This window comes from Streptomyces roseofulvus (genome assembly GCF_039534915.1).
GTDB classification, from domain to species: Bacteria; Actinomycetota; Actinomycetes; order Streptomycetales; family Streptomycetaceae; genus Streptomyces; species Streptomyces roseofulvus.
Genome location: NZ_BAAAWE010000001.1, coordinates 792,598 through 1,697,008, shown reverse-complemented (window position 1 = coordinate 1,697,008; position 904,411 = coordinate 792,598). Strand labels below are relative to the sequence as shown.

The 904,411-nt window shown below is 74.3% G+C and carries 798 protein-coding genes, 8 tRNA genes, 3 rRNA genes, 11 pseudogenes and 4 riboswitches (1 of these 824 cut by a window edge); of the genes and pseudogenes, 475 read left to right on the top strand and 345 right to left on the bottom strand.

Features of this window, described 5'->3' with window-relative positions; translation table 11 throughout:
* Positions 1-316 precede the first annotated feature (316 nt).
* On the top strand, positions 317-1,294 hold the full coding sequence (locus ABFY03_RS07800; protein WP_319009863.1) for an aminoglycoside phosphotransferase family protein: 978 nt from the start codon (positions 317-319) through the stop codon (positions 1,292-1,294).
* A 46-nt stretch (positions 1,295-1,340) separates the two neighbouring features.
* Positions 1,341-1,625, top strand: coding sequence for a TFIIB-type zinc ribbon-containing protein (locus ABFY03_RS07795; RefSeq protein WP_319009862.1), 285 nt, complete (start codon positions 1,341-1,343; stop codon positions 1,623-1,625).
* A gap of 127 nt (positions 1,626-1,752) precedes the next feature.
* On the opposite strand, the gene ABFY03_RS07790 is transcribed toward ABFY03_RS07795, so the two are convergent.
* From ABFY03_RS07790 to ABFY03_RS07765, 6 genes are all read right to left on the bottom strand, one after another.
* Positions 1,753-1,824, bottom strand: a tRNA-Val gene (locus ABFY03_RS07790).
* A 29-nt stretch (positions 1,825-1,853) separates the two neighbouring features.
* Positions 1,854-1,928 (bottom strand) — tRNA-Val (locus ABFY03_RS07785).
* Between the two features lie 29 nt (positions 1,929-1,957).
* A tRNA-Val gene (locus ABFY03_RS07780) sits at positions 1,958-2,032 on the bottom strand.
* A gap of 34 nt (positions 2,033-2,066) precedes the next feature.
* Positions 2,067-2,138 (bottom strand) — tRNA-Val (locus tag ABFY03_RS07775).
* Position 2,139: 1 nt separating this feature from the next.
* Positions 2,140-2,213, bottom strand: a tRNA-Cys gene (locus ABFY03_RS07770).
* A gap of 39 nt (positions 2,214-2,252) precedes the next feature.
* Positions 2,253-2,325: transfer RNA gene (locus ABFY03_RS07765), tRNA-Gly, on the bottom strand.
* A 233-nt stretch (positions 2,326-2,558) separates the two neighbouring features.
* Between ABFY03_RS07765 and ABFY03_RS07760 the strand changes: the two genes are divergently transcribed.
* Genes ABFY03_RS07760 through ABFY03_RS07750 form a run of 3 tightly spaced genes read left to right on the top strand, consistent with a single transcriptional unit; the run spans position 2,559 to position 5,351 of the window.
* On the top strand, positions 2,559-3,641 hold the full coding sequence (locus tag ABFY03_RS07760) for a chorismate-binding protein (RefSeq protein WP_346169552.1): 1,083 nt from the start codon (positions 2,559-2,561) through the stop codon (positions 3,639-3,641).
* On the top strand, positions 3,638-4,468 hold the full coding sequence (locus tag ABFY03_RS07755) for an aminotransferase class IV (RefSeq protein WP_319009860.1): 831 nt from the start codon (positions 3,638-3,640) through the stop codon (positions 4,466-4,468). The genes ABFY03_RS07760 and ABFY03_RS07755 overlap by 4 nt, the downstream gene beginning before the upstream one ends.
* 43 nt (positions 4,469-4,511) lie before the next feature.
* Positions 4,512-5,351 carry a GNAT family N-acetyltransferase gene (locus ABFY03_RS07750; protein WP_346169551.1) on the top strand — a complete coding sequence of 280 codons (840 nt, stop codon included), beginning with the start codon at positions 4,512-4,514 and terminating at the stop codon, positions 5,349-5,351.
* A gap of 21 nt (positions 5,352-5,372) precedes the next feature.
* Here the strand turns inward: ABFY03_RS07750 and ABFY03_RS07745 are convergent, their stop codons facing one another.
* Entirely contained in the window at positions 5,373-5,888 is a 516-nt protein-coding gene (locus ABFY03_RS07745; protein ID WP_319009858.1) for a DsbA family protein, read from the bottom strand.
* Positions 5,889-6,079: 191 nt separating this feature from the next.
* Between ABFY03_RS07745 and ABFY03_RS07740 the strand changes: the two genes are divergently transcribed.
* Positions 6,080-6,526 (top strand): hypothetical protein, encoded by a 447-nt coding sequence (locus ABFY03_RS07740; RefSeq protein WP_346169550.1) that lies wholly within the window; start codon positions 6,080-6,082, stop codon positions 6,524-6,526.
* Between the two features lie 132 nt (positions 6,527-6,658).
* On the top strand, positions 6,659-6,841 hold the full coding sequence (locus tag ABFY03_RS07735) for a hypothetical protein (protein WP_319009856.1): 183 nt from the start codon (positions 6,659-6,661) through the stop codon (positions 6,839-6,841).
* Positions 6,842-6,871: 30 nt separating this feature from the next.
* Here ABFY03_RS07735 and ABFY03_RS07730 read toward each other — a convergent pair whose 3' ends face one another.
* Both ABFY03_RS07730 and ABFY03_RS07725 read right to left on the bottom strand, forming a co-directional pair.
* Positions 6,872-7,429, bottom strand: coding sequence for a CGNR zinc finger domain-containing protein (locus ABFY03_RS07730; protein WP_319009855.1), 558 nt, complete (start codon positions 7,427-7,429; stop codon positions 6,872-6,874).
* 202 nt (positions 7,430-7,631) lie between these two features.
* Positions 7,632-8,045 (bottom strand): SsgA family sporulation/cell division regulator, encoded by a 414-nt coding sequence (locus tag ABFY03_RS07725; protein WP_030493555.1) that lies wholly within the window; start codon positions 8,043-8,045, stop codon positions 7,632-7,634.
* A gap of 189 nt (positions 8,046-8,234) precedes the next feature.
* Here ABFY03_RS07725 and ABFY03_RS07720 point away from each other — a divergent pair, with 189 nt between their 5' ends.
* Both ABFY03_RS07720 and ABFY03_RS07715 read left to right on the top strand, forming a co-directional pair.
* The gene (locus ABFY03_RS07720) at positions 8,235-8,657 is read left to right on the top strand and encodes a TIGR02611 family protein (protein ID WP_319009854.1); all 423 of its coding nucleotides are present in this window, start codon (positions 8,235-8,237) and stop codon (positions 8,655-8,657) included.
* Positions 8,658-8,711: 54 nt separating this feature from the next.
* Positions 8,712-8,786, top strand: a tRNA-Val gene (locus tag ABFY03_RS07715).
* 62 nt (positions 8,787-8,848) lie between these two features.
* Here ABFY03_RS07715 and ABFY03_RS07710 read toward each other — a convergent pair.
* Complete coding sequence (locus tag ABFY03_RS07710) at positions 8,849-11,263, bottom strand: SCO7613 C-terminal domain-containing membrane protein (protein ID WP_346169549.1); 2,415 nt, start codon at positions 11,261-11,263, stop codon at positions 8,849-8,851.
* An 81-nt stretch (positions 11,264-11,344) separates the two neighbouring features.
* Between ABFY03_RS07710 and ABFY03_RS07705 the strand changes: the two genes are divergently transcribed.
* Both ABFY03_RS07705 and ABFY03_RS07700 read left to right on the top strand, forming a co-directional pair.
* Positions 11,345-11,791 (top strand): SRPBCC family protein, encoded by a 447-nt coding sequence (locus ABFY03_RS07705; RefSeq protein ID WP_346169548.1) that lies wholly within the window; start codon positions 11,345-11,347, stop codon positions 11,789-11,791.
* A 45-nt stretch (positions 11,792-11,836) separates the two neighbouring features.
* Positions 11,837-11,908, top strand: a tRNA-Val gene (locus tag ABFY03_RS07700).
* 56 nt (positions 11,909-11,964) lie between these two features.
* Here ABFY03_RS07700 and ABFY03_RS07695 read toward each other — a convergent pair.
* Positions 11,965-12,693: a 3'-5' exonuclease gene (locus ABFY03_RS07695; RefSeq protein ID WP_346169547.1), complete on the bottom strand. Its 729-nt coding sequence runs from the start codon at positions 12,691-12,693 to the stop codon at positions 11,965-11,967.
* 121 nt (positions 12,694-12,814) lie between these two features.
* On the opposite strand from ABFY03_RS07695, the gene ABFY03_RS07690 reads away from it, so the two are divergent.
* The 3 genes from ABFY03_RS07690 to thrS (ABFY03_RS07680) all read left to right on the top strand — a co-directional run bounded on the left by ABFY03_RS07690 (position 12,815) and on the right by thrS (ABFY03_RS07680) (position 16,770).
* Entirely contained in the window at positions 12,815-13,381 is a 567-nt protein-coding gene (locus tag ABFY03_RS07690) for a DUF4365 domain-containing protein (protein WP_031005493.1), read from the top strand.
* Positions 13,381-14,682, top strand: a complete 1,302-nt coding sequence (locus tag ABFY03_RS07685; RefSeq protein WP_346169546.1) for a hypothetical protein — start codon at positions 13,381-13,383, stop codon at positions 14,680-14,682. The genes ABFY03_RS07690 and ABFY03_RS07685 overlap by 1 nt, the downstream gene beginning before the upstream one ends.
* A gap of 111 nt (positions 14,683-14,793) precedes the next feature.
* Positions 14,794-16,770, top strand: coding sequence for a threonine--tRNA ligase (gene thrS / locus ABFY03_RS07680; RefSeq protein WP_346169545.1), 1,977 nt, complete (start codon positions 14,794-14,796; stop codon positions 16,768-16,770).
* 15 nt (positions 16,771-16,785) lie between these two features.
* Here the strand turns inward: thrS (ABFY03_RS07680) and ABFY03_RS07675 are convergent, their stop codons facing one another.
* A complete protein-coding gene (locus ABFY03_RS07675) occupies positions 16,786-17,505 on the bottom strand; it encodes a potassium channel family protein (RefSeq protein ID WP_346169544.1) in 720 nt (239 codons plus the stop codon).
* Between the two features lie 65 nt (positions 17,506-17,570).
* On the opposite strand from ABFY03_RS07675, the gene ABFY03_RS07670 reads away from it, so the two are divergent.
* On the top strand, positions 17,571-18,134 hold the full coding sequence (locus ABFY03_RS07670) for an HIT family protein (RefSeq protein ID WP_346169543.1): 564 nt from the start codon (positions 17,571-17,573) through the stop codon (positions 18,132-18,134).
* A gap of 66 nt (positions 18,135-18,200) precedes the next feature.
* Here the strand turns inward: ABFY03_RS07670 and ABFY03_RS07665 are convergent, their stop codons facing one another.
* Both ABFY03_RS07665 and ABFY03_RS07660 read right to left on the bottom strand, forming a co-directional pair.
* A complete protein-coding gene (locus tag ABFY03_RS07665; RefSeq protein WP_319009845.1) occupies positions 18,201-19,859 on the bottom strand; it encodes a hypothetical protein in 1,659 nt (552 codons plus the stop codon).
* 175 nt (positions 19,860-20,034) lie between these two features.
* Complete coding sequence (locus ABFY03_RS07660) at positions 20,035-22,242, bottom strand: elongation factor G-like protein EF-G2 (RefSeq protein WP_346169542.1); 2,208 nt, start codon at positions 22,240-22,242, stop codon at positions 20,035-20,037.
* 266 nt (positions 22,243-22,508) lie between these two features.
* Between ABFY03_RS07660 and pgsA the strand changes: the two genes are divergently transcribed.
* From pgsA to ABFY03_RS07580, 16 genes are all read left to right on the top strand, one after another.
* The gene (pgsA, locus tag ABFY03_RS07655) at positions 22,509-23,174 is read left to right on the top strand and encodes a phosphatidylinositol phosphate synthase (RefSeq protein ID WP_319009843.1); all 666 of its coding nucleotides are present in this window, start codon (positions 22,509-22,511) and stop codon (positions 23,172-23,174) included.
* A complete protein-coding gene (locus ABFY03_RS07650) occupies positions 23,171-24,076 on the top strand; it encodes a phosphatidylinositol mannoside acyltransferase (RefSeq protein WP_386723722.1) in 906 nt (301 codons plus the stop codon). Before pgsA ends, ABFY03_RS07650 begins: the two co-directional genes overlap by 4 nt.
* Positions 24,073-25,227, top strand: a complete 1,155-nt coding sequence (locus ABFY03_RS07645; RefSeq protein ID WP_319009842.1) for a glycosyltransferase family 4 protein — start codon at positions 24,073-24,075, stop codon at positions 25,225-25,227. Before ABFY03_RS07650 ends, ABFY03_RS07645 begins: the two co-directional genes overlap by 4 nt.
* Before the next feature lie 180 nt (positions 25,228-25,407).
* On the top strand, positions 25,408-26,040 hold the full coding sequence (locus tag ABFY03_RS07640; RefSeq protein WP_346172213.1) for an MBL fold metallo-hydrolase: 633 nt from the start codon (positions 25,408-25,410) through the stop codon (positions 26,038-26,040).
* An 11-nt stretch (positions 26,041-26,051) separates the two neighbouring features.
* Positions 26,052-26,594, top strand: coding sequence for a LemA family protein (locus ABFY03_RS07635; protein ID WP_319009841.1), 543 nt, complete (start codon positions 26,052-26,054; stop codon positions 26,592-26,594).
* Between the two features lie 135 nt (positions 26,595-26,729).
* A complete protein-coding gene (gene pdxS / locus ABFY03_RS07630; protein WP_031005518.1) occupies positions 26,730-27,638 on the top strand; it encodes a pyridoxal 5'-phosphate synthase lyase subunit PdxS in 909 nt (302 codons plus the stop codon).
* Between the two features lie 5 nt (positions 27,639-27,643).
* Positions 27,644-28,234, top strand: coding sequence for a pyridoxal 5'-phosphate synthase glutaminase subunit PdxT (gene pdxT, locus ABFY03_RS07625; protein WP_319009840.1), 591 nt, complete (start codon positions 27,644-27,646; stop codon positions 28,232-28,234).
* Between the two features lie 63 nt (positions 28,235-28,297).
* Complete coding sequence (locus ABFY03_RS07620) at positions 28,298-29,050, top strand: YebC/PmpR family DNA-binding transcriptional regulator (RefSeq protein ID WP_319009839.1); 753 nt, start codon at positions 28,298-28,300, stop codon at positions 29,048-29,050.
* 116 nt (positions 29,051-29,166) lie between these two features.
* Positions 29,167-29,697, top strand: a complete 531-nt coding sequence (gene ruvC, locus ABFY03_RS07615; protein ID WP_319009838.1) for a crossover junction endodeoxyribonuclease RuvC — start codon at positions 29,167-29,169, stop codon at positions 29,695-29,697.
* On the top strand, positions 29,694-30,326 hold the full coding sequence (ruvA, locus tag ABFY03_RS07610; protein ID WP_346169541.1) for a Holliday junction branch migration protein RuvA: 633 nt from the start codon (positions 29,694-29,696) through the stop codon (positions 30,324-30,326). The genes ruvC and ruvA overlap by 4 nt, the downstream gene beginning before the upstream one ends.
* A gap of 38 nt (positions 30,327-30,364) precedes the next feature.
* Entirely contained in the window at positions 30,365-31,444 is a 1,080-nt protein-coding gene (gene ruvB / locus ABFY03_RS07605; RefSeq protein WP_346169540.1) for a Holliday junction branch migration DNA helicase RuvB, read from the top strand.
* A gap of 202 nt (positions 31,445-31,646) precedes the next feature.
* The gene (gene yajC / locus ABFY03_RS07600; RefSeq protein ID WP_031005525.1) at positions 31,647-32,084 is read left to right on the top strand and encodes a preprotein translocase subunit YajC; all 438 of its coding nucleotides are present in this window, start codon (positions 31,647-31,649) and stop codon (positions 32,082-32,084) included.
* A 147-nt stretch (positions 32,085-32,231) separates the two neighbouring features.
* Positions 32,232-34,025 carry a protein translocase subunit SecD gene (gene secD, locus ABFY03_RS07595; RefSeq protein WP_346169539.1) on the top strand — a complete coding sequence of 598 codons (1,794 nt, stop codon included), beginning with the start codon at positions 32,232-32,234 and terminating at the stop codon, positions 34,023-34,025.
* Between the two features lies 1 nt (position 34,026).
* Complete coding sequence (secF, locus tag ABFY03_RS07590; RefSeq protein ID WP_319009834.1) at positions 34,027-35,100, top strand: protein translocase subunit SecF; 1,074 nt, start codon at positions 34,027-34,029, stop codon at positions 35,098-35,100.
* Positions 35,097-35,648, top strand: coding sequence for an adenine phosphoribosyltransferase (locus tag ABFY03_RS07585; protein ID WP_319009833.1), 552 nt, complete (start codon positions 35,097-35,099; stop codon positions 35,646-35,648). The genes secF and ABFY03_RS07585 overlap by 4 nt, the downstream gene beginning before the upstream one ends.
* Before the next feature lie 244 nt (positions 35,649-35,892).
* Positions 35,893-38,343 (top strand): RelA/SpoT family protein, encoded by a 2,451-nt coding sequence (locus tag ABFY03_RS07580; protein ID WP_346169538.1) that lies wholly within the window; start codon positions 35,893-35,895, stop codon positions 38,341-38,343.
* Positions 38,344-38,419: 76 nt separating this feature from the next.
* On the opposite strand, the gene ABFY03_RS07575 is transcribed toward ABFY03_RS07580, so the two are convergent.
* Positions 38,420-39,649, bottom strand: coding sequence for a DUF349 domain-containing protein (locus ABFY03_RS07575; RefSeq protein ID WP_319009831.1), 1,230 nt, complete (start codon positions 39,647-39,649; stop codon positions 38,420-38,422).
* A 227-nt stretch (positions 39,650-39,876) separates the two neighbouring features.
* The gene (locus ABFY03_RS07570) at positions 39,877-40,629 is read right to left on the bottom strand and encodes a peptidylprolyl isomerase (protein ID WP_319009830.1); all 753 of its coding nucleotides are present in this window, start codon (positions 40,627-40,629) and stop codon (positions 39,877-39,879) included.
* Positions 40,630-40,783: 154 nt separating this feature from the next.
* On the opposite strand from ABFY03_RS07570, the gene ABFY03_RS07565 reads away from it, so the two are divergent.
* The 5 genes from ABFY03_RS07565 to rpsD all read left to right on the top strand — a co-directional run bounded on the left by ABFY03_RS07565 (position 40,784) and on the right by rpsD (position 45,967).
* Positions 40,784-41,491, top strand: coding sequence for an MBL fold metallo-hydrolase (locus tag ABFY03_RS07565; RefSeq protein ID WP_346169537.1), 708 nt, complete (start codon positions 40,784-40,786; stop codon positions 41,489-41,491).
* Between the two features lie 10 nt (positions 41,492-41,501).
* Positions 41,502-42,764, top strand: coding sequence for a histidine--tRNA ligase (gene hisS / locus ABFY03_RS07560; RefSeq protein ID WP_319009828.1), 1,263 nt, complete (start codon positions 41,502-41,504; stop codon positions 42,762-42,764).
* Between the two features lie 208 nt (positions 42,765-42,972).
* Complete coding sequence (locus ABFY03_RS07555; protein ID WP_319009827.1) at positions 42,973-43,587, top strand: vitamin K epoxide reductase family protein; 615 nt, start codon at positions 42,973-42,975, stop codon at positions 43,585-43,587.
* Between the two features lie 46 nt (positions 43,588-43,633).
* Entirely contained in the window at positions 43,634-44,983 is a 1,350-nt protein-coding gene (locus tag ABFY03_RS07550) for a replication-associated recombination protein A (RefSeq protein WP_346172212.1), read from the top strand.
* Between the two features lie 369 nt (positions 44,984-45,352).
* Positions 45,353-45,967 carry a 30S ribosomal protein S4 gene (gene rpsD, locus ABFY03_RS07545; RefSeq protein ID WP_030745475.1) on the top strand — a complete coding sequence of 205 codons (615 nt, stop codon included), beginning with the start codon at positions 45,353-45,355 and terminating at the stop codon, positions 45,965-45,967.
* A 60-nt stretch (positions 45,968-46,027) separates the two neighbouring features.
* On the opposite strand, the gene ABFY03_RS07540 is transcribed toward rpsD, so the two are convergent.
* Positions 46,028-48,184, bottom strand: coding sequence for an ATP-binding protein (locus ABFY03_RS07540; RefSeq protein WP_346169536.1), 2,157 nt, complete (start codon positions 48,182-48,184; stop codon positions 46,028-46,030).
* A 127-nt stretch (positions 48,185-48,311) separates the two neighbouring features.
* Between ABFY03_RS07540 and ABFY03_RS07535 the strand changes: the two genes are divergently transcribed.
* From ABFY03_RS07535 to nusB, 15 genes are all read left to right on the top strand, one after another.
* Positions 48,312-48,791, top strand: coding sequence for a DUF948 domain-containing protein (locus ABFY03_RS07535; protein WP_346169535.1), 480 nt, complete (start codon positions 48,312-48,314; stop codon positions 48,789-48,791).
* Positions 48,792-48,797: 6 nt separating this feature from the next.
* Positions 48,798-49,157, top strand: a complete 360-nt coding sequence (locus ABFY03_RS07530; RefSeq protein ID WP_319009824.1) for a DUF6167 family protein — start codon at positions 48,798-48,800, stop codon at positions 49,155-49,157.
* Positions 49,157-51,826 carry an alanine--tRNA ligase gene (alaS, locus tag ABFY03_RS07525; RefSeq protein WP_319009823.1) on the top strand — a complete coding sequence of 890 codons (2,670 nt, stop codon included), beginning with the start codon at positions 49,157-49,159 and terminating at the stop codon, positions 51,824-51,826. The genes ABFY03_RS07530 and alaS overlap by 1 nt, the downstream gene beginning before the upstream one ends.
* A gap of 2 nt (positions 51,827-51,828) precedes the next feature.
* Positions 51,829-52,293 carry a Holliday junction resolvase RuvX gene (ruvX, locus tag ABFY03_RS07520; protein WP_031005548.1) on the top strand — a complete coding sequence of 155 codons (465 nt, stop codon included), beginning with the start codon at positions 51,829-51,831 and terminating at the stop codon, positions 52,291-52,293.
* A 101-nt stretch (positions 52,294-52,394) separates the two neighbouring features.
* Positions 52,395-54,179 (top strand): endolytic transglycosylase MltG, encoded by a 1,785-nt coding sequence (gene mltG / locus ABFY03_RS07515; RefSeq protein ID WP_346169534.1) that lies wholly within the window; start codon positions 52,395-52,397, stop codon positions 54,177-54,179.
* Positions 54,176-55,003: a shikimate dehydrogenase gene (locus ABFY03_RS07510; RefSeq protein ID WP_346169533.1), complete on the top strand. Its 828-nt coding sequence runs from the start codon at positions 54,176-54,178 to the stop codon at positions 55,001-55,003. The genes mltG and ABFY03_RS07510 overlap by 4 nt, the downstream gene beginning before the upstream one ends.
* A 46-nt stretch (positions 55,004-55,049) precedes the next feature.
* On the top strand, positions 55,050-55,277 hold the full coding sequence (locus tag ABFY03_RS07505) for a hypothetical protein (RefSeq protein ID WP_319009820.1): 228 nt from the start codon (positions 55,050-55,052) through the stop codon (positions 55,275-55,277).
* 113 nt (positions 55,278-55,390) lie between these two features.
* Positions 55,391-56,575: a chorismate synthase gene (aroC, locus tag ABFY03_RS07500; RefSeq protein ID WP_319009819.1), complete on the top strand. Its 1,185-nt coding sequence runs from the start codon at positions 55,391-55,393 to the stop codon at positions 56,573-56,575.
* Positions 56,572-57,090, top strand: coding sequence for a shikimate kinase (locus tag ABFY03_RS07495; RefSeq protein ID WP_031005559.1), 519 nt, complete (start codon positions 56,572-56,574; stop codon positions 57,088-57,090). The genes aroC and ABFY03_RS07495 overlap by 4 nt, the downstream gene beginning before the upstream one ends.
* A complete protein-coding gene (gene aroB / locus ABFY03_RS07490) occupies positions 57,087-58,184 on the top strand; it encodes a 3-dehydroquinate synthase (RefSeq protein WP_031005561.1) in 1,098 nt (365 codons plus the stop codon). The genes ABFY03_RS07495 and aroB overlap by 4 nt, the downstream gene beginning before the upstream one ends.
* Positions 58,181-58,633 (top strand): type II 3-dehydroquinate dehydratase, encoded by a 453-nt coding sequence (gene aroQ, locus ABFY03_RS07485; protein ID WP_319009818.1) that lies wholly within the window; start codon positions 58,181-58,183, stop codon positions 58,631-58,633. Before aroB ends, aroQ begins: the two co-directional genes overlap by 4 nt.
* A gap of 169 nt (positions 58,634-58,802) precedes the next feature.
* A complete protein-coding gene (locus ABFY03_RS07480; RefSeq protein ID WP_346169532.1) occupies positions 58,803-59,699 on the top strand; it encodes an AAA family ATPase in 897 nt (298 codons plus the stop codon).
* 65 nt (positions 59,700-59,764) lie between these two features.
* A complete protein-coding gene (locus tag ABFY03_RS07475) occupies positions 59,765-60,877 on the top strand; it encodes a M24 family metallopeptidase (protein ID WP_319009816.1) in 1,113 nt (370 codons plus the stop codon).
* Between the two features lie 49 nt (positions 60,878-60,926).
* Complete coding sequence (efp, locus tag ABFY03_RS07470) at positions 60,927-61,493, top strand: elongation factor P (RefSeq protein ID WP_319009815.1); 567 nt, start codon at positions 60,927-60,929, stop codon at positions 61,491-61,493.
* Between the two features lie 2 nt (positions 61,494-61,495).
* The gene (nusB, locus tag ABFY03_RS07465; protein WP_319009814.1) at positions 61,496-61,933 is read left to right on the top strand and encodes a transcription antitermination factor NusB; all 438 of its coding nucleotides are present in this window, start codon (positions 61,496-61,498) and stop codon (positions 61,931-61,933) included.
* Between the two features lie 207 nt (positions 61,934-62,140).
* On the opposite strand, the gene bldD is transcribed toward nusB, so the two are convergent.
* Complete coding sequence (gene bldD, locus ABFY03_RS07460) at positions 62,141-62,641, bottom strand: transcriptional regulator BldD (protein ID WP_015032294.1); 501 nt, start codon at positions 62,639-62,641, stop codon at positions 62,141-62,143.
* A 257-nt stretch (positions 62,642-62,898) separates the two neighbouring features.
* On the opposite strand from bldD, the gene pyrR reads away from it, so the two are divergent.
* From pyrR to metK, 13 genes are all read left to right on the top strand, one after another.
* Positions 62,899-63,462, top strand: a complete 564-nt coding sequence (gene pyrR, locus ABFY03_RS07455; protein WP_319009813.1) for a bifunctional pyr operon transcriptional regulator/uracil phosphoribosyltransferase PyrR — start codon at positions 62,899-62,901, stop codon at positions 63,460-63,462.
* A gap of 85 nt (positions 63,463-63,547) precedes the next feature.
* Complete coding sequence (locus ABFY03_RS07450; protein WP_319009812.1) at positions 63,548-64,531, top strand: aspartate carbamoyltransferase catalytic subunit; 984 nt, start codon at positions 63,548-63,550, stop codon at positions 64,529-64,531.
* Positions 64,532-64,535: 4 nt separating this feature from the next.
* Positions 64,536-65,822: a dihydroorotase gene (locus ABFY03_RS07445; RefSeq protein WP_319009811.1), complete on the top strand. Its 1,287-nt coding sequence runs from the start codon at positions 64,536-64,538 to the stop codon at positions 65,820-65,822.
* Positions 65,819-66,391: a PH-like domain-containing protein gene (locus tag ABFY03_RS07440; protein WP_319009810.1), complete on the top strand. Its 573-nt coding sequence runs from the start codon at positions 65,819-65,821 to the stop codon at positions 66,389-66,391. The genes ABFY03_RS07445 and ABFY03_RS07440 overlap by 4 nt, the downstream gene beginning before the upstream one ends.
* Positions 66,388-67,527 carry a glutamine-hydrolyzing carbamoyl-phosphate synthase small subunit gene (gene carA, locus ABFY03_RS07435; protein ID WP_319009809.1) on the top strand — a complete coding sequence of 380 codons (1,140 nt, stop codon included), beginning with the start codon at positions 66,388-66,390 and terminating at the stop codon, positions 67,525-67,527. The genes ABFY03_RS07440 and carA overlap by 4 nt, the downstream gene beginning before the upstream one ends.
* Positions 67,520-70,828 carry a carbamoyl-phosphate synthase large subunit gene (carB, locus tag ABFY03_RS07430; protein ID WP_319009808.1) on the top strand — a complete coding sequence of 1,103 codons (3,309 nt, stop codon included), beginning with the start codon at positions 67,520-67,522 and terminating at the stop codon, positions 70,826-70,828. Before carA ends, carB begins: the two co-directional genes overlap by 8 nt.
* Positions 70,829-70,882: 54 nt before the next feature.
* On the top strand, positions 70,883-71,992 hold the full coding sequence (locus ABFY03_RS07425; RefSeq protein WP_319009807.1) for a quinone-dependent dihydroorotate dehydrogenase: 1,110 nt from the start codon (positions 70,883-70,885) through the stop codon (positions 71,990-71,992).
* Complete coding sequence (gene pyrF, locus ABFY03_RS07420; RefSeq protein ID WP_346169531.1) at positions 71,989-72,825, top strand: orotidine-5'-phosphate decarboxylase; 837 nt, start codon at positions 71,989-71,991, stop codon at positions 72,823-72,825. The genes ABFY03_RS07425 and pyrF overlap by 4 nt, the downstream gene beginning before the upstream one ends.
* 308 nt (positions 72,826-73,133) lie before the next feature.
* Complete coding sequence (locus ABFY03_RS07415) at positions 73,134-73,457, top strand: integration host factor (protein WP_030493613.1); 324 nt, start codon at positions 73,134-73,136, stop codon at positions 73,455-73,457.
* Positions 73,458-73,530: 73 nt separating this feature from the next.
* Positions 73,531-74,094, top strand: coding sequence for a guanylate kinase (gmk, locus tag ABFY03_RS07410; RefSeq protein WP_031005589.1), 564 nt, complete (start codon positions 73,531-73,533; stop codon positions 74,092-74,094).
* 28 nt (positions 74,095-74,122) lie between these two features.
* Positions 74,123-74,395: a DNA-directed RNA polymerase subunit omega gene (gene rpoZ / locus ABFY03_RS07405; protein WP_030493615.1), complete on the top strand. Its 273-nt coding sequence runs from the start codon at positions 74,123-74,125 to the stop codon at positions 74,393-74,395.
* A gap of 56 nt (positions 74,396-74,451) precedes the next feature.
* Positions 74,452-75,717 carry a bifunctional phosphopantothenoylcysteine decarboxylase/phosphopantothenate--cysteine ligase CoaBC gene (gene coaBC, locus ABFY03_RS07400; protein WP_346169530.1) on the top strand — a complete coding sequence of 422 codons (1,266 nt, stop codon included), beginning with the start codon at positions 74,452-74,454 and terminating at the stop codon, positions 75,715-75,717.
* A gap of 254 nt (positions 75,718-75,971) precedes the next feature.
* The gene (gene metK, locus ABFY03_RS07395) at positions 75,972-77,180 is read left to right on the top strand and encodes a methionine adenosyltransferase (RefSeq protein WP_031005593.1); all 1,209 of its coding nucleotides are present in this window, start codon (positions 75,972-75,974) and stop codon (positions 77,178-77,180) included.
* Between the two features lie 58 nt (positions 77,181-77,238).
* On the opposite strand, the gene ABFY03_RS07390 is transcribed toward metK, so the two are convergent.
* The 4 genes from ABFY03_RS07390 to ABFY03_RS07375 all read right to left on the bottom strand — a co-directional run bounded on the left by ABFY03_RS07390 (position 77,239) and on the right by ABFY03_RS07375 (position 82,362).
* On the bottom strand, positions 77,239-78,315 hold the full coding sequence (locus ABFY03_RS07390) for a hypothetical protein (protein ID WP_346169529.1): 1,077 nt from the start codon (positions 78,313-78,315) through the stop codon (positions 77,239-77,241).
* Between the two features lie 90 nt (positions 78,316-78,405).
* Complete coding sequence (locus ABFY03_RS07385) at positions 78,406-80,343, bottom strand: hypothetical protein (RefSeq protein WP_346169528.1); 1,938 nt, start codon at positions 80,341-80,343, stop codon at positions 78,406-78,408.
* Positions 80,340-81,092, bottom strand: a complete 753-nt coding sequence (locus ABFY03_RS07380) for a toll/interleukin-1 receptor domain-containing protein (RefSeq protein ID WP_346169527.1) — start codon at positions 81,090-81,092, stop codon at positions 80,340-80,342. Before ABFY03_RS07380 ends, ABFY03_RS07385 begins: the two co-directional genes overlap by 4 nt.
* Positions 81,085-82,362 (bottom strand): NsdA family TPR-like regulatory protein, encoded by a 1,278-nt coding sequence (locus ABFY03_RS07375; protein WP_346169526.1) that lies wholly within the window; start codon positions 82,360-82,362, stop codon positions 81,085-81,087. Before ABFY03_RS07375 ends, ABFY03_RS07380 begins: the two co-directional genes overlap by 8 nt.
* 131 nt (positions 82,363-82,493) lie before the next feature.
* Between ABFY03_RS07375 and ABFY03_RS07370 the strand changes: the two genes are divergently transcribed.
* Positions 82,494-84,677 (top strand): primosomal protein N', encoded by a 2,184-nt coding sequence (locus ABFY03_RS07370; RefSeq protein ID WP_446697018.1) that lies wholly within the window; start codon positions 82,494-82,496, stop codon positions 84,675-84,677.
* 81 nt (positions 84,678-84,758) lie between these two features.
* Here ABFY03_RS07370 and ABFY03_RS07365 read toward each other — a convergent pair whose 3' ends face one another.
* The gene (locus tag ABFY03_RS07365; protein ID WP_319009803.1) at positions 84,759-85,274 is read right to left on the bottom strand and encodes a hypothetical protein; all 516 of its coding nucleotides are present in this window, start codon (positions 85,272-85,274) and stop codon (positions 84,759-84,761) included.
* 224 nt (positions 85,275-85,498) lie between these two features.
* On the opposite strand from ABFY03_RS07365, the gene fmt reads away from it, so the two are divergent.
* From fmt to ABFY03_RS07325, 8 genes are all read left to right on the top strand, one after another.
* Positions 85,499-86,431, top strand: a complete 933-nt coding sequence (gene fmt, locus ABFY03_RS07360; protein ID WP_319009802.1) for a methionyl-tRNA formyltransferase — start codon at positions 85,499-85,501, stop codon at positions 86,429-86,431.
* Complete coding sequence (locus tag ABFY03_RS07355; protein WP_346169524.1) at positions 86,428-86,766, top strand: hypothetical protein; 339 nt, start codon at positions 86,428-86,430, stop codon at positions 86,764-86,766. The genes fmt and ABFY03_RS07355 overlap by 4 nt, the downstream gene beginning before the upstream one ends.
* A 58-nt stretch (positions 86,767-86,824) precedes the next feature.
* A complete protein-coding gene (locus ABFY03_RS07350) occupies positions 86,825-88,237 on the top strand; it encodes an RsmB/NOP family class I SAM-dependent RNA methyltransferase (protein ID WP_319009800.1) in 1,413 nt (470 codons plus the stop codon).
* A gap of 96 nt (positions 88,238-88,333) precedes the next feature.
* Entirely contained in the window at positions 88,334-89,017 is a 684-nt protein-coding gene (gene rpe / locus ABFY03_RS07345; RefSeq protein WP_319009799.1) for a ribulose-phosphate 3-epimerase, read from the top strand.
* A gap of 121 nt (positions 89,018-89,138) precedes the next feature.
* Positions 89,139-90,197: a sugar-binding transcriptional regulator gene (locus tag ABFY03_RS07340; RefSeq protein WP_319009798.1), complete on the top strand. Its 1,059-nt coding sequence runs from the start codon at positions 89,139-89,141 to the stop codon at positions 90,195-90,197.
* A 100-nt stretch (positions 90,198-90,297) separates the two neighbouring features.
* Positions 90,298-90,723, top strand: coding sequence for a guanyl-specific ribonuclease (locus tag ABFY03_RS07335; protein WP_346169523.1), 426 nt, complete (start codon positions 90,298-90,300; stop codon positions 90,721-90,723).
* On the top strand, positions 90,710-91,078 hold the full coding sequence (locus ABFY03_RS07330; RefSeq protein WP_346169522.1) for a barstar family protein: 369 nt from the start codon (positions 90,710-90,712) through the stop codon (positions 91,076-91,078). The genes ABFY03_RS07335 and ABFY03_RS07330 overlap by 14 nt, the downstream gene beginning before the upstream one ends.
* 65 nt (positions 91,079-91,143) lie before the next feature.
* Complete coding sequence (locus ABFY03_RS07325) at positions 91,144-92,586, top strand: GuaB1 family IMP dehydrogenase-related protein (protein ID WP_319009795.1); 1,443 nt, start codon at positions 91,144-91,146, stop codon at positions 92,584-92,586.
* 103 nt (positions 92,587-92,689) lie between these two features.
* Here ABFY03_RS07325 and ABFY03_RS07320 read toward each other — a convergent pair whose 3' ends face one another.
* Positions 92,690-93,673 carry a GDSL-type esterase/lipase family protein gene (locus ABFY03_RS07320; RefSeq protein WP_386723728.1) on the bottom strand — a complete coding sequence of 328 codons (984 nt, stop codon included), beginning with the start codon at positions 93,671-93,673 and terminating at the stop codon, positions 92,690-92,692.
* Positions 93,674-94,015: 342 nt separating this feature from the next.
* On the opposite strand from ABFY03_RS07320, the gene ABFY03_RS07315 reads away from it, so the two are divergent.
* Together ABFY03_RS07315 and ABFY03_RS07310 are read left to right on the top strand one after the other, a co-directional pair.
* Positions 94,016-95,503, top strand: a complete 1,488-nt coding sequence (locus ABFY03_RS07315; protein ID WP_346169520.1) for an amino acid permease — start codon at positions 94,016-94,018, stop codon at positions 95,501-95,503.
* A 10-nt stretch (positions 95,504-95,513) separates the two neighbouring features.
* Positions 95,514-95,969: an Lrp/AsnC family transcriptional regulator gene (locus ABFY03_RS07310; RefSeq protein ID WP_015032260.1), complete on the top strand. Its 456-nt coding sequence runs from the start codon at positions 95,514-95,516 to the stop codon at positions 95,967-95,969.
* A 4-nt stretch (positions 95,970-95,973) separates the two neighbouring features.
* Here the strand turns inward: ABFY03_RS07310 and ABFY03_RS07305 are convergent, their stop codons facing one another.
* A complete protein-coding gene (locus ABFY03_RS07305) occupies positions 95,974-96,528 on the bottom strand; it encodes a Repetin (RefSeq protein WP_319009792.1) in 555 nt (184 codons plus the stop codon).
* Positions 96,529-96,813: 285 nt separating this feature from the next.
* Here ABFY03_RS07305 and ABFY03_RS07300 point away from each other — a divergent pair, with 285 nt between their 5' ends.
* Together ABFY03_RS07300 and ABFY03_RS07295 are read left to right on the top strand one after the other, a co-directional pair.
* On the top strand, positions 96,814-97,620 hold the full coding sequence (locus ABFY03_RS07300) for a carbon-nitrogen hydrolase family protein (RefSeq protein WP_346169519.1): 807 nt from the start codon (positions 96,814-96,816) through the stop codon (positions 97,618-97,620).
* A 50-nt stretch (positions 97,621-97,670) separates the two neighbouring features.
* Complete coding sequence (locus ABFY03_RS07295) at positions 97,671-99,371, top strand: flavin monoamine oxidase family protein (RefSeq protein WP_319009790.1); 1,701 nt, start codon at positions 97,671-97,673, stop codon at positions 99,369-99,371.
* 185 nt (positions 99,372-99,556) lie between these two features.
* Here ABFY03_RS07295 and ABFY03_RS07290 read toward each other — a convergent pair whose 3' ends face one another.
* From ABFY03_RS07290 to ABFY03_RS07280, 3 genes are all read right to left on the bottom strand, one after another.
* Positions 99,557-100,264 carry a DUF5995 family protein gene (locus ABFY03_RS07290; protein ID WP_319009789.1) on the bottom strand — a complete coding sequence of 236 codons (708 nt, stop codon included), beginning with the start codon at positions 100,262-100,264 and terminating at the stop codon, positions 99,557-99,559.
* 73 nt (positions 100,265-100,337) lie between these two features.
* Positions 100,338-101,771 carry a uracil-xanthine permease family protein gene (locus ABFY03_RS07285; RefSeq protein ID WP_346169518.1) on the bottom strand — a complete coding sequence of 478 codons (1,434 nt, stop codon included), beginning with the start codon at positions 101,769-101,771 and terminating at the stop codon, positions 100,338-100,340.
* A gap of 138 nt (positions 101,772-101,909) precedes the next feature.
* Complete coding sequence (locus tag ABFY03_RS07280; protein WP_346169517.1) at positions 101,910-103,130, bottom strand: MFS transporter; 1,221 nt, start codon at positions 103,128-103,130, stop codon at positions 101,910-101,912.
* Positions 103,131-103,239: 109 nt separating this feature from the next.
* Between ABFY03_RS07280 and ABFY03_RS07275 the strand changes: the two genes are divergently transcribed.
* Positions 103,240-104,364: an ROK family transcriptional regulator gene (locus ABFY03_RS07275; RefSeq protein WP_346169516.1), complete on the top strand. Its 1,125-nt coding sequence runs from the start codon at positions 103,240-103,242 to the stop codon at positions 104,362-104,364.
* 205 nt (positions 104,365-104,569) lie between these two features.
* Here ABFY03_RS07275 and ABFY03_RS07270 read toward each other — a convergent pair whose 3' ends face one another.
* Positions 104,570-106,939 carry a chitinase C-terminal domain-containing protein gene (locus ABFY03_RS07270; RefSeq protein WP_319009785.1) on the bottom strand — a complete coding sequence of 790 codons (2,370 nt, stop codon included), beginning with the start codon at positions 106,937-106,939 and terminating at the stop codon, positions 104,570-104,572.
* Positions 106,940-107,184: 245 nt separating this feature from the next.
* Positions 107,185-107,315: riboswitch (FMN riboswitch) on the top strand.
* A 175-nt stretch (positions 107,316-107,490) separates the two neighbouring features.
* Between ABFY03_RS07270 and ribD the strand changes: the two genes are divergently transcribed.
* The 10 genes from ribD (at position 107,491) to ABFY03_RS07220 (ending at position 115,945) form a co-directional block, all read left to right on the top strand.
* Positions 107,491-108,570 (top strand): bifunctional diaminohydroxyphosphoribosylaminopyrimidine deaminase/5-amino-6-(5-phosphoribosylamino)uracil reductase RibD, encoded by a 1,080-nt coding sequence (ribD, locus tag ABFY03_RS07265; protein ID WP_319009784.1) that lies wholly within the window; start codon positions 107,491-107,493, stop codon positions 108,568-108,570.
* 2 nt (positions 108,571-108,572) lie between these two features.
* The gene (locus ABFY03_RS07260) at positions 108,573-109,181 is read left to right on the top strand and encodes a riboflavin synthase (protein WP_319009783.1); all 609 of its coding nucleotides are present in this window, start codon (positions 108,573-108,575) and stop codon (positions 109,179-109,181) included.
* Positions 109,178-109,813: a nicotinamide mononucleotide transporter family protein gene (locus tag ABFY03_RS07255; protein ID WP_319009782.1), complete on the top strand. Its 636-nt coding sequence runs from the start codon at positions 109,178-109,180 to the stop codon at positions 109,811-109,813. The genes ABFY03_RS07260 and ABFY03_RS07255 overlap by 4 nt, the downstream gene beginning before the upstream one ends.
* Positions 109,810-111,081 carry a bifunctional 3,4-dihydroxy-2-butanone-4-phosphate synthase/GTP cyclohydrolase II gene (locus ABFY03_RS07250; RefSeq protein ID WP_346169515.1) on the top strand — a complete coding sequence of 424 codons (1,272 nt, stop codon included), beginning with the start codon at positions 109,810-109,812 and terminating at the stop codon, positions 111,079-111,081. Before ABFY03_RS07255 ends, ABFY03_RS07250 begins: the two co-directional genes overlap by 4 nt.
* Positions 111,082-111,114: 33 nt before the next feature.
* Entirely contained in the window at positions 111,115-111,600 is a 486-nt protein-coding gene (gene ribH / locus ABFY03_RS07245; protein ID WP_024760819.1) for a 6,7-dimethyl-8-ribityllumazine synthase, read from the top strand.
* A gap of 35 nt (positions 111,601-111,635) precedes the next feature.
* On the top strand, positions 111,636-111,917 hold the full coding sequence (locus ABFY03_RS07240; RefSeq protein WP_030493648.1) for a phosphoribosyl-ATP diphosphatase: 282 nt from the start codon (positions 111,636-111,638) through the stop codon (positions 111,915-111,917).
* Positions 111,918-111,968: 51 nt separating this feature from the next.
* Positions 111,969-112,817 (top strand): ATP phosphoribosyltransferase, encoded by an 849-nt coding sequence (hisG, locus tag ABFY03_RS07235; RefSeq protein ID WP_319009780.1) that lies wholly within the window; start codon positions 111,969-111,971, stop codon positions 112,815-112,817.
* Between the two features lie 35 nt (positions 112,818-112,852).
* Positions 112,853-113,305, top strand: coding sequence for a PH domain-containing protein (locus ABFY03_RS07230; RefSeq protein ID WP_319009779.1), 453 nt, complete (start codon positions 112,853-112,855; stop codon positions 113,303-113,305).
* 244 nt (positions 113,306-113,549) lie between these two features.
* Positions 113,550-114,887 carry a hemolysin family protein gene (locus ABFY03_RS07225; RefSeq protein WP_319009778.1) on the top strand — a complete coding sequence of 446 codons (1,338 nt, stop codon included), beginning with the start codon at positions 113,550-113,552 and terminating at the stop codon, positions 114,885-114,887.
* The gene (locus ABFY03_RS07220) at positions 114,884-115,945 is read left to right on the top strand and encodes a hemolysin family protein (RefSeq protein ID WP_319009777.1); all 1,062 of its coding nucleotides are present in this window, start codon (positions 114,884-114,886) and stop codon (positions 115,943-115,945) included. Before ABFY03_RS07225 ends, ABFY03_RS07220 begins: the two co-directional genes overlap by 4 nt.
* A gap of 1 nt (position 115,946) precedes the next feature.
* Here the strand turns inward: ABFY03_RS07220 and ABFY03_RS07215 are convergent, their stop codons facing one another.
* Complete coding sequence (locus ABFY03_RS07215) at positions 115,947-117,851, bottom strand: AAA family ATPase (RefSeq protein WP_346169514.1); 1,905 nt, start codon at positions 117,849-117,851, stop codon at positions 115,947-115,949.
* Between the two features lie 309 nt (positions 117,852-118,160).
* The gene (locus tag ABFY03_RS07210) at positions 118,161-118,790 is read right to left on the bottom strand and encodes a uridine kinase family protein (RefSeq protein ID WP_346169513.1); all 630 of its coding nucleotides are present in this window, start codon (positions 118,788-118,790) and stop codon (positions 118,161-118,163) included.
* 180 nt (positions 118,791-118,970) lie between these two features.
* On the opposite strand from ABFY03_RS07210, the gene ABFY03_RS07205 reads away from it, so the two are divergent.
* The 7 genes from ABFY03_RS07205 to ABFY03_RS07175 all read left to right on the top strand — a co-directional run bounded on the left by ABFY03_RS07205 (position 118,971) and on the right by ABFY03_RS07175 (position 126,683).
* Positions 118,971-120,338 (top strand): peptidase C39 family protein, encoded by a 1,368-nt coding sequence (locus ABFY03_RS07205; RefSeq protein ID WP_346169512.1) that lies wholly within the window; start codon positions 118,971-118,973, stop codon positions 120,336-120,338.
* 286 nt (positions 120,339-120,624) lie between these two features.
* Positions 120,625-121,425, top strand: coding sequence for a thioesterase II family protein (locus ABFY03_RS07200; protein WP_319009773.1), 801 nt, complete (start codon positions 120,625-120,627; stop codon positions 121,423-121,425).
* A 91-nt stretch (positions 121,426-121,516) separates the two neighbouring features.
* Positions 121,517-122,092, top strand: a complete 576-nt coding sequence (locus ABFY03_RS07195) for an MptD family putative ECF transporter S component (protein ID WP_319009772.1) — start codon at positions 121,517-121,519, stop codon at positions 122,090-122,092.
* Positions 122,089-122,856, top strand: coding sequence for an energy-coupling factor transporter transmembrane component T family protein (locus ABFY03_RS07190; protein ID WP_346169511.1), 768 nt, complete (start codon positions 122,089-122,091; stop codon positions 122,854-122,856). Before ABFY03_RS07195 ends, ABFY03_RS07190 begins: the two co-directional genes overlap by 4 nt.
* Positions 122,853-124,280, top strand: a complete 1,428-nt coding sequence (locus tag ABFY03_RS07185) for an ABC transporter ATP-binding protein (RefSeq protein ID WP_346169510.1) — start codon at positions 122,853-122,855, stop codon at positions 124,278-124,280. Before ABFY03_RS07190 ends, ABFY03_RS07185 begins: the two co-directional genes overlap by 4 nt.
* 142 nt (positions 124,281-124,422) lie before the next feature.
* Positions 124,423-126,267: an asparagine synthase (glutamine-hydrolyzing) gene (gene asnB, locus ABFY03_RS07180; RefSeq protein ID WP_319009769.1), complete on the top strand. Its 1,845-nt coding sequence runs from the start codon at positions 124,423-124,425 to the stop codon at positions 126,265-126,267.
* A gap of 260 nt (positions 126,268-126,527) precedes the next feature.
* Positions 126,528-126,683, top strand: coding sequence for an SCO1431 family membrane protein (locus tag ABFY03_RS07175; RefSeq protein WP_319009768.1), 156 nt, complete (start codon positions 126,528-126,530; stop codon positions 126,681-126,683).
* Between the two features lie 12 nt (positions 126,684-126,695).
* On the opposite strand, the gene ABFY03_RS07170 is transcribed toward ABFY03_RS07175, so the two are convergent.
* The gene (locus ABFY03_RS07170) at positions 126,696-126,917 is read right to left on the bottom strand and encodes a hypothetical protein (RefSeq protein WP_319009767.1); all 222 of its coding nucleotides are present in this window, start codon (positions 126,915-126,917) and stop codon (positions 126,696-126,698) included.
* 448 nt (positions 126,918-127,365) lie between these two features.
* On the opposite strand from ABFY03_RS07170, the gene ABFY03_RS07165 reads away from it, so the two are divergent.
* Both ABFY03_RS07165 and ABFY03_RS07160 read left to right on the top strand, forming a co-directional pair.
* Positions 127,366-128,469, top strand: coding sequence for an Rv3169 family protein (locus ABFY03_RS07165; protein WP_346169509.1), 1,104 nt, complete (start codon positions 127,366-127,368; stop codon positions 128,467-128,469).
* A 136-nt stretch (positions 128,470-128,605) separates the two neighbouring features.
* Positions 128,606-129,709, top strand: a complete 1,104-nt coding sequence (locus ABFY03_RS07160; protein ID WP_346169508.1) for a phosphotransferase family protein — start codon at positions 128,606-128,608, stop codon at positions 129,707-129,709.
* A gap of 3 nt (positions 129,710-129,712) precedes the next feature.
* Here the strand turns inward: ABFY03_RS07160 and ABFY03_RS07155 are convergent, their stop codons facing one another.
* A complete protein-coding gene (locus tag ABFY03_RS07155) occupies positions 129,713-130,081 on the bottom strand; it encodes a hypothetical protein (protein ID WP_319009764.1) in 369 nt (122 codons plus the stop codon).
* A gap of 223 nt (positions 130,082-130,304) precedes the next feature.
* On the opposite strand from ABFY03_RS07155, the gene ABFY03_RS07150 reads away from it, so the two are divergent.
* The 4 genes from ABFY03_RS07150 to fxsA all read left to right on the top strand — a co-directional run bounded on the left by ABFY03_RS07150 (position 130,305) and on the right by fxsA (position 134,298).
* On the top strand, positions 130,305-130,745 hold the full coding sequence (locus tag ABFY03_RS07150; protein WP_030493658.1) for an Lrp/AsnC family transcriptional regulator: 441 nt from the start codon (positions 130,305-130,307) through the stop codon (positions 130,743-130,745).
* A 9-nt stretch (positions 130,746-130,754) separates the two neighbouring features.
* Positions 130,755-132,383, top strand: coding sequence for an amidohydrolase (locus ABFY03_RS07145; protein WP_319009763.1), 1,629 nt, complete (start codon positions 130,755-130,757; stop codon positions 132,381-132,383).
* Positions 132,384-132,829: 446 nt separating this feature from the next.
* Entirely contained in the window at positions 132,830-133,606 is a 777-nt protein-coding gene (locus ABFY03_RS07140; protein ID WP_319009762.1) for a polyprenol monophosphomannose synthase, read from the top strand.
* Between the two features lie 95 nt (positions 133,607-133,701).
* Positions 133,702-134,298, top strand: a complete 597-nt coding sequence (fxsA, locus tag ABFY03_RS07135) for an FxsA family membrane protein (RefSeq protein ID WP_319009761.1) — start codon at positions 133,702-133,704, stop codon at positions 134,296-134,298.
* Between the two features lie 101 nt (positions 134,299-134,399).
* On the opposite strand, the gene ABFY03_RS07130 is transcribed toward fxsA, so the two are convergent.
* From ABFY03_RS07130 to yczE, 4 genes are all read right to left on the bottom strand, one after another.
* On the bottom strand, positions 134,400-134,774 hold the full coding sequence (locus tag ABFY03_RS07130) for an RNA polymerase-binding protein RbpA (protein ID WP_026278069.1): 375 nt from the start codon (positions 134,772-134,774) through the stop codon (positions 134,400-134,402).
* A 255-nt stretch (positions 134,775-135,029) separates the two neighbouring features.
* The gene (locus ABFY03_RS07125; RefSeq protein WP_319009760.1) at positions 135,030-136,409 is read right to left on the bottom strand and encodes an MFS transporter; all 1,380 of its coding nucleotides are present in this window, start codon (positions 136,407-136,409) and stop codon (positions 135,030-135,032) included.
* Between the two features lie 47 nt (positions 136,410-136,456).
* A complete protein-coding gene (locus ABFY03_RS07120) occupies positions 136,457-137,221 on the bottom strand; it encodes a glycerophosphodiester phosphodiesterase family protein (RefSeq protein WP_319009759.1) in 765 nt (254 codons plus the stop codon).
* A complete protein-coding gene (gene yczE / locus ABFY03_RS07115) occupies positions 137,218-137,886 on the bottom strand; it encodes a membrane protein YczE (protein ID WP_346169507.1) in 669 nt (222 codons plus the stop codon). The genes ABFY03_RS07120 and yczE overlap by 4 nt, the downstream gene beginning before the upstream one ends.
* A 135-nt stretch (positions 137,887-138,021) precedes the next feature.
* On the opposite strand from yczE, the gene ABFY03_RS07110 reads away from it, so the two are divergent.
* On the top strand, positions 138,022-139,521 hold the full coding sequence (locus tag ABFY03_RS07110) for an SCO1417 family PLP biosynthesis transcription factor (protein ID WP_346169506.1): 1,500 nt from the start codon (positions 138,022-138,024) through the stop codon (positions 139,519-139,521).
* 118 nt (positions 139,522-139,639) lie between these two features.
* On the opposite strand, the gene ABFY03_RS07105 is transcribed toward ABFY03_RS07110, so the two are convergent.
* Together ABFY03_RS07105 and ABFY03_RS07100 are read right to left on the bottom strand one after the other, a co-directional pair.
* Entirely contained in the window at positions 139,640-141,241 is a 1,602-nt protein-coding gene (locus tag ABFY03_RS07105) for a hypothetical protein (RefSeq protein WP_346169505.1), read from the bottom strand.
* A 37-nt stretch (positions 141,242-141,278) separates the two neighbouring features.
* Positions 141,279-141,473, bottom strand: a complete 195-nt coding sequence (locus ABFY03_RS07100; protein ID WP_030493667.1) for a hypothetical protein — start codon at positions 141,471-141,473, stop codon at positions 141,279-141,281.
* 359 nt (positions 141,474-141,832) lie between these two features.
* Here ABFY03_RS07100 and ABFY03_RS07095 point away from each other — a divergent pair, with 359 nt between their 5' ends.
* From ABFY03_RS07095 to ABFY03_RS07070, 6 genes are all read left to right on the top strand, one after another.
* Positions 141,833-142,225 (top strand): ankyrin repeat domain-containing protein, encoded by a 393-nt coding sequence (locus tag ABFY03_RS07095; RefSeq protein ID WP_319009756.1) that lies wholly within the window; start codon positions 141,833-141,835, stop codon positions 142,223-142,225.
* A 274-nt stretch (positions 142,226-142,499) separates the two neighbouring features.
* Positions 142,500-143,999 (top strand): HEAT repeat domain-containing protein, encoded by a 1,500-nt coding sequence (locus ABFY03_RS07090; RefSeq protein WP_319009755.1) that lies wholly within the window; start codon positions 142,500-142,502, stop codon positions 143,997-143,999.
* A gap of 549 nt (positions 144,000-144,548) precedes the next feature.
* Positions 144,549-145,670 (top strand): glycosyltransferase family 4 protein, encoded by a 1,122-nt coding sequence (locus ABFY03_RS07085; protein WP_319009754.1) that lies wholly within the window; start codon positions 144,549-144,551, stop codon positions 145,668-145,670.
* Positions 145,671-145,741: 71 nt separating this feature from the next.
* The gene (locus ABFY03_RS07080) at positions 145,742-146,935 is read left to right on the top strand and encodes a glycosyltransferase (RefSeq protein WP_346172211.1); all 1,194 of its coding nucleotides are present in this window, start codon (positions 145,742-145,744) and stop codon (positions 146,933-146,935) included.
* Positions 146,936-147,054: 119 nt separating this feature from the next.
* A complete protein-coding gene (locus ABFY03_RS07075; RefSeq protein ID WP_346172210.1) occupies positions 147,055-147,894 on the top strand; it encodes an SGNH/GDSL hydrolase family protein in 840 nt (279 codons plus the stop codon).
* Positions 147,891-151,505 carry a hydantoinase B/oxoprolinase family protein gene (locus ABFY03_RS07070; protein ID WP_346169504.1) on the top strand — a complete coding sequence of 1,205 codons (3,615 nt, stop codon included), beginning with the start codon at positions 147,891-147,893 and terminating at the stop codon, positions 151,503-151,505. The genes ABFY03_RS07075 and ABFY03_RS07070 overlap by 4 nt, the downstream gene beginning before the upstream one ends.
* Here ABFY03_RS07070 and ABFY03_RS07065 read toward each other — a convergent pair.
* The 4 genes and pseudogenes from ABFY03_RS07065 to ABFY03_RS07050 form a co-directional block, all read right to left on the bottom strand.
* Positions 151,492-152,355 (bottom strand): 5-oxoprolinase subunit C family protein, encoded by an 864-nt coding sequence (locus tag ABFY03_RS07065; protein ID WP_319009752.1) that lies wholly within the window; start codon positions 152,353-152,355, stop codon positions 151,492-151,494. The genes ABFY03_RS07070 and ABFY03_RS07065 overlap by 14 nt on opposite strands.
* Entirely contained in the window at positions 152,352-152,984 is a 633-nt protein-coding gene (gene pxpB, locus ABFY03_RS07060; protein ID WP_319009751.1) for a 5-oxoprolinase subunit PxpB, read from the bottom strand. Before pxpB ends, ABFY03_RS07065 begins: the two co-directional genes overlap by 4 nt.
* Positions 152,981-153,745, bottom strand: a complete 765-nt coding sequence (locus ABFY03_RS07055) for a LamB/YcsF family protein (RefSeq protein WP_346169503.1) — start codon at positions 153,743-153,745, stop codon at positions 152,981-152,983. Before ABFY03_RS07055 ends, pxpB begins: the two co-directional genes overlap by 4 nt.
* Positions 153,746-153,845: 100 nt before the next feature.
* Positions 153,846-154,265, bottom strand: a pseudogene (locus tag ABFY03_RS07050) (D-glutamate cyclase family protein); the annotation flags it as partial.
* A gap of 280 nt (positions 154,266-154,545) precedes the next feature.
* Here ABFY03_RS07050 and ABFY03_RS07045 point away from each other — a divergent pair.
* The 5 genes from ABFY03_RS07045 (at position 154,546) to ABFY03_RS07025 (ending at position 163,449) form a co-directional block, all read left to right on the top strand.
* Entirely contained in the window at positions 154,546-155,259 is a 714-nt protein-coding gene (locus ABFY03_RS07045; protein ID WP_319009749.1) for a GntR family transcriptional regulator, read from the top strand.
* 140 nt (positions 155,260-155,399) lie between these two features.
* A complete protein-coding gene (locus ABFY03_RS07040) occupies positions 155,400-156,929 on the top strand; it encodes a hypothetical protein (protein ID WP_319009748.1) in 1,530 nt (509 codons plus the stop codon).
* Positions 156,926-157,762 carry a hypothetical protein gene (locus ABFY03_RS07035; protein ID WP_346169502.1) on the top strand — a complete coding sequence of 279 codons (837 nt, stop codon included), beginning with the start codon at positions 156,926-156,928 and terminating at the stop codon, positions 157,760-157,762. The genes ABFY03_RS07040 and ABFY03_RS07035 overlap by 4 nt, the downstream gene beginning before the upstream one ends.
* Positions 157,759-158,694, top strand: coding sequence for a hypothetical protein (locus ABFY03_RS07030; protein ID WP_346169501.1), 936 nt, complete (start codon positions 157,759-157,761; stop codon positions 158,692-158,694). Before ABFY03_RS07035 ends, ABFY03_RS07030 begins: the two co-directional genes overlap by 4 nt.
* Before the next feature lie 81 nt (positions 158,695-158,775).
* Positions 158,776-163,449, top strand: coding sequence for a hypothetical protein (locus ABFY03_RS07025; RefSeq protein WP_346169500.1), 4,674 nt, complete (start codon positions 158,776-158,778; stop codon positions 163,447-163,449).
* Positions 163,450-163,587: 138 nt separating this feature from the next.
* Here the strand turns inward: ABFY03_RS07025 and ABFY03_RS07020 are convergent, their stop codons facing one another.
* Positions 163,588-163,932, bottom strand: coding sequence for a hypothetical protein (locus ABFY03_RS07020; RefSeq protein WP_319009744.1), 345 nt, complete (start codon positions 163,930-163,932; stop codon positions 163,588-163,590).
* Between the two features lie 456 nt (positions 163,933-164,388).
* Here ABFY03_RS07020 and ABFY03_RS07015 point away from each other — a divergent pair, with 456 nt between their 5' ends.
* The 4 genes from ABFY03_RS07015 to ABFY03_RS07000 are packed head-to-tail and all read left to right on the top strand — an operon-like array spanning position 164,389 to position 168,727.
* The gene (locus ABFY03_RS07015; RefSeq protein ID WP_346169499.1) at positions 164,389-167,253 is read left to right on the top strand and encodes a sensor histidine kinase; all 2,865 of its coding nucleotides are present in this window, start codon (positions 164,389-164,391) and stop codon (positions 167,251-167,253) included.
* Entirely contained in the window at positions 167,250-167,693 is a 444-nt protein-coding gene (locus ABFY03_RS07010; protein WP_319009742.1) for a roadblock/LC7 domain-containing protein, read from the top strand. Before ABFY03_RS07015 ends, ABFY03_RS07010 begins: the two co-directional genes overlap by 4 nt.
* 10 nt (positions 167,694-167,703) lie before the next feature.
* Positions 167,704-168,141, top strand: a complete 438-nt coding sequence (locus tag ABFY03_RS07005; protein ID WP_346169498.1) for a DUF742 domain-containing protein — start codon at positions 167,704-167,706, stop codon at positions 168,139-168,141.
* A complete protein-coding gene (locus ABFY03_RS07000) occupies positions 168,122-168,727 on the top strand; it encodes a GTP-binding protein (RefSeq protein ID WP_319009740.1) in 606 nt (201 codons plus the stop codon). Before ABFY03_RS07005 ends, ABFY03_RS07000 begins: the two co-directional genes overlap by 20 nt.
* 30 nt (positions 168,728-168,757) lie before the next feature.
* On the opposite strand, the gene ABFY03_RS06995 is transcribed toward ABFY03_RS07000, so the two are convergent.
* The 3 genes from ABFY03_RS06995 to ABFY03_RS06985 all read right to left on the bottom strand — a co-directional run bounded on the left by ABFY03_RS06995 (position 168,758) and on the right by ABFY03_RS06985 (position 171,300).
* Positions 168,758-169,945, bottom strand: coding sequence for a lipid-transfer protein (locus ABFY03_RS06995; protein WP_336624879.1), 1,188 nt, complete (start codon positions 169,943-169,945; stop codon positions 168,758-168,760).
* Positions 169,942-170,406 carry a Zn-ribbon domain-containing OB-fold protein gene (locus ABFY03_RS06990; RefSeq protein ID WP_319009739.1) on the bottom strand — a complete coding sequence of 155 codons (465 nt, stop codon included), beginning with the start codon at positions 170,404-170,406 and terminating at the stop codon, positions 169,942-169,944. Before ABFY03_RS06990 ends, ABFY03_RS06995 begins: the two co-directional genes overlap by 4 nt.
* 81 nt (positions 170,407-170,487) lie before the next feature.
* Positions 170,488-171,300 carry a M15 family metallopeptidase gene (locus tag ABFY03_RS06985; protein ID WP_346169497.1) on the bottom strand — a complete coding sequence of 271 codons (813 nt, stop codon included), beginning with the start codon at positions 171,298-171,300 and terminating at the stop codon, positions 170,488-170,490.
* On the opposite strand from ABFY03_RS06985, the gene ABFY03_RS06980 reads away from it, so the two are divergent.
* Positions 171,279-171,878, top strand: coding sequence for an NUDIX domain-containing protein (locus ABFY03_RS06980; protein WP_386723720.1), 600 nt, complete (start codon positions 171,279-171,281; stop codon positions 171,876-171,878). The two genes, ABFY03_RS06985 and ABFY03_RS06980, sit on opposite strands and share 22 nt — an antisense overlap.
* A 19-nt stretch (positions 171,879-171,897) precedes the next feature.
* On the opposite strand, the gene ABFY03_RS06975 is transcribed toward ABFY03_RS06980, so the two are convergent.
* Both ABFY03_RS06975 and ABFY03_RS06970 read right to left on the bottom strand, forming a co-directional pair.
* Complete coding sequence (locus tag ABFY03_RS06975; protein WP_346169495.1) at positions 171,898-172,683, bottom strand: DUF4253 domain-containing protein; 786 nt, start codon at positions 172,681-172,683, stop codon at positions 171,898-171,900.
* Between the two features lie 117 nt (positions 172,684-172,800).
* The gene (locus ABFY03_RS06970; protein ID WP_346169494.1) at positions 172,801-175,161 is read right to left on the bottom strand and encodes a glycoside hydrolase family 31 protein; all 2,361 of its coding nucleotides are present in this window, start codon (positions 175,159-175,161) and stop codon (positions 172,801-172,803) included.
* 213 nt (positions 175,162-175,374) lie between these two features.
* Here ABFY03_RS06970 and ABFY03_RS06965 point away from each other — a divergent pair, with 213 nt between their 5' ends.
* Positions 175,375-177,354, top strand: a complete 1,980-nt coding sequence (locus tag ABFY03_RS06965; RefSeq protein WP_319009734.1) for an acetoacetate--CoA ligase — start codon at positions 175,375-175,377, stop codon at positions 177,352-177,354.
* A gap of 48 nt (positions 177,355-177,402) precedes the next feature.
* Here ABFY03_RS06965 and ABFY03_RS06960 read toward each other — a convergent pair whose 3' ends face one another.
* A complete protein-coding gene (locus tag ABFY03_RS06960) occupies positions 177,403-178,440 on the bottom strand; it encodes a CU044_5270 family protein (RefSeq protein WP_346169493.1) in 1,038 nt (345 codons plus the stop codon).
* Complete coding sequence (locus tag ABFY03_RS06955; RefSeq protein ID WP_346169492.1) at positions 178,437-179,156, bottom strand: RNA polymerase sigma factor; 720 nt, start codon at positions 179,154-179,156, stop codon at positions 178,437-178,439. Before ABFY03_RS06955 ends, ABFY03_RS06960 begins: the two co-directional genes overlap by 4 nt.
* A 134-nt stretch (positions 179,157-179,290) precedes the next feature.
* On the opposite strand from ABFY03_RS06955, the gene ABFY03_RS06950 reads away from it, so the two are divergent.
* The gene (locus ABFY03_RS06950; protein ID WP_346169491.1) at positions 179,291-180,934 is read left to right on the top strand and encodes a molybdopterin-binding protein; all 1,644 of its coding nucleotides are present in this window, start codon (positions 179,291-179,293) and stop codon (positions 180,932-180,934) included.
* 72 nt (positions 180,935-181,006) lie between these two features.
* Here ABFY03_RS06950 and ABFY03_RS06945 read toward each other — a convergent pair whose 3' ends face one another.
* A complete protein-coding gene (locus tag ABFY03_RS06945; RefSeq protein WP_346169490.1) occupies positions 181,007-182,326 on the bottom strand; it encodes an aminotransferase class I/II-fold pyridoxal phosphate-dependent enzyme in 1,320 nt (439 codons plus the stop codon).
* Between the two features lie 47 nt (positions 182,327-182,373).
* Here ABFY03_RS06945 and ABFY03_RS06940 point away from each other — a divergent pair, with 47 nt between their 5' ends.
* Together ABFY03_RS06940 and ABFY03_RS06935 are read left to right on the top strand one after the other, a co-directional pair.
* On the top strand, positions 182,374-183,654 hold the full coding sequence (locus tag ABFY03_RS06940; RefSeq protein WP_346169489.1) for an MFS transporter: 1,281 nt from the start codon (positions 182,374-182,376) through the stop codon (positions 183,652-183,654).
* Positions 183,655-183,692: 38 nt separating this feature from the next.
* Positions 183,693-184,589 carry a hypothetical protein gene (locus ABFY03_RS06935; protein WP_346169488.1) on the top strand — a complete coding sequence of 299 codons (897 nt, stop codon included), beginning with the start codon at positions 183,693-183,695 and terminating at the stop codon, positions 184,587-184,589.
* A 76-nt stretch (positions 184,590-184,665) separates the two neighbouring features.
* Here ABFY03_RS06935 and ptsP read toward each other — a convergent pair whose 3' ends face one another.
* Together ptsP and ABFY03_RS06925 are read right to left on the bottom strand one after the other, a co-directional pair.
* On the bottom strand, positions 184,666-186,336 hold the full coding sequence (gene ptsP, locus ABFY03_RS06930) for a phosphoenolpyruvate--protein phosphotransferase (RefSeq protein WP_346169487.1): 1,671 nt from the start codon (positions 186,334-186,336) through the stop codon (positions 184,666-184,668).
* 81 nt (positions 186,337-186,417) lie between these two features.
* The gene (locus ABFY03_RS06925) at positions 186,418-186,867 is read right to left on the bottom strand and encodes a PTS sugar transporter subunit IIA (protein WP_319009726.1); all 450 of its coding nucleotides are present in this window, start codon (positions 186,865-186,867) and stop codon (positions 186,418-186,420) included.
* Positions 186,868-187,517: 650 nt separating this feature from the next.
* Here ABFY03_RS06925 and ABFY03_RS06920 point away from each other — a divergent pair.
* From ABFY03_RS06920 to ABFY03_RS06860, 13 genes are all read left to right on the top strand, one after another.
* Positions 187,518-189,043 (top strand): 16S ribosomal RNA (locus ABFY03_RS06920).
* 285 nt (positions 189,044-189,328) lie between these two features.
* Positions 189,329-192,450 (top strand): 23S ribosomal RNA (locus tag ABFY03_RS06915).
* A gap of 74 nt (positions 192,451-192,524) precedes the next feature.
* A 5S ribosomal RNA gene (gene rrf / locus ABFY03_RS06910) occupies positions 192,525-192,641 on the top strand.
* Together the 16S, 23S and 5S rRNA genes form the textbook arrangement of a ribosomal RNA operon.
* A 137-nt stretch (positions 192,642-192,778) precedes the next feature.
* Positions 192,779-193,387, top strand: a complete 609-nt coding sequence (gene clsA / locus ABFY03_RS06905; RefSeq protein WP_319007772.1) for a cardiolipin synthase ClsA — start codon at positions 192,779-192,781, stop codon at positions 193,385-193,387.
* A gap of 116 nt (positions 193,388-193,503) precedes the next feature.
* Positions 193,504-195,999 (top strand): mannose-1-phosphate guanyltransferase, encoded by a 2,496-nt coding sequence (locus ABFY03_RS06900; protein ID WP_319007773.1) that lies wholly within the window; start codon positions 193,504-193,506, stop codon positions 195,997-195,999.
* Between the two features lie 99 nt (positions 196,000-196,098).
* Positions 196,099-197,028: a DUF881 domain-containing protein gene (locus ABFY03_RS06895; protein WP_346169486.1), complete on the top strand. Its 930-nt coding sequence runs from the start codon at positions 196,099-196,101 to the stop codon at positions 197,026-197,028.
* Complete coding sequence (locus tag ABFY03_RS06890; RefSeq protein WP_030492461.1) at positions 197,025-197,357, top strand: small basic family protein; 333 nt, start codon at positions 197,025-197,027, stop codon at positions 197,355-197,357. The genes ABFY03_RS06895 and ABFY03_RS06890 overlap by 4 nt, the downstream gene beginning before the upstream one ends.
* Before the next feature lie 5 nt (positions 197,358-197,362).
* Entirely contained in the window at positions 197,363-198,325 is a 963-nt protein-coding gene (locus ABFY03_RS06885) for a DUF881 domain-containing protein (protein WP_346169485.1), read from the top strand.
* Positions 198,326-198,406: 81 nt separating this feature from the next.
* Positions 198,407-199,342, top strand: a complete 936-nt coding sequence (locus ABFY03_RS06880; RefSeq protein ID WP_319007889.1) for a double zinc ribbon and FHA domain-containing protein — start codon at positions 198,407-198,409, stop codon at positions 199,340-199,342.
* Between the two features lie 31 nt (positions 199,343-199,373).
* Positions 199,374-200,132 carry a transcriptional regulator FtsR gene (gene ftsR / locus ABFY03_RS06875; protein WP_346169484.1) on the top strand — a complete coding sequence of 253 codons (759 nt, stop codon included), beginning with the start codon at positions 199,374-199,376 and terminating at the stop codon, positions 200,130-200,132.
* A gap of 90 nt (positions 200,133-200,222) precedes the next feature.
* Complete coding sequence (locus tag ABFY03_RS06870; RefSeq protein ID WP_030492457.1) at positions 200,223-200,690, top strand: bifunctional nuclease family protein; 468 nt, start codon at positions 200,223-200,225, stop codon at positions 200,688-200,690.
* Between the two features lie 240 nt (positions 200,691-200,930).
* A complete protein-coding gene (locus tag ABFY03_RS06865) occupies positions 200,931-201,548 on the top strand; it encodes a MerR family transcriptional regulator (RefSeq protein WP_319007777.1) in 618 nt (205 codons plus the stop codon).
* A gap of 74 nt (positions 201,549-201,622) precedes the next feature.
* Entirely contained in the window at positions 201,623-203,035 is a 1,413-nt protein-coding gene (locus ABFY03_RS06860) for a DNA polymerase IV (protein WP_346169483.1), read from the top strand.
* A gap of 7 nt (positions 203,036-203,042) precedes the next feature.
* Here ABFY03_RS06860 and ABFY03_RS06855 read toward each other — a convergent pair whose 3' ends face one another.
* Positions 203,043-203,414, bottom strand: coding sequence for a PRC-barrel domain-containing protein (locus tag ABFY03_RS06855; RefSeq protein ID WP_319007779.1), 372 nt, complete (start codon positions 203,412-203,414; stop codon positions 203,043-203,045).
* Between the two features lie 113 nt (positions 203,415-203,527).
* Positions 203,528-203,627, top strand: a riboswitch (glycine riboswitch).
* Positions 203,628-203,743, top strand: a riboswitch (glycine riboswitch).
* A 62-nt stretch (positions 203,744-203,805) separates the two neighbouring features.
* Between ABFY03_RS06855 and gcvP the strand changes: the two genes are divergently transcribed.
* Positions 203,806-206,691, top strand: coding sequence for an aminomethyl-transferring glycine dehydrogenase (gene gcvP, locus ABFY03_RS06850; RefSeq protein WP_346169482.1), 2,886 nt, complete (start codon positions 203,806-203,808; stop codon positions 206,689-206,691).
* A 71-nt stretch (positions 206,692-206,762) separates the two neighbouring features.
* Here gcvP and ABFY03_RS06845 read toward each other — a convergent pair whose 3' ends face one another.
* Both ABFY03_RS06845 and ABFY03_RS06840 read right to left on the bottom strand, forming a co-directional pair.
* Entirely contained in the window at positions 206,763-206,969 is a 207-nt protein-coding gene (locus ABFY03_RS06845; RefSeq protein WP_030492452.1) for a DUF5999 family protein, read from the bottom strand.
* A gap of 329 nt (positions 206,970-207,298) precedes the next feature.
* The gene (locus ABFY03_RS06840; protein WP_319007781.1) at positions 207,299-207,889 is read right to left on the bottom strand and encodes a hypothetical protein; all 591 of its coding nucleotides are present in this window, start codon (positions 207,887-207,889) and stop codon (positions 207,299-207,301) included.
* A 506-nt stretch (positions 207,890-208,395) separates the two neighbouring features.
* On the opposite strand from ABFY03_RS06840, the gene ABFY03_RS06835 reads away from it, so the two are divergent.
* Both ABFY03_RS06835 and ABFY03_RS06830 read left to right on the top strand, forming a co-directional pair.
* Positions 208,396-209,901 carry a glutamate-cysteine ligase family protein gene (locus tag ABFY03_RS06835; protein WP_346169481.1) on the top strand — a complete coding sequence of 502 codons (1,506 nt, stop codon included), beginning with the start codon at positions 208,396-208,398 and terminating at the stop codon, positions 209,899-209,901.
* A 171-nt stretch (positions 209,902-210,072) separates the two neighbouring features.
* Positions 210,073-210,813: a CPBP family intramembrane glutamic endopeptidase gene (locus ABFY03_RS06830; RefSeq protein ID WP_319007890.1), complete on the top strand. Its 741-nt coding sequence runs from the start codon at positions 210,073-210,075 to the stop codon at positions 210,811-210,813.
* A gap of 145 nt (positions 210,814-210,958) precedes the next feature.
* On the opposite strand, the gene ABFY03_RS06825 is transcribed toward ABFY03_RS06830, so the two are convergent.
* Positions 210,959-211,768 (bottom strand): PhzF family phenazine biosynthesis protein, encoded by an 810-nt coding sequence (locus ABFY03_RS06825; RefSeq protein WP_346169480.1) that lies wholly within the window; start codon positions 211,766-211,768, stop codon positions 210,959-210,961.
* A gap of 168 nt (positions 211,769-211,936) precedes the next feature.
* Between ABFY03_RS06825 and ABFY03_RS06820 the strand changes: the two genes are divergently transcribed.
* The gene (locus ABFY03_RS06820; RefSeq protein WP_319007784.1) at positions 211,937-212,566 is read left to right on the top strand and encodes a PadR family transcriptional regulator; all 630 of its coding nucleotides are present in this window, start codon (positions 211,937-211,939) and stop codon (positions 212,564-212,566) included.
* Positions 212,567-212,636: 70 nt separating this feature from the next.
* Here the strand turns inward: ABFY03_RS06820 and ABFY03_RS06815 are convergent, their stop codons facing one another.
* Both ABFY03_RS06815 and ABFY03_RS06810 read right to left on the bottom strand, forming a co-directional pair.
* On the bottom strand, positions 212,637-213,065 hold the full coding sequence (locus tag ABFY03_RS06815) for a type II toxin-antitoxin system Rv0910 family toxin (protein ID WP_319007785.1): 429 nt from the start codon (positions 213,063-213,065) through the stop codon (positions 212,637-212,639).
* A gap of 70 nt (positions 213,066-213,135) precedes the next feature.
* The gene (locus ABFY03_RS06810; protein WP_319007786.1) at positions 213,136-213,357 is read right to left on the bottom strand and encodes a hypothetical protein; all 222 of its coding nucleotides are present in this window, start codon (positions 213,355-213,357) and stop codon (positions 213,136-213,138) included.
* 195 nt (positions 213,358-213,552) lie between these two features.
* Here ABFY03_RS06810 and ABFY03_RS06805 point away from each other — a divergent pair, with 195 nt between their 5' ends.
* The 3 genes from ABFY03_RS06805 (at position 213,553) to ABFY03_RS06795 (ending at position 216,470) form a co-directional block, all read left to right on the top strand.
* Positions 213,553-214,164: a Clp protease N-terminal domain-containing protein gene (locus ABFY03_RS06805; protein ID WP_386723560.1), complete on the top strand. Its 612-nt coding sequence runs from the start codon at positions 213,553-213,555 to the stop codon at positions 214,162-214,164.
* Positions 214,165-214,255: 91 nt separating this feature from the next.
* Positions 214,256-215,260 (top strand): EamA family transporter, encoded by a 1,005-nt coding sequence (locus ABFY03_RS06800; RefSeq protein ID WP_319007788.1) that lies wholly within the window; start codon positions 214,256-214,258, stop codon positions 215,258-215,260.
* A gap of 190 nt (positions 215,261-215,450) precedes the next feature.
* Positions 215,451-216,470, top strand: coding sequence for a DMT family transporter (locus tag ABFY03_RS06795; protein WP_346169479.1), 1,020 nt, complete (start codon positions 215,451-215,453; stop codon positions 216,468-216,470).
* Positions 216,471-216,541: 71 nt separating this feature from the next.
* Here the strand turns inward: ABFY03_RS06795 and ABFY03_RS06790 are convergent, their stop codons facing one another.
* Positions 216,542-217,189: an FMN-binding negative transcriptional regulator gene (locus tag ABFY03_RS06790; protein ID WP_346169478.1), complete on the bottom strand. Its 648-nt coding sequence runs from the start codon at positions 217,187-217,189 to the stop codon at positions 216,542-216,544.
* Between the two features lie 11 nt (positions 217,190-217,200).
* Positions 217,201-217,941: a pyridoxamine 5'-phosphate oxidase family protein gene (locus tag ABFY03_RS06785; protein ID WP_346169477.1), complete on the bottom strand. Its 741-nt coding sequence runs from the start codon at positions 217,939-217,941 to the stop codon at positions 217,201-217,203.
* A 47-nt stretch (positions 217,942-217,988) separates the two neighbouring features.
* On the opposite strand from ABFY03_RS06785, the gene ABFY03_RS06780 reads away from it, so the two are divergent.
* Entirely contained in the window at positions 217,989-219,323 is a 1,335-nt protein-coding gene (locus ABFY03_RS06780) for an aminotransferase class I/II-fold pyridoxal phosphate-dependent enzyme (RefSeq protein ID WP_346169476.1), read from the top strand.
* 36 nt (positions 219,324-219,359) lie between these two features.
* Here ABFY03_RS06780 and ABFY03_RS06775 read toward each other — a convergent pair whose 3' ends face one another.
* Complete coding sequence (locus ABFY03_RS06775) at positions 219,360-220,382, bottom strand: DMT family transporter (protein ID WP_319007793.1); 1,023 nt, start codon at positions 220,380-220,382, stop codon at positions 219,360-219,362.
* Between the two features lie 73 nt (positions 220,383-220,455).
* Here ABFY03_RS06775 and ABFY03_RS06770 point away from each other — a divergent pair, with 73 nt between their 5' ends.
* A complete protein-coding gene (locus tag ABFY03_RS06770) occupies positions 220,456-221,358 on the top strand; it encodes a LysR family transcriptional regulator (RefSeq protein WP_319007794.1) in 903 nt (300 codons plus the stop codon).
* 296 nt (positions 221,359-221,654) lie between these two features.
* On the opposite strand, the gene ABFY03_RS06765 is transcribed toward ABFY03_RS06770, so the two are convergent.
* Positions 221,655-222,122: a pyridoxamine 5'-phosphate oxidase family protein gene (locus tag ABFY03_RS06765; RefSeq protein WP_319007795.1), complete on the bottom strand. Its 468-nt coding sequence runs from the start codon at positions 222,120-222,122 to the stop codon at positions 221,655-221,657.
* A 102-nt stretch (positions 222,123-222,224) separates the two neighbouring features.
* Between ABFY03_RS06765 and ABFY03_RS06760 the strand changes: the two genes are divergently transcribed.
* Positions 222,225-222,890 (top strand): cysteine hydrolase family protein, encoded by a 666-nt coding sequence (locus ABFY03_RS06760; RefSeq protein ID WP_346169475.1) that lies wholly within the window; start codon positions 222,225-222,227, stop codon positions 222,888-222,890.
* A 43-nt stretch (positions 222,891-222,933) separates the two neighbouring features.
* Here the strand turns inward: ABFY03_RS06760 and ABFY03_RS06755 are convergent, their stop codons facing one another.
* Both ABFY03_RS06755 and ABFY03_RS06750 read right to left on the bottom strand, forming a co-directional pair.
* Positions 222,934-223,362: a Rieske (2Fe-2S) protein gene (locus tag ABFY03_RS06755; protein ID WP_346169474.1), complete on the bottom strand. Its 429-nt coding sequence runs from the start codon at positions 223,360-223,362 to the stop codon at positions 222,934-222,936.
* Between the two features lie 379 nt (positions 223,363-223,741).
* Positions 223,742-223,900, bottom strand: a complete 159-nt coding sequence (locus ABFY03_RS06750) for a hypothetical protein (protein ID WP_346169473.1) — start codon at positions 223,898-223,900, stop codon at positions 223,742-223,744.
* 256 nt (positions 223,901-224,156) lie between these two features.
* Here ABFY03_RS06750 and ABFY03_RS06745 point away from each other — a divergent pair, with 256 nt between their 5' ends.
* From ABFY03_RS06745 to ABFY03_RS06700, 10 genes are all read left to right on the top strand, one after another.
* Positions 224,157-225,197, top strand: coding sequence for an NAD-dependent epimerase/dehydratase family protein (locus ABFY03_RS06745; RefSeq protein ID WP_346169472.1), 1,041 nt, complete (start codon positions 224,157-224,159; stop codon positions 225,195-225,197).
* 49 nt (positions 225,198-225,246) lie between these two features.
* Entirely contained in the window at positions 225,247-226,986 is a 1,740-nt protein-coding gene (locus ABFY03_RS06740; protein ID WP_346169471.1) for a carbamoyltransferase family protein, read from the top strand.
* On the top strand, positions 226,983-228,083 hold the full coding sequence (locus ABFY03_RS06735) for a glycosyltransferase family 2 protein (protein WP_346169470.1): 1,101 nt from the start codon (positions 226,983-226,985) through the stop codon (positions 228,081-228,083). The genes ABFY03_RS06740 and ABFY03_RS06735 overlap by 4 nt, the downstream gene beginning before the upstream one ends.
* Positions 228,080-228,730, top strand: a complete 651-nt coding sequence (locus ABFY03_RS06730) for an HAD-IIIA family hydrolase (protein WP_346169469.1) — start codon at positions 228,080-228,082, stop codon at positions 228,728-228,730. The genes ABFY03_RS06735 and ABFY03_RS06730 overlap by 4 nt, the downstream gene beginning before the upstream one ends.
* Positions 228,727-229,812 carry a glycosyltransferase family 9 protein gene (locus ABFY03_RS06725; RefSeq protein ID WP_346169468.1) on the top strand — a complete coding sequence of 362 codons (1,086 nt, stop codon included), beginning with the start codon at positions 228,727-228,729 and terminating at the stop codon, positions 229,810-229,812. The genes ABFY03_RS06730 and ABFY03_RS06725 overlap by 4 nt, the downstream gene beginning before the upstream one ends.
* Positions 229,809-230,774, top strand: coding sequence for a glycosyltransferase (locus tag ABFY03_RS06720; protein WP_346169467.1), 966 nt, complete (start codon positions 229,809-229,811; stop codon positions 230,772-230,774). Before ABFY03_RS06725 ends, ABFY03_RS06720 begins: the two co-directional genes overlap by 4 nt.
* Positions 230,771-232,111: a glycosyltransferase gene (locus ABFY03_RS06715; RefSeq protein ID WP_346169466.1), complete on the top strand. Its 1,341-nt coding sequence runs from the start codon at positions 230,771-230,773 to the stop codon at positions 232,109-232,111. Before ABFY03_RS06720 ends, ABFY03_RS06715 begins: the two co-directional genes overlap by 4 nt.
* Before the next feature lie 73 nt (positions 232,112-232,184).
* Complete coding sequence (locus ABFY03_RS06710) at positions 232,185-232,853, top strand: D-sedoheptulose-7-phosphate isomerase (RefSeq protein ID WP_346169465.1); 669 nt, start codon at positions 232,185-232,187, stop codon at positions 232,851-232,853.
* Positions 232,850-234,430, top strand: a complete 1,581-nt coding sequence (rfaE2, locus tag ABFY03_RS06705) for a D-glycero-beta-D-manno-heptose 1-phosphate adenylyltransferase (RefSeq protein ID WP_346169464.1) — start codon at positions 232,850-232,852, stop codon at positions 234,428-234,430. Before ABFY03_RS06710 ends, rfaE2 begins: the two co-directional genes overlap by 4 nt.
* Positions 234,427-235,602, top strand: a complete 1,176-nt coding sequence (locus ABFY03_RS06700; protein WP_346169463.1) for a glycosyltransferase family 9 protein — start codon at positions 234,427-234,429, stop codon at positions 235,600-235,602. The genes rfaE2 and ABFY03_RS06700 overlap by 4 nt, the downstream gene beginning before the upstream one ends.
* 5 nt (positions 235,603-235,607) lie before the next feature.
* On the opposite strand, the gene ABFY03_RS06695 is transcribed toward ABFY03_RS06700, so the two are convergent.
* Positions 235,608-236,876 carry an MFS transporter gene (locus tag ABFY03_RS06695; RefSeq protein WP_346169462.1) on the bottom strand — a complete coding sequence of 423 codons (1,269 nt, stop codon included), beginning with the start codon at positions 236,874-236,876 and terminating at the stop codon, positions 235,608-235,610.
* Positions 236,877-237,277: 401 nt separating this feature from the next.
* Here ABFY03_RS06695 and ABFY03_RS06690 point away from each other — a divergent pair, with 401 nt between their 5' ends.
* Entirely contained in the window at positions 237,278-238,024 is a 747-nt protein-coding gene (locus ABFY03_RS06690; protein ID WP_346169461.1) for an SDR family oxidoreductase, read from the top strand.
* Positions 238,025-238,149: 125 nt separating this feature from the next.
* Positions 238,150-238,356 carry a hypothetical protein gene (locus tag ABFY03_RS06685; protein ID WP_346169460.1) on the top strand — a complete coding sequence of 69 codons (207 nt, stop codon included), beginning with the start codon at positions 238,150-238,152 and terminating at the stop codon, positions 238,354-238,356.
* A gap of 83 nt (positions 238,357-238,439) precedes the next feature.
* Here ABFY03_RS06685 and ABFY03_RS06680 read toward each other — a convergent pair whose 3' ends face one another.
* The gene (locus ABFY03_RS06680) at positions 238,440-239,912 is read right to left on the bottom strand and encodes an aminotransferase class I/II-fold pyridoxal phosphate-dependent enzyme (protein ID WP_346169459.1); all 1,473 of its coding nucleotides are present in this window, start codon (positions 239,910-239,912) and stop codon (positions 238,440-238,442) included.
* A gap of 339 nt (positions 239,913-240,251) precedes the next feature.
* Between ABFY03_RS06680 and ABFY03_RS06675 the strand changes: the two genes are divergently transcribed.
* The 7 genes from ABFY03_RS06675 (at position 240,252) to ABFY03_RS06645 (ending at position 246,244) form a co-directional block, all read left to right on the top strand.
* On the top strand, positions 240,252-241,091 hold the full coding sequence (locus tag ABFY03_RS06675) for a HipA family kinase (RefSeq protein ID WP_346169458.1): 840 nt from the start codon (positions 240,252-240,254) through the stop codon (positions 241,089-241,091).
* Positions 241,088-241,471 (top strand): DUF3037 domain-containing protein, encoded by a 384-nt coding sequence (locus ABFY03_RS06670; RefSeq protein ID WP_189849307.1) that lies wholly within the window; start codon positions 241,088-241,090, stop codon positions 241,469-241,471. The genes ABFY03_RS06675 and ABFY03_RS06670 overlap by 4 nt, the downstream gene beginning before the upstream one ends.
* A 167-nt stretch (positions 241,472-241,638) precedes the next feature.
* Positions 241,639-242,400, top strand: coding sequence for a 3-oxoacyl-ACP reductase FabG (gene fabG / locus ABFY03_RS06665; RefSeq protein ID WP_319007800.1), 762 nt, complete (start codon positions 241,639-241,641; stop codon positions 242,398-242,400).
* A 28-nt stretch (positions 242,401-242,428) separates the two neighbouring features.
* Complete coding sequence (locus tag ABFY03_RS06660; RefSeq protein WP_319007801.1) at positions 242,429-243,196, top strand: SDR family oxidoreductase; 768 nt, start codon at positions 242,429-242,431, stop codon at positions 243,194-243,196.
* 148 nt (positions 243,197-243,344) lie between these two features.
* A complete protein-coding gene (locus ABFY03_RS06655) occupies positions 243,345-244,925 on the top strand; it encodes an ABC transporter substrate-binding protein (RefSeq protein WP_319007802.1) in 1,581 nt (526 codons plus the stop codon).
* Positions 244,926-245,015: 90 nt separating this feature from the next.
* The gene (ung, locus tag ABFY03_RS06650) at positions 245,016-245,699 is read left to right on the top strand and encodes a uracil-DNA glycosylase (protein ID WP_319007803.1); all 684 of its coding nucleotides are present in this window, start codon (positions 245,016-245,018) and stop codon (positions 245,697-245,699) included.
* A 71-nt stretch (positions 245,700-245,770) separates the two neighbouring features.
* Entirely contained in the window at positions 245,771-246,244 is a 474-nt protein-coding gene (locus ABFY03_RS06645) for a hypothetical protein (RefSeq protein WP_319007804.1), read from the top strand.
* Between the two features lie 13 nt (positions 246,245-246,257).
* Here ABFY03_RS06645 and ABFY03_RS06640 read toward each other — a convergent pair whose 3' ends face one another.
* The 3 genes from ABFY03_RS06640 to ABFY03_RS06630 all read right to left on the bottom strand — a co-directional run bounded on the left by ABFY03_RS06640 (position 246,258) and on the right by ABFY03_RS06630 (position 248,079).
* Positions 246,258-246,794, bottom strand: coding sequence for a hypothetical protein (locus ABFY03_RS06640; protein WP_346169457.1), 537 nt, complete (start codon positions 246,792-246,794; stop codon positions 246,258-246,260).
* A gap of 95 nt (positions 246,795-246,889) precedes the next feature.
* Positions 246,890-247,429 carry a DinB family protein gene (locus ABFY03_RS06635; protein ID WP_386723559.1) on the bottom strand — a complete coding sequence of 180 codons (540 nt, stop codon included), beginning with the start codon at positions 247,427-247,429 and terminating at the stop codon, positions 246,890-246,892.
* 32 nt (positions 247,430-247,461) lie between these two features.
* Entirely contained in the window at positions 247,462-248,079 is a 618-nt protein-coding gene (locus ABFY03_RS06630) for a TetR/AcrR family transcriptional regulator (protein WP_346169456.1), read from the bottom strand.
* 157 nt (positions 248,080-248,236) lie between these two features.
* On the opposite strand from ABFY03_RS06630, the gene ABFY03_RS06625 reads away from it, so the two are divergent.
* Together ABFY03_RS06625 and ABFY03_RS06620 are read left to right on the top strand one after the other, a co-directional pair.
* Positions 248,237-249,430, top strand: a complete 1,194-nt coding sequence (locus ABFY03_RS06625; protein WP_346169455.1) for an FAD-dependent monooxygenase — start codon at positions 248,237-248,239, stop codon at positions 249,428-249,430.
* 58 nt (positions 249,431-249,488) lie between these two features.
* Positions 249,489-250,394, top strand: coding sequence for a Gfo/Idh/MocA family protein (locus ABFY03_RS06620; RefSeq protein ID WP_319007809.1), 906 nt, complete (start codon positions 249,489-249,491; stop codon positions 250,392-250,394).
* Here ABFY03_RS06620 and lnt (ABFY03_RS06615) read toward each other — a convergent pair.
* Together lnt (ABFY03_RS06615) and ABFY03_RS06610 are read right to left on the bottom strand one after the other, a co-directional pair.
* Complete coding sequence (gene lnt, locus ABFY03_RS06615; RefSeq protein ID WP_346169454.1) at positions 250,339-252,015, bottom strand: apolipoprotein N-acyltransferase; 1,677 nt, start codon at positions 252,013-252,015, stop codon at positions 250,339-250,341. The two genes, ABFY03_RS06620 and lnt (ABFY03_RS06615), sit on opposite strands and share 56 nt — an antisense overlap.
* 100 nt (positions 252,016-252,115) lie before the next feature.
* Positions 252,116-252,562 carry a nuclear transport factor 2 family protein gene (locus ABFY03_RS06610; RefSeq protein ID WP_319007811.1) on the bottom strand — a complete coding sequence of 149 codons (447 nt, stop codon included), beginning with the start codon at positions 252,560-252,562 and terminating at the stop codon, positions 252,116-252,118.
* Between the two features lie 78 nt (positions 252,563-252,640).
* Here ABFY03_RS06610 and ABFY03_RS06605 point away from each other — a divergent pair, with 78 nt between their 5' ends.
* Entirely contained in the window at positions 252,641-253,234 is a 594-nt protein-coding gene (locus tag ABFY03_RS06605; protein WP_319007812.1) for a flavin reductase family protein, read from the top strand.
* Positions 253,235-253,723: 489 nt separating this feature from the next.
* Here ABFY03_RS06605 and ABFY03_RS06600 read toward each other — a convergent pair whose 3' ends face one another.
* Positions 253,724-255,205 carry a M28 family peptidase gene (locus ABFY03_RS06600; protein WP_346169453.1) on the bottom strand — a complete coding sequence of 494 codons (1,482 nt, stop codon included), beginning with the start codon at positions 255,203-255,205 and terminating at the stop codon, positions 253,724-253,726.
* 535 nt (positions 255,206-255,740) lie between these two features.
* Here ABFY03_RS06600 and ABFY03_RS06595 point away from each other — a divergent pair.
* Positions 255,741-256,529, top strand: coding sequence for an AfsR/SARP family transcriptional regulator (locus ABFY03_RS06595; protein ID WP_319007814.1), 789 nt, complete (start codon positions 255,741-255,743; stop codon positions 256,527-256,529).
* A 170-nt stretch (positions 256,530-256,699) separates the two neighbouring features.
* On the opposite strand, the gene ABFY03_RS06590 is transcribed toward ABFY03_RS06595, so the two are convergent.
* The 5 genes from ABFY03_RS06590 to ABFY03_RS06570 form a co-directional block, all read right to left on the bottom strand.
* Positions 256,700-257,227, bottom strand: a complete 528-nt coding sequence (locus tag ABFY03_RS06590) for a flavin reductase family protein (protein WP_319007815.1) — start codon at positions 257,225-257,227, stop codon at positions 256,700-256,702.
* An 8-nt stretch (positions 257,228-257,235) separates the two neighbouring features.
* Positions 257,236-259,377, bottom strand: coding sequence for a tetratricopeptide repeat protein (locus ABFY03_RS06585; RefSeq protein WP_346169452.1), 2,142 nt, complete (start codon positions 259,375-259,377; stop codon positions 257,236-257,238).
* Between the two features lie 287 nt (positions 259,378-259,664).
* Entirely contained in the window at positions 259,665-260,885 is a 1,221-nt protein-coding gene (locus ABFY03_RS06580; RefSeq protein ID WP_346169451.1) for a hypothetical protein, read from the bottom strand.
* Positions 260,886-261,951: 1,066 nt separating this feature from the next.
* Complete coding sequence (locus tag ABFY03_RS06575) at positions 261,952-262,827, bottom strand: undecaprenyl-diphosphate phosphatase (RefSeq protein ID WP_319007818.1); 876 nt, start codon at positions 262,825-262,827, stop codon at positions 261,952-261,954.
* 81 nt (positions 262,828-262,908) lie between these two features.
* Complete coding sequence (locus tag ABFY03_RS06570; protein WP_319007819.1) at positions 262,909-263,376, bottom strand: winged helix-turn-helix transcriptional regulator; 468 nt, start codon at positions 263,374-263,376, stop codon at positions 262,909-262,911.
* A 143-nt stretch (positions 263,377-263,519) separates the two neighbouring features.
* Between ABFY03_RS06570 and ABFY03_RS06565 the strand changes: the two genes are divergently transcribed.
* Positions 263,520-264,689, top strand: a complete 1,170-nt coding sequence (locus ABFY03_RS06565; protein WP_346169450.1) for a thiolase family protein — start codon at positions 263,520-263,522, stop codon at positions 264,687-264,689.
* A gap of 42 nt (positions 264,690-264,731) precedes the next feature.
* On the opposite strand, the gene ABFY03_RS06560 is transcribed toward ABFY03_RS06565, so the two are convergent.
* On the bottom strand, positions 264,732-265,487 hold the full coding sequence (locus ABFY03_RS06560; protein ID WP_346169449.1) for a TVP38/TMEM64 family protein: 756 nt from the start codon (positions 265,485-265,487) through the stop codon (positions 264,732-264,734).
* A gap of 26 nt (positions 265,488-265,513) precedes the next feature.
* Here ABFY03_RS06560 and ABFY03_RS06555 point away from each other — a divergent pair, with 26 nt between their 5' ends.
* The 3 genes from ABFY03_RS06555 to ABFY03_RS06545 all read left to right on the top strand — a co-directional run bounded on the left by ABFY03_RS06555 (position 265,514) and on the right by ABFY03_RS06545 (position 268,187).
* Positions 265,514-266,248 (top strand): DNA alkylation repair protein, encoded by a 735-nt coding sequence (locus ABFY03_RS06555; protein WP_319007822.1) that lies wholly within the window; start codon positions 265,514-265,516, stop codon positions 266,246-266,248.
* A 49-nt stretch (positions 266,249-266,297) separates the two neighbouring features.
* Positions 266,298-267,278: a patatin-like phospholipase family protein gene (locus ABFY03_RS06550; protein WP_346169448.1), complete on the top strand. Its 981-nt coding sequence runs from the start codon at positions 266,298-266,300 to the stop codon at positions 267,276-267,278.
* 63 nt (positions 267,279-267,341) lie between these two features.
* On the top strand, positions 267,342-268,187 hold the full coding sequence (locus ABFY03_RS06545) for a spermidine synthase (protein WP_346169447.1): 846 nt from the start codon (positions 267,342-267,344) through the stop codon (positions 268,185-268,187).
* Here the strand turns inward: ABFY03_RS06545 and ABFY03_RS06540 are convergent.
* Both ABFY03_RS06540 and ABFY03_RS06535 read right to left on the bottom strand, forming a co-directional pair.
* On the bottom strand, positions 268,149-269,537 hold the full coding sequence (locus ABFY03_RS06540; protein ID WP_346169446.1) for an MFS transporter: 1,389 nt from the start codon (positions 269,535-269,537) through the stop codon (positions 268,149-268,151). The genes ABFY03_RS06545 and ABFY03_RS06540 overlap by 39 nt on opposite strands.
* A gap of 47 nt (positions 269,538-269,584) precedes the next feature.
* Positions 269,585-270,682, bottom strand: a complete 1,098-nt coding sequence (locus tag ABFY03_RS06535; protein ID WP_346169445.1) for a DUF8017 domain-containing protein — start codon at positions 270,680-270,682, stop codon at positions 269,585-269,587.
* A gap of 119 nt (positions 270,683-270,801) precedes the next feature.
* On the opposite strand from ABFY03_RS06535, the gene ABFY03_RS06530 reads away from it, so the two are divergent.
* Positions 270,802-271,263, top strand: a complete 462-nt coding sequence (locus tag ABFY03_RS06530; RefSeq protein ID WP_319007827.1) for a DUF4442 domain-containing protein — start codon at positions 270,802-270,804, stop codon at positions 271,261-271,263.
* A 361-nt stretch (positions 271,264-271,624) separates the two neighbouring features.
* Entirely contained in the window at positions 271,625-272,290 is a 666-nt protein-coding gene (locus ABFY03_RS06525; RefSeq protein WP_319007828.1) for a DedA family protein, read from the top strand.
* A 138-nt stretch (positions 272,291-272,428) separates the two neighbouring features.
* On the opposite strand, the gene ABFY03_RS06520 is transcribed toward ABFY03_RS06525, so the two are convergent.
* Positions 272,429-272,956, bottom strand: a complete 528-nt coding sequence (locus ABFY03_RS06520) for a gamma carbonic anhydrase family protein (RefSeq protein ID WP_319007829.1) — start codon at positions 272,954-272,956, stop codon at positions 272,429-272,431.
* A 149-nt stretch (positions 272,957-273,105) separates the two neighbouring features.
* On the opposite strand from ABFY03_RS06520, the gene ABFY03_RS06515 reads away from it, so the two are divergent.
* Positions 273,106-273,882, top strand: coding sequence for an acyltransferase (locus ABFY03_RS06515; protein ID WP_346169444.1), 777 nt, complete (start codon positions 273,106-273,108; stop codon positions 273,880-273,882).
* 210 nt (positions 273,883-274,092) lie between these two features.
* Here ABFY03_RS06515 and ABFY03_RS06510 read toward each other — a convergent pair whose 3' ends face one another.
* Positions 274,093-274,956, bottom strand: a complete 864-nt coding sequence (locus ABFY03_RS06510) for an EamA family transporter (protein WP_346169443.1) — start codon at positions 274,954-274,956, stop codon at positions 274,093-274,095.
* A 118-nt stretch (positions 274,957-275,074) separates the two neighbouring features.
* On the opposite strand from ABFY03_RS06510, the gene ABFY03_RS06505 reads away from it, so the two are divergent.
* Together ABFY03_RS06505 and ABFY03_RS06500 are read left to right on the top strand one after the other, a co-directional pair.
* Positions 275,075-275,647, top strand: a complete 573-nt coding sequence (locus ABFY03_RS06505) for a helix-turn-helix domain-containing protein (protein ID WP_319007832.1) — start codon at positions 275,075-275,077, stop codon at positions 275,645-275,647.
* A gap of 44 nt (positions 275,648-275,691) precedes the next feature.
* Positions 275,692-276,255, top strand: a complete 564-nt coding sequence (locus ABFY03_RS06500) for a YbaK/EbsC family protein (RefSeq protein ID WP_319007833.1) — start codon at positions 275,692-275,694, stop codon at positions 276,253-276,255.
* A gap of 156 nt (positions 276,256-276,411) precedes the next feature.
* Here the strand turns inward: ABFY03_RS06500 and ABFY03_RS06495 are convergent, their stop codons facing one another.
* The gene (locus ABFY03_RS06495) at positions 276,412-276,852 is read right to left on the bottom strand and encodes a CoA-binding protein (RefSeq protein WP_346169442.1); all 441 of its coding nucleotides are present in this window, start codon (positions 276,850-276,852) and stop codon (positions 276,412-276,414) included.
* Between the two features lie 385 nt (positions 276,853-277,237).
* Between ABFY03_RS06495 and ABFY03_RS06490 the strand changes: the two genes are divergently transcribed.
* The 3 genes from ABFY03_RS06490 to ABFY03_RS06480 all read left to right on the top strand — a co-directional run bounded on the left by ABFY03_RS06490 (position 277,238) and on the right by ABFY03_RS06480 (position 282,363).
* Positions 277,238-277,864, top strand: coding sequence for a YigZ family protein (locus ABFY03_RS06490; RefSeq protein ID WP_346169441.1), 627 nt, complete (start codon positions 277,238-277,240; stop codon positions 277,862-277,864).
* 282 nt (positions 277,865-278,146) lie between these two features.
* The gene (locus tag ABFY03_RS06485; protein WP_346169440.1) at positions 278,147-279,322 is read left to right on the top strand and encodes an exonuclease SbcCD subunit D; all 1,176 of its coding nucleotides are present in this window, start codon (positions 278,147-278,149) and stop codon (positions 279,320-279,322) included.
* Positions 279,319-282,363, top strand: a complete 3,045-nt coding sequence (locus ABFY03_RS06480; protein WP_346169439.1) for an AAA family ATPase — start codon at positions 279,319-279,321, stop codon at positions 282,361-282,363. Before ABFY03_RS06485 ends, ABFY03_RS06480 begins: the two co-directional genes overlap by 4 nt.
* A gap of 35 nt (positions 282,364-282,398) precedes the next feature.
* On the opposite strand, the gene ABFY03_RS06475 is transcribed toward ABFY03_RS06480, so the two are convergent.
* The 3 genes from ABFY03_RS06475 to ABFY03_RS06465 all read right to left on the bottom strand — a co-directional run bounded on the left by ABFY03_RS06475 (position 282,399) and on the right by ABFY03_RS06465 (position 285,176).
* The gene (locus ABFY03_RS06475; protein ID WP_319007838.1) at positions 282,399-282,857 is read right to left on the bottom strand and encodes an Lrp/AsnC family transcriptional regulator; all 459 of its coding nucleotides are present in this window, start codon (positions 282,855-282,857) and stop codon (positions 282,399-282,401) included.
* 71 nt (positions 282,858-282,928) lie between these two features.
* Positions 282,929-284,638 carry a DUF885 domain-containing protein gene (locus ABFY03_RS06470; RefSeq protein ID WP_386723558.1) on the bottom strand — a complete coding sequence of 570 codons (1,710 nt, stop codon included), beginning with the start codon at positions 284,636-284,638 and terminating at the stop codon, positions 282,929-282,931.
* Positions 284,639-284,678: 40 nt separating this feature from the next.
* Complete coding sequence (locus ABFY03_RS06465) at positions 284,679-285,176, bottom strand: Lrp/AsnC family transcriptional regulator (RefSeq protein ID WP_031006828.1); 498 nt, start codon at positions 285,174-285,176, stop codon at positions 284,679-284,681.
* Positions 285,177-285,235: 59 nt separating this feature from the next.
* Between ABFY03_RS06465 and ABFY03_RS06460 the strand changes: the two genes are divergently transcribed.
* The gene (locus ABFY03_RS06460; protein ID WP_346169437.1) at positions 285,236-286,447 is read left to right on the top strand and encodes a trans-sulfuration enzyme family protein; all 1,212 of its coding nucleotides are present in this window, start codon (positions 285,236-285,238) and stop codon (positions 286,445-286,447) included.
* On the opposite strand, the gene ABFY03_RS06455 is transcribed toward ABFY03_RS06460, so the two are convergent.
* The 5 genes from ABFY03_RS06455 to pdxR all read right to left on the bottom strand — a co-directional run bounded on the left by ABFY03_RS06455 (position 286,374) and on the right by pdxR (position 295,353).
* The gene (locus ABFY03_RS06455) at positions 286,374-287,801 is read right to left on the bottom strand and encodes a GNAT family N-acetyltransferase (protein WP_346169436.1); all 1,428 of its coding nucleotides are present in this window, start codon (positions 287,799-287,801) and stop codon (positions 286,374-286,376) included. The genes ABFY03_RS06460 and ABFY03_RS06455 overlap by 74 nt on opposite strands.
* An 88-nt stretch (positions 287,802-287,889) precedes the next feature.
* Entirely contained in the window at positions 287,890-290,658 is a 2,769-nt protein-coding gene (locus ABFY03_RS06450; protein ID WP_346169435.1) for a DUF7824 domain-containing protein, read from the bottom strand.
* Positions 290,655-292,022, bottom strand: coding sequence for an SWIM zinc finger family protein (locus tag ABFY03_RS06445; protein WP_346169434.1), 1,368 nt, complete (start codon positions 292,020-292,022; stop codon positions 290,655-290,657). The genes ABFY03_RS06450 and ABFY03_RS06445 overlap by 4 nt, the downstream gene beginning before the upstream one ends.
* A gap of 85 nt (positions 292,023-292,107) precedes the next feature.
* Positions 292,108-293,724, bottom strand: a complete 1,617-nt coding sequence (locus ABFY03_RS06440; protein WP_346169433.1) for an alkaline phosphatase D family protein — start codon at positions 293,722-293,724, stop codon at positions 292,108-292,110.
* Positions 293,725-293,874: 150 nt separating this feature from the next.
* Entirely contained in the window at positions 293,875-295,353 is a 1,479-nt protein-coding gene (pdxR, locus tag ABFY03_RS06435) for a MocR-like pyridoxine biosynthesis transcription factor PdxR (RefSeq protein WP_346169432.1), read from the bottom strand.
* Between pdxR and ABFY03_RS38020 the strand changes: the two are divergent.
* Positions 295,344-295,805: pseudogene (locus ABFY03_RS38020) on the top strand (EamA family transporter); the annotation flags it as partial. The gene pdxR and the pseudogene ABFY03_RS38020 sit on opposite strands and share 10 nt — an antisense overlap.
* Before the next feature lie 483 nt (positions 295,806-296,288).
* On the opposite strand, the gene ABFY03_RS06425 reads toward ABFY03_RS38020, so the two are convergent.
* A complete protein-coding gene (locus tag ABFY03_RS06425; protein WP_346169431.1) occupies positions 296,289-297,125 on the bottom strand; it encodes an alpha/beta fold hydrolase in 837 nt (278 codons plus the stop codon).
* Between the two features lie 369 nt (positions 297,126-297,494).
* Here ABFY03_RS06425 and ABFY03_RS06420 point away from each other — a divergent pair, with 369 nt between their 5' ends.
* Entirely contained in the window at positions 297,495-298,235 is a 741-nt protein-coding gene (locus ABFY03_RS06420) for a GntR family transcriptional regulator (protein WP_346169430.1), read from the top strand.
* A 149-nt stretch (positions 298,236-298,384) separates the two neighbouring features.
* On the opposite strand, the gene ABFY03_RS06415 is transcribed toward ABFY03_RS06420, so the two are convergent.
* On the bottom strand, positions 298,385-299,542 hold the full coding sequence (locus ABFY03_RS06415) for an ROK family transcriptional regulator (RefSeq protein WP_319007846.1): 1,158 nt from the start codon (positions 299,540-299,542) through the stop codon (positions 298,385-298,387).
* Between the two features lie 255 nt (positions 299,543-299,797).
* On the opposite strand from ABFY03_RS06415, the gene ABFY03_RS06410 reads away from it, so the two are divergent.
* Positions 299,798-300,235 carry a hypothetical protein gene (locus tag ABFY03_RS06410; protein ID WP_346169429.1) on the top strand — a complete coding sequence of 146 codons (438 nt, stop codon included), beginning with the start codon at positions 299,798-299,800 and terminating at the stop codon, positions 300,233-300,235.
* Positions 300,236-300,298: 63 nt separating this feature from the next.
* Here the strand turns inward: ABFY03_RS06410 and mug are convergent, their stop codons facing one another.
* From mug to ABFY03_RS06395, 3 genes are all read right to left on the bottom strand, one after another.
* Positions 300,299-300,796 carry a G/U mismatch-specific DNA glycosylase gene (gene mug / locus ABFY03_RS06405; RefSeq protein ID WP_319007848.1) on the bottom strand — a complete coding sequence of 166 codons (498 nt, stop codon included), beginning with the start codon at positions 300,794-300,796 and terminating at the stop codon, positions 300,299-300,301.
* 62 nt (positions 300,797-300,858) lie between these two features.
* Positions 300,859-302,301, bottom strand: a complete 1,443-nt coding sequence (gene purB, locus ABFY03_RS06400) for an adenylosuccinate lyase (protein WP_319007849.1) — start codon at positions 302,299-302,301, stop codon at positions 300,859-300,861.
* Positions 302,302-302,400: 99 nt separating this feature from the next.
* Positions 302,401-303,183, bottom strand: coding sequence for an SGNH/GDSL hydrolase family protein (locus tag ABFY03_RS06395; RefSeq protein ID WP_319007850.1), 783 nt, complete (start codon positions 303,181-303,183; stop codon positions 302,401-302,403).
* A 64-nt stretch (positions 303,184-303,247) separates the two neighbouring features.
* Between ABFY03_RS06395 and ABFY03_RS06390 the strand changes: the two genes are divergently transcribed.
* Complete coding sequence (locus tag ABFY03_RS06390; RefSeq protein ID WP_346169428.1) at positions 303,248-304,339, top strand: maleylpyruvate isomerase N-terminal domain-containing protein; 1,092 nt, start codon at positions 303,248-303,250, stop codon at positions 304,337-304,339.
* 79 nt (positions 304,340-304,418) lie between these two features.
* On the opposite strand, the gene ABFY03_RS06385 is transcribed toward ABFY03_RS06390, so the two are convergent.
* From ABFY03_RS06385 to bioB, 7 genes are all read right to left on the bottom strand, one after another.
* Complete coding sequence (locus tag ABFY03_RS06385) at positions 304,419-305,438, bottom strand: hemolysin family protein (protein ID WP_319007852.1); 1,020 nt, start codon at positions 305,436-305,438, stop codon at positions 304,419-304,421.
* Positions 305,435-306,775, bottom strand: a complete 1,341-nt coding sequence (locus ABFY03_RS06380; protein ID WP_319007853.1) for a hemolysin family protein — start codon at positions 306,773-306,775, stop codon at positions 305,435-305,437. The genes ABFY03_RS06385 and ABFY03_RS06380 overlap by 4 nt, the downstream gene beginning before the upstream one ends.
* Before the next feature lie 200 nt (positions 306,776-306,975).
* Positions 306,976-307,407, bottom strand: a complete 432-nt coding sequence (locus ABFY03_RS06375; protein WP_346169427.1) for a GNAT family N-acetyltransferase — start codon at positions 307,405-307,407, stop codon at positions 306,976-306,978.
* A gap of 67 nt (positions 307,408-307,474) precedes the next feature.
* Entirely contained in the window at positions 307,475-307,819 is a 345-nt protein-coding gene (locus ABFY03_RS06370) for a VOC family protein (protein ID WP_319007855.1), read from the bottom strand.
* 75 nt (positions 307,820-307,894) lie between these two features.
* Entirely contained in the window at positions 307,895-308,611 is a 717-nt protein-coding gene (bioD, locus tag ABFY03_RS06365; protein ID WP_346169426.1) for a dethiobiotin synthase, read from the bottom strand.
* Positions 308,612-308,671: 60 nt separating this feature from the next.
* Positions 308,672-309,952: an adenosylmethionine--8-amino-7-oxononanoate transaminase gene (locus ABFY03_RS06360; RefSeq protein ID WP_319007893.1), complete on the bottom strand. Its 1,281-nt coding sequence runs from the start codon at positions 309,950-309,952 to the stop codon at positions 308,672-308,674.
* Between the two features lie 8 nt (positions 309,953-309,960).
* Positions 309,961-311,205, bottom strand: coding sequence for a biotin synthase BioB (gene bioB / locus ABFY03_RS06355; RefSeq protein WP_346169425.1), 1,245 nt, complete (start codon positions 311,203-311,205; stop codon positions 309,961-309,963).
* Between the two features lie 168 nt (positions 311,206-311,373).
* Between bioB and ABFY03_RS06350 the strand changes: the two genes are divergently transcribed.
* A complete protein-coding gene (locus ABFY03_RS06350; RefSeq protein WP_346169424.1) occupies positions 311,374-312,552 on the top strand; it encodes an 8-amino-7-oxononanoate synthase in 1,179 nt (392 codons plus the stop codon).
* 210 nt (positions 312,553-312,762) lie between these two features.
* Positions 312,763-313,203 (top strand): ATP-binding protein, encoded by a 441-nt coding sequence (locus ABFY03_RS06345; RefSeq protein WP_346169423.1) that lies wholly within the window; start codon positions 312,763-312,765, stop codon positions 313,201-313,203.
* 10 nt (positions 313,204-313,213) lie between these two features.
* Here the strand turns inward: ABFY03_RS06345 and ABFY03_RS06340 are convergent, their stop codons facing one another.
* Complete coding sequence (locus ABFY03_RS06340) at positions 313,214-313,657, bottom strand: cytidine deaminase (RefSeq protein ID WP_319007860.1); 444 nt, start codon at positions 313,655-313,657, stop codon at positions 313,214-313,216.
* A 9-nt stretch (positions 313,658-313,666) separates the two neighbouring features.
* Entirely contained in the window at positions 313,667-313,900 is a 234-nt protein-coding gene (locus tag ABFY03_RS06335) for a hypothetical protein (protein WP_346169422.1), read from the bottom strand.
* 69 nt (positions 313,901-313,969) lie between these two features.
* Here ABFY03_RS06335 and ABFY03_RS06330 point away from each other — a divergent pair, with 69 nt between their 5' ends.
* Positions 313,970-314,137 carry a hypothetical protein gene (locus tag ABFY03_RS06330; RefSeq protein ID WP_346169421.1) on the top strand — a complete coding sequence of 56 codons (168 nt, stop codon included), beginning with the start codon at positions 313,970-313,972 and terminating at the stop codon, positions 314,135-314,137.
* Between the two features lie 88 nt (positions 314,138-314,225).
* Here ABFY03_RS06330 and ABFY03_RS06325 read toward each other — a convergent pair whose 3' ends face one another.
* The 3 genes from ABFY03_RS06325 to ABFY03_RS06315 all read right to left on the bottom strand — a co-directional run bounded on the left by ABFY03_RS06325 (position 314,226) and on the right by ABFY03_RS06315 (position 316,163).
* Positions 314,226-314,702 (bottom strand): C40 family peptidase, encoded by a 477-nt coding sequence (locus ABFY03_RS06325; protein ID WP_319007863.1) that lies wholly within the window; start codon positions 314,700-314,702, stop codon positions 314,226-314,228.
* Between the two features lie 524 nt (positions 314,703-315,226).
* A complete protein-coding gene (locus ABFY03_RS06320; RefSeq protein ID WP_319007864.1) occupies positions 315,227-315,532 on the bottom strand; it encodes a hypothetical protein in 306 nt (101 codons plus the stop codon).
* A gap of 7 nt (positions 315,533-315,539) precedes the next feature.
* On the bottom strand, positions 315,540-316,163 hold the full coding sequence (locus ABFY03_RS06315; protein WP_346169420.1) for an ATP-dependent Clp protease proteolytic subunit: 624 nt from the start codon (positions 316,161-316,163) through the stop codon (positions 315,540-315,542).
* Positions 316,164-316,221: 58 nt separating this feature from the next.
* On the opposite strand from ABFY03_RS06315, the gene ABFY03_RS06310 reads away from it, so the two are divergent.
* Positions 316,222-316,521: a type II toxin-antitoxin system Phd/YefM family antitoxin gene (locus tag ABFY03_RS06310; protein WP_346169419.1), complete on the top strand. Its 300-nt coding sequence runs from the start codon at positions 316,222-316,224 to the stop codon at positions 316,519-316,521.
* Positions 316,522-316,632: 111 nt separating this feature from the next.
* Here ABFY03_RS06310 and ABFY03_RS06305 read toward each other — a convergent pair whose 3' ends face one another.
* On the bottom strand, positions 316,633-317,634 hold the full coding sequence (locus ABFY03_RS06305; protein ID WP_346169418.1) for an ABC transporter permease: 1,002 nt from the start codon (positions 317,632-317,634) through the stop codon (positions 316,633-316,635).
* Positions 317,635-317,773: 139 nt separating this feature from the next.
* Here ABFY03_RS06305 and ABFY03_RS06300 point away from each other — a divergent pair, with 139 nt between their 5' ends.
* The 8 genes from ABFY03_RS06300 (at position 317,774) to ABFY03_RS06265 (ending at position 324,830) form a co-directional block, all read left to right on the top strand.
* The gene (locus ABFY03_RS06300) at positions 317,774-318,406 is read left to right on the top strand and encodes a TetR/AcrR family transcriptional regulator (protein WP_319007868.1); all 633 of its coding nucleotides are present in this window, start codon (positions 317,774-317,776) and stop codon (positions 318,404-318,406) included.
* A gap of 162 nt (positions 318,407-318,568) precedes the next feature.
* Positions 318,569-318,871, top strand: a complete 303-nt coding sequence (locus tag ABFY03_RS06295; protein ID WP_319007869.1) for an urease subunit gamma — start codon at positions 318,569-318,571, stop codon at positions 318,869-318,871.
* A 15-nt stretch (positions 318,872-318,886) separates the two neighbouring features.
* A complete protein-coding gene (locus ABFY03_RS06290) occupies positions 318,887-319,270 on the top strand; it encodes an urease subunit beta (RefSeq protein ID WP_346169417.1) in 384 nt (127 codons plus the stop codon).
* The gene (locus tag ABFY03_RS06285) at positions 319,263-320,984 is read left to right on the top strand and encodes an urease subunit alpha (RefSeq protein ID WP_319007871.1); all 1,722 of its coding nucleotides are present in this window, start codon (positions 319,263-319,265) and stop codon (positions 320,982-320,984) included. The genes ABFY03_RS06290 and ABFY03_RS06285 overlap by 8 nt, the downstream gene beginning before the upstream one ends.
* Positions 320,984-321,652, top strand: coding sequence for an urease accessory protein UreF (locus ABFY03_RS06280; protein WP_346169416.1), 669 nt, complete (start codon positions 320,984-320,986; stop codon positions 321,650-321,652). Before ABFY03_RS06285 ends, ABFY03_RS06280 begins: the two co-directional genes overlap by 1 nt.
* A gap of 13 nt (positions 321,653-321,665) precedes the next feature.
* Positions 321,666-322,361, top strand: coding sequence for an urease accessory protein UreG (gene ureG, locus ABFY03_RS06275; RefSeq protein ID WP_346169415.1), 696 nt, complete (start codon positions 321,666-321,668; stop codon positions 322,359-322,361).
* Entirely contained in the window at positions 322,358-323,104 is a 747-nt protein-coding gene (locus tag ABFY03_RS06270; protein WP_346169414.1) for an urease accessory protein UreD, read from the top strand. The genes ureG and ABFY03_RS06270 overlap by 4 nt, the downstream gene beginning before the upstream one ends.
* Positions 323,105-323,243: 139 nt before the next feature.
* Entirely contained in the window at positions 323,244-324,830 is a 1,587-nt protein-coding gene (locus ABFY03_RS06265; protein ID WP_346169413.1) for an alpha/beta hydrolase, read from the top strand.
* 58 nt (positions 324,831-324,888) lie between these two features.
* Here ABFY03_RS06265 and ABFY03_RS06260 read toward each other — a convergent pair whose 3' ends face one another.
* A complete protein-coding gene (locus ABFY03_RS06260; protein ID WP_346169412.1) occupies positions 324,889-325,569 on the bottom strand; it encodes a lysophospholipid acyltransferase family protein in 681 nt (226 codons plus the stop codon).
* Between the two features lie 94 nt (positions 325,570-325,663).
* Between ABFY03_RS06260 and ABFY03_RS06255 the strand changes: the two genes are divergently transcribed.
* Positions 325,664-326,665, top strand: a complete 1,002-nt coding sequence (locus tag ABFY03_RS06255) for a DUF3048 domain-containing protein (RefSeq protein ID WP_319007877.1) — start codon at positions 325,664-325,666, stop codon at positions 326,663-326,665.
* A gap of 92 nt (positions 326,666-326,757) precedes the next feature.
* A complete protein-coding gene (locus ABFY03_RS06250) occupies positions 326,758-327,108 on the top strand; it encodes a PRC-barrel domain containing protein (RefSeq protein ID WP_319007878.1) in 351 nt (116 codons plus the stop codon).
* A gap of 16 nt (positions 327,109-327,124) precedes the next feature.
* On the opposite strand, the gene ABFY03_RS06245 is transcribed toward ABFY03_RS06250, so the two are convergent.
* The 5 genes from ABFY03_RS06245 to ABFY03_RS06225 form a co-directional block, all read right to left on the bottom strand.
* The gene (locus ABFY03_RS06245; RefSeq protein WP_319007894.1) at positions 327,125-327,352 is read right to left on the bottom strand and encodes a hypothetical protein; all 228 of its coding nucleotides are present in this window, start codon (positions 327,350-327,352) and stop codon (positions 327,125-327,127) included.
* Positions 327,353-327,519: 167 nt separating this feature from the next.
* Entirely contained in the window at positions 327,520-328,467 is a 948-nt protein-coding gene (locus ABFY03_RS06240; RefSeq protein ID WP_319007879.1) for a cytochrome c oxidase assembly protein, read from the bottom strand.
* Between the two features lie 118 nt (positions 328,468-328,585).
* Positions 328,586-329,614, bottom strand: a complete 1,029-nt coding sequence (locus tag ABFY03_RS06235; protein WP_319007880.1) for a 6-phosphofructokinase — start codon at positions 329,612-329,614, stop codon at positions 328,586-328,588.
* Positions 329,615-329,802: 188 nt separating this feature from the next.
* Positions 329,803-330,531 (bottom strand): type 1 glutamine amidotransferase, encoded by a 729-nt coding sequence (locus ABFY03_RS06230; RefSeq protein ID WP_031006735.1) that lies wholly within the window; start codon positions 330,529-330,531, stop codon positions 329,803-329,805.
* Positions 330,532-330,562: 31 nt separating this feature from the next.
* Positions 330,563-331,810: a Mur ligase family protein gene (locus ABFY03_RS06225; protein ID WP_319007881.1), complete on the bottom strand. Its 1,248-nt coding sequence runs from the start codon at positions 331,808-331,810 to the stop codon at positions 330,563-330,565.
* Positions 331,811-331,935: 125 nt separating this feature from the next.
* Between ABFY03_RS06225 and def the strand changes: the two genes are divergently transcribed.
* Entirely contained in the window at positions 331,936-332,496 is a 561-nt protein-coding gene (gene def, locus ABFY03_RS06220) for a peptide deformylase (RefSeq protein ID WP_319007882.1), read from the top strand.
* A 140-nt stretch (positions 332,497-332,636) separates the two neighbouring features.
* Here def and ABFY03_RS06215 read toward each other — a convergent pair whose 3' ends face one another.
* Complete coding sequence (locus ABFY03_RS06215) at positions 332,637-333,284, bottom strand: TetR/AcrR family transcriptional regulator (RefSeq protein ID WP_319007883.1); 648 nt, start codon at positions 333,282-333,284, stop codon at positions 332,637-332,639.
* Between the two features lie 173 nt (positions 333,285-333,457).
* Here ABFY03_RS06215 and ABFY03_RS06210 point away from each other — a divergent pair, with 173 nt between their 5' ends.
* A complete protein-coding gene (locus ABFY03_RS06210; protein ID WP_346169411.1) occupies positions 333,458-334,672 on the top strand; it encodes an acyl-CoA dehydrogenase family protein in 1,215 nt (404 codons plus the stop codon).
* Between the two features lie 16 nt (positions 334,673-334,688).
* Here the strand turns inward: ABFY03_RS06210 and ABFY03_RS06205 are convergent, their stop codons facing one another.
* Positions 334,689-335,285 carry a rhodanese-like domain-containing protein gene (locus tag ABFY03_RS06205; RefSeq protein WP_319007885.1) on the bottom strand — a complete coding sequence of 199 codons (597 nt, stop codon included), beginning with the start codon at positions 335,283-335,285 and terminating at the stop codon, positions 334,689-334,691.
* Between the two features lie 118 nt (positions 335,286-335,403).
* Here ABFY03_RS06205 and ABFY03_RS06200 point away from each other — a divergent pair, with 118 nt between their 5' ends.
* Complete coding sequence (locus ABFY03_RS06200; RefSeq protein ID WP_346169410.1) at positions 335,404-336,723, top strand: phytase; 1,320 nt, start codon at positions 335,404-335,406, stop codon at positions 336,721-336,723.
* Positions 336,724-336,732: 9 nt separating this feature from the next.
* Here the strand turns inward: ABFY03_RS06200 and ABFY03_RS06195 are convergent, their stop codons facing one another.
* Positions 336,733-337,230 carry a VOC family protein gene (locus ABFY03_RS06195; protein ID WP_346169409.1) on the bottom strand — a complete coding sequence of 166 codons (498 nt, stop codon included), beginning with the start codon at positions 337,228-337,230 and terminating at the stop codon, positions 336,733-336,735.
* A gap of 142 nt (positions 337,231-337,372) precedes the next feature.
* Here ABFY03_RS06195 and ABFY03_RS06190 point away from each other — a divergent pair, with 142 nt between their 5' ends.
* Complete coding sequence (locus tag ABFY03_RS06190) at positions 337,373-338,743, top strand: cytochrome P450 (RefSeq protein WP_346169408.1); 1,371 nt, start codon at positions 337,373-337,375, stop codon at positions 338,741-338,743.
* A gap of 200 nt (positions 338,744-338,943) precedes the next feature.
* On the opposite strand, the gene ABFY03_RS06185 is transcribed toward ABFY03_RS06190, so the two are convergent.
* The 4 genes from ABFY03_RS06185 to ABFY03_RS06170 all read right to left on the bottom strand — a co-directional run bounded on the left by ABFY03_RS06185 (position 338,944) and on the right by ABFY03_RS06170 (position 343,789).
* Entirely contained in the window at positions 338,944-340,155 is a 1,212-nt protein-coding gene (locus tag ABFY03_RS06185; protein WP_346169407.1) for a PucR-like N-terminal domain-containing protein, read from the bottom strand.
* A 217-nt stretch (positions 340,156-340,372) separates the two neighbouring features.
* A complete protein-coding gene (locus ABFY03_RS06180) occupies positions 340,373-341,317 on the bottom strand; it encodes a hypothetical protein (protein ID WP_319012999.1) in 945 nt (314 codons plus the stop codon).
* 52 nt (positions 341,318-341,369) lie between these two features.
* A complete protein-coding gene (locus ABFY03_RS06175; RefSeq protein WP_346169406.1) occupies positions 341,370-342,992 on the bottom strand; it encodes a DUF6801 domain-containing protein in 1,623 nt (540 codons plus the stop codon).
* Between the two features lie 161 nt (positions 342,993-343,153).
* On the bottom strand, positions 343,154-343,789 hold the full coding sequence (locus tag ABFY03_RS06170) for a hypothetical protein (protein ID WP_319013001.1): 636 nt from the start codon (positions 343,787-343,789) through the stop codon (positions 343,154-343,156).
* 616 nt (positions 343,790-344,405) lie between these two features.
* On the opposite strand from ABFY03_RS06170, the gene ABFY03_RS06165 reads away from it, so the two are divergent.
* From ABFY03_RS06165 to ABFY03_RS06105, 13 genes are read left to right on the top strand one after another with little or no spacing between them, the layout of a single operon-like run.
* A complete protein-coding gene (locus ABFY03_RS06165; RefSeq protein WP_346169405.1) occupies positions 344,406-345,419 on the top strand; it encodes an ABC transporter ATP-binding protein in 1,014 nt (337 codons plus the stop codon).
* Positions 345,416-346,180, top strand: coding sequence for an MlaE family ABC transporter permease (locus tag ABFY03_RS06160; protein WP_319013003.1), 765 nt, complete (start codon positions 345,416-345,418; stop codon positions 346,178-346,180). The genes ABFY03_RS06165 and ABFY03_RS06160 overlap by 4 nt, the downstream gene beginning before the upstream one ends.
* 5 nt (positions 346,181-346,185) lie before the next feature.
* The gene (locus ABFY03_RS06155) at positions 346,186-346,992 is read left to right on the top strand and encodes an MlaE family ABC transporter permease (protein WP_346169404.1); all 807 of its coding nucleotides are present in this window, start codon (positions 346,186-346,188) and stop codon (positions 346,990-346,992) included.
* Position 346,993: 1 nt separating this feature from the next.
* Positions 346,994-348,247: an MCE family protein gene (locus tag ABFY03_RS06150; protein ID WP_346169403.1), complete on the top strand. Its 1,254-nt coding sequence runs from the start codon at positions 346,994-346,996 to the stop codon at positions 348,245-348,247.
* Complete coding sequence (locus ABFY03_RS06145; protein WP_346169402.1) at positions 348,244-349,278, top strand: MCE family protein; 1,035 nt, start codon at positions 348,244-348,246, stop codon at positions 349,276-349,278. Before ABFY03_RS06150 ends, ABFY03_RS06145 begins: the two co-directional genes overlap by 4 nt.
* Complete coding sequence (locus ABFY03_RS06140) at positions 349,275-350,360, top strand: MCE family protein (RefSeq protein WP_346169401.1); 1,086 nt, start codon at positions 349,275-349,277, stop codon at positions 350,358-350,360. The genes ABFY03_RS06145 and ABFY03_RS06140 overlap by 4 nt, the downstream gene beginning before the upstream one ends.
* Positions 350,357-351,394: an MCE family protein gene (locus tag ABFY03_RS06135; RefSeq protein WP_319013008.1), complete on the top strand. Its 1,038-nt coding sequence runs from the start codon at positions 350,357-350,359 to the stop codon at positions 351,392-351,394. Before ABFY03_RS06140 ends, ABFY03_RS06135 begins: the two co-directional genes overlap by 4 nt.
* Positions 351,391-352,626 carry an MCE family protein gene (locus ABFY03_RS06130; RefSeq protein WP_319013009.1) on the top strand — a complete coding sequence of 412 codons (1,236 nt, stop codon included), beginning with the start codon at positions 351,391-351,393 and terminating at the stop codon, positions 352,624-352,626. Before ABFY03_RS06135 ends, ABFY03_RS06130 begins: the two co-directional genes overlap by 4 nt.
* On the top strand, positions 352,623-353,897 hold the full coding sequence (locus ABFY03_RS06125; protein ID WP_346169400.1) for an MlaD family protein: 1,275 nt from the start codon (positions 352,623-352,625) through the stop codon (positions 353,895-353,897). Before ABFY03_RS06130 ends, ABFY03_RS06125 begins: the two co-directional genes overlap by 4 nt.
* On the top strand, positions 353,894-354,403 hold the full coding sequence (locus tag ABFY03_RS06120) for a hypothetical protein (RefSeq protein ID WP_346169399.1): 510 nt from the start codon (positions 353,894-353,896) through the stop codon (positions 354,401-354,403). Before ABFY03_RS06125 ends, ABFY03_RS06120 begins: the two co-directional genes overlap by 4 nt.
* Positions 354,400-354,984 carry a hypothetical protein gene (locus ABFY03_RS06115; protein ID WP_346169398.1) on the top strand — a complete coding sequence of 195 codons (585 nt, stop codon included), beginning with the start codon at positions 354,400-354,402 and terminating at the stop codon, positions 354,982-354,984. Before ABFY03_RS06120 ends, ABFY03_RS06115 begins: the two co-directional genes overlap by 4 nt.
* A 27-nt stretch (positions 354,985-355,011) precedes the next feature.
* The gene (locus ABFY03_RS06110) at positions 355,012-355,554 is read left to right on the top strand and encodes a nuclear transport factor 2 family protein (RefSeq protein WP_319013013.1); all 543 of its coding nucleotides are present in this window, start codon (positions 355,012-355,014) and stop codon (positions 355,552-355,554) included.
* A gap of 57 nt (positions 355,555-355,611) precedes the next feature.
* Positions 355,612-356,325: a hypothetical protein gene (locus ABFY03_RS06105; RefSeq protein WP_346169397.1), complete on the top strand. Its 714-nt coding sequence runs from the start codon at positions 355,612-355,614 to the stop codon at positions 356,323-356,325.
* 5 nt (positions 356,326-356,330) lie between these two features.
* Here ABFY03_RS06105 and ABFY03_RS06100 read toward each other — a convergent pair whose 3' ends face one another.
* Both ABFY03_RS06100 and ABFY03_RS06095 read right to left on the bottom strand, forming a co-directional pair.
* Entirely contained in the window at positions 356,331-357,122 is a 792-nt protein-coding gene (locus tag ABFY03_RS06100) for a putative protein N(5)-glutamine methyltransferase (RefSeq protein ID WP_346169396.1), read from the bottom strand.
* Positions 357,123-357,317: 195 nt separating this feature from the next.
* A complete protein-coding gene (locus ABFY03_RS06095) occupies positions 357,318-357,800 on the bottom strand; it encodes a glutathione peroxidase (RefSeq protein WP_319013016.1) in 483 nt (160 codons plus the stop codon).
* 39 nt (positions 357,801-357,839) lie between these two features.
* Between ABFY03_RS06095 and ABFY03_RS06090 the strand changes: the two genes are divergently transcribed.
* Positions 357,840-358,055, top strand: a complete 216-nt coding sequence (locus tag ABFY03_RS06090; protein ID WP_319013017.1) for a DUF6011 domain-containing protein — start codon at positions 357,840-357,842, stop codon at positions 358,053-358,055.
* 121 nt (positions 358,056-358,176) lie between these two features.
* Entirely contained in the window at positions 358,177-359,247 is a 1,071-nt protein-coding gene (locus ABFY03_RS06085) for an RNA ligase (ATP) (RefSeq protein WP_346169395.1), read from the top strand.
* Positions 359,248-359,251: 4 nt separating this feature from the next.
* Here the strand turns inward: ABFY03_RS06085 and ABFY03_RS06080 are convergent, their stop codons facing one another.
* Both ABFY03_RS06080 and ABFY03_RS06075 read right to left on the bottom strand, forming a co-directional pair.
* A complete protein-coding gene (locus tag ABFY03_RS06080; protein WP_319013019.1) occupies positions 359,252-360,118 on the bottom strand; it encodes an acyl-CoA thioesterase in 867 nt (288 codons plus the stop codon).
* A gap of 21 nt (positions 360,119-360,139) precedes the next feature.
* The gene (locus tag ABFY03_RS06075) at positions 360,140-362,653 is read right to left on the bottom strand and encodes a DEAD/DEAH box helicase (RefSeq protein ID WP_346169394.1); all 2,514 of its coding nucleotides are present in this window, start codon (positions 362,651-362,653) and stop codon (positions 360,140-360,142) included.
* A gap of 132 nt (positions 362,654-362,785) precedes the next feature.
* On the opposite strand from ABFY03_RS06075, the gene ABFY03_RS06070 reads away from it, so the two are divergent.
* Positions 362,786-363,577 (top strand): metal-dependent hydrolase, encoded by a 792-nt coding sequence (locus ABFY03_RS06070; RefSeq protein ID WP_319013021.1) that lies wholly within the window; start codon positions 362,786-362,788, stop codon positions 363,575-363,577.
* Between the two features lie 133 nt (positions 363,578-363,710).
* On the opposite strand, the gene ABFY03_RS06065 is transcribed toward ABFY03_RS06070, so the two are convergent.
* The 4 genes from ABFY03_RS06065 to ABFY03_RS06050 all read right to left on the bottom strand — a co-directional run bounded on the left by ABFY03_RS06065 (position 363,711) and on the right by ABFY03_RS06050 (position 370,992).
* Complete coding sequence (locus ABFY03_RS06065; protein ID WP_319013022.1) at positions 363,711-365,492, bottom strand: ABC transporter ATP-binding protein; 1,782 nt, start codon at positions 365,490-365,492, stop codon at positions 363,711-363,713.
* Complete coding sequence (locus ABFY03_RS06060) at positions 365,489-367,288, bottom strand: ABC transporter transmembrane domain-containing protein (protein WP_346169393.1); 1,800 nt, start codon at positions 367,286-367,288, stop codon at positions 365,489-365,491. Before ABFY03_RS06060 ends, ABFY03_RS06065 begins: the two co-directional genes overlap by 4 nt.
* 298 nt (positions 367,289-367,586) lie before the next feature.
* Positions 367,587-370,511 carry an FAD-binding and (Fe-S)-binding domain-containing protein gene (locus tag ABFY03_RS06055; RefSeq protein ID WP_346169392.1) on the bottom strand — a complete coding sequence of 975 codons (2,925 nt, stop codon included), beginning with the start codon at positions 370,509-370,511 and terminating at the stop codon, positions 367,587-367,589.
* 34 nt (positions 370,512-370,545) lie between these two features.
* Positions 370,546-370,992 (bottom strand): MarR family winged helix-turn-helix transcriptional regulator, encoded by a 447-nt coding sequence (locus ABFY03_RS06050; protein WP_319013128.1) that lies wholly within the window; start codon positions 370,990-370,992, stop codon positions 370,546-370,548.
* 113 nt (positions 370,993-371,105) lie between these two features.
* On the opposite strand from ABFY03_RS06050, the gene ABFY03_RS06045 reads away from it, so the two are divergent.
* Entirely contained in the window at positions 371,106-372,941 is a 1,836-nt protein-coding gene (locus tag ABFY03_RS06045) for an ABC transporter ATP-binding protein (RefSeq protein WP_319013025.1), read from the top strand.
* A 347-nt stretch (positions 372,942-373,288) separates the two neighbouring features.
* Positions 373,289-373,603 (top strand): hypothetical protein, encoded by a 315-nt coding sequence (locus ABFY03_RS06040; protein WP_319013026.1) that lies wholly within the window; start codon positions 373,289-373,291, stop codon positions 373,601-373,603.
* On the opposite strand, the gene ABFY03_RS06035 is transcribed toward ABFY03_RS06040, so the two are convergent.
* The 5 genes from ABFY03_RS06035 to ABFY03_RS06015 form a co-directional block, all read right to left on the bottom strand.
* Positions 373,593-374,726, bottom strand: coding sequence for an NAD(P)-binding domain-containing protein (locus ABFY03_RS06035; protein ID WP_346172208.1), 1,134 nt, complete (start codon positions 374,724-374,726; stop codon positions 373,593-373,595). The genes ABFY03_RS06040 and ABFY03_RS06035 overlap by 11 nt on opposite strands.
* A gap of 107 nt (positions 374,727-374,833) precedes the next feature.
* Positions 374,834-376,012: an LLM class flavin-dependent oxidoreductase gene (locus ABFY03_RS06030; protein WP_319013027.1), complete on the bottom strand. Its 1,179-nt coding sequence runs from the start codon at positions 376,010-376,012 to the stop codon at positions 374,834-374,836.
* A gap of 3 nt (positions 376,013-376,015) precedes the next feature.
* Positions 376,016-377,053 (bottom strand): ABC transporter substrate-binding protein, encoded by a 1,038-nt coding sequence (locus ABFY03_RS06025; protein ID WP_346169391.1) that lies wholly within the window; start codon positions 377,051-377,053, stop codon positions 376,016-376,018.
* Positions 377,054-377,062: 9 nt separating this feature from the next.
* The gene (locus ABFY03_RS06020; RefSeq protein WP_346169390.1) at positions 377,063-377,797 is read right to left on the bottom strand and encodes an ABC transporter ATP-binding protein; all 735 of its coding nucleotides are present in this window, start codon (positions 377,795-377,797) and stop codon (positions 377,063-377,065) included.
* On the bottom strand, positions 377,770-378,636 hold the full coding sequence (locus tag ABFY03_RS06015; RefSeq protein WP_386723557.1) for an ABC transporter permease: 867 nt from the start codon (positions 378,634-378,636) through the stop codon (positions 377,770-377,772). The genes ABFY03_RS06020 and ABFY03_RS06015 overlap by 28 nt, the downstream gene beginning before the upstream one ends.
* Before the next feature lie 320 nt (positions 378,637-378,956).
* On the opposite strand from ABFY03_RS06015, the gene ABFY03_RS06010 reads away from it, so the two are divergent.
* Positions 378,957-379,379: a YjbQ family protein gene (locus ABFY03_RS06010; RefSeq protein WP_319013031.1), complete on the top strand. Its 423-nt coding sequence runs from the start codon at positions 378,957-378,959 to the stop codon at positions 379,377-379,379.
* Positions 379,380-379,685: 306 nt separating this feature from the next.
* On the opposite strand, the gene ABFY03_RS06005 is transcribed toward ABFY03_RS06010, so the two are convergent.
* Positions 379,686-380,072: a DUF302 domain-containing protein gene (locus tag ABFY03_RS06005; protein ID WP_319013032.1), complete on the bottom strand. Its 387-nt coding sequence runs from the start codon at positions 380,070-380,072 to the stop codon at positions 379,686-379,688.
* A 152-nt stretch (positions 380,073-380,224) separates the two neighbouring features.
* Here ABFY03_RS06005 and ABFY03_RS06000 point away from each other — a divergent pair, with 152 nt between their 5' ends.
* The 6 genes and pseudogenes from ABFY03_RS06000 to ABFY03_RS05975 all read left to right on the top strand — a co-directional run bounded on the left by ABFY03_RS06000 (position 380,225) and on the right by ABFY03_RS05975 (position 386,527).
* Entirely contained in the window at positions 380,225-380,884 is a 660-nt protein-coding gene (locus tag ABFY03_RS06000; RefSeq protein ID WP_346169388.1) for a sulfite exporter TauE/SafE family protein, read from the top strand.
* 72 nt (positions 380,885-380,956) lie between these two features.
* Positions 380,957-381,223, top strand: a complete 267-nt coding sequence (locus ABFY03_RS05995) for a metal-sensitive transcriptional regulator (protein WP_319013034.1) — start codon at positions 380,957-380,959, stop codon at positions 381,221-381,223.
* Positions 381,224-381,835: 612 nt separating this feature from the next.
* Positions 381,836-382,315, top strand: a complete 480-nt coding sequence (locus tag ABFY03_RS05990) for a DedA family protein (RefSeq protein ID WP_319013036.1) — start codon at positions 381,836-381,838, stop codon at positions 382,313-382,315.
* 218 nt (positions 382,316-382,533) lie between these two features.
* A pseudogene (locus ABFY03_RS05985) lies at positions 382,534-383,058 on the top strand (ABC transporter ATP-binding protein); the annotation flags it as partial.
* Positions 383,059-383,438: 380 nt separating this feature from the next.
* Positions 383,439-384,446 (top strand): ABC transporter substrate-binding protein, encoded by a 1,008-nt coding sequence (locus ABFY03_RS05980; RefSeq protein ID WP_346169386.1) that lies wholly within the window; start codon positions 383,439-383,441, stop codon positions 384,444-384,446.
* Positions 384,446-386,527, top strand: a complete 2,082-nt coding sequence (locus ABFY03_RS05975; RefSeq protein WP_346169385.1) for an iron ABC transporter permease — start codon at positions 384,446-384,448, stop codon at positions 386,525-386,527. The genes ABFY03_RS05980 and ABFY03_RS05975 overlap by 1 nt, the downstream gene beginning before the upstream one ends.
* 28 nt (positions 386,528-386,555) lie before the next feature.
* Here the strand turns inward: ABFY03_RS05975 and ABFY03_RS05970 are convergent, their stop codons facing one another.
* Positions 386,556-388,073 (bottom strand): MFS transporter, encoded by a 1,518-nt coding sequence (locus tag ABFY03_RS05970; RefSeq protein WP_346169384.1) that lies wholly within the window; start codon positions 388,071-388,073, stop codon positions 386,556-386,558.
* 192 nt (positions 388,074-388,265) lie between these two features.
* On the opposite strand from ABFY03_RS05970, the gene ABFY03_RS05965 reads away from it, so the two are divergent.
* The 5 genes from ABFY03_RS05965 to ABFY03_RS05945 are packed head-to-tail and all read left to right on the top strand — an operon-like array spanning position 388,266 to position 394,163.
* Positions 388,266-390,077: an IucA/IucC family protein gene (locus ABFY03_RS05965; protein ID WP_346169383.1), complete on the top strand. Its 1,812-nt coding sequence runs from the start codon at positions 388,266-388,268 to the stop codon at positions 390,075-390,077.
* Between the two features lie 12 nt (positions 390,078-390,089).
* The gene (locus tag ABFY03_RS05960; RefSeq protein ID WP_319013041.1) at positions 390,090-391,631 is read left to right on the top strand and encodes a pyridoxal phosphate-dependent decarboxylase family protein; all 1,542 of its coding nucleotides are present in this window, start codon (positions 390,090-390,092) and stop codon (positions 391,629-391,631) included.
* Positions 391,628-393,412: an IucA/IucC family protein gene (locus tag ABFY03_RS05955; protein ID WP_319013042.1), complete on the top strand. Its 1,785-nt coding sequence runs from the start codon at positions 391,628-391,630 to the stop codon at positions 393,410-393,412. The genes ABFY03_RS05960 and ABFY03_RS05955 overlap by 4 nt, the downstream gene beginning before the upstream one ends.
* Positions 393,409-393,993 carry a GNAT family N-acetyltransferase gene (locus ABFY03_RS05950; RefSeq protein ID WP_319013043.1) on the top strand — a complete coding sequence of 195 codons (585 nt, stop codon included), beginning with the start codon at positions 393,409-393,411 and terminating at the stop codon, positions 393,991-393,993. Before ABFY03_RS05955 ends, ABFY03_RS05950 begins: the two co-directional genes overlap by 4 nt.
* Positions 393,990-394,163, top strand: a complete 174-nt coding sequence (locus tag ABFY03_RS05945; RefSeq protein ID WP_346169382.1) for a hypothetical protein — start codon at positions 393,990-393,992, stop codon at positions 394,161-394,163. Before ABFY03_RS05950 ends, ABFY03_RS05945 begins: the two co-directional genes overlap by 4 nt.
* Positions 394,164-394,237: 74 nt before the next feature.
* On the opposite strand, the gene ABFY03_RS05940 is transcribed toward ABFY03_RS05945, so the two are convergent.
* A complete protein-coding gene (locus tag ABFY03_RS05940) occupies positions 394,238-394,393 on the bottom strand; it encodes a hypothetical protein (protein ID WP_346169381.1) in 156 nt (51 codons plus the stop codon).
* Between ABFY03_RS05940 and ABFY03_RS05935 the strand changes: the two are divergent.
* Positions 394,389-394,514: pseudogene (locus ABFY03_RS05935) on the top strand (DNA-binding response regulator); the annotation flags it as partial. The gene ABFY03_RS05940 and the pseudogene ABFY03_RS05935 sit on opposite strands and share 5 nt — an antisense overlap.
* Here ABFY03_RS05935 and ABFY03_RS05930 read toward each other — a convergent pair.
* From ABFY03_RS05930 to ABFY03_RS05905, 6 genes are all read right to left on the bottom strand, one after another.
* On the bottom strand, positions 394,459-395,337 hold the full coding sequence (locus ABFY03_RS05930; protein ID WP_346169380.1) for an SDR family NAD(P)-dependent oxidoreductase: 879 nt from the start codon (positions 395,335-395,337) through the stop codon (positions 394,459-394,461). The pseudogene ABFY03_RS05935 and the gene ABFY03_RS05930 overlap by 56 nt on opposite strands.
* Positions 395,338-395,361: 24 nt before the next feature.
* Positions 395,362-396,612, bottom strand: a complete 1,251-nt coding sequence (locus tag ABFY03_RS05925) for a cytochrome P450 (protein WP_346169379.1) — start codon at positions 396,610-396,612, stop codon at positions 395,362-395,364.
* Positions 396,613-396,689: 77 nt separating this feature from the next.
* On the bottom strand, positions 396,690-398,279 hold the full coding sequence (locus ABFY03_RS05920) for a phytoene desaturase family protein (RefSeq protein WP_346169378.1): 1,590 nt from the start codon (positions 398,277-398,279) through the stop codon (positions 396,690-396,692).
* Positions 398,272-398,736 (bottom strand): SRPBCC family protein, encoded by a 465-nt coding sequence (locus ABFY03_RS05915; RefSeq protein WP_319013050.1) that lies wholly within the window; start codon positions 398,734-398,736, stop codon positions 398,272-398,274. Before ABFY03_RS05915 ends, ABFY03_RS05920 begins: the two co-directional genes overlap by 8 nt.
* A gap of 161 nt (positions 398,737-398,897) precedes the next feature.
* Complete coding sequence (locus ABFY03_RS05910; RefSeq protein WP_346169377.1) at positions 398,898-399,998, bottom strand: YihY/virulence factor BrkB family protein; 1,101 nt, start codon at positions 399,996-399,998, stop codon at positions 398,898-398,900.
* Between the two features lie 90 nt (positions 399,999-400,088).
* Entirely contained in the window at positions 400,089-401,231 is a 1,143-nt protein-coding gene (locus tag ABFY03_RS05905; protein ID WP_346169376.1) for an SMI1/KNR4 family protein, read from the bottom strand.
* 88 nt (positions 401,232-401,319) lie between these two features.
* On the opposite strand from ABFY03_RS05905, the gene ABFY03_RS05900 reads away from it, so the two are divergent.
* From ABFY03_RS05900 to ABFY03_RS05880, 5 genes are all read left to right on the top strand, one after another.
* A complete protein-coding gene (locus ABFY03_RS05900; RefSeq protein ID WP_346169375.1) occupies positions 401,320-402,153 on the top strand; it encodes a DUF2785 domain-containing protein in 834 nt (277 codons plus the stop codon).
* A 63-nt stretch (positions 402,154-402,216) separates the two neighbouring features.
* On the top strand, positions 402,217-402,765 hold the full coding sequence (locus tag ABFY03_RS05895) for a PadR family transcriptional regulator (RefSeq protein WP_319013054.1): 549 nt from the start codon (positions 402,217-402,219) through the stop codon (positions 402,763-402,765).
* Between the two features lie 64 nt (positions 402,766-402,829).
* A complete protein-coding gene (locus ABFY03_RS05890; protein WP_346169374.1) occupies positions 402,830-404,554 on the top strand; it encodes an acyl-CoA dehydrogenase family protein in 1,725 nt (574 codons plus the stop codon).
* Between the two features lie 68 nt (positions 404,555-404,622).
* Positions 404,623-406,287 carry a serine/threonine-protein kinase gene (locus ABFY03_RS05885; RefSeq protein WP_346169373.1) on the top strand — a complete coding sequence of 555 codons (1,665 nt, stop codon included), beginning with the start codon at positions 404,623-404,625 and terminating at the stop codon, positions 406,285-406,287.
* Positions 406,288-406,318: 31 nt separating this feature from the next.
* The gene (locus ABFY03_RS05880; protein ID WP_346169372.1) at positions 406,319-408,337 is read left to right on the top strand and encodes a prolyl oligopeptidase family serine peptidase; all 2,019 of its coding nucleotides are present in this window, start codon (positions 406,319-406,321) and stop codon (positions 408,335-408,337) included.
* Between the two features lie 9 nt (positions 408,338-408,346).
* Here the strand turns inward: ABFY03_RS05880 and ABFY03_RS05875 are convergent, their stop codons facing one another.
* The gene (locus tag ABFY03_RS05875) at positions 408,347-409,324 is read right to left on the bottom strand and encodes a LuxR family transcriptional regulator (RefSeq protein WP_319013058.1); all 978 of its coding nucleotides are present in this window, start codon (positions 409,322-409,324) and stop codon (positions 408,347-408,349) included.
* A 150-nt stretch (positions 409,325-409,474) separates the two neighbouring features.
* Here ABFY03_RS05875 and ABFY03_RS05870 point away from each other — a divergent pair, with 150 nt between their 5' ends.
* Entirely contained in the window at positions 409,475-410,887 is a 1,413-nt protein-coding gene (locus ABFY03_RS05870; protein ID WP_346169371.1) for an aminopeptidase P family protein, read from the top strand.
* Between the two features lie 15 nt (positions 410,888-410,902).
* Here ABFY03_RS05870 and ABFY03_RS05865 read toward each other — a convergent pair whose 3' ends face one another.
* Positions 410,903-411,712 (bottom strand): N-formylglutamate amidohydrolase, encoded by an 810-nt coding sequence (locus ABFY03_RS05865; protein WP_346172207.1) that lies wholly within the window; start codon positions 411,710-411,712, stop codon positions 410,903-410,905.
* Positions 411,713-411,896: 184 nt separating this feature from the next.
* Here ABFY03_RS05865 and ABFY03_RS05860 point away from each other — a divergent pair, with 184 nt between their 5' ends.
* The 8 genes from ABFY03_RS05860 to ABFY03_RS05825 all read left to right on the top strand — a co-directional run bounded on the left by ABFY03_RS05860 (position 411,897) and on the right by ABFY03_RS05825 (position 417,453).
* Positions 411,897-412,814 (top strand): glutaminase, encoded by a 918-nt coding sequence (locus ABFY03_RS05860; RefSeq protein WP_319013060.1) that lies wholly within the window; start codon positions 411,897-411,899, stop codon positions 412,812-412,814.
* Positions 412,815-412,912: 98 nt separating this feature from the next.
* Positions 412,913-413,119 carry a cold-shock protein gene (locus tag ABFY03_RS05855; RefSeq protein WP_319013061.1) on the top strand — a complete coding sequence of 69 codons (207 nt, stop codon included), beginning with the start codon at positions 412,913-412,915 and terminating at the stop codon, positions 413,117-413,119.
* A 75-nt stretch (positions 413,120-413,194) separates the two neighbouring features.
* Positions 413,195-413,767, top strand: coding sequence for a GNAT family N-acetyltransferase (locus ABFY03_RS05850; RefSeq protein WP_319013062.1), 573 nt, complete (start codon positions 413,195-413,197; stop codon positions 413,765-413,767).
* Positions 413,768-413,889: 122 nt separating this feature from the next.
* Complete coding sequence (gene rox / locus ABFY03_RS05845) at positions 413,890-415,329, top strand: rifampin monooxygenase (RefSeq protein WP_346169370.1); 1,440 nt, start codon at positions 413,890-413,892, stop codon at positions 415,327-415,329.
* A 216-nt stretch (positions 415,330-415,545) separates the two neighbouring features.
* Positions 415,546-415,674, top strand: a complete 129-nt coding sequence (locus ABFY03_RS05840; RefSeq protein ID WP_319013064.1) for a hypothetical protein — start codon at positions 415,546-415,548, stop codon at positions 415,672-415,674.
* A gap of 139 nt (positions 415,675-415,813) precedes the next feature.
* On the top strand, positions 415,814-416,206 hold the full coding sequence (locus tag ABFY03_RS05835; RefSeq protein ID WP_319013065.1) for an STAS domain-containing protein: 393 nt from the start codon (positions 415,814-415,816) through the stop codon (positions 416,204-416,206).
* 123 nt (positions 416,207-416,329) lie between these two features.
* A complete protein-coding gene (locus ABFY03_RS05830) occupies positions 416,330-416,938 on the top strand; it encodes an isochorismatase family protein (RefSeq protein ID WP_319013066.1) in 609 nt (202 codons plus the stop codon).
* Positions 416,926-417,453 (top strand): GNAT family N-acetyltransferase, encoded by a 528-nt coding sequence (locus tag ABFY03_RS05825; RefSeq protein ID WP_386723561.1) that lies wholly within the window; start codon positions 416,926-416,928, stop codon positions 417,451-417,453. The genes ABFY03_RS05830 and ABFY03_RS05825 overlap by 13 nt, the downstream gene beginning before the upstream one ends.
* Here ABFY03_RS05825 and ABFY03_RS05820 read toward each other — a convergent pair.
* A complete protein-coding gene (locus ABFY03_RS05820; protein WP_346169368.1) occupies positions 417,450-418,025 on the bottom strand; it encodes a carboxymuconolactone decarboxylase family protein in 576 nt (191 codons plus the stop codon). The two genes, ABFY03_RS05825 and ABFY03_RS05820, sit on opposite strands and share 4 nt — an antisense overlap.
* A 75-nt stretch (positions 418,026-418,100) precedes the next feature.
* Positions 418,101-418,862 carry a cytochrome P450 gene (locus tag ABFY03_RS05815; RefSeq protein ID WP_346169367.1) on the bottom strand — a complete coding sequence of 254 codons (762 nt, stop codon included), beginning with the start codon at positions 418,860-418,862 and terminating at the stop codon, positions 418,101-418,103.
* On the opposite strand from ABFY03_RS05815, the gene ABFY03_RS05810 reads away from it, so the two are divergent.
* Positions 418,861-419,355, top strand: coding sequence for an SSI family serine proteinase inhibitor (locus ABFY03_RS05810; protein WP_346169366.1), 495 nt, complete (start codon positions 418,861-418,863; stop codon positions 419,353-419,355). The two genes, ABFY03_RS05815 and ABFY03_RS05810, sit on opposite strands and share 2 nt — an antisense overlap.
* Before the next feature lie 152 nt (positions 419,356-419,507).
* Entirely contained in the window at positions 419,508-421,709 is a 2,202-nt protein-coding gene (locus ABFY03_RS05805; RefSeq protein WP_319013071.1) for a SpoIIE family protein phosphatase, read from the top strand.
* A gap of 3 nt (positions 421,710-421,712) precedes the next feature.
* Here ABFY03_RS05805 and ABFY03_RS05800 read toward each other — a convergent pair whose 3' ends face one another.
* Both ABFY03_RS05800 and ABFY03_RS05795 read right to left on the bottom strand, forming a co-directional pair.
* Positions 421,713-422,333: a DinB family protein gene (locus ABFY03_RS05800; RefSeq protein ID WP_319013072.1), complete on the bottom strand. Its 621-nt coding sequence runs from the start codon at positions 422,331-422,333 to the stop codon at positions 421,713-421,715.
* Between the two features lie 70 nt (positions 422,334-422,403).
* A complete protein-coding gene (locus tag ABFY03_RS05795) occupies positions 422,404-422,898 on the bottom strand; it encodes an Lrp/AsnC family transcriptional regulator (RefSeq protein ID WP_346169365.1) in 495 nt (164 codons plus the stop codon).
* A gap of 437 nt (positions 422,899-423,335) precedes the next feature.
* Between ABFY03_RS05795 and ABFY03_RS05790 the strand changes: the two genes are divergently transcribed.
* The 4 genes from ABFY03_RS05790 (at position 423,336) to ABFY03_RS05775 (ending at position 427,550) form a co-directional block, all read left to right on the top strand.
* On the top strand, positions 423,336-423,893 hold the full coding sequence (locus ABFY03_RS05790; protein WP_346169364.1) for a GlcG/HbpS family heme-binding protein: 558 nt from the start codon (positions 423,336-423,338) through the stop codon (positions 423,891-423,893).
* A 109-nt stretch (positions 423,894-424,002) separates the two neighbouring features.
* The gene (locus tag ABFY03_RS05785) at positions 424,003-424,629 is read left to right on the top strand and encodes an ankyrin repeat domain-containing protein (protein ID WP_319013075.1); all 627 of its coding nucleotides are present in this window, start codon (positions 424,003-424,005) and stop codon (positions 424,627-424,629) included.
* Positions 424,630-424,894: 265 nt separating this feature from the next.
* Complete coding sequence (locus ABFY03_RS05780) at positions 424,895-426,388, top strand: FUSC family protein (protein WP_319013076.1); 1,494 nt, start codon at positions 424,895-424,897, stop codon at positions 426,386-426,388.
* 100 nt (positions 426,389-426,488) lie between these two features.
* A complete protein-coding gene (locus ABFY03_RS05775) occupies positions 426,489-427,550 on the top strand; it encodes a lactonase family protein (RefSeq protein WP_346169363.1) in 1,062 nt (353 codons plus the stop codon).
* Positions 427,551-427,634: 84 nt separating this feature from the next.
* Here ABFY03_RS05775 and ABFY03_RS05770 read toward each other — a convergent pair whose 3' ends face one another.
* Both ABFY03_RS05770 and ABFY03_RS05765 read right to left on the bottom strand, forming a co-directional pair.
* Positions 427,635-428,552, bottom strand: a complete 918-nt coding sequence (locus ABFY03_RS05770; RefSeq protein WP_319013078.1) for a sirohydrochlorin chelatase — start codon at positions 428,550-428,552, stop codon at positions 427,635-427,637.
* A 172-nt stretch (positions 428,553-428,724) separates the two neighbouring features.
* Positions 428,725-429,720 (bottom strand): N-acetylglucosamine kinase, encoded by a 996-nt coding sequence (locus ABFY03_RS05765; protein ID WP_346169362.1) that lies wholly within the window; start codon positions 429,718-429,720, stop codon positions 428,725-428,727.
* A gap of 89 nt (positions 429,721-429,809) precedes the next feature.
* Here ABFY03_RS05765 and ABFY03_RS05760 point away from each other — a divergent pair, with 89 nt between their 5' ends.
* On the top strand, positions 429,810-430,487 hold the full coding sequence (locus tag ABFY03_RS05760; RefSeq protein ID WP_031009907.1) for a uracil-DNA glycosylase: 678 nt from the start codon (positions 429,810-429,812) through the stop codon (positions 430,485-430,487).
* Between the two features lie 34 nt (positions 430,488-430,521).
* Here the strand turns inward: ABFY03_RS05760 and ABFY03_RS05755 are convergent, their stop codons facing one another.
* Complete coding sequence (locus ABFY03_RS05755) at positions 430,522-431,604, bottom strand: WD40/YVTN/BNR-like repeat-containing protein (RefSeq protein WP_346169361.1); 1,083 nt, start codon at positions 431,602-431,604, stop codon at positions 430,522-430,524.
* Between the two features lie 124 nt (positions 431,605-431,728).
* Positions 431,729-432,808: an NADH:flavin oxidoreductase/NADH oxidase gene (locus ABFY03_RS05750; RefSeq protein ID WP_346169360.1), complete on the bottom strand. Its 1,080-nt coding sequence runs from the start codon at positions 432,806-432,808 to the stop codon at positions 431,729-431,731.
* A gap of 161 nt (positions 432,809-432,969) precedes the next feature.
* On the opposite strand from ABFY03_RS05750, the gene ABFY03_RS05745 reads away from it, so the two are divergent.
* On the top strand, positions 432,970-433,344 hold the full coding sequence (locus ABFY03_RS05745; protein WP_319013082.1) for an ArsR/SmtB family transcription factor: 375 nt from the start codon (positions 432,970-432,972) through the stop codon (positions 433,342-433,344).
* Positions 433,345-433,357: 13 nt separating this feature from the next.
* Here ABFY03_RS05745 and ABFY03_RS05740 read toward each other — a convergent pair whose 3' ends face one another.
* Complete coding sequence (locus ABFY03_RS05740) at positions 433,358-434,017, bottom strand: DUF305 domain-containing protein (protein ID WP_346169359.1); 660 nt, start codon at positions 434,015-434,017, stop codon at positions 433,358-433,360.
* A 174-nt stretch (positions 434,018-434,191) separates the two neighbouring features.
* On the opposite strand from ABFY03_RS05740, the gene ABFY03_RS05735 reads away from it, so the two are divergent.
* Entirely contained in the window at positions 434,192-435,718 is a 1,527-nt protein-coding gene (locus ABFY03_RS05735) for an LVIVD repeat-containing protein (RefSeq protein WP_319013084.1), read from the top strand.
* An 11-nt stretch (positions 435,719-435,729) separates the two neighbouring features.
* On the opposite strand, the gene ABFY03_RS05730 is transcribed toward ABFY03_RS05735, so the two are convergent.
* From ABFY03_RS05730 to ABFY03_RS05715, 4 genes are all read right to left on the bottom strand, one after another.
* Positions 435,730-436,347, bottom strand: a complete 618-nt coding sequence (locus ABFY03_RS05730; RefSeq protein ID WP_319013085.1) for a TetR/AcrR family transcriptional regulator — start codon at positions 436,345-436,347, stop codon at positions 435,730-435,732.
* Positions 436,348-436,479: 132 nt separating this feature from the next.
* Complete coding sequence (locus ABFY03_RS05725; RefSeq protein WP_319013086.1) at positions 436,480-437,148, bottom strand: phosphatase PAP2 family protein; 669 nt, start codon at positions 437,146-437,148, stop codon at positions 436,480-436,482.
* Between the two features lie 81 nt (positions 437,149-437,229).
* Positions 437,230-438,174 (bottom strand): M56 family metallopeptidase, encoded by a 945-nt coding sequence (locus ABFY03_RS05720; RefSeq protein ID WP_346169358.1) that lies wholly within the window; start codon positions 438,172-438,174, stop codon positions 437,230-437,232.
* 111 nt (positions 438,175-438,285) lie between these two features.
* Entirely contained in the window at positions 438,286-438,864 is a 579-nt protein-coding gene (locus ABFY03_RS05715; protein WP_346169357.1) for a DUF5134 domain-containing protein, read from the bottom strand.
* A 169-nt stretch (positions 438,865-439,033) separates the two neighbouring features.
* On the opposite strand from ABFY03_RS05715, the gene ABFY03_RS05710 reads away from it, so the two are divergent.
* From ABFY03_RS05710 to ABFY03_RS05690, 5 genes are all read left to right on the top strand, one after another.
* Positions 439,034-439,606 (top strand): GNAT family N-acetyltransferase, encoded by a 573-nt coding sequence (locus ABFY03_RS05710; RefSeq protein WP_319013089.1) that lies wholly within the window; start codon positions 439,034-439,036, stop codon positions 439,604-439,606.
* A gap of 156 nt (positions 439,607-439,762) precedes the next feature.
* A complete protein-coding gene (locus ABFY03_RS05705) occupies positions 439,763-441,169 on the top strand; it encodes a DUF6421 family protein (protein ID WP_346169356.1) in 1,407 nt (468 codons plus the stop codon).
* A gap of 35 nt (positions 441,170-441,204) precedes the next feature.
* The gene (locus tag ABFY03_RS05700; RefSeq protein ID WP_346172206.1) at positions 441,205-441,963 is read left to right on the top strand and encodes an SDR family NAD(P)-dependent oxidoreductase; all 759 of its coding nucleotides are present in this window, start codon (positions 441,205-441,207) and stop codon (positions 441,961-441,963) included.
* A complete protein-coding gene (locus ABFY03_RS05695) occupies positions 441,942-443,039 on the top strand; it encodes a threonine aldolase family protein (protein WP_386723556.1) in 1,098 nt (365 codons plus the stop codon). The genes ABFY03_RS05700 and ABFY03_RS05695 overlap by 22 nt, the downstream gene beginning before the upstream one ends.
* A gap of 74 nt (positions 443,040-443,113) precedes the next feature.
* Positions 443,114-443,716 carry a transglutaminase-like domain-containing protein gene (locus ABFY03_RS05690; RefSeq protein WP_346169355.1) on the top strand — a complete coding sequence of 201 codons (603 nt, stop codon included), beginning with the start codon at positions 443,114-443,116 and terminating at the stop codon, positions 443,714-443,716.
* A 25-nt stretch (positions 443,717-443,741) separates the two neighbouring features.
* On the opposite strand, the gene ABFY03_RS05685 is transcribed toward ABFY03_RS05690, so the two are convergent.
* A complete protein-coding gene (locus ABFY03_RS05685; RefSeq protein WP_319013092.1) occupies positions 443,742-444,467 on the bottom strand; it encodes a lysophospholipid acyltransferase family protein in 726 nt (241 codons plus the stop codon).
* Positions 444,468-444,691: 224 nt separating this feature from the next.
* Between ABFY03_RS05685 and ABFY03_RS05680 the strand changes: the two genes are divergently transcribed.
* From ABFY03_RS05680 to ABFY03_RS05660, 5 genes are all read left to right on the top strand, one after another.
* Positions 444,692-445,093, top strand: a complete 402-nt coding sequence (locus ABFY03_RS05680) for a TlpA family protein disulfide reductase (protein WP_319013093.1) — start codon at positions 444,692-444,694, stop codon at positions 445,091-445,093.
* Between the two features lie 221 nt (positions 445,094-445,314).
* Complete coding sequence (locus ABFY03_RS05675) at positions 445,315-445,839, top strand: flavin reductase family protein (protein WP_319013094.1); 525 nt, start codon at positions 445,315-445,317, stop codon at positions 445,837-445,839.
* 198 nt (positions 445,840-446,037) lie between these two features.
* Positions 446,038-446,823: an electron transfer flavoprotein subunit beta/FixA family protein gene (locus ABFY03_RS05670; RefSeq protein ID WP_346169354.1), complete on the top strand. Its 786-nt coding sequence runs from the start codon at positions 446,038-446,040 to the stop codon at positions 446,821-446,823.
* Between the two features lie 57 nt (positions 446,824-446,880).
* Positions 446,881-447,843 carry an electron transfer flavoprotein subunit alpha/FixB family protein gene (locus tag ABFY03_RS05665; RefSeq protein WP_319013096.1) on the top strand — a complete coding sequence of 321 codons (963 nt, stop codon included), beginning with the start codon at positions 446,881-446,883 and terminating at the stop codon, positions 447,841-447,843.
* A 155-nt stretch (positions 447,844-447,998) separates the two neighbouring features.
* Positions 447,999-449,300 carry a DUF6986 family protein gene (locus tag ABFY03_RS05660; RefSeq protein ID WP_319013097.1) on the top strand — a complete coding sequence of 434 codons (1,302 nt, stop codon included), beginning with the start codon at positions 447,999-448,001 and terminating at the stop codon, positions 449,298-449,300.
* 15 nt (positions 449,301-449,315) lie between these two features.
* On the opposite strand, the gene ABFY03_RS05655 is transcribed toward ABFY03_RS05660, so the two are convergent.
* The gene (locus tag ABFY03_RS05655) at positions 449,316-450,362 is read right to left on the bottom strand and encodes a LacI family DNA-binding transcriptional regulator (protein ID WP_319013098.1); all 1,047 of its coding nucleotides are present in this window, start codon (positions 450,360-450,362) and stop codon (positions 449,316-449,318) included.
* A 187-nt stretch (positions 450,363-450,549) separates the two neighbouring features.
* Between ABFY03_RS05655 and ABFY03_RS05650 the strand changes: the two genes are divergently transcribed.
* On the top strand, positions 450,550-451,554 hold the full coding sequence (locus ABFY03_RS05650) for an ROK family protein (RefSeq protein ID WP_346169353.1): 1,005 nt from the start codon (positions 450,550-450,552) through the stop codon (positions 451,552-451,554).
* An 18-nt stretch (positions 451,555-451,572) separates the two neighbouring features.
* Here ABFY03_RS05650 and ABFY03_RS05645 read toward each other — a convergent pair whose 3' ends face one another.
* Positions 451,573-451,791, bottom strand: a complete 219-nt coding sequence (locus ABFY03_RS05645; protein WP_319013100.1) for a hypothetical protein — start codon at positions 451,789-451,791, stop codon at positions 451,573-451,575.
* Between the two features lie 137 nt (positions 451,792-451,928).
* Here ABFY03_RS05645 and ABFY03_RS05640 point away from each other — a divergent pair, with 137 nt between their 5' ends.
* Positions 451,929-452,966: an NUDIX hydrolase gene (locus ABFY03_RS05640; RefSeq protein ID WP_319013101.1), complete on the top strand. Its 1,038-nt coding sequence runs from the start codon at positions 451,929-451,931 to the stop codon at positions 452,964-452,966.
* 9 nt (positions 452,967-452,975) lie between these two features.
* On the opposite strand, the gene ABFY03_RS05635 is transcribed toward ABFY03_RS05640, so the two are convergent.
* Positions 452,976-453,674, bottom strand: a complete 699-nt coding sequence (locus tag ABFY03_RS05635) for an MBL fold metallo-hydrolase (RefSeq protein ID WP_319013102.1) — start codon at positions 453,672-453,674, stop codon at positions 452,976-452,978.
* Positions 453,675-453,791: 117 nt separating this feature from the next.
* Positions 453,792-455,159 carry a dipeptidase gene (locus ABFY03_RS05630; protein ID WP_319013103.1) on the bottom strand — a complete coding sequence of 456 codons (1,368 nt, stop codon included), beginning with the start codon at positions 455,157-455,159 and terminating at the stop codon, positions 453,792-453,794.
* 323 nt (positions 455,160-455,482) lie between these two features.
* Between ABFY03_RS05630 and ABFY03_RS05625 the strand changes: the two genes are divergently transcribed.
* Complete coding sequence (locus tag ABFY03_RS05625) at positions 455,483-456,775, top strand: geranylgeranyl reductase family protein (RefSeq protein ID WP_319013135.1); 1,293 nt, start codon at positions 455,483-455,485, stop codon at positions 456,773-456,775.
* Positions 456,776-456,842: 67 nt separating this feature from the next.
* Here ABFY03_RS05625 and ABFY03_RS05620 read toward each other — a convergent pair whose 3' ends face one another.
* A complete protein-coding gene (locus ABFY03_RS05620; protein WP_319013104.1) occupies positions 456,843-457,310 on the bottom strand; it encodes a nitroreductase family deazaflavin-dependent oxidoreductase in 468 nt (155 codons plus the stop codon).
* A 187-nt stretch (positions 457,311-457,497) separates the two neighbouring features.
* Between ABFY03_RS05620 and ABFY03_RS05615 the strand changes: the two genes are divergently transcribed.
* The 3 genes from ABFY03_RS05615 (at position 457,498) to ABFY03_RS05605 (ending at position 460,373) form a co-directional block, all read left to right on the top strand.
* On the top strand, positions 457,498-458,214 hold the full coding sequence (locus tag ABFY03_RS05615; protein ID WP_346169352.1) for a TetR/AcrR family transcriptional regulator: 717 nt from the start codon (positions 457,498-457,500) through the stop codon (positions 458,212-458,214).
* A 73-nt stretch (positions 458,215-458,287) separates the two neighbouring features.
* Positions 458,288-459,514 (top strand): ROK family protein, encoded by a 1,227-nt coding sequence (locus ABFY03_RS05610; RefSeq protein ID WP_319013106.1) that lies wholly within the window; start codon positions 458,288-458,290, stop codon positions 459,512-459,514.
* Between the two features lie 88 nt (positions 459,515-459,602).
* Positions 459,603-460,373: an SAM-dependent methyltransferase gene (locus ABFY03_RS05605; protein WP_346169351.1), complete on the top strand. Its 771-nt coding sequence runs from the start codon at positions 459,603-459,605 to the stop codon at positions 460,371-460,373.
* Positions 460,374-460,375: 2 nt separating this feature from the next.
* Here ABFY03_RS05605 and ABFY03_RS05600 read toward each other — a convergent pair whose 3' ends face one another.
* Together ABFY03_RS05600 and ABFY03_RS05595 are read right to left on the bottom strand one after the other, a co-directional pair.
* Positions 460,376-460,954, bottom strand: a complete 579-nt coding sequence (locus ABFY03_RS05600; protein WP_346169350.1) for an ATP-binding protein — start codon at positions 460,952-460,954, stop codon at positions 460,376-460,378.
* Between the two features lie 187 nt (positions 460,955-461,141).
* Positions 461,142-461,459, bottom strand: coding sequence for a hypothetical protein (locus tag ABFY03_RS05595; RefSeq protein WP_319013109.1), 318 nt, complete (start codon positions 461,457-461,459; stop codon positions 461,142-461,144).
* Between the two features lie 193 nt (positions 461,460-461,652).
* On the opposite strand from ABFY03_RS05595, the gene cds1 reads away from it, so the two are divergent.
* On the top strand, positions 461,653-462,780 hold the full coding sequence (gene cds1 / locus ABFY03_RS05590) for an L-cysteine desulfhydrase Cds1 (protein ID WP_319013110.1): 1,128 nt from the start codon (positions 461,653-461,655) through the stop codon (positions 462,778-462,780).
* Here the strand turns inward: cds1 and ABFY03_RS05585 are convergent.
* The 3 genes from ABFY03_RS05585 to ABFY03_RS05575 all read right to left on the bottom strand — a co-directional run bounded on the left by ABFY03_RS05585 (position 462,722) and on the right by ABFY03_RS05575 (position 464,567).
* Entirely contained in the window at positions 462,722-463,240 is a 519-nt protein-coding gene (locus tag ABFY03_RS05585) for an SRPBCC family protein (RefSeq protein ID WP_346169349.1), read from the bottom strand. The genes cds1 and ABFY03_RS05585 overlap by 59 nt on opposite strands.
* An 80-nt stretch (positions 463,241-463,320) precedes the next feature.
* Positions 463,321-463,755, bottom strand: coding sequence for an SRPBCC family protein (locus ABFY03_RS05580; RefSeq protein WP_319013112.1), 435 nt, complete (start codon positions 463,753-463,755; stop codon positions 463,321-463,323).
* On the bottom strand, positions 463,752-464,567 hold the full coding sequence (locus ABFY03_RS05575) for a DeoR/GlpR family DNA-binding transcription regulator (protein ID WP_346169348.1): 816 nt from the start codon (positions 464,565-464,567) through the stop codon (positions 463,752-463,754). Before ABFY03_RS05575 ends, ABFY03_RS05580 begins: the two co-directional genes overlap by 4 nt.
* Positions 464,568-464,702: 135 nt before the next feature.
* On the opposite strand from ABFY03_RS05575, the gene ABFY03_RS05570 reads away from it, so the two are divergent.
* The gene (locus tag ABFY03_RS05570; protein WP_346169347.1) at positions 464,703-467,027 is read left to right on the top strand and encodes a hypothetical protein; all 2,325 of its coding nucleotides are present in this window, start codon (positions 464,703-464,705) and stop codon (positions 467,025-467,027) included.
* Here ABFY03_RS05570 and ABFY03_RS05565 read toward each other — a convergent pair.
* The 5 genes from ABFY03_RS05565 to ABFY03_RS05545 form a co-directional block, all read right to left on the bottom strand.
* A complete protein-coding gene (locus tag ABFY03_RS05565) occupies positions 466,997-469,432 on the bottom strand; it encodes a right-handed parallel beta-helix repeat-containing protein (protein WP_319013115.1) in 2,436 nt (811 codons plus the stop codon). The genes ABFY03_RS05570 and ABFY03_RS05565 overlap by 31 nt on opposite strands.
* Positions 469,433-469,546: 114 nt before the next feature.
* Positions 469,547-470,155 (bottom strand): Rv1733c family protein, encoded by a 609-nt coding sequence (locus tag ABFY03_RS05560; RefSeq protein ID WP_319013116.1) that lies wholly within the window; start codon positions 470,153-470,155, stop codon positions 469,547-469,549.
* A 94-nt stretch (positions 470,156-470,249) separates the two neighbouring features.
* Positions 470,250-471,074 carry an MOSC domain-containing protein gene (locus tag ABFY03_RS05555; RefSeq protein ID WP_346169346.1) on the bottom strand — a complete coding sequence of 275 codons (825 nt, stop codon included), beginning with the start codon at positions 471,072-471,074 and terminating at the stop codon, positions 470,250-470,252.
* 54 nt (positions 471,075-471,128) lie between these two features.
* Positions 471,129-471,644, bottom strand: a complete 516-nt coding sequence (locus tag ABFY03_RS05550; protein WP_031013762.1) for a DUF6643 family protein — start codon at positions 471,642-471,644, stop codon at positions 471,129-471,131.
* A 316-nt stretch (positions 471,645-471,960) separates the two neighbouring features.
* Complete coding sequence (locus ABFY03_RS05545; RefSeq protein WP_346169345.1) at positions 471,961-473,175, bottom strand: glycosyltransferase; 1,215 nt, start codon at positions 473,173-473,175, stop codon at positions 471,961-471,963.
* Positions 473,176-473,233: 58 nt separating this feature from the next.
* On the opposite strand from ABFY03_RS05545, the gene ABFY03_RS05540 reads away from it, so the two are divergent.
* The 7 genes from ABFY03_RS05540 to ABFY03_RS05510 all read left to right on the top strand — a co-directional run bounded on the left by ABFY03_RS05540 (position 473,234) and on the right by ABFY03_RS05510 (position 481,152).
* Positions 473,234-474,031 (top strand): glutamate racemase, encoded by a 798-nt coding sequence (locus ABFY03_RS05540; protein WP_346169344.1) that lies wholly within the window; start codon positions 473,234-473,236, stop codon positions 474,029-474,031.
* 76 nt (positions 474,032-474,107) lie between these two features.
* Positions 474,108-474,665 carry a hypothetical protein gene (locus ABFY03_RS05535; protein ID WP_319013120.1) on the top strand — a complete coding sequence of 186 codons (558 nt, stop codon included), beginning with the start codon at positions 474,108-474,110 and terminating at the stop codon, positions 474,663-474,665.
* A 104-nt stretch (positions 474,666-474,769) separates the two neighbouring features.
* Entirely contained in the window at positions 474,770-476,383 is a 1,614-nt protein-coding gene (lnt, locus tag ABFY03_RS05530) for an apolipoprotein N-acyltransferase (protein ID WP_319013121.1), read from the top strand.
* Between the two features lie 40 nt (positions 476,384-476,423).
* Positions 476,424-476,906 carry an NUDIX hydrolase gene (locus tag ABFY03_RS05525; protein WP_319013122.1) on the top strand — a complete coding sequence of 161 codons (483 nt, stop codon included), beginning with the start codon at positions 476,424-476,426 and terminating at the stop codon, positions 476,904-476,906.
* 117 nt (positions 476,907-477,023) lie between these two features.
* A complete protein-coding gene (locus tag ABFY03_RS05520; RefSeq protein WP_319013123.1) occupies positions 477,024-478,916 on the top strand; it encodes a helix-turn-helix domain-containing protein in 1,893 nt (630 codons plus the stop codon).
* Between the two features lie 209 nt (positions 478,917-479,125).
* Positions 479,126-479,329, top strand: coding sequence for a cold-shock protein (locus ABFY03_RS05515; protein ID WP_031013754.1), 204 nt, complete (start codon positions 479,126-479,128; stop codon positions 479,327-479,329).
* 122 nt (positions 479,330-479,451) lie between these two features.
* The gene (locus tag ABFY03_RS05510; protein WP_319013124.1) at positions 479,452-481,152 is read left to right on the top strand and encodes a DEAD/DEAH box helicase; all 1,701 of its coding nucleotides are present in this window, start codon (positions 479,452-479,454) and stop codon (positions 481,150-481,152) included.
* A gap of 211 nt (positions 481,153-481,363) precedes the next feature.
* On the opposite strand, the gene ligA is transcribed toward ABFY03_RS05510, so the two are convergent.
* A complete protein-coding gene (gene ligA / locus ABFY03_RS05505; RefSeq protein WP_346169343.1) occupies positions 481,364-483,442 on the bottom strand; it encodes an NAD-dependent DNA ligase LigA in 2,079 nt (692 codons plus the stop codon).
* Positions 483,443-483,703: 261 nt separating this feature from the next.
* On the opposite strand from ligA, the gene ABFY03_RS05500 reads away from it, so the two are divergent.
* Positions 483,704-487,879, top strand: coding sequence for a HEAT repeat domain-containing protein (locus ABFY03_RS05500; protein ID WP_346169342.1), 4,176 nt, complete (start codon positions 483,704-483,706; stop codon positions 487,877-487,879).
* Positions 487,880-487,970: 91 nt separating this feature from the next.
* Here ABFY03_RS05500 and ABFY03_RS05495 read toward each other — a convergent pair whose 3' ends face one another.
* The 4 genes from ABFY03_RS05495 to ABFY03_RS05480 form a co-directional block, all read right to left on the bottom strand.
* Positions 487,971-488,756 (bottom strand): ABC transporter permease, encoded by a 786-nt coding sequence (locus ABFY03_RS05495; protein ID WP_346169341.1) that lies wholly within the window; start codon positions 488,754-488,756, stop codon positions 487,971-487,973.
* Positions 488,753-489,745, bottom strand: coding sequence for an ATP-binding cassette domain-containing protein (locus tag ABFY03_RS05490; RefSeq protein WP_346169340.1), 993 nt, complete (start codon positions 489,743-489,745; stop codon positions 488,753-488,755). Before ABFY03_RS05490 ends, ABFY03_RS05495 begins: the two co-directional genes overlap by 4 nt.
* 86 nt (positions 489,746-489,831) lie before the next feature.
* Positions 489,832-490,674: a DUF4097 family beta strand repeat-containing protein gene (locus ABFY03_RS05485; protein WP_319010962.1), complete on the bottom strand. Its 843-nt coding sequence runs from the start codon at positions 490,672-490,674 to the stop codon at positions 489,832-489,834.
* Between the two features lie 85 nt (positions 490,675-490,759).
* Complete coding sequence (locus ABFY03_RS05480) at positions 490,760-491,275, bottom strand: toxin-antitoxin system HicB family antitoxin (RefSeq protein WP_319010963.1); 516 nt, start codon at positions 491,273-491,275, stop codon at positions 490,760-490,762.
* 339 nt (positions 491,276-491,614) lie between these two features.
* Here ABFY03_RS05480 and ABFY03_RS05475 point away from each other — a divergent pair, with 339 nt between their 5' ends.
* The 3 genes from ABFY03_RS05475 (at position 491,615) to ABFY03_RS05465 (ending at position 494,861) form a co-directional block, all read left to right on the top strand.
* Complete coding sequence (locus ABFY03_RS05475; protein ID WP_346169339.1) at positions 491,615-492,709, top strand: chitinase; 1,095 nt, start codon at positions 491,615-491,617, stop codon at positions 492,707-492,709.
* Between the two features lie 105 nt (positions 492,710-492,814).
* Complete coding sequence (locus ABFY03_RS05470) at positions 492,815-494,224, top strand: amidase (RefSeq protein WP_319010965.1); 1,410 nt, start codon at positions 492,815-492,817, stop codon at positions 494,222-494,224.
* 82 nt (positions 494,225-494,306) lie between these two features.
* Complete coding sequence (locus ABFY03_RS05465) at positions 494,307-494,861, top strand: hypothetical protein (RefSeq protein WP_346169338.1); 555 nt, start codon at positions 494,307-494,309, stop codon at positions 494,859-494,861.
* 445 nt (positions 494,862-495,306) lie between these two features.
* On the opposite strand, the gene ABFY03_RS05460 is transcribed toward ABFY03_RS05465, so the two are convergent.
* Genes ABFY03_RS05460 through ABFY03_RS05440 form a run of 5 tightly spaced genes read right to left on the bottom strand, consistent with a single transcriptional unit; the run spans position 495,307 to position 501,002 of the window.
* Positions 495,307-496,239, bottom strand: coding sequence for an ABC transporter ATP-binding protein (locus tag ABFY03_RS05460; RefSeq protein ID WP_319010975.1), 933 nt, complete (start codon positions 496,237-496,239; stop codon positions 495,307-495,309).
* A gap of 53 nt (positions 496,240-496,292) precedes the next feature.
* Positions 496,293-497,315 carry an ABC transporter ATP-binding protein gene (locus tag ABFY03_RS05455; protein ID WP_319010967.1) on the bottom strand — a complete coding sequence of 341 codons (1,023 nt, stop codon included), beginning with the start codon at positions 497,313-497,315 and terminating at the stop codon, positions 496,293-496,295.
* Complete coding sequence (locus tag ABFY03_RS05450) at positions 497,315-498,301, bottom strand: ABC transporter permease (RefSeq protein WP_319010968.1); 987 nt, start codon at positions 498,299-498,301, stop codon at positions 497,315-497,317. Before ABFY03_RS05450 ends, ABFY03_RS05455 begins: the two co-directional genes overlap by 1 nt.
* Positions 498,298-499,236, bottom strand: coding sequence for an ABC transporter permease (locus ABFY03_RS05445; RefSeq protein ID WP_319010969.1), 939 nt, complete (start codon positions 499,234-499,236; stop codon positions 498,298-498,300). The genes ABFY03_RS05450 and ABFY03_RS05445 overlap by 4 nt, the downstream gene beginning before the upstream one ends.
* Before the next feature lie 14 nt (positions 499,237-499,250).
* On the bottom strand, positions 499,251-501,002 hold the full coding sequence (locus tag ABFY03_RS05440; protein WP_346169337.1) for an ABC transporter substrate-binding protein: 1,752 nt from the start codon (positions 501,000-501,002) through the stop codon (positions 499,251-499,253).
* Positions 501,003-501,235: 233 nt separating this feature from the next.
* On the opposite strand from ABFY03_RS05440, the gene ABFY03_RS05435 reads away from it, so the two are divergent.
* From ABFY03_RS05435 to ABFY03_RS05405, 7 genes are all read left to right on the top strand, one after another.
* Positions 501,236-502,249 carry a LacI family DNA-binding transcriptional regulator gene (locus ABFY03_RS05435; RefSeq protein WP_319010971.1) on the top strand — a complete coding sequence of 338 codons (1,014 nt, stop codon included), beginning with the start codon at positions 501,236-501,238 and terminating at the stop codon, positions 502,247-502,249.
* A gap of 205 nt (positions 502,250-502,454) precedes the next feature.
* Positions 502,455-505,826, top strand: a complete 3,372-nt coding sequence (locus ABFY03_RS05430) for a CARDB domain-containing protein (RefSeq protein ID WP_346169336.1) — start codon at positions 502,455-502,457, stop codon at positions 505,824-505,826.
* Between the two features lie 205 nt (positions 505,827-506,031).
* Entirely contained in the window at positions 506,032-510,318 is a 4,287-nt protein-coding gene (locus ABFY03_RS05425) for a discoidin domain-containing protein (protein WP_346169335.1), read from the top strand.
* Positions 510,319-510,547: 229 nt separating this feature from the next.
* Positions 510,548-511,963: an extracellular solute-binding protein gene (locus ABFY03_RS05420; RefSeq protein ID WP_346169334.1), complete on the top strand. Its 1,416-nt coding sequence runs from the start codon at positions 510,548-510,550 to the stop codon at positions 511,961-511,963.
* Positions 511,964-512,046: 83 nt separating this feature from the next.
* Complete coding sequence (locus ABFY03_RS05415; protein WP_346169333.1) at positions 512,047-512,988, top strand: carbohydrate ABC transporter permease; 942 nt, start codon at positions 512,047-512,049, stop codon at positions 512,986-512,988.
* A 17-nt stretch (positions 512,989-513,005) separates the two neighbouring features.
* Complete coding sequence (locus ABFY03_RS05410) at positions 513,006-513,881, top strand: carbohydrate ABC transporter permease (RefSeq protein ID WP_319009343.1); 876 nt, start codon at positions 513,006-513,008, stop codon at positions 513,879-513,881.
* Between the two features lie 57 nt (positions 513,882-513,938).
* On the top strand, positions 513,939-515,549 hold the full coding sequence (locus ABFY03_RS05405; RefSeq protein WP_319009342.1) for a glycoside hydrolase family 13 protein: 1,611 nt from the start codon (positions 513,939-513,941) through the stop codon (positions 515,547-515,549).
* Positions 515,550-515,567: 18 nt separating this feature from the next.
* On the opposite strand, the gene ABFY03_RS05400 is transcribed toward ABFY03_RS05405, so the two are convergent.
* Positions 515,568-515,819 carry an EF-hand domain-containing protein gene (locus tag ABFY03_RS05400; protein ID WP_319009341.1) on the bottom strand — a complete coding sequence of 84 codons (252 nt, stop codon included), beginning with the start codon at positions 515,817-515,819 and terminating at the stop codon, positions 515,568-515,570.
* Positions 515,820-515,943: 124 nt separating this feature from the next.
* On the opposite strand from ABFY03_RS05400, the gene ABFY03_RS37900 reads away from it, so the two are divergent.
* Positions 515,944-516,597: a transcriptional regulator gene (locus ABFY03_RS37900; protein WP_386723786.1), complete on the top strand. Its 654-nt coding sequence runs from the start codon at positions 515,944-515,946 to the stop codon at positions 516,595-516,597.
* A gap of 83 nt (positions 516,598-516,680) precedes the next feature.
* On the opposite strand, the pseudogene ABFY03_RS05395 reads toward ABFY03_RS37900, so the two are convergent.
* Together ABFY03_RS05395 and ABFY03_RS05390 are read right to left on the bottom strand one after the other, a co-directional pair.
* Positions 516,681-517,349, bottom strand: a pseudogene (locus ABFY03_RS05395) (DUF817 domain-containing protein); the annotation flags it as partial.
* A 52-nt stretch (positions 517,350-517,401) separates the two neighbouring features.
* Positions 517,402-518,115: a DUF2470 domain-containing protein gene (locus tag ABFY03_RS05390; protein ID WP_319009339.1), complete on the bottom strand. Its 714-nt coding sequence runs from the start codon at positions 518,113-518,115 to the stop codon at positions 517,402-517,404.
* 169 nt (positions 518,116-518,284) lie between these two features.
* On the opposite strand from ABFY03_RS05390, the gene ABFY03_RS05385 reads away from it, so the two are divergent.
* The 6 genes from ABFY03_RS05385 (at position 518,285) to ABFY03_RS05360 (ending at position 530,350) form a co-directional block, all read left to right on the top strand.
* Positions 518,285-521,890: a DUF4132 domain-containing protein gene (locus ABFY03_RS05385; protein WP_346169331.1), complete on the top strand. Its 3,606-nt coding sequence runs from the start codon at positions 518,285-518,287 to the stop codon at positions 521,888-521,890.
* A complete protein-coding gene (locus ABFY03_RS05380; protein ID WP_346169330.1) occupies positions 521,887-522,999 on the top strand; it encodes an ATP-binding protein in 1,113 nt (370 codons plus the stop codon). The genes ABFY03_RS05385 and ABFY03_RS05380 overlap by 4 nt, the downstream gene beginning before the upstream one ends.
* Positions 522,999-525,293 carry a DUF5682 family protein gene (locus ABFY03_RS05375; protein ID WP_346169329.1) on the top strand — a complete coding sequence of 765 codons (2,295 nt, stop codon included), beginning with the start codon at positions 522,999-523,001 and terminating at the stop codon, positions 525,291-525,293. Before ABFY03_RS05380 ends, ABFY03_RS05375 begins: the two co-directional genes overlap by 1 nt.
* On the top strand, positions 525,290-526,441 hold the full coding sequence (locus ABFY03_RS05370; protein WP_319009335.1) for a VWA domain-containing protein: 1,152 nt from the start codon (positions 525,290-525,292) through the stop codon (positions 526,439-526,441). Before ABFY03_RS05375 ends, ABFY03_RS05370 begins: the two co-directional genes overlap by 4 nt.
* Positions 526,438-528,444 (top strand): hypothetical protein, encoded by a 2,007-nt coding sequence (locus ABFY03_RS05365; protein WP_346169328.1) that lies wholly within the window; start codon positions 526,438-526,440, stop codon positions 528,442-528,444. Before ABFY03_RS05370 ends, ABFY03_RS05365 begins: the two co-directional genes overlap by 4 nt.
* A 136-nt stretch (positions 528,445-528,580) precedes the next feature.
* A complete protein-coding gene (locus ABFY03_RS05360; protein WP_386723785.1) occupies positions 528,581-530,350 on the top strand; it encodes a BCCT family transporter in 1,770 nt (589 codons plus the stop codon).
* A 28-nt stretch (positions 530,351-530,378) separates the two neighbouring features.
* Here ABFY03_RS05360 and ABFY03_RS05355 read toward each other — a convergent pair whose 3' ends face one another.
* Together ABFY03_RS05355 and ABFY03_RS05350 are read right to left on the bottom strand one after the other, a co-directional pair.
* Positions 530,379-530,969, bottom strand: a complete 591-nt coding sequence (locus ABFY03_RS05355) for a TetR/AcrR family transcriptional regulator (protein WP_319009333.1) — start codon at positions 530,967-530,969, stop codon at positions 530,379-530,381.
* Between the two features lie 172 nt (positions 530,970-531,141).
* On the bottom strand, positions 531,142-531,930 hold the full coding sequence (locus ABFY03_RS05350; protein ID WP_319009332.1) for an IclR family transcriptional regulator: 789 nt from the start codon (positions 531,928-531,930) through the stop codon (positions 531,142-531,144).
* Between the two features lie 158 nt (positions 531,931-532,088).
* On the opposite strand from ABFY03_RS05350, the gene bla reads away from it, so the two are divergent.
* A complete protein-coding gene (gene bla / locus ABFY03_RS05345; RefSeq protein ID WP_346169327.1) occupies positions 532,089-533,024 on the top strand; it encodes a class A beta-lactamase in 936 nt (311 codons plus the stop codon).
* A 12-nt stretch (positions 533,025-533,036) separates the two neighbouring features.
* Here the strand turns inward: bla and ABFY03_RS05340 are convergent, their stop codons facing one another.
* Both ABFY03_RS05340 and ABFY03_RS05335 read right to left on the bottom strand, forming a co-directional pair.
* The gene (locus ABFY03_RS05340; RefSeq protein WP_346169326.1) at positions 533,037-533,507 is read right to left on the bottom strand and encodes a GNAT family N-acetyltransferase; all 471 of its coding nucleotides are present in this window, start codon (positions 533,505-533,507) and stop codon (positions 533,037-533,039) included.
* A 65-nt stretch (positions 533,508-533,572) separates the two neighbouring features.
* On the bottom strand, positions 533,573-535,408 hold the full coding sequence (locus ABFY03_RS05335; RefSeq protein ID WP_428838204.1) for a bifunctional serine/threonine-protein kinase/glutamate ABC transporter substrate-binding protein: 1,836 nt from the start codon (positions 535,406-535,408) through the stop codon (positions 533,573-533,575).
* Positions 535,409-535,677: 269 nt separating this feature from the next.
* Here ABFY03_RS05335 and ABFY03_RS05330 point away from each other — a divergent pair, with 269 nt between their 5' ends.
* The 10 genes from ABFY03_RS05330 (at position 535,678) to ABFY03_RS05285 (ending at position 547,428) form a co-directional block, all read left to right on the top strand.
* Entirely contained in the window at positions 535,678-537,132 is a 1,455-nt protein-coding gene (locus ABFY03_RS05330; protein ID WP_346169325.1) for a tetratricopeptide repeat protein, read from the top strand.
* A gap of 233 nt (positions 537,133-537,365) precedes the next feature.
* Complete coding sequence (locus ABFY03_RS05325; RefSeq protein WP_346169324.1) at positions 537,366-539,738, top strand: collagenase; 2,373 nt, start codon at positions 537,366-537,368, stop codon at positions 539,736-539,738.
* Positions 539,739-539,809: 71 nt separating this feature from the next.
* A complete protein-coding gene (locus ABFY03_RS05320; RefSeq protein ID WP_319009327.1) occupies positions 539,810-540,988 on the top strand; it encodes an NAD(P)/FAD-dependent oxidoreductase in 1,179 nt (392 codons plus the stop codon).
* Positions 540,985-541,302: a (2Fe-2S)-binding protein gene (locus tag ABFY03_RS05315; RefSeq protein WP_319009326.1), complete on the top strand. Its 318-nt coding sequence runs from the start codon at positions 540,985-540,987 to the stop codon at positions 541,300-541,302. The genes ABFY03_RS05320 and ABFY03_RS05315 overlap by 4 nt, the downstream gene beginning before the upstream one ends.
* A complete protein-coding gene (locus ABFY03_RS05310) occupies positions 541,283-542,677 on the top strand; it encodes an FAD-dependent oxidoreductase (protein WP_346169323.1) in 1,395 nt (464 codons plus the stop codon). The genes ABFY03_RS05315 and ABFY03_RS05310 overlap by 20 nt, the downstream gene beginning before the upstream one ends.
* An 82-nt stretch (positions 542,678-542,759) precedes the next feature.
* The gene (locus ABFY03_RS05305; RefSeq protein ID WP_346169322.1) at positions 542,760-543,659 is read left to right on the top strand and encodes a dihydrodipicolinate synthase family protein; all 900 of its coding nucleotides are present in this window, start codon (positions 542,760-542,762) and stop codon (positions 543,657-543,659) included.
* Between the two features lie 20 nt (positions 543,660-543,679).
* Positions 543,680-544,684, top strand: coding sequence for a proline racemase family protein (locus tag ABFY03_RS05300; RefSeq protein WP_346169321.1), 1,005 nt, complete (start codon positions 543,680-543,682; stop codon positions 544,682-544,684).
* Entirely contained in the window at positions 544,672-545,727 is a 1,056-nt protein-coding gene (locus tag ABFY03_RS05295; protein ID WP_319009345.1) for a proline racemase family protein, read from the top strand. Before ABFY03_RS05300 ends, ABFY03_RS05295 begins: the two co-directional genes overlap by 13 nt.
* Complete coding sequence (locus ABFY03_RS05290; protein ID WP_346169320.1) at positions 545,724-546,662, top strand: ornithine cyclodeaminase family protein; 939 nt, start codon at positions 545,724-545,726, stop codon at positions 546,660-546,662. Before ABFY03_RS05295 ends, ABFY03_RS05290 begins: the two co-directional genes overlap by 4 nt.
* Positions 546,663-546,711: 49 nt before the next feature.
* Positions 546,712-547,428, top strand: a complete 717-nt coding sequence (locus ABFY03_RS05285; RefSeq protein ID WP_319009321.1) for a GntR family transcriptional regulator — start codon at positions 546,712-546,714, stop codon at positions 547,426-547,428.
* 82 nt (positions 547,429-547,510) lie between these two features.
* Here the strand turns inward: ABFY03_RS05285 and ABFY03_RS05280 are convergent, their stop codons facing one another.
* From ABFY03_RS05280 to ABFY03_RS05265, 4 genes are all read right to left on the bottom strand, one after another.
* Entirely contained in the window at positions 547,511-548,956 is a 1,446-nt protein-coding gene (locus ABFY03_RS05280; RefSeq protein WP_319009320.1) for a glyceraldehyde-3-phosphate dehydrogenase, read from the bottom strand.
* Between the two features lie 89 nt (positions 548,957-549,045).
* Positions 549,046-549,588 carry a hypothetical protein gene (locus ABFY03_RS05275; RefSeq protein WP_319009319.1) on the bottom strand — a complete coding sequence of 181 codons (543 nt, stop codon included), beginning with the start codon at positions 549,586-549,588 and terminating at the stop codon, positions 549,046-549,048.
* A 40-nt stretch (positions 549,589-549,628) separates the two neighbouring features.
* Complete coding sequence (locus ABFY03_RS05270) at positions 549,629-550,666, bottom strand: serine hydrolase domain-containing protein (RefSeq protein WP_346169319.1); 1,038 nt, start codon at positions 550,664-550,666, stop codon at positions 549,629-549,631.
* A gap of 164 nt (positions 550,667-550,830) precedes the next feature.
* Positions 550,831-552,585 carry a VanW family protein gene (locus ABFY03_RS05265; RefSeq protein WP_346169318.1) on the bottom strand — a complete coding sequence of 585 codons (1,755 nt, stop codon included), beginning with the start codon at positions 552,583-552,585 and terminating at the stop codon, positions 550,831-550,833.
* 267 nt (positions 552,586-552,852) lie between these two features.
* Between ABFY03_RS05265 and ABFY03_RS05260 the strand changes: the two genes are divergently transcribed.
* The 6 genes from ABFY03_RS05260 (at position 552,853) to ABFY03_RS05235 (ending at position 559,801) form a co-directional block, all read left to right on the top strand.
* Entirely contained in the window at positions 552,853-553,887 is a 1,035-nt protein-coding gene (locus tag ABFY03_RS05260; RefSeq protein ID WP_346169317.1) for a LacI family DNA-binding transcriptional regulator, read from the top strand.
* A gap of 78 nt (positions 553,888-553,965) precedes the next feature.
* Positions 553,966-554,253: a hypothetical protein gene (locus ABFY03_RS05255; protein WP_319009315.1), complete on the top strand. Its 288-nt coding sequence runs from the start codon at positions 553,966-553,968 to the stop codon at positions 554,251-554,253.
* Positions 554,254-554,353: 100 nt separating this feature from the next.
* Complete coding sequence (locus ABFY03_RS05250; protein ID WP_346169316.1) at positions 554,354-555,421, top strand: phosphatase PAP2 family protein; 1,068 nt, start codon at positions 554,354-554,356, stop codon at positions 555,419-555,421.
* A gap of 44 nt (positions 555,422-555,465) precedes the next feature.
* Positions 555,466-557,685 carry an NADP-dependent isocitrate dehydrogenase gene (locus tag ABFY03_RS05245; protein WP_319009313.1) on the top strand — a complete coding sequence of 740 codons (2,220 nt, stop codon included), beginning with the start codon at positions 555,466-555,468 and terminating at the stop codon, positions 557,683-557,685.
* Between the two features lie 96 nt (positions 557,686-557,781).
* Positions 557,782-558,072: a hypothetical protein gene (locus ABFY03_RS05240; protein WP_319009312.1), complete on the top strand. Its 291-nt coding sequence runs from the start codon at positions 557,782-557,784 to the stop codon at positions 558,070-558,072.
* A 97-nt stretch (positions 558,073-558,169) separates the two neighbouring features.
* Positions 558,170-559,801 carry a sigma-70 family RNA polymerase sigma factor gene (locus ABFY03_RS05235; RefSeq protein WP_346169315.1) on the top strand — a complete coding sequence of 544 codons (1,632 nt, stop codon included), beginning with the start codon at positions 558,170-558,172 and terminating at the stop codon, positions 559,799-559,801.
* 7 nt (positions 559,802-559,808) lie between these two features.
* Here the strand turns inward: ABFY03_RS05235 and ABFY03_RS05230 are convergent, their stop codons facing one another.
* Both ABFY03_RS05230 and ABFY03_RS05225 read right to left on the bottom strand, forming a co-directional pair.
* Entirely contained in the window at positions 559,809-560,213 is a 405-nt protein-coding gene (locus ABFY03_RS05230; protein ID WP_346169314.1) for a CAP domain-containing protein, read from the bottom strand.
* A gap of 588 nt (positions 560,214-560,801) precedes the next feature.
* Entirely contained in the window at positions 560,802-561,731 is a 930-nt protein-coding gene (locus ABFY03_RS05225) for a universal stress protein (protein WP_346169313.1), read from the bottom strand.
* Between the two features lie 189 nt (positions 561,732-561,920).
* Between ABFY03_RS05225 and ABFY03_RS05220 the strand changes: the two genes are divergently transcribed.
* Positions 561,921-562,784 carry a hypothetical protein gene (locus tag ABFY03_RS05220; protein WP_346169312.1) on the top strand — a complete coding sequence of 288 codons (864 nt, stop codon included), beginning with the start codon at positions 561,921-561,923 and terminating at the stop codon, positions 562,782-562,784.
* 15 nt (positions 562,785-562,799) lie between these two features.
* Here the strand turns inward: ABFY03_RS05220 and ABFY03_RS05215 are convergent, their stop codons facing one another.
* On the bottom strand, positions 562,800-564,053 hold the full coding sequence (locus tag ABFY03_RS05215) for an acyl-CoA dehydrogenase family protein (RefSeq protein ID WP_346169311.1): 1,254 nt from the start codon (positions 564,051-564,053) through the stop codon (positions 562,800-562,802).
* 176 nt (positions 564,054-564,229) lie between these two features.
* The gene (locus ABFY03_RS05210) at positions 564,230-564,685 is read right to left on the bottom strand and encodes an RrF2 family transcriptional regulator (protein ID WP_319009306.1); all 456 of its coding nucleotides are present in this window, start codon (positions 564,683-564,685) and stop codon (positions 564,230-564,232) included.
* A gap of 619 nt (positions 564,686-565,304) precedes the next feature.
* Here ABFY03_RS05210 and ABFY03_RS05205 point away from each other — a divergent pair.
* Entirely contained in the window at positions 565,305-566,186 is an 882-nt protein-coding gene (locus ABFY03_RS05205) for a glutathione S-transferase C-terminal domain-containing protein (RefSeq protein ID WP_346169310.1), read from the top strand.
* A gap of 24 nt (positions 566,187-566,210) precedes the next feature.
* Here the strand turns inward: ABFY03_RS05205 and ABFY03_RS05200 are convergent, their stop codons facing one another.
* On the bottom strand, positions 566,211-567,248 hold the full coding sequence (locus ABFY03_RS05200; protein WP_346169309.1) for an NAD-dependent epimerase/dehydratase family protein: 1,038 nt from the start codon (positions 567,246-567,248) through the stop codon (positions 566,211-566,213).
* 143 nt (positions 567,249-567,391) lie between these two features.
* On the opposite strand from ABFY03_RS05200, the gene ABFY03_RS05195 reads away from it, so the two are divergent.
* Positions 567,392-567,610: a DUF5133 domain-containing protein gene (locus ABFY03_RS05195; protein WP_319009303.1), complete on the top strand. Its 219-nt coding sequence runs from the start codon at positions 567,392-567,394 to the stop codon at positions 567,608-567,610.
* Here the strand turns inward: ABFY03_RS05195 and ABFY03_RS05190 are convergent.
* The gene (locus ABFY03_RS05190) at positions 567,528-568,796 is read right to left on the bottom strand and encodes an MFS transporter (protein ID WP_346169308.1); all 1,269 of its coding nucleotides are present in this window, start codon (positions 568,794-568,796) and stop codon (positions 567,528-567,530) included. The genes ABFY03_RS05195 and ABFY03_RS05190 overlap by 83 nt on opposite strands.
* A gap of 57 nt (positions 568,797-568,853) precedes the next feature.
* Here ABFY03_RS05190 and ABFY03_RS05185 point away from each other — a divergent pair, with 57 nt between their 5' ends.
* The gene (locus ABFY03_RS05185; protein WP_346169307.1) at positions 568,854-569,417 is read left to right on the top strand and encodes a CGNR zinc finger domain-containing protein; all 564 of its coding nucleotides are present in this window, start codon (positions 568,854-568,856) and stop codon (positions 569,415-569,417) included.
* A 6-nt stretch (positions 569,418-569,423) separates the two neighbouring features.
* Here ABFY03_RS05185 and ABFY03_RS05180 read toward each other — a convergent pair whose 3' ends face one another.
* Positions 569,424-570,671, bottom strand: a complete 1,248-nt coding sequence (locus ABFY03_RS05180; RefSeq protein ID WP_346169306.1) for a D-alanyl-D-alanine carboxypeptidase family protein — start codon at positions 570,669-570,671, stop codon at positions 569,424-569,426.
* Positions 570,672-570,945: 274 nt separating this feature from the next.
* Between ABFY03_RS05180 and ABFY03_RS05175 the strand changes: the two genes are divergently transcribed.
* Positions 570,946-572,211, top strand: coding sequence for a cytochrome P450 family protein (locus tag ABFY03_RS05175; RefSeq protein ID WP_346169305.1), 1,266 nt, complete (start codon positions 570,946-570,948; stop codon positions 572,209-572,211).
* A 33-nt stretch (positions 572,212-572,244) separates the two neighbouring features.
* On the top strand, positions 572,245-573,336 hold the full coding sequence (locus ABFY03_RS05170; protein ID WP_346169304.1) for an IS630 family transposase: 1,092 nt from the start codon (positions 572,245-572,247) through the stop codon (positions 573,334-573,336).
* Positions 573,337-573,503: 167 nt separating this feature from the next.
* On the opposite strand, the gene ABFY03_RS05165 is transcribed toward ABFY03_RS05170, so the two are convergent.
* The 5 genes and pseudogenes from ABFY03_RS05165 to ABFY03_RS05145 all read right to left on the bottom strand — a co-directional run bounded on the left by ABFY03_RS05165 (position 573,504) and on the right by ABFY03_RS05145 (position 578,334).
* The gene (locus ABFY03_RS05165) at positions 573,504-573,779 is read right to left on the bottom strand and encodes a hypothetical protein (protein ID WP_346169303.1); all 276 of its coding nucleotides are present in this window, start codon (positions 573,777-573,779) and stop codon (positions 573,504-573,506) included.
* 62 nt (positions 573,780-573,841) lie between these two features.
* The gene (locus ABFY03_RS05160; RefSeq protein ID WP_319009127.1) at positions 573,842-574,318 is read right to left on the bottom strand and encodes an NUDIX hydrolase; all 477 of its coding nucleotides are present in this window, start codon (positions 574,316-574,318) and stop codon (positions 573,842-573,844) included.
* Between the two features lie 73 nt (positions 574,319-574,391).
* Positions 574,392-575,357: pseudogene (locus ABFY03_RS05155) on the bottom strand (FAD-dependent oxidoreductase); the annotation flags it as partial.
* Entirely contained in the window at positions 575,354-576,793 is a 1,440-nt protein-coding gene (locus ABFY03_RS05150; RefSeq protein ID WP_346172204.1) for an FAD-dependent oxidoreductase, read from the bottom strand. The gene ABFY03_RS05150 and the pseudogene ABFY03_RS05155, both read right to left, overlap by 4 nt.
* Before the next feature lie 80 nt (positions 576,794-576,873).
* Positions 576,874-578,334 (bottom strand): FGGY family carbohydrate kinase, encoded by a 1,461-nt coding sequence (locus tag ABFY03_RS05145; protein ID WP_346169302.1) that lies wholly within the window; start codon positions 578,332-578,334, stop codon positions 576,874-576,876.
* 328 nt (positions 578,335-578,662) lie between these two features.
* Here ABFY03_RS05145 and ABFY03_RS05140 point away from each other — a divergent pair, with 328 nt between their 5' ends.
* Both ABFY03_RS05140 and ABFY03_RS05135 read left to right on the top strand, forming a co-directional pair.
* On the top strand, positions 578,663-579,664 hold the full coding sequence (locus ABFY03_RS05140; protein ID WP_319009125.1) for a hypothetical protein: 1,002 nt from the start codon (positions 578,663-578,665) through the stop codon (positions 579,662-579,664).
* Positions 579,665-579,721: 57 nt separating this feature from the next.
* Positions 579,722-581,260, top strand: coding sequence for an amino acid permease (locus tag ABFY03_RS05135; protein ID WP_319009124.1), 1,539 nt, complete (start codon positions 579,722-579,724; stop codon positions 581,258-581,260).
* 19 nt (positions 581,261-581,279) lie between these two features.
* Here the strand turns inward: ABFY03_RS05135 and ABFY03_RS05130 are convergent, their stop codons facing one another.
* A complete protein-coding gene (locus tag ABFY03_RS05130; RefSeq protein WP_346169301.1) occupies positions 581,280-582,089 on the bottom strand; it encodes a winged helix-turn-helix domain-containing protein in 810 nt (269 codons plus the stop codon).
* 182 nt (positions 582,090-582,271) lie between these two features.
* Here ABFY03_RS05130 and ABFY03_RS05125 point away from each other — a divergent pair, with 182 nt between their 5' ends.
* Complete coding sequence (locus tag ABFY03_RS05125; protein ID WP_346169300.1) at positions 582,272-583,612, top strand: DUF2252 domain-containing protein; 1,341 nt, start codon at positions 582,272-582,274, stop codon at positions 583,610-583,612.
* Positions 583,613-583,635: 23 nt separating this feature from the next.
* Here ABFY03_RS05125 and ABFY03_RS05120 read toward each other — a convergent pair whose 3' ends face one another.
* The 3 genes from ABFY03_RS05120 to ABFY03_RS05110 form a co-directional block, all read right to left on the bottom strand.
* On the bottom strand, positions 583,636-585,027 hold the full coding sequence (locus ABFY03_RS05120) for an FAD-dependent oxidoreductase (protein ID WP_346169299.1): 1,392 nt from the start codon (positions 585,025-585,027) through the stop codon (positions 583,636-583,638).
* A gap of 130 nt (positions 585,028-585,157) precedes the next feature.
* The gene (locus tag ABFY03_RS05115; RefSeq protein WP_319009120.1) at positions 585,158-585,697 is read right to left on the bottom strand and encodes a PadR family transcriptional regulator; all 540 of its coding nucleotides are present in this window, start codon (positions 585,695-585,697) and stop codon (positions 585,158-585,160) included.
* Between the two features lie 49 nt (positions 585,698-585,746).
* On the bottom strand, positions 585,747-587,771 hold the full coding sequence (locus tag ABFY03_RS05110) for an FAD-dependent oxidoreductase (RefSeq protein ID WP_346169298.1): 2,025 nt from the start codon (positions 587,769-587,771) through the stop codon (positions 585,747-585,749).
* A 236-nt stretch (positions 587,772-588,007) separates the two neighbouring features.
* Between ABFY03_RS05110 and ABFY03_RS05105 the strand changes: the two genes are divergently transcribed.
* Positions 588,008-588,433 carry a hypothetical protein gene (locus ABFY03_RS05105; protein WP_346169297.1) on the top strand — a complete coding sequence of 142 codons (426 nt, stop codon included), beginning with the start codon at positions 588,008-588,010 and terminating at the stop codon, positions 588,431-588,433.
* A 31-nt stretch (positions 588,434-588,464) separates the two neighbouring features.
* On the opposite strand, the gene ABFY03_RS05100 is transcribed toward ABFY03_RS05105, so the two are convergent.
* The 8 genes from ABFY03_RS05100 to ABFY03_RS05065 all read right to left on the bottom strand — a co-directional run bounded on the left by ABFY03_RS05100 (position 588,465) and on the right by ABFY03_RS05065 (position 595,181).
* A complete protein-coding gene (locus tag ABFY03_RS05100; protein WP_346169296.1) occupies positions 588,465-589,307 on the bottom strand; it encodes an ATP-binding cassette domain-containing protein in 843 nt (280 codons plus the stop codon).
* Complete coding sequence (gene cbiQ, locus ABFY03_RS05095; RefSeq protein WP_346169295.1) at positions 589,304-590,053, bottom strand: cobalt ECF transporter T component CbiQ; 750 nt, start codon at positions 590,051-590,053, stop codon at positions 589,304-589,306. Before cbiQ ends, ABFY03_RS05100 begins: the two co-directional genes overlap by 4 nt.
* A gap of 6 nt (positions 590,054-590,059) precedes the next feature.
* Positions 590,060-590,416, bottom strand: coding sequence for an energy-coupling factor ABC transporter substrate-binding protein (locus ABFY03_RS05090; RefSeq protein WP_319009115.1), 357 nt, complete (start codon positions 590,414-590,416; stop codon positions 590,060-590,062).
* Positions 590,416-591,111 carry an energy-coupling factor ABC transporter permease gene (locus tag ABFY03_RS05085; RefSeq protein WP_319009114.1) on the bottom strand — a complete coding sequence of 232 codons (696 nt, stop codon included), beginning with the start codon at positions 591,109-591,111 and terminating at the stop codon, positions 590,416-590,418. The genes ABFY03_RS05090 and ABFY03_RS05085 overlap by 1 nt, the downstream gene beginning before the upstream one ends.
* A gap of 29 nt (positions 591,112-591,140) precedes the next feature.
* Positions 591,141-591,334: riboswitch (cobalamin riboswitch) on the bottom strand.
* Between the two features lie 228 nt (positions 591,335-591,562).
* Complete coding sequence (locus tag ABFY03_RS05080; protein WP_319009113.1) at positions 591,563-591,970, bottom strand: PTS-dependent dihydroxyacetone kinase phosphotransferase subunit DhaM; 408 nt, start codon at positions 591,968-591,970, stop codon at positions 591,563-591,565.
* On the bottom strand, positions 591,967-592,575 hold the full coding sequence (gene dhaL, locus ABFY03_RS05075; protein ID WP_346169294.1) for a dihydroxyacetone kinase subunit DhaL: 609 nt from the start codon (positions 592,573-592,575) through the stop codon (positions 591,967-591,969). The genes ABFY03_RS05080 and dhaL overlap by 4 nt, the downstream gene beginning before the upstream one ends.
* Positions 592,576-592,582: 7 nt before the next feature.
* Entirely contained in the window at positions 592,583-593,575 is a 993-nt protein-coding gene (dhaK, locus tag ABFY03_RS05070; RefSeq protein ID WP_319009112.1) for a dihydroxyacetone kinase subunit DhaK, read from the bottom strand.
* A 397-nt stretch (positions 593,576-593,972) separates the two neighbouring features.
* Positions 593,973-595,181: a metallophosphoesterase gene (locus ABFY03_RS05065; protein WP_346169293.1), complete on the bottom strand. Its 1,209-nt coding sequence runs from the start codon at positions 595,179-595,181 to the stop codon at positions 593,973-593,975.
* 221 nt (positions 595,182-595,402) lie between these two features.
* On the opposite strand from ABFY03_RS05065, the gene ABFY03_RS05060 reads away from it, so the two are divergent.
* From ABFY03_RS05060 to ABFY03_RS05045, 4 genes and pseudogenes are all read left to right on the top strand, one after another.
* Entirely contained in the window at positions 595,403-596,008 is a 606-nt protein-coding gene (locus ABFY03_RS05060; protein ID WP_346169292.1) for an FG-GAP repeat domain-containing protein, read from the top strand.
* Between the two features lie 124 nt (positions 596,009-596,132).
* A complete protein-coding gene (locus tag ABFY03_RS05055) occupies positions 596,133-596,627 on the top strand; it encodes a hypothetical protein (RefSeq protein WP_346169291.1) in 495 nt (164 codons plus the stop codon).
* 133 nt (positions 596,628-596,760) lie between these two features.
* A pseudogene (locus ABFY03_RS05050) lies at positions 596,761-596,889 on the top strand (IS5/IS1182 family transposase); the annotation flags it as partial.
* 543 nt (positions 596,890-597,432) lie between these two features.
* Entirely contained in the window at positions 597,433-597,834 is a 402-nt protein-coding gene (locus ABFY03_RS05045) for an STAS domain-containing protein (protein ID WP_346169290.1), read from the top strand.
* Positions 597,835-598,276: 442 nt separating this feature from the next.
* On the opposite strand, the gene ABFY03_RS05040 is transcribed toward ABFY03_RS05045, so the two are convergent.
* The 4 genes from ABFY03_RS05040 to ABFY03_RS05025 form a co-directional block, all read right to left on the bottom strand.
* Entirely contained in the window at positions 598,277-599,200 is a 924-nt protein-coding gene (locus ABFY03_RS05040; RefSeq protein ID WP_346169289.1) for an NAD-dependent epimerase/dehydratase family protein, read from the bottom strand.
* A 257-nt stretch (positions 599,201-599,457) separates the two neighbouring features.
* Positions 599,458-600,639, bottom strand: coding sequence for an NAD(P)/FAD-dependent oxidoreductase (locus tag ABFY03_RS05035; RefSeq protein ID WP_346169288.1), 1,182 nt, complete (start codon positions 600,637-600,639; stop codon positions 599,458-599,460).
* 828 nt (positions 600,640-601,467) lie between these two features.
* Positions 601,468-602,103 (bottom strand): GNAT family N-acetyltransferase, encoded by a 636-nt coding sequence (locus ABFY03_RS05030; protein WP_319012983.1) that lies wholly within the window; start codon positions 602,101-602,103, stop codon positions 601,468-601,470.
* Positions 602,104-602,209: 106 nt separating this feature from the next.
* Complete coding sequence (locus ABFY03_RS05025) at positions 602,210-602,626, bottom strand: GNAT family N-acetyltransferase (RefSeq protein ID WP_346169287.1); 417 nt, start codon at positions 602,624-602,626, stop codon at positions 602,210-602,212.
* A gap of 120 nt (positions 602,627-602,746) precedes the next feature.
* Between ABFY03_RS05025 and ABFY03_RS05020 the strand changes: the two genes are divergently transcribed.
* The gene (locus ABFY03_RS05020; RefSeq protein ID WP_346169286.1) at positions 602,747-603,007 is read left to right on the top strand and encodes a DUF3224 domain-containing protein; all 261 of its coding nucleotides are present in this window, start codon (positions 602,747-602,749) and stop codon (positions 603,005-603,007) included.
* Between the two features lie 57 nt (positions 603,008-603,064).
* A complete protein-coding gene (locus ABFY03_RS05015; protein WP_346169285.1) occupies positions 603,065-603,499 on the top strand; it encodes a VOC family protein in 435 nt (144 codons plus the stop codon).
* A 52-nt stretch (positions 603,500-603,551) separates the two neighbouring features.
* Here ABFY03_RS05015 and ABFY03_RS37895 read toward each other — a convergent pair.
* A pseudogene (locus ABFY03_RS37895) lies at positions 603,552-603,653 on the bottom strand (IS5/IS1182 family transposase); the annotation flags it as partial.
* A gap of 307 nt (positions 603,654-603,960) precedes the next feature.
* Positions 603,961-604,626 carry an NADPH-dependent F420 reductase gene (locus tag ABFY03_RS05010; protein ID WP_346169284.1) on the bottom strand — a complete coding sequence of 222 codons (666 nt, stop codon included), beginning with the start codon at positions 604,624-604,626 and terminating at the stop codon, positions 603,961-603,963.
* Between the two features lie 103 nt (positions 604,627-604,729).
* On the opposite strand from ABFY03_RS05010, the gene ABFY03_RS05005 reads away from it, so the two are divergent.
* Entirely contained in the window at positions 604,730-605,122 is a 393-nt protein-coding gene (locus ABFY03_RS05005; protein WP_319012978.1) for a winged helix-turn-helix transcriptional regulator, read from the top strand.
* A gap of 75 nt (positions 605,123-605,197) precedes the next feature.
* Here the strand turns inward: ABFY03_RS05005 and ABFY03_RS05000 are convergent, their stop codons facing one another.
* From ABFY03_RS05000 to ABFY03_RS04985, 4 genes are all read right to left on the bottom strand, one after another.
* A complete protein-coding gene (locus tag ABFY03_RS05000; RefSeq protein WP_346169283.1) occupies positions 605,198-605,446 on the bottom strand; it encodes a hypothetical protein in 249 nt (82 codons plus the stop codon).
* 12 nt (positions 605,447-605,458) lie between these two features.
* Positions 605,459-605,623: a hypothetical protein gene (locus ABFY03_RS04995; protein ID WP_319012976.1), complete on the bottom strand. Its 165-nt coding sequence runs from the start codon at positions 605,621-605,623 to the stop codon at positions 605,459-605,461.
* 299 nt (positions 605,624-605,922) lie between these two features.
* Complete coding sequence (locus tag ABFY03_RS04990) at positions 605,923-608,478, bottom strand: GH32 C-terminal domain-containing protein (protein ID WP_346169282.1); 2,556 nt, start codon at positions 608,476-608,478, stop codon at positions 605,923-605,925.
* 298 nt (positions 608,479-608,776) lie between these two features.
* Positions 608,777-609,748 carry a carbohydrate kinase family protein gene (locus ABFY03_RS04985; RefSeq protein WP_346169281.1) on the bottom strand — a complete coding sequence of 324 codons (972 nt, stop codon included), beginning with the start codon at positions 609,746-609,748 and terminating at the stop codon, positions 608,777-608,779.
* Positions 609,749-610,055: 307 nt separating this feature from the next.
* Here ABFY03_RS04985 and ABFY03_RS04980 point away from each other — a divergent pair, with 307 nt between their 5' ends.
* From ABFY03_RS04980 to ABFY03_RS04965, 4 genes are all read left to right on the top strand, one after another.
* Positions 610,056-611,066: a sugar ABC transporter substrate-binding protein gene (locus ABFY03_RS04980; RefSeq protein ID WP_319012973.1), complete on the top strand. Its 1,011-nt coding sequence runs from the start codon at positions 610,056-610,058 to the stop codon at positions 611,064-611,066.
* A gap of 90 nt (positions 611,067-611,156) precedes the next feature.
* Positions 611,157-612,152 (top strand): ABC transporter permease, encoded by a 996-nt coding sequence (locus ABFY03_RS04975; RefSeq protein WP_319012972.1) that lies wholly within the window; start codon positions 611,157-611,159, stop codon positions 612,150-612,152.
* The gene (locus ABFY03_RS04970; protein ID WP_346169280.1) at positions 612,149-612,982 is read left to right on the top strand and encodes an ATP-binding cassette domain-containing protein; all 834 of its coding nucleotides are present in this window, start codon (positions 612,149-612,151) and stop codon (positions 612,980-612,982) included. Before ABFY03_RS04975 ends, ABFY03_RS04970 begins: the two co-directional genes overlap by 4 nt.
* A gap of 110 nt (positions 612,983-613,092) precedes the next feature.
* Positions 613,093-614,139: a LacI family DNA-binding transcriptional regulator gene (locus ABFY03_RS04965; protein WP_319012970.1), complete on the top strand. Its 1,047-nt coding sequence runs from the start codon at positions 613,093-613,095 to the stop codon at positions 614,137-614,139.
* An 18-nt stretch (positions 614,140-614,157) separates the two neighbouring features.
* Here ABFY03_RS04965 and ABFY03_RS04960 read toward each other — a convergent pair whose 3' ends face one another.
* Positions 614,158-616,014, bottom strand: coding sequence for an NAD-binding protein (locus ABFY03_RS04960; protein WP_346172203.1), 1,857 nt, complete (start codon positions 616,012-616,014; stop codon positions 614,158-614,160).
* A gap of 385 nt (positions 616,015-616,399) precedes the next feature.
* Between ABFY03_RS04960 and ABFY03_RS04955 the strand changes: the two genes are divergently transcribed.
* From ABFY03_RS04955 to ABFY03_RS04920, 8 genes are all read left to right on the top strand, one after another.
* Entirely contained in the window at positions 616,400-617,773 is a 1,374-nt protein-coding gene (locus tag ABFY03_RS04955; RefSeq protein ID WP_346169279.1) for a TrkH family potassium uptake protein, read from the top strand.
* Positions 617,766-618,485, top strand: a complete 720-nt coding sequence (locus ABFY03_RS04950; protein WP_319012968.1) for a potassium channel family protein — start codon at positions 617,766-617,768, stop codon at positions 618,483-618,485. Before ABFY03_RS04955 ends, ABFY03_RS04950 begins: the two co-directional genes overlap by 8 nt.
* A 155-nt stretch (positions 618,486-618,640) precedes the next feature.
* Positions 618,641-619,396 (top strand): carbonic anhydrase, encoded by a 756-nt coding sequence (locus ABFY03_RS04945; protein WP_386723781.1) that lies wholly within the window; start codon positions 618,641-618,643, stop codon positions 619,394-619,396.
* A gap of 42 nt (positions 619,397-619,438) precedes the next feature.
* Positions 619,439-619,639, top strand: a complete 201-nt coding sequence (locus tag ABFY03_RS04940; protein WP_346169278.1) for a MerR family transcriptional regulator — start codon at positions 619,439-619,441, stop codon at positions 619,637-619,639.
* The gene (locus ABFY03_RS04935) at positions 619,636-620,130 is read left to right on the top strand and encodes a universal stress protein (protein ID WP_319012966.1); all 495 of its coding nucleotides are present in this window, start codon (positions 619,636-619,638) and stop codon (positions 620,128-620,130) included. The genes ABFY03_RS04940 and ABFY03_RS04935 overlap by 4 nt, the downstream gene beginning before the upstream one ends.
* Positions 620,127-620,363, top strand: coding sequence for a DUF6213 family protein (locus ABFY03_RS04930; protein WP_346169277.1), 237 nt, complete (start codon positions 620,127-620,129; stop codon positions 620,361-620,363). The genes ABFY03_RS04935 and ABFY03_RS04930 overlap by 4 nt, the downstream gene beginning before the upstream one ends.
* A 40-nt stretch (positions 620,364-620,403) precedes the next feature.
* Positions 620,404-621,321 carry a non-homologous end joining protein Ku gene (gene ku, locus ABFY03_RS04925; RefSeq protein WP_346169276.1) on the top strand — a complete coding sequence of 306 codons (918 nt, stop codon included), beginning with the start codon at positions 620,404-620,406 and terminating at the stop codon, positions 621,319-621,321.
* Positions 621,318-622,334: a DNA topoisomerase IB gene (locus ABFY03_RS04920; RefSeq protein WP_346169275.1), complete on the top strand. Its 1,017-nt coding sequence runs from the start codon at positions 621,318-621,320 to the stop codon at positions 622,332-622,334. Before ku ends, ABFY03_RS04920 begins: the two co-directional genes overlap by 4 nt.
* 30 nt (positions 622,335-622,364) lie before the next feature.
* On the opposite strand, the gene ABFY03_RS04915 is transcribed toward ABFY03_RS04920, so the two are convergent.
* A complete protein-coding gene (locus ABFY03_RS04915) occupies positions 622,365-623,012 on the bottom strand; it encodes a UdgX family uracil-DNA binding protein (RefSeq protein ID WP_319012962.1) in 648 nt (215 codons plus the stop codon).
* 174 nt (positions 623,013-623,186) lie between these two features.
* Between ABFY03_RS04915 and ABFY03_RS04910 the strand changes: the two genes are divergently transcribed.
* Complete coding sequence (locus ABFY03_RS04910; protein WP_346169274.1) at positions 623,187-624,305, top strand: carboxylate-amine ligase; 1,119 nt, start codon at positions 623,187-623,189, stop codon at positions 624,303-624,305.
* A 96-nt stretch (positions 624,306-624,401) separates the two neighbouring features.
* Here the strand turns inward: ABFY03_RS04910 and ABFY03_RS04905 are convergent, their stop codons facing one another.
* Entirely contained in the window at positions 624,402-625,955 is a 1,554-nt protein-coding gene (locus ABFY03_RS04905; RefSeq protein ID WP_346169273.1) for an FAD-dependent oxidoreductase, read from the bottom strand.
* A 222-nt stretch (positions 625,956-626,177) separates the two neighbouring features.
* Here ABFY03_RS04905 and ABFY03_RS04900 point away from each other — a divergent pair, with 222 nt between their 5' ends.
* From ABFY03_RS04900 to ABFY03_RS04885, 4 genes are all read left to right on the top strand, one after another.
* Positions 626,178-627,260, top strand: a complete 1,083-nt coding sequence (locus ABFY03_RS04900) for a substrate-binding domain-containing protein (RefSeq protein ID WP_319012959.1) — start codon at positions 626,178-626,180, stop codon at positions 627,258-627,260.
* Between the two features lie 42 nt (positions 627,261-627,302).
* A complete protein-coding gene (locus ABFY03_RS04895; RefSeq protein ID WP_319012958.1) occupies positions 627,303-628,106 on the top strand; it encodes an ATP-binding cassette domain-containing protein in 804 nt (267 codons plus the stop codon).
* Positions 628,103-629,416: a sugar ABC transporter permease gene (locus tag ABFY03_RS04890; protein WP_319012957.1), complete on the top strand. Its 1,314-nt coding sequence runs from the start codon at positions 628,103-628,105 to the stop codon at positions 629,414-629,416. The genes ABFY03_RS04895 and ABFY03_RS04890 overlap by 4 nt, the downstream gene beginning before the upstream one ends.
* Positions 629,417-629,715: 299 nt before the next feature.
* Complete coding sequence (locus tag ABFY03_RS04885) at positions 629,716-631,305, top strand: hypothetical protein (protein ID WP_346169272.1); 1,590 nt, start codon at positions 629,716-629,718, stop codon at positions 631,303-631,305.
* Between the two features lie 15 nt (positions 631,306-631,320).
* Here ABFY03_RS04885 and ABFY03_RS04880 read toward each other — a convergent pair whose 3' ends face one another.
* The gene (locus tag ABFY03_RS04880) at positions 631,321-632,274 is read right to left on the bottom strand and encodes a nucleoside hydrolase (RefSeq protein WP_346169271.1); all 954 of its coding nucleotides are present in this window, start codon (positions 632,272-632,274) and stop codon (positions 631,321-631,323) included.
* Positions 632,275-632,431: 157 nt separating this feature from the next.
* Between ABFY03_RS04880 and ABFY03_RS04875 the strand changes: the two genes are divergently transcribed.
* On the top strand, positions 632,432-633,058 hold the full coding sequence (locus ABFY03_RS04875) for a hypothetical protein (RefSeq protein WP_319012954.1): 627 nt from the start codon (positions 632,432-632,434) through the stop codon (positions 633,056-633,058).
* Positions 633,059-633,062: 4 nt separating this feature from the next.
* Here ABFY03_RS04875 and ABFY03_RS04870 read toward each other — a convergent pair whose 3' ends face one another.
* Positions 633,063-633,362: a hypothetical protein gene (locus ABFY03_RS04870; RefSeq protein ID WP_319012953.1), complete on the bottom strand. Its 300-nt coding sequence runs from the start codon at positions 633,360-633,362 to the stop codon at positions 633,063-633,065.
* A gap of 221 nt (positions 633,363-633,583) precedes the next feature.
* On the opposite strand from ABFY03_RS04870, the gene ABFY03_RS04865 reads away from it, so the two are divergent.
* Positions 633,584-633,883, top strand: a complete 300-nt coding sequence (locus ABFY03_RS04865) for a DUF1876 domain-containing protein (RefSeq protein WP_319012952.1) — start codon at positions 633,584-633,586, stop codon at positions 633,881-633,883.
* A 57-nt stretch (positions 633,884-633,940) separates the two neighbouring features.
* Here ABFY03_RS04865 and ABFY03_RS04860 read toward each other — a convergent pair whose 3' ends face one another.
* Entirely contained in the window at positions 633,941-634,537 is a 597-nt protein-coding gene (locus ABFY03_RS04860) for a CBS domain-containing protein (RefSeq protein WP_319012951.1), read from the bottom strand.
* Positions 634,538-634,715: 178 nt separating this feature from the next.
* Between ABFY03_RS04860 and ABFY03_RS04855 the strand changes: the two genes are divergently transcribed.
* Complete coding sequence (locus ABFY03_RS04855; protein ID WP_319012950.1) at positions 634,716-635,999, top strand: YncE family protein; 1,284 nt, start codon at positions 634,716-634,718, stop codon at positions 635,997-635,999.
* Positions 636,000-636,112: 113 nt separating this feature from the next.
* Here the strand turns inward: ABFY03_RS04855 and ABFY03_RS04850 are convergent, their stop codons facing one another.
* Complete coding sequence (locus ABFY03_RS04850; protein ID WP_319012949.1) at positions 636,113-638,188, bottom strand: galactose-binding domain-containing protein; 2,076 nt, start codon at positions 638,186-638,188, stop codon at positions 636,113-636,115.
* Positions 638,189-638,321: 133 nt separating this feature from the next.
* Positions 638,322-638,915, bottom strand: coding sequence for a TetR/AcrR family transcriptional regulator (locus ABFY03_RS04845; protein ID WP_346169270.1), 594 nt, complete (start codon positions 638,913-638,915; stop codon positions 638,322-638,324).
* A 353-nt stretch (positions 638,916-639,268) separates the two neighbouring features.
* Between ABFY03_RS04845 and ABFY03_RS04840 the strand changes: the two genes are divergently transcribed.
* The 10 genes from ABFY03_RS04840 (at position 639,269) to ABFY03_RS04795 (ending at position 651,132) form a co-directional block, all read left to right on the top strand.
* The gene (locus tag ABFY03_RS04840; RefSeq protein WP_319012947.1) at positions 639,269-639,964 is read left to right on the top strand and encodes a response regulator transcription factor; all 696 of its coding nucleotides are present in this window, start codon (positions 639,269-639,271) and stop codon (positions 639,962-639,964) included.
* Positions 639,965-640,006: 42 nt separating this feature from the next.
* Complete coding sequence (locus tag ABFY03_RS04835) at positions 640,007-641,425, top strand: sensor histidine kinase (protein ID WP_346169269.1); 1,419 nt, start codon at positions 640,007-640,009, stop codon at positions 641,423-641,425.
* Positions 641,426-641,606: 181 nt separating this feature from the next.
* Complete coding sequence (locus tag ABFY03_RS04830) at positions 641,607-643,868, top strand: MMPL family transporter (protein WP_346169268.1); 2,262 nt, start codon at positions 641,607-641,609, stop codon at positions 643,866-643,868.
* Between the two features lie 174 nt (positions 643,869-644,042).
* Entirely contained in the window at positions 644,043-645,176 is a 1,134-nt protein-coding gene (locus ABFY03_RS04825) for an acyl-CoA dehydrogenase family protein (RefSeq protein WP_319012944.1), read from the top strand.
* Positions 645,177-645,274: 98 nt separating this feature from the next.
* The gene (locus tag ABFY03_RS04820) at positions 645,275-646,351 is read left to right on the top strand and encodes an SDR family oxidoreductase (protein WP_346169267.1); all 1,077 of its coding nucleotides are present in this window, start codon (positions 645,275-645,277) and stop codon (positions 646,349-646,351) included.
* Positions 646,348-647,658 carry an aspartate aminotransferase family protein gene (locus ABFY03_RS04815; protein ID WP_346169266.1) on the top strand — a complete coding sequence of 437 codons (1,311 nt, stop codon included), beginning with the start codon at positions 646,348-646,350 and terminating at the stop codon, positions 647,656-647,658. Before ABFY03_RS04820 ends, ABFY03_RS04815 begins: the two co-directional genes overlap by 4 nt.
* A gap of 1 nt (position 647,659) precedes the next feature.
* Positions 647,660-648,154 carry a type II toxin-antitoxin system RatA family toxin gene (locus ABFY03_RS04810; protein WP_346169265.1) on the top strand — a complete coding sequence of 165 codons (495 nt, stop codon included), beginning with the start codon at positions 647,660-647,662 and terminating at the stop codon, positions 648,152-648,154.
* Positions 648,155-648,221: 67 nt separating this feature from the next.
* Positions 648,222-649,064 (top strand): SDR family oxidoreductase, encoded by an 843-nt coding sequence (locus ABFY03_RS04805; RefSeq protein WP_319012940.1) that lies wholly within the window; start codon positions 648,222-648,224, stop codon positions 649,062-649,064.
* On the top strand, positions 649,061-649,720 hold the full coding sequence (locus ABFY03_RS04800; protein WP_319012939.1) for a sterol desaturase family protein: 660 nt from the start codon (positions 649,061-649,063) through the stop codon (positions 649,718-649,720). Before ABFY03_RS04805 ends, ABFY03_RS04800 begins: the two co-directional genes overlap by 4 nt.
* A gap of 188 nt (positions 649,721-649,908) precedes the next feature.
* Positions 649,909-651,132 carry a nitric oxide synthase oxygenase gene (locus ABFY03_RS04795; RefSeq protein WP_319012938.1) on the top strand — a complete coding sequence of 408 codons (1,224 nt, stop codon included), beginning with the start codon at positions 649,909-649,911 and terminating at the stop codon, positions 651,130-651,132.
* Positions 651,133-651,294: 162 nt separating this feature from the next.
* On the opposite strand, the gene ABFY03_RS04790 is transcribed toward ABFY03_RS04795, so the two are convergent.
* The 4 genes from ABFY03_RS04790 to ABFY03_RS04775 all read right to left on the bottom strand — a co-directional run bounded on the left by ABFY03_RS04790 (position 651,295) and on the right by ABFY03_RS04775 (position 655,002).
* Complete coding sequence (locus tag ABFY03_RS04790; protein ID WP_319012937.1) at positions 651,295-652,170, bottom strand: sterol desaturase family protein; 876 nt, start codon at positions 652,168-652,170, stop codon at positions 651,295-651,297.
* Between the two features lie 4 nt (positions 652,171-652,174).
* On the bottom strand, positions 652,175-652,927 hold the full coding sequence (locus ABFY03_RS04785; protein WP_346169264.1) for a helix-turn-helix transcriptional regulator: 753 nt from the start codon (positions 652,925-652,927) through the stop codon (positions 652,175-652,177).
* A gap of 142 nt (positions 652,928-653,069) precedes the next feature.
* A complete protein-coding gene (locus ABFY03_RS04780; protein ID WP_319012935.1) occupies positions 653,070-653,741 on the bottom strand; it encodes a GntR family transcriptional regulator in 672 nt (223 codons plus the stop codon).
* A gap of 76 nt (positions 653,742-653,817) precedes the next feature.
* Complete coding sequence (locus tag ABFY03_RS04775; protein WP_346169263.1) at positions 653,818-655,002, bottom strand: CaiB/BaiF CoA transferase family protein; 1,185 nt, start codon at positions 655,000-655,002, stop codon at positions 653,818-653,820.
* A gap of 182 nt (positions 655,003-655,184) precedes the next feature.
* Between ABFY03_RS04775 and ABFY03_RS04770 the strand changes: the two genes are divergently transcribed.
* Positions 655,185-656,369 carry an acyl-CoA dehydrogenase family protein gene (locus ABFY03_RS04770; protein ID WP_346169262.1) on the top strand — a complete coding sequence of 395 codons (1,185 nt, stop codon included), beginning with the start codon at positions 655,185-655,187 and terminating at the stop codon, positions 656,367-656,369.
* A gap of 51 nt (positions 656,370-656,420) precedes the next feature.
* On the opposite strand, the gene ABFY03_RS04765 is transcribed toward ABFY03_RS04770, so the two are convergent.
* Complete coding sequence (locus tag ABFY03_RS04765) at positions 656,421-656,924, bottom strand: FBP domain-containing protein (protein ID WP_319012932.1); 504 nt, start codon at positions 656,922-656,924, stop codon at positions 656,421-656,423.
* Positions 656,925-657,011: 87 nt separating this feature from the next.
* On the bottom strand, positions 657,012-658,481 hold the full coding sequence (gene yczR / locus ABFY03_RS04760) for a MocR-like transcription factor YczR (protein WP_319012931.1): 1,470 nt from the start codon (positions 658,479-658,481) through the stop codon (positions 657,012-657,014).
* A gap of 134 nt (positions 658,482-658,615) precedes the next feature.
* On the opposite strand from yczR, the gene ABFY03_RS04755 reads away from it, so the two are divergent.
* Positions 658,616-658,771 carry a hypothetical protein gene (locus tag ABFY03_RS04755; protein ID WP_346169261.1) on the top strand — a complete coding sequence of 52 codons (156 nt, stop codon included), beginning with the start codon at positions 658,616-658,618 and terminating at the stop codon, positions 658,769-658,771.
* 19 nt (positions 658,772-658,790) lie between these two features.
* Here the strand turns inward: ABFY03_RS04755 and ABFY03_RS04750 are convergent, their stop codons facing one another.
* The 3 genes from ABFY03_RS04750 to ABFY03_RS04740 form a co-directional block, all read right to left on the bottom strand.
* Complete coding sequence (locus tag ABFY03_RS04750; RefSeq protein ID WP_386723780.1) at positions 658,791-660,239, bottom strand: DUF6777 domain-containing protein; 1,449 nt, start codon at positions 660,237-660,239, stop codon at positions 658,791-658,793.
* Between the two features lie 71 nt (positions 660,240-660,310).
* The gene (locus ABFY03_RS04745) at positions 660,311-661,330 is read right to left on the bottom strand and encodes a DUF389 domain-containing protein (RefSeq protein WP_319012928.1); all 1,020 of its coding nucleotides are present in this window, start codon (positions 661,328-661,330) and stop codon (positions 660,311-660,313) included.
* A 46-nt stretch (positions 661,331-661,376) separates the two neighbouring features.
* Positions 661,377-661,772, bottom strand: a complete 396-nt coding sequence (locus tag ABFY03_RS04740) for an SHOCT domain-containing protein (RefSeq protein ID WP_319012927.1) — start codon at positions 661,770-661,772, stop codon at positions 661,377-661,379.
* Between the two features lie 122 nt (positions 661,773-661,894).
* Here ABFY03_RS04740 and ABFY03_RS04735 point away from each other — a divergent pair, with 122 nt between their 5' ends.
* Positions 661,895-663,460 carry a phytoene desaturase family protein gene (locus tag ABFY03_RS04735; RefSeq protein ID WP_346169259.1) on the top strand — a complete coding sequence of 522 codons (1,566 nt, stop codon included), beginning with the start codon at positions 661,895-661,897 and terminating at the stop codon, positions 663,458-663,460.
* A 121-nt stretch (positions 663,461-663,581) separates the two neighbouring features.
* Here the strand turns inward: ABFY03_RS04735 and ehuA are convergent, their stop codons facing one another.
* The 8 genes from ehuA to ectA are packed head-to-tail and all read right to left on the bottom strand — an operon-like array spanning position 663,582 to position 669,884.
* Entirely contained in the window at positions 663,582-664,391 is an 810-nt protein-coding gene (gene ehuA / locus ABFY03_RS04730) for an ectoine/hydroxyectoine ABC transporter ATP-binding protein EhuA (RefSeq protein WP_346169258.1), read from the bottom strand.
* Positions 664,381-665,016, bottom strand: a complete 636-nt coding sequence (ehuD, locus tag ABFY03_RS04725) for an ectoine/hydroxyectoine ABC transporter permease subunit EhuD (protein WP_319012924.1) — start codon at positions 665,014-665,016, stop codon at positions 664,381-664,383. Before ehuD ends, ehuA begins: the two co-directional genes overlap by 11 nt.
* The gene (gene ehuC, locus ABFY03_RS04720) at positions 665,016-665,693 is read right to left on the bottom strand and encodes an ectoine/hydroxyectoine ABC transporter permease subunit EhuC (protein WP_319012990.1); all 678 of its coding nucleotides are present in this window, start codon (positions 665,691-665,693) and stop codon (positions 665,016-665,018) included. Before ehuC ends, ehuD begins: the two co-directional genes overlap by 1 nt.
* Before the next feature lie 11 nt (positions 665,694-665,704).
* Positions 665,705-666,598, bottom strand: a complete 894-nt coding sequence (ehuB, locus tag ABFY03_RS04715; protein WP_346169257.1) for an ectoine/hydroxyectoine ABC transporter substrate-binding protein EhuB — start codon at positions 666,596-666,598, stop codon at positions 665,705-665,707.
* Between the two features lie 37 nt (positions 666,599-666,635).
* Positions 666,636-667,535: an ectoine hydroxylase gene (gene thpD / locus ABFY03_RS04710; protein WP_346169256.1), complete on the bottom strand. Its 900-nt coding sequence runs from the start codon at positions 667,533-667,535 to the stop codon at positions 666,636-666,638.
* A 53-nt stretch (positions 667,536-667,588) separates the two neighbouring features.
* Positions 667,589-667,993, bottom strand: coding sequence for an ectoine synthase (locus ABFY03_RS04705; RefSeq protein WP_346169255.1), 405 nt, complete (start codon positions 667,991-667,993; stop codon positions 667,589-667,591).
* A 33-nt stretch (positions 667,994-668,026) separates the two neighbouring features.
* On the bottom strand, positions 668,027-669,283 hold the full coding sequence (gene ectB / locus ABFY03_RS04700) for a diaminobutyrate--2-oxoglutarate transaminase (protein WP_319012920.1): 1,257 nt from the start codon (positions 669,281-669,283) through the stop codon (positions 668,027-668,029).
* A 52-nt stretch (positions 669,284-669,335) separates the two neighbouring features.
* Positions 669,336-669,884 (bottom strand): diaminobutyrate acetyltransferase, encoded by a 549-nt coding sequence (gene ectA / locus ABFY03_RS04695; RefSeq protein ID WP_346169254.1) that lies wholly within the window; start codon positions 669,882-669,884, stop codon positions 669,336-669,338.
* Between the two features lie 374 nt (positions 669,885-670,258).
* On the opposite strand from ectA, the gene ABFY03_RS04690 reads away from it, so the two are divergent.
* Positions 670,259-671,608, top strand: a complete 1,350-nt coding sequence (locus tag ABFY03_RS04690) for a streptophobe family protein (protein ID WP_386723779.1) — start codon at positions 670,259-670,261, stop codon at positions 671,606-671,608.
* Between the two features lie 89 nt (positions 671,609-671,697).
* On the opposite strand, the gene ABFY03_RS04685 is transcribed toward ABFY03_RS04690, so the two are convergent.
* From ABFY03_RS04685 to ABFY03_RS04675, 3 genes are read right to left on the bottom strand one after another with little or no spacing between them, the layout of a single operon-like run.
* A complete protein-coding gene (locus ABFY03_RS04685; protein ID WP_346169253.1) occupies positions 671,698-672,696 on the bottom strand; it encodes a serine/threonine-protein kinase in 999 nt (332 codons plus the stop codon).
* The gene (locus ABFY03_RS04680; protein ID WP_346169252.1) at positions 672,696-673,475 is read right to left on the bottom strand and encodes a hypothetical protein; all 780 of its coding nucleotides are present in this window, start codon (positions 673,473-673,475) and stop codon (positions 672,696-672,698) included. The genes ABFY03_RS04685 and ABFY03_RS04680 overlap by 1 nt, the downstream gene beginning before the upstream one ends.
* Before the next feature lie 21 nt (positions 673,476-673,496).
* The gene (locus tag ABFY03_RS04675; RefSeq protein WP_346169251.1) at positions 673,497-675,986 is read right to left on the bottom strand and encodes an FHA domain-containing protein; all 2,490 of its coding nucleotides are present in this window, start codon (positions 675,984-675,986) and stop codon (positions 673,497-673,499) included.
* A gap of 125 nt (positions 675,987-676,111) precedes the next feature.
* On the opposite strand from ABFY03_RS04675, the gene ABFY03_RS04670 reads away from it, so the two are divergent.
* Both ABFY03_RS04670 and ABFY03_RS04665 read left to right on the top strand, forming a co-directional pair.
* Positions 676,112-676,747: a TetR/AcrR family transcriptional regulator gene (locus tag ABFY03_RS04670; protein WP_319012915.1), complete on the top strand. Its 636-nt coding sequence runs from the start codon at positions 676,112-676,114 to the stop codon at positions 676,745-676,747.
* Between the two features lie 114 nt (positions 676,748-676,861).
* Positions 676,862-677,605 carry a Type 1 glutamine amidotransferase-like domain-containing protein gene (locus ABFY03_RS04665; RefSeq protein ID WP_319012914.1) on the top strand — a complete coding sequence of 248 codons (744 nt, stop codon included), beginning with the start codon at positions 676,862-676,864 and terminating at the stop codon, positions 677,603-677,605.
* Here the strand turns inward: ABFY03_RS04665 and ABFY03_RS04660 are convergent.
* Positions 677,572-678,417, bottom strand: a complete 846-nt coding sequence (locus ABFY03_RS04660; RefSeq protein ID WP_346169250.1) for a DUF3626 domain-containing protein — start codon at positions 678,415-678,417, stop codon at positions 677,572-677,574. The genes ABFY03_RS04665 and ABFY03_RS04660 overlap by 34 nt on opposite strands.
* A 149-nt stretch (positions 678,418-678,566) precedes the next feature.
* Here ABFY03_RS04660 and ABFY03_RS04655 point away from each other — a divergent pair, with 149 nt between their 5' ends.
* Together ABFY03_RS04655 and ABFY03_RS04650 are read left to right on the top strand one after the other, a co-directional pair.
* Entirely contained in the window at positions 678,567-679,226 is a 660-nt protein-coding gene (locus ABFY03_RS04655; protein WP_319012912.1) for a ThuA domain-containing protein, read from the top strand.
* A gap of 100 nt (positions 679,227-679,326) precedes the next feature.
* Positions 679,327-680,724 (top strand): NADP-dependent succinic semialdehyde dehydrogenase, encoded by a 1,398-nt coding sequence (locus tag ABFY03_RS04650; RefSeq protein ID WP_319012911.1) that lies wholly within the window; start codon positions 679,327-679,329, stop codon positions 680,722-680,724.
* 24 nt (positions 680,725-680,748) lie between these two features.
* On the opposite strand, the gene ABFY03_RS04645 is transcribed toward ABFY03_RS04650, so the two are convergent.
* Both ABFY03_RS04645 and ABFY03_RS04640 read right to left on the bottom strand, forming a co-directional pair.
* Positions 680,749-681,777: a PHP domain-containing protein gene (locus tag ABFY03_RS04645; protein WP_319012910.1), complete on the bottom strand. Its 1,029-nt coding sequence runs from the start codon at positions 681,775-681,777 to the stop codon at positions 680,749-680,751.
* 10 nt (positions 681,778-681,787) lie between these two features.
* On the bottom strand, positions 681,788-683,869 hold the full coding sequence (locus tag ABFY03_RS04640; RefSeq protein ID WP_346169249.1) for a SpoIIE family protein phosphatase: 2,082 nt from the start codon (positions 683,867-683,869) through the stop codon (positions 681,788-681,790).
* Positions 683,870-683,991: 122 nt separating this feature from the next.
* Here ABFY03_RS04640 and ABFY03_RS04635 point away from each other — a divergent pair, with 122 nt between their 5' ends.
* Entirely contained in the window at positions 683,992-687,558 is a 3,567-nt protein-coding gene (locus ABFY03_RS04635; protein WP_346169248.1) for an AfsR/SARP family transcriptional regulator, read from the top strand.
* 151 nt (positions 687,559-687,709) lie between these two features.
* The gene (locus ABFY03_RS04630; protein WP_319008268.1) at positions 687,710-688,888 is read left to right on the top strand and encodes an acyl-CoA dehydrogenase family protein; all 1,179 of its coding nucleotides are present in this window, start codon (positions 687,710-687,712) and stop codon (positions 688,886-688,888) included.
* A 9-nt stretch (positions 688,889-688,897) separates the two neighbouring features.
* Here ABFY03_RS04630 and ABFY03_RS04625 read toward each other — a convergent pair whose 3' ends face one another.
* Positions 688,898-690,244, bottom strand: a complete 1,347-nt coding sequence (locus ABFY03_RS04625; RefSeq protein ID WP_346169247.1) for an extracellular catalytic domain type 1 short-chain-length polyhydroxyalkanoate depolymerase — start codon at positions 690,242-690,244, stop codon at positions 688,898-688,900.
* Positions 690,245-690,650: 406 nt separating this feature from the next.
* On the opposite strand from ABFY03_RS04625, the gene ABFY03_RS04620 reads away from it, so the two are divergent.
* Genes ABFY03_RS04620 through ABFY03_RS04610 form a run of 3 tightly spaced genes read left to right on the top strand, consistent with a single transcriptional unit; the run spans position 690,651 to position 693,810 of the window.
* Complete coding sequence (locus ABFY03_RS04620) at positions 690,651-691,046, top strand: TOBE domain-containing protein (protein ID WP_319008270.1); 396 nt, start codon at positions 690,651-690,653, stop codon at positions 691,044-691,046.
* Between the two features lie 20 nt (positions 691,047-691,066).
* On the top strand, positions 691,067-691,864 hold the full coding sequence (gene modA / locus ABFY03_RS04615) for a molybdate ABC transporter substrate-binding protein (RefSeq protein ID WP_346169246.1): 798 nt from the start codon (positions 691,067-691,069) through the stop codon (positions 691,862-691,864).
* Positions 691,861-693,810 (top strand): ABC transporter permease, encoded by a 1,950-nt coding sequence (locus ABFY03_RS04610; protein WP_346169245.1) that lies wholly within the window; start codon positions 691,861-691,863, stop codon positions 693,808-693,810. The genes modA and ABFY03_RS04610 overlap by 4 nt, the downstream gene beginning before the upstream one ends.
* 178 nt (positions 693,811-693,988) lie before the next feature.
* Here ABFY03_RS04610 and ppnP read toward each other — a convergent pair whose 3' ends face one another.
* Positions 693,989-694,276 carry a pyrimidine/purine nucleoside phosphorylase gene (gene ppnP / locus ABFY03_RS04605; RefSeq protein ID WP_319008273.1) on the bottom strand — a complete coding sequence of 96 codons (288 nt, stop codon included), beginning with the start codon at positions 694,274-694,276 and terminating at the stop codon, positions 693,989-693,991.
* A 98-nt stretch (positions 694,277-694,374) separates the two neighbouring features.
* A pseudogene (locus ABFY03_RS04600) lies at positions 694,375-694,629 on the bottom strand (GNAT family N-acetyltransferase); the annotation flags it as partial.
* A 100-nt stretch (positions 694,630-694,729) separates the two neighbouring features.
* Between ABFY03_RS04600 and ABFY03_RS04595 the strand changes: the two are divergent.
* The 5 genes from ABFY03_RS04595 to ABFY03_RS04575 all read left to right on the top strand — a co-directional run bounded on the left by ABFY03_RS04595 (position 694,730) and on the right by ABFY03_RS04575 (position 701,363).
* The gene (locus tag ABFY03_RS04595; protein ID WP_319008274.1) at positions 694,730-697,243 is read left to right on the top strand and encodes an ATP-dependent Clp protease ATP-binding subunit; all 2,514 of its coding nucleotides are present in this window, start codon (positions 694,730-694,732) and stop codon (positions 697,241-697,243) included.
* A gap of 81 nt (positions 697,244-697,324) precedes the next feature.
* On the top strand, positions 697,325-698,368 hold the full coding sequence (locus tag ABFY03_RS04590) for a Dyp-type peroxidase (protein ID WP_346169244.1): 1,044 nt from the start codon (positions 697,325-697,327) through the stop codon (positions 698,366-698,368).
* The gene (locus ABFY03_RS04585; protein WP_319008275.1) at positions 698,365-699,192 is read left to right on the top strand and encodes a family 1 encapsulin nanocompartment shell protein; all 828 of its coding nucleotides are present in this window, start codon (positions 698,365-698,367) and stop codon (positions 699,190-699,192) included. The genes ABFY03_RS04590 and ABFY03_RS04585 overlap by 4 nt, the downstream gene beginning before the upstream one ends.
* A 4-nt stretch (positions 699,193-699,196) precedes the next feature.
* The gene (locus tag ABFY03_RS04580) at positions 699,197-699,829 is read left to right on the top strand and encodes a DUF1345 domain-containing protein (protein WP_346169243.1); all 633 of its coding nucleotides are present in this window, start codon (positions 699,197-699,199) and stop codon (positions 699,827-699,829) included.
* A gap of 61 nt (positions 699,830-699,890) precedes the next feature.
* On the top strand, positions 699,891-701,363 hold the full coding sequence (locus tag ABFY03_RS04575; RefSeq protein WP_346169242.1) for a phytoene desaturase family protein: 1,473 nt from the start codon (positions 699,891-699,893) through the stop codon (positions 701,361-701,363).
* Positions 701,364-701,500: 137 nt separating this feature from the next.
* Here ABFY03_RS04575 and ABFY03_RS04570 read toward each other — a convergent pair whose 3' ends face one another.
* On the bottom strand, positions 701,501-702,391 hold the full coding sequence (locus ABFY03_RS04570; RefSeq protein WP_346169241.1) for a LysR family transcriptional regulator: 891 nt from the start codon (positions 702,389-702,391) through the stop codon (positions 701,501-701,503).
* 104 nt (positions 702,392-702,495) lie between these two features.
* Here ABFY03_RS04570 and ABFY03_RS04565 point away from each other — a divergent pair, with 104 nt between their 5' ends.
* The gene (locus ABFY03_RS04565) at positions 702,496-702,861 is read left to right on the top strand and encodes a YybH family protein (protein WP_319008279.1); all 366 of its coding nucleotides are present in this window, start codon (positions 702,496-702,498) and stop codon (positions 702,859-702,861) included.
* 49 nt (positions 702,862-702,910) lie between these two features.
* Here the strand turns inward: ABFY03_RS04565 and ABFY03_RS04560 are convergent, their stop codons facing one another.
* Positions 702,911-703,744, bottom strand: a complete 834-nt coding sequence (locus ABFY03_RS04560; RefSeq protein WP_346172200.1) for a hypothetical protein — start codon at positions 703,742-703,744, stop codon at positions 702,911-702,913.
* Complete coding sequence (locus ABFY03_RS04555) at positions 703,741-704,217, bottom strand: GreA/GreB family elongation factor (protein ID WP_346169240.1); 477 nt, start codon at positions 704,215-704,217, stop codon at positions 703,741-703,743. The genes ABFY03_RS04560 and ABFY03_RS04555 overlap by 4 nt, the downstream gene beginning before the upstream one ends.
* Before the next feature lie 213 nt (positions 704,218-704,430).
* Between ABFY03_RS04555 and ABFY03_RS04550 the strand changes: the two genes are divergently transcribed.
* From ABFY03_RS04550 to ABFY03_RS04505, 10 genes are all read left to right on the top strand, one after another.
* Complete coding sequence (locus ABFY03_RS04550) at positions 704,431-705,930, top strand: hypothetical protein (protein ID WP_346169239.1); 1,500 nt, start codon at positions 704,431-704,433, stop codon at positions 705,928-705,930.
* Positions 705,931-706,036: 106 nt separating this feature from the next.
* On the top strand, positions 706,037-707,281 hold the full coding sequence (locus ABFY03_RS04545; RefSeq protein ID WP_346169238.1) for an AAA family ATPase: 1,245 nt from the start codon (positions 706,037-706,039) through the stop codon (positions 707,279-707,281).
* Complete coding sequence (locus ABFY03_RS04540; RefSeq protein ID WP_346169237.1) at positions 707,278-708,537, top strand: vWA domain-containing protein; 1,260 nt, start codon at positions 707,278-707,280, stop codon at positions 708,535-708,537. Before ABFY03_RS04545 ends, ABFY03_RS04540 begins: the two co-directional genes overlap by 4 nt.
* A 55-nt stretch (positions 708,538-708,592) precedes the next feature.
* Positions 708,593-709,489, top strand: coding sequence for an oxygenase MpaB family protein (locus tag ABFY03_RS04535; protein WP_319008284.1), 897 nt, complete (start codon positions 708,593-708,595; stop codon positions 709,487-709,489).
* Positions 709,471-711,756, top strand: a complete 2,286-nt coding sequence (locus ABFY03_RS04530) for a serine/threonine-protein kinase (protein WP_346169236.1) — start codon at positions 709,471-709,473, stop codon at positions 711,754-711,756. The genes ABFY03_RS04535 and ABFY03_RS04530 overlap by 19 nt, the downstream gene beginning before the upstream one ends.
* A gap of 24 nt (positions 711,757-711,780) precedes the next feature.
* Positions 711,781-712,563, top strand: coding sequence for a 4'-phosphopantetheinyl transferase family protein (locus ABFY03_RS04525; RefSeq protein WP_346169235.1), 783 nt, complete (start codon positions 711,781-711,783; stop codon positions 712,561-712,563).
* Between the two features lie 162 nt (positions 712,564-712,725).
* Positions 712,726-713,760: an L-threonine 3-dehydrogenase gene (tdh, locus tag ABFY03_RS04520; RefSeq protein WP_319008325.1), complete on the top strand. Its 1,035-nt coding sequence runs from the start codon at positions 712,726-712,728 to the stop codon at positions 713,758-713,760.
* Between the two features lie 3 nt (positions 713,761-713,763).
* Positions 713,764-714,963 carry a glycine C-acetyltransferase gene (locus ABFY03_RS04515; protein ID WP_319008287.1) on the top strand — a complete coding sequence of 400 codons (1,200 nt, stop codon included), beginning with the start codon at positions 713,764-713,766 and terminating at the stop codon, positions 714,961-714,963.
* Positions 714,964-715,021: 58 nt separating this feature from the next.
* The gene (locus ABFY03_RS04510) at positions 715,022-715,939 is read left to right on the top strand and encodes a LysR family transcriptional regulator (protein WP_346169234.1); all 918 of its coding nucleotides are present in this window, start codon (positions 715,022-715,024) and stop codon (positions 715,937-715,939) included.
* A 64-nt stretch (positions 715,940-716,003) separates the two neighbouring features.
* Entirely contained in the window at positions 716,004-716,684 is a 681-nt protein-coding gene (locus ABFY03_RS04505) for a VOC family protein (RefSeq protein WP_346169233.1), read from the top strand.
* Between the two features lie 13 nt (positions 716,685-716,697).
* Here ABFY03_RS04505 and ABFY03_RS04500 read toward each other — a convergent pair whose 3' ends face one another.
* Positions 716,698-718,413, bottom strand: a complete 1,716-nt coding sequence (locus tag ABFY03_RS04500) for a serine hydrolase domain-containing protein (protein ID WP_346169232.1) — start codon at positions 718,411-718,413, stop codon at positions 716,698-716,700.
* Positions 718,414-718,726: 313 nt separating this feature from the next.
* On the opposite strand from ABFY03_RS04500, the gene ABFY03_RS04495 reads away from it, so the two are divergent.
* The 4 genes from ABFY03_RS04495 (at position 718,727) to ABFY03_RS04480 (ending at position 722,914) form a co-directional block, all read left to right on the top strand.
* The gene (locus tag ABFY03_RS04495) at positions 718,727-719,833 is read left to right on the top strand and encodes an NAD(P)H-dependent flavin oxidoreductase (protein ID WP_319008291.1); all 1,107 of its coding nucleotides are present in this window, start codon (positions 718,727-718,729) and stop codon (positions 719,831-719,833) included.
* Positions 719,833-721,389 carry an acyl-CoA synthetase gene (locus ABFY03_RS04490; RefSeq protein ID WP_346169231.1) on the top strand — a complete coding sequence of 519 codons (1,557 nt, stop codon included), beginning with the start codon at positions 719,833-719,835 and terminating at the stop codon, positions 721,387-721,389. Before ABFY03_RS04495 ends, ABFY03_RS04490 begins: the two co-directional genes overlap by 1 nt.
* A 745-nt stretch (positions 721,390-722,134) precedes the next feature.
* Entirely contained in the window at positions 722,135-722,386 is a 252-nt protein-coding gene (locus tag ABFY03_RS04485; protein ID WP_319008293.1) for a DUF6480 family protein, read from the top strand.
* A gap of 15 nt (positions 722,387-722,401) precedes the next feature.
* The gene (locus tag ABFY03_RS04480) at positions 722,402-722,914 is read left to right on the top strand and encodes a DUF5709 domain-containing protein (protein WP_319008294.1); all 513 of its coding nucleotides are present in this window, start codon (positions 722,402-722,404) and stop codon (positions 722,912-722,914) included.
* A gap of 22 nt (positions 722,915-722,936) precedes the next feature.
* On the opposite strand, the gene ABFY03_RS04475 is transcribed toward ABFY03_RS04480, so the two are convergent.
* Complete coding sequence (locus ABFY03_RS04475; RefSeq protein ID WP_346169230.1) at positions 722,937-723,788, bottom strand: nitroreductase/quinone reductase family protein; 852 nt, start codon at positions 723,786-723,788, stop codon at positions 722,937-722,939.
* Between the two features lie 151 nt (positions 723,789-723,939).
* Between ABFY03_RS04475 and ABFY03_RS04470 the strand changes: the two genes are divergently transcribed.
* Entirely contained in the window at positions 723,940-724,344 is a 405-nt protein-coding gene (locus tag ABFY03_RS04470; protein WP_319008326.1) for a MarR family winged helix-turn-helix transcriptional regulator, read from the top strand.
* Between the two features lie 61 nt (positions 724,345-724,405).
* The gene (locus ABFY03_RS04465; protein WP_319008296.1) at positions 724,406-725,506 is read left to right on the top strand and encodes a calcium:cation antiporter; all 1,101 of its coding nucleotides are present in this window, start codon (positions 724,406-724,408) and stop codon (positions 725,504-725,506) included.
* A gap of 29 nt (positions 725,507-725,535) precedes the next feature.
* Here the strand turns inward: ABFY03_RS04465 and ABFY03_RS04460 are convergent, their stop codons facing one another.
* Complete coding sequence (locus ABFY03_RS04460) at positions 725,536-727,932, bottom strand: penicillin acylase family protein (protein WP_346172199.1); 2,397 nt, start codon at positions 727,930-727,932, stop codon at positions 725,536-725,538.
* Positions 727,933-728,115: 183 nt separating this feature from the next.
* On the opposite strand from ABFY03_RS04460, the gene ABFY03_RS04455 reads away from it, so the two are divergent.
* Entirely contained in the window at positions 728,116-729,618 is a 1,503-nt protein-coding gene (locus ABFY03_RS04455; protein ID WP_319008297.1) for a fatty acyl-CoA synthetase, read from the top strand.
* Positions 729,619-729,623: 5 nt separating this feature from the next.
* Here the strand turns inward: ABFY03_RS04455 and ABFY03_RS04450 are convergent, their stop codons facing one another.
* On the bottom strand, positions 729,624-730,517 hold the full coding sequence (locus ABFY03_RS04450; protein ID WP_346169229.1) for an NAD(P)-dependent oxidoreductase: 894 nt from the start codon (positions 730,515-730,517) through the stop codon (positions 729,624-729,626).
* 87 nt (positions 730,518-730,604) lie between these two features.
* Between ABFY03_RS04450 and ABFY03_RS04445 the strand changes: the two genes are divergently transcribed.
* Complete coding sequence (locus ABFY03_RS04445; protein WP_319008299.1) at positions 730,605-730,958, top strand: winged helix-turn-helix transcriptional regulator; 354 nt, start codon at positions 730,605-730,607, stop codon at positions 730,956-730,958.
* Positions 730,959-731,081: 123 nt separating this feature from the next.
* Here ABFY03_RS04445 and paaK read toward each other — a convergent pair whose 3' ends face one another.
* The gene (paaK, locus tag ABFY03_RS04440; RefSeq protein WP_319008300.1) at positions 731,082-732,371 is read right to left on the bottom strand and encodes a phenylacetate--CoA ligase PaaK; all 1,290 of its coding nucleotides are present in this window, start codon (positions 732,369-732,371) and stop codon (positions 731,082-731,084) included.
* Positions 732,372-732,736: 365 nt separating this feature from the next.
* On the opposite strand from paaK, the gene ABFY03_RS04435 reads away from it, so the two are divergent.
* From ABFY03_RS04435 to ABFY03_RS04420, 4 genes are all read left to right on the top strand, one after another.
* Positions 732,737-733,957: a cytochrome P450 gene (locus tag ABFY03_RS04435; RefSeq protein ID WP_319008301.1), complete on the top strand. Its 1,221-nt coding sequence runs from the start codon at positions 732,737-732,739 to the stop codon at positions 733,955-733,957.
* Positions 733,958-734,041: 84 nt separating this feature from the next.
* On the top strand, positions 734,042-734,581 hold the full coding sequence (locus tag ABFY03_RS04430; RefSeq protein WP_346172198.1) for a cupin domain-containing protein: 540 nt from the start codon (positions 734,042-734,044) through the stop codon (positions 734,579-734,581).
* A 113-nt stretch (positions 734,582-734,694) separates the two neighbouring features.
* A complete protein-coding gene (locus ABFY03_RS04425) occupies positions 734,695-735,471 on the top strand; it encodes a GNAT family N-acetyltransferase (protein ID WP_346169228.1) in 777 nt (258 codons plus the stop codon).
* A 71-nt stretch (positions 735,472-735,542) separates the two neighbouring features.
* Positions 735,543-735,884, top strand: a complete 342-nt coding sequence (locus ABFY03_RS04420; protein WP_319008303.1) for a DUF5713 family protein — start codon at positions 735,543-735,545, stop codon at positions 735,882-735,884.
* Positions 735,885-735,920: 36 nt separating this feature from the next.
* On the opposite strand, the gene ABFY03_RS04415 is transcribed toward ABFY03_RS04420, so the two are convergent.
* Positions 735,921-736,472: a hypothetical protein gene (locus tag ABFY03_RS04415; RefSeq protein ID WP_346169227.1), complete on the bottom strand. Its 552-nt coding sequence runs from the start codon at positions 736,470-736,472 to the stop codon at positions 735,921-735,923.
* Between the two features lie 156 nt (positions 736,473-736,628).
* Complete coding sequence (locus ABFY03_RS04410; RefSeq protein ID WP_346169226.1) at positions 736,629-738,158, bottom strand: MFS transporter; 1,530 nt, start codon at positions 738,156-738,158, stop codon at positions 736,629-736,631.
* A 134-nt stretch (positions 738,159-738,292) separates the two neighbouring features.
* Between ABFY03_RS04410 and ABFY03_RS04405 the strand changes: the two genes are divergently transcribed.
* Complete coding sequence (locus ABFY03_RS04405) at positions 738,293-741,583, top strand: AfsR/SARP family transcriptional regulator (protein WP_346169225.1); 3,291 nt, start codon at positions 738,293-738,295, stop codon at positions 741,581-741,583.
* On the opposite strand, the gene ABFY03_RS04400 is transcribed toward ABFY03_RS04405, so the two are convergent.
* Positions 741,580-742,395 carry a pentapeptide repeat-containing protein gene (locus tag ABFY03_RS04400; protein ID WP_319008307.1) on the bottom strand — a complete coding sequence of 272 codons (816 nt, stop codon included), beginning with the start codon at positions 742,393-742,395 and terminating at the stop codon, positions 741,580-741,582. The two genes, ABFY03_RS04405 and ABFY03_RS04400, sit on opposite strands and share 4 nt — an antisense overlap.
* Before the next feature lie 121 nt (positions 742,396-742,516).
* On the opposite strand from ABFY03_RS04400, the gene ABFY03_RS04395 reads away from it, so the two are divergent.
* Complete coding sequence (locus ABFY03_RS04395; RefSeq protein WP_346169224.1) at positions 742,517-744,037, top strand: alpha/beta fold hydrolase; 1,521 nt, start codon at positions 742,517-742,519, stop codon at positions 744,035-744,037.
* 13 nt (positions 744,038-744,050) lie between these two features.
* Here ABFY03_RS04395 and ABFY03_RS04390 read toward each other — a convergent pair whose 3' ends face one another.
* Positions 744,051-745,682, bottom strand: a complete 1,632-nt coding sequence (locus ABFY03_RS04390; RefSeq protein ID WP_346169223.1) for an acyl-CoA synthetase — start codon at positions 745,680-745,682, stop codon at positions 744,051-744,053.
* Positions 745,683-745,847: 165 nt separating this feature from the next.
* On the opposite strand from ABFY03_RS04390, the gene ABFY03_RS04385 reads away from it, so the two are divergent.
* The 4 genes from ABFY03_RS04385 (at position 745,848) to ABFY03_RS04370 (ending at position 749,969) form a co-directional block, all read left to right on the top strand.
* Positions 745,848-746,648 carry a crotonase/enoyl-CoA hydratase family protein gene (locus ABFY03_RS04385; RefSeq protein ID WP_319008310.1) on the top strand — a complete coding sequence of 267 codons (801 nt, stop codon included), beginning with the start codon at positions 745,848-745,850 and terminating at the stop codon, positions 746,646-746,648.
* Between the two features lie 135 nt (positions 746,649-746,783).
* Complete coding sequence (locus ABFY03_RS04380; protein WP_346169222.1) at positions 746,784-747,755, top strand: Zn-ribbon domain-containing OB-fold protein; 972 nt, start codon at positions 746,784-746,786, stop codon at positions 747,753-747,755.
* Complete coding sequence (locus ABFY03_RS04375) at positions 747,752-748,813, top strand: thiolase domain-containing protein (RefSeq protein ID WP_319008312.1); 1,062 nt, start codon at positions 747,752-747,754, stop codon at positions 748,811-748,813. The genes ABFY03_RS04380 and ABFY03_RS04375 overlap by 4 nt, the downstream gene beginning before the upstream one ends.
* On the top strand, positions 748,806-749,969 hold the full coding sequence (locus ABFY03_RS04370; RefSeq protein ID WP_346169221.1) for a thiolase domain-containing protein: 1,164 nt from the start codon (positions 748,806-748,808) through the stop codon (positions 749,967-749,969). The genes ABFY03_RS04375 and ABFY03_RS04370 overlap by 8 nt, the downstream gene beginning before the upstream one ends.
* An 8-nt stretch (positions 749,970-749,977) precedes the next feature.
* On the opposite strand, the gene ABFY03_RS04365 is transcribed toward ABFY03_RS04370, so the two are convergent.
* Positions 749,978-752,224 (bottom strand): alpha-N-acetylglucosaminidase, encoded by a 2,247-nt coding sequence (locus tag ABFY03_RS04365; RefSeq protein WP_346169220.1) that lies wholly within the window; start codon positions 752,222-752,224, stop codon positions 749,978-749,980.
* Positions 752,225-752,537: 313 nt separating this feature from the next.
* On the opposite strand from ABFY03_RS04365, the pseudogene ABFY03_RS37890 reads away from it, so the two are divergent.
* The 3 genes and pseudogenes from ABFY03_RS37890 (at position 752,538) to ABFY03_RS04340 (ending at position 756,523) form a co-directional block, all read left to right on the top strand.
* Positions 752,538-755,560 (top strand): annotated as a pseudogene (locus ABFY03_RS37890) (ATP-binding protein).
* Positions 755,561-755,640: 80 nt separating this feature from the next.
* Complete coding sequence (locus ABFY03_RS04345; RefSeq protein ID WP_031003943.1) at positions 755,641-756,138, top strand: hypothetical protein; 498 nt, start codon at positions 755,641-755,643, stop codon at positions 756,136-756,138.
* A 16-nt stretch (positions 756,139-756,154) separates the two neighbouring features.
* Entirely contained in the window at positions 756,155-756,523 is a 369-nt protein-coding gene (locus ABFY03_RS04340; protein ID WP_319008316.1) for an RNA-binding S4 domain-containing protein, read from the top strand.
* Between the two features lie 56 nt (positions 756,524-756,579).
* Here the strand turns inward: ABFY03_RS04340 and ABFY03_RS04335 are convergent, their stop codons facing one another.
* The 3 genes from ABFY03_RS04335 to ABFY03_RS04325 all read right to left on the bottom strand — a co-directional run bounded on the left by ABFY03_RS04335 (position 756,580) and on the right by ABFY03_RS04325 (position 762,343).
* Positions 756,580-758,814 (bottom strand): terpene synthase family protein, encoded by a 2,235-nt coding sequence (locus ABFY03_RS04335; RefSeq protein WP_346169216.1) that lies wholly within the window; start codon positions 758,812-758,814, stop codon positions 756,580-756,582.
* 160 nt (positions 758,815-758,974) lie between these two features.
* Entirely contained in the window at positions 758,975-760,897 is a 1,923-nt protein-coding gene (locus ABFY03_RS04330) for an N-acetylmuramoyl-L-alanine amidase (protein WP_346169215.1), read from the bottom strand.
* 309 nt (positions 760,898-761,206) lie between these two features.
* The gene (locus ABFY03_RS04325) at positions 761,207-762,343 is read right to left on the bottom strand and encodes an aminoglycoside phosphotransferase family protein (protein ID WP_319008319.1); all 1,137 of its coding nucleotides are present in this window, start codon (positions 762,341-762,343) and stop codon (positions 761,207-761,209) included.
* 236 nt (positions 762,344-762,579) lie between these two features.
* Here ABFY03_RS04325 and ABFY03_RS04320 point away from each other — a divergent pair, with 236 nt between their 5' ends.
* The gene (locus tag ABFY03_RS04320; RefSeq protein ID WP_319008320.1) at positions 762,580-764,070 is read left to right on the top strand and encodes a DNA-binding protein NsdB; all 1,491 of its coding nucleotides are present in this window, start codon (positions 762,580-762,582) and stop codon (positions 764,068-764,070) included.
* A gap of 138 nt (positions 764,071-764,208) precedes the next feature.
* Here ABFY03_RS04320 and ABFY03_RS04315 read toward each other — a convergent pair whose 3' ends face one another.
* The gene (locus tag ABFY03_RS04315; RefSeq protein ID WP_346169214.1) at positions 764,209-765,708 is read right to left on the bottom strand and encodes a PP2C family protein-serine/threonine phosphatase; all 1,500 of its coding nucleotides are present in this window, start codon (positions 765,706-765,708) and stop codon (positions 764,209-764,211) included.
* Between the two features lie 178 nt (positions 765,709-765,886).
* Here ABFY03_RS04315 and ABFY03_RS04310 point away from each other — a divergent pair, with 178 nt between their 5' ends.
* Complete coding sequence (locus ABFY03_RS04310) at positions 765,887-767,854, top strand: hypothetical protein (protein ID WP_346169213.1); 1,968 nt, start codon at positions 765,887-765,889, stop codon at positions 767,852-767,854.
* Between the two features lie 167 nt (positions 767,855-768,021).
* Here ABFY03_RS04310 and ABFY03_RS04305 read toward each other — a convergent pair whose 3' ends face one another.
* On the bottom strand, positions 768,022-768,378 hold the full coding sequence (locus ABFY03_RS04305) for a hypothetical protein (protein WP_319011839.1): 357 nt from the start codon (positions 768,376-768,378) through the stop codon (positions 768,022-768,024).
* A 218-nt stretch (positions 768,379-768,596) separates the two neighbouring features.
* Between ABFY03_RS04305 and ABFY03_RS04300 the strand changes: the two genes are divergently transcribed.
* Complete coding sequence (locus ABFY03_RS04300; protein ID WP_319011838.1) at positions 768,597-770,108, top strand: hypothetical protein; 1,512 nt, start codon at positions 768,597-768,599, stop codon at positions 770,106-770,108.
* Positions 770,109-770,118: 10 nt separating this feature from the next.
* Positions 770,119-771,315, top strand: coding sequence for a threonine synthase (locus ABFY03_RS04295; protein ID WP_319011837.1), 1,197 nt, complete (start codon positions 770,119-770,121; stop codon positions 771,313-771,315).
* Between the two features lie 7 nt (positions 771,316-771,322).
* On the opposite strand, the gene ABFY03_RS04290 is transcribed toward ABFY03_RS04295, so the two are convergent.
* Positions 771,323-772,360: a glycoside hydrolase family 113 protein gene (locus tag ABFY03_RS04290; RefSeq protein WP_346169212.1), complete on the bottom strand. Its 1,038-nt coding sequence runs from the start codon at positions 772,358-772,360 to the stop codon at positions 771,323-771,325.
* A 109-nt stretch (positions 772,361-772,469) separates the two neighbouring features.
* Here ABFY03_RS04290 and ABFY03_RS04285 point away from each other — a divergent pair, with 109 nt between their 5' ends.
* Together ABFY03_RS04285 and ABFY03_RS04280 are read left to right on the top strand one after the other, a co-directional pair.
* On the top strand, positions 772,470-773,105 hold the full coding sequence (locus tag ABFY03_RS04285) for a TetR/AcrR family transcriptional regulator (protein WP_319011835.1): 636 nt from the start codon (positions 772,470-772,472) through the stop codon (positions 773,103-773,105).
* A gap of 30 nt (positions 773,106-773,135) precedes the next feature.
* Positions 773,136-773,690: a GNAT family N-acetyltransferase gene (locus ABFY03_RS04280; RefSeq protein ID WP_346169211.1), complete on the top strand. Its 555-nt coding sequence runs from the start codon at positions 773,136-773,138 to the stop codon at positions 773,688-773,690.
* Here ABFY03_RS04280 and ABFY03_RS04275 read toward each other — a convergent pair.
* Positions 773,687-774,271: a YdeI/OmpD-associated family protein gene (locus tag ABFY03_RS04275; RefSeq protein ID WP_346169210.1), complete on the bottom strand. Its 585-nt coding sequence runs from the start codon at positions 774,269-774,271 to the stop codon at positions 773,687-773,689. The two genes, ABFY03_RS04280 and ABFY03_RS04275, sit on opposite strands and share 4 nt — an antisense overlap.
* Positions 774,272-774,712: 441 nt before the next feature.
* Between ABFY03_RS04275 and ABFY03_RS04270 the strand changes: the two genes are divergently transcribed.
* The gene (locus ABFY03_RS04270) at positions 774,713-775,624 is read left to right on the top strand and encodes a carbohydrate kinase family protein (protein ID WP_346169209.1); all 912 of its coding nucleotides are present in this window, start codon (positions 774,713-774,715) and stop codon (positions 775,622-775,624) included.
* 3 nt (positions 775,625-775,627) lie between these two features.
* On the opposite strand, the gene ABFY03_RS04265 is transcribed toward ABFY03_RS04270, so the two are convergent.
* On the bottom strand, positions 775,628-776,917 hold the full coding sequence (locus ABFY03_RS04265) for an ATP-binding protein (protein WP_319011974.1): 1,290 nt from the start codon (positions 776,915-776,917) through the stop codon (positions 775,628-775,630).
* Between the two features lie 270 nt (positions 776,918-777,187).
* Positions 777,188-777,625, bottom strand: a complete 438-nt coding sequence (locus ABFY03_RS04260) for an SPW repeat protein (protein ID WP_319011975.1) — start codon at positions 777,623-777,625, stop codon at positions 777,188-777,190.
* A 176-nt stretch (positions 777,626-777,801) separates the two neighbouring features.
* Here ABFY03_RS04260 and ABFY03_RS04255 point away from each other — a divergent pair, with 176 nt between their 5' ends.
* Entirely contained in the window at positions 777,802-778,167 is a 366-nt protein-coding gene (locus ABFY03_RS04255) for a cupin domain-containing protein (RefSeq protein ID WP_319011976.1), read from the top strand.
* A gap of 40 nt (positions 778,168-778,207) precedes the next feature.
* On the opposite strand, the gene ABFY03_RS04250 is transcribed toward ABFY03_RS04255, so the two are convergent.
* A complete protein-coding gene (locus tag ABFY03_RS04250; protein WP_346169208.1) occupies positions 778,208-780,043 on the bottom strand; it encodes a glycoside hydrolase family 15 protein in 1,836 nt (611 codons plus the stop codon).
* A gap of 151 nt (positions 780,044-780,194) precedes the next feature.
* On the opposite strand from ABFY03_RS04250, the gene ABFY03_RS04245 reads away from it, so the two are divergent.
* The 3 genes from ABFY03_RS04245 to ABFY03_RS04235 are packed head-to-tail and all read left to right on the top strand — an operon-like array spanning position 780,195 to position 783,428.
* Entirely contained in the window at positions 780,195-782,477 is a 2,283-nt protein-coding gene (locus ABFY03_RS04245; protein WP_346169207.1) for an MMPL family transporter, read from the top strand.
* 43 nt (positions 782,478-782,520) lie between these two features.
* Entirely contained in the window at positions 782,521-783,033 is a 513-nt protein-coding gene (locus tag ABFY03_RS04240) for a DinB family protein (protein ID WP_346169206.1), read from the top strand.
* Between the two features lie 8 nt (positions 783,034-783,041).
* On the top strand, positions 783,042-783,428 hold the full coding sequence (locus ABFY03_RS04235; RefSeq protein WP_346169205.1) for a nuclear transport factor 2 family protein: 387 nt from the start codon (positions 783,042-783,044) through the stop codon (positions 783,426-783,428).
* Here the strand turns inward: ABFY03_RS04235 and ABFY03_RS04230 are convergent.
* The 3 genes from ABFY03_RS04230 to ABFY03_RS04220 are packed head-to-tail and all read right to left on the bottom strand — an operon-like array spanning position 783,419 to position 785,530.
* On the bottom strand, positions 783,419-783,787 hold the full coding sequence (locus ABFY03_RS04230; RefSeq protein ID WP_319011981.1) for a hypothetical protein: 369 nt from the start codon (positions 783,785-783,787) through the stop codon (positions 783,419-783,421). The genes ABFY03_RS04235 and ABFY03_RS04230 overlap by 10 nt on opposite strands.
* Before the next feature lie 54 nt (positions 783,788-783,841).
* Positions 783,842-784,240 carry a nuclear transport factor 2 family protein gene (locus ABFY03_RS04225; RefSeq protein WP_319011982.1) on the bottom strand — a complete coding sequence of 133 codons (399 nt, stop codon included), beginning with the start codon at positions 784,238-784,240 and terminating at the stop codon, positions 783,842-783,844.
* A gap of 60 nt (positions 784,241-784,300) precedes the next feature.
* Positions 784,301-785,530, bottom strand: a complete 1,230-nt coding sequence (locus ABFY03_RS04220; protein WP_346169204.1) for an ROK family transcriptional regulator — start codon at positions 785,528-785,530, stop codon at positions 784,301-784,303.
* 172 nt (positions 785,531-785,702) lie between these two features.
* On the opposite strand from ABFY03_RS04220, the gene ABFY03_RS04215 reads away from it, so the two are divergent.
* Positions 785,703-787,154 (top strand): carboxylesterase/lipase family protein, encoded by a 1,452-nt coding sequence (locus ABFY03_RS04215; RefSeq protein WP_346169203.1) that lies wholly within the window; start codon positions 785,703-785,705, stop codon positions 787,152-787,154.
* A gap of 106 nt (positions 787,155-787,260) precedes the next feature.
* Here the strand turns inward: ABFY03_RS04215 and ABFY03_RS04210 are convergent, their stop codons facing one another.
* From ABFY03_RS04210 to ABFY03_RS04195, 4 genes are all read right to left on the bottom strand, one after another.
* Entirely contained in the window at positions 787,261-787,698 is a 438-nt protein-coding gene (locus tag ABFY03_RS04210; protein WP_031003888.1) for an OsmC family protein, read from the bottom strand.
* An 85-nt stretch (positions 787,699-787,783) separates the two neighbouring features.
* Positions 787,784-788,527: a type 1 glutamine amidotransferase gene (locus ABFY03_RS04205; protein ID WP_346169202.1), complete on the bottom strand. Its 744-nt coding sequence runs from the start codon at positions 788,525-788,527 to the stop codon at positions 787,784-787,786.
* Between the two features lie 97 nt (positions 788,528-788,624).
* Positions 788,625-789,287, bottom strand: coding sequence for a response regulator transcription factor (locus tag ABFY03_RS04200; RefSeq protein WP_319011986.1), 663 nt, complete (start codon positions 789,285-789,287; stop codon positions 788,625-788,627).
* Positions 789,284-790,414: a sensor histidine kinase gene (locus ABFY03_RS04195; protein ID WP_319011987.1), complete on the bottom strand. Its 1,131-nt coding sequence runs from the start codon at positions 790,412-790,414 to the stop codon at positions 789,284-789,286. Before ABFY03_RS04195 ends, ABFY03_RS04200 begins: the two co-directional genes overlap by 4 nt.
* A 225-nt stretch (positions 790,415-790,639) precedes the next feature.
* Here ABFY03_RS04195 and ABFY03_RS04190 point away from each other — a divergent pair, with 225 nt between their 5' ends.
* The 5 genes from ABFY03_RS04190 to ABFY03_RS04170 all read left to right on the top strand — a co-directional run bounded on the left by ABFY03_RS04190 (position 790,640) and on the right by ABFY03_RS04170 (position 795,328).
* Positions 790,640-791,065, top strand: a complete 426-nt coding sequence (locus ABFY03_RS04190; RefSeq protein ID WP_346169201.1) for a DUF6223 family protein — start codon at positions 790,640-790,642, stop codon at positions 791,063-791,065.
* Positions 791,066-791,400: 335 nt separating this feature from the next.
* Positions 791,401-791,781, top strand: a complete 381-nt coding sequence (locus ABFY03_RS04185) for a hypothetical protein (RefSeq protein WP_319011989.1) — start codon at positions 791,401-791,403, stop codon at positions 791,779-791,781.
* A gap of 196 nt (positions 791,782-791,977) precedes the next feature.
* The gene (locus ABFY03_RS04180; protein ID WP_346169200.1) at positions 791,978-794,338 is read left to right on the top strand and encodes a xanthine dehydrogenase family protein molybdopterin-binding subunit; all 2,361 of its coding nucleotides are present in this window, start codon (positions 791,978-791,980) and stop codon (positions 794,336-794,338) included.
* Between the two features lie 16 nt (positions 794,339-794,354).
* Entirely contained in the window at positions 794,355-794,834 is a 480-nt protein-coding gene (locus tag ABFY03_RS04175) for a (2Fe-2S)-binding protein (protein WP_319011991.1), read from the top strand.
* Positions 794,835-794,872: 38 nt separating this feature from the next.
* Positions 794,873-795,328, top strand: a complete 456-nt coding sequence (locus ABFY03_RS04170) for a MarR family winged helix-turn-helix transcriptional regulator (protein WP_319011992.1) — start codon at positions 794,873-794,875, stop codon at positions 795,326-795,328.
* A 23-nt stretch (positions 795,329-795,351) separates the two neighbouring features.
* Here ABFY03_RS04170 and ABFY03_RS04165 read toward each other — a convergent pair whose 3' ends face one another.
* From ABFY03_RS04165 to ABFY03_RS04145, 5 genes are all read right to left on the bottom strand, one after another.
* Entirely contained in the window at positions 795,352-796,464 is a 1,113-nt protein-coding gene (locus ABFY03_RS04165) for an NAD(P)/FAD-dependent oxidoreductase (RefSeq protein ID WP_346169199.1), read from the bottom strand.
* Between the two features lie 159 nt (positions 796,465-796,623).
* Positions 796,624-797,451: a hypothetical protein gene (locus ABFY03_RS04160; RefSeq protein WP_319011994.1), complete on the bottom strand. Its 828-nt coding sequence runs from the start codon at positions 797,449-797,451 to the stop codon at positions 796,624-796,626.
* Entirely contained in the window at positions 797,451-798,725 is a 1,275-nt protein-coding gene (locus tag ABFY03_RS04155) for a VWA domain-containing protein (RefSeq protein WP_346169198.1), read from the bottom strand. Before ABFY03_RS04155 ends, ABFY03_RS04160 begins: the two co-directional genes overlap by 1 nt.
* 68 nt (positions 798,726-798,793) lie before the next feature.
* Complete coding sequence (locus ABFY03_RS04150) at positions 798,794-799,594, bottom strand: endonuclease I family protein (protein WP_319011996.1); 801 nt, start codon at positions 799,592-799,594, stop codon at positions 798,794-798,796.
* A gap of 201 nt (positions 799,595-799,795) precedes the next feature.
* Positions 799,796-800,260: an Lrp/AsnC family transcriptional regulator gene (locus ABFY03_RS04145; protein ID WP_030755541.1), complete on the bottom strand. Its 465-nt coding sequence runs from the start codon at positions 800,258-800,260 to the stop codon at positions 799,796-799,798.
* Between the two features lie 141 nt (positions 800,261-800,401).
* Here ABFY03_RS04145 and ABFY03_RS04140 point away from each other — a divergent pair, with 141 nt between their 5' ends.
* From ABFY03_RS04140 to ABFY03_RS04130, 3 genes are all read left to right on the top strand, one after another.
* On the top strand, positions 800,402-801,508 hold the full coding sequence (locus ABFY03_RS04140; RefSeq protein ID WP_319011997.1) for an asparaginase: 1,107 nt from the start codon (positions 800,402-800,404) through the stop codon (positions 801,506-801,508).
* A 139-nt stretch (positions 801,509-801,647) separates the two neighbouring features.
* Positions 801,648-802,442, top strand: a complete 795-nt coding sequence (locus ABFY03_RS04135; protein ID WP_346169197.1) for an aminoglycoside adenylyltransferase family protein — start codon at positions 801,648-801,650, stop codon at positions 802,440-802,442.
* Between the two features lie 81 nt (positions 802,443-802,523).
* Positions 802,524-804,173, top strand: a complete 1,650-nt coding sequence (locus tag ABFY03_RS04130) for a GMC oxidoreductase (RefSeq protein ID WP_346169196.1) — start codon at positions 802,524-802,526, stop codon at positions 804,171-804,173.
* A 67-nt stretch (positions 804,174-804,240) separates the two neighbouring features.
* On the opposite strand, the gene ABFY03_RS04125 is transcribed toward ABFY03_RS04130, so the two are convergent.
* The 3 genes from ABFY03_RS04125 to ABFY03_RS04115 all read right to left on the bottom strand — a co-directional run bounded on the left by ABFY03_RS04125 (position 804,241) and on the right by ABFY03_RS04115 (position 806,354).
* On the bottom strand, positions 804,241-804,729 hold the full coding sequence (locus tag ABFY03_RS04125; RefSeq protein ID WP_319012000.1) for a carboxymuconolactone decarboxylase family protein: 489 nt from the start codon (positions 804,727-804,729) through the stop codon (positions 804,241-804,243).
* Positions 804,726-805,805, bottom strand: a complete 1,080-nt coding sequence (locus tag ABFY03_RS04120) for an NAD(P)H-dependent amine dehydrogenase family protein (protein WP_346169195.1) — start codon at positions 805,803-805,805, stop codon at positions 804,726-804,728. The genes ABFY03_RS04125 and ABFY03_RS04120 overlap by 4 nt, the downstream gene beginning before the upstream one ends.
* Before the next feature lie 90 nt (positions 805,806-805,895).
* A complete protein-coding gene (locus ABFY03_RS04115) occupies positions 805,896-806,354 on the bottom strand; it encodes a GNAT family N-acetyltransferase (RefSeq protein ID WP_319012002.1) in 459 nt (152 codons plus the stop codon).
* A gap of 153 nt (positions 806,355-806,507) precedes the next feature.
* Here ABFY03_RS04115 and ABFY03_RS04110 point away from each other — a divergent pair, with 153 nt between their 5' ends.
* Positions 806,508-807,284: a L,D-transpeptidase family protein gene (locus ABFY03_RS04110; RefSeq protein WP_346169194.1), complete on the top strand. Its 777-nt coding sequence runs from the start codon at positions 806,508-806,510 to the stop codon at positions 807,282-807,284.
* Positions 807,285-807,326: 42 nt separating this feature from the next.
* On the opposite strand, the gene ABFY03_RS04105 is transcribed toward ABFY03_RS04110, so the two are convergent.
* Both ABFY03_RS04105 and ABFY03_RS04100 read right to left on the bottom strand, forming a co-directional pair.
* Positions 807,327-808,694, bottom strand: coding sequence for an NAD(P)/FAD-dependent oxidoreductase (locus tag ABFY03_RS04105; RefSeq protein WP_319012004.1), 1,368 nt, complete (start codon positions 808,692-808,694; stop codon positions 807,327-807,329).
* A gap of 387 nt (positions 808,695-809,081) precedes the next feature.
* Complete coding sequence (locus tag ABFY03_RS04100) at positions 809,082-809,669, bottom strand: TetR/AcrR family transcriptional regulator (RefSeq protein WP_319012005.1); 588 nt, start codon at positions 809,667-809,669, stop codon at positions 809,082-809,084.
* Between the two features lie 137 nt (positions 809,670-809,806).
* Between ABFY03_RS04100 and ABFY03_RS04095 the strand changes: the two genes are divergently transcribed.
* Positions 809,807-810,667: a class I SAM-dependent methyltransferase gene (locus ABFY03_RS04095; protein ID WP_319012006.1), complete on the top strand. Its 861-nt coding sequence runs from the start codon at positions 809,807-809,809 to the stop codon at positions 810,665-810,667.
* A 158-nt stretch (positions 810,668-810,825) separates the two neighbouring features.
* Here the strand turns inward: ABFY03_RS04095 and ABFY03_RS04090 are convergent, their stop codons facing one another.
* The 3 genes from ABFY03_RS04090 to ABFY03_RS04080 form a co-directional block, all read right to left on the bottom strand.
* The gene (locus ABFY03_RS04090) at positions 810,826-812,004 is read right to left on the bottom strand and encodes a YncE family protein (RefSeq protein ID WP_319012007.1); all 1,179 of its coding nucleotides are present in this window, start codon (positions 812,002-812,004) and stop codon (positions 810,826-810,828) included.
* A gap of 104 nt (positions 812,005-812,108) precedes the next feature.
* Positions 812,109-812,594: a hypothetical protein gene (locus ABFY03_RS04085; protein WP_346169193.1), complete on the bottom strand. Its 486-nt coding sequence runs from the start codon at positions 812,592-812,594 to the stop codon at positions 812,109-812,111.
* A 27-nt stretch (positions 812,595-812,621) separates the two neighbouring features.
* Positions 812,622-813,170, bottom strand: a complete 549-nt coding sequence (locus tag ABFY03_RS04080; protein WP_346169192.1) for a hypothetical protein — start codon at positions 813,168-813,170, stop codon at positions 812,622-812,624.
* Positions 813,171-813,348: 178 nt separating this feature from the next.
* Here ABFY03_RS04080 and ABFY03_RS04075 point away from each other — a divergent pair, with 178 nt between their 5' ends.
* From ABFY03_RS04075 to ABFY03_RS04060, 4 genes are all read left to right on the top strand, one after another.
* The gene (locus ABFY03_RS04075; protein ID WP_319012010.1) at positions 813,349-814,050 is read left to right on the top strand and encodes a ribonuclease H family protein; all 702 of its coding nucleotides are present in this window, start codon (positions 813,349-813,351) and stop codon (positions 814,048-814,050) included.
* Between the two features lie 288 nt (positions 814,051-814,338).
* A complete protein-coding gene (locus ABFY03_RS04070) occupies positions 814,339-815,022 on the top strand; it encodes a GNAT family N-acetyltransferase (RefSeq protein WP_319012011.1) in 684 nt (227 codons plus the stop codon).
* A 210-nt stretch (positions 815,023-815,232) separates the two neighbouring features.
* Positions 815,233-816,561 carry a cation:proton antiporter domain-containing protein gene (locus ABFY03_RS04065; RefSeq protein ID WP_319012012.1) on the top strand — a complete coding sequence of 443 codons (1,329 nt, stop codon included), beginning with the start codon at positions 815,233-815,235 and terminating at the stop codon, positions 816,559-816,561.
* 97 nt (positions 816,562-816,658) lie between these two features.
* On the top strand, positions 816,659-817,078 hold the full coding sequence (locus ABFY03_RS04060) for a DUF7144 family membrane protein (RefSeq protein WP_319012013.1): 420 nt from the start codon (positions 816,659-816,661) through the stop codon (positions 817,076-817,078).
* A gap of 51 nt (positions 817,079-817,129) precedes the next feature.
* On the opposite strand, the gene ABFY03_RS04055 is transcribed toward ABFY03_RS04060, so the two are convergent.
* Both ABFY03_RS04055 and ABFY03_RS04050 read right to left on the bottom strand, forming a co-directional pair.
* Entirely contained in the window at positions 817,130-817,798 is a 669-nt protein-coding gene (locus tag ABFY03_RS04055; protein ID WP_346169191.1) for a GAP family protein, read from the bottom strand.
* Between the two features lie 72 nt (positions 817,799-817,870).
* The gene (locus ABFY03_RS04050; RefSeq protein WP_319012015.1) at positions 817,871-818,089 is read right to left on the bottom strand and encodes a CsbD family protein; all 219 of its coding nucleotides are present in this window, start codon (positions 818,087-818,089) and stop codon (positions 817,871-817,873) included.
* Positions 818,090-818,228: 139 nt separating this feature from the next.
* Here ABFY03_RS04050 and ABFY03_RS04045 point away from each other — a divergent pair, with 139 nt between their 5' ends.
* Positions 818,229-819,305 (top strand): enoyl-CoA hydratase/isomerase family protein, encoded by a 1,077-nt coding sequence (locus ABFY03_RS04045; protein WP_319012035.1) that lies wholly within the window; start codon positions 818,229-818,231, stop codon positions 819,303-819,305.
* On the opposite strand, the gene ABFY03_RS04040 is transcribed toward ABFY03_RS04045, so the two are convergent.
* Positions 819,265-819,972, bottom strand: coding sequence for a lysophospholipid acyltransferase family protein (locus ABFY03_RS04040; protein WP_319012016.1), 708 nt, complete (start codon positions 819,970-819,972; stop codon positions 819,265-819,267). The genes ABFY03_RS04045 and ABFY03_RS04040 overlap by 41 nt on opposite strands.
* Before the next feature lie 188 nt (positions 819,973-820,160).
* Between ABFY03_RS04040 and ABFY03_RS04035 the strand changes: the two genes are divergently transcribed.
* Positions 820,161-820,598, top strand: a complete 438-nt coding sequence (locus tag ABFY03_RS04035) for a hypothetical protein (protein WP_319012017.1) — start codon at positions 820,161-820,163, stop codon at positions 820,596-820,598.
* Between the two features lie 127 nt (positions 820,599-820,725).
* Positions 820,726-823,023, top strand: coding sequence for a protein translocase subunit SecD (gene secD / locus ABFY03_RS04030; protein ID WP_346169190.1), 2,298 nt, complete (start codon positions 820,726-820,728; stop codon positions 823,021-823,023).
* Positions 823,024-823,074: 51 nt separating this feature from the next.
* Here secD (ABFY03_RS04030) and ABFY03_RS04025 read toward each other — a convergent pair whose 3' ends face one another.
* Positions 823,075-823,431 (bottom strand): YrdB family protein, encoded by a 357-nt coding sequence (locus ABFY03_RS04025; RefSeq protein WP_346169189.1) that lies wholly within the window; start codon positions 823,429-823,431, stop codon positions 823,075-823,077.
* Between the two features lie 145 nt (positions 823,432-823,576).
* On the opposite strand from ABFY03_RS04025, the gene ABFY03_RS04020 reads away from it, so the two are divergent.
* Together ABFY03_RS04020 and ABFY03_RS04015 are read left to right on the top strand one after the other, a co-directional pair.
* Positions 823,577-824,224, top strand: coding sequence for a hypothetical protein (locus ABFY03_RS04020; RefSeq protein ID WP_346169188.1), 648 nt, complete (start codon positions 823,577-823,579; stop codon positions 824,222-824,224).
* A gap of 107 nt (positions 824,225-824,331) precedes the next feature.
* Entirely contained in the window at positions 824,332-825,147 is an 816-nt protein-coding gene (locus ABFY03_RS04015; RefSeq protein WP_319012021.1) for a hypothetical protein, read from the top strand.
* A gap of 15 nt (positions 825,148-825,162) precedes the next feature.
* Here the strand turns inward: ABFY03_RS04015 and ABFY03_RS04010 are convergent, their stop codons facing one another.
* Together ABFY03_RS04010 and ABFY03_RS04005 are read right to left on the bottom strand one after the other, a co-directional pair.
* Entirely contained in the window at positions 825,163-827,145 is a 1,983-nt protein-coding gene (locus tag ABFY03_RS04010) for a SpoIIE family protein phosphatase (RefSeq protein WP_346169187.1), read from the bottom strand.
* Between the two features lie 86 nt (positions 827,146-827,231).
* Complete coding sequence (locus tag ABFY03_RS04005; RefSeq protein WP_346169186.1) at positions 827,232-828,800, bottom strand: phosphodiester glycosidase family protein; 1,569 nt, start codon at positions 828,798-828,800, stop codon at positions 827,232-827,234.
* A gap of 257 nt (positions 828,801-829,057) precedes the next feature.
* On the opposite strand from ABFY03_RS04005, the gene ABFY03_RS04000 reads away from it, so the two are divergent.
* Positions 829,058-829,654 (top strand): HD domain-containing protein, encoded by a 597-nt coding sequence (locus tag ABFY03_RS04000; protein WP_319012024.1) that lies wholly within the window; start codon positions 829,058-829,060, stop codon positions 829,652-829,654.
* A gap of 14 nt (positions 829,655-829,668) precedes the next feature.
* Here the strand turns inward: ABFY03_RS04000 and ABFY03_RS03995 are convergent, their stop codons facing one another.
* Complete coding sequence (locus tag ABFY03_RS03995; protein ID WP_319012025.1) at positions 829,669-830,334, bottom strand: GOLPH3/VPS74 family protein; 666 nt, start codon at positions 830,332-830,334, stop codon at positions 829,669-829,671.
* A 202-nt stretch (positions 830,335-830,536) separates the two neighbouring features.
* Between ABFY03_RS03995 and ABFY03_RS03990 the strand changes: the two genes are divergently transcribed.
* The gene (locus ABFY03_RS03990; protein ID WP_319012036.1) at positions 830,537-830,818 is read left to right on the top strand and encodes a hypothetical protein; all 282 of its coding nucleotides are present in this window, start codon (positions 830,537-830,539) and stop codon (positions 830,816-830,818) included.
* Between the two features lie 207 nt (positions 830,819-831,025).
* Complete coding sequence (helR, locus tag ABFY03_RS03985; protein ID WP_346172197.1) at positions 831,026-833,185, top strand: RNA polymerase recycling motor ATPase HelR; 2,160 nt, start codon at positions 831,026-831,028, stop codon at positions 833,183-833,185.
* A 24-nt stretch (positions 833,186-833,209) separates the two neighbouring features.
* Here the strand turns inward: helR and ABFY03_RS03980 are convergent, their stop codons facing one another.
* The 4 genes from ABFY03_RS03980 to ABFY03_RS03965 form a co-directional block, all read right to left on the bottom strand.
* The gene (locus ABFY03_RS03980) at positions 833,210-834,610 is read right to left on the bottom strand and encodes a GH1 family beta-glucosidase (RefSeq protein ID WP_346169185.1); all 1,401 of its coding nucleotides are present in this window, start codon (positions 834,608-834,610) and stop codon (positions 833,210-833,212) included.
* A gap of 50 nt (positions 834,611-834,660) precedes the next feature.
* On the bottom strand, positions 834,661-835,563 hold the full coding sequence (locus ABFY03_RS03975) for a carbohydrate ABC transporter permease (RefSeq protein WP_319012027.1): 903 nt from the start codon (positions 835,561-835,563) through the stop codon (positions 834,661-834,663).
* Positions 835,560-836,507, bottom strand: coding sequence for a carbohydrate ABC transporter permease (locus ABFY03_RS03970; protein ID WP_319012028.1), 948 nt, complete (start codon positions 836,505-836,507; stop codon positions 835,560-835,562). The genes ABFY03_RS03975 and ABFY03_RS03970 overlap by 4 nt, the downstream gene beginning before the upstream one ends.
* A gap of 822 nt (positions 836,508-837,329) precedes the next feature.
* On the bottom strand, positions 837,330-838,634 hold the full coding sequence (locus ABFY03_RS03965) for an ABC transporter substrate-binding protein (protein WP_319012029.1): 1,305 nt from the start codon (positions 838,632-838,634) through the stop codon (positions 837,330-837,332).
* A gap of 342 nt (positions 838,635-838,976) precedes the next feature.
* Between ABFY03_RS03965 and ABFY03_RS03960 the strand changes: the two genes are divergently transcribed.
* Entirely contained in the window at positions 838,977-841,775 is a 2,799-nt protein-coding gene (locus tag ABFY03_RS03960; protein WP_346169184.1) for a glycosyl hydrolase, read from the top strand.
* Between the two features lie 7 nt (positions 841,776-841,782).
* Here ABFY03_RS03960 and ABFY03_RS03955 read toward each other — a convergent pair whose 3' ends face one another.
* On the bottom strand, positions 841,783-842,814 hold the full coding sequence (locus ABFY03_RS03955; RefSeq protein ID WP_319012031.1) for a LacI family DNA-binding transcriptional regulator: 1,032 nt from the start codon (positions 842,812-842,814) through the stop codon (positions 841,783-841,785).
* A 125-nt stretch (positions 842,815-842,939) separates the two neighbouring features.
* Complete coding sequence (locus ABFY03_RS03950; RefSeq protein WP_346169183.1) at positions 842,940-844,445, bottom strand: outer membrane protein assembly factor BamB family protein; 1,506 nt, start codon at positions 844,443-844,445, stop codon at positions 842,940-842,942.
* A gap of 116 nt (positions 844,446-844,561) precedes the next feature.
* On the opposite strand from ABFY03_RS03950, the gene ABFY03_RS03945 reads away from it, so the two are divergent.
* The 3 genes from ABFY03_RS03945 (at position 844,562) to ABFY03_RS03935 (ending at position 847,427) form a co-directional block, all read left to right on the top strand.
* On the top strand, positions 844,562-845,362 hold the full coding sequence (locus ABFY03_RS03945) for a DUF6585 family protein (RefSeq protein WP_346169182.1): 801 nt from the start codon (positions 844,562-844,564) through the stop codon (positions 845,360-845,362).
* 132 nt (positions 845,363-845,494) lie between these two features.
* Entirely contained in the window at positions 845,495-846,067 is a 573-nt protein-coding gene (locus tag ABFY03_RS03940) for a hypothetical protein (protein ID WP_346169181.1), read from the top strand.
* A 79-nt stretch (positions 846,068-846,146) separates the two neighbouring features.
* Complete coding sequence (locus ABFY03_RS03935) at positions 846,147-847,427, top strand: MFS transporter (RefSeq protein WP_346169180.1); 1,281 nt, start codon at positions 846,147-846,149, stop codon at positions 847,425-847,427.
* A gap of 12 nt (positions 847,428-847,439) precedes the next feature.
* Here ABFY03_RS03935 and ABFY03_RS03930 read toward each other — a convergent pair whose 3' ends face one another.
* Positions 847,440-848,417 (bottom strand): serine hydrolase domain-containing protein, encoded by a 978-nt coding sequence (locus ABFY03_RS03930; RefSeq protein WP_319012693.1) that lies wholly within the window; start codon positions 848,415-848,417, stop codon positions 847,440-847,442.
* Positions 848,418-848,561: 144 nt separating this feature from the next.
* On the opposite strand from ABFY03_RS03930, the gene ABFY03_RS03925 reads away from it, so the two are divergent.
* Positions 848,562-850,169: a CAP domain-containing protein gene (locus tag ABFY03_RS03925; protein WP_346169179.1), complete on the top strand. Its 1,608-nt coding sequence runs from the start codon at positions 848,562-848,564 to the stop codon at positions 850,167-850,169.
* 13 nt (positions 850,170-850,182) lie between these two features.
* On the opposite strand, the gene ABFY03_RS03920 is transcribed toward ABFY03_RS03925, so the two are convergent.
* Positions 850,183-852,780, bottom strand: a complete 2,598-nt coding sequence (locus ABFY03_RS03920; RefSeq protein WP_346169178.1) for a helix-turn-helix transcriptional regulator — start codon at positions 852,778-852,780, stop codon at positions 850,183-850,185.
* A 144-nt stretch (positions 852,781-852,924) separates the two neighbouring features.
* Positions 852,925-853,791, bottom strand: coding sequence for a bis(hydroxyethyl) terephthalate hydrolase (gene bdeA, locus ABFY03_RS03915; RefSeq protein ID WP_346169177.1), 867 nt, complete (start codon positions 853,789-853,791; stop codon positions 852,925-852,927).
* A gap of 302 nt (positions 853,792-854,093) precedes the next feature.
* Between bdeA and ABFY03_RS03910 the strand changes: the two genes are divergently transcribed.
* The 3 genes from ABFY03_RS03910 to ABFY03_RS03900 all read left to right on the top strand — a co-directional run bounded on the left by ABFY03_RS03910 (position 854,094) and on the right by ABFY03_RS03900 (position 856,531).
* On the top strand, positions 854,094-854,744 hold the full coding sequence (locus ABFY03_RS03910; RefSeq protein WP_346169176.1) for an alpha/beta hydrolase: 651 nt from the start codon (positions 854,094-854,096) through the stop codon (positions 854,742-854,744).
* Positions 854,745-854,896: 152 nt separating this feature from the next.
* Positions 854,897-855,385 (top strand): DUF1269 domain-containing protein, encoded by a 489-nt coding sequence (locus tag ABFY03_RS03905; protein ID WP_319012688.1) that lies wholly within the window; start codon positions 854,897-854,899, stop codon positions 855,383-855,385.
* 51 nt (positions 855,386-855,436) lie between these two features.
* A complete protein-coding gene (locus tag ABFY03_RS03900; RefSeq protein ID WP_346169175.1) occupies positions 855,437-856,531 on the top strand; it encodes a baeRF3 domain-containing protein in 1,095 nt (364 codons plus the stop codon).
* A 69-nt stretch (positions 856,532-856,600) separates the two neighbouring features.
* Here the strand turns inward: ABFY03_RS03900 and ABFY03_RS03895 are convergent, their stop codons facing one another.
* Complete coding sequence (locus tag ABFY03_RS03895; RefSeq protein ID WP_346169174.1) at positions 856,601-858,787, bottom strand: SpoIIE family protein phosphatase; 2,187 nt, start codon at positions 858,785-858,787, stop codon at positions 856,601-856,603.
* Positions 858,788-859,001: 214 nt separating this feature from the next.
* Between ABFY03_RS03895 and ABFY03_RS03890 the strand changes: the two genes are divergently transcribed.
* Positions 859,002-859,742, top strand: coding sequence for a D-Ala-D-Ala carboxypeptidase family metallohydrolase (locus ABFY03_RS03890; RefSeq protein WP_319012685.1), 741 nt, complete (start codon positions 859,002-859,004; stop codon positions 859,740-859,742).
* Positions 859,743-859,804: 62 nt separating this feature from the next.
* Here ABFY03_RS03890 and ABFY03_RS03885 read toward each other — a convergent pair whose 3' ends face one another.
* From ABFY03_RS03885 to ABFY03_RS03865, 5 genes are all read right to left on the bottom strand, one after another.
* Positions 859,805-860,341: an NUDIX hydrolase family protein gene (locus ABFY03_RS03885; protein WP_319012684.1), complete on the bottom strand. Its 537-nt coding sequence runs from the start codon at positions 860,339-860,341 to the stop codon at positions 859,805-859,807.
* 86 nt (positions 860,342-860,427) lie between these two features.
* Positions 860,428-861,276 carry a carbohydrate ABC transporter permease gene (locus ABFY03_RS03880; RefSeq protein WP_346169173.1) on the bottom strand — a complete coding sequence of 283 codons (849 nt, stop codon included), beginning with the start codon at positions 861,274-861,276 and terminating at the stop codon, positions 860,428-860,430.
* Positions 861,273-862,622, bottom strand: a complete 1,350-nt coding sequence (locus ABFY03_RS03875) for an ABC transporter permease subunit (RefSeq protein WP_346172196.1) — start codon at positions 862,620-862,622, stop codon at positions 861,273-861,275. Before ABFY03_RS03875 ends, ABFY03_RS03880 begins: the two co-directional genes overlap by 4 nt.
* A 30-nt stretch (positions 862,623-862,652) precedes the next feature.
* Positions 862,653-863,984, bottom strand: a complete 1,332-nt coding sequence (locus ABFY03_RS03870; protein ID WP_319012682.1) for an ABC transporter substrate-binding protein — start codon at positions 863,982-863,984, stop codon at positions 862,653-862,655.
* A gap of 111 nt (positions 863,985-864,095) precedes the next feature.
* Positions 864,096-865,373 carry an ABC transporter substrate-binding protein gene (locus ABFY03_RS03865; RefSeq protein ID WP_319012681.1) on the bottom strand — a complete coding sequence of 426 codons (1,278 nt, stop codon included), beginning with the start codon at positions 865,371-865,373 and terminating at the stop codon, positions 864,096-864,098.
* Between the two features lie 164 nt (positions 865,374-865,537).
* Here ABFY03_RS03865 and ABFY03_RS03860 point away from each other — a divergent pair, with 164 nt between their 5' ends.
* The 5 genes from ABFY03_RS03860 (at position 865,538) to ABFY03_RS03840 (ending at position 871,004) form a co-directional block, all read left to right on the top strand.
* Positions 865,538-866,044: a PadR family transcriptional regulator gene (locus tag ABFY03_RS03860; RefSeq protein WP_031003756.1), complete on the top strand. Its 507-nt coding sequence runs from the start codon at positions 865,538-865,540 to the stop codon at positions 866,042-866,044.
* The gene (locus ABFY03_RS03855) at positions 866,041-866,802 is read left to right on the top strand and encodes an ABC transporter ATP-binding protein (RefSeq protein ID WP_319012680.1); all 762 of its coding nucleotides are present in this window, start codon (positions 866,041-866,043) and stop codon (positions 866,800-866,802) included. Before ABFY03_RS03860 ends, ABFY03_RS03855 begins: the two co-directional genes overlap by 4 nt.
* A 42-nt stretch (positions 866,803-866,844) precedes the next feature.
* Positions 866,845-869,187: an FtsX-like permease family protein gene (locus ABFY03_RS03850; RefSeq protein ID WP_346169172.1), complete on the top strand. Its 2,343-nt coding sequence runs from the start codon at positions 866,845-866,847 to the stop codon at positions 869,185-869,187.
* A gap of 64 nt (positions 869,188-869,251) precedes the next feature.
* Complete coding sequence (locus ABFY03_RS03845; protein WP_319012678.1) at positions 869,252-870,157, top strand: ADP-ribosylglycohydrolase family protein; 906 nt, start codon at positions 869,252-869,254, stop codon at positions 870,155-870,157.
* Positions 870,158-870,404: 247 nt separating this feature from the next.
* Entirely contained in the window at positions 870,405-871,004 is a 600-nt protein-coding gene (locus ABFY03_RS03840) for an amphi-Trp domain-containing protein (protein ID WP_346169171.1), read from the top strand.
* Between the two features lie 27 nt (positions 871,005-871,031).
* Here the strand turns inward: ABFY03_RS03840 and ABFY03_RS03835 are convergent, their stop codons facing one another.
* From ABFY03_RS03835 to ABFY03_RS03825, 3 genes are all read right to left on the bottom strand, one after another.
* Positions 871,032-872,411 (bottom strand): lamin tail domain-containing protein, encoded by a 1,380-nt coding sequence (locus ABFY03_RS03835; RefSeq protein WP_386723646.1) that lies wholly within the window; start codon positions 872,409-872,411, stop codon positions 871,032-871,034.
* 225 nt (positions 872,412-872,636) lie between these two features.
* The gene (locus ABFY03_RS03830) at positions 872,637-873,176 is read right to left on the bottom strand and encodes a DEAD/DEAH box helicase family protein (RefSeq protein WP_346169169.1); all 540 of its coding nucleotides are present in this window, start codon (positions 873,174-873,176) and stop codon (positions 872,637-872,639) included.
* A gap of 31 nt (positions 873,177-873,207) precedes the next feature.
* Complete coding sequence (locus tag ABFY03_RS03825; protein ID WP_346169168.1) at positions 873,208-874,548, bottom strand: hypothetical protein; 1,341 nt, start codon at positions 874,546-874,548, stop codon at positions 873,208-873,210.
* A gap of 292 nt (positions 874,549-874,840) precedes the next feature.
* Here ABFY03_RS03825 and ABFY03_RS03820 point away from each other — a divergent pair, with 292 nt between their 5' ends.
* The 5 genes from ABFY03_RS03820 (at position 874,841) to ABFY03_RS03800 (ending at position 881,148) form a co-directional block, all read left to right on the top strand.
* On the top strand, positions 874,841-876,172 hold the full coding sequence (locus ABFY03_RS03820) for an amidohydrolase (protein ID WP_346169167.1): 1,332 nt from the start codon (positions 874,841-874,843) through the stop codon (positions 876,170-876,172).
* 476 nt (positions 876,173-876,648) lie between these two features.
* Entirely contained in the window at positions 876,649-877,563 is a 915-nt protein-coding gene (locus ABFY03_RS03815) for a S1 family peptidase (RefSeq protein ID WP_319012675.1), read from the top strand.
* A 254-nt stretch (positions 877,564-877,817) separates the two neighbouring features.
* The gene (locus ABFY03_RS03810; RefSeq protein ID WP_346169166.1) at positions 877,818-879,530 is read left to right on the top strand and encodes an amidohydrolase; all 1,713 of its coding nucleotides are present in this window, start codon (positions 877,818-877,820) and stop codon (positions 879,528-879,530) included.
* A 31-nt stretch (positions 879,531-879,561) separates the two neighbouring features.
* Positions 879,562-880,326 carry a helix-turn-helix transcriptional regulator gene (locus tag ABFY03_RS03805; protein WP_346169165.1) on the top strand — a complete coding sequence of 255 codons (765 nt, stop codon included), beginning with the start codon at positions 879,562-879,564 and terminating at the stop codon, positions 880,324-880,326.
* Positions 880,327-880,356: 30 nt separating this feature from the next.
* Complete coding sequence (locus ABFY03_RS03800) at positions 880,357-881,148, top strand: TSUP family transporter (protein ID WP_346169164.1); 792 nt, start codon at positions 880,357-880,359, stop codon at positions 881,146-881,148.
* A gap of 44 nt (positions 881,149-881,192) precedes the next feature.
* Here the strand turns inward: ABFY03_RS03800 and ABFY03_RS03795 are convergent, their stop codons facing one another.
* Positions 881,193-882,077: an NAD-dependent protein deacetylase gene (locus tag ABFY03_RS03795; protein ID WP_319012671.1), complete on the bottom strand. Its 885-nt coding sequence runs from the start codon at positions 882,075-882,077 to the stop codon at positions 881,193-881,195.
* Positions 882,078-882,274: 197 nt separating this feature from the next.
* On the opposite strand from ABFY03_RS03795, the gene ABFY03_RS03790 reads away from it, so the two are divergent.
* Positions 882,275-883,771, top strand: coding sequence for a carboxylesterase/lipase family protein (locus tag ABFY03_RS03790; protein WP_346169163.1), 1,497 nt, complete (start codon positions 882,275-882,277; stop codon positions 883,769-883,771).
* A gap of 33 nt (positions 883,772-883,804) precedes the next feature.
* On the opposite strand, the gene ABFY03_RS03785 is transcribed toward ABFY03_RS03790, so the two are convergent.
* Positions 883,805-884,740, bottom strand: a complete 936-nt coding sequence (locus ABFY03_RS03785; RefSeq protein ID WP_346169162.1) for an aminoglycoside phosphotransferase family protein — start codon at positions 884,738-884,740, stop codon at positions 883,805-883,807.
* A 57-nt stretch (positions 884,741-884,797) separates the two neighbouring features.
* Between ABFY03_RS03785 and ABFY03_RS03780 the strand changes: the two genes are divergently transcribed.
* On the top strand, positions 884,798-885,319 hold the full coding sequence (locus tag ABFY03_RS03780) for a hypothetical protein (protein WP_346169161.1): 522 nt from the start codon (positions 884,798-884,800) through the stop codon (positions 885,317-885,319).
* 354 nt (positions 885,320-885,673) lie between these two features.
* On the opposite strand, the gene ABFY03_RS03775 is transcribed toward ABFY03_RS03780, so the two are convergent.
* Complete coding sequence (locus ABFY03_RS03775) at positions 885,674-886,765, bottom strand: IS630 family transposase (protein WP_346169160.1); 1,092 nt, start codon at positions 886,763-886,765, stop codon at positions 885,674-885,676.
* 33 nt (positions 886,766-886,798) lie between these two features.
* Positions 886,799-888,019, bottom strand: a complete 1,221-nt coding sequence (locus tag ABFY03_RS03770) for a glycosyltransferase (protein WP_346169159.1) — start codon at positions 888,017-888,019, stop codon at positions 886,799-886,801.
* Positions 888,020-888,197: 178 nt separating this feature from the next.
* Between ABFY03_RS03770 and ABFY03_RS03765 the strand changes: the two genes are divergently transcribed.
* The 3 genes from ABFY03_RS03765 (at position 888,198) to ABFY03_RS03755 (ending at position 894,497) form a co-directional block, all read left to right on the top strand.
* Positions 888,198-889,175, top strand: coding sequence for a hypothetical protein (locus tag ABFY03_RS03765; RefSeq protein ID WP_346169158.1), 978 nt, complete (start codon positions 888,198-888,200; stop codon positions 889,173-889,175).
* A 370-nt stretch (positions 889,176-889,545) separates the two neighbouring features.
* Entirely contained in the window at positions 889,546-891,444 is a 1,899-nt protein-coding gene (locus tag ABFY03_RS03760; RefSeq protein ID WP_346169157.1) for an HSP90 family protein, read from the top strand.
* 2 nt (positions 891,445-891,446) lie between these two features.
* A complete protein-coding gene (locus tag ABFY03_RS03755) occupies positions 891,447-894,497 on the top strand; it encodes a hypothetical protein (RefSeq protein ID WP_346169156.1) in 3,051 nt (1,016 codons plus the stop codon).
* A 113-nt stretch (positions 894,498-894,610) separates the two neighbouring features.
* Here ABFY03_RS03755 and ABFY03_RS03750 read toward each other — a convergent pair whose 3' ends face one another.
* The 6 genes and pseudogenes from ABFY03_RS03750 to ABFY03_RS03725 form a co-directional block, all read right to left on the bottom strand.
* The gene (locus tag ABFY03_RS03750; protein ID WP_319012663.1) at positions 894,611-895,651 is read right to left on the bottom strand and encodes a vWA domain-containing protein; all 1,041 of its coding nucleotides are present in this window, start codon (positions 895,649-895,651) and stop codon (positions 894,611-894,613) included.
* A gap of 117 nt (positions 895,652-895,768) precedes the next feature.
* Entirely contained in the window at positions 895,769-896,362 is a 594-nt protein-coding gene (locus ABFY03_RS03745) for an HD domain-containing protein (protein WP_319012662.1), read from the bottom strand.
* Positions 896,363-896,400: 38 nt separating this feature from the next.
* Positions 896,401-896,964 carry a DUF4291 domain-containing protein gene (locus tag ABFY03_RS03740; protein ID WP_346169155.1) on the bottom strand — a complete coding sequence of 188 codons (564 nt, stop codon included), beginning with the start codon at positions 896,962-896,964 and terminating at the stop codon, positions 896,401-896,403.
* A gap of 203 nt (positions 896,965-897,167) precedes the next feature.
* Positions 897,168-898,442: pseudogene (thrS, locus tag ABFY03_RS03735) on the bottom strand (threonine--tRNA ligase); the annotation flags it as partial.
* Positions 898,443-898,625: 183 nt separating this feature from the next.
* Complete coding sequence (locus ABFY03_RS03730) at positions 898,626-899,603, bottom strand: hypothetical protein (protein ID WP_346169154.1); 978 nt, start codon at positions 899,601-899,603, stop codon at positions 898,626-898,628.
* 280 nt (positions 899,604-899,883) lie between these two features.
* A complete protein-coding gene (locus ABFY03_RS03725) occupies positions 899,884-900,432 on the bottom strand; it encodes a GNAT family N-acetyltransferase (RefSeq protein WP_346169153.1) in 549 nt (182 codons plus the stop codon).
* 97 nt (positions 900,433-900,529) lie between these two features.
* On the opposite strand from ABFY03_RS03725, the gene ABFY03_RS03720 reads away from it, so the two are divergent.
* On the top strand, positions 900,530-902,032 hold the full coding sequence (locus ABFY03_RS03720; RefSeq protein ID WP_346169152.1) for a serine/threonine-protein kinase: 1,503 nt from the start codon (positions 900,530-900,532) through the stop codon (positions 902,030-902,032).
* Between the two features lie 104 nt (positions 902,033-902,136).
* On the top strand, positions 902,137-903,528 hold the full coding sequence (locus tag ABFY03_RS03715) for an MFS transporter (RefSeq protein WP_346169151.1): 1,392 nt from the start codon (positions 902,137-902,139) through the stop codon (positions 903,526-903,528).
* Positions 903,529-903,591: 63 nt separating this feature from the next.
* Here ABFY03_RS03715 and ABFY03_RS03710 read toward each other — a convergent pair whose 3' ends face one another.
* The gene (locus ABFY03_RS03710) at positions 903,592-904,089 is read right to left on the bottom strand and encodes a hypothetical protein (protein WP_319012656.1); all 498 of its coding nucleotides are present in this window, start codon (positions 904,087-904,089) and stop codon (positions 903,592-903,594) included.
* A gap of 270 nt (positions 904,090-904,359) precedes the next feature.
* On the opposite strand from ABFY03_RS03710, the gene ABFY03_RS03705 reads away from it, so the two are divergent.
* Positions 904,360-904,411: the start of a peptidoglycan-binding protein gene (locus ABFY03_RS03705; protein ID WP_346169150.1), read on the top strand. 959 nt of this gene lie beyond the right edge of the window; 52 of the gene's 1,011 nt are visible here — the first part of the coding sequence; the start codon lies at positions 904,360-904,362; its stop codon lies beyond the right edge, outside the window.

Below are 904,411 nucleotides of genomic sequence, written 5' to 3'. Positions count from 1 at the left end.
GGGACATCGGCCGACAGCCCCGTGGGGACGGGGGTGCGGCGGACGACAGCGCAGGGGCCGGTCGGCCGGGGAGCCGACCGGCCCCTCCGCGCGCCCACCCCGACGCCGGCCCCCGCGCCCTCGTGTTCCGCGCGCCCGCCCCCGTACCGTCCCTTCCCCGCGCCCTCGTGTTCCGCGCGCCCGCCCCCGTACCGGCCCCCGCGCCCTCGTGGTCCGCGTACGCCCCCCCCGTACCGGCCCCGACAACCTTCCCGCGCTTCCCGCCTGCGCCCGACGCCCTTACCGCCCCTTCCCATGAGCCGCGTACGCTCGCCGGATGGACCTCGCACAGACCGCGTCCCAGGCCCACGAGCCGTCGCCCGGCGACGTGCCGGCGGCGCTCGCCGTGCTCGCCCGCGAGGCCGTGCACGGCGGGGGAGCCTGCCGGTGCGAGCCGGCGGCGGTCCGGGTGCTGGCGGACCGGGAGGACGGGACCGTCGTCCGGCACGGCGGGCTCGTCGCCAAGGCGCACGCCCCCGGCACCGACGAGGGCCCGCACGCGGCCCGGCTCGCCCTCGCCGCCCACCCGGACCTCGGCGGGATCCTCCTCCCGCCGGTCCCGGGCCCCCGCCCGGAGCCGGTCGCCGGACGGCCGGTGACGGTCTGGCCGTACGGACCCCCGGTCGACCCGGCGGACCCCGACGCCGCCCCCTGGGAGGAGGCGGCCCGGCTCCTCGCCCTGCTGCACCGCACCCCGCCGCCGCCCGGGCCGGCCGGCCCGCCGCCCGCCATGCGCGCCCCCGAGAAGGCGGCCCTGGCCGTCGGCCGGATGCTCCGCACCGCCCCGGACCATCCGGCCGCGGCCACCGTCCTCGCGGCCTGGCGGACCGTCACCGCGAGCGGTACCGGCGGCACGCGCGCGTACCTGTGCCACGGCGACTTCCATCTCGGCCAGCTCGTCCGGGACTTCCGTGGTGAGTGGCGGCTCATCGACGTCGACGACGCCGGACTGGGCGACCCCGCCTGGGACCTGGCCCGCCCCGCCGCCTGGTTCGCCGCCGGCCTGCTGCCGGCGGAGGTGTGGACACGTTTCCTCGGCGCGTACCGGGCGTCGGGCGGCCCGGCCGTCGGCGCGGACCCGTGGGCGCGGCTGGACCTGCCGGCCAGGGCCCTGACCGTGCAGACCGCCGCCCTCGCGGTGGCCAAGTCCACGGTGGAGCGGCGGGAACTCGACGAGGTGGAGGGCGTGATGATCGACACCTGCGCCAGGATCCCGGGCGCCCGAACCGCTTCCGCCTTCACCGCGTCCCCATAAAGTGAGGTCATCATTCGAACGGCAACGGCAGGGAGTTGAGCCGAGCATGCAGTGTCCCAAGTGTCACGCGGCGATGCACACGTACAACCGCAACGGCGTCCAGATCGAGCAGTGCAGCGGCTGCCGCGGCATCTTCCTGGACTACGGCGAGCTGGAGGCCCTGACCCGCCTGGAGTCGCAGTGGCAGGCCGCCCCGCCGGCGCCGCCCGCCCCGCCGGCCGCGTACCCGGCGCCCGCCCCGGCCGCTCCCGCCTGGGGCGCCCCGCACGGCGGCCACCACGGCGGTCACTACCGCCAGCGCGGCTTCGGCCGGATGCTCTTCTCCTCCTGAGCCCCGCCCCGGCCCCGGAACCGCCGTCCGCGGATCCGGGGCCGGCGTGCGTCCCCTGCGCACCCGCCCGCCCGCACGACGACGAAGCCCCCGGCCGCGCGTGGCAGCCGGGGGCTTCGTCGTTCTGTGCGCGATACTGGGATTGAACCAGTGACCTCTTCCGTGTCAGGGAAGCGCTCTCCCGCTGAGCTAATCGCGCGGGACGCACCCCGAGGGGTGCAGGAGGAGTGGTGCGCGATACTGGGATTGAACCAGTGACCTCTTCCGTGTCAGGGAAGCGCTCTCCCGCTGAGCTAATCGCGCGGGACGCACCCCGAGGGGTGCGGGAGAAGTGGTGCGCGATACTGGGATTGAACCAGTGACCTCTTCCGTGTCAGGGAAGCGCTCTCCCGCTGAGCTAATCGCGCGGGGGATCCGGAGATCCAGGACCCGAAGGTCCAGTGGACGATACTGGGATTGAACCAGTGACCTCTTCCGTGTCAGGGAAGCGCTCTCCCGCTGAGCTAATCGTCCTTGGAGGTGGAGACGGGATTTGAACCCGTGTAGACGGCTTTGCAGGCCGTTGCCTCGCCTCTCGGCCACTCCACCAGGAGTGATAACGGGGGTTCGGGAAGATCCCCCACATCGAGCGGACGACGAGATTCGAACTCGCGACCCTCACCTTGGCAAGGTGATGCTCTACCAACTGAGCCACGTCCGCTTGTCGTTTCCGGTCCGCTTGCGCGTCCCGGCGACGTGTTGAACTCTAGCGGATTCCCGGGCCAGTACAAAAACGCGTTTCCGCAGCGTGCTGACCTGCGGGCCCTTCGCGGTGCCCGGCCGGGCGTCCCGGAGGGTTCGAACGGTGTTCACCCGCCGTGTTCCCGAGGTCGCGCGCAGCCGCCGGGGACCGTACGCCCCGTGCTCCCGCGCCGGCCGACCTAGACTCGATCCGTGTACGACCTTGCTCCCCTGGCCCGCTTCGGCGGCCTCGTCGCGACCGACCTCCGGGACGTCACCCATGACCCGGAGGCCCTGGACTCCGCAGGCTTCTGGGCCGTCTGCGCCGACTTCGAGGGCCGGCTCACCTGCGCCCGCTTCGGAGACGTCCGCAGGGCCCCGGTGCCCCCCGCCGTCCCCGGCGCCTGGTCCGGGCCCCGGCCCGGTGACTGGACGTCCTCGCTCGACCGCGCCGCGTACACCGCGGGCGTGCGGAAGGTGCGCGAGCACATCGCGCGCGGCGAGGTCTACCAGGCGAACCTCTGCCGGGTGATGAGCGCGCCGCTGCCCGATCCGGCCGCGGCCGACGTGGACGCCCTCACCGCGCTGCTCGCGGCCGGCAACCCCGCCCCGTACGCCGGGACGATCCGGCTGCCCGCGCACGGCGTGGGGATCGCCACCGCCTCGCCCGAGCTGTACCTCCGGCGCGAGGGCGGCCGGGTCTCCTCCGGCCCCATCAAGGGCACCGGCCGCACCGCCGACGACCTCCTGCCCAAGGACCACGCCGAGAACGTGATGATCGTGGACCTGGTCCGCAACGACCTCGGCCGCGTCTGCGAGACCGGCTCCGTCGCCGTCCCCGCCCTCTGCGACATCGAGGAGCACCCCGGCCTGGTCCACCTCGTCTCCACCGTCAGCGGGGTGCTGCGCGAGGACGCCGGCTGGCCCGAGCTGCTCGCCGCCACCTTCCCGCCCGGCTCCGTCACCGGCGCCCCCAAGTCCAGCGCGCTGCGGATCATCGAGGCGCTGGAGACCGCGCCCCGCGGCCCGTACTGCGGTGGCGTCGGCTGGGTCGACGCGGACAGCGGCCACGGCGAGCTGGCCGTCGGCATCCGCACCTTCTGGATCGACCGCCCGCAGGGCGTCCTCCGCTTCGGCACCGGCGCCGGGATCACCTGGGGCTCCGACCCCGAGCGGGAGTGGGAGGAGACCGAGCTGAAGGCCGCGCGGCTGGTCGCGATAGCGTCGGGCGCCTATCAGTCGGGCGCCCCGGACACGGACGTTCCCGAGGCGAGCGGAAAGGCCATCTCTCGATGAAGATCTGGGTCAACGGCGGGCTGTACGACGAGGAGGCCGCCCGGGTCTCGGTCCTGGACCACGGGCTGACCGTCGGCGACGGCATCTTCGAGACCGTCAAGGCCGAGCGCGGCGAAACGTTCGCTCTCACCCTGCACCTGGAGCGGCTCACCCGCTCCGCCCGCGGCCTCGGCCTGCCCGACCCGGACCTCGACGAGGTCCGCCGGGCCTGCGCCGCCGTCCTGGAGGCCAACCCGATGGAGCTCGGCCGGCTCCGCATCACCTACACCGGCGGCCTCTCCCCGCTCGGCTCGGAGCGCGGCGACACCGGCCCCGGCCTGGTCGTCGCCGTCGGCGAGACCACCCGCCGCGCCGACACCACCGCCGTGATCACCGTGCCCTGGACGCGCAACGAGCGCGGTGCCCTCACCGGCCTGAAGACCACCTCGTACGCGGAGAACGTCGTCGCCCTCGCCCGGGCGAAGGAGGCCGGCGCCACCGAGGCCCTCTTCGGCAACACCGTCGGGCAGCTCTGCGAGGGCACCGGATCCAACGTCTTCGTGGTCCTCGACGGCCGGATCCACACCCCGCCCGTCTCCTCCGGCTGCCTCGCCGGCATCACCCGCGCCCTCGCGGTCGAGTGGACCGGCGCCGTCGAGACCGACCTGCCGCTCGACGTGCTGGAGACCGCCGAGGAGGTCTTCCTCACCTCCACGCTGCGGGACGTCCAGGCCGTCCACCGCGTGGACGGGCGCGAGCTCACCGCTGCCCCCGGCCCGGTCACCGCCAAGGCCATGCGGCTCTTCGAGGAGCGCGCCGCCGCGGACCGGGACCCCCGGCTCGGCTGAAACCGGATGACGGCGGGCCCGCGGGGTGGGTAGAACACCCGTGATGACCACCACCCTGCGGCCGTCCGAGCCGCTCCAGCACTCTGCCGACGGCGGCCGCTCGCGCACCTACGACATCTGCGTGAACAGCCGCCGGGTCGGTTCCGTCCACGTCGCCACCGACCCCCACTTCGGGGCCGCCTCGGGCCTGATCGAACGGCTCCGGGTCGACGAGCCGGACCGGGGCCGGGGCAGGGGCGCGGTGGCGGCGCTGGCCGCCGAGGAGGTGCTGCGCGGCTGGGGCTGCAGGGACGTGCAGATATCGGTCCCTGCCGACGCGGGCGCCGCGCTCGCCCTGGCCCGCGCCCTCGGCTACACCGAGATCAGCCGGAACATGGTGAAGGAACTGGCCGCCGAGGCGCCCGAGCCGCCGGCCGGGACCGAGGCCCGGCCGATGACGGACGCGGAGTTCACGGAGTGGGAGGCGGCCGCCAGGGACGCCTTCGCCCGCAGCTGGATCGACCGCGGCGTTCCCGAGGACCGGGCCCGCGCCAAGGCGGAGGCCAGCCACCGCGAGCTGCTGCCGCGGGGGCTCGCCACCCCGGGCACCGCGATCCAGGTGCTCCTCGTGGGCGGGCGGCCGGTGGGGCACGTGTGGACCGGGGTGCGGCAGCTGGAACCGGGCGTGAGCGCCGGGTACGTCTACGACGTCGAGGTCGCCGCGGACCGGCGCGGCCGGGGGCACGGCCGGACGCTGATGCTCCTCGCCGAGCGCGCGGCGCGGGAGGCCGGGGAGACCCTGCTGGGACTGCACGTCTTCGCGGGCAACACCCCGGCGATCCGCCTGTACGAGTCGCTCGGCTACCGCACGACGTACCTCAACAGCTCCAAGCCGCTGCTCTGAGGCACCGCGCGGGACGGGCGGTCAGCCGGCCAGGAGCCGGTCGGCGATCTCCTCGATCCGGGCGCGCAGGCCCTCCTGGCTCTTGCCGCCGTCGAGGCGCTCCCCGCCGATGACGTAGGTCGGGGTGCCGGTGACCTTGAGGGCCTGGCCCTCGGCCTGGTCGGCGTCGACGGTGAGCAGGTGCCGGCCGTCGATCAGGGCGGTGTCGAACTCCTCGGCGTCCAGGCCGAGTCCGGCCGCCACCTCCAGGAGCACCGGCTCGCCCCGCTCGGCGAGATCGGCGGTCCGCGCCAGCAGCGCCTCGGCGTACGGCCAGCCCTGCCCCTGGTCGGCCGCCTCCTCGGCGGCCTGGGCGGCGGCGTAGGCGTGCTTGTTCTTGGCCAGCGGGAAGTGGCGCAGCTGTACGTCGAGCCGGTCGCCGTACTTCTCGCGCAGGGCGTGCACGTCGTCGAGGGCCTGGAAGCAGTCCGGGCACTGGAGGTCGAACCACGCCTCCAGGACGACCGGGGAAGCGGGTGCGGTGGTGGAGTCAGTCATGTCCGGCAGTCTTCCAGCCGGGCCGCCCGGTCCCGCAATCGGCACAGGTGCGGGCCGGACCGGGACCTGAGGAGGAGATCCCCCACGGGGCGACCCGGAGATCTCCCTGAGACCGGGCCGCGGGCGTGGCCCCGGGCGGCCGGCGCGGTGCAGGATGGAAGGGACGTATCACCCGGGACCTGGAGGATCGCATGCTCGCCGAGACCATCTGCTCCGCGGTGTCCGCGGCGGGCCTGGGAATCGCCGCGATCACGGCCTACCGGAAGAAGTACCTGTCCGCGGCGCGGATCGCCGCCTGGTCGCTGGTGCCGCTCGGTCTGGTGATGACCGGTGCCGTCGAGTGGGCCTTCGACACGGTCTTCAGCCCGGTCGCCTGGGCCGGCTTCGGCGTGCTCGGGGTGGCCTGGCTGCTCCTGCTGACGGTCCGGGGCGTCGAGCGGCGCCGCGGTGGCCGGAAGGCGGCGGGCAGGGGAGCTGACCCGGCGGCGGTCGCGTCCGGGGCCTCCGCGGCGGCCGGAGGAGGGGACGCCATGGCGCGCCCCGCGTCTCGGCCGGCGTCGCGGCCCACGGTCGGCGCCACGGGTGGTGCGGACGACTTCAGCGACATCGAGGCGATTCTGAAGAAGCACGGAATCTGACCGCTTCTGGCCGTTGCCTGCCGGGCTGCGACCGGGCGGTGCGGTGGAGATCCACGGGAAGGGATGAACCGCCCCGCCGAGGGCCCGTTTCCGTCCTTCCGGGGGTGCGCGGTGCGCGATCATCCCCCCGAGATGCTCGATACCTCGCGGGAACCCGCCCCCGCCTCCGCCGAGTCCGCTCCCGCCGCCGACCCTCCGGTCGACGAACCGAGGGGCTGTCTCTTCGCGCTGTCGCAGCCGCCGCTGATGATCTTCCTGGCGGTGATCGGCGCCCTGCTCCTCATGGCGGCCCTGCACGACCTGTACGTGCTGTGAGGCGCCGCGTCGGCCCCGTGCGGCGCGGGATCAGCCGGCGGCCTCCTTGCGGCGGGCCCGGTAGGCCGCCACGTGGAGCCGGTTCCCGCAGGTGCGGCTGTCGCAGTAGCGGCGGGACCGGTTCCGGGAGAGGTCGACGAAGGCCCGCCCGCAGTCCGGCGCCTCGCACCGGCGCAGCCGCTCGCGCTCGCCCGAGACCACGATGAAGGCCAGCGCCATCCCGCAGTCGGCGGCCAGGTGGTCGGCGACCGAGGCGCCCGGCGCGAAGTAGTGCACGTGCCAGTCGTAGCCGTCGTGGTCGGTGAGCTGCGGGGTGGTGCCCGCTGCGGCCACCAGCTGGTTGATCAGCGGGGCGGCGATCCTGGCGTCGGGGGCGGAGAAGACGGCGGTGAAGCGGTCCCGCACGTCGCGGACGGCCCGCAGGTCCTCCGGGGTCAGTTCGCCCACGTCGCTGATCCGGTGCTCGCGCACGAAGACGCCGAGCGCGTCGAGGTCCGTGAGCGTGTCCTCACGGTCGCCCCGCGCGGCGGTGTTCATGAGATCGACGACGGTGTCGAGGGCGATCCGGGTGTCGTGGGGGATGAGCACGCTACGCTCCCTGGCCGGCCGCGGGCGGGCGCCCGCGGTTTGGCGACGACTCTAGCGCGCCCCGGAAAACAGCGGGAAAAGCGCGACGGCGCCCTTCACCGCGCCGGCTGCGCGGTGAAGGGCGCCGAGGTCGTGCTGTGAGGCTGCCCGCGCGGCGCCGTCTCCCCGAGTTAAGACGGCGCCGTACGGCACAGGGCCTGGCTCAGCTGTCGGCCAGGATGTGGGACAGCTCGGTATCGAGGTCGAAGTGCCGGTGCTCGGTGCCCGGTGGCACCGCGGCGTCGGTCCGCTTGAGGAACGATTCCAGGGCCCTCGCGGGGGCCTCGAGCAGGGCCTCGCCCTCGGGCGAGCTCAACGCGATGCAGACGACGCCCTGGCCGTGGCTACGGGACGGCCAGACCCGGACGTCGCCGGTGCCGGTGGGCCGGTGCAGCCCCTCGGCGAGAAGGTCGCGGGCGAAGACCCACTCGACCGTCTCCTCGGCTCCGGTGTGGAAGGTGGCGTGCACGGCGTACGGATCCGCCGTGTCATACCGCAGGCCCGCGGGTACAGGCAGTGAGGACTCGCTCGACACAACGAGGCGCAGGTGCAGCTCGCAGCTCACCACGGTGTTCATAAGCGCCAGGGCCTTTCGCTCAGTGTGCGCTCGGGGATTCGCACGTCGGCGAAATCGACATGCCACCTCCGGTGTCGTTGTAAACCCCTCTGTCGGTTTTGTGGCCGTTCAGGTAGCTCGGACGGCGGTATGTAACTTTGGGTAATACCCCCATATCAGTGGGGCTGGTGTGTCGGGTAAATTAGCCCCATGAATGCGGAGAGTGACGAGCGCACCCCTGAGTCCCCGAACGACGGCGAGGCCGAACTGGGATCGCGGGCACCGGAGTTCATCAAGGCCCGCCGGGGCCTGCACCTGAGCTGGCAGGTCGGCGTCTTCATCGTCGGACTCGCCGTGATCGGGGCCGGCATCCTCATGCTGGTCTTCCCCGGGCCGGGCTGGCTCGTCATCTTCGCCGGCATGGCGATCTGGGCGACCGAGTTCGTCTGGGCGCAGATCGTGCTCCGCTGGACCAAGCGCAAGGTCACCGAGGCCGCCCAGCGCGCCCTCGACCCCAAGGTCCGGCGCCGCAACATCACCCTCACCGTCATCGGCGTGGTGATCATCGCCGCGCTGCTCGGCTGGTACCTCTGGAAGTTCGGCATCGTCATGCCCTGGAAGATCGACGAGTGACCCGGGGGTGGTTCGAAGGCCCCGCTGACATGCGGTAATGTTGGCGACGCGCCGGGGCGATTAGCTCAGCGGGAGAGCACTTCGTTCACACCGAAGGGGTCACTGGTTCGATCCCAGTATCGCCCACCACCCGGCACGAGGGCCCGGAGACGATCACCGTCTCCGGGCCCTCGGCACATCCCGGGCCCGGCTCACCGCATCCGGGCCAGCCGCTCCCGCAGCAGCCGCGCCTCCCGCAGCCGCCGCTCGTACGTGGCGCCCACGGCGAGCAGCAGCAGCCCCGCTGCCGCCGGCGGCAGCCAGCGCGGCAGCGTCCCCACCAGCTGCACCACGTACGGCGCCAGCTCGTGCACGCCCACCAGGGCCAGCACCGCACCGCCGAGCAGCAGCGGCGCCCGCAGCCGGAACCGCGCCCCCAGCAGCGTCACCGCCAGCGCCCCCGTGCCCAGCAGCAGCGGGCGCACCCAGGACGGGTCCGACCAGACGGCGACCAGACTCGGCAGCAGCGTCGCCGCGAGACCCGGGCCGTACGCCACCCAGGACGAGGCCGCCGGGTCACGGCGCCGCCGCAGGAAGCCGACCACCAGTGCCGGCACCGTCACCGGCAGCGTGTACGCCTCCGGCACCGTCACCCCCCACACCGCGAGCCGCACCCAGGCCGCCGCCAGGAACAGCGCCCCCGCCGCCCACGAGCCGGCCCGCCGCCGCTCCTGCCGCAGCGCCGTCGCCGCCGCGATCAGACCGGCCAGCGCGAGCGCCAGGGCCAGCACCGCCGGACGCGGCACCGTGAGCGCCAGCGCCACCGCGCCCACCGTCGCCCCGGTCGCCTCGACCGCCGCCGACCGGAACCGCGCCGCCCATGCCGCCGTGCCGGCAGGGACGAGAAGCAGCACCACGCCCGCCGTGGCCGGGGCGAACCCCGCCGCCGCGGCCCCGGCGCCCGCCAGACCCGCCGCCGCGAGCACCGCCGCCGAGGACGCCGCCTCGCGGACCGCGCCGGCCCCGAGCGCGGCCGCCGCCGCGAAGAGCCCGAACAGCACCCCCAGCGCCACGAAGGTCGCCGCCCGCGTGTCCAGCGCCAGGAGCAGCGCCGAGACCGCCGAGGCCGTCCCGGCCGCCAGCCCCGTCCAGGCGAGCAGCGCACCCGGAGCCACGGGAGCCGCCTGCGACCCGGTCGTCCACGCGGCGCCCCAGGCACCCGCCGGGCGCTCCGGCGCCGGAGCCGGCTCCGGCAGGCCGCGCGTGAGCGCCCCGGGCCGTACCGCGAGCGCCAGCGCTCCGCCCGCCGCCACCAGCCGGACCGCGAGCCCCGCCGCGTACGGCAGCTCCAGGACCACCGGCAGCGCCGTCAGCAGTGCCCAGCCGAGCACCACCGCGCCCCACCGGCCCCACAGCCGTCCGGTCGCCGCCGCCCCGCCGGCGGCGAGCAGCAGCACCAGGGCCGCCGTCGCCGGATACCCGACGGGCACCGGCTCCGCGTGCGCCCCCGACCAGACGCCCGCGCTCCGGTCCGCCGGGCCCAGCAGCCCGCCCAGCACCGGCGGCAGCGCCCACACCACCCCGAGCGCCGCGACCCCGCCCCCGGCGAGGCCGAACCCGGCCCGTACCGCCTCCGGGATCCACGCGGCCCGCACCGGCCGCCACAGCGCCGCCAGGGCCAGGCCGCCGGCCACGTACACCGGCACCGCCCCGTCGGAGGGCAGCGCCGACCGCGCCAGACCGCCCACCGCCGCCACCAGCGCCAGACCGGCCACCGCCGCGAGCGCAACGGCCGCCGTGCGCGCCGCCCGGACGGCGGTCAGGCACAGCGCGGCGCAGCCGGCCAGCAGCGGAGCACCGGTCCACGGGCTCGTCACCGAGAGCCAGCCGCCCGTCAGCAGCGCCCCCGCCGCCAGCGCGCCCGCCGACGCCCCCGCCGTGATCCGCGCCGCGAGCCCCACCGGACGCGCGAGCGGCAGCAGGTCCGCCGCCGCCGTCAGCACCGCGGCCCACGCCACGACCGCCGGACCGCCGCCGGCCGCCACCGCGCCCAGAGGCAGGGGCAGCTGCGCCGCCGCCACCGCCGCCGGGAACGGCAGCCGCAGCCCCCGCAGCAGACCGCCGTACGCCGCCCACAGACCCGCCAGGACCGCCGCGGCCACCGCCGAGTACGCCGTCCCGTCCGTCTCCGGCAGCGCCACCCGGTGCAGCGCGTACGCGTCGAGGACCGTCAGGACGAGCCCCAGCGCGCCCACCGCCTCCGCCGTCGACGCCAGCCCCCGGCGCAGCAGCACCGCGGGCGCGGCCAGCACCGCCGACGTCACCGCCAGCAGCACCGCCGCACGCCCGGCGATCCCCATCGAGCCCCAGCTCACCAGCGTGAACGCGAGCGCCGCGACCGCCAGCAGGATCCCGCCCAGCGTCAGCAGCGCGTTCTGCGCCCCGCGCGGCGAGGTCTCCGCCGGGGCACCGCCCCCGAACGGCGCGGCCGGCCGCCCGGCGGGGGAGTGCAGCACGCCCAGCAGCCACGCCCGCCGCGCCAGCAACACGGACCGGCGCGCGTCGAGCCGGCCCAGCTCCTCGTCGACGAGCCGCAGCTCCTCGGCCGGAGACAATTTCATGTCCATGACCGGAGTGTCGCGCCGCGCCCCCGCCCCGGGGAATGCGCGCTGCTACTCAGATCCGGCCCGAGTACCCACACTGGTCCCATGGACTGGTGCCGTTACCGCTTCCGCAGCGTCTGGCGGCTCGCCGCCCCGCCCGACCGGGTCTACGCCGTCCTCGCCCACGCCGAGGACTACCCCCGCTGGTGGCCCCAGGTCCGCGCCGTCGTCCCCCGCGACGACACCAGCGGCACCGCCCGCTTCCGCTCCCTGCTCCCGTACGACCTCCACGTCACCGCACGCGCCCTGCGCCAGGACCCCGAGGCCCGCGTCCTGGAGGTCCGGCTCGACGGCGACCTGGAGGGCTGGGCCCGCTGGACCCTCACCCCCGACGGCGCCGGCACCCACGCCCTCTACGAGCAGGAGGTCGAGGTCCGCGCCCGGCTGCTGCGCCTCCTCGCCGTCCCCGGCCGCCCCTTCTTCCGCGCCAACCACGCCCTGATGATGCGCGGCGGCCGCCGCGGGCTCACCGCCCGCCTGCGCACCGGATGAATTTGGAACCCGGCCCGGGATCCCTGTATGGTTCAACCCGTTCCCGGGCGATTAGCTCAGCGGGAGAGCACTTCGTTCACACCGAAGGGGTCACTGGTTCGATCCCAGTATCGCCCACCGGGAGAGGCCGGTCCGTCAGCACGACGGACCGGCCTCAGCCGTTTCCGGCCCTCTCACGCAGCCTTCCGCAGCTCCGGCCGCAGCGGCCACGCCGGATCCACCAGCTCCGGCGTCCCCTGCCGCGTGAACCACGCCTGCAGACCCCGCGCCTGGGCCGCGTGCCACACCGCCTGGAGGGTGTGCAGCTCCGCCGGCGACAAGCGCTCCAGCCGGGACGCGAACCGCCGCCCGACCGCCCGCACCACCTCCAGCGCCGCCGTGGCGTCCGCCGCCGCGTCATGGGCCCCCGCCAGCTCCACCTGGTAGTGCGCGCACAGGTCCGTCAGCGTCCGGCGGCCCTTGCGGTACCGGTCCAGGTGCTTGTCCAGCACCCGCGGATCCAGCACGCACAGCGCGGTGTGCTCCAGGTAGCGGGCCAGCGACGACGCCCGATGGCGCCTCAACTCCCGGTCCAGGATGGTGAGGTCGAACGGCGCGTTCATCACCACCAGCGGCCGGCCCGCCGCGTTCTGCTCCGCCAGGGCGCGCCCCAGCTCCTCCATCACCGGCGACGGCCACCGGCCGTTCCGCTGGAGGTGATCGTCCGTCAGCCCGTGCACCGCCGTGGCCCCTTCCGGCACCGGAACGCCCGGATTGACCAGCCAGCGGGTCACCCGGGGCCGCGCCCCGGCCGCGTCCTGGACGACGAGCGCGGCGGACACGATCCGGTCCTGCTCGACGTCCACTCCGGTGGTCTCCGTGTCGAAAGCGGCCAGGGGCCCTTCGTACCAGTTCGTCGTCATCCCCGAACTCCTCGCACCCGCGCGGCAGATGGCCAACCCCCTGCCCCGATCCGGTGATACCCGCCCTGTTTGCGGCGTACGCGGACCGGTGACAACAGGGGTGACGGGGAAGGACGTTCACATGGCGCTCGCCCAGCCCGAGTCGGGAGGGCTGCCGCCCCAGCGGGCGGACCCGGCACGCGGCTCACTCGCCACCACCGCCTGCATGGAGACCCTTCAGGTGGGATACCTGCACGCCGTCGCCGCCGCGGCGGGCTGCTCGCTCGCGCAGCCCTTCCCGGACAACGGCGTCGACTGGCACGTGAGCCACGGCTCGCCCGGACACACCGTCGACGACGAGGTCACCATCAAGGTGCAGCTCAAGTGCACCTACCAGCTGCCGGCCCGCCCCACGGGGAGCACCTTCCCCTTCACCCTCGACAACGACCACCTCGTGAAGCTCGCCCGGACCCCCGTGGCCGTGCACAAGATCCTGGTCGTGATGATCGTCCCGAGAGACCCGGAGGACTGGCTGAGAGCGAGCCACGACCGGCTCGACCTGCGGCACTGCTGCTACTGGATGAACCTGGCCGGGCACCCGGTCACCGGACGCCACCGGACCACCGTGCGCGTCCCCACGGCGCGGATCTTCGACGACCGGGCGCTCTGCGAGATCATGACCCGGGTCGGCCGGGGAGGGAGACCCTGATGCACCGACCGATCGACGACGCCGGATCCGGGACCGGGGACGGGGCCGCGCGCGGCCCCGTCCCCGGTCCTCCGGCCCACCGGCCCCACCCGGTGCCCGCCGCCGACCCCGCCGGTCCCTGGACCGCCGGCGGCGACGGCGTGCCCGACCCCGGCCGGGTGGATCCGCGCGTCCTCGGTGCCCTCCTCGCCCGCCACGGCTGGCAGCGCCGGGGTGGCGCCGCGGGCCGCTACGGCCGGTGGACGCCGCCCGGAGGCGGGCCGGGGGGCGGCGGCACCAGCCTCCTCGTCCCCGACAGCCTCGCCTTCCCGGACAGCGAGGAACTCATCGGCGAGGCCCTCACCGCCCTCGCCCGCAGCGCCACGCCCTCCGCCCGCGAGGTCCTCACCGGGCTCGCCGTCCCCAGTGACGAGGTGCGCTGGTGGCGCGACGTGCCCCGGGGCCCGGCCGGCACCGTGCCCTGGCCCGAGCAGGAGCGGCTCCGCTCCGCCGCCCGCAAGATCCTCCTCGCCGGTGCCCTCGCCGTGCGCGGCCGGGCCGGCTACCACGGCTCCCGGCACCGGGCCGAGGCCCAGGCCTCCCTCGAACCCGTCGTCGTCGGCACCGACCCCGGCGGCCGCGCCCTCACCGCCTTCCTGCCGGTCCCGCCCGGCCGCCCCGTCGCCGTCCGGCTCCACCACGCCCTGCACGCCGCCCGGGAGGCCGTCGACTACCAGCGCGCCACCGGTGGCATGGAGGCGTTCGACTCCGCCGTCGAGGCCGGCGTCAGCCGCGAGCTCACCGAGGCGCTCGTCGCCCTCGTCCGCGGTACGGAAGGCGTCCGCATCGCCCTCGCGTGGGCGCCGGCCGCCGGCGTCCCGGACGGCTGCGCGGCCCGGCCCGAGCCCGTCGAGTTCTCGCCCGGCGACCTCCCCTCGCTGCGCGAGGCGAGCGCCCGCTACCTCACCGACGAGCCCTCCGTCCCGGTGCGGATCACCGGCGCGGTCGTCCGGCTCCGCCGCTCCGGGCCGCGCGGCGAGGGCACCGTCAGGCTCCGTGTCCTCGGCGGCGCCGACGTCGGCCACGTCCGGGCCGTCCTCGACGAGGAGGCGTACCGCACCGCGGGCCACGCCCACCTGGTCGGCCTCCCGATCCGGGTCGTCGGCCGGCTGGAGAGCCGCGGCGGCTTCCGGCGCCTCGCGGACGCCACCGGGGTGGTCCCGGTGCAGGTGGACGAGGCGGAGCGGGATCGGCTGATGAAGTCCCTGCACGAGAACCTCGATTTCTTCGAGGAGGCGTGCGGGCCGGAGGAGGAGCGGTGAGAGGGGAGCGGCCGGGCCCGTAAGATCGAGGGGACGCGGCACCTCGTCTCTGCCGCGCGCCGCCGGCGCCGGCACCTCGTGTCTGTCAGCGCCCCGATGCATGGAGTACCCGTGTCCGAAGTCCGTGTGACCGTCCAGACCGCCTCAGGACCCGAGGAGAGGACGGTGAGCGCGGGCACCACGGCCGGCGCCCTGTTCGCCGACGACCGCACCGTCATCGCCGCCCGTGTCGCGGGCGAGCTCAAGGACCTCTCGTACGAGCTCGCCGACGGCGACGCCGTCGAGGGCGTCGAGATCTCCTCCCCGGACGGCCTCGACATCCTCCGCCACTCGACCGCGCACGTCATGGCGCAGGCCGTGCAGGAGCTCTTCCCCGAGGCCAAGCTGGGCATCGGCCCGCCGGTCCGGGACGGCTTCTACTACGACTTCGACGTCGAGAAGCCGTTCACGCCCGAGGATCTCAAGGCCATCGAGAAGAAGATGCAGGAGATCCAGAAGCGCGGCCAGCGCTTCGCCCGCCGCGTCGTCACCGACGAGGCCGCCCGCGAGGAGCTCGCCGACGAGCCGTACAAGCTGGAGCTCATCGGCATCAAGGGGTCGGCCGGCTCCGAGGACGGCGCGAGCGTCGAGGTGGGCGGCGGCGAGCTGACCATCTACGACAACCTCGACGCGAAGACCGGCGAGCTGTGCTGGAAGGACCTCTGCCGCGGTCCCCACCTGCCCACCACCCGGAACATCCCGGCGTTCAAGCTGATGCGCAACGCGGCCGCCTACTGGCGCGGCAGCGAGAAGAACCCGATGCTCCAGCGCATCTACGGCACCGCCTGGCCGTCCAAGGACGAGCTGAAGGCCCACCTCGACTTCCTCGCCGAGGCCGAGAAGCGCGACCACCGCAAGCTCGGCAACGAGCTCGACCTCTTCTCCATCCCGGACGAGATCGGCTCCGGCCTCGCCGTCTTCCACCCCAAGGGCGGCATCATCCGCCGGGTCATGGAGGACTACTCGCGCAAGCGGCACGAGGAGGAGGGCTACGAGTTCGTCTACTCGCCGCACGCCACCAAGGGCAAGCTGTTCGAGAAGTCGGGCCACCTCGACTGGTACGCCGAGGGCATGTACCCCCCCATGCAGCTCGACGAGGGCGTGGACTACTACCTCAAGCCCATGAACTGCCCGATGCACAACCTGATCTTCGACGCGCGCGGGCGCTCCTACCGTGAGCTGCCGCTGCGCCTGTTCGAGTTCGGCACCGTGTACCGGTACGAGAAGTCGGGCGTCGTGCACGGCCTGACCCGGGCCCGCGGCTTCACCCAGGACGACGCGCACATCTACTGCACCCGCGAGCAGATGGCGGAGGAGCTCGACAAGACCCTCACCTTCGTCCTCAACCTGCTCCGCGACTACGGTCTGACCGACTTCTACCTGGAGCTGTCCACCAAGGACCCGGAGAAGTTCGTCGGCTCCGACGAGGTGTGGGAGGAGGCCACCGCGGTCCTCCAGCAGGTCGCCGAGAAGCAGGGCCTGCCGCTCACCCCCGACCCGGGCGGCGCCGCCTTCTACGGCCCGAAGATCTCGGTGCAGGCGCGGGACGCCATCGGCCGCACCTGGCAGATGTCGACCGTCCAGCTCGACTTCAACCTGCCGGAGCGCTTCGACCTGGAGTACACCGCCCCGGACGGCACCAAGCAGCGCCCGGTCATGATCCACCGTGCCCTCTTCGGCTCCATCGAGCGCTTCTTCGCCGTCCTCCTGGAGCACTACGCGGGTGCCATGCCGCCGTGGCTGGCCCCCGTCCAGGCGACCGGCATCCCGATCGGCGACGCCCACGTCGAGTACCTGCAGGAGTTCGCCGCCAAGGCGAAGAAGCGGGGCCTGCGCGTGGAGGTCGACTCCTCCTCGGACCGGATGCAGAAGAAGATCCGCAACGCCCAGAAGCAGAAGGTCCCCTTCATGATCATCGCGGGTGACGAGGACATGGCCGCCGGTGCCGTCTCCTTCCGCTACCGCGACGGTTCGCAGGAGAACGGCATCCCCGCCGACGAGGCCATCGCCAAGATCGCCAAGATCGTCGAGGAGCGCGTCCAGGTCTGACGGCCGGCGCGTCCTTCAGGAGGCCCCCGGGAAACCCCCCGGGGGCCTTCCCTCGTCTCCGCCTCTGCCGCCCCCCGGCTTCTCGTCCTCCCGGGTGAACGCCTGGATCAGCCACGACGAGAACGAACCCGTCACCGCGCCGAGCAGCGCCAGGCCGCACGCCATCAGCCCCACCGCGACCAGCCGCCCGACCGGGGTCACCGGGACCATGTCGCCGTAGCCGACCGTCGCCAGCGTGGCGCAGGCCCACCACACCGAGTCGCCGAAGGTGCGGATCGAGGCGCCGGGGGCGTCGACCTCGTAGTGGTAGACGGTCAGCGCGGCGGCGAAGCCGAGGAGGGAGACCGTGAGGCCGGAGTAGACCATCACTCGGGCGTAGAGACTGAGCCGCGGCTCGTCCCGGCGGCGCTGGACCCTGTCGTAGAGGCTCACCATCCGCACCGGGCGCAGCAGCGGCAGCAGCACGACGACCGTGTCGAGGAGGTGGGTGCGGACGAAGCGCAGGGGGCGCAGACCGCTGAGCCGGAGCCGTACGACGTAGTCGGCGACGAAGACCGACCAGGCCCCCAGGATCGCCCCGAGGCAGAGGTCCACGCCCGCCCGGGGCAGCTGGTCGCGGGCGAGGACGCGGACCGCGTACCCCGCGAGGTAGACGGCGGACGCCACGGCGAGAGGGACCTCCATGCGGCGGTCCCACCGTTCCTGGCGGGGCGAAGTCGGGGGCCTGTCGCTCATCGGATCAGGATCACCCGGGGCGGCTTCGCTCGCCCCGCCGACACGTTCCGAACGGGCGACGCAATATGCTGCACGACATGACGACTGAGCCGGAGCAGCAGATCGGAGTCGGGGCGCCGGACGCGTTCCAGCGCCTGTGGACGCCCCACCGGATGGCGTACATCCAGGGCGAGAACAAGCCGACCGGGCCGGGCGCCGACGACGGCTGTCCGTTCTGCTCGATCCCCTCGAAGTCGGACGAGGACGCGCTGGTGATAGCGCGTGGCTCCAGCGTGTACGCGGTCCTCAACCTCTACCCGTACAACGGCGGGCACCTGATGGTCGTCCCGTACCGGCACGTCGCCGACTACACCGACCTGGACGCGGCGGAGACGGCCGAGCTGGCCGACTTCACCAAGCGGGCGATGATCGCCCTGCGGGTGGCCTCCGGGGCGCACGGCTTCAACATCGGCATGAACCAGGGCGCCGTGGCCGGCGCCGGGATCGCCGCCCACCTGCACCAGCACGTGGTGCCGCGCTGGGGCGGGGACACCAACTTCATGCCGGTCGTCGGGCACACCAAGATCCTGCCGCAGCTGCTCGCCGACACCCGGAAGATGCTGGCCGACGCCTGGCCGGCCACCGTCTGACCCGCCGCGACCGTACGGCCCCGGGGCGCGCGCCCCGCGGCCGTCGGCGTCCCCCTGCCGGGGAGGTCAGGCCTCGTAGACGTCGGCCTTCTTCGGACCGGGGTCCTGCACGCCCCCGCCGAGGACCAGCGACCGGCTGGTGAAGCGCTCGGTGTCCACGTTGTGCGCGTCGAGGAAGCGGATCGTCGCGGTGTGGACGGCGCGGAGCACGGGCGTGGCCATGCGGATGGCGTCGTCGGCCATGAAGCGGTTCTTCCAGAGCGGGCCGGCCCAGACGTGCCGGAGGCCGAAGGGCTCCGGGAGGGTCATCTTGCCGCCGAGGAACTCCAGGACCGGCGGGTACCAGGTGAGCGGGGCGCGGACGGCGAGCCGGACGATGTCGTCGGTGCCGAGCAGCGGCTGCTGGATCTCCTTGGTCTCCCAGAAGCGGACGGTCTTGGAGACCTCCTTGGTCTTCGCCTTGGGCTTGGTGGTGAAGAGGCCGTGGACGGGGCCGAGCGCGTGGCCCGTGACCTCGATGCGCAGGGTGTGGTGGAGCGAGGTGACGGTGACCATCATCGTCAGCACCACGTTCCCGTCCCAGAGGATGAACTGGACGCCCAGGTAGTGACGGTTGCCGGCGCCGAACTGCTGCTCGTTGCAGATGCGCTGTATCTCGTGCGGCTTGACCTGGAAGTGGACCACGTTGTCGCCCTCGGGGCGGGTGACCTCGTCGGCGCCCTCGCCGACCGGGGAGACGATCCAGTGCTTCACGGTCGGCTTGGGGAAGCCGGTCTTCAGGGAGCCGCGCTCCAGGAGGGTCAGTTGGTCGTGGATCTTGCGGACCAGGTCCCAGGCGCGGAAGTCGTGCATCTCCAGGCCGTCGACGGGGACCAGCTCCTCGGCCAGCGTCCAGCTGCCCCAGCGGGTGCCGAGGCCGAGGATGCCCTTGGGGCCGGCGTAGAAGACCACGTTGGACTGCTGCTCGGCGGAGAGCTTCTCCAGGTTGAGCCGCAGCTCCTCCGCCGACTTCTCACCCGGGTCGGTCGGGACGGACTCCGGCACGTGGGCGCCGACACCGCCGCCGCTGAGCAGCCCGGTCCAGCGCTCGCGGAGGTCCACCGCGGCGTTGAGGCAGACCCGGCTCGCGAGGTACCAGCCGACGACCGGGGCGACGAGCATCGCCCGCAGGTAGTTGGGCAGCAGGCCGTCGTAGGGGAGGCGGAGGAGGATCAGGACGGCGACCAGGGCGGCGGCCCAGAGCAGGACCGTGCCGATGAGGCTGGTCTTCCTGTTCTCCGAGCCGGCGGCGGTGCGGCGCAGATGGATGACGCCGAGCCAGAGCAGCAGACCGGGCAGGAAGAGCACGCCGCAGACGAAGGTGATCAGGGTCAGCTTGACGTCCCGGCGGCGCCGGATGCGGGTGGCGGCCAGGCAGTGCTCGACGACCGGCTGGGGCTCGGCGCCGAAGGACTGGATCAGCGCCTTGCGGCCGCCGCCGAGCATGCGGACCTGCACCGCGCGGGAGAACGCCTCGCCCAGGTCGGGGCGGAAGAGCTTCTCCCACTTCCCCTTCTTCAGGGTGGTCTTGTAGTGCTCGTTGTCCGCTTCCTGGATGGTCTCCAGGGGGCTGTCCCGGTAGGCGGCCGACGCCAGCGCGTTCGTCGCCCCGGTCAGGCCGCTGCCGCCCTGGAGCGGGATCTGAGCCCCCGGTCCGAAACCGTCGATCGCCACTTCCGCCCCCATCACCGCGAGTACCTGTGCGGGCTGTTCCCGACTGCCGCGCCCCGCACACCTTCCGAGCTGGGCACCACAGCGTAACCGGGCGGCGTGGTATGCGTCACCGCCTGTGGACAACCGCGACCGGAACCCGTCCGCCCGGTCGGGGGAGGACGGACGGGGACCGCTGTCGGCGCGTCAACTAAGAGCGTTTTCCAGCCTGTTCGCGGAGGCGTTCGGCGAGCTGAGGGGGCATCGGCTCGTGCCGGGCGTAGCTGCGGTCGAAGCGGCCGGTGCCGTGCGAGACGGACCGCAGGTCGACGGCGTACCGGCCGATCTCGATCTCCGGGACCTCGGCCCGGACGACCGTGCGGCCCGGCCCCGCCTGGTCGGTGCCGACGACCCGGCCGCGCCGGCCGGACAGGTCGCTCATCACCGCGCCGACGTACTCGTCGGGGACGAGCACCCGCACCTCGGCGACCGGCTCCAGGAGGTGGACCGGCACCTCGGCGGCCGCCTCGCGCAGGGCGAGCGCCCCGGCCGTCTGGAAGGCGGCGTCGGAGGAGTCCACCGAGTGCGCCTTGCCGTCCTTCAGGGTGACCCGGACGTCGACCAGCGGATGCCCGGCGGCGACCCCGCGCGCGGCCTGGGCGCGTACGCCCTTCTCGACGGAGCCGATGAACGGGCGGGGGACCGCGCCGCCCACCACCTTGTCGACGAACTCGATGCCGCTGCCCGGCGGCAGCGGTTCGACGTCGATCTCGCAGATGGCGAACTGGCCGTGCCCACCGGACTGTTTGACGTGCCGTCCGCGGCCGGAGGCGGGGGCGCCGAAGGTCTCGCGCAACGGCACCCGGTACGGGACGGCGTCGACGCGCACCCCGTAGCGGCCGCGCAGCCGCTCCAGGACGACGTCCTGGTGGGCCTCGCCCAGACACCACAGGACGACCTGCCCGGTGTCCTGGTTCTGTTCCAGGCGGAGGGTCGGGTCCTCGGCGACCAGCTTCCCCAGGCCCTGCGAGAGCCGGTCCTCGTCGGCCTTGCTGTGCGCCTCGACGGCGAGCGGCAGCAGCGGTTCGGGCATCTGCCACGGCTCGATCAGGAGCGGGTCGTCCTTGGCCGAGAGGGTGTCGCCGGTCTCGGCGCGGCCCAGCCGGGCCACGCACGCCAGGTCGCCCGCGACGCAGTGCGCCATCGGCCGCTGCTGCTTGCCGAACGGCGAGGTCAGGGCGCCGAGCCGTTCGTCGACGTCGTGGTCCTCGTGGCCCCGGTCGGCGAGGCCGTGCCCGGAGACGTGCACCGTCTCGTCGGGACGGAGGGTGCCGGAGAGGACCCGGACCAGGGAGATCCGGCCCTGGTAGGGGTCGGCGGCGGTCTTCACCACCTCGGCGACCAGCGGACCGTCGGGGTCGCAGGCGAGCGGCGGCCGGGGGGTGCCGTCGGGGGTCGTGACGGCGGGCGGCTCGTGCTCCAGCGGCGAGGGGAAGCCGCGGGTGATCAGCTCCAGGAGCTCGACGGTGCCGAGGCCCTGCCCGCCTCCCCCGGCGGCGGGCGCGGCGGCCAGCACCGGGTGGAAGCCGCCCCGGGCGACCGCCTTCTCCAGGTCGCCGACGAGCGTCTCCACGTCGATCTCCTCGCCGCCGAGATAGCGGTCCATCAGGGTCTCGTCCTCGCTCTCGGCGATGATCCCCTCGATGAGCCGGGCCCGGGCCGCGGCGATCACCTCCCGGTCGGCGTCGCCGGGCGGCAGTTCGCGCCGCTCGCCCGTGGCGTAGTCGAGGACCCGCTCCGTGAGCAGGCCGATCAGACCGGTGGCGGGGGCGTGGCCGTCCGCGCCCTCGGGGCCGTACACCGGCAGGTAGAGGGGGAGGACGGCGTCGGGGTCGTCCCCGCCGAAGAGCCCGGCGCAGACGCCGGTCAGCTCGTCGAAGCCGGTGCGGGCGGTGTCGAGGTGGGTCACGACGATCGCGCGGGGCATGCCGACGGCCGCGCACTCCTCCCAGACCATCCGGGTGGAGGCGGCGACCGCGTCGGCCTCCTGGGCCGCCGAGACGACGAAGAGGGCCGCGTCCGCCGCGCGCAGACCGGCCCTCAGCTCCCCGACGAAGTCGGCGTATCCGGGGGTGTCCAGCAGATTGATCTTGAAGCCCTCCCAGCCGACCGGCACGAGGGAGAGCTGGACGGAACGGTGCTGCCGGTGCTCGATCTCGTCGTAGTCGGAGACCGTCGCCCCGTCCTCGACCCGGCCGGGCCGGCCCAGCGCCCCGGCGGTCTGGGCGAGCGCCTCGACCAGCGTCGTCTTGCCCGATCCGCTGTGGCCGACCAGCACCACGTTCCGTACCTCCGAGGGCCGGTCGGCCGTCGGTGCCCTGCCGGCGGCTCCGGCGGGGGTGTGCGCCTTGTCGCCCATGGTGGTCCTCCCGGCTGCGAGGCGGTGAGGGGTGAGCGGGCGCGGGGGAACGGCGTCGCGGCGCTGCTCCGGCACTGCCCGCGAGGTGCTCCTTCGAGCTTTGCACCGTCGCCGGGACGCGTCCATACGTCGTACCCCGGTGGGCCCCCGCGGGGTACGACGACGCGACGGGGCGGGTGCGCTCCCCTGCGGCGCCACGCGCGTGGCTACGATGGGTGAGCCGGTGGTCATGGGACCGCGCGGCCCGCCGAAACCTCGGGAAGGCCATGCTGAACAAGTACGCGCGTGCGTTTTTTACGCGTGTCCTCACACCGTTCGCCGCGTTTCTCCTCCGCCGGGGCGTCAGCCCCGACGCCGTGACGCTGATCGGCACGGCGGGAGTGGTCGCCGGTGCGCTGGTCTTCTTCCCCAGGGGCGAGTTCTTCTGGGGCACGATCGTGATCACGCTCTTCGTCTTCTCCGACCTGGTCGACGGCAACATGGCCCGCCAGGCCGGGGTCTCCAGCCGCTGGGGCGCGTTCCTCGACTCGACCCTCGACCGGGTCGCCGACGGGGCGATCTTCGGCGGCTTCGCCCTCTGGTACGCGGGCCGGGGCGACGACAACGTGCTCTGCGCGGTGTCGATCTTCTGCCTCGCGAGCGGCCAGGTCGTCTCGTACACCAAGGCGCGTGGCGAATCGATTGGCCTGCCGGTCGCGGTGAACGGCCTGGTCGAGCGGGCCGAGCGCCTGGTGATCTCGCTGGTCGCCGCCGGCCTCGCCGGGCTGCACGCCTTCGGCGTGCCGGGCGTCGACGTGCTCCTCCCGATCGCGCTGTGGATCGTCGCCGCCGGTTCGGCCGTGACCCTCGGACAGCGGGTCGTGACGGTACGCAGGGAGGCCGCGGAGGCCGACGCCGCCGCGGCGACCGGGGGAGGCGGGGCGAGCACGTGAGCGCGCTGAAGGACAAGGTGGCCGACGGGCTGTACGGGCTCGGCTGGGCGACCGTCAAGAAGCTCCCCGAGCCGGCGGCCAGGGCCCTCGGCCGGAAGATCGCCGACACCGTGTGGAAGCGGCGCGGCAAGGGCGTGCTGCGGCTGGAGGCCAACCTCGCGCGCGTGGTGCCGGACGCCACGCCCGAGCGGCTCGCCGAGCTGTCCCGGGCCGGCATGCGCTCGTACATGCGCTACTGGATGGAGTCCTTCCGGCTGCCCACCTGGAGCAGCGAGCGGGCCGCGAACGGCTTCGCGCCCAAGGACGCCCACCACCTCACGGAGGCGCTCGCCTCCGGCCGCGGCGTCGTCCTGGCCCTGCCCCACATGGGTAACTGGGACCTGGCCGGCGTGTGGGTGACCCGCGCCCTCGGCGTGCCCTTCACCACCGTCGCCGAGCGGCTCAAGCCCGAGTCGCTGTACGACCGCTTCGTCGCCTACCGCGAGTCCCTCGGCATGGAGGTGCTGCCGCACACCGGCGGCGCCGCCTTCGGCACCCTGGCCCGGCGGCTGCGGGCCGGCGGCCTGGTCTGCCTGGTCGCCGACCGGGACCTGTCCGCCTCCGGCGTCGAGGTCTCCTTCTTCGGCGAGCCCACCCGGATGCCCGCGGGCCCGGCGATGCTGGCGCTCCAGACCGGCGCGCTGCTGCTGCCGGTGACCCTCTGGTACGACGGCTCCGACACCATGCAGGGCCAGGTGCACGCGCCGTTGGACGTGCCCGGGTCAGGCACCCGGGCCGAAAAGGCGTCCCTGATGACACAGGCCCTCGCGGACGTCTTCGCCGGGGCCATCGCGGACCACCCGGAGGACTGGCACATGCTCCAGCGCCTCTGGCTGGCCGACCTGGAGGAGCGCACACCGTGAAGATCGGGATCGTCTGCCCGTACTCCTGGGACGTACCGGGCGGCGTCCAGTTCCACATCCGCGACCTCGCGGAGCATCTGATCCGGCTCGGCCACGAGGTCTCCGTCCTCGCCCCCGCCGACGACGACACCCCGCTGCCGTCGTACGTCGTCTCCGCCGGCCGGGCCGTGCCCGTGTCGTACAACGGCTCGGTGGCCCGGCTCAGCTTCGGCTTCCTCTCCGCGGCGCGGGTCCGCCGCTGGCTGCACGACGGCACCTTCGACGTCGTCCACATCCACGAGCCGACCTCCCCCTCGCTGGGGCTGCTCACCTGCTGGGCGGCGCAGGGCCCGATCGTGGCCACCTTCCACACCTCGAACCCGCGCTCGCGGGCGATGATCGCCGCCTACCCGATCCTCCAGCCGGCGCTGGAGAAGATCAGCGCCCGGATCGCGGTCAGCGAGTACGCCCGCCGGACGCTGGTGGAGCACCTCGGCGGCGACGCCGTCGTCATCCCCAACGGCGTCGACGTCGACTTCTTCGCCGGCGCGGAGCCGAAGGCGGAGTGGCAGGGGGAGACGCTGGGCTTCATCGGGCGGATCGACGAGCCCCGCAAGGGCCTGCCGGTCCTGATGAAGGCGCTGCCCCGGATCCTCACCGAGCGGCCGGAAGCCCGGCTCCTGGTCGCCGGGCGCGGCGACGAGGAGGAGGCGGTGGCCTCGCTGCCGGCCGAGATGCGCTCCCGGGTGGAGTTCCTCGGCATGGTCAGCGACGAGGACAAGGCGCGGCTGCTGCGGAGCGTCGACGTGTACGTGGCGCCCAACACCGGCGGCGAGTCCTTCGGCATCATCCTCGTCGAGGCGCTGTCGGCGGGCGCGCCGGTCCTCGCGGCCGACCTGGACGCGTTCGCGCAGGTCCTCGACCAGGGCGCGGCCGGCGAGCTGTTCGCCAACGAGGACGCGGACGCGCTGGCCGAGGCGGCGATCCGGCTGCTCGCCGACCCCGTCCGGCGCGAGGAGCTGAGCGCGCGCGGCTCGGCCCACGTACGGCGCTTCGACTGGTCCACGGTCGGCGCGGACATCCTGGCGGTCTACGAGACGGTCACGGACGGCGCGGCGGCGGTCGACACGGACGAGAAGACGGGCGGCCTCCGAGCCAGGCTGGGCCTGTAACCCGCCGTCCGTGTGGGCAGGCGTCCCGCTCGAGCAGGGGGGACCCCCATCGCCCCGGCGGAACGATTGCCCACGACGGAACGGCGGTCCGTTCCGCCCCCGACGCAGCGGCGGCGGTCCGTTCCGCCCGCAGCGGAACGCACGCCCACGGCGGCGGCAGACCCGCACCCTGCTCGCATGATGCGCGTCACGCGGCTCGACCTCGGGTCCTTCACCCGCCCCGCCGAGGAGTACGGCGGCCTCCACGCGCGCGTGGAGCCGGCCCTCGCCTACCTCGTCCGCCACCCCTCCGGCACCCTCCTCTTCGACACCGGCATGGGCGAGGGCTCGCCCGAGACCGACGCCCACTACCGGATCGTCCGCCGCCCCCTCACCGTCCCGCCCGCCGAGGTGGACGCGATCGTCAACTGCCACCTCCACTTCGACCACATCGGCGGCAACCAGCGCTTCCCCGGCATCCCCGCCCTGGTGCAGTGCGGCGAGCTGGCCACCGCGCGGGCGGGCGCGTACACCATCGACAGCCTCCTCCCCGGCGTCGCCTGGACGGAGATCGACGGCGAGCACGAGATCGCCCCCGGGATCCGGATCGTGCCGACGCCCGGCCACGTCGACGGGCACCAGTCGCTCGTGCTCGACCACGGCGACCGGCTGACGGTCCTGGCGGGACAGGCGTACGACCGGGCGGGCGAGTGGGGGACCCCGTACCGGCCCTGGCTCGGCCGGCTCGCCGCACTCGCGGCCGGCCGGCCGGTCCGCGTCCTGTTCGCCCACGACCACGACCTTTGGGAAGGTGTGCTGCCACCGCCCGGGTAGCCTGTGCGCCCGTGACCGAAACCCTGATCTGGACCGTCGTCGCGCTGATCTTCATCGGCGTCTACCTCAGCTGGACAGCCGGCCGGCTCGACCGGCTGCACACCCGCATCGACGCGGCCCGCGCCGCGCTCGACGCCCAGCTGCTGCGGCGGGCCTCGGTCGCCCAGGAACTCGCCACCTCCGGCGTCCTCGACCCGGCCGCCTCGATCGTCCTGTACGAGGCGGCGCACGCGGCCCGGCAGGCGGAGGAGGACCAGCGGGAGGTCGCCGAGAGCGCGCTGAGCCAGGCGCTGCGGGCCGTCTTCGGCGAGCCCGAGCAGGTCGAGCTCGTCCGGGAGGCGCCCGGCGGCGAGGAGGCCGCCGGCGAGCTGGCCGCGGCGGTCCGCCGGGTCCCCATGGCCCGCCGCTTCCACAACGACGCCGTCCGCGCGGCCCGCGCCCTGCGCCGCCACCGCAAGGTCCGCTGGTTCCGGCTCGCGGGCCACGCGCCCTTCCCGATGGCCTTCGAAATGGACGACGAACCGCCCGTGGCCCTGGCCGATCGCCCCTCCTGACCCCCCGCGGCCTCGGATTCCCGCGAAAAGGATCCACAGCCTGCGCATTGGCCCTTGCTGTGGACCGCAGGTGGACTGTTTCCTCGCTCTAGTCGTCAACGTCCCGTTGAACCCGTTGTCACGAGTGAGGTTTCCGTGTCCAGCTCCACCACCCCCCAGACCCCCGAGACCGGCACCGCCCGCGTGAAGCGCGGCATGGCCGAGCAGCTCAAGGGCGGCGTGATCATGGACGTGGTCAACGCCGAGCAGGCGAAGATCGCCGAGGACGCCGGCGCCGTCGCCGTCATGGCCCTGGAGCGGGTCCCCGCGGACATCCGCAAGGACGGCGGCGTGGCCCGCATGTCCGACCCGAACATGATCGAGGAGATCATCGGCGCGGTCTCCATCCCGGTGATGGCCAAGTCCCGCATCGGTCACTTCGTCGAGGCCCAGGTCCTCCAGTCCCTCGGCGTCGACTACATCGACGAGTCCGAGGTCCTCACCCCGGCCGACGAGATCAACCACTCCGACAAGTGGGCCTTCACCACCCCCTTCGTCTGTGGCGCCACCAACCTGGGCGAGGCCCTCCGCCGCATCGCCGAGGGCGCGGCCATGATCCGCTCCAAGGGCGAGGCCGGCACCGGCAACGTCGTCGAGGCCGTCCGCCACCTGCGCCAGATCAAGAACGAGATCGCCAAGCTGCGCGGCTTCGACAACAACGAGCTGTACGCCGCCGCCAAGGAGCTGCGCGCCCCGTACGAGCTCGTCAAGGAGGTCGCCGAGCTCGGCAAGCTCCCCGTGGTGCTGTTCTCCGCCGGTGGTGTCGCCACCCCCGCCGACGCCGCGCTGATGCGCCAGCTCGGTGCCGAGGGCGTCTTCGTCGGCTCCGGCATCTTCAAGTCGGGCGACCCGGCCAAGCGCGCCGCCGCCATCGTGAAGGCCACCACCTTCTACGACGACCCGAAGATCATCGCGGACGCCTCCCGCAACCTCGGCGAGGCCATGGTCGGCATCAACTGCGACACCCTCCCCGAGTCCGAGCGCTACGCCAACCGGGGCTGGTAACCACCATGAGCACCACCCCCGTGATCGGAGTCCTGGCCCTCCAGGGCGACGTCCGGGAGCACCTGATCGCCCTGGCCTCGGCGGACGCCGTGGCCAGGCCGGTCCGGCGCCCCGAAGAGCTCGCCGAGGTCGACGGCCTGGTCCTCCCCGGCGGCGAGTCCACCACCATCTCCAAGCTGGCCGTCCTCTTCGGCCTGATGGAGCCGGTCCGCGAGCGGATCGCCGCGGGCATGCCGGTCTACGGCACCTGCGCCGGCCTGATCATGCTCGCCGACAAGATCCTCGACCCGCGCTCGGGCCAGGAGACCTTCGGCGGCATCGACATGATCGTCCGCCGCAACGCCTTCGGGCGGCAGAACGAGTCCTTCGAGGCGGGCGTCACCGTCGCCGGGGTGGACACGCCCGTCGAGGGCGTCTTCATCCGCGCCCCCTGGGTCGAGTCCGTCGGCGCCGAGGTCGAGGTGCTCGCCGAGCACGAGGGCCACATCGTGGCCGTCCGGCAGGGCAACGCGCTCGCCACCTCGTTCCACCCCGAGCTGACCGGGGACCACCGCGTCCACGAGCTCTTCGTCGACATGGTGCGCGCCGAGCGGTGAACGAGTCCCGGTAGGATCACTGGGGTTCGTTCAAGAAAATGGTTACGCGAAGGAGACAGGCAGATGTCCGGCCACTCTAAATGGGCTACGACGAAGCACAAGAAGGCCGTGATCGACGCCAAGCGCGGCAAGCTCTTCGCGAAGCTGATCAAGAACATCGAGGTCGCGGCCCGCACCGGCGGCGCCGACCCCGAGGGCAACCCGACCCTCTTCGACGCCATCCAGAAGGCGAAGAAGCAGTCGGTGCCGAACAAGAACATCGACTCCGCGGTCAAGCGCGGCGGCGGCCTGGAGGCCGGCGGCGTCGACTACGCCACGATCATGTACGAGGGCTACGGCCCGAACGGCGTCGCGGTGCTCATCGAGTGCCTCACCGACAACCGCAACCGCGCCGCCTCCGACGTGCGCGTCGCCATGACCCGCAACGGCGGCTCGATGGCCGACCCGGGCTCCGTCTCGTACCTGTTCAACCGCAAGGGCGTCGTCGTGCTCCCCAAGGGCGACCGGACCGAGGACGACGTCCTGGAGGTCGTGCTCGACGCGGGCGCCGAGGAGGTCAACGACCTCGGCGAGTCCTTCGAGGTCATCAGCGAGGCCACCGACCTGGTCGCGGTCCGCACCGCCCTCCAGGAGGCCGGCATCGACTACGACTCGGCCGAGTCCAGCTTCGTCCCGACCATGCAGGTCGAGCTCGACGAGGAGGGCGCGCGCAAGATGTTCAAGCTGATCGACGCGCTGGAGGACAGCGACGACGTGCAGAACGTCTTCGCCAACTTCGACGTCAGCGACGAGGTCATGGAGAAGGTCGACGCCTGAGTCCGGCCTTCCGCGCAGCGGGCCGACGGGGACACGCCCCCGTCGGCCCGCTGCGTTGTCGGTGGCACCCGATAGCCTGCACGAATAGCTGATCGAAGGATCGAGGGAGGGGCGGCGTGCGCGTACTGGGGGTGGACCCGGGACTGACCCGATGCGGTGTCGGTGTCGTCGAGGGCGTCGCGGGACGGCCGCTCACCATGCTCGGCGTCGGCGTCGTCCGCACCCCCGCCGACGCCGACATCGGTCCCCGCCTGGTCGGCATCGAGCGCGGCATAGAGGAGTGGCTCGACCGCTTCCAGCCCGAACTGGTCGCCGTCGAGCGGGTGTTCAGCCAGCACAACGTGCGGACGGTGATGGGCACCGCCCAGGCCAGCGCCGTCGCCATGCTCTGCGCCTCCCGCCGCGGCATCCCCGTCGCCCTGCACACCCCCAGCGAGGTCAAGGCGGCCGTCACCGGCTCCGGCCGCGCCGACAAGGCCCAGGTCGGCGCCATGGTCACCCGGCTGCTCCGGCTCGCCGCCCCGCCCAAGCCGGCCGACGCGGCCGACGCCCTCGCCCTCGCCATCTGCCACATCTGGCGCGCCCCCGCGCAGAACCGCCTCCAGCAGGCCGTCGCCCTGCACGCCTCGAAAGGCCGCACGTCATGATCGCCTTCGTCAGCGGCCCGGTCGCCGCCGTCGCCCCCACCACCGCCGTCGTCGAGGTCGGCGGCGTCGGCATGGCCGTGCAGTGCACCCCGAACACCCTCGCCGGCCTCCGCGTCGGCGAGCACGCGCGGCTCGCCACCTCCCTCGTCGTCCGGGAGGACTCCCTCACCCTGTACGGCTTCGCCGACGACGACGAGCGCCAGGTCTTCGAGCTCCTCCAGACCGCCAGCGGCGTCGGACCCCGGCTCGCCCAGGCCATGCTCGGCGTGCACAGCCCCGACGCGCTGCGCCTCGCCGTCTCCACCGGAGACGAGAAGGCCCTCACCGCCGTCCCCGGCATCGGCAAGAAGGGCGCCCAGAAACTGCTCCTGGAGCTGAAGGACAAGCTCGGCCAGCCCCTCGGCAGCAGCGGACTCGTCGGCCAGCAGCGCGCCGTCGCCGCCGGCCCCACCCCCTGGACCGAGCAGCTCACCGCCGCCCTCGTCGGCCTCGGCTACGCGTCCCGCGAGGCCGAGGAGGCCGTCGCCGCGGTCACCCCGCAGGCCGAGGCCGCGCTCGCCGAGACCGGCTCCGCGCCCGTGCCCCAGTTGCTGCGCGCCGCCCTGCAGACGCTCAACCGCGCCCGCTGACCGCCCGCAGCCCCTCCCGTACGAAGGAAGACACCACCGTGAACTGGGACGACGAGACGGCATCCGCCCACGAGGAGCGGATCGTCGGCGCCGCCGCCGAGGGCGACGACCAGGCCGTCGAGGCCGCCCTGCGCCCGAAGGACCTCGGCGAGTTCATCGGCCAGGAGAAGGTCCGCCAGCAGCTCGACCTCGTCCTCAAGGCCGCCCGCCAGCGCGGCGCCACCGCCGACCACGTGCTGCTCTCCGGCGCCCCCGGCCTCGGCAAGACCACCCTGTCGATGATCATCGCCGCGGAGATGAACGCGCCGATCAGGATCACCTCGGGCCCCGCCATCCAGCACGCCGGCGACCTCGCCGCGATCCTCTCCTCCCTCCAGGAGGGCGAGATCCTCTTCCTCGACGAGATCCACCGGATGTCCCGGCCCGCCGAGGAGATGCTCTACATGGCGATGGAGGACTTCCGCGTCGACGTCATCGTCGGCAAGGGCCCCGGCGCCACCGCCATCCCGCTCGACCTGCCGCCCTTCACCCTGGTCGGCGCCACCACCCGGGCCGGCCTGCTGCCGCCCCCGCTCCGCGACCGCTTCGGCTTCACCGCCCACATGGAGTTCTACGAGCCGCACGAGCTGGAGCGCGTCGTCACCCGCTCCGCCGGGCTCCTCGACGTGGAGATCGACCCCGCCGGCGCCGCCGAGATCGCCGGCCGCTCCCGCGGCACCCCCCGCATCGCCAACCGGCTGCTGCGCCGCGTCCGCGACTACGCCCAGGTCAGGGCCGACGGAGTGATCACCCGGGAGATCGCCGGCGCCGCCCTCGGTGTGTACGAGGTGGACAGCCGCGGCCTCGACCGCCTCGACCGGGCGGTCCTGGAGGCCCTGCTGAAGCTCTTCGGCGGCGGCCCCGTCGGTCTCTCCACCCTCGCCGTCGCCGTGGGGGAGGAGCGCGAGACCGTCGAGGAGGTCGCCGAACCCTTCCTCGTACGCGAGGGACTGCTGGCCCGTACGCCCCGTGGCAGGGTCGCCACGCCGGCGGCATGGACCCACCTCGGACTGGTCCCGCCGCAGGCAGCGGGCCCGGCGGGGGCCGGACCGGGACAACAGGGGCTGTTCGGCTCCTGAGGCGGCTGTGACGGGTGGGTGACGGCGCGGAGTCTCGCACGACCAGGAACCACGGTGCCATGCTGGGCGTTGTTCCATCGATGCGGACTCGCCTAGACTCCGCCGATGCCGCCCTTTCTGGTCGGCGTACCCACCCCCGAAGATCAGGCCGCGGGTTCTCCGTGACCGTGCGAAGGATTTCCGTCCCGTGAATAACATCGGCATGCTCCTCCCGTTCATCGTGCTCATCGGGGCGATGTTCCTGATGACCCGCTCTGCCAAGAAGAAGCAGCAGCAGGCGGCGGAGATGCGCAACCAGATGCAGCCCGGCACCGGCGTACGCACGATCGGGGGAATGTACGCCACCGTCAAGGAGATCCAGGACGAGACCGTCCTGCTCGAGGTCGCGCCCGGCGTGCACGCCGTCTACGCGAAGAACGCCATCGGTGCGGTCCTCGACGACGCCGAGTACAACCGGATCGTCCACGGTGACACCGACGAGGACGTCGCCGACGACGCGGGCGCCGTCGTCCCGGACGACGCCTCCTCGCTGACCGACGCCGACGAGGCCCCCAAGGCCGATCTGACCAAGAAGTCGGACGCGGCCGAGGCCGAGGTCGAGAAGGACGGCAAGGCCGACGGCGAGACCGAGGCGAAGTAAGTCGCACCCGGCACCGCGGCCCACGCACACCGGCGTGGCCGCGGCCGGGAACGGTCCGACGTCTGCGGGGGAAGGTCCCCACACACACTTCGTGGCCTCCGTGCGCCCACCCGGCGCCCGGACGGTTTGGACAGGGAGAAACGACAGGTGGCAGCACCGAAGAAGGGCCGAAGGCCGGCGGGGGGACAGAGCCGGCCGGGCCGCGCCCTGGCACTCATTCTGATCGCCATGGTCGCGCTCACCGGCGGCATGTTCTGGTCGGGGCACACCACCCCGCGCCTCGGCATCGACCTCGCCGGCGGCACGTCGATCACGCTCAAGGCCAAGGCGGAGCCCGGCCAGGAGTCGGCGGTCAACGAGACCAACATGAACACGGCGGTCGGCATCATCGAGCGCCGTGTCAACGGTCTCGGCGTCTCCGAGGCCGAGGTCCAGACGCAGGGCCGCGAGAACATCATCGTCAACATCCCCAAGGGGACGAACGAGAAGCAGGCCCGCGAGCAGGTCGGCACCACCGCCCAGCTCTACTTCCGGCCCGTCCTCGCCGTCGCGGCCGCCGCGCCCGAGCCGGCGCCGACGGCGACCCCCTCGGGTACGGCCACGCCGAAGCCCTCCGCGTCCGCCTCGGTGGGCGACAAGAAGTCGGCCACGCCGACCGCCACCGCCTCCACCCAGGGCCGCGCGCTCTCCGAGGCCCTCAAGGCCCCGAACGCCACCGGCACGCCCACCCCCGGCGGCAGCGCCTCCGCCACGCCGAAGGCGAACGGCACCCCGAAGGCGAGCGGCACCCCGCAGCCCACCCCGTCCGCGGACGCCGACACCGCCGCCCTCCAGCAGAAGTTCGCCACGATGAACTGCCTGGACCCGAAGGTGCGCGCGGCGGCCGGCCAGGGCGTCAAGCCGACCGAGCCCACGGTGGCCTGCGGCGAGGACGCGCCCGGCGTCTGGTCGAAGTACCTGCTCGGCCCGGCCGAGGTCGAGGGCCGCGACGTCGACGACGCCAAGGGCGTCCTCGACCAGCAGCGGTCCATGTGGATCGTGACGATGGACTTCACGGAGGCGGGCTCCAAGAAGTTCCAGGCGATCACCAGCAAGCTGTCCCAGCAGGCCGATCCGCAGAACCGCTTCGCGATCGTCCTCGACGGCAACGTCGTCTCGGCCCCCTCGGTCCGCCAGACGCTCAGCGCCAGCGCGGAGATCTCCGGAAACTTCAACCAGCAGTCCGCCCAGGACCTCGGCAACATCCTGTCCTACGGTGCGCTGCCGCTGACCTTCGACACCCAGAGCGTCGACACCGTCACCGCCGCCCTCGGCGGCGAGCAGCTGGAGGCCGGCCTCATCGCCGGCGCCATCGGCCTCGCGCTGGTCGTCATCTACCTGGTGGTCTACTACCGCGGCCTGTCGTTCATCGCGATCCTCAGCCTCGGCGTCTCCGCCCTGCTCACCTACGTGATCATGGCCCTGCTCGGCCCGGCCATCGGCTTCGCGCTGAACCTGCCGGCCGTCTGCGGCGCCATCGTCGCCATCGGCATCACCGCCGACTCGTTCATCGTGTACTTCGAGCGCATCCGCGACGAGATCCGCGAGGGCCGCACCCTGCGCCCGGCCGTCGAGCGCGCCTGGCCGCGCGCCCGCCGGACCATCCTGGTCTCCGACTTCGTGTCGTTCCTCGCCGCCGCGGTGCTCTTCATCGTCACCGTCGGCAAGGTCCAGGGCTTCGCGTTCACGCTCGGCCTGACCACCCTGCTCGACGTCGTCGTGGTGTTCCTCTTCACCAAGCCGGTGATGACCCTGCTCGCCCGCACGAAGTTCTTCGGCAACGGCCACAAGCTGTCCGGCCTGGACCCGAAGAGCCTCGGCGCCAAGCCGCCGCTGCGCCGGACCCGTCGTACCGCCCCCGCCGCCGGCGCCGCCGGCACCGTCGAACCGAAGGAGGCGTGAGATGTCGAAGCTCGGAGATCTCGGCGCCCGGCTCCACCGCGGTGAGGTCGGCTACGACTTCATCGGGAACCGCAAGATCTGGTACGGCCTCTCCGTCCTGATCACCATCACGGCCATCGTCGCCCTCGCCGTCCGCGGCCTCAACATGGGCATCGAGTTCCAGGGCGGCGCCGTCTTCACCACCCCGAAGACGGACGTCACCGTCAGCCAGGCCACCGAGTACGCGGAGGAGGCGTCCGGCCACGACGCCATCGTCCAGCAGCTCGGCAACGGCTCCCTGCGCATCCAGGTCGGCGGCCTCGACACCGAGCAGTCCGACCAGGTCCGCACCGAGCTGGCCAAGGACCTGGGCGTCCCCGAGGACAAGATCGCCGCCGAGCTGGTCGGCCCCAGCTGGGGCGAGCAGATCGCCACCAAGGCGTGGACCGGCCTCGGCGTCTTCATGATCCTCGTGGTGATCTACCTGGCCATCGCCTTCGAGTGGAGAATGGCCGTCGCGGCGCTGATCGCGCTGATCCACGACCTCACGATCACGGTCGGCATCTACTCGCTGGTCGGCTTCGAGGTCACGGTCGGCACGGTGATCGGTCTGCTGACCATCCTCGGCTACTCGCTGTACGACACCGTCGTCGTCTTCGACTCCCTCAAGGAGCAGACGAAGGACATCACGAAGCAGACCCGCTTCACCTACAGCGAGATGGCCAACCGCTCGATCAACGGCACCCTGGTCCGCTCCATCAACACCACCGTCGTGGCGCTGCTGCCCGTCGCGGGCCTGCTCTTCATCGGCGGCGGCGTCCTCGGCGCCGGCATGCTCAACGACATCTCGCTGTCGCTCTTCGTGGGTCTGGCCGCCGGTGCCTACTCCTCGATCTTCATCGCCACCCCGCTCGTCGCCGACCTCAAGGAGCGCGAGCCGGCCATGAAGGCGCTGAGGAAGCGGGTGCAGGCCAAGCGCGCCTCCGCCGCCGCCCGCGGCGAGGACGGCCTGGACGAGGGCACCGGCGCGGCCGAGACGGCCGTCGTCGGACCCCGTGCCGCCCGCCGCGGCCGAGCCCAGGAGCCGCGCCGGTGACGGCCGAGGCCCAGGACGTGACCGGCCTGCTGCTCAGCCGGATCCGTGACGTCCCCGACTACCCGAAGCCGGGCGTGCTGTTCAAGGACATCACCCCGCTGCTCGCGGACCCGGAGGCGTTCACGGGCCTCACCGACGCCCTCGCCGCGCTGTGCTCCGCGCACGGCGCGACGAAGATCGTCGGCCTGGAGGCCCGCGGCTTCATCCTCGCCGCGCCGGTCGCCGTCCGCGCCGGCCTGGGCTTCATCCCGGTCCGCAAGGCCGGCAAGCTGCCCGGGGCCACGCTCCGCCAGGCGTACGAGCTGGAGTACGGCACCGCCGAGATCGAGGTCCACGCCGAGGACCTGGCCGCGGGCGACCGCGTCATGGTCATCGACGACGTCCTCGCCACCGGCGGCACCGCGGAGGCGTCCATCGAGCTCATCCGCCGCGCCGGCGCCGAGGTCGCGGGCGTCGCGGTCCTCATGGAGCTCGGCTTCCTCCCGGGCCGCGCCCGGCTGGAGCCCGCCCTCCGGGGGGCTCCGCTCACCGCGCTGATCACCGTCTGAGACGCGTCCGGAACGAATCCATCGGATTCCGGCCAGGGGCGCCCCGGGAATTCCCGGGGCGCCCCTGGCGTTTGCCCCGGTACGTCCCCGGAAGGGGCCGCGGAAGCGGTCCCGGGTCCCGGTCCCTTCCCCCGGCCGCGTGAGCACGCGGCGTCATGGCTCGATACGATGGCCTTTCCGGGCCTGACCGGGGGACCCGGACCTCCCCCAGACCCCGTCCGGGGGGACCCCAGAGGAGCGCTCTTTGCCAGACGAGGCCCAGTCACTCTCCGCCGCGCAGCCCGACCCCCAGGCCGACCAGGCCGCGCAGGGAACCGGCACGCCCCGGAACAAGCCCGCGGAGAACAGGCCGAAGCCTGCTGCGCCCGCTCCGGCACCGGCCCCCGCGCCGACCCGCTCCGGCGGCTCCTCGAACCGGGTGCGCGCCCGCCTGGCCCGGCTCGGAGTGCAGCGCTCGTCGCCGTACAACCCGGTCCTCGAACCGCTCCTGCGGATCGTCCGCTCCAACGACCCCAAGATCGAAACGGCCACTTTGCGCCAGATCGAGCGGGCCTACCAGGTCGCGGAGCGCTGGCACCGCGGCCAGAAGCGCAAGAGCGGCGACCCGTACATCACCCACCCGCTCGCCGTCACCACCATCCTCGCCGAGCTCGGCATGGACCCGGCGACCCTGATGGCCGGCCTCCTCCACGACACCGTCGAGGACACCGAGTACGGCCTGGAGGACCTCCGCCGCGACTTCGGCGACCAGGTCACGCTCCTCGTCGACGGCGTCACCAAGCTCGACAAGGTCCGGTTCGGCGAGGCCGCGCAGGCCGAGACCGTCCGCAAGATGGTCGTCGCCATGGCCAAGGACCCCCGGGTCCTCGTCATCAAGCTCGCCGACCGCCTGCACAACATGCGCACCATGCGCTACCTCAAGCGGGAGAAGCAGGAGAAGAAGGCCCGCGAGACCCTCGAGATCTACGCGCCCCTGGCCCACCGCCTGGGCATGAACACCATCAAGTGGGAGCTGGAGGACCTCGCCTTCGCGATCCTCTACCCCAAGATGTACGACGAGATCGTCCGGCTCGTCGCCGAGCGCGCCCCCAAGCGGGACGAGTACCTCGCCATAGTGACCGACGAGGTCCAGGCCGACCTGCGCGCCGCCCGCATCAAGGCGACCGTCACCGGCCGCCCCAAGCACTACTACAGCGTCTACCAGAAGATGATCGTCCGCGGCCGGGACTTCGCGGAGATCTACGACCTGGTCGGCATCCGCGTCCTCGTGGACACCGTCCGCGACTGCTACGCGGCCCTCGGCACCGTCCACGCGCGATGGAACCCGGTCCCCGGCCGGTTCAAGGACTACATCGCGATGCCGAAGTTCAACATGTACCAGTCGCTGCACACGACGGTCATCGGCCCCAACGGCAAGCCCGTCGAGCTGCAGATCCGCACCTTCGACATGCACCGCCGCGCCGAGTACGGCATCGCCGCGCACTGGAAGTACAAGCAGGAGGCCGTCGCCGGCGCCTCCAAGGTCCGCACCGACGTCCCCAAGGGCGGCGGCAAGGACGACCACCTCAACGACATGGCGTGGCTGCGCCAGCTGCTCGACTGGCAGAAGGAGACCGAGGACCCGGGCGAGTTCCTGGAGTCCCTCCGCTTCGACCTCTCGCGCAACGAGGTCTTCGTCTTCACGCCCAAGGGCGACGTCATCGCGCTGCCCGCCGGCGCCACCCCGGTCGACTTCTCGTACGCCGTCCACACCGAGGTCGGCCACCGCACCATAGGGGCGCGGGTGAACGGCCGGCTGGTGCCGCTCGAATCCACCCTCGACAACGGCGACCTGGTGGAGGTCTTCACCTCCAAGGCCGCCGGCGCCGGGCCCTCCCGCGACTGGCTGGGCTTCGTCAAGTCCCCGCGCGCCCGCAACAAGATCCGCGCCTGGTTCTCCAAGGAACGCCGCGACGAGGCCATCGAGCAGGGCAAGGACGCCATCGCGCGGGCCATGCGCAAGCAGAACCTGCCGATCCAGCGGATCCTCACCGGCGACTCGCTCGTCACCCTCGCCCACGAGATGCGGTACAACGACATCTCCTCGCTGTACGCGGCGATCGGCGAGGGCCACGTCACCGCCCAGTCCATCGTGCAGAAGCTGGTGCAGGCGCTCGGCGGCGAGGAGGCGGCCACCGAGGACATCGAGGAGGCCGCGCCGCCCACGCGCGGCCGCGCCAAGCGCCGCTCCAACGCCGACCCCGGCGTGGTCGTCAAGGGCGTCGAGGACGTCTGGGTCAAGCTGGCCCGCTGCTGCACCCCGGTGCCCGGCGACCCGATCATCGGCTTCGTCACCCGTGGCAGCGGCGTCTCCGTCCACCGGAGCGACTGCGTCAACGTCGACTCCCTCTCCCGGGAGCCGGAGCGGATCCTGGAGGTCGAGTGGGCCCCGACCCAGTCCTCGGTCTTCCTGGTCGCCATCCAGGTCGAGGCACTGGACCGCTCCCGGCTCCTCTCGGACGTCACCCGGGTCCTCTCGGACCAGCACGTCAACATCCTCTCGGCGGCCGTCCAGACCTCCCGCGACCGCGTCGCCACCTCCCGCTTCACCTTCGAGATGGGCGACCCCAAGCACCTGGGCCACGTCCTCAAGGCGGTCCGCGGCGTCGAGGGCGTGTACGACGTCTACCGCGTGACGAGCGCGCGCAGGCCGTAGCCGTACCCGCACGAGGAAGGGCCCCCGGCACGCGCCGGGGGCCCTTCCTCGTGTCCGTACGGACGGCTCGGCCGATTCAGCCGCCGAACTCCTGGAGGCCCTTCAGGGCCTGGTCCAGCAGGGCCTGGCGGCCCTCCAGCTCCTTGGAGAGCTTGTCGGCCTTGGCGTCGTTGCCGGCCGCGCGGGCCGCGTCGATCTGCTTGCGCAGCTTCTCGACGGCGTCCTGGAGCTGGCCGGTCAGACCCGCGGCACGCGCGCGTGCCTCCGGGTTGGTGCGGCGCCACTCGGCCTCCTCGGCCTCCTGGATCGCCCGCTCCACCGCCTGCATCCGGCCCTCCACCTTCGGGCGGGCGTCGCGCGGCACGTGGCCGATGGCCTCCCAGCGCTCGTTGACGGCGCGGAAGGCGGCGCGGGCGGCCTTCAGGTCCGTCACCGGGAGCAGCTTCTCGGCCTCGGCGGCCAGCTCCTCCTTCAGCTTGAGGTTCTCGGTCTGCTCCGCGTCACGCTCGGCGAAGACCCCGGACCGGGCGGCGAAGAAGACGTCCTGGGCGCCGCGGAAGCGGTTCCACAGGTCGTCCTCGTGCTCGCGCTGGGCCCGGCCCGCGGCCTTCCAGTCGGCCATCAGCTCGCGGTAGCGGGCCGCGGTCGCACCCCAGTCGGTCGAGTTCTGCAGCGCCTCGGCCTCGGCGACCAGACGCTCCTTCGCCTTCCGGGCGTCCTCGCGCTGCGCGTCGAGCTGGGCGAAGTGGGCCTTGCGGCGCTTGGAGAAGGCCGAGCGGGCGTGCGAGAAGCGGTGCCACAGCTCGTCGTCGGACTTCCGGTCGAGCCGGGGAAGGCCCTTCCAGGTGTCCACCAGCGACCGCAGCCGCTCGCCGGCCGCCCGCCACTGCTCGCTCTGCGCCAGCTCCTCGGCCTCGGTGACCAGCGCCTCCTTGGCGGCACGCGCCTCGTCGGCCTGCTTCGCCTTCTGCGCCTTGCGCTCCTCGCGGCGCGACTCCACCGACTCCGCGAGCTTGTCCAGCCGGGCGGAGAGCGCGGCCAGGTCGCCGACGACGTGGTGCTCGTCGACCTGATGCCGGATGTGCTCGATCGCCGCCTGGGCGTCCTTCGCCGAGAGGTCGGTGGTCTTCACCCGCTTCTCGAGGAGGCCGATCTCGACAACCAGGCCCTCGTACTTGCGCTCGAAGTAGGCCAGCGCCTCCTCGGGGGTGCCCGCCTGCCAGGATCCGACGACCTTCTCACCCTCGGCCGTCCGCACGTACACGGTGCCCGTCTCGTCGACACGGCCCCACGGGTCGCTGCTCACAGCGCCTCCTCACCATGATGCCCTCCACGGGTGGTGACCCCCGGGCATCGTCCACAGTTCCTGGGCGGGCCTCGCCCGCCTTCCGCGGCGCGGCCGACGGATCGGACCGCACCGCACAACGCCAATCTAGGCGAACGGCGGCCCGGCTGTCCGCACTCAGCGCGACCGAAATTCCACGGTCACGTGCGTGCGGACCTCCGGGCCGCCGTCCTGCCGAGCGCCCCGCCTCACTTCGCGGAGACGGTCGCCTTCTCGATGGTGACCGGCTTCTTGGGGGCGCCGTCGCCCTGGCCGCCCTCGGCACCGGCCGCGCCGACCTTCTGGACCGCCTTCAGCCCGGCCGCGTCGATCGTGCCGAAGGGGGTGTACTGCGGCGGCAGCTTCGAGTCCTTGTAGACGAGGAAGAACTGCGAGCCGCCGGTGCCCGGCTGCCCCGTGTTGGCCATGGCGACCGTGCCCGCCTTGTACGTGACCTTGCCGTCGGCGCCGGGCTTGCCCAGGGCGTCGAGGTTCTCGTCCGGGATGGTGTAGCCGGGGCCGCCCATGCCGGTGCCCTCCGGGTCGCCGCACTGGAGGACGAAGATCCCGGCGGTGGTGAGCCGGTGGCACTTCGTGCCGTCGAAGTACTTCTTGTCGGCGAGGTGCTTGAAGGAGTTCACCGTCCGCGGCGTCTTCGCCGCGTCCATGGTGATCGTGACCTCGCCCTCGTTGGTCTTCAGGGCGAAGTCGTACGTGCCCTTGGCCTCGATGGCCATCTTCGGCTCGCCGCTCGCCGTCTCCGTCTCGGTGCTCTTGGCGTCGTCCCCCAGGAGCGACACCGACGCGTACACCGCGCCGCCGGCCGCGAGCACCACCGCGAGGGAGGCCGCGATCACCGTGTTGCGCCGCTTGGTCTTGCGCTGCGCCTCCGCCCGTCGCTGCTGCTGGCGCGCGTACTTGTCCCTGGCGAGCTGCCGCCGCCGCTGATCGCTGGTGACCACCGGGTCCGCTCCCTCTCGTTCGTGTGTTCCTGTCCTGGCCGGATGTGCCCGTACCGTATACGGGTTGGCTGTGGAATACGCACCGCCGGTAGGCTCTGATCTGCTGCATTCCGCGAGACCGCAGCCCACTGCCGGACGACACAGAAGGACGATCGTGCTGATTGCCGGGTTCCCCGCCGGGGCCTGGGGCACCAACTGCTACGTGGTCGCCCCCGCCGCAGGCGAGGAGTGCGTCATCATCGACCCGGGCCACCAGGCCGCCCAGGGAGTCGAGGAGACGCTGAAGAAGCATCGGCTCAAGCCCGTCGCGGTGGTCCTCACCCATGGCCACATCGACCACGTCGCCTCCGTCGTCCCGGTCTGCGGCGCCCATGACGTACCCGCGTGGATCCACCCCGCCGACCGGTACATGATGAGCGACCCGGAGAAGGCCCTCGGCCGCTCCATCGGGATGCCGCTCATGGGCGAGCTGACCGTCGGCGAGCCGAACGACGTGCACGAGCTCACCGACGGGGCCGCGCTGAAGCTCGCGGGCATGGACTTCTCGGTCGCCCACGCGCCGGGCCATACCAAGGGGTCGGTGACCTTCCGGACGCCGGAGACCTCGGAGATCCCCTCCGTGTTCTTCTCCGGCGACCTGCTGTTCGCCGGCTCCATCGGCCGCACCGACCTGCCCGGCGGTGACATGGACGAGATGCTCGCGTCGCTGACCCGTGTGGTCCTGCCGCTCGACAACTCGACCGTCGTCCTGTCCGGCCACGGTCCCCAGACGACCATCGGCCAGGAGCGCGCCACCAACCCGTATCTGCGGCAGGTGGCCTCCGGCCTCGGGAGCGAACAGGCTCCCCGACGAGGAATGTGACGAGACTTCCGTGAGCACCTTCAAGGCCCCCAAGGGCACGTACGACCTGATCCCGCCGTTCTCCGCGGCCTACCTCGCGGTACGGGACGCCATCGCCGCCCCGGTGCGACGGGCCGGCTACGGCTACGTCGAGACCCCCGGCTTCGAGGACGTGAACCTCTTCGCGCGCGGCGTCGGCGAGTCCACCGACATCGTGACCAAGGAGATGTACGCCTTCGAGACCAAGGGCGGCAGCAAGCTGGCCCTCCGTCCCGAGGGCACCGCCTCCGTGCTGCGCGCGGCCCTGGAGGCCAGCCTGCACAAGCAGGGCAACCTGCCGGTCAAGCTCTGGTACTCGGGCTCGTACTACCGGTACGAGCGCCCGCAGAAGGGCCGCTACCGCCACTTCTCGCAGGTCGGCGCCGAGGCGATCGGCGCCGAGGACCCGGCCCTGGACGCCGAGCTGATCATCCTGGCCGACGAGGCCTACCGCTCGCTCGGCCTGCGGAACTTCCGCATCCTGCTGAACTCGCTCGGCGACAAGGAGTGCCGCCCCGTCTACCGCGAGGCCCTGCAGACCTTCCTGCGCGGTCTCGACCTCGACGAGGAGACCCTGCGCCGCGCCGAGGTCAACCCGCTGCGGGTCCTCGACGACAAGCGGTCCGACGTGCAGAAGCAGCTCGTCGACGCGCCGCTGCTCCGCGACTACCTGTGCGACGCCTGCAAGGCGTACCACGAGCAGGTCCGCGAGCTGATCACCGCCGCCGGAGTCGTCTTCGAGGACGACCCGAAGCTGGTCCGCGGCCTCGACTACTACACCCGGACCACCTTCGAGTTCGTCCACGACGGCCTCGGCTCGCAGTCCGCCGTCGGCGGCGGCGGCCGCTACGACGGCCTCTCCGAGATGATCGGCGGCCCCTCGCTGCCGTCCGTCGGCTGGGCGCTCGGCGTCGACCGGACCGTCCTCGCGCTGGAGGCGGAGGGCGTCGAGCTGGACCTGCCCGCCACCACCAGCGTCTTCGCGGTGGCCCTCGGCGAGGAGGCGCGCCGCGTCCTCTTCGGCAAGGTCACCGAGCTGCGCCGGGCCGGCGTCGCCGCCGACTTCTCCTTCGGCGGCAAGGGCCTCAAGGGCGCGATGAAGGACGCCAACCGCTCCGGCGCCCGGATCGCCCTGGTCGCCGGCGAGCGCGACCTCGCCGAGGGCGTGGTCCAGGTCAAGGACATGGAGTCCGGCGAGCAGCGCCCGGTCGCCCTGGACGGCGTCCTGGACGCCGTCCGCGCCCTGCTCGGCTGAGCCTTCGCACCGGGGGAGGGGCCCGGTCCGCCACGTGCGGGCCGGGCCCCTCCCGCGTCGGTCCACCCCGCCGGACACGCCGTCCGGGACCGCCGGGCGCCGTCCCGGGACCTCCGGCCCTTACCTCCTGCGAACGCCGACCCGTATACCCCTTGTTGCAGAATGTCCGTGGCCACAAGGCCGGCGAGCGAACGAGAAGGCGACAGGCATGACGAAAGCCGACGCGGAGACGACGGGTACGGCGGGCACCATCGGCGCGAGCAAGGGCCTCGCCTGGCTCCTGGTGATCACCGGGGCGGCCGGGCTGCTCGCCGCCTGGGTCATCACCCTCGACAAGTTCAAGCTCCTGGAGGACCCGAACTTCGTCCCCGGGTGCAGCCTGAACCCCATCGTGTCCTGCGGCAACATCATGAAGAGCGAGCAGGCGTCGGTCTTCGGCTTCCCCAACCCCATGCTCGGCCTGGTCACCTACGCCATGGTGATCGCCATCGGCGTCGGCCTCCTCGCCGGCGCCCGCTACCGCCGCTGGTACTGGCTCGGCCTCAACGCCGGCACCCTCTTCGGCGTCGGCTTCTGCACCTGGCTGATGCAGCAGTCCCTGTACGAGATCAACTCGCTCTGCCTGTGGTGCTGCCTCGCCTGGGCCGCCACCATCGTCATGTTCTGGTACGTGACCTCGCACAACGTCCGCTCGGGAGTCGTCCCCGCCCCGGCCGGCGTGCGGACCTTCTTCGCCGAGTTCACCTGGGTCCTGCCCGTCCTGCACCTCGGGATCATCGGCATGCTGGTCCTCACCCGCTGGTGGGACTTCTGGACCGGGTGACCGCTCCGGCCCGGCTTGTCGGTGGCGTGACCTAGGCTTCATGGACGTGGAGCCCGACCTCTTTACCGCAGCCGCCGAAGAACGCCAGGAGAAGGACCCGTCCAGCAGCCCGCTGGCGGTCCGGATGCGCCCCCGCACCCTCGACGAGGTGGTGGGCCAGCGGCACCTGCTCAAGCCCGGCTCGCCGCTGCGGCGGCTCGTCGGGGAGGGCACCGGCCCGGCCGGCGCCTCCTCGGTGATCCTCTGGGGCCCGCCCGGCATCGGCAAGACCACCCTCGCGTACGTGGTCTCCAAGGCCACCGACAAGCGCTTCGTCGAGCTCTCCGCGATCACCGCCGGCGTCAAGGAGGTCCGGGCCGTCATCGACGGCGCCCGCCGCGCCTCCGGCGGCTACGGCAAGGAGACCGTCCTCTTCCTCGACGAGATCCACCGCTTCTCCAAGGCCCAGCAGGACTCCCTGCTGCCCGCCGTCGAGAACCGCTGGGTCACCCTCATCGCCGCCACCACCGAGAACCCGTACTTCTCGGTGATCTCCCCGCTCCTCTCCCGCTCCCTGCTCCTCACCCTGGAGCCCCTCACCGACGAGGACCTCAGCGGCCTCATGGACCGGGCCGTCACCGAGGAGCGCGGCCTCGGCGGCGCCGTCGAGCTCCTCGACGACGCCCGCGCCCACCTGCTGCGGATCGCCGGCGGCGACGCCCGGCGCGCCCTCACCGCCCTGGAGGCCGCCGCCGGCGGCGCCCTCGCCAAGGGGGAGCGGGAGATCACCCTCCAGACCGTCGAGGAGGCGGTCGACCGGGCCGCAGTCACGTACGACCGGGACGGCGACCAGCACTACGACGTCGCCAGCGCCCTCATCAAGTCCATCCGCGGCTCCGACGTCGACGCGGCCCTGCACTACCTGGCCCGCATGATCGAGGCGGGGGAGGACCCCCGCTTCATCGCCCGCCGCCTGATGATCTCCGCCAGCGAGGACATCGGCCTCGCCGACCCGCAGGCCCTGCCGCTCGCCGTCGCCGCCGCCCAGGCCGTCGCCATGATCGGCTTCCCCGAGGCGGCCCTCACCCTCAGCCACGCCACCATCGCCCTCGCCCTGGCCCCGAAGTCCAACGCGGCGACCAACGCGATCTTCGCCGCCCGAGAGGACGTGCGGAACGGCCTGGCCGGCCCCGTCCCGCCCCACCTGCGCGACGGCCACTACAAGGGCGCCGCCAAGCTCGGCCACGCCCAGGGGTACGTCTACCCGCACGACGTGCCCGGCGCGATCGCCGCCCAGCAGTACGCCCCCGACGCCCTCCACGGCAAGCGGTACTACGAGCCCACCCGCTACGGCGCCGAGGCCCGCTACGCGGACGTGGTGGAGAAGGTCCGCGAGCGCCTGAAGGGCGACGGCTGACCGAGCCCGGGCCGGCGGCCCGGGGGCCGAGACGGCGGCGCCCCGGGGAGCCGGTACACTGGTCGGGATCGCTGCGTCCCGTGTCCGGCCCAGGCCGGCACCACCAGAGCGGGACAGTCAGCAGGAGACCCGGCCCCCGGGCAGGGTTTCCAGGAGCGTCGCGCACCTCGAATGGTGTCGCGTGCCACCCACCACCCCCCGGCTTTCCGGGACCGGCGGTGGGTCGTTCGCGTGCTGCACGTACGTGCCCAGACCGGGAAGCGGCTGCCCGACAGGTCCCTCGTGGACCCGGCGGGTTTTCCCGGCTGCGGATTGCGACCTCCCTAACCACTGGTGAAGCCGTATTCGTTCAGATAGAGAGGTTGGTTCATGGCGAACCAGGCCCGCCCCAAGGTCAAGAAGTCGCGTGCCCTCGGCATCGCGCTGACGCCGAAGGCCGTCAAGTACTTCGAGGCCCGTCCCTACCCGCCGGGCGAGCACGGCCGCGGCCGCAAGCAGAACTCGGACTACAAGGTCCGTCTGCTCGAGAAGCAGCGTCTGCGTGCCCAGTACGACATCAGCGAGCGCCAGATGGCGCGCGCCTACGACCGCGCCAAGAAGGCCGAGGGCAAGACGGGCGAGGCGCTGGTCGTCGAGCTCGAGCGCCGTCTCGACGCCCTGGTCCTGCGTTCGGGCATCGCCCGCACCATCTACCAGGCCCGTCAGATGGTCGTCCACGGCCACATCCAGGTCAACGGTGGCAAGGTCGACAAGCCGTCCTTCCGCGTCCGTCCCGACGACGTCGTGATGGTCCGCGAGAAGTCCCGCGCGAAGACCCTGTTCCAGGTCGCCCGCGAGGGTGGCTTCGCCCCCGACGGCGAGACCCCGCGCTACCTCCAGGTCAACCTGAAGGCCCTGGCCTTCCGCCTGGACCGCGAGCCGAACCGCAAGGAGATCCCGGTCATCTGCGACGAGCAGCTGGTCGTCGAGTACTACGCCCGCTGATCCAGCGGCCGATGGGTGCACCTCCCAGCGGCAGCGCTGGGGGATTCACCCCCGCGGTGTTCAGCCCGCCGCTTCCCCGCCCTTTCCGGTGGGGGAGCCGGCGGGCTTCCGCGTTCCCGGCACCACCGGACGCGCGGTGCGGAACGGCCGCGGCGCCGCCACCCCGGGCCGCCCGCCCGTGACCGCGCCCGACCGGTCGGCCACCGCCCGCTCCACCGTCTCGTCCAGCGACAGCCCCTGGCCCAGCCGGAACGCCTCCTCGTACCGCTCGGCGCCCAGCTCCGCCACCGCCCGCCCCGCGCACAGCGCCCGCGGCCCGTCGAAGGAGCCCGACCCGAACAGCTGGATCCCCACCGCGTCCCACACCGGCAGCGCCGCGCCCTGGAGCACCGCCGCCTCCACCGGATCGCCCTCGCTCACCGTCACCAGCGCCAGCAGCTCCAGCGCCAGTACCACCCCCACCAGGTCGCGGAAGAGGTGGTTGATCGTCACGCACTCCACCAGCAGCTCCCGCGCCTCCGGGAGCGCGTCCCGCGTCCACGCCGAGTACGCCAGCACATAGAGCGCGTACGCCCGCGTCCAGCGCTCCCCGCGCTCCTCGCAGACCTCCCGCACCTCCCGGCAGATCGCCGTCGCCCCCTCCAGGTCGCCCCGGAAGGCCCGCGCCATGGCCAGCTCCACCTGGCCCATGAGCACGTTGCTGTTCAGCTCGCCCAGCTCGCCGTACGCGTCGAGGGCCCGGCCCAGCAGCTCCTCGGCGCGCGGGAAGTCGTCGGAGAGCAGCGCCAGACAGCCCAGCCGGTGCGTCGCGTACGCCTCCGCCAGCCGGTTCCGGGAGGCCCGGGCCCGCTCCCGGCAGCTGTGCAGCGCGGCCACCGCCGCCGTCGGGTCGCCCTGCAGGACCGCCACGTAGCCGAGCACCCACAGCGCCTTCAGCCGCGCCTCCTCGTGCCCGGAGTCGAGCGCCAGCGCCCGGTCGAGCCAGTGCCGCCCCTCCGACAGCCGCCCGCAGCCCACCCAGGCGAACCAGAGCGTCCCCGCCAGGTGCTGGGCCAGGTGGGCGTCGTCCGGCGATTCCAGGCACACGTCCAGCGCCGCCCGCAGGTTCGGCAGCGCCGCGGCCGTCCGCGCCGCCACCTCCGCCTGCCGGGGGCTGAACCACTCCAGCTCGCACCAGGTCGCCAGGCCCATGTACCAGTCGCGGTGCCGCCGCCGCATCCGCTCGGTGTCCCCGAGCGCCGCCAGCCACTCCGCCCCGTACGCCGCCACCGTGTCCAGCATCCGGTAGCCCGGGCCCGCCGCCGTGTCCTCCCGGGTCACCAGCGACTGCGCGAGCAGCCCGCCCAGCAGGTCGAGGATCCCGTCCTGCGGCAGACCGGTGCCCCCGCACACGTACTCCACGGCCTCCAGGTCGAACGGACCGGCGAAGACCGAGAGCCGCGCCCAGAGCAGCCGCTCCTCCGGCGTGCACAGCTCGTGGCTCCAGCCGATGGCGGTGCGCAGCGTCTGGTGGCGGGGGAGGGTCCCGCGCCCGCCGTCGCCGAGCAGCCGGAAGCGGTCGTCGAGCCGGGCCAGCAGCTGCTCCACGGAGAGCAGCGGCAGGCGTCCCGCCGCCAGTTCCAGCGCGAGCGGGATCCCGTCGAGCCGCCGGCACAGCTCCCGTACCGACGCGTCGTCCGCGAGGGCGGGTGCGCCGGCCCGGGCGGCCCGCTCGGCGAGCAGCGTCAGCGCGTCCGGCTCGCCCATCGGCGCCAGCGTCAGCACCGTCTCGCCGGGGATCCGCAGCGGGCGGCGGCCGGTGGCCAGGACGGTCAGCCCGGGGGCCGCCGCGAGCAGCTCGTGGACGAGCGGGGCGCAGACGTCCACCAGGTGCTCGAAGCCGTCGATGACCAGGAGCAACCGGCGCTCGGCGAGGTGGTCGAACAGGACCTCGCGCGGGGGACGACGGGTGTGGTCGGTCAGGCCGAGCGCCTCGACGACGGCGTGCTCGACCAGCGCCGGGTCGCGCAGCGGGGCCAGCTCCGCCAGCCGCACCTCGTCGCTGTAGCGTTTCTGCACCGCCGCGGCGGTCCTCAGAGCCAGCCGGGTCTTCCCCACACCGCCCACGCCGAGGACCGTGACGAGACGTGATTCGGCCAGGAGCGCTGCCAGTTCGGCCTGCTCGTCGGCCCGGCCCACGAACCGGTTGAGCTCCGCCGGGAGATTGCTGCGTCGCATGGGACACGGAGCGTACTCATCCGCGCGCGCTCCGTACAATCTGATCGCGTCACTCCCGCCTCACGGGCGGTAATGCGGTACGGCGTGACAGCCCGGGCGCGATAGGGTCGGGGGACTACTTTTTCGCATGACCCGAACGACCGATGACGACAGCAGAGAGCGGTGCGCAGTGACCGGTGGAGAGGTTGCCGGCATCCTGGTGGCCGTGTTCTGGGCGATCCTCGTCTCCTTCCTCGCCGTGGTGCTGGCGAGGCTGGCGCAGACGCTCCGGGCGACCACCAGACTCGTGGCGGACGTGACCGAGCAGGCCGTTCCCCTGCTCGCCGACGCGTCGGCGACCGTCCGCTCGGCACAGACCCAGCTCGACCGGGTCGACGCCATCGCCTCGGACGTCCAGGAGGTCACCGCCAACGCCTCCGCGCTCTCGACGACCGTCGCCTCCACCTTCGGCGGCCCGCTCGTCAAGGTCGCCGCGTTCGGGTACGGGGTCCGCAGGGCGCTCGGCCGCGGCCGGGACCGCGAGGAGGCGGCGCCCGCCACGGGGCGCCGTACCGTGATCGTCGGCCGTACCGTGCCCCGCGCACGGCGCCGGAAGCAGAAGGGCTGAGCCGCGATGTTCCGCCGCACGTTCTGGTTCACGGCCGGCGCAGCCGCCGGCGTCTGGGCCACCACCAAGGTCAACCGCAGGATCCAGCAGCTGACCCCCGAGTCCCTCGCGGCCCAGGCCGCGAACAAGGCGATCGAGGCGGGCCACCGGCTCAAGGACTTCGCCCTCGACGTGAGGGCGGGCATGGTCCAGCGCGAGGCGGAGCTGGGCGAGGCGCTCGGCCTCGACGCGGCGCCTCCCGCGGACCGGGAGCTCCCGGAGCCCCGCCGCCGGGCCGCCCTCGGCCCGACCCCGAACAAGACCACGACCACGTTCTCGTCGCGTCCCTCGCGCACGATCTCGTACAACCGGAATGAGGACCACTGATGGAGTCGGCTGAAATCCGCCGCCGCTGGCTGAGCTTCTTCGAGGAGCGCGGGCACACCGTCGTCCCTTCGGCGTCGCTCATCGCGGACGACCCGACTCTGCTGCTCGTCCCCGCCGGCATGGTGCCGTTCAAGCCCTACTTCCTGGGTGAGGTCAAGCCGCCCTTCACGCGCGCCTCCAGCGTGCAGAAGTGCGTCCGCACCCCGGACATCGAAGAGGTCGGCAAGACCACCCGCCACGGCACGTTCTTCCAGATGTGCGGCAACTTCTCCTTCGGCGACTACTTCAAGGAAGGCGCCATCAAGCTCGCCTGGGAGCTGCTGACCACCCCGGTGGAGCACGGCGGCTACGGGCTGGAGCCGGAGAAGCTCTGGATCACCGTCTACCTGGAGGACGACGAGGCCGAGCGCATCTGGCGCGACGTCGTCGGCGTCCCGGCCGAGCGCATCCAGCGCCTCGGCAAGAAGGACAACTACTGGTCGATGGGCGTCCCCGGACCCTGCGGCCCGTGCTCCGAGATCAACTACGACCGCGGCCCCGAGTTCGGCGTCGAGGGCGGCCCGGCCGTCAACGACGAGCGGTACGTGGAGATCTGGAACCTGGTCTTCATGCAGTACGAGCGCGGCGAGGGCTCCGGCAAGGAGGACTTCCCGATCCTCGGCGAGCTCCCGTCGAAGAACATCGACACGGGCCTCGGCCTGGAGCGCCTGGCGATGATCCTCCAGGGCGTCCAGAACATGTACGAGACGGACACCCTCAAGGTCGTCATCGACAAGGCCACCGAGCTCACCGGCGTCGCCTACGGCAAGGCCCACGACAGCGACGTCTCGCTGCGCGTGGTCGCCGACCACATGCGCACCTCCGTGATGCTCATCGGCGACGGCGTCACGCCGGGCAACGAGGGCCGCGGCTACGTGCTCCGCCGCATCATGCGCCGCGCCGTCCGCAACATGCGCCTGCTCGGCGCCACCGGCCCGGTCGTCGGCGAGCTCGTCGACACGGTCATCAGGACCATGGGCGAGCAGTACCCGGAGCTGGAGACCGACCGCAAGCGGATCGAGACGGTCGCCCTCGCCGAGGAGGCCGCGTTCCTGAAGGCCCTCAAGGGCGGCACCAACATCCTCGACACCGCCGTCACCGAGACCAAGGCCGCCGGCGGCACGGTCCTCGCCGGCGAGAAGGCCTTCCTGCTCCACGACACCTGGGGCTTCCCGATCGACCTCACCCTGGAGATGGCCGCCGAGCAGGGCCTCTCCGTGGACGAGGCCGGCTTCCGCCGCCTGATGCAGGAGCAGCGGGACCGCGCCAAGGCCGACGCCAAGGCCAAGAAGACCGGCCACGCCGACGTCTCCGCCTACCGCGAGATCGCCGACACCTCCGGCGCCACCCAGTTCACCGGCTACACCAACACCGAGGGCGAGTCCACGGTCGTCGGCCTGCTGGTGAACGGCGTCCCGTCGCCGGCCGCCTCCGAGGGCGACGAGATCGAGGTCGTCCTCGACCGCACCCCCTTCTACGCCGAGGGCGGCGGCCAGATCGCCGACCAGGGCCGGATCCGGCTGCACTCCGGTGCCGTCATCGAGGTCCGCGACGTGCAGCAGCCCGTCCCGGGCGTCTCGGTGCACAAGGGCTCGGTGCAGGTCGGCGAGGTGACCGTCGGCTCCACCGCCTACGCCACCATCGACGTGCGCCGCCGCCGGGCCATCGCCCGCGCCCACTCGGCCACCCACCTGACCCACCAGGCGCTGCGCGACGCCCTCGGCCCGACGGCCGCCCAGGCCGGTTCCGAGAACCAGCCCGGCCGCTTCCGCTTCGACTTCGGTTCGCCGAACGCCGTCCCCGGCACGGTCCTCATGGACGTCGAGCAGAAGATCAACGAGGTCCTGGCGCGCGAGCTGGAGGTGCACGCCGAGGTCATGCCGATCGACGAGGCCAAGCGCCAGGGCGCCATCGCCGAGTTCGGCGAGAAGTACGGCGAGCAGGTCCGCGTCGTCACCATCGGCGACTTCTCCAAGGAGCTGTGCGGCGGCACCCACGTCCACAACACCGCCCAGCTGGGTCTGGTGAAGCTGCTCGGCGAGTCCTCCATCGGCTCCGGCGTGCGCCGCATCGAGGCCCTGGTCGGCGTCGACGCGTACAACTTCCTCGCCAAGGAGCACACGGTCGTCGCCCAGCTCCAGGAGCTGGTCAAGGGCCGCCCGGAGGAGCTGCCGGAGAAGATCTCCTCGATGCTCGGCAAGCTGAAGGACGCCGAGAAGGAGATCGAGAAGTTCCGCGCGGAGAAGGTCCTCCAGGCCGCCGCCGGCCTGGTCGACTCCGCCAAGGACATCCGCGGTCTCGCCCTGGTCACCGGCCAGGTCCCGGACGGCACCGGCGCCGACGACCTGCGCAGGCTGGTCCTCGACGTGCGCGGCCGGATCCCCTCCGACCGCCCGGCCGTCGTCGCCCTCTTCACCACGGCCAACGGCAAGCCGCTGACGGTCATCGCCACCAACGAGGCCGCCCGCGAGCGCGGCCTCAAGGCCGGCGAGCTGGTCCGCACCGCCGCCAAGACCCTCGGCGGCGGTGGCGGCGGCAAGCCGGACGTCGCCCAGGGCGGCGGCCAGAACCCGGAGGCCGTCGGCGAGGCCATCGCCGCCGTCGAGCGCCTCGTGGTGGAGACGGCGTGACGATGCGCCGCGGCCGCCGTATCGCGGTCGACGTCGGGGACGCCCGGATCGGGGTCGCCTCGTGCGACCCCGACGGGGTCCTCGCCACGCCGGTGGAGACCGTGCCGGGACGTGACGTCCCGGCCGCCCACCGGCGGCTCCGCCAGATCGTCGAGGAGTACGAGCCGATCGAGGTCGTCGTGGGCCTGCCCCGCTCGCTCAGCGGGCGGGAGGGCCCGGCCGCGGCCAAGGTCCGCGCGTTCGCCCGGGAGATGGCGAAGGGCGTCGCCCCGGTGCCGGTCCGGCTGGTCGACGAGCGGATGACCACGGTGACCGCGACCCAGGGGCTGCGGGCCTCCGGCGTGAAGTCCAAGAAGGGGCGGTCCGTCATCGACCAGGCCGCCGCCGTGATCATCCTTCAGAACGCTCTTGAGTCCGAACGGGTATCAGGTAATCCGCCCGGTGAGGGCGTCGAAGTGGTCATCTGATCGCGATACGGTAACGTTCCGCGCGATGCGGCGGTGTTCGAACAGCTGCCGCACTACGTAGAGGCGGATCGTCCGGAAGCCTCGCGGCTGTTTGGGGATCGATGACTGAGTATGGCCGGGGCCAGGGCCCCGAACCGTGGCACCCCACGGACCCGCTCTACGGGGACCAGGGGTGGGAAGGTCAGCAGCAGTACCAGCAACAGCCGCAGCAGGCCACGCCGTACGCGCAGGGTGGCCAGGGGTACCAGGACCCGTACGCCCAGCAGGGCTACGGGACCGACCCGTACCAGCAGCAGGCCGCCTATCAGCAGCAGTACCCGCAGCAGGGCTACGTCGACCCGCACGCACAGGTGTACGGGGACCAGGGGCAGGCGCAGGCGTACGAGCAGACCGGCTGGAACCAGGGCTACGACACGCCCGGGCAGCACGGACAGGCGTACGACGGCACCTGGGAGACCGGCCAGGCCGCCATGGCCTACAACGCGCCGCCCGCCGACCCGTACGGCGGCCAGCAGCCCGACCTCTACGGCACGCCCGAGGCGTACCCGCCGCCCCAGCCGCCCGGCCGCCGGCAGCAGCCGCCGCAGCCGGTCGTCGACTGGGAGCCCGAGCCGGAGCCCGAGCCCGTGCGGCAGGCGCCCCGGGAGGCCCGGGAGCCGGAGGAGTCGCACCCCTTCTTCACGGGCGACGACGACGAGGACGGCTACGAGGACGAGGAACCGTCCTCGCGCCGGGGCCGGGGCGGACGCGGCGACGACCGCGAGCGCGAGCGCCGCGGCAAGGAGAAGAAGCGCAAGGGCAAGAACGGCGTCGCCTGCCTCGTCGTGGCCGCGGTCCTCGTCGGCGGCGTCGGCGGCATCGGCTACTTCGGCTACCAGTTCTGGCAGGGCCAGTTCGGCGAGGCGCCCGACTACGCGGGCACCGGCACCGGCGAGGTCCAGGTCGAGATCCCCAAGGGCGCGTTCGGCAACGAGATCGGCAACATCCTCAAACAGGCCGGTGTCGTGAAGAGCGTCGACGCCTTCGTGGCGGCGCAGCAGAAGAACGCCAAGGGCAACTCGATCCAGGCCGGCGCCTACACGCTCAAGAAGGAGATGTCCGCGGAGAGCGCGGTCGCGCTGATGCTGGACCCGGCGAGCCAGGCCAACCTGATCATCCCCGAGGGCAAGCGCAACGCCTGGGTCTACGAGCAGCTGGACACCCGCCTCGACCTCAAGCCCGGCACCACGAAGGAGATCGCCTTCGAGAAGGCCGACTCCCTGGGCCTGCCCGACTGGGCCCAGAACCACAAGAACGTCAAGGACCCGTTGGAAGGCTTCCTCTTCCCGGCGAGCTACCCGGTCAGCAAGGGCACGAAGCCCGAGGAGGCCCTCCGGAAGATGGTGAACCGCGCCAACGCGGAGTACCAGAAGCTGGACCTCGAGGGGAAGGCGTCGGCGCACGGTCTGAAGGGACCGTGGGAGCTGCTGACGGTCGCGAGCCTCGTGCAGGTCGAAGGCAAGTACAAGCACGACTTCGACAAGGTCGCGCGGGTGGTCTACAACCGCCTCCAGCCGGACAACGCGGAGACGGCGGGCCGGCTGGAGTTCGACTCGACGGTGAACTACCTCCGCGGCAAGAGCACCCTCGACGTCGGCACCGTCGAGGAGATGCGCAAGATCGTGGACCCCTACAACACCTACGCGTACGACGTGAAGGGCCTCGTTCCCGGCCCCATCAGCAACCCCGGCATCGAGGCGCTGAACTCGGCCATCAGTCCCGCCGACGGTCCGTGGTACTACTTCGTGTCGATCAACGAGAACAAGACCGTCTTCTCGAAGACGCTCGATGAGCACAACGCGAACGTGGCGCAGTACGAGAAGGAACGGGAGAGTTCGGGCCAGTGAGCACGCAGCACCGCGCCGCCGTCCTCGGTTCGCCGATCGCCCACTCGCTCTCCCCGGTCCTGCACCGGGCCGCGTACGCGGAGCTGGGCCTGGACGACTGGTCCTACGAACGCTTCGAGGTCGACGAGGCGGCGCTGCCGGGCTTCGTCGCGGAGCTGGACGGCTCGTGGGCAGGCCTGTCGCTGACCATGCCGCTCAAGCGGGCGATCATCCCGCTGCTGGACGAGGTCAGCGCCACGGCGGCCGCCGTGGAGGCGGTGAACACGGTGGTCTTCCGCGAGGACGGCCGCCGGGTCGGCGACAACACCGACATCCCCGGCATGATCGCCGCCCTGCGCGAGCGGGGCGTCGAGAAGGTGGAGTCCGCGGCGATCCTCGGCGCGGGCGCCACCGCGTCCTCCGCGCTCGCCGCGCTGGCCCGGGTCTGCGCGGGCCCCGTCACGGCGTACGTCCGCAGCGAGGCCCGGGCGGAGGAGATGCGCGGCTGGGGGGACCGGCTCGGCGTGGACGTCCGCACCGCCGCCTGGGACGACGCGGCGGACGCCTTCGCGGCCCCGCTGGTGATCGCGACGACCCCGGCCGGGACGACGGACACCCTGGCGACCGTGGTCCCGGATCGCCCCGGTGCCCTCTTCGACGTGCTCTACGACCCCTGGCCCACCACGCTGGCCGCCGCCTGGTCCGAGCGCGGCGGTAAGATCATCGGCGGCTTGGACCTCCTGGTCCACCAGGCGGTGCTCCAGGTCGAACAGATGACGGGCACCCCGAAGGCCCCGCTGGCCGCCATGCGCGCCGCCGGCGAGGCCGCCCTCGCCGCGCGCTGACCCCGCGCGGCCGCCCGGGGTGCCATGACACCCGGGGGGAACGGGGATGGACGGGGACGTCACGCTCGCGTCGAAGGCGGATCTCGCCTTCGACGCCTTGCGCTTTCTGTACGTGGGATTCCTCAGCTCACTGCCGGCGTGGGCGCGGTACACCGTGCTCGCGCTCTTCGGCCTGACCGTCGTGTACGGCTTCGTCGGCTGGCTGCGGAGACGGGGCACCGACGCGCCCCCGGGCGCCGACGCCGTCCACGAGGACGAGGCGCGCGTCCGATAGCTGGACCGGAGGCCGGGCTCACGCCCCGGACGTGGGAGGATCGGGGGGTGGCGGGTCCGGGCCGCGCGTCCGGGCCTGTCGTCGCAGTGCCCAGGCGAGCATGAGGAGCATCGTTGAGCAGGTTGCGTTGGCTGACCGCTGGGGAATCCCACGGACCCGCGCTGGTCGCGACGCTGGAGGGTCTTCCCGCCGGCGTCCCGGTCACCACTGAGCTGGTGGCGGACCACCTCGCGCGGCGGCGCCTCGGCTATGGGCGCGGCGCCCGGATGAAGTTCGAGCAGGACGAGGTCACCTTCCTCGGCGGCGTCCGGCACGGGCTCTCCCTCGGGTCGCCGATCGCCGTGATGGTCGGCAACACCGAGTGGCCCAAGTGGGAGAAGGTCATGTCGGCCGACCCGGTCGACCCCTCGGAGCTGAAGGAGACCGGCCGGAACGCGCCGCTCACCCGGCCCCGCCCCGGCCACGCCGACCTGGCCGGCATGCAGAAGTACGGCTTCGACGAGGCCCGGCCGATCCTGGAGCGCGCCAGCGCCCGCGAGACCGCCGCCCGCGTCGCCCTCGGCGCCGTCGCCCGGTCCTTCCTCAAGGAGGCCGCGGGCATCGAGATCGTCAGCCACGTGGTCGAGCTGGCCTCCGCCAAGGCCCCGTACGGCGTCTACCCGGTCCCCGGCGACGTCGAGCGGCTCGACGCCGACCCGGTCCGCTGCCTGGACGCCGACGCGTCGAAGGCGATGGTCGCGGAGATCGACCAGGCCCACAAGGACGGCGACACCCTCGGCGGCGTCGTCGAGGTCCTCGCGTACGGCGTGCCCGTCGGCCTCGGCTCGCACGTCCACTGGGACCGCCGCCTCGACGCGCGGCTCGCCTCCGCCCTCATGGGCATCCAGGCCATCAAGGGCGTCGAGGTCGGCGACGGCTTCGACCTCGCCCGGGTGCCCGGCTCCCAGGCCCACGACGAGATCGTGCAGACCGAGGACGGCATCAAGCGCACCTCCGGCCGCTCCGGCGGCACCGAGGGCGGCCTCACCACCGGCGAACTGCTGCGCGTCCGCGCCGCCATGAAGCCGATCGCGACCGTCCCGCGCGCCCTCGCCACCGTCGACGTCGCCACCGGCGAGGCCGCCGCGGCCCACCACCAGCGCTCCGACGTCTGCGCCGTCCCGGCCGCCGGCATCGTCGCCGAGGCCATGGTCGCGCTCGTCCTCGCCGACGCCGTCGTCGAGAAGTTCGGCGGCGACTCGGTCCCCGAGACCCGCCGCAACGTCCAGGGCTACCTCGACAACCTGCGCATCCGGTGACCGGCGGCCCCCTGGTCGTCCTCGTCGGCCCGATGGGGTCCGGCAAGTCCACGGTGGGCGCGCTCCTGGCCGAACGGCTCGGCGCGCCCTACCGGGACACCGACGCCGACATCGTCGCCGCCGAGGGCCGTGAGATCTCCGACATCTTCGTCGAGGACGGCGAGGAGCGCTTCCGCGCCCTGGAGAAGGCCGCCGTCGCCCGGGCGCTCGCCGAGCACGAGGGCGTCCTCGCCCTCGGCGGCGGCGCGATCCTCGACGCCGGCACCCGCGCCCTGCTGGCCGGGCGGCCCGTCGCGTACCTCTCGATGGACGTCGAGGAGGCCGTGCGCCGGGTCGGGCTCGGCGCGGCCCGCCCGCTGCTCGCGGTCAACCCGCGGCGCCAGTGGCGCGAGCTGATGGACGCCCGCCGCCCCCTGTACGAAGAAGTCGCCCGTGTCGTGGTCGCCACCGACACCCGCACCCCCGAAGAGGTCGCCGCGGCGGTCCTCGACGCACTGGAGTTGAAGGACGCATGACCACGGACCAGGAAGTCACCCGCATCCACGTCGGCGGCAGCGCCGGCACGGATCCGTACGAGGTGCTGGTCGGCCGGCAGCTGCTCGGCGAACTCCCCGCCCTCATCGGCGACAAGGCCAAGCGGGTCGCGGTCATCCACCCCGAGGCGCTCGCCGAGACCGGCGAGGCGCTCCGGGAGGACCTCGCCGAGCAGGGGTACGAGGCCGTCGCCATCCAGGTGCCGAACGCCGAGGAGGCGAAGACCGCCGAGGTCGCCGCGTACTGCTGGAAGGCGCTCGGCCAGACCGGCTTCACCCGCACCGACGTCATCGTCGGCGTCGGCGGCGGCGCCACCACCGACCTGGCCGGCTTCGTCGCCGCGACCTGGCTCCGGGGCGTCCGCTGGGTCGCCGTGCCGACCACCGTCCTCGGCATGGTCGACGCGGCCGTCGGCGGCAAGACCGGCATCAACACCGCCGAGGGCAAGAACCTCGTCGGCGCCTTCCACCCGCCGGCCGGGGTCCTCTGCGACCTCGCCGCCCTCGACTCGCTGCCCGTGCACGACTTCGTCAGCGGCCTCGCCGAGATCATCAAGGCCGGCTTCATCGCCGACCCGGTGATCCTCGACCTCATCGAGGAGGACCCGCAGGCGGCCCGTACCCCGGCCGGACCGCACACCGCCGAGCTGATCGTCCGCTCCATCCAGGTCAAGGCCGACGTCGTCTCCGGCGACCTCAAGGAGTCCGGCCGCCGCGAGATCCTGAACTACGGGCACACCCTCGCGCACGCCATCGAGAAGAACGAGCGGTACAAGTGGCGGCACGGCGCCGCCGTCTCCGTCGGCATGGTCTTCGCCGCCGAGCTGGGCCGGCTGGCCGGCCGCCTCGACGACGCCACCGCCGACCGGCACCGCTCCGTCCTGGAGTCCGTCGGCCTGCCGCTCACCTACCGCGGCGACCAGTGGCCCAAGCTCCTGGAGACGATGAAGGTGGACAAGAAGTCCCGCGGCGACCTGCTGCGCTTCATCGTCCTCGACGGGCTCGCCAAGCCGTCCGTCCTGGAGGGCCCGGACCCGGCCGTCCTCATCGCCGCCTACGGGGAGCTCTCCGCATGAGCGCACCGCGCCGCGTCCTGGTCCTGAACGGGCCGAACCTCGGCCGGCTGGGCTCGCGCGAGCCCGACATCTACGGCGCCACCTCCTACCAGGGGCTCGTCGAGTCCTGCCGGACCCTCGGCGCCGAACTCGGCTTCGACGTCGAGGTCCGGGAGACCAACGACGAGGGCGAGATGATCCGCTGGCTGCACGAGGCCGCCGACGGACGGGTGCCGGTCGTGCTCAACCCGGGCGCCTTCACCCACTACTCGTACGGGATGCGGGACGCGGCCGCGCAGCGCACCGCCCCGCTCATCGAGGTGCACATCTCGAACCCGTACACCCGCGAGGAGTTCCGGCACACCTCGGTGGTGGCCGCCGTGGCCACCGGCACCGTCGCCGGCTTCGGCATCGGCTCGTACCGGCTCGCGCTGCGCGCCCTCGCCGAGGAACTCGACCCGCAGGGCTGACCCGCGGGGCTGAGGGGGCGGGCACTTTCGGTAGGGTCCCGCCCGTTCCCCGAGCGGGGGGACGGGGCGGTAACGTTTTGGCATCCCCGGCGACCGGAGGAACGGGCCGACGGAGGCTCCGCTCCGGCCGCCCTGACCGCACGAGGCCGACGAGACGGAGTGGCACCGGATGCAGCACGCAGTGGGGGGACCGCTGCCACCGCCCGAGCAGCCGGGCCGGGCGCCCGGCCCGGCCCCGGCCGGCGCACACGGACCCGTACCCCCGCCCCCGCAGGCCGCGCCCTACCCGGGGCCGCCGTCCGGCGCGCCCGGCGGCCGGCTCGGCGTGCACCCCGCCGTCCAGCCGGGCCCGCCCCCGCCGCCCGCTCAGGGGCCCGGCGGCGCGGGCTGGGGCGCGGCGCCCGGATCCGTACCGCCGCCCGCCCCCGGAGGCATGTCCCCGCACGTCACCGGGGCCGTACCGCTGGCGCCCCCGATGCCGCTGTACGAGCACGGGCCCGGCACCGGGACGGCGACGCTCGCCGTCCTGCTCATCGGTCCGGCCGGCGCGGGCAAGACGACGGTCGCCCGGCACTGGGCGACCCGCCGACCCGTCCCCACCGCCCACATCAGCCTCGACGACGTCCGGGAATGGGTGTGCTCCGGCTTCGCCGACCCGCAGTCGGGCTGGAACGAGCACTCCGAGGCGCAGTACCGGCTGGCCCGCCGCACCTGCGGGTTCGCCGCCCGCAACTTCCTCGCCAACGGCATCTCCTGCATCCTCGACGACGCCGTCTTCCCCGACCGGCCGGTCGTCGGCCTCGGCGGCTGGAAGCGGCACGTCGGCCCCGGCCTGCTCCCGGTGGTCCTCCTCCCCGGCCTGGAAGTCGTCCTGGAGCGCAACGCCCAGCGCTCCGGCAACCGGCGCCTCTCCGACGAGGAGGTCGCCGCGATCCACGGCCGGATGGCCGGCTGGTACGGCTCCGGGCTGCCGATCATCGACAACTCCGCGCTCGACGTGGAGGCCACCGCCCGGCTCCTCGACGAGGCGCTGGCCCGGGCGATCGCCGCGCCGCCCGTCGGCTGACCCGGGCTCCCCGGTCGGACGCCGCCGACAGGCCGGGGCGGGGCCGCGCTCGTAGGCTCGGAGACATGTCACAGGTGTATGCGGACCGCCGGGTCCGGCTGCGCGACCGGGTCGCGGCAGCGGGAAGCGCGGCGGCCCTGGTGTCCCGTCCCGCCAACGTCCGCTATCTCGCGGGCGGCGCCCCGCCGGGCGCCGTCCTGCTGGTCGGACCCGAGCCCGGCGCCGACGTGCTGATCCGGCCCACCGCGGTCGAGGGCGAGCCCGTCGACGGCCGGCTGGACGAACTGCTCCGGCAGCAGCAGCTCCCGCTGGGCGGCGGGGACCCGGCCGTCGCCGCCGCGGAACTCGCCCGCCGGTCCGGCGCCGACGGCCTCGCCGTCGAGGAGCACGACCTGACGGTGGCCCGCCACCGCACGCTCGGCGCCGCCGCCCCCGGACTCCGCCTCGCCGACCTCTCCTGCGCCGTCGAACAGCTCCGGGTGGTCAAGGACGAGGACGAGATCGGTTGTCTGCGGATCGCCGCGGAGATCGCCGACCAGGCCCTCGGCGAACTCCTGGAGTCCATCCTCGTCGGCCGCACCGAGCGCCATCTCGCCCTCGAACTGGAGCGCCGGCTGGTCGACCACGGCGCCGACGGCGCCGCCTTCCCCACCTCCGTCGCCACCGGCCCCCACTCCGGCCGGCGCGGCCACCGCCCCACCGACCGCCGGGTCGAGGAGGGCGACTTCCTCTCCGTCTGCCTCGGCGCGGACTACCGCGGCTACCGCTGCGAGATCGGCCGGACCTTCGTCATCGGCACGGCCCCGGCCGACTGGCAGATCGAGCTGTACGAGCTGGTCTTTGCCGCCCAGCGGGCCGGCCGGGAGGCCCTCATGCCCGGCGCCGAGTACCGCGACGTGGACCGCGCGGCCCGCCAGATCCTCGACGCCGGGGGTCACGCGGCGACCGCCGTCCCCCTCACCGGACACGGGGTGGGGCTCGAAATCGACGAGGACCCGCAGCTCTCCCCCTCGGCCATGGGTAAACTGGACGCTTGTGTGCCGGTCACCGTCGAACCGGGGGTCCACCTCCCGGGCCGGGGCGGGGTCCGGATCGATGACACGCTCGTCGTGCGCCAGGAGGCGGACGGCGGACCCGAGCTACTCACCATCACGACCAAGGAGCTGCTCGCGCTGTAGGGCGCGTACGCCTCCTCGGTCCCACGTCAGTCCAGGAGATTCCGCAACCGTGGCTTCCACGAACGACCTCAAGAACGGCATGGTGCTCAAGCTCGAAGGCGGCCAGCTCTGGTCCGTCGTCGAGTTCCAGCACGTCAAGCCCGGCAAGGGCCCGGCCTTCGTGCGCACCAAGCTCAAGAACGTGCTGTCCGGCAAGGTCGTCGACAAGACCTTCAACGCCGGCGTGAAGGTGGAGACCGCGAACGTCGACAAGCGCGACATGCAGTTCTCCTACATGGACGGCGACTACTTCGTCTTCATGGACATGGACACGTACGACCAGCTGCACATCGACCGCAAGGTCGTCGGTGACGCCGCGAACTTCCTCATCGAGGGCTTCACCGCGCTCGTCGCGCAGAACGAGGGCCAGGTCCTCTACGTCGAGCTGCCGGCCGCCGTCGAGCTCACCATCGCCGAGACCGAGCCGGGCGTCCAGGGCGACCGCTCCACCGGTGGCACCAAGCCCGCCACCCTGGAGACCGGCCACCAGATCCAGGTCCCGCTCTTCATCACCACCGGTGAGAAGATCAAGGTCGACACCCGTGACAGCAGCTACCTCGGCCGGGTGAACAACTAACCGTGGCCGCCCGGAGCAAGGCCCGCAGGCGGGCCTTCCAGATCCTGTTCGAGGCCGACCAGCGCGGCACGTCGGTGCAGGAGGTCCTCGCGGACCAGATCCGGCTCCACCGCGCCGACGCACAGCAGCCGCCGGTCGGTGACTTCACGATGCAGCTGGTCGAGGGGTACGCCCAGTACGTGGCCCGGATCGACGAGCTCATCGCCACCTACGCGGTGGACTGGGACCTCGACCGGATGCCCGCCGCCGACCGGAACATCGTGCGCCTCGGCGCCTACGAGGTGATCTGGGAGGACGGCACCCCGGACGCGGTGGCGATCGACGAGGCCGTGCAGCTGGCCAAGGAGTTCTCCACGGACGACTCCCCGGCCTTCGTCAACGGCCTCCTGGGGCGCTTCAAGGATCTGAAGCCCCGACTGCGCAGGGACGCGGACGCCTAGTCCCCGAACGGCCCGTCGAAGGGGCCCGCGGCACTCCGGTGCCGCGGGCCCCTTCGCGTTCTCGGGTTGTCGGGGGGCCAGGCCGTCCGGTTCCCCGGCGTTCCGCCGAACGGGTGAAGAGGGGGGTACGAAAGCGCCGGGCCCGTGGCGTCGGATGACGTCCACGGGCCCGGCGGCACGTTTCTGCAATGCGGAGTCGGGGAGAGGTCAGTTCTCCTCGTGGGCGACCGCGCGGCGCGCGTCCGCGTCGAGCACGCCCCAGCTGATCAGCTGCTCGGTCAGGACCGAGGGGGACTGGTCGTAGATGACGGCCAGGGTGCGCAGGTCGTCCTGGCGGATCGACAGCACCTTGCCGTTGTAGTCGCCGCGCTGTGACTGGATCGTCGCCGCGTAGCGCTGGAGCGGGCCGGCCTTCTCCTGCGGGACGTGGGCCAGGCGCTCCAGGTCCAGGACCAGCTTCGGCGGCGGCTCGGCGGCGCCGCCGGGGGTCGTACCGGGCAGCAGCTCCTGCACCGGCACGCCGTAGAAGTCCGCCAGCTCGGCCAGACGCTGCACGGTCACGGCACGGTCGCCGCGCTCGTACGAGCCGACCACGACCGCCTTCCAGCGGCCCTGGGACTTCTCCTCCACCCCGTGGAGGGACAGGCCCTGCTGGGTGCGGATGGCGCGGAGTTTGGCCCCGAGCTGCTTTGCGTATTCGCTGGACATAACGCTCCCGGACGCTGTGACGACATGCGGCTGCGCCGCGCGGCTGGTAACTCACTGTGAGGTTACGCAGCGTTACTCTTTCCCGTCAAGCCGAAAAGGGCCCGCCACCCCCTCCCGGGGGACGGTCCGCCGCAGGTCGGAACGGGGGAGGGGGGAGCCCGGGAAAGCCCGTGCGAGCGTCCCTGCTAGAGTGGACGCCGTACATCCGACGTCCTTTAAAGACCGTCCCGTGAGGCGGAGAAGGAGGTCCTTTCTTCATGGACACGCAAGCGCACACCGATGAGGCGCGGCCCGTTCTCGAGGCCCCCGACATCGCCCGGGTCCTGACCCGGATCGCCCACGAGATCGTCGAACGCGCCAAGGGCGCCGACGACGTGGTCCTCCTCGGCATTCCCACCCGTGGCGTCTTCCTCGCCCGTCGGCTGGCCGAGAAGCTCGCATCGATCACCGGCACCGAGGTCCCGGTCGGTTCTCTCGACATCACCATGTACCGCGACGACCTCCGGTTGAAGCCGGCGCGCGCCATCGGCCGCACCGACATCCCCGCGGACGGCGTCGACGGCCGCCTCGTCGTCCTCGTCGACGACGTCCTCTTCTCCGGCCGCACCATCCGCGCCGCCCTCGACGCCCTGGGCGACATCGGCCGCCCCCGCGCGGTCCAGCTCGCCGTCCTCGTCGACCGCGGCCACCGTGAGCTGCCGATCCGCGCCGACTACGTCGGCAAGAACCTCCCCACGTCGCTGCGGGAGACCGTCAAGGTCCAGCTCGCCGAGGAGGACGGTCGCGACACCGTGCTGCTCGGTGGCAAGTCCGCCTCCTAGCCGGACCGGCCGTCCCGCGGGGCCACCGCACCTCGGTGTGCCCCCGCATGCCCTCACGCCTCCCCACCCCGGAGAGAAACCCCCGATGATGCGTCACCTCATCTCGGCCGCCGACCTCACCCGCGACGACGCCGTCCTCATCCTCGACACCGCCGAGGAGATGGCCCGGGTGGCCGACCGGCCCATCAAGAAGCTGCCGACCCTCCGCGGCCGGACCATCTGCAACCTCTTCTTCGAGGACTCCACCCGGACCCGGATCTCCTTCGAGGCCGCCGAGAAGCGCCTCTCCGCCGACGTCATCAACTTCGCGGCCAAGGGCTCCAGCGTCTCCAAGGGCGAGTCCCTGAAGGACACCGCCCAGACCCTGGAGGCGATGGGCGTCGACGCCGTCGTCATCCGGCACAGCGCCTCCGGCGCCCCCTTCCGCCTCGCCACCTCCGGCTGGATCGACGCCCCCGTCATCAACGCGGGCGACGGCACCCACCAGCACCCCACGCAGGCCCTCCTGGACGCCTTCACCATGCGCCGCCGCCTCGTCGGCCGCGACGCCGGGCTCGGCAGGGACCTGGCCGGGAAGCGCATCACCCTCGTCGGCGACGTCCTGCACAGCCGGGTCGCCCGCTCCAACGTCGACCTGCTGCACACCCTCGGCGCCGAGGTCACCCTGGTGGCCCCGCCCACCCTCGTCCCCGTCGGCGTCGAGAGCTGGCCCTGCGAGGTCTCGTACGACCTCGACAGCGTGCTGCCGAAGTCCGACGCGGTGATGATGCTGCGTGTGCAGCGCGAGCGGATGAACGCCGCCTTCTTCCCGACCGAGCGCGAGTACTCGCGCCGCTACGGGCTCGACGGCGACCGGATGGCGAAGATGCCCGAGCACGCCATCGTCATGCACCCCGGCCCCATGGTCCGCGGCATGGAGATCACCGCCGAGGTCGCCGACTCCGACCGCTGCACGGTCGTCGAGCAGGTCGCCAACGGCGTCTCCGTCCGGATGGCCGTCCTCTACCTGCTGCTCGGCGGCTCCGAGCCCGCCGTCACCCCCGCCACCACCCGCATCGAGGAGAAGTAAGAACATGAGCAAGATCCTGATCCGCGGTGCGAAGGTGCTGGGCGGCGAGCCGCAGGACGTCCTGATCGACGGCGAGACCATCGCAGAGGTCGGCACCGGCCTCTCCGCCGAGGGCGCGACCGTGATCGAGGCCGAGGGCCAGGTCCTCCTGCCCGGCCTCGTCGACCTGCACACCCACCTGCGCGAGCCCGGCCGCGAGGACTCCGAGACCGTCCTCACCGGCACCCGCGCCGCCGCCTCCGGCGGCTACACGGCCGTCTTCGCCATGGCCAACACCCACCCGGTCGCCGACACCGCCGGCGTCGTCGAGCAGGTCTACCGGCTCGGCAAGGAGGCCGGCTACTGCGACGTGCAGCCCATCGGCGCCGTCACCGTCGGCCTGGAGGGCAAGAAGCTCGCCGAGCTCGGCGCCATGCACGACTCCGCCGCCGGCGTCACCGTCTTCTCCGACGACGGCAAGTGCGTCGACGACGCCGTGATCATGCGCCGTGCCCTGGAGTACGTGAAGGCCTTCGACGGCGTCGTCGCCCAGCACGCCCAGGAGCCCCGCCTCACCGAGGGCGCCCAGATGAACGAGGGCGTCGTCTCCGCCGAGCTCGGCCTGGGCGGCTGGCCGGCCGTCGCCGAGGAGTCGATCATCGCCCGCGACGTCCTCCTCGCCGAGCACGTCGGCTCCCGCGTCCACATCTGCCACCTCTCCACCGCCGGCTCCGTCGAGATCGTCCGCTGGGCCAAGTCCCGCGGCATCGACGTCACCGCCGAGGTCACCCCGCACCACCTCCTCCTCACGGACGAGCTGGTCCGCACGTACAACCCGGTCTACAAGGTCAACCCGCCGCTGCGCACCGAGCAGGACGTCCACGCGCTGCGCGCCGCGCTGGCCGACGGCACGATCGACATCGTCGCCACCGACCACGCCCCGCACCCGCACGAGGACAAGGACTGCGAGTGGGCCGCCGCCGCCATGGGCATGGTCGGCCTGGAGACCGCGCTCTCCGTCGTCCAGCAGACGATGGTGGAGACCGGGCTCCTCGACTGGGCCGGCGTCGCCGACCGGATGTCCTTCGCCCCGGCCCGCATCGGCCGCGCCACCGGCCACGGACGGCCCGTCTCGGCTGGTGAGCCCGCGAACCTGGTCCTGGTCGATCCGGCATACCGTGGGACGGTGGACCCCGCGGACTTCGCCTCCCGCAGCCGCAACACCCCCTACGAGGGCCGTGAGCTGCCGGGTCGCGTCACGCACACCTTCCTGCGGGGCCGGGCAACGGTCATGGACGGGAAGTTGGCGTGACACACCACATCGCAAGCGCGGCCCTCGCCGCGGAGCAGAAGTCGGCAGAGGTGACCGACTGGGCCGGCCGGATCGGCTGGGTCGTCGGACTCCTGCTCTTCGTCGCCTTCGTCTACTGGCTGATGCGCCAGGGCTGGAAGTGGCGCGGCAGCCTCCAGTCGGACCTCCCCGCGCTCCCCGAGGTGCCGCAGGCGCCCGGTGAGGCCAAGCTGACGTTGGACGGCCGCTACCACGGCTCCACCACCGCCGGGCAGTGGCTCGACCGGATCGTCGCCCACGGCCTCGGCACCCGCAGCCGCGCCGAGCTCACGCTCACCGAGGCCGGGATCTCGGTCGTCCGCCCCGGGGCGAACGACTTCCTGATCCCCGCCGCCGCCCTGCGCGAGGCCCGCCTCGACAAGGGCATCGCCGGCAAGGTCCTCGCCGAGGGCGGGCTCCTGATCGTCACCTGGGAGCACGGCGGCACCCTCCTCGACTCCGGCTTCCGCTCCGACCGGGCCGCCGAGCACACCGCCTGGGTCGAGACCCTCAACTCCATGATCAACACGACGGAAGGCATCGCACGATGACGACCTCCACAAGGGGAGCCCAGGCTCCCGCCGTACTCGTCCTGGAGGACGGCCGCACCTTCCGCGGCCGCGCCTACGGGGCCGTGGGGGAGACCTTCGGCGAGGCCGTGTTCTCCACCGGCATGACCGGCTACCAGGAGACCCTCACCGACCCGTCGTACGACCGCCAGATCGTCGTCGCCACCGCCCCCCAGATCGGCAACACGGGCTGGAACGACGAGGACGACGAGTCGAGCCGCATCTGGGTCTCCGGCTACGTGGTCCGCGACCCCGCCCGCATCCCGTCGAACTGGCGCGCCAAGCGCAGCCTCGACGACGAGCTGGTCGCGCAGGGCGTCGTCGGCATCTCCGGCATCGACACCCGCGCCCTCACCCGCCACCTGCGCGAGCGCGGCTCCATGCGCGCCGGCGTCTTCTCCGGCGAGGCCCTGGCCCCCGAGGCCGAGCTGCTCGCCCGGGTGCAGGCCCAGCCGCACATGAAGGGCGCCAGCCTCTACGAGGAGGTCGCCACCAAGGAGGCGTACGTCGTCCCCGCGATCGGCGAGAAGCGCTTCACCGTCGCCGCCGTCGACCTCGGCATCAAGGGCATGACCCCGCACCGGATGGCCGAGCGCGGCATCGAGGTCCACGTGCTGCCCGCCACCGCGAGCGTCGACGACGTGTACGCGGTGAACCCGGACGGCGTCTTCTTCTCCAACGGCCCGGGCGACCCGGCCACCGCCGACGGCCCGGTCGCGCTCATGACCGCCGTCCTGGAGCGGAAGACCCCGCTCTTCGGCATCTGCTTCGGCAACCAGATCCTCGGCCGCGCGCTCGGCTTCGGCACCTACAAGCTGAAGTACGGCCACCGGGGCATCAACCAGCCCGTCCAGGACCGGACGACCGGCAAGGTCGAGGTCACCGCGCACAACCACGGCTTCGCCGTCGACGCGCCGCTCGACAAGGTCTCCGAGACCCCCTTCGGCCGCGCCGAGGTCTCCCACGTCTGCCTGAACGACAACGTCGTGGAAGGCCTCCAGCTGCTCGACCAGCCGGCCTTCTCCGTCCAGTACCACCCCGAGGCGGCCGCGGGCCCGCACGACGCCGCGTACCTCTTCGACCGCTTCGTTTCTCTCCTGGAGGCCGAGCGTGCCTAAGCGCACCGATATCCAGTCCGTCCTGGTCATCGGCTCCGGCCCGATCGTCATCGGCCAGGCCGCCGAGTTCGACTACTCCGGCACCCAGGCGTGCCGCGTCCTCAAGTCCGAGGGCCTGCGCGTCATCCTGGTCAACTCCAACCCGGCCACGATCATGACCGACCCGGAGATCGCCGACGCCACCTACGTCGAGCCGATCACCCCCGAGTTCGTCGAGAAGATCATCGCCAAGGAGCGCCCCGACGCCCTCCTGCCCACCCTCGGGGGCCAGACCGCGCTCAACACCGCGATCTCCATGCACGAGCAGGGCGTCCTGGAGAAGTACGGCGTCGAGCTCATCGGCGCCAACGTCGAGGCCATCCACAAGGGCGAGGACCGCGACCTCTTCAAGGGCGTCGTCGAGGCCGTCAAGGCCAAGATCGGTTACGGCGAGTCCGCCCGCTCGGTCATCTGCCACTCGATGGAGGACGTCCTCCAGGGCGTCGAGACGCTCGGCGGCTACCCCGTCGTCGTCCGCCCCTCCTTCACCATGGGCGGCGCCGGCTCCGGCTTCGCCCACGACGAGGAGGAGCTGCGCCGCATCGCCGGCCAGGGCCTCACGCTCTCCCCGACCACCGAGGTGCTCCTGGAGGAGTCCATCCTCGGCTGGAAGGAGTACGAGCTGGAGCTCATGCGCGACAAGCACGACAACGTCGTGGTCGTCTGCTCCATCGAGAACTTCGACCCGATGGGCGTCCACACCGGCGACTCGATCACCGTCGCCCCGGCGATGACCCTCACCGACCGCGAGTACCAGATCCTCCGGGACGTCGGCATCGCGATCATCCGCGAGGTCGGCGTCGACACCGGCGGCTGCAACATCCAGTTCGCGGTCAACCCCGACGACGGCCGCGTGATCGTCATCGAGATGAACCCGCGCGTCTCCCGCTCCTCGGCCCTCGCCTCCAAGGCCACCGGCTTCCCGATCGCCAAGATCGCCGCCCGGCTCGCCGTGGGCTACACCCTGGACGAGATCCCGAACGACATCACGGAGCAGACCCCGGCCTCCTTCGAGCCCACGCTCGACTACGTCGTGGTCAAGGCCCCGCGCTTCGCCTTCGAGAAGTTCCCCTCGGCCGACTCCACGCTGACCACGACCATGAAGTCGGTCGGCGAGGCCATGGCCATCGGCCGGAACTTCCCCGAGGCCCTCCAGAAGGCCCTGCGCTCCCTGGAGAAGAAGGGTTCGCAGTTCGCCTTCACCGGCGAGCCCGGCGACAAGGCCGAGCTCCTCCGCGAGGCGGTCCGCCCGACCGACGGCCGCGTCAACACCGTCATGCAGGCCATCCGCGCCGGCGCCACCCCGGAGGAGGTCTTCGACGCCACGAAGATCGACCCGTGGTTCGTCGACCAGCTCTTCCTGATCAAGGAGCTCGCCGACGAGCTGGCCGCCGCCGAGCGCCTGGAGCCGGAGCTCCTCGCCGAGGCCAAGCGCCACGGCTTCTCCGACGCCCAGATCGCCGAGATCCGCGGCCTGCGCGAGGACGTCGTCCGCGAGGTGCGGCACGCCCTCGGCGTCCGCCCGGTCTACAAGACCGTCGACACCTGCGCCGCCGAGTTCGCCGCGAAGACGCCGTACTTCTACTCCTCCTACGACGAGGAGACCGAGGTCGCGCCGCGCGAGAAGCCCGCCGTGATCATCCTCGGCTCCGGCCCGAACCGCATCGGCCAGGGCATCGAGTTCGACTACTCCTGCGTCCACGCCTCCTTCGCCCTCAGCGACGCCGGCTACGAGACCGTGATGGTCAACTGCAACCCGGAGACCGTCTCGACGGACTACGACACCTCCGACCGCCTGTACTTCGAGCCGCTGACGCTCGAGGACGTGCTGGAGATCGTCCACGCCGAGTCCCTCGCGGGCCCGATCGCCGGTGTGGTCGTCCAGCTCGGCGGCCAGACCCCGCTCGGCCTCTCCCAGGCCCTCAAGGACAACGGCGTGCCGGTCGTCGGCACCTCCCCGGAGGCCATCCACGCCGCCGAGGACCGCGGCGCCTTCGGCCGCGTCCTGGAGGAGGCCGGCCTGCCGGCCCCCAAGCACGGCACCGCCACCACCTTCGCCGGCGCCAAGAAGATCGCCGACGAGATCGGCTACCCGGTCCTGGTCCGCCCCTCGTACGTGCTCGGCGGCCGCGGCATGGAGATCGTCTACGACGAGGCCCGGCTGGAGGCGTACATCGCCGAGTCCACCGAGATCAGCCCCACCCGGCCGGTCCTGGTCGACCGCTTCCTCGACGACGCCATCGAGATCGACGTCGACGCCCTCTACGACGGTGAGGAGCTGTACCTCGGCGGCGTCATGGAGCACATCGAGGAGGCCGGCATCCACTCCGGCGACTCGGCCTGCGCCCTGCCCCCGATCACCCTCGGCGGCTTCGACATCAAGCGGCTGCGCGCCTCCACCGAGGCCATCGCCAAGGGCGTCGGCGTCCGCGGCCTGATCAACATCCAGTTCGCCATGGCCGGTGACATCCTCTACGTCCTGGAGGCCAACCCGCGCGCCTCCCGGACCGTGCCCTTCACCTCCAAGGCCACCGCCGTCCCGCTCGCCAAGGCCGCCGCCCGCATCTCGCTGGGCGCGACCATCGCCGAGCTGCGCGCCGAGGGCCTGCTGCCGAAGAACGGCGACGGCGGCACCCTGCCGCTCGACGCGCCGATCTCCGTCAAGGAGGCCGTGATGCCGTGGTCGCGCTTCCGCGACGTGCACGGCCGCGGCGTGGACACCGTCCTCGGCCCGGAGATGCGCTCCACCGGCGAGGTCATGGGCATCGACGCCGTCTTCGGCACCGCCTACGCCAAGTCGCAGGCCGGCGCCTACGGCCCGCTGCCCACCAAGGGCCGCGCCTTCATCTCGGTCGCCAACCGCGACAAGCGCTCGATGATCTTCCCGGCGCGCGAGCTGATGGCCCACGGCTTCGAGCTGCTCGCCACCTCCGGCACCGCCGAGGTCCTCAAGCGCAACGGCATCAACGCCACCGTCGTGCGCAAGCTCAGCGAGGGCGAGGGCCCGGGCGGCGAGAAGACGATCGTCCAGCTCATCCACGACGGCCAGGTCGACCTGATCGTCAACACCCCGTACGGCACCGGCGGCCGTCTCGACGGCTACGAGATCCGTACGGCGGCGGTGTCCCGCGGCGTCCCCTGCCTCACCACGGTCCAGGCGCTCGCCGCGGCCGTCCAGGGCATCGACGCCCTCAACCACGGCGACGTCGGCGTCCGTTCCCTCCAGGAACACGCCGAACACCTGACCGCGGCCCGCGACTAGCAGCAACGAGGGGGACACCGGAAACGGTGTCCCCCTCTTCATGAGGACACCACCATGTACAAGCTCTTCTTCCAGCTCGTCTTCCAGCGCATGGACCCCGAGAAGGCCCACTACCTGGCCTTCCGCTGGATCCGGCTCGCGGCCCGCGTCCCCGTCCTGCGCACCTTCGTCGCGGCCGTCCTCGCGCCCCGGTACAAGGAGCTGCGCACCGAGGCCCTGGGCCTCCGCATGCACGGCCCCTTCGGTCTCGCCGCCGGCTTCGACAAGAACGCCGTCGCCATCGACGGCATGGCCATGCTCGGCTTCGACCACGTCGAGATCGGCACGGTCACCGGCGAGGCCCAGCCCGGCAACCCCAAGAAGCGGCTCTTCCGCCTCGTCCCCGACCGGGCCCTGATCAACCGCATGGGCTTCAACAACGAGGGCTCCGCCGCCGTCGCGGCCCGCCTCCACGCGCGCGTGCCGGTCTTCAGGACCGTCGTCGGCGTCAACATCGGCAAGACCAAGGTCGTCGAGGAGGCCGACGCGGCCGCCGACTACGTGAAGTCCACCGAGCGCCTCGCCGCCCACGCCGACTACCTCGTCGTCAACGTCTCCTCGCCGAACACCCCCGGCCTGCGCAACCTCCAGGCCACCGAGTCGCTGCGCCCGCTGCTCACCGCCGTCCGCGAGGCCGCCGACCGCACGGTCACCGACCGCCGCGTCCCGCTCCTGGTGAAGATCGCCCCCGACCTCGCCGACGAGGACGTGGACGCCGTCGCCGACCTCGCCGTCGAGCTCGGCCTGGACGGCATCATCGCCACCAACACCACCATCGCCCGCGAGGGCCTCGGCCTGACCTCCGCCCCGGCCCTCGTCCAGGAGACCGGCGGCCTCTCCGGCGCCCCGCTCAAGGAGCGCTCCCTGGAGGTCCTGCGCCGCCTCTACGCGCGCGTGGGCGACCGGATCGTCCTGGTGGGCGTCGGCGGCATCGAGAACGCCGAGGACGCCTGGCAGCGGATCCTCGCCGGCGCCACCCTGATCCAGGGCTACAGCGCCTTCATCTACGAGGGCCCGTTCTACGCCCGCGCCATCCACAAGGGCCTCGCCGCGCGCCTCGCGGCCTCCCCGTACGCCACGATCGCCGAAGCCGTCGGCGCCGACCACCGAAAGGCCGCCCAGTGACCCTCTCCTTCGGCACCCGTCTGCGCTCCGCCATGGACGAGCGCGGCCCGCTCTGCGTCGGCATCGACCCGCACGCCTCCCTGCTGGGCTCCTGGGGCCTCGCGGACGACATCGCGGGCCTGGAGCGCTTCACGTACACCGTGGTCGAGGCGCTGGCGGACACCGTCGCCGTCTTCAAGCCGCAGGCCGCCTTCTTCGAGCGCTTCGGCTCGCGCGGCATCGCCGTCCTGGAGCGCGCCACGGCGGATCTGCGCGCGGCCGGCGGGCTGGTCGTCATGGACGCCAAGCGCGGCGACATCGGCTCCACGATGGCCGCCTACGCGGAGGCCTTCCTCCGGAAGGACTCCCCGCTCTTCTCGGACGCCCTCACGGTCTCCCCGTACCTCGGCTACGGCTCCCTGAAGCCGGCCGTCGACCTGGCCCGCGAGTCCGGCGCCGGCCTCTTCGTGCTGGCCCTGACCTCCAACCCGGAGGGCGCCGAGGTCCAGCGGGCCGTCCGTGAGGACGGCCGCACCGTCGGCGCGACCATGCTCGCCCGCCTTGCCGAGGAGAACGCGGGGGAGACCCCCATGGGCTCCTTCGGCGCGGTCGTCGGTGCCACCCTCGGCGACCTCTCCTCCTTCGACCTCGACATCAACGGCCCGCTGCTCGCCCCGGGCATCGGCGCCCAGGGCGCCACCCCGGCCGACCTCCCGGTCGTCTTCGGGGACGCGGTCCGCAACGTCGTCCCGAACGTGAGCCGGGGCGTGCTGCGGGCCGGACCGGACGCGTCCGCCCTGCAGGACGCGGCGGCGCGCTACGCGGACGAGATCCGGGCGGCCGTCGCCGGCTGACCGGCCCCCGCCGCCGTCCCGACATCCCCGCAGGTGGGAGCGGACGGCGGCCCCGGACGGCCCTCCGCGGCGCTACTTGACGAAAACTTGGCAGAAATCCGGGTCGTTATGCCGGAAAAGTCCCGGTCGAGCGAGGCTGACCAGGACTTTTCCGCTGTTCTCGCTGACTGGAGCGGCCATGCCCGCTAGTCTCCGGGGCAGGGCAGGCGTCCAACGGTCACGTCGTTGGACGTTGCTCCACTGGTGTGGGTCGACCAGGTCCCTCACCGGTCCGTATCCGACAGATCGACATCCGAGGTGACGTAGGCGTGGCTCTTCCGCCCCTTACCCCTGAACAGCGCGCAGCCGCGCTCGAAAAGGCCGCCGCGGCTCGCCGGGAGCGGGCCGAGGTCAAGAATCGACTCAAGCACTCCGGCGCCTCCCTCCACGAGGTCATCAAGCAGGGCCAGGAGAACGACGTCATCGGCAAGATGAAGGTCTCCGCCCTCCTTGAGTCCCTTCCCGGCGTCGGCAAGGTCCGCGCCAAGCAGATCATGGAGCGGCTCGGCATCTCCGAGAGCCGCCGTGTCCGGGGTCTCGGCTCCAACCAGATCGCCTCCCTGGAGCGCGAGTTCGGCGGCGCCGGCGCCTGATCCGGCGCCGGGGCCGGGGACCGTACCGGGACATGCGTCCCGGGCACCCCGTCGATACTGGAATAATCGCTGCATGGCAGCAGAGGTACGTCCGCGGCTGACCGTGCTCTCCGGCCCCTCAGGGGTCGGCAAGAGCACGGTCGTCGCTCATATGCGCAAGGTCCACCCCGAGGTCTGGCTCTCGGTGTCGGCCACGACACGAAAGCCCCGCCCCGGCGAGAAGCACGGCGTCCAGTACTTCTTCGTCACGGACGACGAGTTCGACAAGCTGATCGCCAACGGTGAGCTCCTCGAGTGGGCCGAGTTCGCGGGCAACCGCTACGGCACCCCCCGCAGCGCGGTCGTCGAGCGCCTGGAGAAGGGCGAGCCCGTCCTCCTGGAGATCGAACTCCAGGGCGCACGGCAGGTGAAGGAGTCCATGGCCGACTCCCGGCTCGTCTTCCTGGCCCCGCCGAGCTGGGAGGAGCTGGTCCGCCGGCTCACCGGCCGCGGCACCGAGTCGCCCGAGGTCATCGAGCGGCGTCTGGCGGCCGCCAAGGTCGAGCTCGCCGCCGAGTCGGAGTTCGACACCACGCTCGTCAACACCTCCGTCGAGGACGTCGCGCGTGAGCTGCTAACGTTGATGCACGTAGTCTGATCTTTTATCCATCTTCGGAAGGTAGAGCGTGTCCTCTTCCATCACCGCGCCCGAGGGCATCATCAACCCGCCGATCGACGAGCTGCTCGAGGCCACTGACTCGAAGTACAGCCTCGTGATCTACGCGGCCAAGCGCGCGCGTCAGATCAACGCGTACTACTCGCAGCTCGGTGAGGGCCTGCTGGAGTACGTCGGTCCCCTCGTCGACACCCACGTCCACGAGAAGCCGCTCTCGATCGCCCTGCGCGAGATCAACGCGGGTCTGCTGACCTCCGAGGCCGTCGAGGGCCCCGTTCAGTAAGCGTTGCGTTCGTCACCCCAGGCCCGGCGGTCCATCCGCCGGGCCTGGGGTGTCTCATGGAGTCGTCCGCCAGCCGAGAACACGCCGCCGCGTGGGGAGAGACAACCGTGACCAAGCCGAAGGTCGTCCTGGGGGTGAGCGGCGGCATCGCCGCCTACAAGGCGTGCGAGCTGCTGCGCCGGCTCACCGAGTCGGGCCATGACGTCCGGGTCGTCCCCACCGACTCCGCGCTCCACTTCGTCGGCGCCGCCACCTGGTCCGCGCTCTCCGGCAACCCGGTCTCCACCGAGGTCTGGGACGCCGTCCACGAGGTCCCGCACGTCCGCATCGGCCAGGCCGCCGACCTCGTCGTCGTCGCCCCCGCCACCGCCGACATGCTCGCCAAGGCCGCCCACGGCCTTGCCGACGACCTCCTCACCAACACGCTGCTCACCGCGCGCTGTCCGGTCGTCTTCGCCCCCGCCATGCACACCGAGATGTGGGAGCACCCGGCCACCCAGGAGAACGTGGCCACCCTCCGCCGCCGCGGGGCCGTCGTCGTCGAGCCCGCCGTCGGCCGCCTCACCGGCGTCGACACCGGCAAGGGCCGGCTCCCGGACCCCGGCGAGATCTTCGAGGTCTGCCGCAGGATCCTCGCCCGTGGCGTCACCGCCCCCGACCTCGCCGGCCGCCACGTCGTGGTGAGCGCGGGCGGCACCCGCGAGCCCCTCGACCCGGTCCGCTACCTGGGCAACCGCTCCTCCGGCAAGCAGGGGTACGCCCTGGCCAAGGCCGCCGCCGCGCGCGGCGCCCGGGTCACCCTCGTCGAGGCCAACACCGGCCTGCCCGACCCGGCCGGCGTCGACGTCGTCCACACCGGCACCGCCGTCCAGCTCCGCGAGGCCGTCCTCAAGGCCGCCGCGGACGCCGACGCGGTCGTCATGGCCGCCGCCGTCGCCGACTTCCGCCCGGCGACGTACGCCCCCGGCAAGATCAAGAAGACGGACGACGGGGGAGCGCCGACCATCGAGCTGGTCCGCAACCCCGACATCCTCGCCGAGCTGTCCGCCGACCGCGCCCTGCCCGGCCAGGTCGTCGTCGGCTTCGCCGCCGAGACCGACGACGTGCTCGCCAACGGGCGCGCCAAGCTCGCCCGCAAGGGCTGCGACCTCCTCGTCGTCAACGAGGTCGGCGAGCGCAAGACCTTCGGCTCGGAGGAGAACGAGGCCGTCGTCCTCGCCGCCGACGGCACCGAGACCCCGGTCCCGTACGGCCCGAAGGAAGCCCTCGCCGAGACCGTCTGGGACCTCGTCCTGCCGCGCCTGCGCGAGCGGACCACCTGACAGACATTCCGGACCGGACCGGGCCAGGGGGGTGGCGCGAAACGCCGGGGCGCGAGTGATCTGCGCCCCACTTGACACGCCCCTCCCGCCCCGTCGGGGGCCGGTTCCGGCCACCCCCGGTCATTCGCCAGTCGAGACACCTGGTCCAAGGTCCGACCTGGCCCGATAGACTGTCCGTGGAACGTCGCGGGGCGCAGCCCCCTGCCGGTCCGCGAAGAGAGTAGCCAGCAGCCGCTGCAACCCCAGGGAGCGTTGTGTCCCGTCGTCTGTTCACCTCGGAGTCCGTCACCGAGGGACACCCCGACAAGATCGCTGACCAGATCAGCGACACCATCCTCGACGCGCTGCTCCGGGAGGACCCCACCTCCCGCGTCGCCGTCGAGACGCTGATCACCACCGGCCTCGTGCACGTCGCCGGCGAGGTGACCACCAAGGCGTGGGCGGACATCCCCACCCTCGTCCGCAACAAGATCCTCGAGATCGGGTACGACTCCTCGAAGAAGGGCTTCGACGGCGCCTCCTGCGGCGTGTCGGTGTCCATCGGGTCGCAGTCCGCGGACATCGCGCAGGGTGTCGACACCGCCTACGAGCAGCGGGTCGAGGGCGACGAGGACGAGCTCGACAAGCAGGGCGCCGGCGACCAGGGCCTGATGTTCGGCTACGCCTCGGACGAGACCCCCGAGCTGATGCCGCTGCCGATCCACCTCGCGCACCGGCTCTCCCGCCGCCTCACCGAGGTCCGCAAGAACGGGACCATCCCGTACCTGCGCCCCGACGGCAAGACCCAGGTCACCATCGAGTACGACGGCGACAAGGCCGTCCGCCTCGACACGGTCGTCGTCTCCTCGCAGCACGCCTCGGACATCGACCTCGACTCGCTGCTCGCGCCCGACATCCGCGAGTTCGTCGTCGAGCACGTCCTGAAGCAGCTCGTCGAGGACGGCATCAAGCTCGACACCGACGGCTACCGCCTGCTGGTCAACCCGACCGGCCGCTTCGAGATCGGCGGCCCGATGGGCGACGCCGGTCTCACCGGCCGCAAGATCATCATCGACACGTACGGCGGCATGGCCCGCCACGGCGGCGGCGCCTTCTCCGGCAAGGACCCGTCCAAGGTCGACCGCTCGGCCGCCTACGCCATGCGCTGGGTCGCCAAGAACGTCGTCGCGGCGGGCCTCGCCTCCCGCTGCGAGGTCCAGGTGGCGTACGCCATCGGCAAGGCCGAGCCCGTCGGCCTCTTCGTCGAGACCTTCGGCACCAACACGGTGGAGACCGAGAAGATCGAGAACGCCATCGGCGAGGTCTTCGACCTCCGCCCGGCCGCGATCATCCGCGACCTCGACCTGCTCCGCCCGATCTACTCCCAGACCGCCGCCTACGGCCACTTCGGCCGCGAGCTGCCGGACTTCACCTGGGAGCGCACCGACCGCGTCGACGCCCTGAAGAAGGCCGCCGGCCTGTAAGGCGCAGGACGACGACGGAGGCCCGGCACCCCGATGAGGGTGCCGGGCCTCCGTCATGTCAGAGACCGGTGACGCCGCCCGCGAGCAGATCACCGTCGGCGTCCCCGGCCTCCTCCGGCGGCAGCGGATCGCGGTAGCGCTCCTCCTCCTCGGTGGCGAGCCGGTCCAGCGCGTCGGCGCCGGACAGCCGCGCGGCCCGTGCGGCCTCCGCCACACGGCGCAGGAACAGTGACCGCGCGGGATCGTCCTCGTCGAGCCCGAGCCCCTGAAGCGCCGCCACGAACAGGTCGGTGGCCGCGCCGGCGGCCTCGGCCTCCGGAGCCGCGGGTGTGTCGGGCGCCACAGGCGCCACATACGGCTGGAGCGGTGCGGGGATCGGCTCGTCATTGGCGACGGAGGTGAGCTGGGCGAGCAGACCGATGTCGGCCACCGCCTTGTCCACGCGGTCGTCGTTCTTCGCGAGCCACCACACGACCGCGCTGCCGGTCGAGGCCAGCACGTCCTCGCCCAGATAGGCGCGCTTGCTCTGCTCCCACTTCCGTTCGTGCTCCCAGACGGCCTCGTCCTTGCGCACGGTGGCCAGCTTCTCCAGCCGTTCGCGGTCCGCCTCCGACAGCGAGACCTGGATGTTCTCCGCCATGGCGAGCACGCGTCCGGTCGGATCCTGTTCCATGGTGCCGAGCGCGCCCGCCAGCTGGTGCTGGACGAGACTGCCGCGGTGCGGTGGGTGAGTGACGGTGATCGTCCGGGCCCGCGTGAGGACGGCGTCCACCGCCAGGCCCGAGCCGCTGACGTCCGGTGCCCCGTGAGCCACGTCGATCGGCACCCAGCGGACGAGGGCCGTGACGAGGAAGTCGTAGTCGGGGGACGCGCTGGGCAGAGCGACCTCGCGGACGACCTTCTCCCAGCGCTCGACCGGAGGAATGGGCCGGTCCGGCTCCAGAAGGTGCTCCTGCGGGATCGTCGGCCTGCGTCTCCGGGCGGAGAGGGACACGAGCCTCGCGAGCACGAGCAGCGTGAGCGCGGCGGCCGGCCAGCACCACCAGGGCCACGCGGTGCACAGGCCGATGATCACGATCAGCAGTCCGCCGATCAGCGTGAGGAAAGCCGTCAGGATCTTCTGTCCTGAGCTCATTGGGGGTCCCCCTGGTGAAGGGTGGCACGACGACATCGCGCCGGCCGGTACGGAACACGGGAAGAACGGAATCAGGGCTTGCGACGGTGATCAGTCCTGCCGCGCGGGCCTGACGCCCTGCGCGGCGTCCACCAGTAGGCGGACGCCGGCGGCACACGGATACCGCAGGGACGTCACGTACAGGCGATCGAGGGAGGCGGGACGGGACGACGCTGCGCGGACCAGGATGTCGAGCAGCGTCCGGTCGTGGCCGCAGCCGGGGCGGGCCGCCGCCAGCCACTCCTCGGCCGGTCCGAGCCAGTCGGCCGGATCCGAGCCGGTGAACAGCGCGTGCCAGGCGGTGGTGAGAGCGTCGCGGGTCCGCGCGTCGTCGAGGAGCGGGCCCGACCCCGCGCTCGTCTCCAGGAGTACGGAGGTGGCGACGGTGGCGCGGAAGAGGCGCGCGTCCGCCTGACCGTGGTCCTTGGCCAGGCCCTGGGCGAGCCGGTTCAACAGCTTGCGGTACAGGCGGGCGTCCGTGCGGGCCAGCCGCACGAGCCGGTCGTCCGCGCCGGACGTGGGGCCGCTGCGCCCGCGAGCCAGATGGTGCAGGCGTACCAGTGCCTGATCAGGATGGCTCGGGGCGATCACGTCGGCTGTCACGGCGACGAGCACCTGTGCCGTCCGTTCGGCCAAACCGGTGTCCTTCGACCGCTCGTACACGTACTTGCGGAACGTCCGGCCCGTCCGCGGGTCTCCGAGCCCGTGTCCGAGGGCCTGGACAGCGGCTTGCAGCAGCGGGGGATCGCTCCGGCGGGTCCACAGCCGGGCGAGGTCGAGGAGCTGATCCTGCTGTCCCAGCCGCAGGACCTGCTCGGCGAACCCGGCCACGAGCTCGTCACGGTCCTGCCCGCGGAGCCCGGGAAGCAGGAGGGAGGCGTCGACCCAGTGCCGGAAGACGTCCCACAGGTCCGGCCGATTGGTCCAGAAGTGATCGCGGACCGCCGCGGCGAGGCCGGGGCGGCGGAATCTCACGGACCCGTCCGGCTGGACCCCGACGTCGACACGGTCGAGCCGCTCGCTCAGGTCCTCGTGCTCGAACACCGGCCGTTCGTCGTGGGGGTGCGCGACGGTCCTCAGAAGCCCCTGGTGGGCGTGGTGGAGTGCCTCGACCCGCGCACCGGGCAGCATGGCGGCGGTCAGGAGGAGCGCCCGCTGTCCGCCGTCGGTCAGTTTCCGTACCTGGTCCGCGACCGCGTCTCCGGGACGGACCAGCGCTTCGAGCGCGACGGAAGACCAGTGCTCGGGTCGCGCACCAGGCTCGGCGCGCCAGGCCTCGCCGATGAGCGGGGCGAGTCGGCCCACCTCGCTCAGTGCGGGGCCTCCGGCCAGGAAGGTGTGCACGGCCGGTGCCAACTGGTCCGGGGAGAGGACGCCCGACACCTCCTCCGCCCGGAGGGTGCGCATGAGCACCCGTAAGGCGTCGGGGCGCTCGATGACCGCGCGATGGATCACCAGCTCGTCACCGACCGGCGCTCCGTGGGGCAGGATCACCACCAGGTGCGCCTGATGCTCCTGGACGCTCTCCAGCAGCCCGGGGAGCTGACGTCGCAGCGCCGTCCAGACCGTGTGCGGCAGGTCCGAGAGATCGAGCAGCAGCCGGTCGGCGTCGCCCACCTGGTCGCCCGACAGCGCGTATTCCGCTTCGTCGTTCTCCGGCAGGAGACGACGGGCCGTGTGAGGACCCTGAATCTCCTTGAGGAGCATCCGTGCCGCGGTCTCGCGCCCGCTGCCCGGCGGGGCGTCGATCAGGACAGCATGCTCGGCCAGCAGCTTGAGAGCCGCCGCGCGCATGCCGCGGGGCGGGACGAAGCGATGCCCCAGCCAGTCCAGATGGGCGCGGGAGAGGGGTGGCGAGACAGGCCCGTGCTTCACCGAGCCGGTGACCTGGTGGAAGTGGAAGTGGGAGACGTGGTTGTTCTGCGTGCCCGGGCCGGTGTTGACCGGCCCGGTCGGGTTCTGGACCCCCGTGAAGGCCGCCTCGCTCATCGGCCGTCGGCCTCGTCCCTCTCCGTACGCCCGAACCTGTGCGAGATGCCGCCGTGATTGTCCCCGGCCACATAGGCCGCCCCGTCGCCCGTCATGTGCGGGCGGTGCGTGTGGTTCTGGTTGTTCTGCGTGCCGGATCCGGTGTTGACCGGGCCCGTGGGGTTCGTGACGAGGGTGTCGATCCGGCCGATGTCCCGGCCCTGGATGCTGAAGCCGCTGTTGCCGCCGGCGAGCGCGTTCTGGGTGGTCTCCGTTCCGTGGCGGTCGTCCGCCGCGCCGACCTCGGTGTGCCGGGCAGCGAGGCGCGGGACGAGCTGGACGATGGCGTCCCCGATCGCCGCCGTGCCCTCGGTATGGCTCTGCGAGTCGATCCGCAGGGAGTTCAGCTCGGCCAGAGGCGCGAGCTCCGGCGGCAGAGCGGCGGGAGAGAGCCGTTCCGTCCGGCGCCCGCGAAGGACGGGGATCACATGGACGCCGCAGCGCCAGGCCTCCAGGATCTCCACGCGTACCCAGTCGTCCTCCCGGCGTAGACCGGGATGGTCGGCCCACTCGGGGCCGATCACGGCGAGCAGGACACTGCTGCGGCGCACCGCGGTGAGCAGAGCCGAGGGAAAGCGCTCCCCGGGTCGGCCCGAGCGCCCCGAGTAGAAGACGGCGTCGTCGCCGAAGCGGGTCCGCAGGGCCTCGTCGAGGAGGGCGGCGATCTCGTTGCCGTCGCCGGTGCGGTAGTTGATGAAGATCTCAGCCACGCGAGGCTGCCTCTCGTACGGGGGCGGGCTGGAAGGGGTCCTGCAGCGCGGCGGCCAGCCGCGGTGCCAGGGCGTGGGCGTGCGGGTTGCGGGGGTGCCGGGCGAGGACCCGGGCGAGCCGGCGCAGATCCGTCCGGATGGTCCCAGAGGCCAGTGCCTCGCCCTCTCCGAGCAGCGGGACCGCAAGGTCGCAGGCGTGTTCGACCTCGCCCGCGACAGCGTGGGCGAGCGCCCGGCGGACGCCGTAGCGGACGCGCGTACGGGTCGCGTGGACCGGGATCCGTACGACCTCCCGGTCGAGGACTTCGGCGGCCGGACCCGGCAGACCGAGATCGAGCAGGCACCAGCCGGTTGTCATGGCCGACGGGTCGTGGAGGTGGGTGGTGCCGATGACCGGGAGTGTGACCGCGCTGCCGTCCGCGGCCGCCCGGTCGAGCAGCGTCCGTGCCCGGTCCAGTGCGCGCAGGCACGCGCTCCGGTCACCGCTCAAGGCATGCCCCTGGGCCTCGCGCTGGGCGGCGAGTCCCCTGATGCGGGCGGGTAATCGACCGGCCTGGGCACCCTGGACGATGTCGACGGTGGAGCGGGCGTCCCCCGCGTAGAAGGTCACCAGCCCCCGGCGGACGAGCGCGTACGCTTCCAGATGACGGTCGCCCCCGGCGGCCGCGAGGCGCACGGCGTGATCCGTCCACGCCAGGGCCGCCCGCTCGTCGCCGCTCTCCTGGGCCATCCAGCCGGTGTACTCCGCGAACCGGGAGGCGAGCAGGTACAACTCCCTCCCCGAGCGGGTCCCCGCGCCTTCGGCGAGCGCGGGAAGGGCCCGGGTCTGTGCCTCCAGAGCGGGCAGCAACGCGGCCGAGGGAGCCGTCTGGCCCAGTGCCCGGAACTGATCGAACAGCGCGCGCACCCCCTCCACCAGCGGGCTGCCGACCGCGTCCGCGACCTGCTCCACGGCCCGCGTCCCCTGGCCGGCGGCAGCGGGTGGGACACCGAGCGCGAGCGCGGAGACAGCTGCGCCGGCCATGACCCGCCGTCGGCCGAGCAGAGCCGGCCCCGGGCCGGTCGGTGCCAGCGCGGACAGCGCGCCGTCCGCGCCGAGCGCCGTGTCGCACAGGCGGGCCAGCTCGGCGGTCGGCCGCTGGGCACCCGTCTCCACCTTGCTCAGCTGGCCCTTGCTGTAGTGCACGCGGGCGGCCAGACCGTCCAGCGTCATGCCGGCCGCCTGCCGCCTTCGACGCAGCTCCGGGCCGAACTTCGACAACGTGCTCACCTCTCCGCTCCCTCGGGGTCGACGTGCTGTCAGCCTGGGGCCGCCGCCGGCGCGGCAACAAGGCGGTGGCCGCTGTTTCACGTTTCCATCGGCCTGGGGGCGCCGGACAGAGCGCCGATTCGGCCACGGACATGGCCGATCATGGACACCTGGCAGTGTCGGAGGCGTCTGGTAGGTATGGGGCTGTGAGCAGCGAGAAGGAGAATCCCGAGGGGCCCGAGCAGCTCGCGCTCATCCGGGAGACCGTGCGGAAGGCGAAGGTGCCGCGGGCCAAGCCGCGGACCTGGCGGGATGCCGCGCTCGCCAAGGAGCTGCCGGTCGCGCGGGTGGTGGTCAACAAGGGGGCGCTCCATCTCGACCAGTTCTTCGACTACGCGGTGCCCGAGGAGCTCGACGAGGTCGCCCGGCCGGGCGTGCGGGTGCGGGTGCGGTTCGGGGCCGGGGCCGGGCAGGTGCGGGGCGGGCGGCGGGAGGGCGGGCGGCTGATCGACGGGTTCCTCGTCGAGCGGCGGGCCTCCTCCGACTACTCCGGGCCGCTGGCCGCGCTCGCCGACGTGGTGTCGCCCGAGCCGGTGCTCGGACCCGAGCTGCTGGGTCTCGCGCGGGCCGTCGCCGACCGGTACGCGGGGAGCCTCGCCGACGTGCTCCAGCTCGCCGTGCCGCCGCGCAGCGCGGCCGCCGAGCGCCGTTCCTCGCCCGCCCCGCTGCCGCCGCCCCCGCCGCCCGCCGCGGGCAGCTGGGGGCGGTACGAGCAGGGAGCCGCGTTCCTGGAGTCGCTGGCCCGCGGCGGGACGCCGCGGGCGGTCTGGACGGCGCTGCCGGGGCCGCACTGGGCCGAGGAGATCGCCCGCGCGGTGGCCGCCACCCTCGCCTCCGGGCGGGGCGCCCTCGTCGTCGTGCCCGACGGGCGGGCCGTCGGGCGGGTCGACGCGGCGCTCACCGCCGTCCTGGGGGAGGGACGGCACGCGGTGCTCACCGCCGAGGCCGGGCCGGAGAAGCGGTACGGGCAGTGGCTCGCCGTGCGACGCGGCTCGGTGCGGGCCGTCGTCGGCACCCGGGCCGCCATGTTCGCGCCGGTCAGGGACCTGGGGCTGGCCGTCGTCTGGGACGACGGCGACGGCAGCCACAGCGACCCGCACGCCCCCCAGCCGCACGCCCGCGAGGTGCTGCTGCTGCGCGCCGCCCACGACCGGTGCGCCTTCCTCCTCGGCTCCACCGGCTGCACCGTCGAGGCCGCGCAGCTCGTCGAGTCCGGCTGGGCCCGGCCGCTCGCCGCGAGCCGCGACCAGGTCCGCCGGGCCGCGCCCCTCGTCCGTACCGTCGGCGACGACCTCCTCGCCCGGGACGGCGCCGCGCGGGCCGCCCGGCTGCCGTCGCTCGCCTGGGAGACCCTCCGGGACGGGCTGCGCACCGGCCCGGTCCTGATCCAGGTGCCCCGCCGGGGGTACGTGCCCCGGCTCGCCTGCCAGCAGTGCCGGACGCCCGCCCGCTGCCGCCACTGCGCCGGACCGCTGGAGGCGCCCGACCAGCGCGAGCTGCACTGCGGCTGGTGCGGGCGCGAGGCCCCGGCCTGGCACTGCGAGGCGTGCGGCTCGACCCGGCTGCGCGCCCAGGTGGTCGGCGCCCGGCGGACGGCGGAGGAGCTGGGCCGGGCCTTCCCCGCCGTGCCGGTGCGGACCTCCGGACGCGACCACGTCCTGGACCGGGTCCCGGACCGTCCCGCCCTGGTCGTCTCCACCCCCGGCGCCGAACCGGTCGCCGACGGCGGCTACGCGGCGGCGCTGCTGCTCGACGGCTGGGCGCTGCTCGGCCGCCCCGACCTGCGGGCCGGCGAGGAGGCGCTGCGCCGCTGGATGGACGCGGCCTCCCTGGTCCGGGGGCAGGAGGAGGGCGGCACCGTGGTGGTGGTCGCCGAGCCGACGCTCCGGCCGGTGCAGGCCCTGGTCCGCTGGGACCCGGTGGGGCACGCCCAGCGGGAGCTGGCCGAGCGCGCCGAGCTGGGCTTCCCGCCGGTCTCCCGGATGGCCGCGGTGAGCGGTCCGCCCGAGTCCGTGGAGACCTTCCTGGCGGCCGCCGCACTGCCGATGGACGCGGAGATCCTCGGGCCGGTGCCGCTGCCGGTCGTCCGCCCCGGCTCCGCCCGCCGGCCCGGCGACCCGCCGCCCGGCGAGCAGTGGGAGCGCGCCCTGGTCCGGGTGCCGCCGGGCAGCGGCGCGGCCCTCGCGCAGGCCCTCAAGCACGCCCGGGCGAGCCGCCAGGCGCGCGGCACCGGCGACACCGTCCGGATCAGGGTGGACCCGCCCGACATCGGCTGACGCCCGGCGGAGCGCCGGGTACGACGACGGCCGCCGCCCCCTTCGGCCAGGGGGTGGCGGCCGGTCGTCGGCTCCGCGAGGTCAGCCGTTGCGCGGGCTGGGGAAGACGGGCGAGCGGGGCTCGTCGCGGAGGGTGGCGCTCCCCGAGGTGGGCTGCGGCGGCATCGAGCGGGCGGCCGGCACCGACGGCAGCGTGCGGGTCACGCCCGCCTCGGCGCCGCGCTCCGGCTCCACCACGGGCTGCTGGGGCGCCCGGCGGGCACCGTAACGGCGGTGGACGGCCTGCTTGGTGACGCCGAGCGCGGAGCCCACGGCGTCCCAGGAGAAGCCGAGGGAGCGGTCGAACTCGACGGCGGCGGTCACCAGGGTCTCGACGCTGTCGCGGAGCTCCTGGGCGAGCCGTACGGTGGGGGCGGGCGCGCGGCCGTAGACGACGAAGCCCGTGGACGGGCCGGAGCGGCGAGGGCGGTAGACATTGCCCAGCTGGGCCGTGAGCGTGCGCAGTGCGTCCACCTGCCGCCGGACCCGCTCGATGTCCCGCACCAACAGATGCAGGCTCGCCCGGGCTTGGGCGTCGTGGGTTGCGTGGTCGGCCATGTGAAAGCCTCTCGAACCGGCGATGGAAGGGCGTGCCGCAGGGGGACGGCGGCCCGATACGGTCAATCTCTCTTGACCAACGCGCCACCGGGAGTTGGGTCACGCTGCGGGGGCGTACACGCATATGCGCGGGGCGCTCGCCGCCGCGTACGCCCCCTCCCGGCCGGACGCCTAGACTGGTGCGTCGCCCGCAACGCCCCCGGACAGACAGGCAGTCGCCACCCATGAAGCTGGTCTTCGCAGGCACCCCCGAGGTCGCCGTCCCCGCCCTGGACGCCCTGCTCGCCTCCGGCCGCCACGAGGTCGCGGCCGTGGTCACCCGGCCGGACGCGCCCGCGGGCCGCGGCCGGCGCCTCGTCGCCAGCCCGGTCGCGCAGCGGGCCGAGGAGGAGGGCATCGAGATCCTGCGGCCGGCCCACCCGCGCGACGAGGACTTCCTCGCCCGGCTGCGCGAGATCGCCCCGGACTGCTGCCCGGTCGTCGCCTACGGCGCGCTGCTGCCGCAGAAGGCCCTCGACATCCCGGCGCACGGCTGGGTCAACCTGCACTTCTCGCTGCTGCCCGCCTGGCGCGGCGCGGCGCCGGTGCAGCACGCGCTGATGGCGGGCGACGAGGTGACCGGGGCGAGCACCTTCCAGATCGAGAAGGGCCTGGACTCCGGCCCGGTCTACGGCGTGATCACCGAGGAGATCCGCCCCACCGACACCAGCGGCGACCTCCTCACCCGGCTCGCCTTCGCGGGCGCCGGGCTGCTGTCGGCGACCATGGACGGCATCGAGGACGGCACGCTCAAGGCCGTCCCGCAGCCCGCCGACGGCATCACCCTCGCCCCGAAGATCGAGGTCGAGGACGCCCACGTCGACTTCGCCGCCCCCGCCCTCCGCGTCGACCGGGTGATCCGCGGCTGCACCCCGGCCCCCGGCGCCTGGACCCTGTTCCGCGGTGAGCGCCTGAAGCTGATCCAGGCCGCCCCCGTCCCCGACCGGGCCGACCTCGCCCCCGGCGAGCTGGCGGCCGGCAAGAACAACGTGTTCGCGGGCACCGGTTCGTACGCCGTCGAGCTCCTGTGGGTCCAGCCGCAGGGCAAGAAGCCCATGAAGGCCGCCGACTGGGCCCGCGGCGTCCGCATCGCCCCCGGCGAGCGCCTCGGCGCGTGACCCGGCTGCCGCTGCCCGACGGCCCGTGGGAGGCCTGGGAGCTCCGCCGCTTCGACGGCAGCCGGCTCACCCTGGCCGCCGGGGCGGACCTCACGTACCACCACGGGCTCGAGGTGGAGCTGACGGACGTGCTCTACCTCCGGTGCCCGACGGCCTTCATGGACCCGGTCTTCCGCGAGCCCACGGCGGAGGAGCGGGCCGAGGTCGTCCGGAGCACCGGCGAGGAGCCGCCCGTGCTCCTCGCCTTCGAGGCGGACGGCGGCGGCACCGCGCCCGTCCGCTGCCTGCTCGCGGCCGAGGCGTGGGCCGTGCGCCAGGGGCGTTTTCCCCGGTAGGGGGCGGCGGACGTAGGCTGGGTGGGTTCGACCCCTCATTTCGTCACGCGGAGCACCTTTGAGCGAGCAGGCACGTCGCCGTCCCCCCAAGCCCCACCGCCGGCCCAAGAAGGACCCCGTGCGGATGCTCGCCTTCGAGGTGCTGCGGGCGGTCGACGAGCGGGACGCGTACGCCAACCTCGTCCTGCCGCCGCTGCTGCGCAAGGCGCGCGAGAAGGAGGGCTTCGAGGCGCGGGACGCGGCGCTCGCGACCGAGCTGGTCTACGGGACGCTGCGGCGCCAGGGGACGTACGACGCGATCATCGCGGCCTGCGTCGACCGGCCGCTGCGCGAGGTCGACCCGCCGGTGCTCGACGTGCTGTCGCTCGGCGCGCACCAGCTGCTCGGCACCCGGATCCCGCCGCACGCCGCCGTCTCCGCCACCGTCGAGCTGGCCCGGGCGGTGCTGGGCGAGGGCCGGGCGAAGTTCGTCAACGCCGTCCTGCGGAAGATCACGCGGCAGGACCTGGACGCCTGGCTGGCCGAGGTCGCCCCGCCGTACGAGAAGGACGCCGAGGACCACCTCGCCGTCATGCACTCCCACCCCCGCTGGGTGGTCTCCGCACTCTGGGACGCCCTCGGCGGCGGCCGCGCCGGCATCGAGGCGCTCCTGGCGGCCGACAACGAGCGGCCCGAGGTCACCCTGGTCGCCCGGCCCGGCCGGTCCACGGTCGAGGAGCTGGCCGGCGCGGCCGAGACCGAGCCGGGGCGCTGGTCGCCGTACGCCCTGCGGCTCACCGACGGCGGCGAGCCCGGCGCCATCGAGGCCGTCCGGGACGGCCGGGCCGGCGTCCAGGACGAGGGCAGCCAGCTCGTCGCGATCGCCCTGGCGAACGCGCCGCTGGACGGCCCCGACACCCGCTGGCTCGACGGCTGCGCGGGCCCCGGCGGCAAGGCCGCCCTGCTCGGCGCGCTGGCCGCCGAGCGCGGCGCCGCCCTGCTCGCCTCCGAGAAGCAGCCGCACCGCGCCCGGCTGGTCGAGCGCGCGCTGGCCGGCAACCCCGGCCCGTACCAGGTCATCGCCGCCGACGGCACCCGCCCGCCGTGGCGCGAGGGCTCCTTCGACCGGGTCCTCGTCGACGTGCCCTGCTCCGGGCTCGGCGCGCTGCGCCGCCGCCCCGAGGCCCGCTGGCGCCGCCGCCCCGAGGACCTCGACGGCTTCGGCCCGCTCCAGCGCGGACTGCTCACCGAGGCGCTGAAGGCCGTCAGGGTCGGCGGAGTCGTCGGTTACGCGACCTGCTCGCCGCACCTCGCCGAGACCCGGGTCGTCGTCGACGACGTCCTCAAGAAGCTCGGCGGCGGCGAGCTGATCGACGCCCGCCCGTACTTCCCCGGCGTCGACGACCTCGGAGACGGCCCCGACGTCCAGCTGTGGCCGCATCTGCACGGTACGGACGCCATGTATCTGGCACTGATCCGCCGGACCGCCTGACGGTTTCCGCTGGTCCGTACCCGTACGTCCGGTGCCGGAAGGGCCGCGGACCGGTTCGCGGCAAAGAAGTCCCCAAGAACGTGGCAGGCTTGGCTCATGGCGCAGATCAATCCCAGCATCCTCTCCGCAGACTTCGCCCGCCTCGCGGACGAGGCCAAGGCCGTCGACGGCGCCGACTGGCTGCACGTCGACGTCATGGACAACCACTTCGTGCCCAACCTGACGCTGGGCGTGCCGATCGTCGAGTCGCTGAGCCGGGCGACCGACACCCCCCTCGACTGCCACCTGATGATCGAGGACCCGGACCGCTGGGCGCCGCAGTACGTGGAGGCCGGGGCCGGCTCCGTCACCTTCCACGTGGAGGCCGCCGCGGCACCGGTCCGGCTCGCCCGGGAGATCCGCGCCAAGGGCGCCAGGGCCTCCATGGCGCTCAAGCCGGCCACCCCCATCGAGCCCTTCGAGGACCTGCTCCCCGAGCTCGACATGCTGCTCATCATGACCGTCGAGCCCGGCTTCGGCGGCCAGGCCTTCCTCGACATCATGCTGCCCAAGATCCGCCGCACCCGTGAGCTGATCGCCAAGCACGGTCTGGAGCTGTGGCTCCAGGTCGACGGCGGCGTCTCCGAGTCGACCATCGAGCGCTGCGCCGAGGCGGGCGCCGACGTCTTCGTGGCCGGCTCGGCGGTCTACGGGGCGGCCGACCCGGCCGCCGCGGTGGCCGCGCTGCGGGCCAGGGCGGACGCCGCCACGGCCGGTGCCGCCTGGGCATGTGGCCACTGAGCCTCCGGCCGGTGAACGCGGTCCGACGGGCCGCCGACAGGACTGATCAAGGCCCGCCGTTTCTGACAGGATGAACAGCGGGTCCAGAGTGTGAACGAACACGGATCGTGGACAGCGGTGCGTGAACAGCAGTGAGGAGATCGCGGTGGCGGGAATGTCGGCGGGACGATCAGCCCTGCGGATGGGCCCCGCGGAGCTGGTGCAGGCGGCGGCCATGGCCCGTCGCTTCTACCTGGAGGGGAAGTCCAAGATCCAGATCGCCGAGGAGTTCGGCGTGAGCCGCTTCAAGGTGGCCCGGGTCCTGGAGACCGCTCTGGAGCGGGATCTCGTACGCATCGAGATCCGGGTACCGGCCGAGCTGGACGCCGAACGCTCCGACGCGCTGCGCGCCCGTTACGGGCTCCGCCACGCCGTCGTGGTGGAGTCCCCGGCCGAGGACGACGAGTCGCCCGACCCCGAGAACCTGGGCGAGGTCGCCGCCGACCTGCTCGGCGAGCTGGTCACCGAGGGCGACGTCCTCGGCCTGGCCTGGGGCCGCTCGACCATCCACATGGCGGCCGCCCTCGACCGGCTGCCCCCGTGCACGGTCGTCCAGCTCACCGGCGTGTACGACGCCGGGACCGCCGAGCGCGGCTCGGTCGAGGCGGTCCGGCGCGCCGCCCAGGTCTCCGGCGGCGAGGCCCACCCCATCTACGCGCCCATGCTGCTGCCGGACCCGGCCACCGCCGCCGCCCTGCGCAGCCAGACCGGCATCGCCCGGGCCTTCGAGTACTTCGACAAGGTCACCGTCGCCTGCGTCTCCATCGGCTCCTGGGAGCCCGGCATCTCCACCGTGCACGACATGCTGTCGGAGGAGGAGCGCGCCCACTACGCCTCCCTGGGCGTGGCCGCCGAGATGTCCGCGCACCTCTTCGACGCCGAGGGCCGCCGGGTCGGCCGCGACCTGGGCGAGCGGTGCATCACCGTCGAGGCGGACCGGCTGCGCCGGATCCCCGAGGTCGTCGCCATCGCCGGCGGCCAGCGGAAGGCGGCGGCGATCGGCGCGGTGCTCCGCTCCGGCCTCGTCACCAGCCTGGTCACCGACCGCTCGGCGGCCGACTACCTGCTCACCGAGTTCAGCCCGGCCCCGCGCCCGGCGCTCGACCGGGCGGACCCGGACACGGGCACCGGCGGCCGCTGACGACCGCACCGGAGGGCGCCGACCGCGGGCACGGTCGGCGCCCTCCGTCGTCCGGGCGCGTCCCCGGGCGCAGCCGCGCGGCCGGTGACAGCATCGGGGCATGATCGCTCGCTGCGTCCGGCCGGTACTCGCCCTCTTGGCCGGGCTGTCGCTGCTCCTCACCGGCTGCTCCGCCGGGACGGGCACGTCCACCGCCACCGCCGCCGCCCCCTCCGCCACCGCCTCGCGCGCCTCGGGACTGCCCACCGTCCGCGAGGCGGAGCTGCCGCCGGAGGCCCGGCACACGCTCGCCCTGATCCGCGCCGGCGGTCCCTACCCGTACGCCAGGGACGGCGCCGTCTTCTCCAACTTCGAGCGGATCCTGCCGCGGCGCGAGCGCGGTTACTACCACGAGTACACGGTCCGCACCCCCGGCGAACGCGGCCGCGGGGCCCGCCGCATCGTCACCGGCGGGGAGGGGGAGTCGTACTACACGGACGACCACTACGAGAGCTTCCGGGAGGTGGTCGCGGATGAGACTCGATGACGCCGTCGTCCTCGACCTGCACGGGGTCACCGACAAGACGGCCTTCATGAACCGCTGCGTACGGACCCTCCCGCTGCCCGTCTGGTTCGGCCGGAACTGGGACGCGCTCGCCGACTGCCTCGCCGATATGCGCGAACCCATGGCGGTCGTCGTGACCGGCTGGCAGGCTTATGCCGAGGCCGAACCCGACGACTGGGCCATCGCGCAGGAGGTCTTCTCCGCGGCGGCCCGCACCAGCCGTCTGGGCCTCGCGGTCCTCCTCGTACTCGGTGGTTGGGAGGATCGCACAAGCGCCTCCGCGCAAGGCTCGGACGATCCGCCCGCAGCATCCCCCGGCCCCGCCGTGGGAGAATGAACTACGTGCTTTTTCCCCTGGCTGAAATGCCTAGGGGCCGATCCGAACGACTGGGATGTCAGCACGTGCGTTTCCTCAATGACGTCAAGCCGCCGTACGACCTCACGTACGACGATGTGTTCATGGTGCCGAGCCGGTCGGCCGTCGGCTCCCGCCAGGCCGTGGACCTCTCCGCGCCCGACGGCACCGGTACGACGATCCCGCTGGTCGTCGCCAACATGACCGCGATCGCCGGCCGCCGCATGGCCGAGACCGTCGCCCGCCGGGGCGGCCTCGTCGTCATCCCCCAGGACATCCCGATCGAGGTCGTCACCGAGGTCATCTCCTGGGTCAAGGACCGCCACCTGGTCCTCGACACCCCGATCGTGCTGGAGCCGCACCAGACCGTCGCGGACGCCCTCGCCCTGCTGCCCAAGCGGGCGCACGAGGCCGGCGTCGTCGTCGACGAGCACCGCCGCCCCGTCGGCGTCGTCACCGACGCCGACCTCACCGGCGTCGACCGCTTCACCCAGCTCTCCGAGGTCATGTCCAAGGACCTGCTGCTGCTGGACGCGGACATCGACCCCCGCGAGGCGTTCCACACCCTCGACACCGCCAACCGCCGCTACGCCCCGGCCGTGGACGCGGACGGCAAGCTGGCCGGCATCCTCACCCGCAAGGGCGCCCTGCGGGCCACCCTGTACACCCCGGCCGTGGACGCGAACGGCAGGCTGCGCATCGCCGCCGCCGTCGGCATCAACGGCGACGTGGCCGGCAAGGCCAAGCAGCTCCTCGACGCGGGCGTCGACACCCTCGTCATCGACACCGCCCACGGGCACCAGGAGTCGATGATCTCCGCGATCAAGACCGTCCGGGCGCTCGACCCGCAGGTCCCGATCGTGGCCGGCAACATCGTCGCCGCCGAGGGCGTCAAGGACCTCATCGAGGCCGGCGCCGACATCATCAAGGTCGGCGTGGGCCCCGGCGCCATGTGCACCACCCGCATGATGACCGGTGTCGGCCGCCCGCAGTTCTCGGCCGTCCTGGAGTGCGCGGCCGAGGCGAAGAAGTACGGCAAGCACGTCTGGGCCGACGGTGGCGTCCGGCACCCGCGCGACGTCGCCATGGCGCTCGCCGCCGGCGCGTCCAACGTGATGATCGGCTCCTGGTTCGCCGGGACGTACGAGTCCCCCGGCGACCTCCAGCACGACGCGCAGGGCCGCGCCTACAAGGAGTCCTTCGGCATGGCGTCCGCCCGCGCGGTGCGCAACCGGACCTCCGACGAGTCGTCCTACGACCGGGCCCGCAAGGCGCTGTTCGAGGAGGGCATCTCCACCTCGCGGATGTTCCTGGACCCGCAGCGTCCGGGCGTCGAGGACCTGATCGACTCGATCATCGCCGGTGTGCGGTCCTCCTGCACCTACGCCGGTGCGGGGTCGCTCGCCGAGTTCGAGGAGAAGGCGGTCGTCGGCATCCAGTCCGCGGCCGGTTACGCCGAGGGCAAGCCGCTCCACGCGAGCTGGAGCTGACGCGACCGGCACAAGCCCAGGGCCCCGCTTCCGAGCGGGGCCCTTCGCTTTGACCGCGCCCCGCAGGGCGGTGTCCACGGCGGAGCGGCGGCCGCTTCGGGCGTCAGGGTGTGAAGCCCTCCGCGCGCAGGGCGCGGGCCACCGCCGTGCCCAGGAGGGCGTGGCCCGTGTCGTTGGGGTGGAGGCCGTCCGCGAGGTGGGCCGGGGTCAGCAGGTCGCGGCCCGGGAGGACCGCCAGCCGGCGGTCGCCCGCCGCGGCCAGGTCCCGTACAGCCGCCTCCATGGCCGCCCGCAGCTCGGTGAGCGTCGCGCCCAGGGCGTTGCCGGTGTGCTCCGCCGCCGGGCGCAGCACGGGGGAGAGCAGCAGCAGCGGGGTGTCCGGGTGCCCGCGGCGCACCAGGGCGACGAACGCCCGGGTGGTCTCGTAGAGCAGCGGCGCCGAACAGGGCACGGCCGCCCAGCAGTTGGTGCCGAAGGCCAGGGTGATCAGCTCCCCCGGGAGGCGGGCGAGGTGCTCGGCGAGCGGAAGTTCGCCCCGGGCCCCGCCCGCGTACCCGAGGTTCACCGGGTCCAGGCCGAGCAGCCGGCCGGCCACCGCGGGCCAGGAGAGGGCCGGCCGGGTCGCCCACCAGCCCTCGGTGATGGAGTCGCCGTGGACCAGCCAGCGCGGGCGGCGCGGGGCGGGGGAGAGGGCGCCGCCGACGGCCCGCAGAGCGCGCACCACGGGCGCCTGGGCCTCCGGCAGGTGGAGCGTGAAGGTGCCGCCGCCGGGCGGGAGCGGGATGTCCACGGTGCCCTCCCGGGCGGGTTCCGCGAACACCTCCGTCAGGCACCGGGTGCCCTGCCAGAGCGCGAAGCCGTGCCGGAGTGCGCGCAGGGCGTCGCCGGGGTCCGGGGTGGCCGCCCGGTAGCGCAGCCGCACCGCCCGGGTGCCGGGCGCGGCCGTGAACTCCAGGCGCACCCCGATGGGCAGCTCGGCCCGTCGGGCGATGTCCCAGGGCAGTCGTTGCAGGTCGGACGGGTCGGCCCGGACCGGGCGGTCGCCGTCCCGCCAGGCCGTGCCGCGCAGAAAGGGTTCGGGCTCCATCCAGCTCAACGGCGACCTCCGATCGCGGGGTGCAGCGTGGGGTACGCGGCCCGAGCAGTCAAGGCGCGCGCCCGGGTCGCCGTACGCCCCTGATGTGTCGATTTTTGCGGGGGAGCGCAATGTTTCCTCGTCCGTGCCCCAAGTGCGCAATGATCATCCGACACTACGCAACAACCCTGCATTACGGATGCGAACTGCGACCGCCTAGGGTGAACCTCCGTACCAGGAGTGGCGGCGACCGCCTGCTCGGCGGTCTCCCCTTCCCCTGTGGGCTCATCCAGCCTGCCCGGGTACCGCCGCGGTCCCCGCCCCACCGACAGGCAGCGATAAGGAGCCTCCGCAGTGCTGGATCACGGCGCAGCCCCGCCGGTCGTCGACACGACCGCGCCCAAGACCTCCGGGCTCTCCGCCCTCACCCGCCGCAAGCCGGTGGAAGCGCTGGTCGCAGAGGGTGGCCAGGGCGAGGGCGGCAGCCTCCGCCGCTCGCTCACGATGTGGCAGCTGACGATGATCAGCATCGGTGCGACGCTCGGCACCGGCATCTTCGTCGTCCTCGGCGAGGCCACTCCGCTCGCCGGCCCCGCGGTGGCGATCTCCTTCGTCATCGCCGGCCTCACCGCCCTCTTCTCGGCGCTCTCCTACGCCGAGCTGGCCGGCTCCATCCCGGTCTCGGGCTCGTCCTACTCGTATGCGTACGCAACGATGGGTGAACTGATCGCCTGGATCTGCGGCTGGTGCCTGGTCCTGGAGTACGGCGTCTCGGTCTCCGCCGTGGCGGTCGGCTGGGGCGAGTACCTCAACGAGCTGCTCGACGGCACCCTCGGGGTGACCATCCCCGAGGTCGTCTCCGCGCCGCTCGGCGAGGGCGGCTTCGTCAACCTCCCCGCCCTCGTCGTGGTGCTGCTGGCCATGGTCTTCCTCATGGGCGGCGCCAAGGAGAGCGCCCGCGTCAACACGATCATGGTCGTGGTGAAGATCGTCACGCTGCTGCTCTTCATCGGCATCGGCTTCCTGGGCATCAAGGCGGGCAACTACGCCCCGCTCGCCCCGCTCGGCGTCACCGGCATCAGCGCCGCCGCGGCCACGCTGTTCTTCTCGTACATCGGCTTCGACGCCGCCTCCACGGCCGGCGAGGAGGCGAAGAACCCCAAGCGGGACCTGCCGCGCGCGATCATGCTCTCGCTGGTGATCGTCACCGTGCTGTACTGCCTCGTCGCCCTGGTCGCCGTCGGCGCCATGCCGTGGCAGGACTTCGAGGGCACCGAGGCGGCCCTCGCCCAGATCATGAAGGACGTCACCGGCCAGAGCTTCTGGGGCGTCGTGCTCGCGGCGGGCGCGGTCGTCGCCATCGCCAGCGTCGTCTTCGCGGTCCTCTACGGCCAGACCCGCATCCTCTTCGCGATGTCGCGCGACGGCCTCGTGCCCAAGGTCTTCGCGAAGGTCGACCCGAAGACCGGCGCGCCGCGCGCCAACGTCGTGATCGTCTCGCTCTTCTGCGGCGTCCTCGCCGCGTTCATCCCCCTGGGCGAACTGGCCAACGCGACCAGCATCGGCACGCTCTTCGCCTTCGCCCTGGTCAACGTGGCCGTCATCATCCTGCGCTACACCCGGCCCGAGATGAAGCGCACCTTCAAGGTGATGCTCTTCCCGGTCACGCCGATCCTCGGCTTCCTGTTCTGCGCCTACAACATGTACAGCCTCCCGGCGATCACCTGGCTGTGGTTCGGCGGCTGGATGATCGCGGGGCTCGTGTTCTACTTCCTGTACGGCATGCGCCGCTCCCGACTGGCCACGGCACGGGCCCTGGCCGAGGCACCCGCAGAGAAGTGACCCACCCGTAGTGCGACTCAACGACCTCGACGAACGCATCGTCCACGCCCTCGCGGAGGACGCCCGCCGCAGCTACGCCGACATCGGCTCGCTCGTCGGACTCTCCGCCCCCGCCGTGAAGCGGCGTGTGGACCGGCTCCGGGCCGAGGGCGCCATCACCGGCTTCACCGTCCGGGTGGACCCGGCGGCGCTCGGCTGGGAGACGGAGGGCTTCGTCGAGATCTACTGCCGCCACAACACCTCGCCGGACGACATCCGGCGGGGTCTGGAGCGGTACCCCGAGGTGGTGTCCGCGTCGACCGTCACCGGCGACGCGGACGCCGTCGTCCAGGTCTTCGCCTCCGACATGCGCCACTTCGAGCGCGTCCTGGAGCGGATCGCGGGCGAGCCCTTCGTGGAGCGCACCAAGTCCGTCCTGGTGCTCTCGCCGCTGCTGCGGCGCTTCTCCTCCGGATCGCCCGCCTGACGCGCTACCGGGCCATGCCGTCGTAGATCCACGGCAGCACCCGGAAGTCCCCGCCGCCCCGTACGACCTTCTCGTGCGGGGCGGCCGCGTTGCAGGGCGGCACCTCGTCCGTCTGCGGCGTGGAGGCGAGCCAGCTGTAGCCCAGCCGGTCGCGCTTCCCGTCGTCGTACACCGACACCCCGACCCGCTTGTCCCGCAGGTCCGGCACGTTCGTCTCCTCGACGATCCCGGTGACGGTCGCCACCGGGCCGCCGGTGGCGAGGCAGTCGACCCGCACCAGGGCGGTGAACTCCCGCTTCCCCACGGCGTGGCTGTACCGGAAGGTGCCGGTGGCGGCCCTCGGGTCGTCGCGGTCGGCCCAGGCCAGGTGGGCGTCGAAGGAGAAGTGCACCTTCTCGCCGGTGGCCGGGGCGCGGTCCAGCCAGGCCGCTCCGGTCAGCGCGGCCGCCTCGCGCGGCGCCCCGCCCTCCCGCGTCGGTGCGGCGGTGGCGGCGCCCGTCGCCCCGGCCCCGACCAGCAGGGCGACGGCGACGGCGGCGATCTTCGTACGAGGGTGCATGACGGTCCTTCCGGCAGGTCGTGCGGACACCCCCCACTCTTCCGCCGGGGTCCCGCCGGAGCGTCGCGCCGGCGGATGATCCCGGGGTACGCCGCCGGTCGCGCGGCGGGTACGACCCCGGTCTGACCGCCGCGCAACGAATCGCCGCCATGGGCGGACATCGCGCAACGGTTCGACGGTCGGTCCGCAACGGTCCCGTCTTGTCCGGGCCGAGCCCGGAACCGTACCGTTTTGAGCGTCTCCCGCAGACGCCCCTCCCTCCCCTCCGCCCCCACGAGGACCACCATGCCCGCGTTGCGCACCGCCCTGCTCCAGAGCTCCGGCCGGCTCGGTGACGTGACCGCCAATCTGCGGATCCTCGACGAGGCCGCCGCCCGGGCCGCGGCCGCCGGCGCGGACGTGCTGCTGGCCCCCGAGCTCTTCCTCACCGGCTACGCCATCGGCGCCGACATCGCCCGCCTGGCCGAGCCGTCCGACGGTCCCTCCGCCCGCGCGGTCGCGGAGATCGCCGCCCGCCACGGCCTCGCCGTCGGCTACGGCTACCCGGAGCGGGACACCGAGCGGCACGGCGTGATCTACAACGCCGCCGCCCTCTTCGGCGCCGACGGCGCCGCCCTCGCGCACTACCGGAAGACCCACCTCTTCGGCGACTTCGAGCTGAAGTGGTTCACCCCCGGCGACCAGCCGCTCGTCCAGGCCCGCATCGGTGACCTCACCGTCGGCCTGATGATCTGCTACGACGTCGAGTTCCCGGAGAACGTCCGGGCGCAGGCCCTGGCCGGCACGGACCTCCTCCTCGTGCCGACCGCGCTGATGCACCCCGCCGAGATCGTCCCCGAGTCGGTGGTCCCGGTGCGCGCCTTCGAGAACCAGCTCTACATCGCGTACGCCAACCGCGCCGGCGCCGAGGGCGACTTCGAGTTCGTCGGCCTCTCGGTGCTGGCCGGCCCCGACGGGACCGCCCGGGCCCGCGCGGGCCGGGGCGAGGACCTGGTGATCGGCGACGTGGACACCGGCTTCCTGGCGGCCTCCCGCGCGGAGAACCCGTACCTCCGCGACCGCAGGCCGGGCCTGTACGGCTCCCTCGTCTGAGCCGCCCCCTCCTCTTCCCACCCGTTTTCCGTGCAAGGAGTCCGTACCCCATGACGTCCACCGTGCCCAACGCCGTCGAGCACGCCGACGAGCAGCAGCCGCCGATCACCATGTTCGGCCCGGACTTCCCGTACGCCTACGACGACTTCCTGGCCCACCCGGCCGGCCTCGGCCAGATACCCGCGACCGAGCACGGTGCCGAGGTCGCGGTCATCGGCGGCGGCCTGTCCGGCATCATCGCCGCGTACGAGCTGATGAAGATGGGCCTCAAGCCCGTCGTCTACGAGGCCGACCAGATAGGCGGCCGGCTCCGCACGGTCGGCTTCGAGGGCCCGGAGACCGAGGGGCTGACGGCGGAGATGGGCGCCATGCGCTTCCCGCCCTCCTCCACCGCCCTCCAGCACTACATCGACCTCGTCGGCCTGACCACCTCGCCGTTCCCGAACCCGCTGGCCGAGGCCACCCCCTCGACCGTCGTGGACCTCAAGGGCGAGACGCACTACGCCGAGACCATCGCCGACCTGCCGCAGGTCTACCGTGACGTCGCCGACGCGTGGAACCGCTGCCTCGACGAGGGCGCCGACTTCTCCGACATGAACCGCGCCATGCGCGAGCGCGACGTCCCGCGCATCCGCGAGATCTGGGCGAAGCTGGTCGAGAAGCTCGACAACCAGACCTTCTACGGCTTCCTCTGCGAGTCCGAGGCGTTCAAGTCCTTCCGCCACCGCGAGATCTTCGGCCAGGTCGGCTTCGGCACCGGCGGCTGGGACACCGACTTCCCCAACTCCATCCTGGAGATCCTCCGGGTCGTCTACACCGAGGCCGACGACCACCACCGCGGCATCGTCGGCGGCTCGCAGCAGCTGCCGCTGCGCCTGTGGGAGCGCGAGCCGGAGAAGATCGTCCACTGGGCGCAGGGCACCTCGCTGGCCACCCTCCACGAGGGCGGGCAGCCGAAGCCGGCCGTCACCCGGCTGAACCGCACGGCGGGCAACCGGATCACCGTCACCGACGCGTCCGGCGACATCCGCACCTACCAGGCGGCGATCTTCACCGCCCAGTCCTGGATGCTGCTCTCCAAGATCGCCTGCGACGACTCGCTCTTCCCGATCGACCACTGGACGGCGATCGAGCGCACCCACTACATGGAGTCCTCGAAGCTCTTCGTGCCCGTCGACCGGCCGTTCTGGCTGGACAAGGACGAGGAGACCGGCCGGGACGTCATGTCGATGACGCTCACCGACCGGATGACCCGCGGCACCTACCTCCTCGACGACGGCCCGGACAAGCCGGCCGTCATCTGCCTCTCGTACACGTGGTGCGACGACAGCCTGAAGTGGCTGCCGCTCTCCGCGAACGAGCGCATGGAGGTCATGCTGAAGTCGCTCGGCGAGATCTACCCGAAGGTCGACATCCGGAAGCACATCATCGGCAACCCGGTGACGGTCTCCTGGGAGAACGAGCCCTACTTCATGGGCGCCTTCAAGGCCAACCTGCCCGGCCACTACCGCTACCAGCGGCGCCTCTTCACCCACTTCATGCAGGACCGCCTCCCCGAGGACAAGCGCGGCATCTTCCTCGCCGGCGACGACATCTCGTGGACGGCCGGCTGGGCCGAGGGCGCGGTGCAGACGGCGCTCAACGCGGTGTGGGGCGTGATGCACCACTTCGGCGGCGCCACCGACGCCACCAACCCGGGCCCGGGCGACGTCTACGACGAGATCGCCCCGGTCGAGCTGCCGGAGGACTGAGTCCCTCCGCGTGTGAGCCGCCCTCCGGCGGGGGATCCGTCCCCGCCGGAGGGCGGCTCTCGTGGCCGAGCGGCACACGGCCCGCGGCGGTGCGACGAGGCCGTACGGCCCGGCGGCTCTTCCGCCGGATCGCGGGCGAGGAGTTCCTGCCGCGCTGACGCCCCCCGGGGTCGTCGCGGGCGGCCCTACGGGCGGGCGAGCGGGGTGAGCAGCATCCGCCCGACCAGCCCCACCGAGCGGTCGAGCCGCTCGGTGAACTCGCCCGCGAGCCCCGGCAGTGCCCGCAGCTGCCAGAGCGAGCGGGCGGCCAGCCAAGCCCCGTCGCGGGCCCGGTCCAGGCTCCAGCAGCCGAGCAGATGGGTCAGCGGGTCCGCGATCTCCAGGAGGTCCGGGCCCGGCATCAGCTCCTCGCGGATCCGCTCCTCCAGGAGCACGAGGACGTCGCCGACCCGGTCGAACTCGTCCTCCAGGTCCGCGGGACCGCACTCCAGGGTGGCGCAGGCGTCGACGACGGCGAGCGCCAGGTCGTGCCCGATGTGCGCGTTGATCCCGGCGAGCGCGAACTGGAGCGGGGTGACGCCGGGGTGGCGGCGGTAGTGGAAGAGTGGCCGCCAGCAGGCCGGGCCGGGGCCGCCGGACGCGTGGGCGTCGACGGCGGCGAGATAGCGCTCGGCGAAGCGCACGTCGAGGGTGGCGGCGGCCCGCCGGTCCCCGAAGGCGCCGGCCTCGATGGCGTGGCCGATCTCCTCGGTGACCGTCAGGTACACCCGGTTGAAGACGGCGACCCCGTCGGCCGGGTGCCAGGCCGCCCGCAGCGACCGCATCCGGTCCACCACCGGGTCGACCGCCACGAACTGCCCGATCCGATCGTCCGTCCACTGGGTCTGCGCCATGGGGGCAGACTCCCAGCCGCCGGGCCCGGGAGGGAGTCCCTGCGGCCCGGCTTCGCCGGAACGGGCGAATACGTCAGTTCTTCGCCGTGTCGCCGGAGCCCTTCTCGTACGGCTCCTTCTCGTACTCCTTCTCGTACGAGCTGGTGCCGGCGTCGAGCAGCGGTTCCTGCTCCGTGGGGGCGGCCTTCAGGTGCGCCGGGGCGAAGGCGCGCAGCACGTGGTAGCCGGTGATGACGACGATCGTGCCGAGCGCGATGCCGCCCAGCTCGAAGGTGTCGGTGAAGGTGAGCTTCACGCCGCCGACGCCGATGATGATGCCGGCGGCGGCCGGGACCAGGTTGAGCGGGTTGCGCAGGTCGACCTTCGCGTTGATCCAGATCTGGGCGCCGAGCAGGCCGATCATGCCGTAGAGGATGACGGTGATGCCGCCGAGGACGCCGCCGGGGATGGCGGCGACGACCGCGCCGAACTTGGGGCAGAGGCCGAAGAGCAGCGCGAAGCCGGCGGCGGCCCAGTAGGCGGCCGTGGAGTAGACGCGGGTGGCGGCCATGACACCGATGTTCTCGGAGTACGTGGTGTTCGGCGGGCCGCCCACGGCGGTGGAGAGCATCGACGCGGCGCCGTCGGCGGCGATCGCGGTGCCCAGCTTGTCGTCGAGGTCGTCGCCGGTCATCTCGCCGACGGCCTTCACGTGGCCGGCGTTCTCGGCGATGAGGGCGATGACGACGGGGAGCGCGACCAGGATCGCGGACCACTCGAAGCTGGGGCCGTGGAAGGAGGGCAGGCCGATCCAGTCGGCCTTGCCGACGCCGGAGAGGTCGAGCCGCCAGTGGTCGGTGACCTCGCCGCCCGGGGACATCGAGTGGATCTTCCCGAAGAGCAGGTCGAAGACCCAGGAGATCGCATAGCCGAAGACCAGGCCGAGGAAGATCGCGATCCGGGACCAGAAGCCGCGCAGGCAGACCACGGCGAGACCGGTGAAGAGCATCACCAGGAGCGCCGTCCACTGGTCCTGCGGCCAGTAGGTGGCGGCGGTCACCGGCGCCAGGTTGAAGCCGATCAGCATGACGACGGCGCCGGTCACCACCGGCGGCATCGCCGCGTGGATGATCCGCGCGCCGAACCGCCGCACCGCGAGGCCGGCCAGGAAGAGCACCGCGCCGACGACGAGGACGGCGCCGGTGACGGTGGCGCTGCTGCCGCCGGAGGCCCGGATCGCTGCGGCCACGCCGACGAAGGAGAGCGAGCAGCCGAGGTACGAGGGGACCGTGCCGCGGGTCGCGAGCAGGAAGATGACCGTGGCGATGCCGGACATCATGATCGCGAGGTTCGGGTCGAGGCCCATCAGCACCGGGGCGACGAAGCTCGCGCCGAACATGGCGACCACGTGCTGGGCGCCGAGTCCGGCGGTCCGGGGCCAGGAGAGCCGCTCGTCGGGGCGGACGACGGCCCCGGGGGCGGGCGTTCTCCCGTCCCCGTGCAGGGTCCAGCGCACGCCGAGGTTCATGAGGTCGCTCCCGTTCTCCGGTTCCGGCGGCCGTGTCGGGCCGTCGTGGGCCGTCGTGTCACGGCCGCAAAAGATCAGCCATATGGTATGCGCCGGAACCGGCCGGGGGAGGGGTGCGGCGGCGCCCCCGGTACGTGCTCAGCCGACCGGGCCCGGGCTCTTCGCCGCGTCCGTCCCGGCGGGCGCCGCCGACGCCGCGCGCGGGGCGGTCCGCAGCACGCCCGCGCCCAGCACCAGGCCGAAGGAGAGCGCGGTGACCAGTCCGAAGGAGAAGACCAGCGAGGTGGCGTCGGCGATGCCGCCGATCGCGGAGGGGGCGATCAGCCCGGAGGTGTACGTGATCGTGGCGACGCCCGCGATGGCCTGGCTCGGGTTCGGGCCGCTGCGCGCGGCGGCGGCGAAGGCGAGCGGGACGACGACCGCGACCCCGAGGCCGATCAGTCCGAAGCCGGCCGTCGCGGCGACGGCGTTCGGGGCGAGGACGACCAGGATCCCGCCGAGGGTGGCGGCCGCGCCGCCGACCCGTACCGTACGGACCGCGCCGAAGCGGTCCACGACCCGGTCGCCGGCCAGCCGGGCCAGGGCCATGGTGAGCGCGAAGGCGGTGGTGGAGGCGGCGGCGAGGCCGGCCGAACCGCCCAGCTCGTCGCGGAGGTAGACGGCCGACCAGTCGAGGCTGGCGCCCTCGGCGAAGACCGCGCAGAAGCCGATCGCGCCGATGACCAGCGCGGACTTAGGCGGCAGCGCGAAGCGCGGCGGGGCCTCCTCCTCCTCGGCGGGCGCCGGGTCCAGGACGCCCTGGCAGAGGGCGAGGCCGAGGACGGTGAGGACGAGCGCGGCGGTCAGGTGGTGGAGGCGGGCGTCGCCGCCGAGGTGGGCGGCGACGGTGCCGGCCGCCGACCCGATCAGCGCGCCCACGCTCCACATGCCGTGCAGGCTGGACATGATCGAGCGGCCGAGCCGGTTCTCGGTCTCGACGCCGAGCGCGTTCATCGCCACGTCGGACATGCCCGCCGTGGCGCCGTAGACGAAGAGCGCCCCGCACAGGCCCCAGATGTTCGGGGCCAGCGACGGCAGGGTGAGGGAGAGGGTCCACAGCGCGAGCAGGCCGCGCAGGGCGGTGCGGGCGCCGAAGCGGTGGCTGATCCGGCCGGCCAGCGGCATCGCGAGGGAGGCGCCGAGGGCGGGGAAGGCGAGCGCCAGGCCGAGCTGGCCGGCGCTGACCCCGGCGTGCTCCTGGATCCACGGGATCCGGGTGGCGAAGCTGCCGGTGACGGCGCCGTGGACGCAGAAGACGGCGGCGACGGCGAAGCGGGCCCGCCGGAGCCGTTCGGAGCTGAGGACGGTCTCCGCCGTCATGGGTCCCTCCCGGAGTCGTATGGTGTGCGCAGTAAACTATCAGGAACCCTGCCTGATAAATAGTGGTCCGGAGAGAAGACGGCGGGGAAGCGTCTGAGAGGATCACCGCATGGCCGCATCCCCGAGCACCGCCCGGGCCATCAACGACCGGCTCGCCCTGCGCCTGCTCCAGGACGAGGGTCCGTTGACGGCAGCCCAGCTCAAGACCCTCACCGGGCTCTCCCGGCCCACCGTCGCCGACCTCGTCGAGCGGCTGAGCGGCTCGGGCCTGGTCCATGTCGTCGGCGAGGCCGGCGCCGAGCGCCGGGGCCCCAACGCCAAGCTGTACGGGCTCGTCGCCGACCGCGCCCACCTCGCCGCGCTCGACGTCCGCACCCGCTCGGTCTCCGTCGCCGTCACCGACCTGCTCGGCACCCCGCTCGCCGAGGCGGCCGCCCCCGTCGGCGAGGACGCAGGGACCGGCCCCGCCGTCGAGAAGGCGGTCGCCCTCCTGGAGCGCACCGCGGGGGAGGCGGGCGTCGAGCGGCTGCACACCGTGGCCGTCGGCGCCCCGGGCCTGATCGACCCGGCCACCGGCGAGCTCCGCGACTCCACCGGCCTGCCCGCCTGGCACCGCCGGCTCGTCGGCGTCCTCCAGGAACGGCTCCCCGCCCATGTGCTCGTCGAGAACGAGACCAACCTCGCCGCCGTCGCCGAGCTGCGCGAGGGCGCGGCCCGGGGCCGCGAGGACTTCGTCCTGCTCTGGCTCGGCCAGGGGGTGGGCGCCGCCGTCGTCCTCGGCGGGCGGGTGCGCCGCGGCGCCTCCGGGGGCGCAGGCGAGATCGGCTTCCTGCCGGTGCCCGGCACCTCCGGGCTGCCCTCGTCGACCGGCTGCGACGGCGGCTTCCACGAGCTGGTGAGCACCGTCGCCATCGAGGCCCTGGCCGCCGAGCACGGCCTCGAACCGGCCGGCGCGCTCACCTCCGGGCACACCGCCTTCCTCGACGCCTACGCCCGCCGGCTGGCCGTCGGCGCGGCGGCCGTGGCCTCCGTCCTCGACCCCGGCTGCGTGGTCCTCGCCGGCGAGACCGGCCACCAGGGCGGGCCGGAGCTCGCCGCCCGCGTCGAGGCCGAGCTGGCCCGGCTCTCCCCGCTGCGCACCGAGGTCCGCGCCACCGTCCTCGGCGACGCGGCCGTGCTGCGCGGCGCGCTGCTGCGCGCCCGCGACACCGCGCAGGACGCGCTCTTCCCGTAAGCCGGAGCCCGGAGCCCGGAGCCCGTAAGCCCGTAAGCCCGTAAGCCCGTGAGTCCGGACGAGCCCGTACGCCCGTGAGCCCGAAGGTCCGGGGGACGCGACCGCGCCGCGCCCCGGACAGGGGGGCGCGGCGCGGAGGGGGGCCCGGCGGCGGCCAAGGGCCGTGAGACCGCCGCCGGGGGTCTTGCTGTTCTTCAGGAGGGGATCAACAGGCGCCCAGGTCCTGCCAGACGCCCCACTCGCCGGTCGTGCCGGGCTCCTCGTTCTGGGTCCACCACTTCGCCTTCCACTTGCGGCTCTTGTGGGAGACCTCGTTGCCCGCGTTGTAGACCTGGCCGGCCACGTACGCCGGGGCGGTGCAGCCCGCGGGCGGCGTCGTCGGCGGGGTGGTCGGGGGAGTGGTCGGCGGGGTCGTCGGCTCCGTGGTGGGCGGGGTGGTCGGCGGCGTGGTGCCCGTGCCGGGCTCCACCGTCGTCGTGCCGCGCGCCAGGTCGCCGGCGAGGGCGTACGTGGTGCCGTTGATGTTCACCGTCCAGTTGGAGGGGGTGGACACCGGCAGGTAGTAGTTGAACGAGAGCTCGACCGTCGCGCCCGGGGCGAGGGTCTGCCAGGCCGGGAGCTTCAGGGAGACCCGGTGGAAGTCGCCCTTCAGGCCGCCCACGTTGGAGCCCGTGTGGTCGCTGCTGACGACCTTGGTGCCGAAGCCGGACTGGTCGGAGGCGTTGGCCGGGGCCGAGGTGCCGTAGTCGAACTGGAACTCGGTGCCGCCGGGCAGCGTGGTGTTCGTCCGGTTGGTGATCTTCACCTTGGGGGTGATCGGGTAGTTCGAGTCGCCCAGCTTGAACTCGGTGAAGGCGGTCTCGATGTTCACGGCCTGGGTCGGCAGCGCCTTGTTGGACTTCTTGGCGCCGTACGGGGTGGCGGCCTTGAACTTGTCGTACATCAGCGAGGTGAGCGTGGAGCCCATCTCGTACTGGCCCTTGGCGGCGTTCCAGGAGTAGTCGCCGGCCATCTCCCAGACCATGGTGCCGCCGATGCCGCGGTCGACCACGTAGTCGGCCTTGGCCGCCACGGACTGCTCGTCCTCGGTGGAGAGGAAGACCTTCTTCTCGGCGTTCCACAGCCACGGCGCGACCAGGGTCGAGTCGTACTTGCGGGCGTAGGTGCCGGTCAGGGTCGTGTTCGCCGGGAAGCCGTACTGGGTGACGTAGTCGCCGACGATCCCCTTCTCCAGGTTCTTGGCGTGCCACATCGGGTTGGAGCCGGCGGGCGACTCCTTGCCCGCGGTGTCCTTGTCGTGCCACAGGTTGTCGATGCCGACGGCACCGTCACCGCACTTGGTCAGGCCGGCGCCGGCCGGGCAGGTGGCCGCGGTGGCCTTGCCCCACAGGCCGTCGGTGCCGCCCTGCACGTTCTTGTGGCCGCGGGTGTAGTAGGGCAGGCCGATGTTGATCCGGCCGGCCGGCATGGAGCCGCGGAAGTAGTGGTACGCCCAGTCGGTGTTGAGGTAGCCGATGTTGCCGTACTGGGAGGAGCCGTAGACGTTGGCGGCGGCGAGCTCGCCGTCCTTGCCGTCGTCGAAGAGCGAGGCGTTCGGACCGACGTACTCGTTCCAGGCGCCGTGCAGGTCGTACGACATGATGTTGACGTAGTCCAGGTACTTCTGGACCTGGAAGGTCTCCATCCCGCGCAGCAGGTAGCCGGAGGAGGGGGCGGCGACGGTGAGCAGGTAGTGCCGGCCGTCGGCGGCGCCGGCCGCGTCGAGCTTCTCGCGGAGCGTCTTCATGAGGGCCGCGTAGCCCTGGACCAGGCCCGCGCGGCGCGCGTTGGCGAAGGTCCAGTCGAGCGGGTTGCCCGCGTCCTTCATGGTGGTCGGGTACTCGTAGTCGATGTCGACGCCGTTGAAGCCGTACTTCCGGATGAAGTCGACCGCCGAGGTGGCGAAGGTGTCGATGCCGGCCTGGTTGACCGAGCCGTCGGCGTTGGTGGCCATCGAGTAGAAGCCGCCGGAGTTCACCCGGTCGCCGTTGTCGGCGAAGTAGCCGCCGGTCTCGGCCCAGCCGCCGACCGAGATCAGCGTCTTGACGTCGGGGTGCTGCTTCTTGAACTTGTTCAGCAGGTTGAAGTGGCCCTTGTAGGGGAGGGCCGGGTCCATCTCGGCGCCGGCCACGCCGGGCCAGGTCATGCCGGTGGCGGCGTTGTTCGGGCCGTCCGTGCCGACCGAGAGCTTGTTGTCGCCGCCGATGTGGCCGAAGGCGTAGTTGATGTGGGTGATCTTGTCCCACGGGATGTTGTTGGCGAGGTACGCGGGCTCGCCGTTCTTGCCGGTGCGCCAGCCCGTGAAGTAGCCGATGACGCGGCGCTGGTGGTCGGCGCCCATCTTCTCGCGGCCCGCGGTGTCGTAGACCGAGCAGTAGGGGACGTCGACGCCGGGCGTCTTGTACAGGCCGTCGGGGCGACAGCTCTCGTTGTCGGCGGCGTACGAGACGCCGCCGGCGAGCGAGCTGAGCAGCAGGCCGGCGACGGCGGCACCGGACGCGAGCAGCGACGCTCTCTTGGTCGTGGGGGACAGCACGATCAGGTCCTCCTCGGGGAGGGTGAAGAAACACGCAACGAACAAGGGGGTGGTACGTGTTGGGCCCGTGGCGTGCGCACACCGGCGGGCCGTTCCGCGGAGGTGACACGGACATTAAGAGGACTAGACCAGTGCGTCAATAGGTCTGGACCAACGGGGATTCCCGTGGGATCGTGTGAGTCATCGCACAGGATCCGTGTGCATGCCCGTTGACAGGGCGTGGCACACTGGCCGTGTATCAGCAGCAGCGCACTCCGGGGTCGGTGTAATTCCGAACCGGCGGTATAGTCCGCGACCCGTCCGCAAGCCAGCGGCCGGTTGACCAGGTGAGATTCCTGGACCGACGGTGAAAGTCCGGATGGGAGGCAGTGCGCGGCGGGCGACCCCTGACAGGGGTGTGCCGGCCGTACGTCCGCTGGTCGCCGCGGTCTCCGCCGGCGCACCCGTGGACCTCCGGCCGTTCCGGCACACCCTCTGCGCAGCCGTCGTACCCGCTCTCTGTCGACATCGACAGGCCCCGGAGTCCGTGCCCGAAGAGGCAGGAGGACCCGGTGGCCACGCAAGCCGACATCACCGCCATGCGACGCGCGATCGCGCTCGCCGCCCGCGGTCTCGGCTCCACCAGCCCCAACCCCGTCGTCGGCTGCGTCATCACCGACGCCTCCGGCCACCAGGTCGGCGAGGGCTGGCACCAGCGGGCCGGCGGCCCCCACGCCGAGATCCACGCCCTGCGCGCGGCCGGCGTCCTCGCCCGCGGCGGCACCGCCTACGTCACCCTCGAACCCTGCAACCACACCGGCCGCACCGGTCCCTGCGCCCAGGCCCTGGTCGAGGCCGGCGTCGCCCGCGTCGTCTACGCCGTCGGCGACCCGAACCCGCAGGCCACCGGCGGCGCCGCCACCCTGCGCGCGGCCGGCGTCGACGTCGAGGAGGGCCTCCTGACGGACGAGGCCGAGGCCGGCAACCTCGCCTGGCTCACCTCCGTCCGCACCGGCCGCCCCTTCGTCCGCTGGAAGTACGCCGCCACCCTCGACGGCCGGGTCGCCGCCGCCGACGGCACCTCCCGCTGGATCAGCTCCGCCGAGTCCCGCGCCGACGTCCACCGGCTGCGCGCCGAGGCCGACGCCGTCCTGGTCGGCGGCGGGACGCTCCGCACCGACGACCCGCACCTCGCCGTCCGCGGCATCGAAGGCGCCACCCAGCCGCTGCGGATCGCCCTCGACACCTACGCCGGACTGCTGCCCACCGCCCGGATCCTCGACGACGCCGCACCCACCCTGCTGGTCGTCGCCGAGGACGCCGACACCCGGCACCTGCCCGGCGTCGACCTGCTCCGGCTGCCCCTGCACGACGGCCGCATCGGCGTGCACGAGCTGCTCACCCAGCTGTACGCGCGCGGCATCCGCTCCGTCCTCCTCGAAGGCGGCCCCACCCTCGCGGGCGCCTTCCTCACCGCGGGCGCCGTCGACCAGGTCGTCGGCTACCTCGCCCCGGTCCTCCTCGGCGCGGGCCCGAACGCCCTCGCCGACGCCGGAATCACCACCCTCACCCAGGCGTTGCGGCTCGACATCACCGAGACCACGCCGATCGGACCCGACCTCCGCATCACCGCCACCCCCAAGGGAGCCTGACCGTGTTCACCGGAATCGTCGAAGAACTGGGCGAGGTCGTCGCCGTCGAGCAGCTGGAGGACGCCTCCCGCTTCCGGCTGCGCGGCCCCCTGGTCACGGAAGGCGCCCAGCACGGCGACTCCATCGCCGTCAACGGTGTCTGTCTCACGGTCGTCGAGTTCGGCGACGGCGAGTTCACCGCCGACGTCATGGCCGAGACCCTCAAGCGGTCCAGCCTCGGCGCCCTCGAAGTCGGCTCCCGGGTCAACCTGGAGCGCCCCATGGCCGTCGGCGGCCGCCTCGGCGGCCACATCGTCCAGGGCCACGTGGACGGCACCGGCACCATCCTGGAGCGGACCCCGTCCGAGCACTGGGAACTCGTCAAGGTCGGCCTCCCCGCCCCGCTCGCCCGCTACGTCGTCGAGAAGGGCTCCATCACCGTCGACGGCGTCAGCCTCACCGTGGTCGAGGTCGGCGACGACTGGTTCACCATCAGCCTCATCCCCACCACGCTCGCCCTGACCACGCTCGGCCACAAGCAGAGCGGCGCCCCGGTCAACCTCGAAGTGGACGTCATCGCCAAGTACGTCGAGCGGCTGCTCGGCCCGAACGCACGGGAGAACGTCAAGTGAACTGGCTCAACTCCGAGGCGTTCACCGTCTTCGGCCAGCACATCATCTGGTCGGACATGGTCGGGAACATCTTCGGGCTCGTCGCCCTCACCCTCGGCTGGCGCCGCTCCGTGTGGACCTGGCCCGTCCAGTTCCTCGCCGGCCTCATACTCTTCGGTGCCTTCTTCGGGCACCTCACCGGCAGCGCCGGCAAGCAGGTCGTCGTCATGCTGGTGGCGCTCTACGGCTGGTGGCAGTGGCAGCGCGGCAAGGACGGCGGCGCCGACGGACACATCGCCGTCCGCTTCGCCACCTGGCGCGAGCGCGCCGCCATGGTCGCCGCGGCCGCCGCGGGCACCGTCGCGGTCGCCCTGCTCTTCCAGGCGTACCCCACCCTCTCCTGGGACCCCTGGCCCGACGCGTACATCTTCGTCGGCACCGTGGTCGCCATGTACGCCCAGGCCCGCGGCATGGTCGAGTTCTGGTTCGCCTGGCTGCTCGTCGACCTCGTCGGCGTCCCGCTGAACTTCGCCAACGGCTACGCCTTCTCCGGCTTCGTCTACGTCCTCTACGGCGCGCTCGTCCTGTGGGGCCTGCGCGACTGGTGGCTCCGCACGCGCACCGCCCCCGCTCTGGAAGGAGCCCCCGCATGAACGCCTGGGACCTCGAAGAGAGCCTCGCCCTCGACCCCGTCGAGCAGGCGATCCGCGACATCGCCGCCGGCCGCCCCGTGGTCGTCGTCGACGACGAGGACCGCGAGAACGAGGGCGACCTCGTCATCGCCGCAGAGAAGGCCACCCCCGAGGTCGTCGCCTTCATGATGAGCGAGTGCCGCGGCCTGATCTGCGCCCCCATGGAGCACGACGAACTGGAGCGGCTCCACCTCCCGCAGATGGTCGACCACAACACCGAGTCGATGCGGACGGCCTTCACCGTCTCCGTCGACGCGAGCGCCGAGCACGGCGTCACCACCGGCATCTCCGCCGCCGACCGCGCCACCACCCTCCGGATGCTCGCGAGCGGCCGGCACGACCCCAGCGACTTCGTCCGCCCCGGCCACGTCTTCCCGCTGCGCGCCCGCGAGGGCGGCGTCCTCGCCCGCCCCGGCCACACCGAGGCCGCCGTCGACCTGGCCCGCCTCGCCGGCCTCCGGCCGGCCGGCGCGATCGTCGAGATCGCCGGCGAGGACGGCGTCATGCTCCGCCTCCCCGAGCTGATCCCCTTCGCCCGCAAGCACGGCCTGACGATCATCTCCATCGAGGACCTGATCGCCTACCGCCGCTCCGCCGAACCCACCGTCCGCCGCGAGGCCGAGGTCCGGCTCCCCACCGCCCACGGCGACTTCACCGCCTACGGCTACCGCTCCACCGTCGACGGCGTCGAGCACGTCGCCCTCGTCCACGGCGAGATCGGCGACGGCGCCGACGTCCTCGTCCGCGTCCACTCCGAATGCCTCACCGGCGACGTCTTCCACTCGCTGCGCTGCGACTGCGGCCCCCAGCTCCAGGCATCCCTGGACCGCATCCAGGAAGCCGGCCGCGGCGTCGTCGTCTACCTCCGCGGCCACGAGGGACGCGGCATCGGCCTGCTCTCCAAGCTGCGCGCGTACGAACTCCAGGAGCGCGGCCGCGACACCCTCGACGCCAACCTCGAACTCGGCCTGCCCGCCGACGCCCGCGACTACGCGGCCGGCGCGCAGATCCTCACCGACCTCGGCGTCCGCAGCCTCCGCCTGATGACCAACAACCCCGACAAGATCGACGCCCTCACCCGCCACGGCCTCGCCGTCGAGGGCCGCGAGCCGATGCCCGTCACGGCCGGCGAGCACAACCTCCGCTACCTGCGCACCAAGCGGGACCGGATGGGCCACGACCTGCCCTGGCTGGACGGCTCCCCGACCCCCGCCTGCGGCAACCAGTAACCCCGATCGTCTACGCACCGAGCAAGGAGAACCATGAGCGGCAAGGGCGCACCCGTCCTCAGCGTGAAGAACTGCGGCGACCTGCGGGTCGCGGTCATCGCGGCCCAGTGGCACGAGAAGATCATGGACGGACTGGTGGACGGCGCCCTGCGCGCCCTGTCCGAACTCGGCATCGACGAGCCCACCCTGCTCCGCGTCCCCGGCAGCTTCGAGCTCCCGGTCGTGGCCAAGGTCCTCGCCGGCCGCGGCTACGATGCCATCGTGGCGCTCGGCGTCGTCATCCGCGGCGGAACGCCGCACTTCGAGTACGTGTGCCAGGGCGTCACCCACGGCCTCACCCAGGTCTCGATCGACACCGGCGTACCCGTCGGATTCGGCGTCCTCACCGTCGACAACGAGGAACAGGCGCTCGACCGGGCCGGCCTCGAGGGCTCCTCCGAGGACAAGGGCCACGAGGCGGTCACCGCCGCCGTCGCCACCGCCACCACGCTGCGCACGGTCAGCGAACCCTGGCGCTGATGAGCGGACCCTCACCCCGTACTCTTAGGACCATCATGGCGAACGAAACCCGCAAGAGCTTCGAAGAGCTCTTCGACGAGCTCAAGCTCAAGGCCGAGACCGGCGACCCCGCCACCTCCCGCACCGCGGAACTGGTCGGCAAGGGCGTCCATGCCATCGGCAAGAAGGTCGTCGAGGAGGCCGCAGAGGTCTGGATGGCCGCCGAGTACGAGGGCAAGGAGGCGGCCGCCGAGGAGATCTCGCAGCTGCTGTACCACGTCCAGGTGATGATGGTCGCCCGCGGGATCTCCCTCGACGACGTCTACGCCCACCTCTGAGCACGTCCACCCCCAGCTCCCACCACTCCCCAGGCAAAGGAAGCCCACCCCATGCTGCGCATCGCCGTCCCCAACAAGGGTTCCCTCTCCGGACCTGCGTCGGCCATGCTCCATGAGGCCGGCTACCGCCAGCGCAAGGAGTCCAAAGAGCTGGTGGTCATCGACCCCGACAACGAGGTCGAGTTCTTCTACCTGCGGCCGAAGGACATCGCCCTCTACGTGGCGTCCGGGAAGCTGGACATCGGCATCACCGGCCGTGACCTGCTCCTCGACTCCGGCGCCAGCGCCGAGGAGATCCTGGCGCTGAACTTCGGCCGCTCCACCTTCCGCTACGCCACCCGCCCGGGCACCGCGAACGGCCCGGAGGACTTCGGCGGCATGACGATCGCCACCTCCTACGAGGGCATCGTCGCCAAGCACCTCGCCGACCAGGGCATCGACGCCTCCGTCGTCCACCTCGACGGCGCCGTCGAGACCGCGATCCAGCTGGGCGTAGCCGAGGTCATCGCCGACGTGGTCGAGACCGGCACCAGCCTGCGCAACGCCGGCCTGGAGGTCATCGGCGAGCCGATCCTGCAGTCCGAGGCGATCGTCGTCCGCCGCCACGGCGCCGGGACCGACCAGCCCCAGGTCCAGCAGTTCCTGCGCCGCCTCCAGGGCGTCCTGGTCGCCCGCAGCTACGTGATGATGGACTACGACTGCCGCGCCGAGCACCTGGAGCAGGCCGTCGCCCTCACCCCGGGCCTGGAGTCCCCGACCATCTCCCCGCTGCACAACGAGGGCTGGGTCGCCGTCCGCGCGATGGTCCCCGCCAAGGAGGCGCAGCGGATCATGGACGACCTGTACGAGATCGGCGCCCGCGCGATCCTCACCACCGCGATCCACGCCTGCCGTCTCTGACCCTGCCGCACCACTCCAGGCACCGAGGTACCCCGATGTCCGAGCCGCTCCCGCCCGCCCTCCCGGTCACCTTCCGGCCGGGCCGCACCCGCGCCGTCCTGCTGACCGTGGGGCTCGCCATGTTCGCGGCGATCACCGCCGTGGCGCTGATGCTGGAACGGCTCGGACCGGGGGAGCGGGTCAGCTTCGTCTTCACCGCCGCGCTCTTCCTCGGCGTCCTGGTGATGCTGAGCCGTCCCAAGGTCGTCGCCGACGACGAGGGCGTCACGGTCGTCAACATCACCCGCACCCGGCGCCTCGCCTGGGCGGAGATCCTCCGCGTCAACCTGCGTCCCGGCGACCCGTGGGTCTTCCTGGACCTCAGCGACGGCACCAGCCTGCCCGCCCTCGGCATCCAGCCCGGCATCGCCAAGGAGTCCGCCATCAGGGACGCCCGCGCCCTGCGGGCCCTCGCCGACAGCCGCGGCACCGGCGCTGAGACGGCCTGAACCCCGGTCCGGACGTCAGGGTTCACCCCGGTCCGTCCCCCATCCGGGGCGTCCCCCTGCCACGCGGGGCGTCCGCGTGACTAATCTGGAGGCGGTGGTGCCCGGCGCACCACCGCCTCGCGCGTGCAAGGCCGCCGCCGGCGGCCGGCGAGGCCACCCTTCGACCCGAGGAGTGACTCCCTCCGGCAATGGACGGATCGTCCGGTAGTACCTGCGCCGCCCCCTCGTCCCCCGAGGCGGCGGCATGATCGTCTCCCTGCTGCTCCTCCTGGCAGCCTTCCTCCTGATCCTCGCCAACGGCTTCTTCGTCGCCGCCGAGTTCGGTCTCGTGACCGTCGAGCGCGCGGAGGCCGAGCGGGCCGCGGCCGCCGGCGACCGGCGCGCCCGCACCGTCGTCTCGGCGCTGCGCGAGCTGTCCTTCCAGCTCTCCGGCACCCAGCTCGGCATCACCCTCACCTCGCTCGTCGTCGGCATGCTCGCCGAGCCCGCGCTCGCCGGGCTGCTGAGCGCCCCGCTGGCCGCCGCCGGGCTCCCCGCCGGCGCCGCCTCGGGCGTCGCCGTGGTCGTCGGCATGCTGCTCGCCTCGGCGGTGCAGATGGTCGTCGGCGAACTCGTCCCGAAGAACTGGGCGGTCTCCCGGCCGCTCCAGGTCGCCCGCTTCGTCGCCGCCCCGCAGCGCCGCTTCTCGGCCGTCTTCCGGCCGGTGATCGCCCTGCTCAACCGGGTGGCGAACGGTCTCGTCCGCGCCCTCGGCGTGGAGCCCACCGACGAGCTGGACTCGGTCCGCACCCCCGGCGAGCTGGAATCGCTCGCCCGGCACTCGGCCCGCGCCGGCGCCCTCGAACAGGACACCGCCGACCTCTTCGTACGGACCCTGTCGCTCGCCGGCCTCACCGCCGAGCAGGTCATGACGCCGCGCGTGAAGGTCAGCGCCCTCCAGTGGGACGCCACCGCGGCCGACGTCCTCAACCTCACCCGTGCCACCGGCCTCTCGCGCTTCCCCGTCTACCGGGACCGCATCGACGAGGTCGTCGGCATGGTCCACCTCAAGGACGCGCTCGCCGTCGCCCCCGACGCCCGCCCGCGGACCCCGGTCGGCCGGATCGCCGTCCCGCCGCTCCTCGTCCCCGAGTCGCTGCCCGTCCAGGCCCTCCTGGAGCGGCTGCGCCGCGAGCAGCCGATCGCCGTCGTCGTCGACGAGTACGGCGGCACGGCGGGCGTGGTCACCCTGGAGGACATCGTCGAGGAACTCGTCGGCGAGGTGCGCGACGAGCACGACACCGCCGCCGACGCCCGCCCCGAGCTGGCCGCCGCGCCCGCCGAGGACGGCCGCCCCGCCTGGGAGGCCGACGGCTCCTGCCGGGTCCACACCCTGCGCCGGATAGGCCTCGACGTGCCGGACGGCCCGTACGAGACCGTCGCCGGGCTCGTCGCCGACCTCCTCGGCCGCATCCCCGCCCCCGGCGACCGGGCCGAACTGCCCGGCTGGCGGCTCTCGGTGCGCCGCGTCGACCGGTTCCGTGCCGAACGGGTCCGGATCGTGCGCACCGCCCCGGTGCCCATGGCGGAGGCGGTCCGATGAGCAGCACCCTGCAACTCCTCCTCGCCGTCCTCCTCGTGCTGGCCAACGGCTTCTTCGTCGGCGCCGAGTTCGCGCTCGTCTCCGTCCGCCGCAGCCAGATCGAGCCGCTCGGCGGCGCCCGCGCCGCCCAGGTGCTCTACGGCCTGGAGAACCTGCCGCGGATGATGGCCGCCGCCCAGTTCGGCATCACCGTCTGCTCGCTCACGCTGGGCGCGGTCGCCGAACCGACCGTCGCCCACCTCCTGGAGCCGGCCTTCCACGCGGTAGGCGTCCCCGCCGGACTCATCCACCCGCTCGGCTATGTGATCGCCCTCGCCGCGGTCGTCTTCCTCCACCTCGTCATCGGCGAGATGGTCCCGAAGAACCTCGCGATGGCCGCGCCCGAGCGGACCGCGCTCTGGCTCGCCCCCGCCCTGGTCGGCTTCGCCCGGCTCTGCCGGCCCGTGACGGCCGCCCTGGGCGCCTGCTCGCGGTTGGTGCTGCGGGCCTTCCGGGTCGAGCCCAAGGACGAGATCGAGGCCGTCTTCACCAGCGTCCAGCTCGGCCGCCTCGTCGAGGACGCCGGGCAGGCAGGCCTCCTCGACCCGGCCGAGCAGGAGCGCCTGGAGGACGCCCTGGAGCTGGGCAGCCGCCCGGTCACCGACGTCCTCATCCCGGCCGCCGCGCTGGTCACCGTCCCGCCGTCGGTCACCCCCCGCCAGATCGAGGAGCTGACCGTGCGCACCGGCTACTCGCGCTTCCCGGTCCGCGCCGAGGGCCGGCACCCGGGCGTCTTCCTGGGCTTCGTGCACGTGAAGGACGTCCTGGACCTGGAGGAGCGGGAGCGTGCGGTGCCGCAGCAGCTGTGGCGCCCGATGGCGACGCTCCGCGCCGAGCTGCCGCTCGACGACGCCCTCACCGTGATGCGCCGGGCGGCCACCCACCTCGCGCAGGTGGCCGACTCCTCCGGGCGGGTCCTCGGCCTGGTCGCCCTGGAGGACGTCCTGGAGATGCTGGTGGGCGAGGTCCGCGACCCCGCGCACCGGCTGTCGCCCGCGCCGGCGCCGGCTGCCGGCTAGGTCAGAACGGGGGGTCCTGCTGGGGGCCGCGGTCCGCCGGGCCGCGGCCCGACAGGACCTCCCCGTACGCCTGCATGAGGTCACCGAGCCGCAGCGTCGCCAGGTCGTCGCGGGTGAGGGTGCCCGGGTAGCCGGAGAGCCGCAGGTCCCGGTAGGCGCAGGACTTCTCGTACAGGGTGCGCAGGAAGCGCCCGTTGCCCAGCTCGTCGATCCAGCCCTGCTCGACCACGTGGGCGCTGATCGAGCGCAGTTCCTCCAGCGCCTCCTCGTCCCAGCCGTCGCCGTTGGCCGCGGCCAGCACCTCGCCGATCGCGGTCAGTTCGGCCGGCCGGTAGGAGGGGAAGTCGACCCGGGTGGTGAACCGGGAGGAGAGCCCCGGGTTGGCGGCGAGCAGCCGGTCCATCCCCTCCGGGTAGCCGGCGAGGATGACGACGAGGTGGTCCCGGTTGTCCTCGGCGCGCTTCAGCAGCACCTGGAGGGCCTCGTCGCCGTAGGCGTCGCCCTTGCTGTAGCCGGAGTTGGAGAGCGCGTACGCCTCGTCGACGAAGAGCACCCCGCCGACCGCCGAGTCGATCAGCTCGTTCGCCTTCACCGCCGTCTGGCCGAGGAACTCGCCGACCAGGTCGGCCCGTTGGGCCTCGACCAGATGGTCGCCGCCGAGCAGGCCGAGCGCGTAGAAGACCCGGCCCAGGATCCTGGCCACCGTCGTCTTCCCGGTGCCGGACGGGCCGGAGAAGACGAAGTGCCGCTTCGGCGGCTGCACCGGCAGCCCCTGCCCGGCCCGCAGGCGGGCCATTTCCAGCTGGGCCGAGAGCGCCTTGACCTGCCGTTTCACCGGCTCCATCCCGACCATGCCCTCCAGTTCGGCGAGGGCCTCGGCGAGCAGCGCCGGGTCGGTCGGCCCGGCCGGGAAGCGCGGCGGCCCGGCCGGGGCGGGCACCGGGGAGCTGTGCCGGACGACCTCCGGGGGCGCGGCCGGCACCGGGTCGGGGGAGCGGCGCAGTCCGTCGCCGCCGGGGGGACCCGGTTCCGTCTCGGGCCCGGCGGCGGTGTCCGTGCCGTCCTGGCCGGGACCGCCGACCGTGCCGAGGGCGACCGCGGCGAGGCCGGCCTGCTCGTCCATGCCGTCGAGCCCGTCGAAGCCGTCGTACTCGGCGATGGCGGCGAGCCTGGCGGCGGTGTCCATGAAGGCCGGGTCGACGCGGTGCACCGCGCGGTAGAGGGGGAGCGCGGCGGCGCTGCGGCCGGTGCCCTCGTGGGCGCGGGCCAGCCAGTAGCGCAGTTCCTTGCGCTGCGGCTGCTCGCTGCGGCAGCGCATCAGGGCCGCCGAGAGGAGCGGTTCGGCCTGCCCGTACATCTCCAGCCGGACCCGGGCCATGCCGCCGAAGAGACCGGCCTCGATGCCGAGCAGCGGGTCGTCCACGAGCGGTTCGGTGTGCCGGACCAGCTGCTCCCAGTCCTTGACCAGATAGGCGCGGCAGGCGTGCAGGAAGCGGACCTGCGGGTCGGTGTCGACCGGCGGCAGCTCCGCGAGGGCGCGGTCCAGCTCCGGCACGTGCCGCCCGTCGAGCCAGTGGGAGGCGTGCGCGAGCAGCAGGTCGCGCGGGCTCTCCAGCACGGGCTGCACCCACCAGCCGAGCCAGTACCAGGAGTTGAGGGTGCGGCGGTGCCGGGCGCGCTGCTCCCCGAAGCGCTCGCGGTTGCGGTACATGCGCAGCAGCGCGGCCGTCGTGTCCACCCGGAGCGCGTGCAGCCCCAGCCAGGCGTCCGCCATGCCGGGATCGATCCGGACCGCCGCCCGGAACTCCTCCTCGGCCTGCGGATACGCGCCCATCGTGTAGGCGTCCACTCCGCGCAGCCAGGCGAGCTCGGCGGGGGCCTGCGCGCCCTGCGTGCCGATGTCCATCGGGTCCCCCACAACCGTCGGCGTATGGACGGGATTTGACCGCACCTGCGGGCATCGTACCTGCGCAGGGGTGGTGCGCTTAAGGAGAAGCGCAAGATCCGGGATCGGTGACCCTGGGTGAGCGCGAGGGCCGGAAAGGGGTCCGGAGGGGGCGCGGGAGGGCAGAACGAAGCCCCCGATCACGGGGGAACAACCGGGGGCTTCGTGTCCGCGGCGGCTGTCGAAAAGCCGCACATTCAGAACGTAAGACCTGTACGCCCCCGGGGTCAAGCGCCGTCGAGGCACTTGCGGAAGCGGAATTCCGTCGGCTCAGTCCACCGCCATCAGGCCGTCACGGTGCGTGATGATCTGGTCCGGGCCCGCTGTCACAGCGGGCCCGGGAAGCCAGTCGTACCCCTCGGTCCGCTCCCGTACCAGGGTGTCGGCGAAGGGCCGCGACGGGTCCTCGGCGAAATGGCGAGTCTCCGCCACCACCCAGCCGTCCCAGAACGCGGCCTGTTCCGGTCCGTCCCGGCGGCGCCCCCGCTCCCAGGACGCCCCGGCGGGCCGCTCCATCCACAGCAGCCACGCCAGGTGCGGACGCAGCTCCCGCCGCCCGGCCCCCACGCCCTCCACCAGCACCACCGGCGCCGGCGGCAGCTCGCGGGCGGGGCCGAAGCGCCGCAGGTTCCAGTCGTACGGGTGGTAGCGCGCGGTCGCGCCGCGGGCCAGCGGCTCCAGGACCTGCTCGCGCAGCCGCCCGGTCCAGGAGAAGAGGGCGTCGTGGCTGGCGAGGTCGTCGAGGCGCAGGACGGGGGCGCCGCCGAGTGCGGCGGCGAGCCGGCCTGCGAGGGTGGACTTGCCGGAGCCGGCGTGGCCGTCGACCGCGACGAGCCGGACGGGTCCGAGCGAGGGCGGCAGCCGGCGCAGGGCGCGCGCCGCGCGGTCGAGGTCGTCCATGCGGCCAGCCTAGGTCAGCGGCGCCCGCGCAGGTCAGCGAGGTGGTGCCGTCAGTGGTCCATACCCATGACGGTCGCGGCGACGCGGGCCGAAGTGCTGGCGGCGGCCCGGCGGAGCCGGGATAGTGGGCCCGCGCAGCCCGCCCGATCGCCGTTCCGTCCTCGACTGGGGGTCCTCGCCATGCCCGGATCAGCCTCACGCCGGACCGTCCTCGCCGCAGCGCTCGCGGCCGCCGCGGGCACGGCCGCGGCCGGAGCCGCGCCGGCCTCGGCGTCCGCACCCGGCGGTGCGGAGGAGGGGGCCGGCCTCCCGGCCCCCGGGACCGTCGCCAACCGCTTCTGGTCCACGTACCCCGACTGGCGGGCCGGGGACGCCGAGGGCACCCGGGCCGTCGCCGGGCGCCGCCCGGGACTGGTCCTGGACGCCCCGCTGGGCCGTACCGACTACACCGACCCGCACACCGGCCGCACCGCCGCCTGGGAGTACGCCCGCTGGACCTCGCCCGCGCACACCCCGTCCGTGCCCGCCACCGAGGTGATCGCCTCCTGGAACGCCCACACCCCGGCCGGCACCTGGCTCCAGGTCGAGCTCTCCGGCACGTACGGGGACGGGACCGGCACCCCGTGGTTCGTGATGGGCCGGTGGGCCTCGGGCGACAGCGACATCAAGCGCACCTCGGTCGACGACCAGACGGACGGCCGGAGCACCGTCTGGACGGACACCCTCGCCGTGGACGACCCGGCGAGCGGCCTCCGCCTCACCTCGTACCGCCTCCGGCTCACCCTCTACCGCCGCCCCGGCACCTCCCTCACCCCCACGGTCTGGCGGCTCGGCGCGATGGCCTCGGACGTCCCGGACCGGTTCACGGTCCCCGCCTCCGCGCCCGGCCCCGCCCGTGAGCTGGCCGTCCCGCGCTACTCGCAGAACACCCACGTCGGCCAGTACCCCGAGTACGACAACGGCGGCGAGGCGTGGTGCAGCCCGACCTCCTCGCAGATGATCGTCGAGTACTGGGGCCGCACCCCCTCCGCCGCCGACCTGGCCTGGGTCAACCCCGACTTCGCCGACCCGCAGGTCTGCCACGCGGCCCGGCACACCTACGACCACCAGTACTCCGGCTGCGGCAACTGGCCCTTCAACGCCGCCTACGCGGCCTCCTACCCCGACCTGAACGCCGTGGTGACCCGGCTCCGCTCGCTCACCGACCTGGAGACCCTCGTCCGGGCCGGCATCCCGGTCATCACCTCCCAGTCCTTCCGCAAGGAGGAGCTCACCGGCGCCGGTTACGGCACCTCCGGCCACCTGATGACAGTGATCGGCTTCACCCCCGACGGCGACGTCATCGCCAACGACCCGGCCTCCCCGACCAACGAGGCCGTCCGCCGGGTCTACCGGCGGCGCGAGTGGGAGAACATCTGGCTCCGCACCAAGCGCTACGACGCGAACGGCCGGGTCCGGAGCGGTACGGGCGGGGTCTGCTACGTCTACTGGCCCGTGGAGCCGGGGCCGGCGCAGCGGCTGGTGCTGCGGTCGGCGGGTCTGCTCTGAGGAGACCCGCGGCTTCGGACAGCTTCATGTGGGGAACGCGGATCCGCCGTGTGCGATCGGCACGTCCCACCGTCCGATCTTCACCGTTGCGCCCTTGGGGCCCGGTCAAGTCGCCTACGGACGGGTACAGTTGGCGCGCCGCCGCCGCCCTGCCGAGGAGCTGGGACGGGTGCCGACCGGGTGAACCGCCCACGGTGGGAAGCCGCTGCGCGCTCCCGCACGGCGGCGGCCGATACGCCGAGTTCTGGAACATCGCCATGGCCCCCGCGGCCAGGAAGTGAGCGACATGTCCGTTGAACCGATGAAGCGCGACGGCCGTACCGGCAAGTTCCGCCGCATCGCCGAGCGGCCTTACGCCCGTGCCCGGGTGGTGCTGTTCCCGCACGGCGGCGGCAGCGCCAGCTACTTCCGGTCCTGGGCCGCGGCCGTCCCCTGGGACCTCGACTTCCTCGTGGCCCAGTACCCGGGCCGCGAGGACCGCTACTCCGAGCCGATGCCGGACGACATCCAGACCCTGGCCGCCGTCCTGGCGGACGGGCCGCCGGTCGACGGTCCCGAGCTGCCGACGATGCTGTTCGGACACAGCATGGGCGCCCTCGTCGCCTACGAGGTGGCCCGCGAGATCTCCGCGGCCGGCCACCATCCGCTGCGGCTCGTGGTCTCGGGCCATCCGGCGCCCGAGCTGACGCGGCCGGGCACGGTGCACCTCGGCACCGACGAGGAACTGGTCGAGGAGCTGCGCCGCACCGAGGCGACGCACCGCGAGGTCCTCGACGACACCGACCTCGTCGAGGCGTTCCTGCCCACCATCAGGACCGACTACCGGTTGAGCGAGACCTACCGGCCCCGGCCCGGCGCGCGCCTGATCGCCCCGGTCAGCGTGCTCTACGGCGACCGGGATCCGGAGATCACCCCGCGGGAGGCCGAGGCGTGGAGCGACACCACCGAAGGGCCGTGCGAGGTGCGCGTCTTCGAGGGCGGTCACTTCTACCTGGACCACCACCGCGACCAGGTCGTCGAGCTCCTCACGGCGTACGCCCGCGCGGCCGTCCACGCGTCGGCGGCCCCCTGGCCCTCCGCCCCGTGACCGCCCGCCGACCGCCCGCCACCCATCCGAACGAGACGAGGGCAGGAGCCCAGTGACCACCGAAGCCGGCCCGCAGCGCCTGGACTTACGCATGAGTCCCCGTGATCTCATCAACATCGGAATCTTCGGGGCTCTCTATCTCGTGACCATCGGGGTGTTCACCCTCTTCGAGTTCCTCGGGCCCGTGATGACCCTGCTGACGAGCGCGGTGAGCATCGTCGCGGCGGGCGTGCCCTTCATGCTCTTCCTCACCCGCGTACGGCACGCCGGCATGGTCACCGTGCTGGCCGTCATCGTGAACGGCTTCATGCTGCTCATCGGCAGCCCGCCGATCGGCCTCGTCATCGGCGTGGTGGCCGCGGTGATCGCCGAGGCGCTGCTGTACGCGGGCAGGTACCGCTCGCGGAAGATGAGCGTGCTCGCCTACGCCGTGTTCAGCACCTGGTTCGCCGGGCTGTTCATGCCGATGCTCTACGCCCGTGAGGAGTTCCTCTCCAGCCCCTACATGGAGAGCATGGGCGAGGAGTACACCCGGCAGCTCGACGACCTGCTGTCCCCGGCGGTGCTGATCGCGTTCGACGTGTCCACGCTGGTCTTCGGCGTCATCGGCGGTCTGCTCGGAGTCCGGCTGCTGGACAAGCACTTCCGGAAAGCCGGCCTGGTGTGACCCCGTCCCGATCGCGGACGGCGCCGGCCGTCTCCCCGGACACCCTCGCGGCGTCCGGGGAGACGCCCCGGGGGAGGGCGCTCGACCCCCGCACCGGCGTGGTGATCCTGCTGGCCGCGAGCATCGCCGTCACGGCGCCCGGCGGCCTCTGGTACGTCCCCGCGGCGCTGGCCGCCGGCGTCCTGCTGGCGCTGGTGGAGCGCGCGTGGAAGCGCGTGCTCGGCCTGCCGGCCGCCGCGGCCCTCGCCGCCGGCGTCGCGTTCCTGCTGCCGGCGGCCGCACCGTGGCCGGTGCTCGGGGTCGTCGGCGTCACGGCCGAGTTCACCCTGCGCCTGATCGCGGTGGGCGGCATCGCCGTCCACCTGGTCCGCACGATCCCGCCGACCCGGTTGACCGCGGCGCTCCGCGCGGCGCGGGTGCCGTCGGCCTTCACCGTGTCCGGCGCGGTGATGCTGCGGTTCGCGCCCACGATCGTCAGCGAGGCCCAGGCGGTGCGGGACGCCATGCGGCTGCGCGGGCTCGGCGGCTGGGCGGCCATGCTCCGCCGGCCGCTGCGCGCCATCGAGTACTTCACGGTCCCGCTCATGGCGTCGAGCCTCCGGGCCGCGGAGGACCTCTCGGCCTCGGCGCTGCTGCGCGGGCTCGGTTCCGAGGCCCGGCCGACGGCGATGCACCCGCCGCGGCTCGGCCCGATGGACGCGGCGGCCGCGGGCGTCGCCGTGCTGCTGGCCGTGGCGACGCTGGTGTGGAGGGCGGCGGCGTGATCCTGCTGAAGAACGTCCGATGGACCTACCAGGGGCACGACCGCGTCGTGCTCGACGGACTCGACCTGCACGTGCGGCAGGGTGAGACCGTGGTGATGTGCGGGCCGAGCGGCTCCGGCAAGAGCTCGGCGCTGCGGCTCATGAACGGTCTGATCCCCCACTTCCACGACGGGACCCTCGAAGGCGAGGTCCGCGTCGCGGACGCGCCGGTCACCGACCTGGCACAGGTCGGCAGGGTGACGGGGACGGTGCTCCAGCACCCCCGCCGCCAGTTCTTCACCGACGCCGTCGACACGGAACTGGCCTTCGCGCTGGAGAACTTCGGCACCCCCTCGCCGCGGATCCGGGAACGCGTCGGCGAGGTCGTCGCCGCGTTCGGGCTCGGCGGCTTCACCGGCTCCCTCCGGCAGTTGTCCGGCGGGCAGCAGCAACGCGTGGCGTGTGCCGCGGCCATCACGCACGGGCCGCCGCTGCTGCTCTTCGACGAGCCCACCTCCAACCTGTCGCCGGAGGGCATCGACGAGCTCACCGGGGCGCTGCGCCGCCTCCGGGAGCTCGGCGCGACGCTCGTCGTCGCCGAGCACCGGCTGCACTACCTGCGCGACCTCGCCGACCGGATCGTGGTGCTCCAGGACGGCCGGGTCAGCAAGGAATGGACCAAGGCCGAGTTCCCGGAACTCACCGAGGAGATGCTGCGCGGCGAGGGTCTGCGCGGCCTCGATCCGCCCCGCCGGCCCCCGGTCGCGCGCGCCGACGCGCACGGGCCCAGCGTCGCCGCCGGGGAGCGGGACGCGCCCCCGGCGGGGCCCGGACCCGGGAGCGACCTCGTGCTGCGCGGCGTCCGCTGCGGCTTCCGCGGCCGGCCCGTGCTCGACATCGCCGAGGCGCGGCTGCCCGCCGGCGCCATCACCGCCGTCACCGGACCCAACGGGGCGGGCAAGACCACCCTGGCGCGGGTCCTGGCGGGCCTGCAGCGGCACTCGGGCGAGGTGCTGCTCGACGGGCGCCCGCTCTCCCGCGCCCGGCGGCAGCGCGAGACCGCGCTCGTCATGCAGGACGTTCAGCGGCAGCTCTTCACCGACAGCGTCACCGCCGAACTGCGCCTCGGCGCGCTCCCGGAGCACGCGGGAGAGGCCCCGGCCGTGCTGGCCGACCTCGGTCTGGAGGGCCTCGGCGACCGGCATCCGCTGTCGCTGTCCGGGGGCCAGCAGCAGCGCCTGGTCGTCGCCACGGCCCGGCTGAGCGGCCGCCGCGTCGTCATCTTCGACGAGCCCAGCTCCGGCGTCGACCGGCGCCATCTGCGGTCCATGACGCGCACCATGCGCGAGGTCGCCGAGACGGGCGCCGTGGTCGTCCTCATCAGCCACGACGCCGATCTCCTCACCCTCGCCGCGGACCGGGAACTGCGCCTCACCGCCCTGTGAGGAATGCACGGGGGCGTGGGTGGGGCGCACATTGTGACGCGAAGTCACCGGGCGGTACTTTGGCGATACCGGTGCGGGCCGCGAATGTCTTTCACGTTGCTTTGCGAATTCCGCGGGACAGCGCGGGAAATGAGGTCTCCAAATGTGCGGAATTTCTGGCTGGGTGTCCTTCGAATCCGATCTGACGCGCCGGCGTGACGCCCTCGACGCCATGACCGGGACGATGGCGTGCCGCGGACCGGACGCCTGCGGCACGTACGTGGACACCCATGTCGGACTGGGCCACCGGCGGCTCGCCATCATCGACCTGCCCGGCGGCACGCAGCCGATGAGCGTGCGCACGCCGGCCGGCGCCGTCGTGCTGGTGTATTCCGGGGAGGCGTACAACTACCGCGAGCTGCGCGACCGCCTCCGGGGGCTGGGGCATTCCTTCACGACGGAGAGCGACACCGAGGTCGTGCTCCACGCCTATCTCGAATGGGGCGAGAGCCTCGTCGACCACCTCGACGGCATGTACGCGTTCGCCGTCTGGGACGAGCGGGAGCAGAAGCTGGTCCTCGTGCGCGACCGCATGGGAATCAAGCCGCTCTTCTACCACCCCACCCCGGACGGCGTGCTGTTCGGCTCCGAGCCCAAGGCGATCCTGGCGAACCCCCTGGTGCGCAAGGCGGTCGACACCGACGGCCTGCGGGAGCTCTTCGCCCAGACCAAGACCCCCGGCTGGGCCCTGTGGAAGGGCATGCACGAGATGCTGCCCGGCACGGTGATCACCGTGGACCGCGACGGGCTGCGGCAGCGCACCTACTGGAGCCTGAAGGCCGTCGAGCACACCGACAGCCGCGAGGACACCGTGGCGCGGATCCGGGAGATGCTCACCGGGATCGTCGACCGGCAGATGATCTCGGACGTGCCCCAGGGCGTGCTCCTCTCGGGCGGGCTCGACTCCAGCGCGCTCACCGGCCTGGCGGCCGAGCGGCTGGCCCTCCGCGGCGAGCGGGTGCGCACCTTCTCCGTGGACTTCGCGGGCCAGGAGGAGAACTTCGTCCCCGACGAGATGCGGGAGACCCCCGACTCGCCGTTCGTCCGCGACGTGGTGGCCCACGTGGGCTCCGACCACCACGACGTCGTGCTGAACCCCGCGGACCTCTCGGACCCCGCGGTGCGGCGCGCCGCCGTGGCCTCCCGGGACATACCCAACGGCTTCGGCGACCTGGACAACTCCCTCTACCTGCTCTTCAAGGCGATCCGCGAGCGGTCGACCGTGGCGCTGTCCGGGGAGTCGGCCGACGAGGTGTTCGGCGGCTACCCGTGGTTCCACGTCGAGGCGCTGACCCGGGTCCCGACCTTCCCCTGGATGGCGGTCATCCCGCCGCTGAGCCTGGAGTCCCGCACCGACCACATCGAGCCCGGCCTGCGGAAGCGGCTCGACGTGGGGACCTACACCGCCGACCAGTACGCGGCGGCGCTCGCCGAGGTCGAGCACCTCGACGGCGAGTCGGAGCAGGACCGCCGGATGCGCTCGATCTTCCACCTCCACCTGACGCGCTTCGTCCGCAACATGCTGGACCGCAAGGACCGGCTCTCCATGGCCGTCGGCCTGGAGGTGCGGGTGCCCTTCTGCAACCACGAGCTGGTCGAGTACGTCTACAACACGCCGTGGTCGATGAAGACCTTCGACGGCCGGGAGAAGAGCCTGCTGCGCCACGCGGCCTCCCACGTGATGCCGAGCTCGGTGGTGGAGCGGGTCAAGAGCCCGTACCCCTCGCCGCAGAACCCCGAGTACGCGGCCAACCTGCAGCAGCAGGTCAAGGAGCTCGTCGCCTCCCCGGAGACCGAGCTGTTCGCGCTCGTCGACCGGGCCTGGGCGCAGCAGGTCGTGGCCCAGGACCCGGCGGGCATGCCGATGGGCGTGCGGGCCGGCCTGGAGCGGGTGCTCGACCTGAACACCTGGCTGGAGCTGCACGCGCCGGAACTGCTGCTGGACTGAGCCCCCGCCGCCGTCGCGGGCGGTCCGGTGCGGGAGCGGACGCCGCGCCGGTACCGCCGCGGGCGGGGCGTCCGGCTCCGGCCGGCGGGAAAGTGGCGTGCGGCACACCCGGGGCCGCCGTCCCAGCGCCGCGACCGGCCGACTCCCGTGCCGGCCGGGGCGCTTCGGCCCGTCGGCGCGCTCCGCGCCGTCCGGGGCGCCGCCGGGGTGTGAGGGACGTCTCTGGTCCGGGGCCGCCCCGGTGCCCCATGGTGGTGGCCATGAGCGCCACCACCACCCTCGCCGGCCGTCTCCTCACGCGCACGCGCACGGGCGGCCCCCAGGACGACCGGGGTCCCGAGCTGCTGGAGCACGTCCTCGGCTGGACCCTCGTCGTCCTCCTCGCCGTCCTGGTCACCCGCGCGGGCCTCATGTGACCCGGCGGGCGGTCAGCGCCCGTCGGCCCGCGCGACCAGGGTCCCGTTGACCCGTACGGTCCGGTCGGCCCAGACAGGCCCCGCGGCGAGCCGCGCCCACTCGGCGTCCCGGCGCCCGGGCACCGTGCGTCCCTGGCTGGCCCAGAGCGAGTACAGCGCCTGGTAGATCGGCGGGTCCGGGTGGACCTGCACGGGCACCGGCGCCGGCCGCGGCACGGCGACCATCGTGGGCATCGGTACGACGCCGGTGGGCGCGGGTCCGGCCGCCGGCGCCGCCGGCGCGGGGACCGGCAGCGGCGCGGCGGCCGGTCGCGGGCCCGGCGCGGGCGTCGCCTCCGGGGCCGGGGCACGCGCGGGGAGCGGCGCCGGCGCGGAGTCGTCGGGGGCGGGGCCGGATGCGGCCGTCCCTGCCGGAATCCAGCGCGGAACCGATTCTTCACCGCGCGGTTCGGTCTGCCGATGCCGACCGACTCCGCTGGGTGTGGAGTACAGCGTGGTCATGCCCGGACCAACGCGCCCCGGCCCCGCCGGGTCACCGCCGGACGCATTCGAGCGGCAGTTCGCCTCTTACCCGGCGCCCGCGCGGGCGCACGGCCCCTGCCCGGCGCCCGCGCACGCCTCTGGTCCTCGCCACGAAGTCTGACGTACCGTCAGATCCTCTTCGAGGACCAGGAGGTCAGCCGTGGACGACGACCGGCCCGTCGCGCTCGACGAATACCCCGTGCACCAGGCCCCGCTGTCGATGAAGCACCACGTCAGCGGCGACCGGAACGCCTACGACCGCTGCATCTTCCACGTCTTCGACCACGCCGGCCGCGCGCTGCTCATCGCCGGGCTCGGCGTCTACCCCAACACCGGTGTCGTCGACGCCTACGCCACCCTGCGCACCGGCGACCGGCTGCACGCCGTCCGCGCCTCCGACGCCCTCGGCGACGACCGGATGCGCCTGGAGGTCGGCCCGCTGCGGATCACCGTCGACGAACCGCTCCGCCGCTTCACCCTGAGCTGCGCCGCCGACCCGGCCGACCCCGACGGGCTCTCCTTCGACCTCACCTGGACCGGCGACTTCCCGGCCCTCTGGGAGCCGCACCACCTCCAGCGCACCGGCGGCCGGCTCACCCTCGAAGGCCGCCGCTTCGTCCAGGCCGGCCACTGCGCGGGCACCGTCCGGGCCGGCGGCGAGCGGTTCGAGGTCACGGCGGGGGAGTGGACCGGCACCCGCGACCGCAGCTGGGGCGTCCGCCCCATCCCGGGCGAGGAGCCCGGCCGCGCGGCCGAGTCCCGTCCCGAGGGCTTCCACTGGCTCTGGATCCCCATGCGCTTCGAGGACCGCTTCGTGATGGTCGTCGTCCAGGAGGACGCCGACGGCTACCGCACCCTCAACCAGGCCCAGCTCGTCCGGAACGGCCACCGGGACGTCCAGCTCGGCTGGCCCCGCACCGAGATCGCGTACCGCCCCGGCACCCGCCACCCCGAGAGCGCCGTCGTCCACCTCACCGACCCGGGCGGCGAACCCCTGGAGATCGGCGTCGAGATCCTCGCCTCCTCCCCGCTCGCCGTCGGCGCCGGCTACCCGCCCGCCGGCGACTGGCAGCACGGCACCTGGCAGGGCCGCGACTGGACCGACCGGCGCGTCTACGACCTCTCCGCCCCGGCCGCCCACCCGCTCGCCGCCTACGGCGTCACCGACCACGCGGCCCGCTTCACCCTCGACGGCCGCACCGGCCACGGCGTCTTCGAGCACGGCTCCTTCGGCCGCCACGACCCCAGCGGCTTCACCGGCTGACCGTCGGACCCCACCCCAGGACCGCCGAGCGAGCCGAAGGGGCGCGCCGGGGGAACGGGCCCGAGCACGGTCGGGCCCGTGAGCCCGGCACGAGCGCCCCGGAGGCGAACCGAGCCCTCGAGAGAAGGAGACGCCCATGGCCACCGCCCCCCGTCCCCGCACCACCACCCGCGACCCCGAGGAGCTGGCCGCCCGGCTCACCGCCTGGCTCGACCGCAGGCTGCCCGGCGCCACCGTCTCCGGGCTCGCCGTGCCCGGCTCCAACGGCATGTCCAGCGAGACCCTGCTCTTCGACCTGGAGCACCCGGACGCCCCGGTGCGCGGCTGCGCCCTGCGGCTGGCCGCCGACCCCGCCGCGTACACCGTCTTCCCCGTCTACGACATGGCCCGCCAGCACCGGGTGATGGCGCTGGTCGCCGACCACACGGACGTGCCCGTGCCGCGCGTGCTGTGGCTGGAGGAGGACGCGGAACCGCTCGGCGCCCCGTTCTTCGTGATGGCCCGCGCCGAGGGCCGCGTCCCGCCGGACGTCATGCCCTACACGTACGAGGGGAACTGGCTGCACGCCGCCACCGACGCCCAACGCGCCCTTCTGGAGGCCGAGTCGGTGGGAATCCTCGCCCGGCTCCACGACCAGTTCCCGGCGAAGGAGGCCGGGTTCCTGCTCCCGGACGGGACCGGCAGCCCGCTGCGCCGGCACGTCGACGCCCAACGCGCCTACTACGCCTGGGTGGTGGCCGGACTCGCGCCGTCACCGCTGATCGAGGCCGCCTTCGCGCGCCTGGAGGAGCTGTGGCCGGACGACGAGGGTCCGGCCGTCCTCTGCTGGGGCGACGCCCGGATCGGGAACATCGTCTACGACGGCTTCACCCCGGCCGCCGTCCTCGACTGGGAGATGGCGGCCTGCGCGCCCCGCGAGGTCGACCTCGGCTGGACCGTCTACCTGCACCGCTTCTTCCAGGACCTGACCGTCGGCTTCGGCCAGCCCGGGCTGCCCGGCTTCCTGCGCCGCGAGGCGATCGAGCGGCGGTACGCCGAACTCACCGGGCACACTCCGCGCGCGATGGAGTTCCACACCCTGTACGCGGCGCTGCGGCACGCGATCGTGATGCTGAGGATCGCGTACCGCCAGGCGTACTTCGGCGAGGTCGAGGTCCCCGCGGACCCCGACCGGCTCATCCTGCACCACGCCACCCTCGCGGCGATGGTGCGCGGCGCCTACTGGACCGGGGAGAGCTGAGACTCAGGCCGCGCGGCGCAACTGCGTCGCGCGGATCGGCCGCGAGCCCGGACCGCCGATGTGCGAGAAGGGCTGCGTCCGCCAGTCCAGGCCCTGCGGAAGCGTCAGGAGCAGTGCGGTGTCCTGCTCCTGGACGCCGGCCTCGTCGTCGGCGGCGGGCGCCTCGTCGGCGGGCCGGCCGGTACCCGGGCAGACCGTCAGGGTGAAGGGGTTCCACGCCGACGGGCACAGCGCGTGCTCGGGCAGCGCGTCCTCGTCCGCCAGCAGCGCGATCGGCTGATCGCACTCCGGGCAGATCACCCGGAACATCTCGAACGTGTCGTACGCGTCGAACTCATCGGACGGCTCGACGGAATCAACGGGCTCCAGCATGGAGAACTCCCCCTCGGACAGGTCGGCCGGTACTCTGCGGCCGGGACCACAGCAAGCCCTTCCCATACGGACCTCCGCATAACCGTGAGCGGGCCCCGGAGGCCGCGGTAAACCTGTGGTGTTCGTCACATGCCCGTCGCAGGTGCCGCGCCGCTGCCCATAGCGGTGCATAAGGCCCGCACCCGGCTGGGCCCGGGACCCTTCGGCGCAATAGGGTCGGCGCATGGAGGAGCTGGATCGTCAGATCGTGGAGTTGCTCGTCAAGGACGGGCGCATGAGCTACACCGACCTGGGCAAGGCCACCGGCCTGTCCACGTCGGCCGTGCATCAGCGCGTTCGCCGGCTGGAGCAGCGCGGTGTCATCCGCGGCTATGCCGCCGTCGTCGACCCCGAGGCGGTGGGCCTCCCGCTGACCGCCTTCATCTCGGTCAAACCCTTCGACCCCAGCGCCCCCGACGACACCCCCGACCGGCTCGCCGACATCCCCGAGATCGAGGCGTGCCACAGCGTCGCCGGCGACGAGAACTACATCCTCAAGGTCCGGGTCGCCACCCCGCTGGAGCTGGAGCACCTGCTCAGCCGGATCCGCTCCCAGGCGCACGTCTCCAGCCGCACCACCGTCGTCCTGTCCACCCCGTACGAAGCCAGGCCGCCGCGCATTTAGCCTGGTCGCATGAGCGACACCCTGAACTCCGGCGAACACCGCACCGTGCTGCTGCGCGGTGGAGAAGTCCACAGCCCCGCCGACCCCTTCGCCACCGCCATGGTGGTGGAGCGCGGCCACATCGCCTGGGTGGGCGAGGAGGGCGCCGCCGACGCCTTCGCCTCCGGCGTGGACGAGGTGATCGACCTGGAGGGTGCGCTCGTCACCCCGGCCTTCGTGGACGCCCACGTCCACACCACGGCCACCGGCTTCGCGCTCACCGGCCTCGACCTCTCCTCCGCCGCCTCGCTCGCCGAGGCGGCGGAGCTGATCCGGGCCCACGCCGCCGCCCGACCCGAGGACCGCATCCTCATCGGGCACGGCTGGGACGCCTCCCGCTGGCCCGAGCGGCGCCCGTTCACCCGCGAGGAGCTGGACGGGCTCGCCGCCGGCCGGCCGCTCTACCTCACCCGGATCGACGTCCACTCGGCCGTCGTCACCACCGCGCTGCTCGACCTCGTCCCCGGCGTACGGGAGCTGGACGGCTTCCACGACGGGCGCGCGCCGCTCACCGGCGACGCCCACCACGCCGTCCGTGCCGCCGCCTTCGCCGCCGTCTCGCCGCGCCAGCGCACCGAGGCCCAGCGCGCCGCCCGCGCGCACGCCGCCTCCCTCGGGATCGGCACCCTCCACGAGTGCGGCGGGCCGCGCATCTCCTCCGAGGACGACTTCACCGGCCTGCTGGACCTCGCGCGCAGCGAGCCCGGCCCGCGCGTGGTCGGCTACTGGGCCGACCTCGACATCGAGCGGGCCCGCGCGCTCGGCGCCCTCGGCGCGGCCGGCGACCTCTTCGCCGACGGCTCCCTCGGCTCCCACACCGCCTGCCTCCACGAGCCGTACGCGGACGCCGCCGGCCACACCGGCGCCGCCCACCTGGACGCCGACACCGTCGCAGCCCACGTCACGGCCTGCACCGAGGCGGGCCTCCAGGCCGGCTTCCACGCCATCGGCGACGCCGCCGTCACCGCCGTCGTCGACGGCGTCCGGGCCGCCTCCGAGAAGCTCGGACTGGCCCGGATCCGGGCCGCCCGGCACCGGATCGAGCACGCCGAGATGCTCACCCCCGAGACCGTCGCCGCCTTCGCCGAGCTCGGCCTCACCGCCTCCGTCCAGCCCGCCTTCGACGCCCTGTGGGGCGGCGACGAGGGCATGTACGCCGAGCGCCTGGGCGCCGAGCGGGCCCGCACCCTCAACCCGTACGCGGCCCTGCTCCGGGCCGGCGTGCCGCTCGCCTTCGGCTCGGACAGCCCGGTGACCCCGCTCGACCCGTGGGGGACAGTCCGGGCGGCCGCCTTCCACCGCACCCCCGAGCACCGGGTCTCGGTCCGGGCCGCCTTCACCGCCCACACGCGCGGCGGATGGCGGGCGGTCGGCCGGGACGACGCCGGCATCCTCGTCCCCGGCGCGCCCGCCGACTACGCGATCTGGCGGACCGGCGAACTGGTCGTCCAGGCGCCCGACGACCGGGTGGCCCGGTGGTCCACCGACCCCCGCTCCGGGACGCCCGGTCTGCCCGATCTGTCCCCGGGCGTCGACCTCCCCGTCTGCCTCCGGACCGTCGTGCACGGGCAGACGGTGTTCGTACGGCCGAACGAGTGATGTCCGGTTGACGGTCCCCCGGATGTACGCACCACGGGTTCGCCCCCGACCTGCGGATCTTCCCGCCCGGCCTGCGGTTTCTCGGGAACCCCGCAGGTCAAACGGGTGTTGACAGCCGACCGCCCCGGCCCGGTAGGTTCTCCCGCGTCCACCACAGGACGTCCGCCCGGACCACGCCTCCCCGCCGATGCCGACCGCCGCCCGCGCCTCGGCCGCGAGGGAAGGTTTCGCCGGCGGAAGGTGCGACCCGGGTGGGGCCCGGACGTTCAGTAGACAACGGCCTTCGGCCGATCCGCAGCCAGCGGGTCCCGGGTCGGACCGAAGGACGTCGGGCCCCGCACCGCACCCGCCCGCCCCGGCGTCGCACGTCTCACACCCCGCAGGACCAGACCACGCCGGAGACCTCGCTAAGGTGGGGGCCTGTGTCTGTATCCGAAGGGGCAGTAGTGAACGACGGTGGCGTGAGGCGTTACGGCCCGCTCGGCAAGGCTTTGGTGATCATTCCGACCTACAACGAGGCGGACAACATCAGGCCGATCGTCGCGCGCGTACGGGAAGCCGTCCCCGAGGCGCACATCCTCGTCGCCGACGACAACAGCCCGGACGGCACCGGCAAGTTCGCCGACGAGCTCGCGGCCGACGACGACCACGTCCACGTCCTGCACCGCAAGGGCAAGGAAGGGCTCGGCGCCGCCTACCTGGCGGGCTTCCGCTGGGGCATCGAGCACGGCTACGAGGTCCTCGTCGAGATGGACGCCGACGGCTCCCACCAGCCCGAGGAACTGCCCCGGCTGCTCACCGCGCTCAAGAACGCCGACCTGGTCCTCGGCTCCCGCTGGGTGCCCGGCGGCCGGATCGTGAACTGGCCGAAGTCCCGCGAGTTCATCTCCCGCGGCGGCAGCCTCTACTCCCGCGTCATGCTCGACGTCCCGATCCGCGACGTCACCGGCGGCTACCGCGCCTTCCGCAAGGAGACCCTGGAGGGCCTGGGCCTGGAGAACGTGGCCTCGGCCGGCTACTGCTTCCAGGTCGACCTCGCCCGCCGGGCCGTCGCCGCCGGCTTCCACGTCGTCGAGGTCCCCATCACCTTCGTCGAGCGCGAGGTCGGCGACTCCAAGATGAGCCGGAACATCGTGGTCGAGGCCCTCTGGCGGGTCACCGGCTGGGGCCTCACCGCCCGCGCCGAGAAGGTCTCCAGGCTCCTCGGCCGCAAGACCGGCTGACCTCCACCGCACCACCCGGCCCGGACCGCCCCGCGCGGTCCGGGCTGATCTTTTCCTTACGACGTTCCTGCGGCGCGCCAGGCACACTGGACGGCATGACGACCGGCGCACCGCCCCCTCAGGCCCCCGCGCGCTCCCGCGCGCGCACCCTCCTCCCGCTCGGCCTCGCCGCCTGGCTGGTCCTGGAGATCTGGCTGCTCACCGTCGTGGCGAACGCGGCGGGCGGGCTGACCGTGCTGCTCCTCCTCGTCGGCGGCGCCGTGCTCGGCGCCACCGTGGTGAAGCGGGCCGGCCGCCGGGCCTTCGCCAACCTCGGCGCGACCTTCCAGCAGGCCCAGGCGGCCGCCCGGAGCGGCACGGTGCCGAGCGCCGCCGACCGGAAGGGCGCCGAGGACCGCAACGGCTTCCTCATGCTGGGCGGCCTGCTCCTGATGCTCCCCGGCCTGATCTCCGACGCCGCCGGACTGCTGCTGCTCGTGCCGCAGGTGCGCACGGCCCTCGGGCGCGCCGCGGAGCGGGCCGTCGAGCGCCGGATGGCCGCCGCACCTCCCGGGAGCCTCCAGGACGCCTTCCAGCAGGCCCGTATCCACCGGCCGGACGGGAAGGTGGTCCAGGGCGAGGTCATCCGCGAGGACGCGCCCCGGAGCCCGTACGGCCCCGGCGACGGACAGCGCCCGCCCCTGACGCCCTGAGTCCCCGGCGCCCTGAGCGGGCGGACGGGCGCGCACGCCGAGGGGCCCGGTACACGGATCGTGTACCGGGCCCCTCGGCGTTGCTCGTGCCGTGGCGTCCGTCAGGCGGACTTGCGGCTGTCGCGCGGATGCACCGCGATGTTCATGGCGCCGGAGCGCAGGACGGCCAGCCTCTCGGCGAGGACCTCCTCCAGCTCCTCGCGGGTACGACGCTCCATGAGCATGTCCCAGTGCGTACGCGCCGGCTTGCCCTTCTTCTCCTCGGGTCCGTCGCCGTCCACCAGAAGCGCCTGGCTTCCGCAGACCTTGCATTCCCACTCCGGCGGAATCTCCGCCTCCACCGAGAAGGGCATCTCAAAACGATGGCCCTTCTCGCATGCGTACTCCACGGCCTGGCGCGGGGCCAGATCGATGCCGCGGTCGGTCTCGTAGCTGGTCACCACGAGGCGCGTGCCGCGAAGAGCTCGCTCACTCATGAATCGTGCCTCCCGGGCTTGTCGCCCACAGGACAGGTGTCGCTGTCGTCGTCATCCGGTCAACGTCCGGTCGGCGATAAAGATTCCCGTTCCGGGTCATGCGTCGCCCGTCGTGCCGCCCCTTGTTGTACCCACCAGTGCCCGTTTTGTCACATCCGGCGGCAGATGTGACACGGCGTCTTCACCAAAGCAGCACGCAGTAACGGTCCGCCTGGCAGGCCAAACGCGTACACTACCGGCCTTTCACTTCCGCGTCTAAATTCGCTCGGGTACGACATTGCCCGCCTCGTGCGCGGCGTCCCGTACGGGGACCCTGGCGAGCAGCGCGAATCCGGCCACGAAGAAGATCACGAGAGAGATGATGGCAGCTCGATAGCTGTCCGTCAGCTGATACACGAGCCCGAACATCAGCGGACCCAGCCAGCTCAGCCCGCGGTCGCTCAGCTCGTACGCCGAGAAGTACTCCGCCTCCTTCCCCTCCGGCACCAGGTGCGAGAACAACGAACGGGACAGCGCCTGGGTGCCGCCCATCACGAGCCCGATCGCCGCCGCCAGGCAGTAGAAGAAGACCGGCGCCCCGGCCGGCAGCAGATACCCGGCCATCAGGATGACCGTCCACACCACCAGCGCGCCCAGGATCGTCCGCTTGGCGCCGTACGTCCGGGCGAACCGGGCCATCAGCAGGGCGCCCGCCACCGCGAGCACCTGCACGAGCAGCACCGCCGTGATGAGCGTGGTCTTCTCCAGGCCCAGCTCCTCCTCGCCGAAGATCGCCGCCTGCGAGATCACCGTCTGCACCCCGTCGTTGTAGACCAGGTAGGCGAGCAGGAAGGCCAGCGTCAGCGGGTGGGCGCGCATGTCCCTGATGGTCGACCGCAGCTGCCGCCAGCCCGCGCCGACCGCTCCCTCGCCCACCGGCCGGCCGGCACCCACCGGAGCCGGGGGCAGCCGCCGGTCGCGCAGCCGCTTCAGCGGGATCAGCGCGAAGGCGCCCCACCAGAGCCCCGCCGAGGCGAGACAGATCCGGACCGCCTCGCCCTCCTCCAGGCCGAAGGACTCGTGGCCGGAGTACAGCACCAGGTTGAGCACCAGCACCAGGGCGCCCGAGGTGTAGCCGAAGGCCCAGCCGCGCGAGGAGACCTCGTCGCGCTCCTCCGGGCCGGCGATCTGCGGCAGATAGGCGTTGTAGAGCATCATCGCCACCGCGAAGGAGGCGTTCGCCACGATCAGCAGGAAGGCGCCCAGCAGGTACCGGTCGCCCTCCAGGAAGAACATGCCGGTCGTCGCGCCCGCCCCGAGGTACGCCGCCGCCGCGAGCAGCGGCTTCTTGCGGCCCCGGCGGTCCGCCGCCGCGCTCACCAGCGGCATCGCCACGATGGCGACCACCAGCGAGACGGAGACGGCGTACGGGAAGAGCGACCCCGGCGCCACGGGTATGCCCAGCGGGTACACCCTGTTCTCGCCGTCGGCGGCGTTCTCGGCCACCGACTTGAGGTACGGCCCCAGGAACACGGTCACGACACTGGTCGAGTAGACCGAGCAGGCGAAGTCGTAGAAGTACCAGCCGCGCTGCTCCCGTCTGCGCTCGGCGGGATCGGTGATGGGTCCCTCAGGACCGGTCGTCTCGGCGGTCACGGCCGCGCCCCCTCGTTCGTCCCCGTCGCCGGGACGCCCGCTCGGTCTCAGGCCCATGTCCCACGGGCGGCGAGGACCTCGCGCAGCGTCTCGAGATGATCGGTCATGATGCCATCGACCCCCAGGTCGAGGAGAGAGTCCATGCGCTCCGGATCGTTCACGGTCCACACGTGCACCTGGAGCCCGCGCGCGTGCGCCGCCCGGACGAAGCGGCGGTCGACCACGCGGATCCCGCCCTGCGTCTCCGGCACCTGCGCGGCGACCGCGCCGGCCCGCAGCGGCGCCGGCAGCCCCAGCGAGCGCATCCGCAGCGCCGCGACCCCGGTCACCCCGTACGAGGTGGCCAGCCGGGGCCCGGCGAGCCGCTGCGCCCGGGCCACCCGGGCCTCGGTGAAGGAGCCGACCAGGACCCGGTCCCAGGCGTCGGTGCGGGAGATCAGGTCGACCAGCGGGGCGAGCGCCGACTCGGTCTTGAGGTCCACGTTCCAGCGCGCCTCGGGGAACTCCTGGAGCAGGTCCTCGAAGAGCGGCAGCGGCTCCTTGCCGGCCACCCGGGCCTCCCGCACCTCGGCCCACGGCAGGTCGCGGATCAGACCGGTGGCGTCCGTCACCCGGTCCAAGGTGGCGTCGTGGAAGGCGACGAGCACGCCGTCGGCGGTGGTGTGCACGTCGGTCTCGAAATAGCGGTAGCCCGCCGCGGCGGCCCGGCGGAAGGCGGCCGCGGTGTTCTCCAGGCCGTCCGCCGTGCCGCCCCGGTGGGCGAAGGGGAGCGGGTGCGGGTGGTCGAGGTAGGGGTGGCGTACGCGAGTCACCGCCGCAGTATGGCGCCTTCCGGTGACTCCGCGGCGACCTCGGCGCCGACGGGGGCCGGCTCCGGGACGGCGAAGAGGCGCAGGAAGAACTGGGCGAGCGGGCCGATCGACAGCGCGTAGAGGACCGTGCCCACGCCGACCGAGCCGCCGAGCAGGAAGCCGGTGGCGACCACCGTGATCTCGATCAGGGTGCGGATCAGCCGGATCGAGCGCCCCGTGAGGCGGTGCAGGCCGGTCATCAGGCCGTCGCGCGGCCCCGGGCCGAAGCGGGCCGCGATGTACAGGCCGGTCGCCACCCCGTTCAGGGTGATGCCCACCACCAGCAGGGCGATGCGCGTCGCCGGGCCGTGGGCCTCGGGGAGCAGGCTCAGGGTGCCGTCCATCGCCGCGCCGATCACCAGGACGTTCGAGACCGTGCCCAGGCCCGGCCGCTGCCGCAGCGGGACCCACAGGAGCAGGACGAGCGCCCCGACGATCGTCAGGACGACCCCCATCGAGAGACCGGTGACCTCCGACAGGCCCTCGTGCAGCACGTTCCACGGCTCCAGGCCGAGACCGCTGCGGACGAGCATCGCCGAGCTCACGCCGTAGAGGACGAGACCGGCGTACAGCTGGACGAGCCGGCGGGTGAGATGCCGGCCGCGCGGACCGGAGGCGATGGACATGGACGAGCCCCCCTGAGGTGGTGACGGGTGTCGGATGCGCGGCCCGGTGTGGTGACGGTGGACCGACTCATGACACTCTGTGGCGGGAGAACGGATGCCAACCATGGCCAATTCGAGGAAGGTGGACTGATTTCCATGGCTCAGTGGACTTCGGCCGTCGGGGCCGCCCAGCTGGCGCGGCAGCTCCAGGCGCAGTCACCCCGCCCCGCGGGCCCCGGCGCGCGGAAGCCGCCCGCCTACCGCGCCCTCGCCGACGGCATCCGCCTGCTCGTCCTGGAGGGCCGGGTGCCGGTCGCCGCCCGGCTGCCCGCCGAGCGCGAGCTGGCCCTCGCCCTCACCGTCAGCCGCACCACCGTGGCCGCCGCCTACGAGGCGCTGCGCACCGAGGGCTTCCTGGAGTCCCGGCGCGGCGCCGGCAGCTGGACCGCGGTCCCGGCCGGCAACCCGCTGCCCGCCCGCGGGCTCGAACCGCTGCCGCCGGAGACCCTGGGCTCCCTCATCGACCTCGGCTGTGCCGCCCTGCCCGCGCCCGAGCCCTGGCTGACCCGCAGCGTGCAGGGCGCGCTGGAGGAGCTGCCGCCGTACGCGCACACCCACGGCGACTACCCGGCCGGGCTCCCCGCGCTGCGCGCCATGCTCGCCGAGCGCTACACCGCCCGCGGCATCCCGACCATGCCCGAGCAGATCATGGTCACCACCGGCGCCATGGGCGCCATCGACGCCATCTGCCACCTCTTCGCCGGGCGCGGCGAGCGGATCGCCGTCGAGTCCCCGTCGTACGCCAACATCCTCCAGCTGATGCGGGAGGCCGGCGCCCGGCTGGTCCCCGTCGCCATGTCCGAGGGGCTCGGCAGCTGGGACCTCGGACGCTGGCGCCAGGTGCTCCGCGACGCCGCGCCCCGGCTCGCGTACGTGGTCGCCGACTTCCACAACCCGACCGGGGCCCTCGCCGACGAGGACCAGCGGCGGCGGCTCGTGGAGGCGGCCCGCGCGGCCGGCACGGTGCTCGTCGTCGACGAGACGATGACCGAGCTCCACCTCGACGACGACGTCGAGATGCCCCGCCCGGTCTGCGCCTTCGACCCGGCCGGCTCCACCGTCCTCACCGTCGGCTCGGCCAGCAAGGCGTTCTGGGCCGGGATGCGGATCGGCTGGGTCCGCGCCGCGCCCGACGTCATCCGCTCCCTGGTCGCCGCCCGCGCCTACGCCGACCTGGGCACGCCCGTCCTGGAGCAGCTCGGCGTCAACTGGCTGATGCGCACCGGAGGGTGGGAGGAGGCCGTCACCCTCCGCCGGGCGCAGGCCCGGGAGAACAGGGACGCGCTCGTCGCGGCGGTCCGCAAGGAGCTGCCGGAGTGGGAGTTCGATGTGCCGCGCGGCGGCCTGACGCTGTGGGTGCGCACCGGCGGGCTCTCCGGGTCCCGGCTGGCCGAGGCGGGCGAGCGGGTCGGTGTCCGGGTGCCGTCCGGTCCCCGGTTCGGCGTCGACGGCGCCTTCGAGGGGTACATCCGGCTGCCGTTCACCGTCGCGGGGCCGGTCGCCGAGGAGGCCGCGAGCCGGCTCGCGGCGGCGGCCCGGCTGGTGGAGTCGGGGCTCGGCGGGGGAGTGGAGCCGCCCCGGACGTTCGTGGCCTGAGCCGGTCGCCGGGGCCCACGCGCGCGTGGGGCGGCCGGGCTCGCGGTGTGAACGGCGAAGGCCGGTACCGACCTCGCGGGGTCGGTACCGGCCTTCGCCGTCCTCACGGGGTGCGCCGTCAGCCCTCCGCCGGGACCGGGGCGTGCCGGGGGAAGGGGCCGGGGGTCGGCTCGGCCGCCGCCTCGGGGACCTTCTCCAGGGCCACCGTGGCGGCCGCCCGCCGCTCGGGCAGCAGGTCGAGGACGGCCTGCCGGTCGGTGTCGCCGACGGCGTCGTCGTACGGGTCGGGGGTCGCCGGCACCTGGAGCCGGAGGACCGGCCCGGTGCCGAGGCGGGCGTAGCCGCGGCCCGGCGGGACCTGCGGGGTCGGCGTGGTGTGCGGCTCGACGCCGAGGACGGCGGCGATCTGCCCGGCGGTGGCGGGGCCGAGCACCACGCGGGCGCGGGTGTGCGCGCGTACCCCCTCGTGCAGCCCGTCGGCGGTGTCGAACTGCTCCGCCACCACCACCGTCACCTGGGCCGCCCGGCCGTGCCGCAGCGGCACCTGGAGCAGCTCCTGGGGGTCGGGGCGGCCCTCGGAGGCGGCCAGGTGGCCGAGGACGCCGGGGCGGTCGAGGAGGATCCACAGCGGGCGGCGGGTGTCCGCCGGGGCGGGGTGGCCGGCCTGCCGGGCGCGGTTGGCGGAGATCAGCCGGCGCTCGGTCTCGTGGGCGGCCCACTCCAGGCTCTCCAGGGCGCCGGACAGTTCGCTCTCGACGCCGAGCACGCCGTCGCGGCCGACCAGGCAGGCGTACTCGCCGGCGCCCGCGCCGTCCACGACGAGCACGTCGCCGTGTTCCAGGGCCTGGAGCGCCAGGGAGCGCAGCAGGGTGGTGGTGCCGCTGCCGGGCTGGCCGACGGCGAGCAGATGGGGCTCGGTGGAGCGGGGGCCGGTGCGCCAGACGACGGCCGGGGCGTCCTCGGAGCCCTCCGAGGAGACGACGGGCACGGTCCGCTGCACGGCGTCGGCGTCGGTGAAGCCGAGGACGGTCTCGCCGGGGGCGGTGACGAACCGCTGGGCGGCGATGGTGGTCGGGAGGGCGGGCAGCACCTGCATGACGAGCCGGTTGCCCTCCTCGTCCCAGTCGAAGCGGTACTCGCGGCCGCGCCCCGACTTGGCGTGCAGCAGCTGCTCGATGCGGGCGCGGGAGGCCGGTTCGCCGTCGGGGAAGTACGGCGGGTAGGAGATCCGCAGCCGGGTCGGGCGGCCGCTCTCGTCGAAGGCGTGGTCGGCGAAGGCCCGGCTCCAGTCGCCGCCGTGGGCGAAGAGCGGCTCGGGGTCCTCGGGGACGGAGAAGTACGGCACGAGGGCCTCGTACAGGCCCTTCAGCCGGGCGATCTCCGTCTCGTCGGGGCCGGTCTTCACGACCGGTTTCTCACGCCCCTTCCACGCGGCGGCGCCCATGAGCGCGACGAGCGCCAGCAGCGGCCCGTACGGCACGAGGGCGACGACCAGGACGCAGGCCGCGACCAGGAACAGCGTGGGACCGCGCCGTTCCTTGGGGGTCGCGGCCCACTTGGCGCGCGCGGACGCGGCCAGCTTCCGCAGACCACGGGAGACCGTGATCAGCGGGTGGAGCACGTCGGTGGCGCTGTCGGCGGCCGACCGCGCGATCTCTCGGCTGCGCGCGAGTTGCGCGGTGCCGCTGCTCAGAATGCGGGGGAGTGGTCGCCGGGCCACGTCGTACTCCTGGAGTGGTGGAAGGGGGTGAGAGGCGTCAGAACTTGATTCCGCCCAGCAGGCCGGCCAGGCTCTGGCCGCCCGCGGTGATGCTCGGTGCGATGGCGGTGCCCGCCAGGTAGAAACCGAAGAGCGCGCACACGAGCGCGTGCGAGGCCTTGAGGCCGTCCTTCTTGAAGAACAGGAAGCAGATGATGCCGAGCAGGACCACGCCTGAGATGGACAGGATCATTGGGTGTTCTCCTGGTTGAGGGGACAGTCACGATGAGTCCTTCCAGGTTCACGGCAAGTATCTATGTGACTAAAGGTGCATTCAGGTGAATGGCGGGCGTTTTCACTTGACCGGCGGACGGCGGCCGCCGTCCCGGGTGGCGAAACCGCCGAAGTGGGGTAAGGGGGGACCGAGAGGCGCTGCTCACGGGTGTCGGACGCCGTGATCCTTGCCTCGGCCGGACGCGGTCATGTCACCGTGCGGGCAGTACCCTGTCGATTCACTCGTACGGCCGCGCTTGCCGTGCGCAGGTCAAGGGCAGGCGGTACCGGGCGGCACGCGCGCGGGACGCAGGCGAAGCACGGAAGGCGGTTGTGAAGATGAGCGAGACCCCGGACCCCGAGGTCGTCGAGCTGGCGTCGAAGGTCTTCGACCTGGCGCGCGCCGGCGACGCCGCGGCCCTCGCCGCCTATGTCGACGCGGGCGTCCCCGCGGACCTCACCAACGACCGCGGCGACACCCTCGTCATGCTCGCCGCCTACCACGGCCACGCCGCCGCGGTCACCGCCCTCCTGGAGCGCGGCGCCGACGCCGACCGCGCCAACGACCGCGGCCAGACCCCGCTCGCCGGCGCCGTCTTCAAGGGCGAGGAGGCGGTGATCCGCGCCCTGCTGGCCGGCGGCGCGAATCCGGAGTCCGGCACTCCGTCCGCCGTGGACACCGCCCGCATGTTCGGGAAGGCCGAGCTCCTGGAGCTCTTCGCCACCCGGTGAACGACGGCTGAACCCCAGGTGGGAGCCGTGTCGTAAATGTGGTCGCGGCGGTGGAAACGGTCGGTCATCATGACGACGAGCCCGGCCGTACGACCGGGTCACGGACGAGAGGCAGAGGAAGATGAGCAGCGCGCACAAGCGACGTACGACGGACGGCCCGACATGTTGTCCCGCGGCCTACTAGGGCGGCCACCGCGCGGACGGGCCCAGCGCCCGACCCGGTCCACCCCGGTCCACCCCGTCGTGTCGACAGCTTGATGTGAGGCGTCTTCCCATGTTCGATCCAGCCATAGCGCCGAGCGGCACTCTGCTCGGCCTCCTGCAGAGGGGCCGCGGCGACGGCACCCTGCACGCCCTCGCCGCCCCACGCGCCGAGGCCCTCGCGGCCCTCGACCGGTGCGTTCTCGCCGACCCCCGCCACGACTGGCGCGTCGAGAACCGCTCCCTCTACTACGCCCGGCTCTACCTCGACCTCCACGGAGGTCTGGAGGCCATCGAGGCGCACCTCTTCGCGCCCGAGGACCACCTCGACACCGAGGAGCACCGCACCGGGCTCGCCCTCGCCGTCCTCGGCCACCTGGCCTCCTACGGACGCCACGACGCCCTGCTCCTGCTGCGGCGCTACGCGGCCACCGGGGCCAACTGGGCCTGGGCCCTCGACGAGCTCGCGCTCCGCGACGACGACGCCGGACTGCGCGCCCTCGCCGAGCCCGTCCTCGCCCGCTTCCCCCGGGACGAGGCCGGCGACGCCGCGCTCGCCGGCACGGTCCGCGACGCCTTCGAGCCCCGCCCCTGGCGGCTGTGGGCCGAGGACCGGCGCGAAGCCGTCGGCGCCCGCGTCCGCGCCGCCCAGGAGAGCGGCTCCTTCGACCGCTGGCAGCGGCAGCTGCGCCCCACCGGGCCCCGCCCGGGCTGGAGCGTCCGCGCCGTCCTCGACTGGGCCCAGGAGGGGTACGAGCGCGGCGCCGACCTCGCCGGCCCCGCCGCCCGCTGCCTGGCCGCCGTCGCCGGCCCCGAGGACCGACCCGAACTGCTGGCCGCCGGCCGCGGCGGCGCCCCCGGCGCGCGGGCCGCCGTCCTGCACCACCTGGCCGCCGGCCGCGACTCCGCCGTCCTCGACCTCGTCGAGGCCGCCGCCGACGCCGTCCACCCGCTCGACGCCGCGGCCGCCGCCGAGGCGTCCGCGCAGGGGGCCCCGTACGGCGACGTCCCCGGGGCCGTCGACCGGGACGCCCTGTACGTGGCCCGGGCCGCCGTCACCGCCTACCTCCGCATGTGCGGGGAGGACGCGGTCGCCCGCGCCCGCGCCTGGGTCCGGCGCACCGACCCGCTCGGCGCCGCCGCCGGCGAACTCCTCGCCGCGCGCGGCGAGGACCGGGACGCCCCGCTCGTCCTCGGCGCCCTGCGCACCGCCATCCGCGCCGCCGGGCCCGACGCGCCCGCCCTCGGCGCCCTCGTCGACGGCGCCGGCCGCCTCGGCATCGCCTGCGCGGCCCCCGTGCTGCGCCACGTCTACCGGGAGACGGCCTCCTCCCAGCTGCGCGGCCGCACCGCCCGCGCGCTCGCGGCCACCGACCCCTCCTTCGCCAGCGGCTTCGCCGTCGAGTGCCTCTGGGACTGCGAGGAGACCACCCGCGAGATCGCCGCGCAGCACGCCGAGACGGCCGACGCCCGCGTCGCCGAGCGATTGCGCCGCCTGGCCGCCGACCCGGCCGAGGAGGTCGAGGTCCAGACGGCGGTCCGCAACCGCATCGGCCCCGACCTCCAGGTCTGACCCCACCGCCCCGCCCGGGGCGGCGCGGCCCGCGGCGACACCCCGCCGAACGAGGCCCCGCCCCGGGACCGGCCGCCCCTTCCGTGACGGGGCCTGCCTTCGAGGGCACCGGCCGTCCCGCGGCTCCTCCGGCATGGAGCCGGTCCTTGAGCGCGGCACCGGCCGCCCTGCCGCCCCGTCGGCACGCGTCCGGCACCGGCCGACCGGGTCGCCGGTGCTCCGGTGCCGCTTCTGGGCGTCGGGGCGGCTCCGGGCCGTGCGCGGCTGTGCCGGTACGGCTCCGGGGCGCGTCCGGCACCGGTCGACCGGGTTGCCGGTCCGCCGGTGCGGCCCCGGGGCGCGGGCGCGGCACCGGGCGCCCGCGGTTCCACCGGTACGGCTCCGGGCCCGCGCGCGGCACCGGGCGGCCGCCCCCGGCGCTTCCGGGCGGCGGCGATCCGCGTATCGGAACCGTGCCGCACGGCCCGGGCGGCAAAAGCTCACGGGACGTTCCCCGCGCGTCCAGATCCACGTCGGCGGGGCCACGTCGGGCGCGACGAGAACACCCGTATGCGTGTCGTCATCGTCACCGAGTCCTTTCCCCCCGACATCAACGGTGTGGCGCACTGCGCCCTGCAGACCGCGCGCCACCTCGTCCGCCGGGGCCACCAGCCCCTGGTGATCGCCCCCGCCGTCCCCGATCCCCACGCCGACGCCGGCGCGCCGTGCCCGGTGGTCCGCGTCCCCTCCCTGCCGCTGCCCGGGTACGCCCAGGTGCGGGTCGCCCTCCCCAGCCGCCGCGTCGCCGCCGCCATCGCCGCCCACCGCGCCGACCTCGTCCACCTGGCCGGGCCCTTCGTCCTCGGCGTCCGCGCCATGGCCGCCGCCACCCGCCTCCGGGTCCCCACCGTCGCCGTCTACCAGACCGACCTCGCGGGCTACGCCCGCACCTACGTCGGCGCCGGCGAGTCCACCGCCTGGCGCCGGCTCCGCGCCGTCCACGGCGCCGCCGACCGCACCCTCGCCCCCTCCCGGGCCGCCCGCCGCGACCTGGAGGACCACGGCGTCGCGCGCGTACGCCTCTGGGGGCGCGGCGTCGACACCACCCGCTTCCATCCCTCCCACCGGGACCCGGACCTGCGCCGCGCCCTCGCCCCCGACGGCGCGCTCCTCGTCGGGTACGTCGGCCGCCTCGCCCCGGAGAAGCGCGTGGACCTCCTCGCCGCCGCGGACGGGCTCCCCGGCGTGCGGCTCGTGGTCGTCGGGGACGGGCCCAGCGGCGCCGCCCTCCGCGCGCGCCTCCCCGGCGCCCGTTTCCTCGGCCGCCGCACCGGCGACGACCTCGCCCGGATCTTCGCCTCGCTCGACGTCTTCGCCCACACGGGCCCGTACGAGACCTTCTGCCAGACCGTCCAGGAGGCCATGGCCAGCGGACTCCCGGTGATCGCCCCGGCCGCCGGCGGCCCGCTCGACCTCGTCGCCCACCGGCGCACCGGCCTCCTCGTGCCCCCGGAGGACCCGACGGCCCTCCGCGAGGCCGTCACCGCCCTCGCCGCCGCCCCCGGACTGCGCGCCGCCTACGGCAGAGCCGGGCGGACCGAGGTCGAGGGACGCACCTGGGAGGCCCTCGGCGACGAACTCGTCGGCCACTACCTGGAGGTGCTGCGCGAGCGGACGGCGGTGGCCGCGTGAACGGGCCCTCCCGCGGGCCGGGACCCGGCGGCCCCACGCGCGCGTACGGCGCCTCGTACGGCCGCGACGGACTGCGGATCGTGCGGCTGGCGAACTTCGTCACCCCCACCTCGGGCGGGCTGCGCACCGCCCTCGACCGGCTCGGGCGGGGCTACCGCGCGGCCGGCCACGAACCCGTCCTGATCGTCCCCGGCGCCACCGCGAGCGACGAACCGGCCGGACAGGGCCGCGTCGTCACCCTGCCCGGGCCCGAACTCCCCGGCACCGGCGGCTACCGGGTCCTCGCCGACCGGCGCCGGATCGCCGACCTCCTCGACCGGCTCGCCCCCGACCGGATCGAGGTCTCCGACCGCACCACCCTGCGCTGGACCGGAGAGTGGGCCCGGCGCGCCCGCGTCCCCTCGGTGATGGTCTCCCACGAGACCGCCGACGGCGTCCTGCGCACCTGGGGCGTCCCCGCCCCGCTCGCCGCCCGCGCGGCCGACCGGCTCAACCGCCGCACCGCCTGGGCCTACGGCCGGATCGTCTGCACCACCGCCTGGGCGGAGGCGGAGTTCGTCCGCGTGGGCGCGACCAATGTCGTACGGGCTCCGCTCGGCGTCGACCTGGAGCGCTGCCGGCCCGGCCGGCGCGACCCCGCCGTCCGGGCCCGGTACGCGGAGGGGGCCGGGGTCCTGCTGGTGCTCTGCTCCCGCCTCTCCGTGGAGAAGCGGCCCGGCACCGCCCTGGACGCGCTCGCGGAGCTGCTGGACGCCGGCGTGCCGGCCCGGCTCGTCGTCGCCGGGGACGGCCCGCTGCGGCCGCGACTGGAGCGGCGGGCCCGTGAAGGGGGGCTTCCGGTCCGGTTCCTCGGACACGTCGCCGACCGGGAAGCGCTCGCCGACCTCCAGGCGGCCGCCGACCTGTGCCTGGCCCCCGGGCCGGCCGAGACCTTCGGGCTCTCCGCCCTGGAGGCCCTGGCCTGCGGGACGCCGACGATCGTCAGCGCCTCCTCGGCCCTCCCCGAGGTCGTGGGCACGGCCGGCGCCGCGGCCGCCGACACCCCGGCGGCCTTCGCGGACGCCGCCCGGAGCCTGCTCGCCCTGCCGGAGGCCGGGCGCCGCGCCGCCGCACGCGCGCGTGCGGAGCGCTTCTCCTGGGACCGCTCGGTCGCGGCCTTCCTGCGCGCCCACGAGGCGGCCGACGCGCGGGACCCGGTCGCCGAGCCCGACGCTCGACCGGCCGCCGTCGCGGAACCGCCCCGGCCGCAGGAGGTCGGCGGATGAACAAGGTCCCGGTCCGGGAGGGCCGCGTCCCGGACCAGGACACCGCCCGGGGGGCCGCCCCGCAGCCGCGCCCGGCCCCGGCCCCCGGCCCGCCGCCCGCGCCCCCTGCCCCCGCCGAGATTCCGCCGCTGCGGTTCGTGGCGCTCGGGGACTCGTTCAGCGAGGGCGTCGGGGACCGGGCCGACGGCGTGTGGCGCGGATGGGCGGCGCTGCTCGCCGACGGACTCGCCGGGCCCGGGCAGCGCCTGGAGTTCGTCAACCTCGCCGTCAGCGGGGCGCTCAGCGCGGACGTCGCCGAGCACCAGGCGCCGCGCGCGGTCGCCCTCCGGCCGCACCTCGCCTCGGTCGTCGTCGGCGTCAACGACACCCTGCGGCACGGGTTCGACATCGGACGGTTCGCCGGGCGCCTGGACCGGGTGCTCGCCGCGCTCGACGCGGCCGGAGCCGTACTCCTGACCGCCTGTCTGCCCGACCCCGGCCGGATGCTGGGCCTGCCGGCGCCGCTGGCCCGGCCGCTCGCCCGCCGGCGGCGGTCCGTGAACGCGGTCGTGCACGCCCTGTCCGCCCGGCACGACGCCGTCCACCTCCACCTCGCCGACCCGGCCTGGACCGCCGACCGGCGGCTGTGGAGCGCCGACCGGCTCCATCCCGGCGAGCCCGGCCACCGGGCCGTCGCCGGCGCCTTCCACCGGCTCCTCGCCGAGCGCGGGCTCGCCCGGGGGCCCGCGCCGTCCCCGGAGGCGTCCGAGCCGCCGCCCACCCGCGCCGAGACCGCCCGCTGGCTCGCCACCGCCGGCACCGGCTGGGTGCTGCGCCGCAGCCGCGACCTGCTGCCGCAGCTGCTGCTGCTCGCGGGGGAGGAGCTGCTGCACCGCTCGGACGCCGCCGGCGGCGGGCCGCTCGACGCGCGCGCGGAGACCGCCCTCGCCGAGGCCCTCGCGGCGACAATGGGGGAATGAGCGGGCGCTGGGAGTTCTGGATCGACCGGGGCGGCACCTTCACCGACGTCGTGGGGCGCCGCCCCGACGGGCGGCTCGTGACCCGCAAGCTCCTCTCCCACGACCCGGCCCGCCGGCAGGACGCCGCCGTGGCCGGGATCCGGCTCCTCATGGGCCTCGGCCCGGGCGAACCCGTCCCCGCCGACCGCGTCGCCGTCGTCAAGATGGGCACCACCGTCGCCACCAACGCCCTCCTGGAACGGCGCGGCGAACCCACCCTGCTGCTGATCACCGAAGGCTTCCGCGACGCCCTGCGGATCGCCTACCAGAACCGGCCCCGGCTCTTCGACCGGCACATCGTCCTGCCCGAGGCCGTGTACGCGCGCGTGGCCGAGGTCCCCGAGCGGATGGACGCCCGGGGCGCGGTCGTCCGCCCCCTCGACGAGGACGCCGTCGCCGCCGCGCTCGCCGACGCCCGCCGCGACGGCCTGCGCTCGGCCGCCGTCGTCCTCGTGCACGGCTACCGCCACCCCGACCACGAACGGCGGGTCGCGGCCGCCGCCAGGGCCGCCGGCTTCACCCAGGTCAGCTGCTCGCACGAGGTCAGCCCGCTGATCAAGCTGGTCCCGCGCGGCGACACCACCGTCGTCGACGCCTACCTCTCGCCCGTGCTGCGCCGCTACGTCGACGAGGTCGCCACCGAACTCGCCGGGATCCGCCTGATGTTCATGCAGTCCAACGGCGGCCTCCGGGAGGCAGCCCACTTCCGCGGCAAGGACGCCGTCCTCTCCGGCCCCGCGGGCGGGGTCGTCGGCATGGCCCGCACCTCCGCCCAGGCCGGACGGCAGCGGGTCATCGGCTTCGACATGGGCGGCACGTCCACGGACGTGTCGCACTACGCCGGGACCTTCGAGCGTGAACTCGGTTCACAGGTCGCCGGGGTGCGCATGCGCGCACCCACGATGAGCATCCACACCGTCGCCGCCGGCGGCGGCTCCGTCCTCCACTACGACGGACGCCGCTACCGCGTCGGACCCGACTCGGCCGGAGCCGTCCCCGGCCCCGCCTGCTACCGGCGCGGCGGCCCGCTCACCGTCACCGACGCCCAGGTGATGCTCGGCCGGATCCAGCCCGACCACTTCCCCGCCGTCTTCGGCCCCGACGGCGACCGGCCCCTCGACGCCGACGTCGTCCGCGCACGGTTCACCGCCCTCGCCGAGGAGGTCGGCGGCGGCCGCACCCCCGAGGAGGTCGCGGCCGGCTTCCTGCGGATCGCCGTCCTCGACATGGCCAACGCCGTCAAGAAGATCTCCGTCCAGCGCGGCCACGACATCACCCGCTACGCCCTCACCTGCTTCGGCGGCGCCGGCGGCCAGCACGCCTGCGCCGTCGCCGACGCCCTCGGCGTCGACACCGTCCTCGTCCCGCCGCTCGCCGGCGTCCTCTCCGCCTACGGCATCGGCCTCGCCGACGCCACCGCCCTGCGCGAACGCTCCGTCGAGGCCCCGCTCGACGCCCCCGGCACCCCCGCTCGCGTGACGGGAGCCGCCGCCGAACTCGCCGACCGCACCCGGGCCGAACTCCGCGCCGACGGCCTGCCCGACAGCGCGATCACCACCCACGCGCGCGTGCTCCTCCGCTACGCCGGCACCGACGCGAGCCTCCCCGTCGACCTCGGCCCCGCCGGGGAGATGGCCGCCGCCTTCACCGCCGACCACCGCGCCCGCTACGGCTTCACCATGGACAAGCCGCTCGTCGCCGAGGCCGTCACCGTCGAGGCCGTCGGCGCCGCCGGACCCCACGGTCCCGTCCACGTCCCCGCCGGCGCCCGCACCGGCCCCCTCGTCCCCCGTGCCACCGTCCGCACCCACGACGGCGCCACCGCCACCGACACCCCGCTCCACCGCCGCGAGGACCTCCGCCCCGGCGACACCGTCGACGGGCCCGCGATCCTCGCCGAGGACGACGCCACCACCGTCGTCGACCCCGGCTGGCGCGCCACCGCCTCCGACACCGGACACCTGCTGCTCACCCGCGCCGTCCCGCGCCCCGCGCGTACCGCCGCGGGCACCGACGTCGACCCGGTCCTCCTGGAGGTCTTCCACAACCTCTTCATGGCCATCGCCGAGCAGATGGGCGTCCGCCTGGAGAACACCGCCCACTCCGTCAACATCAAGGAACGGCTCGACTTCTCCTGCGCGCTCTTCGACGCCGACGGCAACCTCGTCGCCAACGCCCCCCACATCCCCGTCCACCTCGGCTCCATGGGCGAGACCGTCAAGGAGGTCCTGCGCCGCCGCGCCGACGACCTGCGCCCCGGCGACGTCTACGCCGTCAACGACCCCTACCACGGCGGCACCCACCTGCCGGACGTCACCGTCGTCACCCCCGTGTTCGACGAGGAGGGGGACGAACTCCTCTTCCTCGTCGCCTCCCGCGGCCACCACGCGGAGATCGGCGGCATCACCCCCGGCTCCATGCCCGCCTTCAGCCGCACGATCGACGAGGAGGGCGTCCGCTTCGACAACTGGCTCCTGGTCCGCGGCGGCAGGCTCCGCGAGGCCGAGACCCGCGCCCTCCTCACCGGTGCCCCGCACCCGTCCCGCGACCCCGACACCAACCTCGCCGACCTCCGCGCCCAGATCGCCGCCAACGAGAAGGGCATCGGGGAACTCCGCAAGGCCGTCGCCGAGTTCGGACTCGACGCCGTCCAGGCGTACATGCGCCACGTGCGGGCCAACGCGGAGGAGTCCGTCCGCCGGATCGTCGCCCGCCTGAAGGACGGCACCCACCGGTACGAGACCGACTCCGGGGCCGTCATCCAGGTCGCCGTCCGCGTCGACCGCGAACGGCGCTCCGCCGTCCTCGACTTCACCGGCACCTCGCCCCAGCTCCCCGGGAACGCCAACGCCCCCACCGCCGTCGTCATGGCCGCCGTCCTGTACGTCTTCCGCACCCTGGTCGACGAGTCCATCCCCCTCAACAGCGGCTGCCTGGCACCCCTGGAGATCCGGGTCCCGCCCGGCTCCATGCTCGCCCCCGAACCGCCGGCCGCCACCGTCGCCGGGAACGTCGAGACCTCCCAGGCCGTCACCGGAGCCCTGTACGCGGCCCTCGGCGTCCAGGCCGAGGGCTCCGGCACCATGAACAACGTCACCTTCGGCGACGACCGCGTCCAGTACTACGAGACCGTCGCCAGCGGATCCGGCGCGGGCGACGGCTTCGACGGCGCCGACGCCGTCCAGACCCACATGACCAACTCCCGCCTCACCGACCCCGAGATCCTGGAGTGGCGCCACCCCGTCCGCGTCGACGCCTTCGCCGTCCGCGAGGGCAGCGGCGGCCGGGGCCGCTGGCGCGGCGGCGACGGCGTGGAGCGTCGGCTCCGGTTCCTGCAACCGCTGACCGTCACCCTCCTCACCGGCCACCGGCGGGTGCCGCCGTACGGGATGGCGGGAGGCGCGCCGGGCGCGCTCGGCGAGAACCTCGTCGAACGCGCCGACGGCACCGTGGAGCGCCTCGACGGCGCCGCGACCACCCGGGTCGGCCCCGGCGACGTGCTCGTCCTGCGCACCCCCGGCGGCGGGGGCTACGGCACCCCGCCGGAGGAGGACGGGGCTACCGCGCCGTGACGAAGCGGACCGGAGTGCCCGGCGCGGCCTGTGCCGCCGCCCCCAGGTCCGCCTCCCGCACCACCGCCACCACCGGATAGCCGCCGGTCGTCGGATGGTCGGCCAGGAAGACCACCGGCCGCCCGTCCGGCGGCACCTGCACGGCCCCCAGGACCATGCCCTCGCTGGGCAGTTCCCCGGGCCGCGCGCGCTCCAGGGCGGGCCCGTCGAGCCGCAGCCCGATCCGGTTGCTCGCCGAGGACACCAGGTACGCGCGCGTGGTGAGGGCGTGGAGCGCCCCACGCGTGAACCAGTCGTCGCGGGGCCCGAGCCGGACCCGCAGGACGAGTTCGTCCGGCGGGCCCGGCCAGGGGGGAGCGTCGACCGACCCCCGTACGGCCGTGGCCGCCCCCAGCGGCAGCACCGCCCCGTCCGCCAGCGGCGCCGGACCCAGCCCGGACAGCAGGTCGGTGGAGCGGCTGCCGAGCACCGGATCGACGGCGATCCCGCCGCCGATCGCCACGTACGAGCGCAGCCCGCGCACGGCCGGGCCGATCTCCAGGAGCGCGCCGGCCGGGACCCGCACCGCGGTGCCCCAGGGCAGCGGGCGCCCGTCGGCCCGGAGCGCGCAGGGCGCGCCGCCCACCGCGACGGTGACCGCGCTCCGGGGACGCAGGGCGCAGCCGTCGACGGTGGTCTCCAGGACGGCGGCGCCCTCGTCGTTGCCGACCAGCCGGTTCGCCAGCCGGGCGGCGGCCGGGTCCAGGGCCCCGGAGCGGGGCACGCCGAGGTGCGCGTACCCGGTCCTGCCCAGGTCCTGCACGGTGGTCAGGGCGCCGCCCCGGACGACGGCGACGGCACGGTCGTTCATCGGCCGGCCCCCGTCCGGGGCGCCGGGACGAACCGCACGCGGGTGCCGGGCGAGAGCAGCGCAGCCGGCTCCCGCCCGGTGTCCCACAGGACCGCGTCCGTGGTCCCGATCAGCTGCCAGCCGCCCGGCGAGGAGCGCGGGTACACGCCCGTGTACGGCCCCGCCAGCGCCACCGACCCGGCCGGCACCGCCGTGCGGGGGGTCGCCCGGCGGGGCACCTCGTACCGCGCGCCGAGCCCCGTCAGATAGCCGAAGCCGGGGGCGAAACCGCAGAACGCGACCCGGAACTCGGCCGAGGAGTGGATGCGCACCGCCTCGCCGGGCGACACACCCCACCGGGCGGCCACGTCCGCCAGGTCCGGCCCGTCGTACCGGACCGGGACCTCCACGACCTCGCCCACGCGCGCGTGCGACGGCCGGACCTCCCAGCCCGGCAGCTCGGCCGCGAGCCGCGCGGGCTCGGCCACCCCGTCGAGCAGCACCGTCCGCGCCGCCGGCACGATCTCCCGTACGCCGGGCAGCGCGCCGTCCGCCCGGCGGCGCAGCAGCTCCGCGTGGAACGCCTCGGCGGCCGCGCCGTCGGCCAGTTCGACCAGGAGGGCCCGTTCGCCCACCCGCAGCACCCTCACGCGAAGGCCCCCACCGTGACCCCGGCGGACTCCAGACCGGCCCGGACGCGCCGGGCCAGCTCCACCGCGCCCGGGGTGTCCCCGTGCAGGCAGAGCGAGCGCGCGCGGACCGGGACGGAGGTGCCGCAGTGCGCGGTCACCGCGCCCGCCGTGACCAGGGCGACCGACCGCTCGACCACCACGTCCGGGTCGTGCACGACGGCTCCCTCCTGCCCCCGTGGCAGCAGGGAGCCGTCGGCGCGGTAGGCGCGGTCGCCGAACGCCTCGGCGACCGCCGGGAGTCCGGCCCGCACGGCCGCCTCGTGCAGTTGCGAGCCCGGCAGCCCCAGCACCGGCAGCCCGCCGCCCGCGAGCAGCACCCCGTCGACGACCGCCGCCGCCTGCTCCGCGTCCCGCACCACCCGGTTGTAGAGCGCCCCGTGCGGCTTCACGTACGCCACCCGGGAGCCGGCCGCGCGGGCGAAGACCTCCAGGGCGCCGATCTGGTACGCCACCTCGGCGGCCAGCTCCGCCGCCGGCACGTCCATGGCGCGCCGCCCGAAGCCGGCCAGGTCCCGGTAGGAGACCTGGGCCCCGATCCGCACCCCCCGCTCGACGGCGAGCTCGCAGACCCGCCGCATGGTGACCGCGTCCCCGGCGTGGAAGCCGCAGGCCACGTTGGCGCTGGTGACGACGGAGAGCAGCCGCTCGTCGTCGGTCAGCGTCCAGCGGCCGAAGCCCTCGCCGAGATCGGCGTTCAGGTCGATCGAGACCCCGCTCATGATGGTGCCGTTCCTCTCACAGGTGCTGTGCCGTGGTGCCGTGGTGCGTTTCGCGCGGCGGTACGCGCGCGCGGGGGACGGCCGCTTCAGAAGGCGACCCGTACTCCTCGTCGCGGACGTCGGTGACGAACATCCGCCCCGGCGCGTGGGTGATCGCGAAGGGCGGGCGCGAGGCCGTCACGGCCGTTTGCGGGGTGACCCCGCAGGCCCAGAAGACGGGCAAGTCCCCCGGCTCCGCGACCACCGGGTCCCCGAAGTCCGGCCGGTCCAGGTCCCGGATCCCGAGGGCCGCCGGGTCGCCCGCGTGCACCGGCGCCCCGTGGACCGCCGGCAGCAGCCCGCCGATCCGCCGCGCCACCGGGACGAGCCGCGCGGGGACCGGCCGCATCGACGCCACCATCGGCCCGTGCAGCCGCCCGGCCGCCCGGCAGGCCCGGTCCGTCACGTCCATCGACACGTTCCGGCCCTGCTCGACGTGGCGCAGCGGCACGCCCGCCGCGGCGAGCGCCCCCTCGAAGGTGAGCACCCGATCAGGAACACGCAGCCGGCCGAACACGCCGGTCGTGTCGGGCCGTTCGTCCCGGGAGTGCTGCCGGGTGTGTGTCGTGCTCATCTGCACCTCGCAGGTGGGGAGGCGTGCCTGAGAGACGTACGGGAGGGCCGTGCGGGAGGGTGCGGTGGCGCCAAGGTAGGGGATTGTTCAACGATTCGACAAGGGGCCTGTTGTCACGGATCCGTTTCTGCGGTTGACTCGGCGGCCGGACGACGACGGGGCGACGGCCCCGCGGGGAAGGGGGACCGTGGACGCGAGCGGCACCGGGGCGACCGGGGGACTGGCGGACGACCGCGCGCTGCTCGGCCGCACCAGCACCGCGGAACGGGTCGCGGACATCCTGCGCACCCGCATCGCCGAGGGCTTCTTCCCGCCCGGCACCCGGCTCTCCGAGGAGTCCATCGGCGGGGCCCTCGGGGTGTCCCGCAACACCCTGCGCGAGGCGTTCCGGCTCCTCACCCACGAGCGGCTGCTCGTCCACGAGCTCAACCGCGGGGTCTTCGTCCGCGTCCTCGCGGTCGACGACGTCGAGGACATCTACCGCACCCGCCGGCTCGTCGAGTGCGCCGTCGTGCGCGGCCTCGGCCACCCGCCCTTCCCGGTGGACGGGCTCGCCGCCGCCGTCGCCGAGGGCGAGGCCGCCGCCCGGGCCGGCGACTGGCACGGGGTGTCCACGGCCAACATCCACTTCCACCGCGAACTCGTCGCCCTCGCGCGCAGCGCCCGCACCGACGAGCTCATGCGCGGCGTCCTCGCCGAACTCCGGCTCGCCTTCCACGTCGTGGACGACCCCCGGGCCCTCCACGAGCCCTACCTCGTCCGCAACAAGGAGATCCTGGACGCCCTGCGGGCGGGGGAGCGGGCCGCCGCCGAACGGCTCCTCGCCCGCTACCTCGACGACTCGATCAGCCGCGTCGCCGCCGCCTACGCCCGGGCCGTGGACGAACCGGCCGCGGAGTAGCCGCCCGCCGGGCCACCGGGCCACCAGGAAGACGGGGTCGCCTGACGCGAGGGCGGGAGGGTACCGCTCCGGCCCGGGCCGGGGCGGTGGTTTCTGCGCCGTTTCGACCCATGTCAGTGCGAGGACCTACTCTGTGCACCGTGACTTCGCCTGCCTCGACGGACCTCGCTCCGCCCCAGCTCAGCGCGGGGCCGCGCCCCGCGCAGGGGCCGGCCGCCGACGAAGGGCTCGCGCGGCGCCTGCGCGCGCTCGCCTGCACCGCGCCGCTGCACGACCTCGACGCGCGCAAGGCCAACCTCGCCGGCGAGTACACGGTCTACGCGATGGCCGAGGTCGCCCTCGCCGCGATCGACCTCGTCACCCTCCACATGGACTTCGACACCGGCGCCGACCACGACCAGGTCGTCGCCCGGCTGCTGCCCCGCGTCGCCGCCCAGGCCCCGCAGCGCCCCGCCGCCGAGCACGAGCGCGTGGCCCGCTGGGTGCTGGAGAACCTGATCAACGTCGGGAGCGTCGACCGCGGCTTCCGCGCCGTCTACGGCACCTTCGGCACCGACGGCGTGTACGTCCGCCGGGACTACGACTTCAAGCTCATCGAGGAGGTCCCCGGATACGGCGGCACCGTCTGCCTCCGGACCACCGACGAGGCCGTCAACGTGCTCGTCGGCGCCCTCGACACCGACGTCACCAGCGCCCAGATCGCCGCCGAGGTGAAGCTGGAGGTCCTCATCAGCCGGGGCCGCCTCGCCGACGCCCAGCTCGCCGCCGAGCAGGCCCGCTACCGGACCGTCCAGTACGCCGAGACCCTCCGCCGCACCCTGGAGGCCACCCGGCGGAACGTGCGCGCGGTCGACTGGCTCAACAGCGTCCCCGACATGATCGCCGAGGCGCTCGACCACGTCGCCGACCGCTACCGCCACGAGAACGCGATCCTGACCAACATCCGCAAGGCCCGCGACGAGGCCGAGGAACCGGAGCACAAGCGCCGCGCCGCCGAGCTCGTCGACATCGTCAAGGACTGCATCCGCCGGCACACCCAGCTCCAGTCCCGGCTCCTGGAGGCCGGCCCGCTCTTCCGCGCCGAGCAGGACCGGCAGGCGTTCGCCGCCCCCACCCGGTACACCGGCCTCGACCTGTACGGGCAGCTCGTCGCGCCCGTGCTGCCGCTCCCCGTCGAGCGGGCCACCCGGGTCACCGACGCGTTCTTCGCGCACGGCACCGGCCTGCGCACGCCCGCCTCCGTCCGCCTCGGCGACCTCGTGGACCTGCTGCTCACGCCGCCCGTCGAGCGCGAGCACCTCGGCGCGGAGATGCCCGAGCCCGACCTGATCGCCACCCCCGACGACTCCCGCTTCAGCGAGGGGCAGCTCGCCGAGGCGCTGGCGCTGCTCGACCTGGAGCACGACGCCCCGCGCCGGCTCTCCGGCCTGCTCGCCGACGCCCGTGCCGCCGGCGGCGAGGACCTCGCCTACCTGGTGGCCCTGCTCGCGGTCCACGCGGCCAGCCCGCCGGTCGGCACCGCCTACCGGCAGGGCGAGGAGCGGCTGCTCTTCGCCGTCGACGACGGCACCCCGCTCGACGACCCCGGCTTCGGCGGCGCCGACCTCATCGTCGGCACGGCGCTCCTCGACGCCGCCGGCATGGCAGCCGACCGCACGGAGGCGACGTGACGTACGTCTCCGACACCCCGCCGCCCGCCACCGCCCGGGCCCCCCACGCGTGGCTCCCCAGCCCCACGCCCCCGCTCCCGTCACCGCCAGAGCAGCCCGAACCCGCACCGACGCCGCCGCCGACCGCGCCGGAGGCCGTCACGCCGCCGACCTCCACCGAGGCCGTCACGGCGCCGACCACCGCTGAGGCCGTCACGCCGCCGACCGCGCCGGAAGCCGTCACGGCGCCGACCACCCCAGAGGCCGTCACGCCGCCGACCGCCCTGGAAGCCGTCACGGCGCCGACCACCACCGTGGTCGTCACGGAGCCCACCACCCCAGAGGCCGTCACGCCGGCGACCGCGCCTGAGGCCGTCACGCTGCCCACCACCCCGGAGGCCGTCACGCCGCCGACCGCCGCCGAGGCGGGTACGGAGCCGTCCGGGCCCGCCGCCGTACCCGCGACTCCGGCGGAGGAGTCGGGCGAGGCCGTCATCGCCGCGCCCCGGCCGCTCGCCGCCCCCGGCCCCCGGCTCCTCGCCCCCTTCGTGGACTCGCCCGCCGCCGGCGCCGAGACGCCCGGCCTTCCGGCCGCGCGGACGGAGCCCGGCGACCGGCCCCGCCTCGGGGCCGTGTCCCTGCCCGAGGCGCCGAGGGCCGCGGGCCGGCGCCGCCGGGAGCTGCCCGCGGTCCGCGCCGTACGCCTCGGGGGCGCCCCGCAGGAGCCGTCGCCCGCAGCGGCCGAGCCGCCGGCGCCCTCCGCCGCCGTCACCCCCGTGCCGCTGCCCCTGCCCCGGGCCGCCGGCGCCCCAGTCGTACCGAACGAGAGCCGTACCGAGGAGCCCCAGCCGTGAGCGACGTCCAGCACACCGAGTACGACGGGTACCCGGACGCGTGGAGCGAGCAGGAGTCCTCCCGAACCGCCGCCCCCGCCGGAGGCACCGGCACCGGCACCGGAGGCACCCCCGTCACGCCGGCCGACGCCGCCGACGCCGCGCGGCTCGTCTCCTTCGGGCTCCAGCCCAAGCTGCTGCCCGCCCGCGACGCCGAGTACGCCGAACTGCTCCGCCGCTACCAGGAGGACCCGGCGTTCGCGCGGCTCGCCGACGCCGTCGCGACCGGCCTCGGCCTGATCGTCCTGGAGGTCTCCCCGCGCGCCGGCATGGCCGTCACCGCCGGCGAGGACTCCGTCTTCGCCGTCCGCATGGGCGACTACGCCCGCCGCGCCAACACCGACTCCGCCGACCGCTTCCTGCACGGCCTCGCCCACCTTGCCGTCGCCGCCATGGCCTTCCCGCGCCCCGAGGACCTCGCCGACGACGCGTACATCGGCCGCCTCACCGTCAACGGTGTCGACTCCTTCGTCCGCCAGGCGTGCCTGCGCCTGGAGCAGCGCGCCGAGGAGGAGGGCGAGAACACCGACCCGGCCTCCGACGCCCCCGGCCTGGAGGCCGCCTGGCGCGTCTGGTCCCGCCGCTCCACCACCGGCGCCACCAAGGACGCCCGCCGCCTCGCCGGCTCCACCACCGGCATCGTCGCCAAGGCCGTCGCCTTCCTCACCGACTCCGGCTTCCTCCAGCGCACCGGCGACGAGAGCGGCGGCTCCTACCGCACCACCGCCCGCTACCAGCTCCAGGTCCGCGACATGGCAGGCTCCGCCGCCCTGGCCGAACTCCTCGACCTCGGCATCGTCCCCGTCAGCGACGGCACCGCCACCCTCGTCCCGCCGCCCGAGGGCGACGACCTGGACCTCGCCGCCGACGCCGGCCTGCCCTTCCACGCGTAACCCGCACCTCCCGCGTCCCCCGGGCCGCCGCATCCCGCCCCACCGACCTTCCCGAGCACGAGAGCACGAGAGTCCCTCGCCATGTACGAGCTGTCCCGGGTCCGCCTCTACTCCATCGGCCCCGCCGGCGCCCGCTACGCCGACACCGTCCTGGACCTGCGCGGCGTCGGCGCCCCCGTGCCGAACCCCGCCCCCACCCAGGCGGAGTTCTTCGAGGAGGAGCCCGTCGGCCCGCCGCGCCGCCCCGCCCCCGCGGGCGTGCTCTTCCTGGAGAACGGCGGCGGCAAGTCCGTCCTCCTCAAGCTCATCTTCTCGGTGATGCTCCCGGGCCACCGCAACACACTCGGCGGCGCCAGCTCCGGCGTGCTCCGCAAGTTCCTGCTCGCCGACGACTGCGGCCACGTCGCCCTGGAGTGGCAGCACACCCTCACCGGCGAACTCGTCGTCGTCGGCAAGGTCAGCGAGTGGCGCGGCCGCCAGGTCTCCAACGACCCGCGGAAGTTCGCCGAGGCGTGGTACTCCTTCCGCCCCGGCCCCGGCCTCAGCCTGGACAACCTCCCCGTCGCCGAGGCGACCACCGTCCGCCCCGCCGCCGAGGGCGCCTCCGGCGCCACCGGCCGCCGCCGCACCATGAAGGGCTTCCGCGACGCCCTCACCGACGCCGGAAAGGCGTACCCGCACCTCGACGTGGTGTGGGAGGAGATCCACGACCGCTGGAACGAGCACCTCGGCGAGCTCGGACTCGACCCCGAACTCTTCCGCTACCAGCGCGAGATGAACGCCGACGAGGGCGAGGCGGCCGGCCTCTTCGCGGTCAAGAAGGACTCCGACTTCACCGACCTCCTGCTCCGCGCGGTCACCGACACCCGCGACACCGACGGCCTCGCCGACCTCGTCGGCGGCTTCGGCAACAAGCTCGGCCGCCGGGCCGAACTCACCGCCGAACGCGACTTCACCGCCGGCTCCGTCGACCTCCTCAACCGCATCGTGGACGCCGCCGGAACCCGGTCCCGCGCGCGTGAGGTGCACGCCGCCGCCGAGCGCCGCACCCGGACCCTCGCCCGCCGGCTCTCCGGCCGCGCCGCCGGCGAACGGGCCCGCGCCGCCGAACTCGCCCAGCAGGTCACCTCGGCCGGCCACGCCGTCTCCGAGGCCGAGACCGCCCGCGAGCGCAGCGCCCTGATCGCCGCCGAACTCGCCTACCGGCACGCCTCCCTGGCCCTCGCCGCGGCCGAGAAGGGCGCCGCGGCCCAGCGCCGCGAGCTCATCGAGGCCCGCACCCTGCACTCCGCCTGGCAGGCCGCCGAGTCGGTGCTCCGCCACCGCGCCGCCGGCGACCGCTCCGCGCGCGTGGCCGCCGCCATCCGCGAGGCCGAGCGCGACGCCGCCCCGGCCCTCGCCGCCCGCGCCGCGGCCGCCGCCGACCTCGTCCGGGCCCTCGCCGCCGCCGCCGAGGAGGGCGAGCGGCACGCCGCCGAGGAGGAGGAACGGTCCACCGCCCTCCAGGAGGCGAGCGAGACCGCCCACCGCGACGCCACCGCCGCCGCCACCGAGGCCCAGCGGGCCCGCAGCGAGGCCGGGCACCTGCGCCAGCGCCTCGCCGAGGTCGAACAGGAGACCGCCGAGGCCGTCCGGGCCGGCTGGCTCGACGACTCCGCCCCCGACGCCGACCCGGCCCGCGCCGCCCTCGCCGCCGCCGACGCCGAGAAGACCACCGTCGCCGCCTGGGACGCCGCCCGCGAACTCGCGCGCACCGCGAGCGAACGGGCCCGCGAGGCCGCCGCCGCCGAATCCCGCGCCGAACTCGCCGCCGCCCGCGCCGCCGACGCCGCCGAGGCCGCCGGCAACGCCTACGACGCCGAGCGCCGCGCCGCCGAGGCCCTGGCCGGCGAGGAACGCCTCGCCGAACTCCTCGGCCTGCCCGGCTCCGGCTCCCCGCTGCCCGGCCAGCGCGCCGCCGCCGCCCACGACGAGTCCGCCGACAACCCCGAGCGGCCCGACCGGACCGACGAGGACGACACCCAGGCGCCGCTCTCCGTCACCGACTTCGACCGGTACGCCGAGGAGCTGCGCCGCCTCCTCGACGGGGCCGTCTCCTCCGCCGAGCGCCAGCTCTTCGACCTGCGCACCGCCGCCGCCGACGACTCCCGCATCCTCGGCGCCCTCGGCGACGGCGGCCTGCTGCCGCCGGGCCCGGACGTCCTCGCCACCGTCGAGTTCCTCGGCGAGCACGGCATCCCCGCCCTCCCAGGCTGGCGCTACCTCGCCCAGTCCGTCGACCCCGCCGACCACGCGCGCGTGCTCGCCGCCCGCCCCGAACTCGTCGACGGCGTCGTCATCACCGACCCCGTCTCGTACGGGCGCGCCCGCGAGGCCCTCGGCTCGGCCGCCCTGCTGCCCCGCTCCGCCGTCGCCGTCGGCACCGCCGCCGCCCTCCTCGCCCCCGTACCGGCGCAGGACTCCGGCGAGGACACCGGGGTGTTCCTCGTGCCGCCGAACCCGGCCATGCACGACGAGCACGCCGCCGACGAGGAGCGCCAGGCGCTCCGCGCGCGTGCCGCCGCCCGCGACGAGGAGATCCGGGCCCTGGCCGCCCGGCTCGCCGGCGACCGCGCCCTCGCCGCCCGGATCGGCGCCTGGCGCGCCGACTGCCCGCCCGGCATGCTCGCCGAGCTCGCGGCCGTCGCCGCCACCGCCCGCGAGACCGCCGAGACCGCCGCCCGCACCCTCGACGAGGCCCGCGCCACCCGCGCGGAGGCCGAGGAGGCCGCCGCCGAGGCCCTCGCGGTCCGCGACGAGCGGCAGGAGGCCGCCCAGCGTGCCCGCCGGGCCGCCGACGCCCTCGCCGGGCTCGCCTTCCGGCTCCGCGAGCGCTCCGCCTGGCAGGCCAAGCTCCGCGAGCTCGCCGACGACGCCGCCGAGGCCGAGGCCCGCGCCCAGACCTGCCTGGAGCGCGCGCGGGCCGCCGACGAGGACCGCCGGGCCGCCCAGCGCGCCGCCGACGACGCCCACCGCACCGCCCGTGCGCTGCGCGCCGAGCGCGCCGAGATCGCCGGCGCCCCCGAGCAGCTGCCGGAGCAGGACCCCGACGCGCCCCGCGCCGCCCTCCCCACCCTCCGCGAGGCGTACCGCGCCGCCTCGCAGGTGTACGAGAAGGTCGGCGTCGGCGCCGACCTGCGCGCCGAGCAGGCCCGCGCCGAGAGCGACGAGTCCGCCGCCCTCGCCGAACTGGACCGGCTCACCAACAAGGTCCGCACGCGCGCGGAGCAGCTCCTGGAGTCCACCGACGGCGCCGACGGCCCGTCCCGGCAGGCCGCCGCGGCCCGTGCCGAGTCCCTGGTGCAGATGCTGGAGTCCCGGGCCTCCGAGGCGAGCGAGAAGCTCGGCCGGCTCCGCGGCGAGTCCGAGCGGCTGGCCCCCGAGGACGGCGAGACCCACACCGAGCTGCCCGAGGAGCTGGTCCCGGCCGACGCCGACCAGGCCCAGGCCCTGCTGCGTACCGCGAGCGCCGAACTCGCCGCCCGCAGCGACGCCCTGGAGGCGGCGCGCGCCGCCCACGCCGGCCTGCTGCGCGACCACCGCGCCGCCGAGGACGCCGCCGGCGGCTTCGACGAGACCGCCGCGCTCCTGCGCGACCTGCTGCGCGACCACACGGAGGAGGAGCAGGAGGAGCAGGAACCGTACCCGGGCACCCTGGAGGAGGCCAGGACCGCCGCCGGCGAGGCCCGGCGGGCGCTGCGCGCCTGCACCGCCGAACTCTCCGCCGCCGACGCCTCGGTGCGCGAGGCGAGCGACATCCTCGTCCGGCACGCCAACGCGACCCGCTACGAGCAGGTCCGCACCCCGGCCCGGCTGCAGATCCGCGAACTGCCCGCCTCGGCGCTGCCCGAGCACGCCGCCAAGTGGGCCGAGGCGTTCGCGCCCCGCCTCCGGGTCCTCACCGACGAGCTGGCCCAGCTGGAGCGCAACCGCGACTCGATCGTGGACCGGCTGCGCGGTCTGGTGGAGAGCTCGCTCGCCACCCTCCGCTCCGCCCAGCGGCTCTCCCGCCTCCCGGACGGCCTGGGCGAGTGGTCGGGCCAGGAGTTCCTGCGGATCCGCTTCGAGGAGCCCGACCAGACGACCCTCACCGAGCGCCTCGGCGAGGTCGTCGACGAGGCCACCCGCGCCGCCGTCAAGAAGAACTCCGACCTGCGCCGCGACGGCATGTCGCTGCTGCTGCGCGGCGTGCAGGCGGCGCTCGAACCGAAGGGCGTCGCCGTCGAGATCCTCAAGCCGGACGCGGTGCTGCGCGCCGAGCGGGTGCCGGTCGGGCAGATGGGCGACGTCTTCTCCGGCGGCCAGCTGCTCACCGCGGCCATCGCCCTGTACTGCACGATGGCGGCGCTCCGCTCCAACGACCGGGGCCGGGACAAGCACCGGCACGCCGGCACGCTGTTCCTCGACAACCCGATCGGCCGGGCCAACGCCACGTACCTGCTCGAACTCCAGCGGGCGGTGTCGGACGCGCTCGGCGTCCAGCTGCTCTACACCACGGGCCTGTTCGACACCACGGCGCTCGCCGAGTTCCCGCTGGTGATCCGGCTGCGCAACGACGCCGACCTGCGGGCCGGCCTGAAGTACATCAGCGTCGAGGAGCACCTCCGGCCGGGTCTGCCGCAGCCGACCTCGGAGGGCGAGACGATCCACGGCGAGATCACGGCGACCCGCATGTTCCGGCGCCACCAGGACGAGGAGCCGCCCGCGGCGCCGTAGCGGCGACCGGAGGCACGACGAAGGCCCGGACCCCACGAGGGCCCGGGCCTTCCCCGTACCTCCGGGTCACCGCCGGGCGACCCGCTCTTCGTACGGGCCGCCGCCGGGCGACCCGTACCCCGCGCCTCCGGGTCACCCTCAGGCGACCCGCTCCTCCGCGCGCTCCCGGCGCGACGCCGGGTAGGCGCTGCTGCTCGGCTCGGAGACCACGCCGTTGCGCTGCCGCCAGACCTGGCGGGTGATCCAGATGTCCAGCACGCTCCAGGTGGCCACCACCGTCGCGGCCACCGCCGCGATCGTCATCGGAAAGGCCAGCCAGGAGCCGGTGACCGAGGTGAGGAAGGCGACGAGGGCCAGGATGATCGTCACCGAGGTGACCATCACCGCCCGCACCGCCGCGTTCCTCACCGGGTCCGGCATCCGCCGCCGTCCGCGGGTGTCCTCCACCCACAACGGACGCGTGGCCGGCGTCTCGTCATCCATGTCCTGTCACTCCCCACCGCACGACGCTCCCAGGGGTGGCTGCCCGGTTCCTGCGGTTCTACACGGCGCGTGTGACCGGGCCGCCTCCGGTCCGTCCTCGGACCGTGCGTTCCCCCGTACTTCATGACGCTCTGGACAGGGAAAAGGTTTCCCCACTTCACCCGACAACGCGAACGGAACGAACGATTCCAGCCATTGCGCCCAGGGAGGGAAAACGTGCACCGCCACGTGTCCTGCGCCACAGTGGCCGATCCGAACTCCTGGAATACCAGGACATCTCATGATCAACGCTCACTCGACAGGCTGAAAATCGCCCAGACACACCTTCGAGATGGTCGTGATGCAGTAGTAGGCTCACGCCGCCGTTTGTTGAAACCGAAGGTTGACGCGCCGTGTTGACGCGGCGACGCCGTTCGAGGGACCTCCGTGGCCGCGGAGACCGTACTGGGGGAGGCCATGCGCTTTCGCGGGAAGTCCATCCGCCGGAAGATCGTGGCGCTGCTCCTCGTACCGCTCGTCTCCCTCACCGGCCTCTGGGGCTTCGCCACCGTCCTCACCGGACGCGAGGCCGACCAGCTCCTCGACGTCGGCTACATCGTCGACAAGGTCGGCTACCCCATCGAGGACACGGCCCGGGTCATCCAGCTCGAACGCCGCCAGTCCCTCGTCTACCTCGCCGACCCGCGCGGCTCCGAGGCCCTCACCCAGCTCCGCGAGGCCCGCCTCGCCACCGACCGGCAGATGGACCGGATCCGCGCCAACGCCGAAGACCCGGGCGTCCGCGAGGAGATGCGCCCCGTCACCACCCAGAAGCTCAACTCGCTCCTGGCGGCCTTCGAGGAGATCTCGTCCCTGCGCCGCTCGGTCGAGAAGCGCAGCATCGGCCGCCTGCAGGCGCTGGAGTTCTACAACCGGCTCGTCGACCCCTGCTACAGCTTCCTCGTCACCCTCCACGCGCTGGAGAACGTCGAGATGGACAAGCAGGGCCGCGCCCTCGTCGGCATCACCCGCGCCCGCGAACTCCTCTCCCGGGAGGACGCCCTCGTCCTCTCCGCCCTCGTCGCCGACCGGGTGACCGAGCAGGAGATCCGCGCCGTCTCCGACCTCATCGCCGTCCGCAAGCAGACCTACGAGGTCAACCTCGAACTCCTCCCGGCCTCCGAGCGGCGGCGCTTCGAGCAGTACTGGCGCAGCCCCGACACCGCGGCCCTGCGCACCGCCGAGGAGGCGTTCGTCCGGGAGGGCGAGACCGAGCGGCCGCGCTCCTCGACCCCGGCCTTCTGGCAGGACGAGGCCAGCCCCGTCCTCGACCAGCTGGCCCGCGAGAACACCGCCGCCGGCGACCGCTACCAGGACCGCGTCCAGCCCGCCGCGTACAGCGTCCTGCTCAAGGCCGGCGTCGCCGGCGTCCTCGGCTTCCTCGCGCTGCTCGCCTCGGTCGGCATCTCGGTCCGGATCGGCCGCTCGCTCGTCCGCGACCTGCGCCGCCTCCAGAAGGAGGCCCAGGAGGTCTCCGGCGTCCGCCTCCCCAGCGTCATGCGCCGCCTCGCCGCGGGCGAGCACGTCGACGTCGAGACCGAGGTCCCGCACCTGCGGTACGGCGAGGACGAGGTCGGCCAGGTCGGCCAGGCCCTCAACACCCTCCAGCGGGCCGCCGTCGAGGCCGCCGTCAAGCAGGCCGACATGCGCCGCGGGGTCGCCGAGGTCTTCGTCAACCTCGCCCGCCGCAACCAGGTCCTGCTCCACCGCCAGCTCACCCTGCTCGACACCATGGAGCGGCGCACCGAAGACACCGAGGAGCTCGCCGACCTCTTCCGGCTCGACCACCTCACCACCCGCATGCGCCGGCACGCCGAGGGCCTGGTGATCCTCTCCGGCGCCGCCCCCTCCCGCCAGTGGCGCAAGCCGGTGCAGCTCATGGACGTGGTCCGGGCCGCCGTCGCCGAGGTCGAGGACTACGAGCGCATCGAGGTCCGCCGGCTGCCCCGGCTCGGCGTCGGCGGCCCCGCCGTCGCCGACCTCACCCACCTCATCGCCGAACTCCTTGAGAACGCCACCGTGTTCTCGCCCCCGCACACCGCCGTCCAGGTGCTCGGCGAACGCGTCGCCAACGGCTTCACCCTGGAGATCCACGACCGCGGCCTCGGCATGAGCGCCGACGTCCTCCTCGACGCCAACCTGCGGCTCGCCGAGACCCCCGAGTTCGAGCTCTCCGACACCGACCGCCTCGGCCTCTTCGTGGTCAGCCGGCTCGCCCAGCGCCAGAACGTCCGCGTCTCGCTCCAGACCTCCCCGTACGGCGGCACCACCGCGGTCGTCTTCATCCCGGCCGCGCTGCTCACCGACGCCCCCGAGACCCAGGGCGCGGGCTTCCGCCTGGACCGCAAGACCCTCGACCCCCGCCCCGCGGAGGGCGAGGCGCACCCCGCCGCGAGCGGATCCCGTACGACCTCCGGGTCGGCGGCGGGCATGCTCGGCGAGGCCCCGCTCCCGCAGCGCCGCCCGGCCCTCGCGCGCGTACCCGACCTGGCGGACGAGACGGGCCCGGCCGGACACCGGCCGGCGGACGGAGCCTTCGGCCCGGTCGCCGACCGGCCGCTCGACCGACCCCTGGACGGCCCGGTCGAACTGGAGCCGCCGTTCGGCCCCGAGGACCTCGGCACCCTCCTCGACCGCTCCGCCGACCTCCTCGACAGCGACAGCGAGCGCGGCGGCCTCTTCCGGCCCCAGCGCCGCCGCACCGGCCTCGTCCCGGCCGGCGAGCAGCACCAGCAGGTCCCCGACCAGGCCGAGGACCGCCGGGGCGACGACGACCCGGCCGGCGAGGACGACGCCCACGGCCCGCTGGCGCTGCCGCGCCGCCGCCAGCCGACCCTGGTCGTCGACCACGGGCGCCGGCTCGACGAGCCCGGCCGCGCCCACCCCGCCCCCGGCCCGGACCGCCGGACGGCGCCGCGCACCGGCCCCACGCTCGTCCCCGTACGCCCGGAAGGCACCGAGGCCCGCCCGGCCCCGGGCCCGGCCGCCCCGCCGGCGGCTGATCCCGCCCCGGCCCCGCCGCTCGACGGACTGCCGCGCCGGGTCCGCCAGGCCAGCCTCGTCCCGCAGCTCCGCGAGACCGAGGACCCGGCTGACGCCCCGGCCGGGGAGCGCCCCGCCGCCGAGCGCGGCGCCGGCGACGACGCCTTCGAGCGCGACGCCGAGGAGGTGCGCGCCCGCATGGCCGCCATGCAGCGCGGCTGGCAGCGCGGACGCCGGGACGGCACCGGCCCGGACGACACCACAGCACACGGAACGACACCCGAGGGGGACGGTCGATGACCGCACCGAACGCCGCAGCAAGCACCAGCAGCTCCGTCCACGGCAACGGCGAGCTGAACTGGCTCCTCGACGAGCTGGTCCAGCGCGTCGCCGCCATCCGGAAGGCCCTGGTGCTCTCCAGCGACGGCCTGCCCACCGGCGCGTCGAAGGACCTGAGCCGCGAGGACGGCGAGCACCTCGCCGCCGTCGCCTCCGGCTTCCACAGCCTCGCCAAGGGCGTCGGCCGCCACTTCGAGGCGGGCCGGGTCCGCCAGACCGTGGTCGAACTGGAGGACGCCTTCCTCTTCGTGACCGCCGCCGGCGACGGCAGTTGCCTGGCCGTCCTCGCCGATGCCGACTCCGACGTCGGCCAGGTCGCCTACGAGATGACCCTCATGGTCAAGCGGGTCGGCACCCATCTCGGCACGGCCCCCCGGACCGGTCAGCCGACGGGAGGGTGAGCCGCCCCGCATGAGCGACGCAGCCGAGCGCGGCCGGCCCGGCCGGGACACCCCCGGCCGGCCGTCGGCCGCCCCCCACCACTGGTACGACGACGACGCCGGACCGGTCGTCCGTCCCTACGCGATGACCCGCGGCCGGACGAGCGCCGCGGGCCGCCACCGGCTGGACCTCATCGCCGTGGTGGTCCCCGAGCCCGCCGCCGACGACCCCGGCCGCGACCAGTCGCTCTCCCCGGAACACGTGGAGATCGTCGAACGCTGCTCCGAACAGCCCCAGTCGATCGCCGAGCTCGCCGCCGGACTCGACCTCCCCGTCGGGGTGGTCCGGGTCCTGGTCGGCGACCTCGTCGACGAGGAACTCGTGCACGTGACCCGCCCCGTTCCGCCGGCCCAGCTGCCGGACGTGAGCATCCTCCGCGAGGTGATCAATGGCCTTCGGGCGCTCTAGCCGCACCAAGACCCCCGTCGAGCCGGTGACCCTGAAGATCCTGGTCGCGGGCGGGTTCGGGGTCGGCAAGACCACACTGGTCGGCGCGGTCAGCGAGATCAGACCGCTGCGGACGGAGGAGGTGCTCACCGAGGCCGGCCGCCCGGTGGACGACCTGCACGGCGTGGAGTCCAAGACGACCACCACGGTCGCCATGGACTTCGGCCGGATCACGCTGCGCGAGGACCTCGTCCTGTACCTGTTCGGCACCCCCGGACAGGACCGCTTCTGGTTCCTCTGGGACGAACTGGCCCAGGGGGCGCTCGGCGCGGTGGTGCTCGCGGACACCCGCCGCCTGGAGGACAGCTTCGCCGCCATCGACTACTTCGAACGGCGTGGCATCCCCTTCACGGTGGCCGTCAACTGCTTCGAGGGCGCCCGCCGCTACCCGACGGAGACCGTCCGGGCGGCGCTCGACCTCGACCCCGAGGTCGAGCTGGTGATGTGCGACGCCCGCGACCGCGAGTCGGTCAAGAACGTCCTCGTCGCCGTCGTCGAGCACGCCCTCGTCCTCGCCGACCGGGACCACGCCTCCGTGGCGACCTGAGCCGTACGGGGGGACGGCCCCGCACGGCCCTCAGCGGACCGCCACCACCGCCGAACCGTGCCCGAACAGCCCCTGGTTGGCCGTGATCCCGGCCCGCGCGCCCGGCACCTGTCGGTCGCCCGCGGTGCCCCGCAGCTGCCAGGTCAGCTCGCAGACCTGGGCGATCGCCTGCGCGGGCACGGCCTCCCCGAAGGAGGCGAGCCCGCCGCTCGCGTTCACCGGCAGCGCGCCGCCGAGCCGGGTCACCCCGTCCCGGAGCAGCTTGGCTCCCTCGCCGCGCCCGCACAGACCGATGTCCTCGTACCACTCCAGTTCCAGGGCGGTGGACAGGTCGTACACCTCGGCCAGCGACAGGTCCTCCGGCCCGAGCCCCGCCTCCTCGTACGCCGCCCGCGCGATCGAGGCCCGGAAGGCGTGCGGCGCCGGCGCGAGCGCGGTGGTCGAGTCGGTCGCGATGTCGGGCAGGTCCAGCACCGCCTTGGGGTAGGTGGGGGAGACGGTCGACACCGCCCGGATCCGCACCGGGTCCGGGTGCCCGTGCCGCCGGGCGAAGTCCAGGCTGGACAGCACCAGGGCCGCCCCGCCGTCCGAGGTCGCGCAGATGTCGAGCAGCCGCAGCGGATCGGCGACCACCGCCGAGCCGGCGACCTCCCCGGCCGTCACCGGCTTCCGGTAGCGGGCCATCGGATTGAGCGCCCCGGCCGCCGCGTTCTTCACCTTGACCTGGGCGAAGTCCTCGGCGGTGTCCCCGTACAGGGCCATCCGGCGGCGGGCGTAGAGGGCGAAGTACGCCGGGTTGGTGGCGCCGAGGATCCGGAACCGCAGCCAGTCCGGATCGTCCGGCCGCTCCCCGCCGGCCGGCGCGAGGAAGCCCTTGGGGGTGGCGTCCGCGCCGACGACGAGCACCGCGTCGGCGAGCCCGGCCAGGATCTGCGCCCGGGCCGCCCCGACGGCCTGGGCGCCCGACGCGCAGGCCGCGTACACGCTGGTGACCCGCGCCCCCTGCCAGCCGAGGGCCTGCGCGAAGGTCGCCCCGGCCACGTACCCGGGATAGCCGCACCGCACGGTGTCGGCCCCGACGACGGAGCCGATGTCGGACCACCGCACGCCGGCGTCGGCGAGCGCGGCGCGGGCGGCGGCGGTCCCGTACGAGACGAAGCTCCGTCCCCACTTGCCCCAGGGGTGCATCCCGGCCCCGATGACGGCGATGTCGTTCACGCGCGCTCCTCCGTCCCCACGGGCCGCCACCGCCAGGTGGTCCACACGTGCTCGGCGTCCTCGTTCAGGACGCCCGGCACCACCTCGACCTCCGCCCCCACCGCGAGGTCCGCCGTCCGCACCCCGGGCGCGGCCTGCCCCAGCACCACCATCCCCTCGGCGGCGAGCTCGACCGCGACGAGGACGTACGGCTCCCAGGGCGCCTCCGGGTCGGAGACGTAGGGGGCGGGCGGCCGGTAGCGCCCGTCGGTGTACGACCAGACCCGCCCGCGCGGCGAGAGCGGCGTCTCGTCGAGCGTGCCGCCTCCCGGGCACACCGGGTTGCGGCAGGCGTGGTCCTCGCGCGGGAAGAACACCGCCGCGCAGGCCGAGCACCGGGTGGCGAGGAGCCGGAACTCCCCGTCCTGGACCGTGTCGTCGGTGAACCAGCCGGCCACCACCGGCCTGCGCTTCCGTGTCATCTCCGGCCCCTCCCCGTGATCTGACGACCTGTCAGATCCTTCGTGCCGAGTCTGGCACGGGCCCCCGGGACGGGGAAGACGTCAGCGCCCGGCCACCGACCGCCGCGCCACCGGGAAGTCGAAGTACGTCGACGGGAACGGCTCCGGCTTGAAGGTGAAGTGCCACCACTCCTCCGGCAGGTTCACGAACCCCTCCGCCTCCAGCACGCCCTTCAGCAGCTGCCGGTTGGCCCGCTGCACCCCCGTGATCCGCGGGTCCTCGGTGTGCGACAGCGTGTCGAAGCAGTCGTACCCGGTCCCCATGTCGACCGAGCTGTCCGGGAACCGCTCCTCGTACGGGGCGGTGCACGACGTCAGCTCCTCGCCCGGCACGTACGCGCGCGTGCGCGCCGCCGGCAACCGGACGACCGTCAGGTCCACCGTCGAACCCCGGCTGTGCCCGGACTTCTCCGCGATGTACCCGTCCGCGAACAGCCGCTCCTTCGCCACCAGCGGATAGAACTCCGCCTTCATCCGCTCGTCCGCCAGATCCTCCGCCCAGCGCACGAAGTGGTCCACCGCCCGCTGCGGCCGGTAGCAGTCGTACACCTTCAGCGCGTACCCCCGCGCCAGCAGCCGGGTCTGCGCCCGGCGCAGCGCCTCCGCCGCCGGCCGGGTCAGCACGCACAGCGGCTGCCGATAGCCGTCGATCGGCTCCCCCACGAAGTTGTGGGCCGTGGTGTACCGCATCTCCTGGAGGATGGTCCGGTCCACCGAGTCCAGCGCCACGAACTCCGGCGGCGCCTTCGGCTCGGGCACCGCCGCGGCGGGGGAGGCGACGGCCCCCGCGCAGGCGAGGAGGGCGGCCGCGCCCGTGACGGCGAGGGTTCGGAATGCAGAGGCGAGTCCAGTCATGCGCACCGGGTCTACCAGTTCCGCCCCCGCCGGGAAAGCCTCTCGCATACGGTCCCCCCGTGACCGACACCAAGCCCGTCCTCCATTCCCACTGCTCGGCCTGCGGAGCCCGCTACCCGGCCGGAACCACCGGCTGGCCCCGCACCTGCCCCGTCTGCGCCACCACCGCCTACCGCAACCCCCTCCCCGTCGCCGTCGCCCTCCTCCCCGTCACCTCGCCGCACGGCGCCGGTCTCCTCGCCATCACCCGTGCCATCCACCCCGGTCACGGCGGCACCGCCCTCCCCGGCGGCTTCATCGACCACGGCGAGGACTGGCGCACCGCCGTCGCCCGCGAACTCCGGGAGGAGACCGGCCTGGACGCCGATCCCGGCTCCGTGCGGCTCGCCGACGTCCTCGGCTCCGCCGAACACCTCCTCGTCTTCGGCCTCCTCCCACCCGTCGAGGCGGCCGCCCTCACCCCCTTCACCCCGACCCCGGAGACCTCCGCCCGCCTAGTCCTCGAGGAACCCCGCGAACTGGTCTTCCCCCTCCACACCGAAGCGGTGCGGAAGTGGTTCGCGGGCGCCTACGGCTGACCGCGAGTCCCCCTGCCCGTCAGTCCCACCAGAAGGTCCACTCGTCCGCCCCCACCAGGTGTTCCGCGTACGCCGTGAGGTCCCCGCAGGGCCCCTGCCACAGGTTGTCCGGGCAGAAGGCGAAGTGCTCGGCGGCGATCGGCAGCGCCTCCTCCAGGGTGGCCGGGGGAGCGGCGACGGACAGCCGCAGCGTGTCGAACCCGACCGCGAACACCCGCGCCCCGAAGCGCCGTTCCCAGTCGGCGACCACGGCGGCGATCTCGCCGGTGCCGGCGTGGTTGACCGGCCCCGACCAGCCCGTGACGACGAGCGCCTCCGCCCCGGACGCGGCCTCGACCAGCCCCAGACGGGCCTCGGCGCCGAAGGACAGGAGCGCGTCCGCGTGTTCGTCCGCCGGCCGACCGGGGTCCTCCACGGGCGTCCGCCCCGGCGCGAGCCCCGGCCAGGCCCGGCCGTACGGGGCGGTGACGGCGGGCGCGTCGTCGTCCTCGCCGGTCGAGACGCAGTCGTCCCACCAGCGCGCCAGGACGGTCGCGGGCTCGTGGTCGGCGGGCCGGGACGACGCCCCGGGGAAGAGCTCCCCCGACCCCCACGGCCGGAAGTCCTCGTGCCCGTCGAGCGGTTCGAGCAGCAGCGGCCACAGCCCGGTCCGCGGGTGCGCGGCCCGTATCCGCCCCCACAGCCCGAAGGGCGCGGGCCCGTCGCTCAGCCACAACGGCAGCGTCCCGCCGTCCCCTTCGCCGGCCGTCACCAAGCGCCCGGCGGGCAGCGGGACGCCCTCGCCCCGCAGAGATTCCAGATCCATGCCCCGGATGCTAGGCGGAGGGTCCGACAAGCCCGTCCGACCGCACACCCCGCCCCGCACCCGGCCGTCCCGCTCCGGCCGCACACCCCGCCCCGCACCCGGCCGTCCCGCTCCGCCTCACACCCCGCCGTCGCGCCCCCGCACCCGCACCGGCAGCCCCGGCTCCACCGGCCCCTCCTCCGTCACCCGCTCCACCACGACCCTGCCGTCCACGAGCCGCGACTGGTAGCGCTCGATCTCCGCCGGCTCCCAGCCGTCCCCGGTGTCACGGACGACGAGCCCCCCGCCCGTCCGCCCCGCCGCGGGCGCCCACACCTCGAGCACGAGTTCACCGTCCTCGCCGCGCACCGGCACCACCGCGCCCGCCCGGGCCAGCACCGGCACCCGCGCGAGCGGCGCGTCGAGCAGCACCTGTCCGGGACCCTCGTACGCGGCGCCGGTCGCCGTGTCGTACCAGCGGCCGCGCGGCAGCCGCACCGCCCGCCGGTCCGCGCCCCGGTGCAGCACCGGCGCCACCAACAGGGCGTCGCCGAGCAGGAACTGGTCCTCGCACTCCCGCAGGGCCCGGTCCTCGGGCGTCGCCCACCACACCGGCCGCGCGTAGGGCGCGCCGGTCATCCTCGCGAGCCGGGCCAGGGTCACGAAGTACGGGTGCAGACGCTCCCGCTCGGCCAGCGCCACGCGCGCGTGCTCCAGCACCTCCGGGCCGAACTCCCACGGCTCCCGCCGCCCCGCGCCCAGCGCCGCGTGCGTCCGGAACAGCGGCAGCCACGCCCCCAGCTGGAACCAGCGCAGGAACAGCTCCGGCGACGGACTGCCGTCGAAACCGCCCACGTCCGGCCCCGAGTACGGCACCCCGCACAGCCCGAGCCCCAGGACCAGCGCCAGCGAGGCCCGCAGCCCCGGCCAGCCGGTGGCCACGTCACCGGACCAGGTCCCCCCGTACCGCTGCATCCCCGCCCACCCCGAGCGCGTGAAGAGGAACGGCCGCTCCCCGGGACGCAGCCGCCGCAGCCCCTCGTACCCGGCCCGGGCCATCAGGAGCCCGTAGACGTTGTGCGCCTCCCGGTGGTCGCCGCCCCGCCCGTCCAGGTGGTGCCGGGCCGACCGGGGGAGCGTGGGGTCGCCGAACGCCGCGAACGACACCGGCTCGTTCATGTCGTGCCACACGCCCGAGAAGCCCTGCCGCAACCGCTCCTCGTACAGGCCGCCCCACCACTCCCGTACCGCCGGATCCGTGAAGTCGGGGAAGGCGCACTCGCCGGGCCACACCACCCCCCGCACCTCCTCGCCCCGCGCGTCCCGCACGAACGCCCCCGCCGCCCGCCCCTCCTCGTACAGCACGTTCCCCGGCTCGGCCGCGATCGCCGGGTCCACGATCGACACCAGCCGCACGCCCTCCCCGCGCAGCTCCTCCGCCAGCCCCGGCAGATCCGGGAACCGCTCCCGGTCCACCGTGAACACCCGGTGCCCGTCCAGGTGGTCGATGTCCAGGTGCACCGCCGACAGCGGAAGCCCCCGCTCCCGGTAGCCGGACACGAGCCGCCGCACCTCCGCCGCGCTCCCGAACCCCCAGCGCGCGTGCTGCGGCCCCAGCGCCCACGCGGGCGGCAGCGCCGGCGCCCCGGTCAGCGCGGCCCAGTGGTGCAGCACGCGCGCGGGGGTGCCGACCACCACCCAGCACCGCAGCGGACCGCCCTCCATCCGCACCTCGCTGGTGCCCGGCCGGTCGTGACCCGACCCCGCCCCCTCCTCGCCCTCCGCGAGGGCCACCCGCCCGTCCCAGGAGTTGTCGTGGAAGGCCAGGTGCGTCCCCGCGTCCGCGACCACGAACTGCACCGGCATCGTCAGGTACAGCGGATCGTCCTCCGGCCCGAACCGCCCCTTGGGGTCCGTGTTCCACAGCCGGTACGAGCCGTCCCGCAGCCGCGGCCCCGAGGCCCGCCCGCCGAGACCGAAGAACCGGGCGTCCGCCGGCACCTCGGCCCGCTGCGCCCACCGCGACGGCCCCCCGCCCACCGGCTCCCACCAGCGCGGCGGCAGATCACGCCGCAGCATCACCCCGCCGGGCGTGCGGATCTCCACCGCCCCGTGCCGCGACACCGCCACCGTCACCCGCTCCGACACGACCCGCCAGCCGCCGTCCGTGTCCGGCTCCAGCACCGCCCGCGGGTCCGGATCGGGCGCCGGACCCGCCAGCGCGTACGACGGCTCCGGCTCCGCCCCGTCCCACCCCCAGAACACCGTGCCGCCCGCCGACACGCACACCCGTAGGGACGACCGGGCGAAGCGGACGATCCCCCCGCCGGGCAGCGCCTCCGCCCCCTCCACCGGCCCCGGCACCCGGGCCCGCTCCGCCCCCCGCGGCGGCAGCCCCGCCGCGTCCGCCCGCCGCTGCCGCCACGCCGCCCGTACCGTCCTGAGCCCCCGCACCGAACCGAACACCCTCACCGAACGCACCAGTCCACGACCGTCCATGCGGCCCACCCTGCCACCCACCAGCGGCGCCGCGAGCCCCGTTCAACTCCCGTTCACCCGAGGTGGGAGCACATGTTCAACCAGCCGCCCGCGCGCGGGCGGCCCTGGTGCGAAAGCCGCTCCCATGGCATCGTCCTGTCAGCCGCGTCACGCGCACACCCCCGCACGTGCGCGCGACACACGCCGACCCGCGTACAGCCAGGGAGCCACCCGATGACAACTGCGCCGACCGAGCCGACCGAGCCGCTCTGGCAGCCGGACGAGGAGCGCATCGCCCACGCCGCCGTCACCCGCTTCCAGGCGTGGGCCGCCGAGCACCACGGCGCCCCCGCCGACGGCGGGTACCCGGCCCTGCACCGCTGGTCCGTCGACGAGCTGGAGACCTTCTGGCAGGCCGTCGTCGCATGGTTCGACGTCCGCTTCTCCACCCCCTACGCGCGCGTGCTGGGCGACCGGTCCATGCCGGGCGCGGAGTGGTTCCCCGGCGCCACCCTCAACTACGCCGAGCACGCCCTGCGCGCCGCCGCCGACCGCCCCCAGGACACCGCGCTCCTCCACGTCGACGAGACGCACGAGCCGACCCCGATCACCTGGGCCGAGCTCCGCCGCCAGGTCGGCTCGCTCGCCGCCGAGCTGCGCGCCCTCGGCGTCCGCCCCGGCGACCGCGTCAGCGGCTACCTGCCGAACGTCCCGCAGGCCGTCGTCGCCCTCCTCGCCACGGCCGCCGTCGGCGGCGTCTGGACCTCCTGCGCCCCCGACTTCGGCGCCCGCTCGGTCCTCGACCGCTTCCAGCAGGTCGAGCCGGTGGTCCTCTTCACCGTCGACGGCTACCGCTACGGCGGCAAGCAGCACGACCGCCGCGACACCGTCGCCGAACTCCGCGCCGAACTCCCCACGCTCCGCGCCGTCGTCCACATCCCGCTGCTCGGCACCCCCGCCCCCGAGGGCGCCCTCGACTGGGCCGACCTCGTCGCCGCCGACGTGGAACCGGTCTTCGAGCAGGTGCCGTTCTCGCACCCCCTGTGGGTCCTGTACTCCTCCGGCACCACCGGCCTCCCGAAGGCCATCGTCCAGTCCCAGGGCGGCATCCTCGTCGAGCACCTCAAGCAGCTCGGCCTCCACTGCGACCTGGGCCCCGAGGACGTCTTCTTCTGGTACACGTCCACCGGCTGGATGATGTGGAACTTCCTCGTCTCCGGCCTCCTCACCGGCACCACCGTCGTGCTGTACGACGGCAGCCCCGGCTACCCGGACACCGGCGCCCAGTGGCGCGTCGCCGAGCGCACCGGCGCCACCCTGTACGGCACCTCCGCCGCCTACGTGATGGCCTGCGCCAAGGCCGACGTGCACCCCGGCCGCGACTTCGACCTGTCCGCCGTGAAGTGCGTCGCCACCACCGGCTCCCCGCTGCCGCCCGACGGCTTCCGCTGGCTCCACGACGAGGTCCGCGAGGACCTGTGGATCGCCAGCGTCAGCGGCGGCACCGACGTCTGCTCCTGCTTCGCCGGCGCCGTCCCCACCCTGCCCGTGCACGTCGGCGAGCTCCAGGCCGCCGGCCTCGGCACCGACCTCCAGTCCTGGGACCCGTCCGGCAAGCCCGTCGTCGGCGAGGTCGGCGAGCTCGTCGTCACCAACCCCATGCCGTCCATGCCGATCCACTTCTGGAACGACCCCGACGGCAGCCGCTACCGCGACAGCTACTTCGAGATGTTCCCCGGCGTATGGCGGCACGGCGACTGGATCACGATCACCGACCACGGCTCGGTCGTCATTCACGGCCGCTCCGACTCCACCCTCAACCGCCAGGGCGTCCGGATGGGCAGCGCCGATATCTATGAGGCGGTGGAACGGCTCCCCGAGATCCGGGAATCCCTCGTCATCGGCCTGGAGGAACCGGACGGCGGCTACTGGATGCCCCTCTTCGTCCACCTCGCCGAAGGCGCCGCCCTCGACGACGACCTGATCGCGCGGATCAGGGCCACGATCCGCACCGAGCTGTCGCCGCGGCACGTCCCCGACGAGATCATCGAGGTCCCGGGCGTCCCGCACACCCTCACCGGCAAGCGCATCGAGGTCCCGGTGAAGCGCCTTCTCCAGGGCACCCCCCTGGAGAAGGCCGTCAACGCGGGCTCCGTCGACAACCTCGACCTGCTCCGCTTCTACGAGTCCCTCGCGGCGGCCCGCCGCGGCTGACACGGAAAGGGGCGCCCCCGCGGGGGCGCCCCTTCACCACGGACCGGCTCAGCCGGGCAGCTGACCGGCCTTCGCCACCGCCGCCTTGGTCAGCACCGCCGTCTCGCTCAGCACCGTCCCGGCCGGCCCCGCCTCCGAGTCGGCGACGAGCACGGTCCGCTCCCCGAGGAAGGCCGAGGTCGACCGGTCGAAGACCCACTGGGTCCGCTCACCGCCGGAGGTACGGGCCACGGCCACGCCCTCCCGGCCCGCCGCGTCCCGCGCCGACGGCACCACCACGACCCCGGGGATCCGCGCGGCCGCCTCGAACAACGCGGCCGTCACCTGCGGCGGCGCCCAGGTCTCCGCCAGCAGCGTCCCGATCGCCGTGAACGCCCGCTGCTCCGCGTCCCCGCCGCCGGTACGGGTCTGCTCCCGCACCAGCCGCAGCAGCGCGTCGGCGTCCGTCGGCAGCCCCGCCACGAAGGCGTGCGTCGGAGCGGTCACCGACGGCTCCGACGGCTCCAGGACCGTCCGCCGCGGCTCGGCCCCCGGGTGCTCCAGCTCGTACACGGGCAGCCGGGGCGACAGCTCCTGATCGGCGGAGCCCGCCTCCCGTACGAGCCCGGCCCGGCTGCCGTCCGCCGACAGCCACACCTGCCGCCGGTGCGCGGGTTCCACGACCGCGGGCCCGCCGGCCGCGGGACGCCCGGCCCGGGACACCAGGCTCTCCACGTACACGAACTCCTCCGGCCGCGCGTCCGGCGCCGGCGCGGAGGCGGCGGCGAGCGCGGCCCGCGACAGCACCGCGGACGCGCCCTCCGCCCGCACCGACGGGCGCCCGTCGCGCGGCTCCGGCTCCGAGGGCGCGGCCACCAGCACCGCGCCGGCCGCGATGCCGCACACCACGGCGGGCACGGCGAACCGCACGGCCCTCCGGGTCCACCCCACCGCCGGTCGCGCGGGCCGCGCCGACGCCATCAGCGTCCGCCGCAGCTCCCGCTGCCGCTCCGGCGCGAACTCCGGCACCGGGGGCGGCGGCAGCAGCTCCGACAGCTCGGTGAGCAGTGCGTCCTGAGGACGGGTTCGGGGATCGATGGCGTTCATGCCGGCTCCTCCGGTGAGGTTCGGGGGACGAGGACGGTGCGGCCCGGTCGCACGGGCACGGCGGCGCCGGCCGAGCCGGCGGGGGAGTGGGGTTCGGGGGCGGGCGCGCGGCCGGGCGGGGGGCCGGCGTCGGGGGTTCCGGAGGCGCGGTCGCCGGCCCGCCGGCCGCGCCCGCGCCGCCCGGAACGCAGCTCCGCCTCCGCGAGCGTCCGCAGCCGCTCCCGGGCCCGCGAGAGCCGGGACCGCACGGTGCCGACGGGGATGCCCAGCGCCTCGCCCGCCGTGGCGTAGTCGAGGCCGGCCCACACGACGAGCCCGAAGACCTCCCGCTCCCGGCGCCGGAGCCGGCCGAGGGCCACCCGCGCGGCCCGGAGCCGTTCCTCGTCGGCGAGCCGTGAGGCCACCGCGTCGCTGAAGTCCGGCAGCACCCCGCTGTCGGGCATCCGCGCCAGCGCCGCGTCGCGCCGCCGCGCCTCCCGCGCGGCCCCGCGCAGGACGTTGGTCGCGATCCCGAGCAGCCACGGCCGCAGGCTCCCGCCGTCCGCGTGGACCTTGCCCCGGCAGCGCCATGCCTCCAGGAAGGTCGCGGACACGACGTCCTCGGCCGCGGCACGGTCGCCGCACATGCGGTACGCGTACTGGAACAGCACGCGTGCGTGCGCGTCGTACGCGTCACCGAGCGCCGAGGGATCCCCGGCCCGGAAACGTTCTCTCATCTCTGGTTCCACACCGGGTACTGGCCGCCGGTTCGCCCGGGTTCCCGTGACCCGCGCCACACCGGCGCCCCGCCCCGCCCGCCACTGTGGCCCAGGTCACGGGAACTCCGGCCGCTTCGCGCCCAGTTCCCTGCATGAACGGAACAGCGACGACCGGATCCCCTGTCCGAGCCACTGGATCCAGGATCCAGAACACCGGATCCAGGATCCGACCCACCCTCCGACCCACCCTCCGGGCTCTCGCCCTCGCCACCGCCGTCACCGCCACGGCCCTCACCGTCCCGCCCCTCGCCGCGGCCTCAGCGGGCCAGGACGGGACGGTCACCCTGACCATCCGCCACCTGGACCGCACGGGGGCCGCGGCCTCCGCCTACGCGACCCACCTGACCGGCGTCTCCGGCCCGGGCCAGGACGTCGAGGAGAACGTCCACGACCCCTCCGGCACCGTCACGCTCCGCCTGCCGAAGGGCCGTTACCTCCTCGACTCGGAGGTGTACCCCCTGTACAAGGGCGCGGGTACCGACTGGCTCGTCCAGCCCCGCCTCGACCTCGACCGCGACACCACCGTCACCGTCGACGCCCGCACGACGTCCCCGGTCGACGTGCGCCCGCCCGAGGCCGGCGCCGAGCCCCGGCACGCGATGTCGTTCGTCGAGGTCAGCCACGACGGACAGACCCGCTCCACGAACCTGATGTCCTCCGCGGCCGGGTTGCGCGTGGCCCACCTCGGGCCCGCCGCCGAACCCGGCTCCGTGACGGCCACGTTCGACGGCTACTGGATCGGCGAGCGCGCCGACTACGGCCTCGGCTACCGCTTCACCTCCGGCCGCGCCCTCACCGGTTTCGTCCGCAGGCCCGCCGCCGGCGACCTGGCCACCGTCGAGGCCCGCGCGGCCGACCGGGACGGCGCCGGCGGCTTCGGCTCCGCCGGGATCCAGCCGTCCTACGGCACCACCGTCAGCCTCAGCACCGAGCTCGCCCGCACCGGCACCGCGACCTTCCACGTCACCCCCGAACGCGGCTCCTGGGACCTCGTCTACATGACACCCGGCACTCCCGAGGCGCCGCCCAACCTGTACGAGGCCCAGGACCTCCCGGTCCGCGCGGGCGCCACCCTCACCCACACCTTCGACAACGCCGTGCTCGGCCCGGCCCTCGACCAGGCCCCCGACGCCCCGCCCGCCGGCGTCCGCGACGGCGACCGGCTCACCCTCGACCTGCCGCTGCTCGCCGACGGCGACGGACACGCCCCCTCCGACCCGGTCTTCCGCTCGGCCGCCACCACCCTCCACCGGGACGGCGTCCTCGTCGGCACCGACCGGGGCGCCCCCGGCCGCGCCTCCTTCCCGCTCGCCAGCCCCGACCGGGCCCGATACCGCCTCACCGCCACCGCCCTGCACGGCTCCGGCACGCGCGCGGGGCGCACCACCGCCGTCTGGGGCTTCGACTCCGCCGCGACCGCCACCCCGACCGCGCTTCCGCTGAGCGTCGTCCGCTTCACCCCGCCGCTCGCCCTCGACGGCACCGCCCCCGCCGGCACCGACTACCGTGTCCCGGTCACCGTCCAGGGCCCCGCCGCCGGCCGGGGTCTGCGCTCCCTGCGCGTCCGGGTCTCCGTCGACGGGGGCACCACCTGGACCGACGCCCCGGTCACGGACGGCGCCGTCGTGATCCGCAACCCCGCACCGGGAGGCACGGTCTCGTTCCGCGCCGAGCTCACCGACACGGCCGGCAACACCCTCGACCAGACCCTCGGCCACGCCTACCGCACCCGCTGACACCACCCGCCCACGCGCGCGTGAGCCCGCCGCCCGGCCGCACCCCGGCCCGGGCGGCGGGCTCACGCCGCCTCACCCCCCGTACGTCGCCTGCGCGTCCCCGAGCACGCGCGCGAAGTCCGCCGCCAGCCGATCCGCCGCGTCCGGCAGCAGCGTGGACGCGGTGATCCGTACGGCGGGCGGCGCGTCGATCCGGAACCGGGCACCCGCAGCCACCCACCAGCCGTGTGTCCGCAGCCCGTTGACCACCGCGGACTCGTCCCGGACCGGCACCCACACGTTCAGCCCCGTGGCCCCGACCGCGCGGATCCCGCGGGCGCCGAGCGCGTCGACCAGCGCCCGCCGCCGTTCCGCGTACGCGACCTCCCCCCGCGCCACGAGTCGTGCCACCTCCGGATCGGAGAACAGCCGGACCACGATCTCCTGGAGCACATGGCTGACCCAGCCGGAGGTCATCAGCATCCGGCCGTCGTGCCGGGCGAGCGTCACCGCGTCACCGGTGAGTCCGGCCCACCGCAGGTCCACGCCCAACCGCTTCGACACCGTGCGCACCTGCGCCCAGCGGGCCGGGCCGAGCGCGGCCACGGTGGGGGCCGGGGGAGCGTCGAGCTCGGCGAGGTAGTCGTCCTCGATCACGAGGACCTCGGGGAACTCCCGGAGCAGCGACCCCAGTTCGTCCCGCCGCTCCGGCGTGAGCGAGGCACCCGTGGGGCACTGCGCGCGGGGACTGAAGACGACCGCCCGCACCCCGGCCCGCAGCGCCGCCCGCAGCCCGTCCGGCGTGATCCCGGCAGGGTCGACGGCGACCGGCACCATCCGCAGCCCCAGCGCGGGCACCAGGTCCAGCAGGTGGTGGAAACCGGGGTCCTCGACGGCCACGGCGTCACCGGGCCGCAGCTCCACCGAGAGGAGCCGGGCGATGCAGTCGAGCGCCCCGTGCGCGAAGGTCACCCGCTCCGCGGGCACCCCGTCCCGCCGGAACCACGCCCGGGTCAGCTCCTCCAGGGCGGCGAGCCGCGGCGCGGCCCGGTGCGAGCCGTAGACCGGCCGCACCTCACCGGGCGGGTGGAGCACCGGCAGGAAAGCGGGATCGGGCAGACCGCTCGCCAGGTCCGTCAGACCCTCCGGCATCCGGGGAGGGCGACGGGACGCCACCGAGGGCGCCTCCGCCACCACCGTCCCGCCCCGGCCGCGGGTCACGACGAGCCCGCGCCCGCGCAGCTCCTTGTAGGCGGTCGCCACTGTGCCCGGACTGACCCCCAGATCGTCCGCCAGCTTCCGTACGGGAGGCAGGGCGTCGCCCGGCGCGAGCTCGCCCTCGGCCACGCCGCGCTCGACGGACGAGGCAATCCCCTTGGCCGTCGTTCCCTGGATCGAATATTGTGTTGCCACGTACAACACTATGTATCAATACATAACTCGCGTCAAGGGGGAACCACGTGAGCCGCCCGTCCTCATGGCACCGCACCGCACTCGACCGCATACCCGGAGGCCGCGACGGCCGCCGCATGCTCGTCGTCAGCATCATCGACAAGACGGGCACCGGCCTCTGGGCCGGCTGTACCGCCCTCTACTTCACCTACGTCTCCGGCCTGAGCCTCGCCCAGGTCGGTCTGCTCATGACGGTCTCCGGCGGCGTCGGCGTCGCCGGAGCCCCGCTCGCCGGCCTCCTCGCCGACCGCTTCCCCCTCGTCCGCGTCATCGCCGCCACCCAACTCATGCGCGGCGCCACCCTCCTCGCCCTCCTCACCACCGACCACTTCCTCCTCCTCACCCTGTACTCCGCACTCGGAGCCCTCCCCGACCGCGCGGGCAGCGTCCTCATCAAGCTCTACGCCGCCCGCCAGGCAGGCGCCGAACGCGTCCGCTACCAGGCCATCCAGCGCACCACCGTCAACCTCGGCTGGTCCATCGGAGGCGTCGGGGCCGCCGCAGCCCTCGCCACCGGCTCCACCCAGGCGTACACCTGGCTCCTGGTCGGCAACGTCCTCTCCTACCTCGCCATCGCCGCCCTCACCCTGCGCTGCGCCGAACCGCCCGTCCCCTCCCGCGTCGCCGCCACCGCGGGTGACGCCCCCCGCCCCAAGGCCTCCAGTCCATGGCGCGACCGCACCTTCCTCGGCTACACCGCCACCGACGCGGCCCTCTTCCTCGACGACACGATCCTCCAGGTCGCCATCCCCCTCTGGATCGTCCACGCCACCGACGCCCCCGTCGGCCTCGCCCCGCTCCTCCTGGTCCTCAACACCGTCCTCGTCGTCCTCTTCCAGGTCCCGCTCGCCCGCTTCGGCGCCACCACCCCCGCCGCCCGCCGCCTCCTCGTCCCCCTCACCGGCCTCTTCGTCGTCGGCACCGTCGCCCTCGCCGTCTCCGCCGCCGGTGGCCGCACCCTCGCCGTCGCCGCCCTCGCCGTCGCCGTCATCGCCCTCACCTTCGCCGAGATCCTCCACGCCACCTCCTCCTGGGAACTCTCCGTCGCCCTCGCCCCGGCCGACGCCCAGGGCGCCTACCTCGGAGTCCACGGCCTCGCCCAGTCCACGCAGCGCTTCGCCGGCCCCCTCCTCGTCACCGGCGTCATGACCGCCGGACCCCTCGCCTGGCCCCTGCTCGGCCTCGCCCTCGTCGCCGCCGGCGCGACCCAGCACCGCCTCATCCGCGACCGCGTCACCCCCGCCCGATCGTCACTGTCAGTGGCGACGGTTACGGTGAGTGAGCACTGATCGCCCGTGATCGGCGCACCACACCCGAAGGGGGAGCCATGACGACCACCACCACGAACCGCCTCCGCCGCGCCCTGCGCCGCGAGATCCCCAGCACCGTCGGCCTCCTCGCCGACGAACAGGACTTCGCGGCCATGCGCCGGTACCGCACCTTCGCCTTCGACGACCACACCACCTACCTCAAGGAGGTCGAAGGCCTCCTCAAATCCCTCGCCCGCCAAGGCACCCACACCACCGTCGCCCTCTTCGACCCCGACGAATACGCCTCCTACTGCGCCGAGACCGGCCTCGACGCCGACCACCCCGCCAGCCGCTGCCGCTTCACCGACCACCTGGCCACCACCGGCGCCCGGGTCACCTACACCGGACAGCCCCTCACCGTCCTCCTCCCCGAACTCGTCGACACCGCCGTCCGCCGCGCCACCTGGGAGTACGCCACCACCGTCCTGGCCACCGCCGGAGACTGCCCCGAGTGCGGCGTGGACCTCGGCCGCGACGCCTTCGACCGCGCCACCCGTCTGCTCCTCGACCTCCTCGACGGCGCGGGCACGGGCACGCACCACCTCGTCTGCAGCGTCCCCGCCGCCGACGACCAGCTGCTCGCGGTCCTCCACACCACCCGCGACGAGCACGGCACCAGCCACCACGACCCCACCGCGGCCACCGAGTTCGCCGCCGTCCTCGCCGCCGGCATCGTCCTCGCCTCCCCGGGCGGACTCGTCCTGCGCGCCACCCGCCCCGGCCGCCCCGACCGGCTCCACGGCTGGCGCCTCGCCGACGGCACCCTCAGCCCCCTCACCGAGGCCGAGGTCTTCGCCGCCTACTGCACCGACGCCCGCACCGGCGAACCCCTTCCCCCCGAGCACGGCGTCGACCACCGCGCCGGCTTCCTCCTCGCCCCCGGCCCCCACGAGCACCGCCCCGGCGCCTGCTGACCCCGGACACGACGGAGGGGCTCCCCGCCACCAGGTGACGGGAAGCCCCTCCGGACCACGCCCTACGACTCCGGGATCACTCCCCGGACAGCACCGCCTGCGCGGCCAGCCGCGCCTCGTGCGCCGTGTCCGCGGCACGCGCCGCGGCCGCCGCCCGCTCGCACTGCGCGAGCGTGTACTTCGCCAGCGTCGCCCGCACGTACGGGATCGACGCCGCACCCATCGACAGGGAGGTGACACCCAGACCCGTCAGCACACAGGCGAGCAGCGGGTCGGAGGCGGCCTCGCCACAGACACCACAGCTCTTGCCCTCGGCCTTGGCCGCCTCGGCGGACAGCGCCACCAGGTCGAGCAGCGCCGGCTGCCAGGGATCCTGCAGCCGGGACACCGCGCCCACCTGACGGTCGGCGGCGAAGGTGTACTGCGCCAGGTCGTTGGTGCCCAGCGACAGGAACTCGACCTCCTGGAGGATCGAGCGCGCGCGGAGCGCGGCGGACGGAATCTCCACCATCGCGCCGAACTTCGCCTGCAGCCCCGCCTCGCGGCACGCGTCGGCGAACGCCTTCGCGTCCGTCCGGTCGGCCACCATCGGCGCCATGACCTCCAGGTACACCGGCAGACCGGCGGCGGCCTTGGCCAGCGCGGTCAGCTGCGTCCCCAGCACCTCCGGGTGGTCGAGCAGCGACCGCAGACCCCGCACGCCCAGCGCCGGGTTCGGCTCGTCGGCGGGCGTCAGGAAGTCCAGCGGCTTGTCGGCACCGGCGTCGAGCACCCGCACGACCACGCGGCCCTCGGGGAACGCCTCCAGCACCTGCCGGTACGCCTCGATCTGCTTGTCCTCGGACGGAGCCCTCTTGCTGTCGTCCAGGAAGAGGAACTCGGTACGGAACAGACCGACGCCCTCGGCGCCCGCCTCCACCGCGGCCGGCACGTCCGCCGGGCCGCCGACGTTGGCGAGCAGCGGCACCTTGTGCCCGTCCGAGGTGGCGCCCGGACCGCTGGACGCGGACAGCGCGGCCTTCCGCTCCTCGGCGGCCCTGGTGAGCGTCGCCTTCTTGTCCTCGCTCGGGTTCACGAAGATCTCGCCGGTGGAGCCGTCCACCGCGATCTCCGTGCCCTCGGCCAGCTCACCGGCACCGGGCAGCGCCACGACGGCCGGCACCCCCAGGGCACGCGCCAGGATGGCGCTGTGGCTGGTCGGCCCGCCCTCCTCGGTCACGAACCCGAGCACCAGCGCCGGGTCGAGCAGCGCCGTGTCGGCCGGCGCCAGGTCCCGGGCGATGAGCACGTACGGCTCGTCGCTGTCCGGAACACCGGGCATCGGTACACCGAGCAGCCGGGCGACGATGCGGTTCCGCACGTCGTCCAGGTCGGCCACCCGGCCCGCCATGTACTCACCGGCACCCGCGAGCAGTTCGCGGTAGTGGGAGAAGGCGTCGTAGATGCCGCGCTCGGCCGTGCTGCCCACCGCGATCCTGCGGTCGACGTCGGCGATGAGCTCGGGGTCCTGGGCGATCATCGCCTGGGCCTCCAGCACCGCCTGGGCCTCGCCGCCGGCCAGATTGCCGCGCGCGATCAGGTCCGCGGCCACGGCCTCCACCGCCTGGCGGGCGCGCCCCTGTTCGCGCTCCGCCTCCTCGGCGGGAATCTGCTTGGCGGGCGGTTCGAGAACCGCCGTACCCATGTGCCGCACCTGGCCGATCGCCACGCCGTGGCTGACCCCGACGCCTCGCAGCGTTGTCTCCATCTCACCCGTCTCCGATAGAGCGGCGGCCGGTGCCGCCGCGTGTGTATGTCGTTCTCGCGCCCGTCCGACGACGGACCGCGCTCAGCTCCAGTCGAAGAGCTGGTCGCCGGCCTTCACGTCGCCGTCCTCGCGGACGCCGGAGAGCGAGTCGGCCGTGGCCTCGAGGGCGACGACGGGGCAGATGGGGGACTTGCCGGCGGCCTCGACCTCGGCGGGGTTCCACCGCACGACGGCCTGTCCGCGCGTCACGGTGTCCCCCTTGTTCACGAGCAGCTCGAAGCCCTGGCCGTTGAGCTGCACGGTGTCGATGCCGAGGTGCGTCAGCACGCCGTGTCCCTCGCCGTCCACCACCACGAAGGCGTGCGGGTGCATGGAGACGATGACCCCGTCGACGGGGGAGACCGCCTCGGAGGGCTCACGTACGGGATCGATGGCGGTGCCGGGCCCGACCATGGCACCGGAGAAGACCGGGTCGGGAACGTTGGCGAGACCGATGGCGCGTCCAGCGAGTGGCGACGTCACGGTTGACATGGGAAGCCTCCCAGGGGCGGAGATCGTGTGGCGCCGCCACACCTGTCCTGGGCGGCGCGTACTGTTCAGAAGCGTAAGTCATAAGAAGTCCCGGTTCCGCACGAGACGTACCACTTGGCGGACCTAGGGACTACCGGAAACGATTTGCCTCTACTGACGGTGGGATGTACTGTCGTACTCCTGCCTGACCCCAACGCGGCCTTGAGTCGTGGGTCGGCAGCACCATCAAGCCAGATCCTAGCCCCAGTGGTCTACACCTCTGCCTGCCCCGGTTCCTTCCGGTGAGCGCGGGGGAGTGGTCAGGGGGCCGGAGAAAGCCTGGTAATGTTTGACCCCGCCGGAAGGCCCCGAGAAAAACAATTCGGGACCGGAAAGCACCGAGGAAATCGGATCGGAAAGATCTGATAGAGTCGGAAACAGAGGAAGCGCCCGGAGGGCCTGGAAACAGGAACGAAGGAAGCGTCCGCACCTTGAGAACTCAACAGCGTGCCAAAAATCAACGCCAGATTAGTTGATACCCCGTCCAGCCGGTTTCGGTTGGTCGAGGTTCCTTTGAAACAAAACACAGCGAGGACGCTGTGGACGGTCGGTCTTATTCCGACCTGACCGTCCCGCTCAACGCGAGTGTTGAACCCGATCACGGGTACACATTCACGGAGAGTTTGATCCTGGCTCAGGACGAACGCTGGCGGCGTGCTTAACACATGCAAGTCGAACGATGAAGCCCTTCGGGGTGGATTAGTGGCGAACGGGTGAGTAACACGTGGGCAATCTGCCCTTCACTCTGGGACAAGCCCTGGAAACGGGGTCTAATACCGGATACGAGACGGGGAGGCATCTCCTCGTCTGGAAAGCTCCGGCGGTGAAGGATGAGCCCGCGGCCTATCAGCTTGTTGGTGGGGTAATGGCCTACCAAGGCGACGACGGGTAGCCGGCCTGAGAGGGCGACCGGCCACACTGGGACTGAGACACGGCCCAGACTCCTACGGGAGGCAGCAGTGGGGAATATTGCACAATGGGCGAAAGCCTGATGCAGCGACGCCGCGTGAGGGATGACGGCCTTCGGGTTGTAAACCTCTTTCAGCAGGGAAGAAGCGAAAGTGACGGTACCTGCAGAAGAAGCGCCGGCTAACTACGTGCCAGCAGCCGCGGTAATACGTAGGGCGCAAGCGTTGTCCGGAATTATTGGGCGTAAAGAGCTCGTAGGCGGCTTGTCACGTCGGGTGTGAAAGCCCGGGGCTTAACCCCGGGTCTGCATCCGATACGGGCAGGCTAGAGTGTGGTAGGGGAGATCGGAATTCCTGGTGTAGCGGTGAAATGCGCAGATATCAGGAGGAACACCGGTGGCGAAGGCGGATCTCTGGGCCATTACTGACGCTGAGGAGCGAAAGCGTGGGGAGCGAACAGGATTAGATACCCTGGTAGTCCACGCCGTAAACGTTGGGAACTAGGTGTTGGCGACATTCCACGTCGTCGGTGCCGCAGCTAACGCATTAAGTTCCCCGCCTGGGGAGTACGGCCGCAAGGCTAAAACTCAAAGGAATTGACGGGGGCCCGCACAAGCAGCGGAGCATGTGGCTTAATTCGACGCAACGCGAAGAACCTTACCAAGGCTTGACATATACCGGAAACATCCAGAGATGGGTGCCCCCTTGTGGTCGGTATACAGGTGGTGCATGGCTGTCGTCAGCTCGTGTCGTGAGATGTTGGGTTAAGTCCCGCAACGAGCGCAACCCTTGTCCTGTGTTGCCAGCATGCCCTTCGGGGTGATGGGGACTCACAGGAGACCGCCGGGGTCAACTCGGAGGAAGGTGGGGACGACGTCAAGTCATCATGCCCCTTATGTCTTGGGCTGCACACGTGCTACAATGGCCGGTACAAAGAGCTGCGATGCCGTGAGGCGGAGCGAATCTCAAAAAGCCGGTCTCAGTTCGGATTGGGGTCTGCAACTCGACCCCATGAAGTCGGAGTTGCTAGTAATCGCAGATCAGCATTGCTGCGGTGAATACGTTCCCGGGCCTTGTACACACCGCCCGTCACGTCACGAAAGTCGGTAACACCCGAAGCCGGTGGCCCAACCCCTTGTGGGAGGGAGCTGTCGAAGGTGGGACCAGCGATTGGGACGAAGTCGTAACAAGGTAGCCGTACCGGAAGGTGCGGCTGGATCACCTCCTTTCTAAGGAGCACAGTACCGATTGCAGGCAAACGTTCTGCACGGTCAGCTCATGGGTGGAACGTTGATTAGTTGGCACGATCACGAGAGTCCTTCACCAGTACTGCTTCGGCGTGGAACGTGACGAGATCTCAAGGGATCGTGCCTGGCACGTTGTTGGGTATCTGAGGGTACGGCCGCAAGGTTGTATCTTCGCGATGCCGGCCCCAGTGAACCTGGTCCTTAGTGGTCAGGGTGATGGGTGGCTGGTCGTTGCTTGAGAACTACACAGTGGACGCGAGCATCTGTGGCCAAGTTTTTAAGGGCGCACGGTGGATGCCTTGGCACCAGGAACCGATGAAGGACGTGGGAGGCCGCGATAGTCCCCGGGGAGTCGTCAACCAGGCTTTGATCCGGGGGTTTCCGAATGGGGAAACCCGGCAGTCGTCATGGGCTGTCACCCACTGCTGAACACATAGGCAGTGTGGAGGGAACGAGGGGAAGTGAAACATCTCAGTACCCTCAGGAAGAGAAAACAACCGTGATTCCGGGAGTAGTGGCGAGCGAAACCGGATGAGGCCAAACCGTATGCGTGTGATACCCGGCAGGGGTTGCGCATGCGGGGTTGTGGGATCTCTCTTCTGTCGTCTGCCGGCGACAGGACGAGTCAGAAACCGTATGGATAGTCGAAGGACATGCGAAAGGTCCGGCGTAGAGGGTAAGACCCCCGTAGACGAAATCTGTACGGCTCGTTTGAGAGACACCCAAGTAGCACGGGGCCCGAGAAATCCCGTGTGAATCTGGCGGGACCACCCGCTAAGCCTAAATATTCCCTGGTGACCGATAGCGGATAGTACCGTGAGGGAATGGTGAAAAGTACCGCGGGAGCGGAGTGAAATAGTACCTGAAACCGTGTGCCTACAAGCCGTGGGAGCGTCGGACACAAGCTTGCTTGTGTCTCGTGACTGCGTGCCTTTTGAAGAATGAGCCTGCGAGTTTGCGGTGTGTTGCGAGGTTAACCCGTGTGGGGAAGCCGTAGCGAAAGCGAGTCCGAATAGGGCGTTTCAGTAGCACGCTCAAGACCCGAAGCGGAGTGATCTAGCCATGGGCAGGTTGAAGCGGAGGTAAGACTTCGTGGAGGACCGAACCCACCAGGGTTGAAAACCTGGGGGATGACCTGTGGTTAGGGGTGAAAGGCCAATCAAACTCCGTGATAGCTGGTTCTCCCCGAAATGCATTTAGGTGCAGCGTCGTGTGTTTCTTGCCGGAGGTAGAGCACTGGATAGGCGATGGGCCCTACCGGGTTACTGACCTTAGCCAAACTCCGAATGCCGGTAAGTGAGAGCACGGCAGTGAGACTGTGGGGGATAAGCTCCATGGTCGAGAGGGAAACAGCCCAGAGCATCGACTAAGGCCCCTAAGCGTACGCTAAGTGGGAAAGGATGTGGAGTCGCAGAGACAACCAGGAGGTTGGCTTAGAAGCAGCCACCCTTGAAAGAGTGCGTAATAGCTCACTGGTCAAGTGATTCCGCGCCGACAATGTAGCGGGGCTCAAGCGTACCGCCGAAGTCGTGTCATTGCAGTACATACCCCCAACGGGGACTGTGATGGGTAGGGGAGCGTCGTGTGCCGGGTGAAGCAGCCGCGGAAGCGAGTTGTGGACGGTTCACGAGTGAGAATGCAGGCATGAGTAGCGATACACACGTGAGAAACGTGTGCGCCGATTGACTAAGGGTTCCTGGGTCAAGCTGATCTGCCCAGGGTAAGTCGGGACCTAAGGCGAGGCCGACAGGCGTAGTCGATGGACAACCGGTTGATATTCCGGTACCCGCTTTGAAACGCCCAATATCGAGCCCATTAATGCTAAGCCCGTGAAGCCGTTCCGGACCCTTCGGGGAAAGGAAAGTGGTGGAGCCGGCGAACCAAGGTGGTAGTAGGTAAGCGATGGGGTGACGCAGGAAGGTAGTCCAGCCCGGGCGGTGGTTGTCCCGGGGTAAGGGTGTAGGGCGTGTGATAGGCAAATCCGTCACACATTAAGCCTGAGACCTGATGCCGAGCCGATTGTGGTGAAGTGGATGATCCTATGCTGTCGAGAAAAGCCTCTAGCGAGTTTCATGGCGGCCCGTACCCTAAACCGACTCAGGTGGTCAGGTAGAGAATACCGAGGCGTTCGGGTGAACTATGGTTAAGGAACTCGGCAAAATGCCCCCGTAACTTCGGGAGAAGGGGGGCCACGCCTGGTGATCGGATTTACTCCGTGAGCTGGGGGTGGCCGCAGAGACCAGCGAGAAGCGACTGTTTACTAAAAACACAGGTCCGTGCGAAGCCGTAAGGCGATGTATACGGACTGACGCCTGCCCGGTGCTGGAACGTTAAGGGGACCGGTTAGTGACCTTTCGGGGTTGCGAAGCTGAGAACTTAAGCGCCAGTAAACGGCGGTGGTAACTATAACCATCCTAAGGTAGCGAAATTCCTTGTCGGGTAAGTTCCGACCTGCACGAATGGCGTAACGACTTCTCGACTGTCTCAACCATAGGCCCGGTGAAATTGCACTACGAGTAAAGATGCTCGTTTCGCGCAGCAGGACGGAAAGACCCCGGGACCTTTACTACAGTTTGATATTGGTGTTCGGTTCGGCTTGTGTAGGATAGGTGGGAGACTTTGAAGCAGCCACGCCAGTGGTTGTGGAGTCGCCGTTGAAATACCACTCTGGTCGTGCTGGATGTCTAACCTGGGTCCGTGATCCGGATCAGGGACAGTGTCTGATGGGTAGTTTAACTGGGGCGGTTGCCTCCCAAAGGGTAACGGAGGCGCCCAAAGGTTCCCTCAGCCTGGTTGGCAATCAGGTGTTGAGTGTAAGTGCACAAGGGAGCTTGACTGTGAGACCGACGGGTCGAGCAGGGACGAAAGTCGGGACTAGTGATCCGGCGGTGGCTTGTGGAAGCGCCGTCGCTCAACGGATAAAAGGTACCCCGGGGATAACAGGCTGATCTTCCCCAAGAGTCCATATCGACGGGATGGTTTGGCACCTCGATGTCGGCTCGTCGCATCCTGGGGCTGGAGTCGGTCCCAAGGGTTGGGCTGTTCGCCCATTAAAGCGGTACGCGAGCTGGGTTTAGAACGTCGTGAGACAGTTCGGTCCCTATCCGCTGTGCGCGTAGGAATATTGAGAAGGGCTGTCCCTAGTACGAGAGGACCGGGACGGACGAACCTCTGGTGTGCCAGTTGTCCTGCCAAGGGCATGGCTGGTTGGCTACGTTCGGGAGGGATAACCGCTGAAAGCATCTAAGCGGGAAGCCTGCTTCGAGATGAGTATTCCCACCTCCTTGAGAGGGTAAGGCTCCCAGTAGACGACTGGGTTGATAGGCCGGATGTGGAAGCCCAGTAATGGGTGGAGCTGACCGGTACTAATAGGCCGAGGGCTTGTCCTCAGTTGCTCGCGTCCACTGTGTTAGTTCTGAAGTAACGAACTCCCATGTTCCGGTTGAGTTCAACTTCATAGTGTTTCGGTGGTCATAGCGTTAGGGAAACGCCCGGTTACATTCCGAACCCGGAAGCTAAGCCTTTCAGCGCCGATGGTACTGCAGGGGGGACCCTGTGGGAGAGTAGGACGCCGCCGAACAATCATTGTGGGAAAGCCCCGCACCTTCTGGTGCGGGGCTTTTCTGCGTTCCGCTGGACCCGGTGGCCGGAGCCGGCCGGGACGGGAGGTAAGGTCAGGGGTCAACGTCAGTACGGTTCCGAGCAGGAGGCCCCCGGGTGGAGGTCCAGGAGACCGAGGTCCAGACGGACCGGGTCCTCACCATCCCCAACATTCTCAGCATGGCGCGACTTCTCGGCGTGCCGCTGTTCCTGTGGCTCATCCTCCGGCCGGAGTTCGGCGGGCCCAACAGTGATGTGTGGGCCCTGCTCGTGCTGATGCTCAGCGGCGTCAGCGACTACCTCGACGGCAAGCTCGCCCGGAAGTGGAACCAGATCAGCAGCCTCGGCCGGCTGCTCGACCCGGCCGCCGACCGGCTGTACATCCTGTCCACGCTGGTGGGGCTCACCTGGCGCGAGATCCTGCCCCTCTGGCTGACCGTCGTGCTTCTGGCGCGCGAAGTCATGCTGCTGGTCATGGTGGGAATCCTTCGCCGGCACGGCTACCCGCCGCCGCAGGTGAACTTCCTCGGGAAAGCTGCGACTTTCAACTTGATGTACGCGTTCCCGTTGCTGCTTCTCAGTGACGGAACCGGCTGGCTGGCGTCACTCGCTGAAGTTTTCGGATGGGCTTTCGCCGGATGGGGTACAACTCTGTATTGGTGGGCAGGGATCCTCTACGTGGTCCAGGTCCGCCGACTCGTGAAGGCGGATACCGCGGCCGATTGAGCCCGTCCGTCCCGCGCCGAGCAGCGTCGCCGGCGCGAACGAGGACGCCCCAGGGCGAGTGAGCGGACAGGGTTGGTCGGCAGGACCGTCGTCTCTTCAAGGAGGACGCTTCCGACATGAAGGCCGTCGTGATGGCCGGTGGCGAAGGAACCCGCCTTCGCCCCATGACCTCGAGCATGCCCAAGCCTCTTCTGCCGGTGGTGAACCGGCCGATCATGGAGCACGTCCTACGACTGCTCAAGAGGCACGGTCTCAACGAGACCGTCGTCACCGTCCAGTTCCTCGCCTCGCTCGTCCGGAACTACTTCGGCGACGGCGAGGAGCTCGGGATGGAGCTCACGTACGCCAATGAGGAGAAGCCTCTCGGCACAGCGGGCAGTGTGAAGAACGCCGAGGAAGCGTTGAAGGACGACGCCTTTCTCGTGATCTCGGGGGATGCCCTCACCGATTTCGACCTCACCGATCTCATCCGGTTCCACAAGGAGAAAGGCGCCCTCGTCACGGTCTGTCTGACCCGGGTCCCGAATCCTCTGGAATTCGGCATCACGATCGTCGACGAGGAAGGAAAGGTCGAGCGCTTTCTGGAGAAGCCGACCTGGGGACAGGTCTTCTCGGACACCGTGAACACCGGCATCTACGTCATGGAACCCGAGGTCTTCGACTACGTCGAAGCCGATGTGCCGGTCGACTGGTCCGGTGATGTCTTCCCGCGGCTGATGAAGGAGGGCAAGCCGATCTACGGCTATGTCGCCGAGGGCTACTGGGAGGACGTCGGCACCCACGAGAGCTACGTCAAGGCACAGGCCGACGTGCTGGAGGGCAAGGTCCAGGTCGACATCGACGGCTTCGAGATCTCGCCCGGCGTGTGGGTCGCCGAAGGCGCCGAGGTGCATCCCGACGCGGTGCTGCGCGGGCCGCTGTACATCGGGGACTACGCCAAGGTCGAGGCCGGCGCCGAGATCCGCGAGCACACCGTCATCGGCTCCAACGTGGTCGTGAAGAGCGGCGCCTTCCTGCACAAGGCGGTCGTCCACGACAACGTGTACATCGGGCAGCAGAGCAATCTCCGCGGCTGCGTCATCGGCAAGAACACCGACGTCATGCGGGCGGCCCGGATCGAGGACGGGGCCGTCATCGGCGACGAGTGCATGATCGGCGAGGAGTCGATCGTGCAGGGCAACGTGCGGGTGTACCCGTTCAAGACCATCGAGGCCGGTGCCTTCGTCAACACCTCGGTGATCTGGGAGTCCCGCGGACAGGCCCACCTCTTCGGGGCGCGCGGGGTCTCCGGGATCCTCAACGTGGAGATCACGCCCGAGCTCGCCGTCCGGCTGGCGGGGGCGTACGCGACCACGCTGAAGAAGGGCGCCACGGTCACCACCGCCCGTGACCACTCGCGCGGTGCGCGGGCCCTCAAGCGGGCCGTGATCTCCGCGCTCCAGGCCAGCGCCATCGACGTGCGGGACCTGGAGAACGTGCCGCTGCCCGTGGCCCGGCAGCAGACCGCGCGAGGGAGCGCCGGCGGGATCATGGTCCGTACCTCTCCCGGGGTGCCCGACTCGGTCGACATCATGTTCTTCGACGAGCGGGGCGCCGACCTGTCGCAGGCCCGGCAGCGGAAGCTGGACCGGGTGTACGCGCGGCAGGAGTACCGGCGGGCCTTCCCCGGCGAGATCGGCGACCTGTCCTTCCCGGCGAGCGTCTTCGACTCGTACACGGGGTCGCTGCTGCGGAACGTCGACACCAGCGGGATCGCCGAGGCCGGACTCAAGGTGGTCGTGGACGCGTCCAACGGGAGCGCGGGGCTCGTGCTGCCGAGCCTGCTCGGGCGGCTCCAGGTGGACTCGCTGACCATCAACCCGGGGCTCGACGAGTCGCGGCCGACCGAATCCATCGAGCGGCGGCGGGCCGGGCTCGTCCGGCTCGGGGAGATCGTGGCGTCGGCGCGGGCCGCGTTCGGCGTGCGGTTCGACCCGGTCGGCGAGCGGTTGTCGCTCGTCGACGAGCGGGGCCGGATCATCGAGGACGACCGGGCGCTGCTGGTGATGCTCGACCTGGTGGCGGCCGAGCGCCGGTCCGGGCGGGTGGCGCTGCCGGTCACCACGACCCGTATCGCCGAGCAGGTGGCGGCGTACCACGGCACTCAGGTCGAGTGGACGACCACCTCGCCCGACGACCTCACCCGAGTCGGCCGGCAGGAGTCGACCATCTTCGGTGGGGACGGGCGCGGCGGGTTCATCGTGCCCGAGTTCAGCAGCGTCTTCGACGGGGCCGCCGCCTTCGTGCGGCTCATCGGCCTTGTGGCGCGGACCCAGCTCACGCTGAGCCAGATCGACGCCCGGATCCCGCGCGCGCACGTCATCAAGCGGGACCTCGCGACGCCGTGGGCGGTGAAGGGGCTCGTGATGCGGCGGGTCGTCGAGGCGGCCGGCAGCAGGTCGGTGGACACCACCGACGGCGTGCGGGTCGTGGAGGCCGACGGGCGGTGGGTGATGGTGCTGCCGGACCCCGCCGAGGCCGTCACCCATCTGTGGGCCGAGGGGCCCGACGACACCTCCGCGCAGGCGCTGCTCGACGAGTGGGCGCAGGTGGTCGAGAGCGCGGGTCGCTGACCCGACGACGGGAAGGGCCGGGCGGCGGAGGCAGCGTGTCGCCCGGCCTTTCCCGGGGCCATTCGGCGGTACGGCGTGCGACGTGCGACGATGTGCGGCATGTCGCAGCAGCCCCCCGTTCGGAGCACCGGATCTCCGCCCCCGCGCCCGGACGCGTCGATGTCGCTGCTGAACAACGTCATCGACCACGCGCTGGACGACGGGTACGCGGAGGCGACCGCCCGGCGTGAGGCCGAGGGCGGCGCGCTGCCCAAGCCACTGCGGGCGAAGCTCGGTCTCGCGGCCGGTCTGGTGCTCGCCGCCGCCGTGGTGACCGTCGGCGCCGCCGAGGCCCGCGTCTCGGCGCCCGTCGTCGCCAAGGAGCGGCAGGAGCTCATCGACCGGATCGAGGGCGAGAACCGGGCGGCCGACGACCTGGAGCGGGACGTCGAGCGGATCCGCGCGGAGGTCGGCGAACGGCAGCGGGTGGCGCTCGAACAGCACGGCGGCGACCAGGCCGAACTGGTCGCGCTGCTCTCCGGCGCCACGCCCGTGCAGGGCCCGGGCGTGAAGCTCGTGGTCGACGACGCCAAGGGCTCCGACGGCGGGGGCGGCGGGCCGCGGGAGAGCGCCGGATTCTCCGACACCGGGCGGGTCCGCGACCGTGACATGCAGCGGGTGATCAACGGACTGTGGGAGTCGGGCGCGGAGGCCGTGTCGATCAACGGACAGCGGCTGACCTCGCTCTCGGCGATCCGGGCGGCCGGCGACGCCATACTCGTCGACAACCGGCCGCTGGTGCCGCCGTACACCGTCCTCGCCGTCGGCGACGGGCAGCGGCTGAGCACCGCCTTCCAGGACAGCGCGGACGGGCAGTACCTGCACGCGCTGGTGGAGAACTTCGGGATCCGCAGCAGCATCTCGGCCGAGGGCGAGCTGAGCCTGCCGGCCGCGCCGAGCCTGATCGTACGTACAGCTGAGCCGAGGGGGGCCGGGGCGGCGCAGCCGACCGACGGCGCCACGGCGGACAAGGGGAAGGCAACATCGTGATCGCCGTACTGGGCCTGATCGTCGGAGTCGTGGCGGGACTGCTGGTCCGGCCCGAGATCCCGGCGGTCGTCGAGCCCTATCTCCCGATCGCCGTGGTCGCCGCCCTCGACGCGGTCTTCGGCGGCCTGCGGGCCATGCTCGACGGGATCTTCGTCGACAAGGTCTTCGTCGTCTCCTTCCTCTCCAACGTGGTCGTGGCCGCGCTGATCGTCTTCCTCGGCGACAAGCTCGGCGTCGGCGCGCAGCTGTCCACCGGTGTCGTCGTCGTGCTCGGCATCCGGATCTTCTCCAACGCGGCCGCGATCCGCCGCCATGTCTTCCGGGCGTGAGGCCGATGAGTGTGAACCCGAACGACGAGCAGCCGGAGACGGGCGGCGAGAAGCCGAAGGCGGCCGAGACGCCGGAGCCGCCGAAGGCATCCGCGACGCCGAAGGCGCCGGAGGCGGAAGCGCCGCGTGCGGCGGCGGAGCCGGCGGCCGGTACGGAGGACGGGGCGGCGCGGCCCGTGGAGGGTGGTGAGAGCGCTCCCGAGGACGCTCTGCCCTCCCCGGAGGCCGGGGCCGGTGCCGGGGGCGCCCAGGACGGGCGCCGGCGCCTGGCGGACGCCCTGTGGCCGCCGCGGGTGACGCGGGCCCAGCTGGTGGTGGCGCTGCTGCTGGCCTGTCTCGGTTTCGGTCTCGCCATCCAGGTCTCCTCGACCAGCGAGGGCAGTGCCCTGCGCGGTGCGCGGCAGGAGGACCTGGTACGGATCCTCGACGAGCTCGACGACCGGACCCAGCGGCTGGAGGACGAGAAGGCGCGGCTGGAGAAGCAGAAGTCGGAGCTGGTGACCAGCTCCGACCAGGCCGAGGAGGCCCGCCGGCAGACGCAGGAGAAGGAGCGGCAGCTCGGGATCCTGGCCGGCACGGTGGCCGCCGAGGGGCCGGGCATCACGCTGACGGTGACCGATCCGGTCGGCGCGGTCGAGTCGGACATGCTGCTCGACGCCATCCAGGAGCTGCGGGCGGCCGGCGCCGAGGCGATCCAGGTCGACGGGGTGCGGGTCGTCGCGGACAGCTATTTCACCGGGGGCGGTGATGACATGCGGATCGATGGAACGCAGGTGACCGCTCCGTACGTCTTCAAGGTCATCGGCAAGCCCGAGGATCTCGAGCCCGCGCTCAACATCCCCGGTGGAGTCGTGCAGACCCTCGAGAAGGAGCAGGCCACGGCCACGGTGGAGCGGTCGGCGAAGATCGTCGTCGACGCCTTGCGACCCGCGAAGCGGCCTGACTACGCTCGGTCGTCCTCCCAGTGAGAGAGGGGGCGAGGGGTCCCGCGACATGGGCTGGAGCGTTGCGGGGGGTCGGCGCACCACAACGGTGGTGCGTGGTGGAAACTGTCCGGAGGATGCGGACGTTGTGAAGGTGTCCGGGTCGGCAGGTGTGATGGATCTCGGTTCGTCCTGCCCCACGGGCGGGTCTGTTTCGGTCAAGGGGAATCGCCCGTGAAGTTGTTTGCGAAGTTGTTCGGCAAGAGCGCACGCGAGGACGGCGGCAACGCCAGGCACCGCGCGCCGCGCCATGCCCAGAGCGAGGAGCAGGGCGGCGAGCGCCCGCTCTTCCGTGACGAGGTCGGTGGCGACATTCCGGGCGCGCCGGGCGCGTCGTCTGTTGACCCCGCCGGTGCCGCGCGCATAGGTTTCGGTGAACCATCAACCTCAAGTACGGGTGGAGGGTTCAACCCCGATCCGTACGCGACCCAGACCTCCGCGGGGCAGCCGCGGCAGGAGGACGCGTCCATGCCGGTGTGTACGAGGTGCGGTCACCGCAATACGGCGGACAGCCGGTTCTGCTCCCACTGCGGCACGCCGCTGCGGGGCGGGATCGCCGCCGAGCGTCCTTCCGAGACGACGTCGACGATCTCGATCTCGGGCCTGGAGGCGTACGACGCCGAGACCACCGGCCAGATCGCGATGCCGGCGCTGTCCGCCGAGGCCCTCGCGGCCGTCGAGGCGCTGCCGCCGGGCTCCGCGCTCCTGGTGGTGCGCCGCGGTCCGAACTCGGGCAGCCGCTTCCTCCTGGACGGCGAGCTGACGACGGCCGGCCGGCACCCGCAGAGCGACATCTTCCTGGACGACTTCACGGTCTCCCGGCGGCACGTCGAGTTCCGCCGGCGCCAGGACGGCAGCTTCACCGTCGCCGACGTGGGCAGCCTCAACGGCACCTACCTCAACCGTGAGCCGATCGACTCCGACGTGGTGCTCAACAACGGCGACGAGGTGCAGATCGGCAAGTACCGGCTGGTCTTCTACGCGAGCCAGCGAGGCGTCTGACACGCCTGGCGGAGATCTTCAGGAAAGGCCCATGGTGCGAACACCGACGGGCGGTGCCGGCTCCGGCACCGCCACCGCGGGTGACCGGCTGGTGAGTATCGGCACCGTGCTGAACCAGCTGCGGGACGAGTTTCCCGAAGTGACGATCTCCAAGATCCGCTTCCTGGAGGCCGAGGGGCTCGTCGAGCCCCGGCGCACGGCCTCCGGGTACCGGAAGTTCAGTCCGCAGGACGTGGAGCGGCTCGCCGCCGTCCTGCGGATGCAGCGCGACCACTACCTTCCGCTGAAGGTCATCCGGGAGCACCTCGACGCCCTCGCCCGCGGCGAGCAGGTGCGGCTCCCGGCGCCCGGGCGGCGCCGTGACCTGCTGGACGGCCTGCTCGACGGCCCCGCGGACGAGGCGGCCGGGGAGCGGCCGGCCGTGATGCGGCTCGGGCGGGCCGAGCTGGTCGCCGCGGCCGGGGTCACCGAGGCCGAGCTGGCGGAGTGGGAGTCGTACGGCCTGATCGGCGAGAGCGAGGGCGGCGGCTACGACGCGGAGAGCGTGAACGTGGCGCGCATCGTCGCCGATCTGGGGCGGTTCGGGCTGGAACCCCGGCACCTGCGGGCCGTGAAGGCGTCGGCGGACCGGGAGGCCGGGCTGATCGAGCAGGTCGTGGCGCCGCTGCGCCGCCACCGCAACCCGCAGACCAGGGCGCATGCCGAGGAGACCGCCGCCGAGCTGGCGCAGCTGTCGGTGCGGCTGCACGCCGCGCTGGTGCAGACGGCGCTCGGGATCCGCCTCCAGTGACCTCCCCGGAGGGCTCCGCCGCCGGGTCGCGGGGGCGCTGAGCGGGGGCCCGACTATCCAAACCGGTCGGGCACGTCCTAGGGTTGCTGTGTGAACGAGCTCGACGTTGTGGGTGTCCGGGTGGAAATGCCCTCCAACCAGCCGATCGTGCTCCTGCGCGAGGTGGGAGGCGATCGGTACCTGCCCATCTGGATCGGACCCGGCGAGGCGACCGCGATCGCCTTCGCCCAGCAGGGCATGGCGCCGCCCAGGCCGCTGACGCACGACCTGTTCAAGGACGTGCTGGAGGCCGTGGGCCAGGAGCTCACCCAGGTCCGCATCACTGATCTGCGGGACGGGGTCTTCTACGCCGAGCTGGTCTTCGCCAGCGGTGTGGAAGTGAGCGCGCGGCCGTCCGACGCGATAGCCCTGGCCCTGCGGACCGGTTCGCCGATCTTCGGCAGCGACGGTGTCCTCGACGACGCCGGCATCGCGATCCCCGACGAGCAGGAGGACGAGGTGGAGAAGTTCCGCGAGTTCCTCGACCAGATCTCGCCCGAGGACTTCGGGAGCCAGTGACGGCCCCCGGGCTCCGGGAGCCGGTGGCGGGGGAGGACCCCTGGCGCCGGCCGGGCCGCGGTGGGAAGGGGCGTTCGAGCGGCGCCGTCGGCGCATTCGAGTAGCCTTTCCCCGGAGAGGGATGCGTGAAACCACTCTCCGGGTGATTATCACTCGGCGTGCCGAGTGTGGCGATCGTTGACGCACCCCTGGCGACTGCCTACCTTCGAGTGGGCAGGTCAAGGACGGAGGGTCGGCGTGATGAGCAGCGCGGACGGTACGGCAGGGAGCTCGCTCGGACGCGTGTCCGAGGAGAGCGCTCCGTATCCGCTTCACGGCAGTGTGGGCGACTTCGGCACGGAGACGGGCACCGGGGTGGCGGACGAGGCGATCGGCTACCGAGGCCCCACGGCCTGCGCGGCCGCCGGCATCACCTACCGCCAGCTGGACTACTGGGCGCGCACCGGGCTCGTCGAGCCGAGCGTGCGGCCCGCGTACGGCTCCGGCACGCAGCGGCTCTACAGCTTCCGGGACGTCGTCGTCCTGAAGATCGTCAAGCGTTTCCTCGACACGGGCGTCGCCCTCCAGAACATCCGGGCGGCCGTGCAGCACCTGCGCGCCCGCGGCTTCCGCGATCTGGAGCGCATGACGCTGATGAGCGACGGCGCGACGGTCTACGAGTGCTCCTCGCCCGACGAGGTCGTCTCGCTGCTCCAGGGCGGGCAGGGCGTCTTCGGCATCGCGGTGGGCGTCGTCTGGCGGGACGTCGAGTCGGCGCTCTCGCAGCTGCACGGGGAGCGGGTCGACACCGGCGAGACGCTGGTCCGGCACAACCCGCAGGACGAGCTGGCGCGGCGACGGCGCGACCGGGCCGTCTGAGGGTCCCTTCCGGCCGGTGCGGGCGGGCTCGCCCGTACCGGCGATTGTCAGTGGTGTGAGGCAGCATCGGAGTCGTGAGAGCCGCCCCCACGATCCTGCATCTGGACATGGACGCCTTCTTCGCCGCCGCCGAGCAGGCGTCGAAGCCGAGCCTGCGCGGCAAGCCCGTCGTCGTGGGCGGGCTCGGGCCGCGGGGCGTGGTCGCCACCGCCTCGTACGAGGCGCGGCGCTTCGGGGTGCACTCGGCGATGCCGATGGGGCAGGCGCGGCGGCTGGCGCCCAACGCCGCGTACCTGGTGCCGCGGTTCGCCTTCTACCGGGCGATCAGCGGCCAGGTCATGGAGCTGCTGGGGCGGCTGTCGCCGCTGGTGGAGCCGCTGAGCCTCGACGAGGCGTTCGTGGACCTGGAGGCCGGGGGGCTGGCGGACGACAGCGCGAGCGCCCGGGCGGTGGGGGAGCGGCTGCGGGCGGAGATCCTGGCGACGACCGGGCTGACCGGGTCCGTGGGGCTCGCCGGATCCAAGATGCTGGCCAAGATCGCCTCGGAGGAGGCGAAGCCGGACGGTCTGGTGCTCATCGAGCCGGGCACCGAGCGCGCGCTCCTCGCGCCCCGGTCGGTGCGGATCATCCCCGGCGTCGGGCCGGCAACCGGCGACCATCTGCGGCGGGCCGGGATCACGACGGTCGCCGACGTCGTGGAGGCCGGCGAGGACGAGCTCGTGAGGATCCTGGGGCGGTCGCACGGGGCCGGGCTGTACCGGATGGCGCTGGGGCACGACGACCGGCCGGTGGTGGCCGAGCGGGACGCCAAGTCGGTCTCCGTGGAGGACACCTTCGACGTCGACCTGCACGACCGGCTGCGGATCCGGCTGGAGGTGGAGCGGCTGGCGGAGCGGTGCGTGGCGCGGCTGCGGGGCTCGGGGCACTCGGGGCGGACCATCGTGCTGAAGGTGCGCCGGTATGACTTCTCGACGCTGACCCGGTCCGAGACGCTGCGGGGGCCGACGGACGACCCGCTGGTGGTGCGGGAGGCCGCCGAGCGGCTGCTGGAGCTCGTGGACACGACCGGCGGGGTGCGGCTGCTCGGGGTCGGGGTGAGCGGGCTCGCCGACTACACGCAGGAGGACCTGTTCGCCCAGGCCGAGGCCTCGGAGGAGGCCGCGGGGAGCGGCGCGGCGGAGCCGGTGGCGGATGCCGTGCCGTCCGTGGTGCCCGCCGCGCCGCCGACCGCCACCGAGACCGCGGTACGGCGCTGGGCGCCGGGTCACGACGTGCGGCACGCGGTGCTCGGCGCCGGCTGGGTGCAGGGGAGCGGGCTCGGGCGGGTCACCGTCCGCTTCGAGGAGCCCGGCGGCACGGCTCCGGGACGGGTGCGCACCTTCTCGGTGGACGATCCCGACCTGGAGCCGGCCGATCCGCTGCCGCTGGTGCCGGGCGGGGTGACGGGGGCGGAGCGGGCCGCCCCGGTCGTCCGCCCGGGTGAGTGAGCGCGCGCTAGGCGGCGTCGTCCTGGCCCGCGAGGCGGCCGAAGTCCGGGATGTGCTCCGGCGGGGGCGGCAGCGTCAGCTCGTAGTGGCGGTAGAGCTGGAGTTCCTGCTCGGGGGAGAGGTGCCGGCCCACGCCGAAGTCCGGGGCGTCCTTGATGAGGGAGCGGTCGAAGGGGATGTGGAGGCCGTCGTCGGCCAGCTCGCTCGGCTCCAGCGGGACGAAGGCGTCCCGGCTGAACAGGCCCGTGCGGACGGCCGCCCACTCGGGGACGCCGGTCGCGTCGTCCAGGTACACCTCGTCCACGGTTCCGATCTTGTGTCCGTTCCGGTCGAACGCCTTGCGGCCGATCAGGCTGCGCGGATCGATGTCGGTCTGCACGGTCCCTCCAACTGGTCGCAACTGCACTACACCCCTACGAAAGTGCACATCTGCGATGTCGGCCACTTGAGCGATGACAGCGACAACGGCGCTGGTAGGCTGGCTGTGGCTGTCGACACCGTGCGGGAGAGTCCTCCGGAGAAGGTTTCCGGGGGCGCCGAAGGAGCAAATCCTCCCCGGAATCTCTCAGGCACCCGGTACCGCGCGGGCGAGGTCACTCTGGAAAGCAGGGCGGGAGTCCGACGGCCCCCGCTCTCACCGACGGTGAAAGCCGGCGTGCCCCGCGCGTGCCGGTGAAGCTCTCAGGTTGAGATGACAGAGGGGGAGGCCGTCCGGGCACCCGCGCCGAGGTGCCCCTCGCAGGTCGTGACGACCAGGAGGCCCCCGCATCATGACCGCCAACCGCACTCCGCTCTCCGAGCTCGAACAGGGAATCCCCTTCGAGCAGCGGCACATCGGACCCGACGCCGAGGCGCGGGCCAAGATGCTCGCCCAGGTCGGGTACGGCTCGCTCGACGAGCTGACGGCCGCCGCGGTGCCGGACGTCATCAAGAACGCCGAGGCGCTGGACCTGCCCGGCGCCCGCACCGAGGCCGAGGTCCTCGCCGAGCTGCGCGCCCTCGCCGGCCGCAACCAGGTCCTCGCCCCGATGATCGGCCTCGGCTACTACGGCACCTTCACGCCGCCGGTCATCCTCCGCAACGTCATGGAGAACCCGGCCTGGTACACGGCGTACACGCCCTACCAGCCGGAGATCTCGCAGGGCCGCCTGGAGGCGCTGCTCAACTTCCAGACGATGGTCGCCGACCTGACCGGTCTGCCGACCTCCGGCGCCTCCCTCCTCGACGAGGGCACCGCCGCCGCCGAGGCCATGTCGCTCGCCCGCCGGGTCGGCAAGGTCAAGAACGGCGTCTTCCTCGTCGACGCCGACGCCCTCCCGCAGACGATCGCCGTCATCCAGACCCGCGCCGAGCCGACCGGTGTCGAGGTCGTCGTCGCCGACCTCTCCGACGGCATCCCGGCCGAGATCGCCGAGCGCGGCGTCTTCGGCGTGCTCCTCCAGTACCCGGGCGCCTCCGGCGCGGTCCGCGACATCAAGCCGCTGATCGACGCCGCCCACGAGCTCGGCGCGATCGTGACCGTCGCCGCCGACCTGCTCGCGCTCACCCTGCTCGAATCGCCGGGCTCGCTCGGCGCGGACATCGCCGTCGGCACCACCCAGCGCTTCGGCGTCCCGATGGGCTTCGGCGGCCCGCACGCCGGCTACATGGCCGTCCAGGACAAGCACGCCCGCTCGCTGCCCGGCCGCCTGGTCGGCGTCTCCGTCGACGCCGACGGCAACAAGGCCTACCGCCTCGCCCTGCAGACCCGCGAGCAGCACATCCGCCGCGAGAAGGCCACCAGCAACATCTGCACCGCCCAGGTGCTCCTCGCCGTCATGGCCGGCATGTACGCCGTCTACCACGGCCCGGACGGCCTGAAGCAGATCGCGCAGCGCACCCACCGGTACGCCGCGATCCTCGCCGCCGGCCTGACCGCCGGGGGCGTCGAGCTCACCCAGGGCGCCTTCTTCGACACGATCACCGCCCGGGTGCCCGGCCGCGCCGACGCCGTCGTCGCCGCCGCCCGCGAGGCCGGCGTCAACCTGTACCCGGTCGACGCCGACCACGTCTCCGTCTCCTGCGACGAGACCACCGGCCGCGAGCAGCTCGCCGCCGTCTGGGGCGCCTTCGGCGTCACCGGCGACGTCGAGGCCCTGGACGCCGCCACCGAGGACGCCCTCCCGGCCGCGCAGCTGCGCTCCGACGCGTACCTCACCCACCCGGTCTTCCACGCGCACCGCTCCGAGACCGCCATGCTGCGCTACCTGCGCCGCCTCGCGGACCGCGACTACGCGCTCGACCGCGGCATGATCCCGCTCGGCTCCTGCACCATGAAGCTGAACGCGACCACCGAGATGGAGCCGGTGACCTGGCCCGAGTTCGGCCAGATCCACCCCTTCGCGCCGATCGACCAGGCCCAGGGCTACGTCACGCTCATCACCGAGCTGGAGGAGCGCCTGGCCGAGGTCACCGGCTACGACAAGGTCTCGATCCAGCCGAACGCCGGTTCGCAGGGCGAGCTGGCCGGTCTCCTCGCGGTCCGCGCCTACCACCGCGCCAACGGCGACGAGCAGCGCACCGTCTGCCTCATCCCGTCCTCCGCGCACGGCACCAACGCCGCCTCCGCCGTGATGGCCGGCATGAAGGTCGTCGTCGTGAAGACCGCCGAGGACGGCGAGGTCGACGTCGAGGACCTGCGCGCCAAGATCGCGCAGCACCGCGACGAGCTCGCCGTGCTCATGATCACGTACCCGTCGACGCACGGCGTCTTCGAGGAGCACGTCGCCGACATCTGCGCCGAGGTCCACGAGGCCGGCGGCCAGGTGTACGTCGACGGCGCCAACCTCAACGCGCTGGTCGGCCTCGCCAAGCCGGGCCACTTCGGCGGCGACGTCTCGCACCTCAACCTGCACAAGACCTTCTGCATCCCGCACGGCGGCGGCGGCCCCGGCGTCGGCCCGGTCGGCGTCCGCGCCCACCTCGCCCCGTACCTGCCGAACCACCCGCTCCAGCCCACCGCGGGCCCGGAGACCGGCGTCGGCCCGATCTCGGCCGCCCCGTGGGGCTCCGCCGGCATCCTGCCCATCTCCTGGACGTACGTCCGCCTGATGGGCGGCGAGGGCCTGAAGCGCGCCACCCAGGTCGCCGTCCTCGCGGCGAACTACATCGCCAAGCGCCTGGAGCCGCACTACCCGGTGCTCTACACCGGCCCCGCCGGGCTCGTCGCGCACGAGTGCATCGTCGACCTGCGTCCGCTGACCAAGGCGACCGGCGTCACCGTCGACGACATCGCCAAGCGCCTGATCGACTACGGCTTCCACGCGCCGACCATGTCCTTCCCGGTCGCCGGCACGCTGATGATCGAGCCGACCGAGTCCGAGGACCTGGCCGAGCTGGACCGCTTCTGCGACACGATGATCGCGATCCGCGCCGAGATCGAGAAGGTCGGCTCCGGCGAGTGGCCCGCCGAGGACAACCCGCTGCGCAACGCCCCGCACACCGCGGCCGCGCTGGGCGGCGAGTGGGCCCACGCCTACGACCGTGACGTGGCGGTCTTCCCCGCCGGCGTCTCGGCCGCCGACAAGTACTGGCCGCCGGTCCGCCGCATCGACGGCGCCTTCGGCGACCGGAACCTGGTCTGCTCCTGCCCGCCGCTGGACGAGTACGACCACTGACCGCGGGCATGACAGAGGGCCGGTCCGGAGTCTCCTCCGGGCCGGCCCTCCGGCTGTGCCCGCGCGGTCGCTCAGGCCGCCGTCGTCACCCGGCCCGTCGTCAGCGGCCGGTGCGGAGCGATGATCTGCCCGTCCGGCAGCAGTTCGCCGGTGTCCTCGAAGAGCAGGACGCCGTTGCACAGCAGGCTCCACCCCTGCTCCGGATGGCAGGCCACCGGGCGGGCGGCCTCACGGTCGGCGGAGTCGGCGGTGGGACAGGCAGGCTGGTGCTGGCACATGGGTGGGTTCTTTCGCTGCGTCGTGGTGGTTTTCCTGCGGCTCTGCGCGCTCATGGCCGCCCCCGTCGGTCGGTTCGGTTCCGGTCCCAGTCTTGCCGCACGGACGCCCTTCCGCAGGTATTTCGCGTCAGCTCGTCCGCTCCTGGGAAGACGCATCACCCGCAGGGGCGGTTCAGGTCAACACCCCCGCCAATTCGGGTGGTTCGGGGTGGCCCGAGCGGGCTAGTCCGTACGGGCGGGGTGTTCGGCGCGGGCGTTCGGACGCGGGTTCCGGACAGCAGTGCGCCCCGTGACCCGAGGGGGTCACGGGGCGGTGCGCGCGGAGCGGATCAGGCGGGCGCCGCGGAGCCGAGCAGCGGCGGCGGCGCGAGTCGCGTACTGAGCACGGGCAGCAGATCGGCCACCCGGTAGGGGCGGTGGGGGGCGATGCCGGGCGGTGCCGGGGCGAGCGGCACCAGGACGTCGGCGGAGGCCGTCTCCGGCTCCGGGTCGTCCGGGTCCGGCTCGGCGTGCAGCCACAGCGTCAGCATGTACAGCTCCGGCACCGACAGCAGGCGCGGCTGGTACGTGCCCGGCAGCGCCTCCGCCTGGACCAGGGCCCGCTCCGTGGCGGCGACGTACGGCCCCTCGAAGAAGTGCGAGAAGGACCAGCCGTCCGGGGTGAGCATGGTGTCCGCGGCCGCGATCGCCCGGTCCCCGCTCCGGATCAGGAAACGCCACCCGACGAGCCGGGTGCCGGGCGCCTGTTCCGGCGCTCCGGAGATCCGCAGCACGTGGACGGGCAGCGGGAGTTCGGGACTCAGTGGTCCGGTCGCGGCCCGCAGGGCCGGGGTGCGGGCCTCGCGTACGGCCGTGGGCGAGCCGAGTGCCGCGAGGACACTGCGGAGGGCCGGCGCGGGGGCCGGGGAGGGTCGGAGCATCGTGTGGGTCGCCTCTCGCTCAGGAGACACGGGGATACGGGTTCGCGCTGCGGGGTGGGCTTCGACGGCGCTGTCGGCGGCGGGTGCGGAGCGGGGGGCCACGGGTCATGGCCGGCGCCGGCGCTCTGCCTCGTCCGCGGAGTTTATACGACGCGTGTTCAGAGATTGTTTCCGCTAGACGCCACCGATATTCCTGACAAGGCGTCATCAGGTCGTATGCGGAGGGTCGCGGCGCGGAATCGGAGCGAAGACAGGATCTCCGCCCTCACATTCCCCGGCAAGCCGGACGTCAGAATTCCGAGAGCCCGACCGAGCGGCTCGGCGGACCGATATGACAGTGGTATATGTCGTCGGCCGGTCCGAAGGCGGAGAGGCGCGTGGCGACAGGTGCGTACCAGACTATCCGTGGAGCGGCCGGAAAAGCAGGCGTTGTCGATCAGTGGCGTGGGCATCATCGTCCGTACGCGCGGCCCGCCCGGGGCCGCCCGCGCGGGAGGGACGCCTCGATGGGGGAGAAGGTCGCGACGGACGGGTTCGGCCCGGCCGACCGACAGCGCTACCGGCGCAAGCTCCAGCAGTGTCTGGCGGGGCTCGCCCGGCTCCTCGCGGAGCAGCGGTTCGACCGCCCGCGCAACCTCATGGGCGTCGAGATCGAACTCAATCTCGCCGGCTCCGACGGACTCCCGAGGATGCTCAACGACGCCGTCCTCGAAAAGATCGCGAGCACCGATTTCCAGACCGAACTCGGAATGTTCAATCTGGAAGTCAACATCGCCCCGCGCAGGCTCGGCGGCCACGTTTTCGACCGGCTCGCGGAAGAGCTCAGAACCGGACTGGGATATGCCGACCGCAAGGCGGCCGAAGTCGACGCCGGGGTCGTCATGATCGGCATTCTGCCGACCCTCTCCCAGCGCGAGCTCGTCTTCGAGAACCTTTCCTCGGCCGATCGCTACGCCCTGCTGAACGACCAGATCCTGACTGCCCGGGGGGAGCAGATCACCCTCGACATCCAGGGCGTCGAGCGGCTCCGGCACAGCTCGGAGTCGATCATCGCGGAGGCCGCCTGCACCTCGGTCCAGCTGCACCTCCAGGTCACCCCGGCCCGCTTCGCCTCCGTCTGGAACGCCGCCCAGGCCGTCGCCGGCGTGCAGATAGCCCTCGGCGCCAACTCGCCCTTCGTCTTCGGCCGCGAGGTGTGGCGCGAGTCCCGCCCGCCGCTCTTCACCCAGGCCACCGACACCCGTCCGCCCGAACTCCAGTCCCAGGGGGTCCGGCCGCGCACCTGGTTCGGCGAGCGGTGGGTGGACTCGGTGTACGACCTCTTCGAGGAGAACGTGCGCTACTTCCCCTCGCTGCTGCCGCTCTGCGACGAGGAGGACCCGCTGCGCGTCCTCGACGAGGGCGGGGTGCCGCAGCTCAAGGAGCTGGTCCTGCACAACGGCACCGTCTACCGCTGGAACCGGCCGGTCTACGGCTGGGTCGACGGCGTCCCGCACCTGCGGGTGGAGAACCGGGTGCTGCCCGCCGGCCCCACCGTCACCGACGTCCTCGCCAACGCCGCCTTCTACTACGGGCTCGTCCGCTCCCTCGCCGACGACCCGCGCCCGCTGTGGAAGCGGATGGCCTTCGAGGACGCCGAGGCCAACTTCGACACCGCCTGCCGGTACGGCATCGAGGCGGAGCTGCGCTGGCCCCGGCCGGGCCGCGCGGGCGGGATCGCCACCCAGCCCGCCGTGCGCCTCGTCCTCGACGAGCTGCTGCCGCTGGCCGCGGCGGGACTTGACGCCTGGCACATCGACCCCGCGGACCGCGACTTCTACCTGGGCGTGATCGAGCAGCGGTGCCGGCGCCGGGTGAACGGCGCGTCCTGGCAGGCCGACACCTTCCACCGGGCCCTGGAGTCCGGTCTCGACCGGGAGGCGGCGCTGGCGGCGACGACCCGGCGGTACCGGGAGCTGATGCTGGAGGGGGAGCCGGTGCACACCTGGCCGGTGGGTGCCGAGGGGGCGTGAGCGGAGGTCGGGGGCGGCCCTGGATGGCGCTCCGCCCGTGCCGTCGCGCATGATCGTCGTACGGGGGCCGAGGCGGGCCCCCGGCGGTCGCGACGGGAACGGGAGACGGGTCTGGTGTCGGAACAACGGGTCGTGGACGCGGCCCCGCCCCCGGGCGGTCTCTCGCGGCGGATGCTGCGCTCCGAGACGCTCATCGTGCTCGCGCTCTCGCTCGGGGCGAGCGCGGTCTCCTCGCTGATCAGCTTCATCGGCTCGCTGACCCGGCCCGGCTCGCTCAAGGAGCAGGCCGCCGGCCTCAACGGGTCGTACGTCCCCGGACGCCCCTGGCTCGACCTCGCCTGGCAGCTCTTCGGGATCGCCACCGCGCTGGTGCCGGTGGTGCTCGTGGCGCACCTGCTGCTGCGGGAGGGGTCCGGGCTGCGGGACATCGGCTTCGACCGGACCCGGCCGTGGTCGGACCTGGGGCGCGGGGCACTGCTGGCGGCCGGCATCGGCAGCGCCGGCCTCGCCTTCTACCTGGCGTCGCGGGCCTCGGGCTTCAACCTGACGGTGGTGCCCGAGTCGCTGCCCGACGTGTGGTGGAAGTACCCCGTCCTGATCCTGTCGGCGATCCAGAACTCCGTCCTGGAGGAGGTCATCGTCGTCGGCTATCTGCTGCGCCGGCTGGGGCAGTTGGGCTGGTCGCCGACGGCCGCGCTGCTGGCGAGCTCGGTGCTGCGGGGGTCGTACCACCTCTACCAGGGCATCGGCGGCTTCGTCGGCAACATGGTGATGGGCGTGGTCTTCGTGCTGCTCTACCGGCGGTGGGGGCGGGTGGGGCCGCTGGTGGCCGCCCACGCGCTGCTCGACATCGTGGCCTTCGTGGGCTACGGGCTGCTCGCGGGGAAAGTGGGCTGGCTGCCGACCGTGTGAGCGGAGGACGACCGGAGGGGGCGTACGGCATGGGTGCCGTACGCCCCCTCCGCCGTACCGGTGCGGCGTGCGTCGGGTCCGGTCGTACCGGTGCGGTGCGGCGCGGGCCGGGTCCGGTCGTACCGGCGTGGCGTGTGCCGGGGGTTCAGGCGTGCAGTTCGCCCTCGATGACCGTCACCGCGTGGCCGGTCAGCAGGGTGCGGTCGCCGCGCAGGCGGGTGCGGACCAGGCCGGTACGGGCTCCGCCCTGGAAGCCGGTGAGCTCGTCCCGGCCGAGGCGGGCGGACCAGTACGGCGCGAGCGCGGTGTGGGCGCTGCCGGTGACCGGGTCCTCGGCGATGCCGACGGCGGGGAAGAAGCCGCGGGAGACGAAGTGGTAGCCGTTCGCCGGGTCGGCGGCGAGCGCGGTCGCGATCACGCCGCGCGACGAGTGCGCCACGAGGGCGGCGAGGTCGGGGGCGAGACCGCGGACGGCGGCCTCGTCGCGCAGCTCGACCACGAGGTCGCCGATGTGGTCCGGGGTGTCGTGGACGGCCACGATCTCGGCGCCGAGCGCCGCCGCCAGGCCCGCCGGGACCGGCGCCGGGGTGAGCGAGGCGGTCGGGAAGTCCATGGTGATCGAGCCGTCCGCCTCGGCCACGGCGCCGAGCACGCCCGAGCGGGTGGCGAAGCGGACCGGGCCGGCCGTCGCGCCGGTGCTGTGCAGGACGTGGGCGGTGGCCAGGGTGGCGTGGCCGCACATGTCGACCTCGGTGGTGGGGGTGAACCAGCGCAGCGCCCATTCGGCCTCGCCGCCCGGCGGCAGCGGATGCGCGAAGGCGGTCTCGGAGAGGTTGACCTCGGCGGCGACCTTCTGGAGCCAGGTGTCGTCCGGGAAGGAGTCGAGGAGGAGGACCCCGGCGGGGTTGCCGGAGAAGGGGCGGTCGGTGAAGGCGTCGACGATTCGGATGCGCATGACCGGGACCGTACCGGCGGGGTGAGAGGGCGGGCCAAGGCCAATCCGGGACGGCTGGACCGGGATGGCCGCCGCGGACGGTCGGTGGGTTGCTCGTCGAACACTTCCGATATATCGTTGAAGCATCGCGACAGTTCAACGATGGAATCTCACGGAAGGAGCGTTGCGATGCGTTCACATGGACACGACCACGGACACGAGTTCGGTCACGGCCCCGGCCGCGGGCACTGCGGGCCCGGACCGCGGGGCGAATTCGAGGGACGGCGTGCCGCCTTCGGGCCCTTCGGACCCGGTTTCGGCGGCGGGCCCGGCTTCGGCGGCGGCCCCTTCGGGCGCGGTCGCGGCGGCGGCCGGGGGAGGGCGCGGCGCGGTGACGTGCGCGCCTCGATCCTGGCGCTGCTCAAGGACCGCCCGATGCACGGCTACGAGATGATCCAGGAGATCGGCGAGCGCAGCGGCGGGGCCTGGAAGCCCAGCCCCGGCTCGGTCTACCCGACCCTCCAGATGCTGGAGGACGAGGGGCTGATCGTCAGCGCGAGCGAGGGCGGCAAGAAGCTCTTCTCGCTCACCGACTCCGGGCGCGAGGAGGCCGAGGCCGGTGCCGAGGCCCCCTGGGAGGAGGCCGGCCGCGGTGTCGACCGGGAGGCGATGAACGAGGTCCGGCAGGCCGGTTTCGGTCTGATGGAGGCGTTCGGGCAGGTCTGGAAGACCGGCAGCGCCGAGCAGCGGCAGAAGGCCGTCGGGGTCATCAACGAGGCCCGGAAGAAGCTGTACCTCATCCTCGCCGACGAGCACTGAGCGGTGGCGGGACGACGGAGGGCCCCTCGGCGGCACGCGCCGCCGAGGGGCCCTTCCCGTCGGCGTGCGCTCAGGCGACCAGGCCGGAGAGCTTGCGCAGCGACTCGTTCAGCGCCGCCGTCGCCGAGTCCTTCAGCTTGCCGGCCATCAGCGAGACCGCCGCGCCGGTGAACTCGCCGTCGATGCGGACCGTCGTCGCCCCTCCCTCGTCGGCGAGCGAGTAGCGGGTGCCGACGATCACGCCCATCGGGCCCTTGCCGCGGATGGCGAGCGTCCGGCCGTCCTCCAGCTCCTCGACGGTCCACAGGACCTCGGCCGGGAAGCCCATGAGCTTCATGTTCTCGGTGAAGGTGGACCCGGTCGCCAGGGTCTCCGGGCCGCCCTGCGGAAAGCTGGTGTGGGTGGCGTTCCACTCCCCGTACGAACCGAAGTCGGTGAGGCGTTCCCACACCTTTCCGGCCGGTGCCTCGATCCGTGCCTCCGCGCTGACTTCGGCCATGACGACCACCCCTTCACGCGTGCCCGCTGGGTTCTGGTGTCGCGGAACGTAGCCGGAGGGGCGTGAACATTCAATACTGATGAACCGTCAGTTCTGCGGCGGCCGGCCCGGTACCGCCGATCCACCAGATCTCGGCCGCGTCGAAGGCGTCCGAGACGCGCGGCCCGCCGTCGTCCTCGTGCCGGTGGAACGCGGCCCAGAAGAGATCGCCCGGCAGCGCCTCCCGGGGTGCGTACACCCGGTAGACGAACTGCCGGCCGTCACGCGCGGCCAGACCCACCATCCAGAACACATGGGAAAGACGTCCGGCGGCGGCACATGGTTGCCTTCCGGGCGCGAGGCAAGGCGGCGCGCGCCCCGTACGGGAAATCGCCCGGATCTCCTCCCCGAGGAGGAGGAGTCGCGCGCATGTGCACGACTCCGGTGGGACGCGGACATGGTTCTCCCGTGTGATGACCCGCGCGGGCGCGACTGGTGAGGTGGGAGGGTGCACCCTCCCGTCCCGTCGCGCCCCACCCCGCCCCCGGCCGCCGCCGCGCACGCGCCGCTCCTCGCCACCGTGCTCGGGGCCGCCCGCCGCCGGGCCCTGCGGGACGGCGACCGTCAGGTGGACACCGCCCATCTCCTGCACGCCCTCGTCGAGTCCGACCCCGAGACCCGCGCCGCCTTCGACGGCGAACACCGGGTGGCGCGGGTCCTCGGCTACCTCGTCCAGCGTTCGATCGGATACGGGCTCCGCTGGCAGCGGTCCGGCGAGGGCGGCGGCGCCCCGCTGCCGCTGCCCGCCGCCCGGGCCGGGGAGGGCGCGCGCCGCCCTACCGCCCGCTGGTCCCCGGCGGCCGCGGCCGCCCTGGAGGAGGCGCTGCGGCGCGCCGCCGCCCGCGGCGAGGAGCAGCCGACCGGGCTCGACCTGCTGGCCGGACTGGCCGCCGACCCCGGCAGCCGGGCCGGCGAGGTGCTGCGGCACGCCGGGATCGACCCGCCCGCGCTCGGCGCCCGGGCCGTCGCGCTCGCCTCCCGCCGCGCGCCGGACGTCGCCGCCCTCCCCGACCGGGACGGGCTGTCCCCCGGGTCCCTCCCGGGGGACGCGGAGCACTGAGTTCCGGCCCGGCGGCCGGCTTCCCGGGCCCGCCGTCTCAACAGGTGCGACAGGGGTTACACGCCTGACCTGGTCCTGTCATGATGGCCCGATGCACGCGTCTCAGGGGAGAAGCGCCGGCCTGGGACTCGCCCTGGCCTCGGCCTTCGCATTCGGTGGTTCGGGAGTGGCGGCCAAGCCGCTGATCGAGGCGGGCCTCGATCCGCTCCACGTCGTCTGGCTCCGGGTCGCCGGCGCCGCGCTCGTCATGCTGCCCGTGGCCTGGCGCCACCGGGACCTGCTGCGCCGCAAGCCCGGCCTGCTCGTGGGCTTCGGTCTGCTCGCCGTCGCCGGCGTGCAGGCCTTCTACTTCGCCTCGATCTCCCGGATCCCGGTCGGCGTCGCCCTCCTCATCGAGTACCTCGCCCCGGCGCTGGTCCTCGGCTGGGTCCGCTTCGTCCAGCGGCGGCCGGTCACCCGTGCCGCCGCGCTGGGCGTGGTGCTCGCCGTCGGCGGTCTCGCCTGCGTCGTCCAGGTCTGGTCGGGCCTCGGCTTCGACCTCCTCGGGCTGCTCCTCGCGCTCGCCGCCGCCTGCTGCCAGGTCGGCTACTTCGTCCTCTCCGACCAGGGCGCCGACGAGGCCGAACCGGCCGATCCGCTCGGTGTGATCGCGTACGGGCTGCTCATCGGCGCGCTGGTGCTCACCGTCGTCGCCCGCCCGTGGGGCATGGACACCGGCGTCCTGGCCGGGCGGGCCGACCTCGACGGGACCTCCGTGCCCGCCTGGCTGCTGCTCGGCTGGATCGTCCTGATCGCCACCGTCCTCGCGTACGTCACCGGAGTGGTCTCGGTGCGCCGGCTCTCGCCGCAGGTCGCCGGTGTCGTCGCCTGCCTGGAGGCGGTCGTCGCGACCGTGCTCGCCTGGGTGCTGCTCGGCGAGCACCTGGAGGCCCCGCAGCTGGCCGGCGGCGCGCTCGTCCTCGTCGGCGCCTTCATCGCCCAGTCCACCGCGCCGAAGCCGCCGTCGGAGGGGCCGGTCGCCGGGTCGGACGGTCCGGACGGCGCCGAGGACACCGGGCGCGAGGGCGAGTTGTCGGGCCGCCGGACCACCCCGTAGGGTGCCGGTCATGCCTTCGACCGTGCTTCCGCCGCCCGCCGACTAGCGCGCGCGGCACCTTCTCCGAGGACGACGACCGGGCTCGGGCGGGCGATCACGCCCCCGAGCGGTCCGTCGCCGCCCGCGCGCGGAGCGAGCGACCACCCTTCATCCGGTCCGTCCGCACGGACCGTCCTCACGGAGCATCCACGTGTCGAACACGCAGTCCTTCCCTGTCGCGGAGTCCTCTGCCGCGGACTCCGCCCGTCCCGTCGGGCGGAGCCTGGTCTACCTCGTCGTCGCCGGCATCGCCTGGGGCACCGCCGGCGCGGCCGGCTCCCTCGTCTTCCGGAACAGCGACATGGGCCCGCTGGCCCTCTCCTTCTGGCGCTGCGCCGGCGGCCTCCTGCTGCTGCTCGCCGTGCCGGCGCTGCGGTCGCTGCGGGGCGGGCGGTCCCGTGCCTCCGCCGTCGCCCCCGCCGCCGAGTCCCGCCGGATCCGGCTGATCCGGATCGGCGGCACCGGGCTCGGGCTCGCGGTCTTCCAGACCGCCTACTTCGCCGCCGTCGAGGCCACCGGGCTCGCTGTCGGCACCGTCGTCACCCTCGGCGCGGGGCCCGTGCTCATCGCGGTCGGCGCCCGCGTCACCATGGGCGAGCGTCTCGGCCTCGGCGGCCTCGCCGCCGTCACCGGCGCGCTCGCCGGGCTGGCCGTCCTCGTCCTGGGCGGCGGGGGAGCCGAGGTCCGGCTCGCGGGCGTGGGTTACGCGGTGCTCTCGGCCGCCGGGTTCGCCGCGCTCACCCTGCTCACCCGGTGGCTCGGCCGCACCGGCGGCGGCGCGGCCGGCTCGCTCGCGAGCACCGCGTGGACCTTCGGCGTCTCGGCGGTCGTCGTGCTGCCCCTGGCGGTCGTCGAGGGGCTGCTGCCGCACACCGAGGACGTCGTCCGGCTGCTGCTCCTGCTGCTGTACGTGGCGGCGATCCCGACGGCCCTCGCCTACGCCCTGTACTTCGCCGGGGCGGCGGTCGTGCGGGCCGCCACCGTCTCCGTGATCATGCTCCTGGAGCCGGTCAGCGCCGCGCTTCTCGCCGTCACCCTGCTCGGCGAGGAGCTGACGGTCACGACCGTGCTCGGCACGGTCCTGCTGCTCGCGGCCGTCACCGGGCTGGCCCTCGCGGAGGCGCGGACGGCGGCCGGGCGGCGCAGGGGAGTGGAGCCCGCGGCCGCGTGAACCGGGAGGGCGCGGACCCGGCGCGCAGCCCGCGGCCGCGCAGCCCGGAGGGCCCGGGCCGTGGGGCGGCGTCAGGCTTCGGCGGCCAGGCGGCGGAGCTGGTGGGTCCGGGCGGCGAGGTCGCCCGGACCGGCCCGCTCGGCCAGCCGGTCCGCGATCCGGGCCCGCACCTCGGCCGGCTTGTTGCCCGCGTACTTGAACTTCGCCCGGACCTCCGTCACCTCCAGGCTCAGCCCCCGGAGGCCGGAGAGCAGCCGCCCGAACGGCGCTTCGCCGGCGGCGACGGGAGCGGTTCCGCCCTCCGGCTGGAAGTGGGCGACCTGGCGGTTCAGCAGCTCGGCCTTCTCGGCCGGATCGTCCACCACGCGCGCGGTGCAGCGCAGTTGCACCGCCGCGTAGTACGACGTGGGCGTGCCGTGCTCGGTCGGCGCGCCCACCGGCGCCGTCCACGGGCCGGGCGCGTACACGTAGTCGTCGACCACGCTGAGCACCACCCGCGGATCGGCCTCCAGGGCATGCCACAGGGGGTTCGGGCGGGCGAGGTGGAGGAGGACGCGGCCGTACGGGCCGGGCTCCGCCTCGTACCGGAAGTGCGTCGGCTGCACCCAGGGCGGGTCGCCGGGCAGGCCGTTGACGGCGAGCTGGCCGAAGTCGTGGCGGGCGAGCCAGTCGCGCCACTCGGTGTCGTCCGCGGCGGCGTCCCAGGGGTGGATGAGCATGCCGGTCCCCCTCAGAGCGCGGTCAGGTAGGCGGGCAGGGCGATCGCCGGGTCCAGGTCCGCCGACGGGACCGGGGTGCCGGCGCGCGGGGCGACCGGGACCACTCCGGCCCAGTGCGGCAGCGGCAGGTCCTCGGCGTCGTCGTTCGGCCCCCCGGAGCGGACCTTCGCCGACACCTCCTCAAGGTCGAGGCGGATGACGGCGGTGGCGGCCAGCTCCTTGGCGCTCGCGGGCCGCGCGTCGGCGGAGCGGCCGGGGACGACCTGGTCGACGAGGGCGTCGAGGGCGGTGCGCAGCTCCTCGGGGTCGGTGACCTGGTGGGCGGTGCCGTGGACGACGACCGAGCGGTAGTTGAGCGAGTGGTGGAAGGCCGAGCGGGCCAGGACCAGGCCGTCGACGTGGGTGACCGTGAGGCAGACCGGCAGGCCGGGGGCCTCGGCCGGGTCGCCGGAGGCGGAGCCGGTACCGGTGCTGGTGCCGGGCGCGGCGGGGCGCGCGGCGGCCATGCGGAGCGGGCGGGAGCCGGTGGAGCCGTGGACGTACAGCCGCTCGCCGATCCGGCCGTAGAGGGTGGGGAGCACGACGGGCGCCCCGTCGCGTATGAAGCCGAGGTGGCAGACGTAGCCCTCGTCGAGGATCGCGTGGACGAGTGCCCGGTCGTAGGAGGCGCGCTGCCGGGACCGCGTGGGGACGGTCCGGCCGGTGGGGGTGTAGTCCGCGAGGCGTGCGGGGGCGATGGGCGTGGTGCTCATGGTGAGTCCCTTTGCGATCCTTATTGCACTAGTGCATAATCCTGTTTGTGCTAGGAGAGTATCGGATCGAAGGCCGTCGCGCATCGGAGATCGCCGCCAGCGTGGAGCGGGGGGTGGGGACGGGCGCGCTGGAGCCGGGCGAGGCGCTGCCGCCGCTGCGGGAGCTCGCCGCCGACCTGGGCGTCAACCCGAACACCGTCGCCGCCGCCTACCGGACCCTGCGCGAGCGCGGGGTGATCGAGACCGACGGGCGGCGCGGCAGCCGGGTGCGGCCGCGACCCGCCACCACCGCGCGCGGGTCGCTGCGCGTCGAGGCACCGCCCGGTGTCCGGGACCTCAGCGGAGGCAATCCCGACCCCGCCCTGCTGCCCCCGCTCGGCCCGGCCCTCGCCGAGGCGGCCCGGCGGTACGCCGAACGGCCCGGCCTCTACGGGGAGGCGCCCGTCGACCCGGACTTCGCCCGGCTCGCCCGCGCGGCCTTCGACGCCGACGGCGTCCCCGCCGGGCCGGTCGGCGTGGCCTCCGGCTCCCTCGACGCCATCGAGCGGGTCCTCGCCGTCCACCTCCGGCCCGGCGACGCCGTCGCCGTCGAGGACCCCGGCTGGGGCAGCCTCCTCGACCTCGTCCCGGCCCTCGGGCTCCGCCCCGTCCCCGTCGCCGTCGACGACGACGGCCCGCTCGCCGCCGACGTCGAGCGGGCGATCGTGCGCGACGGGGTCCGCGCGCTGATCGTCACCGACCGCGCCCAGAACCCCACCGGCGCCTGCATCGGCGCCGCCCGCGCCGCCGCGCTGCGCCGCGTCCTCGCCGCGCACCCCGGGGTGCTGCTCATCGAGGACGACCACGGCCACGGCATCGTCAGCCGGCGGCTGCGCCCGCTCGCCGACGGAACCGGCCACTGGGCGCTGGTCCGCTCGGTCGCCAAGGCGTACGGGCCGGACCTGCGGATCGCCGCCTTCACCGGCGACCACGAGACCGTCGACCGCGTCCTCGGCCGGCAGCGCCTCGGCCCCGGCTGGGTCAGCCGGCTCCTCCAGCAGGCCGTCGTCCATCTGTGGAGCACCGGCGCGGTCGACCCGGAGGCGGTCGCCGACGCGTACGGGGTGCGGCGCGACGCCCTGGTCCGGGAGCTCGCCCGGCGCGGTGTCCAGGCGCACGGGCGGAGCGGCATGAACGTCTGGGTGCCGGTCGCGGACGAGACCGGCGCCGTCGCGCGGCTGCTCGGCGCGGGCTGGGCGGTCGCCCCGGGCGCCCGCTTCCGCCTCGCCGCCGGGCCCGCGATCCGCCTCACGGTCTCGCCGCTCGCCCCCGGCGACATCGAGCCTCTGGCCGACGCCGTCGCGGACGCCGCGGGCCCGGCCCCGGCCCGCAGCTACGGCTGAGGCCGGGGCCGGGCCCGGGCAGGGGAGAGCGGCCGGTCAGACGCGGGCCGCGGTTCTGGCCGGCGCCTCGGAGGGCGCGGCCGCCGGCGCCGTACGGGAGGCGGTCGAGGTCCGCGCCGAGGTGCGGGTCTGCGTGAGGGCCGCGCCGAGGAGGACCACGACGGCGCCCACCGGGGTGTTCCAGGCGAGCCGCTCGTCCAGGAAGGCCACGCCCGCCGCCGTCGCGATCACCGGGATGAAGTACGTGACCATCGAGGCGGTCGTCGGGCCGACCTCGGCGACCACGCCGTACTGGAGCAGCATCGCGTAGCCGGTGCCGAGAGCGCCGAGGGCGATCACCGAGAGCAGCGGCAGCAGTTCGACCGACTCCGGGAGGGTGGTGAAGAGCGGGGTGACGAAGGCCAGCTGGAGGGTGGCCAGCCCGACCTGGCCGGTCGCCAGGGAGAGGTGCGAGGCGCCGGTCCCGCTCAGGGTGCGGCGGACGTAGATCCAGCCGACGGCGTAGCTGAACGAGGCCAGCAGTGCCAGCGCCGTGCCCGTCACGTCCAGACCGGAGAAGCCCTGCCAGGCGCCGAGGACCGTCAGGACGCCGATGAAACCGATGCCGAGACCCGCCGCACGCACCCGGGTGGGCCGGTCCTCGGAGAGCGCCACGAGCGACAGGACCATGCCCCACAGCGGGGTCGTCGCGTTGCAGATCCCCGCCAGCGTCGACGGGATCGTCAGCTCCGCGTACGCGAAGAGCGAGAACGGCAGCGCGTTGAGCAGGAACGCCGCCACCGTGAGGTGCCCCCACGTCCTGGCCCCGCGCGGCAGCCGGTCGCGCTTCGCCACCAGCGCCACCGCCAGCACCGCCGTACCGAAGAGGAGCCGGCCGAAGGTCACCTGGAAGGGGGCGAAGCCCTCCGTGCCGACCTTGATGAACAGGAAGCTGAAGCCCCAGATGAGGGCCAGCACGCCGAAGCGGACCCGCCAGTCGAGGAGGTGCGCGCGGAGGGGGCGGCGCGTGGGGGAGGGGGACGGTGCGGGCGAGGGGGCGGAGGCGGCTGCGTGGCTCATGTACTCAGGGTGACGGCACCGACGTCGTAGAACAAGCGAGATTACGTCGACCCTTTCGCTTAGCATTGCTTACATGTTGAACCTGGAGCGCCTGCGCACCCTCGACGCCGTCGCCCGTCACGGCTCCGTCAGCGGCGCCGCCGACGGACTGCACGTGACGACCTCCGCCGTCTCCCAGCAGCTGTCCAAACTGGAGCGGGAGGTGGGACAGCGGCTCCTCGCCAAGAACGGGCGCGGGGTGCGGCTCACCGACGCGGGCATGCTGCTCGCCGAGCACGCGGCCCGGATCCTCTCCCACGTCCAGCTCGCCCAGGCCGACATCGAGGCCCAGCGCGGCCAGGTCGTCGGCGAGGTCCGGCTGGTCGGCTTCCCGACCGCCGCGCGCGGCCTCTTCCCCGCCGCCCTCGCCTCGCTGCGCGCCCGCCACCCCGATCTGCGGGTCCGCACCGCCGAGTTCGAGCCCGAGCAGGGGGTGCGGGCGGTGCTGCGCGGCGACGCCGACCTCGCCATCGTCCTGGACTGGAGCAACCGGCGGGCTCCGGTCCCCGGCGAGCTGGAGCGCGCCCATCTCCTCGACGACGCCGCCGACGTCGCCCTGCCGGCCGGGCACCGGCTCGCCGGGCGGGAGGCGGTGGACCTGGAGGACTTCGCCGACGAGGACTGGGTGTCCTGGCCGGAGGGCGAGTTCTGCCACGACTGGCTGATGTTCACCCTCCGCTCCCAGGGCATCGAGCCGCGGATCGCCCACTTCGCCGGCGAGCACCACACCCAGCTCGCGCTCGTCGCCGCCGGGCTCGGGGTGTGCGTCACGCCCCGGCTCGGCCGGCCGCACCCGGAGGGCGTGGTCTGCGTGCCCGTACGGCAGCAGATGCGCCGGCACATCTACGCCACCTGGCGCACCGACGCCGGCCGCCGGCCCTCCCTGCGCGCCGTCGTCGAGGCGCTGCGCGAGGCGGGGCGGCCGCACGCGGGGTGACCGGGCGGCCGGCACGGGGCGTGACCGGCGCGGCGCCCGGGCGGACCGGCGCGGCCCGCCCGCGGAGTGGCCGGGCCGGCTCCCGGGCGGATCGGGGCGGCCGGCACGGGGCGTGACCGGCGCGGCGCCCGGGCGGACCGGCGCGGCCCGCCCGCGGAGTGGCCGGGCCGGCTCCCGGGCGGATCGGCGTGGCCCGCACGCTGACTGACCGGGCCGGCTCACCCGCGGGGTGCCCGGGCCGGTTCACACGCGGGGTGCCCGGGCGGCCGCACGCGCAGGGGCCGGGCCGATCGCCGCTACGCCTCGCCGAGCTTGCGGAAGTCCCAGGTGGTGACGGTGTCCGGGGTCAGTCGGAGCCAGGCGTGCCGGCCGTCGTGCGGCATGGCGTCCAGGCCGAAGTTCTTCGCCGCGAAGAGCCGCTCCACCGCGTCGAGTCCGGGACACGGCTCGCCGGTGCGCGGCGCCTCGCCGACGAAGACGGCCGTCCCCGACAGCTCGGCCCCGCGCAGCTCCCCGTACTGCTCGCCGTCGTCCACCAGGACCGAGAGCCGGGGATCGGCGCGCAGTTGGGCCCAGCGGCGGCTGCGGGTCAGCGAGTAGAGCCAGAGCGAGGTGCCGTCCCACGCGAACCACAGCGCGCTGACGTGCGGACGTCCGTCGGCGGAGACGGTCGCCACCCGGCAGGTGCGCTGTTCGGTGAGGAAGGCGTCGAGCTCCTCCGGGGTCATCATGATCCGGCGTCCACGGCGCTGCGTGACGGTCATCGTCCGCACCCTTCTGGATTTCTGATGGGATGTCAGAAATCATGGGCGTGCGTCCGCGCCGGTGCAAGGGGCAGTGGTGGGACGCGGAGGCGAGGGGGAGCGATGGGGTGCAGGGAAGAACTCGGCGAGCGGCTCCGTCCGGACGGCGTCGTGCTGCTCACCGTCGAGTGCCAGGAGGGCGTCGTCGGCGCGCGGAGCGCCCTGCCCGAACTCGCGGCCGTCGCCCGGCGGTCGGGCGCCCTCGCCAATGTGGCACGGCTCGTCGACGCCGCCCACGGCGCCGGGGTCCAGGTCGTCCACGCCGTCGCCGAACGGCGCCCCGACGGACGCGGCTCCAGCAACAACGCGCGCCTGTTCCGGGCCGCCGCGCGCCTTCCCGTGCAACAGCACAGCGGCTCGACGGCGGTCCGTGTCGCCGAGCCGATCCAGGTGGCCGACGAGGACCTGGTGGTACGGCGCCTGCACGGCCTGTCCCCGCTGGCCGGAACGGGGGTGGACGCGCTGCTGCGCAACCTCGGCTGCCGGACGCTCGTGGTCACCGGGGTGTCCGCCAATGTGGCCGTGCCCAACGCCGTCTTCGACGCGGTGAACCTCGGCTACACGGTCGTCGTCGTCCAGGACGCCATCGCGGGGGTGCCGGCCGACTACACCCCCGCGATGATCCGCAACACCCTCGCCCTGGTCGCCACCATCGCGACCACCGACGACCTCCTCGCCGCCTGGAAGGCGCCCAGGCGCGCCTCCTCCGCCGGGAGTTCGGGCGGCTGACGCGCCCTCGCGCCGCGCCGGCGAGGCGGTGTCCGCCTCCTGCTCAGCCGAAGGAGATCTCCTCGCCCTTCACCTCGATCGGCTCCGGGGGCAGGGGTGCCGTCGCCGGGCCCGACGTCACGCTGCCGTCCGAGATGTCGAACCTGCTCTGGTGGCACGGGCAGATGATCACGCCGTCCTTCACCTCGCGCACGGCGCAGCCCGCGTGGGTGCACTTCGACGAGAACGCCTTGTACTCGCCGGCCTTCGGCTGGGTGATGACGACGCCCTTGTCCGCCAGGACCTTGCCGCCGCCCACCGGGATGTCGCCGGTCTTCGCGAGCGGGCCCTGCGGGGCGCCGTCCGCGCCACCCGTGCCCGTGCTCGTGCCCGTGCCGCCCTCGGCGTTCGAGCCGCCGCACGCGGCCAGCGCCGCCGAGGCGAGCCCCGCCCCACCGGCCGCCACCACGGTCCGCCGTGCCACTCCGCTCATGCCTGCCCCTCTCCCGCGCGGGCGCTGCGCGCCGCGTCCGTGCCGTCCTCGCGCCGGAGCGTCACCGGTGCGCGGCCGTGCGCGCCGGTGCGTTCCCGGAACGGCTTCCGGTTTCCTGGAGTGACGGTAGACGCAGTTCCTGTGGCGTACGACCTGTTCGCGGAGGTTTCCCCCGGTCCGGTTCGCGGACCCGGCGTCGGTCCCGCCCGGGAGGTGTACGCACCGTCCGAGGGGGCACTCGCCCCCTGGGTGCGCACCCCGCAAAGCCGCCGTCCGGTCTTCCCCCCTCCGGGCGGCGGTCCTCGCTGTGCGCGGCGCGGAGCCCGGCGGCCGGCGCCGGGCTCCGCGCTCCACCGGGGCGGTGGTCGGTGCCGGGGCTTCAGTCCTCGCCCCGGACGATGTGGCGTTCCTGGTCCCCTTCGTCGGGCTCTTCGAGCGCTGCCTCACCCGGCGTGACGACGACGGGGCGGCAGGTGCACAGCGTCCTGTCGTGCCAGAGGATCTCGTCGACGTTGCGCGTCTCGGTCCGCGTGTCCATCACGGCCATCTCCTCTTCCCGGGCCCGGCCTGCGGCCGGAGTGTCGCGCGGCGCCTACCCGGAGCGCCGGCGTCGAGTCGCGTTTGTGGGGTTTACCCCCACTTTCTTACGTTTCGATGAGAAAGATGTGTGTCCGGGGAGTGGCACGGCTCGGCGCGGGTAGCAGCCGGACCGATCCACCGGGTCTCCGACCCGCGGACCTTCCTTCTGGAGGGTTCCCGACCCCCTCTTCTCGTCCGCATGGAGGAGATGCCCCATGGCCATGTCCCCCGCGCCCCGCTGGGAACACGCCGTCGTCACCGGAGGATCCGGTTTCGTGGGATCCCACCTGTGCGCCGCGCTGCTCGCCGACGGTACGGACGTGACCTGCGTCGACGACTTCAGTACGGGTCGGCGCGCCAACGTCGCGGCCCTGCTCGGCCACCCGGGGTTCCGGCTCCTGGAGGCCGACGTCCGCCGGCCCTTCGAGGTGGACCGGCCCCCCGATCTGGTGCTGCACTTCGCCTCGCCGGCGTCCCCCGCCGACTATCTGCGCCTGCCCCTGCACACGCTGGAGACCGGCAGCCTCGGCACCCGCAACGCCCTCGCCCTCGCCCACGACCACGGCGCGCGCTTCGTGCTCGCCTCCACCTCCGAGGTCTACGGCGACCCCGAGGAACACCCGCAGAGCGAGCGGTACTGGGGCCGGGTGAACCCGGTCGGCCCGCGCAGCGTCTACGACGAGGCGAAACGCTTCGGCGAGGCGTTCACCACCGCCGCCGCCCGCGCCCGCGGGACGGACACCGTGATCGTGCGGCTCTTCAACACGTACGGGCCCCGGATGCGCGGGTACGACGGCCGCGCCGTGCCGACCTTCGTCCGGCAGGCGCTCGCCGGCGAGCCGCTGACGGTGACCGGCGACGGTCGGCAGACCCGGTCGCTGTGCTACGTGTCCGACACCGTGCGCGGCGTGCTCGCCGCCGCCGGGCACGGCATGCGCGGCCCCGTGAACATCGGCAACCCCGCCGAGATCACCATGCTGGAGCTGGCCCGCTGGATCGCGCGGCTCACCGGCTCGAACTCCCCGATCCGCTTCGTCGAGCGGCCCGTCGACGACCCCGCCGTGCGCTGCCCGGACATCACCCTGGCCCGCGACAAACTGCAGTGGCGACCGCTCGTCGACGCCGAGCACGGGCTGCGACGCACGATCGACTGGTTCCGGTCCCAGGAGGCGCAGCAGGCGCGGCGGGCACCGGGCGATGCCGGCGCGGCCGATCCCGCCGGCCACCGCGCGCATCCGTCCGGGCGCGTGGCCTGAGGCCGCCGCCCACCCGCCCCCGCCGCCGCGCCCACCGGAAGGCCCCCTCATGCGCGTCCTCGGCATCAACGCCCTCTTCCACGACCCCGCCGCCGCCCTGGTCGTCGACGGAACCACCGTCGCCGCGACCGAGGAAGAGCGCTTCTCGCGGCGGAAGCACGGCAAACGCCCCGTGCCCTTCTCCGCCTGGGAACTGCCCGAGCAGGCCGCCCGCTGGTGCCTGGACCGGGCCGGGCTGCGGCCCGCGGACCTCGACCTGGTCGCCTACTCGTACGACCCCGAACTCGCCGCCCCCGCCGAGGAGCTGGGCCTCGACGACCCCTGGGACGCGCTGCGCCAGGCGTACGCCCAGCACGCCGCCGGCTTCCTCACGACCGCGCTCCCCGGACTCGACCCCGAGACCGTGCGGTTCGTCGGCCACCACATGGCACACGCCGGCTCCGCCGCGTTCGCCGCCGAAGGCGCGGAGACCTCCTCCGTCCTCGTGCTCGACGGACGCGGCGAACGCGCCTCCCACCTGGCCGCCCGCCGCCTCGGCGACCGCCTCGAACCGCTCTGCGCCCAACTGCTCCCCGAATCACTGGGCCTGGTCTACGAGGAACTGACCGAGCACCTCGGATTCCTGCGCTCCTCCGACGAGTTCAAGGTGATGGCGCTCGCCTCGCACGGGACGCCGCGGATGGCCGCCGAGCTCCGCCGGTACGTCCACCCCACCGGCGACGGCGGGTTCCGGGCGCACGGCGTGCCCTGGGCGGAACTCTGCCCGCCCCGCGCCGCCGACGCGCCCTGGACCGCCGCGCACGCGGACCTCGCCGCCAGCGCCCAGACCGTCCTGGAGGAGACCCTCCTCGACCTCGTCCGCTGGCTGCACGGACGCACCCACGACGACCTGCTCACGCTGGCCGGCGGCGTCGCCCTCAACTGCGTGGCCAACTCGCGGATCGCCCGCGAAGGCCCCTTCTCGCGGGTCTGGGTGCAGCCCGCCGCCGGTGACGCCGGAACGGCCCTCGGCGCCGCCCTGCTGGCGTCGGCGGAGGCCGGCGAGCAGCCCGTGCCGATGCCCGGCGCCGCCCTCGGACGCGCGTGGTCGGACGCGGAGCTCGCCGGCCACCTCAAGACGGCCGCCGTCCCCTTCGAACGGCCCCCGGACATCGCGGCGGCCGTGGCCGGGACCCTGGCCGACAACGGGATCGTGGCCTGGTTCCAGGGCCGCTCCGAGTACGGCCCCCGCGCCCTCGGGCACCGCTCGCTGCTCGCCCACCCGGGCCACGCGGGCAATCTGGAGCGCCTCAACGACATCAAGGGCCGCGAGCAGTTCCGGCCCGTCGCCCCGATGGTCCTCACCGAACGCTCCGGCGACATCTTCGACGGGCCCCTGCCCAGCCCGTACATGCTCTTCGTGCACGACGTCGCCCCCGCGTGGCGCGACCGCATCCCGGCCGTCGTCCACGTCGACGGCACCGCGCGGATCCAGACCGTCGACCGGCGCCACGAGCCGCTCGTGGCGCGGATGCTGGAGGAGTTCGAACGGCGGACGGGCCTGCCCGTCGTCGTCAACACCAGCCTCAACACGGCCGGCCGGCCCATGGTCGACACTCCCAGGGACGCCCTGGAGTGCTTCGGCTCGACCCCCGTCGACCTGCTCGCCATCGGCCCCTTCGCCGTCCGCAGGAGCGAGATGTTCCACGCCGCCGCGGACGGCGTGAACGGCGTCGCGAGCGTCTACGCCGTCGAGGAGGACACCGGCGGCGCGGCGGGGAAGGCCGACGGCGAGGGGTGCGTCCGATGAACCCGCGGCCCGCCCCCGGAGACCGGCCCCGCCCGGCCCCGCCCCGGTACGCGGTCGTCGTGCCGACCGTCGGACGGCCGAGCCTGCGGACCTGCCTCACCGCCCTCGCCCGGGCCACCGAGGCCGCGCCGCCGGCCCGGGTGGTCGTCGTGCACGACCGGCCCGGCCACGACGGCACCGTGCCCGACCTCCCCGTGCCCGACGCCCTGCGCGCACTCACCACCGTCGTCGCGGGCCCGGGCCGGGGGCCCGCCGCCGCCCGCAACACCGGCGCCCGGCTGGCCGGCGACGCGCCGTGGATCGTCTTCCTCGACGACGACGTCGTCCCGTCCCCGGACTGGGGCGACGGACTCGCCCGGGACCTGGCGGAACGCCCCGGCGACGTCGCCGCGGTCGCCGCCCGGATCGACGTACCCCTGCCGGAGGGACGCCCCCCGACGGACGCCGAACGGAACACCGCCGCGCTCGCCACCGCCCGCTGGATCACCGCCGACATGGCGGTGCGGCGGGCCGCCCTGGACCGGGTGGGCGGCTTCGACGAACGCTTCCGCCGCGCCTTCCGGGAGGACGCGGACCTCGCCCTGCGGCTCCTCGACGACGGCTGGCGCCTCGCCCAGGGCACCCGCCGCACCGCGCACCCGCCCCGGCAGGGCGGCCGCTGGCTGCCGGTCCGCCAGCAGGCGGGCAACGGCGACGACGTCCTCATGCGCCGCCTGCACGGCCCCGGCTGGCGCGCCCGCGCCGACGCCCCGGGCGGACGCCTGCCGCGCCACCGGGCGATCACCGCCGCGGGCCTCGCCGCGCTCGGCTGCGCCCTGACCGGACACCGCCGCGCCGCCGCCGTGTGCGGCGCGCTGTGGGGCGCCGGCACGGCCGAGTTCACCCTCGCCCGGGTGCTGCCGGGCCCGCGCACCCGCACGGAGGTCCTGGACATGATCCTCACCAGCGTCGCGATCCCGCCCGCCGCCACCTGGCACTGGCTGCGCGGCCTCGTCGTCCACCGGGGCGCGCTCCCCCGCACCCCGGCGGCGGACCCGGCCGGCCCGCCGACGACCACCCCCACCCGCCCCGGCACCCGGCGGGAGGTGACGACATGAACGCCGGACCCTCCGCCCGCCCCTGGCTGTTCACCGGACGCCCCGGCGCCGTCGGCCGCTCCGTCTGGCGGGCGTCCCACGACGACAGCCCCGACGCCGTGCTCTTCGACCGCGACGGCACCCTCGTCGTCGACGTCCCCTACAACGGGGACCCGAGCCGGGTGCTGCCCCGGCCCGGAGCCGCGGCAGCGCTCGCCCGGCTGCGGGCCCTCGGGATCGCGGTCGGCGTGGTGAGCAACCAGTCCGGCGTCGCCCGCGGGCTCCTGACCCGCGGCCAGATCCAGGCGGTGCACCACCGGATCGACCTGCTCCTCGGCCCGTTCGCCGTCTGGGCCGTGTGCCCGCACGGCCCCGACGACGGCTGCGGCTGCCGCAAACCCGCGCCCGGCCTCGTCCTCGCCGCCTGCGCCCGGCTCGGCGCCCGCCCGTCCCGCACCGTCGTCATCGGGGACATCGGCAGCGACATGGCGGCCGCCCGCGCGGCCGGCGCGCGCGGCGTGCTGGTCCCGACCCCCGCCACCCTCCCGGCCGAGGTCGCCGACGCCCCGCGCACGGCCGCCGACCTCCCCACCGCCGTCGCCCTCGCGCTCGAACCGTCGTTCCGCACCCCCGTCGCCGCGGGCCGCAGCGGAGGCGACGCGCCGTGACGGCCGGCCCGCGCACCCTCGTCGTGCGCCTCGACAGCCTCGGCGACGTGCTGCTCGCCGGACCCGCCGTGCGGGCCGTGGCCGCGGGCTCGTCGCGGACCACGATGCTGTGCGGACCCCGGGGCGCGGCGGCCGCCCGGCTGCTGCCCGGCGTGGACGAGGTGCTGGAGTACGAGGCGCCGTGGGTCGGCTTCGACGCCCCGCCCGTGTCGCCCGCCGACTGCGACCGGCTCGTCCGCACCCTGGCCGACCGCCGGTTCGACCGCGCGCTGATCCTCGTCTCGTACCACCAGAGCCCCCTCCCCGTCGCCCTGCTGCTCCGGCTGGCCGGAGTGGACTGGATCGGCGCCGACAGCGAGGACTACCCCGGCACCCTGCTCGACCTGCGCCACCGCCGCGCCCCCGGCCGGCACGAGGCGGAGGCGGCGCTCGACCTGGCCCGGGCGGCCGGCTGCGCGCTGCCGCCCGGCGACGACGGCGGCCTCCGCGTCGTCGTCCCGCCGCGGCCCGGGGCGAACGGCACCCCGCCGCCGGCCGACGCCCTCGCCGGGCCCGCCCCGTACGTCGTGCTCCACCCCGCGGCGGCCGTGCCCGCCCGCGCCTGGAGCCCCGCCCGGGCGGCCCGCGCGGTCGAGGCCCTGCACGCGGCGGGGCACCGGGTGGTGGTCACCGGCTCCGCCGCCGAGCAGGCCACCACCGCGCTCGTCGCCGGGCGGTACGGGATCGACCTCGGCGGCGTGACCACCGGCCTGGACGACCTCTCGGGCGTCCTCGCCCGCGCCTCCGCCGTCGTCACCGGCAACACCGGCCCCGCCCACCTGGCGGCCGCCGTGCGGACGCCCGTCGTCTGCCTGTTCGCGCCGGTCGTCCCGGCCGAGCGCTGGCGGCCGTACGGCGTCCCGCACGTGCTGCTCGGCGACCAGCGCGCGCCCTGCGCGCTGACCCGGGCCCGGACCTGCCCCGTACCCGGGCACCCGTGCCTCGACGCGGTGGACGACGACGAGGTGGTCGCCGCGGTGGCGTCGCTCCTGGACCACCGCGCCGGCCCGCCCGCGACGAAGAGAGGAGCGATGAGCGCATGAACATCCTGCTGTGGCACGTCCACGGATCGTGGACCACGGCCTTCGTGCAGGGGCCGCACACCTACCTGGTGCCGGTCACCCCCGACCGCGGTCCCGACGGCCGGGGCCGGGCCCGGACGTTCTCCTGGCCCGCCGCCGTACGCGAACTCCCCCCGGACGAGCTGCGCGACGCCCCGGTCGACCTGGTCGTGCTGCAACGCCCCCACGAGGAGGAGCTGGCCACCCGGTGGCTGGGCGGCAGGCGCCCCGGCCGGGACCTGCCCGCCGTGTACGTGGAGCACAACACCCCCCGCGGCGAGGTGCCCGTGACACGCCACCCGACGGCCGACCGGGACGACCTCACCCTCGTCCACGTCACCCACTTCAACCGGCTGATGTGGGACGCCGGAAGCACCCGGGCCGTCGTCGTCGAACACGGCGTCGTCGACCCCGGGCACCGCTACACCGGCAGCCTCCCGCGCGCCGCCGTCGTCGTCAACGAGCCGCTGCGACGCGGCCGTTTCGTCGGCACCGACCTGCTCCCCGCGCTCGCCCGCGAGGCACCGCTCGACGTCTTCGGCATGCGCACCGACGGGCTCGCCGCCCGCCTCGGCCTCACCGAGGACCGCTGCCGCACGCGGGAACTCCCGCAGGCGGAGCTGCACACCGCCCTGGCACGGCGCCGGCTGTACCTGCACCCCGTGCGCTGGACCTCGCTCGGTCTCTCCCTGATCGAGGCGATGCTCCTCGGCATGCCCGTGGTCGTCCTCGCGACGACCGAGGCGGTCGAGGCGGTCCCCGCCGGCGCCGGCACCCTGTCCACCCGCCCGGAGGTACTCGCCCGGGCGGCCCGCCGCTACCTCGCCGAACCCGCCGCGGCCGCCGCCGACGGCGCCCGGGCCCGGCAGGCGGCACTCGAACACTACGGCCTCAAGCGCTTCCTGGCCGACTGGGAGCGCGTCATCGCGGAGGCACGCTCATGACGTCCCTGCCCCGAACCCCGCAGCCCGCCGCCCCCACGCGCGCGGCGCCCCCGGACCCGGTCCCCGTGCCCCCGACGGCACCGGGCCCGGCCAGGGCGCGCGCCGCCGCGCCGGCCGAACCGCTCGCGGTCGCGCTCGTGTCCGAGCACGCCAGCCCGCTCGCCGTCCTCGGCGGGGTCGACTCCGGCGGACAGAACGTCCACGTCGCCCAGCTCGCCGGCGCGCTCGCCGACCGCGGGCACCGGGTGACCGTCTACACCCGCCGCGACGACCCCGCCCTGGACACGGCCGTACCGCTCCGCCCCGGAGTGCTCGTCCACCACGTGCCCGCCGGCCCGCCCGAAGCCGTACCCAAGGACCACCTCCTGCCCCACATGCCGCTGTTCGCGCGCTACCTCGCCGAGCAGTGGCACGAGGAGGCGCCCGACGTGGTCCACGCGCACTTCTGGATGTCGGGACTCGCCAGCCTCTGGGCGACCGAGCGCAGCGGCATCCCCTTCCTGCACACGTATCACGCCCTCGGCACCGTCAAGCGCCGTCACCAGGGCGACGCCGACACCAGCCCGCCCGACCGGATCTCCTGGGAACGGCGGGTGGGACTGGGCTGCGACCGGATCGTCGCCACCTGCCGGGACGAGGTCGAGGAACTCGCCGCCATGGGCATCGCCCGCTCCAAGACCGACATCGTGCCGTGCGGCGTCGACCCGGCCGTCTTCCGGCCCGACGGCCCGGCCGCCCCCCGCGGCCCCTACCGCCACCGGCTGCTCCACCTGGGCCGGCTCGTCCCCCGCAAGGGCGCCGCCGTCTCCGTCGCCGCCCTCGCACACCTCCCGGACACCGAACTGGTCGTCGCGGGCGGCCCGCCGCCCGACGCGCTCGACGCCGACCCCGAGGTGCGGCGCCTGCGCGCCCTCGCCGCCGACGCCGGCGTCGCCGACCGGGTGCGGTTCGCCGGGGCCGTGCCACGCCCCGCCGTGCCCGCGCTGATGCGGAGCGCCGACGTGGTCCTCTGCCCCGCCGACTACGAGCCGTTCGGCATCGTGCCGCTGGAGGCCATGGCCTGCGGCCGGCCCCTCGTCGCCAGCGCGGTCGGCGGCCAGCTCGACTCGGTCGTCCACGGGGAGACCGGGCTGCACGTGCCGCCCGGCGAGCCCCCGGCGCTCGCCGCGGCCGTACGGCTGCTGCTCGCCGACCCGGCGCTGCGGACCCGGTACGGCGCGGCGGGACGGCGGCGGGTCCTCGACCGCTTCTCCTGGGCCCGCGTCGGGGCCGCCACGGAGGACTCCTACCGGGCCGCCCTGGACGCGGCGCACCTGCCCGTGGCCGGAGCCGCCTGACCGTCCCGTCCCCACCGGGGAGAACCGAGGAAGGAGGTGCGGCCCGGCCCGCACGGGTCACGGCCGGCCCCTCATGAACGACACCCGCACCCACCTGGAGGCACAGCGGCACTGCCGCTCCCTGTGCCGCGCGGTCGAGCGCCTGGAGGGCGCCGAACTGGAACGCCTCGGGCGCTGGGGCGGCCGGCTCGCGGAGGTGCTGACGGCCGGCGGCCGGCTGCTCGCCGCCGGCAACGGCGGCAGCGCCGCCCAGGCCCAGCACCTGACCGCCGAGCTGGTCGGCCGCTACCGCGAGGAGCGGCCCGCCTACTCGGCCCTGTCCCTGCACGCCGAGACGTCCAGCGTGACCGCCATCGGCAACGACTACGGCTTCGACGAGGTCTTCGCCCGCCAGGTGGCCGCGCACGGCCGGCCCGGCGACGTACTGATGCTGCTCTCGACCTCCGGCCGCAGCCCCAACCTGCTCTCCGCCGCGACGACCGGCCGGGCCCGGGGCCTGCGCGTCTGGGCCCTGACCGGCCCGCTGCCGAACCCGCTGGCGGAGGCCGCCCACGACGCCGTGTGCGTCGACGGCGCGACGACGGCCACCGTGCAGGAGACCCATCTCGTCGCCGTGCACCTCCTCTGCGCCTTCTTCGACGCGTCGGTCGCGGACGCGCGGCGTTCCGGCCGGCCCACGGCCGTCCGGAACGGCGTGCCGCGCGACGGGGTGCCGTCCGCGGCCACGGGAGGAGCACCGTGAACCGCGGACCGATCGTCGTCGTGGGCGACCTGCTGCTCGACGAGGACATCGAGGGCACGGCGGACCGCCTGGCACCGGACGCCCCCGCGCCCGTGGTCGACGTGACGTGCGTACGCCGCCGGGCCGGCGGGGCGGGGCTCGCCGCGCGCCTCGTGGCCGAGCTTGCCGCGCGCCCCGGTGACGAGGTCGTCCTCGTGGCGGCGCTCGGCACCGACGCCGACGGCGCGGCGGCGCGGCGGGCACTGGGGGACCGGGTCCGCGTCGTGCCGCTGCCCCTGCACGGCACCCTGCCGGTCAAGACCCGGGTGCTCGCGGGCGGCCGGCCGCTGGTCCGCCTCGACCGCGGCGGCGGCCGGCCGGGAGCAGCCACCGCCGCCGCCGAGGCCGTCCTCCGGTCCGCCCGCGCCGTCCTCGTCTCCGACTACGGCCGGGGCACTGCCGACGCCCTCCGCCCGGTCCTCGCCGCCGTCGCCCGCCGGGTCCCCGTCGTCTGGGACCCCCACCCCCGCGGCGGCCCCCCGGTCCCGGGCACCCGCCTGGCCACCCCCAACGCCGGGGAGGCGGCCGCCTTCACCGCCCCGCCGCACCCCGCGTCCGTCCTCTCCGCCGGGCCGGGCTCCGCGCCCGGTCACGGGCCCGGCTCCCCGCCCGTCTCCGGGCAGGGCTCGCCGCCCGCGACGCCGCTGCGCGCCCACGCCGACCGGGGAACCGCGCTGGCCGAGCGGTGGGGGGCGGCACAGGTGGTCGTGACGCTCGGCGCCGAGGGTGCGCTGCTGACCCGGGCCGGGTCCGGTGCGCCGCTGCTCGTGCCCGCGCCCCGGGTGACCGGAGGCGACCCGTGCGGCGCGGGCGACTGCTTCGCCGCGGCGGTCACCGTGGCCCTGGGGGAGGGGGCGCTGCCCGAGGAGGCGGTGGAGCGGGCGGTCGCGGAGGCCGCCGCGTTCGTCGCGGCCGGCGGGGCGTCGGCCGTGGGCGAGCCGGCGGACGACGACGCGAGCCCGCGGGCCCCGGCCGCCCCGCGCGGCTCGGGCGGCCCCGCGCCCGGTGACGCGCTCTCCGGTGACGCTTCGTCCGGTGACGCTTCGTCCGGTGACGCCTCGTCCGGTGACGCCTTCGCGCTGGCCCGGAGGACCCGGGCCCGTGGCGGGACCGTCGTCGCCACCGGCGGCTGCTTCGACCTGCTGCACGCGGGCCACGTCGGCCTCCTGGAGCGGGCCGGCCGGATCGGCGACTGCCTGATCGTCTGCGTCAACTCCGACGCGTCCGTCGCGCGCCTCAAGGGACCGGGGCGCCCGCTGACCCCGCTGGCGGACCGGATGCGCGTCCTGGACGCCCTCGGCAGCGTCGACGCCGTGGTCGCGTTCGACGAGGACACCCCGGAGCGGCTCCTCGACCGGCTGCGGCCCGACGTGTGGGTCAAGGGCGGCGACTACACCGCCGACGGCCTCCCGGAGACCGCGGCGCTGCGGCGCTGGGGCGGTCAGACGGTCGTCCTGCCGTACCTCGACGGCCGCTCCACCTCCTCCCTCGCCCACCGCGCGGCACGGGCCGCCGCGGCCGGCTCCCCGGACCGATGACGGCGGCCCCGGGCGCCGGGCTCCCCGGACGACACGACGGCGGATCCGCCGGACGGCTCCCGCCACGGGCCGCCACCGGCTTCTCCCGCCCGAGCGCGTTCGGCGCCGGCCGGCCGGCGGTGCTGGTGCTGCGGGCGCTGGGGCTGGGGGACCTGCTGACCGCCGTACCGGCCCTGCGGGCCCTGCGGCGCGGGCTGCCGGACCACGAGATCCTGCTCGCCGGTCCCGCCGGACTCGCCCCCGTCGTCCGGCGCATGGACTGCGTCGACCGGCTCCTGCCGGTCACGGCCCGGGAGCGCGAGGTGCCCGCCGCCCTGCCGCGCGCCGCCGCGCGCCCCGCCCTGGCGGTGAACCTGCACGGCCGCGGCCCGGCCAGCCACCGGCTCCTGGTCCGCCAGGCCCCCGAGGCGCTGTGGGCCTTCCGCCATCCGGCGGTGCCCGGGGTCCGCGGGCCGGCCTGGGTGCCGTACGAGCACGAACGCCTGCGGTGGTGCCGTCTGCTGGGCTGGTACGGGCTCGCCGCCGACCCGGACGATCTGCGGATCGCGCCGCCCGCCGCCAGCGCGGCGACGCCCCGCGGGGACGCCAGGCCGGTCGTCCTGCACCCGGGCGCGCGGGCCCCCGCCCGGCGCTGGCCGGTGGAGCGTTTCGCCGCGGTGGCCCGACGGGTCCGCCTCGCGGGCCGACCGGTGGTGGTGACGGCGGGGCCCGGCGAGGCACCCCTGGCCCGCGCGGTCGCCGAACGGGCCGGTCTCGCGCCCTCGGCGGTCGCGGGCGGCGACCACGGCCTGGCCTTCGACGACCTGTGCGCCCTGGTCTCCGGGGCCCGCTGCGTCGTCGTCGGGGACACCGGGCTCGCGCACCTCGCGACGGCCCTGGGCACCCGGTCCGTGGTGCTGTACGGACCGGTGTCACCGGCGCTCTGGGGGCCGCCCGCCGACGGCGGCCGGCACATCGCGCTCTGGCATCCCGCCGACGGCCCCGCTGGCCCCGACGGCTCCGACGGGCCCGATGGCTCCGACGGCCCCGACGGCTCGGTCGAGCGTGCGGGTCGGCCCGGTGACCCGCACGCGGTCCGGCCCGACCCGCGGCTGCTGCGGATCACCGTCGACGAGGTGCTCACCGCCGTCCTCGGACCCGCCCGCGTCCCCGGGGCGGGGGGCGGACCGTGAACGGGTCAGGCCGCGCCCTTCAGGGCGGGCCGGGTCAGTGGCACCGGGCGAACCGCCTCGGGCACCGGCAGGACGGCCGGAGCCGCGGCCGCGGCCCGGCGCCCGTGCAGCAGCCAGCCGCCGGCGACCGCGGCCGCGACGACCACACCGCCGGTGACGAGGCCGCCGCGCGCCCCGAGCAGCTCCATCAGGAGGCCCAGGGTCGGCGGGGCGGCCAGCCCCCACAGCGTGCGGACGCTGTTCCACGCGCCGAGGACGCGGCCGCGCATCCGCGGCGGCGGATCGGTCTGCAGCAGCGTGTTCTGGGCGGTGTCGGAGACGGACTCGGCGATGGCCATCGGCAGCGCGAGCACGATCAGGAAGGCGAGCGAGGGGGAGGCCCCGGCGACGATCTGCAGCAGGGCGCCGCCCGCCGTGAGCAGGGCGACCAGGCGCACCTTGGGGGCGCGCAGCCGGGCGCCGAGCACCGCGCCCACGATGCCGCCGACGGCGAGCGCGGTGGACACGGCCCCGAAGGAGCCGGTGGAGCCGGCCAGCGGGCCGGTGACGAGGACCGCGAGGGTCAGCGAGTAGTTCCGGCCGAACAGGGCGCTGACCGCGTTCAGCCCGGCGAGGGCGACGAGCCGCGGGCGGCCGGCGAAGAACACGAGCCCGCCCCGCACGCTGGTGTCCTCCTCCGCGACGGTGACGGTGGCGGGCACGGCGGTGCCGTCGGGCTCCTCCTGGGGCCGTACCAGGGTGAGGAACGGGATCACGGCCGCGACGAAGAGGAACGACACGGCGTTGGCCGCGTAGGCCGCCGCCGTGCCCAGCGCGGCGACGGTGACGCCGGCCAGCGCGGCGCCCGCGAGCCGTCCGCCGCTGTGGGCGAGCGAACCGACGCCGATCGCGGAGGGCACGTCGCCGGCCGGGACCAGGTCGTTGCCGAGCAGGGCGCAGGCGGGGCCGTCGACGGTGGCGATCAGTCCGGTGACGACGGCGAGCGCGAGGAGCACCGGCAGGCTCAGGCCGTCGTTCGCCACGAGGAGGGCGGTGGTCAGGGCCACCAGGCCCAGCGCGACCTGCGCGAGCGCGGCCGTCGCCTTGCGGGGCAGGCGGTCGACGGCGGCGCCGCCGAGCAGGCCCACCAGGAGGCCGGGCGCCGCCTGGGCGGAGATCGACAGGCCGGCCGCGGCGGGCGACCCGGTGAGGTCCAGCACCAGCAGGTTCTGGACCGTCAGCTGCATCCAGGTGCCGGTGTTGGAGACGAGGTGGGCGACGGCCCACCAGCGCATGCTGCGGTGCCGCAGGGACCGCCAGGGCGAGCGGTCGCCCGCCGCGTCGGGGGACGCGGAACGGGGCCGGGGCGCGGCACGCGACGAGGAACGGGAACGGGACCGGAAAGGAGACGGGAGCAGGTTCAGCGAAGGCACGGTGACACCGGGGCGGCGCGGGGGCGCGGCGGGGGCGGAGGGAGGGGGCGGGCGGCCGTGGGCAGCCGTGCCCGTCGAGCGCCGACGGGTGGCGGACGGCCGTCGGCCATCGTGGCAGACGGTTCCCGAGAAGCACGATGGCCGCCCGCGCAGGCCCCGCCCCGCCCTGGCACCGCCATCCCGAAGGCCCGTGCGTCCAGGGGAACTTGGCCTGCGCGTGGGCTTGCTCACACACCCCGTACGGCGATCGAGGAGAGACGACGATGAACAGCGGAGTGGAGATCACGCTCGACGGCCGGCGAGCGCTCGTCACCGGCGGCGCCCGCGGCCTCGGCGCGGCGATCACGCGCCGGCTCGCCCGGGCCGGCGCCGCCGTCCTGGTGGCCGACGTCCGCCAGGAGCAGGCGAAGGAGCTGTGCGAGAGCCTGCTCGCCGAGGGGCTCTCGGCCCGTCCGGTCGGTCTGGACGTACGGGACGCCGAAGCGGTCGGCGAACTGTTCGGCGACCTGGACGCGGCGGGCGAGGCCGTGGACGTCCTGGTCAACTGCGCGGCCGTCGACGTGACGAAGTCCGTGGCCGAACTCAGCGCCGAGGAGATCACCCGGGTGATCACGACCGACCTGCTCGGGCCGATGTACCTGTGCCGGGAGGCGTTCCGCCGGATGGCCGACCGCGGCGGCGGGCACGTCGTGAACATCCTGTCGACCGCGGCCCTCCGCACCTGGACCGAGGCCGGGCCGTACGCGGCGGCCAAGACCGGCCTGCGGGCCTTCACCCACACCCTCTTCCAGGAGGCGCGGCGGGACTGCCCCGGCGTCGGCGTCACCGGCGTCGTCGCGGGCGGCATGGAGACGCCGTTCATCATGGAGCGCTTCCCGGACACGGACACCGCGAACCTGCAGAGCCCGGAGATCGTCGCCGACACGGTGCTGTACGCCCTGTCCGTGCCGGACGGGAGCGCCGTCGCCGAGGTGGTCGTCGTACCGCGCCGCGAGGTGTCCTGGCCGTGAGGGACGGCGGCGTACGAGGGGCCGGCGTACGAGGGGCGGCGGCACGTCCGGGGCGCGGCGCATGAATCGTCCCCGGCCGGTCACACGCCTAGCGACCCGCCCGACGTGAATGACAGGAGGCCACCATGGGCAACCCGCAGCAACCCGAGCAGCGGCGCAGCGGCCGGGGCGCCGGCACACCGCAGGACAGCGCGTCGCTCAAGGCCGGCGCGGCCGAGGAGCCGCGCCGGAGCCGAGGCAGGCCGCACGGCACGGACAAGGGCGAACGCGGCGGCGGCGAGGGCGGCGGAACCCCTCCCGACCAGCGCGAAGCGCCGGAGACCGATACCTGAGCCCGTCGGCCCGAACCTTCGGTACGCCCCCGGCCCACCGGCATCCGCCGGTGGGCCGGGGCGTACCCGTGGGGGCCGGGGCTTCAGCCCTCCGCTCCCCGGGCGACGACGCGGAAGGTGTCGAGGGACGGGTCGGCCGCGTCGGGGATGAGCATCCCGTGCTCCACGCCGCTGCGCAGGTACTCCACGACCTCGGCGGTGATCACCTCACCGGGGGCGATCACCGGGACGCCGGGCGGGTACGGGGTGACGGTCTCCGCCGCGATGCGACCGGGCGCCTTCTCGCGCGCCACGTGCTCCGCCTCGCCGAAGAAGGCGTCCCGGGGCAGTCGGGCCTGTTCCAGTTCCAGCGCCGGAGGGTCCGGCAGCCGCACCGGCGGCCCGGGCTCGATGCTCCCGGCCGCCGCGACGAGCGCGCGCAGAGCCTCCAGGAGTACGGACTCCGTCTCGTCGTCGTCGGCGTGGGTGATCGAGGCGCTGATCCGGCAGGTGTCCGAACTGCCCACGTCGACATGGCGTTCGGCGCGCAGCCACTCGGCCGCCCGCATGCCGCTGATGCCGAGCTGCCGCACGTCGACGACGATCTTCAGCGGGTCGTACGCCGCCGCGTGGCCCTCCTCGACCACCTCGCCGCCCATCGGCACCAGGCCGTCCAGGTCGTCGACGGCAGCGCGCAGCCGTTCGGCGCGGCGCAGCGCCCCGTCGAGCAGTTCCCGGCCGTGCTCCACCATCTGCCGGCGCCAGCCGTCCAGCGTCGCGTAGACGAGCGTCGACGAGCTCGTCGTCCCGAGCAGGTCCTCGCGCTGCTTGAGCGCCTCCGGGCTGATCCGGTCGTACTGGAGGTGGAAGACGGAGCTCTGCTCGATCGCCCCGCCCATCTTGTGGACGCTGGTGACGACGAGATCCGCCTCGGCGTCGATCCCCCACGCGGGCAGGTCCGGGTGGAACGGCAGGTGGGCGCCCCACGCCTCGTCGACGACGAGCGGTACGTCGGCCTCGTGGCAGGCGCGGGCGACGCCCCGGATGTCGGCGCACGTGCCCCAGTCGGTGGGGGTGATCAGGATCATGCCCTTGGCGTCGGGGTGCTCCGCGAGCCGGCGGCGGACGTCGTCGGGCTCCGGGGGGTGGGCGAGATGGCGCGCGGCGTCGAACTTGGGGTGCACCCAGATCGGCTCCACGCCGTTCACCACCACGGCGGCGATCACCGACTTGTGGGCGTTGCGCGAGAGCAGCAGTTTCTCACCGGGACCGGCGGCGGCCAGCATCGCCGTCTTCACCGACAGGGAGCTGCCGCAGGTCGAGAAGAAGGCGCGCTCGGCGCCGACGGCGTCGGCCATCAGCTCCTGCGCCTGTTCCAGGACCCCCTGCGACTCGCGCCGGTCGTCGAGACCGTTGAGCAGGAGCACGTCCGCGCGGAAGACGCCGAGGCCGAGGACGTCGGCCACCCGGGGATCGACGCCCCGCCCCTGTTTGTGGCCCGGCGGACCGAAGACGACGTCTCCGCGGGCGCGGAAGTGCTCCAGGGCGTCGAGTACGGGTGCGCGTGAGTGGTCCATGGCTCCTCGCAGGCGTCGTCGGAGGTCCTTGCCGGGCCCTGCTCCCGCGGCGCGTGGCCGTGGTCGGGACGTCACAGGGGGCACGGGCGCCGCGCGTCGGGCGCGGCACCGCGTCGCTCCTCCCGCGCCTGCCCCCTTCTCCGGATTCGACACGGCTCTCCGGATTCGACACGCCTCTCCGGATACGACACGGCTCTCCGGGGTCGACCCGGCGCACACCGGTCCGCCCCGGCTCACGCCCGTCCGCCACGTCCCCGCGCGGCCGGCCTCCCCGTTCCCGGTTCGCCCGCCCGCCGTCGCGCGGGCCGCGCGGCCTCGGCGGATCGATAGCCTGGGCGGATGCTTACCGAAGTGACGGCGACCCGCTACGTCACGCCCTTGCGCGAGGGCGGATCGCTCCCGGGGATCGTCGAGGCCGACGATCTCGGCACGTATGTCATGAAATTCACCGGCGCCGGTCAGGGCCGCAAGACCCTCGTCGCCGAGGTGATCTGCGGGCAGCTCGCCCGGCGGCTCGGGCTGCGCGTGCCCGAGCTGGTCACCCTCCAGCTCGACCCGGTCATCGGGCTCTCCGAGCCCGACCAGGAGGTGCAGGAGCTGCTCAAGGCGAGCGGCGGGCTCAACCTCGGCATGGACTTCCTGCCCGGCTCGCTGGGCTTCGACCCGCTGGCGTACGAGGTGGACCCGGCGGAGGCCGGGAAGGTCGTGTGGTTCGACGCGGTCATCAACAACGTCGACCGCTCCTGGCGCAACCCGAACATGCTCGTCTGGCACGGCGACCTGTGGCTGATCGACCACGGCGCCACCATGATCTGGCACCACAACTGGCCGGGGGCCGCCGCCTCCGCCGCGAAGCCGTACGACGCCTCCGACCACGCCCTCGCCCCCTTCGCCCCGGACGTCGCGGCGGCCGCCGCCGAGCTGGCCCCGCTCGTCACCCGGGAGCTGCTGGACGAGGTCGCCGCCGACGTGCCCGACGCATGGCTGGTGGAGGAGCCCGGCTTCGACTCCACCGACGCGGTGCGCGCCGCCTACGTGGAGGCGCTGCTGCCGCGCGCGGCCACCATCCACGAGCGGATCACCCTCGGTCCGCGCACCGAACGCCGACCGCAGCAGCCGCCCGGCTGGCTCGCCGAACGCCTCGCCCCCCGCCCCGCTCAGAAGGACAGCACCACGTGACCGACCGCGATGTCTTCGAGTACGCGCTGCTGCGCGTGGTGCCGCGCGTCGAGCGCGGCGAGTGCTTCAACGCGGGCGTGGTCGTCTACTGCCGGGCCCGCTCCTTCGTCGCCGCCCGCACCCACCTCGACGAGGCCAAACTGGCCGCGCTCGACCCGGCCGCCGACGTCACGGGCGTCCGCGCGGCGCTCCGCGCCGTGGAGGGCGTCTGCCTGGGCGGCGACGCGGCCGGCCAGGCGGCCGGTGACGACGCCGGCCGGCGGTTCCGCTGGCTGATCGCGCCGCGCTCCACGGTGGTCCAGCCGGGCCCGGTCCACACCGGCCTGACCGGTGACCCCGAGGCCGAGGTGGAACGCCTGCTCGATCTCCTGGTCCGGTAGGGGACGCCGCCCGTCCGCCGTGTGACGACGGAGTGACAGGGTGCACCCGGTGGGCCGTTGACACCGGGTGCCAGGGCTTCTAGCGTCTCGTCCTGCGGTCGATACTAAGCGGTCGCTCATGAGCCCGGGAGAGAGCCCGGGAACCCTGAGGGCGAGGAGAAGCAACCATGTCCACCACCGAGCAGCGCGTAGCCGTCGTCACCGGTGCCGCACGGGGCATCGGAGCCGCCACCGCGATCCGCCTCGCGGCCGAGGGCCGCGCCGTCGCCGTCCTCGACCTCGACGAGGCGGCGTGCAAGGACACCGTCGAGAAGATCACCGCGGCCGGCGGCCGCGCCCTCGCGGTGGGTTGCGACGTCTCCGACGGCGCCCAGGTGGAGGCCGCGGTCGCCCGCGTCGCCGCCGAGCTCGGCGCGCCGACGATCCTCGTCAACAACGCCGGCGTGCTCCGCGACAACCTGCTCTTCAAGATGTCCGAGTCCGACTGGGACCTGGTCATGAACGTGCACCTCAAGGGCGCCTTCCTGATGGCGAAGGCATGCCAGAAGCACATGGTGGACGCGGGCTTCGGCCGGATCGTCTCGCTCTCCTCCTCCTCGGCGCTCGGCAACCGCGGCCAGGCCAACTACTCCGCGGTCAAGGCCGGCCTCCAGGGCTTCACCAAGACCCTCGCCAAGGAGCTCGGCAAGTTCGGCGTCACCGCCAACGCCGTCGCCCCCGGCTTCATCGTCACCGAGATGACCGCCCAGACCGCCGAGCGGGTCGGCATGGGCTTCGAGGAGTTCCAGGCCGCCGCCGCCTCCATGATCCCGGTGCAGCGGGTCGGCCGCCCCGAGGACGTCGCCAACGCCATCGCCTTCTTCACGGGCGACGACGCCGGCTTCGTCTCCGGCCAGGTCATGTACGTGGCCGGCGGCCCGCTCAACTGACCCGGCACGGCGAGAGAGGGAGCGCGGGATGACCGCACAGCAGCTGCCGGAGCTCTCCGGCAAGGTCGCACTCGTCACCGGCGCCAGCCGGGGCATCGGCTACGGCATCGCCGAGGCGCTCGTCGCCCGCGGCGACCGGGTCGTCATCACCGGGCGCGGCGAGGACGCCCTCAAGGAGGCCGTGGAGCGCCTCGGGGCCGACCGGGCCGTCGGGGTGGCGGGCAAGGCCCACGACCCCGCCCACCAGGCCGCCGCCGTGGCGGCCGCGATGGACGCCTTCGGCCGCGTCGACCACCTGGTGAACAACGCCGGTACGAATCCGGTCTTCGGGCCCATCGCGGACCTCGATCTGGACGTGGCGAGAAAGGTGTTCGAGACGAATGTCGTCTCGGCGCTCGGATTCGCGCAGCGGACCTGGCACGCCTGGCAGAAGGAGAACGGCGGCGCGATCGTGAACATCGCCTCCGTCGCCGGAATCTCCGCCTCTCCCTTCATCGGGGCGTACGGGGTCAGCAAGGCCGCCCTGATCAATCTGACCCAGCAGCTCGCGCACGAATTCGCGCCGGTGGTCCGGGTCAACGCCATCGCGCCGGCCGTCGTGAAGACGAAATTCGCGCAGGCGCTCTACGAGGGCCGGGAGGCCGAGGCGGCCGCCGCCTACCCGATGGGCCGGCTGGGCGTCCCGGAGGACATCGGGGGCGCCGCCGCCTTCCTGACCTCGGACCAGGCGGGATGGATCACCGGTCAGACGCTGGTCGTCGACGGGGGCATTTTCCTGAACGCCGGAGTCGGGTGACCGATAACCGGACACTCTCCGGATTTCCTGTCCGGATTGGCCCCGGTTGCCTATCGATCGTCTCAAGTGCCCCGCCGGGCTCACCCATTGACCTGGCGGGGTACTGCGGTATCGTCGGCCGACCCCAGGCTGAACGAGGAGCGTGCACGTGTTCAACCGGACGAGTCTGCAGGCCGCTGCAGCCCTTGCGTCCATATCCCTGGTATCCGGATGCGGTGTTTTCTCGGATACCGAGTCCGCCGGGGAGCAGAGGATCACGATCGGGACGACGAGTTCTCCCACGACGCTCGATCCCGCGGCTTCCTGGGACAGTTCCTGGGAGCTTTTCAGGAACGTCTACCAGACCCTGATGAGCTTCCCCACGGGAAGCACCACGCCGAAGCCGGACGCGGCCGAATGCAAATTCACCGACACGTCCAGCCGGGTCTTCGAGTGCACGCTTCTCGAGGGGCTCACGTTCTCCAACGGCCACAAGCTCGACGCCAAGGCCGTGCAGTACTCGATCGAGCGCATCCGCACGATCGACGCCGAGGGCGGCCCCAACGGCATGCTCGGCTCGCTCGACACCATCGAGACGGTCGGCGACCGCACGGTCGTCTTCAAGCTCAACAAGGCCGACGCCACCTTCCCCTTCGTCCTCGCCACCCCGGCGATGTCGATCGTGGACCCGGCCGAGTACCCGGCCGACCAGCTCCGCAAGCAGGACGGCAAGATCGCCGGCTCCGGCCCCTACGTGCTGGACGGCTACGAGGTGCGCAAGCAGGCCGAGCTGTCCCGCAACCCGAACTACAAGGGCTTCGCCGACCGCAAGAACGGCGGCGTGACCATCAAGTACTTCGACGAGTCGGAGGCGATGGTCAAGGCGCTGCGCGACGAGGAGATCGACGCCACCTACCGCGGTCTGACCGCCGAGGAGGTGACCTCGCTCCAGGACGACGACCAGGCGAACAAGGGCCTCCAGCTCGTCGAGTCCACCGGCGCCGACATCCGCTACCTGGTCTTCAACACCCAGGACGAGTCCGTCGCCGACCCGGCCGTCCGCCGGGCCGTCGCCCAGGTCGTCGACCGCGACGAACTGGTCAGCAAGGTCTACCGGGGCACCGCCGAGCCGCTGTACTCGATGGTCCCCAAGGGCATCGCCGCCCACACCACCAAGTTCTTCGACACCTACGGCCACCCCGACAAGGCCAAGGCGAAGAAGATCCTGCGCGAGGCCGGCATCACCGAGAAGGTCGAGCTCAGCTTCTGGTACACGACGGACCGGTACGGCTCCTCGACGGCCGCCGAGTTCGCCGAGCTGAAGCGCCAGCTGGAGGCGTCCGGCCTGTTCAAGGTCACCGTCCAGGGCAAGCCGTGGACCGAGTACCAGGCCGCCTACCAGCAGGGCGAGTACCCCGTCTTCGGCCGCGGATGGTTCCCGGACTTCCCGGACCCGGACAACTTCGTCGCCCCCTTCCTCGGCAAGAAGAACGTCCTCGGCACGCCCTACCTGAGCCCGCGGATCACCGACGAGCTGCTGCCCAAGTCGCGCCGCGAGAGCGACCGCGGAGCCGTCGCCGACGAGTTCGAGGAAGCGCAGTCGATCATGGTCGAGGACGTCCGGCTGCTGCCCCTGTGGCAGGGCAAGCTGTACATCGCGGCCCGCGAGGACATCGGCGGCGGCGAGCGCGCGCTCGACCCGCAGACCGTCATGCAGCTGTGGGAGCTGCACCGCCGGGCCAGCTGGTAGACGCCGGTACCGGAGGCCGCCGGGGCCCGCTGTCAGTGGGCCCCGGTAGGTTCCCTACCGGAACTGCCGAACCACCGGAGGTTGTGGACCGTGACCGACATCAACATGCTGCCCGAGTCCTGGCGGGGCGTCCTCGGCGAGGAGCTGGCCAAGCCGTACTTCGCGCAGCTGACCGAGTTCGTCGAGCAGGAGCGGGCCGCCGGGCCGGTCTACCCGCCGAAGGACGAGGTCTTCGCGGCCCTGTCCGCCACCCCGTACGACAAGGTGAAGGTCCTGATCCTGGGTCAGGACCCGTACCACGGCGAGGGCCAGGGCCACGGCCTGTGCTTCTCCGTCCGCCCCGGCGTGAAGACCCCGCCGTCGCTGCGGAACATCTACAAGGAGATGCAGGCCGAGCTCGGCCACCCGATCCCGGACAACGGCTATCTGATGCCGTGGGCCGAGCAGGGCGTCCTGCTGCTCAACGCGGTCCTGACCGTCCGCGCCGGCGAGGCGAACTCGCACAAGGGCAAGGGCTGGGAGAAGTTCACCGACGCCGTCATCACGGCCGTCGCCTCCCGGCCTGACCCCGCCGTCTTCGTCCTCTGGGGCAACTACGCCCAGAAGAAGCTCCCCCTCATCGACGAGGAGCGGCACGTCGTGGTGAAGGGCGCGCACCCCTCGCCGCTGTCGGCGAAGAAGTTCTTCGGCTCCAAGCCGTTCACCCAGATCGACGCGGCCGTCGCCGCCCAGGGCCACGAGCCGATCGACTGGCGCATCCCCGACCTCGGCTGAGCCTCGGCGGGATCGGGGCCGCGGCCGGTTAGCGTCGGACCTCCACGCAGTGCGAGCGCCGGGAGGCCGCGGTGACCGAGCAGCAGCGGACGTCGGACGAGGCCGTCCTGACCAGGATCGGGCAGGCCAGGATGCTGCTCCACGGGGGAGACCGGGAAGAGGCCCGCAACCGCCTCGGCGTCCTGTGGCAGCAGCTCGGCCCCGACGGGGACCCGCTGCACCGCTGCACCCTCGCCCACTACCTGGCGGACGCCCAGGACGACCCGGACACCGAACTGGCGTGGGACCTGCGCGCCCTCAGCGCCGCCGACGGCCTGGAGGACGGACGGCTCGCCGCGCACGACTCGGCCGCCGCCCTCCGGGCCCTCTATCCCTCGCTCCACCTCAACCTCGCCGCCGACTACGCCAAGCTGCGCCGGCCGGACGCCGCGCGGTCCCATCTCGAACGGGCCCGCGCCGCCTCCGAGGCCCTCGACGACGACCGGTACGGGAGGGGGGTCCGGGCCGCGATCGAGCACCTGGACCGGCGGCTCCGCGAGGGGTGAGGGCGGGGTTCCCTCAGTCCTTGTACCCGTCCCGGTCCTTGTACGTGTCCCGGCAGAGCCCCGCCTGCACGCTCGCCGGGTCCCAGCCCCCGTATCGCTCGCCCAGGTCGCACACGTCCTTCCCGGAGACCGGCGGCGCCTCCCGCAGCTGCTCCGCCAGCCGCTCCAGCTCCCGCACCTCGGGCGCCGGAGGCCGCGGGGGCCGGGCCGCCTCGGGCCGCGCCGGAGGGCGCCGGTCGGCGCGGGCGGGCGGTGCGGGGGACGGGGTACGGGACGGGGCGGCCGCGTGGCCGGTGGCGCGGCGGGTCTCGCCGCGCGGCGGGGCCGCGGTGGGCGCCGGGGACGGGAGGGCCGCTTCCAGCGCCTCCCGGGCCGGCCCCTGGAGGACGATCTGCGGCTCCACGTCCTGGACGGGGCGTACGGGGTCGGCGGCGGGCGCCGGGGCCGGTGCGGGCGCCGGGGGCGGCCCGTCGACGGCCACGCACCCGGTCAGGGCGGCGGCGACGGCGGCCCCGGCCAGGAGGCGCGCGGGGGTTCGGGTCTTGTGCACCCGCGCCACTCTGCTCGTCCGGCGCCGATCTTCGAACCCCTACCGGCGGGGAATGCCCCGCACGGGTGAGCGCCCGGTCACCCTCCTTGACCGGTTCAGGCGCCGGTGGCGCCGTCGATGCGCTCGCGGAGGAGGTCGGCGTGGCCGTTGTGCCGCGCGTACTCCTCGATCATGTGGAGGTAGATCCAGCGCAGGTTGATCAGGTCGCCGGTGCGGTGGTGGGCGCCCGCGCCGAGGTCGTCGAGGTCGTGGCGGGCGGCGAGCTCGCGGGCGTGGGCGATCTCGCCCTGCCAGGCGGCGTACGCCTCCGCGTAGGTGTCGGCTTCGGTGGTGTGGATGTCGCGGTCGAAGTCCTCGTCGGTGGCGTAGAGCCACGGGGTCTCCTCGCCGCCGAGGACCTTGCGGAACCAGCCGCGCTCGACCTCCGCCATGTGGCGGACGAGGCCCAGCAGATTGAGCGCGGAGGGCGGGACGGAGGTGGTGCGGAGCTGCTCGTCGGTGAGGCCCGCGCACTTCATGGCGAGGGTCGCGCGATGGAATTCGAGCCACTGCTCCAGGGCCTGGCGCTCACCCGTGGTGGTGGCGGGCCAGACGCGCTCGGACGCTGTGGTGTGATCGGTGGTCATATGGGGCATCGTGGCGGACCGCCGGAGCGGGCGCCAGCGGTTTAGCGTGACGGCCCGGTGAGCATTCCGCGCAGCAACTCGTCGAAGCCGGTCCGCAGTTCCGCGCGGCTCGGGACGGCCGCGTGGAAGGAGCCGGCGGCGCAGGAGAACATCAGCCCCTCGCACCAGGCGATCACCGAGAGCGCGTGCCGCTCCGGGGCCGGCGAACCGGCGCCGCGCATCATCGCGGTCACCGGGTCGTGGAAGGCGGAGCCGGTCCGGTCGAAGAAGCCGCGCAGTTCGGGGCGGCGGGTCGCCTCCAGGGCCAGCTCGTAGCGGGAGACGAGCAGGGCCCGGTGGTCCGTCAGATAGCGGTGCAGCGCGAGCGCGAGGGTGTCGGCGAGGAGTGCGGGGCTCGCGCCGGGCGGCGGCAGTTCGTCCGGTGTGAGGACCTGCGCCTCGCGCTCGGCCTGCCGGCGCACCGCCGTCTCCAGGAGGGCCTGGCGGGTGCGCGCGTGGTTCGAGGTCGAGCCCTGCGGCAGTCCGGCCCGCTCGTCCACCGCGCGGTGCGTCAGCCCGCGCATCCCGCGCTCCACCAGCAGGTCGAGCGCCGCGTCGCCGATCCGCTCGGCGCGGGTCGGGGGAGTGGGGGCGGCCGGGGCCGGGGTGCGCGCGGTCATGGGGACAACCTACCCATCGCCTTCGGACTACAGCTGTAGTACGGTCGGAGTGTCCGGTCGACTACAGCTGTAGTGCCGGTGGTCGCCTGGTGTCCCCCGCCCGTACGGGGTGCCGGCGACCCGCCCGGCCCGATCCGCCCCACCCGAGGGAGCCTTCATGTCGCAGCACCGTGCCGTCGTCCTGGGAGCGGGCATCGGCGGCCTCACCGCCGCCGTCGCCCTCCACCGGCGCGGCTGGTCCGTCACCGTCCTCGAACGCGCCGCCGACCTCGCCCCCGTCGGCGCCGGCATCGGCCTCGCCCCCAACGCCCTGCGCGCCCTCGACACCCTCGGCCTCGGCGACCGCGTCCGCGCGCTCGCCGCCTGGCAGGGCGACGGCGGCATGCGCTCGCCCGACGGGCGCTGGCTCGCCCGCACCGACGCCCGCGCCGCCGCCGCCCGCTTCGGCGACCCCCTCGTCCTCCTCCACCGCGCCACCCTCGTCGAACTCCTCGCCTCCGCCCTGCCCGCCGGCACGGTCCGCACCGGCGCCCCCGCCACGCTCGACCACCCCGGCGACGCCCGCACCCCCGCCCGCGTCACCACCCCCGACGGCACCCTGGAGGCCGAACTCGCCGTCGCCGCCGACGGGATCCGCTCCGCCGCCCGCGCCGCGCTCTTCCCCGCCCACCCAGGACCCCGCTACTCCGGCTGCACCACCTGGCGGCTCGTCATCCCCGCCCCCGCGCGGCCCTTCGCCCCGCACGAGACCTGGGGCGCCGGACGCCTCTGGGGCACCCAGCCCCTGAAGGACGGCCGGATCTACGCGTACGCGATGGCCGCCGCGCCCGCCGGAGCCCATGCCCCGGACGGCGAACTCGCCGAACTCCTCCGGCTCTTCGGCGACTGGCACCCTCCCGTGCCCGAGGTCCTCGCCGCCGCCGACCCCGACGGGATCCTGCGGCACGACGTCCATCACCTCACCGACCCGCTGCCCGCCCACCACCGGGGCCGTACCGCCCTCCTCGGCGACGCGGCGCACGCGATGATGCCCTCCCTCGGACAGGGCGGGAACCAGGCCGTCGAGGACGCCGTCGTCCTCGCCCACCACGCCCGCACCCCCGACGCCTTCGACCCCGGCCGGGACCTCGCCGCGTACACCGCCGACCGGCTGCCCCGCACCACCGCGATCGTCCGCAAGGCGGCCCGCACCGGCGCCCTCACCCTCGTCTCGGCCCGCCCCGCCGTCGCCCTGCGCGACACCCTCGTCCGGACCGTCTCGCGCTTCGGACCCGGCTTCGTCCTCCGTGGCTTCGACGGCATCGCCGACTGGCGTCCGCCGCTCGCCGCCGACCCGTCCCGCGTAAGCTGACCTGCGGGAACGGCCCGCGAGCCAGGGGCCGTCGGACCACCGCAGAGGGAGAGACCCCGTGAAGATCGGCTGCATCGGACTCGGCGACATCGCCCAGAAGGCGTACCTCCCCGTCCTCGCCACCCTCCCCGGGGTCGAACTCCACCTCCAGACCCGCACCCCCGCCACGCTGGACCGGGTCGCCGACAGCCTCCACCTGTCGGCCGCCCGGCGCCACCGGGACCTCGACTCGCTGCTCTCCGCCGGGCTCGACGCGGCCTTCGTGCACGCCTCCACCGCCGCCCACGCCGAGATCGCCGCCCGCCTCCTCGACGCCGGCGTCGCCACCTACGTCGACAAGCCCCTCGCCTACGCGTACGCCGACTCCGAGCGGATCGTCGAACTCGCCGAGCGGCGCAACGTCTCCCTCGCCGTCGGCTTCAACCGGCGCCTCGCCCCCGGCTACGCCCAGTGCCTCGACCACCCGCGCGAGCTGATCCTGCTCCAGAAGAACCGCGTCGGGCTCCCCGAGGACCCGCGCGTCATGGTCCTCGACGACTTCATCCACGTCGTCGACACCCTCCGCTTCCTGCTCCCCGGCGAGGCCGACCACATCGACGTCCGCGCCCGGATCCGCGACGGCCTGATGCACCACGTGGTGCTCCAGCTCTCCGGCGACGGCTTCACCGCCATCGGCATGATGAACCGGATGAACGGCTCCACCGAGGAGGTCCTGGAGGTCTCCGGCCAGGACACCAAGCGCCAGGTCCTCAACCTCGCCGAGGTCGTCGACCACAAGGGCCAGCCCACCGTCCGCCGGCGCGGCGACTGGGTCCCGGTGGCCCGCCAGCGCGGCATCGAACAGGCCGTCCTCGCCTTCCTCGACGCCGTCCGCGCCGGCCGGGTGCTCAGCGCCCGCGACGCGCTGCTCACCCACGCCCTGTGCGAGCGCGTCGTCCGGGACGCCCTGGAGCAGGCCGCCTGAGCGCCCCGCCGCCCGCCGCCGCGCACACCGCGCCGACGACGACGAACGCCCCGTACAGCGGCCAGTCGCCCCAGCGGGCGTAGACCGTCGACGTCTCCGACAGGGGCAGTTCCCGTACGACGGCGCCGCTCACGTCCGTGCCGACGGGCGGTCCCACGCGCGCGCCGTCCGGACCGTACGCGGCGCTGATCCCGGTCAGCGTCGCGTGCACCACCGGGCGTCCCGTCTCCGCCGCCCGCAGCGCGGCGAGCGAGGCATGTTGTGCGGGTGCCCAACTGTGCTGGAAGGTGCTGGTCGCCGACTGCACCACGAGCACCTGCGCGCCGTCCCGCACCAGGCGGCGGCTCATGTCGGGGAACGCGGACTCGAAGCAGACCAGCGGGCCGACGCCGAGCATCCGCCCGTCGTCGGGCATCCGCATCACGACCGGTGCCGTGCCCCGGCGCCGGTCCTCCTGCGCGGCCTTGCCCACGGAGGTCGCCCAGCCGAGCAGACCACGGGCCGGCACGTACTCACCGAAGGGCACGAGCCGCATCTTGTCGTACCGGTCGCCGGTCGGTCCGTCGGGCCCGAACAGCAGCGCGCTCTTGTAGATGCCGGGCCGGTCGGTGCGACGGGCGTCCACGTTCACCAGGACCGGCGCGTCCACCGCCCGCGCGAGGGCGGTGAGCCGCGCGGTGAGCTCCGGATCGCCGGCCGGGTCCCGGGCCACCCCGCTCTCGCCCCACACCACCAGGTCGAGCCGCTGCCCGGCGAGGCCGCGGGTCAGCTCGACGGCCCGGTCCAGCCGCCCCTCGGCCCCGTCCGTCCCGCCGTGCAGCCCCGGCTGCACCATCGCCACCCGCACCGCGCCGGACGGGCGCGGCACCCCGACGCCCCACGCCGCCGTCCCCGCCACCAGCGCGCACGCGGCGAGGCCCGCCACCCCCACCGCCCGCAGCCCGGGGCCGGCGACCAGCAGCACCACGGCCGTGTTCACCGCCACCACCAGCAGGCTCACCAGCCACACCCCGCCCACCGACGCGAGCCGCAGCGCCACCGGCACGTTCCACTGGCTCGCGCCCAGCAGGCCCCACGGCCCGCCCAGCCCCTCCCACGACCGCACCAGTTCGATCAGCAGCCACCCCGACGGCACCGCGCACAGCGCGGCGGCGGCCCGCGCCGGGGACGGCGTCCCGCCCAGCATCGCCCGGACGAGCACCCCCCACGGCAGCCAGAGCAGCCCCAGCAGCGCCGCCATCACCAGCAGGAAGACATGGACGCTCGGCAGCAGCCAGTGGTGCACGGCCAGCAGGAACCCGATGCCGCCGCACCACCCGTCCAGCGCGGCGCGGCGCGCGCCCGGGGCGGTCCGCACCAGCAGCATCCACGGCACCAGACAGACGTACGCCGCCCACCACAGCCCGGGAGCGGGGAAGACGACCACGGGAAGCGCGCCGAGGACGACGGCGAGCAGCGACCGCAGCAGCCCGGCGGACGGGATCCGGCCGGCGCGGCCGCCCGGATCCGCGCCCCGGTCCGCGCCCGGATCCGCGCCCCGGTCGGAATCCCCGCCCGGACCGGCGTCCGGTTCCGTGTCCGGTGCGCGGTGGGGCTCCGTGCGTCCGAAGGGGTTCCGCATGGCGTTCCTCCCGCCGTCGCCTCCAGTCTGCGCCCGCCCGCCGGGATCGGCCCCGGATGGGCCCCGGATGGGTTCCGGATCGGTCCCGGACGGGCTCCGGTCAGGGCAGCCGGCGCCAGCGTTCCTCGACGACGACCGAGCGCAGCCGCCAGCCGTCCGGGGTGCGGCGGGCGGCGAAGGCGTACCGGCCGCCGCAGACGAAGTCGTCGCCGGAGACCGTCCGCATCGGGTTGACGTAGTCGGCGCGGACGTCGGCCGTGTCACCGGTCTCGGCGTAGCCGCCGGGACGCAGCAGCGTCACCCGTCGGTTGACGATGAGGTGCTGGCGCACCGGGAAGAGGGTCATGGTCTCCGCCAGCCAGTCGGCCACCTCGGCCGCGGGCCCCTCGATGCCGCCGGAGCCGGTGTAGTCGGCGCGTCCGTCAGGGGTGAAGAGGGCCCGGTAGGCGGTCCAGTCGGCGTCGTCCACGGCCACCGCGTATCCGGTGACGAGGTCCTCCACGGCGAGCCGGTCCATCACGTTCGCGAGGTCCACGCGCTGCGTCATCGCCTCAGTGTCGGGCAGTGGGCGTGCGGGGCCAAGAGGCGTGCGCCCGCTGTCCCGTACGAGGGTCATACTGGCCGGATGCGCATCGACGTCGACCCGTCCCAGACCGACCCCACCTCCGTCTACCGGCTGCTGACCGCGACGGTCGTCCCCCGGCCGATCGCCTGGGTGTCCACGGTCTCCGCCGACGGCACGGACAACCTCGCCCCCCACTCCTTCTTCACCATCGCCTCGGTGAACCCGCCGGTCGTGCAGTTCACCTCCGTCGGCCGGAAGGACTCGCTGCGCAACGTGGAGGAGACCGGCGCGTTCGTGGTGAACCTCGCCCCGGAGGGCCTCTTCGAGCGGATCAACGCCACGGCGACGGACTTCCCGCGCGGGACGAGCGAGTTCGACGCGTGCGGCGTGGAGCGCGAGCCGAGCCTGCGGGTGAAGGCCCCGCGCGTGGCCGCGTCGCCGGTGGCCCTGGAGTGCGAGCTGCACAGCACGCTCCGGATCGGGGACTCGACGGTGGTCTTCGGGCGCGTGGTGCACGTGGCCGTCGACGAGGCGTACATGACCGACGGGCATCCGGAGATCACCCGCATGCGCCCGCTGACCCGCCTCGGCCGGAACGAGTGGGGCACCCTCGGCGGCGTCCGCGAGATCGCCCGCGTCCCCTACCAGGGCTGACCCGGCGCCGGAGAGGGCGCCGGGAACGCGACCGGAAACGGGTCCGGGACCGGAAACGGGAACGGGGGCGGGGGCGGGTCCTGCGACGCGGGACCCGCCCCCGGCCGGGCGTGGAGCGGGCGGATCTGCCGCCGGACTCGCCCGCGTGCGGGCTCAGCACGCCGGCTCCGACGAGGACGAAGAGCAGGGCGCCCCGTACTGCACCAGTACCACGAGCGCACCCCGCAGCTGCCGCTCGACCTCGGCTTCCACACCGACGCCCCGCCCGCGCCGAACCACGCCCGGCTACAGCCCGGCAACCGCGCCTCTACAGGGATGGGGGCACGGAAGCCCGCCCCCCGGCGGCGGTCTCTTCGGCGCAGCGCCCGGGCGACGCCACCATCGTCCTCACCGGATGGCACCCGTCCCGAGCCCTGCCGTGCGGCACGGCAGGGCCCGCGGGACGCCGCGGGCGGCACCGCAGGGGCGGTGCCCTCCGCGATCGTGCGGTCAGTTGCCGCCCAGGGCCCCGAGGTCGTGCGCGTAGCGGCCGGCCGCGTCGGCGATGACGTCGATGTTGACGTCGAAGGAACGCATGTCGATGTTGGCGAGGTCGTCGCCGGGCTGGTGGTGGTTCACGTCGTACGCGATGCCCGCCCGGCCGCCGAACCTGGCCGCCTGGGCCTCCGTCTTGAGGCCGTCGGAGCCGGTGAAGGTGCCTCCCGAGGGGATGCCCGCCGCGAGGAAGGGCGCATAGTCCGACAGGCCGATGAAGTCGGTCCCCTCGTGCGGGACGCCCTTCGCGTCGAGGAAGTCGGTGATGCCCTTCTCGAGCCGGGCGGAGCCCTCCGGGCCGGGGCCGGCGCCGACGCGGTCGGAGTCGTCCCCGTCGCTGACGAAGAACGCGCCGTTCGGCGAGGCGATCGCCTCGAAGTTCAGGTAGAGCCGGATCTGCGCGCGCTGCTCCGGCGTCAGGGCGGAGACGTACGCATGCGAGCCCGCGACGCCGAACTCCTGTGCCGACCACCAGGCGAACCGCACCTTGTTGCCCACCTTGTCCTGCGACTTGGCGAGTTTCAGCGCGACCTGGAGGAGCCCGGCCGAGCCGGAGCCGTTGCCGTTGATGCCGGGGGTGCCGTGCTGTGAGTCGAGGTAGGAGCCGAGGAGGACCGTGTCGGCGGCGTCCCCGCCACGGGTCTCCGCGACCACGTTGAAGCTTCTGCGGTTCTCGCGCAGTTCGTGGATGTCGAGGGTGACCGTCACCGGCCCGGCGGCGGCCTCCGCGGTCAGCGCCGCGCCGTCCTCCTGGCTGATCCCGCCGGTGGGGATGCGGGCGAGTGAGGAATCCCCGATGGTCCCGTTGATCTTGCCGGAGGTGTTGTTGTAGACGATCGCGCCGAGCGCGCCCGCCGCGTGGGCATTGCCCTGCTTGACGGCGAAGGAGCAGCCGCCCCGCTTGACCAGGGCGATCCTGCCGGTGAACGCGCCCGCCGCGAAGTCGCCCGGCTCACAGCCGTGGGTGTTGTCGGCGTCGACGGGGACCACGGCCAGCTCCCCGGTGACCCCGCCCTCGGGGCTGCGGGCGGTGAACGCCATGAGCTGGACGGTGACCTCGCGCGGGGTCGGCGAGTCCACGGTGAGGGATTCGGCGAGGTCCTCGGTGTAGACGAAGCCGAACTCCTGGCGGGAGGTCCGGTAGCCGGCGTTGCGCAGCACCCCCTCCACGTATGCGGCCGAGGCCTCGTGGCCCTGCGAACTCGCCACCCTGTCGCCGCCGTTGCGGTCCGCGGCCGACTGGAACGCCCGCAGGTGCCGGAGGGCGTCCTTGGCGGTGGACTCCCGGACGAGTTGCGCCGCCAGGGCCGCGCCTCGGGCGGCGGCCCGGCCCGGGTCTTCGGCGCCCGCGCCGGCGGGCCCGGCGAGGAGCAGCGGGGAGACGAGTGCGGCGGTGGCCAGGGTGGCGGTCGCCGCGGCGGTACGACGTGCGGACATGGCTGGGTGCCCTCTCACGGCAGGTCGAACGGACCGGTCGGCAGGGCCGTGGTCGGCGGTCGACGATCGGGAAGAACGTGCGTGTCGGGAGGAGATCGAGGCACGCTAACCCTGCGACGGGCCCCTGCCAAGGAGAAGATCCGAGCCGGGCCGTGCGCCCCGATGATTGGCCGAGATGCGGCGGGCATACGGCCGAGGACGGCTGATGGTTCACAACTCAGCTAGTTTTGTTTGGAGTTGGCTAGTTCGTGCCCCTGACACCCTCTCGCGTGATCCCGTATCCATTGTCCTGAGCGCCGGTGACCCCCACCGCGTGCCGACAGGACAGTGCGCCCGAGGGCGCCGGTAGCGCGGGAGTGGCATACCAGTGCTCGCCAGAACCGAAAGATCCTCGTCAGATCCCGTCCACGGTCCTCCGGCGGACCCCGACTTACCCGGTTGTCCCGGGCCCGCCCCGGACCCGACCGGCGGAGGCGGGCCGGCCGACGGGCCGACGTACCGGATCCTGGGACCCCTGGAGGTCCGCCGGGGCGGGGTGCTGTGCACGCCCAGCTCCCTGAAGCGGCGCGCCCTGCTCACGCTGCTGCTGCTGCATGCCAACCGCCGCTTCCCGGTCTGCTCCCTGATCGGCGAGTTGTGGGACGACAGGCCGCCGCGCTCGGCCGTGGCGACCGTGCAGATGTACGTGTCCGGGCTGCGGCGTGTACTCGCCCCCGAGCACAGCCGCGGGGGCGGCGACCCCCGCAGACACCCGCTGCTGCTCACCTCCGGCGACGGCTACCTGCTGCGCGTACAGCCGGGGGAGCTGGACCTCGACCGGTTCCGCACGCTGGCCGCGCGCGGCCGGGAACTGCGGGCGGCGGGCCACTGCACCGCCGCAGCAGAATCGTTTCACCAGGCCCTGGCCCTCTGGCGGGGCACCCCCTTCGGGGACCTCGGACCGAGCTGCCTGCCCGCGCACTACACCGTCCGGCTCGAAGAGGAGCGGCTCGCCCTCGTCCACGACCGGATCGGCGCCGACATCTGCAGCGGCTGGGCCCGCGAGGTCGTCGGTGAGCTGGAGGAGCTGTGCGCGCGCCACCCGCTGCGCGAGGACTTCCACGAGCAGCTGATGCTCGCCCTGGCCACCGCGGGCCGCCGCGCCGAGGCCCTGTACGCCTACACCCGGGCCCGGCGCGCCGTGGTGGAGGGCACCGGTATCGAACCGGGACCGGGCCTGCGCGCGGCCCAGCAGGCCCTGCTCAGCGGCGCCCGGCCCGACAACAGCCGGCACGACGGCTGCCGCCCGGCGGGCGCGCTCCACCCCGCGGCGCTCGGCGGCTGAGAGCCGCACGGCCGCTCATCCGCAGGGCCATGGGTACGTACGGCCGCGGGTTCGCGCGACTGTACCCGCACGTAGCCCCGCACCCGCTCGCACAGACAGCACTACGCCGGTACGCGCGCTCCGCGTACCGGCGTACCCACGTACCCACCCTGCCGACCCGCCTGCCCCGCTCAGCCCCCGAGGCGCCAGTCGAGCCGCCGCCGGAAGTACACGAGGGGATCGTCCTCCGCCACCGCGCAGCCGACGACCTCGCCCACCACGATCACGTGGTCGCCGTGCGGGAGCACCGCCCCCGCACGGCACTTCGCGTACACCGGGACGCCGGCCAGCCGCGGCACCGTCCCGTCCCAGTCCCAGAGCACGTCGGCGAACTTGTCCCCGGAGCCGCCCGCGAAGGTCCTCGCCAGCGCCGCGTGGCTGCGGGCCAGCAGGTGGACGCCGAAGTACGCGTCCGGGCCCGCCGTGATCTCCCGGCAGGTCCGGGACGTGCGCGCCAGCGCGACGAGCACCGACGGCGGGTCCGCGCTGTACGAGCAGACGGAGGAGACGAGCAGCCCCGAGGGCCGGCCGTCGCCCCGCCGGGCGGAGACCACCGCCACCCCCGAGACCAGCCGCGACATGGCCTCGGTGAACGCGGCCCCGGACACGGCCCCGTCGGTCCCGCGCTCCCGCTGCTTCTCCTGCTGGGGGAGGTCCATCCCGGCCCTTACGGGTGCGCCCGCTCGGCCGCGCGCAGGCAGGTCTCCCGGCGGCTGCGGGCCTCTTCGTCCCCGGTGACGGCGAGGACCGCGTCGAAGTCGGCCACCGCCTGGACCAGGCTGCCCGCCGCCTCGTGGACCACGCCCCGGTTGAACCGGAACTCGGGCCGGGCCTCCAGCTCCACCGCCCGGTCGAAATCGGCCAGCGCGGCGTTCAGATCGCCTTCCACGTAAGCGAGTTCGCCCTTGATCGCCCAGGCCTCGGCCAGCTCCGGATCGTGGCGCAGGGCCGCGTCGAGGGAGTCGCGGGCCTCGGCCGTACGGCCCTCCTCCCCCCACAACCGGCCCTGGAGGCACAACAGATGGGGGTGCTCGGCGTCGACCAGCAGCCCGGCCTCGACATCGGCCAGGGCCGCCTTGGCCTCGCCCTGGTCGGCCAGCAGACCCGCGCGGGCGAGGAGGGCCTCCAGGTTGCCCGGCTCCAGTTCGAGGGCCCGGTCGAAGTCGGCCAGCGCGCCGTCGAGGTCGCCGAGTTCGAGCCGGGCCTCCCCGCGGTTGTAGTGCACCTCGGGGAAGGGCGATTCCAGGGTGATGGCCCGCTCGTAGTCGGCGATGGCCTCCTCGATGCGGCCGAGCCGGCGGAGCATGCTTCCGCGGTTGAAGTAGTGGTCGGCGAAGTCGTGGTCCAGGTCCATGATGGAGGCGTAGTCCTCCAGGGCGTCCTCCAGCCGGCCGCTCATGCCGTTGACCTGGGCGCGGTTGTAGCGCAGGCCGACGCGGTGCCAGGTCCGCTCGCCGATGCCGAGCTCCCGGTCGAGCCGCTCGATGCCCTCGTCCAGCAGCCGCAGGGCCTCGTCGGGGCGGCCGGCGCGGACCTCGACCAGGGCGAGGCCGTTGCGGTTGAACACGGAGAAGAAGGCGCGCTCCTTCGGGTCCGGCAGCAGGTCCGAGATCGCGATGGCCTGGTTGACGTACGCGCGGGCGCGGCGCTCGTCGCGCAGCTCCGGCGGGAAGTGGCGGGCGTACAGCATGCCCGTCTCGTAGGCGAGGCTCATGTGGTGCTTGGGTGTGGTGGTCTGCGAGCGCGCCTCGTCCTGGACGACGGCGGACTCCTCCGGCCGTCCGGCGGCGGCCAGGCACACGCCCGTCTCGCGGGTGAAGGGCCACCACAGTTCGGGCCGGACGTCGGGGCCCGTACGATGGCGGCCCTCCTCGCCCATCTCGGCCGCCGCGTGGTAGAAGCCCAGGTACTTGCAGCGGAGCTGGGCCTCGCGCAGGGCGTCCAGTCCGGCGCCGTCGCCGTCGCTGCCGCGCAGCAGGTGGTACGGGAGGGTGCCCAGCCGGAGCGAGGGCTCCTCCTCGGCGCGGGCGGCGACCTCCTCGGCCCGGCGGTCGTGCAGGGCAGCGCGCTCGGGGCCGGTGAGGGCCTCGTACGCGGCGCGCAGTGCGGGCTCGTCGCTGATGCAGTCGCCGGCCACGTACCGGGCGGCGGCCTCGGCCAGGCTGCCGGACCCGGCGCCATCGGGGTCCGGCCCGTCGGGCTCGGCGCCCACGGGGGCCCCGGGGCGGTGGACGCGGGTGGTGCGCACGGCGAGTTCCGCGGGCAGCGACACGGAGACCATGCCCGGCGGATCTTCGAGCTCCGCGGTGTCGGTGGCGACGACCAGGGTCAGGAGCTCGGCGGGGATCCGGCGCAGGGCGGCGGCGAGGAACTCGTGGTCGGTGACGTCGGCGTGCTGCACGTTCTCCACGACGAGGGTGCGCGGACCGTCCCCGGATCCGGGGAGGGCCGCGAGCAGGAAGTCCACGATCCCGTGCGAGACGCGCAGCGAGTGCAGCCGGGCCGGGTAGCGGCTGGCCTCGCCGGGGGCATTGGCCGCCTTCTCCAGGGCGCGGATCCTCTGCGGCACGAGGGGCGCCAGTTCCGGGGTGCTCTCCTGGAGCTCGATGTAGTGGCGGGCGGCCAGTTCGGGCATCCGGCGCAGCGCCTCGGGGGCGACCTGACGCAGCAGGGCGCCCGCCGCGGAGTAGGGGCCGCGCAGCCGCCGGTGCGCGTCGACCACGGCCAGGGGGGCGGGCAGGCCGAGTCCGGCCCGCAGACGGTCGCGTTCGCGGCGCAGGGGCGCCGCGATCCAGTAGTGGCCGGTCATCAGGACTCCTTCGTGGATACCGCGGCCTTCGGGCCGGGGAGGATACGGAGCTCCCGCGTTGCGGGACAGGGGGGAGCCGGGCTCGCCCGCTGGGCGAGGCGGCGTCGTCAGTGGCGGCCGGTGGCCTTTGCGTGCGCGTGCGCGGTGCTCGTTCCCCGTCGTTCCACCGGGTCGGAGCATCGCGCCGCCCCGTATGTTCGGCTGCACAGGGGTGGTCACCGGCGCGAAGCGAACGCCCGGGCGGGTGTGGCTCGTCGAGGTGGGGGCCGAGCCGACGGGGGCGTCCGTCAGGTGATGACGTGGTGGGTGCGGGAGGTGCGGGCGCGCAGGCGCTCCCGGGCGGCGATCCAGATCGTGAGGGCGGTCTGCCAGAAGGCCATGATGAGGAAGGCCGAGGAGTCCAGCAGCTCGACCCAGCTGGAGCCCTCGCCGCCGAAGCGGCTGACGGCTCCGGAGACCATCTTCACGAAGACGGGGGCGAGGGCCAGCAGGAAGGTGCTGAGGCTGAAGGTGTAGCCGGCCACGATCAGCCAGGAGTACCAGCGGGCGGCCCGGTGGTCGACGGGGTGCCACAGGGATTCGTCCGCCAGCCCCTCGGTGCGCCCGCACAGCCGCAGGAAGCGGTTGCGCAGCAGGCGTACGGACGTGGTGTGCAGGTCCACGCAGCCGAGCATGGTGGTGATCAGCACGTACACGTCGGTGCGCAGGTAGAGGAAGAACTGCCACAGCACCCGCAGCACGGCGGCGAAGGCCACCGCGAGGCAGACGCGGCCGGCGGTGGTTTCGGCACCGCCGGGGCCGCGGGCGGCGTCGGCGACGGTGATGAGGAGGGAGACGAGGACGATGTCGGCGACCATCCCGGCGACGATCGGCAGGTAGCGCTTGCGGCGTTCCACGGCGACGAGCCCGTCCAGCGCCGTTTCGACCACGAGGAAGTGGAAGCGGTGCGACAGCCTGGTCTTGGAGCCGATGCCCAGACGCCGGGCGGCCAAGGCGTGGAAGGCCTCGTGGATGGCGATCAGGGGAACCGCGGCGACGAACATGACCAGGCTGATGACGGCGTAGTACTCGCTGAACAGCATGTCCTCCGCGGCCGGCACGAGGTCCGGGGAGCGGATCATGCACCAGAGCGCCCAGGCGGTGATCAGCCCGTAGCAGATCCAGGCGGGCGCGGAGAACAGGGCGCGGCCGAGCCTCTGCCAGCGCACCGGGCCCGTCTGCGCGGGCTCCTCGCCCTTCTCGCGGACGAAGCCGAGTTCGCGCAGGGCGCCGATGATGTCGTCGATGTCGACCTGTTCGCCGTATTCGGCGGAGTACCAGTCGGCTGCCTGCGACGGGGTGGCGCCGGCCTCGAGGCGGCGCACGAGGTGGGCGCCGTCGACCGGGAAGATTCCGTAGGAGTTCGTGTCGGGCCGCCCGATGGTGACCTCCTCGCCGTCCTCCAGGTAGACCAGCGGGTGGAACGGCAGGGGCGTGTCTGCCTCGCTGCGGATGCCGTGCTCCGGCATGGGGCCTCCCTCGGCTTGCGGTCCGGACCGGCTGCGGGCGGGGCCCGCCGCCCGGGAGGCGCCGTCGTGCCGGCGGACGGCCCGAGTCGCCTCGAGCGGTCCGGGCACGACGGCGCCGGGCCCCGGCCGATCAGATGCCGGGGCTCAACCGTGCCAGGGTCAGCTGGGGTTGGTGTAGACGTCACACGCCGAGGAGGTCAGCCGGACCGGGCCGGCCTTGCGGACCTGGATCTTCTTCATGGGAATCTCCTTCACATCAGTGGGTGGTGCGGACGTGTCCATCCTGGCGAGGGCCGCCATCGATTCCCCAAATCTCTGCCAAACGCTTCACAGGGCGCGCACGGGGTGCGCACGGGGTGCGCACGGGCCCTGCCATCTGATCCTGGACAGGAGTCACTGGAGCCCGAGCATCTGAGTGAGCGTCAAGTCCCGTCGACTTCGGTTCGTGATCGCTCGATCGTGGTACTGATCGCGGTCCGGACCGCCTCGTGGGCATGTCCATGCCGAGATGCGGGGCGGGAAGAGAGAGCCGTAGCTCAGCGACTTGTCGCACGAGCGGTGGGCGTTGATCGAGTCGATGATCACGGCCCGGAAGCAGGACCGGGTGGCGCTTGCTGCCGCATGATCTGCCGGCCTGGTCAGCGGTGTTCTACCACTTCCGCCTGTGGCGCGAGGACGGGCTGGGCCGATCGCGGGGCGGGTCCACCACGAAGATTCAGCCGGCCCTGCGAGCAGGGCCGGAAGCCGTTGTCGTCGCTGGTCACCGCGGGTCAGCGGGTGACAGCCCGCAGTTCGATCCGGTCCTTGAGGTGATCCGGGTGCGCGCCTGCATGAACTGCTCGCGGCCTGACCAAGCCGACCATGTGTCGCGACGCCCCTGGACACCGCCCTGCTGCTGTGCGAGCCCTTGCTTTCTGCTCCCGACTTGCCGGTGCGCACATCCGGTTGATCGTCTCCCGGTCTCCTGGGCGGGACACGAGTGGGAGAAGAGTGGGAGATGACCGTGGCGTGGTGCTGCGGTCAGGCGCTGGGAAATGCTGGACAGCGTTACCTGTACGGCCCTGGTTCAGCCGCCGGACTCGCCCGCGTGCGGGCTCAGCACGCCCGCGCCGACGAGGACGAAGAGCAGGATGCCCAGGGCGATCCGGTAGATCACGAACGGCATGAAGGACTTCGTGGTGATGAACTTCATGAACCAGGCGATCACCGCGTAGCCCACTCCGAAGGCGACGATCGTCGCGAAGATCGTCGGGCCCCAGGAGACGTGGCCCCCCTCGGTCGCGTCCTTCAGTTCGAAGACGCCGGAGGCGAGCACGGCGGGGATCGCGAGCAGGAACGAGTAGCGGGCGGCGGACTCGCGGGTGTAGCCCATGAGCAGACCGCCGGAGATGGTGGCGCCGGAGCGCGAGACGCCCGGGATCAGGGCCATCGCCTGGCAGAAGCCGTAGATCAGGCCGTCGCGGACGCCGAGGTCCTTCAGCGTCTTGCGCTCCCGGATCGCGCGGTGCCGGCCGCCGATCTCGTCGCGCGCGGCGAGCCGGTCGGCGATGCCCAGCACGATGCCCATCACGATGAGCGTGGTGGCGATGAGCCGCAGGTCGCGGAAGGGGCCCTCGATCTGGTCCTTGAGCGTGACGCCGAGGACGCCGATCGGGATCGAGCCGACGATCACCAGCCAGCCCATCTGGGCGTCGTGGTCGGAGCGCATCGCCTTGTCCGTCAGCGAGCGGAACCACGCCGTGACGATCCTGCCGATGTCCTTGCGGAAGTAGATCAGGACGGCGGTCTCCGTGCCGATCTGCGTGATCGCCGTGAACGCCGCGCCCGGGTCCTCCCAGCCCGCGAACGCGGCGGTGAGCCGCAGGTGCGCGCTGGAGGAGATGGGAAGGAACTCCGTCAGCCCCTGGACGAGTCCCAGGATGAACGCTTCGAACCAATTCATGGGGCTTGGGCCGTCCCGTTATGCACTCGTGCGGTCATGAGGTCGAGCGCACTGTACCGCCCCAAGGTGACGTGTTCGTGATCAGGCCGGGTCGGCGGCGGGCCCCGCCGTCGTCCACCCCGGCGAGCGGACGTCGTGGCGCAGCCCGGCCCGGTCGGCCTCGCCCCCGCAGTGGGCGCAGACCACGACAGGGGTGAGCTCGGCGCCGCAGCGGTGCCGCAGCACGACGGGCCGGTCCTCGGCGTTGAGGTGGCGGTCGCCCCAGGCCATCAGGGTCAGCAGGACCGGCTGGAGCTCCTCGCCGGCGGGGGTGGCCCGGTACTCGTACCGCGGCGGCCGCTCGCTGTACGCGACCTTCTCCAGGATCCCGGCCTCGACGAGGCGGTGGAGCCGGGCGGTGAGGACGTCCCGGGGCGCTCCCGTGTTGCGGGCGATGCGGTCGAAGCGGTGCACGCCGAGGGAGACCTCGCGCAGGACGAGGAGCGCGTACTTCTCGCCGACGAGGGCGAGCGTGTCGGCGATGGAGCAGGGGCGGGCGGCGGCCTTCATGGGGTCAGCGTAGCCGGGCCGGAGCGGATGGGTTGGGAAATCAAACCCACTCGCACGAGAGGGTTTGGAAATCCAACTCACTGGGTTATGTTACCCACGAGTGTCAGTCCGGTTCTCCAACTCACTCCTCCCGGGAGCGTGTCATGCGTGACGCCGTCGTCGTCGAAGCCGTCAGGACCCCGATCGGCAGGGGCAAGCCGGGCGGTTCCCTCGCCCACGTCCACCCCGTCGCCCTCCTCTCCCACACCCTCCGCGCCCTGATCGAGCGGAGCGGCGTCGTCCCCGCCCTCGTCGACGACGTCATCGGCGGCACCGTCGACCAGGTCGGCGAGCAGGCCATGAACACCACGCGGTACGCCTGGCTCGGCGCCGGCCTCCCCGAGACCGTCCCCGCCACCACCGTCGACCGCCAGTGCGGCTCCTCCCAGCAGGCCGTCCACTTCGCCGCCCAGGGCGTCCTCTCCGGCGCGTACGACATCGCGATCGCGTGCGGCGTCGAGTCCATGAGCCGCGTCCCCATGTGGTCCAACGTGCCGCCCGGCGCCGACCCCTTCGGCCCCGGCGTCGCCGCCCGCTACCCCGGCGGGCTCGTCCCGCAGGGCATCAGCGCCGAACTGATCGCCGCCAAGTGGTCCCTCGGCCGCGCCGCCATGGACGAGTTCGCCGCCGCCTCGCACCACAAGGCCGCCCGCGCCTGGGAGGCCGGGCTCTTCGACGCCGAGGTCGTGCCGTACGAGGACGTCCGCCGCGACGCGTCGATACGGCCCGGCACCACCCCGGAGATCCTCGCCGGACTCCGCCCCGCCTTCGAGGACCCCGGCTTCGCCGAGCGGTTCCCGCAGATCGACTGGTCCGTCACCGCCGGCAACAGCAGCCCCGTCAACGACGGCGCCTCCGCCGTCCTCGTGATGGCCGCCGACACCGCCCGCGCCCTCGGCCTGCGGCCGCTCGCCCGGCTGCACTCCTTCGCCGTCACCGGCTCCGACCCGCTGCTCATGCTCACCGGCGTCATCCCCGCCACCGAGAAGGCCCTCCGCCGCGGCGGGCTCGACCTCGCCGACATCGACCTCTTCGAGATCAACGAGGCCTTCGCGAGCGTGGTCCTCGCCTGGCAGCAGGAGACCGGCGCCGACCCCGCCAAGGTCAACGTGCACGGCGGCGCGATCGCCCTCGGCCACCCCCTGGGCGCCAGCGGCACCCGCCTCACCACGACCCTGGTCCACGCCCTGCGCGCCCGCGGCGCCCGTTACGGCCTCCAGGCCATGTGCGAGGCCGGCGGGCTCGCCAACGCGATGATCGTCGAGGCCCTCTGAGACCCCGAACGCCTCTGAGACCCCGAGGCCCTCTGAGGGGCTCTAGGGAGCGGCGACCGGCTCGCGCTCCGGCACGGCCGGGGCCGCGGCGGCGGTCGCCGGGCGCCGCAGCGCGTGCCGCTTCCGCCACGCGACCACCGCCGCCGCCAGCCCCGACAGGACGATGAACCCCGCGGAGAGCAGGAACGCCGGCGACCCCGGCTCGTCCGCCCGGGCCCCGGCCACCACGTAGGCCGCCGTGTTCGGCACCGTCCCGATCGCCGTCGCCAGCAGGAACGGCACGTACCCCATCCGGGAGACCGCCGCGCAGTAGTTGGCGGCGGCGAACGGCACCCCCGGGAACAGCCGGATGGCCAGCATCGAGCGGAAACCGTGCCGGCTCAGCTGCCCGTCCGCGGCCCGCAGCCACCGCCCCCTGAGCAGCGGCCGCAGCGCCTCCTGCCCCAGCACCCGGCCCAGCGTGAACGACAGGCCCGCGCCCAGCACCGTCCCCGCGACCGCCGCCGTCAGACCGGCCGCCGACCCGAAGAGCGCGCCCGCCGCCAGGTTCAGCACCGGGCGCGGCACGAACGCCGCCGTGCACAGCCCGTACGCCAGGGCGAACAGCAGCACCGCGCCCGCGCCGCCCGCCCCGGGCCACCCCGAGGCCAGCAGCCGCTGCGGCTCGTACAGCAGCACCAGGCTCCCGGCGGTCAGCAGGACGAGGGCGAGCAGCGAGAGCCGCGACCGGGGCGAGAGCAGGGCCCGGGAGCAGCGGACGGCGAGCGGGTCCGACGGCCGGGGCACGGGAGCGAGCATCCCGGGAGAGTAACGGAGACTTCCGTATGATCGCCGTAATGTGCGCCATGTCCGGCCGCGATACGGCCGTTCCCGTCCCCGGCAGCGAGCTCGCCGACACCCTCCTGACCCGGCTCACCACGCTCTACCCCGCCGCCGGGAACCCCTTCCGGGCCCAGGAGATGGTCGCGTACATGAAGGGGGTGGCGCCCTTCCTCGGCATCCGGACGCCCGAGCGCCGAACGCTCTCCCGCACCGTCCTCGACGGCCTCCCGCGCCCCGGCGAGGACGACTGCGCCGCCGTGGCCCTGCGCTGCTTCGCCCTCCCCGAGCGCGAGTACCACTACTTCGCCGTCGACTACCTGCGCCGCCATGTGAAGCGCTGCTCGTCCGGCTTCCTGCCCGTCGCCCGCCGGCTCGTGACGACCGTCTCGTGGTGGGACACGGTCGACCACCTCGCGGTCCACGTCGTGGGCGGGCTCGTCGCCGCCGACCCCGCGCTGGCCGACGAGATGGACCTCTGGATCGACGACGAGGACCCGTGGATCGCCCGCACGGCCCTCCTCCACCAACTGCGGTTCAAGGACGACACGGACGCGGACCGGCTCTTCGCCTACTGCCTGCGGCGCGCCGCCGACACCGACTTCTTCCTCCGCAAGGCGATCGGCTGGAGCCTGCGCGAGTACGCCAAGACCGCACCCGGCGAGGTGCGGGCCTTCCTCGCGGACAACCGCTCCCTCTTCTCCCCGCTCTCCGTCCGCGAGGCGCTCAAGCACCTGTGAGACCACCCCCGCCGCGAGGCCCGTCCGGAGGCTGCGCGAGACTCGGGCCATGAGCGACAAGGGGACGCCCACGGGCGAGCTTGCGGCGGCGGGGACGGCAGGGACGTCGGGTGGCAGGACGGCACTCGTCCTCGGAGCGGGCGGGCTCGTCGGCGCCGCCTGGGAGGTCGGGATCCTCCACGGACTCGCCGAGGCGGGTGTCGACCTCACCGGCGCCGACCTGGTCGTCGGCAGCTCGGCCGGCGCCGTCGTCGGAGCCCTCGTCACCTCCGGCACCACCTCCCTCGCCGAGCTGTACGAGCGTCAGCTCGACGGCACGGACACCGAACCGGCCGTCCGCTTCGGCGCCGGGACCCTCCTCCGCTACACCCTCGCCGTGCTCACCTCCCGCACCCCGGAGGCGTACGGACGCAAGCTCGGACGGCTCGCCCTGCGCGCCCGCACCGTGGACGAGGCCACCCGGCGGGCCACCGTCGCGAAGCGGCTCGGCGACGTCACGGACTGGCCCGCCGACGGCCGGCTGCGGCTGACCGCGGTCGACGCGGAGAGCGGCGCGCTCGGCGTCTTCGACGGCCGGAGCGGGGGAGCCGGCGGTGCTGGTGGCGCGGACCGGGCTGATGGGGCCGGTGGTGCGGACGGGGCCGGCGGGGCCGCTGTCGGGCTCGTCGACGCGGTCACCGCCAGCTGCGCGATCCCCGGCGCCTGGCCGCCGGCGACGCTCGCCGGGCGGCGCTGGATCGACGGCGGCATCCACTCCACCGCCAACGCCCATCTGGCGGCCGGCTGGGAGCGGGTGGTCGTCATCGCGCCCAACGCGATGGGCAACAAGGCCGTGCACGCCCCCGCCCGCCAGGCCGGCGACCTCATCGCCGCCGGCGCGCGCGTCAAGGTCATCACCCCCGGCGCGGACGCCAAGGCCGTGATCGGCGCCCGCGCGCTCGACCCCGCCCAGCGGGGCGCCGCCGCCCGCGCCGGACGCGCCCAGGCCGCCGCGCACGCGCGGTCGGTCGCGGCCGTGTGGACGGGCTGACGGGGGAGGCTCGTCCCGCCTCGGCGGGCGCGGGCGGTCGCTGTGCGGTTGCACAATGAAGGGGTGAACGAGCAGATCCCCGTCCTGCGCGACGTCGACCACGGCACCGCGCGTCTCATGCCCGACGTGGACCGGGAGCGGGCCTGGCTCCTCACGGTCGACGGCGCGCCGCAGTCGTACGTCGACCTCGACGCCCCCGACCACCTCGAGTTCGAGTACGCCCGCAGGCTCGGCCACGTCGTCGACGGCGCCGCCGCGGAGGGTGCGCCGCTGGACGTGCTCCACCTCGGCGGCGGCGCGCTCTCGCTGCCCCGCTACGTCTCCGTCACCCGGCCCGGCTCGCGCCAGGACGTCGTCGAGGCGGACGCCGGACTCGTCGCGCTGGTCGCCGACCACCTGCCGCTGCCCGAGGGCTCCGGTGTCACCGTGCACACCGACGACGCGCGCGCCTGGTTGGAGGCGGCGCCCGCCGACTCGGCCGACCTCATCGTCGGCGACGTCTTCGGCGGCTCCCGCGTCCCCGCGCACCTCACCTCCCTCGCGTACGCGCGCGAGCTCCGGCGCGTGCTGCGCCGGGGCGGGATCTACGCGGCCAACCTGGCCGACGGCGCGCCGTTCGCCTTCCTCCGGGGGCAGCTCGCCACGTTCGCGGCGGTCTTCCCCGAACTGGCGCTGGTCGCCGAGCCGGCGGTGCTGCGCGGCCGGCGGTTCGGGAACGCGATCCTGGTCGCCTCCGACGCACCCCTCGACCTGCCCGGCCTCACCCGTCGCGCGGCCGGGGACGCCTTCCCGGCCCGCGTCGAACACGGCGACGCGCTTCGCCGGTTCACCGGCGACGCGGCCCCCGTGGACGACGCGGAGGCCGTGGGCTCACCCGTTCCGCCGGACGGCGCCTTCGGCATCGGCTGAGTCGAGCGGCGCGGGAACCACGGCACCCGCGCCGACCGCGCCGCCCGCACCGACCGGGCCGCCCGCCGGCGCGTCGACACCCGTACCGGCGTCGCCCCTCGCCGCCGTCAGGCCGTGCGGGCGCCGGGTCATGTGGCGTACGTCGGGGACGAGCAGGACGAGCGCGGTGACGAGGGTCATCAGCGCGGCCGCGCCCCACAGCGACGCGGTCCGGCCGAACGCGGTCTCGGCCGGGCCCGCGAGCGCGGTCGACAGCGGCAGCAGCGCCGTCGAGCCGAACCAGTCGTAGGCGGAGACCCGGGAGAGCTTCTCCTCCGGGATCTCCTGGTGCATCGTCGTCATCCACGAGACGCCGAAGATCTCCATCGCCACACCGCTGACGAACATCACCGCCGTGAGTCCCGCAGGATGCAGCGGGACGGCGAGGGCCGCCGAGGGCAGCGCGATCGGGAACACGCCGAGCGTGCCGACGAGGAGCATCCGCCGCGGCTTCCACCGCGTCATCAGGATCGCGCCGGCGACCGTGCCCACGCCGTAGCCGGCGAGGGCGATGCCCCACGGGCGGGCGCCGCCGAGTTCGTCCCGGGCGACCAGCGGCCCGTACACCGCCTCGACCGCGCCGATCAGCGCGACCACGACCGAGAACTGGGCGACGATCGACCAGAGCCACGGGCGGCCGACGAACTCCTGCCAGCCCTCACGCAGATCGGCGAAGAGCCCGCCGCCGGGCTTGCGCTCCGGGATGCCGCTGACGTCGAGGAACGCCCGCAGCGCGCCCGCCACGGCGAACGCGGCGGCGTCGACGGCGAGGACCCAGCCCGGTCCGACGAAGGCGACGAGCGCGCCGCCCAGCGCGGCGCCGCCGATGCCCGCGCCGTGCATCGCCATCCGGTAGAAGGCGAAGGCGCGGCTCGCCTGCTCGCCCGTGACGCTGGACATGAGCATGCCCTCGGCCGCCGGGTTGAAGAACGCCTGGCCGGTGCCGCAGAGCGCGGTGAGCACCATCATCTGCCAGATCTCGGCGGTGCCGGAGAGCACCAGGGCGGCGAAGACCGCCTGGGAGACGAAGTTGAGCGCGTTGGCCGCGACCATCACCCGGTGCCGGGGTATGCGGTCCGCCACCGCGCCGCCGATGAGCAGGAAGAGCACGAGCGGGAGGAAGCGCGCCATCGCGACGAGGCCCACGTCGCCCGCGTCGCCGCCGGCCTCGAAGACGGCCCAGGTGGTGGCGATCAGGGCGCCGTGGGCGCCGAGGCTGGTCACGATGGTGGCGGCGGTGAGCAGCACGTAGTTGCGTCCGGCCCATTCGGGCCGGCGGGTGCCGAGGGGGGAGGCGGAGCGTTTCGTCACTCCGGGACTATCCCCGCCGCCTCCCCCTCCTGCCAAACCGATAACGGTCAGGACTTCTCGGTGAGCCGGACCGTGGAGAGGATCTTCTTGATCGTCGCGTCCGGGAGCTCGTCCTTCACGCCGTCGGCCGCGTAGAGCACGAAGGTCGAGAAGTCGTTCTCGGCGTTGAGGAAGGTGAAGGCGACCGACTTGCCGTCGGTGTCGCACTTGTTGCGCTTCTTCACGTTCGGCGCGGTGGCCGTGGACATGCTGCCCTTGAGGCCGGACGCGGTGGTGAACGGCACGGCCGGGGTGACCTTGATGCTCTTCTCGGGCATGTGCTGCGCGAACGCGGCCCACACCCACATGCCGGCCTGGCCCCGCGCGGCGGAGGCGGTGTCCTTGGCGCCCTGGTTGCCCTTGGTGCCGGCCCCGGCGAGGCCCGTGTACTCGGGGCTGCCGCTCCGGTCGGCGTCGACGGCGCACCACTTGCTCTTGAGGTCGGCCGGGCCGGACATCACGACGAGGGGGCTGCCGTCGCCCTTCTTGGCGTCCTCGAAGCCCACGTGCATGGTCGGCTTGGCGACCTCCCACTCCGGCGGCACGTCGAAGAGGGTGCCGTACGTCGGATTGTGGACGACCTTCCAGCCCGGGATCGTCGGCTCGTACGTCGTGCCGTCGCGCGGGTTGTCGATCTCGGTGGTGGCGCCGTCGGTCGGCTCGGCCGTGCCCGCCGAGGGGGTGCCGGTGACCGGGGCCGAGGTGGTCGTCGCCGGCTTGTCGGCGACGTTCTGCTGGTCGTCGTCCTGCAGCACGAAGAAGGCGGTGGCGCCCGCGGCGACGACCACGGCGGTGGCGGCCGCGATCGCGATGAGCGTGCTGCGGTTCCGGCCGCCGCCGGAGCCCTGCGGCGGGACGGGGCCGGGCACCTGGTACTGCGGCACGGTCGGCTGCTGGTACGGGTTCGGCTGCGCGTGTCCCTGCTGGGGGTAGCCCGGCTGCTGCCAGCCGCCCTGCTGCGGGAACCCGGGCTGCTGCTGCGGGAACCCGGGCTGGGTCGGCTGCTGGTACGGGTTCGGCTGCTGGTACCCCGGCTGCTGGTACGGGTTCTGGTTCTGGTCCTGCGGGTTCTGCTCGCCCCCGGGCGGCTGCTGTCCTGGCCACATGGGCCGTAACGATAGAGGGGCGGTGACGGAGCGGCCATGCCCGGTCCCCCCGGCGGCGGGGCCGTCCGGTGCGGCGGAGGCATGGCCAAGACGGCTACTCGTGGGTAACATCACGGTCCATGAGCGCAGACCAGAAGTCCGTCGGCGACATGCTCGCCGCCACGGTCCCCATGGCCGGAACCCTCAACCTGGAGTTCCTGGAGACCACCGCCGAGCGCGCCGTCGTGCGCCTGCCCGACCAGCCCGCGTACCACAACCACGTGGGCGGCCCGCACGCCGGCGCCATGTTCACCCTCGCCGAGTCCGCCAGCGGCGCCATCGTGCTCGCCGCCTTCGGCGACCAGCTCGGCCGGGCCGTACCGCTCGCCGTCAACGCCGAGATCGCGTACAAGAAGCTCGCCATGGGCGTCGTCACCGCGACCGCCACCCTCGGCCGCCCCGTCGCCGACGTCGTCGCCGAACTCGACGCCGGTCTGCGCCCCGAGTTCCCGGTCCGCATCGACATCACCCGCGAGGACGGCGCCGTCACCGGCGAGATGACCGTCCTGTGGACCCTGAGGCCCCACAACCCCGCCAAGTGACCCACCCCCGCGGGCACGCGCGCGTGCCCGCGGGAACAGCGGGAAACCGGGCCCGCGCGCGTGCCGCCGGAACCGTGCCCCGCGCGCCCGCCCGCTCCGAACCGGACCCCTCGCCCCCGCACCCTCCCTTCGGGCGCGGGGGCGGCCGCGTTCCGGGTGCGCCCACCCCGACCACCCCGCCGCCCCCGCGCGCGCTGGACCGAGGTTCCCCTGCGAAACCCGCCACCTCGCCGCCCGCGCCCTTCCCGCGGTCGAGGCCCGGCACGGCCGAGCGGGTAGGCTGCCCCGGCGTGCCCGACGCGGGGCACGCGACCGCAGCGGCCCGCGACCGGGGCCGCGCCGGCACCACGGGAGGACCGCGTTGCACGTCCAGGAGTGGCTGGAGACGATCCCGCCCGTCGCCATCTACGCGCTGGTGGGGGTGGTGATCGGACTGGAAAGCCTCGGCATCCCGCTCCCCGGCGAGATCGTCCTCGTCAGCTCCGCCCTGCTCGCCTCGCAGCACGGCGACATCAACCCGTACGTGCTCGGCGGCTGCGCGACCGCCGGCGCGATCATCGGCGACTCCATCGGGTACGCCATCGGCCGCAAGGGCGGCCGTCCCCTGCTCGCCTGGCTCGGCGGAAAGTTCCCCAAACACTTCAGCGAGGCGAACATCGCCCTCGCCGAACGCTCCTTCCAGAAGTGGGGCATGTGGGCGGTCTTCTTCGGCCGCTTCATCGCCCTCCTGCGCATCTTCGCCGGGCCCCTCGCGGGCGTCCTGCAGATGCCGTACTGGAAGTTCCTCGTCGCCAACGTCTTCGGCGGCATCCTGTGGGCGGGCGGCACCACCGCCGTCATCTACTCCGTCGGCATCGTCGCCGAGGCGTGGCTGAAGCGCTTCTCCTGGCTGGGCCTGGTGCTCGCCGTCCTCATCGGCGTCACCTCGATGCTCATCATCAAGAACCGCGCCAAGAAGGCCGCCGCGGCGGCCTCCGAGCAGTCCGCGGACGCACCGCGGAAGCCGGAACCGGTCGCGGCGGACTGAGGTCGGCTCCGGTCGTACGGAAGGGCGGCCCCGGGACGTGCGTCCCGGGGCCGCCCTCGTTCGTGTACGGGGGGCGTGGTCACCCCTCCTTCGCGTACGGGGGCGCGCTCAGCCCTCGTACGCGTACAGGGGCCGCGGTCAGCCCTCGTACGCCTCCGCGTGGCCCTTGGCCAGGTGGAGGTACATCTCGGCGTTCAGCCGGATGCCCGCCAGCTCCTCCTCGGTCAGCGCGCGCCGCACCTTCGCGGGGACGCCGGCGACGAGCGAGCCGGGCGGGACCTCCATGCCCTGCGGCACCAGCGCCTGCGCCGCCACCAGCGAGCCGGCGCCGATCCGCGCCCCGTTGAGCACCGTCGCGCCCATGCCGACGAGCACGTCGTCCTCGATGACACAGCCGTGCACGGTCGCGTTGTGCCCGACCGTCACCCGGTCGCCGATGGAGACGGGGAAGCCGGGGTCGACGTGCACGGTGCAGTTGTCCTGGATGTTGGAGTCCTCGCCCACGGTGATGGGACCGCAGTCCGCGCGCAGCACCGCGTGGTACCAGACGCTGGCCCGGGCGCCGAGCGTCACCTCGCCGAGCACCACCGAGGTCGGGGCCGTGAACGCGGTCGGGTCGACGCTCGGCTCCCTGCCGCCGACGGCCTGGATCAACGCCTCTGCCATGGGGGTCACTCCTGTGGGTCTATACGGCCCGTGCGGCCGTGGGGGTGTCGCGCCTTCCGGTTCCTGCCCGCACCCTATGCCGCGCCCCATGACGGACATCACAGGGGACCGCACTGATCAGGTCCGACACCGCCGACTACGGTGTCGGGGTGCCCAGAAACGGAAACACGTTCTCATCCCTCGCCGCCTGGCGGCGCCGGGTCGTCGCCCACGCCCTCCAGGGCGGCTGGCGCTGGGCGCAGCAGGCGGGTGCGGTGACCGCGGAGCACCCCGGGAAGCTGCGGTTCCGGCGGCTGGGCGCGGGCACCCGGCTGGCCTTCCCGCAGGGCACGCTCTTCGGCGAGCCGTGGATCGAGATAGGCGAGTGCTGCATCATCGCCGAGCAGGTCACGCTGACCGCCGGCATGCTGCCGGGCCTCGATCTCGGCACGGAGACGGTCCTCACCCTCGGAAACGGCGTCGTGCTCGGCCGCGGCAGCCACGTCATCGCCGACACCACGATCACCATCGGCTCGGACACCTACTGCGGGCCGTACGTCTACATCACCTCGACCAACCACAGTTACGACGACCCGCACGAGCCCATCGGCCGCCAGTGGCCCCGCTCCGAACCGGTCTCGATCGGCCCCGGCTGCTGGCTCGGCACGGGCGCGGTGATCCTGCCGGGCGCGCGGATCGGCCGGAACGTCGTGGTGGCCGCCGGCGCGGTGGTACGCGGGAAGGTGCCGGACCACTCGGTGGTGGCGGGCGCGCCGGCCAGGGTCGTACGGCGCTGGGATCCCGAGCAGGGCTGGCAGCCACCGCTGCGCACCCCCGCCCCGAGGCCGATCCCGGAGGACGTCACTCCGGAGCAGTTGGCGGCGCTGGCGGCCTGGGAGGTCGAGCAGGAGGAGACCGCGGCAGCGGCGGAGGCGCCGGCCTCCTGACGGCGGCCGAGGAGTGCCGCCGCCCGGGGGGGGAGTCCTTTTGCCTCCGGGTGGTGCAGGTCACCCGCCTCCGCGCGGCGGGAGTCCTCCCCTTTCGGGTGGCGGAGGACTGCCCTCTCCGCGCGGTGCAGGACCCCCGTCTCCGCGCGGTGCAGGACCCCCGTCTCCGCGCGGTGCGGGACCTCCTTCTCCGCGCGGCGGCGCCGTGCGTCAGCCGCCCGCGATGAGGACCGTGCCGACGAGCGCGAGGCCCGCGCCGGCCGCCTGGACCGCCCGCAGCCGTTCGCGGAGGACGCCGAAGGCGGCGAGCGCGGTCACGACCGGGTAGAGGCTGGCGAGCACCGCGGCCACGAGGACCGGGCCGCGCTGCGCGGCCAGCGCGTACGTCCCGTTGGCGGCGACGTCGGCGAGGCCCACGAACGCCAGCGCGGGCAGCGCGCCGCGGATCGCCCCGAACCCCTCGGCGGGCAGCGCGCGGCCCCCGCGCCGCACGGAGAGGTACAACGCCCCGCCGCCGACGGCCACATTGGTCACGCGCTGCACGAACAGCGCCAGGAACAGGCCGGTCAGCGTGGTCGACGCCTCGGCGATGAGCGCCATCACGGCGCCGAACCCGAACGCGGCGAACAGCGTGAGCAGCACGGCCTGCCGCTGGACCGGCGCGCCGCGCAGCTCGGGGCCGCCCGCGAGGACGATGCCGACGACCGCCGCGGCGATGCCGCCTACCTGGAACAGGCCCGGCCGGTCGCCGAGCAGCAGCCCGACCGTCACCGGGACGACCACGCCGAGCGAGCCGAGCGGAGAGACGACGCCCATCGGGCCGAGCGCGAGCGCCTTGTAGAAGGCGAGCATGGCGGCCGGTCCGACGACGCCGGCGGCGACCGCGAACCACAGCTCGGGACCGGCCTCGGTCCACGCGGTGGTGGCGACGACGACGGTGCCGAGGACCACGACCGCCAGGCACTGGGAGACCACGACCACGGTGAGGGCCGGGATGCGCCTGGTGAGCAGTCCGCCCCCGAAGTCGGCGAAGCCCCACAGGAGGGCGGTGGCCAGGGCGAACGCGGCGGTCATGGGGGTCCTCGCAGGCGGGTACGGGGCGGAACAGGGCAGTACAGTGCAGTGCACAGTCGGGTGCACCTCACCGTAGTGCAGTCTGTTGAACTATGTCATCCAGGATATTGGACGGAATGTGTCGGACCTCGACCAGCTGACCCAGTCGCTCGCCCGCAACCTGAAGCGCTGGCGCAACGAACGGGGCTTCACCCTGGACGCGCTCGCCGCCCGCTCCGGGGTCAGTCGCGGCATGATCATCCAGATCGAGCAGGCCAGGACCAATCCGAGCGTCGGCACCACGGTGAAGCTGGCGGACGCCCTCGGCGTCTCCATCACGACCCTCCTCGACTACGAGCAGGGCCCCCACGTCCGTCTCGTGCCGCCGGAGCAGGCCGTCCGCATGTGGTCCACCCCGGCCGGCAGCCACACCACCCTGCTCGTCGGCACCGAGGCCCGCGGCCCTCTCGAACTCTGGTCCTGGTCCCTCGTCCCCGGCGAGGGCAGCGCCTCCGACCCGCACCCGCAGGGCACCACCGAACTGCTCCACGTCGTCGCCGGCGTGCTCACCCTGGTCGTCGACGGCGTCGAGCACACCGTCCCCGCCGGCACCTCCGCCGTCTTCGAGGCCGCGGCGCCGCACACGTACCGCAACGACGGCGAGGAGACGGTCGAGATGACCATGGCCGTCTCCATCCCGCCCGCACGCTGAGACGTCCGGCCGCGCGCCGGACGGAAGAGGCTAGCGTGACGCGCATGCGCGCACCCATCGGAGACTTCGCCGACGCCCTGTCCGCCCCCGACTGCCTCGACCTGCTCACCCCGCCCGTCGCCGCGGCCGTCCGCGCCTGGACCGGCCCGGTACCGGCCGACCAGATCCTCTACGTCGACACCGACCCGGCCATCGCCGACACCGCCGTCTTCGTCGAGCACTACGGGCCCGCGCTCCTCGACGAGTCCGCCAACTGCGTGGTCGTCGCCGGCAAGCGGGGCGAGACGACGACCCTCGCCGCGTGCGTGGTGAAGTCCGCGACCCGCGTCGACGTCAACGGCGTCGTACGCCGACACCTCGGCGCCCGCAAGGTGAGCTTCGCCCCGATGGACACCGCGACCGGCGACAGCGGCATGGAGCACGGCGGCATCACCCCCATCGGCCTCCCCGCCGACTGGCCGCTGCTGGTCGACGCGGCGGTCGTCGACACCCCGTGGGTCCTCGTCGGCAGCGGCCGCCGCCGCGGCAAGATCATCGCCCCCGGCAAGGCATTCGCCCAACTCCCCAACGCCGTCGTCCTGGAGGGCCTGGGCCTGCCGCCGGCCTGACGACACGCCGGGCAGCGGGCGGCCGGCGGGCCGAGCCAGGTCGAGCAGGGCGGCCGGCGGGCCGAGCAGGGCGGGTGGCGGGCCGAGCCGAAGCGCGCGGCTGACGTCCGACGGCCGGCGGGGCGCGGAGTCAGGGGCCGGGCGGCCGGTCGGGCATCAGCCCAAGCGCGGGATCTCGATCGCGGGGCAGCGATCCATCACCATGTCCAGTCCGGCATCCGTCGTGCGGGCGTACGCCGCCTCGTCGACGACGCCGAGCTGGAACCAGACCGCCTTGGCGCCGATCTCCCGCGCCTCGTCGGCGACCGCGCCGGCGAGGTCGCTGTTGACGAAGACGTCGACGACGTCCACCGGGAAGGGGATGTCGGCGAGCGAGGCGTAGCCCGGCTCACCGTGGACCGTCTCCGCCTTCGGGTGGACCGGCACGATCCGCTTGCCGAAGCGCTGGAGGACGGCGGCCACGCCGTAGGCGGCACGTGCCCGGTTGGACGAGAGACCCACGATCGCCCAGGTGTCACCCGTGCCGGTCAGGATCCGGCGGACGGTCGCCTCCTCGGAACGCTCCGTCGCCTCGGTGGTCGTGGTGTCGACGCTCATCCCTGGTGCCTGCCTTCTGTCCGTACGGGGCTTCCTCCGGTATGAACCCGCCGCGCCGCCGGATCCTTCCCGTGCCGGGGGACGCGGCGCGCCCATCAGGCGTCGGTCGTCCGGCACCACGTATCCGCAGGAACGGCGTTCCTCGCGCGCCGCGTCCGAAACCCGTCAGCGCCTCCGCCTCCGGCGTGTCCAGGGTGCCGGAGCCGAAGCCGAGCTCACCGGCCGCTCCATCGCATCCGGCGAGGCACGCCTCGGTCGGGCACTTGCCCCGCGGGCCCCTCCCTGCGTCGGCCTGCCCGGCGCCCCCGGAGCCACCCCCACCGTCGTGGAGCCGTCCGCCCCGGGCGGCGCCGAACGGGACACGTACGGCGCGTAGGCTGGCGGAATGCAGGAGCAGTACCGCACGCTGGCCCGCGAGGGCGTCCACGAGACCGAGATCAACCGCTCGCGCTTCCTCTGCGCACTCGCACCGGTCGCCGACGAGCGGGAGGCGCAGGAGTTCGTGGCGCGCATCCGCCGGGAGCACCCGACGGCCACCCACAACTGCTTCGCCTACGTCCTCGGCGCCGACGCCTCCGTCCAGAAGGCGAGCGACGACGGCGAGCCCGGCGGCACGGCCGGAGTGCCCATGCTCCAGATGCTGCTCCGCCGCGAGATGCGGTACGTCGCCGCCGTCGTCACCCGCTACTACGGAGGCGTGAAACTCGGCGCGGGCGGTCTGATCCGCGCGTACGGCGGTGTCGTCGGCGAAGCGCTCGACACGCTCGGCACCATCACCCGGCAGCGCTACCGCCTCGCCACCGTCACCGTCGACCACCAGCGGGCCGGAAAGCTGGAGAACGACCTCCGGTCGACCGGCCGCGCCGTGCGCGACGTGCGCTACGCCGAGGCCGTCACCATCGAGATCGGCCTCCCCGACGCCGACGTGCCCGCCTTCGAGGCGTGGCTCGCCGACGTGACCGCCGGCACCGCGACCGTGGAACTCGGCGGCGAGGCGTACGGCGACGCCTGACCGCCCACCGGCCCACCCGCCCGCCGTCCCTCACCACCACCTACCGCCTGACGTCCCACCCGCATCCCCGGTGTGGCCCCGCCCACAGCCCCCGCCGGGTTAGCGTGGGGACGCACCAGTGGAGACACCACACACATCGGCACACGCATGTCGGCACACAGGTGTCGGCACACAGGTGTCGGCACGGGCGTGTCCGCACACACGTGAGCCGACATGCGTGGTGCACACGACAGAGACATCAGGGGCGAGGAGCGGCACGCGCATGCGGGGTGGGAAGACGACGTGAGGTTCCTGCACACCTCGGACTGGCACCTCGGCCGGTCCTTCCACCGCGTCGGCCTCCTCGACGCCCAGGCCGCCTTCCTCGACCACCTCGTCGCCACCGCCCGCGACCGCGAGGTCGACGCCGTCCTCGTCGCCGGCGACGTCTACGACCGCGCCGTGCCGCCGCTGCCCGCCGTCGAACTCTTCGACCGCGCGCTGCACCGGCTCGCCGAGGCGGACGTGCCCACGATCATGATCTCCGGGAACCACGACTCCGCCCGCCGCCTCGGCGTCGGCGCCGGACTCCTCGGCCGCGCCGGCATCCACCTTCGTACCGACCCGGCCGGCATCGGCACACCCGTCGTCCTCACCGACGCCCACGGCGAGGTGGCCCTCTACGGCCTGCCGTACCTGGAGCCCGCCCTCGTCCGCGAACAGCTCGGCGCCGCGAAGTCCGGACACGAGTCGGTCCTCGCCGCCGCCATGGACCGCGTCCGCGCCGACCTCGCCGCGCGTCCCGCCGGCACCCGCTCCGTCGTCCTCGCGCACGCCTTCGTCGCCGGCGGCGCGCCCAGCGACAGCGAACGCGACATCACCGTCGGCGGCGTCGCCGCCGTCCCCACCACCGTCTTCGACGGCGTCGACTACGTGGCCCTCGGCCACCTCCACGGCTCCCAGACCCTCACCGCGCGCGTGCGCTACTCGGGCTCCCCGCTCGCCTACTCCTTCTCCGAGGCCGACCACCGCAAGACCATGTGGCTGATCGACCTCGGCGCCGACGGAGCCGTCACCGCCGCCGAACGCGTCGACTGCCCCGTACCGCGCCCCCTCGCCCGCCTCCGCGGCCGCCTCGACGACCTGCTCGGCGACCCCGCGCTCGACCGGCACCAGGACTCCTGGATCGAGGCCACCCTCACCGACGCCGTACGCCCCCACGACCCGATGGCCCGGCTCACCGCACGCTTCCCGCACACCCTCAACCTCGTCTTCGACCCCGACCGCGCCGACAGCGACTCCCTCGCCTCCTACGCCCAGCGGCTCCGCGGCCGCAGCGACCAGCAGATCGCCGAGGACTTCGTGAGCCACGTCCGCCCCGGCGGCGGACTCGACCCGGCCGAACGGACCGTGCTGTACGGCGCCTTCGACGACGTCCGCGTCGACGCCGCCACCACCGAGCGCGAGGGGGGCCGATGAGGCTGCACCGCCTGGAGATCACCGCCTTCGGCCCCTTCGGCACCACCCAGACCGTCGACTTCGACGCCCTGTCCACCGCCGGGCTCTTCCTCCTCCACGGGCCCACCGGCGCCGGCAAGACCTCCGTCCTCGACGCCGTCTGCTTCGCCCTGTACGGGAGCGTGCCCGGCGCCCGCCAGGCCCCCGGCACCACCCTCCGCAGCGACCACGCGCCCGTGGACACCCCCACCGAGGTGGTGCTCGAACTCACCGTCGGCGGCCGCCGCCTGGAGATCAGGCGCAGCCCGGCGCAGCCGCGCCCCAAGAAGCGGGGCGGAGGTTTCACCACCGAGAAGGCACAGAGCACCCTGCGCGCCTACGACCCCGCCACGCGCGCGTGGACCGGCCTCAGCAAGTCCCACCAGGAGATCGGCGAGGAGATCACCCAGCTCCTGGGCATGAGCAGGGACCAGTTCTGCCAGGTCGTCCTGCTGCCGCAGGGCGACTTCGCCCGCTTCCTGCGCGCCGACGCCGAGGCCCGCGGCAGACTCCTCGGCCGCCTCTTCGACACCCGCCGCTTCGCCGCCGTCGAGGAACGCCTCGCGGAACTGCGCCGCGCCGCCGCCCACCGCGTCGAGGAGGGCGACGCCCGGCTCCTCGCGCTCGCCCACCGCATGGCCCAGGCCGCCGAGGGCCTTCCCGTCGCCCGTACCCCCGTCGACGGCAAGCCCGGCGAGCCCGGCCTCGCCGAGACCGTCCTCGGCTGGGGCGCCGTCGCCCGCACCGAGGCCCGCGAGGCCGCCGACATCGCCGCCGTACGCCTCGCCGCGGCCGAACACGCCGAGGCCGACGCCCGCGCCGCGGCGGAACACGCCCGGGACCTCGCCGCCCGCCAGGCCCGCCACGCCGAGGCCCTGCGCCGCCGCGAGGCGCTCACCGCGCGGATCCCCGACCGGGACCGGGACCAGGCCGCCCTCGACCTCGCCCTCAAGGCCGACCGCGTCGCCCCCGCCCTCGCCCTGCGCCACGAGGCGGAACGCGAGCACGCCGCTGCCCTCGCCGCCCGCGGAGCGGCCCGCTCCCTGCTCCGCCCCGACCTGGCCGAGGCCTCGGCCGAACAGCTCTCCAGCCTGGAGAACCGGCTGCGCGAGGAACTCGGCGAACTCGCCGCCGCCCGCCGCGCCGAGAGCCGCGCCGCCGCGCTCGCCGACGAACGGACCCTCCTCGACCGGGAGGCCCGCGCCGACGAGGAGGCACTCCAGGAGGCGGCCGGCTGGCTCGCCGACTGGGACTCCCGGCGCACGGCCCTCCAGCAGCGCGTCGACACCGCGCAGGAGGCCGCAGCCCGCGCGGAACAGCTCGCCGGCCGGCTCGAACCCCTCCGCCTCCGGCTCGCCGCCGCCCGCCGCCGCGACAGCCTCGCCCGTGCCCTGACCCAGGCCGAGGAGCGGTACGCCGCCGCCCGCGAGCACCGCAACACCGCGCACGAGACGTGGCTCGACCTCAAGTCCCGCCGCCTGCGCGGCATCGCCGCCGAACTCGCCGCCACCCTCACCGACGGCGACCCCTGCCAGGTGTGCGGATCCACCGACCACCCCGCGCCGACCGCCGCCACCGCCGACCACGTCGACCGGGCCGCCGAGGAGGCCGCGTACGCCCGCTACACGCGGGCCGACGAGGCCGGCCGCGCCGCCGAGCGCGAACTGGCCGGCACCCGCGAAGCGCTCGCCGCCGCCCGCGAAGAGGTCCACTCGCTGGCCGCTCCCGGACAACCGCACCACGACCCGACGGTCGCCGAACTCACCGAGGCCGCCGAGGAACTGACCGCCCGCCACGCCGAGGCGCACGCGCTCGCCGCCCAGACCCACGCGGCCCGCGAGGCACTCGCGCGGGCGGAACGCGAGTACGAGGAGAGGGCGGCAGCCCAGCGCGAGGCGGAGCGACGGGTCGCCGCCCGCACCTCACACCGCGAAGCCATCGAGCGGCAGCGCGCCGCGCTCGCCGAGGAGCTCGCGCGGGGCCGCGGCGCGTTCGCCACCGTGGCCGAACACGCCGACCGCCTGGAGCGCCGCATCGCCCTCCTGGTCGACGCCGCCGGAGCCGTACGCGCCGAGGAACTCGCCGCCGACCGCCTCAAGAAGGCCGACGCCCAACTCGCCGACGCCGCCTACCGCGCCGGATTCACCACGCCCACGGAAGCCGCCGCCGCCCTCCTCGACGAGCACGGCCGCCGCTCCCGCCAGCAGCGGCTCGACGTCTGGCAGGCCGAGGCCGCGGCCGTCGCCGACCGGCTCGCCGAACCCGGCATCGAGGAGGCCGCCGCGCTCCCGCCGGCCGACCCGGCCGCCGCCGAGGCCGTCCACGCCGCCGCGGAACGGTCCCTGCGCGCCGCCGCCGCCGGGCTGGCCGCCGCCCGCGAGCGCGTCACCGGGCTCGCGGGCCTCGCCCGGCAGGCCGAGAGCGAGGCACGGGCCCTGGGCCCGCTGCGTACCGAACACGACCGGGTGGCCCGGCTCGCCGGCCTCACCGCCGGCACCTCCGCCGAGAACGAACGCCGCATGCGCCTGGAGTCGTACGTGCTCGCCGCCCGGCTCGAACAGGTCGCGGCGGCCGCCTCCGCGCGCCTCCAGCGGATGTCCTCCGGCCGCTACACCCTCGTCCACTCCGACGCGCGCGCCGGCGCCCGCCGCAGCGGCCTCGGACTGCACGTCGTCGACTCCTGGACCGGAAACGCGCGCGACACCGCCACCCTCTCCGGCGGCGAGACGTTCTTCGCCTCGCTCGCGCTCGCCCTGGGCCTGGCCGACGTCGTCACCGACGAGGCCGGCGGCGTGCGCCTCGACACCCTCTTCATCGACGAGGGCTTCGGCAGCCTCGACGACCAGACCCTCGACGAGGTCCTCGACGTGCTCGACTCGCTGCGCGAACGCGACCGCAGCGTCGGCATCGTCAGCCACGTCGCCGACCTGCGCCGCCGCATCCCGGCCCAGCTGGAGGTCACCAAGTCCCGCCACGGCTCGGCCGTACGGCTCCGGACCGGCGGCGAGGGGCTCGGCGGCTGAAGGACTCGGCGGCTGACGGGCTCGGTGCCCGACGCTCAGCGGCTGACGGCGCGGCGGGGGAGCGGCGAGGAGTAGACGACGCTGGTCGTCACCGACCCGAGCGTGCCGATCTTCCCGGAGATCTCCTCCAGGTGGCGCATGGAGCGGGCGGCGACCTTGATCACGAAGCAGTCGTCGCCGGTGACGTGGTGCGCCTCCAGCACCTCCGGCGTGGCGGCGACCAGGTCGTGGAACGGCTTGTAGTTGCCGGTCGGGTAGCGGAGCCGTACGAAGGCGAGGATCGGCAGCCCGAGCCGCTCGTGGTCCACCACGGCGGTGTACCCCGTGATCACCCCGGCCTCCTCCAGGCGCCGCACCCGCTCCGTCACGGCCGACGGCGACATGGAGACCGCGCGGGCGAGTTCGGCGTAACTGGCCCGGCCGTGTGCCTGCAGGGCGTCGAGGATCCGCCAGTCCGTGGCGTCCGGGGCGTAGTCGTGCGAGGGACCGTTCATGGGACCCCAGCCAACAGGGGTTTCCCCGGCGGATCAAGCCGTCCGCCGGGGAAAACTCCTGCGGGGAACGGTCAGAGCCGGGAGATCTCGTCCACGAGGTCGTCCAGACCCAGCGGCCCCTGGCTCAGCGCGGCCATGTGCCACGCCTTCGCGTCGAAGGCGTCACCGTGCGCCTCGCGGGCACGCTCGCGGCCGAGCAGCCACGCGCGCTCGCCCAGCTTGTAGCCGATGGCCTGGCCCGGCATCGACAGATAGCGCGTCAGCTCGCTCTCCACGAACGCCGGCGGCCGGCTGCTGTGCCGCTGGAAGAACTCCTGCGCCAGCTGGGGCGTCCACCGCTCGCCCGGGTGGAACGGCGAGTCCGCCGGGATCTCCAGCTCCAGGTGCATGCCGATGTCCACGATCACCCGGCAGGCCCGCATCATCTGCGCGTCCAGATAGCCGAGCCGGCGCTCCGCGTCCGGCAGGAAGCCGAGCTCGTCCATCAACCGCTCCGCGTACAGCGCCCAGCCCTCCGCGTTCGCGCTCACCATGCCGATGGTGGCCTGGTAACGGGAGAGGCTGTCGGCGACGTGCACCCACTGCGCGATCTGCAGGTGATGGCCGGGCACGCCCTCGTGGTACCAGGTCGACACCAGGTCGTACACGGGGAACCGGGTCTGCCCGTCCACCGGCAGCCAGGTGCGGCCCGGACGCGAGAAGTCCTCGGAGGGACCGGTGTAGTACGGGGCCGCGGCGCCGCCCGCCGGGGCGATCCGGGACTCCACCTTCCGCACCCGCTCGGCGAGTTCGAAGTGGGTGCCGTCGAGCGCGTCGATCGCCTCGTCCATGAGCCCCTGGAGCCACTCCCGGACCTCGTCGACGCCCTCGATGTGGGTGCCGTGCTCGTCGAGGTGCGCGAGCGCCGCCCACGGGTCGGAACCGGGCAGGATCCGGTCGGCCTCGGCGTGCATCTCGGCGCGCAGACGGTGGTACTCGGCCCAGCCGTACGCGTACGCCTGGTCGAGGTCCAGGTCCGTGCCGTTGAAGTACCGGCTCCAGCGCTGGTAACGCTCACGGCCCACGGTGTCGGGCGCGTCGGCGACGGCGGGGGCGTACACGTCGCGCATCCAGTCGCGCAGCGAGGCGACGGCCCCGTTCGCCTCGGCGCCGGCCGCGGCCAGTTCGGTACGCAGCTCCTCCGGGAGCGTGTCGGGTCGGGCCGCGGCGTACTGCTCGAACCAGCCCGGCTCGCCGTCGCCGCCCGCCCAGTCGGTGAGCTGGCCGACGAAGGTGGCGGTGGCCCGCGGCCCGCCGAACAGCTTGCGCTCCAGCCCGAGCGCGAGCGAGGCCCGGTACCCCTCCAGCGCGGCGGGGACGGCCCGCAGCCGCTGGGCGACGGCCGCCCAGTCGTCCTCGGTCTCGGTGGGCATCACCGTGAAGACGATCCGGACGCTGTGCACCGGCGAACGCATGTTGCTGACCGCGCAGAGCCCCTCGTCGGCGTCGTGCACGGCCAGTTCGGCCGTGAGCCGCTCCCGGAGCAGACGGGCGCAGCGGCGCTCGGCGTCGCTGTCCGCGCCCGGGGTCCGCTCGGCCTCGTCGAGCAGGGCGAGGGTCCGGCGCGCGAGCGCGGCCACGGCCTCCTGGCCTTCGGGGGAGAAGTCGGGAAGACGGCCGGCGCTCTCCCGGACACCCAGATGGGTGCCGGTGATCGGGTCGAGGGCGATGAGGTCGTCGACATAGGCGTCGGCGACCTGACGGGGCAGATTGCTGCGGGAACTCTCTGGCATGTGTCTCATCCTGGTGCCTCCGCCGGTCTCCCGTCACCCTCCACCGGCTTCACACGGCTGACAAGGACGCTCCCGCGCCGGGCGGCATCAGGGGCCCGCAGTCCCACTGCTGGAAGATCAGCCGGGTCTCGACGCGTGCCACCTCGCGGCGCGAGGTGAACTCGTCGAGGACGAGTCGCTGCAGGTCGGAGGGGTCGGCGACGGCCACGTGCACCAGGTAGTCGTCGGGGCCGGTGAGGTGGAACAGCGCCCGTGACTCGGGCAGGGCGCGGATCCGGTCGACGAACGGACCGATCAGTTCCCGTCGGTGCGGCCGTACCTGCACCAGCAGAAGTGCCTCCAGGCCGCGCCCGAGTTTGGCCGGATCCAGTCGCAGCTGGTGTCCGAGCACGACACCGGTGCGCCGCAGCCGGGCCACTCGGTCCAGGCAGGTGGAGGGGGCCACGCCGACTTCGGCGGCGAGCTCGCGGTAGGTGGTCCGGGCGTCGTTCTGCAGGAGGCGGAGAATGTGCAGATCGACCGCGTCCAGTACGACAGATTCGGCCATCGGCCGAACGTAGCACGGATGTTTCTCGCTACTTCCCGGTATCCGTTCACAGTGCCGCCATGGACGCCATGGATCACGCCCCTTCGGCCACCCCGAGGGCGCTCGCCACCGAAGCCGTGCACGCCGGCCGCGAAGACCTCGCCGCGCTCGGAGTCCACGCGCCGCCGCTCGACCTGTCCACCACCTACCCGTCGTACGACGCCCGGGCGGAGGCCGCCCGCATCGACGAGTTCGCCGCCACCGGCGCCCGCCTGGAGGGCCCGCCCGTCTACGCCCGCCTGGACAACCCGACCGTGGCCCGCTTCGAGGAGGCCCTGGCCCGGCTGGAGGGCACCGAAGCCGCCGTGGCCTTCGCGAGCGGCATGGCCGCCCTGACCGCGGTCCTGCTGGCCCGCGCGAGCCAGGGCCTGCGCCACGTCGTCGCGGTCCGCCCGCTGTACGGCTGCAGCGACCACCTCCTGGACGCCGGCCTGCTCGGCACCGAGGTCACCTGGACCGACCCGGCGGGCGTCGCCGACGCGATCCGCCCGGACACGGGTCTCGTGATGGTGGAGTCCCCGGCCAACCCGACCCTGGCCGAGGTCGACATCCGCGCCGTCGCCCATGCCTGCGGCTCGGTTCCGCTCCTCGTCGACAACACCTTCGCCACTCCGGTCCTCCAGCGACCGGCCGGCCTCGGCGCCCGCATCGTCCTGCACAGCGCCACCAAGTACCTGGGTGGCCACGGCGACGTGATGGGCGGCGTCGTCGCCTGCGACGAGGAGTTCGCCCGCGAACTCCGTCGCGTCCGCTTCGCCACGGGCGGTGTCCTCCACCCGCTCGCCGGCTACCTGCTGCTCCGGGGACTGTCCACCCTCCCGGTACGGGTCCGCGCCGCCTCGGCGACGGCCGCGGAACTGGTACGCCGCCTGGCCACCGACCCGCGGATCTCCCGCGTCCACTACCCGGCGATCGGCGGGGCGATGGTCGCCTTCGAGGTCTACGGCGACCCGCACGAGGTGATCGCCGGAGTCAGGCTGATCACTCCGGCGGTCAGCCTCGGCAGCGTCGACACCCTGATCCAGCACCCGGCCTCCATCAGCCACCGCATCGTGCACGAGGGTGACCGCCGAGCCGCGGGTGTCAGCGATCGGCTGCTGCGGATGTCGGTGGGCCTGGAGGACGTCGAGGACCTGTGGCGCGACCTCACCCAGGCGCTCAGCGCTCGCTCTGGCGAGCCTGCCGCTGTGCCCGCTCACTCCGGCGCGGTGCCGAGTCCAGCCGAGCGGTGATCACCAGGGTCCCCTCCTCGATCTGGTAGTCGAGGGGCAGGTTCAGCGCCCGCATGGCTGCCACCATGCCGGTGTTGGACGCCTGCGTCACGGCGTAGACGCTGTCGCATCCGGCCTCCTCGGCCATGGCCACGAGTCGGCCGAGGAGTTCGGAGCCCATCCCGCGTCGCTGCCAGTCGTCCTCGACCAGGAGCGCCACTTCGGTCTCGTCACCGTCCCACAGCAGGTGCCCGAGGGCGACCAGCCGTCCTGACGCGGTCTGGACGGCGAGGGTGCGCCCGAACCTGGGGCTCAGCAGGTGGTCGAGGTATCGGTCCGCGTCGCCGACCGGTCCGTGATAGCGCAGGCTCAGCGTGCGTGACGAGCACCGTTCGTGCATGGCCCGGGCGGCCGGCAGGTCACGCTGGTCCGCGCGGCGGACGGTGATCTCGTTCCCCTCGGGCAGGGTGAGGACGTCCTGGGCGTGGGGGACGCGGGGGCCCAGTCGCGCGTCGAGTTCGACGAGGGCACGGGCTCGGGCGAACTCGGTGGGGGTGAAGGGCAGGTAGGGCCGCTCGATCAGCAGGGTGCCGCCCCTCGGGTCACGCAGCTTCATGACGGTCTCTTCGAGCACCCCCTCGACAGGCGCCTGCTCGCCGGTCGGGCGACCGGTCAGTGAGACGGCCGGCACGGAGTGAAGGGTGCACCGGCCGAGGAGCTGCCGAAGCGCGAGGGGCAGCTCTGCGGCATCGAGGGCAGTGCGGGTGGCGAGGCCCAGGACGTGGGTGGGCGTGTCCACCAGGTCGTGGGTGTCCGCCCGTTCCGTCCAGGTGTCACGTCCGCCGGCGGTACCGATCTCATGGGCGAGATCGGCGGACGAGAGGCCTGCCGGAGCACGGAGCAGGAACTCGTCGACCGTGCCTTCGGTCAGCGGGTGGGTCTGGAGCGTGAGGATATCGACACCCAGCCGGGCAAGCGCCGTGCACAGGGCGGCCAGGCTCCCCGGGGCGTCGTCGACCGTGGTCCTCATGCGCCACAACACGGTCTCGATGGCTTCCGGGGCAGGAGCCGATTCGGCTTCAGCCGCTTGCCGGTCGGTGGGCGCCCCGGTGACGACGCCGGCCGGGGGTGTGGACGGTCGGGCGGTGGGTGGAGCATGGCTGTGCCTTCGTGCCCACCACGTGTGGAAGCCGGCGGTGGCGACCAGCGCGATGGCCGAGAACACCAGGAGGTAGGGGCCGTCAGGGCCCTTGACGATGGTCTTGGCGATCGTGTCGGCCACCACCACAGCGGTGAACAGGGCAGCGAGCTCGATCAGGTCGTGCCGCCAGTGGTGTGGACGGCGGTTGCTCTTCGAGGACGTCACATCGGTCATGACTTCACTGTGACCGAGAGGTGTTGCGTGATCACGAACGCTTTGTGACTGGCGGGTTAAGTGGCGATCTGGAGGATTTATGACTGATTCAGGGCGATTCTGCCGTGCCCTGATCGGTTTTCTGGCGGAGTGCGTTCAGGAGGCGCTTGGACTGCGTCACCAACTGTGACGTGCCGCGCGCCGAGGCATGCCGTTCGAGTCCTGACAGTTCCCCCGTCGCCCCGCAGCGTTCCACGCAGTCCGCCGCGATGGCCAGCAGCTCGCCCAGGCCACGCATGGGCTTCTCCGCCTCCAGGAGTGCCGGGAGCGCCTCCGAGAGAATCGTCCACACGGTGCCGTACGCGCCGGTGGCGGCCGCGGTCCGGGCCGCGTCCGCGAGGCGGTTGGGCTTCATCGAGCGTTCGGCGAGGAGCCAGGCCAGATCCCTGCCCACCTGGCGGGCGTCGAGCTCACCGCGGGCCGCCAGGACGAGCAGGGCGTCGACGGCCCGCAGCCGGTCGTCGGCGTCCCGACAGCCGAGGCCGAAGGCCAGTACCAGCGCCACAGCCCGGCCCATCTGTCCTTCACCCTCCGCGAGAAGGGTGAGCGGACCCGTCACGTCTCGTGCGGTGTCGCCGTCGACCGCGCTCGCCATGGACGAGAGCAGAAACGCCGCGAGCAGCTCCCGGTCCGCGGGCAGCAGCGTGGCCCATCGCTCGGGGACCTGCTCCCAGTGGTAGCAGCCTCGGGCGTTCGGCAGCAGACCACCGGCGAGCCAGTGGAAGGTCTTCGGGAACTCCTTCTTGAACTCCGGGCGCTTCGCCATCTCGACCAGAATCCGGTTCACCAGCCACCAGCGGTCCGAACCCTTGTCCGCTCGGGGACGGAATCGCACCGTCGCGACCAGCGGGTTCTCCGAGCGCAGCCACGCCGCCAACCGAGCCCCCGCCCCACTGCCCAGCGCCTCTGCCTGCTCCGCGGCCTGCGCTGCGGACGGGTCCTGTCGGCGCACCCTCAGCAGTGCGTGGCCCAGGTCCACCGGCGCCGGTTCGAGTCCGGCGTCCGCATACTCGCGAAGCCGCCCCACGAGGACCAGAGGATCGATGCCTCCGGTGTGCCGGGTCGGTGTGGACAGGAGCAACGGCAGCGTGCCGCCGCCGATCAGGTGAGCAACCTCCCAGATCCGGGTCTCCTCCGTCACCTCCATCGCTCGGTGCACACACGCCTGCGGAGGAACCGGCTGATTCCGGCCGGCTTCGATCCGTTCCGGCTTCACCTTCCCCACGAGCGAGGCCAGGACGGCCTCCATGCCGCGCGGACCGTGCCGGAAGTAGTCATATCGAAGGTGGTGCGGGAAAGCGCTCGTGTCGTACCAGTAGGCGTCGGCGAACGACTCTCGTACGTGGGCGGCCACCTTGTCCCGGTCCTGGTGAGCATGCCGTACCAGACCGTCGAGAGCCCTTTCGAACTCCATCGCGCCGCCCGATCGCCGCTGCTGGACCAGCAGGTCTTCCATCAATTCCTCCAGCGACCCCTCCGGCCCCGGCAGGAACTCAGGCTCCGGTACGGGAGGCAGGAGCTCCTCGTACGGAAGCTGGTCGGCCGTCGCCACGAGGCTGCCGAAGACCGCCTCGGCAGCGCTCCGGTGGGCGGGGCCGAGCAGCGAAGCCGCCTCGGCGAGCCCCCGACTCGTCTCCTCGTCGACGGACTTCAGGTGGCGAGCCACGACCCGCAGCGCTCGCTCCTGAATCTCCGAGTCGTCGTGACCGAAGGCATCAGCGACCACGGGCAACACCTCGGCGGCGAGCGCCGGATTCTTGGCGAGCGCCCGGTTGACCAGCGACAACTGGGCTCGCAGCAGTTTCTTCTCCGTGCGGAACAGCACCCCCGCCGTCATCTCCGCGAAGGCCCCACCGGGCAGCGCCCCCTCAAGCGCAAGTCCGGACAGTGCCTTCTGTGCGTATCCGGCAACCGGGGAGACCGCGTCGGCGGTCATGCCGATCCAGTCGGCGATGCGCTCGCGTCGCTCCTCCGCGTTCGGCGGCACCAACTGCAGCAGCGCCAAGGAGAACCGCAGGTTGCGCTGTCGTCCGCCGCGCAGCAGTCGCGACACGCACAGGTCGACCGTCTCCGCGCGGTCGAGCACTCCTTCGCTCACGAGCGCCGCCAGGGCGGTCGGCCAGTGTGTCGCGGAACCGCTCTTCCCCGACGAGGCCAGCTGGTCCGGGGTCTCCTGCATCGCGAGCGCGTGGGCCACGAGCACTGGCGTCTGCGGATCCGCCCTCAGGCTCTCCAGCAGCCTGCTGTCCGTGATCTGCCGGGCCCAGCCGAGCACATAGCCGTCCGTCGCCGGCACCGTTGCTCCCGAGCTCTCGACCAACCCCCGGATCAGCCCGTAGCACGCCTCCGCGACCGTCGGCTTGGCCGCCAGCCGGTGAGCGACGTCGGCACGCCACACGGGCGTCCGGTCCAAGAGCACCCGCAGGGTCAGGACGCCGTCCTCGGTACGCCAGCTGAGCAGGTCGCGCCCGCCGAGCCAGCTCGCTGCCGCGGCGGCCCCCGTGTGGCAGCCCGCCCCCGCGACGTACAAAGCCCGCCGAACGCGAGCTGTCTCCTCCCACCGGTTCCAGTCCCAGGAACGCACCTCGGAGCGCAGTGCCTTGAGCTGCCGGAGTGCCTCCGCACGTGCGGAGGCGTCCAACGGTTCCAGAAGTACTGGAACCTCGCCGGCGCGACCGGCGCGCACCGCCTTCATCAGCGCGTCGACGCCACTGGCGTCGCTCGTCCCGCTGAGTACCGCTGTCGTCATCTCCACCCCCATGGGTTGCTTGCCTGCTCCATCGCCGCGCCCGACCCGAGGCGCGCTGCCCACCGTCATGCCGCCGACGCCCCTCCCGCGCCGCGACGCACCATGCGTACCGCCAAGGCGTGCTTGCACGGCCCACGCCGGCCGCGATAGTCCGTCCACCACGTGCACGTGCAGCTCAGGACCCCGTCGGCTTCCCTGACGCGGTAGCGCCGCTCGCCCGAGACCACCGTCGCCATCTCCTTGTCGAGAGTCACCGCGTCCCGCGCCACCAGTTGTCGCGCGGAGACAAGCCGTGGGTTGTGCCGTTCGGCTCTGTCCGCGTCATAGGGAAGCTCCCGGTGGAAGTACGCGGCGTCCGCGACGTCGTAGCCGACCCGCCCGGCCGTGCCCAGCCTGGTCAGGGCGGCGCGGACCCGGTCCATGGTGAGTCCGGACTGTTCCGTGAGATCGGCCGGATCGATCCTCGGCTCCCAGGCGAGGAGGACGCCGATCAGCTCCGCGTCCGCGGCAGCGTCGTCCGTGGCGAGGGCTTCGAGAACGCCGCCCTCCCCGGAGAATCCGCGGGCGGGATCGGGGGAGAGGGTGAGGGTCAGCCGCATGCCCGGCAGGGTCACTTCCCAAGCGCTGGGCGCGGCCATGCCGTCGGGCAGTGGCCCGTACACCCGGAGTGCCGTGGCGAAGCGCAGCACCCGCTCCAGAGCGACCAGCCGGTCCGGCCCCGGCAGGCATACGGCTCCCAGCCCCGGGCGGGTCGTCGGGCGAAGAGTCCGGCCGGACTGGGCCACCCACAGCGGAGCCCGGCCCCGGCTCTGCGTGCGGGGCAGCCCGCGAAGGAACCGCACGGCCTCAGCACCGGTCAGCTCGGCCCGCAGGTCGAACCGGGCCGAGGCGACCTGTGCCTCCGCGAAGCCCCGCAACCAGCGGTCGGGCAGGGGAACCTTCTTCTCCACCACCGATCCGCCGAGGGTCGAGACCGCCATCTCGTCCGGCCCCACCCGCAGATGCATCGGATCGTCGCCGGACATCCGTGAAAGCGCTTCGCGCAGAGGGTTGTTCACGTCGACGTTGGTGGTGCCGTGGCCTGTTTCCGTTCCACCGAGGCCCTCGTCGAGCACGTCGAGCCGCGCGTACACCCCGCCGCACCCCGAGAAGGACTCGAACCTCAGACGGTCCCCGTTCCCCGTCACGACAGGATCCAGCGACCCCGGTCTCGTCCGCTGGTAGTAGCGGGCCGCGGCCACATCCGCCACCGCCAGCAGGCCGCGAGCGGCTATCTGAGGCGCTGCCAGGAAACCGGCGAAGAAGTGGGGATGGGCCTCGGCGCCGCGAGGCGTCATGCCTCCGGCCGTCTCCAGACCGAGGAGCCGGCCGGAGGCCGTGGACTCAAGGGAAGATGGGCGTGCGTAAGCGAGCGCCTGAACGGATCGCGTCATGAAATCGACGGTAGGGCCCGCCACTGACATCCCGCTCGTATCCACAGGCCGGCCTGTGGATAACTCCGCGCAACGGGGAACCGAGCTACTGTCCCACCAGGCCCGGCTGCAGGACCTTGGTGAACAGCACGGTGTCGTCATCCCCTCGCAGACGCACCGTCAGCTCAGCGCTTGCGCCGTCGATGTCCACTTCGCCGAAGTACTGCGGGCTCTCCATCGGTGACACGTTCGCCCGTTCGGGCGCTCGCACGAACACGCGCTCCGGGCCGAACGTCGAGTCCAGCTTGTTCGCGGGGAACCCACCCGCGGCCAGCGGACCCGACACGAACTCCCAGAAAGGAGCGAAATCCTGGAAGGCGGCCCGCTCCGGCGCGTAGCGCTGCGCCGAGGTGTAGTGCACGTCCGCCGTGAGCCATACCGTGCCGGTGATCCGGCGGTGCTTGATGAACCGCAGCAGCTCGGCGATCTGCAGCTCACGTCCGAGCGGGGCGCCCGGGTCGCCCTGTGCGATCGCCTCGAAGGCGGTGGCGCCGTCCGGCACGACCAGTCCGATCGGCATGTCCGCGGCCAGAACCTTCCAGACCGCGCGTGAACGGGACAGTTCGTGCTTCAGCCAGGCGAGCTGCTCGGCTCCCAGGATGCCGGTGGTGTCGTCCGCCTGCCGGCCGGGCGAGTTCGCGTTGCGGTACGAGCGCATGTCCAGCACGAAGACATCGAGGAGCGGTCCGTATCGCACCACCCGGTGCATCCGGCCGCCTGCACCGGGACCGGCCGCCTGCATCGTCGAGACCGGGAAGTACTCGGCGAAGGCGCGCGACGCCCGGGAGGCGAGCACGTCCACGTTCTTCTCCGTGTACCGTGCGTCGTCGAGGATCTGGCCTGGGTACCAGTTGTTTCGTACCTCGTGGTCGTCCCACTGGACCACCGCCGGCACCTGCGCGTTGAACGCCCGGACATTCTGGTCGAGCAGGTTGTATCGGAAGTTGCCCCGGTACTCGTCGAGGGTCTCGGCGACCTTCGCCTTCTCCGGCGTCACCAGGTTGCGCCAGATCCGACCGTCCGGGAGCGTCACGGACGGCTGCAGCGGTCCGTCGGCATAAACGGTGTCACCGCTGCACAGGAAGAAGTCGGGGTCGAGCCGGCGCATGGCCTCGAAAGCGCGGAACCCGCCGATGTCCGGGTTGATGCCCCAGCCCTGCCCGGCGATGTCCCCGGACCAGAGAAAGCGCACGCCGTCGCGACGCCGCTCCGGAGCCGTACGGAACGTGCCGAGGACCGGCTCGCTCGTGCGTCGCGGATCGTCGATGTCGGCGAGGACGACCCGGTAGTGGATCTGCTCACCGGGCGGCAGGCCCCGCAGAAACGTCGTTCCCGTGAAGTCGGTTCCCGTGCCCAGCAGCGGCCCGCGATGACGGCGAACCCGTCGGAACGACTCCGTCGCGGACGTCTCGACGATCATCCGGGCGGGCCGGTCCGACCGGACCCACACCAGCCCGGAACGGGCCGTGACGTCACCGGTCTGCACACCCCACTGGGCCGCGGGTCGCCCCGACAGGGCGAAGGCCGGCGCCGCAAGGCCCCCGCCGCCCAGGGCGATCCCGGCGGAGGCCGCGAGCGAGCCCCGCAGCACACTGCGGCGCGCGGGAGCGGAAGGATTCGTGGCCGGGACGGCAGTGTGGGAGCCGGGCGGGTTCTTGGACATGTGACCTCCGAGAGCGGATCAGGGCCGACACGACGTCGTGGCGACGACGTCGAGACCGGCGTCCGGTGCGACAGTCCGCACCGGAACCTTGCCTAGTCGCCAGGAGCAGCGACCGCGCGAACCCCGCGTGAACAGAAGACCCTTGCCGCCTCAGCAATCCTCCAGGGCCTCCGCCACACGTCGTATCCCTGCCGAGATCGCCGTCGGTGCCAGATGCGCGTACCCGATGACCAGTCGCACGGCGCCGTCCGAAGGGCGTGCCGTCCCGTACTCCTCCAGGCGTCGCATGGCCACGCCCGCGCCCGCCGCATGGGCCAGGAACCGTTCGGCCGGCCCGAATCGGACCGGGAGGCAGGCGATGACATGGAGTCCGGCCGCGATGCCGGTGACCTCCGTTCCAGGGAATTGCTTCTCCAGCGCGGCCAACAGGGCGTCACGCCGCTCCCGGTACATGCGCTGGCAGCGCCGCAACTGCCGGTCGTAGCCCCCGCTCGTCACCATGTGTGCCAACACCGCCTGGTCGAGTGCCGGATGGCCCAGATCCATCGTCCGCTTCCGTTCGACGACCTCGTCGACGAGCGCCTCCGGCAGCACCATCCAGCCCAGCCGCAGCCCCGGCGCAAGGGACTTGCTCACCGAGCCGGCGTACACGACCCGCTCGGGATCCAGCCCCTGGAGCGCGCCGACCGGCGCGCGGTCGTACCGGAAGTCGCCGTCGTAGTCGTCCTCCAGGACGTAGCCGTCCACCGTGCGCGCCCACTCCAGGAGCATTCCTCGGCGCTCCGCCGACCACGCGATCCCGGACGGGAACTGGTGCGACGGCGTCACCACCACGGCCCGAAGGCCCGCCGCCCTCAGTGGATCGGGACACAGGCCGTCCTCGTCGAGCGGCAGCCACACCGATCTCAGGCCGGTCGCTGCGAAGAGCCGAGCGTGCTCGGGGCTTCCCGGGTCCTCCACACCCACTTCGCCGTGTCCCCGCGACCGGAGCGCGAACCCGAGCAGCGTCGCCGCTTGTGCCACGCCCGAACACACCACCAGCCGGTCCGGATCAGCCACCACGCCCCGGCGCCTGGTCAGCATCGACGCGAGCGCCGCACGCAGCACGGGCAGTCCCCGTGGATCGGGGTATCCGAGTGCCTGGTGCGGCAGCTCGGTGAGCACCGCTCGCTGGGCCGCCGCCCATGCCGTTCGCGGGAAGAGGGAGAGATCGGGGGTGCCGGGCCGGAAGTCGACCGTGACCCCGGAGGGGTACGGGTCCGACGCCGCAGGTGCGCTCGGGTCGGCAGGCGTGGTCGCCCGTGCCGTTCGGGCCGTGCCGCTCACCCAGGTCCCCGAGCCCCGGCCGCTGCGGAGGTAGCCCTCCGCCGCCAGCTGCTCGTACGCCTCCGTGACCAGGCCGCGCGAGACTCCGAGGTCGGCTGCGAGTGCGCGGCTCGACGGCAGGCGGGTGCCGGCGGTGAGCCGTCCGGTGCGGACCGCCTCGCGCAGGGCTTCCTGCAGGGCGCGGCCGCGTCGGCGCGCGGGTGCCGCCGCGGCGGGCAGCAGCAGCTCCCACGCCGGCTGCGCGCCGACGTCCCTGGCCGACGGAACCGGCGCCGCGCCTGAAGTGGTCCCCGATGACGTCATGGAAGTGGACCTTAATCCGGGCCGCTCTGCTCCCTAGCGTCAGGACCATGAACGCGAACGCCCTGCGCGGAGTCCTGCTCGTGACCCTCGCCTACGCCCTCGTCGGCGCTTCCTTCACCGCCAACGGTCTGCTCGGCGACTACCCGTACGCGGGCGGACAGGCCCTCCGTTACGGTGCCGCCTGTCTGCTCCTGCTCCCCCTTCTCGGCCGGGGAGGGCTCGCTCCGCTGCGACGGCTCAGGCCCGGTCAATGGGTGCGGATCGCGGTCCTGGCCGCCGTCGGCATGGTCGGCTTCAACCTGGCCGTCCTCGCCGCCGAGCGCACGGCCGAGCCCGCCGTCCCCGGCGTCGTCGTCGGGTGCGCCCCGATCGTGGTCGCCGTCCTCGTTCCGCTGCTCGAAGGGCGGCGGCCCGCGCCGGCGGTGTTGTACGGGGCTCTGCTCGTCGCCGCCGGTGCCTTCACGGTGCAGGGGTGGGGGCGTACCGACCTGGCGGGGCTCGGCTGGTCGGTGGCGGCGCTGGGCGGCGAGGTGGGGTTCACGGTGCTCGCGGTGCCCGTGCTGCGTCCGCTCGGTGCCCGGTTGCTCACGGTCGCCGTCTGCGGGGTCGGCGCGGTGGAGGCGGTGCTGCTCGGGATCGTCGTGGACGGTGCCGGGGTTGTGCGGATGCCGACCGCGGTGGAGTCGGGTGCCTTGCTGTGGCAGGCGGTGCTCGCGACCGTCGTCGGGTTCGTCCTCTTCTACATGGGCGTCGAGCGCATCGGTATGGAGCGCGCCACGCTCTTCACGGGCGCCATCCCCGTGGCGGCCGCGCTGAGCGCGGCCGCGGTCGGCGCGGCCACGCTCGGTCTGCCGCAGGCCGTCGGCGGTCTTCTCGTGGGAGCCGGCGCCGCGATCGGCACCGGGTTGCTGATGGGGCGGAAGGCGGCTGACGGTTCAGGCGGTGGCGCTGCCGTCGAGGATGACGCGGGCGACGAGCGCGGGGTCGTCGTTCATCGGGACGTGGCCGCAGCCGGGCAGGCGCACCAGGCGCGCGCCGGGGATGGCCTGCTTGGCGCGGACGCCCTGGCGGCGCAGGAGCAGGCGGTCTCGGGTGCCCCAGGCGATGGTGACCGGCAGCGACGGGATGTCGTCGCGGAAGAGGACGGTTCGCCCCGCGGCGAGGGTCTGGTGGAAGCCGGTGGCCTCGCGCAGCGCCAGCGTCTCGGCCACGACCGCCTCGGGTGAGCGGCGGCCGGGCCGGGCGTAGATGGTGCTGGTGAGCGCGGTGCGCCCGGCCGGGGTCCGGGACAGGCGGTCGATGAGGGGGACGGGCATCGAGAGGGCCGCGCCGCGCATGGCGCGCAGGGTGCCGAAGGCGTACCGGCGCTCGCTCTCGTTCCAGAAGCCGGCGGGGGAGAGGGCCGTGACCGAGCGGACGGCCTTCTCGCGGCCGAGCTGGAGGGCGAGCAGTCCGCCGAGCGAGTTGCCCGCCACGTGCGGCCGGTCGACGCCGAGCGCCGCACAGAAGGCGGCGAGCACGGGCGTGACCGTCGTCAGGTCGTAGGCGCAGCCCTGCGGGAGGCCGTCGGACGCGCCGAAGCCGGGCAGGTCGACGGCGATGACGTCGCGTTCCGTCGCCAGCACGTCGAGGACCGGCTCCCACGCCTGCCAGTGGTGGCCGATCCCGTGGAGGAGGAGCAGCGGAGCACCCGTTCCGCGGCGCTCGTACGTCAGGGACGTGGTGCGGCGACCCCGCGGGGTCTCGAACTCGAACGCGATCCGTGCCGGCATGGAGGCTCCCTCGTACATCCTCTTAGACGTCCTGTCAGCAAGATGTACTGGTCGGTAGCCGCGAGTTCAAGAGTCCTGCCGAAAGTGGCGCCGCCGGATCGCGCCGCTCGCCCTTCCTTCCTCCAGAAGACCCGCCCACCGGACCGGTGGGCGGGTCTTCATGCGTCTACGGGCCCGTGTGCCCGCCTCACGGGGGTGCGAACGTCCTGTGAACGATCAAGGTCAGAGGGTCACATTTCCGGACGTTCGGCGGAGGATTGGTCTTGACCAAGGTGGTGGCTCGCCTTATGGTCGCAGAGTTAGTGCAGGAACCTTTAATAAACAAGGGCGCGGAAACGCCGCGGGACACGGCGAATTGCGGAGGACAGGGTGGGGACCACGCAGCTGGAATCGGTCCAGGAACCGAAGTACCAGCACCTCAAGACGGTGATCGGCGAAGCTCTCGACTCCGACTTCGCGGTCGGTGAGATCCTGCCCAACGAGCGCGAGCTCGCGGCCCGCTTCGGCGTCGCCCGGGCCACGCTCCGCCAGGCCCTGGAGCAGCTGGAGCTCGAAGGACGCCTTCAGCGCCGGCGCGGCGTCGGCACGACGGTCGCGCCCCCGCGCGTCGGCGTCGACGTCTCGACCAAGCAGCACGCCTGGCCCGGCGTCGGCGACGACGCCTGGGAGGCGCAGGACGCCGTCCTCGGCAAGGCCCCCGTCGCCGTCGCGCGTCTGCTGGAGACCGCGGCCGACGAGGACGTGCACCTGGTGCGCCGGGTGCGCCTCAGCCAGGGCCAGGCCGTCGCCGCGGAACTGTTGTACGTGCCCGCCGGCTCGGTCGCCGGCCTCACCGCCCTCGACGCCCCCACCGGGCCCGCCGGTGCGCGCGCCGTGCTGCGCGAGCTCCAGCACCTGGCCCTCGACGGCCAGGACCGTTCGGTGGAGCTGGGCTCCGCGCGCGCGGACGACGCCAAGGAGCTGGACCGCCTGCCGGGCTCGCCGGTGCTGGTCGTGACGACCCGCTACCTCTCCGGCGGCCGTACCGCCGCCGTCTCCGTCGCCACCTACCGCGCCGACACCTGCCGTCTCACCTTCGGCGACTCCGTCGACCTGGCGATGGCCTCCTGACCCGGCCCGCCGCGGCGGCTCCCGAGAGCCGCCGCCCCGGGCAGTGCGAAGACCCGGCCTTCCGAGGCCGGGTCTTCGCCATTTCCTGATACCGATCGGGAGGGAGTGAGGACGGTGCACGCGTACGTGCACGCCTGCTCGCCGCGGGCTCAGCGCCGGGCCGTCACGCTGCCCTCGACGGCGAACAGTTGCTCCTCCACGTGGTCGAGCGCGAGGCGCAGCGCGCCCGTCCCGACGGCGGCCTCACCGAGCAGCGAGAGCACCACGCGCGGCGGGCGGAGGCAGAACCGCGCCAGTTCGTCGCGGAGCGGCTGCAGCACCCCGTCCAGGCCGGCCGCCCAGCCGCCGACCACCACCAGTTCCGGATCGAGCGCCAGCACGAGGGCGCCGACGTCGTGCACCAGCCGCTGGATGAACCGCTCGACCGCCGCCTGGGCCCGGGCATCGCCCTTCCTCGCCAGCGCGAAGACCTCCGTCACCGCCTGCTCGTCGAGCGGGTGCAGAGGCTCGTCGGTCGTCGACAGCAGGTGCTCCGGCGTGACGCCGCGCCCCAGCAGGTGCAGCGCGCCGATCTCGCCCGCCGCGCCGCCGTAGCCGCGGTGCAGCCGGCCGCCGATCAGCGAGCCCGCGCCGGGGCTCAGCCCGGCGAGCACGAAGACGATGTCGTCGGAGTCGGTCGCGGCGCCCTTCCAGTGCTCGGCGACCGCCGCCGCGTTGGCGTCGTTCTCCACGATCACCGGGCAGCGGAAGGAGCGGCGCAGCCGTTCGCCGAGCGCGAGGCCGGTCCAGCCGGGCAGCGCGGTGCCGAGCCGCACCGTGCCGTCGGCCTCCACGATTCCGGGGGTGCCGACGCCGACCGCCCGCAGGTTCGACCGGGGCACCCCGGCGCGGCGCAGGACGTCGGCGACGACCGTGCGCACCTTGTCCAGGCGTTCGTCCTCCGGCGCGGTCTCCGACACCTCGCGCGCGCCGGCGCTGATGATCCGGCCGTCGAGGCCGGAGAGGAGGGCGGCGACGCGGTGCGGGCCGATCTCGATGCCGAGGAGATGACCGGCCTCGGCGCGGAAGCGGAACCTCCGGGCGGGGCGGCCCTGGCGCCGTGCCTCACCCTCCTCGGGTGCGGCCTCGACGACGAGCCCGCCTTCGATGAGTCCCTCGACGACGCCTTCGACGGTCGGCCGGGACAGCCCGGTGATCCGGGTCAGATCCGTGAGCGTGCGCGCGTCGGAGCCGCGCAGAGCATGGAGTACCACCGCGGAATTGATCCGCCGCAGCAGCGACGGATCCCCGCCGGTCAGCCGCCCCACCGTGTGTCCTCCCAGCTCGTGCCCGTCTCAGGCGGATGGTACTCAATGGTTCCGGAGGCGGCGAGGGCCGCCCCCTGGCCGTGTCCGGGCCGTGTCCGCGCCGAGACACCGGTCCGCTCCCGGGTCCGCTCCCGGCTCTCCGTCCTGGTCCCCTCTTCGGCCCGCTCTCCGGTCCTTCCCGGTCGGCTCCCCGGTCCGTGCCCGGGGCTGACTGACGTGGCGCCAACTGTCAGTGGCGGGCGGTTTACTGGGCGCATGACCACGACACGCCTTCTGTCGGACCTCGACTTACTGCGGTCGAGGGAGTTCCCGGCAGGGCCGGAGCAGGCCGGCCACCTCGACAGCGGGCCCGGTTTCCATGTCGCCGCGCTGGCCACCAGCGAGGACTTCTGGGAGGACGACGGAAGCCGCCGGGAAGCGGTCGAGGAACAGTACGAAGCGGAGCGGGACGGGCTGGCCGCGCTGCTCGCCGCGCGCTGGGGCGAACCGGACCGCATGAGCCTGTGGTCGCTGCACCATCGCAGCATGGAGGGGGAACTGCTGCCGGAGCCCTGGTCCGTGCTGTGCGCGCACGTTCCGGACCTCACGCTGTGGCGCGTGGACACCAGATGGATCGGGCTGGGCGTCTCGCAGTGGGACAAGGAGCTGCCGTTCCAGCTCCTCGCCGTCGTCACGGACGTGGACCCGCCGTGAGACGTGAGGGGGCGCCGCCATCGGTCTCCGCGGCGCGGCCGAGGGGGACGGCGGTGTGACTCGTCATGCGGGCGGCAGGCCGGCCGCCCGCCGCAGTCGTGCGTACTCCTCCGCCATCGTCTCCGCCGTCCAGTGCGCGTTCAGTCCACTCGGATTGGGCAGGGCCCAGATCCGCGTCGTGCCGATGGTCCGCTCCTGAGGACCGATGGCCGCCCTCGGTTCACCGAAGGCGGTGCGGTACGCGGTCACGCCGACGACCGCGAGCCAGCGGGGCTTCAGCCGGAGGACCTTCTCGGTGAGGATGCGGCCGCCCTCGACGTACTCCTCGCGGCTCAGTTCGTCGGCGCGCGCGGTCGGCCGGGCCGCGACATTGGTGATGCCGAGCCCGTACGAGAGCAGCTCGTCCTGCTCGTCGGGGCGCAGCAGGCGCGGCGTGAAGCCGGAGAGGTGGAGCACCGGCCAGAAGCGGTTGCCCGGGCGGGCGAAGTGGTGCCCGGTCGCGGCGGTCATCAGGCCCGGGTTGATGCCGCAGAAGAGAACGGCGAGGCCGCCCTCGGCCACGTCGGGGACGACGCGGTCGCGGGCGGCCTCCAGTTCCTCGCGGGTGAACCGGCGGGTCCGGGTCAGAGGATCGCGCCCGGGGTGTAGGCGGCGGCCTCGGGGTGCTGCTTGACGAGCTCCTCGATCCGGGACACCACGGTGGCGACCTGATCGGCGGCGGCGCCGGTGAAGGACAGCTTGTCCGCCATCAGCTCGTCGAGCTGCGCGCGGTCCAGCGGGATGCGGTCGTCGGCGGCGAGCTTGTCGAGCAGCTCGTTGCGCTCCACGCCCTGCTCGCGCATGGCGAGGGCCGACGCCACCGCGTTCTCCTTGATCGCCTCGTGGGCGAGCTCGCGGCCCACGCCGGCGCGGACCGAGGCCATGAGGACCTTGGTGGTGGCGAGGAACGGGAGGTAGCGGTCGAGCTCGCGGGCGACGACGGCCGGGAAGGCGCCGAACTCGTCGAGCACGGTGAGGAAGGTCTCCAGCAGGCCGTCGAGCGCGAAGAACGCGTCCGGCAGCGCCACGCGGCGAACGACGGAGCAGGACACGTCGCCCTCGTTCCACTGGTCGCCGGCCAGCTCGCCGGTCATCGAGGCGTAACCGCGCAGGATGACCATGAGGCCGTTGACGCGCTCGCAGGAGCGGGTGTTCATCTTGTGCGGCATCGCGGAGGAGCCGACCTGGCCGGGCTTGAAGCCCTCGGTGACCAGCTCGTGGCCGGCCATCAGGCGGATCGTCTTGGCGATCGACGACGGGCCGGCGGCGAGCTGCACCAGCGCGGTGACCACGTCGTAGTCGAGCGAGCGCGGGTAGACCTGGCCGACCGAGGTGAAGGCGTGCGCGAAGCCGAGGTGGCCGGCGATGCGCTGCTCCAGCTCGGCGAGCTTGCCGGCGTCGCCGCCGAGCAGGTCGAGCATGTCCTGGGCGGTGCCCACCGGGCCCTTGATGCCGCGCAGCGGGTAGCGGCCGAGCAGGTCCTCCAGGCGGGTGTACGCCACGAGCAGCTCGTCCGCGGTGGTCGCGAAGCGCTTGCCGAGGGTGGTGGCCTGCGCGGCGACGTTGTGCGAGCGCCCGGCCATGACCAGCTCGCCGTACTCGGCGGACAGCTTGCCCAGGCGGGCGAGGACGGCCACCGTACGGTCCCGGACCAGCTCCAGGGAGAGGCGGATCTGGAGCTGCTCGACGTTCTCCGTGAGGTCACGGGAGGTCATGCCCTTGTGCACGTGCTCATGGCCGGCGAGGGCGTTGAACTCCTCGATGCGGGCCTTCACGTCGTGCCGGGTGACCTTCTCGCGCTCGGCGATGGAGCCGAGGTCGACCTGGTCGAGGACGCGCTCGTAGTCGGCGATCGCCGCGTCCGGAACCTCGATCCCGAGGTCCTTCTGGGCACGCAGCACGGCGAGCCACAGCTGGCGCTCCAGCTTCACCTTCTGCTCGGGGGACCAGAGGACGGCGAGCTCCGCGGAGGCGTAGCGGCCGGCCAGGACGTTGGGGATACGGGGCTTCACAGTCGCAGCAGTCACGTGTCCAGAGTTTACTGGTGATTTCTGCAGGCCAGCGCCGTGGTCCCGGCTGGAGCTTGCTACGAGACCCACGTCACGCGGCAGGTGCCCGCCGCCGGCTCAGACCTCGGACCGCGTCTCGTACGGCAGCAGCTCGGGCCGCTTCGGCGGGCGGCCGTCGCCGGACGAGCGACCGGTGAGGCGGCGGCCGATCCACGGACCGAGGTGTTCCCTGGCGAACCGGGCGTCCGCGGCGCGCCGCGTCACCCAGCCCGGCCGTACGGCGGCCGGGAGCGGCGCCCGCCAGTCGCTCTCGGCGGCGAGCCCCAGGCTCTGCCACACGGCCTCCGCCACCCGCCGGTGGCCGTCGGCCGTGAGGTGCAGCCGGTCCACGTCCCACAGCCGGGGGTCGCCGAGGACCGGCGCCCCGTACAGGTCGACCACGAGCGCGCCGTGCCGGGCGGCCAGCTCGTCGATGTGGCCGAAGAGCTCCTCCATCCGGGGGCGGAAGCGGTGCATGACCGGACCGTTCCGGCCGGGGCTCCGCATCAGGACCAGCTGCCCGCAGTGGGGTGTGAGGCGTTCCACGGCCTCGGTCAGGAGGTCCTTCACGCGGACCATGTCGACCTTGGGGCGGAGGGTGTCGTTGAGGCCGCCGACGAGGGTGACCACGTCCGCCTTCATCCCTGCCGCCAGGGCGACTTGCTCCTCGACGATCTGTCCGATGAGCTTCCCGCGCACCGCGAGGTTGGCGTACCGGAAGCCGGGCGTGCGAGCGGCGAGCCGGCCCGCGAGGACGTCCGCCCAGCCCCGGTACGAACCGTCGGGCCTCAGGTCCGACATACCCTCGGTGAAGCTGTCCCCGACGGCGACGAGACTGTTGTACGTGGCATTGATCTCCATGGCGGACCCGATCATACCGTGCGGTATGCGCGGGTGCCGAGGAGAACCCGGGAGGGGAAACCCGATGAGCGACGCGCTCCTGAACGCCCTGGCCGAGGCACTGGCCGGGCTGGTGACGGCGGTCGAGACCAGCGACGAGGACACCCTCGACCGCGACACGGCCGTGAAGTGGCTCGAAAGCACCGGGCACGCCCTCTCCGGGCTCGGCCACGCCGACCGGCGCACGCTCGACGGGCTCTTCCGCGCCGCCGCGCTCAGGGAGCCGCCGGGGCCGTGGCGCGACGGGCTGCTCACGGTCCCCGCGGGCCTCCGGCACGACGACGACGCCCATCCAGCCCTCCTCGACGAGGAGGCCCGCATCGCTCCCGAGGCGACCCGCCTCGCCCTCGACGACGGTGCCCACCTCGCCCTCGTCGACGCCGTCGCCGAGCGGGCGGGCCGGTACGCCGACACCGTCGGGGACGTCGACCCGGCCACCCCCGTGCCGACCTGCCCCGGCTGGACGCTCGGCGACCTGACCCGCCACCTCGGCACCGTCCACGGCTGGGCCGAGCACCTCGTGACCGCCCGCCCCGCCACCCGCGTCCGCGCCGGGGACCTGCCGCTGGACCCGCCGGCCGACCCGTCCGCGTACCCCGGCTGGTTCGCCGCCCGCGCCCAGGGCTTCACCACCGCCGCCCGTACCGCCGATCCCGCGGCCCCCGTGTGGTCACCGGGCGCCGACCCGTCGGTGCGCCACTACCCGCGCCATCTCCTGGCCGAGACGGTCGTCCACCTCGCCGACGCCGAGATCGCGCTCACCGGCAGCGCCCGGCCGATCGACCCGGGCACCGCGGCCGCCGCGCTCGACCACTTCCTCACCACGGCTCCGTACATCCCGTGGATCGCCGAACCGCTCGCCCACCTCGACCGCGACGGCGCGGTGCTCCGCCTGGCGGCACGGGACAGCGGCGCCGTCTGGACGCTGGTGCTCGGCGGCGGCGGTTTCACCTGGAGCAGGAGCGGTACGGGCGCCGAGCCCACCGCGAGCGTGACGGCGGACGCCGGCGAACTGCTCCTCCTGCTGCACCGCCGGTACGCCCCCGACGACCCGCGCTTCACCCGCACCGGCGACCGCGACCTCCTCGACGACTGGCTCGCGGCCTCCGCCCTCTGACGGCGCGCCCCCCCCGCAACGGGCACGGGAAGGGCCCCGGGATCCGAGATCCCGGGGCCCTTCCTCCGCGTCGCACCGCCTACGGCGCCGCCGGGCGCCCCACCAGCTCGCGGAGGACGTCCTCCATCGTGACCAGGCCGGCCAGCTTGCCGTCCTCGTCGAGCACGGCCGCCAGGTGCGTACGGCTGCGGCGCATCGCCGTCAGCACGTCGTCCATCGGCGTCGCCGCCCGCACGCGGGCGATCGGCCGCAGCGCCGACACCGGCAGCGGAAGGTCGCGCGGGGTGATGTCCAGGGCGTCCTTCACATGGAGGTAGCCCAGGATCCGGCGGTCGGAGTCCACCACGGGGAAGCGGGAGAAGCCCGACTCGGCGGACAGCGCCTCCAGCTGTTCCGGAGTGGTGCCCACCTGCGCGTACATCACCTTCTCCACCGGCATGACCACGTCGCGCACCGGGCGGCGGCCCAGCTCCAGCGCGTCGTGCAGACGCTCGGTCGCGCGGTCGTCGAGGAGACCGGCGTCGCTCGCGTCGGTGACCATCCGGGCCAGCTCGTCGTCCGAGAAGGTCGCCGCCACCTCGTTCTTCGCCTCCACCCGCAGCAGCTTCAGCAGCGTGTTCGCGAAGGCGTTGATGGTGAAGATCACCGGGCGCAGCGCGCGCGCCAGCGTCACCAGCGGCGGACCGAGGAGCAGGGCGGTCCTGGTCGGCTCCGCGAGCGCGATGTTCTTCGGCACCATCTCGCCGAGGAGCATGTGCAGATACGTGGCCACGGCCAGCGCGATCACGAACGAGATCGGGTGGACCAGGCCGTGCGGCACGCCGACGGCGTCGAAGACGGGCTCCAGCAGGTGCGCGATGGCCGGCTCGGCCACGATGCCGAGCACCAGGGTGCACAGCGTGATGCCGAGCTGAGCCGCCGCGAGCAGCGCGGAGACGTGTTCCAGACCCCAGACGACGCTGCGGGCCCGGCGGTCGCCGGCCTCCGCGAGGGGCTCGATCTGGCTGCGCCGTACCGAGATCAGGGCGAACTCGGCGCCGACGAAGAAGGCGTTCACGACCAGCGTGAGGAAGCCGATCAGCAACTGGATCGCGGTCATCGGTGCGCCTCCCCGGTCTCGTCGTCGTGCTGGGGGAGCGGCGCGTGCAGGAGGACGCGCGCGGCGCGGCGCCCGGAGGCGTCGACGACGTCGAGGCGCCAGCCGCCCAGTTCGACGGTGTCGCCGACGGCCGGGATCCGGCCCAGCTCGGTCGCGAGGACGCCGGCGAGGGTCTCGTACGGTCCGTCCGGCACCTTCAGGCCGATGCGTTCCAGCTGGTCGGTGCGAGCGGCTCCGTCGGCCGACCACAGCAGGCGGCCGTCCTCGTCCTCGCCGGCCCGGGCCAGGTCGGGGGTCTCGTGCGGGTCGTGCTCGTCGCGCACCTCGCCGACGACCTCCTCGACGATGTCCTCCAGCGTCGCGACGCCTGCGGTGCCGCCGTACTCGTCGATGACGACGGCCATCGTCTGCTTCCCGGACAGCCGGTCGAGCAGCTTGTCCACGGTCAGCGTCTCGGGCACGAGCAGCGGCTCGCGCGCGATGTCGCCGACGCGGCGCAGCCGCCGCTCGTCGGCGGGTATGGCGAGCACGTCCTTGATGTGCGCGATGCCCACGACGGTGTCCAGGTTGCCCCGGTAGACGGGGAAGCGGGAGAGGCCGGTGGCGCGCGTGGCGTTCGCGACGTCCTCGGCGGTGGCCTGCACCTCCAGGGCGGTCACCTGGACGCGCGGCGTCATCACGTTCTCGGCGGTGAGCTCCGCGAGGTTCAGAGTGCGAACGAACAGTTCGGCCGTGTCGGGCTCCAGGGCGCCCTCCTTCGCCGAGTGGCGCGCGAGCGCCACCAGCTCCTGGGGAGAGCGCGCGGAGGCGAGCTCCTCGGTGGGCTCCATGCCCAGGCGGCGCAGGATCCGGTTGGCCGTGTTGTTGAGGTGGCTGATCAGCGGCTTGAAGGCGGCCGTGAACACGCGCTGCGGTGTCGCCACGACCTTGGCGACGGCGAGCGGCTGTGAGATCGCCCAGTTCTTGGGGACCAGCTCGCCGACCACCATGAGGACCACGGTGGACACGGCGGTGCCGATGACCAGGGCGATCGAGGAGGCCACCGACGGGGAGAGCCCGAGCGCCTCGACCGGTCCCTGGATCAGCTTGGCGATGGAGGGCTCGGAGAGCATGCCGACGACCAGGTTGGTGACGGTGATGCCGAGCTGGGCGCCGGAGAGCTGGAAGGTGAGCGACCTGACGGCCTTGAGGGCGCCGGCGGCGCCGCGCTCGCCGCGCCGCACGGCCGCTTCGAGCTCGCCCCGTTCGACGGTCGTCAGCGAGAACTCGGCCGCCACGAACGCACCGCACGCGAGCGCGAGCAGCAGCGCCACCAGGAGCAGAAGCACTTCGGTCATCGGTTCACCTCCGTCCCATGATCAGTCAGCGGGGCACGGAACGCGCGATGTCGGTCGCCGGAATCGGAACCGGTGCTTTCGGTAGGGGTGACACCAGTGCTACTGGGAGGCTCGCCCATGGGCGGACGTTCACACCTTTCGGTCGTCTCGGTCTTCGTATGGAGATCTCATAGTAAAGGATCGGCAAAACGCCGGGACGATCACCCGGCGAACGGCTTCACCCATCGGCGCCACTGGTCCTGCCGCGCGTACCCCGCCGCCTCCCAGGCACGCTGCGCGCGCTCGTTCACCTCCAGGACCATCGCGTCCGCGCGGCGGCCGCCCAGCGCGGCGAATCGATCCTCCGCCGCCTGGAGCAGCGCCTTCGAGAGGCCGCGCCTGCGGTACGAGGGGAGCACCGCGAGCCGGTAGAGCGAGGCGCGCCAGCCGTCCCAGCCGGCGATCACCGAACCGACGATCCGCTCGCCGTCCACGGCGAGGATCAGGGCTTCCGGGTCGCGGTCGAGGAGCCGCCTCACCCCGTCGACGTCGTCCGAGATGGAGGTGCCCTCGGCGGACTCCCGCCAGAAGGCGAGCACGGACTCGGCGTCGGAGGGCACGGCGGCGCGCATCTCTATGTCGATATCGATCATGGCTCGATCCCACCACGCGGGTCGGGGCGTCGCCAGCACGTTCCACAGGGTGGATCGGCGGTACGGGTCACCCCGTGACGAAGCAGAACTCGTTGCCCTCCGGATCCCGCATCACCTGGAAGGACCCCTGCTCGTCGGTGACGAGGCCGCCGACGCGGACAGCGCCGCGCGGCGACACCTCGTCGGCCGCCGCCGCCGGGTCCGGCACCTCCAGGTCCAGGTGGAGCCGGTTCTTCGCGGCCTTGCCCTCGGGGACCCGCTGGAAGGCGACGCGGACGAAACCGGGCGGGTCCACGTACGACCAGTCGGGGCTCCGGTCGACGGGCTCCCCGCCGAGGAGACCCGCCCAGAAACGGACCAGCGCGGCCGGTTCGCCGCAGTCGAAGACGAGCTCCTGAACGTGTGCGCGCATCCCCTCACTCTACGGAGGCGGGCTCCCGGGGAGACGCCCCACGGCAAAGGGGACGCGCGGGGGAGCGGCGGCGGCTCAGGCCCCGGCCGCCCGCGCGAACGCGTCCGCGTCCCAGCTGCCGCCGAGCGCGGGAGCGAGCCAGCCGCCCGCCGCCGCACGGAAGGCCGCCGGGTCCAGCGCGCCCGAGCCCTCCGGCACCGCGCCGAGGAGCGGCGCCCCGGCCGACGTCGGCAGGTCCGTCAGATTGCACCGCGCCGCGAGGTCCGGCGCCGCCGGCCAGCTGCCGACGACGACCCCGAGCTGCGCGATCCCGCGCGCCCGCAGCGCCTCGGCCGTCAGCGCCGTCGAGTTCAGCGTCCCGAGTCCGGCCGGCGCGACGACGAGGACGGGTGCGTCGAGCAGCCGGGCCGCGTCGGCGAGGGTGCCGCCCTCCTCGTCGAAGCGGACGAGCAGCCCGCCCGCACCCTCGACGAGCACCAGGTCGTGCTCCTCGGCCAGCGCGCGCGCCGCCTCCGCGACCCGCGCGGGACCGACCGGCGCCATGCCCGCCCGCCGGGCGGCCGTGTCCGGGGCCAGCGGCTCCGGATAGCGGGCCAGCTCGGCGGAGGTCCTCGCGCCCGAGAGCCGTACGACCTCGTCCGCGTCACCGCGTTCGGCGGGGGTGAGCCCGGTCTGGGCGGGCTTGAGGACCGCGACCGAACGCCCGGCGGCGACGGCCGTGGCGGCGACCGCCGCCGTGACGACGGTCTTGCCGATCTCCGTCCCCGTCCCGCTGACGACGACGATGCTCATGCTGTTCCCTTCACTTCTCTCCATCCACCTCTCTGCCGTCCGCCGCCGTTTCCGCCGGGCTCAGCCCGCCGTCGCCGCGGCGCGCACCGCCGCGCAGATCCGCGCCAGGTCGGCGTCGCCGGTCACGTACGGCGGCATCGTGTAGACGAGGTCGCGGAACGGGCGCAGCCACACGCCCTCCCGGACCGCGGCCCGGGTCGCCGCCGCCATGTCGACCTCGTGGTCGAGCTGGACGACGCCGATCGCGCCGAGCACCCGCACCTCGCGGACGCCGGGGACGTCCTCGGTGCCCGCGAGTCCGTCGCGCAGCCCGGCCTCGATCCGCTCGACCTCCCCCGCCCAGTCCTGGGAGAGCAGCAGGTCGATGGAGGCGCACGCGACCGCGGAGGCGAGCGGGTTGCCCATGAACGTCGGACCGTGCGCGAGCACGGGCACCTCGCCCCGCGAGATGCCGTCGGCCACGGTGCGGGTGCACAAGGTCGCCGCCATCGACAGGTAGCCGCCCGTCAGCGCCTTGCCCAGGCACATCACGTCGGGGGAGACCCCGGCCTGGTCCGCGGCGAACAGCGTGCCCGTACGCCCGAAGCCCGTGGCGATCTCGTCGAAGACGAGCAGCACGTCGTGCGCGTCGCACGCCTCGCGCAGCACCCGCAGGTACGCCGGGTCGTGGAAGCGCATGCCGCCCGCGCCCTGCACCACCGGCTCCACGATCACCGCGGCCAGCTCGCCCGCGTGTTGCGCGATCGTGGTGCGGAGCAGTTCCGCGTACGACTCCTCGTACGCGGCCGGCGGCGCGTCCACGAAGACCTGCTGCTGGAGCACGCCGGACCACAGCTGGTGCATCCCGCCCTCGGGGTCGCACACCGACATCGGCTGCCAGGTGTCGCCGTGGTAGCCGCCGCGCCAGGTGAGCAGCCGCCGCTTGGCCGGGCGGCCGAGCGAACGCCAGTACTGCAGGCACATCTTGGCCGCGACCTCGACCGCGACGGAACCGGAGTCGCTGAGGAAGACATGCTGCAGCGGTTCGGGCGTGATCTCCACGAGCCGGGCCGCGAGCCGTACCGCCGGCTCGTGGGTGAGCCCGCCGAACATCACGTGGCTCATCCGGTCGAGCTGACCGCGCGCCGCCTCGTTGAGCACCGGGTGGTTGTAGCCGTGCACAGCCGACCACCACGAGGACATGCCGTCGATCAGCTCCGACCGTCCCTCGGAGGGCTCGGCGAGGTGCAGCCGCACCCCGGACGCGGACGCGACCACCAGCGGCTCCGCACGACCCGGCATCGGGCCGTACGGATGCCACACGTGCGCCCGGTCCAGGGCGAGGAGTTCGTCGTTGCGCATCGTCACCGTTACGCGTTCGGCGCCAGGTCCGTGCCGGCGCCGCGGCGGCGTACCGCCACCAGGTCCGTCCGCGCCTCCGAGGCCGGGACGGAAGCCTCGGCCGGGGCCTGCGCGTGGCCGCCGCACGGGCCGCAGCCGCCACCGGCCGTGGCGTCCGCGTGCGAGCCGCAGCCGGCCGCCGCCTCGGAACCGCAGCCGCCCGCCGAGGCGTGCGAACCGCAGCCGCCGCCCGCCGCCGCGAGCGCGTCGGCGCGGTGGGCGGGCAGCGTGGTCGTGCCCGCGCCCTCCACCTCGAAGCCGGCGTCCGCGATCATGTCGAGGTCGGCCTGGCCGGCCTGGCCCTCGCTGGTGAGGTAGTCGCCGAGGAAGATCGAGTTGGCGATGTTCAGCGCCAGCGGCTGCATCGACCGCAGGTGGACCTCGCGGCCGCCCGCGATCCGGACCTCCACGTCGGGGCAGACGAAGCGGACCATGGCGAGGATGCGCAGGCAGCGCTGCGGGCTGAGGTTCCACTCCTTCGCCAGCGGCGTGCCCTCGAAGGGGATGAGGAAGTTGACCGGCACCGAGTCCGAGTCCAGCTCGCGCAGCGCGAAGACCACGTCGACCAGGTCCTCGTCGGTCTCGCCCATGCCGGCGATCAGGCCCGAGCAGGCGGAGAGGCCCGCCGCGTGCGCCTTCTGCACGGTGTCCACCCGGTCCGCGTAGGTGTGGGTGGTGGTGATCTCGCCGTACGTGCCCTCGGAGGTGTTGAGGTTGTGGTTGTACGCGTCGGCGCCGGCCGACTTCAGCCGCTCGGCCTGGCCGTCGGAGAGCAGACCGAGGCAGGCGCACACCTCGACGCCCTCGTTCTGCTCCTTGATCGCCTCGATGGTCCTGCCGACCCGCTCGACGTCCCGGTCCGTCGGCCCGCGGCCGCTCGCCACCAGGCAGACCCGCTTGGCGCCGCCGGCGATGCCCGCCGCGGCGGCCTGGGACGCCTCGTCCGGCTTCAGCCACGTGTACTTGAGGATGTCGGCCTTGGAGCCGAGCCGCTGCGAACAGTACGAGCAGTCCTCCGGGCACAGCCCGGACTTCAGGTTGACGAGGTAGTTCAGCTTCACCCGCCGCCCGAACCACTGCCGGCGCACCTTGCCGGCCGCCGCCACCACATCGAGCAGTTCGTCGTCGGAGGTCGCCAGCACGGCGAGCGCTTCTTCACGGGTCGGCGTCTCGCGCCGCAGCCCCTTCTCCACCAGCGTGTTCAGCAGGTCCATAAGGGCTGATCCTTGCCTACGGCACACCCCCCGGCCAAGGAGGATCTGAACAAACGAGCCCGATCGAGGTGTGTGTATGACCACATCCCGACCTCGGCCTCCTGCCGTTAGGGTCTGTGCGCTGCCTACAAAAGGCGCCGACCACCGGCGCCGACGGAGGAACGCCCCATGCCCCAGGCCCAGCCGACCCCGCCCGCGCGCCGTTCCGCTTTCGACTGGACCGGGGCGGAGGCCCGCCGGCGGGCGGAGGCCGGGCTGGTACGGACGCTGCGGCCGCGCCCCGCGGAGTCGGGGCTGCTCGATCTGGCCGGCAACGACTACCTCGGTCTCACCCGGCACCCCGAGGTCACCGGGGCGGCCGCGGAGGCCGCCCGCCGCTGGGGCGCCGGCGCGACCGGCTCGCGGCTCGTCACCGGCACGACCCGGCTGCACACGCGGCTGGAGGAGGAACTGGCCGCGTTCTGCGGCTTCGAGGCCGCCCTCGTGTTCTCTTCCGGCTACACCGCCAACCTCGCCGCGCTCACCGCGCTCGGCGGTCCGGGCGCGCTGATCGTCTCCGACGCCGCGAACCACGCCTCGATCGTCGACGGCTGCCGGCTCGCCCGCGCGGAGGCCGCCGTGGTCCCGCACGCCGACCCGGAGGCCGTACGCAAGACGCTGGAGGCGCATCCGGGGCGGCGGGCGCTCGCCGTCAGCGACTCCGTCTTCTCCGTCGACGGCGACCGGGCCCCGCTGGAGGACCTCGCCGCCGCCTGCCGTGACCACGGCGCGGGCCTGGTCGTGGACGACGCGCACGGGTTCGGTGTGCTCGGCGACGGCGGCCGGGGCGCCCTCCACGACGCCGGGCTCGCCGGCGACGAGGACGTGGTGGCGACCCTCACCCTCTCCAAGTCGCTGGGCAGCCAGGGCGGTGCCGTCCTCGGCCCGGCCCGGGTCGTCGAGCACCTGGTCAACGCGGCGCGCACCTTCATCTTCGACACCGGGCTCGCCCCCGCCGCCACCGGCGCGGCGCTCGCGAGCCTGCGGCTGCTCGCCGCCGAGCCGGGCCTCGCCGGGCGGGCGCGTACGGTCGCGACCACCCTGCACCGGGCGCTCACCGAAGCGGGGTTCACCGCGGCCCGGCCGGACGCGGCGGTGGTGTCGGTCCACGCGCCGGGACCGGAGGAGGCGCTGCGGTGGGCGGCCGACTGCCGCGAACAGGGCCTGTCCGTGGGCTGCTTCAGGCCGCCGTCGGTGCCGGACGGCATCTCGCGCCTGCGGCTGACGGCCCGCGCCGACCTCACGGACGCGGAGATCGAGCGGGCGGTCGCGACGATCGTGCGGACCGCGCCCGCCGGAGCGCGCTGACACCGCTCGGCGGCCGCGGGGCCGGGAAGGCTCGGGTGGCGAGTGCGGGAAGCCGCCCAAGGAGGCTCCAGGCGGGCAGAGTTCACCGCTTCGGGCGACAGAACGGGGCATATCTCGGGAGAACGCCCCACCCGGGCCCTTGATCGGTGGCAGTCTGACGCGAAGCGCGATCCGGGGCGACGGCCCCGGCGGGAAAGGGACGACCTCGCCATGGCAGATCACCAGGAAGCATCCGTCACCCTGCCGAGCGAGCCCGCCGCGGTCGCCACGGCGCGGAGGTTCGTGGCGGAGGTGCTCGGCCGCTGGGGTCTTCACGACGGCGGGGACGCGGCGGACGCGATCCGGCTGATGGTCTCGGAGCTGGCGACCAACGCGGTACAGCACACCTTCGGGCAATCACCCACCTTCACCGTCGAGTTGCGTCTCGACCGCGACGAACTCCTGCGGATCGGCGTGACCGACAGCCATCCGCGCTTTCCGCGCCGGCTCCCCGCCGCCGTCCAGCAGGACAACGGACGCGGCATGGTGATCATCCGCGTCCTCGCGGCGGAGGCGGGCGGCCGCCTCTCGTTCACGCCGACCGCCGAGGGCGGCAAGACCGTGTGGATCACGCTGCCGTGGGCCGCGGCGGCGGCCGTCCCGGCCTGCTGAACGCGCCCGTTCAGTCGGCGTGCATGTCCGTCGACGGCCAGGAGCCGCCGGCGAAGTGGCGCGCCCAGTAGTGCGGATGCAGCTCGGCGAGCCGGTGCGCGACCCAGCGCGTCGGATCCTCGGGGTCGGGTACGCCGACCTCGACGTCGGGCCCCCAGAGCGCGAGCCGTTCCTGGCAGACGCCGCACGGCGGCAGGATGACGTACCGGCCGTCCTCGGGATCCCGGAAGACGCAGACGGACGCGGTCACGCGGCGGTTCAGCGTGTACGCCTGGCAGTACGCGCCGGTCTCCTGGCAGAGGGCGACGCTGCCGTGGATGTTGTCGAGGCCCACGCTGGTGAGGATCCGTCCGTCGTCGAGACGGACGGCGGCGGCCCCGCCGGCCTCGTCGGGGGACCAGCGGCGGTCCGACTGCGCGATGGCGGCGTCGACAAGAGCTTGATCGAGTGTCATCGCCGCATCCTAGGGAGCGGCGACACGCGCGGGCGTGCCGGTGGCGTCGATGCCGACCTCGCCCCGTGCCGTGCAGGTGCTCAGCGGCGAGCGGGAGCTGAGGCCCACGACGCTCCCGGCGCCGGGCGCGGGGACGTCGGATCGCGTCGCGCCCGCCGCGACGACGGCGCGCTTCGTCTGCTCCTCCTCTCGGATCCTGGCGTACTCGCGGGCGCGGATCACGTCCAGGTCGGGCGCGTCCACGCGGCGGAGAAGAGCCCGCGGCTCTCCTTCGATCGGGTCTTCGCGGAGCGGGCGCACGCCGGCGAGGAGATGTTCGTCCGACTCGACCGGGCGATGGACTCCGGCGATCCCCGGATGGTTCACCCCGTCGTCCGGGCCACCCTCGAACTCGCCCGGTCCTCGCCGCTCGCCGGTCTCGGCGACCTCGGCACGTTCTGGGCCGGACTCGGCACGGAGGACCGTCCGGTCGGGCTGTGACACCGTCCCCGTGGGACGGCCGAGGCGCCTGCGGCGCGGGGTGCGGCGGCGCCACCGCACCCCCGGGACGGCCGCGGGCGCCGGTGGGTCAGCGCACGCGGCCGTAGGAGACCTTCGAGGTCCAGATCCTGTCGAGCTTCACCCAGGAACCGGTCTTGGGCGAATGCCAGATCTTGCCGCTGCCGGCGTAGATCCCCACGTGGTAGACCCGCCCGCCCGAGTGGAAGAAGACCAGGTCGCCCTTCTGCCGGCTGGAGGCGGAGATGTGCCGCGTCTTGTTGTACTGCTGCTGCGCGGTGCGGGGCAGCGACTTGCCCGCCTTCTTGTACGCGTAGAGCGTGAGCCCGGAGCAGTCGAAGCGGGTGGGACCCGCCGCGCCGTACCGGTAGGGCGCGCCCTTCTTGGCCGCGGCGACGCTGAGCGCCTTCGTCGCGTGCGTGGTGGCTGCCTGGGCCTCGGGTGCCGCTCCGGGTGCGAGGAGCGTGCCGCCGACGGCGGCGAGGGTGAGAGCCGAGACGGCTCCGGCCCGGGACAGCAGGGACGGGACATGCATCTGCGCAGTCATGCGCAACCCTTCGTCAGCCGCCTGTGAAGGATGACCTGTCGGGTTCGGGCAGGCGAAGATGCCCGGCCGCGGCTGCGGCTTCACCCCAAGGGACGGCCGCGCCGGTGAATCCAGCGCGATCGACCCGTACTGCTCGGGTCCTCCACTCCTGCCGGTCCAATCCTGTCGACCAGAGTCCGGGACGGCGGCAGGACTCGGCGTCCGCCCGGACCGCCCCGCCTGGATGGCGGGGGCTTGTCGTCGTCGAGGATCTTGACCCACGAGTAGGGCGAAAACCGAGCGGAAACGGCGTTATGTGAGGCTCCTCACGACTGATCCATACGGGTGGACAAGTGGGTTTCGTGATCGTCGTAGGTTTGGCCGACGAGCCCCGTACCAGCGTCGGAATGCCCGATTCCGCCAAATGCGTACACCTGTTGCGCAACTCGCACACTTCATCTGTCGCTCGCGTGCCTACGCCGAACGGGGGACGATTTCTGCGTCCCGTGTCGGCCGTCCGGGGCTCGACACGACACGTCGGAATGTCAACTGGCGCGTTTTCCGGGCACGGTGACGCGGGCGGCCCGCCGCTCGCCGTCCAACACCCGCAGCGCGCAGGCCAATGTCTCGGCGTGGACCTCGCTCTCGCCCCGCATATGCATGAGCGTCAGCGCCTCGCGCAGCGCCTCCACCCTCCCGACCAGCGCCTGTGCGGCACGCAAGGCCCCATAGGTATGCGAACCCCTGGATGGATTGATCTTCCCCAGGAGGTCGACGACTTCGAGGTACGCGTCGATCAACTGCCCCTCGGCGCGGGTCAGGGCGGGCAGTGGCGGAAGCTCGGGCACCATCGCGGACTCACCGGGCCGACGGGCCGGAGGCCGTCCGGCGGTCGCTGACGATGTGGTCGACCAGGCCGTACGCGAGCGCGGCCGGCGCGTCGAGGATCGTCGGACGGTCGGTGTCGGCGGCGATCCGCTCCTCGTCCTGACCGGTGTACGCGGAGAGCAGACCCGTCATCACGGCGCGCAGCCGCTCCAGTTCGCGGGCCTGGAGGTCCAGGTCGGAGGGCTGCCCGGCGAACGGCTCGTCCAGGACGGGCTGGCGCAGGGTCACCCGGGCCCGGGGCAGCATCATCCGCTTCCCGGGTGTGCCGGCGGCGAGCAGGACCGCCGCCGTGGACCCCGCCTGTCCGAGGCAGGTCGTCTCCACGTCGCTCGCCAGGCTGCGCATCGTGTCGTGGATCGCGGTCATCGCCGTGAGGGAGCCGCCGGGGGAGTTGAGGTACAGCGCGATGTCCCGGCCGGGCGCGTCGGCGTCCAGGGTGAGGAGCTGGGCGATCACATCGCTCGCGGCGACGTCGTCGACCGTGGTGCCGAGGAACACCACCCGGTTCTCCAGGAGCTTCGCGTACGGGTCGAGGGTCCGGGTGCCGTACGAGGTCCGCTCCGAGAACTCCGGCAGTACGTGGCGCGCGTCCATGAGGAGTGCCTCCTTCTGTCAAAAATGTACAGGACGTACAGACCGTAAGATGAGGAGCATGACCTACGAGATCCCGGTGACGCAAGCGCGGGCGGAGCTCGCCGACCTGATCAACCGCGTGGTGTACGGCGGCGAGCGCGTGGTCGTGACCCGCCACGGGAAGCCGCTCGTCGCCCTGGTCTCCGCCGCTGACCTGGAGCGACTGGAGAAACTGGAGGCCGAGACGCCGGAGCCGGCCGACGGTCCGGTGATCAGCTCGCTCTCCGGTACGGGGGTCGCCGGCGGGCTCGGTTCCGCCACCGGTGAACAGCGCCGCTTCGGCATCGCCGCGCACCACCGCGAGCCCGGCGGGCGCTGACCCCCGGGCCCGACGGGCATCAGGTCCGTCCGCCTCCCTCCGTATACAAGGAAGCCGCGTGCCCCCGTCCGCTACGTCGGGGGCACGCGGCCGTCTCGGGACGGCGGGCGGTCAGCCCGCTGTCGTCGCCGCCGCAGCCGGGGCCGGTACGGGAGCCGGCGTGGTCCGCCGCCGGCCGCCGAGGGCCAGCGCCGTCAGGCCCGCGGCGGCCCAGAGGGAGAGGACCAGCAGCGGTCCGCCGGCCGCGGCTCCGTCGAAGAAGGCGACGGAGCGGAGCGCCGTGCCGCCGGCGCCCGGCGGCAGCCACTGGCCGAGCAGGCCGATCCCGGACGGCAGCAGCTCCGGGGCGCTGCCCATGCCCGAGAAGGCGTTGCCCGCGAGGATGGTGAGCACGGCGGCGAGTCCGAAGCCGGGCCTGCCGAGCGCGGTGGCGAGTCCCGCGAAGGTCGCGCCGATCGCCAGCACGGTCAGGGACAGCACGCCGGCCTCGGCCCAGACGTTCCCGGTCAGCGCGCCGAGCCAGCCGTGCGCGAGCGCCGCGCCGGTGAGTCCCGCGAGCGCGGAGGCGCCGGCGAGGGTGGCGGCGGCGCGGGCCCCGCGCAGTCCGAGCAGCACGGTGGCCGCACCGGTGGCGGCGCCCGCGATCGCGAGCGGCAGCAGACTGGCGCCGAGCACGGCGCCGCGCGGATCGCCGGAGGGCAGCGCGACGACGTCGGTGACCGGGACCGTCCGGCCCTCGGCGGCGGCCGGGCCCGCGACGGCCTCGCGCAGCAGGCCGGCCACGACCGGGCTGCCGGCCGAGGCGGTCAGCAGTTCCGGGCCCGCCGGGGTGACGACCACCGCTCCGTAGACCTCCCGGTTCTCGACGGCGGAGCGGGCGGCGGCGGCGTCCTCGTACCGGTGCACCTCGAAGGCCCCCTCGTGCCGTCCGAGGTCGTGGGCGAGGCCGTCCGCCGCCGCGGCCGGGCCGGCCACGCCGACGGGCAGGTCGCGCGGGGCGATGCGCGCGGCGGGCCAGGCGAAGGTCCACAGGACGAGGGCGGCGAGCGCGGGGACGAGCAGGAGCACCGCGAGGGTCTTGCGCCCCGTCGCGGGGGCGGTGGAGGCGGACATGACGGCCTCGATTCTCAGGTCGGAGCGAGCGGGGTCGCGGACGGATCCAAAGAGAAGGATCGTTCGTTTTATCTGTTCCACACTCTCCGCCCGGGTGGCGAAGTTGTCAAGAATGAATATTCGTTTTAGCTTCTGGGGTATGGCCCGTGTCTCCCAGGAACACCTCGACGCCCGCCGCCGCCAGATCCTCGACGGCGCCGCCCGCTGCTTCGCCCGCAACGGCTTCCACGCCACCTCCATGCAGGACGTGCTCGCCGAGGCCGGACTCTCCGCCGGGGCGGTCTACCGCTACTTCCGGAGCAAGGACGAACTGATCGCGGCGATCGCCGACGAGACCTTCGTCCGCATCCGCGGTGCCTTCGCGGAGGCCAGTGAGGTGAGTCCGCCGCTGCTGCCCGACGTGCTGATCGCGCGGGTGCTGACGATCGTGCTGGACGGGGGGATCGCCGGCGCGGAACGGCAGGCGTTCGCGCGCCTGATCATCCAGGTGTGGGCCGAGACCCTGCGGGACGAGACCCTGGCGAAGACCCTCGCCCAGGGCTTCGGCGGGATGCGGGACATCTGGTCGGGGCTCGTCGACGCGTACCGCGACGCCGGACTCGTCCCCGCCGACGTCTCCTCCGCCGCCATGGCCCGCACGCTCATCGCCACCGTGCAGGGCTTCATCGCCCAGCAGGCGCTGTTCGGCGACGTCGAGATCGGCGTCCTGGAGGAGGGGCTGCGCGGAATCATGTCGATGAACGCGGCAGCCGCCGCGCCGCCGGCCCGATGATCATGGAATCGCAAAGCCGGAGTTAACGCGCCGGAAAAACTTCCGCCCTAACGTGCAATGTCCGGCCGTCCCCCGCGTCTCCGCTGTTCAACAGAGTGTTGACGGTCGGTAGGGTCCGCAGCTGTCCGGGTGCGGCCCGGTGGACGACTGTGAGGTGGAAGAGTGCAACTGAGCCCGCACGAGCAGGAACGCCTGCTCATCCACGTGGCCGCCGACGTGGCCGAGAAGCGGCGCGCCCGCGGGGTGAAGCTCAACCACCCCGAGGCCGTCGCGCTCATCACCGCGCACATCCTGGAAGGCGCCAGGGACGGGCGCACCGTCGCCGAACTCATGGCCTCCGGGCGCAAGGTGCTCTCCCGCGCCGACGTCATGGACGGCATCCCCGAGATGATCCACGACGTCCAGGTCGAGGCCACCTTCCCGGACGGCACCAAGCTCGTCACCGTCCACGACCCGATCGTCTGACGGGGGCCGGCGCCGATGATCCCGGGAGAGATCCTGTACGCGGACGGGCCCGTGCCCCTCAACGAGGGCCGCCCCGTCACCCGCCTCACCGTCCTGAACGCCGCCGACCGGCCCGTCCAGGTCGGCTCCCACTACCACTTCGCCGAGGTCAACCCCGGTCTCGACTTCGACCGCGCCGCCGCCCGCGGGCTGCGGCTGCACATCGCCGCGGGGACCGCCGTCCGTTTCGAGCCCGGCGTCCCCGTCGAGGTCGAACTCGTGCCGATCGCCGGCCGCCGGACCGTCCCCGGCCTGCGCGGCGAGACCGCGGGCCCCCTCGACCCGCCGGACGCCCCCGGCTCCGGGTCCCGTCCCGCCGCCCCGCAGCCCGCGCCGCCGAACGGAGCCCCCCGTGCCTGACCTGCACCGCGCCGTGTACGCCGACCTCTTCGGCCCCACCACCGGCGACCGCATCCGGCTCGCCGACACCGACCTGCTGGTGGAGATCGAGGAGGACCGTTCCGGCGGCCCCGGCCGGGCCGGCGACGAAGCCGTCTTCGGCGGCGGCAAGGTCATCCGCGAGTCGATGGGCCAGGCCCGCACCACCCGCGCCGAAGGCGCCCCCGACACGGTGATCACCGGCGCGGTGGTCATCGACCACTGGGGGATCGTCAAGGCGGACATCGGCATCCGCGACGGCCGGATCACCGCCCTCGGCAAGGCCGGCAATCCCGACACCATGGACGGGGTTCACCCCGAGCTCGTCATCGGCCCCGAGACCGAGGTCATCTCCGGCAACGGGCGGATCGTCACGGCCGGCGCCGTCGACGCCCACGTCCACTTCATCTCGCCGACCGTCGTCGAGCAGGCGCTCGCCACCGGCGTCACCACCCTGGTGGGCGGCGGCACGGGACCCGCCGAAGGCACCAAGGCCACCACCGTCACCCCCGGCCCCTGGCACACCGCCCGGATGTTCGAGGCCCTCGACACCTTCCCGGTCAACATCGGCCTCCTCGGCAAGGGCAACACCATGTCCCGCGAGGCGATGCACTCCCAGCTGCGCGGCGGCGCCCTCGGCTTCAAGATCCACGAGGACTGGGGGGCCACCCCCGCCGTCATCGACGCCTGCCTCGGCGTCTGCGAGGAGACCGGCGCCCAGCTCGCCATCCACACCGACACCCTCAACGAGGCCGGATTCGTCGGCGACACCCTCGCCGCCATCGCGGGCCGGACCATCCACGCGTACCACACCGAGGGCGCGGGCGGCGGGCACGCGCCGGACATCATCACCGTGGTCTCCGAGCCCCACGTGCTGCCCAGCTCGACCAACCCGACCCGGCCGCACACCGTCAACACCATCGAGGAACACCTCGACATGCTGATGGTCTGCCACCACCTCAACCCGGCCGTCCCCGAGGACCTCGCCTTCGCCGAGTCCCGGATCCGGCCGTCCACGATCGCGGCCGAGGACATCCTCCACGACCTCGGCGCCATCTCGATCATCTCCTCCGACTCGCAGGCCATGGGCCGGATCGGCGAGGTGGTCCTGCGGACCTGGCAGACCGCCCACGTCATGAAGAAGCGGCGCGGCGCGCTGCCGGGGGACGGCCGCGCCGACAACCGGCGGGTCCGCCGCTACGTCGCCAAGTACACGATCAACCCGGCCGTCGCCCAGGGCATGGACCACCTCATCGGCTCCGTCGAACCCGGCAAGCTCGCCGACCTCGTGCTGTGGGAGCCCGCCTTCTTCGGGGTGAAGCCGCTCGCCGTCCTCAAGGGCGGCCAGATCGCCTACGCGCAGATGGGCGACGCCAACGCCTCCATCCCCACGCCCCAGCCGGTGCTGCCGCGCCCCATGTTCGGCGCCCTCGGCCGGGCGGCGGCCGCCGGCTCCGTCAACTTCACCGCCGAGGCGGCGATCGAGGACGACCTGCCCCAGCGGCTCGGCCTGGCCAAGGAGTTCACCCCGATCCGCTCCACCCGCCGCGTCACCAAGGCGGACATGCGGGAGAACGACGCCCTGCCGCGCGTCGAGGTCGACGCCGACACCTTCACCGTCACCATCGACGGCGAAGCGGTCGAACCCGCCCCCGCCGTGGAACTGCCCATGGCCCAGCGCTACTTCCTCTTCTGATGGCGGCTTCCCGCTCCGCCCTCCTGGTGCTCGCCGACGGACGCTTCCCGGCCGGCGGGCACGCCCACTCCGGCGGCGCCGAGGCCGCCGTGAAGGCCGGGCGCATCCGCGACGCCGCCGGGCTCGAAGCGTTCTGTCTCGGGCGTCTGCACACCGTCGGCCTCACCGCGGCGGGCCTCGCCGCCGCGGCGGCCCTCGGGCTCGATCCGTACGAGCTCGACGCCGCCGCCGACGCCCGCACCCCCTCGCCCGCGCTGCGCGCCGCCGCCCGGCGGCTCGGCCGCCAGCTGATGCGGGCCGCCCGCGCCGCCTGGCCGAGCCCCGAACTCGACGCGCTCGCCGCCGCCTTCCCGCACGGCGCGCACCAGCCCGTCGTGCTCGGCATCACGGCCCGGGCGGCGGGGCTCGGCCCGGAGGACGCCGCGCACTGCGCCGCGTACGAGACGGTCGGCGGCCCCGCGACCGCGACCGTACGCCTCCTGGGCCTCGACCCCTACCAGGCGACCGGCGTCCTCGCCCGGCTCGCCCCCGTGATGGACGAGGTCGCGCGGCGGGCCACCGCCGCCGCCCGCGAAGGCGTCGACGCCCTGCCCGCCGCCTCCGCGCCGCTCCTCGACATCACCGCCGAACAGCACGCGGACTGGCCCGTCCGCCTCTTCGCCTCGTAACACGGGAGCACCCATGCACCTCGACCACGGTCACACCCACCACGGCGCCGTCTCCGCCGACGCCCACCGCCCCGACGGCACCCGGCGCGCGCTGCGCGTCGGGCTCGGCGGGCCGGTCGGTTCCGGCAAGACCGCCACCGTCGCCGCGCTCTGCCGCACCCTCCGCGACGGCCTCTCGCTCGCCGTCGTCACCAACGACATCTACACCCGCGAGGACGCCGAGTTCCTGCGCCGCGAGGCCGTGCTGCCGCCGGAGCGCATCCAGGCCGTGGAGACCGGCGCCTGCCCGCACACCGCCATCCGCGACGACATCTCCGCCAACCTCGAGGCCGTCGAGGAGCTGGAGGACGCCGTCGGCCCGCTCGACCTCATCCTCGTCGAGTCCGGCGGCGACAACCTCACCGCCACCTTCTCCAAGGGCCTCGTCGACGCGCAGATCTTCGTCATCGACGTCGCCGGCGGCGACGACATCCCCCGCAAGGGCGGCCCCGGCGTCACCACCTCCGACCTCCTCGTCGTCAACAAGACCGACCTCGCCCCGTTCGTCGGCTCCGACCTCGGCCGGATGGCCCGCGACGCGGCGGAGCAGCGCGGCGACCTGCCCGTCGTCTTCACCTCGCTCCGCTCGGGCGAGGGCGTCGGCCCGGTCGCCGACTGGGTGCGGGAACGGCTCGCCGCCTGGACGGCTGTGCAGGCGCCCACCGCATGAGCCTGCGCGCCACCGCCCGGATCGCCGCCGGGCCCGGCGGTTCGCTGCCGGTCCTGGAGAGCGACGGACCGCTCGCCCCGCGCCGTACCCGCGCCGCCGGCCCCGGCTGGTCGCGGGTGACGGTCGTCGGCGCGATGAGCGCCCCGCTCGGCGGCGACCGGCTCGCGATCGAGACCGAGGTACGGGACGGGGCCCGGCTCCGGGTCGACTCGGCCGCCGCCACCCTCGCCCTGCCCGGCCGCACCCCGGACCCCGCCCGGTACGAACTCCGGCTCCGGGTCGGCGCGGACGCCGTCCTGCACTGGCTGCCCGAACAGCTCGTCAGCGCCCACGGCTCCGACCTCCGGGTGCGCACCGGCGTCGACCTGGCGCCGACCGCGCGGCTGGTCCTGCGCGAGGAGCAGGTCCTCGGCCGCCACGGTGAACCCCCCGGCACCCTCGTCTCCCGTCTCACCGTCCGCCGCGCGGGCCGCCCGCTGCTCGACCAGGAGCTGGCGTACGGCCCCGGTGCCGCCCGCGGCTGGGACGGCGGCGCCGTCCTCGCCGGTCACCGGGCCACCGGCCAACTCCTCGTCGTCGACCCGGCGTACGCGGACGCGCCGCCGCCGGCCCGGCCGCTCGGCGACCAAGCGGCCCTGACCCCGCTGGCCGGCCCGGCGGTGCTCGTCACCGCGGTCGCGCCCGACGCGCTCGCCCTGCGCCGGATCCTCGACACGGCGCTGGACGAACTCGCCGCCGGCTGAGGCCGGTCGGGGTGCACCGCTCAGCGGATTCCGCACTCCGGTTATGGGTTCGGCAAAGAAACGTGTGTTCGGACTGACGTCATGCCCTCTCAGACGAAAGGATCACCCGAACAGACGACCACCTACAGGGGGAGGACCTGTGAGACGACGCACGGCAGTGCTCGGCTCCGCCGGCACACTCATCGCCGGCACGCTCGTCGCGGGCGCGCTCGCGGCACCGGCCGCGAGCGCCGACGGCGGGGCGCGCCACGGCCGCGACGCCGAGGCGACCGGTGTCGCCGTCGCCGCGGCACAGGCGGCCCGCACCGGCATCGACTGGCAGGACTGTCCCGCCGACTGGGGCCTGGAGAAGCCGATCCAGTGCGGCTGGGTCACCGTGCCCGTCGACTACGCCAAGCCGTACGGCAAGAAGATCAAGCTCGCCGTCGACCGGATCGCCGCCACCGGCACCCCGGCCGAGCGCCAGGGCGCGCTCCTCTACAACCCCGGCGGCCCCGGCGGTTCCGGCCTGCGCTTCCCGCGCCGCGTCACGACCAACAACAAGATCTGGGCGAACACCGCCAAGGCGTACGACTTCGTCGGCTTCGACCCGCGCGGCGTCGGCAAGTCCGCCCCGATCTCCTGCGTCGACCCGACCGAGTTCGTCAAGGGCCCCAAGCTCGACCCGGTGCCCGACAGCGAGGCCGACAAGCTGGCGCAGCGCAAGCTCGCCGCCGAGTACGCCGAGGGCTGCGCCGAGAAGAGCGGCGACATGCTCCCGCACATGACGACCCCGAACACCGCCCGCGACCTCGACGTCATCCGCGCCGCCCTCGGCGAGCGGAAGCTCAACTTCGTCGGCGTCTCGTACGGCACCTACCTCGGCGCCGTCTACGGCACCCTCTTCCCGACGCACGTCCGCCGCATGGTCCTGGACAGCGTCGTCAACCCGTCGACCCGCTCCATCTGGTACGAGGCCAACCTCGGCCAGGACATCGCCTTCGAGGGCCGGCTCACCGACTGGATGACCTGGGTCGCCCGGAACGACGCCGCCTACCACCTCGGCTCCACCCTCGCCGAGGTGCGGCAGCAGTGGGACACCCTGCGCGCCGCCGCCAAGAAGGCGCCGCTCGGCGGCAAGGTCGGACCGGCCGAGCTGATCGGCTTCTTCCAGAACGCCCCGTACTACGACTCCATGTGGGCCCCGGTGGCCGAGGCGTGGAGCGCGTACGCCGCCGGCGACCCGCAGCCGCTGATCGACAACGCCGCCGCGGACCTCACCGACACCGCCGGCAACATCGCCTCGGAGAACGGCAACGCGGTCTACACGGCCGTCGAGTGTGCGGACGCCCCGTGGCCGACCAGCTGGAAGAAGTGGGACCGGGACAACTCCCGCCTCCACGAGCATTACCCGTTCATGACCTGGTCCAACGCCTGGATGAACCTGCCCTGCGCCACCTGGAAGGCGCCGAGCCGGCGTCCCGTGCAGGTCAAGACGGGCCAGGGCCTGCCGCCCGTGCTCATCACCCAGGCCGAGCGCGACGCCGCCACCCCGTACGAGGGCGCCGTGGAACTGCACAAGCGGTTCAAGAACTCGCGTCTGATCACGGAGCGCGACGCCGGCTCGCACGGCATCACCAACCTGGCCAACCCGTGCCTCAACACCAAGGTCGAGGACTACCTGCTGACCGGCAGGCTCGACGCCACGGACCAGACGTGCGCCCCGCACGCGACTCCGCAGCCGTAGTCACCGGCTGACGGCGGAGGGGCGGTCGCACCACGACCGCCCCTCCGCCGTACCCCGCTCAGGAGTCGCCCGCCGCCTTCACCACGGCCGCGTACTCGTCCACGTACTCCTGCCCCGACAGCCGCATGATCGCGTACATGATCTCGTCCGTGACCGCCCGCACCACCGCCCGCTCGTCCACCGAGCCCGCGAACCGCGAGAAGTCCAGCGGCTCCCCGAACCGGATGGTCACCCGCCGGATCCGGGGCACCACCCGCCCGGGCGGCTGGATCTCGAAGGTGCCGACCATGGCGCACGGCACGACCTTCACCCCCGCCGTCAGCGCCATCACCGCCACGCCGACCTTCCCCTTGTACAGACGCCCGTCGTGCGAGCGGGTGCCCTCCGGGTAGATCCCCAGCAGCTCGTCCCGGGCGAGCACCCCGAGCCCCTCCCGGATCGCCGCCCGACCCGCCTCCTTGCCGGAGCGGTCCACCGGGATCTGCCCGGCCGCCCGGAAGAACGCGGCGGTCAGCCGCCCCTTCAGCCCGGGCCCGGTGAAGTACTCCTGCTTCGCCAGGAAGGTGATCCGCCGGTCGAGCACGACCGGCATCAGGAAGTGGTCGGAGAAGGAGAGATGGTTCCCCGCGACGATCGCCGCGCCCTCCTCCGGGACGTGCTCGATCCCCTCGACCCGCGGCCGGAACAGCAGTTTCAGCAGCGGCCCGAGCAGTACGTACTTCAGCAGCCGGTAGAACACCGGGACCCCCGTTCGTCGTCCGTCACGCCCGTTGTAACGCCCCGGGCGCCCGTGGTCCACTGGTAGGAGTGTCCCGACCCACCGGGAGGCCGACATGCCAGGCGCGCGCGGACCCCGGCGTCCCGGGCGCGGGCTCACCGCACTGCTCTGCGCGGTGACCGCGGCCGGTCTGTACGGCTGCTCCGGCGCGGGCCCGCCGGACCCGGCACCGACGCCGACGCGCGCGCCCACCACCACCGCCCCCGCCGGCGTCTCGCCGTTCACCGGACTGCCCGCCCGCACCGGCCCCGTGCTCGCCGTGAAGGTGGACAACGTGGCCGCGGCCCGGCCCCAGACCGGCCTCGGCGCCGCCGACCTCGTCTACGTCGAACAGGTCGAGGGCGGCGTCACCCGCCTGCTCGCCGTCTACTCGTCCCGCCTGCCCGACAGCGTCGGCCCCGTCCGCAGCGCCCGCGAGTCCGACATCTCCCTCCTGCGCCCCTTCGGCCGGCCCGCCCTCGCCTACTCCGGCGCCCAGTCCGCACTGAACCCGCTGCTCGACGCCGCCTCCCTCGACCTCGTCACCGAGTCGAACGCGCCCGGCGCCTTCCGGCGCTCCCCCGACCGCCCGGCCCCGCACAACCTCTACCTGCGCCCTGAGCGCGCCCTCGCCGCCGCCCCCGACGCCTCCGACGCGGCCCCCATCGGTCTGCGCTTCGGTGGCCCGCCCGCCGGCGGCACGGCGACCAGCGGGGAGACGGTCCGCTTCCCGGCGGCGCGCTACACCTTCACCTGGTCAGCCGCCGACCGCGGCTGGCACGTCGCCCTCGACGGCCGCGCGATGACGTCGACCGACACCGGCCCGCTCGCCCCCGCCACCGTCGTCGTCCAGCGGGTGACCGTCCGCCCCTCCGCGTTCCACGACGTGACCGGCGCCGTCTCCCCGTACACCGAGACCACCGGCTCCGGCACGGCGACCGTGCTGCGCGACGGGCGGGCGCACGAGGCCCGCTGGTCCCGCCCGGACCCGGCCGGCGGCACCGCCTTCACCACCCCCGACGGAAGCCCGCTCGCCTTCGCCCGCGGACAGGTCTGGTTCGTCCTGGCCCCGCGCTGACCGTCCCCCGCGAGACCGCCTCACATGACCGCCCCCGCCCCGGGTAGTCGCCCGCCACGGAAGCAACGGCACTCCCGGGGAGGAGGCACGCCATGGGCGCCGACATCTGGGGCTACCCGAAGTCCTCGGGCCATGTGCCCGGCGACACCCTGATCGGCTACGCGGTGGAGGCCACCGACGGAGGCATCGGCAAGGTCGACCGGCACACGGAGGACGTCGACCGGTCCTATCTGGTCGTGGACACGGGGCCGTGGATCCTCGGCCACAAGGTCGTCCTGCCCGCCGGCCTGGTCGACCGCGTGGACAGGGAGAACGAGACCGTGCACGTGGACTGCACCAAGGAGCAGGTCCGCGAGTCGCCGGACTTCGAGGCGGGGCAGAACGAGCAGGACGTGACGTTCGTCCGCCTCATCGAGCAGTACTACTCGAACAGGCACATGTGACCCGGCCGGGCACCGGTCAGCGCGGCGAAGGCCCCGCGCCGCCGCTCCCTCCGCCCGCCCGCGGCGCGCGTGGCGCCACCGGCGTCTCGGTGCTGTCCGCCGCGGCCATGCCGATCGTCGCCACCCCCAGCACGATCCAGCCGAACCAGAGCCAGCCGCTGCTGCCGAGCGCCACCGTGTACGCGGTGATCAGCACCAGCACGGCACAGGTGACGATCGTCATCGCCTTCGTGGAACCGGACATCTGCCCGTCCTCCTCCCGACATCGGCCCAGGGCCGGGGAAGCCTCCCTGCCATCGTGACGCCAGGCGGGGGGCGCGCGCTACTCCCCGGACGCGCTCGGCGTGCGCCGGACGGCACGAGGCCCCCGGGACCACACGGTCCCGGGGGCCTCGGCGGTGTCCCGGAGGATCAGCGGCGCGCCTGGAGCGAGGCCAGGTAGGCGTTGTACTCCGCCAGCTCCTTGTCGCCGTCCCGGTCGGCCTGCCGGTCCTTGCGCACCGCCTGCCGCTGCTCGGAGTGGTACCACTGGTAGACCAGGGCGATCAGCACCAGCACCGACGGGATCTCGCTGAACGCCCAGGCGATGCCGCCGGCGGCGTTCTGGTCGGCGAGCGCGTCGATGCCGAGCGAGGCGGGCGGGTTCTTGTACGCGTCCACCATCGGCTGGGTCGCCATCATCATCGCGATGCCGAAGAAGGCGTGGAACGGCATGCCCGCGAAGAGCTCCAGCATCCGCATCACGTACCCGGGCCGGTGCGGGCCCGGGTCCACGCCCATGATCGGCCAGAAGAAGACCAGGCCGACCGCGAGGAAGTGCACCATCATCGCGATGTGCCCGGGCTTCGACGCCATCAGGGTGTCGAAGAGCGAGGTGAAGTAGAGGCCGTAGAGGCTGGCGATGAACATGCTGATGGTGAACGCGGGGTGCGTGATGATCCGCATGTACCGGCTGTGCAGCAGCTTCAGCAGCAGCTCGCGCGGGCCGAGCGCGTCGCGGCCGGCCACCGGCAGGGCCCGCAGCGCCAGCGTCACCGGCGCGCCGAGCAGCAGCAGGATCGGCGAGACCATGGAGATCACCATGTGCTGCACCATGTGCACGCTGAACATGACCATGCCGTAGTCGTTCAGCTTGGTGCACATCACCAGGGCGACGGTCAGCACGCCTGCCGTGAAGAACACGGTCCGGGCGACCGGCCAGGCGTCTCCGCGCCTCCGCAGCCGGGCGACGCCCCAGCCGTACAGACCGAGCGCCGCGAGGCAGCCGATCAGGAAGAAGAGGTCGGGAGAGAACTCCAGGCCCCGCCCCAGCGTGAACGGCGGCAGATCCGTGGTCATGCCGTGCCCGCTGTGATCCATCGCTTACTCCTGGAGCCCATTGCGCGCCGAGCCCGTTTCGCGCTTGTTGTCCGCACCAGACTAGAACCGCCCCCGGTCGCGCTCGCGACCGGGGGCGGGTGAGTGGTGCGCCGCGTCGTCAGAGGACGCACTCGGCCTCGGCGTAGCGGTCCTCGGGGACCGTCTTCAGCGTCTCGACGGCCTGCGCCAGCGGCACCATCACGATGTCGGTGCCGCGCAGCGAGGTCAGCATGCCGAACTCGCCGCGGTGCGCCGCCTCGACCGCGTGCCAGCCGAAGCGGGTGGCGAGGACGCGGTCGTACGCGGTGGGCGTGCCGCCGCGCTGGACGTGGCCGAGGATGACCGGGCGGGCCTCCTTGCCGAGCCGGCGCTCCAGCTCGACGGAGAGCTGGTTGGCGACGCCGGTGAACCGCTCGTGGCCGTAGATGTCGGTGCCGGCGGTCTTGAAGTCCATGGAGGAGCCCTCCAGCGGCTTGGCGCCCTCGGCGACCACGACGATCGCGAACCGCTTGCCGTCCTCGAAGCGGGCGCCGACCCGGGAGGTCAGCTCGTCGATGTCGAAGGGGCGCTCCGGGACGACGACGGCGTGGGCGCCGGCGGCCATGCCCGAGTGCAGGGCTATCCAGCCGGTGTGACGGCCCATGACCTCGACGACGAGGACCCGCTGGTGGGACTCGGCGGTGGTCTTCAGGCGGTCGAGGGCCTCGGTGGCGACGGTGACGGCGGTGTCGAAGCCGAAGGTGACGTCGGTCGAGGCGATGTCGTTGTCGATGGTCTTCGGGACGCCCACGATGGGCAGGCCGGCCTCGGAGAGGAGGTTGGCGGCCTTGAGGGTGCCCTCGCCGCCGATCGGGATGATCGCGTCGAGGCCGAGGTCGGCGACGTGGCCCCTGGCCCGCTCGACCCCGTCGACGAGGTGGGCGGGCTGGACGCGGGAGGACCCGAGGATGGTGCCGCCGCGGGCGAGGATGCCGCCGACCGCGTCGAGGTCGAGCTTCCGGTAGTCGCACTCCAGGAGGCCCTTCCACCCGTCGTGGAAGCCGATGACCTCGTCTCCGTGGTCGACGACGGCCCGGTGCACGACGGAACGGATGACGGCGTTCAGACCGGGGCAGTCTCCGCCGGAGGTGAGCACACCAATGCGCATAGCCCAAAAACCTTTGCAACGTGGGCCGACTCCCGGACCACGTCGTCCGGCTGGATCCCCGCCACCCTATCGTTGCCGGGTGGCGGGGCCGAACCGGATGTCCGCAGATTGGACACCGTATTTACTTACGAATCCAATGTGCGCTAGGCCGCTCAGAAGTGCAGGTCCGAGGGCCTTCTGGCGACCCGTCAGGCGGGCTGCGAGGCGGCCGCGATGCGCTCGGCGCGCAGCGCCTCGTACCACCGGTCGTCGGTCGGCGGCAGCGCGTTGACGTCGAGGGCCAGCTTCAGCAGCAGGTCCGCGATCTGCGGGTTGCGGGCCATCACGGGACCGTGCATGTAGGTGCCGAAGACGGTGTCGTTGTACGCGCCCTCGGTGCCGTCGCCGGTGCCGTTGCCGTTGCCGAAGACGGTCCGCGCGAAGGGGCGGGCCGTCGGGCCGAGGTGGGTGACGCCCTGGTGGTTCTCGAAGCCGGTCAGCTGGGGGAGGCCCAGGTGCGGGTCGATGTCGGCGAGCACGTCGCCGACGCAGCGGGCGCCCTCGCCGCGGACCGTGGTCACGTCGAGCAGGCCGAGGCCCGGCTCGCGCGCCCCGAGGTCGTTGATGAACTCGTGGCCCAGGATCTGGTAGCCGGCGCAGACCGAGAAGATGATCGCGCCGTTCGAGGCGGCCCGGGAGAGGCCGCCGTCGCGGCGCAGCCGCTCGGCCGCGAGCCGCTGCGGCCGGTCCTCGCCGCCGCCGATCAGGTAGATGTCGCCGGAGGTCGGGACCGGCTGGTCGCTGCGGACGTCGACGCGCTCGACGTGCAGGCCGCGCTGGCGGGCGCGGCGTTCGACGACGAGGACGTTGCCCTGGTCGCCGTAGGTGCTGAGCAGGTCGGGGTAGACCCAGACCACACGCAGGCTGCTGTCACTCATGCTGCCACTCCTTCTGCGAGTCGGGGCGGGGTCAGTTGCCGACACGGCGGCGTACGTCCTGGAAGGCGGTGTAGTTGGCGATCAGCTCGATCTGTCCGGGCGGGGCCATGGCGACCGCCTCGTCGAGCGTGTCGCAGACGCGGAAGTCCACGCCCGCGACCTCCAGGCGGACCGCGAGGTCGAGCCGGCGGTCGCCGATCACCATGATCGGGTGGCCGGCGAGCCGGCCGTAGTCGACGTCCCACAGCCAGGAGGTGTCGGTGCCGTCGGCGCCGCGCGCGTTGACCGAGAGGATGACCGGCGTCGGCGGCGGGTCGATGAGGGAGAACGTCTCCAGCCAGCCGGCCGGGTTCTTCGCGAGCAGCAGCCGCAGCTGGCGGTCCTGGAAGGAGACCACGTCGTAGCGGCCGGCCACGGCCTGCACCTGGTACATGCGCTCCAGGGCGACCTGCGGCGGGACGCCGAAGACGGCGGCGACGGCGGCCGAGGTGGCGGCGTTCGCCTTGTTGGCGCGGCCGGGCAGCTGGAGCCGGATCGGCCAGGCCGAGCCGTGCGGGTCGAGCACGTGGTCGCCGCTGAGCGCCCAGCTCGGGGCGGGACGGCGGAAGCCGCACTCGCCGCAGAACCAGTCGTCGCCGGGGCGCTGGAGCACGCCGCCGCAGGAGGGGCACGACCAGGCGTCGTCCTTCCACTCCTGGCCGACCGCGACCCACACCACGTTGGGGGAGGAGGAGGCGGCCCACACGATCAGCGGGTCGTCGGCGTTGGCGATGACGACGGCCTTGGAGCCGTTCAGGCCCTCGCGCCACTTCTCGGCGAGCATCCGCGTCTCGGCGGCGCGGTCGAGCTGGTCGCGGGAGAGGTTGAGCAGCGCGATCGCCTTGGGGGTGGTGTCGCGGGCGACGCCGGCGAGGTACTTCTCGTCGACCTCGATCACGCCGAACCGGGCGTCGCTTCCGCCGGCGAGGGCGGAGGTGATGCCCGCGGGCATGTTGGCGCCGAGGGCGTTGGAGACCACCGGGCCGCTGGCCCGGAGCGCCTCGGCGATCAGCCGGGTCGTGGTGGTCTTGCCGTTGGTGGCGGACACGAGGACGACGTCCAGGTGCTGCGCGAGCCGTCCCAGCAGGTCGGGGTCGAGCTTGAGCGCGACCCTTCCGCCGATCACCGATCCGCTGCCACGGCCGGCCGCCCGCGACACCGCGGCGGCCGCCTTGCCCGCGGTCACGGCCAGCTTGGCGCGCGGCGACAGCGGCTCTGGATTACCGGGGTGTCCTGACATCGTCCTTGATCCTCCTTGCGTCGGTCGGGGCTCAGCCTATCGAGAACCGGCCAGGAGCCCGAACCGCGGCACCCGGGCCGACCGTATGAAAGGAGGAGGTCACGGCGGACCGTACGCTTACGGGCATGCGAAACCGCCCCATCCCCGGCAGCTCCGGCGTCGTCCGGACGATGACCCTGCTCGGCGACCCCGTGCTGCACACGCCCTGTGCCCCCGTCACCGAGTTCGGGCGCGAGCTCGACGGGCTGGTGGAGTCCATGTTCGCCACCATGTACGCGGCGCACGGCGTGGGTCTGGCCGCGAACCAGGTGGGCGTGGGGCTGCGGGTGTTCGTCTACGACTGCCCGGACGACGAGGACGTGCGGCACCTGGGGCACGTGGTGAACCCGCGGCTGGTGGAGGCGGACGGCGACGCGTACCGCGGCCCGGAGGGCTGCCTCTCGCTGCCGGGCCTGGAGGCGCCGGTGGCCCGCTTCGACCGCGCGGTGGTGGAGGGCGTCCGCACCGACGGCACGCCGGTCCGGGTCGAGGGTACCGGCTTCTTCGCCCGCTGCCTGCTGCACGAGATGGACCACCTGGAGGGCCGCGTCTACGCGGAGCACGTCACCGGGTGGCGCAGATCACGTCTCCTCCGCGCCGTCCGCAAGCAGTCCTGGGGCGAGGGCGCGTCCGTCCTGGAGGCGTAGCGGCGCCCTTCCCGGTTCTCCGGTACGGCTCCGAGGGTCCCCCCCCCCCCGGAATCGGCAGCCCTCGCGGCCGCCCGCCCGGCCACCCTCCGGGGGCGCTCCCGCTCCGGACCCCGGCCGGTGGATCCGGAAGCGACGGCCTAGAAGCCCGGGCCGTCCGCGCGGTCGTCGGCTTCGGCCAGGCGGCCCCAGAGGAGGTCGGCGAGGGAGCGGACCAGTTCGGCGCGGGAGCAGGGGCGCTCGCCGAGCCACCAGTCGCCGGCGGCGTGCATCATGCCGACGATGCCGTGGCCCCAGATCCGGGCCTGCGCCTCGGCCGCGGGGCCGAGGTCGACGCGCTCGGCGATGACCTGGCCCAGCTCCTCGCCCATGCGTCGCAGCAGCGGGGCGGAGTGGCGGCCGACGTCGAAGCCCTGCTCGGCCTGGTGGGACTCCTCGGCGGGGTGCATGAGGAAGCGGTAGACCTGCGGCATCGCCTCGATGGAGGCGAGGTAGGTGTCGAGGGTGGACTCGACCCGGCGGCGCCGGTCGGCGGGGGCGTCGAGGGCGGCCCGCAGCGAGGCGAGCAGGGCGTCGGTGTGGCGGGTGGCGAGGGCGCGGTAGAGGCCGCCCTTGTCGCCGAAGTGGCGGTAGAGGATCGGCTTGGTGATGCCGGCCTCGGCCGCGATCGCGTTCATGGATGCCTTGGGGCCGTCGCGGAGCACCACCCGGTCCGCCGCCTCCAGCAGTTCGCGCCGCCGCTGCTCGGCGGGCTTCTGCTGGTCGGTGGTCCGGTGTGCGATGTCCATAAGCGTGTCTCCCCGCCCGTGTGATGACCTGAGGCTGTCGCAACGTAACACCCGACCGGCACCCCGCGCCGAACGGTCCGGTCCGCTTCGTTCGCGAGGACCCGCAGGTTGACAGCCGTACCCGCCGGTAACAGACTGCTGTTACCGCAAGTAACGTACTGCTGGGAGGGAACATGGGCGAGTTCACGCTCGAGCTCAACGAGGACCAGAAGCAGGTCCGCGACTGGCTCCACGGCTTCGCCGCGGACGTCATGCGTCCGGCCGCCGCCGAGTGGGACGAGCGTGAGGAGACCCCCTGGCCGATCATCCAGGAGGCGGCCAAGCTGGGAATCTACTCCCTCGACTTCTACGCCCAGCAGTTCTTCGACCCGACCGGCCTCGGCATCCCGATGGCGATGGAGGAGCTCTTCTGGGGCGACGCCGGCATCGCGCTCTCCATCGTCGGCACCGGCCTCGCCGCCGTCGGCGTCCTCGCCAACGGCACCGAGGAGCAGATCGGCACCTGGGTGCCGCAGATGTACGGCGACGCGAACGACGTGAAGGTCGCCGCGTTCTGCTCCTCCGAGCCCGACGCCGGCTCCGACGTCGCCTCGATGCGCACCCGGGCCGTCTACGACGAGGCCAAGGACGAGTGGGTGCTCAACGGCACCAAGACCTGGGCGACCAACGGCGGCATCGCCGACGTGCACGTCGTCGTCGCCGTGGTCGACCCGGAGCTGGGCTCCAAGGGCCACGCCTCCTTCATCGTGCCGCCGCGGACCCCCGGGCTCTCGCAGGGCCAGAAGTTCCAGAAGCACGGCATCCGCGCCTCCCACACCGCCGAGGTCGTCCTGGAGGACGTCCGCGTCCCGGGATCCTGCCTGCTCGGCGGCAAGGACAAGCTCGACGAGCGCCTCGCCCGCGCCCGCGAGAAGGCCAAGTCCGGCGGCGAGCGCGTGAAGAACGCCGCCATGGCGACCTTCGAGGCGTCCCGCCCGGCGGTCGGCGCCATGGCCGTCGGGACCGCCCGCGCCGCGTACGAGGTCGCCCTCGACTACGCCAGGACCCGCGTGCAGTTCGGCCGCCCGATCATCGAGAACCAGGGCGTCGCCTTCCAGCTCGCCGACATGGCCACGCAGATCGACGCGGCCCGCCTGCTCGTCTGGCGCGCCTCCTGGATGGCCACCGCCGGCAAGCCCTTCACGAACGCCGAGGGCTCGATGTCGAAGCTGTACGCGAGCGAGGTCGCCAAGAGCGTCACGGCCCAGGCCATCCAGATTCTCGGCGGCAACGGCTACACCCGCGAGTACCCGGTCGAGCGCATGCACCGCGACGCGGCCATCTACACCATCTTCGAGGGGACGAGCGAGATCCAGCGGATGGTCATCAGCCGGGCCCTCGCCAAGTAGCCCGCCGCGCGGAGGCTCAGCCGAACCAGACGATCAGGCGGACGTTCCCGTCACCGTGGACGGCCGCCAGATCGCGCATCACCGCCCAGACCGGGCCCCAGCGGTCGCCGTCCGGCGGGGCGAACATCCGCGCCGTGTACACCACCGGACGGTGGACCGCCCCGTCCAGCGGGACCTCGCCGCCGGGCGGCCACTCGTACGGCCACAGGTCCTCGCCGAACAGCTCCTCCGCCGCGTCCACGACGGCGAGCGGCGTCCGGGCGACGTGGTCCAGGACGAGCTCGCCGTCCGGCCCCGGCAGCCACACCCCGACGTGGTTGCCGTCGGGGCGGTCGTTCAGCGGCGCGTCCCAGTCGACCGCCGCCACCTCCGCCCAGGTGGCGTACGAGTGGCTGTGGTTGACGTCGTCGTCGGGGATGTCCGCGGAGGCGTCCGGCGGGAGGCCCCGCATGTCGAAGAGCGGCCGCTCGATCTGGAGGCCGCCGCCGTACCCGAACAGGCACTCCCGCGCGTCCCGGTCGCGGCGCGTCGCGCAGTCCGGCAGCCAGTCCCGGACCGTCCAGCGGCCGTCCGGTCCCCGCACCTCGATCGCGCCCTCGATGTCGACCCCCATGGGAGACAGCGTAGGCGCGGGTGCCGTACGGACGCCCGGAATTCACGGGTCCGCAAGGACCCCTCCATTCCGTCTCCGTAGCGTCTCGCCCCGTCCGAGACCGCTACCGAGGAGTACCGTGAGCGCCTCCGCTCTGACCGCCCTGGCCGCCGCCCTCAGCGTCGTGGCCGCGTCCCCCGCCGCCCCGCAGCCCGTCCCCGTCACCGCCCGCGTCGAGACGCCGGTCGTCCACGACGACGAAACCGGCGGCAACGCCGACGCGGACGACCCCGCCGTCTGGGTCGACCCCACGCGGCCCGGCCGCAGCCTCGTCATCGGCACCCTCAAGGAGGGCGGCCTGGACGTGTACGGGCTCGACGGCCGTCGGCTCCAGCACATCGCCGCCCCGCCCGCCCCCGGCGAGGACGCCGCCCCCGGGCGGTTCAACAACGTCGACCTGGTCTACGGCTTCGACCTGGACGGCCGGCCGACCGACCTGGCCGTCGTCAGCGACCGCGGCCGCGACCGGATCCGCACCTACGCCATCGACCCCGCCGCCCTCGCCGCCGGCCGCGCCCCGCTGCGGGACGTCACCGCCGCCGACGTCACCCCCGTCTTCGCCGCGGACGAGGCCGAGGTCGACGAGCAGACCACCTCCTACGGCCTGACCGCCTACCGCGACGGGGACGACGCCTACGTCGTGGTCTCCCAGCGCGAGCGCAGCCGGCTGCGCCTGCTCGAACTCGAGGACCGCGGCGGCCGGGTGGGCTACCGCATCGAGGACACCCTGGACCTGTCCCAGTCCTTCACCCTGCCGAACGGCACCGCCTGGCGGCCGTGCGCCGACCCCGGCGAGCTGCCGCAGGTCGAGGGCATGGCCGTCGACCAGGAGGAGCACGTCCTCTACGCCGCCCAGGAGGCCGTCGGCCTCTGGCGCGTCGAGATCGACGACGAGGAGTTCGAGCGGCCCGAACTGCTCGACCGCGTCCGTCAGTACGGCACCCCGTGGACGTACGACGAGGCCGAGGAGGAGTGCGTCCTCGACGCCGCGCACGACCCCGGCTTCGGCGGCCGTCACCTGAGCGCCGACGCCGAGGGCGTCACCGTCTACCACGGCGAGGACGGCGCCGGCTACGTCCTCGCCTCCAGCCAGGGCGACAACACCTTCGCCGTCTACGCCCGCGAGGGCGCCAACGCCTACCTCGGCTCCTTCGCCGTCACCGACGGGCCCGCCACCGACGGGGTGCAGCACTCCGACGGCTCCACCGTGGTGAACGTGCCGCTCGGCGCCGCCTTCCCGAAGGGCCTGCTCGTCACCCACGACGGCGAGGCCACCCCGGCGGACGGCGACCGCGAGGGCACGAACTTCAAGTTCACCCGCTGGGACGACATCGCCGGGGCCTTCCCCGCCCCGCTGACCGTCGACACCGACTCCTTCGACCCGCGCGACGCCGGCTGACCCGACCGGTCACACCACGCAGAACTCGTTGCCCTCCGGGTCCTGGAGCACCACCGCGTAGTAGTCCATACCGTGCGGCTCGTCCATCGTGCGCAGCACGGTCGCGCCGAGCGCGGTCAGCCGGGCCACCTCCCCGTCGACCCGCGCCCGGCGCACCGCGAGGGGCACCCCGCGTCCACCGCCGACCTTCAGGTCCAGGTGGACGCGGTTCTTCACCGTCTTCGGCTCCGGGACCTGCTGGAACCAGACCCGCGGCCCCGCCCCCGCCGGGTCGACCAGGGACTCCGGCAGGTCCCCCGCCCCGTCGCCCAGCTCCTCCTCCGGCACCCCCGAAGCCGCCCAGTACGCGCGCCAGCTCGCGTACCCCTGCGGCGGCGGCTCCGGCACGTACCGCAGGGCCTCCGCCCAGAACGGCACCAGCCGGCCCGGATCCGCGCAGTCGATCGTGAGCTGAAGGGTCAGCGCGGGGCGCTCGCCCGCCTCGTCGTCCCTGAGGTTCTCGTCCATGGAGCCAGCCTCCCAGACGCCACTGACAAGCGAATTGATCCGGCCAACAGGCCAGATCCGGACGGTCCAGGGGCCACGGCTACCGCCAGGTCACCCGTGTGAGCGACAATCACCGCGCCGCCGCGACCACGAGGGATGCCACATGACCACCGAAACCCGGACCGAAGCGCCCGTCCTCACCGGACTGCCCGTCTTCGGCTCGATGTTCGACCTGAAGAACGACTCGCTCGGCACCTTCCTGCGCGCCCGTCGCGACCACGGCGACGTCGTCCGCATCACCGCGGGGCCGCCCGGCATCCGCTCCCAGGTCTACGGCGTCTTCTCCGCCGAGGGCGTCCAGCAGGTCCTCGCCGGCGAGTCCGCCAACTTCCGCAAGGACAACGCCTTCTACCAGGAGATCCGCGAGTCCTTCGGCAACGGCCTGCTCACCAGCCAGGACGACGACTACCTGCGCCAGCGCCGGCTCGTCCAGCCGCTCTTCACCAAGCGCCGCGTCGACGGCTACGCCGAGGCCATCGCCACCGAGGTCAGCACCCTCGTCACCGAGTGGGAGAAGACGGGCCGCACCTCCGTCGACGTCCTCCACGAGTCGACCCGGCTCGCGCTGCGCGCCGTCGCCCGCATCCTCTTCGGCACCGACGTGGACTCCGCCGTCGAGGTCGTCGAGCGCTGCTTCCCCGGCGTCGGCTCGTACGTGCTCCGCCGCGGCTACTCGCCGGTCAAGCCGCCCCGCGACTGGCCCACCCCCGGCAACCGCCGGGCCGCCGCCCTGCACAAAGCACTGTACGAGGAGTGCGACCGGATCATCGCCGAGCGGAAGGCCGGCGGGCGGACCGGCACCGACGGCGACGACCTGCTGACGCTGCTCATGGGGGCCGAGAGCGCCGAGGACGGCGCCTTCGACGCCACCGAACTCCGCGAACAGGTCCTCGTCTTCCTGGTCGCCGGCCACGAGACGACGGCCACCTCGATCGGCTTCGCCCTCCACCTCCTCGCCACCCACCCGGAAGTGCAGCGGCGCGCCCACGAGGAGGTCGACCGGGTCCTGGACGGGCGCACCCCGGGCGCCGCCGACCTCGACGCCCTGCCGTACGTGACGCGGGTCCTCAAGGAGGCCATGCGGCTCTTCCCGGCCGCGCCGGTCATCGGCCGCCGGGCCGTCGCCGAGACGACGGTCGGCGGGGTCGTCATACCGGCGGGCTCCGACGTCATCGTCTCCCCGTGGGTCACCCACCGGCACCCCGCCTACTGGGACGACGCCGAGCGCTTCGACCCGGACCGCTTCACCCCCGAGGCGGAGGCCGCGCGGCCCCGCTACGCCTGGTTCCCCTTCGGCGGCGGGCCGCGGGCCTGCATCGGCCAGCACTTCTCCATGCTGGAGTCGGTGATCGCGCTCGCGATGATCCTCCAGCGCCACGGCTTCGAGGCCGTCGACACCGAGGTGCCGGTCGCACCCGCGATCACCCTCCAGGCGGCCGGCCCGGCGCGCTGCCGTCTCGTCCCCCGGGCCTAGGCCGTCTCTTCCGGATCATGCCGGGCTCGCGGCGTCTGGCACGCACGCTCGCGGCGTTGTCGTCGGTCGCCGACTCCCCCAGCTACCGCTGGGAGGTGCCCCCACCGCGTCGACTCCCTCCTCCGCCTTGCGAGCGCACGCACCAGACGCCGCTCCATGATCCGGCCTGATCCGAAAGAAACGACCTAGCCGGCCCGGGCTCAGTCCGGGTTTCTGCGGCCGTGGAGGTGGAGCGAGCGCAGCGCGGCCTCCAGGGCGAAGCGGCGGTCGGGGTCCAGGAGCCGGTCGCCGAAGTGGTTGTCCAGGTTCCGCAGGCGGTAGCGGACCGTCTGGGCGTGCACGCCGAGCAGTTCGCCGACCTGCTCGGCGGGGGCCCGGGTGGAGACGTGCACCCGCAGGGTCTCGACCAGCCGCTCCCGCCGGGTGCCCGACAGGCCGTCGAGAGGGGCCAGTTCGCGCCGGGCGAGCTGGTCCGTCAGGGCCGGGTCGGCGAGCAGCCACAGCGTCGTCAGATGGTCCTCGCAGGCCACCGAGGCGGCGTCCGGCACGATGCCCTCGTCGATCAGCTGGAGGACCCGCCGGGCCCAGCGCAGCGAGTGGGCGGCCTGCGCGGTGGGCACCGTGAGACCGAGCACGGCGGGCGTGCCGGCCAGGGCGGAGTCGAGCATCGCCCGGCGGTCCGCGGTCAGCGCGCCGGGGACCAGCAGATGGGGGTGCGGCAGGCTGAGGTCGGCGAGGACGTCCCGGTCCAGCCGCGTCTGGAGGACGCCGGTGGCGGGCGGCCGGAGGGCTACCAGGGTGCACTCGGCGGGAAGCTGCCAGGACGCCTCCCGGCAGAGCTCGGCGATGGTCGCGCGGGGCAGCGGCGGTCCGGCGACGACGAGGTGGAGCAGTTTCCTGCGCAGCGCGGACACGTCGGAGACCGCGCGGCTCTGGACGGTGACGTATCCCTCCCGGGAGAGGGCCTCCAGCTCGTCCACGTACGCGAAGAGGGCGTCCGCGAAGGCCAGGATCAGGGTGGGGGAGAGGTTGTAGGTGCGCCCGATGCTCTTGGCCCGGCGCAGGGCGATGCGGGCGCCGAGCCGGTACGCGCCCTGTAACGTGTCGAGGTCCCGCCCCTCGTACGCCTCCACCCGGCCGAACTGGCGCAGGAGTTCGTCGCGGAGGGCGGACTGGGTGCCGGGATGGTCGACGCGGTCCACGAAGGCGGCCAGGGCCTGTTCGACGCCCTGGCGGATGGCGTCCGAGTGGGGCCCGTTGAAGAGGTGGGCGTACACGGGGTAGGCGCGCTCGATCTCCACGCCGATCTCCTTGATGAGGCCCGGGATCTCCGGTCTCATCAGGGCGGCGAACTCGCGGGGCAGCGGATCGAGCGGCTCACCGAGCTCCGGTGACTGGGCGACTGAGGGCATGGACCGATCCCTTGCTCTGCTACGTGACCGGTGGGGGAGCGGCGCTGCGGCGCCCGTCCGGGGAGGGCGGGCGCCGCAGGGACCGTCAGGTACGTACCGATGTGGACTGCTGAAAGCTAGGGCAACTGATGTGTGGTGTACACAAGTTGAGCAAGACTCAGCTCTCAGGCAAGGGGGTGGGCGGTCGAGTCGGCCGGTAATCACCCCTGGGTGGCCGTTAGTTGACGGCCGAGTGCCAGTTGCGCGAGAAGACCCTGCCGGCCTCCGGGGCGGCGATGCCGGGTGCGAACAGGCCGGTCAGGAAGGTCTGCGTGTTGTCGAGCGTCAGCCGGTTCCTGCCGGCGGCGGAGGGCAGGCCGGTCTTCAGGTTGACCGCCGCGTCGATGATGCCGAACCACCCGAGGCCGCAGCCGCTCGCGCCGGGCACGGCGAAGGAGTCGTCGTACTGGGTGGCGCCGAGGAGGTCGAGCCGGCTCATGTCGCCTTCCTCGTTCGCGGTGCCGTCGCCGTCGAAGCGCTCGACGCCGAACTCGGGCGCCGTGCGGTTCTTGGGGCGGAGCAGGATCGGGTCGGCCTTCGTCCCGATGTAGCAGTTGTCGCCGAGGAACGGGTTCTGCAGGCGGATGCGGACCGGGATGGTGACGATCGGCTGGTCGGTGAGGACGCCCGCGATCTGGTCGAAGTCCGACGGGGTGCCCACCGACTCCATCGTGGCGGTGATCTTGTTGAGGTTCGCGTCCGACAGCTGCCGGCAGATGTCGGTGATGAACGGGATGTCGCTCGGGCACATCAGGCCCATCAGCCCGCCGGGGACGGTGGCGGAGTCGGCGATGAGCGCACCGCCGGCCGGCCCGACGACCGCGTTGGTGCCGTCGGCGTTCTGCACGACGCCCATCTGGAGGTTGGTCCTCCCGGTCGTCACCGTGGTGTTGCCCAGCTTGATGGAACCGCTGAGGGAGTACGAGACGACGCACTGCGGCGACCGGTCGAGGCCGTCCGAGGCGAGCATCGCCGGGGCGTCGACGGGGCAGCGGGTGGACGGCGCCCAGCCGCCGTTCAGCACCGGGGCGGCCGCGGTGGCCGAGCCCATGGAGGCGAAGGCGCCGAGGGCGGTCAGGGCGGCGACGGTGGCCAGCTTCGTGCGGGCGGTGACGAGGGGCATGGCGGAGGCCTTTCGGTGGAAGGGGGCCGGGGTGGCCGGGTGGCGGCGCGGGTCAGCGCTCGGGCTTCGGGACCTGGCGGGGCTGGAGGTCCTGGGTGCAGAACTCCATGGGGGGCGACTCGACGCCCACGGAGCAGGTGCTGCCCTGCATCTGCTTGATGTGGTTGCCGGGCCCGGAGATGGCGGCGGTCAGGAGCCGGTCGAGGTCCTCGCCGCCGGTGCCGCATCCCGTGAAGGCGGGGATGGTCACCTCGCCGGTGAGCGGACCGCCGCCGGTGAGGATGTAGCCGACGGGCGGGTCGGGGAGGGTCTGGCTTCCCTTGCCGACGAGCACCAGATGGTCGCCGGGGTACTTGGCGGGCTCGGGCTCGGGCGAGGAGAGCGGCCGCTCGGTGCGGCAGGACGGGCCGACGTCCAGCCGGGTGCCGTTCACCTCGACGTCGAGGACGCGCAGGGTCAGCGGGACCCGGACGTGCGTCGTGAGGATGTTGGTGGGGAAGATCAGGAGGACGTCCGAGACGACGGTGAGGGGACCCGACTGCTCCAGGACCAGGGTCGCCTTGGTCGGGGCGAAGCCGAAGGTCAGGAAGGTGGCCTCGAAGGGCGGGGTCTCCTCGCGCCCGTGGTGGTAGAGGTTTCCCTCCGCCGGCGTGACGACGTGCATGCTTCCGTCCGGCCGCACCTCGAACTGCGGCAGACCCTGTTCGAGCAGGACGCAGGTCTCCGGGACGAGGCTGGCGCCGTTCAGCTTCCGCACGTTGGCGTAGCCGGTGATGTACGCCGAGAGGGACAGCGGGGTCGGCTTCTCGGTGACGCACGGCGGCACGGGGGGCCGGAGCTCCTGCGTGCCGGGCGAGGGCTCGTCGGCCGGCGTCAGGCCCCGTCCGGTCCGCGGCCCGGCGTCCGGCGTCTTCGGGCCGGGGAGCGGGACCGTGCCGTCGGGGGTGCCCGTCCCCGCCGGGGGAGTCCGGTCCGACGGGCGCGGCGGCAGGGGGAGGCCCGAGGAGGGGGACGGGGCGGACGGAGCGGCGGGCGTCGACGGGACCGGGGAGGTCGGCGGGGCGGGCGTCGCCGGCGGGGTGCCCGGTTCGCCGGTGCCGACCGGGACCCGGGCCAGTTCCGTACGGCCCTCCGCGTCCGGGCCGGGGACGCAGACGACGGAGAGGGACGCGGGGGTCGTGGCCGCGCCGTCGGCGGTGCTCGGGGCGAGGTCGAGGGCGAGACCGCCGGCGGCCAGGGCCAGTTCGCCGGCGCTGTCCGTCGTCAGGGTCGGCACGTCACCGCTGGTGGCGAGCGTGAGCGGGCCTTCGGAGGGGACGGCGACGGGCTCGGCCGTACCGCTCCAGACGACCTCGGCGCGCCGCTCGTGCTGGGCCACGCCGACCGTCAGCCGGGTCTCGGCCCGTACGGTGGCGGCCCCGAGCGCGGTGAGGTCGGCCACGGCCTCCGGCGGGAGCTCCACGGTCGTGGTCACGTCGGTGGGCCGGATCTCCTCGCCCACGGCAGCCCGTTCGGGGAACGCCGCCGTGACGCGTACCGTCGCGGGCCGGGCTCCCGAGGGCAGGGTGCAGACATAGGGCAGCGCGGCGTCGACCTTCAGCGTCCCCACCGCGACGGCCGCGGCCGGGAGCAGGGGGGCGAGCGCCACGAACGCGGCGATCGTCGCGCCGCGCACGCGGGCGCGGGTGGATCGGGGGGTGGGCCCGGGGCCTCTCATCGGGTGCTCCGCTCGGGTCGTTCGTGCGCCGGCGGGGGAAGGGGCCGGCGAGGGGCGCGGACAGGGCCGCGTCCGCCCGGCCGGGGGTGCCGGCCGGGCGGACGCGGGGTCTCGGTCCCTTACGGGTTGGAGCCGACGATCTTCGGGATGGTGGTGGTGTTGGCCACCTTGACCAGGTAGTTGCCCTTGAAGGTCGGCTTGGAGCCGACCGGGACGGCGCTGCCGCAGTTGGTCGCGGAGACGACCGTGAGCTCGCCGGCCGCGCTGCTCACGGCGAGCGTGCCGGAGGAGTTGGTGTACGTGCCGGACGCCTTGCCCGTGACGCGGAAGACGCAGGCGCCGACGGTCACCTTGGCGTCGACGTTGTCGATGTAGCCCTTGGAGACGCCGGTCGAGGCGGTGTAGTCGTACACCTTCACGGCCCACGGGGTGGTCGGGGTCGTGACGACGTTGCCCAGCACGCTGGTGCAGGGCACGCCGCTGGCGCCGAAGACCATGGTGCTGATGGAGCCGACGGTGGCCGGGTTGCCGGTGGCGCTCTGCATGGTGCCCGCGGCGTTCGACTTCGTACACGTCATGGCGATGCCGTTGACGCTGAGCACGATGTTCCCGCTGTTGACCGCGGTGAAGCCGGCCGGCGAGGGCGTGACGGTCCAGACCGTCGAGGCCACCGCGGAGGCGGGGCTGACGGCGAGGGCGAAGGCGGAGGCGGCGGCTCCCGCGACGACGGCCAGGTTTCTGGTGGTCTTCTTCATGGCTCTGGGACTCTCCTTGGGGATTGACCGGCAGAGGGTGCTTCGGTGGGGGTGCCGCGGCGGAGAGGGAACGGCCGGCGAACCGGCCGACCTCCCGCCGCGAAAATGACGTTACTTGCGGGAAACTTAGCCGAACAATGCCGCGAACCATGATTCTTTGAAGACGCCTTAATGCCTGTCAAGAGGGTGAGCGGTGGCGGGAATCCGCTTGGTTCCGGAGTGCGTAATGTCGACAATTCTGATCGATCATACGAGGTCGGGAAGGGGGTCCGTCGGCCAACTTCGCATACTTCTCCGGTGCGTGACAAAAAAGTCCGCCGCATTGTCTCCGGGCTGATAAAGCGGGCGCCGCCGGACGCGGTTCCGTGAAAACTCCGGATCCGGTATTGCCCGGCGAGGTTACTCAGCCGTAGCGTTCCCCGGGAGTCGACGCTCAGCCGCAGGTCGGCGCGACATCCTGTCGCGGCGGAGACAAGAACACCCCCTGACTTTGTCTGCGCGGTGACAAACGCGGGAGCGGATCAATGAATATGCGCCACACCTATTGTCCGGGTGATCCGGAACGGCCTACCGTGCGCCCGCGGCGCACGCGCCCCGCACGTCTGCTGGAGGTGGGATGGGAATCGAAGTAGTCGTCGAGGGGCTGACCATGTCCTTCGGCAGGCAGAACATCTGGCAGGACGTGTCGCTGACGCTGCCGGCCGGCGAGGTGAGCGTCATGCTCGGCCCTTCCGGGACCGGAAAGACCGTCTTCCTGAAATCACTCATCGGACTGCTCAAACCCCAGCAGGGCCGCGTCCTCATCAACGGCGTCGACATGGTCCGCAGCCCCGAGCGGGACATCTACGAGACCCGGAAACTCTTCGGCCTCATGTTCCAGGACGGCGCCCTCTTCGGCTCGATGACGCTCTTCGACAACATCGCCTTCCCGCTGCGCGAGCACACCCGCAAGCGGGAGTCCGAGATCCGGAAGATCGTCATGGAGCGCATCGACCTCGTCGGCCTGCTCGGCGCCGAGGGCAAGCTCCCCGGCGAGATCAGCGGCGGCATGCGCAAGCGCGCCGGACTGGCCCGCGCGCTCGTCCTCGACCCCCAGATCGTGCTCTGCGACGAGCCCGACTCCGGACTCGACCCGGTCCGCACCGCCTACCTCTCCCAGCTGCTGATCGACCTCAACGCGCGGATCGACGCGACCATGCTGATCGTCACCCACAACCTCGACATCGCCGCCACCGTCCCCGACAACATGGGGATGTTCTTCCGGCGCGAACTCGTCACCTTCGGCCCCCGCGAAGTCCTCCTCACCAGCGAGGAACCGGTCGTCACCCAGTTCCTCGCCGGCCGCCGCGAAGGCCCCATCGGCATGTCCGAGGAGAAGGACGCCGCCACCCTCGCCGCCGAGGCCGGCCACGCCCCCACCGCCCCGCCGGCCGGGCCCCGCGCCCTCGTCCCCCAGCTGGAGCCCTCGCCCGGGCTGCCCCCGCGCGCCGCCGTCGTCCGGCGCCGGCAGCGCGTCCTCTCGATGCTCGACACGCTGCCGCCCGCCGCCCGTGCCGCCATCGAGGCGACCTACGCGGCGCACGCGGGCACGCCCACCGCCCCGATCCCGGCCACCGGCGGCGGCTCGTGATCGCCGGCGCGCTGCGGCAGACCGGCCGGCTCTTCGCCCTGGCCGCCGAGGTCGGCCGGGCCGTCTTCCGCAGACCCTTCCAGTTCCGGGAGTTCGTCGAACAGTTCTGGTTCGTCGCGAGCGTCACCATCCTGCCCGCGGCCCTCGTCTCCATCCCGTTCGGCGCCGTGATCGCCCTGCAGGTCGGCTCCCTCACCCAGCAGCTGGGCGCCCAGTCGTTCACCGGCGGCGCCAGCGTCCTCGCCGTCATCCAGCAGGCCAGCCCGCTGATCGTCGCCCTCCTCATCGCCGGCGCCGCCGGCTCCGCGATCTGCGCCGACCTCGGCTCGCGCAAGATCCGCGAGGAGCTCGACGCGATGGAGGTCATGGGCGTCTCGCCGGTCCAGCGGCTCGTCGTCCCGCGCGTCCTCGCCACCATGGCCGTCGCCGTCCTCCTCAACGGCATGGTCTCCGTCGTCGGCACCCTGGGCGGCTACTTCTTCAACATCGTCCTCCAGGGCGGCACCCCCGGCGCCTACCTCTCCAGCTTCTCCGCCCTCGCCCAGCTGCCCGACCTGTACGTCAGCGAACTGAAGGCCCTCGTCTTCGGGTTCATCGCGGGAATCGTCGCCGCCCACCGCGGACTCAACCCCCGCGGCGGACCCAAGGGCGTCGGCGACGCCGTCAACCAGGCCGTCGTCATCACCTTCCTGCTGCTGTTCTTCGTGAACATGGTGCTGACCGGCCTCTACCTCCAGATCGTCCCGCCGAAGGGAGGCTGAGGCGGATGGCCTCCCCGTTCGTCTGGCTCGACCGCTCCGGCGACCAGCTCCTGTTCTACGTACGGGCGCTGCTCTGGGTCCCCAGGACCCTGCGCCGCTACCTCAAGGAGGTCCAACGGCTGCTCGCCGAGGTCGCCTTCGGCTCCGGCGGCCTCGGCGTCGTCGGCGGCACCGTCGGCGTGATGATCGCGATGACGCTCTTCACCGGGACCGTCGTCGGACTCCAGGGCCACGCCGCCCTCGACCAGATCGGCACCGCCGCCTTCACCGGCTTCGTCTCCGCCTACTTCAACACCCGTGAGATCGCCCCGCTCGTCGCCGGCCTCGCCCTCTCCGCCACCGTCGGCGCCGGCTTCACCGCCCAGCTCGGCGCCATGCGCATCAACGAGGAGGTCGACGCCCTCGAAGGCATGGGCATCCGCTCCATGCCCTACCTGGTCACCACCCGCATCATCGCGGGCGTCGTCGCCATCGTCCCGCTCTACGCGGTCGGCCTGCTCTCCTCCTACCTGGCCTCCCGCTCCGTCACGGTGCTCTTCAACGGGCAGTCCCAGGGCACCTACGACCACTACTTCGAGCTGTTCCTGTCGCCGACCGACGTCCTGCTCTCCATGCTCAAGGTGCTGATCTTCAGCGTGATGGTGATCGTCGCCCACTGCTACTACGGCTTCCGCGCCTCCGGCGGCCCCGCCGGCGTCGGCATCGCCGTCGGCCGGTCCGTACGCAACGCCATCGTGCTGATCAGCGTCACCGACTTCTTCCTGTCGCTGGCCCTCTGGGGCGCGACCACGACCGTGAAGGTGGCGGGGTGAGATGAACGCTCCACGAGGAGAGACCCTGCGCCGCCGGTCCGCCGGCGTCGTCTTCCTGCTGGTCCCCGCGCTGCTCGCCTGGCTGGCGGTCGCCGTCTACGAGAAGAGGTTCACCGACTCCGACCCCGTCACCGTCGAGACCGGCAGCGTCGGCAACGAGATGCATCTCGGCGCCGAGGTGAAACTGCGCGGCGTCGTCGTCGGCGAGGTCCGCGCCATCGACGCCACCGGCGACGGCGCCCGGCTCACCCTCGCCCTGCACCCGGGCGCCCTCGGCCACGTCCCCTCCGACGTCCGCGCCCAGATGCTGCCGACGACGCTCTTCGGCGAGCGGTTCGTCGCCCTCGTACCCCCCGCGAACCCCTCCCCGGAGCCGCTCGCCCCCGGCGCCGTCATCCCCGAGGACCGCTCCGGCAACGCCGTCGAACTCCAGCAGGTCCTGGACGACGTCCTGCCGCTGCTCACCGCCGTCCAGCCGCAGAAGCTCTCCGCCACCCTGTCGGCCGTCTCCCAGGCCCTCGAAGGACGCGGCGAGAAGCTCGGCGACACCCTCGCCCGGCTCGACGGCCACCTCAAGCGGTTCAACCCCCAACTGCCCGCCCTCACCCGGGATCTGAAACAACTCGTGAAGGTCAGCCACCTCTACGCGGACGCCGCCCCGGACATCCTCACCGCGCTCACCGACTTCACCACCACCAGCGGCACCCTCGCCGAGCAGGAGGCGGCGCTCTCCGGCACCCTCGGCGCCACCACCCGCACCGCCCAGGACCTCACCGCCTTCCTCCGCAAGAACAAGGACACGGTCATCAAGCTCAGCGCGAAGAGCCGGCCCACCCTGGAACTGCTCGCGGAGTACTCCTCGTCCTTCCCCTGCACCCTGCGCACCCTCGCCCAGTTCGTGCCCGCCATGGACAAGGCCCTCGGCAAGGGCACCGACCGGCCCGGGCTGCACGTGGACGTCACCACCGTGCCCTCGCGCGGCGCGTACGTCCCCGGCCGCGACACCCCCCGGTACGGCTCCGGCGGCGGCCCCCGCTGCCACCCGGTGCCCTACCTCGGCGTCCCGGTCGCACCCGCCGCCCGCGCCTCCGCCGTGGCCGACCAGGACCTCGGCCCGGCCAACTCCCCGCAGGAGAACGACCTCGTCACCGAACTCCTCGCCCCCGGCGCGCAGCGGCCGGCCGGGGAGCTGCCGGACTGGAGCAGTCTGCTCGCGGGGCCCGCCTTCCGGGGAGCGGAGGTGACCCTCCGATGAGAAGAGCACCGCTCACCGGCACCGTCCTCAAGTCCCTCGCCTTCGTCCTGGTCACGGCCGTCGCCACCACCGTCCTCGGCTTCAGCATCGCCGACACCGGCGTCGGCTCCGCCACCCGCTCCTACAAGGCGCTGTTCACCGACGTCACCGGGCTCGTCGCCGGCGACTCGGTGCGCATCGCCGGAGTGAAGGTCGGCGAGGTGACCGACGTCCGCGTCGTGGAGCGCCGCACCGCCCAGGTCACCTTCACGGTCCGCGAGGACCGCACCCTGCCCCGCTCCGCCACCGCCGCCGTCAAGTACCTCGACATGGTCGGCCGGCGGTACGTCTCCCTCGGCCGCGGCAGCGGCGACCTGACCGGCGCCCTGGACGACGGCGAGACCATCCCGCTGGACCGCACCACCCCCGCCCTCGACCTCACCCTGCTCTTCAACGGCTTCAAGCCGCTCTTCGAGGGCCTGTCGCCCGCCGACGTCAACGACCTCGCCGGCTCGCTCGTCCAGGTCCTCCAGGGCGAGAGCGGCACCGTCGACAGCCTGCTGCGCCACATCGGCTCCCTCACCCGGACCGTGGCCGCCAAGGACAAGGTCGTCGGCGACGTCGTCACCCACCTCAACACCGTCCTCACCACCCTCAACGACCGCGAGGCCGGCTTCGAGGACCTCGTCGTCACCCTCCAGAAGGTCGTCACCGGCTTCGACACCGACCGGAAACCCCTCGGCGAGGCCGTCCAGGCCATGGGCGACCTGACCACCACCACCGCCGGCCTCTTCCAGGACGCCCGCGCGCCGCTCAAGAAGGACATCGGCGAACTCGGCCGGCTCTCCGGCACCCTCGCCGACCACACGCCCGCCCTCGAACGGTTCCTCGCCCGCACCCCCGACAAGATGACCGCCCTCGCCCGCCTCTCCTCGTACGGCTCCTGGTTCAACCTCTACCTCTGCGAGGCCCGCGTGACCGGCGTGAAGACCTCCGACGGCTCGAAGCCGCCGACCGGCATCGCCGTGACCGAACCGAGGTGCCGCGGATGAGAGCGCCCCTCCGGATCAAGCCCGTCAAGGAACGCAACCCCGTCGCCGTCGCCGTCGTCGGACTCCTCCTCCTCGGCCTCCTCGCCACCCTCGCGTACCACGTCGAACGGCTGCCCCTGGTCGGCGGCGACACCGCCTACAGCGCCGACTTCTCCGAGGCCGCCGGCCTCGGCACCGGCGACGAGGTCCGGATCGCCGGCGTCAAGGTCGGCGAGGTCACCGGCGTCAGCCTCGACGGCCCCAAGGTGAAGGTGACCTTCGAGGTCGGCGACGCCTGGGTCGGCGACCGGTCGACCGCGGCCATCGCCATCAAGACCCTGCTCGGCGAGAAGTACCTGGCCCTCGACCCGCTGGGCACCGCGCGCCAGGACCCCGGGACCCGCATCCCGCTGTCGCGCACCACCTCCCCGTACGACGTGACGCAGGCGTTCCAGGACCTCGGCGGCACCATCGACGACCTCGACACCAAGAAGCTCGCGGAGAGCTTCCGGACCATCTCCGCGACCTTCGAGGACGCCCCGCCGCACGTCCGCAACGCCGTCGACGGCCTCTCCGCCCTGTCCACCACCGTCTCCAAGCGCGACACCGAACTCGCCCGGCTCCTGCGGAACAGCGAGAGGTTCACCAAGACCCTCAAGGAGAAGAAGTCCAGCTTCGAACTCCTCCTGGAGGACGGCGGCTCCCTCCTCGGCGAGCTCAGCAAGCGACGCGACGCCATCCGCGCCCTCCTCAAGGGCAGCCGGGCCCTCGGCACCGAACTCGGCGGCCTCGTCGCCGACAACGACCGGCGGCTCGGCCCGACGCTGAAGGCCCTCGGCAGGGTCACCGACGTCCTGGAGAAGAACGTCGGCCGGCTCGACAAGACGCTCGCCCTCGTCGGCCCCTACTACCGGCTCGTCGGCAACACCCTCGGCAGCGGCCGCTGGTTCGACAGCTACCTCTGCGGCGTGGTGCCCCGCGGCTACCTGCCCGAGGGCTCCCTGCCCACCACCGGCTGCATACCGCCGAAGCAGCAGACGACGCCGAAGCAGAACACGACGCCGAAGCAGAACACGACGGCGAAGGAGAGCGGCGCACGATGACCAGGACCAGAAGACCCCTCGCCGCCGGCCTCACCCTCGCGGTGCTCGCCGCCTGCGGCCTCGTCGCCGTCCGCGCCCTCGACGACGAAGGCATCCGCGTCACCGCCTACTTCGACCGTGCGATCGGCGTCTACGCCGGATCCGACCTGCGCGTCCTCGGCGTCCGCGTCGGGGAGGTCGAGTCCGTGGAGCCCCAGGGCACCCGCGTACGGGTCGATCTCCGCGTCGACGAAGGCGTCCGGATCCCCGCCGACGCCCGCGCCCTCGTCGTCGCCCCCAGCATCGTCGCCGACCGCTACGTCCAGCTCGCCCCCGCCTACACCTCGGGCCCCGCCCTCGACGACGGCGCCGAACTCCCCGCCTCCCGCAACCGCACCCCCGTCGAGATCGACCAGCTCTACGCCTCGATCACCGACCTCAGCCGGGCCCTCGGCCCCGACGGCGCCAACTCCACCGGCGCCCTCTCCGCGCTCCTCGACACCGGCGCGAAGAACCTCAAGGGCAACGGCGCCGCCATCGGCGGCTCCATCGACCGCTTCGGCAAGGCCGCCAAGACCCTCGACGGCAGCAGCGCCGAGCTGTTCGCCACCCTCGGGAACCTGCAGACCTTCACCACCATGCTCAAGGAGAAGGACGGCGACGTCCGCACCGCGCAGGAACGCCTCGACGAGGTCGTCGGCTACTTCGCCGAGAACAAGGACGACCTCGCCGCCGCCCTCAAGGAACTCGGCACGGCCCTCGCCCAGGTCAAGACCTTCATCAAGGACAACCGCGGCGAACTGAAGAAGAACGTCGACCGGCTCGTCCCCCTCACGCGGACCCTCGTCGACCAGCGCGCCTCCCTCGCCGAGGCCCTCGACGTCGCCCCGCTCGCCGCCGGCAACCTCGTGGGCGCCTACGACAAGGACACCCGCACCCTCCACGGCCGGGCCGACCTCAACGAGATCAGCATGGGCGGACCGCTGCTCCCGCTGCCCGTCACCGGAGCCGCCGCCGGCTCCACGCCCACCAGCCCCGCAGAGGAGGACCGGTGAGACGCCCCCGCCTGCCCTCGGCACGCGCCGCCGGCGCCGCGGCCACCGGCGCGGTCGCCCTGGGCCTCGGACTCGCCGTCGCCCTCGGCGCGATCCCCACGCCGTCCGTACGCTTCGACGGCATCGAGGACCTGCCGCTGCCCGGCGGCGCCGACCTCGGCGACCACCCCTACACCGTGACCGCCGAGATCGCCGACGTCCTGAGCCTGGTGCCGCAGGCCGCGGTCAAGGTGAACGACGTCGCCGTCGGCCGCGTCAGCGCCATCGAACTGGACCCGGCGACCTGGTCCGCCCGCGTCACCCTGGAGATCAACGGCGACGTCCGGATGCCCGCCGACGCCGGGGCCCGGGTCGAACAGTCCAGCCTCCTCGGCGAGAAGTACGTCCAGCTCGTCGCCCCGGCCCGGCCGTCCACGACCGCCGTCCGGCAGGCCGCCGCCCGGCCGGACACCGGCGCCCGGCTCACCGACGGCAGCGTCATCCCGCTGGCCCGCACCAGCCGCAACACCGAGGTCGAGGAGGTGTTCGGCGCCCTCTCCCTGCTCCTCAACGGCGGCGGCGTCAACCAGCTCAAGACCATCACCCGCGAACTCAACGCGGCCCTCGGCGGACGCGAACCCCAGGTCCGCTCCATGCTCAGGCGCGTCGACACCCTCGTCACCACCCTGGACGCGCACCGCGGCGACATCACCCGCGCCCTCGACGGCCTCAACCGCCTCTCCACCACCCTCGCCGGCCGCAGGAAGGACGTGGGCACCATCCTCACCGACCTCTCACCCGGCCTGAAGACGCTGGAGAACCAGCGCGGTTCCCTCATCACCATGCTCCGCGCCCTCGACACCCTGTCCGGCGTCGCCGTCTCCACCGTCGAGGCGAGCAGGAAGGACATGGTCGCCGACCTCAAGGCCCTCGCCCCGACCCTGACGGCCCTCGCGGACGCCGGCGCCGACCTTCCCGCGTCGCTCCAGGTCCTGCTGACGTACCCGTTCACCGACGAGGTGATGAAGGGCATCAAGGGCGACTACCTCAACACCTATCTCCACCTCGCGGCCGCACCCGGCACCGAGGTCATCCCGCCGCTCGTGCCCAGGACCGACCCCCCGCCCACCCCCACGCCCACCCCGTCCGAGCCGAACGCGCCCGCCGCGCGCGGCCGGGGCGCCGACCGGGGCACGGACTCGCCCCTGCCGCTGCCGGCCCTCACACCGACCGACGGAGGCGAGCACCGGTGATCACCCGTACCGTACGGCTGAAGAACCTCGCGTTCCTCGTCATCGCCGTCACCGTCCTCGGCTTCGTCGGCGTCCGCTACGCCGACCTCGGCCGCCACGTCGGCGTCGCCGACCACTACACCGTCCGGGTCCACCTCGCCCGCACCGGCGGGCTCTTCCCCCACTCCGACGTCACCTACCGGGGCGTTTCCGTGGGCCGCGTCGGCGCCATCGACCTCACCGCCGACGGCGTCGTCGCGGAACTCCGCATCAAGAAGTCCGCCCCCCGCATCCCCGCCGACGCGCGGGCCGTCGTCGCCGGGCTCTCCGCCGTCGGCGAGCAGTACATCGACCTGCGCCCGGCGAGCGACGGCGGCCCCTTCCTCGCCGACGGCGCCCGCATCGAGCAGTCCGACACCCAGGTGCCGGCCCCCGTCACCGACGTCCTCAGCAGCATGGACGACCTGACCCGCTCCGTCCCCCTGGACTCCCTCCGCACCGTCGTCGACGAGCTGGGCAAGGCGTTCGAGGGACACGGCGACGACCTCCAGGTCCTCCTCGACAGCGGCAGCGCCTTCGTCCAGGCCGCCGACCGGTCCCTGCCGGTCACCACCCGGCTCATCCGGGACGGCGAGACCGTCCTGCGCACCCAGGCCGACGAGAGCCGCGCCATCAGGGACTTCGCCACCGGCGCCCGGGCCCTCGCCACCACCCTCAAGGGCTCCGACGCCGACCTGCGCCGCCTGCTCACCGTCACGCCCGACGCGGCCGGCCAGGTCAGCGGGCTCCTCGACGACCTCGACCCGAGCCTGGGGGTGGTCCTCGCCAACCTCCTCACCACCTCGGAACTCGCCCTCACCCGCCAGCGCGGCATCGAGGAACTCCTCGTGACCTACCCCGCCGCCGTCTCCGCCGGAGCCACCGCCGTCGACGGCGGCCGCCTCCACATCGGCATGGCCGTCACCTTCTTCAAGCCACTGCCCTGCACCGCCGGCTACGGCGCCACCCGCTACCGCAACGGCCTCGACCTCGGCACCGCCCCGCCCCTCAACACCGGTGCGGCCTGCACGAGTTCCGCCGCCTCCGGGATCAACGTGCGCGGCTCCGCGCACGCCCCCAGGGGCGACGCCGCACCCGCCGCCCCCTCCCGCCCCGCCACCGTGCTCCCGCAGGCGCGCATGGCGCCCGGCACCCCGCCGCCGCTGCCTGGCGCCCTCGCGCTCCCCGGCCAGTCCGGCGGCCCCACGGACCTGGCCGGACTCCTCGGCCTCGGCACCGGGAGCGCGCGATGAAGCGGGCCGGGATCCTCTCCGCCGCCGCCCTCGCCGTCGCCCTCGGCTTCTGCGCCACCGGGGCCTGGAGCTACGTCCAGGCCCGCACGGACCAGGAGCTCTCCTTCGGCCGGGAACGCGACACCGCCCTCGCCGAGGGCCGGCAGCGCCTCACCGTCCTGAACACCCTCGACGCCTCCACCCGCGAGCGCGCCGTGGCCGGCATCGCCGCCTGGCGCGACGCCGCCACCGGGCCGCTCGCCACCGAACTCGGCCGCACCGCACCCGCGGTGGGCGCCTCCGCCCGGGCCACCGTCACCGAGGCCGCCCTCACCGCCCTCGACACCCGCGCCGGTACGGCGAAGCTCATCGCGACCGTACGCGTGGACGTCACCCCCCGGGGCTCCGGCGCCCCGACCACCGACCGCAAGCGCCTGGAGGCGGTCCTGAACCGCACCGGCGAGCACACGTGGAGGGTGGCGGCGCTCAGCGCGGTCCCCGTGGCAGAAGCGGAGAAGGCCGAGTGACCGAGCGCGAGCACGAGCCCGAGGCCGGTACCGGGACCGCCACGGAGCCCGAGCCCGGGACCGATCCCGGGACCACCGTCCGCCGGCGGTGGCGCGGGGCGGTCGTCCCCGTCGCCGTCACCGCCCTCCTCCTCGCCGGCGCCGCCTTCTTCCACGGAGCCCACCAGCTCCGCTCCACCCCGTCGGCGCGCAACCAGGCGCTCACCGACACCGCCGCCACCACCCGCGTCGGCGGCGACGTCGGCGAGGGCCTGGCCCGGATCTTCTCCTACACGCCCACCAGTTCCGACGCCGCCGAACGCTCCGCCGGCACCGTCCTCGCCGGCCGGGCCGCCCGCCAGTACCACGACCTGTTCGCCCAGGTCCGCGAGAGCCTGGTCGAACAGCGCCTCACCCTCGCCACCCAGGCCGTCCGCACCGGCGTGATCGAACTCGACGGCGACAGCGCCCGCCTCCTCGTCTTCCTGGACCAGGTGTCGCGCCGGGACAAGGGCGCCGCCACCGCCGCGGCGGCCCAGCTCACCGTCACCGCCCGGTTCCAGGACGGCCGGTGGCGGATCACCGACATCAAGGCCCGCTGACCTCGGGCGGGAGACGGGAGCACCTCCATGACACGCGCGGTCCGCACCCCCGCCGGTGTCCGGCCGGCCCTGGCCGTGGCCCTCGCCCTCACCCTGGCCGCGGGCGGCTTCGCGGCCTGGGGCGGCCAGGGCTGGTACGCCGCGGCCCACGACGACTCCGCCGGCTACGCCGCCGAGCGAGACCGGGCGCTCGCCGCCGGGGAGCAGGCGGTGCAGAACCTCAACACGCTCGACCACCGCCGGGTGGACCAGGGCCTCGACCTCTGGGAGTCCTCCACGACCGGCGAACTGCACGCACAACTCGTCGACGGCCGGGCCGAGTTCGCCGGCCAGGTGAAGGCGGCGAAGACGGTGACCACGGCCCGGGTGCTGTCCGGCGCCGTCACCGAACTCGACGACCGCGCCGGACGGGCCAGGCTGCTGGTCGCCCTCCGGGTCACCGTCACCACGCCGGACGCCAAGAGCACCGAGAAGGACAGCCGCATGCTCGGCGAACTCACCCGCACCGACGGCCAGTGGAAGCTCAGCGGCCTGGGGCAGGCCCCCGTGGGCGGCGCCGCGGCCGGCTGACCGGGCCACGCCGACCGCCCGCGAGAGAGCCGCCAGCACCCGAAAGGACACCGCACCATGCCGACGCCCCGCCACCACCTCAACCAGCAGCGCCGCCGCCGCGCCCGCGCCGAACAGCCGGCCGCCACCACCCCCGTCGCCGTCCTGACCGAGCCCGCGCCGCCGACCGCGCGGCGACCGGCGGCGAAGCCCGTGACGGAAGAGTCCGGGGCCCAGGAGCCGGAAGCCGGCGGCGGGACCCGGCACCGCGCCCCGCTGGTGGTCCTGTGCGTCCTGACCCTGCTGCTCGGCGGGTTCGCCGGGTGGGCGCACAGCAGGGCCGGCGAGCTGCGCGACGATCCCGCGCGCGCCAACACGGCCCTCACCGACCCCGCCCGCACCAGCGAGATCAAGGGGCGGACGGCCGCCGCCGTCGCCGCCCTCTTCTCCTACGACCACACCGACCCGGACGCCTTCACCCGGGCCGGGAAGACCTTCCTCACCGGCAAGGCCGTCGAGCAGCACCGGACGCTCTTCGCCGGGGTACTGGCCCGGGCCGCCGAGCAGAAGTCGGTGATCACGACGACCGTCACCGAGAGCGCCGTCGAGCGGATCGACGGCGACCGCGCCCGGGTCCTGGTCTACGCCGACCAGAGCAGCGTCGCCACCGCCGGGAAGCAGCGGACGAAGGCCCAGGACCAGGGCGTCTACGCGGGCGCGATGTTCGCGGTGGACCTCGTCCGCCGTGACGGGACCTGGCTGGTCGAGTCCCTCGACACCTTCGGCCGCTGAGCCGGCTACGCGACCCGGGTCGCGACGAGCACCGTCGCGTACCGCTCCCCGCACGTCACGATCCGCGCGTCGAGGCCGTGCGCGGAGACCGCCGCCACCGCCGCGCCGGTCTGGCGCTCGCTCGTCTCGACGAGCAGGTGACCGCCCGGCGCCAGCCATGCTGGGGCCTCGGCGGCCACCCGGCGCAGCACGTCGAGGCCGTCCGGGCCGCCGTCGAGCGCGACCAGCGGCTCGTGCTCGCGCGCCTCGGGCGGCAGCAGCCCGACCTCCTCGGTCGGGACGTACGGCACGTTGGCGACCAGCACCTCGACGCGGCCGAGCAGCGCGTCCGGCAGCGGCGCGAAGAGGTCGCCGCCGACGACGTGTCCGCCGCGCGGCTCGATGTTCCGGCGGGCGCAGGCCACCGCGGCGGGGTCGATGTCCGCGGCGTACACGCGCGCGCCGGGCACGGCCGAGAGCAGCACCGCGCCGGCCGCGCCGGAGCCGCAGCACAGGTCGACGCAGAGCGCGCCGGGCCCGGCCAGCGCCACGGCCCGCTCGATCAGGAACTCGGTGCGCCGCCGGGGCACGAAGACGCCGGGGTCCACGGCGATCCGCAGCCCGCCGAACTCGGCCCAGCCGACGACGTGTTCCAGCGGGAGGCCGGCGGCGCGCCGCTCGACGAGGACGTCGAGCTCGGCGGCGTGACGGGCCGCGGAGAAGAGGAGTTCCGCCTCGTCCTCGGCGAACACGCAGCCGGCGGCGCGGAGTCGGGAGACGGTGGTGGAGCGGAGGGAGACAGAGGGGTCGAGCGGCATGAAGACCTTCCGGGAAGCCGTGCGGAGGCCCCCGCGGTCCGCTACGACCGGGTCGGTCGCACGGCCGCCGAGAGGGAGCGTCCTGCCTGCGTGGTGCGGATCGAACCCACCTCCTCCGGTCGCCGTGTGCAGAGCCCGATGATCGTACCCCAGGCCCGGTGCCGGGCGGCCGCCCGGCACCGGAGCGCGCGGGGCTCAGCCGAGCAGCGCCTCGATGGCGGCGACGACCTCGGCGGCCTCCGGCTCGGTGCGCGGACGGAAGCGGGTGACGGTCCCGTCGGCGGAGATCAGGAACTTCTCGAAGTTCCACTGCACGTCGCCGGCCTCGCCGTCGGCGTCCGCCACCCGCGTCAGCTCCGTGTAGAGCGGGTGCCGGCCGTCGCCGTTGACCTCGGTCTTCTCCAGCAGCGGGAAGGTCACGCCGTACGTCGTCGAGCAGAAGCTCTGGATCTCCTCGGCCGTCCCGGGCTCCTGCCCGAGGAACTGGTTGCACGGCACGCCGACGACGGTCAGGCCGCGCTCGCCGTACGTCTTCTGCAGCCGCTCCAGGCCCTCGTACTGCGGGGTGAGGCCGCACTTGGAGGCCACGTTCACCACCAGCACGGCCTTGTCCCGGTAGTCGGCCAGGGAGACCGGCTCGCCGGCCAGGTTCTTCAGCGGGATGTCGTACAGACTCATGGGGGGCTCTCCTCGTCGAGACTAGGGTGTGATGACAACATGAGTGAAGAACCGCTGGCAATCGCGGTCGATTCCGCCTCCGGCGCGTCGCCGCGCCCGGTCCGCTGCCGGCTCTGCGGCCGCCCCCTCACCGGCGCCGACTCCCGCCGCACCGGGCTCGGCCCGACCTGCGACGCCAAACTCCACCCGCCGGCCCCCGACATCCGCACCCGCCGCCACGAGGTGGACCAGGACACCCTCCCCGGTCTGGAGTGACCCCGCCGGGGCGGGCGGCGCGCGACCCTACCAGGCGTCAAAACCGGTGGCCCACGGATTTCGCCGCACGTCAGGGTGGGGCGCGATGAGAACGAGACCCCAGCGACCGGAGTCCTGAACCATGTCCACCCTGCGCGTCACCGCCGAAGTCCTCACCGTCCACCCGCACCCGAACGCCGACGCCCTCGAACTGGCCCAGGTGGGGCTCTACCGGGCCGTCGTCGCCAAGGGCGCCTACCGCACCGGCGACACCGCCGTCTACATCCCGGAGCAGGCCGTGCTGCCCGCCGCCCTCGTCGACGGGCTGGGGCTCACCGGCCGGCTGGCGGGGAAGGAGTCGGACCGGGTGAAGGCGGTGCGGCTGCGCGGGGAGCTGTCGCAGGGGATCGTCTGCCGGCCGGGCGCCCTCGCCGGGGTCGACCTGGAGCGGGCCGCCGCCGACGGCACGGACTTCGCGGAACTGCTCGGGATCACCAAGTGGGTGCCGCCGATCCCGCCGACCATGAGCGGCGACGTCGAGGCCGCGCCCGACCTGCTGCCCTGGGTGGACATCGAGAACCTGCACCGCTACCCCGACGTGTTCGAGCCCGGCGAGCGGGTCGTCCTCACCGAGAAGATCCACGGCACGGCCTGCCTGCTCACCTACGTCGCCGACGGGGGCCGCGTCCACGTCTCGTCCAAGGGCTTCGGCGCCAAGGGGCTCGCCCTCCAGGAAGACCCGCGCAACCTGTACTGGCGCGCGGTCCACGCGCACGGGCTGCCCGCCGTCGCCGAGCGGCTCGCCGCCCGGCTCGGCGCCACCCGCGTCGGCCTCTTCGGGGAGGTGTACGGCTCCGGCGTCCAGGACCTGGCGTACGGCGCCGACGCCCGCCGCGAGGCCGTCGGCTACGCGCTGTTCGACGTGTCCGCCGAGATCGACGGCCAGGTCCGCTGGCTCGACCCGGCGGACGTCCTGGAGCCGGGCGAGGTCCCGCTCGTCCCGCGCCTGTACGAGGGCCCGTACGACCTCGGCACCGTCCTCGCCCACGCGAGCGGCGCCGAGACCGTCTCCGGCCGCTCCGCCCACCTCCGGGAGGGCGTGGTCGTCCGCCCGGCCGTGGAGCGGTACAGCCCCGTCACCGGCGGCCGGGCCGTCGCCAAGGCGGTCAGCCCGGCCTACCTGACCCGCAAGGGCGGCACCGAGTACGAGTGACCCGTCAGCCCAGGGAGCGGAACAGGCCCTCCTGGACCACCGACACGAGCATCCGCCCGTCCCGGTCGTAGATCCGGCCCCGGGCCAGTCCCCGGCCGCCGGTCGCGACCGGGGACTCCTGCTCGTACAGGAACCACTCGTCCGCGCGGAACGGACGGTGGAACCACATCGCGTGGTCCAGCGACGCCATGTCGAAGCCCCGCGGGCCCCACAGCGGTTCGACCGGGATGCGTACGGCATCGAGCAGGGTCATGTCGGAGGCGTACGTCACCGCGCAGGTGTGCACCAGCGGGTCGTCGCCGAGCGGCCCGACGGCCCGCATCCACACCGCGCTGCGCGGGTCGGCGTCCTTGACCTCGTCCTTCGTCCAGCGCAGCCGGTCGACGTACCGGATGTCGAAGGGCTGGCGGCGGGCCATCCGCTCCAGCGCCTCCGGCAGCGCCCCGAGGTGGTCGCGGATCTCGTCCGCCAGCTTCGGCAGGCTCTCCGGGTCCACCAGGTGCCGCGGCGGCAGCTGGTGCTCGAAGCCCGCCTCCTCCGGGAGGTGGAACGAGGCCGTCAGATTGAAGATCGTCCGGCCCTCCTGGACGGCCGTGACGCGGCGGGTCGTGAACGACCGCCCGTCCCGCACCCGCTCCACCTGGTAGACGATCGGCACGCCCGGCCGGCCCGGCCGCAGGAAGTAGGCGTGCAGCGAGTGCACCGGCCGGCCCGCGTCCACGGTTCGGCCGGCCGCGACCAGGGCCTGCCCGGCGACCTGCCCGCCGAAGACCCGTTGCAGCGACTCCTGCGGGCTGCGGCCGCGGAAGATGTTGACCTCGATCTGCTCCAGGTCGAGCAGGTCCACGAGCCTCTCGGCGGGATTGGTCACCACGGAACTCCTCCGACTCCTCTACAGCTGTCCGACCGACGTCACGCGGACGACCGCCCGGCCCTCCTCGTCGGAGGCCGCCAGGTCCACCTCCGCGCTGATACCCCAGTCATGGTCGCCGTTCGGGTCGGCGAAGGTCTGCCGGACGCGCCACAGACCGTGCGCCGGGTCCTCCTCGATGGCGAGCAGCTTCGGGCCGCGCGCGTCCGGACCGGTGCCGAGGTCGTCGTACTCGTCCCAGTACGCGTCCATCGCCTCGCCCCACGCGTCCGCGTCCCAGCCGGACTCGGCGTCCAGCTCGCCCAGCTCGCCGACCTTGTCGAGCGCCGCCAGCTCCACCCGCCGGAACATCGCGTTGCGCACCAGCACCCGGAAGGCGCGGGCGTTCGCCGTGACCGGCTTGACCTGGTCGGCCTTCTCCTGTGCCTCCTCGGCCGTCTGGACCTCCGGGTTGGCCAGCTGCTCCCACTCGTCGAGCAGCGAGGAGTCCACCTGGCGCACCAGCTCGCCCAGCCAGGCGATCAGGTCCTCCAGGTCCTCCGTCTTCAGGTCGTCCGGGATGGTGTGGTCGAGCGCCTTGTACGCGCTCGCCAGGTAGCGCAGCACGATGCCCTCGGTCCGGGCCAGCTCGTAGTGCGAGGTGAACTCGGTGAAGGTCAGGGCCCGTTCGTACATGTCACGGATGACGGACTTCGGCGACACCGGGTGGTCGCCGACCCACGGGTGCGACTTCCGGTACACGTTGTACGCGTGCCAGAGCAGCTCCTCCAGCGGCTTCGGGTACGAGATGTCCTGGAGCCGCTCCATCCGCTCCTCGTACTCGACGCCGTCCGCCTTCATCTGGCCGACGGCCTCGCCGCGCGCCTTGTTCTGCATGGCGGCGAGGATCTGGCGCGGGTCGTCGAGCGTCGACTCGACGACCGAGACCATGTCGAGCGCGTACGACGGCCACTCGGGGTCGAGCAGGTCGAAGGCGGCCAGCGCGAAGGTGGACAGCGGCTGGTTCAGCGCGAAGTCCTGCTGGAGGTCGACGGTCAGCCGGATCGTGCGGCCCTCGGCGTCCGGCGTGTCCAGCTGCTCCACCACGCCGCCGTCGAGCAGCGAGCGGTAGATCGCGATGGCCCGGCGGATGTGCTTCAGCTGGTTCCGGCGCGGCTCGTGGTTGTCCTCCAGGAGCTTGCGCATCGCCTCGAAGGCGTTGCCCGGACGGGCGATCACCGACAGCAGCATGGTGTGGGTGACCTTGAAGCGGGAGGTCAGCGGCTCCGGCTCGGCGGTCTGAAGCCTCTCGAAGGTGGTGTCGCTCCAGGCGACGAAGCCCTCCGGGGCCTTCTTGCGGACCACCTTGCGGCGCTTCTTCGGGTCGTCGCCGGCCTTGGCGAGGGCCTTCTCGTTCTCGATGACGTGCTCGGGGGCCTGCGCCACCACGAAGCCGGCGGTGTCGAAGCCGGCCCGGCCGGCCCGGCCCGCGATCTGGTGGAACTCGCGGGCCCGCAGCGTGCGCACCCGGTTGCCGTCGTACTTGGTGAGGGCGGTGAAGAGCACCGTGCGGATCGGCACGTTCACGCCGACGCCCAGGGTGTCCGTCCCGCAGATCACCTTCAGCAGACCCGCCTGCGCCAGCTTCTCCACGAGCCGCCGGTACTTCGGCAGCATGCCGGCGTGGTGCACGCCGATGCCGTGCCGGACGTACCGCGAGAGGTTCTGGCCGAACTTGGTGGTGAAGCGGAAGTTGCCGATCAGCTCGGCGATCCTGTCCTTCTCCTCGCGCGTGCACATGTTGATGCTCATCAGCGACTGCGCGCGCTCGACCGCCTGCGCCTGCGTGAAGTGCACGATGTACACCGGCGCCTGCTTCGTCTCCAGGAGCTCGGTCAGCGTGTCCGTGATGGGCGTCAGCCGGTACTCGTACGAGAGCGGCACCGGCCGGGTCGCCGAGCGGACCACGGAGGTCGGCCGGCCCGTGCGCCGGGTCAGGTCCTTCTCGAACATCGACACGTCGCCGAGCGTCGCCGACATCAGGACGAACTGCGCCTGCGGCAGTTCGAGCAGCGGGATCTGCCAGGCCCAGCCGCGGTCCGCCTCGGCGTAGAAGTGGAACTCGTCCATCACGACCTGGCCGATGTCGGCGTCCTTGCCGTCCCGCAGCGCGATCGAGGCCAGCACCTCCGCCGTGCAGCAGATGACGGGCGCGTCCGCGTTCACCGACGCGTCGCCGGTCAGCATGCCGACGTTCTCGGTGCCGAAGATCTTGCACAGGTCGAAGAACTTCTCCGACACCAGCGCCTTGATCGGCGCCGTGTAGAAGGTGACCTGGTCGTTGGCGAGCGCCGTGAAGTGCGCCCCGGCCGCCACCAGCGACTTCCCGGACCCCGTCGGGGTCGACAGGATCACGTTCGCCCCGGAGACCACCTCGATCAGGGCCTCCTCCTGCGCCGGGTAGAGCGAGATGCCGCGCTCCTCGGCCCAGGCGGAGAAGGCCTCGAAGAGGGCATCGGGGTCGGCGGTCGGCGGCAGCTGATCGATAAGGGTCACGTCCCCATCTTGCCTGCATTCCGCCCGGATGAGGGAACCGGCCGTCGAACGTGAAGATCACGACCGATAGGCTGCTCCGTCGACCGGTCGTCAACTCGGCGCCGGCAGGGGAGAAACGGGGCGACACCGACCATGATGGGACCGGCGCACTCGCTGTCCGGAGCGGCGGCCTGGCTGGGCGTGGGAGCCGCCGCGGCCGCCTTCGACCACCCGATGCCCTGGCCGGTGCTGCTCGCCGGCGCCCTGCTGTGCGCGGGCGCGGCCCTCGCCCCCGACCTGGACCACAAGTCGGCCACCATCTCGCGCGCCTTCGGCCCCGTCTCCCGGGGCCTGTGCGAGATCGTCGACAAGCTCTCGTACGCCGTCTACAAGGCGACCCGCAGCCCCCAGGACCCGCGCCGCTCCGGCGGCCACCGGACACTCACCCACACCTGGCTGTGGGCCGTCCTGATCGGGGGCGGCTGCTCGGCCGCGGCCGTCACCGGAGGCCGGTGGGCCGTCCTCGCCATCCTCTTCGTCCACCTCGTGCTCGCCGTCGAGGGCCTGCTGTGGCGGGCCGCCCGGATGTCCAGCGACGTGCTGGTCTGGCTGCTCGGCGCCACCAGCGCCTGGATCCTCGCCGGCGTCCTCGACCAGCCGGGCAACGGCTCGGACTGGCTCTTCACCGGCCCCGGCCAGGAGTACCTGTGGCTGGGCCTCCCGATCGTCCTCGGCGCCCTCGTCCACGACATCGGCGACGCGCTCACCGTCTCCGGCTGCCCGATCCTCTGGCCCATCCCCATCGCCCGCAAGCGCTGGTACCCGATCGGCCCGCCGAAGGGCATGCGCTTCCGGGCCGGCAGCTGGGTGGAGCTGAAGGTCCTCATGCCGGCCTTCATGGTGCTCGGCGGCGTCGGCGGAGCCTCCGCCCTCGGCTTCCTCTGAGGCCGGCTCTTTCGGATCGTGCCGGGCTGGCGGCGTCTGGCCTGATCCAGAAGAGACGGCCTAGCCCGGTCCTCCGTACAGAGGGGCCGCACCGGACACTTCGGTGCGGCCCCTCTGGGCGTTCTCCCGCTCCCTAGCCGTGCCAGGAGCGCCACAGCGCCGCGTACGCGCCGTCGGCGGCGACCAGCTCGTGGTGACTGCCCAGCTCGCTGATCCGGCCGTCCTCGACCACCGCGATCAGGTCGGCGTCATGGGCGGTGTGCAGCCGGTGGGCGATCGCCACCACCGTCCGCCCGTCCAGGACCCGGCCGAGCGAGCGCTCCAGATGACGGGCCGCCCGCGGGTCGAGCAGCGAGGTCGCCTCGTCCAGCACCAGCGTGTGCGGATCGGCCAGGACCAGCCGGGCCAGCGCGATCTGCTGGGCCTGCGCCGGGGTCAGCGCCCGGCCGCCGGAGCCGACCTCGGTGTCCAGGCCCGCGTCGAGCCCGCGCGCCCAGCCCTCCGCGTCCACCGCCGCCAGCGCCGACCACAGCTCCGGGTCCCCGGCCCCCGGCCGGGCCAGCAGCAGGTTGTCGCGGAGGGTGCCGACGAAGACGTGGTGCTCCTGGTTGACCAGCGCCACGTGCTCGCGGACCCGCTCGGCCGGCATCCGGGCCAGCTCGGCCCCGCCGAGCGTGACCGCCCCGGCACGCGGACCGTAGATCCCCGCGAGGAGCCGGCCCAGCGTCGACTTGCCCGCCCCGGACGGGCCGACCAGGGCGAGCCGCGTGCCCGGCGCCACCGCGAGCGACACGTCGTGCAGCACGTCCACGCCCTCCCGGTACCCGAAGCGCACCCCGGCCGCCTCGACGTCCCGCCCGTCGGGCCGCACCGACCCGTCGCCGGGCTCGGGCTCGATGTCCCGCACGCCCACCAGCCGGGCCAGCGACACCTGCGCCACCTGGAGCTCGTCGTACCAGCGCAGCACGATCCCGACCGGGTCCACCAGCATCTGCGCCAGCAGCGCGCCCGTCGTCAGCTGCCCGACGTCCATCCAGCCGCGCAGGACGCAGAACCCGCCGATGGCGAGGACCCCGCAGAGCACCGCCGTGTGCGTCAGGTTGACGATCGGGAAGAGCACCGCCCGCAGATAGAGCGTGTACCGCTCCCACCGCGTCCACTCGTGGATCCGCCGGTCGGAGAGCGCCACCCGGCGCGCGCCGAGCCGGTGCGCCTCGACCGTGCGGCCCGCGTCGACGGTCTCGGCGAGCGCGGCCGCCACCGCCGCGTACCCGGCGGCCTCGGAACGGTAGGCCGAGGGCGCCCGCCGGAAGTACCAGCGGCAGCCGGCGATCAGCAGCGGCGCGGCGATCACCACGGCCAGGGCGAGCGGCGGCGCCGTGACGGCGAGCCCGCCGACCAGCAGCCCGGCCCACACCACGCCGATGACGAGTTGCGGCACGGCCTCCCGCATCGCGTTGGCCAGCCGGTCCACGTCGGTGGTGATGCGGGAGAGCAGGTCGCCGGTGCCCGCCCGTTCCAGGACGCCCGGCGGCAGGCCGACCGCGCGGACCAGGAAGTCCTCCCTCAGGTCGGCCAGCATCTCCTCGCCGAGCATCGCCCCGCGCAGCCGGACCAGCCGCACGAACACCGTCTGCACCACCAGCGCCAGGGCGAACACCGCCACCGCGCGCCCCAGGTGGAGCTCCCGGGCGCCGTCGGCGAGGCGGTTCACCACCTGCCCGAGGACGTACGGCCCCGCCATCGACGAGGTCACGGCGACCGCGTTCACGCCGACGAGCAGCGCGAACGCCGTGCGGTGCCGGCGCAGCAGTCCGGCGACGTAGGCCCGCACGGTCGCGCCGGCGGCGACGGGCAGGGTGGTGGCGGTCGTGGGGGCCGCCGGGTCGTACGCGGGCGGCGCCAGGCCGATCATGCGGTTTCCCCTTCCCGTGCTTCGTGTCCGGCGGCCGTCGCCGCGGCGAGCTCGTCGTCCGTCTCCCGGGTGACGACCGCCCGGTAGCGCGGTTCGTCCGCCAGCAGCTCGCGGTGGGTGCCGTGGGCGACGGCCCGGCCCTCGTGGAGCAGGACCACCCGGTCGGCCAGGTCGAGGAGCAGCGGCGACGAGGCGAGGACGACGGTGGTCGCGCCCGCGCGCAGCTTGCGCACGCCGGCCGCGACCCGGGCCTCGGTGTGCGAGTCGACCGCCGAGGTCGGCTCGTCGAGGACCAGCACCTCCGGGTCGGTCACCAGGGACCGGGCGAGCGCGAGGCGCTGGCGCTGGCCCCCGGAGAGCGAGCGGCCCCGCTCGGTGATCCGGGTCCGCATCGGGTCGCCGCCGGCGTCCACCGACGCCTGCGCGAGCGCGTCGAGCACGTCCCCGCACTGGGCGGCGGCGAGCGCGTCCGCCGCGCGGACCGCGCCGGACGACGGCACGTCGAGCAGCTCGTGGAGGGTGCCCGACAGCAGCACCGGCTCCTTGTCCTGGACGAGGACGGCCGTCCGCGCCGCGTCCAGCGACAGCTCGTCCAGCGGCACCCCGCCGAGCCGTACGGAGACGTGGTCGTCGTCCGGCTCGGCCGGGTGCCCGCCGAGCCGGTCCGCGAGCCGTCCGGCCGTGTCCGGGTCGCCGCACACCACGGCGGTCAGCAGCCCGGCGGGGGCGATGAGCCCGGTCACCGGGTCGTACAGGTCGCCGGACGCCCTCCGGTCCGGGGCGTCCCCGGCCGGCTCGGTCACCCGGGTCAGCGCGAGCACGCGGGCCGCGCGCTTCGCCGACGGCCGGGAGAAGGCGTACGCCATGGCGATCTCCTCCACGTTCCGCAGCGGATGGTGGGTGAGCGCGACCGCGCCGTAGACCGTGACCAGCGCGCCGACCGAGATGCGGCCGTCGAGCGCGAGGCCCGCCCCGTACACCACCACGGCGATGAGCAGCAGCCCCGGAAGGAGCACCTGGACGGCGGCGATCAGCGCCCACATGCGGGCACTGCGCACGGCCGCCCGGCGGACCTCCTGGGAGGCGGCCCGGTAGCGGCCGAGGAACAGCTCCTCGCCGCCGATGCCGCGCAGCACGCGCAGTCCGGCGACCGTGTCGGAGGCGAGTTCGGTGGCCTTGCCGGCCTTCTCGCGCTGCTCGTCGGCCCGCCGGGTCGCCCGCGGCAGCAGCGGCAGCGCCGCGAGGGCGAGCGCCGGGACGCCGACCGCGACGACGACGCCGAGCGCCGGCTCGTACGCGACCAGGCCGACGCAGACGACCAGCAGGGTGAGGACGGCGGCGGCGAAGCGGGAGAACGCCTCCACGAACCAGCCGATCTTCTCGACGTCGCCCGTGGAGACGGCGACGACCTCTCCGGCGGCGACCCGCCGGGTCAGCAGCGAGCCGAGTTCGGCGGTCCTGCGGGCCAGCAGCTGCTGGACCCGCGCGGCGGCGGTGATCCAGTTGGTGACGGCGGTGCGGTGCAGCATCGTGTCGCCGACGGCGATCCCGGCGCCGAGCACCGCGACCCCCCCGCAGCCGAGCGCGAGCCCGCCGCCGTCCCGGTCGACGACCGCCTGCACGGCGAGGCCGACGCCGACCGGCAGCCCGGCGATGCACAGCTGGAGCAGCAGCCCCCACAGCAGCGACCGCACCTGACCGCCGAGCTGCATCCGCGCGAGCCAGATCAGGAACCGGGAGCCCGACCGGACGTCGGGCACCCCCGGGTCGGCGTAGGGGAGTTGATGGATCTGCATGACGTCCCCAGGGATGCTCGGGGGCGGACAGGGGGGAGCCGGGCGCACGCGGGCGTGGCTCGGCCGGGGTCCCGGTGAGGGACCCCATGGGTACGGACCCCGAGGTGCGGGATCCGTGCCAGGTTGACCCCCGGCCGCGTCGGGCGGCAACGGCTTTTCCGGCTGCGGCGGTACGCGTCCGGCCGCGCGGCGGGCGTACGGCGCCTGTCGGGCGCCCTGTGCGGGGTTCCCGACGCGCGCACCCCCCCGACGGGTGGTTCACCCGTCGGGGGGTGCGGTTTCCGGACAGCGGAAGGGGTCAGGGGCGGGTGGCCCGTTCCAGAGCGAGGAGGGCGGAGGCGTAGCGGCGGCCGGTGGCGCGGTCCATGCCGATCTCGCACATCCGGTTGGCGGAGAGGTGGGCGTCGAAGGGACGGGCGGTGACCTCCGCGGCCTCCCGGGCGGTGGCGGAGGCGGTCAGTTCGGGGTGGAGCATGCCCCGGTCGCCGGCGAAGGCGCAGCAGCCGGCGTCGACCGGCACGACGACCTCCTCGGCGCAGAACGCCGCGATCTCGGTGAGCCGGTCCGCGTCGCCGAGGTGCCGCATCGAGCAGGTGGGGTGCACCACCGCCGAGCCGACCCGGCGGCGGGCCTCCAGCCGGGGGAGGAGTTCGTCGGCGGCCCACACCAGGGAGTCCACGACGGTCAGTTCGGCGTGCAGCGCGCGGTTGTCGTCGGTGAGGTGGGGGACGACCTCGTGGGCGATGCCGAGGGTGCACGAGGAGGCGTCCACGACCAGCGGGAGCCGGCCGCCCGCGGTCCAGCCCCAGGCGGCCTCGACGATCCGGTTGGCCATCACCTCGTTGCCCTCCCGGTACCCCTTGGAGTGCCAGATGGTGGCGCAGCAGGTGCCGGCGACGTCGTCGGGGATCCACACGGGCCGGCCGGCCCGGGCCGAGACGGTGACGACGGCCTCGGGCAGGGAGGGGCCGTCGAGGTCGTCGGGGTCGCCGAAGATGCGGTTGACGCAGGCCGGGTAGTAGACGGCGGCGGCAGCCGGGCGGTGGGTGCGGGGCAGCCGCCGCGCCGCCGCGCCCGGGATCTCGGGCAGCCACTCCGGCACGAGGTCGGGCCGGACCGCCTTGCGGGCCAGGCCGGTCACCCGTTCCAGGAAGCCGTCGCCCATTCGGTCGGCGGCGCCCACGGCGAGCCGCGCGGTGCCCTCCACGGCGCGGAAGTGCCGGGCGGCGAGGGCGGCGATCCGCTCCTCCCGGGGCGAGTGCCGGGCGTGCCGGAAGTCCTTCATCAGCGCGCCGGTGTCGATGCCGACGGGGCAGGCCAGCGCGCAGGTGGAGTCGCCGGCGCAGGTGTCGACGGCGTCGTAGCCGTACGCCTCCAGGAGCCGCTGCTCGACGGGGGAGCCGTCGGCCTGCCGCAGCATCTCCCGGCGCAGCACGATCCGCTGGCGCGGGGTGGTCGTCAGGTCGTGGCTGGGGCAGGTCGGTTCGCAGAAGCCGCACTCGATGCAGGGGTCGGCGATCCGCTCGACGGTCGGGATCGTCTTCAGTCCGCGCAGATGGGCCTGGGGGTCGCGGTCGAGGACGATCCGCGGGGCCAGGAGCCCGTCCGGGTCGACGAGTTCCTTGGTCCGCCACATCAGGTCGGTCGCCTTGGGTCCCCATTCCAGCTCCAGGAAGGGGGCGATGTTGCGCCCGGTGGCGTGTTCGGCCTTGAGGGAGCCGTCGAAGCGTTCGACGGTGAGCTTGCAGAAGTCGTCCATGAAGGAGGCGTACCGCTCGACGTCGGCCGGGTCGGCGGCGTCGAAGGCGAGGAGGAAGTGCAGGTTGCCGTGGGCGGCGTGGCCGGCGACGGCCGCGTCGAAGCCGTGCCGGGCCTGGAGGTCGAGCAGTTCCGCGCACGCCTCGGCGAGCCGGGACGGCGGCACCGCGAAGTCCTCGGTGATCAGGGTCGTACCGGAGGGGCGGGAGCCGCCGACGGCGGTCACGAACGCCTTGCGGGCCTTCCAGTGGCGGCCGATGACGGCGGCGTCGCGGGTGAAGGCGTTGTCGACCGACGGGACCGGGGCCACCAGGTCGAGCCCGGCCAGCACCTCGCCCGCCGCCCGCTCGTACGCGGCGAGCGCGGGCTCGTCCGGGGCCCGGAACTCGACGAGCAGCGCCGTGGTGTCCTGGGGCAGCTCCGCCCAGTCGGCCGGGACGCCGGGCACGCTGACCGAGGCCCGCAGGGTGTTGCCGTCCATCAGCTCGACGGCGAGCGCCCCCGCCTCGTTGAAGCGGGGGACGGCGGCCGCGGCGGCGGGCAGGGAGGGGAAGAAGAGCAGGGCCGTGGAGACCAGCCGGTCGAGCGGGAGGGTGTCGAAGACGATCTCGGAGAGGAAGCCGAGGGTGCCCTCGGAGCCGACCATGAGACCGCGCAGGATCTGCACCGGGGTGGCGCCGTCCAGGAAGGCGTCGAGCCGGTAGCCGTTGGTGTTCTTGATCTCGTACTTGGCGCGGATCCGGGCCGTGAGCTCCGGGTCGGCCTCGATCTCGGCCTTGAGGGCGAGCAGCCCCGCGCAGAGGCGGGGCTCGGCGCGGGCCAGCTCCTCGTCGGCGGCCGGGTCGGCGGTGTCGACGACGGTGCCGCTCGGCAGCACGAAGGTCAGTGAGGAGACCGTCCGGTAGGAGTTCCGGGTGGTGCCGGCGGTCATGCCGGAGGCGTTGTTGGCGACCACCCCGCCGAGGGTGCAGGCGACCGCGCTGGCCGGGTCGGGGCCGAGCACCCGGCCGTACGGGGCGAGGGCCGCGTTGGCCCGGACGACGGTGGTGCCGGGGCGGATCCGGGCGCGGGCGCCGCCGTCCAGGACCTCGACGCCCACCCAGTGGCGGCGGACGTCGACGAGGATGTCCTCGCCCTGCGCCTGGCCGTTGAGGCTGGTCCCGGCGGCCCGGAAGACGACCTCGCGGCCCTTGCCGTGGGCGTAGGACAGCACGGCCGAGACGTCGTCGACGTCCTCGGCGACGACCACCACCTGCGGCAGGAACCGGTAGGGGCTGGCGTCGGAGGCGTACCGCACCAGGTCGGAGACGTGCGAGAGCACCTTCTCCGGCCCGACCAGCGCCGCGAGGTCCTCGCGCAGCCGCCGCGGGGTGCCCCGCGCCTGGAGGTCCGGGACCCGGTCGGGAGCCGGGGTCCGCTTCCGTCCCGGGCGGAGGGCGCGCGGGTTCGGTTCCAGCAGCGGCATGGCACGGCTCCCCTCGGCGCGGGCGCCGGCGGCGTCAGCAGCCGCTCTCCGGGACGGGCCCGGCCAGGGCGGTCAGCAGACCTCCGAGCACCTCGCGCTGTTCGACGGTCAATGGAGCCAGGATGTCCTCTGCGGCGGCCCGGCGCGCGCTGCGCAGTTCCCGCAGCGTGGCGCGGCCCTCGTCGGTGAGCTCGATCCGGATCACCCGGCGGTTGCTCGGATCGGGCACCCTGCGCACCCGCCCGGCCGCCTCCAGGCCGTCGACCAGGGTGGTCACGGCGCGGGGGACCACTTCGAGGCGGGCGGCGAGGTCGGCCATCCGCGGCGGGGCGTCGCCGTAGTGCGCGACCGTCCGCAGCAGCCGGGACTGGGCCGGGGTGATGCCGACCGGCTCCAGGTGGCGCTTCTGGATGCGGTGGAGCCGGCGGGTGAGCCGGAGCAGCTGCTCGGCGAGGAGCCCGTCGGGGTCGGGGGCGGACACGGCGGGGGTGTTCATGCGGGAACGATATCAGGACCATGCTCATTGTGAACATAGGTAAGAGTGAGCTACAGTCCGAAGTGCACTCGCCTGTACGCGCACCCTCGAAGGAGCCCATGCGTCCCCACGACGAGTCCACCTGGACACCCCCGCCGCGCGATCCCGCGCAGCCGAAGGAGCCCGCCCAGCTGCGGCGCATCCTCGGCCTCTTCCGCCCCTACCGGGCCCGCCTCGGGCTCGTCGGCCTCCTGGTCGCCGCCGCCTCGCTGGTGTCGGTCGCCTCTCCGTTCCTCCTCAAGGAGATCCTCGACACCGCGATCCCCGAGGGGCGCACCGGGCTGCTCAGCCTGCTCGCCCTCGGCATGATCGCCACCGCCGTGCTGACCGGCGTCTTCGGCGTGCTCCAGACGCTGATCTCCACCACGGTCGGCCAGCGCGTCATGCACGACCTGCGCACCGCCGTGTACGGCCGGCTCCAGCGGATGCCGCTGGCCTTCTTCACCCGGACCAGGACCGGCGAGGTCCAGTCCCGGATCGCCAACGACATCGGCGGCATGCAGGCCACCGTCACCTCCACGGCGACCTCGCTGGTCTCCAACCTCACGGCGGTCGTCGCCACCGTCGTCGCGATGCTCGCCCTCGACTGGCGGCTCACCGTCTTCTCGCTGCTGCTGCTCCCGGTCTTCGTGTGGATCAGCCGGCGGGTCGGCGACGAGCGCAAGCGGATCACCACCCAGCGGCAGAAGCAGATGGCCGCGATGGCGGCGACCGTCACCGAGTCGCTCTCCGTCAGCGGCATCCTGCTCGGCCGCACCATGGGCCGCGCCGACTCGCTGACCGAGTCCTTCGCCCGGGAGTCCGAGCGCCTCGTCGACCTCGAAGTGCGCTCCTCCATGGCCGGGCGCTGGCGGATGTCCGTCATCGGGATCGTCATGGCCGCCATGCCCGCCCTGCTGTACTGGGCGGCCGGCTTCGCCGTGCAGGCCGGCGGCGCCGCGCTATCGCTGGGCACCCTGGTCGCCTTCGTCTCGCTCCAGCAGGGACTCTTCCGGCCCACCGTGAGCCTGCTCTCCACCGGTGTCCAGATCCAGACCTCGCTCGCGCTCTTCCAGCGCATCTTCGAGTACCTCGACCTCCCGGTGGACATCACCGAGCCCGACGAGCCCGTCCGCATCGGCGCCGTCCGCGGCGAGATCGGCTTCGAGGGGGTCGGCTTCCACTACGACCCCGAGCGGGCCGGCCGTCCCACCCTCGACTCCATCGACCTGACCGTGCCCGCCGGCGGCAGCCTCGCCGTCGTCGGCCCCACCGGCTCCGGCAAGTCCACGCTCAGCTACCTGGTGCCGCGGCTCTACGACGTGACCGAGGGCCGGGTCACGCTGGACGGCGTCGACGTCCGCGACCTCTCCTTCGACACCCTCGCCGGCGCGATCGGGGTCGTCTCCCAGGAGACGTACCTCTTCCACGCCTCCGTCGCGGACAACCTGCGCTTCGCCCGGCCCGACGCCACCGACGCGGAGATCGAGGCCGCCGCCCGGGCCGCCCAGATCCACGACCACATCGCCTCGCTGCCCGACGGCTACGACACCCTGGTCGGCGAGCGGGGCTACCGCTTCTCCGGCGGCGAGAAGCAGCGCCTGGCCATCGCCCGCACGATCCTGCGCGACCCGCCGGTGCTCATCCTCGACGAGGCGACCAGCGCCCTCGACACCCGCACCGAGCACGCGGTCCAGCAGGCCATCGACGCCCTCTCCGCCGGCCGCACCACGATCACCATCGCCCACCGCCTCTCCACCGTCCGCGACGCCGACCGGATCGTCGTCCTGGAGGCGGGGCGGATCGCGGAGAGCGGCACCCACGAGGAGCTGATGGCCGCGGACGGCGCGTACGCCGCGCTGGTGCGCCGCGACGAACAGGCGAACGTGGGAGCGGTTGTTCCCACGAACGTGTGATCGTCTCCGGATTCGTTGCCCAACTCCCGTACGGCGTCGGATGATTACGGTGCGCAAGCGACGGGCTGCAGACCGCGACCGCGCTGTCCCATGAAACATCTGTACGAGGAGAAGCACCACCATGAACGTCATCACCAACCTGCTCGCCGGCGTCGTCCACTTCCTGGGCTGGCTCGTCTGACGCTCGCAGGTCCCGGCGCCGTCGGTTCCCCGTCCCAGGGGACCGGCGGCGCCGCCGTGTGCGCGGCACGTGGCCGCGTTCGGCGAGTCCGGAGGCGGCGGCCGAAGGGTTGGATATCGACCGATTTGCGAGGTATCGCGAGCGCGTGCGGCTCGTTGGGCAGCACATGAAGCAGCTCAGACGACGTCGCTGGATCTGGTCGCCCATCACCTCCTGGCAGGCCAGACGACTGGCCCGGATGACCGGGGTGGCCTTCGACGAAGCCTGGGTCGAGATCCGGCTGACCACCCATCCGGACGAGCGACATTTCGCCCTCGCGCACGACGTCCTCACCCAGGTCCTCCTCGCCCGGAGCGCCGTTCGCCTGGACGAGGGGGCGGGCTACGGGCCGGAGGCCGGCACGCGGTGCGTGCCGGAGACGGGACCGCGGTACGCGCCGCAGGGGGCGTGGCGGTCGCGCGACGGTTCGCTCAGACCGTGACCGGCCGGCGCACCGGCTCCGCGCCGCGCTCCTCGTCGAGCTCCTCGCCGTGCTCCTCCTCGCGCACCTCTTCGCGTGCGAGGAGACGGCGGATCTCGTTCACCGCGGCGCGCCCCGCCCGGTTGGCGCCGACGGTCGAGGCCGAGGGGCCGTAACCCACCAGGTGGACGCGCTCGTCCAGGACGGCGCGGGTCCCCTCCACCTGGATGCCGCCGCCCGGAGCCCGCAGCCGCAGCGGGGCCAGGTGGTCGATGGCCGGCCGGAAGCCGGTCGCCCACAGGATCACGTCCGCGTCGACCGTGCGGCCGTCCGCCCAGACGGCGCCGGTCGGCGTGATCCGTTCGAACATCGGCTGCCGGTCGAGGACGCCGTCGGCGAGTCCCGCGCGGATGGCGTCGTTCAGCGGCAGCCCGGTCACGGAGACCACGCTGCGCGGCGGCAGCCCCTGTCGTACCCGCTCCTCGACCAGGGCGACGGCCGCGCGGCCCTCGGCCTCGCCGAAGGGGCCTTCGCGGAAGACCGGCTCGCGCCGGGTCACCCAGGTCGTCGCGGCGGCGTGCCCGGCGATCTCCAGCAGGTGCTGGGTGGCCGAGGCGCCGCCGCCCACCACGATCACCCGCCGGCCGGCGAACGCCTCGGGCCCCGGGTACCGCGCGGTGTGCAACTGGAGCCCCCGGAAGGTCTCCTGGCCGGGATAGCGGGGCCAGAACGGCCGGTCCCAGGTGCCCGTGGCGTTGATCAGCGCCCGCGTCGTGTAGACCCCCTCCGAGGTCTCCACCCGCAGCCGGCCGCCCTCGCCCTCGCGTACGGCGGACACGTCCACGGGCCGGTGCACCCGCAGGCCGAAGTCCCGTTCGTACGCGTCGAAGTAGGCGCCGATCACCTCGGAGGAGGGGCGGGCGGGATCGGCCCCGGTCAGCTCCATGCCCGGCAGGGAGTGCATCCCGTGCACCTTGCCGTAGGTCAGCGACGGCCAGCGGAACTGCCAGGCACCGCCGGGGCGCGGCGCGTGGTCGAGGACGACGAAGTCCCGGTCCGGCTCCAGCCCGACCCGTCGCAGGTGGAAGGCGGCGGAGAGGCCCGCCTGCCCGGCCCCCACGACCACGACGTCCACGGCGCGCACCGCCTCCGCGCCCGTACCGACCACGTCGCCACCCGCGACCACCGAATCGTTCACGTTTCTACTAACGGGGGCGGGGGCCCGGATCTTCCCGCCCCCGCCCCCCTCGGCTAGCGACCGCCCCCGATCCCGGCCACCCCGCCGGCGAGCAGCGGAGACGCCGGCACCGTGCTCAGCAGGCCACGCTCCGCGAGCAGCGGAGTCACGCCCTCGCCGAACCAGTACGCCTCCTCCAGATGCGGGTAGCCGGAGAGCACGAAGTGCTCCACGCCGAGGTCGTGGTACTCCTCGATGCGGTCGGCCACGTCCGCGTGACTGCCGACGAGCGCCGTGCCGGCCCCGCCCCGCACCAGCCCCACGCCCGCCCACAGGTTGGGCGCGATCTCCAGCCGGTCCCGTTCCAGCGAGCCGCCCCGGTGCAGGGCGAGCATCCGCTGCTGGCCCACCGACTCGCTGCGGCCGAGCAGCTCCTGCGCCGCCGCCACCGTCTCGGCGTCCAGGTCGGCGAGCAGCCGCTCGGCGGTCGCCCACGCCTCCCGGGAGGTGTCCCGCGAGATGGTGTGCAGCCGGATGCCGAAGCGCACGGTCCGGCCGCGTTCCTCGGCCAGCCCGCGGATCCAGTCGATCTTCTCCTTCACCTGCCACGGCGGCTCGCCCCAGGTCAGGTAGACGTCCGCGTGCTCGGCGGCGACCGGTCCGGCCGCCGCCGAGGAGCCGCCGAAGAACAGCTCCGGCAGCGGGTCCGGCGGCAGCGCGGTCAGCCCGCCCTCCACCTGGAAGTGCTCGCCCTGGAAGTCGTACGGCCGGCCGCTCCACACGCCCCGCACGACGGACAGGAACTCGGCGGTCCGCGCGTACCGCCGGTCGTGGTCCAGGTGGTCGCCGAACCGCCGCTGCTCGACGGAGTCGCCGCCGGTCACCACGTTGAGCAGCAGCCGACCGCGGGTGATCCGCTGGTAGGTCGCGGCCATCTGGGCGGCCAGCACCGGCGACAGCACCCCGGGCCGGAACGCCACCAGGAACTTCAGCCGCTCGGTGTGCTGCGCGAGCGCGACCGTCGTCAGCCAGGCGTCCTCGCACCAGGTGCCGGTCGGCGTCAGCACGGCCTCGAAGCCGAGTCGCTCGGCCGCCTTGGCGATCTGCGCCAGGTACTCGATGTCGGGGGCGCGGACCCCGGCGACCGCGCCCGCGCGGCTGCGGGTGATCCCGCCGTCGGTGTACGCGTGCCGGTCGACGAGGGTGCGCCCGTCGCCGCCGGTGGGCAGGAACCAGTGCAGGTGGACCGTCATGGGTCAGTCGTCCTTTCCGTAGGAGCGCGCCGGGGTGGTCGACGGCGGCAGGTCCTTGTCGAAGCGGTGGTCCACGAAGTCGGCGAAGCGGAACCGGTTCGGGATCAGGCCGAGCCCGGCGAAGGTGTCGGCGATCTTCTGCTCGGACGCGATCGCCGCCGCGTCGAGGGCGACCGGGATACGGGTGCCGTTGCTGCGCTTCACGGCGGCGAGGGCCACCTCGTACGGCAGCCCCGTCTCCTTCGCCCAGACCTTCGCCCACTCCTCGGGGTGGCCGAACACCCAGTCCTGGGCGCGCCGCAGCCGGTCGACGAAGTCGCCGACGGCCTTCGCCTTCTCCGCGTCCGCGAGCGCGGCGGGCGCGGCGACCTGGAAGCCGAGGCCGTTGACGACCCCGCGCCCGTCGGTGAGGACCCGCCCGGTACCGCTGTGCAGCACCTGCGAGGTGTACGGGTCCCAGACCGCCCAGGCGTCGACCTTCCCGCTGGTGAAGGCGGCGAGCGCGTCGGCCGGCTGCAACAGCGTGACCTGGACGTCCTTCAGCGTCAGCCCGGCCTTCTCCAGCGAGCCGATCAGCAGGAAGTGGGCCGAACTGCCCTGCGCCACCGCGACCTTCCTGCCCTTCAGGTCGCGGGCGGAGCGGAGCGGCGAATCCTTCGGGACGAGGATCGCCTCGCCCGCCGAGTCGCCGTGGGTCGCGGCGACCACGGTGATCTTCGAGCCGGCGCCGGCCGCGAAGACCGGCGGGGTGTTGCCGACGCCGCCGACGTCGACGGCGCCCGCGTTGATCGCCTCGAGGAGCGGTGGGCCGGAGGTGAAGGTGGACCATTTCACGCGGTAGGGGAGGTCGTCGAGTTCGCCGGCGGCGCGCAGGACGGCCTCGGCGCCGCCCTTCTGGTCGCCGACGTTCAGGACGAGGTCGCCCTTGCCGTCGGTGTTCCCGCCGGCGTCGGCCCCCGAGGCGGGCGTGCAGGCGGTCGCGGCGAGCAGCGCGAGCGGCAGGAGCAGCGCGGCGGCGAGGGTGTGACGGAGAGGCTTCACGGGAGACTCCTAGGAGTGTGTCGTGTCTGCGAACTTGGTCTCCCCGAAGCCGAGTTCGGCGAGCAGGTGACCGCGGAGGGCGGCGAACGCCGGGTCGGCGGGGGAGCGGGGGCGGTCGAGGCGGACCGGCGTGTCGTACGCGATGACGCCGTCGCGCATCACCAGCGCCCGGTCCGCGAGGAGCAGCGCCTCGTCCACGTCGTGGGTGACCAGGAGGACGGTGCAGCCGCGCCGCCGCCACAACTCGGCGACGAGCCGCTGTGCCTTGATCCTGGTCAGCGCGTCGAGCGCGCCGAACGGCTCGTCGAGCAGCAGCAGGTCCGGATCGCGTACCAACGCACGTGCGAGCGAGGCGCGTTGGGCCTCGCCCCCGGACAGGGTCTTGGGCCACACCTCGGCCCGGTGGGCGAGGCCGACCTCCTCCAGGGCGCGGTCGGCGACGGCCCGTTCCGGACGGCCCGGCAGGCCGAGGAGCACATTGCGCCAGACCCGCTTCCACGGCATCAGCCGCGGAGCCTGGAAGGCGACCGCGCGGCGGCGCGGCACGAGCACGGTGCCGGAGATCTCCCGGTCGAGCCCGGCGAGCACCCGCAGCAGGGTGGACTTCCCGCAGCCGCTGTGCCCCAGCAGGGCGGTGAACTGCCCCGGCTCCAGAGTGAGATCGAGCCCGTCGACGACCGGCCGGCCGTCGAAGGACCGGGTCAGGCCCCGGACGGTCACCGTCCGGTGAAGGTCGGTCGCCATTGCAGCAGCAGCCTTTCGAGAGTGCGGACGACGGCGTCGGCGAGGAGGCCGAGGAAGGCGTAGACGACGAGGCAGACCACGATCACGTCGGTGCGGAAGAACTCGCGCGCCTGGTTCATCAGGAAGCCGATCCCGGCGTCGGCGTTGATGGACTCCCCGAAGACGAGGGCCAGCCAGGCGGTGGCGAGCGCGTACCGCAGCCCCGTCATCGCGCCCGGCAGCGCGCCGGGCAGCACGACATGCCGCACGAGACCCCACCGCCCGAGCCCCAGCGACTGCCCGGCCTCGACGAGTTGGGCGTCGACGCCGCGGATGCCGGCGTACACGTTCAGATACAGGTGGAACGCTGTGCCCAGGGCGATCAGGGCGACCTTCGGGGCCTCGCCGATGCCCAGCCAGATGATCAGCAGCGGGATCAGGCCGACCCAGGGCACGGTCCGCAGCATCTGCACGGTGGCGTCGACGAGGTCCTCGCCGAGCCGGGAGAGCCCGGACAGCAGGGCGAGCGTGACCCCGACGGCCCCGCCGATCACCAGCCCGGCCGCGACCCGGCGGAGCGACACGCCCATCGCGGTCGGCAGGGTCCCGTCCGCGACGAGCGCGGCGGCGGACCGCGCGATCGTCCCGGGCGAGGCGAGCACCTCGGGCGCGAGCACGCCGGTGGCGCTGGACACCTGCCACACCAGCAGGAGCAGCAGGGGCCCGACGGCCCGCCGCAGCCAGCGCGGCACGACGGGCAGCCGACCGGACCGAGGGGCGGGGGTGAGGGATTCGACATCCGGAATGGCGGACATATCCGGCGGGTGGGTGGAAGGAGGGGGCGCGTGACCGACGGCCATGAGGACTCCGGAAAGGGAGGAACGGGGATACGCCCGACACCACCGCGGGCACCACCGCGCGCGGAAGGGCACGCGCGCGTGCGGCGACGGGGGTCAGAGCGTCAGAGAGAAGCCGGCCGGACGAAAGGCCGGCGGAGAGAAGGCGTCAGCAGCCGCGGGAACAGGTGGCGGAGGCCACCCGCAGCAGGTCGATGTGACCGCGCGTGGTGAGCAGGGCTGTACGCAACATGGCGCGAACGTAGCGACCCGCCGCCGACACGGTCAACGGTGTCTCGGAGCGTGGACGGGCGATCCTGCACCGCGGACGGCAGGATGACCCCATGTCACACTCCTTCACCACCCGCGTCCTCAGCCTCACCACCGGCTCCCGCGAGACGGTCACCGACCTCACCCGCGCCTGCGAGGACTTCCTGGCGGAGGCGGCGGCGGGCCGTGACGGCCTCCTCAACCTCTTCGTCCCCCACGCCACGGCAGGCCTCGCGGTCCTGGAGACCGGCTCCGGCAGCGACAGCGACCTCCTCGCCACCCTCCACCAGCTGCTCCCCGCCGACGACCGCTGGCAGCACCGCCACGGCACCCCCGGCCACGGCCGCGACCACGTCCTCCCCGCCTTCCTCCCGCCCCACGCCACCCTCCCCGTCCTCGCCGGCCGCCTCAGCCTGGGCACCTGGCAGTCGGTCTGCCTGGTCGACACGAACGTCGACAATCCGGACCGCCAAGTGCGGTTGTCGTTCCTCGGGTAGGGGTGGCTCCTGCGGCACTTGTAGGCAGGTCCAAGGCATCGGGACCGGAACCCGGTCCGTCGAGGCGCGGTTCGCGGACGACGTGAAGGGCGACTGCTGCGTCGACCTGCGGGCGACCGCCGGCTGGCTGTACGCGCCGCGGGCGCAGCGCAGTTTCGGCGCCGGCGTGCCCCGGTTCTCCTGCCGGTTCCGCACCGCGCCGCTCGTACCGGCGCAGGGCCACGACGGCATCGCCTTCGTCGCCCGCTCGACCTGCTCCCACCCGCTGCCGGGCGCGGAGGAGCAGGGGCGGGCACCCTCACCGCCTCACGTGAGGGCGGTGAGGGCGGCGTCGAGGCGGCGGGCCGCCTCGTCCGCCACCGGGGTCATGGCGTCGAGGCCGGTGAGCGTGACCAGGGTTGAGGGGTCGATCGCCTGCACGATGACCTGGTCGCCTTCGGCGCGGACGACGACGTTGCAGGGCAGCAGCAGTCCGATCGCGCGATCGGCGTCGAGGGCCTGGCGGGCGAGCGGCGGGTTGCACGCGCCGAGGATCAGGTAGGGCTCCATGGCGTGGCCGAGCTTCGCCTGGAGCGTGGCCTGGACGTCGATCTCCGTCAGGATGCCGAAGCCCTGGTCGGCGAGGGCGCGCCGGACCGCTTCCACGGTCTCGTCGAAGGTCCCCGCCAGGGTGACGGTGCGGGCGTAGGACATGGTCTCCACCTTGCTGTTCCGGGTGCCATCGGGGGGCCGCCCACGCGGCGTCGGGGCCGGGTGCGCACACGAGCATGATGCCCCTGAGCTCCTCCTCCGGCCGCGAACGACAGGCGTGTGAGGCCGGTCCCCGGTGTGATCCCTGAACGGATATGGTCGGCGCCTACGGGGGCGGACGCCTCGCGGCGTACGTCCCCGGCACCGGCCTCCTCGTCGCGTTCGCGCTGATGGCGCTCGCCACCGCCGTCGCCATGCTCCGCGGGCCCCGGGCGGCGAAGGCGGCCGGGCCCGCCCCGGCGGACGTGCCCGTCCGGCACGTGGTCGCCGTGGGTCTCGTCGTCGGGGCGGTCACCGGCCTGGTCGGCTCCGGCGGCGGATTCCTCGTCGTGCCGGCCCTCGCGCTGCTCGGCGGGCTGCCCATGAGCGCCGCCGTCGGCACCTCGCTCCTGGTCATCGCCCTGAACTCCCTGTCCGGGCTGGCCGGCCACCTCGCCGACGTCCGCGTCGACTGGCATCTGGTCCTCATGGTGACCGGCGCTGCCGTCGTCGGGAGCCTGATCGGCGGCCGGTTCGCCGGACGCGTCTCCCAGGACTCCCTGCGCACGGCGTTCGGCTGGTTCGTCGTCGTCATGGGCGTCCTCGTCCTCGGCCGGCAGCTGCCAGCCGCGATCTGGGCCCACCCGCTCACCTGGGCCGGCGCCGGGCTCGCCGGGGCGACCGCCGTGACCTGGGGCGTCGTCCGGGTGCGTCGTCCACGGCCCGTCGTGGACGCGCCCCGGGCGCGCTCCCGGGAATCGGCTGCGCGCTCCTGACGTTATACCCCGAGGGGTATCGCACCGGTCGACCGGTCGCGGGCCGAAGCCGGAGAGAGCAGGAGGAACCCCGTGAAGGTGGAAGAAGAGGCGGCGGCCGCGGTCCTCAACCGGCTGCGGCGGGCCCAGGGCCAGCTCGCGGGCGTCATCGCCATGATCGAGGCGGGCCGTGACTGCAAAGACGTCGTCACCCAGCTCGCGGCCGTCTCCCGGGCCCTGGACCGGGCCGGCTTCAAGATCGTCGCGAGCGGCATGCGCCAGTGTCTCGCCGAGAGCGAGGAGGGCGCGCCCCCCATGACCGAGCAGGAGCTGGAGAAGCTCTTCCTCACCCTCGCGTGACCCTCGCGACGGGCGCCTGCCTGGCGTCAGCCGGCGTCCGCCGCGGGCGGTTCGAGGGGGTCGTGGCCCACGTTCATGCCTTCCCTCGTCGCGCCTTCCCTCGTCGTGCCTTCCGTCGGGTCAGCGGCGGGCCGCTGCCTTCTCCTCGCCGCTCCTGGGCCACCGGAGCAGGGCTCCGACTCCGCCGGTCGGCGCGCCGTCCGCGCCGTCGCCGGGCAGGACGACCGCCTCGCCTCCGGCGGCGGCCGTGCTGAGGAGCAGGGCGTCGTCCCCCTCGCATGCTGCCGCGTGGCGCGTTCACCTCCCTGGTGGGCAAACCGGGGCTTTCCGGGTCTTCTGCCCGTCGGGCGGGGTCTCGCAGGGCGCCGGCTCGGCGGCCCGCCGTCGCCGTACGCGCGTTCGGCTAACCTGACTGTGCCGGGTGGACCCGGCCCGCCGCGTCAGGCCCGGGCCGCTGAGCCGCCCCGGTGGAGGCGGGGGACGGAGCGGGCGGAGGCGGAGCGAAGGTGACGGACGGAGACCGGGCGGCTGTCCGCCGTGGACCCGCTGGGGCGGCGCGCGCGGCACGGGCGACGCGGGCCACGGCCCGCGCGGCGACCCGGACGGGGCGCCGTGGATAAGATCGCGCTCACCGCCGCCGGCCTGTACGTCATCGTGCTCCTCCGGGCCGGGGGGACCTTCGCCGTCGGCTGGCTGGCCGGCGCCGGCGCCCGGCGCAGCAGGTTCGCCGGGCGGATCTCCTCCGCCCGCTTCCAGCGCGCCGAACGGGCCATCCAGCGCTGGGGCGCGCCGGTCGTCGCCGTCTCCTTCCTGACGGTCGGCTTCCAGACCGCGGCCAACTTCCTCGCCGGCAGCATGCGGATGCCGCTGCCGCGCTACCTCCCCGCCCTGTTCGTGGGCGGAGCGGCCTGGGCGCTGGTCTACGCGACGGCGGGGCTCGGTCTCCTCGCGGTGCTGGCGCGGCTCTTCGCCGAGCGGACGGCGCTCGGGGTGGCCGCGGTGGCGGTCCTGCTCCTCGGCGTGTGCGGCGCGGTGGTGTACGGCAGGCGGAGGGCGGCGCGGTCCCGCCGCGACGCCGAGCCCTCCGAGTGACGCCGGCTCCCGCGTGGTCCGGCCGCGCCGCATCGGCGGTGGCCCAAACCGCCTGCTCCGCAAGGGGGTTGCGGGTGCGTGGTGGGGCGCGTGGGAGTGCGGGAGGTCTCGACATGGTCACAAGCGGGGGAGGGGACTACGCGAACCGTTAGGCGTGCCTTACCTAAGTTGTATGGTGGCGCGGTCGGTTCCGGCGAGGGGAGGGAAGGGGGTGTCCCATGAATGATGTCCGCCTCGTGGCGAGTGACCTGGACGTCGGGCACGGCGGGCACACCGTGCTGAAGCGGGTGGGCCTGTCCTTACGGAGCGGTGAGATCACCGTCCTGGTCGGGCCCAACGGGTGCGGAAAGTCCACCCTGTTACGCACCGTGGCCGGTCTGCTGCCGCCGCTCGGCGGCGAGGTGCGGATCGACGGCGAGCCGCTGGGCTCCCTCGGCCGCCGGGCGCTCTCCCAGCGCCTCGCGTTTCTTCCCCAGTCCTCCCAGTCGCCCGCCGGTGTGACGGTCCGTGAGCTGGTACGCCACGGCCGGTACGCCCACCGCGGCGCCCTCGCCCGGCACACCGCCGAGGACACCGAGGCCGTCGACTGGGCCCTCGACGTCACCGACGCGCGCCCCCTGGTCGACCGTCGGCTCGACGAACTCTCCGGTGGCGAGCGCCAACGCGCCTGGCTCGCCATGGTGCTGGCGCAGCGGGCCGACATCCTCCTGCTCGACGAGCCCACCACCTACCTCGACATGCGGCACCAGTTCGACGTGCTCGACGTGGTGCGCCGGCTGGCCCGCGAGTACGGCATCGCCTGCGGGGTGGTCCTCCACGACCTGACGCAGGCGGCGGCCTACGCCGACGAGGTCGTCGTGGTCGCCGACGGCGGCGTCGCGGCGGCCGGCTCCCCGGCCGACGTCATCACCCCCGAGGTCATCGAACGGGCCTTCGGGCTGCGCGTCCATGTCGTCCGCGACCCCGCGACCGGGCACCTCGCCTGTTTCCCCCGGCGCGCCGAAGCCTCCGCCGCCTCCTGACTCCACGGCGTACGCCCCACGCGGCGGCTGTTCCGCCGACCGCGGCTTTCCGCACGGCCACGACACACCGGCACGTGCCGTACACACGGAAGAGAGACACCATGCAGAGAATGCTGCGCGCCCTCGTCACGGGCGGCGCCGCCCTCGCCCTCGCGCTCACCGCCGCCGGCTGCGGATCCGGCACGGTCGGCGAGTCGAACGACGGCTCCCCGGGCGGGAAGGCGACCGGGGACACCACCGCCACCGGCGCGATCACCGTCGACACCGCCCAGGGCGAGGTCTCGCTGGACAAGCCCGCGACGAAGGTCGTCACTCTGGAGTGGACGTACGCGGAGGAGCTCGTCGCCCTCGGCGTCGCCCCGGTCGGCAACGCGGACAACAAGGGCTACGCCACCTGGATCACCGCCGAGGGCGCCGACCTGCCGGCCCAGGTCACCGACGTCGGCAACCGCAACGAGCCCAGCCTGGAGAAGATCAAGGCGCTCCAGCCCGATCTGATCGTCGTCGACGACGACCGCTCCAAGGCCCATCTGAAGCAGCTCCGGGCCATCGCGCCCGTCCTGTCGTTCACGTACACCACCAAGCCCCAACTGGCCACGATGAAGAAGAACTTCACCGAGCTGGCCAAGGCCGTCGGCAGGGAGTCCAAGGCCGCCGAGGTGAGCGCCGGGATCGACACCAAGGCCGCAGAGCTCAAGGGCCGGCTCGACAAGGCCGGCAAGAGCGGCCTCACGTACGCCCTCGCGCAGGGCTTCACCGCCAACGGCGCCGCCTCCGTCCGGATGCTCGGCGACGACGCCATCTCCGCGCAGGTGCTGAACCTGGCCGGCCTCAAGAACGGCTGGAAGGGCCAGGCCGACGCCTGGGGCCTCACCACCGTCGGCGTCGAGGGCCTCACACAGGTCGAGAAGGACGCCACCTTCCTGTACGTCGCCGCGGTCAACGACAACCCGTTCACCGGCGACCTCGCCGGCAACGCGGTCTGGAAGGGCCTGGACTTCGTCAAGAACGACAAGGCGCTGCCGCTGGACCCCGGCACCTGGCTCTTCGGCGGACCGCTCTCCGCGCAGCACGTGCTCGACGAGACCGGCAAGGCCCTGAAGGTCTGATGGTCGCGGAAGGACTGAAGGCCGCCGCTCCGGCCGGTCCGCTCGGCCGCCGCCCACGGGCCCTGCTCGTGGGCGGCGGCCTGTCCCTCGCCCTGGCCGCGGTCGCGGTCGTCCACCTCGGCCTCGGGGCCTCCGGGGTCGGCCTCGGCGACATCCTGGACCTGCTCCTCGGCCACGGCGAGGCCCGCACCGAGGACGTCCTCCTCGGCAGCCGCCTGCCGCGCACCCTGACCGGCCTCGTCGTCGGCGTCGCCCTCGGCGTGTCCGGCGCGCTCGTCCAGGGCGCGACCCGGAACCCGCTGGCCGCCCCCGACACGCTCGGCGTCAACGCCGGCGCGTACTTCGCCGTGGTCCTCGTGGCGTACACCGGCATCGGCCTCGGTCCGGTCCCCGCCGGCGGCGCGGCCTTCCTGGGCGGGCTCCTCGCGGTCGGCCTGGTCTACCTGCTGACCAGCGGCGGCCTCCTGACCCCGGGCCGGGTGCTGCTCGCCGGCGCGACCGTCGCCCTGGCCGCCACCTCCGCCGCCGAGTTCCTCCAGATGCTCGACGTGCAGGCCACCCGCGGGCTGTTCTTCTGGGGCAACGGCACGCTGCTCCAGTCCGGTCTGGAACGGCCGCTCACCCTCGGCGCCGTCGTCGCCGTCGGCGTCCTGGCCGCACCGTTCCTGGCCCGGCCGCTGGACCTGCTGGCGCTCGGCGACGAGACCGCCCAGGCGATGGGCGTCCGCGTCGAACGGATCCGGCCCGCCGCCTTCCTGCTCGCGGTGCTGCTCTCCGCCGCCGCCGTCTCCCTCGCCGGACCGATCGGCTTCGTCGGCCTCATCGGCCCGGTCGTCGCCCGCCAGCTCGGCATGCGCGCCCACGCCCTGCTCATCCCGACGGCGGCGCTGCTCTCCGCCGCGCTGGTGCTCGGCGCCGACGCGGCCGCCCAGGTCGTCGTCACCCCGTCCGCCACCCAGCCCGCCGAGATCCCGGTCGGCGTCGTCACCGCCCTCATCGGCGGGCCGGTCTTCATGCTGCTCGCCCGCCGGGTGAGCACCGGCGACGCCGACACCGGCGCGGCCGTGGCGGTCTCCGACCGGCGCCGGGCGCCCGGCTACGCCGTCGCGCTGGGCGGCGGGCTGCTCGCCCTGGCCCTCGCGATGGCGGTGTCGCTGCGGGTCGGCGACGTCCCCGTCGGCTGGGGCCGGCTCGGCGCCTGGCTGACCGGCTCCGCCGATCAGCTCACCGAGGCCGTGGTCTCCTTCCGGCTGCCGCGCGTCCTGGTGGCCGCCACGGCCGGGGCCTGCCTCGCCGTCGCGGGGGCGGCCGTCCAGTCCGTCGTCCGCAATCCGCTCGCCGAACCCGGACTCGTCGGGGTCACCGGCGGGGCCTCGCTGGGAGCCGTCACCGTCATCCTGCTCGTCCCGTCGGCGCCGCTCGCCGCCCTTCCCGCGGCGGCCGGCCTCGGCGGCGTGCTGATGCTGGTGCTCGTGGTGCTGGTCGCCCGGGGCACCCGCGGCGGCGGCCGCGGCGGCATCGACCCCACCCGGGTCGTGCTCGTCGGCATCGGCGCGGCCGCCACCTCGATGGCGCTGGTCAACATCATGGTGGTGGGCGCCCAGATGAACATCGGGGCCGCGCTCGGCTGGCTCGCCGGCAGCACGTACGGCCGCGGTTTCGACGCCCTCGGCTGGCTCGCCCTGCCCGCCCTCGCCGCGCTGCTCCTGGTGATCGCCGCCCGGCCGGTCGACCTGCTCGCGCTCGGGGAGGAGCTGCCGCGCGCCCTCGGGCTCGACCTCGGGCGCGCCCGGCTCCTCGTCCTCGGCGCGGGCGCGGTGCTGGCCGCCGGTACCGCGGCGGCCGTCGGAGCGGTCGGCTTCGTCGGGCTCGTCGCCCCGCACCTGGCCCGCCGGGTGGTGGGCAACAGCGTCGCCCGCATGGTGCCGATGGCGGCCGTCCTCGGCGCGGTCCTGGTCGTCTCGGCCGACGCCCTGGGCCGCCGGCTGCTGGCCCCGACGGAGATCCCGGTCGGCATCGTCACCGCCCTCCTCGGCGCCCCCTACCTGGTCTGGCTGCTCCGCCGGACCCGGGAGGTCTGACCCGCCCCCCGTCCGGGCCGCCGGTGCCTCAGGAGGCGCGGGCGGCCCGGGCGCGGGGGCGCGGCTCCCGGACGGCGCCGGACGGACCGGGGTCGGGCCTGAGGGCGCGGGAGGCGGCCACGCCGAGCAGGCAGACCAGCGCGGCGGCCAGGCAGACGGCGGTGAAGGCACCGGAGAAGGCCGTCGTCGCCGGAGCCCGCAGGGCCGGCGCGAGGAGGTCGAACCGGCCGGTCTCGACGGCCTCACGCACCGGCGCGGCGGCCGTGGGACCGGCCCCGAGGCCGCTGTCCAGCCGGGCGGCGAACACCGCGCCGAAGACGGCCACGCCGGTGGCGGTGCCGAGCGGATAGCAGGCGTTCGTCAGCCCGGAGGCCATCCCGGCCCGCTCCTCGGGCACGGTCCCCACCGCCACGCCCATAAGGGGCGGGAAGATCACGGCCCCGCCCGCGCCCAGCAGCGCGAGCCCGGTGACCAGGACCGCCTGGCCGGTGCCGGCCCCCGCCAGGGCGAGGAGGAGCAGCCCGAGGCCCTGTGCGGCGAAGCCCGCGGCCACCAGCACGTGCGCGGGGAAGCGCTTCTGGAGTCCGTTCACGAACAGGCCGGTGATCAGCAGCCCGCCCGTCAGGGGCAGCAGGAGCAGGCCGGTGCGGAGCGGGGAGTACCCGTACGTGCTCTGCAGCCACAGGGTGAGGAAGGCCAGCATGCCCAGGCTGGACAGCCGGGCGAGGAAGCCGAGGACGGCGGCGCCCGAGAAGGCCCGGATCCGCAGCAGCGTCATGTCGACCAGCCCGCCGCCGCGCCGCTGTACGGCCACCAGGGCCGCGGCGAGCAGCACGCCCGCCCCGGCGGAGCCGAGCACCTCCGGCGCCGTCCAGCCGGCCTCGGGGCCGGTGACCAGCGGATAGTGCAGGGCGAGGAGGGTGCCGACGGCGAGCAGCGCGCCCGGGACGTCGACGCGCGGGCGGCCGTCGTCGGGCGCGGCGGCCCCGGGCATCCGGCGCAGCGCCCCGGCCACCACCAGCAGGCCGATGGGGACGTTGACCAGGAAGATCCACCGCCAGCCGAAACCGGTGACGAGGAGGCCGCCGACGATCGGTCCGAGCGCGCCGGCGGCCGAGGCGACGAGGGCGTACGCGGCGATCGCCGCCCGGCGCCGGGCACCGTCGTAGGCGGCGGCGATCAGGGCGAGGGTCGGCGCGAACACCATGGCCCCGCCGAGGCCCTGGGCGGTCCGGGCGGCGATGAGGGCGCCGGCGTCCGGGGCGAGGCCGCAGGCGGCGGAGGCGAGCGTGAAGAGGACCATTCCGGCCGTGAAGACGGCGCGGCGGCCGAGCCGGTCGGACAGGGCGCCGGCGGTGAGCAGCAGCGCGCCGAAGGCCAGCGAGTACGCGGACACCGTCCACTGCACCCGGTCCAGGCCGGTCTCCAGGTCGCGTGCGACGTCGGAGAGCGCGACGTTCACGACGGTCACGTCCAGGGTCATCATGACGCCGCCGGCGCTGACGAGCGCGAAGGTCCATCGGGGGTCGTGCCGTCGGGAGGACACCGGTGAGAACACCTCCGGGAGCGGTCGGGTCGAGCCGCTCCGGGCGGCGGGGCTCGTCGCCTCGGGCGTCAACTCGCCTTCTGTGGCCGAAAGTTGAGCTTGCTCATTAGGTAAGGCTTACCTAATGTAGCGGCCGTTTGGGCGTCCCGTCGCCCGAACGGACCGAATCCAGACAGACACCGGAGCCGCCCGATGACCCACCCCGCCGACCACCCCGTGCCCGCGCTGCCCGACGTGGCCCCGGCCGCCTGGCGCGAGGCCAACAGGCGCCTGCTCGCCAAGGCGATCGGCGAATGGTGTTTCGAGGACATGCTGAAGGCGGAGGACGCCGGCGACGGGGAGTACCGCGTCGGCCTCGCCAGCGGGACCACCTACGCCTTCCGCGCCCGCCCCGGCGCCTTCGGCTGGCTCCGGGTCGACCCCGACTCGATCACCCGCACCGCCACCAGCATGCTCGGCAACTCCATCGCCCAACCCGCCTGGGACGCCCTGCAGTTCCTCATGGAGGCCGCCACCACCCTCGACAGCGACCCCTCCACCCTCGCCACCTACTTCACCGAGCTCTCCGCCACCCTCGCCGTCGACGCCGCCCGCCTCACCCACGGCGGCGAGACCGCCGCCGAACTGCGGGCCCTCGACCACGCCGAGCTGGAGTGCCGCATGACCGGGCACAACCTCCTCGTCGCCAACAAGGGGCGCATCGGCTTCTCGGCCACCGACGTCCGCGCCTACGCCCCCGAGTCCGCCCGGACCCTGCACCTCCTGTGGGTCGCCGTCCACCGCGGCCTCGCCGAGTTCCGTGGCACCTCGGAACTGTCCGAAAAAAGCGTCCTGGAAAGGGAGTTGGACGAGGAGACCCGGACCCGCTTCACGGCGGTCCTGACCGCGGCGGGCGTCGACCCGCAGGGCTACGTCTGGATGCCCGTGCACCCCTGGCAGTGGGACCACGCCGTGCAGACCCTGCACGCCGCCGACGTGGCCCAGCGCCGGATCATCCCGCTCGGCGAGAGCCCCGACGCGTACCTGCCCGGCCAGTCCATCCGGACGATGGCCAACGTCACCACGCCCGACCGGTACGACGTCAAACTCCCGCTGAAGATCCTCAACACCCTGGTCTGGCGCGGCATCCCGCCGCACTGCACCATGGGCGCCCCCGTCGTCACCCAGTGGCTGCGCGGACTCGTCGAGCGCGACCCGTTCCTCACCGACGAGTGCCGGACCGCCTTCCTCGGCGAGGTCGCCTCCGTGACGGTCCGCCACCCCTACCTCTCCACCCTCGAGCAGGCGCCGTACCAGCACCTGGAGACCCTGGGCTGCATCTGGCGCGACTCCGTCTCGGCCCGCCGGGACCCCGGCGAACGGGTCCGCACCTTCGCCTCGCTCCTGCACGTCGACAGCGCCGGCACCGCCTTCGTCGCCGAACTCGTCCGCACCTCCGGCCTCGACCCGGAGGAGTGGCTGCGGCGCCTCTTCGACACCCTCCTCGTGCCGGTCATGCACGTGCTCTACCGGTACGGCGTCACCTTCAACCCGCACGGCCAGAACACCCTCATCGGCTACGACGACCACGACGTCCCGGCCCGGCTCTACCTCAAGGACTTCGTCGACGACGTCTGCGTCTCCTTCACCGACGTCCCCGAACGCGGCCCCGAGCCCGACGGCCACGACCACGTGCTGCCCCGCAAACACCCCTCCGTCATCAAGCAGCACGTGGTCGACCAGGTCTTCGTCGGCCACTTCCGCTATCTGGCGCCCCTCTGCGCCGACCAGCTCGGCGTCCCCGAGAAGACCTTCTGGCGACTGGTCCGGCAGACGATCCTCGACTTCCAGAAGCGCTTCCCCGAGCTGGCGGAACGATTCGCCGAATACGACCTGCTCACCCCCGAGATCCCCCGCTACGGGCTCAACCGCGACCGCGTCGTCGTCACCCGCTACGGCGACCGCGCCCTGCGCCACGCGCTGTTCCCGAACGGCACCCACCCCAACCCGCTCGCAGAAGGCTGAGGAGCACCGGCCGTGACACCCCCGACCCGCACCCTGCCCGCACGGACCGACCCGCAGCCGCCGCTCCTCGCCGGCTCCCGCGCCGGCCTCGCCGACGTCCTCGCCCGCCTGGACGGTGCCGTCGACGCCGCCGCCAAGGCCCGCCGCCCCCTCGGCCCGCTCCCCGCCGGCACACCCACCGAGGTGCTCGCCGCCGCCGCGCACGCGCTCGGCCCGGCCGAACTCCCCGCCGAAGGACTCGGCGCCGACGCCGCCCTCGGCCTGCTCGCCACCGTCCTCGTCGAGCACGGCATCGACCTGTCCCACCCCCGCGCCGCCGCCCACCTCCAGCCGCCCGCGCTGTCGGTCGCGGTCGCCGCCGACGTCCTCGCGAGCGCCGGCAACGCCTCCCTCGACACCTACGACTCCGGCCCCTCCGCCCTCGCCGTCGAACGCTGGCTCATCGGCGCCCTGACCGGCCTCGCCGGACTCGGCGAGCGCGCCGACGGCGTCCTCACCCCGGGCGGCTCCCTCTCCAACCTGATGGGGCTGCTCCTCGCCCGTGACGCCGCCGCCCACCGGCGCGGCATCGACGCCCGCGACCAGGGCGTCGCCGCCCTGCCCGGACCGGTCGTCTTCTGCTCCGAACTCGCCCACTTCTCCACCCACCGGGCCTGCGCCGCCCTCGGACTCGGCGAGGCCGCCGTCCACCCCGTCCCCGTCGACGACCGGCGCCGCATGCGCCCCGACGCCCTGCGCGCCGCCCTCGGCGCACTCGGCCCCGACCGCACCCCCGTCGCCGTCGTCGCCACCGCCGGCACCACCGACTTCGGCTCCGTCGACCCCCTCCCGCAGATCGCCGAGATCGCCGCCGGACACGGCATGTGGACGCACGTCGACGCCGCCTACGGCTTCGGTGCCCTCTTCTCCGACCGGCTCGCCGACCGCCTCGCCGGCCTGGAACTGGCCGACTCGATCACCCTCGACCTGCACAAGATCGGCTGGCAGCCGGCCGCCGCCGGCGTGCTCCTCGTCTCCGACACCACCGCCTTCACCGCCCTCGACCGCCAGGTCGCCTACCTCAACCCCGTCGACGACTCCGAGGCCGGCTACGACGGACTGCTCGGCCGCAGCCTCCAGACCACCCGGCGCCCCGACGCCGTGAAGGCCGCCGCCACCCTCCTCACCTACGGCCGCGCCGGCCTGGGCCGGATGGTCGACACCTGCCACGACCTCGCCCGGCACGCCGAACGCCGCATCCAGGCCGAGCCCGAGCTCGAACTGGTCGCCCCCGCCGAACTCACCACCGTCCTCTTCCGCCACCGCACCGCCGACCCGGCCGCCGCCGACGCCTTCAACGCCGCCCTCCGCCGCCACCTCCTGGAGACCGGCACCGCGCTCATCGGACGCACCGAGGCCGCCACCGACGGCCCCGGCACGCCCAAGCGGGTCTGCCTGAAGTTCACCCTGCTCAACCCCACCGCCACCACCGACGACATCGACGCCCTCGTGGACGCCGTCCTCGACGCCGGCCGCACCTGCGCACGACTCATCAAGGAGGACGACGCCGCATGAGCACCACCACCACGGCGCCCCCCACCCAGGCCGACCCCCTGCACGCCCGAGACGCCCGCGGCGCCTCCGAACACGCCCACATCGAGGCGCTGTTGCGCTGCTGGCTGCGCGAGACCCACACCCCCGTCGCCGCCGGCCCCCTCCGGGTCGAGCTGCCCACCGCGGGACTGGCCCTCGTCACCGAGGTCACCCACCGCTCGCCCACCGGCTGGCACCGCTTCGGCCCCACCCGTCTCGAGGGCCCCGGCGGCCCGCTCGGCGACACCGCCGACCCGGTGACCGCCGTCGCCCTGCTCTCCACCGAGGCCGCCGTGCGCGGCGGCGGCCGGCCCGGGGGAGTCCCCGCCGGAGAGGTCGCCGACCTCGTCGAGCGCACCGCCGAATCCGTCCGCAGGGTCGCCGCGTTCATCGACGACCGCCGCGCCCACCCCGCGCCGCCGCCCGGCGTGGACGGCTTCCTCGACGCCGAACAGTCCCTCCTCCTCGGCCACCTGAACCACCCCGCGCCCAAGAGCCGGGACGGCGTCTCCGACCACGACGCCCGCGCCTTCTCGCCCGAACTGCGCGGCTCCTTCCGGCTGCACTGGTTCGCCGCCGACCCCTCCGTGGTCTCCCACGACGCCGTCGACGGCGCGCCCTCGCTGGCCGGCCGCGACGCCGTCGCCCTCCTCGCCGACCTCGCCGGACACCGCCCCGACGACGGCCGGGTGCTCATCCCCGCCCACCCCTGGCAGGCCCGCGACCTGGCCCACCGGCCCCGCGTCCGGGCGCTCCTCGCCTCCGGCGCCCTGGAACCGCTCGGCGAGCTCGGCCCCGCCTGGTGGCCGACGTCCAGCGTGCGGACCGTCTACCGGCCGGACGCCGACGTGATGCTGAAGCTCTCCCTCGGACTGCGGCTCACCAACTCGCGCCGCGAGTCCACCCGTACCGAACTCCGCCGCGGACTGGAGATCAACCGCCTCCTCGACGCCGGACACGCGGACGACACTTTCGCCGCCCACCCGGGCTTCGCCATCACCCGCGACCCCGCCTGGATCGCCGTCGACGAACCGGGCCGCCCCGAGGGCCCCGAGGTCACCGGCCTCGACGTCGCCGTCCGCGAAGTCCCCCGGGACATCGACCGGTTGCGCTGCCTGGTGGGCCTCGTGGCGCCCCGCCCCGGCCTCGGCCGCAGCGCCCTCGGCGAGCTCGTCGCCACCCTCGGCCCCGGCGCGGCCGAGCGGTGGACGGCCGACTACACCGACCACGTCCTCGTCCCCATGCTCCACCTGTACGCCGCCACCGGCATCGGCCTGGAGGCCCACCAGCAGAACACCCTCGTCCGCCTGGACGAACGCGGCCGGGTCACCGGCGCAGCCTTCCGCGACAACCAGGGCTACTACCTGGCCGGTTCGCACCTGCCCGCGCTCCTGAAGCGGCTCGGCGCCGACACCTCCACCCTCGCCGTCGTCGACGACGCCCTGGTCGACGACCGGCTCTCGTACTACCTGCTGCGCAACCAGGCCCTGTCGGTCGTCGGCTGCCTCGCCGTCGACGGCCTCGCCGACGAGCGGAGACTGCTCGCCGTCCTCGCCGAACGGCTCCGCGCCGCGCTCCCCGCCCTCGCCGCGGCCGGCCCCGACGGCGACCGGCTCGCCCGCCGCTGGCTCACCGCGGACACCCTGCCGTGCAAGGGCAACCTGCTCACCCGGCTGCACGGCATCGACGAGGTCCTCGCCCCGCTCGATGCCCAGTCCGTCTACCTCGACGCCCCCAACCCCCTGCGGGAGGCCGCCCGATGAGCACCGTCGAGCAGGGCGGCGCCACCGTCCCCGGACCGCCGCTGCCCGTGCTGCCCGGCCGCTGGACGGCCCGCGTCGCCCGCGCCGAGGGCGCCGACCTGGACCTCGTGCACGGCTGGATGCAGGCCCCGCACATCGACGCGTACTGGCACCAGGCGTGGCCCCGCGAGCGCTGGCACGAGGAGATCGCCGGCCATCTGGCCGGCGACGCGATCCTGCCCGTCCTCGTCGACCTGGACGGCGAACCGCTCGCGTACATCGAGGTGTACCGGGTCTTACGGGACCGGCTCGCCGGCCACTACCCCGAGCTGCCCCACGACCTCGGCGTCCACATCGCCATCGGCGAGGCCGGGCGCACCGGGCGGGGCCTCGGCCGGACGCTGCTGCGGGCCCTCGCCGACGGCCTGCTCGCCGCGGACGCCGCCTGCACCCGCGTGGTCGCCGAGCCCGACGTGCACAACGGCCCCTCGCTCAGGGCCTTCGAGGCCGCCGGCTTCCGGCCCGCCGGCGAGGTCGCGTTCCCCGACAAGACCGCCGCCCTGATGATCCGCCCGCGCACGCCGCAGGACATGCCCCGATGAGCGGACCCGCCACCGACCACGGCGTCTCCGCCCCGAACCTCGACACCGGGGCCGTCCGCGACGCCACCATCCTGTACGCCGTCACCGGGCGCGAGGTCTACCGCCTGCCGCGGCGGAGCGCCTCCACCCGCTTCGAGGCCCTCGGGACGACGGCGCACGGCGGGGCCTGACGGTGGTCCCGCCCCCGCGGCGGCGAGGCCGGCGGCGGTCCGCCCGCCGTCGGCCTCCCGCGCGCGTCCGCGGCCTACTCGGTGCGCAGGGCGGTCGCCGTGCGCGTCCTGGCCGCCCAGCCGGCCGGGAGGAGGGCGCCGAGGAGGGCGATGAGCAGGCCGCCCAGGGCGAGCGCGACGAGCGTGCCCGCGCCGTACACGTCGATGACGGAGGCGGGCAGCCGCCGCATCCTCGCCAAGCTCCGGCTGCGCGACCGCGCGCAGGCCGTCATCGTCGCCTACGAGACCGGTCTGGTCAGCGTCGGCGAGAGCGGCGACCGCGCGGCGGACGAGCCGTCCGCCCGGGGATGACGGACGTGACCCGCCGGGCGGGGGAGCGGTCCGCGGATCCGGGTTCGGCCACCCGGCGGTGGAGTTCCGCCTTGAGGCGGTCGGGCAGGAACGCGGCGGCCACCGCCTGCGCCCTGGTCCTCAGCGTGCCGGCGACGACCTTGTCCTTGCCGGCGAAGAGGGCGTCGAGGCCCTGCGCGGCCACCAGGGCGGGATCGGCCTTCCTGCCCCGGCCGACCCTGGTGTCCTCCATGTGGGCGCGGCGGAAGCAGTCGGTGGCGGTGGGGCCGGGCATCAGGGCGGTCACCGTCAGGGGCGTGTCCCGGAGCTCCTTCTGCAACGCCTGGGAGAACGACTGCAGGAACGACTTCGAGGCGTTGTAGACGGCCTGGAACGCACCCGGCATGGTGGCGGCGATGGAGGAGGTGATCAGCACGCGCCCGGCGCCCGCCGTGGCCATCGACCGCAGCAGCCGCTTGGCCAAGTGCACCGTGGAGCGCACGTTCAGATCGATGATCTCGAACTCGTCCTCCAGATCGGTGTCGAGGAAGGCTCCGCCCTCCCCGACACCGGCGTTGAACACCGCGACCGCCACCGGACGTCCGGTGGCGGCCACCGCCGCCACGAGCCGCTCCGCCTCCGCGTAGCTGCGCAGATCGGCCCGCACCGGCCGCACGTCCGCCCCGGTCCGTCGCCTGATCTCGTCCGCCGCGGACCGCAGCCGGTCCCCGTCGGCCGAGTTCACGATCAGGTCGAAGCCGCGCTCGGCGAGCTGCCGGGCCAGCTCGAAGCCGATGCCGCTGGACGCGCCCGTCACGATCGCGAGCTCTCGGTTCTGGGTCATGACAGCACGCTCCGGGATCGGTTCTCACCGCGTGCGCAGCTCGAAGCCCCCGCCGGGGAGGGTGGGGACGCGGTGCAGGGGGATGGTGAGGTCCTGCTCGGGAACGTCGTGGTCGAGCCGCGCCAGTTCCGTCGCGAGGGCCGCGAGCACCGTGACGGTGATGTCCTCGCCCGGGCACCGATGGCCCCGGGACACGTCGCCGCCTCCCTGGGGGACGAGGACGTCCAGCGGGTTCGGCGGCCGGCCGGGTCGGGTGAACCGGTGCGGGTCGAACCGGTACGGGTCCTCCCACAGGGCGGGATCGTGGTTCTGGCCGTACAGGTCGAGCAGGACCAGGGTGCCCTCGGGGATGTCCCCACCGCGCCACGTCAGGTCCTGTGCCGCGAGCCCCGCCACGAAGGGCGCGAACGGGTAGAAGCGGCGTACCTCGTGCGCGAACGCCTCGGCGTGGACGCCCGAGGTGTCGGCCCGCAGCGGCTCGCGCCGGTCGGGCCACCGGTGCAGGGCATGGGCGGCGAAGGCGGCGAACCAGGCGATGGCGACGGTGGGCCGGATGACGTTCAGGAGCTCGACCGCGGCGGTGCGGGGGTCGAGGAGGTCCCCGCCCGCGTCCCGGTGCCGGGCCACCGTCTCCACCACCGAGCCCCCGGTCGCCGCTTCCGGGCTCCGGCGCACCTGCGTGACCAGGTCGGCGAGGGCTCGCTCCTGGCGGCGGCGAGCCCAGCGGGCGCGCAGGTGGCGGGGGCCGGCGGTGGCGAAGCCGTCGACCATGGCGATGCAGTCGCGGGCCAGCTCGAGGGTCGTGGGGTCGGAGAGCGGCAGACCCGCCCAGTCCCGGACGGAGAGGGCGAGGACACGGGCGGCCTCCTCGAAGACCACGAGGGGTCGGCCCGGCGGACCGGCCAGCGCCTCCCGCCAGCGCCGGCCGACGATCCTGCCGAGCTCGGCGACGCCGGCGTCCTCCTTGAGGAGGGCCACGAACATCGCCTTGCGCACCCGGTGTGCCTCGCCGTCGAGCGTGTGGACGGCGCCTCGGCCGAAGAGCGTGTCGAGGACGGGGCCCGGGAGGGCCGCGGTCCGGACGACGTGTGCTTCGTCGTAGAAGAAGGCGACGGCCTCGGGGCCGCGCAGGGCGACGGCGGGCCGGCCGAGCAGGCGGCACCGGACGGTGCCGTCGGGGCTGTGGCGCATCCGGTCGGGCAGCCACGCGTAGCCCTGGGCGAGGAGCCCGAGTGTGCTGTCCTTCCACGGCGCGGGGTTCCTGGAGGGTGTCATGGGAGGCGCGTACCCGGTGAAGGACCGCGGACACGCTCCCGATGACCGGTGCCACCCGTACGGGTCGGCCGGGGGCGTCAGACGCGCTGGGCGCGGTGGAGCAGGGTGCGCAGGCCGGACGCCCGCAGGGCGGCGCGGGCGGCGTTCGCGCCGGGGGCGCCGTGGACGCCTCCGCCGGGGTGGGCGGCGGCGGAGGCGAGGTACAGGTTCCTGACGGGGGTCTCGGGTCGGCCCGTGCCCGGGGTGGGCCGGAAGAACAGCTGCTGGTGCAGGGCCGTGGTGCCGCTGTTGATGGCTCCGTTGTGCAGGTTCCGGTCCATGCTCTGGAGGGTGGTGGGGGCCAGGATCCGGCGGGCCCCGATCAGGTCGCGGAAGCCCGGTGCGAAGCGTTCCACCTGGGCTTCGACGCGCGCGGCCATGGCCTGCTCCTCACGGGCGTCCCAGCGGCCGGTGATGCCGTCGGGGCCGGCGTCGGAGGCGATGCGCTGCGGGAGGTGGGTGTAGGCCCACGCGGACTCCGTGCCGGCGGGGGAGCGGCTCGGGTCGGCCGTGGTCATCTGGCCGAAGAGGACGAAGGGTTCGTCGGGCACGTGCCCGGCGGCGATCTGCGCGGCGAACCGGGTCAGGCCGTCGACGCCGTCGGCCAGGTGGACGGTGCCCGCCCCGACGGCCCCCTGCGCGGTCCACGGGACCGGGCCCGTCAGCGCCCAGTCGACCTTGAAGGTGGCGAAGTCCCACTGGAAGCGCTCCAGATCCCGGAGCAGCCGGGAAGGCAGGTGCTCCTCGCCGACGAGGTCCCGGTACAGGGCCGGGGCCGACGTGTCGGCCAGCACCGCCCGCCGGGCCCGGACGGACTCCCCGCCCGCGGTGACGACCCCGACGGCCGTGCCCCCGCGCACGACGACGGAGGTGACGGGCTCCCCGCACCGCAGGACGCCGCCCCGGCGCCGCAGGCGGTTCACCAGCGCCGCCGTGAGGGCCCCGGCGCCGCCCACGGGGACCGGGAAGCCGTGACTCTGGCCGAGCATCGACATCAGCCAGCCGAAGCCGCCGCTGCCCGCCGCCTCCGGAGCCAGGTCGGCGTGCAGGGCGTTGCCCGCCAGCAGCAGCCGGCCGCCTTCGCCCCGGAACTCCTCCTCGCCCAGGCGCCGTACCGGCAACGCCAGGTTCCGGGCCAGCCGCAGCCCACCGGAGGCCCGGAGCCCGGCCGCCAGGCGCAGCCCGGCCCGGACGGGCGGGAAGGGGGTGAAGAGGGCCGAGAGCACCGCGGGCTCCAGGCGGCGCCAGGTCTCGTGCATGCGCTGCCAGGCATCCGCGTCGGCGGGCGCGAACCGGGCGAGCCCCGCGCAGGTGTCGGCGGCCTCGCGTTCGAGCACGGCGCAGCGGCCGTCCGGCAGGGGGTGGGCGAGGACCCGTGGGGCGTGGCTCCAGCGCAGGCCCTCCGAGCCGAGGCCGAGGCGGGCGAGGACGGGGGAGGCGGCCGCCAGGGGGTAGAAGGCGCTGAAGAGGTCCGAGACGTGGTCCGGATGGACTCCGCGGTCGCTGCGGACCGCGCCCCCGGGGTCGTCCTGCGCCTCCAGGACCTCCACGCTCCAGCCCGCGTCGGCGAGCAGGTTCGCGGCCACGAGACCGTTGGGGCCCGCGCCGACCACCACCGCGTCAGGCACGGCCGGCCGTCCCGCGTTCCCGCTCCCGCCGGTGGTCGACGACCTCGGCCAGGCGGGCCAGCATGCTCCGGTGCCGGAGCTGCAGCGCGGCTTCGCTCAGGGCGGTGTGCAGGTGCCGCGCGGGGCCGCGCAGCGGGTGCTCGTCACAGATGACGAGCGTCTCCTCGCCCCACGGCCGGAGCTGGAGGAAGATCCGTGCGGTGCCGATCTTCCCGAACGCGGCCTCCAGCTCCAGTTCCCGGCCGAGCTCCTGGTGGCGCACGGTCGTCGTCCCCTCGGCGGACGACGGGCCCAGCCGCACGGTGTACCGGAGGCGGGAGCCGACCTCGGGCCAGGGCCCGTCCAGGGGCTCGGAACGCGACGTTCCCACCACCCACTCGCCGTACAGCGACGGATCCGCGAGTACGGACCAGACCGTGGCGGGCGCGTGCCGGATGAGCTGATGACGGACGGCCATGGGGAGCCTCCTACGAGTCGGTGGAACGGCGCTCGGGGGCGAGCGCCTCCGTTGTCCCGGCGGCTTCACGCCGGGCGTCTACCCCCGTCCTGTCGGCGCATCCGAGAGCGCGCGGGTTCCGTGACGCGCGTGCGGCGTCCGGGCGTCCGGGAGCCGCGTGATCACGGGCGCCCGTCCTCGCCCCCGCTGCCGCGAGGCCGGTGCGCGCCCAGCTCCTCGCGCTGCTCGTCGCTCCACGCGCGGGTGTCGCGGGGCTCGACGTAGGGCTCCTCGTCCGGGGGGTGGCCGCCGATGACGGCACGTTCGCGGGTCAGCTCGGCATCGAACTCCAGGCCGAGCAGGATGGCCAGGTTCGTGATCCAGAGCCAGACCAGGAAGATGACGATTCCGGCGAGGGTGCCGTAGGTTTTGTTGTACGAGCCGAAGTTCGCCACGTAGACCGCGAAGCCGGCGGAGGCGATCATCCAGATCACCAGGGCCAGGAAACTGCCCGGGGTGACCCACGCGAACCCGCGGCCGCGCGCGTTGGGCGAGGCCCAGTACAGAAGCGCGATCATGATCGTGACCAGCAGGACCAGGACCGGCCATTTGGCGATCGACCACACCGTCAGGGCGGTGTCGCCGATGCCGAGGGCCGTGCCGATCTGCTGGGCGACCGGGCCGGTGAGGACCACGAGCAGCGCGCTGAGGCAGGCCAGCAGCATGAGCGCCAGCGTCAGGACCAGCCGCAGCGGCGTGACCTTCCAGACCGGGCGGCCCTCGGGGATGTCGTAGACCGCGTTGGAGCTGCGGATGAACGCGGCCACGTACCCCGAGGCCGACCACAGGGCCACCACCAGGCCGAGGACGGCCGTCACGGTGCTCGTGCCGCCTGAGGACCGCAGTTGGGTCACCGCGTCGGTGATGATGTCCCGCACGGTGCCGGGGGTGAGCTTCGTGAGGTTGTCCAGGACCTCCCGCGTCGCCGACTCGCCCGCGATGCCGAGCAGCGAGACCAGCACCAGGAGGGCGGGGAACAGCGCCAGGACGCCGTAGTACGTCAGCGCCGCCGCCCGGTCGACCAGCTCGTCGTCCTTGAACTCCTTCAGCGTCCGCCTCAGCACCGCCCCCCAGGACTTCCGTCCCATGTCCGTGGGTTTGTCCGGCGTCCCGTGCTCCCCGCCCTCCTGCGGACCGGACCCCGCGCCGCCCCCGCGGTCGGCCTCCGGGTGTCGCCCCTCGTGCTGCTGATCCTCGCGCTTGCGCTGCCAGATAGGTGCCATGCCGGGCGAGTAACCGCAAAAGCCGCCGCGTGAACCTCCGGCCGCCCCCCGAGACGCACGGCGCGGCGGGGCGGACCGGTCGGAGAGGCCCTAGACCGGCTCCCCGGCGGACCCGTCGGCGTACGCGTCCGCGTCGATGGCGGGGTTGCGGAGCAGCGTCCAGAAGGCGTCGTCGGGGACCGGCGGGAGCGGCGGGCCGCCGAGGTCGGCGTGGAGGTCGTCACGCCAGAGCGGCACGTACAGGGCCCGGGTCGTCGGTATCTCCGCGACCGCCCGGTACACGGAGCCCCGCACCGCGTGCGCCAGTTCGCCCGCCGCCATGGCCCGGACGGTGTCGCCGCGAGCCTCCGCCTCCGCCTTCGCGGCGCGCAGCCGCCGCACCGCCGGGCCGTCGGGAGAGGCGTCGGGGGCGCCGGCGTCCAGCGCGTCCAGGGCCCCGGCGATCTCCGGGTACGCCACGAACCCGGTCTCCGCTGCCAGGCGGCGGGCCTGCCGGCGGGCCGCCGCGGCGACCCGCTCGGCGGGAAGCGTGGCGACCAGGGCGGCGAGCTCGTCCAGGCCGTAGAGGTGGCCCACCTTCAGCCGCTCCGCCGGGTCCTCGGGGAGGGGGAGATCGGCGAGTTCCGTGCCGGGGCCGGGCGGCGGGGCGTCCGCCGGGTGCCACTCGGGGAGGTGCCTGACCGGACCCTCCCGGATCAGACGGCCCGCGAAGACGACCGGGGCCGGGTGCCCCGGATCCTCCAGCCGGTCCGCCTGCTCCGTCAGGTACGCGCCCAGGGAGTCGGCGGTCCTGAAGTCGGTGCCCGTCTCGTCGAAGAAACGGCCGATCCTGCCGTACGCGCTCCCGCGCGGATCACAGTCGACGACGACCCCGTCGGCGGTGACCTCGTACGCGCCGAACTGCACGTACGAGGGCAGCCAGTAGTCCGCGTCCTCCTCGTCCAGGCCCGCCGCGCACGCCCGCAGGAAGCCGGTCGCCTCCACGATCCCGCGGAGCCCGAGGGGCCGGTCGTGGTTGTCGAAGCGGAACGCCTCCGGTCCCGGGCGGGCGCCGTCGTGGCGGCGCAGCGACGCCGTCAGCTCCGGCGGGAAGGTGACGCCCAACTCCCGCTCGGTCGCGCGGATGTCCTCGTCCCGCGCCGGCGGCGCCAGCGTGGCGAAGGTGCGGGGCGCGTGCGTCAGGAGCCAGCGGTCGATGCGGTCCCAAGCGGCGTCCACCAGGTGCGAAGTCATGGCGCCGAGCGTAGCCAGCGGCACGGACAGCGCCCCGCCCGTCCGATAACCGGTTGCCCGGCCGGAGGACCCCGCCGACAGTTGCCTCGTGATCACGAACGACGACAGGCCGACGGTCGACGCCGACCGCTGGCTGCACCTGTACGGGAACGACTGCCCCGCACCGCCGGCCGCCGAACTGCCCGCCCTCACCGCCGAACTGGCCGAGGCCCTCCGCCACCCGGACCCGGACATCCGCGACGGCGCCCCCTACGTCGTCCTGCGCACCTGGATCCGTCGGGACGTCATCGACCGCCCCCTGCGCGCCCGGCTCGGCTCGGTGATGGCCGCACGGTTCGCCGACCCCGAGGTCCAGGCGCGCACCTTCGCCCCGCTCGTCCTCGACATGATCGTCGGACGCGGCGACCTCGACCCGGCGTGGCTCGACGCCTTCCGGCGCTGGTACCCGGCCGAGACGGACCTGCGGGGACACGACCCGCGGCTCGGCTGGCTGCACGCCGTCGCCCACGGCGCCGACCTGCTGGGCTCCTTCGGGCTCCACCCGGACGTCGACCCGACCTCGATGCTCGACCTCGCCGCGGACCGGCTCGTCGCCCCGACCGACCAGCTCTTCGCCCAGCAGGAGGACGACCGGCTCGCCCAGGGCATCGCCCGCACCCTGACCCGGCCGGAACTCTCCGAGGCCGACGCCGTCCGCTGGCTGGACGCGATCGAGACGGACTTCGCCGCCGGCCGTCGCGGCGCCCCCACCACGGCCGCGCACACCTCCAACGCCATGCGCACCCTCCGCATGCTGTACCTGCTCGCCGACACCGGCGTACGGACCCCGGGCGACGCGTCCGTCCTCGTCCGCCCCCACCACGCGGAAGCGCTGAAGCGGCGCCTGGCGGAGGTGCTCGCACCGGTCTTCCAGACGGCGTGAGGCGCGTCTCATCGGCGGGCGCCCGCCTTGCTATGCAACCAGTTGCATAGCAGGATCGGGGGCATGGCGCTCGAACACGCGATCCTCGTGTCCCTGCTGGAGAAGCCGGGGTCCGGATACGAACTGGCCCGCCGGTTCGAGCGGTCCATCGGCTACTTCTGGACCGCCACCCACCAGCAGATCTACCGCGTCCTCAAGCGGATGGAGAACGACGGCTGGGTCGCCGCCCGCGACGTCCCCCAGCAGGGGCGGCCGGACAAGAAGGAGTACTCCGTCGCCGATCTCGGGCACGCGGCCCTCAGCTCCTGGCTGCGCGAGCCGATCGAGCCCGAGAGCGTCCGGCACGACCTCGCCGTCAAGATCCGCGGCGCCGCCTTCGACGACCCCGCCGGCCTGGTCCGCGAGGTCGAGCGGCACCGGCAGGCCCACACCGACCGCCTCGCCCACTACCTCGCGGGCGAGGCCCGGGACTTCCCGCCGCGACCGGACGACGCCACCCCGCCCGACGCCGAACGTGAGCTCCAGCACGCCGTGCTGCGCGGCGGCATCGCGTACGAGCGCATGATGATCGGCTGGCTCGACGACGTCCTCGCCACCCTGCGCAGGTTCTGAGCGGCACCCCCACCCGGACCCCGCGCCCACCCTCATCCACCCCTCGCACCCAAGGCGGTACCCCATGGCCGACGCGCTGCTGTTCAACCCGCGCACCTACGACCCCGCGCACTTCGACCCCGAGACCCGCCGGCTGCTGCGCGCCACCGTCGACTGGTTCGAGGAGCGCGGCAAGCGCCGGATCATCGAGGACTACCGCACCCGTGCCTGGCTCGGCGACTTCCTCGAATTCGCCGCGAAGGAAGGGCTCTTCGCCACCTTCCTGACCCCCGCCGCCGAGGCCGGCGAGGGCCAGGGCGACAAGCGCTGGGACACCGCCCGCATCGCCGCCCTCAACGAGATCCTCGGCTTCTACGGCCTCGACTACTGGTACGCCTGGCAGGTCACCATCCTCGGCCTCGGCCCGGTCTGGCAGAGCGACAACGCCGCCGCCCGCGCCCGCGCCGCCGAACTCCTCGACCAGGGCGAGGTGTTCGCCTTCGGCCTCTCCGAGAAGACGCACGGCGCCGACATCTACTCCACCGACATGCTGCTCACGCCCGACGGCGAGGGCGGCTTCCGCGCCACCGGCTCCAAGTACTACATCGGCAACGGCAACAAGGCCGGGCTCGTCTCCGTCTTCGGCCGCCGCACCGACGTCGAGGGCCCCGACGGCTATGTCTTCTTCGCCGCCGACAGCCGCCACCCGGCCTACCACCTGGTCAAGAACGTCGTCGACTCCTCCAAGTTCGTCAGCGAGTTCCGCCTGGAGGAGTACCCGGTCGCCGCCGGGGACGTCCTGCACACCGGCCGCGCCGCCTTCGACGCCGCCCTCAACACCGTCAACGTCGGCAAGTTCAACCTCTGCACCGCCTCCATCGGCATCTGCGAGCACGCGATGTACGAGGCCGTCACCCACGCCCACAACCGCGTCCTCTACGGCCGCCCCGTCACCGCCTTCCCGCACGTGCGGCGCGAACTCACCGACGCCTACGTCCGGCTGGCCGGCATGAAGCTCTTCAGCGACCGCGCCGTCGACTACTTCCGCACCGCCGGCCCCGACGACCGCCGCTACCTCCTCTTCAACCCCATGACGAAGATGAAGGTGACCACCGAGGGCGAGAAGGTCATCGACCTCATGTGGGACGTCATCGCCGCCAAGGGCTTCGAGAAGGACAACTACTTCGCCCAGGCCGCCGTCGAGATCCGCGGACTGCCCAAGCTGGAGGGCACGGTCCACGTCAACCTCGCCCTGATCCTCAAGTTCCTCCGCAACCACCTCCTGGACCCGGTCGACCAGCCGGCCGTCCCCACCCGCGTCGACGCCGCCGACGACGCCTTCCTCTTCCGCCAGGGCCCCGCCCGCGGCCTCGGCTCCGTCCGCTTCCACGACTGGCGGCCCGCCTTCGACGCGTACGACCGGCTCCCGAACGTCGCCCGCTTCCGCGAACAGGCCGACGCCCTGTGCGACTTCGTCCGCACCGCCGCCCCCGACGAGGCCCAGAGCCGCGACCTCGACCTGCTCCTCGCCGTCGGCCAGCTCTTCGCGCTCGTCGTCCACGCCCAGCTCGTCCTGGAGCAGGCCGCCCTCACCGGCCTCGACGACGACGTCCTCGACGAGCTGTTCGCCGTCCTCGTCCGCGACTTCTCCGCCCACGCCGTCGAACTCCACGGCAAGGACTCCGCCACCGAGGCGCAGCAGCGGTGGGCGCTCGGCGCGGTCCGCCGCCCCGCCGTCGACGAGGCCCGCACCGCCCGTGTCTGGGCCCGCGTCGAGGCCCTCTCCGGCGCCTACGAGATGAAGCCCTGACCCCGCCGGTCCGGGCGGTGCGCCGCCCGGACCCCGGCTGTCACCCGGGCCGCCTACGATGATCGCTCATGAACACGAGTGACGACGGCGGCAGACCTCTCGTCGACGGACGGTTCCGGCTGGTCTCCCGGCTGGGCAGCGGCGGCATGGGCACCGTGTGGCGGGCCCGCGACATCGCCCTCGACCGGGACGTCGCCCTCAAGGAGGTCCGCCCGCCGGACCCTGCCGCCGAGGAGGCGCACCCCGGCCTGACGGCCCAGCTGCGGGCCCGGGCGATCCGCGAGGCCCGCGCGCTGGCCCGCCTCTCCCACCCGCACGTCGTGACGGTCCACCACATCGTCGAGCCCGCCGACGGCTCCGCCCCGTGGATCGTCATGGAACTCGTCGAGGGGAACTCCGTCGCCGACCGGCTCGCCGCCGGTCCGCTCCCCGTCCCCGAGGCCATCACCCTCGGCCGGCAGGTCCTCGGGGCGCTGCGCGCCGCCCACGCCGCCGGCATCCAGCACCGCGACGTCAAACCGGCCAACGTCCTGCTGCGCGCCGAAGGCGGCGCCGTCCTCACCGACTTCGGCATCGCCGCGTTCGACGAGGCCACCTCCCGGCTCACCGCCTCCGGCGACCTCATCGGATCCGCCGACTTCATCGCCCCCGAGCGGGTGCGCGGCGAGGAGGGCAACCCGGCCTCCGACCTGTGGTCGCTCGGCATGCTCCTGTACGTGGCGACCGAGGGCCACCACCCGCTGCGCCGCGCCACCAGCCTCGCCACCGTCGTCGCCGTCCTCGACGACCCGATCCCGCCGCCGGTCCGGTCCGGCGCCCTCGGCCCCGTCCTCACCCGGCTCCTCGTCCGCGACCCCGCGCTGCGCCCGGACGCCGCCGAACTCGACCGCCTCCTCGCCGAGGCGGCGGCCGCCCCCGCCGACGCCGTGCCCGCCGGCTTCGGCCCGCCGACCCCCGTCGCGTACCCGGCGCCCCCGCCACACCCGTACGCCGGGCCCGCCCGCCCCCGGCCCGTCCCGGCCCGCGTCCCCGACCGGCGCAAGCGCGTCGCCAGGCTCACGGGCGGACTCGTCCTCGCGGCGGCGCTCTTCGCCCTCGCCCTCGTCCAGGTGCTCCCGAAGGGCGGCGACGGCGGCGGCACCGGCGGCCTCGGCCTCGGCACCGGCGACGGCAAACAGACCGGCTCCACCGGCTCCACCGGCTCGACCGGCTCGACCGCCTCACCCGGCAGCACGGCCGGCACGGCCCCCACGAACACCGCCCCCACGACCACCGCCGGCTCCCACCTCACCCCCGCGGGCGTCCGCACCGCCGTCGCCGCCTTCCGTGACGCCACCGGTGTGTCCACCGTCAAGCAACTGGTCGTCTACGAGGAGTACGCCGTCGCCGAAATCCCCACCAAGCCCGGCGCCAGCACCTACGACCGGTACATCTACCGGGACGGCAAGGTCAGCCGACAGGGCGTCGGCGGCACCATCAGCTCCTCCGATCCCGACGAGCAGCCGTTCGACCCGACACGGATGCCCTGGGACGACCTGCCGGAGCTGGCCGAGCGCGCCGACCGCGAGCTCAAGGTCGAGTCGCCCACCTCGCGGTACCTGATCGCCGAGCGCTGGACCTTCAACAAGGACCGCCCCACCCTCCTCGTCTACCGCACCAACGACTACTCCGCGACCGGCTACCTCGCCGTCGACGCCGACGGCACCCAGGTGCACAAGGAGACCGCCGACTGACCGGACCGGCTCCGGCGGGCGCCGGGGGACAATGGCACGCGTGAACCATGACGACCCGTACCTGTGGCTGGAAGACGTCGACGGCGAGGCCGCCCTCGCCTGGGTGGCCGAGCGGAACGCGGAGACCGAGGCCGAGCTCGCCGCCGGGCCCGGCTTCGACGCCTTCGCCGACCGCCTGCGCGAGGTGCTCGACGCCGTCGACCGCATCCCGTACACCACCCGCCGAGGCCCCTGGCTCTACAACTTCTGGCAGGACGCCGAGCACGTACGGGGCCTGTGGCGGCGCACCACCCTGGAGCAGTACCGCAAGGACGCCCCCGAGTGGGAGACGCTCCTCGACGTGGACGCGCTCGCCGACGCCGAGGGCGAGAAGTGGGTGTGGGCCGGGGCCAGGGTCCGCCGGCCCGCCCACGACCGGGCGCTCGTCAGCCTCTCCCGGGACGGCGGCGACGCCACCGTGGTCCGCGAGTTCGACCTGGAGACCCGCGCCTTCGTGGACGGCGGCTTCACCGTCCCCGAGGCCAAGACCAGCATCGGCTGGATCGACGCCGACACCGTCTTCGTCGGCACCGACCACGGCCCCGGCTCGCTCACCGACGCCGGCTACCCCCGCACGGTCCGCCGCTGGCGGCGCGGCACCCCGCTCGCCGAGGCCCCCACCGTCTTCGAGGGCGAGCCCGCCGACGTCTCCGCCTGGGCCTGGCACGACGCCACCCCCGGCCACGAACGGTCCTTCGTCGGCCGCTCCCTCGACTTCTTCCGCAGCGAGACCCACCTCCTCACCGCCGACGACCGGCTGGTGCGGATCGAGGTCCCGGAGGACGCCGAGGTCTACGCCCACCGCCGGCACCTCGTCGTCACCCTCAAGTCGCCCTGGCTCGGACACCCCGCCGGCGCCCTGCTCGCCTTCGGCTTCGACGCCTTCCTGGCCGGCGACCGCACCGCCGAGGTCCTCTTCGCCCCGGACGAGCGGACCGCCCTCGCCGGCCACTCCTGGACCCGGCACCACCTGATCCTGGAGACCATGCGGGACGTCAGCACCCGCATCGAGGTGCTCACCCCGCGCGAGGAGGGCGGCTGGTCGCGCGCCCCGCTCGCCGACGTCCCGCCGCTGTCGGCGGTCGCGGTCACCGACACCGACCCGGACGTCTCCGACGAGTACTTCCTCGACGTCTCCGGCTTCCTCCAGCCCTCCACCCTCACCCGCGGCACCATCGGCGGCGACACCGAGATCCTCCGGCAGGCCCCGGCCCGCTTCGACACCTCGGGCCTCTCCGTCGAGCAGGCGTTCGCCGTCTCGGAGGACGGGACCCGCGTCCCGTACTTCGTCATCGGCCCCGACCGCTCCCAGGGACCCGGCCCCGCCCTGCTGTACGGCTACGGTGGCTTCGAGGTCTCCCTCACCCCCTCGTACGCGGCCCTCACCGGCCGCGGCTGGCTGGAGACCGGCGGCACGTACGTCATCGCCAACATCCGCGGCGGCGGCGAGTACGGCCCCGACTGGCACCAGGCCGCGCTCGGCGCCCGCCGGCACCGGGCCTTCGAGGACTTCGCGGCCGTCGCCCGCGACCTCGTGGCCCGCGGCATCACCACCCCGGCGCAGCTCGGCGCGGCCGGCGGCAGCAACGGCGGCCTCCTCATGGGCGCCATGCTCACCCGCTACCCGGAGCTGTTCGGCGCGATCGTCTGCCAGGTGCCGCTGCTCGACATGGTCCGCTTCCACAAGCTGCTGGCCGGCGCCTCCTGGATCGCCGAGTACGGCGACCCCGACGACGAGGCCGACCTGCCGCACCTGCGCGAGCTCTCCCCGTACCACCGGCTCACCGCCGACGCGCCCTACCCGCCGGTGCTGCTCACCACCTCCACCCGCGACGACCGGGTCCACCCCGGCCACGCGCGGAAGGCGGCGGCGCGGCTGCGCGAGCTGGGCCACCCGGTGCTCTTCCACGAGAACACCGGCGGCGGGCACGCCGGCGCCACCGACAACGCGCAGGCGGCCCGCAACAAGGCCCTGATGTACACCTTCCTGCGCAAGCACCTGGGCGACTGACCCGAGCGGTCAGAGCCAGCCGTGCCGCTGGGCCTGGAGCGCCAGCTGGAAACGGTTGCCGGCGCCCAGCCGGGCCATCAGGACCTGGATCCGGCGGAAGAGGGTGCGGCGGCTGACGCCGATCTCCCGGGCGATCACCTCGTCCGCCGCACCCGCGGCCAGCAGCCACAGCAGCCGCCGGTCGGCCGGCCCGAGCCCGCCCGGGAGCGCGGTGCGGCCGTGGAAGGGCAGCGCGTCCCGCCAGGACTGCTCGAAGAGCGCCACCAGCGCCGAGAGCAGTCCGCACGGCTGCACCACCAGCATCGTGGTGAACACGTCGGCCTCCCGGATCGACAGTGACACCAGCGCGTACGCCTCGTCGATGATCACCAGCTTGACCGGTACGGAGGGCAGCACCCGGGCCTGCTCGCCGGCCGCGATCACCGGCTCGATCGACCGCTCCAGATGGCCCGGCTGCTCCAGCGAGGCCCGGGAGTAGATGACCCGCTGGGTGACGCCCCGGGCGAGGGTCGCGAGGGCGTCGTCGGTGGCGCCGGGGACGGCGAAGTACGGCGGCGAGTCCAGCTGCCGGATCTGCCGCCGGGCGCTCGCCCACGCCTGCCGCATCCGGGGCCCGATCGCCTCCCCGGTCACCACCTCGACCAGGTCGTCGTGCGCGGCGAGCCGCTGCCGCCGGAACGCCTCGAAGGCGCCGCCCACCGTGATCCGGGACTCGTCCAGCTCCGCCGCCCGGTGCCGGCCCAGGATCTCCAGGCCCGCCGCCGGCGGCACCGGCGCCACCGGGTCGCCGGCCTCCGCCGCGCTCGCCAGCCCCGCGTCGACCAGTTCCCCGTACGCCTCCGTCAGCGCCGGCCCGTCGAGCCCGGCCGCCGCGCCGATCGCCTCCAGCGGTGCCGGGGCCCGCTCCAGGAGCGCGTCGTACACCCGCGCCGCCCCCTCGCCGAGGCCCAGGAGCCGCAGGGCCTCGCCCAGTCTCGCGTTCGCCATGACACCCATTCTGAGTGCCCCCGGACGCTCCCGGTGTCCGATCCGTGCCACTGGCACTCCTGGGCCCCATCGGCCCGGACGGCGGGCTACGGTCCGTGAGCCGCCGACGACCGGCGGTTCCCCGAGGCATTCACGACGAAGGAGCACGACGTGGCGAAGGGTCGCAAGAACGGCCTGTACGACGGCATCTCCGAGGAGCTCTCCGCCCTGATGCGGACCGGCTGGGCCGACACCGAGCGGCACGACCTGGTCCCGTCCGAGCAGGCGCCGTACGCCGCCGCCCGCCGGGCCGCGCTCTCCGCGCGGTTCCCCGGCGAGCGCCTGGTGGTCCCCTCCGGCAACCTCAAGGTGCGCTCGAACGACGACACGTACCCCTTCCGCCCGCACTCCGCCTACGTCCACATGACCGGCGACCAGGCCCGCGACTGCGCGCTCGTCCTGGAGCCGCGGGCCGACGGCGGCCACGAGGCGTACTGCTACGTGCTGCCGCGCGACGGCCGCGACGACGACACCTTCTGGATCGGCTACACCGCCGAACTCTGGATGGGCCGCCGGCTCTCCCTCGCCGAGGCCGAGCGCGTCCTCGGACTGCCCTGCCGGGACGTCCGCGAGCTCCCCGCGCGGCTGGCCGATGGCGCCGGGGTGCCCACCCGGATCGTCCGCGGCGTCGACGCCGCCCTGGAGGGGGTCGTCACCACCGACGAGGAGCGGGACACCGAGCTGGAGGACGCCCTCAGCGAGCTGCGCCTGGTCAAGGACGCCTGGGAGATCGGCGAGCTTCGCAAGGCGGTCGACTCCACCGTGCGCGGCTTCACCGACGCCATCGGCGACCTCTCCACCGCCGTCGCCACCTCCGAGCGGTGGATCGAGGGCACCTTCTTCCGCCGCGCCCGCCTGGAGGGCAACTCGGTCGGCTACGGCTCCATCTGCGCCGCGGGCGACCACGCCACGATCATGCACTGGACGGCCAACGACGGCCCGGTCCGCCCCGGCGAGCTGCTGCTCTTCGACGCCGGCGTGGAGACCCACTCGCTCTACACCGCCGACGTCACCCGCACCCTCCCCATCAGCGGCACCTTCAGCCCCGTCCAGCGCCAGGTCTACGACGCCGTGTACGAGGCCCAGCAGGCCGGCTTCGACGCCGTGAAGCCCGGTGCCCCCTACCGCGCCTTCCACGAGGCGGCCCAGCGGCACCTGGCGGCCCGGCTGGTCGAGTGGGGCTTCATCGAGGGCCCGGTGGACCGCGCGTACGAGCTCGGTCTCCAGCGCCGCTTCACCATGGCCGGCACCGGCCACATGCTCGGCCTCGACGTGCACGACTGCGCCTCCGCGCGGAACGAGGAGTACGTCGACGGCTTCCTGGCGCCGGGCATGGTCCTCACCGTCGAGCCGGGCCTCTACTTCCAGCCCGACGACCTGACCGTGCCCGAGGAGTGGCGGGGCATCGGCGTCCGCATCGAGGACGACCTGCTGGTCACCGAGGACGGCCACGAGAACCTGTCGGCCGCCCTGCCCCGCACCTCCGCCGAGGTGGAGGAGTGGATGGCCCGCGTCGCCGGCTGAGCCCGGCCGGCGGGCTCACGCCTCCCGCGCGGACACCCGGTCGACGAGCGCGGCCAGGGCGTCCGCGAGGGCGCCGAGCCCGGGCCCGGCCGCGCCGCCCGGCTCGGCCATGTACACGTCCCGGCGGATCTCCACCATCAGGGCGCTGACCTCCGGGTCCCGCCCGTAGTGCCGCAGCGGCACGTACGTCCCCGCGAAGGGGCTGTCGATCCCCGTGCCGCCGAACCCGGCGAACGCCTCCCGGGCCGCCTCCAGGAGCCACCCGGGGGTGTGGAACGGATCCGTGCCCAGGCAGACGGGCGGCCTCGGACCCTCCCCGTGCAGTTCGTACGGGAGGGCCCGGGTCGGGTACGAGTGGACGTCCACGACCACCGCCCGCCCGGTCGCGGCGAGGCGGCCGGCGACCGCCTCGGTCATGGCCCGCGCGTACGGCTCGAAGTACCGCTCGACCAGCGGCCGTCCGTCGAAGGCGGCCGGCCGCAGCTCCTCGCCGTGGGTGGTGCGCGTGTACACCGCGCCCATGCCGACGGCGAGCATCTCCTCCCGCTCGTCCGGGAACCGCTCGGGGTCCACCACCAGCCGGGAGAGCCCGTTCACGAACCGCCAGGGCGTCCGGCCCGCCGCCGAGGCGGCGCGGGCGGCGATCTCCGCGGTGTGGGCGTCGGTGATGTGGTCCAGCTCGCGGCCGAGCGCCGTGTCGTCGAGGACGATGCCGGCCCGCACCGCGGCCGGTATCTCCCGCGCGGAGTGCGGGACGTGGAGGAGGACCGGCGAGTCGGCGGCCCCGGGGTGGAGCCGGAACGGGGCGGAGGGATCGCCCGGCACGGCCTTCTCCGACGCGGGGCTCTCGGGCACGGGGCTCTCCGACACGGGATTCTCGGGCACGGCGTTCTCTCCCTGCTGCTGGACCGGGGCCGGTGGGCGATCCGATGATCATGGCACCCGGGACCGACAGGGGCCATGGTTGGGCCGCCGCTCCGCTCCCCGCCGGGAGCGGCACAATACGATCATGATGCAGTCGTTCCTTCCCGTCCTCGAACGCGTCGCCGAGGAGATCGAGGGCCTGGTCGGCCGGGGCCGCCCCGCCGACTACATTCCGGCGCTCGCGGCCGGCGACCCGCACCGCTTCGGGATGGCCGTCGCCGAGCTGGACGGCCGGGTGTACGGCGTGGGGGAGTGGCAGCGGCCCTTCTCCACCCAGTCCGTCACGAAGGTCTTCAGCCTCGCGCTCGCCCTCGCCAAGGAGGGCGACGCGCTGTGGGAGCACGTGGGCCGCGAGCCCTCCGGCAACCCCTTCAACTCCCTCGTGCAGCTGGAGTACGAGCGGGGCATCCCCCGCAACCCGTTCATCAACGCGGGCGCGCTCGTCGTCACCGACCGGCTGCACCGGCTCACCGGCGACGCCTCCGGCGTGCTGCGGGACTTCCTGCGCGCCGAGAGCGGCAACGACGACCTCGACTTCGACCGGGACGTGGCCGCCTCCGAGACCGAGCACGGCGACCGCAACGCGGCCCTCGCCCACTTCATGGCCTCGTACGACAACATCAGCACGCCCGTACCCACCCTGCTGCGCGAGTACTTCCGGCAGTGCTCGGTCGAGGCGTCCTGCGCCGACCTCGCCGTCGCCACCGGCTTCCTGGCCCGGCACGGCATCCGCGCCGACGGCAGCCGGCTGCTCACCCGCAGCCAGGCCAAGCAGATCAACGCCGTCATGCTCACCTGCGGCACCTACGACGCCGCCGGCGACTTCGCCTACCGGGTGGGCCTCCCCGGCAAGAGCGGGGTCGGCGGCGGCATCATCGCCGTCGTGCCCGGCCGCTGCACCCTGTGCGTGTGGAGCCCGGGCCTCGACGAGCGGGGCAACTCGGTCGCCGGGGTCGCCGCCCTCGACCGCTTCACCACCATCACCGGCCTCTCCGTCTTCTGAGCTGCTCCTTCCGGCCTCCGGTCCGGCTGGCGGACGCGTCCCGTACGGGGTACAGATCCGGTGGGGCGCCGTGCGCGCCCGGAGCGAAGGAGGTCGCCGTGGACAACCGCACCACCGGATTCGTGCAGTCCTTCAACCGCCGCGCCGGCTACGGGTTCGTCCTGCCCGTCGGATCCGAGGAACCCGTCTACTTCCGGGCCGAGGACATCGAGGACGGCGTCCGCGCCCTCTCCGAGGGCCAGCAGGTCACCTTCGTGCTGGCCCTCGGAGAGGGCCGCTTCGAGGCGCGCGAGCTGCGCGTCTGACCCGGGCGCCGTCCTCGTACGGAGCAGTGCGCGGAGTCCGTGCGCGGCGGGCGCCGCCCGTGCCAGGGTGGAGGCATGAGCATCGAAGTGCGCCCGGCCTCCGTCTACGAGGACGTCCGTGCGGTGATCGGCCCCAAGTCGCCCACCGCCAACGTGTGTTTCTGCCTGAGCTACCGGATCCCGACCAAGCTCAACAAGGAACTGCGCGAACCGGAGAGAGGCGAGTTCGTCGCCGGTCTGTGCGCCAAGGAGCCGCCACCGGGCGTCCTCGCCTACGACGACGGCGAACCGGCGGGCTGGGCCGCCGTCGCCCCCCGCGCGGAGACCCAGTTCGCCCGCAACCGGAAGATCCCGCACGTCGACGACCTGCCCGTCTGGTCGCTCTGGTGCATCCGGGTCCGCCCGGGCCACCGCAAGAAGGGCGTCAGCCACGCCCTGATCGCGGGCGCCGTCGCATTCGCCCGCGCGCACGGGGCGCCGGCGGTGGAGGCGTACCCGCTGGACAACGGGGACGCCCGGGTGGACATGACGATGGCGTACGCGGGGCTGCGGAAGAACTTCGAGCGGGCCGGTTTCGTGAAGGCCGCCGACACCACCTCGGTGCTCGCCGGACACCCCCGGATCCTCATGCGGCTCGACCTGCGCTGAGACGGGATCCGGACGGCCCCCCTGCCCTCTTCAACGTATAGCGCACGGGGGGCCTTGCGGCAAGGCCCCCCGAGTGACGCAGAATCGGCGGCTGAACAGCGCAAACAGATGGGGGAACATTCATGTTCGATGCCGATGTCCTCGTGATCGGCGGCGGGCCGACCGGGCTCGTGCTGGCGTCCGAGCTGCGCCTGTGGGGCCTGCGGCCGCTCGTCCTGGAGAAGGCGGCGGAGCCCAGCGGGCACAGCAAGGCGCTCGGACTGCACGTCCGCAGCATCGAGGTGATGGACCAGCGCGGGCTCCTCGACCGCTTCCTCGCCCGCGGGCAGCAGTACCGGGTCGGCGGCTTCTTCGCCGGACTCGGCACCAGCTGGCCCCAGGGCCTGGACACCGCCCACTCCTACGTCCTCGGCATCCCGCAGAACGTCACCGAGGAACTGCTCGACGAGCACGCCCGCGAGGTGGGCGTGGAGATCCGCCGGGGGCAGGAGCTGGTCGGGCTCGACCAGGACGCGGAGGGCGTGACGGCGGAGCTGGCCGACGGGACGCGGCTGCGGGCCCGCTGGCTGGTCGGCTGCGACGGCGGTCGCAGCACCGTGCGCGCCGTGACCGGGATCGCCTTCCCGGGCCTGCCCGCCCGGCACGAGACGCTGATCGCCGAGGTGCGGATCGGGGTCCCGTGGGAGGAGGTCGTCCCCGTGGTGGCCGAGGTCCGCAAGACGCAGTTGCGGTACGGCGTGATGCCGCTCGGCGACGGGCTCTTCCGGGTCGTCGTGCCCGCCGCCGGGCTCTCCGGGGACCGCTCCGCGCCGACCCTCGACGAGCTGAGGGAGCGTCTGATCGCGGTGGGCGGCACCGACTTCGGGGTCCACGAGCCGCGCTGGACGTCCCGCTTCGGCGACGGCACCCGGCAGGCGGAGCGGTACCGCGAGGGCCGGGTGCTGCTGGCCGGCGACGCCGCCCACATCCACCCGCCGACCGGTGGCCAGGGCCTCAACCTCGGGGTGCAGGACGCCTTCAACCTCGGGTGGAAGCTGGCCGCCGAGGTGCTGGGCTGGGCGCCCGAGGGGCTGCTCGACACGTACCACTCCGAGCGCCACCCGGTCGCCGCCGCCGTGCTCGACAACACCCGTGCCCAGATGGAGCTGATGTCCGAGGAGCCGGGGGCGCGGGCGGTGCGCCGGCTGTTCGCCGAGCTGATGGACTTCGACGAGGTCAACCGGCATCTGATCGGGAAGCTCACGGCGATCGACCTCCGCTACGGCTACGCGGAGGAGGGCGAACCTCCCCTGGTCGGGCGCCGGCTGCGCGACGTGCCGCTGAAGGAGGGGCGGCTCTACGAGGCGGCCCGCGCCGGGCGGGGACTGCTGCTGGACCGGACGGGGACGCTCTCGGTGGCGGGCTGGGAGGACCGGGTGCGGCTCGTCGCGCCCGCCGGCGACGAGCCCGCCGTGCCGGCGGCGCTGCTGCGGCCGGACGGACACGTCGTCTGGGCCGGCGACGACCCGGGGGAGCTGCGCGAGCGGCTGGAGCGCTGGTTCGGGGCGCCGGCCACGACCTGACCGGACGGACGGGCGCTCGGCGTGGGCCGGGTCCAGGACGTCGAGGACCGGCCGGGTCGCGACGTCGTCGGCCGCGCGGCTGCTCGAAGCCACCGCGCCGGGCGCAGCGCACGCCCCCGCCGCCGAACGGCAAAGCCTGGAACCCCTCGCCGAGCGGGCCGGCCGCTGCCGCGCACCCTCGCCTGCCTGCTGGTCGTACCCGGCGGCCGGCTCGTGATGCCCGGCGCGGACGCCGGACTCCTCGCCGTCCGGCGGGGCGACGCCCCGGTGCTGCTCGTGCCGCTGCGGGAGCCGGGCGCGGCCGGGCCGCTCGACCGGACCCTCCTCCGCGAGCCGGGGCCCTGACCCCCTCGTACGACCGTCCGACAGACCTTTGGACGCGCATTCACCGGATCAGGTGACTGAGGTCGAGGCGAAACGTCCCTCCCGCCGACGCTACGGCCACGCTCGACCTGACACTTGGACCCACCCTGGGGAGCGTCCGATGCAGCTGATCCCCCGTCACGACCCGCACCTCGCCGTCCGTTCGGCCGGCGCCCTGACCGTCGCCGTCCTCAGTGGCGAACTGGACCTCGTCCTCGTCCGCCACCTGCGGCCCGAACTCGACGCCCTCGTCCGCGAGGCCGACGCGCTGGCCCTCGACATCCGTCCGCTCGCCTTCTGCGACGCCACCGGCCTCGGCCTGCTCGCCCACTGCGCCCGCGGCGCGCGCGAGCGCGGGGCGCACTGGCAGCTCGTCTGCGACCAGCCGTGGATCCTCCGCCTGGTCCGGCTCACCGGCCTCGACGAGCTGCTGCGCCCCGAGCCCGCGCTGCGCCCGCTGCCCGCGCCCCCGCTGCTCTCCGGTCCCCGCGCACGCGCGGAGCACCCCGTCTGACGCCGGGGGCCGAGGCGACCGTGGCCCTGTGCCGGTCCGCGCTCCGGCCGTCGACCGGGCGGAGCGCGGCGCCGTCCGGAAACCCCGTGGAACGGCCGGCCACGGGCGCGTGATGATGCCAGGATGACCGCGCAGACCCTCCCGCCCGTGGACACGCTCCTCGTCGTCGACGTCCAGTCCGCCTTCGTCACCGGCGACGGCGCCGTACCGGACGCCGCCCGGCTCGTCGACCGCACCGCCGCACTGCTCGCCCGCGCCCGCGCCGCCGGGGCGCTCGTCGTCCACCTGCAGAACGACGGGCCGCCCGGTGCGGAGGACGAACCCCACACGCCCGGCTGGGAGTTGCACCACCCGGTCGTGCCCGGCCCCGTCGAGGCCGTCGTCCGCAAGCCGTACGACGACGGCTTCGAGGAGACCGGACTCGGCGCCCTGCTGGCCGCGCACGGCAGCCGGGCCGTCGCCGTCTGCGGGGTGATGTCGGAGATGTGCGTCCAGGCCACCGCCCGCACGGCGCTGGAGCTCGGCTACCGGGTGGTGGTCCCGTACGACGCCCACGCCACCCAGGACTGCCCGGCCGTCCCCGGCGTCGCCGACGTTGTGCCCGCGGCGGTCGTCTCCCGGGTCGCCGCCTACGCCCTCGGCTCCGACGCCGAGGTCACCGTCCCGGCCGCCGCCGTCGCCTTCACCGCCCCGCGGGCGGCCGTGGACGCCGTGCGAGGATCGGGCGCGTGACCGCTCTGCACCATCGCCCGGCCGGCGAGGCCGACCTCGCCACCCTGGTACGCCTCCGCGACGACGCGGCCCGCTGGATGCTCTCCCGGGGCATCACCGGCCAGTGGCGCCCCGGCGAGCTGGACGAGGACCACTTCCGCCGGATCATGGCGCACGGCGAGGTCTGGCTGGCCGAGAGCGGCGGGCGGGTCGCCGGCGCCTGGGAGTTGTGGTGGGACGACGAGGCCGCCTGGGGTCCGCAGCCGCCGGTCGCCGGATACGTCCACCGGCTCATGGTGGACCGGGCGGCCCCGGCCGGCACCGGACGGCTGCTGCTGGCCGCGGCGGAGCGGCGGGCGGCCGAGGCGGGCCGGACCCGGCTGCGGCTGGACTGCCTGACGGCCAACGCGAAGCTCACCGCCTACTACGAGCGGGCCGGTTACCGCGCCGTCGGCCGCAAGGACGGCAAGCCGCAGCCCGGCGGCCCGCCGAAGTCCTTCACGCTGATGGAGAAGGAACTGCGGCCGCCGGTCTAGCCGTCCGCCGTCCCGCCCTCCTCCTCGCCGGCGACCGGCTGGATGCCGGCGAGGAGGTTGAAGGCGCCCGTGAGCAGGTTGAGGCTGACGAGCCCGACCACCTCGGCGACGACCCGGTCGCTCCAGCCGTGGGCCCGCACCTCGGCGACGTCCGCGTCGCCGAGCGCGCTCGGCTCGGCGAGGACCTTCAGGGCGAGCCCGATGAGCGCGGCCTCCCGCGGATCGACGGAGGTGCCCTGCCGGGCCAGGGCGATGTCCGCCTCGCTCAGCCCGGCCGCCCGGCCCGCCGCCTCGTGCGCCTCGCGGCAGGTGCCGCAGCCGATCCACTCCTGGACCGCCAGCGACAGCTTCTCGCTCAGCGCGCGCGGGATCTTCACCCGCTTCATCGCCCGCGACAGGCTGAGGTAACCCTCGATCACCGCAGGCGAGTTGGCCATCGTGGACACCATCTCGCCGGCCGAGCCGTGCCGTTCGACGATGTCCGCGAGCAGTTCCCGGGCCCGGCCCTGCGCCTGGTCGGGGGTGAGCGCCGGCAGGCGGCGGGCGGTGGCACCGGTCGTGGTCGTGGTCATGAGCTCCTCCTCGTCATACCCGTGGGGGGTATAACGCGGGGTGGGTGGAGATCGTTCCCGCCCCCGCGACAGCCGTCACGCGGCCCGCGTGTCCCGGGCGCGCGGCACCAGCCGGGACGGGCTGTGGAAGACCCGGTCCGGGGCGTGCTCCACCTCGACGAGCGGGCGGGCGTCCGGCCGGAGCGGCGGCAGTCGGTCGAGGAGCACCGCGAGACCGGTCTCCGCCTCCAGCCGGGCGAGCGTCGCCCCCGCGCAGGAGTGGGCGCCGAGCCCGAAGGCGTCGTGCCGTCCGGTGGTGCGCCGGACGTCGAGGGCGTCCGGGTCGGCGAAGCGCGCCGGGTCCCGGTGGGCGGAGCCGAGGACCGCCACCAGCCGGTTGCCGCGCCGGATCCGCCGGCCGGCCCCTCCGCGATCGCCCCCGTGTCGGCCGCAGCCCCGCGACGGCCCCGGTCCCGAGCGGTGGGTCCACCGCGCCGGCGGCTTGGTGTGAGCGGCGGGTCGAGGAAGACCGGACCGTTCTCGACGACCCTCCGCAGCGTCTCGTACCCCCGGGTATGGGCGCCCCGCGCCCGTCCGGCGGCGACCGCCGCCGGTAAGAACGCTCCGCCGGCACCCGCGCCGCCTCCGCGTACCGGAAGAGGTACCACGTGATGGCCCCCGGCCCGCCCCGCCGCCGGACGGCCTTACCGCCCGCACCGGGTCCCGCTCCCGGTGGCGGCGGTACACCGGATGAGGATCGGCCGGGTCCGGCAGCCCCGGGTCGAACGGCGGCAGCTCGTCCGTGCTCCTCACGCTCCGGCGGTGACCGCCCGCCCCGGCGGCTCGTTGGCCGGGCATGAACACGCACCTCCCGGCCGCCCTGCTGGCCGCCCTGTTCCTCGCCGCCCCCACCGCCGGAGGCGCCGAGCCGGGCCCCACCCCGCCCGGCGGCGCCCCCGACCGTACGACCGTGCCGGCGGCGCCGATCACCCCGACCGTTCCGACGGCCCCGGCCGCCACCTCCGTCCGGCTCACCGTCACCGGCCCGGCCCCCGCCACCACGGCGCTGTCGCCCGACGGCGCCGGCCCGGCCGCCCCCGCCGCGCGCACCGTCACCCTCCACTGCGACCCGGCCGGCGGCGACCACCCCCGGGCCGAGGCCGCCTGCGCCGACCTGGACGCCACCCAGGGGCGCGTCGAGCGCGACTCCGCCACCGCGTGCACCCTTCTCTACGACCCCGTCGATGTGCGCGCGGAAGGCGTCTGGCACGGCCGGCCCGTCTCCTTCGCCCGCCAGTACGGCAACACCTGCGAACTGAACGCCCGCACCGGCGCCGTCTTCGCCTTCTGACCGCGCCGCGAAGGCCCCCCCGTGCCCGGCCCCGGCGGGGCCAGCGGTGCGCAGCCGAACGGATGCGCCGCGCAAGCCCCCCGACGGCACCTCGGCTAGGGTGATTCGGTAGGGATTGCCCCCCGGGGCCAGGCCGATGCGTAGGTCGATGCGTGGACGCTCATCAGTCGTCGCCGAGCAGGGTTCCGCAGCCGCCGCGAGCGGCCGTCGGGGACGCGGGCGTGCTCCGGGAACTGCTGCCGATCGCCCTGTGGCGCGAGGACGCCGAGGGGCGGATCGTCGAGTGGTCCCTCGCCGCGCAGGACCTCCTCGGCCACCGCCCCGAGCACGTCCTGGGCCTGCTCGCCACCCCTCTCCTGGTGCCCGACGCCAACCGGGAGCTCGCCGACCGGCTCACCCGCCGCGTCCAGGCCGGCGAGACCATGGTCGGCACCCTGCCGGTCCGCCACCGTGACGGGCACACGGTCCCGATGGAGATGTGGATCGTGCCCGCCGCCGACCCGGCCGGCCGGCCCGGGGCCATGCTCATCGCCGTGGAGACCTCCGAGGTCCTGCGCATGCGGGAGAACCTCGCCGCGATGGAGAGCCTCTTCACCCAGTCGCCGATAGGGCTCGCCCTGCTCGGCCCCGACCTGCGCTTCCTGCGGGTCAACGACGCCCTCGCCCGGATGAACGGCGTCAGCGCCGCCGAACACGTCGGCCGCCGCCTCACCGAGGTGGTGCCCGGCGTCAACGCGGCCTCGCTGGAGTCCCTGATGCGGCAGGTCCTCGAGTCCCGCACGCCCGTCATCGACGCCCGCCGGGTCGGCCGCACCCCCGCCGACCCCGGCCGCGACCACATCTGGTCCTGCTCCTACGCGCCCCTCGTCGACCGCGGCACCCGCTTCGGCCAGACGGGCACCACCGCCCCCGGCACCGTGACCGCCCGGACCGTCGCCCCCGGCGTCGCCCACGCCGACGGCGTCGCCCACGCCGACGGTGTCGCCCACGCCGACGGCGTCGCGGACGCCGGGCGGTCCGGGCGCCCGCTCGGGCTCATCGCCTCCCTGGTCGACATCACCGAGAGCCAGGAGGCGCACCTGGAGGTCGAACGGGCCCGGCACCGGTTCGCGCTGCTCTCCGAGGCCGGCGCGCGCATCGGCACCACCCTCGACCTGCGGCAGACCGGCGAGGAGGTCGTCCGCTTCCTGGTGCCGCAGCTCTGCGACTCCGCCGACGTGCAGATGCTGGAATCGGCCCTGGAACCCGACGACCCGGCGGCCTCCTCCCGGGGCGTGCTGCGCCGGATCGCCGCCGTCTTCCCCGAACCGGTGCCGCCGAGTCCGCTGCTCGGGCCGGGCCAGACCTTCCAGCTGCCCCCGGGATCGGCGTACGAGCGGCTCGTCCTCGACGGGCGGCCCACCTTCCTCACCGACGCCGACATCCCGGTCCTCTTCCCCGGCAGGGCCGCCGAACCGCTGCGCACCTATCTGTCGACCCGCTTCGGCTCCGCCCGCACCGTCCCGCTCGTCGCCCGAGGCCAGGTCCTCGGCGCCGTCACCGTCACCCGGCTCAAGACCCGCGAACCCTTCGACGACCAGGACGCGGTGCTCATCGACGAGGTCGTCGCCCGGGCCGCGCTCAACATCGACAACGCCCGGCTCTACACCACCCAGCGCGCCGCGGCCCTCGCCCTCCAGCGCAGCCTCACCAACAGCGCCCTGCCCGCCGTGCCCGGCCTCGAACTCACCGGCCGCTACCTCCCGGCCAGCGCGCACGACGTCGGCGGCGACTGGTTCGACGTGATCGAGCTGCCCGGCGGCCGCACCGGGCTCGTCATCGGCGACGTCATGGGCCACGGCATCCACGCCGCGGCCGTCATGGGACAGCTCCGCACCGCCGTGCGGACCCTGGCCCGCCACGACATCCCGCCCACCGAGATGCTGCGCTCCCTCGACGCCGTCGTCGCCGACCTCGGCGAGGACACCATGGCCACCTGTCTGTACGCCGTGCACGCCCCGGCCACCGGCACCTGGACGATCGCCCGCGCCGGCCACCTGCCGCCCGCCGTCGTCACCCCCGAGGGGGCGGTCTCCTTCCTCCAGGGGCCGCCCGGCACCCCCCTCGGCACCGGGGCGCACGACTTCGGCACCGAGGAACTCCCGCTGGCCCCGGGAGGGTTGCTCGTGCTCTACACGGACGGTCTGATCGAGGCACGGGACCGCGACCTCGACGAGGGGATGCGCCAGCTCGGCCTCGCCCTCGGCCGGGCGGACGGCCCGCTGGAGGAGATCTGCGACGGCGTCCTGGGCCGGCTCCTCGTGGACCCGGCCCAGGACGACGTGGCGCTCGTGCTGGCCCGCACCACCGGCTGACCGTCAGACGGCGAGGACCCGGTGCAGGTCGCGCAGGAGGGCGATCTCGGCGCCGTGGTGCAGGAGTTCCTGGTTGACCCACCACACGATCTCCAGGAACGGCTCCTCCGCGTCGCCGCCGTGCGGGTAGGAGCAGTGCCCGACCGTGTCCAGCTCCTTGTCGCCGACGGACAGCAGCGCCGCCCGCCACGCCTCGGCCGCCCGGTCGAAGTCGGCCATCGCCGTGGCGGCGTCGCCGGCCGAGCGGTAGTCGTCGCGGGTCAGCGAACGGGTGCCGTTCGTGTGGTCGGCACGGAGCTCCAGCAGTTCGCTCAGGTGCGTCAGCCGCCAGGCGAGGGTGGTGAAGGGCGGCGGGACGGGGTGCGGGTACGGGGCGGTCTCCCGGCCCCACTCGCCGGTACCGGTCAGCAGCGCGGCGGCCGGACCCGGACCGTCGGCGAACCGGCGTACCGACCAGCAGCCCGGCGCCGGCTCCCACAGGTACTCGGCGTCCGTCATCGGGCCGACCGGCACGTCCGTGCCGTTGCCGCTGTCCACCACCGGCCCGCCCAGACGGTCCGTCAGCCGCTTGCGGGCGAAGTCGAACTCGGCGAGCAGGGGCGAGAGTCGGGCGGGTATCGCCATGGGGCGGCTCCGTTGCGCGGGGACAGGACGCCCGTACCCTCGCACGCCGCCGCCCGCGCCCGCACCCGAGTTACCGGCCCCTCGGCCGCCGCTCCGCGGCGCCCCGGCCCATCGACTCCACCAGCGGCAGCAGCCGGTGGGCGACCCGCTCGCGTAGCGCGATCTCCGTGCGGGTGCGGACCACCCCCGGCAGCTGGATGAGCCGCTGGATCACGTCCTCCAGGTGACCGGCGTCCCGGGCCACCACCCGGGTCAGCAGGTCGCCCCCGCCGGTGATGGAGAACGCCTCGACGATCTCCGGCACGGCGGCGAGCGCGTCCCCGACCTCGTCGAGGTGCCCCTGGGTGACCTCCACGTGCACGAAGGCCAGCACCGGATGCCCGAGCGCGGCGGGGGAGAGGACCGGACCGGTGGCCGTGATCACCCCGTCCCGTTCGAGCCGGTCGATGCGGGCCTGCACGGTGCCCCGGGCGACGCCCAGGATCCGCGCGTACTCCCGCACGCTGGTGCGCGGCTGCTCGATCAGGAGCCGCAGGATGCGGGTGTCGAGTGCGTCCACCGCCATGACGTGCCGGCCTCCCCGTGCCCGCCGGGTCGGGTACCCGGCCTGATGGTCCGCCCGGCGGTCGATCCGCCGGAATGGTCCCGACTGTACCCATCGGGCGATCGGCACTTCCGGAGGGGCGCGTTCCGTGCCCACCTCGCCCTCACTCCGTGCCCTGCCCATGCTCTCCCCGCGCCCTCTCCGCGCCCTCCCCGCGCCCTCTCCGCGCCGTCCCCGCGCGCGTACCGCGGCGGGGCCGGGGCGGGGTCGTCCGATCGGCTGACCCCCGGGTCCGCCGGGCGGGGTCCGACGAGCATCCGCCGGGCCGACCGGACGGGGCCCTGGCCGCACCCAGGATGGAGTGCGGAGCGGGACGGCGAGACGGCCTCCCGGTCCCCCGGACCCCGGCGACCGCCGGCCCGCCGTCCCCGCCCGTTCACCACCAGGAGTGACCGACCATGAAGCAGATCTCGAAGCGTGCCCGTGTCCTGACCGGCGGTGCGGCCCTGCTCGCCCTCGGCGCCGGCGCCTTCGGCGCGGTCTCCGCGAACGCCGCCGCCCCGGCCGCCGCCCCCGCCGCCGTCGCCAAGGCCGACGCGAAGAACAAGAACACCACCACCAGCACCCACCTGACGATCGACGCCGCCACCAAGGCCGCCCAGGCCGCCCTCGACGCCGCCGAGAAGGAGAACCAGCGCGTCTCCGTGGCCGTGGTCGACCGCAACGGCAACACCCTCGTCACCCTGCGCGGCGACGGCGCCGGCCCGCAGTCCTACGAGTCCGCCGAGAAGAAGGCGTACACCGCCGTCTCCTGGAACGCCCCCACCACCGAGCTGGTCAAGCGCCTGGAGCAGGCCCCCAATCTCAAGGACATCCCCGGCACCCTCTTCCTCGGCGGCGGCGCCCCCGTCACCGCGAAGAACGCCCCCGTCGCCGGCATCGGCGTGGCCGGTGCCCCCTCCGGCGACCTCGACCAGAAGTTCGCCCAGGCCGGCGTCGACGCCCTCGCCAAGTAGGACCCGGGGGCCTGTCGGCACCGACGGCGTCCGGGCACGCCCGCCCGCACGCCGTCGGCCCCCGCCCCCGTACGACCCGCCCGCGACCGTCGAGCCCGAGGAGACCGCCGTGACCGTCGCACCCCACCGGCGGCTCCTCGCCGCCGCCCGCCGGGGCGACACCGACGCCGTCCGTGCCGCGCTCGCCGACGGCGCCCGGACCGAGACCCGCGACGAGGAACTGCGCTCCCCGCTGCTCCTCGCCGTCCTCGGCGACCACGTCGACACCGCCCGCGCGCTGGTCGCCGCGGGCGCCGACGTCCACGCCCGGGACGCCCGGCACGACAGCCCCTGGCTGGCCACCGGCGCCACCGGCAGCGTCGCCATGCTGCGGGTGCTGCTCACCGCCGACCCCGCCCCCGACGTCCGGCTGACCGACCGCTTCGGCGCCACCAGCCTCATCGCCGCCGCCGAACGCGGCCACGTGCCGTACGTCCGCGCCGTCCTGCGCGACACCCCGACCGACGTCGACCACGTCGACGACCTGGGCTGGACCGCCCTGCTGCAGGCGGTCATCCTCGGCGACGGCGGCCCGGCCCACCAGAAGGTCGTCGCCCTCCTGCTCGCCGCCGGCGCCGACCCCTCCCTGGCCGACGCCCACGGCACCACCGCGCTGGAGCACGCCGAGCGGCGCGGCCACACCGCGCTCGCCGCCCTGCTCCGGCGTACCTCCGCCGCTCCGGCCACGCGCGCCTGAGCTGGTCCACTGGCCCGCAATCGGGTCAGTGCGACGCGCGAAGACCGGGCCGATGGCCCAGTCTTTCGACGCCGATTTGAGCCAAGCGCCCGGTCGGTGTTTCCCTTGTGCGTACCAGGTACTTTCGGCGCCGCGCGCCGGGACGGCGACGAGGCCGCCCGGACGGCGGCGCCTTCGTCGTGTCCGTGCGCGTCCCACCACCCCGGGACAGGTCGTACGGCCGGCGAGCGGCAAGACGAGGGGGCGGCCGACCGTCGTGAAGAGGATGTTCGTGGCTCCGGACCCGGGGCTCCTCCGGCTCAGGACCGGAGTGCGTGCCGTGCTCGGCATCGCGCTCGCGGTGACCGTGGCCGAGCTGGCCGGTTTCTCGCTCACCGCGTCGATCACCGGAGGACTGGCGGCACTGCTCGCCCTGTTCACCGTCACCGACGCCACCGTCCGCGGCCAGATCGGCACCACCCTCCTGCTGCCGCTCGCCGGGTTCCCGGTCCTCGCGCTGGCCACCCTGCTGCACGACCACACCCTCCTGCGCGACGGCGCCTTCCTGCTCGTCGTCCTCTGCGGCGTGTACGCCCGGCGCTGGGGCCCGCGCGGCCACGCGCTCGGCATCTTCGCCTTCATGAACTTCTTCAGCACCCAGTTCCTGCACGCCCAGCCCGGCCAGCTCCCCGAGCTGTACGCGGCCGTCGGCATCGCCCTCGCGGCGGCCGGGACCGTGCGGTTCGCGCTCTGGCCGATCGAGCGGCGCACCCCGCCGCCCGCCGCCCCCGCCCCGCTCCCCGGCAAGGGGCTGGCCCGGATCACCACCCGGCAGGCCGTCCAGGCCACCGCCGCCTGCGCCGTGGCGCTCGGCATCGGCCAGGTGCTCTCCGAGGAGCGCTGGTACTGGGCCGTCGGCACCACCTGGTGGATCTTCGTGAACACCGTCTCCCGCGGCGAGACCCTGGTCCGCGGCTTCCGCCGCTTCCTCGGCACCCTGCTCGGCATCGCCGTCGGCATGGTCGTCGCGATCCCGCTGCACGGCGCCCCGCTGCCCACCGCCCTCCTGGTGGCGGTCTGCGTCTTCGGGATCTTCTACACCGCGCCGCTCTCCTACAGCTGGATGATGCTCGCGGTCACCGTGATGGCCGGACTGCTCTACGGGCTCCTCGGCGTCCTCGACCCGGCGCTGCTCGTGCTGCGCCTGGAGGAGACCGTCGTCGGCGCGGTCTGCGCCGCCCTCGCCGTCCTGCTGATCCTCCCGGTCACCACCCACGCCATCAACGACGCCTGGATCCAGCGCGCCCTGCGGGCGGTGCACGCCGCGACGGCCGCCTCCGAGCGCCGGCTCGCCGGCGACGAGAGCGCCGACCCGACCCCGCACGTCGCCGAGCTCGACCTGCTCCTCGGTCGGGTGCGGCTCTCGGTCGCCCCGCTCGTCCACCCGCTCAGCCCGTTCCGCGAGCGCAAGGGCCGCGCCCGCCGGGTCCTCGCGCTGCTCGACGAGTGCGCCGCCGAGGTGCGCGGGCTCGCGGCCGTCGCCGCCGACCCGGACGCCAGCCACGACGCCCGGCTCGCCGCCGCCTGCTGGCGGGTCGAGACGGCCGTCGAGCGGCTCACGTCGCCCGGCCGGACCCCGGCCGCGCCGGCCGCCGAGCCGGAGCCGGCCGTCCACCCGGCGCCCGCCGCCCTCGGCCACGTCAGCGGCCTGGAGCGGCTGCTCGCCGCCCTCGACGAGCCGCTGAGGACCCCGCCCGGCTCCCTCCTCGTCCGCTCCTGACGGCCTCCGCCACCGGCTGATCGAACTTGGTCTAGACCGACTGCTAACGTCGGGCCGACACGGCCGGTCGGAGCGACCGGCCCCGGGGCAGGGAGGCGCCGTGGGCGGGACCGACGAGACACACGAGCGGACGGCGGGGCGGGCACGGGCCTACCTCGGCTCCTTCACCTCGGCCGGCGGCCTCGGCGTGCTCGCCGCCGACGTCGATCCGGCGACCGGCGCGCTCACCCTCACCGGCTCCACCGACGCCGTCGCCGACCCCTCGTACCTCGCCCTCGCCGACGGCGTCCTCTACGCCGTCTCCGAGGCCGAGCCGGGCGCCGTCGCCGCCCTCGCCCCCGATGGACCCGCGCCGCGCCCGCTCGGCGACCCCGTGCCCGTCGGCGGCGCCGGCCCCACCCACCTCGCCGTCGCCGCCGGCCATCTCCTCACCGCCAACTACACCTCCGGCAGCGTCTCCGTGCTGCCCCTGGGCGCGGACGGCCTCCCCGGCCCCGCCACCGCCGTCCTCCGCCACGAGGGCGGCGGACCGGTCGCCGAGCGGCAGGCCGGGCCCCACGCGCACCAGGTCCAGCCCGACCCCAGCGGCCGCTGGACGGTCAGCGTGGACCTCGGGACGGACTCCGTGCGCGTCTGCGCCCTCGACCGGGCCACCGGCGCCCTCCGCCTGCACCGGGAGACCGCCCTCCGCCCCGGCTACGGCCCCCGCCACCTGGCCTTCCACCCGGCCGGCGGGCACGCCTACGTCGTCGGCGAGCTGGAGCCCGCCGTCACGGTCTGCCGCTGGGACGACCGGCGCGGCGAGCTGACGCCGCTCGCCGAGATCCCGCTCGTCGACGCGGACGCCGCCGGACCGGCGTACCCCTCCGCCGTCGTCGTGGCGCCCGACGGACGGTTCCTGTGGGTGGCCGTGCGCGGCACCGACACCATCGCCGTCCTCGTCCTCTCCCCGACCGGCGACGAGGCGATCCGCTCCGCCACCGTCTCCTGCGCCGGCGCCTGGCCCCGCGACCTCGCCCTCGACCCGTCCGGGCGGCGGCTGTACGCGGCGAACGAGCGCTCCGGCGACGTCACCTGGTTCGACGTCGACCCCGGCACCGGCACCCCGGTCCGCGCCGGCTCCGTGGCGGCCCCGGCGGTCACCTGCGTCGTCTTCGGCTGACCGGCGCCTCGGGGTCCCCACCCGGACACGCGGAAGGGCCCGCACCGGACGGTTCCGGTGCGGGCCCCTCGTGCGTTCCGGGCGTCAGTGCGCGGGGGCCGCGCCCTGCTGCGGAAGGCCGAGCACGGCCGCGTACTGCGACAGCACCAGCTTGCCGATGGCCGGGTACGCGCCCAGCGCCTCGGCCGCCGGGCAGCCGGCCTCCTTCGACGCCTCGTCGAGCAGGCCCTCGGCCAGCTCCGGGCCGATCAGGTACGGGGCCAGCGCGAGCTGCACCGCGCCCGCCTCGCGCAGCTGCTCGGCCACGGAGGCGATGGAACCCTCCTGGTCGAGCGCGGCGGCCATCACCGGCACGGCGAGCCGGGCCGCGAGCAGCATGCCCGTGATGCCGGCGGCCTGCACGGCCTCCTCGCCGCCCACGGTCGCCAGGACGATGCCGTCCGCGGCCGTGGCGACGGTGAACAGCCGGGCGCGGTCGGCGCGGGCCAGCCCCGCCTCCGACAGGCGCACGTGCAGCGCCTCGGCGAGCAGCGGGTGCGGACCGAGCACATCGGTCAGCTCGGCGGTGTTGCCGCTGTCCATGACGGCCTGGCGGATCTGGCGCATCACGGCGCTGTCCGGGCCGGCGAGCAGCGGGACGACGATCGCGGCGGGGCCCTCCGGGGCACCGACCTCGCGGCCGGCCGCCACGGCGATCCGGTACCGCTCCTCGCGCAGCTCCGCGGCGGCGGTCAGCACGCCGGCGAGCGTCGGGTACTCCTCGCCGTCGCCGTCCACGAAGCCGATCGCGGCCTCCAGGCCGGGCAGCTCGGACCGGGCGATGCTCACCAGCTCTTCGGCCAGGGAGCGTATGGCGGCCGAGGGCGCGCCGGGGACGGCGAGCACCAGGGCGGGAGCGCCCTCGGGCGCCGCCGCCGGGTCGGGGCGGCGGTGCCGCCCGGACGGGCGGGGGCGCGGCATTCGTACAGGCAGGCCGTTGGCGGGCCCAGTGGGGGTGCTCATGGCGCCGCATGCTACTGGCTTTGCGGACGGGAGCGTTCGGTGAGGTACGAGCCCGCGCCTTCTGCCCCTGTATGTCCGGTCCGGCGCGTGCCGGATCATGGACGGTGCCGCCGCCCGGCCCCTCGGCACGGCTTCGACCAGCGGCGATACCCGCCCGGGCGGGGCGCCCCGGTCAGACGATCCGGAGCAGCGCGGGGTCCTCGGGGAGCCGGATCCCGGCGCCGGCGAGCCCCGCGGCCAGCGTCACCGCCCCGTCGAGCGGGTCCCCCGCGGGAGCGACGGTCCGTGCCCCGGGCAGCCGCTCCGCGAGCGCCGCCCGCAGCGGTACGAGCAGCGGCTCGCCGAGCCGGAAGAGACCCCCGGTCAGCGCCACCACGGAGTCCGGGCCCGGCGGGCAGGCCGCCTCGGCGGCGTCGGCGATGTGCTCCGCTGCCCGTTTCAGGACCGCCGCGGCGACCGGGTCGTCCGCCGCGCAGGCGGCGACCTCCGGGGCGAAGGCGGCGAGCACGGCCGGCCGGTCGGTGCGCGGGTAGAGCGCGGCGGGCAGCCCCGCCGCCGGGCCGTGCAGCTTCTCGGCCCGGGCCAGCAGCGCCGCGGAACCGCCGCGCCGCCCGTCGTACGCGCGCAGCGCCGCCTCCAGGCCCGCCCGGCCGATCCAGGCGCCGCTGCCGCAGTCGCCCAGCAGGTGGCCCCAGCCGTCGGCCCGGCGCCAGCGGGTCAGGTCGGTGCCGAGGGCGATCAGTCCGGTGCCGCCGGCGACGACCGCGCCGGGCCGCGCGCCGAGCGCCCCCGCGTAGGCGGTGACGGCGTCGGCGGCGAGCGCGGTCCCGCGGACCCCCCAGGCGTCGGCGAACGCCCCCGGGAGGACCGCCCGCAGCTCCTCGCCGAGCGTGGCCATGCCGGCGGCGCCCACGGCGGCGGCGCTCACCGGGCGCCCGCCCCCGGCGCGGGCCCGCAGCGCGGCGACGGCCGGCAGCACCGACTCCAGGAAGTGGGCGGCGGAGATCCCGCCCGGTCCGGTCCGTACGGGCCCGGGCGCGGCCGCCCTGTCGAGGACCGTGCCGTCGGCGGCCCGGGCGAGGGCGATCCGCAGCCCCGAGCCGCCCGAGTCGATCCCGACGACCACCGCGTCCGCCGCGTCTCCGGCGTGCTCGCTCCGGTTCTCCACGCTCGCGACCGTCCTCACCGGCTGGGGGTATGGGGCCCGCAGTCTAGGGCGGGCGGCGTTGTCGGTGTAGGCCGCTAGAGTGACGGACCGTGACTGCGAGACCGTTGAACGAACTGGTGGAGCCCGGTTGGGCCAAGGCCCTGGAGCCCGTCGCGGGCCGGGTGGCCGAGATGGGCGACTTCCTGCGGCAGGAGATCGCCGCGGGCCGCACCTACCTGCCGTCGGGGCCGAACGTCCTGCGCGCCTTCCAGCAGCCCTTCGACGACGTGCGGGTCCTGATCGTGGGTCAGGACCCTTACCCCACCCCGGGGATGGCGATCGGTCTGAGCTTCGCGGTGGCCCCGGAGGTGAAGCAGCTGCCGGCCAGCCTCCTGAACATCTTCTGGGAGATGCACACCGACCTCGGGCACCCCCGCCCCTCCAACGGCGACCTGACGCCGTGGACCCGGCAGGGCGTGCTGCTGCTCAACAGGACGCTGACCACCTCCCCGCGCAACGCGGGCGCCCACCGCAACAAGGGCTGGGAGGAGGTCACCGAGCAGGCCATCCGCGCCCTCGCCGCCCGCGGCAAGCCGCTGGTCTCGATCCTGTGGGGCCGGGACGCCCGCAACGCCCGTCCGCTGCTGGGGAGTCTGCCCGCCGTCGAGTCCGCGCACCCGTCGCCGCGCTCGGCGGACCGGGGCTTCTTCGGCTCCCGGCCGTTCAGCCGGGCCAACGAGATGCTGGTCGCCCAGGGCGCCGAGCCGGTGGACTGGCTGCTGCCCTGAGCGGGGCGCCGACGGGCCGGGGGCGGCGGGGAGTTCAGATCACCGCCGCCCGGACGCAGAGGACGTCCGGCAGGTGCTCGGCGAGGAGCTGCCAGGTGTCGCCGTCGTCGGCGCTGGCGTACACCTCGCCGTTGCGGTTGCCGAAGTAGACGCCCGCCGGGTCGGCGTCGTCGGTGCAGAGCGCGTCGCGGAGGACCGTGCCGTAGTGGTCGCCCTGCGGCAGGCCCTTGTCGAGGGGTTCCCAGCTGGTGCCGGCGTCCGTGGTGCGGTACACCCGGCAGCGGTGGTCCGCGGGGACCCGGTCGGAGTCGGCGGTGATGGGGAAGACGTAGGCGGTGCCGGACCGGTGCGGGTGGGCGGCGACGGCGAAGCCGAAGTCGGAGGGGAGCGGCCCGCCGATGTCGGTCCAGCGGCCGCCGGCGTCGTCGCTGCGGTAGACGCCCCAGTGGTTCTGGAGGTAGAGCCGGTCCAGGTCGCCCGCGTCCTGCGCGATCTTGTGGACGCACTGGCCGAACTCCGGGTCGGGGTCGGGCAGGAAGACCGCGGAGACGCCCTGGTTGGCCGGGGCCCAGGAGGCGCCGCCGTCCCGGCTGCGGAAGACGCCGGCGGTGGAGACGGCCACGGTGACGGCGTCGGGGTCGCGGCGGTCGGTGACGACCGTGTGCACCGCCTCGCCGCCCCCGCCGGGCACCCACTGGGAGCGGGTCGGGTGCTCCCACAGCGGCCGGACCAGCGCGAAGGACTCGCCGCCGTCGTCCGAGCGGAAGAGGGCGGCCGGTTCGGTGCCGGCGTAGACGACGCCGGGGGAGTGGGCGGGGGCCGGGTGGAGCTGCCAGACGCGCTCCAGGGAGGCGCCGGTGTCCTGGGGGAACTTGACGGCCGGCGCGGGCGGTTCGGTCCAGGTGCGGCCCAGGTCGTCGGAGTGGAAGACGGAGGGACCCCAGTGCGCGCTGTCGCCGCCGACCAGCAGTCGCGGTGTGTCCGGCCGGGTGTCGATGGCCACCGAGTACACGGCCTGGGCCGGGAAGTGGGGATCGTCGAACTCCCAGCGCCCGTCGTGCCTGCGGCCGATGAAGAGTCCCTTGCGGGTGCCTACGGTGAGAAGTACGTCGGGCATGGGTGCCCACCTCCAGGACGCCGTTGTCACGGATACGGGCCAGTCTGCACCCGCCCACTGACAACGGCGCCCGGAGACACCCCGGGGCCGTGCGGCGGCGGGGCGTCCGCGGAGGGCGTCGGCGTCAGATCGCCCAGGCGTACTGCGGCGGCGTGGGGGTGGAGCCGCCCAGTTCGCGTGCGGCCCGGCGCGGCCAGGAGGCGTCGCGGAGCAGCTCGCGGCCGAGCAGGACCGCGTCGGCCTCGCCGTTGGCGACGATCTTCTCGGCCTGTTCGGGCTCGGTGATGAGGCCGACGGCGGCGACGGGCAGGCCGGTCTCCTCCCTGACCCGGGCGGCGAACGGCACCTGGTAGCCGGGGCCGACGGGGACCTTCGCGGGGCCGCCGTTGCCGCCGCTGGAGACGTCCAGCAGGTCGACGCCGTGCTCGCGCAGCAGCGCGGCGAAGCGGACGGTCTCGTCCGGGGTCCAGCCCGCGTCCTCCAGCCAGTCGGTGGCGGAGATGCGGAAGAACACGGGCAGGTCCTCGGGCCAGACGGCGCGGACCGCGTCCACGATCTCCAGGGCGAGCCGGGTCCGGTTCTCGAAGGAGCCGCCGTAGGAGTCGGTGCGGTGGTTGCTGTGCGGGGAGAGGAACTCGCCGATGAGGTAGCCGTGGGCGCCGTGCACCTCGACGACCTCGAAGCCGGCCTCCCGCGCGCGGCGGGCCGCGGCGGCGAACCGCCCGACGATCTCCCGGATGCCCTCCTCGGTGAGCTCGGTCGGCACGGTGTGGCCCTCGGCGAAGGCGAGCGGGCTCGGGGCGACCGGCTGCCACGCCTCCTCGGCGGCGGCGGGGCCGCGGCCGAGCCAGGGGCGCTCGGTGGCGGCCTTGCGGCCGGCGTGCGCGATCTGGATGCCGGGGACGGAGCCCTGGGCCTTCACGAAGGAGGCGATCCGGCGCAGGGCCGCGGTCTGGGTGTCGTTCCACAGGCCGAGGTCGGCGGGGCTGATCCGGCCCTCGGGGGCGACGGCGGTGGCCTCCACGAGGATCAGGCCGGCGCCGCCGGTCGCGCGGGACCCGTAGTGGGCGAAGTGCCAGTCGTTGGCGACCCCGGCGTTCGGGCCGAAGACCTCCGCCGAGTACTGGCACATCGGCGCCATCCAGACGCGGTTCGGGACGGTCAGCGAGCGGAGGGTGTAGGGCTCGAAGAGGGTGGCGCTCATCGCGGACTCCGTTTCGGGACGGCGGGGTCGCCGGTCGCGGGGCGGCCCGGCGGGACGCTCGTACGATACCCATCGTAGTACGGCGCCTGTCAAACTACGAGGACTCTCGTATAATGGGGTCCGTCCCGGGCCGACCCCCGGGAGAAAGTGGAGCCGCCGCCATGACGCCCGCCGCCAGCCCCCGCCTCCTGGAGCACCCGACGCGCGAGGAGATCCGCCTGGAGCCGGTGCTCCACGCCTTCTCGGACGCCGTGCGGCTGCGGATCGTCCGCGAACTGGCCGCCGCGGACACCGAGCTGAGCTGCTCGTACTTCGTCCTCCCCGTCACCAAGTCGACCACCACCCACCACTTCCGGGTGCTGCGCGAGGCCGGCGTCATCCAGCAGGAGTACCGCGGCACGGCGAAGCTCAACGGGCTCCGCCGCGCCGACCTCGACGCGCTCTTCCCCGGCCTCCTCGACACCGTCCTCGCGGCGTCCGAGGCGCAGTCCGCCCGTCAGGACGCGGACGGCGCCCCGGAGCCGGCGGGGGCCTGAGCGGCCCCCGCGGTCACAGCGACCGCATCCGGCCGATCTCGGCGGTCTGCTGCGCGATCACGTCGTTCGCCATCTCCTCCACCTGGACGTTGTTGCCCTGGCCGAGCACCTCGGCCGCCATGGTCACGGCGCCCTCGTGGTGCGTCACCATCAGCTTCAGGAAGAGCTCGTCGAAGGCCGCGCCCTTCGCCGCCCGCAACTCCGCGAGCTGCGCCTCGGTCGCCATGCCCGGCATCGTGTGATGGGCGTGCGCGCCCTGGTCCCGGGGGCCGCCGTTGGTCGTCAGCCACCCCTCCATGGCGCCGATCTCGGGCTGCTGGGCCGCCGCGATCCGCTCCGCCACCTTCCGGACCGCCGGCGACCCCGCCCGCTCGGGGGCCAGCGAGGTCATCGTCAGGGCCTGCCGGTGGTGGACGATCATCATCTGCACGTACCGGAAGTCGGCGCCGTTCGGCCGCTCGTCGGGGAGCAGGCTCGCCGCCTCCTCCGGTGAGACCCGCCGGGCCGGCTCGCCGGGCCTGCCGGGCACCACGACCGCCGCGGCGGCGCCGGTCGGGGTGGGCTCCGGGCCGCCCGCGCCGGAGTCGGACTCGCAGGCGGCCAGGGCGAGTACGGCCAGCGCGGCGAGGTTCACGGCGACGGCGGCACGCCGGTGGTGACGGCGGATCAGCAACGGTACCTCCAGGGGTTTTGCGGGTACAGGGGCCGTTCCTAGCAGGTCTTTCCGGGGGGTCCCACAGATTCCTTGATTACATCTGTGTTGCCATCTGTTGGGATGTGCACGCCAAGGAACATACTGCCGGGGTCCAGCACCGTTCAGCTTTGAACGGAAAACACGGAGGACGGAGTGACTTCGTTGCATACCCCGCAGAGTCCACGCTCCCGGTCCAGACGCCTCGGCGCGGCCACCGCCGCGGCCGGCCTCCTGGCGGCGCTGCTCGCCACCGGAACGGCGGTCGCCACCCCCGACCCCGGAGACGCGCCCCTCCGGGCGCCGGTCTCGGCGGAGCAGGCCGCCGAGGCACGGGCCGCGATCCAGAGCGGCGAGATACCCGGCGTCGACGAGATCGTGAAGACCGACAACATCGAACTCCTGGCGAACATCCCCAAGGACGCGCTCAAGAGCCTCAACACGGACCTGGCCTTCCAGGGCCGGTACGCCTTCGCGGGCAACTACGACGGCTTCCGGATCTTCGACATCAGCGACCCGAAGGCCCCGAAGACCGTCGCCCAGGTCCTCTGCCCCGGTTCCCAGAACGACATCTCCGTCTCCGGGGACCTCCTCTTCCTCTCCACCGACTCCTCCCGCAGCGACGACTCGTGCGCCAGCACGACGCAGCCCGCCTCCGTCAAGGAGTCCTGGGAGGGCATGAAGATCTTCGACATCAGCGACGTCACGAACCCGAAGTACGTCGCCTCCGTCGAGACCGCGTGCGGCTCCCACACCCACACGATCCTGCCGCAGCGCAAGGACGTGTACGTGTACGTCTCCTCCTACTCGCCCAACGCGGCCTTCCCCGACTGCCTGCCGCCGCACGACGGCATCTCGGTCATCAAGGTGCCCCGCGAGGCGCCCGAGCAGGCCCGCGTCGTCAACTTCCCCGTCCTGTTCCCCGGCGAGGGCCCCGACGGCGGCGGCAACCCGGGCGGCCCGACCAACCCGGGCGTCTCCAAGACCACCGGCTGCCACGACATCACCGTGCTGCCCGGCAAGGACCTCGCCGCCGGCGCGTGCATGGGCGACGGCATCCTCTTCGACGTCTCCGACCCCGAGCACCCCCGGGTGATCGACCAGGTCCAGGACAACGTCAACTTCGCCTTCTGGCACTCCGCCACCTTCAACCAGAAGGCGAACAAGGTCGTCTTCACCGACGAGCTCGGCGGTGGCGGCGGCGCCACCTGCAACGCGGCCGTCGGCCCGAACCGCGGCGCCAACGGCGTCTACGACATCACCGGCAAGGGCGCGCACCGCAAGCTCGTCTTCCGCAGCTACTTCAAGATCCCGCGCCACCAGGCGAACACCGAGAACTGCGTCGCCCACAACGGCTCGCTGATCCCGGTCAAGGGCAAGGACCTCATGGTCCAGGCCTGGTACCAGGGCGGCGTCTCGGTCTGGGACTTCACCGACTCCGCGCACCCGAAGGAGATCGGCTACTTCGACCGCGGCCCGGTGTCCGCCACCGCCCTCACCACCGGCGGCTCCTGGTCCGCCTACTACTACAACGGCCACGTCTACTCGAACGAGATCGCCCGGGGCCTCGACGTCCTGAAGATCTCCGACCGCCGCACCGACCCCGCGCAGCGGATCCGGATGGACGAGCTCAACGTCCAGACCCAGCCGGACTACTTCGAGGACTTCGGCGACCTGGACTGACCCCGGACGCCTCAGGGCATGCCGTCGGGCGGACCACCGTCCGGCGGCATGCCGCTCTCCCAGGCCAGGCCGTACCGGTGGAACAGCTCCGCGCGCAGCCGCGCCACCGGCATCGGCGCGCCCGGCAGCAGCACCGCCACCACCGAGCCCATCAGCAGCGCCCGCAGCAGCGGGTAGTCCCGGTCCACGTCCTCGGAGCCGTACCGCTCCACCGTGTCCCGCAGCAGGAACGCGAGCCGCTGCTGCTCCTCGCACCGCACGAAGCCCTCGGCCTGGAGGATCCCGGCCATGTGGGTCCGCATCAGCGTCGGCCGGTCCACCGCGAGCCCCAGGATCGCGTCGATCGCCCGCGCCAGCCGCTCGGCACCGTCCTCCGTGCGCGGCTCGCGCTCCAGCGCCTCCTCCAGCGTGAGGTGCATCAGCCGGTGCACCGCGGACTGGAGCAGCTGGCGCTTGCCGGGGAAGTAGTACGAGACGAGGCCGCGGGCCACCCCGGCCCGCTCCGCGATGTCGCCGAGGGTCGTGGCCTCGTATCCGTGCCGTCCGACCAGCTCGACGGTGGCCGCCAGGATCCGCTCCCGGGAACGCCTCCGAAGCTCTTCGTTGACCGACGGGCTACGCGGCGTCATGCTGGGCTCCTGCGTTGACTGGCTCTCGGCCAATATACTCAGCGTGGCTCGCCGGACCGCCCTCGTGGCGCCCCGGCGGGGCGGCCGCCTGCCCTGGGCGACACGGGGGATCGTCCAGGACGGGCGGCCTCGTCATGTCTCCTCCCCGGCGTCCGGGCCGGGCCCCGCCGGGACGGGCCGGCGGGCGGGGCCCCGGCGGTACGACACCACCGCGACGGCCACGCAGGACCAGCCCATCAGCCAGCCGGCCAGCACGTCCGACGGCCAGTGCACCCCCAGGTAGATCCGGGTCCAGCCCACGCCGAGCACCGAGACGACCGCCAGCCCGGCCAGCGTGCCCCAGCCCCGCCACGGCTCCCGTCCGACGAGCGCGACCACCCACAGCAGCAGGCCGCAGACCACGGCCGCGGTCATCGCGTGCCCCGAGGGGAAGGCGGCGAACGACGCCGAGTCCACCGGATCGCGCCACTCCGGCCGTTCCCGGCCGACGAGCGCCTTCACCGCCTGCTGCACCCCGGCCGCCGCCACCACCGTCCCGGCCACCCACCAGGCGAGCCGCCGGCGTCCGGACCGGACGAGGAGCACCACGACGGCGAAGGCCAGCGCCCGCAGCGTCCACGGGTCCCACACCCAGTCGCTGAACACCCGGTTGACCCGGGTGAAGCCGGGGTGGTCGACGGCGCTGCGGTGCAGGGCCTCGTCGACCGCGCGGTCGAAGGAGAGCAGCGGTGACCAGCCCGCCATCACGAGTACGAGCAGCAGCAGGGCGAGGGATCCGGAGACCACGGCGGAAGTACGCATTCCACGATCCTGCCGGACCGGACGCCGCGCACCGCCCCGCGCAACACCGGGACGGGTGCGGGCCGTCGTGGGGGACACCCGCTAACCCAGCGCGGCCAGGCCCGGATAGAAGGCGACGAGCAGCGGGACGACCGGGACCAGCGCGGCGGTCGCCGTGAGCCCCAGGCGCCGGGTGGCGGGCAGCCTCGGCGCGGCGGTGAGCAGCCGGTCGACCCGCTGGGGGAGTCCGGCGAGCGGGCCGCTGCCGGGCGCGGCGCCGAACACCCCGCGCTCCTCGTTCAGTTCCACCAGCGCGAGCGCGATGGTGAGCCGGCCGAAGCGCCGCGAGGCCACGTCGTCGGCGGCCAGCTCGACCAGCCGGTGCATCTCCTCGCGGAAGGCGGTGAAGACCGGGACGCCGGGGAAGCCGGCGGCCAGCGCGCCGGAACAGTGCAGCAGCCAGTCGTGCCGGGCCCGCGCGTGGCCCTGCTCGTGGGCGAGGAGGGCGTCGAGCTGGCGGCCCTTCAGCCGGCGGAGGGCGGCGGTGGTGACGACCAGCCGCGGGGTGGTCCCGGGCAGCCACCAGGCGTCGGGCCGCTCGCCCTCCAGGACGACCAGCCGTCCGGCGGCCTCCTCCTCCCCGGGCAGCTGCGGGGCGCGGACCAGCAGGTCGGCACGGCGCTGCCGGCGGCGGGCCCGGGCCAGCCCGATCTCCCGCCCGAGCATGGCGCCCGACCACAGCCCGCCGGCCGCGAGGGCCACGGCGATCACCGCCGACCAGGGGCCGCCGCCGGTGGAGAGCTCGTACGCGTCGACCACCGCCGCGGGCGCGGGGGCGAACACCTGCCCGCGCACGGCCTGCCAGGCGGCGGCCGCGCTGAACGTCATCGACAGCGCGAAGCTGACCAGCACCGCGGCCACCACGCACTGCCACACCCAGAGCGCCACGACCGGTTCCCGCTCCACCCAGTCGGCCCGGGCCAGCAGCCGGGGAGCGGTGAGAGCGGTCAGGACGCCGAGCAGCAGCAGTGCGAGGGAGACCGACATGGCGTCAGCCTATGAGCCGGGTGCTCCCCGGGGGTATGGCCGCACCGGCCAAGTGACGCACGCCACGGTTTCGCCCCGCCCCGGGGCGAACGCCCGTGCGGGGCAAGGGACTCAGAGCGCGCAGAGCATGGCCAGCATCGCGAGCCCCATCGACAGCCGGCACACCAGGGTGAGCTCCGGTCGGGTCGCCCACCCGCCGCCCCCTCCGGCCCCCGCCGCGCCCGGGTGCGGGGCGACCGGGACGAGCCGCGTGCCGGTGCGGAGCACGTACACCCCGTAGTAGAGGAGCAGCCCGCCGGTGAGCAGGGGGATGCCGCCGGCCGTGCCCGCGCCGTGCGCCCCGTGCACCCCCGGTGCGCCGCCGGCCGCCGGGGCCATCGCGAGCGCCATGTAGAGCATCGCGAGCGAGCCCACCGCGTGGTGCAGCCGGTGTGCGTCGCGGCGGGCCGCGAGGAGGTCGCCCACCGCCACCGCGCCGAACAGCGCCGCGTACACCGCCCAGCTCCAGGACGGCGGTCCGACGACCGCCGCGGGCAGCGCCATCGCGGCCATCCCGAAGCCCATCACCGCCTCGGCGCGCGCGGCGCGCCGCGCCTCGCCGGCGCACGCCCGCATCCGCAGCAGGCAGTAGGCCCCGCTGGCCGCGCAGAGCGCCACGAGCAGCCACCCGGACAGGGCCGGTCCGTGCACGGCACACCCCCCTCGACTCGTACCCCACCGAGGGGCATGCCCGGGGCGGCGAGCGCCCACGCGGGCGCATGGGCGCGCACGGGTGTACGAAAGGGGAGTGCGGCGGCGCGCGTTAGGCTCGGAACGATCGCGCACGCCGATCCGCAGCGCCCGAGGGGAGCCCCGCACGATGGACACCGCCACGCCCGTTCCCGACACCGCCGAGAGCCAGGAGCCCGGCATCGTCACGTACCGGCGGGCGGTGCTCGACGACGTCCCCGTCGTGGTGCCGCTGGTCGAGTCGGCCTACCGGGGCGACGCGAGCCGGGCGGGCTGGACCACCGAGGCGGACCTGCTGGACGGGCAGCGGACCGACCCGGAGGGCGTGGCCGCCGTGATCTCCGCCCCCGGCAGCGTGCTGCTGCTGGTGGAGCGGGACGGCGAGACCGTCGCCTGCTGCCAGCTGGAGCACCGCGGCGAGGCGGCCTACTTCGGCATGTTCGCGGTCCGGCCCGAGCTCCAGGGCGCCGGTCTCGGCAAGCGGATCATCGCGGAGGCCGAGCGGCGGGTCCGCGACCTGTGGGACGTCCGCGAGATGCACATGACGGTGATCACCGCCCGGGAGGAGCTGATCGCCTGGTACGAGCGGCGCGGCTACCGGCGCACCGGCGAGACGAGCCCCTTCCCGTACGGCGACGAGCGCTTCGGCCTGCCCCGGCGCGACGACCTTCGTTTCGAGCTCCTGGTGAAGCCCTTGGTCTGATCCTTCCGGCGGAAGCGTGCGTTCACCCCCCGGGCGACAGGAAAAAATGCGGTCGGGAGGGTGTCACACGGGAGAATTTCTCTTGGCCCTCTTGCGAGGACGAGTCATGCGTGGATACGGTTCCTTTACGCAAGGTTCTCCTGTGGAGGAAGAGGCATGACGGAAATTCTTGTGCAGGACGTGACCGGTGGGGGGATAGCCACCGATGCCCGCGTGATCGACCACCCTGCCTGGCCGGAGCTCAAGAACGCCGTGGAGGAGATCCGGGTCTGGCAGAGCGCCGACGGATCCGTGGACCTCGACGCCGAGGGCGCGCCCGCCCGGGCGCTCGTCGAGCTGACCGTGGACCGCATGGTGGCCGCCGTCGAGCAGCTGTCCCCGCTCGTGCCCCACGACGCCGAGTACCACCGCGCTCTCGTCGCCGACCTGCGCAAGTGGTCCGAGGGCGGCTTCGGCGTGCCGGACTTCCTGGACTCGCTGATGGTCTTCCACCCGGCCGCCGGCCGCGCGGACGGGCTCCAGCACCTCGTGCTCTTCCCGATGTACACGCAGAACGGCAACCCGGACCGCAACTTCGAGGCCGTCGTGCTCCGCATGGTCTGGCCCGAGTGGCTCTCCGAGCTGGAGGCCACCCGCTACGACAACCCGGGCTTCTGCGGCATCACCTTCGAGGACTTCACCGCCGGGTACGACACCAACTCGGCCGTCCTCTTCCCGGAGACCGTCGCCGTCCGCGAGGTCCCCGAGCGCTTCACCTGGGGCGGCATCTTCTGCGACCGCGAGGCCGCGCGCTTCCGCAAGGTCACCGAGGCCGCCGTCGACACCCTGGGCCTGAAGCTGCCCGCGGACATCGCCGCGATGCTCGACGACCAGAGCCGCTGCGAGCAGGCCTTCGTCCTCTGGGACCTGGTCCACGACCGCGCCCACAGCCGCGGCGACCTGCCCTTCGACCCCTTCATGATCAAGCAGCGCCAGCCGTTCTGGATGTACGGCCTGGAGGAGCTCCGCTGCGACCTCACCGCCTTCAAGGAGGCCGTGAAGCTGGAGGCCGAGGGCAACGAGCACGGCCGCGACGTGCAGTACGCGGTCCTCTTCGACCGGATGTTCCGCTTCCCGCTCACCGGCGACCGCAACCGCAACTACGACGGTCTCGGCGGCCAGCTGCTCTTCGCGTACCTCCACAAGAACGACGTGGTGCGCTGGACGGACAACATCCTCACCATCGACTGGGAGCGCGCCCCCGAGGTCACCAACCGCCTCTGCGCCGACATCGAGACCCTCTACCGCGACGGCATCGACCGCCCGAAGCTCGTCCACTGGTTCAAGGCGTACGAGTTCGTCTCCGGCTACCTCGCCCCGCACCCGGGCTCCAAGTGGGCCAAGGGTCCCGACGCCCTGGACCTCTCCCTCCCGCCGCGCAAGCTCGTCGACGACGTGCTTCCCGACGAGTTTCCGCTCAGCATGTTCTTCGAGGCCCTCGCCAAGAAGATGAAGGGCGTGATCGCCGGGACGAAGGGCATCACGGCCGCGGACGTGACGGGCACCGAGCGGGTCGCCGCGTGAGCGAGGCCCGCCAGGACACGGAGGAGGCGGCGCGGATGGACGCCGAATCGAACGGCGGACCCCTCGACGGGGCCGTCATCGCGGTGGCCGGCGCGGCCGGCCCCGCCGGCCGGGCGGCGCTGATCCGCCTCGCCGGCGCCGGCGCGACGGTGGTCGCCGCCGACGCCGACCCGGCCCGGCTCGCCGAGGCGGTCGAGGCCGCCCGCGAGACCCAGGGCGCCAAGGTCGTCGGCGAGACCGTCGACCTCCTCGACCTCGACGCCACGCGCGCCTGGGTCGACAAGACGGAGAAGGAGTTCGGGCGCGTCGACGGGCTCGTCCACCTCGTGGGCGGCTGGCGCGGCAGCTCCTCCTTCACCGAGACCGACCTCAAGGACTGGGACTTCCTGGAGAAGCTCCTGATCCGCACGGTCCAGCACACCTCGCTCGCCTTCCACGACGCCCTGCTCCGCAGCGGTGGCCGCGGCCGCTACGCCCTGGTCAGCCAGGTCGGCGCCCACAAGCCGCAGGCCAACAACGCCGCGTACAACGCGGGCAAGGCCGCCGCCGAGGCGTGGACCCTGGCCCTGGCGGACTCCTTCCGCAAGCTGGGGGGCGACGACGGCCCGCAGGCCGCGGCTGCGATCCTGGTGATCAAGGCATTGGTGCACGACGCCATGCGCGCCGAACGCCCCAACGCGAAGTTCGCGGGCTTCACCGACGTGAAGGACCTGGCCGACGAGATCGCCGGCCTGTGGGACCGGCCCGCCCAGGAAGTGAATGGACAGCGCCTGTGGCTGACCCCCGCACCGTGACCGCCGCCCTCGGGCACCGGACCGACGCCCGTCGTCACCACGACCCGTCGGTCCGGGGTTTCGCGAGCGACAACTACGCCGGCGTCCACCCGGAGGTGCTCGCCGCGATCGCCCTCGCCAACGACGGCCACCAGGTCGCCTACGGCGAGGACGAGTACACCGACCACCTCCAGCGGATCGTCCACAGCCACTTCGGCCCGCTCGCGGAGGCGTTCCCGGTCTTCAACGGCACCGGGGCGAACGTGACCGCCCTCCAGGCGCTCACCGATCGCTGGGGCGCCGTGATCTGCGCCGAGTCCGCCCACATCAACGTGGACGAGGGCGGCGCGCCGGAGCGCATGGGCGGCCTCAAGCTGCTCACCGTGCCGACCCCGGACGGCAAGCTCACCCCCGAGCTGATCGACCGGCAGGCATGGGGCTGGGAGGACGAGCACCGGGCCATGCCGCAGGTCGTCTCGATCACCCAGAACACCGAGCTGGGCACCGTCTACACCGTGGACGAGATCCGCGCCATCGTCGAGCACGCCCACTCCAAGGGCATGAAGGTGCACCTCGACGGCGCCCGGATAGCCAACGCGGCCGCCTCGCTCGACGTGCCGATGCGCGCCTTCACCAACGCGGTGGGCGTCGACGTCATCTCGTACGGCGGCACCAAGAACGGCATGCTCTTCGGCGAGGCCGTGATCGTCCTCAACCCGGACGCCGTCAGCCACATGAAGCACCTGCGCAAGCTGTCCATGCAGCTCGCGTCCAAGATGCGCTTCCTGTCGGTGCAGCTGGAGGCGCTGCTCGCCAAGGACCTGTGGCTGCGCAACGCCCGGCACGCCAACGCGATGGCCGGCCGCCTCGCGGACGGCGTGCGCTCCCTGGACGGGGTCGAGATCCTCTACCCGGTGCAGGCCAACGCGGTCTTCGCGCGGCTCCCGCACGAGGTCAGCCGACGGCTCCAGAAGCGCTTCCGCTTCTACTTCTGGGACGAGCAGGCCGGCGACGTGCGCTGGATGTGCTCCTTCGACACCACGGAGGAAGACGTCGACGCCTTCCTCCAGGCCCTGAAGGAAGAGCTGGCCCGCTGAGCTGAACTGAATAGATATGCGGTCGAGTGGAAAGTCATTGACGCCACTCGGCCGCATGTCTATGCTCGCGGATCATGGAGCTGATGCAGCAGAACCCTGACATCGAGGCGTATTTGGCGGTCGGTGAGGCCGTCGATCACGACCATCCGCTCGTCCGGGCCACCGCGGAGCGCATCGCCGCCGACCACCCCGACGCATACTCATACGCCGAAGCGGCCTATGTCTTCGTCCGGGACACCATCCCGCACTCCCAGGACTCCGGCGACCCGCGTGTCACCTGGCGCGCCTCCGACGTCCTGGAGCAGGGCACCGGCATCTGCTACGCCAAGTCCGTCGCGTACGCCGCGCTCCTGCGGGCCCGGGGCATCCCGGCCGCCCTCTGCTACCAGCGGCTCGCGGACGACGACGGAGCGAACCCGGCGCTCCACGGCCTCGTCGCGGTGAAACTGCCGGGCGAGGAGCGGTGGGCCCGGCAGGACGTGCGCGGAAACGTGCCGCCGGGCGTGGACGCCCGGTTCTCGCTGGGCGAGGAGCGGCTGGCCTGGACCGTACGACCGGAGTTCGGCGAGGTCGACCACCCGGTTCTCTACGCCGAACCCCACCCCGTGGTCCTCCGGGCCCTGCGCGCCGCCCCCGACCGGCCGCACCTCTGGCGGACGCTCCCCACGGAACTGTGAGCCCGGGCGGCCCCTGGCCGGGGAGTTACTGCCCGGCCGCCTTCAGCTGCTCCGGGGTCGGCGCCGTGCCGCCCAGGTGCGCCGGGATCCACCAGGTGTCCGCGGCGTCCTTCGGGCGCACCGGGTAGGCGCGCTGGGCGGCCTCCAGGAGCTCCTGGACGCGCTCGCGCAGCCGCCGGGTGATGGCGCCCGCGTACTGGTCGGAGGGCGCCTCGACCGGCTCCCCGACCCGGATCGTCACCGGGATGTGGGCCCGCTTGAAGTTCCGCGGCCGGCCCTTCGTCCAGATCCGCTGGGTGCCCCACAGGGCCATCGGGATCAGCGGCACCCCGGCCTCCTGGGCGAGCCGGGCCGCGCCCGACTTGAAGCTCTTCAGCGTGAAGGACTCCGAGATGGTCGCCTCGGGGAAGACGCCGACGATCTCGCCCTTCCGCAGCGCCTCCAGGGCGTGCTGGTAGGCGTGCTCGCCCTGCGCCCGGTCCACCGGGATGTGCTTCATGGCCCGCATCAGCGGTCCGGAGACCTTGTGCCGGAAGACCGACTCCTTCGCCATGAAGCGCACCAGGCGCTTCTGGGGCAGCGCGGCCAGACCGCTGAAGATGAAGTCCAGGTAGCTGATGTGGTTGCTGACCAGGACGGCTCCGCCGGTCCGCGGGATGTGCTCCGAACCCTGTGTGTCGATCTTGAGGTCGAGCGCCTTGAACATGGTGAGCGCGGCGCCGACCACCGGTCGGTACACGAGTTCTGCCATGGGAGGGGATCCCCTTCGTCTGTGCCTTCGGGAGGGCTCTCCCGGCGAAGTTACGCGGCCGTAGGTTTTCGGCTTTGGGCAGATCGTGCCGCATGTGGGCCGCTGTGACCAGTCCAGGCGGCTTCGTACGGGGAGATTCTCGTCACTCGCGGTGGTCGGGGCGGGAATCCCGCGGTGCCGTGCGACGCTGCACGGGGAGAAGGACGCGGAACGAGGGGACAGGGATGACGGTGGACGCGACGGAACGGCCGGGGCCGGAGCGGGTCGGACCGGAGCGGCTCGGACCGGACGGGCCCGGGACGGAAGAGCCCGCGCCGGAGCGGCTGGGGCCGGAGCGGCTCGGCGGCGCGGAGCTGGGCGAGCGGGCGACCCTGGTCCAGTTCTCCAGCGCCTTCTGCCAGCCCTGCCGGGCCACCCGCCGCACGCTCGCGGAGGTCGCCGCCATGGTGCCCGGCGTCGCCCACGTGGAGATCGACGCCGAGGAGCACCTCGGCCTGGTCCGCGCGCTCGGGGTCGCCCGTACCCCCACCGTCCTCGTCCTCGACGCGGCCGGCCGGATCGTCCGCCGGGCGGCCGGGCAGCCCCGCCGGGCCGACGTCATCGCCGCCCTCGGCCGCGCGCTGTGACGCCGACCGGGCGCGGGCCCCTGACGCGGTGACACATCTCCCACATCCCGGTACGCACTTGACCCGGGCCGTCACTCCTCGTCACCCTGACGGAGTGACCGGTGAACTCCTTCTCTACGGCCGGGCCCATGTGGACCTGGGCCGTCATGCGAGCGCGCGCTGTCCGGGCCTCTGACGCCCCAGGACCCCGCTCCATGCCGCCCCGCACGAAGGACAACTCCATGACGGTTTCGCCCGAGCTCCGCACCGTCCCCACGATCGGCGCCCCCAGGCCCGCCTCGCCGGACCTGCTCCGCTCCGTCTTCCGCCGCCACGCCGCCGGCGTCGCGGTGATCACCGCCCACGGGGAGCGCCCCGTCGGCTTCACCGCCACTTCGCTCAGCTCCGTCGCCGCCGACCCGCCGCTGATCTCCTTCGGCGTGGGCACCGGCTCCTCCAGCTGGCCCGTGGTCGCCGAGGCCGAACACATCGGCGTCCACATACTCGGCGAGCACCAGGAGGAGCTGGCGGCCACCTTCGCGCGCAGCGGCGCCGACCGGTTCGCCGAGCCGACCCGCTGGAGCCTCGGCCCCGAGGGGGTGCCCGTCCTCGACGGCGTCCTGGCCTGGCTGGTGTGCCGGGTGGTGGCCCTGGTGCCCGCGGGGGACCACCGGATCGTGATAGCCCAGGCGGTCGCCGGGGACCCCGACGGCGCGGGCCGTCCGCTCCTCTACCACCACGGGCGCTTCAACGCGCTGCGCGACTGAGAGTTCCCGTGGGGGCCGTCCCGCGAGGGTCGGGCAGATCACATTGCTGAGCGCTTGCTTAATGGTCACGAACTGGGTGTACTGACGAGTAATATCTGGTCGGGGCGTCCGGCGCCCCGACCGGAAACCCGCCCTTCAGGCGCCTATGCTGCGAGCAACAAGGCAGCCCAGTTATGACGATGCAGTAGGAGAGCCGGCGTGAGCTTGAGGATCGTTGTCTGTGTGAAGTACGTGCCGGACGCCACTGGCGACCGGAAGTTCGCCGACGACCTGACGGTCGACCGCGAGGACGTCGACGGTCTGCTGTCGGAGCTCGACGAGTACGCGGTCGAGCAGGCGCTGCAGATCGCCGAGGAGGCGGACGACGCCGAGGTCACCGTCCTCACCGTCGGCCCCGAGGACGCGCGCGACGCGCTGCGCAAGGCGCTGTCGATGGGCGCCGACAAGGCCGTCCACGTCGACGACGAGTCCATCCACGGCTCCGACGTCATGGCCACCTCGCTGGTGCTCGCCAAGGCGATCGAGAAGACCGGCTACGACCTGGTCATCGCCGGCATGGCCTCCACCGACGGCACCATGGGCGTCCTCCCGGCGATCCTGGCCGAGCGCCTGGGCGTCCCGCAGGTCACCCTGCTCTCCGAGGTCAAGGTCGAGGACGGCAAGGTGACCGGCCGCCGCGACGGCGACACCGCCTCCGAGCAGCTGGAGGCCTCCCTCCCGGCCGTCGTCTCCGTGACGGACCAGTCGGGCGAGGCGCGCTACCCGTCCTTCAAGGGCATCATGGCCGCCAAGAAGAAGCCGGTTGAGGAGCTGGAGCTCGACGACCTGGGCCTCGACGAGGGCGAGGTGGGCCTGGAGGGTTCCTGGACCGCCGTGGACTCCGCCGACGAGCGTCCGGCGCGCACCGCGGGCACGATCGTCAAGGACGAGGGCGAGGGCGGCAAGCAGCTGGCCGAGTTCCTCGCGAGCCAGAAGTTCATCTAGGGCTCGCGCGAGCCGTACAGACTGCCCCCCTTTTCGTTCGCAGGAGATTGAAGTCCCATGGCTGAGATTCTCGTCTACGTCGACCACGTCGACGGAGCCGTCCGCAAGCCCACCCTGGAGCTGCTGACCCTCGCCCGCCGCATCGGCGAGCCGGTCGCCGTCGCGCTCGGCAACGGCGCCGCCGACACCGCCGCCGTCCTCGGCGAGCACGGCGCCGTCCGCGTCCTGACCGCCGAAGCCGCCGAGTTCGCCGACTACCTGGTCGTCCCGAAGGTCGAGGCCCTCCAGGCCGCCTACGAGGCCGTGTCCCCGGCCGCCGTGCTCGTCCCGTCCTCCGCCGAGAACAAGGAGATCGCGGCCCGTCTCGCGGTCCGCATCGGCTCCGGCATCATCACCGACGCCGTGGACCTGGAGGCCGGTGCCGAGGGCCCGGTCGCGACGCAGTCGGCGTTCGCCGCCTCGTACACGACCAAGTCCCGCGTCTCCAAGGGCACCCCGGTCATCACGGTCAAGCCGAACTCGGCCCCGGTCGAGGCCGCCCCGGCCGCCGGCGCCGTCGAGGCGCTCGCCGTCACCTTCTCGGAGAAGGCCCACGGCACCAAGGTCACCTCCCGCACCGCCCGCGAGTCGACCGGCCGCCCGGAGCTGACCGAGGCCGCGATCGTGGTCTCCGGCGGCCGCGGCGTCAACGGCGCCGAGAACTTCGCGATCATCGAGGCCCTCGCCGACTCGCTCGGCGCGGCCGTCGGCGCCTCCCGCGCCGCGGTGGACGCCGGCTGGTACCCGCACTCCAACCAGGTCGGCCAGACCGGCAAGTCGGTCTCCCCGCAGCTGTACATCGCCGCGGGCATCTCCGGCGCGATCCAGCACCGCGCCGGCATGCAGACCTCGAAGACCATCGTCGCCATCAACAAGGACGCCGAGGCTCCGATCTTCGACCTCGTCGACTACGGCGTGGTCGGCGACCTCTTCGACGTCGTCCCGGTCCTGACCCAGGAGGTCCAGGCCCGCAAGGGCTGACGACCAGCGCTTTCACAGCCCCCGGGGGCCGCACGGCGAATCTCGCCGTGCGGCCCCCGGCCGTTTCGGTCAACCATTGACGCAGGTCCCGGCGGCCCATTAACTTCGCCATACGGATTGTTGATTCCGTGCAGCGGAAAACAGGAGGATCAGGGATGGGTCAGCAGGAGAAGGTGTCGACGAGCCTCGCGGGCGCGGTCAGCGAGGGCATCAGCTCCTCCCTCGCGGCGGTGGACGCCGAGCTCGACCGCCGCTACCCGGGCGACCCCGGCACCCGCCAGCCCGTCCACACCGTCTACGTCCCCGGCGACGTCTTCGACGCCGGCACCATCCGCTCCTGGGGCGACCAGGCCCTCGCTGCGCTCGACGAGCACGCCCCCGACGCCGCCTCCTTCGCCGCCGTCCTCGGCCTCTCCGACGACCTCGCCGAGGACGTGTACGCGCGCGTGCGCACCAAGCTGGAGCGCGAGCCGATCGAGGACCTGCGGGTCGACTTCGAGGACGGGTACGCCGGTGGCGGTGGGGCCGCAGAAGACAACGACGCCGCCCGCGCCGCCCGGCTGATCTCGGAGGCGTACGCCGGGGGCACCGCCGCCCCCTACATGGGCATCCGGATGAAGTGCATGGAGGCAGCCGTCCGCGACCGCGGCATCCGCACCACCGACGTCTTCCTCACCGGCCTCCTGGAGCACGGCGGCCTGCCCGACGGCCTCGTCCTCACCCTCCCGAAGGTCACCTACCCCGAGCAGGTCACCGCCTTCGTCCGCCTCCTCGAAGCCTTCGAGAAGGCCCACGGCCTGGACGCCGGCCGGCTCGGCTTCGAGATCCAGATCGAGACCAGCCAGTCCATCCTCGCCGCCGACGGCACCGCCGCCGTCGCCCGCATGATCGACGCCGCCGAGGGGCGCGCCACCGGCCTGCACTACGGCACCTTCGACTACAGCGCCTGCCTCGGCGTCTCCGCCGCCTACCAGGCCAGCGACCACCCGGCCGCCGACCACGCCAAGGCCATCATGCAGGTCGCCGCCGCCGGCACCGGCGTACGCGTCTCCGACGGCTCCACCAACGTCCTCCCGGTCGGCTCCACCGCCCACGTCCACGAGGCGTGGAGGCTGCACTACGGCCTCACCCGCCGCGCCCTGGCCCGCGCCTACTACCAGGGCTGGGACATGCACCCGGGCCACATCCCGACCCGCTACGCCGCCGTCTTCGCCTTCTACCGCGAGGGCTTCGAGACCGCCGCCAAGCGCCTCTCCGCCTACGCCAACCACGCGGGCGGCGACGTCATGGACGAGCCCGCCACCGCCAAGGCCCTCTCCTCCTACCTGCTGCGCGGCCTCCAGTGCGGCGCCCTGGACACCGCCGAGGTCGACGCCCTCACGGGGATGACCCGCGCGGCCCTGGAGCGGTTCGCCGCCCCGCGCCGCGGCGACCTCACGGCCGGCGCCGGCCGCTGACCGCAGGCCGCCCGCTCAGCCGGACGACGGAGGGACCTCGCCCGAGCCACGGGCGAGGAGCCGGGTCCCGATGACCACCCGGCGGGGCGCCTCGGCGGCCCCCTCCAGCCGACGGAACAGCTGCTGGGCGGCCGTCCTGCCGAGCCCCGCCGGATCCTGCGCGACCACCGTGACGCCCAGGACGTCCCCCAGCTCGACGTCGTCGAAGCCGACCAGCGCCACCGGCGGTCCGCCTGCCACGGCGGTGCGCCCGGCGAGCACCCGCACGGCGGTGACGGTGACCCGGTTGTTCCCCGCGAAGACCGCGGTCACGGGCTCCGGACCGGACAGCATCCCGGCCAGCGCCGCCGCCACCCGCTCCGGATCCGTCGGCCCCGGTGCCACCCACCGCTCGTCGACCGGCAGCCCCGCGTCCTCCATCGCCGCCCGGTAGCCGCGCAGCCGCTCCGCCGCGGTGTGGATCCCCGGCCGGTCGCCGACGAAGCCGATCCGCCGGTGCCCGTGGGCGACCAGATGCGCCACGCCCTCCCGGGCCCCGCCGAAACTGTCCGAGAGGACCGCGTCCGCGTGCAGGAGACCGGCCGGCCGGTCCGCGAAGACGGTGGCCACCCCGGCCCGGATCTCCGGCTCCAGATAGCGGTGGTCGTCCCCGGCCGGGATCACTATCAGGCCGTCCACCCGGCGCGCGCACAGCGCCAGCGCCAGCTCCCGCTCCCGCTCGGGGTCCTCCGCGCTGGAGCCGTTGATCAGCAGGGTGCCGTGCGCCCGGGCGACCTCCTCGACGGCCCGGCTGAGCTGCCCGTAGAAGGGGTCGGCGAGGTCCTCCAGGACCAGCCCGATGGTCGCCGTGCGCCCCTTCCGCAGGACCCGCGCGCTGTCGTTGCGGCGGAAGCCGAGCGCGTCGATCGCCTCCCGCACCCGCCGTTCGGTCTCCGGCGTCACCCCCGGCTCGCCGTTCACGACCCGGGAGACGGTCTTGAGGCCGACGCCCGCCCGCGCGGCGACGTCCTTCATCGTGGGCCGGTTGCCGTAGCGGGGCTCGGGGCGGGGGGTCTCGGCCACGGTGCGGGGTTCCTCCGTACGGGATGCCGGTGGGCGCCGGCCGGCGGATCATGCGCCTCCGACCGAGCATAGAGCGTGGAAAACGTTGTCAGACCCGGTCGATCGGGACGGCCGGAAGGCGGCGGACATCCGGTCGCCGCCGGTACGGGCCGGAGGCCGGCGCGGGGCACCGTGAGAACCTACGTGCATGCCCTCCGCCGCCCCGTCCGCCGCCGCCCCCGCCCCCGGTACCCCCTCCACGCCCCCCGCGGCTCCGTCCTCCGGCCCCGTCGTCGCGCTCGACATCGGCGGCACCAAGATCGCCGGGGCGCTGGTCGACGCCGGGGGACGGATCCTGGCCAGGTCCCGGCGGGACACCCCGGCGCGGGAGGACGCGGAGACGGTCTTCGCGGCGGTCGCGGAGGTGCTCGACGCCCTCGCCGCCTCGCCGCACTGGGACGCCGCCGAGGCCGTCGGCATCGGCAGCGCGGGGCCGGTGGACGCCGCCCGGGGCACGGTCAGTCCGGTGAACGTGCCCGGCTGGCGCGCCTTCCCGCTGGTCGAGCGGGTCCGGCGGCGGGCGGGCGGCCGGCCGGTCACCCTCGTCGGCGACGGCGTCGCCATGACCGCCGCCGAACACTGGCTCGGCGCCGCCCGCGGCCGCGCCAACGCCCTCTGTCTGGTCGTCTCGACCGGGGTCGGCGGCGGCCTCGTCCTCGACGGCCGCCTCCACCCGGGCCCCACCGGCAACGCCGGTCACCTCGGCCACCTCAGCGTGGACCTCGACGGCGACCCCTGCGCCTGTGGCGGCCGCGGCTGCGTCGAGCGCATCGCCGCCGGTCCCCACATCGCCCGCCGCGCCCTCGACCAGGGCTGGCGGCCCGGCCCCGACGGCGACACCTCCGCCGCCGCCGTGGCCGAGGCCGCGCGCGCCGGGCATCCGGTCGCCGTCGCCGCCTTCGAGCGGGCCGCCCGCGCCCTCGCCGCCGGCATCGCCGCCACCGCGCATCTGGTGGAGGTCGACATCGCGGTCGTCGGCGGGGGAGTGGCCGGAGCCGGCGAGGTCCTCTTCGCCCCGCTCCGGCGCGGTCTCGCCGACTACGCCACGCTCTCCTTCGCCCGCGGTCTGACGGTCGTCCCCGCCGCCACCGGCACGGACGCGGGCCTCCTCGGCGCCGCCGCCGCGGCCCGCGCCGCCGCCGCGGGGAGCTGAGCGGCCCGGGCGGCGCGCTCACTCCCGTACGGGAGAGGCCCGCCCGGGCGCCACCGCCTCCGGCTCCGCCCGCTCCGGGGTCCGCTGCTCCACCACGACCAGGAAGGCGTCGGACGCCAGGTCCATCACCACCCGGGCCGGCACCCCTTCCTGGCGGCACGCGCCCGCGTACTCCTCCGCGGGCCAGTGCCCCCGGGGCCCACCCGCCGGAAACCGTTCCAGAACCGTACGGTCCATCTCCGCACCCCCTCGTGCTCGCCTGTTCAACGACCCGCGGGCCGGAAGCGTTACGCCTCGGCCCGGACATGTGTTCGTGGTTTTCGTGGCAGGGTGTTGCGGGCAAGCCACAGGGGGCCGTCGATGAGGGGGGAAAAGTGATCGTCTGGATCAACGGTGCTTTCGGCGCGGGCAAGTCCAGCACCGCGCGCGAACTGGTCGGACTGATCCCGCACAGCACGCTGTACGACCCCGAGGCGACCGGCGCGGAACTGCGCCGGCTCCTGCCCGCCAAGCGCCTCGCCGAGGTGGACGACTACCAGGACCTGCCCATCTGGCGGAGGCTCGTCGTGGACACCGCCGCCGCCCTGCACGCCGAGGTCGGCGGGGTGCTCGTGGTCCCGATGACGCTGCTGCGGCAGGAGTACCGGGACGAGATCTTCGGCGGCCTCGCCGCCCGCCGCATCGACGTCCGGCATGTGCTCCTGGCACCGGAGGAAACGATCCTGCGGACACGTATCGACGGACGCGCGGAGTACGGCGACCCGGGCGTCGACGCCGACGTGCGCCGCTGGTGCCACGACCACATCCCGGCCTACCGGGAGGCCGCCGCCGGCTGGCTCGGCGCCGACGCCCACACCGTCGACACCTCGGCGCTCACCGTCGCCGAGACCGCCCGGGCCGTCGCCGACGCGGTCCGGGCCGGGCGCGCCGCGCCCTGCGGCATCGTCCAGACCCCCGAGCCGACCCGCGAGACGCTGGCCGCCGGCGTCCTCCTCTTCGACGAGGAGGACCGCTTCCTCCTCGTCGACCCCACCTACAAGCCCGGCTGGGAGTTCCCCGGCGGCGTCGTCGAGTCCGGCGAACCGCCCGCCCGCGCCGGCATGCGCGAGGTCGCCGAGGAGATCGGCCTGGAGCTGGACGCCGTCCCCCGGCTCCTCCTCGTCGACTGGGAGCGGCCCCAGCCGCCCGGCTTCGGCGGTCTCCGGCTGCTCTTCGACGGCGGCCGGCTCGCCGCCCGCGACACCGCGCGCCTCCGGCTGCCCGGCGCCGAACTGCGCGCCTGGCGCTTCGTCACCGAGGAGGAGGCCGCCGACCTCCTCCCGCCCGTCCGCTACGACCGCCTCCGCTGGGCCCTGCGCGCGCGGGAGCGCGGCACGGTGCTCAACCTGGAGGCGGGCGTACCGGTCGGCTGACCGGCGCCGTCAGAGCGTCACGGCCCCGGCCGCCGCGGCCGCCGACAGCTGCTCCGCCGTGTTCTCGGTCACCGCGGGGCCGTGCCCGCAGCACAGCACCGACGGCCGCAGCTCCGCCAGCCGCCGCATCGACTCCAGGGCCCGCGCGCGGTCCACATGGAACACGCCGAAGGTCACCCCCCGTACCGACGCCACGGTGTCGCCCGCGAAGAGCACGCCGTGGCGGGGGAGATGCACGGCCATCGAGCCCGGCGTGTGCCCGGGGGTGTGGACGGCGACCGCGCCGTCCCCGAAGCCGAGGCCGTCGCCGTCCCCGACCTCCCGGTCCACCCGGGTCGGCGGCGCCTCCGGACAGGTGAGGCCGTGGTCCCAGAGGGGCCGCTCCCACTCCAGGAGGTCGGGGAGGGGCATCGGCAGCTCGCCGCGGACGTACGGCGCGTCGAGCCGGTGGGCGACGATCTCGGCGCCGTGCCGGTCGGCCAGCGCCGCCGCCGCGCCCACGTGGTCCCGGTGGCCGTGGGTGAGGACGATCCGGGCCAGCCGGTCCGGGTCCAGGCCGGCCGCCCGGACGGCCGCGGTCGTGCGGTCCGCCGATCCGGCCCAGCCGGCGTCCACGAGGGTCAGTTCCGTGTCGTCCCGCCACAGGTAGGCCTGCCCGATCGAGTAGTCGAGCAGGTGCAGCCGGGGCGTGATCCTGAGGGGTTCCATGCGCCGAACGTAGGCGCGCGGACGGCCCCGCCGGGGCGTTCTACGCTCTCCGCGAGGTTCGCCCGACGCGGAACCGCCGGAGCGTGCCCCGGGCCCGCTCCGACGGTCGGCGGGGCGTCAGGCGCCCCGGCTCGCCGCGTAGTTGACGAGGAACAGCGCCTCGGCGACCGAGAGCCGCTCCAGCTCCTCCGGCGAGACCGACTCGTTGACCGCGTGGATCTGCGCCTCCGGCTCGCTCAGGCCGATGAGCAGGATCTCGGCCTCGGGGTAGAGCGAGGCGAGCGTGTTGCACAGCGGGATCGAGCCGCCCATGCCGGCCGCCTGCATCTCCTGGCCCGGGTACGCGATCCGCATCGCCTCCGCCATCGACGCGTACGCCGGGCTGGCGGTGTCGGCCTGGAACGGCTGGCCCTGGCCGACCTGCTCCAGGGTCACGCGCGCGTTCCACGGCGTGTGCTTCTCGATGTGGGCGAAGAGCAGCTTGGTCGCCTCGGCCGCGTCCTGGCCGGGCGGCACCCGCAGGCTGATCTGCGCGCGGGCGGTCCGCGGGATCGACGGGGTCGCCCCCGCCACCGGGTGGCAGTCGATGCCGATGACGGTGACGGCCGGACGGGCCCAGATGCGGTCGGCGACCGTGCCCGCGCCCGGCAGGTCGACGCCCGGCAGCACCTTGGCGTCGGCGCGGAACTGCTCCTCCGGGTACTGCAGGCCCTCCCACACCGCGTCGGCCGGCAGACCGTCGATCACCGTCGAGCCGTCCTCGCCCCGCAGCGAGTCCAGGATCCGGATGAGCGCGGCGAGCGCGTCGGGCGCGGCACCGCCGAACTGGCCCGAGTGGAGGTTGCCCTCCAGGGTGTCGACCTGGACCCGGATCATCGTCATGCCGCGCAGCGTCGCGGTCACCGTCGGCAGACCGACCCGGAAGTTGCCCGCGTCGCCGATCACGATGGTGTCGGCGGTGAGCAGCTCGGGGTGCTCCTCGGCGTACCGCTCCAGACCGCCGGTGCCCTGCTCCTCCGAGCCCTCGACGATCATCTTCACGGTCACCGGCACGCCGCCGTTGGCCTTGAGGGCCCGCAGCGCCAGCAGGTGGAGGATGAAGCCGCCCTTGCAGTCGGCGGCGCCGCGCCCGTACCAGCGCCCGTCCTCGCGCTCGGTCAGCTGGAACGGCGGGGTCAGCCACGCCGACTCGTCCAGCTTCGGCTGCACGTCGTAGTGGGCGTAGAGCAGCACCGTCGGCGCGCCGGCCGGGCCGGGCAGCACGCCGTACACGGCCTGGGAACCGTCCGGCGTGTCGAGCAGCGCCACGTCGCGGAAGTCCTCGGCGCGCAGGGCGTCGGCGACCCAGTTCGCCGCGGCCTCGCACTCGCTGCGGGGCGCCACGGCCTCGTCCGCGACCGACTCGAAGGCGACCAGTTCCGCCAGCTCGGACTTGGCCCGCGGCATCAGGGACCGGACGGTCTCGGCGATCGGATTCGGCGTCATGGGCACGCTCCTCGTGGGTGCGACGTTGGTGCGAGAGGGAGCGGACGGCGTATCGGGTGGTACGGCGTTCGCACCGTCGATCCTACGACCGGGCTGTGATCTACCGAGCCGTAGGATGCGGTAAGCAGACGCCGGTCGGATCAGGAGCAGAAGCACACGTGAGCAGCGAGCACGCAGAGAACGCCGGTCCGGAGCACACCGAGCCGACCGGACCCGGCGAGCCGGCCGCGGCGGCGGGTCCGTCCGGCGCGGTGACGGGCGCGGAGCCGGGCCCCGCGGGGGAGACCGGCACGGAGTCCGGCCCCGATCAGGACCGGCCGGACGTGTGGGACGTCGTGGTCGTCGGCGCCGGCCCGGCGGGCGCGTCGGCGGCGTACGCGGCGGCGGTCGCCGGCCGCCGGGTGCTGCTCCTGGAGAAGTCGGAGCTGCCCCGGTACAAGACCTGCGGCGGCGGCATCATCGGGCCCTCCCGCGACGCGCTGCCGCCGGGCTTCGAACTGCCGCTCCAGGACCGGGTGCACGCGGTCACCTTCTCGCTCGAAGGCCGCTTCGCCCGCACCCGCCGCTCCCGCCGGATGCTCTTCGGGCTGATCAACCGGCCCGAGTTCGACGCCCAGCTCGTGGAGCACGCGCAGAAGGCCGGCGCGCAGCTCCGCACCGGCGCGACGGTGACCAGGGTGGAGCAGCACGGCCCGGCCGTCCCGGACCGGCGGACGGTCGCGGTCGTCCTCGCCGACGGCGAGACGGTGCTCGCGCGGGCCGTGGTCGGCGCGGACGGCAGTGCCAGCCGGATAGGGGCGCACGTCGGCGTCAAGCTCGGCCAGGTGGACCTGGGCCTGGAGGCGGAGATCCCGGTGCCGCCTTCGGTGGCGGAGGACTGGAAGGGCCGGATCCTCATCGACTGGGGGCCGATGCCCGGCAGTTACGGCTGGGTCTTCCCGAAGGGCGACACGCTCACGGTCGGCGTCATCTCGGCGCGCGGCGAGGGCGCGGCGACCAAGCGGTACCTGGAGGACTTCGTCGCCCGGCTCGGTCTCGCCGGCTTCGAGCCCACGATCTCCTCGGGCCATCTGACCCGCTGCCGCAGCGACGACTCGCCGCTCTCCCGCGGCCGGGTCCTGGTCTGCGGCGACGCGGCGGGCCTGCTGGAGCCGTGGACCCGCGAGGGCATCTCGTACGCGCTCCGCTCCGGCCGGCTCGCCGGCGAGTGGGCGGTGCGGGTGGCGGAGGCCGGCGACGCGGTGGACGCCCGGCGCCAGGCGCTGAACTACGCCTTCGCGATCAAGGCGGGCCTCGGTGTGGAGATGGCGGTGGGGCGGCGGATGCTCGCCGTCTTCGAGCGTCGTCCGGGGCTGCTGCACGCGGTGATCACCGGGGTCCGGCCGGCCTGGAAGGCGTTCGCGGACATCACCCGGGGCTCGGCCACGCTGGCCGGCATGGTCCGGTCGAACGGTCTGGCCCGGCGGGCCCTCGAAGTGCTCGACAAGCGCATGGACACCGAGTCGGGCGTCGGCCCGGCGGGCCGGGGCGTGAGCCGCAGGGGCGAGGACGTCGTCCCGGAGGCGACGGACGGCGACGGGGTGTCCACCGGACGGCGGGAGCCCGAGGCGTCCTGAACCCGGCCGCCGTCCGGGCGGTGGGGAACGTGAGGGTGGGTGCGGACCGGGTGGTCCGTGCCCACCCTCACGCGTGCGGGGCGGCGTCGATGCGGAAGACGGGGTGCTTGGGGGCGATGGCGCGCAGTTCCTCGTCGGTGGAGTCCGGGCCGACGCCGGCGAAGAAGACGCCGACCTCGGCCTTCCAGCGCTTCAGGTAGGCGCGCAGCACGTCCGCCTTGGCGTCGTCGCCGACCTCGGTCACGGTGAACGGTTCGACGTGCTTGCCGAGGTGCAGCTCGCCGCCGCCGACCGCCCGGATGTTGCGGGTCCACTGGACGTGGCCGCGGGGGGCGACGAGGTAGCGCTCGCCGTCGAGGGTGAGCACGTTGACGGGGGTGGTGCGCCAGGCGCCGCTCTTGCGGCCCTTCACGGCGAGGACCCGGGAACCCCAGACGCTGACGCCCCGGCGGGTCAGCCAGGCGACGGAGCGGTTGACGACGTTGACGGTGAACCAGCCGGGCTTGATGACGTGGGCGGCGGGGGTGGTGGACATCAGGGCCTCCTGGGCGGGCGTCGGGCGGGCGGCGACAAAACCGTGAGCGCTGCTCTCGATTCGTATCGCTTCCCCGAACCGTGAGCACTGCTCTCGCTTGAGAGCAGTCTGCACGGGTCGGCGCTCGGAAGCAAGAGCAGTGCTCTCGTTTCAGTGCGGCGATCCGGATCGTGGCAGACTGCTCTCCATGACCACCGTTCAAGGAGCCCGCGCCCGCGCCCGGATCGAGATCACCGCCGCCATCAAGGACGAGGCCCGCCGGCAGCTCGCCGCCGAGGGCGCCGCCAAGCTCTCGCTGCGCGCCGTCGCCCGCGAACTCGGCATGGTCTCCTCGGCGCTCTACCGGTACTTCCCCAGCCGGGACGACCTGCTGACCGCGCTCATCATCGACGCGTACGACGCCGTCGGCGCCGCCGCCGAGACCGCCCACGCCGCCGCCGTGGAGGCCGCGCCCCGCGACCACCTCGGCCACTGGACCGCCGTCTGCCGCGCCGTGCGCCGCTGGGCCGTCGCCCACCCCCACGAGTACGCCCTGATCTACGGCTCCCCGGTCCCCGGCTACACCGCCCCCCAGGACACGGTCGCCCCCGCCGCCCGCGTCGGCCTGCTGCTGGTGGCGACCGCCCGCGCCGCCCACCGGGACGAGGGCGTCGCGCTGCCGCCGCTGCCGGAGAGCCTCACCCCGGAAGCGGAGCGGCTCGCCGCCGATCTGGCCGCCGACCTGCCGCCCGCGCTCGCCGTGGCCCTCGTCTTCGCCTGGGCGCAGCTCTTCGGCCTGGTCTCCTTCGAGGTCTTCGGCCAGTTCAACAGGATCGTCGAGGACCGGGACGCCTTCTTCGCCACCGCCGCCGAACGCCTCGGCCGCGAGGTCGGTCTGCTGCCCCGCCCCCGCCCCCGGCCGTGAGTCCGCGGCGGCCCGGCGGGCCGCGTCCGGAGCGGGTCCGGCGGGCGGCCCCGATCATGGCAGACTCGGGCGCATGAACGGCAAGGCGACGACGACGCGTACTCGGCTGGACAGGGGGCGGAGCGCGCTCGGTCCCGCGCTGGAGCTGGTGCACACCGGACGGGCGCCGACGCGGGCCGTCCTCACCGCCGAGCTGGGCGTCACCCGCGCCACCGCCGGCGCCGTCGCCGCCGAGCTGGAGGCCCTCGGGCTCATCCGGGTCGACTCCAACCCCGGTGCCGCCGCCGGTTCCCAGGGCCGGCCCTCGCACCGGCTCGCGGTCGACGAGAAGGGCCCCGTGGCGCTCGCCGCCCAGGTCCACGCGGACGGCTTCCGGGCCGCGCTGATCGGCCTCGGCGGCACCGTCGTCGCCACCGTCCCGGGCAAGGTGACGGTCTCGGCCGACCCGGCGCAGGTCCTCGGCGCCGTCGTGGACGCGGGTGCCGCGCTGCTCCGGGAGTCCGGGCGGCGCTGCGTCGGCGCCGGCCTGGCCGTGCCGTCCGCGGTCGCCGAGCCCGAGGGCACCGCGCTCAACCCGCTCCACCTGGCCTGGCCGGCGGGCGCGCCGGTCCGCGAGATCTTCGCCGACCGGATCCGGGACGCCGGTGTCGAGGGTCCCGCCTTCACCGGCAACGACGTGAACCTCGCCGCGCTCGCCGAGCACCGGCACGGAGCCGGGCGCGGCGCCCGCGACCTGCTCTGCGTCGCCACCGGGCACCGGGGCGTCGGCGGGGCGCTCGTCCTCGACGGGCGGCTCCACACGGGTAGTTCGGGCCTCGCCCTGGAGGTCGGCCATCTGACGGTCAATCCGGAGGGCGGCCCCTGCCACTGCGGCGGCCGCGGCTGCCTGGACGTCGAGACCGACCCGCTGGCCTTCCTCACGGTCGCCGGCCGGGCGCCGGGCCCGGAGGTCTCCCTGCTCCAGCAGGCCCGCGACCTGCTCAGGAACGCGCCGGACGATCCGGGGGTGCGGGCCGCGGTGGCGGAGCTGATCGACCGTCTCGGCCTCGGCCTGGCCGGGCTGGTGAACATCCTCAACCCCGACCGGATCATCCTCGGCGGCCTCCACCGCGAGCTGCTCGACGCCGACCCGGAGCGGCTGCGCGCGGTCGTCGCCGACCGCAGCCTGTGGGGCCGCAGCGGCGGCGTCCCGATCCTGCCCTGCACCCTCGACCACAACAGCCTGGTGGGCGCGGCCGAACTGGCCTGGCAGCCGGTGCTCGACGACCCCCTGGCCGCCCTCGGCGGCGCCCCCGTCTGACCGGGGTGGCGCGGAGGCGCGCGTTCCGGGGAACGGGTGCGCGAAAGTGGGTGGGCGGCGCCGGCCGGGGCCGGTAACCTCGCCGTCCATGATCTCTTCAGACGCCCCGCTCCCGCCCCGCCTGGGCAGCCTCACCTTCCACGGCCCGCTCTCCGAGGAGCGGGCCGAGAGCCTCGTCCGCCGGATCGCCGCCGCCGGCCCCGCCGACGTCCTCGACATCGGCTGCGGCTGGGGCGAGTTGCTGCTCCGGGTCCTCGACGCGGTGCCCGGGGCGAAGGGCATCGGCATCGACATCAACGCCGAGGACCTCGCCCGGGGCCGTGCGCTGGCGGCGGAGCGCGGTCTCGCCGACCGCTCGGTCTTCGTCGAGGAGTCCGCGCGCGGCACCGGGCGCGGCCCCGTCGACGCGATCCTCTGCCTCGGCTCCAGCCAGGCGCTGTGCGACCCGGAGCTGCCGCACGACCCGGCGGAGGCGCTGCGGGAGCTGCGCCGGCTGGTCCGGCCCGGCGGCCTGGTGGTGCTCGGCGAGGGCTTCTGGGAGCGGACCCCGACCGAGACGGAGCTCGCCGGGATGTGGCCCGGCGCCACCACCGGCGACCACCTCCCGCTGGGCGGGCTCGTCGGCCTGGCGATCGAGGCCGGGTTCCGCCCGGCGTGGATCGAGACGGCCGGCCGCGACGAGTGGGAGGCGTTCGAGTCCGGCTACCGGTACGACACGGAGCTGTGGCTCGCCGCGTACCCGGACCACCCGCTGGCGGCCGAGACCCGCGAGCGGGTCGACCGGCAGCGGTCGAGCTGGCTGAACGGCTACCGGAACGTCCTCGGCATGGCGTACCTGACGCTGGTCGCCACGGCCTGAGCTCAGGCCCGGGCCCCGCTCGCCGCGAGCGCCGGGGCCTCCGCGGGCGTGCTCAGCGGCACGCCCGCGAGCCGGCCGTACGAGACGACCGGCGCCAGGGGCATCAGCCCGAAGCCCAGTCCGGCCTCGGCGCCGGTGACCGCGGGACCGCCGGCACACGGCGGGGCGGTGAGGGTGAACCAGACGACCTTGCCGCTCACCCCGCCCGGGCGGACGCCCCAGCTGTCGCTGAGCGCCCCCACGATGGCGAGGCCGCGGCCCGAGGTGGCGAGCGCGTCCGGCCCGCCCCACAGCTCCTCGGCGGGCGTCTCCGACGCCACCGGTATCCGGGGGTCGTTGTCCCGGACCGAGACGGTCAGCCGGTCGAGCAGGAGTTCCAGCTCGACGGTGCACTCCTTGTCGGGCTGCGCGTGGCGGTGCACGTTGGTCAACAGCTCGGTCACTCCCAGTTCGACGGGATCGACCAAGTCGTCGAGCTGCCAATGGCGCAGATGGGCGGCGACGATCCTGCGGATCTGTCCGATCCGCGGCGGCAGGGCCTGAAGCTCCACCGCGTAATACCTGCTCGGCTCGCTGATCACGGCTGCGACTCCCCGAAGTAGTCCTGAAGAAGACGGAGATTCGGATCTGTCATGCGGTACGGCGGCGGGCGCTGAGCGCAGTGTCACCACCGTTCGACCCTCAGTGAGGTGGTTCCAGCGTGAACCAGCCGTCACCGCCCCGCAACCCGCCGCGAGCTTCCCCAGGTCAGCGCACCCGCCGGAGGAGTCAGCGGCCGCCGGCCGCCCGCTTCAGGGCGGCGAGGAAGCGGCCCGCCTGCTCGGCGTCCCGGTCGTCGTCCTCCCCCGCGCCGTCCATGGTGAGGCGGTACCGCGTGCCGTTCACCCGCGCCACCGTCTCGTCGCCCTTCGCGAACCACGGTCGGCCCGCCCGCACCGCCTTCACGGGCGCGCTGTCGATCTCGGCGCCGTAGCTCGTCAGCAGCGCGAGCCGGCCGTCCTCGATGCGGACCTCCCCGGCGCGGGTGAGCGAGCGCGGCCAGCGCGCGATCCGTACGCCCCTGGCGCTGAACTCCGGTTCCGTCATGCCGGTCCACCCCTTCCGCCTGCCGTCCCTCCCAGTGTGCCGGGCCGTCGCCGCGGGCACCAGGGACCGTCGTACGAGCGTCCTCCAAGGCGTTCCTATGGAGCGTCAAAGGGAACGTTTGCCCAGGTGAGAGCGGTATCGTCGGGGGTGGGAAGCCCGGGCTCCGCCCCGGCGGTACAGCGAGGAGAGACCGTTGAGCACCACCCCCCACACTGCCGAGGCCACGGCCACCGTGGACGTCGACCGCAGCGATCCGGCCTACCGCGCCTGGCTGAAGGAGGCGGTGCGCAAGGTGCAGGCCGACGCCAACCGCTCCGCCGACACCCACCTGCTGCGCTTCCCGCTCCCCGAGAAGTGGGGCATCGACCTCTACCTCAAGGACGAGTCCACCCACCCCACCGGCAGCCTCAAGCACCGGCTCGCCCGCTCGCTCTTCCTGTACGCGCTCTGCAACGGCTGGATCCGTCCCGGCAAGCCCGTCATCGAGGCGTCCAGTGGCTCCACCGCCGTCTCCGAGGCGTACTTCGCGAAGCTCATCGGCGTGCCGTTCGTCGCCGTGATGCCCCGCACCACCAGCCCGGAGAAGTGCCGGCTCATCGAATTCCACGGCGGGCAGTGCCACTTCGTCGACGACCCGCGGTCGATGTACGAGGAGTCGGCGGCGCTCGCGGCCCGCACCGGCGGCCACTACATGGACCAGTTCACCTACGCGGAGCGGGCCACCGACTGGCGCGGCAACAACAACATCGCCGAGTCGATCTACCAGCAGCTGCGTCTCGAGCGCTACCCCGAACCGGCCTGGATCGTCGCCACCGCCGGCACCGGCGGCACCTCCGCCACCATCGCCCGTTACGTCCACTACACCCAGCAGGACACCCGGATCTGCGTGGCCGACCCGGAGAACTCCTGCTTCTTCGACGGCTGGGTGCGCCACGACCCCGGAGCCACCGCCGACTGCGGCTCGCGCATCGAGGGCATCGGCCGGCCCCGGATGGAGCCCAGCTTCGTGCCGGGCGCCGTCGACCGGATGATGAAGGTTCCGGACGCGGCGAGCGTCGCCGCCGTCCGCGCCCTGGAGACCGCCATCGGGCGCAAGGCCGGCGGCTCCACCGGTACCGGCCTGTGGAGCGCCCTCAGGATCGTGGCGGAGATGGTCGCGGCGGAGCGCACCGGCAGCGTCGTCACCCTCCTCTGCGACCCCGGCGACCGCTACCTCGACAAGTACTACTCGGACGCCTGGCTGGCCGAACAGGGCCTCGACATCACCCCGTACGCGGCCACTCTCGAACGCTTCCTGGCGACGGGCGTCTGGCCGGAGTGAGCCGTCGGTCCAGCGCGGCCGCCGCCCGTCGGAAGGACAGGCCCAGGCCCGGTGACGCCAGCCGCAGACCGGCGCGGAACGGGGCCGGGCCGTCGGCCGCCATCGTCCAGCGCAGCCGCGTCCCCGCGCCCTCCGGGGCGAGCGCCCACTCCTCGGCCAGCGCGGACACGGCCGGGGCGTTGGTGAGGTCCACGCGGTAGGCGTACCGGAGGTCCGGCTCGGCGGCCAGGATCGTCTCCTCGAACCGGACGCCGCCGCGCAGCCGTATCGTCCGGCGCGCCCCGTCGTCGAAGGGCACGGCCGACGCGACCGGGGTGAACCAGGCGGGCAGACTGCCCACCTCCACCGCGATCGACCGGTAGACGGCCGGCGGCGGTGCCTGGAGCCTGGCCTCGAAGGCGAGGCGGACGGGCGCGACGGCGGTGAAGTCGAGCTCCACCGGCCGGAGTCGGCGTGGCATGGACCGGACCTCCCCGAGGGGATCGGATGGGAGCCAGCACCCTAGCTGACACGCCGTCAAGACGAAAGCCCGTTCGAGGGCTACGGGGTGAGCAGCCCGTCCAGCGCCCGGCCGAACACCACCCGGCCCGCCCGCGCCAGCACCCCGTCGAAGACCCCCGGCACCCCGCGTACCGCCAGCTCCTCCGTCCAGACCACCCGCACGCCACCGGCCGTCGGCGCCACCTCGATCTCGGCCCAGCCGCGCACCAGCCGCCCGTACTTCTCCAGCCGGCACATCCCCGGCCCGTCCCCGCGCGGCGGCTCCCAGCGGACCACCTCCATCGGGTCGTCGAAGCCCAGCGGGCCGAGCCCGGTGCGCGCGGTGAACCGCGTCCCCGGCCCGCTCGGACCGGGCGTCAGGACCGTCGTACGGGTCAGCGGCACCTGCCGGCCGTGCGCCGGCCAGTCGGTGAGCCGCCGCCACGCCTCCTCCGGCCCCAGCGGCACGGACCGCACCACCCGGAACCGGCTCACGCCGTCTCACCGGCCACGAGCAGCCCCGGCACGTGCTCCGCGACCTCGGCCCGCACCTCGGCCGCCATGCCCCGGTCCGTCACCCAGGTGTCCACCTCGTCCAGCGTCCCGAACGAACTCAGGCCCACCGTCCCCCACTTGGTGTGGTCCGCGACCACCACCACCCGGCGCGCCGACCGGATCAGACAGCCGTTGGTCTCCGCCTCCGCCAGGTTCGGCGTCGACAGGCCCGCCTCCACCGACAGCCCGTGCACCCCGAGGAACAGCAGGTCGAAGTGGAGCGAGCGGACCGCCCGGTCCGCCACCGGACCCACCAGCGCGTCCGACGGCGTGCGCACCCCGCCGGTCAGCACCACGGTCGGCGCCCGCCGACCCTCGCCCGACGCGGGCCGCGCCTCGTGGAAGACGTCCGCGACCCGGACCGAGTTCGTCACCACGGTCAGGTCCGGCACGTCCAGCAGCCGGCGGGCCAGTGCGTACGTCGTCGTCCCGCCGGACAGCGCGATCGCCGAGCCGGGCAGCACCAGCGCCGCCGCCGCCCGCGCGATCTCGTCCTTCGCGCTCGGCTCCAGCACCGACTTCGCCTCGAAACCCGGCTCGTGGGTGCTCGGCTCCGCCGCCGGCACCGCACCGCCGTGCACCTTCGCGACCATGCCCTGCCGGGCCAGCGCGTCCAGGTCACGGCGGATCGTCATGTCCGAGACGCCCAGCCGACGCGTCAGCTCGTTCACCCGGACGCCGCCGCGCCGCCGCACCTCGTCGAGGATCAGGGCGCGCCGCTGCTCCGCGAGGAGGTTCTGATTGTCAGTCACCGCCGGGGCCGGTCCTTCCGCAGGAGACGAGGGAATGGCTGTCGGATTCGGTGAGAGGCCGTGCGCGGGCGCGCGGTCGTCCGGGATCCTGGAGCCGACGTCGCATCCTCCCACCCACGAGAGGAAGACTCCTAAGTGTCCCCTGCCACACCCGCCCCGGAGCCCGGGGGCGCGGCGCTCGAACTCCTCGTCCACGGAGTCGGCGGAGCCTCACCCCAGTCCATGCTGGACGACCCCAGGACCGTACGCGTCACCGGCGACGAGACCGCCGCCGTGCACCGGCGCGCCGACGACCTCGACGCCGAGGACCATCCGGACCGGTACGCGGCCGGGCCGGTCCCGGAGGCGTACGTCTGGTCCCACCTGACCTCGGGCGACGGCGCCCGCGCCCTGTGGCTGCTGCTCCTGCCGTTCATGGTCGTCAACCTCGCCCACTGGATGCGTCCGCCCGCCGCCGGCCGCCCCGGCCTCGTCCGGCTCTACGGCGTGCTCGTCCGGCTGCTCGCCCTCACCCTCACCGTGCTGCTCACCGCCGCCGTCTGCGAGGTCGCCCTCGACCTGACGGCCTGGCAGTGCGCCGGCACCGCCGGCTGCGCCGACGGACGCGCCTGGCTCGGCTTCCTCGCCGCCGACCGGGGCGGCTGGTGGTCGGGGCCGGGCCGCAGGCTCGCCCTCGCCGCCGCTCTCCCGACCGCGCTCGTCGGCCTCCTCTGGTACCTCTCGCGCCGCACCTGGAGCGCGTACGAGGCCCAGCACCCGCCCACGGACGACACGCCCACCGTCCCCGTGCCGCCCACCGACCCGCGGCCCGCGCTCGGCCGGCCCGGATTCTGGTACGGCAGGCGGCTCGTCGCCCGGCTGCGCGCCGCGCACACCGCCGTCGGCCTGCTCACCGTCGCCGCCGCCCTCGCCGCCGCCCCCGCCCACCGGGACACCGGCGCCCTCGCCGCCACCGGACTCGCCCTGCGGGCCGCCCTGGTGGCCTGCGCCGCCCTGGTGCTCTGGTCGGTCTGCGGCCGGGGCCGCAGCGAGCGCCGACTCGACCAGCGGGTCGAGAGCGCCGTCTTCATCCGTCTGCCGACCGTCGCCGCCGCACTGCTCGTCCTGACCCTCGTGCACACCGCCTGGGACCGGCCCGGCTGGACCTCCACCGGCACCCTCCCCGGGAACACCGTCTTCGGGGCCCTCACCCTCGCCCAGGGCGGCCTCGTCGTCGCCCTCGGGGCGGTCGCCCTGCTGCTCCAGCGCCCCCGACGCGACCCCCGCACCGCCCTCGCCGGGCTCGGCGGGCCCGCCACCGCCGTGCTCGCCTGCGCGCTGGGCGGGGTCATGTCCGGCGGCGTCGCCCAGTGGGTCGCGGACCGGCTCGGCGGATCCGCGGACCCGGCCCCGCCGATCGGCCCGCCCGTCCTCCTCAGCTGGCAGGCGTCGGCCATCCCCGTCCTGCTCCTGCTGCTGCTCGCGCCCGCCGCCCTCCTCGGCGTCCGCACCGCCCTCGCGACCCGGCGGCTGCGCGCCGCCGTCGAGGCCGACTACGCCGACGAGAGCCCCGACCCGGTCCGTACCCGCCAGATCGCCGCGAGCCGCGCCCGCGCCTCGCTCACCGACTCCGCCCCCGTCCTCGTCGGCGTCGTCGCCGGCACCGCCCTGCTGCTCGGTGCCGTCTCCGTCGTCGGCGCGTGGGCCGGCGGCGAGGTCCCCGGCCGCGCCTTCGCCGACGCGCACCCCGCCGTCGCCGGGCTCGCCACCACCACCCAGGCGCTCGGCTCCTGGATGATCGGCTTCGGCTTCCTGCTCTTCGTGACCTGGGGCCGCCGTGCCTACCGCGACGCCTCCGCCCGCCGCACCATCGGCATCCTCTGGGACGTCGGCACCTTCTGGCCGCGTGCCGCCCACCCCTTCGCGCCGCCTTGCTACGCCGAGCGGGCCGTGCCCGACCTCACCTGGCGGATGCGCTCCTGGACCGGGCACACCGGCGGCCGGCTCGTCATCTCCGGCCACTCCCAGGGCAGCGTCCTCGCCGCCGCGGCCGTCTGGCAGCTGCCCTCCGCCACCCGCGCCCGGGTCGCCCTGCTCACCTACGGCTCCCCGCTGGAACGGCTCTACGGGCGCTGGTTCCCCGCCTACTTCGGCCCCGACGCGCTGCGCGGCCTGCACCGGGCGGTGCACTGCTGGACCAACCTGCACCGCGCCACCGACCCCATCGGCGGCCCGGTCTGCGTCCCGGCGGCGGACGGCCGCCCGGGCGTCGACGCCCCGGCGCTGCGCGACCCGGTCGCGTACGGACGCACCCGCGCCCACCCGCTGCCCGAGCCGGTCCTCGGCCACTCCGACTACCAGGCCGACCCCGCCTTCGCCGAACGGCGGGCCGCGCTCCTCGACCGGCTGCCGCCCGCCCTGCCCCGGCAGCGCGCCGACGAGCCCACGGATCAGGGGAGTTCGGGCAGGTCCTCCGGGTAGAGCAGGGTCAGGTCGTCGGTGCTCGCCTCGGCGAGCACCGCGACCCGGCCCGCGTGGCGCTCGACCATCGACTCGAAGGTCTGGCGCGCGGTCCGCCCGTTGCCGAACGCCGGGCCCTTCGGCAGCTTCTCGAAGTACGTGAGCAGGGCCTCGTCCGCGCCCTCCGCGAGCCGGTACTCGTGCTCGTCCGCCTGCTGCCGCACGATCCGCAGCAGCTCCTCCGGCGTGTAGTCGCCGAAGCTGATGGTCCGTGAGAAGCGCGACGCCACTCCGGGGTTGACCGTCAGGAAGCGTTCCATCTCGGCGGTGTAGCCGGCGACGATCACGACCACCGCGTCCCGGTGGTCCTCCATCAGCTTCACCAGCGTGTCGATCGCCTCGCGCCCGAAGTCCCGGCCGGAGTCCTCCGGGGACAGCGCGTACGCCTCGTCCACGAACAGGACGCCGCCGCGCGCCCGGTCGAACGCCTCCTGGGTGCGGATCGCGGTCGAGCCGATGTGCTCGCCGACCAGGTCCACCCGGGAGACCTCCACCAGGTGCCCTCGCTCCAGCACGCCGAGCGAGGCGAGGATCTCGCCGTAGAGGCGGGCGACGGTGGTCTTGCCGGTGCCGGGGTTGCCGGTGAAGACGAGGTGGCGGCGGACCGAGGCGGCCTTCAGGCCGGCCTCCTGCCGCTTGCGGCCGACCTCGATCATGTTGGTGAGCGTCCGCACCTCGTGCTTGACGCTGTCCAGGCCGACCAGCGCGTCCAGCGCGCCGAGCACGTCCTCGGAGGAGCGGGGCGCGGGTACCGCGGCCCGCTCGGGCGCCGGCGCCGGGGCCGCCGCCGGGGTGGTGGTACGGGGCGGGGGGAAGGCGCCGAGCAGGCCGGGGGAGTGCCCGCCGGCCGTCAGGACCTGGGCCGGGGCGGCCGCTTCGGGGGCCGGCGGGGTGCGGACGGCGCTCTCGTCGCCGGTGCAGTCCTCGACCACCGGCCCGTCCTCGGGGAACTCGTACCCGCCGCGCGCGCACCGCTCGGTGCGGCAGCGGCGGAGCACGGTGCGGCAGCCGTCCATCACGTGGAAGCCGTAGCCGCCGCTGCCGGTGACCCGGCAGCCGTGGAAGGTGCCGCGGCCCTCCGCCGACACGTAGAAGCCGGCCTCGGCGGGGGAGGTCACCACACAGCGCTCGACCGTCGGGTCGGCGCCCTTGGTGACGATCACGCCCGTCTGCACGGCGTCCACCGCGCAGTTGGCGAGCGTGCCGCCGCTGCCGTGGTCGCGGAACCACGCGCCGGTGGACGCCTCCCTGATCCGGCAGTCGTCGAGCTGGGCGGTGGCGCCGTCGCTCACCGACACGGCGGTGTTCCGCACCTGGCTGAGGTCGCTGTCCACGACGTCCACCCGGGAGCCGCGGTCCAGCACGAACAGCGCGTCCGGCACGTCGTGCACCCGGCACGCGTCGAGGACGGCGCTCGCCCCGTCGCTCACCCACACCGCCGGATAGTCGCCGGTGCTGTCGTGGATCTCGCACTGGTGGGCGTCCACGCGGGTGCCCGGGTCCCAGACGGACAGGCCGTTGCGGCCGAACCGGCGGACCGTCGACCGGGTGAGCGTCAGCACCGAACGGGAGCGCAGGTCCACCGCGTTCTCCGGCACGTCGTGGATGTCGCAGTCGGAGAGCGTGAGCACGGCGTCGGTGTCCAGGGTGACGCCGTCGGCGGAGGTGCGGTGGACGGAGGAGTCCACCAGGTGCGCGCTGCCCCGGGCCGCGATCTGCAGCCCGGCGCCCTTGATCTCGTACACCTCGCAGCCGACGCCTTCGAGCCCGCTGCCCTCGCCGGTGACGGCGATCCCGGCGCCCGAGGCGTGGTGCACCCGGCAGCGCTCCAGCCGCGGGTGCGCCCCGCCGCGCACCGACACCCCGGCCTGCCCGGCGGAGACGACCTCGCACTCCTCGAAGACGCCGCCGGCGCCGTCGACGGCGGCGATGCCGACGCCGGCCGGATTGTCGACCGTGCAACGGCGGGCGGTCGGGCGGGCCCGGCCGCGCACCTCGATCCCGGACGCCGAGCGGGTCATGATCCTCAGGTCGAGCAGCTCCGGCGTGCCGTCCTCGACGAGCAGCGCGGGCGCGGCCACGTCCTGCCCCTCGATGTGCAGGTCCTGCACGATCGCCGAGGCGCGCAGCGTCAGCGGCACCCCGTCCGGCGGCGCGATCCGCACCGGCCCCGCCCCGTCCTCCGGCCCGCGGAGCGTCACCGCACGGGTCAGGACGAGGTTCTCGCGGTACGTGCCGGGCGCGACGGTGAGGACGTCGCCGTCGCCGGCGGCCTCCAGCGCGGCGGCGAGGGAGGCGTACTCGCCCGTGCGGCGCCGCCACCGCGACGTGCCGGTGTGCGTCACCTGGACCGTGCCCTGTGCCATGGGTGTGCTCTGCCCCCGCCTGTGCGTCGACGCTGAACCGATGCCCCACCGTAGCGCGCGCGGGGGCGCGGGGTTGACGGGTCGTCGTGCCGCACCCGTACGAGGGGCGGAAGCTCAGCTTCCGGCGCCGGTGCGCCCCCAGTCGGGGCCGACCGACGCCCACGCGCGGTCGAGGCGGGCGTAACGGCGGTGGCGGAGCCGTCGCATCACGAGCCGTCGGACGAGCTCCACGCCGAGTCCGCAGAGGGCGGCCGCCGTCAGACCGGCGACGACGGCGTGGGCGCGGGCGGTTCCGCGGGCCAGCGGGGCGGTGACGGGGCGGCCGTCCCGGTCGGTCCAGAGGGAGAAGGTGCCGCCTGGCGTGGCGTCGGTCCGCGAGGTGGTGACGGTGCCGGTGCGGATCGTGCCGTCGGGGGCGGTCCAGCGGGCCACCACCGCGCGCCGGAACCGCTGTTCGGCCGTCTGCTCGCTCGTGGTGGTGGCGCGGGGCGGTGTCGGTGCGGCGCGCAGGACCCGGGCCGTGGTCTCCGTGCGTCCCTGCTGCTGGGCGTGGACCGCGCGCTGCAGGGAGTGCTGCGCGGAGGCGCCGACCGTCCAGCCGGCCACGGGCACGGCCACGCACAGCAGGACGGCGGCGGTGAGTGCCACCCACGCCTCGACCAGGTCCGTCGTCCGGCGCAGCGGGTTGTGCCGCCAGCGCCAGAGTCCGGTGACTGCGCGCATGCCGGAACCCCCTGGTTCGTCGCTCCTTGGACGAGTGTGCCCGCGGGGCGCCCGGTTCGCCTGTCGAGCGAGGAGAGACGGGGGAGGGGGCGGTTCAGTCGAGGATCTTCACCGGGTCGCCGACCCGGACGGTGCCGCGGTGCTCGGGGATGAGGAGCTGGCCGAAGACGAGCTTGCCGCCGAGGTTCCGGTGCCGGCCCAGTGTCCGCAGCGGTTCCTTGCCGCGCTCGGCGGTGGTCTGGTCGGTGGTGGTGACGACGCACCGGGCGCACGGCTTCGCCACCCGGAAGGTCACGTCGCCCACGGCCAGCCGGGTCCATCCGTCCTCCGCCCAGGGCGCGGCCCCGTCGACGACCAGGTTCGGCCGGAAGCGGGTCATCGGCAGCGGCCCCTCGTCGGCGTGGTCGCCCTGCTCGACGAGGGCGTTGAGGGCGTCGAGGGAGGCGGTGGAGGTGAGGAGCAGCGGGTAGCCGTCGGCGAGGCTGACGGTGTCGCCGGGGCGCGCGTAGGCGGGGTTGACGGGCCGCCGGTGCTCGGGCGCGTCCAGGTGCACGAGCCGCGCGTCGGTCTCCAGGTAGGCGGAGAACCAGGCGGCGGCCGCCGTCCCGGCGGGCACCGTCTCCACCGGCTTGTCGAAGATGTCCATGGTGAGCGTGGCCGAGGGCTCCGGCACCGGGACCAGGAGCGGCTCCCGGCCGGGCGCGGTCAGCCGCAGCCCGCCGTCCGGGAGGGGCTCGGCGGCCGCGAGGGCCAGCCGCGGATGGCGGCGCTGGGTCATGACCGTGCCCGTGGCGTCGACGACGGCCCACCGGCGGTCGTGCGCCAGGCCCCAGGGCTGCACCTCGGCCTCCGCGCGGTCGAGCGCGCGGAGGGCCTTCACCGGGTGGACGTGGACGGAGCGGAGGACGGGATCAGACATGCCCTCATCCTGCCAGCCGCTCCGCCCCCGGTCAGAACGGTCCCCCGCCGGCCGTCAGTAACCGCCGCCCTGGTAGGGGCGGTTGTACGGGTCCTGGTACGGCGCGGGGGCCGGGACCGGCGCCGGTGCGGGGCGCGGGGCGGCCGGGCGCATCGCCTCGTAGCCGGTGGCCATCGGGCGGGGCTGCTGCGGGACCGGGCCTCCGGGGTATCCGCGCGGCGGCGCGGGCTGCTGCGGGATGTACGGGGTGGGCGCCGGCTGCAGCGGCGCGGGCGCCATCTGCGGGGCCGGCTGCGGGTATCCGTACCCGCCGCCGCCGTGGTACGCGGGCGCCGGCTGGGGGGACGGCGCCGAGGGGAGGGCCGGCAGCGCCGCCGGCAGCGCCGGCAGGTAGGAGCCGGTCGGCATGGGGGCCGGGTAGCCGACGGGGGCCTCGTACGCGGCGGGCACTCGGATCGGGGCGATCTGAGGCGTGCCCCGCTCCGCGACCAGGGAGTCGTAGATAGGGGTGTCCGGGAAGGACGGCGCGGTCTGGTAACCGCCTCCATAGCTGGAGCGGGGGGAGGTCATGGCACATAAGTTAAGCCCACGATCTGCCGATTGGGGAGCCTGCTCAACACCTTCTTTGACGGGCTTCTGACGATGGCGGATCCCCAACCCGAGCGAACACGTCAAAAACGGGCAGCCCGGGGTCCCAAGATCGCGTAAAACCCGAGCTGGGAGGGGGTTACCGGCGGGTCGGCCCACGCGGCGCCGAGGAGTGCGCCCGGTATGAAGAACGGATAAAGAAAAGGCGACCGGAAGGAGTGGGAGAAGTGATCTTGGGTATGCCGAAACGTCAATCCGGCACCGCGGGGCGTTCCGCGCACGCGCCGAATTCGCCGCGTTACTCCCCGTGTCGGGAAGCGAATTCACCGCCGTTCGCCGCGCGGCTTCCCGAGTAGACCCGCCCCTTCCACGCCCCGCCCCGGCCCCGGTAGTGGCGCACCGCCGAATCCACCGTCATCGCGAGATAGAGGAGAGCGGTGAACGGCAGCAGCGGAGCCGTCCAGGGCGACACGCGGTAGTACCGGAGCATCGGCAGATACGTCCCCGCCATCACCGCCCACGCCGCCCCGCCCGCCCACGCGGCCGCCGCGTCCCCGGACACGAGCCCCGCCGCCAGCGCGGCCGGCGGCACCGCGTAGACGAGCAGCAGACCGGCGACCGTCCCCAGGAGCAGCGGCGGGTGGTACCGGAGCTGGGCGTACGCGCTCCGCGCCACCATCCGCCACAGCTCCCCGAGACCCGGGTACGGGCGCACCGAGTCCACCCGCTCGGCCAGCCCCAGCCAGATCCTGCCGCCGGCCGCCCGCACCGCCCGCGCCAGCGCCACGTCGTCGATGACCGCCGTACGGATAGCGTCCGGCACCCCGGCCGCCACCGCCGTCTCCGGCCGCAGCAGCACACAGCCCCCGGCGGCCGCCGTCGCCCGCGGCCGGGCCGCGTTGATCCAGCGGAACGGATACAGCTGGGCGAAGAAGTACACGAAGGCCGGCACCACCAGCCGCTCCCAGGGGCTGGCCACCCGCAGCCGCGCCATCTGCGACACGAGGTCCCGGTCGTCGTCCAGCGCGGCGGCCACCAGCCGCCGCAGACTGTCGGGCTCGTGGGCGATGTCCGCGTCGGTGAGGAGCAGGAACTCCGGCCCTCGCGCGCGTGCCAGCGCCATTCCGTGCCGCAGCGCCCACAGCTTCCCCGTCCACCCCGGACCGGGTTCCCCCGGCGACGCCACCGTCAGCGGCAGCCCGCCGTGCCGCGCGGCCAGCCCGGCGGCGAGCCCGCCGGTCCCGTCCGCGCTCCCGTCGTCGACCAGGATCACCTCGGCCCGGCCCGGATAGTCCTGGGCCAGCAGCGACGGCAGGCTCAGCGGCAGGACCCCGGCCTCGTCCCGCGCGGGCACCACCACCACGACAGCGGGCCAGTCCGCCGGCTCCCCGCGCGCGTGGCGCCGGCCCGGCCGCGGCAGGCGCTGGTCCGTGCGCCAGAAGAAGCCCTGCCCGAGCAGGAGCCAGAGCCAGACGGCCAGGGAGACGCACGCGAACCAGGCAAGGGTGCTCATTCGCCGCAGTCTGCCCCAGAACGCCGGGGACACGGGGCCCATCGGCTAGGGTGACCGGGTGAAGATCGCGCTCATGGACTCCGGAATCGGCCTCCTCCCGGCAGCCGCCGCGGTGCGCCGGCTCCGCCCGGACGCCGAGCTGCTGCTCTCGAACGACCCCGACGGCATGCCGTGGGGACCGCGTACCCCCGAGGACCTCACCGGGCGCGCCCTCGCCGTCGCCCGCGCCGCCGCCGCCCACCGGCCCGACGCGCTGATCGTGGCCTGCAACACCGCCACCGTGCACGCCCTCCCGGCCCTGCGCGCCGCCCTCGAACCGGGCATCCCGGTCATCGGCACCGTGCCCGCGATCAAGCCGGCCGCCGCGGGCGGCGGCAAGGTCGCCATCTGGGCGACCCCCGCCACCACCGGCAGCCCCTACCAGCGCGGACTCATCCGCGAGTTCGCCGCGGGCGCCGAGGTCACCGAGGTGCCCTGCCCCGGCCTCGCCGACGCCGTCGAGCACGCCGACCCCGAGGCCATCGACCGCGCCGTCGCCGCCGCCGCCGCGCTCACGCCGCCGGACGTCCGCGCCCTCGTCCTCGGGTGCACCCACTACGAACTCGTCGAGGACCGGATCCTCGCCGCCCTGGCCCCGCGCCGCCGTCCGGGGCTGCCGCCGCTCGTCTTCCACGGCTCCGCCGACGCCGTCGTCGCCCAGGCCCTCCGCCGCATCGGCGCCGGACCCACCCCCGACGCCGAACCGACCGGCACCCTCTCCGTGCTGCTCAGCGGCCGCCCCGGCCCCCTCCCGGCCGCCGCCCTCGAGTACGCCGCCGGACGGCTCATCGCTGCCGCCCCGGCCCCCTCGCTCTGACCCCGTCCCTCCGGGTAGCCGAACGGTCGCCCTCCGGCGCGCGCTGAAACGGGCGCGGCTGGGTAGTCTTCGCGATATGAGGCAATCCGGGCAGCAGCATGCCGACGGGCGCCCGCCCGCCGTCTGGACCGGCCGCGCGACGAACCGCTTCCAGTGGGTCGCCGCGGTCGCCGGAGCCGCCTGCATGGCGCTCGGGATCACCCTCGCCGTCGGATCCCCCTGGACCTCCGGCATCGCCGCCCTCGTCATGGCCGTCGTCGGCTGTGTCGCGGCGGGCCTCCTCGTCCTCTTCGGCACCCTCGCCTTCGTCCACGTCGAGGTCCGCGTCGACGACCGCGCCATGGAGGTCCGCTGCGGCCACATCGGCGTCCCCCGCCGGACCATCCCCTTCACCGAGGTCGTCGACGCCGCCTACGCCCCCACGGTCACCCCCCGCCACTGGGGCGGCTGGGGCTACCGCTGGCGCCCCGACCGGGGCACCGCCGTCGTCGTCCGCCGCGGCGAGGGCCTGGTCCTCCGGCTCGCCGACGGACGCAGCTTCACCGTCACCGTCGACGGCGCCGAGGGAGCGGTCGACTCCATCCGCGGCCACCTCCGCCACCCCACCCCGCCGCAGACCCCGACCGGCGCCTGACGGGCCCCCGCGCGCGTGGGCCGGGCCGAGCCGTCCGGGCGCGGCGGGCGCCCCGGACCGTGCCGGACCGGGCGTCAACAGGCACGCCCCGTACACTCCGCAAGGTGAGCACCACCATCACTCCCGAAGCGGCCGGAGCCGCCGACGACACGCCCGCGACCGAAGGCCGGCCGGGCCGCTTCGGCCCGGCCGCGCGGTTCGCCCGCCCCGGAGCGGCCCTGCTCTCCGGCGTCCTGCTCTACCTGAGCTTCCCGCCGCGCCCCCTGTGGTGGCTCGCGCTGCCCGCCTTCGCCCTCCTCGGCTGGAGCCTGGACGGGCGCCGCCTCCGCGCCGGCTTCGGCCTCGGCTACCTCGCCGGTCTCGGCTTCCTGCTTCCGCTCCTCGTCTGGACCGGCGAAGAGGTCGGCCCGGTGCCGTGGCTCGCGCTCGCCGCCGTCGAGGCCCTCTTCGTCGCCGCCGCCGGACTCGGCGTCGCCGCCGTCTCCCGGCTGCCGTGGTGGCCGGTCTTCGCCGCCGGCGTCTGGATCCTCGCGGAGGCGGCACGCGCGCGCGTGCCCTTCGGCGGCTTCCCCTGGGGCAAGATCGCCTTCGGCCAGGCCGACGGGATCTTCCTGCCGCTCGCCGCCGTCGGCGGCACCCCCGTGCTCGGCTTCGCGGTCGCCCTGTGCGGCTTCGGCCTCTACGCCGCGGTCCGCCTGGTCCTCCACCACCGCGCCACCGGCACGGTCCCGCGCGGACCGCTCGCCGCCGCCGCGCTCTCCGTCCTCCTCCCGGTGACCGGCGCCGTCGCGGCCCTGCCGCTCGTCAGCGACGCCCCCGAGGACGGCACCGCCACCGTCGCCGCCATCCAGGGCAACGTCCCCCGCCTCGGCCTCGACTTCAACTCCCAGCGGCGCCAGGTCCTCGACAACCACGCCGCCCGGACCCGCGAACTCGCCGCCGAGGTCAAGGCCGGGACGAAGCCCCAGCCGGACTTCGTCCTCTGGCCGGAGAACTCCTCCGACATCGACCCCTACGCCAACCCCGACGCCGCCGCCGTCATCGAGGGCGCCGTCGAGGCCGTCAAGGCCCCCACCGTCATCGGCGCCGTGATCTCCCCGCCCACCGGCAAGCTCCGCAACACCCTCATCCAGTGGGAGCCCGGCAGGGGACCCGTCGCCACCTACGACAAGCGGCACGTCCAGCCCTTCGGCGAGTACATCCCGATGCGCTCGGTCGTCCGCCTCTTCAACAGCAACGTCGACCGGGTGGCGCGCGACTTCGGCCCCGGTACCGAGGTCGGCGTCTTCGACCTCGCCGGCACCCGGGTCGGCCTCGCCACCTGCTACGAGGCCGCCTTCGACTGGGCGGTCCGCGACACCGTCACCCACGGGGCGCAGCTGCTCACCGTCCCCAGCAACAACGCCACCTTCGGCCACAGCGAGATGACCTACCAGCAGCTCGCCATGTCCCGCGTCCGGGCCGTGGAGCACAGCCGCGCCGTGGTCGTCCCGGTCACCAGCGGCGTCAGCGCCGTCATCCGTCCCGACGGCCGGATCGTCTCGCAGACCGCCATGTTCACCCCGGACTACCTGGTCGAGGAGGTCCCCCTGCGCTCCACGCGGACCCCCGCGACCCGGCTCGGCACCCTCCCGGAGGCCCTGCTCGCGGCCGTCGCCGCCGCCGGACTCGGCTGGGCCGCGGCCCGTGCCGTACGGGCCCGGCGCTCGCGGGCCTGAGCCCCCGGGCCGCCCCGGCACATGATCTAGGGTCGACCGCATGGCTACCCCTGACTTCATCCGAGAACTCCGCAGGACCGCCGGGCACCAGCTGCTCTTCCTGCCCGGGGTCAGCGCCGTGGTGTTCGACGACCGGGGCCGGGTCCTGCTCGGACGGCGCGCCGACAACGGGATGTGGGCCGTGATCGGCGGCATCGTCGAACCCGGCGAGCAGCCCGCCGACTGCGCGGTCCGCGAGGTCGAGGAGGAGACCGGGGTGATCTGCGTGCCCGAGCGGGTGCTCCTGGTGGAGACCCTGCGCAAGCCCGTCGTCTACCCCAACGGCGACGTCTGCCAGTACCTCGACGTGGCCTTCGTCTGCCGGGCCGTCGGCGGCGAGGCCCGCGTGAACGACGACGAGTCGACCGACGTGGGCTGGTTCGAGGTCGACGCGCTCCCCGAGATGAAGCGTTTCTCCCACCGTCGGATCGAGAAGGCGCTCGTCGACGAACCCACGTGGTTCCGCACCGCCCACGCCGGCTGAGGCGCGACGGCGGCGCGACCGCCCGGCAGGAACGGTCACCCCCTCGGCGCGCGTCGCCCACAGGCGTCGTCCACAGGGGTGGTGCGGGCCCGGGTCCGCCGGGTATCCCTTGTGTCCATGTCGCACGAACACGTCTCCTACCTGGAACTCCTCGCCCGGGGAGCCGCCACGGAGGCATACGACCGGCCCGTGCTCCTCGCCCGCGCGAGCGGCGCGGGCGCCGAGGAGCTGGCCGGGCTCGAAGAGGCCAAACAGCTCGCCCTGCGCGTCCGCGCCGAGCTGGAGGGCCGGCGGCGCCGCGAGGCCGAGCTGTCCGCCCTCTTCGCGACCGCCCACGACCTCGCGGGACTCCGCGACCTCGACGCGGTGCTCCGCGCCATCGTCCAGCGCGCCCGTGCCCTCCTCGGCACCGAGGTCGCCTACCTGAGCCTCAACGACCCGGCGGCCGGCGACACCTACATGCGGGTCACCGAGGGCTCCGTCTCCGCCCGCTTCCAGCAGCTCAGGCTCGGCATGGGGGAAGGACTCGGCGGACTCGTCGCGCAGACCGCCCGCCCCTACGTCACCGACGACTACTTCCACGACGAGCGCTTCCAGCACACCCGCACCATCGACACCGCCGTCCGCGACGAGGGCCTCGTCGCCATCCTCGGCGTGCCGCTCACCCTCGGCAGCCAGGTCATCGGCGTCCTCTTCGCGGCCGACCGCCGGGCCAGGGTCTTCGAACGCGAGCAGGTCGCCCTCCTCGGCTCCTTCGCCGCCCACGCGGCCGTCGCCATCGACACCGCCAACCTGCTCGCCGAGACCCGCTCCGCCCTCGCCGAGCTGGAGCGGGCCAACGACATCATCCGCGAGCACAGCGCCGTCATCGAGCGGGCCTCCGAGGTCCACGACCGCCTCTCCGAGCTGGTCCTGCGCGGCGGCGGCGTCCACGACGTCGCCGACGCCGTCTCCGAGGTCCTCGGCGGCACCGTCGAGTTCACCGAGACCGCCGCGGGCCCCGCGCGCCGCGCCGGCGGACACGCGGTCCGCGACGGCGACGACTGGGTCGCCGCCGTCTCCGCAGGCGGCGAGCACCTGGGCGCGCTCGTCCTGCGCGGCCGGCCCGACCTCGACCCCGTCGACCTGCGCACCCTGGAGCGGGCCGCGCTCGTCACCTCCCTGCTGCTGCTCGCCCGCCGCTCGGCCGGCGAGGCCGAGCAGCGGGTCCGGGGAGAGCTGCTCGACGACCTCCTCGACGCCCCCGACCGCGACCGCCGCCTGCTCCGCGAGCGCGCCGCCCGCCTCCGCACCGACAGCGACGCCCCGCACGTGGTGCTCGCCGCCCGCATCGACCGCGCCGGACCCGACGGCGGCGCGGAGCCGCCCGGCCGCGAGAGCGCCGACCGGCAGCGGCTCCGGTCCGCCGCCTCCCACCTCGCCGCCACCCGCCGCGGCCTCGCCTCCGCCCGTGACGGCGGCACCGTCCTCCTGCTGCCGCTGGGCCCCGGCGAGGACGCCGCCGAACTGGCCCGGCAGACCGCCGCCCAGCTGGGCGGCGCCCTGCGCGAACCCGTCACCGTCGGCGCCTCCGCGCCGGTACGGGCCCCGCTCGACCACCCGGACCAGGTGGTGGGCGCGTACCAGGAGGCCCGCCGCTGCCTCGACGCGCTGCGGCTGCTGCACCGCGCGGGCGAGGGCGCCGCGGCAGAGGACCTCGGCTTCCTGGGCCTGCTCCTCGCCGACAGCCGTGACATCGGCGGCTTCGTCGAGCGCACGATCGGCCAGGTCGTCGCGTACGACGGGCGCCGCGGCACCGATCTGGTGCGCACCCTGGACGCCTACTTCGCCAGCGGCATGAGCCCGGCCCGCACCAAGGACGACCTGCACGTCCACGTGAACACGGTGGCCCAGCGGCTGGAGCGGGTGGGCCGGCTCCTCGGCCCGGACTGGCAGTCGCCGCCCCGCGCCCTGGAGATACAGCTGGCGCTCCGCCTGCACGCCCTGTCGGCCCCGTCCCACCCCCGGTGACCGTGCGGCAGGGGCGGGCGCCGCGCGGAACTCGACGGAGAACGTCCGTGTCGCAGCGCCCTTCGGGGCGTGACGTGCTACGGTGGACTTGTTGCAGTTGTGGTACCCATGAACCTATGTGCGCCTGACCGGAATGTTTTTCCGCAGGCGCATTATTCGTTTTACCGGCATCTCCGGATGGGGCCTCTGCCTTACAGAAGGAGAACGTCATGGCGCAGGGAACCGTGAAGTGGTTCAACTCGGAGAAGGGCTTCGGCTTCATCGAGCAGGACGGTGGCGGTCCGGACGTGTTCGCCCACTACTCGAACATCGCCACCCAGGGCTTCCGTGAGCTCCAGGAGGGCCAGCGGGTCACGTTCGACGTCACGCAGGGCCAGAAGGGCCCGCAGGCGGAGAACATCGTCCCCGCCTGATTTCGGACGCTTCGGTCCGTCGCTCACCGGGGTCCGCACCGTCGTGGTGCGGACCCCGGTTTGTGCTGTTCGCGTGGTGCGTCATGCGTGGTTCGTGCAGTTCTAGGAAAGGCAAGAAATATATGTCCCGTAGGCCCCGGAAGCCGGGCAAGCGCGTTTCGGCAGCCTCGGCTCCGGCCTCGTCCCCGGTCTCGTCCGGCGAGTTCCGGATGCCGGAGAGCGCGACGCCCGCGCTGCCCGCCGTGGACGACTTCGCCGGTCTGGACATGCCCGCGGGGCTCCTGGCGACGCTCACCGCCCAGGGCGTGACCACGCCCTTCCCCATCCAGGGCGCCACCCTGCCCGACTCGCTCGCCGGCCGCGACGTGCTGGCACGGGGGCGGACGGGCTCGGGCAAGACCCTCGCGTTCGGTCTGGCGCTGCTGGCCCGTACCGCCGGACTGCGCGCGCAGCCGAAGGCCCCGCTCGCGCTGGTCCTCGTGCCGACCCGCGAGCTGGCGCAGCAGGTCACGGATGCCCTGGCGCCGTACGCGACCGCGGTGAACGTACGGCTGGCGACCATCGTCGGCGGACTGTCGATCACCAAGCAGGCCGCCACGCTGCGGCGCGGCGCCGAGGTGGTCGTGGCGAGCCCCGGCCGGCTGAACGACCTGGTCGAGCGCGGGGACTGCGTCCTCGACGACGTCCGCATCACGGTGCTGGACGAGGCCGACCAGATGACCGACATGGGCTTCCTGCCGCAGATCACCAAGCTGATCAAGCAGGTGCGGCCGGACGGGCAGCGGATGCTCTTCTCCGCCACCCTGGACCGCAACATCGACCAGCTGGTCAAGCGTTTCCTGACCGACCCCGTCGTGCACTCCGTGGACCCGTCCGCCGGCGCGGTGACGACGATGGAGCACCACGTCCTGCACGTGCAGGACGTGACCGACAAGAAGGCCGTCACCACCCGCATCGCGGCCCGTGACGGCCGGGTCATCCTCTTCCTCGACACCAAGCGGTCGGCGGACCGGCTCGCCAAGCGGCTGCTCTCGGTCGGTGTCCGCGCGGCGGCCCTGCACGGCGGCCGGACCCAGCCGCAGCGGAACCGGACCCTGGAGCAGTTCAAGAACGGCCAGGTCACCGCCCTGGTGGCCACGAACGTCGCGGCCCGCGGCATCCACGTCGACGACCTCGACCTGGTCGTGAACGTCGACCCGCCGGCCGACCACAAGGACTACCTCCACCGGGGCGGCCGCACCGCCCGGGCCGGCGGCTCCGGCAGCGTCGTGACGCTGGTGCTGCCCGAGCAGAAGCACGAGGTCAGCCGGCTCATGAAGGACGCGGGCATCGCCCCGCGGACGGCCCGCGTGAAGTCCAGCGACGAGGAGCTGGCCACCCTCACCGGCGCCCGCGAGCCGTCCGGCGTCGCGGTCACCATCGAGGTCCCGCAGCAGCCGGCGCCGGCCCCGGCCCGCGGTGCCCGCGCGTCCACCGCCGAGGGCGGCCGCCCGTCCCGGCGGCGCCGTGGCGGCGGCAACGCGGCGGCGGCGTCCGAGGCGCCCGCCCGGACCGGCGGCGCGCGCGGCACCGGCCGCCGCACCGCCGGCGGCGGTACGCAGGCGGCGACGGGTGCGAAGGCGCCCACCGCCGCGAAGACCGCGACCGGCGGCGGGCGGGCCTCGTCCGGCGGCGCCACGGCCGGTGGCCGCGGCACCTCCCGGCGTACGGGATCCGGCGCTGCGGCCAGGACGGGCGAGGCGGCCGCGAAGTCCGGCGGCCGCACCGGCGACCGGCGCCCCCGCCGGCGCACCTCCGCCCAGGGCGGTACGTCGGAGCGCTGACGGCCGACCCGGGCGGTCCGCTCCGGCGGGCACGCGGAACCGGTAAGGCCCCGGCCCCGACGCCGTCCACGACAGGGTCGGCAACATCCTGATCAGCCGGCTCGCCGGCGCCGACGCGCGGCTGGTCCGGGCCGGGGCCGAACCGGAGCGGCGCCGACGTCGGCGTCGGCGTCGCCGGACGCCGTCCGTGTCGCCGGTGCCGTCCGCGGCGTCAGTCGAGGAAGTCGGCCACGAGGGCCGCGAACGCCTCCGGCGTCAGGACCTCCACGCCGAGCTTCTCGGCGGCGACCGCCTTCGAGCTGGGCTTGCCGCCGGCGGAGGGCGCGGAGACCAGATAGCTCGTCCTGGCGTTGACGCCGCTGCCCGCCCGGCCTCCGGCCCGCTCGATGAGCTCGTTCATCTGCGAGCGGCCGTACCCGTCGAGCCGGCCCGTCATCTTCCCGGTGACCACCACGGTCCTGCCCGTCAGCGGCCCCTCGGCGGGCGCGGAGCCGTCGGCGGCGGGCGCGCCGACCGGCTCGGGCTCGGTCATGTTGACGCCGGCCGCGATCAGCTTGTCCACGACGGGGGCGAGGGCGGCGAGTTCGGCCACGACCACGGGCGCCTTCTCCGGGCCGATGCCCTCGACGGCCAGCAGGTCCTCCGCGCTCGCCGCGCGGATCGCCTCCATGGTGCCGAAGTGGGCCGCGAGCCGGCGGGACATGCGGCGTCCCGTGCCCCGGATGCCCAGGGCGCAGAAGACCCGGCTGAGCGGGCGGCTCCGGGCCAGCTCGAACTGCTCGACGAGCTTCGCGCCGCGCCGGGCGCTGCCCGCGGCGGCCGTCAGCTGCTCCTCGGTCAGCGTGAACAGGTCCGCCACGTCCGTGACCAGTCCGGCGTCGATCAGCGCCTTCACGTACGTCTTGCCGAGACCGTCGATGTCGAGGACGTCGCGCCCGGCGGCGTACTCGATCAGCGGGGCGAGCGCGCAGCCCGCGCCCTTCGCGCACCGCCAGCGCTCCTGGCTCTTGTCGATGGCGCCGCCGCAGTTCGGGCAGTCGGCCGGCAGCGGGACCGGCACGGCGCCCTCGGGGCGGAGCTCGACGACCGGCGCCTGCACGCGCGGGATGATGTCGCCCGCCTTGTAGACGGTCACGGTGTCGCCGAGGTGGAGGTCGCGGCGGGCGATGTCCGCCGGGTTGTGCAGGGTGGCGCGGGAGACCGTGGAGCCGTCGATCTCGACCGCGTCGAGGACGGCGGTCGGCGCGAGCACGCCCGTGCGGCCCACCTCCCAGACGACGTCCCGCAGCACGGTCTGGCGCTCCACGGCCGACAGCTTGTAGGCGATGGCCCAGTAGGGGAAGCGGCTGCCGAGCCCGGCCTCGGCCTGCTCGGCGGCGCTGTTCGCCTTGACGACCACGCCGTCGATGCCGAAGGGCAGCCCGGCGCGCAGCGCGCCGATCGCGTCCACGCGGGCCTGCGCCTCGGCGATGGTGTCCACCACGTGGAGCCCGGCGGGCGTGTCGGCGGTCGTCCTCACGCCGGCCGCGGCGACCGCGGCCAGCACCTCGGCGTGCGACGCACCGGTGGGCAGAAACGATCCGCCGTCCAGGTCGACGGCGCCGTACGCCCAGAACGCCATCTCCAGCCGGTACGGCCGGTCCTTCGCCCGCAGCGTGCCCGCCACGGCGTTCCTCGGGTTCGCGAACGGGGTCCCGCCGTGGGCGGCGCGCACCTGCTGCGCCGTCTCGAACTGCTCCTGGGTGAACAGCACTTCGCCCCGGACCTCGAAGGTCGCCGGCTCCGGCAGCCGCTCGGGCAGTCCGACGACCGAGCCCACGACATGGCTGACGTCCTCGCCGTGCGTACCGTCGCCCCGCGTGATGACCTGGACGAGCCGCCCGTCCCGGTACCGCGCGGCCACCGCGGCCCCGTCCAGCTTCGGCTCGACCGCGAACCCGCCCTCGACCGCGCGGCCCAGCCGCCGCTGCAGCGAGGCGTCCCAGGCGACCAGCTGCTCGGGCCCGAAGACGTTGTCGAGGCTGAGCAGGCGGGTCGTGTGCGCGACGTCGCCCTCCGGCGCGGCCCCGTCGGCGACCAGCCCCGTGGGCGACGCGGCGTCGCCGCGCGGGTGCTCCGCCTCCCACGCCAGCACGGCCAGACGCAGCGCGTCGTACGACGCGTCGTCCAACGGGCTGTTCTCGCCCGCGTAGTAGTCGCGGGACGCGGCGCGCAGACGATCGAGCGCGTCCTCGTACGCGGCGGGGCTGGACAGGACGACGTACGCCTCAACGGCGGGAGATGCGGTCATGGACCCATCTTCGCGTGAGGGTCTGACAACGCCCTCCGACCGGCTCCCGCCCCCGTTCGCACGACCGCGGCGGGTCCTTCGGCTCTTCGTCCTCGCCCCCGGTCCGGGCGAGGTCCACGTTCTGCGCGGGAGCGGTGGGGGATGAGGAGTGGGCCGCGGGGGGCCGGATCATAAGATCCCCGCGTGCATCCCACGGCGAAACCGCAGCCCAGTCAGCGCCCCCGGCCCGCCCGGCCGGTTCCGATGAGTCCCGAGGAGGCGATGGCTCTGGCCGTGGCGCCCGAGGGGCCGCCGGACGGGTGGCGGGAGTGGGGCGGTGAGGTGCTGGTGCCGTCCGTGCGGGTGGCGTCCCTGCGGGCGGAGATCGTCCGAGAGCCGGCCGTGCTGCGGGGGGAGGAGCGCGGGGAGGCGCTGTACCAGGCCGTCCGGGGGCTGGGGGCGGATGACTGCGCTCATGTGGGCCGCCTGGCCGGGGAGTTGGCCGGGAGCCGGGACGCCGTGCTGGAGGGGGAGGCGGTGCGGCTGGCCGGGGAGGGGCTGCGGGCGGGGGTGCTCGGCGCCGGCTTCGTGCGGGACACGCTGACGGGGCTGCTCGGGTCGCGATCCGGGAGCGTCGTGAACCGGGCCCTCGCCGCCCTCGCCGAGCCGTGGGCGGTCGTGCCGCCGCTGCCGGCCGACCGGTTCGCCGGACTGTTCCGGCCCGCGACGGCCGACGCCGCGCTCACCGCCGCCGTCGCCCACGGGCACGGGGAGCCGCTGTGGCGGGCGGCGGCGGATCCGGACCAGGCGCCCCGCGTACGGAAGCGGGCCCTGGCCCTCTACGGGGAGACGGCGCTGCGTGGCGACGTGCCGGCCGTGCTGCGGCTCGCCGGGCAGGATCCGCTGCTGCTCGCCGGACCCGCCGTGGAGTGTCTGCGCGCGATGCACCGGCGCGGTCACTTCGCCACCGGCCCGGACGTCCCCGCCGTGCTGGACCTCGCGCTCGCCGACCACACCGTCCCGGTTCGCGCCGTGGCGACCGTCCTCTTCACCGCCCGGCACGACGTGCTGCGGCTGGCGGCCGAGACCGCGCCCGACGATCCCGCCTGGCCGCGCCGGCTGGACCTGCTCGTCGCGCTGGACGAACAGGGCGTCGGCGGCCTGCCCGTAGCGGCGGAGATCGCCCGCCTCCTGCCGCTCGCCGCCGCCCCCGGGCCGTTCCTGCGCGCCCTCCGCGCGCTCCGCGACCCCGGCACCGAGGACGCCGTCCTCGCCGCCCTCCCGCACGCGCCCGCGGACGCGCTCGACGCGCTGGAGGCCGTCGGCGGCGAGCGGACGGTACGCGTCCTGGGCGCGGCCCTCGGCCTCGACGCCTGCGCACGGGCCGACGCCGTCCCCGAACCGGGGGGCGTCGAGCGGGCCCTGCGGGCCCACCGGCAGCGGGCCCTGGAGCTGGTCTGGCTGCTGGCCACGGAACCCGCCGTCCGGCGGGAACTGCTCGTCCGGATGGACGCCGCCGCGCTGCCCGCCCGGGTCGCCGCCGACCTGGGCGGCCCCGACGAGCGCGAACTCGCCTTCCTCGCCGCCCATCTGGACCCCGACCGGCCCGCCGACGCCCTGACCCGGCTCGCCGAGCACGCCGGCCCCGGCCTCCTGCCCGTCCTCGCCGACCTGCTGCTGCGGATCGCCGGAGAGGCCGCCTCGGCGTGGGAGCCCGGCGGCGCGAAGCCCGTACCGGACGAGGAGCCGACGGTGCCTCCGGAGGCCGTCACGGCCCTGTGCCGGCTCGGGCGGCGGCTGCACGCGCGCGGCCGGATCCGGCCGGTGTGCCTGCTGGACGCCAGGGACGCCGAAGCCGCCGGGTCCGCGCTCGTCACCGACCTGACCCTCGGGCTCCTGGCCCGGCCCGGGCTCACGGCCGGCGAACGGACCGTCCTGCTGCGTCTGTTGCTCGACCTCCCCGAGGCGCCGCACCGGACGATCCGGCGCCGGGTGCACCCCCTCCTGCGCCACCCCGACCGGCACGTGCGCAAGCACGCCGTCGCCCTCCTCGCCCGCGACGCCGACGGCGACGGCGTCGAAGCCGTGTCGGCGACGCTGCTCGCGCTGACCGGACCGGACCGGGACCCGCAGACCGTACGCCGGACGCTGAGCGCCCTCGGGGACGCCGGGGCCCGCTGGGCGTCGGACGCGATCGCCGCCTGCCTCGACCACCCCCAGGCGAACGTCCGCAAGACGGCGGCCCGCGCCCTCGCCACCGCCGGGACCGCCCGCGCCGTACCCCGCCTCCTCCACCGCCTCGGCCGCGACGACAACCCCGGCCTGCGCGCCCTCCTCGTCGACGCCCTCCGTGCCCTCCTCGGCGACACCCTCGCCGCCGCCGTCACCGCCGCGGCGGACCAGGCGGCGGACGCCCGCGTCCGCGAGCGGCTCCTCGCCGCGCTCGCCGCGGGCCCGGATCCCGACCCGGACGGGACCGACATCGCGCGCCTGACGCGGGACGGCTGGGACCCCGACACCGCCCTCCGCCTGGCCGCACGGCCCGCGCCCGCCGCCCGCCTCCGCCCGACCCGCCCGTACCTCGCCGAGTGGCTCGCCCTCGCCACCGCCTCGGCACGGGCCCGCCGAGCGGTCCTCGCCGTCCTGCCGGACGGCGTCTGCCCCGCCCCCCGCACGGCGCGGGAACGCGACGTGCTCGCCCGGCACGTGACGGTGCTGCTCGACGGCCTGGCCGAGGCGGAGGGGGAGCGGCGGGACGGGATCCTCGGCCTTCTGGAGGAGATCGCGGACCGCCCGCCGGTCGGTGCCGAAGTCATCTTCGGCGTACGGGCGTTGCCGCCGCGCGCTCCCGGCCGGCGGTCCACCCTGCCGCTGCTCCGGCGAGCCGGCGCCGTCGTCGTCCGCGCCGACCTCGACCGCGAACTCAGCGCCGCCGCACGGGCGTCCGACGCGGCGCGGGCCCGGGCGGCGGTGCTGCGGGAGGCGTTCGGGATCGCCCGGCCCGACAACCGGTCCGACGCGCCGACGTCCTGGTACGGCGAACTCGCCGCCGCCACAAGGAGTGTGCGCGAGCTGGCCGCGTACCGGCAGCGGGGAGCGGCCGTCGGTTCGCGTGACCTGCTCGCCGCGCTCGCCGGCCTCCACACCGGCGCCACGCCCGACGTCCGGGACGCGCTCCTCGACTGGATGACGGACCTCCAGCCGCTGGGTGCCCCGCCGTGGACCCTCGCGGAGGAGGCCCACGCGGCGGACTCCGCCCCCCGTGTCCCGCGCCCCGCCGACCTGGACCAACCTCGGTCCGCCGCCCAACGCGAGCGACTCCTGGCGCTGCTCGGCTCCGACAGCAGGCAGCGCCGGAACACGGCCGCACACACCCTTCTCGCCTGGCCCGAACCGCAGGCCCGCGCCGCCGCCCTCGACGCCCATCTGCGGGGCAGGACCGACGAGCCCGCCGACCCCGCCCTGCGGACCGCGCTGGGCCGGGCGCTGACGGAAGCCGATCCCGAGACCCTGCGCGGTGCCGGGGTGCGGCCCGACCGGGTGGCGCGGATCGCCGCCACCGCCCTCGGCGCACGCGAACTCCAGCCCCTCCTCCCCGTCCTCCTCCACCTGTGGGAGCACGCGGAGGACGGCGACGCACGGGCGGACGCGTTCGGCGCGCTGCGGCGCCTGCCCGCCGACGCCCTGGCGGCACACCTGGAACCCCGGCTCGCGGCGGGGGCGACGGGCCTGCTGGACCTGGTCGCCAACCGCCGCCTGCTGCGCACCCCCGTCCTGGACCGGCTGCGCACGCGGCACCCCGAGGCCGGGCTCGACCTCGTCGACGGCCCGCTGCACGGCCCGGAGGCCGCCGGGCAGCAGGCGGCCGCGCTGCGCGCGCTACGGCAGCGGGCGCCCGTCCCCGTCCCCCCGCGCCCCTCCGGTCCCACCGACGACGAGCTGGTCGCCCTGCTCCGGTCGCCCGAACCGCCGCGGGTCCGGCGCACCCTGGCCCACCTGACGGAGCGTTCCGCCACCCTTCGACCGGACCGCCTCGAAACGGCGCTGCGGGAGCTGCTGGGCCACCCCGAGACCGGCGTACGGCTGCACGCGCACCGGACCTCGCGGGCGCTGCTCGACCGGGACGCGCATCTGCGCCTGACCGAGGTCCTGCTGGGCGACCCGCAGCCGGACGTGGTGCGCACCGCGATCCGGGTGCTGTCCCAGGCGCGGTGGCGGCCGGCGGTCCCCGCGTTCGTCGCGCTCCTCGACCACGGCCGGGCCACCGTACGGCGGGCGGCCGAGGAGGCCGTGCTGCGCGCCGGACCGGAGGCCGTCCCCCTCCTGCGCAGGTCGGCTTCCCACGCCCGCCCGGACCGGCGGGCCGGCTACGAGAGCCTGCTCGCGCGCATCCGCGACGACGAGCGGCGCGAGGCGGAGCGTAGGGACACGGAAGGGCGGTCGACGCGAGGGCGGTAGGCGGCGGAACGCGGCGGGGGCGGCGTACGCCGACGGGTGTCGGGTACGCCGCCCGGGCGGCGGCCGGTGGCCTCGGAGGCGGCCGCGCGGACTACGCGGGGTCGCGGTTGAAGACGGACTTCGACCAGAGGTAGCCGAGGGTCGTGAGGCCGACGCACCAGGCGATCGCGATCCAGCCGTTGTGGCCGATCTCGGTGCCGAGGAGGAGGCCGCGGAGGGTCTCGATGGCGGGGGTGAAGGGCTGGTACTCGGCGATCGGCTGGAACCAGCCGGGCATCGCGGCGATCGGGACGAACGCGCTGGAGATCAGGGGGAGGACGACCAGCGGGAGGGCGTTGTTGCTCGCGGCCTCCGCGTTGGGGGAGACCAGGCCCATGCCGACGGCGATCCACGTGAGCGCGAAGGCGATCAGGGCGGTCAGACCGAAGGCGCCGAGCCATTCGAGGGCGGTCGCGTCGGTGGCGCGGAAGCCGATGGCGACGGCGACGGCGCCGACGAGGACCACGCTCATGACGCACTGGAGCACACTGCCGACGACGTGTCCGACGAGGATCGACGGGCGGTGGATCGCCATGGTGCGGAAGCGGGCGATGATGCCCTCGGTCATGTCGTTGGAGACGGAGACCGCCGTCCCGACCACCGTGCCGCCGACGGTCATCATCAGGATGCCGGGCACCAGGTAGGCGACGTACGCGGCGCGGTCCGCGCCGCCCATGCCGGCGCTCATCACGTCGCCGAAGACGTAGACGAAGAGCAGGAGCATCATCACGGGCGTGAGCAGCAGGTTCAGGGTGAGGGAGGGGTAGCGCCGGGCGTGCAGGAGGTTGCGGCGGAGCATCGTGGACGAGTCGCGGACGGCGAGGGACAGGGTGCTCATCGGGCGGTCTCCTTCGGCTGGGCGGGGACGGTGGTGGCGGTGAGGGCGAAGAAGACGTCGTCGAGGTCCGGGGTGTGGACGGTGAGTTCGTCCGCCTCCACGCCCGTGGAGTCCAGCCAGTCGAGGATGGCCCGCAGCTCGCGCTGGCTGCCCCCGCTGGGGATCTGGAGCGCCAGGGCCTCGTCGTCGCGGGTGGCGACCTGGAGGGTCGTGACGGCGGTCCGGTAGGCGTCGGGGTCGGTGAAGCGGAGGCGGATGTGGCCGCCGGGGATCTGGCGTTTGAGCTGGTCGGCGGTGCCTTCGGCGACGATGCGGCCGCCGTTGAGGACGGCGATGCGGTCGGCGAGTTGGTCGGCTTCTTCGAGGTACTGGGTGGTGAGGAAGACGGTGACGCCGTCGGCGACGAGTGCGCGGATGATCTGCCACATGGTGTGGCGGGAGCGGGGGTCGAGGCCGGTGGTGGGTTCGTCGAGGAAGATGATCCTGGGGTCGCCGACGAGGGTCATGGCGATGTCGAGGCGGCGTTTCATGCCGCCGGAGTAGGTGGAGGCGGGCTTCTTCGCGGCGTCCAGGAGGTCGAAGCGGGCGAGGAGTTCGGCGGTGACCCTGCGTCCCTCGGCCTTGGGCAGGTGGTGCAGGTCGGCCATGAGGAGCATGTTCTCCTCGCCGGTGATCAGGCCGTCGACCGCGGAGAACTGGCCGGTGACGCCGATGGCGGCTCGGACGGCCTGCGGGGAGCGGCTCAGGTCGTGGCCGGCGACGGACGCCTGGCCGGAGTCGGCGGAGACGAGTGTGGAGAGGATCTTCACGGCGGTCGTCTTGCCGGCGCCGTTCGGACCGAGCAGCGCGAAGACCGTTCCCGCCGGGATGTGGAGGTCGACTCCGTCGAGGACGGTCTTCTCGCCGTACGCCTTGCGGAGGCCGGTGGCGGTGATGGCGACGGGCGCGGCGACGCCCGCACTAGACATGGGCATGACAGAAGAAGGCATGGGGCCCTCCGATCGAAGGGTGAAGGATGAGGGGGAGGTGAGGGAGAGGTGAGGGGGAGTACGGGGAGGGGGGAGGCGACGGCGCGTCAGGCGCGGGCGCGGCGGATGTCGATGTTGCCCCAGTTGCTGCGCGCGCGGATCCTGACCGTCTCCTCGGACTCCTCCGGGGCCCCGGACGCGGTGAGCGCGTTGCGCACCTGGCCGCGGTTCGAGCTGACGTCGAGCCAGGCGGCGGTGCCCTCGCGGACGCCGACCTCGATGGAGCCGTTGGACGTCTCCAGCTGGACCTCGCCGCGGGAGACCTCGGCGACGCGCAGACTGCCGTTGGTCGAGGTGCCGGTGACGTCCGAACCGGCGCGCATGATCTCGATGGCGCCGTTGGCGCCGCTCACCCGCAGACCGCCGGTGACGGTGTCGACGATCGTGCTGCCGTGCGAGTTCTTCAGGACGGCGGGGCCGGCGATGGTGCCGATGCGCAGACTGCCGCTGCTGGTGGTGAGCTCGGCCGCGCCCTCGACCCGGTCGACGCTGGTCGAGCCGTGCGCGGCGTTCAGCGTCAGCGGGCCGGTGGTGTCGAGCCGGACGTCGCCGGCCGCGATCTTGACCCGGGTCTCGCCGAGCCGGCCTTCGCCGAGCAGGGCGGCCGCGGCGCCGGTCACGTCGACGGCGGAGCCGGTGGGCAGGTCCACCGTCACGTCCACGACGCCGCCGCGCCCGAGCAGATTGGCCTTCGGGGTCTTGAGGGTGAGGACGCCGTGGAGGTACGTGACCTCGGTCTGCTCGGCCGCCCGGGCGTCCAGGTCCTTCTTCGCGTTGCGCGGCCGGATCTCCACGACGGTGTCGGGGCGGTCGCTCGCGGTGAACTGGAGGGAGCCGGCGTACAGGTACGCGGTGACGGAGATCGGTGCGGGAGTGTCGAAAGAAGGCATGGCTGTCCCGTCCTCGTGGGTCGTCGGGTCGTCCCCGCAGGTGGGGGCCGTGATGGGGAGGAGTGGTGCGGGCGGGCCGCGAGGGTCAGCGGACCCAGCCCGTGATGCTCTGTCCGGTGGTGCGGGTCTTCTCCGGGATGCGCGGGGCGGCGCCGCCGGCGACCGCCGTCGACACGGCCCGTACCAGCCAGGCGTTGACCGACAGGCCCTCGCGGGCGGCGGCCTCCTCGGCGCGCGCCTTGAGGTGGGCCGGCAGGCGCAGGTTGACGCGGGCGGTGCCGCCCTCGTCGCCCTCGGCGGCCGGGGCCGGGAGGGGCTCGGCGGGCGGGGCCGGCTCCGCGGGGGCGACGCTGTCGGTGGGCGGCAGCGTGACCACGAAGTCGGGGTCGAGCCCGCGCAGCCGTACGTCGACCGAGCCGGGGGCGAGCTCACGGGTGATCTCGTCCATGGCGGCCGAGAGCACGTTGAGCATGGTCAGACGGGTCGCCGACTCCAGGGGGGCGGTGAGCCGCTCGGCCAGGTCGCGCGCTTCGTCGCCACCGGCCTCGGCGGCCACCGCGAGTTCGCGGCGGAGGCTGTCGACGTACGGGGTGAGGTCCATGACGTCATCATGGCACCATCATGGCGCCATGCGCAACCCCGAGTGGTGCCATGTGGTGCCGGATGGCGCCACATGGCGTCATGGGTGGCGCTGAATGGTGTCGCGCGATGCCGGAGTGGCGCCTGGTGGTGTCATGTGGCGCCAGGTGGTGCCCGTCGTGCCCGGTGGTGTCGAGCGGCATCGCCTGGCGTATGGGGGCGGGGGCGACGCCGGGGCGGCGGGTCATCCTCTCAACCCCCCTGTCCCCCCGGATGGTTGACGGTAGGTCTGGACCAATCTACGGTCTGCTGGAGCGCGCGCCATGCCCCGGAACGACCCCCCACGTCCCAAGGAGCACGCATGCCAGGCTCACGGATCGTCCGCGCCCTCGGCGCGGGCGCGAGCGCCCTCGCCGCCCTGCTCGCCACCGTCACCGCCACCGCACCCGCCCACGCCGGTGCCACGGCCGGTGCCACCGGTGCCACGTCCACCGCCGCCGACACCTGCGCCCTCAAGCCCCGTCCCGCCGGCAAGGTGCTCCAGGGCTACTGGGAGAACTGGGACGGTGCCGCCAACGGCGTCCACCCGCCCTTCGGCTGGGTGCCCATCGACGACCCGCGGCTCGCGGCCCACGGGTACAACGTCATCAACGCCGCCTTCCCCGTCATCCGCTCGGACGGCACGGTGCTGTGGGAGGACGGCATGGACAACACCGTCCGCGTCTCCACCCCGGCCGAGATGTGCCGCGCCAAGGCCGCCGGTGCCACCCTCCTCCTGTCCATCGGCGGGGCCGCCGCCGGGATCGACCTCAGCTCCCAGGCCGTCGCGGACCGCTTCGTCGCGACGGTCGTCCCGATCCTCCAGAAGTACAACTTCGACGGCATCGACATCGACATCGAGACCGGACTCGTAGGCAGCGGCAGCATCACCACCCTCTCCGCCTCCCAGGCCAACCTGATCCGCATCATCGACGGCGTCCTCGCCCGCATGCCCGCCGGCTTCGGCCTCACCATGGCCCCCGAGACGGCCTACGTCACCGGCGGGAGCGTCGCGTACGGCTCGATCTGGGGCGCGTACCTCCCGATCATCAAGAAGTACGCCGACAACGGGCGCCTGTGGTGGCTGAACATGCAGTACTACAACGGCAGCATGTACGGCTGCTCCGGCGACTCGTACGCCGCCGGCACCGTCGCCGGCTTCACCGCCCAGACCGACTGCCTCGACCGCGGTCTGGTCGTCCAGGGCACCACCGTCCGCGTCCCGTACGACAGGCAGGTCCCCGGCCTGCCGGCCCAGCCGGGCGCCGGCGGCGGCTACATGTCGCCCTCCCTCGTCTCCCAGGCGTGGAACCACTACGGCGGGCGCCTGAAGGGCCTGATGACCTGGTCGGCGAACTGGGACGGTTCGAAGAACTGGACCTTCGGCGACAACGTCAAACGGCTCCAGGGCCGTTAGGGCCCCCGGCCCGCGTTCCACCCGCGCCCGGCCCTCGCGTGTTACCCGTGGGTACGCCATGATGGCGGTATCCATCGACGACCGACCCCGGGGGCTGAGGCAGCGGTGACGATCGAGAAGCGGACCACGGTGCACGCCTTCCGCGACGACTCCCTCGGGGAGCACGACGCCGTGGGCCTGGCGGAAGCCGTCCGGCGGGGCGAGGTGAGCCCCGCCGAGGTGGCCAGGGACGCGGCGGCCCGGCTCGGGGCGGTGGCGGAACTCCACGCGGTGCAGGTCCCGCTGGACCCGCCGGCGCTCGGCGGCGGCGCCGGCGGGGCCTTCGCGGGCGTCCCGACCCTGGTCAAGGACAACACCGACTACGCGGGCCTGCCGACCGGCCACGGCAGCGCCGCCTTCACCCCGCGGACGGCACGCCGGCACGCGCCCTTCGTCCGGCAGCTCCTCAGCACCGGCGTCACCGTCCTCGGCAAGACCCGGCTGCCCGAGTTCGGCTTCAGCCCGACCACGGAGTACGAGTCCGCCGACCCGGCCCGCAACCCCTGGCACACCGGCCACTCCGCGGGCGGATCCTCCGGCGGCGCCGCCGCTCTCGTCGCCGCCGGCGCCGTCCCCCTCGCCCACGCCAACGACGGCGGCGGCTCCATCCGCATCCCCGCCGCGTGCTGCGGCCTCGTCGGCCTCAAGCCGACGCGCGGCCGGATGGTGCCCAACGACCAGAGCCGGCACCTGCCGGTCGACCTGGTCGTCGACGGCGTCGTCACCCGCACGGTCCGCGACTCCGCCGCCTTCCTCGCCGCCGCCGAACGCCACCACCGCAACCCGAAGCTTCCGCCGGTCGGCCTCGTCGAAGGACCCTCCGACCGGCGGCTGCGCATCGGCTACCTGCTCGACTCGCCCAACGGCGTCCGCTGCGACGACGACACCCGCGCCGCCGTCACCGACACCGTCGCCACCCTCCGGGGCCTCGGCCACACCGTCGAACCCGTCACCATGGACATCGACCCCCGCTTCACCGAGGACTTCCTCACCTACTGGGGGATGCTCTCCTTCCTGCTCGGCGCCACCGGCCGCACCTTCGGCGCCGACTTCGACCGTCACCGCATGGACGGCCTCAGCCGCGGACTGCGCGAGGAGTACGTGAAGCGCTGGCGCGGCACCCCCGGCGTCGTCCGCCGGCTGCGCCGGACCAAGCTGGCGTACGCGGCCGCGCTGCGCGGCCTCGACCTCGTCCTCACCCCGGTCCTCGCCCGCACCACACCCCCGCTGGGACACCTCGCGCCGGACGTGCCGTACCCCGTCCTGGTCGAGCGGATCCTGGAGTACGTCGCCTACACCCCGGTCGACAACGTGGTGGGCACCCCGTCGCTCTCCCTGCCCAGCTCCCGCACCACGGCCGACGGCCTGCCCGTCGGCGTCCTCCTCTCCGGCCGGCCGGGCAGCGAACGCACGCTCCTGGAGACCGCGTTCGCGCTGGAGGCCGAGCGGCCGTTCCGCCGCATCCAGGACGTCTGACGATGACGTCGAGCGGGTGACGGCGGGGCGCCCGGCGGAGGTTCGCCCCGGCGCCGGAGGCCCGGCGCAGCAGAGTGGGCGCATGGATGTCGAGCAGGTCACCGACGAGCTGTACGGGCTGCGGCCGTCCGCGTTCACGGCGGCCAGGGACGCGTACGCGGCCGAGGCGCGCCGGGCGAAGGACGCGGCCGCCGCGAGGGCGATCGCGGCGCTGCGGCGGCCGCCGCTCGCCGTCTGGGCGGCGAACCTCCTGGCCCGCGAACGGCCGGAGGAGGCCGAGCGGTTCCTCGCCCTGGCCGAGGCGCTGCGCGACGCCCACCGGACGCTCGACGGCGAGCGGCTGAGGGAGGCGAGCCGGCAGCAGCACCGGCTCGTCGCCGCGCTCGTCCGGACCGCCGCCGGTCTCGCGGAGGAGGCCGGGCAGCCCGTCAGCGACACGGTGCTCGGCGACGTCGAGCGGATCCTGCACGCCGTCCTCGCCCGCCCCGACGTCGCCGGGCCGTGGGCGCGGGGACGGCTCGCCGCGATGCCGGAGGCGGCCGTCGGCTTTCCGGACGTCCCGACCGAGGCCCTGACGGCCCGGCCCCCCCGCCGCCCCGGCGAAGACCGGGACGACGGAAAAGGCCGAGGAAGTTGAGAAGGCCGGGAAGGCCGGGAAGAAGGAGAAGGCCGGGAAGGCCACCGAGGCCGGGGACGCGAAGAAGAAGGCCAGGGAGGCGAAGGAGGCCAGAGAGGCCGAAGCGGCGGCGGAGGCGCGCGCCGAGGCGGAGGAGGCCCGGACCGCGCTCGCGCGCCGGGAGCGGGACCGGGACGCCGCCCGGGAGGCGGAACGGGCCGCGACGGCGGCGGCCGAGGAGGCCGCCGACCGGCTCCGCCGTGCCGAGCAAGAGCGGGAGGACGCCCGCAAGGCGGCCGCCGCGGCCGAGAAGGCCGCGAAGCGGGCCGGTACGGACCTCCGGGCCGCCGAGCGCGCCGTGGAGAAGGCCCGGTCCGCCGCCGAGGCGGCGGGGGCGGCGGCCCGGCGGCATCGCACCTGAGTACGTCACAGGAGTACCGGCCCGGATCCCGCGCGGCCGGGTCCGTCAGCCCTCCTCCGGGAAGTGGCAGGCCACCTCCCGGGGTTCGTCCGCCGTGAGCGAGCGCAGGACCGGCGCCTCGGTGCGGCAGATCGCCTGGGCCTTCGGGCAGCGCGGGTGGAAGGTGCAGCCCGGCGGGGGAGCGGCGGGACTCGGCGGATCGCCGAGCAGGGTGATGCGCTCGCGGGCCCGCTCGGCCGCCGGGTCCGGCAGCGGCACCGCGGAGAGCAGCGCCCGCGTGTAGGGGTGCGCGGGGGCCTCGTACACCCGCTCCTTGGCGCCGATCTCGACGATCCGGCCGAGGTACATGACCGCCACCCGGTCGCAGACCCGCTTCACCACGGACAGGTCGTGGGCGATGAAGAGGTAGGCGAGACCCAGTTCCTCCTGGAGCCGTTCCATCAGGTTGACGATCTGCGCCTGGACGGAGACGTCGAGCGCGGAGACCGGCTCGTCGGCGACGACGAGCCGGGGGCCCGTCGCCAGAGCGCGGGCGATACCGATGCGCTGCGCCTGCCCGCCGGAGAACTCGTGCGGGTAACGGTCGGCGTGCTCGGGGATGAGTCCGACGAGCTCCATCAGCTCCCGCGCCCGCTTGCGCGCCTCGGCCGCCGAACTGCCCTGCACCAGCAGCGGGTCGGCGATGATCCGGGAGACCGGCTGCCGCGGGTTGAGGGAGGAGTGCGGGTCCTGGAACACCATCTGGATCTCGCGGCGGAGCGGTTTCATGGCCCGCTGCGGGAGATGGGCGATGGGCCGGCCGTCGTACTCGACGGAGCCCGCGGTCGGCTCCAGGAGCCGGACGATCATCCGGCCGGTGGTCGACTTGCCGCAGCCGGACTCGCCGACCAGGCCGAGGGTCTCGCCCGCGGCCAGGTCGAAGCCGACGCCGTCCACGGCCCGCACGGGCGCCGAGCGCCGGCGGCCCGGGAAGGTCATGGCGAGGTCCCGCACCCGCAGCAGCGGCGGTGTGCCGGGAGGAGTCGTCGTGCTCACGGGGCGATCCCTTCGTACGCGGGGACGGCCGGGAAGGCCGCGAAGTGACAGGCGGCGGCACGGCCCGGGGGCCCGCCGAGCGCCGGCCGCTCGGTGGCGCACCGCTCGCGCTCCTCCGCCGTGCCGGCGGCCGCGCGGGCGCAGCGGGGCGCGAAGGCGCAGCCGGGCGCCGGGTCGAGGAGGGACGGCGGGGTGCCGGGGATCGCCCGGAGCGGTACGTCGTCGGGGTCGTCGAGCCGCGGCAGCGAGTCGAGCAGCCCGCGGGTGTACGGGTGCGCGGGGGAGGCGAACAGGGCGTCCACCGGGGCCTGTTCGGCGGCGCGTCCGCCGTACATGACGAGCACCTCGTGGGCGACCCGGGCGACCACGCCCAGGTCGTGGGTGATCATGACGACGGAGAGCCGGCGCTCCTCCTGGAGGCGGGCGAGCAGGTCGAGGATCTGGGCCTGCACGGTGACGTCGAGGGCGGTGGTCGGTTCGTCGGCGACGAGCAGGTCCGGTTCGCAGACCAGCGCCATCGCGATCATCACCCGCTGGCGCATGCCGCCGGAGAACTGGTGCGGGTACTCGCCGACGCGCCGCTTCGGCTCGGGGATGCCGACCTCGGCGAGCGCCTCGACGGCGCGGGCCCGGGCGGCGGCCCGGCGGGTGCCGAAGTGGACGCGGTGGTGTTCGGCGATCTGCTCGCCGACCGTGTAGTACGGGTGGAGGCTGGAGAGCGGGTCCTGGAAGATCATCGCCATCCGCCGGCCGCGCAGCCGGTTGAGCTCCTGGTCGGGCAGGCCGACGAGTTCGCGCCCGTCGAGCGTGACGGAGCCGGTGACCTCGGCACCGGTGTGCAGGCCCATGACGGCGAGAGAGGTCACGGACTTGCCGGAGCCCGACTCGCCGACGATGCCGAGGGTGCGGCCGTGCGGCACGTCGAAGGAGAGGGAGTCCACGGCCCGGACGGGGCCGCGGGGGGTGGGGAAGGTGACGCTGAGGTCCCGGACGGTCAGGAGCGGGGCGGGGTCGGCCATCAGTACCTCACTCGCGGGTCGACGACGGCGTACAGCAGGTCCACGGCCAGGTTGGCGACGACGATGAAGGTGGCGGCGAGCAGCGTCACCCCGAGGATGACGGGCTGGTCGCCGGTGGTGAGGGCGCCGTAGAAGAGGCGCCCGACGCCGGGCAGTCCGAAGAGCGACTCGGTGATGACGGCGCCCGCGAGGAGCCCGCCGAGGTCCATGCCGAAGATGGTGAGGACGGGGGTCATCCCGGCCCGCAGGCCGTGCTTGACGACGACGGTGCGGCGCGGCAGGCCCTTGGCCCGGGCGGTGCGGATGTACGGCTCCGCCATGGACTCGATCATCGCGCCGCGGCTCTGCCGGGCGTACATCGCGGCGTACAGGATCGCGAGCGCCAGCCACGGCAGCAGCAGGTTGGAGGCCCAGGACACCGGGTCGGAGGTGAGGGGGACGTACTGCGGGTAGGGGAGCAGTCCGGTGAGCCGGATCAGCCCGTAGATGAGGAGGACGGAGGTGAAGTAGACGGGCAGGGAGGCGGCGGCGACCGCGCCGACCATCAGGGCCCGGTCGGTGAGGCTGTCCTTGCGGAGCGCGGCGGTGACGCCGGCCGACAGTCCGAGGGCGAGCCAGAGGACGGCGGCGCCGACCGCGAGCGAGGCGGAGACGGGCAGGCGGTCGACGAGCAGGTCCCAGACGCCCTCGCTGTTCTCGTACGAGTAGCCGAGGCAGGGGAAGTCGCAGTGCAGGGCGTACTGGCCGGTGCCCATGGTCCGGCCGGTGAAGATGCCGGTGACGAAGTCGGCGAACTGCCGCCAGAGCGGGGCGTCCAGACCCATGTGGGCGCGGATGGCGGCCAGGCGCTCGTCGCTGCAGGCCTTGCCGCAGGCGGCGGCGGCCGGGTCGGAGGGCAGGACGTAGAAGATGGTGAAGGTGACGGCGGCGATGGCGAGGAGCACGCCGAGCACGCCGAGGAGCCGGCGGCCGAGGTAGAGGATCACGTACGGTTCCCCCGGGGGTCGAGGACGTCGCGCAGCGCGTCGCCGAGGAGGGTGAACGCGAGGACGGTGAGGAAGAGGCAGAGGCTCGGGACGAGGAAGTACATGGGGTCCGTGTCGTAGTACGAGACGCTCTCGGCGATCATCTGGCCCCAGGACGGGGTCGGCGGGCGGACCCCGACGCCGAGGTAGCTGAGCGCCGCCTCGGTGGCGATCATGCCGGGGACCATCAGCGTGGTGTACGCGATGACCGGCCCGGCGACGCCCGGGAGGATGTCGCGGGCGAGGATCCGCCAGGGCCCGGAGCCGCCGACGCGGGCCGCGTCGACGTACTCGCGGTGCTTGAGGGAGAGGGTCTGGCCGCGCACCACGCGGGCGACGCCGGGCCAGCCGAAGAGGCCGATGACGAGGATCATCAGCAGCATCCGGTCGACGTCCCTGGCCACCGACATCATCGCGATCATGAAGATGAGGGAGGGGAACGACATCGTGAGGTCCATCAGCCGGGAGAGCACGGTGTCGGTGCGGCCGCCGAAGTAGCCGGCGGCGACGCCGGCGGTGGTGCCGGCGAGGACGACGATCGCCGTGGCGGCGAAGGCGATGAGCAGCGAGACCTGGGCGCCGTGCACGACGCGGGCGAACAGGTCGCGGCCGGTGACGGGTTCGACGCCGAGCCAGTGCTCGGCGGAGACGCCGCCGAGCGGCCCGATCGGCAGTCCGCCGAGGTACGGGTCGACGGCGGACTTGTCGAACTCCTCGGGGCCCCAGCCGCCGAGCGCGCTGATCAGCGGGGCCGCGACCGTCATCACCGCGAACAGGGCGACGACGGCGAGGGAGACCTTGAGGGAGGCCCGGCGGCGGAGTTCCGCGCGGACGAGCCGCCAGGCCCCGCCGCCCCGGCGCCCCGGAGGGGACGTGGTGGTCGTGGTGGTGGTCATCGGAGGGGCGTCCTTCAGTTCGTGCTCTTGGACGGGTCCTTGAGGCCGACGGTGGCGTAGTCGATCTGGCCGCCCCAAGAGGTGTGGCCGAAGGCTCCGGCGATGTTGGTGCCGAGGACGAGCGGGCGGCGCTTCACGGCGCCGGGCGCGACCGGGGCCTTGGCGAGGATCTGGGCGTCGAGCTCCTGCCAGGCCTTGTTGGCCGCGTCGCCGTCGGTCATGGCGGCGATCTCGTCGATCCGCTTCTGGGTGGCGTCGTCGCGGAAGAGGGAGTGGTTGCCGGAGTTGCCCTTCTCCTTGATGGAGCGTCCGTCGAAGACGAACGGGAGGAAGGTGGAGCCGGAGGGGAAGTCGGGGCACCAGCCCGTGTAGACGAGGTCGGTGCGGTTCCGGGTGTCGCCGATGGTGTCGTAGAAGGCGGACGGGTCGACGGTCTCGATGGTCACCTTGATGCCGGCCCGGCCCAGGGCCTGCTGGATGGCCTCGCCGATCGCCTTGTCGCCGCTGGAGACGGTGAGGGCGGTGGCGAAGCCGTCGGCCTTCCCGGCCTCCTTGAGCAGGGCCTTGGCCTTCTCGGGGTCGCCGGCGAGCGGGATCCTGAGGGTGTCGGGCTGCTTGCCGCCGGCGAAGAGCGCGCCGGGCATGGCGGCCGTGGAGGCGTCGGTGAGGGCGGGGCCGCCGGCGGCGGTGACGATCGACTCGCGGTCGAGGGCGTACTGCACGGCCCGGCGCACCCTCACGTCGTCGAAGGGGGCGCGGCCGGTGTGCATCTGGAGCATCTCGTTGCACGTGCTGGACTCGGCGAGGAGACGGGACTTGACCTCGGGCTTCGTCAGCACCTTGGGGGTGGACTCGGGGCGGAGGGCGGCCCACGGGACGGCGGAGGCGTCGGCGCCGGAGGACGCGATGAGGCGGTCGTCGACCTGGGTGCCCTTGAGGCCCATGGTGACGACGATCCGGTCCGGGTACGCCTTGCGGACGGTGTCGGTCTTCGGGTCCCAGTGGGTGTTGCGGACCAGGACGAGCTGCTTGTCGCGGGCGTAGGTCTCGATCTTGTACGGCCCCGAGGAGAACGGGCGGTTGTCGTACTGCGGGCCCTTGTCCTGCTTCGGCGGCACCGGGGCGAAGGTCGGCAGGGTGGCGGCGAAGGGGAACTCGGCGAAGGCGGTGTGGAGTTCGAAGACGATGGTGCGGGCGTCGGGGGTCCTGATCGAGTCGAGGTGCCTGCCCTCGGCCGGGCCCTGGTACCCCTTGGCGCCGGCCAGGTAGCGGGCCGCGTAGTCGGGGCCGCCGGGCAGGTCGGGGGAGAAGGACCGCTCGACGTTGTGCTTGATGTCCTGGGCGGTGATCGGGGTGCCGTCCTCGTACTTCAGGCCGGGCTTCAGCCGGAAGGTCCAGGTCTTCGCCCCGTTCGAGGGGGTGCCGAGGTCCTCGGCGAGGTCGGGGACCAGCTCGCTGCCCTTGGCGCCGGGTTCGGCCTTGTAGGTGACGAGGGTGCGGTAGAGCAGCCGGGTGCCGAAGTCCATGTCGGGCATGACCCAGTTGCGGGCCGGGTCGAGGTGGGAGAAGTCCTGGTTCGACAGGACGGAAAGGGTGCCGCCCTTCTGCGGTGTGCCGCCGAGGACCGCCCCCGCGTTGGCGGCGGCGGGGTTCCTGCGGTCCGGCCCACCGGACGGGCCGCCGGAGGAGCCGCCGGAACAGGCCGTGAGGCCGACGGCGAGGGTCGACACCAGGGCGACGGCCAGGGTGGGGGTGCGCTTGGTCATGGGTCACTCCGAGGAAGAGCGGGAGAACGGTCGGACAGCCAGAGCGGCCGGAATGTGACCCGTAACATAGTAATGTGAAATTGCACTGACAAGGTGTGGGATCCCGCTCGGCCGGTCCGTTACCCATCCGTGTCCGGGACGCGGGCGTTCCGGCTGGGCGTCGGGCCGTCTGTTTGCGCGGAGACTGCAACCGACTGTCATTCTCTTGCGATACTTGCGCTACTCTTGCGCGCATGACGCGACGACTTGCTCAGGTGGCGAAGAAGGTGGGGGTCAGCGAGGCGACGGTCAGCCGGGTCCTCAACGGCAAGCCCGGGGTGTCCGAGGCGACCCGCCAGTCCGTCCTCACCGCCCTGGACGTGCTCGGCTACGAGCGCCCCACCCAGCTCAGGGGCGAACGCGCCCGGCTCGTCGGACTGGTCCTGCCCGAGCTGCAGAACCCCATCTTCCCCGCCTTCGCCGAGGTCATCGGCGGCGCCCTCGCCCAGCAGGGGCTCACCCCCGTGCTCTGCACCCAGACCAAGGGCGGCGTCTCCGAGGCCGACTACGTGGAGCTGCTCCTCCAGCAGCAGGTCTCCGGCGTCGTCTTCGCCGGCGGACTCTTCGCGCAGGCCGACGCGCCGCACGACCACTACCACCAGCTCGCCGAGCGCAACATCCCGGTCGTCCTCGTCAACGCCTCCATCGAGGGCCTGGACTTCCCCTGCGTCTCCTGCGACGACGCCGTCGCCGTCGAACAGGCGTGGCGCCATCTCGCCTCCCTCGGCCACGAGAAGATCGGGATGCTGCTCGGCCCCGCCGACCACGTGCCCTCCCGCCGCAAGCTCGACGCCGCGCGGGCCGTCGCCGAGGCGGCCGGCACCCCGCTCCCCGACGCGCACGTCGTCCGCTCGATCTTCTCCCTCGAAGGCGGTCAGGCCGCCGCCAACCGCCTCCTCGAAGCGGGCGTCACCGGCATCGTCTGCGCGAGCGACCCGCTCGCCCTCGGCGCCATCCGGGCCGCCCGCCGGCGCGGGCTCGTCGTCCCCGCCGACGTCTCCGTGGTCGGCTTCGACGACTCGGCCTTCATGAACTGCACCGAACCGCCGCTCTCCACGGTCCGCCAGCCCATCGAGGCCATGGGGCGCGCCGCCGTCGAACTGCTCTGCGCCCAGATCCAGGGCGTGCACTCGCACCCGGGCGAACTGCTCTTCGAGCCCGAGCTGGTGGTGCGCGGCTCCACGGCCCCGCCGGCCGCCGCCCGCTAGCGGAGCGCGTACCGCACCCCTCCAGGCACCGGTTCCTCCCGCCGCCCCACGCGGCCGGGCGGACCGGTGCCTTCGTCGTTTCTGTGCGCTCTCCGTTGACAAGGGCGTCATCCAGTAGAAACCTGTGCCCGCAACGACCGCAAAACTTTGACTGAATAACTCAAAAACCATGCGAGTCACGCGTCAGGCTCACGGAGGGCCCTTGATGACATCCCTACGACACGGCCTGCGGCTCACGATCGGCATGCTGATCGCCGCGCTGGTCGCCCTCGGGCTGCTGCCCGCTCCCGCGTACGCCGCCGCCGCGGCGGACCCCGACCTCGCCCTCGGCAGACCCGCCACCGCGTCCGGCGCCCACGGCGCCTACCCGGCCGGCAACCTCACCGACGGCAGCCAGGCCAGCTACTGGGAGGGCCCGGCCGGCGCCTTCCCGCAGTGGGCCCAGGTGGACCTCGGCGCCGCCGTCGACGTCGACCGCGTCGTCCTGAAACTCCCCACCGGCTGGGAGCCCCGGGACCAGACCCTCGCCGTCCTCGGCTCCACCGACGGCAGCGCCTTCACCACCCTGGCCGGAGCCCAGGCGCGCCGCTTCGACCCGGCCGCCGGCAACGCGGTCGCCCTCGACCTCGACGGCGCCCGGGCCCGCCACCTCCGCGTGCAGATCACCGCCAACACCGGCTGGAACGCGGCCCAGCTCGCCGCCGTCGAGGTGTACGGCGAGCCCGGCACCGTCGAACCGCCGGTCGGCGGCACCGACCTGGCCCGCGGCAAGCCGGTCGAGGCGACCTCGGTCACCCAGAACTACCAGGCCGCCAACGCCAACGACGGCTCCACGGCCACCTACTGGGAGTCCGCCGGCTTCCCCGCGAGCCTCACCGTGAAGCTCGGCGCGGACGCCGACGTCGCGGGCGTCGTCGTCAGGCTCGACCCGGATCCGGTGTGGGCCCCGCGCACCCAGTCCTTCGAGATCCAGGGCCGCGCCGCCGGCGCCACCGCCTTCACCACCCTCGCACCGCGCGCCGACCACGCCTTCAGTCCGTCCTCCGGGCAGAACACGGTCACCGTCCCGGTGACCGCCCGCACCGCCGACGTACGGCTCGTCTTCCACTCCAACACCGGGGCCCCCGGCGCCCAGGTCGCCGAGCTCCAGGTCCTCGGCACCGCCGCCCCCGCCCCCGACCTCGTCGTCACCGATCTCACCTGGACCCCGGCCGCCCCCAGCGAGACCGACGAGGTCACCGTCCGCGCCACCGTCCGCAACACCGGCACCGCCGCGGCCCCCGCCGCCACCGTGCAGGTCAGCGTCGAGGGCGCGGTCGCGGGCACCGCCCCCACCGCCTCCCTCCCGGCCGGGGCCGCCACCACGGTCGACATCCCCGTCGGCCGCCGGCCCGTGGGCGCCTACACCGTGTCCGCCGTCGCCGACCCGGCCGGCGCCGTCCCCGAACTCGACGACTCCAACAACAGCCGCACCGCCGCCTCGAAGCTCACCGTCGGCCAGAGCCCCGGCCCCGACCTGATGGTCACCGGCATCACCGCCAACCCCTCGGCCCCGGCCGTCGGCGCGCCCGTCTCCTTCACCGTCGCCGTCCACAACCGCGGCACCACCGCGGTCGCCGCCGGCACCGTCACCCGGCTCTCCGCCGGCACCACCACCCTGAACGGCACCACCGGCGCCGTCGGCGCGGGCCAGACCGTGACCGTCCCGGTCGCCGGCACCTGGACCGCCACCAGCGGCGGCGTCACCCTGACCGCCACCGCCGACGCCACCGGCACCCTCGCCGAGACCGACGAGGACAACAACGTCCTCACCCGCTCGATGGTCGTCGGGCGCGGGGCCGCCGTCCCGTACACCGAGTACGAGGCGGAGGACGCCCGCTACCAGGGCACCCTGCTCACCGCCGACCGGCTGCGCACCTTCGGGCACACCAACTTCGCCACCGAGTCCTCCGGGCGCGCGTCGGTGCGGCTGGACGCGAGCGGCCAGTACGTCGAGTTCACCTCGGTCAACCAGGCCAACGCCCTCACCGTCCGCAACTCCATCCCGGACGCGGCGGCCGGCGGCGGCCAGGAGGCCACCCTCAGCCTGTACGCGAACGACGTCTTCGTGCGGAAGCTGACCCTCTCCTCCAAGCACTCCTGGCTGTACGGCACCACCGACGACCCGGAGGGGCTGACCAACCGGCCCGGCGGTGACGCCCGCCGGCTCTTCGACGAGTCGCACACCCTCCTCGAGCGGTCCTACCCGCCGGGCACCCGCTTCCGGCTGCAGCGCGACGCGGGGGACACCGCCGCCTTCTACGTCCTCGACCTGATCGACCTGGAGCAGGTGGCCCCGGCCGCCGCCCAGCCGGCCGGCTGCGTCTCGATCACCGCGTACGGCGCCGTGCCGAACGACGGCCTCGACGACACCGACGCGATCCAGCGGGCCGTCACCGCCGACCAGAAGGGCGAGATCGGCTGCGTCTGGATCCCGGCCGGACAGTGGCGCCAGGAGCAGAAGATCCTCACCGACGACCCGCTGAACCGGGGCCAGTACAACCAGGTCGGCATCCGGGACGTCACCATCCGCGGCGCCGGCATGTGGCACTCCCAGCTGTACACGCTGACCCCGCCGCACCAGGCCGGCGGCATCAACCACCCGCACGAGGGCAACTTCGGCTTCGACATCGACGCCAACACGAAGATCTCGGACCTCGCCATCTTCGGCTCCGGCACCATCCGGGGCGGCGACGGCAACGCCGAGGGCGGGGTCGGCCTCAACGGGCGCTTCGGTCAGGGCACGAAGATCAGCAACGTCTGGATCGAGCACGCCAACGTCGGCGTCTGGGTGGGCCGCGACTACTCCAACATCCCCGAGCTGTGGGGGCCGGGCGACGGCCTGGAGTTCACCGGCATGCGGATCCGCAACACCTACGCCGACGGCATCAACTTCGCCAACGGCACCCGCAACTCCACCGTCCACGACTCGTCCTTCCGCAACACCGGCGACGACGCCCTGGCCGTCTGGGCCAGCAAGTACGTCAAGGACACCTCGGTGGACGTCGGCCACGACAACCACTTCCGCAACAACACGGTCCAGCTGCCCTGGCGGGCCAACGGCATCGCGGTCTACGGCGGGTACGGCAACACCATCGAGAACAACGTGATCGCCGACACCATGAACTACCCGGGGATCATGCTGGCCACCGACCACGACCCGCTGCCCTTCTCCGGGCAGACCCTGATCGCGAACAACGCGCTGCACCGCACCGGCGGCGCCTTCTGGAACGAGGACCAGGAGTTCGGCGCGATCACCCTCTTCGCGCAGGGGCCCGACATCCCCGGCGTCACCATCCGGGACACCGACATCCTCGACTCGACCTACGACGCCATCCAGTTCAAGACGGGCGGCGGGGCCGTCCCCGACGTGCGGATCAGCGACGTCCGCATCGACGGCACGGTCAACGGCTCCGGGATCCTCGCCATGGGCGGGGCCCGCGGCAGCGCCACCCTGACCCGGGTCACCTTCGCCGACACGGCGGAGGGGGACGTCGTCGTCGAACCCGGCTCGCAGTTCACGGTGAACCGGGGCTGAACCACCCCGCCGGAACGGCGGTCCGCACCCCCGCGGACCGCCGCTTCGGCATGCCCGCGCACCCCCTCCGACGGGCGCTCAACTCGCCCGGTCCTACCGGTAGACGACCCTTCGTTCCTCTGGAACTCTCTGAGCGTCCCGCGCAAGGAATCGACATCTGAGCGCGAATTCTGGACACATCCCTTGAGTGAGAGACCGAGGAGCGATGAGGATCCGCAACTGGAGATCACGGGGCCTGAGCGCCGTGATCGCGACGAGCCTGCTGGCGCTGGGCGGTCCCCTGACGACCGCGCAGGCCGCCGGAGGCCCGAACCTCGCCCTGGGCGACACCGCCGGGGCGAGCAGCGCGCACGCCGAGTACGGCGCCGCGAACGTCACCGACGGCAATCAGGGCACGTACTGGCAGAGCGCCGGCTCCGCCTTCCCCCAGTGGGTGCAGGCCGACCTCGGCACCGCCACCCGCGTCGACGAGGTCGTGCTGAAGCTGCCCGCCGGCTGGGAGAGCCGGAACCAGACCCTCTCCGTGCAGGGCAGCGCCGACGGCACGAGTTTCACCACCCTGAAGACCTCGGCAACCTACGCCTTCACCCCCGGCTCCGGGAACACCGTCACCATCGCCTTCCCGGCCGCCCAGACCCGTTTCGTACGGGTCGACATCACCGCCAACACCGGCTGGCAGGCCGCCCAGCTCTCCGAACTGGAGGTGCACGGCGCCGACGGCACCTCCGCGAACCTCGCCGCCGGGAAGACCCTCACCGCCAGCGGCCACACCCAGACGTACGTGGCGTCCCACGCCAACGACGGCAACCGTGCCACCTACTGGGAGAGTCCCGGCGGCGCCTTCCCGCAGTGGCTCCAGGCCGACCTCGGGGCCGCCCTGCGCGTCGACCGGGTCGTGCTGCGGCTGCCCGACACCTGGGAGCCCCGCAGCCAGACCCTGAAGATCCAGGCCGGTACGGACGGCACCTCCTTCACGGACCTGACCGCCGCCCAGGCGTACGCCTTCGACGCGGCGAGCGGGCGCAGCGCGACGGTCTCCTTCGGCGCCACCACCGCCCGGTACGTCCGCGTCCTCGTCACCGCCAACACGGTGCAGAACGCGGCCCAGTTCTCCGAGCTGGAGGTCTACGGGCCGGCGGGCGGCGACACCCGGGCGCCGACCGCGCCCGCGAACCTGGCGTACACGGAGCCCGCCTCCGGGCAGATCCGCCTCACCTGGAGCGCGGCCACCGACGACACCGGCGTCACCGCGTACGACGTCTACGCCGACGGCGCCCTGCTGACCACCGTCGCCGGGAACGTCACCACGTACACCGACATCCGCCCGGCGGACCGGACGGTGACCTACAAGGTCAGGGCGCGGGACGCGGCAGGCAACCAGTCCGGCGACTCCAACGCCGTGACCAGGACCGGGGACACCGGCGACACCCAGGCGCCGACGGCCCCCGCGAACCTGGCGTACACGGAGTCCGGTGCCGGCCGGATCCGGCTCGCCTGGACCGCCTCCACCGACGACACGGGCGTCACCGGCTACGAGATCTACGCGAACGGCGCCCTGCTGACCACCGTCGCCGGGAACGTCACCACCCACACCGACACCCAGCCCGCCTCCGCGACCGTCACCTACCGGGTACGGGCCAGGGACGCGGCGGGCAACCGGTCCGGCGACAGCAACAGCGTCACCCGGAACGGCAGCGGCGGCACCGGGTCCAACCTCGCCGTGGCCAAGCCGATCAGCGCCTCGTCCACCGTGCACGCCTTCGTCGCCGCCCACGCCAACGACGACAGCACGGCCACCTACTGGGAGGGCGCGGGCGGCAGCTACCCGAACGCCCTCACCGTGCGGCTCGGTGCCGACGCCGACCTCGACCGGCTCGTCCTGAAGCTCGATCCCGGCAGCGCCTGGGGTGCCCGCTCCCAGACGATCGAGGTCCTCGGCCGCGGCCAGGACGCCACGGGCTTCACGAGTCTCGTCGCCGCGAAGAGCTACGCCTTCGACCCCGGCAGCGGCAACCAGGTGACCATCCCGGTGACCGCCAGGACCGCCGACGTGCAGCTGCGGATCACCGCCAACACCGGCGCCCCGGCCGGACAGGTCGCCGAGTTCCAGGTGATCGGCGTCCCGGCGCCCAACCCCGACCTGCGGGTCACCGGGCTGACCGTCTCGCCCGCCTCGCCCGTCGAGTCGGACCCGATCACGGTCTCCGCCACCGTCCGCAACGACGGCACCGCCGCCGCCCCGGCCAGCGGCCTCGCCGTCCGCCTCGGCGGCACGAAGGTCGCCACGGCGGCGGTCGGCGCGCTCGCCGCCGGGGCCCAGACCACCGTCTCGGCCTCGATCGGGGCCCGCGACGCCGGCTCGTACGAGCTGAGCGCGGTCGCCGACGAGGGCGGGGCGGTCGTCGAACAGAACGAGACCGACAACACCTACACCAGCCCCACCGCGCTCGTGGTACGGCCGGTGGACAGCTCCGACCCGGTCACCGTCTCGGTCGCCACCTCGCCGTCCAGCCCCTCGGCCGGCGACACGGTCACCTTCAAGGCCGTCGTCCGCAACCAGGGCACGGTGGCGACCGCCACCGGCACCCACGGGGTCACGCTCACCCTCCTGAACGACCAGGGAGGCACCGTGAAGACCCTCACCGGCTCGTACGCCGGGCCGCTGGCGGCCGGGGCGCGGACGGAGGTGAGCCTCGGGCCGTGGACGGCCGCCGACGGCTCGTACACCGTCCGCACGGTCCTCGCCGACGACCCGAACGAGCTGCCGGTGAAGCGGGCGAACAACACCGCCACCCAGCCGCTCTTCGTGGGGCGCGGCGCGAACATGCCGTACGACATGTACGAGGCGGAGGACGGCACCCCGGGCGGCGGCGCGACCGTCGTCGGGCCCAACCGCACCGTCGGCGACATCGCGGGCGAGGCGTCCGGCCGCAGGGCCGTGAACCTGGACGCGACCGGCGAGTACGTCGAGTTCACCACCCGGGCCTCGACCAACACCCTGGTCACCCGCTTCTCGATCCCGGACGCCCCGGGCGGCGGCGGCATCGACTCGACGATCAACGTCTATGTCGACGGGGTCTTCCGGAAGGCCCTGCCGCTGACCTCGAAGTACGCCTGGCTGTACGGCTCCGAGACGGCTCCCGGAAACTCCCCGGGCGCGGGCGGACCGCGGCACATCTACGACGAGGCGCACCTGATGCTCGGCGAGACCGTGCCGGCCGGCAGCAGGATCCGGCTCCAGAAGGACGCCGCGAACACCTCCACGTACGCGATCGACTTCGTGAACCTGGAGCAGGTCGCGCCGGTGGCGAACCCGGACCCGGCGGCGTACGCCGTGCCGGCGGGCTTCGGCCACCAGGACGTGCAGAACGCCCTGGACCGGGTCCGGATGGACACCACGGGCGCCCTGACGGGCGTCTACCTGCCGCCGGGCGACTACCAGACGTCGGGCAAGTTCCAGGTGTACGGCAAGGCCGTGAAGGTGGTCGGCGCCGGGCCCTGGTACACCCGGTTCCACGCCCCCGCGACCCAGGAGAACACCGACGTCGGGTTCCGGGCCGAGGCGACCGCGAGGGGCTCGCTCTTCAAGGGCTTCGCCTACTTCGGCAACTACACCTCGCGGATCGACGGGCCGGGGAAGGTCTTCGACTTCGCGAACGTGTCGGACATCGTCATCGACGACATCTGGAACGAGCACACGGTGTGCCTCTACTGGGGCGCCAACACCGACCGGATCACCCTCAGGAACTCCCGGATCCGGAACCTGTTCGCCGACGGGGTCAACATGACCAACGGGTCGACGGACAACCTGGTGACCAACAACGACGCCCGGGCCACCGGCGACGACAGCTTCGCGCTGTTCTCGGCCGTCGACGCCGGCGGCGCGGACATGAAGAACAACGTCTACGAGAACCTGACCAGCACGCTCACCTGGCGGGCGGCGGGCGTGGCCGTCTACGGCGGCTACGACAACACCTTCCGCAACATCCACATCGCCGACACCCTGGTCTACTCCGGCATCACCATCTCCTCGCTGGACTTCGGGTATCCGATGAACGGATTCGGAACCGCTCCGACGACCTTCGAGAACATCTCGATCGTCCGGGCCGGCGGCCATTTCTGGGGCGCCCAGACCTTCCCCGGGATCTGGGTCTTCTCGGCCTCCAAGGTGTTCCAGGGGATCCGGGTGAACCACGTCGACATCGTCGACCCCACCTACAGCGGGGTGATGTTCCAGACGAACTACGTGGGCGGCCAGCCGCAGTTCCCCATCAAGGACACGGTGTTCACCGACATCTCGATCACCGGAGCGCGCCGGTCCGGTGACGCCTTCGACGCGAAGTCCGGCTTCGGCCTGTGGGCCAACGAGCAGCCGGAGGCAGGCCAGGGTCCCGCCGTGGGCGAGGTGACCTTCAACGGGCTGCGGATGAGCGGCAACGCCGTCGACATCCGCAACACCACCTCCACCTTCCGGATCACCGTCAATCCGTAGCCGTTCGCCGTCGACCGGGGGCCCGGCAGGCCCCGGAGAGGCCGGTGCGAGCCGCTTTGCGCGGTTTGCGCCGGCCTCTCACGCATGCAAGGTTGCGCTTCACTGTCGAGCATTTACGAAATCAGCGCGATATCTTGCGTTCACTTGTCGGGGGTGGTTGAGTGTGCCGCGCCCCGCCCACGCAGCACCGCCGGGGCCACCTCCACGCCCAGCCCGAAGGGGACCACTCATGAGAAGTGCCCGGCTCCGCCGTACCCGCAGACCGGCCGCAGTCGCCCTCGTCTCCGCCCTCGCGCTCACCGCGCTCGCCGCTTGCGGCACCAGCAGCAGCGACGACGGCACCGACGGAACCGAGCAGAGCGGCTCCTCCGACCCCACCACGCCGCTCGACCCCAGGACGAAGGTGACGCTCACCATCGACTGCATGCCGCCCGCGGCGAAGGCGGCCGAGCTGAAGGAGTGGAAGGAGGACGTCGCCGAGTTCAACAAGACCTACCCGAACGTCACCATCGAGGGCCGCTCCACCCCCGGCCAGTGCCTGGAGCCCCCGCGCTTCACCGCGATGCTCAAGGCCAAGTCCCAGCCCGACGTCTTCTACACCTACTTCACCGACCTGCCGCAGGTCCTCGCCGAGGACGGCGCCGCCGACATCAGCGCCTACGTCCACCCCACCAGCGTCCCGCTCCTCAAGGACATCGCCCCCGACGTCCTCGGCTCCCTCAAGCACAAGGGCAACCTGTACGGCCTGCCCACCAGCAACTACACGATGGGCCTGCTGATCAACCGCAAGCTCTTCAAGGACGCCGGCCTCGACCCCGACGCCCCGCCGCGCACCTGGGACGAGGTCCGCGCCGCCGCCAAGAAGATCGCCGCCCTCGGGAACGGCGTCGCCGGCTTCGGCGAGTACAGCGCCGGCAACACCGGCGGCTGGCACTTCACCGCCCAGATGTACAGCCTCGGCGGCGACGTCGTCGACGCGAGCGGCACCAAGGCCGCCTTCAACGACGAGATCGGCAAGCAGGTCGCGAAGAACCTCCACGCCATGCGCTGGGAGGACGACAGCATGGGGAAGACCCAGCTGCTCAAGTGGGGCGACCTCCAGAAGCAGATCGCCACCGACAAGCTCGGCATGTTCCTCGCCGCCCCCGACGACATCGCGTACATGGTCCAGCAGCTCGGCGCGAAGTACGAGAACTTCGGCATGGGCCCGATCCCCGGCGGCAGGAACACCCTCGCCGGCGGCAACAACTACATGGTCAAGAAGGGCATCTCGCCCGACAAGATCAAGGCCGCCGTCGCCTGGCTGAACTTCAAGAACCTCACCGTCGGCAAGGGCCAGTTCGACTGGGCCCGCGCCAAGGCCGACGGCCTCCCCGTCGGCGTCCCGCAGCCCAACTTCTGGCTCGGCGACTCCAAGACGAAGGACGACGGCGCCCGCACCCGGCACGCCACCATGCCGGTCGCCAACTTCAAGGCGTTCATGGACAACCCCGTCCCCGGCAAGGCCGAGCCGCCGAAGGCCCAGGAGGTCTACAAGGTGCTCGACAACGTGATGTCCGGCCTCCTCACCAACAAGGACGCCGACATCGACAAGCTCCTGGCGACCGCCGAGACCCAGGTCAACCAGGTCCTCGCCCACCAGTGACCCGGCCCGGGCGGGGCGGACCGGCCCGGTCCGCCCCGCCCGCCGGATCCTCCGACCGCGGCACCCAGCACCAAGGAGCGACGATGCCGGCCCTCAGCACCGCCCCGCGCCCCACGGCGCCACCCCGCACCGACCCACCGGCCAGGACGGCACCCCTCGCCACGGCCCTGCGGCGCAACCTCACCGCCCACGGCTTCCTCATCGGCGCCGTCCTCTGCTTCGCGGTCTTCTCCTGGTACCCGATGGTCAGGGAGTTCCTGCTCGCCTTCCAGAAGACCGAGAGCGGCCGCACCACCTGGGTCGGCCTCGACAACTTCCGCACCGTCGCCGACGACCCGGCCTTCTGGCAGGCGTGGGGCAACACCCTCCTCTACACCGCCCTCGCCCTGCTCCTCGGCTTCGCCGTCCCCTTCGTCGCCGCGCTCGTCATCAACGAGTTCCGTCACGGACAGGGCTACCTCCGGCTCCTCGTCTACCTCCCGGTGATGCTCCCGCCGGTCGCCGCCGTCCTCCTCTTCAAGTACCTCTACGACCCCGGCTACGGCCTCCTCAACGAACTCCTCCGCTTCCTCGGCCGGCCCGAACAGCAGTGGCTCCAGGACCCCGACATCTCCCTGCTCGCCGTCGTCATCGCCTCCACCTGGATGAACATGGGCGGCGCCACCCTGATCTACCTCGCCGCGCTCCAGTCCATCCCCGGCGAGCTGTACGAGGCCGCCGAACTCGACGGCGCCGGCCTGCTCCGCAAGATCTGGCACGTCACCATCCCGCAGACCCGGCTCGTCCTCTCCCTGATGCTGCTCATGCAGGTCATCGCCACCATGCAGGTCTTCGTCGAACCGTTCCTGCTCACCGGCGGAGCCGGACCCGAAGGGTCCACCACCACCGTCGTGTACCTCATCTACCAGTACGCCTTCAACTTCAACAACTACGGCGCCGCGGCCGCCCTCGGCCTCATGCTGCTCGTGCTCCTCGCCGGATTCTCGGCGGCGTACGTCAAGCTCAGCCGCGCCGAGGACGAGTAGGACCGGGGGAGACACACATGTCCACACGCACGCTCATCTCGCCGGCCCGGCTCGCCCGCCCCCGCGGCAGGGCCGCCTACCGGGCCGTCCTCGTCCTGGTCCTCGTCCTCTTCACCCTGGTCTTCCTCGGCCCCCTCTACTGGCTCGCGTCCAGCGGCTTCAAGGACGCCCAGGAGGTCATCCAGACCCCGCCCACCCTGGTCCCCGGCAGCTTCGAACCCGCCAACTACGGCCGGGCCTGGGAGGTCATGGACCTCGCCACCCTCCTCCTCAACACCCTCTACTACGCCTTCGGCGCCCTCGCCTTCCAGCTCGTCCTGGACGTCGCCGCCGCCTACTCGCTCTCCAAACTGCGCCCCGTGCTCGGCAAGGCCGTCCTCGGCATGATGCTCGCCACCCTGATGATCCCGGCGACCGTCCTCGTCGTCCCCCAGTACCTCACCGTGCTCGACGTGCCGATCGTCGAACGCAACCTGCTCGACAGCCCGTGGGTGATCTGGCTGCCGTCCGTCACCAACGCCTTCAACATCTTCCTGCTGAAGCGCTTCTTCGACTCCATCCCCCAGGAACTGCTCTCCGCCGCCGCCCTGGACGGCGCCGGCCCCCTGCGGATCCTCTGGTCGATCGTCCTGCCCGTCTCCCGGCCGATCCTCGGCGTGGTGTCGATCTTCGCGGTCGTCGGCGTGTGGAAGGACTTCCTCTGGCCGATGCTCACCCTTCCCGACCCGGCGAAGCAGACCCTCAACGTGGGCATCTACTCGCTCTCCAACGGGGTCCCGGTGAACGTGCTCATCGCCGCCCTCACCATCGCCTCGCTGCCCACGCTCCTCGTCTTCCTGGTCTTCCAGCGCAACATCATGGGCGGCCTCACCGCCGGCGGCCTCAAGGGCTGACCCGCCGCCCCGCCCCCGCTCACCCACCGCACCCTCCCTGCCCGAAAGGACCGTCACGTGGCAGCCCCCACCCCGACCCGTACCGCCGACTGGTGGCGCGACGCCGTCATCTACCAGGTCTACCCGCGCAGCTTCGCCGACGGCGACGGGGACGGCACCGGTGACCTCGCGGGCGTCCGGGCACGACTGCCCCACCTCGCCGCCCTCGGCGTCGACGCCGTCTGGTTCACCCCCTGGTACGCCTCCCCGATGGTCGACGGCGGCTACGACGTCGCCGACTACCGCGCCATCGACCCCGCCTTCGGCACCCTCGACGAGGCCGAGAAGCTCATCGCCGAGGCCGCCGCCCTCGGCCTCCGCGTCATCGTCGACATCGTCCCCAACCACGTCTCCGACCAGCACGCCTGGTTCCGCGAGGCGCTCGCCGCCGGACCCGGCAGCGAGGCCCGCGCCCGCTTCCACTTCCGCCCCGGCCGCGGCGAGCACGGCGAACTCCCGCCCAACGACTGGCCCTCCCAGTTCTCCGGCACCACCTGGACCCGGGTCCCCGACGGAGAGTGGTACCTCCACCTCTTCACCCCCGAACAGCCCGACCTCAACTGGTCCCACCCCGACGTCCGCCGCGAGCACGAGGAGGTCCTCCGCTTCTGGTTCGAGCGCGGCGTCGCCGGCGTCCGCATCGACTCCGCCGCCCTGCTCACCAAGGACCCGGACCTGCGGGACTTCACCGAGGGCGTCGACCCGCACCCGTACATCGACCTCGACGAGATCCACGACGTCTACCGCTCCTGGCGGTCGATAGCCGACGAGTACGGCGGCGTCTTCGTCGGCGAGGTCTGGCTCCCCGACGCCGAACGCTTCGCCCGCTACCTTCGCCCCGACGAACTCCACACCGCCTTCAACTTCAACTTCCTCGCCTGCCCCTGGGAACCGGACCGGCTGCGCCGCACCATCGACGACACCCTCGCCGAGCACGCCCCCGTCCACGCCCCCGCCACCTGGGTCCTCTGCAACCACGACGTCACCCGCACCGCCACCCGCTACGGCCGCGCCGACACCGCCTTCGACTTCGCCGCGAAGCGCTTCGGCACCCCCGCCGACCTGGAGCTCGGCACCCGCAGGGCCCGGGCCGCCGCCCTCCTCACCCTCGCCCTGCCCGGCTCCGTCTACCTCTACCAGGGCGAGGAACTCGGCCTCCCCGAGGCCGACATCCCGCGGGACCGCATCCAGGACCCCATGCACTTCCGCTCCGGCGGCACCGACCCCGGCCGCGACGGCTGCCGGGTGCCCCTCCCCTGGGAGGCCGGGGCACCTTCGTACGGCTTCGTCAACGGCGGCGGTACGGACCCCTGGCTGCCGCAGCCCGCCGACTGGGCCCGTTACGCCGTCGACCGGCAGAGCGCCGACCCCGACTCCATGCTCACCCTCTACCGCACGGCGCTCGCCCTGCGCCGCACCGAGCCCGGCTTCGGCGACGGCACGCTCCGCTGGCTGCCGGCCGCCGACGGAGTCCTCGCCTTCGCCCGCGACCACGGCCTGATCTGCGTCGTCAACCTCTCCCCGGGCCCGGTCGAGCTCCCCGCGCACACCGCGACACTGCTCGCCAGCGGCCCGCTCGACCCGACCGGCGCCCTCCCCCCGGACACCGCCGTCTGGCTGCGCGGCTGAGCGGCCGCGCCGCCGGGGTCACCAGCCGAAGCGGCGGTCCACGACGGCGGCGAACTCCTCGAAGCTGAGGACGCGGTCGCCGTTCTGGTCGGCGGCGTCGAAGAGCGCCGCCGAGTCGTCGTCGCCGCCGACGCCCCAGACGGGCAGGACACCGCGCGCCGCCAGGGTGGGGCCCTTCTCGCGCAGCGCCCGGATGACCTCGGTCCGGGTCAGTGTGCCGTCCTGGTCGAGGTCGAGCGCGTCGAAGAGGATACGGGCCCTGTCGCTCATCGCGTGTCCTTGTTCGGTCCGGTGCCGGGTTCGCACGGGTGAGGACGCGCGGGGCGCCCGGCGGGTTGCCTGCCGCCCGGCGCGGGGGTCGCCGGGCCCGGCGGTACCTGTCTAGGCTCTGCCCATGGCGACCTCCTCCTCTCCCGAGCTGCTGGTCCTGCACGCCGTACGGCTGCGGGGCATGACCACCGAGGCGGAGGCCGCGGCCCGCTTCGGCCTCGACGCGGACGCCGTCGGCGAGCTGCTGCTGGACCTCCAGGCGTACGGCCGGGTCACCCGGAGCGGCTTCGCCGGCACGTCCGGCTGGAGCCTCACCGACGCCGGCCGCACGGAGGGGGAGCGGCTGCTCGCCGAGGAGCTGGCCGGGTCGGGTCACGGGGCGTACGTGCGCGAGCGGTACGAGACCTTCCTCGCGTACAACGCGCGCTGCCTGACGGCCTGCACCGACTGGCAGCTGCGGCCCGACGGCAGCGGCCGGCTGGCGGTCAACACGCACGCCGACATGGACTGGGACGGCCGGATCCTCGACGAGCTGACCGTCCTCGGCGGCGTCATCGACACCCTCGCCGCGGAGCTCGGCTCCCGGCTCGACCGCTTCTCCGGCTACGGCGACCGCTTCACCGCCGCCCTGGCCCGGGTCCGGCGCGGCGAGTTCTCCTGGGTGGACCGGCCCCGCGCCGACTCCTGCCACACCGTCTGGATGGAGCTCCACGAGGACCTGCTGGCGACCCTGGGCATCCGCCGGGGCGAGGAGCCCGTGCCGCGCGCGGCGGGCTGACCCGTCCAGGCGACGGCCAGCACGAAGGTGACGGTGATGAGCAGGGCCCAGGCGCCGAACTTGGCGACGGAGACCGGCTGCCAGCCGTCGAGCTGGTCGGGGTAGCTCCAGGCGCCGACGTAGGTGGCGGCGTTCTCGGCGATCCAGAGGAAGAAGCCGATGAGGACGAAGGAGAGCGCGAGCGGCATCCGGAGGTCCTGCTCGCCGACGCGGAAGCGGACCCAGGTGCCGGCGGTGGCGCACAGCAGCAGGGCGGCGAGCACCCAGCGGGCGTCGGGCAGCCAGTGGTGGCTGAAGAAGTTGAGGTAGACCGCCCCGGCGAGGACCGCCATGGCCCGGGGCCGGTAGCCGGTCAGACGCAGGTCGAAGAGGTGCCAGGCGCGGCAGACGTAGCTGCCGACGGCCGCGTAGAGGAAGCCGCCGTAGAGGGGCACGCCGCCGACCTTGGTGACCGCGTCCTCCGGGTAGCTCCAGGAGCCCATGCGGACCTTGACCAGCTCGAAGAGCAGGCCGATGAGGTGGCAGACGGCGATGACGGCGACGTCCCGCCCGCTGTCCCAGCCGAGCCGCCAGGCCAGCACGGTGAGCACGATCCCGTAGCCGAGGAGCAGGTCGTAGCGGGCGACGGGCAGCTCGGGCAGGAGCGTGGAGACGGCGATGCCGCCGACGAGCGCGACGGCGAAGGCGCAGCAGCGCGCCTCCAGGAGCGCGAAGCGCAGGAGCTGGCGGAGGCCGTGCGTGATCCGGTCCATGCGGGTGGGGACGCGCCCGCGCGCGTGTGCGGTTTCCGGATCGCGGGACCGGTCAGTGGTGGTCGTGGTGGTGGGCGCAGCGCGGGGCGGTGAGCAGCCGGCGGACCATGTCGCCGGCGGTGGCGGCGTCGCGGGCCTCGGCGGGGAAGAGGAGGCGGAGGTCGCAGTGGCCCTCGCCGTACTCGCAGCGCAGCGAGACGGCGTGCCGGTCCATGGCGAGCGGGAGGGCGCGGACCACGCCGTGCGGGAGGCGGGAGCCGGCCAGGACGACCAGGTCGGACACGAGGTCGGGGTGGGCGTCGGCGAGGTGGGTGAGGAGCGCGGCCTCCTCCAGGGCGAGCGGGTCGGGGGCGGCGAGGGCGTACGCGGCGGGGGCGACCTCCTCGGTCCCGGTGCCGGTGCGGAGGGTGATCCGGGACAGGTCGAGGCGGAGCGAGCCGGGGTCGCCGGGGGTGGCGGGGGCGAGCCGGCCGGTGAGGGCGACGCGCGCGCGGACCCGGTCGCGGAGGGCGGTCGGGGCGATGTCGGTGAGGTCGACGCGGACGTCGAGCGTCCGGAGCGGGGCACGGTCGAGGTGGTCGGTGAGCGGGGTGTCGGCGGGCGGGTGGAGGGTGATCCGGCCGCGGGCGCCGACGGTGTGGGCGCCGAGCAGGTCGTAGGTCTGTCCGTCGAGGGTGAGGGAGAGGGAGATGGCCCGGGCCAGGACGGACCGGACCTGTTCCGCGGCGGTCTGCTGGGGCAGGACGGGGGAGGGGGCGACGCTCACGGTGACTCTCCTCGGTCGGGCGCTCGGGGGTCGTGGTTAGGTGAGGCTTACCTAACCACTGCTGGGCCGGGGTTGTCCAGAACCCCGCGAGCCGCGGGGATTCAGGCGTTGTCGGTCGCCCCCGCTACTGTGCGGAGCACTGATCGACGACAGCAATGCGGGAGGGGCCGTGCGCCGCTGGGAGCACGCCGGGGACGGCGCGGGGAAGTTCTGGGAAGCCGGTGCGGAGGGCACCTCGGTGACCGTCCGGTTCGGCCGGATCGGCACGGCGGGCCAGACCCGCGTCAAGGACCTCGGCACGGTCGAGGCGGCCGAGGCGTACCTGCTCAAGTCCATCGGCGAGAAGGAGCGCAAGGGATACGTGGCCGCCGGCGACGGCACCGCCGTGGCGCCGCCCGCGCCCTCCGCACCGGTCGCCGGGCCGCCGCCGGGCGAGGCGCCCGACGGCCCCGCCGTCCGCCCCGACGAGACCGCCTTCGTGCTGCCCGACGCCTGGAAGCGGCACCTCCGCCCGCGCCGCGGCGGCACCCCCGTCCCCGTCCCCGCCCCCGACCCGGAGGCGCCGGCCCGGCTCGCCGACTGGCGCTCCCGGCAGTCGACCGAGATCGCCCGCGCCCTCGACGCCGGCCGGAGCGACCCCGGCCTCGTCGCCGCCGCCCGAGCCCACGACGCCGGCAGCCCCGACCCCGTCGGCGCCGCCGTCCTCGCCGCCTTCCTGCCGTACGACGCCGACCGGCGCACCGTCGCCGACGCCTGGACACTCGGCCACGGACTACCCTTCGCGGCCGTCGCCGCCGTCGAGCACCTCGAATGCCGCCGCCTCTGGGTCCAGGGCACCCGGAGCAGCGTGATCGGCGGCATCGACGCCGCCCCCGAGGACGAGGGACAGTGGCAGCGCGGCGAGGCCCACGCCGTCCTCGAACGGGTCCGCGCCCTCCTCGCCGTCGCCGACGACGAGACGTACGCGGCCGCCGTCGCCGCCCTCGGCCGGCACCGCACCAGTCCCCGTCGCCGCGTCTCCGTCTCCTTCCTGGTGCCCACCGAGCGCGCCTGGACCGACGAGTGCGTCGCCGACCCCACCACCCGCGACCACGCCCAGATCCCGGTGCGGGACATGCTCGTCTGCTCCCTGACGGCCGACCAGACCGCGGCCTACGCGGGCCGCGTCGACCTCGGCTGGCGCGGCTGGGACGCGGCCACCGTCGCCACCGTCGCGGACGGCGTCGGCACCGCCGTGGCCCCCTTCCTCATCGCCGAGACGCACCGCCAGTACCTCGGCACCGACGACCTCAAGGCGCTCGCCGCCGCCCTCGCCGAGCTCCCCTCCGACGAGGCGTTCCAGGGACTCGTCGACCGCGTCGGCGACAAGCACGTCCGCGCCGAACTGGCCGCCGCCGCACGCCGCTTCCCCGTCCGCGCGCTCCGCCTCCTCGCCCTCGCCGCCCGCGAGACCACCGCCGACAGCGCCCTGATCCGCCGGATGCTCACCGGACACGTCGCCACCCACCGCGCGCTCACCCTCGACGTCCTGCCCGAACTCCCCGCCGAGGCCGCCGAGATCGTCGCACCGCTCACCCGCGAGCAGGACACCACCGAGGACGCCGCCCCCGCCGACCTGCCCGCGCTCCTCACCCGCCCGCCGTGGACCGTGCGGCGCCCGGCCGCCAAGCCCCGCGTCGTCACCGGCGTCGCCGCCCCCGACGGCACCCGGGTCGTCTGGCGGAACGAGGAGCGGGGCGCCTGGGCCACCACCGAGTCCTGGGTGACCGGCTGGCAGCCGTACGAGCCCATGGAGACCCTCGTCGACAAGCTCCTCCGCGGCGACCTGCACAACTGGCACACCGTCGGCGTCCTCGTCAACGGCCCCGCCGACCGCGTCCGTCCGTACCTCGCGGACTGGGACGGCATGGACTACTGCTACGACGGCGCCGAGGTCTTCAAGCCGCTCGTCGCCGCCCACGAGGAAGCCGCCCTGCCGCCCCTGCTGCGCATGGCCCCGCACCACCCCACCGCCATGGCCGAGGTGATGCTGCCCTACCTCGACGTCCGGGTCGCCCGGCTGATGGCGAACTGGCTGCACCGCCTCAAGACCGCGGGCCGCACCGCCCGCACCTGGCTGCACCGCCACGGCACCGACGCGGCCCGGCTCCTCGTCCCCGACGCCGTCGGCGCCGCCGGCCCCGAGCGGACCGCCGCCGAGGGCGCCCTGCGGGCCGTCGTCGCCGCCCACGGCCCGGACGGCGTCCGCACCGCCGCCAAGGAGTACGGCGAGGAGGCGGTCGAGGCCGTCGAGGCGCTCCTCGCCACCGACCCGCTGGTGACCGCGCTGCCCGCCCGGATGCCCCAGCCGCCCGCCTGGCTGGAACCCCGCGTGCTGCCCCGGATCCGGCTGCGGACCGGCGCCACCCTGCCCGTCTCCGCCGTCGCCCACCTGACCACCATGGTCTCCGTCTCCAAGCCGGGCGCCCCCTACCCCGGCCTCGCCGAGGTCCGCGAGCTGTGCACCCCCGCCTCCCTCGCCGAGTTCGCCTGGGGCCTCTTCGAGGAGTGGCGGGTCGCCGGCATGCCGCCCAAGGAGGCGTGGGCCCTGCACGCCCTCGGCTGGTTCGGCGACGACGACACCGTCCGCGCCCTCACCCCCGTCATCCGCGCCTGGCCCGGCGAGGGCGCCCACCACCGGGCCGTCGAGGGGCTCGACGTGCTCGCCGCCATCGGCACCGACAGCGCCCTGCTCCACCTCCACGGCATCTCCCAGCGCGTCAAGTTCAAGGCGCTCAAGCAGCGCGCCCAGGAGAAGATCGCCGAGGTCGCCGACGAACTCGGCCTCACCGCCGAACAGCTCGCCGACCGGCTCGTCCCCGACCTCGGCCTCGACGCCGACGGCAGCACCGTCGTCGACTACGGCACCCGCCGCTTCACCGTCGGCTTCGACGAGGCCCTCAAGCCCTTCGTCCGCGACGCCGAGGGCCGCCGCCTCAAGGACCTCCCCAAGCCCGGCGCCCGCGACGAGACCGAGCGGGCCACCGCCGAGCGCAAGCGGTTCCTCGCCCTCAAGAAGGACGTCCGCACCATCGCCGCCGACCAGGTCCGCCGCCTGGAGGCCGCCATGGTCGCCGGCCGCTCCTGGACCGGCGCCGAGTTCCGGCAGCTCTTCGTCGAGCACCCCCTCGTCTGGCACCTCTCCCGCCGCCTCGTCTGGAGCGCCGAACAGGACGGCACCACCACCGCGTTCCGCATCGCCGAGGACCGCACCTACGCCGACGCCGACGACGAGCTGCTCACCGTCGCCGACGACGCCACCGTCACCCTCCCGCACCCCTTCCACCTCACCGACTCCCTCGGCACCTGGGCCGAACTCCTCGCCGACTACGAGATCGTCCAGCCCTTCCCGCAGCTCGGCCGGCAGCTGCACCTCCCCACCGAGGAGGACACCGCGAGCGCCCGCCTCACCCGCTTCGAGGGCGTCACCGTCCCCGTCGGCCGCCTCCTCGGCCTCCAGAAGCGCGGCTGGGAGCGCGGCGCCCCGGCCGACGCCGGCGTCGAGCGCTGGTTCTCCCGCCGCCTCGCCCCCGAGCGCCACCTCGTCATCCAGCTCGACCCCGGCATCGCCGTCGGCATGCTCGACGAGTTCCCCGAGCAGACCCTCGACACCGTCTGGCTCGACACCCAGCCCGGCGACCACTGGGAGAGCCGCACCTACCCGCTGCGCCTCGCCGACCTCGACCCGGTGACCGTCTCCGAACTCCTCGCCGACCTCACGGAGCTGACCTCGTGACCGCCCCCGACCCCGTCGGCCCCGCGCCCGACGCGCTCCAGCGGCCGCCCGCCGAGGTCCGGTACGGCGAGGAGCTCGCCGCCCTGCGCGCCGGCGACACCGACCCGCGCCCGCCCGGCTGGCGGCTCAGCCTTCGGGCCGCCCGCCGGTTCGTCGTCGGCGACGAGGAGCACGGCATCAGCCGCAAGTTCGTCGGCGACACCGCCCTCGTCGAGCGCGCCCTCGTCGCCCTCGCCACCAACCGCGGCCTGATGCTCGTCGGCGAACCCGGCACCGCCAAGTCCCTCCTCTCCGAACTGATCGCGGCCGCCGTCGCCGGCGACTCCACCCTCGTCGTCCAGGGCGGCGCCGCCACCACCGAGGACCACATCAAGTACTCCTGGAACTACGCCCTCCTCGTCTCCGAGGGCCCGTCCGAGCGGGCCCTCGTCCCCGCCCCCATGCTCAAGGGCATGGCCGAGGGGAGGCTCGTCCGCTTCGAGGAGATCACCCGCTGCCCCCTGGAGGTCCAGGACTCCCTCCTCTCGCTGCTCTCCGAACGGGTCGTCGCCGTCCCCGAACTCGACGGCCCCGCCGGCATGGTCTTCGCCCGCCAGGGCTTCAACGTCATCGCCACCGCCAACACCCGGGACCGCGGCGTCAACGAGATGAGCGCCGCCCTCAAACGGCGCTTCACCTTCGAGACCGTCTTCCCCATCCCCGACCTCGACACCGAACTCGCCCTCGTCGAGGCCGAGGCCGGCGCCCTGCTGCGCCGCTCCGGCGTCCCCGTCGCCCCCGACCGGGACGTGCTCACCGTCCTCGTCACCACCTTTCGCGAGCTCCGCGCCGGCACCACCCGCGACGGCGCCCCCGCCGACCGGCTCTCGGCGGTCATGAGCACCGCCGAGGCCGTCTCCGTCGCCCACGCCGTCGGCGTCCGCGGCTGGTTCCTGCGCGGCGGGCCCGGCGACGCGGCCGACCTCGTCACCTGCCTCGCCGGCACCGCCGCCAAGGACAGTCCCGAGGACCTGGCCCGCCTCCGCCGCTACCTCGAACAGCGCGTCGCCGGCCGCGGCGGCGCCCAGTGGAAGGCGCTCCACGCCGCCCGCCACCTGTTGGCCGGCTGATGACGGTCACGTACCTCGGCGTCCGCCACCACTCGCCCGCCTGTGCCCGGCTCGTCGCCCGGACCGTCGAGCGCCTGCGCCCCGCGTACGTCCTCGTCGAAGGCCCGTCCGACCTCGACGGGCGGCTCGACGAGCTGCTGCTCGGACACGAGCTGCCGGTCGCCGTCTTCAGCCACTACCGCGACGACGAGCGGGCCGCGACCTCCTGGACCCCGCTGTGCGCCTACTCGCCCGAGTGGGTCGCGCTCACCGCGGGCCGGGCGGCCGGCGCCGAGGTGCGCCTCATCGACCTGCCCGCCTGGCACCCGGCGTTCGCGGGCCGCGCCAACCGGTACGCGGACGCCGAACTCCGCTACGCCGAGGCCACCGCCCGGCTCCGGCACCGCTTCGCCGTCGACTCGACCGACGCCCTCTGGGACCGCATGATCGAGGCCGACCCCGACGCCCCGGACCTGCCGGAACGCCTGGACGCCTACTTCGACGCCGTCCGCGGCGACACCGAGGCCGACGACTCCGACCGCGCCCGCGAGACGTACATGGCCGCCTGGATCCGCGCCGCCCGGACCGCCGCGGGCGACCGCCCGGTCCTCGTCGTCACCGGCGGCTTCCACCGCCCCGCCCTCCGCAGGCTGGCCGAGTCCGGCCCCGGCGGCCCGGCGGAGTGGCCGACCGTGCCCGCGCCGCCCGACACCGCGCTCAGCGGCAGCTTCCTCGTCCCGTACTCCTTCCGGCAGCTCGACTCCTTCGCCGGGTACGAGTCCGGGATGCCGTCCCCCGCCTACCACCAGTGGCTGTGGGAGGAAGGCCCGGAGGCCGCCGGACGGCGACTCGTCCGCACCGTCGCGGACCGGCTCCGCGACCGCGGCCACCCCGTCTCCACCGCCTCCCTCGTCGCCGCCCGGGCCTCCGCGGCCGCGCTCGCCGCCCTGCGCGGCCACCCCGTGCCCGGCCGCCTCGACCTCCTCGACGCCCTCGCGGGCGCCCTGGTCACCGAAGCCCTCGACGAACCCCTGCCGTGGACCCGGCGCGGCCCGCTGACCCCCGGCGCGCACCCGGCGGTCGTCGAGATGGTCGCCGCCTGCTCCGGCGACCGCGTCGGCCGGCTCCACCCCGACACCCCCGCCCCGCCCCTCGTCCACGACGTGGCCGCCCGCCTCACCGCCCTCGGCCTCGACGGCACCGCCCCCGTGACGCTCCGGCTCACCGACCCGGCCGGACTCGACCGCAGCCGCGTCCTCCACCGGCTCCGCGTCCTCGGCATCCCCGGGTACGCGCGGACGGCCGGCCCGGCCGACGGCACCGACCCGGTCACGGAGGAACGGTGGGAGCCCCGGCCGGCGGCCGGCCGCGACGCCGCCCTGGTCGAGGCCGGCGCGTACGGCGCCCGCCTCGACGACGCCGCCCTGGTCGCCCTCGGCGACCGGGCCGGCGCCGCCGCCGACGACTGCGCGGCCCTCGCCGAGGTCCTCTTCGACACCGTCGTCTGCGGCGCCGGCGACCTCGCCGGCCCCCTCGTCACCCGCCTCCGCGCGGGACTCGCCGCCGCCACCGGACCCGGCCCGCTGGGCACCGCCCTCGCCACCGCCCTCGGCCTGTGGCGGCACGACCGCGTCTACGGCGTCGCCCGCGACCCCCTGCTCGCCGCCGCCGTCGACACCGCCGTCACCCGCGTCCTCTGGCTCGTCGAGGGCACGGCGCCCGGCGGCACGACCGGCCCCGACCGGGCCCGGCTGCGTGCCCTCGTCGCCGTCCGCGACGCCCTCCTGCACGCCGGACCGGTCCTCACCGTCCCCCGGGACGTGGCCACCGACGTCTTCCGCCGCGTCGCCGCGGACCCGGCCGCCCCGCCCGACCTGCGCGGCGCCGCTCACGGCCTGGTCCACGTCCTCGCCCGCACCCCGCAGTCCGGCGCCGCCGAGGCCGTCCGGGCCGCCGCCGCGCCCGCCGTCCTCGGCGACTGGCTGGCCGGGCTCTTCGCGGTCGCCCGCGAGGAGGTGGCCGCGGAGACGGCCGACGGCGAACCGGGCCCCCTCGTCGCCGTCCTCGACGACCTGGTCGTCGCCATGTCCGACACCGACTTCCTCGTCGCCCTGCCCGCCCTGCGCGAGGCCTTCGCCTGGTTCCCGCCCACCGAGCGCGAACGGATCGCCGCCCGCCTCATCGCACGCCGCGGGCTGCGCGGCTCCGCCCGCGCCCTGCTGCGCACCCCCGCGGACCCGCTGGCCCTCGCCCGCGCCCTGGAGGACCACGTGTCACGCACCCTCGACGACCTCGGCCTCGGGGCCGCCCGATGACCGCCCCGCACACGCCGGAAGCCGGACCCGACGCCGGTCTCGAACGGTGGCGGCTCGTCCTCGGCGCCCCCGCCGAACGCTGGACCGGCCCCCTCGGCGCCGAGGCCGCCGCCCGCGACGCCGCGCTCGACTGGCTCTACGGCCGCGACCCCGACCAGGCCCGCCGCGGCGTGCGCGCCACCGGCCGCGAGGGCGGCGACGGCGCCTCGACCGTGACCCCCGTCGACTGGCTGGACGACGTGCACCGGCTCTTCCCCCGCGAGACGATCGAACGGCTCGAACGCGATGCGGTCGAGCGGTTCGAGATCCACGAGATCGTCACCGACCCCGCCGTCCTGGAGCGCATCGAACCCGACCAGACCCTCCTCCGCGCCGTCCTGCGCACCAAGCACCTGATGAACCCCGAGGTGCTGCGGCTGGCCCGCCGCATCGTCGAGACCGTCGTCCGCCGGCTGATGGACCGCCTCCGGCCCGAGGTGCGCCGCGCCCTGCACGGCACCCGCTCCCGCCGCCCCAGCCGGCTGCCGCTCGCGCGCGACTTCGACTTCCGCGGCACCGTCCGCGCCAACCTCGCCCACTACCGGCCCGAGGAGCGCCGCCTCCTCATCGAGCGGCCCCGGTTCCACTCGCGGACCCGCCGGCACGTCGAGCGCTGGCAGCTGATCCTCCTGGTCGACCAGTCCGGCTCCATGGTCGACTCGGTCATCCACTCCGCCGTGACGGCCGCCAGCCTGTGGGGGCTGCCGGGCCTGACCACCCATCTGATCGCCTTCGACACCTCCGTGGTGGACCTCACCGGCGACGTCGCCGACCCGGTCGACCTGCTCATGCGGGTCCAGCTCGGCGGCGGCACCGACATCGCCCGGGCCGTCGCCTACGCCACCGGTCTGGTGGACAACCCGCGCCGCGCGATCGTCGCCGTCATCAGCGACTTCTACGAGGGCGGCGACCGCTACCGGCTGGTGCGGGGCGTCCGGACCCTCGTGGAGCAGGGCACGGTCGTCCTCGGCCTCGCCGCCCTCGACGAGGAGGCCCGGCCGGCCTACGACCGGGAGACCGGGCAGCTCCTCGCGGACGCCGGCGCCCACGTCGGCGCCATGACCCCCGGGCAGCTCGCGGAGTTCGTCGCCGAGAGGCTGGGCCGGTGACCAGGACCGACCTCCTCGCCCTCGACGCCGAGACGCTCGCCGCCCTCGCCAACCGGGGCCTCGTGAAGCGCGCCGCGCGGGACCTGGCCGCGGGCGCGGGCGCGACGGTGACGGCCGAACCGGACGCCACGCTCACCGGCCGCTTCCCCGACGGCACCACCGTCACCCTCGCCCCCGGCGCCGGACTCGACCGCGGCACCTGCACCTGCGCCGCCCCCGGTGTCTGCCGCCACCTCATCGGCCTGGTCCTCGCCCACCAGCGCGCCGCCGGGAACCCGCCCGGGGCCCCCGCACCCGCCGCGGCCCCGGCGCCGCCCGCACCCGAGGCGCCCGAGTGGCGGCCCTGGTCGCCCGGCGACACCGGCGACGAGGAGCTGGCGGCCGCCGTGGGGGCGCGGGCGGTGGCCGCCGCCCGGCGGACCCTGGCCCGCGGCTACACCGCGCGGCTCACCCACCCGAGCCCCGACCAGCCCGCCGCGCGGGCCGAACTGCCCACCTGCACCGTCCGTTTCCCGGTGCGGGACACGGTGGCGCACGCGGTCACGGACGCCGCCGACGCCGTGCGCGGCGAGGCCGTCGCCCTCGCCGTCTGGGCGTTCCGAGCGGCCGCCGAGGCGGATCCCGCGCACCCGCCCGCGCGGATCGACGTCGGCGGGACCGCGCCCGGCCGGAAGGGTACGGCGGCGCTCGACGGGTGCGGTCCGCTCCTCGCCGACCTGCTGCTGGACGGCGCCGCCCACACGGGCCCCGTCCTTCCCGGCACCCTCGGCCGGGTCCGGGACGAGCTCGCCGCCGGAGCGCTGCACTGGCCGGCGGGCGTCCTCACCGACGTCCTCGACCAGCTCGCGGCGTACGAGGAGAGGGGCGCCCGCTTCCGGGCCGAGGAGCTGGCCGCGCTGCTCGGCGAGGCCGACGCGCGGGCCCGCGGCGGGTCCGGCGCCTTCCTCGGCAGCGGCGAGCGCGGCGACACCCCGCTCCGCCGGGTGCGGCTCACCGCCCTCGGCTGCCGGATCTCGGGGACCCCCGCCGACCGCACGGCCGAGGTGTACCTCGGGCACGGCGGCGCGGGCATCGCCCTGGTGCTGCGCCGCCGTTGGGCGGTCCCGGAGGACGCGGAGCCGACCGGGGCGGTCCTGGCCCGGCGCCGGATCGCCGGCAGCACCCTGGGCGCGCTCGCCACCGGGAACGTGGTGAGCGAGGTCGCCTCCCGCACCCCGGGGCGGGCGGTGACGCTCGGCACCTCGCGGGTGGCCGCCACCGGGGTCACCCCGGTCGGGAACGCCTGGGCGGAGCTGCCCGAGCCGCTGCTCGTCCGGGACTTCGCCGCCCACGCGCGGGCCCTGCGCCGCCGCCCGCCGCGCTTCGCCCGCCCCCGGGTGGAGGCGGAGGCCGTGCACGTGCTGGCCGTGGAGGCGGTGCGGGAGCCGGGCTACGACCCGGCGCGGCAGGAGCTGCGGGCCACCGTCCTGGACGCCGCCGGCACCGCGGCGCGGCTGGTCGCCCCGTACAACCCGTACAGCCCCGGCGGGCTCGACGCCCTGGCCGAGGCCCTGCGCGGCGGCGAGCCCGCCGGGCCGCTGCTGGTCAGCGGCTTCGTCCGGGTGACGGCCGACGGCCTGGTGGTGGACCCGCTCGGCGTCCGGACCGGCACCGGCACCGTCGTACCCGATCTGGCACCGGCCCCGCGGCGGCCCGTGGCCCGGCCGCCGCACACCGTGCCGCCCGCTCCCGACGACCCGGTCGCGCTCGCCCTGCACGGCGCCCTCTCCGCGCTCGCCACCGTCACGGTGCACGGGCTGCGCCGGCTGCCCGCCGGGGCCGGGACCGCGCTCTCGGACGCGGCCGACGCCCTCGCCCGGCGCGGCCTCGCCACCACGGCGGAGCGGCTCCGGCGGGTGCCGGCGGCGCTCGCGGAGGAGGGTCCGGAGGCCGCGGTACGGCCCTGGCTCGACGCCCAACTGCGCCTGCTCACCGCCGTCGAGCTGCACGCCCGGGGAGACTGAGCCGGCCGCGGTCGCCGGGCCCGGCCAACCGGTCCGGGCCCGGGGCCTGTTGGTCCGCCGAGTTCGGCTCCGCTTGTGATACTGCCTTACCAGGACATGAGACGTTTGTCCCGTTTGGTGGGGAAAGGGGTCGCAGATGGCGCAGGGCGGACGAAGGCCGGACGACCGGCGGGGCGGCGGCAAGGGCCGCAGCCGCTGGGGCGGCCTGCCGGTGACGGCGGACCTGCCCGATCCGGAGGGCCGCCACCCGGCCCGTACCGACATGGTCGTCTTCGGCGTCACCGCCGTCCTCACGCTCGCCTTCGTCGTCTGGGGCGCGACGGCGACGGACAGCCTGGAGTCGGCCTCCAGCAGCCTGCTCGACGGGCTGATCCGGGACGGCGGCTGGGCCTTCATGCTGGCCGCCTCCGGCTTCGTCGTCTTCGCGCTGTGGCTGGCCATCAGCCGGTACGGCCGGATCACCCTCGGCCAGGAGGACGAGGGCCCGGAGTTCCGCACGGTCTCCTGGATCGCGATGATGTTCAGCGCCGGCATGGGCATCGGCCTGATGTTCTACGGCGTCAGCGAGCCGCTCGCCCACTACGGCACCCCGCCGCCCGGCACCTCCCCGGCCGACTCGGCCGAGCGGATGGAGACGGCGATGGCCACCACGCTCTTCCACTGGACGCTCCACCCGTGGGCGATCTACGCCGTCGTCGGTCTGGCCATCGCCTACTCGACCTTCCGCCGCCGGCGCCGGCAGACCATCAGCGCCGTCTTCGTCCCGCTGATGGGCGAGCGCCGGGCGTTCGGCGGGCCCGGCCGGGTCATCGACATCCTCGCCATCTTCGCCACGCTCTTCGGTTCCGCGGCCTCGCTGGGCCTCGGCGCGCTCCAGATCGGCAGCGGCGTGGAGGAGCTGGGCTGGCTGGAGAAGACCGGCACCGGGCTGCTCGTCGGCGTCATCGCGGTGCTCACCGTCGCCTTCGTGCTGTCCGCCGTCTCCGGGGTGGAGAAGGGCATCCAGTGGCTCTCCAACATCAACATGGTGCTGGCGCTGCTCCTCGCCGTCTTCGTCTTCGTCGCCGGGCCGACCATCATCGTCCTCGACCTGCTGCCGACCTCGATCGCCGCCTACCTCGGCGACCTGCCCCAGCTGGCCGGCCGCACCGAGGCCACCAGCGGCGAGAACATCCACGCCTGGCTGGGCAGCTGGACCGTCTTCTACTGGGCGTGGTGGATCTCCTGGACGCCCTTCGTCGGCATGTTCATCGCCCGGATCAGCCGGGGCCGGACGATCCGTCAGTTCATCGGCGGCGTCATCCTGGTGCCGAGCACGGTGAGCCTGGTGTGGTTCGCGATCTTCGGCGGCACGGCGATGCGGCTGAGCGAGGAGGGACGGCTGACGGGCGAGGCCACCCCGGAGGGCCAGCTCTTCGGGCTGCTCCAGGAGTTCCCGGCGACGGGCGTGATGAGCCTGCTCGTGATGGTCCTCGTCGGCATCTTCTTCGTCTCCGGCGCGGACGCCGCCTCCATCGTCATGGGCACCCTGTCGCAGCGCGGGGCGCTGGAACCCACCCGGCCGGTGGTGGTCTTCTGGGGCGTGGTCACCGGCGCCGTCGCCGCCGTCATGCTGCTCATCGGCGACGGCCAGGGCGACGCCCTGGCGGGCCTGCAGAACCTGACGATCCTGGTCGCCGCCCCGTTCGTGCTGGTCATGATCGGCATGTGCGTGGCGCTCATGCGGGACCTCCGCGAGGACCCGCTGATCGTGCGCGGGCGGGTCGGCAAGGAGATCGTCGAGGTCGCGGTGATCGCCGGACACGAGAGGTACGACGGCGACTTCGAGCTGCGGATCGGCCCGGGCACCACCGACGGCTCGCCGGACGGTCCGCCGGCCCCCGCCGGGAGGCCGGGCCCGCGCTGACCGCCGCCTCCCGCGCGGACGGACGTGATCAGGGGCCGACGGAGCGCCAGATGCGGTCGGGGAGGACACGGGCGGCCTCTTCGAGGTCGACGTCCCCCAGGGTGAGCCAGCGGCGGGCCATGCCGACCACCGGGCCCAGGACCAGGGACTCGATCACGGGGGTGGGGAGGTCGGCGATCGCGCCGGCCTTCCGGTGGCCGTCGAGCCACTGCTCGATCGGCGTGAGCCGGGCCTCCTGGTTGTCGCGGATCTCGCTCGCGCGGGCCGAGCCCTCCTGGTCCGCGAAGGGGGAGTGCAGCAGCCGGGACGCGGCCGGCTGGGTGCGGACGAAGTCGAGGTAGGCGCGGACGACCGCCTCGATGCCGGAGCGGGCGTCCTGATGGGAGACCAGGGCGGTGCCCAGTTCCCCGAGGAGGCGGCCGAGCCAGCGCAGGGCGAGCGCGCTGATCACCCCGTGGAGATTGCCGAAGTGGTGGTAGACGCTGCCGGTGCTGACCCCGCTCACCCGGGTGAGCGCGGAGACGGTGAGGCCGGCCTCGCCCTCGCGCGCGTACAGGTCGAGCGCGGCGTCGAGGACGCGCTCGACGGTGGCTTCTCCGCGCTGCTGCTTCCGGCTCATCGAGCGGGGTGCCCCTTACGTCGTGTGCCAACCCTGGCCTGGTTCTTCCGTACCTGGTCAGCATAGGAGGCGCGGGCACCGCAGGACCCCGCCCCGCGTCGGAGGAGACGTCGGCGCGCGCGGCGACCACACGCGGGGACCGGTGCGCCGGGCCTCGGGCCGCGAGGAACGGTCAAGGCTCGTGACCGTGGGCGGCGACCGCGAACGTCCGGGAGATCAGCACCTGTTCCGCGCGCCGCTGGAGCCGGTCCGCGAGGCCGCGCAGCCGCGCCCCCTCGGAGGCGGGGATCGACAGCGCCACCGCCGCGGTCTCCGCGCCGACGGTGATCGGCACCGCCGCGCAGGCCGTCCCCAGCGCGTACTCCTGGTGCTCCAGGACCGGCAGCCGGCGCGGCAGGCCGGCGAGCCGCTGCTCGAAGTCGCGCCGCATCCCGACCGTGTGCGGGGTGAGCGCCGCGACCGGGTGGCGGCTCAGGTGGTCGCCGCGCTGCTCCGGATCCAGCTGGAGCAGCAGGCTCTGGCCGGCGGCGTGGGCGTGCGCCGACGCCCGGAAGTCGGCCCACTCCTCGACCGGGGGCCGGGCCGGGTTGTCCGACACGGCCCCGAGCTCCACCTCGCCGTCCCGGTACTGGACGAAGTAGACGGCCGCGTCCAGGTCGAGGCTGAGGGTGTCCACCCACGCCTGGATCCCGAGCGCCGGCTCGTGGGCCGCGCGGCCCAGGTCCCGGCGCAGCGGCGAGACGAGCGTGTAGACACCGTTGTCGTTGCGGATCAGGCCCTCGTGGACCAGGGTCCGCAGCAGGTGGTACGCCGTCGGCAGCGGCAGCACCGCCTCGCGGGCCAGCTGCTTCGCGCTGCCCGCGCCACCGCGCCGCTCCAGTTCGTCCAGCAGCCGTACGGCCCGGCGTACCGACTGGATCAGGGTCGGTGCCGTGCCGCTTCCCCCCTCGCGATATGGCATGCGTGTCCTTTCGCAACGCGCGGAGCACGGTGCTCCGGGTCCATGATCGGACAGTGAACCCCGAATCACATACCGTCAGGTAACCCGGGGTGTCGGAACCGGTCGCGCCCCCTTCCGCGTGGTGCACTGCGGAAACGATCACCTCCGAAAGGACGTTCGTGAACTCCCAGCCCTCCGGCGCCTCCCGCCGGACCGCTCTCGCCCTCGGTGCGGGCACCGCCCTCACCGCCGCCCTCGGACTCGCCGGCGCCGGCTCCGCCCAGGCGTCGCCCCGCCCGGCCGGCCGGCCCGAGGAGCCCGTCGTCGCCCGCTTACGCGCCCTGGAGGAGCGGTACGACGCCCGCCTCGGCGTCCACGCCCACGACGTGCGCACCGGCCGCACCATCGCCCACCGGGACCGCGAGCGCTTCCCGATGTGCTCGGTCTTCAAGACCCTCGCCGCCGCGGCCGTCCTGCGCGACCTCGACCACGACGGCACCTTCCTGGCCCGCCGCCTCACCTACACGGCCGCCTACGTCGGGCGCTCGGGCTGGTCGCCGGTGACCGAGGAGAAGGAGAACATCGCACGGGGCATGACGGTCGCCGAACTCTGCGACGCCGCCATCCGCTTCAGCGACAACACCGCGGCCAACCTGCTCCTGCGCGAGCTGGGCGGCCCCACGGCCGTCACCCGCTTCGCCCGGTCCATCGGCGACCCGGTCACCCGGCTCGACCGCTGGGAGCCCGAGCTGAACTCCGCCGAGCCCTGGCGGATCACCGACACCACCACCCCGCGCGCGATCGCCCGGACCTACGGCCGGCTGGTCCTCGGCCGGGTCCTGGAGCCGGCCGACCGCGCCCTCCTCACCGACTGGCTGCTCCGCAACACGACCAGCCTCCACCGCTTCCGCAAGGGCCTGCCGGCGGACTGGACCGTCGCCGACAAGACCGGCGGCGGCGAATACGGCGGCAACAACGACGTCGGGATCACCTGGCCGCCGGACGGCGGCCCGATCCTCCTGTCCGTCCTCACCACCCGGTTCCACCCGGACGCCGAGGGCGTGGACGAACTGGTCGCCGCCGCCGCGGCGATCGTCGCGGAGGAACTGCGCTAGCAGGACGCCGGATCAGGCCTCGGTGGCCATGTCGTACGTGATCCACATCGTGCGCGTGGCCACCTGGTCGTACTTGGAGCGGGCGCGGTGGTTGTCGTCGGCCGTGATCCAGCGGACCACGCTCCAGCCGCGCTCCGCGCCGATCCGGCGCAGCGCGGCCAGCAGCAGGTCCGCCGCGCCGGTGCCGCGGCTCGCCGGGTCGACGAACAGGTCGTCGAGCCAGCCGCCGACGCTCGCCGCGAGCGGACGGGCGAACGGCCGGAAGTGCGCGAGCCCGACGAGCCGGCCGTCGGCGCCCTCCGCGACCAGCCCGTTCACCTCGTGGGCCGGGTCGTGGAGCCAGGACCAGACGAGCCGCGCGGCCTCCTCGGTCTGCTCGACCCGGTAGAACTCGGCGTACCCCCGGTACAGGGCGCGCCACTGGTCGAAGTCCTCCTTTCGGACCGGACGGACCCGGACGGCGGTGGTGTCGGCGACGGACATGGACGTTCACTCTCCTTCACGCACCGCGCCCTGCGGTGCGGAGGCAAGTGGATCACGCCGCCGGCTCAGCTCTTCAGGGAGGAGGGCTCCGGCTCGATCAGCGGCAGGTGCTCGCGCAGCGCCTTCGCCCACGATCCGTCGGAGACCATCGCCGCGATCGCCGACTGCACGCGGCCCCGCAGCGGGCTGCCCTCGGGCAGGCCGATGCCGTACCGCTCCTCGGTCAGGTCGAGGCCCGCGAGCCGGAACCTCCCCTGGTAGGGCTCCTGGGCCGCGTAGCCCGCGAGGAGGGCGTCGTCGGTGGTGACCGCGTCGAACTGCCCGCTCGCCAGGCCGGAGACGCACTGCCCGTACGAGGGGGACCCCGTGAGCAGCGCGGCGGGGGCGACCTGGCGGACGGTGAGGTAGGAGCTGGAGCCGGTGGCCGCGCACACCCTCCTCGCCGCGAGGTCGCCGGGGGTCCGCACCGCGGTGTCCTCGCTCCTCACCAGCACGTCCTGATGGGCCACCAGGTACGGCCCGGCGAAGTCGACCAGTTCCTCCCGGCGGTCGTCGACCGTGTACGTCGCCACCACCATGTCCACGGTGCCGTTGCCGAGCACCGTCTCCCGCTCGGAGCTCGCGACCTCCTTCCACACGATGTCGGCGGGGTCGTGCTTCAGCGCGCGGGCCACGTACGTCGCCACGGCCACCTCGAAACCGGTGTACGTGCCGTCCGGACCCTTCGCGCTGAGGCCCGGCTGGTCGGCCTTGACGCCGATGACGAACTTCGGCCCGGCGCCCCCGGAGGGCGAGGCGGACGTCGGGGGAGGGGTCGAGGAGGCGGACGGGCCGCCGGCGCCCCGCGCGTCCCGGCCGGTCTTGTCCTCGGGCCACAGCGCCCAGGTGACCCCGCCGCCGGCCAGCGCGAGCGCGACCCCGGCCGCGAGGAGGACCCGCGCCCTCCGCGGCCCGCCGGGGCCGCGGGGGGCGGCGGCGGGCGGGTCCGAGGGCAGGGGAGGGGCGGGCGGGGCGAGGCGGTACGAGGTCGGCTCCGGCTCGCGGGGCGGTGCGGCGTCCCGCGGGCCGGCGTCCCGCGGCGCTCCGGCCGCCACCTCCGCCAGCAGCCGGTCCAGCTCCGCCGCGTCGGGGCGGGCGGCCGGGTCGCGGACCAGGACGGCCATCAGCACCGGGCCCAGCGGGCCCGCGTGGCGCGGCGGCGGGACGTCCTCCGCGAGGACGGCCGCGAGCGTGGCCAGGGTGTGGGCGCGCCGGAACGGGTTGTGGCCCTCCACCGCCACGTACAGCGTCATCGCCAGCGACCACAGGTCGGCGGCGGGCCCGCCGTCCTCGCCGCGCACGCGCTCCGGCGCCATGTAGTCGGGGGTGCCGATCGCCGCACCGGTCGGCGTGAGCGCGGTCGCCCCGTGCAGGGACGCGATGCCGAAGTCCGTCAGGACCGGGGTGCCGTCGGGGCGGAGCAGGACGTTCGGCGGCTTCACGTCGCGGTGCTGGACGCCCGCCGCGTGGGCCGCCCGCAGCCCGGCGAGCAGGCCCCGCCCCAGGGCGGCGGCCTCGGCCGGTCCGAGCGGTCCCCGGCCGAGCCGCTCCTGGAGGGAGCCGCCGGTGACCAGCTCCATCACGATCCAGGGGTACGGGGCGTCGGGACCGGCCGCCTCGACGACGTGGTGGATGGTGACGACGTTGGGGTGGGCGAGCCGGGCGAGCGCCCGGGCCTCGCGCAGGACGCGGGCGGCCAGCGCGGCGGCCGCCGCCGGGTCGTGCTCGGCGAGGCCGGGGTCGGAGGGCCGGACCTCCTTGACCGCCACCTCGCGGTGCAGCACCCGGTCGCGGGCCCGCCACACGAGCCCCATACCGCCGCCGCCGAGCCGGTCCACCAGCTCGAACCGTCCGTCCACCACCCGCGCCACGCGCCGCCCCCCGTCCAGCCGTCCCGTCCGCCCCGCCCGTTCGCGGGTCCTGGCCGCACTCTGCCACAACCAGCCCCGGCCGCACGGCGGTTGCCCGAGCCGCGGGGCGGTCCCCGGCGCGGACGGGGCGCGCGGGGGCGCGGGCGGCGTGCGGCGGGACCGTCCGGGGCACGCTCCCGGTGCCGGCGGAAGGGGCCCTGCCCCTCCCGGCCGAGCCGGCACACGGCGCAGCATCCGAGGAACCGAGGTGAGGAACCGCATTGGCGACCGACCGTCACGGCACCACCCTGCACGCCTGCACACCCGAGGGGGCGGACCATCTGGACCGGGCCGTCGAGGCCCTGCTCTTCTTCCGGCCCGAGGTCTCCACGGCCGTCGAGGACGCGCTCGCGGCGAGCCCCGAGTCGCCCGACGCCCAGGCGTTCGCCGTCTATCTGGGGGTGCTGGGCACCGAACACACCGCCGCCGCCGCGGCCCGCGCGCGCTTCGGGCGGTATCTCGCCGGCCGCGACACGAGCGCCCTGCCCGCGCGCGAGCGGCTCCATCTGGCGGCCGCCGGGGCCTGTCTCGCGGGGGACCTGCACGGGGCGGGCGACCTCCTGGAGGAGCTGTCCCTCGCGTACCCGAGGGACGTGCTCGCGCTCTTCGCCGGCCACCAGCTGGACTTCCTCACCGGGGACGCCGTCCGGCTGCGGGACCGGATCGGCGGGGCCCTGTCGGCGTGGGGGAGGGCGGACGGGGCCTGGGGGCCGCTGCTCGGCATGTACGCCTTCGGCCTGGAGGAGTCCGGGCACTACCGGCGCGCGGAGGAGACCGGACTCGCGGCGGTCGAGCGGCACCCGAGGGACGTGTGGGCGGTGCACGCCGTCACCCACACCTACGAGATGCAGGGCCGGATCGCCGAGGGCGTCGCCTTCCTCGACGCGCGCGCGGACGACTGGGCCCGGGGCAACTACCTGACCGTGCACAACTGGTGGCACTACGCCCTGTACTGCCTGGAGGCGGGCGCCGAGGAGACCGCGCTGCGCGTCTACGACGCCGCCGTGCACTCCGCGGAGTCGGCGGGGCTCGCGATGGAACTGCTCGACGCCGCGGCGCTGTTGTGGCGGATGCGGCTGGCGGGGCGGGAGGAGCCGGAGCGGTGGGCGCGCCTCGCCGACGCCTGGGCCGCGCGGGCCGATCCGCCGTTCTACGCCTTCAACGACGCCCACGCGGTGATGGCCCACGTGGGGGCGGGCCGGATCGCGGCGGCGGAGGCGCTGGTGGCCGACCGCCGGCGGTGGCTGGCCGAGGGCGGCGAGGACCGGCGGACCCTGGCCAACCACGCCATGACGGCCGAGATCGGACTCCCCGTCTGCGAGGCGCTGCTGGCGCAGGGGCGGGGCGACCACGCGGCCGTGGTCGCGCTGCTGTGGCCGGTCCGGCGCCGGATCCAGGTGCTCGGGGGCAGCCACGCCCAGCGCGACGCCGTCCAGCGGACGCTGCTGGAGTCGGCGCTCGCCGCCGGGGACCACGACCGGGCGCGGCTGCTGCTGAGCGAGCGGGACGGGCTGCGGCCGGACAGTCCGTACACCTGGCTGGGCCGGGCCCGGCTGGCCGACGCGCTCGGCGACGCGGCGCTCGCGGCGGTGGCGCGGGAGCGGGCGGCGGGTGCGGCGAAGGGGCTGCGGCCGACGGCGCCCGGGCTCGGAGCCGTACCGAACACCCGCCGCTGAGCTGCGCGTCCGGTCCCGGACGAGGGGGCCGGGCGTCCGCCTCCCCCCGTTCCCTCGCGGAGGCGGACGCCCGGCCGTCGCAACCGACCCGTGCACAGGGGTTGTCAGTGCAATTTCACATTACTATGTTACAGCTCGTGCGGCGGACGGTCGTCTCTCCGTCAACTCCCGTTCAGCTGACGCCGATCGGCCGCACCAACCCCCCTCATCCCCACCCTCATCCAGGAGACCTCGTGTCCCAGCACAAAGTCGTGCGCTCCTCCCTCCTCGCCACCGCGATCGCGGTGACCCTGGTGGCCTCCGCCGGCCAGGCCGCGACCCAGGCCGCCGAGGCGCCCGCGCCGCGCGCCGCCGGCGCCGCCCTGCCCGGCGCCTTCGCGCCCGCCGCCGAGCCGAACCCCTTCGACGAGGTGGAACGATTCGCCAACGCCCGGTCGGCCAAGCCCGCCCCGGCCCCCGCCCCCGGCGGCACCGGCGACACCCGGGCCCGCGTCCCCGGCCAGGCCGGGAAGAGTGCCAAGACCAAGGCCGAGCAGCAGGCCGCCCCCGCCGCCACCACCCTCGTGGCAGGCGTCCCGTGCACCCTCGACGGGATCTCCGGGCTCTCCCCGACCGCCTTCGCCGACTTCCTCGCCGACCCCGCCGTCACCGCCGCCGGCTGTCTGAACGGCCTGATCTGGACCTGGGACGCGCGCCTCGCCCGGGTGATGTCCGACGCCCACGTGCAGGCGGTCGCCCAGCGCATATCCGCCCTGGCCGCCGCCCACGACGGCCGCAACTCCTCCCACCTGGAGGAGATGTTCACCTACCTGCACGCCGTCGCCTACCACGACTTCTCGCGCTCCGAGATCGACATCACCGACGCCCCGACCGTCGACGCCGTCCGCCGCGCCATCGCCGCCTTCGGCTCCGCCGCCCGCACCTTCGACGTCACCGCGTCCAACGCCCGCACCCTCCGCGAGGCCCTCTACATCGGCAGCGCCCCCGGCCTGCGCCAGCACCAGCTCGGCCTCATCACCAAGGTGCTCGCCACCATGGACGCGGCGCACCCCGCCACGAACCAGGACCCGACCTGGGCCGGCGCCGCGCTCGCCGCGCTCTCCGTCAACTACCTGGGCATCTACTCCGGCAACCAGGACGCCGCCTTCCATGCCGCCGTCGCCGCCGACCCGGCCTACCGCGCCGTCTTCAAGGCGTTCGCCGGCCACACCCACCTCAAGGGCACCGCCAACGCCTGGGTCGTCCGCGACGCGCTGAGCGAGTACGGCCGCTTCGGCGAGGTCGCCGGCCTGCGCGGCGGCGTCGTCGCCGACCTCGGCGCGCTGATCGGCCCCGTCGAGTCCGCCTGGGGCTCCGGCAGCCAGCCCTGGGCCAAGATCGTCTCGTGGCTGAACTTCTACGACGCCTGCGCCCCGTACCACGTCTGCAAGGCCGACATCGAGGCCCGGATCTTCCCGTACACGTACACCTACGACACGGGCACCGGCGCCGCCCTCAAGGTCCGCACCGGCCTCGACCGCGCCACCGTCGACCAGCTGTACTACGCGAGCAAGCAGGTCAAGGCGCAGTTCCACCGGGTGGTCGGCAGCGAGCAGCCGCTGGCCGGCGACCCCAACACCACCCTGAACATCGTCCTGTACGGCTCGCGGGCCGACTACGAGAACTACCACCCGATCATCACCGGCTACGACACGAACAACGGCGGCATCTACATCGAGAACGGCGCCACCTTCTACACGTACCAGCGCCGCGTCCCGCAGGACTCCTCGCTCACCCTCGAAGAGCTCTTCCGCCACGAGTACACCCACTACCTCAACGGCCGCTTCGCCGTCCCCGGCTTCTTCGGCCAGGGCCCCTGGTACCAGGGCGACCGGACCACCTTCATGGACGAGGGCACCGCCGAGTTCTTCGACGGCGCCACCCGCGACGACGGCATCGCCGTCCGCCGGTCCCTGGTGCGCGGCATCATCAACGACACCGCCGGCGGCGGCCCCCGCATGAACCTGCGGCAGATCCTGCACGCCACCTACGACGGCGACGGCTTCCGCTTCTACAACTACGCGGGCACCTTCTTCGAGTTCCTGTGGACCGAGCGCCCCTCGCTGATCCGCGAGATGTACACCCGGCTGCGCGCCGACGACGTCGCCGGCTACGACGCCTGGCGCGAGCGGCTCAGCTCCGACGCGGGACTCCAGCAGGCGTACGACCGCTTCCTCGACGCGCAGATCGCCAAGGTCGACGAGCTGTTCGTCCCGAACACGACCTACACCCCCAACGCGCAGCTCACGTACTCGACCGTCGCCGGGGTGAAGGCCGCCTTCGCCAACGCCACCTACAACACCCCGGACTGCGTCGAGAACGGCGAGCCCGGCAAGCGCCGCTTCGTCTGCACCGGCCGGATCACCGCGAACCTGGCGAACGCGAACAGCGACGACCAGAACTTCAAGGACATGTCCGAGACGGTCGACTACTTCATCCTCGACCGCGCGGGCGAGGCGCTGAACAACCTGGCCGACATGAACTGCAGCTTCGGCCCGGTCCAGATCTGGTCCAACCGGGTCGCGGGCACGTCGGACTTCCGCTGCGAAGGCCCGCTGCGCAGCTGACCGCACCCTCCACCGTGCCCAGGTGCCGGAAGGCCCTGGGCACGGCCTGAAGAATGTGACATATTACTGTCGTGCCCAAGAGACACTCCCCGGACGTCGTGATCATCGGAGCCGGCGTCGTCGGCGCCGCCTGCGCCTACTACGCCACCCGCTCCGGACTCACCGTCGCCGTGGTCGACCGCGGTCCCGTCGCGGGCGGTACCACCGGCGCCGGGGAAGGCAATCTGCTCGTCTCCGACAAGGAGGCGGGCCCCGAGCTCGACCTCGCGCTGCTGTCCACGAGACTCTGGCGCGAACTCTCCGCGACACTCCCGCCGGAGACCGAGTACGAGCCCAAGGGCGGGCTCGTCGTGGCGCCCGACGAGTCCGCCCTCAAGGCCCTCCGCGCCTTCGCGGAGGGCCAGCGGGCGGCCGGCGTCGACGCCGCCGAGATCCCCGCCGACCGGCTCGCCGACCTCGAACCCCATCTCGCCCACGGCCTCGCCGGCGGCTTCCACTACCCGCAGGACGCCCAGGTCCAGCCCGCCCAGGCCGCCGCCCGGCTGCTCGCCGCCTCCGGCGCCGCGCTCCACCTCGGCGAGGAGGTCACGGCGATCCTCCGCGACCCCTCCGGCGCCGTCCGCGGGGTGCGCACCGCCCGCCGTGAACTCCTCGCCCCCGCCGTCGTCAACGCCGCCGGCACCTGGGGCGGCGAGGTCGCCCGGCTCGCCGGCGCCCACCTGCCCGTGCTGCCCCGCCGCGGCTTCGTCCTCGTCACCGAACCCCTGCCGCGGATCGTCCGCCACAAGGTCTACGCCGCCGACTACATCGCCGACGTGGCCAGCGGCTCCGCCGCCCTCCAGTCCTCCGCCGTCGTCGAGGGCACCCCCGGCGGGCCCGTCCTCATCGGCGCCACCCGGGAACGCGTCGGCTTCGACCGCACCCTCTCCACCGAGGCGCTGCGCCGGCTCGCCGCCCAGGCCGCGGCGCTCTTCCCGGTCCTCGCGGACGTCCAGGTGCTCCGCGCCTACCACGGTTTCCGCCCCTACCTCCCGGACCACCTCCCGGCGATCGGCGCCGACCCGCGCGTCCCCGGCCTCCACCACGCGTGCGGCCACGAGGGGGCGGGCATCGGCCTCGCCCCCGCCACCGGCGCCCTCGTCGCCGCCGCCCTCACCGGCGCCGCGCCGCCGCTCGACCCGGCGCCCTTCCGGCCCGGGCGCGACTTCGGCCCCGCAGACACGATCCCCCCGCAGGAGCAGCAGAGTTGAGCCGCCGCACCCCGCGCGACCTCGTCGGAGGCGCGCCGCAGGAGACCTTCACCTTCCGCTTCGACGGGCGGGACATCCCGGCCGCCGCCGGTCAGACCGTGGCCGCCGCCCTCTGGGGCGCGGGCGTCCTCGCCTGGCGCACCACCCGGCACGGCGGCGAACCGCGCGGCGCCTTCTGCGGCATCGGCCAGTGCTTCGACTGCCTCGTCACCGTCGACGGCACCCCGAACCGCCGCGCCTGCCTCGTCCCGGCCCGCCCCGGCGGCCTCGTCACCAGCCAGGAGGGAACCGGCCATGACGACCTCGCCGTCTGACCCCGCCGCCCGCGCCGACCTCGCCGTCGTCGGCGCCGGGCCCGCCGGCCTCGCCGCCGCCGTCACCGCCGCCGCCCTCGGCCTCACCGTCACCCTGCTCGACGCGGGCGCCCGCCCCGGCGGCCAGTACTACCGCCACCCCGACCCGGCCCTCGGCGCCACCCGCCCTCAGGCCCTGCACCACGACTGGGCCGCCTTCGCCGGCCGCGAGGCCGAGCTGCGCGCGTACGAACGATCGGGCCGCGTACGGTATCTGTCGGAGCGTCAGGTGTGGAGCGTGACCGGGTCCGGCACGGACTGGACCCTCCACTCCCGCACCGACGAAGGGGCCGGAGCGCCCGTCCGCGCCCGCGCCGTGCTGCTCGCCACCGGGGCGTACGAGCGCCAGCTGCCCTTCCCCGGCTGGACCCTCCCCGGCGTCGTCGGCGCCGGGGGAGCCCAGGCCATGCTGAAGAGCGGGCTCGTGCTGCCGGGGCGCCGCGTGGTCGTCGCGGGCAGCGGCCCGCTGCTGCTCGCCGTCGCCGCCTCGCTGGCCGCCGCCGGCGCCCGCGTCCCCGCCGTCGTCGAGGCGGGCGGCTATGGGCCGTACGCCCGCCACACCGGCACCCTGCTGCGCAACCCGGCCAAGCTCGCCGAGGGCGCCCTCTACGGAGGTGCGTTGCTCCGCCACCAGGTCCGTCCGCTGCTCCGGCACGCCGTCGTCGAGGCGCACGGCACCGACCGGGTCGAGGCGGTGACCGTCGCCCGGCTCGACCGCGACTGGCGGCCCGTGCCCGGCACCGCCCGGCGCATCCCCTGCGACGCGCTCGCCGTCGGCCACGGCCTGGTCCCCGAACTCTCCCTCGCCACCGCGCTCGGCTGCGCCACCCGCACCGCCGCCGACGGCACCGTCGCCCTCGTCCTCACCCCCGGCCTGCGCACCTCGGTGCCGGGGGTCTGGGCGGCGGGCGAGACCGGCGGCGTCGGAGGAGCCCGACTCGCCCTCGCCGAGGGCGAGATCGCGGCCCACACGATCGCCGGACGGGCCGTCCCGGCCGCCCTCGCCCGGCGCCGCGCCCGGCTGCGGGCCTTCGCCGACGCCATGGGCGCCGCCCACCGGCCCGGCGAAGGCTGGACCGGCTGGCTCCGCGAGGAGACCGCCGTCTGCCGCTGCGAGGAGGTGCCCGCGGGGCGCGTCCGCGAGGCGGTGGAGGAGCTGGGCGCCACCGACGCGCGGACCGTCAAGCTGCTGACCCGGGCGGGGATGGGCTGGTGCCAGGGCCGCATGTGCGGTCCCGCGGTGGCCGCCCTCGCCGGCGGCGGGCCTGCTCCCGACCGGCGCCCGCTGGCCTGCCCCGTCCGCCTCGGCCAGCTCGCCGAGCTCCCCGCCGACTAGCCCCTTTTCCTGGTGGCCGCGCTCTTGTGGCCGCCGCACACCCCTTAGTAAAATGTCACACACTACAAAGGAGTACGTCACGATGACCGACACCCGCACCCGCCCCTGGCACGGCATCATGGTCGCCACCACCCTGCCGCTGCGCGAGGACCTCTCCGTCGACCTCGACGCCTACGCCGCCCACGTCCGCTGGCTCCTCGACAACGGCTGCGACGGCGTCGTCCCCAACGGCTCCCTGGGCGAGTACCAGACCCTCACCGACGCCGAGCGCGCCGCGGTCGTCCGCACCGCCGTCGAGGCCGCCGGCGACGGCTCCCGCGTCATGCCCGGCGTCGCCGCCTACGGCTCCGCCGAATCCCGCCGCTGGGCCGAGCAGGCCGCCGAGGCCGGCGCCGGCTCCGTCCTCCTCCTGCCGCCCAACGCCTACCGCGCCGACGAGGAGGCCGTCCGCGTCCACTACGCCGAGGTCGCCCGCGCCGGGCTGCCGATCGTCGCCTACAACAACCCCATCGACACCAAGGTCGACCTCACCCCGGCCCTCCTCGCCCGCCTCCACGCCGACGGGAACATCGTCGCCGTCAAGGAGTTCAGCGGCGACGTCCGCCGCGCCTACGAGATCGCCGAACTCGCCCCCGGACTCGACCTCCTCATCGGCGCCGACGACGTCCTCCTGGAGCTGGCCGTCGCGGGCGCCGTCGGCTGGATCGCCGGCTACCCCAACGCCCTGCCCGAGTCCGCCGCCACCCTCTACCGGGCCGCCGTCGCCGGCGACCTCGCCACCGCGCTGCCGCTCTACAAGGCCCTGCACTCCCTCTACCGCTGGGACTCCAAGACCGAGTTCGTCCAGGCCATCAAGCTCTCCATGGACCTCGCCGGGCGCCCCGGCGGCCCCACCCGCCCGCCGCGCCTGCCGCTCACCGGCACCGCCGAGACCGCCGTCCGCGCCGCCACCGAGAAGGTCCTCGCCGAAGGACTCCGCTGACCCAGGGGGGAAGACAGCCCATGCGCACCCGACACGTCTACCACGCGGTGGACTCCCACACCGAGGGCATGCCCACCCGGGTGATCACCGGCGGAGTGGGGGTGATCCCCGGCGCCACCATGGCCGAGAAGCGCCTCCACTTCATGGAGCACCGCGACGACCTGCGCACCCTGCTCATGTACGAGCCGCGCGGCCACGCCGCCATGAGCGGCGCCGTCCTCCAGCCCGCGACCCGCCCCGACGCCGACTACGGAGTCCTCTTCGTCGAGGTCTCCGGCCTGCTCCCGATGTGCGGCCACGGCACCATCGGCGTCGCCACCGTCCTCGTCGAGACCGGCATGGTCCCGGTCACCGAACCGGTCACCACCGTCCGTCTCGACACCCCGGCCGGGCTCGTCTCCGCCGACGTCCGCGTCGAGGACGGCGCCGCCCGTTCCGTCACCCTCACCAACGTCCCCGCCTTCAGCGTCGGCCTCGACCTCAAGACCGAGGTCCCCGGCTACGGCACCGTCACCTACGACCTCGCCTACGGCGGCAACTTCTACGCCTTCGTCGAACTCGACGCCCTCGGCCTGCCCTTCGACCGCGCCCACAAGCAGGAACTGATCACCGCGGGACTGGCGATCATGGACGCGATCAACGCGGGCGAGGACCGGCCCGTCCACCCCGAAGACCCGGCCGTCGCCGGCGTCAAGCACGTCTACCTCGCCGCCCCCGGCTCCGACGCCCGCCGCTCCCGGCACGCCATGGCCATCCACCCCGGCTGGTTCGACCGCTCCCCGTGCGGCACCGGCACCAGCGCCCGGATGGCCCAGCTGCACGCCCGCGGACAGCTCGCCCTGGACACCGACTTCGTCAACGAGTCCTTCATCGGCACCGAGTTCACCGGCCGGCTCGTCGCCGAGACCACCGTCGGCGGCCGCCCCGCCGTCGTCCCCACCGTCACCGGACGGGCCTGGATCACCGGCACCGCCCAGTACTTCCTCGACCCCACCGACCCGTTCCCCGCCGGATTCCTGCTGTGACCGCCCTCCCCGCGGACGGCGTCCGCGTCACCGACTACCACACCGCCGGCGAGCCCTTCCGGATCGTCGCCGACGGCGTGCCGCCCGCCCCCGGCGACACCGTCGCCGAGCGGTGCGCCACCGCCATCGGCCCCGGCGGCTCCGGCACCGCCCCCCGCCCCGGCCCCCTGGACGCGCTGCGCCGGCTCCTCGTCCAGGAACCGCGCGGCCACGCCGGCATGTACGGCGGGTTCGTCGTCCCGCCCGACGACGACGGCGCCCACCTGGGCGTCCTCTTCTGGCACAAGGACGGCTTCTCCACCGCCTGCGGCCACGGCACCATCGCCCTCGCCGCCTGGGCCGTCGACACCGGCCGCGTCCCGGCCGGCCCCGGCGACCGGGACGTGCCGGTCCGCATCGACGTGCCGTCCGGCCGCGTCACCGCCACCGTCCACCGGTCCGGCGGCCGCACCACCGGCGTCACCTTCCGCAACGTGCCCGCCCGGGTCACCGCCCGCAAGGTGCCCGTCGCCACCGGCCTCGGCATCGTCGAGGCCGACCTCGCCCACGCCGGCGCCTGCTACGCCTCCGTCTCCGCCCGCGAGCTCGGCCTCACCGTGGACCGGGCGTCGCTGCCCGAACTCACCCGGGTGGGACGGGAGATCCGCACCGCGCTCGCCGGCCACCCCGCGACCTGGCACCCCGACGGGCCGCTGCTCTCCGGCGTCTACGGCGTCATCCTGTACGAGGACCTGCCCGAGACCCCGGAAGGGCCGCGCCAGCGGAACGTCACCGTCTTCGCCGACGGCCAGATCGACCGCTCCCCGTGCGGCTCCGGCACCTCCGCCCGGCTCGCCCTCCTCGCCGACGAGGGCCGCCTGAAGGAGGGGCAGGTGCTCACCCACGAGTCCGTCGCCGGCACGGTCTTCACCGGCCGCGCCGTCCCCGGCGGCGATCCCGGCCGCGGACTCGTCACCGAGGTCACCGGCACCGCCCACCGCACCGGCGAGGCGCACTTCACGCTCGACCCGGACGACACCCTCGGCGCGGGGTTCCTCCTGTGACCGCGCTCCCGTACCTCGACGGCGGCGCCGTCACCCGGGCGCTCGCCCCGGCCGCCGCCGTCGAGGCCCTGGCCGCGGTCCTGCGGGACGGGCTCGACCCCGAGACCTGCCCGCCCCGCTCCGCCGTCCCCGTCCCGGCCGGCGAACTGCTGCTCATGCCGGCCGCGGCCGGCGACTGGGCCGGAGTGAAGATCGCCGGGGTGGCGCCCGGCAACGCCGCCCTCGGGCTGCCCCGGATCACCGGGAGCTACATCCTCCTCGACGGGACCACCCTCCGCCCCCGCGCGCTGCTCGACGGCGCCGCTCTCACCGCCCTGCGCACGCCGGCCGTCTCCGCCCTGGCGGTCCGTCACCTCACCCCGGGAGAAAGGCCGTTGCGGGTGGTGATGTTCGGCTCGGGACCGCAGGCGTACGGGCACGTGGACGCGCTCCTCGCGGTGCGGAAGCTCGCCTCCGTCACCGTCGTGGCCCGCGACCCGGGGCGGGCCGAGGGGCTCGCCGCGTACGCGCGGGGGATCGGAGTCCCCGTGGCGGGCCCCGGCACCGCCGCCGAGGTGGCGGAGGCGGACCTGGTGGTCTGCTGCACCACGGCACGGACGCCCCTCTTCGACGGGCGGCGGGTGGCGCCCGGGGCGGTGGTCGTCGCCGTCGGCTCGCACGAGCCGGACGCCCGTGAGACCGACACCGCCCTGGTCCGCCGCGCCGAGGTCTGGGTCGAGGCGCGGTCGGCGGCCCTGCGGGAGGCGGGTGACCTGCTGATCCCCGAGGCGGAGGGGGCGATCGGCCCCGGCCACATCACCGGCACGCTCGCCGACCTCGTCCGGGGCCCGGGGCTGCCCGCCCCCGGGCCGGCCCCCCGGCTCTTCAAGAGCGTGGGCATGGCCTGGCAGGATCTCGCCGTGGCCGTCGCGGTCCACCGGGCGGCCACCGGCTGAGCAACGTGACATTGTACGCTGGGCGCCTGCGGATTCTCGGAGGAACGGCGTGGGTGACCTGAAGCAGCACAGTCTCATCAAGGCCCAGGAGCGGCTTCGCGACCAGGTGGGCCACGCGCTGCGCGCGGCCCTCACGGCCGGTGAGCTGAAGCCCGGGACCGTCTACTCGGCCCCGGGCCTCGCGGCCGAGCTCGGCGTGTCGGCCACCCCGGTGCGCGAGGCCATGCTCGACCTGGCCCGCGAGGGCCTCGTCGAGCCGGTCCGCAACAAGGGCTTCCGGATCACCGAGGTCAGCGAGCGCGAGCTCGACCAGTGCACCGAGCTGCGCATGCTCATCGAGGTGCCGACCGTCGGCCGGGTCACCGAGACCGCGACGGCCGAGCAGCTGGAGGCGCTGCGCCCGCTGGCGGAGGAGATCGTCGCCAACGCCCGCGAGCACAACCTCATCGGCTATCTGGAGGCGGACCGGCAGTTCCACCTGACCCTCCTCGGCCTGTCCGGCAACGACCGGCTGGTGGAGACCGTGGGCGACCTGCGCAAGCGGTCCCGGCTCTACGGGCTGACCGGCCTGGACGAGGCCGGCAAGCTGGTCTCCTCCGCCGAGGAGCACGTCGAACTGCTCGACCTGATGATCGCCCGCGACCGGGCCGGCGCCGAGGCGTGCATGATGCGCCACCTCGGCCACGTCCGCTCGCTCTGGGCCGAGGCCCGGGACGAGCCGGTCGAGCCGGCGGCCGGCGCCCTGCGCTCGGTCCGCAAGCGCTGACCCCGGCCCGCCCGGACGACGAACGGCGCGCCGCACTCCACGGGGGAGTGCGGCGCGCCGTTCGCGTGGGCGCGGGCGGGGATCAGACCGCCGTGGCCGGGAAGGTCGGGTACTCGACGCCCGAGACGTGCTGGACGACCCGGATCACCTGGCAGGAGTAGCCGAACTCGTTGTCGTACCACAGGTACAGGATCGCGTTGTCGCCGTCGACCTTGGTCGCGCCGGCGTCGACGATGGACGCGTGGCGCGAGCCGACGAAGTCCATCGAGACGGCGTCGGGGGCCGTGGTGAAGTCGATCTGACGCTTCAGCGGCGAGTGCAGCGAGACGTCCCGCAGGTACTCCAGGACCTCGTCGCGGGTGGTCTCGCGGCCCAGGCGCAGGCTGAGGATGGCGATCGAGACGTCCGGGACGGGGACGCGGATCGAGCTGCCCGTGATCGGGGCCTTCAGCTCCGGCAGCGCCTTCGCGACGGCCGAGGCGGCACCGGTCTCGGTGATCACCATGTTGAGCGGCGCGGAACGGCCGCGGCGGTCGGCCTTGTGGTAGTTGTCCAGCAGGTTCTGGTCGTTCGTGAACGAGTGGACGGTCTCCACGTGACCGCGCAGCACGCCGTACTCGTCGTCCATCGCCTTGAGCGGCGGGACGATGGCGTTGGTGGTGCAGGAGGCGCAGGAGAGGATCTGCTCGTCCGGCTTGATCGTGTCGTGGTTGACACCGTGCACGATGTTCGGGACGTCGCCCTTGCCGGGCGCGGTCAGGACGACCTTGTCGATGCCCGGACGCAGGTGCTTCGACAGACCCTCGCGGTCGCGCCACTTGCCGGTGTTGTCGATCAGGATGGCGTTCTCGATGCCGTACGCCGTGTAGTCGACCTCGGAGGGGTCGTTGGCGTAGATGACCTTGATCGTGTTGCCGTTGGCGACGATGGAGCTGTTCGCCTCGTCGACGGTGATCGTGCCCTGGAACTGGCCGTGGATCGAGTCCCGGCGCAGCAAGGAGGCGCGCTTGACGAGGTCGGCCTCGCCGCCGCCGCGCACGACGATGGCGCGCAGCCGCAGCCCGTTGCCCGAGCCGGCCTTCTCGATGAGGAGGCGGGCGACGAGGCGGCCGATGCGGCCGAAGCCGTAGAGGACGACGTCCCGGCCGTCACGGCGCTCGATCTTGTTCGCACCCGTGGCGCCGGCGACGGCCTCCGCGGTGAACTCCTCGACCGTCAGGCCGCGCGAGTCGGCCTTGTACTCGGCGGCGAGCATGCCGATGTCGATCTGCGAGGGGCCGAGGTCGAGCGTGGTGAGCGTCTGCAGGAAAGGCAGCGTCTCGGTGACCGAGAGCTCCTCGCCGGCGATCTGGCGGGCGAAGCGGTGCGTCTTGAGGATGCTGACGACCGACTTGTTCACCAGGGAGCGGCTGTGAACGAGGACGGTGACGTCCTGCTCACGGTGCAGCTTCCCGATGATCGGGATCATCGACTCCGCGATCTCCTCACGGTTCTTCCAGCTGGTGAACGAGTCATCATTGACAGTCACAAGATTTATCTTTCGAGCTAGACGGCGCTCATATGGTAACCCGGGGGTCCTTCGCCCCCACAAGGGGGCCCGAACGCATGTCCTCCACCTCACACCCGCGGTGGGGCGAACCGCTCCCCGACCAGCCGTCGCAGCTCCGCCGCCGAGCCGGGCGCCAGCCGGTAGACGCCCTGGAGTCCGGCCGAGCGCAGCAGCCGCCCGTCCTCCACGTGCGACAGCCGCCGCTCGCCCCGGCGGGAGGTGAAGGTCAGCCGCTCCAGGACGTCGCCGGGGACCACCGTGTCGAAGGAGAGCGGCGAGCCCGGCGGGCCGAGCAGCACCTCGGTGACGGCGCCGGTCTTCAGCACCCGCCAGTACAGGAGCTTGGCGTAGTCGTCGTCGTGCAGCTCGGTCCCCGCCTCCTCGTACGGCAGGACGCGGGACACCTCCATCGCCCCCAGCACATGGAGCCGGGTGCGGTGGGCCCGCACCGGGAAGACCGTGTCGCCCGGGCGCAGTCCGGCCCGCCGGAAGCTGGGCAGCGAGCCGAACGGCCCGCCGAAGAGCATCGTCAGCCGCACGCCCTCGTGACCGGAGCGCTTCAGCTCCCGGCAGAGGGCGTCGGTCCACAGCGTCGTATAGGAGTCGGCCATGGCGGCACCGTAGGGGCCGGCACCGACAGCGCCCGTCGGCTCACGCGAAGGCGTGTGCCCGGAACGCCTCGCGGACCCGGGCCAGCGGGGCCGGGTCCCGGGTCACGTACAGCCGGTTCGTCAGCAGGACCGCCCACCGGGCGCGGGCGGGGGAGACCCACATCGCCGTCCCCGTGAAGCCGAAGTGCGCCCACACGTCGTCGGCGGGCGCGGTGCCGGGCGCCGGGTGCCAGAGCAGGCCGCGCGCCGGGCCGAGGTTCCCGGTGCCGACCCGCAGCGAGGCCGCCGCCCAGGCGGCGGAGAAGGTCCCGGGCGGCGGGTCGAGGACCCCGCGCAGGAAGCGGCCCGTGTCGCCGGCCGTGGTGAAGACGCCGGCGATCCCGCACGCCCCGCCGAGCAGCCGGGCCGAGAAGTCGTGGACCGTGCCCTTCAGATGACGCCCGGTCTCCTCGTCGTACTCGGTGGGCGCGCAGCGGACCGCCGCCTCGGGCGGCAGCGGGCCCCAGTGGGTGTCGCGCATGGCGAGCGGCGCCCACACGCGCTCCTCGGCGAGGCGGGCGAGCGGCCGGCCCGTCAGGTGCTCGGCCAGCCAGCCGAGGACGAGCGCCGCCCGGTCGGTGTACGCGACGGCCGCGCCCGGCGGGTGCCGCAGCGGCTCGGCGAGCACCCCGTCCCGCACGTCCTGCGGGTCGGAGCCGTACAGGAAGCGCAGATTGGCCCGGAGCGGCATGCCGGCGGTGTGGGTGAGGAGGTGGTGCGGGGTGACGGCGCCGACCGGGCGCCCGGCGGCGGCCGCCCAGAAGGTGCCGAGCGGCGCGGACAGGTCCAGCTTCCCGGCGTCCACCAGGGTGCCGGTCACCGCCCACACCGAGAGGATCTTGGTGAGGCTGGCCACGTCGAACAGGGTGTCCGGGCGGACCGGCTCCTCCGGCCGGGCCGGGTCGAGGACGCCGACCGCGCCGGCCGACCAGGTGCCCGAGGCGTCGCCGACCGCCCACACGGCGCCCGGGCACACCCCGTCCCGGACCGCGCCGGCGAGCAGCCGGGCGTACGGGGGAACCTCGGCGCGCTCCGCCACGGCACACCTCCCACGGGGGCCGGTGCGGCCCGGACCGGCCGCACCCAGGCATGCATGCCCGCGGGCGGCGGGGAGGACACCGTTCCGCCCCGGACGCCGTCGGCCGGCGGAGTCGGTTGGCGGAGTCGGTCGACCGCGTCGGTCGACCGCGTCAGTTGACGGCGTCAGTTGGTGCCGTCGGTGCAGACGACCTCGTCGCGCGGCGTGTAGTGGGTCTTGAAGGTCTGCCGCTTGACCTCCTCGCCGCCGTTCTTGAAGACCCGGTCGACGGCGATGTCGAAGCCCTCCAGCGGCTCCTGCGGCACGCACTTCTCGCCGGTGGCCTCGCGCTTCTCCGGCTTCGTGATGTTCGTCCGCGGCCCGGCCACCGCCTCCACGGAGTCGTACTTCCTGGTGCCGTAGAAGGTGATGGTCACCGAGGAGTCCGTGGCGCTCGCCGCGATGTAGATCGGCTTGCCCGAGTCGTTGCGGAACTTCTGGTCCAGGCTGCCCCAGGCGACGGTGGCCTCCCGGCCCGCCGGGTAGCGCTCGATGTAGAAGGAGTGCGCGCCGTACTCGACCGGCTGCACGCCCGCGAAGAAGACCGCGTTGAAGACGGTGGTCGCGACGGCCGACACCCCGCCGCCGGGCGCCTCCTGGTACCGGCCGTCGAGGATCATCGTGCCGTCGACGAAACCGTTCTCCTCGGTGCGCTCGCCCACCGTCTCGTTGAAGCTCCACACCTCGCCCGGCTGCACCAGCGAGCCGTTGATCAGCTCCGCGGCCCGGCCGATGTTCACCGTCCGGTACGGCGCCGTGGGGAAGTTCACGGTGAAGGTGGACATCTGCTCCTTGATGCCCAGCGAGCCGAGGGTGGCGGTGCTCACCTGCGGCTGGGTGACCTTGGTGGCCACCGTGGCGGTACGGGCCGCCTCCCCGGTGCGGGTGAGCAGCGGGTCCACGGCGGCGCCGAGCGACCTCTCGGTCACCTCGCGGCCCGGCCTGCCCTCCTTCACGACGACGACCTTGCCGTCCCGCACCCCGAGGGTGCCCTCCACCGGTGCGCCCGTCATGGCGGCGAGCGGCCGGGCGACGTCCGGGTCGCGCAGCAGGGCGGCGGGGTCGAGGGAGCCGGTGAGCCGGCCGTTCTCGTTCTTCACGGTCAGGTGGTCGCCCAGGGTCTCCGGGGAGATCCGCAGCTTCTGGTCCCCCACGGTCAGCGTGACCGGGCCGGAGACGGCCGGCTTCGCGTACGCGTCGAGGAAGCGGGTGACCTCGGCGGCGGGCAGCTTCGGCTGGGTCACCGACACCGGCAGGCTCACGGCGGCGGCGCCGGGGGCGGCCGGGTAGGCGGCCCGCAGGGCCTCGGCGGCCTTCGCGGTGTCGAGCTTCTGTCCGGCGACGGAGCGGGTGGCGACGGCCTCGCCGTCCCGGAAGGAGACCGAGCCCTCCTTGACGGCCCGGTCGTTCTCCTCGGCCAGCGCGGCGACGGCCGCGTCGGTCTTCGCCGCGTCATGGGCGAGAACCGGATCGATCTCGCGGTCGCCGGAGGAGAAGAGGCGGCCGATGACGGTGAACGGGTCCCTGGACGGGTCGGCGGCCCGCTCGGCCGTCGCCTCCGCGTCGACGGTCAGCCCGGCGGCGGCCGGGCTCACGCTCTCGGTCCGCTCGCCGACCGTCACCGGTATCGGCGCGGTCCACGCGGCCGGCGCCTGCGCCCGCAGCCGCTCGGCGGCCTCGGCCTTGCTCAGGCCGCCTATGTCCACCCCGGCGACCCGGGTGCCGGCGGATATGTCGTCTCCGGTGGTCACCAGACCGGCCACGTACAGGCCGCCCGCCGCGACGGCCACCACGCCCGCGGCGATCGCGACCGTCCGCCACCGTGGGCGGCCGCCGCCGGCTGCGGGCGTCGGGGCAAGGTCGGTCCTGGGGCGGGGCACACGCTCTCCCGGGGCGTCGGGGACAAGGGGATCCTCACGACCGTACGTCGAAAGAGTGTCAAATGCACATAAAGCCGGTCTGACCTGCGACGATACGCCACGGAACCGGGTCGCGACGCAGGGTGCGCACCGGGCCGGGGACGGGGCGCGGGAGGGCCCCGCGGAGCGGCGCGACCACGGCGCCGCGGCGCCGCCCGCCTGATAGGTTCGCCGCACATACGGGCGGTCGGCGGGCGGCGGGCCCGGGGCCGAGGGGAGAAGCGGCACATGGCGTCGAGCGGGCGACAGACCGGCAGGCCCACCCTGGAGGAGGTCGCGGCCCGGGCCGGCGTCGGCCGCGGCACGGTCTCCCGTGTCATCAACGGCTCCCCGAAGGTGAGCGAGCAGGCCAAGGCGGCCGTCGAGAAGGCCGTCGCCGAGCTGGGCTACATCCCCAACCGGGCCGCCCGCGCGCTGGCCGGCAGCCGCACCGACGCCGTCGCCCTCGTCGTCCCCGAGACCGAGGCCCGGCTCTTCGCCGAACCGTACTTCCTCGACATCATCCGCGGCGTCAGCGGCGAACTCGCCGCCGCCGACAAGCAGTTGCTGCTCACCCTGATCCGCAGCGACCAGGAGCGGCAGCGCTTCGAGCAGTACCTCGCCGCCCAGCGCGTCGACGGCGTCCTGCTGGTGTCCGTGCACGCCGACGACCCGCTGCCCGACCGGGTTCGCGCCCTCGGCCTGCCCGCCGTGCTCAACGGCCGCCGCCGCGAGGACGAGCCGGTCGCCTTCGTCGACTCCGACAACACCGGCGCCGGCCGCACCGCCGTCGCCCACCTCGCCGCCCGCGGGCGCACCCGCGTCGCCACCATCACCGGCCCCCTCGACATGTACGGCGCCCGCTGCCGCCTCGACGGCTACCGCGAGGGCCTCGCCGAGGCGGGGCTCGCCCCCGACGACGCCCTCGTCGCCACCGGCGACTTCACCGAGGAGGGCGGCCGCCGCGCCATGCGCGAACTCCTCGACCGCGCCCCCGACCTGGACGCCGTCTTCGCCGCCTCCGACGTGATGGCGGCCGGCGCCCGGGCCGTGCTGCGCGAGGCCGGCCGCCGGGTCCCCGAGGACGTCGCCCTCGTCGGCGTCGACGACTCCGCCGTCGCCCGGCTCATGGACCCGCCGCTCACCAGCGTCCGCCAGCCCATCGAGGAGATGGGCCGCACCATGGCCCGGCTGCTGCTGGCCGAGATCGCCGCCCCGAGCGAGCCCGACGACCAGCCCCGCCGGATGCTCCCCACCGACCTCGTCGTCCGCGCGTCCTCCTGACGACGGCCGCCCGTCACCCGGCCATGGCATGATCGCGCCACCGCCGGCACCGGGCCGGCGGCGACCGGGGGACCCTTCATGGACCGGTACGTCGTTCCCGGGGCGTTCGCGCTCCTCCTCGCCGTCGGCGGCATCGCCACCCTCCGCACCGGATGGGTGCCGCCCTGGCTCCGCCGCAAGGTCCGCAAGGTCGCCCTCTACGGCTGGGCCCAGGTCGTCATGGCCGGATCCTTCGCCCTCCAGAGCGCCGGCGGACTCGCGGGCGAGCCGGCCGCGGGATCCGCCGTCGGCCTGGTCGCCGTGCTCACCATGCTCGCCGCCCTCGTCCTCCTCCTCGTCTCCCGACTCGCACCCCGCGGCGAGTGAACCCACGGCCGGCGACCCGCGGCGAGGGAATCCGAGCCCCGGCGTGTCGTTCGGGTGAGCCCAGCAGGCGGCCGGGCCGCCCGTGGGTTCGAATCGGGTCATGGCTTCCTACGACAGGCGCACAGGCGGCTCCCCGAGGCCGCCGAAGGCCGGTGACACCTGGTGGTACGCCGCCGTGGCCGGCGAGGCCGCGGACTCCTTCAGCACCCGCGTCCGCACCCGGACCCGGCGTGCCTGCCTCGGGGCCGTCCTGCTGCTCACGCTCGTCTACGCGGGTCTCGTGCTCACCGCGACCGGCCGCCGCTGGGGCGACGCCGCCGTCACCGGCCGCCGCGCCGACACCCGCATCGCCGTCTTCCTCCGCGACCACCCCTCGCTGGCCGGGGCCGCCACCCTCTCCCTCGTCCTCGCCTGCGTCCTCCTCGTCGGCCTCGGCGTCCTGCGCAAGCGGTACGCGCTCACCGGCGCCGCCGTCGGGGCGGTCGCCGTCGCCCTCGCCGTCGCCGGACTCCTCCAGCGGTACGCGCCCCGCCCCCGCCCCGACGCCGCCGGGGCACTCGCCCCCAGCGGCTTCCCCAGCGCCACCGCCACCCTCGCCTTCGGGATCGCCTTCGCCCTCGCCCTGGTCGTGCCCCGGCGCTCCCGCGAGCTCGTCGTCGGCGCCGCCACCCTCTGGGCCGTCGTCCTCGGTGCGTACTCCGTCGCCGCCGGCGACCACCGTCCCGGCGACGTCATCGCCGCCGCGCTGCTCGCCCTCGCCGTCCAGTGCGGCCTGATCGCCCTGCTCGCCCGCCGCGGCAAGGTCCGCCCCGGCACCCGGCGCGGCACCACCGCGCGCGGCCTCCCGGTGACCCTGCCGCTCGCCCTGCTCGCCGCCGGCGGCCTCGCGGCCGGGTTCCTGCTGCTCGGCGACACCCTCGGACTGCCCGCCACCGCCCCGTACGACCCCGACGAGCTCCGCCTCGCCCACCGCTGCGGCCAGGCCCTCGCCGCCGGGGTCGGGGCCGCCGCCGGGCTGGCCCTGCTCGTCCTGGTCCGCCACGTCGACCTGGCCGGCGGCCCCGCCTCGTACCGGCTCGGCGGACCCCTCATCGAGGACTCCGGCGCCCCCGATCAAGGAGAGCTCGTGGGGCCCTTTACGGAGAACCACGATCACGAGATATCTTGATGTCGAGCAATCTCGCATACGCAGACGTGGAGCGGAGCACCCTGGTGACTGACTCGACCATCATCTACACCCACACCGACGAGGCGCCGGCCCTGGCGACGTACTCGTTCCTGCCCGTGATCCAGGCGTATGCCTCCACGGCCGGCGTCACGGTCGAGACGCGTGACATCTCGCTCGCGGGCCGCATCATCGCGAGCTTCCCCGAGTTCCTGGAGGAGGGCCAGCGCATCGGCGACGCCCTCGCCGAGCTCGGCGACCTGGCCAAGACCCCCCAGGCGAACATCATCAAGCTGCCGAACATCTCGGCCTCGATCCCGCAGCTGAAGGCCGCGATCGCCGAGCTCCAGGCGCAGGGCTACGCCCTCCCGGACTACCCGGACGACCCGCAGACGGACCAGGACAAGGACGTCCGCGCCCGCTACGACAAGGTCAAGGGCTCCGCCGTCAACCCGGTCCTGCGCGAGGGCAACTCCGACCGCCGCGCCCCCGGCTCGGTCAAGAACTACGCCAAGAACCACCCGCACCGCATGGGCGCCTGGACCTCCGAGTCCAAGACCAACGTCGCCACCATGAGCGAGAACGACTTCGCCGGCACCGAGAAGTCCTACGTCGCCGCCGAGGACACCACCCTCCGCTTCGAGCACGTCGCCGCCGACGGCACCGTGACCGAGCTGCGCGCCCCCCTCAAGGTCATCGCGGGCGAGGTCGTCGACGCCTCCGTCATGCGTGCCGCCGCCCTGCGCACCTTCCTCTCGGAGCAGGTCGCCCGCGCCAAGGCCGAGGGCGTCCTCTTCTCCGTGCACCTCAAGGCCACGATGATGAAGGTCTCCGACCCGATCATCTTCGGCCACGTCGTGCGCGCCTTCTTCCCGAAGACCTTCGCCGCTTACGGCGCCGACCTCGCCGCCGCCGGCCTCTCCGCCAACGACGGCCTCGGCACCGTCCTCAACGGCCTGTCCGCCCTCCCGAACGGCGCCGAGATCAAGGCGTCCTTCGACGCCGAGCTCGCCGAGGGCCCGGCCCTCGCCATGGTCGACTCCGACAAGGGCATCACCAACCTGCACGTGCCGTCCGACGTCATCGTCGACGCCTCGATGCCGGCCATGATCCGCACCTCCGGCCACATGTGGGGCCCGGACGGCCAGGAGGCCGACACCCTCGCGGTGCTCCCGGACCACAGCTACTCCGGCGTCTACCAGGCCGTCATCGAGGACTGCCGCGCCCACGGCGCCTTCGACCCGGCGACCATGGGCTCCGTCCCGAACGTCGGCCTCATGGCGCAGAAGGCCGAGGAGTACGGCTCCCACGACAAGACCTTCGAGATCGCCGCGGCCGGCACCGTCCGCCTCGTCGACGCCTCGGGCGCCACGGTCCTGGAGCAGGAGGTCGCCGAGGGCGACATCTTCCGCGCCTGCCAGACCAAGGACCTGCCGATCCAGGACTGGGTCAAGCTCGCCGTCACCCGCGCCCGCGCCACCGGCGCCCCGGCCGTCTTCTGGCTGGACGAGAACCGCGCCCACGACGCGCAGCTCATCGCCAAGGTCGAGCAGTACCTGCCGGAGCACGACACCGAGGGCCTGGACATCCGGATCCTGTCCCCCGTCGAGGCCACCAAGTTCTCGCTGGAGCGCATCCGCCGCGGCGAGGACACCATCTCCGTCACCGGCAACGTCCTCCGCGACTACCTGACCGACCTCTTCCCGATCCTGGAGCTGGGCACCAGCGCCAAGATGCTGTCGGTCGTCCCGCTGATGGCGGGCGGCGGCCTCTTCGAGACCGGCGCCGGCGGCTCCGCCCCGAAGCACGTCCAGCAGCTCGTCAAGGAGAACTACCTCCGCTGGGACTCCCTCGGCGAGTTCTTCGCGCTGGCCGCCTCCTTCGAGCACCTGGCCACCACCACGGGCAACGCCCGCGCCCAGATCCTCGCGGACACCCTGGACCGCGCCACCGGCACCTTCCTCAACGAGGACAAGTCGCCGACCCGTCGCCTCGGCGGCATCGACAACCGCGGCAGCCACTTCTACCTGTCCCTGTACTGGGCCCAGGAGCTGGCCGCGCAGACCGACGACGCCGAGCTCGCCAAGGCGTTCGCCCCGCTCGCCGAGACCCTCTCGGCGAACGAGCAGAAGATCGTCGACGAGCTGAACGCCGTCCAGGGCTCCCCGGCCGAGATCGGCGGCTACTACCAGCCCGACCCGGCCAAGGCCGCGGCCGTCATGCGCCCGTCCGCCACGTTCAACGAGGCCGTCGCGTCGCTCGCCTGATCCGGCACCCGACGCGTACCGCCCCGGCCGGAATCCTTCCGGCCGGGGCGGTCCCGTCGGTGGCGGATACGCCATTCGGGTGTGACCCTGGAGGGCATGAGCTGGGCATCTTGGACGACCGCCGGTGTCTACACCGGGCGTGGTGGGGTGCTGACCGTCGAAGGCGGAATCGTCACGGGCGACCTGACCGTGCACACGACCTTCGCCGACGGTGAGGCACGCGTGGCCGTGCAGTACAGCGGCGCATCCGACTGGTTCACCATGTCGGGCAGTCCCGTCCCCTGCTCCTCGGAGGAGGAGAGCCGAGAACTCCACGACGTCGTCGTGGAAGCCGTCCGGGAGGGCCACGGGGCGACCGTCCCACGCCTGCCCCATCCGACCGGCTAGCGGCCGGACCGTCGAGCGAGAAAAGTGTTATCCCTGCCCGGCCCCTCGGCTCTCCACCAGGACGGGGACGAGGACCGGGGACAAGGGAGCACCATTCATGCACAGCGACGAGCAGCGCACCACCGCCCTGGTGGAGGCGGCGCGCGCCGGCGACCCGCACGCCAGGGACGCGCTGGTACGGGCCTTCCTGCCGCTCGTCCACAACGTGGTCGGCCGTGCCCTCGACGGCCACGCCGACACCGACGACATCGTCCAGGAGACCCTGGTGCGCGCCCTCGACGGGCTGCCCGCGCTGCGGGACCCGGCGCGCTTCCGGTCCTGGCTCGTCGCCATCGCCATGAACGGCGTCCGCCGCCGCTGGCGGGAACGCCTCCAGGCACCCGTCCCCGGCCTCGACCGGGCCGTCGGCCTCGCCGACCCGGCCGGCGACTTCACCGACCTGACGATCCTCCGCCTCGGCCTGACCGGACAGCGCCGGGACGTCGCCCGGGCCACCCGCTGGCTCGACGAGGACGACCGCGAACTGCTGTCGCTGTGGTGGCTGGAGGCCGCCGGCGAACTCACCCGCGCCGAACTCGCCGAGGCCCTCGGCCTCGACCCGGCCCACGCCGCCGTCCGCGTCCAGCGGATGAAGGAACGCCTGGAGACCGGCCGGGCCGTGGTCGGCGCCCTCGACGCCCGCCCGCGCTGCCCCGGCCTGGCCGACGCCCTCACCGCGTGGGACGGCCGCCCGTCGCCGCTGTGGCGCAAGCGGCTCGCCCGCCATCTGCGCGACTGCCGCGCCTGCGGCGCCGGCCGCGACCGCCGCGGACTCGCCCCCGTCGAGGGCCTGCTCGTCGGCATCGGCCTCGTCCCGCCCCTCGCCGGAGTCCTCCTGGACGCCGGGACGTCCCCGGCGTTCGCGGCCGAACCGGTCGGCTGGGCGGATCCGTCGGGCGGCGCGGAGCCGTCGGCCGGCGTGCAGCCGACCGGGACGGCGGACCCCGCGGGCGCGGTGGAACCGGGGGGCGCGGTGGACCCCGCGGGCGCGGCGGAGGGCATACCCGGCGGCGAGCCGGTGGCCGGGCACGCCGCCCCGTACTGGACCCCCGGGCGCCGGGCCGGGGCCGCCGGCGTCGCGGCCGTCGCCGTCCTCGGGGCGCTCGTGCTGACCCTCCCCGAGCCCGCCCGACCGGCCGCCGCACCGCCCGCCACCACCACGGCGCCGGCCCCCTCACCCACTGCCACCCCCACCCCCACGCCCACCCCGAGCGCCGTCACCGCGGCAGCCACCCGCCCGGTGCCCACCCGCCCCCCCACCACCGCCGCGCCGACCCCGACGCGGACCGTCGCACCCACCCCGGCCGACCCGGGGGAGCGGGTCACCGCACTGGTCAACGGGCTGCGGGCCGAGGCCGGTTGCGGACCGCTGCGCACCGACGCCCGGCTGACGTCCGCCGCCCGCGCCTACGCCCGTGACATGACGACCCGCGGCTACTACGGCCACGCCAGCCCCGAGGGCGAGTTCGCGGACACCCGGATGACCGAGGCCGGATACCGCTGGTCGGCCTGGGCGGAGAACCTGGCCCAGGGGCAGCGGGACCCGGCGGAGGTGGTCGCGAGCTGGCGGGACGACCCCGCCCACGCGCGCAACCTCCTCGACTGCGCCTACCGCGACACCGGAGTGGCCGCGGTGCCGGGCCCGGGCGGCACGGTCTGGGTGCAGAAGCTGGCCGCGCCCGCGAACTGAGCGGACGTCACCCCCGGGTGCCGAAGTCCTGCACCCACCACGGCCCGTCCGCGGTCAGGGCGACGCCGACCCCGATGTCGCGGAACGCGCAGTTGAGGATGTTCGCCCGGTGGGCCGGGCTGTCCATCCAGTCGTCCATCGCCCGCCGCGGGGTCTTCGGCCCCTTGTGGATGTTCTCGCCCCACGCCGACCAGTGGTAGCCGGCGGCGCTGATCCGGTCGCCGCCGTCCCGGCCCTCGGGGCTGGCGTGGGCGTAGTAGTCGCGGGCCGCCATGTCGTCGGCGTGCCCCTGCGCTGCCTTCGCCAGCCGGGCCTCGGTGCGCAGCGGGCCGCAGCCGGCCCGGTCCCGTTCGGCGTCGACCAGCGCCAGGACGTCCTGGACGTAGCGGTCGGTCCGGGACGGCGCCTTCACGGGAGCGGCCAGGGCGGCCCCCGTCTGCGGGGCGAGTCCGTCGGCCGCCCCGCCGGCGCCGTCCGCCCGGGGCGCGGCCGGGGTCTGCCGGGCCCCGGCGAGGGCCTGGGGCGAGGTGGGGGCGGGGTGTCGGGGGGCGGGGGTCGGGGGGGTGGGGGGACGGGGGCGTGGCCGCGCGGGGGACGGGAGCGGAGGGCGGGGTGGCCGCGTACAGGCCGAGGAGGATCGTCACGGCGGCCGCCGTCGTGCCCGCGGCGAGGACGGCCGCGGAGAACCCCGGCCGGGGGAGCGGCCGGCGGCGGACCGGGCCGCCGCGACGGTGCCGGCCGGCCGCGGCGGCGTCCCGGCCGCGGGCGCGTCCGTCGGGGTCGGAGGGGTCGGGACCGTGGTGGGGGCCGGGACCGTCGTACCGCATGGGGCTCCGCTCTCTCGCCTGGGCCGCCGTCGGGTCCGGCGCCCGGACGGGCCGCCGGGGCGACGGGGTCAAGGCTTTCCGCGCTCCGCCGCCCCGACACCCCCCGTCAACCCGGCGGGTCAACTCCGTGCGTCAACCCGCCGCGTCGGCTTGACGGGATGACCCGTCCCTCCTCAGCCCTGCGGGACCACCGCCACCGGGCACGGCGCCAGGTGCAGCGCCGCGTGCGCCACCGACCCGATCCGCTGCCCCAGCGCCCCGCGCCTCGCCCGCCGGCCCACCACCAGGAGCTGCGCGTTGCCCGAGGTGGTGAGCAGCACCTGCCCGGCGCTGCCGAGTTCGACGTGCTCGGTCACCGGCACGTACGGGTACCGCTCGCGCCACGGGGCCAGCGCGTCGCGGAGCGCCTTCTCCTCGAAGGGCACCAGACCTCCGGCGTCGTCCGCGAGCCGCAGCGACGCCGGGCTGTACGCGAAGAGCGGCGGCAGGCTCCAGGCGCGCACCGCGCGGATCGCCGCCCCGCGGGCGGCGGCCGTCTCGAAGGCGAACCGCAGCACGGCCTCGCTGTCCTCGGGGCTGCCCTGCTGGCCCACCAGGATCTCGCCGGTGGGCGGTTCGGCGGCCCGGTCGTCGCGGGCGCGGACCGCGACCACCGGGCGGGTCGCGGCGGCGATCACCTGCTGGCCGTACGAGCCGAGCAGGAATCCGGCCACCGCGCCGTGTCCGCGCGAGCCGATGACCAGCATCTCGGCCTCGCCGATCGTGTCGAGGAGCGCCGCGACCGGGGTGTCGGTGAGCACCTCGGCGGTGATCTCCAGCGTCGGGTGCCGGCCGGCGATCTCCGTCTCGGCCGCGCGGACCACCTCCTCGGCGGCGTGCCGCTGCGTCTCCTCGTCCTGGACGAGCGGCAGGTCGAGCGGTTCCCACCGCCAGGCGTGCGCCAGCCGCAGCGGGACGCCCCGGTGCTCCGCCTCCCGGGCGGCCCAGTCGGCGGCGGCCAGGCTCTCCGGCGAACCGTCCACCCCGGCGACGATCTCCCGGCCCGCGCGGGGCTCCCGGGCCTCGCCGCCGTCCGCTCCGGTCTGCTGGGCCTCGCGACTCATCTGACGTCCTCCCTGCTCGTGGCCTGACGGGCCCGGCCGGACGGCCGGATCCCTGCTCACTCCCAGCTTGGGGCCAACGGCCGTCCCGGATGAGGGCCGGAGGTCCCGACATGCCGGTCCGTCCGCCCCGGGGACCCGTGTTGAACGCGTTCAAGACGGCGTGGCAGGATGCTCCCGGGGGTGATCGTCATGACGACGACGCGGACCGGTCCTCCTTCGTTCGGCCGGATCCTGATGGTGGCGACGGGCATGCTCATGCTGGAGCTGACGCTCGTCGCGGTGGTGCTCACGGCGTTCGAGGCGACCCGGGAATCGCGGGGCTACGCCTTCGAGCTGTCCTTCCTGCCCCTGCTGACGCCGTTCGCCGCGATCTTCGGCGGGGCGGCGGCGCTCGTCCTGGTGGTGCCGACGCTCGTGCTGGCCGGTTCCCTCGGGCGGCGGTTCGCCGGCGGGAGCGAGGCGTGGTGGTGGGTGGTGGCGGCCGCGGTGGTGATCGCGGCGGGCGGCTCCCTGATGGCGGGGCTGTACGTCCTCCGGTCCGTGCCCGCCGCCCTCGCGGCCTGGCCGGCGCTCACCGCCGGCATCGTGCCGGCCGCGCTGGTGGCCCGGTCGTCCCGGCGGTGGCTGCTGCGCGGCATCGCGCTCTGGGGCACGCTCGCCGTCGTCGGCACGGCGCTCCTCGGCGGCCTCGCCCTCGGCACCGGCGTCCTGGAGGAGTACCGCCCGCCCGCGGTCACCCGCGAGGGGCTGGTCGGCACCTGGACCGACGGGCGCGGCGGCACGCTGGAGCTGGCCGCCGACGGCACGGCGACCGCCGACGGCCTCATGGACCCGCCGGGCTTCGCTCCGCTTCCCGGCGAGGCGGTCGAGACCTGCACGGCGCGTGGCACGTGGACGCTCGCGGCGGCCGAGGGATGGGGCGAGAGCGTCGTGACGGACTTCCGGGAATGCCGGTTCGAGCGGTGGGAGATCGGCGGCGAGGAGGCCCGGGTGGTGCTCCGTCAGTGGGACCTGGACGGTGAGGAGATGGTCGCGCTGACCCGGGCCGGCTGACCGGGCGGCCCCGGATCAGGCGCTCCGCGCCAGCCGCGCGTGGGTGCCGTTGAGGTAGTGGTCGCCGATGTCGCGGAGGCGGTGCGACGGGCGGGTACGGGCGGTGAGCGCGCGGGCGTTGCGCCAGAAGCGGTCGAAGCCGGGCCCGCCGACCCCGGCCGGCGGGGCGCCCTCGACCAGTTCCAGGATGCGGGTGGTCAGCTGGACGGCCGCCCGGCCGGTGACGGTCTCTGCGGCGGCCACCAGCACCGCGAGGTCGGCGCGGTCCTCGACGCCGAGCGTCCAGCCGGAGCGCAGACCGCGGGCGAGGGCGTCGGTGGCCCGCTCGGCGACGGCGGCGGCGGTGTGCGCGGCGGTCGCCAGCTCCCCGTAGGAGAGCAGCAGATACGGGTCGTCCCCCTGGTCCGGCAGGGTCTCGGCGGGCGCCGCGCCCGGCTCCGGGGCGATCGCGCGGTTCACGTCGCGGGCCTCGGCGAGCGCGCCCTCCGCGATGCCGAGCGCCACGTGCACGAGCAGCAGCCGGAGCACGAGCGGCGCGAGCGCGGTGAACGGCGCCACGGCGTGCTCGTCGGCCGGCAGGGTGCCGAGGACCCGGGCGCGGGGCACCGATACGTGGTCGAAGACGACCGTCCCGGCGCCGGTCAGCCGCTGGCCGACCCGGTCCGCCGCCGCCTCGGCGCGCACTCCGGGGTGGGCCGGGTCGACCAGGACGACCAGCTGGTCCGCGGTGCCGGCGGGGCGGGCGGTGACCACCAGCCGGTCGGCGACGGTCACGGCCGAGTCGAAGGCGCGCCGCCCGTCGAGGAGCCAGCCGCCCCGGTCGGCGCGGGTGAGGGTGAGGCCCGGGCCCGCGCCGACCTGCGGGGGTTCGGCCGCGCCGGCGAGCAGCCAGCCCTCGGCCGCCGTCCGCGCGTCGAGGCGCGGGAACGTTCCGGCGCCCCGACCCGACGGGCCGGTGAGGAAGCGGCTCGTCCAGGACAGGGCGTAGTGGTGGGCCAGCAGTTCGCCGACCGAGCTGTCGGCGGCGGAGAGCTCCCGTACGGCGGAACACGCGGTGCGCAGGTCGGCCCCGTGGCCGCCGCCGAGGAGGGGGTCGGCGGCCGTGAGGAAGGCCGGGAGCCCGGCTTCCTGGAGCCGTTCCACCTCGTCGCGCGGACTCCGGCCGGCCCGGTCGCGGGCGTGCGCGTCGACGGCCAGGTCGTCGGCGACTTCCCGGACGACCCGCCGCCAGAGCGTGTCGTCCCTCGGCGTCGTCTGCTGCGCGCTCATACCGTCCCACCCGCTCTCCGTAATCCCACTGGATCAGTAGGGATAGTGGCAGAGGGGTGGCCCGGGCCCCAAGGGGTGTCCGCGATACGGATGGGGTCGTTTCGTCGGGTGAGACGCTGTCAGGTCGGCGCAGGTGGGGGAGGGGTGCCGCCGCGGGAGCGGCGGGTGGTGGCCCGTCAGGGGTTGGTCCACGCCTCCGGGTCGTCGGCGCGCGCGGCGATCTCGGCGGGCAGCCGGGCCGAGGCGACCTCGGCGAGCGAGACGCCCAGCACGTCGCGCACGCCGGCCCGCAGCGCGATCCACAGGGTCAGCAGCGACTCGGCGGGGCCCGTGTACGAGAGGTCCGGCGGGCGCTCCCCGCGCACCGACACCAGCGGGCCGTCCACGCAGCGGATGACGTCCGCCACCGAGATCGTCTCGGCGGGCCGCGCCAGCCAGTAGCCGCCCCGGCCGCCGCGCTGGCTCTCGACCAGCCCGCCCTTGCGCATGTCGCCGAGGATGCTCTCCAGGAACTTGTGCGAGATGCCCTGGCCCTCGGCGATCGCCTCGGCCTTCAAGGGCCCGGCGTCGCCCGCGGCCGCGAGCTGGAGGGCGGCCCGCACGGCGTAGTCGGCCCTGGCTGAAATGCGCATGCGGCGCATTATTCCGTACGGCTCCGAGGGCTGACGGACGCCGGTCGCGCGGGTCGCCCCGGGCCCGGGTGCGGGGCGCTTCGGCGCACCGCCCGGCCGAGCCGGCCGACCGCCGGGCCGGGGTCGCGGCGCGGTGGGGGTGGGGGCGGCCGCGCCGGGCCGGTCCCGGGCCAGGGGTGGGGCGCCGTGGGTCGTCCGGCCCGCCGGGCCCCGCCGGTGCGGGTGCGGGACGCTTCCGCGTACCGCACCCGTCCTGCCGGCCGGTCGCCGGGCCCGGGCGCGGTGCTGGGGGAACGTCCGGTCCGTGCCCTTGACGGCGTCCGGCGGGCGCCGGACACTCGGGGCAGGCAATCCGAGCGGACAGGTAGGGAACGGCATGCGACACGGCGACGGGCTCGACGGCCGGCAGGCCCGCCCCCTGCCGCGCTCCCTGCCGCTCACCTCGCGCCGCCACATCGACCTGCTGCGGGTGTGCAGCGCGGCCTGACCGCGCCCCGCCGCCTCCGTCGCGGCCTTCCCGGTCACCGTCTTCCCGTCACTCAGCCGCCGCCGCGCGGGCGTTCCGCCGCGTCCCGACGGAGCCCGCGCGGACCCGGCACCGAGCAACCCTGGGAGCACCATGTCCGTCGTCGTCCCCTCCGCGCTGCTGCCCGCCTCCGCCGCGCCCGCCTTCCGCGGCCGGATCGGCCGGTCCGCCGACAGCGGCCACTACGCCGTGCCGCACCGCTACCGGCTCCACCTCGCCCCGGCCGACCCCGGCTGTCTGAGCCTCGCCGTCACCCACGGACTCCTCGGCCTCGACGCCACCCTGCCGCTGCGCCTCCTCCCCGAACTCCCCGACGCCGCCGACGGCTCGTACACGGCCCTCCGCCCCCTCTACGAGGCCGGCGCCCACCTGTACACCGGACCCGCCACCGCGCCCGTCCTCGGCGACGCCTGGACCGGCCGGATCGTCAGCAACCACGTCCCCCACATCCTGCGCGACCTCGCCCTCCGCTTCCGGGGCGACGGGCCCGACCTGCTGCCGGAGGAGCACCGCGCGGAGATCGACGGCCTCGCCGCGCTCTGCGAGGACGGAGTCCACCGGGCGGCGCAGCGCGCCGGCGAACTCGGCCTCCACCCGGACGAGGGCGCACGGCGGGAGGCCGAGGAGGCCCTCGGGACGCTCTTCGAGGCGCTCGCGGCCCTCGACGCGCGGCTCACCGGCCGGCCGTACCTCCTCGGCTCCGACCCGACCCTCGCCGACGTGCACGTGTGGGGCGCCCTGCTGCGGCTCGACACCGTCCACCGCTGGCACCTGGACGCCGCCGCCCTGGACCGCGTCGCCGGCCACCGGACGCTCTGGGCCTATGCCCAACGGCTCGCCGCCCACCCCGCGTTCGCCCGCCACCTCGACGTCGACGCGGTCCTGCGCCGCCACCGCGCGCACTGCCGGGGGCGGGAGGCGGCCGGCGCGGCGATCCGGATCGTCGACTGGGGCGGCACCGGCACCGGCGGCTGACCGCGGGCCCCGGCACGACGGGACTCAGGCGACGCGACGCCCGGCCAGGGGAGCCGTGTCGCCGCCCGCGCCGGAGCGCACACCGCGCAGGAACGCCTCCAGTGCCTCCACCGAGGTCGCCTCGGGCCGCCAGTCCAGCTCCTCGCGCGCCCGGTCGGTCGCCATCACCGGGATGTGCCGCAGGAGGTCGAAGAGGCCGGGAGAGGCGGGGGCGATCCGCAGACGCCAGGCCGCCGCGAGCGCGCCCCGCACCGCGCCCGCCGGGACCCGCACCGGCCGGGCCTTGAACAGCTCGCCGAGCAGCGCCGCGTCGACAACCGGCTCCGCCGCCAGGTTGAACGCGCCCCGCACGTCCCGCAGCACCGCCCGCGCGTACGCGTCGGCGGCGTCGTCGGTGTGGAGCACCTGGAAACGCAGGCCCGCCGGCTCCGGCAGCACCGGCAGCAGATCGGGCCGGACCAGCTGCCCGGGCAGGAACCGGCCCGCGAAGATCCGGCGCTGCTCGCTCGCCGCCTCCTCCTTGAAGAGGAACGCCGGCCGCATCCGCACCACCCGGGTCTGCGGATGATCGCGTTCGAAGGTGTCGAGGACCCGCTCCACGTACGCCTTCTCCCGGCTGTACGCGGCGCCCGGCCAGCCGTGCGTCGGCCACGCCTCGGAGACCGGCGCGCCGCTCTCGGGCCCGGGGGAGTACGCCCCCACCGAGGAGGCGCACACCAGCGCGGGCACCCGGGCCGCCGCGACCGCGTCGCAGACCCGCACGGTGCCCAGCACGTTGGTGCGCCAGGTCTTCACGGGGTCGTGCGTCGGCTGGAAGCGCCACGCCAGGTGCACGACCGCGTCGGCGTCGGCCACGTACTGGGCGAGCCGCGGTTCGTCGCCGTCCTCGGACAGGTCGACGGCGGCCCATTCGACGCCCGGCAGATCGAGCCCCGGCAGCCGGCGGGCCACTCCGAGGACGGAACCGACCTCCGACGCGGCCGCCAGGGCCCGCACCACGCTCGTTCCCACGTTCCCGGTGGCGCCCGTGACGACCACCCTCAGCCGTGTGCTCGCGTTCATGTCTTCGACCCTCCGCCATCCGGGCGACGTCCGCACCTCGGCCCGCTCCGGGTGACCCAACGTGACCATCCGGGTCGCGCGAGCGTCCGGCGCTGAGCACCATGGAGCGACGCACGAGACGGGGGGCCGCCACGGAGGAACCCATGCTGCTGCCCGACCGGAACACCGTCGAACGGCTCCTCCGGCACTACCGCGCCCAGGAACGCACCGTCCGCGCCACCCCCGGCGACCCCTCCGTCCGCCGTCGCTTCGAGGACACCGCCTACACCCTGTGCGTGCTCATGGGCGTCCGCTCCACCCCCGAAGCCCTCCGCGCCGCCGAACGCTACGTCGCCGCCCGGGCCCCCCGCGCACCCCTGTGACGCCGTCCTCCCGGCCGACGTAGGGCAGCACCGCCCCCGCGCAGACCACCGCCGCGAGCAGCAGCGCCCGCGCCGGCGCCCCGGCCGCCACGGCCCCCGCCACTGCCGCGCCGACCGCGAACCCAGTGATCTTCAGGCTGGCGCCGGTGGTGAACACCCGGCCGCGCAGGCGACGCGGCGTCTGCGCGTGCCGGACCGAGAACAGAGCCGTCAGCTGCGGGCCTTCGGCGGCTCCCGCCACCGTGAACGCCGCCACCAGAGCTGCCGCACCGCCCGCGCCGCCCGTGACGCCCACCGCCCCGGCGGCCGCCGCCCACGCGCCCGCCTGCGCCAGCGCCCCACCCCACAGCAACCGCTCCGGCGGCACCGCGCCCGGCCGGCGGGCGTGCACCGCGGTCGCCGCCAGCGCGGCGGCCGCCGCCACGGAGAGCAGCAGCGCCCCCCGGCCGGCACCGCCCAGAACGCACGCCCCCAGCGTGGGCAGACAGGCCGCGACCATGCCCTGCGCGGTGGCACAGCCGACCGAGGTGACCGTGGCCCGCAGCAGCGGTCGACGCCGGAACACGGCCGCGACGCCCCGCGCACCCGTCGCCCCGTCCGGCGGCGGTCCGGCAGGCGGCAGCCACCAGGCGACCGGCGCCGCCGCCGCGACGAGGGCGGCCGCGAGGACGACCGCCGCAGGCGCCCCGAGCAGCAGCGTCGCACCTCCGGCGAGCGCCGGGCCGGCCAGCGCCGCGAGCGAGAACGTCAGCGCGTCCAGACCGTGCAGCCGCGCCATCCGGTCGGCGGGCGCGAGCCGGGGCAACTGCGCCGTCCAGCCGCCGGCCAGAGCCGGGCCCATCAGCCCCGTCACCACCGCGAGCAGCGCCGTCACGCCGAACGGCAGCCGGCCGAGCCCGAGGAGCACGGCGCCGAGCCCCGCCGCGTACAGGACGAGCGCGCCGGTCAGGAGTCGCCCCGGCCACCGGGCCCGGTCCAGGAGCGTGCCCAGGAGCGGACCGCCGACCGCCGCCGCGACCGTGACGCAGGCGAGGAGCGTCCCGGCCCGGGACGTCGATCCGGCGACGGCGAACCCGGCGAGGGTCAGCGCGGGGCCGGACGTCTCGTCGCCGGTCCGCGCGGCGAGCGCCCCCGCCAGATGGGCGGCGACGGCGGGACGGCGAGGCTTTCGCGGGCTGCTGCGCATGGCGCCCGAGGCTACGGAGGTAACTCAAAACCTCGCAATATGCGTTACATTCGGCCGATGCCCGTCCTCCCCGACCGGTCCGCCCGGCACTCCACCGTCGCCATGGCGATGCGCACCGCCGCCCTCGTCAACGCGCTGGCCGACCCGGCGGCAGACCCCGACGAGATCGCCGCCGTGCTCCTCGCCCACGGCGAACCCGCCCCCGTCGACGTGAGCGCCGAGGACGTCACCCTGATGCGGGCCGCCGCCGTCCACCTCAGGGAGGTGTTCGCCGCGGGCTCCGCCGACGAGGCCGCCGCCCTTCTCAACACCCTGCTCGCCGCCCACACCGGGCCCCTCCGGCTCACCTCGCACGGCGGCACCGCGCCCTGGCACCCGCACGCGGACACCGCCGACGACGCCCCCTGGACGCCGTGGTTCCTGGCCTCCGGCTGTCTCGCGCTCACCGTCCTGCTCTGGGAGCGGCAGGCCCCGCCGGGGCGCACCTGCGCGTCCGCGTCGTGCGGGCGGGTGTTCGTGGCCCACGGCAGCGGACCCGAACGCCGCTACTGCTCCCGGCGGTGCGCCACCCGTGAACGGGTGGCCGCCCACCGTCGCTCCCGTACGCCGACGGGGCCCTGACCGGACTCAGAGGCGCGGGACCCGGCGGCGCCAGGCCCAGAGGGCCACCGCGGCCGAGCAGGCGGAGGCGACCAGGGTCAGGGGGAGCGCCACCGACGGGCCCTGGCCGGGGGCTGCCGCGGCGGCGGCCGGGCGCTCGGCCGTGGTGCCCGGGGCGGCGGCGGGAGCGCCGGCCCGGCCGGGCGCGGACACGGTGCGGGTGTCCGACCGGTCGGCCTCCGGCGACTTCGGCGGCAGGAGCGAGCCGACCGGCTGGACCTTGCCCGCCGCCGCGAAGCCCCAGTCGAGCAGGGCGCGGGCCTCCTCGTACACGGCGAGGCCGCCGCCCGACTGCGGGTTCATCACCGACACGACGAGGGTGCGGTCGCCCCGGCGGGCGGCGGCGACGAGCGTGTTGCCCGCGTTGCTCGTGTAGCCGTTCTTGACGCCGATGATGCCCGGGTAGCGGCCGACGCCGTCCGCGCCGGTGAGGAGCCGGTTGGTGTTGGCGATGCCGTACGACCACGAGCCCGCCGGGAAGTCCGCGTACGCCGTCGAGCAGTAGCGGGTGAACTCCGGGTCCAGGACGCCCGCCCGGCCGAAGACCGCCAGGTCGTACGCGGACGAGACCTGGCCCGGCGCGTCGTACCCGTCGGGGGAGACCACGTGGGTGTCACGGGCCCCCAGCGACCGGGCCTTCTCCTGCATCTGGCGGGCCATCGACTCCCAGCCGCCGCTCATTGCCGCGAGGACGTGCACGGCGTCGTTGCCCGAGCTGAGGAAGACGCCGTTCCACAGGTCGGAGACCCGGTACGTGTACCCCTCCTTGACCCCGACGAGGCTGCTGCCCTCGCCGATCCCCGTCAGCTCCTCGTCGGCCACCGTGTGCCGCTCGTCCGCCTCGTGGTGCGGCAGCGCCGTCAGCGCGAACAGGGCCTTGAGCGTGCTGGCCGGCGGCAGCTTCCGGTGCGCGGAACGGGCGGCGAGCACCTCGCCCGTCCCGGCGTCGGCCACCACCCAGGACAGCGCCGACAGCGAGGGCACGGCCGGGGCGCCGGCCAGCGGCTGCACCTGCGTCCCGGACCGGTCGAGACGGGCCGTGTCCACGAACCGCCGCGCGGGAGGGGTCGGTTCCGAGAGGGAGCCAGGTCCGAGGGCGGGGGCGGACACCGGGGCGCGGAGCGGGGTCGCGGCGGCGGCCAGAGGGGCGGAGAGCACGAGCAGCATCGCGGCGGAGCCCGCGGCGGCATGGCGAAGAGCTGACGTGACGATCATTCAGCCACCGTAGGAAGGAGGGGAGGAGCGCGCAGAGCGGAGTGCGCCACCCGGCCTAGCGAACGCGACGCCGGGCGGCGCGTCGTGCCGCCGGGCGGGTGGTCGTGGCACCACCGCGCCCCGCCGGGCGGGTGAGCGGGCCCGCGACGGACCGCGGCCCGGCCGCGCCCGGCGGCCGCAACTGCGCACGAACACGTGTGCGTTGAGCCTAGGATGCGGGCGGCCGTCCCGGTGCCCGTCCGGCGGTCTCTCTCACCCATCGTCAGGAGTGGACATGGACGCACACCCCGCAGCCGCCGCGGACCGCGCCCCGGCGCCGGAACCGTACCGGCTCGACCCGGCCGGCGGCTGCCCGCACGCCGCCAACGCGCGGCTGCTCGCCCAGGGCGCCGTGGCGCCGGTGGTGCTGCCCGGAGACATCGACGGCATGGTCGTCCTCGGCCACGACGCCCTCCGCGACTTCCTCGCCCACCCCGACGTCGCCAAGGGCCCGCAGCACTTCACCGCGCTCGCCGAGGGCCGCATACCCGAGGGGTGGCCGCTGCGCACCTTCGCCACCGTGCCCGGCATGATGACCGCCGACGGCGCCGACCACCGGCGGCTGCGCGCCCTCGTCAGCAGCGCCTTCACCGCGCGCCGCGTCGAGGAGCTGCGCCCGCGCGTCGAAGCGGTGACGGCGGGCCTGCTCGACGGCCTCGCCGGGGCCGCCGCGGCCGGCGACGGCGTCGCCGACCTGCGCCGCCACTACGCCCTGCCGCTGCCGCTCGGCGTCATCTGCGAACTCCTCGGCGTCGACCCCGCCCACCAGGAACCGCTGCACCGGCTGTCCAGCCTCGTCGTCGCCACCGACACCGAACCGGCACAGGTCGTCGCCGCCAACCGCGACCTGGTCGAGCTGCTGGCCGCGATCGCCGCCGCCAAGGCGGCCGCCCCCGGCGACGACCTGACGAGCGCCCTGATCGCCGCCCGCGACGAGGGCGGCGACCGGCTCACCCAGCCGGAACTGATCGGCACCCTGCTGCTGCTGATCGTCGCGGGCCACGAGACCACCCTCAACCTCGTCACCAACGCCGTGCGCGCCCTCTGCGCCCACCGCGACCAGCTCGCCCTCGTCACCGAGGGCCGGGCCACCTGGGCGGACGCCGTCGAGGAGACCCTCCGCTGGGACAGCCCCGTCAGCTACTTCCCGTTCCGCTACCCCACCCGGGACCTGACGGTCGACGGCACCCTCATCCCCCGGGGCACCCCCGTCCTCGCCGGCTACTCGCCGGCGGGCCGCGACACGGCCGCGCACGGCCCGAACGCCGACCGCTTCGACCTCACCCGGACGGCCAAGCACCTGTCCCTCGGCCACGGCCCCCACTACTGCCTGGGCGCCCCGCTCGCCCGGATGGAGGCCGCGATCGCCCTCGAAGCCCTCTTCACCCGCTTCCCCGACCTCGCCCCGGCCGTCCCCGAGGCCGCCCTGACCCGGCACAAGGGCTTCGTCGGCAACAGTGTCCGCGCCCTGCCCGTCCGGCTCGGCGCCCCCGCCCGCTAGTGACCTGAGTCGGAGATTCGTCGTTGGTTGGGCATGAGTCGTCCTGGTCCGAAGATTCCGCCGTTGTCGGTCACTGACGCCCAGCGGGCGGTGCTGGAAGGCTGGTTGCGTCGCCGGACGACGGCCCAGGCTCTGGCCCAGAGGTCGCGGATCGTGCTGGAGTGCGCCGAAGGCCACTCGATCATGGAGGTGTCCCGCCGGCTGCGGGTCACTCCGGACACGGTCCGCACCTGGCGGCGCCGGTTCATCGAACGCGGCTTGGACGGTTTGTGCGACGACCCGAGGCCCGGCGTCCCGAGGAAGATCACCGATGCCGACGTCGAGCGGGTGATCGTCAAGACGCTCGAGGAGACCCCGAAGAACGCGACCCACTGGTCGACGAGGTCGATGGCCGCGGCGACAGGCATGTCCCAGTCGACGGTCTCGCGGATCTGGCGGGCGTTCGCGCTGGCGCCGCACCGGTCGCAGACGTTCAAGCTGTCGACCGATCCGTTGTTCATCGACAAGGTCCGCGACGTCGTCGGTCTGTATCTCGATCCGCCGGAGAAGGCTCTGGTGCTCTGCGTGGACGAGAAGTCGCAGATCCAGGCCCTGGACCGGTCCCAGCCGGTGCTGCCGATGGTGCCTGGTGTTCCTGAACGCCGCAGCCACGACTATGTCCGGGCCGGCACCACGACCCTGTTCGCCGCGCTCGAAGTAGCCACCGGCAAGGTCATCGGCTCCCTCCACCGGCGCCACCGGGCAGCGGAGTTCAAGAAGTTCCTGACCAAGCTGGACAAGGAAGTCCCGGCTGATCTGCAGGTTCACCTGATCCTGGACAACTACGCGACGCACAAGACACCCGACATCAAGAAGTGGCTGCTGGCCCATCCGCGGTTCCACCTGCATTTCACGCCGACCAGCGCGTCCTGGCTGAACCTGGTCGAGCGGTGGTTCGCCGAACTCACGCAGAAGAAGCTCAAGCGCGGCGTCCACCGCTCCGTCCAGGCCCTCGAACGCGACATCCGGGCCTGGCTCGCCGACTGGAACGAGCACCCCAGGCCCTTCGTCTGGACGAAAACCGCCGACGAGATTCTCGACAAGGTCGCCGCCTACTGCCGACGAATCTCTGACTCAGATCACTAGGCCGTCTCTTTCGGATCATGCCGGGCTCGCGGCGTCTGGCACGCACCCTCGCGGCGTTGTCGTCAGTCGCCGACGCTCCGCGTTGGCTCCCTCCTCCGCCTTGCGAGCGCACGCACCAGACGCCGCTCCCTGATCCGGCCTGATCCGAAAGAAACGACCTAGGCCGCTCAGGCGCGGCGGCCCCGGTCCGCCGTGGGGGCCGCCGCGCCGGGAGGCGAACCGGGGGACGCCCGCAGGGCGGAGACGAGGCGAAGCAGCCGGTCCTCGTTCCCCACCAGGCCCGCCGCGCGCAGCGCCTCGTCGGCCTCCGCCATGGGGTTCGTCAGCATCACCCCCGCGTACGGGGCCAGGCGCGGGTCCGTCAGCACGGCCTGGGTGGATTCGAGGAGGCGCAGATACGCCTGGGCCGCGGCGCGCTCGGTGGCGGAGATGGTGGTGGTCATGTCGGGCTCCCTCTCGACGGCTTGACGCACCCCACCCTCTCGCACGGGTCTGACAATGCCCCTCAGGCCCGCCCGCGCACCCGCGTGAGAAGCCGTTCCAGGAACACCCGCTGCCCCGCGACGAGCAGCGGTTCCGCGGCCTCCGGCGCGAACCAGCCCACCCGGTCCAGCTCCGGGAAGTCGGCCCGGACGCCCGACCGCGGCGGCCACTCCATGGTGAAGGTGCCGGGAACCACGGCCGCCGGGTCCAGGTCGCCCTCCACCGCCCACACGGTGACGGTCTTTCCGCCCTTCTGCCGGACCTCCCCGAGGGCGAGCCAGTCGCCGTCCGGGACGGGCAGCCCCAGCTCCTCCCGGAACTCGCGCCGGGCCGCGTCCTCGGGGGCCTCCTCCGGCCCGTACTCGCCCTTGGGCACCGTCCAGGCGGCCTCCTCGCGGCGCGCCCAGAACGGCCCGCCCATGTGCCCGATGAGCACCTCGATCCCGCCGTCCCCCGTCCGTCGGAAGACGAGCAGACCCGCGCTGCGTGTGACCGGCATGCCGTCAGTCTGACCGGGCCGGGCCCGCCCCGGAGCCGAGGGCGCGTCAGACCGGCGTGTCCCGCTGCGGATCGGGTGCTCCGCCGGCGAGGTGGGCGAGGACCGCGTCCGCGACGGCACGGCCCGCGGCGGCGGCCCGGACCGCGGGCGCGCCGGCGTGCGCCAGGCCGCCCGCCGCGAACACCCCCGGCACCCCGGTCCGCAGCGCCGCGTCCACCAGCGGGCCCCGGCCGCCGGGCGCGAGCGGCAGGCCGCCCGCGCGGGCCAGTTCGTGCTCCGGGATCCAGTCGCCGGTGAGGACGAGCGTGTCGCACCGCACGGTCCGCGTCCGCCCGTCCCGGCCCCGTACCGCCACCCCGTCGAGGCGCCCCCGGCCGGTCAGCTCCGTCACCGCCGTCCCGGTGAGCACCGGCACGTCCCGGACGCCGGCGGCCGCCCGCTCCCCCTCGGCCAGCACCGCCGCGACCGTGACGCCCGCGCGGCGCAGCAGCCGGACGGCGTGTCCGGCCACCGGGCCGTCCCCGACGACGACGGCCCGCCGCCCGATCCGTTCCGGGCGCGCGCCGAACAGGGCGACCGTCCGCTGGAGCTCACCGGTCGTCAGCACCCCCGGGGCGCGGGTGCCGGGCAGCAGCCGGGCGGGCCGGGACCGTTCGCGGGCGCCCGTCGCCAGGACCACCGCCCGCGCGCCGATCGTCTCCAGGCCGGTCGGCGCGGTCGTCTCCAGCCGCAGCGGGCCCGCCCAGCCGGTGGCCGACACGCCGGTCCGGACGACGGCACCCGCCCGAAGCGCCGCGCGCACCGCCCGCCGGGCGTACCCGGGTCCGTCCATCGCGCGCCCGCGCGCGTCCGCGCCGAAACCGGTACGGGCGCAGTGGCGGGGCACTCCGCCGGCCTCCGGCTCCCGCTCCAGCACCTCGACCCGTCCGGCGCCCGCCGCCGCGAGGCGGGCCGCCGCGGCGAGCCCCGCCGGGCCCGCGCCGACGACCAGCACGTCGACGGCGCGGGCGGTCCGTTCCTCCGCCGGCCGATGGTTCACCGGGCCCCGGCCCCCTTCCCGTACTCCTCGAACAGGGCCCGCAGGGCGGGCCGGCAGTGGGTGCCCTGGCAGCGGCCGGCCCCCGCGCGGGTGCGGCGGCGCAGCCCGTCGAGAGCGGCCGGCGGGACGACCGACGCGAGCGCGTCCCGCACCTCGCCCCGGGTGACGTGCTCGCAGTGGCAGACGACCGTCCCGAAGGCGGGGTCGCGGGCGACGGCCGCGGCGTCCCGGTAGGGGCGGGGGAACGCCTCGCCGATGCGGGGCATCCGCACGGGGACGAGGGGCCCTTCGGGGCCGGTCCGCAGGCCGCACTCGGAGAGCAGTCCGAGGACGTGCTCGGCGAGGGCGAGGGAGGCGGACAGGCCGGTGGAGCGGATCCCGCCGACGGTGACGTACCGCAGCGCCGGGCGAGCGACGCACCTGTAGTCCTCCCGACCGGTCGCGGCCCGCAGTCCGGCGTACGCGGCCGTCACCTCCTCCGCCACGAGCGCGGGCACGATCCGGGCGCCCCGGTCCCGCAGCCCGGCGAGTCCTTCGGCGGTGGTGCCGGTGGCCGTGCGGTCGTCGAGGTCCTCGGCGGTCGGGCCGAGCAGCACGTTCCCGTACACGGTGGGCGCGACGAGGACGCCCTTGCCGAGCGGGCCGGGCACGGGCAGCAGGATGTGGCGCACGAGGTCGCGGGCGGCCTTGTCGTAGACGAGCAGCTGGCCCCGGCGCGGGGTGACGGTGAAGTCCCGTACGCCGAGCAGCGCGTCGAACCGGTCCGCGTGCAGTCCGCAGGCGTTGACCAGGAAGCGGGCGGACAGGGGACCGCGCGCCGTCGTCAGCCGGTGGAGAGCTCCCGGGCCGGTGACGACGTCCGTGACCCGGCAGCCGAGGTGGAGGTCGACACCGGAGAGGACCGCCTGGGTGGCGTAGGCGAGGGTGGTGGTCCAGGGGCAGATCAGCGACTCGCCCGGCACGGCGAGCGCGGCGAGCGCGCCGGGGCCCAGGTGGGGCTCGCGGCGGCGGAGTTCGGCGGCGTCGATGATCCGGGTGGCGTGGTGGCCGTTGCGGGCCGCCTTGGCGGCGAGCTTCGGCAGCGCGGCGTGCTGTTCCTCGTCCCAGGCGACGAGGAGCGCGCCGACCGGTTCGACGGGGATGCCGGCCTCGGCGGCGTAGCCGGAGAGGAGCCGGTGGCCCGCGCGGACGAGCCCCGCCTCCAGGGTGCCGGGAGCGGCGTCGAAACCGGTGTGCAGGATCGCCGTGTTGGCCTTGGAGGTGCCCTCGCCGACGTCGTCCGCCGCCTCGACGAGCGCCACCCGCAGCGGGTACCGGGCGAGCGCTCGGGCGATCGCGCATCCCACCACCCCGGCCCCCACGACCACGACGTCGTACACCGCGTCCGCCCCACCGGGCAGCGGTCCCCGCCGGCCGACCGCGCCGCCGCCGGGCAGCGGCCCGCCCCGCCCGGCCCTCGCGCCGCCCGGGCGGTGCCCGGGTGCGCCGGCGGTGGTCCTGGCCCTGCGGACCGGGGTCACACCGACCCCCCGTCGGCCGTGGAGGGCCGGTCGAGCAGGGCCCCGACCTCCGCCCGGAAGCGGCCCAGGCGTTCGGCCGCCTCGTCCGCCGAGATCGCGGGCTCGTAGACGGCGGACGGCTTCCAGGGCGGTACGGCCTCCGGCACGGCGAGCGCCGGGTCGTGGCCGAGGCGGGCCATCGCGCCGACGCCGAGCGCCGTCGCGTCCGGCAGCGCGGCGACCTCCACGGGCAGCTGGAGCAGGTCCGCCTGGGTCTGCATCAGGAGCGCGGACCGGGTCAGGCCGCCGTCGGCGCGCAGCGACTCCAGGGGTGCGCCCCGGTCGGTGGCGGCGGCCCCGGCGAGTTCGACCACCTGCGCGGCGATGCCCTCGACCAGGGCGCGCACCACGTGCCCGCGACCGGTGTCGAGGCCGAGCCCGGTGAGGGTGCCGCGGGCCTCGCCGCGCCACCAGGGGGCGGCGAGGCCCGCGAGCGCGGGGACGAAGGCGACGCCGCCGGTGTCGGGGACCGAGCCGCCGACGGCGTCGAGGTCGCGGGCCCCGCCGATGACCCCGAGGCCGGTGAGCCAGCGCACGGCGGACGCGACCGTGTACACCTGCCCGTCGAGGCAGTGCTCGGTACGGCCCCGCAGCCGCCAGGCCACGCAGCCGACGAGGCCGGTCGTGGTCCGGCGGGGGAGCGGGCCGGTGCGGGCGAGCAGGAACGCCCCCGTGCCGTAGGTGCACTTGGCGGCGGCCGGCGCGGTGGCGCTCTGCGCGAGAAGGGCGGCCTGCTGGTCCACGACGAGCCCGGTGACGGGCAGCCGGGGCCCGAACGCCGTGGTGGTGCCGACCGGTTCGTCGCAGTCGACGATCCGCGGCAGCCGTTCGCCGCCGAGCCCGTAGAGGTCGAGGGCGGGCGCGGACCAGGCGACGGAGGCGGGGTCGAGGAGTCCGGTACGGCCCGCGGTGGCCGCGTCGGTGACGAAGGCGCCCGTCAGCCGGTGCACCAGCCAGGCGTCGCTCGTGGTCACCACCCCGGCGCCGGTCGCGTGGCGACGGATCCAGGCCATCTTCGGGGCGGCGAAGTACGGGTCCACGGGCAGGCCCGTCAGCTTCGTCAACACCGCCGCGTGCGAGGCGAGTTCGGCGCAGATCCCGGCCGCCCTGCGGTCCTGCCAGACCAGCGCGTCCGTGAGCGGCTCGCCGGTGGCCGGGTCCCAGGCCAGGACCGTCTCGCCCTGGTTGGCGAGGCCCACGGCGACCACCGGGACGCCCGCGTCGGCGAGGGCCGCGCGGCCGGCCGCGACCACGGAACCGTACAGCTCGCCGGGGTCCACCTCGACCCGCCCGCCCGGCAGCGGGCGGGGCGTGACCGGCGCCGTGCCGCTGCCCAGCACCCCGCGCCGGGGGCACAGGACGAGCGCCTTGGTGCCGGAGGTGCCCTGGTCGACGGCGAGTACCGGACCGCCCGTCATGTACCTGCTCCCGTCCTGGTGTCCACCGCCCCGGGTGATCGCCCGGTCACGGAAAGGGGTCAGGCTCGCGGGCGCGCCGCCGTCCGTCAAGTGCCGTCCGGAGAACCTGTCAGGTGGCTGACAGAAACCTGACGATGGTTCACATAGCGACAGTGGCCGAATAGTTACGGTCACAAGGGAGATGCGGACGGTCACCTTCGGTCGCGCCTATAGTGAGCGCCGCTCGCCGACCGACCGCGGGCGCCGCTCGCCGACCGACCGCGCCCGACCGAGGACCGATGACCACGCCCACCGCCAGGCCCGTGCCGCCCGGCCGCCCCGCCCGCTGATGCCCGCCCACGCATTCCGGCCCGTCTTCCATCCCGCGGGCCACGACCACGCCCTGCGGCACGCACTCCAGGACCTGCGCACCGGCCGCTGGGGCGAGATGGCGCGACTTCTCGACGACACGGCCGAGGCAGCCGAGACCGCCGGCGCCGGCCGCTGGGACGGCTGGACCCGCCGCACCCAGATCCTCGCCACCGTCGCCGCCGGCACCGACGTCGTCCGCGCCTGGCGCGCCGAGGAGCCCACCAGCCCCACCGCCGCCGTGATGCACGGCCGGGTCGCCGTCGAGCGCGCCGTCCGCGCCCACCGCGCCGGCCACGCCCACACCCGCCTGCTCTGGCAGGAGGCGTGGACCGCCTGCCGGGAGGCCGCCGACCGCGCCCCCGCCGACCCGGTGCCCTGGATCGGCTTCCTCGCCCTCGCCGCGCTCGACGCCCGCCGGCACGTCGCCGAACACCGCGTCCCGCCGCCCGCGCCGATGCTCCCGCCCGGCCCCTGGGGGCTGCTCGCCGAGGCCGAGAAGCGCGACCCGTACAACCGCGAGGCGTACCACCGCATGCTCCAGTTCGTCTGCGCCCGCCGCGAGGGTCCGCTCGCCGAGGCCGTCAACTACGCCCAGTGGGCGGCCTCCTCGGCGCCCCGCGGCTCCGCCCTGCACGCCCTGCCGCTCTACGTGCGGGTCGAGCGCTACCGGCGCGACCGGGGCCACGAGCACGCCCTCGACCTGCACTGGGTCGCCGAGGACGCGGTGCGCGAGGCGCGCCGGGCCATGGACGCCTGGTTCCTCTTCTGCGCCGTGCCGGAGGCGTCCCAGCTGGACCTCAACCATCTGGCGCACGCCCTCTTCGGCGCCCTGTGCTTCACCGACGCGGCGCGCGTCTTCGAGGCCCTCGGCCCGTACTACACGCCCGCGCCCTGGGCCCACCGCACCCCGCGTCCGGACGACCGCGCCCTCGCCGAGGAGGTCTTCCTGCGCGCCCGCGCCCGCTGCCTCGGCGGCTGAGCGCCGTCCCCGTACCGCTCCGTTCCTTCCCCCCGTCCCCCGCCCGGAGGTCCCCTGATGCCCCGCACCACCCCTGTGGACGCGCCACCCACGCCACCCGCGGCCGCCTTACCGGACGAGGAGGCCCGGCTGCGCGAGCTGGGCTACCAGCCGGTGCTCGCCCGCCGGATGGGCGGCTTCGGCAACTTCGCCATCAGCTTCTCGGTCATCTCCGTCCTCTCCGGCTGCATGACCCTGTACGGCTTCGGGCTCGGCACCGGAGGGCCCGCCGTGATGCTCTGGGGCTGGGTGGGCGTCGGCCTCTTCGTCCTCTGCGTCGGCCTCGCCCTCGCCGAGGTCACCAGCGCCTACCCCACCTCCGGGGCGCTCTACTACATGGCCGACCGGCTCGGCGGCCGCCGCTGGGGCTGGTACACCGGCTGGCTCAACCTGCTCGGCCTGCTCGGCGCCATCGCCGGCATCGACTACGGCGCGGCCCTCTTCACCGGCGCCTTCCTCAACCTCCAGTGGGGCTTCGTCCCCACCCCCGGCTCCACCTTCCTGATCTTCCTCGCGATCCTGCTGCTCCACGCCGGCCTCAACCTCTTCGGCGTCCGCCTGGTCAGCGTGCTCAACTCGATCAGCGTCTGGTGGCACCTGGCCGGCGTCGCCGTGATCGTCGGCGCGCTCGCGATCGTGCCCGACCGCCACCAGTCGGCCTCCTTCGTCTTCACCGAGTTCGTCAACGACACCGGCTGGGCGAACCCCTTCTACGTCGCCGCGATCGGGCTGCTCCTCGCCCAGTACACCTTCTCCGGCTACGACGCCTCCGCCCACCTCTCCGAGGAGACCGCCAACGCCTCCGTCACGGCGGCCAAGGGCATCGTCCGCGCCATCTGGGTCTCCTGGATCGCCGGCTTCGCCCTGCTCGCCGGGCTCACCTTCGCCATCCAGGACTACGCGGGCACCGTCGGCAGCGCGACCGGCGTGCCGCCCGCCCAGATCTTCCTCGACGCGCTCGGCACCGGCGGCGCCACCGCCCTGCTCCTCGTCGTCATCGTCGCCCAGCTCTTCTGCGGCAACGCCGAGGTGGCCGCCGCAAGCCGGATGGTCTTCGCCTTCAGCCGCGACAACGCCCTCCCCGCGTCCGCGACCTGGCGGAAGGTCAGCCGCCGCACCCGGACCCCCGTGCCCGCCGTCTGGCTGTCCGTCGGCGCCGCCGCCGTGCTCGCCCTGCCCTCGCTGTACTCGGCGACCGCCTACGGCGCCGTCACCGCCATCAACGTCATCGGCATCACGCCCGCCTACGCCATCCCCATCCTGCTGCGGCTGCGGGCCGGGCGCGCCTTCACGCCCGGCCCGTGGAGCCTCGGCCGCTGGAGCCGGCCGATCGGCTGGACCGCGGTCGTCTGGGTCGCGGTGGTGACCGTCCTCTTCTGCCTGCCCCAGAAGAGTCCGGTGACCGTCGACACCATGAACTACGCGGTGATCGCCCTCGCCGCCGTCCTGCTCCTGGCGACGGTCTGGTGGTACGCCGCCCGCCGCTCGTACGGCACGCCGACCGCGTACGGCGGCAGCGCCCGCGAGGAGGCGGAGATCGCGGACGGGCTGGTCTGACCCCGGGCGGCCCGGCCGGTCAGAGGCTGTACTCGTACGTCCAGGCCGCCTCCTGGGCAGAGAAGTCGATGTCCGTCACCTCCAGGACGTGCCCGTGCTGGTCGCTCACCACCCGGTGGACGCTCAGCCGGGCGGCGCCGCCGGCCGCCGACCCCGCGGCGCCGGCCGGGACCCGGACCGACTCCCGGTGGGTGGCCCGCAGCCCCGCCTGGTGCATCCAGTGGTAGAGGAGCCGCAGGTCCGGCTGGTTGACGCGGGAGCGGGTCCGCCGGTAGCGGGCCAGCTGCGGGATCTCGTCGAGCGCGGGCCGGGAGAACCAGGACACCGCGCGCTGGAGCTCCCGGCCGTGCGGGGCCAGCACCCGGTGCCGGTGGACCAGCGTCGGCTCGCCCGGCGCGAGGTGCAGCCGCGGGGCCAGCGGCGCCGGCGGCGGCTCCCAGCCGAGCGAGGCCCGCACCAGCGCCTCCGCCGCGCGCGACCCGCCCGGGAAGACCGGCCGTGCCGCGGGCGGCGCCACCGGGGGGCCTGGGGGCGGGAGTTGGCCGCCCGCCTGTCCGTCCGCGGCGAAGGTGCCGCGCCGATCGGTGACCACCAGCCGCTCCTCGCGCAGCAGTTGGAGCGCGCTGCGGACGGTCTGCCGGTTCACGTGGTACCGCTGCGCCAGGGAGCGCTCCGAGGGGAGCCGGCCGCCGGGGGCCGGCGCACGGCGCACGAGGTCGTCCCGCAGGGCGGCGGCGACCCGCAGATAGCGGGGGACCTCCCCTCCGGAGGGTTCGGCGTCGGATACGGCATCGAGTGCGACATCAGGTACGACATCGGGTACGGCCATGATCAACCCCTTCTTCGCTCAGCGTGACAGCGCGGGCCGTATGGGTGATCAATTCCTATCATTGGTCTAAACCATTTCGCTAGGGCGACCGTGCAGAGTGGCCGAAACCCGCGGCGCACCCTGTAATGGGGACCAGGCGACAGGACCGGCGGCAGCCGGTGGCGGAACAGGGGTGAGGCCGGATGACGACGCCCGCGGAGCACGCCCGACGCGGCCGCGCGGCCCGGAAGCGGGTCCCGCGCTCCTCCCACGGACGCTGGATACCGAGCTCCCAGCGCCCCGACCCGCTCACCGTCCTGGAGCAGCAGGCCACCGACCGCCTGCCCGACCTCGCCCCCGTGCGGTACGGACGGATGGCCGCCTCCCCCTTCGCGTTCCTGCGCGGCGCCGCCGCCGTCATGGCGGCCGACCTCGCCGCCACCCGTAACACCGGACTCACCGTGCAGCTCTGCGGCGACGCCCATCTGCTCAACTTCGGCGTCTACGCCTCACCCGAACGGACGCTCCTCTTCGACGTCAACGACTTCGACGAGACCCTGCCCGGCCCCTTCGAGTGGGACGTCAAACGGCTCGCCGCCAGCGTCACCGTCGCCGCCCTCCAGAACGGCAGCTCCCGAGCCAAGGCGCGCCGCGCGGCGCTCGTCGCCGCCGCGTCGTACCGCACCACCATGCGCCGCCTCGCCGGCCTCGGCGAACTCGCCGTCTGGTACGAGCGGATCGACGCCGACGAGCTCACCGCGCTCGCCCGCCCCCGCGAACGCGAGCGGCTCACCCGCAACCTCGCCAAGGCCCGCCGCCGCACCAGCCTCCAGGCCCTGGAGAAGCTCACCGTCCCGGACGGCGAAGGCGGCCGCCGCATCGCCGACGACCCGCCGCTCCTGGAGCGCGTCCCCGACCTGGACCGGATCACCCTCGGCAAGATCTTCGGCGACTACCGCAGCTCGCTCTCCGACGACCGCCGCCTCCTCCTCGACCGCTACACCTTCCGCGACGCCGCCCGCAAGGTCGTCGGCGTCGGCAGCGTCGGCACCCGCTGCTTCGTCGTCCTCCTCGAAGGCCGCGACGGCGCCGACCCGCTCATCCTCCAGGTCAAGGAGGCCGGCCGCTCGGTCCTGGAGGCGTATCTGCCCCCCACCGCCTACCCCCACCAGGGCCAGCGGGTCGTCTGCGGCCAGCGCCTCACCCAGGCCGCCAGCGACATCTTCCTCGGCTGGATGACCGGGCCCGAGCAACGCCACTTCTACTGGCGCCAGTTGCGCGACATGAAGGGATCGGCCGAGGTCGAGACGATGACCCCCTCGACGCTGCGGGAGTACGCCGCGCTCTGCGGCCGCGCCCTGGCCCGCGCCCACGCCCGCTCCGGCGACCGCATCGCCATCGCCGCCTACCTCGGCTCCTCCGACGTCTTCGACCGCGCGGTCGCCGACTTCGCCCTCGCCTACGCCGGGCAGAACGCCGACGACTACGCGAGCCTCGGCGCCGGCATCGCCGCCGGCATGGTCACGGCGGCCCCGGGCGTCTGACCCGGAGCCGCCGTCGCCCGCCGTCAGTCCCCGGCCCGCAGCGGCGGCCCCGCCGGGGTCTCCGGGACCGGCGAGAACAGCGCCGCCCGCAGCACGGCCGGCGCGAACAGGCTGGTGAGCGGCGCCGTCAGGGTCAGCACCGAGCGGAACGGCACCCCGACCACGGCGTCGCCCGCCGCGCGCTCCTGCACCCGGGCCAGGTACCAGCCGGTCACCCGGTCCGCCGGCTTGGCGCGGGCCGCGTCGCCCGACGCGCCCGGCATCTTCTTGTCCGCGCCGGCCGAGATGTCCCACGCCTGCCGGGACGCGTCGAGCAGCGCCCGCTGCACCCGCCGCGTGGTCGGCGTCCGCCGCGTGTCGGCCAGGGCCCGGCGCAGCGCGACCGCGGCCAGCGCCGCGACCGCCATGCCCTGCCCGTAGATGGGGTTGAACGCGCACAGCGCGTCGCCGGTGGCCAGGAAGCCGGCCGGGCGGCGGCCCGGACGGTCGTACCGGCGGCGGATGTTGGCGGTCTGCCGGAAGCCGTGCACCGGCCCGGCCGGCTCCGCGCCCGCCAGCCACTCGCTGATCACCGGATGCGGCAGCCGCTTCGCGTACTCCTCGAAGGCCCCCTCGTCGGTGGGCGGTTCGTCGCCCCGCAGCCCCGACATGGTGACCATGTGGAGCCCGTCCCCGAGCGGGACGATCACCCCGCCGTACGGCTGCTGCGGACCCGGCACGATGTAGTAGCCGAGGGCGTCCGTGGCCGGCACCGCCTCCGTCGCCCGGTACACCCGCGAGCCGTACGCCAGTCCGGTGTCCAGGGTCTCCTCGTGCGGCGCCTCCGCGCCGATCGCGGCCAGCCAGTCCGCCGCCTTCGTCGACCGCCCGGAGGCGTCCACCACCAGATCGGCGGCGAGGGTGCGGGGCTCCCGCCCGGCGCCCGCCCCGCGCTCCCGCAGCCGCACGCCGGTCACCCGCGCGGCGGTGCCGGTCAGGCCCACCGTCTCGGTGCCCTCGACGAGTTCGATCCGCGGATCGGCGAGCACCCGCTGCCGCACCAGCCACTCCAGCTGGGGCCGCGGGCCGCTGTAGAAGTGCGCCGAGGCGGGCAGTCGTGTGAACCACTGGCCGGCCTGCCACTGCACCATGTCCGAGGGCATGCCGACCCTGGGGGCGCCCAGCTCCCGCAGCTCGTCCACGAAGCCGGGCAGCAGCTCGTCGAGGGCCTGCTGGCCGCCCGCGACGAGCACGTGCAGATGCCGCCCCTGCGGCACTCCGGGCCGGGCGTCCGGCCCCTCCGGCAGCCGGTCGCGCTCGACGACCGTGACCCGCTCCGCGTGCTCCGCGAGGACCCGCGCCGCCAGGAGCCCGGCGAGACTTCCCCCGATGACCACCGCGTGACGTGTCCCGCGGCGCCCCAACTCGTCGGCCATGCCCGACCTTTCCCTCGTGGACCATGAAAGTACCGACCAGTATCCACGCCGGAGGGGAAGGCGCACCGGCGCGCGCCGGGGGCGGAAGGGCGCGAACGGGCGCGCAGGAGTGCGGCGGCGGGCCGTCCCGTCAGTCCTCCGGCCCCAGTTCCTCCAGCGCGGCCGTCAGCCACTCCACCCAGAACCGCTCCAGGTCGATGCCGCCGCGCAGCACGAGGTGGCGCAGCCGGTCGGGCTCGGTGGCGCGCCGCTCGGCCGGGAAGTCCCGCTGCTCGATGAGGCGGTACTCGTCGAGCTGGGCCCGGTGCAGGGCGAGATGCCGCTCCAGCTCGGCGCGCAGACCGGCCGAGCCGACCACGGCCGCGGCCCGCATCCGCAGCAGCAGCGCGGACCGCAGCGGCTTCGGGTCCTCGGCCGCGCCGACCCACTCCCGCAGGAACTCCCGACCGGCGGGGAGCACTTCGTACTCCTTGCGCTGCCCGCGCACCGGCACCGGGGTGGGCAGGGCGCGGATCTGCCCCGCCTCCTCCAGACGCCCCAGCTCCCGGTAGATCTGCTGGTGCGTGGCCGACCAGAAGTAGCCGATCGACTTGTCGAAGCGGCGCGTCAGTTCGAGGCCGGAGGACGGCTTCTCGAGCAGCGCGGTGAGGATCGCGTGCGGGAGGGACATGCTCGCATCCTAGGTTCGGGCCGCGCGCCGTTCGGGCGGGGTCGGCGGGTCAGAGCGTGGCGGCCAGCCGGGTGCCCTGGTCGATGGCCCGCTTGGCGTCCAGTTCGGCGGCGACGTCCGCCCCGCCGATGAGGTGCGCCGTGCGGCCGGCGGCGACCAGCTCCTCGTACAGGCTCCGCTGGGGCTCCTGGCCGGAGCAGAGGACGACGGTGTCCACCGGGAGCAGCTGCCGCTCGCCGTCGACGGTGAGGTGCAGGCCCTCGTCGTCGATCCGGTCGTAGCTCACGCCCGCGACCATGGCGACACCGCGGTGCTTGAGCTCGGTGCGGTGGATCCAGCCGGTGGTCTTGCCGAGCCCGGCGCCGACCTTGGTGGTCTTGCGCTGGAGCAGGTGCACCTGGCGGGGCGGCGCGTTCCGCTCGGGCGCGCGCAGACCGCCCCGGTTCTCGTAGGAGGTGTCGACGCCCCACTGGCGGAAGTACGTCTCGGGGTCCTGGCTCGCGCCCTCGCCGCCGTCGGTGAGGAACTCGGCGACGTCGAAGCCGATGCCGCCGGCGCCGATGATCGCGACCCGCTCGCCGACCGGCGCGCCGTCGCGGAGCACGTCGAGGTAGCTGACGACGCTCGGGTGGTCCTGGCCCTCGATGCCGGGGCTGCGCGGGGTGACGCCGGTGGCGACGACCACCTCGTCGTAGCCGTCGAGGTCGGCGGCGGTGACGTGGGTGCCGAGGCGGACGTCGACGCCGTGCTCGGCGAGCTGCACGCGGAAGTAGCGCAGGGTCTCGTCGAACTCCTCCTTGCCGGGGACCCGCTTGGCGACGTTCAGCTGGCCGCCGATCTCGGCGGCGGCGTCGAAGAGGGTGACGGAGTGGCCGCGTTCGGCGGCCGACACGGCGCAGGAGAGGCCGGCCGGCCCGGCGCCGACGACGGCGATCCGCTTGGCGAGCCGGGTGGGGGAGAGGACCAGCTCGGTCTCGTGGCAGGCGCGCGGGTTGACCAGACAGGAGGTGATCTTGAGGCTGAAGGTGTGGTCGAGGCACGCCTGGTTGCAGCCGATGCAGGTGTTGATGGTCTCGGCGCGGCCGGCGGACGCCTTGTTCACGAAGGCCGGGTCGGCGAGGAAGGGCCGGGCCAGCGAGACGAGGTCGGCACGCCCGTCGGCAAGGATCTCCTCGGCGACCTCGGGGGTGTTTATGCGGTTCGAGGTGACGAGGGGAACGCTCACCGCGCCCATCAGCTTCTTCGTCACCCAGGTGTAGGCGCCGCGCGGCACGGAGGTGGCGATGGTGGGGATGCGGGCCTCGTGCCAGCCGATGCCGGTGTTGATGATGGTCGCGCCCGCGGCCTCGATCTCCTTGGCGAGCCGGACGACCTCCTCCAGGGTGGAGCCGCCGGGGACGAGGTCCAGCATGGAGAGCCGGTAGACGACGATGAAGTCGGGGCCGACGCGCTCGCGGATCCGGCGGACGATCTCCAGCGGGAAGCGGACCCGGTTCTCGTAGGGGCCGCCCCAGCGGTCGGTGCGGTGGTTGGTGGCGGCGGCGATGAACTCGTTGATGAGGTAGCCCTCGGAGCCCATCACCTCGACGCCGTCGTAGCCGGCCTCCTTGGCGAGCTCGGCGCACCGGGCGTAGTCCTCGACGGTCTGCTCGACCTCGGCGTCGGTCAGCTCGTTCGGCACGAAGGGGCTGATCGGCGCCTGGATGGCGCTGGGCGCGACGAGGCCGGGGTGGTAGGCGTACCGCCCGAAGTGCAGGATCTGCATCGCGATCCTGCCCCCCTCGGCGTGCACGGCGTCGGTGATCATCCGGTGCTCGGCGGCCTCCTCGGCGGTGGTCAGCTTGGCCCCGCCGTCCCAGGGCCGGCCGGCCTCGTTGGGCGCGATGCCGCCGGTGACGATGAGGCCGACGCCGCCGCGGGCCCGCTCCGCGTAGAAGGCGGCCATCCGCTCGAAGCCGTGCTCGGTCTCCTCCAGGCCGACGTGCATCGAGCCCATGATCACCCGGTTGGGCAGAGTGGTGAAGCCGAGGTCGAGCGGGCTGAGCAGATGCGGGTACGGGGTCGTGGCCGTCACGGGGCGCCTCCTCGCGCAGGGATCGTCGGATCCTGTTGTACGGGGCGCGCCCCTGCTTATGCAACTAGTTGCAGAAGGTTCGGGGTGTGATGGTTACTACTCGGTAGAGACGGCTTCCCCGGCTTGCCCAGGCTGGGGCCCATGGTTGGGACGCTCACGCACGAGGGCGGCGCCTTCGTGAACGTCCGGCACTTCGACTCGCCGCGCCGCACACGCACGCGTATCGCCGGCTCGACGTGAAGCGGTTCCGCCTCCCCGCCGTGGACGCCAGCGACCGGGACCTCCTCGCCGCCCTCATCGCGCACGAGCAGTTCCGTGACGACTACGCGGGCGGCGGGGTGGACCCCGACGGCACCCGCCACGGCGAGTACGGGATCCGGCACGTCACCCCCGAGGCGTACGAGCCGATCGGCCGGCAGCGGGCCACCCGCCTCCCGGAGACCTGGGCCGAGCAGTACGGCGCCCTCCCCGGCCCGCTCGCCGAGGCCCTGCGCCGCCAGGCGTACGACGCCCTGACGGAGGCGGACGCCGTCCACCACCTGAACGGCCTCGGCGAGGAGGAGCACCACGACTGGGCGAGCGTCCACGGCGAGTTCCACGAACTCGTCGTCGTGGACCGCCGGGCCGGGCGGCTCACCCTCCTGGTCGCGGCCGACGACTGAACCGCCCGGCCCGCCCGGTCACCTCACCCGCTCACCCCACCCGGTCCAGCAAGAGGTCCAGGTCCTCCGCCGTCCGCGGCGCCGGTACGCCCTCCGGGAGCAGTCCCTGCGCCCGCAGCAGCCGGCCGACCGAGACCGCCCAGGGGCGCCGCAGCCGGGCGGCGTCGAGCAGTGCGTCGTCGGCCAGCAGCTCGGCGGCCGGGCCGGTGCGCAGCCCGGCGGGGGAGAGCACGGCGGCCTCGTCCGCCCACCGCAGCGCCAGATCGACGTCGTGCGTGGCCATGACCACCGTCGTGCCCGCCGCCCGCAGCCGCTCCAGGGTCTCCAGGAGCCGCTCCTGCCCGTGCGGGTCGAGCCCCGCCGTCGGCTCGTCCATGACCAGGACCCGGGGGCGCATCGCGACCGCGCCCGCGATCGCCGCCCGCTTCCGCTGCCCGTAGGACAGCAGATGCGTCGGCCGGTCCGCGAGCGCCGTGATGTCCAGCGCCTCCAGCGCCTCCGCGACCCGGAGCCGCACCTCCTCCTCGGCCAGCCCCAGGTTCATCGGCCCGAACGACACGTCCTGCGCCACCGAGGCGGCGAAGAGCTGGTCGTCCGGGTCCTGCACCACCAGCTGCACCGAGGTCCGCAGCCGGGTCAGCCCCTTCCGGTCGTACGCCACCTCCTCGCCGTCCAGGAGGAGCGTTCCCGCCCCGGGGCGCAGCCCGCCGCTCAGCAGCCGCAGCAGCGTCGTCTTCCCGCCGCCGTTGCGTCCGAGCAGCGCGACCGCCCGGCCTTCCGTCACCGCGAACCCGACGTCCGTGAGGACCGCCGGCCCGTCCTCGTACGCGAAACCGGCGCGCACCAACTCCACGACCGGGGTGGGGGTCGTCATGGCAGGAACCTTTCCAGTACGAGGGTGAGGGCGACGAGCCCCGCCAGGAGACCGCCCGTCGCCGCGAGGAAGGGGCGGGAGACGGGCGCCCCGGGCAGCAGGACCCGCAGGGTGCCGTCGTAACCGCGCCCGGCGAGCCCGCTCTGCAGCCGCTGCGCACGGTCGAAGGCGCGCACGAACGACGTCGCGCCCAGCCCGGCGAGCGACCGCCAGACGGCCGCCCGGGTCGTCGCCCCGAGCCGCGCCGCCTGCGCCTGCCGCACCTTCGCCTGAGCGTCCAGGAGCAGGAAGACGATCCGGTACATCACCAGGGCCACGTCCACCACCGGCGCCGGCACCCCGGCCCGCACCAGGCGCGGCAGCACGTCCGACACCGGCGTGGTGAAGGCGAACAGCAGCACCCCCAGCGAGGCCGACGCCGTCCGCAGCAGCAGCTCCCCGGCGTGCACCGGACCGTCCGGGGCCCAGGCCACGGCGCCCCCCGGCCCGCCCACCGCGAACAGCAGCGGCACGGCGCCCGTGACGCAGAAGCCCAGCGGGACCCGGAAGGCCCGCCACAGCTGCCGGCCCGGCACACCGGCCGGACCGAGCAGCACGGCGAGGGTCGCCGCCGCGACCAGGAGCGCGCCCGGCCACGGCGGCAGGCACACCGCGCAGATGGTCAGACCGAAGCCGAGGGCGGCCTTCTCCGAGGGATGGCGGCGGCGCCAGCGACTGCTGTGCGCCGCCGCGTCGATGGGCAGCATCGGCGGCTACGCGTCCGTGTCCGCGTCCGGCGCGGACGGCGCACCCTCCGCACGGGCCGCGGCCCGCTCCTCGCCCTGCCGCCGGCCGCGCCGCAGCCCGAAGTAGTAGGCGAGTACGCCGGCGCCCAGGGCCGCCTGCAGCGAGAACAGCGCCGACTCGATCTCGCCGGACGGCGGCTCGTACAGCGGGCTGAACCAGGGCTCGTAGTCCGGCTCGATCTCCGTGATCGCCGTCTCCGCCTCCCCGTCGGCGCCGGTGAACGGCTCCTCCTTGTGGTCGCCGAGACCGAGCGCCAGCGGCAGCACCGCCAGGGCCGCCACCAGCGCCAGCAGCAGGGTGTTGATCTTCGCGTTCCGGCTCATCACGCCGCCGCCTCCTCGTGCCGCTTCGGCTCCGGCCGGGCGAGCACGCCGAGCCGCAGCAGGTCCCCCTTGCTGGACTGCGTGAGCAGCCGCATCACCAGGACGGTCAGCAGCCCCTCGCTGACGGCGAGCGGTAGCTGCGTCACCGCGAAGATCCCGCCGAACTTGGCGAGGGACCCCGCCACGCCGCTGCCCGGGTCGGGGAACGCCACGGCCAGCTGGACGCTGGTCACGCAGTACGTCGACAGGTCGGCGACGAACGCGCCGAAAAACACGCCCACCATCAGCGGCGCCCCGAACCGCCGGAACAGCAGGTACGTGCCGTACCCCGCCCACGGCCCGACGATCGCCATCGAGAACGCGTTCGCCCCCAGCGTGGTCAGCCCGCCGTGGGCGAGCAGCAGCGCCTGGAAGAGCAGGGTGATGGTGCCGAGCACCGCCATGATGGGCGGCCGGAACAGGATGGCGCCGAGCCCCGTGCCCGTCGGATGGGAGCAACTCCCCGTCACCGACGGCAGTTTGAGAGCGGACAGGACGAACGTGAAGGCGCCGGAGGCGCCGAGCAGCAGTGTGGACTCGGGGTTGGCGCGCACCTCGCGGGTGAGCGCGCGGACGCCGTGGACGACGAACGGAGCCGATGCGACGCCCCAGGCGGCCGCGTGGACGGGGGGCAGATACCCCTCGGCGATATGCATGATCGGGAGACCCTCTCCAGCACCTCGTGGATGGACAACGCGCCCTGGCCGGTCTCCTGGCTGACGGTAGTGACGCCCGACTCCGCCTTCCCACCCCACGACGGTCTCCCGCGGCGGCGCAGTGGCTTCCCCGGAGGGATGGAGCCGGACCTCCCGATCACAGTGGCGAGGGCCGCACCGGTACTGCACCGGTTTCCCGAACACCAAGGCGCTGCGACATTAGTGTGTTGACCTGCTTCATCACAATGCGGGGTCGGTCACGTGCGCTGCGGAGTCCCCGCGGTCCCGTCGTCGAACCGGTCGTCGGCTCCCGTCGCCGGGCCCGTCGCCGGACCCCGTTGTCAGACCCCCGCACTAGCGTGGACGTGTCCAAGTGCGTTGCTGCTGCTCGGACGACGAGGGGCGCCCCCGGCGGCGTGGAACCCAGCCGGAGGCGCCCCGTCGGCAGCCGTCAGACCTTGCGGTAGGCGTACGCCTCCGAGGCCGCGGCCGCCACGGCGTCGAGATCGCCGCCCGCGCTCGCCGTCACCAGGGCGGCCACCGCGCCCTCCACGAAGGGGGCGTCCACGAGCCGCGTGCCCTCCGGGAGTTCGTCACCCTCGGCGAGGAGGGCCTTCACCGTGAGGACCGCGCTGCCGAGGTCGACCAGGACGGCCACCCCGGCCCCCGCGTCGACGTCCTGCGCCGCCGCGGCGATCAGCGCCGCGCTCGTGCCGAGCCCACCGTCCGGGCCGCCGCCGGCCGCCGCGACCGGCGCCAGGTCCCCGCCGCCGGCCAGCCCCCGGGCCAGCTCCGCCACCGCCGCCGCGACGGCCGCGCTGTGCGACACCAGCACGATCCCCACCCTGTCCCCGCTCATCCGGCCGTCACCTCCGCCAGCGCCGCGAACAGCAGCGCCGAGGACGTCGCCCCCGGATCCTGGTGCCCGACCGACCGTTCACCGAGATAACTGGCCCGGCCCTTGCGCGCCCGCAGCGGGACGGTCGCCAGCGCGCCCTCCTCGGCGGCACGCGCCGCCGCCGCGAACGACTCGCGCAGGCCCGCGACGGCCGGCGTCAGCGCGTCCAGCATCGTCTTGTCGCCCGGCACGGCCCCGCCGAGCTGCCCGACCGCGGCGACCCCGGCCTCCAGCGCGTCCGCGAGCTCGTCCCGGGTGACCTCCCCGGCGTCGCCGAGCGCCTTGCCCGCCCGCCGCAGCAGCGTCCCGTACAGCGGCCCGGAGGCCCCGCCCACCGTGGAGATCAGCTCCCGCCCGGCGGTCACCAGGACCGCGCCCGGCGTGGCGGGCGGCTCCTCCGCCAGCGTCGCGGCCACGGCGGCGAATCCGCGCTTCAGATTGGCCCCGTGGTCCGCGTCGCCGATCGCCGCGTCCAGCTCGGTGAGCCGCCCGGCCTCCCGCTCCACCGCGGCCGCGACCGCCGCCATCCACCGCACCGCCGCGTCGGCCCCGTACGTCTCCGTCATCGCCCGCTCACCGGCCCCAGCGCAGCGCGGCCGTCGCCACCGGCGCGTCCCAGAGCCGCAGCAGCTCCTCGTCCGCGGCGCACAGCGTCACCGAGCAGCCCGCCATGTCGAGGGAGGTCACGTAGTTCCCGACCAGCGTCCGCGCCACCGGCACCCGCCGCGCGTCCAGCACCCGCCGCACCTCGGCGTTGAACCCGTACAGCTCCAGCAGCGGCGTCCCGCCCATCCCGTTCACCAGCAGCAGTACCGGATCCGACGGCCGCAGGTCGTCCAGGACGGCGTCCACGGCGACCTCGGCGATCTCCCGCGCGGTCATCATGCCGCGCCGCTCCCGCCCCGGCTCGCCGTGGATACCGACGCCCAACTCCAGTTCCCCCGGCGGCAGGTCGAAGGTCGGACCGCCCTTCGCCGGCGTGCTGCACGCGCTCAGAGCGACCCCGAACGACCGCGACCGCGCGACCACCCGCCGGGCCAGCGCCTCCACCCGCTCCAGCGGCGCGCCCTCCTCCGCCGCCGCCCCGGCCAGCTTCTCCACGAAGAGCGTGGCCCCGGTACCGCGCCGCCCCGCCGTGTACAGGCTGTCGGTCACCGCGACGTCGTCGTCGACGAGCACCTTGGCCACCTGGATGCCCTCGTCCTCGGCGAGTTCGGCGGCCATCTCGAAGTTCAGCACGTCCCCGGTGTAGTTCTTCACCACGAACAGCACCCCCGCACCGCTGTCCACGGCGGCCGCGGCCCGCACCATCTGATCCGGCACGGGCGACGTGAACACCTCCCCGGGACAGGCCCCGTCCAGCATCCCCGGCCCCACGAACCCGGCATGCAGCGGCTCGTGCCCCGACCCGCCCCCCGACACCAGCGCGACCTTCCCCGCCACCGGCGCGTCCCTCCGCACCACCACCCGCCGCTCCACGTCCACGGTCAACTCGGGATGCGCGGCGGCCAGCCCCCGCAGGGCATCGGCGACGACGGTCTCGGGCACGTTGATCAGCATCCTCATGGATACCTCCTGGTGAGGCTGGCAGGTAGGTGACTGAGCAGGCTTTTTGCAGGTGAGAGCGAGTGAGATCAATTGTTGATCTCGGCGGTTCATGGCGTTCGGGAGCGGTCTCGGGCGGTACTGACGCCGACCTGTTGCCGACTTTCCTGATCAACCGTCAGGGGTGGGTTGGACTGGGTGCGCTTTGCACCTGTGCATGATGGCGCAATTATCCGCTTGGGGGCGCGGTCGCGCACCGGTGCGGCGCGGCCGCAGGTGACTGATCCTCTGTCGGTAGGTCTCCTGCGGCGCCTCGGGACCGCGGGCATCGACCGCGACCGCGACGCCGTCATCGCTGGACTGACCCTGCCAGCGGAGCCTTCGGCCCGCTCCGGTCCGGCGGAACGTATCGGTCGGTTCAGTGCTGCGGGGAGCGGAGGATGAGCAGGGTGATCTCGCTGGGGGCGAAGACGCGGAAGGGTGGGCCCCAGAAGCCGGTGCCGCGGCTGGTGTAGAGGAGGGTGCGGGCGCCGTGGTGGCTCAGGCCGGCGACGGCGGGCTGGTCGATGCGGACCAGGTGGTGGAAGGGCCAGATCTGGCCGCCGTGGGTGTGGCCGGAGAGTTGGAGGTCGATGCCGGCGGCCGCTGCCTGGTCGACGAACTTGGGCTGGTGGGCCAGGAGCAGCACGGGCAGGTCGGGATCGGCGCCCTGGAGGGCTCCGGCGAGGTGGGCGCGGTGGCCCGCGAGCCCGGAGGACTCGGCGGTGACGTCGTCCACGCCGGCGACCACGAGGATGTCGCCTCCGTTTTCCAACAGCAGATGGCGGTTGCGGAGCGGCTGCCAGCCCAGCTCGTCCATCAGGTCGACCCAGCCCTGGGCCTCGCTGTAGTACTCGTGGTTGCCGGTGACGTACACACGGGCCCGGGTCGCCCGCACGGTGCCGAGCGGTGCGGCCTGGGCGCGGCGGCGTTCGGCTGTGCCGTCCGCGATGTCACCGGTGTGGCAGACCAGGTCGGCCTCCAGGGTGTTCACCGTCTCGCACACCCGTGCCGACCAGCGGGCGCGGTCCAGGGGGCCGTAGTGGGTGTCGGTGACGAGGGCGACGCGGAAGCCGTCGAGGCCGGGACCCAGCCGCGGGAGCCGCACGTCGAGTCGGCGTACGCGGGGAACGCGGCGGGCCTCGGCGTACCCCCAGGCGAGCAGGACGGCGGTGACGCCGAGGACGGCCCAGGCGACGATCCGGGCCCGGTCCTGGCTCTCTCCGACGCCGGCCACGGTCAGGACGAGCCGTAGGAGGACGCCGAGCAGGACGGACCAGGTGAACAGGATCCAGCTCGCGCCCAGCAGGGTGTCGCCGACGATCGCCGCCCGGTCCTGCTGACGCCGTCCGTGGCCGCGCGCCATCGCGAACGGCATCCCGACGAGACCGAGGACGAACAGGGCGGTGCCGAGCAGGGTGGCGGGCAGCGGCCAGTTCTGGCCGCCGTACAGGAGCACCCAGCAGGGCACGGCGAACAGGAGGACCGGGGCGATCAGGGGGACGTAACGCATCAGGCGCTGCAGCCGGCTCTGCCGCCGCAGGGGCGCTTCACCCTCGGTGGGACGGGTGTCGCTGGTGTCGGTCACGCTTGCCTCCCCGACCGGGCCGCTGTCCCGCGCATTGTATCCGTTCGCCTCGCGACGGGTCGGACGGGTGTTCACGGAACACCCCCAGGCCGCGTCGGTCAACCGACACGTGCTCCGCGCAGGGGGTTGCGCACGCGTCCGGGAAAGTGCCCGTCGAGGGGCAACCCTGGGGGCCGTCGAGGTCGGAGAGGCGGAACGGGACGAGCAGGGGCGGGATCCCGATGAATGTCGAACGACGACGGGCCGGCCTCAGGGGGGTGCTCGTCAAGAACGGTCGGCTGGACTTCGACGGTGTCGTCGGCGGCTCCTGGCTGTCGGCGAAGACCGTCGGCAAGGGCTGGAACATCTACCCCGAGGTCCTGTCGCCCGGCCACCTCGGCGGGGCGAAGGGGGCCGACCTGATCGGCCGCGACACGGCCGGCGTGCTGTGGAGCTACCTGGGCTATCCGGGCGGCAGCCTCACCACCCGCACGCGGGTCGGCGGCGGGTGGAACGCGTACGACCAGCTCGCGGGACAGCGCGACCTGACCGGCGACAGCAGGGCCGACATCGTCGCCCGCGACAAGACCGGCGTCCTGTGGCTCTACAAAGGCACGGGCGACTACAAGGCGCCGTTCGCCAGCCGCACGCGGATCGGCGGCGGGTGGAACGTCTACGACCGACTGCTGTCGATCGGCGACATCGACTCCGACGGCAAGGTGGACCTGCTGGCCCGCACGACGACGGGCGAGGTGCTCCGGTACTCGGGCACCGGTGGCGCGGCGCGTCGAGGCTGGTGGAGCTGGCCCGTCGAAGATCACGCTCTGCTGTTGCCCCGGCTGGCGTGATTCAGCACAGCGCCCTGGGACTGCGCTCGGATTCCACCTGATCGTTCCAGGGTGAGTTCGGCGTAGAGGCTTAGCATTCGGGTCTGGTGGTAACGGAGCGGTGCGGGTGCCGAGGGAGAGTTGATTGAGCAGCGGTGTGCAGGAATTTGTCAACCAGTATCGCAATGAGAACGGCCGACGTGATCCCTTCGATGACTGCCTGATGCGCGCAGGAGGGGTAGCCAGCTGGGGCTACGACGATGGGAACAGTGAGTTCCTGTCCACAGCTCTTGCGGAGGCTATGCGTCTGGCTATGGCTCGACATGGAGTGATGTCTGCCGCGGATCTGAGGGTTGATTTCGCAAGGGACGAGATCTCCCGCTGGCTGGACATGGATCCGATCCCCGGCTCGGCGGCATGGCCAGCCCCGGTTGGCGAGTTCGCCGAAAGCTGGCGTCGCCTTTTCCTGGAGTGCAGCCCGGAAGATGTTCGTCTGCATCTGAGGAGGGCTGAGAGTGTTCTGGCTGAATTTACCGGCGAGGTGAAATTGCGCCATCCGGAAACGGTAGCGAATTTCGGAACGTCCACCAAGGAATTTGTTAATCCCGTCACGGGCGTAAAGTTCTACGGGATCGCTTGAGGGGAAAAGGGCGTGGGGTGCTCGCCGTGCGGCGAGCACCCCACGCCGGCACCCGCGGAGGGGAGCCCGGCCTGGCCCATGCCTCACCCGTCAGATCGAGAACCTTCTTGGGGTCCTTTTCCGGGAAGACGGAGCTCCCGAGGAACGGGCCTTCGCGCAGCTGAAGTCCTGGCGGATCCTCCGCGGGGCCCGACGCTCCACCCGCCGCATCGGCACCATCGTCCAAGCCATCCACGCGATCCTGACCTGCAACTGTTCAGGACGAGAAAGGCCATTCCGGCCACAGCGATCGAGGAAGGTCTCTCCCGCCGACGCTGCTCCACGCGCCAGCCATCGGAGCGACCGGAGTTCGTCGACTGACCCAGGTTGCCTCACCGTGCAGGAGACGGACGGTGGTCGGACATGCCCTCGGTGCATGCGGCGGAATCGCCGAAGGTGTCCTTGGAGGCCGGGCTCACGAAGATGCAGTCGAGCTTGATCGGCGGCGTCAGCCTGAGCCCAGACTGCACGGGTATCGCCTGGACGAGGCCCGTGGCTGGTCCCGACGGGCGCTGCCCGCCGGCGCGAGGCACCTGGATCAGGCCGGGCCCGGGTGCAGTCGTCCTGCCCATAGAGCGCTTGGCAAGCGGTTCCGCGTACCGACGGAAGACTTTCCCTCTTTTCGGGGATCGTTGCTGGTCACATGGGGTGAAGAGGAGTCGGGTGCCGTTCCTGGAGCTGACCGGGCGGCGTTGGAGAAGGCGTGAGTACCGCAAGCACAGCTCCGATACTGACCGTTCCTCTCGGCACCCCCGCTCCTTCTGTTGTGCACGACTCGGGCGCGTGTGCCGCGCCCGGCGACATAGTCGTCGCCTCCTGCACCACCCTCGGCTCCACCCTGGTTGTCCACCTCACCGGGGAGATCGACCACTACAGCTCCGGCCCGCTGCGAACCCTGCTGGCCTCGGCAGCGGATCACGGCTACACCGGCCTCGTCCTGGACACCGCCCGGGTCACCTTCTGCGACTCCGCGCTCCTGGCCGTCCTGGACTGGTGGCCCCAGCGCGGCCGCCGCCTCAGCCTCGCCAACAGCTCCCGGGCTGTTCAGCACCTCCTGAACGCGGCCGCCCCCACCTGGCAGCAGACAAGCCCGCCCACCGCCGCTGCCATGGGAAACCGGCTCCGGGAGGCCCGCCGTCCATCGCATGGAAGCCGCTCGCGAAGGTGAGCCGGTCACCGTCCTGTCAGTGGTCCCCCGATCTGCACGAGGTCACCGGCATCGTCCCGCTCGATCCCACGAAGTAGGGCGCGGGGCAGCGTCAGGCCCGGGTTCTCACCGCCTCGTCTGCTGCCTGAGGGACCACGCGGCTGATCCGGACACGCGTCACCCCGCAGCCGCGCAAACCTCGCTGGTCTCCGCCGGCCTCGGCATCGCCTGGACCTGGAAACTCTGCGCGAATGACGGCGGGACGGCGCACAGGGCGCCCTCCTGCGGCTCAAGGATCGGGGCAGCTCCCGACCCGTCGGTGCCATGACAACTGGGGTTCGACCGACCCCTGCGTTCTCACGGGGGAGGGCGCGGGGGCGGGCGGGACGGCACGCGAGCCGGCGGGCTGACCGTTCCTCCGAGCCGGGCTCTGTCTTCCCTGCGGATCCGGGGCTGCGGTGTCTCACGGAACCGCTGCGAAGTCGTGTGCCAGGCCGTCGTGATAGCCCGGGTGGTACGGGTTCCAGCCGAGTTCGGCCTTCGCCTTGGCGTTGCTGATCCGCAGGGATGTGTCGATCATGAGGCTGGCGAAGTACGGGGCTGTCAGGCGGATCAGCCAGCCGGGCAGTGCGCGCGGGGGTGGGGTGCCGGCTGCTTGGGCGTGCGCACGAAACATCTCTCCCCACGTCGCGGGACAGTCGTCGACGATGTTGTACGCCTGCCCTGCAGTGGCGTTGGCGATCGCGGCCACGGTCGCCGCCGCGGCGTCGGCCAGGTGAATCCACGCCATGGTGCCGCCGCCTCCTCGCGGGACGGGGAGCTTGCCTGCCCTGAGCGCGGTGACGAAGCCCTGGGAGGCGCTCAGGCCGTAGAAGGCGCCGTAGCGAAGAGCGATGCCGTCGATGCCGGTGGCTTGGAAGACGCGCTGCTCCGTGTCGTACAGGGCTGCCACCGCCGGGTCGGTCTTGTCGCCGCGGGACCGGCCGAAGGCGTCATTCTCGGTGAGCGGCCGCGGGCCGTGATCCGTGTAGCCGTAGCCGGGGACCATCGACTGGGTGATGAAGCGGCCGGCGCCCGTGGTCCGGGCCGCCTCCAACAGGTGCGCCGTCCCTGTCGTGCGCAGCCTGTTGGTCAACTCCAAGTCGGCGTGCTTCACAGGGAGCTTGCCGAGCGCCGTCAGCTCGTGGATCACCACGTCGATGGAGAGCCCGTCCACGGCGCGTAGCAGTCGGTCGCGGTGCAGCACGTCGGCCTGCACCACGTGGGCGCCGGGGACGACCGCGCCGACGCGTCGGGTGAGAGCCACCACCTGGTGGCCGGACTGCTGCAGGGCGGAGACCAGCGGCTGCCCGATCGCGCCCGTGGCGCCGGCGAGCAGGATTCTCATGGCGGTTCCTTGTCGAGTGTGCGGTCGGGGCGTGTGGCGAGGGACTGGGCAGGACAGCCACTGGGTCACGGCGAGCGGGGCCGCGCCGATGCCGGTCCGGAGCGCCGCGAGACGAGGGCTTCCCCGCTTGACGGGCTCGGTGGCCGCCAGGCCGAGGTCCTGCCTGGACTTCCAGGTGCCCGGGGGGTCCGCGTAGACCTGCGCGAGCGGTGGGGTCGGCGCCCTGTCGGCCGGGTCGGGAGAGTCGGCGCGACCGGTCAGGCCGAGGAATTCGTGGTGGCGCGGCCGCCCTTGGAGACCAGGGTGGTGAGGTTCATCCGCTTGCTATAGCGGTAGGTCATCAGCGGGCTGCCGCTGACGATCTTCTTGTACCAGACGGCGCTGCGGCCGGTGAGCCGCATGCGGACCGGGGTGAAGTCGGCCCGGGTGAACTGGATGACCGCGTCCTTGCGGCCCAGACTGATCGGCTGGTGGAAGTAGCCGAAGCGGAACGGTTGGACGGTCTTGCCGCGCACCAGGCGCGCGATGGTGTCGGCGGTGTACTGGGCGGTGGGAAGCCCGCTCTGGCAGGAGCCGTGCAGCTGTCCGAAGTCCATGCGGATGGCGGCGGCGTCGCCGACGGCGTGGATCTCCGGGTGGGAGACCGAGCGCAGGGTGGCGTCGGTGAGGATCAGGCCGTGGGGGTCGGTGGCGATGCCCGCCTCGGCGGCCAGCGCCGAGACCGTGACACCGGCGGTCCACAGACAGGCGTCGGAGCGCAGGAGCCGCCCGTCGGCGAGCTCGACGGCCTCGGGCAGAACCTCCGCGACCCGGACGCCGGTCTCGCGGGTCACACCGAGGCGGTTCAGCGCGCGGTGGAGGTAGCCCCGGGCCTTGTCGCCCATCATGGCGCCGGGCTCCTCCGTCCCGATCAAGGTCACGCGCAACCCCGGGTGGGCCTCGGCCAGCTCCGCGGCCGCTTCGATTCCGGTCAGGCCGGCGCCGCAGACGGTGACCGTGCCGCCGGCCGCGGCGACCTCGGCGACTCTCGCGGCGAACCGGCCGGCGACCTCCGGGCTGTCGAGGGTGAACGCGTGGGCCTCGGCGCCGGGGACCCGGCTGGTGCCGGTGGCGCTGCCCAGGGCGTACACGAGCGTGTCGTACCCGAGGGTCGTCGAACCGTCGACCGTGATCCGCCGGGCCTCGGGGTCGAGGGCCGTGGCCGCACCCTGGACGAACGTGACACCGGTGCCGTCGAGCAGGTCCGCGATCTTGTGAACGGCCAGCTCCTGGCCCGCGGCGATCTGATGCATCCGCAGCCGCTCGACGAACCGGCCCGACGGGTTCACCAGGGTGATACGCACACCCGCGGTGCGACGAGTGCGGTGCGCCAGCCGGATCGCGGTGAACATGCCCGTGTAGCCGGCGCCGAGAACGACGATGTGGTGCCCGTCGGTCATCTCTGCCTCCTGGGTGAAGCACCGGCTTCCGCGCCGGTGACACCCCCCTGACAAGACGCCATCGTGCATCCTGACAGGTCCCGGATGTGCGCTGCGCCACATCCCGCGAACGTGCTGAACCTCGCTGGTTTCCAAGGGGCTCGCGCATGCTCCTTCCCCCGCCGGACCCTGCCGTGGTCCGCGTTCGAAGGCGCAACCCTGCGCCGTGCCGTTCTGCGCCGACATTCCGCCGCGACCGGCCTGACGGCGGAACTCATCGCATGTCGATGGCTGCAACCCTCTGCCTTGCGGCGGACTGTCCCGCGCCGCTCTCCTGGTGGCGACCCGGTCCTCAGCACTCCGGCCTTGCCGCGCCTCTTTGCCCCCGCGTCATTCATGCGACACGGAGCGCAGGCTCTGGAACGGTGTGGTCCAGACCGTGGTTGTCACCACATCAGAGGGACAGGCTCAGCCTGCCGTGGGTCTGGGCTGTGCAGGGTGGGGGGCCATCTCTGGCTGAACCAGCGAGGGCCCGGCACCCGGTCGTGCAGGGTCCTCGCTGGAGGTCGGCAGGAACGGCGGCACGGGAAGCGTCGCCGGCGCGACGGAGGGCCCGTGTGGTCGGTGTCGGCCCGCCGCCCGCGGCTGTCAGCAGGGGATGCTGAGCGTCATGCCGGAACCCTGGTAGTGGGTCTCGTACGCGTTCTGCACGCTGCCGTTGACCATCCCGGAGTACCGGTACATGGTCACCCCCTCGTCCGACACCGCCGGTCTCTTCGGCCCGGGGCGGGAGCGGCTGGAGGAAGACGCCCCGGCCCGACCCTCATCGCCGCCCGGGGGCGTGCGACCTCAGGAGCCCGTCGGCGCCTGGGTCGTCGGGCGGCCCAGGTACCAGACGGGGCCGGGGTCGGGTACGTCGAGTTGCGTGAATCCCAGGCGGTCGTAGAAGGCCCGGGCCGGGGTGTTCGTCCGCACCATGCACAGGTGCACGGCGGCCACCCCGCGCTCATGCAGCGCCGCGAGGAGGGTGTGCATGAGCGCGCGGCCGTACCCCTTGCCCTGCCAGGGCGGCAGCAGGTCGATGTGCAGGTGCGCGGGATATCCGGACAGTTCGCTGAGGACCATGCGCTCCGGGGTGTGCAGCAGGACCGCCATCGACTCGGCGGGCGTGGTCGGCGCCCCGGCAGGGGCCGGGAACCGTTCCGCCACCTTCGGGAGCCATTCCTCGCGGAACCGGGCGGCGAATCCCGCGGTGTCCGGCGCCCCGAGAACGTAGCCGACGGCCCGCCCCGTGCCGTCGTCCAGGACGAAGGCGAAGTCCGGTTCCAGTTCCACGTAGGGGTAGGCGAAGATCACGGGCATCAGCTCGGGGTCCGGGTAGAGGCCCGAGGAGTCTCCGCCTTCGTGAGCCGTCCTGACGCAGATGTCGGCGAGTCGAGCGCGGTCCGAGGGGCGGTAGCGGCGGATGAAGGCGGTCGTCGTCATCCGGGTGATCCTTGCAGGCTGGGAGCGCTCCCACAATGGGCCTGGACGTCCTCGCGTCCAGCCGCCGCGCGTGCGGGGGGAGTCGGCGTACTCCTCCCGCGCCGGTCTACCGCCGATCGAATGTCCAGGTGAGGACCACCTGGCCCGCTTCCGGGGCGCCACCGGCGCGGCGGTACGTCGCCAGCGCCGCCGCGTTCTCCTCGTCCGTGATCGTCCACAAGCCGTAGCAGCCCCGCGCACGGAACAGGTCCGCGAGCGCCGACACCAGCGCCCGGCCGACGCCGCGCCCACGGAACGACTCGTCCACGCCCAGCTCGTACAGGAACATCTCGGTGCCCTTGTCCGGATGGGTCATCTCGACGCCGGTGACCATCCCCGCCGGGACGTCGTCCACGTAGGCGATCAGGAGGTGGTGGCGCTCGTCCGTCAGAAACCGTTCCGTGGCCTTCCGCCCTGGGGTGGTGTCGAAGAGATGCCCAGCGGCGTCGACCGCCTCGACCTCAGTGACACGACGGATCTCCATGCGAGGATCCTGACACGTTTCGGCCGTCGCCGGTCGGCCGTCGTGCCGAACGTTCGAAGTCGCCGCATTCACTCCGGAGCCGCTTCCCGTCCCACCACCCCGACAGCGCTGCCCGTCGGGGTGGCCACGCTGGAGAAGCGGTACGGGGGCGAGGTCGTCGGGCGTTCCGTCACCTTGTTCACCGCGGCGTCCGACCAGTCCACCGGCACCGGGACGTATGTCGCGAGGGAGTCCTTCGAAGGGACGCTCCACGGCCGAGCGGGCGTCATCGTGCCGGCCAGTGGGACGGGCGCGATGACCGGGATCACCGGGACGGGCGGGCTCGCGGTCGACCCGGACGGCACCCACCGCGTCTGGGTCGACTACGAACTCGCCCCGTAGCCCGCCGCTTTCCCTCCCACCTGGGGTGATGGACAGGAGCCCTGCTATCGTGCGCCGATGTCAACGATCAAGAAGATCCAGGTGACCATCGACTGCGCGGACCCCATGCGCCTCGCGGCGTTCTGGTGCGAGGTCCTCGGGTACGTCGTGCCTCCGGTCCCGGAGGGCTTCGCCACCTGGGAGGAGTACGACCGCTCGCTGCCGGCCGAGGAGAAGGTCGTCTACTTCGGGTGCAGCGATCCGTCGGGCGTCGGGCCCCGCGTGCTCTTCCAGCGGGTTCCCGAGGGCAAGGTGGTCAAGAACCGCGTGCACATCGACGTCCGGGCCGGCCTCGGACTCGTGGGGGACGAGCGCCTGTCCACGCTCGAGGCCGAATGCGCACGGCTCGTCGCGCTCGGCGCGACGCATGTGCGGACGATGCTTGCCGACGGAGAGAACGAGTCCTGCATCGTGATGCAGGACCCCGAGGGCAACGAGTTCTGCCTCGACTGAATCTCGTCCGAGACCGCGCCGCCGCGAGCACGGCACGGCCGAGACGGCGCCCCTGGTCGTGCTGTCGGCGGTGCGGGATGACGAGTCCGGTCCGAGGGTGACCGCCGGCGGCGATCGCGAGGGCACCTGCCTCGTCGGCGGCGGTCTTGGCCCCGGGCCCTCAAGCGTGGAGGGACTTCACGGCCGGCTTCTCGGACGGCGTCCGCACCCTCGCGCCGCCGCGCACCGCGTCTCCGTCGGCTGCCTGGCACCAGGATGTGCCGGTGCAACTCGGCGTCGCCCAGCGTGCTTTCCGACACGCCGCCGCGTCCGGCCGGGCCTACGGGACTTCCACGGCGTCTGCGGCGTGCCCCCTCGCGGCGTTCCGCGGGCAGACGCTGGGCGCTCCACGCGCCGGAGATGTCGGCGCGGATCCTCGGGGCCGGCCTCTGTCGTCAGGGCACCGACGGGGCCGGGGGCGCTCAGGGTTCGTCGTCGACCGCGCCGGGGGCCAGCGCGGGAGCGGGGAAGGCATGGCGTGCCTCGCCGCCGGACCACCACACGCCGATGGCGAGGACCGCGGTCGCCTCCAGCAGAGCGGCGCGGGACAGTCCGCCGCAGGGCAGGGGGGTGCAGCCCATGGAGGTGATGAGCCGCGTCGTCAGGTCGGTCGCGGCAGCGGAGTCGGCGCAGAACGGCACGGCGAGCGGCGCGCCTTCGAACGAGGGCTGCGGGAGGGTCCAGATGCTCTCGTGGCAGATGCCGAAGACCTTGGCGACATGGGCGTCCGGTGCGGCGGTGGCGATGCGGATGGCGACGGAGTCGGTGCCTCCGGCGGTGGTCAGCGAGGGCCCGTACGGGCCGGGCGCCATGGGTACCGTGCAGTCCAGCAGCGTCCGTCCGGCCAGGAGCGGGGCGAGTTCCTGGGCCGACCGAGGCGCGGCGTCCGCCGGCAGTGCCATCAGGACGGCCTCGCCGTGTGCCGCCGCCTCGGCGAGGCTGCCGTGTCCGGTGGCTCCGATCCGGGCCGCTGTCGCCGCCGCGGCCCGCGTGTCCCTGCCGCCGACCAGGACCTGGTGCCCGGCCCGTACCCAGGCGCCGCCCAGGGCCGTCGCCATGGATCCCGTGCCGAGAATCCAGATGCGCATGCTCCTGCTCCCCGATGTGTTCGTGTCGTGGGACGTCATGCCGTGGACGCTAGGGGAGTCGATACGCACCACATGGTGTGCGTCGACCGGGCAGGATGGACGCATGGGAGAGCACGAGGAGCTGGGGGGCGACGTGTTCGCGGCGGACTGCCGGGCCCGCGTCGCCTTCGAAGTGCTGGCGAACCGGTGGGACAGCGTCGTGGTGTTCGTCCTCGGCGAGAACGGTCCGATGCGCCCACGCGCCCTGCTGGACCGGATCGGCGGCATCGGCCCCAAGGTGCTCAACGACGCCCTGCGACGGCTGGAGTACAACGGCCTGGTGGAGCGACGCCGGTACTCCGAAGCGCCGCCCCGCGTCGACTACACCCTCACCGAGGCCGGCTTCGCCCTGCTGGTGCCCATCCGCGCGATGGGCACCTGGGCCGCCCGGTACGCGGACACGGTCCTGGCCTCCCAGGACCGTGTCGCCGCCCGCCGGGCCCTCCCGGTGGACTGACCGGGGCCGTCCGACCGAACGGCGGGCGAGGAGACGTCCCGCCGGCCCACGGTGACGACCGGACGGGCCTCACCGCTACCAGGAGGAGAAGCGCGGCCGCTTGGGGCCGCACGCGCCGGCGGCGACGGCCTTGTCGTACGACTCCCGTACGGCGGCGTCGATTTCGGCCTGCGAGGCGTTCGCGGGGACGTAGGACCCGGAGTACACGACGCACGCCGAATCCTGGACCGGCCAGAGCGCCCAGGACCCGAACGCGACGACAGCGGCTGTCACCGTGAGCACGACGGCGGTGCGGCGGCGCGAGGTGAAGAGAGAACGGGACATCACCAGGGGATCCTACGGAACGGTGCGCAGGGAGCGGGCAGCGGCGGCTCCGGCAGACCGAGGAAGCCGAGCGATTGCCAGGACGAGGACGGTGGTGGGCAGACGCTGGACGGCGTTGCGCAGGGCGCCGTGGCCCAGGCGGGCGAGGAGGTCGCGGCCGAGGGAGTCGGTGCTCATGCGGGGTGTGCCCGGTGGATGTGGAGGGTGTGGAGGGTGATGAGGGCGTGCTCGCGCGGCTGCCCCGTGGCTGCTGCTCGCGGCGGTTCCGCTCCTCGGCCTCGCCGCCACCCGGCCACCGGCCGCGGCTCCGCCGCCGTCAGGGTGGACGGCGGAAGGAGGCGTCACCACGACGTCCTTGGGAGTGACCTCAGGTGAGCAGGTCGGTCCCCTTTCTGCCGTCGGAGCCGGAACCGGCGTGGCGCCGGCACCGGCGTCGGTGCCGGCGCCGGCGCCACGCCGGCAAGGCGGAACGGGGGTCAGTCGCGGTACGACCGCATCTGCCACACCCTGGCGCTGTCCAGGCGGGCGGTGCCGCCTTCGGCGAAGAGCCGGATGCCGTCGCTGTCGGGGCTGGGGAAGATCTGGTCCGTGATCACGGCTTCGCCCTCGCCGCCGAACACCTCGACGGACGACCAGTCGATCAGGATCCTGAGCTCGATCTTGCCGTTGCTGGCCGTCAGCGGTGCGCGCTGGACGCCGGGGAAGTCGCCGTGGAAGTCGACCGCGCCCGAACGCCTCCGGTCCACGTACAGCTCCCCGGTCTCCTGGTCGTAACCGATGACGGTCTCCTGCCCCTCGCCCGTCCGCACCGTGAACCCGAAGCGCTCGGCGTCGGCGAGGGTGAACGTGGCCCGGATGTCGAGCGCCGCGCCGTCGGCCCGGCCGCCGGCCAGCGGCACGGAGCCCTCCGCGATCCCGAGGTCGCGCACCCCGACGGACGGGCCGTGGAGCGACTCCACGGCGGGCACGGGCCGCTGCGTGAGCCGGATCCGGCCGTTCACGGTGCGCAGCGCCATCTCGCGCGGGACGCTCTGCGCGCCGCGCCAGGGGGAGGTCGGGACGGCGTTGCCGTACTGCCAGTTGTTCATCCAGCCGATCATGCGGCGCTTGCCGTCCGGGGCGTCCTCCCAGGAGACGGCGGCGTAGTAGTCCTTGCCGTGGTCGACCCAGTCGGCCCGCTGGACGGCCGAGGTGGCCGGCCGGTCGGCGGCGACGAAGTGGTCGGCCATCACATGGCCCCAGCCGGCCCTGTTCATGTCGACGATCTGGAGGACGGCCTGCTCGCCCTGGTGGGCGCGGAGGTCGAAGGAGGCCCAGTCCAGGGTTCCGCTGTCCGCGCCGGTCGCGCTGGCGACGACCTTCCCGTCGACGAGGAGGTTGACCGCGGTCTCCGTCGAGCGGGGCCGTGCCGGGGTGTCCGACAGCATCACCTGGTCGAGCAGGATGTGGCCCCAGCCGCCGGTGTTCTCGTCGACGACCTCGACGCGCGCGGTGCGGCCCGCGAGGTCGCCGAGGTCCCAGGAGACCCAGTTGAGCTCTTCCGAGTCGGTGCCGGTGGCGCTCCGGACGATCCTGCCGTCGACGACGAGCCGGACGGCCGTGGGCGCGTCGGCCCCGGAGGGGTGGTTGCCGCCGCCGACGAGGAGGTTGAGGTGCCTCGCGGTGATCGTGAAGTCGGGGGAGGTGAGGGTGCCGGTGGTGGCGTCGCCGCCCAGGAAGGTGTTCACGAGGCCGGAGCCCTCGTGTCCGGACACCGGGTGCTGCCCGGGGAGGGTGCCGGCCGCGGGCCCGTCGCCGAAGGCGGTGCCGGTGGCCGTCCAGGAGCCGTAGCCGTCCTGCTCGAAGTCGGCGAGGACCTCTCCCGGCGGTGCGGGCGCGTCGCCCGGGACGGCACCGGGGACGTGCGGGTGGCGGCCGCCGCCCACCTTGAAGTTGAGGTAAGGGCTGGTGACGGTGAACGGCGGTGAGGTGAGCGTGCCGGTCTCGTGGTCGCCGGTGTGGAAACTGTCGGCCAGTCCCCTGCCTTCGGCGCCGCTCGTCCCCGACGTCCCGGGCGCGGGCGCGGGAACGGGCCCGTCGCCGAAGGCGGTGCCGGTCGTTCCCCAGGTGCCGTAGCCGGACCCCTCGAAGTCCTGCACCACCACGCCGGGCGGCGGGGTGTAGGAGCCGTCGTCGTCGGGCGTGAACCGTGTGCCGTCGAAGTCGCCCACGAAATACTGGGCGGCCGAACCCCCCGCGATTCCCCCGGGGTTGAGGTTGACGACGAGCACCCACTTGGTACGTCCGGGGTCGCCGTCGACGGGCAGGGGGAAGAGGTCCGGGCACTCCCAGACACCCCCCACCGCGTTCCGCGGGCCGAAGTCGCTCAGGTGGGTCCAGGTCTTGAGGTCCTTGGAGGAGTAGAACCGGACCTTGTGCTCGGTCGAGAGCGAGACCGTCATCAGCCAGCTCCTGGTGGGCGCGTACCACTGGACCTTGGGGTCGCGGAACTCCTTCGAGCCGATGTCGAGCACGGGGTTGCCGGAGTACCTGGTCCAGGTGCGGCCGCGGTCGGTGCTGTACGCCAGGGACTGGGCCTGCTTGCCGTCGTCCTTGGAGTGGCTGGTGTAGACGGCCACCATCGCCGGGTTCTCCGGGGTCCCGAATCCCGTGGTGTTGCCGTGGTCGACGACGGCGCTGCCGGAGAAGACCATCTCCTCGTCGTCGTGCGGGAGGGCGAGGGGGAGTTCCCGCCAGTGCACCAGGTCCTTGCTGACGGCGTGGCCCCAGGACATGTTCCCCCAGGTGTCGCCGCTCGGGTTGTACTGGTAGAAGAGGTGGTACTCGCCCTTGAACCAGACGAGTCCGTTGGGGTCGTTCATCCAGTTCTTCGCGGGGCTGAAGTGGAACTGGGGCCGGTACGTCTCCGTGTACGGCCGGCTGTCCTCCGCCGACGCCGGCGGGGCGGCGGAGGTGACGGTGAGCGCGCAGGTCGCGGCGGCGGCGGCGACGAGGCGCAGCGGTCCACGACGGCGTGCGGGGGCTCGGCTCATGGTTTCTCCTGCACTGGGGGCGGCGTGCGGCGTCGCGTCCGCGTCCGCTGCGGTCGTACGACGCCGGGGGATGCGCGGTGCCGGGTGGTGGGGCGACCCGGAAAGGGTGGTGTCATCGTTGACATGTGACAGCGATGACATCCGCTGGGGAGTGATGATGGGCGGGCTCCGGGGGGCGCGTCAATGGCCCGGACGGAGTTCGCCCGGGCGCGCGGCCCGACCGGCGGGTCGGCGCGCGGCCCGACCGGCGGGTCGGCTGGCGGCCGACCGGCGGGTCGGCTGGCGGCCGAACGGAGGGTCAGCGGGCGGCACGTCCGGCCATGGGCGCCGGCAGGCGCAACTCCTCGGCCCACGGCGGGTTCGGCCCGACGGCGCCGCAGGTCAGCGCCGCCACGTGGGCGGCGAAGACGCAGGCGTCGAAGACGTCGTCGACCCTCAGGCCGGTCAGCCGTCCACCGAGGAGGCCCCGGGCGCCGAGGTGGTGCAGGAGCCCCGCCGTGAACGAGTCGCCCGCGCCGACGGTGTCGACGACGTCGGCCGGCGGCGCCGGCACGACGATCCGCTCGCCGTGCAGCGAGGCGACCGCGCCGTGCTTGCCGCGGGTGACCACGACCAGCGGGACGCCCGCCGCGTGCCAGACGTCGCAGGCCCGCTCGATGGTGCACCCGGGCAGCAGCAGCCCCAGGTCGTCCTCGCTGAGCCGGAGGATGTCCGCGAGCGCGCACCAGCGCGGCAGGCGGGCGCGGTAGACCTCGGGTGCCACGAGCAGCGGCCGGACGTTCGGGTCGAGGGAGATCGTGGCGGTGGCGGAGGCGCGGGCGAGGAAGTCCTCCACGACCGGGCCGCCGGGGTCGCGCACCAGGGCCAGGGAGCCCGAGTGCAGGCAGGCCGTCGTGGCGAGGTCCGTCACGGCGAGCTCGTCCGCCGTCCACTGCCAGTCGGCGGTTCCCCGGGCGTGGAAGGAGTACTCCGCCCGGCCCTGGGCGTCGAGTTCGGCGACGGCCAGTGTGCTGGGCTCGGTCGCGCGTACGGCGGCCGAGAGGTCGACGCCCGAGCTCTCCAGGTGGCCGCGGAACAGCCGGCCGAAGACGTCGTCGGACAGCCGCGCCAGGAAGCGGGCGGGCGTGCCGAGCCGCGCGAGCGCCACGGCCGTGTTCGCCGGGCCGCCGCCCGGCAGGACCCGCAGGGCGAGCTCGCCCGGCGCGGTCGCGGGGGCGGTGAACGCGTCGGCGACGCATTCGCCGAGGACGGTGACGAGGGGCAGGCGCATGACTCGTTCTCTCCAGGTGGGCAGGGCGGAAGGGCTGCGTGCGCGGGGGTCGCGGAGGGTCACGGAGAGCGTCGCTCTCGTCGTGGGTCCCGGTGCGGGCGGCGTTGCCGTTCTGTGACGGCGTCAAGGCATTGACGTTTCCGGGTGATGGAGTTCATCATCCTCCGCAAGCGGTGTCAACGATGACATCGGTCAACGATGACACCGCCGTGACGCCGCTTCACCAGCCTTACGACAGCAGCAGTTCCTCGCGCCGCCGCCCTTCGATCCGCGCGGCCGTTCCGCTCTCGCCCAGCAGGAGACCAGCATGCTTCGCAGAAACCGCACCCTCCGCGCCTCCGCCGGCCTCACCGCCCTCGCCGCCGTCTCGGCGCTGACCCTGACGGCCTGCGGCGCCGGCGCGCAGGGCGGCTCCGGCGGCGGGACCAAGGTCGGGCTGATCACCAAGACCGACACCAATCCGTTCTTCGTGAAGATGAAGGAGGGCGCCGAGCGGGCCGCGAAGGAGAACGGCGTCGAACTGGTCAGCGCCGCCGGGAAGTTCGACGGCGACAACGCGGGCCAGGTCACCGCGATCGAGAACATGGTCAACTCCGGGGTGAAGGGCATCCTCATCACGCCCAACGACTCCAAGGCGATCGTCCCCGCCCTGGAGAAGGCGCGCGCCAAGGGCGTCCTGGTCATCGCGCTCGACAGCCCGACCCAGCCGCAGGACGCCACCGACGCCCTCTTCGCCACCGACAACGTCAAGGCGGGCGAGCTCATCGGCCGGTACGCCAAGGCCGCCATGGCCGGCAGGCAGGCGAAGATCGCCACCCTGGACCTCGCGCCCGGCGTCGCGGTCGGCGCGCAGCGCCACCAGGGCTTCCTCAAGGGCTTCGGCATCGCGGAGGGCGACCCCTCGGTCGTGTGCATGCAGGACACCGGCGGCGACCAGGCCAAGGGACAGACGGCGATGGAGAACTGCCTCCAGAAGGCCCCGGACGTCAACGTGGTCTACACGATCAACGAGCCGGCCGCCCTGGGCGCCCACACCGCGCTGAAGGCGAAGGGCCTGGACAAGAAGGTGCTGGTCGTCTCCGTGGACGGCGGCTGCACCGGCACGAAGGCCGTCAAGGAGGGCAAGATCGCGGCGACCTCGCAGCAGTACCCGCTCCAGATGGCCTCCCGGGGCGTCAAGGCGGTCGCCGACTTCGCCAAGGGCGGCACGAAGGCGTCCGGCTACACCGACACCGGCGTCACGCTCATCACCGACGCGGCCCAGCCGGGCGTCGAGGCCGAGGACACCGCGTACGGCCTGGAGAAGTGCTGGGGCTGAGCCCCCGGCAGCAGGGCGCGCCGCGGAAGCACCTCCGGGCCCCTGAAGAACCCCGCTCCGCCGACCACCGACACACCGGCAAGGACCACCATGACTGCCACAACCCTGCCCTACGACCAGCTGAAAGGACCGAGCACGGTCCGCCGGCTGCTCGCCACCCCCACCACGGGCCCGCTCGTCGCCCTCCTGCTGGCCTGCGTCTTCTTCTCCCTGACGACCGACCAGTTCCTCTCCGGTGGCAACTTCTCGCTGATCGTCCAGCAGGTCATGGTCGTGGGCACGCTGGCCATCGGCCAGACCCTGATCATCCTCACCGCCGGCATCGACCTCTCGTGCGGCGCCGTCATGGCGTTCGGCAGCATCGTCATCGCCAAGACGGCCGCCGAGGGCGGCCTGCCCCCGCTGGTGGCGATCGCGCTCGGCCTGGCCGTCTGCGCGGGCTTCGGACTGGTCAACGGCCTGCTCGTGCAGCTGATCCCGCTCCCGCCGTTCATCGTCACCCTCGGCATGCTCAACGTGGCGTTCGCCCTGACCCACATCTACTCGGCCGAGCAGACGGTCACCGACCTCCCCGGGCCGCTGACCGCCCTCGGCGAGACCTTCCCGCTCGGCAACACCGACATCACCTACGGCTCGCTCGTCACGATCGCCCTCTTCCTGCTCTTCGCCTACGCCCTCAGCGGCACCGCCTGGGGCCGGCACGTCTACGCGCTCGGGAACAGCCCCGAGGCCGCCCGCCTCAACGGCATCCGCACCTCCCGGCTGACCGTCGGCCTCTACACCCTGGCCGGACTCGTCTACGGAATCGCCGCACTGCTCCTGATCTCCCGCACCGGCGTCGGCGACCCGCAGGCCGGACAGACCGACAACCTGGACAGCATCACCGCCGTCGTCCTCGGCGGCACCAGCCTCTTCGGCGGCCGCGGCGCCGTCCTCGGCACCTTCATCGGCGTCCTCATCGTCGGTGTGTTCCGCAACGGCCTCCAGCTGATGGGTGTCGCCTCCATCTACCAGACCCTGATCACCGGCGTGCTGGTGATCCTGGCCGTCACCGTCGACCAGATCTCCCGGAGGAAGGCACGATGAGCACCGCCGACGTCACCCCCGTGCTCCAGGCCCGCGGCCTGGTCAAGCGGTACGGCCATGTCACCGCCATCGACGGCGCCGACTTCGACCTGCTGCCCGGCGAGGTCCTCGCCGTCATCGGCGACAACGGCGCCGGCAAGACGAGCCTGATCAAGGCCCTCACCGGCGCGCTCACCCCCGACGCGGGCGAGATCCGGCTCCACGGCGAACCCATCCGGTTCACCGGACCGCAGAGCGCCCGGCAGCACGGCATCGAGACCGTCTACCAGGACCTGGCCGTCGCCGCCTCCATGGACATCGCCTCCAACATGTTCCTCGGCCGCGAGCTGCGCCGGCCCGGCTTCCTCGGCAGCACGCTGCGCATGCTCGACAAGAAGCGCATGCGGCAGGAGGCGGCGGCCCACATGGCCGACCTCAAGATCGGACTGCGGTCGCTGACGCAGCCCGTGGAGACGCTCTCCGGCGGCCAGCGCCAGGCCGTGGCGGTCGCGCGGTCGGTGGCCTGGGCGAGGAGCGTCGTCGTGATGGACGAGCCCACCGCCGCGCTCGGCGTCAGGGAGTCGGGGCAGGTCCTCGACCTGATCCGCCGCGTCCGCGACAAGGGCATGCCGGTGGTCCTGATCAGCCACAACATGCCGCACGTCTTCGAGATCGCCGACCGCATCCACATCCACCGGCTCGGCCGCCGGGAGGCGCTGATCAAGCCGTCCGACCACTCCATGGCGGAGGTCGTCGCCATCATGACCGGGGCGCTCAGGGTGAGCGACGATGGAGGTACGGTCGTTGCCGACGCGGACGCCGCCCAGGCAGCGGGCGTGTCCGCCCACTGAGCCGCCGCGGCCCGGCGCCGCACCGGCCTCAGGGGTCGCCGCGCAGTCAGGACAGCGGGCCCGGCCCCCGGGAGGTGCAGGGCCCGACGAACGCACAGGAACGGTGGTACATGGCCGCGAACCGCCGCCCCACACTGGCCGATGTCGCCAGGGAAGTGGGCGTCAGCGCCAAGACGGTGTCCCGGGTCCTCAACGAGGACGGTCCGAGCTCGCCCGAGACCCGCGAGCGGGTGCTCGCCGCGGTCGCGAAGCTCGGATTCCAGCCCAACCTGATGGCCCGCAACATCCGTGTCGGGGGCCCGGACACCACCGTCGGCCTGGTCGTGCCCGACCTCGGCAACCCGTTCTTCGGGACCGTGGCCGGTGCCATCGAGGACGTCGTTCGAGCCCGCGGGCTCACCCTGCTCATGGGGTCGTCGGCCGAAGACGCGGACCGCGAACGGGCGTTGATCCAGACGTTCCTCGCCCGGCGCGTCAGCATGCTGATGGTCGTCCCGGCGTTCGGCGCCGACCACAGCCACCTCAAGGCGCCCCGCGCGGCCGGCCTTCCGGTGGTGTTCCTCGACCGCCCGGGCGTCGGACTGTCCGCCGACTGCGTGGTCAGCTCCAACCGTACGGGCGTCCACGAGGGCGTCTCCCACCTCATCGCCCGCGGCCACCGCCGTATCGGATTCATCGGAGACCTCCCCGCCAACCTCTACACCCGGCGGGAACGCCTCGCCGGCTACCGCTCGGCGCTCGCCGAGGCCGGACTGCCCTACGACCGGGCCCTGGTGAGCGGCGCCCACACCCAGGAGGAGGCCGCCGCCGAGACCACCGCCCTCCTCGCCCGGCCGCAGCCCCCCACCGCCCTGATCGCGGCGAACAACATCATGGCCCTCGGGGTCGTCGCGCAGCTCACCCGCGCGGGCCGCAAGGACGTCGCCCTGGTCGCCTTCGACGACCTGCCGCTCGCCGAGGTCCTCGAACCCGCCCTGACCGTCGTGGCCCAGGACCCGGCTGCCATCGGCGAGACCGCGGCCCGCACCGCCCTGGCCCGCCTGGACGGCGACCGGACCCGCGCCCGCACCCACATGGTCCCCACCCGGCTGGTGGTCAGGGGTTCGAGCGACCTGCCCCACCACGCCGGCGACCTGGGGCGGCACACCGGAGGCTGACCTCCTCGGCGCCCGCCCCTATCGGGAGCCGTCGGCCACCGCGTGGCCGTGCGGGGCGGGGCCGAGGAGTTCGGCGAGCCCGCGGCGGGTGGCCGCGATGACGACGCGGTCGTGCGGGTGCAGCACGTGCCCGGGGTGGAGGTCCCACAGGAGCGAGGGCTGTTCGTCGCGGCCCGTGTGGGCGAGGTCGGGATGGCGGGCCTCCGGGCGCGCGGTGTCGAGGGCCAGGACGCGCCAGGAGCCGGGGCGGAAGGCCTCGGACACGGTGCGGCCCTCGAACGGGGGGTGGCCGGCGACCGGGAGGGCGGCGAAGAGCAGGACCTTGCGCTCGACGGAGATCGCGCCGAGGATCTGACGCCCCATCATGGCGCCGGCGAAGGCGGGGGCGGCCAGGTGGGAGACGCTGCGGCTGCGGGTGACCGCCTGCGGATGGGCGGAGCGCAGGGTGCGGTAGACGGCGGCGGCGAAGTCGTCGTCGTACAGGCGGAGCGCGACCCGCAGATCGTCCTTGAGCGCCCGGGCGGCGAGGGTGGCCTCCAGGTTGGTGGTGTCGGAACTGGTCAGGGCCAGCAGCGCGGCGGCGCGGTGGACACGGGCCGCGTCCAGGACGCCGTCCTCGGTGACGTCGCCGAGGACGACGGGCACGCCCAGGTCGCGGGCGAGCGCGATACCGCGGGCGTCCGGGTCCTGTTCGACGCAGACGACCGGGATGTCGAGCTCGCGCAGCCGGGCAAGCACGCGGGTGCCGATCTTGCCGAGGCCCAGCAGCACGATGTGGTCGGAGAGCCCCCGGGGCGGCCGTCGGAGGGATCCGGCGGTACGGAACGTACCGAGGGCCTCCAGGGCGCCGGCCACCAGCAGCGGCAGCAGGGCAAGACCCACCAGCCCGGACAGGAGCTGCAGGACCTGACGGGTGGTCGGCTCGTCCACCGCGGGGTCGTTGATCGAGAACAGGTCCAGCAGGGTCAGGTACGCGGCGTGCAGCGGATCCGCGTCGGTGAGCGCCGTCGAGGTGACGGTGAGGGTGACCACGGCGGCGACGATGCCGGCGAGCGCCCACCGCAGCCGGCTGGAGAACACCTCCCCGAGCGGGGCGCCCCGCCGGGCCAGCCGCCGGGCGGGCAGCGCGGGTCCCGCGTGCCGGACCGCCTCCAGGACCACGGTGCCGCGCGCCGCGCCGCCGAGGACGGCGCGGTCGTCGGGCAGCAGTTCGGGGCCGGGCGCCGATCCCGCGTCCGAGCCCTCGAAGCCCGCAGGTTCGGAGGCCGTGGACGACAGCAGGGCCAGGGTGCACAGGCCCGGATCCGGCACCTCGCCCCGGCCGGGAACCGGCCGTTCGGAGGCCCGCAGCAGCAGCCCGTCGGCCTGGACGACCTTGTTGGTGTCGGCGATCGCGGTGGCCACCAGCGCCGGCGCGGCGGTGTCCGCGTCGGACAGCACCGTCGTGGAGGCGTCCAGGACCGCACGGTCCGCCCCCGGCAGCGCCACCAGGGCCGCCTGGTCGAGCAGTTCCTCCAGGTGCTGGCCGAGCTTGCGGTTGTACATGCGGACCACGAGCCTGATCCCGGGGCTGAGCCGGCGGGCGGCGAGCGCGGCCCGCAGGTTCGTCTCGTCGTCCTCGTACATCAGCGCCAGCGCGGCGGCCCGGTCCACCCGCGCGCGCTGCAGCACCGCGGGGGTGGGCGCCGCCGCGGTCTCCACCCGGACGGGCAGGACCACGCCCCCGCTCAGGCTGTCGTGGCCGGCCGCGCTCGGATCCGCCGCCTGCTCCTCGGCCTCGGCGGCGGGCGCGACGAGGACGACGCGCTGGCGGTAGACCTCCCGCAGTTCGATGGCGAGCCGGCGGGCGAGCCCGTCGTCGCCGCACACCACCATGTGGCCGCTCGTGCCGTCCTGCGCCTGTCCCTGGTGGGGCACCGCGGTCATGTTCCTCCCCCGTGACGTCGCTCCGTGTCCGCCCGATCATGCACCGCACGGCGTCCTCGCCGCCGCCGGGCGGATGATGCCACGGCGTCGCGCGGGGGTTCACTGCCCGTGCCGGGCAATCTCCGTGCGCTTCCGGTGCCGTGCTCGTACGGTCGGCCGGAACGCGGCCACCAGCCCCCGGGGCGACGTGCGACGACGGCATGCCCGCGGTGCGGGAAGGTGCTCGGTCCGCGCCGGGGTCACGGGTAGGGTGACGCCCCGTATCGACGTTTCTGTCGCCTTTCTGACGGGTCGCCGACATGGAGGAGGAGCCGACAGGAAGGAGACCGTCGCCTTGACCACCGCGGCGCGTCAGCGAGCACGCACGTTCTTCTCCGCGCACCCGGCCCGGACGGTCGTGTTCTCCTTCGCGGGCGCCGTCGCACTCGGCACCGTGCTGCTGATGCTCCCGGCGGCCGCCCAGGACGGCGCGGCGACCAGCCCGCTGATCGCCCTGTTCACCTCGACCTCCGCCGTCTGCGTCACCGGTCTGGCCGTCGTGGACACCGGCACGTACTGGAGCGGCTTCGGCGAGGGCGTGATCCTGGCCCTCATCCAGATCGGCGGCTTCGGCATCATGACCCTGGCCTCGATACTCGCCCTGCTCGTCTCGGGCCGCCTCCGCCTCCGGCTGCAGCTGACGGTGCAGGCCGAGACGAAGAGCCTCGGCATCGGCGACGTACGCCGGGTGCTGCTGGGGGTCGCCGGGACGACGCTGATGGTGGAGCTGGCGGTCGGCGCCGTCCTCGCCCTGCGGATCCGTTTCGGGTACGGCGAGGGGATCGGCACGTCGGCCTACCTCGGCCTCTTCCACGCCGTCTCCGCGTTCAACAACGCGGGCTTCGGCCTGCACGCGGACAACCTCACCCGCTACGCCCAGGACCCCTGGATCATCCTGCCGATCGCGGTCGCCGTCATCCTCGGCGGCATCGGCTTCCCCGTCCTGCTGGAGGCACTGCGGCACCGCCACCGGGCCCGTACCACCGGCCGGAGGAACTGGACCCTGCACACCAAGCTCACCGTCGCGACCAGCGCGGCCCTGCTGGCGATCGGCACGCTGCTCACCGGTCTGCTGGAGTGGTCCAACCCCGCCACGCTCGGCGCGCACGACGTGGGGGGCAAGCTCCTCGACAGCTTCTTCCACTCGGCGGTCAGCCGGACCGCCGGCTTCAACTCGCTCGACATCGGCGCCCTGCACGCCTCCACCCTGCTGATGACGTGCATGCTCATGTTCGTCGGCGGCGGCAGCGCGGGCACCGCCGGCGGCATCAAGGTCACCACCTTCGCCGTCCTCGCCGCGGCGATCCTCGCCGAGGTCCGCGGCGAGACCCACTCCGTCGTCCTCGGCCGCCGCCTCGCCCCGCAGGTGCTGCGCCAGGCGCTGACCGTCGCCCTGCTCGGCGTCGGCCTGGTCATGGCCGCCACGCTGGCGCTGCTCTCGGTGAGCGAGGCGGCGTTCGAAGCGGTGATCTTCGAGGTCGTCTCGGCCTTCGCGACCGTGGGCCTCTCCACCGGCATCACCGCCGAGCTGCCCGGCATCGGGCAGCTCGTCCTCGTCGCCCTGATGTTCATCGGCCGCATCGGCCCGATCACCCTGGTCTCCGCGCTCGCGCTGCGCGAACGCACGCGACGGTACGAACTGCCCGAGGAGCGACCCGTCATTGGCTGACTTCCTGCACCACCTGCGCCGGCGCCGCCGGCGGCGGCTCACCCAACCGCACAAGGCTCCCGCGGACCAGCGGGTCGCCGTCATCGGCCTGGGCCGCTTCGGCTACTCGCTCGCCAACGAGCTGATGCGCCGCGGCTGGGACGTCCTCGGCATCGACACCGACGCCCGGATCGTCCAGAAGTACAGCGACACCCTCACCCACACCGCCGTCGCCGACTCCACCGACCCAGAGGTCCTGCGCCAGCTCGGCGTGCACGACTTCACCAGCGCCGTCGTCGGCATCGGCAGCTCCATCGAGGCGAGCATCCTCATCAGCGCCAACCTCCTCGAAGCCGGCGTCCCCACCATCTGGGCCAAGGCGGTCAGCCGTCGGCACGGCCAGATCCTCGAACGCCTCGGCGTCCACCACGTCGTCCTGCCCGAGCACGAGATGGGCGAACGCGTCGCCCACCTCGTCACCGGCCGCATGCTCGACTTCATCGAGTTCGACGACGACTACGCCCTCGTCAAGACCGTCGCGCCGGGCAGCGCCACCGGCCGGCCGCTCGGCGAGTCCCAGGTCCGCAGCCGGCACGGCGTCACCGTCGTCGGCATCAAGCGCCCGGGGGAGGACTTCACCTACGCCACCGCCGAGACGGTCGTCGAGAAGGGCGACATCCTCGTCGTCACCGGCAAGACCCAGGCCGTGGAGGCGTTCACCGAACTGCCGTAGGCACGTGCGTCCGTACCGAGCAGGTGCGGCGCCCGGCCGCCGGGCGTGCGCGGCGCCCGGCCGCGCGCGGCGGGCCGGTTCAAAGGAGACCCAAAAGACCGCGTGCGTTCGGTAAACGGGCCGGCGGCCGCGGGGCTCGGACCTACGTTCCTGGAGTGACCACTTCTCCGGAAACCGAAACCCCCGTGCCCGGCGCCCCGCGGAGGGCCGCCGCCTCGCGCCGCGGACTGCTGCGCACCGCCGTCGGCGGGGCCGCCGCCGTGACCGCGGGGGCCTGGGCCCTCGACTCGCCGGACGCGGCGGCGGTGCCGCGGCGGCGGCCCCGGCCCGCCACCCCCCACGAGGCGCTGCGCGAGCTGAGCGCCGGGAACCGGCGCTGGCAGGTCTTGCGGGAGCGGCATCCCCACGAGACGCGTGCCGTGCGCGACGCGCTGGTGTCCGGCCAGCATCCGTTCGCGGTCGTCCTCGGCTGCATCGACTCCCGGGTCCCGCCGGAACTCGTTTTCGACCAGGGCCTGGGCGACCTGATCACGGTCCGCTCCGCGGGCGAGGTCCTCGACGAGGCGGTGCTCGGCAGCGTGGCGTACGGGGTCCTGGAGCTCGACATCCCGCTGGTGATGGTCCTCGGGCACCAGGCGTGCGGGGCGGTGACCGCGGCCGTCCACGCGGACGAGACCGGTGCGACGCTGCCGGCGCACATCCGGTTCGTCGCCGACCAGATCAAGCCCGTGATCGACCACTCGCTGGAGGGCGCCGCCCGCGTCGACGCCGCCATCACCGCACAGATACGGCTCGTGCGGGCGCGGCTCGCCGCGGAGCCCGACCTGTCGGCCAGGATCGCGACGGGACGGCTCGGCGTCGTCGGAGCCCGGTACGAGCTGACCAGCCAGGCGGTGCACCTGATCCGCTGACGGACTTGCCCCTTCCCCAAGGGCAGCGGGCACGGTGGCGGCGTGCCCAACGACATGATCACCATCGGGGAGCTCGCGGCCACGACCAGGCTCAGCCCCGAGGCCCTGCGGCTCTACGGCGACCGGGGGCTGGGTGAGCGGAGCCGGGACGACGGGGCCGCCCCCGCACGCGTACGGGCCCCGGGGGCGGGTAGGCGGTACGAGGGGGAGGGGACACGCGAGCGGGAAGGGGCGCGATCATGAACGTCAGCGACGGCACTCCCCGCGTGGTCGTCGGAGTCGACGGCTCGGCCTCCTCGTACGCGGCGCTGCGGTGGGCGGTCCGCCACGCCGAGCGCACCGGGGCGGTCCTGGAGGTCCTCGGGGTCTACGACGTCCCCGGCGCGACCGGCTGGTCCGCGCCGCCCGTGGACGCCGCCTTCGACGAGCAGCAGGCACGCGAGGCGCTGGCCGAGGAGCTGCGGGCCGTGCTGACCACCGGCGACGGCATGCCTCCGCTGGAGCAGCACGTCGTCCGGGGCAACCCCGCCGAGGTGCTCATCGAGGCGTCCGCCGGCGCCGAGCTGCTCGTGGTCGGCAGCCGGGGCAGGGGCGGCTTCGCCAGTCTGCTCCTCGGCTCGGTCAGCCAGCAGTGCGCCGTGCACGCCTCCTGCCCCGTCGTGATCGTCCGCGAGGACGCTCCCGGCACCACGGCCCGATCCGCCCGCACCGCACCCGCGGAGGTGAACCCATGAAGGTGACGACCTCCTTCCTCAGACTCCCCGACGGGCATCTGCTGCTGCCCGCCGACGAGGTGACCGAGCTGCTGAGGCGTCTCGCCGCCCTGTGGATCGAGTCCGCCGAGGCCGAGGACTCGGAACTCGCGCCCGACACGGTCGCCGCCCTGGTGGGAGCGCTGACCGAGGTCGCCGACAACATCGACGCCGAATGCATCGCGCTCATGCCGGTGCGCGAGGACGAGGACTGACCGGGAGCGGCCGGCGGCGGCCCGGGGAGGCGGAGCGGAGATGGCACGGCCGGTGTGGAAAGGCAGTCTCGCCTTCGGCCTCGTCAGTCTGCCGGTCGGGCTGTACACGGCGACGGACCACCACACGATCCGCTTCCACCAGCTCCAGCGCGGCACCTCGGACCGGATCCGCAACCGCCGGGTGAACGAGCGCACCGGCGAGGAGGTCGACCTCGACGACATCGTCAAGGGCTACGACACCGGGGACGAGTACGTGCTCGTCGAGCCCGGCGAACTCGACGCCCTCGCGCCCGGCCGCTCCAAGGTCCTGGAGATCAGCGGCTTCGTCGACCTCGACGAGGTCGATCCGATCTTCTTCGACCGGACGTACTACCTCGGCCCGGCCGACAAGGAGCACGGCAAGATCTACCGGCTCCTCGAACAGGCCCTGGCCCGCGCGAACCGGGCCGGCATCGCCACCTTCGTCATGCGGCAGCGCGAGTACCTGGTCGCGGTCAAGGCCGAGAACGGGCTGCTGACCTGCCACACCCTGCACTGGGCCGACGAGATCCGCGATCCGCGCGAGGAGATCGACACCCTGCCGGGCCGGCCGAGGACCACCGACCGGGAGCGGAAGACGGCCGCGCAGCTCATCGAGGCGATGACGATCGACTGGGACCCCGACGCCTACCACGACACCTTCCAGGAGAAGGTCGCCGCCCTCGTCGAGGCGAAGAGGTCCGGCGAGACCGTCGAGAAGGCCGAACCCCCCTCCGGGTCCACGAACGTCGTCGACCTCATGGACGCCCTGCGCGCCAGCGTGCGGCAGGCCCGGGGCGACGGGCGGGGCCGTCCGCGGCAGCGCGGCGAGCTCGGGAACCTCACCAGGTCCGAGCTGTACGACCGGGCCTCCGCCGCCGGGATCCGGGGCCGCTCCTCGATGACCCGCGACGAGCTCATCGAGGCCCTCGCCGCATGAGCCCGCGACTCAGGACGAGCGATGTGGACAAGCCGGGCTGGCGGCGCGTCCGCCACGGCCGCGGCTTCCGCTACCTCGACACCGCCGGAGCGCCCCTCGCCGCGCAGGACCGGGCCCGGGTCGTCGCGCTCGTGATCCCGCCGGCCTGGCGGGACGTCTGGATCTGCCCCTGGCCCAACGGGCACATCCAGGCCGTCGGGACGGACGCGGCGGGCCGGCGGCAGTACCTGTACCACGAGGAGTTCCGGCGCCGGCAGGAGGAGGCGAAGCACGCGCACGTGCGGCAGGCGGCCCGCGGGCTGCCCCGGCTGCGCCGGGCCGTCGCCCACGACCTCGCCCTGCGCGGACTCTGCCGGGACCGGGTCCTCGCCTGCGCGGCCCGCCTCCTCGACCTGGGCTTCTTCCGGATCGGCGGTGAACGCCACCTGCGGGACAACGCCTCGTACGGCCTCACGACCCTGCTCCGCGAGCACGCCACCTGCGCACGCGGGGAGATCTGCCTCCGCTATCCGGCGAAGTCGGGCCGCCGGCAGCACCGCACGCTCGTGGACGAGCCCACCTACCGCGTCGTCCGCGCGCTGCTGGCGCGGCGCGGCGGCGGCCCTCGGCTGTTCGCGTACCGGCACGGCGGCGCCTGGCACGACCTGCGGGCGGAGGAGCTCAACGGCTACCTGCGGGAGAAGGCCGGGCGGCCCCTCACGGCCAAGGACTTCCGCACCTGGCACGCCACCGTCCTCGCCGCCGTCGCGCTCGCCGTCTCGGCGCCGGTGGCGGACGGGTCCCGGACGGCCCGCGCCAAGGCGGTCCGCCGGGCCGTCCACGAGGTCAGCGAGTACCTCGGGAACACGCCGGCGGTGTGCCGGGCCTCCTACATCGACCCGCTCGTCATCGAACGCTTCGAGGAGGGCGTGACCGTCGCCGACGCGCTGCGGCGCCTGGGCGAGGACGGCGGCTACGGGCATCCGGCCACCCGCGGCGCCGTGGAGCGCGCGGTGCTGCGCCTCCTCACCTGAGCGGCCACCCGGGAGACCGGGCCGGGGCGGTCACAGCGCGTCCGCCGCCGTCCGCAGGTCGGCGACCAGGCCCGCGTACATCTCCTCGCGGCGCGGGGAGCGCAGCACGGCCGACGGATGCACGGTGGCGAGCACCCGGGTGCCGTTCTCGTCGCCGGGCAGCGGCCTCGGCACACCCCGGTCGGTGCCGACGCGGAAGGACGGGCCGAGCAGGGCACGGCCCGCGGTCGCCCCCAGGGTGACCACCAGCTCGGGGGACACCAGCCGCAGTTCCGCCTCCAGCCAGGGCCGGCAGGCCAGCGTCTCGCGCAGGCTCGGCGCCTTGTGGATGCGGCGCTTGCCGGTCTCCTCACGGGTGAACTTGAAGTGCTTCACCGCGTTGGTGACGTACAGGTCGTCCTCGTCGATCCCCGCTTCGGCCAGAGCGCGGAACAGCAGCCGGCCGGCGGGCCCCACGAAGGGGGCGCCCTCCCGGTCCTCCTGGTCGCCCGGCTGCTCGCCGACCAGCATCAGCCGCGCCCCCGTCCCGCCCCGGCCGAAGACGGTCCCGGTCGCGTCCCGGTACAGCGGGCAGCCCCGGCAGCCGGCCGCGGCCCTCCGGTGGGCCGGGAGCCCGCCCCGGTCCGGCAGATACGGCGTGGCGTCGTACGCGGCCTCCCGCTGCCCGGCACCGGTCATCGCGCACCTCCTCGCGGCGGACCCGCACCCCGGAAGACGGCGGCGCCGCCGACGTGCCCGCGCCTGCCCCCGCAGGCCCGCCGGAAACCCCCGGACGCGCCCCTGGCGGGTGCGCGGCCCCCGGCATGGCGGGCCCCCGGGCGGGTAGACGCGCGCCGAGGCGAGGAGCCCGCGATGAAGATCCTGACGATGGGTGTCGAGGAAGAGTTCGTCCTGGTCGACCGCGTGACCCGGGCCCCGGTCAACCGGGCGCCGGAGGTCATCCGGCGGGCCGGCCGCGCACTCGGCGAGCAGGTCCAGGCGGAGTTCTTCAACGCCCAGGTCGAGATCTGCACCCGCGCCACCGCGGACCGCCGTGACCTGGGCGACGAACTCTCCTGGCTGCGTACGGTGGTGGGCGCGGCGGCGCGGGACGTCCGCTGTCTGACGGTCGCCTGCGGCACGCCCGTCCTGCCGCCCGAGGAGCCGCTGACGGTGACGGACTCCGACCGGTACCGGCTGATGGCCCGGCGGTTCGCGCCCCTCGTCACCCGCGCCGACGGGGTCGCGCGCGACGACGGGCTCGTCTGCGGCTGCCACGTCCACGTCGGCACGCTCGACCGCGGGCGCGCCCTCGCGCTGGCCCAGCACGTGCGGCCGTGGCTGCCCGTGCTCCAGGCGCTGGCCGGCAACTCGCCCTTCGCGGGGCGGCGCGACACCGGCTACCAGAGCTGGCGGGCCGTCGAGCACGCCCGGTGGCCGACCGTCGGCCCGACGCCGGTCCTCGACGAGGCCCAGTACCTCGCCCACGTCGCCCGGCTGGTCGGGGACGGCACCCTGCTCGACAACCGCATGGTGTACTGGCACGCCCGGCCCTCCGAGCACGTGCCGACCCTGGAGATCCGCGTCGCGGACGCCAACGCGGAACTGGACACGGTGGTGCTGCTCGCCATCCTGGTGCGCGGGCTCGCCGCCACCCTGCTTCCCCGCGTCGACGCCGACGAGCCGCCGCCCCGGGTCCCGCGCGGGAGCCTGCTCCGGGCGCACCGGCTCGCGGCGGCGCAGGGCATCACGGGCATCGGTCTGGACCCGGTGGACGGCCGGGAGCGGCCGGCGGCGGAGCTCCTGGACGACCTGATCGACCTCGCCCGGCCGGGTCTCGACGCGACCGGCGACATCGAGTGGGCGCGGGAGCAGTGGGGGCGGATCCGCGAGGACGGCGGCGGCGCCGCACGGCAGCGCGCCGTCCTCCACCGGTACGGATGCTTCAGCGCGGTGGTCGACGCGCTGGCCGCGGACACCATGCGGATCTGACGAGCCGCGCCGGAGCCGAGATCCGACGAGACGCGGCGATCTGACGAGACGCCGCGGAGCCCGGCCGCTCAGCCGCGCGGCCGGGCTCCGGAGGGCTCACAGCTCCTCCGGGTCCATCCGCTCCAGCGGCTGGAGCGCGGGCCCCTGCAGGATCCGCCCGTCGGTGCCGAAGCGGGAGCCGTGGCAGGGGCATTCCCAGGTGCGCTCGGCCGGGTTGAAGGCGACGAGGCAGCCGAGGTGGGTGCAGACGGCGGACACCGCGTGCAGCCCGCCCCGGTCGTCACGGTGCACGGCGCAGGGCCGGCCGCCGGAGCGGACGACGGTCCCGCCGCCCGGGCGCAGGGCGCGCACCGCCTCGGCGGCGTCGCCCAGGCTGTCCAGCCGGTCCTTGACGGCGTGCTTGACGGTGTCCCACTGGGCCTTGGCGAGCTCCGGGGCGGTACGGAGGACCGAGCCGACGCGGCCGGGGTCGTACAGCCCCTCCCACGGGTCCTCCGCGCCGTCGACGAGGGCGGCGATGATCATCCCGGCCAGGGCGCCGCCCGTCATGCCCCATCCGGCGAAGCCGGTGGCGACGTAGACGTTCCCGCCGCGCCCCGGCATCCGGCCGATGAGCGGCAGGTCGTCGGTCGCGGCGTTGTCCTGGGCCGCCCACCGGTGGGTGAGGGCGAAGCCGGGGAAGTGCCGTCCGGCCCAGTCCTCCAGGCGGGCGTACCCGGCCTCGGTGTCCTGCCCGGTGCCGGGCTGGAACACCTCGCCGGTGACGATCAGGAGCCGGCTGCCGTCCGGGAGCGGCGCGGTGCGGACGGACCGCTTGCCGCCCTCCTTCGTGATGTACATGCCCTCCGGGTCGAGGCGGGCCGGCACGCTCCCGGCGATCACCAGGTCGCGGTGCTGGGTGAGCCGGGCGGCGAGCAGTGTGCGGTCGAGGACCGGGTGGTGGGTGGCCACCACGACGTGCCGGGCGGAGACGGTGGCCCCGGTGTCGATGGTGAGCCGGCAGGGACGCGGCTCGTCGCCGTCCTCGTCGAGGCCGGTGACACGGGTCCCCTCGTGGATCCGGCCGCCGCGCACGACGAGCGCGTCGACGAGACCGCCCAGATAGGCGAGCGGATGGAACTGCGCCTGTTCCTCCACCCGGACCGCGCCCGCGACGGGGAACGGCAGGCCCGACTCGGTGACGAAGGAGGCGTCGAGGCCGGCCGCGCGCGCCGCCGCGGCCTCCGCGCGCAGCGCCTCGACGCCGTCGGCCTCCTGGCAGTAGGTGAGGGCCGGGCGTCGCTCCAGCGCGCAGTCGATGCCGAGCTCCCCGGCGGTGTCGACGACGTGCCGCAGGGCGGCGCTCTGGGACGCCGCGTACCGGCGTGCGGCGTCCTCGCCGTGCGTCTCCCGCAGGCCGTGGTAGGCGGTGGTGTGCAGGGCGGTGAGCTTGCCCGTCGTGTGCCCCGTGACGCCGCCCGCCAGCCGGTCCGCCTCCAGCACGACGACGCTCCGGCCCGCCCGGGCCAGTTCCCACGCGGTGCTGAGGCCGGCGATGCCGCTGCCGACGACCACCGCGTCCGCTTCCGCCTCCCCCCTGAGCGGTCCGAAGGACGGCAGCGAGGCCGTCCGCATCCAGTACGAGTCACCTGTCTCCACGCGTTCGTTCATGCCGGGCGTCTGCCCGGGCGGCCCGCCCTGATGCGGCGCCGATCCCGCCGCCCCCGCGCCGGGCCCGCCCGGTCACGGACGGTCCGCGCCCGCCGGGGCCCGCGGCCGGATGGTCCGGCCCCCGCGTTGGGGCTAGTGTCGAGAGATAGGCCGAAGGTGCGCCCGTGCCCCCGCGGTCTCGTGGTCCGCGGTGCGGGTCGAGGCGCGCGGAAGGAGCCTCCGATGACCCGTACACTGCGAGGCGCGATAGCGGTGGCCTCGACCATGGCCCTGTCCCTCGGCGTGGTGGCGACGGCGACGGGCTCGTCGCCCGGGCAGGCCAGGCAGGACATCCGGATCGGACTGCTGCTGCCGGAGAGCAAGACCACGCGGTACGAGAAGTTCGACCGGCCGTACATCGAGCAGAAGATCAAGGAACTCGCCCCGGACGCGCAGATCGACTACTACAACGCGGCCGAGAGCGCGACCACCCAGCAACAGCAGGTCAACACCGCGCTCGCCAAGGGCGACAAGGTGCTGATCCTGGACGCCGTGGACGCCAAGTCCATCCAGTCCTCCGTCGAGAAGGCGAACAAGGCCGGCGTGAAGGTCGTGGCCTACGACCGTCTGGCCCAGGGCCCGGTCGACGCCTACGTCTCGTACGACAACCGCAAGGTCGGCGAACTCCAGGGCAAGGCGCTGCTCGACGCGCTCGGCGACAAGGCGGAGAGCGGCCAGATCGTCATGCACAACGGCTCGCCCACCGACCCGAACGCCGCCGAGTTCAAGGCCGGCGCGCACTCCGTCCTCGACGGCAAGGTGAAGATCGGCAAGGAGTACGACACCCCCAACTGGGACCCGAACAACGCCAACCAGCAGATGTCCGGTGCCATCAGCGCGCTCGGCAAGGACGAGATCGTCGGCGTCTACTCGGCCAACGACGGATTGGCCGCCGGCATCGCCACCGCCCTCAAGGCGGCCGGCATGGACGTGCCGCTGACCGGCCAGGACGCCCAACTCGACGCCATCCAGCGCATTCTGCTGGGCACGCAGACGATCACCATCGAGAAGCCGTACAAGCCCGAAGCAGACATCGCCGCCACCATGGCCGTGAACCTCGCCGAGGGCAAGCCGCTTCCCGCCGACCTCACCCCCACCACCGTGACCAGCGGCAGCGGCCAGAAGGTGCCGGCCACGCTGCTGACCCCGGTCGTGGTCGACAAGGAGAACATCAAGGACACGGTCGTCAAGGACGGGCTGTACACGGTCCAGGAGATCTGCACGCCCGCCTATGCCGACGCCTGCAAGGAAGCCGGGCTGGAGTGACCCGCCCGGTGGTGCCCGCTCCCGCCGAGGAGGCGGTCGAAGGTGACCGAAGCGCCCGTGCTCACGCTCCGGGGGGTGTCCAAGAGGTTCGGCGCGGTCCAGGCCCTGTCGGGCTTCGACCTGGAGGTCCACGCCGGTGAGGTGGTCGCGCTGGTCGGCGACAACGGCGCCGGCAAGTCGACCGCCGTCAAGGCGATCGCCGGGGTGAACCCGCCCGACGACGGCGTCATCGAGTGGCAGGGCCGGCCGGTCTCCATCCATCGGCCCCACGACGCCCAGCACCTGGGCATCGCCACCGTCTACCAGGACCTCGCCCTCTGCGACAACCTGGACGTCGTCGGCAACCTCTTCCTCGGCCGGGAGCTGCGCCGGTTCGGCGTGCTCGACGAGGTCCGGATGGAGCGGCGCTCGCGCGAACTGCTCGACACGCTCTCCATCCGGATCCCGTCGGTACGGATCCCCGTCGCGTCGCTCTCCGGCGGCCAGCGCCAGACCGTGGCGATCGCCCGCTCGCTCATCGGCGAACCGAAGATCGTCATCCTGGACGAGCCCACCGCGGCGCTCGGCGTGGAGCAGACCGCCGAGGTCCTCGACCTCGTCGAACGCCTCCGCGAGCACGGCCTCGGCACCATCCTGATCAGCCACAACATGGTGGACGTGATGGCGGTCGCCGACCGGATCGCGGTGCTGCGCCTCGGCCGCAACAACGGCTTCTTCGACCGGCGCGCCACCACCACCGAGGAGATCATCTCCGCCATCACCGGAGCCACCGACAGCGCCGTCACCCGGCGCCAGGCCCGCAAGCGCGAGCAGCGGGAGGCCCAGGACGGGGAGGAGACGCCATGAACGGCGCCAGGGACCCCGACGGACGGCACGGCGTGCCCGGCCCGGCCGGCCCCGCCGACGCGGGCGCCCAGGAGCCGGCCCCCGAGGCGGTGCCCGCGGTCGACAGCCGGCTGATCGTCCGTGAGGAGGGCTTCCGCGGTTACGTCGGCGAGTTCCGGCGCAAGCTGCGCAGCGGCGAACTCGGCTCGCTGCCCGTCGTCGTCGCCGTCATCGTGATCTGGACGGTCTTCGGCAGCCTCGACAGCGCCTTCCTCTCGGCGCAGAACCTGTCCGACCTCAGCCAGCAGATCGTCGGCACCGGGATGATCGCCGTCGGGATCGTCTTCGTCCTCCTGCTCGGCGAGATCGACCTGTCCGTCGGCTCCGTCAGCGGACTCTGCGCGGCGCTCTTCGCCGTCCTCAACGTCATCAACGGCATGAACCAGTGGCTGGCGCTGCTCGTCGCGATCGCCGGGGGAGCGGCGGTCGGGCTCGTCCAGGGCTTCTTCTTCGCCAAGGTGGGCGTGCCCGCCTTCGTCGTCACCCTGGCGGGCAACCTCGCCTGGAACGGCCTGATGCTCCAGGTGCTCGGTACCAGCGGCACCGTCAACATCCCCAGCGAGAGCGTCGTCGCCGAGCTGTACTCCACCATCTTCGAGAGCCCGGCGGCCGCCTACCTCACGGCGGCGGTGGGCGTCGGGCTGTTCCTGCTCGCCTCGCTGCTCGACGCGCGGCGCCGGCGGGCCGCCCGGGTGCCGTACCGGCCGCTCGCCGAGATCGTGCTGCGGACCCTCGTCCTCGCGGCGATCGCCTTCGCCGCCGCGTACATCCTCAACCGGTACCAGGGACTGCCGCTCGCGCTGCTGATCTTCCTGGTCGTGCTGGTCGTCCTCGATTTCGTACTGCGCCGCACCCGCTACGGGCGGCAGATCTTCGCCGTCGGCGGCAACATCGAGGGAGCGCGGCGGGCCGGCATCAGCGTGCCGTTCGTCCGGATGAGCGTCTTCACCATCGCCGGCACCATGGCGGCCGTCGGCGGCGTCTTCCTCGCCGGCCAGATCCAGTCCGCGAGCCAGACCTCGGGCGGCGGCAACCTGCTGATGAACGTCATCGCCGCCGCCGTCATCGGCGGGACGAGCCTGTTCGGCGGGCGCGGCTCGGTCTGGTCCGCGCTGCTCGGCGCCCTCGTCATCGGTTCCATTCAGTCCGGCATGAACATCATGGGCGTGAGCAACGCCGTTCAGTTCATGATCACCGGCGCGGTCCTGCTGGCCGCCGTGGTCGTCGACTCCCTCTCCCGCCGCAGCCAGAAGGCCGCGGGCCGCGCCTGACGGCGCCCGGACGTCCCCGCGTCGCCCCCGCACCGCGGTGAGGCCGCGCGCGCCCACCGTGGGGATCTTGTGCGGATCCGGGGAAGGTCCTGCGCCGGTTCGCCCGGCCGCCGGCCTCCCGTGATCACTCTTGCCCGCAGGTTCGCCCCGGCCTGCGGGCCTCATTCTGCCCACATCGCCACATAATCACCCTTGTATGCGCGTTTCTGACGATCCATCGGTCATGTTTGCGCATCGCTCGAACGTTCTGGAAACCTCCGTGTGACTTGTCCTGCACATGAGCACGGAGGCACTTCCCCATGCCCTCAAGGCGAATACGCCGCGCCTGGTTCACCGCCGCCGGCGCGGCCTCGCTCGCGTTCACCGGCCTCGTGGCCCCGGCCCAGGCCGAGGACGTGCCCGGCTCGGACCCCACGGTCCAGGAGCCCCTGACGACCGAGACCGCGCCCGCGCCGTTCGCGGCCACCGCCTGGACCTCGCCCGGCGGTGCGGCCTCGCCGGGCGACTTCACGCTGTCGCCCGGCGCGCTGAACGCCGAGACCACCACCCGGGTCGCCCGCCTGGACGCCGTCCTTCCCAAGTCGGGCGTGCAGAACCTCCTCGCCGGGGCCAACCGGACGGCCGAACCGTGGTGCCCGCGCGACCCGTTCGGCACCGCGGCCGACCCCGACATCAAGTACTGCCTGCAGAGCGACGACTCCGTCTCGCGCGAGTGGGTGCCGCAGGGCATCACCGGCGTCTCCGACGCCAAGGACAACGAGCTGTGGGGCGAGGCCGGGAACATCCAGCTCTTCGCCTCGTACGACGGCTGGGACCCGGGCCGCGAGACCGACCCGGACCCGGCGACCGGCGACTGCACCGCCGCCGAACTCGCCGCCGACGACGCCTGCAACCAGAAGGGCGTCCGGATCACCTTCGTCCAGAGCCGCACCAACCCGGCCACCGGCAGCCCGGAGGTCAGGTACCGGCACGTCCTGCTGGGCTGGACCTACGTGAACTCGGCCGACCACGTCTCCTTCGACGGTCTGCACGCCGCCGAGTACCCGATCCAGAAGGGCGTCCACGCCGGCGGGATCGTCTGGTACGGCAACTACCTCTACGTCGCCGACACCCGCAACGGCCTGCGCGTCTTCGACATGCGCACCATCATGGACCTCGACCCGGACGGCGACCCCACCACGCACGACGCCATGGGCGCCGACACCGACGGCGTGCAGACGACGGCCAACGTCCAGGACAAGACGAAGGTCGGCCGGCACAACAACGTCTGGTACAGCTTCGGTTACCGCTACGTGATGCCGCAGGTCGCCGCCTGGAAGTTCAAGGCGACCCAGAGCAACCCCAAGGGCTCGTACGCCTGCGTCTCGACCGGCGCCCCGAAGGCGTCCTACATCTCCCTCGACCGCAGCACCACCCCGGACCGGCTGCTGATGGGCGAGTACTGCCGTCCGCAGACCGGCTACCCGTCCACCGGACGCATCGCCTCCTACCCGGTCGCGGCCCTGGAGGGACGCACCGCCGACGTGACCGCGGAGGGCTGGGCCAACTACCTGCCCCTGGCCAACGGCGGCGCGCAGGGCGCGGTGTCGACCGGCGGCACGCTGTACGTCAACGAGTCCAAGGGCACGGACGAGCCCGGCCAGCTCTGGCGCTACCAGTGGAGCAACGGGCAGCTGGTCCAGAAGGGCCAGCCCGTCAAGACGGCCCGGGGTCCGGAGGACCTGTACGTGGAGCGCGGCACGGGCCGCCTGTGGTCCCTCTCCGAGCACCGCCCCGGCTCGGCGTCCGACTGCACCGCGAACCGGGACGCCGCCGATCCGGTGGGCACCGACTACTGCCAGCGGGTGCTCTACGGGCACAAGCTGAGCTGGCTCGACGCCCAGCCGTAGGATCCGGGGCCGGGGTCAGGACCGGGTGGTACCGCCCAGCGTGCGCACGGCTGCCACGATCAGGTCCCAGAACCGGTCCGCGTCGACGTCCGTCGCGACGTCGACGGTGGCGGGCAGGCCCGTCACCCCGTGCAGGTCCACCACCGTCGCGCCCCTGGTGTACGTCCCGTTCAGCTCCACCGCCACGGCCGCCCGCGCGAGGCCGGACACCGCCGGGTCGATCAGGTGGGCGACGGTGAGCGGATCGTGCAGCGGGGGAGCGTCGAAGCCGAACACCTCCCGGTAGGTGGACGCGAAGTAGGTGAGCAGGTCGACGCAGAGCCGGCTCAGCGGGGTGCCGAGGGCGTCGATCCGGGCGACCACCTCGGGGGTGGCCCGCACCTGGTGGGTCGCGTTGAGGCCGAACATCGTCACCGGCAGCCCGCTGCGGAGGACGATGTCGGCCGCCTCCGGGTCGCACAGGATGTTGAACTCGGCCGCGGGCGTGGTGTTCCCGCGCTCCGTCGAGCCGCCCATCAGCACGATCCGGGCGACGCGGGCGGCGAGTTCGGGGTGGGCGAGCAGCAGCACCGCGATGTTGGTGAGCGGTCCGGTCGGCACGAGCGTCACCGGCTCCGGGTGCGCCAGGAGGGTGTCCCGGAGCAGGGTGAGGGCGTCGCGCGGATCCTGCGGCACGTCCGGTTCGCCCGTGCCGAAGCCGGGCCCGTCGAGCCCCGAGGCACCGTGGATGTCGGCGGCGACCCGGCCCGGCCCGCGCAGCGGCCGGGCCCGCCCCGCGGCGATCGGCACCCCCCGGATCCCGGCCGCCGCACACACCCGCCGGGCGTTGAGCGTGGTCTTCTCCACGGTCTGGTTGCCCGCGACGGTGGTGATGGCGAGCAGCTCGACCGCGGGGTGCGCGGCGGCGAGGAGGATGTTGAACGCGTCGTCGTGACCGGGATCGCAGTCGAGAATCACGGGAACGGCCATGCCCCCACCGTCCCACATCCGCCCTCCGCAGCGCCCCGATCAGGGCGCGTCGGCCCGTCTTCCGCGCCACGCGTCCGTCCACGCGCCGGGTGACAGTCGACGGCGTGTTCGACAGTATTTCCTGTCACCAGCCCTCTTTGACAGGTACGCTTGTCGCATGAGCGATGTGGCCGGGGTCCCGACCCCCGACAAGACCGACGACGACTTCTGGACCGCCCTCTCGAACCTGGTGGAGCCGCCGTACCGCGAGCCCGTGCAGGACGACGCGTTCACCATGGACGAGCACGTCCACGAAGCCGTCCGCGACCTGGCGGAGCGCATCTCGACCCGCCTGCTGGCCTACCGCGCCGCCGGCAAGGACCCCGACCCGGTCCTGATGGCCGCCCCCGACGTGCAGCTGGCGCTCCTGCGGGCGCTGTACGAGGCCAAGCAGTCCGTCGACCGGCTGGCCGAGAGCGCCGCCACCGTCGCCGGCCGCAGCGGCGCGAACTACGCGCAGCTCGGCGCCGCCTGGGGCGGCATCAAGCGGCAGTCCGCCCGGCTCAAGTGGCCCCACGCCGTGGTCAGGAAGTCGGCCAGCGAGTCCATCCCGCTGCACTACGCGGGCGGCACCGCCGTCGTGCACCACGACGCGGACGCCGACGCCTGGTGGTACACCGCCACCGCCGCCGACCAGCAGGAGCAGGAGTCCGAGCCCGTCCACGGCAGCTACGCGGAGGCCATCGCCGGAGCGACCGAGTTCCTCCTCGCGCACACCACGCCCGGCCGGCCCTCGCCCGCCTGACGGGTCAGGGAGGGCCGTCCCCGAAGCCGGTTCCGTCCTCGCCCTGCTCCCCGCCCTCCGTCCGGCGGACGCGGCGCTGCTGCTGCGAGGGCGGGGCGGGATAGCGGGACAGCAGGGCGTCCAGCTTGCCGAGGGCGGTGGCCGTGGCCATGAGGACGAGCGCGGTCGCCGCGAGTCCGATGCCGACGTGCAGGCCGCTCGCGTTCAGGACCACGCCGATCCCGAGGCTCGCGGGAACCCCGAGGCCGGCCACGGCCACCTGGAGCACCTCCAGCCGTTTGCGCGCGCCGAACCGGCCGGCCATCGCGGCTCCCCTTCGCCGTGGGCAGTGAAACCTCTGTGCGAGGGGTGGTTCCCGCACGTCCGCGGCGGAACACGCGCCTCCACCCGCCGGCCGCAGGCGCCTCTCCCGGCCGCCGCGCGTGCGCCGACGCCGTCGCGGGCGGATCCTGGAAGGGGCGGGGGAGCGGCGCCCCGGGCGCGTACGGCACCGGCGGCGCCCACCGGCATGCGAGGAGGCAGACCATGACACGGAACCTGGAATGGAGGGTCGGCCTGGAACTGAGCGAGGACGCGGGCAGGACCAAGGCCGAGGCCCGCCTCGACACGGGGCAGGCGACCTTCACGGGGCACGGAACGGCCCGCTGCAACCCGGCGGACACGGACGTGCCGGTCATCGGGGACGAGCTGGCCGCGAGCCGGGCCATGAAGGACCTGGCGGGCAAGCTCATGCGGGAGGCGAACCGGGAGATGGACGCCGCCGGCGCCGGGACCGTACCGCAGCACACGGGCCCCGGATACGGCTGGCCGGAGGCGGTCTCCTGAGGAGCCCGCCCCCGCACGGACCGCGGCCCCCGGGCTCACCCGGGGGCCGCGGTCCGCTCAGTCCCGGGGCGGCTCCACCACCAGGTGGTCGACCACCTCGACCACCCCGTCGACGGACTCGCACAGACGCCGCAGCAGCGGGACGAGGTCCGCGCGCCCCACGGTGCCGCTGAGCGTGACCCGGCCCTCGTCGACGTCGATGTGGACGGCGGCGGGGGAGAGGCCGAGGATGCGGACGACCACGTCCTCGCGGATCTCCTCCTGGATCGCGCGGTCCCGGCGCAGGAAGAGCTGCAGCAGATCGCTGCGGCTGAGCACGCCGATGAGCCGCCCGCCCGCGTCCACGACCGGCAGCCGCTTCACCCGGTGCCGCTCCATGAGCCGGGCCGCCTCGACCGCCGTCCAGGAGGGCCGGGCCGTGTGCACCGGGCTGGACATCATCGCCTCGGCGGTGCTGGGGCCGTCCTTGGCGGTGTGGCGGCGCAGCAGGTCCGCCTCGGAGACCACGCCCACCGGCCGGTTCTCCTCGTCGACGACCGGCACGGCCGTGATGCCGTACTCGTCGAGGAGCCGCGCGATCTCCTTGAACGGTGTCCCGCGCTGGACCGCGACCGCCGTCGGGGTCATCAGGTCCGCCACACTGCGGTGCCTCATCGTCCGTTCCGTCCCTTCTGCGGGTGACCGTTCCATGATCCCGCATCGGGCGCGCGCGGCGTGCGGGAGGGGTGGGGAACGGGGGTGCGAAGACGTCTTGTGGGCGGGGCGGGTCCGTGGTTACCTGCGAGTTACCTCCGGTAAGTCCCCGCCCCGCCAAGGAAAGAGAGGCACCCCCATGCCCTCGGCACGTACGACCCGGACCCGCCGTCTCGCGGTCGCCCTCGCCGCCTCCGTCACGGCCTCCCTCACGCTTCTCGCCCCGGCCGTCGCCGCGCCCGCGGCCGCCGCGCCCGCGGTCCCGGCGGCGGAAGGGCCGCTCCAGGAGGTGATGTTCGTCGGCAACAACTGGGACGGCACCGCCGACGTCATCGCCGCCCGCGGCGACTTCCACCGCATCGGCCGGCTGAACGTGATCCCCGACAAGGAGGAACGCCTGCGCGAGATCTACCTCGACCCGGTCAAGCTCGCGTTCTTCCTCGGCGTCCGCAGCGGGCCGGGCGAGGGGCACGACCAGTTCGTCGACGACATGTACGCCACCCCCGACGGCACCTCCATGGTCGTCTCGCGGCCCAGCTTCGCCGACGTCGTCTCCCTCGACCTGCGGACCGGCCGGATCAACTGGCGCTTCCCCGTGGCCGGTCACCGCTCCGACCACATGGCCGTCTCGCCCGACGGCACCCGCGTCGCCGTCTCCGCCTCCACCGCCAACACGGTCCACGTCCTCGACATCGCCACCGGCCGCGAACTCGGCAGCTTCAAGACCGGCGACAAGCCGCACGAGAACGTCTTCACCTCCGACGGACGCCTGTGGAACATGTCCATCGGCGAGGTCACCACCGCCCTCGACGCGCCCTGGCTCGACTGGACCAAGGGCGACCGCAGGATCACCGTGGTGGACGCGACGACCTTCGAGACGGTCCGGGTGATCGACATGCGCTCCCGCCTCGACGCCTTCGGCCGCGACGACCTCTCCGACGCCGTCCGCCCGCTCGTCTTCACGCCGGACGAGAAGAAGCTCTACTTCCAGGTGTCGTTCCTCAACGGCTTCCTGGAGTACGACGTCGAGAGCGACCGCGTCACCCGGCTGAAGACCCTGCCGGGCAACCCCGCCACCGACCCGGACCGCACCACCTGGGTCAACGACTCGCGCCACCACGGCCTGTCGATCAGCCCCGACGGACGCAAGCTCTGCGTCGCCGGGACCATGGACGACTACGCCACGGTCGTGGACCGCGAGACCCTGAAGCAGGGCCCGCTCGTCCCCACCAGCAAGCCCTACTGGGCGACCGTCAGCGGTGACGGGCGGGCCTGTGTCGTCTCGGAGAGCGGCGCCGACCGGGTCAGCGCCATCGACTTCGCCACCGGCGAGCGCGTCGCGTCCGTCGCGGTCGGCGACCACCCGCAGCGCGTCAGGCTCGCCCGCGTGCCCGCCGACTGGACCTCCCCGACGACGAACTGACGGCCCGTCGGAAGGGCCGGAAGGGCCGGCCGGATCGCCTTCGATCCGGCCGGCCCTTCCTCGTCGTCCGCCCTCTCCGCCGCGTGGGCCCAGGAGCGGTCCCAGAAGCGGGCTCAGGAGCGGGCGACCGTCACCTCGTGGAGCGAGTAGCCCCACTGCGTGGCCCGCCGCTCCCCGTGGACGCGTACGTGACGGGCGGGTGTCGAGGCGAACTCGGCCGTGTCGTACCCGCCGTCACCCGCCTCCGTCGACCAGACCGTCCGCCAGCTCGCGCCGTCCTCCGAGACCTCGATCCGGTACTGCCGGGCGTAGGCCCGCTCCCAGTCCAGCGTCACCCGGCCGACCCGCCGGACCTCGCCCAGGTCCACCTGGAGCCACTGGTCGTCCGACCAGTCGCTCGCCCAGCGGGTCTCCGTGTCCCCGTCGAAGGCGCGCCCCGAGGCGTAGCTCGTGAACGGGTGCCACTCGGTGGAACTGGCCGACGTGGGCCTGCCCGCCGCCAGGTTCTCGCCCGGCTCGTGCCGCTCGGTCGCCCGCCAGGTCCGCAGGTACGACTCGGCGCCCAGCGCCAGGTCCCCGATGACCTCGGGGCCGCCCGGGGTGAGCCGGATCTGCTCGATCCAGTCCGGCACGAGCCCCGCGTGCGCCGCGCCGTCCGTGTTCAGGTCCCAGGTCCGCTCGCCGGTCACCTGCCGGTCGAGGACGGTGCCGCCGTCGAAGCTGCGGTACGGGTACGTCACCGCGTTCGGCGCGTCCGGGCCGACCGGGCCGGGCCAGCCGCCGACGCCGTTCATGTCGGTGCCGTAGCCGAGGCCGACGCCGTACTTCTCGCGCAGCTCGGCCTTCCCGTCGGCCTCACCGATGAAGCCGCCGGCACTGTGCATGTACGGGGCGGTGAACCCGCCCAGCCTGTAGAGCCGTTCGGTCCAGTCGAGGTCCATCCAGCTGTGCGTGGAGAGCACGCCCGGGTACTCCTCGGCCTCCAGGATGTCCAGCGCCCGGCCGGCCGCCTTCACGCTCATGTGGTCGAGCTCCAGCATCATGCCCCGGTCCATCATGCCCCGGAGCGCGTACTCGCCCAGCCTGGTCAGCCCCCGGGTGTTGCAGCGCGCGTCGGAGGCGTAGGCGGGCACGCTCACCCCGGCCGGCAGCTTCTCCGCCATGGCGGCGGGCGCCACCAGCCCGATCGGGTTGTCCTGCTGCGGGCCCGCGCACCGCTCGGTCGACCAGAAGGTGCCGGTGGACAGGAACTGGCCGATGTTCACCGCCACGCCGGTCGTGCCGCTGTCGAAGCGGACCCCGCACAGCGCGTTGTCGAACTTGTGGCACAGGAACATGCTGCGCACCCCGAGCCGGTACAGCTCGTCCAGGCCGCGGTCGATGTCCGCCTGGTCGCACTGGGCCACGTCGAGGATCTGCTTGCAGCCGAACGGCTCCGAGGTCTCCACCCCGAGGACGACGGCGAGCTTGCCCTGCTCGACCACCGACCGCGCCTGGTCGGCGCTGGTGACGATGCGGAACCAGCCCTTGCCGGGGCCGCCGAACATCGCGTCGACGTAGTCCTGCATCTCGTACGTCTTCCGGGCCTCCAGCCGGATGGCCTCCATCTCGTCGCAGCCGCGGTCCCGGGGCATGAGCGAGCACAACAGGCCGTTGGAGACCAGGTCGTTGACGAGCACCCGCTGGCCGCCGCGCCAGGCACGCTCCAGCCAGGCGTAGTAGTTCTGCTGGTGGGTCAGCGAGTCGTGGGCCGGCCAGTCGGCGAACGTCGGCCAGCCGTCCGGGTCGTGCTTGCCGTTCGCGCCGCCCGTCAGGTTCTCGAAGATCGCGCCGGAGCCGTCCGGATAGTGCTCGGGACAGTCCTTCAGCGCGTCGGCCACGCCGGCCGTGGAGAACGGCTTGCCGCAGATCAGCCGGCCGCCGAAGCCCTCGTTGGACATCACGTGGTTGTGCGCGTCGACGAAGCCGCGCACGCGCCCCTGGGCGTCGGTGCCGGTGAACGGCGCGCCGGTGGCGTTCACCTGGGAATCGGGCCCCGGCCGGGCGGCCGGCTCCCACCACGGCGCGTCGGCCGCGGGGACGGGCGCGGCGCCGAAGAGCACCGCCGCGAGGGCGAGGAGCAGGGACACGAGACCGAGGCGGCGTGTCCCGCGGAAAGGAGAGGCGCTTCGGGTGGTGCGTGGGGTCATGGTCGCGAAGCCTCCGGTCGAGGGGGTGTACCGGGCGCCCCGAGGATCGCGGTGCGGAAGGTCTGAGTCAAGGGTCCGGGTCAAATGACCTGTTGACGATCGTGCGGCGTCCCGGACCCCCGCCTCCCGCGCGTCAGCCCTCGATCAGTCGAACCAGCTGATCAGCCGTCAGTTCCAGTTGCTCGGCGGCGGCTTGCTCGTCCCGGAGCACCAGGTACTGGAGCGTCATCCCGTCCACCGCCGCCGCCAGGTGGCGCGCCAGCGTCGCCACCGGAACCTTCGGCTCCGCCCCGCGCACCGACCCCACCTGCTCCACCAGGGCCGTCGCCGACCGCACGTACTGCTCGTACTGGGCCCGGGCCAGGTGCTCGAAGCCCGGCTCGCGCAGCGCGTACTGGGTGAGGTCGTACGTCAGCATGTGCTCGCCCGGATGCGCGGTGACGTCCTCCCAGTACGTCCGCAGCGCCGCCCGCACGGTCTCACGCAGGGTCGCCCTCGGCTCGACGGCCTTCATCACCCGGGCCACGTAGTCGCCGATGATGGTCTCGATCGCGGCCTCCAGGAGGGCCTGCTTGGAGTCGAAGCAGTAGTGGAAGACGCTCAGCGAGACACCGGCCTCGGCGCAGATCGACCGCGTGGTGGTCCTGGCCACCCCGTCCCTGGTCATCGCCCTGATCGCCGCCTCGACCAGCTGCCGGCGTCGCTCCGCCGACGGCATCCGCGCCATGCTTCCTCCTCGGGTCAAGGCGTCAGGGTAACCGCCCGTCGTCCCGGCCCCGCGCCCGGCGGCCGCGGGGTGCGGGGCATCGGCCGCGGCGACTCCGAGAGGCGCGCCGCCCGCGGGCGGGTGACGAAAGGCGCCACCGGTGACGGTCGATTCATATGGAAAACGCATAAGGAATGAGTGCCGAATTCATTTCTCGGACCGTTCCCGTTCGCGTGGGTCTTTTCCGGTCCGAATTCTTTCGGGTAGCCCTCGACGTTACCCGCCGGTTTCGTCCATCCATTCCCACAACATCGTTAACATCCGTGCGGGGCAGGCCGTCAGGGGGACGGCTCCGCCGCGATGGGGGAGCAGAGATGCAGGTGCTCGTGGTGGAAGACGACACGCGGATCGCCGAGGCGCTGACCGAGGCATTGCAGAGATTCGGACACGACGTCGACTGGGTCGGCAGTGGGGCCGAGGCCTTGCGGGCCGCGCACCGCACCGAGTTCGTCCTGCTGGACCTCGGACTGCCCGACCTGGACGGGCAGGAGGTGTGCCGGCGCGTACGAGAGACCTCCGGCGTTCCCATCATCGCGGTCACCGCGCGGTCCGAGGAACTCGACCGGATCCTGGTGTTACAGGCCGGCGCCGACGACTACCTGGTCAAGCCGTACAGCATGCGGGAACTGCTGGCGCGCATGGACGCGGTCGCCCGGCGCGTGCACGCACCCGCCCGGGCCGAGCGGTCGGCGGGCACCGGCGCCGAGGACGAACTCTGCGCGCTGGGCCCCCTCCTGGTCGACCTGCGGACGCGCATGGTGCAGCTGGACGGCGAACTGGTGCACCTGACCCGCCGCGAGTTCGACCTGCTGGCAGCGCTCCTCGACGACGCCGGCGCCGTCAAGGGCAGGGACGACCTCATCAACGAGGTGTGGGACCCCAACTGGCACGGTTCCACGCGCACCCTCGACGTGCACATCGGCTCGCTGCGGAGCAAGCTCGGCGGCCGGGAGTGGATCCAGTCGGTGCGCGGCGTGGGCTTCCGCCTGGTCCTGCCCGACCGGCACTGAACGACGACCGACATGTCCGGACGATGAAGGGGGAGTTCTGGCGTGCGGCGTCATCTCGTGGCCGCTTTGGTGGCCTTGCCCGTCGTGGTGGTCACCCTCCTGGGACTGCCCCTGGCCCTGCAGCTCAGCGACGAGGCACGGCGGGAACTCGTCCATACGCGGGTGACGGAGGCGCGCGGGCTGCTGCCCACGGTGGTGCGCGCCCTCACCGAGGGGGAACAGAGCGGGCTCCGGCGGCAGATCGCCGAGTACCAGGACCGTACGGGAGGCCGCGCCCACGTCTTCGACGCCGAGGGCCGGCCGGTCGTCGGGGCGCTGCATCCGCTGCCCGCCGAACTCACGCGGCAGAGCGTCGTACGGGCGGCGCTGGAGGGGCGGTTCACCGACTCCTCCGACCGGCAGTTCTCCGAGCCCGCCGAGGAACTGGTCGTGGCCGTGCCGGCCGTCCACCGGGGCATGCTGGTCGGCGTCGTGGTGGTGTGCTCGGCCCTGGACGACCTGGAGCTGAAGCAGTGGACGATCTGGGCCGCGGTCGCCGTGACCGGAGCGCTCGCCCTGGCGGCGAGCGGCTTCCTGGCCGAACCGCTGGCCCGGTGGATCCTGCGTCCCGTGCGCTGCCTGGAGGTGGCGGCCCGCCGGTTCGCCGACGGGGACCACACCGCTCGCGTGCCGGTCCGTCTCGGCCCCCCGGATCTGCGGGTGCTCGCCGAGACCTTCAACCACCTCGCCGAACAGGTGCAGCACCAGGTCACCGTGCAGAAGTCGTTCGTCTCCGACGCCTCGCACCAGCTCAGGTCCCCGCTGGTGGCGCTGCGGCTGCGCCTGGAGAACCTGGAACCCCACATCGCACGCGACGGCAGCGGAAGCCTGGAACAGGCACTCGGAGAGGTGGACCGGATGGCCGCCATCCTCAACGCGCTGTTGCTGCTGGCGCGGGCGGAGTCCGGTGCCCAGGCCACCGAGAGGATCGACGTGCGGGCCGTCGTCGAAGAACGGGTGGCGTCGTGGCGGCTGGTCTCCGAACCCCGGGGCATCGCCGTGACGGTCGAGGGCGAGGAGGAGCTCGTGGCGTCGGCGGTCGCCGGCACCGTGGACCAGATCCTCGACGTGTTCCTCGACAACGCGGTGCGCGCGGCGCCGGCCGGCACGGCCGTCCGCGTCCGCCTCGTCGAGGACGCCGCGATGGTGGCCGTGCAGTGCGCCGACTCCGGCCCCGGCATGACCGCCGCCGAACGGGCCCGCGCGTGCGACCGGTTCTGGCGCGGGGCCAACGCCGCCACCGGGGAGGGCTCCGGCCTGGGCCTGGCCATCGCCGCCAGCCTGGCGCGGGTCAACGACGGCGACATCCTGCTCCAGGAGGCTCCCGGCGGCGGACTCCACGCCGAGGTACGCCTCCCGGCCCGGCCACCCTCTCAGGACGAGCACCACGCCCCGGCCGCTCTGAAGGAGAGCCTGCGGTGAACTCGGCGCCGCACCTGCATGTCCCCTGCATCTGCCCTGCCGGGCTGTTGCAGCGGCCGTTCCTACGCTGACGCCCGGCACCGCCCTGTGCGGCGCCCCGGCCCCTCTTTCCCCCGTCCCTCGATCCCTTTCGTGCGCGCCCACCGGGCCGCTTCCCTCAACTCACCTCCTAGGAGGAGGCGTGGCTTCCCAGTCCACCGTCCGCAGCCAGACGCCGCCGCAAGCCGCACCACCCGCTCCGCCGAAGGGTCTGGCCGCACTGGGCCGCTGGCTGGCGAAGCGCCGACTGGCCGTCCTGTTGGTCACCATGGTGGCGCTGATCGTCGCGGTGCCGTTCGGCTCCGACGTGGAGAGCCGCCTGTCGGAGGGCGGCATCACCGTCCCGGCCTCCGAGTCGGCCCGCGCGGACGAACTGCTCAACAACCGCTTCGAAGGCGGCTCCCCCCACCTGGTGTTCATCGCCGCCGCCGGCAGGAGCATCGACAGCCCCGATGTCGGCGCCGACGCCACCGCGCTGACCGACCGCCTCGCCAAGGAGCCGGGCGTGGTGCAGGCGGCGTCCTACTGGACGCTGGACAAGCCGCCCACGCTGCGCTCCAAGGACGGGCGCACCGGCCTGATCATGGTCCGCCTCGCCGGTGACGAGGACGAGGTCCGCAAGGCCGCGGCACGGATCGTGCCCGACGTGGTCGGCGAGCAGGGTGCGCTGAAGGTGACCGCGACCGGCGTGACCGCCGTGCGCATGGAGATCGAGAAGCGCAGCGAGGAAGACCTCACCAGGGCCGAGCTGCTGTCCGGACCGCTCGTACTGATCATTCTGCTGCTGGTGTTCGGCAGCGTGGTCGCGGCGAGCACCCCGCTCGCCGTCGGCATCCTCGCGGTGATCGGCTCGTTCGTCGTCCTGCGGCTGCTGGACATGGTCGTCCAGGTCTCGGTGTTCTCCGTCAACATCACCACCGCCCTCGGCCTCGGTCTCGCGATCGACTACAGCCTGTTCATCGTCACGCGCTACCGCGAGGAACTGGCCCGGGGCCGCACCGTCCACGAGGCCGTCGGCGAGTCCGTGCGCACCGCCGGGCGCACCGTGCTGTTCTCGGCCCTGACCGTCGCCCTGTCGCTCTCGGCGATGCTCGTCTTCCCCATGTACCACCTGCGGTCCTTCGCCTACTCCGGCATCGCCGTCGTGGTCCTCGCCGCACTCGGATCGGTCATCGTGCTGCCGGCGCTGCTGGCCGTGCTCGGCCACCGCGTCGACGCCCTCGACGTCCGGCGCCTCTTCCGCCGCGGCCGCAGGGCGACCGCGGCGCGCACCGACACGGAGGGCTTCTGGCACAAGCTGGCCATGGCGGTCATGCGTCGGCCGCTGCCGTTCGCCCTCACGGTCGCGGCCGTCCTGGTGGCGCTCGGACTGCCCTTCCTGCGGGCCGAGTTCGGCGACAGCGACGACCGGGTCCTGCCCGCCTCCTCCCCGGCGTACCAGGGTGCCCAGGTGCTGCGCGAGGAGTTCGACAACCGGGAGGGCTCACCGCTGAACGTGGTCCTGCCGGACATCGACCCGGCCGCGTCGGCGGGCAAGGTGGCCGAGTACGCCGAGCAGCTGTCCACCGTCCCCGGCATCACCCGCGTCGACGCGCTGACCGGCTCGTACAGCGAAGGCGCCCGGATCGCCCCGCCCGGCCCCGCCAGCGAGCGGTTCAAGGCGGACAAGGGCACCTGGCTGTCGGTGGTCTCCGACACCGAGCCCTACTCCGAGCGGGGCATGGACCTCGTCGAGACGCTGCGCGCGGAGCCCGCGCCGGACACCGTGCTCGTCGGCGGACAGGCGGCGCTCCTGGTGGACTCCAAGGCCACCCTCGGGGACAAGCTGCCCTGGGCGCTCGGCATCATCGCCCTGTCCACGACGGTGCTGCTCTTCCTGTTCACCGGCAGCCTCCTCATCCCGGTCAAGGCGATCGTGCTGAACCTGCTCAGTCTCACCGCGACGTTCGGGGCGATGGTGTACGTCTTCCAGGACGGGCACCTGCGCTGGCTGGTCGGCGACTTCACCGTCACCGGCATGCTCGACATCGACACACCGATCCTGATGTTCTGCGTCGCCTTCGGACTGTCCATGGACTACGAGGTCTTCCTCCTGTCGAGGATCAAGGAGGAGTACCACCGCACCGGCGACAACGTCTCCGCCGTCGCCTGGGGCCTGGAGCGGACCGGCCGGCTCGTCACCGCGGCCGCCGCGCTCGTCGCGACCGTGCTGCTGGCCTTCGCCACCTCGTCCCTGACCCCGCTCAAGCTCCTCGGCGTCGGCCTCGCGCTCGCCGTGATCGTCGACGCCACCCTGGTGCGCGGCATCCTGGTCCCGGCGTTCATGCGCCTGGCCGGCCGTGCCAACTGGTGGGCGCCACGACCGCTCGCGCGCCTGCACCGGAAGATCGGTCTCGACGACTGACGCACCCCCAGGGGGATCATGTCGAACTCATGAGCGGAACTTGACGGTCCACTGCACGGGCGCTGCATCACCGGCTCATAGCGTGTTGCCGTGCCGTCGGGGCGCCGGGCGGAGATCCGCCCGGCGCCCCGAGCGCGCGACATGTGTCGAGCTACCAGGTGGGGGGACCCGTCCATGCGGTTTCTGGAGCGTGAACGTACCGTCGTCGAGGAAGTGCTGCCGGGCCTGGACCAGCGCCTGGCCGGGCTGCCGCTGGCCGATCTGGAGGCCGTCGACAGCCCGGGGGTGCGGCTGTTCCGCGACGCCGGCGGTCCCGGCCTCCTGGTGCCCGCCGAGCACGGCGGCCGCGGCGCGGATCTGCTGACCGCCCTGCGGGTGCAGCGGGCGATCGGCTCGCGCTCCCCGTCCCTGGCCGTGGCGACCACCATGCACCACTTCTCGGTGGCGTCCCTGGTCGAGGCGGCGGCCACCGGCGGCGGCATGGAGTGGCTGCTCCTCGCCGCCATCGCCAAGGACGATCTGCTGCTCGCCTCGGGCTTCGCCGAGGGGCGCACCGGCCAGGGCATCCTCCATCCGTCCCTGACCGCCCGCACCGAGGGCGACAAGGTGTTCCTGAGCGGTTCCAAGAAGCCGTGCAGCCTCGCCCGCTCCATGAACCTGCTCACCGCCTCCCTGCCCCTGCCCGGCCCGGACGGAAAGGACCGGCTGGCCATCGCCCTGATCCCCGCCGAGGCGCCGGGGCTGTCCGTCAGGCCGTTCTGGGGCAGCCCGATCCTGGCGGGCGCCGAGAGCGACGAGGTCGTCCTGGACGACGTCGAGGTGCCGGCCGAACTGCTGGTGCGCACGGACGTCACCGCGGACGGGCGCCTGGACCAGCTGCAGACCGTCGGCTTCGTGTGGTTCGAGGGTCTGATGACGGCCGGCTACCTCGGCGCCGCCTCCGCCCTGGTCGAGCGCACGCTGGGCAACCCCCACGCGGACAGCGCCGTCGCCGCCGAAGCGGTGGCCTGCGTCGAATCCGTCGCCCTCGCGCTGGAAGGTCTCGCCGCGGACGTGGCGACGGCCGGCGTCACGCAGGACACCCTGTCGCGGTCCCTGATCTGTCGGTACGCCGCACAGGACGCGATCAACCGGGTCCTGTCGCTGTGCGTGGAAGCGCTGGGCGGCATGGCGTTCATCGGCTCCGGCGACATCGCGTACCTCAACTCCGCCTGCCGCGCCCTGGCGTTCCACCCGCCGTCCCGGACGCGCATGGCGGCCCCGCTGGCCGAGTACTTCAGCGGCCGCGCCCCCCTGCGCATCCCCTAGGGGCTTCGAGGCGCCCGGCCGTGCCATGCCGTTCCCCACGGCTGCCGCCCGCCTTCGACCCCCATACGCCCGCTGACCTGTTCGAGAGGTGCTCGACTGTGCCCAGCCATCCCACCGTCCTTCTCACCGGCGCGTCCGGTGTCGTGGGCAGCGCGCTGCTGCCCCGGCTGACCGACTGCCGCACCATCGCCCTGACCCACCGCACGCCGGTGGCCGGCGCCGACGAGCAGCTGGCCGGCGACCTGACCGCGCCGCGCCTCGGTCTGGACGCCGACACGTACCGGCGCCTCGCCGCGCGGGTCGACGCGATCGTGCACTGCGCGGCCCTCACGGGCTTCTCCAGCGGCGCGGAGGCCGCCCACGCGCTCAACACGGCGGGCACCCGGCAGATGACCCGGCTCGCCGCCGACGCGGACGCCGTGCTGTACCACGTGTCCACCGCCTTCGTGGACCGCACCGACCTGACGCGGGCGCAGCTCGGCCAGGACCACGGGGACGCCACCGCGCGGCCGGAGGACTACCTGGACTCCAAGCGCGCCGGGGAGGACGTCGTCCGGTCGTCGGGCGTACCCGCGGTGATCGTCCGGCCGTCGGTGGTGATCGGGGACGCCGTCACCGGTGCGATCTCCGCGTTCCAGGGCATGCACGGCGTCATCCACGGACTGCTGCGCGGGCTCCTTCCGCTGGTCCCGGTGCCGGCCGACTCGCCCGTCGACTTCGTCCCGCAGGACGTCGTGGCCGCCACCATCGCCGGCCTCGTCCGTCAGGGCCGGCGGGACGGCGAGGTCTGGGTCACCGCGGGCGACAGCGCCCTGCGGACCGAGTGCACGCTGCGGGTCATCCACGACACCGCCGACGAACTGGGCCTGACGGCGGCGCGTCCCCGCATCGTCGGCCCGGAGATGGTCGACCGGCTGATCCGGCCGGTCTTCATCGCCAACCTGCACCCCCGGGCGCGCCGCCGCTTCGACGACATGCTCGCGATGACGGCGCTGTTCGCCCACGGCCATGTGTTCCCCACCAGCCTCGGCCACATCGACGGGATACCGGAAGCCCTGAGCGCCGGCGAGCTGGAGTCCGCGCTGCGGGCGTCGGTCGCCTACATGGCCCGCACCAGGGGCATGGTCCGCCGCGCCGCGCAGCCGGTGCGCGCGGCGGAGCAGGTGCCCGCATGAGCGAGCTGACGATCCCGGCCCCGCCCCCCGCCACCACCGCGTCCCCGGCCGCCGCCGCCGCGTCGGCCGCCGAGGTGCTGGGCGTCTACCGCCGCCACCTGAGCAAGGGCCGGGCCCGCCTGGCCTCGCTGACCGGCGCCGCCATGGAGGTCGCCTCCGAGGGCAGCCGGGTGTGGGACGCGGACGGGAAGGAGTACCTGGACTGTGGCGGGTACGGGGTCTTCCTCCTCGGCCACCGCCACCCCCGCGTGGTGGACGCCGTCGTCGAGCAGATCCGCCGCCATCCGATGGCCACCCGGCTGCTCCTGGAGCCGGTCGCTGCCACCGCGGCGGCCGCGCTCGCCGCCGTCACGCCTCCCGGCCTGGAACGGGTCCACTTCGTCAACTCCGGCGCCGAGGCGACCGAGACCGCGATCAAACTGGCCCGCGCGCACGGCAGGCACCGGCTGATCTCCGCGACCGGCGGCTACCACGGCAAGACCACCGGCGCGCTCGCCGTCACCGCCAAACCCCTCTACCAGGACCCGTTCCGGCCGTTGCTGCCCGCCGAACACGTTCCCTACGGCGACGCCGACGCCCTCGAGCGGGCACTCGCCGGCGGCGCTCCGGCCTGCGTCATCCTCGAACCGGTGCAGGGCGAGGGCGGCGTGGTCCTGCCACCGCCCGGCTACCTCGCACACGTGCAGCGGCTGTGCGCCGAACACGGGGCGATGTTCGTCCTCGACGAGATCCAGACCGGCCTCGGCCGTCTCGGCACCTGGTGGGGCGCCGACACCGAGGACGTGCGGCCGGACGTGCTGCTGGTCGGCAAGAACCTCAGCGGCGGCGTGATCCCGGTCGCCGCCGCGGTCGCCACCCCGCAGGCGTACGCGCCGTTCGACAAGGACCCGTTCCTGCACACCTCCACCTTCGCCGCCTCTCCCGTCGCGATGGCCGCCGCCGCGGCCGCCGTCGCCGCGATCCGGGACGAGGACCTGGTGGAGCGGGCCCGCACCCTCGGCGAGGACCTGATGGACCGCCTCCGCTCGGCGCTGGCGCCGCTGCTCGGAGGGGCGGTGGTCGACATCCGGGGTCGCGGCCTGCTGCTCGGCATCGAGCTGTGCGACGAGGGCGCCGCCGGCGAACTCGTCCTGCGCCTCCTGGAGTCGGGGCTGCTGGTCAACCACTCCCTGAACGCCCACCGCGTCGTACGCCTGACCCCGCCGGCCGTGCTCACGCCCGCCGACCTGGACTGGATCACCCGCGCCTTCACCACCGCGGCCACCGCCCTGGCCCGCACCACCGCCTCCACGAAGGGGAGATGCTGACATGCCCGAGGTGACCCTCGACGCCCTCGTACCCGACGCGACCGCCCCGGCCGTCTTCGAACGGCTGCGGGACTTCGCCGCCTACCCCCAGTACACCGACGCCGTGCGCGAGGTGAAGGTCACCGACACCGGCGGCGACACCCTGGACTCGGACTGGTCGGTGAACTTCCGCAACGGCATCCTGTGCTGGTCCGAACGCGACCGCGTCGACGCGGCCGCTCTGACCATCGAATTCACCCAGACCGACGGCGACTTCGACCAGTTCGACGGCGCCTGGACCGTCCACAGCCACGACGACGACGCGGTCACCGTCCGGTTCACCGCCCGCTTCGACCTCGGCATGCCCAGCCTCGCCGCGATCATCGACCCGATCGCCTGCCAGGCGCTCATCGAGGCGATCAGCCTCATCCTGCGCGGTCTGCTGGGTGAGCACATCACCCTCACCGCGTCCGAGGCCGAACCGGTGGGCGCGTCGGCGGCGGCGGACGCACGCTGACGACCGCGCCTTCCGCGTCCTCGTCCGACACAGCCCGAAACCACCACCCCTTCTGGAGGCTTCCACCGTGCCCAGGGACCTGCGCAACAAGATCGTCGCCATCACCGGCGGCAGCCGCGGCATCGGCCGCGCCACCGCCGAGCAGTTCGTCGCCGCCGGCGCCAAGGTGGCCATCGGCGCCCGCGACCACGAGTTCGCCGCCAAGACCGCCGCCGCCATCGGCGCCCGCGCCTACCCGCTGGACGTCACCGACCCGGCCAGCGTCCAGGCGTTCTGGAAGGCGGTCGAGGCCGACCTCGGCGAGATCGACGTCTTCGTCAACAACGCGGGCGAGATGATCGTCGGCCCCTTCGAGAAGGAGTCCGACGAGGACACCGCCCACCAGCTGGGCGTCAACCTCCTCGGCACCCTCAACGGCATGAAGACCGCCATCGGCCCGATGCGCCGGCGCGGACGGGGCCACATCATCAACATGGTCTCCGCCGTGGGCATGATCGGCCTGCCCGGCTGCGCCACCTACTCCGCCGCCAAGCACGGCGTCGTCGGCCTCTCCGAGGGCGTCCGTGCCGAACTGCGCGGGTCCGGCGTGGACCTGTCGATCATCCTGCCCATCCCCGCCCAGACGGAACTCACCTCCGGCGTCGGCAAGGGCCGCTTCGTCCCGCTGCTCACCCCGGACGACATCGCCCGGTCCGTCCTCCGCACGGCCCGTCGCCCCGTCTACAACCGGTACGTGCCCGGCTGGACCAACCCCGTCACCCGCTCCCTGTTCCTGCTGCCCCAGCCCTGGCGGGACGCGATGGGCCGCTTCCTCAAGGCGGACCAGCTGCTGCGCACCACCGACTACCAGGCCCGCGTCGCCTACGAGACGCGGGTGAAGGCACCCACCGTGGAAGGAGCCGGGGCGTGAGCTCCGAGACACCCGCCCGCCCCGGCACCTCCAAGGGCGCCGTCCGGCGGGGCACCGCGCCCGCCGTCGTCGGTCCGCGCTGGCTCGATCACCTGATCCACGTGCACCCGGTCACCACCGTCGCGATGTTCACCCCGGTCATCGCCGTCTGCGTCTGGCTCTCCCTCGGGGAGGCCGGCGGCTGGCAGCTGGCCGGATGGGCGGCCGCCGGCTACGTGACGTGGACGCTGTCGGAGTACTGGGGACACCGCATCGTGCTCCACTACGAGCCCGAGAAGGGCTTCGGGGCACGCCTGCACTACATCCTGCACGGCATCCACCACGACTACCCGACGGACCCGCGCCGCTCCATCCTGAGCCCGCTCCTCAGCATCCCGATGGTCGGGGGAACGATCTACCTCTCCTCCGGCCTCGGTTCGCTGCCGCTGATCTTCGGCGCCGGTTACACCTTCGGCTACCTCACCTACGACCTGTTCCACCTCTACCTCCACCTCGCCACCCCCAGGAGCCGCCTCATGCGGCACCTGCGCTCACTCCACATGCGCCACCACTTCCGCGACGACACCAAGGGCTTCGGCATCTCGGCCCCGTACTGGGACGAGCTGTTCGGAACCTCCATCGCCCGGCAGGCGCGGTCCGGCGAACCGGTCGCCTGACCGGCACCGCCGGCCCGGCCCCCTCCGCCGGCGCGGGCGCCCGCGCGGCAGACGACCTCACCCCGGCGTCGTCGATGCCCTCCGCCCGGGCGCCCGCGTCCCCCATCGCGTCACGCTCACCGCTCACCCGCACCAGCCCGCCTGCGCACGGCCCGCTGACGGAGCCGAGCACCACCCGCGAGGAACCCATGAACTCCGAAACGCTTCTGGCGCGCATCTACAGCCTCGACACCACAGCCGGCGCCCCGGCCCTGCCGGCTCCCCTTCCCGAGCCGCCCGGCGGACCGCACCCCCGCGCGGCCGACGCGGACGAAGCGGAGGAGTTCGTACGCCTCCACCACGGCGAGCATCCGGACCAGCCCGTCCACCTCACGACACGGCTGCGGCGGATACGCGAGGAGATCGACGAGACCGGGACCTACACCCACACCTCCGACGAGCTCGTCTTCGGCGCCCGCGTCGCCTGGCGCAATTCCAGCCGGTGCATCGGCCGGCTGTACTGGAAGAGCCTGCGCGTCCTGGACCGCCGCGGGGCCACCACCGCCGACGAGCTGCACCGGCACCTGTGCGACCACCTCCGCCAGGCCACCAACGGCGGTCGCATCCGGCCGGTCATCTCCGTCTTCGCCCCCGACACTCCCGCCGGCCGGGCCCCGCGGGTGTGGAACGACCAGCTCATCCGCTACGCCGGTCACCGGCAGGACGACGGAGCCCTCGTCGGCGACCCCGCGTACGCGGACTTCACGGAGGCCGTGAAGCGCCTCGGCTGGCAGGCGCCCGGAGGGGCCTGGGACGTCCTGCCGTGGGTCATCGAGACCGACCGGGACGGGCCCCGGCTGTTCGACGTTCCCCGGGACCTCGTCCTCGAAGTCCCCCTCACGCACCCCGACCGCCCGGACTTCGCCGACCTCGGCCTCCGCTGGCACGCCGTCCCGGCGATCTCGAACATGCGGCTGCGGATCGGCGGCGTCGACTACCCCCTCGCGCCCTTCAACGGCTGGTACATGGGCACCGAGATCGGCGCCCGCAACCTCGTCGACACCGACCGGTACGACCTGCTGCCCGTCATCGCCGACCACCTCGGCCTCGACACCGGCAGCGAGGCCACCCTCTGGCGGGACCGCGCCCTGGTCGAACTCAACGTCGCCGTCCTGCACTCGTTCACCGAGGCCGGCGTCAGGATCAGCGACCACCACACCGAGTCCCGGCACTTCATGACCCACCTGGCCAGGGAGGAGAAGCAGGGCCGAGGCGTCCCCGCCGACTGGACGTGGATCGTGCCCCCCGTCTCCGGCGGCATCACCCCGGTCTTCCACCGCTACTACGAGGACGCCGACCAGCGTCCGAACTTCTACCTCGACGACGACGCCAGGGCCCGCGGCAGGGGCGGCTGCCCCTTCGGACACGGCTGACTAGGCCGTCTCTTTCGGATCATGCCGGGCTCGCGACGCCTGGCACGCACCCTCGCGGCGTTGTCGTCAGTCGCCAACGCTCCGCGTTGTCTCCCTCCTCCGCCTTGCGAGCGCACGCACCAGACGCCGCTCCCTGATCCGGCCTGATCCGAAAGAAACGACCTAGCCGTCGTCGGTTCCGGAGGCGCACGCGCCCCGCGCGCGGAACGGTTCCGACAACTGGGCCAGATAGCCCGACGGATAGCCGGGCTTGGCCGCGATGCCCAGATCCGCGCTGGAGAAGCGCCGGCCGGGGTCGAAGCAGTACGTGCCGAGCATCCGGTCCCACACCAGCGTGAACAGACCGAAGTTGACGTCGCCGACACCGGCCCACTTCAGGTGGTGGAAGCGGTGACCCTCGTTGAGCGACAGCACGTACCGCAAGGGCCCGACCCGGTAGTCGGCGTTGGAGTGCTGCAGGAGCAGCTGGACGGCCACCGCCAGGGACAGGGCCGCCGCGACGTCCACCGGCATGCCGGCGACCAGCAGCGGAGCGACACCCGCGGCCAGTTCCACGCTCTGGTGCAGCGGATGCTTCATCAGCCCGTTGAAGCCGTAGAAGCGTTTCACCGAGTGGTGCACGGCGTGGAACCGCCACAGCAGGCCCACCTTGTGGCTCGCGAAATGGACCAGGGTGATCCCGGCATCGGCCACCAGCACCGCCGACAGCACCTGCAGGGCGAACGGCCACGAGGAGGGCCACACGTCCACGACCGTCACGACGGAGGCGAGCACCGGCAGGGCCGCGACGCTCCCGAGGATCAGCGCCTCGTTCACGACCGCGTGGACGACGTCCCTCCGGCGATCGGCCAGGGGGTCGTTCCACTCCACGGCATAGGGAAGGAGGCGCTCGGCCGCGAACGACGCCGCCACGGCGGCGCCGAGCAGGGCGAGCAGCCACACCTTCGACGCGCCGGCGGCCACGAGCGCGATCCCCGCGCCGTTCACGCCGACCAGCAGAAAGGGGACGTATCCATAGCGGATGAGGTTGCCGACCATGGCGTCAGGGTGCGCCCGCGCGCCCCGGGCCGCTTGGACGGATCCGCTGCGGACTCGGCTCCCACCGGACGTCACGGAGGAGCTGCGAGGGAGCCATGCCGAACATCTCGTGGACGACCCGCGTGAGGTGCGAGCTGTCGCAGAAGCCCGCACCGCACGCCGCCTGGGTCAGCGTCGCCCCCGCGCGCACGAGCTCGATCGCCCGCCGGATCCGGGCCCAGCGCACGTAGGCCGGGAAGGGCAGCCCGAGTTCCTCGGCGAAGAGGTGCCCGAGCCGGCTGGGCGAGAGGTGCAGCGCCGTCGCCACCTCCTCCAGGGAGACCGGCCCGTGGAGACGGGAGCGGACCCGGTCGACGGCGCGGCCGACCGCCGGATGGGGAGCCGCGGCCGTACGCCCTCCGGCCGGCGCGTCCGGCGACCACCCGGCCCCGGCGGCGGACACCCAGTCCGTGACGCGATCGCCCGGCGCGCAGGGAAAGCGTGACCGCAGGGCCCGCCCCGAGCGCGAATCGGAGTCGTAGTAGACCACCGTCCCCTGGGCGTCCTCGGCGTGCAGGGAGTGTGTGGCCCGGGACGGGATGACGGCCGCCGAGACGGCGAGCCTCCCGCCGTAGCGGTCGGCCAGTTCCACGGTGCCGGACCGTACGATCACCAGCTGCACCGCCGCGTGGGCGTGGGCGTGTGTCGTCCCCAGCCTTCCCCGGAACCGCAGCCGCCCGGCTTCCAGCACGACCGAGCCGTTCCAGCGCTCCTCCACCGGCACCCCCTGAGGTCGGTCGGGACACGACGGTCGGCCCCCTAGCGGCCTTCCCGCGCGACGCGCCCGCCGAACGGCGCGTTCCCGCCGTCCGATCCGGTCCCCCGCGCCGACGGCTCCGTCACGGTGGTCGGCCGGAGTCTCAGTCCTCGTGCGGCGCCAGCACCGCGCGCAGGGCCGCCACCGCGTGGGCGCGGTGGTCGTCGAGCCATCGGACGGCGGCGTCCGTGTCGTACGCGCGGAGGGCGGAGAGGACGGCGCGGTGTTCGTGGAGGGCCTGGTCGCGATGGTCCGGGTCGGTGTAGTAGAGGGAGCGGTAGGCGTCCGTGGCGTCCCAGAGCGTGGTGATCATCCGGATCAGGCGGGGCATGCCGGATGCCTCGACGAGCGTGAGGTGGAAGCGCCGGTTGGCCTCGGCCATGGCCGTCACGTCGCCCGCCCGGGCGGCCCGTTCGACCTCGTCCTGGATGTCCTCCAGGGTCGCGGTGAGGCCGTCCGGTGCGAGCGCCACGGCCCGGACGACCGCCTCGGTCTCCAGGAGGGTGCGGATCCGGTAGACCTCCTCCAGGTCGGCCAGGGAGAGCTCGGCGACGAAGTAGCCGCGGTGCACGTGGTGGACGACCAGGCCCTCGGCCTCCAGGGTCTTGAGCGCCTCCCGGAGCGGGACCCGGCTGACTTCGAGACGGGCGGCGAGCGCGTCCTGGCGGATGGGCGCGCCCGGGCGGAGCTCTCCACTGGTGATGGCACTCCGCAGCTCCTCCAGGACGAACTGCTGGGCCGTCCGGGGCCGTCGCCTCTCCACCGCGCCGCTCATCGATCCGACCTTCCCTCCACGCCACCTGCGCGCCGGCGACCCCGGTGGCCGTCGGTGACCGTCATCTTCCTATGGATCAGCGGCCCGCCGCCGGGTTGTCCACAGGCGGGATTCCGGCCACCACCTCGGCGGTGTGCTCGCCGAGCCGCGGGGGAGCGGAGCGGTACGAGGGCGGGGTGGCGCCGAGGCGGACCGGGTGGGCGACCTGGCCGGGGCCGGCGGCCTCCTCGGGGAGCCGGGCCCCGAGGCCGAGCCGGTCGGCCAGCGCGAAGGCCCCCGCCAGGTCGTTGATGGGCCCGCACGGCACGCCGGCCGCGGTCAGCTCCTCGAACCAGGCGTCGGCCGTGCGGGCCGCGAGCGGGCCGGCGAGCTCCGCGGTCAGCGCCTCGCGGTGGGCGACGCGGGCCGTGTTGGTGGCGAACCGCGGGTCCTCGGCCAGCCCGGGCCGGTCGATCCGCGCGCACAGCGCCCGGAACTGGCGGTCGTTGCCGACCGCGAGGACCAGCGGGCGGTCCCGCGCCTCGAAGACCTCGTACGGAGTGATGCTCGGGTGCCGGTTGCCCATGGCGCGTGGGACGACCCCGGCGCCGAGGTGCGCGGCGGCCTGGTTGGTGAGGGCGGAGAGCAGCGAGCCGAGGAGCGAGACCTCGACGTGCTGCCCCTCGCCGGTGCGCTCGCGGTGGCGCAGCGCGGCGAGCACCCCGAGTCCGGCGTGCAGTCCGGTGATGACGTCGACGAGCGCGACCCCCGCCTTCGTCCCCTGTCCGCCGGGCTCGCCGGTGACGCTCATCAGGCCGCCCATGGCCTGCACGAGGAGGTCGTACCCCGGCAGCGCCGCACCCCCGTCGGTGCCGAATCCGGTCACCGAGCAGTACACGAGCTCCGGGTTGGTGCGGCGGACCTCCTCGAAGCCGAGGCCCAGCCGCTCCATCGTGCCCGGGCGGAAGTTCTCCACGAGGACGTCCGCCCGGTCGACGATCGCCCGCGCCGCGGCCAGGCCGTCCGGATCGGTGAGATCGAGCGCCACGGACCGCTTGTTGCGGTTGACCCCGAGGAAGTACGTGGCCTGCCCGTCGGCGAACGGCGGGCCCCAGGCGCGGGTGTCGTCACCCCCGTCCGGCCGCTCGATCTTGATCACGTCCGCGCCGAGGTCGGCAAGGAGCATGGTCATGTACGGGCCCGCGAGGACGCGGCCGAAGTCGGCGACGACGACGCCGGAGAGGGCGCCGGGGCCGGGCTCCCGGGGGTGGTCCGTGTGCATTCCGCGCTCCCTCGGTGGGCGGGCCGGTGGCAGGGGATCCAGGAGATCGGAGATTGGATCCAATCGGGACCGTAGCGGGCGGGGACCGGAATCTCAATACTGGATCCAAAATCCAATCTGCGGCTACGCTTCGGCACGCCACGCCGAGCACGACCCTCGTCACAGCCGCCAGGAGGCCGCCCGTGAAGTCCTCGCCGTCCAGCCCCACCCACCCCCTCGCCCTGCTCGCCGTCGACGGCCTGCTCAGCGACGAGGAGAAGGAGATCCGCGCCACCGTCCGCACCGTCGCGGACCGCGAGCTGCGCCCGCACATCGCCGGCTGGTTCGAGAAGGGCGAGATCCCGGCCCGCGAACTCGCCCGGACGCTCGGCGAGCTGGGCGTGCTCGGCATGCACCTGGACGGGTACGGCTGCGCCGGGACCAGCGCGGTGGCGTACGGCCTCGCCTGCATGGAGCTGGAGGCGGTCGACTCGGGCCTGCGCTCGCTGGTCTCCGTGCAGGGCTCGCTCGCGATGTACGCGATCTGGAAGCACGGCTCCGAGGAGCAGAAGCAGCGGTGGCTGCCGAAGATGGCGGCCGGCGAGTACATCGGCTGCTTCGGGCTGACCGAGCCCGACGCCGGCTCCGACCCGGGCGCCATGCGGACCCACGCGAAGCGGGACGGCACGGACTGGATCCTCAACGGCACCAAGATGTGGATCACCAACGGCTCCGTCGCCGACGTCGCCGTGGTCTGGGCCCGCACCGAGGAGGGCGTCCGCGGCTTCCTCGTCCCGGCCGGCACCCCCGGTTTCAGCGCCCCCGAGATCACGATGAAGCTGTCGCTGCGGGCCAGCGTCACCGCCGAACTGGTGCTGGAGGACGTCCGGCTCCCCGCCGACGCGATGCTGCCCGGCGCCCGCGGTCTCTCCGGACCGCTCGGCTGCCTCAACGAGGCCCGGTTCGGCATCGTCTTCGGCGCCCTCGGCGCCGCCCGCGACTGTCTGGAGAGCGCGCTCTCCTACGCGAAGGACCGGACCGTCTTCGCCCGCTCCCTCGCCTCGTACCAGCTCACCCAGCAGAAGCTCGCGGACATGTCCGTCGAGCTCGGCAAGGGCATGCTGCTCGCCCTCCACCTCGGCCGGCTGAAGGACGCGGGCGAGATCACGCCCGAGCAGATCAGCGTGGGCAAGCTCAACAACGTACGCGAGGCCATCGCCATCGCCCGCGAGTGCCGGACCGTCCTCGGGGCCAACGGCATCACCCTGGAGTACCCGGTGCTGCGGCACGCCAACAACCTGGAGTCCGTCCTCACCTACGAGGGCACCAGCGAGGTCCACTCGCTCGTCATCGGCAAGGCGCTCACGGGCGAGCAGGCGTTCCGCTGACCCGGCCGGGCCAGGCGGAAGGGGCGGCCCGGCCGGGCCGCCCCGGGCCTCTCAGCCCTCGGTGACGCGCGCCAGGAACGCGTCCAGGTTCCCCATGGCACGCGCCACCCGGTCGGGCACGGACAGGGTCTCCTCGTGGCGCAGTCCGCGCAGCCTGGGGACGCGCTTGCCGCGCAGGTAGAGGGAGCACGCCAGGTCGGCACAGATGTAGACGCCGACCGTGTTCCCCTCCCGGCCGCGCGCCCCGGCCAGCGGGGCAGCGAGCAGCGTCACGCCCGAAGAGGCGTGCCCGGTCAGGCAGATCTGGCACAGGCTCGTCTTCACGGCGCTCGTCCGGCCCGTCGCCGGCACCCGCAGGGACACCCCCACGGGGCCGTCCTCCCGGCGCACCACCAGATGGGCCCGCAGCGGCGCCCCCGGATCCACCCACCCCAAGAAGTCCAGGTCCTCCCAGGGCGTCTCGGCGAAGTCCAGCGGCAGCTTCAGCCGCGCGGCGTCCCCCTTCGTCGCGTTCACGAACGACGAACGGATCTCTTTCTCAGTCAACGGTTCCACTCGTTGGACCGTACAGGCAGTTCCGGGGGCCGGGCATCCGGATATCTCCGGCCGCCTCGCCAGGCCCCCCGCGTCGGCCGCCCGGGCCTACGCCACCCACTCCGGCAGCGCCGGATCCGTGAACCGTCCCGGCGCCCCCTCCAGGGCCGCCGCGAGCCGCTCCGCCGCCGTGTCGTACCGCTCCTCGGGCAGGGTGTACGGGATCCGCAGCCGGTGCTCGTGCGTCCCGGGATCCACCCCGAACCGGGCCCCGCCCTCCACCCGCACCCCGTGCCGCAGCGCCCGCGCCGCCAACTGCGTCGCCACCGGCCGCCCGAGGTCGATCCAGAGGCACATCCCGCCCGGCGGCACCGTCCACCGCCACTCCGGCAGGTGCCGGGCCAGCGCGAGGCCCAGCGCCTCCCGGTTCCGCCGCAGCTCCGCCACGCGCGCGTGCACGATCGGATCCAGCCGTCGCATCAGCGCCACCGCCACCAGCTGGTCCAGCACCGAACCCGACAGATCGGCCGTGACCCGGGTCCGGGTCAGCTCCGTCACCACCCGCGCCGACGCCCGCACCCAGCCGACCCGCAGCCCGCCCCAGCAGCTCTTGCTCAGCGAGCCCACCGACACGACCTGCTCGCCGCCACCGGGCCCGGCCGCCGCCGCGAACGGCGCCGGGGCCGGCACGTCCAGCGCCATGTCGGTGAGCGTCTCGTCCACCACCAGCCACGTCCCCGTCGCCCGCGCCGCCCGCGCCAGCTCCCGCGCCTGCTCGCGCGGCATCAGCCGCCCCGTCGGGTTGTGGAAGTCCGGGATCAGGTACGCCAGCCGCGGCGCGGTCTGCCGCAGCGCCGCGTCCACCAGCCCCGTGTCCCAGCCGTGTTCGGTGACCGGCACCGGCGTCACCCGCATCCCCCGGCCCCGCATCGCGTCCAGGGCGTTGGTGTACGAGGGGTTCTCCGCCAGCACCCGGTCGCCCGGCCGCCCGAACTGGGCGAGCACCAGCGACAGCGCCTGCTGCGCGCCGGTCGTCACCAGGATCTGCTCGGGCCGGGTCGGCAGGCCCCGTGCGGTGTACCGCTCCGCCACCGCGGCCCGCAGCTCCGGCAGGCCGTACGGGTGGTAGCCCGGCGCGGTCGCGAACCGCGGCAGCTCCGCCGAAGCCTCCGCCAGCGCCTCCGCCAGCTCGGCCCCCGGCCCGTGCGGCGCCGCCAGGGCCAGGTCGATCACCTCGTCCGTCGGGGCCGGGTAGGGGCCGAGCGCGGTCGGCGCCTGCCCGTCCGGCAGCGCGGTCCAGGTGCCCGCGCCCCGCCGGCTGTGCGCGTAGCCGCTCTCGCGCAGCAGGTCGTACGCCCCCGTCACCGTCGTCCGGCTCACCTCCAGGACCTGCGCCAGCTCCCGCTCGGCGGGCAGCCGCAGCCGGAGCGCCACCCGGCCGTCGAGCAGCGCCTCGCGCACCGCCCGCGCCAGCTCGCGGTAGCCGAAGCGGCCCTCCGGCGGCGGCGTGAGCAGCGAGGCGAGCTGCCGCCCCGACAAGGTCCGGTCCGCGGTGTGGACCACGCGACCCTCTGCCATGCCAATCACTCCTCATTGGCTCTGCTGTCCAGGCCAATAAGGCTACAGACTCTCCGTCAGTGGCCTGGTGGCGTGGCCGGAGGGGCCCACCACCGGCCGCGTTCCCGACAGACCGGACCGAGAGGGGCACGACGATGACCACGCACTTCACCGACCGTGACGAGCGCCTGTGGCAGCGGCACGCGGAGGAGTCCGCCCGGCCGCTGCCGATGGGATCCTGGCTGCGCACCCTGCGCGGCACGCTCAGGAGCCGGCGGTCCGACCCCCGGACCGCGGAGGAGGCCACCTGACCGGCGGGGAGCGGGGACCTCAGGCCACGGGCTGACGCCCGGGGCCGGGGGCCGGCGGCGAGGCCGTGCCGGAGCCGGAGCCGGACGGGCTCAGCGGCGACAGCCCGGAGGACGAACTGGCCGACGCCGAGGTCCCGTCCGTGCCGTCGGTGGCGGTGTCCACCGCATCGGACGGCGTGTCCGTGTCCGAAGGGGAGTCCGACGGCGCGTCCGAGGGAGTGTCGGACGTCGGGTCGGAGGGGGAGTCCGACGGGGTGTCGGACGGCGACGACGTGTCCGTCGACGGGCTCGGCGTGGGCGTCGTCACCGTCGGCGAGAGCGTGGACGGGCACGGGGACGGCGTCACGCCGCCGCTCGGCGTCGGCGTCTCGCCCTCGGGCACCGTCACGCACGGCGTCGGCGAGGTCGGGGTGACCGACGGCGACGTGGACGACGGGGACGGGGAGGTCGTGGTCGGCGTCGGCCGGGGCGGCGGCGGGGTCGGCTTGTCGTGCCGGCCGGTGTCGCCGTGCTTCCGCGCGAACCACGCCTCGTCCTCGGGGTCGTACACCACGAACACGTTCACCACCGTCACCGACGGCGCCACCACCACGACCTGGGAGGCCTGGTAGTTCGGCCAGGGCGTGCCCGTGGTGCGCGGGTCCTTCTGCGCCACCGGCTCGGTCAGCGGGTTGCCGCAGGCGCACCGCACGCGGGGCACGCCCCGGCCGTCGACGAGGACCGCGGTCCCCGCCTGCAGGACCGCCTGGTACGCGGTGGCACCCCCCGACGTGTAGCCGTGGTTGGTCACCCGGGTGTCGACCCGGAGCTGCAGCGGGGTCAGGGAGCGGAGGTAGCCCGGCACCGCGTCCGCCTCCAGGCCGAGGACCTCCGCGAAGGCGGCGTTCTTGGCGGGTTCGGCGGCGAGGTAGCGGATCTGCTTCTCGACGTCGCAGCTCGCCGACGCGCGCGTGCCGCCGTACAGCCCGGGTGTGGAACCCGAGACCCGCGGGGTGGCGGTCTCGGCCGTACCGGTCCGCGGCGGCAGGGAGGCCGCCCCGGACGCGCTGTCCGCGCGGGCGGTGGAGGCCGTGAAGGGGTCGGGGCCGGAGGCGGAGGTGTTCTGCAGGAAGACCTCCCCGCTGCCGCCGGAGCCGGCGGTGTCGCCCTTGTCGTCCGACCGGCCGACAAGGAGCACGGTGAGCGCCGCGGCCGCGACGACGACGGCGGTGAGCGAGGCGACCTTCGGCACCGAACGCCACCACGGCGTCCCGCCGCCCTTCCCGTCACCGGGCCCGCCCCCGGTGCCTCCGCCCCCACCCCCGCCACCCCCGCCGCCGGAGCCGTCGTGCGGCGGCTCCGGCGGGGAGGGAGGACCGGCGACTCCGGGGCGGGTGGCCTGGCCGGACAGCGGACCCGAGGGCGGTCCCGTGGGCGGGCCGGCGGGAGGGACCGACGGCGGGCCGGACGGCGGCGGTGGGGAAGTCACGTTGTGTCCCTTTCTTCCGTTCGGCGCCATTCTCGGCGCCGGACGCGCGGCCCGCACCCGCACCCGCGGACTCAGTCGGTCCGCGCGTGCTCCACCGTGCAGGTGGCGGTGTTCGCGGGGCACCAGTGGGTGCGGCCTCCGACGAGGCGGAGCTGGAGATCGGCGTCGGCCATGCCGGCGCGGTCGAGGGCGGTGCGGAGTTCGCCCGGGGCGGGCTGGGGAGGGAGCCCGAGGACGTCGATGAGGATGACGCCCTTGCGGGCGTCGACCGAGGCGATCTGCCAGGCACCGGACGCGGCCCAGCGCTCGGCGACGGGCCCCGCGTCGGCGGCCAGCGCCCGGTCGCGGGCGACCGCGATCGTCCCCGTCGTGAGCGGGACAGCTACCAGCAGGACCACGGCCCCGACCGCCACGACCGTCCGGCCGTGGAACGTCCCGACCGTCAGCCCGGCCTCGCGGGCCGCGTCGCGGACGCGGTAGCCCAGGAAGACGAGGGTGCCGGTGGCGACGATCGCGGCCACGTTGGTCGCGAAGAGCAGCGCGGACTCCCCGGCGTCGTGGTAGCGCTCCACCGCGATCAGCAGTCCCGTCACGGCCAGCGGCGGGACCAGCGAGATGGCGATGGCGACGCCCGGCAGGGCGTCGGAGATGTCGGTACGGACGAGGGCGAACGCGCCGACCGTCCCGGTGGCCAGGGCCGCGAAGAGGTCGATCAGGCGCGGGCTGATCCGGGAGGACACCTGGCTGTTGGTGGCGAACGCGTCCGGGGGCGAGACGATCCAGCCCAGCAGCATCCCGATGCACACCACCGCCACCGCGCCGCCCAGCACCAGCAGCGCGCTGCGCACCACATGGGCCCGGTCCGCGAGGACCAGCGCCAGCGCGGTCCCGAGGATCGGCGTCATCAGCGGGGCCACGATCATCGCGCCGATGACGGTGGCCGTGGAGTCGCCGACCACGCCGGCGCCCGCGATGACCGCGGCCAGCACCAGCAGCACCCAGAACCGGGTGGAACCGGGGCTGCGCCAGTCGCGTGCGATGAAGAGCGAGTCGGCCATCCGGCGGGCGGCCGCCGCGTCGACTTTCCCCACTGCGGCGGCCTTTCGACGAGGAGTGGTCATCGGTCCGGGACGCCGGTCAGGCGAGCAGCTTCGCCTTGGCCCGCTCGTACTCGGCGTCGGTGAGCGCGCCCTTCTCCTTCAGCTCGGCGAGCCGGGCGAGTTCGGCGGCGCCGCCGCCCCCGCCGGAGGTGCCGGCGGCCTTGCGGACGTACTCCTGGAACGCGGCCTCGGACTCCTCGGCCTGCCTGACGTCGCGCCGGGTCATGCCGGTGCCGCGCGCGATGACGTACACGAGCACGCCGAGGAAGGGCAGCAGGATGCAGAAGGCCAGCCAGCCCGCCTTGCCCCAGCCGCTGAGCTCGTGGTCCCGGAAGATGTCGGTGACGATCCTGAACAGCAGGAAGAACCACATGATCCACAGGAAGAACCAGCACATGGTCCAGAACACATTCAGCAGCGGATAGTCGTCCATGTCTCCTCCGGCTCACCTCGGCCCGATGTCCGTTTCCGGAAGTATCAGATGATCTGGGGTGAGGTGCGAGTCGGGCCGGATCGCGCTCTGGTCCCGCCCCCGGCGCCGTGCTACCAAGAGGCATGCCGGCAGCTCTGGAGTTCTCGCGGGACGTGTACGACGCCGTCGTCGTCGGCGGAGGCCACAACGGCCTCGTCGCCGCCGCCTATCTGGCCCGCGCGGGCCGCTCCGTCCTCGTCCTGGAACGGCTCGGGCGCACCGGGGGAGCGGCGATCTCCACCCGGCCGTTCGCCGGGGTCGACGCCCGTCTCTCCCGCTACTCGTACCTGGTGTCCCTGCTGCCCGACACCATCGTCCGCGAGCTGGGACTGCGCTTCGCCGTGCGGAAGCGGACCGTCTCCTCGTACACCCCGGTCGTGCGCGACGGGCGGCCCACCGGGCTGCTGGTCGGCGGGGACCGCACCCGCGACTCGTTCGCGGCGCTGACCGGATCGGACCGCGAGCACGCGGCGTGGGAGGCGTTCTACGGCCGGATCCGGACGGCGGCCGGGCGGATCTTCCCGACGCTCACCGGACCGCTGCCGACCCGGGCCGAACTGCGGGCCAGGGTCGCCGACGACGCCACCTGGCGGATGCTGTTCGAGGAGCCCATCGGCGCCGCGATCGAGCGGCACTTCACCGACGACCTGGTCCGCGGGGTCGTCCTCACCGACGCCCTCATCGGCACCTTCGCCGGCGCCCACGATCCGTCCCTGGTGCAGAACCGCTGCTTCCTCTACCACGTCGTCGGCGGCGGCACCGGCGACTGGGACGTGCCCGTGGGCGGCATGGGCGCCCTGACCGACGCGCTCGCGGACGCGGCGCGCGGCGCGGGCGCGGAACTCGTCACCGGCCACGAGGCGATCCGGATCGACACGGACGGCGAGACCGCCGAGGTCGCCTTCCGCACCCGGGACGGCGAGGGCAGGGTCGCCGCCCGCCAGGTGCTCGTCAACGCCTCGCCGCAGGCCCTCGCCGGCCTCCTCGGCGACACGCCCCCCGCCCCGGCGGAGGGCTCCCAGCTCAAGGTCAACATGCTGCTGCGCCGCCTGCCGCGGCTCCGCGACCGGGCCGTCGACCCCCGGCAGGCGTTCTCCGGGACCTTCCATGTCGCGGAGGGATACGCCCAGCTGGAGGCCGCGCACCAGCAGGCCGCGGCCGGCCGGCTCCCGCTCGCACCGCCGTCGGAGATCTACTGCCACTCCCTGGCCGACCCGTCGATCCTCGGCCCCGAACTCGCCGCCCGGGGCTACCAGACCCTCACCCTCTTCGGACTCCACACCCCGGCCCGGCTCTTCCCCGCCGGCGCCGCCCACGACGCGACCCGCGACGCCCTCCTCAAGGCCACCCTCGCCGAACTCGACGCCCACCTCGACGAACCGATCGCCGACTGCCTGGCGGTCGACGCCGAGGGGCGGCCCTGCGTCGAGGCCAAGACCCCGCTGGACCTGGAGCGCGAACTGCGCCTCCCCGGCGGCCACATCTTCCACCGCGACCTGTCCTTCCCGTACGCGGACGGCACGACGGGACGCTGGGGAGTGGAGACCGCGCACCCGAACGTGCTGCTGTGCGGCGCGGGGGCGGTCCGCGGCGGCGGGGTCAGCGGCATCCCGGGGCACAACGCGGCGATGGCCGCCCTCGGCCGCTGACCGACGACGGGTCCCCCCGAAGGGTGCCACCCGTGTCCCTGTCCCGACCGCCGAGGCGCTGACGTGCCGGGTGGGCGGCGGCCTGGTACCACACTCCGGCCGGACCCGGCTCCGGGGCCCGTCACCCGATCGATCGCAGGAAGGCGCGGGTCCGTTCGTGTTCCGGTGCGTCGAGGAGGTCGGCGGACGGGCCGGATTCGAGGACGCGGCCGCGGTCGAACATCAGGATCCGGTCGGAGACGTCGCGGGCGAAGCCCATCTCGTGGGTGACGCAGAGCATCGTGATGTCGGTGCCGGCGGCGACGTCCCGCAGCACGTCCAGGACCTCCGCCACCAGTTCCGGGTCGAGCGCCGAGGTCACCTCGTCCAGCAGGAGGAGGTCCGGGCGCATCGCGAGGGCGCGGGCGATGGCGACGCGCTGTTGCTGGCCGCCGGAGAGCCGGGTGGGGTGGGCGTCCTCCTTGTCGTCGAGCCCGACGAGGCCGAGGAGGTCCCGGGCGCGGGCGGCGGCCTCGTCCGCGTCGAGGCCCAGGACGTGCCGGGGCGCCTCCATGACGTTCGCCAGGACGCTCATGTGCGGGAAGAGGTTGAACTGCTGGAACACCATGCCGATGCGCCGGCGGCGCGGGGCGAGATGCCGCTCGTCCGCCGGGACGAGGGCGCCCCCGCGGCCGGACGGCATGTGCGAGAACGGCTCCCCGTCCAGGTGGATCACGCCGTCCGTGACCCGCTCCAGGGTCATGAGGAGCCGCAGGATGGTGGTCTTCCCGGAGCCGCTCGGCCCGATCAGGGTGACGCGCTCGCCCGGCGCGACCGCGAGGTCGAGGCCGTCGAGGACGGTGTGGTCCCCGAACCGTTTCGTCACACCGGCGAACCGGACCTTCTCCGCGGCCTTCCCGGCGACCGCCCCGGGCGTGGGATCAGTGGGCAAGGCGGGCCTCCATTCGGCGGACGAGCAGGGACGTCGGCCAGCTCGCGAGCAGGAACACGGCGGCGGCCAGGGTGAAGCTCTCCAGATAGGCGAAGTGGGTGCTGCCGAAGGTGCTCGCCTCGCGGACCATCTCGTCCACCGTGACGACCGAGAGGAACGGCGTCTCCTTGAACATCGAGATCGCGTAGTTCCCGAGCGACGGCAGCACCTTCCGTACGGCCTGCGGCAGGATCACGGCCCGCCACACCCGCCGCCGCGGCAGCGACAGCGCCGTGCACGCCTCCCACTGCCCCTTCGGTACGGCGTCGATGCCGGCGCGGTACACCTCGGACAGGTACGTCGCGTAGTGCAGGCCCAGGACCAGGACGCCGAGCGTCAGCGCGTCCAGGCCCGGCACCAGCACCCAGGCGGCGAAGAGCTGCACCAGCACCGGCGTCGAGCGCACGAACGCGGCCAGCGCGCCCACGGGCAGCGCGATCCACCGGACGCCGGACCGCTGGAGCAGGGCGACGCCGAGCCCGGCGACCACGGCCACGGCGAAGCCCAGGACCGTGGCGAGCAGGGTGACGCCGAACCCGGACAGCACGACGGGCAGCGCGGCGCGCGCCGCGTCCATGTCCCACATCACGCACCACCGCCCGCGGTGCCGAGCCGTGCCTTCGCCCGGCGCTCCAGCGCGTTCATGCCCGCCCCGAGGAGCGCGGCGACGGCGAAGTACACCAGGAGCAGCAGCAGATGGGCGGCGGCCGTGCCGCCCGTCGCGGCGCGCAGCTGGTCGACCTGGAAGGTGAGGTCGGCGACGGTGACCAGGGACAGCAGCGGTGTCGCCTTGAGCAGCTGGATCAGCAGGTTCTTGAACGGCGGGATCATCAGCGGGTACGCCTGGGGCAGCACGATCCGCCGGAGGCGGAGCCCCGGCCCCATGCCCAGCGCGATCGCGGCCTCGGTCTGCGCGGCGGGGACGGCGGCGATCGCGCCGCGCACCACCTCGGCCCCGTACGCCCCGTAGTTGAGGCCGAAGGCGAGCACTCCGCAGGCCATCGGCTCCAGCCGGAAGCCGAGCATCGGCAGCGCGAAGAACAGCCAGAACAGCTGCACGTACAGCGAGGTGCCGCGCAGGAACTCGACGACGGCACGGGCGCCGCCGCGGACGACGAGGAGGCGGGAGCGGGCGGCCAGGCCCAGGGCGAAGGCGACGAGCAGCGCGACGGCCGCGCCGAGCGCGGTGGCCTCCAGGGTCACCAGGAGCCCTTCGCCGATCGCCGGGAGGGACCGGCCCAGCTCGGAGAGGAAGACGGCCATGCCGGAGCCCGTCACCCCGCGCACAGGTCCGCGGTGCGCAGGGTGCGCGGCGGCACCTCGCGCTCGGTGAAGCCGTACCGGCCGATCAGCCGGACATACCGGGCCGGGTCGCCGGTGATCCGGGCGAGCTCGGCGTCGAACGCCTTCCGCAGAGAGACGGCGCCGGTCCGGAAGACGGCGCCGCCGGCGCTGTACTGCTTCACCCCCTCGACCTCCGGCCCGAACGGCTCCAGGACCTCCACGGCGGCGTCCCCGTTGGTGCGGGCGAGCCAGCGCAGCGAGATGCCGGTGAGGGCGAAGGCGTCGATCCGGCCCGCGAGCAGGGCGTCGAGTCCGTCCTGCTGCTTGGCCACGGCCACCAGGGAGCCGTCCGGGACGCCCGCCGCCTTCGCGTACGACGTCTCCACCGCGGCGGTGAGGACGCCCACGCGGACCCGCTTCCCCGCGCACGACTCCAGGTCGCTGAGGCCCTTCGGGTTGCCCCGGCGGACCATGAGCGCGGTGGGGGACACGAACTCGGGCTCGGAGAAGGCGACTTTGCCGCAGCGCTCGGGTGTGATGGCCAGGCCCGCGCTCACCACGTCGAACCGGCCGGCCAGCAGTCCGGGGATCAGCGTGCCGAAGTCGGTGAGGGTGGGCCGGAGTTCGGGGACGCCGAGGGCGGTGAAGATCTCCCGGTGCAGCGTGGGCGCCTCTCCGGCGAGTTCGCCGCCGTCCTGGAAGCCGTACGGCGCCTCGCCGGCGAAGCCCACCCGGACGTGGCCCTGCTTCCGCAGCCGCTCCAGCAGGTCCGCGTCGCCGGCGGGGGCGCCGGTGCCGGCCTCCGTCCGGCTGCACGCGGTGAGCAGTCCGGGCACGGCGACGGCCCCGACGAGGAGGTGTCTGCGGGAGAGGTGCGGGGTCATGGGCGTCCTTTCGCGGGGGAGGGGGCGGGGCGGCGGGTCAGCCGATCGGGGTGGTGTCCCGGGCGGCGATGAACGAGGGGCGCCGGACGGGCGCGGCAAACGGCAGCTCCGGCGCGTTCTCGACGCTGTTGAAGACGAGGAAGACGTTGCTGCGGGGGAAGGGGGTGATGTTGTCGCCGGAGCCGTGCAGGGCGTTGCAGTCGAACCAGACGGCGGACCCGGCGTCGCCGGTGAAGTGCTGGATCCCGCACGCCTCGGCGAAGGTCGTGAGCGCCTTCGGCGAGGGCGTGCCGGCGTCCTGCATGCGCAGCGACTGCTTGTAGTTGTCCTTCGGAGTCGCGCCGGCGCAGGCGAGGAAGGTGCGGTGCGAGCCGGGCATGATCATGAGGCTGCCGTTGGTGGTGTAGTTCGGGGTCAGCGCGATCGACACCGACACGGTCCGCATCAGGGGCAGTCCGTCCTCGGCGTGCCAGGTCTCGAAGTCTGAGTGCCAGTAGAAGCCGCTGGCGCCGAAGCCGGGCTTGACGTTGATCCGGGACTGGTGGATGTAGACGTCGGAGCCGAGGATCTGCCGGGCCCGGTCCACCAGCCGCGGGTCGGCGGCGAGCCGGGCGAACACCTCGCTGATCCTGTGCACTTCGAAGACGGACCGGATCTCCTGGGAGCGGGGTTCCACGATCGCCCGCTCGTCCTCGCGGAGCCGGGGGTCGGTGACCAGCCGGTCGAGTTCGGCGCGGAGTTCGGTCACCTCGTCGGGGGTGACGAGGGCGTCCACGGCGAAGAACCCGTTGCGCTCGTACTCCTCCAGCTCGCGCGGCCAGAACGGCCCGGGCGTGTTCGGTTCGGACCAGACGACGGGCTCCTTGCGGAAGACGAGGGCCTCCTCGGTGCCGCGGGTGGGGTACGGGTCGACGGGGCGGGCGGGAGCGGTGGTCATCGCGGTGCGGGCCTTTCTCGTACGTACGGGGAGGTGCGGTCGATGCGGGGGCGTCAGGCGTCGCCGGGTTCGGTGAGCAGCGGGTAGACGCCGTTCTCGTCGTGGTCCTCGCGGCCGGTGACCGGCGGGTTGAAGACGCACAGGCAGCGGAAGTCGGACTTCACCCGGAGGGTGTGCCGTTCGTGGCCGTCGAGGAGGTACATGGTCCCGGGGACGATCGGGTACGTCGTCCCGCTCTCGTGGTCGGTGAGTTCGGCCTCGCCCTCGGTGCAGACGACGGCCTCGACGTGGTTGGCGTACCACATGGCGGTCTCGGTCCCGGCGTACAGGACGGTCTCGTGGAGGGAGAAGCCGACGCGTTCGCGGGCGAGGACGATGCGCTTGCTCTCCCAGGTGCCGGAGGCGGAGCGCACGTGCCGTTCGGTGTTCTCCAGCTCGGCGAAGGTGCGGACGATCACGGAGGTGGCCTTTCGTGCGGGGCGGTCAGGCGGTCAGGCGGTGTGGCGGACGGCGCGGGCGAGGATGCCGAGGCCCTCGTCCAGTTCGTCGTCGGTGACGGTCAGCGGGGGCAGCAGCTTGACGACCTCGTCGCCGGGTCCGGACGTCTCCACGAGAAGGCCGAGTTCGAAGGCGCGCCGGCAGACGGCCCGGGCACGCTCGCCGTCGGCGAACTCCACTCCCCAGACGAGACCGCGCCCGCGCGGGGCGGTCCCGGCGCCGAGCTCGCCCAGGGCGGCCTCGACGGTGGCTGCCCGCCGGAGGGTGCGGTCGCGGAGCGCGGTGTCGCGCCAGTAGGTGTCGAGGGCGGCGGTGGCGGTCACGAAGGCGGGGTTGTTGCCGCGGAAGGTGCCGTTGTGCTCGCCGGGCTCCCAGACGTCGAGTTCGTCGCGGAACAGGCAGAGGGACATGGGCAGTCCGTAGCCGCTGATGGACTTGGAGAGGGTGACGACGTCCGGCGTGATGCCGGCCTCCTCGAAGGAGAAGAACTCGCCGGTGCGCCCGCAGCCCATCTGGATGTCGTCGACGATGAGGAGCATGTCCCGGCGGCGGCACAGGTCGGCGAGGCCGCGCAGCCACTCGGCGCGGGCCGCGTTGACGCCGCCCTCGCCCTGGACCGTCTCGACGATGACGGCGGCCGGGTGGTCGAGGCCGGAGCCGGAGTCCTCCAGGAGCCGCTCGAACCAGAGGAAGTCCGGGACCCGGCCGCCGAGGTAGTGGTCGTACGGCATCTGCGCGGTGTGGCTGAGCGGCACGCCGGCCCCGGCGCGTTTGCCGGCGTTGCCGGTGAGCGCCAGCGAGCCCAGGGACATGCCGTGGAAGGCGTTGGTGAAGGAGACGACGGTCGTCCGGCCGGTGACCTTGCGGGCGAGCTTCAGCGCCGCCTCGACGGCGTTGGTGCCGGTCGGGCCCGGGAACATCACCTTGTAGGGGAGGGCGCGCGGGGCGAGGACGGTGGAGCGGAAGGTCTCCAGGAAGCGTCGCTTCGCCGTCGTCGACATGTCGAGGCCGTGGGTGATGCCGTCGCCGCCGAGGTAGTCGAGGAGGGGGCGCTTGAGGGCGGGGTTGTTGTGGCCGTAGTTGAGCGAGCCGGCGCCGGCGAAGAAGTCGAGGAACGGGCGGCCGTGCTCGTCGAACAGGCGGCTGCCGGAGGCGCGTTCGAAGACGGTGGGCCAGGAGCGGCAGTAGCTGCGTACCTCCGACTCGACGGTCTCGAAGACGGTGGGTTCGGTGTCGGCGATGAGCGTCATGCGGGACTCCAGTACGTGGGGGAGCGGCGGTGGGGGGCGGGCGGCCGGCGGCTCAGAAGGCCAGCGGCGCGATGCGGTGCAGCACCTCGGCCTCGTGGCCGGGGGCCGGGAAGGCGGCGGACGGGAAGAGGACGGTCCGGCGCACGCGGGCGCCGTGGCGCCGGGCGTAGGCGCTGAACAGGCGCTCCGAGGCGAGGTTGCCGGGGGTGATGGTGGTCTCGACGGCGTCGAGCGGGCCCGTGCGGGCGACGCGCTCGGAGAGGTGGTCGAGGAGCGCCCCGGCGATGCCCTGCCCGCGGTGCGCGGCGTCGACGGCGACCTGCCAGACCAGCAGCGTCCCCGGCGCGTCGGGGCGCAGGTAGCCGGTGACGAAGCCGACCGGCCGCCCGTCCGCGGCGCGGGCGACGGCGGACGTCCCGGCGAAGTCGCGGCACCACAGCAGGTAGCTGTAGGAGGAGTTGATGTCGAGGGTCCTGGACGCCCGTGCGAGCCGCCAGAGTTGGGCGCCGTCGCCGACGCGGGGGCGCCCGACGGTCCATTCCCGGGCGGAGACCGGCGCTGCGTCCCGGACGTGTTCCGGTGCTGTGTGAGCTGGGGTCATGGGCGCCGAAGTTACCCAGCGCAGCGGCGAACTTCCTCGCCCGGAGGGGTTCCGGAAGGGACGGATCCGTGTTATGCCCGCCCGGCGATGGACCGGCCGCCGGACGATCATCCCGAAGATTGCGGGGGTGAAAAAGACATCAAACCGGGACAGAAGTTTCTTTTATAACGACGACGTAACACCTTCGGTCCGTGTCGTGGGGCTGTCGGAGCGTTATCGGATCGCCGGTCAGGAGCCCGTTTGGGGGCGCCGGAACCGGTTAGGGATGCCCCTATGGGATCGTGTTCACACAGCGTCACCAGTGCCGCGGCGGACGGCCGCCGGCCCTCCGGACGGCCGCCATCCGCAGGCGGAGCCGCCCGCGCCGGACTAGCGTGGGCAGCGTGAGCAGTCGGCTCCCCACCCCGCCCCCCGCCGCCGGACCGGGCACCCCCGGCACCCCGGGCGGCGCCCCCGCCCGGACGGGTCTCCGCATCGCCGTCCAGGCCCTCGCCGCCGTCGTCGCCGGCTACGTCGCCATGGGCGTCACCGCCGCCCTCGGCCTCTGGGCCGCCGGCGCCGCCGACCTCCCCGGAGGCTTCGCCGCCGTCCTCGCCGCCGTCGTGGTCATGGCCGCCGGCGGCCAGGTCGAGATCACCGGCTCGGCCGGCGCCTTCGCCGGCACCGAGGGCGAACTGACCGCGATGCCCCTCACCGTCACCCTCGTCGGCGCGCTCGTCACCGGCGCCGTCTTCCTCCGCCCGCTCCGCCACCACGCGGTGGCCCGGGCCGGCGACCTCGCGGCCCGGGCCGCGGCCGTCGTCGTGCTGTGGCTGGCCGCGCTCGCCGGGCTCTGCGCCGTCGCCCGCCACGACTTCCCCCTCACCCTCGACGTCGGCGACCCCCAGGAACCCCTCACCGACCTCTTCGGCGACCTCCTCGACGCGACCGACCCCACCGTCGGCTTCCGCGCCGTCGTCGGAGCGACCCTCGGCTACGGCCTCCTGTGGATCCTCGGCGTCCTCCTGATCGCCCTCCTCGTCTCCCGCGGCAGCGCCCTCCCCGCGCGCGTGCTGCGCCACCAGGAGGCCGTCCGGCCCGCCGCCTCGGCGATGCTCCTGCTGCTCCTCGCCTACGTCGCCGTCGGCCTCGTCATCGGCCTGGTCGTCGCCGCCACCAAGGGGCACGCCGCCGAGACCTTCGCCGTCCTCCTCCTCGGCCTGCCCAACGTCAGCTGGCTCGCCCTCGGCGTCGGCATCGGCGGCTCCTGGCAGGGCACGGTCGAGGGCCCCTTCGGCCTCCCCATGCCGCAGATCCTCGACGCCGTCCTGCGCGGCGGCGACGGCACCGGGCTGTCCACGGTGGACCTGTCCTCGCTCGCCGCCGAGGACGGACGCGCCTGGTGGCTGCTGCCCGTCGCCGCCGTCCTCGTCCTCGCCGCGGCCTTCGTCGCCGCCGTACGCAGCCCGGCCCGCGTCCGGCCCTGGCAGCACGCCCTGCACGTCGGCGTCGCCTTCGCCCTCACCCTGCTCGCCGTCGCGCCCCTCACCCTCGTCGAGGCGCGCTTCGGCCTCTCGATCCTCGGCATCGGCGACCTCGCGGCCCTGGGCGGCGAGGTCGTGCTCCGGCCCGACGTGTGGCGGACGGCCGGCCTCGCCCTCCTCTGGGGTCTCGTCGCCGGCTTCCTCGGCGGCCTCCTCGCCACCCGCACCCGCCACCACGGCCGGCTCCCGTCCGAGGACTGAAGCCGTCCGGCGTCCCCCGTGGGCCGTCTCCTCGCGGGCGCACGCACCGGACGCCGCCCCCTGATCCGGCCCGATCCGAAGGAGACGACCTACGCCCCGAGCCGCCGGAACACCGGCCGCGCCCACCCCGGCGGCTCCGGCGGCGGACCCGGCGCGCGCCGTCCCGTCCCCGTGGCCGCGACCGGACCGCCCGGCACGCGCGCGAGGGCCGCCCGCAGCTCCGCGACGAACTCCAGGCACGTCCCGTACCGCTCCTCCGGCGTCTTCGCCAGCGCCCGCGCGAAGACCGCGTCCGCCGCCTCCGGCAGCCCCGGCCGGTGCTCGGCCAGCGGCGGGGGAGGGTCGTACTGCTGCGCCCACAGCACCGCCCAGTCGGTGTCCCGGCGGAACGGCGGCACCCCGCACAGCGTCTCGAAGACCACGCACGCGAGGCTGTACACGTCGCAGCGGCCGTCCACCGGCTTCCCCGAGATCTGCTCCGGCGCCACGTAGTCCAGCGTCCCCACGAACTCGCCCACCGTCGTGAACCCGGTCAGCGACAGCGACTTCTTCGTCAGCCCGAAGTCCGTGAGGTAGACGTGCTCCGGATGCTCCCTGTCGGTGCCCTCCGCGACCAGGATGTTCCCCGGCTTCACGTCCCGGTGCACCAGGTCGTGCGCGTGCGCCGCGTCCAGCGCCGACGCCACCTGCGCCGCGATCCGGCCCGCCGTCGCCGGCGGCAGCGGGCCCTCCCGGGCCAGCAGCGCCACCAGGTCCTGCCCCGCCACGTACCGCATCGCGATGTACAGGACCCCCTCCGTCTCGCCCGCCTCGAAGACCGGCACGATGTGCGGGTGGTCGATCGACGCCGCCACCCGCGACTCGTGCGCGAACCGCTTCCGGAAGGTGTCGTTGCGGGCCAGCTCGGGGGCCAGCAGCTTCAGCGCCACCGTCCGGCCGAGCCGCAGGTCCCGCGCCCGGTACACGACCGCCATCCCGCCGCGCCCGATCTCGGCCTCCACCCGGTAGCCCGCGATCTCCTTGCCGACGAGCCCCGACGGCCGCCCCGCCGGCAAGCCGGTCTCCCGCGCCCCGCCCGCGCCCGCCATCAGCGTCCGTCCTCGGCGTCGGGCGGCAGGCCGACGACCCGGGTCGGTGGCGGCCCGGCCGCCACCGCCGGATCGACCTGCGGCACCACCTGCGTCGGCTCGTACCCGACGGGCGCCGGCCGCGCCTCGGGGACGGGCTCGGTCTCCGGCACGGGCTCGGTCTCGGCCTCTTCCGGCACGGCCTCCGCCTCGGCATCCTCCGGTACGGGCTCCGCCTCGGCCTCCGGCGTCCCGGCCCCCGCCGCCGTCCGGGAGGGCCCCGACGAGGCCGCGTACGTCGTCAGGCCCACCCCGTCGCAGTACACCCAGCGCTCGTGCTCCGCGTCGTACAGCCAGACCGACTCGCCGTCCACGACCATCCCGACCCGCAGCCCGCGCGTGCGCCGCCGGAACGTCTCGCCGTCCGCCCGGCCCGCCGCCAGCTCCTCCACCGCCCGCCGGTACCGGCCCAGGGCGTCCTCCGCGCGCGCGATGAGGGGGCGCGGATCGGCCGTCCGGGCGAGCGCGGAACCGGCCGCCGGCGGATCGTCGGGGACCGCGACGAGCAGGCGCGCGTCCACCCACGCCTGCCAGCCGTTGGAGCACAGCACCCGCCCCCAGTCACCCGTGCGCTCCACGAGCCGCACCGGCAGGAAGGCGTCCAGCGGGACCGTCGGGAAGCCCGGGTCCGGCGCCTGCCAGGCGGACAGCCCGCCGCGCGGCACGACGTGGGTCGGCCGGAAGTCGGTCGCGTAGCCGGCATCGGATCCGATATCCGATGCCGAGTCGGGAACGGTCACAGCCCCACCTCCTGATCGCGGTCAGCGGCGCATGACGACGGGTTCGTGGCGGCGCAGCAGCCGGGCCACGGCCAGCCCGAGCGCCAGACAGAGCACGACCAGCATGCCCATGTCGAAGAGCCAGGCCGACGCCGTGTGGTCCATCAGCGGATCGGCCGTCTTCGCGCTCGGCGCCACCGCCCCGATGTCGATCGTCGCGCCCATCGCGGCGAACGCCCACCGCGACGGCACCAGCCAGGCCAGCTGCTCCAGGACCGGGGTCCCGCGCACGCTCAGCAGCGCCCCGCAGAACACCACCTGGACGATCGCGAGGAGGACGAGCAGCGGCATCGTCACCTCCTCCTTGCGGACCAGCGCCGACACCAGCAGCCCGAGCATCATCGCGGTGAACGCCAGCAGGGCGACCGCCAGCGTGATCTCGATCAGCGGGGGCATCAGCACGCCCTTGCCGTCGGGCACGTTCAGCGGCACCCCGACCAGGGCGACCAGGGTCAGCACCACCGCCTGGACGACGGTCACCGTGCCGAGGACGACGACCTTGGAGGCGAGGTAGGCGGAGCGGGACAGGCCGACGGCTCTCTCCCGGCGGTAGATCGAGCGCTCCTTCACCAGCTCGCGGACCGCGTTGGCCGCGCCGGTGAGGACGCCGCCGACGCACAGGATCAGCAGCACGTTGAGGGTGGACTCGGGGCCCAGGCTGCCCTCGGAGAGGGCCCGGGCCATGGCGCCCATCACGAACGGCAGGGCGACCATGATGGCGAGGAAGGTGCGGTCGGCGGCGAGCGCGGCGGAGTAGCGCCGCACCAGGGTGCGCAGCTGCCCGCCCCAGCTCTGCGGCTTCGGCGGCGGCGCGTGGGCGGACGCGGGCGCTCCCGCGGCCCCGTCGCCGCCGGCCCCGGGCGCGTACGGCCGGACCGTCGCGTCCTCGATGTACCGCCGGTGGAAGCGGGAGTCCCGGTACTGCCCGGCCCAGTCCCGGTCCCGTTCGGTCTCGAACGCCTCGAACGCCTCCGGCCACTGGTCGAAGCCGAAGAAGGACAGGGTGTCGCCGGGCGGCCCGTAGTAGGCGACCCGGCCGCCCGGGGCGAGGACGAGGAGCCGGTCGCACACGTCCAGGCTGAGCACGCTGTGGGTGACCACGACGACGGTGCGGCCGTCGTCGGCGAGCCCGCGCAGCATGTGCATCACCGAGCGGTCCATGCCCGGGTCGAGGCCGGAGGTCGGCTCGTCGAGGAAGAGCAGGGACGGTTTCGTCAGCAGTTCGAGGGCGACGCTGACCCGCTTGCGCTGCCCGCCGGACAGGCTGTGGATCGGCTGGTCGGCCCGCTCGGTGAGCCCCAGTTCGCCGATCACCTCCGCCACGCGCGCGTGCCGCTCGGAGGCCGCGGTGTCGCCGGGGAAGCGGAGCTCGGCGGCGTACGAGAGGGCGCGCCGGACGGTCAGCTGCAGGTGCAGGATGTCGTCCTGCGGGACGAGCCCGATGCGCTGGCGCAGCTCGGCGTAGTCCCGGTAGAGGTCGCGGCCGTCGTAGAGGACGGTGCCCCGGTCGGCGGGCCGCTGGCCGGTGAGCGCGCCGAGCAGCGTGGACTTGCCGGCGCCCGACGGGCCGACGACCGCGAGCAGCGTCTTCTCGCCGACGGGGAAGGACACCCCGTCGAGGAGGGTCTTGCGGCCGTGGTCGACGGTGACGGCCAGTTGCTGCACGTCGAGGGAGATCTCGCCGGTGTCGGTGAACTCGACGAGCTGCCCGCCCGCCAGACAGAACGCGCTGCGGCCGATGCCGACGATGTCGTCCGCCGTGACCCGTACCGGCTCGACCACGGGGCGCCCGTTGAGGAAGGTGCCGTTGTGGCTGCCGAGGTCGTGGATCCAGTAGGTGCCGTCGGGGCGCGCGACGAGTTCCGCGTGGTGGCGGGAGACCACCAGATCGGCGACGACGACGTCGTTGTCCGGCGCCCGCCCGATCCGGACGGTGTGCTCCGGCAGCGGCCGCACCGCCGTCGGCCGCCGGAAGGTCCCGGTGGCCCCCGGCCGCGACACCCCCGCGGGCCGCGCCGCACCCGCGTGCGGACGACCTTCTGGTACGAGCTCCGCGTCGGCGGCGATCGCGGAGGAGCCGGGTGGGGGGCCGGCGTCCCGTCCGGCCGCGGGGCGGCGCTCGGGAGGCGGCGGGGGAGGGGGCTCGGCCGGGGGTGCGGCGAGCACCGCGCGGGGCCCGTCCTGCGGGTGCCCGAAGCGGACCACGGTGCCCGGGCCGACGACCCGGGGCAGCCGCACCCGGACGCCGTCGGCGTAGGTGCCGTTGGTGCTGTCCTCGTCGGCGAGCGTCCACTGGCCGCCGTCGGCGCGCAGCACCGCGTGGTGCCAGGACGCCCGGGCGTCCGTGAGCACGACGTCGCTGGTGGGGTCACGCCCGACGCGGTAGACGCGGCCCGGGTCCATCCGCGTCGTCACCCCGTCGACGAGCAGGACCAGGCCGGGTGCGGCGGGCGCGACCGGCCGCTCTCCCATGCGTGAATCCTATCCGCCGGGGCCCGCGCCCGCCCGGCGTCCGGGCCCGGGGCGGGCTGCGGCACGCCGGTAGGGTGGGCGCCGGGCCGCGGGGAGCGGCGCCGGAGCGACGGGAGGGCGCGGACGTGCCGAAGGGTGTCACGAGACGGCGGCCGCGCACCCGTGCGGCCCTGCTGAAGGCCGCCCTGGAGACCTTCGCCGAGCACGGTTTCCACGCCACCACCATCGAGCAGATCTGCGAGCGCGCCGGGTACACCCGGGGCGCGTACTACTCGAACTTCGCCAGCAAGGAAGAGCTCTTCCTCGCCCTCTTCGACGAGCACAGCGAGCGGACCGTGCGCCGGCTCGCCGCGTCCATCGACGCGCTCACCGCGGAGGAGTACACCCTCGCCCGGCTCGCCGAACTGGCCGCGACCATCGAGCCGGACGAGCGCGACTGGTACCTCGTCACCACCGAGTTCACCCTGCACGCCATCCGCGACCCCCAGGCGGCCTGGGTGCTGGCCCGGCACGACGAGCGGCTGCGGGCCGAGATCGCCCGCGGCCTCACCCTCGTGCTGCACCGGGCGGGCCGCGAACTGACCGTGGACGCCGACCGGTTCGCCCGCCTCCTCATCGCCCTGCGCGAGGGCGGCCTGGCCCAGAGCTACGTGGAGCCGGAAGCCCTCCCCCCGGGCACCCTGGAGCGCCAGTTCCTGCCCGCCCTCCTGGAACTCTCCACCCACCCGACACCCCCGCCCCCGCCGCACACCACGAACTGACAGCGGCTGTGACGCCGACTTCTGTGAGCCCGGTCGCAATTCGCCGGCACCTTGCCGTGCGGGCCGGGCAGGGTGGTCGCACGCGAACGTGCCCGCACGAAGGAGAGTCCGCCCATGTCCGACGTCCCCGAGCCCCGGCTGGCCCTCCTCGGCGGCGGCTTCTCGACCGACGACGACGGGCTCCTGGACGACTGGCTGCTCGGCCACGCGCGCGTGGCGCGGCCCCGGGTGTGCTTCGTCCCCACCGCGAGCGGTGACGCCCCGGCGTACGTCGAGCGGTTCCTCGCCGCGTTCCGGCGCCGTGCCTGCACCCCGTCCGTGCTGCACCTCTTCCGCCGGGACGCCGACGACCGGGAGCTGCGCGCCTTCCTCCTCGCGCAGGACGTCGTCTACGTCGGCGGCGGCAACACCGCGAACCTGCTTGCCGTCTGGCGGGCGCACGGCGTGGACCGGATCCTGGGCGAGGCACTGGAGCGCGGGACGCTGCTGAGCGGCATCAGCGCGGGCGCCAACTGCTGGGCCGAGGGCTCGCACACCGACTCCTTCGGGCCGCTGACGCACCTGCCGGACGGCCTGGGGCTGCTGCCGGGCTCGGTCTGCCCGCACTACGACGGGGAGCCGGGCCGCCGCCCCTCGTACCGGGCCGCCGTGGCGGGCGGCGCGCTGCCGGCCGGGTGGGCCGTCGAGGACGGCGTGGGCGCCCTCTTCGCCGGGGGGCGGCCCGTGGACGTGGTGAGCCGGCGGGAGGGGGCCGGGCTGTACCGGGTGGAGCCCGACGGCGGCGGGGGAGTCCAGGAACGGGCCGTGCCCGTGCGCCGGCTGCGTCAGGAGGAGGGGGCGCCGAAGCGGGCCAGGTAGTGCCAGACCTTTTTGACGTCCTGGGGGTCGTACGCCCCGGACAGGGAGGCCTCCTGGACGATCCGTGGGTCGAGGAGGCCGTCGACGGCGAGGCGGGCGCCCAGCTCGACGTACTCCGGGCCGCGGAAGTCCGGGTGCCGGCGGAGTTCGGCGACCGTGAGGCGGAAGCCGCCGTGCCACTCGACGGGGCACGGCAGCCTGCGGGCCGCCGCCTCCACGGCGGTGCCGCGGTGGCTCGGGTCCAGGACCAGCGCTTCCACGTCCCGCGCGATCTCGACGGGGCCGTGGACCTGCGCCTCGACGTAGTCGTCGAGCGGGTCGGCCGCGTCCGCCTCCGCCAGCGCCACCAGGCTCATCCGGGACGCCACCCCGAAGTCGGTCGGCTCCAGGAAGCTGTCGGGGTAGCAGAAGCTCGTCCGGGCGGTGGCCTCCGGCGTCAGCCGGAGGTGGGCGGAGCCGAAGCGGGGCGCGGCGCCGTAGGGCCGGCGGCGGAAGTCGAGGGCGCCGTAGACCGGGCGCTCGTGGGCCGGCGCCTCGTCGTACGCGCCGCCGAAGATCCGGCTCTCCCAGCGCCACCGGTCACCGCCGGGCCGGGCGGTGAGCCCGCCGTTGCCGGTGCCGGTCACGAACTGCGAGCGGTAGACGCCGTCGTCGGCCAGCGCGTCCAGGAAGTGCGGGTGGAAGTTGAGCGTGACCCGCAGCGCCGGGTCCAGGGGCGCCCCCGACGACCGCGCCTCCACGTGCGCCAGCGCCCGCAGGCCCGCGTCGTGCAGCGGAGAGGGGGACGTGCGGGAGGCGGAAGTCGTCGTCATGCGGGGAGTCTGCCCGACCCGGCACTCTTGCGGCACGGGGTTTTCGCTGGCTACGGTCACGGGAAGGGGATAGAAAGCGCTTGCCACCCCGCGCCCCCGCCCTCTCCCCGTCTCACCCCGCTCGCCCGCACCGCAACCAGGAGCCCCCCGTGCCCACCCCCGACGTCCTCGTCTACACCCGCACCGCCGGGTACCGGCACGACTCCATCCCCGACGCCGCCGCCGCCCTCGCCGCGCTCGCCGCCGGGCGGGGGCTCACCGCCGAGGCCACCGAGGACCCCGCCGCGTTCACCGCCGACGGTCTCGCCGGCCGCGCGCTCGTCGTCCTGCTCTCCACCACCGGCACCGTCCTCACCCCCGACGGCCGCACCGCCCTGGAGGCGTACCTGCGCGGTGGCGGCGCGCTGCTCGCCGTGCACGCCGCCGCCAACGCCGAACCCGACTGGCCCTTCTACGGCGACCTCCTCGGCACCCGCTTCGCCGGGCACCCCCCGCTCCAGCCCGGCGCCGTCCTCGTCGAGGACGCCGGCCACCCCGCCTGCGCGCCGCTGCCGGGCCGCTGGGAGTGGACGGACGAGTGGTACGAGTACGCCTCCCACCCGCGCGCCGCGGGCGTCCGCGTCCTGCTGCGCGCCGACGAGACCGCGTACGAGGGCGGCACGCTCGGCGACGACCATCCGATCGCCTGGTGCCGGACCGTCGACGCGGGCCGCTTCCTGTTCACGGCCCTCGGCCACGCCCCGGAGGCGTACCGCGACCCCCTCTTCCGCGCCCATCTCGACGGGGCCCTGACCTGGCTGCTCGGCTGACGCACGCGCGCGTGCGTCACCCCACCGCACCCGCCCCCCTTGCGCCACGGCGCCGGAAGCGGGAGGTTTCCGGTGGGGGCCGACGCAGGAGGAGAAGGCCATGGCCATCGCCACCGTGAACCCCGCCACCGGCGAGACGCTGCGCACCTACGAGGCGCACGGACCGGACGAGGTGGAGCGGCGCATCGCCGCCGCCCACGAGGCGTTCCGCCACTGGCGCACCACGCCGTTCGCCGAGAGGGCCCGACTGCTGCGCGCCGCCGCCACCCTCCTCGACGAGGACGCCGAGGACATCGCCCGCACCATGACGCTGGAGATGGGCAAACCGCTCACCGCCTCCCGCGCCGAGGCCGGCAAGTGCGCCAAGGCCATGCGCTGGTACGCCAAGCACGCCGAGGAGCTGCTCGCCGACGAGCACCCCGCCGAGAGCGACGTCCGCGACTCGGGCGCCGACCGGGCCCGGGTCCACTACCGGCCGCTCGGCCCGGTGCTCGCCGTCATGCCGTGGAACTTCCCCCTCTGGCAGGTGATCCGCTTCGCCGCCCCCGCCCTCATGGCCGGCAACACCGGCCTCCTCAAGCACGCCTCCAACGTGCCGAGGACCGCGCTCTACCTCGGCGACCTGTTCCGCCGCGCCGGCTACCCCGACGGCTGCTTCCAGACCCTCCTGATCGGCTCCGGCGACGTCGAGGCGGTGCTCCGCGACCCCCGGGTCGCCGCCGCCACGCTCACCGGCAGCGAACCCGCCGGCCGGGCCGTCGCCTCCGTCGCCGGCGACGTCGTCAAGAAGACCGTCCTGGAACTCGGCGGCAGCGACCCGTACATCGTGATGCCCTCCGCGGACATCGTCCGGGCCGTGAAGACCGCCGTCACCGCGCGCGTGCAGAACAACGGCCAGTCCTGCATCGCCGCCAAGCGGTTCATCGTCCACGAGGACGTGTACGAGGACTTCACCGAACGCTTCACCGCCGCCATGAACGCCCTCACCGTCGGCGACCCCCTCGACGAGTCCACCGACGTCGGTCCCCTCGCCACCGAGAAGGGCCGCGCCGACCTGGAGGAACTCGTCGACGACGCGGTCCGGCTCGGCGCCACCGCGCTGTGCGGCGGCCACCGCCCCGAGGAGCCGGAGCTGGCCCGCGGCTGGTACTACCGGCCCACCGTCCTCACCGGCATCACCCCCGCCATGCGCATCCACCAGGAGGAGACCTTCGGCCCCGTCGCGACCGTCTACGCGGTCCGGGACGCCGAGGAGGCCGTGGCGGTCGCCAACGACTCGCCGTTCGGCCTCAGTTCCAACGTGTGGACCCGCCGGGACGAGGACGTCGACTTCTTCGTCCGCGACCTCCAGGCCGGCGGCGTCTTCGTCAACGGCATGACCGCCTCCCACCCGGCGCTGCCCTTCGGCGGCGTCAAGCGCTCCGGCTACGGGCGCGAGCTGTCCGGCCACGGCATCAGGGAGTTCTGCAACGTCACGACGGTCTGGCAGCGCGCCTGACGCCGGACCCCGCCGCGTGCCCGGCTACTCCCGCGTCCACGCCAGCAGCCGGTCCGCGTCCCATGTGTTGATCACCCGCTCCGCCGGTACGCCGCACTCCTCCGCCCGCGCGCAGCCGATGATCTGCCACGCCAGCTGACCCGGCGCGTGCGCGTCCGTGTCGACCGCCAGGTACGCCCCCGCCTCCACGGCGAGCCGCAGCAGCCGTCGCGGCGGGTCGAGCCGTTCCGGACGGCTGTTGATCTCCACCGCCGTCCCCGCCTCCGCGCAGGCCGCGAACACCCGCTCCGCGTCGAACTCCGACTCGGGACGCAGCCGCCCGCCCGCGACCAGCCGTCCGGTGCAGTGGCCGAGGACGTCCATCAGCGGGTTCCGCACCGCGGCCTCCATCCGCCGGGTCATCGCCCGCGCGTCCATCCGCAGCTTGGAATGGACCGACCCCACCACCAGATCGAGCCGGTCGAGGAGTTCGGGCTCCTGGTCGAGCGAGCCGTCGTCGAGGATGTCGCACTCGATGCCGGTGAGCAGCCGGAAGGGCGCCCACTCCTCGTTCAGCTCCGCCACCACGTCCAGTTGCTCGCGCAGCCGCTCCGGCGACAGCCCGCGGGCCACGGTCAGCCGAGGCGAGTGGTCCGTCAGCACCGCCCAGTCGTGGCCCATCTCGATCGCCGCGCGCCCCATCGCCCCGATCGAGGCCCCGCCGTCCGACCAGTCCGAGTGGAGGTGGCAGTCGCCGCGCAGCGCCGCCCGCAGCTCCCGCCCGCCGCCCGGTTCGGCCGGCTCCACCTCCAGCGACTCCGCCAGCCTCCTCTCCAGTTCGGCCAGATAGTCCGGCACCCGGCCCTCCAGCGCCTCCCGCACCACCCCGGCCGTCTTCGGCCCGACCCCCTTCAGGGACTCCAGCGTGCCCGCCGCGGCCCGCCGTTCGACCTCGCCCGCCGGCAGCGCCTCCACCGCCGCCGCGGCCGTACGGAAGGCCCGCGCCCGATAGGCCGGACCGCCGCCGCGCTCCAGCAGGAACGCGATCCGGTTCAACGCCGCCACAGGGTCCATGACCGGCTCCTCAGCCGCCGCCCGACGCGTCCGCGCCCACCGGCGCCGGACCGATCTCGCACCACACCGCCTTGCCCTCGCCGCGCGGCTCCACCCCCCAGCGGGACGCCAGCGCGTCCATCAGGAGCAGCCCCCGGCCCGACGTCGCCGCCTCGCCCGGCGTCCGCCGACGGGGCCACGCGCTCGACCGGTCCTGCACCGACAGCCGCACCCGCCGCACCGGCTCCGGCAGCACCTCCAGGGTGAGCACCGCCCCGCCCTCGGTGTGCAGCAGCACGTTCACCAGCAGCTCGCCCGTCAACAGCTCGGCGTCGTCGGCGAGTTCCGGCATCCCCCAGTCCCGCAGCGCCTGCCCCACCGCCGCCCGCGCGTCCGAGAGCCCCTGCGGATCGGCCTGGTGGATGTACTGGTGGATGCGCGGCGCGCGCGGCGTCCCCGGGTCCGGGCTCCGCCGCAGCACCAGGAGCGCCACGTCGTCCCCCGACCCCCACCGCTCCCACAGCCGCTCCGACAGGTGGTCGGCCAGCGCCTCCGCCTGCGGAGGCCCGCTGCCCACCGCCTCCGACAGGGCCGCGAGCCCCGCCTCGATGTCGGTGCCGGGCTGCTCCACCAGACCGTCCGTGCACAGCACCAGCGTCTCGCCGGGCACCAGGTCGAGCCGGGTCTCAGGGAACTCCTCCTCGCCGAACACGGTGGCCAGCCCGAGCGGCATCCCGCCGCGCAGCTTCGGCTGCCCCACCCGCCCGTCGGTGTGCCGGATCAGCGGCCCCAGATGCCCGGCCCGCACCGCCCGCACGGTCCCGCTCGCCAGATCCACCTGTGCGTAGGTGCAGGTCGCGAAGCGGTTGGTGTCCAGCTCCGCGAGGAAGCGGGAGGCCCGGGCGAGCACCGTGGCCGGGGCGTGGCCCTCACCCGCGTACGCCCGCAGCGCGATCCGCAACTGGCCCATGATCGCCGCCGCGTGGGTGTCGTGCCCCTGCACGTCGCCGACGACGATCCCCACCCGGCCGCGCGGCAGCGCGATCACGTCGTACCAGTCCCCGCCGACCTGCCTGCCGCTCCACGCCGCGTGGTAGCGGACCGCGATCTCCCCGCCGGAGATCTCCGGGATCCGGCGCGGCAGCATCGTCGCCTGCAGGCCGGTGGCCAGCTCCCGCTCCTCGTCGAAGAGGATCGCCCGCTGGAGCGACTGGGCGACGATCGCCGCGAGGCCGAGGGCCAGGTTCCGCTCGTCGGCCGTGAACGCCGTGCGCCCCCGGTAGAACAGCGCCATCCCGCCCAGCGAACGCGCCTGCGCCACCAGCGGCAGATAGCAGGCCGCGCGGAACGGCAGCCGCTCCAGATACGGCGCCAGCTCCGGGAAGTCCCGCCCCAGCGAGGCGAAGGAGGACACGAACCGCGGCCGGCCGCTCAGCACCGCGTCCGCCAGCGGCAGTCCGTGGTCGAGCCGCCGCGTCCGCAGCCCGTCCAGCACGTCCAGGGAGTCGCCGCTCAGCGCGATCACGTTCAGCGAACCGTTCTCGACCAGACCCAGCGCCAGCCCGTCCGCGCCGAGCCGCGCGAGCCCGCCCGGCCCGGTGAGCGCGGCCGTCACGTCGTCCACCGTGACGGCCCGCGACAGCGCGTGCGTGGTCCGTTCGACGATGCTCGTCTGCATCTCGCGGCGCTTCTCCAGCTGCTGCACGAAGGCCGCGTGCGCCACCTCGGCCGTGGTGTCCCGCACCGCCCCCACGATCCGGTGCGCCCGCCCGTCCCCGTCCCGCAGGATCCGCGCCAGCACATGCGTCCAATGGGGTGTCCCGTCGTCCTGAGGGATCGGGAAATGAGTGCTGTACGAGGCGTCACCACCGGTCACCGCCGCCCGCACCACCCGGTCCAGACGCGTCCGCTCCGCCGGTTCGAGCCGCTCCACCAGGGTCGCCGGCCGCCCGTCGAACCCGTCCGGGGACACGCCGAAGACCAGCAGCCCGGACGCGTCGACATCGATGGTGCCCGTGTCGAGGTCCCAGTCGAAGCTGCCGGTCCGGTTCATGGCGAGCCACTCGGCGGGCCCGATCCCGCCACCGTGCCCTCGCGGATCGTCGTCGGTCATCCTCCCCATTGTCGAACCCGCACCCCGCCGACGCCATGGCTGCGGCACGGCGTGGCGCCCGCGCGCCGCCCTGCCGGAGGTGCCCCGGAGCGGCACCGGGGCGGGCCGGCGGCCGGGGCAGAATGGGGCGGGTGCAGCCTCGCTACCGCGTCCTCGGTCCCGGCCGTGCCCCGCACGCCGACGGCACGGAGGGCCCGGTGCGCGGCGCCCGCCTCGCCGCCCTCTTCGCCGCCCTCGCCGCCGCCGGGGGCCGGCCCGTCACGCCGGCCGCCCTCGCCGACCGGGTGTGGGCCGGGGACGACACCGGCCCCGAGGACCCCGCGGCCGCGCTCCAGGCCCTCGTCGCCCGGCTCCGCAGGGCCCTCGGCACCGGCACGGTCGTCTCCGTGCCGGGCGGGTACCGGCTGGGGGCGGAGCGGGAGGACGTCGACCTGTTCCGGTTCGAGCGGCTGGCGGCGGACGGGTCGGCGGCGCTGGCCGCCGGGGACGCCGGGCGGGCTGCGGCGCTGCTCGACGAGGCCCTGGGGCTGTGGGCCGGGCCGGCCCTCGCCGACCTGCCCGACCGGGCGACCGACCCGCTGGTCCTGCGCGTCGAGCAGCGGCACGCCGGGGCCCGCCGCGACCGCCTCGCCGCCGACCTCGCCCTCGGCCGGGCCGCCGACGCCCTCGCCCCGCTCACGGCGCTGTGTGCCGGGCGGCCGCTGGACGAGCCGTTGCAGGCCCTGCGGATCCGGGCGCTGCGGGACACCGGCCGGGCCGCCGAGGCGCTGGCCGCGTACGAGGAGGTCCGCCGGACCCTCGCCGACCGGCTCGGCGCCGACCCCGGCCCCGAACTGCGCGCCCTCCACGAGGAGCTGCTCGCCGGCGCGGCCCCGCCCCCGGCGGCCGGGCGGCCTGCCCCGCCGCTGCCCGCCCGCCTCACCTCCTTCATCGGGCGCGATGAGGAACTGGCCGCTCTCGGCGCCGAGTTGGCGTCCGCCCGGCTGGTGACCCTGCTCGGACCCGGCGGCGTCGGCAAGACCCGGCTCGCCCTGGAGGCGGCGGAGGCGTACCCCGGCGACGGCGCCGTGCACCTCGCCGAACTCGCCTCCGTACGCGAGGAGTCCGAGGTGCCCGAGGCCGTCCTCACCGCCCTCGGCGCCCGCGAGACGCTGCTCCGCGGCGCCGGCGAACTCCTCGGCGGCGACGCGCTCTCCCGGCTGGTGGAGTTCTGTGCGGGGCGGCGGATGCTGTTGCTTCTGGACAACTGTGAGCATGTGGTGGGGGCGGCGGCGCGGTTGGCGGAGTCGGTGCTGGCGCGGTGTGCGGGGGTGCGGATCCTGGCGACGAGCCGGGAGCCGTTGGGGGTGCCGGGGGAGCGGTTGCGGCCGTTGGGGCCGTTGCCGGAGGGGACGGCGTTGCGGTTGCTGGGGGAGCGGGGTGCGGCGGCGCGGCCGGGGTTCGTGGTGGGGGAGGACCTGGGGGCGGCGCGGGAGGTGGTGCGGCGGCTGGACGGGTTGCCGCTGGCGATCGAGCTGGCGGCGGCGCGGTTGCGGGTGTTGTCGGTGGGGCAGATCGCGGCGCGGCTGGACGACCGGTTCCGGTTGTTGTCGTCGGGGGCGCGGACGGTGTTGCCGCGGCAGCAGACGCTGCGGGCGGTGGTGGACTGGTCGTGGGAGTTGCTGGAGGGGCCGGAGCGGGCGGTGCTGCGGCGGCTGGCGGTGTTCACGGGCGGGTGTGATCTGGAGGCGGCGGAGGCGGTGTGCGCGGGTGCGGAGGGGGTGGATGTCCTGGACGTGCTGGGTGCGCTGGTGGACAAGTCGCTGGTGGTGTCGGCGCCGGAGGAGTCGGGGATGCGGTTCCGGCTGCTGGAGACGGTGGCGGAGTACGCGGGTGAGCGGCTGGACGAGGCGGGGGAGCGGGCGGCCGTCGAACGGGCCCACCTGACGTACTACCGCGAACTCGCCCGCACCCGGGACCCGGACCTCCGCGGGCCCCGGCAGGCCGTCACGCTCGCCCTCTTCGAGCGCGAGCACGACAACCTGAGCACCGCCCTGCGCACCGCGCAGGCGGCCGGGGCGGAGCAGGAGCTCCTGTGTCTGGTCCACTCCCTCTCCTGGTTCTGGCAGCTCCGGAACCACCAGCACGACTCCCGCACCTGGTCCGCCGCCGCGGGCGCCTTCGGCCCCGATCCGTTCGGCCCGACCGCCCCGCCCGCCGAGCCCTTCCCCGGCCGCTGCCACGACGTGCCGCCGCCGTGGACCGGGGAGCGGCTGCGCGAGGCCCGGCGCGGCGTCCGCCTGTACGCGCTGGCCGCCCAGGGCGGATCGGGCGCCACCGCCCTCGAACGGGAGGCCGAGCTGCGGGCCCGGCTCGGCGGCATCGTCGCCGCCTACCGGCCCGGCCTGCCGCAGATCTGCCGCCAGCCCGGCACCGTCTGGTTCTTCGCCCGGCTGATGACGGGCGCGCTGACCGGCCTCGACGAGACCCTCTCGCTCCTCGTGGCCGCCTGCCGCGCCGACGGCGAGCCCTGGGACCTGGCCTTCGCGCTGCTCATGCGGGCCAGGCTGGCCGGCGACGGGCCGGAGGAGGCCGCCGAGGCCCTGGCCCTCTTCGAGGAGGCCGGCGACGCCTGGGGCACCGCCGAGTCCCTGGCGGCGCGCGGCGAGGCGTACGAGCGCGCCGGACGGCTCGCCGAGGCCGCCGCCGACTTCGGCCGGGCCGCCGCCGCGGCCGGGGACGCCGGGGCCCGCTCCCAGGTGCCGGTCTTCACCGCCCGCCTCGCGGCCGTACGGCTCCGGCTGCGGCCCGGCGACGCGGAGGCCGAGCGGCTGCTCGCCCAGGCCGCGGAGGAGGCCGCCCAGTGGGGCGCCGAGGCGGCGGGCAGCGGTCGGCTGCTGCTCGCCCAGCACTACGCGCACACCGGCCGCACCGGTCTCGCGCAGGAGCAGCTGGGCCGGGCGGAGACGGAGTTCGGCGACCACACGCCGGCCCTGTTCTGGGGGCTCGTGGGCGGCATGCGGGCCTGGGTGGACTGCCTCGACGGCGCGTACGACCGGGCGCTGGACCGGCTCGCCCGCGCGGTCGACGACCTGGAGACCCTGGCCCGGATGGTGGCGCCGTACCTCCTGGTCACCCAGTTCGCCACGGGCGCGTGGGCGCTCGGCGGGCGCGGCCGGGCCGGCGACGCCCGCACCGGGGCCCGGCTGCTCGGCGCGTACGACGCCCAGGCCGGCGGGGCCGGGGGCGGCGGCTTCCGCCCGTACACCGCGCGGACGGAGGCCCTGATCCGGCGCCGCGCGGAGGCGGTGCTGCGGACCGCGCTGGCCCCGGAGGCGTACGACGCGGAGTACGCGGCGGGCGCGGCGCTCGCGGTGACGGCGGCGGCCGGCCTGCTGCGGCGGGCGGCGCGCCCCGGGCCCGCGCGGGGCGCCCGGATGCGGGGCGGGGGAGCGGACACGAGAATGGCCAGTGCCGGGACCCACCCGCAGAAGCTTGGAGGAGACGGCATGAACGCTGAGCCCGACGAGATGTCCCGGGGGGACGTACCGACGCCCGACCGGCTGCTGCACTCCGGCGCGGAGGGCGAGTTCACGGCGGAGGACCTGGTGCTCGCCTCCGGCCGGGACGTGACGCCGGAGACCCTGGCCTGGGCCGAGCGCCGGATGGCGGAGAAGGGCCGCGCATCCCTGGACGAACTCCTTCCGTAAGGTCCGACCCGCGCGCCCCGGTCCGGGCACGCGCGCGTAGCGGGGCCGGGGCCGGCGCGAGTCGCGCCCCGGGCCTTCCACATTTGTGGAACACGTTCTACCGTGACGGCCGTCGTGCCCAGTGACGACGGAGCCGCCACGGGAGGCCGGGATGCACCTGCAGTACACGCCGGAACAGAACCGCCTGCGCGCCGAGCTGCGGGCCTACTTCGCGGAGCTCGTCCCCGAGGACGTGCACAGCCGGTACGGGGACCCGGCCGCCCAGAAGCGCTTCTACCGCGAGACGATCCGCCGCCTCGGCGCGGACGGCTGGCTCGGCGTCGGCTGGCCCACCGAGTACGGCGGGCGCGGCCTCACGCCGATGGAGCAGTTCGTCTTCTTCGACGAGGCCGCCCAGGCGGGCGTCCCGCTGCCGCTCATGGCGCTGAACACGGTCGGCCCGACGATCATGCAGTTCGGCACCGACGAACAGAAGGCGTACTTCCTGCCCCGCGTCCTCTCCGGCGAGATCGACTTCGCCATCGGCTACAGCGAACCCGACGCCGGCACCGACCTCGCGGCCCTGAAGACCCGCGCGGTGCGCGAGGGGGACACGTACGTCGTCAACGGGCAGAAGATCTGGACGACCAACGGCGACACCGCCGACTGGGTCTGGCTCGCGGTCCGCACCGACCCGGACGCGGCCCCCCACAAGGGCATCACCATGCTCCTGGTGCCGACCACCGACCCCGGCTACTCGTGCACGGTGATCAACACCCTCGCCTCGCACGACACCACCGCCAGCTACTACGACGACGTCCGCGTCCCCGTCTCGCGCCGGGTCGGCGAGGAGAACAAGGGCTGGCGGCTCATCACCAACCAGCTCAACCACGAGCGCGTCACCCTCGCCGCCCACGGCACCATGGCGATCCGCGCCCTCCACGACGTGCGCCGCTGGGCCGCCGACACCCTCCTCTCCGACGGCCGCCGGGTCCTCGACCTCCCCTGGGTCCGCCGCACCCTCGCCCGCACCCACACCCGCCTCGACGCGATGAGGCTCCTCAACTGGCAGATGGTGAACGCCGTCCACCACGGCACGCTCACCCCCCAGGACGCCTCGGCCGTCAAGGTCTACGGCTCCGAGGCCCGCCGCGACGCCTACGCCGCCCTCATGGAGGTCGTCGGCGCCGCGGGCGCCCTCAAGGAGGGCTCCCCCGGCGCCGTCCTCCACGGCGAACTCGAACGCGGCTACCGCTCCGCCGTGATCTTCACCTTCGGCGGCGGCAACAACGAGATCCAGCGCGAGATCATCTCCTGGATCGGTCTGGGCATGCCCCGCGTCCGCCGCTGAGCGGCGGTGTCAGCCGAGGCGCCACTGCTGGTTGCCGCCGCCGTGGCAGGACCACAGTCCGACCCGTGCGCCGTTGGCGGTGGAGGCACCGCTCACGTCCAGGCACAGACCTGACCGCACGCTGGTGACGGTGCCGTCGGGGTTGAGGTTCCACTGCTGGTCGGTGCCGCCGTCGCAGTCCCGGATCGCGGCCGCGGCGCCGGCCGCGGTGCCGGTCGCGGCGAGGCACTTCGCGCCGCCGTAGACGGTGAGCTGCCTGGCCGACGTCCGGGTCCACGTCTGGTTCGTCCCGCCGCTGCAGTCCCAGATCTGCGTCTGGACGCCGTTGGTCTGCGAAAAGCCGGGCACGTCCAGGCACTTGCCCGACGCGGTGGCGCGGATCGGACCCGTGGTGGCCCCGCCGGAGCCGTCGAGTCCGAAGAAGGCGATGGCCCGGGCCGCCATGCCGCCGGCGGGCAGCGTGTGCCCGACGCCCTGGAAGCTGTTCGCCTCGACCGGTGCCTGCGTGCCGGTGGAGCCGTAGCGGGTGCGGGTCCAGTGGGGCTCCGGAGAGTCGGTGAGGACCGGGGTCCGGCTCACCCCGAGGACGTCGGTCCACTGCTTGATCTCCTCGCCGAAGTTCGCGTAGCGCAGCACGTCGTCCTCGGTGCCGTGCCACAGCTGCATCCGCGGCCGGGGGCCGGTGTACCCCGGATAGGCGTTCCGGACGAGGTCGCCCCACTCCCGCGGGGTCCTGGTGATCCTGCCGTTGGCGCAGTCGCTGTTCCAGCCGGAACCGTCGGTGGTGGCGAAGCAGCCGAACGGGACGCCCGAGAACGCCGCGCCGGCCCGGAACACGTCGGGGTAGGCGCCGAGCAGGACGTTGGTCGTCATCGCGCCGGACGAGGCGCCGGTGACGTAGACCCGGCCGGCGTCGCCGTTCATGTTCTGCACGGTGTACCGGACCATCTGGACGATGCTCGTGGGGTCGCTGCCCCCGTCGTGCTTGAGCGCCTGGGGGGAGGAGACGTCGAAGCACTGCCCGCTGACGTTCGCGTCCGGATAGACGACGATGAATCCGTGCCGGTCGGCCAGGCGGGCGAACTCCGTGTTCGCGTGGAAGGCGGGCGCCGTGCCGGTGCAGTAGTGCACCGCCACCAGCACCGGCGCCCGTGCCGGAGCGCTGTCGGGCTTGTAGACGTACATCCGCAGGTTTCCGGGGTTGCTGCCGAAGCCGGTCACCTCGGTCAGCGACGCGGCCGACGCGGGGCCGGCCGAGGCGCCGGTGAGCCCGAGGGCCGCGACGAGCGGCACGATCCCCATAAGCAGGGCGACGAGTACGTCCCTGACGCTTCTCTTCTTCGACGTCCGGGGCATGACGCTGTCCTTTCTGGAGTACGCGGGGCGGGTGCTGACGTTCGGCCGGTCGAACCGGCGGGGAGGCGCTGAGGCCGGTGGGGCCGTGGAGGTCTGAGCGAAGCGCTTCGACGCTCCCATCACTCCGGAACGGGTGTCAATGGGGCGGCGGGACAAGGCCGCACCCCCCTTCCGGTGACCTGCGTCGCCGGAGCGTTCTCGGGAGCCCGACCTTGGGGGCGAAGCGCTTCGACGTCTTCCCGCGAGGAGCCGGAAGCGCGGGGAGGAGAGGGATCGGGGCCAGAGGGGGCCGGACGGGAGGGCCGGGCGCCCCTCTCGTCGGTTCCTACGACTCACCTCGCACCAGCGATGGAGGGTCACATGATCTTGTTGCAGATGAGAGCTCGAACGGCCTAACGTGACGCACATGCAGTCCTACACCATCGGACAGGCAGCACGTCTCCTCGGCGTCAGCCCCGACACGGCACGCCGCTGGGCGGACGCGGGCAGGGTCGCCACCCACCGCGACGAGAGCGGACGGCGCGTGATCGACGGCAGGTCGCTCGCCGCGTTCGCCGTGGAGATCGCGCAGGGGGAAGGCGAGGACGACGACCCGTCGTACACGTCGGCCCGCAACGCCTTCCCGGGGATCGTCACGGCGGTCAAGCTCGGGGACGTCGCCGCCCAGGTCACCATCCAGGCCGGTCCCCACCGGCTCGTCTCCCTGCTCACCAGGGAGGCCGTGGAGGAGCTGGGGCTGGAGGTCGGCATGCGGGCCACCGCCCGCGTGAAGTCCACCAGCGTGCACATCGACCGCGCCTGACACCGGGAGCCCCGACGCCCATGTCCCTCACCCCAGCCACCCGCACCGCCGCCGCGCGCCGCACCGCCGCCGCCGTGCTCACCGCCGCCCTGCTCGTGCCGCTCGCGGCCTGCGGCACCGGCGACGACACGGCGAACGACGCCGGCGCCGAGGGCGCCGGACTCACGGTCCTCGCCGCCGCGTCCCTGACCGACGTCTTCGAGACCGCGGGAGCCGCGTACGAGAAGTCCCACCCGGGGACGAGGATCACCTTCTCGTTCGCCGGTTCGCAGGAACTGGTCGCCCAGGTGTCGCAGGGCGCGCCCGCCGACGTCCTCGTCACCGCCGACACCAAGAGCATGGACAAGGTGAAGGCCGACACGGGCACCCCGGCGATCATCGCCAGGAACCGGCTCGTCATCGCCACCGCCGAGGGCAACCCCTTCAAGGTCGACGCCCTGGCGGACCTCGCCGATCCCGGGCTGAAGGTCGTCCTCGCCGCGCCGGAGGTCCCGGCAGGCAAGTACAGCCGCCAGATCCTCGACCGGCAGCACCTCACGGTGAACCCTGTCTCCCAGGAGCCCAACGTGCGCTCCGTGCTCAGCAAGGTCGAACTCGGCGAGGCCGACGCCGGTCTCGTCTACCGGACCGACGCCGAGAGCGCGAAGGACAAGGTCGACGCCGTGGAGATCCCCGACGCCCAGAACGCCGTCGCCGAGTACCCGGCCGCCACGCTGAAGGACTCGGAGCACGCCGAGGCCGCCGCCGCGTTCGTCGCCTGGCTGTCCGCTCCGAAAGGCCAGAAGATCCTCCAGGACGCGGGCTTCCAGAAGCCATGACCCGCGCGCGCGTACGCACCTCCGGCGCCAGGCCCCCGCTCACCCTGGCGCTGCCGGCGCTCGCGGCCGTGGCCTTCCTGGCCCTGCCGCTGCTCGGCATCCTCGTCCGCACCGAGTGGGGCGAGCTCGCGGACCACCTGAGCGCGCCCGGCACCGTCGAGGCGCTCAGGCTCTCGCTGCTCGTCTCCTTCTGGGCGCTCGGCCTCTCGCTGCTGCTCGGCGTCCCGCTGGCCTGGCTGCTGGCCCGCGTGCCCTTCCCCGGCAAGGCGTTCGTCCGCTCGCTGGTCCTGCTGCCGATGGTGCTGCCGCCGACCGTCGGCGGAGTGGCGCTGCTCCTCGCCTTCGGCCGGCGCGGTCTCCTCGGCCCCTGGCTGCGGGACACCTTCGGCGTCACGCTCCCCTTCCACACCTCGGGGGCGGTGCTCGCGGCGACCTTCGTCGCCATGCCCTTCCTCGTCATCAGCCTGGAGGGCGCGCTCGGCGGACTGCGGCCCCGGTACGAGGAGACGGCGGCCTCCCTCGGCGCCTCGCCGGTCAAGGTCTTCTTCACCGTGACCCTGCCCATGGTCGCGCCGGGCGTCCTGGCGGGCGCGGCGCTGACCTGGGCGCGGGCGCTCGGCGAGTTCGGCGCCACCATCACCTTCGCCGGCAACCTGCCGGGCACCACCCAGACCCTGCCGCTCCAGGTCTATCTGCTGCTCCAGGACGAGCCGGAGGCCGCGACCTCGGTCTCCCTGCTCCTGCTGGCCATCGCGATGGGCGTGCTGATCGCCCTGCGCGGACGGTGGACGGGCACCCCGGCAGACCGCCGCGTCCGCGCGAGCGGGGGCGCCGGACCCGGTGCGGAGCCGGGGGCGGAGCCCGGTGGGGAGCCTCCGGCCCCGGCGGGCCCGCCGGTCTCCTCCGAGGAACGCTCGGGGCTGCACGCCGAGGTCACCGGCTTCACCCGGCTCACCCTGGACGCCGGCCCCGGCACCACCATCGCCGTCGTCGGACCGAACGGCGCCGGCAAGACGACCCTGCTGCGGGCCCTCCTCGGGCTGACCCCCCGGGCCCACGCGGTCCTCCGGCTCGGCGACGAGGACGTCACCGCCCTGCCCCCGCACCGGCGGCGGGTCGCCTGGGTCCCGCAGGACGGCGCCCTCTTCCCCCACATGACGGCCCTCGCCAACACCGCGTACGGACTGCGCGCGCAGGGCGTCGCCCGGGCCGAGGCGCGGCGGGAGGCGCAGGGCTGGCTCGACCGCCTCGGCGTGGGCCACCTGGCCCACCGCAGGCCGCCCCAGCTGTCCGGCGGCCAGGCCGGGCGGGTGGCCCTGGCCCGCGCGCTGGCGGCCCGCCCCCGGCTCCTCGTCCTCGACGAACCGCTCGCCGCCCTCGACCAGACGACCCGGGCCCAGGTGCGGCACACGCTCCGCACCCACCTGGCCGGGTTCGGCGGCGTGTGCCTGATGGTCACGCACGACCCCGTGGAGGCGGTCTCGCTCGCGGACCGGGTGCTCGTCCTCGACGAGGGGCGGGCCCTGCAGGACGCCGCTCCGGCCGAGGTCACCCGCCATCCCCGCTCGCCGTGGGTGGCCCGCATGCTGGGCCGCAACGCCTGGCCGGGCACGGCCACCGGCGAGGGTCTGGCGCTCGACGCCGGGGGCGTCCTGGTCGCGGCCGACCCCCCGCCGCCGGGCACGCGCGCGCTGGCGGTCGTGGCGCCCGAGGCGGTCTCGGTCCACCGCGAGAAGCCCGCGGGCAGCCCCCGTAACGTCTGGTCCGGAACCGTTCGCGAGATCACCAGCAGCGGCAGCCGGCTCCGCGTCCTCATCGGCTCCGGCCGGACGCCGGACCTGGTCGCCGAGATCACGCCGCAGGCCGCCGCGGAACTCGGCCTGGCCGACGGCGTGCCCGTGTGGACGAGCGTGAAGGCGACCGAGACGACGGTCGTCCCGCTCTAGGCCGTCTCTTTCGGATCATGCCGGGCTCGCGACGCCTGGCACGCACCCTCGCGGCGTTGTCGTCGGTCGCCAACGCTCCGCGTTGTCTCCCTCCTCCGCCTTGCGAGCGCACGCACCAGACGCCGCTCCCTGATCCGGCCTGATCCGAAAGAAACGACCTAGGCCGGAGACACTCGGGTCAGCGGTACTCGCAGAGGTACGCCGTGTCCACCTCGACCGTGAGCCGGAAGGCGCTGTCACCGGGCACCTCGAAGCGCTCCCCGGCGGCGAAGGTCCGCCAGTCGTCGGCGCCCGGCAGCAGGACCGTCAGGGCGCCGCTGACCACGTGCATGGTCTCGGGGGCGGCGGTGCCGAACTCGTAGGAGCCGGGGGCCATGACGCCGATGGTGGCCCGGCCCCCCTCCTGGGTGAACGCGATGGACTTGACGGTGCCGTCGAAGTACTCGTTGACCGTGAACATGGGCATCCTCGGGAAGGTCGAAAGGCGGGAGGCGCCCGGCCGCTCGGCTGCCGGCGGCGGGCGGGGTCACCCTAGCCGCGCCGCCCGCCCGGCGGACGGCCCTCTCACAGGGCGGACTCCCCACCCGCCGCCCGCAGGGTCCGCTGCAGGAGGACCGTGTCCAGCCAGCGCCCGTGCTCGTGGCCCACGGCCGTCAGCCGGCCCGCCTCCGTGAAGCCGAGACGCCGGTGGAGGGCGAGCGACGCGGCCGTGTCCGAGTCCGCGATGACGGCGATCATCCGGTGGACGCCCGCCGCCGAGCAGGCGTCCACCAGCGCCTCCATCAGGGAACCGCCCAGCCCTCGGCCCGTCCGCCCCGGGCCCGGCCGGCCCGCCCCCTCCGTTTGCGGAGCCCTGGCGGCCGGGTTTCAGTGTGGGTGACCCCCTGGTGACCCCCCACGCCCTCCGGGAGCACTCATCATGTCGATGGCGTTCGGTTCCTCGTTCGGCCCCTCCGACCCCTTCGGCGATCTGCTGAACCGATTCTTCGGAATGTCGCCGGCGTCGTCGCCACCGGCCGTCCAGCGGGTCCCCATCGGCCGGCTCCTCACCGAGTCCTCCCACGAACTCCTCAACACGGCCACGCGCAAGGCCGTCGAGGACGGCACCACCGACCTCGACACCGAGCACCTGCTGTGGGCCGCCACCCAGGTCGAGCCCACCCGCCGGCTGCTCGCCCGCTCCGGCGTCGACCCGGACGCGCTCGCCGACAGGATCGCCAAGGTGCTGCCCCACGAGGCCGCCGAGCCCTCCGCCGAGCCGGGCCTCACCCCCGCCGCCAAGCGGACCCTCGCGCTCGCCCACGCCACCTCGCAGGCCGCCGGCGTCTCGTACATCGGGCCCGAGCACATCCTCAGCGCCCTCCTCGGCGACGCCGACTCCGGCGCCTCCCGCTCCCTGCGCGCCGAGGACCTCGACGTCTCCAGGCTGCGCGGCGTGACCGACCAGGCCGCGCGCGGCGGCGACGCCACGGCGCCCACCGCGCCCAGGCAGCCCGCCACCACCCTCGACGAGTTCGGCCGCGACCTCACCGAGGAGGCGAGGGCGGGGAAGCTCGACCCGGTCGTCGGCCGCGCCGAGGAGATCGAGCAGACCATCGAGATCCTCTCCCGCCGCTCCAAGAACAACCCCGTCCTCATCGGCGAGCCCGGCGTCGGCAAGACCGCCATCGCCGAGGGCCTCGCCCAGCGGATCGTCGCCGGGGAGGTCCCCGACACCCTCAAGGACAAGCGGGTCGTCTCCCTCGACCTCTCCGGCATGGTCGCCGGGGCCCAGTACCGCGGCCAGTTCGAGGAACGCCTCAAGAAGGTCATCGAGGACGTGCAGAAGTCCGAGGGGGAGATCGTCCTCTTCATCGACGAGCTGCACACCGTCGTCGGCGCGGGCGCCACCGGCGAGGGCTCCATGGACGCCGGCAACATGCTGAAGCCCGCCCTCGCCCGCGGCGAGCTGCACGTCGTCGGCGCGACGACCATCGACGAGTACCGCCGTTACATCGAGAAGGACGCCGCCCTCGAACGCCGCTTCCAGCCCGTCCTCATCCCCGAGCCGACCGTCGAGGAGACCGTCCAGATCCTCGAAGGGCTCCGGGACGCGTACGAGGCCCACCACCAGGTCCGGTTCGCCGACGGCGCCCTCGCCGCGGCCGCCGAACTCTCCGACCGCTACATCAGCGACCGCTTCCTCCCCGACAAGGCCATCGACCTCATGGACCAGGCCGGCGCCCGGGTCCGGCTGCGCAGCGCGGGCCGCTCCACCGAGGTGATCAGCCGCGAGGACCGGCTCGCCAAGCTGCGCCGCGAGAAGGACCAGGCGGTCACCGCCGAGGACTTCGAGAAGGCCAAGCGGCTCAAGGACGAGATCGCCGAGGTCGAGGGCGAGCTGGCCGGCGTCGAGGAGCGCCGCGAGGGCGTCGTCTCCGTCACCGCCGCCGACATCGCCGACATCGTCTCCCGCCGCACCGGCATCCCCGTCGCCCAGCTCACCACCAGCGAGAAGGAGCGCCTGCTCAAGCTGGAGGAGGAGATGCACGCCCGGATCGTCGGCCAGGACGAGGCCGTCACCGCCGTCTCCGAGGCCGTCCGCCGCAACCGCGCCGGCATGGGCGACCCGGACCGGCCCGTCGGCTCCTTCCTCTTCCTCGGCCCCACCGGCGTCGGCAAGACGGAGCTCGCCAAGACCCTCGCCGAACTGCTCTTCGGGGACGAGGACCGGATGATCCGCTTCGACATGAGCGAGTTTCAGGAGAAGCACACCGTCGCCCGCCTCGTCGGCGCCCCGCCCGGATACGTCGGTTACGAGGAGGCCGGCCAGCTCACCGAGAAGGTCCGCCGCCAGCCGTACAGCGTGGTCCTCTTCGACGAGGTCGAGAAGGCCCACCAGGACGTCTTCAGCACCCTGCTCCAGGTCCTCGACGACGGGCGCCTGACGGACGGCCAGGGCCGCACCGTCGACTTCCGCCACTGCGTGGTCATCATGACGTCCAACATCGGCGCCCACCGGATCCTCGCCCACCAGGGCGACGCGGCCGAGCTGAAGGACGAGCTGATGGAGGACCTGCGCGGCCGGTTCCTGCCCGAGTTCCTCAACCGCATCGACGACATCATCGTCTTTCACAGCCTCACCGAGAAGGACCTCACCGAGATCGTCGGGCACCTCCTCGACCGCAGCAAGCACCGCGTCCACGCCCAGGGGATGACCCTGGAGGTCACCGAGGCGGCGACCAAGCTGCTCGTCGCCCACGGCCACCAGCCGGAGTTCGGCGCCCGCCCGCTGCGCCGCACCATCCAGACGGAGCTCGACAACCGCGTCGCCTCCCTCCTCCTGAGCGGCGAGGCGGACCCCGGCGACACGATCGTCGCCGACGTCGTCGACGACTCCCTCCACTGCACCGTCCGCAAGGCGGCCCCCGGGGCCGCGGAACCCGCCGCGTAGGACACCGCCGCGCCGGGGGCGGAGGCCCGGCCCCGCTCCCGGCGCGCCGCCGTGATCCGCACCACTCTCGACGGGAGTCGCATGGCCTTCCCCCAGCCCGTCCTCGGCCCGCCCGCCAAGGCCGCCCTCTTCCTCATCCTCACCGTCGCGCCCGGCCGGGAGACCGACGTACGCGAAGGCCTCCGGGACCTCTCCGGACTGACCCGGTCCGTCGCCTTCCGCGCCCGTGACGAGGCCCTCGCCTGTGTCGCCGGTCTCGCCTCCGACGCCTGGGACCGGCTCGTCGGCGGCCCGCGCCCCCGCGAACTGCACCCCTTCACCCCCCTCCAGGGGCCCCGGCACCTGGCCCCTGCCACCCCCGGCGACCTGCTGCTCCACCTGCGGGCCCGGCGCCCCGACCTCTGCTTCGAACTGGCCCGGGTCGTCCTGGACCGCTTCGGGGACGCCGTCACCGTCGTCGACGAGACGCACGGCTTCACCTACTTCGACGACCGCGACCTCCTCGGCTTCGTCGACGGCAGCGAGAACCCCGTCGGCCCGGCCGCCCCCGCGGCCGTCCTCGTCGCCGACGAGGACCCCGACTTCCGCGGGGGCAGCTACGTCGTCGCGCAGAAGTACCTGCACGACATGACCGCCTGGAACGCCCTCCCCACCGAGGAGCAGGAGCGCGTCATCGGCCGCTCCAAGGCCGACAACGTCGAACTCCCCGACGGCGTCCAGCCGTCCGACTCGCACGTCGCCCTCACCACCGTCGAGGACGCGGACGGCGAGGAGTTGCGGATCGTCCGCCAGAACATGCCCTTCGGACGCCTCGGCACCGCCGAGTTCGGCACCTACTTCATCGGCTACGCCCGCACCCCCGCCGTCACCGAGCGGATGCTCCGCAACATGTTCCTCGGCGACCCGCCGGGCAACACCGACCGCATCCTCGACTTCTCCACCGCCGTCACCGGCGGCCTCTTCTTCGCGCCGAGCGCCGACCTGCTCGACGACCTCCCCGCCCCGGGCCCCGCCGAGGAACCCCTGGCCGAACCGGCACCCCCCGAAGCCCTCCTCCCCGCCGACGCCGTCCGCCCCGCGATCTCCCTGGGCATCGGCAGCCTGAAAGGAGCACCGGCGTCATGACCAGCCTCCCCGGCACGCCCCCCACCACCGGCAACCTGCACCGCGAACTCGCCCCCGTCACCCCCGCCGCCTGGGCCGAGATCGAGGAGGAGGCCCGCCGCACCTTCCGCCGCACCGTCGCCGGCCGCCGCGTCGTGGACATGCCCGACCCCGGCGGCGCCGGACTCGCCGCCGTCGGCACCGGCCACCTCACCGACCTCGAGGCACCCGTCCACGGCGTCCGCGCCCGGCTCCGCGAGGCCCGCCCGCTGGTCGAGCTCCGCGTCCCCTTCACCGTCGACCGCTCCGCCGTCGACGACGTCGAACGCGGCGCCAGGGACTCCGACTGGCAGCCCGTCAAGGACGCCGCCCGCACCCTCGCCCTCGCCGAGGACCGCACCGTCTTCGACGGCTACGACGCCGCCGGCGTCCGCGGCCTGCGCGCCGCCTCCTCCAACCCGTCCGTCGCGCTCCCCGCCGAACCCCGCGACTACCCCGACGCCGTCAGCCGCGCCCTGACCGCCCTGCGGCTGGCCGGCGTGGACGGCCCGTACGCGCTCCTCCTCGGCGCGGACGAGTACCGGGCCGTCAGCGAGACCTCCGACCACGGCTATCCGATCGCCGCCCACCTCGGCCGCATGCTCGACGGCCCCCCGATCTGGGCCCCCGCCGTCCGGGGCGGCTTCGTCCTCTCCACCCGCGGCGGCGACTTCGCGCTGCACCTCGGCCAGGACGTGGCCATCGGCTACACCCGGCACGACGCCGACACCGTCGAGCTGTACCTCCACGAGACCCTGACGTTCTTCGCGTACACCGACGAGGCCGTGGTCGTCCTGGAGGCATGACGCCATGGCCACCTGGTCCTGGCGGTACGCGGTCCCCCGGCTCGCCGGCGCCGCCCTGCTCGGCGCCGCCGCCGGGGCCGTCGCCGGCGCCCTCGCCGACACGGCCCTCGGCGTCCTCTCCGGCATCGCCGTCGCCGAGACCGTCTTCGTCGTCACCGGCTGGATCGTGCTGGGGCCGATGGACGCGCCCACCACCCACCGCAACCTGCGGCGCGAGGAGTTCCGGCCGGTCGTCGAGGAACTGGCCGTCGTCACGGCCGCCCTGTGCGGACTCGTCGCCATCGTCGCCCTGCTCCTCGTCGACTCCGGCTACAGCCGCGCCGCCGCCGCGACCGCCCTGTGGGGCGTCTTCATGGCCTGGGCGGCGCTCCACCTCATGTACGCGACCCGGTACGCGTACCTGTACTACCGCCCGCCCGAGGGCGGCATCGACTTCAACTCCGGCGACCGCCCCCGGTACACCGACTTCCTGTACTTCTCCTACAACCTCGGCATGACCTACCAGGTCTCCGACACCAACGTCTCCGACACCGGGATCAGGGCCGTCGTCCTCCGCCACTGCCTCCTCTCGTACGTGTTCGGCGCCAGCATCCTCGCCACCGCGATCAACCTGGTGGCCGGCATCGTCACCGGCTGACCGGCGCGCCGTCGCGGGCCCCGGTGCGCGGGCGCGGCGCCCGCCCCGGCAGACTCGCCCCATGAGCAGCACGCGCCCGCGCCCCGCCCGCCCCGCCGGGACCACCCCGACCGCCGTCGTCGTCGGCGCGGGCCCCAACGGGCTCGCGGCCGCCGCCCTGCTCGCCGAGGCCGGCGTCGAGGTCACCGTCCTGGAGGCCGCCGACCGGATCGGCGGCGGCACCCGCACGGACGAGGCGATCCTGCCCGGGCTGCTCCACGACCACTGCTCGGCCGTCCACCCCCTCGCCGTCGCCTCGCCCGCCCTCCGTCACCTCCGCCTGGACCGGTACGGACTGCGCTGGCGGCTCCCGGAGATCGACTGCGCCCACCCCCTCGACGACGGCACCGCCGCCGTCCTGCACCGCTCGGTCAACGAGACCGCCGAGGGCCTCGGCGCCGACGCCGGCCGCTATCGGGCCCTGCTCGCCCCCTCCGTACGCCGCTGGGAGGCGCTCGCCGGGGACGTCATGGGCCCGCTGCTGCGCGTCCCCGACCACCCTCTGCTGCTCGCCCGCTTCGGCCTGCCCACCGTGCTGCCCGCCGCGGCCCTGGCCCGGCTCTTCCGCACCCCCGGCGCCCGCGCGCTGTGGGCGGGCGTCGCGGCCCACGCGTACCGCCCGCTGACCGAACCGTTCAGCTCCGCCATCGGGCTCGGCATCCTCACCGCGGGGCACGCCGCAGGCTGGGCCGTCGCCGAGGGCGGCTCCCGGGCCATCACCGACGCCCTGGCGGCCGCGCTCCGCGCCCACGGCGGCCGGATCGAGACCGGCGTCCGGATCACCGACCGCGCGCAGCTGCCGCCCGCCGACCTCACCCTGCTGGACCTCGACCCGGCGCAGGTCGCCGGCGTCTACGGCGACCTGCTGCCGCCCCGGACGGCCGCCGCGTACCGCCGCTTCCGGCGCGGCCCCGGCGCCTTCAAGGTGGACCTCGCCGTCGAGGGCGGCGTGCCCTGGCGCGCGGAGCCGGCCCGCCGCGCCGGCACCGTCCACCTGGGCGGACCGCTCGCCGAGGTGGTCCGCGCCGAGCGGGACGTGACGGACGGCCGGATGCCGGAGCAGCCGTTCGTCCTGGTGGGCCAGCAGTACCTCGCCGACCCCTCCCGCTCGGTGGGGGACGTCCACCCGGTCTGGACGTACGCGCACGTGCCGCACGGGTACGACGGGGACGCGACCGACGTGATCCTGGCCCGCCTCGAACAGTTCGCCCCGGGCGTCCGCGACCGGATCGTCGGCATGCGGGTCACCCGCCCCGCCGACTTCGCCGCCGCCAACCCGAACTTCGCCGGCGGCGACATCCTCACCGGCGCCAAGACCGTCCCCCAGCTCGTCCTCGGCGCGCGCCCCGCCCTCGACCCGTACGCCACCGGCCTCCCCGGCGTCTATCTCTGCTCGGCCGCCACCCCGCCGGGCCCCGGCGCCCACGGCATGTCCGGCGCGGGCGCCGCCGTGGCGGCCCTCCGCCACCTGGGCATCCGACCGCCCTGGCGCTAGGACGTCACCCCGTCCCCGGCCCGACGACCCACGCGGCACGCCCCGCATCGACCTCCAGCCACCCGCGTACGCGCTCCCGGACGGCCTGCCAGCCCGTCGGGCGCGCGACGCCCGGGCCATCGTTTCGGCGGGTTGCGTCAGGGCGCGCCGGGTACGCCGAAGGACCGGCGCGCGTGCGTGAGGAAGGCGTGGACGGCCGGGTGGCGCGCGGGTCTCCAGACGAGGGCGAGGAGGGCCGGGACGTCCACGTCGTCGAGGGGGAGGACGGCGAGGCGGTCGGCGTGGGCGGCGGCCATGGACGCGCTCAGGACGGCGACGCCGAGGCCCCGCGCGGCGAGGTCGGCGAGGGCGTCGGCGGCGCCGGCCTCCAGGGGGATCGCCGGACGGAGGTCCTGGTCCGCGCACGCCTGGTCGAGCACCGCCCGCAGGCCGGTGCCGCGCGGCATGCAGAGGAGCGGGTGGGCCGTCAGTTCGCGGAGGGTGAGGCGGTCCCGGTCGGCCAGGGGGTGCGCGGGCGGGACGGCCGCGACGAGCCGCTCGCGGATCAGGGTCAGCGCGTCGAGGCCGTCGGGGGTCGCGGTGGCGGCGCCGATGAGCGCCAGGTCGACGGTGCCGTTCCGGACGCCCTCGACGAGCCGGTCGGAGTTGTCCTCCCGGAGCCGGACGTCCACGCCGGGATGGGCCGTGCGGAAGGCGGCGAGCGCGTCGAAGAGTGGGGTGACCGTGCAGCCGACGACCATCCCGAGGGTCAGCCGGCCGCGCACCAGACCCGTCACCTCGTCCACCGCCCGCCCGACCGCCTCGGCCGACGCGAGCGCCGCGCGCGCGTGCGCGAGGGCGGCCTCTCCGGCGACGGTGAGGGTGACCGTCCGGGCCGACCGGTCGAACAGCTCGGCGCCGAGCTCGTGTTCGAGCCGTCGGATCTGCGCGCTCACGCCGGACTGGCTGATGTGCACCCGCTCGGCGGCCCGGGTGAAGTTCCGCTCCTCGGCGACGGCGACGAAGTACTCCAGCTGCCTCAGATCCATAACCGGAGATTCTAGTGGCCAGCAGAACCATCTGTTGGACTTCTGATCACCGGGGGGCGAGCCTGGAGGCACCGCACCACCGAAGCCGTCCCGAGGAGGAACCGATGCCGGAGTACGAGAAGGCCATGCGCCCCGAGGACCTCACCCGTCTGTTCGTCGAGCGGTCCAACGCGGGCGACGCGGCCGGCGTCGCCGCGCTGTACGCCGAGGACGCCGTGCTGGCCTACCCGCCCGGCCATGTGACGGTGGGCCGGGAGGCGATCCGCGTCCTGTGGGAGAAGGTGCTGGCCCACCGCCCCCGCTTCGAGCCGGAGGAGCCGCTGCCCACCCTGGTGAACGGCGACATCGCCCTCACCTCGACGCCGCCGAAGGACGGCACCGGAGCCAGGGCGCAGGTCGTCCGCCGTCAGCCCGACGGCAGCTGGCTGCGGGTCCTCGACCAGCCGGAGTTCGTCCCGCCGGCGCGCTGAGCCGCGCGTGTGCGGGGGAGCCGGCACCGCCCCCCCACACACGCGTGGTTCAGGACCGCCACCAGGGCTCCCGTACGTAACGGCTCTCTGTACTGGTACAGGCCACGCCGTTGGAGACCTCCTCCGCGTCGAGGTTCCAGCCGACCACGCCGTCGCCCTTGCGGCTCAGCTCGATCAGCCGCGCCTCCGAGACACGGGTGCCGTCGGTGACCCGGCAGGCCACGATCGAGGTCCACGCCTGCCCGTCGAGCGCCGACACGAAGGTCAGCACGGGCAGCGCCACGGCCGTGAGGAGCAGGGCCACGACCTGTTCCGCCGCCGCGGCCCGGCGCAGCCACGCCGGCGGGCGGTACGCCGGGTCGTGCGAGGCGCCGTGCGAGCGGTCCCCGTGCGCGTGGTGCGGACGCCGCCGCCCCGTCCGGTACTCCACGACCACGCCCTTGCGGAGCGCGTACGCCGCGAGCGCGGTCCCGAGCCCCCACCACGGCCCGAAGAGGCAGGCGTCGATGACGCCGGCCGCGAGCGGGTTCAGGACGGTGATCCCGGTCCGGCGCAGCCTGGCCGCCCTCCCCCTGCCGGAGGGGACGACGCCGCGCCCCGCGAAGACGGCGAAGACGACCCGGGAGATCACCACGGCGAGGACCGAGCCGAGCAGCGGGTCCGTGATCACCATGCCGAGCAGCACGTCCGGCCAGTTCGCCGGCTCCATGCCCATGAACACGTCCCGCACCGCGTTCCCGCCGCCCACCGTGTAGGCGACCTTGGCCACCGGCACGGCGAGCGCCAGCGCCAGGAGCACGGTGTGCCCCGGGCCGCCCTTCCGGTCGGTCCGGCGCTCCTCCTCCAGGTCCCGGTCGGAGGCGGTGTCGGCGGCGCCGGTCAGGAGCCGCCGCCCGGCGACCCCACCGAGAGGATGACCGCGGTGGTCCGGCCCAGCGGCGTCGCGTACGCCACGCTGTCCCCGGCGGCGTGCCCGAGCAGCGCCCGGCCGAGCGGGCTCGCCGCCGTGACCAGGTCCGGGTCGTCCGCGTCCGCCAGCTCGCCGATGCGCACGGTCGACTCGCTGCCGTCGCCGAACCGCACGCGCACCGTGCTGCCCACGCCGACCGTCCCGGTGGACGGCGGCCCGGCCGCCGACGCCTCCCGCAGCCGGCCCTCGATCTCCTCGATCCGCGCGTCCAGCCGCTCCGCCTCCGTGGCGCGGTTCAACTCGTCGGCCTGGTCGGCCCGGTCGCCCGGCTCGTCGGCGTCGCCGAGTGTCGCGGCGACGTTCGCGCGCTCGGTGCGCAGCGCGGCCAGCTCGCGGTTCAGCGCCGAGCGGGCGCCCTCGCTCATGGGCTCGGGTCCAGCGGTCATGACGGCTCCCGTCGTGCGGTGGCGGGGACGAAGAACGACGCTTCCATTCCGACATCCCTGTGAAATCCCGTCAAATCGCACGAAACCGCTTCCCGGTCGCCGGAGGAGGCGGAAAACCCCTGGCGCCACCGGAAGCGGGGGCGTTAGCGTGCACGCGATGATCACTCACTCCTCACACCGATGGGGGGTCCTCACCACGCACGGTGCGTCCTGATGGGGACGCCCGCGCGGGAGGACACCCGCCTCTCCCTCTGGCGGCGCGTGCGTGCCTACGCCGTACCGCCCACCATGATCGAGACCGCCACCGCCCGCCGCCTGGCCGGCGACTGGGCCGGAGCCTGCGCCGCCGCGCGGGTGGACCTCGACCTGACCCCCCGGACCCTGGCCCGGACCCACGGCACCGAACTCGCCGCACGCGTGCGTGCGGACCTCCGACGGCTCGCCCCCGACCTGCTCCGCTGGCACCTGCCGAGAACCGCCCCCGACGGCCTGCTCCGCCCCGGACTCACCGTCACCCTGGCCGTCTACGCCGCCCACGAGGGCCCCCGGGGCCGACAGGCGCGACCGGTCCACCTGGTGGCCCGCACCGCGCCCGCCTGGGCGGACGCCGGACAGCGCATCTCGCTCGCCCTCTGGGACGGCCCGCCCGCCGGGACGCCCCCGCGCCGGCGGAGCGCGTACGCCCCCGCCACCGCCCACCCCCACCCGCACCCGAGCCCCCGCTTCCGGCTGGACCTCCACCGGCACCTGTGGGACGCCACCCGCGCCGCGGAACTCCGCACGCGATCCGGCGCCGACCGGAGGCCGGCCGTCCCGGCCGCGCCCGACGAACCGCCCGGTCCCGGCTGGGCCGTGGACCGCTGGGCGGACGAGGCCCGGCTGCTGCTCGCCGCCGACGGACCGGCCGCCGGCCCCGTCCTCGTACGCCTCACGGCCCGGCACCGGCTGCTCCTCACGCCGGAGCCGGACGGGGGAGTCCGGGCCGAGCCCGCGCCGACGGGCCGCCGCGGGTCCGCGCGCGGGGACCGGGCGGACCGACGGCCGGCCGTGCTTCCCGACGCGGCGACCTGGACCCCGCCCGACCTGGCGCTGCTCCGGGCCGGCCTGGTCACCGCCGACGACCTGCACCCGCTCGTCGCCGAGGCGCTGGTCCCCGCCCACCGGAGCGCCCTCGCCACGGGCCGGGGGCCGGTGGAGGCCGGCGCGCGGCTCGTGGAGTGCCAGGGGCGCCGGCACCGCATCGCCCTCGTCGACGGCGTCCTCACGCCGCTCGACCACGACCCGGCCGAACTCCGCCGCGAGGAACTGCTCGTCGCCCTCTCCGGGACGCCCCTGCCGTGCCTGCGGGCGATCGACGAGGCCCACCGCGTGCCCGAGGGCCTCACCGGCGTCCGCGAACGGCTCGCCCACGGCGACACGGCCGGCGCGCTCGCCGTCGTCGAGGCCCTCCTCGGCCCCGACGCGACCTTGCGGGACGGGCCCCTCCGCCGCGCCCTCGAACGCGCCGCCGAACGGAAGGTCCTGCACGGGCTCTACCGGGCGGGCCTGCGCGCCACCGGCCCCGGCACCGTCCCCGAACCCCCGCCCGCCGCCGCCCCCGGCCCCGGCCCGGACCACGGACGCGCCCGGCGCACCCGAAGTCCCCGGTCCACCGGCCCCGCGCCCCGCCCGCTCGACCGTCGCGACCACCCTCGCCACGCCCTCGCCCGCTGACCCGGCACGCGCGCGTGCGCCGTACCGCCCCCCGGCGAGGCCGCTCGGCCCTCCCCGTACGCCTCCGTGCTCCGGCACGCCCACACCCACCCAGGTGATGCCACCCATGCCTTCCCCGACCACCCCGATCCCCGTCCCCAGCTCCGCCCCGATCCCCGCCCCTCTCGACGTCGCCGCCGACCTCCTCGCCCTCCTCGGCGACACCCGCACCGAGCCCCGCGCCGACGACCAGCTGGAGGCGCTGTCCCTCGCCGTCGCCGCCGACCTGCCCGTCCTCCTCTGGGGCGAGCCCGGCATCGGCAAGACCGCCGCCCTGACCCGGCTCGCCGAGGAACTCGACCTGCCGCTCACCACCGTCATCGCCAGCGTGCACGAACCGACCGACTTCTCCGGGCTGCCTGTCCTCGGCGACGACCCGGCCGTCCGCGGGGTGGCGATGGCGCCGCCCGACTGGGCCGTCCGGCTCGTCCGGGAGGGCCGTGGCCTGCTCTTCCTCGACGAGCTGTCCACCGCCCCGCCCGCCGTCCAGGCCGCCCTCCTCCGGCTCGTCCTGGAGCGCCGGGTCGGAGCCCTCACCCTGCCGCCCGGGGTGCGGATCGTGGCCGCCGCCAACCCCCGCGCCTCCGCCGCCGACGGCTGGGAGCTGAGCGCCCCGCTCGCCAACCGCTTCGTCCACCTCCGCTGGACCCACGAGCACGACGTCGTCGTCCGGGGCCTCGGCGGAACCTGGCCCCGCGCCACCCTGCCCCGCCTCGACCCGCTGCGGCTCCCCGAGGCCGTCGACCGCGCCCGCCGGGCGGTCTGCGGGCTGCTCGGCGCGCGGCCCGCGCTCGTCCACCGGCTGCCCGGGGACGAGACCCGGCGGGGCGGCCCCTGGCCCTCGCCCCGCAGTTGGGACATGACCCTGCGGCTGATCGCCTTCGCGACCGTCGCCGGCTCCTCCCGCGAGGTCCTCTCCGCCCTGGTCCGGGGCACCGTCGGCGACGGGCCGGGCTTCGAACTCCTCGCCTGGCTCGACCGGATGGACCTGCCCGACCCCGAGGACCTCCTCGCCGACCCGGCCGCCGCCGTGCTCCCCGAACGCGGCGACCGCCGCCAGGCCGCCCTCGAAGGCGTCGTCGCCGCCGTCCGCGAGCGCCCCGCGCGCGACCGCTGGGACGCCGCGTGGGCCCTGCTGGCCCGCGCCGCCGAGACCGGACCGCCGGACCTCGTGGTCGTCCCCGCCACCACCCTCGCCGCACTCCGCCGCGACGGCTGGGACGTGCCCGCCGACATCGAACGCCTCGCCGGGACCGTCGCCCTCTCCCGGCGGGCGGTCCGGCCGGCCGCGACGGCCGGGGGCCGCCGATGAAGGCACCGGCCGCTCCGCCGGTCCCGGCCGCGCAGGCCCTCGACCACGACAAGCTGTACACCGCCCGCCTCTACGCCGTCCGGGTCCGCCCCTACCTCGCCACCGCCCTCTTCGCCCTCCGGGTGGTACCCACCCGGGCGGTCCCCACCATGGGCGTCGACCGCCACTGGCGGATGTACGTCTCCCCGGCCTTCGTCGACCGCACCCCGATGCGGGAGCTCGCCGGCGTCTGGGTGCACGAGGTCGCCCACCTCCTCCGCGACCACCACGGGCGCGGCGACCGCCTCGCCCGCGACCTCGGCTCCGTCGGCGACGGCGCGGCCGAACGCCTCCGCGTGAACATCGCCGGCGACTTCGAGATCAACGACGACATCTACGGCGAGGGCCTTCCGCGCCCGGCCGGCGCCCTCCGTCCCGAGACGCTCGACCTGGCCCCCGGCCTGCTGATGGAGGACTACCTCCGCGCCGTACGCATCACGCCCCGCACCGCCGACATGGCCTGGCTCGACTGCGGCAGCGGCGCCGACGGCCACGACCGCCCGTGGGAACTCGGCCCCGACGGTGCCGACGGGCTCACCCCGCAGGAACGCGAAGCCGTCGTCTTCCGCGTCGCCCAGGGCATCAAGGGCAGCCCCGGCACCGCCCCGGAGGGCTGGAAGCGCTGGGCCGAGCAGGTCTGCCACCCGACCCAGCCCTGGCGCGACCTCCTCGGCGCGGCCCTCCGCTCCGCCGTCTCCTCGTCCGGCGCCGGTGGCGACTACACCTACCGCCGGCCCGCCCGCCGCGCCGCCTCCCTCCCCGGCGTCGTCCTCCCCGGCCTCCGCCGCACCCCGCCCCACGTCGCCGTCGTCGTCGACACCTCCGGCTCCGTCTCCGACACCGAACTCGGCAGCGCCCTCCTGGAGGTCACCGCCCTCACCGACGCCCTCGGCGGTCGCCGCGACCTCGTCACCGTCGTCGCCTGCGACGCCACCGCCCACGCCGCCCGCCGCCTCTGCGCCGACGCCGAGATCCCCCTCGTCGGAGGCGGCGGCACCGACCTCCGCGCCGGCTTCGCCCGCGCCCTCCGCCTCACCCCCCGCCCCGACGCCCTGGTCGTCTTCACCGACGGCCAGACCCCCTGGCCCGAGCACGCCCCCTCCTGCCGGACCGTCGTCGGCCTCTTCCCCCGCCCGTCCCGTACGGATCAGGACGACGAGGAGGACGACCGGCTGTGGCGGCCGCCGGCGTGGGCGCGCGTGGTGGAGATCGGGTGAGGACGGAGGCACCGGAGGGGGTCCCTCCGGCCGCCGCCGCGCGTAGCCTGAACCCATGAGGCAGGACGCCGATCCCGGGCTCTTCGGGCCCCGCTCCGTGACCTGGCAGCTGCACGGCGATCCGGTGATGTGGATCGCCGGGGTGCGGGCCCTGTACCTCCAGGCCCTGCACCCCGTCGCCGTCCGGGGGGTCATGATCAACAGCAGTTTCCGGGAGGACCCCTGGGGGCGGCTGATGCGGACGGCGAGCTTCGTCGGCACGCTCACCTACGGGACGCGGGAGGCCGCCGAGGAGGCGGGCGCGCGCGTGCGGCGGATCCACCGGCTCCTCAAGGTGGACGACCCGGACCTCCTGCTCTGGGTGCACTGCGCCGAGATCGACTCGTACGTCTCCGTCGCCCGCCGCTCCGGCCTGCCGCTGACCGGAGCGCCCGCCGACCGGTACGTGGACGAACAGCGCACCGCCGCGCGGCTCGTGGGGCTCGACCCGGCGACCGTGCCGGCCACCGAGGCCGGGCTGGCCGCGTACTTCGCGTCCGTCCGGGACGAACTCACGGCGGGCGAGGACGCGTTCGCCGTCCTCGACTTCCTGCGCAAGCCGCCCGTACCGCCCGCGCTGGTCGCGGGGCGGGCGCTGGTGTGGCGGCGGATCAGCTCGCTGGCGTACGACACGCTGCCGGACTGGGCCCACGAGCTCTACGGCCGCCCCGTGCCGCCCGCCGCGACCGTCACCCGCCGCCTCACCTCAACGGCGGGCCTGCTGCGCCGCATCCCCGCCGAGCTCCGCTGGCGGCTGCCGCCCCGCCACATCCTGCGCGCCATGGACCGCCTCGGGCCGGACACCCGACCCGACCCGTACACACTGTCCGAGGCTCCGGCCATACTGGACGGGCCGGAGAGCGTGCACGGAATCGACGGGGGCGACGGCACACGATGGGGGACACCAGACTGATCCAGGGGCGCTACCGCCTGCACGAGGTCATCGGCCGCGGCGGCATGGGCGAGGTGTGGCGGTCCACCGACGAGGCACTGGGCCGCGGGGTGGCGGTCAAGTGCCTCAAGCCGCTGGGCCCGCACCAGGACGCGGGCGTGCAGACCGTGGTCCGCGAGCGGTTCCGCCGCGAGGCCCGGGTCGCGGCGGCGCTCCAGCACCGGGGAATCACCGTCGTCCACGACTTCGGCGAGTACGAGGGCGTGCTCTTCCTCGTCATGGAGCTCCTGGAGGGCCAGAACCTCAGCCAGCTCCTCGCCTCCAACGCCCGCGGCCCGCTGCCGGTCCACGAGGTCGTCGACATCGCCGACCAGGTCGCCGACGCGCTGGAGTACACCCACCGCATGGGCATCGTGCACCGTGACCTGAAGCCCGCCAACATCATGCGGCTGCGCGACGGCACGGTGAAGATCTGCGACTTCGGGATAGCGCGCCTCGGCGCCGACATGGGCTTCACCTCCCGCCTCACCGGCACCGGCATCGCCATGGGCACCCCCCACTACATGTCCCCGGAGCAGATCGGCGGCGGCGACATCGACCACCGCAGCGACCTGTACTCGCTGGGCTGCGTGCTGTACGAACTGGCCACCGGCGCGCCGCCGTTCGACCTCGACGACTCCTGGGCCGTGCTCGTCGGCCACCGGGACACCGTGCCCAGCCCGCCGCGCTCCCTCCGCTCCGAGCTGCCCGACTACTTCGACCGGCTCGTCGTCGACCTGCTCGCCAAGGTGCCCGACCAGCGCCCGCGCGACGCCTCGGACCTGCGCCGCCGGATCGTCGACGGCCGCACGGTCGGCGGCGGCGGACCCTTCACGCCGCCGCTGCCGCACCGCCCGCCGCACCCCACCGACGGAGCCGGCACCGTCCCCGTCCCCGTACCGGAATCCGGCGGCACGCCCGCGTGGGCCCGGTCCGTCACCGGCGGGCCCCGCCCCGTCCCGCCCGGCGCGCCCCGCGTCTCCGGCCACGACCCGGCCGCCGCCGTCCTCACCACCGAGTGGACCACCGCGCGTCCGGGCGTCGCCGGGATCGACCACCCGGCCCGCCCCGCCACCGACGCCACGCCCGAACTGCTCGCCGTCCTCGCCGCCCGCCACCGGGCCGGCCTCGGCCTCGGCCGGCTGGGCCGCTGGGCGGAGGCGGAGCAGCTGCACCGCTCCGTCGCCGGGGACCGGACCCGGGTGCTCGGACCCGACCACCCCGACACCCTGGCCAGCGCCTACGAGCTCGCCTTCGCGCTGGGCCGGCTCGGCCGCAAGGACGAGGCTCTGGAGGCGTTCGAGCGCGTCGCCGACGCCCGGGCCCGCGTCCTGGGACCCGAGCACCCCGACACCCTGGCCGCCCGCCAGGAGTGCGCCTACACCCTCGGCCGGCTCGGCCGGCACGCGGAGGCGCACACGGTCTACGCCGACGTCCTCGCGATCCGCGAGCGCACCGCCGGCGCCGACCACCCCGACACCCTGCGCTGCCGCCACAACCTCGCGTACACCCTCGCCCGGCTCGGCCGCCTGGAGGAGTCGTACCGCACCGCCCTCGCCGTCGCCGACACCCGCACCCGGCTGCTCGGCCCGAACCACCCCGACACCCTGGTCACGCGCCACGAACTCGCCCACACCCTGGGCCGGCTGGGCCGCGCCGAGGAAGCCCTCGACCAGTACCGGGCGGTGGCCGAGGGCCGCGCCGCCTCGCTCGGCCCGGACCACCCGGACACGCTCGCCGCCCGCTACGAGACCAGCGCCTGTCTGGGCCGGCTCGGCCGGGCCGCCGACGCCCTCGCCGTCTGCCGCGACCTGGTCGCCGTCCGTACCCGCACCCAGGGCGCCGACGCGCCGGAGACGCTGCGCGTCCGGCACGCCCTCGCCGTCCACCTCGGCCGGCTCGGCCGCTGGCAGGAGGCGCTCGACGCCGCCCAGTCCGTGCACGCCGCCCGCCGGCGGGTCCTCGGCGCGGACCACCCCGACACCCTCCGCAGCCGCCGCGAGGCCGCCGTCTTCCTCGGCCGGCTCGGCCGCTGGGAGGAGGCCCTCGCCCCGCTGCGGTCCCTCGCCGAGGCCCGCGGCCGGATCCTCGGGCCGCTGCACCCGGACACCCTCGCCGCACTCGCCGACCTCACCCACTGCCTCGACCGGCTCGGCCGCCACACCGAGGCCGACGCCGTCCGCCGCGGCACCGCGGCGGCTCCCGACGTCCGCGGCGCCGCCGGGCCAACTGCCCCCGGCGCGCCCTGAGTCGGCGCGGACCGCGCTGATTTAATGACCCGTGTGATCATCGACCGCCTCGGCGACCCCGCCCCCGAGCCCCGCACGCCCGCCGTCGGCACGGACACCGGCCGCGCCGGGACCGCCGTCGACCTGTGGCAGCTGCGGGTGGACCACCTCGCCGAGGGCGACCTCGACCTCTCCGAACTCGACGCCGAGGAGCGCGACCGGTTCGCCAAGCCGCTCCGGGTCGCGGACCGGCTCCGGTACGGCATCGGCCACATCGCCCTGCGCCGCCTGCTCGCCCCGCGCCTCGGCGTCGGGCCGGCCGAGGTCGCGTACCGCAGGGAGCCCTGCCCGGGCTGCGGCGCCCCGCACGGCCGCCCGGCCGTCGACGGCCCGCCCGGCGCCCCGCACTTCTCCCTGTCGCACAGCGGCGACGTCGTCCTCATCGGCATCGCCGCCCGCCCCCTCGGCGTCGACGTCGAGACCTTCCCCCTGGCCACCACCGTCCACGAGGTGACCGCGGCCCTGCATCCGGCGGAACGGGCCGAGATCGCCGACGCCGGGCACGCGCCCGAGGCGTTCGCCCGCATCTGGTGCCGCAAGGAGGCGTATCTCAAGGGCATCGGCATCGGCGTGGCCCGCTCCCTCGCCAAGGACTACCTCGGCGAGCGCGACCCCTCGGCCCTGCCCGAGGGCTGGGCCGTACGGAGCGTCCCCACGGCCGGCGGACACGCGGCGGCCGTCGCCGTCGAGGGCCCCATGGGACGCGTCCGTACGAGTTGGCTTCCGGCCTCGTTCGTCACCGCCGCGAGCGCCGCCGGACCCGTCTGAGCAGCGGCGACGCCCCGGCGTGAAGCTGAACTGCGAGCGCGCTTAAGAAAACCTCGATGGACCGCGAGCCTCCGGTACGGAAGATTCGTCTCCGAGGATCTTGGGCACGCGCGCGTGCCCTGACCCGTACATCACAGGACACGCACGTCGGGAGCCGTGGCATTGAAGGCATTGGTCAAGCTGAAGGCGGAGCCGGGACTCTGGCTCACGGACGTGCCCGAGCCGGAGACCGGCCCCGGCGACGTACTGATCAAGGTCAAGCGGACCGGCATCTGCGGCACCGACCTGCACATCCGCTCCTGGGACGGCTGGGCGCAGAAGACCATCGCCACCCCGATGACCATCGGCCACGAGTTCGTCGGCGAGGTCGTCTCCGTCGGGCGTGACGTCTCCGACATCGCCGTCGGCGACCTGGTCAGCGGCGAGGGCCACCTCGTCTGCGGCAAGTGCCGCAACTGTCTCGCCGGCCGCCGCCACCTCTGCCGCGCCACCGTCGGCCTCGGCGTCGGCCGCGACGGCGCCTTCGCCGAGTACGTCGCGCTGCCCGCCTCCAACGTGTGGGTGCACCGCGTCCCCGTCGACCTCGACGTCGCCGCGATCTTCGACCCGTTCGGCAACGCCGTCCACACCGCCCTCTCCTTCCCGCTGGTCGGCGAGGACGTCCTCGTCACCGGCGCGGGCCCGATCGGCATCATGGCCGCCGCCGTCGCCAAGCACGCCGGCGCCCGGAACGTCGTCATCACCGACGTCAGCGAGGAGCGCCTCGACCTGGCCCGCAAGACCGGCGTCTCCCTCGCGCTCAACGTGGCCGAGCGGACCATCGCAGACGGCCAGCGCACCCTCGGGCTCAAGGAGGGCTTCGACGTCGGCCTGGAGATGTCGGGCAACCCGCACGCCATGCGCGACATGATCGCCAACATGACCCACGGCGGAAAGATCGCCATGCTCGGCCTGCCGAGCGAGGACTTCGCCGTCGACTGGGCGAAGATCGTCACCTCGATGATCACCATCAAGGGCATCTACGGCCGCGAGATGTTCGAGACCTGGTACGCCATGTCGGTCCTGCTGGAGGGCGGGCTCGACCTGTCCCCGGTCATCACCGGCCGGTACGACTACACCGACTACGAGGCCGCCTTCGACGACGCGGCCTCCGGCAAGAGCGGCAAGATCATCCTCGACTGGACTGCGGGAGCCTGACCCATGTTCGATTCCGTACGCGACGACATCCGCGCCACCCTCGACGAGATCCGGGCGGACGGCCTCTTCAAGCCCGAGCGCGTCATCGGCACCCCCCAGTCCGCGACCGTCGAGGTCACGGCCGGAGGCCGCCCCGGCGAGGTGCTGAACTTCTGCGCCAACAACTACCTCGGCCTCGCCGACCACCCCGACGTCGTCGCCGCGGCCCACGAGGCCCTCGACCGCTGGGGTTACGGCATGGCGTCGGTCCGCTTCATCTGCGGCACCCAGGAGGTGCACAAGGAGCTGGAGGCCCGCCTCTCGGCCTTCCTCGGCCAGGAGGACACGATCCTCTACTCCTCCTGCTTCGACGCCAACGGCGGCGTCTTCGAGACCCTCCTCGGCGCCGAGGACGCGGTCATCTCCGACGCCCTCAACCACGCCTCCATCATCGACGGCATCCGCCTCTCCAAGGCCCGCCGCTTCCGCTACGCCAACCGCGACATGGCCGACCTGGAGCAGCAGCTCAAGGAGGCCACCGAGGGCGGCGCCCGGCGCAAGCTGATCGTCACCGACGGCGTCTTCTCCATGGACGGGTACGTCGCCCCGCTCGCCGACATCTGCGACCTGGCCGAGCGCTACGACGCCATGGTCATGGTCGACGACTCGCACGCCGTCGGCTTCGTCGGCGCCGGCGGCCGCGGCACCCCGGAGCTGCACGGCGTCATGGACCGCGTCGACATCATCACCGGCACCCTCGGCAAGGCCCTCGGCGGCGCCTCCGGCGGCTACGTCGCGGCCCGCGCCGAGATCGTCGCCCTGCTGCGCCAGCGGTCCCGCCCGTACCTCTTCTCCAACACCCTCGCCCCGGTCATCGCCGCCGCCTCCCTCAAGGTCCTCGACCTGCTGGAGTCCGCCGGCGACCTGCGCGACAGGCTCAACGCCAACACGGCGCTGTTCCGCGGTCGCATGACCGAGGCCGGCTTCGACATCCTCCCCGGCGACCACGCCATCGCGCCCGTCATGATCGGCGACGCGGCGGAGGCCGGGAAGATGGCCGAGCTGCTCCTGGAGCGCGGCGTCTACGTGATCGGCTTCTCGTACCCGGTCGTCCCGCAGGGCCAGGCCCGCATCCGCGTCCAGCTGTCCGCCGCCCACTCCACGGAGGACGTGAACCGCGCGGTGGACGCCTTCGTGGCGGCGCGCGCCGAACTGCGCGGCTGAGCCGCCCGGCCCCGGGCCGTGGGCGCGAGGAGCCCCCACGGCCTGGGAGACTGGACGCATGATCGAAGCACGGCGGTTGCACATCCTCCGCGCGGTGGCCGACCACCGCACGGTCACGGCGGCGGCCGCCGCGCTCTACCTCACCCCCTCCGCCGTCTCCCAGCAGCTCGCCGCGCTGGAGCAGGAGACCGGCCACCGGCTCGTCGACCGCAGCGCCCGGGGCGCCAGACTCACCCCCGCCGGCGAGATCCTGCTGAGCCACGCCAACGCCGTCCTGGCCCAGCTGGAGCGGGCGGAGGCGGAACTCGCCGCCTACGGCTCGGGCGAGGCGGGCACCGTCACGGTCGCCGCGTTCGCCACCGGCATCGGCCTCGTCGTCGCCCCCGCCATCGCGGATCTCGCCGCCGCCGCCCCGGGCATCCGGGTCCGGGTGCGGGACGCCGAGGGCGACGAGAGCCTGCTGATGGTCCTGGACCGGCAGGTCGACGTGGCGGTGGCCGTCGAGTACCGGGGCGCCCCCGGCGAGGACGACGACCGGCTCACCCGGGTGCCGCTCTACGCGGAGCCCTTCGACGTGGTGCTCCCGCCCGGTCACCCCCTCGGCGGCAGCGACCGCATCGCCCTCGCCGACCTGGCCAGGGACGCCTGGATCGGCCAGTCCGCGGGCAACCCGTGCCACGACGTGACCGTCCTCGCCTGCGAGTACGCCGGCTTCGCGCCCCGCTTCGAGCACGTCTCGGACGACTTCCGGGCCGTCGTCGCCCTCGCCGCCGCCGGTGCCGGCGCGGCCCTCGTGCCCCGCTCGGCGCTGCGCGGCATGGACCTGACCGACGTCGCCGTCCGCCCCGTCGACGGCGTCGCGCCCACCCGCCGCGTCTTCGCGGCCGTCCGCCGCGGCGCCGAGGACCACCCCCTCATCGTCCCCGTCCTGACCGCCCTGCGCACCGCCGCGGCCCCCGGCCCGGGCGCCTTGTGACCGCTGGGCACGGTCGCCGGTCCCCCCTCCGTCAACTGTCGTACCCCTCCGCTACGTTGTCCGCATGAGCGAGACGGACGAGAAGACGGAGCGGATCAGGCCGCGGCGGTTCCACGAGACGCCCGGCCTGGAGGACTGGCGGGTCGTCGGGGAGGGCGCCTGCGCCGCCTTCCGGACGGCGACCTTCGCCGCCGGGGCCGCGTTCGTGGCGGAACTGGCGGAGCTCCTCGACGGCGAAGGGGAGGAGCCCGACGTCGATCTCCGGCCCGACACGGTCCTCGTCCGGCTGATCACCGTCACCGACGCCTACTACGGCCTGACGGAGCGGCACCTGGAAGTCGCCCGCCGGATCTCGGCATTCGCCCGCGCCCGGGGACTGGCCGCCGACCCGTCCGCCGTCGGCACCGTCCAGGTGACGCTGGACGCGCTGGTGGTGGCGGACGTGCTGCCGTTCTGGCGGGCGCTGCTCGGCTACGAGAACCGCGCGGGCAGCGACGAGGACCTGATCGACCCGCGGCGCCGGGGCGCGCCCTTCTACTTCCAGCGCATGGACGAGCCCCGGGGCGGGCGCAACCGGGTGCACGTCGACGTCTGGGTGCCCTACGACGAGGCCGAGGCCCGGATCGCGGCGGCCCTTGCCGCAGGCGGCCGGATCGTGAACGACGCCGACGCCCCGTCGAACGTGGTCCTCGCCGACCCCGAGGGCAACGAGGCGTGCGTCGGGGTCGCCGGGCCGCCGCAGTAGGGACCAGGTCCCCTCAGTCCGCCGAACGGTGCCAGCCGGCCGCCTCCACGCGGGCCCCGTCCGCCGGCCGGGACTCGTCGAAGAGCGGGCCGCCCGAGCGGTCCAGGACCCGCGGGCCGGTCACGTACACCCCGCGCCCGACGGTGGGGGAGGCGGTGGCGTACCGGAAGCGGAGGCGGAGTCCGGGGGCGGGCGGGAGGGCGGCGGTGAGGCGGTGCCAGCGGCGGCCGGACCAGCCGTCGGCCGTGCCGTCCGGGTGGGGGAGCGGATCCTCCGGCCCCTCGACGGGCGCCGTGTCGAAGGCGAGCGGCCGCCATCGCGCCGTGCCGCCGGTCGCCGTGCCGCCGGCTGCCGTGCTGTCGGTCGCCGCCTCCAGGGTGAGCCGGTCGGTGCCCGGCGCCGTGTCCCACCAGAGGAGGCAGGTGAGGCGTGCCGCGCCCGGCCCCGTCGGGGGGAGGGTGAGCGTGGCGCCGCCGGGGACAGCCATGCCGGAGAACCAGGCCGTGGGGCCGGTGCCGGCCGGCGGGCGGACCGGGACCGCGCGGGCGAGGCGGTTCGCGGCCGCCACCCGGGGGGCCGAGCCCGAGCGCCAGGTGCGGACGGGGTGCACCGCGTTGGCCAGCAGGATCAGGAACGTGTCCGAGTCCGGGGCGAGGACCAGGCTGGTGCCGGTGAAGCCGGTGTGCCCGGCGGTGCGGGGACCGGACAGGGCGCCCATGTACCAGCGCTGGTCCAGCTCGAAGCCGAGGCCGTGCGCGTGGCCGGGGAAGTCCTGGTTGACGTCGGTGAGCAGGAGGTCCACGGAGGCGGGGGAGAGGATCCGGGTCGGGCCGTACGCGCCGCCGTCGAGGAGCGTCCGGGCGAGCACGGCGAGGTCGCGGGCGCGCGAGAAGACGCCGGCGTGGCCCGCGACGCCGCCCATCGCGAACGCGTTCTCGTCATGGACCTCGCCCCGGACCATGCCCCGGTCGAGCCGCGCCCACGGCCGGCGGGAGTCCTCGGTGGCGGCCGTCTCCGCCCGCCACGAGAGCGGGGGGACGAAACGCGTGCGGTGCATCCCGAGCGGAGCGGTGATCTCGTCGTGGAGCAGTCTCTCCAGACCGCGACCGGTGATCCGCTCCAGGAGCAGGTGCAGTGCGATCAGATTGAGGTCCGAGTAGCGGTAGACCGTGCCCGGCGGGTCCAGCGGCGCCTCCTCCCACAGCATCCGCAGCCGCGCCTCCGGGTCCGGCGCCTCGTACAGCGGCAGCTCCGCCCGCAGCCCCGACGTGTGGGCGAGCAGCTGCCGGACCGTGACGTCCGCCTTCCCCGCCCGGCCGAACTCGGGCAGGTACGCCGCGACCCGCTCCCCGAGCGCCAGCGCGCCCCGCTCGACCTGCCGCACGGCCAGCAGGGAGGTGAAGAGCTTGGTGAGCGACGCGACGTCGAAGACGGTGTCCGGGGTCATCGGGACCCGATCCTCCGGTGCCAGGTCGACGCCCGTGTCGCTCTCCTCGTCGTACGCGGCCCAGCGCGCCGCCCAGCCGACCGCCCGGTGCAGCGCCACCGTCCGGCCCCGCCCGGCGAGCAGCACGGCCCCCGCACACCACGGCCGTACCGGCGAGGGCCCGAGGAACGCCCGTACGTCGTCGACCATCCCCTCCAGCTCCCGCGCCAGCAGCCCGGCCTCCTCCGCCGTGCCCCATCGCAGGAGACCTCCACCCGCGCGTCCGCGCCCCGCCTCACCCATCTGCCCGCCTCCGCACACCCGATCCGCACACCGACTCCGGTCCCCGGGCCCGAGCCGCACACCGACTCCGGCCCATGCGCCCGAGCCGCACACCGACTCCGGCCCTGCGTCCGACCGGCACACCGACGCCGGCCCGTGCGCCCGACCCGCTCACCCGGCCCCGGCCACCCGGCCCCGGCCCGTACGTCCCCCACCTTCCCCGATGGCCGCCTCCCCGCCCGCGCGGCACCCCCGCCGCCCCACCCCCAAAGAATCTGACGATGCATCAGAAAACCTCTTCCCTCCACCGCCCCGCTGCGGCATCCTGCCGCCCATGGAGACGGAGCTGAGTCGCACACTGGGGATCGAGCACGCCATCTTCGGCTTCACGCCCTTCCCCGCGGTCGCCGCCGCCCTCAGCCGGGCCGGCTGCTTCGGCGTCCTGGGCGCGGTGCGCTACACCGCCCCGGACGACCTCGCCCGCGACCTCGACTGGATGCAGGAGCACACCGGCGGACGGCCCTACGGGCTCGACGTCGTGATGCCCGCCAAGAAGGTCGAGGGCGTCACCGAGGCCGACGTCGAGGCCATGATCCCCGCCGGCCACCGGGAGTACGTCCGGTCCGTCCTCGCCAAGCACGGCGTGCCGGAGCTCGCCGAGGGCGAGGCGTCGGGCTGGCGGATCACCGGCTGGATGGAGGAGGTCGCCCGCAGCCAGCTCGACGTCGCCTTCGACTACCCCATCAGGCTGCTCGCCAACGCCCTCGGCTCACCGCCGCCGGACGTCGTCGCCCGCGCCCACGAGCACGGCGTGCTCGTCGCCGCCCTCGCCGGCAGCGCCCGGCACGCCCGCCGCCACGCGGAGGCCGGCATCGACATCGTCGTCGCCCAGGGCTACGAGGCCGGCGGCCACACCGGCGAGATCGCCTCCATGGTGCTCACCCCCGAGGTCGTGGACGCCGTCTCACCGCTCCCGGTCCTCGCGGCCGGCGGCATCGGCAGCGGCGAGCAGATCGCCGCCGGCCTGGCGCTCGGCGCCCAGGGCGTGTGGCTCGGCTCGATCTGGCTCACCACCACCGAGGCCGACCTCCACTCGCGCGCCCTGACCGCGAAGCTCCTCGCCGCCGGTTCCGGCGACACCGTCCGCTCCCGCGCGCTGACCGGCAAGCCGGCCCGCCAGCTCCGCACCGAGTGGACCGACGCCTGGGAGGACCCGGCCGGGCCCGGCCCGCTGCCCATGCCGCTCCAGGGGCTGCTGGTCGCGGAGGCGGTGTCGCGGATCCAGAAGTACGAGATCGACCCGCTGCTCGGCACCCCCGTCGGACAGATCGTCGGCCGGATGAACTCCGAGCGAAGCGTCCAGCAGGTCGTCGACGAGCTGACCCGCGGCTTCGAGAAGGCCGTCGACCGGATCAACGGGATCGCCGGAAGGGAGCGGTGATGAGCGACACCTCCGCCCCGAACGGCTTCTGGGCCCAGGCCGCCGCCGACCCCGACCGTACGGCGCTGGTCGCGCCGGACGGCGAGGCGTGGTCGGCCGGCCGGCTGCTCGCCGCCGCCAACCGGCTGGTCCACGGGCTGCGCGCGGCCGGCCTGGAGCGCGGCGACGCCTTCGCCGTCGTGCTGCCCAACGGCGTCGAGTTCTTCACCGCCCATCTCGCCGCCACCCAGGCCGGTTTCTATCTCGTGCCGGTCAACCACCACTTCGTGGGCGCGGAGATCGCCTGGATCGTCGCCGACTCCGGCGCCAAGGTGCTCATCGCGCACGAGCGCTTCGCCGAGGCGGCCGCCGTCGCCGCCGACGGGGCGGGCCTCGCGGCGAGCCGGCGGTACGCCGTCGGTACGGTGCCCGGCTTCCGCCCGTACGCCGAACTCCTCGACGGACAGCCGGGGTCCGAGCCCGCCGACCGGACCCTCGGCTGGGTCATGAACTACACCTCGGGCACCACCGGCCGCCCCCGGGGGATCCGCCGGCCGCTCCCCGACCGCCTCCCCGAGGAGTCTCATCTCGGCGGATTCCTCGGCATCTTCGGCATCCGGCCCTTCGGCGACGACGTGCATCTGGTCTGTTCGCCGCTGTACCACACGGCCGTCCTCCAGTTCGCCGCCGCGGCGCTGCACATCGGGCACCCGCTGGTCGTCATGGACAAGTGGACGCCGGAGGAGATGCTGCGGCTGATCGACCGGTACGCCTGCACCCACACCCACATGGTCCCCACCCAGTTCCACCGGCTTCTCGCCCTCCCCGAGGAGACCCGCGCGCGGTACGACGTGACCTCCATGCGGCACGCCATCCACGGCGCCGCACCCTGCCCCGAGCACGTCAAGCGGGCGATGATCGCCTGGTGGGGCGGGTGCGTGGAGGAGTACTACGCGGCCAGCGAGGGCGGCGGCGCGTTCGCCACCGCCGAGGAGTGGCTGAAGCGGCCCGGAACCGTCGGCAAGGCGTGGCCGATCAGCGAACTCGCGATCCTCGACGACGACGGCAACCGCCTGCCGCCGGGCGAACTCGGCACGGTCTACCTGAAGATGAACACCGGCGGCTTCCAGTACCACAAGGACGAGGCCAAGACGGCGAAGAGCCGCGTCGGCGACTTCTTCACCGTCGGCGACCTCGGCTACCTCGACGAGGACGGCTACCTCTTCCTCCGCGACCGCAAGATCGACATGATCATCTCCGGCGGCGTCAACATCTACCCCGCCGAGATCGAGGCCGCGCTCCTGGCCCATCCCGCCGTCGCCGACGCCGCCGCCTTCGGCGTGCCGCACGCCGACTGGGGCGAGGAGGTGAAGGCGGTCGTCGAGACCGCCGAGGGGTACGAGGAGGGGCCGGCGCTCGCCGAGGAGATCCTGGCGCACTGCGCGGACCACCTGGCCGGCTTCAAGCGCCCGAAGTCCCTCGACTTCATTGCCGCCATGCCCCGCGACCCCAACGGCAAGCTCTACAAGCGCCGCCTGCGCGACCCGTACTGGGAGGGCCACGAGCGCCCGCTCTGAGACGGACCGGAAGGCGCGCCGGGAGGGTGCCGGGCGGCTCGCCCGGCACCCTCCCGGCCGTCAGCCCCGAGGCCCGTGGCCGGACCGGTACCGACCGCGACCGCTCCGGCCCGCGGCGGGCGCCGCGCCGACGGCTCGCGGGGTGGGCGAGCCGGCGCTTCGCAGGGCTTCCAGTCGGTCGGCGCGCGGCCCGTGGCCGGACCGGTACCGACCGCGACCGCACCGGACCCCGGAGTGTGTCGCCCGGGCGGCGCCGATGGCCCCGGTGGGTCAGCGGGCGCGCCCACGGCATACCCGGCCGTCGGGCTTGCGGACCGTGGCCGGACCGGACCCCGGTGAGCGCCCCGGGCGGCGCTCCTTCGGGCGCGTAGGGCCGAGAGGCTCCGCCAGGCCCTCCGGCGCCGGCCTGCGGGCTGCTCCGCACCGGACCCCGGGGAGCGCCCCCCGGGCCGGCAGCGCTCCCCGGGGCGCAGGGCGGCGGGCGCTCCCCAGGGCTCTCCGCCCGCCCACCCGCGGCCCGTGGTCGCCCCGGCACCGGCCGTGACCGTGCGGGCTCGATATGGGTCGTCGGGCCGGGGCCCGTTTCGGGGGTGCCTGGGGTGGCAAGACGCGGGGCATGACGGGCCCCGGCGGTGGCGGTGCTGCGCAGCCGTCCCCGGGCGGCACGCCCCCGGCCGGCGGCTCGGCGGCGCGCCCGCCGCGCCACGGGATCCCCGTACCTCCGCGTCCCAGGGAGACGGACACCATGACCCCCACCCCGAGCAATCCCGACCCCAGCCCGTGGAACGCCCCCCGCGGCACCCCCGCCGACGACGCCGCCGGAGGCGTGAGCCCCGGTGAGACGCCCCCGGCGGAATCCGGCACGGGCCCGGCGACCGGGCCGTACCGGCCGCTCAGCCGCGGCTGGACGAAGGGCCCCCTGGTGGCGATGTGGGTGGTCGTCGTCCTGGTCGCCCTGTTCTTCCTCGTGTACGCCATCCTCCTGGCGACCGACTGACGAAGGGAGCCGATCATGCCCCGTGCCGACGAGCCGGCCACGCCCGACGAGGGCGCGGGCCGCGCCGACGAGGTCTACCAGCCCACCCACTCCGACGTCGACAACCGCCCCTCCGGCGACCTCGATCCGGACAACGCGCTCGCGACCGACCCCGTCGACGACCTGAGCGCCCCCGGGTACTCCCCGCCCGAACGCCCCTGGGGCGTCACCGACCACGGCACCACCCAGCGCGAGCAGCGGGAGGGCGAACCGCTCGACGACCGGCTCCGCCGGGAGGAGCCGGAGGAGCGGCCGGCGACGGGCGACGGCATCGGAGACCTGCCGGAGGGCGCCGGCGAGCCCGTGGACGAGGAGGCCGGTGCGACCCGGGCGGGACGGCTGGCCCCGTACGCCGCACGTCCCGGCCACATGGACCGGGCGGTCGCCCGCGACGTCGGCCGCGACGACGGCACCGCCCCCGCCGAGGAGGCCGCGATGCACGTGGACACCGCGGTGGACGGGGCCGAGGACCAGGAGGACGGCGCCTGACCCGCGGTCCGCGCCGGAGCGCTCACGCGCCTGCCGCGCCGCCCGTCAGGGCCGGCAGCAACTGGGCCTCCTCGTAGGCGAAGTGCTCCTCCAGGCCGGCGGCGAGCCGGTCGAGTTCGGCGCGCAGGACCTCCGGGGCCGGGCCGGAGGCCAGCAGGGCCTCCAGCTCCGTGAGCGCGCGGGCGACCTTCCGGTGCTCCGCCCGCATCCGGTCCAGGGCCCCGGTGAGTCCGGGGAACTGCTCCTGGAGGAGGCCGAAGACGCCGTCCTCGCTGGCGTGGTGGGTGTGCAGGGCCCCGCAGAAGGCGAGGCAGTGGCGGGCGAGCCCGTCGGGCAGGCGCCGCCCCGGCGCGGCCGGACCGCTCCGCAGCGCCGCCAGTTCGGCGCGCAGCTCCGCGTGGACCCGCACCAGGTGGGCGGCGATCGCGGCGTGCCGGGCCGGGTCCGCGAGCCCGGACACCCGGCGCAGGACGACGACCGGGATCCTCCGCTCGGTGCCGGCCTGGTAGGCGGCGAACGCCGGATTCCGACGGGCCTGTTCGGCGTAGAGGCGGTCGCGTTCGGCGCCCTCGGCCGCGACCGCCTCCGCCTCGAAGCGGTCGAGCGTCCCCTCCGGGGTGCCGATCTCGACCGACACCCGGGGCGCGGCGCGCACGTTGTGGTACCAGGCGGGGTGGCGCGCCGCGCCGCCGTTCGACGCGAACACCAGCAGCCGCGCCCCGTCCCGTACGTACACCACCGGGGTCGTGTGGTCCTGGCCGCTGCGGGCGCCGCGGGTGGTCAGCAGGAGCAGGTCCGCCCCCTCGAACGCGCCGCCCACCCGGCCGCCGCTGCGCCGGAACTCCTCGATGACCTGCTGGTTGAACGCGGACATGGCTGGTGCCCTCCGGTAGCATCGACCACACCAGATCTATTTGCTTTGAAAGCAAAGCTAAATCGGAGGGTTCAGGGTGTCAACCGAGCGCGAGAGGAGTGGCGCGGCCGGACCGGACGTCGACGACGCCGTCCGTACGCTGTTGCTCCTCATGCCCCGGATGGTGGGGCGGGTCAAGCGCATCAAGGTGCCGGAGGAGCTGGCGTCGCTGACGCTGGCGCCCCGTCACCTCTCCCTGCTCGCCTACCTCCTCTTCGACGGCCCGCAGAGCGTCAACGAACTGGCGGCGCGGCTGGAGGTCGCGCCCACCACCGTCAGCCTGATGGTGGGCGACCTCGCGAAGAAGGGCGTCCTGGAACGGCGGGAGGACCCCGCCGACCGCAGACGCAAGATCGTGTCTATCGCGGAGGAGCGCCGCGGCGCCATCGACGGGTGGCTCGGCCGCAGCGCCGGCGCCTGGCGGGCGGCCCTCGCCCCGCTCGGACCCGCCGAACGGCGGATGTTCATCGACACCCTCGCGGCGTACGAGCACGGTCTGGCCGACGCAGAACAATGACCGAGAACGGGCCGCCGCCCCCCACGGCGGGAGGCGCGGGCCCCCGAGCAGGAAGAAGCCGATGAGTTCGAGCACCAAGGCGCTGACCGGGCAGTGGACCACGTGGGGGCCGGTGGTGGCCCTGCTTGCGCTGGTCCTGGCCTGGGGGCGCGACCTCCCGGTCCTCGCCGTGGCCGCCGTCGCGCTCTGCCTCGCCGCCGCGGTCCTCGCCGCCGTCCACCACGCCGAGGTCATCGCCCACCGGGTCGGCGAGCCCTTCGGCTCGCTCGTCCTCGCCGTCGCCGTCACCGTCATCGAGGTCGGACTCATCGTCAGCCTCATGGCGGGCGGCGGCGAGAAGACCGCGACCTACGCGCGGGACACCGTCTTCGCCGCCGTCATGATCACCTGCAACGGCATCGTCGGCCTCGCGCTCCTGGTCGCCGCCCTCCGCAACCGGGTCGCCGTCTTCAACGCCGAGGGCTCCGGGGGCGCGCTCGCCACCGTCTGCACCCTCGCGACCATGACCCTGGTCCTGCCCACCTTCACCACCAGCCAGCCCGGCCCCGAGTTCTCCGGCGCCCAGCTCGCCTTCGCCGCCGTCGCCTCCCTCGCCCTGTACGGCGTCTTCGTCGCCGTCCAGACCGTCCGCCACCGCGACTACTTCCTCCCCGTCACCCCCGAGGGCCAGGAGGGCTCGGAGGACGACCACGCGGACCCGCCGACCAAGGCCGACGCCCTGGCCAGCCTCGGCCTGCTGCTCGTCGCCCTGGTGGCCGTCGTCGGCAACGCCAAGGTGATCTCGCCGACCATCGAGGACGGCGTCCAGTCCGCCGGTCTGCCCAAGGCCGTCGTCGGTGTCGTCATCGCGCTGATGGTCCTGCTGCCCGAGACGCTCGCCGCCGTGCGCGCCGCCCGCCGCAACCGCGTGCAGACCAGCCTCAACCTCGCCTACGGCTCCGCGATCGCCAGCATCGGCCTGACGATTCCGGCGATCGCGCTCGCCTCCATCTGGCTGTCCGGGCCCCTGGTGCTCGGCCTGGGCCCCCTCCACATGGTCCTGCTCGCCCTCACCGGCGTGGTGAGCGCCCTGACCGTGGTGCCCGGACGGGCCACGCTCCTCCAGGGCGGCGTCCATCTCGCGATCTTCGCCGCCTTCGTCTTCCTCTCGTTCAGTCCCTGACGGGGGACGGCAGCCCCTGACGTGGGGTGTCAGTCCCCGACCACCACGACCCGCAGCGCCGGCGAGCGCAGGATGTCCTTCTCGCAGAACCGGGAGGTGACCCAGCGCTCGTCCGCGTACAGCCTCGTCTGGTCGCTGGAGTGCGGCGAGACCGGGTTCGACGACTGGGAGTACGTCAGCAGGGTGCGGGCCACCGGGCAGCGCCCGCCGTCCCAGCCCACCGCCTGCACGTGGCTCGTGCCGTGCGCGACCTCGACGTAACCGCCGCCGGCCGCGTTCCACACCGCCTCCGTCTTGTTCCAGACGCCCAGCGACTCCGTCCCCCCGCTCACCGGGATCCGCTCCCCGCCGCGCACCACGAACTGGTGGTCGCGCAGCGGCGCGTCCAGCGGGATCCCCGCCGCCCGAAGCTCCGCCGCCGCGTCCGCCAGCGCCTTCGCGAAGCCGGCCGTGCCGGTGTCCAGGCCGCGCGGGGTGCCGACCGGGTCCGCCGCCGAGAACGGCACCTTCCACTGCTGCGCCACCGGCACCGAGGCGGTGAACCTCCGCCAGAACCGGTCGAAGAGCAGCGCGCCCCTGCTGTCCGAGTCCATCGTGCCGTCCCACGCGCCGAGCACCCGGCATGCCTCGGGATCCGCCGGCAGCACCGCCGGGCAGGCGGCGGCCAGGTCCGCCGCGGCGAGTCCGGCGGCCGGCACCCGGTTGGCGAACTGCTGCCGCTGGAGGTCCGCCACCGTCAGCCCGCCGCGCGCGGCCATGGCCGCCACGTCCTCGATCCCGCCCCGGGTCCGCATCGAGCGCTGCGTCCCGACGGTCCCGAAGACCCGCTCGTACCCGCTCAGCGGCCGGTCCGCGTTGGTCAGCCAGGCGCTGTCGTTGGAGTTCACCGCGTACGGCGCGTCCGTGAGGACCGGGATCCGGGCCGGCCCGAAGATCCCGGGCTGCACCGCGTCCGGGTCCGAGCCGAGCGCGCACTCGGTCCGCGCACCGTCGAGGACGGCGACGCCCGAGGCCGGGTAGACGACCCGGCCGAGCGGGGTGGAGCAGCGCTCCGCCAGCTCGTCGGTGATCCGGGGCAGCACCTGCGCCTGGCCGAAGTAGGTGCGGCCGGCCGAGTCCGCGGCGATCGTGTTCACCCACGGCAGGCCCTGGGTGCGGCGCAGCGCCTCCGCGACGTCCCGGGTGGAGCGGGCCTTGGCCAGGCCCAGCGCCGTGTCGGAGCCGCGCAGGTTGGCCGCGTTGGGATCGTTCAGGGCGTAGGCGGTGGTCGCCGTCCACGGCAGCGGCAGGCTCGCGCCGAGCCCGCCGGTGACCGGGCCGTACCGCGTCCACCACTGCGTACGGGTGACCGGCGTGCCGTCCCGGTCCGCCACCGTGACCTCGCGGGCGGTCATCCGCTCCGGCTTCCCGTCCACCAGGTACGCGGTCGGGTCGCCCGGCACCAGGGTCAGCTGGTGCAGGTTGAGCGGCACCCCGGTGGCGACCGTGTGGCTCCAGGCGACCTTGTCGTTGAAGCCGATGCCGACCACGGTGGTGCCGAGCAGCGAGGCGCCCGAGACGTTCAGTTCACCGGGGATCGTCTGCTGCGACTGCCAGAAGCGGCGGCCGCCCTGCCACGGATAGTGCGGGTTGCCGAGCAGCAGACCCCGCCCGTTCGCCGTCGTCGCGCCCGAGAAGGCGACCGCGTTGGAGCCCATGGTGGCGTTCTCCGGCGCGAACAGCGCCCGCGCAGCCTCGGCGACGGCCTCCGGGGACGGGCCGTCCGCCGCCCTCGCCGGGGACGCGGCGGCCGGCGGGCGGGCGGCCGTGATGCCGTCGACCGCCCGGCCCTGCCCGCCGAGCACCGACACGGCGAAGCCGCGCCGGGCGACGTCCAGCGCCGTCACCGGCCGGACCCACGCGGCGCCCGTGCAGGCCGGATCGGTGACCCGGTTCTTCCGCAGCCAGGCGTTGTACCCGGCCGCCCAGCCCCGCATCAGCTCCTTCAGCTCCCGGCTCGGACCCGCCGGCGCCGGCGTGCGCAGCAGCGCCTCCACGGTCCCGGCCTCCTTGACGCCCCGGAAGTACAGGTCGCTGGAGAGGTTCGAGGTCGCCGAGGAGAGCGAGCCGTCCGGCGCCCCGGACGCCCCGAAGTGGCGCGAGCGCTCGCCGTTCACGGTCACGAAGCCGTCGGCGAGCACGCACACCTGGTCCGCCGCCTGCGCCCAGCCCGTGCCGAAACCCAGACCGGCGTAGTCCTTGGCGAGGATGTGCGGCACGCCGTACTCGGTGTACCGGATGACGGCGCCCAACCCTCCGTCCGAGGGACGGTGTTCGCGTGCCCCGCCGTCCGGACCGGCCGCCGCCGCTCCGGGGACGAGACCCGCGGTGAGGGCGGCGAGCGCGGTGCCCACCAGCGCCAGTCGTCCTCGGGAACGGCGGGGGATGAGGGTGCGGATGTGCAAGGTGCCTCCCAACGAGCCTGCGGGCGGGGTCGGTTGGGACATCCATTCAGTAAGCGCTCGCTCTGTCAACATGCCGTTCGGTATCCGAGGCCGGGCGGTCGGTGGCCACCTCGCCGTCGGGTCGCGGTACTTGACCCGCCGCACCGCCGCGCCGAGGATCCAGCCATGGAACGAGGACTCCTCACCCGCACCGTCGACGGCGTGCTGCGCGCCAGCGCCGACCGCGTCCCCGGCCGGACCGCCCTCCGGTACGCGGACCGCTCCTGGACCTACGCCGAGCTGGACGCCGCCGTCTCCACCGCCGCGGCCGTGCTGCGCCGCGAGCCGGGACTCGTGCCGGGCGCCCGGGTCGCCACGTACGGGCACAACTCCGACGCCTATCTGATCGCCTTCCTGGCCTGCGCCCGCGCGGGCCTCGTCCACGTCCCCGTGAACCACCACCTGACCGGCGACGACCTCGCCTATCTGCTGGACCAGTCGGGGAGTTCCCTCGTCCTCGCCGATCCCGGCCTCGCCGACCGGATCCCCGCCGGTGTACCGGTCCGGGCCCTGCGGGACGCGCCGGGCTCGCTCCTCGACGCGCTCGCGGATGCGGAGCCGTACGACTCCGACAGCGATCCCCGCGATCTCGTGCAGCTGCTCTACACCTCCGGCACCACCGCCCTGCCCAAGGGCGCGATGATGACCCACCGGGCGCTCACGCACGAGTACGCGAGCGCGATCGAGGCGCTCGACCTCACCGAGGACGACCGGCCGGTGCACGCGCTGCCGCTCTACCACTCCGCGCAGACACACGTCTTCCTGCTGCCGTACCTGGCGGTCGGGGCCGAGAACACCCTCCTCGAAGGACCGGACCCGGAGGCCCTGTTCGGGCTGGTCGAGGAGGGGCGCGCGGACAGCCTCTTCGCCCCGCCGACCGTGTGGATCGCCCTGGCCGACCACCCCGGCTTCGCGGAGCGGGACCTGTCCGCGCTGCGGAAGGCGTACTACGGGGCCTCGATCATGCCGGTGCCCGTACTGGAGCGGCTGCGCGCGCGCCTGCCCGGCCTCGCCTTCTACAACTGCTTCGGCCAGTCCGAGATCGGCCCGCTCGCCACCGTCCTGGGGCCCGCCGAGCACGAGGGCCGCATGGACTCCTGCGGCCGGCCCGTCCGGCACGTCGAGGCGCGGGTCGTCGACGAGGACGGCAAGGACGTCCCCGACGGCACCCCCGGCGAGATCGTCTACCGGTCCCCGCAGCTCTGCGAGGGGTACTGGGCCAAGCCCGAGGAGACCGCGGCCGCCTTCCGGGACGGCTGGTTCCGCTCCGGCGACCTCGCCGTCCGCGACGCGGACGGATACCTGACCATCGTCGACCGGGTGAAGGACGTCATCAACTCCGGCGGCGTGCTCGTCGCCTCCCGCCAGGTCGAGGACGCCCTCTACACCCACCCGGCGGTCGTCGAGACGGCCGTCATCGGCCTGCCCGACGACCGCTGGATCGAGGCGGTCACCGCCGTCGTCGTCCCGCGCGGCGAGGTCACCGAGGCCGAACTCCTCGCCCACGCCCGGGAGACGCTGTCGTCCTTCAAGGCCCCCAAGCGGATCGTCTTCGCCGACGCCCTGCCCCGCAACGCCAGCGGCAAGATCCTCAAGCGGGAGCTGCGCGACCGGTACGCCGGCGCCTGACCCGCTCAGCGCCGGCGCAGCACCTCGGCGATCCGGGAGAACCCGTCCGCGCCGTGGCCGAGCGCCACGGTGCGGCGGGCCAGGCCCTCCACGGCGCGCATCACGCCCGAGTCGATGGCGTGGTCCTCCGCGGCGTGCACCACGTGCGCCATCGTCGACACCCCGGACGTCAGCGGGTTGATCGCCCCGGAGTAGGTGCCGTCCTCGACGTCCCCGGCGAACTCGTCGAAGAGCGGCGGCAGGATCTGGGCGATGCCCTTCGCGAACGGCGCCAGTTCCCGCGGGGTGATGCCCTCGGCGTCCGCCAGCGCCAGCGCGTGCACGAACCCGGCCATCGACGTCCAGAAGATGTCGAGCAGCGCGATGTCGAAGGCCGCCGCGCGGGAGACCTCCTCGCCGAGGTGGGTGTGGGTGCCGCCCAGCCCGTCGAGCACCGCACGGTGCTCCCCGTACGTCTCGGACGGGCCGCTGAACAGGAACACCGCCTGCGGCGTGCCGATCGTGCCGGCCGGCGTCATGATGGCGCCGTCGAGGTAGTGGATGCCGTGCTCCCCGGCCCAGGCGCCCGTGTCCCGGGCCCGCCCCGGGGTGTCGGCGGAGAGGTTGACGAGCGTGCGGCCCTTGAGCGCGGTCTCGACCGCGTCCTGCCGCAGCACCGCGTCCGTGGCGTCGTAGTTGACCATGCAGATCACGGTCAGCGGGCTCGCCGCGATCGCCTCGGCGGCGCTCGCCGCCGTGACGGCGCCCCGCTCGGTGAGGTCGCCCTCCCGCCCCGGCGTGCGGTTCCACACCGTGGTGCGGACCCCGGCGGCGAGGAACGCGCCGGCCAGCGCGCGGCCCATCGGGCCGAGCCCGAGGACGGTGACGGCGGACGGAGTGGACTGCGGGTTGACGGACATGCGTGAACTCCTGTTGCAGAGAATGCGGAATAGGGTGGGTACGACGATGCGGCGGACCGGCCGCACACGGACGGGGAAGGGACGACGATGGCGCGCATCCGCCTCGACCAGGGCGAGATCTGCGGCGTGGCCGCCGCGATCTCGGTGATCGACGGCAAGTGGAAGACGATGCTGCTGTGGCTGCTCGAATCGGGCCCGCACCGCCCCGGCGAACTGCGCCGGAAGGTGCCGGGGATCAGCGAGAAGGTGCTGACCCAGACCCTGCGCGAGATGGAGGCGGACGGACTCGTGCACCGCGAGACGCACGACGTCGTGCCGCCCAAGACCGTCTACTCGCTGACCGAGACCGGTCTCTCGCTCTCCCTGGTGCTGGCCCCGCTCTCCGACTGGGGCCACGATCACCTCGACCGGCTGGCCGCAGCCCGGGCCGTCGCCTCCTGACTCACTCCTTCCGGATCCATGAGGCGCCGTCCCCGCCGACGTCCTCACCCTCTCCCGGGCCGCGGACGGCGACAAGTACCCACAAAAAAGTGGGTACTCCGCCGCCCCGCCCGGGAGGCTCCGCTACTTCTCCCGCAGGTCCACGATCCGCTTGATCTTGCCCACCGACCGCTCCAGCGTCTCCGGGTCCACCACCTCGACCGCGACCGAGACGCCGATGCCGTCCTTGACCGCCCGCTCGATCGCCCGGGCCGCCTCCGCGCGGTCCTCGGGCGTCGCACCGGCGCGGGCCTCCGCCCGCACCGTCAGCGCGTCGAGGCGGCCCTCCCGGGTCAGCCGCAGCTGGAAGTGCGGCGCCACCGCCGGCGTCCGCAGCACGATCTCCTCGATCTGGGTGGGGAAGAGGTTCACCCCGCGCAAAATGATCATGTCGTCGCTGCGGCCCGTCACCTTCTCCATCCGCCGGAACGCGGGCCGCGCGGTGCCGGGCAGCAGCCGGGTCAGGTCCCGGGTGCGGTAGCGGACCACCGGCATGGCCTCCTTGGTGAGCGAGGTGAAGACCAGCTCGCCCTCCTCGCCGTCCGGCAGCACCTCGCCGGTGATCGGGTCGACGACCTCCGGATAGAAGTGGTCCTCCCAGATGTGGAGCCCGTCCTTGGTCTCCACGCACTCCTGCGCCACCCCCGGCCCCATCACCTCCGACAGGCCGTAGATGTCGACCGCGTCGATCGCGAACCGCTCCTCGATCTCCGCGCGCATCGCCTCCGACCACGGCTCCGCCCCGAAGACGCCCACCCGGAGGGAGGTCGAGCGCGGGTCCACACCCTGCCGCTCGAACTCGTCGAGCAGCGTCAGCATGTAACTGGGCGTCACCATGATGATCTCGGGCTCGAAGTCCTGGATCAACCGCACCTGACGGGCGGTCATGCCGCCCGAGGCCGGGATCACCGTGCAGCCGAGCCGCTCGGCGCCGTAGTGCGCCCCGAGTCCGCCGGTGAACAGGCCGTAGCCGTAGGCCACGTGCACCCGGTCGCCCGGCCGGGCGCCGGCCGCGCGCAGCGAGCGCGCCACCACGTCGGCCCACACCTCCAGGTCACCCTCCGTGTACCCGACGACCGTCGGCAGACCGGTGGTGCCGCTGGAGGCGTGGACGCGGCGGACCCGCGACCGGTCGACGGCGAACATGCCGAACGGATAGTGGTCGCGCAGGTCCGCCTTGGTGGTGAAGGGGAAGCGGGCCAGGTCGGCGAGGGAGCGGCAGTCGTCCGGGTGCACCCCGGCCGCGTCGAAGGCACGCCGGTGGAAGTCCACGTGCGCGTACGCGTGCCGCAGGGTGCTCCGCAGCCGCTCCAGCTGGAGCGCCGCCAGCTCCTCGCGCCCGAGCCGTTCGCCGCCGTCCAGCAGTTCCTTCATGCGCCGCCACTCCTCGCCACTCGCCCGGCCGCCGGCTCCGGAAAACGGACGACCGATCATTCGGTAGATACGTGTGGGGGCCAGTAAAACCTTCCCCGACGGGGTCTTGGCAAGGGCCCGGCGCCACCTTTTCCGGGCGGGACGGACCCGGCGGGCGGGTGCGCCACCGTCACACCATCGGGTGCATTCACGGGGGCGCGCGCATGCCGGCGGCGGACCCAGGGGAACCGTGGACCGTCCGGGGCCCCCGCGGCCCCGCACACCCCGCCGCCCGACACCGGGTCCGGCGGGCCCGACCCGCGCGCCCGGACGAAAGCGAACGTCATGCCTGTGCCGCACCCCACCGCCCCCGCGGGGGTGACGCTGTGACCACCACCGCCCCCGGGACCGCCGACACCCCCGAGGTCCACTTCTGGGCCGTGCCCGACCTCACCGGCCTCGACTTCGACCCGATGCTCGCCAAGCTCCTCCACGAGGACCCGGTCACCCGCGTCCGGCTCCCGCACGGCGAGGGCCACGCCTGGCTCGTCACCCGCTACGAGGACGTCAAGTTCGTCTCCGTGGACCCCCGGTTCAGCCGCCAGGCGGTCTGGGGCCGGTCCATCACCCGGCTCGCCCCCCACTTCATCCCGATGGAGGGCGCCGTCGGCTTCGCCGACCCGCCGGACCACACCCGGATGCGCCGCGTCGTCGCCCGCGCCTTCAGCGCCCGCGCCCTGCGCTCGCTGCGCGACCACGCGCAGGAGGTCATGGACGGACTCCTCGACCGGATGGCGGAGCGGGGCGCGCCCGCCGACCTCATGGAGTCGGTCAACCGGCCCTTCCCGCTCGCCATGGTCAGCGAGCTGATGGGCGTCCCCGAGGCCGACCGGCCGCTCATGGCCCAGTGGTCCGACACCATCATCTCCGCCGGCGCGGGCCGCGAGGCCAGCGAGCGGGCCAAGGCCGAGATGGGCGCCTACTTCACCGAGCTCATCGGCCGCCGCCACGGGACCGACAGCGACCAGCTCGCCGCCGTGCTCGCCGACGCCGTCGACGACGGGACCCTCACCGAGCACGAGGCCGTCGGACTCGCCGTCCTCATCCAGATCGGCGGCGCCCACGCCGTCCGCAACAACAGCGCCAACATGGTCTACGCGCTGCTCACCCACCCCGAGCACCTCGCCCGGCTGCGTGCCGAACCCGAGCTGATCCCGCAGGCCGTCGACGAACTGCTGCGGTACATCCCGCACCGCAACGCCGTCGGCCTCTCCCGGATCGCCACCGAGGACGTCGAGGTCGGCGGGGTCCGCATCCCGGCCGGGGACCCCGTCTACGTCTCGTACCTCACCGCCAACCGCGACCCGGAGGTCTTCGCCGAGCCCGAACGGCTCGACTTCGACCGCGGCCACAACCCGCACGTCGCCTTCGGCCACGGGCCGCACTACTGCCCGGGTTCCGCCCTCGCCCGCATCGAGTCCGAGATCCTCCTCGCCTCCCTGTGGACCCGCTTCCCGACGCTGCGGCTCGCCGTCCCCGAGGAGGCCCTCCGCTGGCAGCGCGGCGCCCTCATCCGGGGTCCCGAGACCCTTCCCGTGACCTGGTGACGGCCACCGCGTGAGGAGAGAAGGCACCGTGACCAGGAGGAGGAACCCCGTGACGCGAGGAGGAACCCCGTGACCGCCGCCGCCATCGGCGCCGCCGGCGGGCTCGTCGTCCCGCCCGGCCACGGCCGCACCCTGACGACCGCCGCGCAGCACGTCACCTTCAAGGTGACCGGCGAACACTCCCGTACGGCCTCCACCTTCGAGGTCGTCGTCCCACCCGGCTTCGACGTCGGCGCCCACGCCCACGGGCACAGCGAGGAGCTGTTCTACCTCCTCGAAGGCGAGCTCGACGTCCTCGCCTTCGAACCGCTCGTCCGCACCCGCGACAGCTGGCGGGAGTGGGAGTCCGCCTCCGGACAGCGCGCGGTGCGGGCCACCCCCGGCACCCTCATCCTGGTGCCGCCCGGCTGCCCGCACGCCTTCGCCAACCCCACCGGCGCCCCGGCCCGGATGCTCTTCCAGGCGTCGCCGCCGCCCGACCACGAGCGGTACTTCGAGGAGCTGATGGAGATTCTCGCGGAGGCCGGGGACGGCGGCGAGGTCGACCACGCCGCCATCGAACGGCTCCGCGTCCGGTACGACATCGACCAGATCACCCCGCTCCGGCACGACGCCGGCGCCTGACGGGCGGCGCGCGCACGGGCGTACGGGCGCCGGGGGCGGGGCCGGGCACGGCCCCGCCCGGCCTGTCGGAAAAGGCGTTGCCCGCGCCGGGAGGCCGATCTTCAATGGCCGGGATGAACAACGCATCCCCCCTCCTGGATATGTACGACCGGCAGCTGCGGCGGGCGGCGCGCCCCGACGGACCCGGCTGCCGCGTCGAACGCGCCGGCGCCGTCGTCCGCCAGACCGGCCCCGCCCACGCCTGGAACGGCGTCCTCTGGTCCGGCCTCGACGAGCACACCGCCGACGCGGCCATCGCCGCGCAGCTCGCCCACTACCGCGCCGAGGGCGTCCCCTTCGAATGGAAGCTGTACGGCCACGACGGCCCCGCCGACCTCGGCGCCCGGCTCGTCGCCGCCGGCTTCACCGCCGAGGAACCGGAGACCCTGCTGGTCGCGGAGGCCGGCGCCCAGGGCGGTCCGGTGCCGCTGCCGGACGGCGTCGAACTCCGCGAGGTCACCGACGCGGAGGGCGTGCGGCAGGTCGTCGAGGTCCACGAACGGGCCTTCGGCACCGACAGCTCCGCCCTCGGCCGCCGCCTCCTCGACCGGCTGGCCGCCGACCCCGGCACCGTCCCCGCCGTCCTCGCCCTCGCGGACGGGGTCCCCGTCAGCGCGGCCCGCCTGGAGCTCTACCCGGACACCGACTTCGCCGGACTCTGGGGCGGCGGCACCGTCCACGAGTGGCGCGGCCGCGGCCTCTACCGCGCGCTCGTCGCGCACCGCGCCCGTGTCGCGGCCGCCCACGGCCACCGGTACGTCCAGGTCGACGCGGCCCCCACCAGCCGCCCCATCCTCCAGCGCCTCGGCTTCGTGCCGCTCACCACGACCACGCCGTACGTGCACGCCTGAGCGACGCCGGCGGCGTTGTCGGTGCCTCGGGGCATCATCGGGAGGAGAGAGCACGCACGGGAGGGGACCGCATGACGATCGCGAACGAGAAGGTGGGGGAGCACGCGTTCCTGCGCGGCCTGTACGAGGACGGGTACTTCCCCGACCACGTCGTGGACAAGGGCCGCGAGATCCTGCTCCGGCTCTGCGAGCGGATCGAGGCCGAGCGCCCCGCCGACCTGCCGGCGCTGTACCGCCTGACGCACGCGGCGACGGAGGAGTTCAACCGCCTGGAGGCGGAGTTCGAGGCGGCGGGGAGCGAGATCGAGACCGTGGCCCGCGAGGAGATAGGCGAGGACTTCTGGTTCGTCGCGACGGCGTACGGCTTCGGCGACGCGGACCCGGAGGAGCTGATCGCCACCAGGGAGTGGTGACGGCGCCCCGCGCCCCGCGTCGGCGCGCCCCGGTCGTCAGCCCAGGACGGCCCGGCGCGCCTCGATCCGCGCGCGGTACGCCGGGTACCAGGGCTCGCCCTGGCTCCGCGCGATCACCGCGAGCGCCCGCCGGCGGGCCCGGACCTGACGGACCAGGTCGACGACACCCCACAGGCAGACGAGCGGGAGGAGGACGCGCAGCCAGCCGAGCGGCACGAACAGCACCGCCGCGGCGAGCCCGGCCGACGTGGCCGCGTTCGTGAGCAGCAGCATCCGCGCGGCCACCCGCGCGGCCGTCGCCGGATCCGCGGGGCCGTCCTCCGCCGGGTCGTCCGGCGCGTACACGGTCGCCTCCCGGGTGAGCGCCCCGTTCCGCAGCAGGATCCACCCGCCCGGTGCCACCACGGACAGCACCGCCACCGTCCGCGCCACACCGGCGTCCGGGGCCCACACCGCGGCGGCGCAGACCACGGACAGCAGGAACGCCGACCACGGCGGCGTGATCGCCTGCAGCGCCCGCGTGCGGTCGGCGTCCAGCAGCTCGGACAGGGCCTCGGGTCCGGGCCGGGGGGTGGTGAGGTCGGTCATGGTGGTCCTTCGTGGGGCAGGTGGGAGCGCGACGCCGTCGCCGGTCGGCCGCCGCCGGACGGGTCCCGGAGGGGCCCGACAGTTGATCAGACCGCGGCCGTCCCCCGAAGGTTGCGTGCGGGGGACGACCGCGGCGGCGACGGGCCCGCCGGCCCCTCAGGCGGACGCCTTGCGCAGGGTCGTCGCCGCGATCGCCGCCGACGCCACGGCGATCACCGCGCAGACCGCGCCGGCCGCGTTCAGACCGTTCGTGTACGCCTCGCGGGCCGCGTCCAGCACCCGTCCGGCCGTCTCCGCCGCGCCCGGGGGGAGGCCCTGCGCGGCCACGAGCGCCGTGTCCGCGCCGTTCCGGACCGCCTCCGCCAGCTGCGGCGACACGCCCTCGGGGACCGCCACCGTGCCCTGGTAGACGGCCGTGCCGAGGCTGCCCAGGAGCGCCACGCCCAGGGCCGCGCCGAGGTCGCCGCAGACCGAGGAGAGCGCCGCCGCCGAACCGGCCCGCTCCGGCGGCGCCGAGCCCACCACCAGGGCGGTGCCCAGCGCGCCGATCGGCCCGCCGCCGAGGAACGCCGCCACGAAACCGGCGACCAGCAGCGGCATCCCGCCCGCCGGCCCCACCAGGACCAGCAGCCCGTAGCCCAGCGCCGCCACCAGCAGACCGCCCGCGACCACCAGGTGCACCGGGAAGCGCCGGGCCAGCGTGGGCGCCAGCTGCGCCGCCACGATCGACGCGACCGCCGACGGCACCATCCACAGTCCGGCCTCCATCGGCGACAGGCCGGCGACCAGCTGGAGGTAACCGGTGACGAAGAGATAGCTGCCCGCGGTGGCGGTCATCGAGACCAGCAGGACGGCCAGCGCCGCCGTGAAACCGCGGCCCCGCAGCAGCCCCAGGGCGAGCAGCGGACGATCGATCCGCTGCTGCCGTGCCACGAAGACCGCGCCGACGGCCACGCCGCCCGCCAGCGTCAGCAGGGGCACCACCGACCAGCCGTGCCGGGCCAGCTCCTTCAGCCCGTGGATCACCGGCAGCACCGCCGCCAGCGACAGGACGACGCTCACGAGGTCCAGCCGTCCGCCGCCCGGCTCCTTGTACTCCGGAAGCAGCCGGGGCCCCGCGACGAGCAGCACCAGCATCACGGGCACACCGAGCAGGAACACCGAGCCCCACCAGAAGCGTTCGAGCAGCAGACCGCCGACGACCGGCCCCAGCGCCGTGCCCGCCATGAAGCAGCCCGCCCACACGGCGATCGCCCTGCCGCGCTGCCCCGGGTCCTGGAACATGCCGTTGATCAGCGACAGCGTCGACGGCATCAGCGTGGCCGCCGCGACGCCGAGCAGCGCCCGGGCCGCGATCAGCATCTCGGCGCTGGTCGCGTACGCCGCGAGCAGCGAGGTCAGGGCGACCGCCACCGCCCCCACGAGGAGCAGCCTGCGCCGCCCGACCCGGTTGCCGAGCGCGCCCATCGTGATGAGGAAGCCGGCGATGAGGAACCCGTACGCGTCCATGATCCACAAGGACTGGGTGCCGGTCGGCCGGAGCGACTCCACGAGGTGCGGAAGGGCCAGGAACAGCACGCTCTGGTCGAGCGAGATGAGCAGCGTGGGCAGCGCCAGCACGGCGAGCCCCGCCCACTCCCGGCGCCCCGCGAGCGGCTGCGCGCCCACCGGTGAGATGACGGACATGGTCGTCCCTTCCTGCTGTGTCGGGGGAGAGGTGGTCCCGTTGACGTCGGGGACGACCCTGCCGGGAGGCGCTCTCGACTCCCTCTCGGTTCTCTCCCGGCCCGCTGTCGGCGGCGTGATCTAGGGTGATCGGCATGCGTTTCGGAGTACTGGGGCCGCTGGCCGTGTGGACGGACGACGGGGCCGAGGTCACCGTCCCCGAGGCGAAGGTCCGCGCCCTGCTCGCCTGCCTCCTGACGCACCGTGGGGAGGTCGTGCCCGCCGACCGCCTGGTCGACGAGGTGTGGCCGCACGACCCGCCGGCCCGGCCCGCCGGCGTCCTCCAGAACAAGGTGTGGCGCCTGCGCCGGGCCCTGGAGGAGGCCGAGCCCGGCGCCCGGCGCCTGCTCGTCTCCCGCCCGCCCGGCTACGCCCTCGAAGCGCCGCCCGCCGGCGTGGACGCCGACCGCTTCCTCGACCTCGCCGAGCGGGCCGGGGCCGCGGCCGACCCCGCCGTCCGCGCCGGACTCCTCGGCGACGCGCTCGCCGAGTGGCGCGGCCCCGCCCTCGCGGACTTCGCCGACGAGGAGTTCGCCCGCGTCGCCGCCGCCCGCCTGGAGGAGCGGCGGCTCTCCGTCCTGGAGGAGCGCGCCGAGGCGCGCCTGGCCCTCGGCCTGCACGTCGAGGTCGCCGACGAACTCGCCGGTCCGGTCGCGCTCCACCCGCTCCGGGAGCGGCTGCGCGCCGTCCACCTGCGCGCCCTCTACCTCTCCGGCCGCCAGAGCGAGGCGCTGACCGGGTACGAGGAGGTACGCACCCGGCTCGCGGAGGACCTGGGCGTGGACCCCGGCCCCGAACTCGCCGCCCTGCACCGGGCGATCCTCACCCACTCCGCCGACCTGACCCCCGCGCCGACCCGCGCCCCCGCCACCGCCCCGCCCCAGGCGCCCGAGGCCCCCGCCGCCCTCCCCGTCCCCGGCCCGGCCGTTCCCGCCGCGCTCACCGGTCTCATCGGCCGCGCCGCCGCCGTCGAGGAGCTCGGGGCCCTGCTCCGTACCGGCCGGCTGGTCACCCTCACCGGCTCCGGCGGGGTCGGCAAGACCCGGCTCGCCCTCGCGGCCGCCGCCCACGTGGCGGGGGAGTTCCCCGGCGGGGTGCGGCTCGTGGAGCTCGCCGCCCTCGACCGCGCCGGGGACGGGCGCCGCCGCGACACCGCCTCCGCCGAGGTCCGGGAGGCCGTCGGCCGCGCCGCCGGAGTCCGCGACGACGTGCCGCCCGCCCCGGGCACCGACCCGCTCCCGCTGGTCGACCGCGTCGCCCGCGCTCTCGGCGACGCCCCCGTCCTCCTCGTCCTCGACAACTGCGAGCACGTCGTCGAGCCCGTCGCCGCGCTGGCCGCCCGCCTCCTCGCCGCCGCGCCCGCGCTGCGGATCCTCGCCACCAGCCAGGTCCCGCTCGGCCTCACCGGCGAGCACCTGCACGAGGTCCCGCCGCTGCCCCGCCCCGAGCCGGGGGAGACCCTGGACCCCGACGACCCGGGCCGGTTCGGCGCGGTGGAGCTCTTCGTCGCCCGGGCCACCGCCGCCGCGCCCGGCTTCACCCTGGACGCGGCCACGGCCGACGCCGTCGCGGCGATCTGCCGTCGGCTCGACGGCATCCCGCTCGCCCTGGAGATGGCCGCCACGCGCGTGCGTGCCCTCGGCGTCCGGGAGGTCGCGGCGCGCCTCGACGACCGCTTCCGGCTGCTCGCGGTCGGCGCCCGGGACGCCCCCGCCCGCCAGCGCACCCTCCGCTCGGTCCTCGACTGGAGCTGGGACCTGCTCGGGCCGGGCGAGCGGGCCGTCCTGCGGCGCCTCGCCGTGCACGCCGACGGCTGCACCCTCGACGCCGCCGAGGAGGTGTCGGCCGGCGTGCCCGGCCGGGAGCCCGACCCCGCCGACGTCCTCGACCTCCTGGCCCGGCTCGTCGACGCCTCCCTCGTCGTCGCGGCGCCCCCCGGCCCGGACGGCGCCGTCCGCTACCGCCTCCTCGAATCGGTGGCCGCCTACGGCGAGGAGCGGCTGCGGGAGGCCGGCGAGACGGAGGCCGTACGCGCCGCCCACCGCGCCCACTACCTGCGGCTCGCGGAGCGGGCCGAGCCGCTGCTGCGGGGCGCCGAGCAGGGGTACTGGCTCCGCCGCCTCGACGAGGAGACCGCGAACCTGCGCGGCGCCCTCGACTCCGCCGTCTCCGCCGGGGAGGCGGAGACGGCGCTCCGGCTCGCCACCTCGCTCTGCTGGTACTGGCGGCTGCGCGGCAGAGGCGCCGAGGCGGAGCGCTCCCTCTCCGCCGCCCTCGCCGTCCCCGGCCCCGCGCCCGCCGCGCTCGTCGCCCGGGCCACGGCCTGGCTCGGCGGCGTCCGGCTGGCCTCCGGCGGCAGCGCCGACCCGGTCGCCGACCACCGCTCCGCCCTCCGCGCCCACGAGCACGTGCGCGACCCCCTGGAGCAGGCGCGCGCCGCGTGGTTCCTCGGCTCCCACCTCTACGGCATCGGGGACGCCACGGCGAGCGCCGCCCTCGTCGACGGCGCCCTCGCCCGCTTCGAGGAGCTGGGCGACCCATGGGGGACGGCGGCGGCGCTCGCCACCCGCTCCTTCCACGCCAAACTCCGCGGCGACTTCCCGGCGTTGCTCCGCGACGGCGAGCGCAGCCTGGAGCTGTTCCGCGGACTCGGCGACGAATGGGGCCAGTTGCAGGCCATGGTGCCGCTGCAGACGTGGGCGGAGATCGTCGGGGAGTACGCGTACGCCGGCGAACTGCACCGGATCTGCCTGGACATCGCGGAGCGCCTGGATCTGCCCCGGGAGGTGTCGTTCCAGCTCTCCGGCCTGGGCCGGATCGCCCTGCTCACCCGGGAGTACGGGCGGGCGCGGGAGTTCCACGAGCGGGCCCGCCGGATCGCCGTCGAGCAGACCGACAGCTTCGGCGAGCAGTACGCGGAGATCGGCCTCGGCATGGGCGCCCGCCGCGAGGGCGACCTCGACGCCGCCGAGGCCCACATGCGCAACGTCCTCGACACCCACCGGCGGATGGGATACGAACCCGGCATGCCCGCGCTGATCCTGGCCGAGCTGGGCTTCGCGGCCGAACTGCGCGGCGACGCGGACCGGGCCCTGGAGCTCCAGGGCTCGGGTCTCGCCGCCGCCCGCGCGACCGGCGACCCCCGCGCGCTCGCGCTCGGCCTGGAGGGCCTGGCGGGCGCCGTCTCACTCGCCGGAGACCCGGCCCGCGCGGCCCGTCTCCTCGGCGCGGCCGCCGCCACCCGCGCCGGGGTCGGCGTGCCGCTCCCGGAGGGCGAGCACGACGACGTCGTCCGGATCACCGCCCGGACCCGCGCGGCCCTGGGCGCGGAGGCCTACGAGGCGGAGTACGCGCGCGGGGCGGCGACGCCGGGCGAGGCCGGCTAGGCCGCCCAGTGCGCCGGGCGGTCGTAGCCCTCCGGCAGGACGGTCCGCGCGTCGCCGCGCGCCGAGTTCAGCTGCGGCTGGGTGAGGAACAGCGCGCCCGTCAGCGTGGCCCCGGACAGGTCCGCGTCGCGCAGGTCGGCGCCGATCAGGTCCGCGAGGGTGAGGTCCGCGCCGGTCAGGTCGGCGGCGATCAGCAGGGCGCCGCGCAGATCGGTGCCCCGCAGCCTGGCCCCGCGCAGCCGCTTCCCGATGAGGTCCGCGCCCCGCCGGGAGCGCGGCGTGCCGCCGGCCGTGGCCCGGACGAGCTCGCTGGTCCGCAGCAGCAGCGGATTGACCTCGGCCCGCACGGGCCCGACGTCCAGCCCTTCGAGCTCGGCGGCGGGCAGCGAGGCCAGCTCCTCGACCCGCGCCAGGGCCGCGCGCACCTCGCCGTGGATCCGGCGGGCGGCGGGCCGCTCCAGCGCCTCGGTGAGGTAGCGCAGCAGCTCGTGGAGCTGCCGCACCACCGGAAACACCTCGTACATCTGCCGGGCCGTCTCCGGCGCCTCCCGCCACGACACCCCGCCGAAGGTCACCTGCGACACCCGCTGTCCGGCCCCGAAGCAGTCGTACACGGTGCAGCCCTGGAACCCGCTGGGCCGCAGCCGCGCGTGGATCCCGCACCGGAAGTCGTCCTGGAGGTTGCGGCAGGGGTCACCGGCCGCCTTGTTCACGCCGAAGTCGGCGGACTTGGCGAACGGCAGGGCGACGCAGCACAGACCGAAGCACTGCGCGCAGTCGCCGCGCAGGGCGGTTTCCCGGGTGTCGGGCACGGTGGAACGGTTCCTTCGCGGCTCGGGGACGGTCCACCCACCGTATCGCGCCCCCGGCGGGGTTCCCGGCCCCGGCCGAATTCGATTGCGGGGCGGCCCGGCACCCCGGATGATCATGATCATGCCGACGTTCACGACGTATGACGGGACCGAACTCTCCTACCGGGTCCACGGGCAGGGGGAGCCGCTGGTCTGTCTCGCGGGCGGCCCGATGCGGGACGCCGCCTACCTCGGGGACCTCGGCGGGCTCGCCGCGCACCGCACGCTGGTCCTGCCCGACGCCCGGGGCACCGGCGCGAGCGCCGTCCCCTCCGATCCCGGCAGCTACCGCTGTGACCGGCAGGTCGCCGACGTCGAGGCCCTCCGCGCCCACCTCGGCCTGGAGCGCGTCGACCTCCTCGGGCACTCGGCGGCCGGCAACCTCGCCGTCCTCTACGCGGCCGCGTACCCCGAGCGGATCCGCTCCCTCGTCCTCGTCGCGTCCGTCGCCCGCGCCCTCGGCGTCGCCACCACGGACGAGGACTGGGACCGGACGGTCCAGGGCTTCGGCGGCCGGGACTGGTACCCGGAGGCCAGGGCCGCGCTCGACGCCCTCGGCCCCGGCACCCCGCTGCCCCGCGTGCACGAGGTCGCCGCCCCGTTCACCTACGGCCGCTGGGACGCGGCCGCCCGCGCGCACGCGGCGGACGGCGCCCGGCAGACCCACTGGGAGGCGGCCGTCGCCTACCACGGCGACGGCGCCTACCACCCGGAGCCGACCCGCCGCGCCCTCGCCGGGCTCACGGCGCCGGTCCTGGTGCTGGCCGGCGAGCTCGACGCGGGCCCGACGCCCGCCAGGGCGGCCGAGGCGGCGGCGTTCTTCCCGGACGCGGAACTGGTCGTGCAGCCGGGCGCCGGGCACTACCCGTGGATCGACGACGCGGAGGCGTTCGTCCGCCCGGTCGCCGCCTTCCTCGACCCGGCCGTCCGCACGGTCACCGTCGACGGCGTACGGCTCGCCCACCGGGTCGCGGGAGCCGAGGACGCCCGGCCCGTGGTCCTCGTCCACGGACGCGGCGAGTCCTCCCTCACCTGGGCGGGGATCGTCGACGACCTGGCGGCCGACCACCGGGTGTACGCCGTGGACCTGCGCGGCCACGGGCTCAGCGACCGGCCCGGGAGCTACGGCTTCGAGGACTTCCGCGACGAACTCGGCGGCTTCCTCAAGGCCCTCGGCCTCACCGGCGCCACCGTCGTCGCCCACTCGATGGGAGCCGGCGCCGCCTGCCTCCTCGCCCAGGACGAACCCGGTCTCGTCGGCCGTCTCGTCCTGGAGGAACCCCCGGTGTTCGTCCCCCTCGACCCGCCGCGCCCGGTGGCCGAGCGCCCCGAGGGCCCGCTCGCCTTCGACTGGGACATCGTGACCACCACCGATGCCCAGCTGAACGCCCCGGATCCGGGCTGGCGCGCCCGACTCTCCGCGATCACGGCCCCCACCCTGATCCTGGCCGGCGGTCCCACCAGCCACATCCCCCAGGATCAGCTCGCCGGACTCGCCGAAGCCGTCCCCGGCGCCCGTCTGGTCACCGTCGAGGCGGGCCACCTCGTCCACGAGACCCGCCCCGCCGCCTTCCTCGCCGCGCTCCGGGAGTTCGGCCTGTAGGGCCGAGCCGAGCCTAGGCCCGCCCCCCGGCGTCGGCCTCCGTCGCCACCGCCTTCGCCCAGCGGTAGTCCGCCTTGCCGCTCGGGGAGCGCTGGATCCGCGGGGTGAGGACGAGCTGGCGGGGGACCTTGTAGCCGGCGAGGTGGCGGCGGCAGTGGGCCTGGACGGCGGCCAGGTCGAGGGGGGCCGAGCCCTCGCGCTGCTGGACGACGGCGGCCACGTGGTTGCCCCACTTCGCGTCCGGGACCCCCGCGACCAGGGCGTCGTACACGTCGGGGTGCGACTTGAGGGCCTGTTCGACCTCCTCCGGGTAGACCTTCTCGCCGCCGGTGTTGATGCACTGGGAGCCGCGGCCGAGGACGGTCACCACACCGTCCGCGTCGACCGTCGCCATGTCGCCGAGGAGGACCCAGCGCACCCCGTCCCGCTCGAAGAAGGTCTCCGCCGTCTTCGCCGGGTCGTTGTAGTAGCCGAGCGGCACGTGACCGCGCTGGGCGAGGCGGCCGATCTCGCCGACGGCGACCGGCTCGCGGGTCGCCGGGTTCACGACCTGCGTCCGCTCGTTGACGTGCAGCCGGAAGCCCCGCTCCGGGCCCGAGTCGTCGGTGGCCCGGCCGTTCGAACCGGACTCCGTCGAGCCGAAGTTGTTGAGCAGGACGACGTTCGGCATCAGCTCGCGCAGCTGCGCCCGTACGGTCTCCGACATGATCGCGCCGGACGAGGAGAGGCTGAACAGCGCGGACAGGTCGGTGCCGCGCAGCGGCCCGGCGAGCGCGTCGATCAGAGGGCGCAGCATCGCGTCGCCGACCAGGGAGATGCTGGACACCTTCTCCTTCTCCAGGGTCCGCAGCACCTCCTCGGGCACGTACTTGCGGTGCAGCACCACCCGCTGGCCGTAGTTGAAGGCGATGAAGGAGGTGAGGGTGGAGGTGCCGTGCATGAGCGGCGGCGCGGGGAAGAAGGTGAGGCCGGCACCGCCGGCGGCGACCCGCTCGGCCAGCTCCTCGGGGCGTTTGACCGGCTCGCCGGAGGGGTCGCCGCCGAAGAGGCCGGCGAAGAAGAGGTCCTCCTGGCGCCACAGGACGCCCTTGGGCATGCCGGTGGTGCCGCCGGTGTAGATGATGAAGAGGTCGTCGCCGGAGCGGGGCGCGAAGCCGCGCCCGGGATCCGCCGCCGCCTCCGCCTCTTCGAGGGGGACGCAGTCGAGCGCGGCGGCCCCCTCGGGCGGGGTCCCCACCCGCACGAGGTGCCGCAGCTTCCCGGCCCGCGGCACGGCCGCGGCCACGCGGTCCGTGAACTCGGCGTCGTACACCAGCGCCGTGAGGTCGGCGTCCCGGTAGAGGTAGACCAACTCCTCTTCCACGTAGCGGTAGTTGACGTTCACGGGGACGATCCGGGCCTTCAGGCAGGCAAGGACGGTCTGGAGGTACTCGACGCCGTTGTAGAGGTGGAGGCCCAGGTGCTCGCCGGGGCGGACGCCCGCGTCGAGCAGGTGGTGGGCGAGCCGGTTGGCCGCCTCGTCGAGTGCGGCGTAGGTGAGCCGCCGCTCGGCGCCCGTCCCCGGGTGGTCGACGTAGACCAGCGCCTCCCGCTCCGGCACCACGTCCACGACCGATTCGAACAGGTCGGCAAGGTTGTACTCCACCGTTCCTCCTGACCCCGGCGTGTTCGGACTCGGGCGGTCATCAGAGCACCGACGGGCACAGGTGTGAAGGGGGCGCGCCAAAGAATCTGACTGAGTGTCAGAAAACTATTGAACTGCCCACGCCACTCCTGCAACCTGTTCCAGAACTGGAGACGGGAGAAGCCCATGGCCGGCACCGAACACCTCACCGTGCGGCGCGAAGGCGCCACGCTCGTCCTCACCCTCGACCGCCCCGAGGCGAAGAACGCCCTGTCGCTGCCGATGCTCGTCGGCCTGTACGACGGCTGGACGGAGGCCGACGCCGACGACTCCGTCCGCTCGATCGTCCTCACCGGAGCGGGTGGCGCCTTCTGCGCCGGCATGGACCTCAAGGCACTCGCCGGCAAGGGCATGGAGGGCGACGCGTACCGCGACCGGCTCAGGGCCGACCCCGACCTGCACTGGAAGGCGATGCTCCGCCACCACCGCCCGCGCAAGCCCGTCATCGCCGCCGTCGAGGGCGCCTGTGTGGCCGGCGGCACGGAGATCCTCCAGGGCACCGACATCCGGGTCGCCGGCGCCTCCGCCCTCTTCGGTCTCTTCGAGGTCCGGCGCGGCCTCTTCCCGATCGGCGGGTCCACCGTCCGGCTGCCGCGCCAGATCCCGCGGACCCACGCCCTCGAGATGCTCCTCACCGGGCGGCCCTACACCGCCGAGGAAGCCGCCCGCATCGGCCTGATCGGACGGGTCGTCCCCGACGGCACCGCCCTGGACACCGCCCTGGACCTCGCCGAACGCATCAACGCCTGCGGGCCGTTGGCGGTCGAGGCGGTGAAGGCGTCCGTGTACGAGACGGCCGACATGACCGAGACGGAGGGGCTCGCCGCCGAGCTGAAGCGGGGGTGGCCGGTCTTCGACACGGCGGACGCGAAGGAGGGCGCGAGGGCCTTCGCGGAGAAGCGCCCGCCGGTCTACCGCCGGGAGTGAGCCCTTCTCCTCAGGCCCCTCCCCGTGACCGGGGGCTCCGCCCCGGCCCCCTGCACTCGCCCCCCCCCGCACCCGCCCCGGCCCCCGCACCCGCCCCGGCCCCCGCACCCGCCCGCCGCCCGGAAAGGCCCGCCCATGACCGCCGTCACACCGCCCCCCGAAACCCTCCGCGCCCCCCTCGTCGTCGAGTTCCCCTTCACGCGGTCCCTCGGCCCCGTGCAGTCCGCCTTCCTCACCGGCCTGCGCGAGCGCACCGTGCTCGGTGTGCGCGCCGAGGGCGGCCGGGTCCTCGTCCCACCCGTGGAGTACGACCCCGAGACCGCCGCCGAGCTGCGCGAACTCGTCGAGGTGGCGCCCACCGGCACCGTCACCACCTGGGCCTGGAACCCCGCGCCCCGCCCCGGCCAGCCCCTCGACGCACCCTTCGCCTGGGTCCTGGTCCGCCTCGACGGCGCCGACACCGCGCTGCTGCACGCCCTCGACGCCCCCGGCCCGGACGCCGTCCGCACCGGCATGCGCGTCCGGATCCGCTGGGCCGCCGAACGCACCGGGGCCATCACCGACATCGCCTGCTTCGAGCCGTACGAGGCGGGCGGCGCACCCGGGACGCGCGAACCCGCGCCGCACAGCGGCGTGTTCGACGACCCCGTCACCGGCATCGTCGCCCCGGCCCGGCTCGACTACACCTACAGCCCGGGACGCGCCCAGACCCGCTACCTCCGGGCGCTGTCCGAGCGCCGCGTCCTCGGCGAGCGCTGCCCCTCCTGCGACAAGGTGTACGTGCCGCCCCGCGGCGCCTGCCCCACCTGCGGCGTCGCCACCGCCGACCAGGTCGAGGTCGGCCCCCGCGGCACCGTCACCACCTTCTGCATCGTCAACATCAAGGCGAGGAACCTCGACATCGAGGTCCCCTACGTCTACGCCCACATCGCCCTCGACGGCGCCGGGCTCGCCCTCCACGGGCGGATCGGCGGCATCCCCTACGACCAGGTCCGCATGGGCCTGCGCGTCGAACCCGTGTGGAGCGAGGACGGCCGCTACCCCGACCACTACCGCCCCACCGGCGAACCGGACGCCGACTACGACACGTACAAGGAGCTGCTGTGAGCGCCCCCGGCCGCGACGTGGCCATCGTCGCCTTCGCCCAGAGCGGCCACCGGCGCCGCACCGACGACCTCTCCGAGGTCGAGATGGTGATGCCCGTCCTCCACGAGGTCCTGCGGCAGACCGGACTGAAGACCTCCGACATCGACTTCACCTGCTCCGGCTCCTCCGACTACCTCGCCGGACGCGCCTTCTCCTTCACCATGACCCTCGACGGCGTCGGCGCCTGGCCGCCCATCTCCGAGTCCCACGTCGAGACGGACGGCGCCTGGGCGCTGTACGAGGCGTGGGTGAAGCTGCTCACCGGCGAGGCCGACACCGCCCTCGTCTACTCCTACGGCAAGTCCTCGCCCGGCCCCGTCCGCGACGTGCTCACCCGCCAGCTCGACCCGTACTACCTCGCCCCGCTCTGGCCGGACTCCGTCGCCCTCGCCGCGCTCCAGGCCCAGGCCCTCATCGACGCCGGCGCCACCGACGAGGCGGCCCTCGCGGCGATCGCCGCCCGCAGCCGCGCCGACGCCGCCGCCAACCCGTACGCCCAGGTCACCGGCGCCCGCCCGCAGGGCGACCACGTCGTCGCCCCGCTGCGTACCGGGGACTGCCCGCCGATCGGCGACGGCGCCGCCGCGGTGATCCTCGCCGCCGGCGACCGCGCCCGCGACCTCTGCGCGCGACCCGCCTGGGTCCGCGGCATGGACCACCGCGTCGAGGCGCACTCCCTCGGCGTCCGCGACCTCACCGACTCGCCGTCCACCCGGCTCGCCGCCGAGCGCGCCGGATTCTTCGAACGGCCCGTGGACACCGCCGAGCTGCACGCCCCCTTCACCTCGCAGGAGGTCGTCCTCACCAAGGCCCTCGGCCTCGGCGACGACGTCCGGATCAACCCCTCCGGCGGCGCGCTCGCCGCCAACCCCCTGATGGCCGCGGGACTCATCCGGCTCGGCGAGGCCGCCGCCGGCATCCACCGGGGCGACTCCGACCGCGCGCTCGCCCACGCCACCTCGGGACCCTGCCTCCAGCAGAACCTGGTGGCCGTACTGGAAGGAGACCCCCGTGGCTAAGGAACCCGTGGCGGTCGTCGGCATCGGCCAGACCAAGCACGTCGCCGCCCGCCGTGACGTCTCCCTCGCGGGACTCGTCCGCGAGGCCGCGGTGCGCGCCCTCGCCGACGCCGAGCTGACCTGGGCGGACGTCGAGGCCGTCGTCATCGGGAAGGCGCCCGACTTCTTCGAGGGCGTCATGATGCCGGAGCTGTACCTCGCCGACGCCCTCGGCGCCGTCGGCAAGCCGATGCTCCGGGTCCACACCGCCGGTTCGGTCGGCGGCTCGACCGCGCTCGTCGCCGCCAACCTGGTCGCCGCCCGCGTCCACCGCACCGTCCTCACCCTCGCGTTCGAGAAGCAGTCCGAGTCGAACGCCATGTGGGGCCTGTCGCTGCCGGTCCCGTTCCAGCAGCCGCTGCTCGCCGGCGCCGGCGGCTTCTTCGCCCCGCACGTCCGCGCCTACATGCGGCGCACCGGCGCCCCCGACACGATCGGCTCCCTCGTCGCGTACAAGGACCGCCGCAACGCGCTCAGGAACCCCTACGCCCATCTCCACGAGCACGACATCACCCTGGAGAAGGTGCAGGCGTCCCCGATGCTGTGGGACCCGATCCGCTACTCGGAGACCTGCCCCTCCTCCGACGGCGCCTGCGCGATGATCCTCACCGACCGGGCCGGCGCGGCCCGGGCGCCGCGCCCCGCCGCCTGGGTGCACGGCGGCGCCATGCGCAGCGAGCCGACGCTCTTCGCCGGCAAGGACTTCGTCTCGCCGAGGGCGGGCAGCGACTGCGCCGCCGACGTCTACCGGCAGGCCGGGATCACCGACCCGCGGCGGCAGATCGACGCCGTGGAGATGTACGTGCCGTTCTCCTGGTACGAGCCGATGTGGCTGGAGAACCTGGGCTTCGCCGCCGAGGGCGAGGGGTGGAAGCTCACCGAGGCGGGCGTCACCGAACTCGGCGGGGACCTGCCGGTGAACCCCTCCGGCGGCGTCCTCTCCACCAACCCGATCGGCGCCTCCGGCATGATCCGCTTCGCGGAGGCCGCCCTCCAGGTGCGCGGGGAGGCCGGCGAGCACCAGGTGGACGGCGCCCGCCGGGCCCTCGGACACGCCTACGGCGGCGGCGCCCAGTTCTTCGCCATGTGGCTGGTGGGCGCCGAACCGCCGGTCTGACGCGCCGCTCAGCGCAGGCTGTCGCGGACCCGCGTCGCCAGCGCCACCGGGTCGCCCTTCGGGGTCACCGGGTAGGAGTCCCGGCGCAGGTTCCAGGCGTTCTCCCAGGCGAACCAGTCGATCGCGGCGGGCGCCCGCCCGGTGACCAGCGAGGTCTCCAGCGCGTCCAGGTACGTCGACCAGCGGGGCGCGTAGAAGCCGGAGACCAGCCCCGACCACTCGCGGTTGGCGTAGTCGTGCAGCCCGGCCTCGCTGCCCGCCCGGTGCCCCCAGGTCGTGACGAGCGAGCGGGCGTCGAACTCCAGCGTCGCCCGCTCCGCGTCCGAACCGCCCCACGAGCGGGCGCCCTCCAGCCACGGCCCGAGCAGGAACCGCCGGTCGGTGGCGAGGACCTCGTCGAGCAGCGCCATGGACCGCCGCCACTCCGCCGCTCCGGCCCGGAAGGCGGTCAGGTCCTTCGCCTCGTAGGCGGCCTTGATCTTCGGCAGCAGCACCCGGCTGCGGTTGGTGAGGGCCTGCCGCGCGGTGTCCACCAGGTCGAAGCGGTACGCGTCGGTGGACCGCAGGGCCGGCGCCACCTGGAGCAGTTCGGCCAGCGCCCGCTCCACGGTCGCCGCGTCGTACCGCATCGACTTCGGCCCCCAGGAGGCGGCGGTCCGCACGGTGAGGCTCGGCCGGGCGGTGAAGAGGCTGTCCTGGGACTCGCTCCAGCCGTTCGACGCGGTGCCGTACGGGCCCTTGCGCAGCCACTCCCACGCCTTGGCCGCGTGCGGGTCCGGGGCGCCGTAGCGGCGGGCCGCGTACGCGCCGAACCAGTCGGCGTGCTCGATGGGGGCGTCCCGCCAGGCAAGTTCGGTGAAGAGGGAGAAGGTCACCGGGTTGGCGGAGGTCGCCTCGGGCAGGAAGGCGATCCCCTGGAGCGCGCTGTCCCGCTTCTTCCGCCACGCCTCGAACCGCTCGGTCCACACCGAGGTGTTGGCGCCGATCGTGGTGTGGCCGCCGAAGTTGGGGATGGTGCCGAAGGCGTACGGCGTCCCCGACCAGGCGGTCTCGCGGTCCAGGTTGTCGTACCGGTCGGAGAGCCCGTCCACCACGAGCAGCCGTGAGGTGTCGACGCCCGCGAGCAGTTCGGCCTTCGGGTTGCGCTGCCAGCCGAGCAGCACCCAGGTGGCGCCCGGCCGCGCGTCCTCCAGGGACGCCATCACCCGCGCCGCGGCCTCGCCGACCGGAACGTCACCCGGGTTCCCGCCCTCGTGCAGCAGGTCCATCTTGTACATGCTGGTGGTACCGAGGAGCCGTGCCTGGTGCCGGTAGAAGGCCGAGGCGACCTTCGGGAAGAGCGCTCCGCGCGGGTCGAGCCAGTCCGGCCGGGTGAAGCCGATCCACCGGCCCTGCGGCACCACCCGCCCCTCCGGGTTGCGCGCCGTGAAGCCCGGCGGCACCGTGCCGAAGTACCCGGGCAGCACCGGCGTCATGCCCAGCTCCCGCAGCCGGTCCACGATCCGCTTGCCCAGCGCCGCCCGGCGGGCGATCAGCCGTTCGGTCATCGGACCGCCGAACGACGACATGTTCTGCATCAGCCACCACGGCTGGTGCGCCGGCCCCGGGATCCAGTCGCGCAGCTCGGCGTCCGTGTAGCCGAACTCCTGGAAGGCGGCGTGGTACGCGGCCTCGGCGCCCATCTGCACGAACACCTCGTTCACCCCGTGCAGGGCGAGGAGGTCGATCTGCCGTTCGTACGCCGCCCAGTCCCGGTACGCCCCCGAATAGCCGTCGTCCGTGTCGTTGAGCGCGAACCGGTGCGGCACCGAGGCCGACTTGGAGATCGTGCCCGACGGGGCGGGCAGCCGGGCCGGCAGCGCCGCGAGGCTGTCCCCGGGCGAACCGAGGTCCACGCCCACGGTGTAGGAGAGGTACCAGTGCACGCCGCGCAGCAGGACCGCCGGCGTGGTGCCGGTGACGACGATCCGCCCCGCCGAACCCGACACCGCGAACCGGTCGCCCGCCCCGTCGGCCGGCACGAGCACCAGGTCGAACTGGCGCGCGTGGCGGGGCAGCAGCCGCGCCAGCGCGGCCCGCGCCGCGCCCACCCCGTACGCCTTCGCCGGGGCCCCGGCCGCGCCCGCCACCGGCGCCACGGGCTCCGCCGCGGCCGGCACCGGAGAGGGCAGCGCCGTCAGCACGGCGGCGCACAGGGCGAGGGAGCACGCCGAGCGGGCGGCCCAGGACCGCGCACGGGAAATGGGAGGTCTCATGGTCGGCTCATCCCCTCGTCAGGACCTATGGCGATCATGAACTGACCGCCCGTCATATGGGAGACGCCGCCGGGACCCCGGTCAAGGACGACACGCTTCCCGCGCCCCTTCCCCGACTCCGTACATCTGTCCGTCGAACACGCCCCGACCTGTGCGTCGGAACGTGCGCGCCGCCACCCCAAGACCACCCGAACTGCTTGGCAGAATGCCGTTACACGGGGCCCGTTCCGGCGTACGCTGGACCTTTCGCGGGGTGATCGCCCCGGCGCCCCGACCGTGCGCCGGGCGTGCGCCCCCTGTGTGGGGGTGGAACGTGGCACGACAGGACGGCAGGCAGGCCCGCCAGGGCTTCGGCCTCTTCGAACGCGAAGCCGCGCTCGACGCGGCCGAGGAGGCGCTCGACCTGCTCACCGGCCTCGCCGACGAACCCCCGGCCCCGCCCGTCAGCGTCCCCGCCCCGCGCGACGCCCGCGTCATCCCCCTCCACGGCCGTACGGGCTCCACCGAACAACGCCCCGAGACCCCCACCGCGCAGGGCGGCGTCCTCGTCTACGCCGCGCCCGCCGGACTCGGCAAGACCACCCTCCTCGCCGAGATCCGCCGCCGGGCCGGCGCCCGCGGCTGCACCGTCCTCTCCGCCCGCGGCGGCGACCAGGAACAGCGCGTCGCCTTCCACGTCGCCCGCCAGCTCCTCCAGCCCCAGCTCGCCCACGCCTCCGACGTCGAACTCCGCGAACGGCTCGGCTCCTGGTACGACATCGTCGGCCCCGCCCTCGGCCTGCGCGCCGCCACCGCCGGCTCCTCGCCCGACCCCCAGGGCCTGCGCGACGGCCTCGACTGGGTCCTCACCCACCTCGCCGTCCGCCGCGCCCCGCTCGTCGTCGTCCTCGACGACGCCCACTGGGCCGACCCGGAGTCCCTCGGCTGGCTCGCCTCCTTCGCCCCGCGCGCCGAGGACCTCCCGATGCTCCTCGTCGTCGCCTACCGGCCCGACGAACTGCCCGACGAAGGCGCCGAATTCACCGGGCGCCGGTCCGGACAGCGACCGCACGGCCTGGCCCCGCTCACCGCCGAGGCCGTCGCCCGGCTCGTCCGCGACCGGATAGGGGCCCACGCCGACGACGCGTTCTGCCACGACTTCTGGACCGTCACCGCCGGCAACCCCTTCGAGACCGTCGAACTCGCCGCCAAGGTCCGCGACCGCGGCCTCGACCCCACCGCCGACGGCGCCCACGAGCTCCGCGACCTCGCCGCCGCCCTCAAGGGCAGCGGCCTCGTCCAGCGCCTCGAACGGCTCGGCACCGCCACCGTCCGCCTGGCCTGGGCCTGCGCCGTGCTCGGCACGGAGATCTCCCCGGCCCTCGCCGGCGCCCTCGCGGGCCTCGGCGACGAGGCCGTGGCCGACTGCGCCGAACGCCTCCGCGAGGCCCGCGTCCTCGCCGCCCCAGCATCCCCGACGGCCCCCTCGAATTCGTCCACCCGCTGATCGCCAGCGCCGTCTACCGCGCCATCCCGGACGCGATCCGGGTCGCCTTCCACGGCCAGGCCGCCTGGTGCGTCATCGACGCCGGGCTCGGCCCCGCCGCCGCGGCCCGCCACCTCCTGGAGACCCACCCGGAGGGCGACCCGTGGGTCGTCACCCAGCTCCGCGCCGCCGCCCGCGAGAACCTCCGGGCCGGCGCCCCCGACGCGGCCCGCCGCCACCTCGCCCGCGCCCTGCGGGAGCCTCCCACCGCCGACGAGCGCGCCGCCGTCCTGTTCGAGCTCGGCTCCGCCTCGCTCCTCACCGAACCCGCCACCACCGTCAACCACCTGCGCGCGGCCCTGGAGGAGCCCATCTCCGACCCGGTCCTGCGCCAGGGCATCGTCTACCGCCTCTCCCAGGTCCTCGCCCACAGCGACCGGCTCGTCGAGGCGTCCGAGCTGCTGGAGAGCGAGAGCCGCCGGACCACCGACGCCCGCAGCCGGCTCCGCATCCAGGCCGAGCGGTTCATGTGGGACGCCCTCCGGTCCGACGAGCCGGAGTCGCCGGCCCGCTCCCGCCGCCTGGCCGCCCTCGCCGACCGGCTGCCCGGCCGCGACCTCACCGAGCGCTACATCATCGGCATGCGCGCCTGGGACGCCACCCTGCGCGCCGAACCCGCCACCGTCGCCCTCCGCCACGCCGAACGGGCCCTCGAAGGCGGCCTGAGCTGGTGCGACGAGAGCCGCGGCTTCGAGGTCCCGGTCCTCGTCGCCCTCATCCACCTCTATGCCGACCGGCCCGGCCGCGCCGAGGAGCTCTTCGCCGCCGGTACCGCCGAGTTCGAGAAGCAGGGCTGGCGCGGCGCCCACCTCTCCTTCGCCTACACGCTCCTGGGCTACATCCGCTTCCGCCGCGGCCGGCTCATGGAGGCCGAGGACTTCGTCCGCGCGGGCCTCCGCCTCGCCGAGCGCGTCGGTCCCCGCACCCCCGCCCTCTGGTACGCGACCGGCGTCATGATCGAGGTCCTCCTCGCCCGCGGCCGTACCGACGAGGCCGAGCGGGTCGCCCGCGAGCACGACTTCGGCGAGCCCTTCCCCGCCACCGTCACCATCCCCGACTGCGAGACCGTCCACGCCGAGCTGCTGCTGGCCACCGGCCGCGCCGAGGAGGCGTGCGCCGCGCTCGCCGACATCGGTCGCCGGCTGGAGCCGCGCGGCAAGCGGAACCCGTCGTGCAGCCCCTGGCAGCTCTACCTCGCGCTCGCCGAGGCCGCCACCGGATCCCCGGTCAAGGCGGTCGCGACCGCCCAGGACGCCGTCGCCCGCGCCCGCCAGTACGGCGCGCCCTCCGCGATCGGCCAGGCGCTCCGCGTGACCGCCGAGGTCTCCGAGGGCGCCGAGCGGATCAAGCTCCTGGAGGAGTCCGTCGACTGGCTGGACCAGTCCCCGGCCGCGTACGAGCTGGCCCGCTCGCTCGTCGCCCTCGGCGCCGCGCTCCGCCGCACCGAACGCCATGCCGAGGCCGCCGAGCACCTGTACCGGGGGCTGGAGACCGCCCAGGACTGCGGGGCCGACGGCCTGGTCGAGGAGGCCCGCGCCGAGCTGGCCGCCGCCGGACTGCGCCCGCGCGCCCTGCACACCGCCGACGACAACTCGCTCACGGCGCGTGAGCGGGCCGCCGCCCGGGCCAGCGTCCGCGGCGTCGACCCGGCCACCGCCCTCGGCGTCGACCCCACGACCGCCGCCCGGCTGCTCTCCTCCGTCTACCGCAAGCTGGGCACCGACCGCTCCGGTCTCGCCCACGCCCTGGGCGGCACCGACGAGCACGAGCCGGCGGAGGCGACGGAGGCGGCGGCGGATCCGGCGGACTGAGGCCGCCGGGCCCGCCCGGACGGCGCCGGAAGGACGGAGCCCGGCGCCGCGCCGCGCGCCCGGGCACGTACCATGGCCGTATGTCCTTCCTCCGCCGCCGCAGCGCCACTCCCGCGGGCCCGGACTTCGATGTCCTGGCCATGGACCCGGGGGACTGGCCCGGCAATCTCGGCGCCGGTCTGCTGCCCGCTCCCGACGGTTCCTGCCAGGGCGTCTTCCTGCGCTACGACCTCTTCGGCGGCCGCGGCCCCGCGATGATCATCGGCAACCTGCCGGAGGGCTCCCCGGCCCGGGAGCTCGCCGACGGCCAGATCCCCTTCGAGGTGGCCCAGCTCCTCGCCGCCCTCGAGAACGACGAGCCGGTCGAGGTGCTCGACACCGAGGACGTCCCCGTGATGCAGGGCGACAACCTCCTCATCGTGCGCCGCCTCAAGCTCTCCGAGAGCCGTATCTCCTGCGTCCAGTTCGACCGCAGCGACAACGTCCTGGTGACGATCGCCAGTTGGGACCGGCCGATCACCGACGACCTCTACGCGCTGCTCAAGCCTCTTCCCGCCGAGCTGTTCCAGCAGGGCTGAGCGGGGGCGGGGGCCGATGAGCGCACGCGTCGACGCCTGGATCTGGGCGGTCCGCCTGACCAAGACCCGCTCCCAGGCCGCCGCGGCCTGCCGGGCCGGACACGTCAAGGTCAACGGCGAGCGGGCCAAGCCCGCCCAGTCCGTGAAGCCGGGCGACGAGGTCCGGGTCTACGTGGCCGGCCGGGAGCGGATCGTCGAGGTCAAGGAGCTGCTGACGAAGCGGGTCGGCCCGCCGGTGGCCGCCGAGGCGTACGTGGACAACAGCCCGCCCCCGCCGCCGCGCGAGCACGTGGCGCTGGCCGCCGTCCGCGACCGCGGCGCGGGCCGCCCCACCAAGCGCGAGCGCCGCGAGATCGACGAGCTGCGCGGCCGCGGCTCCCGTTAGACCCGCCGAGGAGCGAAGGGCCGCCCCGGAGACCCCGGGGCGGCCCTTCGCCGCTGTCAGGACGGGGCGCCGGCGAAGGCGGTCGCGACCCGCGCCGCGGTGGTGCCGAGCCCGCGCGGGGTGGTCCAGTCGGACACCGGCGCGGTCCCGACGGCGCGGTCGCGGAACAGCGGCGTTCCGGCGCCCGCGTGGACGTCCCCGGCGCCGTACCGCCGCACGCTGCGGTGCCAGTGCAGCACCCCCGCGAGCCAGTCCTCCAGCTCCCGCAGCCACGCCTCGAAGACCGCCCTGCCTTCCGCGTCCAGCCCGAAGTGGGCGTACAGCAGCGGTACTTCACGCTGCTTCAGATGCTCGTACTGGCGCAGTCGGCCGGACATCAGGTCGTGCACCATCCGGGCGGCGGTGTCCCGGTCGACGTCGAAGAACTTCTCCAGCACGAGCACCCCGTTGTGCAGCTCGCCCTCCACCTCCACCTCCTTCTGGTACGAGAAGAGGTCGTTGACGAGCGCCCCGTAGTCCGCCACCGCGTTCTCCAGCGCGCGGACCGTGCCCGAGCGGAACAGCTGCGGCGGCAGGGCGCCGTCCCGGCGCAACCGGCCCATCAGCATGGTCAGTTCGGATCCGAAGGTGCTGCGCCGCATCTCGACGTAGTCGACGGGGTCGGGCACGCGGTGCTGGGCCTGGTTGTGCAGCTCCCACATCCAGCTCTCCAGCATCGCGTCGAGCGCGGTCCACAGCTCCGTCCGCGCCTCGGGCCTCATCGGCCCGGCGGTCCGCGCCCACACGTCGGCCAGCGACCGCTCCAGCGGATTCACGGCGAAGCCGGCGGCGGAGGCGGGGTCGTCGACCGGCAGGCACGCCTTCAGCCGCTCGGTCTGCGCCCGGGCGCCCGCCAGGTCGCGCGGCCGGCCGAAGACCATCGGGTAGTAGTCGTCGGCGTAGGTTCCCCACGTCAGCCAGAGGGCGCTGAGCTCCAGCTCCTCCAGGGTGGCGTCGGGATCGAGGCCGGCCGAGCAGAGGGCGAGGTCGAAGCCCGCCATCAGGGGCCGGTCCCAGATGTCGTCGAGCAGCCCCATGGCCTCGGCCCAGTCCTCGGAGCGCCGCTTGGCCTCCTGGTGGTGCGGGCTGAGGGCGAGCGGGTAGGGGAGCGCGAAGTCGGGCAGCGGGAGGGGGCCGACGGGCTGGTGGGGCGTGTGGCCGAGGCTCCGCCGCCGCGCGTCGGCGGACCGGCCGCCGAGCAGGCTGCGGATGTCGAGGACGGCCATGCCCAGCGCCGGCGCGGGGACGGCGGCGTCGACCATGCCCTCGTTCATGTACCGGCTGGAGCGCATGTGCCACTCGTGCCCGCCGGACTGCCAGTCCTGGAGTCCCTTGGTGTACGCGCCGATCGCCGCGATCTCCGCCGGGGCGAGGCGCTCCTGGACGGCGAGCGCGGGCACCTCGGTGAGGGCGGTGTTCTCGAACTGCTGGAGCCGTGAGGTCAGCAGGTCGTTGACGGCCTCGGCGGCCTCCTGGGTGGAGCAGCCGAGGAAGTGCTCCAGGACCAGCACGCCGTTGCTGTTCTCGCCCTCGTCCTCGACCTCGCGCTGGTACGAGAAGAGGTCGTTGCGCAGGTGGACGGCGTCCGAGAAGGCGTCGCGGAGCACCCGCAGCGGCCGGGATCCGGCGACCCGGTCGGGGACCTCGGCCCCGGCGGCGTACTCCACGAGCCCGGCGGACCAGGGGGCGCCGCCGACCTTGCGGCGCATCTCGATGTATTCGAGGGGGTTGGCGATCCGGCCGTCGTTGATGTTGTCGAGCTCCCAGAGGGACTCGTAGAGGAGGGCCTCGGTGGCCTCGGCGAAGCGGCGCCGCCAGCCGTCGGACATCGCGGGGACGGTGCGCCGCCACAGGTCGGCGAGTCCGGCCTCCACCGCGTTGACCGGCGCGGGCATGCCGTGCAGCGGGTCGGCGGGCATGAAGGACGGCAGCCGGTCGAGGTACTCCTTGCCGCCGGCCCGGTCCTGGGGGCGCTTGAAGACCTCCAGGAAGTGGTCGTCGAAGAAGAAGACCCACGTGTACCAGTCGGTGACGAGGTTCAGCGCCTCCTCGTCGCAGTCGGGGTGGGTGTAGGCGCAGAGCAGCGCGTAGTCGTGCGCGTCGAGGTCGGCCGTCTCCCAGACCCCGGAGCCCTCCAGCATCCCCATCGCGCGGGCCCAGTCCCGGGTGTGCGTCCGGGCCGCCTCCACATGGGGGTTGAGGCGCGCCGGATACGGGACATAGAAATCCGGCATGGCGAAGGGCTGAGGCATGTGCGGACGGGCCTTTCCGGTGGAGGGGGTGCTGTTCCGGCCCAGCCTTACCCCCGTCCCGGGTGCGGAACCGCGCCTCGGGAATAGTCGTATGAGCAGAGGAAGGGGTGGTGTCGGAGGAGGACTCCGGCACCACCCCACACCTTTCGGCCACACCGGCTCAGCTCTGCGAGACCCGCACGTCAGCGGCCTTCACGAAGGCGATGCGATGGCCGAACTGGATCTGGTAGTACTCCTCCTGGCCGCGGACCACCCGGTGCCCACTGCTGTCGAACACCGGTGCGTAGTAGTACTCTCCGGGCGTCTTGTGACCCACCACGTACTTCTGCCCGGCGAGCAGCCGGTACGGCAGCGGCGAGACCGCCTGCACCGGCACCCCGGCCGGGTACGCCGACGCCTCCGGATAGGCCCGCCCGTACACCGGCACCTCCGCCAGCCCCTCGCGCGGAGTCAGCACCCGGCCGCGCGCGTTCACCGCCGTCGGCGCCGCCGCCGGATTGTGGAACCACGCCTTCTGCCCGAGGTACCAGATCGCCGTCCAGTCGCCCCGGCGCTCCGCCACCGCGTAGCTCTGCCCCGTCGACGCCCGCGCACCCGTGTCGTTGACGCCCGTCGTGGAGTCCTGCCCGCCCGGCCGCAGCCCGATGTCCTTCACCAGCGGCGCGTCGGCGCTCGGCGCGGTGTGCAGGCGCACGGCTCCGCTCCCGTGCGGCGCGCACGCCTCCCCGGCCGTCGCGCACCCCGTGTAGACCGGCCGGTTCTCCCCGTACGCCGGCCGGATCGTCACCACGCCCGCCGCCGGCCCCGCGCTCGGCGTCAGCGGCCGGCCGAGCAGCCGGAAGTAGTGCGCCCAGTCCCAGTACGGCCCCGGGTCGGTGTGCATGCCCCGGATCGACGACGTCACCGTCCCCGGCACGTTGTCGTGCCCGATGACGTGCTGCCGGTCCAGCGGGATGTCGTACCGCTGCGCCAGGTACCGCACCAGCCGCGCCGAACTCCGGTACATCGCCTCCGTGTACCAGGAGTCCGGGGCCGTCAGGAAGCCCTCGTGCTCCAGACCCACGGACTTCGCGTTCACGAACCAGTTCCCGGCGTGCCAGCCGACGTCCTTCAGCGGCAGGTGCTGGGCGACGTGCCCGTCCGAGGAGCGCAGCGAGTACTGCCAGGAGACGTATGTCGGGTCCTGCACCAGCTTCAGGGTGACGTCCCAGGTCGCCTCGGTGTCGTGCACGACGATGTAGTCGATCGACTGGGAGACCGGCCGGTCCGCCTTGTCGTGGTTGCCGTAGTCGCCGTCGCCGAACTCCTCGTACGGCGCCGGGATCCACTCGCACGCCACCGTCGTCGGGCACTCCACCAGGCCCCGCTCCGGCGCCCGCAGCCCCAGCGCCGCCACCTGACCGGTCTCCGGCGCCACCGCCGGAGCGGCCGGCAGCACCACCCGCTGCCCGCTGTCCGTGACCCGCTCCTCGCCGGTCCGGATCACGTCGAAGACGTCGTTCGCGTACGCCGCCGCCGTGGCCGCGTCGTCGGCGCCCGAGTAGCGGGCCACCGCCCCGTACCAGTCGGCGGGGTCCGTGCTCGGCGCCAGCCCCGCCTCCCGCTGGGCCGCCGCGAGCAGCGCCGCGCCGCCCTCGATGTTGGCCGCCGTCGAGGTCCGCAGCTCCTCCGCCGGGATCCCGGAGAGCGCCGAGGCCCGCTCCAGGGTCCGCAGCCGGGCCGGCAGCTCCTCCGGCGAGGGCGGCGCCGCCTCCGCCCCGGAGCGGTCCGGCCGGGCGTCGTCGCCGCGCGCGTCCTCGCCGTCCTCCGAGTGGTGCGGTACGGAACGGGCCAGCGCCGTCGCCGTGTCGGTGAGGTGCATCGGCCCGTAGCCGCCGGTCACGCTGGGCGCGCCGGCGTGCCCGTCCCAGCGCGACTGGAGGTACGAGACGGCGAGCAGCACGCTCTGCGGGACACCGTGGCGCTCGGCCGCCGCCGCGAACTGACGCTGGAGGGAGTCCGCCACCGGCGCGTCGGCACCGGCCGGCGGCGCGCCCGACAGCAGCGGCAGGAGCAGGGCCGCGGACGCGGCGACGGAGAGCACACGTCCTCGGGACGCGGAACGGAGCAAGGCAGCCTCCAGGGGCGGGGGGTGACACGGGGGCGTGCGGGACCGAACCCGTACAGGGGTAGCGGCTCCCGGACCATCCGTCAATCACCCCTCGCCGAGAGGGAGTTCCCACGTCAGCGCGGTTTCGGCGGCCGAACGGGCCGACTTTCGCGGTGACGGCCCGCCCACCGGCGGCGCGTCGGTGGTCTCGACCAATGAGGCCCCCGGAGACGGCGAAGCGCCGCACTCCCGGTGTGTCGGCACCGGGTGCGCGGCGCACACCCCCGTCTCGCGGTCGGGACGTCAGCGCGTCCCGACCGCCGCGCGCACGGCCCGCCGTGCCATGGCGCAGTCGTCGTGCAGCCGCCTCAGCAGCAGCCGCTGTTCCTCCCCGGGCGCCAGCGCCCCCGAGGGCACCGGCACCGTGCCCGCCGGCGGAGCCTCCTTGATGGTCCGCTGCACGGCCGTCTCGTACGTCCGGATCTCCCGCGTCAGCACGATCATCAGGTTCACCAGGAAGGCGTCCCTGGCGGCCGGACCCTGCTGCTGTGCCATCTGGCTGATCTGCCGGCGCGCCAGCGGCGCGTCACCGAGCACCGCCCACAGCGTCGCCAGGTCGTAGCCGGGCAGGTACCAGCCGGCGTGCTCCCAGTCGACGAGGACCGGACCGGCGGGGGAGAGGAGGATGTTGGAGAGCAGGGCGTCGCCGTGGCAGAACTGGCCCATGCCCTGCCGGCCGCCGGCGTGGGCCAGGCCGTGCAGCAGCTTCTGCAGGTCGTCGCGGTCCCGGTCGGTGAAGAGCCCGAGCTCGTGGTAGCGGGCGATCCTCGTCCCGTAGTCCAGCGGCGCGTCGAAGGTCCCGGCCGGCGGACGCCAGGCGTTGAGCCGGGCGATCGCCCCGAGCGCCGCCCGCACGTCGGACCGCGGCGGGGCCTCCACGGGGTGGCGCGAGAGCGCCGCGGCCCGTCCGGGCATCCGCTCGATCACCAGCGTGCAGTTGTCCGGGTCCGCGGCGATCAGCCGCGGCGCGCGCACCGGCGGACGGTGGCGTACGAAGGACCGGTAGGAAGCTATCTCGTGCCGGAACCGCTCGGCCCACGCCGGCGAGTGGTCCAGTAAACACTTCGCCACCGCCGTCGTGCGTCCTGTCGTCCCGACGATCAGGACCGACCGGCCGCTGCGCCGCAGCACCTGCACCGGGTTGAACTCCGGGCAGATCCGCTGCACCGAGGCGATGGCGACCTTCAGCTGAGCCCCCTGCGGGCCGGACAGGTCGATCCTGCCGCTCATCTGGGCACCGGGTCCGGTGCCGGTCCCGGCCGCCCAGGAGCGGGGCCTGGCGCCCCGTGGCGCGGGGGCGAGGTAGGGTCCGGCGCCGGCCGGCACCATGCGGGACTGCGGCCGGGGCGGGGCGGACACGGAGGACGATGCTGTGTACATGGAGGTGACAGATCCCTTCGTGTGCCGACGAATCGCGTGCGTCGCCCCCGCCCGCCCCCGGTCCGCACCCTGGGGAAAATGAGGGCCGGTCGACGGGGCGGGGTGGCGCATACCTACCTGACACCCGCGCGTGGGTAGCGGAACACTGAGCGCACCCTGGCGAACCCTGGCGAATAGTCGCCAGCCCTATGACAGGGGGCTACTGTCAACTCAGCCGAGAACCTGGGGGCTTAGACGTGACAGGACAGACCAACACCCGCCTGGCGGACCTCTTCGGCCTCGCCGGCTGGTCCAAGGGCGAACTCGCGCGGCTGGTCAACCGGCAGGCGGCGGCCATGGGCCACCCCCAGCTGTCGACCGACACCTCGCGGGTACGGCGCTGGATCGACAAGGGGGAGACCCCGCGCGATCCCGTTCCCCGGGTGCTGGCCGCCCTGTTCACCGAGCGACTCGGTCGTGTCGTGACCATCGAGGACCTCGGGTTCGTACGACGCGGGCGTGCCGGAACGCGGCAGGCCGTCAGGAACAACGACGAGAACCCTGACGGAATGCCCTGGGCTCCCGACCGTACGGCTGCGGTCCTCACCGAATTCACGGGAATGGACCTCATGCTCAACCGACGCGGCCTGATGGGCGCGGGTATCGCGCTCACCGCCGGATCCGCACTCAACAGCTCCCTGCACGACTGGCTCAGGACCGAGCCCTCCCGCCCCGCCGCGGCCCCCCGGGCCGTCGATCCCCTCCACGCCGACCCCGCCGGGTACGACCGCTACGAGGCCGCCCCCATCGGGTCGGAGGAGATCGAGGCGCTGGAGCGCTCCGTGGAGGTCTTCCGCGCCTGGGACGCCTCCCGGGGCGGCGGCCTCCAGCGCAAGGCCGTGGTCGGCCAGTTGAACGAGGTCGGCGGCATGCTGGCCTACCGCCACGCCGAGCACCTCCAGCGCCGCCTGTGGGGCGTCGCCGCCAACCTCGCCGTCCTGGCGGGCTGGATGTCCCACGACGTGGGCCTGGAACCCACCGCCCAGCGGTACTTCGTCATCGCCGCCCACGCGGCCCGCGAGAGCGGCGACCGGCCCCGGGCCGGGGAGGCGCTCTCCCGCGCCGCCCGTCAGATGGTCCACCTGGGCCGTCCCGACGACGCACTCGACCTGATGAAGCTCGCCAAGTCCGGTGCGGGGGAGCGGCTGCTGCCGCGCACCCAGGCCATGTTCCACACCATCGAGGCGTGGGCGCAGGCGTCGATGGGGCACGGCCAGGCGATGCGCCGCACCCTCGGCGAGGCCGAGGACCTCTTCGTCTCCGACCGGCAGGAGAAGACGCCGAGCTGGATGCAGAGCTTCGACGAGGCCGACATGCACGGCATGCAGGCGCTCGCCTACCGGACGCTCGCCGAGCACGACCCGACGGCGGCCGTCACCGCGCAGCACCACGCCCGGCTCGCCCTGGACCTGCGGCGCGACGGACACGACCGCTCGAAGCTCTTCGACCACATCTCGATGGCCTCGGCCTGCTTCATCGCCGACGACCCGGAGCAGGCGGACCGCTACGCCCGGCTCGCCCTGATCTCGATGGGCGAGACGTCCTCGCACCGGACCTGGCACCGGCTGCGCGAGATGTACCGGCTCACCGGCCAGTACGCCGGCTACTCGAAGATCGAGGACCTGCGGGCCGAGCTGGAGGTCGAGCTGCCGCGCTCGCCGGAGGCGCCGCGGTCGGGGATGGTCTGACCGCCGGCACGACCCCGGGAAAGACGACGCGGACGGACGGACAGGGCCCACCGGCCCGTGCTCCGGCCTGCCCCGCGCTGGACTCCTCGTACCGACTCTCGGACGGGTACGCGGACGACTCCCGCCGTGCGGATCGGCTCAGGAGCCGACGCGGACGACCATCACGCAGGCGTCGTCCTCACGTGCCTCGTCGCCGAACTCCTCCAGGACCGACCGGAGGCACTCCTGTGCGTCCCGCGCCTCCGCCAGCCGGGGGGCGAGGGCGAGCACCCGGTCGACACCGGTGTCGTCGAGGACGTGCACGCCGCGGGTCAGCCCGTCGGTGTGGAGCACGAGCACGTCACCCGGCTGCAGCCGGGTCTCGGTCTCCTCGTACGCGACCCCTGGGGTGGCCCCGAGGAGGACGCCCTCGGGGCGGCGCAGCGGACGTCCCGTCCCGCCGCGGAACAGCAGCGGGGCGGGGTGGCCGGCCTGCGCCCAGGTGAGCGTCCGCGCCACCGGGTCGTAGCGGCAGCACAGGGCGCTGCCGAGCGCGGGCTGGCCGGAGCTCTCCAGGAGCTGGTTGAGGTGGCCCATCAGGGCGCCGGGCCGGATCCCGGCCACGGCCATGCCGCGCAGCGCGCCGAGCAGCATCGCCATCGAGGAGGTCGCGGCCACGCCGTGGCCGGTGAGGTCGCCGACGGTCAGCAGCGCGTCGCCCGCGGGCAGCGCGAGGGCGTCGTACCAGTCGCCGCCGATGAGGCCGGTGGAGGTGGCCGGGAAGTAGTGTCCCGCCACGTCGAGCGGGGCCGGTCCGTCGTGCGCGAAGTCGAGCGAGCCGCGCCAGGGCGGCAGGACCGCCTCCTGGAGCTCGACGGCGACCCGGCGCTCGGTGTGCTCGATCTGCCGGGTCCGCTCCAGGCGGTCGAGGCTCTCGCGGACGGCCCGCTCGCTGCGGCGCAGTTCGCTGACGTCCCTTAAGACGGCCCACATGGAGGCCGTGCAGCCGTCGGCGTCGAGGACCGGCTCGCCGGTCATGTGGACGGTGCGGATCTTGGCGTCCGCGCGGATGATCCGGAACTCGCCGTCGATCGGCTTCCCGTCGATCAGGCAGTCCGTCACCATCGCCTGGAGACGGGGCTGGTCGTCCGGCAGGACTACCGTCGGCATCTCGTCGAGCGACATGGGGCCCCGCTCGCGCGGGCGCCCGAAGATCTGGAAGAGCTCGTCGGACCAGCTCACCTCGTCGGTCAGCAGGTTCCACTCGGCGCTGCCGACCCGGGCGAGGAGCGAACCGGTGGACTCGGGCGCCTCGCCGTAGGCGGCGCCGGCCTCGCTGGTGAAGGAGCCGTCGAAGAGCGGCGTGCCCTCCTCGGGCGCGGCGTCCTCCGGCGGGGGGGCCTGCGGGGCCGGGAGCGTCACGGCCGGGGCGCCGTCCCGGAGCTGGCCGAACTGCGCGCTCAAGTCGTCGAGTTGACGCATCGCCAGATCGCAGAGGGCGCGCTGCCAGCGCTGCCGGGGGTCGTCGTCGTGGACGGCGGTGTCCCGGCGGACGGCGTCGACCTCGCCGCGCAGACGGCTCGTCTGCGAGATCAGCGCGTCCACGGCGCCCGGCTCAGGTGGCTGGGCGGGATGGTCCGCGAACAGAGGGGACGGCATGTCGTACTCCGATACAGGCGCGGCGCGGGGCCCGGGTGGGAACGGGTCCAGGAGACGACTGTGGCACAGGGGCGGAGCGGCCGTAAGGGGTTTGGCAACACTCGATCCGGTGGTGCTTCTGGCATATGTCAACGGCCCGGCCGTTATCGGCCACGACACAACGGGTTACGGTGCACGTGTGGTGAGCGACGAGGTGAACGGTGCGGCGGGCGCGGTGCGTACGGACACGGGGGAGGCGGCGGCGGTGACTTCGGGCCCGGCCGGCACGGCGGTACTGCTCGCGGCGGCGCCGACGGGCCGCGGGCGCACCCTGGACGCGGCCTCCGTGCTGCCCGCGCTCGCGGCCGTGCCGCCCGGCGTCCTCACGGGCACGGTGACCGCGACGCTCGTCGAACTCGCCGACCCCGTCGACCCGCAGACCGTCCTCACCCGGCTGCGCGCCGCCGCCCAGAGCCCCGGCCCGCTCGTCCTCTACCTCGCGGGCCAGCTCCACCTGGACCGCCGCCAGCAACTGCCGCACCTCGCGCTGGCCCGCAGCACCTCGGCGGCGCTCCGTTACACGGCCCTGCCCTGGCACTGGCTCGCGGAGGCGGCGGCCGCGCGGCCGGCCGGGACGACGACGATCGTCGCCGACCTCGTCGCCGACCCGGCCGCCTGGACCCGCCTCGGCACCGGCCCGGACCTCCTCCGCCTGAACCCGTCCCCGACGCTGTACGCCCGCGTCACCCCGCCCCCGAGGCGAGGCGAGCGCGCCACCCCCGACTACCTCCGAGCCTGGGCCGACCAGTGGCGCGCCGGCACCCGCGCGCCCTTCGCCGTGCTGCACGCGGAGGCGGCCGCCCGCACCGGGTCGCCGCAGACGTGGTTCCTGCCGGTGCCCGGTCACCACGCGACCCCACCGGTGCCGGGGGGCGCAGCGGCGGCGGCGCCTGAGCCTGTGCCTGGGCCGGCTCCGGCGCCCGTGGCGGTTCCCGTTCCGGCGCCCGTGGTGGTTTCCGTGCCTGCGCCTGCTTCCGTTGCGGTTCCCGTGCCCGCGTCTGTGCCGGCTCCGGTGTCCGGTACCGCTCCCGAGCCCGCGGTGGCGCCGCCCGCGACCGTGGCCGCTCCCAGCGGCGGTGCGGTGGCCGTGTCGGGGGAGCGCCCCGGGTCCGCCCCCGCGCCGGCCCCGGAACCGGCCCTGATGCCCGTGCCGGTAGGGCCTCCGACCCCGACGCCGACTCGGGTGCCGCCGCTCCCCGCCGGGTACACGGCCGCTCCAGCCGCACCGACTCCTTCGGGGCCGGTCGCGGCGCCCCCGGCCGAGCCCGCGCCGCGCCCGGGGTCCACGCCCGGGGACGGTCCGGCGCCTGCGCCGGCGTCCGCCGCGCCGCCCTCGGACGAGGCGGAGTCGGCGGACGCCGCGTCGGACGGCGAGCCCGAGGCCCACGCTCGGCCGACGTCCTCGCCCGTGCCCGAACCCGTGCCCGAACCCGGGTCCGGACCCGCGCCCGCGCCCGTCCCCTCCGTGACCGACGAGGACGAAGTGGCGCCGGGGACCATGAAGTTGGTGCCGTCGCGGGAGAAGGGGGCGTCGGGGCGGGGTATTCCGCCGATGCCCGCCGCTCCACCCGTCGTGCCCGCCGCTCCACCCGTCGTGCCGGCCGCGCAGGCGGCCGGCAGCGCGGCCCCGCGTCCGGCGGCCGTGGACCCGCGGAAGGCCGGATACGGGCAGGCCGCACCGGCGGAGCCGGCCCCGCACGATCCGCATCCCGCGATCCTGTCGGCCGCGATGGCCGGGCGGCACGCCGAGGCCGCGGAGATGGCAGCCGCGTGGGAGCGGGACGCGCTGCGGCGGTTCGGGCCCCGGTCGGCGGAGGCGGTGCACTGGATGGAGGTGCGGGCGGACCTCGCCCGGCTGGCGGGCGAGCCGGCCCGCAGCTGCGAGCTGTGGCTGGCGGTCGCCGAGGCGCGGCTCGGGCTGCGCCAGCAGCCGGACGACCAGGACGTCGAGGGGGCGGTGGACCGGGCGCACCACCAGTGGGAGCAGATCACCGACCCGGCGCGCGCCCGCGCCCTCGGCCCCACCCTCGTGGCGCTCCGCCGCCGCGTCCCGGGCCGCCGCCCCGGTGCCCTGGAGGCCCTGCGCCGCCGCATGCACGCCCGCTGACGCGGCTAGGCCGTCTCTTTCGGATCATGCCGGGCTCGCGACGCCTGGCATGCACGCTCGCGGCGTTGTCGTCGGTCGCCGACGCTCCGCGTTGGCTCCCTCCTCCGCCTTGCGAGCGCACGCACCAGACGCCGCTCCCTGATCCGGCCTGATCCGAAAGAAACGACCTACGCGTGGGTGGCGGCCGGGTCCACGAGCAGGTGCAGGGCGGCGCGGACGAGCGGTACGTCGACGGCGGGGACGGCGAGTTCCCAGGGCCGGTCGGTGGTCTCGACGGAGACCAGCCGGAAGGCGCCGCGGTCGACGGCCAGGCTTCCCGGGCCCGTGACCGGCCCCACCCCGTACACGTGGAACGGGCCGGTCAGCGCGATGGCCCGGCCGTTCCGGCCGGGGAACCGGTACGGCCGCCACACCACCGGTGACTCCGCGCCGGGGTCGAGGACCAGCGACCCCTGCCGGAAGCGCCGCCCGTCCCGTACGAAGGCGGACACCGCGCGGCCCTCGCCCCGGCGCAGCGCAGCCACGTCGGCCTCGGCACGGACCTGGTCCCCTCCCGCGAACCTGACGAAAAGCCGGCGCGGGCTCCGGAGAAGGTCCAGGAACGTCACCGTGCCCGTGGCCCGCCTGATGGTTCGTCGCCGCATTCGTCCCTCGCTCGTCCCCACTCGTCCAGTCCCCACTCGTCCCCGTCTCGTCGAGGACAGGCTACCGACGCCCCGCGGCGGCCTGACAGGATGATCGGATGCCGTCCTCCCCCTCTCTCCCGGACGCCTGGCTCCGGGGAGTCGCCGCCCATCCCGCCGCCCCGGCCGAGGTCCTGACGCGCCTGCTCGACCCCGCCGGGCGGTCGGCCTGGACGACGCTCTGCCAGGAGCGGGACCTTCCCGAGGACGTCGTCGACGCGGTCGTCACGCATCCGGACCCGGCCGTCCGCCGCGCGTTCGCCCGCAACCCCCATGTCGCGCCCGCCCAGCGGGGGAGGCTGGTGCGGGACCCGTCCGGGCTCGTGCGGGCGGACCTGGCCGGCGGCCCCCGGCCGCGTCCCCGAGCGGTGCGGCCCCTGCCGGACGCCGTCCTCGAAGCGCTCCTGACGGCGGAGGAGGCGGGGGAGGACGGAAAGGTCACGGCGGCCGAGGTCGCCGCCGAGCTCTGCTCCTCGCGGCAGATTCCGCTGTCCTTCTGGCGCCGACTGCACGAGCACCCCCATCCCGTCCTCCGGCGCATGGGGGTGAGCACCATGTGGCACGGGCTCGGCCCGGAAGCGCGCGCGGCCCTGACGGCCGATCCGGATCCCGGCGTGCGCGAGGCGGCCGCCCGGCGGATCGGGGAGTCCGACCCCGCCGCGCCGGCGGCCGAACTCCCGGAGCGGGACTGTCACGCCCGGACGCATCTGCTCCTCAACCTTCCCGTCGCCGAGGCCGTGGCCGAGGCGTGTCTCGCGGCCCGCCGCGACCTGGGGTCACTGGCGTACAACCGCCACACGCCGTCCGCCGTCGTCGTCCGTCTCGCCCGCGACCCGGATCCCCGGGTACGGGAACGCGTGGCGGCCAGGGCCGACGTGGACGCCGCACTCCTGGCCGAACTGGCCGAGGACCCGGACGAGTCCGTCCGGGCACGGGCCGTGCTGCACCCGCCGCCCCGCACCTGGGCTCAGCGGGAGGCCATCGAATGGCTGGGCGGCGCGGAGGACGACGGCCCGATCGGCGAGGTGCCCGCCGAGCCCGCCCCGAGCTGGTTCGCGGAGTGCGCCAGGTCCGAGCACGCGGTCCTCCGCCGGGTCGCCGCGAGCCACGCCGCCCTGCCCGCCGCGCTGGTCGCGCGGCTGGCGGAGGACCCCGACCCCGAGGTACGGCACCGGCTCGCCTGCCGTCACCCGCTGGCACCGCCCGAACTCCTCCTCGACACCTTCGTCGCGTGTCCCGAGCAGCGCCGGCACCTGCTGACCCTGCCGCGGCTGCCCCGTACCGGGCTCCGCCACCTCCTCGGCCACGACGATCCGGAGGTCCGCGCCCTCGCCGCCGCCGATCCGACCCTGGAGCGGGCGCCCGCGCGGCTGCTCGCGGATCCCGACGCGCGGGTGCGCCGGGCGGCGGCCGCCGCCCCGACCCTGCGGGACCAGGACACGCTCGCGGCACTCCTCGACGACCCCGCGACGGCGGAAGGCGCGGCGGCCAACCCGAACCTGCCCGCCCGCCGCCTCCACGAGCTGCTCGACCTGGCGGGCGTGCCCCGCCCCGACCGCCCCCGTCCCTGAAGGGTTCCCCGTGACGTCTCTCGCCCGTGCCCAGCGGTCGCTCGCCGATCCGTCCGTACGCCATCCGCTGTGGCCGCCGCTGACCGCCGGGTGCCCGGTGACGTCGACCGAGGAGGTCGCGTACCCGCTGGAGGTGGAGTACGACTACGACGCCGTGCCGGCGGACCTCTTCGCGGGGCCCGCCGCGCACGGGCTCGAACGGTGGGCGCCGCTGCTGCCGCCACTGGCCGCGCCGGGGCTGGGGGAGGGGAACACGCCGCTGGTGGCGCTGGCCGACGGCGTGTGGGTGAAGGACGAGTCGCGCAACCCGACGTGGAGCCACAAGGACCGGCTGAACCGGGTGGCGGTGAGCGCCGCGGTGGCCTCCGGCGCGCGGGGGATCGTGGTGTCCTCCTCGGGCAACCACGGGGCGGCCGCCGCCGCGTACGCGGCCCGCGCGGGGCTGCCGTGCGCCGTGTTCACCTCGCCGCACGCCCCGCCCGCCGTCGCCTCCCACCTGAGGGCCTACGGCGCGACCGTGCTGACCGTCCCGTACGCCTCCGTGCGGCCTCTCATGCGGCGGATCGTCGACGAGCTCGGATTCCAGTCCGTCAGCAGCGTCACGGACTCCGCGCACACCGGGCACCCGTTCGGCCCGGAGGGGTACAAGACCATCGCCTACGAGATCGCGCTCGCGCTCGGACGGGCGCCCGCCGCCGTCCATGTGCCCACCGGATACGGCGAGTTGCTGTTCGGCGTCGCGAAGGGCTTCGAGGAGCTGCTGCGGCTGGGTGTGACGGACGCCGTGCCCCGGATGTACGGCGTCGAGCCGGCCGCCGCCGGCGCGCTCACCGAGGCGCTGCGGTCCGGCCGCCAGGCCGCCCGCGTGCCCGTCGGGCCGACCGCCGCGTACGCCATCGACTGCGAGGTGAACAGCTACCGCGGCGTCCTCGCGATCCAGCGCACCGGCGGCGCGGCCCGGACTGTGACGGAGCCTCAGTTCGCCTCCGCTCAGTCGGAGTTGGCCTCCCAGGGGATCTGGTGCGAGGCGTCGGCCGCCGCCGGGCTCGCCGGGCTGCGCGCGCACGGACCGGACCCGGCCGACGAGGACGGGCCCGTCGTCTGCGTGGTCACCTCCAGCGGCTACAAGGACGTGGCCACGGGGCGGACGGCGGTCGCGCCGATGGACGCCGACTGGGGGGCCGTACGCGCCCTGCTCAGGGTCTGATCGTCCGTCAGGATCCCTGTGCCGCCGCGCGGTGGTACTCCGCCACCGCGTCGAACGCGGCCTTCGGCTCCCACGGCAGCTCCGGGTAGCGGGTGCCCCTCCGGTCCTCGTACACCTTCACCACCCCGTAGCTCGCCAGGTCGAGGTCCGCGCTCGGGTCGCCGTCGGGGCGGTGGACGTGGTCGTGGAGCGCGAAGGTGAAGACGAAGGTGGTGTCGACGCCCGCCGCGTCGAAGACGGCGAGGAGCTCGCGCACGTACGCGGCCTGGCCCTCCTCGTCCCGCTCGTACGCCCCCGTCAGCCGGACCGGGCCGGTCGCGTCGTACTCGACGGCCTCCAGGCCCAGCGCGCCCCGGTCGCCCGCGCCCCGGTAGCAGGCCGCGCCGAATTCGGTGACGGCCACCGGCTTGCCGTGGGCGGCCTCGACCATGCCCCGCACCCCCTCGGCGAAACCCTCCGCGATCTCCGCCGAGCGGTAGACGTCCACGGAGACGAGGTCGAACGGCGTCCAGTCGACCGCTTCGAGGGGCACGGCAGCGTAGGTGACCGGGCCGCCGAAGCGGGCGCGGACGACCGCCGCCGCCTCGGCGAGGAAGGCGTTCACCCGGGCCCGGACCCCGCCCAGCGCCGCCCGCAGTTCGTCCGGGCGGCGCAGCAGCGCCACCCGCTCGTCGGTGTCCGCGCCGGGCAGGAATCCCGGGTTCATGAGGCTCAGTTCGGCGCCCGCGACGAAGACGACGTCGGCGCCGCGCCGGCGCAGCCGTTCCGCGCGGGCGGCGCAGTCCGCGAAGAGCGCCAGCATGCCGGCCTCGGTCTCTTCGAGCGGGTACGGCGAGAACCAGACCTCCAGGCCCAGGTCGGCCGCGTACCCGGCCGCCAGCTCGATCCGGTCCGGGTCGCCGCCCATCACCCGTACCGCCGTGCAGTGGAGGTCGTCCCGGATGATCTCCAGCTCCCGCCGGACGGTCTCCGGCTCGAAGACGCGGCGGGCGTTCCGTCCGTGCTTGACGAAGCCCGTGTCGTAGCTGATGCCGCCGGCGCGCATGATTCGCTCCCACCTCGATGCGTAAGGTACTCGGCGTACCTTAATTGGAGGGTGGTCGGGCGGGCAAGCAAGATGGGGAGGTACGGCTCGTACCGGAGAAGGGGTGGTCATGGAGCGGGACGCGGCAGCGGGGGAGCGGCGGACGGAGCCCGGGCGGACCCGGCGGCGGGGCGCCGCCCTGGAGGAGGCGATCCTCGATGCCGCCGCCCGCGAGCTCACCGAGTCCGGCTTCGCCGGCATGACCATGGACAAGGTCGCCGCCCGTGCCGGCACCAACAAGAACGCCCTCTACCGCCGCTGGCCGCACCGCCTGGCCCTCGGCACCGCCGCGTACAAGCGGCTCGCCACCACCGCGCCCGTCCCCGACACCGGTACCCTCCGCGGCGACGCCCTGGAGCTGCTGCGGCAGGCCAACCGGCACTGGAGCTCACCGCTCGGCGCCGTCCTGCGGGAACTGCTCGCCGCGGCCGGCGGCACCGCCGAGTTCCTCGCCGGGCTCCAGGACCAGTCCGGGGAGGCCGCGGCCGCGCCGTGGCTCACCGTCCTCGGCCGGGCCGTCGCCCGCGGAGAGGCCGTCCCCGAGGCGCTGCACCCCCGGGTGGCCACGGTCGCGGTCGTCCTGCTGCGGAACGAGTTCGTGGTGCGGGGGGTGCCCAGCGCCCCCGACGAGGTCCTCGTCGAGATCGTCGACGAGGTCTACCTCCCGCTGGTCCGCGGCCGCGGCGCCGGACCCGCCGGCGCCTGACCGCTCCTCCGGCCTGCGATGATCGGACGTATGACCGTCTCACCGCCCCGAGGCCCCGCCGCCGTGCTCCGCACCGAGCGGCTGGAGCTGCGGCCCGTGCGGAGCGCGGACGTCCCCGCCGTGACCCGGCTCTGGACCGATCCGCAGGTGCGGCGCCACCTCGGCGGGCCGGTCATCGACTCCGTCGTGCGGATCCGGCAGCGCCGGATCGTCGGCGCGCCCGGCTGCCACGCCGTGGTGCGGGCCGAGGACGGCATGCTGCTCGGCCTCGTCACCGTGGAGGCGGCCGGGCGCGGGGGCGAGACCGAGGTGTCGTACCAGTTCCTGCCCGAGCACTGGGGGAGCGGTTACGCCCGCGAGGCGGTGGCGGCGGCCGTCGCCCGGGTCCTGGAGACCGCGCCGAGCGTCGTCGCCGTCACGCAGCAGGCCAACCACCGGTCCCGCCGCCTCCTGGAGGCCGTCGGCCTGGAGCACGCCGAGTCCTTCGTGGAGTGGGACGCCCACCAGATCCTCTACCGCCGGCGCGCCGGAGCGCACGGCCGGGCGCCGCGAGCGGCCCGGCACGATCCGGAAGAAACGGCCTAGGGTCGGCCGCCCTCCGCCAGCCGGGTCACCGCCCGCTCGATCCGGGCGGCCCGGGTCTTCGGCGTCCTGGCCTGCCAGAGGCTCAGGATCACCAGATAGCGGTCGGTCCTGCCGAGCGCCTCGAAGGCGCGGGCCGCCTCGGGACGGGCCACGAGGGCCTCGGCGAGGTCGTCCGGGACCGTCGCGTCCCTCTGCGAGGGGTACGCGGCCGCCCACCGGCCGTCGGCCTGCGCCGCCCGCACCTCCGCGAGGCCCGGTTCCCGCATCCGTCCGTCCGCGAGCAGCCGCTCGACCTGGCGCACGTTGACCTGGGACCAGAGGCTGCGCGGCCGGCGGCGGGTGATCTTCTGGAGGTACGAGCGCGCGTCGCGGGCCTTGCGCTTGCCGGTGATCCAGCCGTACGCGAGCGTCAGGTCGAGGATCTCGTCGGCCGTCGGCGACGGCAGGTCGCCGCCCTTGCGGCCGAGCAGCAGCCAGATGCCGGGGGAGTCGCCGTGGTGTCCGGCGAGCCACGCCTCCAGTCCGCCACCGCCGTCGAAGGACAGGACCTCCAGCCCCTCGTCCGTACCGACCGTCTCCACCGCGACCACCTCTCCGCCCGTCCGCGCGCCCGTCCGGGGGCACCCGGACACGATAGGGGCACCGGCCGGAGACGGGCCGTCACTTGGCCGCATCTCCCACAGGATCGGGGGCGCCGGGCGCACGCCGTCTCCACCGACCTGCCGCACCGGCTGCCCCTGCCGCGCGCCCCCCGCTGGTTCGCCGGCCGGTCCGTGCGGCTGCGGATCGGCGTCGACCCGTGCTCCGTGGAGGTGTCCGGCGGCGCGGGAGGGGCCGTCCTCACCGGCCTGGTCACCTGCGGGTCGCCCACCAGGGACCCGGATCCGGGTGCTCCTCGGCGGAGGCGGGATCATGGATCTCACCGACCCGGGCGCCTCCTTCGCGTCCGGCCACGTCGGCCTGAACGTCTTCGGCGGCCGGGCCGGCCACCTGGACACCTACGCCAAGGAGCTGTGACCCGCATGTCCTTCCTGGTGATCGGCGAGTGCGTCGCCGACATCGTCCGCGAGCCGGGGACCGCCGACGTCGTCCATCCCGGGGGCAGCCCCGCCAACGTCGCCTACGGCCTCGCCCGGCTCGGCCGGGACACCACGCTCCTCACCCAGCTCGCCGACGACGACTCCGGCCGGCTGATCGCCGATCACCTCACCGGCGCCGGGGTGCGGATCGCCGTCGGCGGCTCCCCCGCCCGTACCCCGACGGCCGTCGTCTCCCTCGACGGACGCGGCCAGGCGGCGTACGCCTTCGACATCGCCTGGACGCTCACCGCCGACGAGCCGCCGGCGACCGAGGTGCCGGTCCGGCACGTGCACCTCGGCTCGATCGCGGCCGTCACCGCACCGGGCGCCGCCACCGTGCTCGCCCTGACGGGGCGGCTCAGGACCACGGCCACGGTCAGCTACGACCCCAACGTGCGGCCCGCGCTGATGGGGGAGCACGGCCCGGCCGTGGCCCGGGTCGAGCGGTGCGTGGCCCTGGCCGACCTGGTGAAGGCGAGCGACGAGGACCTGGCCTGGCTCTACCCGGGAGAATCCCCGGCGAGGGTGGCCGCGCGGTGGCTGGGGCTCGGCCCGGCCGTCGTCCTCGTTACCCGGGGCGGCGCCGGATCGCTGGCGGTGACCCGGGACCACACCGTGTCCGCCGGGGCGCCGCCCGTCGCCGTCGTCGACACGGTCGGGGCGGGCGACTCCTTCATGTCGGCCGTCCTCGACGCGCTGGCCGGCCGCGACCGGGCCGGGCTCGCGGAGCTCGGCGCCGCCGACCTCGCCGGACTGCTGGCCAGGGCCGGGGCCGCAGCCGCGGTCACGGTCTCCCGGGCCGGGGCCCGGCCGCCGGACCGCGCGGAGCTGGACGCGGCGCTCGCGGCCGGCTGACGGTCAGGTCCGGGCGTGGCTGGTGATGTCCGCCGCGAACGCCTCGACCAGCTCCGGCGTCACCGTCGGGCGGGCGGCCGCGATCGCCGCCAGGTAGTCCGCCGTGCTCGCACCCGGCGCCGGGGCGTCCGCGTCCCGCGCGCCGACGGCGAGCAGGTCCCGCTCGAAGGACGCCTGGGCGGCGACCCGGGCCGCGTGCTCGATGTCCGCGGGGGTGAACAGGTCGCTGGCCAGGACCAGTTCGTCGATGTCCACCTCGGGCCGGCCGTCCGTGTAGCGGGACCAGATCGCGGCTCGGGCGGCCTTGTCCGGCGTACCGATCGGGATCAGGTAGTCGAAGCGGCCCGGGCGCAGGAAGGCCGGGTCCAGGGAGCGGACCGAGTTGGTCGCGCACACCAGCAGCCGCTCGTCGCGCTCCCGGAAGCCCGGGATCAGCTTGAGGAGCTCGTTGGTGACGCCGTGCAGCCCACCGGGCCGCGCGGGCTCGGTGCGGACCGGGGCGATCTCCTCGACCTCGTCGATGAAGACGAGGACGCGGTCGAGCTCGGCGATCCGCGCGAACGCCGTGCGCAGCGCCGCCGCGAGGTTGCCGCCGTCGGCGAGCCGCGACGGCAGGATCTCCACGAACGGCCAGCCGAGCCGGGAGGCGACCGCCCGGGCGAAGGTGGTCTTGCCGGTGCCGGGCGGGCCGAAGAGGCAGATCGCCCGGGGCGGCCGTACCCCGTGCCGGCCGGCCCGCTCCGGCTCGGCGAGCGGCAGCACCACGCGCCGCTCGATCAGGTCCTTCTCGCGCTCCATGCCGGCCACCTTCGCCCACAGGTCGCCCGGGAGCAGCCGGCCGCCGAGGTCGTCCAGGAGCCCGGCGGCGGGGCCGTGCAGCGGCTCGGTCTTCTCGAAGTAGGCGACGGCGGGCTGGCGGGTGTAGCCGGCGTTCAGCAGCCCCTCGCCGAGCAGTTCCTCCTCCGGCAGGACGTACGCGATCCGGCCCACCCGGGCGGCGACCAGTTTGCGCTCCAGCTCCACCAGGAGGGCGCTGGCCAGGCCCCGGCCGCGCCAGGCGGAGGCGATCGCGATCCGCATCACCCAGGCGCGCTCCCCGGAGACGGAGGCGAGCGCGGCCCCGATCGGCACGCCCTGGTGGACGGCGACGACGGCCGGCTGGCGGGAGGTGAGGGCGCCGATGCACTCGGCGAGGGAGAAGACGGACTCCTGGCCCAGCTCGGCCGTGCTGTCGATCAGATGGACGACGGCGGCGAGATCGCTCTCGCGGTAGTCGTGGATGTGCCAGTTCACCGGCGGTACCGCCCCTCGTGTGCTCGTGTTGCGGCGAGGCTAGGCGGGGGCCGGGCGGTGGGGCCTGCGCCATCCTGCACAAGGGGGACGGGGAAACGCGCCGGTTCGTCACTGGGCGTTTCCGGCCCCGGGCGTTTCCGTGACGAGCGGAGCGGCCCGCGCGGGCAAGGCGGACGGCGGACGGCGACGGCGAGCGGCGACAACGAACGGCGGCGGACCCGGGGGTCCGCCGCCGTGGGGGAGTGAGGCCGGGGTCTGCGGCCCGGGGCCTCACGTCCTGCGCTTGCTCATGAGCAGTCCGCCCGCGGTGAGGGCGAACAGACAGACGCACGCGCCCGCGATGACATTGCTGAGCACCATGCCGGTGTCGGGGCTCCGGGTGACGACCCACGGGGCGACGATCGTCCAGGCGCCGAGCAGCAGGACCACGAAGTTGAGGTCCTGGGAGCGCTCGGGAGCCATCGACATGCACAGGCCGAGGACCGCGAGCGCGATGCCGACCACCAGGTTGGTGATGGCCAGCTCCGGCCTGGCGGCCGCGAAGTGGACCGTGTACGCGGAGACCGCGATCCAGACTCCGGCGAGGATCACGAGTTCCTCGACGGCGGCCACTCCTCTGGTCTGCAGGATCTGCGCGTAGCGGTCGCGCATCTCCGTCGCGTCGGGGTGTCCCGAGATGTCACCGGGACGGTGAGAGACGTCGGCCATGTGACTCGCCTCCTTGCTGGCGTGCTGCGTGTCGGACCGCGCTCGCGGCACGGGGCCGCAGTCCCATTGTGCGCTTATATGTTCCTTATGTGAAGCGGGAACGAGAGCGGCCGCCCGCACCGGCGTACGCTGAGAGAGGACTCGGGGCACCCGCGCACCGCCGGGAGGCGGACACGATGACCGGCATCGTACGAAGAAGCTTCGACAAGGCGGACGAGACCCGCCCCTTCGAGGGCGACATGGGCAGGCTGGACCTGCTCACCACGGAACGCGGCCCCGTCGGGCGCGCGGTCTTCGAACCCGGCTGGAAGTGGTCCGAGCACGTCAAGCCGCTCGCCGGGACGGACAGCTGCCAGGCGTCCCACGTGGGTTACGTGGTCAGCGGCCGCATCCACGTCGTCATGGACTCCGGGGAGGAGGACGACTTCGGCCCCGGCGACTTCATGGAGGTCACCCCCGGCCACGACGCCTGGGTCGTCGGCGACGAACCGTGCGTGGCCCTCGACTGGGTCGGCTTCGGCGACTACGCCAAGTCCTCCTGAACCAGGACGAGTTCCCCGAAAGGGGCCAAGGGGGGGCTCCCTATCCCGGACGGGCGGCGAGGGTGTCCAGGGCCTCGTCCAGGGTCGTCGCCGCCATGATCAGGGAGAGGTGGGTGAACGCCTGGGGGAAGTTGCCGAGTTGTTCGCCCGTCGGGCCTATCTCCTCGGCGAACAGGCCCACATGGTTGGCGTACGTCAGCATCTTCTCGAAGGCGAAGCGGGCCTGCCGCACCCGGCCGGCCCGTGCCAGTGCGTCCACGTACAGGAAGGTGCAGAGGCTGAACGTGCCCTCGGCGCCGCGTAGTCCGTCGGGGGCGGCGCCGGGGTCGTAGCGGTGGACCAGGTTGTCGCGGACCAGGGACCGCTCGATCGCGTCGAGGGTGCTCAGCCACCGCGGGTCCGTGGGTCCGAGCAGGCCCGTGCGGGGGACCAGCAGGAGGGCGGCGTCCAGCACGTCCCCGCCGAAGGACTGGGTCAGCGCCTCGCGCCGGTCGCTCCAGCCGCGCCGCATGACCTGCGCGAAGATCTCGTCCCTGGCCGCCCGCCAGGTCTCCAGGGACGCCGGGCGGCCGAACTCCTCGGCCAGCCGCAGGCCCCGGTCGAACGCCACCCAGGACATCACCCGGCTGAAGGTGAAGTCCTTGCGGCCGCCCCGGGTCTCCCAGATGCCCTCGTCGGGCCCGTCCCAGGACTCCGCGAGCCAGTCGAGCATGCCCGAGACCGCCCGCCACCCCTCGTACGTCGGCTGCGCGTCCTGGCCGGTGCCCTGCGCCAGCGCGTACAACGACTCGCCGAAGATGTCCAGCTGGAGCTGGTCCGCCGCCGCGTTCCCGACCCGGACCGGCGCCGAACCCCGGTACCCCTCGAACTCCGCCAGGACCTCCTCGGGCAGCCACGGATCCCCGTCCACCCGGTACATGATCTGCAGCGGCCGCCCGCCCGCCGGGCCGGCCGACCGCTCGGTGATCCGTGCCGTCAGCCACTCCGTGAACGCGGTCGCCTCCTCCGCGAACCCCAGGTCCAGCAGGGCCCGTACGGCCAGCGAGCCGTCCCGCACCCAGGTGTAGCGGTAGTCCCAGTTCCGCTCGCCGCCCACCTGCTCCGGCAGACCCAGGGTGGGCGCCGCGATCGGCGCGCCCGTCGGCAGGTACGTCAGCAGCTTCAGCGTGATCGCCGACCGGTGCACCATGTCCGGCCAGCGGCCCCGGTACCGCGCGGTGCGCACCCACCGCTGCCAGAAGTCCACCGCGTCCCACAGCGCGGCCTCCACCTCCGCCACGTCCGGCAGCGGCGGCGGCGCGGCGCGGGGGCCGTCCACCGTGAACGACGCCCCGGCGGTGCCGCCCTCGGTCAGCTGCAGCCGGCCCCGCACGTCGGACGGCCCGTCCCGTTCCAGCGGTACGTTCGTCTGGAGGAAGCCCGCCATCGCCGCCGAGCGGAAGGTCGCCGTACGGCCGTCCACCCGGGTCTCGTGCGGCGTCCGCCCGAAGCCGAACCGCGGCCGGCACTCCAGCGTGAACGTGACGCTGCCGCGCGTGCACCGCATCACCCGCATCAGGGTGTGCCGGTCGGTGGCCCGGCCGGTCCGGTCGGGCGGCATCCAGTCCATCAGCTCGCCGACCCCGTCCGGGGACATGAACCGGGTCACGAGCATGGCCGTGTCCGGGTAGTACAGCTGCTTGACCGTCACGTCCGGCCCGTCGACGGAGAGCCGGAAGTAGCCGCCCCGGTCGTGGTCGAGGAGCGCCGAGAAGACCCCCGGCGAGTCGAAGCGGGGCGCCGCGAACCAGTCGACCACGCCCTCGTCGGAGATGAGCGCGGCCGTCTGGAGGTCTCCCACCAGACCGTGCTCGGCGATGAGCGGATAGCGCTTCATCCCTCCACTATCGGCGACCGTGCCCCGGCCTGCCTCCGGCGAGATGCCGACGCCGCACGGCGGGCGCACCATGGACGGAGAAACACGAACCGACGCGGAGCGAGGAAGCACAACCGGCTCGGGGAAGCCTGCACCCGGACAGGGCAGGGCCATGAGAGCAACGCCCGCGGCCCGGCAGGGCCGTCCCGTGAAGCAGAGCGGTCTCTACCGCCTCGGGCACTGGTGCGCCCGCCACTTCGTCGTCGTGGTGGCCCTCTGGCTGGCCGCCCTGGTGGGACTCCAGATCACCGACCGGGCGGTCGGCGGCCAGTATTCCGACGACTTCGACCTGCCCGGCGCCCAGTCGTCCGACGGCCTGTCCGTCCTGGAGGCGCACGACCCGGCGGCCGGCGGCTACGGCGCCCAGATCGTCCTGAACGACCCGTCCGAGCCGCTGACCCAGGAGGCGTCGGCCGTGAACTCGACGGTCGCCGCCCTGGAGAAGCTGCCGGACGTCATCGGCGCCCAGAACCCGCTGCCGCCGCCCGGCACCCCACCGCCGCCCGCCTCCTCCACCACGCCGAACACCGGCCCGCTCTCCACCGACGGCAAGACCGCCTACATCACCGTCCGCTTCGGCGTGCCGCCCTCGACGCTCGGCACCGACTACCTGACCGGCGTCGACCAGGCCGTACAGCCGCTCAGGGACGCCGGCGTGACCGTCGAGTACGGCGGTTCGCTCGGCGAACTCGCCCGACCCGCCGCCGACGACCGCACGAGCGAGGCCATCGGATTCGCCGTCGCGATCGTGGTCCTCCTGATCGGCTTCGGCAGCGTCATCGGCGCCGTGATGCCGTTGGTCACGGCGCTCGTCGGGGCGGTCTGCGGGCTCGCCCTGCTGGGCCTCACGGCCGCCGCCTTCACCTTCGGCACCGTCTCGCCGACGCTGGCCACCATGATCGGTCTCGGCGTCGGCATCGACTACGCGCTGTTCCTGATCACCCGCCACCGGCAGAACGTCATGAACGGCCACGACCCCGCCGACTCCGCCGGCCTGGCCACCACCACCAGCGGCCGCGCGGTCCTCGTCTCCGGCTGCACGGTCGTCATCGCCCTCTCCGGCCTGTGGGTCTCCGGGGTCACCTTCATCGGCAAACTCGGCCTGGCGGCGGCCTTCACCGTCGTCACCGCCGTCCTCGCCGCGCTCACCCTCGTCCCCGCCCTGCTCGGTCTCGTCGGCCGCCGCATCGACCGCTACCACGTCCGCAGGCCGGTCGCCGAGACGGACGCCCCGCCCGGAGCGGAGGAGCACGGCGCCTGGCACCGGTACGCCCAGCGCGTCGAGCGGCGCCCCTGGTACTTCCTCGTCGGCGGCGTCGTCGCCCTGCTGGTCCTGGCCTTCCCGCTGCTCTTCATCCAACTCGGCCACATCGGCGACGGAGCCGACCCGAAGTCCTTCACCGACCGCCGCGCCTACGACCTGATCTCCACCGCCTTCGGCCCCGGCGCCAACGGCCCCCTCACCCTCGTCGTCGACCAGTCCGCCGTGCCGTCCGCCGACCGCGCCGGGCTCGCCACCGACCTCCAGAAGGCGCTCACCGGGGTGCCCGACGCGGCCTCCATCACGCCGCTGAAGGCCACCGCCGACGGCGACGTCCTCGTCGGCACCGCCTACTCGGTCGCCTCCCCGCAGGACGAGCGGACCACCGACCTCACCAACCACCTGGTCGACGACGTCCTCCCGCAGGCCGTCGCCGGGACGGACGCGCAGACCTACGTCACCGGGACGACCGCCGCCCAGGTCGACTTCCTCGACCTCGTCTCCAGCCGCCTGCCGCTCATCATCGCCGTGGTCGTCGCCCTCGCCTTCCTGGTGATCCTCACGGTCTTCCGCGGTCTCCTCGTCGCGGTCAAGGCCGCCGTCCTCAACGTGCTCTCGATCGCCGCCTCCTACGGCGTGGTCGTCGCCGTCTTCCAGTGGGGCTGGGGCGGACCCGCGCTCGGCGTCTCCGGGAAGGTGCCCATCGAGAGCTATGTGCCGATGATGATGTTCGCGATCGTCTTCGGCCTGAGCATGGACTACGAGATCTTCCTGCTCTCCCGGGTGCGGGAGGCGTGGCTGCGCACCGGCGACCCCGGGGCGAGCGTCGCCCACGCCCTGGAGATCACGGCCCGGGTGATCACCTGCGCCGCCCTCATCATGGTCAGCGTCTTCGCCGCCTTCATCGTCTCCGACAACGTCGTGGTCAAGATGCTCGGCCTGGGCCTCGCCGCGAGCGTCCTCATCGACGCGACGGTGGTCCGGCTCCTGCTGGTCCCCGCCGTGATGACCCTGCTCGGCGAGCACGCCTGGTGGACCCCGCGGTGGCTGGACCGGATCCTGCCCCACCTGGACACCGAGGGCGAGGAGGCCGTCCAGCGGGACGAGGCCGCCAGGGCGCCGTCCGCGTCCTGAAAAACCGGCGGACACGACGGCTCTGACCAGGCAGAATGCCGCCATGAACCAGGATGACCAGCGGACGCGCGTGCCCTTCGCGGGGGCCGACGAACGGGCCACGCTCTCCGCGATGCTGCAGTTCCAGCGCGACACCCTCGCCTGGAAGTGCTCCGGGCTCACCCCGGAGCAGCTGAAGGAACGGACCGTGCCGCCGTCGGGCCTGTCCCTGCTCGGACTGGTCCGGCACGCCGCCGAGGTCGAGCGCGGCTGGTTCCGCAACGTGCTGGCCGGGGAGGAGAGCCGCAGCCCGTGGACCCCGCCCGGCGCCACCGAGTGGGCCGACTTCGACGTCGAACACGCCGACGCCGAAGCGGACTTCGCCGTGTGGCGGGCGGAGTGCGCCCGCTCGCGGGCGATCGTCGACGCGGCCGAGTCGCTCGACGCCACCGGAACCCTCGGGAAGGAGACGTACTCCGTCCGCTACGTCCTGGCCCACATGATCGAGGAGTACGCCCGGCACAACGGCCACGCGGACCTGCTCCGCGAGCGCCTCGACGGCGCGACGGGGGAGTGAGGCGCACCATGACGGCCCCTCAGCACCCCGACATCGCCGAGGCGATCACGCGGGAGCGCCTGCTCCACGACCCCGCCGTCCGCCGGTCCCGGCCGCTCGCCGAGGAGCTGTTCGACCCGGAGTTCACCGAGGTCGGCGCCTCGGGACGGCTGTGGACGCGCGCGGAGATGCTCGCCGCCCTCGCCGAGCTGCACGGCGGCGAGGACGGCCCGCCGATCCGCGCCACGGCCTTCGCCGGCACGGTCCTCGCCCCCGGAATCGTCCACCTCGCCTACGAGACCGTCATCGACGGGCGGCACGCCCGGCGTTCGTCGGTGTGGCGGCGCGACCCCGCCGGCCCGCTCCGGCTCTTCCACCACCAGGGCACGCCCGTACCGGACGCCGCTCAGGCGTAGGCGTCCGTCACGCAGTCCGCCGCGCAGCCGTACCGCCGGAAGCCCCGGCGCAGCGCGGCGGCGGCGTGCTGCCGTTCGACGTGCTCGTGCCCGTACCGGTCCCGCGCCAGCCGCTCCACGTCCGCCACCGTCACGATGGCGGGCTCGCCGTCGCCGGCGGCGCGGCGGGCCGCGACGATCGCCTGCTCCACGGCGCGCTCCAGGTCCCGGACGTACGCCGCGTGCGCCATCCGGCCGGCCCGGCGGGCGGCGAACGGGCGCACGGCCCGCCCCTTCCACACGAGGCCGGCCGCGATCAGGACGAGCCCGGGGCCCAGCAGGAGCACGCCCCCCGCGAACTCCTCGGCGGTCCACGCCATCTGCCGTCGCCTCCCCCCGTCGCCGGCCGTCGATTCTACGGCCGGCGGCGCCGGTCACGCCTGCACCAGGTCGCCGTGCCGGTGCGCCACGCGCCAGGCGCCGTCCTCGCGCCGGTACGTCTGCGTGGCGCGCAGCGTGTAGGTGCGGGCCTCCCCGTCGACCGACGTCGAGATGTGCTCGAAGCACGCGGTGTAGGCGGCGTCGCCGACCACGTCGTGGCTGAGCACCTCGATGCGGTAGGAGGTGCAGGCGGAGAAGCGCTTGGCGAGCGCCGTGAACAGCGTGTCCACGTCCTCCAGGCCGAGCGCGTTGTACCACGCGCCGAGGACGCTCACCGGCTCGCGCCGCGACCAGAGGGCCCGGCGCGGCGCCGGGTCCCCGTCGTGCAGGGCCCGCTCGGCGTCCTGGAGGTCGGTCCTGACCCACGTCAGGAAGTCGTCCCGGTCGGTCATGACTTCATCATGCCCACGGCGCCCCGCGCCCCGCACCCGCTGGCGCTCCCGCGCCGGAGGTCAACGCGGGGGTACGGAGGCGGGGTCGGCGAGCACGGTGTCGCGGGCCAGGGCCACCGCGCCGCGCAGGGACGCGTCGGCGCCGAGCGCGCCGGGCAGCGGGACCGGCACCGGGGCCGCGCCCGCCGCCAGGGTCCTGCGGCCGGCGAGCCGGGCCTCCAGGCCGCGTGCCAGCCAGGGGTGCCAGTCGGCGAGGTAGCCGCCCAGCACCACGTCGTCCACGTCGAGGAGGCTCGTCACCGCGAGGACCGCCGCGCCCAGCACCTCGCCGGCGGCGTCCAGGGCCGCGACGGCGGCCGGTTCCCCGGCGGCCAGGGCCGCCCCGAGCGCGGCGACGGCCGCCTCGGTGCCCTTCCCGGCGCGCAGGCCGCCGAGGCCTGCCGCGTCGGTCAGCGCCTCGGGGCCGAGGTAGAGGGCGAGGCAGCCGCGCCCGCCGCAGGCGCACGGCGGCCCGTCGAAGGCGACCGGCATGTGGCCGGGCTCGCCCGCGACGCCGTGGCCGCCGGCCTCGATCCGGCCGTCGAGGACGAGCCCGCCGCCGACGCCGACGTCGGCCTTGAGGTAGGCGAGGGAGCGCGGCGCGGTGCCGCGCCGGACCGTCAGCGCGCGGTACTCGGCGAGCGCGGCCAGGTTGGCGTCGTTGGCGAGGACCACGGGCCCGGCGGAGTCGCCGAGCCGGTGCCGCAGGAGGGCGCCGAGGTCCACGGGCCCCGGCCAGCCGAAGTCGGTCGAGAACATCCGGCCGCCGGCGGTGACGGGGCCGGGCACGGCGACGAAGGTGCCGGCGAGGTGGGCCGCGGGCTGCGCGGCCCGGGCGGCGGCCGCCGTCTCCCGCACGGCGTCGGCGAGGGCGTCGGCGAGCGCGTCGGGATCGCCGTCGGGGGTGGTGTGGGCGAGGTCGGCGCGGTGGCCGAGGCGTCCGGAGAGGTCGGCGACGGCGAGGTGGAGCCGTTCGCGGGTGACCCGGACCGCCACGGACACGACACGGTCCGGCACGGTCTCCAGGTGTTGCCGGGGCCGCCCGCGCCCGCCGCCGGCGACGAGCCCCGCCTCGCGGACGAGGCCCCGGCCGACGAGGTCGGCGGCGAGGGTGGTGAGGGAGCCGTGGGCCAGGCCGGTCGCGGTGGCTGCCTCGCCGCGCGAGGAGGGGCCGTGGTCGGCGAGGTGGCGCAGGACGCGGGAGAGGTTGTGCCGCCGCACGTCGGCGGGGGACTCGGGGGCGGGACGCACCCCTGGATTCTGCCCGGGCGACGCGGGTGCCGACACCGACGCCGGGAGGACACGGTCCGGTGAATCGTGTCACCAGTTTTATTTCAACCATTGACGTAAATGGATCGGGCCCGGACGCTGACCCTGTCACCACCCGCTCGCCCACCCGGCACGCGCACCCCGGAGCCGCCCCATGACCTCCCCCGGCCCCCTCGTCACCACCACCCGCGGACCCGTCCGCGGCGAGCGCCGCGCCGACGGCACGTACCGCTTCCTCGGCATCCCCTACGCCAAGCCGCCCGTCGGCGAGCTGCGCTTCGCCGCGCCCGAACCGCCCGAGCCGTGGACCGAGCCGCTGGACGCCACCGCCTACGGCCCGACCGCGCAGCGCCGCCCCTTCGCCGAGGTCACCACCATCCCCGAGCCCTCCGTCCCGGGCGCCGGCGTGCTCAACCTCAACGTCTTCACCCCCGACACCGCCCCCGCCGAGGGCCTGCCCGTCCTCGTCTGGATCCACGGCGGCGGCTACGTCGCCGGCTCCGCCGCCAGCCCCTGGTACGACGGCGCCGCCTTCAACCGCGACGGCGTCGTCCTCGTCTCCGTCGGCTACCGCCTGGGCATCGAGGGCTTCCTGCACCTGGAGGACGCCCCCGACAACCGCGGCGTCCGCGACTGGATCGCCGCCCTCACCTGGGTCCGCGACAACATCGCCGCCTTCGGCGGGGACCCCGGCAAGGTCACGATCGCCGGCCAGTCCGCCGGCGGCGGCGCCGTCCTCACCCTGCTCTCCGTCCCCTCCGCCCAGGGCCTCTTCCGCGGCGCGCTCGCCGTCTCCGGCGCCGTCCTGCGCCCCGACGGCCCCGCGACCGCCCGCGCCGCAGCCCGGCTGCTCACCGCCCGCACCGGCGTCCCCGCCACCGCCGCGGCCCTGCGCGACCTGGGCGACGACGAACTCCTCGCCCTCCAGGACCGGCTCGCCGAGGACGGACCCGACCGCGAGGGGCTGCCCCCGATGCTGGCCCTCGCCCCCTTCGCGGACGGCGACCTCGTCCCCGTACCCGCCGCCGACGCCCTCACCAGCGGGGACGCGGGCGCCGACATCCCGCTCATGCTCGGCTTCACCGCCGACGAGTTCTCGATGATCCCCGGCCCCGGCGACGACGGCCCGCCGCTTCCGGTCCTGCTCGGCGCGCTGGGCCTCGACCCCGCGCGCGCGGCCGAGTTCACCGCCGTCTACCGGGGCGCGCCGGAGGCCGCCCTCTTCGGCCAGGCCCTCACCGACGTCATGTTCCGGGCCCCGAACCTGGCCGTCGCCGACGCCCGCGCCGCCCGCGAACGCCCCACCTGGCTCTATCAGTTCGCCTGGCGCTCACCGGTCGTCGGCCTCGCCGTGCACTGCCTCGACCTGCCGTTCGCCTTCGACCTCCTCGACGCCGAGGGCGTCCCCGAGGTGGCCGGCGCCACCCCGCCGCAGCCGCTTGCCGACGCCGTGCACCGCGCCTGGGTCGCCTTCGTCAGGGACCAGGACCCGGGCGCCGACTGGCCCCGGTACGCCCCCGGCACCCGCGCCACCAAGGTCTGGGACACCGAGAGCCGGGTCGAGCCCGACCCGGTCCGGCACGTGCGCGACCTCTGGCTCGGCTGACCCGAAGCCGCACGGGGCTCACGAGTCCCGCGGGGCCACGAGGCCGCCGAGGCCCAGGGCGACCACGGGGCCCCGGGCCGGCCCCGCACCCTCCCGGCGGCCCCGGTCAGCCCTCGAAGCCGACCGTCCCGTCCGGGAGGACCGCCTCGACCCGCGCGCCGTGCTCGACGGTGCGGCTCACCGTGCAGAACTTCTCGTGCGTGAGCCGCACCCCCCGCGCGAACACCTCCGCCGCCTTCGGGTTGGAGTCCGGCAGGTCGAACTCGTAACTCACCCTGATCCGGCCGATCCGCCCGTCGTCCTCCGGCGTCGACACCGACTCCACGACGATCCGCAGGTCGTCGTGGTCCACCGCCCGCGCGGTCCGGTCGATCACCAGACCGCCGCAGCCGCCCATCGCCGCCAGCAGCAGCTCCACCGGCGTGAACGACGGCTGCGCGCCGTCGTCGTCCGCCGCCGCCATCAGCACCTCCGCCCCCCGGTCGTTGCGGGCGGTCCACCGCCGGTATCCGGTACGGACGGTCTCGACGCGGTAGTCGGCCATGGGGGAACACTCCTCGGCTGGGCTGTACGTACGCCCCGTACGCTACGGCCACCCGCGCGCCGCACCCCACCCGACCGGCCCGAGGTCAGCGCGCCGCGTCCGCCGCCGCCCGCTCCCGCACCACCCCGCCCCAGGCGCCGGCCACCGCGCCCCAGACCTCCCGCAGCGCCTCGCCGTCCCGCCGCACGGAGGCCACCGCCGCGTCCGGATCGCCGCCCCGGTCCCGCACCGCCGCCGCGTCGGCCCGCGCCCACACCGCGACCGCGTCCCCGTCCACCTCCGGATGGAACTGCACGCCCCAGGCCGCGGCACCCACGCGGTACGCCTGGAACCGGCAGGCGTCCCCGCCCAGCAGCGGCACGGCGCCCTCCGGCAGCCGCGTGATGTCGTCGAAGTGCCACTGCGCCGCAGGAGCCCCCTCCGGCACCCGCCCGAAAACCGGATCCCCCGCGGCGCCGGGCAGCCGCCGCACCGGTACGGACCCCACCTCCGGCCCCCGCGGCCGGGCGGCCACCGCACCGCCCAGGGCGTCGGCGACGAGCTGGCCGCCCAGGCATATCCCGAGCAGCGGCACCTCCCGCCGGACCGCCTCGCGCACCAGCTCCCGCACCGGCGCCAGCCACGGCGCCGCCGTGTCGTCCCGGCAGCCCGCGGACCCGCCGAGCACCAGGAGGCCGGCGTGGTCCGCCAGGCCGGCGGGCAGCTCCTCGCCCCGCCACGGCCGCCGCACGTCCAGCCGGATCCCGTCCGCCGCCAGCCGCTCCCCGACCAGCCCGGCCCCCGCCCCGTCCTCGTGCTCCACCACCAGCACCGCCACCGCCACGACCACCCACACCCCTCCGCCGACGTTCCGGACCCCCAGTGGATACCGGCCACCACCGGCCTGGGAAGGGCGGGTGCGGACGCGCCGAGCGGCGGGCGCCCGGTCAGACCTCGTTCGGTGTCACGAGACCGGACTCGTAGGCCAGGACCACCAGTTGGGCCCGGTCCCGGACGCCCAGCTTCGTCATGGCCCGGTTGACGTGGGTCTTCGCGGTCAGCGGACTGATCACCATGCGGCCGGCGATCTCGTCGTTGGACAGGCCCCGCGCCACCAGCACGACGGCCTCGCGCTCCCGGCCGGTCAGCTCCGTCAGGGCCGGGCCGGCCACGGCCGGCGCCGGCTGGGCCAGACAGCGGTGGATGAGCCTGCGGGTGATCGACGGGGCGAGGAGGGCGTCGCCGCGCGCCGCGACCCGTACGGCGTGCAGGAAGTCCTCCGGCAGCACGTCCTTGACCAGGAAGCCGGCCGCACCCGCGCGCAGCGCGTCGAGGACGTACTCGTCCATGCCGTAATTGGTCAGGATCACGACGTGGACCCCGGCGAGGTCCGGGTCGGCGGCGATCCGCCGGGTGGCCTCGATGCCGTCGACGACCGGCATCTGGATGTCCACGAGCGCGATGTCCGGCCGGTGCGCGCGGGCGAGCTCCAGGGCCTCCCGCCCGTCGGACGCCTCGGCGACCACCTCGATGTCGTCCTCCAGATCGAGCAGCGCGCGGAACCCGCTGCGGATGAGCGGCTGGTCGTCGACGAGCAGGACACGGATCACGGGGTGCGCTCCACGGGAAGTTCGGCCAGGACGGAGAAGCCGCCGCCGTCGCGCGGCCCGGCGCTGAGCCGCCCGCCGAGGGCGGTGACGCGCTCGCGCATGCCGAGCAGGCCGAGACCCGGCACCGGTGACGCGGCCGGCGCCGCCCGCCCGTCGTCGTCCACCCGGACCGCGAGCAGCTCCGGCCGGCAGTCGATCCGCACGGTGGCCGTCGCGGCCCCGGAGTGCCGGGCGACGTTCGTCAGCGACTCCTGGACGATCCGGTACACCGTCCGGTCCACGGCGGCCGGCACGTCCGCCCCGCGCCCCTCCACGGTCAGCGACGCCGCCACCCCCAACGCCCGCACCCGGTCCACCAGTTCCGGTACGTCGGCGAGCCCGCGCGGCGGGGCCGTGTCGTCGTCGCGGAGCGCCTCCAGCGTCGCCCGCAGCTCACGGCTCGCCTCCCGCCCCGCCTCCTGGATGGCGAGCAGCGCGGCGGGCACCTCCTCGCCCCGCCGGCGCGCCACATGGACGGCGACCTCGGACTGCACCTTGACCACCGAGATCTGGTGGGTGAGGGAGTCGTGCAACTCCCGCGCGATGCGCAGCCGTTCCTCGTCCGCACGGCGGCGGGCCACCTCCTCCCGGGTCCGCTCGGCCTCGTCCGCCCGCCGCTCGGCCTGCCGCAGCGCCTCGCCCGCGGCGCCCGCCGCGACCAGCCAGGCGATCTCCAGGGCGCCCCGGGCCCGCGCCAACGCCTCGCCCACCCCGTACGGCCCCGCGAGCAGCGCCGCCACCGGCAGGGCCGCCAGCATCAGCACGCTCGCCACCGCCGTGACGGCGCGGTGCCCGGCCCGTACGGCCGCGTACACGGCGAACAGATACGCCACGACCGGAACGTCGAAGTCCACCGCCTGGTATCCGATCGCGCACGCCCCCGTGACGGCGAGCACCGCCCGGGGCATCCGGCGCCGCAGGGCCAGGGCGAGTCCGCCCGCCGCGAGGAGTCCGTACCCGGCGACGACGGCGGGACCGGTGCCGGGCCGGGGCGCGGACGCCGCCGTGACCAGCAGCGCCGCCGTCACCCCCAGGGCGACGGCCCCGTCCACGTACCACCGCCGGGCCCCGGCCGTCACTTCCTTCATGGGCGCACCCTAACCGGCCCGCCACGCCGGAGGAGTCGGCCTCGGGGACGAACCTCCGCCTACCACGGACGCGGTAGGGCGGCGGCCGCTACCGCGTCCGTGGCAGGCGAAGTGCCCACGGCGGGGGGACGACCGGGGGAGGGGGCGGCGGACATGCTCGGGGCATCGGTCCACCGCACGTCGCCGCGCATCGGCGCACGTCGCCGCCTGAACGGGAGTCCGCCCATGTCCGTCCGCCGTCTGCTCGCCACCGGAACGGCCGTCCTGCTCGGGGCCCTCGCCCTCGCCGCGCCCGCCTCCGCCGCCGACCCGGCGTCGTCGCTCGCCGCGTCCGTCACCACCGTGAGCGCCGGCCGGATCGGCTCGTTCGCCGGCGCGGTGATCGGGCTGATCGGCCTGGCCGTGGCCTGGCGGGCGGTGGCCCGCCCCGCCGGCCGCCTCGGCGTCGCGACCGGGCCGCTGGGGTCGTGGCTGGCCCTCGCCGCGGGGGCGGCCGCCGTCGCCCTGGGCACCGTGGTCGTCGCCACCGCCGCCGGCGGCCTCGGCACCGGCAACGGTCTGGGCGGCGCCTATGTGGCCCTGGTCGTCGGCCTCGTGGCGACGACCCTCGCCGGCCGAGCCGTCTCCCGGGCGCGCCGCCAGGCGGGATGACGGGCCGGCCGCCCGCGCGCCGCCGCGCCGGGCGACCGGGCGTCTCGCACTCCCACCGCGCGGGACCACCGGCCTCGCGCGTGCCCCGTCGCGCGGCCTGGCGGGGCCGTGCGCCGCTGTCGCCGCCGGGCGCGACGACCGGGCCGTCTCCCGTGTCGCCGCCGCGCCGGACGACCGGGCCGTTCCCCGCTCCCGTTCCCCCTCCCCCTCCCGCGGCCACCCGGGCCGACCGGGCAGCGGGTCCGGACGACCCGTCCCGACCTGAGTACCCCTCGGGCCACCGGGTGAGTACGCCGGCGGATCCGCCGGGCGCCCGGAGCGGCTGAAATGGACCCATGACCCTTCGTGCCCCGCGCCGCCGCCCCCGGTCCCTCCGTCACGTCTCGGCCACCGGCACCGCCCTCGTGGTGGCGCTCGGGCCGGTCGTGGTGGGCGCCCTGCTGGCCCGCTCGGTCGGCGGCGACCCGATGGTCTCCGTCAACGCGCTCATCGCCGGCGGCGGGCAGCGCGCCCGCGTCTCCCGCGACCAACTGCGGTCGTGCCGGGGCCGCGTGCACGCCCGCCGGGTCCGGGCCGCACGCGTCCTGCGGGCCCGGACGAGGCTCCGGGAGGAGACGTCCGCCGGATCCGGCGCGCACACCGCCGGGGCCGGCGCCGCCGGGCCGGCGACGACCGGCCGGCGACCGTCACGCCGGCCGCCGCGCCCGCGAGCGTGACCTGGACTCCGCACGCCCACCCCCCGAAACCCGGCAGACCTGACGGAAACCACCCCTGACCAGCACGGTTCCTTCGCGAATTCCTCACCGAAGCGGCCCCGCCCCGCCCCCGGATGCGCGATGATCGCCCCGCACCCGAGAAGAAGCAGGGACCAGGCCCTCCGGCCGGTACGGCACGCGTCGAAAGGCACCCCACATGGCCAGGCGGCATCCCGCGCGCGAGAACGAACCGAGCCCCCCGTCGACCGACGCCCCCGGCGAAGCTCCCGGCATCGGCCGCCGGCGCTTCCTCGGGTACGTGCTCGCCGCCCCCACCCTGACCGTCGCCGCCCAGGCCGGCGCCGAGGCCCTCGCGCCCACGACCGCCGAGGCCGTCGTCCCCTCGCTGCCCGGGCCGGCCGAACTCCTCGACCTCAACGACCTGCTGACCACGGCCGCGCTGCCGACCAGCCACCTGATCACCATCCGGCTCGACCCCGACGGCACGGCCCACTTCGCGCTGCCGCGCGCCGAGGTCGGCCAGGGCGTCACCACCTCCTCCGCGATGCTCATCGCCGAGGAACTGGACCTGCCCCTGGAGAAGGTGAGGGTCACCCTCGCCGACGCCCGCCCCGAACTGCTCTTCAACCAGCTCACCGGCGGCTCCAACACCACCGTCTCCACCTACACCCCGATCCGGGTCGCCGCCGCCGTCGCCCGGGGCCGGCTGCTGCACGCCGCCTCCCTCGTCCTCGGCGAGGCCGTGTCCACGCTCACCACCAAGGCGGGCACCGTGCTCTCCCCGGCCGGCGCCGTCCTCGGCTACGGCGAACTCGCCGTCAGGGCGGCCGCCGTGGCGGACACCGCCGTCACCGTCACCCTCAAGGACCGGGCGGACTTCCGGGTCATCGGCACCGGCCGGAGCCGCCTCGACGCGCTCGCCGCCGTCACCGGCCGCAAGCGGTTCGCCATGGACCTCCAGGTCGAGGGCGCCCTGCCGACGATGGTCTGCCGCCCGCCCACCATCAACGGCACCGTCCGCTCCGTCGCCAACCTCGACGCGGTACGGGCCATGCCCGGCGTCACCGACGTCGTCACCGTCTCCACCGGCGTCGCCGTCCGCGCCCGCACCTTCGGCCAGTGCATCGACGCCGTCCGCGCCCTCGACGTCGACTGGGGACCCGGCACCGCCGAGGACGCCACCGACGCCACCGTCCTGGACGAGCTGCGCCGGGCCGAACTCCCGCTCGTCGTCCCGCCGCTGCCGCTGCTCACCAAGGCCGTCGACGCCCGCTTCACCTTCCACTTCGCCAGCAACGCCGCCCTGGAGACCAACTGCGCCATCGCGGACGTCCGCCCGGACTCCGCCGAGATCTGGGGCTCGCTCAAAGCGCCGATCGTCGCCCAGGAGCAGATCGCGCTCCGCCTCGGCCTGCCCGTCTCCGCCGTGCGGGTGCACGTGACCGAGGGCGGCGGCTCCTTCGGCCGCAAGCTGTTCCACGACGCCGCCCACGAGGCCGCCGAGATCTCGAAGAAGCTCGGCAAGCCGGTGAAGCTGATGTGGCACCGCACCGACGACTTCCGGCAGGGGCGTACGCACCCCATGGCGACCTCGCGGGTCCGCGCCACCTACTCGCTCGGCGAGGTGCTGACGTACGAGCAGCGGCACACCTCCGTCGCCACCGACTTCGGCCACGGCATCGGCGAGGTCCTGACGGCGGAGGCGGCCCGGCTGCCGGTCGCCGACCTCACCTTCTCCGAGACGATGTTCCAGCTCACCCAGATCAGCCCCTACCACCTCGGCGTCACCACCCAGCTCCTCGCCGAGACCGACAAGGGCTACAACACGGGCTCGATGCGGAACATCTACTCGCCCAACGTGCGCACCGCCCAGGAGCTCGTCCTCGACGAACTGGCCCGCCGCCTCGGCGAGGACGCCTACGAGCTGCGCCGTCGCCTCCTGAAGGAGTCCCGGGCCCGGGCCGTCCTCGACAAGGTCGCCCGACTGGGGCGCTGGGGGCGCCCGATGGAGCCCGGCACCGGGCAGGGCCTCGCGGTGCATCCCGAGTACCACTCGTACGTGGCGGTGCTCGCCGAGATCGACTGCCGGCCCGCGACCACCGGACGTACGGTCCCGAACGCGTACACCGGCCCCCGGGTGACCAGGGTGGTGTGCGCCGTCGACGTCGGCCTGGCGGTCAACCCGCGCGGTCTGGAGGCGCAGATGATGGGCGGCATCTCCGACGGCATCGCCCTCGCGCTCACGTCTGGACTGCACCTGAAGGACGGCGCCTTCCTGGAGTCCAGCTGGGACAACTACTACTACACGCGGCAGTGGAACACCCCGCCCGAGCTGGAGATCGTCGTCATGCCGCCGACCGGCGAGACGCCCGGCGGCGCGGGCGAGCTGGCCGTGGCCGCCGCGATGGCGGCCGTCGCCGGCGCGTACGGCCGGGCGACCGGCACGATGCCGACCGTCTTCCCGGTCAACCACACCGCCCGGCTCGCCTTCACGCCCACGCCGGCCGTGCCGCCGATCCCGGCCTCCCCGACCGACGGCCGCGACCGCGTCCTCTGACACCCCCGGAGCAACCGTGCCCCAGCACACGTTCATCCTCAACGGCAAGGCCGTCACCGCCGAGGTCGAGTCCGACGTCCGCCTCCTGTGGGTCCTCAGGGACGTCCTCGGCGTCACCGGCCCCAAGTACGGCTGCGGGGTCGGCGTGTGCCGGGCCTGTACGAGCCACCTCAACGGCAAGGCGTTCACGCCCTGCGCCGTCCCCGTCGGGCAGCTCGCCCCCGAGGACGAGGTCACCACCATCGAGGGCCTGCCCGACACCGTCGGCGCCGAGCTGCATCCGATGCAGGAGGCGTGGCTCGACCTCGACGTCGCCCAGTGCGGCTTCTGCCAGCCCGGGCAGATCATGGCGGCCGTCGACGCGGTCCGCAAGGCCCGGGAGGCGGGCCGCGAGGTCACCGAGGCCGACCTCGACGAGCTGCGCAACATCTGCCGCTGCGGCACCTACCACCGGATCCGGCAGGCGGTCCTGGAGGGCGCCCGGCGGATGCCCTGAGGGCAGATGGTTCGTGCCACGAAGGGTATTCTGGCCGTATGGCCAAGGACGAGGGTGAGCGGATCGGAGTCGTCGCCGCGCTGGTGCGCTCCGCGTTTCTGGTGAACACCGCGTACGCGGAGGCCGCGCACGCCTACGGGCTGACGCCCCAGCAGGGCCAGTTGCTGTGCGTCCTGATGCCGGGCCCGACCGGCATGGGCGAGCTGGGCGCCAAGCTCGGGCTCGCCAAGTCCAGCCTCACCGGTCTGGTGGACCGCACCTCGCGGCTGGGCTTCGTCGAGCGCGCGGCCGATCCCGACGACCGGCGGGCCGTGCGGGTCGCCCTGACCGGGGAGGGCGCCCGCCTCGCCGAGGTGTTCTACACGGAGGCGTGCCGCCGGATCGAGCTGCTGCCCGCCGGGCTCGACGACCCCGAACGGGAGCGGCTGGCCGACCTGCTGGGCCGGGTCGTCCTGGACAACGAGGTCCCGGAGGTCTTCTCCGACCGGCCCTGAACCGTCGCGCGGGTGCGGGGCGGTCACGCCCCGGCGGTGCCGAACAGCTCGGCGAACCGCCCGGTGAAGAGGTCCTGGCCCTTGTACGCGGAGACCGTCGCGGCCGGCAGGACGAGCGGCCCGTCCGGCGACGGGAACTGGCCGACGCCGCCCAGCGGTCCGAGCGGCAGCAGCAGCACGGACGGGATCGGGGAGGGCGTGTACGTGGTCGCCGGCTCGCCGCCCCGCACCTGGGCCAGGATGTTGGCCGACACGACCTCGGCGTGCTGCATCGCGTACCCGGCCATCTTGGCCTCGTCGAGCGCGGTGACGTCGCCGATCGCGTAGACCCGCTCCTGGCCCTCCACCCGCAGGTGCCCGTCGACGCGGAGCCGCCCGCGCGCCGTGAGGGCGCCGGTCAGGGCGGGGGAGAGGAAGCCCTGGTGGACGGCGCCGCCGTGGGCGCGGAACCAGATGTCGGCGGTGAGCGCGCCGCCGTCGGAGGTCCCCACGGTGAAGGTGCCCGCGCGGCCGGGGCCGGCCGGCGGCTCCTCGGTGAGCGTCACGCCGAGCCGAACCTCCACCTTCAGCTCGTCGAGCTGCCGGGCGAGGTCGTCGCGGAGTTCGGGGGCGAAGCCGGGGAGCAGTCCCTCGCGCGGGTCGACCAGGGTGATCCGCTTGTCGGGCCAGACGGACCGGATCTCGCCGGCGAGTTCGAGGCCGACCGGTCCCGCGCCGCTGACGAGCACGTGGTCGGCGCGGGCCAGCTCCTCGTGGGTGGCGCGCAGCCGGTCCAGGGCCTCCGCGGAGGAGTCGGTGTCGAACTTGGCGGGGTACGGGTAGGCGGAGCCGGTGGCGACGACCACGTAGTCGGCGTCGACGCGCTCGCCGGAGGCGAGGGTGACGCCCCGGGTGTCGACCGAGGCGGCGCGGTCGCGGATCACCCGGCCCCGGGTGAGCAGCCGGTCGTACGGGAAGAAGACGTGGTCCGCCCAGTCCGGCCGGACGAGGGCCCGGAGGGAGCCGGCGGCGTGCACGAAGGCGTCCTTGGGGTCGACGAGGACGACCTCGACGCCGGCCTCGGTGTCCGCTTCCAGTGCCTTGGCCAGGGTCGAGCCGCCGTAACCCCCGCCGATGACGGTGACGATCGCGTTCATGTCCGTGTTCCCTTCGGAAGTGGTCCGACGACGGCACCCCGACGCCGGTAGTTCGTGTCACGAACCATATAGTTCGCGACACGAACTGTAAAGCGCCTCCTGCGCGCGGGCACGCGGAAGCCCCCGCCGCGCGTGCGACGGGGGCTTCCGGACGGTGGGTCAGGCGGCGGGCGGCACCCGCGGCGGGCGGCCCGAGCCCCTGGTCAGGGCGTAGCCGCCGATGCCCGCGAGCGCGGCGAGGACGCCGCCGGCCGCGGTCCAGATCCAGCGGTCCGACCACCAGCCGGAGGACCAGCCGCCCTCCGGCGCGGCGGCCTCCACCGCGGTCCGCCGGCCCGCGGCCTCCTCGGCCTCGGCCAGTTCGGCCGTGGTCGCGCCGGGCACCAGCGGCGCGGCGAGCGCGCCGTCGGTGGCGTACGCGCCGCCCCGGTCGGAGACGTCCACGCCGACGCGGGCCGAGAACGGCTGCCCCAGGTCCTCCTCCGGCAGCCCGGTGACGGTCAGCCGGACGTAGTAGCTGCCCGGCAGCGGGTCGTTCGCCCAGGCGTCGGCTGAGGCCCGCACCGGCCGCAGCACACAGGCGAGTTCCACCGAACCGGCCTCCTCGGCCGCGGTACGGGACTGGGTCCCGTACATGCACGGCTGGCGGCGCCGCAGCCCGTCGTAGACGTCCACCCGCCAGGTCGCCGGGCCGTGCCGGAGCGCGCTCTCCGGCAGCGTCACCGTCGCCTTCACGGTGGGCCGTTCGCCGGTGTCCGCGGGGAAGACCCAGTACAGGTAGTCACCCGTGGCCGCCTGTGCGGTGGCCTCCTGGCCGGGCCGGAAGGCGGCGGCGGTACGGAAGGTCGTGCCGGCCTCCGTGGGGCCCGCCTCCTCGCCGGCCGAGGCCGACGGGGTGGGCGTGTCGGCGAGGGCGCCCGGCGCGGCGGGGCCCAGCAGAGCGGCGCCGGCCAGCGCGGCCGCCGCGAGCATCCGTACGGTACGCATCAGTGGGTCCTCCAGACGGCGACGCGCCAGCGGGACAGCCAGCCCCAGATCAGGCCGGCGAGGAAGCCGGCGAGCACCAGCGCGCCGAGCAGCCACCAGCCGCGGCCGAGCCCGAAGGAGGCCACGTCCGAGGCGCCCGCCGGGCCGTCGACGATGTCCACGGCCAGTTCGATCGGCATGCCGGGCGTGGTCTTCACGGCCGGGGGAGCGGAGAAGGAGTTGCTGACCTGGAGGCAGACGGTCTCGGCGGCCGGCTTGCCGTCGCCGTCCTCGTCCGCGTCCTCGATCTCCGGCTTCGGGTAGCGCAGGCCGGTCGAGATCACGTCGGTGCGCCCGTCGCCGGCCTCGGAGCCGCGGGCGATCTCCCGCCCGCTCCGGGTGACGGCCCGCAGCAGCACGCCGTAGTCGTTGTTCACGGCCCGGTCGGCGGAGACGCTGACGGACGCGCGCAGTTCCTGCCCGGGCAGCAGGTCGACCTTGTACCAGCGGTGCTCGCCGAAGGACTCGCGGTCCGTGTAGAGCCCGGGCTTGAGCTGCGGGGCGTCCGCGCACTGCCCGGTGCCCTCGGTGGCGACCGGGGTGACCACCGGGTCGGCCGCGCGGTCCACCAACTGGCGTACCCGGCGGGAGAGGTCCTCGGTGCGGTGCACGGAGGTGTAGGTGCCGCCGGTGGCCTCGGCGATGCAGGTGAGCTGCTGCCGGGTCTTGGCGTCCGGCACCAGGCCGAGGGTGTCGATCACGAGGTGGATGCCCTTGGCGGCGATCTCGCGGGCGATCTGGCACGGGTCGACGCCGCAGGTGTCCTCGCCGTCGGTGATGAGGACGATTCGTTTGGTCGCGCCGTCCTCGCCGAGGTCCTTGGCGGCCTCGGTCAGCGCCGGGCCGATCGGAGTCCACCCCGTGGGGGCGAGGGTGGCGACGGCCGTCTTGGCCTCGGTCCGGTCGAGCGGGCCGACCGGGTACAGCTGGCGGGTGTCCTTGCAGCCGCGCTTGCGGTCGTTGCCGGGGTAGTCGGCGCCGAGCGTGCGGATGCCGAGCCGGACCTCTTCCGGCACCGCGTCCAGGACCTCGTTGAACGCCTGCTTGGCCGCGCTCATCCGGGACTTGCCGTCGATGTCCTTGGCCCGCATGGAGCCGCTGACGTCGAGGACCAGCTCGACCTTGGGGGATTCCTTCGCCGGTTCGTCGGCGGCCGCGCTCGTCGGCAGCAGCGCGGCGGTCAGGGCGACGAGCAGTGCGCAGGCCCCGGTCGCCAGCCGTTTTCTCGTGATCATCGGCGGATCGTATTGATGATCCTCCGACAATCCAAAACGGGGGTGCGGCCGGGGCCCGGGGCGCGCTGCTACCAGATCGCCTCGACCCACTCCGGGTGGTCGATGAACGGGTTCCGGTTGCCCTGGTAGGAGTTGAAGATGATGTCGTTGCGGCGCTCCTCGAAGGCGCTCGGCGGGTCCTGCTCGTTCCACTGCTTGAGGACCGAGAGGCGGCCGTGCCAGGGGACGCTGCCGTTGGTGGTCGACTCGTTGGGCTCCAGGTCGGCCCAGGCGTCGTCGCCCTCGTAGCGGACGGCCATGTAGAGGATCATCCGGGCCACGTCGCCCTTGTCGGCGTTGCGCGGCTCGAAGGAGTTGGAGTCGGTGTAGCTGCCGGAGGCGCCGCTGACGGCGCTGCCGCCGAAGTCCCAGTCCTTGTTGCCGCGGATGCTGTTGACCTGGACGTCGCAGGCGCGCAGGTGGTGCAGGTCCGTGCCCGGGCCGGCCGAGGTGCCGAAGCTGCCGTGGGACTGGGCCCACACGTGCTCGCGGTTCCAGTCGCCGACGTCGCCGCCGCTGAGGGACTTGCTGCGCGAGACGCCGCTGTACAGCAGGATGACGTTGTTGGTGTTGTTCGGGTCCTGGTCGGTGACCTTCAGCGCGTTCCAGACCGCGTCGTACGAGATCTTGCTCTGGCTGCTGATGATGGTGTGCAGCGCCGACTTGAGGCTCGTACCGGTCTTGCCGACCGCGTTCTTGTAGTACGTGGTGTCGTAGGCGTTCGTGGTCGCGGCGGCGGGCGCCGCCGTGAGCGTGGGGAGCGCCAGTCCGACGACGGCGGCGGAGACCGCCGCCCAGACCTTCCACCTGCGTATCCGTGCAACCGACATGGGGGGCCCTTTCCGGGGACGGCACGCGGGGGAGCGCCGTCCCCCGGGCTCAGGGGGGGGCGGCGCTCTACGCGTGTTGACTGCGTGTCATCCGGGAGAGTCGCACGGAGGGGGTGGTTGTCGTGTTACGGACAAAGAGCCATTCGGTGACGTTCTCGCATACTGGACGATCCTCTGACGGCGAGTCGCATCACTTCGGCCTCAGGCGCCCCGGACGTCCACCGGCATCCCCTTCGGCTCCTTGATCCGCTTCATGATGATCTGCGAGTTCACCTCGGTGACCCCGGCCAGCGCGGTCAGCTGCTCGATCCACAGCCGCTCGTACGCCGACAGGTCCGCCACCGCGATCCGCAGCAGGCACCCCGGGCTGCCGAAGAGCCGGTACGCCTCGATCACGTCCGGGATCGACTGGAGCGCCTCCTCGAACGCCTCCACCGTCTCCCGGTCCCGCTTCACCTCGACCGAGACCAGCACCTCGAAGCCCCGCCCGACCGCCTCCGGGTCGATGACCGCCCGATAGCCCCTGATCACCCCGTCCTGCTCCAGCTGGCGCACCCGGCGCAGACAGGGGGAGGGGCTCAGGCCGACCCGCTGGGCCAGCTCCTGGTTGCTCAGCCGGCCGTCCTGCTGGAGCTCGCGCAAGATGTGGAGATCGATTCGGTCCATGGCGCAATTATCTGCCACGGTGAAACATTCCTGCACCACTATCCGCAATCGCCTGCTCATCCTTTTGGTCTAGGGTTGCCGACGCCCATCACGAGCCGTGCCAGGGCCGGCACGGCACCAGAGCAGCGAGAGGCGGCGGACATGCAGCGGACCAACGACGGAACCCCGCGCCGGATCGTCGTCATCAGCACCGGCGGCACGATCGCCAGCCGCTGGCAGGGCACCGGCTACGCCGCCGACGCCTCCGGCGACGACGTGCTGGCCACCGCCCCGCTCCCCGAGGGCGTGACCGTCGAGGTCCGCGACCTCTTCAACGTCAACAGCTCGCTCCTGACCGCGGCCCACCAGCTCGTGCTGCTCCGCACGGTGCACGAGACCCTGGCGGACCCCGGGGTCGACGGCGTCGTCGTCACCCACGGCACCGACACCCTGGAGGAGACCGCCTTCCTCCTGGACCTCCACCACGCCGACCCCCGCCCGGTCGTCCTCACCGGCGCCCAGCGCCCCTTCGGCACCGGCGACGGCGACGGCCCGGGCAATCTGTACGACGCCCTCCAGGTCGCCGCCACCGTCCGCGACCTCGGCGTCCTGGTCGTCTTCGACGGCCGCGTGCACGCGGCCCGCGGCACGGTGAAGACCCAGACCCTCGCCGCCGACGCCTTCTCCGACCCCTCGGCCGAGCGCCTGGGCCGGGTCGGCTTCTCCCGCGTCGACGTCGAGCGGCTGCCCGACCGCCCGGCCGTCCTCCCGCTGCCGGACGCCGCCCGCACCGCCGACCCGGAGGCCGGCCGCGGCGCGCTGCCCCGCGTGGACGTCGTCTTCCACCACACCGACGGCGACCGGCTGCACTTCGACGCCGCCCTCGCCGCCGGGGCCCGCGGCATCGTCCTCGTCGCCACCGGCGCCGGGAACGCCACCCCGGAGATCGCCGAGGCAGTGGCGGAGGCCACCGCCCAGGGCGTCCTCGTCGCCGTCACCACCCGCGTCCCGGCCGGCCCGCTCGCCGAGATCTACACCGGCGGCGGCGCCGTCGACCTGGTGGCCGCGGGCGGCCTGCTCACCGGCACCCTCCGCGCCGGCCAGGCCCGCATCGCCGTCCTCGCCGCCCTCCTCGCCGAGAACGACGGCGACGACCCGGCCCGCCGCACCGCCCTCCTCCGCCGGCTCCTCGAAGGCCCGGTCCGCGCCGAACCCGCCCTGGCCACCGGCAGCTCGCGCGAGTCCGCGCCGCTCCCGGCCCGCGCCTGACGGCGCCCCCGAACACCGGCTCGCGGGCGTCGACCTCCCCCCTCCTCCGCCCGCGAGCCGGAAACCAACCGGTTCGGCCCCGGCCCCTCCGGTACGGTGACGGACTCCCCGTCCGCCACCCACCCGCCCAGGAGCCCCCGTGTCCCACGCCCCCGGCCCGCCCGACGCCGGCGCCGCACAGGCCCACGACGTCGTCCGGATCATCCGCGAGACCCTCGGGGACGAGGCCGTCCGGGCCGCCTGCGCGCACGGCTCCGCCGTCCTCGGCGGGCTGCGGCCCACCAGCGACGTCGACGTCCTCGTCGTCCTGACCCGGCACACCACCGAGGCCGAGCGGCGGGCCCTCACCGACGGCCTGCTCGCCGTCTCCGGCGTCCGGGCGTACCGGGGCCCGGCCCGGCCCGTCGAGCTGAGCCTGGTCGTCCACGCCGACGTCCGCCCCTGGCGGTACCCGCCGGTCTGCGAGTACCTCTACGGCGAATGGCTCCGCGACGACTTCGAGGCCGGCCTCACCCCCGCCCCCGCGCCCTGCCCCGACCTGGCGCCGCTGCTCACCATGGCCCGGAACGGCGACGTCTCCCTGTACGGCCCGCGCCCGAGCGAGCTCTTCGACCCGGTGCCGGAGGCCGACCTGCGGGCCGCGATCGTCGAGGGCGTCCCCGGCCTGCTGGCCGACCTCGACGGCGACACCCGCAACGTCCTGCTCACCCTCGCCCGGATCCACACCACCCTGCGCACCGGCCGGATCCTTTCCAAGGACGAGGCCGCGGCCCTGCTGCTGCCGCGGCTGCCGACGGAGCACCGGGCGCCGCTGGAGGCCGCCCGAGCCCAGTATCTGGCGGGGGAGTACGGCTCCTGGGCGGATCGGCTGCCGGCGGCACGCGCCCACGCGGAGTACGTCGCCGCGGGGATCAAGGGGGCGTATTCGGCCTAAGTTACCCGGCGGTTTCTCGTGACTTCCTCGGCGGACGGTCGTAGAACGTGTTCCCATTCGCTCACGAGTGAGGAAGATCACATGAGTGAACGCCCCCTGTCCGCCCAGGGACTGCACGGAATCGACCGCCGCCGCTTCCTGACCGGAACAGGTTCCGTTCTCGGCGCCGCCGCCCTCGCGGGCGGTCTCGCCGCCCCGGCCCGCGCCGAGGTCCCCGGGCTGAACGTCTGCCCCGTCCCCGACGGCTCCCACGTCCGCGCGCTCGTCGTCGGCACCGGGTACGGCGGCTCCGTCGCCGCCCTCCGCCTCGCCCGCGCCGGCGTCGACGTCCACATGATCGAGATGGGCCTGGCCTGGGACACCACCGGCCCCGACGGCAAGGTCTTCGCCAACACCACCAAGCCCGACTACCGCTCCTTCTGGCTGCGCACCCGCACCAAGCAGCCGCTGAGCCAGTTCCTCGGCTTCCCCCTCGACAAGGACGTGCCCCGGCACACCGGCATCCTCGACGCCGAGGACTTCGCCGGCATCACCGTCTACCAGGGACGCGGCATCGGCGGCGGCTCCCTGGTCAACGGCGGCATGGCCGTCACCCCGCGCCGCGAGCGCTTCCCGGCCATCCTCCCCACCGTCGACCCGGCCGAGATGTACGCCACCTACTACCCGCGCGCCAACGCGGGCCTCGGCGTCACCTCCGTCGACGAGGCCTGGTGGGAGAACGCCGCCTGCTACCAGTACGCGCGGGTGGGCCGCAAGCACGCCCAGCGCTCCGGCTTCCCCTTCGTCTTCGTGCCCAACGTCTACGACTGGGACTACATGAAGCAGGAGGCGGCCGGAGCCGTACCGAAGTCCGCCCTGGAGGGCGAGGTCATCTACGGCAACAACCACGGCAAGAAGAGCCTCCAGAAGACGTATCTCGCCCAGGCCGCCGCCACCGGCCGGGTCACCGTCTCCGCCCTCCACCGGGTCACCTCGGTCACCCCGGCAGCCGCCGGCGGCTACACGGTCGCCATCGACCAGATCGACACCACCGGCGCCGTCCTCGCCACCAAGACCGTCCGCGCCGACCGGGTCTTCTTCGCCGCCGGCAGCGTCGGCACCAGCAAGCTCCTGACCCGCCTCAAGGCCACCGGCGCCCTGCCCGCCCTCAACGAGCACATCGGCAAGGGCTGGGGCGACAACGGCAACGTCATGTGCGGCCGGGCCAACCACATGTGGGACCCGACCGGCACGCTCCAGTCCGCCATGCCCACCGCCGGCATCGACAACTGGGACGCCGGCGGGGCCTTCGCCGAGGTCGCCCCGCTGCCCACCGGCATCGAGACCTACGCCTCCTTCTACCTCTCCATCACCCGGACCCCGCACCGCGCCGAGTTCACCTGGAACGCGGCCACCGGCCGGGTCGAGCTCAGCTGGGACCGGTCCTGGAAGCAGGCGTCCATCGACATGGCGAAGTCCATCTTCGACAAGATCAACGCCAAGGAGGGGACGATCTACCGCACCGACCTCTTCGGCACCTACAAGATCTGGGGCGACCACCTCACCTACCACCCGCTCGGCGGCGCCGTCCTGGACCGGGCCACCGACAACCACGGCCGCCTCCACGGCTACCGGGGCCTCTACGTCATCGACGGCGCCCTCATCCCCGGCAACACCAGCGTCAACCCCTTCGTCACCATCACCGCCCTCGCCGAGCGCAACATCGAGCGCATCATCGCCGAGGACTTCTGAGCGTGACCGGACACGCGCGAAGGCCGGCCGGTTCGAGAACCGGCCGGCCCCTGACGACCCGACGGGCTCAGCCCGTCGGCAGCACGCACACCTCGTCGAGCCCCAGCACCCGGTTCAGCCGCCCGAAGGCCAGCCACGAGCCCAGGCTCATCGTCAGCTCCACGATCTCCGCCTGGCTGTAGTGGGCCGTCATCCGCGACCAGAACTCCTCGTCCAGGCCGTGGTGGTCGAGCGCGTACCGCTCCGCGTACTCCGCGGCCAGCCGCGTCCGCGCGTCGAAGGAGTCGGACACCTCCGTCGTCCGCCAGGCCGCGACCACCGCGTCGAAGCCCTCCTCGACCTTCACGCCGTCCCGGTCCGTCCGCCAGTCCAGGCAGAAGCCGCAGCCGTTGATCTGCGCGATCCGCAGCCGCGCCGCCTCGAACTCGCGCAGCCCCAGGGTCGTATGGGCGTACACCGACAGCGAGAAGTTCGCCGCCGCCGTCCCGATCTCCGGGACCATGTCGCCCCACACGTACCCGATCGGCTCCTGCCCCTCCGGGATGTCGATGATCACCGCGGTCTCCTTCCCAGCTTCCCCATCGCCGGCCGTATCGGCACGTCCAGCGCGTCGTAGAGCCCCGGCTCCGCCGCCACCAGCCAGTCGATCGCCCCGACCAGGCGCCCGACCGCCGTCGCGTTCCCGCCGGCCGCCCGGTTCTCGCCCTCGTCGATGGCCGCCACCGTCACCTCGATCCGCGGCCGGCCCTCGACGATCACCCGGTGCGCCCCGGCGCCGTCCGGCGGCACCGGCCAGTCCGGCGCGCAGGACGGATGGATCCGGGTCACGTGCTCGATCACGATCCGCGGCTCGCCGCCGACGATCCCCTGCACCTCGAAGCGGACCGCGCCCTGCGTGCCCTCCTCGAAGACGCCCATCGTCCGCGTCTTCACCGTCGCCTCCAGCGGGCGCCGGTCCACCGTCTCGCGGATCTCCTCCACCTCGGCGCCGAGCGCCCGCGCCATCAGCCGGATCTGCCCGCCCCACACCATCGTCGGCACCGACGGGTAGAGCATCGGCGGCTCGTAGGCGAGCGGCTTGCCCATCCCGATCAGCTCGCGTACGGAGAACTCCTGCTCGTACGTCGAGTAGTCGAAGATCTCCTGGCAGCGGACCGCGTCCACCGTCGTGCCGAGCCCGCTGACCAGCAGCGGCAGCACGTCGTTGCCCCAGCCGGGGTCCACCCCGGAGGCGAAGAGCGACCCGCCGCCCGCGGCCACCGCCGCGAGCACCGGGTCGCGGAACTCCGGCGGCGCGTTGCGCGGGTCGTACAGCGGGTACAGCGACGGCGTCACCACCACCGCGCCCGCCGCGACCGCCCGCACCACGTCCTCCAGTGCCCCGTCCGGCCGCACGTCGCCCGAGGCCGCGTACACCACCGCGCCCGGCCGCGCGCCGAGCACCGCACCGACGTCGTCGGTGGCGGCCACGCCCAGTTCGTGCCCGAGCCCCGCGAGGGCCCCCGCGTCCCGGCCCACCTTCGCCGGGTCGGAGACCAGGACCGCCGCGAGTTCGAGCCCGGGATGGGCGTCCACGGCCCGGATGGCCGCCCGCCCGACATTTCCGGTTCCCCACACCACCGTCCGTATCATGCGCGGAGGGTAGCGCCGGGGGAGCGAGGTTCCCAGACCCGTGACGCGATGATCTGACGAGACGTCAGATCTCGTGTGCCGTACGGTGGATCAGCCGAGCCGCAGGGTCACGAACGGGATCGTGTCGCCCGGCAGCACATACCGCTCCACCTCCGTGAAGCCGCGCGCCAGCGCGAACCGCAACCCCTCCTCGTTCGACGCCAGCACCACCGTCTCGACCCCCGCGCCGCTCAGCGTCCGGGCGTGCGCCAGGCCCTGCTCGTACAGCGCCGTCCCGAAGCCCCGCCGCCGGTACTCCGGCAGGATCCGCGCGATGACCGTCGCCGCCGGCGTCTCCTCGTCCGGCGGACGCACGGTGGAACACCCCACCGCCACCCCGCCCAGGTAGGCCACGTCCAGCCGGTTCCGCCCGGCCCGCTCCCGCACCTCGTCCGCCGACAGCACCGCCGTCGGGATGATCGCGTTGTGCACCGCCCGCCAGTCGGCCAGCTCCCGCTCGCCCGCCGCCGGGACCACCCGCAGCTGCCCGTACCCCTCAAGATCGCTCATTGCCGCACCCCATCGCACCCACCGCCCGCCGGTCAACCGCATAGCCGCACCGCCCGCTCCGCCGTACGGGTGGGCCGCCGCCCTCCCGCGCAGCGCCGCCCGCCCAGCGGGTACGGATCGCTGCACTGCCCCCGGCCAGGAGGATGCCTTCCCATGCCCGCCTTCGTCCGCAAGGGCGCCCCCGCGCTCCTCGGCGCCGGCACCCTGTGCGCGGCCCTGCTGCTCACCGGCTGCGCGCACCCCGAACCGACCGCCACCCCGCCGACGACGCCCGCCCGGCCCTCCGCCGCCGCGAAGGCCACGGCCCCCGAGGCCACCGACGCCCGCCCCGCCGGCCCCGTCCGCATCCCCGGCATCGGCCCGCTCACCCAGGCCCGGATCCCCGACGGCACCACCCAGGCCCTGGTCGTCACCGGCGCCACCGAGAACAGCAACACCGCCACCGTCGTCCTCCACCAGCGCGCCCCCGGCGGCCGGTGGTACGAGGCAGGCGGTCCCTGGCCCGCGCACAACGCGCTCAAGGGCTGGACCACCGACCACTCCGCTGGCGACCTGCGCACCCCCATCGGCGTCTACCGCATCGGCGACGCCGGCGGCCGGCTGCCGGACCCGGGCGCCCGCCTCCCGTACGACGAGGACCCCGAGTTCGCCATCAGCGGCACCGGCTTCCACGGCGAATCCCTCGAAGGCTCCTTCGACCACGTCATCGCCATCGACTACAACCGCGTCCCCGGCCGCACCCCCCTCGACAAGGAGCGCCCGCTCGGCGCGGACAAGGGCGGCGGCGTCTGGATCCACGTCGACCACGGCGGCCCCACCCAGGCGTGCGTCGCACTCGACCGCGACGACCTGCGCACCCTGCTGATCAGCCTCGACCCGGCCGCCGAACCCGTCGTCGTCATGGGACCGGCCCCCGCACTCGCCCGCTGAGCGCGGGGGTCCGGGGGCCGGCCGGGCGGGCGGGGAGCGGGGTCAGCCGACCGCGCCCCGGAACGGGCCGGTGTGCAGCCGCACCTGGTCCGGCGTCAGATAGGCGTCGGTGTACTCGAAGTCGCGCAGCGTCCCCGCCTTCGAGGCGAGGAACCCGGTGCGTACGTAGTCGTCCCCGGCCACCGCGTTCAGCAGCCAGTTCGTCATCACCCGGGTCTTCGCCACATTGGTCCGCAGCGCCGCCCAGTGGTAGCCGCGCGCCACCGCCTGCGCCGCCGGCCCGTGCAGCTCCACGCCCAGCGGCTTCGACACCCCGTCCATCCCGCCCAGGTCCACCACCAGACCCAGGTCCTTGTGCGTGTACGGGTGCGTCGACTGGCCGCGCAGGGTCGCCACCAGGTTGTCGGCGAGCGTCTTGCCCTGGCGCATGGCGTGCTGGGCCGTCGGCGGGCAGATCGCGCCCTCCTCGCCCTTCGCCAGGTCCGGCACCGCCGCTGCGTCGCCGAGCGCCCACACCCCGTCGAGCCCCGGCACCCGCATCTCCGGCGTCGTGACCAGCCGGCCGCGGACGGTCTCGGCGCCGACCGTCGCGACGAGCGGGCTCGCGGCCACGCCGGCCGTCCAGATGAGGGTGCGGCAGGGCAGCACCCTGCCGTCCGTGAGGGTGACGGTCTCGTCGTCCACCGAGGCCACCGACACGCCCAGCGAGACCTGGATGCCCCGCTTGGTGAGGATGTCCATGGCGGCCGCGCCGAGCTTCTCGCCGAGCTCGGGCATCAGCCGGGGCGCGATGTCCACCAGGTGCCACTTGATGAGCGCCGGGTCGAGCCGCGGGTACCGCTTGACCGCGTTGTGGGTGAGCAGCTGGAGGCAGGCCGCCGTCTCGGTGCCCGCGTACCCGCCGCCGACCACCACGAACTGGAGCCGCGCGGCCCGCTCGGCCTCGTCGTCGCTGGCGTCGGCCAGGTCCAGCTGGGCGATGACGTGGTCGCGGATGTACACCGCCTCGGCCAGCGTCTTCATGCCCCGGGCGTGGTCGGCGAGCCCCGGGATGTCGAAGGTCCGGGTGACGCTGCCGGGCGCGAGGACCAGATGGTCGTACGGCTCGACCTCGTACTCCCCGGAGATCGTCCGCACCACCACGGCCTTCGCCGCCGTGTCCACGCCCACCGCGCCGCCCGGCATGATCCGGGTCCGGTGCTTCTGGCTGCGCCGCAGCGACAGCGCCACCGACTGCGGGGTCAGGACGCCCGCCGCCACCTGGGGGAGCAGCGGCAGGTAGAGCTGGTACGAGAAGGGGGAGAGCAGCGTGATCCGCGCCTCCCGCTCGGTCAGCCGCCGTTCGAGCCGCTTCACACAGCCCACTCCGGCGAAACCGGCGCCCACCACGAGAATCCTCGGTCGCGTCACGCTTGCCGCCTTCCGTATGAGCGTGCGAAGTGTCGCCGCCTATGACCGCACGGGCACATAGGGCACTTTTTCACCGACTATCCGTTGTTCACCCTTTCTAACGCCATTGCGGCGGTATCGCCCCTCGGCATGGTCCGCCAGGGCCCGCGCGGCGCTGCCGTCCGACGGCATGGTCGATTTCCGGACGTTCGTCGAGCGGGCCCGGTCCCGCCGCGGAACCCGGGCCTAGGTCGTTTCTTTCGGATCAGGCCGGATCAGGGAGCGGCGTCTGGTGCGTGCGCTCGCAAGGCGGAGGAGGGAGTCGACGCGGAGCGTCGGCGACCGACGACAACGCGGCGAGGGTGCGTGCCAGGCGTCGCGAGCCCGGCATGATCCGGAAGAGGCGGCCTAGACCTCCGGCACCAGCGTGGCCAGCAGCCGCCGGACCGCCGGGCGGGGGTCGGGGGAGCCGGGCCAGGTGGTCATCAACAGGTGGTGGCTGGTGCCGACGAGGGCGAGGGCCGCGCCGGCCGGGTCCAGGCCGGCCGGGACCCGGCCCAGCCCGCGCTCGGCCTCCAGATAGCCGGCGACGGCCTCCTCGATCGCCGAGAACCCCGGCGCGCCGGCGGCCAGCGCCTCGCGGATCCGGAGCGCGGCGGCGGGACGGGCCATGGCGAGGCCGGAGACCGCCGGGCCTCCCGCGTCGAAGAGCGCGAGGACGACGGCGTCGAGGTTCCCGCCGACGGTGCCCTGGCCGACCGCCCCGGCCAGCGCCCGGGCCTTCGCCGCCGTACGGGCGAAGCGGTCCAGGCACAGCTCGGCCACGAACTCGTCGAAGCCCGAGAAGTGGGCGTGCAGCAGCCCCTTCGCGCAGCCCGCCTCGGTCGTCACGGAACGGCTGGTGAGCGCACCCGGTCCATCCCTTTCGACGACCCGCTCGGCCGCCGCGAACAGCCGCTCGCGCACGTCCGGCGTCGCCACTCCGCGCGGTGACATGGGCCCGTCTCCCTCTCCCCGGACCCCGGCCGGATCCGACTGCCTGGATGGTAAACGTGATTGCCGGTATGGGCACACGCCCATACTGTTCGGGAATGGGCGCGTGCCCATACTTCCCTTCGTGCGAGGAGGCGGTCGTGACCACCATCGTGAACACCGCGCAGGACCAGGCCTGGAACGGCCCCGAGGGCGCCCACTGGGCCCGCCACCAGGACCGCTGGAACGCCGTCAACGACGGCTTCAACACCCCGCTGCTCGATGCCGCCGGCATCACCGGCGCGCACCGCACCCTGGACTTCGGCTGCGGCGCCGGACAGACCACCCGGCTCGCCGCCCGCCGTGCCCCGCGCGGCCACGCGCTCGGCCTCGACCTCTCCGCCCCGATGCTCGCCGAGGCCCGCGCCCGCGCCGCCGCCGAAGGCGTCGACAACGTCACCTTCACCCGCGGCGACGCCCAGACGCACCCCTACGACGAGGGCACCTTCGACGCGGCGATCAGCCGGTACAGCGCCATGTTCTTCGAGGACCCCGAGGCCGCCTTCGCCCACATCGGCCGCGCCCTGCGGCCCGGCGGACGGCTCGCCCTCGTCTGCCCGTCCGACCCCGGGCTCAACGGCTGGGTGACGGCCATGACCTCCCTGCGCGGCATCCTGCCCGTCGGCGACTTCGGCCGGCCGGGCGTCCCCGGCATGTTCTCCCTCGCCGACCCGGACGCCGTCCGCGCGCTCCTCGCCGCCGCCGGGTTCACCGGCATCGCGGTCGAGGAGACGCGGGCGTACGGCACCTGGGGCCGGGACGCCGCCGACGCCGCCGACTTCCTCCTGGCCACGGGCCCGGGCCGCCACCTGATGGACCAGGCCGACGAGCCCACCCGCGCCCGCGCCCGCACCGCCCTCACCGAGCACCTCCGCGCGCACGAGACCCCGGGCGGAGTCCGGCTGCTGAGCACGGCGTGGCTGGTGACGGCGGAGCGGCCCCGGTTCCCTCCCCGTGCCTAGGCCGTCTCTTTCGGATCATGCCGGGCTCGCGACGCCTGGCACGCACGCTCGCGGCGTTGTCGTCGGTCGCCAACGCTCCGCGTTGGCTCCCTCCTCCGCCTTGCGAGCGCACGCACCAGACGCCGCTCCCTGATCCGGCCTGATCCGAAAGAAACGACCTAGAGGACGACGACGCCCAGCGGCCGTGAGCCGGCCGCGAGGCGCGTCACCTCGCCCGAGCCGAGGTCGACGACGCTGATCCCGTCCCAGTAGCCGTCCCGCGTGAAGCCGCCGGTGACATAGGCGGTGCGGCCGTCCTCCGAGACGGCCACGTCCTCGTGCGGCCCGTCGAGCGGGTAGACCCGCTCGGCGCCCCCGGGCGACCGCACGGTGAGCGACGGGCCGCGGTCCTCGTCCGGGTCGATCGGGCCGGTGCCGACGGCGAGGAGCGTCCCGTCCGGCGTCACGGTCGCCCCGTGCTGATGCGTGTTCGCCGTCATGGACTCGATCTCGACCCGTCCGGTGGCCGGGTCGACGACGGCCAGCCGCTCGCCCTCGAACGGCAGCAGCAGCTTCCCGTCCGAGGGGCGCACGGCCGTGTAGTGCGGCTTCAGCCAGGAGCCGAGCCCGCCCTCGGTGCCGTACGGGGCGACCTCGACGCGCCGGGTGCCGAGCGAGTCCGCGTCGACGACGGTCACGTCGAAGGAGTCGTGGTTCGTCGCGTACACGGCGGAGCCGTCCCGGCTCACGTCGACGTCGAACGGCCGGCGCCCCACCTCCACCACGTCCACCACCTTCAGGGACGCGGTGTCGATCACCTCCAGGGTGCCGTTGCCGCCGGGGACGTTCACGCCGACGTACGCCCGCTTGCCGTCGGGCGCCAGCGCGATGCCCATCCCGCCGCCCCGGTACTCGCCCGTGGTCACGGGGCCGGTGTCCGTCCGGTACGGGACGAGCGCCAGGCGCCGCCGGCCGGCGGTGTCGACGACGGCGACGCCCTCGGCGGTCGCGACCCAGGCCCGCCCGTCCTTCCCGAGCGCGAGCCCGTACGGCGCCGTCCCCACCCGCACCGAGCCGGTGGAGCCCCGGGCGGGGTCCACGAACGTCACGGTGTCCGACCCGAAGTCGGCGACGAGGAGCGTGCCCGCCGCCGGTGCGACGGCGGTGGCCCCCTTCGTGCCCGACGGCGCGGGCCCGGTGGACGTCGGGGGAGGGACGGTGACCGTGGGGCTCGTCGGCGCGGCCGCCCCGGCGGCGGGAGTCTCGGCCGCCTCCGCGCATCCCGCGAGCAGGACCGCGGCGACGGCCGCGGGCAGCACGGCGCGGGCGGTGCGGGACGGACGGCGGATCTTCGTCATCTCGGGCTCCTCGGTGCGGGACAGGAGGAGGACACCGGGCGAACCGGCCCCTCCCGTCCCCCGATCCTCCGTGCTGCCGGGGCCCGCCCCCCTTGCCCGGCCGGTCACGTCCGCCGGCCCCTCCGGCGGACCCGGGGGTCGACCGATCGGATGACCCGGCGGACCGCGCGCCCGGCGAGCGTGCCGGGGCCACGGCTCGGGCGGGTCGGAGGCGGGTGCCGCGTGGCGCCCCCGGCGCAGGGCAGCTCGTCCTCGAAGTCGCACGTGGCGAGGGCCGCGTAGCCGCGGTTCCAGAGACACCGCAGCAGCGCGCTCACGGCCTCGACCGTCTCGGCCGGCGCGGCGCCCGGCACGGCGTCGCACTCCGGCACGACCGGCCATTCCAGAAAGTCGTCGGGGTGGGCGCGGGCGCCGGTCGCGTAGTCGTTGGAGGCGCCCGTCACCAGGAGCGGCCCGAAGACCAGGTCAGGGGAGGTCGGGGTGACGGCCGCGACGCCCAGGGCCGGCCGGAGCCGTTCGACGAGCGTCCCCGGGTCGGCCGCGTCGACGTAGATGTGACAGTTCGCGTAGCGCTCGGCGTCCACCGGCACGGCCCCCCCGCTCTTATGCCGGTGGGCTCAGCCCTGGGGCAGCGACCGCATCGCCACGATGCCGGCGTGCCCGCCCGGGCCGCCCTGGCCGGGGACCGGCCCCGCACCCTGCATGCCCGCCGGACCCGGCAGAGCGGCGGGACCCGCAGGCCCGGGGTTCCCGGGCACCGGCTGACCGGGAACCCCCGGAAGACCCTGCGGCCCCGGCTGACCGCCCTGCATCCCCGGAGCGCCCTGCATCCCGGGGCCGCCCTGCATCCCCGGCTGACCCGGCCGGCCCTGCATACCGGGCTGCCCCGGCATCCCCGCCATGCCCGGCTGACCCGCCATGCCCGGCTGACCCTGCATACCGGGCTGCCCCTGCATCCCCGGCTGACCGGGCATCCCCGGCATCCCGGGCATGCCCGCGGGCGCGCCCATGCCCATCGGCTGCTGCGGCGCGGGCGGCGGGATCTTGATGTACCGGCTCAGGTCCCGCAGCACTTCCTCCGCGGTCTGGCGCACGTCACCGGGAACGTCCCCCCGCTCCCGTATGAGCTGGGCGTAGATCGGTGCGGTGCCGTCCGCGTGGTTCATGGAGTCCGTCGCTTCCTGTCAGCTGGGGCCGGTGCCACCCTTGGCGGGCAGACGGCGAGTCTACGGGGAACCGCCGACACCCCGTGGCGCGGGGAGCCCGCCGCCACCCGGCCAGGCGACCCCGCGGCGGCGCCCCGGACGGCCCCGAGCACACCCCCGTCCGTGTCAGGATCGAAGGATGCTGGAGAAGATCATCGCCGCGTGTGACGGCGCGTCCAAGGGAAATCCCGGCCCCGCCGCCTGGGCCTGGGTCATCGGCCGGGCGGACGGCACCGTCGAGCGCTGGGAGGCGGGTCCGCTCGGCCGCGCCACCAACAACGTGGCCGAACTCACTGCCCTGGAACGGCTCCTGGAGACCCTGGACCCCGCGGTTCCCGCGGAGATCCGGATGGACTCGCAGTACGCCATGAAGGCCGTCACCACCTGGCTCCCCGGCTGGCGCCGCAAGGGCTGGAAGACCGCCGCCGGGACCCCGGTCGCCAACAAGGAGCTCGTCGTCCGGATCGACGCCCTGCTCACCGGCCGGGACGTCGACTTCGTCTACACCCCCGCGCACCGGACGGGCGGCGACCCCCTCAACGACGCCGCCGACCGGGCCGCCAGCCACAGCGCCCGTACCCAGGAGCCCCTGGGGTCGGACGCCGGCTCCGCGCTTCCCGACCCGGAGCCCGCCACGGCGCGTGCCTCCGCGCCCCGCACGCCCCGGGCGCGCTCCTCCGCGCCGGGCGGTTCCGGGGCCTCGGGGGCCCGGCGGAGTCGCCCGTCCGGCGGCACCCTGAAGGCCAAGTTTCCGGGCCGCTGCCGCTGTGGGCGTGCCTATGACAAGGGGGAGAGCATCAGCAAGAACGCGGAGGGCTGGGGCCATCCCACCTGCGTCTGAGCGCTGACGCCGTCCGAGGGGCGGGCGGGCATGTCCGCCCCCTGAGACCGCGTTCCGAGCGCCTCCGGCAGGCTTCACCCGCCCGTGGATGCGGGTTCTCCCGGGGTTCTGTTCTCAGAGCTGTTGTGGCTGCATACTGTTCCTCCTCGCACCTGGTGACGAACCGTTTTGCCTGCTCATCCGACGTCTCTCGACGTGAATCCGGCACCCGGCGAGATTCCCCCCTTCACTTCCGGCGCACAGCGTCGTGACGGAAGTGACCCCTGCCCGTGAAAGACCCGAGGTTCCGTGCCAGTACCTGTTCTCCTGACCGGGCGCTCCGTGCGCCTGGAGCCGCTGGCGATGCGGCACGCCGAAGCCCTTGCGCGGGCCGGCGAGGCGGACCGATCGGCCTATGCCTTCACTCCCGTGCCCGACGGCCTGGAATCCGCTCTCGACTACATCGCCCGTGCCCTGGCCGAACAGGCCGTCGGGCGCTGCCTGCCCTTCGCCCTCGTCAGTACCGCCGACGACCGGGTGATCGGCTCCACCCGCTTCCTCGAACTGGACTATTGGCGGGGGCCGCTGGTCTGGCCCCCGACCCCCGGTCATCCCCACGGTGATCCGCTCACCGCGATCCCCGACGCCGCCGAGATCGGCAACACCTGGATCGCGGGCGACGCCCGGGGCACCGGCATCAACACCGAGGCGAAGCTGCTCATGCTCCGCCATGCCTTCGAGAGCTGGGGCGTCCGCCGCATCACCCTCCGCGCCGACGCCCGCAACACCCGCTCGCGGGTGGCCATCGAACGCCTCGGCGCCACCTGCGAGGGCATCCGCAGAGCGCACTCCCGCGGCCTCGACGGCGCCGTCCGGGACACGGCCTTCTACTCGATCCTCGACGAGGAGTGGCCCACCGTCCGGGACATCATCGAGCTCCGCCTCAGCGCCCCCCGCCGGAGCCGGGTCCTGCAGGACCTCCTCCCGGCCTGAGCCGCCCCGCCCCGTGGCGCCGCCCGCACTGCGGGCGGCGCCACGGGGTGTTTTCATGGAGGTGACGGGAAGGACTCCGTGTGAGGACACGGGGTAGCGGCCCTCGTGGCCGTGCACCGTGCAATCAGGATCCGCGAGAAGCGGGTGAGTCCTTCCCGCCCTCCTTCCCGCCCACCCCGCCCCGCCGGGACGGGCGAAGGAGGCGGTCCCATGAGCGGTGGCGCGGGAACGGTACTGGCCGTCGCGGGCGTCACGGCCGGCTACGCCCTCTGCTCGCGACGCCTGGCGTCCACCCCGGTCTCCTCGGCTCTCGTCTTCACGGGCTGCGGCGTCCTCCTCGGCCCGGCCGTCCTCGGCGTGATCGGCCTCGACGAGACGGGCCCCATCACGGCGCTGCTCGAGGCGGCCCTGACGCTGGTGCTGTTCACCGACGCCATGACCGTCCGCCGCCGCGACCTCACCCGCGGCGGGTTCCTGCCCCGGCGCCTGCTCGGGATCGGCCTCCTGCTGAGCATCGCGGCCGGCTGGCTGCTGGCCTGGCCGCTGCTGCCCGGCCTCACCGTCTGGGAGCTGGCGCTGGTCGGCGTGATCCTGGCGCCCACCGACGCCGCGCTCGGCAAGACCGCCCTCTCCGACCGGCGGGTCCCGCCCCTGGTCCGGCAGGGCCTCAACGTGGAGAGCGGCCTCAACGACGGCATGGTGCTGCCGTTCTTCGTCGTCCTCCTCGCCGCCGTCCCCGGCACCTCGTACGCCGCCGAGGGCGTCGCGGGCACCTTCTGGCGCTCCCTGCTGCTCAGCACCGCCCTCGGCCTGCTGGCCGGCGGCCTCGCGGGGCGGCTGCTCCAGGCGGCCCGGGCCCGCGGCTGGATCACCCGCGAAGGCCGCCACGTCTACGTCCTCGCCGTCGCCGCCGGCTCCTACGAACTCGCCGTCGTCGCCGACGGCAGCGGCTTCATCGCCGCCTGGGTGGCCGGCTTCGCCTTCGGACACGCCCTGCGGAACGTGCCGGCCGGCCCGCGGGAGACCACCGCGCCCGACGGCGACGGCGGCGGGGACACGACCCCCGAACTCGCCGAGGACCTCGGCGGCCTCCTCGCCTCGATCAGCCTGCTCCTCTTCGGCGCCGTCCTGCTCGGCCCCGCCCTGCAGCACCTGACCTGGCAGATCGTGCTCTACGCCCTGCTCAGCCTGACCGTCGTCCGGCTCGTCCCCGTCGCCCTCTCCCTGCTCGGCAGCGGCCTGCGCCTCCCGACGGTGCTGTACGTCGGCTGGTTCGGGCCCCGCGGCCTCGCCTCCGTCGTCCTCGGACTGCTCGTCGCGGAGGAACACGTCGCCGGCACCGAGCTCATGGGCCGCGTCGTCGCCGTCACCGTCGCCTTCAGCGTCCTCCTGCACGGTGCCACCGCCCCGGCCCTCGCGGGGGCGTACGGCGCCTGGTTCCGCCGCGCGTCCTCCTCCGCCGCCCTCAGGGAAGCCGCCGAGGTGCCGGACCCCACGGGACGCCGCAGGCTCGGACACCTCGACGGCCCCGCCGGCTGACCCGCGCCGCGCCGTGCGCCCCACCCGCCCCGGGACCACCATGGAGGGGAGTACGGGTACCGCGACCGTACCCGGCGGAGCGAGAGCGAGGACCACCATGGCCACCACGCACACCCCTCACCGTCCGGAAAGCACGAGCCGCCTGTGGGCGGGAGGACTGACCGTCTTCGCCGCCGTCATGCTCGGGATCACCGGCGTCGTCGGCGTCTTCCGGGGCATCATGGCGATCGCCGAGGACGACGTCTTCCTCACGACGCCGAACTACGTGTTCCAGTTCGACCTGACGGGATGGGGCTGGATCCACCTCGCCCTCGGCGCCGTCGCGATCCTCGTGAGCTTCGGCCTCTACAAGGTGTCCATGTGGGCACGGGTGGCCGGCGTGGCCATCGCCGCCCTCGTCGTCATCGCCAACTTCCTGTCCCTGCCGTACTACCCGGCCTGGTCGATCCTGATGATCGCCATGTCGGGCTTCGTCATCTGGGCCCTCTGCGTCGTGCGGCCCGACGACGTGCGGTAGCGCCCCGGGCACTCCCCTTCACCGCTTCACCGCTTCACCGCGAGGAGCCCGTCACGTCGTCAGCAGATAGAGACTGCGGCTCACCAGCCACAGTCCCAGCAGCAGACAGAGACCGACGATGGCGGGCTCCTTGTGGCGCGCGAGCCACTGGCGCAACCCGGTGAGGGCGCGCTGCGCCCGCTCCGGTGAGAACACCATCCACAGTTCCATCGCCAGCAGCGTCGACGTGGCGAGGAGGCAGAAGCCCACCAGCGCCACCACGTTCCCGGCGTCGGAGAGGTCGGCCTGGACGACCGTGGCGGCCGCGGCGCCGACCATCCCCCACGGCTGGAGGAGCAGGGGAAAGGCCGCGGCGGACCGGAAGGAGACACCGTCCGAAGCGGACTCCGGCTCCTCCGCCGCCCGGGCCTCGGCCGCCGGCCCGGCCGCGTCCCGACGGTTCCGCCGGCGCCGGTACACCGCGTACCCGATCAGACCCACGCCGATCACCAGCGTCGCCACCTGGGCGGCCCGCGACGGCGGGGAGCGGGGCGGCGGCGGCTGACCGCCGGTGAGCAGGACGACGATCCCGATCACCGCCACCAGGGAGACCAGCCAGACCCCGATGAACACCAGCCCCTTGCGCAGCCCCTGGGCAGAGGCCAGCACCAGCACGAAGGCCATGATCGGCAGCGGGAAGAGCGTCACCGCGAGCCCGATCAGCACCAGGTCGACGACCATCGCGTCACCACCGGTCCGCGGAGGCCGCCCCGGGCGGCCCGAGGGACCGCGCCGCCAGGACGGCCCCCACCGTCAGGACCGGTCCTTCCTCAGAGAGTCCCCGATCCCCCTGACCCGCTCACGCACACTCCGCCACGCCTTGCGCAGATCGGCCCTGGCGCGGTCCGTCCTGCCCTCGGCCTCCAGCCGCTCGTCGCCGCTCAACCGGCCGGCGAGCTCCTTGGCCCGGCCCCTGGCCCTGTCGACCTCGTGCCGGGCCTTCTCCTTGGCCCTGCCGATCCTGTCGCTCATGCCCGCGATCCCTCCTTCGGACCGTCCCCGGCATCCACGCTAGGCCGGAGCGATCGCCCGCGCCCGTCGGCAGCCGATCACGGCCCGGTACCTTGGGCGGCGTCACAGTGCCGTGCCAGGGAAGGACCGAGTGATCGCCGTGCCCGCCGAACACCCCGCCGACGCCCCCGCCGACCGGGACGCGGACGTCCTGCGCCGCACCGAGGGCCGGGCCGGCTTCCTCACCCTCGACCGGCCCCGGGCCATCAACGCCCTCACCCACCCCATGGTCCGCGCCCTCGACGCCGCCCTCACCGCCTGGGAGCACGACCCGGCCGTCACCACCGTCGTCCTGCGCGGCGCGGGGGAACGGGGCCTCTGCGCGGGCGGCGACATCCGCGCCATTCACGACGACGCCCGCGACGCCGGCGGTACCGCCACCGTCGCCTTCTGGGCCGACGAGTACCGCCTCAACGCCCGGATCGCCCGCTACCCCAAGCCGTACGTCGCCCTCATGGACGGCATCGTCATGGGCGGCGGCGTCGGCGTCTCCGCCCACGGCTCCGTCCGCGTCGTCACCGAACGCTCCCTGATCGCCATGCCCGAGACCGGCATCGGCTTCGTCCCCGACGTCGGCGGCACCTGGCTCCTCGGCCGCGCCCCCGGCGAACTCGGCACCCACCTGGCCCTCACCGGCGGCCGGATCGGCGCCGCCGACGCCCTCCTCACCGGCCTCGCCGACCACCACGTCCCGGCCGCCGCGCTCGACGCCCTCGCCGCCGACCTCACCCGCCTCCCCGTCGACGAGGCCCTGGCCCGGCACACCACCGCGCCCGCCCCCGGCGTCCTCGCCGGCCAGCGCGACTGGATCGACGCCTGCTACGCCGCCCCCACCGTCGAGGAGATCGTCGACCGCCTCACCGACAGCGGCGTCCCCGCCGCCAAGGAGGCCGCCACCACCCTCCTCGGCAAGTCTCCGACCGCCCTCAAGGCCACCCTCGCCGTGCTGCGCGCCGCCCGTGCCCTGGACAGCCTCGAAGCCGTCCTCGACCTGGAGTACCGGGCCTCCTGCGCCGCCGTCACCAGCCACGACCTCGTCGAGGGCATCCGCGCCCAGGTCGTCGACAAGGACCGCAACCCGCGCTGGCGGCCGGCGACCCTCGCCGAGGTCACCGACGCCGACGTGGCCCGCTACCTCACGCCCCCGCCCGGCGGGGACCTCGGCCTCGCCCGCTGACCGGCTCCGCACCGGCCGCCGGCTCGCCCAGCGCCAGCGCCGCCGTCCGCCACGCCTCCGTGACGGCCCCGTGCGCCAGCGCCGTCGCCGCCGGCACGTCCTCGGGCAGCCGCAGCGGCGCCCCGATGTGCACATGCAGACACGGGCGCCGCAGCGGCGCCGTCAGCACGCCCGCGATCTGCTTCACCGTCCCGCCCGAGGTGATCCGGCGCGCCCCGGCCTGTCCGACCGGCACCACCGGCGCGCCCGTCGCCCCGGCGAGCCGCGCCAGACCGGTCCGGAACGCCTCCGGCGGCGCCTCCGACGCCTCCCGGCGCGGCGGGATCCGCCCCTCCGCGTAGAGCATCACCGGCCGCCCCGACGCCAGCGCCACCGCCGCCCGGTCCAGCGCGGCCGAGGCGTGCGCGGTGTTCCGGTGCACCGGCACGTACCCGTCCCGCGACAGCGCCCGGCCGAGCCCCGGTACCCGCCACAGCCCGGCCGCCGCGAGCAGCACCGGCTCGGCGCCCAGCCGCCGCCGCAGCGCGGCCAGCACCAGCGCCGGATCGGCGAGCGAGGTGTGGTTGACGACGATGATGCTGCCCGGCTCGATCCGGGCACCGGGATCCGCGGTCACGGTCAACCGCCCGAAGAACGGCACGAGATGCGCGGCGAGACGACTGAGCACGGGCGGACCCTCCACCTGGGGAACCGGACGACGACGGCGCCCATCGTCCGCCGGAGCCCCCGCCTCCGGCATGGGCGCCCGTACTCACCCCGTACTCAACTCCGCCGCCCCGCCCACCTGGTGTCCGGCCCCCACCGCCCGCCGTCTACGCTGACCGGACGGGACCACGACGGCGAAGGAGGCGGGCGGTGCGAGCGACGAAGCGCCCGACCCTCCGCACCCCGAAGCCGACCCTGCCGGCCCGCCTCCTCCCCGCCCTCCTCTGCGCCCTCTGCGCGTTCCTCACGACACCCGCCCCGGCGCCGGCGTTCGGCGGCGCCCCGGGGAAGTCCGTCGGTGCGCTCGCTCCGGCACCGCTGCCTGACGGCCCGTCGGCGGCCGCGGCCGCCGACGGGGGCGACTCCGGCGCCGACGCGGTGCCCGCCGAGGCGGTCGAGCCGGGCGACGCCGTCGAGCACGTCGTACGGTTCCCGGTGCCGCCCGCCGCGCCCGTGCTCGCCGCGGACGCCGTCGAGCCGGCGGCGGACGGGCGTGCGGCGGGGGACCCGCGGCGGGAGCGCGCGCCGCCCGGCCTCCCGTACGACCCCACGGCCCCCCGCGGCCCACCCTCCACCCGGCACAGCTGACGCCGTTCCACCGCGCCGCCGTCCGGGCCTCCGGCATGCCCGCCGCCCGGCCACGCGCGCGTACCCCAGCTCGCCCCGCACGGACCGCCGCCCCGGCGCGCGGCCGTGCACCGCCCGTGGAGACCCCATGCCCTCGTCCGCCGTGCTCCGGCGCGCGCTCCTCGCGCTCGCCGTCGTCGCGCTCGCCCTCTGGACCGCCCTCACCACCACGCCCCGCCTCGGACTCGACCTCCGCGGCGGCACCCGGATCGTCCTGGAGACCCGGGACGCCCCCGGCCTCCGCGCCGACGCGGAGGCCACCGACCGCGCCCTCGAAGTGCTCCGCAAGCGGGTCGACGGCCTCGGCGTGGCCGACCCTTCGCTCGCCCGCTCCGGGGAGAACCGGATCGTCGTCGAACTCCCCGGCCTGCGCGACCCGCGCGCGGCCGCCGAACTCATCGGCCGCACCGCCCAGCTCACCGTCCACGCCGTCACCGGCACCGCCGCCGCGCCGACGGAACGGCCCGCCGCCGACGGCTCCCGCGTCCTCCCCGACCCCGACGCGCCCGGCCACCTCGCGCTCGCCGCGCCCGCCCTCACCGGCGACGGGGTGAAGAGCGCCGACGCCGTCCTCGACACCACGGGCGGCCGCGGCTGGACCGTCGACCTCGCCTTCCGCGACGGCGCCGCCGCCGACTGGGCCCGCCTCACCGGCCAGGCGGCCTGCGCCCCGCCCGGCGATCCCGCCCGCCGGGTCGCCATCGTCCTCGACGGGCGGATCGTCTCCGCCCCCGCCGTCCAGTCCGGCGTGGCCTGCGGCGTCGGCATCGCCGGCGGCGCCACCCAGATCACCGGCGGCTTCTCCGCCCAGCAGGCCCGCGACCTCGCCGCGCTCGTCGAGGGCGGCGCCCTGCCCGTCCCCGTCACCACCGTCGAGCAGAGCACCGTCGGCCCGACCCTCGGCGCCGACGCGATCCGGGCCAGCGCCCTCGCCGCCGTCATCGGCCTCGCCTGCACCGGCGTCTTCGTCATCGCCGTCTACCGGCTCCTCGGCCTCCTCGCCACGATCGCCCTGCTCCTCTACGGACTGATCTCGTACGCGGCCGTCGTCGCGCTCGGCGCCACCCTCACCCTGCCCGGCCTGGCCGGCTTCGTCCTCGCGGTCGGCATCGCCGTCGACGCCAACGTCCTCGTCTTCGAGCGCGCCCGGGAGGAATACGCCCTCCTCGGCCGCGCCGCCGCTCTCCGGGACCCGCGCCGCCCGCTCGCGGCCGCCTTCGGCAAGGCGTGGAGCGCCGTCGCCGACTCCAACGTCACCACGCTCCTCGCCGCCGCCCTCCTCTTCGCCTTCGCCACCGGTCCCGTGAAGGGCTTCGGCGTGACCCTCGCCCTCGGCGTCCTCGCCTCGATGGTCACCGCCATGGTCATCACCCGGCTGCTCGCGGACGCCGCCCTCGCCCTGCCCGCCGTGCGCCGCAGGCCCGCGCTCACCGGCATGGCGGCCCCCGGCCGGCTCCGCACCCGGCTGGGCCGCCGGTCACCCCGGCTGATGGCGCGCCGGCGCCGCTGGTTCACCGTCAGCACCGCGCTGCTCCTCGTGGCGCTCGCCGGGATCGGGGTGCGCGGCGTCGAGCTGGGCGTCGAGTTCACCGGCGGCCGGGACGTCCGGTACGCCGCGACCCGTCCGGTGGACGCCGACGCGGCCCGCCGGGCGGTCGCCGCCGCGGGCTTCCCGGACGCCGTCGTCCGCACCGCCGGAGACGGCGGCCGGGAGGTCACCGTCCGGCTGGGGGAGACCGGCGACGCCGCCCAGGAACGCGTCACCGAGGCGCTCACCGGGGCGGCCGGTCCCGTCACCGTCGTACGCGACGACCTCATCGGCCCGAGCCTCGGCGACGAGCTCCGCGGCCAAGCGCTGCTCGCGCTCGGCCTCGCCGTCGCCGCCCAGCTCGGCTACCTCTCCGTGCGCTTCCGCTGGACGTACGCGACCGCGGCCGTCGCCGCGATGGCGCAGGACGTGCTGCTGGTCGTCGGTCTCTTCGCCTGGCTCGGCAAGCCGGTGGACAGCGTGTTCCTGGCCGCGCTGCTGACCGTCGTCGGCTACTCGGTCAACGACTCGGTCGTCGTCCTCGACCGTCTCCGCGAACTGCGCCGCAAGGGCGGCCGCACGCCGCTCGCGGAGCTGGCCGACCGCGCCGTGGCCCAGACCCTGCCGCGTACGGTCAACACCGGCATGGGCGCCCTCTTCGTCCTGGCCGCCCTCGCCGTCCTCGGCGGGGACACGCTCACGGACTTCTCGGTGGCCCTGCTCGCCGGCGTCGTCCTGGGCATGGCGTCCACGGTCTTCACCGCCCTCCCCCTGACGGTGAGCCTGGAATCCCGTGCCCCGGCCCCCGCCCGCCCCGCGAGGACGAGGACCACCGACCGTACGGGCGCGGTCGTCTGACGGACCGTGCCGCCGGCCGCGGCCACCCGCGAGGGCGGCCGCGGCCGGGCGTCAGCGCCCGTACGCGGCGGACCGCCGGAAGACCGTCACGAACGCCGTGTTCACCACCGCCACGCCCCCGAACACCCCCGCCCACGTGCCGTGCCCGAGACCCGCCAGGGCCAGCGCCGCCGCCCCGAAGACGAGCGCCTTCACCGCCAGCACCCCGGCGAGCGGCACCCGGAACCGTGCCCTCGGCGCCGCGAACAGCCCCCAGAGCGTCGCCGCCGCCCCCGGCACCGCCACGGCCGCCACCAGCCGCAGCCACACCGGCCCGGCCGCCTGCCACCCCCACCAGGCGAGCACGCCCAGCGCCAGCATCTCCCACACGAACGCCAGGAGATCGTTCAGCACGTGCGCGGTCCTCATCGGACCTCCTCTCGCCGGAGAGCCCCGGAGCCCGCGCCCCGAGGCGAACACGTGATCGTAGAGGCCGTGCACCCCGCCCGCCCAGCGACTTCGGCGCATCCCGCCGCCGGACCGCTGTCGGTGCCCCCGACTACCGTGCCCGGGCATGGGATTCACCAGCGTCTGGGCCGTCACCGCCCACCCGGACACCACGATCGCGGCACTCGCCCCCCGCCTGCTCCCCGCCCTCCGCGCGGACCGCGCCCGGCCCGGCGCGCGGGAGCGGTGGGAGGCGTGGCAGCGGGCACCCCTGCCCGACCACCGCACCTGGTACGCCGCCGCCTCGGCGTCCGGGGCCCCGCCGGCCGATCCGGCGGCGGTCGAGGCGTTCCACGCGCTCACCTGCCCGGGACCGGCCGTGGACGACGTCTGCAGCGGCGTCCCGGACCCCGGATTCCGCGTCGTGGACGACGTCTGGGACCAGGACCTCGCCGAGGAGGACGGGTTCTTCTCCGTCCACGCCAAGGAGTACGCGGTCTCCTCCCTGTTCCACTCCCTCGGCCCCGCCCGCGCCGCCCTCCTCCCCGGCTGGTGCGGGAACTTCCTGCTCACCGCCGCCGAGGCGGCCGCCGCGCTCCCGGCGGTCGAGCGGGCCTTCGCCTTCCCGGCCGCCGAGCGGGCGGCGGCCGAGGCACGGGACTGGCTCTGGTACCCGGACGGCGAGGAGTCGGTGCTCGACGGACCGCCGCGGGTGTGGCGGGCCGCGGTGGCCAAGGGGTACGGGCTGTGCGCGGTGGCCGTCCACGTGTCATGACGGTGCGAGAGGGGTGCGCGCCGGAGGGGGCGGGGGTGACCCCGGCAGCGTTGGGTCGTTGCACGCGTGACAACGATCACAACGGTGAGGACGTGGAGGTGGTTTTCGTGAGCGTTCAGCAGGCCACGGAGGTGACGACCTGGGTGCTCGACGACCCGGAGGACGTACGGGAGGCGGCCGAGGCGCTGGCCGCGGGGCGGGCCGTGGCGCACGGGTTCGGCAACGTCTACGCGCTGACCTTCCGTACCGATCGGGAGACCGTCGAGCGGGTGAACCGGATCAAGGGCCGCCCGGCGGGGCGGACCGCCGGCCTGGTGACCGTGCCCGAGCGGATCCCGGCCGCCTTCGACTGGACCCGGCTCCCCGAGGGCGTGCCCTGGCAGCAGGTGCGGTCGCTGACGGACGAGCTGCTCGGGCTCGGTCCCATCGGGCTGCGGGGCCCGGCGGCCGACCGGGTGCCCGGACCGCTCGTCGCCACGGACGGCGGAGCCCGTACCGTCCGGGTCGTCGTGCCCGGCACCCGCTGCCCCTCGCACGCCTTCCTCGGCGCCGCGCTCGCGCGCACCGGCGGCGACTTCCTGGCCGTCACCTCCGCGAACCGGGCCCAGGAGCCCGCGCACTGGCGGGCCGACGGCCTCGTCGACGAGTTCGGCGCCGAACCCGAGGTCAGGATCCTGGCGCCCGCCGACGAGGAGGCCGCCCGCCGGCGCCACCCCTTCCACCGGCCGACCCCCGTCAGCGTCGTGTCCTTCCACCGCACCGCCGGGCACACCCGCTCCGGCCTGCCCGTGCTCGTCCTCGAACGGCACGGCTCGCTCTCGGCCGACCACATCCGCGCCGTCGCCGCCAACCACGGCTTCGGACTGGCCGCGGCCCCGCACGCCGTCGCCCCGCTCACCCCCCGGGCGTACGGCCTCGCCTGACCCGGCGGCACCGGCTCAGCCCGCCGGCCCGTCCAGCGCGATCTCCGCCCACACCGTCTTGCCGTCGTCCTCGTAGCGGACGCCCCACGCGTCCGACAGCGTCGAGCAGATGTGCAGGCCGCGGCCGCCCTCGTCCCCGGCCTTCGCGTGCCGCAGGTGCGGGGCGATGGCCGCGCCGTCGCGGACCTCCACGGTGAGCGTGGACTCGCCCCGGAGCAGCCGGAGCGTCACCGGCGGGGCGCCGTGCCGGACCGCGTTGGTGACGAGTTCGCTCACGATCAGCTCGACCGTGAGCGGGTCCGCCCCGAGCCCCCACTCCCGTACGCGTTCCTCCGCCGCGTGGCGTACCGGCGCCACCGCCGACAGCTCGCCCGGCACCTCCCACTCGGCGACGTCGCCGGCCGGCAGCCGCAGGGTGCGGGCCACCAGCAGGACGCGTTCGGGCGCGAGGAGGGCCGCCAGGTCGTCCGCCATCGGATGGGGGCCGCGGTCGGGGAGGGCCAGCGCCGCCGCGATCCTGGCCGCGGAGGGGCCGCCGCCGGCCCGCTCGGAGGAGGCCAGGCACAGGGTGGTGCCCTCCGGCAGCAGGTGGGACGCGCAGGCGAACGGCGGCCCGTCGCCGCCGAGCAGCGGCCCCTCGTCCACCAGGTCCGCGTCGAGCGAGCCGTCCGGCCGGACGGCGACGCACAGCGAGGAACCCGCCCGGGCGATGTCGAGGCGCCCGGTCACCGGGTCGTGCACGGCGATCGTGCAGCTCGCCGCCGGCTCGTCCGGGTCGTGCGCCGGCCCCTGCTCGCGGGCGAGGCGCTGCGTCACGGTGTGCAGCCGGGCGAGCAGTTCGTGCGGGGCGAGGTCCAGCGTCGCGAGGCTGTAGACGGCGGTCCGCAGCCGGCCCATGGTCGCCACCGAACTCAGCCCCGGTCGCTCCACCTGACCCACCACCAGCGCCACCCGCGCGCCCGGCAGCGGGATGACGTCGAACCAGGAGCCCGCCCCGGTGCCGCCCGGCCGGTGCCGCTGGGCGAGCTCGACCGCGTGCCGGGTCTCGCCCTCGGGACGCAGCGGCCAGGACTGGAGCGCGGTCATCACGATGTGCTCGCGGGTGAAGCGGAGCGCGTTCTCCAGACAGGTCGCCGTGTGCGCGGTCACCCCCTCGGCCAGCGCGAGGTCGTCCTCGGTGTACGGGTCGGCCTCGGGCGGCCGCCGGAAGGCCACCGCCCCCAGCAACTGTCCGCGCACCGCGAGCGGCGCCACCAGCCGCACGCCGTCCCCGGCGGGCACCAGCTCCGGCTCGTCGGGCAGCCGCTCGCCGAACAGCCCCGGCAGCAGCACCACCCCGGGTTCCGGCAGCGGCCCGTCCGCGCGGACGGCCCCGGAGCCGCCCACGGCGGTGCACCGCAGCAGCGGCGTCTCGCCCGCGCGCCGCAGCTCCGGCGGCTTGCCGCGCAGCACGGCGTCGGTCAGCGCGACCACGACGGACCCGGCGAAGCCGGGCACCGTCACCTCGACCAGCTCGTGGGCGGTCCGCTCCACGTCCAGGGTCCGGCCGATCCGCTCCCGCGCCTCGTAGAGCAGTGCCAGCCGCTGCTCGGCCCGGACCCGCTCGGTGACGTCCATGACGGTGGCGACCAGCCCGATCGGCGGCTCCGTCCCGTCCGCCTCCGGTGCGCACAGCGGGTACACGGAGACGGAGTAGACGCGCTCGTGCTCCGGTTCGTGCGGCGGGCGGCCCGGAACGAGGACGTCCCTGAGGGGCGGCCCGCCGTCCAGGACCTCGCGGAGCACGTCCTCGTGCACGTCGACGCCGAAGGCCCGGTACACCTCCGCCGCCGGTCGCCCCAGGACGTTCTCCGGGGCGACGCCCCGCGTGGCGAGGACCGCGCCGGTGACCCGTACGAGCCGCAGCTCCCGGTCGAGCACGTGCACCCCGACCTCGGTCTGCCGGAACACGGTGTCGAGGACGGCGCCGTCGGGCACGGAGGGAACGTCCTCGACCATGTGCACCCCTGCCAGCGCTCGACACCCGGTTCAGGCCCAGTCTGGCCGCTTCCCGGTCTCTCCGCCTGTCGCCACCCCCGCCGCCGTCAGCGGGAGGCCGGGGGGATCAGGAGGAGGCCGGTGCCGAGGGAGCGTTCGCCGGAGGCGTCGGAGGGCTGGTTGACGATGCCCGCCGCCGTCGCGAGGACGCTCGAACCGCCGCCGTCGAGGTTGAGCGCCTCCCGGGCGCCCAGGGCGCGCATCAGGCGCGCGGCGCCGTCGATGCCCAGGCCCTCGCTGACGCCCGGGCGGCGGCCGTCGGCGACGACCAGCATCAGACGGCCCCGGTCATCCACGCCGATCATGGACCGGGGGTTGGCGCGGACCGTCCACTCGTAGGTGAACGACTGGTCGGGGCCCTCGCGGACCACGCCGTCGGCGACCGCGTTCACCGCCACCTCGCCGTCGCGGACCAGCGCCGGGCCCACCTGGAGGACGGTCGTGTCGCGGTGGAGCGGGACCGGGCGGCCCCGGCCGTCGCGCACCCGCTCGTCGAAGGCGAGCGTCGCGCCCACCCGCACCGCGCGCAGCAGCCAGGCGGCGCTGTCGCCGGTGGCCTGGAGCGTCGATCCGCCGGGCGGCACCGCGGCGCCGCGGCGGTCGTGGACGGCCGTCACCCGACCCCGGGCGTCCAGGACGGCCTCCGCGCCGGGGCCGGCCGGGGGCGCGCCCCACTCGGGGGTGAAGCGGACGAGTTCGCTGTCGTCGGTGCACCGGACGTCGTGCTGCGGGCGCTCGGTCGGCAGGTCGCCGCCGACGCCGCCGCAGTTCCAGATCGACCCGGGGACCCGGTTGACGCCGTCGACCTCCGCCGTCTCCCGGCCCGCCGTGACCGTCACCCGGGCCGTGAAGGTGTCGACGGAGAAGGCCCGCCCGCCGCGCTCCAGCCGGATGCCGGACCGTCCCTGGGTGGCCGAGCCGAGCAGCCGGCCGTCGCGGACGTAGAGGCCGCCGGGGGCGCTGTCGTAGAACCACTGCCCGTTGATCCCGGCCACGGCCCCCGTCGCGTCGATCAGCGCGGTGAGCCGTTCGGTGCCGTGGAGGGTGGGGCCGTGGCCGGTCTCCAGCCGGCCGCCGAACTCGTCGAGGTTGATCCGCAGGACGTGGACGCGCTGCGGCGCGTCGTCGTCGGTGCCGTCCTGGGCCGTGTAGCGGGTGCGGGCGGTGAACCCGGCCGCCCGGAGCCGGCCGGCGAGCGCCGCCGCCCCGGCCTCGTCCGCGAAGCCGCCGGTCCGTACCGTCCAGCCGAGCACCGCCGGCCGCAGGTCCGCGTAGGCCGGGGTGGTCACCTCCTCCACGCGCGGATCGAACCCGGCCGCCCGCAGTGCCTCCGCCGCCCGCACCGCCGTCCCGTGCGGCCCGAGGGCCAGCGGCGCGCCGGCGAACGGGCCGTCGGGGTGCCGGGGGAGGTTGACCTGGACGGTCCACACGTGGCCGGCGTCCCTCCGCCCGTACGTGAAGGTGGTGAGCGTCACCCCCCGCGCCGGCGAGCTGGAGACGGCCGAGGCGCCGTCCACGGGGTGGCGCGGGACGGCCGGTCGGGCCTCCGCGAGGGGCACCGAGGCGGCCGACAGGACCGCCGCGGCCGCCAGGAGGGCGAGAGACCGGTGCTGCATGGGAGTCCTTCCGTCGTCGGAACGCACCTGGATACAGAGACAACACACCGTCAGTTACCGGAGGATGACGCAGAGTTCGACGTCCGCCGCAGACTCGTGGAAGGTTCGGTTCCCCTCCCTTCCCCGGCGGACGCGGCGACCGCCGGGCGTGGCGTCGGACATCACCCGCCCGCCGTACCCGCGCGACCGGCGGCGCCGGCCGTCACCCGCCCCGGCACCCCGCCGGGAGCGGATTCCCGCCCGGCTATCCTTCCGGCGTGGAGATCCCCTCATATGACGAAATCCGGTCCCTGCACCGGAAGCACGCCCCCAGCGACGCCGCCTTCGAACTCGTCTTCACCCACTGCGAGATCGTCGCCGCCATCGCCGACCAGCTGCTCTCCCGCTCCGGCGGGGGCGCCGACGCCGACCTCGTCCGCGCCGGCTGCCTGCTGCACGACATCGGCGTCTACCGGCTGTACGACACCGCCGGGCGCATCGACGGCACCGCGTACGTCACCCACGGCGTCCTCGGCCACCGGCTGCTCGCCGAGGAGGGCCTGCCCGAGGCCCTCTGCCGCTTCTGCTCCTGTCACACCGGCGTCGGCATCACCCAGGAGGACGTCCTCGCCCAGGGGCTCCCGATCCCGCCGGCCGACTACGTGCCCGTCACGCCCGAGGAGCGGATGGTCATGTACGCCGACAAGTTCCACTCCAAGTCCACCCCGCCGCGGTTCGTCTCGCCGGACAGCTTCGAGGTGCGCATCGGCCGCTTCGGCCCCGAGAAGGTCACCGCCTTCCAGGCCCTGCGCCGGCAGTACGGGGATCCCGAACTGGACGCGCTGGCCGCCGCGTACGGCCACGCCGTGACCTGACCGCCCGGCCGGGATCAGCTGGTGGCCGCGAAGAGGGTGACCACCGTCGCCGTGGTCACCGCCGCCTGCATGTCCCGGATCGCCTCCCGGACCCCGTCGGTCGCCCACTGGCCCTCGGCGAGCTCCGCCATCCGCGCGGCGATCTCCTTCCGCGGCTCCCCGGGGAACGCGAGCCGGTGCAGCTTCGCCCCGTGCACCAGCGCGACCAGCCCGGCCGTCCGCTCGTCCGGCGCGGCGCCGTCGAGCACCACCGCGCGCAGCCGCTCCCGCAGCTCCCGCTCGGCCGAGCCGTCCGCCTCCGGGTAGCGCCGCACCGGGAACAGGCCCAGGACCCGGTGCTTCTCCTCCACCACCAGCCCCCGCTCGCAGAGCCGGGCGACCGTCGCGGCCGGCGCCTTCGCCTGGTCCTTCGTCAGCCACTCCGTGACCTTCGGCGCCCTCTGTCGCTTCGCCGCCCAGGCGGTGATCAGCGCCAGCCGCTCGTCGAGCAGCGGCTCCCCGGTGGGGTCCTCGTCCGTGACGGCGATCCGCCCGCCGGACACCGACACCCGCCCGGCGAACGCCAGCTCCAGCAGGATGCCGCCCGCGACCGCCCAGGCGGCCGCCTGCCGCTCCTTCGCCTCCCCGGACTCGTCGTCCAGCGACAGCAGGGCGATCTCCTCGGCGAGCGTGATCGTCATCGGCATCCTTCCAGGTGGGGGCGCCGGACGGGCTCCGGCGGCTCTGCCCGGGAGGACGGGCTGACGGCCCGTCCGGTTGCCTCCGGGCGGACGGGAACGTCCGTACGGGGCCGGCCGGCGGGCCGTTGTCAGTGGCGGCTGTCACGCTGGGGCCATGGACAGGCAGAGCGACAGTCCCAGGGACAGGGGGAAGGACGGCGGCATGGGCGGGGACCGTGACGAGGAACTGCTGCGGGGCCGGGTCTACGGGCAGGACCACGACGACCCGCGCCCCGGACCGCGCCCCGGGCGCGTCTACGCGGAGCTGGTCGGCGGCCCGCTCGACGGGCTGCTGCTCGACGTGACCGACTGGACGGGCGAGGAGATACGCGCGGGTGCCGTCCTGGAGACGGAGCTGGGCCGGTACGGGGCGGGCGGCCGCGCGGTGTACGGTCCGCGGGACGGCGACCCGGGCCGCTTCGACTGGACGGGCGACACCCGCTGACGCGCGAGGGCCGCCACCCGCCGTCCGGGCCCGGATACCAAGGGCGGGCCGGGGCACCGAGCGCGGGCAGGGCACAAAAAAGGGCGGGAGCACCTCCCGCCATGTTCAAGGTATAGCGCAAGGGGGGCCTTGCGGCAAGGCCCCCCGGATGCCGCACAATCGCACACCTACCCCGTCACCTGCCGAAACGAGATTCCCCGCGTGCCCATGCCGCTGCGCACCACCGGTCCCTTCCAGCTCCCCGACCGTCTCGCCGCCAAGGCCGCCCCCGCGCTCATCGCCGACGACGAGCAGCACTTCGCCGCCATCGCGGAGAGCCTCGACCAGGCCGTCGCCGAACTCTCCGAGCGGCTCGACGCCGTGCGCCGCGCGCCCGGCGGGGCCGGCCGCGAGGCGATGGAGCGCGACCTGGAGGTCCACCGGCTCTCCGGCCGCCTGCGCACCCTGCGCCGCTTCGGTCTCGACCTCTGCCTCGGCCGGATCGTCTCCGCCGACGGCTCGGAACCCCTCTACATCGGACGCCTCGGCCTCACCGACAGCTCCGGGAACCGGCTCCTCGTCGACTGGCGCTCGCCCGCCGCCGAGCCCTTCTTCGGCGCCACCCACGCCCACCCGATGGGCCTGGCCAGCCGCCGCCGCTACCGCTGGAACGGCGGCGCCGTCACCGACTACTGGGACGAGGTCTTCACCGAGGGCGGCCTCGACGCGCACGCGGCCCTCGACGACCAGTCCGCCTTCATCGCCAGCCTCGGCACCAACCGCTCCGAGCGGATGCGCGACGTGCTCTCCACCATCCAGGCCGACCAGGACGCCATCGTCCGCGCCGGCTCGCGCGGCGCCCTGGTCGTCGACGGCGGCCCCGGCACCGGCAAGACCGTCGTCGCCCTCCACCGCGCCGCCTACCTGCTCTACTCCGACCCCCGGCTCGGCCACCGCCGCGGCGGCGTCCTCTTCGTCGGCCCCCACCAGCCCTACCTCGCCTACGTCTCCGACGTGCTGCCCAGCCTCGGCGAGGAGGGCGTGCGCACCTGCACCGTCCGCGACCTCGTCCCCGAAGGGGCCACCGCCGGCCCCGAGAAGGACCCGGAGGTCGCCCGGCTCAAGTCCTCCGCCGCCCTGGTCCGCGGCATCGAGAAGGCCGTCCGCTTCTACGAGGAGCCGCCGGCCGACCCGACCCACGTCACCACCGACTGGGGCGACCTGACCGTCACCCCCGAGGACTGGGCGGAGGCGTTCGACGCCCCCGGCCCCAGCACCCCGCACAACGAGGCCCGCGAACTGATCTGGGAGGAGCTGGTCGCGCTCCTCAGGGAGAAGGCCCGCGGCGAGGTCCCCGAGATCCTCTTCGAGCGGGCCCTGCGGAGCGACCGGGAGCTGGTCTCCACCCTCGACCGGGCCTGGCCCATGCTGGAGCCCACCGACCTCGTCGGCGACCTGTGGACCGTCCCCGCCTATCTGCGCCTGTGCGCCCCCTGGCTGGACCGGGACGAGGTGCGCGCCCTCCAGCGGGCCGACGCCCAGGCGTGGACCGAGTCCGACCTCCCGTACCTCGACGCGGCCCGGCAGCGGCTCGGCGACCCCCGGTCCGCCGCACGCAAGCGCCGGGAGAAGGCGACCCTCGCCGCCCGCAAGGAGCGGATGGCCGGCGTCATCGACAACATCGTGCGCTCCGACGACGACGGCGAGGGCGCCGTCACCATGCTCCTCGGCAAGGACCTCCAGGACAGCCTCGTCGACGACGCCGGCCTGCCCGCCGCCGCCACCGACCCGCTGGCCGGTCCCTTCGCCCACGTCGTCGTCGACGAGGCCCAGGAACTCACCGACGCCGAATGGCAGATGCTGCTGCTGCGCTGCCCGTCCCGCAGCTTCACCGTCGTCGGCGACCGCGCCCAGGCCCGGCACGGCTTCACCGAGAGCTGGCGCGAGCGCCTGGAGCGCGTCGGCCTCGACCGGATCGAGACGACCTCGCTCAGCATCAACTACCGCACCCCCGAGGAGGTCATGACGGAGGCCGCGCCGGTCATCCGCGCCGCCCTCCCGGACGCCAACGTGCCGACCTCGGTCCGCGCCTCCGGCACCCCCGTCCACCACGGCACCACCGCCGAGCTCGACACCGTCCTCGACGACTGGCTCGCCGAGCACGCCGACGGCGTCGCCTGCGTCATCGCCGCCGAGGGACGCCTCCCCGCGCTCGGTGACCGCCCCCGGGTCAGGGCGCTCACGCCGAGCCTCTCCAAGGGCCTGGAGTTCGACCTCGTCGTCCTCCTCGACCCGCAGGAGTACGGCGAGGGCATCGAGGGCGCGGTGGACCGCTACGTGGCGATGACCCGCGCCACCCAGCGGCTCGTCGTCCTCACCACCGGCTGACCGGCGGGCGGACGGCCCGGCCGGTCAGGACGGCAGCCCGCCGCGCGCGATCACGTCCGCGTACCAGCGGGCGCTGTCCTTGAGGGTCCGCCGCTGGCTGGCGAAGTCCACGTGCACGATCCCGAACCGCTTGCTGTACCCGAAGGCCCACTCGAAGTTGTCCAGGAGCGACCACAGGAAGTAGCCCCGCACGTCCGCGCCGTCCTCGATCGCCCGGCGCACCGCCGCCAGGTGCCCGTGCAGGTACGCGACCCGCTCCGGGTCGCGCACCCGGCCGGACGGGTCCGCGTAGTCGTCGTACGCGGCCCCGTTCTCGGTGATCACCAGCGGCACGTCCGGCAGCTCGTCGCGCAGCCGCGTCAGCAGCTCGTACAGCCCGTCCGCGTCCACCGGCCAGTCCATCGCCGTCCGGGGACCCGGCGCGGGCAGGAACCGCACGTGCCGTTCCGCGCCCGCCCACGGCGACGGCGACTCCGAGGAGCCCGCCGCGACCACCGTGGGGGAGTAGTAGTTGAGGCCCAGCGAGTCGATCGGCGCCGCGATCGCCGCCAGGTCCCCGTCCCGTACGAACGCCCAGTCCGTCACGCCGGCCGTGTCCCGCACCAGGTCCTCCGGCAGCCGGCCCCGGAAGACCGGGTCCAGGAAGACGCGGTTCGCCACCGCGTCGATCCGGCGCGCCGCGTCCCGGTCCTCCGCCGACTCGGTCAGCGCCCGCACCACGTGCAGGTTGAGCGTCAGCGAGACCTCCGCGCCGGCCGGCAGCCGCTCCCGCAGCGCCCCCACCGCCCAGCCGTGCGCCAGGTTCAGATGGTGCGCGGCGCGCAGCGCGGCCGCGTCGTCCGTCCGGCCCGGGGCGTGCACGCCGTTGCCGTAGCCGAGGAAGGCGGCGCACCACGGCTCGTTGAGCGTCGTCCAGGTCGCGACCCGGTCGCCCAGCCCGTCCGCGACGATCCCCGCGTACTCGGCGAACCGCGCGGCGGTCTCCCGGCGCGGCCAGCCGCCCGCGTCCTCCAGCTCCTGTGGCAGGTCCCAGTGGTACAGCGTCGCCACCGGCCGGATGCCCGCCTCCCGCAGCTCGTCGCAGAGCCGCCGGTAGAAGTCCAGGCCCTTCTGGAGCGCCGGACCGCGCCCGGTCGGCTGGACGCGCGGCCAGGCCACCGAGAACCGGTAGTCCGTCACGCCCAGTTCGCGCATCAGGGCCACGTCCTCGTGGACCCGGTGGTAGTGGTCGGCGGCGATGTCGCCGGTGTCGCCGTTGCGGACCTTGCCCGGCGTCCGGCTGAAGGTGTCCCAGATGGACGGCGTCCGGCCGTCCTCCGTGGCCGCGCCCTCGATCTGGTACGCGGCGGTGGCGGTGCCCCAGCGGAAGCCCTCCGGGAAGCGGAGCGTCGCGGGGGCGTCGGGGCGGGCGTCGACAGCGGTCATGGGGAGGCAACTCCAGGGAGAGGGGAGGAGGAAGGGGGCGGGGAGCGGGGTCAGCCCTTGACCGCGCCCTGCATGATGCCGCCGACGATCTGGCGGCCCAGCAGGCCGAAGACCAGCAGCACGGGCAGCGTGCCGAGCAGGGTGCCGGCCATGATCACCGACTGGTCGTGGACGTATCCGCCGCCGAGCTGGCGGAGCGCCACCTGGACGGTCGGCTCCTGCGAGGAGAGCGCCACGATCGGCCAGAAGAAGTCGTTCCAGGCGGCCATGAAGGTGAGCAGGCCGAGGACGGCCATGCCGGGGCGGGCGATCGGCACGACGATCGACCAGAAGATCCGGGCCGTGGAGGCGCCGTCGACCCGGGCCGCCTCGATCAGTTCGTCGGGCAGCGACTGCACCAGGTACTGGCGCATGAAGAAGACGCCGAAGGCGGAGACGAGACCGGGCAGGATCACCGACTGGAGCTGGTTCACCCACTGGAGCTCCGCGATCAGCATGAAGAGCGGGATGACGCCGAGCTGCGGCGGGATCATCATCGTGCCCACGGTGACGGCGAGCAGCGCGCCCCGGCCACGGAAGCGGAGCTTGGCGAAGGCGAACCCGGCGAGGGTGCAGCAGAGCACCGTGCCCACGGTGATCGAGCCGGACACGATCAGGGAGTTGAGCAGCGCCTTGCCGATGTCCGCCTCGGCGAGGACGGCCTCGAAGTTCCGGATCAGATGGGGTCCGGGCACCAGGGACGGAGGCACCTGGGCCAGGTCGGCGTTGGTGCGGCTGGCCGCGACGATGGTCCAGTAGAACGGGAAGGCCGAGACGAGGACCGCCAGGATCAGCACCGCGTACGCGAGCGGGCCGGCCTTCAGGGTCCGTCCGGCGCCCGACCGGCGGGGGCGGACGGGGGGCCGTCCCGTGGGGGAGACGACCGGCGCGGGCGGGTCGGCGAGCGCGGTCATCGGCCGGCCTCCTTGCGGGAACGGCGGCGCGCGATCAGGGCGTTGACCCCGACGAGCACCAGGATCAGCAGGAACATCACCCAGGCGATCGCGGCCGCCCGGCCCAGGTGGAAGAAGCCCCAGCCCTGCTCGTACATGTACAGGCCGAGGGTCTGGTACTGGTGCGAGATGCCGCCCGACATGGAGCCCTCGAAGAGCAGCGGCTCGCCGAAGAGCTGGGTGGCGCCGATCGTCGACACGACGACGGTGAAGAGGATGGTCGGGCGCAGCCCCGGCAGCGTCACGTGGAAGAACTGCCGCCACCGGGAGGCGCCGTCCATCTCGGCCGCCTCGTACAGCTCGGACGGGATGGACTGCATGCCGGCGAGGTAGATGAGCGCGTTGTAGCCGGTCCACCGCCACACGACGATGGTGGAGACGGCGATCTGGGAGGTCAGGGTGCCCGACTGCCAGTCGATCGGACCGACGCCGACCAGGCCGAGGACGTAGTTGAAGAGTCCGAAGTCGCGGCCGAAGAGCTGGGCGAAGACGAGGGTGGCGGCGGCGACCGAGGTGGCGTACGGCAGCAGCATCGCCGTCCGCAGGAAGGTCCGGCCGCGCAGCCGGTGGTTGAGCAGATGGGCCAGCGCGAGGGCCATCACCAGCTGGGGGACGGTGGACAGGACGCCGATGGTGAAGGTGTTGCGCAGCGCGGTCCAGAAGAACTCGTCGCCGAACAGGGCGGTGTAGTTGCCCAGCCCGCGCCACTCCATGGCGCCGGGGTCCTGGAGCTCGACCCGGTGGAGCGAGACGTACGCCGTGTAGACCAGCGGGAAGAGCCCGAACGCGGCGAAGAGGGTGAAGAACGGGGCGACGTACGTGTACGGCGACACGGCGCGCCAAGCCCGCCGGAGGACCGGCTGGCGCGGGACGCTGACGGCTTTCGCCGAAGCGGTGAGGGTCACGGTGCGGCCCTTCGGGAGACGGTCACGGGAGGAAAGGTAGGGAGGAGTGCGGAGGGGGGACGGCCGGGGCGGGGGGAGCCGCCCCGGCCGGGACGGGCCGGGCCTTCGGCGCCGGGGTTCGGGACGGGCGGTGTGGCGCCGGGGCCTGGTCCGGGCGGTGGAGTGCCCGGGCCCGGACCGGTCGGGCCGCCTGCCGGGCTCGGGTGGCCCGGGTCCGAGCCGAGCCGGAGCCGGTCCGGCGCGGACCGGGCCACCTGGACCGGGGCTTGCGCGGACGGTTCCGTCGGGGCGGATCCTGGTCGGGTCGGGTCCACCGGGACCCGCCTGGGCGGGCCGTGTTCCCGAACGGGTCCTGGACGGGCCGCCGGCACCGGCCTGTGCTGCCGGGCCGGGGCCCGACCCGATCGGGGTCACCGGATCGGCCCCGAACAGGCCGGGGTCGCCGGACCGGTTCCGCGAGGGCCGGTCCCACCGGTCCCGCTCCGGCCGATGACGGACCGGCCGTGCCGGATCGTCACCGGCCGGTCCGGGGCGACCGGGACGGTCCGTCCGGGTGCCCGCCGAAGCCCGGCCCAGTGGGGCGAAGCCCGCCGAGCGGGGATCCGGCGGGGCCGGAGGCCGTCGGACCGGGTCCGCCGGACCAAGCCCCGCAGGGCCCGGTCCCGCAGGACCGGATCCCGTCGGCCGGGGCCGCACCGGCCCAGGCTCACCAGGCCCCGGCGAGGCCCGTCGGAGCACCACCCGCCGCTACGGCGGCGACCGGTCGTCACGCCCGTCGGCGCGCGGGCGCCCCGCGGAGGCGGGTCCCGCCAGGGGCCGGGGTCAGCCGAGGGTGTTCGCGACGCCCTTCTTCGCGTTCTCCCAGGCCTTCTCCGGGGCCAGGCCCTTGCGTTCGACCTCGCTCAGCGCGTTGGTGATCTGCTGGTTGATGTTCTGGTCGTGGATGCCGAGGACCTGGACCGGGGCCGCCTTGGCCGCGTCGCCGAAGATCTTGCCGATGGGCGCGCCGGAGAAGTACGGGTCCGTGGTGTCCGCGACCTCGGCGATGGCGCCCGTGGAGGAGGGGAAGTTGCCCTGCTTGGCGAAGATCTTGGCCTGCTGCTCGGGGGCGGTGAGCCACTTGATCAGCTCGTACGCCTCCTTCTTGTGCTGTGCGGCGCGCGGCACCGCGAGGTACGAGCCGCCCCAGTTGCCCGCGCCGCCGGGCAGCGCGGCGATGTCCCACTTGCCCTTGCCGCCGTCGCCGGCCTGGCCCTTGATGTAGCCGAGCATCCACGCGGGGCAGGGGATGGTGGCGAAGGATCCGGCGGCGAACGCCTGGTTCCACTGCGGCGACCACTGGTCGAGCTTGGCGCTGAGGCCGGCGTCGCTCGCCTTGACGGAGGTCTCCCAGGCGGTCTTCAGGGCCGGGTTGGTCTCCCAGATCAGGGCGCCGGAGGCGTCGTAGTAGCGCTCCTTCTCCTGCCCGATCATGATCGAGAAGAGGCTGCCGACGCTGTCCAGCCAGGCACTCTTGGCGGGCGCCTTGGCCTTGTACTGCTTGCCGAGCTCCAGGTAGCCGTCCCAGGTGGACCAGCGCTTGGCCAGTTCGGCGCGGTCGGTGGGGAGTCCGGCCTGCTTGAACAGGTCGGTGCGGTAGCACATCGCCTCGGGGCCGACGTCGGTGCCGAGGCCGAGGACCTCGCCGTTCTTCCCGGTGGCGGCGGCCCACTTGGCGTCGGCGAACTGGCTCTTCAGTCCGTCGGCGCCGTACTTCCGCAGGTCCTCGAAGCGGTCGGCCTGCTGCTGGGTGACGGAGGCGATCCGGCCGACCTCGATGCCCTGGACGTCGGCGAGGCCGCCGCCGCCGGCGAGCCGGGTCTGGAGCGACTTCCAGTAGTCGGCCTCGTCCTCCGTGTCGGTCTGCTTGATGGTGACGCCGGGGTGGAGCTTCTCGTACTCGGCGTAGAGCCCGGCCTCCTTGTAGCCGAAGGAGCCGAAGAGGTCGACGGTGATCGTGACCTCGCCGCCCGGCTTGTCGGAGGCGGTGCCGGTGGAGCCGGATCCGCAGGCGGCGAGCAGGGAACCGGCGAGCGCGACCGCTCCGAGGCGGAGGGCGGCCTGGGTGGCGGCTCGGGTGATGGGCATGGACGGGCTCCCTTGGCATCGGGACGGATCGGGGGAGGGGCGAGGGACGGCTCCGGGTCCTCCCGGAGAGACCGGAGGGACGCTTGAGAGCGCTCTCAAGGACGGTCTGGAGCGTGCCCCGACTCTCCCGTTCCCGTCAAGACTCGAAGGCGTAACGGCTCCGAATCGAAGGGTTCCTACGGAGCTGTCGCCTCAACTCGGCTTCGTGTCCCTTCTCTTGACGCTCAGGTTTCGGGAGTTTTACGTTGCGCACTGCTGAGAGCGCTCTCAGGCTCCGTCGAGCCGACGGACGAAACTCATGAACCCCCACGAACCCCCCTTCGAGCCAACGAGGTGCTGTACGTGTCAGCTCCCCGCTCCCGACCGGCCGCGTCGCTGGTCCTCGCCGCCGCCCTGGCCGCCGCCGGTCTCGTACCGGCCACGGCCGGGCCCGCCTCCGCCGCCACCGTCCCCGTGGGCGCCGGCGGGTACTCCGACACCCGCCCCGCCGGAACCTCCGGCCCCACCACGAACACCGGCACCCCCGTCACCCCCAAGGTGACCGCCGCCGCCAAGGACCGGCCGGTCCCCACCAACGACTGGTGGTCGTCGCTCGCCTTCCAGCGCTACGGCGACAACCCGTACTCCACCCCCATGTACGGGCACCCCCTCACCTACCAGGCCGTCGCCGGCGGCCTCCAGATCGGCTACCCCACCACGCCCGCGATCGTCGGCGACGGACGGCAGTACGAGTTCGCCCACAAGGCCGACCTCACCCTCGGCCTCACCGGGCTCAACTCGCCCGACGCCAAGGCCGACGACTGGTCCGACTGGACCGTCACCCCCCTCTGGTCCGACGGCGCCCGCACCCTGCGCACCACCATCGGCCACGGCATGCCCTTCGTGTACGCCAAGGGCACCGGCGGCGACGCCCGCATCACCACGGCGTCCACCCCCACCGTCTTCGCCGACCAGGGCAACGTCCTCGGCATCACCGTCGCCGGCCACCACTACGCCCTCTTCTCGCCCTCGGGCACCGACTGGAACGTCTCCGGCACGACCGTGACCGCCGGCCTCGGAGGCAAGGACTACTTCTCCGTCGCCGTCCTGCCCTCCACCGACGCGCTCGCCACCTTCCGCAGGTACGCCTTCAGCTTCGTCACCGGCTCCCGCGTCAGCTGGGCGTCCTCGGGCGGCCGGATCAACGCCACCTACGCCCTCACCACCGAGGCGAAGGAGGGCACCGAGACCGGCACCCTCCAGGCGCTCTACCGCCACCAGTGGCTCAACACCACGGACGCCCTCACCCCGTACACCTACGTCTCCCCGCGCGGCACCATGAAGGTCCGCGAGGGCCGGACCTTCACCACCAGCCGCAGGCAGGCCGCCGTCCTGCCCGGGCTGCCCGCCTCCGGTGCGGTCGACCAGGCGCGGCTGCGCACCTACCTCAACGAGGTGGTGAACGCCGCCGACCCGTTCTCCGGCGCCACCGACACGTACTGGACCGGCAAGGCCCTCGGCAAGCTCGCCCAGCTCGTGCCGCTCGCCGAGCAGCTCGGCGACACCGCGCTGCGCGACCGGCTGCTCGGCCTGCTCAAGGGCCGGCTCCAGGACTGGTTCACCGCCGGCGGCGCGAACGAGTTCTCGTACGACCGCACCTGGAAGACCCTGACCGGCTACCCGGCCTCCTACGGCAGCGACACCGAGCTCAACGACCACCACTTCCACTACGGCTACTACGTGTACGCCGCCGCGATCGTCGCCCAGTACGACCAGGCGTGGGCCGCCGACTCCGCCTGGGGCGGCATGGTCAAGACCCTGGTCCGCGACGTCGCCAACCCCAGCCGCACCGACACGGCCTTCCCGTTCCTGCGCGGCTTCGACGTCTACGCCGGCCACAGCTGGGCCTCCGGCCACTCCGGCTTCGCGGCCGGCAACAACCAGGAGTCCTCCTCCGAGTCCACCAACCTGAGCGCCGCGCTCGTCCTGTGGGGCTCCGCCACCGGCGACACCACCCTCCGCGACCTCGGCGGCTACCTCCTCGCCACCGAGTCCGACGCCATCGGCCAGTACTGGTTCGACGCCGACCAGCAGGTCTTCCCCGGCTCCTTCGGCCACGACACCGTCGGCATGGTCTGGGGCAGCGGCGGCGCCTACTCCACCTGGTGGACGGCGAACCCGGAGGAGATCCACGGCATCAACACCCTCCCGGTGACCTCCGGCAACGCGCTGCACATGGGTGCCTATCCGGGCGCGATCCGGCGCAACCTGGCCGAGATGGAGCGCGAGAACGGCGGCCCCGCCGTCGAGTGGCGCGACATCCTCTGGGAGTTCGAGTCGCTCGCCGAACCCGCCCGCGCCAAGGCCCGCTTCGACGCCGTCGGCGGCTCCTACACGCCCGAGGCGGGTGAGTCCCGCGCCCACACCTACCACTGGCTGACCACCCTGGACGCGCTCGGCGCACCCGACGCGTCCGTCACCGGCTCGATCCCCACCTCGGCCGTCTTCCTGAAGGGCACCGAGCGGACCTACGCCGCCCACAACCACGGCTCCGCGCCGGTCACCGTCACCTTCTCCGACGGCAAGTCCCTGACCGTACCGGCCCGTTCCACCGCCACTGGCAAGGGAACCGGCAGCATTCCCTGCGGCCAGCCCGGCGGACCGGCCTGCCCCGAACCAAGCACCGGCGACACCTTCCGGCTCAAGAGCGGCGGCCAGCTGACCACCGCCACCGACACCACCGCCGGCACCGACACGATCGCCTCCGCCGGCGGCGCCAACCACGACGGCACCCCGTACCAGCCGCTCGTCTACGAGGCGCGGAACGTCACCGGCACGCTCACCCCGGGCGCCGCCACCGCCTTCCGCCTCGCGGTGGACGCGGGCACCACCGTGGGCCTCGGCCAGCAGGTCCGGGTCAGCTACGACCTGACCGGCGACGGCACCTTCGAACGCACCGAGACCTACCACTACTTCGCCACCGACCCGGTGACCGGCTGGGAGCGCTACGACCAGACCCGCGGCCTGAAGTCCGCCACCGGCACCCTCGGCGACCTGCGCGGCGGCACCGTCCGCGTGGAACTGTGGAGCGCCATCGGCAACGGCCCGTCCACGGTCAGGACGGGCACGGCCGACTCCGTCGTGGTGATCCCCTTCGACTGAGCGGGCGCTACGCCGACGCCCGGCGCACCAGCGTCGTCGGCGTGATCAGCGGGTCCGGGGCGGGCGCCCCGGACCCGTGCTCGTTCAGCAGCCGCATCAGCAGCCGGACCATCAGCCGGCCCATGCCCTCGATGTCCTGCCTGACCGTCGTCAGCGGCGGCTCCGTGCGCTCGGCGATCGACGCCACGTCGTCGAAACCGACCACGGCCACGTCCTCCGGCACCCGCAGCCCGCGCTCCCGCAGCACCCGCAGCGCGCCCGACGCCATCAGGTCGTTGGCGGCGAACACCCCGTCCACGTCCGGCCGCCGGCCGAGCAGCTCGGCCATCGCCCGGGCGCCGCTCTCCGCCGTGAAGTCGCCCTGGCACAGCAGGTCCGGGTCCGGCGCCCCGAGCGCGTCGCGCCAGCCGTCGGCGCGGTCGACCGCCGACGTCTGGTCGCGCGGCCCGGCGAGGTGCGCCACCGTGCGGCAGCCCCGGTCGACCAGGAGCCGGACGGCCTCGCGGGCCCCGCCGCGGTTGTCGCAGTCCACGTACGGCATGTCCGGGCCGATCCCGTCCGTCGGCCGCCCGCCGAGCACCGTCGGGACCTTCGCCCGGCGCAGCACCGCCGCCAGCTCGTCCTCGTCGTGGAGGGAGAAGGCGAGGGCGCCGTCGACGTGCCCGCCGGCGAGATAGCGGGCGATCCGGTCGTAGTCCCCCGGGCTCTCCACCCAGAGCAGCACCAACTGCGAGTCGTGCGCCGTCAGTTCACGACTGATGCCGCGCACCTGCTCCTGGAAGAAGGGGTCGGAGAAGATCCGGAACTCCGGCTCGGCGATGACCACGGCCACGGCGCCGTTCCGCCGGGTGACCAGGGTGCGGGCCGCCAGGTTCGGCACGTACCCGAGCTCGTCGACCGCCTGCCGGACCTTCTCGACCAGCGGGGCGCGCACCCCGGCGCCGCCGTTGACGACCCGCGAGGCCGTCGCCCGCGACACGCCCGCGAGGGCCGCGACGGCCTCCAGGGTCGGGCGCGCCCCCGTCGTCTGCTCGGCCACGTGGGGCCCCCTTCATCTGCTCGGTCCGGGAGCGGGCGGCTGCCCGGACGGACCGCGTGATGTTCCGGCACCAGGATATCCGTACGGGTGAGCGGCTTGAGAGCGCTCTCTGGACTCTTCCGCGTTCAGTCCGCCGCCGGGGCGAAGGAGACGATGCGGGGCTGGCGGCGCGTGTCCTCGCCGCTGACGTGCGGGGGCATCGCGAGGATCCGTCCGCCGACGTGGAGCACGGGCCCGGTGAGGGTGCTGTACTCCGCCTCGGCCGCCGCCGCGGGGTGTCTCATCAGCACCTTCTCCCCGCCCGCTCCTTCCCGGCCGAGGAGGAAGGTCCGGCCGGGCCTGCCGGCGGTGGCCGACTCGTAGACGAGCGTGCCCGAAGCGGAGGGCGAGCCGACCGGTGTGAGGATCCTGCCGTCGTGGTTCTGGATGCCCCGGACCAGCTTCCCGGTCGCCAGGCTGTAGGCGCCGACCCGGTCGGTGCCGCCGACGTGGACGAGCCCGTGGGTGACGAAGAGTCCCCGGCAGGGCTGGAGGCCGGCGTCGATCCCGGCGTACGGGCAGTGCTCGAAGCCCTTGGGGCGCGGGTCGATGGTGCGGCGGAGCTCGCCGCGCTGCCCGAGCGCGACGATCCGCCAGTCCTCGGCGGGGGTCTCGTTGTCGAGCGACGTGTAGACCACCGGGTCGACGGAGATCACCCGTTCCACCTTCCGGCCGGCCGGTGTGCGGTGGCGCCAGCGTACGGCGCCGGTGCGCGGGTCGAGTTCGCGGAGCAGGCTGTATCGCCTGCTCCGGTCGACTCCGAGCGCGCAGGTGGCGCTGACGAGCAGCCGGGTGCCGCCGGCCACCCGGTCGGGGTGGCAGCGGCCGGGGTTCTCGGTCGGGATGCCGAAGAGCCGGACGCCGTCGCTCACGCGGTACGCGGCGGCCCCCGTGCCCTCGGCGACGGCGAGGGTGTCCCCGCTGATCGCCGTGTGGACGATGAGAGCGGGCGTGTCCCGGGCGGGGTCCCGCAGCAGCTCCTTGCGCCAGCCGGCCTTCCCCGTCCGCAGGTCGATCTGCTGGAACCGGTCGCAGGTCGCGCCCCGTTGGGAGCCGCTGCTCGCGAGGACGACGACGATCCGGCCGTCCGGCGTCGGGTTGGCCGGCACCTCGCAGACCGGGGTGGGCAGGGTCAGGTTCCACACCTCGGCGCCGTCGGAGAGCCGGTAGGCCGTGACTTCGCGGTACAGCGCCTGGACGACGGTGTCGCCGACGATCCAGGGGCCGTCCACCGGGACGGTGCGCCGGGGCAGGTCGGTGGTGTCCGAGGCGATCCACGCGGTGGCCTCGCCGGGGCGGCGGGAGGCGGCGAGCTCCCGGGCGTCGGGGACGTGGATCGGCGCGGGGGCGGGGAGGGCGGGTTTCGTGGCGGGGGCGGGCGGGGGCGCGCCGGAGGGTGTCGCGGGGGTCTCCAGCGCGGTCGCCGGTTCCGCGCGGCCGTTCACGTGGTCGTACCAGCCGATGCCGGTCACCGCCGCGGCGAGCAGCGCCAGGCAGACGGCGAGCGCGGTCAGCCCCCGGTCGCCCCGGGAGCGGGGGCTCGGCGCGGGTGCCTGCCCCGGCGGGCCCCAGGGCGGCGGCGTGTACGGCATCGGGAGTCCCCCTGTGGGTCACCAGCGGAGCAGAGCACAGTTCTAGAACAAGATTCTGTTTCACCCGTAGCATAGCGACGCGGACCGACGACACCGACGGCAGACCGGGGGAGACCATGGTGCGGACAGGCGCCGAACGGGGCGACGGCGAACGGCTGATGAGGGAGGCGGCGGAGCGGGCGGGGCTCGGCGCGCACCGTGGCGGGCACGCGTCCTCGGCCCCCGCGCGGAACCGGGGCGCGCTCGGGGTGGGGATCCTCGCGGCCGTCCTCGCCGCGGCCGTCGTCGCGTCCCTCGCCGGCGGCTACCGGGCCCTCGCGCTCGTCCCGGGAGTCTCCCTGGCCCTCTGCGTGATCTCGCTCCTCGGTCACCTGTTCTTCGGCGCCCGCACCGGTGACGCGCGCCTGGAGCAGTACGAGGGCGGACTCGTCGTCCACCTCAAGGGCCGGATCAGGGTGGTCCGTTACGCCGACACCACGGTGCTCGACCACACGGTCCGCCGCACCCGGTACGGCCGGACCCTCTCGGTCACGTACTCCTTCGGCCTCACCGACACCGAGGGCCGCAACCTGGTCGTCGGCAGCCTCTTCGCCGGCGGCGACGTCTGGGGCCCGCTGCTGCGCTACGACGCCGCCCGCGCCCAGCTCCCCGACGCGCTCGCCCGCCTCGACGCCGGCGACCGGCTCACCTTCGGCATCATCTGGCTCAACGCCGCCGAACTCGGCTCCGGCCGTACCTCCGCCCCCTGGCGCCTGGTCGGCGGGGTCGAGGTGGAGGGCGGCACGATCACCATCCGGGCCGAGGGCCGCCGGGGCCCGCTGGCCGTCGCCCCGACCCGCTACACCCCCAACGTGTCCTTGCTCCTGGCCCTGACGGAGACCCTCCGCGCCACGGGGCCCGAACCGCGCCCTCGCTGACGGGATCTCGGGAAGCGAGGGCGTGAACTTCCTTTGGCCCGGCGGCACCCCGGCGACCGGGCGTTCACCCGTGCCGGTGGTCGCGGTCCGTAGCGGCTCCCGCCGACACCCCCGTACGGCAGCGTGGCCGCCATGAACGTCCGCCGCACCGCGCTCCCGCTGCTCACCGCCCTCCTGGTCGGCGGGTGCGTCGCGCTTCCGCAGCCGTCCGCGCCCCCCGCCCCGCAACCGCCGCGGACCGACCCGCCCGCGCTCGCTCCGGCCGCCCAGCGCCCCGCGTCGGCGCTCCCGGCCCGCCCGGAGCGGCCGGTCGAGCCCGAGCCCCGGGAGGAGCTGGCGGAGGCGGAGGGGGATCCGCGCGAGGCGGCCTCGGTGCCGGTGCGCGCGTCCGGGACCGTCCCCGCGCGCCGCCCGCAGGGGGACGGCGGGGCGCGGGCGCGGTACGGCCGCGGATCCGCCGCCCCACCCGCAGCCGCGCCGGCGCCCGCTTCCCTCCCGGAGTCCCGTACGCCGCCGCCCCGCCCCGCCGCGACGAAGCCCCGCCCGCCCCGGACCCGTACCGCGACCCCGCGCGGCATCCCCGCCCCCGCACCCCGGCCGGCGGGCGCGCAGGCCCCCGAGATGCGGAACCTGTGCCGCGAAGCGCAGCGGATCGACGCCCCCATGGGCGCGGCGGAGCTGTGCCGCGGCCTGTACGGCCGCTGACGGGCCGTCGAAGTGGCCCAGCCTCACGGCCCGTCAATGGACCAAGGAAAGCGGGCCACTTCGGCGTACCGTCGTGTCCATGGCGAACACCTCCCCGGCGTCCCCCACGGTCGCGGCCACCGGCCCCGCTCCCGCCCCCACCAGCGCGCGGCCGACCGCACCCCGCACCCTGCTCCTCGCCCAGCTGAGCAACTCCGTCGGCGACGGCGCCTTCTACGTGACCTCGGCGCTCTACTTCACCGGAGTCGTCGGGCTCTCCGCCGCCCAGGTGGGGGCCGGTCTCGCCGTCGCCTGGGCGGTCGGCTCGCCCGCCGGGGTGCCGCTCGGGGCGCTCGCCGACCGGCGCGGCCCGCGCGGCGTCTCCGTCCTCCTCGCGCTCGTGACGGCGGCGGCGGTCGCCTCCTTCCTCCTCATCGGCTCCTTCCCGGCCTTCGTCGCCGCCGCCACCCTGTACGCCTGCGCCCAGAGCGGTCTCGCCGCCGCCCGCCAGGCGCTGCTCGCCGGACTGGTCGCCCCGGCCGACCGGACCGCCGTCCTCGCCCGGCTCCAGGCCGTCCTCAACGGCGGCCTCGCCGTCGGCGCCGCCCTCGGCGGCCTCGCCCTGCACGCCGGCACGCGCGAGGCCTACCTCGCCGTCTTCGCGCTCGACACGGCCGGGTTCCTGTGCTGCGCCCTGCTGCTCGGCAGGCTCCCTGCCTCCGTGACCACCCCCGCCCCCACGACCGCGACCGCCGCGCGGGGCGCCGGCGGGACGGCCGTGCTGCGCGACCGGCCGTACGTGGTCCTCACGCTCCTCAACGCGCTGATGCTGCTGCGGATGCCGGTCCTCAGCCTGGCGCTGCCGCTGTGGATCGTGCAGCGCACGGCGGCGCCCGGCTGGACGGTGTCCGCGCTCTTCGTCCTCAACACCGCGGCCGTCACCCTCTGCCAGGTCCGCGCCGCACGCTCGGTCACCGACCTCGGCACCGCCGCGGCGGCGGTCCGGGGCGCGGGCGCCGTCCTCTGCGCCGGCTGCGTCGTCTTCGCGGCGGCCGCGCTCCCCGGTCTCGGCACCGGTGCGGCCGTCGCGGTCCTGGTGCTCGGCGCCGTCCTCCTCGTCGTCGGCGAGATGCGGCACGCGGCCGGCTCCTGGCAGCTGGGCCTCGGCCTGGCGCCAGCCGACCGGATCGGCCAGTACCAGGGCTTCTACGGCGCCGGAGTCCCCGTGGCCCGGTCGCTCGGACCGGTCGTCGTCACGACCCTGCTCATCGGCGTGGGGCCCGTCGGCTGGCTGCTGCTCGGCGGCGTCTTCGTCCTGGCCGCCGCGGCCACCGGCCCGGTATCCCGCTGGGCGGCCCGGACCCGGGACACGGCCGCGTAGGCCCCCGCGCGGTCAGGCCGCCCCGCCCCGGTCCCCCGTGAGCAGCGCGAACCCCGGCCGGTCGACGGAGACGCTCGCCGCCGCCAGGACCACGACGCCGGTGCCGGAGGCGCGGTCCAGTCCCAGCCAGGAACGGAAGCCGCCGGTCCCGCCGTTGTGCATCGTCACCGCCAGATCCCGGACCCGCAGCGTGATCCACGCCGCGCCGATCCTGGTCCCCGCGCTGAACGGGGCGACCGGATCGAGCGCGGCCGTCCCCGGCGCCGTGCCGTCGAGGAGTGCGGCGGTGAGCCGCGCCATGCTGCCGATGTCGGCCCGGATCCCGCCGGCCGGCCCCAGCGCCTCGCCCGTCCACGGCTCGCGCGGCCGGCCCCGCCGGGTCGTCCCCGTCAGGGCGCCGGGCCGCAGCCCGGACGGATCCGCGGGCAGATAGAAGCGGTCGAGCCCGAGCGGCCGGCCGATCCGGTCGGCGACCAGCTCCTCGTACGACGTCCCGGCGGCGGCCGCCAGCGCGTGCCCGAGGAGTTCGAAGCCGAGGTTGGAGTAGCGGGGCCGCGGCGGCCCGAGCCGCACCGAACGGGCCTGGTCGATCAGACCGGCCACGTCCTCGCCGTACGGATTGGTGCCGTGCCGCCACAGCGCGAACGTCCGCCGCCACGGCCGCGCGGAGGCCGGCACCCTCGGCAGGCCGGACCGGTGGGTGGCCAGCGCCCCCAGCGTCACCGCGCCGGCCGGCACGTCCGCCAGCGGCAGCAGCGCGCCGAGCGCCGTCCCCGCCGTCACCTCCCCGCGCTCCAGCGCGTCGGCGTACAGCAGCCCCGTGACGCCCTTCGAGACGGAGCCGATCTCGTAGTCCGCCCCGAGCCCCGCGCCGACGGAGGCCGTCACCGCGCCCCCGGGCCCGACGACGGCCCCCGCCACCGGGAACCGCCCGCCCGTCAGCGCCCGCAGGCGCCCCACCAGCCACTCGTCACCATGATCCCCACCCATGAGACCCACCCTAGGGCCTGCGCGGCGACCCGCTGTGACCCACGTCACGGATTCCGCTTTCCCTCTTTCCGTTATCCCCGTCCTCGGCCGAGGCTCTCCCAGGCGCAGGTATCACCGGGAACGGGCGAGAGAAGGACGGACGACGTGCAGCGGACCACAGGTGCGGACGAGATGACGGAACGGATACGGGCGGCGCAGTACGGGGACCCCTGGGCGTGCGACCAGGTCCTCGGCGCCCATCAGCCGCTCGTCCACGCCCTGGTGTCCCGCGCCCTCGTCGCCCGCCCCTCCGTCGCCGCCGGCACCGTCGTCCAGGAGACCCTGCGCCGGGCCCACGGCACCCTGCACACCCTGCCGCACCCGGAGGCGTTCCGGCCCTGGCTCGTCGCCCTCGCCGTGGACACCACCCTGGCGCACGCGGCCGCCGGGTTCGACGAGGCCGCAGGGTGGCTGGACGTGCAGGACGCGGTGCTCGCCGCGCTCGGCTCGCTGGAGGACGAGGGCCTGCTCCTGCGGTACGAGACGGCCGCCGCCCTCCAGTGGACACCGGAGGACACCGCCCTGCGCATGGAGACCGTGCGGACCCGCGTCGACGCGGCCCGGTCCGTCGGCGCCGCGCTGGCCCGCCGGCCGCGCTGCCCCCGGCTCCGGGAGATGACCGCCGGCTGGGACGGCCGCCCCGGCGCCGGCTGGCGCGACCATCTGGCCGCGCACACGACCCTCTGCGCGGCCTGCAGCGGGCTGGTGCCCGTCGTGCCGCCCGCCCCGGAAGTGCCCGAGCCCCACCCTCACCCTCAGCCTGAGGTCGAGGCCGCCGCCGAGGCCGACGCCGGCGCCCCGACGCGGGCGTACGACCTCGGAGGGCTCGCCGCGGTCCCCGCCGGGCCGCGCGGGACGCGGGCGGAGCGCCGGCGCCGGCGCCAGGGCGAGGAGCGCACCCGGCGCCGGGCCGCCGTCGCGGCCGGCATCGCGGTCGTCGCCGTGACCGGCGGGGCGTTCTCGCTGTACGGCGGGCGGGGCGGACAGGAGGAACTCCTGGAGGCCAACCGCGCCACCGTCCCCGGCCCCGACGTCCCCCTCACCCACGACCCGGACTCCCTCTCCGCCTCGGCCACCCCCCTCACCGCCGGCCCCTCGGCCTCCACCCCGCCCTCGGCCCCGGCGACCGCCTCCGCCACGCCCTCCGCGAAGAAGACCGCCACCGCCCGCCCCACCACGGCGACCCCCACCCCGCAGCGCACCACCGCGAGCCCGGTCGCCACCCCGCGGAAGCCGACCGCCGCCCCCACGACCGCCCCCGAGCCCACCCGGACGACCGCGACGCCGACGACCGAACCGGACCCGGGCGGCGGCAAGCAGAACGACCCCGGCCAGGGATCGGCCGCGGACCAGGTGATCTCCCTCGTCAACGCCGAACGCGCCAAGGCGGGCTGCGGCCCGCTCACCGCGAACGCCACCCTCACGAGCGCCGCGCAGGGCCACTCCGACGACATGGCCGCCCGGGACTTCTTCGACCACACCAACCCCGACGGCGACGGCCCCGGGGAGCGCGTCACCGCCGCCGGCTACCCGTGGACCACCTACGGCGAGAACATCGCCAAGGGCCAGACGACCCCCGAGCAGGTCATGGACGCGTGGATGAACAGCCCCGGCCACCGCGCGAACATCCTCAACTGCGACTTCAAGGAGATCGGCGTCGGCATCCACACCGACGGAGGCCCCTACTGGACCCAGGTCTTCGGCGCCCGCTGACCGGGACGGAAGGTCACCGCTCCGCCGCCGCGACCAGCGCGGACAGCTCGACCCGCGACCGGAGCTGGAGCCGGGCGTAGATGCCGCGCAGGTGGTGGTCGACGGTCCGCGGGCTGAGCGAGAGGCGTACGGCGACCTCCTCGTTCGTGGCGCCGTCCGCGACGAGCCGGGCGATCCGCCGCTGCTGCGGCGTGAGCCCGGCCAGGGCGGAGGGGTCGGGCCGCCGCGTGCCCGGCGCGCCCGTCGCCCGGAGTTCCGCGCGGGCCTGCCGGGCCCACCCCTCGGCGGCCGCCCGCTCGAAGGTGACCAGGGCGTCGCGCAGCGGGCCGCGCGCCTCGCCCGGACGGCGCCGCCGGCGCAGCCAGGTCCCGTACGCGAAGAGGGTCCGCGCCCGCTCGAAGTCGTTGCCGCCGGTCTCGTGGTGCCGCAGCGCCTCGCCGAACCAGCGGGTCGTCTCCTCGCCGTGCGGGGCCAGCAGGGCGCGGCAGCGGGCCAGTTGGGCGGGGGCCGGCCGGTCGAGTCCGTACGCCGCCCACCGCGCGTACTCCTCCGTCGCCGCCCGGGCCTCCGCCGCCCGCCCCGAGGCGACCGCCGCCTCCACGAAGCACGGGACGGCCAGCATGCGGAGCGCGAAGTGACCGCCGCGCGGCCCGGGGCCGACCAGCGGTGCGAGGCGGGCGGCGGCCTGGGCGGCGAGCCCGCCGCCCAGCTCCGCCCGGGCCAGCGCCCATTCGGCGAGCGTCACCGCCTGGGCGAGACCGTGCGGGCGTCCGATCGCGAGCGCCCGCTCCGCGTGCTCCGCGACCGACGGCCCGTCACCGGTCACCGACGCCACCAGGGCCAGCGCCGCGTGCTGGTGGGCCGCGGAGTTGAGCTGGCCGGTGGCGCGGGCGGCGCGCAGCCCCTCCCCGGCGGCGTGCCCGGCCCGCGCGTACCGTCCGGCGCGCAGCTCGGCGTACGCGAGGTGCTCGAGGATCCGGGGCACCAGCGACGCCCGCTGTTCCGCCCGCGCCCGCGCCAGCGCCCGGCCGTGCAGCCGGGCCGCCGCCGTGACGTCGCCGAGCACCAGCGCGGCCGACCCCGCCCGCAGCAGCAGCCTCGGCTCGTCGCCGGCCGCGCCGACCGCGACGACCGACGAGAGCGGGGTGCGCGCCCGGTCGGGGCGGACCGTGAGCGCCGCCCGCAGCCCCTCGGCGAAGCTCCGCTCGGTGCCCGGGACCGCCGGGGCCAGGTCGAGCGCGGCGAGACAGGCCCCGACGTCCCCCGCCGTCCACGCGGCCTCCATCGCGAGGAAGCGGGCGTCCGCCGCCTCGGCCGGCTCCCGGTCCCGCAGCACCTTCGCCGCCTGGAGGAACGCCTCGTGCGCGTCCATGACCGGCCCGCCCGCGAGCGCGGCGAACCCCCGCGTCACCAGCGCCCGTCCCCGCGCCGCGGCCGAACGCGCCCGCACCACCGGGGGAGGCCCGAGGCGGTCGGCCCGGTGCCGCTCGTGACGGTCGGGCGGGGCGGCGGCGTGCCGGGGGATCCCGCCGCGGTCCTCGTCGTGGCGGCGACCGCCCGGGTGACGCGGGCCGGCGCCCTGGCTGCGGCGGCCCGCGCGGGACGGGCCGCCTTCGCCGGCCGCCGCGCGGCGCAGGAACGGGTCGGGGAAGACGAGGTCGCCGCCCCGGAGACGGAGCAGCCCGGCCGCCACCAGGCCGTCGAGGGCCTCGGTCGGCACCCGGAGGGACCGGGCGCGGGCCAGGGTCGGGCCGGTGGCCGCGCGGTCCGGGTCCCCGGGCGCCGGACCGGACGCCTCCGGCGCGCCGCAGGCCCGGGCCACCACGCCCAGCAGCCGGCGCGCGTCCGCCGGGAGGGCGCCGAGCAGCCCGCCGTACACCGTGACCAGGACGCCGTCGTCGACGAGCCGCCCCGGCCGGGGGACCGTCCCGGCGAGCACGCCGGGGGCGAGCCGGCGGACGGTCTCGACCAGGACGCCCGGGTGCCCGGCCGCCTCGTCGAGGAGCCGCTCGCCGACGGCGGGGTCGACGCGCCCTCCGGCGGCGTCGGCCACCAGCGCCCGGGCGCTCGCGCGGCACAGGCGCGGCAGCCGGACCGGCGGCGCGGCGTCCGCGGCGTCCGCCGCGGGCAGGGGACGGCCGGGCGCGGCCGCCACGAGCCAGCCGAGGCGGGCGCCGCCCCGCGGGCGCGACGCCCGCCAGTGCGCCGCGAACGCGGCCCGCGAATGCGCGTCCCACAGCGGGAAGTCGTCGAGACAGAGCAGCACCGGCTCCCGGCCGGGCAGCGAGGCGAGCGCCGCCGCGATCCCGTCCGGGCCACGGGCGAGCCGGGCCGCCCGGCCGGCCGCCGCCGCCGACGGGGCCAGCGCGTCGAAGAGCGCCCGCGCCCCGCTCCACGGCACCTGCCGGGGCGGCGCGCCGACCACGCACGCCGCACCGGGGAAGTCCCGCGCCGCGCGGGCCAGCAGGGCGGAGCGCCCCTCCCCGGGGCCGCCGGCCACCCGGACCAGCGGCTCGGCCCCGAGCGGCCGCACCGCCGGGGACAACAGCTGGGAGACGGCGGCGAGTTCGGCCTCCCGTCCGTACAGCACGGGTCCGGTGTCGGCGGTCACGCCCGTCACGCTAACGGGCCCGGGGGCGGACCGGCACGGAGCGGTACGGGGGTCTGGGCCGGCGCCCAGACCCCCGGCCGCGGGGCTGTGCCCGCGCACAGGAAGCCGGCATCCGTCAGGTTCGCCGGATCCCGGCACGGCCCGTCAGGAGCCCAGCGGACAGGTGCCGCGGTACTCGTCGATCGTCAGGCTCGGCCGGGGCAGCGGGCAGAGGAACTGCTCGTACCGGGTGTCGTCGTCGAGGAACCGCTTCAGCCACGCGAGGCTGTACTTCGCGATCGTCGTGTTCGACGAGTTGGGGGTGAAGTGGGTGGCGCCGTTCAGCTCCAGGTACGCCTTGTCGAGGCCGGAGGGGAGGCTCTCGTAGAACGGTTCGGAGTGGGTGAGGACCGGGGCGATCGTGTCGCCGTCCGCGCCGATGACCAGAGTCGGGGTGCTGATCTCGGGCCAGGTCTTGTCGGTGTTCCAGCCGGTCAGCGGCACGGCCGCCTTCAGGCTCGGCCGGCTCTTCGCCGCTTCGAGCGTGCCGCCGCCGCCCATCGAGTGGCCCATCACGCCGAGCCGCGAGGCGTCGACCCGGTCCCGCACCGGGCTCCTCTGGGTGAGGTGGTCGAGGGCGGCGAGGAGCTGGCGGCCCCGGCTGTCCGGCTGGTCGAGCGTGGTGAGCGTGTCGATGACGAAGACGACGAAGCCCTGCGAGGCCAGCCGGGGTCCGAGCCAGGCCACCGACGACTGGGTGGCGGTGAACCCCGGCGAGATCGCCACCGCGCCGAACGTGCCGTCGGCCGTGCTCGTCGGGTAGTAGATGGTGCCGCCGCCGAAACCGGTGGCGGCGAGCGAGGAGACCGAGGTCTGCGCGACCGCGTACGGGCCGCGCAGCGCCTCGACGCTCGCCTCGGTGGGCGCGGGGCCGCGCTCGTACGGATTGCCGGTCGCCGCTCCCGCGCCGGGGGCGAGGAGCAGCGCGAGGCCGGCGGCGACGGAGGTGGCCGCGGCAAGGGATCGCTTCACGACGAAGTCGTCCTCTCGTGTCGTGGTACGGCCACCCCCAGGGGAGGCCGCTGCCGTGGGACGGCCCCGCCACTGTGGGGGCGGCGGGGAAGGCCGTCATCGGCACAATCACCGGCCCCCGGCGACGGCGTCCCCCCGGCGCGGACCGACCGAAGGGCCTCGGCATGGCGTGGGCGCCCGTGAGGGGCGCGGTGTGCGGGCCCGGCGGCATGAGGCGGGCACGCCCGTGACGGGCGCGGTGTGACGGGCCGTGGGACACTGCGGGCTCAGCCCGATCACCCGAACGGCCGACAGGAGGCCCGATGACCGTCCGTACCCGGTCCGCCGCGTCCCCCGCGCTGCTCGTGCGCCACGGGGCCCTGGCCCCGGCCGGCGCGGTGCTCCTGCTGCACGGCGGGCGGGCCGACGGGCTGGAGGCCCCGCCGTTCCCGAACCTGCCGGCCCTGCGCATGCGGCCCTTCGCCGAGGCCCTGCGGCGCGCGGCGCGCGGCCGGGCGGTGCTGGTCGCCGAGGGCCGCTACCGGCACCGGGGCTGGAACGGCGAGCGCGCCGACGCCGCCCGGGACGCGGAGAGCGCGCTCGCCGCGCTGCGGGACCGCTTCGGGCAGATCCCGGTCGTGCTCGTCGGCCACTCCATGGGCGGCCGGGCCGCCCTCGCCGTCGCCGGGGACCCGGCCGTCCGGGGCGTCGTCGCCCTCGCGCCCTGGTGCCCGCCGGGCGAGCCGGTCGCCCACCTCGCGGGCCGCCGGCTGTACCTGCTGCACGACGAGACGGACCGCGTCACGGCCGCCCGCGACTCCTGGGCCTTCGTCACCCGGGCCCGGGAGGCCGGCGCGGACGCCACCGGCGTCCCCATGCCGGTCGGCGGCCACACCATGCTGCGCGGCGCCCGCCTGTGGCACCGGCGCGCCACCGCCCTGGCCCTGGAGACGCTGGGGACCGCGCCCGCCTGACGCGTACCGGACACCCGCCGAGGGCGCGTCCGATTCGCGGGACCGGACATAACGGGACAGGATCGGGGCGGAGAGGGGGCCGGTGACGGCGCCCCCGACGCGGTCGCGCGGCCCGGCCCGCCGCGCGCCGCGCGAGCCCGGAGGAGGCGTCCGTGTCGGAACTCATCGTGATCGGGTACGAGGACCGTGCCGCCGCCGAGGAAGCCCTCGGCACGGTGCAGGACCTGCAGCGCGACCAGGTGGTGGTGCTCAACGGCCTCGCGGTCGTCTCCGTGGACGCGGAGGGCGGCACCCACGTCGACACGTCGAGCCGGGTCGTGGGCGCCACCGCCGCGACGGGCGCCCTCTGGGGCACCATCTTCGGCATCCTCTTCCTGGCCCCCGCGGTCGGCGCCCTCACCGGCGCCGCGCTCGGCGGACTCGTCGGCCGGCTCAGCAAGTCCGGCGTCGACGAGCGGTTCCGGCAGCAGGTCGGCGACCTGCTGCGGCCGGGCGCCGCCGCCGTCGTGATCATGGCCGCGAAGCTCACCGAGGACAAGTTCACCGCGGCGATGCAGCGCCACGGCGGCACCGTCCTGAAGACGTCCCTCAGCGACGCGGACGAGAAGGAGCTGGCGCAGCAGCTGGCCGGCCCCGAGTGACCCCTCTCTCGTGTCAGCCCCGGCGCCCGACCCCACAGGAAGGCCCCTCCCATGGACCCCGTGCTCAGCAGCGAGGTGCTCGCCAAGCTGCGTCAGCCCCGGCCGTACCCGGCCGTCTCACTGGTGATGCCGACGCACCGCCGCGGACCGGACAACGCCCAGGACCCGGTGCGCCTGCGGAATCTGCTCGCCGAGGCCGAGCGGCGGCTCGGCGACGATCCGGACGTGCCGCGCGAGCGGCGGCTCGACATCCTCGACCAGCTGAGCCGCGCCACCGCCGAGGTGGACCTCACGCACGCCGAGGACGGCCTCGTCGTCTACGCCGCGCAGGGCGAGCACCAGGTGTGGTCGCTGCCCCGGAGCGTGCCCGAGCGGGTGGTCCTCTCGGACACCTTCCTCACCCGGAACCTGGTCGCGGCCCGCGCCGCCGCACAGCCGTACTGGGCCGTCGCCGTCGCCGCCGACCGGGTCTCCCTGTGGAGCGGCGACCCCCAGCGGGCCACCGAGGCCACCCGGGGCGGCTTTCCGCTGACCCGGGGCCTGGAGCCCCAGGACGTCGAACGCGAGGAACGCGTCGGCGACGTCCCCAGCCTCTTCCGGGACGAGGACACCCGGCAGTTCCTGCGCGAGGCGCACGAGAAGCTGCGGGTCCTCCTCGCCGCCGAGCCCCGCCCGCTGTACGTGCTCGGCTCGGCCGCGGCGCTCGGCGCGGTGCAGGAGCTGGGCCCGCTCGCCCCCGACACGGTGACCGTCGAGCACGGCGGCCTCGCCGACGGCCCCGCCGCCGCCGTCCACGCCGCCGTCGAACCCTCCCGCGCCGCCCGGGCGGCCGCCGCCGTCACGGCGCTCTCCGCCGAGCTCGACGCGGCGCGCGGCCGACGCGAGTTCGCCGGCGGCATCGACGAGGTGTGGCGGGCGGCCAAGGAGGGACGGGCCCGGCTCGTCGCCGTCGAGGAGGACTACCGGACGGTCGTGCGCGAGGAGGGCGACCACCTGCAGCCGGCCGAGACCGGCGACGCCGGCGCCCGCGACGACATGGTCGACGAGATCGTCGAACGGGCCCTGGACACCGGCGCGGAGGTCCGCTTCGTCCCCGGGGGCACCCTCGACGGGCAGGGCCGCATCGCCGCCGTCCTCCGCTACTGACGCCCCGCGCCGCGCGGGCGCGGACCACCGGGCCGGGCCGCTCCCGCCGAGCGCCCCGGCCCGCCCGCGTCAGCTCCCCCGCTCCACCCGGAAGGCCAGCAGGGCCGTGTCGTCACGGTGGTCGGACAGCTGCTGGAGCACGCGGAGGAGTTCGGGGAGCGGGAGGCGGCGGCTGCGCGAGGACTCGGCGGCCAGCCGGCGCTGGCCCTCGTCGATGGCGGCGGACGGCGTCTCGATGAGGCCGTCGGTGTAGAGGAGCAGGGTGTCGCCGGGGCGCAGGACGTGGCGGTGGGTCGCCCGGGGGAGCTCGGAGGCCACGCAGAGGGGCGGGTCGGCCGCGCCGGGGAGGTAGCGGGCGTCGCCCACGGCGGGGACCAGCAGCGGCGGCGGGTGCCCCGCGCTGGACCAGGTCAGCCGCCACGTGCCGGCCGCGCCGCGGCGGAGGGTCGCGTGCAGGGCGGTGGCCAGGGGCGCGGTCGCCAGACCGGCCGAGACCTCGTCGAGCCGGGCCAGCACCTCGTCCGGCGCGGCCTCCGGCCCGCCCGCGTACGCCAGGGCCCGCAGCATGCTGCGCATCTGCCCCATCGCCGTCGCCGCCGTCAGGTCGTGGCCGGCCACGTCCCCGATGCCGAGGACGAGCGTCCCGTCCGGCAGCGTGAAGGCGTCGTACCAGTCCCCGCCGATCTCCCCGGTCGAACTGGCCGGCTGGTAGCGCGCCGCCAGCGCCCCGCCCTCCACCGGCGGCGGCTCGGTCAGGTGCGCCCGCTGGAGCCCCAGCGCGGTGCGCCGGGCCCGCTGGAGGTCCAGGACCTTCTGGATCGGCCGCTGGGCGTGGTGCAGCACCTCCCGGAGGAGTTCGGACTCGGCCGGGCCGGGGATCGGCGTGTCGCCGTTGGTGCTGCTGGCGGCGTACCCGAGCACCAGGTCGTCGACGATCAGCGGGACGAGGGTGAGGCTGGTGGCCCCCGAGGCGGTCAGCCAGCGTTCGCTGACGGTGGGGATCAACCCGGGCGGCACCGGGCCGCCGGGCGTCAGCGGGAAGGTGACCGGCACCCGCCCCTCCAGCACCTCGCGGACCGCGGGCGTCACCGCCACCCGCTGCCCGCGCAGCGCGGGCGGCGCCGGCAGCCCGGGCCGGGTCGCCGACGCGATCCGCCGCGCCGTCACCCCGGCGTGTTGGGGCAGCGGCCACTCGTCGTGCGACAGCAGCAGGATCAGGCAGGCGTCGGTGAGCTCCGGCACCAGCACCTTCACGACCTCGGCGAACGCCTCGGGCAGGCTCGCCTCCGTCACCGCGGCGACCTGCGCGAGCAGCCGCTCGCGCAGCCGCGTGCCCCAGGCGTCCTCGATGTCGGCGGTGGCCGCCACCCACTCGGCGACGCGCCCGTCCCGCAGCACCGGCACCGAACGGGTGGACAGGTGCCGGTACGAGCCGTCGGCCGCCCGCACCCGGAACGTCGCCTCGAAGACGCCGGGCCGCTCGCCCTCCCGGGCCGCGCGCCGCCACCCCGCGCTCAGCTTCTCCCGGTCGCGCGGGTGGATGTGCGGGTACCAGCCCTCGTCCGCGCGCGGGTGCCAGGGCCTCCCGGTCAGCTGCTCCCAGCCGGGGACGAGCTCCTCCATGGACCCGTCGGCGCCCATCACCCACACCATCTGGGAGACCGCGGAGACCAGCGCCTCGTACCGCTGGAGCGCCTGGGTCTCGGCGGTGGTGTCCATGGCGAGGACGAGGATCCCGGGGCCCCGCTCCGTGGTGACGGGGCTGCACGAGTAGACGAAGTGCCGGGCCTGCCCGGGGGCGCCGGGGTCGGTGCGCCGCTCGCCGACGACCTGCCGGGCCCGGCCCGTGGCCCGTACGGAGTCGAGCACGGCCAGGAAGCGGTGCCCGTCGGAGTCCGGGAAGGCGACGTGGGCGGGGAGGCCGATCCGCCGGGGGCCGAAGAGCCGGGTGAACGCGGTGTTGGTGTAGAGCAGCCGCCCCTCGGGGCCCGCGAGGACGGCGACGGCGGCGACGGTACCGTCGAACATCCTGGGGTCGACGGGGGTCCCGCCGAGGGTGGCGCCGTCCGCGCCGGAACCTGCGGCGAACCGGTCCGTGCCCGTCCCGCCGGGCTCCGTGCCCGTCCCGCCGGGCTCCGTGCCCGTCCCGCAGTCCCCCGTGCCCGTCCCGGCCGTGCCCGTGCCGGGATCCGGCCCGTCCCCGGGCACGTCCGTGCCGTGTCCGCCGGGCCCTCCCGCGCGCTCGCCGCCCTTCACGCTCTCATCATCGCGGCGCGGGCCCGTCCCGGCCCGCCGCGGCGCCGCCGTACGGCGGTGTCCGGTGTGGTTGACGCGCGTCGACCGACCCGCCAGGCTTCCTCCCGACAGGCGTTGCCTGACAGATGCATGACACGCACGGTCCTTGTTCTCCGTACCCGCCGAGGTGGAGGCCGCCCGTATGTCCCCGCACTCCCGCGCATCCGTTCCGCCCGTGCCCCTCGCGTCCCCCGTGTCCCGACTCCTGCTCGCCCTCGTGCTGCTGCTCGCCGGCCTCACCGGCGTCGTGGCCGGCGCGGGTCCCGCCCGCGCCGACGCCTGCTACACCTGGTCGCGCACCCTCTCCCAGGGCGCGACCGGAGCCGACGTCACCCAGCTCCAGATCCGGGTCGCCGGCTACCCGGGCTACGGGGGCGTCCTGGCGATCGACGGCTCGTACGGCCCGGCCACCGCGGCCGCCGTGTCGCGCTTCCAGTCCGCGTACGGCCTGGCCGCCGACGGGGTCGCCGGACCCGCGACCTTCAGCAAGCTGTACGCCCTCCAGGACGACGACTGCACACCGATCCACTTCACGTACGCCGAACTGAACGACTGCAACACCACCTGGGCGGGCGGCGCCGTCAGCGCCGCCACGGCCAAGTCCAACGCCCTGCGCACGATGTGGAAGCTGGAGGCCCTCCGGCACGCCCTCGGTGACGAGCCCATCCGGGTGACCAGCGGCTTCCGCAGCACCGCCTGCAACTCCGCCGTCGGCGGCGCCTCGGACAGCCGGCACCTCTACGGCGACGCCGCCGACCTCGGCTCCGGCCCGCACTCGCTGTGCCGGCTGGCCCAGCAGGCGCGCTACCACGGCTTCAACGGCATCCTCGGCCCGGGCTACCCCGGCCACTCCGACCACACCCACGTGGACCACCGGTCCAGCCGCTACTGGTCCGCCTCCTCCTGCGGCATCTGAGCCCGCGCCCGTGCCCGGTCCGTCCGCGCGCGAGCGGCGCGGCCGGACCGGTCACGGAGACCTCAGAAGGTGACCCCCACATGGGCCAGCGCCTGCTTCAGCAGGACGCCGTGGCCGCCGGGCATCTCGCTCTGGACGGCGGGGGAGGCGGCCTCCCGGGGGGTGAACCAGACGAGGTCGAGGGCGTCCTGGCGGGGGCGGCAGTCGCCGCTCACGGGCACGATGTAGGCGAGCGACACCGCGTGCTGGCGGGGGTCGTGGAACGGGGTGATCCCCGCGGTCGGGAAGTACTCCGCCACCGTGAAGGGCTGGAGCGAGGCCGGCACCCGCGGGAGGGCGACGGGACCCAGGTCCTTCTCCAGGTGCCGCAACAGGGCGTCCCGGACGCGCTCGTGGTGCATCACGCGTCCGGAGACGAGGGTGCGGTTGATGGTTCCGTCGGCGCCGATGCGGAGCAGCAGTCCGATGCTCGTGACTTCGCCGCTGTCGTCCACCCGTACGGGAACCGCGTCGACGTACAGGATCGGCATCCGGGCGCGAGCCGTGTCCAGCTCGTCCGAGCTCATCCAGCCGGGCGTGGTCTCAGTCATGTCAGACATCGCCTGATCATACTTTCCGCCACGTCCGCTCCGCTGTGATTCCGGCGTCAGCCGTTCGGGTGGCTCCTGGGACGGCACCGCCCCGGTCACTTGACCGACCCGGCCATCACCCCCTGGACGAAGTGCCGCTGGAAGGCGAAGAAGACCACCAGCGGGACCACCAGGGACAGGAACGCCCCCGGCGCGAGGACCCCGACGTTGGAGCCGAACTGCCGCATCTGCGACTGGAGCGCCACGGTCAGCGGCTGGGACTCGCCGTCGGCGAAGAGCAGCGCCACCAGCATGTCGTTCCAGACCCACAGGAACTGGAAGATCGTCAGGCTCGCGAGCGCCGGCCGCCCCAGCGGCAGCACCAGACGCCGGAAGATCCGCCACTCGCCGCCGCCGTCGAGCCGGGCCGCCTCCAGCATCTCGCGCGGGATCTCCGCGAAGAAGTTCCGCAGCAGGAAGACCCCGAACGGCAGACCGTACGCCACGTGGAAGAGCACCACCCCGGCCACGGTCCCGAACAGGCCGACGGCGCCGAAGAGTTTCGCGACCGGCAGCAGTCCGATCTGCACCGGCACCACCAACAGGCCGACCACCACCAGGAAGAGCCCGTCCCGGCCGGGGAACTCCAGCCAGGCGAAGGCGTATCCGGCGAGCGCGGCGATCCCCACGACGAGGACGGTGGTGGGGACCGCGATCAGGACGGTGTTCCAGAACGCCTGGACGAGCCCCGAATCCTCCAGTAGCGCACGGTAGTTGTCGAAGGAGAGCTGCGACGGTTCGACGAGTGACGTCCACCAGCCGTCCGACGCGTTGTCCCGCTCGGAGCGGAGCGAGGAGAGCAGCAGCCCCGCCAGCGGGGTGATCCAGACCAGGGCGACCAGGACGAGCAGCGACTGCACCGCCGCGCTCCCGAGCCACCGGGTGACGCGCGTGGGACCGTTCATGAGCCGCCGCCCTTCCGGAAGCGCCGGATGTTGAAGACCATCGCCGGGACGACGAGCAGGAGCAGCAGCACGCTGAGGGCGGCGCCGAGCCCCTGGTCGTTGCCGCCGCCGAAGGAGACCAGCCACATGCGGGTGGCCAGCACGTTCGCCTCCTCCTGCACCGGCCCCGGCGCGATGACGTAGACGAGGTCGAAGACCTTCATCACGTTGATGACCAGCGTGACGAGGACGACCGTGAGGACGGGGGCGAGCAGCGGCACGGTGATCCGGCGGAAGATCTGCCGCTCGTTCGCGCCGTCCACCCGGGCCGCCTCCATGACGTCGCGGGGCAGGGCGGCGAGCCCCGCGCCGATCAGCACCATGGAGAAGCCGGTCCACACCCACAGGTAGGCGCCGATGATCGCCGGGGTGACGAGCGTCGGGCCGAGCCAGTCGACGCCGCCGTACCCGGCGGCGAAGTTGGCGGCCGGCACCCGCAGCCGGTACGTGCCGTCGCCGAGCCCGTCGAGGCGGAAGGTGCCGTCGGCGGCGGTGCGCGCGGACGCCACCGCCGTCCCGTCGCGGACCGCCTCGACGGTCATGCCGGGCAGTCCCTTCTCCGTCCCGTCGACGGCGCCCGGCCGGCCGCCCGCGCCGGGCGTGAAGTCCAGGTACACGGTCCCGGACAGCGTGCCGGGCGCCGGTTCCGGGGCCCGCGCCGGCCCCGCGTCCGCCGGTACGGCCCCGGGGGCGACGCCCACGAAGGGCAGCACGGCGACGGAGCCTGGCCGGAGCTCGCCGGTCGTGTACCCGTCGGCCGGACCGCCGGACAGGCCCCGGCCGTCCCGGGCGCGGGCGGTCGGGTACGGGGCCGGCTCGTCGAAGGCGTCGTGGACGCCGACCACCACCGCGTTGAGCACCCCCCGGTCGGGATCCTGCTCGTACGCCAGCCGGAAGACGATGCCCGCGGCGAGGAACGACACGGCCATCGGCAGGAACAGGACGAGCTTGAACGCGGTCGCCCAGCGGACCCGCTCGGTGAGCACGGCCAGCACGAGCCCGAGCCCGGTGAGCAGGACGGGGGCGACCACCACCCAGACCGCGCTGTTGCGGAGGGCCTTGAGGGTGGCCGGGTCGCGGACCATCTCCAGGTAGTTGTCCGCGCCGACGAACCGGTCGCCGCTCGCGTCGAACAGGCTGCGGACGACGGAGAAGACGACCGGGTACGCGACGAGCGCGCCCAGGAGCAGGAGCGCGGGGAGGGCGAACGCGGCGCCGAGGAGTCGCCTGCCGCGCCGGGCGCGGCGCCGCGGATCGCCCGCGGCGCGCGCCTTCGGCGGCCGGAGGGTGGGGGAGCGCCGGTCCATGACGGGCTGCCGATCCATGGCGGTCCGGCCTCAGTTCCCGTACGCCTTGGCGGCGGCGGCCTCCAGGGCGGCCGCGGTCCGCGCCGGGTCCGACGGGTCGCGCAGGAAGTCCTGGAGCAGCTTCCACTCGCCGGCGCCCTTGGTGCCGCCGAAGGCGGCGGGTGCCTGGTCGGACATGTCGAAGCGGACGTCGTCCCCGGCGGCGACGAGCGAGGCGGCGGTGGCGCGGGCGGTGTCGTCGGCGTACGCCTCCGGCTTCACGTCCTTGTTGGGGGAGAGGAAGCCGCCGGCGCCGGCCCACACGGCGGCCGCCTCCGGGGTGGCCAGGTACTCCAGGAAGCGCATGCCGGCGTCGGCGTTCTTCGCGTCCTTGAGGACGACGGCGGCGTCGCCGCCGCTGACGACGGGCGCCTTGCCGGAGCCGACCGGCGGGAAGGGGAAGAACTTCGCGTCCTCGCCGGGCTTCCGGCCGAACTCGTCCTTGGCGACGCCCCCGACGAAGTCGCCCTCGTAGACCAGGGCGGCCTTGGGCTCGGGGCCGAAGACCTTCTCCACGGAGCCGGGGAAGTCGGTGCGGAGCGCCTCGGCCGCGCCACCCGCGACCAGCCGCTCGTCCTTGAAGACCTCGGCGAGGGTGGTGAGGGCGGTGACGACGCTGGGGTCGGTCCACTTCAGCTCGTGGCGGGCCAGCCGGTCGTACTTCTCCGGTCCGGCCTGCGAGAGGTAGACGTTCTCGAACCAGTCGGTGAGGGTCCAGCCGTCCTCGCCGGCGACGGCGAAGGCGGGCCTGCCGGAGTCGGCGAGCGTCCGGCCGGCCGCGAGGAGTTCCTCCCAGCTCTTCGGCTCGGTCACCCCGGCCTGTTCCAGCGCGTCGGGGGCGTACCAGACGGTCGACTTGTGGGCGGCCTTGAAGTAGAGGCCGTAGAAGGTGCCGTCGACCGTGCCGTAGTTCTTCCAGACCGGTGCGAGGTTGCCCGCGGCGGTCGATGCGGCCTTCTCCGACAGCGGCTTGAGCCAGCCGGCCTCGGCGAACTGCTGGAGGACGCCGACCTGGGGGACGAGGACGACGTCGGGGGCGTTGCCGCCCTCGATCTTGCTGCCGACGAAGGTGGAGACGTTGTCGCCGGAGGGGACGAAGACGGTCTTGGCGCCGGTCTTCGCGCCGAACGCGTCGAGGACCTTCTTGAAGTTCTTCTGTTCGCTGCCGGTCCAGACGCCGGCGACCGTGACGGTCGTGCCGCTGAGTTCGCCGCCGGACGCGCTGTCGTCGGTGCTGCCGCAGGCGGTGGCGGTGAGCGCGAGGGCGAGGGTGGCGGAGAGCGCGCCGGCGGCGCGGAGGGTGGTGAGGGAGGGTCGTCGCATGGTCGTCCTTCCTTCGCTTCGGTACTTTCATGTTAAGTACCTATGACGAAACCATGTCAACGGGCAGGGGCCAACAGCCCAGTAACGAAGGAGACTTGAGGCGACCACTACCTAACGTGCAGGCAGGGGAGGGATCGCGGCCAGCTCCCGTGTCAGCCGCCGCACCCCCTCCTCCGGCGAGGTCCGCAGCGCCAGCACGTCCTGCGCGACCGCCTGCACCGCCAGGCTCACCTGGTCGTACCGCGCGCTCTTCGGCCGCGGCACCGCCGCCAGCACGCTCTCCCGCAGGATCGGCAGATACGGGTGGGCCGCCACCAGCTCAGGATCCGTGTACAGCGAGGCCCGCACCGGCGGCAGCGACCCGCGCGTCAGCACCTGCCGCTGCACCCGCTCGCTCGTCAGATACGCGAGGAAGTCGGCGGCCGTCGCCGGATGGCGCGACCGGGCCGACACCGCCAGGTTCGAGCCGCCGAGCACGCTCGTCCCCGGCCCGTACGGCCCCGGCAGCGGCGCCGCCTCGAACCGCCCCGCCACCTTCGAGCCCGGCCGCCCCGCGTCCGCGTACACATACGGCCAGTTCCGCAGGAACAGCAGCCGCCCCTCCTCGAACGCCGACCTGGACTCCTCCTCCGTGAACCGCAGCGCCTCCCGCGGGATCCACCCCTCCCGCACCCCGTCGGCCAGGAAGGTCAGCGCCGCCCGCGCCGCGTCCGAGTCCACCCCGACCCGCGCGCCCTCCTCCCGCAGCACCGTCCCGCCCGCCGACTGGATCGCCTCCGTCACGTTCACCGTCAGCCCCTCGTACGGCAGGAACTGGCCCGCGTAGCCGCCGAGTCCGTGCCGCGGCGCCAGCGTCCGCGCCAGCCGCGCCAGCTCCGCCCACGTCCGCGGCGGCCGCTCGCCCGCCGCGTCCAGCACGTCCTTGCGGTAGTACAGCAACCCGGCGTTGGTCACGTACGGCACCGCGTACAGCCGCCCCCGGAACGTCGCCGTCTCCACCACCGGAGGCAGGAACGCCGCCAGGTCGAAACGCTCCCGCTCCAGCGGCGCGACCAGCCCCGCCGCCGCGAACTCCGACGTCCACGCCACATCGATGTTCAGCACGTCGAACCGGCTGCTGCCCGAGCGGAGTTCACTCAGCATCTGCGCCCGCGTCTCGTCCGCGGAGTCCGGCAGCTCCACCAGCGTCACCCGCTCCGCCGGCCGCCGCGCGTTCCACTCCGCCACCAACGGACCCAGATAGTCCGTGAGATCGCCCGCCGTCACGAACGTCAGCGCGCCCCGCCCCCCGGACGGCCCCGCCCCGGACGGCGGCGCGCCTCCGGCACACCCCGCCAGCAGCACCGCCACCGCCAGCACGCCCCTCGCCACGGACCGTACCCACCCCATGCGTTCCTCCCGGACGTGGTGCCGCACGCGACGGTCCATCGTGGCAGACCCACGGCGCGCCGCATCGGTGATACTGGTCCGGCGGACCCGGCGACCGCCGGTCCACCGGCCCCGGGCCACCACCACCGGGCCGGGAACGGCGCACGACACAGAAGGGGGAGCGCGTGCGGCAGCAGCTGCTGGCACTGCTCACCCGGGGCCCCGCCCACGGCTACGAGCTCAAGCAGGGTCTTGAACAACTCCTCGGCTCCGCCTACCCTCAGCCCAACGTCGGCCAGGTCTACGTGACCCTCGGCCGACTGGAGAAGAGCGGACTCATCGAGGGCGAGGACGTCGAGCAGACGGGCCGCCCGAACAAGCGGATCTACCGCCTGACCGACGCCGGACGGGAGGCCGTCGCCGCGTGGTTCGAGGACACCACCGACGAACCCCGGGTGCGCGACGGATTCTTCATGAAACTCGCCCTCGCCCCCCTCTCCGGACTCGCCGACCCCATCGCCCTGATCAACCGGCAGCGGCGGCAGCACCTCAACACCATGCGCAGCCTCTCCCGGCTCGCCGCCGGCGAGGACCGGGACAACAAGATCGCCCAGCTCCTCATCGAGGGCGCGATGCTGCACCTCCAGGCCGACCTCGACTGGCTGGAGCGCTGTCAGGAGGAGCTCGAATGACCGGAGGGCCCGGTGCCCCGCCGGGGTCGATCGTGCACGCGGAGGGCCTGACCAAGACCCACCGCGGCGACCGCGCCCCCGTCCACGCCGTCCGCGGCGTCGACCTCACCGTCCGGGAAGGCGAGTTCGTCGCCGTCACCGGCCCCTCCGGCGCCGGCAAGTCCACCCTCCTCCACCTCGTCGGCGGCCTCGAACGCCCCGACACCGGCCGCCTCTGGATCGGCGGCGAACGCGTCGACGCGTACGGCGAGGCACGCTGGGCCGTCCTGCGCCGCCGCAGCGTCGGCGTCGTCTTCCAGTTCTTCAACCTGGTCTCCCATCTCACCGTCGCCGACAACGTCGAGCTGCCCGCCCTCCTCGCCGGCGCCACCCCCCGCGCCGCCCGCGCGAGCCGCGCCGAACTCCTCGCCGAACTCGGTCTCCAGGGCCGCGAGAACGCCCTCCCCGCCGCCCTGTCCGGCGGCGAACAGCAGCGGGTCGCCCTCGCCCGCGCCCTCGTCAACCAGCCCGCCCTGCTGCTCGCCGACGAACCGGCCGGCAGCCTCGACAGCAAGGGCACCCGGGACGTCCTGCGCCTCCTCGCCCGCTTCCACGCCCGCGGCCAGACCATCCTCATGGTCACCCACGACGCCCGGATGGCGAGCGCCGCCGACCGCGTCATCAGCTTCTTCGACGGCCGGATCGCCGACGACGCCCCCCTCGGCGACCCCGCCCCCGCCCGCCCGGGGGTGACCGGAGTACTCGACCTGGAGGACTGACCGCGAGAAGGGGAGCCGAGGCGACGAGGAAGGGACGGCGACATGCGGGCGACCTGGCGATGGGTCCATTCCGACCTCCGCACCCACCGGGGCGAAGCCCTCTTCGCCGTCCTCGCCAGCGCCGGCGTCATCGTCTCCCTGCTCCTCTCCGCCGCCCTCCTCAGCTACGCCGTCAACCCCTGGCAGCGGCTCTTCAACCAGTCCCGGGGCAGCCACGTCTGGATCCACGGCCGCGACGACGGGCACGGATTCGACCCGGCCGACCTCGCCCCGCTCGCCGCCCTCGACGAGGTCGCCGCCGTCTCCGGCCCCTTCCGCACCGCCACCGCCGCCCTGGAGACCGGCGGCACCCGCGCCGGCGTCGTCCTGCGCGCCACCGGAACCAGCCCGCCCGACACGGGCCGCCCCCTCCTCACCGCCGGCCACTGGCTCACCGCCGGCGCCCCGGCCGACCAGATCGTCCTGGAACGCACCCTCGCCCGGACCCTGTGGGCCGAACCCGGCGAGACCGTCACCGTGACCCTCACCGGCCGGCACGGCCCCACCACCCGCACCCTGCGCGTCGCCGGCGTCGCCGAGACCGCCGAGCCGCGCTACCGGGCCGGCCAGGGCAACGGCATCGGCTGGATCCTCCCCGGCACCCTCGACCGCCTCGACCCCGCCACCACCGGACAGACCGCCGGCCTCCGCCTCAAGGACCCCGACGACACCGACTACGCCGTCCAGCGCGCCGTCACCCTCCTCGGCGCGGCCCGCATCGACCAGGTCACCAAATGGCAGCAGGCCAAGGCGGACATCGGGGGCGACGACCGGCTCCTCGGCCAGATCTTCGCCGCCTTCGGCCTCGCCGCCCTCCTCGCCGCGGCCGTCGCCGTCGCCGGGGCGGTCCGGGCCCGCGTCCGGGGACAGGCCGGCGACATCGCCGTCCTCAAGGCCGTCGGCTTCACCCCCGGGCAGGTCGTCCGCGGCTTCCTCCTCCAGCACTGCGGCTTCGCCGTCGCCGGCGCGGCACTCGGCACCGCCGCCACCCTCACCCTCGGGCGGTGGACCCCCGGCCGGATCGGCGACGCCGTCGCCCTCTGGCCCCGCATGCCCGGCCACCGCGCCGCCGTCGTCGGCGTCCCCGTCGCCGCCGTCCTCCTCATCGCCGCCGCCACCGCCCTCGCCGCCTGGCGGGCCGGCCGCGTCCCCCCGGTGCCCGCGGCCCGCTCGGGCCACCCGGCCGCCCGCCCGCTCTCCGCGCTCGGCCGCCGCGCCCTCGGACTCCGCCTCTCCCCGGTCCTCGTCCTCGGCTGGCGCTCCGCCTTCACCGCACCCGGCCGGACCCGGGCCCTCGGCGCCACGGCCCGGCTCGCCCTCCCGCTCGCCCTGATCACCGTGGCCCTCGTCGCCTGGACGACCCTCGGCCAGTTCCGTACCGACCCCGCCCGCGTCGGCCGGGCCGCCGCCCTCACCGTACGCACCGAACAGCCGCCGACCGGCGACGGCCTCACGGCCGCCCTGGAGGCCGTCCCCGGCGTCGCCGACGCCGTCCCGGGCGCCGAGTTCACCGCCCTCGTCCCCGGTCAGACCGGCACCCTCACCCTGCGCGGCCTCGGCACCCGCGCGGCGCCCTACCCCCACACCGTCGTCGAGGGCCGCGCCCCCGACGGCCCCGACGAGGCCGTCGCCGGCCAAGGCCTCCTCGACCTGCTCGGCGTACGGGTGGGGGAGTGGGTCCGGATGACCGTCGAGGGCCGCCCGCAGATCCTCCACCTGGTCGGCCGCAGCATCGAACCCGACCACGGCGGCCGGGTCGTCTCCACCACCCTCGACACCCTCCGCGACGGCGCCCCCGGCCTGCGCCCCGCCTTCCACGCCCTCGTCCTGCGCCCGGACGCCGACCCCCGGGCGGTCGCCGCCGCCGTCCCCGCGGCCGCCGGCGCCCGCGTCGAGGTCCGCGGCACCGCCGACCCGGCGGACGGCGAGGGAGCCCCCCGAGGCGTCCTCGCCGCGCTCGTCGCGGTCCTCGCCCTGATCGCCCTCGTCGAACTGCTCACCCTGATCGGCACCGGCGTACGCGACCGGGTCCGCGACCTGCTCGCCCTCCGGGCCATCGGCCTGACCCCCCGCCAGATCGGCGCCGTCGTCGTCACCTCCGCCGCCCTCACCACCCTGGCCGCCGCCCTCCTCGGCACGGCCGCGGGCGCGGCCCTCGGCCACCGCCTCGTCGACGCCGAAGCCGCGGCGACCGGCCTCGGCGCCGGCGTCGCCCGCCTGCCCGACCCGGCCGTCCTCGCCGCCCTGGTCCTCGCCGTCACCGCCACCGGAGCCCTCGCCGCCCTGCCGCCGGCGGTCCGCACGGCCCGCCGCCGCCTCGTCGACTCCGCCGGAGAGACGCTGTAGCCCGCACCGGCCCCGGCGCCGAAACCAGGTGCCCGAGCGGCCTCCCCCCTGGTCTACTGCTCCGATGACCGAGACACCGACCGCCGTTCGGGACGCGCTGCACGGGCTCGCCTTCGGCGACGCCTTCGGCGACCGCTGGTTCCGGATCCTCCGCCGGGACGGCGACGCACCGCTCCGGGCGCGCACGCTGCCGTCCGAGGAGCAGTGGCGCTGGAGCGACGACACCGCGCAGGCGCTCGTCCTCGTACGGGAACTCGCCGACGGCGACGGCACCGTCGACCAGGACCGCCTCGCCCACGCCCTCGCCGCCGCCTACGCCGGTGACACGCACCGGGGCTACGGCGCCTCCATGCACGACGTCCTGCGCAGGATCGGCGCCGGCGAGCCCTGGCGCGAGGTCGTCGCCGGCCAGTTCGACGGACAGGGATCGTGGGGCAACGGCGCCGCCATGCGGGTCGCCCCGCTCGGCGCCTGGCACGCCGCCGACCTCGACACCGCCGCCGAACAGGCGGCCCGGCAGGCCGTCGTCTCCCACCACCACCCCGAGGCGGTCGCCGGAGCCGTGGCCGTCGCCCTCGCCGCCGCACTGGCGACCCGCAGCCGCGGCGGCCCCGCCCCGACGCGCCCCGACCTCCTCCACGCCGTCGCCGCGCACCTCCCGGAGAGCGACGTCCGCTCCGGCGTCCGGATCGCAGCCCGCATGCCCGCGCACACCTCCGTCCGGCACGCCGCCGAAGTCCTCGGCTCCGGCTACCGCATGTCGGGCCCCGACACCGTCCCCTACGCCCTCTGGTGCGCGGCCGGCCACCTCGACGACCTCCACGAGGGCCTCTGGACCACGGTCGCCGGACGCGGCGACATCGACACCACCTGCGCCATCGCGGGCGGCGTGATCGCCGCCCGCACGGGTGTGGCCGCCCTCCCCGCGGCCTGGCACGCGTCCCGCGAGCCGCTCCCGGACGCCCTCTGAGAGGGCGCGGGTGCCGGGCCGTCACCCGGTCGGCCCCGCGCCACCCAACGGGCCGGCGTCTCCCGCGTACGGCCCCGGGCCTCCCGCCGCGGCGCCGTGTGCACCGACCACACCACCGACACCAGGGGCACCGCCACCACCGCGCCGACGACGCCCGCCGCGATCGCGCCCGCGACCACCGAGTTGCCGACCAAGATCAATAGTATTGTCCGGTCTGTACGAGATCGTGCGATGACCGGAGGTCGTCATGAAGGACTTCAAGTTCGAGCGCAAGCGGTCGCTCTCCCGGCAGGAGGCCGCCGACCAGCTGACCGCCCTGGCCGACGCGCTCAGGGCGGGCGGGGAGGCCGAACTCGAACTGAGCGGGGGCGTGCTGAACCTCCGGATCCCGGACGAGCTCCGCGGCGAGATCGAGCTGTCGGTGGAGGGCGGGGAGGTCGAGCTGGAGGTGGAGCTCAAGTGGCCGGTCGCCGGAGCCGCGGGGAAGAAGTCCTCCGCCGGGAAGCCGGTGGTGGCGAAGCCGGCGGTGACGAAGGCCGTGGCCAAGAAGGCGGCGAAGAAGGCCGCGAAGAAGGTCGCGCGGAAGGCGCCTGACGAGAAGCCTTCCGCGAAGAAGGTGGCGGCCAAGAAGGCGACCGCGAAGAAGGCGACCGCGAAGAAGGCGGCAGCCGAGAAGGCCCCGTCGGCCGAGCAGGCGGCGCCGGCCGGGAAGGCGGCGAAGAACGCCCCCGGGAACGGCGCCGAGAAGGGCCCGGCCAAGAAGCCTTCGGCGACGAGGGCCACGGCCAAGCCCGCCAAGCCCGGCAAGTCCGCCAAGCCCGGCAAGGCCCCCGCCAAGCGGTCGTGACCGCGCGGCGGGAGCCCCGGGCCTCGGTCAGCAGCTGACGGTGCCCCTGCGCAGGGCGTGGCCGCCGGTGTTGGAGTCGTCGGACCAGTAGACGGGCTTGCCGCCGGCCACGCACTCGGCGGCGCCGGCGAGCGCGAAGCCCTCGTTGTTGTAGTCGGGCATGCCGGCCGGGCGCGCGTACGTGGCGCTGACGGCGAACGCGCCGGTGGCGTCGACCTTCAGTGTGCGGTGCCGGCCGCCGCAGGTGTTGTCGCAGACGGCCCACAGCCGGGACGCCTGCGGCTCCCACTGGAGCTCCATGACACCCTCCAGGCCGGTGGCGACCGTGGCGACGCGCGTGAAGGCGCCGCCGTCCTGGAGGACGTACCCGTGGACGGCGCCGGTCCCCTCGACGCCGACGAAGAAGACGCCGCCGCCGTGGGCTCCGTACCCGGCCGGGTCGTAGGGGGCGCCCGTGGCGGCGTCCTTGAAGCCGGCGGCGGTGAGGGCCGTGTCGGGGACCCAGGCGATGCCCTCGAAGCCGAGGTTGGAACCGGTCGCCGGCAGGCTCGCGGTGAGGTTCCACTCGCGGACGGCGGTCAGGCTGGAGCCCGTGCCGGAGACGTCGTACCGGAGCACGGAGAGCCGGCTGGTGCCGGAGGCGTCGCCGTTCCGCTCGCTCGCGACGTACACGCCGGCGGCGGCGCCCGCCCCGGTGACCGTCACGCCCTCGGCGTCGGGAGCGCCGGAACCGCCGGGGAAGCGCACGGTCTTGCCGGAGGTCCAGCCGGCGGACGTGTCGGGGGTCCAGCCACCGGAGCCGTCCCGGACGAGGCGCCACAGCCTGCCGCTGTTCTGCGCGGCCCAGAGGACGTCGCCGTCCTGGTGGAGGCCGCTGAGGTCGCCGCCGAAGACGTTCGCCGCGTCCGCCGTGGCGACCGTGGAACCGCCGGGCCAGGCCGCCTCCGTACCGCCGCCGGTGCCGTCGCAGCCGTTGGCCGTGCCGAGCGTGACGGCCGCCGCCCGGAACGCGCCGGTGCCGTCGGGGCAGCGGGACCAGGACGGCGCCGAGTGGCTGGTCCAGGAGTGGCTGTCCACGAGGGTGCTGCCGTCGGCGAGGTACAGGCGCGCCTTGTCGCTGGAGCCGAGCCCGAACCTGGCGTGCACGTCGAAGGCGCGGAACGCGCCCGGCGCCAGCGTCGTGCCGGAGGGGATCGTGTACCTCGACCCGTTGTTGTCGTCCTTGAGGATCCAGCCGGAGACGTCGACCGTCGCCGTCCCCTTGTTGTACAGCTCGATCGAGTCCTCGACGGAGCCGGTGGTGACGACCTCGTTGACGCGGATGTCGTCGACGGGTGCGGCGTGCGCGGGTGCCGCGGTCAGCGCGCCGAGGAGGAGCGCCGGTACGGCGGAGAGGGCGAGGGGCATGTCACGGCGCCGGCGGCGTGCGCGCGGAAGGCTCACGGAAGTCCGTCCTGGGGTTCGAGGGGGGCGGGGGCGCCACGACGGTCCCGGCCCCGGCCGAACGCCGGCCCTCGCGCCCGGACTTCCTCCGTGAACAACAACCGAAGCCTTCGCGCGCTCCCGCGCACCTTCACCGAGGACTGCGCGCGCACCCTCGCGGTCGGGCCGGTCCTCGGTCTCCGAGCGGGGTCAGCCGGCCGGGCCGAGCCACCCCGTCGCGGCCAGGGCGTCCCGGGCGATGTCCCCGACGCCGCGGCCGTCCGTCGCCACCCGCACCGTCCCGGCCACCGCCCGCCGCTCCAGCACCCCCGCCGTCCGCGCGCTGCGTGCCGGCTCCCGCTCCCGTTCGGATCCTTGCTCCCGTGCCGTGAGCCGGGTGCGGACGGTCTCGTCGGAGGCGGTGAGCAGGACCCGGACGATCCGGCCGGGCGCGAGGGCGCGGGTGAAGAGGCCGGTCGCCTCGGGCAGCACGCAGGCGGTGTTCGTGCAGACGAGCCTCCGGTGCCCGAGGCGGGCGAAGTTGCCCCGGACGGCCGCCAGGTTGGCCTCGGTGATCCGCGCGCGGTCGGGGTCGTCCGGCGGGGCGGGGTGCACGTGCCCCAGGTGGTCCCCCTCGACGACGGCATGGGCGACCGCGCCCGCCCGCAGCAGGGCGGACACCTCCCACCCGACGCTCGTCTTCCCGGCCCCGGCGCGACCGCCGATCAGCGGAACCTCCATGTGTCCCATGCCATGAGCGTGCCCGGATCCGTCCGGGCCGTCACCGGTCGCGCAGCAGGACCCGCGCCGCCCTGGCCAGGAGCCGGGGGTCGGTGAGCGCCTTCGGGGGCGCCTCCATGTGGACGACGCGCATATAGGCGGCGTTGACGGCGGAGTCGATCACGGACGCCCGGGTGAGTCGGTCGGCGACCCACTTCTGCGCCCGGTAGCCGCGCGGATAGGGGCCGTTGACGTGCGGCTGCGCGAGGTCGGCGCCGGTGGACAGCTGCCAGGCCGCGTCGACGGCGGTCTCGGCGCGGCGGAAGTAGGGGAGCGCGGGGGCGTGCGGGCGCGGCCCGGTCCGCAGGTACACCGCCAGCGCGTCGGCCTCCAGGGCCGCCAGCGTCAGGCCCTGCCCGTACACCGGGTTCACGCTCGCCAGCGCGTCCCCGACGACGACGAGCCCGCCGGGGAAGCGGCGGAGCCGGGTGTGGACCCGCCGGCGGCTTTCGACGAAGCGGTACGTGGCGACGGTGCCGATCATCGTCGACTCCTCGGCCACCGTGCGGATCGGCGCCACGCAGCGGCGCATCCGGCGGAGGAACTCGTCCGGGTCGGGGCCGGGGCGGTATCCGGCGTACCCGGCCAGGACGACCGACCAGCGGTCGCCCTCGACGGCGGCGAGCGCCCCCGGTTCCGTCACCTCGGGCCGGTAGTCGCTCGCGGGGCCGGGGGTGGAGTGGGCGATGACGGTGGTGCCGAGTTCGCCGCCGCGGTGGAAGGAGGCGGTGGCGTACCCGAGGTCGATGCGCATCCGGTCGACGGGCGCCGCGTCCCAGCCGTGCCGGAGCAGCCAGTCGTCCAGGCGGCTGGACCGGCCGGTGGCGTCGACGACGAAGTCGGCGGGGATATCCTCGCCCGTCGTGCCGACGGTCCCCCCGCCCGGGGCGCGGCCGTGCGAGGGGTCGTCCGCCGGGGCGGCGGTGGTGACGCCGGTCACGTGGTCGCCGCGGAAGAGGAGGCCGGTGACTTCGGCCCGGACGAACCGCACGTGGGGGAGGAGGCCGACCCTCCGGCGCAGCCGGTTCTCCAGGAAGGGCCGGGTGGCGCCGAGCATACGGGTCTCGGCCACGGGCGCCTTCAGCCGCCCGTCGACGTAGAACCGCACGTCGTCGCCCTCGCCGAGCCGTGCCCCGTCGCGCACGAGTTCCTCGGTGAGGCCGGGGAACCACCGGTCCAGCTGCCGGTGCCCCATGGACAGCAGGGCGTGGAGCTGCCTCCGCTGCGGGCTGCGCCTCCCGAGCCCGTCCTCACCGATCTCGTCGGGCTCGACGACGACCACCTCCTCGGCGTAGTCGCCGAGCACACGGGCCGCGAACAGCCCCGCGTAACTGCCACCCATGACAACGGCCCGTCGCACCTTCTGCCCCCACCCCGGAATGTGTCCCGCCTCCGGTCGACCAGGGGGCGGGACACGACAACAACGGTCCGTGACCCTACACGGCTGGAGGCGCGTCCTCGATTTCTTGTATACCAAAATTCACCCACCTCGGGGTGGTGTGAAGATCTCGATCCGGCCCCTCTCCGAAAATTCGCTGGTTCCCGGCTTCTTATCGGCCGGTAGCTCTTGTTCCGCCTCCCGGAATTGGTATACAAAACGGGGACCCGTGCTCGTCTTGTCCCTGAGGAGTCCCATGCGTGCCGATGCCCGTCAGTCCGTTCCCTCCGGCCTCGGCCGGCGGGGTGTTCTCGCCGGTGCCGCGGCTCTGGCCGGTACTGCCGCCGTGGCGGCCGTCGGTGCGGCCCCCGCCTCCGCCGCCGGTCCGGCCGCGGCGGCGGGTCGCGGGGCCCGGGCCGTCGTCTTCCGTGACGTGCGGCCGTTCGGGGGCGCGGCCACCGATCTGGTCGTGGTGGACGGGAAGATCGCCGGCGGGCCGGCGCCGCGCGGTGCGAAGGTCGTGGACGGCGGCGGCCGGATCGCCCTGCCGTCCCTGGTCGACGCCCACATCCACCCCGACAAGACGACGTGGGGCGGACCGTGGGTGTCGCGGCGGCCGGCCTCCTCGATCGCCGACTACGTCGAGCAGGACGTGGAACTCTTCCGCGCGCAGACCCGCTCGGTGGCGGAGCGCGCGTACGGGCTGATGAGCCACGCCGTCAGCCGCGGTACGCGGGGGATGCGCGCCCACGCGGACGTGGCCCCCGCGTACGGCCTGGCGGGTGTCGAGGGGCTGGCCGAGGCCCGCCGCCGGCTCGCCCACGCGCTGGACGTGCAGATCGTCGCGTTCCCGCAGCACGGCGTCATCCGCATGCCCGGTACGGCCCGGCTCCTGGAGGAGGGTGCCCGCCGGGGCGTCGTCGACATGATCGGCGGCATCGACCCCATCGGGTTCGACCACGCCCTCGACGAGCACCTCGACACCGTCTTCGGCATCGCGGACCGACACGGCGTGGGCGTGGACATCCACCTGCACGACGGAGGCGACGAGGGCGTCCGGGCCATGCGCGGCATCATCGACCGCACCCGGGCGCTGTCCCTCGCCGGCAAGGTGACGGTCAGTCATGTCTTCTGTCTGCCGGGCCTGTCGGACCGGGAGCTGGGCGCGCTCGCGGGCGACCTCGCCGATCAGGACATCGCGCTCACCACCGTCGCCCCCTCCCGCGACCTCGTCCTCCCGATCGCCCGGCTGCGCGAGCACGGCGTCCGGGTCGGGCTCGGTTCCGACGGCGTCCGCGACTCCTGGAGCCCCTTCGGCAACGCCGACATGCTCCACCGCGCCCACCTGCTCGGCTGGGTCACCGACGTGCGTCTCGACGAGGAGCTGGCGGACTGCTACCGGGCGGCCGCCCACGGCGGTGCCGACGTCATGGGCCTCCCGCACGCCGACCTCACGCCCGGCGCCCCCGCCGACTTCGTCCTCGTGCGGGGCCAGGGCCTGCCCCAGGTGGTGGTCGACATGCCGCAGCGCGACCTGGTCGTACGCGGCGGTGCCGTCGTGGCCCGGGACGGCGCGTTCCTCTCCTGAGCGCGGATCCGGCGTCGGTGTCAGCGGATCCGGTGCCGGTGTCATGGGGGACGCCGTGACGCCGCGCAAGGCCGCGATCCGGCCATCCGGCGGAACGCCGTAAAGGCGGACCCACCGCCCCGTACCGCCGGTCCCGCGGCCGCCCGTCCGGCGGTGGGCCGGCGTACGGCCGGGTCGGGGGAGCGGGGGCCGGAGCGGGGCCGGCCTCCCGCGCCTGAACTGCAACGGGTCTCAGCAAGTTTCTGATCTGTTTTCAGTTCGACTCGGGAGGAAGGCCGTTGCGGCGAGGTACTCCGGCGGTCCGGGAGTGGACGCGCGTAGAGCGGCCGAAAGTCCACCTTGCCGCGACCGCCCGGCGGAGTCGAGGATTCCCCCCAGCACAGCGCTTGTCAGGTTCATGTCGGTCACCCATGACCGATCCGCACTCCCCGCCCGAGCCGCCCACCCAGCGGCCCGCCCCCCATACGGAGGAATCAGTGAACCGTTCGTCCCGCAGCCGCGGCCTCACCAAGGGCACCCGTCTGCTCGCCGTCCTCGGCGCCTTCGTCGCCGCGACCGCCCTGGCCGCCCCCACCTCCTCGGCCCAGCCGGCCGACACCGCCCGGGCCACCGCCGCCGCTCTCTCCTCCACCAGCGACGCGGTCCTCCGGGCCGACGTCGCCGGCACCGCCTGGTACACCGACCAGGCCACCGGCAAGGTCGTCGTCACCGTCGACGCGACCGTCTCGCAGGACGAGATCGCCGCGCTCCGCAAGGCCGCCGGCGGCAACGCCGCCCACCTGAAGATCGAGCGCACCGCAGGCAAGATCAACAAGCTCATCGCGGGCGGCCAGGCCATCTACGCGGCCGGCGGCGGCCGCTGCTCCCTCGGCTTCAACGTCCGCAGCGGCAGCACCTACTACGCCCTCACGGCCGGCCACTGCACCGAGATCGCCGGCACCTGGTACACCAACTCCGGCCAGACGTCCGTGCTCGGCACCCGGGCCGGCACCAGCTTCCCCACCAACGACTACGGCATCATCCGCCACTCCAACGCCTCCGCCGCCGACGGCCGCGTCTACCTCTACAACGGCAGCTACCGGGACATCACCGCCGCCGGCAACGCCTACGTCGGACAGTCCGTCCAGCGCAGCGGCAGCACCACCGGCCTGCGCAGCGGCACCGTCACCGGCCTCAACGCCACCGTCAACTACGGCAACGGCGACATCGTCTACGGCCTGATCCAGACCAACGTCTGCGCCGAGCCCGGCGACAGCGGCGGCGCCATGTTCTCCGGCACCACCGCCCTCGGCCTCACCTCCGGCGGCAGCGGCAACTGCTCCACCGGCGGCACCACCTTCTTCCAGCCCGTCACCGAGGCCCTCAGCGCCTACGGCGTGAGCGTGTTCTGACCGGACGCCCACACGTCGAGCCCGCACGACCGCGCCCACGCCGGACACCCGGCGTGGGCGCCGCGGCTCGTGGCGGGGGAACCGGCGGGCGGCGAGGGACCGCGCGTCGAGGGACCCCACCTCGGCGCGGCGGGTGACGACCGGCGTCCGTATCGGTGGAATGACCGATGTGCGGCGGAGGCGGAGCGCGGCAGAGTCCTCAGGAGATCGTTCGCGGGCGCCCGTGGTGCGCCCGTTCTTCGAAAGGACCCTCAGTGGACACGTATGCGGATCTGGTGTTCGTCGGTGGACGGGTGGTCACGGTCGACGCGGAGTTCTCCGTCGCCGAGGCCCTGGCGGTGACGGGCCCGGTCATCAGCGCCGTCGGCAGCCGGGAGGACGTCGCCCCGTACGTCGGACCGGACACCCGCGTCGTCGACCTGAAGGGGGCGACGCTGCTCCCCGGCATCAACGACTCCCACCTGCACGGCGCCGCCTTCGGCATGTCCTCCCCGCCGCTCTCCCTCGACCTGAGCCACCCCGCCGTCACCTCCCTCGCCGACGTGGGCGAGGCGGTGCGGGAGGCCGTCGGACGCGTCCCGGCGGGGCAGTGGATCACCGGACACGGCTGGGACACCGGCTACCTCGACGAGTGCGTCGCCGACCCGTCCCGGCTGCCCTCGCGCACCGACCTCGACGCGGTCAGCCCGGAGCACCCCGTCGTCCTGTACTCCTTCTCCGGCCACGCCACCTGGGTCAACTCCAAGGCCCTGGAGCTCATCGGCGTCGACCGCGACACCGTCGCCCCGCCCGGCGGCGCCATCGTCACGGACGGCGCCGGCGAGCCGACCGGCCTGCTCCACGAGGGGGCGCAGGCCCTCGTCCAGAACGCGCTGCCGCCGCTCAGCCGCCAGGAGCGGGCCGACGCGATCCGCTCCACCCTCACCACCCTCGCCGGACTCGGCGTGACCAGCTACACCGAGCCCGGTCTCGGCCCCGGCGGCGACGGCATCATGCGTGGCACCATGGGCACGGAGACCCTCGACGTCTACCGCGAGCTGCTCGCCGCCGGCGAGCTGACCGCCCGCGTCGGCGTCCTGCTCCTCCCGACCGGCATGGCGAGCACCTCCGAGGAGTTCGCCCGGAACCTCGACGCCCTCGACGCCTCCGACCCGGCCGGCGGCGCCGACCCGCGCCGCCTCGCCGTCCACGGCGTCAAGATCTTCGCCGACGGCATCGTCCCCAACAAGACGGCCTGGATGCACGAGCCGTACGTCGGAGGCGGCTGCGGCTCCCTCTGCGTCGGCGGCGAGATCGACGACGAGCGGGTCGCGGAGATCCGGGCCATGGTCCGGCACGCCCACGCCGCCGGACACCAGCTCGGCGTCCACGCCACCGGCGACCGGGCCATCGACACCGTCGCGGACGCCTTCGCCGAGGCCGCGGCGGCCCTCCCGAGGCCCGACGCCCGCCACTACGTCATCCACGGCGACTTCCTCACCGCCCACAGCATGAAGGTGCTCGCGGCCCACGACTACGGCGTCAACATGAACCCCACCATCAAGTGGACCGTCGCCGACATGGAGGAGGAGTTCGTCGGCGCCGGCCGCGCCGCCTACGCCTGGCCCTACCGCGACGCCATCGACGCCGGCGTACGGGTGGCGAGCGGTTCCGACGCCCCCGTCACCCTCCCGGACTGGCGCCAGGGCATCGCCACCATGGTGCTGCGCGAGTCGAAGGCGGCCGGCCGGGTCAGCGGCCCGGAGCAGCGCATCGCGCTGGCCGAGGCCATCCGCACGTACACCGTCGTGGCGGCCTGGCAGGACTTCGCCGACGACTGGAAGGGCTCCCTGGAGCCTGGCAAGGCCGCCGACCTGTGCGTGGTCGACGGGGACCTGCTCGGCGCGGACCCGCACGCCATCCCGGAGATGCCCGTCGTCCTCACCGTCATGGACGGGCGGATCGTCCACGACACGCTGCGCGATTGACGTCCACCGGGCGGATGATCATCCTGGAGGGATGGCAGCAGAGCGCGACACGGCGGACCTTCTGGACTCGGCCCTCCGCGTCCGGGAGGCCGCCAGGAGCGCCACGGCCGGAGCGGCGGGCGCCGACGCGGTCCTGGCGGCCCTGGCGGAGGTCGTGGAACACGACCACGCCTCGCTGACCCGGTGGGACCCGCGGCGCCGGCGCCACACCACGCTGGCGGGCAGCTACCCCGAGGACGCCACGGCCTACATCGAGACCCGCCTCCACCGGGACCCCGTGTTCACCGTGCTGCGCGGCCCGGCCCGGGGCGGGCTCTGGCTCGGGGACGTCCCCGAGGAGCTGCTGGCCGCCTCACCGGGCTTCCAGGACGTCCTGGCCCCGCTCGGCATCGAGGACGGCGTGGCCCAGTGCCTCTTCGCCGCCGACGGCCGGTACGTCGGCATGCTGAACATCAGCGTCCGGGGCCGGCGCCGCACCCCCGGCCCGGCCCGCGCCGTCGTCACCCTGCTCACCGAGTCGCTCGCCGCGGCGGTGGCCTCCTGCGAGGCCCCGCCGGCCCCGGAGGCCGGGGCCGCGCCGCGGGCGGAGCGGCCCGGCGGGCTCTCGCCGAGGGAGCTCGACGTGCTGGCCGAGCTGACGGCCGGCCGCACCAACCGGCAGATCGCCGAGCGGCTGTACGTCACCCCGCGCACCGTGGGAACCCACGTCGAGCACATCCTCGCGAAGCTCGACGTCCCCAACCGGGCGGCGGCCGCCGCCCGGGCCGCCGCCTGGGGCATCACGCCCGCGCGCTGACCGCGCCAGGGCGGGGGAGAGGGGCCGAGGGTGGAGTGGACGGTGGCGGCGGGCGTGCTCGCCGGTCTGCTGATCTCGGTGGTGACCGCCCCCGTGGGCGTCTCCGGCGCCGTCTTCCTGCTGCCCGTCCACCTCAGCGTCTTCGGCGTCCCCAACCCCGCGGTCACCCCGACGAACCTGCTGTTCAACGTCGTGGCGGGCCCCGGCGCCCTGTGGCGCTACCGCCGCGACGGCGCCCTGCGCGGCCCGCTCGCCCGGCGCCTCGTCGCCGGGACGCTGCCCGGCGTGGTGGCTGGCGCGGTGATCCGCGTCCACGCCCTGCCGGGCCCCACGGTCTACCGCCTCCTCATCGCGGGCCTCCTCCTCCCGCTGGGCGTGTGGCTGTGCGCCCGCACCCTCCGCCCGGTGCGCCGCCCCGGCCCGGCGACCCCGCCCGCGGAGCCGTCGCCCGGCGTGCTCACCGGCCTGGCCGTCGCCGTGGGCGTCGTCGGCGGCATCTACGGCATCGGCGGCGGTTCCCTGCTCGGCCCGGTCCTCGTCGCCCGCGGTCTGCCCGTCGCCCGCGTCGCGCCGGCGGCCCTCGCGACCACCTTCGTGACCTCCGTCGTCGGCGCGGCCACGTACGCCGTCCTGTCCCTCGCCGGCACCGGCGACATCGCGCCCGACTGGTGGCTCGGCCTGGCCTGCGGCCTCGGCGGTCTGATCGGCGGCTACCTCGGCGCCCGCCTCCAGCCCCGGCTCCCCGAGCGTGCCCTCCGCCTCCTCCTCGGGGCGCTCGCCACGACGATCGGCGCGCTGTACGCGGCCCAGGCCGTGACGTGACGTGACGTGACGCGGCCCGGCCGGCCCCGGCCGGCCGTCGGGGATCACCCGACCGCGACGCCCAGGCGCTCCGCAACCGAGGTCAGCGCCGTCCCGAGGGGCAGGGCGACCCGGGCGGCGGCGAGCGTGTCGCCGCGCGTCGGGTCCCGGTTCACGATCACCACCGGCGTACCGGCCTGCGCCGCCTGCCGCACGAACCGCAGCCCCGACATCACCGTCAGCGACGACCCCAGCACCAGCACCGACGCCGCCTCCCGCACCAGCTCCCGGCAGCGCTCCACCCGCTCCACGGGCACCGACTCGCCGAAGAACACCACGTCCGGCTTGAGCACTCCGCCGCACACCCCGCACGGCACCACGTGGAAGCCCGCGACCTGCTCGTCCGTGAGATCGGCGTCGCCGTCCGGGTTCATCGCGGCCGGCACCGGATCGAAACCGGGATTGGCCTCCTCCAGCCGCCGCGCCAGCTCGCGCCGCGCGCTGACGTCGCCGCAGCCGAGACAGACCACCCGGTCGAGGCTCCCGTGCAGGTCCACGACGCCGTCGCTGCCGGCGGCCTGGTGCAGTCCGTCCACGTTCTGGGTGATCAGCCCGGACAGCAGGCCCGCCCGGCCGAACGCGGCCACCGCCCGATGCCCGTCGTTGGGCCGGGCCCGCCCGAACGTGCGCCAGCCGAGGTGGCTGCGCGCCCAGTACCGCCGCCGCGCCGCCGCGCCGCCGGTGAAGTCCTGGTAGGTCATCGGTGTGTGCCGGCTCAGGCTGCCGCCCTCGCCCCGGTAGTCCGGGATCCCCGACTCGGTCGAGATCCCGGCCCCGCTGAGCACCACCACCCGCCCCGCCCGCACCACGTCGACGACCGGCTCCAGGTCCGTGGTGCCCGGTGGCAGGTCCTCGGTCGGTGTCCAGCTCAGAGTAGGCCGCATACGCATGGGGCCAGCGTACGGAAGGACACCCCGGAAGCGCGTCGGCGCCGCGTACGGCCGCCCGGCCGAGGGCGTTCCGCGGGGCGGTGGCGCATGGACAACACCGGCGTGTGGATCATGATGGGGGCGGTGTTGGACCCGGCGGGCCGCGGGCCGCGAAGCTGAGTCCCCGTAACCCCCTCAAGAGAGATGAGGCAGTCCCCGTGCGCGACGTCTTCGAGACGACGAGCGGTGCGGTCCGGGGTTTCCGGGCAGCGGACGACGTCGTCGCCGTGCTCGGCATCCCGTACGCGGCGCCGCCGTTCGGCGCCCACCGGTTCCGGGAGCCGGTCCCGGCCGCACCGTGGAGCGGGGTCAGGGACGGTACGGAGTTCGGGCCGATCGCGCCGCAGTCGGCGGAGCTGCCCGGCGCGCCCGTCTGGTCGCCCGGCGACGAGGACGTCCTCACCGCCAACGTCTGGACCCCGGCCCCCGACGGCGGCCGCCTGCCCGTGCTGGTCTGGATCCACGGCGGCGCCTACACCTTCGGCTCCTCCGCCCAGCCCGACTTCGACGGTACGGCCCTGGCCCGCGCCGGACTGGTCGTGGTGACGCTCAACCACCGGATCGGCTTCGAGGGGTTCGGCCGGGTGCCGGACGCTCCCGGCAACCGGGGGCTGCTCGACCTGGTCGCCGCCCTGCGCTGGATACGGGAGAACGCCGCCGCGTTCGGCGGCGACCCGGGCAACGTCACGGTCGCCGGCCAGTCCTCCGGAGCCGCGTCGGTGGCCTGCCTGATGGTCATGGAGCAGGCCCGGGGCCTCTTCCACCGGGCCGTCGCCCACAGCCCGGCCAGTGTCTTCCACACGCCGGACATCGCCGAGGCCACCACCCGCGAGATCGCGGCGGCCGCGGGCCGCCCCGCCACCGCCGCCGGCCTGGCGTCGGCGACGCCGCAGGAGCTGGTCGCCGCGGCGGACCGGGTGGTCGAGGCGTACCGGAACGACCCCGCCTCGGGCTCCCGCCACTACGACCCCTCCCTCTTCGCCCCGGTCCTCGACGGCGAGACGCTGCCCGCCGACCCCCTCGCGGCCCTGGCCGCCGGAGCCTCCCGGGACGTGGACCTGCTGGTCTGCCACACCACGGAGGAGTACTGGCTCCTCGACGCCGTCGGCAGCTGCGCGAAGCTCACCACCGACGCGCAACTCGCCCGCTTCGCCGCCGACTTCGGTCTCCCGGACGAGCTGGTCCCCGGCTACCGCGCCGCGCTGCCGCACGCGCCGGTCCACGACGTCCACCTCGCCGTCTTCGGTGACCTGCTCTTCGTCGAGTTCGCCCACCGTCTCGCCGAGGCCCACTCCGAAGGGGGCGGCCGGGCGTACCTGTCCCGCTTCGACCGCCGGCGCGGGGGCCCGGACGGCACCACCGTCCGGGCCTGGCACTGCGCGGACATCCCCTTCGCCTTCGGCAACCACGAGGACCCCCGCCTCTCCTTCCTCATCGGCGGCAGCCCCACCGCCGAGGACCGGTCGATGGCCCGCCGCATGGTCCGCGCCTGGGCCGACTTCGCCGCGACCGGCGAACCGGGCTGGGCGCCGGTCCGGGACGGCGTGGCCGGCCCCGTCCACACCTGGCGGCCCGAAGGCCGGCCGCCGACCCCGCTCCCCGTCCCGCCCCGCGCCCTGTGGGCGAAGGCCGACGTCCCCGTGCTGCGCCCCTGACACGGCCGGGCCACGCGCCGGCGCCGTATCGCGCTAGGCGGCGTCGGCGGAGGCGAGGAGGCGGTGGAGCGCCCGGGCGGCGGGCGGGCCCCAGGAGGGTTTGCCGCCGGGGCGGCCCCGGCGGCCGGCCTCGCCGATGAGGAGGCCGCCCATGGCGCGCCACAGTGCCCAGCCGCGGGCGCGGCGGAGGGTCGCCGGGTCCGCCGTCGGGCCGTACGCGCGGTGGAAGCGGTCGGCGGCGCCGTCGGGGAGCAGGCCCCAGGGGGCGGCCAGATCGCAGGCCGGATCGCCCGCGCACAGCTCCCCGAAGTCGATCACGCCGCAGAAACCGCCCTCCTCGGTCAGGACGTTGGCCGGATGCAGGTCGCCGTGCAGCCACACCGGGGGACCCGCCCACGGCGGCGCCGCGACGGCGTCCTCCCACAGCGCCCGGGCCGCGTCCGGATCGGGGACCAGGCCCATCCCGGTCGCCGCGGCCAGCCCTTCGAGGAAGGGCGCCGTCTGGGCGGCGAGCGGACCGCCGCGACCGCCGCCGACCGGGGCGCCCTCCGGCGCGGGCCGGTGCAGCGCCGTCAGGAAGGCCGCGAGCCCGTCGGCGGAGTCCTCCGCGCGGGTGGCGGGGGAGAGGTCGGCCGGGCTGCCCGGCACCCACGTGGTGACGAGCCACGGACGCGGGAACGACTCCGAAGGCTCCCCGAGGCGTTGCGGGACCGGGACGGGCAACGGGAGCCCCGCGGCGAGCCCCGGCACCCAGGCGTACTCCTTGCGCAGCAGCTCGTCCGCCGAGTCCGTCGCCCACGGCAGCCGTACCGCCAAGTCCTCGCCCAGCCGCCACAGTTGGTTGTCCCAGCCGCGCGCCCCCAGCCGCAGCGGAAGGTCGGCCAGATCGGGATGCTGCTCCCGCAGCAGCTCCCGGATCAGCTCGGTGGTGATCTCGGTCCCGGCATGGGGGGTGCGCGTGTCCGTCATACGGGGCAACCTACGGTGTCCGCCGGTGGCACGGAGGCGGTCGGTAGGGTCGGGAGGATGACCGAGGACGTCGATGTCTGGAACCGTCTCGTCGCCCTGCTGCCGGAGGCCGAGGCGAGGGAAGCCGCGGAGTGCTGGGCTGTCGGCGAGCAGGAGGCGGGGCTCGGCCTGCTCGTCTCCGGGCTCTCCGACCACCGGGTGCCGATCAGCGAGACCACGAGGGCGCGGATCGCGGTGCTCGCCGAGGGATGGGGCGAGCGGGAGTTCCTCGCGCCGCGGATCCGGCGGTGCCGGGGCGACGAGGAACGGTCCCGGGTGCGGCTGATCGAGCCGGTGGACGAGCCCCCCGCCGGGGGAACGGGCGACGTCCTCGTGCCGTGGATCGGCTGCGAGCGCTGCGGACGGGTGCTGACGCGGCGGCACACCCGGGAGGCCTGGGGCGGACTCTCCTTCCCGGCGTGGAGCTACGTCATCACGTCCCCCGTGGACGGCGCCGTCGTGCGGGAGTTCGCCGACGACTCCGTCGACGCGGCCTTCGCCCACCTGCTCGCCGTCTGCGGGGACGCGGTCGACGCGTGAGGCGGGGACGGACACGCGTCGTGCCCCGCGGCACCTTCCCGCCGAACGGACAGAGCCGGGCGGGCGGGCCTGTGTGCCGACTCGTCGCCGACGTGCTCGCGCACGTCCCTCCGGGTCGCGTGGGAGCCCCCGCCGTCACCGAGACGGGTGCCGCGCGGCGACGAGGCGGAACGCGCCGGTGCCGGCGGTGGCCTAGGCCGTCTCTTTCGGATCATGCCGGGCTCGCGACGCCTGGCACGCACGCTCGCGGCGTTGTCGTCGGTCGCCAACGCTCCGCGTTGGCTCCCTCCTCCGCCTTGCGAGCGCACGCACCAGACGCCGCTCCCTGATCCGGCCTGATCCGAAAGAAACGACCTAGTGATCTGAGTCAGAGATTCGTCGGCAGTAGGCGGCGACCTTGTCGAGTATCTCGTCTGCGGTTTTCGTCCAGACGAAGGGCCTGGGGTGCTCGTTCCAGTCGGCGAGCCAGGCCCGGATGTCGCGTTCGAGGACCTGGACGGAGCGGTGGACGCCGCGCTTGAGCTTCTTCTGCGTGAGTTCGGCGAACCACCGCTCGACCAGGTTCAGCCAGGACGCGCTGGTCGGCGTGAAATGCAGGTGGAACCGCGGATGGGCCAGCAGCCACTTCTTGATGTCGGGTGTCTTGTGCGTCGCGTAGTTGTCCAGGATCAGGTGAACCTGCAGATCAGCCGGGACTTCCTTGTCCAGCTTGGTCAGGAACTTCTTGAACTCCGCTGCCCGGTGGCGCCGGTGGAGGGAGCCGATGACCTTGCCGGTGGCTACTTCGAGCGCGGCGAACAGGGTCGTGGTGCCGGCCCGGACATAGTCGTGGCTGCGGCGTTCAGGAACACCAGGCACCATCGGCAGCACCGGCTGGGACCGGTCCAGGGCCTGGATCTGCGACTTCTCGTCCACGCAGAGCACCAGAGCCTTCTCCGGCGGATCGAGATACAGACCGACGACGTCGCGGACCTTGTCGATGAACAACGGATCGGTCGACAGCTTGAACGTCTGCGACCGGTGCGGCGCCAGCGCGAACGCCCGCCAGATCCGCGAGACCGTCGACTGCGACATGCCTGTCGCCGCGGCCATCGACCTCGTCGACCAGTGGGTCGCGTTCTTCGGGGTCTCCTCGAGCGTCTTGACGATCACCCGCTCGACGTCGGCATCGGTGATCTTCCGCGGGACGCCGGGCCTCGGGTCGTCGCACAAACCGTCCAAGCCGCGTTCGATGAACCGGCGCCGCCAGGTGCGGACCGTGTCCGGAGTGACCCGCAGCCGGCGGGACACCTCCATGATCGAGTGGCCTTCGGCGCACTCCAGCACGATCCGCGACCTCTGGGCCAGAGCCTGGGCCGTCGTCCGGCGACGCAACCAGCCTTCCAGCACCGCCCTCTGGGCGTCAGTGACCGACAACGGCGGAATCTTCGGACCAGGACGACTCATGCCCAACCAACGACGAATCTCCGACTCAGGTCACTAGCCGCCGACGGTCTCGTACAGCAGCCGCGCCGCCACCGCCGCGCCGTCGTCGCGGATCGTGCCGCGTACGGCCCGCGCGCGTGCCCGGACGTCGGGGCGCAGTGCCTCCGCCAGCGCCTCCGCCAGGGTGCCGGAGGTGGGGGTGGGAGCGTCGTGGGTCACGGCGATGCCCAGGGAGGACGCCCTGGCGGCCCAGTACGGCTGGTCGCCGCTCTGCGGGACGATCACCTGGGGGACGCCGGCCCGGGCCGCCGTGGTCGTGGTGCCGGCGCTCCCGTGGTGGACCACCGCGGCCACCCGGGCGAACAGCGCCCGGTGGTCGACCTCGCCGAGCGTCAGGCAGTCGTCGCCCGCGTCCGGCGCGTCGAGCCCGGCCCAGCCGCGCGCGAGGATCACGCGGTGGCCCCGTTCCCGGACCGCCTCGACGGCCGCCCGGGCCATGCCGGGGGCCCGCGTACCGAGGGGAGTGCTGCCGAAGCCCACGTACACCGGCGGGGCGCCGGCCTCCAGGAAGGCCGTCACCTCGGCGGGCAGCCGGCCGCCGTCGGGGCGCAGCCACGCACCGGTCGTCACGACGTCGAGGGCGGTCGGCGGCCAGGGGCTCAGCACCGGGTCCGCCGCCAGCCAGGGGCGGTCGGTGAAGGCGTAGTCACGGACGCCCGACACCGGCGGCAGGCCGACCGCGGCGCGCAGCCCGGTCAGCGCCCCGCCGAACATGTCGTCAGCGAGTCGGGCGTCGAGGTCCCACAGCTCGCCGTTGTCCCTCACCTCCGGCGGCAGGGGCCGGCCGCGCCGCCCCGGCGGCGGCTGGTGCGGGGCCGGCAGGACGACCGGCGTCTGCGTGGCGTACACGTAGCGCACGCCGAGGAGTTCCGCCACCGACCGCGCGCCCGTGGTGACCGGCAGCGGGCCCGTCGCCACCAGCACGTCGCACCCCTCGGCCGCCTCGGCGACCGCGCCGAACTGCGCGGCCATCAGATCGGCCGCCCGCTGCGCGAGACCCTCCGCGGAGCCCGGCCGCACCGTCGTCACCAGCGGACGCACCGGTGCCCCGACGGGCACCGACCCCCCACCGGCCGTGGCCAGCAGCTCCGTGAACTCCTCGTCGGGCGGCGCGCACACCCGGACCTCCGCGCCCCGTTCCCGCAACCGCACCGCGAGCCCCGCCATCGGTTCCACGCTCCCGCGCGCCCCGTACGTGGACAACACCACACGCATGTCACACTCTCCCGCTTCTCCACACGGTGCCGCCGGATCCGTCCCCACCCGCGGGCCGACCGATCTGACCTGCGCGGCAATACGGGTGTGCGATTGTCGGTCGCGCGTGATAGTCACTACACCCACGGGGTGGGACGATCATCAGCCACCTCGTGTGAACACAACAAGGGGTGGGGACATGGCGTTGCTCCGTGACGTGGGCATCACGCTGGGACGTTGGACGGGCCGGCCCGTCGCACGCGTCGACGAGGACGCGGGCGACCCGGACGTGCCGCGCGTCCGCGCGGCCGCCGAGGCCGCGGACTGGGCGACCGTACGGGACGTCCTCGACGCGCGGCCCGAGAGCGAGGACCGCACCGGCCTCCTGTGGGCCGTCGGGGACGTCGCCGGCGTGGAGCGGTGGATCGCCGACGTCATGGCCGCCGAGCCCGACGCTTCGCTGCCGCGCCTCGTCGCCGCCATCCGGCACATCAGCTGGGGCTGGGAGGCCCGGACGGGCGCCCGGGCCAAGGACGTCTCCCGGGAGCAGTTCCAGACCTTCCACGAGCGGCTGGCCACGGCGGAGACCTGGCTGTACGAGGTCGCCGAGCGCGAGCCGGGCTGGACCTCGCCCTGGTACGGCCTCCAGATCACCGGGCGCGGACTCCAGGTCGGGCCCGAGATCGCGCGGCGCCGCTTCGAGGCGTCCCTCCGCCGCGACCCGCACCACCTGGGCGCGCACCAGCAGCAGTTGCAGCAGGTCTGCGAGAAGTGGAGCGGCTCCCACGAGGAGATGCACGCCTTCGCCCGCGCGTCGGCCTTCGGCGCGCCCGGCGGGACGCTCCTCGGCCAGCTCGTCGCCGTCGCGCACCTGGAACACTGGCTCGCCCTCGACTCCGGTCCCGACGCCCGGTACATCAGCCGGCCCGAGGTGATCGCTTCCCTCGGCGAGGCCGCCGACCACTCCATCCGCCACCCGGACTGCGTCCGCGGGCGCGGCTGGCTCCAGGTCCAGAACACCTTCGCCATGGCGTTCGCGCTGGCCGGCGACGTCGCCTCGGCGCGGGCGTGCTTCCGCGCCACGGAGGGACGCGTCACCGAGTTCCCCTGGTACTACCTCGACGGCTCCGACCCGGCCAAGGCGTACAAGGAGTACCGCTCCTACGCCGGACGCTGAGCGGCGGAGCGGACAGGCGGATCGGAAGGGCGGGCGACGGCCCCGGACGGCCCGGGCCCGGTACGGCTCCGGCCGCGCCGCCCGCAGTCGGCCCCTGCACGGGCCGCCGCCGGCCCAGCCCCGGGCCACGCGGACGGCGGGCTCCGGGCCTGGGCCGCGGCACCGGGACGGCGGACCGCCACAGCGGTACGCCCCTCCGGGCCCGGAACCGCCGCGGACCGCCGCCCCACCCCGTCCTCACCCGTACCGCCCCTCCGCACCGCCCCCGGGCCGCACCCCCACCACCCCTCGTACCCCGTACCTCGTCCCACCCCATCGCATCCCGCCCGCGCCCCACACCGCGCGGGCGCGCACCGAAGGACCGCGCCAGGTGTCCCACTCCGAGACCTCCCCCAACCCGCCGAGCTCCCCGGCCGGCGAGACCGCCCACACCTTCCAGGTGGACCTGCGCGGCCTCGTCGACCTGCTCTCCCACCACCTTTACTCCAGCCCCCGCGTCTACCTGCGCGAACTGCTGCAGAACGCCGTCGACGCCATCACCGCCCGCCAGGCCCTCACCCCCGGCGCGCCCGGCGCCATCACCGTGCGCACCGGCGAGACGCTGACCGTCACCGACACCGGCGTCGGCCTCACCGAGGCCGACGTGCACCGGTTCCTCGCCACCATCGGGCGCAGCTCCAAGCGGACCGCCGAGGGCGCCCTGGACGGCGCCGGGATCGCCGCCGAACGCGGCGACTTCATCGGCCAGTTCGGCATCGGACTGCTCGCCTGCTTCGTCGTCGCCGACGAGATCACCGTCCTGAGCCGGTCCGCCGCCGACCCGGCCGCGCCCACCGTCGAATGGCGCGGCCACTCCGACGGCCGCTACACCATCCGCACCCTGCCCGCCGCGACCCTCCCCGAGCCCGGCACCACCGTGAAGCTCGTCCCCCGCGCCGACACCGCCGAGTGGACCAGCCCCCACCAGGTCGTCACCCTCGCCCGGCACTACGGCGGACTCCTCCGCCACGAGGTCACCGTCGTCGACCCGCGCGGCGAGACCCACCGCGTCAACGAGGCGCCGCCGTGGGAGAAGACCCACCGCTCCCCGCTGGCCAAGCGCGAGGCGTACACCGCGTACTGCCGCGACCTCTTCGACTTCACCCCGCTCGACACCATCGAGCTGGACCTGCCGGCCGCCGGACTGCGCGGCGTCGCCTACGTCCTGCCGACCGCCGTGAGCCCGGCCCAGCGCGCCGGCCACCGCGTCCACCTCAAGGGCATGCTGCTCACCGACCAGGCGCCCGAACTGCTCCCCGAGTGGGCGTTCTTCGTCCGCTGCGTCGTCGACACCACCAGCCTGCGGCCGACCGCCTCCCGCGAGTCGCTGTACGAGGACGGCACGCTGTCCGCCGTACGGGACGCCCTCGGCGACCGGATCCGCGACTGGCTCACCGGTCTGGCCGCCAGCGACCCCGCCCTCCTCCACCGCTTCATCGACACCCACCACCTGGCCGTCAAGGCGCTCGCCCGCTACGACGACGAGCTGCTGCGCATCGTGCTGCCCTGGCTGCCGTTCGAGACCACCGACGGCAACGTCACCCTGGAGGAGTTCGCCCGGACCCACCCCACGCTCCTCGTCACCCGCAGCGTCGAGGAGTTCCGCCAGGTCGCGCCGATCGCCTCCGCCGCCGGACTCGGCGTCGTCAACGGCGGCTACACCTACGACCGCGACCTCGTCCACCGGCTGCCCGAGATCCGGCCCGGCACCACCGTCACCGACCTCGACCCGGCCACCGTCACCGCGCACCTCGACGCCGTCGACCCCGGCGCCGAACTCCGTGCCGCCGCCTTCCTCGCCGTGGCCCGCGAGACCCTCGGCGTCCACGACTGCGACGTCGTCCTGCGCGACTTCCAGCCCGTCACCGCCCCCGCGCTGCTCCTGGACAACCGCGACGCCCGCCACGAACGCACCCGGTCGAGCCTCGCCGCCGACAGCGACGGCCTGTGGGCCGACATCCTCGGCTCCCTCCGGAACGAGACCCCCCGCGCCCAGCTCGTCCTCAACCACCTCAACCCGCTGGTCCGCCAGGCCCTCACCATCGGCGAACGCGGCCTCGCCGTCACCACCGTCGAAGCCCTCTACGGCCAGGCCCTCCTGCTCAGCCGCCGACCGCTGCGGGCCGGCGAGAGCGCCCTGCTCAACCGGGCCTTCATCGGCCTGCTCACCCACGCCATGCACCACCCGGGCGACGCCGCCCCCGGCTCCGAGCCCCGGAAGGAACTGTAGAGATGCTGGACACCCCCGAGGCCGTCGTCGAGGCGCTCCGCGAGAACCACGAGCGCCCCCACGGCCTGGCGCGCACCGTCACCGCCGAGGAACTCGTCGAGGCCGCCGAGGTCTTCGACAAGCCCGACGTCCTCGTCACCGCCCTCCTCGAACTGATGACGGCGTACGAGTTCACCGGCGAGCAGCGCAAGTCGCCCGTCGCCTTCGCCCGCATCCTCAAGCTGTGGGACACCGCCCCCGACTCCTTCAGCCCCTACGAGGCCCACCAGGTCTTCTGGCGCTTCAAGTGGGTCACCACCTCCCTCCTCCAGGTCCCCGAGATCCCGCTGGCGACCATCGGCGGCTGGGTCGACCAGATGCGCGAGCGGTACGAGGCCGCCGGCCACGGCGTCCAGCCCGTGGCAGCCATGCGTTACCACCTCGCCCAGCACACCGGCACCGGCGTCCCCGACGCGTACGACCTGTGGGCCACCCGCCCCCGCACCGAGCTCAGCGACTGCGAGGCCTGCGAGACCCGGCACCACGCCTGGTACCAGGTCACCGCCGGCGACGACGCCAAGGCCCTCGCCCTCTGGCGGCCCGTCCTCGACGGCGAGCAGGGATGCAGCGAGGAACCGCAGATGAGCCAGGCCCGCGCCCTGCTGCCGCTGCTCCGCACCGGCCGCACCGACGAGGCCCGCTCCCACCACCTCACCGGCTACCGCAAGGTGCGCGGCAACACCGGCATGCAGGCCGAGGTCGGCCTCCACCTGGAGTTCTGCGCCCTCTCCCGCAACGAGGGCCGCGGCCTGGAGATCCTCGCCGAGAACCGGCCCCTCTTCGAGGCGACCGGCGCCCCGCTCGACCGCCTCGGCTTCCTCACCGGCGCCGAGGTGCTCCTCGCCCGCCTCGTGGAGGACGGCCACGACACCACCGCCGTCGCCGGCCCGCCCGGCCGCGACTGGACGGCGGCCGAGCTCCTCGCCCACGTCCGCGCCGAGGCCGAACCCCTCGCCGCCGCCTTCGACGCCCGCAACGGCACGAGCACCGTCGGCGACCGCCGCCGGGACCGACTCGCCCGCCGCCCGCTGCTCGACGAGCCGCTGCCGCTCGGCCTGCGCGCGGCCGCCACCGTCCGCGCGACCACGCCGACCGCCCCCGCGACCGCGGCGCCTGCCGCCGCCCGGACCGCGATTCCCGACGACTACGCCGCCCTCGTGCGCGAGGCCCGCCGCATGTCGCGCGACGGCCACCCCGGCGACTCCCGGCTCTGGACCCGCATCGCCGAACGCCGCGCCGCCGGCGGCGCGGCGCACGACGACACCCTCGGCCCCGAGGACCTGCTCCGCGCCGAACTCGCCGAGCACGAGGCCCAGAAGCACTGGCTGGACGACCGCCACGTTCAGGGTGCCGCCGAACTCGCCACCGCCGTCGCGCACTTCGAGCGGCTGGACATGCCCTGGCACGCCCTCTCCGCGCGCGCCCGCACCCTCGCCTGGGCCACCTCCCCGAGCCCCCGCGACGACGAGCCCGCCCCGGACCGCGCGGCGACCCGGACGGCGCTCGACGAGCTGCTGCGCGCGGTGGACAAGCAGCTCGCGGAGACCCCCTTCGACGGGGAGCCGCTCGGCGAGGCGGAGGCCGCCTTCGGCGCCGACCTGCGCGCCGAGCGCACCCTGGCGTACCTCTCCATCCGCTACTCGGCGGCCTTCGCCGCCTACCAGGAACTGCTCGCCGCCCTGGGCCGGGCGGCGCGCGACGGCGGGGACGGAGCGGGCGGGAAGATCGAGGAGGCCGACGTCGACGCGCTCACGGAGCGCTTCGAGGAGGCCGTCGGCACCCTCCGCGCCGAGGCGACGCGCCTCGGCTACCCGCACCAGAGCGCCAACGCCCGCCAGTTCGTCGCCGACATGCTGGGCCGGCGCGGCGCCATGGCCGACGCCGAGCGGGAACTCCGCGCCGCCCTCCAGGACCTCGAAGCCGCCGGGCGGCCCTGGCGCCGTCCGCGCCCGTCCGCGCTCCTCGCGCAGATCCTGCTCGCCCAGGACCGGCCGGAAGAGGCGGTGGAGCTCCTCCACGCGGCGATCGCCGACGCCGTCGCCTACGACGACACGTCCTTCGCGCTCGCCCCGACGTACATGCTGCTCGGCCACGCCTCCTCGCACCTCGGCGACCACAACGGCGCCGTCCGGCACCTCTCCGAGGCCGCGGCCCGCTTCGACCAGGCCGGCGACCCGGGCGAGGCCACCGACGCGCGCCTCCAGCTCGCCATGGTCCTCGGCCGTTCCGGACGCAACGCCGACGCGGTGGCCGTCCTGGAGTCCGTCCTGGCCGACGAGGCCGCGTCCGGCGCCGACGAACGGGCGCTCGCGCAGGCCCGCCTGACCCTCGGGCGGGGCCTGCGCGAACTGGAGGAGTACCTGCCCGCCGCCGAGGAACTGCTGCGGCTCGCGGACACCGTCGCCGGCTGGCCGGAGGAGGACCGCGCCGTCCTCACCCTGGTGGCCGCGGAGGCGGCCACCACCCTCGCCCTCGCCGACCGCTGGGACGCGGCGGACACGGCGTACGCCCGTGCCGTCGCCGCCCACGCCGAGGCCCCCAACCCGCCCCTCGTCTGCCTGATGCTGCGGGAGTTCGCGCGCCTCACCATGCAGCGCCACGACAGCGACGGCGAAGAGGGCGCCCAGGCCGTCGACACGGCCCTGGAGCACCTGACCCGCGCCGACGCGGTCCTCGACGCGCTGCCGCCCGGCGAGGAGGGCTTCGCCGCCTGGTACGAGCGCGGCGAGATCCACTACCGCCGGGCCCGCGTCCTGGCCGAGGCGGGCCGCTTCGACGAGGCCCTGCCGGAGGCCGAGGCGGCGATCGCCACCCACGAGCGGGGCGGCGAGGAGGGCGAACTCGCCCGCGCCGAGGCGGTCCGCGTCGCCGCCCTGATCGAGGGCAACGGCCTGGAGCGCACCCACGAGGCCATCGCCCGCCTGACCACCGCGGCGGCCCGCTGCCGCAACTCCGGCCACCCGGAGGCCGCCGAGGTCCTGGACGCCCTCCGGCAGGAGTTCCTGTCCCGCTGACGGACGGAGGGGGCGGGCCCCCGGCCCGACCGGCCGGGGGCCCGCCCCCTCCGCGTGCCACGGCACGGGCGGGACGTCAGCGCGCCGACGCCTGTCCCGCGCCCGTGGTGCGGTCAGTGCATCAGCAGCAGCCGCGTGTTCGGGACGAGCTTGCGGTTGACGCTGGTGCTCTGCACGAAGATGGTGAACTCGGCGTTCTGGTCCGGCTTGACGCGCACCTCCTCGTCGGGGAGGCCGAGCAGGGCCCGCGCCTCCGGGCCCGTGTAGACACGGTCGGTCTTCTTCTCCAGCACGGCGATCCGCTTCCGCGCCTGGATCTTCTCCGCCTTGCTCAGCTGGTAGAACGCGCAGCCGGTCTTGTACGTGTGCCCGGACTCGGTCACCCAGTCGCGGATCGCCACGTCGCGCGCCACCGGGATCAGCTCGTACCCGGACGCGTCGATCGGGGTGAGGCCGGCCGCCGCGATGGTCTTCTGGTTCACCGCCTCCGCCCCCACGGAGAACACCGCCCGCGACCCGCGGATGCCCTTGGTGCGGCCCACCATGAACTTCTCGGTCGCCTGCTGGATGACCTGTCCGGCCTCCTCCAGGCCCTGGGTGCTCGTGGCGTCCCAGACGGCGACGTTGTCCTTCGGGAAGCCGCAGTTCATGGCCTCGCGGCGGCCCATCTGGTCCGGCACCAGGACGGCCAGCGTCCAGTTGTCGTCCTGCTTCTCGATCATCTCGGCCACGGCCGCCACCAGCGCGCGCGGCTGCTTGCTCGGCGCGTCCGGGCAGCGGTGGCTGGCGTTCTCCTGCCCGTCCGTCAGGACGAACGTCAGGAAGCTGTGGTCGCCGTACAGCTGCGCGGTCTGCGCCAGCTCCCGCTGCGACTTCAGCGCCGCCGCCAGCAGCGCCGTCATGCCCCCGACCTTGTACAGCTGCTTCAGGGACGGCATCCGCAGCACGTCCTTGTCGTAGATGACGCACTGCACCTTGTCCGCGAACACGTACACGGTGACCCGGGTCTCCTGGTCCAGCTCCCGCGAGCGGCGGGCGAGGTACGCGATCTGCTGGTCCGCCACCTCGACGACCTTGCTCCGCAGGTGCGACATGGACGAACTCGCGTCCAGGACGAGAGCGACGTGATTGATGTAGTTCTGGGAAACGGACACGGCGAACTCCCCGTCTTTCTGCCGACTTGATGTTCCTACCGTCTCACCCGCCACTGACAATCGACCGAGTCCGGAAGCGCCCCCTCCGCCCGCCGGCGGGTGTCGCCGGACGGACCGTCAGACGGGGAAGGCCGCCTGGAAGGCCAGCCGGTGTCCCGCGTCCGCCCCCAGCCGGGCCAGCAGCTCGTCGAGCGCCAGGAACTCCTCCCACGGCTCCCGCCCCGCGCCCTCAGCCAGCGCGCGCACCAGCCGGTCCTCGAGCCCGGCCACCCGCTTGTCCTTCCAGACCTTGTCGGCCACGGCGACGAGCAGGTCCTCGACGGTGGCGCCCGGCTCCTCCCCGCCGGCATGGGTGGCGGCGAACCGCGCCCGATCCGCCCCGACACCGCGCCGCAGCAACAGCTCCCGCCCGGCGGCCTCGTGCGCGGACCCGGGCCCCGCGAGTTCCTCGGGGTGCAGCACCTTCCCCACGTCGTGCGTGGCCGCCCCGAAGAGCACCGCCTCCCGGTCGAACGCCAGCCCCGGGTGCCGCGCCCGTACCCAGTCCACCAGCTCGACGGCGACGTCGTGCACGGCCCGCAGATGCGCCGCCAGGCGCGGCGGTGCCGCCAACTCGCGCAGGAGCAGCGCCACTTCGAGGGGAAGGGGGCGCAGCGGCGGATCGGTGGACGCGGTCAGGGCGCGGTCCAGCAGCTCCGAAGTGAGAGTCATCCGGCCGACCCTACCCACCCACCGGCGTCGCCCACCGGCTACCGGGGAAGGGCGAGGCCCTCCAGGGCCCGCGGCAGCGGATAGACGCGCTCCGGGGGAAGCAGTCGCCGGGCCTTGGCCGCCTGCCCGCCCTGCATCAGGGCCGCGGCCTTCCGGACCCGCGGAGTGAGGTCGGTGAGGCCGACGATCCAGTCCTCGGCGAACTCCCGGATCACCGTGCGCCCGAGCCCGACCTGGATGCTGTACTGGTTCAGCGCCGCCCCGCGCAGCGAACGCTCAGGATCCCACTGGACGTGCACGGCCGCCCGCGCCACGGCGGCCGGGTCCGCGGTCGTGAGCACCGCCCGGGACAACGCCTCCTCCCACCCCCGCCGGGTGATCCGCACGGCCAGGATCCGCTCCTGCCCCGGCTTCCTGGCCCAGTTGCTGCGGTGCATGAGCCACAGGAAGGACGGCTTGATCCAGGTCATCCGGTGGAACGAGAACGGCGCCACGAACCGCCCGGCCCGCAGCGCCGCGTCGGCGACGGCGGGCGCGTACGCCTGATAGACGACGATCGTGTCGGCGTCGAAATCGGCACGGATCTCGTACGGGGATGCCATGCGTCGCAGCCTGACACCGCCGCCCCGCCCCCGGCGAACCGTTTTCCGACCGACCGACCGACCGACCGACCGACCGACCGACCGACCGACCGACCGACCGACCCGCCCGGCCCGGCCCGTCCCGCCCGGCCCCCGCGGCGAACGCTTCCGCGCATCCCGCCCGACGTGCCGGGCGGAATGCCTCTGCGTACCGACAGGGGCGGTCAGTCGTCCCACAGCGCGGTGCTGTGGGCGCGGACCAGCACGCCGATCCGGTCCAGCGCCTCGTCCACCGGCAGCGAGCCAGGGCGCCGGCCGTCCCGGAGGCGGAGCGCGAGGCGGTCCTCCGCGGTCTCCCTGGCGCCGAGCACGGCCTGGTACGGGACCAGGCGGGCCGCGCGGACGCGGGCGCCGAGGCTGCCGCGGTCCGGGGGCGCGACCTCGGCGCGCAGCCCGAGGGCGGTGCAGCGGTCGGCGAGCGCGTCGGCGGCCGGGACCTCGGTGTCGGAGACCGGGAGGATCGCCAGCTGGGTGGGGGCGAGCCAGGCGGGGAAGGCGCCGCCGTGCCGCTCGACGAGGTGGGCGACGGCCCGTTCCACGCTGCCGACGATGCTGCGGTGGACCATGACCGGACGGTGCCGGGCGCCGTCCGCGCCGACGTAGCGCAGGTCGAACCGCTCGGGCTGGTGGAAGTCGACCTGGACGGTGGAGAGGGTGGACTCCCGGCCGGCGCCGTCCCGCACCTGCACGTCGATCTTGGGCCCGTAGAACGCGGCCTCGCCCTCGGCCGCCTCGTAGGGCAGCCCGGACCGGTCCAGCGCCTCGGTCAGCAGGGCGGTCGACCGCCGCCACAGGTCGGGCGCGTCGACGTACTTGCCGCCCGGGCCCGGCAGGGAGAGCCGGTACCGGGCCGGGACGACGCCCAGTGCCTCGTACGCCCTCCGGATCATCCCCAGCGCGGCCCGCGCCTCCTCCGCGACCTGCTCCAGGGTGCAGAAGATGTGCGCGTCGTTGAGCTGGATGGCCCGCACCCTGGTCAACCCGCCCAGCACACCCGAGAGTTCGGAGCGGTACATGCCCCCCAGCTCGGCCATCCGCAACGGCATCTCACGGTAACTGCGCGCCCGGGAGCGGTAGATGAGGGCGTGGTGGGGGCACAGGCTGGGCCGCAGCACGACCTGCTCCCCGCCGAGGTCCATCGGCGGGAACATGTCGTCGCTGTAGTGCGCCCAGTGTCCCGAGATCTCGTACAGCTCCCGTTTGCCCAGCACGGGCGAGTACACGTGCCGGTATCCGGCCCGCCGTTCGGCGTCGCGGATGTACTCCTCCAGGGCGTGCCGGACGGCGGCGCCGTCCGGCAGCCAGTACGGCAGTCCCGCGCCGATCAGCGGGTCGGTGTCGAACAGGCCGAGTTCGCGGCCGAGCTTGCGGTGGTCGTGGCGTGGGTGCTGCAGGGGGTCGTGCGCGTGGTCGTGCATGGCGGTCTCCTCGCGGTCGTCGGGCGAGTGACCGCAGCGCGAAGCCCCGGGGCAACTCGCCCCGGGGCTTCGGACTGAGACAACGGTCAGCGCGCCGGGACACTCTCCGGCGTCGTCGTCACAGCTGCGGGCTTCATGCGGGAGACGTTAACGGGTGGCCCGTCCGCGGGCACCTCGTTTTCGCGCGGCCGGCCGACGGGCGGTCTACGACTCCTGCTCGACGGCGTCGAGCCCCTCGACGTCGATGCCCGGCTCGCCCTCGCCGGGCTCGTCGCCGAGGCCCTCCGCGAACTCCCCTTCGAACCCCTCGTCGAACTCCTCGTCGGCCGGCATCATCGCGCCGGCGAAGCCGCCCATGATCTCGTCGACGTTCAGCTCGGTGGCGCCGGCGGGCGCGACCGGCGTGACCCCGGCGTTCAGCTTCAGCACGAGGCCGAGCTTCTCGACCTTCGTGCCCTCGGCCAGCGGCGCGAGGTCGACGTACACCTCCTTCAGCTCGCCGTTCCTGAGCGTGAAGTCGGCCGTGACCTTGCTGTCCGGGGCGTCCTTCAGGTCGCCGTCCGACGGCAGCTCGACGCCGGGCGGAAGCTCCCGGGAGAGCGGACGGATCTTGGCGAAGAGGTCGGTGACCAGCGTGCGGAACGGCGCCGTGGCCGAGATCCGCTCGGTGCCGTCCTCGCCGCCGGCCGTCGCGAAGTCGACGTCACGGGCGACGACCTCGCGCAGGGCGCGCAGCAGCTTCTGCTGGGTCTCGGCGTCCAGCGTGGGCGCGGGCGACGGCTCGCCGGCCCCCGCCCCTCCACCGCCGGGCGCCGCCGCCGACTCCTGGGCGGCCTTCTCCATCTCCTCGGTGTCGAACATGACCCACTCGCCCTCCAGCGCCTTCTTGAAGGCGCCGGCCTCCGGCGGCAGTTCGTCGGCGGACGGCATGGGCACGCTCATGGTCGTGCTGATCTTCCGGACGTCGGCCCGCAGGTACGTGCGGTCGCCGACGACCCGGTACTCGAAGAGGTCGCCGTCCTGGGTGCTCACCTTCATCGCCGTCCCGACGAAGTCCTCCTCGCCGGACTCGCCGAGCGGCTTCCTCGACTCCACCGTGACGCTGATCTTCGCGCCGCTGATCAGCTCGGCGGCCTCGTCCGGGATCTCCTCGCCGGGCTCCGGGTCCGACGCCGCGTCCATCTCCTTGAGCGTCCGCGCGTCGACGTCCAGGTCGAGCTCGAAGGAGAGCGACGTCGCCCTCCCCAGCTTCTCGAACGCCTGGTCCAGCTTCTTCCCTGCCGACAGCTGCTCGACCGTCCCGCAGGCGGCCGAGCCGGCCAGGACGGCGCCGACGACGGCGGTGGCGGTGAGGGTCTTGCGTATGGCGGTGATGATGGTCTCCTCGGGGGTCCGATCACGGCGTGATCACCAAGGGAGACTCACCGCCCGCGCCCGGGGTTGTACGGCGCGGGCCGATTCCTCAGACCGTCCGCGGGACCGGGTTCCGCACGCCGAACCACTGCTCGGCGCCGAACTCCTCGAACCGCTCCACCTCGGTGAAGCCCAGCTTCGCCGCGAGCCGCATCGCGCGGTCGTTCGCGCTCTGCGTGGAGAGCACCACCGGTTCGCCGGGCAGCGCGTCGGCGAACCAGTCGAGCGCCGCCGCGCACGCCTCGGCGGCGTACCCGTGCCCCCACGCCGCCGGCAGGAACAGGTAGCCGAGCTCGGTCTCCCCGCCCTCCGGACGGACGTGCCCGCGCCGGTCCGCGCCCCGCGGGTCGAGCGTGACCAGCCCGATCATCGCGTCGTCGAGCGTCACCACGAAGGCGCCGGGGCGCCGCCCGGGCACCTCGGGAACCGCGCGTTCGAGCTCGTCGCGCGGCCGGGCGCCGCCGATGTACGTGCCGACCTCGGGCGAGGCGAACAGCTCGACGAAGCCGGCCCGGTCGCGGGCCTCCGAGGCGCGGAGCACGAGCCGCTCCGTGGCTATCGGGGCGGGCGGCCAGGTGTCAGGTCCCAGTACGGTCATGGCGGGCAACCTACCGGACGCGCGCACGCCCGCAGCGGGGATCACGCCGGACCGGGCCGCGCCGTCCGCCGGGGCGAGCGCACTAGAGTACGGCAGCGTGGACCCACTGAGACCTGGTCAGGACCCCGCGCACATAGGCCACCACCTCCTCCTCGGCCGGCTCGGGGCGGGCGGCATGGGGCAGGTGTACCTGGCACGCACGCCGGGCGGCGATCTGGTCGCGCTGAAGGTGATCCGCGACGAGATCACCGGCCACCCGGAGGCACTCGCCCGGTTCCGGCGGGAGGTCGCCACGGTCCGCACCGTCCGCGGTCCGCACACCGCGCAACTGGTGGACGCCTCGCTGGACGAGGCGCCCTACTGGCTGGCCACCGAGTACATCCCGGGCCCGACGCTCCGTCAGCGGATCGGCGCGGAAGGACCGTTGGATCCGGCGGCCGCCCGCACCCTGTTCGAAGCGCTCGCGGTGGCGCTCGCCGGCGTGCACGCGTACGGGATCACCCACCGGGACCTCAAGCCGCAGAACGTCATCCTGGCCGCCGACGGACCCCGGCTCATCGACTTCGGGATCGCGCGCGGCCCCGACGACACGGCCCTGACCAGGACCGGCGCGGCGCCCGGGACACCCGGCTTCACCGCCCCCGAGGTGCTGCTCCGCAACGAGACGTCCGCGCCCGCCGACGTCTTCGCCCTCGGCGCGACCATGGCGTACGCGCTGACGGGCCGGCCGCCGTTCGGCGACGGCCTCGCCGAAGCCGTCTCCTACCGGGCGGTGCACGAGGACATCGACCTCGCTCAAGTCGGCGTCGCAGAGCCGCAGTTGGCCGCACTGATCCGTGCCTGCGTGGCGAAGGACCCGGCGGACCGGCCGGACACGGCGGAGGTGATCGAGCGCTGCCGCCGCGCGGGCGGCGCGCCCCTGCCGCCGACCCGCCTCGACCCGGGGCCGGACCCGGGCACCGGGGGTACGGTTCCGGCGCCCGTCCGCCGCAGCCGGTGGGGCGCGGCGGTGCTGGTGCTGGCCCTGGCCGGAGCGGCGGGCACGGTCGCCTGGCAGGCGTGGGACCGGGGGAGTACGGGAAGCGACAGCGGCGGTCCGGGCGGCGCGGCGGCCGCGCCCTCGCGCACCGCGGACCCCGGCGCCGGTCCGGACGCCGACGGCGCGGCCCCGTCCGAGCCCGCGTCCGACGTCCGCTGGACGCTGTCGAAGGATCCGAAGCAGGCGCGGCTCGGTGCCGGGGACTGCGACCGGGAGTCGGAGACGGGCCCGTCCGGCACCACCTCCTCGACCTCGGTCACCTACCTCTCCGGCGCCGCGTCGGTCGACGTCAGCTTCTCGTTCACCGGCGACGAGACGTACCGGCTGGTCGCCGGCGTGAAGCCGCCCGGCGGGAAGGGATTCGGCCACACCTCCCGGCCCGTCCGGGTCGGTGCCGCGGAGAGGAAGCTGGTCTACCCCCGGGACTTCCCGGGCGGCCCGCCCGTGACGTCGAAGGCCGGCGACTGGACGGTGGTCGTCTACCGGGCCGACGGCGACGACAGGACCGGCTGGAAGATCTTCGGCTGCACGGGCTTCCGCGCGGTGCCAAGCGGACGTTGACGTTCCCGGGAAGTTCTTTGCCGTTTCCGCACGTTCGCTGGGCCGTGGGCACCGTCCGGGTCGACTCTGGCCGCAGACGCGCCGCCGGAGATCAGAGGGACGACATGACCACGACGACAACGCACCCCGGCCAGACCGTGCTGAGCAGGCGCGGACGCTGGACGGTCCTGGCCGTCTGCTGCCTGAGCATGTTCCTGGTGGGCCTGGACACCACCATCGTGAACGTGGGCCTGCCGGCCATCGGACAGGGTCTGGACGCCGACACGCGCGGCCTCGAATGGATCGTGGACGCCTACACCCTCGTCCTGGCCGCTCTCCTGATCTCCGCCGGGGCGCTGGCGGACCGTTTCGGCCGCCGCCGGGTGTTCCAGTGCGGGCTCGTCGTCTTCGGCGTGGCCTCGCTGCTCTGCGCGCTCGCCCCCTCGGCCGGAGCCCTGGTCGCGGCCCGCGCCGTCCAGGGCGTCGGCGCCTCGATGCTCAGCCCGGTGGCGCTCGCGATCGTGGTGAACGCCATGCCCGACCCGAGGGAGCGGGCGCAGGCGATCGGCGTCTGGGCGTCGGTCTTCGGACTCAGCATGGCCGCCGGACCCGTCACCGGCGGCGCGCTGCTCGCGGTGCTCGACTGGCGGGCGCTGTTCTGGGCCAACGCGCCCGTCATCGCGGTCGCGCTGCTGCTCAGCGCGGTCTTCGTGCCGGAGTCCCGGGCGCCGCGGCCGCGGCGGCTCGACCTGCCCGGCCAGCTCCTGCTCACCCTCGTCCTCGCCGTCGTGGTCGGCGTCCTCATCGAAGGCCCGCGCGTCGGCTGGACGTCGCCGGCGGCGCTCGCGGGATACACGGCGGCGGTCCTCGCGACCGCCGGATTCGTCCGCGTCGAGGCCCGCCGGTCCGAGCCGCTGATGGACCTGCGGCTCTTCACGCGGCCGGTGTTCAGCGGTGCGGTGGCGGGCGCGGTGGCCGTCTTCGTCGCCCTCGGCATGACGCTGCTGCTGAACACCCTCTACCTGCAGCACACCCGCGGCTGGACACCGCTCGCCGCGGGCGTCGCCACGCTGCCCCTGGCCGTGGGCGCCACCGTCTGCGCCCCCTGGTCGGGCCGCATGGTCGGGCGTACGGGACCGAGACGGCCGCTGCTCCTCGCCGGCGCCTTCGTCACGGCGGGCGGACTCCTCCTGGTCCGGCTCGCGCCCGACACCGGTGTGGTGCTGCTCCTGGCCTCGTACCTGCTCATCGGCATCGGCTTCGGCTTCGCCAACGCCCCGATCACCAACACCGCGGTCAACGGGCTGCCGCCGGACCGGGCCGGCGTGGCCGGGGCGATCACCTCCACCGCCCGGCAGCTCGGTTCCGCCGTGGGCATCGCCCTCGCCGGCGCGCTCGTCACCGGCGCCGGTCCCACGGAGCTCGCGCCCGCGTCCCGGCCGGGCTGGATCCTGGTCGCCGTCTGCGGCGTCGTGCTCCTCCTCGTCGCCCAGGCGTCCCGGCCGAAGGAGCGCTGAGAGCCGCACCGCCGGGTGCGGGAGGAGATCCGCCCGCACCCGCACCCGTACCGGGCTCTGCGGTCACGCCTTGCCGTTGTAGTACGTGATGTCCCAGTGGTGCTTCTCGCGGGCGTACACGTTGCCGTTCGGGGACGTGTAGAGCTTGGCGCCGTCCCTGCGCGTGCCGGACTTCTTGTAGTGCTTCGTGATGTACGTGTCGAGGCAGGACGTCCGGACCGACATGTCGACCTTGTAGCCGTTGCGGTGGGTGTACGTGCCCCGGGTGCTGTGGCCCGTCTCCGTGCCGCCGGTGACGACGATCGTGCAGCGGCTCGCCTTCTTGAAGGCGATGGCGCCCGCGACCGTGGTCCGGTTGATGTTGGTGAAGGACGTACAGCCCTTCCGGTTCCAGTCCGAGCAGTTCCTGCTGGACGTCCACGAGACGCCCGCCGCGCGGAACTGCTGGGCGGCGGCCGTGTGCGTGTACTTGGCGGGCGCCGCGTCGGCGGCCGGCGCGACCAGGAGGAGCGGGGCGGCGACCGCGGCGGCGAGGAGGGCGGGTCCGGTCCACGTGCGCATGACTGCGGGTCCTTTCGTCGAGCCGCGCCTCACCCGTTCGGGTGAGGTACGGAGGTGGGGTCGTCCCCCGCTCCGGTACGACGACACGCGGACGTACCGCGGCGGGAGCGGGGAGATCGGCGGGAGCGGCGACGCCCTCCCGGCCCGATCACCGTGCCGCGCCCCCGGCCCGCGCCGCTACCCTCGGGCACCCGTCAGCGGACATGCGTCCATGCACGCCTGCATGCGCTCCGCTGACCTGCGGAAATGCACATGCATAGGGGATGCGTCATGGACTGCACAGGGGCCACCGGGACCGGAGAGACCACCACGCGGGTGTCCG

What these genes read in the sequence shown, in the direction of transcription:
- ehuC (WP_319012990.1), bottom strand. Translation starts at nt 665,693, where the DNA reads ATGGCCGTCTTCCTCTCCGAGCTGGGCCGGTCCCTCCCGGCGATCGGC.
- ABFY03_RS06280 (WP_346169416.1), top strand. Translation starts at nt 320,984, where the DNA reads ATGGCGGCTTCCCGCTCCGCCCTCCTGGTGCTCGCCGACGGACGCTTC.
- ABFY03_RS06455 (WP_346169436.1), bottom strand. Translation starts at nt 287,801, where the DNA reads ATGACCGATGTGACGTCCTCGAAGAGCAACCGCCGTCCACACCACTGG.
- ABFY03_RS06700 (WP_346169463.1), top strand. Translation starts at nt 234,427, where the DNA reads ATGACGGCGGCCCCGGGCGCCGGGCTCCCCGGACGACACGACGGCGGA.
- ABFY03_RS07110 (WP_346169506.1), top strand. Translation starts at nt 138,022, where the DNA reads ATGGCTCAGTGGACTTCGGCCGTCGGGGCCGCCCAGCTGGCGCGGCAG.
- ABFY03_RS07290 (WP_319009789.1), bottom strand. Translation starts at nt 100,264, where the DNA reads ATGGCGCAGACCCAGTGGACGGACGATCGGATCGGGCAGTTCGTGGCG.
- ABFY03_RS03995 (WP_319012025.1), bottom strand. Translation starts at nt 830,334, where the DNA reads ATGACGATCACGCTCGCCGAGGAGATCGCCCTGCTGTCGCTGGACGAC.
- ABFY03_RS07755 (WP_319009860.1), top strand. Translation starts at nt 3,638, where the DNA reads ATGAAGATCTGGGTCAACGGCGGGCTGTACGACGAGGAGGCCGCCCGG.
- ABFY03_RS07155 (WP_319009764.1), bottom strand. Translation starts at nt 130,081, where the DNA reads ATGCTGGAGCCCGTTGATTCCGTCGAGCCGTCCGATGAGTTCGACGCG.
- def (WP_319007882.1), top strand. Translation starts at nt 331,936, where the DNA reads ATGCGAAACCGCCCCATCCCCGGCAGCTCCGGCGTCGTCCGGACGATG.
- ABFY03_RS05440 (WP_346169337.1), bottom strand. Translation starts at nt 501,002, where the DNA reads ATGACCAAGCGCACCCCCACCCTGGCCGTCGCCCTGGTGTCGACCCTC.
- ABFY03_RS03715 (WP_346169151.1), top strand. Translation starts at nt 902,137, where the DNA reads ATGACCACGACGACAACGCACCCCGGCCAGACCGTGCTGAGCAGGCGC.
- ABFY03_RS05885 (WP_346169373.1), top strand. Translation starts at nt 404,623, where the DNA reads ATGAACACGAGTGACGACGGCGGCAGACCTCTCGTCGACGGACGGTTC.
- ABFY03_RS06410 (WP_346169429.1), top strand. Translation starts at nt 299,798, where the DNA reads ATGACCACGACACGCCTTCTGTCGGACCTCGACTTACTGCGGTCGAGG.
- ABFY03_RS06070 (WP_319013021.1), top strand. Translation starts at nt 362,786, where the DNA reads ATGATGGGACCGGCGCACTCGCTGTCCGGAGCGGCGGCCTGGCTGGGC.
- ABFY03_RS04020 (WP_346169188.1), top strand. Translation starts at nt 823,577, where the DNA reads ATGGGATTCACCAGCGTCTGGGCCGTCACCGCCCACCCGGACACCACG.
- ABFY03_RS04875 (WP_319012954.1), top strand. Translation starts at nt 632,432, where the DNA reads ATGAGCGATGTGGCCGGGGTCCCGACCCCCGACAAGACCGACGACGAC.
- ruvA (WP_346169541.1), top strand. Translation starts at nt 29,694, where the DNA reads ATGATCGCCTTCGTCAGCGGCCCGGTCGCCGCCGTCGCCCCCACCACC.
- ABFY03_RS06580 (WP_346169451.1), bottom strand. Translation starts at nt 260,885, where the DNA reads ATGCCGGAGCACGGCATCCGCAGCGAGGCAGACACGCCCCTGCCGTTC.
- ABFY03_RS04160 (WP_319011994.1), bottom strand. Translation starts at nt 797,451, where the DNA reads ATGCGTACCGTACGGATGCTCGCGGCGGCCGCGCTGGCCGGCGCCGCT.
- fxsA (WP_319009761.1), top strand. Translation starts at nt 133,702, where the DNA reads ATGACGACCGGCGCACCGCCCCCTCAGGCCCCCGCGCGCTCCCGCGCG.
- ABFY03_RS06625 (WP_346169455.1), top strand. Translation starts at nt 248,237, where the DNA reads ATGTCGCAGCACCGTGCCGTCGTCCTGGGAGCGGGCATCGGCGGCCTC.
- ABFY03_RS04900 (WP_319012959.1), top strand. Translation starts at nt 626,178, where the DNA reads ATGACCCGTACACTGCGAGGCGCGATAGCGGTGGCCTCGACCATGGCC.
- ABFY03_RS04590 (WP_346169244.1), top strand. Translation starts at nt 697,325, where the DNA reads ATGGCCTTCCCCCAGCCCGTCCTCGGCCCGCCCGCCAAGGCCGCCCTC.
- ABFY03_RS06230 (WP_031006735.1), bottom strand. Translation starts at nt 330,531, where the DNA reads ATGAGTGACAGCAGCCTGCGTGTGGTCTGGGTCTACCCCGACCTGCTC.
- ABFY03_RS04025 (WP_346169189.1), bottom strand. Translation starts at nt 823,431, where the DNA reads ATGAGGACCGCGCACGTGCTGAACGATCTCCTGGCGTTCGTGTGGGAG.
- ABFY03_RS06385 (WP_319007852.1), bottom strand. Translation starts at nt 305,438, where the DNA reads ATGACCGCGATCCAGTTGCTGATCGGCTTCCTCACGCTGGTCGTGAAC.
- ABFY03_RS04005 (WP_346169186.1), bottom strand. Translation starts at nt 828,800, where the DNA reads ATGCAGCACCGGTCTCTCGCCCTCCTGGCGGCCGCGGCGGTCCTGTCG.
- ABFY03_RS04230 (WP_319011981.1), bottom strand. Translation starts at nt 783,787, where the DNA reads ATGGCGTGGACCGCCGAGGAGTTCGCGGGGGGCGTGCTCCTGCTGGGC.
- ABFY03_RS06185 (WP_346169407.1), bottom strand. Translation starts at nt 340,155, where the DNA reads ATGCCCTCAGTCGCCCAGTCACCGGAGCTCGGTGAGCCGCTCGATCCG.
- ABFY03_RS05675 (WP_319013094.1), top strand. Translation starts at nt 445,315, where the DNA reads ATGACGGTTTCGCCCGAGCTCCGCACCGTCCCCACGATCGGCGCCCCC.
- gmk (WP_031005589.1), top strand. Translation starts at nt 73,531, where the DNA reads ATGGCAGCAGAGGTACGTCCGCGGCTGACCGTGCTCTCCGGCCCCTCA.
- ABFY03_RS05170 (WP_346169304.1), top strand. Translation starts at nt 572,245, where the DNA reads ATGAGTCGTCCTGGTCCGAAGATTCCGCCGTTGTCGGTCACTGACGCC.
- ABFY03_RS07055 (WP_346169503.1), bottom strand. Translation starts at nt 153,745, where the DNA reads ATGAGCGGGGTCTCGATCGACCTGAACGCCGATCTCGGCGAGGGCTTC.
- ABFY03_RS05685 (WP_319013092.1), bottom strand. Translation starts at nt 444,467, where the DNA reads ATGGCAGAACTCGTGTACCGACCGGTGGTCGGCGCCGCGCTCACCATG.
- ku (WP_346169276.1), top strand. Translation starts at nt 620,404, where the DNA reads ATGGCACGGCCGGTGTGGAAAGGCAGTCTCGCCTTCGGCCTCGTCAGT.
- ABFY03_RS05090 (WP_319009115.1), bottom strand. Translation starts at nt 590,416, where the DNA reads ATGAGCCGGAACGCGAAGATCAACACCCTGCTGCTGGCGCTGGTGGCG.
- ABFY03_RS06180 (WP_319012999.1), bottom strand. Translation starts at nt 341,317, where the DNA reads ATGCCCCTCGTCACCGCCCGCACGAAGCTGGCCACCGTCGCCGCCCTG.
- ABFY03_RS04515 (WP_319008287.1), top strand. Translation starts at nt 713,764, where the DNA reads ATGTTCGATTCCGTACGCGACGACATCCGCGCCACCCTCGACGAGATC.
- ABFY03_RS04905 (WP_346169273.1), bottom strand. Translation starts at nt 625,955, where the DNA reads ATGAACGAACGCGTGGAGACAGGTGACTCGTACTGGATGCGGACGGCC.
- ABFY03_RS04890 (WP_319012957.1), top strand. Translation starts at nt 628,103, where the DNA reads ATGAACGGCGCCAGGGACCCCGACGGACGGCACGGCGTGCCCGGCCCG.
- ABFY03_RS04155 (WP_346169198.1), bottom strand. Translation starts at nt 798,725, where the DNA reads ATGATCACGAGAAAACGGCTGGCGACCGGGGCCTGCGCACTGCTCGTC.
- ABFY03_RS05930 (WP_346169380.1), bottom strand. Translation starts at nt 395,337, where the DNA reads ATGACCCAGAACCGAGAGCTCGCGATCGTGACGGGCGCGTCCAGCGGC.
- ABFY03_RS07175 (WP_319009768.1), top strand. Translation starts at nt 126,528, where the DNA reads ATGAGCGCCACCACCACCCTCGCCGGCCGTCTCCTCACGCGCACGCGC.
- ABFY03_RS05820 (WP_346169368.1), bottom strand. Translation starts at nt 418,025, where the DNA reads ATGACCACGACCACGACCGGTGCCACCGCCCGCCGCCTGCCGGCGCTC.
- ABFY03_RS06735 (WP_346169470.1), top strand. Translation starts at nt 226,983, where the DNA reads ATGAACCCGCGGCCCGCCCCCGGAGACCGGCCCCGCCCGGCCCCGCCC.
- ABFY03_RS04545 (WP_346169238.1), top strand. Translation starts at nt 706,037, where the DNA reads ATGCCTTCCCCGACCACCCCGATCCCCGTCCCCAGCTCCGCCCCGATC.
- ABFY03_RS07000 (WP_319009740.1), top strand. Translation starts at nt 168,122, where the DNA reads ATGGCCTTCGGGCGCTCTAGCCGCACCAAGACCCCCGTCGAGCCGGTG.
- ABFY03_RS06955 (WP_346169492.1), bottom strand. Translation starts at nt 179,156, where the DNA reads ATGAGAGAACGTTTCCGGGCCGGGGATCCCTCGGCGCTCGGTGACGCG.
- ABFY03_RS06120 (WP_346169399.1), top strand. Translation starts at nt 353,894, where the DNA reads ATGAAGCGGGCCGGGATCCTCTCCGCCGCCGCCCTCGCCGTCGCCCTC.
- ABFY03_RS04425 (WP_346169228.1), top strand. Translation starts at nt 734,695, where the DNA reads ATGAACAACGCATCCCCCCTCCTGGATATGTACGACCGGCAGCTGCGG.
- ABFY03_RS06990 (WP_319009739.1), bottom strand. Translation starts at nt 170,406, where the DNA reads ATGACACGGAAGCGCAGGCCGGTGGTGGCCGGCTGGTTCACCGACGAC.
- bioB (WP_346169425.1), bottom strand. Translation starts at nt 311,205, where the DNA reads ATGGACCTGCTGAACACGCTGGTGGAGAAGGGGCTGCGGCGCGAGACG.
- ABFY03_RS05585 (WP_346169349.1), bottom strand. Translation starts at nt 463,240, where the DNA reads ATGCCACGCCGACTCCGGCCGGTGGAGCTCGACTTCACCGCCGTCGCG.
- ABFY03_RS05465 (WP_346169338.1), top strand. Translation starts at nt 494,307, where the DNA reads ATGGATGTCGAGCAGGTCACCGACGAGCTGTACGGGCTGCGGCCGTCC.
- ABFY03_RS04195 (WP_319011987.1), bottom strand. Translation starts at nt 790,414, where the DNA reads ATGAAGGAAGTGACGGCCGGGGCCCGGCGGTGGTACGTGGACGGGGCC.
- ABFY03_RS05560 (WP_319013116.1), bottom strand. Translation starts at nt 470,155, where the DNA reads ATGCGCGCAGTCACCGGACTCTGGCGCTGGCGGCACAACCCGCTGCGC.
- ABFY03_RS04930 (WP_346169277.1), top strand. Translation starts at nt 620,127, where the DNA reads ATGAAGGTGACGACCTCCTTCCTCAGACTCCCCGACGGGCATCTGCTG.
- ABFY03_RS07505 (WP_319009820.1), top strand. Translation starts at nt 55,050, where the DNA reads ATGGACGGGGACGTCACGCTCGCGTCGAAGGCGGATCTCGCCTTCGAC.
- ABFY03_RS06610 (WP_319007811.1), bottom strand. Translation starts at nt 252,562, where the DNA reads ATGACGCAGCGCGTGGACCTCGCGAACGTGATGGACCGGCTCGCCGTG.
- ABFY03_RS05475 (WP_346169339.1), top strand. Translation starts at nt 491,615, where the DNA reads ATGCCAGGCTCACGGATCGTCCGCGCCCTCGGCGCGGGCGCGAGCGCC.
- ABFY03_RS05310 (WP_346169323.1), top strand. Translation starts at nt 541,283, where the DNA reads ATGACGACCTCGCCGTCTGACCCCGCCGCCCGCGCCGACCTCGCCGTC.
- ABFY03_RS07425 (WP_319009807.1), top strand. Translation starts at nt 70,883, where the DNA reads ATGTACAAGCTCTTCTTCCAGCTCGTCTTCCAGCGCATGGACCCCGAG.
- ABFY03_RS06250 (WP_319007878.1), top strand. Translation starts at nt 326,758, where the DNA reads ATGGGCGCCGACATCTGGGGCTACCCGAAGTCCTCGGGCCATGTGCCC.
- bioD (WP_346169426.1), bottom strand. Translation starts at nt 308,611, where the DNA reads ATGAGCATCGTCGTCGTCAGCGGGACGGGGACGGAGATCGGCAAGACC.
- ABFY03_RS05135 (WP_319009124.1), top strand. Translation starts at nt 579,722, where the DNA reads ATGCCCCGCACCACCCCTGTGGACGCGCCACCCACGCCACCCGCGGCC.
- ABFY03_RS06315 (WP_346169420.1), bottom strand. Translation starts at nt 316,163, where the DNA reads ATGGACGCGCGCCACGTACTGCCGGAGTTCTCGGAGCGGACCTCGTAC.
- asnB (WP_319009769.1), top strand. Translation starts at nt 124,423, where the DNA reads ATGTGCGGAATTTCTGGCTGGGTGTCCTTCGAATCCGATCTGACGCGC.
- paaK (WP_319008300.1), bottom strand. Translation starts at nt 732,371, where the DNA reads ATGAAGGAACTGCTGGACGGCGGCGAACGGCTCGGGCGCGAGGAGCTG.
- ABFY03_RS06325 (WP_319007863.1), bottom strand. Translation starts at nt 314,702, where the DNA reads ATGACTGCGCAGATGCATGTCCCGTCCCTGCTGTCCCGGGCCGGAGCC.
- ABFY03_RS05945 (WP_346169382.1), top strand. Translation starts at nt 393,990, where the DNA reads ATGAGCGGACCCGCCACCGACCACGGCGTCTCCGCCCCGAACCTCGAC.
- ABFY03_RS07690 (WP_031005493.1), top strand. Translation starts at nt 12,815, where the DNA reads ATGGCGCTCGCCCAGCCCGAGTCGGGAGGGCTGCCGCCCCAGCGGGCG.
- ABFY03_RS05175 (WP_346169305.1), top strand. Translation starts at nt 570,946, where the DNA reads ATGGACGCACACCCCGCAGCCGCCGCGGACCGCGCCCCGGCGCCGGAA.
- ABFY03_RS07085 (WP_319009754.1), top strand. Translation starts at nt 144,549, where the DNA reads ATGCGTGTCGTCATCGTCACCGAGTCCTTTCCCCCCGACATCAACGGT.
- ABFY03_RS04210 (WP_031003888.1), bottom strand. Translation starts at nt 787,698, where the DNA reads ATGGCCGACTACCGCGTCGAGACCGTCCGTACCGGATACCGGCGGTGG.
- ABFY03_RS04315 (WP_346169214.1), bottom strand. Translation starts at nt 765,708, where the DNA reads ATGCCGTCCCCTCTGTTCGCGGACCATCCCGCCCAGCCACCTGAGCCG.
- ureG (WP_346169415.1), top strand. Translation starts at nt 321,666, where the DNA reads ATGCACCTCGACCACGGTCACACCCACCACGGCGCCGTCTCCGCCGAC.
- ABFY03_RS03880 (WP_346169173.1), bottom strand. Translation starts at nt 861,276, where the DNA reads ATGAACGGTCCCACGCGCGTCACCCGGTGGCTCGGGAGCGCGGCGGTG.
- ABFY03_RS05185 (WP_346169307.1), top strand. Translation starts at nt 568,854, where the DNA reads ATGCCCGTCCTCCCCGACCGGTCCGCCCGGCACTCCACCGTCGCCATG.
- ABFY03_RS04870 (WP_319012953.1), bottom strand. Translation starts at nt 633,362, where the DNA reads ATGGCCGGCCGGTTCGGCGCGCGCAAACGGCTGGAGGTGCTCCAGGTG.
- ABFY03_RS03765 (WP_346169158.1), top strand. Translation starts at nt 888,198, where the DNA reads ATGGCGTTGCTCCGTGACGTGGGCATCACGCTGGGACGTTGGACGGGC.
- modA (WP_346169246.1), top strand. Translation starts at nt 691,067, where the DNA reads ATGTCCCTCACCCCAGCCACCCGCACCGCCGCCGCGCGCCGCACCGCC.
- ABFY03_RS04170 (WP_319011992.1), top strand. Translation starts at nt 794,873, where the DNA reads ATGGCCAAGGACGAGGGTGAGCGGATCGGAGTCGTCGCCGCGCTGGTG.
- ABFY03_RS06630 (WP_346169456.1), bottom strand. Translation starts at nt 248,079, where the DNA reads ATGACCGCGCGCACCCCGGCCCCGGCCGCCCCCACTCCCCCGACCCGC.
- ABFY03_RS04505 (WP_346169233.1), top strand. Translation starts at nt 716,004, where the DNA reads ATGAGCGAGACGGACGAGAAGACGGAGCGGATCAGGCCGCGGCGGTTC.
- ABFY03_RS06790 (WP_346169478.1), bottom strand. Translation starts at nt 217,189, where the DNA reads ATGCTCATCCACCCCTGGGACGCCGCCGCGGACGACACCGAGTGGCGC.
- ABFY03_RS07005 (WP_346169498.1), top strand. Translation starts at nt 167,704, where the DNA reads ATGAGCGACGCAGCCGAGCGCGGCCGGCCCGGCCGGGACACCCCCGGC.
- ABFY03_RS04575 (WP_346169242.1), top strand. Translation starts at nt 699,891, where the DNA reads ATGAGCAGCACGCGCCCGCGCCCCGCCCGCCCCGCCGGGACCACCCCG.
- ABFY03_RS04395 (WP_346169224.1), top strand. Translation starts at nt 742,517, where the DNA reads ATGCCGACGTTCACGACGTATGACGGGACCGAACTCTCCTACCGGGTC.
- ABFY03_RS06565 (WP_346169450.1), top strand. Translation starts at nt 263,520, where the DNA reads ATGCGTGACGCCGTCGTCGTCGAAGCCGTCAGGACCCCGATCGGCAGG.
- ABFY03_RS04565 (WP_319008279.1), top strand. Translation starts at nt 702,496, where the DNA reads ATGCCGGAGTACGAGAAGGCCATGCGCCCCGAGGACCTCACCCGTCTG.
- ABFY03_RS06925 (WP_319009726.1), bottom strand. Translation starts at nt 186,867, where the DNA reads ATGTCAACCGTGACGTCGCCACTCGCTGGACGCGCCATCGGTCTCGCC.
- ABFY03_RS06375 (WP_346169427.1), bottom strand. Translation starts at nt 307,407, where the DNA reads ATGATCGATATCGACATAGAGATGCGCGCCGCCGTGCCCTCCGACGCC.
- ABFY03_RS04920 (WP_346169275.1), top strand. Translation starts at nt 621,318, where the DNA reads ATGAGCCCGCGACTCAGGACGAGCGATGTGGACAAGCCGGGCTGGCGG.
- ABFY03_RS06500 (WP_319007833.1), top strand. Translation starts at nt 275,692, where the DNA reads ATGCGCGCACCCATCGGAGACTTCGCCGACGCCCTGTCCGCCCCCGAC.
- ABFY03_RS06555 (WP_319007822.1), top strand. Translation starts at nt 265,514, where the DNA reads ATGATCGCCGTAATGTGCGCCATGTCCGGCCGCGATACGGCCGTTCCC.
- ABFY03_RS05950 (WP_319013043.1), top strand. Translation starts at nt 393,409, where the DNA reads ATGAGCACCGTCGAGCAGGGCGGCGCCACCGTCCCCGGACCGCCGCTG.
- ABFY03_RS04980 (WP_319012973.1), top strand. Translation starts at nt 610,056, where the DNA reads ATGCTTCGCAGAAACCGCACCCTCCGCGCCTCCGCCGGCCTCACCGCC.
- ABFY03_RS04660 (WP_346169250.1), bottom strand. Translation starts at nt 678,417, where the DNA reads ATGACGACGACTTCCGCCTCCCGCACGTCCCCCTCTCCGCTGCACGAC.
- ABFY03_RS06445 (WP_346169434.1), bottom strand. Translation starts at nt 292,022, where the DNA reads ATGACGCGATCCGTTCAGGCGCTCGCTTACGCACGCCCATCTTCCCTT.
- ABFY03_RS05980 (WP_346169386.1), top strand. Translation starts at nt 383,439, where the DNA reads ATGCAGAGAATGCTGCGCGCCCTCGTCACGGGCGGCGCCGCCCTCGCC.
- ABFY03_RS06835 (WP_346169481.1), top strand. Translation starts at nt 208,396, where the DNA reads ATGGGGGAGAAGGTCGCGACGGACGGGTTCGGCCCGGCCGACCGACAG.
- ABFY03_RS04240 (WP_346169206.1), top strand. Translation starts at nt 782,521, where the DNA reads ATGAACCAGGATGACCAGCGGACGCGCGTGCCCTTCGCGGGGGCCGAC.
- ABFY03_RS04325 (WP_319008319.1), bottom strand. Translation starts at nt 762,343, where the DNA reads ATGTACACAGCATCGTCCTCCGTGTCCGCCCCGCCCCGGCCGCAGTCC.
- ABFY03_RS06960 (WP_346169493.1), bottom strand. Translation starts at nt 178,440, where the DNA reads ATGAACGCCATCGATCCCCGAACCCGTCCTCAGGACGCACTGCTCACC.
- ABFY03_RS06015 (WP_386723557.1), bottom strand. Translation starts at nt 378,636, where the DNA reads ATGGCCGTCGGTCACGCGCCCCCTCCTTCCACCCACCCGCCGGATATG.
- ABFY03_RS05435 (WP_319010971.1), top strand. Translation starts at nt 501,236, where the DNA reads ATGACGCGACGACTTGCTCAGGTGGCGAAGAAGGTGGGGGTCAGCGAG.
- ABFY03_RS04190 (WP_346169201.1), top strand. Translation starts at nt 790,640, where the DNA reads ATGTCCGTCCGCCGTCTGCTCGCCACCGGAACGGCCGTCCTGCTCGGG.
- ABFY03_RS06865 (WP_319007777.1), top strand. Translation starts at nt 200,931, where the DNA reads ATGAGCAGCGCGGACGGTACGGCAGGGAGCTCGCTCGGACGCGTGTCC.
- ABFY03_RS04570 (WP_346169241.1), bottom strand. Translation starts at nt 702,391, where the DNA reads ATGGATCTGAGGCAGCTGGAGTACTTCGTCGCCGTCGCCGAGGAGCGG.
- ABFY03_RS05615 (WP_346169352.1), top strand. Translation starts at nt 457,498, where the DNA reads ATGACCACCGTTCAAGGAGCCCGCGCCCGCGCCCGGATCGAGATCACC.
- ABFY03_RS05100 (WP_346169296.1), bottom strand. Translation starts at nt 589,307, where the DNA reads ATGACGACCCCCACCCCGGTCGTGGAGTTGGTGCGCGCCGGTTTCGCG.
- ABFY03_RS06360 (WP_319007893.1), bottom strand. Translation starts at nt 309,952, where the DNA reads ATGCGCAACGACGAACTCCTCGCCCTGGACCGGGCGCACGTGTGGCAT.
- ehuB (WP_346169257.1), bottom strand. Translation starts at nt 666,598, where the DNA reads ATGACCCCGCACCTCTCCCGCAGACACCTCCTCGTCGGGGCCGTCGCC.
- ABFY03_RS05085 (WP_319009114.1), bottom strand. Translation starts at nt 591,111, where the DNA reads ATGCATATCGCCGAGGGGTATCTGCCCCCCGTCCACGCGGCCGCCTGG.
- ABFY03_RS05710 (WP_319013089.1), top strand. Translation starts at nt 439,034, where the DNA reads ATGGACACCGCCACGCCCGTTCCCGACACCGCCGAGAGCCAGGAGCCC.
- ABFY03_RS07220 (WP_319009777.1), top strand. Translation starts at nt 114,884, where the DNA reads ATGAGCAGCACCCTGCAACTCCTCCTCGCCGTCCTCCTCGTGCTGGCC.
- ABFY03_RS07735 (WP_319009856.1), top strand. Translation starts at nt 6,659, where the DNA reads ATGCTCGATACCTCGCGGGAACCCGCCCCCGCCTCCGCCGAGTCCGCT.
- ABFY03_RS06695 (WP_346169462.1), bottom strand. Translation starts at nt 236,876, where the DNA reads ATGCGCTGGTGGGCCGTCGCCCACCTCGTCTCCAACACCGGCACCTGG.
- ABFY03_RS04235 (WP_346169205.1), top strand. Translation starts at nt 783,042, where the DNA reads ATGACGGCCCCTCAGCACCCCGACATCGCCGAGGCGATCACGCGGGAG.
- ABFY03_RS06885 (WP_346169485.1), top strand. Translation starts at nt 197,363, where the DNA reads ATGAGTGTGAACCCGAACGACGAGCAGCCGGAGACGGGCGGCGAGAAG.
- ABFY03_RS04815 (WP_346169266.1), top strand. Translation starts at nt 646,348, where the DNA reads ATGAGCGAGCTGACGATCCCGGCCCCGCCCCCCGCCACCACCGCGTCC.
- ABFY03_RS06155 (WP_346169404.1), top strand. Translation starts at nt 346,186, where the DNA reads ATGGCCTCCCCGTTCGTCTGGCTCGACCGCTCCGGCGACCAGCTCCTG.
- ABFY03_RS07365 (WP_319009803.1), bottom strand. Translation starts at nt 85,274, where the DNA reads ATGGCCGACCACGCAACCCACGACGCCCAAGCCCGGGCGAGCCTGCAT.
- ABFY03_RS05665 (WP_319013096.1), top strand. Translation starts at nt 446,881, where the DNA reads ATGGCTGAGATTCTCGTCTACGTCGACCACGTCGACGGAGCCGTCCGC.
- ABFY03_RS07530 (WP_319009824.1), top strand. Translation starts at nt 48,798, where the DNA reads ATGTTCCGCCGCACGTTCTGGTTCACGGCCGGCGCAGCCGCCGGCGTC.
- ABFY03_RS06470 (WP_386723558.1), bottom strand. Translation starts at nt 284,638, where the DNA reads ATGAGACACATGCCAGAGAGTTCCCGCAGCAATCTGCCCCGTCAGGTC.
- ABFY03_RS05795 (WP_346169365.1), bottom strand. Translation starts at nt 422,898, where the DNA reads ATGGCGGTGGACGCACTCGACACCCGCATCCTGCGGCTCCTGATCGAG.
- ABFY03_RS07675 (WP_346169544.1), bottom strand. Translation starts at nt 17,505, where the DNA reads ATGAGCGACAGGCCCCCGACTTCGCCCCGCCAGGAACGGTGGGACCGC.
- ABFY03_RS06170 (WP_319013001.1), bottom strand. Translation starts at nt 343,789, where the DNA reads ATGAAGAAGACCACCAGAAACCTGGCCGTCGTCGCGGGAGCCGCCGCC.
- ABFY03_RS05300 (WP_346169321.1), top strand. Translation starts at nt 543,680, where the DNA reads ATGCGCACCCGACACGTCTACCACGCGGTGGACTCCCACACCGAGGGC.
- ABFY03_RS05030 (WP_319012983.1), bottom strand. Translation starts at nt 602,103, where the DNA reads ATGACGACGACCGCCTTCATCCGCCGCTACCGCCCCTCGGACCGCGCT.
- ABFY03_RS03935 (WP_346169180.1), top strand. Translation starts at nt 846,147, where the DNA reads ATGGCGAACACCTCCCCGGCGTCCCCCACGGTCGCGGCCACCGGCCCC.
- ABFY03_RS05635 (WP_319013102.1), bottom strand. Translation starts at nt 453,674, where the DNA reads ATGGAACCCCTCAGGATCACGCCCCGGCTGCACCTGCTCGACTACTCG.
- ABFY03_RS06465 (WP_031006828.1), bottom strand. Translation starts at nt 285,176, where the DNA reads ATGGCCGAATCTGTCGTACTGGACGCGGTCGATCTGCACATTCTCCGC.
- ABFY03_RS06225 (WP_319007881.1), bottom strand. Translation starts at nt 331,810, where the DNA reads ATGTCAGGACACCCCGGTAATCCAGAGCCGCTGTCGCCGCGCGCCAAG.
- ABFY03_RS04340 (WP_319008316.1), top strand. Translation starts at nt 756,155, where the DNA reads ATGAGCGCACGCGTCGACGCCTGGATCTGGGCGGTCCGCCTGACCAAG.
- ABFY03_RS06475 (WP_319007838.1), bottom strand. Translation starts at nt 282,857, where the DNA reads ATGAACGGTCCCTCGCACGACTACGCCCCGGACGCCACGGACTGGCGG.
- ABFY03_RS05260 (WP_346169317.1), top strand. Translation starts at nt 552,853, where the DNA reads ATGGCGTCGAGCGGGCGACAGACCGGCAGGCCCACCCTGGAGGAGGTC.
- ABFY03_RS07285 (WP_346169518.1), bottom strand. Translation starts at nt 101,771, where the DNA reads ATGAACCTCGGCGTGCGCTGGACCCTGCACGGGGACGGGAGAACGCCC.
- ABFY03_RS03850 (WP_346169172.1), top strand. Translation starts at nt 866,845, where the DNA reads ATGCGGGCGACCTGGCGATGGGTCCATTCCGACCTCCGCACCCACCGG.
- ABFY03_RS04510 (WP_346169234.1), top strand. Translation starts at nt 715,022, where the DNA reads ATGATCGAAGCACGGCGGTTGCACATCCTCCGCGCGGTGGCCGACCAC.
- ABFY03_RS06740 (WP_346169471.1), top strand. Translation starts at nt 225,247, where the DNA reads ATGCGCGTCCTCGGCATCAACGCCCTCTTCCACGACCCCGCCGCCGCC.
- ABFY03_RS05220 (WP_346169312.1), top strand. Translation starts at nt 561,921, where the DNA reads ATGACGACGACGCGGACCGGTCCTCCTTCGTTCGGCCGGATCCTGATG.
- ABFY03_RS06425 (WP_346169431.1), bottom strand. Translation starts at nt 297,125, where the DNA reads ATGCCGGCACGGATCGCGTTCGAGTTCGAGACCCCGCGGGGTCGCCGC.
- ABFY03_RS05460 (WP_319010975.1), bottom strand. Translation starts at nt 496,239, where the DNA reads ATGACCTTCCCGGGCCGCCGGCGCTCGGCGCCCGTGCGGGCCGTGGAC.
- ABFY03_RS05035 (WP_346169288.1), bottom strand. Translation starts at nt 600,639, where the DNA reads ATGACCGACGGGCACCACATCGTCGTTCTCGGCGCCGGCTACACGGGC.
- ABFY03_RS06585 (WP_346169452.1), bottom strand. Translation starts at nt 259,377, where the DNA reads ATGACCGGCCACTACTGGATCGCGGCGCCCCTGCGCCGCGAACGCGAC.
- ABFY03_RS06980 (WP_386723720.1), top strand. Translation starts at nt 171,279, where the DNA reads ATGCAGAGGCGAGTCCAGTCATGCGCACCGGGTCTACCAGTTCCGCCC.
- ABFY03_RS05305 (WP_346169322.1), top strand. Translation starts at nt 542,760, where the DNA reads ATGACCGACACCCGCACCCGCCCCTGGCACGGCATCATGGTCGCCACC.
- ABFY03_RS04300 (WP_319011838.1), top strand. Translation starts at nt 768,597, where the DNA reads ATGCCGTCCTCCCCCTCTCTCCCGGACGCCTGGCTCCGGGGAGTCGCC.
- ABFY03_RS05835 (WP_319013065.1), top strand. Translation starts at nt 415,814, where the DNA reads ATGCAGCTGATCCCCCGTCACGACCCGCACCTCGCCGTCCGTTCGGCC.
- ABFY03_RS05235 (WP_346169315.1), top strand. Translation starts at nt 558,170, where the DNA reads ATGCACAGCGACGAGCAGCGCACCACCGCCCTGGTGGAGGCGGCGCGC.
- ABFY03_RS03785 (WP_346169162.1), bottom strand. Translation starts at nt 884,740, where the DNA reads ATGACGGACACGCGCACCCCCCATGCCGGGACCGAGATCACCACCGAG.
- ABFY03_RS05490 (WP_346169340.1), bottom strand. Translation starts at nt 489,745, where the DNA reads ATGCCTTCTTCTGTCATGCCCATGTCTAGTGCGGGCGTCGCCGCGCCC.
- ABFY03_RS06145 (WP_346169402.1), top strand. Translation starts at nt 348,244, where the DNA reads ATGAGAAGAGCACCGCTCACCGGCACCGTCCTCAAGTCCCTCGCCTTC.
- ABFY03_RS04490 (WP_346169231.1), top strand. Translation starts at nt 719,833, where the DNA reads ATGAGCGACACCTCCGCCCCGAACGGCTTCTGGGCCCAGGCCGCCGCC.
- ABFY03_RS06760 (WP_346169475.1), top strand. Translation starts at nt 222,225, where the DNA reads ATGGGGTGCAGGGAAGAACTCGGCGAGCGGCTCCGTCCGGACGGCGTC.
- ABFY03_RS07150 (WP_030493658.1), top strand. Translation starts at nt 130,305, where the DNA reads ATGGAGGAGCTGGATCGTCAGATCGTGGAGTTGCTCGTCAAGGACGGG.
- ABFY03_RS03835 (WP_386723646.1), bottom strand. Translation starts at nt 872,411, where the DNA reads ATGCCCCTCGCCCTCTCCGCCGTACCGGCGCTCCTCCTCGGCGCGCTG.
- ABFY03_RS06815 (WP_319007785.1), bottom strand. Translation starts at nt 213,065, where the DNA reads ATGGCCGAAGTCAGCGCGGAGGCACGGATCGAGGCACCGGCCGGAAAG.
- ABFY03_RS05415 (WP_346169333.1), top strand. Translation starts at nt 512,047, where the DNA reads ATGCCGGCCCTCAGCACCGCCCCGCGCCCCACGGCGCCACCCCGCACC.
- ABFY03_RS05205 (WP_346169310.1), top strand. Translation starts at nt 565,305, where the DNA reads ATGTCCGTCGTCGTCCCCTCCGCGCTGCTGCCCGCCTCCGCCGCGCCC.
- ABFY03_RS03950 (WP_346169183.1), bottom strand. Translation starts at nt 844,445, where the DNA reads ATGCCGTACACGCCGCCGCCCTGGGGCCCGCCGGGGCAGGCACCCGCG.
- ABFY03_RS05895 (WP_319013054.1), top strand. Translation starts at nt 402,217, where the DNA reads ATGGCGCTCGAACACGCGATCCTCGTGTCCCTGCTGGAGAAGCCGGGG.
- ABFY03_RS07800 (WP_319009863.1), top strand. Translation starts at nt 317, where the DNA reads ATGGACCTCGCACAGACCGCGTCCCAGGCCCACGAGCCGTCGCCCGGC.
- ABFY03_RS06820 (WP_319007784.1), top strand. Translation starts at nt 211,937, where the DNA reads ATGCGTTCACATGGACACGACCACGGACACGAGTTCGGTCACGGCCCC.
- ABFY03_RS03965 (WP_319012029.1), bottom strand. Translation starts at nt 838,634, where the DNA reads ATGCCCATCACCCGAGCCGCCACCCAGGCCGCCCTCCGCCTCGGAGCG.
- ABFY03_RS06685 (WP_346169460.1), top strand. Translation starts at nt 238,150, where the DNA reads ATGGGCAACCCGCAGCAACCCGAGCAGCGGCGCAGCGGCCGGGGCGCC.
- ABFY03_RS07335 (WP_346169523.1), top strand. Translation starts at nt 90,298, where the DNA reads ATGATCGCTCGCTGCGTCCGGCCGGTACTCGCCCTCTTGGCCGGGCTG.
- ABFY03_RS06570 (WP_319007819.1), bottom strand. Translation starts at nt 263,376, where the DNA reads ATGAAGGCCGCCGCCCGCCCCTGCTCCATCGCCGACACGCTCGCCCTC.
- ABFY03_RS07205 (WP_346169512.1), top strand. Translation starts at nt 118,971, where the DNA reads ATGCCCGGATCAGCCTCACGCCGGACCGTCCTCGCCGCAGCGCTCGCG.
- ABFY03_RS05425 (WP_346169335.1), top strand. Translation starts at nt 506,032, where the DNA reads ATGAGGATCCGCAACTGGAGATCACGGGGCCTGAGCGCCGTGATCGCG.
- ABFY03_RS04410 (WP_346169226.1), bottom strand. Translation starts at nt 738,158, where the DNA reads ATGTCCGTCATCTCACCGGTGGGCGCGCAGCCGCTCGCGGGGCGCCGG.
- ABFY03_RS05255 (WP_319009315.1), top strand. Translation starts at nt 553,966, where the DNA reads ATGGACCGGTACGTCGTTCCCGGGGCGTTCGCGCTCCTCCTCGCCGTC.
- ABFY03_RS03865 (WP_319012681.1), bottom strand. Translation starts at nt 865,373, where the DNA reads ATGGGGTGGGTACGGTCCGTGGCGAGGGGCGTGCTGGCGGTGGCGGTG.
- ABFY03_RS04990 (WP_346169282.1), bottom strand. Translation starts at nt 608,478, where the DNA reads ATGAGCCGAGCCCCCGCACGCCGTCGTGGACCGCTGCGCCTCGTCGCC.
- ABFY03_RS05130 (WP_346169301.1), bottom strand. Translation starts at nt 582,089, where the DNA reads ATGGCCGTACCCGATGTCGTACCTGATGTCGCACTCGATGCCGTATCC.
- ABFY03_RS06370 (WP_319007855.1), bottom strand. Translation starts at nt 307,819, where the DNA reads ATGCGCGCACACGTTCAGGAGCTCGTCTTCGACTGCGGCGAACCGGCC.
- ABFY03_RS06215 (WP_319007883.1), bottom strand. Translation starts at nt 333,284, where the DNA reads ATGGACATCGCACACCGGACCACCGACCAGCAGAAGCCCGCCGAGCAG.
- ABFY03_RS05060 (WP_346169292.1), top strand. Translation starts at nt 595,403, where the DNA reads ATGAATGTCGAACGACGACGGGCCGGCCTCAGGGGGGTGCTCGTCAAG.
- ABFY03_RS03870 (WP_319012682.1), bottom strand. Translation starts at nt 863,984, where the DNA reads ATGCGACGACCCTCCCTCACCACCCTCCGCGCCGCCGGCGCGCTCTCC.
- ABFY03_RS05400 (WP_319009341.1), bottom strand. Translation starts at nt 515,819, where the DNA reads ATGAGCGACAGGGCCCGTATCCTCTTCGACGCGCTCGACCTCGACCAG.
- ABFY03_RS04585 (WP_319008275.1), top strand. Translation starts at nt 698,365, where the DNA reads ATGACCAGCCTCCCCGGCACGCCCCCCACCACCGGCAACCTGCACCGC.
- ABFY03_RS04985 (WP_346169281.1), bottom strand. Translation starts at nt 609,748, where the DNA reads ATGCGCCTGCCCCTCGTCACCGTCCTCGGCGAATGCGTCGCCGACGCG.
- bldD (WP_015032294.1), bottom strand. Translation starts at nt 62,641, where the DNA reads ATGTCCAGCGAATACGCAAAGCAGCTCGGGGCCAAACTCCGCGCCATC.
- ABFY03_RS03725 (WP_346169153.1), bottom strand. Translation starts at nt 900,432, where the DNA reads ATGACCGTACTGGGACCTGACACCTGGCCGCCCGCCCCGATAGCCACG.
- ABFY03_RS06750 (WP_346169473.1), bottom strand. Translation starts at nt 223,900, where the DNA reads ATGGACACGCGGACCGAGACGCGCAACGTCGACGAGATCCTCTGGCAC.
- ABFY03_RS04470 (WP_319008326.1), top strand. Translation starts at nt 723,940, where the DNA reads ATGCCCCGGATGGTGGGGCGGGTCAAGCGCATCAAGGTGCCGGAGGAG.
- ABFY03_RS04635 (WP_346169248.1), top strand. Translation starts at nt 683,992, where the DNA reads ATGGGGCGGGTGCAGCCTCGCTACCGCGTCCTCGGTCCCGGCCGTGCC.
- ABFY03_RS04270 (WP_346169209.1), top strand. Translation starts at nt 774,713, where the DNA reads ATGTCCTTCCTGGTGATCGGCGAGTGCGTCGCCGACATCGTCCGCGAG.
- alaS (WP_319009823.1), top strand. Translation starts at nt 49,157, where the DNA reads ATGGAGTCGGCTGAAATCCGCCGCCGCTGGCTGAGCTTCTTCGAGGAG.
- ABFY03_RS06510 (WP_346169443.1), bottom strand. Translation starts at nt 274,956, where the DNA reads ATGACCGCCGCGTTCGCCCTGGCCACCGCCCTCCTGTGGGGCTTCGCC.
- ABFY03_RS04535 (WP_319008284.1), top strand. Translation starts at nt 708,593, where the DNA reads ATGAGGCAGGACGCCGATCCCGGGCTCTTCGGGCCCCGCTCCGTGACC.
- ABFY03_RS06005 (WP_319013032.1), bottom strand. Translation starts at nt 380,072, where the DNA reads ATGTCCTACGCCCGCACCGTCACCCTGGCGGGGACCTTCGACGAGACC.
- ABFY03_RS03840 (WP_346169171.1), top strand. Translation starts at nt 870,405, where the DNA reads ATGAAGGACTTCAAGTTCGAGCGCAAGCGGTCGCTCTCCCGGCAGGAG.
- ABFY03_RS04480 (WP_319008294.1), top strand. Translation starts at nt 722,402, where the DNA reads ATGCCCCGTGCCGACGAGCCGGCCACGCCCGACGAGGGCGCGGGCCGC.
- ABFY03_RS05480 (WP_319010963.1), bottom strand. Translation starts at nt 491,275, where the DNA reads ATGGACCTCACCCCGTACGTCGACAGCCTCCGCCGCGAACTCGCGGTG.
- pgsA (WP_319009843.1), top strand. Translation starts at nt 22,509, where the DNA reads ATGCTGAACAAGTACGCGCGTGCGTTTTTTACGCGTGTCCTCACACCG.
- ABFY03_RS05165 (WP_346169303.1), bottom strand. Translation starts at nt 573,779, where the DNA reads ATGACCACCACCATCTCCGCCACCGAGCGCGCCGCGGCCCAGGCGTAT.
- ABFY03_RS06055 (WP_346169392.1), bottom strand. Translation starts at nt 370,511, where the DNA reads ATGCCGCTGCTGGAACCGAACCCGCGCGCCCTCCGCCCGGGACGGAAG.
- ABFY03_RS05455 (WP_319010967.1), bottom strand. Translation starts at nt 497,315, where the DNA reads ATGGCCGACCCCGCCCCGCTCCTGACCGTCCGGGACCTCAGCGTCACC.
- ABFY03_RS05830 (WP_319013066.1), top strand. Translation starts at nt 416,330, where the DNA reads ATGACCGCGCAGACCCTCCCGCCCGTGGACACGCTCCTCGTCGTCGAC.
- ABFY03_RS06310 (WP_346169419.1), top strand. Translation starts at nt 316,222, where the DNA reads ATGACCTACGAGATCCCGGTGACGCAAGCGCGGGCGGAGCTCGCCGAC.
- ABFY03_RS04250 (WP_346169208.1), bottom strand. Translation starts at nt 780,043, where the DNA reads ATGAAGCGCTATCCGCTCATCGCCGAGCACGGTCTGGTGGGAGACCTC.
- ABFY03_RS04675 (WP_346169251.1), bottom strand. Translation starts at nt 675,986, where the DNA reads ATGGGAGAGCGGCCGGTCGCGCCCGCCGCACCCGGCCTGGTCCTGCTC.
- ABFY03_RS05515 (WP_031013754.1), top strand. Translation starts at nt 479,126, where the DNA reads ATGGCGCAGGGAACCGTGAAGTGGTTCAACTCGGAGAAGGGCTTCGGC.
- ABFY03_RS07385 (WP_346169528.1), bottom strand. Translation starts at nt 80,343, where the DNA reads ATGAGCGAGGCGGCCTTCACGGGGGTCCAGAACCCGACCGGGCCGGTC.
- ABFY03_RS05525 (WP_319013122.1), top strand. Translation starts at nt 476,424, where the DNA reads ATGGCTACCCCTGACTTCATCCGAGAACTCCGCAGGACCGCCGGGCAC.
- ABFY03_RS05120 (WP_346169299.1), bottom strand. Translation starts at nt 585,027, where the DNA reads ATGGCCGACGAGTTGGGGCGCCGCGGGACACGTCACGCGGTGGTCATC.
- ABFY03_RS04075 (WP_319012010.1), top strand. Translation starts at nt 813,349, where the DNA reads ATGCTGGAGAAGATCATCGCCGCGTGTGACGGCGCGTCCAAGGGAAAT.
- ABFY03_RS05520 (WP_319013123.1), top strand. Translation starts at nt 477,024, where the DNA reads ATGTCGCACGAACACGTCTCCTACCTGGAACTCCTCGCCCGGGGAGCC.
- ABFY03_RS04530 (WP_346169236.1), top strand. Translation starts at nt 709,471, where the DNA reads ATGGGGGACACCAGACTGATCCAGGGGCGCTACCGCCTGCACGAGGTC.
- ABFY03_RS05025 (WP_346169287.1), bottom strand. Translation starts at nt 602,626, where the DNA reads ATGGAGATCCGTCGTGTCACTGAGGTCGAGGCGGTCGACGCCGCTGGG.
- ABFY03_RS06675 (WP_346169458.1), top strand. Translation starts at nt 240,252, where the DNA reads ATGCTTACCGAAGTGACGGCGACCCGCTACGTCACGCCCTTGCGCGAG.
- ABFY03_RS06755 (WP_346169474.1), bottom strand. Translation starts at nt 223,362, where the DNA reads ATGAGCGGAGTGGCACGGCGGACCGTGGTGGCGGCCGGTGGGGCGGGG.
- ABFY03_RS07390 (WP_346169529.1), bottom strand. Translation starts at nt 78,315, where the DNA reads ATGAGCTCAGGACAGAAGATCCTGACGGCTTTCCTCACGCTGATCGGC.
- ABFY03_RS04630 (WP_319008268.1), top strand. Translation starts at nt 687,710, where the DNA reads ATGCACCTGCAGTACACGCCGGAACAGAACCGCCTGCGCGCCGAGCTG.
- ABFY03_RS05800 (WP_319013072.1), bottom strand. Translation starts at nt 422,333, where the DNA reads ATGGCGATACCCGCCCGACTCTCGCCCCTGCTCGCCGAGTTCGACTTC.
- ABFY03_RS06530 (WP_319007827.1), top strand. Translation starts at nt 270,802, where the DNA reads ATGAGCGCAGACCAGAAGTCCGTCGGCGACATGCTCGCCGCCACGGTC.
- ABFY03_RS04735 (WP_346169259.1), top strand. Translation starts at nt 661,895, where the DNA reads ATGCCGGCAGCTCTGGAGTTCTCGCGGGACGTGTACGACGCCGTCGTC.
- ABFY03_RS07475 (WP_319009816.1), top strand. Translation starts at nt 59,765, where the DNA reads ATGTCACAGGTGTATGCGGACCGCCGGGTCCGGCTGCGCGACCGGGTC.
- ABFY03_RS03885 (WP_319012684.1), bottom strand. Translation starts at nt 860,341, where the DNA reads ATGTCTGACATGACTGAGACCACGCCCGGCTGGATGAGCTCGGACGAG.
- ABFY03_RS05140 (WP_319009125.1), top strand. Translation starts at nt 578,663, where the DNA reads ATGCCCGCCCACGCATTCCGGCCCGTCTTCCATCCCGCGGGCCACGAC.
- ABFY03_RS06195 (WP_346169409.1), bottom strand. Translation starts at nt 337,230, where the DNA reads ATGGACGAGAACCTCAGGGACGACGAGGCGGGCGAGCGCCCCGCGCTG.
- ABFY03_RS05565 (WP_319013115.1), bottom strand. Translation starts at nt 469,432, where the DNA reads ATGGCACAGGGCACGGTCCAGGTGACGCACACCGGCACGTCGCGGTGG.
- ABFY03_RS05550 (WP_031013762.1), bottom strand. Translation starts at nt 471,644, where the DNA reads ATGACCTCCCCCCGCTCCAGCTATGGAGGCGGTTACCAGACCGCGCCG.
- ABFY03_RS05225 (WP_346169313.1), bottom strand. Translation starts at nt 561,731, where the DNA reads ATGAGTCGCGAGGCCCAGCAGACCGGAGCGGACGGCGGCGAGGCCCGG.
- ABFY03_RS04450 (WP_346169229.1), bottom strand. Translation starts at nt 730,517, where the DNA reads ATGTCCGTCAACCCGCAGTCCACTCCGTCCGCCGTCACCGTCCTCGGG.
- ABFY03_RS05620 (WP_319013104.1), bottom strand. Translation starts at nt 457,310, where the DNA reads ATGTCCACCACCCCCGCCGCCCACGTCATCAAGCCCGGCTGGTTCACC.
- ABFY03_RS04115 (WP_319012002.1), bottom strand. Translation starts at nt 806,354, where the DNA reads ATGAGCGATCTTGAGGGGTACGGGCAGCTGCGGGTGGTCCCGGCGGCG.
- ABFY03_RS06395 (WP_319007850.1), bottom strand. Translation starts at nt 303,183, where the DNA reads ATGGAGATCAATGCCACGTACAACAGTCTCGTCGCCGTCGGGGACAGC.
- ABFY03_RS06450 (WP_346169435.1), bottom strand. Translation starts at nt 290,658, where the DNA reads ATGACGGTGGGCAGCGCGCCTCGGGTCGGGCGCGGCGATGGAGCAGGC.
- secF (WP_319009834.1), top strand. Translation starts at nt 34,027, where the DNA reads ATGTCGAAGCTCGGAGATCTCGGCGCCCGGCTCCACCGCGGTGAGGTC.
- ABFY03_RS07280 (WP_346169517.1), bottom strand. Translation starts at nt 103,130, where the DNA reads ATGACGGCGGAGACCGTCCTCAGCTCCGAACGGCTCCGGCGGGCCCGC.
- ABFY03_RS04625 (WP_346169247.1), bottom strand. Translation starts at nt 690,244, where the DNA reads ATGCCCCGGACGTCGAAGAAGAGAAGCGTCAGGGACGTACTCGTCGCC.
- ABFY03_RS04975 (WP_319012972.1), top strand. Translation starts at nt 611,157, where the DNA reads ATGACTGCCACAACCCTGCCCTACGACCAGCTGAAAGGACCGAGCACG.
- aroQ (WP_319009818.1), top strand. Translation starts at nt 58,181, where the DNA reads ATGAGCGCACCGCGCCGCGTCCTGGTCCTGAACGGGCCGAACCTCGGC.
- ABFY03_RS05195 (WP_319009303.1), top strand. Translation starts at nt 567,392, where the DNA reads ATGCTGCTGCCCGACCGGAACACCGTCGAACGGCTCCTCCGGCACTAC.
- ABFY03_RS07330 (WP_346169522.1), top strand. Translation starts at nt 90,710, where the DNA reads ATGAGACTCGATGACGCCGTCGTCCTCGACCTGCACGGGGTCACCGAC.
- ABFY03_RS04290 (WP_346169212.1), bottom strand. Translation starts at nt 772,360, where the DNA reads ATGCGCGCCGGCGGCATCAGCTACGACACGGGCTTCGTCAAGCACGGA.
- ABFY03_RS06535 (WP_346169445.1), bottom strand. Translation starts at nt 270,682, where the DNA reads ATGTGGCCAGGACAGCAGCCGCCCGGGGGCGAGCAGAACCCGCAGGAC.
- ABFY03_RS03910 (WP_346169176.1), top strand. Translation starts at nt 854,094, where the DNA reads ATGACCGTCCGTACCCGGTCCGCCGCGTCCCCCGCGCTGCTCGTGCGC.
- ABFY03_RS06270 (WP_346169414.1), top strand. Translation starts at nt 322,358, where the DNA reads ATGAGCCTGCGCGCCACCGCCCGGATCGCCGCCGGGCCCGGCGGTTCG.
- ABFY03_RS05510 (WP_319013124.1), top strand. Translation starts at nt 479,452, where the DNA reads ATGTCCCGTAGGCCCCGGAAGCCGGGCAAGCGCGTTTCGGCAGCCTCG.
- ABFY03_RS07250 (WP_346169515.1), top strand. Translation starts at nt 109,810, where the DNA reads ATGAACGCCTGGGACCTCGAAGAGAGCCTCGCCCTCGACCCCGTCGAG.
- ABFY03_RS07540 (WP_346169536.1), bottom strand. Translation starts at nt 48,184, where the DNA reads ATGCGACGCAGCAATCTCCCGGCGGAGCTCAACCGGTTCGTGGGCCGG.
- ABFY03_RS04380 (WP_346169222.1), top strand. Translation starts at nt 746,784, where the DNA reads ATGACCGCCGTCACACCGCCCCCCGAAACCCTCCGCGCCCCCCTCGTC.
- ABFY03_RS04405 (WP_346169225.1), top strand. Translation starts at nt 738,293, where the DNA reads ATGCGTTTCGGAGTACTGGGGCCGCTGGCCGTGTGGACGGACGACGGG.
- ABFY03_RS04685 (WP_346169253.1), bottom strand. Translation starts at nt 672,696, where the DNA reads ATGGCGGGCGCGGGCGGGGCGCGGGAGACCGGCTTGCCGGCGGGGCGG.
- ftsR (WP_346169484.1), top strand. Translation starts at nt 199,374, where the DNA reads ATGGTGCGAACACCGACGGGCGGTGCCGGCTCCGGCACCGCCACCGCG.
- ABFY03_RS07145 (WP_319009763.1), top strand. Translation starts at nt 130,755, where the DNA reads ATGAGCGACACCCTGAACTCCGGCGAACACCGCACCGTGCTGCTGCGC.
- ABFY03_RS05690 (WP_346169355.1), top strand. Translation starts at nt 443,114, where the DNA reads ATGGAGCTGATGCAGCAGAACCCTGACATCGAGGCGTATTTGGCGGTC.
- ABFY03_RS03875 (WP_346172196.1), bottom strand. Translation starts at nt 862,622, where the DNA reads ATGGACCGGCGCTCCCCCACCCTCCGGCCGCCGAAGGCGCGCGCCGCG.
- cbiQ (WP_346169295.1), bottom strand. Translation starts at nt 590,053, where the DNA reads ATGCTGCCCATCGACGCGGCGGCGCACAGCAGTCGCTGGCGCCGCCGC.
- ABFY03_RS07670 (WP_346169543.1), top strand. Translation starts at nt 17,571, where the DNA reads ATGCTGCACGACATGACGACTGAGCCGGAGCAGCAGATCGGAGTCGGG.
- ABFY03_RS06290 (WP_346169417.1), top strand. Translation starts at nt 318,887, where the DNA reads ATGATCCCGGGAGAGATCCTGTACGCGGACGGGCCCGTGCCCCTCAAC.
- ABFY03_RS37900 (WP_386723786.1), top strand. Translation starts at nt 515,944, where the DNA reads ATGGCGACCTCCTCCTCTCCCGAGCTGCTGGTCCTGCACGCCGTACGG.
- ABFY03_RS06060 (WP_346169393.1), bottom strand. Translation starts at nt 367,288, where the DNA reads ATGCAGATCCATCAACTCCCCTACGCCGACCCGGGGGTGCCCGACGTC.
- ABFY03_RS05340 (WP_346169326.1), bottom strand. Translation starts at nt 533,507, where the DNA reads ATGTCCGTCGCCGACACCACCGCCGTCCGGGTCCGTCCGGTCCGAAAG.
- ABFY03_RS06205 (WP_319007885.1), bottom strand. Translation starts at nt 335,285, where the DNA reads ATGGGGGTCGACATCGAGGGCGCGATCGAGGTGCGGGGACCGGACGGC.
- ABFY03_RS06065 (WP_319013022.1), bottom strand. Translation starts at nt 365,492, where the DNA reads ATGATCGGCCTGGCGCCGCCCGCGTACGACCCGGCGGCCCCCACGACC.
- ABFY03_RS06105 (WP_346169397.1), top strand. Translation starts at nt 355,612, where the DNA reads ATGCCGACGCCCCGCCACCACCTCAACCAGCAGCGCCGCCGCCGCGCC.
- ABFY03_RS06635 (WP_386723559.1), bottom strand. Translation starts at nt 247,429, where the DNA reads ATGCCCCATATGACCACCGATCACACCACAGCGTCCGAGCGCGTCTGG.
- ABFY03_RS07450 (WP_319009812.1), top strand. Translation starts at nt 63,548, where the DNA reads ATGATGCGTCACCTCATCTCGGCCGCCGACCTCACCCGCGACGACGCC.
- ABFY03_RS06605 (WP_319007812.1), top strand. Translation starts at nt 252,641, where the DNA reads ATGCGCATCGACGTCGACCCGTCCCAGACCGACCCCACCTCCGTCTAC.
- ABFY03_RS05910 (WP_346169377.1), bottom strand. Translation starts at nt 399,998, where the DNA reads ATGGCACCTATCTGGCAGCGCAAGCGCGAGGATCAGCAGCACGAGGGG.
- ABFY03_RS07445 (WP_319009811.1), top strand. Translation starts at nt 64,536, where the DNA reads ATGAGCAAGATCCTGATCCGCGGTGCGAAGGTGCTGGGCGGCGAGCCG.
- ABFY03_RS06560 (WP_346169449.1), bottom strand. Translation starts at nt 265,487, where the DNA reads ATGCTCGCTCCCGTGCCCCGGCCGTCGGACCCGCTCGCCGTCCGCTGC.
- ABFY03_RS05180 (WP_346169306.1), bottom strand. Translation starts at nt 570,671, where the DNA reads ATGATCGTCACGTCAGCTCTTCGCCATGCCGCCGCGGGCTCCGCCGCG.
- ABFY03_RS07170 (WP_319009767.1), bottom strand. Translation starts at nt 126,917, where the DNA reads ATGCCCACGATGGTCGCCGTGCCGCGGCCGGCGCCGGTGCCCGTGCAG.
- ABFY03_RS07020 (WP_319009744.1), bottom strand. Translation starts at nt 163,932, where the DNA reads ATGGATGACGAGACGCCGGCCACGCGTCCGTTGTGGGTGGAGGACACC.
- ABFY03_RS03845 (WP_319012678.1), top strand. Translation starts at nt 869,252, where the DNA reads ATGACCGAGACACCGACCGCCGTTCGGGACGCGCTGCACGGGCTCGCC.
- ABFY03_RS07230 (WP_319009779.1), top strand. Translation starts at nt 112,853, where the DNA reads ATGTCCGAGCCGCTCCCGCCCGCCCTCCCGGTCACCTTCCGGCCGGGC.
- ABFY03_RS05190 (WP_346169308.1), bottom strand. Translation starts at nt 568,796, where the DNA reads ATGCGCAGCAGCCCGCGAAAGCCTCGCCGTCCCGCCGTCGCCGCCCAT.
- ABFY03_RS06210 (WP_346169411.1), top strand. Translation starts at nt 333,458, where the DNA reads ATGGGCGAGTTCACGCTCGAGCTCAACGAGGACCAGAAGCAGGTCCGC.
- ABFY03_RS05555 (WP_346169346.1), bottom strand. Translation starts at nt 471,074, where the DNA reads ATGTCTGATCCCGTCCTCCGCTCCGTCCACGTCCACCCGGTGAAGGCC.
- ABFY03_RS05940 (WP_346169381.1), bottom strand. Translation starts at nt 394,393, where the DNA reads ATGCGGCGGCTGCCCGCCTCCGTCATCGACGTGTACGGCGCGGGCACG.
- ABFY03_RS06150 (WP_346169403.1), top strand. Translation starts at nt 346,994, where the DNA reads ATGAACGCTCCACGAGGAGAGACCCTGCGCCGCCGGTCCGCCGGCGTC.
- mltG (WP_346169534.1), top strand. Translation starts at nt 52,395, where the DNA reads ATGACTGAGTATGGCCGGGGCCAGGGCCCCGAACCGTGGCACCCCACG.
- fmt (WP_319009802.1), top strand. Translation starts at nt 85,499, where the DNA reads ATGAAGCTGGTCTTCGCAGGCACCCCCGAGGTCGCCGTCCCCGCCCTG.
- ABFY03_RS06845 (WP_030492452.1), bottom strand. Translation starts at nt 206,969, where the DNA reads ATGTGCCAGCACCAGCCTGCCTGTCCCACCGCCGACTCCGCCGACCGT.
- ABFY03_RS04285 (WP_319011835.1), top strand. Translation starts at nt 772,470, where the DNA reads ATGGAGCGGGACGCGGCAGCGGGGGAGCGGCGGACGGAGCCCGGGCGG.
- ABFY03_RS04100 (WP_319012005.1), bottom strand. Translation starts at nt 809,669, where the DNA reads ATGTCACCGCGCGGAGTGGCGACGCCGGACGTGCGCGAGCGGCTGTTC.
- ABFY03_RS04970 (WP_346169280.1), top strand. Translation starts at nt 612,149, where the DNA reads ATGAGCACCGCCGACGTCACCCCCGTGCTCCAGGCCCGCGGCCTGGTC.
- ABFY03_RS03745 (WP_319012662.1), bottom strand. Translation starts at nt 896,362, where the DNA reads ATGACTCTCACTTCGGAGCTGCTGGACCGCGCCCTGACCGCGTCCACC.
- ABFY03_RS06235 (WP_319007880.1), bottom strand. Translation starts at nt 329,614, where the DNA reads ATGCGCATTGGTGTGCTCACCTCCGGCGGAGACTGCCCCGGTCTGAAC.
- ABFY03_RS07225 (WP_319009778.1), top strand. Translation starts at nt 113,550, where the DNA reads ATGATCGTCTCCCTGCTGCTCCTCCTGGCAGCCTTCCTCCTGATCCTC.
- ABFY03_RS04860 (WP_319012951.1), bottom strand. Translation starts at nt 634,537, where the DNA reads ATGAGGCACCGCAGTGTGGCGGACCTGATGACCCCGACGGCGGTCGCG.
- ABFY03_RS04185 (WP_319011989.1), top strand. Translation starts at nt 791,401, where the DNA reads ATGACCCTTCGTGCCCCGCGCCGCCGCCCCCGGTCCCTCCGTCACGTC.
- ribH (WP_024760819.1), top strand. Translation starts at nt 111,115, where the DNA reads ATGAGCGGCAAGGGCGCACCCGTCCTCAGCGTGAAGAACTGCGGCGAC.
- ABFY03_RS04055 (WP_346169191.1), bottom strand. Translation starts at nt 817,798, where the DNA reads ATGGTCGTCGACCTGGTGCTGATCGGGCTCGCGGTGACGCTCTTCCCG.
- ABFY03_RS06770 (WP_319007794.1), top strand. Translation starts at nt 220,456, where the DNA reads ATGTTGAACCTGGAGCGCCTGCGCACCCTCGACGCCGTCGCCCGTCAC.
- ABFY03_RS05370 (WP_319009335.1), top strand. Translation starts at nt 525,290, where the DNA reads ATGACCGCCCCGCACACGCCGGAAGCCGGACCCGACGCCGGTCTCGAA.
- ABFY03_RS06165 (WP_346169405.1), top strand. Translation starts at nt 344,406, where the DNA reads ATGGGAATCGAAGTAGTCGTCGAGGGGCTGACCATGTCCTTCGGCAGG.
- ABFY03_RS04910 (WP_346169274.1), top strand. Translation starts at nt 623,187, where the DNA reads ATGAAGATCCTGACGATGGGTGTCGAGGAAGAGTTCGTCCTGGTCGAC.
- ABFY03_RS04995 (WP_319012976.1), bottom strand. Translation starts at nt 605,623, where the DNA reads ATGAGCACCGACTCCCTCGGCCGCGACCTCCTCGCCCGCCTGGGCCAC.
- ABFY03_RS07620 (WP_319009839.1), top strand. Translation starts at nt 28,298, where the DNA reads ATGTCCGGCCACTCTAAATGGGCTACGACGAAGCACAAGAAGGCCGTG.
- ABFY03_RS03980 (WP_346169185.1), bottom strand. Translation starts at nt 834,610, where the DNA reads ATGACCGCTGTCGACGCCCGCCCCGACGCCCCCGCGACGCTCCGCTTC.
- ABFY03_RS05240 (WP_319009312.1), top strand. Translation starts at nt 557,782, where the DNA reads ATGAGCTGGGCATCTTGGACGACCGCCGGTGTCTACACCGGGCGTGGT.
- ABFY03_RS06715 (WP_346169466.1), top strand. Translation starts at nt 230,771, where the DNA reads ATGACGTCCCTGCCCCGAACCCCGCAGCCCGCCGCCCCCACGCGCGCG.
- pdxR (WP_346169432.1), bottom strand. Translation starts at nt 295,353, where the DNA reads ATGACGTCATCGGGGACCACTTCAGGCGCGGCGCCGGTTCCGTCGGCC.
- ABFY03_RS06575 (WP_319007818.1), bottom strand. Translation starts at nt 262,827, where the DNA reads ATGAATTGGTTCGAAGCGTTCATCCTGGGACTCGTCCAGGGGCTGACG.
- ABFY03_RS04810 (WP_346169265.1), top strand. Translation starts at nt 647,660, where the DNA reads ATGCCCGAGGTGACCCTCGACGCCCTCGTACCCGACGCGACCGCCCCG.
- dhaK (WP_319009112.1), bottom strand. Translation starts at nt 593,575, where the DNA reads ATGAGGATGCTGATCAACGTGCCCGAGACCGTCGTCGCCGATGCCCTG.
- ABFY03_RS04345 (WP_031003943.1), top strand. Translation starts at nt 755,641, where the DNA reads ATGTCCTTCCTCCGCCGCCGCAGCGCCACTCCCGCGGGCCCGGACTTC.
- ABFY03_RS05210 (WP_319009306.1), bottom strand. Translation starts at nt 564,685, where the DNA reads ATGCGCATTTCAGCCAGGGCCGACTACGCCGTGCGGGCCGCCCTCCAG.
- ABFY03_RS06710 (WP_346169465.1), top strand. Translation starts at nt 232,185, where the DNA reads ATGAACGACACCCGCACCCACCTGGAGGCACAGCGGCACTGCCGCTCC.
- ABFY03_RS05010 (WP_346169284.1), bottom strand. Translation starts at nt 604,626, where the DNA reads ATGCGCATCTGGATTCTCGGCACGGGATCCATGGCGACGGCCCTGGGC.
- fabG (WP_319007800.1), top strand. Translation starts at nt 241,639, where the DNA reads ATGTCCACCACCGAGCAGCGCGTAGCCGTCGTCACCGGTGCCGCACGG.
- ABFY03_RS06495 (WP_346169442.1), bottom strand. Translation starts at nt 276,852, where the DNA reads ATGAGCGTCGACACCACGACCACCGAGGCGACGGAGCGTTCCGAGGAG.
- ABFY03_RS05850 (WP_319013062.1), top strand. Translation starts at nt 413,195, where the DNA reads ATGAGCATCGAAGTGCGCCCGGCCTCCGTCTACGAGGACGTCCGTGCG.
- ABFY03_RS04595 (WP_319008274.1), top strand. Translation starts at nt 694,730, where the DNA reads ATGTCGATGGCGTTCGGTTCCTCGTTCGGCCCCTCCGACCCCTTCGGC.
- ABFY03_RS06190 (WP_346169408.1), top strand. Translation starts at nt 337,373, where the DNA reads ATGACCACCGAAACCCGGACCGAAGCGCCCGTCCTCACCGGACTGCCC.
- ABFY03_RS04145 (WP_030755541.1), bottom strand. Translation starts at nt 800,260, where the DNA reads ATGGACCGAATCGATCTCCACATCTTGCGCGAGCTCCAGCAGGACGGC.
- ABFY03_RS06600 (WP_346169453.1), bottom strand. Translation starts at nt 255,205, where the DNA reads ATGTCCGCACGTCGTACCGCCGCGGCGACCGCCACCCTGGCCACCGCC.
- ABFY03_RS07160 (WP_346169508.1), top strand. Translation starts at nt 128,606, where the DNA reads ATGGCCACCGCCCCCCGTCCCCGCACCACCACCCGCGACCCCGAGGAG.
- ABFY03_RS04060 (WP_319012013.1), top strand. Translation starts at nt 816,659, where the DNA reads ATGGCCACCACGCACACCCCTCACCGTCCGGAAAGCACGAGCCGCCTG.
- ABFY03_RS03775 (WP_346169160.1), bottom strand. Translation starts at nt 886,765, where the DNA reads ATGAGTCGTCCTGGTCCGAAGATTCCGCCGTTGTCGGTCACTGACGCC.
- ABFY03_RS04110 (WP_346169194.1), top strand. Translation starts at nt 806,508, where the DNA reads ATGCCCGCCTTCGTCCGCAAGGGCGCCCCCGCGCTCCTCGGCGCCGGC.
- ABFY03_RS06830 (WP_319007890.1), top strand. Translation starts at nt 210,073, where the DNA reads ATGCTGCGCTCCGAGACGCTCATCGTGCTCGCGCTCTCGCTCGGGGCG.
- ABFY03_RS05250 (WP_346169316.1), top strand. Translation starts at nt 554,354, where the DNA reads ATGGCTTCCTACGACAGGCGCACAGGCGGCTCCCCGAGGCCGCCGAAG.
- ABFY03_RS05680 (WP_319013093.1), top strand. Translation starts at nt 444,692, where the DNA reads ATGACGGTGGACGCGACGGAACGGCCGGGGCCGGAGCGGGTCGGACCG.
- ABFY03_RS05965 (WP_346169383.1), top strand. Translation starts at nt 388,266, where the DNA reads ATGACCCACCCCGCCGACCACCCCGTGCCCGCGCTGCCCGACGTGGCC.
- ABFY03_RS05500 (WP_346169342.1), top strand. Translation starts at nt 483,704, where the DNA reads ATGGCTCTGGCCGTGGCGCCCGAGGGGCCGCCGGACGGGTGGCGGGAG.
- ABFY03_RS06345 (WP_346169423.1), top strand. Translation starts at nt 312,763, where the DNA reads ATGGCAGATCACCAGGAAGCATCCGTCACCCTGCCGAGCGAGCCCGCC.
- ABFY03_RS06000 (WP_346169388.1), top strand. Translation starts at nt 380,225, where the DNA reads ATGGTCGGCGCCTACGGGGGCGGACGCCTCGCGGCGTACGTCCCCGGC.
- ABFY03_RS04130 (WP_346169196.1), top strand. Translation starts at nt 802,524, where the DNA reads ATGAGTGAACGCCCCCTGTCCGCCCAGGGACTGCACGGAATCGACCGC.
- rpsD (WP_030745475.1), top strand. Translation starts at nt 45,353, where the DNA reads ATGGCGAACCAGGCCCGCCCCAAGGTCAAGAAGTCGCGTGCCCTCGGC.
- ABFY03_RS03855 (WP_319012680.1), top strand. Translation starts at nt 866,041, where the DNA reads ATGACCGGAGGGCCCGGTGCCCCGCCGGGGTCGATCGTGCACGCGGAG.
- ABFY03_RS04475 (WP_346169230.1), bottom strand. Translation starts at nt 723,788, where the DNA reads ATGTCCGCGTTCAACCAGCAGGTCATCGAGGAGTTCCGGCGCAGCGGC.
- ABFY03_RS06490 (WP_346169441.1), top strand. Translation starts at nt 277,238, where the DNA reads ATGCAGGAGCAGTACCGCACGCTGGCCCGCGAGGGCGTCCACGAGACC.
- ABFY03_RS06825 (WP_346169480.1), bottom strand. Translation starts at nt 211,768, where the DNA reads ATGCGCATCCGAATCGTCGACGCCTTCACCGACCGCCCCTTCTCCGGC.
- ABFY03_RS06010 (WP_319013031.1), top strand. Translation starts at nt 378,957, where the DNA reads ATGTCACACTCCTTCACCACCCGCGTCCTCAGCCTCACCACCGGCTCC.
- ABFY03_RS06895 (WP_346169486.1), top strand. Translation starts at nt 196,099, where the DNA reads ATGTCGCAGCAGCCCCCCGTTCGGAGCACCGGATCTCCGCCCCCGCGC.
- ABFY03_RS03795 (WP_319012671.1), bottom strand. Translation starts at nt 882,077, where the DNA reads ATGCGTATGCGGCCTACTCTGAGCTGGACACCGACCGAGGACCTGCCA.
- ABFY03_RS06300 (WP_319007868.1), top strand. Translation starts at nt 317,774, where the DNA reads ATGGCCCGTGTCTCCCAGGAACACCTCGACGCCCGCCGCCGCCAGATC.
- ABFY03_RS04840 (WP_319012947.1), top strand. Translation starts at nt 639,269, where the DNA reads ATGCAGGTGCTCGTGGTGGAAGACGACACGCGGATCGCCGAGGCGCTG.
- ABFY03_RS07095 (WP_319009756.1), top strand. Translation starts at nt 141,833, where the DNA reads ATGAGCGAGACCCCGGACCCCGAGGTCGTCGAGCTGGCGTCGAAGGTC.
- ABFY03_RS05160 (WP_319009127.1), bottom strand. Translation starts at nt 574,318, where the DNA reads ATGCCGGTCACACGCAGCGCGGGTCTGCTCGTCTTCCGACGGACGGGG.
- ABFY03_RS05860 (WP_319013060.1), top strand. Translation starts at nt 411,897, where the DNA reads ATGATGCAGTCGTTCCTTCCCGTCCTCGAACGCGTCGCCGAGGAGATC.
- ABFY03_RS04500 (WP_346169232.1), bottom strand. Translation starts at nt 718,413, where the DNA reads ATGGGTGAGGCGGGGCGCGGACGCGCGGGTGGAGGTCTCCTGCGATGG.
- ABFY03_RS03930 (WP_319012693.1), bottom strand. Translation starts at nt 848,417, where the DNA reads ATGGGTGGGGATCATGGTGACGAGTGGCTGGTGGGGCGCCTGCGGGCG.
- ABFY03_RS03945 (WP_346169182.1), top strand. Translation starts at nt 844,562, where the DNA reads ATGGTGCGGACAGGCGCCGAACGGGGCGACGGCGAACGGCTGATGAGG.
- ehuD (WP_319012924.1), bottom strand. Translation starts at nt 665,016, where the DNA reads ATGTGGGACATGGACGCGGCGCGCGCCGCGCTGCCCGTCGTGCTGTCC.
- ABFY03_RS07215 (WP_346169514.1), bottom strand. Translation starts at nt 117,851, where the DNA reads ATGGACATCGGCACGCAGGGCGCGCAGGCCCCCGCCGAGCTCGCCTGG.
- ABFY03_RS06390 (WP_346169428.1), top strand. Translation starts at nt 303,248, where the DNA reads ATGAGCGACGCGCTCCTGAACGCCCTGGCCGAGGCACTGGCCGGGCTG.
- ABFY03_RS05355 (WP_319009333.1), bottom strand. Translation starts at nt 530,969, where the DNA reads ATGAGCCGGAAGCAGCAGCGCGGAGAAGCCACCGTCGAGCGCGTCCTC.
- yczE (WP_346169507.1), bottom strand. Translation starts at nt 137,886, where the DNA reads ATGTCCATCGCCTCCGGTCCGCGCGGCCGGCATCTCACCCGCCGGCTC.
- ABFY03_RS04385 (WP_319008310.1), top strand. Translation starts at nt 745,848, where the DNA reads ATGGCCGGCACCGAACACCTCACCGTGCGGCGCGAAGGCGCCACGCTC.
- ABFY03_RS03830 (WP_346169169.1), bottom strand. Translation starts at nt 873,176, where the DNA reads ATGGGACACATGGAGGTTCCGCTGATCGGCGGTCGCGCCGGGGCCGGG.
- ABFY03_RS05840 (WP_319013064.1), top strand. Translation starts at nt 415,546, where the DNA reads ATGCCCGGCGCGGACGCCGGACTCCTCGCCGTCCGGCGGGGCGACGCC.
- ABFY03_RS06660 (WP_319007801.1), top strand. Translation starts at nt 242,429, where the DNA reads ATGACCGCACAGCAGCTGCCGGAGCTCTCCGGCAAGGTCGCACTCGTC.
- ABFY03_RS05485 (WP_319010962.1), bottom strand. Translation starts at nt 490,674, where the DNA reads ATGCCTTCTTTCGACACTCCCGCACCGATCTCCGTCACCGCGTACCTG.
- ABFY03_RS06520 (WP_319007829.1), bottom strand. Translation starts at nt 272,956, where the DNA reads ATGGCAGAGGCGTTGATCCAGGCCGTCGGCGGCAGGGAGCCGAGCGTC.
- ABFY03_RS05645 (WP_319013100.1), bottom strand. Translation starts at nt 451,791, where the DNA reads ATGGACCGTACGGTTCTGGAACGGTTTCCGGCGGGTGGGCCCCGGGGG.
- ABFY03_RS04775 (WP_346169263.1), bottom strand. Translation starts at nt 655,002, where the DNA reads ATGCACACGGACCACCCCCGGGAGCCCGGCCCCGGCGCCCTCTCCGGC.
- ABFY03_RS06900 (WP_319007773.1), top strand. Translation starts at nt 193,504, where the DNA reads ATGAAGGCCGTCGTGATGGCCGGTGGCGAAGGAACCCGCCTTCGCCCC.
- ABFY03_RS05350 (WP_319009332.1), bottom strand. Translation starts at nt 531,930, where the DNA reads ATGCCATATCGCGAGGGGGGAAGCGGCACGGCACCGACCCTGATCCAG.
- ABFY03_RS05755 (WP_346169361.1), bottom strand. Translation starts at nt 431,604, where the DNA reads ATGCCCGACGTACTTCTCACCGTAGGCACCCGCAAGGGACTCTTCATC.
- ABFY03_RS05705 (WP_346169356.1), top strand. Translation starts at nt 439,763, where the DNA reads ATGACGGAAATTCTTGTGCAGGACGTGACCGGTGGGGGGATAGCCACC.
- ABFY03_RS05650 (WP_346169353.1), top strand. Translation starts at nt 450,550, where the DNA reads ATGCCCTCCGCCGCCCCGTCCGCCGCCGCCCCCGCCCCCGGTACCCCC.
- ABFY03_RS05890 (WP_346169374.1), top strand. Translation starts at nt 402,830, where the DNA reads ATGGCCGACGCGCTGCTGTTCAACCCGCGCACCTACGACCCCGCGCAC.
- ABFY03_RS06085 (WP_346169395.1), top strand. Translation starts at nt 358,177, where the DNA reads ATGTCCACCCTGCGCGTCACCGCCGAAGTCCTCACCGTCCACCCGCAC.
- ABFY03_RS04880 (WP_346169271.1), bottom strand. Translation starts at nt 632,274, where the DNA reads ATGGCCGTTCCCGTGATTCTCGACTGCGATCCCGGTCACGACGACGCG.
- ABFY03_RS03825 (WP_346169168.1), bottom strand. Translation starts at nt 874,548, where the DNA reads ATGGGTGGCAGTTACGCGGGGCTGTTCGCGGCCCGTGTGCTCGGCGAC.
- ABFY03_RS05630 (WP_319013103.1), bottom strand. Translation starts at nt 455,159, where the DNA reads ATGACGCCGAATCCGATCGCCGAGACCGTCCGGTCCCTGATGCCGCGG.
- gcvP (WP_346169482.1), top strand. Translation starts at nt 203,806, where the DNA reads ATGACCGCCAACCGCACTCCGCTCTCCGAGCTCGAACAGGGAATCCCC.
- ABFY03_RS05015 (WP_346169285.1), top strand. Translation starts at nt 603,065, where the DNA reads ATGTCAACGATCAAGAAGATCCAGGTGACCATCGACTGCGCGGACCCC.
- ABFY03_RS06245 (WP_319007894.1), bottom strand. Translation starts at nt 327,352, where the DNA reads ATGTCCGGTTCCACGAAGGCGATGACGATCGTCACCTGTGCCGTGCTG.
- ABFY03_RS06040 (WP_319013026.1), top strand. Translation starts at nt 373,289, where the DNA reads ATGAAGCAGCTCAGACGACGTCGCTGGATCTGGTCGCCCATCACCTCC.
- ABFY03_RS06480 (WP_346169439.1), top strand. Translation starts at nt 279,319, where the DNA reads ATGAGGCTGCACCGCCTGGAGATCACCGCCTTCGGCCCCTTCGGCACC.
- ABFY03_RS04610 (WP_346169245.1), top strand. Translation starts at nt 691,861, where the DNA reads ATGACCCGCGCGCGCGTACGCACCTCCGGCGCCAGGCCCCCGCTCACC.
- ABFY03_RS06440 (WP_346169433.1), bottom strand. Translation starts at nt 293,724, where the DNA reads ATGTCCAAGAACCCGCCCGGCTCCCACACTGCCGTCCCGGCCACGAAT.
- ABFY03_RS06680 (WP_346169459.1), bottom strand. Translation starts at nt 239,912, where the DNA reads ATGGACCACTCACGCGCACCCGTACTCGACGCCCTGGAGCACTTCCGC.
- ABFY03_RS03990 (WP_319012036.1), top strand. Translation starts at nt 830,537, where the DNA reads ATGGGCGGGGACCGTGACGAGGAACTGCTGCGGGGCCGGGTCTACGGG.
- ABFY03_RS04050 (WP_319012015.1), bottom strand. Translation starts at nt 818,089, where the DNA reads ATGAGCGACAGGATCGGCAGGGCCAAGGAGAAGGCCCGGCACGAGGTC.
- ABFY03_RS06590 (WP_319007815.1), bottom strand. Translation starts at nt 257,227, where the DNA reads ATGGACCTCCCCCAGCAGGAGAAGCAGCGGGAGCGCGGGACCGACGGG.
- rox (WP_346169370.1), top strand. Translation starts at nt 413,890, where the DNA reads ATGTTCGATGCCGATGTCCTCGTGATCGGCGGCGGGCCGACCGGGCTC.
- ABFY03_RS05445 (WP_319010969.1), bottom strand. Translation starts at nt 499,236, where the DNA reads ATGACCACCACCACGACCACCACGTCCCCTCCGGGGCGCCGGGGCGGC.
- ABFY03_RS05495 (WP_346169341.1), bottom strand. Translation starts at nt 488,756, where the DNA reads ATGAGCACCCTGTCCCTCGCCGTCCGCGACTCGTCCACGATGCTCCGC.
- ABFY03_RS04790 (WP_319012937.1), bottom strand. Translation starts at nt 652,170, where the DNA reads ATGGTCGGCAACCTCATCCGCTATGGATACGTCCCCTTTCTGCTGGTC.
- ABFY03_RS05535 (WP_319013120.1), top strand. Translation starts at nt 474,108, where the DNA reads ATGAGGCAATCCGGGCAGCAGCATGCCGACGGGCGCCCGCCCGCCGTC.
- ABFY03_RS05955 (WP_319013042.1), top strand. Translation starts at nt 391,628, where the DNA reads ATGAGCACCACCACCACGGCGCCCCCCACCCAGGCCGACCCCCTGCAC.
- ABFY03_RS07130 (WP_026278069.1), bottom strand. Translation starts at nt 134,774, where the DNA reads ATGAGTGAGCGAGCTCTTCGCGGCACGCGCCTCGTGGTGACCAGCTAC.
- ABFY03_RS06135 (WP_319013008.1), top strand. Translation starts at nt 350,357, where the DNA reads ATGACCAGGACCAGAAGACCCCTCGCCGCCGGCCTCACCCTCGCGGTG.
- ABFY03_RS06350 (WP_346169424.1), top strand. Translation starts at nt 311,374, where the DNA reads ATGCCCCAGGCCCAGCCGACCCCGCCCGCGCGCCGTTCCGCTTTCGAC.
- ABFY03_RS06140 (WP_346169401.1), top strand. Translation starts at nt 349,275, where the DNA reads ATGAGAGCGCCCCTCCGGATCAAGCCCGTCAAGGAACGCAACCCCGTC.
- ABFY03_RS06305 (WP_346169418.1), bottom strand. Translation starts at nt 317,634, where the DNA reads ATGTCCGCCTCCACCGCCCCCGCGACGGGGCGCAAGACCCTCGCGGTG.
- ABFY03_RS05725 (WP_319013086.1), bottom strand. Translation starts at nt 437,148, where the DNA reads ATGCGTACTTCCGCCGTGGTCTCCGGATCCCTCGCCCTGCTGCTGCTC.
- ABFY03_RS04555 (WP_346169240.1), bottom strand. Translation starts at nt 704,217, where the DNA reads ATGACCGCTGGACCCGAGCCCATGAGCGAGGGCGCCCGCTCGGCGCTG.
- ABFY03_RS04855 (WP_319012950.1), top strand. Translation starts at nt 634,716, where the DNA reads ATGCCCTCGGCACGTACGACCCGGACCCGCCGTCTCGCGGTCGCCCTC.
- ABFY03_RS04825 (WP_319012944.1), top strand. Translation starts at nt 644,043, where the DNA reads ATGCGGTTTCTGGAGCGTGAACGTACCGTCGTCGAGGAAGTGCTGCCG.
- ABFY03_RS07555 (WP_319009827.1), top strand. Translation starts at nt 42,973, where the DNA reads ATGACGAAAGCCGACGCGGAGACGACGGGTACGGCGGGCACCATCGGC.
- ABFY03_RS05810 (WP_346169366.1), top strand. Translation starts at nt 418,861, where the DNA reads ATGAACACGCACCTCCCGGCCGCCCTGCTGGCCGCCCTGTTCCTCGCC.
- ABFY03_RS06320 (WP_319007864.1), bottom strand. Translation starts at nt 315,532, where the DNA reads ATGGTGCCCGAGCTTCCGCCACTGCCCGCCCTGACCCGCGCCGAGGGG.
- pdxT (WP_319009840.1), top strand. Translation starts at nt 27,644, where the DNA reads ATGAGCACCACCCCCGTGATCGGAGTCCTGGCCCTCCAGGGCGACGTC.
- ABFY03_RS07025 (WP_346169500.1), top strand. Translation starts at nt 158,776, where the DNA reads ATGTACGAGCTGTCCCGGGTCCGCCTCTACTCCATCGGCCCCGCCGGC.
- ABFY03_RS03710 (WP_319012656.1), bottom strand. Translation starts at nt 904,089, where the DNA reads ATGCGCACGTGGACCGGACCCGCCCTCCTCGCCGCCGCGGTCGCCGCC.
- ABFY03_RS07370 (WP_446697018.1), top strand. Translation starts at nt 82,494, where the DNA reads ATGGCCGATCATGGACACCTGGCAGTGTCGGAGGCGTCTGGTAGGTAT.
- ABFY03_RS07070 (WP_346169504.1), top strand. Translation starts at nt 147,891, where the DNA reads ATGAGCGGGCGCTGGGAGTTCTGGATCGACCGGGGCGGCACCTTCACC.
- ABFY03_RS04845 (WP_346169270.1), bottom strand. Translation starts at nt 638,915, where the DNA reads ATGGCGCGGATGCCGTCGGCGGAGCGACGCCGGCAGCTGGTCGAGGCG.
- ABFY03_RS06975 (WP_346169495.1), bottom strand. Translation starts at nt 172,683, where the DNA reads ATGGATCTGGAATCTCTGCGGGGCGAGGGCGTCCCGCTGCCCGCCGGG.
- ABFY03_RS04420 (WP_319008303.1), top strand. Translation starts at nt 735,543, where the DNA reads ATGACGATCGCGAACGAGAAGGTGGGGGAGCACGCGTTCCTGCGCGGC.
- ABFY03_RS04865 (WP_319012952.1), top strand. Translation starts at nt 633,584, where the DNA reads ATGACACGGAACCTGGAATGGAGGGTCGGCCTGGAACTGAGCGAGGAC.
- ABFY03_RS04120 (WP_346169195.1), bottom strand. Translation starts at nt 805,805, where the DNA reads ATGATACGGACGGTGGTGTGGGGAACCGGAAATGTCGGGCGGGCGGCC.
- ABFY03_RS06095 (WP_319013016.1), bottom strand. Translation starts at nt 357,800, where the DNA reads ATGAGTCTGTACGACATCCCGCTGAAGAACCTGGCCGGCGAGCCGGTC.
- ABFY03_RS05200 (WP_346169309.1), bottom strand. Translation starts at nt 567,248, where the DNA reads ATGAACGCGAGCACACGGCTGAGGGTGGTCGTCACGGGCGCCACCGGG.
- ABFY03_RS04620 (WP_319008270.1), top strand. Translation starts at nt 690,651, where the DNA reads ATGCAGTCCTACACCATCGGACAGGCAGCACGTCTCCTCGGCGTCAGC.
- ABFY03_RS04280 (WP_346169211.1), top strand. Translation starts at nt 773,136, where the DNA reads ATGACCGTCTCACCGCCCCGAGGCCCCGCCGCCGTGCTCCGCACCGAG.
- ABFY03_RS04665 (WP_319012914.1), top strand. Translation starts at nt 676,862, where the DNA reads ATGTCCGACGTCCCCGAGCCCCGGCTGGCCCTCCTCGGCGGCGGCTTC.
- ABFY03_RS04180 (WP_346169200.1), top strand. Translation starts at nt 791,978, where the DNA reads ATGGCCAGGCGGCATCCCGCGCGCGAGAACGAACCGAGCCCCCCGTCG.
- pyrR (WP_319009813.1), top strand. Translation starts at nt 62,899, where the DNA reads ATGGACACGCAAGCGCACACCGATGAGGCGCGGCCCGTTCTCGAGGCC.
- ABFY03_RS07665 (WP_319009845.1), bottom strand. Translation starts at nt 19,859, where the DNA reads ATGGGGGCGGAAGTGGCGATCGACGGTTTCGGACCGGGGGCTCAGATC.
- thpD (WP_346169256.1), bottom strand. Translation starts at nt 667,535, where the DNA reads ATGACCACCGCTCCCGCCCGCCCCGTCGACCCGTACCCCACCCGCGGC.
- ABFY03_RS06745 (WP_346169472.1), top strand. Translation starts at nt 224,157, where the DNA reads ATGGCCATGTCCCCCGCGCCCCGCTGGGAACACGCCGTCGTCACCGGA.
- ABFY03_RS06840 (WP_319007781.1), bottom strand. Translation starts at nt 207,889, where the DNA reads ATGCTCCGACCCTCCCCGGCCCCCGCGCCGGCCCTCCGCAGTGTCCTC.
- ABFY03_RS07705 (WP_346169548.1), top strand. Translation starts at nt 11,345, where the DNA reads ATGGACTGGTGCCGTTACCGCTTCCGCAGCGTCTGGCGGCTCGCCGCC.
- ectA (WP_346169254.1), bottom strand. Translation starts at nt 669,884, where the DNA reads ATGACCCCAGCTCACACAGCACCGGAACACGTCCGGGACGCAGCGCCG.
- ABFY03_RS03755 (WP_346169156.1), top strand. Translation starts at nt 891,447, where the DNA reads ATGCTGGACACCCCCGAGGCCGTCGTCGAGGCGCTCCGCGAGAACCAC.
- ABFY03_RS04365 (WP_346169220.1), bottom strand. Translation starts at nt 752,224, where the DNA reads ATGAGACCTCCCATTTCCCGTGCGCGGTCCTGGGCCGCCCGCTCGGCG.
- ABFY03_RS03820 (WP_346169167.1), top strand. Translation starts at nt 874,841, where the DNA reads ATGCGTGCCGATGCCCGTCAGTCCGTTCCCTCCGGCCTCGGCCGGCGG.
- ABFY03_RS07300 (WP_346169519.1), top strand. Translation starts at nt 96,814, where the DNA reads ATGCCCGCGTTGCGCACCGCCCTGCTCCAGAGCTCCGGCCGGCTCGGT.
- ABFY03_RS04455 (WP_319008297.1), top strand. Translation starts at nt 728,116, where the DNA reads ATGGAACGAGGACTCCTCACCCGCACCGTCGACGGCGTGCTGCGCGCC.
- ABFY03_RS03940 (WP_346169181.1), top strand. Translation starts at nt 845,495, where the DNA reads ATGAACGTCCGCCGCACCGCGCTCCCGCTGCTCACCGCCCTCCTGGTC.
- ABFY03_RS04485 (WP_319008293.1), top strand. Translation starts at nt 722,135, where the DNA reads ATGACCCCCACCCCGAGCAATCCCGACCCCAGCCCGTGGAACGCCCCC.
- dhaL (WP_346169294.1), bottom strand. Translation starts at nt 592,575, where the DNA reads ATGACGGAGACGTACGGGGCCGACGCGGCGGTGCGGTGGATGGCGGCG.
- ABFY03_RS06460 (WP_346169437.1), top strand. Translation starts at nt 285,236, where the DNA reads ATGGACGCCATGGATCACGCCCCTTCGGCCACCCCGAGGGCGCTCGCC.
- ABFY03_RS05790 (WP_346169364.1), top strand. Translation starts at nt 423,336, where the DNA reads ATGAAGCAGATCTCGAAGCGTGCCCGTGTCCTGACCGGCGGTGCGGCC.
- ABFY03_RS05770 (WP_319013078.1), bottom strand. Translation starts at nt 428,552, where the DNA reads ATGAGCACCCCCACTGGGCCCGCCAACGGCCTGCCTGTACGAATGCCG.
- ABFY03_RS05125 (WP_346169300.1), top strand. Translation starts at nt 582,272, where the DNA reads ATGACGACGCCCGCGGAGCACGCCCGACGCGGCCGCGCGGCCCGGAAG.
- ABFY03_RS04465 (WP_319008296.1), top strand. Translation starts at nt 724,406, where the DNA reads ATGAGTTCGAGCACCAAGGCGCTGACCGGGCAGTGGACCACGTGGGGG.
- ABFY03_RS04755 (WP_346169261.1), top strand. Translation starts at nt 658,616, where the DNA reads ATGACCACGCACTTCACCGACCGTGACGAGCGCCTGTGGCAGCGGCAC.
- helR (WP_346172197.1), top strand. Translation starts at nt 831,026, where the DNA reads ATGCCGCTGCGCACCACCGGTCCCTTCCAGCTCCCCGACCGTCTCGCC.
- ABFY03_RS04415 (WP_346169227.1), bottom strand. Translation starts at nt 736,472, where the DNA reads ATGACCGACCTCACCACCCCCCGGCCCGGACCCGAGGCCCTGTCCGAG.
- ABFY03_RS05660 (WP_319013097.1), top strand. Translation starts at nt 447,999, where the DNA reads ATGGGTCAGCAGGAGAAGGTGTCGACGAGCCTCGCGGGCGCGGTCAGC.
- ABFY03_RS03730 (WP_346169154.1), bottom strand. Translation starts at nt 899,603, where the DNA reads ATGGACGCGGCGTCGGACCCGGAGCCCGGCGAGGAGATCCCGGACGAG.
- ABFY03_RS05610 (WP_319013106.1), top strand. Translation starts at nt 458,288, where the DNA reads ATGAACGGCAAGGCGACGACGACGCGTACTCGGCTGGACAGGGGGCGG.
- ABFY03_RS04540 (WP_346169237.1), top strand. Translation starts at nt 707,278, where the DNA reads ATGAAGGCACCGGCCGCTCCGCCGGTCCCGGCCGCGCAGGCCCTCGAC.
- ABFY03_RS07720 (WP_319009854.1), top strand. Translation starts at nt 8,235, where the DNA reads ATGAATGCGGAGAGTGACGAGCGCACCCCTGAGTCCCCGAACGACGGC.
- lnt (WP_346169454.1), bottom strand. Translation starts at nt 252,015, where the DNA reads ATGCGGAACCCCTTCGGACGCACGGAGCCCCACCGCGCACCGGACACG.
- ABFY03_RS04740 (WP_319012927.1), bottom strand. Translation starts at nt 661,772, where the DNA reads ATGGACGACTATCCGCTGCTGAATGTGTTCTGGACCATGTGCTGGTTC.
- ABFY03_RS07640 (WP_346172213.1), top strand. Translation starts at nt 25,408, where the DNA reads ATGCGCGTCACGCGGCTCGACCTCGGGTCCTTCACCCGCCCCGCCGAG.
- ABFY03_RS05375 (WP_346169329.1), top strand. Translation starts at nt 522,999, where the DNA reads ATGACGGTCACGTACCTCGGCGTCCGCCACCACTCGCCCGCCTGTGCC.
- ABFY03_RS06340 (WP_319007860.1), bottom strand. Translation starts at nt 313,657, where the DNA reads ATGACACTCGATCAAGCTCTTGTCGACGCCGCCATCGCGCAGTCGGAC.
- ABFY03_RS06730 (WP_346169469.1), top strand. Translation starts at nt 228,080, where the DNA reads ATGAACGCCGGACCCTCCGCCCGCCCCTGGCTGTTCACCGGACGCCCC.
- ABFY03_RS04090 (WP_319012007.1), bottom strand. Translation starts at nt 812,004, where the DNA reads ATGACGAAGATCCGCCGTCCGTCCCGCACCGCCCGCGCCGTGCTGCCC.
- ABFY03_RS07210 (WP_346169513.1), bottom strand. Translation starts at nt 118,790, where the DNA reads ATGGACGACCTCGACCGCGCGGCGCGCGCCCTGCGCCGGCTGCCGCCC.
- ABFY03_RS05880 (WP_346169372.1), top strand. Translation starts at nt 406,319, where the DNA reads ATGGCACGCGTGAACCATGACGACCCGTACCTGTGGCTGGAAGACGTC.
- ABFY03_RS06785 (WP_346169477.1), bottom strand. Translation starts at nt 217,941, where the DNA reads ATGAGCACCACGCCCATCGCCCCCGCACGCCTCGCGGACTACACCCCC.
- ABFY03_RS04225 (WP_319011982.1), bottom strand. Translation starts at nt 784,240, where the DNA reads ATGACCGACCGGGACGACTTCCTGACGTGGGTCAGGACCGACCTCCAG.
- ABFY03_RS06970 (WP_346169494.1), bottom strand. Translation starts at nt 175,161, where the DNA reads ATGGACGGTCGTGGACTGGTGCGTTCGGTGAGGGTGTTCGGTTCGGTG.
- ABFY03_RS05975 (WP_346169385.1), top strand. Translation starts at nt 384,446, where the DNA reads ATGGTCGCGGAAGGACTGAAGGCCGCCGCTCCGGCCGGTCCGCTCGGC.
- ABFY03_RS07320 (WP_386723728.1), bottom strand. Translation starts at nt 93,673, where the DNA reads ATGGAGCCCGAACCCTTTCTGCGCGGCACGGCCTGGCGGGACGGCGAC.
- ABFY03_RS04850 (WP_319012949.1), bottom strand. Translation starts at nt 638,188, where the DNA reads ATGACCCCACGCACCACCCGAAGCGCCTCTCCTTTCCGCGGGACACGC.
- ABFY03_RS05005 (WP_319012978.1), top strand. Translation starts at nt 604,730, where the DNA reads ATGGGAGAGCACGAGGAGCTGGGGGGCGACGTGTTCGCGGCGGACTGC.
- ABFY03_RS05815 (WP_346169367.1), bottom strand. Translation starts at nt 418,862, where the DNA reads ATGCCCGGCCAACGAGCCGCCGGGGCGGGCGGTCACCGCCGGAGCGTG.
- ABFY03_RS07015 (WP_346169499.1), top strand. Translation starts at nt 164,389, where the DNA reads ATGCGCTTTCGCGGGAAGTCCATCCGCCGGAAGATCGTGGCGCTGCTC.
- ABFY03_RS06935 (WP_346169488.1), top strand. Translation starts at nt 183,693, where the DNA reads ATGACGACCACCACCACGAACCGCCTCCGCCGCGCCCTGCGCCGCGAG.
- ABFY03_RS05700 (WP_346172206.1), top strand. Translation starts at nt 441,205, where the DNA reads ATGGACGCCGAATCGAACGGCGGACCCCTCGACGGGGCCGTCATCGCG.
- ABFY03_RS07710 (WP_346169549.1), bottom strand. Translation starts at nt 11,263, where the DNA reads ATGGACATGAAATTGTCTCCGGCCGAGGAGCTGCGGCTCGTCGACGAG.
- ABFY03_RS04065 (WP_319012012.1), top strand. Translation starts at nt 815,233, where the DNA reads ATGAGCGGTGGCGCGGGAACGGTACTGGCCGTCGCGGGCGTCACGGCC.
- ABFY03_RS04260 (WP_319011975.1), bottom strand. Translation starts at nt 777,625, where the DNA reads ATGGCCGACGTCTCTCACCGTCCCGGTGACATCTCGGGACACCCCGAC.
- ptsP (WP_346169487.1), bottom strand. Translation starts at nt 186,336, where the DNA reads ATGGAGACAACGCTGCGAGGCGTCGGGGTCAGCCACGGCGTGGCGATC.
- ABFY03_RS04795 (WP_319012938.1), top strand. Translation starts at nt 649,909, where the DNA reads ATGAACTCCGAAACGCTTCTGGCGCGCATCTACAGCCTCGACACCACA.
- ABFY03_RS05750 (WP_346169360.1), bottom strand. Translation starts at nt 432,808, where the DNA reads ATGAGCGCCACCCTCTTCGAGCCCTACACCCTCCGCTCGCTGACCGTC.
- ABFY03_RS07090 (WP_319009755.1), top strand. Translation starts at nt 142,500, where the DNA reads ATGTTCGATCCAGCCATAGCGCCGAGCGGCACTCTGCTCGGCCTCCTG.
- ABFY03_RS05925 (WP_346169379.1), bottom strand. Translation starts at nt 396,612, where the DNA reads ATGACACCCTCCAGGAACCCCGCGCCGTGGAAGGACAGCACACTCGGG.
- ABFY03_RS06800 (WP_319007788.1), top strand. Translation starts at nt 214,256, where the DNA reads ATGCACGCGTCTCAGGGGAGAAGCGCCGGCCTGGGACTCGCCCTGGCC.
- ABFY03_RS05875 (WP_319013058.1), bottom strand. Translation starts at nt 409,324, where the DNA reads ATGGCGAACGCGAGACTGGGCGAGGCCCTGCGGCTCCTGGGCCTCGGC.
- ABFY03_RS07725 (WP_030493555.1), bottom strand. Translation starts at nt 8,045, where the DNA reads ATGAACACCGTGGTGAGCTGCGAGCTGCACCTGCGCCTCGTTGTGTCG.
- ABFY03_RS04780 (WP_319012935.1), bottom strand. Translation starts at nt 653,741, where the DNA reads ATGAGCGGCGCGGTGGAGAGGCGACGGCCCCGGACGGCCCAGCAGTTC.
- ABFY03_RS05080 (WP_319009113.1), bottom strand. Translation starts at nt 591,970, where the DNA reads ATGAGCGGGGACAGGGTGGGGATCGTGCTGGTGTCGCACAGCGCGGCC.
- ABFY03_RS05115 (WP_319009120.1), bottom strand. Translation starts at nt 585,697, where the DNA reads ATGTCCCTCCCGCACGCGATCCTCACCGCGCTGCTCGAGAAGCCGTCC.
- ABFY03_RS06020 (WP_346169390.1), bottom strand. Translation starts at nt 377,797, where the DNA reads ATGGCGACCGACCTTCACCGGACGGTGACCGTCCGGGGCCTGACCCGG.
- ABFY03_RS05780 (WP_319013076.1), top strand. Translation starts at nt 424,895, where the DNA reads ATGTTCGTGGCTCCGGACCCGGGGCTCCTCCGGCTCAGGACCGGAGTG.
- ligA (WP_346169343.1), bottom strand. Translation starts at nt 483,442, where the DNA reads ATGACCGCATCTCCCGCCGTTGAGGCGTACGTCGTCCTGTCCAGCCCC.
- hisG (WP_319009780.1), top strand. Translation starts at nt 111,969, where the DNA reads ATGCTGCGCATCGCCGTCCCCAACAAGGGTTCCCTCTCCGGACCTGCG.
- yczR (WP_319012931.1), bottom strand. Translation starts at nt 658,481, where the DNA reads ATGGCAGAGGGTCGCGTGGTCCACACCGCGGACCGGACCTTGTCGGGG.
- ABFY03_RS05905 (WP_346169376.1), bottom strand. Translation starts at nt 401,231, where the DNA reads ATGACTTCGCACCTGGTGGACGCCGCTTGGGACCGCATCGACCGCTGG.
- ABFY03_RS07535 (WP_346169535.1), top strand. Translation starts at nt 48,312, where the DNA reads ATGACCCGAACGACCGATGACGACAGCAGAGAGCGGTGCGCAGTGACC.
- coaBC (WP_346169530.1), top strand. Translation starts at nt 74,452, where the DNA reads ATGGAGTCGTCCGCCAGCCGAGAACACGCCGCCGCGTGGGGAGAGACA.
- ABFY03_RS04215 (WP_346169203.1), top strand. Translation starts at nt 785,703, where the DNA reads ATGACCTCCCCCGGCCCCCTCGTCACCACCACCCGCGGACCCGTCCGC.
- ABFY03_RS07660 (WP_346169542.1), bottom strand. Translation starts at nt 22,242, where the DNA reads ATGGGCGACAAGGCGCACACCCCCGCCGGAGCCGCCGGCAGGGCACCG.
- carA (WP_319009809.1), top strand. Translation starts at nt 66,388, where the DNA reads ATGACGACCTCCACAAGGGGAGCCCAGGCTCCCGCCGTACTCGTCCTG.
- ABFY03_RS04010 (WP_346169187.1), bottom strand. Translation starts at nt 827,145, where the DNA reads ATGGTCGAGGACGTTCCCTCCGTGCCCGACGGCGCCGTCCTCGACACC.
- ABFY03_RS06550 (WP_346169448.1), top strand. Translation starts at nt 266,298, where the DNA reads ATGAGCGACAAGGGGACGCCCACGGGCGAGCTTGCGGCGGCGGGGACG.
- ABFY03_RS06720 (WP_346169467.1), top strand. Translation starts at nt 229,809, where the DNA reads ATGAACATCCTGCTGTGGCACGTCCACGGATCGTGGACCACGGCCTTC.
- ABFY03_RS05215 (WP_346169311.1), bottom strand. Translation starts at nt 564,053, where the DNA reads ATGAGCGCGCAGCAGACGACGCCGAGGGACGACACGCTCTGGCGGCGG.
- ABFY03_RS06690 (WP_346169461.1), top strand. Translation starts at nt 237,278, where the DNA reads ATGAACAGCGGAGTGGAGATCACGCTCGACGGCCGGCGAGCGCTCGTC.
- ABFY03_RS03805 (WP_346169165.1), top strand. Translation starts at nt 879,562, where the DNA reads ATGGCAGCAGAGCGCGACACGGCGGACCTTCTGGACTCGGCCCTCCGC.
- ABFY03_RS06255 (WP_319007877.1), top strand. Translation starts at nt 325,664, where the DNA reads ATGCCAGGCGCGCGCGGACCCCGGCGTCCCGGGCGCGGGCTCACCGCA.
- ABFY03_RS05915 (WP_319013050.1), bottom strand. Translation starts at nt 398,736, where the DNA reads ATGGCCGTCCGTCATCAGCTCATCCGGCACGCGCCCGCCACGGTCTGG.
- ABFY03_RS07065 (WP_319009752.1), bottom strand. Translation starts at nt 152,355, where the DNA reads ATGAACGACCGTGCCGTCGCCGTCGTCCGGGGCGGCGCCCTGACCACC.
- ABFY03_RS05040 (WP_346169289.1), bottom strand. Translation starts at nt 599,200, where the DNA reads ATGAGAATCCTGCTCGCCGGCGCCACGGGCGCGATCGGGCAGCCGCTG.
- ABFY03_RS06100 (WP_346169396.1), bottom strand. Translation starts at nt 357,122, where the DNA reads ATGCCGCTCGACCCCTCTGTCTCCCTCCGCTCCACCACCGTCTCCCGA.
- ABFY03_RS06240 (WP_319007879.1), bottom strand. Translation starts at nt 328,467, where the DNA reads ATGGATCACAGCGGGCACGGCATGACCACGGATCTGCCGCCGTTCACG.
- ABFY03_RS05605 (WP_346169351.1), top strand. Translation starts at nt 459,603, where the DNA reads ATGATCTCTTCAGACGCCCCGCTCCCGCCCCGCCTGGGCAGCCTCACC.
- ABFY03_RS04445 (WP_319008299.1), top strand. Translation starts at nt 730,605, where the DNA reads ATGGCGCGCATCCGCCTCGACCAGGGCGAGATCTGCGGCGTGGCCGCC.
- ABFY03_RS05545 (WP_346169345.1), bottom strand. Translation starts at nt 473,175, where the DNA reads ATGAGCACCCTTGCCTGGTTCGCGTGCGTCTCCCTGGCCGTCTGGCTC.
- ABFY03_RS04245 (WP_346169207.1), top strand. Translation starts at nt 780,195, where the DNA reads ATGAGAGCAACGCCCGCGGCCCGGCAGGGCCGTCCCGTGAAGCAGAGC.
- ABFY03_RS06950 (WP_346169491.1), top strand. Translation starts at nt 179,291, where the DNA reads ATGAACGGAACAGCGACGACCGGATCCCCTGTCCGAGCCACTGGATCC.
- ABFY03_RS07740 (WP_346169550.1), top strand. Translation starts at nt 6,080, where the DNA reads ATGCTCGCCGAGACCATCTGCTCCGCGGTGTCCGCGGCGGGCCTGGGA.
- ABFY03_RS05745 (WP_319013082.1), top strand. Translation starts at nt 432,970, where the DNA reads ATGACGCCCGCCGCCAGCCCCCGCCTCCTGGAGCACCCGACGCGCGAG.
- ABFY03_RS07295 (WP_319009790.1), top strand. Translation starts at nt 97,671, where the DNA reads ATGACGTCCACCGTGCCCAACGCCGTCGAGCACGCCGACGAGCAGCAG.
- ABFY03_RS07795 (WP_319009862.1), top strand. Translation starts at nt 1,341, where the DNA reads ATGCAGTGTCCCAAGTGTCACGCGGCGATGCACACGTACAACCGCAAC.
- ABFY03_RS07195 (WP_319009772.1), top strand. Translation starts at nt 121,517, where the DNA reads ATGAGTCCCCGTGATCTCATCAACATCGGAATCTTCGGGGCTCTCTAT.
- ABFY03_RS06380 (WP_319007853.1), bottom strand. Translation starts at nt 306,775, where the DNA reads ATGACCGAAGTGCTTCTGCTCCTGGTGGCGCTGCTGCTCGCGCTCGCG.
- ABFY03_RS05000 (WP_346169283.1), bottom strand. Translation starts at nt 605,446, where the DNA reads ATGTCCCGTTCTCTCTTCACCTCGCGCCGCCGCACCGCCGTCGTGCTC.
- ABFY03_RS06090 (WP_319013017.1), top strand. Translation starts at nt 357,840, where the DNA reads ATGAGTGAAGAACCGCTGGCAATCGCGGTCGATTCCGCCTCCGGCGCG.
- ABFY03_RS04335 (WP_346169216.1), bottom strand. Translation starts at nt 758,814, where the DNA reads ATGCCTCAGCCCTTCGCCATGCCGGATTTCTATGTCCCGTATCCGGCG.
- ABFY03_RS05145 (WP_346169302.1), bottom strand. Translation starts at nt 578,334, where the DNA reads ATGACGGGCGGTCCGGTACTCGCCGTCGACCAGGGCACCTCCGGCACC.
- ABFY03_RS04495 (WP_319008291.1), top strand. Translation starts at nt 718,727, where the DNA reads ATGGAGACGGAGCTGAGTCGCACACTGGGGATCGAGCACGCCATCTTC.
- ABFY03_RS07200 (WP_319009773.1), top strand. Translation starts at nt 120,625, where the DNA reads ATGTCCGTTGAACCGATGAAGCGCGACGGCCGTACCGGCAAGTTCCGC.
- ABFY03_RS04935 (WP_319012966.1), top strand. Translation starts at nt 619,636, where the DNA reads ATGAACGTCAGCGACGGCACTCCCCGCGTGGTCGTCGGAGTCGACGGC.
- ABFY03_RS06765 (WP_319007795.1), bottom strand. Translation starts at nt 222,122, where the DNA reads ATGACCGTCACGCAGCGCCGTGGACGCCGGATCATGATGACCCCGGAG.
- ABFY03_RS05420 (WP_346169334.1), top strand. Translation starts at nt 510,548, where the DNA reads ATGAGAAGTGCCCGGCTCCGCCGTACCCGCAGACCGGCCGCAGTCGCC.
- ABFY03_RS06985 (WP_346169497.1), bottom strand. Translation starts at nt 171,300, where the DNA reads ATGACTGGACTCGCCTCTGCATTCCGAACCCTCGCCGTCACGGGCGCG.
- ABFY03_RS06330 (WP_346169421.1), top strand. Translation starts at nt 313,970, where the DNA reads ATGTTCGTCCGACTCGACCGGGCGATGGACTCCGGCGATCCCCGGATG.
- ABFY03_RS04255 (WP_319011976.1), top strand. Translation starts at nt 777,802, where the DNA reads ATGACCGGCATCGTACGAAGAAGCTTCGACAAGGCGGACGAGACCCGC.
- ABFY03_RS07275 (WP_346169516.1), top strand. Translation starts at nt 103,240, where the DNA reads ATGGCCGCATCCCCGAGCACCGCCCGGGCCATCAACGACCGGCTCGCC.
- ABFY03_RS03975 (WP_319012027.1), bottom strand. Translation starts at nt 835,563, where the DNA reads ATGACCGCGCTCGCCGACCCGCCCGCGCCGGTCGTCTCCCCCACGGGA.
- ABFY03_RS05720 (WP_346169358.1), bottom strand. Translation starts at nt 438,174, where the DNA reads ATGTCGGTCTCCCTCGCACTGCTGCTGCTCGGCGTCCTGACCGCTCTC.
- ABFY03_RS05595 (WP_319013109.1), bottom strand. Translation starts at nt 461,459, where the DNA reads ATGACGGAACCGGAGTTCAGCGCCAGGGGCGTACGGATCGCGCGCTGG.
- ABFY03_RS04640 (WP_346169249.1), bottom strand. Translation starts at nt 683,869, where the DNA reads ATGACCGACGACGATCCGCGAGGGCACGGTGGCGGGATCGGGCCCGCC.
- ABFY03_RS07695 (WP_346169547.1), bottom strand. Translation starts at nt 12,693, where the DNA reads ATGACGACGAACTGGTACGAAGGGCCCCTGGCCGCTTTCGACACGGAG.
- ABFY03_RS07010 (WP_319009742.1), top strand. Translation starts at nt 167,250, where the DNA reads ATGACCGCACCGAACGCCGCAGCAAGCACCAGCAGCTCCGTCCACGGC.
- ABFY03_RS07305 (WP_319009792.1), bottom strand. Translation starts at nt 96,528, where the DNA reads ATGCACCCTCGTACGAAGATCGCCGCCGTCGCCGTCGCCCTGCTGGTC.
- ABFY03_RS04550 (WP_346169239.1), top strand. Translation starts at nt 704,431, where the DNA reads ATGGGGACGCCCGCGCGGGAGGACACCCGCCTCTCCCTCTGGCGGCGC.
- ABFY03_RS04150 (WP_319011996.1), bottom strand. Translation starts at nt 799,594, where the DNA reads ATGTCGGTTGCACGGATACGCAGGTGGAAGGTCTGGGCGGCGGTCTCC.
- ruvX (WP_031005548.1), top strand. Translation starts at nt 51,829, where the DNA reads ATGCGCCGCGGCCGCCGTATCGCGGTCGACGTCGGGGACGCCCGGATC.
- ABFY03_RS06775 (WP_319007793.1), bottom strand. Translation starts at nt 220,382, where the DNA reads ATGAGCCACGCAGCCGCCTCCGCCCCCTCGCCCGCACCGTCCCCCTCC.
- ABFY03_RS04965 (WP_319012970.1), top strand. Translation starts at nt 613,093, where the DNA reads ATGGCCGCGAACCGCCGCCCCACACTGGCCGATGTCGCCAGGGAAGTG.
- ABFY03_RS04915 (WP_319012962.1), bottom strand. Translation starts at nt 623,012, where the DNA reads ATGACCGGTGCCGGGCAGCGGGAGGCCGCGTACGACGCCACGCCGTAT.
- ABFY03_RS06110 (WP_319013013.1), top strand. Translation starts at nt 355,012, where the DNA reads ATGACACGCGCGGTCCGCACCCCCGCCGGTGTCCGGCCGGCCCTGGCC.
- ABFY03_RS04080 (WP_346169192.1), bottom strand. Translation starts at nt 813,170, where the DNA reads ATGAACCACGCGGACGGCACCGCACCGATCTACGCCCAGCTCATACGG.
- ABFY03_RS03900 (WP_346169175.1), top strand. Translation starts at nt 855,437, where the DNA reads ATGGACCCCGTGCTCAGCAGCGAGGTGCTCGCCAAGCTGCGTCAGCCC.
- secD (WP_346169190.1), top strand. Translation starts at nt 820,726, where the DNA reads ATGCCCTCGTCCGCCGTGCTCCGGCGCGCGCTCCTCGCGCTCGCCGTC.
- ABFY03_RS05275 (WP_319009319.1), bottom strand. Translation starts at nt 549,588, where the DNA reads ATGGCCGACTCCTATACGACGCTGTGGACCGACGCCCTCTGCCGGGAG.
- ABFY03_RS06030 (WP_319013027.1), bottom strand. Translation starts at nt 376,012, where the DNA reads ATGACGGTCCACCTGCACTGGTTCCTGCCCACCGGCGGCGACGGGCGC.
- ABFY03_RS04525 (WP_346169235.1), top strand. Translation starts at nt 711,781, where the DNA reads ATGACCCGTGTGATCATCGACCGCCTCGGCGACCCCGCCCCCGAGCCC.
- ABFY03_RS07745 (WP_319009858.1), bottom strand. Translation starts at nt 5,888, where the DNA reads ATGACTGACTCCACCACCGCACCCGCTTCCCCGGTCGTCCTGGAGGCG.
- ABFY03_RS07750 (WP_346169551.1), top strand. Translation starts at nt 4,512, where the DNA reads ATGACCACCACCCTGCGGCCGTCCGAGCCGCTCCAGCACTCTGCCGAC.
- ABFY03_RS07100 (WP_030493667.1), bottom strand. Translation starts at nt 141,473, where the DNA reads ATGATCCTGTCCATCTCAGGCGTGGTCCTGCTCGGCATCATCTGCTTC.
- ABFY03_RS04165 (WP_346169199.1), bottom strand. Translation starts at nt 796,464, where the DNA reads ATGAACGCGATCGTCACCGTCATCGGCGGGGGTTACGGCGGCTCGACC.
- ectB (WP_319012920.1), bottom strand. Translation starts at nt 669,283, where the DNA reads ATGACGCTCATCGCCGACACCGAACCCACCGTCTTCGAGACCGTCGAG.
- ABFY03_RS06965 (WP_319009734.1), top strand. Translation starts at nt 175,375, where the DNA reads ATGACAACTGCGCCGACCGAGCCGACCGAGCCGCTCTGGCAGCCGGAC.
- ABFY03_RS07240 (WP_030493648.1), top strand. Translation starts at nt 111,636, where the DNA reads ATGGCGAACGAAACCCGCAAGAGCTTCGAAGAGCTCTTCGACGAGCTC.
- ABFY03_RS05730 (WP_319013085.1), bottom strand. Translation starts at nt 436,347, where the DNA reads ATGACGCCGCGTAGCCCGTCGGTCAACGAAGAGCTTCGGAGGCGTTCC.
- ABFY03_RS03740 (WP_346169155.1), bottom strand. Translation starts at nt 896,964, where the DNA reads ATGGCATCCCCGTACGAGATCCGTGCCGATTTCGACGCCGACACGATC.
- yajC (WP_031005525.1), top strand. Translation starts at nt 31,647, where the DNA reads ATGCTCCTCCCGTTCATCGTGCTCATCGGGGCGATGTTCCTGATGACC.
- ABFY03_RS07685 (WP_346169546.1), top strand. Translation starts at nt 13,381, where the DNA reads ATGCACCGACCGATCGACGACGCCGGATCCGGGACCGGGGACGGGGCC.
- ABFY03_RS05410 (WP_319009343.1), top strand. Translation starts at nt 513,006, where the DNA reads ATGTCCACACGCACGCTCATCTCGCCGGCCCGGCTCGCCCGCCCCCGC.
- ABFY03_RS04960 (WP_346172203.1), bottom strand. Translation starts at nt 616,014, where the DNA reads ATGGTGGTGTGCGGCGACGACGGGCTCGCCCGCCGGCTCGCCATCGAA.
- ppnP (WP_319008273.1), bottom strand. Translation starts at nt 694,276, where the DNA reads ATGCCCATGTTCACGGTCAACGAGTACTTCGACGGCACCGTCAAGTCC.
- ABFY03_RS04140 (WP_319011997.1), top strand. Translation starts at nt 800,402, where the DNA reads ATGCAGCGGACCAACGACGGAACCCCGCGCCGGATCGTCGTCATCAGC.
- ABFY03_RS06045 (WP_319013025.1), top strand. Translation starts at nt 371,106, where the DNA reads ATGCGTCCCCACGACGAGTCCACCTGGACACCCCCGCCGCGCGATCCC.
- ABFY03_RS03780 (WP_346169161.1), top strand. Translation starts at nt 884,798, where the DNA reads ATGACCGAGGACGTCGATGTCTGGAACCGTCTCGTCGCCCTGCTGCCG.
- ABFY03_RS04885 (WP_346169272.1), top strand. Translation starts at nt 629,716, where the DNA reads ATGCCCTCAAGGCGAATACGCCGCGCCTGGTTCACCGCCGCCGGCGCG.
- rpe (WP_319009799.1), top strand. Translation starts at nt 88,334, where the DNA reads ATGGCGCAGATCAATCCCAGCATCCTCTCCGCAGACTTCGCCCGCCTC.
- ABFY03_RS05430 (WP_346169336.1), top strand. Translation starts at nt 502,455, where the DNA reads ATGACATCCCTACGACACGGCCTGCGGCTCACGATCGGCATGCTGATC.
- ABFY03_RS05360 (WP_386723785.1), top strand. Translation starts at nt 528,581, where the DNA reads ATGGCGCAGGGCGGACGAAGGCCGGACGACCGGCGGGGCGGCGGCAAG.
- ABFY03_RS04580 (WP_346169243.1), top strand. Translation starts at nt 699,197, where the DNA reads ATGGCCACCTGGTCCTGGCGGTACGCGGTCCCCCGGCTCGCCGGCGCC.
- ABFY03_RS07480 (WP_346169532.1), top strand. Translation starts at nt 58,803, where the DNA reads ATGCAGCACGCAGTGGGGGGACCGCTGCCACCGCCCGAGCAGCCGGGC.
- aroB (WP_031005561.1), top strand. Translation starts at nt 57,087, where the DNA reads ATGACCACGGACCAGGAAGTCACCCGCATCCACGTCGGCGGCAGCGCC.
- ABFY03_RS04645 (WP_319012910.1), bottom strand. Translation starts at nt 681,777, where the DNA reads ATGGACCCTGTGGCGGCGTTGAACCGGATCGCGTTCCTGCTGGAGCGC.
- ABFY03_RS04650 (WP_319012911.1), top strand. Translation starts at nt 679,327, where the DNA reads ATGGCCATCGCCACCGTGAACCCCGCCACCGGCGAGACGCTGCGCACC.
- ABFY03_RS03770 (WP_346169159.1), bottom strand. Translation starts at nt 888,019, where the DNA reads ATGCGTGTGGTGTTGTCCACGTACGGGGCGCGCGGGAGCGTGGAACCG.